The sequence below is a fragment of the Arthrobacter sp. K5 genome, from assembly GCF_040448525.1.
GTDB classification, from domain to species: domain Bacteria; phylum Actinomycetota; class Actinomycetes; order Actinomycetales; family Micrococcaceae; genus Arthrobacter; species Arthrobacter globiformis.
Genome location: NZ_CP159279.1, coordinates 576155 through 1495007, shown reverse-complemented (window position 1 = coordinate 1495007; position 918853 = coordinate 576155). Strand labels below are relative to the sequence as shown.

826 protein-coding genes, 16 tRNA genes, 2 other RNA genes, 9 pseudogenes and 4 riboswitches (2 of these 857 cut by a window edge) are annotated in these 918853 nt (G+C 66.3%); of the genes and pseudogenes, 534 read left to right on the top strand and 319 right to left on the bottom strand.

The genetic code is table 11. The features are described from left to right. Window positions 1-357 carry the beginning of a glutamate ABC transporter substrate-binding protein gene (locus tag ABRP34_RS06665; RefSeq protein WP_003805144.1) on the bottom strand. 531 nt of this gene lie to the left of the window's left edge, so only the first 357 of its 888 coding nucleotides appear in the window; the start codon lies at window positions 355-357; its stop codon lies off the left edge, out of view. 81 nt (window positions 358-438) lie between these two features. Further along, window positions 439-1194, bottom strand: coding sequence for an amino acid ABC transporter ATP-binding protein (locus tag ABRP34_RS06660; protein WP_043419610.1), 756 nt, complete (start codon window positions 1192-1194; stop codon window positions 439-441). A gap of 106 nt (window positions 1195-1300) precedes the next feature. Between ABRP34_RS06660 and ABRP34_RS06655 the strand changes: the two genes are divergently transcribed. The 4 genes from ABRP34_RS06655 to ABRP34_RS06640 all read left to right on the top strand — a co-directional run bounded on the left by ABRP34_RS06655 (window position 1301) and on the right by ABRP34_RS06640 (window position 4279). Continuing rightward, on the top strand, window positions 1301-2086 hold the full coding sequence (locus ABRP34_RS06655; RefSeq protein ID WP_043419608.1) for a TIGR00730 family Rossman fold protein: 786 nt from the start codon (window positions 1301-1303) through the stop codon (window positions 2084-2086). Window positions 2087-2165: 79 nt separating this feature from the next. Further along, window positions 2166-2552 (top strand): DivIVA domain-containing protein, encoded by a 387-nt coding sequence (locus ABRP34_RS06650; RefSeq protein WP_353712656.1) that lies wholly within the window; start codon window positions 2166-2168, stop codon window positions 2550-2552. Window positions 2553-2695: 143 nt separating this feature from the next. Continuing rightward, the gene (locus ABRP34_RS06645; protein ID WP_353713320.1) at window positions 2696-3865 is read left to right on the top strand and encodes a hypothetical protein; all 1170 of its coding nucleotides are present in this window, start codon (window positions 2696-2698) and stop codon (window positions 3863-3865) included. A 246-nt stretch (window positions 3866-4111) separates the two neighbouring features. Then, window positions 4112-4279 (top strand): DUF3117 domain-containing protein, encoded by a 168-nt coding sequence (locus ABRP34_RS06640; protein ID WP_003805139.1) that lies wholly within the window; start codon window positions 4112-4114, stop codon window positions 4277-4279. 93 nt (window positions 4280-4372) lie between these two features. On the opposite strand, the gene ABRP34_RS06635 is transcribed toward ABRP34_RS06640, so the two are convergent. After that, the gene (locus tag ABRP34_RS06635; RefSeq protein WP_003805138.1) at window positions 4373-5005 is read right to left on the bottom strand and encodes an O-methyltransferase; all 633 of its coding nucleotides are present in this window, start codon (window positions 5003-5005) and stop codon (window positions 4373-4375) included. Window positions 5006-5322: 317 nt separating this feature from the next. Here ABRP34_RS06635 and sigE point away from each other — a divergent pair, with 317 nt between their 5' ends. From sigE to ABRP34_RS06620, 3 genes are all read left to right on the top strand, one after another. Then, window positions 5323-5940: an RNA polymerase sigma factor SigE gene (sigE, locus tag ABRP34_RS06630; protein WP_003805137.1), complete on the top strand. Its 618-nt coding sequence runs from the start codon at window positions 5323-5325 to the stop codon at window positions 5938-5940. 56 nt (window positions 5941-5996) lie between these two features. Further along, complete coding sequence (locus ABRP34_RS06625) at window positions 5997-6881, top strand: anti-sigma factor (RefSeq protein ID WP_353712655.1); 885 nt, start codon at window positions 5997-5999, stop codon at window positions 6879-6881. 90 nt (window positions 6882-6971) lie between these two features. Beyond that, on the top strand, window positions 6972-7370 hold the full coding sequence (locus ABRP34_RS06620) for a Sec-independent protein translocase TatB (RefSeq protein ID WP_353712654.1): 399 nt from the start codon (window positions 6972-6974) through the stop codon (window positions 7368-7370). Window positions 7371-7385: 15 nt separating this feature from the next. Here the strand turns inward: ABRP34_RS06620 and ABRP34_RS06615 are convergent, their stop codons facing one another. Genes ABRP34_RS06615 through ABRP34_RS06605 form a run of 3 tightly spaced genes read right to left on the bottom strand, consistent with a single transcriptional unit; the run spans window position 7386 to window position 10507 of the window. Next, complete coding sequence (locus ABRP34_RS06615) at window positions 7386-8513, bottom strand: Mrp/NBP35 family ATP-binding protein (RefSeq protein WP_353712653.1); 1128 nt, start codon at window positions 8511-8513, stop codon at window positions 7386-7388. A 10-nt stretch (window positions 8514-8523) separates the two neighbouring features. Next, complete coding sequence (locus tag ABRP34_RS06610; RefSeq protein ID WP_050934402.1) at window positions 8524-9243, bottom strand: DUF1003 domain-containing protein; 720 nt, start codon at window positions 9241-9243, stop codon at window positions 8524-8526. Further along, window positions 9224-10507 (bottom strand): CBS domain-containing protein, encoded by a 1284-nt coding sequence (locus ABRP34_RS06605; protein WP_003805129.1) that lies wholly within the window; start codon window positions 10505-10507, stop codon window positions 9224-9226. Before ABRP34_RS06605 ends, ABRP34_RS06610 begins: the two co-directional genes overlap by 20 nt. A 77-nt stretch (window positions 10508-10584) precedes the next feature. Here ABRP34_RS06605 and ABRP34_RS06600 point away from each other — a divergent pair, with 77 nt between their 5' ends. Then, on the top strand, window positions 10585-11547 hold the full coding sequence (locus tag ABRP34_RS06600) for a general stress protein (RefSeq protein ID WP_353712652.1): 963 nt from the start codon (window positions 10585-10587) through the stop codon (window positions 11545-11547). A 61-nt stretch (window positions 11548-11608) separates the two neighbouring features. Here the strand turns inward: ABRP34_RS06600 and ABRP34_RS06595 are convergent, their stop codons facing one another. Beyond that, a complete protein-coding gene (locus tag ABRP34_RS06595; protein ID WP_353712651.1) occupies window positions 11609-13198 on the bottom strand; it encodes an aminopeptidase P family protein in 1590 nt (529 codons plus the stop codon). A 117-nt stretch (window positions 13199-13315) separates the two neighbouring features. Here ABRP34_RS06595 and ABRP34_RS06590 point away from each other — a divergent pair, with 117 nt between their 5' ends. Continuing rightward, window positions 13316-14161, top strand: coding sequence for a PHP domain-containing protein (locus tag ABRP34_RS06590; RefSeq protein WP_043419605.1), 846 nt, complete (start codon window positions 13316-13318; stop codon window positions 14159-14161). A 96-nt stretch (window positions 14162-14257) separates the two neighbouring features. Here ABRP34_RS06590 and ABRP34_RS06585 read toward each other — a convergent pair whose 3' ends face one another. From ABRP34_RS06585 to ABRP34_RS06575, 3 genes are all read right to left on the bottom strand, one after another. After that, complete coding sequence (locus ABRP34_RS06585; protein WP_003805121.1) at window positions 14258-15130, bottom strand: site-specific DNA-methyltransferase; 873 nt, start codon at window positions 15128-15130, stop codon at window positions 14258-14260. A gap of 5 nt (window positions 15131-15135) precedes the next feature. Then, entirely contained in the window at window positions 15136-16815 is a 1680-nt protein-coding gene (locus tag ABRP34_RS06580) for a DEAD/DEAH box helicase (RefSeq protein ID WP_353712650.1), read from the bottom strand. A 301-nt stretch (window positions 16816-17116) separates the two neighbouring features. After that, window positions 17117-18640, bottom strand: a complete 1524-nt coding sequence (locus ABRP34_RS06575) for an RNB domain-containing ribonuclease (protein WP_353712649.1) — start codon at window positions 18638-18640, stop codon at window positions 17117-17119. A gap of 41 nt (window positions 18641-18681) precedes the next feature. Here ABRP34_RS06575 and ABRP34_RS06570 point away from each other — a divergent pair, with 41 nt between their 5' ends. Beyond that, window positions 18682-19368 (top strand): ferritin-like fold-containing protein, encoded by a 687-nt coding sequence (locus tag ABRP34_RS06570; protein ID WP_353712648.1) that lies wholly within the window; start codon window positions 18682-18684, stop codon window positions 19366-19368. On the opposite strand, the gene thiE is transcribed toward ABRP34_RS06570, so the two are convergent. Then, window positions 19369-20070, bottom strand: coding sequence for a thiamine phosphate synthase (thiE, locus tag ABRP34_RS06565; protein ID WP_353712647.1), 702 nt, complete (start codon window positions 20068-20070; stop codon window positions 19369-19371). 27 nt (window positions 20071-20097) lie between these two features. Beyond that, a riboswitch (TPP riboswitch) is annotated at window positions 20098-20217 on the top strand. On the opposite strand from thiE, the gene thiO reads away from it, so the two are divergent. The 4 genes from thiO (at window position 20211) to ABRP34_RS06545 (ending at window position 23279) form a co-directional block, all read left to right on the top strand. Then, window positions 20211-21461, top strand: a complete 1251-nt coding sequence (gene thiO / locus ABRP34_RS06560; protein WP_353712646.1) for a glycine oxidase ThiO — start codon at window positions 20211-20213, stop codon at window positions 21459-21461. (Overlaps the previous riboswitch by 7 nt.) A gap of 34 nt (window positions 21462-21495) precedes the next feature. Continuing rightward, on the top strand, window positions 21496-21732 hold the full coding sequence (gene thiS, locus ABRP34_RS06555; protein ID WP_003805112.1) for a sulfur carrier protein ThiS: 237 nt from the start codon (window positions 21496-21498) through the stop codon (window positions 21730-21732). 5 nt (window positions 21733-21737) lie between these two features. Beyond that, entirely contained in the window at window positions 21738-22532 is a 795-nt protein-coding gene (locus tag ABRP34_RS06550; protein WP_353712645.1) for a thiazole synthase, read from the top strand. Window positions 22533-22595: 63 nt separating this feature from the next. Further along, on the top strand, window positions 22596-23279 hold the full coding sequence (locus ABRP34_RS06545) for a 4a-hydroxytetrahydrobiopterin dehydratase (RefSeq protein ID WP_353712644.1): 684 nt from the start codon (window positions 22596-22598) through the stop codon (window positions 23277-23279). On the opposite strand, the gene ABRP34_RS06540 is transcribed toward ABRP34_RS06545, so the two are convergent. The 3 genes from ABRP34_RS06540 to ABRP34_RS06530 are packed head-to-tail and all read right to left on the bottom strand — an operon-like array spanning window position 23276 to window position 24422. After that, window positions 23276-23578, bottom strand: coding sequence for a hypothetical protein (locus ABRP34_RS06540; RefSeq protein WP_353712643.1), 303 nt, complete (start codon window positions 23576-23578; stop codon window positions 23276-23278). The genes ABRP34_RS06545 and ABRP34_RS06540 overlap by 4 nt on opposite strands. A gap of 8 nt (window positions 23579-23586) precedes the next feature. Then, complete coding sequence (locus ABRP34_RS06535; protein ID WP_003805104.1) at window positions 23587-23811, bottom strand: DUF3107 domain-containing protein; 225 nt, start codon at window positions 23809-23811, stop codon at window positions 23587-23589. A gap of 56 nt (window positions 23812-23867) precedes the next feature. Further along, window positions 23868-24422 carry a TetR/AcrR family transcriptional regulator gene (locus ABRP34_RS06530; RefSeq protein WP_245531566.1) on the bottom strand — a complete coding sequence of 185 codons (555 nt, stop codon included), beginning with the start codon at window positions 24420-24422 and terminating at the stop codon, window positions 23868-23870. Between the two features lie 198 nt (window positions 24423-24620). Here ABRP34_RS06530 and moeB point away from each other — a divergent pair, with 198 nt between their 5' ends. Continuing rightward, on the top strand, window positions 24621-25820 hold the full coding sequence (moeB, locus tag ABRP34_RS06525) for a molybdopterin-synthase adenylyltransferase MoeB (protein ID WP_307104057.1): 1200 nt from the start codon (window positions 24621-24623) through the stop codon (window positions 25818-25820). Window positions 25821-25906: 86 nt separating this feature from the next. Here the strand turns inward: moeB and ABRP34_RS06520 are convergent, their stop codons facing one another. The 3 genes from ABRP34_RS06520 to ABRP34_RS06510 all read right to left on the bottom strand — a co-directional run bounded on the left by ABRP34_RS06520 (window position 25907) and on the right by ABRP34_RS06510 (window position 30402). Beyond that, the gene (locus ABRP34_RS06520) at window positions 25907-28255 is read right to left on the bottom strand and encodes a multicopper oxidase domain-containing protein (RefSeq protein WP_353712642.1); all 2349 of its coding nucleotides are present in this window, start codon (window positions 28253-28255) and stop codon (window positions 25907-25909) included. Further along, window positions 28252-28938, bottom strand: coding sequence for a hypothetical protein (locus tag ABRP34_RS06515; protein WP_353712641.1), 687 nt, complete (start codon window positions 28936-28938; stop codon window positions 28252-28254). The genes ABRP34_RS06520 and ABRP34_RS06515 overlap by 4 nt, the downstream gene beginning before the upstream one ends. Before the next feature lie 96 nt (window positions 28939-29034). Continuing rightward, the gene (locus ABRP34_RS06510) at window positions 29035-30402 is read right to left on the bottom strand and encodes a glutamyl-tRNA reductase (RefSeq protein WP_353712640.1); all 1368 of its coding nucleotides are present in this window, start codon (window positions 30400-30402) and stop codon (window positions 29035-29037) included. A 160-nt stretch (window positions 30403-30562) separates the two neighbouring features. On the opposite strand from ABRP34_RS06510, the gene hemE reads away from it, so the two are divergent. The 10 genes from hemE (at window position 30563) to hemL (ending at window position 41742) form a co-directional block, all read left to right on the top strand. Beyond that, the gene (gene hemE, locus ABRP34_RS06505) at window positions 30563-31657 is read left to right on the top strand and encodes a uroporphyrinogen decarboxylase (protein ID WP_043419602.1); all 1095 of its coding nucleotides are present in this window, start codon (window positions 30563-30565) and stop codon (window positions 31655-31657) included. Window positions 31658-31663: 6 nt separating this feature from the next. Further along, entirely contained in the window at window positions 31664-33193 is a 1530-nt protein-coding gene (gene hemG / locus ABRP34_RS06500) for a protoporphyrinogen oxidase (RefSeq protein ID WP_353712639.1), read from the top strand. Between the two features lie 117 nt (window positions 33194-33310). Further along, complete coding sequence (locus tag ABRP34_RS06495; RefSeq protein WP_353712638.1) at window positions 33311-34363, top strand: hypothetical protein; 1053 nt, start codon at window positions 33311-33313, stop codon at window positions 34361-34363. A 74-nt stretch (window positions 34364-34437) separates the two neighbouring features. Beyond that, complete coding sequence (gene hemQ / locus ABRP34_RS06490) at window positions 34438-35139, top strand: hydrogen peroxide-dependent heme synthase (protein ID WP_003805080.1); 702 nt, start codon at window positions 34438-34440, stop codon at window positions 35137-35139. Next, window positions 35136-36371 carry a ferrochelatase gene (locus ABRP34_RS06485; protein ID WP_353712637.1) on the top strand — a complete coding sequence of 412 codons (1236 nt, stop codon included), beginning with the start codon at window positions 35136-35138 and terminating at the stop codon, window positions 36369-36371. The genes hemQ and ABRP34_RS06485 overlap by 4 nt, the downstream gene beginning before the upstream one ends. Further along, the gene (gene hemC / locus ABRP34_RS06480) at window positions 36368-37366 is read left to right on the top strand and encodes a hydroxymethylbilane synthase (RefSeq protein WP_003805075.1); all 999 of its coding nucleotides are present in this window, start codon (window positions 36368-36370) and stop codon (window positions 37364-37366) included. Before ABRP34_RS06485 ends, hemC begins: the two co-directional genes overlap by 4 nt. A gap of 17 nt (window positions 37367-37383) precedes the next feature. Beyond that, complete coding sequence (locus ABRP34_RS06475; RefSeq protein ID WP_353712636.1) at window positions 37384-38274, top strand: uroporphyrinogen-III synthase; 891 nt, start codon at window positions 37384-37386, stop codon at window positions 38272-38274. Window positions 38275-38316: 42 nt separating this feature from the next. After that, complete coding sequence (gene hemB, locus ABRP34_RS06470; protein WP_353712635.1) at window positions 38317-39297, top strand: porphobilinogen synthase; 981 nt, start codon at window positions 38317-38319, stop codon at window positions 39295-39297. Further along, the gene (locus tag ABRP34_RS06465; protein WP_353712634.1) at window positions 39297-40397 is read left to right on the top strand and encodes an LLM class flavin-dependent oxidoreductase; all 1101 of its coding nucleotides are present in this window, start codon (window positions 39297-39299) and stop codon (window positions 40395-40397) included. Before hemB ends, ABRP34_RS06465 begins: the two co-directional genes overlap by 1 nt. A gap of 13 nt (window positions 40398-40410) precedes the next feature. After that, entirely contained in the window at window positions 40411-41742 is a 1332-nt protein-coding gene (gene hemL, locus ABRP34_RS06460; protein WP_353712633.1) for a glutamate-1-semialdehyde 2,1-aminomutase, read from the top strand. A gap of 113 nt (window positions 41743-41855) precedes the next feature. On the opposite strand, the gene ABRP34_RS06455 is transcribed toward hemL, so the two are convergent. The 4 genes from ABRP34_RS06455 to ABRP34_RS06440 all read right to left on the bottom strand — a co-directional run bounded on the left by ABRP34_RS06455 (window position 41856) and on the right by ABRP34_RS06440 (window position 45319). Next, entirely contained in the window at window positions 41856-42593 is a 738-nt protein-coding gene (locus ABRP34_RS06455) for an amino acid ABC transporter ATP-binding protein (RefSeq protein ID WP_003805063.1), read from the bottom strand. Further along, window positions 42590-43354, bottom strand: coding sequence for an amino acid ABC transporter permease (locus ABRP34_RS06450; RefSeq protein WP_003805061.1), 765 nt, complete (start codon window positions 43352-43354; stop codon window positions 42590-42592). The genes ABRP34_RS06455 and ABRP34_RS06450 overlap by 4 nt, the downstream gene beginning before the upstream one ends. An 18-nt stretch (window positions 43355-43372) precedes the next feature. Next, window positions 43373-44323 (bottom strand): ABC transporter substrate-binding protein, encoded by a 951-nt coding sequence (locus tag ABRP34_RS06445; protein WP_003805060.1) that lies wholly within the window; start codon window positions 44321-44323, stop codon window positions 43373-43375. A 285-nt stretch (window positions 44324-44608) separates the two neighbouring features. After that, entirely contained in the window at window positions 44609-45319 is a 711-nt protein-coding gene (locus ABRP34_RS06440; protein ID WP_353712632.1) for a 3'-5' exonuclease, read from the bottom strand. Between the two features lie 129 nt (window positions 45320-45448). Here ABRP34_RS06440 and ABRP34_RS06435 point away from each other — a divergent pair, with 129 nt between their 5' ends. The 3 genes from ABRP34_RS06435 to ABRP34_RS06425 all read left to right on the top strand — a co-directional run bounded on the left by ABRP34_RS06435 (window position 45449) and on the right by ABRP34_RS06425 (window position 52751). Next, window positions 45449-45865 (top strand): MGMT family protein, encoded by a 417-nt coding sequence (locus ABRP34_RS06435; protein WP_003805056.1) that lies wholly within the window; start codon window positions 45449-45451, stop codon window positions 45863-45865. A gap of 125 nt (window positions 45866-45990) precedes the next feature. Next, window positions 45991-49281 carry an ATP-dependent DNA helicase gene (locus ABRP34_RS06430; protein ID WP_353713319.1) on the top strand — a complete coding sequence of 1097 codons (3291 nt, stop codon included), beginning with the start codon at window positions 45991-45993 and terminating at the stop codon, window positions 49279-49281. Continuing rightward, the gene (locus ABRP34_RS06425; protein ID WP_353712631.1) at window positions 49278-52751 is read left to right on the top strand and encodes an ATP-dependent DNA helicase; all 3474 of its coding nucleotides are present in this window, start codon (window positions 49278-49280) and stop codon (window positions 52749-52751) included. The genes ABRP34_RS06430 and ABRP34_RS06425 overlap by 4 nt, the downstream gene beginning before the upstream one ends. 29 nt (window positions 52752-52780) lie before the next feature. Here the strand turns inward: ABRP34_RS06425 and ABRP34_RS06420 are convergent, their stop codons facing one another. After that, window positions 52781-54094, bottom strand: coding sequence for a phosphotransferase (locus ABRP34_RS06420; protein WP_353712630.1), 1314 nt, complete (start codon window positions 54092-54094; stop codon window positions 52781-52783). A 164-nt stretch (window positions 54095-54258) separates the two neighbouring features. Between ABRP34_RS06420 and nudC the strand changes: the two genes are divergently transcribed. The 3 genes from nudC (at window position 54259) to ABRP34_RS06405 (ending at window position 58128) form a co-directional block, all read left to right on the top strand. After that, complete coding sequence (gene nudC / locus ABRP34_RS06415) at window positions 54259-55311, top strand: NAD(+) diphosphatase (RefSeq protein ID WP_353712629.1); 1053 nt, start codon at window positions 54259-54261, stop codon at window positions 55309-55311. A gap of 88 nt (window positions 55312-55399) precedes the next feature. After that, the gene (locus ABRP34_RS06410; RefSeq protein ID WP_353712628.1) at window positions 55400-57532 is read left to right on the top strand and encodes an ATP-dependent DNA helicase UvrD2; all 2133 of its coding nucleotides are present in this window, start codon (window positions 55400-55402) and stop codon (window positions 57530-57532) included. Then, entirely contained in the window at window positions 57532-58128 is a 597-nt protein-coding gene (locus tag ABRP34_RS06405; protein ID WP_353712627.1) for a M48 family metallopeptidase, read from the top strand. The genes ABRP34_RS06410 and ABRP34_RS06405 overlap by 1 nt, the downstream gene beginning before the upstream one ends. Window positions 58129-58184: 56 nt before the next feature. Here the strand turns inward: ABRP34_RS06405 and ABRP34_RS06400 are convergent, their stop codons facing one another. Then, window positions 58185-59609 (bottom strand): zinc-dependent metalloprotease, encoded by a 1425-nt coding sequence (locus ABRP34_RS06400; protein ID WP_353712626.1) that lies wholly within the window; start codon window positions 59607-59609, stop codon window positions 58185-58187. A 224-nt stretch (window positions 59610-59833) separates the two neighbouring features. Here ABRP34_RS06400 and ABRP34_RS06395 point away from each other — a divergent pair, with 224 nt between their 5' ends. From ABRP34_RS06395 to ABRP34_RS06375, 5 genes are all read left to right on the top strand, one after another. After that, complete coding sequence (locus tag ABRP34_RS06395) at window positions 59834-60994, top strand: S16 family serine protease (protein WP_353712625.1); 1161 nt, start codon at window positions 59834-59836, stop codon at window positions 60992-60994. Between the two features lie 125 nt (window positions 60995-61119). Then, window positions 61120-64101, top strand: coding sequence for a UPF0182 family protein (locus ABRP34_RS06390; RefSeq protein ID WP_083839688.1), 2982 nt, complete (start codon window positions 61120-61122; stop codon window positions 64099-64101). A gap of 133 nt (window positions 64102-64234) precedes the next feature. Next, a tRNA-Met gene (locus ABRP34_RS06385) sits at window positions 64235-64308 on the top strand. 146 nt (window positions 64309-64454) lie between these two features. Further along, window positions 64455-64531, top strand: a tRNA-Met gene (locus ABRP34_RS06380). A gap of 161 nt (window positions 64532-64692) precedes the next feature. Further along, on the top strand, window positions 64693-65628 hold the full coding sequence (locus ABRP34_RS06375) for a cytochrome b/b6 domain-containing protein (RefSeq protein WP_353712624.1): 936 nt from the start codon (window positions 64693-64695) through the stop codon (window positions 65626-65628). 5 nt (window positions 65629-65633) lie between these two features. On the opposite strand, the gene ABRP34_RS06370 is transcribed toward ABRP34_RS06375, so the two are convergent. From ABRP34_RS06370 to ABRP34_RS06360, 3 genes are all read right to left on the bottom strand, one after another. After that, on the bottom strand, window positions 65634-67058 hold the full coding sequence (locus ABRP34_RS06370) for a deoxyribodipyrimidine photo-lyase (protein WP_353712623.1): 1425 nt from the start codon (window positions 67056-67058) through the stop codon (window positions 65634-65636). A 100-nt stretch (window positions 67059-67158) separates the two neighbouring features. Further along, window positions 67159-67950, bottom strand: a complete 792-nt coding sequence (locus tag ABRP34_RS06365; RefSeq protein WP_353712622.1) for a PspA/IM30 family protein — start codon at window positions 67948-67950, stop codon at window positions 67159-67161. Window positions 67951-68059: 109 nt separating this feature from the next. Further along, on the bottom strand, window positions 68060-70123 hold the full coding sequence (locus ABRP34_RS06360) for a TPM domain-containing protein (RefSeq protein ID WP_353712621.1): 2064 nt from the start codon (window positions 70121-70123) through the stop codon (window positions 68060-68062). A 307-nt stretch (window positions 70124-70430) separates the two neighbouring features. Here ABRP34_RS06360 and ABRP34_RS06355 point away from each other — a divergent pair, with 307 nt between their 5' ends. From ABRP34_RS06355 to ABRP34_RS06340, 4 genes are all read left to right on the top strand, one after another. Next, on the top strand, window positions 70431-72113 hold the full coding sequence (locus ABRP34_RS06355; protein WP_353712620.1) for a trypsin-like peptidase domain-containing protein: 1683 nt from the start codon (window positions 70431-70433) through the stop codon (window positions 72111-72113). 267 nt (window positions 72114-72380) lie between these two features. After that, window positions 72381-73181: an electron transfer flavoprotein subunit beta/FixA family protein gene (locus tag ABRP34_RS06350; protein ID WP_353713318.1), complete on the top strand. Its 801-nt coding sequence runs from the start codon at window positions 72381-72383 to the stop codon at window positions 73179-73181. A gap of 14 nt (window positions 73182-73195) precedes the next feature. Next, the gene (locus tag ABRP34_RS06345; protein WP_353712619.1) at window positions 73196-74149 is read left to right on the top strand and encodes an electron transfer flavoprotein subunit alpha/FixB family protein; all 954 of its coding nucleotides are present in this window, start codon (window positions 73196-73198) and stop codon (window positions 74147-74149) included. A 4-nt stretch (window positions 74150-74153) separates the two neighbouring features. Then, window positions 74154-74933 (top strand): PIG-L deacetylase family protein, encoded by a 780-nt coding sequence (locus ABRP34_RS06340; protein ID WP_353712618.1) that lies wholly within the window; start codon window positions 74154-74156, stop codon window positions 74931-74933. Here ABRP34_RS06340 and ABRP34_RS06335 read toward each other — a convergent pair. From ABRP34_RS06335 to ABRP34_RS06315, 5 genes are all read right to left on the bottom strand, one after another. Further along, window positions 74930-75715, bottom strand: a complete 786-nt coding sequence (locus ABRP34_RS06335; protein WP_353712617.1) for a MerR family transcriptional regulator — start codon at window positions 75713-75715, stop codon at window positions 74930-74932. The two genes, ABRP34_RS06340 and ABRP34_RS06335, sit on opposite strands and share 4 nt — an antisense overlap. A gap of 72 nt (window positions 75716-75787) precedes the next feature. Beyond that, window positions 75788-76669 (bottom strand): anti-sigma factor, encoded by an 882-nt coding sequence (locus ABRP34_RS06330; protein WP_353712616.1) that lies wholly within the window; start codon window positions 76667-76669, stop codon window positions 75788-75790. Window positions 76670-76671: 2 nt separating this feature from the next. Continuing rightward, window positions 76672-77277 (bottom strand): sigma-70 family RNA polymerase sigma factor, encoded by a 606-nt coding sequence (locus ABRP34_RS06325; protein ID WP_043419592.1) that lies wholly within the window; start codon window positions 77275-77277, stop codon window positions 76672-76674. 197 nt (window positions 77278-77474) lie between these two features. After that, window positions 77475-77942, bottom strand: coding sequence for a tRNA (cytidine(34)-2'-O)-methyltransferase (locus ABRP34_RS06320; RefSeq protein WP_003805026.1), 468 nt, complete (start codon window positions 77940-77942; stop codon window positions 77475-77477). A gap of 46 nt (window positions 77943-77988) precedes the next feature. Further along, the gene (locus tag ABRP34_RS06315) at window positions 77989-78933 is read right to left on the bottom strand and encodes a J domain-containing protein (protein ID WP_003805025.1); all 945 of its coding nucleotides are present in this window, start codon (window positions 78931-78933) and stop codon (window positions 77989-77991) included. A 150-nt stretch (window positions 78934-79083) separates the two neighbouring features. On the opposite strand from ABRP34_RS06315, the gene ABRP34_RS06310 reads away from it, so the two are divergent. After that, the gene (locus ABRP34_RS06310; protein WP_353712615.1) at window positions 79084-79779 is read left to right on the top strand and encodes a hypothetical protein; all 696 of its coding nucleotides are present in this window, start codon (window positions 79084-79086) and stop codon (window positions 79777-79779) included. Here ABRP34_RS06310 and ABRP34_RS06305 read toward each other — a convergent pair. Further along, window positions 79749-80195, bottom strand: a complete 447-nt coding sequence (locus ABRP34_RS06305) for a hypothetical protein (RefSeq protein ID WP_353712614.1) — start codon at window positions 80193-80195, stop codon at window positions 79749-79751. The two genes, ABRP34_RS06310 and ABRP34_RS06305, sit on opposite strands and share 31 nt — an antisense overlap. A 92-nt stretch (window positions 80196-80287) precedes the next feature. On the opposite strand from ABRP34_RS06305, the gene ABRP34_RS06300 reads away from it, so the two are divergent. Then, entirely contained in the window at window positions 80288-80977 is a 690-nt protein-coding gene (locus ABRP34_RS06300) for a transcriptional regulator (RefSeq protein ID WP_353712613.1), read from the top strand. Window positions 80978-81066: 89 nt separating this feature from the next. After that, complete coding sequence (locus tag ABRP34_RS06295; RefSeq protein ID WP_353712612.1) at window positions 81067-82296, top strand: cysteine desulfurase family protein; 1230 nt, start codon at window positions 81067-81069, stop codon at window positions 82294-82296. On the opposite strand, the gene ABRP34_RS06290 is transcribed toward ABRP34_RS06295, so the two are convergent. Further along, a complete protein-coding gene (locus tag ABRP34_RS06290) occupies window positions 82275-83528 on the bottom strand; it encodes an FAD-dependent oxidoreductase (protein ID WP_353712611.1) in 1254 nt (417 codons plus the stop codon). The two genes, ABRP34_RS06295 and ABRP34_RS06290, sit on opposite strands and share 22 nt — an antisense overlap. A gap of 173 nt (window positions 83529-83701) precedes the next feature. On the opposite strand from ABRP34_RS06290, the gene mnmA reads away from it, so the two are divergent. The 5 genes from mnmA to ABRP34_RS06265 all read left to right on the top strand — a co-directional run bounded on the left by mnmA (window position 83702) and on the right by ABRP34_RS06265 (window position 90663). Continuing rightward, entirely contained in the window at window positions 83702-84823 is a 1122-nt protein-coding gene (mnmA, locus tag ABRP34_RS06285) for a tRNA 2-thiouridine(34) synthase MnmA (RefSeq protein ID WP_353713317.1), read from the top strand. A 249-nt stretch (window positions 84824-85072) separates the two neighbouring features. Continuing rightward, the gene (locus tag ABRP34_RS06280; RefSeq protein ID WP_003805011.1) at window positions 85073-86707 is read left to right on the top strand and encodes an ABC transporter substrate-binding protein; all 1635 of its coding nucleotides are present in this window, start codon (window positions 85073-85075) and stop codon (window positions 86705-86707) included. Window positions 86708-86835: 128 nt separating this feature from the next. Then, the gene (locus tag ABRP34_RS06275) at window positions 86836-87927 is read left to right on the top strand and encodes an ABC transporter permease (protein WP_353712610.1); all 1092 of its coding nucleotides are present in this window, start codon (window positions 86836-86838) and stop codon (window positions 87925-87927) included. 1 nt (window position 87928) lies between these two features. Continuing rightward, window positions 87929-88951: an ABC transporter permease gene (locus ABRP34_RS06270; protein ID WP_353712609.1), complete on the top strand. Its 1023-nt coding sequence runs from the start codon at window positions 87929-87931 to the stop codon at window positions 88949-88951. Further along, complete coding sequence (locus ABRP34_RS06265) at window positions 88948-90663, top strand: ABC transporter ATP-binding protein (RefSeq protein ID WP_353712608.1); 1716 nt, start codon at window positions 88948-88950, stop codon at window positions 90661-90663. Before ABRP34_RS06270 ends, ABRP34_RS06265 begins: the two co-directional genes overlap by 4 nt. A 78-nt stretch (window positions 90664-90741) precedes the next feature. Here ABRP34_RS06265 and ABRP34_RS06260 read toward each other — a convergent pair whose 3' ends face one another. Beyond that, window positions 90742-91398: an NAD(P)-binding domain-containing protein gene (locus tag ABRP34_RS06260; protein ID WP_353712607.1), complete on the bottom strand. Its 657-nt coding sequence runs from the start codon at window positions 91396-91398 to the stop codon at window positions 90742-90744. Window positions 91399-91493: 95 nt separating this feature from the next. Here ABRP34_RS06260 and ABRP34_RS06255 point away from each other — a divergent pair, with 95 nt between their 5' ends. Next, complete coding sequence (locus ABRP34_RS06255; protein WP_003805002.1) at window positions 91494-91916, top strand: chorismate mutase; 423 nt, start codon at window positions 91494-91496, stop codon at window positions 91914-91916. Window positions 91917-91919: 3 nt separating this feature from the next. Then, window positions 91920-92960: a hypothetical protein gene (locus ABRP34_RS06250; RefSeq protein WP_353712606.1), complete on the top strand. Its 1041-nt coding sequence runs from the start codon at window positions 91920-91922 to the stop codon at window positions 92958-92960. Between the two features lie 16 nt (window positions 92961-92976). On the opposite strand, the gene ABRP34_RS06245 is transcribed toward ABRP34_RS06250, so the two are convergent. The 6 genes from ABRP34_RS06245 to ABRP34_RS06220 are packed head-to-tail and all read right to left on the bottom strand — an operon-like array spanning window position 92977 to window position 99411. Continuing rightward, a complete protein-coding gene (locus tag ABRP34_RS06245; protein WP_003804998.1) occupies window positions 92977-93696 on the bottom strand; it encodes a DUF4166 domain-containing protein in 720 nt (239 codons plus the stop codon). Window positions 93697-93743: 47 nt separating this feature from the next. Beyond that, window positions 93744-95036, bottom strand: coding sequence for a DUF58 domain-containing protein (locus ABRP34_RS06240; RefSeq protein ID WP_353712605.1), 1293 nt, complete (start codon window positions 95034-95036; stop codon window positions 93744-93746). A 4-nt stretch (window positions 95037-95040) separates the two neighbouring features. Further along, window positions 95041-96009, bottom strand: coding sequence for a MoxR family ATPase (locus tag ABRP34_RS06235; RefSeq protein WP_353713316.1), 969 nt, complete (start codon window positions 96007-96009; stop codon window positions 95041-95043). A gap of 56 nt (window positions 96010-96065) precedes the next feature. Beyond that, window positions 96066-97277 carry a DUF4350 domain-containing protein gene (locus tag ABRP34_RS06230; protein WP_353712604.1) on the bottom strand — a complete coding sequence of 404 codons (1212 nt, stop codon included), beginning with the start codon at window positions 97275-97277 and terminating at the stop codon, window positions 96066-96068. Continuing rightward, a complete protein-coding gene (locus ABRP34_RS06225; RefSeq protein WP_353712603.1) occupies window positions 97274-97981 on the bottom strand; it encodes a DUF4129 domain-containing protein in 708 nt (235 codons plus the stop codon). The genes ABRP34_RS06230 and ABRP34_RS06225 overlap by 4 nt, the downstream gene beginning before the upstream one ends. Continuing rightward, window positions 97978-99411 carry a hypothetical protein gene (locus ABRP34_RS06220; protein WP_353712602.1) on the bottom strand — a complete coding sequence of 478 codons (1434 nt, stop codon included), beginning with the start codon at window positions 99409-99411 and terminating at the stop codon, window positions 97978-97980. Before ABRP34_RS06220 ends, ABRP34_RS06225 begins: the two co-directional genes overlap by 4 nt. A 341-nt stretch (window positions 99412-99752) precedes the next feature. Here ABRP34_RS06220 and mtrA point away from each other — a divergent pair, with 341 nt between their 5' ends. From mtrA to secA, 7 genes are all read left to right on the top strand, one after another. Further along, window positions 99753-100427: an MtrAB system response regulator MtrA gene (mtrA, locus tag ABRP34_RS06215; protein WP_003804986.1), complete on the top strand. Its 675-nt coding sequence runs from the start codon at window positions 99753-99755 to the stop codon at window positions 100425-100427. A gap of 157 nt (window positions 100428-100584) precedes the next feature. Continuing rightward, window positions 100585-102492: an MtrAB system histidine kinase MtrB gene (mtrB, locus tag ABRP34_RS06210; protein ID WP_353712601.1), complete on the top strand. Its 1908-nt coding sequence runs from the start codon at window positions 100585-100587 to the stop codon at window positions 102490-102492. 38 nt (window positions 102493-102530) lie between these two features. Continuing rightward, complete coding sequence (locus tag ABRP34_RS06205; RefSeq protein ID WP_353713315.1) at window positions 102531-104207, top strand: LpqB family beta-propeller domain-containing protein; 1677 nt, start codon at window positions 102531-102533, stop codon at window positions 104205-104207. Window positions 104208-104313: 106 nt separating this feature from the next. Continuing rightward, complete coding sequence (locus ABRP34_RS06200; protein ID WP_353712600.1) at window positions 104314-105288, top strand: phosphoribosyltransferase family protein; 975 nt, start codon at window positions 104314-104316, stop codon at window positions 105286-105288. 162 nt (window positions 105289-105450) lie between these two features. After that, entirely contained in the window at window positions 105451-106176 is a 726-nt protein-coding gene (raiA, locus tag ABRP34_RS06195) for a ribosome-associated translation inhibitor RaiA (RefSeq protein ID WP_003804978.1), read from the top strand. A 29-nt stretch (window positions 106177-106205) separates the two neighbouring features. Further along, window positions 106206-107420 carry a crosslink repair DNA glycosylase YcaQ family protein gene (locus ABRP34_RS06190; RefSeq protein ID WP_353712599.1) on the top strand — a complete coding sequence of 405 codons (1215 nt, stop codon included), beginning with the start codon at window positions 106206-106208 and terminating at the stop codon, window positions 107418-107420. A gap of 84 nt (window positions 107421-107504) precedes the next feature. Beyond that, on the top strand, window positions 107505-110237 hold the full coding sequence (gene secA / locus ABRP34_RS06185; protein ID WP_003804975.1) for a preprotein translocase subunit SecA: 2733 nt from the start codon (window positions 107505-107507) through the stop codon (window positions 110235-110237). A gap of 60 nt (window positions 110238-110297) precedes the next feature. Here the strand turns inward: secA and ABRP34_RS06180 are convergent, their stop codons facing one another. Both ABRP34_RS06180 and ABRP34_RS06175 read right to left on the bottom strand, forming a co-directional pair. Beyond that, complete coding sequence (locus ABRP34_RS06180; RefSeq protein ID WP_353712598.1) at window positions 110298-110693, bottom strand: Rv3235 family protein; 396 nt, start codon at window positions 110691-110693, stop codon at window positions 110298-110300. Window positions 110694-110830: 137 nt separating this feature from the next. Next, window positions 110831-111625 carry a hypothetical protein gene (locus ABRP34_RS06175; RefSeq protein WP_353712597.1) on the bottom strand — a complete coding sequence of 265 codons (795 nt, stop codon included), beginning with the start codon at window positions 111623-111625 and terminating at the stop codon, window positions 110831-110833. A gap of 158 nt (window positions 111626-111783) precedes the next feature. On the opposite strand from ABRP34_RS06175, the gene ABRP34_RS06170 reads away from it, so the two are divergent. Further along, the gene (locus tag ABRP34_RS06170) at window positions 111784-112353 is read left to right on the top strand and encodes a hypothetical protein (RefSeq protein WP_353712596.1); all 570 of its coding nucleotides are present in this window, start codon (window positions 111784-111786) and stop codon (window positions 112351-112353) included. 46 nt (window positions 112354-112399) lie between these two features. Here the strand turns inward: ABRP34_RS06170 and ABRP34_RS06165 are convergent, their stop codons facing one another. Beyond that, window positions 112400-112615, bottom strand: a complete 216-nt coding sequence (locus ABRP34_RS06165) for a helix-turn-helix domain-containing protein (protein ID WP_043419585.1) — start codon at window positions 112613-112615, stop codon at window positions 112400-112402. A gap of 152 nt (window positions 112616-112767) precedes the next feature. Between ABRP34_RS06165 and ABRP34_RS06160 the strand changes: the two genes are divergently transcribed. Genes ABRP34_RS06160 through ABRP34_RS06145 form a run of 4 tightly spaced genes read left to right on the top strand, consistent with a single transcriptional unit; the run spans window position 112768 to window position 121154 of the window. Further along, window positions 112768-113412 carry an SAF domain-containing protein gene (locus ABRP34_RS06160; protein WP_353712595.1) on the top strand — a complete coding sequence of 215 codons (645 nt, stop codon included), beginning with the start codon at window positions 112768-112770 and terminating at the stop codon, window positions 113410-113412. Continuing rightward, the gene (locus tag ABRP34_RS06155) at window positions 113409-114737 is read left to right on the top strand and encodes a chromosome partitioning protein (protein WP_353712594.1); all 1329 of its coding nucleotides are present in this window, start codon (window positions 113409-113411) and stop codon (window positions 114735-114737) included. Before ABRP34_RS06160 ends, ABRP34_RS06155 begins: the two co-directional genes overlap by 4 nt. Before the next feature lie 58 nt (window positions 114738-114795). After that, on the top strand, window positions 114796-119649 hold the full coding sequence (locus tag ABRP34_RS06150; protein ID WP_353712593.1) for an NAD-glutamate dehydrogenase: 4854 nt from the start codon (window positions 114796-114798) through the stop codon (window positions 119647-119649). 35 nt (window positions 119650-119684) lie between these two features. After that, window positions 119685-121154 (top strand): PAS domain-containing sensor histidine kinase, encoded by a 1470-nt coding sequence (locus ABRP34_RS06145; protein WP_353712592.1) that lies wholly within the window; start codon window positions 119685-119687, stop codon window positions 121152-121154. A 97-nt stretch (window positions 121155-121251) separates the two neighbouring features. Here ABRP34_RS06145 and ABRP34_RS06140 read toward each other — a convergent pair whose 3' ends face one another. Beyond that, entirely contained in the window at window positions 121252-121500 is a 249-nt protein-coding gene (locus tag ABRP34_RS06140) for a WhiB family transcriptional regulator (protein WP_003804966.1), read from the bottom strand. 290 nt (window positions 121501-121790) lie between these two features. On the opposite strand from ABRP34_RS06140, the gene ABRP34_RS06135 reads away from it, so the two are divergent. Further along, a complete protein-coding gene (locus tag ABRP34_RS06135) occupies window positions 121791-122231 on the top strand; it encodes a hypothetical protein (RefSeq protein ID WP_353713314.1) in 441 nt (146 codons plus the stop codon). Here the strand turns inward: ABRP34_RS06135 and ABRP34_RS06130 are convergent. Next, window positions 122228-126463, bottom strand: a complete 4236-nt coding sequence (locus ABRP34_RS06130; protein WP_353712591.1) for an FtsK/SpoIIIE domain-containing protein — start codon at window positions 126461-126463, stop codon at window positions 122228-122230. The genes ABRP34_RS06135 and ABRP34_RS06130 overlap by 4 nt on opposite strands. Before the next feature lie 239 nt (window positions 126464-126702). Here ABRP34_RS06130 and ABRP34_RS06125 point away from each other — a divergent pair, with 239 nt between their 5' ends. From ABRP34_RS06125 to ABRP34_RS06080, 10 genes are all read left to right on the top strand, one after another. Next, window positions 126703-127992, top strand: a complete 1290-nt coding sequence (locus ABRP34_RS06125; RefSeq protein WP_003804956.1) for a nucleotide sugar dehydrogenase — start codon at window positions 126703-126705, stop codon at window positions 127990-127992. A 66-nt stretch (window positions 127993-128058) separates the two neighbouring features. After that, the gene (locus tag ABRP34_RS06120; protein WP_003804954.1) at window positions 128059-128658 is read left to right on the top strand and encodes an acyltransferase; all 600 of its coding nucleotides are present in this window, start codon (window positions 128059-128061) and stop codon (window positions 128656-128658) included. Beyond that, window positions 128655-129746: a DegT/DnrJ/EryC1/StrS family aminotransferase gene (locus ABRP34_RS06115; protein WP_353712590.1), complete on the top strand. Its 1092-nt coding sequence runs from the start codon at window positions 128655-128657 to the stop codon at window positions 129744-129746. Before ABRP34_RS06120 ends, ABRP34_RS06115 begins: the two co-directional genes overlap by 4 nt. Then, on the top strand, window positions 129746-130741 hold the full coding sequence (locus tag ABRP34_RS06110; protein ID WP_003804949.1) for a Gfo/Idh/MocA family oxidoreductase: 996 nt from the start codon (window positions 129746-129748) through the stop codon (window positions 130739-130741). Before ABRP34_RS06115 ends, ABRP34_RS06110 begins: the two co-directional genes overlap by 1 nt. Then, window positions 130738-131916 carry a glycosyltransferase family 4 protein gene (locus ABRP34_RS06105; RefSeq protein WP_353712589.1) on the top strand — a complete coding sequence of 393 codons (1179 nt, stop codon included), beginning with the start codon at window positions 130738-130740 and terminating at the stop codon, window positions 131914-131916. The genes ABRP34_RS06110 and ABRP34_RS06105 overlap by 4 nt, the downstream gene beginning before the upstream one ends. A gap of 167 nt (window positions 131917-132083) precedes the next feature. Further along, a complete protein-coding gene (glf, locus tag ABRP34_RS06100) occupies window positions 132084-133268 on the top strand; it encodes a UDP-galactopyranose mutase (protein WP_003804944.1) in 1185 nt (394 codons plus the stop codon). Continuing rightward, window positions 133265-135292 carry a glycosyltransferase gene (locus ABRP34_RS06095; protein ID WP_003804941.1) on the top strand — a complete coding sequence of 676 codons (2028 nt, stop codon included), beginning with the start codon at window positions 133265-133267 and terminating at the stop codon, window positions 135290-135292. The genes glf and ABRP34_RS06095 overlap by 4 nt, the downstream gene beginning before the upstream one ends. Further along, a complete protein-coding gene (locus ABRP34_RS06090) occupies window positions 135289-136194 on the top strand; it encodes an ABC transporter permease (RefSeq protein WP_003804940.1) in 906 nt (301 codons plus the stop codon). The genes ABRP34_RS06095 and ABRP34_RS06090 overlap by 4 nt, the downstream gene beginning before the upstream one ends. Window positions 136195-136197: 3 nt before the next feature. Further along, window positions 136198-136926: an ABC transporter ATP-binding protein gene (locus ABRP34_RS06085; protein WP_003804939.1), complete on the top strand. Its 729-nt coding sequence runs from the start codon at window positions 136198-136200 to the stop codon at window positions 136924-136926. A gap of 117 nt (window positions 136927-137043) precedes the next feature. Continuing rightward, the gene (locus tag ABRP34_RS06080) at window positions 137044-139038 is read left to right on the top strand and encodes a DUF6541 family protein (protein ID WP_353712588.1); all 1995 of its coding nucleotides are present in this window, start codon (window positions 137044-137046) and stop codon (window positions 139036-139038) included. Window positions 139039-139125: 87 nt separating this feature from the next. Here the strand turns inward: ABRP34_RS06080 and wecB are convergent, their stop codons facing one another. After that, on the bottom strand, window positions 139126-140190 hold the full coding sequence (gene wecB / locus ABRP34_RS06075; RefSeq protein ID WP_353712587.1) for a UDP-N-acetylglucosamine 2-epimerase (non-hydrolyzing): 1065 nt from the start codon (window positions 140188-140190) through the stop codon (window positions 139126-139128). Window positions 140191-140247: 57 nt separating this feature from the next. Continuing rightward, window positions 140248-141405 (bottom strand): glycosyltransferase family A protein, encoded by a 1158-nt coding sequence (locus tag ABRP34_RS06070; protein ID WP_353712586.1) that lies wholly within the window; start codon window positions 141403-141405, stop codon window positions 140248-140250. A 55-nt stretch (window positions 141406-141460) separates the two neighbouring features. Here ABRP34_RS06070 and ABRP34_RS06065 point away from each other — a divergent pair, with 55 nt between their 5' ends. The 3 genes from ABRP34_RS06065 to ABRP34_RS06055 are packed head-to-tail and all read left to right on the top strand — an operon-like array spanning window position 141461 to window position 144772. Beyond that, window positions 141461-142567, top strand: coding sequence for a glycosyltransferase (locus ABRP34_RS06065; protein ID WP_353712585.1), 1107 nt, complete (start codon window positions 141461-141463; stop codon window positions 142565-142567). 39 nt (window positions 142568-142606) lie between these two features. Next, window positions 142607-143728, top strand: a complete 1122-nt coding sequence (locus ABRP34_RS06060; RefSeq protein WP_353712584.1) for a glycosyltransferase — start codon at window positions 142607-142609, stop codon at window positions 143726-143728. A gap of 39 nt (window positions 143729-143767) precedes the next feature. Beyond that, on the top strand, window positions 143768-144772 hold the full coding sequence (locus tag ABRP34_RS06055) for a hypothetical protein (RefSeq protein WP_353712583.1): 1005 nt from the start codon (window positions 143768-143770) through the stop codon (window positions 144770-144772). A gap of 21 nt (window positions 144773-144793) precedes the next feature. Here ABRP34_RS06055 and ABRP34_RS06050 read toward each other — a convergent pair whose 3' ends face one another. Further along, window positions 144794-146602, bottom strand: coding sequence for an ABC transporter ATP-binding protein (locus ABRP34_RS06050; protein WP_353712582.1), 1809 nt, complete (start codon window positions 146600-146602; stop codon window positions 144794-144796). A 258-nt stretch (window positions 146603-146860) separates the two neighbouring features. On the opposite strand from ABRP34_RS06050, the gene ABRP34_RS06045 reads away from it, so the two are divergent. The 6 genes from ABRP34_RS06045 to ABRP34_RS06020 all read left to right on the top strand — a co-directional run bounded on the left by ABRP34_RS06045 (window position 146861) and on the right by ABRP34_RS06020 (window position 152167). Beyond that, window positions 146861-148204: a glycosyltransferase gene (locus ABRP34_RS06045; RefSeq protein WP_353712581.1), complete on the top strand. Its 1344-nt coding sequence runs from the start codon at window positions 146861-146863 to the stop codon at window positions 148202-148204. Further along, window positions 148201-148695, top strand: a complete 495-nt coding sequence (locus tag ABRP34_RS06040; protein ID WP_353712580.1) for a hypothetical protein — start codon at window positions 148201-148203, stop codon at window positions 148693-148695. The genes ABRP34_RS06045 and ABRP34_RS06040 overlap by 4 nt, the downstream gene beginning before the upstream one ends. A gap of 85 nt (window positions 148696-148780) precedes the next feature. Then, entirely contained in the window at window positions 148781-149419 is a 639-nt protein-coding gene (locus ABRP34_RS06035) for a glycosyltransferase family 2 protein (RefSeq protein WP_003804917.1), read from the top strand. A gap of 4 nt (window positions 149420-149423) precedes the next feature. Next, window positions 149424-149834, top strand: a complete 411-nt coding sequence (locus ABRP34_RS06030) for a DUF2304 domain-containing protein (RefSeq protein ID WP_003804916.1) — start codon at window positions 149424-149426, stop codon at window positions 149832-149834. Beyond that, window positions 149834-150931: an acyltransferase family protein gene (locus tag ABRP34_RS06025; protein ID WP_353712579.1), complete on the top strand. Its 1098-nt coding sequence runs from the start codon at window positions 149834-149836 to the stop codon at window positions 150929-150931. The genes ABRP34_RS06030 and ABRP34_RS06025 overlap by 1 nt, the downstream gene beginning before the upstream one ends. Before the next feature lie 93 nt (window positions 150932-151024). Further along, window positions 151025-152167, top strand: a complete 1143-nt coding sequence (locus tag ABRP34_RS06020) for a glycosyltransferase (protein WP_353712578.1) — start codon at window positions 151025-151027, stop codon at window positions 152165-152167. A gap of 100 nt (window positions 152168-152267) precedes the next feature. Here ABRP34_RS06020 and ABRP34_RS06015 read toward each other — a convergent pair whose 3' ends face one another. Beyond that, entirely contained in the window at window positions 152268-155537 is a 3270-nt protein-coding gene (locus ABRP34_RS06015) for a GH25 family lysozyme (RefSeq protein ID WP_353712577.1), read from the bottom strand. 292 nt (window positions 155538-155829) lie between these two features. Between ABRP34_RS06015 and galE the strand changes: the two genes are divergently transcribed. Continuing rightward, window positions 155830-156849 (top strand): UDP-glucose 4-epimerase GalE, encoded by a 1020-nt coding sequence (gene galE / locus ABRP34_RS06010; RefSeq protein ID WP_003804909.1) that lies wholly within the window; start codon window positions 155830-155832, stop codon window positions 156847-156849. A 118-nt stretch (window positions 156850-156967) separates the two neighbouring features. On the opposite strand, the gene ABRP34_RS06005 is transcribed toward galE, so the two are convergent. Further along, window positions 156968-159088, bottom strand: coding sequence for an acyltransferase family protein (locus ABRP34_RS06005; protein WP_353712576.1), 2121 nt, complete (start codon window positions 159086-159088; stop codon window positions 156968-156970). Window positions 159089-159268: 180 nt separating this feature from the next. On the opposite strand from ABRP34_RS06005, the gene ABRP34_RS06000 reads away from it, so the two are divergent. The 14 genes from ABRP34_RS06000 to ABRP34_RS05935 all read left to right on the top strand — a co-directional run bounded on the left by ABRP34_RS06000 (window position 159269) and on the right by ABRP34_RS05935 (window position 170820). Next, window positions 159269-160492 carry an ATPase, T2SS/T4P/T4SS family gene (locus tag ABRP34_RS06000; protein WP_353712575.1) on the top strand — a complete coding sequence of 408 codons (1224 nt, stop codon included), beginning with the start codon at window positions 159269-159271 and terminating at the stop codon, window positions 160490-160492. Next, a complete protein-coding gene (locus ABRP34_RS05995) occupies window positions 160492-161346 on the top strand; it encodes a type II secretion system F family protein (protein WP_353712574.1) in 855 nt (284 codons plus the stop codon). Before ABRP34_RS06000 ends, ABRP34_RS05995 begins: the two co-directional genes overlap by 1 nt. Then, complete coding sequence (locus ABRP34_RS05990) at window positions 161343-162302, top strand: type II secretion system F family protein (RefSeq protein WP_353712573.1); 960 nt, start codon at window positions 161343-161345, stop codon at window positions 162300-162302. The genes ABRP34_RS05995 and ABRP34_RS05990 overlap by 4 nt, the downstream gene beginning before the upstream one ends. A gap of 72 nt (window positions 162303-162374) precedes the next feature. Next, window positions 162375-162623, top strand: a complete 249-nt coding sequence (locus ABRP34_RS05985; RefSeq protein WP_353712572.1) for a hypothetical protein — start codon at window positions 162375-162377, stop codon at window positions 162621-162623. Window positions 162624-162710: 87 nt separating this feature from the next. Then, the gene (locus ABRP34_RS05980; RefSeq protein ID WP_139023398.1) at window positions 162711-163022 is read left to right on the top strand and encodes a pilus assembly protein; all 312 of its coding nucleotides are present in this window, start codon (window positions 162711-162713) and stop codon (window positions 163020-163022) included. Further along, entirely contained in the window at window positions 163003-163623 is a 621-nt protein-coding gene (locus ABRP34_RS05975; RefSeq protein ID WP_353712571.1) for a hypothetical protein, read from the top strand. The genes ABRP34_RS05980 and ABRP34_RS05975 overlap by 20 nt, the downstream gene beginning before the upstream one ends. Window positions 163624-163688: 65 nt before the next feature. Then, complete coding sequence (locus ABRP34_RS05970) at window positions 163689-164102, top strand: pilus assembly protein TadG-related protein (protein ID WP_353712570.1); 414 nt, start codon at window positions 163689-163691, stop codon at window positions 164100-164102. Between the two features lie 66 nt (window positions 164103-164168). Further along, complete coding sequence (gene prfB, locus ABRP34_RS05965; RefSeq protein WP_043419576.1) at window positions 164169-165284, top strand: peptide chain release factor 2; 1116 nt, start codon at window positions 164169-164171, stop codon at window positions 165282-165284. A gap of 172 nt (window positions 165285-165456) precedes the next feature. Continuing rightward, the gene (gene ftsE / locus ABRP34_RS05960; protein ID WP_353712569.1) at window positions 165457-166251 is read left to right on the top strand and encodes a cell division ATP-binding protein FtsE; all 795 of its coding nucleotides are present in this window, start codon (window positions 165457-165459) and stop codon (window positions 166249-166251) included. After that, window positions 166248-167162 (top strand): permease-like cell division protein FtsX, encoded by a 915-nt coding sequence (ftsX, locus tag ABRP34_RS05955; RefSeq protein ID WP_003804884.1) that lies wholly within the window; start codon window positions 166248-166250, stop codon window positions 167160-167162. Before ftsE ends, ftsX begins: the two co-directional genes overlap by 4 nt. Window positions 167163-167186: 24 nt before the next feature. Then, a complete protein-coding gene (locus tag ABRP34_RS05950) occupies window positions 167187-168575 on the top strand; it encodes a M23 family metallopeptidase (RefSeq protein ID WP_003804882.1) in 1389 nt (462 codons plus the stop codon). A gap of 114 nt (window positions 168576-168689) precedes the next feature. Then, window positions 168690-169160 (top strand): SsrA-binding protein SmpB, encoded by a 471-nt coding sequence (gene smpB / locus ABRP34_RS05945; protein ID WP_003804881.1) that lies wholly within the window; start codon window positions 168690-168692, stop codon window positions 169158-169160. A gap of 116 nt (window positions 169161-169276) precedes the next feature. Next, window positions 169277-169645, top strand: a transfer-messenger RNA (tmRNA) gene (gene ssrA / locus ABRP34_RS05940). Window positions 169646-169836: 191 nt separating this feature from the next. Further along, a complete protein-coding gene (locus tag ABRP34_RS05935; protein WP_353712568.1) occupies window positions 169837-170820 on the top strand; it encodes a trypsin-like peptidase domain-containing protein in 984 nt (327 codons plus the stop codon). Window positions 170821-170891: 71 nt separating this feature from the next. Here ABRP34_RS05935 and ABRP34_RS05930 read toward each other — a convergent pair whose 3' ends face one another. After that, complete coding sequence (locus ABRP34_RS05930; protein ID WP_280959915.1) at window positions 170892-171026, bottom strand: hypothetical protein; 135 nt, start codon at window positions 171024-171026, stop codon at window positions 170892-170894. Window positions 171027-171135: 109 nt separating this feature from the next. After that, entirely contained in the window at window positions 171136-171498 is a 363-nt protein-coding gene (locus tag ABRP34_RS05925; RefSeq protein ID WP_003804875.1) for a hypothetical protein, read from the bottom strand. A gap of 22 nt (window positions 171499-171520) precedes the next feature. On the opposite strand from ABRP34_RS05925, the gene ABRP34_RS05920 reads away from it, so the two are divergent. Continuing rightward, the gene (locus ABRP34_RS05920) at window positions 171521-172906 is read left to right on the top strand and encodes an MFS transporter (RefSeq protein ID WP_353712567.1); all 1386 of its coding nucleotides are present in this window, start codon (window positions 171521-171523) and stop codon (window positions 172904-172906) included. Window positions 172907-172949: 43 nt separating this feature from the next. Here ABRP34_RS05920 and ABRP34_RS05915 read toward each other — a convergent pair whose 3' ends face one another. The 9 genes from ABRP34_RS05915 to ABRP34_RS05875 all read right to left on the bottom strand — a co-directional run bounded on the left by ABRP34_RS05915 (window position 172950) and on the right by ABRP34_RS05875 (window position 181105). After that, window positions 172950-173315, bottom strand: a complete 366-nt coding sequence (locus ABRP34_RS05915) for a CrcB family protein (protein ID WP_353712566.1) — start codon at window positions 173313-173315, stop codon at window positions 172950-172952. After that, the gene (locus ABRP34_RS05910) at window positions 173312-173803 is read right to left on the bottom strand and encodes a CrcB family protein (protein ID WP_353712565.1); all 492 of its coding nucleotides are present in this window, start codon (window positions 173801-173803) and stop codon (window positions 173312-173314) included. The genes ABRP34_RS05915 and ABRP34_RS05910 overlap by 4 nt, the downstream gene beginning before the upstream one ends. 6 nt (window positions 173804-173809) lie before the next feature. After that, complete coding sequence (locus tag ABRP34_RS05905; RefSeq protein ID WP_003804868.1) at window positions 173810-174523, bottom strand: metal-dependent transcriptional regulator; 714 nt, start codon at window positions 174521-174523, stop codon at window positions 173810-173812. Window positions 174524-174533: 10 nt separating this feature from the next. Then, window positions 174534-175313 (bottom strand): class I SAM-dependent methyltransferase, encoded by a 780-nt coding sequence (locus tag ABRP34_RS05900; protein ID WP_353712564.1) that lies wholly within the window; start codon window positions 175311-175313, stop codon window positions 174534-174536. An 83-nt stretch (window positions 175314-175396) separates the two neighbouring features. After that, the gene (locus tag ABRP34_RS05895; protein WP_353712563.1) at window positions 175397-176803 is read right to left on the bottom strand and encodes an aminotransferase class V-fold PLP-dependent enzyme; all 1407 of its coding nucleotides are present in this window, start codon (window positions 176801-176803) and stop codon (window positions 175397-175399) included. 34 nt (window positions 176804-176837) lie between these two features. Further along, a riboswitch (SAM riboswitch) is annotated at window positions 176838-176951 on the bottom strand. Between the two features lie 178 nt (window positions 176952-177129). Next, complete coding sequence (gene hisN, locus ABRP34_RS05890; protein WP_003804863.1) at window positions 177130-177942, bottom strand: histidinol-phosphatase; 813 nt, start codon at window positions 177940-177942, stop codon at window positions 177130-177132. A 66-nt stretch (window positions 177943-178008) separates the two neighbouring features. Next, window positions 178009-179124: a ribosome small subunit-dependent GTPase A gene (locus tag ABRP34_RS05885; protein ID WP_353712562.1), complete on the bottom strand. Its 1116-nt coding sequence runs from the start codon at window positions 179122-179124 to the stop codon at window positions 178009-178011. Beyond that, window positions 179108-180529: a 3-phosphoshikimate 1-carboxyvinyltransferase gene (gene aroA, locus ABRP34_RS05880; RefSeq protein WP_353712561.1), complete on the bottom strand. Its 1422-nt coding sequence runs from the start codon at window positions 180527-180529 to the stop codon at window positions 179108-179110. The genes ABRP34_RS05885 and aroA overlap by 17 nt, the downstream gene beginning before the upstream one ends. A gap of 6 nt (window positions 180530-180535) precedes the next feature. Beyond that, a complete protein-coding gene (locus ABRP34_RS05875) occupies window positions 180536-181105 on the bottom strand; it encodes a DoxX family protein (protein ID WP_003804857.1) in 570 nt (189 codons plus the stop codon). A 420-nt stretch (window positions 181106-181525) separates the two neighbouring features. Here ABRP34_RS05875 and ABRP34_RS05870 point away from each other — a divergent pair, with 420 nt between their 5' ends. After that, window positions 181526-182254 (top strand): sigma-70 family RNA polymerase sigma factor, encoded by a 729-nt coding sequence (locus ABRP34_RS05870; protein ID WP_043419650.1) that lies wholly within the window; start codon window positions 181526-181528, stop codon window positions 182252-182254. Next, window positions 182251-182511 (top strand): mycothiol system anti-sigma-R factor, encoded by a 261-nt coding sequence (gene rsrA / locus ABRP34_RS05865; RefSeq protein WP_003804853.1) that lies wholly within the window; start codon window positions 182251-182253, stop codon window positions 182509-182511. The genes ABRP34_RS05870 and rsrA overlap by 4 nt, the downstream gene beginning before the upstream one ends. A 299-nt stretch (window positions 182512-182810) precedes the next feature. Here rsrA and ABRP34_RS05860 read toward each other — a convergent pair whose 3' ends face one another. The 4 genes from ABRP34_RS05860 to ABRP34_RS05845 all read right to left on the bottom strand — a co-directional run bounded on the left by ABRP34_RS05860 (window position 182811) and on the right by ABRP34_RS05845 (window position 188904). Continuing rightward, on the bottom strand, window positions 182811-183416 hold the full coding sequence (locus ABRP34_RS05860) for a PadR family transcriptional regulator (RefSeq protein WP_353712560.1): 606 nt from the start codon (window positions 183414-183416) through the stop codon (window positions 182811-182813). After that, the gene (locus ABRP34_RS05855) at window positions 183416-184243 is read right to left on the bottom strand and encodes a DUF4097 family beta strand repeat-containing protein (RefSeq protein WP_003804847.1); all 828 of its coding nucleotides are present in this window, start codon (window positions 184241-184243) and stop codon (window positions 183416-183418) included. The genes ABRP34_RS05860 and ABRP34_RS05855 overlap by 1 nt, the downstream gene beginning before the upstream one ends. Window positions 184244-184332: 89 nt before the next feature. After that, a complete protein-coding gene (locus ABRP34_RS05850) occupies window positions 184333-184932 on the bottom strand; it encodes a GDSL-type esterase/lipase family protein (RefSeq protein ID WP_003804845.1) in 600 nt (199 codons plus the stop codon). A gap of 144 nt (window positions 184933-185076) precedes the next feature. Further along, window positions 185077-188904, bottom strand: a complete 3828-nt coding sequence (locus ABRP34_RS05845) for a multifunctional oxoglutarate decarboxylase/oxoglutarate dehydrogenase thiamine pyrophosphate-binding subunit/dihydrolipoyllysine-residue succinyltransferase subunit (RefSeq protein ID WP_353712559.1) — start codon at window positions 188902-188904, stop codon at window positions 185077-185079. A 368-nt stretch (window positions 188905-189272) separates the two neighbouring features. On the opposite strand from ABRP34_RS05845, the gene ABRP34_RS05840 reads away from it, so the two are divergent. The 5 genes from ABRP34_RS05840 to ABRP34_RS05820 all read left to right on the top strand — a co-directional run bounded on the left by ABRP34_RS05840 (window position 189273) and on the right by ABRP34_RS05820 (window position 194623). Continuing rightward, the gene (locus ABRP34_RS05840; protein WP_353713313.1) at window positions 189273-190769 is read left to right on the top strand and encodes a hemolysin family protein; all 1497 of its coding nucleotides are present in this window, start codon (window positions 189273-189275) and stop codon (window positions 190767-190769) included. Next, entirely contained in the window at window positions 190766-191836 is a 1071-nt protein-coding gene (locus tag ABRP34_RS05835) for a hemolysin family protein (RefSeq protein WP_003804839.1), read from the top strand. The genes ABRP34_RS05840 and ABRP34_RS05835 overlap by 4 nt, the downstream gene beginning before the upstream one ends. Window positions 191837-191964: 128 nt before the next feature. After that, a complete protein-coding gene (locus ABRP34_RS05830; RefSeq protein WP_353712558.1) occupies window positions 191965-192936 on the top strand; it encodes a zinc ABC transporter substrate-binding protein in 972 nt (323 codons plus the stop codon). Next, a complete protein-coding gene (locus ABRP34_RS05825) occupies window positions 192933-193748 on the top strand; it encodes a metal ABC transporter ATP-binding protein (protein WP_003804835.1) in 816 nt (271 codons plus the stop codon). Before ABRP34_RS05830 ends, ABRP34_RS05825 begins: the two co-directional genes overlap by 4 nt. Further along, on the top strand, window positions 193748-194623 hold the full coding sequence (locus tag ABRP34_RS05820) for a metal ABC transporter permease (protein WP_003804834.1): 876 nt from the start codon (window positions 193748-193750) through the stop codon (window positions 194621-194623). The genes ABRP34_RS05825 and ABRP34_RS05820 overlap by 1 nt, the downstream gene beginning before the upstream one ends. Before the next feature lie 15 nt (window positions 194624-194638). On the opposite strand, the gene ABRP34_RS05815 is transcribed toward ABRP34_RS05820, so the two are convergent. After that, window positions 194639-195103 carry a Fur family transcriptional regulator gene (locus tag ABRP34_RS05815; RefSeq protein ID WP_353712557.1) on the bottom strand — a complete coding sequence of 155 codons (465 nt, stop codon included), beginning with the start codon at window positions 195101-195103 and terminating at the stop codon, window positions 194639-194641. A gap of 94 nt (window positions 195104-195197) precedes the next feature. On the opposite strand from ABRP34_RS05815, the gene ABRP34_RS05810 reads away from it, so the two are divergent. Then, window positions 195198-195854, top strand: a complete 657-nt coding sequence (locus tag ABRP34_RS05810; protein ID WP_353712556.1) for an MBL fold metallo-hydrolase — start codon at window positions 195198-195200, stop codon at window positions 195852-195854. Here ABRP34_RS05810 and ABRP34_RS05805 read toward each other — a convergent pair. After that, window positions 195851-196933, bottom strand: a complete 1083-nt coding sequence (locus tag ABRP34_RS05805) for a PLP-dependent cysteine synthase family protein (protein ID WP_353712555.1) — start codon at window positions 196931-196933, stop codon at window positions 195851-195853. The genes ABRP34_RS05810 and ABRP34_RS05805 overlap by 4 nt on opposite strands. Before the next feature lie 78 nt (window positions 196934-197011). On the opposite strand from ABRP34_RS05805, the gene ABRP34_RS05800 reads away from it, so the two are divergent. From ABRP34_RS05800 to ABRP34_RS05790, 3 genes are all read left to right on the top strand, one after another. Further along, window positions 197012-197842: a sulfurtransferase gene (locus ABRP34_RS05800; RefSeq protein WP_353712554.1), complete on the top strand. Its 831-nt coding sequence runs from the start codon at window positions 197012-197014 to the stop codon at window positions 197840-197842. A 121-nt stretch (window positions 197843-197963) separates the two neighbouring features. Beyond that, window positions 197964-199118, top strand: a complete 1155-nt coding sequence (locus ABRP34_RS05795) for an NAD(P)-dependent alcohol dehydrogenase (protein ID WP_353712553.1) — start codon at window positions 197964-197966, stop codon at window positions 199116-199118. Continuing rightward, entirely contained in the window at window positions 199115-199543 is a 429-nt protein-coding gene (locus tag ABRP34_RS05790) for an HIT family protein (protein ID WP_003804824.1), read from the top strand. The genes ABRP34_RS05795 and ABRP34_RS05790 overlap by 4 nt, the downstream gene beginning before the upstream one ends. A gap of 96 nt (window positions 199544-199639) precedes the next feature. Here the strand turns inward: ABRP34_RS05790 and ABRP34_RS05785 are convergent, their stop codons facing one another. Next, window positions 199640-201232, bottom strand: coding sequence for a DUF222 domain-containing protein (locus ABRP34_RS05785; RefSeq protein ID WP_353712552.1), 1593 nt, complete (start codon window positions 201230-201232; stop codon window positions 199640-199642). 77 nt (window positions 201233-201309) lie between these two features. Between ABRP34_RS05785 and ABRP34_RS05780 the strand changes: the two genes are divergently transcribed. Beyond that, window positions 201310-201540: a hypothetical protein gene (locus ABRP34_RS05780; protein WP_353712551.1), complete on the top strand. Its 231-nt coding sequence runs from the start codon at window positions 201310-201312 to the stop codon at window positions 201538-201540. Between the two features lie 5 nt (window positions 201541-201545). Here ABRP34_RS05780 and hrpA read toward each other — a convergent pair whose 3' ends face one another. Both hrpA and ABRP34_RS05770 read right to left on the bottom strand, forming a co-directional pair. Next, window positions 201546-205517, bottom strand: coding sequence for an ATP-dependent RNA helicase HrpA (gene hrpA, locus ABRP34_RS05775; RefSeq protein WP_353712550.1), 3972 nt, complete (start codon window positions 205515-205517; stop codon window positions 201546-201548). 71 nt (window positions 205518-205588) lie between these two features. Further along, window positions 205589-205756, bottom strand: a complete 168-nt coding sequence (locus ABRP34_RS05770) for a hypothetical protein (protein ID WP_003804817.1) — start codon at window positions 205754-205756, stop codon at window positions 205589-205591. A gap of 81 nt (window positions 205757-205837) precedes the next feature. Here ABRP34_RS05770 and ABRP34_RS05765 point away from each other — a divergent pair, with 81 nt between their 5' ends. Further along, entirely contained in the window at window positions 205838-206806 is a 969-nt protein-coding gene (locus tag ABRP34_RS05765) for a helix-turn-helix domain-containing protein (RefSeq protein ID WP_353712549.1), read from the top strand. On the opposite strand, the gene ABRP34_RS05760 is transcribed toward ABRP34_RS05765, so the two are convergent. From ABRP34_RS05760 to ABRP34_RS05735, 6 genes are all read right to left on the bottom strand, one after another. Next, complete coding sequence (locus tag ABRP34_RS05760) at window positions 206807-207121, bottom strand: protealysin inhibitor emfourin (RefSeq protein ID WP_353712548.1); 315 nt, start codon at window positions 207119-207121, stop codon at window positions 206807-206809. A gap of 60 nt (window positions 207122-207181) precedes the next feature. Beyond that, complete coding sequence (locus ABRP34_RS05755; protein WP_353712547.1) at window positions 207182-208222, bottom strand: M4 family metallopeptidase; 1041 nt, start codon at window positions 208220-208222, stop codon at window positions 207182-207184. 100 nt (window positions 208223-208322) lie between these two features. Then, a tRNA-Arg gene (locus ABRP34_RS05750) sits at window positions 208323-208395 on the bottom strand. Between the two features lie 93 nt (window positions 208396-208488). Continuing rightward, complete coding sequence (locus tag ABRP34_RS05745) at window positions 208489-210045, bottom strand: RnfABCDGE type electron transport complex subunit D (RefSeq protein ID WP_353712546.1); 1557 nt, start codon at window positions 210043-210045, stop codon at window positions 208489-208491. Further along, complete coding sequence (locus tag ABRP34_RS05740; RefSeq protein ID WP_353712545.1) at window positions 210042-210914, bottom strand: FAD:protein FMN transferase; 873 nt, start codon at window positions 210912-210914, stop codon at window positions 210042-210044. The genes ABRP34_RS05745 and ABRP34_RS05740 overlap by 4 nt, the downstream gene beginning before the upstream one ends. 9 nt (window positions 210915-210923) lie before the next feature. Continuing rightward, entirely contained in the window at window positions 210924-211385 is a 462-nt protein-coding gene (locus ABRP34_RS05735) for an FMN-binding protein (protein WP_353712544.1), read from the bottom strand. A gap of 205 nt (window positions 211386-211590) precedes the next feature. Here ABRP34_RS05735 and argS point away from each other — a divergent pair, with 205 nt between their 5' ends. The 10 genes from argS to ABRP34_RS05685 all read left to right on the top strand — a co-directional run bounded on the left by argS (window position 211591) and on the right by ABRP34_RS05685 (window position 224559). Beyond that, complete coding sequence (argS, locus tag ABRP34_RS05730; RefSeq protein ID WP_353712543.1) at window positions 211591-213240, top strand: arginine--tRNA ligase; 1650 nt, start codon at window positions 211591-211593, stop codon at window positions 213238-213240. A gap of 5 nt (window positions 213241-213245) precedes the next feature. Further along, the gene (gene lysA, locus ABRP34_RS05725) at window positions 213246-214718 is read left to right on the top strand and encodes a diaminopimelate decarboxylase (protein WP_353713312.1); all 1473 of its coding nucleotides are present in this window, start codon (window positions 213246-213248) and stop codon (window positions 214716-214718) included. Next, complete coding sequence (locus ABRP34_RS05720) at window positions 214719-216035, top strand: homoserine dehydrogenase (RefSeq protein WP_003804799.1); 1317 nt, start codon at window positions 214719-214721, stop codon at window positions 216033-216035. Then, a complete protein-coding gene (thrC, locus tag ABRP34_RS05715; RefSeq protein WP_003804798.1) occupies window positions 216036-217142 on the top strand; it encodes a threonine synthase in 1107 nt (368 codons plus the stop codon). Window positions 217143-217153: 11 nt separating this feature from the next. Continuing rightward, a complete protein-coding gene (gene thrB, locus ABRP34_RS05710; RefSeq protein ID WP_003804796.1) occupies window positions 217154-218119 on the top strand; it encodes a homoserine kinase in 966 nt (321 codons plus the stop codon). Between the two features lie 446 nt (window positions 218120-218565). Further along, window positions 218566-220749, top strand: coding sequence for a transcription termination factor Rho (gene rho / locus ABRP34_RS05705; protein WP_353712542.1), 2184 nt, complete (start codon window positions 218566-218568; stop codon window positions 220747-220749). Between the two features lie 274 nt (window positions 220750-221023). Further along, window positions 221024-222097, top strand: a complete 1074-nt coding sequence (gene prfA / locus ABRP34_RS05700) for a peptide chain release factor 1 (RefSeq protein ID WP_003804794.1) — start codon at window positions 221024-221026, stop codon at window positions 222095-222097. Window positions 222098-222112: 15 nt separating this feature from the next. Beyond that, window positions 222113-223012, top strand: coding sequence for a peptide chain release factor N(5)-glutamine methyltransferase (gene prmC / locus ABRP34_RS05695; protein WP_353712541.1), 900 nt, complete (start codon window positions 222113-222115; stop codon window positions 223010-223012). A 15-nt stretch (window positions 223013-223027) separates the two neighbouring features. Continuing rightward, the gene (locus ABRP34_RS05690; protein WP_353712540.1) at window positions 223028-223792 is read left to right on the top strand and encodes an L-threonylcarbamoyladenylate synthase; all 765 of its coding nucleotides are present in this window, start codon (window positions 223028-223030) and stop codon (window positions 223790-223792) included. Then, window positions 223789-224559, top strand: coding sequence for a WecB/TagA/CpsF family glycosyltransferase (locus ABRP34_RS05685; protein ID WP_003804787.1), 771 nt, complete (start codon window positions 223789-223791; stop codon window positions 224557-224559). Before ABRP34_RS05690 ends, ABRP34_RS05685 begins: the two co-directional genes overlap by 4 nt. A 63-nt stretch (window positions 224560-224622) precedes the next feature. Here the strand turns inward: ABRP34_RS05685 and ABRP34_RS05680 are convergent, their stop codons facing one another. Further along, window positions 224623-225519, bottom strand: a complete 897-nt coding sequence (locus ABRP34_RS05680; protein ID WP_003804786.1) for a glycosyltransferase — start codon at window positions 225517-225519, stop codon at window positions 224623-224625. A gap of 346 nt (window positions 225520-225865) precedes the next feature. Between ABRP34_RS05680 and ABRP34_RS05675 the strand changes: the two genes are divergently transcribed. From ABRP34_RS05675 to ABRP34_RS05620, 12 genes are all read left to right on the top strand, one after another. Next, window positions 225866-226993, top strand: a complete 1128-nt coding sequence (locus tag ABRP34_RS05675) for an MraY family glycosyltransferase (protein WP_353712539.1) — start codon at window positions 225866-225868, stop codon at window positions 226991-226993. A gap of 91 nt (window positions 226994-227084) precedes the next feature. Beyond that, complete coding sequence (locus tag ABRP34_RS05670; protein WP_353712538.1) at window positions 227085-227582, top strand: hypothetical protein; 498 nt, start codon at window positions 227085-227087, stop codon at window positions 227580-227582. Then, the gene (locus tag ABRP34_RS05665; RefSeq protein WP_353712537.1) at window positions 227582-227920 is read left to right on the top strand and encodes a hypothetical protein; all 339 of its coding nucleotides are present in this window, start codon (window positions 227582-227584) and stop codon (window positions 227918-227920) included. Before ABRP34_RS05670 ends, ABRP34_RS05665 begins: the two co-directional genes overlap by 1 nt. Window positions 227921-228001: 81 nt before the next feature. After that, a complete protein-coding gene (atpB, locus tag ABRP34_RS05660) occupies window positions 228002-228802 on the top strand; it encodes a F0F1 ATP synthase subunit A (RefSeq protein ID WP_353712536.1) in 801 nt (266 codons plus the stop codon). Window positions 228803-228880: 78 nt separating this feature from the next. After that, on the top strand, window positions 228881-229099 hold the full coding sequence (gene atpE / locus ABRP34_RS05655; protein WP_003804776.1) for an ATP synthase F0 subunit C: 219 nt from the start codon (window positions 228881-228883) through the stop codon (window positions 229097-229099). Between the two features lie 53 nt (window positions 229100-229152). Continuing rightward, window positions 229153-229710, top strand: coding sequence for a F0F1 ATP synthase subunit B (locus ABRP34_RS05650; protein ID WP_003804775.1), 558 nt, complete (start codon window positions 229153-229155; stop codon window positions 229708-229710). Then, the gene (locus ABRP34_RS05645; protein WP_003804773.1) at window positions 229710-230537 is read left to right on the top strand and encodes a F0F1 ATP synthase subunit delta; all 828 of its coding nucleotides are present in this window, start codon (window positions 229710-229712) and stop codon (window positions 230535-230537) included. Before ABRP34_RS05650 ends, ABRP34_RS05645 begins: the two co-directional genes overlap by 1 nt. Before the next feature lie 83 nt (window positions 230538-230620). Further along, window positions 230621-232258 carry a F0F1 ATP synthase subunit alpha gene (atpA, locus tag ABRP34_RS05640; RefSeq protein WP_003804771.1) on the top strand — a complete coding sequence of 546 codons (1638 nt, stop codon included), beginning with the start codon at window positions 230621-230623 and terminating at the stop codon, window positions 232256-232258. 76 nt (window positions 232259-232334) lie between these two features. Beyond that, window positions 232335-233225: a F0F1 ATP synthase subunit gamma gene (locus ABRP34_RS05635; protein ID WP_003804770.1), complete on the top strand. Its 891-nt coding sequence runs from the start codon at window positions 232335-232337 to the stop codon at window positions 233223-233225. A gap of 72 nt (window positions 233226-233297) precedes the next feature. Beyond that, complete coding sequence (gene atpD, locus ABRP34_RS05630) at window positions 233298-234752, top strand: F0F1 ATP synthase subunit beta (protein ID WP_003804769.1); 1455 nt, start codon at window positions 233298-233300, stop codon at window positions 234750-234752. Between the two features lies 1 nt (window position 234753). Next, window positions 234754-235038, top strand: a complete 285-nt coding sequence (locus tag ABRP34_RS05625; RefSeq protein ID WP_003804768.1) for a F0F1 ATP synthase subunit epsilon — start codon at window positions 234754-234756, stop codon at window positions 235036-235038. A gap of 10 nt (window positions 235039-235048) precedes the next feature. Beyond that, window positions 235049-235480 (top strand): DUF2550 domain-containing protein, encoded by a 432-nt coding sequence (locus ABRP34_RS05620; protein ID WP_003804767.1) that lies wholly within the window; start codon window positions 235049-235051, stop codon window positions 235478-235480. 92 nt (window positions 235481-235572) lie between these two features. On the opposite strand, the gene ABRP34_RS05615 is transcribed toward ABRP34_RS05620, so the two are convergent. Both ABRP34_RS05615 and nucS read right to left on the bottom strand, forming a co-directional pair. Continuing rightward, window positions 235573-235776, bottom strand: a complete 204-nt coding sequence (locus ABRP34_RS05615) for a cold-shock protein (RefSeq protein WP_003804766.1) — start codon at window positions 235774-235776, stop codon at window positions 235573-235575. Between the two features lie 283 nt (window positions 235777-236059). Then, on the bottom strand, window positions 236060-236755 hold the full coding sequence (nucS, locus tag ABRP34_RS05610; protein ID WP_003804765.1) for an endonuclease NucS: 696 nt from the start codon (window positions 236753-236755) through the stop codon (window positions 236060-236062). 114 nt (window positions 236756-236869) lie between these two features. On the opposite strand from nucS, the gene ABRP34_RS05605 reads away from it, so the two are divergent. Next, window positions 236870-237226, top strand: a complete 357-nt coding sequence (locus tag ABRP34_RS05605; protein WP_353712535.1) for an ATP/GTP-binding protein — start codon at window positions 236870-236872, stop codon at window positions 237224-237226. 52 nt (window positions 237227-237278) lie between these two features. Beyond that, window positions 237279-238079, top strand: a complete 801-nt coding sequence (locus tag ABRP34_RS05600) for an alpha/beta fold hydrolase (protein ID WP_353712534.1) — start codon at window positions 237279-237281, stop codon at window positions 238077-238079. Window positions 238080-238097: 18 nt separating this feature from the next. Here the strand turns inward: ABRP34_RS05600 and ABRP34_RS05595 are convergent, their stop codons facing one another. Continuing rightward, the gene (locus ABRP34_RS05595; RefSeq protein ID WP_139023396.1) at window positions 238098-239312 is read right to left on the bottom strand and encodes an AI-2E family transporter; all 1215 of its coding nucleotides are present in this window, start codon (window positions 239310-239312) and stop codon (window positions 238098-238100) included. 336 nt (window positions 239313-239648) lie between these two features. Here ABRP34_RS05595 and ABRP34_RS05590 point away from each other — a divergent pair, with 336 nt between their 5' ends. The 8 genes from ABRP34_RS05590 (at window position 239649) to ABRP34_RS05555 (ending at window position 249030) form a co-directional block, all read left to right on the top strand. Next, window positions 239649-241427: a hypothetical protein gene (locus ABRP34_RS05590; protein ID WP_353712533.1), complete on the top strand. Its 1779-nt coding sequence runs from the start codon at window positions 239649-239651 to the stop codon at window positions 241425-241427. A gap of 91 nt (window positions 241428-241518) precedes the next feature. Further along, complete coding sequence (locus tag ABRP34_RS05585; RefSeq protein WP_353712532.1) at window positions 241519-242502, top strand: tetratricopeptide repeat protein; 984 nt, start codon at window positions 241519-241521, stop codon at window positions 242500-242502. A gap of 5 nt (window positions 242503-242507) precedes the next feature. Beyond that, window positions 242508-243605, top strand: a complete 1098-nt coding sequence (locus tag ABRP34_RS05580) for an NADH:flavin oxidoreductase/NADH oxidase (RefSeq protein WP_043419640.1) — start codon at window positions 242508-242510, stop codon at window positions 243603-243605. Between the two features lie 72 nt (window positions 243606-243677). Next, entirely contained in the window at window positions 243678-244442 is a 765-nt protein-coding gene (locus ABRP34_RS05575; protein WP_003804756.1) for an ABC transporter ATP-binding protein, read from the top strand. Beyond that, window positions 244424-245995, top strand: a complete 1572-nt coding sequence (locus ABRP34_RS05570) for a transporter (RefSeq protein ID WP_353712531.1) — start codon at window positions 244424-244426, stop codon at window positions 245993-245995. Before ABRP34_RS05575 ends, ABRP34_RS05570 begins: the two co-directional genes overlap by 19 nt. A gap of 81 nt (window positions 245996-246076) precedes the next feature. Continuing rightward, on the top strand, window positions 246077-246859 hold the full coding sequence (gene nagB, locus ABRP34_RS05565; protein ID WP_353712530.1) for a glucosamine-6-phosphate deaminase: 783 nt from the start codon (window positions 246077-246079) through the stop codon (window positions 246857-246859). 51 nt (window positions 246860-246910) lie between these two features. Beyond that, a complete protein-coding gene (locus ABRP34_RS05560) occupies window positions 246911-247252 on the top strand; it encodes a DUF3039 domain-containing protein (RefSeq protein ID WP_043419568.1) in 342 nt (113 codons plus the stop codon). Beyond that, complete coding sequence (locus ABRP34_RS05555) at window positions 247252-249030, top strand: DEAD/DEAH box helicase (protein ID WP_003804747.1); 1779 nt, start codon at window positions 247252-247254, stop codon at window positions 249028-249030. The genes ABRP34_RS05560 and ABRP34_RS05555 overlap by 1 nt, the downstream gene beginning before the upstream one ends. A gap of 12 nt (window positions 249031-249042) precedes the next feature. Here ABRP34_RS05555 and ABRP34_RS05550 read toward each other — a convergent pair whose 3' ends face one another. After that, window positions 249043-249678 carry an isochorismatase family protein gene (locus tag ABRP34_RS05550; protein WP_003804746.1) on the bottom strand — a complete coding sequence of 212 codons (636 nt, stop codon included), beginning with the start codon at window positions 249676-249678 and terminating at the stop codon, window positions 249043-249045. A gap of 9 nt (window positions 249679-249687) precedes the next feature. Continuing rightward, window positions 249688-251016 carry a nicotinate phosphoribosyltransferase gene (locus ABRP34_RS05545; protein ID WP_043419637.1) on the bottom strand — a complete coding sequence of 443 codons (1329 nt, stop codon included), beginning with the start codon at window positions 251014-251016 and terminating at the stop codon, window positions 249688-249690. A 212-nt stretch (window positions 251017-251228) separates the two neighbouring features. Here ABRP34_RS05545 and clpS point away from each other — a divergent pair, with 212 nt between their 5' ends. From clpS to rdgB, 6 genes are all read left to right on the top strand, one after another. After that, complete coding sequence (gene clpS, locus ABRP34_RS05540; protein WP_307103739.1) at window positions 251229-251609, top strand: ATP-dependent Clp protease adapter ClpS; 381 nt, start codon at window positions 251229-251231, stop codon at window positions 251607-251609. Next, window positions 251602-252168, top strand: coding sequence for a DUF2017 domain-containing protein (locus ABRP34_RS05535; RefSeq protein WP_003805879.1), 567 nt, complete (start codon window positions 251602-251604; stop codon window positions 252166-252168). Before clpS ends, ABRP34_RS05535 begins: the two co-directional genes overlap by 8 nt. Before the next feature lie 156 nt (window positions 252169-252324). After that, window positions 252325-253332, top strand: coding sequence for a glutamate racemase (gene murI / locus ABRP34_RS05530; protein WP_353712529.1), 1008 nt, complete (start codon window positions 252325-252327; stop codon window positions 253330-253332). Then, window positions 253329-254126, top strand: coding sequence for an MBL fold metallo-hydrolase (locus ABRP34_RS05525; protein ID WP_353712528.1), 798 nt, complete (start codon window positions 253329-253331; stop codon window positions 254124-254126). Before murI ends, ABRP34_RS05525 begins: the two co-directional genes overlap by 4 nt. 86 nt (window positions 254127-254212) lie before the next feature. Continuing rightward, window positions 254213-254971, top strand: coding sequence for a ribonuclease PH (gene rph, locus ABRP34_RS05520; protein WP_003805875.1), 759 nt, complete (start codon window positions 254213-254215; stop codon window positions 254969-254971). Continuing rightward, complete coding sequence (gene rdgB / locus ABRP34_RS05515) at window positions 254968-255630, top strand: RdgB/HAM1 family non-canonical purine NTP pyrophosphatase (RefSeq protein ID WP_353712527.1); 663 nt, start codon at window positions 254968-254970, stop codon at window positions 255628-255630. Before rph ends, rdgB begins: the two co-directional genes overlap by 4 nt. A gap of 133 nt (window positions 255631-255763) precedes the next feature. Here rdgB and ABRP34_RS05510 read toward each other — a convergent pair whose 3' ends face one another. After that, window positions 255764-256537, bottom strand: a complete 774-nt coding sequence (locus tag ABRP34_RS05510; RefSeq protein WP_043419955.1) for a VTT domain-containing protein — start codon at window positions 256535-256537, stop codon at window positions 255764-255766. Window positions 256538-256605: 68 nt separating this feature from the next. On the opposite strand from ABRP34_RS05510, the gene ABRP34_RS05505 reads away from it, so the two are divergent. Continuing rightward, window positions 256606-257610, top strand: a complete 1005-nt coding sequence (locus tag ABRP34_RS05505; RefSeq protein WP_353712526.1) for an exonuclease domain-containing protein — start codon at window positions 256606-256608, stop codon at window positions 257608-257610. 38 nt (window positions 257611-257648) lie between these two features. Further along, window positions 257649-258173, top strand: a complete 525-nt coding sequence (locus ABRP34_RS05500; protein ID WP_353712525.1) for a DUF4395 domain-containing protein — start codon at window positions 257649-257651, stop codon at window positions 258171-258173. On the opposite strand, the gene ABRP34_RS05495 is transcribed toward ABRP34_RS05500, so the two are convergent. Further along, the gene (locus ABRP34_RS05495) at window positions 258160-259272 is read right to left on the bottom strand and encodes an ADP-ribosylglycohydrolase family protein (protein WP_353712524.1); all 1113 of its coding nucleotides are present in this window, start codon (window positions 259270-259272) and stop codon (window positions 258160-258162) included. The genes ABRP34_RS05500 and ABRP34_RS05495 overlap by 14 nt on opposite strands. A gap of 222 nt (window positions 259273-259494) precedes the next feature. On the opposite strand from ABRP34_RS05495, the gene ABRP34_RS05490 reads away from it, so the two are divergent. From ABRP34_RS05490 to ABRP34_RS05475, 4 genes are all read left to right on the top strand, one after another. Further along, the gene (locus tag ABRP34_RS05490) at window positions 259495-260436 is read left to right on the top strand and encodes an aquaporin (protein WP_353712523.1); all 942 of its coding nucleotides are present in this window, start codon (window positions 259495-259497) and stop codon (window positions 260434-260436) included. A gap of 55 nt (window positions 260437-260491) precedes the next feature. Continuing rightward, window positions 260492-261682 (top strand): exonuclease SbcCD subunit D, encoded by a 1191-nt coding sequence (locus ABRP34_RS05485; RefSeq protein WP_353712522.1) that lies wholly within the window; start codon window positions 260492-260494, stop codon window positions 261680-261682. Beyond that, the gene (locus ABRP34_RS05480) at window positions 261679-264741 is read left to right on the top strand and encodes an SMC family ATPase (RefSeq protein ID WP_353712521.1); all 3063 of its coding nucleotides are present in this window, start codon (window positions 261679-261681) and stop codon (window positions 264739-264741) included. The genes ABRP34_RS05485 and ABRP34_RS05480 overlap by 4 nt, the downstream gene beginning before the upstream one ends. Before the next feature lie 124 nt (window positions 264742-264865). Next, window positions 264866-266248 (top strand): MFS transporter, encoded by a 1383-nt coding sequence (locus tag ABRP34_RS05475; protein ID WP_353712520.1) that lies wholly within the window; start codon window positions 264866-264868, stop codon window positions 266246-266248. Here the strand turns inward: ABRP34_RS05475 and ABRP34_RS05470 are convergent. Continuing rightward, on the bottom strand, window positions 266236-266970 hold the full coding sequence (locus tag ABRP34_RS05470) for an IclR family transcriptional regulator (protein WP_353712519.1): 735 nt from the start codon (window positions 266968-266970) through the stop codon (window positions 266236-266238). The two genes, ABRP34_RS05475 and ABRP34_RS05470, sit on opposite strands and share 13 nt — an antisense overlap. A 188-nt stretch (window positions 266971-267158) precedes the next feature. On the opposite strand from ABRP34_RS05470, the gene ABRP34_RS05465 reads away from it, so the two are divergent. From ABRP34_RS05465 to ABRP34_RS05455, 3 genes are all read left to right on the top strand, one after another. After that, a complete protein-coding gene (locus ABRP34_RS05465; RefSeq protein WP_353712518.1) occupies window positions 267159-267686 on the top strand; it encodes a flavin reductase family protein in 528 nt (175 codons plus the stop codon). A 51-nt stretch (window positions 267687-267737) separates the two neighbouring features. After that, window positions 267738-269192 (top strand): 4-hydroxyphenylacetate 3-monooxygenase, oxygenase component, encoded by a 1455-nt coding sequence (hpaB, locus tag ABRP34_RS05460; RefSeq protein WP_353712517.1) that lies wholly within the window; start codon window positions 267738-267740, stop codon window positions 269190-269192. Between the two features lie 119 nt (window positions 269193-269311). Next, entirely contained in the window at window positions 269312-270643 is a 1332-nt protein-coding gene (locus ABRP34_RS05455) for an MFS transporter (protein ID WP_003805861.1), read from the top strand. A gap of 18 nt (window positions 270644-270661) precedes the next feature. On the opposite strand, the gene ABRP34_RS05450 is transcribed toward ABRP34_RS05455, so the two are convergent. The 3 genes from ABRP34_RS05450 to ABRP34_RS05440 form a co-directional block, all read right to left on the bottom strand. Further along, window positions 270662-271315, bottom strand: coding sequence for a phosphoribosyltransferase family protein (locus ABRP34_RS05450; RefSeq protein WP_003805860.1), 654 nt, complete (start codon window positions 271313-271315; stop codon window positions 270662-270664). A gap of 66 nt (window positions 271316-271381) precedes the next feature. Continuing rightward, window positions 271382-272209, bottom strand: coding sequence for an alpha/beta fold hydrolase (locus tag ABRP34_RS05445; protein WP_353712516.1), 828 nt, complete (start codon window positions 272207-272209; stop codon window positions 271382-271384). Between the two features lie 177 nt (window positions 272210-272386). Further along, on the bottom strand, window positions 272387-273763 hold the full coding sequence (locus tag ABRP34_RS05440; RefSeq protein ID WP_353712515.1) for an amino acid permease: 1377 nt from the start codon (window positions 273761-273763) through the stop codon (window positions 272387-272389). 187 nt (window positions 273764-273950) lie between these two features. Between ABRP34_RS05440 and ABRP34_RS05435 the strand changes: the two genes are divergently transcribed. The 5 genes from ABRP34_RS05435 to ABRP34_RS05415 are packed head-to-tail and all read left to right on the top strand — an operon-like array spanning window position 273951 to window position 279781. Continuing rightward, a complete protein-coding gene (locus tag ABRP34_RS05435) occupies window positions 273951-274661 on the top strand; it encodes an NUDIX domain-containing protein (RefSeq protein ID WP_353712514.1) in 711 nt (236 codons plus the stop codon). Continuing rightward, the gene (gene nadA, locus ABRP34_RS05430) at window positions 274658-275968 is read left to right on the top strand and encodes a quinolinate synthase NadA (protein ID WP_353712513.1); all 1311 of its coding nucleotides are present in this window, start codon (window positions 274658-274660) and stop codon (window positions 275966-275968) included. The genes ABRP34_RS05435 and nadA overlap by 4 nt, the downstream gene beginning before the upstream one ends. A gap of 10 nt (window positions 275969-275978) precedes the next feature. Continuing rightward, entirely contained in the window at window positions 275979-277745 is a 1767-nt protein-coding gene (gene nadB, locus ABRP34_RS05425) for an L-aspartate oxidase (RefSeq protein ID WP_353712512.1), read from the top strand. After that, a complete protein-coding gene (nadC, locus tag ABRP34_RS05420; RefSeq protein WP_003805852.1) occupies window positions 277738-278610 on the top strand; it encodes a carboxylating nicotinate-nucleotide diphosphorylase in 873 nt (290 codons plus the stop codon). Before nadB ends, nadC begins: the two co-directional genes overlap by 8 nt. Before the next feature lie 7 nt (window positions 278611-278617). Continuing rightward, on the top strand, window positions 278618-279781 hold the full coding sequence (locus tag ABRP34_RS05415) for a cysteine desulfurase family protein (protein WP_353712511.1): 1164 nt from the start codon (window positions 278618-278620) through the stop codon (window positions 279779-279781). A gap of 8 nt (window positions 279782-279789) precedes the next feature. Here ABRP34_RS05415 and ABRP34_RS05410 read toward each other — a convergent pair whose 3' ends face one another. Both ABRP34_RS05410 and ABRP34_RS05405 read right to left on the bottom strand, forming a co-directional pair. Next, window positions 279790-280668 carry a fumarylacetoacetate hydrolase family protein gene (locus tag ABRP34_RS05410; RefSeq protein WP_353712510.1) on the bottom strand — a complete coding sequence of 293 codons (879 nt, stop codon included), beginning with the start codon at window positions 280666-280668 and terminating at the stop codon, window positions 279790-279792. Window positions 280669-280733: 65 nt separating this feature from the next. Continuing rightward, window positions 280734-281399, bottom strand: a complete 666-nt coding sequence (locus tag ABRP34_RS05405; RefSeq protein WP_353712509.1) for a DUF1684 domain-containing protein — start codon at window positions 281397-281399, stop codon at window positions 280734-280736. Window positions 281400-281510: 111 nt separating this feature from the next. Here ABRP34_RS05405 and ABRP34_RS05400 point away from each other — a divergent pair, with 111 nt between their 5' ends. After that, window positions 281511-282299: a hypothetical protein gene (locus ABRP34_RS05400; protein ID WP_353712508.1), complete on the top strand. Its 789-nt coding sequence runs from the start codon at window positions 281511-281513 to the stop codon at window positions 282297-282299. A gap of 70 nt (window positions 282300-282369) precedes the next feature. Then, the gene (locus tag ABRP34_RS05395) at window positions 282370-283176 is read left to right on the top strand and encodes a transglutaminase family protein (protein ID WP_353712507.1); all 807 of its coding nucleotides are present in this window, start codon (window positions 282370-282372) and stop codon (window positions 283174-283176) included. 85 nt (window positions 283177-283261) lie between these two features. On the opposite strand, the gene ABRP34_RS05390 is transcribed toward ABRP34_RS05395, so the two are convergent. The 9 genes from ABRP34_RS05390 to bcp all read right to left on the bottom strand — a co-directional run bounded on the left by ABRP34_RS05390 (window position 283262) and on the right by bcp (window position 294609). After that, window positions 283262-283729, bottom strand: coding sequence for a MarR family transcriptional regulator (locus ABRP34_RS05390; RefSeq protein WP_003805844.1), 468 nt, complete (start codon window positions 283727-283729; stop codon window positions 283262-283264). Continuing rightward, window positions 283729-284883 carry an LLM class flavin-dependent oxidoreductase gene (locus ABRP34_RS05385; protein ID WP_003805843.1) on the bottom strand — a complete coding sequence of 385 codons (1155 nt, stop codon included), beginning with the start codon at window positions 284881-284883 and terminating at the stop codon, window positions 283729-283731. Before ABRP34_RS05385 ends, ABRP34_RS05390 begins: the two co-directional genes overlap by 1 nt. Window positions 284884-285053: 170 nt before the next feature. Then, window positions 285054-286004: a hypothetical protein gene (locus ABRP34_RS05380; protein WP_353712506.1), complete on the bottom strand. Its 951-nt coding sequence runs from the start codon at window positions 286002-286004 to the stop codon at window positions 285054-285056. A gap of 182 nt (window positions 286005-286186) precedes the next feature. Next, entirely contained in the window at window positions 286187-289405 is a 3219-nt protein-coding gene (locus ABRP34_RS05375; RefSeq protein ID WP_353712505.1) for an efflux RND transporter permease subunit, read from the bottom strand. A 78-nt stretch (window positions 289406-289483) separates the two neighbouring features. Beyond that, window positions 289484-290989 carry a malate:quinone oxidoreductase gene (locus tag ABRP34_RS05370; protein WP_043419951.1) on the bottom strand — a complete coding sequence of 502 codons (1506 nt, stop codon included), beginning with the start codon at window positions 290987-290989 and terminating at the stop codon, window positions 289484-289486. A 77-nt stretch (window positions 290990-291066) separates the two neighbouring features. After that, complete coding sequence (locus ABRP34_RS05365; RefSeq protein WP_353712504.1) at window positions 291067-292743, bottom strand: ABC transporter substrate-binding protein; 1677 nt, start codon at window positions 292741-292743, stop codon at window positions 291067-291069. A 248-nt stretch (window positions 292744-292991) separates the two neighbouring features. After that, complete coding sequence (locus ABRP34_RS05360) at window positions 292992-293660, bottom strand: fasciclin domain-containing protein (protein WP_353712503.1); 669 nt, start codon at window positions 293658-293660, stop codon at window positions 292992-292994. A gap of 259 nt (window positions 293661-293919) precedes the next feature. Further along, window positions 293920-294001, bottom strand: a tRNA-Leu gene (locus tag ABRP34_RS05355). Window positions 294002-294129: 128 nt separating this feature from the next. Next, window positions 294130-294609 (bottom strand): thioredoxin-dependent thiol peroxidase, encoded by a 480-nt coding sequence (bcp, locus tag ABRP34_RS05350; protein ID WP_003805835.1) that lies wholly within the window; start codon window positions 294607-294609, stop codon window positions 294130-294132. Window positions 294610-294704: 95 nt separating this feature from the next. Here bcp and ABRP34_RS05345 point away from each other — a divergent pair, with 95 nt between their 5' ends. Next, the gene (locus ABRP34_RS05345; protein WP_043419948.1) at window positions 294705-295181 is read left to right on the top strand and encodes a MarR family transcriptional regulator; all 477 of its coding nucleotides are present in this window, start codon (window positions 294705-294707) and stop codon (window positions 295179-295181) included. Between the two features lie 27 nt (window positions 295182-295208). On the opposite strand, the gene ABRP34_RS05340 is transcribed toward ABRP34_RS05345, so the two are convergent. Continuing rightward, window positions 295209-296207, bottom strand: a complete 999-nt coding sequence (locus ABRP34_RS05340; protein WP_353712502.1) for a LacI family DNA-binding transcriptional regulator — start codon at window positions 296205-296207, stop codon at window positions 295209-295211. 108 nt (window positions 296208-296315) lie between these two features. Here ABRP34_RS05340 and ABRP34_RS05335 point away from each other — a divergent pair, with 108 nt between their 5' ends. The 6 genes from ABRP34_RS05335 to ABRP34_RS05310 all read left to right on the top strand — a co-directional run bounded on the left by ABRP34_RS05335 (window position 296316) and on the right by ABRP34_RS05310 (window position 302496). Then, on the top strand, window positions 296316-297467 hold the full coding sequence (locus ABRP34_RS05335) for a Gfo/Idh/MocA family oxidoreductase (protein ID WP_353712501.1): 1152 nt from the start codon (window positions 296316-296318) through the stop codon (window positions 297465-297467). Beyond that, window positions 297464-298258: a TIM barrel protein gene (locus ABRP34_RS05330; protein ID WP_353712500.1), complete on the top strand. Its 795-nt coding sequence runs from the start codon at window positions 297464-297466 to the stop codon at window positions 298256-298258. Before ABRP34_RS05335 ends, ABRP34_RS05330 begins: the two co-directional genes overlap by 4 nt. Window positions 298259-298396: 138 nt before the next feature. Next, the gene (locus ABRP34_RS05325; protein ID WP_353712499.1) at window positions 298397-299392 is read left to right on the top strand and encodes a substrate-binding domain-containing protein; all 996 of its coding nucleotides are present in this window, start codon (window positions 298397-298399) and stop codon (window positions 299390-299392) included. Window positions 299393-299448: 56 nt separating this feature from the next. Next, window positions 299449-300498 (top strand): ABC transporter permease, encoded by a 1050-nt coding sequence (locus ABRP34_RS05320; protein WP_353712498.1) that lies wholly within the window; start codon window positions 299449-299451, stop codon window positions 300496-300498. Between the two features lie 14 nt (window positions 300499-300512). Further along, on the top strand, window positions 300513-301439 hold the full coding sequence (locus ABRP34_RS05315; RefSeq protein ID WP_353712497.1) for an ATP-binding cassette domain-containing protein: 927 nt from the start codon (window positions 300513-300515) through the stop codon (window positions 301437-301439). 22 nt (window positions 301440-301461) lie between these two features. Continuing rightward, the gene (locus ABRP34_RS05310) at window positions 301462-302496 is read left to right on the top strand and encodes a Gfo/Idh/MocA family oxidoreductase (RefSeq protein WP_353712496.1); all 1035 of its coding nucleotides are present in this window, start codon (window positions 301462-301464) and stop codon (window positions 302494-302496) included. A gap of 85 nt (window positions 302497-302581) precedes the next feature. On the opposite strand, the gene ABRP34_RS05305 is transcribed toward ABRP34_RS05310, so the two are convergent. The 4 genes from ABRP34_RS05305 to ABRP34_RS05290 all read right to left on the bottom strand — a co-directional run bounded on the left by ABRP34_RS05305 (window position 302582) and on the right by ABRP34_RS05290 (window position 305263). Further along, window positions 302582-302657 (bottom strand) — tRNA-Lys (locus tag ABRP34_RS05305). A 172-nt stretch (window positions 302658-302829) separates the two neighbouring features. Further along, window positions 302830-302905, bottom strand: a tRNA-Lys gene (locus ABRP34_RS05300). 116 nt (window positions 302906-303021) lie between these two features. Beyond that, on the bottom strand, window positions 303022-304215 hold the full coding sequence (locus ABRP34_RS05295) for a PQQ-dependent sugar dehydrogenase (RefSeq protein WP_353712495.1): 1194 nt from the start codon (window positions 304213-304215) through the stop codon (window positions 303022-303024). A gap of 40 nt (window positions 304216-304255) precedes the next feature. Then, on the bottom strand, window positions 304256-305263 hold the full coding sequence (locus ABRP34_RS05290; protein ID WP_353712494.1) for a hypothetical protein: 1008 nt from the start codon (window positions 305261-305263) through the stop codon (window positions 304256-304258). Window positions 305264-305488: 225 nt separating this feature from the next. Here ABRP34_RS05290 and ilvD point away from each other — a divergent pair, with 225 nt between their 5' ends. The 18 genes from ilvD (at window position 305489) to ABRP34_RS05200 (ending at window position 328691) form a co-directional block, all read left to right on the top strand. Further along, entirely contained in the window at window positions 305489-307210 is a 1722-nt protein-coding gene (ilvD, locus tag ABRP34_RS05285; RefSeq protein ID WP_003801498.1) for a dihydroxy-acid dehydratase, read from the top strand. Between the two features lie 402 nt (window positions 307211-307612). Further along, window positions 307613-309514 (top strand): acetolactate synthase large subunit, encoded by a 1902-nt coding sequence (locus tag ABRP34_RS05280; protein WP_003801495.1) that lies wholly within the window; start codon window positions 307613-307615, stop codon window positions 309512-309514. A gap of 2 nt (window positions 309515-309516) precedes the next feature. Beyond that, window positions 309517-310029 (top strand): acetolactate synthase small subunit, encoded by a 513-nt coding sequence (gene ilvN, locus ABRP34_RS05275; protein WP_003801493.1) that lies wholly within the window; start codon window positions 309517-309519, stop codon window positions 310027-310029. 74 nt (window positions 310030-310103) lie between these two features. Further along, on the top strand, window positions 310104-311129 hold the full coding sequence (ilvC, locus tag ABRP34_RS05270; RefSeq protein WP_003801492.1) for a ketol-acid reductoisomerase: 1026 nt from the start codon (window positions 310104-310106) through the stop codon (window positions 311127-311129). A 117-nt stretch (window positions 311130-311246) separates the two neighbouring features. Then, a complete protein-coding gene (gene serA, locus ABRP34_RS05265; RefSeq protein ID WP_003801490.1) occupies window positions 311247-312836 on the top strand; it encodes a phosphoglycerate dehydrogenase in 1590 nt (529 codons plus the stop codon). A 230-nt stretch (window positions 312837-313066) separates the two neighbouring features. Then, the gene (locus ABRP34_RS05260) at window positions 313067-315862 is read left to right on the top strand and encodes an FtsX-like permease family protein (protein WP_353712493.1); all 2796 of its coding nucleotides are present in this window, start codon (window positions 313067-313069) and stop codon (window positions 315860-315862) included. Continuing rightward, window positions 315859-316614 carry an ATP-binding cassette domain-containing protein gene (locus ABRP34_RS05255; RefSeq protein ID WP_003801485.1) on the top strand — a complete coding sequence of 252 codons (756 nt, stop codon included), beginning with the start codon at window positions 315859-315861 and terminating at the stop codon, window positions 316612-316614. The genes ABRP34_RS05260 and ABRP34_RS05255 overlap by 4 nt, the downstream gene beginning before the upstream one ends. 34 nt (window positions 316615-316648) lie before the next feature. Continuing rightward, window positions 316649-318208, top strand: a complete 1560-nt coding sequence (gene metG / locus ABRP34_RS05250; RefSeq protein ID WP_353712492.1) for a methionine--tRNA ligase — start codon at window positions 316649-316651, stop codon at window positions 318206-318208. A 73-nt stretch (window positions 318209-318281) separates the two neighbouring features. Next, complete coding sequence (locus tag ABRP34_RS05245; protein WP_353712491.1) at window positions 318282-319334, top strand: 3-isopropylmalate dehydrogenase; 1053 nt, start codon at window positions 318282-318284, stop codon at window positions 319332-319334. Window positions 319335-319434: 100 nt separating this feature from the next. Further along, window positions 319435-320547: a branched-chain amino acid aminotransferase gene (locus ABRP34_RS05240; RefSeq protein ID WP_314191089.1), complete on the top strand. Its 1113-nt coding sequence runs from the start codon at window positions 319435-319437 to the stop codon at window positions 320545-320547. A gap of 146 nt (window positions 320548-320693) precedes the next feature. Next, on the top strand, window positions 320694-321491 hold the full coding sequence (locus ABRP34_RS05235) for an MBL fold metallo-hydrolase (RefSeq protein ID WP_353712490.1): 798 nt from the start codon (window positions 320694-320696) through the stop codon (window positions 321489-321491). 18 nt (window positions 321492-321509) lie between these two features. Then, the gene (locus ABRP34_RS05230) at window positions 321510-322286 is read left to right on the top strand and encodes a fumarylacetoacetate hydrolase family protein (protein WP_111905966.1); all 777 of its coding nucleotides are present in this window, start codon (window positions 321510-321512) and stop codon (window positions 322284-322286) included. A gap of 122 nt (window positions 322287-322408) precedes the next feature. Further along, window positions 322409-323920 (top strand): glutamate--tRNA ligase, encoded by a 1512-nt coding sequence (gene gltX / locus ABRP34_RS05225; RefSeq protein ID WP_353712489.1) that lies wholly within the window; start codon window positions 322409-322411, stop codon window positions 323918-323920. Beyond that, a complete protein-coding gene (locus ABRP34_RS05220) occupies window positions 323920-324672 on the top strand; it encodes an HAD family hydrolase (RefSeq protein ID WP_353712488.1) in 753 nt (250 codons plus the stop codon). Before gltX ends, ABRP34_RS05220 begins: the two co-directional genes overlap by 1 nt. Before the next feature lie 162 nt (window positions 324673-324834). Further along, window positions 324835-324906 (top strand) — tRNA-Gln (locus ABRP34_RS05215). A gap of 130 nt (window positions 324907-325036) precedes the next feature. Then, window positions 325037-325109: transfer RNA gene (locus tag ABRP34_RS05210), tRNA-Glu, on the top strand. Window positions 325110-325356: 247 nt separating this feature from the next. Beyond that, window positions 325357-327081, top strand: a complete 1725-nt coding sequence (locus ABRP34_RS05205; protein WP_353713311.1) for a dynamin family protein — start codon at window positions 325357-325359, stop codon at window positions 327079-327081. Beyond that, window positions 327078-328691 carry a GTPase gene (locus ABRP34_RS05200; RefSeq protein ID WP_353712487.1) on the top strand — a complete coding sequence of 538 codons (1614 nt, stop codon included), beginning with the start codon at window positions 327078-327080 and terminating at the stop codon, window positions 328689-328691. Before ABRP34_RS05205 ends, ABRP34_RS05200 begins: the two co-directional genes overlap by 4 nt. A gap of 18 nt (window positions 328692-328709) precedes the next feature. Here the strand turns inward: ABRP34_RS05200 and ABRP34_RS05195 are convergent, their stop codons facing one another. The 3 genes and pseudogenes from ABRP34_RS05195 to ABRP34_RS05185 all read right to left on the bottom strand — a co-directional run bounded on the left by ABRP34_RS05195 (window position 328710) and on the right by ABRP34_RS05185 (window position 332043). Then, the gene (locus ABRP34_RS05195; protein WP_353712486.1) at window positions 328710-329261 is read right to left on the bottom strand and encodes a DUF1697 domain-containing protein; all 552 of its coding nucleotides are present in this window, start codon (window positions 329259-329261) and stop codon (window positions 328710-328712) included. 96 nt (window positions 329262-329357) lie between these two features. Next, window positions 329358-330724 (bottom strand): annotated as a pseudogene (locus tag ABRP34_RS05190) (DUF222 domain-containing protein). A gap of 599 nt (window positions 330725-331323) precedes the next feature. Then, on the bottom strand, window positions 331324-332043 hold the full coding sequence (locus ABRP34_RS05185) for an IclR family transcriptional regulator (RefSeq protein ID WP_043420062.1): 720 nt from the start codon (window positions 332041-332043) through the stop codon (window positions 331324-331326). A 111-nt stretch (window positions 332044-332154) separates the two neighbouring features. On the opposite strand from ABRP34_RS05185, the gene leuC reads away from it, so the two are divergent. The 6 genes from leuC (at window position 332155) to ABRP34_RS05155 (ending at window position 338705) form a co-directional block, all read left to right on the top strand. Further along, window positions 332155-333609: a 3-isopropylmalate dehydratase large subunit gene (leuC, locus tag ABRP34_RS05180; RefSeq protein ID WP_003806024.1), complete on the top strand. Its 1455-nt coding sequence runs from the start codon at window positions 332155-332157 to the stop codon at window positions 333607-333609. 9 nt (window positions 333610-333618) lie between these two features. Continuing rightward, window positions 333619-334221, top strand: coding sequence for a 3-isopropylmalate dehydratase small subunit (gene leuD / locus ABRP34_RS05175; RefSeq protein ID WP_003806025.1), 603 nt, complete (start codon window positions 333619-333621; stop codon window positions 334219-334221). A 189-nt stretch (window positions 334222-334410) separates the two neighbouring features. Further along, the gene (gene murA, locus ABRP34_RS05170; protein WP_306924221.1) at window positions 334411-335736 is read left to right on the top strand and encodes a UDP-N-acetylglucosamine 1-carboxyvinyltransferase; all 1326 of its coding nucleotides are present in this window, start codon (window positions 334411-334413) and stop codon (window positions 335734-335736) included. Window positions 335737-335746: 10 nt separating this feature from the next. Continuing rightward, a complete protein-coding gene (locus tag ABRP34_RS05165; protein ID WP_353712485.1) occupies window positions 335747-336493 on the top strand; it encodes a lysophospholipid acyltransferase family protein in 747 nt (248 codons plus the stop codon). Beyond that, window positions 336490-337542 (top strand): NAD(P)H-dependent glycerol-3-phosphate dehydrogenase, encoded by a 1053-nt coding sequence (locus ABRP34_RS05160; RefSeq protein WP_353712484.1) that lies wholly within the window; start codon window positions 336490-336492, stop codon window positions 337540-337542. Before ABRP34_RS05165 ends, ABRP34_RS05160 begins: the two co-directional genes overlap by 4 nt. 17 nt (window positions 337543-337559) lie before the next feature. Then, window positions 337560-338705 (top strand): D-alanine--D-alanine ligase family protein, encoded by a 1146-nt coding sequence (locus ABRP34_RS05155; RefSeq protein ID WP_353712483.1) that lies wholly within the window; start codon window positions 337560-337562, stop codon window positions 338703-338705. Between the two features lie 83 nt (window positions 338706-338788). Here the strand turns inward: ABRP34_RS05155 and ABRP34_RS05150 are convergent, their stop codons facing one another. Next, window positions 338789-339304, bottom strand: a complete 516-nt coding sequence (locus ABRP34_RS05150) for a DUF3515 family protein (RefSeq protein ID WP_353712482.1) — start codon at window positions 339302-339304, stop codon at window positions 338789-338791. 120 nt (window positions 339305-339424) lie between these two features. On the opposite strand from ABRP34_RS05150, the gene ABRP34_RS05145 reads away from it, so the two are divergent. Genes ABRP34_RS05145 through rsmD form a run of 4 tightly spaced genes read left to right on the top strand, consistent with a single transcriptional unit; the run spans window position 339425 to window position 344398 of the window. Then, window positions 339425-340450, top strand: coding sequence for a thiamine-phosphate kinase (locus ABRP34_RS05145; protein WP_353712481.1), 1026 nt, complete (start codon window positions 339425-339427; stop codon window positions 340448-340450). Between the two features lie 22 nt (window positions 340451-340472). Continuing rightward, window positions 340473-341531: a DAK2 domain-containing protein gene (locus ABRP34_RS05140; protein WP_353712480.1), complete on the top strand. Its 1059-nt coding sequence runs from the start codon at window positions 340473-340475 to the stop codon at window positions 341529-341531. Next, window positions 341528-343747 (top strand): ATP-dependent DNA helicase RecG, encoded by a 2220-nt coding sequence (locus tag ABRP34_RS05135; RefSeq protein WP_353712479.1) that lies wholly within the window; start codon window positions 341528-341530, stop codon window positions 343745-343747. Before ABRP34_RS05140 ends, ABRP34_RS05135 begins: the two co-directional genes overlap by 4 nt. Window positions 343748-343792: 45 nt before the next feature. Then, window positions 343793-344398: a 16S rRNA (guanine(966)-N(2))-methyltransferase RsmD gene (gene rsmD / locus ABRP34_RS05130; RefSeq protein WP_003806036.1), complete on the top strand. Its 606-nt coding sequence runs from the start codon at window positions 343793-343795 to the stop codon at window positions 344396-344398. 101 nt (window positions 344399-344499) lie between these two features. Here rsmD and ABRP34_RS05125 read toward each other — a convergent pair whose 3' ends face one another. After that, window positions 344500-345285, bottom strand: a complete 786-nt coding sequence (locus tag ABRP34_RS05125; protein WP_353712478.1) for a fused MFS/spermidine synthase — start codon at window positions 345283-345285, stop codon at window positions 344500-344502. A 2-nt stretch (window positions 345286-345287) separates the two neighbouring features. Continuing rightward, window positions 345288-346496 (bottom strand): aminotransferase class I/II-fold pyridoxal phosphate-dependent enzyme, encoded by a 1209-nt coding sequence (locus ABRP34_RS05120; RefSeq protein WP_353712477.1) that lies wholly within the window; start codon window positions 346494-346496, stop codon window positions 345288-345290. 91 nt (window positions 346497-346587) lie between these two features. Between ABRP34_RS05120 and coaD the strand changes: the two genes are divergently transcribed. The 7 genes from coaD (at window position 346588) to ftsY (ending at window position 354784) form a co-directional block, all read left to right on the top strand. Further along, window positions 346588-347064 (top strand): pantetheine-phosphate adenylyltransferase, encoded by a 477-nt coding sequence (gene coaD / locus ABRP34_RS05115; RefSeq protein WP_003806039.1) that lies wholly within the window; start codon window positions 346588-346590, stop codon window positions 347062-347064. 168 nt (window positions 347065-347232) lie between these two features. Beyond that, the gene (locus tag ABRP34_RS05110) at window positions 347233-347757 is read left to right on the top strand and encodes a DUF177 domain-containing protein (protein WP_083839717.1); all 525 of its coding nucleotides are present in this window, start codon (window positions 347233-347235) and stop codon (window positions 347755-347757) included. Window positions 347758-347793: 36 nt separating this feature from the next. Then, window positions 347794-347997: a 50S ribosomal protein L32 gene (rpmF, locus tag ABRP34_RS05105; RefSeq protein WP_003806041.1), complete on the top strand. Its 204-nt coding sequence runs from the start codon at window positions 347794-347796 to the stop codon at window positions 347995-347997. 21 nt (window positions 347998-348018) lie between these two features. After that, window positions 348019-348774, top strand: a complete 756-nt coding sequence (rnc, locus tag ABRP34_RS05100; protein ID WP_353712476.1) for a ribonuclease III — start codon at window positions 348019-348021, stop codon at window positions 348772-348774. Between the two features lie 6 nt (window positions 348775-348780). Then, window positions 348781-349749, top strand: a complete 969-nt coding sequence (gene mutM / locus ABRP34_RS05095; protein ID WP_353712475.1) for a bifunctional DNA-formamidopyrimidine glycosylase/DNA-(apurinic or apyrimidinic site) lyase — start codon at window positions 348781-348783, stop codon at window positions 349747-349749. A gap of 121 nt (window positions 349750-349870) precedes the next feature. After that, window positions 349871-353479: a chromosome segregation protein SMC gene (smc, locus tag ABRP34_RS05090; protein WP_353712474.1), complete on the top strand. Its 3609-nt coding sequence runs from the start codon at window positions 349871-349873 to the stop codon at window positions 353477-353479. 87 nt (window positions 353480-353566) lie between these two features. Then, a complete protein-coding gene (ftsY, locus tag ABRP34_RS05085; protein WP_353712473.1) occupies window positions 353567-354784 on the top strand; it encodes a signal recognition particle-docking protein FtsY in 1218 nt (405 codons plus the stop codon). 60 nt (window positions 354785-354844) lie between these two features. Here the strand turns inward: ftsY and ABRP34_RS05080 are convergent, their stop codons facing one another. Continuing rightward, window positions 354845-356002 (bottom strand): MFS transporter, encoded by a 1158-nt coding sequence (locus tag ABRP34_RS05080; protein WP_353713310.1) that lies wholly within the window; start codon window positions 356000-356002, stop codon window positions 354845-354847. A gap of 319 nt (window positions 356003-356321) precedes the next feature. On the opposite strand from ABRP34_RS05080, the gene ABRP34_RS05075 reads away from it, so the two are divergent. Beyond that, on the top strand, window positions 356322-357677 hold the full coding sequence (locus ABRP34_RS05075) for an ammonium transporter (RefSeq protein ID WP_003806049.1): 1356 nt from the start codon (window positions 356322-356324) through the stop codon (window positions 357675-357677). Continuing rightward, window positions 357674-358012 carry a P-II family nitrogen regulator gene (locus ABRP34_RS05070; RefSeq protein ID WP_003806050.1) on the top strand — a complete coding sequence of 113 codons (339 nt, stop codon included), beginning with the start codon at window positions 357674-357676 and terminating at the stop codon, window positions 358010-358012. The genes ABRP34_RS05075 and ABRP34_RS05070 overlap by 4 nt, the downstream gene beginning before the upstream one ends. 65 nt (window positions 358013-358077) lie before the next feature. Here ABRP34_RS05070 and ABRP34_RS05065 read toward each other — a convergent pair whose 3' ends face one another. Next, window positions 358078-359466, bottom strand: a complete 1389-nt coding sequence (locus ABRP34_RS05065; protein WP_353712472.1) for a glucose-6-phosphate dehydrogenase — start codon at window positions 359464-359466, stop codon at window positions 358078-358080. Between the two features lie 84 nt (window positions 359467-359550). Here ABRP34_RS05065 and ffh point away from each other — a divergent pair, with 84 nt between their 5' ends. Together ffh and ABRP34_RS05055 are read left to right on the top strand one after the other, a co-directional pair. Then, window positions 359551-361131 (top strand): signal recognition particle protein, encoded by a 1581-nt coding sequence (ffh, locus tag ABRP34_RS05060; protein ID WP_003806052.1) that lies wholly within the window; start codon window positions 359551-359553, stop codon window positions 361129-361131. 57 nt (window positions 361132-361188) lie between these two features. Continuing rightward, the gene (locus ABRP34_RS05055) at window positions 361189-361923 is read left to right on the top strand and encodes an alpha/beta hydrolase (protein ID WP_353712471.1); all 735 of its coding nucleotides are present in this window, start codon (window positions 361189-361191) and stop codon (window positions 361921-361923) included. 73 nt (window positions 361924-361996) lie between these two features. On the opposite strand, the gene thiC is transcribed toward ABRP34_RS05055, so the two are convergent. After that, complete coding sequence (gene thiC, locus ABRP34_RS05050) at window positions 361997-363856, bottom strand: phosphomethylpyrimidine synthase ThiC (protein WP_353712470.1); 1860 nt, start codon at window positions 363854-363856, stop codon at window positions 361997-361999. Beyond that, window positions 363852-363959, bottom strand: a riboswitch (TPP riboswitch). Its footprint overlaps the gene before it by 5 nt. Window positions 363960-363994: 35 nt before the next feature. On the opposite strand from thiC, the gene ABRP34_RS05045 reads away from it, so the two are divergent. The 17 genes from ABRP34_RS05045 (at window position 363995) to ABRP34_RS04965 (ending at window position 377209) form a co-directional block, all read left to right on the top strand. After that, a complete protein-coding gene (locus ABRP34_RS05045) occupies window positions 363995-365077 on the top strand; it encodes an amidohydrolase family protein (protein ID WP_353712469.1) in 1083 nt (360 codons plus the stop codon). A 79-nt stretch (window positions 365078-365156) separates the two neighbouring features. Continuing rightward, window positions 365157-366032, top strand: coding sequence for a VOC family protein (locus tag ABRP34_RS05040; protein WP_003806056.1), 876 nt, complete (start codon window positions 365157-365159; stop codon window positions 366030-366032). A 94-nt stretch (window positions 366033-366126) separates the two neighbouring features. Continuing rightward, a complete protein-coding gene (locus ABRP34_RS05035) occupies window positions 366127-366561 on the top strand; it encodes a hypothetical protein (protein WP_353712468.1) in 435 nt (144 codons plus the stop codon). 193 nt (window positions 366562-366754) lie between these two features. Then, window positions 366755-367168, top strand: coding sequence for a 30S ribosomal protein S16 (gene rpsP, locus ABRP34_RS05030; RefSeq protein WP_003806059.1), 414 nt, complete (start codon window positions 366755-366757; stop codon window positions 367166-367168). A 1-nt stretch (window position 367169) separates the two neighbouring features. Then, window positions 367170-367412, top strand: coding sequence for an RNA-binding protein (locus tag ABRP34_RS05025; RefSeq protein WP_003806061.1), 243 nt, complete (start codon window positions 367170-367172; stop codon window positions 367410-367412). A 129-nt stretch (window positions 367413-367541) separates the two neighbouring features. Then, a complete protein-coding gene (gene rimM, locus ABRP34_RS05020; protein WP_353712467.1) occupies window positions 367542-368123 on the top strand; it encodes a ribosome maturation factor RimM in 582 nt (193 codons plus the stop codon). Next, complete coding sequence (trmD, locus tag ABRP34_RS05015) at window positions 368124-368918, top strand: tRNA (guanosine(37)-N1)-methyltransferase TrmD (RefSeq protein WP_003806063.1); 795 nt, start codon at window positions 368124-368126, stop codon at window positions 368916-368918. It abuts the gene before it with no gap. Between the two features lie 228 nt (window positions 368919-369146). Then, entirely contained in the window at window positions 369147-369506 is a 360-nt protein-coding gene (gene rplS, locus ABRP34_RS05010; RefSeq protein WP_003806064.1) for a 50S ribosomal protein L19, read from the top strand. Between the two features lie 83 nt (window positions 369507-369589). Further along, the gene (lepB, locus tag ABRP34_RS05005; protein WP_003806065.1) at window positions 369590-370270 is read left to right on the top strand and encodes a signal peptidase I; all 681 of its coding nucleotides are present in this window, start codon (window positions 369590-369592) and stop codon (window positions 370268-370270) included. Beyond that, the gene (gene lepB / locus ABRP34_RS05000) at window positions 370271-371101 is read left to right on the top strand and encodes a signal peptidase I (protein ID WP_003806066.1); all 831 of its coding nucleotides are present in this window, start codon (window positions 370271-370273) and stop codon (window positions 371099-371101) included. A gap of 2 nt (window positions 371102-371103) precedes the next feature. Then, window positions 371104-371775 (top strand): ribonuclease HII, encoded by a 672-nt coding sequence (locus ABRP34_RS04995; RefSeq protein ID WP_003806067.1) that lies wholly within the window; start codon window positions 371104-371106, stop codon window positions 371773-371775. Between the two features lie 54 nt (window positions 371776-371829). Further along, window positions 371830-372156 carry a DUF2469 domain-containing protein gene (locus tag ABRP34_RS04990; protein WP_003806068.1) on the top strand — a complete coding sequence of 109 codons (327 nt, stop codon included), beginning with the start codon at window positions 371830-371832 and terminating at the stop codon, window positions 372154-372156. Window positions 372157-372324: 168 nt separating this feature from the next. After that, the gene (locus ABRP34_RS04985; RefSeq protein ID WP_003806070.1) at window positions 372325-372681 is read left to right on the top strand and encodes a YraN family protein; all 357 of its coding nucleotides are present in this window, start codon (window positions 372325-372327) and stop codon (window positions 372679-372681) included. Next, window positions 372681-374225, top strand: coding sequence for a YifB family Mg chelatase-like AAA ATPase (locus ABRP34_RS04980; RefSeq protein ID WP_353712466.1), 1545 nt, complete (start codon window positions 372681-372683; stop codon window positions 374223-374225). The genes ABRP34_RS04985 and ABRP34_RS04980 overlap by 1 nt, the downstream gene beginning before the upstream one ends. An 11-nt stretch (window positions 374226-374236) precedes the next feature. Next, on the top strand, window positions 374237-375421 hold the full coding sequence (dprA, locus tag ABRP34_RS04975) for a DNA-processing protein DprA (RefSeq protein ID WP_353712465.1): 1185 nt from the start codon (window positions 374237-374239) through the stop codon (window positions 375419-375421). A gap of 106 nt (window positions 375422-375527) precedes the next feature. Then, the gene (locus tag ABRP34_RS04970) at window positions 375528-376454 is read left to right on the top strand and encodes a tyrosine recombinase XerC (protein ID WP_353712464.1); all 927 of its coding nucleotides are present in this window, start codon (window positions 375528-375530) and stop codon (window positions 376452-376454) included. A 251-nt stretch (window positions 376455-376705) separates the two neighbouring features. After that, a complete protein-coding gene (locus ABRP34_RS04965) occupies window positions 376706-377209 on the top strand; it encodes a DUF3145 domain-containing protein (RefSeq protein WP_003806074.1) in 504 nt (167 codons plus the stop codon). Between the two features lie 154 nt (window positions 377210-377363). Here the strand turns inward: ABRP34_RS04965 and fabF are convergent, their stop codons facing one another. From fabF to aceE, 6 genes are all read right to left on the bottom strand, one after another. Next, window positions 377364-378599 carry a beta-ketoacyl-ACP synthase II gene (fabF, locus tag ABRP34_RS04960; RefSeq protein WP_353712463.1) on the bottom strand — a complete coding sequence of 412 codons (1236 nt, stop codon included), beginning with the start codon at window positions 378597-378599 and terminating at the stop codon, window positions 377364-377366. Window positions 378600-378804: 205 nt separating this feature from the next. After that, window positions 378805-379050: an acyl carrier protein gene (locus ABRP34_RS04955; RefSeq protein ID WP_003806076.1), complete on the bottom strand. Its 246-nt coding sequence runs from the start codon at window positions 379048-379050 to the stop codon at window positions 378805-378807. A gap of 81 nt (window positions 379051-379131) precedes the next feature. Next, the gene (locus ABRP34_RS04950) at window positions 379132-380196 is read right to left on the bottom strand and encodes a beta-ketoacyl-ACP synthase III (protein WP_353712462.1); all 1065 of its coding nucleotides are present in this window, start codon (window positions 380194-380196) and stop codon (window positions 379132-379134) included. Continuing rightward, window positions 380193-381122 carry an ACP S-malonyltransferase gene (locus tag ABRP34_RS04945; protein ID WP_175305040.1) on the bottom strand — a complete coding sequence of 310 codons (930 nt, stop codon included), beginning with the start codon at window positions 381120-381122 and terminating at the stop codon, window positions 380193-380195. The genes ABRP34_RS04950 and ABRP34_RS04945 overlap by 4 nt, the downstream gene beginning before the upstream one ends. A gap of 88 nt (window positions 381123-381210) precedes the next feature. Further along, complete coding sequence (locus ABRP34_RS04940) at window positions 381211-382455, bottom strand: helix-turn-helix domain-containing protein (RefSeq protein WP_043420079.1); 1245 nt, start codon at window positions 382453-382455, stop codon at window positions 381211-381213. A 185-nt stretch (window positions 382456-382640) separates the two neighbouring features. After that, window positions 382641-385382, bottom strand: a complete 2742-nt coding sequence (aceE, locus tag ABRP34_RS04935; protein WP_353712461.1) for a pyruvate dehydrogenase (acetyl-transferring), homodimeric type — start codon at window positions 385380-385382, stop codon at window positions 382641-382643. A 368-nt stretch (window positions 385383-385750) separates the two neighbouring features. Here aceE and ABRP34_RS04930 point away from each other — a divergent pair, with 368 nt between their 5' ends. The 7 genes from ABRP34_RS04930 to ABRP34_RS04900 all read left to right on the top strand — a co-directional run bounded on the left by ABRP34_RS04930 (window position 385751) and on the right by ABRP34_RS04900 (window position 390798). Further along, complete coding sequence (locus ABRP34_RS04930; protein ID WP_003802164.1) at window positions 385751-386170, top strand: DUF3052 domain-containing protein; 420 nt, start codon at window positions 385751-385753, stop codon at window positions 386168-386170. Next, window positions 386167-386670, top strand: coding sequence for a peroxiredoxin (locus tag ABRP34_RS04925; RefSeq protein WP_353712460.1), 504 nt, complete (start codon window positions 386167-386169; stop codon window positions 386668-386670). The genes ABRP34_RS04930 and ABRP34_RS04925 overlap by 4 nt, the downstream gene beginning before the upstream one ends. Before the next feature lie 15 nt (window positions 386671-386685). Continuing rightward, entirely contained in the window at window positions 386686-387615 is a 930-nt protein-coding gene (locus ABRP34_RS04920) for an NAD-dependent protein deacetylase (RefSeq protein WP_353712459.1), read from the top strand. Window positions 387616-387696: 81 nt separating this feature from the next. Next, window positions 387697-387769 (top strand) — tRNA-Val (locus ABRP34_RS04915). An 87-nt stretch (window positions 387770-387856) separates the two neighbouring features. Then, complete coding sequence (locus ABRP34_RS04910) at window positions 387857-388174, top strand: hypothetical protein (protein WP_353712458.1); 318 nt, start codon at window positions 387857-387859, stop codon at window positions 388172-388174. Between the two features lie 348 nt (window positions 388175-388522). Further along, window positions 388523-389320, top strand: coding sequence for an IclR family transcriptional regulator (locus ABRP34_RS04905; protein WP_353712457.1), 798 nt, complete (start codon window positions 388523-388525; stop codon window positions 389318-389320). Window positions 389321-389448: 128 nt separating this feature from the next. After that, the gene (locus ABRP34_RS04900; protein WP_353712456.1) at window positions 389449-390798 is read left to right on the top strand and encodes an MFS transporter; all 1350 of its coding nucleotides are present in this window, start codon (window positions 389449-389451) and stop codon (window positions 390796-390798) included. Between the two features lie 283 nt (window positions 390799-391081). Here the strand turns inward: ABRP34_RS04900 and ABRP34_RS04895 are convergent, their stop codons facing one another. Continuing rightward, on the bottom strand, window positions 391082-392146 hold the full coding sequence (locus ABRP34_RS04895) for a D-2-hydroxyacid dehydrogenase (RefSeq protein ID WP_353712455.1): 1065 nt from the start codon (window positions 392144-392146) through the stop codon (window positions 391082-391084). 79 nt (window positions 392147-392225) lie between these two features. On the opposite strand from ABRP34_RS04895, the gene ABRP34_RS04890 reads away from it, so the two are divergent. Genes ABRP34_RS04890 through ABRP34_RS04880 form a run of 3 tightly spaced genes read left to right on the top strand, consistent with a single transcriptional unit; the run spans window position 392226 to window position 394989 of the window. Beyond that, entirely contained in the window at window positions 392226-393155 is a 930-nt protein-coding gene (locus ABRP34_RS04890) for an NAD(P)-dependent oxidoreductase (RefSeq protein WP_353712454.1), read from the top strand. Then, on the top strand, window positions 393152-393922 hold the full coding sequence (locus ABRP34_RS04885) for an SDR family oxidoreductase (protein WP_043417527.1): 771 nt from the start codon (window positions 393152-393154) through the stop codon (window positions 393920-393922). Before ABRP34_RS04890 ends, ABRP34_RS04885 begins: the two co-directional genes overlap by 4 nt. Next, complete coding sequence (locus ABRP34_RS04880; RefSeq protein WP_353712453.1) at window positions 393922-394989, top strand: L-idonate 5-dehydrogenase; 1068 nt, start codon at window positions 393922-393924, stop codon at window positions 394987-394989. The genes ABRP34_RS04885 and ABRP34_RS04880 overlap by 1 nt, the downstream gene beginning before the upstream one ends. A 6-nt stretch (window positions 394990-394995) precedes the next feature. On the opposite strand, the gene ABRP34_RS04875 is transcribed toward ABRP34_RS04880, so the two are convergent. Next, window positions 394996-395736: an FCD domain-containing protein gene (locus ABRP34_RS04875; protein WP_043419145.1), complete on the bottom strand. Its 741-nt coding sequence runs from the start codon at window positions 395734-395736 to the stop codon at window positions 394996-394998. Between the two features lie 242 nt (window positions 395737-395978). On the opposite strand from ABRP34_RS04875, the gene gndA reads away from it, so the two are divergent. Continuing rightward, entirely contained in the window at window positions 395979-397415 is a 1437-nt protein-coding gene (gene gndA / locus ABRP34_RS04870; protein ID WP_307103432.1) for an NADP-dependent phosphogluconate dehydrogenase, read from the top strand. Between the two features lie 136 nt (window positions 397416-397551). Next, window positions 397552-398385 carry an oxidoreductase gene (locus tag ABRP34_RS04865; protein WP_353712452.1) on the top strand — a complete coding sequence of 278 codons (834 nt, stop codon included), beginning with the start codon at window positions 397552-397554 and terminating at the stop codon, window positions 398383-398385. Here ABRP34_RS04865 and epsC read toward each other — a convergent pair. The 3 genes from epsC to msrA all read right to left on the bottom strand — a co-directional run bounded on the left by epsC (window position 398382) and on the right by msrA (window position 400535). Continuing rightward, the gene (gene epsC, locus ABRP34_RS04860) at window positions 398382-398966 is read right to left on the bottom strand and encodes a serine O-acetyltransferase EpsC (RefSeq protein WP_003803332.1); all 585 of its coding nucleotides are present in this window, start codon (window positions 398964-398966) and stop codon (window positions 398382-398384) included. The genes ABRP34_RS04865 and epsC overlap by 4 nt on opposite strands. Window positions 398967-399007: 41 nt before the next feature. Next, the gene (cysK, locus tag ABRP34_RS04855; protein ID WP_003803333.1) at window positions 399008-399943 is read right to left on the bottom strand and encodes a cysteine synthase A; all 936 of its coding nucleotides are present in this window, start codon (window positions 399941-399943) and stop codon (window positions 399008-399010) included. Between the two features lie 67 nt (window positions 399944-400010). Next, entirely contained in the window at window positions 400011-400535 is a 525-nt protein-coding gene (gene msrA, locus ABRP34_RS04850; RefSeq protein ID WP_003803334.1) for a peptide-methionine (S)-S-oxide reductase MsrA, read from the bottom strand. Between the two features lie 101 nt (window positions 400536-400636). Between msrA and ABRP34_RS04845 the strand changes: the two genes are divergently transcribed. Both ABRP34_RS04845 and ABRP34_RS04840 read left to right on the top strand, forming a co-directional pair. Continuing rightward, window positions 400637-401539, top strand: coding sequence for a Nif3-like dinuclear metal center hexameric protein (locus ABRP34_RS04845; protein ID WP_353713309.1), 903 nt, complete (start codon window positions 400637-400639; stop codon window positions 401537-401539). A gap of 180 nt (window positions 401540-401719) precedes the next feature. Then, the gene (locus tag ABRP34_RS04840; RefSeq protein WP_353712451.1) at window positions 401720-402457 is read left to right on the top strand and encodes a C4-type zinc ribbon domain-containing protein; all 738 of its coding nucleotides are present in this window, start codon (window positions 401720-401722) and stop codon (window positions 402455-402457) included. Between the two features lie 66 nt (window positions 402458-402523). Here ABRP34_RS04840 and ABRP34_RS04835 read toward each other — a convergent pair whose 3' ends face one another. Together ABRP34_RS04835 and ABRP34_RS04830 are read right to left on the bottom strand one after the other, a co-directional pair. Next, entirely contained in the window at window positions 402524-403288 is a 765-nt protein-coding gene (locus ABRP34_RS04835) for a peroxide stress protein YaaA (RefSeq protein WP_353712450.1), read from the bottom strand. A gap of 63 nt (window positions 403289-403351) precedes the next feature. After that, window positions 403352-403999, bottom strand: a complete 648-nt coding sequence (locus tag ABRP34_RS04830; protein WP_003803339.1) for an alpha/beta fold hydrolase — start codon at window positions 403997-403999, stop codon at window positions 403352-403354. A 16-nt stretch (window positions 404000-404015) separates the two neighbouring features. Here ABRP34_RS04830 and ABRP34_RS04825 point away from each other — a divergent pair, with 16 nt between their 5' ends. The 5 genes from ABRP34_RS04825 to ABRP34_RS04805 all read left to right on the top strand — a co-directional run bounded on the left by ABRP34_RS04825 (window position 404016) and on the right by ABRP34_RS04805 (window position 408062). After that, window positions 404016-404291, top strand: a complete 276-nt coding sequence (locus ABRP34_RS04825) for a hypothetical protein (RefSeq protein ID WP_003803340.1) — start codon at window positions 404016-404018, stop codon at window positions 404289-404291. Window positions 404292-404348: 57 nt separating this feature from the next. After that, window positions 404349-404740: RNase P RNA component class A (gene rnpB, locus ABRP34_RS04820), an RNA gene on the top strand. Between the two features lie 611 nt (window positions 404741-405351). Next, complete coding sequence (locus ABRP34_RS04815; protein ID WP_003803341.1) at window positions 405352-406809, top strand: glyceraldehyde-3-phosphate dehydrogenase; 1458 nt, start codon at window positions 405352-405354, stop codon at window positions 406807-406809. Between the two features lie 115 nt (window positions 406810-406924). After that, complete coding sequence (locus tag ABRP34_RS04810; RefSeq protein WP_043419152.1) at window positions 406925-407134, top strand: TolC family protein; 210 nt, start codon at window positions 406925-406927, stop codon at window positions 407132-407134. 130 nt (window positions 407135-407264) lie between these two features. Then, window positions 407265-408062 carry an HNH endonuclease family protein gene (locus tag ABRP34_RS04805; protein WP_353712449.1) on the top strand — a complete coding sequence of 266 codons (798 nt, stop codon included), beginning with the start codon at window positions 407265-407267 and terminating at the stop codon, window positions 408060-408062. 28 nt (window positions 408063-408090) lie between these two features. Here ABRP34_RS04805 and def read toward each other — a convergent pair whose 3' ends face one another. From def to orn, 3 genes are all read right to left on the bottom strand, one after another. Then, window positions 408091-408663, bottom strand: coding sequence for a peptide deformylase (gene def, locus ABRP34_RS04800; protein ID WP_003803345.1), 573 nt, complete (start codon window positions 408661-408663; stop codon window positions 408091-408093). 126 nt (window positions 408664-408789) lie between these two features. After that, window positions 408790-408862, bottom strand: a tRNA-His gene (locus ABRP34_RS04795). A gap of 154 nt (window positions 408863-409016) precedes the next feature. Continuing rightward, window positions 409017-409646 (bottom strand): oligoribonuclease, encoded by a 630-nt coding sequence (gene orn, locus ABRP34_RS04790; RefSeq protein WP_050934364.1) that lies wholly within the window; start codon window positions 409644-409646, stop codon window positions 409017-409019. Window positions 409647-409896: 250 nt separating this feature from the next. Here orn and mptB point away from each other — a divergent pair, with 250 nt between their 5' ends. Next, a complete protein-coding gene (gene mptB, locus ABRP34_RS04785; protein WP_353712448.1) occupies window positions 409897-411453 on the top strand; it encodes a polyprenol phosphomannose-dependent alpha 1,6 mannosyltransferase MptB in 1557 nt (518 codons plus the stop codon). Here the strand turns inward: mptB and ABRP34_RS04780 are convergent. From ABRP34_RS04780 to ABRP34_RS04770, 3 genes and pseudogenes are all read right to left on the bottom strand, one after another. After that, window positions 411446-412130, bottom strand: a pseudogene (locus tag ABRP34_RS04780) (DNA alkylation repair protein). The gene mptB and the pseudogene ABRP34_RS04780 overlap by 8 nt on opposite strands. 13 nt (window positions 412131-412143) lie before the next feature. Beyond that, window positions 412144-412758 carry a GNAT family N-acetyltransferase gene (locus ABRP34_RS04775; protein ID WP_353712447.1) on the bottom strand — a complete coding sequence of 205 codons (615 nt, stop codon included), beginning with the start codon at window positions 412756-412758 and terminating at the stop codon, window positions 412144-412146. Window positions 412759-412812: 54 nt separating this feature from the next. Next, window positions 412813-413904: a LacI family DNA-binding transcriptional regulator gene (locus ABRP34_RS04770; protein WP_353712446.1), complete on the bottom strand. Its 1092-nt coding sequence runs from the start codon at window positions 413902-413904 to the stop codon at window positions 412813-412815. A 175-nt stretch (window positions 413905-414079) separates the two neighbouring features. Between ABRP34_RS04770 and ABRP34_RS04765 the strand changes: the two genes are divergently transcribed. From ABRP34_RS04765 to ABRP34_RS04750, 4 genes and pseudogenes are all read left to right on the top strand, one after another. Then, window positions 414080-415249 (top strand): Gfo/Idh/MocA family oxidoreductase, encoded by a 1170-nt coding sequence (locus ABRP34_RS04765; protein ID WP_353712445.1) that lies wholly within the window; start codon window positions 414080-414082, stop codon window positions 415247-415249. Further along, on the top strand, window positions 415249-416463 hold the full coding sequence (locus ABRP34_RS04760; RefSeq protein WP_353712444.1) for a dihydrodipicolinate synthase family protein: 1215 nt from the start codon (window positions 415249-415251) through the stop codon (window positions 416461-416463). Before ABRP34_RS04765 ends, ABRP34_RS04760 begins: the two co-directional genes overlap by 1 nt. Further along, a complete protein-coding gene (locus ABRP34_RS04755) occupies window positions 416460-417317 on the top strand; it encodes a sugar phosphate isomerase/epimerase family protein (protein ID WP_353712443.1) in 858 nt (285 codons plus the stop codon). The genes ABRP34_RS04760 and ABRP34_RS04755 overlap by 4 nt, the downstream gene beginning before the upstream one ends. 81 nt (window positions 417318-417398) lie before the next feature. Continuing rightward, window positions 417399-417794 (top strand): annotated as a pseudogene (locus tag ABRP34_RS04750) (SRPBCC domain-containing protein); the annotation flags it as partial. Between the two features lie 114 nt (window positions 417795-417908). On the opposite strand, the gene ABRP34_RS04745 reads toward ABRP34_RS04750, so the two are convergent. Together ABRP34_RS04745 and ABRP34_RS04740 are read right to left on the bottom strand one after the other, a co-directional pair. Continuing rightward, entirely contained in the window at window positions 417909-418379 is a 471-nt protein-coding gene (locus ABRP34_RS04745; RefSeq protein ID WP_353712442.1) for a lipopolysaccharide assembly protein LapA domain-containing protein, read from the bottom strand. Between the two features lie 201 nt (window positions 418380-418580). Continuing rightward, window positions 418581-418653, bottom strand: a tRNA-Arg gene (locus ABRP34_RS04740). Between the two features lie 210 nt (window positions 418654-418863). Here ABRP34_RS04740 and ABRP34_RS04735 point away from each other — a divergent pair. The 3 genes from ABRP34_RS04735 to ettA are packed head-to-tail and all read left to right on the top strand — an operon-like array spanning window position 418864 to window position 421816. After that, the gene (locus tag ABRP34_RS04735; protein ID WP_353712441.1) at window positions 418864-419433 is read left to right on the top strand and encodes a single-stranded DNA-binding protein; all 570 of its coding nucleotides are present in this window, start codon (window positions 418864-418866) and stop codon (window positions 419431-419433) included. A 60-nt stretch (window positions 419434-419493) separates the two neighbouring features. After that, window positions 419494-420090 (top strand): hypothetical protein, encoded by a 597-nt coding sequence (locus ABRP34_RS04730; protein ID WP_353712440.1) that lies wholly within the window; start codon window positions 419494-419496, stop codon window positions 420088-420090. Window positions 420091-420133: 43 nt separating this feature from the next. Then, the gene (ettA, locus tag ABRP34_RS04725) at window positions 420134-421816 is read left to right on the top strand and encodes an energy-dependent translational throttle protein EttA (protein WP_003803368.1); all 1683 of its coding nucleotides are present in this window, start codon (window positions 420134-420136) and stop codon (window positions 421814-421816) included. A gap of 104 nt (window positions 421817-421920) precedes the next feature. Here ettA and ABRP34_RS04720 read toward each other — a convergent pair whose 3' ends face one another. Next, on the bottom strand, window positions 421921-422892 hold the full coding sequence (locus ABRP34_RS04720) for an acyl-CoA thioesterase II (RefSeq protein ID WP_003803371.1): 972 nt from the start codon (window positions 422890-422892) through the stop codon (window positions 421921-421923). 63 nt (window positions 422893-422955) lie between these two features. On the opposite strand from ABRP34_RS04720, the gene ABRP34_RS04715 reads away from it, so the two are divergent. Next, on the top strand, window positions 422956-423618 hold the full coding sequence (locus ABRP34_RS04715; RefSeq protein ID WP_003803373.1) for a hypothetical protein: 663 nt from the start codon (window positions 422956-422958) through the stop codon (window positions 423616-423618). 20 nt (window positions 423619-423638) lie between these two features. Here ABRP34_RS04715 and ABRP34_RS04710 read toward each other — a convergent pair whose 3' ends face one another. The 4 genes from ABRP34_RS04710 to pepN (ABRP34_RS04695) form a co-directional block, all read right to left on the bottom strand. Further along, complete coding sequence (locus tag ABRP34_RS04710) at window positions 423639-424112, bottom strand: globin (protein WP_353712439.1); 474 nt, start codon at window positions 424110-424112, stop codon at window positions 423639-423641. Window positions 424113-424114: 2 nt separating this feature from the next. Continuing rightward, a complete protein-coding gene (locus ABRP34_RS04705) occupies window positions 424115-424777 on the bottom strand; it encodes a mechanosensitive ion channel domain-containing protein (RefSeq protein WP_353712438.1) in 663 nt (220 codons plus the stop codon). A gap of 107 nt (window positions 424778-424884) precedes the next feature. Next, the gene (locus tag ABRP34_RS04700) at window positions 424885-425364 is read right to left on the bottom strand and encodes an OsmC family protein (RefSeq protein WP_353712437.1); all 480 of its coding nucleotides are present in this window, start codon (window positions 425362-425364) and stop codon (window positions 424885-424887) included. A 9-nt stretch (window positions 425365-425373) separates the two neighbouring features. Next, window positions 425374-427926 carry an aminopeptidase N gene (pepN, locus tag ABRP34_RS04695; protein WP_353713308.1) on the bottom strand — a complete coding sequence of 851 codons (2553 nt, stop codon included), beginning with the start codon at window positions 427924-427926 and terminating at the stop codon, window positions 425374-425376. A gap of 208 nt (window positions 427927-428134) precedes the next feature. On the opposite strand from pepN (ABRP34_RS04695), the gene ABRP34_RS04690 reads away from it, so the two are divergent. The 4 genes from ABRP34_RS04690 to ABRP34_RS04675 all read left to right on the top strand — a co-directional run bounded on the left by ABRP34_RS04690 (window position 428135) and on the right by ABRP34_RS04675 (window position 431890). Then, window positions 428135-429166: a hypothetical protein gene (locus tag ABRP34_RS04690; protein ID WP_353712436.1), complete on the top strand. Its 1032-nt coding sequence runs from the start codon at window positions 428135-428137 to the stop codon at window positions 429164-429166. Window positions 429167-429291: 125 nt separating this feature from the next. Beyond that, window positions 429292-429786, top strand: a complete 495-nt coding sequence (locus tag ABRP34_RS04685; RefSeq protein WP_003803384.1) for a ribose-5-phosphate isomerase — start codon at window positions 429292-429294, stop codon at window positions 429784-429786. Further along, the gene (locus ABRP34_RS04680; protein WP_353712435.1) at window positions 429786-430700 is read left to right on the top strand and encodes a DNA-formamidopyrimidine glycosylase family protein; all 915 of its coding nucleotides are present in this window, start codon (window positions 429786-429788) and stop codon (window positions 430698-430700) included. Before ABRP34_RS04685 ends, ABRP34_RS04680 begins: the two co-directional genes overlap by 1 nt. A 32-nt stretch (window positions 430701-430732) precedes the next feature. Next, window positions 430733-431890: a winged helix DNA-binding domain-containing protein gene (locus ABRP34_RS04675; RefSeq protein ID WP_353712434.1), complete on the top strand. Its 1158-nt coding sequence runs from the start codon at window positions 430733-430735 to the stop codon at window positions 431888-431890. A 172-nt stretch (window positions 431891-432062) separates the two neighbouring features. Here the strand turns inward: ABRP34_RS04675 and ABRP34_RS04670 are convergent. Next, a tRNA-Gly gene (locus ABRP34_RS04670) sits at window positions 432063-432136 on the bottom strand. 139 nt (window positions 432137-432275) lie between these two features. On the opposite strand from ABRP34_RS04670, the gene ABRP34_RS04665 reads away from it, so the two are divergent. The 6 genes from ABRP34_RS04665 (at window position 432276) to ABRP34_RS04640 (ending at window position 437581) form a co-directional block, all read left to right on the top strand. Beyond that, window positions 432276-432350: transfer RNA gene (locus ABRP34_RS04665), tRNA-Pro, on the top strand. A 79-nt stretch (window positions 432351-432429) separates the two neighbouring features. Further along, complete coding sequence (tig, locus tag ABRP34_RS04660) at window positions 432430-433818, top strand: trigger factor (RefSeq protein ID WP_353712433.1); 1389 nt, start codon at window positions 432430-432432, stop codon at window positions 433816-433818. Window positions 433819-434061: 243 nt separating this feature from the next. After that, complete coding sequence (locus tag ABRP34_RS04655; protein ID WP_003803391.1) at window positions 434062-434676, top strand: ATP-dependent Clp protease proteolytic subunit; 615 nt, start codon at window positions 434062-434064, stop codon at window positions 434674-434676. 38 nt (window positions 434677-434714) lie between these two features. Beyond that, a complete protein-coding gene (locus ABRP34_RS04650; RefSeq protein ID WP_003803394.1) occupies window positions 434715-435374 on the top strand; it encodes an ATP-dependent Clp protease proteolytic subunit in 660 nt (219 codons plus the stop codon). Window positions 435375-435577: 203 nt separating this feature from the next. Beyond that, window positions 435578-436864 (top strand): ATP-dependent Clp protease ATP-binding subunit ClpX, encoded by a 1287-nt coding sequence (gene clpX / locus ABRP34_RS04645; protein WP_003803395.1) that lies wholly within the window; start codon window positions 435578-435580, stop codon window positions 436862-436864. A 102-nt stretch (window positions 436865-436966) separates the two neighbouring features. Continuing rightward, window positions 436967-437581, top strand: coding sequence for a DsbA family protein (locus ABRP34_RS04640; RefSeq protein ID WP_353712432.1), 615 nt, complete (start codon window positions 436967-436969; stop codon window positions 437579-437581). A 385-nt stretch (window positions 437582-437966) separates the two neighbouring features. On the opposite strand, the gene valS is transcribed toward ABRP34_RS04640, so the two are convergent. Next, on the bottom strand, window positions 437967-440588 hold the full coding sequence (valS, locus tag ABRP34_RS04635) for a valine--tRNA ligase (protein ID WP_353712431.1): 2622 nt from the start codon (window positions 440586-440588) through the stop codon (window positions 437967-437969). A gap of 82 nt (window positions 440589-440670) precedes the next feature. Between valS and ABRP34_RS04630 the strand changes: the two genes are divergently transcribed. Together ABRP34_RS04630 and ABRP34_RS04625 are read left to right on the top strand one after the other, a co-directional pair. Further along, window positions 440671-441045, top strand: a complete 375-nt coding sequence (locus ABRP34_RS04630; protein WP_353712430.1) for a DUF488 family protein — start codon at window positions 440671-440673, stop codon at window positions 441043-441045. Window positions 441046-441122: 77 nt separating this feature from the next. After that, entirely contained in the window at window positions 441123-441902 is a 780-nt protein-coding gene (locus ABRP34_RS04625; protein WP_353712429.1) for an SDR family oxidoreductase, read from the top strand. A 16-nt stretch (window positions 441903-441918) separates the two neighbouring features. Here ABRP34_RS04625 and ABRP34_RS04620 read toward each other — a convergent pair whose 3' ends face one another. Beyond that, window positions 441919-443001, bottom strand: a complete 1083-nt coding sequence (locus ABRP34_RS04620; protein WP_353712428.1) for an endonuclease/exonuclease/phosphatase family protein — start codon at window positions 442999-443001, stop codon at window positions 441919-441921. Between the two features lie 335 nt (window positions 443002-443336). Between ABRP34_RS04620 and ileS the strand changes: the two genes are divergently transcribed. Genes ileS through ndk form a run of 4 tightly spaced genes read left to right on the top strand, consistent with a single transcriptional unit; the run spans window position 443337 to window position 448956 of the window. Further along, on the top strand, window positions 443337-446666 hold the full coding sequence (gene ileS / locus ABRP34_RS04615) for an isoleucine--tRNA ligase (RefSeq protein ID WP_003803406.1): 3330 nt from the start codon (window positions 443337-443339) through the stop codon (window positions 446664-446666). Between the two features lie 3 nt (window positions 446667-446669). Continuing rightward, the gene (locus ABRP34_RS04610) at window positions 446670-448031 is read left to right on the top strand and encodes a folylpolyglutamate synthase/dihydrofolate synthase family protein (protein WP_353712427.1); all 1362 of its coding nucleotides are present in this window, start codon (window positions 446670-446672) and stop codon (window positions 448029-448031) included. After that, window positions 448031-448495 carry a DUF4233 domain-containing protein gene (locus ABRP34_RS04605; protein WP_353712426.1) on the top strand — a complete coding sequence of 155 codons (465 nt, stop codon included), beginning with the start codon at window positions 448031-448033 and terminating at the stop codon, window positions 448493-448495. The genes ABRP34_RS04610 and ABRP34_RS04605 overlap by 1 nt, the downstream gene beginning before the upstream one ends. Window positions 448496-448536: 41 nt before the next feature. After that, entirely contained in the window at window positions 448537-448956 is a 420-nt protein-coding gene (gene ndk, locus ABRP34_RS04600; RefSeq protein ID WP_003803412.1) for a nucleoside-diphosphate kinase, read from the top strand. 131 nt (window positions 448957-449087) lie between these two features. On the opposite strand, the gene ABRP34_RS04595 is transcribed toward ndk, so the two are convergent. Continuing rightward, window positions 449088-449771, bottom strand: coding sequence for a vitamin K epoxide reductase family protein (locus tag ABRP34_RS04595; protein ID WP_353712425.1), 684 nt, complete (start codon window positions 449769-449771; stop codon window positions 449088-449090). A 457-nt stretch (window positions 449772-450228) separates the two neighbouring features. On the opposite strand from ABRP34_RS04595, the gene ABRP34_RS04590 reads away from it, so the two are divergent. The 18 genes and pseudogenes from ABRP34_RS04590 to ABRP34_RS04505 all read left to right on the top strand — a co-directional run bounded on the left by ABRP34_RS04590 (window position 450229) and on the right by ABRP34_RS04505 (window position 469036). Beyond that, on the top strand, window positions 450229-453525 hold the full coding sequence (locus tag ABRP34_RS04590) for an Rne/Rng family ribonuclease (RefSeq protein ID WP_353712424.1): 3297 nt from the start codon (window positions 450229-450231) through the stop codon (window positions 453523-453525). A gap of 188 nt (window positions 453526-453713) precedes the next feature. After that, window positions 453714-453810, top strand: a riboswitch (TPP riboswitch). After that, window positions 453793-455358, top strand: coding sequence for a bifunctional hydroxymethylpyrimidine kinase/phosphomethylpyrimidine kinase (gene thiD / locus ABRP34_RS04585; RefSeq protein WP_353712423.1), 1566 nt, complete (start codon window positions 453793-453795; stop codon window positions 455356-455358). (Overlaps the previous riboswitch by 18 nt.) 329 nt (window positions 455359-455687) lie before the next feature. Beyond that, complete coding sequence (gene rplU / locus ABRP34_RS04580) at window positions 455688-455996, top strand: 50S ribosomal protein L21 (RefSeq protein ID WP_003803420.1); 309 nt, start codon at window positions 455688-455690, stop codon at window positions 455994-455996. A gap of 60 nt (window positions 455997-456056) precedes the next feature. After that, window positions 456057-456320: a 50S ribosomal protein L27 gene (rpmA, locus tag ABRP34_RS04575; RefSeq protein ID WP_003803426.1), complete on the top strand. Its 264-nt coding sequence runs from the start codon at window positions 456057-456059 to the stop codon at window positions 456318-456320. A gap of 118 nt (window positions 456321-456438) precedes the next feature. After that, the gene (obgE, locus tag ABRP34_RS04570; RefSeq protein WP_353712422.1) at window positions 456439-458028 is read left to right on the top strand and encodes a GTPase ObgE; all 1590 of its coding nucleotides are present in this window, start codon (window positions 456439-456441) and stop codon (window positions 458026-458028) included. A 64-nt stretch (window positions 458029-458092) separates the two neighbouring features. Further along, window positions 458093-459190, top strand: a complete 1098-nt coding sequence (proB, locus tag ABRP34_RS04565) for a glutamate 5-kinase (RefSeq protein WP_353713307.1) — start codon at window positions 458093-458095, stop codon at window positions 459188-459190. A 77-nt stretch (window positions 459191-459267) separates the two neighbouring features. Further along, entirely contained in the window at window positions 459268-460566 is a 1299-nt protein-coding gene (locus ABRP34_RS04560) for a glutamate-5-semialdehyde dehydrogenase (protein ID WP_353713306.1), read from the top strand. 79 nt (window positions 460567-460645) lie between these two features. Then, window positions 460646-460870: a hypothetical protein gene (locus ABRP34_RS04555; RefSeq protein WP_353712421.1), complete on the top strand. Its 225-nt coding sequence runs from the start codon at window positions 460646-460648 to the stop codon at window positions 460868-460870. Between the two features lie 55 nt (window positions 460871-460925). After that, complete coding sequence (gene nadD, locus ABRP34_RS04550; RefSeq protein WP_003803435.1) at window positions 460926-461540, top strand: nicotinate-nucleotide adenylyltransferase; 615 nt, start codon at window positions 460926-460928, stop codon at window positions 461538-461540. A gap of 7 nt (window positions 461541-461547) precedes the next feature. Then, entirely contained in the window at window positions 461548-462927 is a 1380-nt protein-coding gene (locus tag ABRP34_RS04545; protein WP_003803437.1) for a hypothetical protein, read from the top strand. Window positions 462928-462975: 48 nt separating this feature from the next. Beyond that, the gene (gene rsfS, locus ABRP34_RS04540; protein ID WP_353712420.1) at window positions 462976-463377 is read left to right on the top strand and encodes a ribosome silencing factor; all 402 of its coding nucleotides are present in this window, start codon (window positions 462976-462978) and stop codon (window positions 463375-463377) included. Window positions 463378-463477: 100 nt separating this feature from the next. Further along, window positions 463478-463550, top strand: a tRNA-Ala gene (locus ABRP34_RS04535). A gap of 190 nt (window positions 463551-463740) precedes the next feature. Next, a tRNA-Ala gene (locus ABRP34_RS04530) sits at window positions 463741-463816 on the top strand. A gap of 138 nt (window positions 463817-463954) precedes the next feature. Further along, window positions 463955-464485, top strand: coding sequence for a hypothetical protein (locus tag ABRP34_RS04525; protein WP_353712419.1), 531 nt, complete (start codon window positions 463955-463957; stop codon window positions 464483-464485). 82 nt (window positions 464486-464567) lie between these two features. Continuing rightward, entirely contained in the window at window positions 464568-465164 is a 597-nt protein-coding gene (locus ABRP34_RS04520) for a hypothetical protein (RefSeq protein ID WP_353712418.1), read from the top strand. Window positions 465165-465283: 119 nt separating this feature from the next. After that, a pseudogene (locus tag ABRP34_RS04515) lies at window positions 465284-466444 on the top strand (FAD-dependent oxidoreductase). A 72-nt stretch (window positions 466445-466516) separates the two neighbouring features. Continuing rightward, window positions 466517-467662 (top strand): methyltransferase, encoded by a 1146-nt coding sequence (locus ABRP34_RS04510; RefSeq protein WP_353712417.1) that lies wholly within the window; start codon window positions 466517-466519, stop codon window positions 467660-467662. A gap of 120 nt (window positions 467663-467782) precedes the next feature. Beyond that, window positions 467783-469036, top strand: a complete 1254-nt coding sequence (locus ABRP34_RS04505; RefSeq protein WP_353712416.1) for an ROK family protein — start codon at window positions 467783-467785, stop codon at window positions 469034-469036. 37 nt (window positions 469037-469073) lie between these two features. On the opposite strand, the gene ABRP34_RS04500 is transcribed toward ABRP34_RS04505, so the two are convergent. After that, on the bottom strand, window positions 469074-469271 hold the full coding sequence (locus ABRP34_RS04500; RefSeq protein WP_003800990.1) for a hypothetical protein: 198 nt from the start codon (window positions 469269-469271) through the stop codon (window positions 469074-469076). A gap of 89 nt (window positions 469272-469360) precedes the next feature. Next, window positions 469361-470365: a hypothetical protein gene (locus ABRP34_RS04495; protein ID WP_353712415.1), complete on the bottom strand. Its 1005-nt coding sequence runs from the start codon at window positions 470363-470365 to the stop codon at window positions 469361-469363. Between the two features lie 797 nt (window positions 470366-471162). On the opposite strand from ABRP34_RS04495, the gene ABRP34_RS04490 reads away from it, so the two are divergent. Further along, entirely contained in the window at window positions 471163-472128 is a 966-nt protein-coding gene (locus ABRP34_RS04490) for a methylenetetrahydrofolate reductase (RefSeq protein WP_353712414.1), read from the top strand. 57 nt (window positions 472129-472185) lie between these two features. After that, the gene (gene metE / locus ABRP34_RS04485) at window positions 472186-474528 is read left to right on the top strand and encodes a 5-methyltetrahydropteroyltriglutamate--homocysteine S-methyltransferase (RefSeq protein WP_353712413.1); all 2343 of its coding nucleotides are present in this window, start codon (window positions 472186-472188) and stop codon (window positions 474526-474528) included. 193 nt (window positions 474529-474721) lie between these two features. Here metE and ABRP34_RS04480 read toward each other — a convergent pair whose 3' ends face one another. Both ABRP34_RS04480 and ABRP34_RS04475 read right to left on the bottom strand, forming a co-directional pair. Then, the gene (locus tag ABRP34_RS04480; RefSeq protein WP_353712412.1) at window positions 474722-475231 is read right to left on the bottom strand and encodes a DUF2004 domain-containing protein; all 510 of its coding nucleotides are present in this window, start codon (window positions 475229-475231) and stop codon (window positions 474722-474724) included. Between the two features lie 45 nt (window positions 475232-475276). Further along, complete coding sequence (locus ABRP34_RS04475) at window positions 475277-476194, bottom strand: LysR family transcriptional regulator (protein WP_003801000.1); 918 nt, start codon at window positions 476192-476194, stop codon at window positions 475277-475279. 125 nt (window positions 476195-476319) lie between these two features. Between ABRP34_RS04475 and ABRP34_RS04470 the strand changes: the two genes are divergently transcribed. From ABRP34_RS04470 to nrdF, 7 genes are all read left to right on the top strand, one after another. Further along, window positions 476320-477684, top strand: coding sequence for an FAD-dependent oxidoreductase (locus tag ABRP34_RS04470; protein ID WP_353712411.1), 1365 nt, complete (start codon window positions 476320-476322; stop codon window positions 477682-477684). Then, complete coding sequence (locus tag ABRP34_RS04465; protein WP_353712410.1) at window positions 477681-478406, top strand: DUF1365 domain-containing protein; 726 nt, start codon at window positions 477681-477683, stop codon at window positions 478404-478406. The genes ABRP34_RS04470 and ABRP34_RS04465 overlap by 4 nt, the downstream gene beginning before the upstream one ends. Window positions 478407-478486: 80 nt before the next feature. Then, window positions 478487-479761, top strand: coding sequence for a class I SAM-dependent methyltransferase (locus ABRP34_RS04460; RefSeq protein WP_353713305.1), 1275 nt, complete (start codon window positions 478487-478489; stop codon window positions 479759-479761). 453 nt (window positions 479762-480214) lie between these two features. Further along, window positions 480215-480460 (top strand): glutaredoxin-like protein NrdH, encoded by a 246-nt coding sequence (gene nrdH / locus ABRP34_RS04455; protein ID WP_003801007.1) that lies wholly within the window; start codon window positions 480215-480217, stop codon window positions 480458-480460. Window positions 480461-480515: 55 nt separating this feature from the next. Continuing rightward, window positions 480516-481022, top strand: coding sequence for a class Ib ribonucleoside-diphosphate reductase assembly flavoprotein NrdI (gene nrdI, locus ABRP34_RS04450; protein ID WP_353712409.1), 507 nt, complete (start codon window positions 480516-480518; stop codon window positions 481020-481022). 26 nt (window positions 481023-481048) lie between these two features. After that, window positions 481049-483205 carry a class 1b ribonucleoside-diphosphate reductase subunit alpha gene (nrdE, locus tag ABRP34_RS04445; RefSeq protein ID WP_003801012.1) on the top strand — a complete coding sequence of 719 codons (2157 nt, stop codon included), beginning with the start codon at window positions 481049-481051 and terminating at the stop codon, window positions 483203-483205. A gap of 97 nt (window positions 483206-483302) precedes the next feature. Then, the gene (gene nrdF / locus ABRP34_RS04440; RefSeq protein WP_003801014.1) at window positions 483303-484277 is read left to right on the top strand and encodes a class 1b ribonucleoside-diphosphate reductase subunit beta; all 975 of its coding nucleotides are present in this window, start codon (window positions 483303-483305) and stop codon (window positions 484275-484277) included. A gap of 140 nt (window positions 484278-484417) precedes the next feature. On the opposite strand, the gene ABRP34_RS04435 is transcribed toward nrdF, so the two are convergent. Beyond that, window positions 484418-487966 carry a choice-of-anchor D domain-containing protein gene (locus ABRP34_RS04435; protein WP_353712408.1) on the bottom strand — a complete coding sequence of 1183 codons (3549 nt, stop codon included), beginning with the start codon at window positions 487964-487966 and terminating at the stop codon, window positions 484418-484420. Between the two features lie 373 nt (window positions 487967-488339). Beyond that, on the bottom strand, window positions 488340-489380 hold the full coding sequence (locus tag ABRP34_RS04430; protein ID WP_353712407.1) for an alpha/beta hydrolase: 1041 nt from the start codon (window positions 489378-489380) through the stop codon (window positions 488340-488342). Between the two features lie 111 nt (window positions 489381-489491). Between ABRP34_RS04430 and ABRP34_RS04425 the strand changes: the two genes are divergently transcribed. The 3 genes from ABRP34_RS04425 to ABRP34_RS04415 all read left to right on the top strand — a co-directional run bounded on the left by ABRP34_RS04425 (window position 489492) and on the right by ABRP34_RS04415 (window position 492359). Further along, a complete protein-coding gene (locus ABRP34_RS04425; RefSeq protein WP_353712406.1) occupies window positions 489492-490448 on the top strand; it encodes a helix-turn-helix domain-containing protein in 957 nt (318 codons plus the stop codon). 102 nt (window positions 490449-490550) lie between these two features. Next, on the top strand, window positions 490551-491804 hold the full coding sequence (locus ABRP34_RS04420; protein ID WP_353712405.1) for a hypothetical protein: 1254 nt from the start codon (window positions 490551-490553) through the stop codon (window positions 491802-491804). Between the two features lie 129 nt (window positions 491805-491933). Continuing rightward, window positions 491934-492359, top strand: coding sequence for a ChaB family protein (locus ABRP34_RS04415; protein WP_004565685.1), 426 nt, complete (start codon window positions 491934-491936; stop codon window positions 492357-492359). 2 nt (window positions 492360-492361) lie between these two features. Here ABRP34_RS04415 and ABRP34_RS04410 read toward each other — a convergent pair whose 3' ends face one another. After that, window positions 492362-492886, bottom strand: coding sequence for a DUF2087 domain-containing protein (locus ABRP34_RS04410; RefSeq protein ID WP_353712404.1), 525 nt, complete (start codon window positions 492884-492886; stop codon window positions 492362-492364). Window positions 492887-493251: 365 nt separating this feature from the next. Here ABRP34_RS04410 and ABRP34_RS04405 point away from each other — a divergent pair, with 365 nt between their 5' ends. Beyond that, window positions 493252-493764, top strand: a complete 513-nt coding sequence (locus ABRP34_RS04405; RefSeq protein WP_353712403.1) for a DUF664 domain-containing protein — start codon at window positions 493252-493254, stop codon at window positions 493762-493764. 81 nt (window positions 493765-493845) lie between these two features. Continuing rightward, window positions 493846-494820: a dienelactone hydrolase family protein gene (locus tag ABRP34_RS04400; RefSeq protein WP_353712402.1), complete on the top strand. Its 975-nt coding sequence runs from the start codon at window positions 493846-493848 to the stop codon at window positions 494818-494820. A gap of 7 nt (window positions 494821-494827) precedes the next feature. On the opposite strand, the gene ABRP34_RS04395 is transcribed toward ABRP34_RS04400, so the two are convergent. The 6 genes and pseudogenes from ABRP34_RS04395 to ABRP34_RS04370 form a co-directional block, all read right to left on the bottom strand. Further along, entirely contained in the window at window positions 494828-495403 is a 576-nt protein-coding gene (locus tag ABRP34_RS04395; RefSeq protein WP_353712401.1) for a DoxX family membrane protein, read from the bottom strand. Window positions 495404-495544: 141 nt separating this feature from the next. After that, window positions 495545-495931, bottom strand: coding sequence for an Hpt domain-containing protein (locus tag ABRP34_RS04390; RefSeq protein WP_004565690.1), 387 nt, complete (start codon window positions 495929-495931; stop codon window positions 495545-495547). Window positions 495932-496076: 145 nt separating this feature from the next. Continuing rightward, a complete protein-coding gene (gene rlmC / locus ABRP34_RS04385; RefSeq protein WP_353712400.1) occupies window positions 496077-497201 on the bottom strand; it encodes a 23S rRNA (uracil(747)-C(5))-methyltransferase RlmC in 1125 nt (374 codons plus the stop codon). Window positions 497202-497246: 45 nt separating this feature from the next. Then, window positions 497247-498140 (bottom strand): ribonuclease Z, encoded by an 894-nt coding sequence (locus tag ABRP34_RS04380; protein WP_353712399.1) that lies wholly within the window; start codon window positions 498138-498140, stop codon window positions 497247-497249. 54 nt (window positions 498141-498194) lie between these two features. Then, a pseudogene (locus ABRP34_RS04375) lies at window positions 498195-499834 on the bottom strand (DUF222 domain-containing protein). 109 nt (window positions 499835-499943) lie between these two features. After that, window positions 499944-501038, bottom strand: a complete 1095-nt coding sequence (locus ABRP34_RS04370) for a glycoside hydrolase family 16 protein (protein ID WP_353712398.1) — start codon at window positions 501036-501038, stop codon at window positions 499944-499946. Window positions 501039-501425: 387 nt separating this feature from the next. Between ABRP34_RS04370 and ABRP34_RS04365 the strand changes: the two genes are divergently transcribed. Next, window positions 501426-502070 (top strand): DNA alkylation repair protein, encoded by a 645-nt coding sequence (locus ABRP34_RS04365; RefSeq protein WP_353712397.1) that lies wholly within the window; start codon window positions 501426-501428, stop codon window positions 502068-502070. Between the two features lie 37 nt (window positions 502071-502107). Here the strand turns inward: ABRP34_RS04365 and ABRP34_RS04360 are convergent, their stop codons facing one another. Next, entirely contained in the window at window positions 502108-503478 is a 1371-nt protein-coding gene (locus ABRP34_RS04360; RefSeq protein ID WP_003800592.1) for an ammonium transporter, read from the bottom strand. A gap of 403 nt (window positions 503479-503881) precedes the next feature. Between ABRP34_RS04360 and ABRP34_RS04355 the strand changes: the two genes are divergently transcribed. The 3 genes from ABRP34_RS04355 to ABRP34_RS04345 all read left to right on the top strand — a co-directional run bounded on the left by ABRP34_RS04355 (window position 503882) and on the right by ABRP34_RS04345 (window position 504876). Continuing rightward, on the top strand, window positions 503882-504154 hold the full coding sequence (locus ABRP34_RS04355; RefSeq protein WP_353712396.1) for a hypothetical protein: 273 nt from the start codon (window positions 503882-503884) through the stop codon (window positions 504152-504154). Window positions 504155-504162: 8 nt separating this feature from the next. Next, entirely contained in the window at window positions 504163-504603 is a 441-nt protein-coding gene (locus ABRP34_RS04350; protein ID WP_353712395.1) for a DUF1810 domain-containing protein, read from the top strand. Window positions 504604-504699: 96 nt separating this feature from the next. After that, a complete protein-coding gene (locus ABRP34_RS04345; protein ID WP_003800599.1) occupies window positions 504700-504876 on the top strand; it encodes a CsbD family protein in 177 nt (58 codons plus the stop codon). Window positions 504877-504975: 99 nt separating this feature from the next. Here ABRP34_RS04345 and ABRP34_RS04340 read toward each other — a convergent pair whose 3' ends face one another. After that, on the bottom strand, window positions 504976-505485 hold the full coding sequence (locus tag ABRP34_RS04340) for a metallophosphoesterase (protein ID WP_353712394.1): 510 nt from the start codon (window positions 505483-505485) through the stop codon (window positions 504976-504978). 32 nt (window positions 505486-505517) lie between these two features. Between ABRP34_RS04340 and ABRP34_RS04335 the strand changes: the two genes are divergently transcribed. The 5 genes from ABRP34_RS04335 to ABRP34_RS04315 all read left to right on the top strand — a co-directional run bounded on the left by ABRP34_RS04335 (window position 505518) and on the right by ABRP34_RS04315 (window position 508911). After that, window positions 505518-506036 carry an NUDIX hydrolase gene (locus tag ABRP34_RS04335; RefSeq protein WP_050934302.1) on the top strand — a complete coding sequence of 173 codons (519 nt, stop codon included), beginning with the start codon at window positions 505518-505520 and terminating at the stop codon, window positions 506034-506036. After that, window positions 506026-506376, top strand: a complete 351-nt coding sequence (locus tag ABRP34_RS04330; RefSeq protein WP_353712393.1) for a TraR/DksA C4-type zinc finger protein — start codon at window positions 506026-506028, stop codon at window positions 506374-506376. The genes ABRP34_RS04335 and ABRP34_RS04330 overlap by 11 nt, the downstream gene beginning before the upstream one ends. Before the next feature lie 83 nt (window positions 506377-506459). After that, a complete protein-coding gene (locus tag ABRP34_RS04325; RefSeq protein ID WP_003800608.1) occupies window positions 506460-506648 on the top strand; it encodes a DUF1918 domain-containing protein in 189 nt (62 codons plus the stop codon). An 8-nt stretch (window positions 506649-506656) separates the two neighbouring features. Continuing rightward, complete coding sequence (locus ABRP34_RS04320; protein ID WP_353712392.1) at window positions 506657-507136, top strand: hypothetical protein; 480 nt, start codon at window positions 506657-506659, stop codon at window positions 507134-507136. Continuing rightward, window positions 507133-508911 carry a DUF5671 domain-containing protein gene (locus ABRP34_RS04315; RefSeq protein ID WP_353712391.1) on the top strand — a complete coding sequence of 593 codons (1779 nt, stop codon included), beginning with the start codon at window positions 507133-507135 and terminating at the stop codon, window positions 508909-508911. Before ABRP34_RS04320 ends, ABRP34_RS04315 begins: the two co-directional genes overlap by 4 nt. A 22-nt stretch (window positions 508912-508933) precedes the next feature. On the opposite strand, the gene ABRP34_RS04310 is transcribed toward ABRP34_RS04315, so the two are convergent. From ABRP34_RS04310 to ABRP34_RS04285, 6 genes are all read right to left on the bottom strand, one after another. Beyond that, complete coding sequence (locus tag ABRP34_RS04310; RefSeq protein ID WP_003800614.1) at window positions 508934-509638, bottom strand: endonuclease/exonuclease/phosphatase family protein; 705 nt, start codon at window positions 509636-509638, stop codon at window positions 508934-508936. Window positions 509639-509820: 182 nt separating this feature from the next. Continuing rightward, entirely contained in the window at window positions 509821-511389 is a 1569-nt protein-coding gene (locus tag ABRP34_RS04305) for a carbohydrate-binding domain-containing protein (RefSeq protein WP_353712390.1), read from the bottom strand. 46 nt (window positions 511390-511435) lie between these two features. After that, window positions 511436-512230 (bottom strand): polyphosphate polymerase domain-containing protein, encoded by a 795-nt coding sequence (locus tag ABRP34_RS04300; protein WP_353712389.1) that lies wholly within the window; start codon window positions 512228-512230, stop codon window positions 511436-511438. Further along, entirely contained in the window at window positions 512227-512916 is a 690-nt protein-coding gene (locus tag ABRP34_RS04295) for a DUF4956 domain-containing protein (protein ID WP_353712388.1), read from the bottom strand. The genes ABRP34_RS04300 and ABRP34_RS04295 overlap by 4 nt, the downstream gene beginning before the upstream one ends. A gap of 26 nt (window positions 512917-512942) precedes the next feature. Continuing rightward, window positions 512943-514022 carry a glycosyltransferase gene (locus ABRP34_RS04290; protein ID WP_353712387.1) on the bottom strand — a complete coding sequence of 360 codons (1080 nt, stop codon included), beginning with the start codon at window positions 514020-514022 and terminating at the stop codon, window positions 512943-512945. Between the two features lie 9 nt (window positions 514023-514031). Further along, window positions 514032-515048, bottom strand: a complete 1017-nt coding sequence (locus ABRP34_RS04285; RefSeq protein WP_353712386.1) for a phosphodiester glycosidase family protein — start codon at window positions 515046-515048, stop codon at window positions 514032-514034. Between the two features lie 153 nt (window positions 515049-515201). Here ABRP34_RS04285 and ABRP34_RS04280 point away from each other — a divergent pair, with 153 nt between their 5' ends. Beyond that, entirely contained in the window at window positions 515202-516005 is an 804-nt protein-coding gene (locus ABRP34_RS04280; protein ID WP_353712385.1) for a thioesterase family protein, read from the top strand. 28 nt (window positions 516006-516033) lie between these two features. Here ABRP34_RS04280 and ABRP34_RS04275 read toward each other — a convergent pair whose 3' ends face one another. Beyond that, on the bottom strand, window positions 516034-516417 hold the full coding sequence (locus ABRP34_RS04275; protein ID WP_003800627.1) for a DUF2177 family protein: 384 nt from the start codon (window positions 516415-516417) through the stop codon (window positions 516034-516036). A gap of 16 nt (window positions 516418-516433) precedes the next feature. On the opposite strand from ABRP34_RS04275, the gene ABRP34_RS04270 reads away from it, so the two are divergent. Further along, the gene (locus ABRP34_RS04270; RefSeq protein ID WP_353712384.1) at window positions 516434-517183 is read left to right on the top strand and encodes a lipoate--protein ligase family protein; all 750 of its coding nucleotides are present in this window, start codon (window positions 516434-516436) and stop codon (window positions 517181-517183) included. A 78-nt stretch (window positions 517184-517261) separates the two neighbouring features. On the opposite strand, the gene ABRP34_RS04265 is transcribed toward ABRP34_RS04270, so the two are convergent. Further along, on the bottom strand, window positions 517262-517624 hold the full coding sequence (locus ABRP34_RS04265; RefSeq protein ID WP_003800642.1) for a VOC family protein: 363 nt from the start codon (window positions 517622-517624) through the stop codon (window positions 517262-517264). Between the two features lie 160 nt (window positions 517625-517784). Between ABRP34_RS04265 and ABRP34_RS04260 the strand changes: the two genes are divergently transcribed. Then, the gene (locus ABRP34_RS04260) at window positions 517785-518036 is read left to right on the top strand and encodes a hypothetical protein (RefSeq protein ID WP_353712383.1); all 252 of its coding nucleotides are present in this window, start codon (window positions 517785-517787) and stop codon (window positions 518034-518036) included. An 87-nt stretch (window positions 518037-518123) separates the two neighbouring features. Here ABRP34_RS04260 and ABRP34_RS04255 read toward each other — a convergent pair whose 3' ends face one another. Continuing rightward, window positions 518124-518381: a mycoredoxin gene (locus tag ABRP34_RS04255; protein ID WP_003800646.1), complete on the bottom strand. Its 258-nt coding sequence runs from the start codon at window positions 518379-518381 to the stop codon at window positions 518124-518126. Window positions 518382-518501: 120 nt separating this feature from the next. Between ABRP34_RS04255 and ABRP34_RS04250 the strand changes: the two genes are divergently transcribed. Further along, on the top strand, window positions 518502-519233 hold the full coding sequence (locus ABRP34_RS04250) for an SOS response-associated peptidase (protein ID WP_003800648.1): 732 nt from the start codon (window positions 518502-518504) through the stop codon (window positions 519231-519233). Between the two features lie 68 nt (window positions 519234-519301). Here ABRP34_RS04250 and ABRP34_RS04245 read toward each other — a convergent pair whose 3' ends face one another. Further along, entirely contained in the window at window positions 519302-519724 is a 423-nt protein-coding gene (locus tag ABRP34_RS04245; RefSeq protein WP_353712382.1) for a VOC family protein, read from the bottom strand. 14 nt (window positions 519725-519738) lie between these two features. Between ABRP34_RS04245 and ABRP34_RS04240 the strand changes: the two genes are divergently transcribed. Continuing rightward, window positions 519739-520065, top strand: coding sequence for a chorismate mutase (locus ABRP34_RS04240; protein WP_003800652.1), 327 nt, complete (start codon window positions 519739-519741; stop codon window positions 520063-520065). A 99-nt stretch (window positions 520066-520164) separates the two neighbouring features. Here the strand turns inward: ABRP34_RS04240 and ABRP34_RS04235 are convergent, their stop codons facing one another. Beyond that, the gene (locus ABRP34_RS04235; protein WP_003800653.1) at window positions 520165-520551 is read right to left on the bottom strand and encodes a hypothetical protein; all 387 of its coding nucleotides are present in this window, start codon (window positions 520549-520551) and stop codon (window positions 520165-520167) included. 143 nt (window positions 520552-520694) lie between these two features. Here ABRP34_RS04235 and ABRP34_RS04230 point away from each other — a divergent pair, with 143 nt between their 5' ends. The 6 genes from ABRP34_RS04230 to pdxS all read left to right on the top strand — a co-directional run bounded on the left by ABRP34_RS04230 (window position 520695) and on the right by pdxS (window position 529124). Further along, entirely contained in the window at window positions 520695-521060 is a 366-nt protein-coding gene (locus tag ABRP34_RS04230; RefSeq protein WP_353712381.1) for a hypothetical protein, read from the top strand. Beyond that, on the top strand, window positions 521057-524683 hold the full coding sequence (dnaE, locus tag ABRP34_RS04225) for a DNA polymerase III subunit alpha (RefSeq protein ID WP_353712380.1): 3627 nt from the start codon (window positions 521057-521059) through the stop codon (window positions 524681-524683). Before ABRP34_RS04230 ends, dnaE begins: the two co-directional genes overlap by 4 nt. 149 nt (window positions 524684-524832) lie before the next feature. Then, window positions 524833-526842, top strand: a complete 2010-nt coding sequence (thrS, locus tag ABRP34_RS04220; protein ID WP_353712379.1) for a threonine--tRNA ligase — start codon at window positions 524833-524835, stop codon at window positions 526840-526842. Between the two features lie 19 nt (window positions 526843-526861). Then, window positions 526862-527449, top strand: a complete 588-nt coding sequence (locus tag ABRP34_RS04215) for an HIT domain-containing protein (protein ID WP_003800660.1) — start codon at window positions 526862-526864, stop codon at window positions 527447-527449. Next, entirely contained in the window at window positions 527439-528059 is a 621-nt protein-coding gene (gene pgsA, locus ABRP34_RS04210; protein ID WP_353712378.1) for a phosphatidylinositol phosphate synthase, read from the top strand. The genes ABRP34_RS04215 and pgsA overlap by 11 nt, the downstream gene beginning before the upstream one ends. A gap of 138 nt (window positions 528060-528197) precedes the next feature. Next, a complete protein-coding gene (gene pdxS, locus ABRP34_RS04205) occupies window positions 528198-529124 on the top strand; it encodes a pyridoxal 5'-phosphate synthase lyase subunit PdxS (protein WP_353712377.1) in 927 nt (308 codons plus the stop codon). Window positions 529125-529192: 68 nt separating this feature from the next. Here pdxS and ABRP34_RS04200 read toward each other — a convergent pair whose 3' ends face one another. Further along, window positions 529193-531205 (bottom strand): M3 family metallopeptidase, encoded by a 2013-nt coding sequence (locus tag ABRP34_RS04200; RefSeq protein ID WP_353712376.1) that lies wholly within the window; start codon window positions 531203-531205, stop codon window positions 529193-529195. A gap of 99 nt (window positions 531206-531304) precedes the next feature. On the opposite strand from ABRP34_RS04200, the gene ABRP34_RS04195 reads away from it, so the two are divergent. Continuing rightward, complete coding sequence (locus tag ABRP34_RS04195) at window positions 531305-532597, top strand: CapA family protein (protein WP_353712375.1); 1293 nt, start codon at window positions 531305-531307, stop codon at window positions 532595-532597. A 16-nt stretch (window positions 532598-532613) separates the two neighbouring features. Here ABRP34_RS04195 and ABRP34_RS04190 read toward each other — a convergent pair whose 3' ends face one another. Both ABRP34_RS04190 and ABRP34_RS04185 read right to left on the bottom strand, forming a co-directional pair. Next, entirely contained in the window at window positions 532614-533291 is a 678-nt protein-coding gene (locus ABRP34_RS04190; protein WP_139023287.1) for a glutamine amidotransferase, read from the bottom strand. 71 nt (window positions 533292-533362) lie between these two features. Continuing rightward, window positions 533363-534652 (bottom strand): MurT ligase domain-containing protein, encoded by a 1290-nt coding sequence (locus ABRP34_RS04185; protein WP_353712374.1) that lies wholly within the window; start codon window positions 534650-534652, stop codon window positions 533363-533365. Window positions 534653-534743: 91 nt separating this feature from the next. On the opposite strand from ABRP34_RS04185, the gene pdxT reads away from it, so the two are divergent. From pdxT to ABRP34_RS04140, 9 genes are all read left to right on the top strand, one after another. Further along, a complete protein-coding gene (gene pdxT, locus ABRP34_RS04180) occupies window positions 534744-535475 on the top strand; it encodes a pyridoxal 5'-phosphate synthase glutaminase subunit PdxT (protein ID WP_003800673.1) in 732 nt (243 codons plus the stop codon). A gap of 3 nt (window positions 535476-535478) precedes the next feature. Continuing rightward, on the top strand, window positions 535479-536234 hold the full coding sequence (locus tag ABRP34_RS04175; RefSeq protein WP_003800675.1) for a YebC/PmpR family DNA-binding transcriptional regulator: 756 nt from the start codon (window positions 535479-535481) through the stop codon (window positions 536232-536234). A gap of 31 nt (window positions 536235-536265) precedes the next feature. Beyond that, the gene (ruvC, locus tag ABRP34_RS04170; protein WP_353712373.1) at window positions 536266-536844 is read left to right on the top strand and encodes a crossover junction endodeoxyribonuclease RuvC; all 579 of its coding nucleotides are present in this window, start codon (window positions 536266-536268) and stop codon (window positions 536842-536844) included. An 81-nt stretch (window positions 536845-536925) separates the two neighbouring features. Continuing rightward, on the top strand, window positions 536926-537573 hold the full coding sequence (ruvA, locus tag ABRP34_RS04165) for a Holliday junction branch migration protein RuvA (RefSeq protein WP_003800678.1): 648 nt from the start codon (window positions 536926-536928) through the stop codon (window positions 537571-537573). Beyond that, window positions 537566-538654 carry a Holliday junction branch migration DNA helicase RuvB gene (ruvB, locus tag ABRP34_RS04160; RefSeq protein WP_003800680.1) on the top strand — a complete coding sequence of 363 codons (1089 nt, stop codon included), beginning with the start codon at window positions 537566-537568 and terminating at the stop codon, window positions 538652-538654. Before ruvA ends, ruvB begins: the two co-directional genes overlap by 8 nt. Before the next feature lie 234 nt (window positions 538655-538888). Next, window positions 538889-539284 carry a preprotein translocase subunit YajC gene (gene yajC / locus ABRP34_RS04155; RefSeq protein ID WP_353713304.1) on the top strand — a complete coding sequence of 132 codons (396 nt, stop codon included), beginning with the start codon at window positions 538889-538891 and terminating at the stop codon, window positions 539282-539284. 100 nt (window positions 539285-539384) lie between these two features. Next, a complete protein-coding gene (gene secD, locus ABRP34_RS04150; RefSeq protein WP_353712372.1) occupies window positions 539385-541142 on the top strand; it encodes a protein translocase subunit SecD in 1758 nt (585 codons plus the stop codon). Continuing rightward, entirely contained in the window at window positions 541142-542158 is a 1017-nt protein-coding gene (secF, locus tag ABRP34_RS04145) for a protein translocase subunit SecF (RefSeq protein ID WP_353712371.1), read from the top strand. Before secD ends, secF begins: the two co-directional genes overlap by 1 nt. 248 nt (window positions 542159-542406) lie before the next feature. Next, window positions 542407-544800 carry a bifunctional (p)ppGpp synthetase/guanosine-3',5'-bis(diphosphate) 3'-pyrophosphohydrolase gene (locus ABRP34_RS04140; protein ID WP_353712370.1) on the top strand — a complete coding sequence of 798 codons (2394 nt, stop codon included), beginning with the start codon at window positions 542407-542409 and terminating at the stop codon, window positions 544798-544800. Here the strand turns inward: ABRP34_RS04140 and ABRP34_RS04135 are convergent. From ABRP34_RS04135 to ABRP34_RS04125, 3 genes are all read right to left on the bottom strand, one after another. Beyond that, the gene (locus ABRP34_RS04135) at window positions 544681-545460 is read right to left on the bottom strand and encodes a hypothetical protein (RefSeq protein ID WP_353712369.1); all 780 of its coding nucleotides are present in this window, start codon (window positions 545458-545460) and stop codon (window positions 544681-544683) included. The genes ABRP34_RS04140 and ABRP34_RS04135 overlap by 120 nt on opposite strands. A gap of 106 nt (window positions 545461-545566) precedes the next feature. Beyond that, window positions 545567-547231, bottom strand: coding sequence for a DUF349 domain-containing protein (locus tag ABRP34_RS04130; protein ID WP_353712368.1), 1665 nt, complete (start codon window positions 547229-547231; stop codon window positions 545567-545569). Window positions 547232-547303: 72 nt separating this feature from the next. Next, a complete protein-coding gene (locus ABRP34_RS04125) occupies window positions 547304-548122 on the bottom strand; it encodes a peptidylprolyl isomerase (protein WP_353712367.1) in 819 nt (272 codons plus the stop codon). Between the two features lie 273 nt (window positions 548123-548395). On the opposite strand from ABRP34_RS04125, the gene hisS reads away from it, so the two are divergent. Beyond that, a complete protein-coding gene (hisS, locus tag ABRP34_RS04120) occupies window positions 548396-549748 on the top strand; it encodes a histidine--tRNA ligase (protein ID WP_353712366.1) in 1353 nt (450 codons plus the stop codon). A gap of 16 nt (window positions 549749-549764) precedes the next feature. Here the strand turns inward: hisS and ABRP34_RS04115 are convergent, their stop codons facing one another. Continuing rightward, window positions 549765-551036, bottom strand: coding sequence for an APC family permease (locus tag ABRP34_RS04115; protein WP_353712365.1), 1272 nt, complete (start codon window positions 551034-551036; stop codon window positions 549765-549767). A gap of 100 nt (window positions 551037-551136) precedes the next feature. On the opposite strand from ABRP34_RS04115, the gene aspS reads away from it, so the two are divergent. After that, on the top strand, window positions 551137-552942 hold the full coding sequence (aspS, locus tag ABRP34_RS04110) for an aspartate--tRNA ligase (protein ID WP_353712364.1): 1806 nt from the start codon (window positions 551137-551139) through the stop codon (window positions 552940-552942). Between the two features lie 75 nt (window positions 552943-553017). Continuing rightward, window positions 553018-553845, top strand: coding sequence for a GNAT family N-acetyltransferase (locus tag ABRP34_RS04105; protein ID WP_353712363.1), 828 nt, complete (start codon window positions 553018-553020; stop codon window positions 553843-553845). A 102-nt stretch (window positions 553846-553947) separates the two neighbouring features. Here ABRP34_RS04105 and ABRP34_RS04100 read toward each other — a convergent pair whose 3' ends face one another. The 6 genes from ABRP34_RS04100 to ABRP34_RS04075 form a co-directional block, all read right to left on the bottom strand. Continuing rightward, the gene (locus ABRP34_RS04100; protein WP_353712362.1) at window positions 553948-554106 is read right to left on the bottom strand and encodes a hypothetical protein; all 159 of its coding nucleotides are present in this window, start codon (window positions 554104-554106) and stop codon (window positions 553948-553950) included. Beyond that, complete coding sequence (locus tag ABRP34_RS04095; RefSeq protein ID WP_353712361.1) at window positions 554096-555496, bottom strand: MFS transporter; 1401 nt, start codon at window positions 555494-555496, stop codon at window positions 554096-554098. The genes ABRP34_RS04100 and ABRP34_RS04095 overlap by 11 nt, the downstream gene beginning before the upstream one ends. 10 nt (window positions 555497-555506) lie before the next feature. After that, a complete protein-coding gene (locus ABRP34_RS04090) occupies window positions 555507-555836 on the bottom strand; it encodes a Dabb family protein (protein ID WP_043418329.1) in 330 nt (109 codons plus the stop codon). A gap of 1 nt (window position 555837) precedes the next feature. After that, on the bottom strand, window positions 555838-557517 hold the full coding sequence (locus tag ABRP34_RS04085) for an FAD-dependent oxidoreductase (protein WP_353712360.1): 1680 nt from the start codon (window positions 557515-557517) through the stop codon (window positions 555838-555840). A 70-nt stretch (window positions 557518-557587) separates the two neighbouring features. Next, on the bottom strand, window positions 557588-558349 hold the full coding sequence (locus tag ABRP34_RS04080) for an SDR family oxidoreductase (RefSeq protein WP_353712359.1): 762 nt from the start codon (window positions 558347-558349) through the stop codon (window positions 557588-557590). 106 nt (window positions 558350-558455) lie between these two features. After that, complete coding sequence (locus ABRP34_RS04075; protein WP_353712358.1) at window positions 558456-559241, bottom strand: IclR family transcriptional regulator; 786 nt, start codon at window positions 559239-559241, stop codon at window positions 558456-558458. Window positions 559242-559374: 133 nt separating this feature from the next. Between ABRP34_RS04075 and ABRP34_RS04070 the strand changes: the two genes are divergently transcribed. The 5 genes from ABRP34_RS04070 to ABRP34_RS04050 all read left to right on the top strand — a co-directional run bounded on the left by ABRP34_RS04070 (window position 559375) and on the right by ABRP34_RS04050 (window position 565016). Then, window positions 559375-561111, top strand: coding sequence for an FAD-dependent oxidoreductase (locus ABRP34_RS04070; RefSeq protein WP_353712357.1), 1737 nt, complete (start codon window positions 559375-559377; stop codon window positions 561109-561111). Between the two features lie 20 nt (window positions 561112-561131). Beyond that, a complete protein-coding gene (locus ABRP34_RS04065) occupies window positions 561132-561917 on the top strand; it encodes an IclR family transcriptional regulator (RefSeq protein WP_353712356.1) in 786 nt (261 codons plus the stop codon). A gap of 112 nt (window positions 561918-562029) precedes the next feature. Then, a complete protein-coding gene (locus ABRP34_RS04060) occupies window positions 562030-563328 on the top strand; it encodes a cytochrome P450 (protein WP_353712355.1) in 1299 nt (432 codons plus the stop codon). Beyond that, window positions 563321-564655 (top strand): FAD-dependent oxidoreductase, encoded by a 1335-nt coding sequence (locus tag ABRP34_RS04055; RefSeq protein ID WP_353712354.1) that lies wholly within the window; start codon window positions 563321-563323, stop codon window positions 564653-564655. Before ABRP34_RS04060 ends, ABRP34_RS04055 begins: the two co-directional genes overlap by 8 nt. Before the next feature lie 10 nt (window positions 564656-564665). Beyond that, a complete protein-coding gene (locus tag ABRP34_RS04050; protein WP_353712353.1) occupies window positions 564666-565016 on the top strand; it encodes a 2Fe-2S iron-sulfur cluster-binding protein in 351 nt (116 codons plus the stop codon). Window positions 565017-565043: 27 nt separating this feature from the next. Here the strand turns inward: ABRP34_RS04050 and ABRP34_RS04045 are convergent, their stop codons facing one another. Further along, on the bottom strand, window positions 565044-565718 hold the full coding sequence (locus tag ABRP34_RS04045) for an acVLRF1 family peptidyl-tRNA hydrolase (RefSeq protein WP_353712352.1): 675 nt from the start codon (window positions 565716-565718) through the stop codon (window positions 565044-565046). A gap of 61 nt (window positions 565719-565779) precedes the next feature. On the opposite strand from ABRP34_RS04045, the gene ABRP34_RS04040 reads away from it, so the two are divergent. From ABRP34_RS04040 to nusB, 14 genes are all read left to right on the top strand, one after another. Further along, window positions 565780-567297, top strand: coding sequence for a replication-associated recombination protein A (locus ABRP34_RS04040; RefSeq protein ID WP_353712351.1), 1518 nt, complete (start codon window positions 565780-565782; stop codon window positions 567295-567297). Window positions 567298-567468: 171 nt separating this feature from the next. Beyond that, window positions 567469-568095, top strand: a complete 627-nt coding sequence (rpsD, locus tag ABRP34_RS04035; RefSeq protein ID WP_003800725.1) for a 30S ribosomal protein S4 — start codon at window positions 567469-567471, stop codon at window positions 568093-568095. Between the two features lie 145 nt (window positions 568096-568240). Continuing rightward, the gene (locus ABRP34_RS04030; protein ID WP_003800727.1) at window positions 568241-568615 is read left to right on the top strand and encodes a DUF948 domain-containing protein; all 375 of its coding nucleotides are present in this window, start codon (window positions 568241-568243) and stop codon (window positions 568613-568615) included. A 37-nt stretch (window positions 568616-568652) separates the two neighbouring features. After that, window positions 568653-568865: a hypothetical protein gene (locus ABRP34_RS04025; RefSeq protein ID WP_043418332.1), complete on the top strand. Its 213-nt coding sequence runs from the start codon at window positions 568653-568655 to the stop codon at window positions 568863-568865. A gap of 106 nt (window positions 568866-568971) precedes the next feature. Then, window positions 568972-571650, top strand: a complete 2679-nt coding sequence (gene alaS / locus ABRP34_RS04020; protein WP_353712350.1) for an alanine--tRNA ligase — start codon at window positions 568972-568974, stop codon at window positions 571648-571650. 6 nt (window positions 571651-571656) lie between these two features. Continuing rightward, a complete protein-coding gene (ruvX, locus tag ABRP34_RS04015) occupies window positions 571657-572256 on the top strand; it encodes a Holliday junction resolvase RuvX (RefSeq protein WP_003800732.1) in 600 nt (199 codons plus the stop codon). Further along, window positions 572253-573965 carry an endolytic transglycosylase MltG gene (gene mltG, locus ABRP34_RS04010; protein ID WP_353712349.1) on the top strand — a complete coding sequence of 571 codons (1713 nt, stop codon included), beginning with the start codon at window positions 572253-572255 and terminating at the stop codon, window positions 573963-573965. Before ruvX ends, mltG begins: the two co-directional genes overlap by 4 nt. Then, entirely contained in the window at window positions 573962-574822 is an 861-nt protein-coding gene (locus ABRP34_RS04005) for a shikimate dehydrogenase (protein ID WP_353712348.1), read from the top strand. Before mltG ends, ABRP34_RS04005 begins: the two co-directional genes overlap by 4 nt. A 26-nt stretch (window positions 574823-574848) precedes the next feature. Next, a complete protein-coding gene (gene aroC / locus ABRP34_RS04000) occupies window positions 574849-576048 on the top strand; it encodes a chorismate synthase (protein WP_353712347.1) in 1200 nt (399 codons plus the stop codon). 59 nt (window positions 576049-576107) lie between these two features. Next, window positions 576108-576689 carry a shikimate kinase gene (locus tag ABRP34_RS03995; protein ID WP_175304974.1) on the top strand — a complete coding sequence of 194 codons (582 nt, stop codon included), beginning with the start codon at window positions 576108-576110 and terminating at the stop codon, window positions 576687-576689. Then, a complete protein-coding gene (gene aroB, locus ABRP34_RS03990) occupies window positions 576686-577774 on the top strand; it encodes a 3-dehydroquinate synthase (RefSeq protein WP_003800745.1) in 1089 nt (362 codons plus the stop codon). The genes ABRP34_RS03995 and aroB overlap by 4 nt, the downstream gene beginning before the upstream one ends. Beyond that, window positions 577774-578292 (top strand): hypothetical protein, encoded by a 519-nt coding sequence (locus tag ABRP34_RS03985; protein ID WP_003800747.1) that lies wholly within the window; start codon window positions 577774-577776, stop codon window positions 578290-578292. The genes aroB and ABRP34_RS03985 overlap by 1 nt, the downstream gene beginning before the upstream one ends. A gap of 189 nt (window positions 578293-578481) precedes the next feature. Beyond that, window positions 578482-579045, top strand: coding sequence for an elongation factor P (efp, locus tag ABRP34_RS03980; protein ID WP_003800749.1), 564 nt, complete (start codon window positions 578482-578484; stop codon window positions 579043-579045). Next, entirely contained in the window at window positions 579045-579455 is a 411-nt protein-coding gene (nusB, locus tag ABRP34_RS03975; RefSeq protein ID WP_003800750.1) for a transcription antitermination factor NusB, read from the top strand. Before efp ends, nusB begins: the two co-directional genes overlap by 1 nt. Before the next feature lie 70 nt (window positions 579456-579525). Here nusB and ABRP34_RS03970 read toward each other — a convergent pair whose 3' ends face one another. Continuing rightward, window positions 579526-580812, bottom strand: coding sequence for a PrsW family intramembrane metalloprotease (locus tag ABRP34_RS03970; RefSeq protein ID WP_353712346.1), 1287 nt, complete (start codon window positions 580810-580812; stop codon window positions 579526-579528). Between the two features lie 204 nt (window positions 580813-581016). Between ABRP34_RS03970 and pyrR the strand changes: the two genes are divergently transcribed. The 13 genes from pyrR to ABRP34_RS03905 all read left to right on the top strand — a co-directional run bounded on the left by pyrR (window position 581017) and on the right by ABRP34_RS03905 (window position 596136). Next, on the top strand, window positions 581017-581601 hold the full coding sequence (gene pyrR, locus ABRP34_RS03965) for a bifunctional pyr operon transcriptional regulator/uracil phosphoribosyltransferase PyrR (protein WP_003800756.1): 585 nt from the start codon (window positions 581017-581019) through the stop codon (window positions 581599-581601). Further along, complete coding sequence (locus ABRP34_RS03960) at window positions 581598-582593, top strand: aspartate carbamoyltransferase catalytic subunit (protein WP_003800758.1); 996 nt, start codon at window positions 581598-581600, stop codon at window positions 582591-582593. Before pyrR ends, ABRP34_RS03960 begins: the two co-directional genes overlap by 4 nt. Next, on the top strand, window positions 582593-583954 hold the full coding sequence (locus ABRP34_RS03955) for a dihydroorotase (protein WP_353712345.1): 1362 nt from the start codon (window positions 582593-582595) through the stop codon (window positions 583952-583954). The genes ABRP34_RS03960 and ABRP34_RS03955 overlap by 1 nt, the downstream gene beginning before the upstream one ends. Continuing rightward, window positions 583954-584475 carry a hypothetical protein gene (locus tag ABRP34_RS03950; protein ID WP_003800761.1) on the top strand — a complete coding sequence of 174 codons (522 nt, stop codon included), beginning with the start codon at window positions 583954-583956 and terminating at the stop codon, window positions 584473-584475. Before ABRP34_RS03955 ends, ABRP34_RS03950 begins: the two co-directional genes overlap by 1 nt. Further along, window positions 584456-585784, top strand: a complete 1329-nt coding sequence (gene carA, locus ABRP34_RS03945) for a glutamine-hydrolyzing carbamoyl-phosphate synthase small subunit (RefSeq protein ID WP_353712344.1) — start codon at window positions 584456-584458, stop codon at window positions 585782-585784. Before ABRP34_RS03950 ends, carA begins: the two co-directional genes overlap by 20 nt. Beyond that, entirely contained in the window at window positions 585784-589128 is a 3345-nt protein-coding gene (gene carB, locus ABRP34_RS03940) for a carbamoyl-phosphate synthase large subunit (RefSeq protein ID WP_353712343.1), read from the top strand. The genes carA and carB overlap by 1 nt, the downstream gene beginning before the upstream one ends. Continuing rightward, entirely contained in the window at window positions 589121-590008 is an 888-nt protein-coding gene (pyrF, locus tag ABRP34_RS03935; RefSeq protein WP_353712342.1) for an orotidine-5'-phosphate decarboxylase, read from the top strand. The genes carB and pyrF overlap by 8 nt, the downstream gene beginning before the upstream one ends. Before the next feature lie 98 nt (window positions 590009-590106). Continuing rightward, a complete protein-coding gene (mihF, locus tag ABRP34_RS03930; RefSeq protein WP_043418338.1) occupies window positions 590107-590430 on the top strand; it encodes an integration host factor, actinobacterial type in 324 nt (107 codons plus the stop codon). A 43-nt stretch (window positions 590431-590473) separates the two neighbouring features. Continuing rightward, window positions 590474-591070 carry a guanylate kinase gene (gene gmk, locus ABRP34_RS03925; RefSeq protein WP_353712341.1) on the top strand — a complete coding sequence of 199 codons (597 nt, stop codon included), beginning with the start codon at window positions 590474-590476 and terminating at the stop codon, window positions 591068-591070. Window positions 591071-591085: 15 nt separating this feature from the next. Next, window positions 591086-591346: a DNA-directed RNA polymerase subunit omega gene (rpoZ, locus tag ABRP34_RS03920; RefSeq protein WP_003800778.1), complete on the top strand. Its 261-nt coding sequence runs from the start codon at window positions 591086-591088 to the stop codon at window positions 591344-591346. Window positions 591347-591386: 40 nt separating this feature from the next. Continuing rightward, complete coding sequence (gene coaBC, locus ABRP34_RS03915) at window positions 591387-592622, top strand: bifunctional phosphopantothenoylcysteine decarboxylase/phosphopantothenate--cysteine ligase CoaBC (protein ID WP_353712340.1); 1236 nt, start codon at window positions 591387-591389, stop codon at window positions 592620-592622. Window positions 592623-592698: 76 nt separating this feature from the next. Next, window positions 592699-593934 carry a methionine adenosyltransferase gene (metK, locus tag ABRP34_RS03910; protein WP_307103113.1) on the top strand — a complete coding sequence of 412 codons (1236 nt, stop codon included), beginning with the start codon at window positions 592699-592701 and terminating at the stop codon, window positions 593932-593934. 114 nt (window positions 593935-594048) lie between these two features. Beyond that, a complete protein-coding gene (locus tag ABRP34_RS03905) occupies window positions 594049-596136 on the top strand; it encodes a primosomal protein N' (RefSeq protein WP_353713303.1) in 2088 nt (695 codons plus the stop codon). Window positions 596137-596160: 24 nt separating this feature from the next. Here ABRP34_RS03905 and ABRP34_RS03900 read toward each other — a convergent pair whose 3' ends face one another. The 4 genes from ABRP34_RS03900 to ABRP34_RS03885 form a co-directional block, all read right to left on the bottom strand. Next, the gene (locus ABRP34_RS03900) at window positions 596161-597237 is read right to left on the bottom strand and encodes a glycosyltransferase family 1 protein (RefSeq protein WP_353712339.1); all 1077 of its coding nucleotides are present in this window, start codon (window positions 597235-597237) and stop codon (window positions 596161-596163) included. Then, window positions 597234-598163: an alpha/beta hydrolase gene (locus tag ABRP34_RS03895; protein WP_353712338.1), complete on the bottom strand. Its 930-nt coding sequence runs from the start codon at window positions 598161-598163 to the stop codon at window positions 597234-597236. The genes ABRP34_RS03900 and ABRP34_RS03895 overlap by 4 nt, the downstream gene beginning before the upstream one ends. A 14-nt stretch (window positions 598164-598177) precedes the next feature. Beyond that, the gene (locus ABRP34_RS03890) at window positions 598178-599047 is read right to left on the bottom strand and encodes an aldo/keto reductase (RefSeq protein ID WP_353712337.1); all 870 of its coding nucleotides are present in this window, start codon (window positions 599045-599047) and stop codon (window positions 598178-598180) included. Window positions 599048-599124: 77 nt separating this feature from the next. After that, the gene (locus ABRP34_RS03885; protein ID WP_353712336.1) at window positions 599125-599487 is read right to left on the bottom strand and encodes a VOC family protein; all 363 of its coding nucleotides are present in this window, start codon (window positions 599485-599487) and stop codon (window positions 599125-599127) included. Window positions 599488-599632: 145 nt separating this feature from the next. Here ABRP34_RS03885 and katG point away from each other — a divergent pair. After that, a pseudogene (gene katG, locus ABRP34_RS03880) lies at window positions 599633-601926 on the top strand (catalase/peroxidase HPI). A gap of 97 nt (window positions 601927-602023) precedes the next feature. Here the strand turns inward: katG and ABRP34_RS03875 are convergent. Then, window positions 602024-602986 (bottom strand): sugar-binding domain-containing protein, encoded by a 963-nt coding sequence (locus ABRP34_RS03875; protein ID WP_003800795.1) that lies wholly within the window; start codon window positions 602984-602986, stop codon window positions 602024-602026. A 138-nt stretch (window positions 602987-603124) separates the two neighbouring features. On the opposite strand from ABRP34_RS03875, the gene ABRP34_RS03870 reads away from it, so the two are divergent. The 9 genes from ABRP34_RS03870 (at window position 603125) to ABRP34_RS03830 (ending at window position 615963) form a co-directional block, all read left to right on the top strand. After that, entirely contained in the window at window positions 603125-604882 is a 1758-nt protein-coding gene (locus tag ABRP34_RS03870; RefSeq protein ID WP_353712335.1) for a glycerol-3-phosphate dehydrogenase/oxidase, read from the top strand. A 58-nt stretch (window positions 604883-604940) separates the two neighbouring features. Further along, the gene (locus ABRP34_RS03865; protein ID WP_003800799.1) at window positions 604941-605687 is read left to right on the top strand and encodes an MIP/aquaporin family protein; all 747 of its coding nucleotides are present in this window, start codon (window positions 604941-604943) and stop codon (window positions 605685-605687) included. A 76-nt stretch (window positions 605688-605763) separates the two neighbouring features. Next, window positions 605764-607278 carry a glycerol kinase GlpK gene (gene glpK / locus ABRP34_RS03860; RefSeq protein ID WP_353712334.1) on the top strand — a complete coding sequence of 505 codons (1515 nt, stop codon included), beginning with the start codon at window positions 605764-605766 and terminating at the stop codon, window positions 607276-607278. Between the two features lie 300 nt (window positions 607279-607578). Continuing rightward, window positions 607579-610104, top strand: a complete 2526-nt coding sequence (gene leuS / locus ABRP34_RS03855) for a leucine--tRNA ligase (protein WP_353713302.1) — start codon at window positions 607579-607581, stop codon at window positions 610102-610104. Window positions 610105-610177: 73 nt separating this feature from the next. Beyond that, window positions 610178-611221, top strand: coding sequence for a DegV family protein (locus ABRP34_RS03850; RefSeq protein ID WP_353712333.1), 1044 nt, complete (start codon window positions 610178-610180; stop codon window positions 611219-611221). Between the two features lie 254 nt (window positions 611222-611475). Then, complete coding sequence (locus tag ABRP34_RS03845) at window positions 611476-613362, top strand: DUF222 domain-containing protein (protein WP_353712332.1); 1887 nt, start codon at window positions 611476-611478, stop codon at window positions 613360-613362. Window positions 613363-613526: 164 nt separating this feature from the next. Beyond that, window positions 613527-613712 carry a hypothetical protein gene (locus tag ABRP34_RS03840; RefSeq protein ID WP_003800813.1) on the top strand — a complete coding sequence of 62 codons (186 nt, stop codon included), beginning with the start codon at window positions 613527-613529 and terminating at the stop codon, window positions 613710-613712. Window positions 613713-614084: 372 nt separating this feature from the next. Continuing rightward, window positions 614085-614915 (top strand): helix-hairpin-helix domain-containing protein, encoded by an 831-nt coding sequence (locus ABRP34_RS03835; RefSeq protein WP_353712331.1) that lies wholly within the window; start codon window positions 614085-614087, stop codon window positions 614913-614915. A gap of 127 nt (window positions 614916-615042) precedes the next feature. Beyond that, entirely contained in the window at window positions 615043-615963 is a 921-nt protein-coding gene (locus ABRP34_RS03830) for a ComEC/Rec2 family competence protein (RefSeq protein WP_353712330.1), read from the top strand. Between the two features lie 797 nt (window positions 615964-616760). Here the strand turns inward: ABRP34_RS03830 and ABRP34_RS03825 are convergent. Together ABRP34_RS03825 and ABRP34_RS03820 are read right to left on the bottom strand one after the other, a co-directional pair. Continuing rightward, window positions 616761-617237 (bottom strand): hypothetical protein, encoded by a 477-nt coding sequence (locus ABRP34_RS03825; RefSeq protein ID WP_353712329.1) that lies wholly within the window; start codon window positions 617235-617237, stop codon window positions 616761-616763. Further along, complete coding sequence (locus tag ABRP34_RS03820) at window positions 617234-617458, bottom strand: hypothetical protein (protein WP_353712328.1); 225 nt, start codon at window positions 617456-617458, stop codon at window positions 617234-617236. The genes ABRP34_RS03825 and ABRP34_RS03820 overlap by 4 nt, the downstream gene beginning before the upstream one ends. A 339-nt stretch (window positions 617459-617797) precedes the next feature. Here ABRP34_RS03820 and ABRP34_RS03815 point away from each other — a divergent pair. The 4 genes and pseudogenes from ABRP34_RS03815 to ABRP34_RS03800 form a co-directional block, all read left to right on the top strand. Next, window positions 617798-617863 (top strand): annotated as a pseudogene (locus ABRP34_RS03815) (hypothetical protein); the annotation flags it as partial. A gap of 11 nt (window positions 617864-617874) precedes the next feature. Next, window positions 617875-618360: a recombinase family protein gene (locus tag ABRP34_RS03810; RefSeq protein ID WP_353713301.1), complete on the top strand. Its 486-nt coding sequence runs from the start codon at window positions 617875-617877 to the stop codon at window positions 618358-618360. A 187-nt stretch (window positions 618361-618547) separates the two neighbouring features. Further along, window positions 618548-618979 carry a hypothetical protein gene (locus ABRP34_RS03805; protein WP_353712327.1) on the top strand — a complete coding sequence of 144 codons (432 nt, stop codon included), beginning with the start codon at window positions 618548-618550 and terminating at the stop codon, window positions 618977-618979. 212 nt (window positions 618980-619191) lie between these two features. Next, the gene (locus ABRP34_RS03800; protein ID WP_353712326.1) at window positions 619192-619695 is read left to right on the top strand and encodes a hypothetical protein; all 504 of its coding nucleotides are present in this window, start codon (window positions 619192-619194) and stop codon (window positions 619693-619695) included. Window positions 619696-619792: 97 nt separating this feature from the next. Here the strand turns inward: ABRP34_RS03800 and ABRP34_RS03795 are convergent, their stop codons facing one another. The 9 genes from ABRP34_RS03795 to ABRP34_RS03755 all read right to left on the bottom strand — a co-directional run bounded on the left by ABRP34_RS03795 (window position 619793) and on the right by ABRP34_RS03755 (window position 630238). Beyond that, window positions 619793-620221 carry a hypothetical protein gene (locus ABRP34_RS03795; protein ID WP_353712325.1) on the bottom strand — a complete coding sequence of 143 codons (429 nt, stop codon included), beginning with the start codon at window positions 620219-620221 and terminating at the stop codon, window positions 619793-619795. Next, complete coding sequence (locus tag ABRP34_RS03790; RefSeq protein ID WP_353712324.1) at window positions 620205-623654, bottom strand: hypothetical protein; 3450 nt, start codon at window positions 623652-623654, stop codon at window positions 620205-620207. The genes ABRP34_RS03795 and ABRP34_RS03790 overlap by 17 nt, the downstream gene beginning before the upstream one ends. Beyond that, complete coding sequence (locus ABRP34_RS03785) at window positions 623651-623902, bottom strand: helix-turn-helix domain-containing protein (protein WP_353712323.1); 252 nt, start codon at window positions 623900-623902, stop codon at window positions 623651-623653. Before ABRP34_RS03785 ends, ABRP34_RS03790 begins: the two co-directional genes overlap by 4 nt. A gap of 268 nt (window positions 623903-624170) precedes the next feature. Continuing rightward, the gene (locus ABRP34_RS03780; RefSeq protein ID WP_353712322.1) at window positions 624171-625532 is read right to left on the bottom strand and encodes a hypothetical protein; all 1362 of its coding nucleotides are present in this window, start codon (window positions 625530-625532) and stop codon (window positions 624171-624173) included. 742 nt (window positions 625533-626274) lie between these two features. Further along, window positions 626275-626664 carry a hypothetical protein gene (locus ABRP34_RS03775; RefSeq protein ID WP_353712321.1) on the bottom strand — a complete coding sequence of 130 codons (390 nt, stop codon included), beginning with the start codon at window positions 626662-626664 and terminating at the stop codon, window positions 626275-626277. Further along, window positions 626661-626933 (bottom strand): hypothetical protein, encoded by a 273-nt coding sequence (locus ABRP34_RS03770; protein ID WP_353712320.1) that lies wholly within the window; start codon window positions 626931-626933, stop codon window positions 626661-626663. Before ABRP34_RS03770 ends, ABRP34_RS03775 begins: the two co-directional genes overlap by 4 nt. Window positions 626934-626969: 36 nt before the next feature. Further along, window positions 626970-627965 (bottom strand): hypothetical protein, encoded by a 996-nt coding sequence (locus ABRP34_RS03765; protein WP_353712319.1) that lies wholly within the window; start codon window positions 627963-627965, stop codon window positions 626970-626972. Beyond that, the gene (locus ABRP34_RS03760) at window positions 627962-629764 is read right to left on the bottom strand and encodes a hypothetical protein (protein ID WP_353712318.1); all 1803 of its coding nucleotides are present in this window, start codon (window positions 629762-629764) and stop codon (window positions 627962-627964) included. Before ABRP34_RS03760 ends, ABRP34_RS03765 begins: the two co-directional genes overlap by 4 nt. Before the next feature lie 99 nt (window positions 629765-629863). Further along, complete coding sequence (locus ABRP34_RS03755; protein ID WP_353712317.1) at window positions 629864-630238, bottom strand: hypothetical protein; 375 nt, start codon at window positions 630236-630238, stop codon at window positions 629864-629866. A 252-nt stretch (window positions 630239-630490) separates the two neighbouring features. Here ABRP34_RS03755 and ABRP34_RS03750 point away from each other — a divergent pair, with 252 nt between their 5' ends. Continuing rightward, a complete protein-coding gene (locus ABRP34_RS03750; RefSeq protein WP_353712316.1) occupies window positions 630491-630877 on the top strand; it encodes a helix-turn-helix transcriptional regulator in 387 nt (128 codons plus the stop codon). 394 nt (window positions 630878-631271) lie between these two features. Here ABRP34_RS03750 and ABRP34_RS03745 read toward each other — a convergent pair whose 3' ends face one another. Beyond that, a complete protein-coding gene (locus ABRP34_RS03745) occupies window positions 631272-632483 on the bottom strand; it encodes a hypothetical protein (RefSeq protein WP_353712315.1) in 1212 nt (403 codons plus the stop codon). A 304-nt stretch (window positions 632484-632787) separates the two neighbouring features. Between ABRP34_RS03745 and ABRP34_RS03740 the strand changes: the two genes are divergently transcribed. Together ABRP34_RS03740 and ABRP34_RS03735 are read left to right on the top strand one after the other, a co-directional pair. Continuing rightward, window positions 632788-633948 (top strand): PIN domain-containing protein, encoded by a 1161-nt coding sequence (locus ABRP34_RS03740; RefSeq protein ID WP_353712314.1) that lies wholly within the window; start codon window positions 632788-632790, stop codon window positions 633946-633948. Beyond that, a complete protein-coding gene (locus tag ABRP34_RS03735) occupies window positions 633945-634415 on the top strand; it encodes a hypothetical protein (RefSeq protein WP_353712313.1) in 471 nt (156 codons plus the stop codon). Before ABRP34_RS03740 ends, ABRP34_RS03735 begins: the two co-directional genes overlap by 4 nt. 314 nt (window positions 634416-634729) lie before the next feature. Here the strand turns inward: ABRP34_RS03735 and ABRP34_RS03730 are convergent, their stop codons facing one another. Together ABRP34_RS03730 and ABRP34_RS03725 are read right to left on the bottom strand one after the other, a co-directional pair. Continuing rightward, complete coding sequence (locus tag ABRP34_RS03730; RefSeq protein WP_353712312.1) at window positions 634730-636865, bottom strand: DUF262 domain-containing protein; 2136 nt, start codon at window positions 636863-636865, stop codon at window positions 634730-634732. 707 nt (window positions 636866-637572) lie between these two features. Continuing rightward, window positions 637573-639099 carry a recombinase family protein gene (locus ABRP34_RS03725; RefSeq protein ID WP_353712311.1) on the bottom strand — a complete coding sequence of 509 codons (1527 nt, stop codon included), beginning with the start codon at window positions 639097-639099 and terminating at the stop codon, window positions 637573-637575. Between the two features lie 515 nt (window positions 639100-639614). Here ABRP34_RS03725 and ABRP34_RS03720 point away from each other — a divergent pair. Then, window positions 639615-640451 (top strand): hypothetical protein, encoded by an 837-nt coding sequence (locus ABRP34_RS03720; RefSeq protein ID WP_353712310.1) that lies wholly within the window; start codon window positions 639615-639617, stop codon window positions 640449-640451. 206 nt (window positions 640452-640657) lie between these two features. Here ABRP34_RS03720 and ABRP34_RS03715 read toward each other — a convergent pair whose 3' ends face one another. Continuing rightward, window positions 640658-641974, bottom strand: a complete 1317-nt coding sequence (locus ABRP34_RS03715; RefSeq protein WP_353712309.1) for a hypothetical protein — start codon at window positions 641972-641974, stop codon at window positions 640658-640660. 162 nt (window positions 641975-642136) lie between these two features. Between ABRP34_RS03715 and ABRP34_RS03710 the strand changes: the two genes are divergently transcribed. From ABRP34_RS03710 to brxL, 8 genes are all read left to right on the top strand, one after another. After that, window positions 642137-642337 carry a helix-turn-helix domain-containing protein gene (locus ABRP34_RS03710; protein ID WP_347783594.1) on the top strand — a complete coding sequence of 67 codons (201 nt, stop codon included), beginning with the start codon at window positions 642137-642139 and terminating at the stop codon, window positions 642335-642337. A 74-nt stretch (window positions 642338-642411) separates the two neighbouring features. Next, window positions 642412-643044, top strand: coding sequence for a DUF1819 family protein (locus ABRP34_RS03705; protein ID WP_353712308.1), 633 nt, complete (start codon window positions 642412-642414; stop codon window positions 643042-643044). Continuing rightward, window positions 643041-643640, top strand: coding sequence for a DUF1788 domain-containing protein (locus ABRP34_RS03700; protein WP_347781700.1), 600 nt, complete (start codon window positions 643041-643043; stop codon window positions 643638-643640). Before ABRP34_RS03705 ends, ABRP34_RS03700 begins: the two co-directional genes overlap by 4 nt. Before the next feature lie 4 nt (window positions 643641-643644). Continuing rightward, complete coding sequence (gene brxC / locus ABRP34_RS03695) at window positions 643645-647130, top strand: BREX system P-loop protein BrxC (RefSeq protein ID WP_353713300.1); 3486 nt, start codon at window positions 643645-643647, stop codon at window positions 647128-647130. Further along, the gene (gene pglX / locus ABRP34_RS03690) at window positions 647130-650621 is read left to right on the top strand and encodes a BREX-1 system adenine-specific DNA-methyltransferase PglX (protein WP_353712307.1); all 3492 of its coding nucleotides are present in this window, start codon (window positions 647130-647132) and stop codon (window positions 650619-650621) included. Before brxC ends, pglX begins: the two co-directional genes overlap by 1 nt. Further along, window positions 650618-651838 (top strand): Shedu immune nuclease family protein, encoded by a 1221-nt coding sequence (locus ABRP34_RS03685; protein ID WP_353712306.1) that lies wholly within the window; start codon window positions 650618-650620, stop codon window positions 651836-651838. The genes pglX and ABRP34_RS03685 overlap by 4 nt, the downstream gene beginning before the upstream one ends. Then, a complete protein-coding gene (gene pglZ / locus ABRP34_RS03680; protein WP_353712305.1) occupies window positions 651835-654327 on the top strand; it encodes a BREX-1 system phosphatase PglZ type A in 2493 nt (830 codons plus the stop codon). The genes ABRP34_RS03685 and pglZ overlap by 4 nt, the downstream gene beginning before the upstream one ends. Window positions 654328-654340: 13 nt before the next feature. Further along, window positions 654341-656485 carry a BREX system Lon protease-like protein BrxL gene (gene brxL, locus ABRP34_RS03675; RefSeq protein WP_353712304.1) on the top strand — a complete coding sequence of 715 codons (2145 nt, stop codon included), beginning with the start codon at window positions 654341-654343 and terminating at the stop codon, window positions 656483-656485. 31 nt (window positions 656486-656516) lie between these two features. Here brxL and ABRP34_RS03670 read toward each other — a convergent pair whose 3' ends face one another. After that, window positions 656517-657299 carry a DUF5677 domain-containing protein gene (locus tag ABRP34_RS03670; RefSeq protein WP_353712303.1) on the bottom strand — a complete coding sequence of 261 codons (783 nt, stop codon included), beginning with the start codon at window positions 657297-657299 and terminating at the stop codon, window positions 656517-656519. A 148-nt stretch (window positions 657300-657447) separates the two neighbouring features. Here ABRP34_RS03670 and ABRP34_RS03665 point away from each other — a divergent pair, with 148 nt between their 5' ends. From ABRP34_RS03665 to ABRP34_RS03655, 3 genes are all read left to right on the top strand, one after another. After that, a complete protein-coding gene (locus ABRP34_RS03665; protein WP_353712302.1) occupies window positions 657448-658371 on the top strand; it encodes a GIY-YIG nuclease family protein in 924 nt (307 codons plus the stop codon). A 7-nt stretch (window positions 658372-658378) separates the two neighbouring features. Further along, window positions 658379-658672: a hypothetical protein gene (locus tag ABRP34_RS03660; RefSeq protein WP_353712301.1), complete on the top strand. Its 294-nt coding sequence runs from the start codon at window positions 658379-658381 to the stop codon at window positions 658670-658672. An 84-nt stretch (window positions 658673-658756) separates the two neighbouring features. Further along, a complete protein-coding gene (locus tag ABRP34_RS03655) occupies window positions 658757-659086 on the top strand; it encodes a hypothetical protein (RefSeq protein ID WP_353712300.1) in 330 nt (109 codons plus the stop codon). On the opposite strand, the gene ABRP34_RS03650 is transcribed toward ABRP34_RS03655, so the two are convergent. After that, a complete protein-coding gene (locus tag ABRP34_RS03650) occupies window positions 659083-659739 on the bottom strand; it encodes an HNH endonuclease family protein (protein WP_353712299.1) in 657 nt (218 codons plus the stop codon). The genes ABRP34_RS03655 and ABRP34_RS03650 overlap by 4 nt on opposite strands. A gap of 518 nt (window positions 659740-660257) precedes the next feature. Between ABRP34_RS03650 and ABRP34_RS03645 the strand changes: the two genes are divergently transcribed. The 3 genes from ABRP34_RS03645 to ABRP34_RS03635 all read left to right on the top strand — a co-directional run bounded on the left by ABRP34_RS03645 (window position 660258) and on the right by ABRP34_RS03635 (window position 662546). Further along, on the top strand, window positions 660258-660575 hold the full coding sequence (locus tag ABRP34_RS03645; protein WP_353712298.1) for a hypothetical protein: 318 nt from the start codon (window positions 660258-660260) through the stop codon (window positions 660573-660575). After that, on the top strand, window positions 660548-660934 hold the full coding sequence (locus tag ABRP34_RS03640; RefSeq protein ID WP_353712297.1) for a hypothetical protein: 387 nt from the start codon (window positions 660548-660550) through the stop codon (window positions 660932-660934). The genes ABRP34_RS03645 and ABRP34_RS03640 overlap by 28 nt, the downstream gene beginning before the upstream one ends. A 511-nt stretch (window positions 660935-661445) precedes the next feature. Continuing rightward, entirely contained in the window at window positions 661446-662546 is a 1101-nt protein-coding gene (locus ABRP34_RS03635) for a DUF4238 domain-containing protein (protein WP_353712296.1), read from the top strand. Between the two features lie 107 nt (window positions 662547-662653). On the opposite strand, the gene ABRP34_RS03630 is transcribed toward ABRP34_RS03635, so the two are convergent. Continuing rightward, a complete protein-coding gene (locus ABRP34_RS03630; RefSeq protein WP_162520268.1) occupies window positions 662654-663379 on the bottom strand; it encodes an NYN domain-containing protein in 726 nt (241 codons plus the stop codon). Between the two features lie 103 nt (window positions 663380-663482). Here ABRP34_RS03630 and ABRP34_RS03625 point away from each other — a divergent pair, with 103 nt between their 5' ends. Then, window positions 663483-664766 carry a hypothetical protein gene (locus ABRP34_RS03625; protein ID WP_353712295.1) on the top strand — a complete coding sequence of 428 codons (1284 nt, stop codon included), beginning with the start codon at window positions 663483-663485 and terminating at the stop codon, window positions 664764-664766. Window positions 664767-664924: 158 nt separating this feature from the next. After that, a complete protein-coding gene (locus ABRP34_RS03620) occupies window positions 664925-665257 on the top strand; it encodes a hypothetical protein (protein WP_353712294.1) in 333 nt (110 codons plus the stop codon). Window positions 665258-665549: 292 nt separating this feature from the next. Here the strand turns inward: ABRP34_RS03620 and ABRP34_RS03615 are convergent, their stop codons facing one another. The 4 genes from ABRP34_RS03615 to ABRP34_RS03600 all read right to left on the bottom strand — a co-directional run bounded on the left by ABRP34_RS03615 (window position 665550) and on the right by ABRP34_RS03600 (window position 668176). Then, entirely contained in the window at window positions 665550-666323 is a 774-nt protein-coding gene (locus tag ABRP34_RS03615) for a hypothetical protein (RefSeq protein WP_353712293.1), read from the bottom strand. A gap of 267 nt (window positions 666324-666590) precedes the next feature. Further along, complete coding sequence (locus ABRP34_RS03610) at window positions 666591-667115, bottom strand: hypothetical protein (RefSeq protein ID WP_353712292.1); 525 nt, start codon at window positions 667113-667115, stop codon at window positions 666591-666593. Window positions 667116-667399: 284 nt separating this feature from the next. Continuing rightward, window positions 667400-667678, bottom strand: coding sequence for a DUF5655 domain-containing protein (locus ABRP34_RS03605; protein WP_353712291.1), 279 nt, complete (start codon window positions 667676-667678; stop codon window positions 667400-667402). 144 nt (window positions 667679-667822) lie between these two features. Then, window positions 667823-668176: a hypothetical protein gene (locus ABRP34_RS03600; protein ID WP_353712290.1), complete on the bottom strand. Its 354-nt coding sequence runs from the start codon at window positions 668174-668176 to the stop codon at window positions 667823-667825. A gap of 358 nt (window positions 668177-668534) precedes the next feature. On the opposite strand from ABRP34_RS03600, the gene ABRP34_RS03595 reads away from it, so the two are divergent. Continuing rightward, the gene (locus tag ABRP34_RS03595; protein ID WP_353712289.1) at window positions 668535-669704 is read left to right on the top strand and encodes a hypothetical protein; all 1170 of its coding nucleotides are present in this window, start codon (window positions 668535-668537) and stop codon (window positions 669702-669704) included. Window positions 669705-669741: 37 nt separating this feature from the next. On the opposite strand, the gene ABRP34_RS03590 is transcribed toward ABRP34_RS03595, so the two are convergent. Further along, complete coding sequence (locus ABRP34_RS03590) at window positions 669742-670866, bottom strand: hypothetical protein (RefSeq protein ID WP_353712288.1); 1125 nt, start codon at window positions 670864-670866, stop codon at window positions 669742-669744. Window positions 670867-671491: 625 nt separating this feature from the next. Here ABRP34_RS03590 and ABRP34_RS03585 point away from each other — a divergent pair. Continuing rightward, window positions 671492-672313, top strand: a complete 822-nt coding sequence (locus tag ABRP34_RS03585; protein WP_353712287.1) for a nuclease-related domain-containing protein — start codon at window positions 671492-671494, stop codon at window positions 672311-672313. Window positions 672314-672438: 125 nt separating this feature from the next. On the opposite strand, the gene ABRP34_RS03580 is transcribed toward ABRP34_RS03585, so the two are convergent. Both ABRP34_RS03580 and ABRP34_RS03575 read right to left on the bottom strand, forming a co-directional pair. Continuing rightward, entirely contained in the window at window positions 672439-672855 is a 417-nt protein-coding gene (locus ABRP34_RS03580; RefSeq protein ID WP_353712286.1) for a hypothetical protein, read from the bottom strand. Beyond that, on the bottom strand, window positions 672827-673126 hold the full coding sequence (locus tag ABRP34_RS03575; RefSeq protein ID WP_133830806.1) for a DUF4193 domain-containing protein: 300 nt from the start codon (window positions 673124-673126) through the stop codon (window positions 672827-672829). The genes ABRP34_RS03580 and ABRP34_RS03575 overlap by 29 nt, the downstream gene beginning before the upstream one ends. Before the next feature lie 261 nt (window positions 673127-673387). Here ABRP34_RS03575 and ABRP34_RS03570 point away from each other — a divergent pair, with 261 nt between their 5' ends. Continuing rightward, a complete protein-coding gene (locus ABRP34_RS03570) occupies window positions 673388-674179 on the top strand; it encodes a hypothetical protein (RefSeq protein ID WP_353712285.1) in 792 nt (263 codons plus the stop codon). Between the two features lie 61 nt (window positions 674180-674240). Further along, complete coding sequence (locus tag ABRP34_RS03565) at window positions 674241-674942, top strand: DUF6308 family protein (RefSeq protein WP_353712284.1); 702 nt, start codon at window positions 674241-674243, stop codon at window positions 674940-674942. 89 nt (window positions 674943-675031) lie between these two features. Here ABRP34_RS03565 and ABRP34_RS03560 read toward each other — a convergent pair whose 3' ends face one another. After that, on the bottom strand, window positions 675032-675847 hold the full coding sequence (locus tag ABRP34_RS03560; protein ID WP_353712283.1) for a hypothetical protein: 816 nt from the start codon (window positions 675845-675847) through the stop codon (window positions 675032-675034). A 218-nt stretch (window positions 675848-676065) separates the two neighbouring features. On the opposite strand from ABRP34_RS03560, the gene ABRP34_RS03555 reads away from it, so the two are divergent. The 5 genes from ABRP34_RS03555 to holA all read left to right on the top strand — a co-directional run bounded on the left by ABRP34_RS03555 (window position 676066) and on the right by holA (window position 683515). Next, entirely contained in the window at window positions 676066-678729 is a 2664-nt protein-coding gene (locus ABRP34_RS03555; RefSeq protein WP_353712282.1) for a UvrD-helicase domain-containing protein, read from the top strand. 374 nt (window positions 678730-679103) lie between these two features. Continuing rightward, window positions 679104-679355, top strand: a complete 252-nt coding sequence (locus tag ABRP34_RS03550; protein WP_353712281.1) for a helix-turn-helix domain-containing protein — start codon at window positions 679104-679106, stop codon at window positions 679353-679355. Between the two features lie 349 nt (window positions 679356-679704). After that, the gene (locus ABRP34_RS03545) at window positions 679705-681159 is read left to right on the top strand and encodes a hypothetical protein (protein ID WP_353712280.1); all 1455 of its coding nucleotides are present in this window, start codon (window positions 679705-679707) and stop codon (window positions 681157-681159) included. 494 nt (window positions 681160-681653) lie between these two features. Further along, window positions 681654-682565, top strand: a complete 912-nt coding sequence (locus ABRP34_RS03540; protein ID WP_353713299.1) for a ComEC/Rec2 family competence protein — start codon at window positions 681654-681656, stop codon at window positions 682563-682565. Then, entirely contained in the window at window positions 682502-683515 is a 1014-nt protein-coding gene (holA, locus tag ABRP34_RS03535) for a DNA polymerase III subunit delta (RefSeq protein WP_353712279.1), read from the top strand. Before ABRP34_RS03540 ends, holA begins: the two co-directional genes overlap by 64 nt. Before the next feature lie 214 nt (window positions 683516-683729). Here holA and rpsT read toward each other — a convergent pair whose 3' ends face one another. Continuing rightward, window positions 683730-683990, bottom strand: coding sequence for a 30S ribosomal protein S20 (rpsT, locus tag ABRP34_RS03530; protein ID WP_003800822.1), 261 nt, complete (start codon window positions 683988-683990; stop codon window positions 683730-683732). Window positions 683991-684175: 185 nt separating this feature from the next. Further along, on the bottom strand, window positions 684176-684736 hold the full coding sequence (locus tag ABRP34_RS03525; protein WP_353712278.1) for a type II toxin-antitoxin system PemK/MazF family toxin: 561 nt from the start codon (window positions 684734-684736) through the stop codon (window positions 684176-684178). 181 nt (window positions 684737-684917) lie between these two features. On the opposite strand from ABRP34_RS03525, the gene lepA reads away from it, so the two are divergent. Then, window positions 684918-686771 (top strand): translation elongation factor 4, encoded by a 1854-nt coding sequence (gene lepA, locus ABRP34_RS03520; protein ID WP_003800824.1) that lies wholly within the window; start codon window positions 684918-684920, stop codon window positions 686769-686771. 39 nt (window positions 686772-686810) lie between these two features. After that, entirely contained in the window at window positions 686811-688040 is a 1230-nt protein-coding gene (gene hemW / locus ABRP34_RS03515; protein ID WP_353712277.1) for a radical SAM family heme chaperone HemW, read from the top strand. A gap of 82 nt (window positions 688041-688122) precedes the next feature. Here hemW and ABRP34_RS03510 read toward each other — a convergent pair whose 3' ends face one another. Beyond that, entirely contained in the window at window positions 688123-688542 is a 420-nt protein-coding gene (locus ABRP34_RS03510) for a DUF4870 domain-containing protein (RefSeq protein ID WP_003800826.1), read from the bottom strand. Between the two features lie 132 nt (window positions 688543-688674). Then, entirely contained in the window at window positions 688675-689526 is an 852-nt protein-coding gene (locus tag ABRP34_RS03505; RefSeq protein WP_353712276.1) for a DUF3097 domain-containing protein, read from the bottom strand. A gap of 211 nt (window positions 689527-689737) precedes the next feature. Between ABRP34_RS03505 and hrcA the strand changes: the two genes are divergently transcribed. The 3 genes from hrcA to ABRP34_RS03490 are packed head-to-tail and all read left to right on the top strand — an operon-like array spanning window position 689738 to window position 692710. Continuing rightward, on the top strand, window positions 689738-690751 hold the full coding sequence (gene hrcA / locus ABRP34_RS03500) for a heat-inducible transcriptional repressor HrcA (protein ID WP_003800828.1): 1014 nt from the start codon (window positions 689738-689740) through the stop codon (window positions 690749-690751). 58 nt (window positions 690752-690809) lie between these two features. After that, on the top strand, window positions 690810-691937 hold the full coding sequence (dnaJ, locus tag ABRP34_RS03495; RefSeq protein WP_003800829.1) for a molecular chaperone DnaJ: 1128 nt from the start codon (window positions 690810-690812) through the stop codon (window positions 691935-691937). A 2-nt stretch (window positions 691938-691939) separates the two neighbouring features. Beyond that, window positions 691940-692710 (top strand): 16S rRNA (uracil(1498)-N(3))-methyltransferase, encoded by a 771-nt coding sequence (locus ABRP34_RS03490; RefSeq protein ID WP_353712275.1) that lies wholly within the window; start codon window positions 691940-691942, stop codon window positions 692708-692710. A 51-nt stretch (window positions 692711-692761) separates the two neighbouring features. On the opposite strand, the gene ABRP34_RS03485 is transcribed toward ABRP34_RS03490, so the two are convergent. Continuing rightward, window positions 692762-693679, bottom strand: a complete 918-nt coding sequence (locus ABRP34_RS03485) for a GerMN domain-containing protein (RefSeq protein WP_353712274.1) — start codon at window positions 693677-693679, stop codon at window positions 692762-692764. 345 nt (window positions 693680-694024) lie between these two features. Here ABRP34_RS03485 and ABRP34_RS03480 point away from each other — a divergent pair, with 345 nt between their 5' ends. From ABRP34_RS03480 to ABRP34_RS03460, 5 genes are all read left to right on the top strand, one after another. Beyond that, window positions 694025-695125 carry a PhoH family protein gene (locus ABRP34_RS03480; protein ID WP_003800832.1) on the top strand — a complete coding sequence of 367 codons (1101 nt, stop codon included), beginning with the start codon at window positions 694025-694027 and terminating at the stop codon, window positions 695123-695125. Next, window positions 695109-695582, top strand: coding sequence for an rRNA maturation RNase YbeY (ybeY, locus tag ABRP34_RS03475; protein WP_353712273.1), 474 nt, complete (start codon window positions 695109-695111; stop codon window positions 695580-695582). Before ABRP34_RS03480 ends, ybeY begins: the two co-directional genes overlap by 17 nt. Continuing rightward, the gene (locus ABRP34_RS03470; RefSeq protein WP_353712272.1) at window positions 695579-696922 is read left to right on the top strand and encodes a hemolysin family protein; all 1344 of its coding nucleotides are present in this window, start codon (window positions 695579-695581) and stop codon (window positions 696920-696922) included. Before ybeY ends, ABRP34_RS03470 begins: the two co-directional genes overlap by 4 nt. Beyond that, a complete protein-coding gene (gene era, locus ABRP34_RS03465; protein WP_353712271.1) occupies window positions 696906-697865 on the top strand; it encodes a GTPase Era in 960 nt (319 codons plus the stop codon). Before ABRP34_RS03470 ends, era begins: the two co-directional genes overlap by 17 nt. Window positions 697866-697992: 127 nt before the next feature. After that, window positions 697993-699576 (top strand): LCP family protein, encoded by a 1584-nt coding sequence (locus ABRP34_RS03460; protein ID WP_353712270.1) that lies wholly within the window; start codon window positions 697993-697995, stop codon window positions 699574-699576. A 67-nt stretch (window positions 699577-699643) separates the two neighbouring features. On the opposite strand, the gene ABRP34_RS03455 is transcribed toward ABRP34_RS03460, so the two are convergent. Then, a complete protein-coding gene (locus tag ABRP34_RS03455) occupies window positions 699644-701596 on the bottom strand; it encodes a M13-type metalloendopeptidase (RefSeq protein WP_003800840.1) in 1953 nt (650 codons plus the stop codon). A 251-nt stretch (window positions 701597-701847) separates the two neighbouring features. On the opposite strand from ABRP34_RS03455, the gene leuA reads away from it, so the two are divergent. From leuA to ABRP34_RS03440, 3 genes are all read left to right on the top strand, one after another. Continuing rightward, window positions 701848-703587, top strand: coding sequence for a 2-isopropylmalate synthase (gene leuA, locus ABRP34_RS03450; RefSeq protein ID WP_353712269.1), 1740 nt, complete (start codon window positions 701848-701850; stop codon window positions 703585-703587). A gap of 76 nt (window positions 703588-703663) precedes the next feature. Continuing rightward, window positions 703664-704428, top strand: coding sequence for a DNA repair protein RecO (recO, locus tag ABRP34_RS03445; protein ID WP_307103057.1), 765 nt, complete (start codon window positions 703664-703666; stop codon window positions 704426-704428). Between the two features lie 2 nt (window positions 704429-704430). Beyond that, window positions 704431-705267, top strand: a complete 837-nt coding sequence (locus ABRP34_RS03440) for an isoprenyl transferase (RefSeq protein WP_003800846.1) — start codon at window positions 704431-704433, stop codon at window positions 705265-705267. A gap of 53 nt (window positions 705268-705320) precedes the next feature. Here the strand turns inward: ABRP34_RS03440 and ABRP34_RS03435 are convergent, their stop codons facing one another. Then, entirely contained in the window at window positions 705321-706292 is a 972-nt protein-coding gene (locus ABRP34_RS03435; RefSeq protein ID WP_353712268.1) for an alpha/beta hydrolase, read from the bottom strand. Window positions 706293-706381: 89 nt separating this feature from the next. On the opposite strand from ABRP34_RS03435, the gene ABRP34_RS03430 reads away from it, so the two are divergent. Further along, a complete protein-coding gene (locus ABRP34_RS03430; protein ID WP_353712267.1) occupies window positions 706382-707458 on the top strand; it encodes a quinone-dependent dihydroorotate dehydrogenase in 1077 nt (358 codons plus the stop codon). Window positions 707459-707602: 144 nt separating this feature from the next. On the opposite strand, the gene ABRP34_RS03425 is transcribed toward ABRP34_RS03430, so the two are convergent. Beyond that, window positions 707603-708193 carry a DUF3043 domain-containing protein gene (locus ABRP34_RS03425; RefSeq protein ID WP_353712266.1) on the bottom strand — a complete coding sequence of 197 codons (591 nt, stop codon included), beginning with the start codon at window positions 708191-708193 and terminating at the stop codon, window positions 707603-707605. Between the two features lie 129 nt (window positions 708194-708322). Between ABRP34_RS03425 and ABRP34_RS03420 the strand changes: the two genes are divergently transcribed. The 5 genes from ABRP34_RS03420 to ABRP34_RS03400 all read left to right on the top strand — a co-directional run bounded on the left by ABRP34_RS03420 (window position 708323) and on the right by ABRP34_RS03400 (window position 713506). Continuing rightward, the gene (locus ABRP34_RS03420) at window positions 708323-709768 is read left to right on the top strand and encodes a dipeptidase (protein WP_353712265.1); all 1446 of its coding nucleotides are present in this window, start codon (window positions 708323-708325) and stop codon (window positions 709766-709768) included. A 160-nt stretch (window positions 709769-709928) separates the two neighbouring features. After that, on the top strand, window positions 709929-710318 hold the full coding sequence (locus tag ABRP34_RS03415) for an iron-sulfur cluster assembly accessory protein (RefSeq protein WP_003800852.1): 390 nt from the start codon (window positions 709929-709931) through the stop codon (window positions 710316-710318). A 185-nt stretch (window positions 710319-710503) separates the two neighbouring features. Next, on the top strand, window positions 710504-711376 hold the full coding sequence (gene coxB, locus ABRP34_RS03410) for a cytochrome c oxidase subunit II (protein WP_353712264.1): 873 nt from the start codon (window positions 710504-710506) through the stop codon (window positions 711374-711376). 10 nt (window positions 711377-711386) lie between these two features. After that, complete coding sequence (gene ctaD, locus ABRP34_RS03405) at window positions 711387-713108, top strand: cytochrome c oxidase subunit I (protein ID WP_003800856.1); 1722 nt, start codon at window positions 711387-711389, stop codon at window positions 713106-713108. Beyond that, window positions 713105-713506 carry a cytochrome c oxidase subunit 4 gene (locus ABRP34_RS03400; RefSeq protein WP_003800858.1) on the top strand — a complete coding sequence of 134 codons (402 nt, stop codon included), beginning with the start codon at window positions 713105-713107 and terminating at the stop codon, window positions 713504-713506. The genes ctaD and ABRP34_RS03400 overlap by 4 nt, the downstream gene beginning before the upstream one ends. A 97-nt stretch (window positions 713507-713603) precedes the next feature. On the opposite strand, the gene ABRP34_RS03395 is transcribed toward ABRP34_RS03400, so the two are convergent. Then, the gene (locus tag ABRP34_RS03395; protein ID WP_353712263.1) at window positions 713604-713897 is read right to left on the bottom strand and encodes an HPr family phosphocarrier protein; all 294 of its coding nucleotides are present in this window, start codon (window positions 713895-713897) and stop codon (window positions 713604-713606) included. Window positions 713898-714080: 183 nt separating this feature from the next. Between ABRP34_RS03395 and ABRP34_RS03390 the strand changes: the two genes are divergently transcribed. Continuing rightward, entirely contained in the window at window positions 714081-714872 is a 792-nt protein-coding gene (locus ABRP34_RS03390; RefSeq protein ID WP_003800861.1) for a GntR family transcriptional regulator, read from the top strand. Between the two features lie 139 nt (window positions 714873-715011). Here the strand turns inward: ABRP34_RS03390 and ABRP34_RS03385 are convergent, their stop codons facing one another. The 4 genes from ABRP34_RS03385 to ABRP34_RS03370 form a co-directional block, all read right to left on the bottom strand. Beyond that, window positions 715012-716682, bottom strand: a complete 1671-nt coding sequence (locus ABRP34_RS03385; protein WP_003800863.1) for a ubiquinol-cytochrome c reductase cytochrome b subunit — start codon at window positions 716680-716682, stop codon at window positions 715012-715014. Beyond that, window positions 716660-717730, bottom strand: a complete 1071-nt coding sequence (locus tag ABRP34_RS03380) for a Rieske 2Fe-2S domain-containing protein (RefSeq protein ID WP_353712262.1) — start codon at window positions 717728-717730, stop codon at window positions 716660-716662. Before ABRP34_RS03380 ends, ABRP34_RS03385 begins: the two co-directional genes overlap by 23 nt. 100 nt (window positions 717731-717830) lie before the next feature. After that, window positions 717831-718619, bottom strand: coding sequence for a cytochrome c (locus ABRP34_RS03375; RefSeq protein WP_003800866.1), 789 nt, complete (start codon window positions 718617-718619; stop codon window positions 717831-717833). 88 nt (window positions 718620-718707) lie between these two features. Then, window positions 718708-719346 carry a heme-copper oxidase subunit III gene (locus tag ABRP34_RS03370; RefSeq protein WP_217491537.1) on the bottom strand — a complete coding sequence of 213 codons (639 nt, stop codon included), beginning with the start codon at window positions 719344-719346 and terminating at the stop codon, window positions 718708-718710. Window positions 719347-719494: 148 nt separating this feature from the next. On the opposite strand from ABRP34_RS03370, the gene trpD reads away from it, so the two are divergent. Continuing rightward, complete coding sequence (trpD, locus tag ABRP34_RS03365) at window positions 719495-720553, top strand: anthranilate phosphoribosyltransferase (protein ID WP_353712261.1); 1059 nt, start codon at window positions 719495-719497, stop codon at window positions 720551-720553. Between the two features lie 92 nt (window positions 720554-720645). Here trpD and ABRP34_RS03360 read toward each other — a convergent pair whose 3' ends face one another. Both ABRP34_RS03360 and ABRP34_RS03355 read right to left on the bottom strand, forming a co-directional pair. Next, window positions 720646-720927: an Lrp/AsnC ligand binding domain-containing protein gene (locus tag ABRP34_RS03360; RefSeq protein WP_003800871.1), complete on the bottom strand. Its 282-nt coding sequence runs from the start codon at window positions 720925-720927 to the stop codon at window positions 720646-720648. A gap of 51 nt (window positions 720928-720978) precedes the next feature. Further along, window positions 720979-721389, bottom strand: a complete 411-nt coding sequence (locus ABRP34_RS03355) for a DUF3054 domain-containing protein (RefSeq protein ID WP_353712260.1) — start codon at window positions 721387-721389, stop codon at window positions 720979-720981. Window positions 721390-721487: 98 nt separating this feature from the next. Between ABRP34_RS03355 and ABRP34_RS03350 the strand changes: the two genes are divergently transcribed. From ABRP34_RS03350 to ABRP34_RS03340, 3 genes are all read left to right on the top strand, one after another. Further along, the gene (locus ABRP34_RS03350) at window positions 721488-721871 is read left to right on the top strand and encodes a methylmalonyl-CoA epimerase (RefSeq protein ID WP_353712259.1); all 384 of its coding nucleotides are present in this window, start codon (window positions 721488-721490) and stop codon (window positions 721869-721871) included. Between the two features lie 46 nt (window positions 721872-721917). After that, window positions 721918-722391 (top strand): VOC family protein, encoded by a 474-nt coding sequence (locus tag ABRP34_RS03345; protein ID WP_353712258.1) that lies wholly within the window; start codon window positions 721918-721920, stop codon window positions 722389-722391. A 231-nt stretch (window positions 722392-722622) separates the two neighbouring features. Continuing rightward, window positions 722623-723303 carry a glycoside hydrolase family 16 protein gene (locus ABRP34_RS03340; protein ID WP_353713298.1) on the top strand — a complete coding sequence of 227 codons (681 nt, stop codon included), beginning with the start codon at window positions 722623-722625 and terminating at the stop codon, window positions 723301-723303. Window positions 723304-723364: 61 nt separating this feature from the next. On the opposite strand, the gene ABRP34_RS03335 is transcribed toward ABRP34_RS03340, so the two are convergent. The 4 genes from ABRP34_RS03335 to ABRP34_RS03320 form a co-directional block, all read right to left on the bottom strand. Next, the gene (locus ABRP34_RS03335; RefSeq protein WP_353712257.1) at window positions 723365-725125 is read right to left on the bottom strand and encodes a thiamine pyrophosphate-dependent enzyme; all 1761 of its coding nucleotides are present in this window, start codon (window positions 725123-725125) and stop codon (window positions 723365-723367) included. Window positions 725126-725175: 50 nt separating this feature from the next. Then, complete coding sequence (locus ABRP34_RS03330) at window positions 725176-726690, bottom strand: amino acid permease (protein WP_353712256.1); 1515 nt, start codon at window positions 726688-726690, stop codon at window positions 725176-725178. A gap of 63 nt (window positions 726691-726753) precedes the next feature. Beyond that, complete coding sequence (locus ABRP34_RS03325; RefSeq protein WP_353712255.1) at window positions 726754-727686, bottom strand: glutaminase; 933 nt, start codon at window positions 727684-727686, stop codon at window positions 726754-726756. Continuing rightward, window positions 727683-729281, bottom strand: coding sequence for a helix-turn-helix domain-containing protein (locus ABRP34_RS03320; RefSeq protein ID WP_353712254.1), 1599 nt, complete (start codon window positions 729279-729281; stop codon window positions 727683-727685). Before ABRP34_RS03320 ends, ABRP34_RS03325 begins: the two co-directional genes overlap by 4 nt. Before the next feature lie 199 nt (window positions 729282-729480). Between ABRP34_RS03320 and ABRP34_RS03315 the strand changes: the two are divergent. Next, window positions 729481-730163, top strand: a pseudogene (locus ABRP34_RS03315) (cyclodeaminase/cyclohydrolase family protein). Window positions 730164-730532: 369 nt separating this feature from the next. Here ABRP34_RS03315 and ABRP34_RS03310 read toward each other — a convergent pair. Next, on the bottom strand, window positions 730533-731327 hold the full coding sequence (locus ABRP34_RS03310) for an MBL fold metallo-hydrolase (protein WP_353712253.1): 795 nt from the start codon (window positions 731325-731327) through the stop codon (window positions 730533-730535). Window positions 731328-731464: 137 nt separating this feature from the next. Here ABRP34_RS03310 and ABRP34_RS03305 point away from each other — a divergent pair, with 137 nt between their 5' ends. The 5 genes from ABRP34_RS03305 (at window position 731465) to egtD (ending at window position 736583) form a co-directional block, all read left to right on the top strand. Next, a complete protein-coding gene (locus tag ABRP34_RS03305; RefSeq protein WP_353712252.1) occupies window positions 731465-732097 on the top strand; it encodes a dihydrofolate reductase family protein in 633 nt (210 codons plus the stop codon). Window positions 732098-732200: 103 nt separating this feature from the next. Then, a complete protein-coding gene (egtA, locus tag ABRP34_RS03300) occupies window positions 732201-733493 on the top strand; it encodes an ergothioneine biosynthesis glutamate--cysteine ligase EgtA (protein WP_353712251.1) in 1293 nt (430 codons plus the stop codon). Beyond that, window positions 733483-734832, top strand: coding sequence for an ergothioneine biosynthesis protein EgtB (egtB, locus tag ABRP34_RS03295; RefSeq protein ID WP_353712250.1), 1350 nt, complete (start codon window positions 733483-733485; stop codon window positions 734830-734832). The genes egtA and egtB overlap by 11 nt, the downstream gene beginning before the upstream one ends. 3 nt (window positions 734833-734835) lie before the next feature. Beyond that, complete coding sequence (gene egtC, locus ABRP34_RS03290) at window positions 734836-735600, top strand: ergothioneine biosynthesis protein EgtC (RefSeq protein ID WP_003802194.1); 765 nt, start codon at window positions 734836-734838, stop codon at window positions 735598-735600. Then, window positions 735597-736583 (top strand): L-histidine N(alpha)-methyltransferase, encoded by a 987-nt coding sequence (gene egtD, locus ABRP34_RS03285; RefSeq protein ID WP_353712249.1) that lies wholly within the window; start codon window positions 735597-735599, stop codon window positions 736581-736583. The genes egtC and egtD overlap by 4 nt, the downstream gene beginning before the upstream one ends. Window positions 736584-736618: 35 nt before the next feature. On the opposite strand, the gene ABRP34_RS03280 is transcribed toward egtD, so the two are convergent. Continuing rightward, a complete protein-coding gene (locus tag ABRP34_RS03280) occupies window positions 736619-737800 on the bottom strand; it encodes an aminotransferase class V-fold PLP-dependent enzyme (RefSeq protein ID WP_353712248.1) in 1182 nt (393 codons plus the stop codon). A gap of 46 nt (window positions 737801-737846) precedes the next feature. Here ABRP34_RS03280 and ABRP34_RS03275 point away from each other — a divergent pair, with 46 nt between their 5' ends. From ABRP34_RS03275 to ABRP34_RS03245, 7 genes are all read left to right on the top strand, one after another. Next, on the top strand, window positions 737847-738467 hold the full coding sequence (locus tag ABRP34_RS03275) for an alpha/beta hydrolase (RefSeq protein WP_353712247.1): 621 nt from the start codon (window positions 737847-737849) through the stop codon (window positions 738465-738467). Window positions 738468-738493: 26 nt separating this feature from the next. Further along, a complete protein-coding gene (locus tag ABRP34_RS03270; protein ID WP_353712246.1) occupies window positions 738494-738664 on the top strand; it encodes a hypothetical protein in 171 nt (56 codons plus the stop codon). 343 nt (window positions 738665-739007) lie between these two features. Further along, on the top strand, window positions 739008-739400 hold the full coding sequence (locus ABRP34_RS03265; protein WP_353712245.1) for a hypothetical protein: 393 nt from the start codon (window positions 739008-739010) through the stop codon (window positions 739398-739400). 360 nt (window positions 739401-739760) lie between these two features. Beyond that, window positions 739761-740885, top strand: coding sequence for a tyrosine-type recombinase/integrase (locus tag ABRP34_RS03260; RefSeq protein WP_353712244.1), 1125 nt, complete (start codon window positions 739761-739763; stop codon window positions 740883-740885). Then, the gene (locus ABRP34_RS03255; RefSeq protein ID WP_353710747.1) at window positions 740878-741228 is read left to right on the top strand and encodes a helix-turn-helix transcriptional regulator; all 351 of its coding nucleotides are present in this window, start codon (window positions 740878-740880) and stop codon (window positions 741226-741228) included. Before ABRP34_RS03260 ends, ABRP34_RS03255 begins: the two co-directional genes overlap by 8 nt. Window positions 741229-741518: 290 nt before the next feature. Then, entirely contained in the window at window positions 741519-742697 is a 1179-nt protein-coding gene (locus tag ABRP34_RS03250) for a Fis family transcriptional regulator (protein ID WP_353712243.1), read from the top strand. Window positions 742698-743269: 572 nt separating this feature from the next. After that, a complete protein-coding gene (locus tag ABRP34_RS03245; RefSeq protein WP_353712242.1) occupies window positions 743270-744502 on the top strand; it encodes an amidohydrolase family protein in 1233 nt (410 codons plus the stop codon). 16 nt (window positions 744503-744518) lie between these two features. Here ABRP34_RS03245 and ABRP34_RS03240 read toward each other — a convergent pair whose 3' ends face one another. The 3 genes from ABRP34_RS03240 to ABRP34_RS03230 form a co-directional block, all read right to left on the bottom strand. Then, window positions 744519-746909 carry an excinuclease ABC subunit UvrA gene (locus tag ABRP34_RS03240; protein ID WP_353712241.1) on the bottom strand — a complete coding sequence of 797 codons (2391 nt, stop codon included), beginning with the start codon at window positions 746907-746909 and terminating at the stop codon, window positions 744519-744521. A 170-nt stretch (window positions 746910-747079) separates the two neighbouring features. Further along, window positions 747080-747490, bottom strand: coding sequence for a VOC family protein (locus ABRP34_RS03235; protein ID WP_353712240.1), 411 nt, complete (start codon window positions 747488-747490; stop codon window positions 747080-747082). A gap of 9 nt (window positions 747491-747499) precedes the next feature. Further along, entirely contained in the window at window positions 747500-747943 is a 444-nt protein-coding gene (locus tag ABRP34_RS03230; protein WP_353712239.1) for a helix-turn-helix transcriptional regulator, read from the bottom strand. 91 nt (window positions 747944-748034) lie between these two features. Between ABRP34_RS03230 and ABRP34_RS03225 the strand changes: the two genes are divergently transcribed. From ABRP34_RS03225 to ABRP34_RS03210, 4 genes are all read left to right on the top strand, one after another. Continuing rightward, window positions 748035-749216: a type III polyketide synthase gene (locus tag ABRP34_RS03225; RefSeq protein ID WP_353712238.1), complete on the top strand. Its 1182-nt coding sequence runs from the start codon at window positions 748035-748037 to the stop codon at window positions 749214-749216. Window positions 749217-749284: 68 nt separating this feature from the next. Beyond that, the gene (locus tag ABRP34_RS03220; protein ID WP_353713297.1) at window positions 749285-749938 is read left to right on the top strand and encodes a class I SAM-dependent methyltransferase; all 654 of its coding nucleotides are present in this window, start codon (window positions 749285-749287) and stop codon (window positions 749936-749938) included. Next, complete coding sequence (locus tag ABRP34_RS03215; protein ID WP_353712237.1) at window positions 749935-751068, top strand: NAD(P)/FAD-dependent oxidoreductase; 1134 nt, start codon at window positions 749935-749937, stop codon at window positions 751066-751068. The genes ABRP34_RS03220 and ABRP34_RS03215 overlap by 4 nt, the downstream gene beginning before the upstream one ends. Before the next feature lie 81 nt (window positions 751069-751149). Next, window positions 751150-751827, top strand: coding sequence for a peptide deformylase (locus ABRP34_RS03210; RefSeq protein WP_353712236.1), 678 nt, complete (start codon window positions 751150-751152; stop codon window positions 751825-751827). A gap of 25 nt (window positions 751828-751852) precedes the next feature. On the opposite strand, the gene ABRP34_RS03205 is transcribed toward ABRP34_RS03210, so the two are convergent. Then, window positions 751853-753928 carry a S9 family peptidase gene (locus tag ABRP34_RS03205; protein WP_353712235.1) on the bottom strand — a complete coding sequence of 692 codons (2076 nt, stop codon included), beginning with the start codon at window positions 753926-753928 and terminating at the stop codon, window positions 751853-751855. A 75-nt stretch (window positions 753929-754003) separates the two neighbouring features. Here ABRP34_RS03205 and ABRP34_RS03200 point away from each other — a divergent pair, with 75 nt between their 5' ends. The 4 genes from ABRP34_RS03200 (at window position 754004) to ABRP34_RS03185 (ending at window position 757273) form a co-directional block, all read left to right on the top strand. After that, entirely contained in the window at window positions 754004-754933 is a 930-nt protein-coding gene (locus ABRP34_RS03200) for a putative RNA methyltransferase (RefSeq protein ID WP_353712234.1), read from the top strand. Between the two features lie 121 nt (window positions 754934-755054). Continuing rightward, window positions 755055-755516 carry an NfeD family protein gene (locus tag ABRP34_RS03195; RefSeq protein WP_353712233.1) on the top strand — a complete coding sequence of 154 codons (462 nt, stop codon included), beginning with the start codon at window positions 755055-755057 and terminating at the stop codon, window positions 755514-755516. A 103-nt stretch (window positions 755517-755619) separates the two neighbouring features. Then, window positions 755620-756609 carry an SPFH domain-containing protein gene (locus ABRP34_RS03190; RefSeq protein WP_353712232.1) on the top strand — a complete coding sequence of 330 codons (990 nt, stop codon included), beginning with the start codon at window positions 755620-755622 and terminating at the stop codon, window positions 756607-756609. A gap of 316 nt (window positions 756610-756925) precedes the next feature. After that, window positions 756926-757273: an RNA polymerase-binding protein RbpA gene (locus tag ABRP34_RS03185; RefSeq protein WP_003802221.1), complete on the top strand. Its 348-nt coding sequence runs from the start codon at window positions 756926-756928 to the stop codon at window positions 757271-757273. Window positions 757274-757432: 159 nt separating this feature from the next. On the opposite strand, the gene ABRP34_RS03180 is transcribed toward ABRP34_RS03185, so the two are convergent. The 18 genes from ABRP34_RS03180 to ABRP34_RS03095 form a co-directional block, all read right to left on the bottom strand. Beyond that, the gene (locus ABRP34_RS03180; RefSeq protein ID WP_353712231.1) at window positions 757433-758170 is read right to left on the bottom strand and encodes a polyprenol monophosphomannose synthase; all 738 of its coding nucleotides are present in this window, start codon (window positions 758168-758170) and stop codon (window positions 757433-757435) included. Between the two features lie 371 nt (window positions 758171-758541). Beyond that, window positions 758542-760203 (bottom strand): amidohydrolase family protein, encoded by a 1662-nt coding sequence (locus ABRP34_RS03175; RefSeq protein WP_353712230.1) that lies wholly within the window; start codon window positions 760201-760203, stop codon window positions 758542-758544. A 95-nt stretch (window positions 760204-760298) separates the two neighbouring features. Further along, window positions 760299-763193: a DEAD/DEAH box helicase gene (locus ABRP34_RS03170; protein WP_353712229.1), complete on the bottom strand. Its 2895-nt coding sequence runs from the start codon at window positions 763191-763193 to the stop codon at window positions 760299-760301. A gap of 24 nt (window positions 763194-763217) precedes the next feature. Continuing rightward, complete coding sequence (gene tatC / locus ABRP34_RS03165; protein WP_353713296.1) at window positions 763218-764012, bottom strand: twin-arginine translocase subunit TatC; 795 nt, start codon at window positions 764010-764012, stop codon at window positions 763218-763220. 48 nt (window positions 764013-764060) lie between these two features. After that, the gene (tatA, locus tag ABRP34_RS03160) at window positions 764061-764330 is read right to left on the bottom strand and encodes a Sec-independent protein translocase subunit TatA (protein WP_353712228.1); all 270 of its coding nucleotides are present in this window, start codon (window positions 764328-764330) and stop codon (window positions 764061-764063) included. 35 nt (window positions 764331-764365) lie between these two features. Next, window positions 764366-764734, bottom strand: coding sequence for a hypothetical protein (locus ABRP34_RS03155; protein WP_353712227.1), 369 nt, complete (start codon window positions 764732-764734; stop codon window positions 764366-764368). A gap of 26 nt (window positions 764735-764760) precedes the next feature. Continuing rightward, window positions 764761-766770: a WYL domain-containing protein gene (locus ABRP34_RS03150; RefSeq protein WP_353712226.1), complete on the bottom strand. Its 2010-nt coding sequence runs from the start codon at window positions 766768-766770 to the stop codon at window positions 764761-764763. 120 nt (window positions 766771-766890) lie between these two features. Then, entirely contained in the window at window positions 766891-767286 is a 396-nt protein-coding gene (locus ABRP34_RS03145) for an FKBP-type peptidyl-prolyl cis-trans isomerase (RefSeq protein ID WP_307102959.1), read from the bottom strand. Between the two features lie 58 nt (window positions 767287-767344). Next, the gene (locus ABRP34_RS03140; protein WP_353712225.1) at window positions 767345-768274 is read right to left on the bottom strand and encodes an FKBP-type peptidyl-prolyl cis-trans isomerase; all 930 of its coding nucleotides are present in this window, start codon (window positions 768272-768274) and stop codon (window positions 767345-767347) included. 109 nt (window positions 768275-768383) lie between these two features. Then, a complete protein-coding gene (gene pafA, locus ABRP34_RS03135) occupies window positions 768384-769748 on the bottom strand; it encodes a Pup--protein ligase (RefSeq protein WP_353712224.1) in 1365 nt (454 codons plus the stop codon). A gap of 1 nt (window position 769749) precedes the next feature. Then, window positions 769750-770457, bottom strand: a complete 708-nt coding sequence (prcA, locus tag ABRP34_RS03130; protein ID WP_003802240.1) for a proteasome subunit alpha — start codon at window positions 770455-770457, stop codon at window positions 769750-769752. A gap of 1 nt (window position 770458) precedes the next feature. Then, entirely contained in the window at window positions 770459-771280 is an 822-nt protein-coding gene (prcB, locus tag ABRP34_RS03125; protein WP_353712223.1) for a proteasome subunit beta, read from the bottom strand. Between the two features lie 84 nt (window positions 771281-771364). Then, the gene (locus ABRP34_RS03120) at window positions 771365-771565 is read right to left on the bottom strand and encodes a ubiquitin-like protein Pup (RefSeq protein ID WP_043418809.1); all 201 of its coding nucleotides are present in this window, start codon (window positions 771563-771565) and stop codon (window positions 771365-771367) included. Between the two features lie 84 nt (window positions 771566-771649). Continuing rightward, window positions 771650-773269: a depupylase/deamidase Dop gene (dop, locus tag ABRP34_RS03115; RefSeq protein ID WP_353713295.1), complete on the bottom strand. Its 1620-nt coding sequence runs from the start codon at window positions 773267-773269 to the stop codon at window positions 771650-771652. 50 nt (window positions 773270-773319) lie between these two features. Beyond that, window positions 773320-775065, bottom strand: a complete 1746-nt coding sequence (gene arc, locus ABRP34_RS03110) for a proteasome ATPase (RefSeq protein WP_314193160.1) — start codon at window positions 775063-775065, stop codon at window positions 773320-773322. Between the two features lie 82 nt (window positions 775066-775147). Beyond that, on the bottom strand, window positions 775148-776215 hold the full coding sequence (locus ABRP34_RS03105; protein WP_003802252.1) for a tRNA (adenine-N1)-methyltransferase: 1068 nt from the start codon (window positions 776213-776215) through the stop codon (window positions 775148-775150). Between the two features lie 130 nt (window positions 776216-776345). After that, entirely contained in the window at window positions 776346-777515 is a 1170-nt protein-coding gene (locus ABRP34_RS03100; protein WP_003802254.1) for a site-2 protease family protein, read from the bottom strand. An 11-nt stretch (window positions 777516-777526) separates the two neighbouring features. Next, on the bottom strand, window positions 777527-778207 hold the full coding sequence (locus tag ABRP34_RS03095) for an HAD family phosphatase (protein WP_353712222.1): 681 nt from the start codon (window positions 778205-778207) through the stop codon (window positions 777527-777529). A gap of 210 nt (window positions 778208-778417) precedes the next feature. Between ABRP34_RS03095 and ABRP34_RS03090 the strand changes: the two genes are divergently transcribed. Next, the gene (locus ABRP34_RS03090; protein ID WP_353712221.1) at window positions 778418-779323 is read left to right on the top strand and encodes a PAC2 family protein; all 906 of its coding nucleotides are present in this window, start codon (window positions 778418-778420) and stop codon (window positions 779321-779323) included. A 35-nt stretch (window positions 779324-779358) separates the two neighbouring features. Here ABRP34_RS03090 and mshC read toward each other — a convergent pair whose 3' ends face one another. Then, entirely contained in the window at window positions 779359-780651 is a 1293-nt protein-coding gene (gene mshC / locus ABRP34_RS03085) for a cysteine--1-D-myo-inosityl 2-amino-2-deoxy-alpha-D-glucopyranoside ligase (RefSeq protein WP_353712220.1), read from the bottom strand. Window positions 780652-780666: 15 nt separating this feature from the next. Continuing rightward, the gene (locus tag ABRP34_RS03080) at window positions 780667-781500 is read right to left on the bottom strand and encodes an undecaprenyl-diphosphate phosphatase (RefSeq protein ID WP_043418788.1); all 834 of its coding nucleotides are present in this window, start codon (window positions 781498-781500) and stop codon (window positions 780667-780669) included. A 50-nt stretch (window positions 781501-781550) separates the two neighbouring features. Between ABRP34_RS03080 and ABRP34_RS03075 the strand changes: the two genes are divergently transcribed. Continuing rightward, the gene (locus ABRP34_RS03075) at window positions 781551-782489 is read left to right on the top strand and encodes an aldo/keto reductase (RefSeq protein WP_353712219.1); all 939 of its coding nucleotides are present in this window, start codon (window positions 781551-781553) and stop codon (window positions 782487-782489) included. Window positions 782490-782516: 27 nt separating this feature from the next. Here the strand turns inward: ABRP34_RS03075 and ABRP34_RS03070 are convergent, their stop codons facing one another. Next, entirely contained in the window at window positions 782517-782780 is a 264-nt protein-coding gene (locus ABRP34_RS03070) for a hypothetical protein (protein WP_003802267.1), read from the bottom strand. 39 nt (window positions 782781-782819) lie between these two features. Between ABRP34_RS03070 and ABRP34_RS03065 the strand changes: the two genes are divergently transcribed. Continuing rightward, window positions 782820-783053, top strand: coding sequence for a DUF5703 family protein (locus ABRP34_RS03065; protein ID WP_003802269.1), 234 nt, complete (start codon window positions 782820-782822; stop codon window positions 783051-783053). Window positions 783054-783115: 62 nt separating this feature from the next. Here ABRP34_RS03065 and ABRP34_RS03060 read toward each other — a convergent pair whose 3' ends face one another. Then, on the bottom strand, window positions 783116-784276 hold the full coding sequence (locus ABRP34_RS03060; RefSeq protein WP_353712218.1) for an acyl-CoA dehydrogenase family protein: 1161 nt from the start codon (window positions 784274-784276) through the stop codon (window positions 783116-783118). Window positions 784277-784284: 8 nt separating this feature from the next. Further along, window positions 784285-785589 carry a M20/M25/M40 family metallo-hydrolase gene (locus ABRP34_RS03055; RefSeq protein ID WP_353712217.1) on the bottom strand — a complete coding sequence of 435 codons (1305 nt, stop codon included), beginning with the start codon at window positions 785587-785589 and terminating at the stop codon, window positions 784285-784287. A 195-nt stretch (window positions 785590-785784) separates the two neighbouring features. Between ABRP34_RS03055 and ABRP34_RS03050 the strand changes: the two genes are divergently transcribed. The 7 genes from ABRP34_RS03050 to ABRP34_RS03020 all read left to right on the top strand — a co-directional run bounded on the left by ABRP34_RS03050 (window position 785785) and on the right by ABRP34_RS03020 (window position 790521). Next, window positions 785785-785867: transfer RNA gene (locus tag ABRP34_RS03050), tRNA-Leu, on the top strand. 271 nt (window positions 785868-786138) lie between these two features. Continuing rightward, on the top strand, window positions 786139-786369 hold the full coding sequence (locus ABRP34_RS03045; RefSeq protein WP_353712216.1) for a DUF3311 domain-containing protein: 231 nt from the start codon (window positions 786139-786141) through the stop codon (window positions 786367-786369). Beyond that, complete coding sequence (gene mctP / locus ABRP34_RS03040; RefSeq protein WP_353712215.1) at window positions 786366-788039, top strand: monocarboxylate uptake permease MctP; 1674 nt, start codon at window positions 786366-786368, stop codon at window positions 788037-788039. The genes ABRP34_RS03045 and mctP overlap by 4 nt, the downstream gene beginning before the upstream one ends. Window positions 788040-788119: 80 nt before the next feature. Next, window positions 788120-788569: a hypothetical protein gene (locus ABRP34_RS03035; protein WP_003802275.1), complete on the top strand. Its 450-nt coding sequence runs from the start codon at window positions 788120-788122 to the stop codon at window positions 788567-788569. Then, a complete protein-coding gene (locus ABRP34_RS03030) occupies window positions 788566-788736 on the top strand; it encodes a hypothetical protein (RefSeq protein WP_003802276.1) in 171 nt (56 codons plus the stop codon). Before ABRP34_RS03035 ends, ABRP34_RS03030 begins: the two co-directional genes overlap by 4 nt. Window positions 788737-788899: 163 nt before the next feature. Continuing rightward, a complete protein-coding gene (locus tag ABRP34_RS03025) occupies window positions 788900-789379 on the top strand; it encodes a hypothetical protein (protein ID WP_353712214.1) in 480 nt (159 codons plus the stop codon). A 23-nt stretch (window positions 789380-789402) separates the two neighbouring features. Next, window positions 789403-790521 (top strand): aminotransferase class V-fold PLP-dependent enzyme, encoded by a 1119-nt coding sequence (locus ABRP34_RS03020; protein WP_353712213.1) that lies wholly within the window; start codon window positions 789403-789405, stop codon window positions 790519-790521. A gap of 41 nt (window positions 790522-790562) precedes the next feature. Here ABRP34_RS03020 and ABRP34_RS03015 read toward each other — a convergent pair whose 3' ends face one another. Continuing rightward, window positions 790563-790976 carry an SRPBCC family protein gene (locus ABRP34_RS03015; RefSeq protein ID WP_353712212.1) on the bottom strand — a complete coding sequence of 138 codons (414 nt, stop codon included), beginning with the start codon at window positions 790974-790976 and terminating at the stop codon, window positions 790563-790565. Between the two features lie 211 nt (window positions 790977-791187). On the opposite strand from ABRP34_RS03015, the gene ABRP34_RS03010 reads away from it, so the two are divergent. From ABRP34_RS03010 to ABRP34_RS02995, 4 genes are all read left to right on the top strand, one after another. Continuing rightward, window positions 791188-792102: a LysR family transcriptional regulator gene (locus ABRP34_RS03010; protein ID WP_003802281.1), complete on the top strand. Its 915-nt coding sequence runs from the start codon at window positions 791188-791190 to the stop codon at window positions 792100-792102. Window positions 792103-792240: 138 nt separating this feature from the next. Then, the gene (locus tag ABRP34_RS03005; protein WP_353712211.1) at window positions 792241-793338 is read left to right on the top strand and encodes a tartrate dehydrogenase; all 1098 of its coding nucleotides are present in this window, start codon (window positions 792241-792243) and stop codon (window positions 793336-793338) included. A 155-nt stretch (window positions 793339-793493) separates the two neighbouring features. Next, window positions 793494-794966, top strand: a complete 1473-nt coding sequence (dctA, locus tag ABRP34_RS03000; RefSeq protein WP_353712210.1) for a C4-dicarboxylate transporter DctA — start codon at window positions 793494-793496, stop codon at window positions 794964-794966. A gap of 1 nt (window position 794967) precedes the next feature. After that, entirely contained in the window at window positions 794968-796128 is a 1161-nt protein-coding gene (locus ABRP34_RS02995) for a glycerate kinase (RefSeq protein ID WP_353712209.1), read from the top strand. A 360-nt stretch (window positions 796129-796488) separates the two neighbouring features. Here ABRP34_RS02995 and ABRP34_RS02990 read toward each other — a convergent pair whose 3' ends face one another. After that, window positions 796489-796953: a GatB/YqeY domain-containing protein gene (locus tag ABRP34_RS02990; protein ID WP_003802291.1), complete on the bottom strand. Its 465-nt coding sequence runs from the start codon at window positions 796951-796953 to the stop codon at window positions 796489-796491. A gap of 113 nt (window positions 796954-797066) precedes the next feature. Here ABRP34_RS02990 and ABRP34_RS02985 point away from each other — a divergent pair, with 113 nt between their 5' ends. The 4 genes from ABRP34_RS02985 to ABRP34_RS02970 are packed head-to-tail and all read left to right on the top strand — an operon-like array spanning window position 797067 to window position 800358. Then, window positions 797067-797270 (top strand): hypothetical protein, encoded by a 204-nt coding sequence (locus tag ABRP34_RS02985; RefSeq protein WP_003802292.1) that lies wholly within the window; start codon window positions 797067-797069, stop codon window positions 797268-797270. Window positions 797271-797310: 40 nt separating this feature from the next. Continuing rightward, complete coding sequence (locus ABRP34_RS02980; RefSeq protein ID WP_353712208.1) at window positions 797311-798075, top strand: M50 family metallopeptidase; 765 nt, start codon at window positions 797311-797313, stop codon at window positions 798073-798075. A 9-nt stretch (window positions 798076-798084) separates the two neighbouring features. Beyond that, window positions 798085-799221: a glutathione S-transferase C-terminal domain-containing protein gene (locus tag ABRP34_RS02975; protein WP_353712207.1), complete on the top strand. Its 1137-nt coding sequence runs from the start codon at window positions 798085-798087 to the stop codon at window positions 799219-799221. Window positions 799222-799236: 15 nt separating this feature from the next. After that, window positions 799237-800358 (top strand): FUSC family protein, encoded by a 1122-nt coding sequence (locus ABRP34_RS02970; RefSeq protein WP_083839640.1) that lies wholly within the window; start codon window positions 799237-799239, stop codon window positions 800356-800358. 32 nt (window positions 800359-800390) lie between these two features. Here the strand turns inward: ABRP34_RS02970 and ABRP34_RS02965 are convergent, their stop codons facing one another. From ABRP34_RS02965 to ABRP34_RS02955, 3 genes are read right to left on the bottom strand one after another with little or no spacing between them, the layout of a single operon-like run. Beyond that, window positions 800391-801302: a MaoC/PaaZ C-terminal domain-containing protein gene (locus ABRP34_RS02965; RefSeq protein ID WP_003802301.1), complete on the bottom strand. Its 912-nt coding sequence runs from the start codon at window positions 801300-801302 to the stop codon at window positions 800391-800393. Continuing rightward, on the bottom strand, window positions 801299-802633 hold the full coding sequence (locus tag ABRP34_RS02960) for a 3-oxoacyl-ACP reductase (protein ID WP_003802302.1): 1335 nt from the start codon (window positions 802631-802633) through the stop codon (window positions 801299-801301). The genes ABRP34_RS02965 and ABRP34_RS02960 overlap by 4 nt, the downstream gene beginning before the upstream one ends. Beyond that, the gene (locus tag ABRP34_RS02955; protein WP_353712206.1) at window positions 802626-803978 is read right to left on the bottom strand and encodes an acetyl-CoA C-acetyltransferase; all 1353 of its coding nucleotides are present in this window, start codon (window positions 803976-803978) and stop codon (window positions 802626-802628) included. Before ABRP34_RS02955 ends, ABRP34_RS02960 begins: the two co-directional genes overlap by 8 nt. Window positions 803979-804087: 109 nt before the next feature. On the opposite strand from ABRP34_RS02955, the gene ABRP34_RS02950 reads away from it, so the two are divergent. After that, window positions 804088-804726, top strand: coding sequence for a TetR/AcrR family transcriptional regulator (locus ABRP34_RS02950; RefSeq protein ID WP_353712205.1), 639 nt, complete (start codon window positions 804088-804090; stop codon window positions 804724-804726). 35 nt (window positions 804727-804761) lie between these two features. Continuing rightward, entirely contained in the window at window positions 804762-806840 is a 2079-nt protein-coding gene (locus tag ABRP34_RS02945; RefSeq protein ID WP_353712204.1) for an acyl-CoA dehydrogenase, read from the top strand. Between the two features lie 72 nt (window positions 806841-806912). Here the strand turns inward: ABRP34_RS02945 and glgA are convergent, their stop codons facing one another. After that, window positions 806913-808109, bottom strand: coding sequence for a glycogen synthase (gene glgA, locus ABRP34_RS02940; protein ID WP_003802312.1), 1197 nt, complete (start codon window positions 808107-808109; stop codon window positions 806913-806915). 99 nt (window positions 808110-808208) lie between these two features. Between glgA and glgC the strand changes: the two genes are divergently transcribed. The 4 genes from glgC to ABRP34_RS02920 all read left to right on the top strand — a co-directional run bounded on the left by glgC (window position 808209) and on the right by ABRP34_RS02920 (window position 812207). Further along, window positions 808209-809624: a glucose-1-phosphate adenylyltransferase gene (glgC, locus tag ABRP34_RS02935; RefSeq protein ID WP_353712203.1), complete on the top strand. Its 1416-nt coding sequence runs from the start codon at window positions 808209-808211 to the stop codon at window positions 809622-809624. Window positions 809625-809704: 80 nt separating this feature from the next. Then, a complete protein-coding gene (locus ABRP34_RS02930) occupies window positions 809705-811156 on the top strand; it encodes an SDR family NAD(P)-dependent oxidoreductase (protein WP_353712202.1) in 1452 nt (483 codons plus the stop codon). 58 nt (window positions 811157-811214) lie between these two features. Continuing rightward, window positions 811215-811676 (top strand): pyridoxamine 5'-phosphate oxidase family protein, encoded by a 462-nt coding sequence (locus tag ABRP34_RS02925; protein WP_353712201.1) that lies wholly within the window; start codon window positions 811215-811217, stop codon window positions 811674-811676. Between the two features lie 48 nt (window positions 811677-811724). Next, window positions 811725-812207, top strand: coding sequence for a pyridoxamine 5'-phosphate oxidase family protein (locus tag ABRP34_RS02920; RefSeq protein ID WP_353712200.1), 483 nt, complete (start codon window positions 811725-811727; stop codon window positions 812205-812207). Between the two features lie 32 nt (window positions 812208-812239). Here ABRP34_RS02920 and ABRP34_RS02915 read toward each other — a convergent pair whose 3' ends face one another. Genes ABRP34_RS02915 through ABRP34_RS02905 form a run of 3 tightly spaced genes read right to left on the bottom strand, consistent with a single transcriptional unit; the run spans window position 812240 to window position 815602 of the window. Then, a complete protein-coding gene (locus tag ABRP34_RS02915; protein WP_353712199.1) occupies window positions 812240-813091 on the bottom strand; it encodes a transglutaminase family protein in 852 nt (283 codons plus the stop codon). Further along, entirely contained in the window at window positions 813088-814014 is a 927-nt protein-coding gene (locus ABRP34_RS02910; RefSeq protein ID WP_003802325.1) for an alpha-E domain-containing protein, read from the bottom strand. The genes ABRP34_RS02915 and ABRP34_RS02910 overlap by 4 nt, the downstream gene beginning before the upstream one ends. Continuing rightward, window positions 814007-815602: a circularly permuted type 2 ATP-grasp protein gene (locus ABRP34_RS02905; RefSeq protein WP_043418825.1), complete on the bottom strand. Its 1596-nt coding sequence runs from the start codon at window positions 815600-815602 to the stop codon at window positions 814007-814009. Before ABRP34_RS02905 ends, ABRP34_RS02910 begins: the two co-directional genes overlap by 8 nt. A 156-nt stretch (window positions 815603-815758) precedes the next feature. Between ABRP34_RS02905 and ABRP34_RS02900 the strand changes: the two genes are divergently transcribed. Together ABRP34_RS02900 and pepN (ABRP34_RS02895) are read left to right on the top strand one after the other, a co-directional pair. Continuing rightward, a complete protein-coding gene (locus ABRP34_RS02900) occupies window positions 815759-816784 on the top strand; it encodes a putative sulfate exporter family transporter (RefSeq protein WP_353712198.1) in 1026 nt (341 codons plus the stop codon). Between the two features lie 21 nt (window positions 816785-816805). Further along, complete coding sequence (pepN, locus tag ABRP34_RS02895; protein ID WP_353712197.1) at window positions 816806-819496, top strand: aminopeptidase N; 2691 nt, start codon at window positions 816806-816808, stop codon at window positions 819494-819496. A gap of 39 nt (window positions 819497-819535) precedes the next feature. On the opposite strand, the gene ABRP34_RS02890 is transcribed toward pepN (ABRP34_RS02895), so the two are convergent. From ABRP34_RS02890 to ABRP34_RS02870, 5 genes are all read right to left on the bottom strand, one after another. Beyond that, window positions 819536-820630 carry a biotin/lipoate A/B protein ligase family protein gene (locus tag ABRP34_RS02890; protein ID WP_353712196.1) on the bottom strand — a complete coding sequence of 365 codons (1095 nt, stop codon included), beginning with the start codon at window positions 820628-820630 and terminating at the stop codon, window positions 819536-819538. Between the two features lie 82 nt (window positions 820631-820712). Beyond that, window positions 820713-820970 carry a type B 50S ribosomal protein L31 gene (locus ABRP34_RS02885; protein WP_003802336.1) on the bottom strand — a complete coding sequence of 86 codons (258 nt, stop codon included), beginning with the start codon at window positions 820968-820970 and terminating at the stop codon, window positions 820713-820715. A 167-nt stretch (window positions 820971-821137) separates the two neighbouring features. Further along, the gene (locus tag ABRP34_RS02880; protein WP_353712195.1) at window positions 821138-821947 is read right to left on the bottom strand and encodes an RNA methyltransferase; all 810 of its coding nucleotides are present in this window, start codon (window positions 821945-821947) and stop codon (window positions 821138-821140) included. A gap of 12 nt (window positions 821948-821959) precedes the next feature. Next, the gene (locus ABRP34_RS02875) at window positions 821960-822745 is read right to left on the bottom strand and encodes a sulfite exporter TauE/SafE family protein (RefSeq protein ID WP_003802339.1); all 786 of its coding nucleotides are present in this window, start codon (window positions 822743-822745) and stop codon (window positions 821960-821962) included. 18 nt (window positions 822746-822763) lie between these two features. Next, window positions 822764-823549 carry an ABC transporter ATP-binding protein gene (locus ABRP34_RS02870; protein WP_353712194.1) on the bottom strand — a complete coding sequence of 262 codons (786 nt, stop codon included), beginning with the start codon at window positions 823547-823549 and terminating at the stop codon, window positions 822764-822766. A 90-nt stretch (window positions 823550-823639) separates the two neighbouring features. Between ABRP34_RS02870 and ABRP34_RS02865 the strand changes: the two genes are divergently transcribed. The 3 genes from ABRP34_RS02865 (at window position 823640) to ABRP34_RS02855 (ending at window position 826601) form a co-directional block, all read left to right on the top strand. Continuing rightward, window positions 823640-824002 carry a metalloregulator ArsR/SmtB family transcription factor gene (locus tag ABRP34_RS02865; protein WP_353712193.1) on the top strand — a complete coding sequence of 121 codons (363 nt, stop codon included), beginning with the start codon at window positions 823640-823642 and terminating at the stop codon, window positions 824000-824002. Next, window positions 823999-825153, top strand: a complete 1155-nt coding sequence (locus ABRP34_RS02860; protein ID WP_353712192.1) for a cation diffusion facilitator family transporter — start codon at window positions 823999-824001, stop codon at window positions 825151-825153. The genes ABRP34_RS02865 and ABRP34_RS02860 overlap by 4 nt, the downstream gene beginning before the upstream one ends. A gap of 185 nt (window positions 825154-825338) precedes the next feature. Further along, window positions 825339-826601, top strand: a complete 1263-nt coding sequence (locus tag ABRP34_RS02855; RefSeq protein ID WP_353712191.1) for an MFS transporter — start codon at window positions 825339-825341, stop codon at window positions 826599-826601. On the opposite strand, the gene ABRP34_RS02850 is transcribed toward ABRP34_RS02855, so the two are convergent. Further along, complete coding sequence (locus ABRP34_RS02850; protein ID WP_353712190.1) at window positions 826578-827336, bottom strand: phosphatase PAP2 family protein; 759 nt, start codon at window positions 827334-827336, stop codon at window positions 826578-826580. The genes ABRP34_RS02855 and ABRP34_RS02850 overlap by 24 nt on opposite strands. Window positions 827337-827466: 130 nt before the next feature. Here ABRP34_RS02850 and serB point away from each other — a divergent pair, with 130 nt between their 5' ends. After that, on the top strand, window positions 827467-828372 hold the full coding sequence (gene serB, locus ABRP34_RS02845; RefSeq protein WP_353712189.1) for a phosphoserine phosphatase SerB: 906 nt from the start codon (window positions 827467-827469) through the stop codon (window positions 828370-828372). 90 nt (window positions 828373-828462) lie between these two features. On the opposite strand, the gene ABRP34_RS02840 is transcribed toward serB, so the two are convergent. The 3 genes from ABRP34_RS02840 to fabG form a co-directional block, all read right to left on the bottom strand. Continuing rightward, complete coding sequence (locus ABRP34_RS02840) at window positions 828463-829305, bottom strand: VOC family protein (protein WP_353712188.1); 843 nt, start codon at window positions 829303-829305, stop codon at window positions 828463-828465. A 182-nt stretch (window positions 829306-829487) separates the two neighbouring features. Continuing rightward, window positions 829488-830240: an SDR family oxidoreductase gene (locus ABRP34_RS02835; protein WP_353712187.1), complete on the bottom strand. Its 753-nt coding sequence runs from the start codon at window positions 830238-830240 to the stop codon at window positions 829488-829490. Window positions 830241-830401: 161 nt separating this feature from the next. Continuing rightward, window positions 830402-831127, bottom strand: a complete 726-nt coding sequence (gene fabG, locus ABRP34_RS02830) for a 3-oxoacyl-ACP reductase FabG (protein ID WP_314193205.1) — start codon at window positions 831125-831127, stop codon at window positions 830402-830404. 118 nt (window positions 831128-831245) lie between these two features. On the opposite strand from fabG, the gene ABRP34_RS02825 reads away from it, so the two are divergent. Genes ABRP34_RS02825 through ABRP34_RS02810 form a run of 4 tightly spaced genes read left to right on the top strand, consistent with a single transcriptional unit; the run spans window position 831246 to window position 833342 of the window. Further along, complete coding sequence (locus tag ABRP34_RS02825; protein WP_353712186.1) at window positions 831246-831713, top strand: DUF3099 domain-containing protein; 468 nt, start codon at window positions 831246-831248, stop codon at window positions 831711-831713. Then, window positions 831710-831970 carry a hypothetical protein gene (locus tag ABRP34_RS02820; protein WP_353712185.1) on the top strand — a complete coding sequence of 87 codons (261 nt, stop codon included), beginning with the start codon at window positions 831710-831712 and terminating at the stop codon, window positions 831968-831970. Before ABRP34_RS02825 ends, ABRP34_RS02820 begins: the two co-directional genes overlap by 4 nt. After that, window positions 831971-832843: an SURF1 family protein gene (locus ABRP34_RS02815; RefSeq protein ID WP_353712184.1), complete on the top strand. Its 873-nt coding sequence runs from the start codon at window positions 831971-831973 to the stop codon at window positions 832841-832843. It abuts the gene before it with no gap. A gap of 16 nt (window positions 832844-832859) precedes the next feature. Next, a complete protein-coding gene (locus tag ABRP34_RS02810; RefSeq protein WP_353712183.1) occupies window positions 832860-833342 on the top strand; it encodes a YbaK/EbsC family protein in 483 nt (160 codons plus the stop codon). A gap of 44 nt (window positions 833343-833386) precedes the next feature. On the opposite strand, the gene ABRP34_RS02805 is transcribed toward ABRP34_RS02810, so the two are convergent. The 3 genes from ABRP34_RS02805 to ABRP34_RS02795 all read right to left on the bottom strand — a co-directional run bounded on the left by ABRP34_RS02805 (window position 833387) and on the right by ABRP34_RS02795 (window position 837657). Further along, window positions 833387-833965, bottom strand: a complete 579-nt coding sequence (locus ABRP34_RS02805; protein WP_353712182.1) for a dihydrofolate reductase family protein — start codon at window positions 833963-833965, stop codon at window positions 833387-833389. A gap of 218 nt (window positions 833966-834183) precedes the next feature. Beyond that, a complete protein-coding gene (locus tag ABRP34_RS02800) occupies window positions 834184-835968 on the bottom strand; it encodes a DUF222 domain-containing protein (RefSeq protein WP_353712181.1) in 1785 nt (594 codons plus the stop codon). Between the two features lie 90 nt (window positions 835969-836058). After that, window positions 836059-837657, bottom strand: a complete 1599-nt coding sequence (locus ABRP34_RS02795; protein ID WP_353712180.1) for an ABC-F family ATP-binding cassette domain-containing protein — start codon at window positions 837655-837657, stop codon at window positions 836059-836061. A gap of 314 nt (window positions 837658-837971) precedes the next feature. Between ABRP34_RS02795 and ABRP34_RS02790 the strand changes: the two genes are divergently transcribed. From ABRP34_RS02790 to ABRP34_RS02750, 9 genes are all read left to right on the top strand, one after another. Further along, window positions 837972-838646: a biotin transporter BioY gene (locus tag ABRP34_RS02790; protein ID WP_353712179.1), complete on the top strand. Its 675-nt coding sequence runs from the start codon at window positions 837972-837974 to the stop codon at window positions 838644-838646. After that, window positions 838643-839368, top strand: coding sequence for an ABC transporter ATP-binding protein (locus ABRP34_RS02785; protein ID WP_003799564.1), 726 nt, complete (start codon window positions 838643-838645; stop codon window positions 839366-839368). The genes ABRP34_RS02790 and ABRP34_RS02785 overlap by 4 nt, the downstream gene beginning before the upstream one ends. Beyond that, entirely contained in the window at window positions 839365-839988 is a 624-nt protein-coding gene (locus ABRP34_RS02780; protein WP_003799561.1) for an energy-coupling factor transporter transmembrane protein EcfT, read from the top strand. Before ABRP34_RS02785 ends, ABRP34_RS02780 begins: the two co-directional genes overlap by 4 nt. Window positions 839989-840265: 277 nt before the next feature. Further along, window positions 840266-841699 carry an FAD-linked oxidase C-terminal domain-containing protein gene (locus tag ABRP34_RS02775; RefSeq protein WP_353712178.1) on the top strand — a complete coding sequence of 478 codons (1434 nt, stop codon included), beginning with the start codon at window positions 840266-840268 and terminating at the stop codon, window positions 841697-841699. A gap of 86 nt (window positions 841700-841785) precedes the next feature. Beyond that, the gene (locus tag ABRP34_RS02770; RefSeq protein WP_353712177.1) at window positions 841786-843429 is read left to right on the top strand and encodes an ABC transporter substrate-binding protein; all 1644 of its coding nucleotides are present in this window, start codon (window positions 841786-841788) and stop codon (window positions 843427-843429) included. 37 nt (window positions 843430-843466) lie between these two features. Further along, entirely contained in the window at window positions 843467-844420 is a 954-nt protein-coding gene (locus ABRP34_RS02765; protein WP_353712176.1) for an ABC transporter permease, read from the top strand. Continuing rightward, a complete protein-coding gene (locus ABRP34_RS02760) occupies window positions 844417-845268 on the top strand; it encodes an ABC transporter permease (RefSeq protein ID WP_353712175.1) in 852 nt (283 codons plus the stop codon). The genes ABRP34_RS02765 and ABRP34_RS02760 overlap by 4 nt, the downstream gene beginning before the upstream one ends. A gap of 26 nt (window positions 845269-845294) precedes the next feature. Continuing rightward, window positions 845295-847079: an ABC transporter ATP-binding protein gene (locus tag ABRP34_RS02755; RefSeq protein WP_353713294.1), complete on the top strand. Its 1785-nt coding sequence runs from the start codon at window positions 845295-845297 to the stop codon at window positions 847077-847079. Then, the gene (locus ABRP34_RS02750) at window positions 847076-848290 is read left to right on the top strand and encodes a PLP-dependent aminotransferase family protein (RefSeq protein ID WP_353712174.1); all 1215 of its coding nucleotides are present in this window, start codon (window positions 847076-847078) and stop codon (window positions 848288-848290) included. Before ABRP34_RS02755 ends, ABRP34_RS02750 begins: the two co-directional genes overlap by 4 nt. Before the next feature lie 90 nt (window positions 848291-848380). Here ABRP34_RS02750 and ABRP34_RS02745 read toward each other — a convergent pair whose 3' ends face one another. Further along, window positions 848381-849388: a LacI family DNA-binding transcriptional regulator gene (locus ABRP34_RS02745; RefSeq protein WP_353713293.1), complete on the bottom strand. Its 1008-nt coding sequence runs from the start codon at window positions 849386-849388 to the stop codon at window positions 848381-848383. A gap of 210 nt (window positions 849389-849598) precedes the next feature. On the opposite strand from ABRP34_RS02745, the gene ABRP34_RS02740 reads away from it, so the two are divergent. The 7 genes from ABRP34_RS02740 to ABRP34_RS02710 all read left to right on the top strand — a co-directional run bounded on the left by ABRP34_RS02740 (window position 849599) and on the right by ABRP34_RS02710 (window position 856580). Further along, window positions 849599-850834 (top strand): Gfo/Idh/MocA family oxidoreductase, encoded by a 1236-nt coding sequence (locus ABRP34_RS02740; RefSeq protein WP_353712173.1) that lies wholly within the window; start codon window positions 849599-849601, stop codon window positions 850832-850834. Window positions 850835-851021: 187 nt separating this feature from the next. After that, the gene (locus ABRP34_RS02735; RefSeq protein ID WP_353712172.1) at window positions 851022-852245 is read left to right on the top strand and encodes an extracellular solute-binding protein; all 1224 of its coding nucleotides are present in this window, start codon (window positions 851022-851024) and stop codon (window positions 852243-852245) included. An 87-nt stretch (window positions 852246-852332) separates the two neighbouring features. Next, complete coding sequence (locus ABRP34_RS02730) at window positions 852333-853268, top strand: sugar ABC transporter permease (protein ID WP_353713292.1); 936 nt, start codon at window positions 852333-852335, stop codon at window positions 853266-853268. A gap of 118 nt (window positions 853269-853386) precedes the next feature. Then, complete coding sequence (locus ABRP34_RS02725) at window positions 853387-854139, top strand: carbohydrate ABC transporter permease (RefSeq protein WP_245531476.1); 753 nt, start codon at window positions 853387-853389, stop codon at window positions 854137-854139. 32 nt (window positions 854140-854171) lie between these two features. Then, window positions 854172-854951, top strand: a complete 780-nt coding sequence (locus tag ABRP34_RS02720; protein ID WP_353712171.1) for a ThuA domain-containing protein — start codon at window positions 854172-854174, stop codon at window positions 854949-854951. A gap of 14 nt (window positions 854952-854965) precedes the next feature. Beyond that, window positions 854966-856165 (top strand): Gfo/Idh/MocA family oxidoreductase, encoded by a 1200-nt coding sequence (locus ABRP34_RS02715; RefSeq protein WP_353712170.1) that lies wholly within the window; start codon window positions 854966-854968, stop codon window positions 856163-856165. A 154-nt stretch (window positions 856166-856319) separates the two neighbouring features. Beyond that, window positions 856320-856580 carry a hypothetical protein gene (locus ABRP34_RS02710; RefSeq protein WP_353712169.1) on the top strand — a complete coding sequence of 87 codons (261 nt, stop codon included), beginning with the start codon at window positions 856320-856322 and terminating at the stop codon, window positions 856578-856580. A 49-nt stretch (window positions 856581-856629) separates the two neighbouring features. On the opposite strand, the pseudogene ABRP34_RS02705 reads toward ABRP34_RS02710, so the two are convergent. Beyond that, a pseudogene (locus ABRP34_RS02705) lies at window positions 856630-857229 on the bottom strand (recombinase family protein). An 850-nt stretch (window positions 857230-858079) separates the two neighbouring features. Between ABRP34_RS02705 and ABRP34_RS02700 the strand changes: the two are divergent. The 4 genes from ABRP34_RS02700 (at window position 858080) to ABRP34_RS02685 (ending at window position 859920) form a co-directional block, all read left to right on the top strand. After that, the gene (locus ABRP34_RS02700; RefSeq protein WP_353712168.1) at window positions 858080-858352 is read left to right on the top strand and encodes a DNA gyrase subunit A; all 273 of its coding nucleotides are present in this window, start codon (window positions 858080-858082) and stop codon (window positions 858350-858352) included. 260 nt (window positions 858353-858612) lie between these two features. After that, the gene (locus ABRP34_RS02695) at window positions 858613-859062 is read left to right on the top strand and encodes a hypothetical protein (protein ID WP_353712167.1); all 450 of its coding nucleotides are present in this window, start codon (window positions 858613-858615) and stop codon (window positions 859060-859062) included. After that, window positions 859063-859293 (top strand): hypothetical protein, encoded by a 231-nt coding sequence (locus ABRP34_RS02690; protein WP_353712166.1) that lies wholly within the window; start codon window positions 859063-859065, stop codon window positions 859291-859293. 174 nt (window positions 859294-859467) lie between these two features. Then, window positions 859468-859920, top strand: coding sequence for a DUF6278 family protein (locus ABRP34_RS02685; protein ID WP_353712165.1), 453 nt, complete (start codon window positions 859468-859470; stop codon window positions 859918-859920). A 21-nt stretch (window positions 859921-859941) separates the two neighbouring features. Here the strand turns inward: ABRP34_RS02685 and ABRP34_RS02680 are convergent, their stop codons facing one another. Further along, window positions 859942-860079 carry a hypothetical protein gene (locus ABRP34_RS02680; RefSeq protein WP_353712164.1) on the bottom strand — a complete coding sequence of 46 codons (138 nt, stop codon included), beginning with the start codon at window positions 860077-860079 and terminating at the stop codon, window positions 859942-859944. A gap of 1865 nt (window positions 860080-861944) precedes the next feature. Then, the gene (locus ABRP34_RS02675) at window positions 861945-862925 is read right to left on the bottom strand and encodes an aldo/keto reductase (RefSeq protein WP_353712163.1); all 981 of its coding nucleotides are present in this window, start codon (window positions 862923-862925) and stop codon (window positions 861945-861947) included. Between the two features lie 219 nt (window positions 862926-863144). On the opposite strand from ABRP34_RS02675, the gene ABRP34_RS02670 reads away from it, so the two are divergent. Further along, the gene (locus ABRP34_RS02670; RefSeq protein ID WP_353712162.1) at window positions 863145-864050 is read left to right on the top strand and encodes a helix-turn-helix transcriptional regulator; all 906 of its coding nucleotides are present in this window, start codon (window positions 863145-863147) and stop codon (window positions 864048-864050) included. 55 nt (window positions 864051-864105) lie between these two features. Here ABRP34_RS02670 and ABRP34_RS02665 read toward each other — a convergent pair whose 3' ends face one another. Next, window positions 864106-865029 (bottom strand): pseudouridine-5'-phosphate glycosidase, encoded by a 924-nt coding sequence (locus tag ABRP34_RS02665; RefSeq protein WP_353712161.1) that lies wholly within the window; start codon window positions 865027-865029, stop codon window positions 864106-864108. A 175-nt stretch (window positions 865030-865204) separates the two neighbouring features. Here ABRP34_RS02665 and ABRP34_RS02660 point away from each other — a divergent pair, with 175 nt between their 5' ends. Further along, on the top strand, window positions 865205-866023 hold the full coding sequence (locus tag ABRP34_RS02660) for a hypothetical protein (protein ID WP_353712160.1): 819 nt from the start codon (window positions 865205-865207) through the stop codon (window positions 866021-866023). Window positions 866024-866334: 311 nt separating this feature from the next. Here the strand turns inward: ABRP34_RS02660 and ABRP34_RS02655 are convergent, their stop codons facing one another. Continuing rightward, complete coding sequence (locus ABRP34_RS02655) at window positions 866335-866772, bottom strand: VOC family protein (protein ID WP_353712159.1); 438 nt, start codon at window positions 866770-866772, stop codon at window positions 866335-866337. 130 nt (window positions 866773-866902) lie between these two features. Here ABRP34_RS02655 and ABRP34_RS02650 point away from each other — a divergent pair, with 130 nt between their 5' ends. Further along, on the top strand, window positions 866903-867241 hold the full coding sequence (locus ABRP34_RS02650) for a transcription initiation protein (protein ID WP_353712158.1): 339 nt from the start codon (window positions 866903-866905) through the stop codon (window positions 867239-867241). Between the two features lie 24 nt (window positions 867242-867265). Here ABRP34_RS02650 and ABRP34_RS02645 read toward each other — a convergent pair whose 3' ends face one another. From ABRP34_RS02645 to ABRP34_RS02630, 4 genes are all read right to left on the bottom strand, one after another. Next, complete coding sequence (locus ABRP34_RS02645; protein WP_353712157.1) at window positions 867266-868258, bottom strand: Gfo/Idh/MocA family oxidoreductase; 993 nt, start codon at window positions 868256-868258, stop codon at window positions 867266-867268. A 56-nt stretch (window positions 868259-868314) separates the two neighbouring features. Next, the gene (locus tag ABRP34_RS02640; protein ID WP_353712156.1) at window positions 868315-869388 is read right to left on the bottom strand and encodes a DNA polymerase IV; all 1074 of its coding nucleotides are present in this window, start codon (window positions 869386-869388) and stop codon (window positions 868315-868317) included. 108 nt (window positions 869389-869496) lie between these two features. Further along, window positions 869497-869742, bottom strand: coding sequence for a hypothetical protein (locus ABRP34_RS02635; protein ID WP_139023238.1), 246 nt, complete (start codon window positions 869740-869742; stop codon window positions 869497-869499). A gap of 54 nt (window positions 869743-869796) precedes the next feature. Next, window positions 869797-872277, bottom strand: a complete 2481-nt coding sequence (locus ABRP34_RS02630; RefSeq protein WP_353712155.1) for a PEP/pyruvate-binding domain-containing protein — start codon at window positions 872275-872277, stop codon at window positions 869797-869799. A gap of 400 nt (window positions 872278-872677) precedes the next feature. On the opposite strand from ABRP34_RS02630, the gene ABRP34_RS02625 reads away from it, so the two are divergent. Then, window positions 872678-872917 carry a hypothetical protein gene (locus ABRP34_RS02625; RefSeq protein WP_003798909.1) on the top strand — a complete coding sequence of 80 codons (240 nt, stop codon included), beginning with the start codon at window positions 872678-872680 and terminating at the stop codon, window positions 872915-872917. A gap of 15 nt (window positions 872918-872932) precedes the next feature. After that, complete coding sequence (locus ABRP34_RS02620) at window positions 872933-873556, top strand: hypothetical protein (protein ID WP_353712154.1); 624 nt, start codon at window positions 872933-872935, stop codon at window positions 873554-873556. A gap of 16 nt (window positions 873557-873572) precedes the next feature. Here the strand turns inward: ABRP34_RS02620 and ABRP34_RS02615 are convergent, their stop codons facing one another. Further along, window positions 873573-873827: a hypothetical protein gene (locus ABRP34_RS02615; RefSeq protein WP_353712153.1), complete on the bottom strand. Its 255-nt coding sequence runs from the start codon at window positions 873825-873827 to the stop codon at window positions 873573-873575. 40 nt (window positions 873828-873867) lie between these two features. Then, entirely contained in the window at window positions 873868-874173 is a 306-nt protein-coding gene (locus tag ABRP34_RS02610; RefSeq protein WP_353712152.1) for a hypothetical protein, read from the bottom strand. A gap of 528 nt (window positions 874174-874701) precedes the next feature. Between ABRP34_RS02610 and ABRP34_RS02605 the strand changes: the two genes are divergently transcribed. Both ABRP34_RS02605 and ABRP34_RS02600 read left to right on the top strand, forming a co-directional pair. After that, a complete protein-coding gene (locus tag ABRP34_RS02605) occupies window positions 874702-874935 on the top strand; it encodes a hypothetical protein (RefSeq protein ID WP_353712151.1) in 234 nt (77 codons plus the stop codon). Window positions 874936-875022: 87 nt separating this feature from the next. Beyond that, entirely contained in the window at window positions 875023-876129 is a 1107-nt protein-coding gene (locus ABRP34_RS02600) for an alpha/beta hydrolase (RefSeq protein ID WP_353712150.1), read from the top strand. Window positions 876130-876151: 22 nt separating this feature from the next. Here the strand turns inward: ABRP34_RS02600 and ABRP34_RS02595 are convergent, their stop codons facing one another. After that, a complete protein-coding gene (locus tag ABRP34_RS02595) occupies window positions 876152-876631 on the bottom strand; it encodes a MarR family transcriptional regulator (RefSeq protein ID WP_353712149.1) in 480 nt (159 codons plus the stop codon). Between the two features lie 123 nt (window positions 876632-876754). Between ABRP34_RS02595 and ABRP34_RS02590 the strand changes: the two genes are divergently transcribed. The 6 genes from ABRP34_RS02590 to menE all read left to right on the top strand — a co-directional run bounded on the left by ABRP34_RS02590 (window position 876755) and on the right by menE (window position 883383). After that, window positions 876755-877714: an SDR family NAD(P)-dependent oxidoreductase gene (locus tag ABRP34_RS02590; RefSeq protein WP_353712148.1), complete on the top strand. Its 960-nt coding sequence runs from the start codon at window positions 876755-876757 to the stop codon at window positions 877712-877714. Between the two features lies 1 nt (window position 877715). Beyond that, window positions 877716-878609: an amidohydrolase family protein gene (locus ABRP34_RS02585; protein WP_353712147.1), complete on the top strand. Its 894-nt coding sequence runs from the start codon at window positions 877716-877718 to the stop codon at window positions 878607-878609. Window position 878610: 1 nt separating this feature from the next. Further along, window positions 878611-879801 carry an acyl-CoA dehydrogenase family protein gene (locus ABRP34_RS02580; RefSeq protein ID WP_353712146.1) on the top strand — a complete coding sequence of 397 codons (1191 nt, stop codon included), beginning with the start codon at window positions 878611-878613 and terminating at the stop codon, window positions 879799-879801. 107 nt (window positions 879802-879908) lie between these two features. Continuing rightward, window positions 879909-880364, top strand: coding sequence for a MaoC family dehydratase (locus ABRP34_RS02575; protein WP_003798928.1), 456 nt, complete (start codon window positions 879909-879911; stop codon window positions 880362-880364). 46 nt (window positions 880365-880410) lie between these two features. Then, window positions 880411-881763 (top strand): MFS transporter, encoded by a 1353-nt coding sequence (locus tag ABRP34_RS02570; protein ID WP_003798929.1) that lies wholly within the window; start codon window positions 880411-880413, stop codon window positions 881761-881763. 42 nt (window positions 881764-881805) lie between these two features. Continuing rightward, window positions 881806-883383 carry an o-succinylbenzoate--CoA ligase gene (menE, locus tag ABRP34_RS02565; RefSeq protein ID WP_353712145.1) on the top strand — a complete coding sequence of 526 codons (1578 nt, stop codon included), beginning with the start codon at window positions 881806-881808 and terminating at the stop codon, window positions 883381-883383. A 40-nt stretch (window positions 883384-883423) separates the two neighbouring features. Here the strand turns inward: menE and ABRP34_RS02560 are convergent, their stop codons facing one another. Together ABRP34_RS02560 and ABRP34_RS02555 are read right to left on the bottom strand one after the other, a co-directional pair. Continuing rightward, window positions 883424-884653 carry a thiolase family protein gene (locus ABRP34_RS02560; RefSeq protein WP_353712144.1) on the bottom strand — a complete coding sequence of 410 codons (1230 nt, stop codon included), beginning with the start codon at window positions 884651-884653 and terminating at the stop codon, window positions 883424-883426. Beyond that, the gene (locus tag ABRP34_RS02555) at window positions 884646-886052 is read right to left on the bottom strand and encodes an AMP-binding protein (protein WP_353712143.1); all 1407 of its coding nucleotides are present in this window, start codon (window positions 886050-886052) and stop codon (window positions 884646-884648) included. The genes ABRP34_RS02560 and ABRP34_RS02555 overlap by 8 nt, the downstream gene beginning before the upstream one ends. A 60-nt stretch (window positions 886053-886112) precedes the next feature. Between ABRP34_RS02555 and ABRP34_RS02550 the strand changes: the two genes are divergently transcribed. Continuing rightward, window positions 886113-887009 (top strand): neutral zinc metallopeptidase, encoded by an 897-nt coding sequence (locus ABRP34_RS02550; protein WP_353712142.1) that lies wholly within the window; start codon window positions 886113-886115, stop codon window positions 887007-887009. A 77-nt stretch (window positions 887010-887086) separates the two neighbouring features. Here ABRP34_RS02550 and ABRP34_RS02545 read toward each other — a convergent pair whose 3' ends face one another. From ABRP34_RS02545 to ABRP34_RS02520, 6 genes are all read right to left on the bottom strand, one after another. Continuing rightward, a complete protein-coding gene (locus ABRP34_RS02545; RefSeq protein WP_003798940.1) occupies window positions 887087-887419 on the bottom strand; it encodes a metal-sulfur cluster assembly factor in 333 nt (110 codons plus the stop codon). Between the two features lie 16 nt (window positions 887420-887435). Continuing rightward, a complete protein-coding gene (gene sufC / locus ABRP34_RS02540) occupies window positions 887436-888224 on the bottom strand; it encodes a Fe-S cluster assembly ATPase SufC (RefSeq protein WP_003798942.1) in 789 nt (262 codons plus the stop codon). Between the two features lie 83 nt (window positions 888225-888307). Beyond that, a complete protein-coding gene (locus ABRP34_RS02535; RefSeq protein ID WP_003798945.1) occupies window positions 888308-888667 on the bottom strand; it encodes a non-heme iron oxygenase ferredoxin subunit in 360 nt (119 codons plus the stop codon). Window positions 888668-888692: 25 nt separating this feature from the next. After that, the gene (sufD, locus tag ABRP34_RS02530; protein WP_003798946.1) at window positions 888693-889934 is read right to left on the bottom strand and encodes a Fe-S cluster assembly protein SufD; all 1242 of its coding nucleotides are present in this window, start codon (window positions 889932-889934) and stop codon (window positions 888693-888695) included. Then, window positions 889934-891397 (bottom strand): Fe-S cluster assembly protein SufB, encoded by a 1464-nt coding sequence (gene sufB / locus ABRP34_RS02525; protein ID WP_314193282.1) that lies wholly within the window; start codon window positions 891395-891397, stop codon window positions 889934-889936. The genes sufD and sufB overlap by 1 nt, the downstream gene beginning before the upstream one ends. Then, a complete protein-coding gene (locus ABRP34_RS02520) occupies window positions 891397-892251 on the bottom strand; it encodes a helix-turn-helix domain-containing protein (RefSeq protein WP_353712141.1) in 855 nt (284 codons plus the stop codon). Before ABRP34_RS02520 ends, sufB begins: the two co-directional genes overlap by 1 nt. Window positions 892252-892370: 119 nt before the next feature. Here ABRP34_RS02520 and ABRP34_RS02515 point away from each other — a divergent pair, with 119 nt between their 5' ends. From ABRP34_RS02515 to ABRP34_RS02505, 3 genes are read left to right on the top strand one after another with little or no spacing between them, the layout of a single operon-like run. Beyond that, entirely contained in the window at window positions 892371-893339 is a 969-nt protein-coding gene (locus ABRP34_RS02515; protein ID WP_353712140.1) for an ABC transporter ATP-binding protein, read from the top strand. Beyond that, window positions 893336-894094 carry an ABC transporter permease gene (locus ABRP34_RS02510; protein ID WP_353712139.1) on the top strand — a complete coding sequence of 253 codons (759 nt, stop codon included), beginning with the start codon at window positions 893336-893338 and terminating at the stop codon, window positions 894092-894094. The genes ABRP34_RS02515 and ABRP34_RS02510 overlap by 4 nt, the downstream gene beginning before the upstream one ends. A gap of 7 nt (window positions 894095-894101) precedes the next feature. After that, window positions 894102-895046 carry a COX15/CtaA family protein gene (locus tag ABRP34_RS02505; protein WP_353712138.1) on the top strand — a complete coding sequence of 315 codons (945 nt, stop codon included), beginning with the start codon at window positions 894102-894104 and terminating at the stop codon, window positions 895044-895046. A 414-nt stretch (window positions 895047-895460) separates the two neighbouring features. Here ABRP34_RS02505 and ABRP34_RS02500 read toward each other — a convergent pair whose 3' ends face one another. Then, window positions 895461-896408 (bottom strand): heme o synthase, encoded by a 948-nt coding sequence (locus ABRP34_RS02500; RefSeq protein ID WP_003805583.1) that lies wholly within the window; start codon window positions 896406-896408, stop codon window positions 895461-895463. Between the two features lie 516 nt (window positions 896409-896924). Between ABRP34_RS02500 and tkt the strand changes: the two genes are divergently transcribed. From tkt to pgl, 6 genes are read left to right on the top strand one after another with little or no spacing between them, the layout of a single operon-like run. Next, window positions 896925-899042 carry a transketolase gene (gene tkt, locus ABRP34_RS02495; RefSeq protein WP_353713291.1) on the top strand — a complete coding sequence of 706 codons (2118 nt, stop codon included), beginning with the start codon at window positions 896925-896927 and terminating at the stop codon, window positions 899040-899042. Window positions 899043-899073: 31 nt separating this feature from the next. Next, on the top strand, window positions 899074-900192 hold the full coding sequence (gene tal / locus ABRP34_RS02490; RefSeq protein ID WP_353712137.1) for a transaldolase: 1119 nt from the start codon (window positions 899074-899076) through the stop codon (window positions 900190-900192). A gap of 6 nt (window positions 900193-900198) precedes the next feature. Next, window positions 900199-901833, top strand: a complete 1635-nt coding sequence (locus ABRP34_RS02485) for a glucose-6-phosphate isomerase (protein ID WP_353712136.1) — start codon at window positions 900199-900201, stop codon at window positions 901831-901833. A gap of 15 nt (window positions 901834-901848) precedes the next feature. Beyond that, window positions 901849-903408 (top strand): glucose-6-phosphate dehydrogenase, encoded by a 1560-nt coding sequence (gene zwf, locus ABRP34_RS02480; protein WP_043419789.1) that lies wholly within the window; start codon window positions 901849-901851, stop codon window positions 903406-903408. Beyond that, the gene (locus tag ABRP34_RS02475) at window positions 903405-904346 is read left to right on the top strand and encodes a glucose-6-phosphate dehydrogenase assembly protein OpcA (protein ID WP_003805571.1); all 942 of its coding nucleotides are present in this window, start codon (window positions 903405-903407) and stop codon (window positions 904344-904346) included. Before zwf ends, ABRP34_RS02475 begins: the two co-directional genes overlap by 4 nt. After that, window positions 904336-905154 (top strand): 6-phosphogluconolactonase, encoded by an 819-nt coding sequence (pgl, locus tag ABRP34_RS02470; protein ID WP_353712135.1) that lies wholly within the window; start codon window positions 904336-904338, stop codon window positions 905152-905154. The genes ABRP34_RS02475 and pgl overlap by 11 nt, the downstream gene beginning before the upstream one ends. On the opposite strand, the gene ABRP34_RS02465 is transcribed toward pgl, so the two are convergent. The 13 genes from ABRP34_RS02465 to uvrA all read right to left on the bottom strand — a co-directional run. Further along, window positions 905125-905502: an RNA polymerase-binding protein RbpA gene (locus ABRP34_RS02465; RefSeq protein WP_353712134.1), complete on the bottom strand. Its 378-nt coding sequence runs from the start codon at window positions 905500-905502 to the stop codon at window positions 905125-905127. The genes pgl and ABRP34_RS02465 overlap by 30 nt on opposite strands. A 150-nt stretch (window positions 905503-905652) precedes the next feature. Continuing rightward, entirely contained in the window at window positions 905653-905910 is a 258-nt protein-coding gene (gene secG / locus ABRP34_RS02460) for a preprotein translocase subunit SecG (RefSeq protein ID WP_003805565.1), read from the bottom strand. A gap of 47 nt (window positions 905911-905957) precedes the next feature. Next, the gene (gene tpiA / locus ABRP34_RS02455; protein WP_003805564.1) at window positions 905958-906773 is read right to left on the bottom strand and encodes a triose-phosphate isomerase; all 816 of its coding nucleotides are present in this window, start codon (window positions 906771-906773) and stop codon (window positions 905958-905960) included. A gap of 96 nt (window positions 906774-906869) precedes the next feature. Continuing rightward, the gene (locus ABRP34_RS02450; protein WP_353712133.1) at window positions 906870-908096 is read right to left on the bottom strand and encodes a phosphoglycerate kinase; all 1227 of its coding nucleotides are present in this window, start codon (window positions 908094-908096) and stop codon (window positions 906870-906872) included. Between the two features lie 10 nt (window positions 908097-908106). Next, window positions 908107-909117 (bottom strand): type I glyceraldehyde-3-phosphate dehydrogenase, encoded by a 1011-nt coding sequence (gene gap / locus ABRP34_RS02445; protein ID WP_003805562.1) that lies wholly within the window; start codon window positions 909115-909117, stop codon window positions 908107-908109. A 261-nt stretch (window positions 909118-909378) separates the two neighbouring features. Continuing rightward, a complete protein-coding gene (locus ABRP34_RS02440) occupies window positions 909379-910002 on the bottom strand; it encodes a superoxide dismutase (protein WP_003805561.1) in 624 nt (207 codons plus the stop codon). A 133-nt stretch (window positions 910003-910135) separates the two neighbouring features. Further along, window positions 910136-911116, bottom strand: coding sequence for a DNA-binding protein WhiA (gene whiA, locus ABRP34_RS02435; protein WP_003805560.1), 981 nt, complete (start codon window positions 911114-911116; stop codon window positions 910136-910138). Window positions 911117-911126: 10 nt separating this feature from the next. After that, on the bottom strand, window positions 911127-912140 hold the full coding sequence (yvcK, locus tag ABRP34_RS02430) for a uridine diphosphate-N-acetylglucosamine-binding protein YvcK (RefSeq protein WP_003805559.1): 1014 nt from the start codon (window positions 912138-912140) through the stop codon (window positions 911127-911129). Beyond that, a complete protein-coding gene (gene rapZ, locus ABRP34_RS02425; RefSeq protein ID WP_043419783.1) occupies window positions 912140-913063 on the bottom strand; it encodes an RNase adapter RapZ in 924 nt (307 codons plus the stop codon). The genes yvcK and rapZ overlap by 1 nt, the downstream gene beginning before the upstream one ends. A 112-nt stretch (window positions 913064-913175) precedes the next feature. Next, the gene (gene uvrC / locus ABRP34_RS02420; RefSeq protein WP_353712132.1) at window positions 913176-915221 is read right to left on the bottom strand and encodes an excinuclease ABC subunit UvrC; all 2046 of its coding nucleotides are present in this window, start codon (window positions 915219-915221) and stop codon (window positions 913176-913178) included. Between the two features lie 81 nt (window positions 915222-915302). Further along, window positions 915303-915971, bottom strand: a complete 669-nt coding sequence (locus ABRP34_RS02415) for a lysophospholipid acyltransferase family protein (protein WP_003805555.1) — start codon at window positions 915969-915971, stop codon at window positions 915303-915305. Beyond that, window positions 915958-916674: an HAD hydrolase-like protein gene (locus ABRP34_RS02410; protein WP_353712131.1), complete on the bottom strand. Its 717-nt coding sequence runs from the start codon at window positions 916672-916674 to the stop codon at window positions 915958-915960. The genes ABRP34_RS02415 and ABRP34_RS02410 overlap by 14 nt, the downstream gene beginning before the upstream one ends. A gap of 233 nt (window positions 916675-916907) precedes the next feature. Continuing rightward, window positions 916908-918853, bottom strand: the 3' portion of a protein-coding gene (uvrA, locus tag ABRP34_RS02405; RefSeq protein WP_003805551.1) for an excinuclease ABC subunit UvrA. 979 nt of this gene lie beyond the right edge of the window; only the last 1946 of its 2925 coding nucleotides appear in the window; the start codon falls outside the window, past its right edge; the stop codon is at window positions 916908-916910.

The following is a 918853-nucleotide window of genomic DNA, read 5'->3' as shown; positions in this document are numbered from 1 at the left end:
GCCCTGCTTGATGAACTGCTCGCGGTTGGCAGAGACAGTCTCGACCCATTCGATCTTGTCAGCGGCGATGCCCAGCTTGGCGGCGAGCAGCTTGCCGATTTCGACGTCGAAACCGACAGGCTTGCCGTCCAGGCCCTTCTGTCCGAACAGCGGCTGGTCGAACTTGGTTCCGATGGTCACCTTGCCGGCCGAGGCGAGCTTTTCCATGGTGGTACCTGCAGCGAAGCTGGGCTTCTCGACCGGGGTGGGGTTGGAGCCGGTCCCGGTTCCGCCGCCGCCGCAAGCGCTCAGGGTCAGAGCGAGGGCTGCGGATGCTGCTGCCAGAAGGGATTTCCTTCGGGTCAAAAATGCCTTCATGACGTTCCTTTCATTGGGCGGCCGCCGGTGACGGCCTGGGTGCGAACTCGTGATCTGGAAACCAGCGGGGTCTGCCGGTTGTCAGTGCGTGAGCAGTTTGGACAGGAAGTCCTTGGCGCGGCTGCTCTGGGGATTGGTGAAGAACTCCTCGGGCGTGGCGTCCTCCACGATCTGGCCGTCCGCCATGAACACCACACGGTCGGCGGCCTTCCGGGCGAAGCCCATCTCGTGGGTGACCACGATCATGGTCATGCCCTCCTTGGCCAGCTGGATCATGACATCCAGGACCTCGTTGATCATCTCCGGATCGAGCGCCGACGTGGGTTCGTCGAACAGCATGACCTTGGGCTTCATGGCGAGGGCCCGTGCGATGGCCACACGCTGCTGCTGGCCGCCGGAGAGCTGCGCCGGCAGCTTGGGTGCCTGGTGGCCCACACCCACCCGCTCCAGCAGGGCCATGGCCTCCTTGTCCGCCTCCGCCTTGGACACGCCCTTGACCTTGATGGGGCCCAGAGTCACGTTTTCCAGGATGGTCTTGTGCGCGAACAGGTTGAAGGACTGGAACACCATGCCGACGTCGGCCCGGAGCCGGGCGAGCTCCTTGCCTTCCGCAGGCAGCTGCTTGCCGTCGATGGCGATGTCGCCGTCGTCGATGGTCTCAAGCCGGTTGATGGCCCGGCACAGGGTGGACTTGCCCGAGCCTGAGGGGCCGATGACCACAACCACCTCGCCCTTGCGGACCTGGAGATTGATGTCCTTCAGAACGTGGAGCTGACCGTAATGCTTGTTAACGGCATTCAGGGAGACGAGTGCGTCGCCTGGCAGTTGAGTAGTCATAAGAATGAATCTAGCGAACATTGCTCGGTTATGACCGCAATCACTCCAACTTCCGGTTGATCGTAATTCAAGAGATACCTGCAGGTCAGCAGGTTAGCCTTGGGGGATGAGCATCAACGCAGATCCGTCAAAATCAGTACAGCCCCGCCGGAAAGGGCCTCTAGAGCTCCGCCGTAAGCAGGCCGCGGTGGAAATGTCGGACCAGCGGCTGCTCGACACCAAGGGCCCCGGCCACTTCATCCATACCGACCCCTGGCGCGTCATGCGGATCCAGAGCGAGTTCGTGGAAGGTTTCGGTGCGCTCTCCGACCTGGGCCAGGCGGTCAGCGTCTTCGGCTCAGCGCGTACCAAGCCCGGAAGCGCGTACTACGACATGGGCGTCGAGGTGGGCCGCAAGCTCGCCGAAGCAGGCGTGGCCGTCATCACCGGCGGCGGCCCTGGCTCGATGGAAGCCGCCAACAGGGGAGCCGTGGAAGGCAACGGCGTCTCGGTGGGCCTCGGCATCGAGCTGCCCTTCGAGCAGGGCCTGAACCAGTGGGTGGACCTCGGCATAAACTTCCGCTACTTCTTCGCGCGGAAGACCATGTTCGTGAAGTACGCCCAGGGCTTCATCGTTCTTCCCGGCGGCCTCGGCACCCTTGACGAGCTCTTCGAGGCCATGGTCCTGGTGCAGACCCAGAAGGTGACCTCGTTCCCGATTGTCCTGCTGGGCGCGGCGTTCTGGGGGCCGATGATCGAATGGATCACGGGGACCCTGGTGGCTGAGGGAATGGTCTCGGCGAAGGACCTGGACCTCATCCAGGTGGTGGACTCCCCGGAGGAGGCCGTGAACCTCGTCCTCCACGGACACGTCCGGGCGCCCTCCACCAACGGCGACCAGCGGCCCGAATAGCACCACCCGTGGTAGGTAGCCAGGGCAGCAGCTGCGCGGGTAAGCGGCAGGCGGGGCTGCGTCTGGCACGATTGGTGGTGTGAGTTTCTTCCTCGTTTTCCTGGCCATCGTCCTGATTGGAGCCACCGCCCTCATCGGGACCGACCTCGGGGCGGGCATGCTGCGGAGGAAACGCACCCGTGCGCCTCTCGCCGGAGACGGCTTCGACGACGGGTTCGATGAACCCGTGGCGTCGCTGCCTCCGGTGCTGCTTCCCGACGACGCCACACCAGCCGACGTCGACAATGTCCGGTTTGCGCTGGGGCTGCGGGGTTACCGGATGGACCAAGTGGACCAGGTGCTGGACGACCTGCGGGACCAGCTGGCCGCCAGGAACGCCGAAATAGAGCGCCTCCGCGAGCAGCTGCGCGACCGCGCCGGGCAACTTGCGGCCGCCGAACAGCCGGCCGCCGAGGACCGGACGTGAGCTCCCCAGGGCCTCCGGGCCCCGTGCCGCCGGCAACAGCCGAACCCCCGTCGCCGGATCACGGCACGCGGCTGGACACGGCGTTCCGGACCGCCGCGGCACGGCTCGGCGGCCGCCTGGTCCGGTGGCCGTGGTGGGCCCAGATGGCGGCGGTGTACGTGGCTGCGCGGCTGGTCAGTGCCTGCATCTTCATGTCGGCCGCCCTGCACCAGGGAATCAACCCCTGGTTCCCGGCCAAGCCCGACTACTGGAACTTCATCAACATCTGGGACGCGCGCTGGTACGAGTCCGTCATGACCGGCGGGTACCCGACCGAACTGCCGGTGGACGCGGCCGGCAACGTGCAGGAGAACACCTGGGCCTTCTATCCGCTGTTTCCAACGCTGGGGCGGATGCTCTCCGCTGCCGCGGGCCTCAGCCCCGCTGCCGCCCTCATCCTGATCGCGATGCTCGCCGGGCTGGCGGCCTCGCTGGTGGTCTACCTGCTGTTCCGCACCCGGGCAGGCCACTGGCCGGCCCTGTGGGGCGCCGCGTTCTTCTCCACCTTCCCCGTCTCGCCGGTGCTCCAGGTGCCGTACGCGGAATCCCTGAACCTCCTGCTGCTGGCGGCGGCGCTGCTGCTGGTGGTCCGGCGGCACTACCTGTGGGCCATTCCCGTGGTCGTGGCCATGTGCCTTTCCCGGCCCACGGGCGTTCCGTTTGCGGCGACCATCGGGATCCTGTTCCTGTACCGCGCCGGTGAGGCATGGCTCGCCGCACGGAACCACAGACCGGACGCCAAGGGGAGCCAGATCCACAGCCGGAATGAACTGTGGTCCCTCGCCGGGCTGACCGCGGTCAGCGGCGCGGGCGCGCTCGCCTGGCCGGCCATCGCGTGGGCGGCCACCGGCGACATCGCCGCCTACACCAAGACCGAAACCGTTTGGCGCGGACACGACCTCGTGCCCTTCAAGCCCTGGTTCGACACCGGCGTCCTGTTGTTCGGTCCGGTGCTGGGGCTCGTGGCACCCTTCGTCTTCGTGGCGGTGTTCGGGCTCTTTATGGCCTCGCCGCCGGTGCGCCGGCTGGGAACGGAACTCCGGCTGTGGTGCCTGTGCTACATGGGATACCTCGTGGTGTTCCTGCACCCGCAGACCAGCACGTTCCGCATGCTGCTGCCGCTGTTTCCGCTGGCCCTGGCTGCCGCGCTCGTTTCCCGGTCCAGGGCCTACCGCGGCGCGGTGATCACCATGTTCGTCCTGCTGCAGATCGTCTGGGTGGTGTGGCTGTGGGCGTGGGCGCAGCTGCCGGGCGGAGGGGACTATCCGCCGTGACGTGCCCGGGGTTTCCCCAGCTCAGCCTGCAGAGGGACGCAGGAATCCGGACGTGAACGAATTGTCCATCGATTAGCTACAGACGGGTAATTACAGGATAATAGGTAATAAGCAAGGACAAAAAGCATTCGGATTGTTCAGCCAGGGCGGCTGCCGAAAGGACCGCCAGAGCGGCTTTGTTTTGACCACGCGGACTCAGCCCGGCCGGGCTGCTCGGTCCTGGGACTACTGGAGGGGATATTCCTCATGGCGGCTATGAAACCACGCACCGGCGACGGCCCTATGGAAGTAACCAAGGAGGGCCGCAGCCTGATCATGCGTGTGCCGCTCGAAGGCGGGGGACGCCTCGTGGTTGAACTTAATGCCACAGAGGCGGCCAACCTCAAGGACTGCCTCGTCGGCGTCACCGAATAAGAATAAAGGCAGGGCCCGCAGCCGGAAGGCTGCGGGCCCTGCCTTTTTCGTATCCCTGGCCGGCCTGTGTTGGCCAGCCCCTTACGGACCAGCCTATTTCTTGACCGCCACCAGCAGCCCGTCACCGGTGGGGAGCATGGCGGAAGCCAGCCGGTCGTCGTCGCGCACGGCCTTGCCCACCTGGCGCAGCACCACGGTGGTTGCGTCGCGGGCCGCCGGGTTGGACACCCTGTCCTTGTCCAGGGCGTCATTGACGATCAGCAGCCCGCCGGTCTTGAGGAGGCGCACGGCCTGCTCCACGTAGCGGGGAAAGTTGGGCTTGTCCCCATCGATGAAGACGAGGTCATAGGCTGCGTCGGTGAGCCTCGGCAGGACATCGCCCGCGCGGCCGGAGATGGTGCGGGTGCGGTTGGCCGGACTGCCGGCCTCCTGGAACGCTTCCCGCGCGGCCTTCAGGTGCTCCACGTCCACGTCGATGGTGGTGAGCACGGCCTGCGGGCCGAGGCCGCGGAGCAGGCAGACGCCCGAGACCCCCGCGCCGGTACCGATCTCGACGGCGGTCTGCGCCTTGGAAGCGGCGGCGAGCACAGTCAGCACGGCGCCAACGCCACGGCCGATGGGTGTCACGCCAAGCTCGAACGAACGTTCCCGGGCGCGCAGCAGGACCTCATCCTCGGCAGGCAGATCTTCTGCATAGGACCAGCTCGTGGACTTATCGGCGCTCATGGATTTCGCTTTCTGGGCGGCAGGGGGCATGTTCTTACAGCGTACTTGGTTGGACGGCGCCCGAGGGGCAAGTGACAGCCGTGACGCCTGTGATGGCGCATACTCTCACGCTGTGCGGCGAATTGCGAAGAAAATCCCCGGAAACCGGCATGAAATTCCGGCCGGGAGTTGCGCTTTTAGCAAAGGGGGGCCCTGCAGTCAGGAAATTCCCAGCCAACTTTGACATGATAATAATCCGCTCATCCAAGTGGTGATCGGCGCCGAACCAATGATGTAAAGCACGTCAGGCGTTATTACATCCACGAGGGGAGTGGACGATGTCAGCATCCGTTGCGGCACCTGTCCCTGCAACTGAAGAGCAAGCTGCCGAGTGGGCCATGCCCACGTGGGAAGAAGTGGTCACCAACCACTCCGCCAAGGTGTACCGGCTCGCCTACCGGCTTACCGGTAACAAATACGACGCCGAGGACCTCACCCAGGAGGTGTTCGTCCGCGTCTTCCGTTCCCTGGAGAACTTCAAGCCTGGAACCCTGGACGGTTGGCTGCACCGGATCACCACCAACCTGTTCCTGGACCAGGCGCGGCGCAAGAGCCGCATCCGCTTTGACGCCCTCGCCGAGGACGCCGAATCCCGGCTGCCCGGCCGGGAGCCCGGCCCTGAGCAAAGCTTCGAACTCAACAACCTGGACCTCGACGTCCAGGCCGCCCTCGAGGAACTTCCGCCGGACTTCCGTGCCGCCGTCGTCCTGTGCGACCTGGAGGGGCTGTCGTACGACGAAGTCGCCGAGGCCCTCGGCGTGAAGCTGGGCACGGTTCGTTCGCGCATTCACCGCGGCCGGACGATGCTGCGCGAAAAGCTTGCCCACCGGGATCCGCGCCCGCAGCAGGCACGCAAGCCGCGGCTGAAGATGCCCCGCATCGCCGGCGTTCTCTGATCGGCGACATGGGTCAGCTACATCGCTTGCTGGAGGGGCTCAGAACGAGGGCAGGGTTGCCGCCGCTTGCGGGCGGACGGCACCCGCAGACAACGGACCATATCCGCGCGTGCGCCGAATGCGCCAGCGCGCTGCACCGGCAGCGCCAGTACATTGAGCGACTCCGTACAGCCGCGGTCCCGGCCGCCAGTGACGAACTGACAGCGCGGCTCCTGCTCCGCACCCAGCAACTGGCCATGGCGCCGGCCCCCGTTTCCCGGCCCAGCCGGATGATGCTGGCGGGGCTGGCTGGCGGGGTGGCTGTGGTGGCGGCAGGCGCCGTCGCCGCCGGAGCCTATACGGCCGCGGGCGAACCCAGGCAATACGCCGCGGGCACGGCCTCGCTCTACGGCCAGTCCGGACATTCTCCCGGAACGGACAGCCGCCTCGCCGCGCTGCGGTCCTCCGGCTGGACCTGCCCTGAGCTGCGTGCCATGGGCTTCCACCTTGTTTCTGCCAACACCACGGTGCTGGCGGGCCGGCCCACGGTTGAACTGCGCCTCACGGACGGGCAGCACACGGCACGGATTCTGGAACAGCACCAGGGATCGCCGGCGGCGCCCTGGCCGATTAACCCGCTGACCGGCCACCCGGCGGGAAGCGACGGATACGTCGCTGCTGACCTGCCGGGACCTACGGCGGACGGCCAGGTCTGGGTCAAGGCGGGACCGCCGTGGAGCGCGATCTACCAGACGCCGCGGAGTACCTTCACCTACGTGTCGGACCTGCCTGCCACCTCGGCCGACGATGCCGTGGCGATGCTCGCGGGCGCCGGAAGCGGGGCCAGCCCAGGCGTTGCCGCCGGGACGGACGCTGCCGGCGGCACAGCCGCAGCGCAGGAAACGGTGGTCGACCGGTTCGAACGCGGCCTCCGCAAAATAGCCCGCCAGCTGGGGCTTTGAGACGCTTCCCCGTCCCTGCAGCGTGCCCGCAGAGGGTGCCGGCCGGGCCGAAATCGTCACGGCCTCCCCGGAGAGGGTAATCTTCCTAAAGTGTTTGGAATCAACGGCCCGGAGTTTATCCTTCTGCTGCTCATCGGCATTCTGGTGATCGGCCCCCAGCGGCTGCCCGAATACACCCAGAAACTGGCAAACCTGGTCCGTGAAGTTCGCCGGATGGCCTCCGGCGCGCGGGAACAGCTCAAGGAAGAAGTCGGCATCGACATCGATGACGTCGACTGGAAGAAGTACGATCCCCGCCAGTACGATCCGCGGCGCATCATCAAGGAAGCGCTCCTCGAAGACGACACCAAGCCGGTCAGCGCCGGCGGTCCGGCGGCAGTAGCCGCTGCGGCATCAGCCGCAGCTTCCCACACCGAGGAGCGGCCGGCGCGCATCATCGAAAGCCTCGGCGTGGGGGAGCGGGCCCCTTTCGACTCCGAGGCGACCTAGCGGGGCCTTGCCCAATCAGCGGGGCTGGACGTCCAGCTTCATCCCGGCCAGTCCCCGCGGCTTGGCCGCGAGCTTCCCGGCGATGCCGGACAGCGCCGCCGCCGCGGGCGTGTCCGGGCCGCCCAGGACGATGGGATTGCCCGAGTCGCCGCCTTCCCGCAGGAGAATGTCCAGCGGAATCTGGCCCAGCAGCGGCACGTCCGTGCCGGTCGACGCGCTGAGCCTTTGGGCGAGGACCTCCCCGCCGCCGGTGCCGAACAGGTCCATCCGGCCGCCACCGGGCATTTCCAGGAACGACATGTTCTCGATGACCCCTGCGACCGTCTGCCCGGTCTGGGTGGCGATGGCGCCGGCGCGTTCTGCGACGTCGGCCGCGGCGGCCTGCGGAGTGGTGACCACCAGGATCTCGGCCTTGGGCAGCAGCTGCGCCACCGAGATGGCGATGTCGCCGGTGCCCGGCGGGAGGTCAAGGAACAGCGCGTCCAGATCGCCGAAGTAGACGTCGGTGAGGAACTGCTCGAGGGCCCGGTGCAGCATGGGTCCGCGCCAGGCCACCGGCTGGTTGCCGGTGACGAACATGCCGATGGAAATGACCTTCACGCCGTAGGCCACTGGCGGGAGGATCATGTCGTCCACGCGGGTGGGGGCCTGGGTGATCCCCATCAGGGCCGGCACAGAGAAGCCGTACACGTCGGCATCCACGATGCCCACGCGCAGCCCCTGTGCCGCGAGGGAACAGGCGAGGTTGACGGTCACCGAGGACTTTCCCACGCCGCCCTTGCCGCTGGCCACCGCAAAGACCTTGGTGAGGGATCCCGGCTGGTTGAACGGGATGCCCCGCTCGCCGCCGGGGCCGCGCAGCTGCTCCTTCAGCGCATCGCGCTGCGACTGGGTCATGACTTTCAGGTCCACGTCGACGGCGGTCACACCGGGAACGTTCAGCAGCGCCGCCTCGGAGTCCCTCGTGATCGTGTCGCGGAGCGGGCAGCCGGCAATGGTGAGCAGCACCGCCAGCCGGACGGTCCCGTCGTCGGAGATTTCCACGGAGTCCACCATGCCCAGTTCGGTGATGGGGCGCCGGAGTTCCGGGTCGATGACGGTTGCCAGGGCAGCGTTGACTGCCTGAACGAGGGTGGTGCTCATGCCGTGGTGCTCAGCTTTCGGGAGAGGTGGGTCGGTGGGCTGCCCGGCCGCGCGTTTTTTCAGACTTGACCTTGGGGATCTGCTGCGTGCGGGGATTGCGTTGCTTCTCCCGCTTCTCCTTCAGCTTTTCCCGGACCAGTTCGCGCGGCGATTCATGGCTTCCGGGCCCTGACGGCTCGTGCGTACGGAGCTCCTCCTGGGCCTCCAGCAAGTCCTCCAGCAGGCTGCGCAGTTCCGCCCGGACGTAGTCACGGGTGGCCACTTCACGCAGCGCGATCCGCAAGGAGGCCAGTTCCCGCGTGAGGTATTCGGTGTCTGAGAGGTTTCGTTCCGCCCGCTGGCGGTCCTGCTGCAGGGACACGCGGTCCCGGTCGTCCTGGCGGTTCTGGGCGAGCAGCAGCAGCGGCGCGGCGTAGGACGCCTGCAGGGACAGCATCAGCGTCAGGAGCGTAAACCCGAGTTCGACCTTGTCGAACTGCCAGGCCGTGGGGGCGAAGGTATTCCAGGCGAGCCAGAATACACAGAACACGGTCATGTAGAGCAGGAACTGCGGCGTGCCCATGAAACGGGCAAAGCCCTCCGTAGCGTGGCCGAACGCGTCGGGGTTCGGGGAGAACTTGGGTAGGATGCGCTGGCGGCCGCTCAGCGGCGTGTCCAGGCTCCCCTGGCCTGCCGGCTTTCCGCCGGTGCGGGTTCCCTTTGCCGTGTTCTCAGCCAATGCGGCCACCAAGCTTTCTGACCGGGGCTTCGCCGTCGTTAGCCCGCCAGTCATCGGGCAGCAGATGGTCCAGGACGTCGTCCACAGTCACTGCGCCCACCAGACGGCCGGCCTGGTTGACCACCGGCAGCGAGTTCAGGTTGTACGTGGCGAGTGTGCGGGCCACTTCGCTGATGTGGGCCAGGTCCGAGAGAGGTTCCAGGTTCTTGTCCACGAGGTTGCCCAGCGACTCGAACGGCGGGAAACGCAGCAGCTGCTGGATGTGAACCACGCCCAGGAACCGGCCGGTGGGCGTTTCCAGCGGAGGACGGGCGATGAAGATGGATGAGGCGAGCGCAGGGGAGAGCTCCTCGCGCCGGACGTGGGCGAGGGCTTCCGCGACCGTGGCTTCGGGCGGCAGGATCACGGGCACGGGGGTCATGAGGCCGCCGGCGGTGTCCTCGTCGTATTCGAGGAGGCGACGGACGTCCTCGGCGCCCTCGGGCTCCATCAGCTGAAGGAGTTCCTCCGCCTGGGCGGACGGGAGCTCACCGAGGAGGTCGGCGGCATCGTCAGGGTCCATCTCCTCCAGGACGTCAGCGGCGCGCTGGACGTCGAGGGCGGAGAGAATTTCCACCTGGTCGTCCTCGGGCAGCTCCTGCAGGACGTCCGCGAGCCGCTCGTCCTGCAGTTCGCTGGCCACTTCGAACCGCCGCTTGTCGCTCATTTCCTGCAGCGCCTCGGCGAAGTCCGCGGGCTTGAGGTCCTCGTGGTTCGCCACGAACTGGGTGGCTGCCTGCGGTTCTGTCTTCGCTCCCTGGTGCGCGTCGGCCCAGTCGATGATCATGGTTTCGTTGCGGCGCAGCCTGCTCAGGGGCGCCAGGGAGTGTCCGCGCCGGACGAACAGCTTGCTCACGAACCAGTCGCCCGAGCGGTGCTGGTCCATGGCGATGTCCTCGATGGTGGCGTCACCGCTGCCGTCGGTGAGGGTGACGCGGCGGTCGAACATTTCGGCCACCACCAGGGTCTCGGCGCCGCGCTGTTCGAAGCGCCGCAGGTTGACCAGCCCGGTGCAGATGACCTGCGTCTGGTCGATGGAGGTGATGCGGGTCATCGGGACGAACACGCGCTTCTTGCCGGGCACCTCGACGACGATGCCCACCACGTGCGGGGCGCCCCGGGTTCCGCGGGAGAGCACGACGACGTCACGCAATCGTCCCAGACGGTCGCCCAGAGGGTCGAAGACGTCCAGTCCCAGGAGGCGCGCAACAAAGACGCGGGTAGGATTCGTGCTCACCTCTACAGGCTACCGAGTCTGCTCTCTTTTAGCTGAATTTTCAGCTTTCACCCATCCTTATGGGCAAGAATGGGGGTATGGCTAACATTTTTGGTGCTCCGAAGGCTGCGCCCAACGGCTCGGACGAGTCGAAGACTGTCCCTACCGGGGACACCGTCGGCACGTATACCTCTTACCTGGACGCCCAGAAGGCCGTTGACTACCTCGCTGACCAGCAGTTCCCGGTGCACCTGGTGTCCATCGTGGGGAACGACCTCAAGATGGTGGAGCGCGTGACGGGCCGCCTCAGCTACCCCCGGGTGGCGCTCTCCGGTGCCCTGAGCGGCATGTGGTTCGGCCTGTTCGTCGGCGTCATGCTGTCCTTCTTCACACCGGCTGGCGGGACGTTCTCCATCATCAGCTCGGTGCTGATGGGCGCGGCGTTCTTCATGCTGTTCGGGATCGTGACCTACGCCATGCAGCGCGGCAAGCGCGACTTCACGTCCACCAGCCAGGTGGTTGCCACCAATTACGACGTCATCGTGGCGTTGGAGGCTGCCCACGAGGCGCGGCGGCTGCTCCAGCAGCTGCCGATGACGCCGTCCGACGCCACTCCGGGTGCGCGGCCGGCGTCGCACGCCCCGCACGACTACCAGGGCCAGCACGACTACCAGAACCAGCCCTACCAGCAGCCGGGCCGGCACCAGGGTCCGCCGCAGGGCCCGTCCCAGGGCCAGGCGCCGCAGCGGCCGGCGGGCTGGAACGACCCCTACGGTCAGCGCAACCAGGACGCCAACGGGCAGTACGGCGCAAACCAACAGTATGGTGCGGAGCAGGACGCCCAGGGCGGGCAGCCGCAGGAACAGCCGTACGGGGCCAACCAGCAGGGCCAGCAGTACGGGGCCAGCCAGCAGGAGCAGGGCACGGAAGGCGCGCCGGCCGCGGGCCAGCGCCCGGCGTCCGTCCGTTACCCGGACCTGCCGGACGGCCGGCCGCAGTATGGCGTGCGGGTGGATCCGAACCAGGCCGAGCAGGGCCGGGACGGGCAGCACCAGCAGTAGCGGGAGACAGCAATAAGGGACGGCCGCCGGATCACCCGGTGGCCGTCCCTTTCTGCAATTACTAACCTTTGGCGTCGATCTCCTGGTAGATCCCGGCCATCCAGGCCTCGACGTCGTCCGCGGTGCGGGGCAGCGCCGCGCTGAGGTTCACGGGGCCCTCGGAGGTCATCAGGATGTCGTCCTCGATGCGCACGCCAATGCCGCGGTACTCCTCGGGGATGGCGAGGTCTTCCTGCTTGAAGTACAGGCCCGGTTCGATGGTGAAGACCATTCCCTCGCGCAGCACGCCGTCCAGGTAGAGTTCCCGTTTGGCCTGGGCGCAGTCGTGCACATCGAGGCCGAGGTGGTGGCTGGTGCCGTGCGGCATCCAGCGCCGGTGCTGCTGGCCGTCCTCGCCGAGGGCTTCCTCGACGGGGACCGGGAGCAGGCCCCATTCGGCAAGGCGCTCCGCGAGGACGGTGGTTGCGGCCGTGTGGATGTCGCGGAACTTCACGCCGATCTGTGCGGCTGCGAAGCCGGCGTCGGCTGCGTCGAGGACGGCTTCGTAGATCTTGCGCTGCACGTCCGAGAACTTGCCGTTGGCCGGGAGCGTGCGGGTGATGTCCGCCGTGTAGAGCGAATCGGCCTCAACACCGGCGTCCAGCAGGAGGAGGTCCCCGGCGTTGACCTTGCCGGTGTTGCGGGTCCAGTGGAGCACCGTGGCGTTGTTGCCGGCGGCGGCGATGGTGTCGTAGCCGAGTTCGTTGCCTTCCTCCCGGGCGCGGGCGAAGAAGGCGCCCTCCACCACGCGCTCACCGCGGAAGTGCGTCAGGGCGCGGGGCAGAGCCTTGACCACTTCGGTGAAACCCTCCACCGTTGCGGCCACCGCGATCTGCATCTGCTCGATTTCCCACTCGTCCTTGGTCAGGCGCAGCTCGGAGAGTGCTTCGGAGAGCTTCTCGTCGAGGGCGTCCAGCACGCCAAGGTCCAGGTTGTCCGGGTCCTTGGCCGTGTTGTAGCGGGCGGTGTCCACGAGCGCGTCGATGTTTTCGTCCACCTTGCGCACCAGACGGATGGAGACGCCGCCGATTTCGGGGGCGCCGACGTTCTTGGTGACGGCCACCTCGAGTTCATCGATGTGGGCAGTGGGGATTCCGAGCCGGGCCTCAAACTCGGCCAGCGTGGGCCGGGCCCCGATCCAGAATTCTCCCGACCGCGCGTCTGCGTAGAACTGTTCGGTGTCCCGTCCGGCCAGCGGCCGGAAGTAGAGCGTGGCGCGGTGGCTGCCGCCGTCGTCGCCCTTTCCCTCCTCGACAGGTTCGAAGATGAGCACGGCGTCGGGCTCATGGTCCAGGCCGAGGCCGGTGAGGTGGGCGAAGCCGGAGTGCGGCCGGAAGCGGTAGTCGCAGTCGTTGGACCTGACCTTCAGGGGCCCGGCCGGAAGCACCAGGCGTTCACCCTTGAACTGGTCGGAGATGGCCCGCCGCCTCTTCGCGGCGTGGCCGGCGACGGCGTCCCGTTCAGGGGTCACCTGCGGCGCGGGCGCCCAGTTGCTGGCCATGAAGGCCTTGAAAGCCGCGGAACTGGGCCGCTGGGAGCGGTTGTTAACGCGCTCTTCCAAGGGCTGGGAAGCTGTGTTTTCACCGTTGTGGGTGTTGTCTGCTGAGTTCACGGTCCCATCGTCTCACCAGCCGAGCGGCTTAGGCCAACACCGGCCCCGCAGGGAGAACGGGAGGGAGAATCATGGCCATCCCGGCCACTGGGGCGCGGCATCTACTAGGCTGGGCTGGTGAGGATAGATCTGCACGCCCACTCGAATATTTCCGATGGCACGGAAACTCCGGCGGAGGTCATGGCAGCCGCGGCGGCTGCAGGGCTGAACGTCATCGCGCTGACGGACCATGACTCCACGGACGGCTGGGAGGAAGCGTCCCGGGCGGCGATTGATGACGGCGTGGCGCTGGTGCCCGGGATGGAGATTTCCTGCCGGACAGAGCACGGGATCAGCGTCCACCTCCTGAGTTACCTGCACGATCCCACGCACCCGGGGCTGCTCGAAGAAATCACGAAGGCCAGGGAGGCCCGCCTCACCCGCGCCGAACGCATGGTTACGCTGCTGGCCGAGGACTATCCCCTGAGCTGGGACGACGTGATCCACCATGTGGCGCCGGGGGCCACGCTGGGACGGCCGCACATCGCCGACGCCCTGGTGGCGGCGGGCGTGGTGGCGGACCGTTCCGAGGCCTTCACCTCCATCCTCACCTCCCACTCCCGCTACTTCGTGCAGCACTACGCGCCGGAGCCGGCCCTTGCCGTCGAACTGGTCCGTGCCGCGGGCGGCGTTCCCGTGTTTGCCCATCCCGTTGCGTCCGCACGGGGTCGCATCGTGGGTGAAAGCACGTACCACAACATGATCGACGCCGGCCTGGCCGGGCTGGAGGTCAACCACCGGGACAACCCGGAGGAGGGCCGGGAGTTCCTGCGGAAGCTGGCCGCCCAGCACGGGCTCCTGGTGACCGGGTCCTCGGACTATCACGGCCTGGGCAAGCCGAACCGGCTGGGCGAGAACCTGACTGCGCCGGACGTGTTCGAGCGGATTGAGGAGCTGGGCACGGGCACCGCCGTCGTGCGCTGAACCCCATCTGGCGTCCGCCGAATCCCAACTGGGTAGCACGTCAGGGCATTCCCAGCGCTGGGAACGCCCTGACGTGCTACTTACTTGGGCTGATGCCTACGCGGGCGGGCAGGACGCAATCTCGGCGTGCGCCCCGAGCCGTTTGGCCATGACGTCGATGGCCGGCTGGTTCTGGTCCACGCAGACGAACCTGCGCCCCATCTTGGCCGCCACGGCGCCGAGGGTGCCGGAACCGGCGAAGAAATCGAGGCACCAGTCACCCGGGCGGCTGGACGCAGCCACCACCCGGCGCACCAGGCCCTCGGGTTTCTGCGTGGGGTAGCCGGTTTTTTCCTTGCCCGTGGGGGAGACGATGGTGTGCCACCAGACGTCGGTGGGCAGCTTGCCCAGCTCACGCTTGGCCGGAGTCACGAGCCCCGGCGCCATGTAGGGCTCCCGGTCCACCTCGGCGCTGTTGAAGTGGTACTTGGCCGGGTTTTTGACGTACACGAGGATGTTGTCGTGTTTGGTGGGCCAGCGGTTTTTGGCGCGCGCACCGTAGTCGTAGGCCCAGATGATCTCGTTGAGGAAGCACTCACGGCCAAAGATGGCGTCCAGCATGACCTTGGCGTAGTGCACCTCGCGGTAGTCAAGGTGCAGGTACAGGGTGCCGTCGTCGGCCAGGAGCCGCCAGGCCTCCACCAGGCGCGGCTCGAGGAAGGACCAGTAGTCGCTGAAGGCGTCGTCGTACCGGTGCAGGGCACCCTTGATGGTGTCGTAGGAGCGGCCCTTGAAGCCCACCCGGTCGCCGTCGCCGCCGGCGTTCAGCACCATCCTTGTTTCCTGGCGCTGCTGGGCCCGGCCGGTGTTGAAGGGCGGGTCCACGTAAATGAGCGTGAAGGCGCCGTCCGGCAGCGTCGGGAGGAAGTCCGCGTTATCCGCGTGCACCACCAGGTTGCTGCCGTCCGGCGCCCAGACAGTTTCAGTCATTGAGGCTATGAAGCCTCGGTGCCGCCCGGCTGCGAGCCGGTTGCTGCGGACTCGCTGCCGGAAACCACTTCGCCATTGCGGCGGCGCGTGCGGGTGCGGCTGCGGCGCGGGCGCGCCGGCTGCTCGCTTTCGACAGTCGCAGTGGAAGCGGGGCCGGTTCCGGCATCCGCGCCGGACTCTGAAGAACGACGGCGGCGCTCGCCCGAACGCTTGCCGGCGTCACCGCCGCGGCGGCTGCCTTCCCGGCTGCCTTCCCTGCTGCCGGAGCGGCCGGCATCGCGGCCGCCGGAGCGGCTGTTCTTCTTGCCGGTCTCGCCCAGGTCCTCCAGGACCTCGGCGTCGACGCCGGCCAGGGTGCGCTTGCTGCGCGGCAGCCGGCCCTTGGTGCCTTCCGGGATGTCCAGGTCCTCGTACAGGTGCGGTGAGGAGGAGTACGTTTCGATCGGCTCCGGAACGCTCAGGCCCAGCGCCTTGTTGATGAGGCCCCAGCGCGGCATGTCGTCCCAGTCAACGAACGTCACGGCGGTGCCCTTGTTGCCGGCGCGGCCGGTGCGGCCCACGCGGTGCAGGTAAATCTTCTCGTCCTCGACGCACTGGTAGTTGATGACGTGCGTGACGTCGTCGACGTCGATGCCGCGGGCGGCGACGTCGGTGGCCACGAGGACGTCCACCTTGTTGTTGCGGAAGGCACGGAGGGCCTGCTCGCGGGCGCCCTGTCCGAGGTCACCGTGGATGGCAGCTGCGGCGAATCCGCGGTCCACCAGTTCCTCGGCAACCTTGGCTGCGGTGCGCTTGGTCTTGGTGAAGATGATGGTCCGGCCGCGGCCGCGGGCCTGCAGGATGCGGGAGACCACTTCGGTCTTGTCCATGCTGTGCGCGCGGTAGATGAGCTGGCGGATATCGCGCTTGGTCAGGCCCTCGTCGTCCGGATCGGCGGCGCGGATGTGGGTGGGCTGCGTCATGTACCGGCGGGCCATCGCGATGACCGGGCCCGGCATGGTGGCCGAGAACAGGAGGGTCTGGCGGACCGCCGGGGTCCCGGCGATCAGGGTCTCGACGTCGGGCAGGAAGCCGAGGTCCAGCATCTCGTCGGCCTCATCGAGGACCACGATCTTCACGTTCTTGAGCACGAGGTGCTTCTGCTTGTAGAGGTCGATGAGGCGGCCGGGTGTGCCGACAACCACTTCCACGCCCTTCTGCAGCGCGTCGATCTGCGGCTCGTACGCGCGGCCGCCATAAATCGTGGCGATGCGGACGTTGCGCTTGCGGGATGCGGTCTGCAGGTCGTTGGCCACCTGGACGGCAAGCTCGCGGGTGGGAACGATCACCATGGCCTGCGGCGCGCCCGGGGAGGGCAGCTTGTCGAACCCGGCGTCGTCCCTGCCCACCACGCGCTGGAGGACGGGAATGCCGAAGCCAAGGGTCTTGCCTGTGCCGGTCTTGGCCTGGCCGATGATGTCGTGGCCTGACAGGGCGACGGGCAGCGTCATGGCCTGGATGGGGAAGGGGTGCGTGATGCCGGCGTCTGCCAGTGACTCAACGATGTCAGCGCGGACGTCGAAGTCGGCGAACGACTTTTCGGCTATTTCGTGCGGCTTCTCGTCCGAGATGATGGTTTCTTCCGGCTCGATGGTCTCGGTGCCGGTGTCGTCGGAGAGCAGCTGGTGGGTATGCAATTCACTCACAGGGGAGTTTCCTTATTCATTTAGGCATTGGCGCCGCCTGCTCAACGGGGCGGGCACGGGGGCCGTTCCGGAGCACGCTCAGGCGCGCAAGCAATTCCAGTGGAAGCCGATCGCGGGCTATCTAATTGCCGGCACTGGGGACCGGCGGGTGGTACTCAAGATCGCGTAGGGGCGGGCTTGTTGAATTCAAATCGAGGAAATCAACGACCGGGCATCCATTACTACCCACCCAGTCTACTGGCAAACCCGTGTTTTCCTTGACTCACGCCGCGGCAGGGGCCCGCGTCGGCGCAGGAGCGGATCAGCCGACGAGCTCGAGGTGGACCTCCCTGGTGGCGATGTCCGAGGAGATGAGCCGGACGCGGACCCTGGTGCCGGGCTCCATTTCGCCCGCACACCTGGCCGTCACCGCCGGTTCGGCGATCTGGACCACGCCAGAGGGGCCGGACCCGTTGGTTCCCTTGCCGTTGAGGCCTTTACCGTTGTTGCCGTTCCCATTTCCGGCGCCGTTCCCGTTCCCTTTCCCGTTTTTGGCGGGCTTTGACCCGGAGATCACCACGGCATCGAACTCCTGTCCGATGTGGTTGATCAGCAGCGCGGCTTCGACGGTGTCCAGGGCAAGGCGTTCCATCCTCGCCGCCAGCTGGTCCGAGTACGCCATGATTTCGGGCAGCGAGGGGAGCGCCTCCCGGGCCCAGGCAGGCACGGGCTGGTTGTTGCTCAGTGCCTCGCAGATGACCAGGACAAACCGGTCCACGAGCCGGCGCAGCGGCGCGGTGGTGTGGGCGTACGCCGTGCCGATGGCTGACTGGACGGCGACCTCCGGGACGGTTCCGTCGAAATGCGTGTACGCGGCGCCGCGGAAGAGCATGCCGGCCGAATGGAGGATGGCCAGTTGCCGGTGGTCGGTGGGGTCGAGGGTGCGCAGGTACTCGCCGTAGCTTTCCTGCCCGTCCCAGGGTTTGCCCAGCGCGGCTGTCTGGCGCTTGAAGTGGCTGAGCGAGCGTTCATCCGGGGCCGGCATGGTGCGCAGGATCCCCACCTTGCCATTGAGCATCAGCGAAGCGGCGGCCATCCCGGTCATGAGCGAAATCTGGGCGTTCCAGTCCTCCACCGGAAGCTGGGGGACCGCCACGATCCGGTAGCCGCCGTCGGGAAGCTGAACAATCTCCTGTTCCGGCATGTTCAGGCTGGCCCCGCCGCGGGCCCGCTCCAGGTCCACGCGCTTGCGCCCCACCTCGCGCAACAGCTGCAGCATGGGAGGGGCGGTTCCGGCATCCAGGTCCGCCTGGACGCCCCTGTAGTTGAGCTTGGCTCGGCTGCGCACGGTGGCCCGGCGCACCACCACGGACACCACCTCGGCGGCGGCGTCGAGCTCGAAGTCCCAGACGAAGGCGGAGCACAGCTGTCCGGCCAGCAGGCTGCCGGCGTTCTCGCTGATCACCTCGGGATGCAGCGGTATCCGGCCGTCCGGCGCGTAGAAAGTCTGCCCGCGGCGGCGGGTCTCGGCATCGAGCGCGCCGCCCGGCCGCACGAAGGACGGTACGTCGGCAATGGCGTAGAGGATCCGGTAGCCCTCGCCGCGGCGTTCGATGAACAGTGCCTGGTCCAGATCGGTGGACGACGGCGGATCGATGGTCAGGAATTCCACCCCGGTCAGGTCCAGGTCCGGAAACTGCCGGTCCGCCACGGCGGCTTCGGCTTCCTTGAGAACGTCCTCGGGGAAGTCCCCCGGTAGCTCCAGCTCCGTCCGCAGTGCGCTCAGGGCGTTCGCGAGCGCGTTGGTCTGCTCGTGGACGCTGGGCGACAGACGATGATGTGACACGAAAATCAGGTTAGCCCGAATTGCGCCGTTAGTCTTGGATTATGGGCACATCCTCGGCTGACACCGCTCGCTACGACCGTTTCGTCGCAGACCTTTTCGGCGTGATGGCGTATGGCGAATTGTCCGCGTTCGAACGGCTCTCCTCCGACGCCCGCTACTCACCCACGCTGCATGACCGGGCCGTGATCGGCAGGATTGCGGTCATTGAATTCGAGCACTACGAACTGGTGAGCGCCAAGCTGGCTGAGATGGGCGTCGACGTCGAAAATGCGATGCTGCCGTTCCAGTCGGCCGTGGACCACTTCCACGAACGTACCCGTCCGGCGGACTGGTACGAATCCCTGATGAAGGCCTATGTGGTGGACACTGTGTCCGCCGATTTCTACCGCGCGGTGGCCCGGTTCGTGGATCCCGGAACGCGCGAGCTCATCCAGCAGATCCAGTCGTCGGAAGAAGCCACGGGCGTCCTCCGGGAGCGGCTCAAGGGAGCGCTGGCGGACGACCCCCGGCTCGCGTCCAGGCTCGCGCTGTGGGGCCGCCGCCTCCTGGGTGAAGCAGTCACGCAGGCCCAGCGCGTGGGCCACGAGCACGCCTTTCTTGGCGAGCTGTTCGTCGAGGCGGAGCCCGGCGCCACGGACGCCACCGCACGGGAGCTGATGCGGGGCATCACCGCCGAAGTCGCGGACAACCATTCCCGGCGGATGGTGCAGCTGGGACTGAGCGGATAGCTAGGAGATGGCCGCCGGCGCCGTTGCGTCGAGGGCGTCGAGCAGTTCCGCGGCGGCGGCTGTCGGGTCTGCCGCATCGGTGATGGCGCGGACGACGACGATCCGGCTGGCTCCGGCCGCCAGGACCTGCTCCACGTTCGTGCGGTCGATCCCGCCGATCGCGAACCAGGGCAGCAGCAGGCCGCCGACCCGTTCCTCGTTCGCGGTGCGGACAGCCTCCGCCGCGTAGCGCACAAGGTCGAGCCCGACGGCGGCGCGCCCAGGCTTCGTGGGCGTGGCCCAGAGCGGGCCCACACAGAAATAGTCCAGGCCGCTGCGACCGTGGGCGGCGCCGATGGCGGCATCCACCTGATCCGTGCTGTGGGTGGACAGTCCGATCACGGTGGCATCGTGCAGCAGCTTCCGGGCGGCGCGGAGCGGCAGGTCCTTCTGGCCGATGTGGAAGACCGGTGCACCGGCGATGGACGCGATGTCGGCGCGGTCGTTCACCGCCCACAGCCGGCCGTGCCTGCGGGCGGCGGCGTGGACGACTTCCAGCAGCTCGAGTTCCTCGGCCGCCTCGATGCTCTTGTCCCGCAGCTGGATGATGTCCACGCCGCCGGCAAACGCCGCGTCCACGAAGTCCGCGAAGTCCCCGCGGTCCTTGCGGGCGTCGGTGCAGAGGTACAGGCGGGCGGCGGTGTGGGCAGAGTGCTGGGTCATGGCAACCACCTTAGTTCCTCTAAACTGGGCAGGTACCGCGGGAGCCGTTACTGCTGTCATAAAAGGCGCAGGGCTGAGAGGGCGTCAGAGCCGACCGCTTGACCTGATCCGGTTAGTACCGGCGTAGGGAAGGATTATGCATGAACCCTGGCACAAACGGCGAAGAATGTGCCGCCACGAGTCTTGAGGCAGATGTGGCCGTCATCGGCGGCGGTGTGGTGGGCCACGGCATCGCCTGGGAGGCACGGCGCTCCGGCCGCTCGGTGGTGCTCATCGACGAAGCCCCCGGCAGCGGCGCAAGCTGGGCCGCGGCCGGGATGCTCGCTCCGGTCAGCGAACTGCATTACCAGGAGGAAGGGCTCCTGGAACTGATGCTGGAGTCCTCCGCCGGATGGCCGGAGTTTGCCGCCACCCTCACCGCCGGCGAGGACGCCGGGTACCTGACGACGCCGACACTTGCCGTGGGTGCCGATCCCGCCGACCGCCGCGCCCTGATGGACCTGCGGGACGTGCAGCGGACCCACGGCCTGGAGGTTGAACCGCTGACCATCCGCGAGGCACGTTCCCGGGAGCCGCTGATCAGCCCCGCGATCTCCTGCGCCCTGGATATCCCTGCGGACCACCAGGTGGATCCGCGAAGGCTCGTCCGGGCGATCGCCGACGGGCTGGCCGGCCATGGCCAGGAGATTGCGGCGGCGGGGGGATACGCGGTGCGGGAGCACGCCGCCGGCCTGCTCTGGGACGGCGGGCGGGTCTGCGGGGTCCGGCTGGCCGGAGGCGGGTCCGTCAGGGCGGCCGAGACCGTGGTGGCCAGCGGCCTGGCCGCGGCGCGGCTGCAGAACCTCCCGGAAGGCCTGCACCTGCCGCTGCGCCCGGTCTACGGAGACATCCTCAGGCTCAGGGTCCCCGCACACCTGCGGCCCCTGCTCACCGCAACGGTCCGCGGCATGGTGCGGGGCGTTCCGGTCTACATCGTGCCCCGCCAGGACGGCACGGTGGTGATTGGCGCCACCCAGCGCGAGGACGGGGTGCCGGGCACCAGCGCCGGCGGTGTCTACCAGCTGCTGCGCGATGCGCAGGTCCTGCTGCCGGCGGTCGCCGAGCTCGAGCTGCTCGAAGCCACCGCACGGGCGCGGCCGGGAACACCGGACAACGCGCCGCTGCTTGGCCGGGTGCCGGCCCGCGGGCAGGCGCCCGGGACGGACGTAGCCGGCCTCATCATCGCCACCGGCTTCTTCCGCCACGGCGTCCTGCTGACCCCGGCGGCCGCAGCGATCTGCCGCCAGCTCATGGACGGGATCGCGGATCCGCGCTGGGCCGCGTTCCGGCCGGGCCGGTTTTCCGCCGGGCTCGAGGACCCGGTGGGAGCGTCCGCTGCACTCTCACATTGACCTGCGTCACATTTGACCCGAACAAGGAACCAGCATGAACATCACTCTGAACGGTATTGAACAGGAAGTAGGCGAGGGCGCCTCGGTCACCTCGCTCGTCAGCCAGGTCACGGGACGCCGCCTGTCCGCCAACGGGCAGGCCGCCGACGGCCAGCGACTGGGTGTGGCGGTGGCGCGCAATGCAGCCGTCGTGCCGCGCAGCCAGTGGCACAGCACCGCCCTCGCCGAGGGCGATGAGATCGAACTAGTCACGGCAGTCCAGGGAGGATGAGCACGATGGCAGAAACACTGATTGGAACAGCAGACAGCCTTGTCATTGACGGGGTGGAGCTGACCTCGCGGCTCATCATGGGCACCGGAGGCGCTCCGAGCCTGGACGGTCTCGGCTCAGCGCTGGTCGCGTCCGGCACCCAGCTGACCACAGTTGCGATGCGGCGCTATTCGCCGGCCGAAACAGGCTCGCTCTTCCAGCTGCTGGTGGACCACAACATCCGCGTGCTCCCCAACACTGCCGGCTGCTTCACGGCCCGGGAGGCTGTCATGACGGCCGAGTTGGCCCGTGAGGCGCTGGAGACCGACTGGGTCAAGCTCGAGGTCATCGCTGACGAGCACACGCTGCTGCCTGACGCCGTGGAGCTGGTGGACGCCACCGAGCAGTTGGTCAACCGCGGCTTCAAGGTCTTCGCCTACACCAACGACGACCCCGTTCTGGCGCTCCGGCTCGAAAACCTGGGAGCCTCGGCCGTCATGCCGCTGGGGGCACCGATCGGCACGGGCCTGGGTATCCTCAATCCGCACAACATCGAGCTGATCGTGTCGAGGGCCTCCGTTCCGGTGGTCCTGGATGCGGGGATCGGCACGGCCTCTGACGCGGCACTGGCCATGGAGCTGGGCTGCGACGCCGTGCTGCTGGCTACCGCGGTCACCCGCGCGCAGAACCCTGCACTCATGGCCGAGGCCTTCAAACACGCCGTCAACGCCGGTAGGCTGGCGCGTGCGGCCGGGCGGATCCCGCGCCGTGAGCATGCCCTGGCGTCGTCGGCCATGGAGGGCCGGGCGGAATTCCTCTAGGTCCGGCCGCCTCTGCCGGCCCGGCGCGCGGCAGGCTCAACAGGTCCTTCCGAGGAGTGCACCGTGGCCGCCAGAGACGACATTCTCACCCGAGCCCAGATCGACGACGCGCTCGCAGGGCTTCCCGACTGGCGCTACAGGCTGGGCGGCCTGGTCACTGTCTATAAAACGCCGACGGCGGCGTCCGCGCTTGAGCTGATTGCCGCCGTCGGGCGTGTGGCAGAGGACATGGACCACCATCCGGACCTGGACTGGCGCTATAACCGGGTGTTCATCCGGTTCAGTTCCCACGACGTCGGCGGCGAGGTAACCACACGGGACACCCGGGCCGCGGCCTCCGTCAGCGAGGCTGCCTCGGCGGCGGGCGCCGAGGCCCAGCCCGGCCTGTACCGGTCGGTGGACATCGGTATCGACACGGCCGACGCGGCGGCGATCTCCGAGGTCTGGCGCGTCGCCCTCGGTTACCGGAAGGGCCGGTTCGGGGACCTCGTGGACCCGTACGGCCGCGGCCCGGGCGTGTGGTTCCAGGAGACCCCGACGCCGAACGACAACCGCCTGCACCTGGACGTCCACCGCTCAAAGGCCGAGTCGGCATCCGTCCTGGAGAAGACGGCGGCCACCGGGGCCTTAATAAACAGTGACCACGCACCCAATTGGGTGGTGGTCACTGATGCCCAGGGGAACCGGCTATGCCTGTGCACCGAGGAGGGCCAGGGGCCGGACATTGCCGGCTCTGAGGGCAACTAGATCTTCAGCGCTGCCGTCAGCCGCTGGGTGTCCTGTGTGGCACGGGCACGGCCGAGGTAGACCGCCACCGCCAGGGCGGCAGCCGTCCCGGCCACCATGGGAAGGACCCACGGCAGCCAGGTGAGGCCCGGCTGGTAGCCCAGCCCCGCCCAGATGCAGATGATCCACGCCAGCATGCCCACCACCGCAGCGGTGCCGGCCGGCAGGAGAATGCCGTACTTGGTGTGGCGCCGGTCGTTGGCCCAGACGATGAAGCCGGCGGCAACGGTTACCAGGAGCACGATCACGAGGGACAGCACTGGACGGCCTACAGTGCGCCGAAGCCGACCCGGCGCACTTCCTCTGCGCCGATCTCGACGTAGCCCAGGACGTTGGCCGGGATGATGATCTGGCGGCCCTTCTCGTCGTTCAGGCGCAGCTCGCTGCCCTTGGCGATGGCCTCGGCCACGACTTTGGCCACAGCGTCAGCATCCTGAGCCGATTCCAGCACAATTTCACGGCCGACGTTCTGAATGCCGATCTTTACTTCCACAGCAAGGCCTCCCAGCCAGTCAAGGTTGAAATTTCAAAGGTAGTTTCAGTTGTAGTCTAGGTCTCTTTGGGGAAGCGAGAGATTCCGCGCCAAGCTAAACGGTAAATCAGGTCGCTGGCCACATCGAGGTCGAGGTTCCCGTCCGTTTCGAGCCAGTACCGTGCGCTGACCTGTGCCATGCCTGCAAGCCCGCGGCCCAGCAGCTGGGCCTCCAGCAGGGGCAGCTTGGTGTCCTCCGCAATGACCTGCGCAATGGCATTGGCGAACGTCTTGTTGAACGTCTCCAGGCGCGAGCTGACGTCGGCGTCGTTGATCAGGTCGGACTCAAACACCAGCCGGTGCGCCTGGTCGTCGCTGTCAATGAAGCGGTAGTACGCGCGCATGACGGCCTGCACGCGCTCTTTGTTGTCCGTGGTGGAGTTCAGGGCGCCCAGCATGAGCTCGGTCAGGGCCCCGAGGTGGCTGTCCAGCAGGGCGAGGTACAGTTCCCGCTTCGAAGGAAAGTGCTGGTAGAGCACGGGCTTGCTGACGTGCGCCGTTTCGGCGATCTCGTCCATCGCGGCGCCGTGGTAGCCGTTGGCGACAAAAACCTCCTGGGCTGCGGCCAGCAGCTGGGCCCGCCGTTCGTCGCGCGGCAGCCTGGCGGAGCGCTGTCCGGCGGCGCGGGCCGGGCCGGCATTGGATTGCGCGGCCTGAGTTCGATCAACCGGTGCATGATGAACCACTGTTGGCCTTCTTTCCTTTGCAGTTAACTTCACTTTACCCGGGGGTAATATGACCGCGCGGTATCTTCAGGCATACATTGAAGTATGGCTTCTCCGTCCACCGCAAATACAGTCCGCACGCTCCCGGGCCCCCTGGTCGATCCCGCGCCCGGGCTTTCCACCGAGGAGGTGGAGCGGTATTCCCGGCACCTCATCATTCCCGAAATTGGCGCCCTCGGCCAAAGGCGGCTGAAGAACGCGCGAGTGCTGGTCATCGGCGCGGGCGGACTGGGGGCGCCGGCGCTGCTCTACCTCGCCGCCGCCGGAGTGGGCACCCTCGGGATCGTCGACGACGACGCCGTGGACCTGAGCAACCTGCAGCGGCAGATCATTCACGGAGTCAGCGACGTTGGCCGTCCTAAGATCGAATCTGCCCGGGACGCCATCGCGGAACTGAACCCGCTGGTGGACGTGCGCCTGCACAACGTCAGGCTCGATGCCTCCAACGCCCTGGAGCTGTTCTCCGGCTACGACCTCATACTGGACGGCGCGGACAACTTCGCCACGCGCTACCTGGTCAATGACGCCGCCGCCATCCTCGGCAAGCCGTATGTGTGGGGATCGATCTTCCGCTTCGACGGGCAGGTCAGCGTGTTCTGGGAGCAGCACGGCCCCACGTACCGGGACCTTTACCCGGAAGCCCCGCCGGCCGGTTCCGTGCCGTCGTGCGGGGAAGGCGGCGTGTTCGGCATGCTGTGCGCGGCGGTCGGATCGCTTATGGTGACGGAGGCCGTCAAGCTGATCACCGGCGTCGGGCGTTCGCTGCTGGGCCGGGTGGCGCTGTACGACGCGCTGGGCGGCAGCTGGCGCGAGATCAGGGTGTCCAAGGACCCGGACGCGCCGCGGATCACGGAGCTCACCGATTACGAGGCTTTCTGCGGCATCGCCCCGGCGGAAACGACCGACACCGAGCACAGTGTGACGGCAACGCAGCTGGCCACGATGCTGGCCTCGCGGCAGGCCGGGCTGAAGGACTTCGACCTCGTGGACGTGCGCGAGGCGGGGGAGTACGACATCGTCCGGATCGACGGTTCCGTGCTGATCCCGCAGGGGCGCATCCTTTCCGGCGAGGCCTGGGGCGAGCTGCCGCAGGATAAGGACATCGTGTTCCACTGCAAGGCCGGGACGCGGTCGGCAGCGGTGCTGGCTGCCGCCCGGAAGGCCGGTTACCAGCGCGTCAGCCATCTCGACGGCGGCATCCTCGCCTGGGTCAGGGATGTGGAGCCACAGAAACCCGTTTACTGATCCCGGCGGGGTCTCCGGGATCAGCGGGGGTTCTCCCTCCGTCACCGCCGTGCATGTCACCGCGGTAAATGTCACCGGTGCAGCTGTCACCGGGCGATGACGGGGATCTGCCGGGTGTGCAGGACCTTGCCGGTGATCCAGTCCAGCAGGTCCACGGTCAGCTTGTAGTCGCCGGCCGCCGGCGGGCGCAGGAGCATGTCGTACCGTTCGGCTGCGCCAAAGTTAACGATGCTGGTGCGCAGCGGGCCGGTCTCGGAGATGGGCCGTGCCGGGCCTGACGGGCTGGACGTGTCGCGGAACGGGCGCCCGTCGTGGGAGATCAGCTCGGCCATCGCCACGCGCCTGCCCGCCGAGTCGGTGAAGTAGGCGTTCACCGGGAAATAGTTGGCGTTCAGCAGGCGCAGCAGGGTGGGCTGGACCGTGCCTCCGTTGGACATGCGGGCACGGATACGGGTCAGGAAGATCGGGCCTTCTGCCTTGGGGATGCGAGCCAGCTCGCCGCCGAGCAGATAGAAGTGCTTGGGCTCGAACCTGTCCAGGCCGGCGTCGTCCCCGGAGAGCCCGGCGGCATGGTTGAGTTCGTGCCAGCGAGGGTCCACCGAGTACGGGACCAGGATGGATTCGGTGTCGATGTCGTACTCCGGGCCGTCCACAAACGACCGCCGCGCCCCCTTGGCCACGGGGTAGTCCGGATGGGCGGGTGGATCAATGATCAGCGGCCCGAACATGCCCATCTGGACGTGCAGGGTGGTGTTGACGTGGCAGTGGTAGAAGTACGTCCCGGACGCGCCGACGTTCGGGTTACCGGGTATTCCCCGTTCCGGCCGCCACTGGTAGGTGTAGCTCCCCGAGACTTCGAAGGAGGTGTGGCCCACGCCGTCGTTCCGGGGGTCGGGCTCCATGCCGTGCCAGTGGATGGTGTGGACCCGCTTGCTCGGGTGGATGGTGCCGTGGAACAGCTGGCCCTCGGTGAGGCGCACCAGGGGCGCCGGGTAGATCCGGCCCGAGTTCTCGGTTTCGAACGTCCACATTTCGAATTCGCCGCCGTCGTCGAACTTCATCTTGCGGTTGAAGAACTTGAATTCATGCGCGACGTCGGGAGTCTGCCGGAATTCTGTTGTGGGGCTGCCCTCGTGCATCTGGTCGGAACTGAAGTCCACCTGGCTGCGGTAGAGCTGGTGCCGCTGCGTGGCATCCGTGGGTCCGGGGGCAGCCACCGCCCAGTGCCCCACCAGGCCACCGGGGTACATGCCGCCCCTGGCCACCTGCGACGGTTCGGCGTGACAATGCATGGGGTAGAGCCAGTCCTCCTTCCGGGCGTTCCACACCTGGTCGATAACCTCCGGCGGGCGCCGCAGCGGGAGCATCGAGTCCTTGCGGTCCAGCGGGTGCATCTCGATTACGTCCTCCCACTGCTGGAGCACCACGTGGCCCTCTGCATCGATGTGTCCGCCGCGGCGCGGGAAAGGCTCGCCGTTGCGGCTCACGGTCCAGAGGTGGTTTCCATGGAAATGGAGCTGATGGTGGATCACTCCGGCGTTGACGAAGCGCATCAGCTGGCCGGCCCGGACCGTGCCGGGGGCGGGGGACAGGCTGAAATCCCGGACGTCGATTTGCCGGGGGGAGCCGGACATCAGGGTGTCCTCCTCCCGGATGCGGTTAAGCGCCTCGTCCGTGGAGGCCGCCAGGGACTGGAAGCCGCTGCGGTCATTGAGCGTGAAATACCGCGGATACACAGGTGTTTTGTCGGGATCCACATGTCCGTTCCGGGACGCAATGCCCGCCCACACCGGGTCAACGCCGTGGAGTATCCACAGCCACTGGCGCTCGAACTCAATCCTGCTTGGCTCTGACCGCCAGGGTGCGTCCGGATTCACGACGAGCAGGGCTCCAAAAAGGCCGAGGACCCGCTGGACGGGGTCTGCTTCCGGATCGGCCGGATCATCCCCCGGGTCGCAGTAGAGGTAACTGCCCTCGGTCGGCGCTTTGAAGCTTAGGGTCTTGGTCTGCCCGGGCCTGATGACGCCGGTACCCACGTGGCTGTTCCCCGCGCCTGCGTTCAGGAACTGCAGCGAATGGTCCTGCGTGAGGTTGTTCGTCACCCGGATGCTGATGGTGCTGCCCGTTTCGGCGATGAGGGCGCGTTGGGGGAAGAAGCTGGCCCAGTGGGCGCGGCGGGCAAGGAACTCGCCGGGATTGAGCGGGTCCTTGGCGGCCGGTGCCGGCCGGCCAAGGGGCGGCACCGCGGCCTTGAGCGGATAGGTCCGGCTGGCCACGACGGAGCCGTTGCGCAGAAACACCCTCGGACTCACGGCCAGGCTGGGCTTCGGATCCTTAACCGCGGTCCGGCGGTCCCCGAACCCGCGGTGGTAGACGAGCGTTCCGTCCACCATGGGAAGGTAACCGTCATTGATGTGAAGGTCCAGCGGGCTCACGAGGATGCCTGGGCGACGGTGAGGAGCGGCAGGGCGAGGGCCTGGGCGGCGTCGTCGTCCAGTCCCGTGTACTCGATCTCCATGGCGACGGAATCGTGCGGGGCCAGGTAGCTGATCCAGACCCGATCGGTGGCGCCGGCGGCAACAGTACCGGGTCCGCGGTCGGCGTCCTGCGGGGCAACGGTGATGCCGGACGGCAGCAGCTTGAGGCGCAACTGGCCGGGGCTGAACAGCACCGCCTCGGGACGGACATTGGTGAGCGCCACTTCGAGCACCACGACGTCGCCCCAGGTGAAGTTCCCGGGTTGCGGCCAGCCGGAGTCCAGGAGAGGATCGCTGTGGTGGCCGTCCACCGCGGTGCCCTGGCGGCTGGAAACGCGCTGGATACCTGGCTGGCCTGCCGCCGCGGCTCTGCGCGTTCCGTCCGTGATCTGCGATATCGCCGAGGCGAGCGGCGTAGCAGCAGGCTGCCCCTGCGCATCAAGCCTGGCCAGGCGTCCTGCGTCGACGAGCGACAGCGTGCCGAAGGCCGTGGAGAGCCCTGCTCCGCCGCCGGGTCTGCTGCGGGACACCATCCCGTAGGTCCCGCCGCTAAGGAGCAGCAGGGCCCCGCCTCCCAGGATGAGCCCGAACTGCCGGCGGCTCAGGTGCGGGACGGCAGGCGCCGGTGAAGCAAAATTCATGGTGGCTCCCCAATATTGTTTTCACGGGCAACGTCAATGCTGCGCGGGGAGCCTATGGAAAGCTTGTGGGGCCTTGTTTGTCAGAACATACGCGGGCTATGCGGAGTTCCTGCGTGCCTCATTTTCCTGCAAGTTGACGGCCCCCTGGAGGGGGCTGGCCGTGAGGGAACTGTGGTCCACGGGGCACTCGGCTTTGGACGCGGCGGCCGGCTGCTCCACGGTGATGCCGTACAGGGTTTCCAGGGCTGCGACGTAGTCGTCCTGCTGGCCGTTGGACGCCAGCTCGCGGGCGCGGACAGTGGGAACATGGAGCAGCTGCTTCACCATGCGGCGAAGCGCAAACTCCACCTCTTCGGCAGCGGCAGTGCAGCCGTGGCGGGCCCGCACCTTTTCCATTTCCGCGTCGAGCACGTTCATGGTGTGGCGTCGGAGGGCAACGATGGCAGAATCCACGGACCGCGCTTCGCGCTCCTGCTCAAACGACTGGGCAGCGCCGGTAACCATGGCGCTGGCCTGCGCGAGCGATTCCGCCTGCTCCTGGGGTGCCGCGAGCCGTACGGACTCCAGCGTCAGCAGCTCCACGCCGTCGAGCTCTCCCACGGCGGGATCAAAATCGTGGGTGAGGGCGAGGTCAATGGCGATCAGCGGCTGGGTGGAACCGGCGCGGACCTGGGCGAGCTCGGCGGCTTCCACCCTCGTGTCCGACCCGCTGCAGCCGATCATGACGTCGGCGGCGGCGACGGCGGCGTGCAGGGTGTCGCCGTCGAGGGCGGTCCCGCCGCGGGTGGCCACGAAAGTGGCCGCGCGTCCTGACGACGAGAACACCGAGATGTCGCGGCAGCCACGTTCCCGGAGGAGGGCCATGGTGGCGCCGGCGTAGGCGCCGGTGCCGAACACCACGACCTTCTTCTTCGACCAGTCGGTCTCTTCAGACAGGTCAATGGCGAGGTCGAGGGCCACCGAGACGATGGACAGGCCGCGGGAGCCGAGTGCTGTCTGCGCGCCGACGTCCTTGGCAGTCTTGGAAGCGGCCTGGAACAGGCGGACCAGTCCGGCGCTTGCCGTGCCCTCCTGCTGGGCGGTGATCAATGCGCGGCGCACCTGCCCGGCGATTTCACGCTCGCCAACCACTGCGGAATCCAGTCCGGAGCTCACTGCGAAAAGGTGCTGGCTGACGTCGGGGCCGGTGTGGGTGCTGAACGAGCGGGACACGAGTTGCTCGCTGAGTCCGCTGGTTTCGCTGATCTGGCCCACCAGGGCCGCGCGTGCGGCCTCCACGTCGTCGGCGTGCGGCGCCTCGCCGTAGATTTCGTAGCGGTTGCAGGTGGCAAGGACAACAGCGCCCTTGACCGCCGGCGATCCGGCGAGGGCGGACGTGGCAATGCCAGAAGAACCGTTGCTCAGCTGAGCAACGGTTTCGAGGTCGATGTCGGCGTGTGTAGCCACCAATGAAAAAAGAACCACAGCAGGACAATCATAGCTTTTTCGCACCGGCGTAGAACAACCCTTCGAACGGATTAGGGGGTTTAAGCCCCTGTGATTCGTGCCACGGCCGGATTGGGACTGCCGCGGGATGACAAGCTGTCGTTATCTTTTGGGTCCGATTTTGGGCACAATCAAAGGCATGACTTCTAGCGCTGTAACACCCGCCGGTACCGGACTCGACGCAGGCCATCCGCTTCGCGACGGACGCACTGCAGACTCTCCGCTCATCACGGCGTACCGTGGCGGCAAGCCAAGCCGCCGCCCGGTGTGGTTCATGCGCCAGGCGGGGCGCTCCCTGCCTGAGTACCTGAAGGTCCGCGAGGGCGTCGCCATGCTGGACTCCTGCCTCCGGCCCGAGCTGGCCTCGGAAATCACCCTGCAGCCGGTGCGCCGGCATGACGTGGATGCGGGCATCTTCTTCTCGGACATTGTTATTCCGCTTAAGCTGGCCGGCGTCGGCGTGGACATTGTGCCCGGTGTGGGTCCGGTCCTGGACAAGCCCGTGCGGACCGCCGCCGACGTCGCCGCCCTGCCCCGGCTCACCGAGGAGTCACTGGAACCCATCCGGGAAGCCGTCCGGCTGACGGTGGAGCAGCTCGGCAAGACCCCGCTCATCGGCTTCGCCGGCGCACCCTTCACGCTGGCCGCCTACATGGTGGAGGGCCGGCCCTCCCGCGACCACCTTGGGCCGCGCACCATGATGCACGCCGATCCCGAGACGTGGACGGCGCTGGCCAACTGGGCCGCGGATGCCTCCGGCCTGTTCCTGCGCGCCCAACTGGAGGCGGGCGCCTCCGCCGGCCAGCTGTTTGACTCGTGGGCGGGCTCCCTGGGCCTGGCCGACTACACCCGCTTCGTTGCCGCCGCGTCGTCCCGCGCCCTGGACCACGTCCGCGATCTTGGCGCGCCGCTGGTCCACTTCGGCACCGGAACCTCCGAGCTTCTGGTGGCCATGCGCGACGTCGGTGTTGACGTCGTCGGCGTGGACTACCGGCTGCCGCTGGACGAGGCCAACCGCAGGCTGGGCGGCACCGTCCCGCTGCAGGGCAACATCGATCCGGCACTGCTGTCCGCACCGTGGGAGGTCCTCGAGGCGCACGTCCGCGAGGTCATTGCATCGGGGGCTGCGGCCCCGGGCCACGTGCTGAACCTTGGCCACGGCGTGCCGCCGGAAACGGACCCGGACGTCCTGACGCGCGTCGTCGAACTCATCCACTCCGTCTCTCCGGAGTAAAGGGCCGTGGCTGCGGGCAGGCCTCCGGCTGCCGGACGCACGGCACTGGTGGTCGGCGGTGGCATCTCCGGGCTCCTGGCCGCCCGGGAACTGGCGCGGGCCGGCCTCAGCACCACGGTGCTGGAAGCTGCCGACGCGTGGGGCGGCTGTGTGGGCCGCCACGACGTGGCCGGGTTGACCCTGGACAGCGGGGCCGAGTCCTTCGCCACCCGTTCCACCGCGGTGGCAGACCTCGCTGCCGAACTCGGGCTGGGCGGACACATCGTTGCCCCGCGGCCCGGCGGCGCCTGGGTGCAGCTGCCGGGCGGACCCCGCGAACTTCCCAAGACCGGCGTGCTGGGCATCCCGGCCAACCCGTGGGACCCGGAGGTCCGCCGCTCGCTGGGCCTGGGCGGGTCCCTGCGCGCCTCGCTGGACAAGCTGCTGCCCGCCTCCGTGGGAACCACCGCCGAAGTTTCCAGCGTCTCCGCGCTGGTGCGGGCCCGGATGGGGCGCCGCGTCCTGGAACGGCTGGTGGAACCCGTGGTGGGCGGCGTGCATTCCGCTGACCCGGGCCTGCTCGACGTCGACATGGTGGCCCCGGGGTTGCGTGCGGGCATTACCCGGCACGGTTCGCTGGCGGCGGCCGTGGCCGCCCAGCGCAAGGGGACCGCAACCCAGGCCACGGCAACGCAGGACGCGTCAACGCAAGACGCATCAGCGCAGGACGCATCAACGCAAGACGCATCAACGCAGGGCAAGCCGGCCAAGGCAGGTTCCGCCGTCGCCGGCCTGAGGGGCGGCATGCACACCCTCATCACGGAGCTCGTGGCGGACCTCCGGGCACGCGGCGTGCAGTTGCTGCCGGGCACCGCGGCGACCTCCGTTGCACGGTCCCCTCATGGCTGGGTGGTGGCCGCGGGGGAGGACAGCCACACGGCCGACGTTCTGGTGGTCGCCCTGGACGGACCGTCAGCAGTCCGGCTCCTCGGAGATGCGGTCCCGGCGTTGGCCCGGCATCAGCCCGGGCCCGGACCGATAGTCAAGCTTGTGACACTTGTTGTTGATCTCCCCGCGCTGGACCGGCGTCCGCGTGGCACCGGCATTCTGGTGGCGCCGCGAACCGAGGGAATCCAGGCGAAGGCCCTCACCCACGCCACCGGCAAATGGGACTGGGTGACGGAAGCGGCCGGACGCGGCAGGCACGTGCTGCGGCTCTCCTACGGACGCAGCGAGGGTGCATCAGCCGCTTCACCGGACGCCGCGCGAGGGCCGGAATCGGCGTCGGACGAGGAACTGCTTGACATGGCTTTGCAGGATGCGTCGGTTCTGCTGACCGTGCCCGTCACACGGGAGACGCTGGTGGACTGGGACGTCGTCAGCTGGGCGGGAGCCCTGCCCTTTGCCGCTGTGGGGCACCGCCAGCGGGTCGCTGAAGTGCGGCAGGTCTGCGCCGGCATCGACGGGCTGCTGATGGTCGGCGGCTGGCTGGCCGGCAACGGGCTGGCGGCTGTGGTGGCCGACACGAAAACGCAGGTCGCGGCCTTCCTGGCGTAGTGCGGCCCCGCTCGCCCGGAACCGGCAGAAGGCCGATTTCCTGCCGCCCGCGATACCTTCCGGGATGACCTTCCGCAAGTTTTCGCCGGCGCGAAAATATGTTTAGGGTCGATGACTATGGTCAATCAGAAGTCCGATGGTTTTCGTTCGCTGACTGGTTTCCATGGGGGTCTTCGGCGCGGCACCGCAGCAGCTGCGTTCGGAGCGGTACTGGTCTTGTCCGCAGGTGTTCCTGCATCCAACGCTGCTGCGTCCGAGCTGCCCACATCCGACCTGCTGGGCGAGTCGGAACAGGCCGGCGCAGGGCTCGGCGCCACCGTCGACGCGGCGGGCCTTGAGGCCTGGGCTGCGGCAGCGCTGTCCACCGGGCCGGGATCCGACTCGGGCGATGGCGACAGTTCGGCTGAAGCCTCGCCGTCGGAATCGCCGGCCCCCTCGAAGTCACTGCCGCCGTCGCTTGCGCCCCTGGTCCCGGTTCCGACGCCGGTCCCCTCGATGACGCTTACGGCCAGCCCGTCGCCGGACCCGTCGGTAACCGCCTCGGCCACCCCGACGCAGCCTGCTCCGGCACCGTCACCGTCCGATCCCGGTCACACTGATCCGGCGCCGTCGCCCGCACCGACATCCTCGGAAACGGCGTCACCCTCCCGGCCAGCCAAGCCGTCAGCCTCACCGGAGGCCCCTGCACCCTCAGAAGAACAGCCCTCCGGCACGCCGTCACCATCGGGCGGATGGTCGGGACCGTCGGCCGGAACCGGTGGCTCTTCCCCGGCCGGGCAGGCTCCTGCCAGCCAGGTTCCGGGCCCGGTAGCCGGAACGGCAGAACCCGCTGTGCCGGCTGCCGGCAGTTTCCAAAGCGCAGCGCCCGGCGTCACCCCGTCCGCGGACGCCAGCCCGTTCGCGAAGATCACGGGCCTGTCGGGCGGCGCCGGCCTGCGGGGACGCTCGGCCGCGGGCGTCGCCGGCGGAGTCTGGGGTTCGGCACAGCTCGCCGGACCCAACAACATGGCCACGATGAGCTCGCCCTACACGCGCGGACCGGCCGAGAGTGCTGTCATGGGCATTTCGCGGAGCGGGACCATCGAGCCGCAGGTGTGGTGGGGAGCCGGGCTGCTGGCGCTCGCCGGCGCGGCGGGTGTGGCGGCAGTCCGGATCCGGCGGTCGCTGTGAAATTAACCACTTCTACACGACGTAGAAGTTGAGTTTTTCGACTTAGGCCGCATTGAAGGGGCAGGATAGTAACCATGAGCCACACTCCTGCCGAATCTGTCACCAAAACCGAAGAATCAGCCGAGCAGTTCTTCACCCTCTGGACCGTTTTCAAGCGCTCCGCCGAGCTCCTTCGCAGCGCCGATGCCGCGGAGGATTTCGACGCCCTGGTGGCGCGCCTGGCCGAGGCTGGCGTGACCCACCGCGGAAGCTACGACGTATCCGCCATGCGCGCCGACGCCGACGTCATGGTCTGGCTCCACGGCCCCCGGCCCGAGGCGCTGCAGCAGGCCATCCGTGACATCCGCCGCAGCAAGCTGTTCGCGGGGACTGACCTCGTGTGGTCCGCCATGGGCGTGCACCGCGAAGCGGAGTTCGCAAAGAACCACACCCCGGCGTTTTCCCGCGGCGTGGAACCGGCCGAGTGGCTGTGCGTGTACCCGTTCGTCCGCTCCTACGAGTGGTACCTGCTCCCGGAGGACGAGCGCGGCAAGATGCTCCGCGACCACGGCCTGCTGGGCCGCGACTTCCCGCAGGTCATCTCCAACACGGTTTCCTCGTTTGCCCTCGGTGACTGGGAATGGATCCTCGGCCTGGAGGCGCCCGAGCTCGTGGACCTCGTTGACCTGATGCGCCACCTGCGTTCCACCGAAGCGCGCAACCACGTCCGCGAGGAGATCCCGTTCTACACCGGCCGGCGCATCTCCTCCAGTGAGATTGCCGAGGTCCTCGCATGAGCCCGCTGGACCCCCAGGACGGTGCCGTGAATCCCATCACCGAAACCGGCAGGTTGGCCCCCAAGGAATACGACGGCATCCTCCTCGCCTCCTTCGGCGGCCCCGAAGGCCAGGACGACGTGATCCCGTTCCTCCGCAACGTCACCCGCGGCCGGGGGATCCCCGATGAGCGCCTCGAAGAGGTGTCACACCACTACCGCGCCAACGGCGGCATCAGCCCCATCAACCAGCAGAACCGGGAGCTGAAGGCCGCCCTCGAGGCCGAGCTGGCAGCGCGGGGCATCGACCTGCCCGTGCTGTGGGGCAACCGCAACTGGGACCCCTACATCCCGCAGACCCTCCAGGACGCGTACGACGCCGGCCACCGCCGCCTGCTCATGCTCACCACGAGCGCGTACTCCTGCTACTCCAGCTGCCGCCAGTACCGCGAGGACATCGGCATGGCTCTGACCGAAACCGGGCTCGACGGCAGGCTGGAAGTGGACAAGGTCCGCCAGTACTTCGACCACCCCGGCTTCGTGGAGCCCTTCATTGAGGGCACCGCCCAGGGGGTCGCCGACGTGCGCGCACAGCTGGCCGCCGCCGGAAAGCCCGACGCCCCCATCCACGTTCTGTTCGCCACCCACTCCATCCCCACACGGGATGCCGTGGCCGCCGGCCGCTCCGAGGACGAGCCCCGAGAGTTTGCTGAGGATTCCGCCTACGTGGCCCAGCACCTCGCCAACGGTGCCGAGATCATCCGCCGTGTGGAAGCCGACTCCGGCCTCTCCGCGGCCTGGTCCCTCGTCTACCAGTCCCGGTCCGGGGCTCCGCATGTCCCGTGGCTCGAGCCGGACATCAACGATGCCATCGAGGACCTCGCCAAGCAGGGCGTCGCAGGTGTCGTGATCGTGCCCCTGGGTTTTGTCAGCGACCACATGGAGGTGGTCTGGGACCTCGACACCGAGGCGCTGCAGACCTGCCAGGACCTGGGCCTCGCCGCCACGCGCGTGCCCACGCCCGGGACTCACCGCCGCTTTGTGGAAGGGCTCGTGGAACTGATCTGCGAGCGGACAGTAGCCAACAACGTCGCGGACCGCCGGGCCGTTACCGGCCTCGGGCCCTGGTACGACGTATGCCGTCCCGGCTGCTGTGAAAACTTCCGCGGCGAAAAGCCCACCATTGCCGGAGCAGACACCACCGTGGGGCAGGGGCATGACCCCTACCCGGCCGCCGGGCAGGACGCGAAGTGACAGTACGGATCGGCACCAGGGCGAGCAAGCTCGCCCTGACCCAGACGCAGCAGACCGCTGACCGGCTGGCCGCCGTCGGAGGTTTCGACGTCGAACTCGTCCACGTCAGGACCGACGGCGATGTCCTCACCGGCTCGCTGTCCCAGATGGGCGGCACCGGTGTCTTCGTCGCCGCGCTGCGCGACGCGCTGCTGCGGAACGAGTGCGACGTGGCCGTCCACTCGCTGAAGGACCTGCCCACGGGTTCCGCCCCGGGCCTGACGCTGGCCGCAACCCCGCCCCGGGTGGACGTGCGCGACGTCCTCTGCGCCCGCGACGGCCTCAAGCTGGCCGACCTGCCCAAGGGTGCCCGCGTCGGCACCGGCTCTCCCCGCCGGGCCGCGCAGTTGCGCGCCGTCCGCCCGGACCTGGACATCGTGGACATCCGCGGCAACGTGGACACACGGCTGGGCCGCGTGCCCGGCCTGCCGGGCAACGCCACCGACGCGGTGGTTGACGGGAAGTCGTGCGACCTTGACGCCGTCGTCCTCGCTGCCGCCGGACTGGAACGGATCGGCCGCCTGGACACCGTCACCGAATTTTTGGAGACGGACATCATGCTTCCGGCAGCCGGCCAGGGGTCGCTGGCCATCGAATGCCGCACCGCTGAGGCGCCCCGCCGGGCCGGGTCCACTGAGGGGTCGCAGGGCGTGCTCGCCCAGGCGCTGGCCGCCCTTGACGACGCCGACACCAGGCTAGCGGTCACGGCAGAACGTGCGCTGCTGGCACGGCTCGAGGCAGGCTGCGCCGCCCCCGTGGGCGCCTACGCGTACCGCAAGGGCAGCATGCTCCACCTGGAAGCTGTGGTCTGCGCCGTGGACGGCACTGCTTCGGTGCGGGACAAGCGTGCCACGGACGGTCTCACGGAAGTCGGTGCCACCCTGCTCGGAATCGAACTGGCCGAGGTCCTGCTGGCTGCGGGGGCTGCGGACATCGCGGACCTGACGGCGTCCTGACCGCAGCCGGCCACCGTATGGGAACGACGAACGGCGAGAACCGGACCGGCGGGCGCCCGCTGGACGGGTGCCGCGTCCTGGTGACGCGAAGCCCCGAGCGGTCCGGACCCCTGGCGGAGGCGCTGCTGCTGGCCGGCGCCGTTCCTCTCCTGCTGCCGCTGACGGCCACCGAACGCGCGCCGGACCAGGCGGCGCTCGACGACGCCTTTGCGGCGCTGGGCGCGGGCCGCTTTGAATGGCTTGTGGTCAGCAGTGCCACCACCGTCCTCGCGCTGCAGGAAAAGGCGGCAGAGCGCGCGGTGAAACTGGGCGACTGGCTTCCGGCCGGAATCCGGGTTGCCGCAGTCGGACCCGCCAGCCGGAGGGCGCTTGAGGCCGCGGGGATTGCCGTGCACTTCGAACCGGAGCAAGAACACTCGGCCGCCGGGATCGTCAACGGGTGGCCCGGCGGTCCCGCCGAAGTGCTGCTGCCGCAGGCCGATATAGCCGCCCCTGCACTGGCCCGGGGGCTTGAGGCGAAGGGTGCCCGGGTCCGGACTGTGGTGGCCTATTCCACGGTGGACTTCCCGGCCGAGCCGGCGCGGCGCCTCGGCCGGAGCGGCGGCAACGGACCCGATGCCGAAGGACCCGATGGCGACGGCACGGCCGCCGCGCTGCCGCTCCTGACGCCCGCAGAAGCGAAAGCCGAGGTCGACGACGGCGCCCTCGCCGCCGTCGTCGCCGCCTCACCCAGCGCCGTGCGGCGCATCGGCGCCACCCTTGCGCCCCTCGGCTCCTGCCGCCTCGTGGCCATCGGCCCGGCGACGGCGGCCGAAGCGGAAGCGCTGGGGCTCACCGTGGCGGCCACGGCCCGGGAGGCCACGCCCGACGGGCTCGTGGCGGCCGTCATCCGGGCGCTTGCCCCCTAAACATCCACTCATCGACAGCAGGCCCACAGTGAAGGACAGGACATGAGCTTTCCGCACCACCGACCCCGGCGGCTCCGCACCACCCCCGCCATGCGCAGGCTCACGGCTGAGCACCGGCTTGCCCCGGCAGACCTGATCCTTCCCGCGTTCATCCGCGAGGGGCTCTCAGAGCCCAACCCGATCGCCTCCATGCCGGGCGTCGTGCAGCACACCACCGACACCCTGAAGCGAGCGGCGGCCGAAGCCGTGGAACTGGGCGTCGGCGGCATCATGCTGTTCGGCATTCCCGAGACCAGGGACGCCGAGGGAACGGCGTCCCTGGACCCGGACGGGGTGCTTAACAAGGCCATCCGCGACGTGCGCGCGGAGGTGGGGGACAGCCTCGTGGTGATGAGCGACGTCTGCCTGGACGAATTCACCGACCACGGCCACTGCGGCGTCCTCGACAGCGACGGCTACGTCGACAACGACGCCACGCTGGAGATCTACGCGAAGATGGCGGTGGCCCAGGCAGACGCCGGCGCCCATGTGCTGGGCCCGTCCGGAATGATGGACGGACAGATCGGCGTGATCCGCCAGTCCCTCGAGGACGCCGGCCACGTAAACACCGCCGTGGTGGCCTACGCCGCAAAGTACGCCTCGGCGTTCTACGGCCCGTTCCGGGAAGCGGTGGACTCACAGCTGAAGGGCGACCGCAGGACCTACCAGATGGACGCCGCCAACCGCCGGGAGGCTATCCAGGAGGTGGAACTCGACCTCGCCGAGGGTGCAGACATGGTGATGGTCAAGCCGGCCATGAGCTACCTCGACATCCTGGCCGACGTCGCCGCGATGAGCCCCGTACCGGTCGCCGCCTACCAGATCTCGGGCGAGTACGCCATGATCGAGGCCGCCGCTGCCAACGGCTGGATCGACCGGCGGGCGGCCATCACCGAATCGGTCCTCGGCATCCGCCGCGCCGGGGCCAACATGGTCCTCACATACTGGGCCAGCGAGATCGCCGGCTGGCTCAAGGAATCCTGATGGCGGAGCCGGCCCCGGGCCAGACCACAGCACCGACCGCGCCGGTGGGTCCCGGGAAGATCCTGCTGGGTCTGAACACCTTCGGCGACGTCGGGCTGGACGGTGAGGGTCAACCGAAGCCGCATGCCGTGGTGCTGCGGGAGCTGCTGGACCAGGCGGTCCTTGCTGACGCCGTCGGCCTCCACGCCTTCGGCGTGGGGGAGCACCACCGCCGCGACTTTGCGGTCTCGGCCCCCGAGGTGTTCCTGGCAGCCGCCGCGGCCAGGACCGCCAGGATCCGGCTCGGTTCGGCCGTGACCGTCCTCAGTTCCGATGACCCCATCCGCGTGTTCCAGCGATTCTCCACGGTGGACGCCCTCTCCGGCGGCCGCGCCGAGGTGATGCTGGGCCGCGGCTCGTTCATCGAGTCCTTTCCGCTGTTCGGCCTGGACCTTGCGGACTACGAGGTGCTGTTCGAGGAGAAGCTCGAACTCTTCGACAGGGTGCGGGCCCAAAAGCCGGTCCACTGGGAGGGGCGCACCCGGCCAGCACTGGCCGGGCTGAGTGTCTACCCGCCGCTGGAGCACCACCTGCTGCCTGCCTGGATCGGCGTGGGCGGCACCCCGGAGTCCGTCCTGCGGTGCGCGGAATACGGCTACCCGATCATCTTCGCCATCATCGGCGGCCAGCCCCGGGCGTTCGCCCCGCTGGTTGACCTGTACCGCGAGGGGATGGCCAAGTACGGGCATCCCCTGCAGCAAATCGCCACCCACTCGCCCGGCCACATAGCTGAAACCGACGAGGCGGCCCGCGAGGAGCTGTTTCCGCACTGGCTCGCCCAGCGGAACAGGATCGGGGCCGAGCGCGGCTGGGGCCCGGGAAACCGGCGGGAATTCGACGCCATGTGCGGTCCCGAGGGCGCCCTGTACGTCGGCTCGCCTGAGACGGTGGCGCAGAAGATTGCCCTGCTCAAGCGGAACCTCGGCGTCGACCGCTTCGACCTGAAATACGGCAACGGCACGCTGCCGCACGAATCCATGATGCGCTGCATCGAACTCTTCGGCACCGTGGTGGCACCCCGGGTGGCCGAGCTCCTGTCCGGTGACACTCCCGCAGACTGAAAGAATGGGAACCATGACTTCCAGTACCCCTCGCAATGAGGAACTTTTCGACCGCGCCCGCCAGCTGATGCCCGGCGGCGTGAATTCCCCGGTCCGCGCCTTCGGCTCCGTCGGCGGCACGCCCCGCTTCATGGTCGCGGCCAAGGGCGCGTACCTGACCGACGCCGATGGCAAGGACTACGTGGACCTGGTCTGCTCCTGGGGCCCGGCCCTGCTGGGGCACGCCCACCCGGCCGTCCTGGACGCCGTGCACGCTGCCGTGGACCGCGGCCTTTCCTTCGGTGCCTCGACCCCCGACGAGGCCAACCTCGCGGCCATCGTCAAGGAACGCGTTTCCGCCGTCGAACGGCTGCGGATGGTTTCCACCGGCACGGAAGCCACCATGACGGCGATCCGGCTTGCCCGGGGCTTCACCGGCCGCAACCTGGTGATCAAGTTTGCCGGCTGCTACCACGGGCACCTCGACGGGCTGCTCGCGTCCGCCGGCTCCGGCGTTGCCACCCTGGCCCTCCCCGGCTCCGCAGGCGTCACGGCCGCCACCGCCGCCGAAACCCTGGTACTGCCGTACAACGACCTAGGCGCCGTTGAGGCAGCCTTCGCCGAGCACGGGCCCAACATCGCCGCCGTCATCACCGAGGCGGCGCCCGCCAACATGGGCGTGGTCACCCCCGGCGAAGGCTTCAATGCCGGCCTCTCCCGGATCACCGCAGCCCACGGCGCGCTGCTGATCGTCGACGAGGTCCTGACCGGCTTCCGCACCGGCTACTCGGGCTACTGGGGCCTCACCGGCGGCGCCGCCGACGCGACCGAGAAGTGGACCCCCGACCTTCTGACGTTCGGCAAAGTGATCGGCGGCGGCATGCCGACGGCGGCCCTCGGCGGACGGGCCGACGTCATGGATTACCTTGCGCCGCTCGGTCCCGTCTACCAGGCCGGCACGCTGTCCGGGAACCCGGTGGCCATGGCCGCCGGCGTCGCCACCCTGACGCACGCCACGCCCGAGGTGTATTCGTTTATCGACGCCCGCTCGCTGGAGCTTTCCGCTGCGCTGTCCTCGGCGCTGGACGCAGCCGGCGTGGACCACTCCATCCAGCGCGCCGGCAACCTGTTCTCGGTGGCCTTCGGCACGTCCGAACAGGGGGTCCACAACTACAGCGACGCACTGAAGCAGGAGTCGTTCCGCTACGCGCCTTTCTTCCACTCCATGCTGGATTCGGGCGTCTACCTGCCGCCGTCCGTCTTCGAGGCCTGGTTCCTGTCCGCGGCGCACGACGACACCGCCATGAACCGGATCTTCGAGGCACTGCCTGCCGCAGCGAAGGCGGCCGCCGCAGCGAAGGCCTAACCCGCCGTCGATGCCGCCCGCCGTCGGGCTTGCCTTCCAACAAAAAAACTCTGGCACCCGCCGCGGCGGGTGCCAGAGTTTTTTGCAGTTGGTGATCCGGCCCAGGCGTCTGCCTAGAGGACGTCCGAGAGGAAGCCCTGCAGCCGCTCCGTCTGCGGGTTTTCAAAGACCTGTCCGGGCGGGCCCGACTCCACCACCACACCGCCGTCCATGAAGGTCACGGTGTCCGAGACGTTGCGTGAGAAGCCCATTTCGTGGGTCACCACCACCATGGTCATGCCGCCCTTCGCGAGGTCCGCCATGAGGGCCAGGACCCCCTTGACCAGCTCGGGGTCGAGGGCCGAGGTGGCCTCGTCGAAGAACATGACCTCAGGTTTCATGGCAAGGGCGCGCGCGATGGCCACCCGCTGCTGCTGACCGCCCGAGAGGGTGGCAGGGCGGACATCGGCCTTGTGCCTGAGCCCGACGAGGTCGAGCTGCTCGAGGGCTTCCTCGCGTGCCTGCTCCTTGGGCAGTTTCCGCAGCTTGCGCAGGGCGAACGCGACGTTCTCTCCCACGCTCTTGTGCGGGAACAGGTTGAACTGCTGGAAAACCATGCCGATCCGGCGCCGCAGCTCATCCGGGTTGTCCTTCAGGACTGACTTGCCGTCCAGGAGGATGTCCCCGGCATCCGGTTCGATCAGGCGGTTCATCACGCGCAGAAGGGTCGACTTTCCGGAGCCGGACGGGCCGATCACCGAGGCAGTGGTGCCGGCCGGGACGCTCAGGTCGATGCCGCGGAGGACCTTGTTGTGCCCGAAGGCGAGATGGACGTTTTTCGCTTCGAGAGAGCCTGAGGTGAACTGGCTCATGCGTGGGCTCCCTTCCCGACGACGGCGGCAGCCTCGTCAGGTTCTTTCTTTTCCGGTTTGCCGGTGCGCAGCCGAGCGTCGATCCAGTTGACGAAGTGGGTCAGCGGAACGGTCATCGCGAGATAGAACACGGCGGCCGCCACGTAGCCGGACAGGTTGCCGCTGCGGGCGGCGGCGTCCTGGCCGATCTGGAACAGCTCCCGCTCGGAGGCCAGGAGCCCCAGGGTGAAGACCAGCGACGATTCCTTGATCAGCGCGATGAACTGGTTCACCAGCGCCGGGAGCACGCGCCGGATGCCCTGCGGCACGACGACCATGCGCAGCGAGGGGCCGTAGCCGAAGCCCAAGGCGCGGGCGGCCTCGAGCTGGCCCTTGTCGACGCTCTGGATGCCGGAACGGAAGATCTCCCCGATGTAGGCGCTGGACATGAGCGAGAGCGCGGCGATGCCCATGGGGTAAGGGCTGGCGATGCCCGTCAGCTCGCGGAAGATGGGTCCGAAGCCGAGCCCGATGACGAGGATGGTGAGAACCGCCGGGAGTCCACGGAACACGTCCGTGTACACCCGGGCGGCCCACCGCGCCACAGGATTGCGCGAGATGCCCATGAGGGCCAGCACCATGCCGACCACGCAGCCGATGATGCCCGAGACGATTGCGAGGACGAGGGTGTTGGGCAGACCGACCGAGAACATGGCCGGGAGTACCTCGGCGATGGCCTTCCAGTCGAGGAAGGTCTCGGCGAGCCTGTTCAGATAATCCATGTGGCGCCTGTCAGTCGGTTACTTCGTGGGGACCTGGACGGCCTTGCTGCCCGGCTTCCAGCCCTCAGGAGTCTGTTCCTTGATGGTCGGGCGGTCCGTGTACCACTGGGTGGTGAGCTTGGTCCACGTGCCGTCGGCGATTACGGCGTCAAGCGCCGAGTTGAGCGCGTCAGTGAGGGGCTGGTTGTCCTTGGCCACTGCGTACGCCGTGAAGTTCTGGGTGTTGACCTTCTTCTCGGCGATCTTCGTGCCGTCGCCCGACTTGACCTGGCCCTCGGCCTGCTGGGAAGGGGCAACCCAGGCGTCGATCTGGCCGCTCTTCACGTTCGCGTAGACCGTGTTGTAGTCCGGGAAACGGACCGGCTCGAGCTTCAGCGTGTTCGTGACGAAGTCGTCCTGGACGGTGCCCTGGACGACGCCGATGCGTACGCCCTGCTTCAGGTCGTCGAAGGACTTCACCTTCGCGTCATCCTTGGTCACGATCGCCATGTAGCCGAAGTCGTAGCCGTTGGTGAAGGCCACGGTCTCGCGGCGGGCGTCCGTGGTGGAAATGGAGGAAGAGCCGACGTCGAACTGCTTGTTCTTCACCTGTGCCAGCAGTCCCTGGAACTTGGTCGACGCGAACTCCACCTTGAGGCCGAGCTTGGCCGCCATGGCCTTCAGGAGTTCGTTGTCGTACCCCGTGAAGTTTCCGTCCTTATCGATGAAGATGTTAGGCGGCGCATCGGAGAGGGTGCCGACCTTGAGGGTGCCGGGAGTGATCAGGCCAAGCTTGGACTTGTCGATCTTGTCCAGAGCGGTGACGTCCTTGGTGGTGTACTTGTCCAGCGTCTGCTGGTCGCTGCCGGCGAGGGCGTCGGTCGACGTGCCACTGGGAGCAGCGGTGCCTCCACCGCAGGCGGCCAGGGATACGGCCATGACTACGGCCACGGGAACCGTGGACAGCCACTTCAAGGCTTTGATTTTCATCACGCATCACTTTCATTGGGATAATCGGGGTCGGGCAGTCAAGCCGTCTGGGCCGAGATCCGGCCCCGCAGAGGGCGCGCCCGCAAAACTTAATTGTCTCACCTGCCGTTAATACGGCCGTTAGGTGACGTAATGAATGGGTTTCGGCCCATTTCGCCGAATATAATGCAGATTTTTATTAGCAGGTCAGCCGATAGCAATGACAGAAGTTGCTGTCACAGAATCAGTAAGGCATGGCACGGCGCTGGCGGTACGAGCCAGTTTTTGTGAGTTGCGTCGCACCGGTCAGAAGCCGCCGCGGCTCGCATCCTCCGGAGGCAGCACGGGCCAGTCACCCTCGATGACGGCGGCGGGCTTGGTCTTGCGGAGGTACTGCTGGAAGTCGGCGGCCTGGCTGACGGCCCAGTCCACCTGAAGCTGATGCAGCTGGCTGGCCGGCATGCTCAGTTTGGGGAATTTTCCGGCCATGGCATCGAGCATGCGCAACGTTGCCAGTGCATCCGCGGCCGATGTGTGGGCGTTTTCGAGCTCCACACCGTACTCCTCGCACAGGGCGGTCAGCGTCCTCTTGCCCTTGCGGTACCTGTCCACCTGCTTGTTCATGATGTAGGGGTCCAGAACGGGGAACCGGCTCAGCTGCGGCACGCCGTAGCGGGCCGACTCGGCGGCCAGGACGGTGAAGTCGTAGCTGGCGTTGAATGCGATCACCGGAACGCCGTCGTCGAAAAGCCCCTGGAGCACGGCGGCCACTTCCCTGGTGACCTCGGCCGCAGGCCGGCCGTGGCTGCGGGCGTGTTCGGTGGTGATCCCGTGGACATCGCTGGCCTCCGCCGGAATCTCAACCCCCGGATCGGCCAGCCACTCGTGTTCGCGGATCACGTTGCCGGAGCTGTCCACCACGGTGACAGAAGCCGTCACGATCCGGGCGGCACGGGAGTTGCGGCCCGTGGTTTCGAGGTCGAAGGCGGCCCGGGGGAGAGTGTTCCAAGTGCTCATGGCTCCAAATTACCCGGAGCCACCGACAGTAATGGTGCTTGCCCTGCGCGTGTCCGGCATGGTGTGGGAAGACGCACACGGCGCCCGTCCTGACCGCTGGTGATGCGTGCCGGCCGATAGTCTGAAGGTATGCGGGCGGAGTATGTGGAGGCGGTTTTGGCGGTGGTTGACCTCATCCCGGCCGGCTCGGCAGTGGCTTATGGCGACGTCGCTGAGCTCCTTGGCACCGGAGGACCGCGGCAGGTGGGATCCGTGCTGAGCCATTACGGCAGCGGCGTCCCATGGTGGCGGGTGCTGCGGGCCAGCGGACTGGCCCCCGACGGCCATGAGTCCCAGGCCCTCGAGTTCTACCTGCAGGAGGGCACGCCCCTGCGCGGGGACTATCGCGGGTTTGCGAGGACGGGCGAGGGACGGTGGCGGGTGGATCTGACCGCCGCGCGGTGGGCGCCGTCCGACGCCGATTTTGACGCCTTGGACGGGATCGCCGAGCGGCTGGAAGCGTCGCTGCGCAAATTGTCAGTGCCGGATGATGGAATGTCCGTGTGACCGCAACAGTCGACCAGACCTCCGCCTATCCCGCATCCGCACTCACTTCGGAACGGGACCACGAAGGCTCAGTCTCCGCCGCCCCCTTCCCCTCCACAGGTCTTCGTTTGCTGCCCCCTCGGCAGGTGCACTCCCGCGTTCCAGTGCTCACTGCGGACCAGCTGGCCGCCGTCGAAGTGCCCGGGGGAACCGGCCCCGTACTGGTCCCCGGAGCGCCCGGAACCGGAAAATCCACCGTGCTCATCGAGGCGGCAATCCGCCGGGTGGAGACGGAAGGGGTGGACCCCGAACGAATCCTCATCCTCGCGCCGGGACGGCTTGCCGCGGACACCCTCCGGGACCGCTTTACCGCCCGGCTGAACCGCAGCCTGAGCACCACGCCGGCCCGCACCTGGGCCGCGTATGCCTTCGACCTCATCCGCCGCGCCAGGGCGGAAGGGCTCCTGCCGCTGTCGAAGGCCCCGAGGCTCCTGTCAGGCCCCGAGCAGGACCTCATCATCAAGGAACTGCTGGAGGGCCACGCCCTGCCGGGCCTCGGGCTGCCCTGGCCCGATGACCTCACGGCAGCCCTGCCCACGCGCGGGTTCCGGCACGAGGTCCGCCAGCTCTTTGACCGCATTACCGAGACGGGCCGCACCGCCGAGGACCTCGCGGGCCTGGGCCACGCCTGCGGACGGCCGGACTGGATTGCCGCTGCGGCACTGTACGCCGAGTACCGCGATGTCCTCGACCTGCGCATGCCGGAGGCGTTCGACCCCGCGGGCATCATCACCGCCGCCCGCCAGCTCTTTCAGGATTTCCCCGGCTTCCTGGCGGCGGAACGCGACCGTCTCCAGCTGATTCTTGTGGACGACATCCAGGAGGCCAACCCCGCCGTCTTCGAACTCCTGGCCGATGTGGCCGCCGGCAAGGATGTCTACGTGACGTCCGCGCCGGACACGGTGGTGCAGGGGTTCCGCGGGGCCCGGCCGGACCTCGTGGCCGAGCTCCCTGGCCTGCTGGGCGGCGAGGAACGGGCGGTCGTTGAGAAGCCGCTGTTCCATGCCCACCGCCACCAGCCGGCGGTGGCCCACGCCTGGCTGGGGGTCGCGGATAGGATCTCCCTCCGGTCCGGCGGCCAGCTCGCCCGCCGTCTGGACCCGGTTGGCTCCGTTCCTGCTGAAGCCGGGGGGTCCGCTGACACGTCTTCGGGTGACTGTACCACCGGTGACACGGTTTCGGGCGACACAGCCCAGCCGGCAGGCGGCACCGTGGAAGCGCACCTTCTGCCGTCGGCCGTGCATGAGTTGCGGTACGTCGCCCAAAGGATCCTCGAAGCGCACCTGAGGGACGGGCGGGCGCTCGAAGACATCGCCGTCATTGTCCGGAACGGCGGCCAGCTGAGCCAGCTGCAGCGCTACCTCGCCGGCCAGGGAATCCCGGTGCGGATTCCGGTGGCCGAAGCCGCCGTGCGCGATGAGGTGGCAGTCCGTCCGCTGCTCGACGCCTACGCGGTGGCCCTTGACCCCGCGGTCCTCACGCCGGAATCGGCGGTGTCGCTGCTGACATCCAGGGTCGGCGGTGCGACGTCCCTGGAACTGCGCCGCCTCCGCCAGTCGCTCCGGCGGGAGGAGCTGCTGGGCGGCGGCGGACGGTCCAGCGACTCCCTGCTCGTGGAGGCGCTGCTTGAGCCCGGCGCGCTCGGCTCCCTGGGGATCGAGGGCCGGTCGGCGCGAAGGGTCGCGCGGATGATCCAGGCCGGGCGGAAGGCCGTCGCTGAACCCGGCGCCAACGCCGAGACAGTGCTGTGGGCGCTCTGGCACTCCACCGGGCTCGCGGCGGCATGGACGTCCGCTGCCCTGGCTGGCGGACTCGTCGGAGCGCGGGCGGACCGGGACCTGGACGCCATGATGGCGCTGTTCCACACAGCCGAGCGCTATGTGGACCAGATGCCCGGTTCCGGTCCGGAACAGTTCCTCGAATACCTGCTGAACCAGGAACTGCCCATGGACACCCTGGCGGCGCGGGCCCAGGTAGACGATGCCGTGGAACTGATGACTCCCGCCAGCGCCGCCGGCCGGGAATGGCCGTTCGTCATCGTCGCCGGCCTGCAGGAAGGCGTCTGGCCCAACACCCGCCTCCGCGGCGAGCTCCTGGGCAGCACATTGTTCGCGGACGCCGTCGAGCACGGCGTGGAGTATGCGCTCCAGCTTGGCCCGCTGAGCCGGCTGCGGGAAATCCGCTACGACGAACTCCGCAGCTTTTCCACGGCGGTGTCCCGGGCCAAAGACGTGCTGCTGTGCACCGCCGTGTCGTCGGAGGACGAACAGCCGTCGTCCTTTCTGGACTACGTCGCGCCGCTGCTGCCAGGGGAGGAGGGTCGGGGCTATACCCCCGTGGAAAGGCCCCTGACGCTGCGTGCACTGGTGGCCGAACTCCGCCAGTACGCCCAGCTGGACGGCAGGCTGGCCGCCGAGGCCGGCGAAGCCGTGCGTGTCCTGGCCCGCCTTGCCACGGCCGAGGCGCCTGTTCCCGGAGCCCATCCGGACACCTGGTGGGGACTGGCCCCGCTGACGTCCGTGGACAGGGTAGTCCCGCCGGGCGGCACGGTCTTCGTTTCGCCGTCCAAGGTGGAGTCGGTGCAGAAATCCCCGCTGGACTGGTTCATCCAGGCCGCGGGCGGCGAAGCGGCCACGGACTTCGCCCGCAGCCTGGGCACCCTGGTGCACGCCATCGCCCAGGACCTCCCCGATGCCAGCGGAACTGAATACCTCGCCGAACTTGTCCGGCGTTGGCCGTCCCTGGGCATGAAGGACAACTGGGAAGGCAAGCTGGACTTCCGCAGGGCAGAAGCCATGGTCCGGAAGCTGGCGCAGTACATCCTGGTCATGCGCAGCGAGGGCCGGCGCCTGGCCGGGGTCGAGCAGGACTTCGAGGTAACCCTGCCCGAACCCGGTGCTGTTCCCCGAGCAGATGTTCCCACCGATGAGGGTCCCCGGTCGGCCGTCCTGCGCGGGCAGGTGGACCGGCTGGAGATCGACGCCGAGGGGCGGCTGGTGATCGTGGACCTCAAGACGGGCAAACGGCAGCCGGGCAAGGCCGAACTGGGCAGGCACCCGCAGTTGGGCGCCTATCAGGCGGCCGTGCTGGCCGGCGGCTTCGGCGACTCCGAGGCTGCCGGCGCCGAGCCCCGGCCAGGCGGTGCCGTGCTGGCCCAGCTGGGCACAACCACCAAGAGCCCGGGCATCCAGCACCAGGACCCGCTGGACCCGGGCGACAACTGGGCGATGGAAATGGTGAACGACGCCGCCGCGGTGATGTCCGGCCACGAATTCGAGGCAAGGCACGATCCCGCCAAGGCCGGTTTCGGTGGCGTCGGCTGCCGGCTGCCGGAGGTATGTCCGCTGTGTGCGCGGGGAAAGCAGGTTACCGAATGAGCCGGATGGCGGAGCTGCCCGAGCCCAGGTTCAGTCCCGAAGAGCTGTCCGTCCTGCTGGGGGAGAAGAACCTGCCGACGGCGGAACAGTCGGCCATCATTTCCTCGCCGCTGGCGCCCCGGCTGGTCATCGCCGGCGCGGGCTCGGGCAAGACCGCCACCATGGCCGACCGCGTCGTCTGGCTGGTCGCGAACGGCTGGGTCAAGCCGGAGGAAGTCCTCGGTGTCACGTTCACCAGAAAGGCCGCCGGCGAACTGGCCAGCCGCATCCGCGCCAAACTCAGTGCGCTGCAGCGGACGGCCGGCGGTGACGCCGGCGGCGCCGTGGCAGGGGCGCTGCTCAGCGCGGACGCCCTGGAGCCGAAGGTTTCCACCTACCACTCGTTTGCCAGCGGCATCGTCTCCGACTACGGGCTGCGGCTCGGGATCGAGCGGGATGTCGTGCTGCTGGGCGGCGCCCAGGCCTGGCAGTTGGCCAGTGAGGTGGTTGAGGCCTTCGACGGCGAGTATTCCCATTTCAGGGTCGCCAAGTCCACCCTCGTTAAAGCCGTCATCCAGCTCGCGGGGGAGTGCGCGGAGCACCTCCAGGAACCGGACGGTGTGCAGGGCTGGCTGATGCAGCGGCTCGCCGAGTTCGAGGCGCTGCCGTATGTGGCCGGGGCCAAGAAGAACCCCAGCCAGGCCGCCGGCGAACTCGGAGCCATGCTGCGGACACGGGCCAGCGTGGCGGAGCTCGTGGGACGGTACGCGGAAGCCAAGAGGGCGCGCGGGGCGCTGGACTTCGGCGACCTCGTGGCGCTCGCGGCCCGCGTGGCCCGCGAGGTGCCCCTGGCCGCCGAGATGGAACGGCAGCGCTACAAGGTGGTGCTGCTGGACGAATTCCAGGACACCTCACACGCCCAGCTGGTGCTGTTCTCCAGGCTCTTCGGGGATGGCCACGCCGTCACCGCCGTCGGTGATCCGAACCAGTCCATCTACGGCTTCCGCGGGGCATCCGCCGGACAGCTGTTCCACTTTGTCAATGAGTTTCCGGTCTGCGTCGAGGACGGCCAGACAGGGACGGCGTCCCGGCGTCCTGCCCCTGTTTCGTACCTGACCACCGCCTGGCGGAACGGCCGCAACATCCTTGCCGCCGCCAACCTTATTGCGGCTCCGCTCAGCGCCGCCGCGGCGCAGGCCGGACCCGCCGGGCAGCCGTCTTCCAGCGCGAACGTGGAGGTGCCCGCGCTGCGGCCGAGCCCGGCCGCGGTGCAGGGCCGCGTGGTGATGGGTCGTTTTGCCACGGATGAAGATGAAGCAGCGGCGATCGCCAAGGATCTCCTGAAGTTCCGGGCCACGGATTTCGACGGTTCTTCCCAGGAACCGCGCGTCCAGCCTGCCATGGCCGTCCTGTGCCGCAGGCGCGCGCAGATGGAGTGCCTGCGCAGGGAGTTCGAGGCCACGGGAATCCCGTATGAAATTGTGGGCCTGGGAGGGCTGCTGGACACTCCCGAAATCGTGGATCTGGTCTCCACGCTGCGGGTCCTGGCCGATCCGGGCCGGTCGGATTCGCTGATGCGGCTACTGGCCGGCGCCCGGTGGAGGATTGGCCCCGCCGACCTCATGGCGTTCCGGGACTGGTCCGCGTTTCTGGCCAGGCGCCGCGGCATGGTTGATAACGGCCGCGACATGGTCGACAACGGCGGCGGGCTGGGTGTGAACGATCCGTCGGGTGGCGCGGACCAGGAAACCCCGGACGTCCTTATCGAGGGCGACATCACCGACGCCGCCAGCCTCGTCGAAGCCTTGGACTGGCTTCCCAAGGAGGGCTGGACGTCCGCGCACGGCCGCAGCCTGACCCCTCCTGCCCGCGAACGGCTGCAGCGGCTGGGCACCGAGCTGCGGCAGCTTCGGGCGCTGATGGGGGAGGACCTGACCACCCTGCTGGGCGAGGTGGAACGGGCCATGCTGCTGGACATCGAGGTTGCCGCGAGGCCCGGATTCAGCATTCACCAGGCGCGGCGGAACCTGGATGCGTTCCAGGATGCGGCCGCCGGGTTCGTGCAGACATCGCACCGGGTGGACGTCCTGGCCTTCCTTTCATGGCTGGAGGCGGCAGCATCTGAGGAGGGCGGCCTGGATGTGCCGCCCGCCGACGTCAACCACGAGGCCGTGCAGCTGCTGACTGTGCACGCCTCCAAGGGTCTCGAATGGGATGTCGTGTTCGTGCCGGGCCTGAACTCTGGCGCGTTCCCCAGCAGCCGTGACTCGAGGTGGAGCAGCGGTTCCGCGGCCCTGCCCTGGCCCCTCCGGGGCGACCGTGCCGATCTTCCGCAGTGGGATCTGGACCAGCCTGACCAGAAGGGGTGGCTGGACGCCGAGAAGGTGTTCAAGGGAGACGTTCAGGCCCACGGCGAGGCCGAGGAACGGAGGCTGGCCTACGTTGCCTACACCCGTGCCAAGCACGTGCTCTGGGTTTCCAGCGGAGCGTGGGTCGGCGGGCGCGGCGGGATGGCAGAGATGTCGCCGTTCCTTGCTGAGCTGGCGCCGCTGGCAGAACAGGGGACTGCGGAAATCCACCCTGGCTCCGTCGACGAGGAATCCCTGCCCCAGGAAAGTCCCCTGACCCGGGAGCTGGAGGTGGCTTCTTGGCCGTATGATCCGCTGGAAGGTCCTGTGGACCCCCGCAGCGGCAACCGGCTCCGGCTCGTACCGGGACGGCGGGCGGCCATGGACCGTGCAGCGGAACGGCTGCTCACCGAGATCGCCGCTGTCGAAGCCGGTGCCCCGGGGCTCCCGGAGGGCACGGGGCTCCGTGCCCAGGCTGCGGGCTGGGAACGCGAAGCTGCCCTCCTTCTCGAACGCCGTGCCAGGCGGGCCCGCAGCCGCGACGTGCATCTGCCCGGGCATATCTCAGCGTCCACGCTGGTGGACCTGGGGGAGGACGCCGAGGCTGTGGTCCAGCGGCTCAGGAGACCTGTTCCGCGCGAACCGGGCATGTCGGCGCGCAAGGGCACCGCCTTCCATGCCTGGGTGGAAGAGTACTTCGGAACGGCAGGAATGCTGGATCTCGGCGAAGCGCCCGGCTCTGATAACCACATTGATGAGGCGTACGGCCTTGACGACATGGTGGCTACCTTCAAGGACTCCCGGTGGGCGCACAGATCGCCTGCTTATGTGGAGGTCCCCGTGGAGACCCGGATCGGCGACGTCGTCGTCCGTGGCCGCATCGACGCGGTGTTCCGGGACGCCGACGGCGGCTGGGACCTCGTGGACTGGAAGACCGGCCGGCGGCCGTCCGCGGGGCAGCTGAAGACCAAGAGCGTCCAACTGGCTGTCTACCGGCTGGCCTGGGCCCGGCTCAAGGGCGTGCCGCTGGACGAGGTCCGGGCTGCCTTTTTCTACGTAGCGGACAACCACGTCGTGCGCCCCCACGATCTGGCGTCAGGCGCCGAACTGGAAGGGATCGTGGCCGCCGCCCTCGCGAACTAGGAAGCCCGCCCGCTGGCAAGACCTTCCGGTTAGGTCGTCTTGGCGTCGACCACCGTGAGGGCGACGGTGGACGTGTCGGCGCCTGAGGGCTTCGCGGCCGGGGCATCCTCCTGTTCCCTGTCCTGTGTCCCGTCCGCGCCGGCTTCGTCGGATGCGCCAGCGTCGTCCGCCGCGCCCTGCGGCGCGTCCTGCCCTGACGGCTGGTCTGCGTTCTCCCCGGAGTCCTCCGCGTCGGCCGGGATGGGCGCCACCTCGACCGGAAGGGGCTTCACGTCAACCGGGATTGGCATGACGTGCACGGCGGGCATGGCCTCGGAAATGTCGGTGGCTGCGGAGGCGTCAACGAGGCCGGGTGAAGCCGGTGCCTGGCCGGTTGGCGGGGAGTCGGGCTGGGCCGGCGGCAGCGGTTCCACGCTGATGGGCTGGCCGCCATATTCGGCGATGTCGTCGGCCAGCGTGGAAAGCATGCCTTCGGCCTCGGCGATCATGTCGGCGTCGGCTGCTGCGATGCCCTTGACGAGGTACTGGGCCAGCGCAAACTCAGCCGATAGCGCGGCCCGGCGCAGCAGGTGGTTGTCCGGCGCGTCACGGCGCTTTGCGGTGTAGTGCTTGACCACGGAGTCGACGAATTCGTGCTCGTTGGATGCCACGAGCCAGGCGAGGTCGTCGGCGGGGTCGCCGATCCGCAGGTCGGTCCAGCCGGTGACGGCAGTGACGCGGTGGTCCTCGACCAGCAGGTTGTCCTCGTGCAGGTCACCATGCACCACGCAGGGGTTGAACCGCCACAGTGAGACGTCTTCCATGGCGTGCTCCCAGCGGCGGAGCAGGAGCGCCGGAATCTTGCCTGTGGTCGCGGCCTGGTCGAGTTCGTTGAGCCTGCGCTGGCGAAACTCGTTCGGCGTGTAACTGGGCAGGTCGGCGTTGCTCACCAGCGTCCGGGGCAGGTCGTGAATGGCCGCCAGCGCCGTTCCGATCTCCTTCGCCAGCTCCTGCGGACCGGCCGTCAGCTCTTCGACGGTGCGCGTGGCGCCATGCAGGTGGGAGTACACGAAGGTGGTCAGGTTCTGCTGCCGGACGGTGCCGGCCACGGTCGGCATGAGAAACGGCAGTTCGGCCCGGATGGCGGGCGCGAAGGCGCGCAGAACCAGGAACTCGGTCTCCAGCCTGGTGCTTGCTTCGGCGTGCCGGGGCGAGCGGACGCGCCAGCGCTTGCCTTCGGCATCAAGAAGGAGGGCCGAATCAAAGTCTGCCGGGTCATCCGGGGCAGAGCTCACAGCGGTCGGGCTCAGTCCGGGGACTGCCGCGGTGGCCACAGCTGCCAGTTCGATTGGTTCTCTTCTCACGCTTCCACGGTAGATTGAGCGGCGTCCAAGACAATGATGTGTCGCGGCGAGTCTTGAGATCCGCCCAAATATGGATGCCCCGGGGAAAGCGGAGACGCACGGTCCGGGCCTGCCGGTGCCCTCCCGAAATGTAAATTGTCACTGCGAGTCAGTACGGTGGATACATGAGTCATGCGGAGGCCGCTGCGCCGGTCGGTCAAGCGGCGGGCACCATGCCGGAACATCAGCTGCCGGTAGGCCAACTGCCTGCCAACCATCTCTTCGACACCGTGCTGCCGGTTCGGCCCGCAATGGTCAACAGGGGGTCGGTTGAACGGATGAGGCCCGGCCTCGTTCCGGACCTGCTGGCGGAGGGAACCGCCAAGGCGATGCTCCTGTCCGGCCGGCATGCGCTCGTCCACGGAGACGCGCTCGTCCTGGCAGAGGCCGGCCCGCTGCTGGACCGGCTCGAAAGATCGGCGTCCAGTCCGGCGCACATCATCTATCTCGGCGCGGCACTCGGCTCCGAGGACCTTCCCGCAGGAACCGGCGTCCTGCTTTTCATCCTGCCGGAACCGGTGGATCCCGCTCCGGCCGGTTTGCCCGCCGGAGCCACCTGGGAAGGCTTCCGGGACGTCGCCGCGCAACTGGATGCGACGCATACCGCACTGTTCGTTGAGGCCAGTGCCATTGCCAACTGGCATGCCACCCACACCCACTGTCCGCGGTGCGGCACCGTCACAAATGTGGAGGCCGGCGGATGGGTCCGGCGGTGCCCGGCTGACAACTCCGAGCACTACCCGCGCACAGACCCGGCCATTATCGTCACGGTGGTTGGCCCGGATGGCCGTGTCCTGCTGGGCGGCGGCGGTCCACTGGACGCAAAGAACTACTCCACACTAGCCGGATTCGTCGAGCCCGGGGAGTCCCTCGAACAGGCCGTGGTCCGGGAAATCCAGGAAGAGGTGGGCGTGCGGGTCAAATCGTGCCAGTACCTCGGCTCCCAGTCATGGCCGTTCCCGGCGTCCCTCATGCTCGGCTTTACAGCCGTCACCGACGACACAGAAGCAAAGCCCGACGGCGTCGAGGTCACCAGGGCTCGCTGGTTCAGCCGGGAGGAAGTCCAGGAGGCCGTACTGAGCGGCGAAATCGTCATCTCCACCAGGCTCTCCATCGCCAGGTCCCTCATTGAGCACTGGTACGGCGGCGTGATCCAGGACCGTCCGGCGGACGGCTGACCAGTTACGCCCGCGCGGCACCACACCTCCCGTCGACGTCTCCATGGCGGAGCGGCCCATCCATCCCCATAAAAGCAAGCAGCAAGAAGTGACGACAGAAATTCCTGATGGCAATGCCTCCCTGGAGGACCGGATCCTTGGCGGACTCGACGCGGAGCAGCGGGAAGTGGCCACCACCCTGACCGGCCCGCTCTGCGTGCTCGCCGGAGCCGGCACCGGCAAGACCCGTGCCATCACCCACAGGATCGCCTACGGCGTTCACTCGGGGGTGTACAGCCCGCAGCGGCTGCTGGCGGTCACGTTCACGGCGCGCGCGGCAGCGGAAATGCGCAGCCGGCTCCGCGACCTCGGAGTCGGAAACGTGCAGGCCAGAACGTTCCATGCGGCCGCGTTGCGGCAGCTGCAGTTTTTCTGGCCGCAGGCGGTGGGCGGGGCGCTGCCCAACCTGCTGGACCACAAGGCGCAGATGATCGCCGAGGCCGCCCGCCGGCTTCGGCTGACCACAGACCGTGCCTCCATCCGGGACCTGGCGTCCGAAATCGAGTGGGCCAAGGTGTCCATGCTCACCCCCGCCAACTACCTGGAAAACGCGCAGGACAGGGGCGCGCCGGGAGGCTTTGACCTCACAGCCGTGGCCCGGGTGTTCCAGGCCTACGAGGACGTCAAAACTGACCGCAACGTCATCGACTTCGAGGACGTCCTCCTGATTACGGTGGGCATCCTGCAGGAAGACCCGAAGGTGGCAGCGACCGTCCGGGAGCAGTACCGGCACTTCGTGGTGGACGAATACCAGGACGTTTCCCCGCTGCAGCAGCGGCTCCTGGAACTGTGGCTTGGCGGCCGCAACGAGCTGTGCGTCGTGGGTGACGCCAGCCAGACCATCTACTCGTTCACGGGAGCGTCCCCGAAGCACCTCCTCGGATTCAAGGCCCAGTACCCGGACGCGAACGTGGTCAAGCTGGTCCGGGACTACCGGTCCACTCCGCAGGTGGTCAAGCTGGCCAACGATCTGCTGGCCTCACGGCGGAGCGGCGGTCCGGCGGCAGACGCCGCGTGGGCCGCGCCCCTGAAGCTGGTGGCCCAGCGGACCCCGGGACCCCAGCCGCAATTCACCGAATGCACTGACGACGAAGCCGAGGCTGCAACGGTCGCGGGCAAGATCCGCGCCCTCCTCGACGACGGTGTGCCGGCGAGTGAGATCGCCGTCCTGTTCCGCACCAACGGCCAGTCAGAAGCCTATGAGCAGGCTCTGGCGTCCGCCGGGATCGGCTACCAGCTGCGCGGCGGCGAGCGGTTCTTTGCCCGGAAGGAGGTCCGTGACGCGATCCTCCAACTCCGGGCAGCCACCCGTGCCGTTTCCGAGTCCGAGCCCCAGCCGCTCGGGCAGCTGGTGCGCGACATCGTGGCGTCACTTGGCTACACGGACACCGCCCCGCACAGTGGCGGCGCCCTGCGGGAACGCTGGGAATCCCTTGCCGCGCTGGTGGCCCTGGCGGACGAGTTGGCGCAGAACCGGGGGCCGCAGTTCGGCCTGGCTGACTTCGTCAACGAGCTTCAGGAGCGCTCTGTTGCCCAGCATGCCCCGACCGTCCAGGGGGTCACGCTGGCGTCCCTGCACGCGGCGAAGGGCCTTGAATGGGACGCAGTATTCCTCGTGGGGATGAGCGAAGGCCTCATGCCCATCTCCTTTGCAGATACTCCCGCCGCGGTGGACGAGGAACGCCGGCTGCTCTACGTGGGCATTACCCGCGCCCGTGAGCACCTGTCCCTCTCCTGGTCCACCGCCCGGACTCCCGGCGGCCGCGCCAACCGGAAGCCGTCCCGCTTCCTCGACGGGCTGCGCCCGGACTCGGTGGCAAGCTCTGCCGCCCGGGGGAGGGGAGCAGCGCCGCGCCGCAAGGCGGCCGCCCCCGCATCCTGCCGTGTCTGCGGCAGCATGCTGGCCAGCGGGGCCGAGCGGAAGGTGGGGCGCTGCAGCCAGTGCCCGCCCAGCTATGAAGAGCAGACGTTCAACGCCCTCCGTGAGTGGAGGAAGGATGTGGCACAGTCCGCCGACGTCCCGGCCTTCGTGGTTTTCACCGACGCAACCCTCACCGCCATCGCCGAGGCCCGGCCGTCCTCCCTTGAGGAACTGGCCAAGCTTGCCGGCGTTGGCCCGTCCAAACTGGAGCGGTACGGCGAAGCAGTCCTCGCGGTGCTGACGGAAAGCAGCACCTTCTGATGCCAGGAAAACAAGAGACCCCCACGCCCCTGACCACCCACGACGGGGCGCCGGTACAGGTCCGCCGCTCCGCGCGGCGCCGCCGTACAGTCGCGGCCTTCTGGGAGAACGGTACCGCCGTCGTCGCAATCCCCGCCCACTTCAGCAGGGCGCAGGAAGCGGACTGGGTTCACCGGATGCTGGAGAAGCTCCGGACCCAGGGGGAGAAGCGTTCCAGCGGTGCGGGGCGCCGGCCTTCCTCGGACGCGGCGCTGGCCGCACACGCTGCGGAGCTTTCGGCCAGGTACCTCGGCGGCAGGTCGGCCCCGACGTCGGTCCGGTGGGTCAGCAACCAAAACTCCCGCTGGGGCTCGGCCACCCCTTCGGACGGGTCCATCCGGCTGTCAGACAAGCTCCGGCCCATGCCGCAGTGGGTCATCGACTATGTGCTGCTGCATGAACTGGCGCACCTGCTGGTGGCCGGGCATAACGCGGCGTTCTGGAAACTGCTGGAGGCCTACCCCGAAACGGAACGTGCCAAGGCTTTCCTGGAGGGCGTGTCGTTTGCCACGTCGCGCGGTCTGGCGCCCGGCGAAGCAGAGGAACCGGCTCTTTAAAGACCGCCGGTTGAGCTTCGAAACTTGGGCTTCCCCCGCTCAACCAGCGGGTCCGGCTAGCTCTTCGGAGCGTCGCCCTCGTCGCCGTCGTCATTCTTTTCGCCGTCGGCCTTATCGCCTTCGGTGTCGGCCGGGCTGTCAAAACCGCCGTTCAACAGCTTCTGGAGGGCGTCGTCCACTTCGCTGTCACTGGCCTCGGCGAGCTTGCGGCGTTCGCTGAACCCCTTGGGATCGTCAAGATCCTCGGCCGTGGGGAGCAGGTCCGGATGCTTCCAGATGGCGTCGCGGCCCTCGATGCCGCGCTCGGCTTTGAGCGATGCCCACAGTGTGGCGGCTTCGCGGAGGCGGCGGGGCCGCAGCTCCAGCCCGACGAGGGACGCGAACGCATGTTCCGCAGGGCCGCCAGTGGCGCGGCGGCGGCGGACCGTTTCGCGCAGCGCTGCAGCCGAGGGAAGAACCTTTTCCGTGGCCGCAGCGGTGAGCTCGTCCACCCAGCCCTCGACGAGCGCCAGCGCGGTCTCCAGCTTCTGCAGTGCCTGGTCCTGTTCCGGCGTGCGCTGCGGCATGAAGACGCCCTGCGACAGGGCTTCCTGGATACCCTCCGGGTTGCTCGGGTCAAGGTCCCGGGCGAGCTCCTCGATCCGCGACGTGTCGATGTGAATGCCGCGGGCGTAGGCCTCAATGGCGCCCAGCAGGTGCCCGCGAAGCCACGGAACCTGGACGAACAGACGGGCGTGTGCCGCCTCGCGGACGGCAAGGAAGAGCCGGATGTCGTTTTCGGGCAGGCTGAGCCCCTCGCCGAACTTGGCCACGTTGCCGGGAAGCAGCGCCATCTCCAGGTCGGCCAGCGGAACGCCGATGTCCGTGGAGCTAACCACGTCGGTGGAGAGTGCTCCGATGGCCTGGCCCAGCTGCATGCCGAAGATGGCGCCGCCAACGTTCTGCAGCATGGACGAGGCGCCGCCCATCATGGACTTCATCTCCTCCGGCATCTGCTCCGTCATGGCGGTGGAGAGGGCGTTGGCCACGCTGTTGGCCACGGGCTCCGTCAGCCGCTTCCAGGTGCCGAGTGTTTCCTCGACCCATTCGGCGCGGGACCAGGCCTTGCCGATGAGGCCGGTAGCGGGCAGGTCCGTGACCTGGTCCAGCCAGAGCTCTGCAAGCCGCAGCGCCTCGTCCACTTCGCGGGACTGTGCGGACGTTACGGAGGGGTCGGAGCTGCCGGCGGCCACCCGGCGGGCGTTGTCGTGGGCGAGTTTCCAGTTGACGGGGCCTTCCGAAGGCGCGCTCATCATGGCCTGCACCTGGGAGAACATCTGGGCCAGCAGGTTGGGATCGTTGGGCAGCCCGGCGGCTTTGGCCAGTTCGGCGGGGTCGATGTCACCCAGGCCCTTGCCGCCCATGAGGTTCTGCAGCATCTCCGCCAGCGGATCCTTTGGATTTTCGTCGCCGTTGGACGGATTGAGTGGATTGGAGGTCATGATCCCGCCGATCGTCGGTGTGTGACTATTAATCAACTTTCACGCTACCCCTGTGCGGGAGCGGCTGTCTGCCGAAAGCAGGGACGTTCGCTGTAGGCAAAGAGCTAACGCCAGGCCGGGACGCGTAGTGTTAGAAGCCGGAACGTATGTAGGCTGCGCCCGGCCGTCCGCCGGGCTGCGGCCGCGGTGCAGCGCTGAACGACGCGGTGCGGAGAGGTCCTTCAGTGACGATTACCAAGGGCGGCCAGCCCGCAGAGGAGTCCCCGGCGCCCGCCGCCGGTGGCGGGAATCCCGATGGAACTGAGGATTCCCGACGGTCCCGGCGCGCCCGGGGGAGGGATCCCCGCATCTCCGCGATGGCACTGTCCGGGCTTCTTGCGCTCGGGCTGGGCGTGACGGCCGCGGTCCTGCCGGTCCCGTATGTGGTGGAATCGCCCGGGCCCACATTCAACACACTGGGCATGGAAAATACGAAGCCCGTGATCAGCGTTTCCGGCCGTGAGACATTCCCGGCCAAGGGAAACCTCGATCTCACCACTGTCTATGTCGACGGCGGTCCCAACGGTCCCGTCAGCGTCTTTGAGGCGTTCTCGGCGTGGCTTGACGACTCCAAGGCGGTGTACCCCGAGGAACTGATCTTCCCGACGGGCGTAACCAAGGAGGAATCGCAGCAGGAGAGTGCCGTGGCCATGGCCACGTCGCAGGAGAACGCTGTGGCGGCGGCCCTGAAGGGGCTCGAAATTCCTTACGAGCAGAAGCTTGAAGTGGCGGACCTGTCCGAGGGCTCGGCCGCGCAGGGCAAGCTGCAGAAGGGTGACGTCTTCACGTCCATCAACGCCAAAGCTGTCACGTCACTGGAGGTGATCCAGGAAGAACTCGCCGCCGGAAAGGGGAAGCCCGCCGTCGTCGTCGTAAGCCGGGACGGCAAGCAGATCACGGAAACCGTGACGCCGGCGAAGAACCCCTCCGGGCGGTACATCCTGGGCGTACTTCTGCAGTACCGCTTCACTTTCCCGTTCGACGTGAAAATTTCCCTGGACAAGGTGGGCGGCCCGAGTGCCGGGATGATGTTCGCCTTGGGCATCATGGACACCCTGACGCCCGGGGATCTCACCGGCGGAAAGCACATCGCGGGGACCGGCACCATCAGCCCCGACGGCGTGGTTGGCCCGATCGGCGGTATCGCGGTGAAGATGCACGGTGCCCGGGCTGACGGTGCCTCTATGTTCCTGGCCCCGGCGGCGAACTGCGCGGAGGTTGTGGGGCATGTTCCTGACGGGCTGCAGGTGGTCAAGGTGGAAAACCTGGACGAAGCAAAGTCCGCCGTGGAGCTGGCCGCCAAGGGTGCCGACACGTCGGGACTTCCGGGCTGCACCAACAACTAGACTAAATCGAGGAACTAAGGCTCCGGTCCGCTCGTGGCACTAATTGACAGCCGGTGCCGGCGCCATGCAGGCCCTCCACAACTTAAAATTAAAGAACAGCAACTAAAAAGCTATGAGGTACGAGTTTGTCCCGTCCTGCCAGCCCCACCCCGCCCGGAAAACTCCAGACAAGGCGCGGTGCTTTGACGCCCACGCTCATCGTCGTTGCGCTGGTTGTTGTCGGGTTCATCTTCTTCGCCAATGTGTGGACGGACGTCCTGTGGTACCAGCAGCTGGGCTACTTCCAGGTGTTCCTGACGGAGAACCTGGCGAGGATCGGCATTTTTGCCGCCGGCTTCCTCCTCATGTTCGCGGCCGTGTTTTATGCGATCCGCATCGCGTACCACGCCCGGCCGGTGTACGCGCCGGACTCCGAAATCCGGGATAACCTCAACCGCTACCAGGCGCAGCTGGAACCCGTCCGGCGGGTGGTCATGGTCGGGCTGCCCGTGCTGTTCGGGCTCTTCGCCGGCAGCGCCGCCTCCAGCCAGTGGCAGAAGGTCATGCTGTTCTTCAACCAGGAGTCCTTCGGCCAGAAGGATCCTGAGTTCGGGCTCGACATCGGCTTCTACCTGATGACGCTGCCGTTCCTGGGCTTCGTCACCGGGTTCCTGATCAGCGTGGCAATCGTGGCCGGCATTGCGGGCATTCTCACGCATTACCTCTACGGCAGCATCAGGATCATGGAGCGCGGCATCTTCACCAGCCGCGCCGCGCAGATCCACCTCGCCGTCACCGGCGCCTCATTCCTGATCCTGCTGGGCATCAACTTCTGGCTGGACCGCTACTCAGCACTGCAGAACAGCGGCGGCCGCTGGGCGGGCGCCCTGTACACCGACGTCAACGCCGTCATCCCCACGAAGGCGATCCTGGCCGTGGCGGCGGCCCTCGTCGCCATCCTCTTCATCGTCGCAGCCGTCATCGGCAAATGGCGGCTTCCGGTCATCGGTACGGCGATGCTGGTCATCACCTCCATCCTGGCCGGCGGTGTCTACCCGTGGGTCATCCAGCAGTTCCAGGTCCGCCCTTCCGAGCAGACCCTGGAACGGAAGTACATCGAGCGCAACATCGGCATGACGCGGGCAGCCTACGGCCTGGACCAGGTGAAGGTGGAGCGGTACAACGCCACCACCACCACCACGGCCGGCGCCCTTGCCCCGGACGCGCAGACCACAGCAAACATCCGGCTCCTGGATCCGAATCTCATCTCGGATGCCTTCTCACAGCTTGAACAGTTCCGCCCGTACTACCAGTTCCCCAAGGCGCTCAACGTCGACCGGTACATGGTGGACGGCAAGATGCAGGACACCGTCATCGCCGTGCGCGAGCTGAACCCGGACGGCCTGAGTGCCGACCAACAGTCCTGGCTGAACCGCCATGTCGTGTACACCCACGGCTACGGTGTTGTTGCCGCGAAGGGCAACAAGTTCACGGCCGACGGAAAGCCGGAGTTCCTGCAGTCCGGCATCCCGTCCACCGGCGTCCTCGGCAACGACAAGACCTACGAACCCCGGATCTACTTCGGTGAGGACTCCCCGGACTACTCGATCGTGGGCGCGCCGGAAGGCGCCTCGCCCCGCGAACAGGACCGTCCGGCCTCCAGGGAGGGCGGCGAGACACAGTACACGTTCACCGGAAACGGCGGCCCCAACGTCGGCAGCTTCTTCAACAAGGTCCTGTACTCGATCAAGTTCCAGTCCTCTGACCTGCTGCTGTCCGACGGCGTGAACGAAGCCTCCCAGATCCTGTACGAACGCAACCCGCGGGAACGCGTGCAGAAGGTGGCGCCGTACCTGACGGTCGATGGCAATGCTTACCCGGCCGTCGTTGACGGACGGGTCAAGTGGATCGTCGATGGCTATACCACCAGCCAGTACTACCCGTACTCGCAGCAGGAACAGCTTTCCGACGCCACTACGGATTCACAGACCACCGCGGGGCGCAACGTGGCGCTGCCCAACAGCTCCGTCAACTACATCCGCAACTCGGTTAAGGCCACTGTGGACGCGTACGACGGTTCCGTCACGCTCTACGCCTGGGATGACCAGGATCCGCTCCTGAAGGCCTGGCAGAAGGTGTTCCCTTCCACCCTGAAGCCCTACTCGGAGATGTCGGCCGCGGTCATGAGCCACGTCCGCTACCCGGAGGACCTGTTCAAGGTGCAGCGTGAGCTCCTTGGCCGCTACCACGTGACCGATCCCGTGAGCTTCTACAAGAACGACGACGCGTGGAGCGTTCCGAACGATCCCACCGTGTCCCAGGAAGTGAAGCAGCCTCCGTTCTACATGTCGCTGCAGATGCCGGACCAGAAGGCCCCCGCGTTCCAACTCACCTCCTCCTACATTCCGCAGGTGGTCAACAACAACGCCCGCAACGTCCTCTACGGGTTCCTCGCGGCCGATTCCGACGCGGGCTCCAAGAAGGGCGTGAAGGCGGAAAGCTACGGACAGCTGCGGCTCCTGCAGGTTCCGCCGGAAGCCCAGGTTCCCGGCCCCGGCCAGGCGCAGAACAAATTCAACTCGGACCCCACGGTCTCCCAAGCGCTGAACCTGTTGCGCCAGGGTGCCTCGGATGTGCTTAACGGCAACCTGCTGACGCTTCCTGCCGGCCGCGGAATGCTCTACATCCAGCCCGTGTACCTGCGGTCCACAGGCGAGACGTCCTACCCGACGCTGCAGCGCGTGCTCGTGGCGTTCGGTGACAAGATCGGCTTCGCTCCCACATTGGATGCGGCCCTGAACCAGCTGTTCGGCGGCCGGTCAGGGGCCCAGGCCGGAGACGCGACAAACGGCAAGACGCCGACGTCTCCGGGCACCACGCCGCCTTCAACGGGCTCGGCGGATGCCAGGGCGGCGCTGAAGGCGGCCCTGGACGAAGCCAACGCCGCGATCAAGGCGGGCCAGGAAGCGCTGGCGAAGGGCGACTTCGCGGCGTACGGCGACGAGCAGAAGAAACTGTCGGATGCGCTGAAGAAGGCGCTCGATGCCGAGGCGAGGATTGCCGGTACCGGAACGGCCAGCACCCCGACGTCGCCGTCAGCTACGCCTACCCCGTCCCCCAGCAGCTGACCGACAGCCGAGTGAGAAGAGGCCGGCCCTCCCCGCAAAAGGGGATGGGCCGGCCTTTCGCCTTGGCGGAGACGCAGATCACGTCGTTTGGATTTGGCCTCCTGTTCACCGGCCGGTAGAGTAGTTCTTGCGACGCGGGGTGGAGCAGTTCGGTAGCTCGCTGGGCTCATAACCCAGAGGTCACAGGTTCAAATCCTGTCCCCGCAACTGAAGAAAAAAACCCGGATCACCGTTTGGTGGTCCGGGTTTTTTGCTGTCCGGCTGACGGTTGCACTCCCCGGAGTGCCGCCCGGTCCGGGCGCAGCGGCCGTGGTCAAAGCGGCCGCGAAAGTAGGGTACAGTTGATCAAGCGACGCGGGGTGGAGCAGTTCGGTAGCTCGCTGGGCTCATAACCCAGAGGTCACAGGTTCAAATCCTGTCCCCGCAACCATGAAGAGGCCCCGACCGGTGACAAGCCGGTCGGGGCCTCTTGCTTTTCCCGGTAGCTTTTGTTCACGTATTGGCTGTTCCTAGTATTCTCTTTCGCAGGGCCCGAGCGCTTCTGCGCGGCAGATGCCCGACTCAGTCATCCTCGAGAGGAATGTAGTTTCGATGTCCACAACGAAGAACAAAACCGGCGCTGCGAAAGGCAAGCGGTCCAGGATTTACTGGACCGTGCCGGCGGTCCTCGTGGCTGCAGTGGTGGTGGTTCTGCTCGCAAAGTGGGCCACCGGCCTTTCCGGCGTACAGTCCTTCCTGGCTTCGTACCCGGGGCATTCGGAGCTTCCTGCCGGCGCCCCTGTCGGCTTCCCTGCGTGGCTGGCCTGGCAGCATTTCCTGAACGCCTTCTTCCTGCTGCTCATCATCCGTTCGGGCTGGCAGGTCCGCACCACCACCCGTCCCGGCGGCTACTGGACCCGAAACAACAAGGGCCTCATCAGGACCAAGACGGCTCCCACCAAGATCAGCCTGGAACTCTGGTTCCACCTGACGCTGGATGTGCTGTGGATTCTGAACGGGCTCGTCTTTGTGATCCTGCTGTTTGCGACCGGCCAGTGGACCCGGATCGTCCCCACGTCCTGGGATGTTTTCCCGAACGCCGTCTCGGCCGCCCTGCAGTACGCCTCGCTGAACTGGCCCACGGAGAATGGCTGGGTCAACTACAACGCCCTGCAGCTGCTGACGTACTTCGCGACGGTGTTCATCGCTGCCCCGCTGGCCTTCATCACCGGCCTGCGGATGTCCGCCGTGTGGCCGAAAAAGGCGAACGGGCTGAACAAGGCCTTCCCCATCGAGGCCGCCCGCGCAGTGCACTTCCCGGTGATGATCTACTTCGTGGCCTTCATTGTGGTGCACGTATTCCTGGTTCTGGCCACGGGGGCGCTACGGAACCTCAACCACATGTACGGCGGGAGCGACGACGTGAGCTGGGTCGGTTTCTGGTTCTTCGTGGCATCAGTCGCGGTCATGGTTGCGGCATGGTTCCTGGCCCGGCCGCTCTTCCTGCGCCCCATCGCGTCGCTCATGGGCAAGGTCACCAGCCGCTAGCCTCTTCACCCCTCCTTGAGCCGCTGGTAGGTCTCCAGCGCCCGTTCCCGGGATTCCTGGAGGCCCACCAGAGGCTCCGGGTAGCCGGGGGCCGCCGACGGGTTCTTCCACGGCTCGTGCACGGTGCGGTCATCCAGGTCCGCCAGTTCCGGGACGTAGCCGCGAAGGTAACTTCCTCCGGCGTCGAACTTCTTGCTCTGCGTCACCGGATTGAAGATCCGGAAGTAAGGGGAGGCGTCCGCGCCTGAGCCCGCGACCCACTGCCAGTTGGCCGGGTTGTTGGCCGCGTCGGCGTCGACGAGGGTGTCCCAGAACCAGGCTTCGCCCACCCGCCAGTCGGCAAGCATGTTTTTCACCAGGAATGACGCCGCAGCCATCCGGACCCTGTTGTGCATCCAGCCGGTCTGCCACAGCTGCCGCATACCGGCGTCCACCAGGGGATAGCCGGTGCGCCCCTGTTGCCAGGCCTCCAGTTCAGCGTCCGACGGCGTTTGCCAGGCAAAGTGGTCGAACTCCCGGCGGTAGTTTTGCGTGGCCAGGTCAGGATTTTCGTACAGCAGCTGCCAGCAGAATTCACGCCAGCCCAGCTCGCTCCGGAAGATCCCGACGTCGGCTGGTGCATGGCGCGGGAACTGTTCCCGGAGGGAATGCCAGACGCGGAAGGGACTGATCTCACCGAAGCGAAGGTGCGGTGAGAGACGGCTGGTGCCCTCGACGCCCGGCCGGTCCCGTCCCTTGCCGTAGTCCTCCACGGGACCGTCCAGGAAATCTTCCAGGCGTTCGTGGGCGCCATCCTCGCCGGGAGTCCAGGCCGCGGCGAGGCCGCCGCTCCAGTCCGGCCACCGGGGGAGGAGCCGCCAGCTGTCCAGCCGGTCACCGGCAGGCGGGCGGCCGGACGTTCCGGCGGCCGGCTGCGGCAAGTGGTCCGGGGGATCGGCGGGAAGGCGGGGTTCGGCACCAGCCAGGCAGGAGCGCCAGAACGGCGTGAAGACCTTGTACGGCCCGCCCGAGCCGGTGCGCACTGTCCACGGCTCGAACAGCAGGTTTGCCTGGAAGCTGGTGGCCTCAATGCCCTGCCCGGCAGCCCACTCCTTGACACCTGCGTCAATGCTCCGCTCCGGCTGGCCGTACCGCCGGTTCCAGAACAGTCTTCCGGCGCCGGTCTCGGCGGCCAGCTCCTCGATGGCCGACGCGGCGGCGCCGCGGCGGAGCAGCAGCCGCGACCCGCGCGCCTCGAGGCTGGCGCCGAGGGCGGACAGGGAATGGTGAAGCCACCACCTTGCCGCAGCACCCAGCGGGCGGATGCCGGGGGAGTGCTCGTCGAGGATGTAGACAACGGTTACGGGATCCGGCAGCGCGGCCGCGGCAGCGAGGGCTGGGTTGTCGTCGAGTCGGAGGTCGTCCCGGAGCCAGACAATAGTGGAGGCCATGCTTTCACGCTACACGGCCCGGAGACGGCAGAGGCCGGGACCCCTGTGGATCCCGGCCTCTACCGGTGACGCTGCCCGCGACTCCGGTTCAGTATGTGCCTTACAGCTTGTCGAAATCCGCCTCGTCCACCGTGGACGACGATGCCGGTGCCGCGGTGCCGCCGGCCCCGATGGCGGGCTTGGAGTTGCCCGACTTGAGCGCCGCAAGCCGGGCCTCGATCTCGGTCTGCTCGCCTAGGTCCTCGAGCTGGTTGAACTGCGCATCGAGGCTCGACGCGGCAAGTTCCTGCTGGCCGCGGACCTTGGCCTCTTCGCGACGGATCTTTTCTTCGAAGCGGCCCACCTCGCTGGTGGGATCCATGAAATCGATGCTCTTGAGCGCGTCGTGAACCTGCGACTGGGCGGCGGCCGTCTTGGACCGGGCCACGAGCTCGTTGCGCTTGCTGGTGAGCTGGTTCAGCTTCCCCTTCATCTGGTCCAGCCCGGTCTTGAGGCGGTCCACGACCTCGGTCTGGGAGGCGATGTTCGGCTCGGCGGCCTTCGCTTCGTTCTCCGACGACATCTGGCGCTGCAGGGCCACCTTGGCCAGGTTGTCGAATTTCTGGGCGTCGGCCGCATTGCCGCCCGCGCGGTACTCGTCGGCCTTGCGGGAGGCGGCCAGGGCTTTGTTGCCCCAGTCCTGCGCGTTCTTGATGTCCTCGTTGTAGTCGTCCTGAAGCATGCGCAGGTTGCCGATGGTCTGGGCCACCGCGGACTCGGCTTCGGCGATGTTGTTGGTGTAGTCCCGGACCATCTGGTCCAGCATCTTCTGCGGGTCCTCGGCCTGGTCCAGCAGCGAGTTGATGTTGGCCTTTGCCAGCTGCGCCATGCGGCCGAATATGGACTGCTTCATGGTGTTACCTTTCGTCCTGCTCAGTGTTTCCCACTGAATTCAGTGAACAGTTGATGTACCGCTTCTACCCGCCGGCCCAATCGAACGGGCCGGCGCTTAGTCTTGCTGGCTAGAAACTGCCCGAGTCCCCGCCGCCGAAGTCACCCCCGCCGAAGTCTCCTCCGCCGAAGTCACCGCCTGAGTCGCCGCCCCAGCCACCGCCATCGCTGTGGCCGCCGCCCCAGCCGCCGCCGCTGCCGCCGTTCAGGATGGAGTTGATGAGGATGCCGCCGAGGATGGCACCGCCGAGGCCGCCGCCTCCGCCGCCGCCGAACATGCCGCCGCGCCCGTATCCCTGGCCGTACCCCTGGTTGGCGTAGCCGAAGCTGTCGACGTCGGACTGGGCCAGCTGGGCCGCCTGGGCAGCCAGCGCATGCGCCTGCTGCGCGTAGGTCAGTGCAGTCACGGGGTCGTTGCGGGAGATGGACAGCGCGTAATCGAGGTTGCGCTGGGCTTCCGCCAGCCGGGTCCGCGCTTCCGTGCCGACGCCGCCGCGGCGGGCCGTGATGTAGTCCGAGGTGGCGCTGATCTGCGCCTGCGCCGACATGATGGTCTGCTGCAGTGAAGCCTGGGCCCTACGTGCCTGGTCCTGCTGGTCCCGGATCCCGCCCAGCGCCTGGTCGAGGGCCTGGTGCGCCGACTCGACCCGCTCGAGAGTGGCGATGGGATCAATCTTGCCGTTCTGAATTTCGCTCTTCACACGGGCGAGGGCCGCTTCGACGCCAGCTACGGGCCCCTCAAGCTCCGGGTGTGCGCCGGACTGGATCATAGCCCGTGCCTGCGCAAGGTCCTGGGACGTGTCCACAACGGCGGACTCCAGTCCCTCACGGGCCGAGTCCAGGTTGCCGGCGACCTTGGAGATAGCGTCCAGCAGCACGTTGGTCTGGTGCAGGCTCTCCTCTGCTGCCCGGACGGCCACCGCAGCGAGGCTTCCTTCTCCGGACGCGAGCTTTTCGCGGGCCGTGGCGCTGGCATTCTGCACGAAGGCAAGACGCTCTTTGGCCTGGGTGATGTTGTCCGAGATCTGTGCCAGGGCGGTATCCGCGTACTTGCCGCGCAGTTCCGCCAGGGTCTGGTCGGCCCGGGCGATCTTCGCATCGGCCTCGGCAGCGCCGGTGTCCACCGCGGCGAGAGCCTGCGGTGCATTCTTCTCGAGCTCGCGCAGCGAGTCGAAGTCCGCCTTCTGCTCCTGCAGGGAGGAAAGGGCAGCCTCCGACCTCCGGATGATTTCTCCGAGCCAGCTGCGCTGCTGTTCTTCGGTATCGGGGATGTGGTCGTCCAGCTGCTGCTGGAGCTTGAACGACTCGGACATGTGCGCCTTCGCCTCCTGGAGCGCCTTGGTGAAGTTGCCCACGGCCGCTTCCCCGTATTGCGCCTCGGCGAAGCCCAGTTCCTGCTCGCTCGACTTGATCGCGTCGTCTGCCTCAATCAGCAGGGAGCCGCTCTTCCTGCGCAGGTCTTCGATGCTCATTCCGGCCAGGGGATCGAGTTCGGCGCCCTGCGGGCCGTAGCTTGCGCTGGACGCCTGGCCGGCCTTCTTCCGCCTGTTGCGCAGGTAAAGATATGTGCCCGCGCCGCCGGCTGCGACGATTCCGGCGCCCACGAGGACGGCCGTGCCTGCGCCAGCACCGGAGGGGACGGTTCCGCTTCCGCCGTCCGCAGCGTCACCGATGGCGGCCGCGGTGTCGATGGCCGCCTGGGCAAAGTCCTTCTTGCCCGCACCGAGGTTGGCCGCGATGGCGTTCTGCGTGATGGTGGTCCGTTTGGGGTAGATTTCGCTGGAGCTATTGGGCGCGAAGTAGTATTTGCCCTGCTCGGTGGCGATCGCGAGGATCACGTCAGCGGGGCCCATGCCCTTTTGCTTTGCGACGGTATTACCCCAAGCGGCAGGGTCAGCCGGATTTTCAAACGACTTAACCGTGACCACGTACAGGTTGTACTTGTGGTCCTTGAGGAGCTTCTGGATGGATTCCTCAACTTCGCCCTTGCGGCCGCCGAGGACGTTCGCGTCGTCGACGATGTTTTGGCCGGAGGGGATGTTTACCGGTTCCTCGGCCCAGGCTGCGGCGGCCGGAGCCACCAACATTCCAGTCAGGCCGATCACGGCGAGTACACGTTTCAACATTGACCGCATGGCAACCCTTCAGCACGCCGCGGCTGGTTCGGGACGAACAGCCGTCACAGAATGCAGCAGCGCCCCCACGCCGGGTGTAAAGCCGCAGGTCGCTGTGGCAATTCTTCTTGATTCTATGGTGCACCAGCAGGACCGTCCACGGCGGGGAATATGCCACCAGCGAAAAGCGCTGGAGACCTAAGTGGCCGTTGAGAACACCGGCAGTGGCCCCGTCACGGAGGGCATTCAGGAACCTCCCAGCAAACGTCCGTTTTAGTTTCAGTCCGATCCTCCATAGTTAATACAGACGCGGATGAAAGGAAGTCCAATGACTGAGCACCCAGTACCGGGCGCAGCACCTGAGAACCGAGATCCTTCAGGGCGCCCTGTTGATCCGACCCCTCGGCGTGAACCCGATGAGGGTCTCCAGCCTCCTGCACACCAGGACGGTGAATTCCGCACCGGCGGCGGTTCCGAGAACCCCACGGTACGCCTTGACTCCGGCAGCAACCCCACCCGGCCGTTGTACCGGCCGGCGCAGGACACAGACCACTCACGCGCTGGCCAGCCAAGCGAAGGGCAGCCCCGGGCAGGCCAGCCAGACGAAGGCCGGCCGTATGGCAGCCCCGCGGAGAGCCGCGAAAACTTGCAGCAGCAGCGTACCGGCGGTCCGCACCCCGTTTACCCCCAGCACGCCCCCTTCTACGGGCAGCAGTCGGCGCCGGCTCCCCAGCCCGCCGGTGCCCAGTACTCCCCGCACAACACCCATCCCGCTTTCCAGGACAACCGGGCCAGCCAGCCCAAGCGCAAAGCGACGTTCGGCGTCGGCACCCTCGTTGCCAGCATCCTGGCCGCGGGGCTCGTGGGTGGCGGGGTTGCGACGGTAGGCTCCGGCAACCTGTTCGACGGCGGCGGCGCCGCGCCGGCGGCCAGTTCCGGCAGCCAGCCCGGAACGGTGATCGTCAACAACCAGGACTCGGTCAACGAGATCACGGCCGCAGCCGTCAAGGCATCACCGAGCGTGGTGACCATCAAGGCCACCAGTGGCAGCGAGGGCGGCACCGGCTCCGGGATCATCCTCGACGACCAGGGCCACGTCCTCACCAACACCCACGTGGTGACGCTGGATGGCACCACCGCGAGCGCGGACATCCAAATCCGGACGAACGACGGCCGCGTTCTCTCCGCCAAGGTTGTTGGTACCGACCCGCTCTCCGACCTCGCGGTCATCAAGGTGGACAACCCGTCGGGCCTCACTCCGGCAGCGCTCGGTGATTCCAGCAAGCTGAACGTCGGGGACACGGCTGTTGCCATCGGTTCCCCGCTGGGCCTCACCGGCACCGTAACGGATGGCATCGTCTCCACGCTGAACAGGACCATCAGTGTCGCGTCCTCGGCGGCCCCGAAGGAGGGGACGGACAACTCCCAGGGCGGCGACCAGGGCTTCGAGTTCGCTCCTCCGGGCCAGGGGCAGAGCCAGAGCTCGGCCAGCAAGGGATCGATCGCCATCAACGTCATCCAGACCGATGCGGCCATCAACCCGGGCAACTCCGGTGGCGCGCTGGTGAACAACAAGGGAGAAGTGATCGGCGTGAACGTCGCGATCGCCTCGGCCGGCGGCAGCTCCGCTGCAAGCGGAACAGGCAACATCGGCGTGGGCTTCAGCATCCCGATCAACAATGCAAAGCGCGTGGCCCAGGAAATCATCGACAACGGCAAGGCCACCCACGGCCAGCTTGGCGTGAGCGTGCAGGCGAAGTCGGCATCGGATGCCGGGTTCTCGACCGGAGCCGACGTGGCCTCGGTGGAGCAGGGCTCGGCGGCGGCGAAGGCCGGGATCAAGGTGGGCGACGTGGTGACGCGCTTCAACGACCTGGCCATCAGTGACCCGAACCAGCTGACGGCAGCTGTCCGTGAGCAGCCCGCCGGCTCCTCGGTGAAGATCACGGTCCTGCGCAACGGCCGCGAGCAGCAGCTGGACGTCACGCTCGGCGCTGCAGCAGAGCAGTAGGCAACCGCACAGCAGGAACTGCGCACAGTACGACGGCGGGCCGCACCTCTTGAGTTCCAGGGAGGTGCGGCCCGCCGTCGTCGTTCCTGCCGTTGGCTCAGCCCGTTGACTCAGGGCCTTTGACACAGGCGTTAACGGGACGTCATATGACGGGCCCAATATGGTTAGCTAGGAGCTACCCGTATCCCGGGCGTTCCACGGCCATGACCTCACCCGGCTGGCTATCCACAAGCACGGAAGGCTGCTGTAAATACAGTGGAAGAGACATTGAAGATCGTCGTCCTGGTCAAGCATGTGCCGGACGCCCAGTTCGACCGGCACCTCAGCGGCGAGGGCCACACCACGGACCGCGACGAAAGCATCCTGTCCGAACTGGATGAGTACGCCCTGGAGGCTGCGCTGCAGCTTGCCGAAGCGCGCGGGGGTGCCAAGGCCGGCAACAAAGTGATCGCGCTGAGCATGGGACCTGCCGGTGCCGTGAACGCCATCAAGAAGTCCCTGCAGATCGGCGCCACCGAGGGCGTGCACCTCACCGACGCCGCGCTCGCAGGCTCGGACGCAGCGGCAACCTCCCTGGCGCTCGCAGCGGCAGTCCGCCACCTCGGCGCCGACAGCCCGGTGGACCTCGTCCTGACCGGCATGGCCTCCACAGACGGCGAGACGTCCCTGGTGCCCGCGCAGCTCGCGGAGCGTCTGGGTCTTCCGCAGGTTACCTTCGCCTCCTCCCTGGACGTGGACGGCGGACGTGTCACGGCGCGCCGTGATGCTGACACCCACTCGGAGACGGTTGAGGCGTCCCTGCCCGCGGTGGTTTCCGTGACCGACCAGATCAACGAACCCCGCTACCCCAACTTCAAGGGCATCATCGCGGCCAAGCGCAAGAGCATCACCACTCTTTCCCTGGCTGACATCGGGGTCGATTCCTCCCAGGTGGGCCACTCCGGATCCTGGACGCGCGTGACGGCCGCCGAGGAACGCCCGCCGCGCACTGCCGGCACCATCATCACGGACGAAGGCGACGCCGGCATCAAGCTGGTTGACTTCCTGGCCGCCCAGAAGCTGCTCTAAGAGGACTCCACAACATGGCAAACGTACTGGTATTCATTGACAACCCCGGGCAGGCTCTGAAGAAGAGCAGCCTGGAACTCCTCACCATCGCCCGCTCCCTCGGGGAAACCGCTGTGGCAGTCAACGGCGAACTGTCCGACGACGTCGCCGGCACCCTGGGTGCCTACGGTGCGGCCACCGTCTTCCGGCCGTCCGCAGCGGACCTTGACGACTACCTCGTCGCGCCGAAGGCCGCCTTCCTGGCCACCGTGGCGGACAAGTCAGGCGCCACCACGGTCCTGCTCGAGAACTCGCCCGAGGGCAAGGAAATCGCGGCGCGGCTCGGCATCCGGCTGAGCGCGGGCGTCATCACCGACGTCGTCGCGGTCGACGCCGACGGCACCGCCCACAAGTCGGTGCTCGCCGGTTCGTACACCACGACGGCGAAGGCCACCACCGCGGTCACCGTGCTGTCCGTGAAGGCCAACACCGTGGACCCCGAGCCTGCGACCGCTCCCGGCACACCGGAAACCGTGACCGTTGACGCTCCTGCCGACGCCACGGCCGCGGCAGCCCGCATCACCTCCCGGGAACAGAAGGTCGCCAGTGGCCGCCCCGACCTCACCGACGCGCGCATCGTTGTGGCCGGCGGACGCGGCCTCGACGGCGACTTCGGCCCCGTGGAAGAGCTGGCGGATGCACTGGGCGCGGCCGTGGGCGCCTCCCGCGCGGCAACGGACGCCGGCTGGATCAGCCACGATGCCCAGGTCGGCCAGACCGGCAAGACCGTCTCGCCGCAGCTCTACATTTCCGCCGGCATCTCCGGCGCCATCCAGCAGAAGGCCGGCATGCAGACCGCCAAGGTCATCGTCGCCGTGAACAAGGACGCCGAATCGCCGGTGTTCGAAATCGCGGACTTCGGCATCGTCGGCGACCTCTTCCAGGTGCTCCCGCAGGCTACTGAAGAAATCAAGAAGCGCAAGGGCTGAATCGTTGACCCCAAACGCTGCACCAGCGCAGAGCCCGTTCAATCCGGAACAGCACCGGATTGAGCGGGTGCTCTGTTTCTCAGCCCATCCCGACGACGTCGATTTCGGCGCTGCCGGCACCATCGCCGCGTGGACGGCGGCCGGCGTCGAGGTCAGCTACTGCATCATGACCGACGGCGACGCCGGCGGCTTCGACCCGGCGCAGCGCGCCGAAATCATCGCCCTCAGGGCGGCCGAGCAGGAACGGGCCGCGGCCCTCGTCGGCGTCACGGATATCCACTACCTGCACCAGCGGGACGGGTACCTTGAGCCGACCCACGAGGTGATGCGCGGAGTGGTGAAGCTGATCCGCGAAGTTCGGCCCGACGTCGTGCTTTCCATGCATCCCGAGCGTAACTGGAAGCGCATCCAGAAAAGCCATCCGGACCATCTGGCGGTGGGGGAGGCCGTGACCCGTGCCGTTTACCCGGCGGTGGAAAACCCCTTCGCGTACCCGGACCTCGCCGAGGCGGGCCTCGAGGCCTTCAAGCTTCCGTGGCTGTGGCTTTATGCCGGTCCGGAGGAACGGGAAAACCACTTCGTGGACGTCACGGAGCATGTGGAGAGCAAGCTCGAGGCCATCCACGTGCACGTCAGCCAGCATCCCGACGCAGAGGCCATGGAGGCTACCGTGCGGCGCGGCATGCAGGCAAACGCCGGACGTGCGGGACTGCCCGACGGCCGGAGCGCAGAGGCCTTCCACGTGGTCATGGTCAACGGTCCGGGGACCATCGCCGGTTTCTAGGCTGTGCTTTGGCCTCCGGCCGCGCTGAGCCGGGACGCCGCGTAGACCGTGATCCCCTCCAGAAGGTAGGAGGCGAGGCCTGCGCGGCTCTTGTCGTAGAACGCGGTGAACCGCGAATCCTCGACGTACATCCGGCCCAGGCCGAGGTAGCTGTCAGCGTCAGGCGTCCAGCTGACGCAGATCCACCGGTAATGGCGTTCGACGGCGACCTGCACCCGGGCGTCGTCCGCCGGCAGGCCGGCGTCCAGGCATCGGGCCAGCTCTTCGTTGATCGCCCCGGCTTCGGCCATGAAGGCCTGCTTGTCGGCAGCGCTCAGCGCTGCGTGCCGCGCCTTGCTGTCCGCAACGGCCTGGTCGCCCCACCTCTGGCGGGCCTCCTCCTCGTACGGGTTGGTGTCGAAATCCTTGAAGATTTCCTCGCCTGACATGGCGTCTCCTTGCTGCAGTGCCGATATGGTTGCCCCGACGGTCCGGGCCATCCGGTCCAGGCGGTCGCGCTCTGCCAGCAGCCACTTCCGGTGCACGCTCAGCGCATCCAGCTGGTCTGCCTGGCCGTCCAGGACCTGGCCTATGGTTCCAAGGCCCAGGCCAAGTTCACGGAGAAGCAGGATCCGCTGAAGACGCAGGAGCTCAGGCTGCGTGTAGTAGCGATAGCCGTTGTGCCCGGTGTAGGCAGGCGGCAGCAGTCCCACCTGGTCGTAGTGCCTGAGGGTCCTGGAGGAGACCCTGCTCAGCTTCGCCAGTTCGGCAATGGACCAGCTCCGGAGTTCTTCCTGCTTCATGCCTCCAGCGTAGAAGTTGACGCAACGTCAACGTCAAGCCTGCATCAGGCAGCCCGGTTCAGGCACTGGGTGTCAGGTGTTCAGCGGTGCGGCAGCCACGGTAGGAAGGGTCGGCGTAGCCGATCCGCCGGCAGGCTCAACCGTGATGCCGAGCGCAGCGGCCGAGCCGATGCCCTTGACCAGGGCCGGCTTCGACAACGCCTCTGCATCCATCAGTCCCTGAGAGACGGGAGTGGAGCCATCCTTGGGAATCAGCCACATCTGGTACACCTTGCCCGCGGGCGGTGGCGGCACATCCTTCATCCGCACCACCAGCGCATCATGCGACGGCGAGATCGAAACCGTCGCCGTGCCTCCGCCGTTGACGTCGACAGTCGCCTGGCGCGCGTCCTGCGCCTCGATGACCTGATTGAACGGATCGTTCTGGTTGGCCACGTAGGCCCCGATGCCCACACCGCCGAGCGCGATCACGGCAGCAGCCGCAACCCCGATCAGCCAGTTCCGAAGGCCGGCTGGCCGGCGTCGTACTTCACGGCGCTGGCGCGCAGCGGAAAGTTCGTCGGCAGCGGGGGCCGGCTCTGCCGTCGGCACGGCTGCCGGCGCGGCGGGCCCCTCCTCGGCGGCTTCCGTCCTGGGGGCCTGTGCCCTGGCCGGCTGCTCGGGAAGCTGCGCAACGATCCTGACGAACAGGTCCGCAGGCGGCTCCTCCTCGGCCGTAAAGGACATTGCCAGCGTCTCCCTGGCCTGGCGGACGCGTTCGTTGAAGGAGGCGCGTTCAGCCTCGGGAGCGCCGCCGACGTAGGTGTCGATGGCTTCCCGCTCGGCGTCGCTGATGGCGTCCAGAGCGTAAATCTCGGCGAGTTCAACCGCCCGGCCGGCCGCAAGGTCGGTGGGAATGTCGGCGGCAAACGCCCGGGGCAGCTGGCGCCCGCGGGAATCATTCGTATCGGTCATGGTCAGCTCACCCCCAGGCAGGACTTGAGTCGGATCAGTCCGTCGCGGATGCGGGACTTGATGGTCGGAATGGCCGCGTTCAGCTTTTCAGCCACTTCGCGGTAGGTGAGGCCGCCGTAGTAGGCAAGCCGAACAGATTCCTGCTGCGTCTCGGTCAGGGTCTCCAGGCAGCGAACCACGGCTTCGGCCTCGAGCCGGCTGTCCACCTGGTCCGACACCGAGTCATGGTCGATGTCCTGGCTGCTGGCGCCGTATCTCGCCTCACGCTCGGTGGCGGACTGCGATGAGCGGACCCTGTCCACGGCCCGGCGATGCGAGATGGTCATGAGCCAGGCCAGGGGACTGCCGCTGCCCGGATCGAACTTCGCGGCGTTCTGCCAGACCTGCAGGAAGACCTCCTGCACGGTGTCCTCGCTGAGCTCCGGATCGATCAGCACCCGGCGCGCCATGCCGAACACCCGCCGCGACGTCAGCCGGTAGAACTCGGCGAAGGACGCCTGGTCGCCGTCGGCTATCCGCTCCAGCAGCTGTGCCAGCTGCTGGTTAAGGTCGACGGCGGTGCCGGGCGGCGCGGTGGCGTCAAAGTTCGGCGCGTTGGGAGTATCCATCACCCTCAAGCATAGGTCGCCTGCCGGCAGGCGCTGCACACCGTTTCCGGCCTCGGCAGCATCGTGCCGGGCAAAACGGAATACAGTGTTACCCGGCCTTTGTGTTGTCACCTGCCGCTCCTTACGCCCGTGGATGTGTGCTCAGGGGTGATTCGGTGCGGGAGGGGCTTCGGATGGGTGCCTGTGCAGCCGGGCTTTCACAGCTGTGCGCCGGTGAAACCCTGCTGCCGCCAGGCCTCGTAAACGGCGATGGATGCCGCGTTGGCCAGGTTCAGCGACCGCAGTGAGGGCAGCATGGGCAGGCGGACCCGGGACGTGACATGGGGATCGCGCTTCAGGTCGTCCGGCAGGCCCACGGACTCCGGGCCGAACATCAGGACATCACCGGGCCGGTAGGCGATGTCGGTATAGGACACCTCGCCGTCAGAGGTGAAGGCGAAGACTCGCTCGGGCTGCAGTGCCTCCCAGGCCGCCTCGATGTTGGGGTGGACTGTCACCACCGCCAGGTCGTGATAGTCCAGGCCGGCGCGGCGGAGCTTGGCATCTGAAAAGTCGAAGCCCAACGGCTCCACGAGGTGGAGTTCGGCGCCGGTGATGGCGGCGAGACGGATGGCGTTGCCCGTATTGCCGGGAATTTCAGGCGTGTGGAAGAGGATGCGGAACACCGTTCCATCCTAGCGTCGGCACAACCGCCGCCCTTCCGGCGTGACCTCAGTGCATGCCCCTCAGCAGTCGCGCGAGCACCGGGACGTTGACGGTGTTCGGCGCCGGACCGGAGGACAGGAAATCCTTGAGCCCGCGGGCCAGGCCGGCGGCATTGACCACCTGGATAATATCCGAGCCGTCCCGGGAGCGGCGGTGGCGGTCGATGACGGGTTCGTGGAGGTTTCCGTCCGGGCTGTGGACCACTGTCCACCCGGTCACGTTAAGTTCGGGAAAGATGTCCTGCATCCGCCGGACCACCGGGGCCAGCTGCGGCGGGGCAATCGACCGGCCGCCGTGGTTCAGCGTGTTTCCGTCCCACGCATACGCACCCTTGGGCAGCAGCATGGAGCCGATCAGGGCAAGCCGGTAGCCCGAGAGCAGCGCATGGTCAATGTGGCTGTTATCCGCAGGGGACTGCAGGCCATTGATCAGCCGCGCCGCAGGGATGGCCGGCAGGACCTGCCTGCTGATCAGCTGGACTGTGCGCAGCTCCCGCTGGATCCTGGCTTCAGCACCAAAGATGCCCCGCTTTCTCGGCATGCCGTGGACCTGCTGGCCGGCCAGCTCCGGCGGCAGGAGCGGTACGGCGCCGGGCGTGTCGAAAGGCGGCACGTAGACGGGGGCGTCGGCTGACGTGTTCCGGGGCGTTCCCGGCTTGTGGATCGTCGCGGAGGCGTGGCTGCCGGCAGCAGGGGCGTCGAAGTGCGCCTCGTCGCCCTCTGCGCGGCCCCAGCGCGGTCCGGTCGCGTAGGAGCGGTCGTAGGCGGCCCGCCGCCGGGGGTCGATGAGCGTTTCATATGCAAGGGTCACCTGACGGAACGTCGCGGCGTCGCCTCCATGGTCGGGATGCGAAGCGCGGGCAGCCTTGCGGTAGGCCACCTTGATCTCCCTCTCGGTCGCGGTCACCGCCACGCGGAGCACTTCGTAGTGGGAACTGCTGCCCTTGGTCAAGCACGGTCCTTAAGTCGTTGTTGCCGGCGTGCATGCGCGGCCCGGTGTGCCAAGCATATAAGCCGGTCTTGACGGTCTTGACGGAACAACGACCGCAGCAGGGGTGCCGGTTCCCGCCGGTGATAACGCGGGGCGTCTAGACTTTTCGGAATGGGAGTTCGGACAGGTCGCGGTGGTGCCCGCCTTGCAGGCGTGGCGGTGGCTGCCGGCGCGGCCGTTGCCCTTGTCGGCGGCTGCAGCGTCGGTGTTCCCGATCCCGCCGCCCCGAGCATCCCGCCAGTCACCAGTGGACTTGGCACGCCTACCATCACGCCCGGACACGATGCGGACGCGGTGGCTTCCCGCGACATGCCCTTCTCGGCGGGGGCCACGCTGGCGCACGGTGTTCCCGTCGGGTTGTCCGAGGACCTGGCCGAAGCACCGCAGTGGAAGCAGGTGGTCGGCAACGCGGGCGGCGCAAGCCGCTATCAAAAGTCGGACGGCTGCCAGGCGGCGGCGGAGGTGCGACAGAACCAGTGGCCGCTGGTGGCGGCTGATGACAGGGAATCGACCGCCGCGCTGTTTGCGTATCTGGACCCCACCATCCTGCCCGCCTATCTAAAGCCCGCGTCGCTGCGCTGGGGCGGGGAACGGGACAAACCCGGGCCGGCCGTGGATGTCCTGGTCCTGGAACGTGCCGCCAAACCGGCAGGCCAGAAAGCCGGCAAGGCCACCGCGGTGCTGGCCCGGGTTTTCGGAACGGCCGGCTCATCCGTGTACGTGTCGGTGTCGTGCCCGACGGCGGCGGCGCTCGCCGCCGCCCGGGCAGACATTGCTCAGTGGCTGACGGTGGTTCCGCCGGGCTGATGAGGTGCTGCGGCGGTGGCCAGCCGGTTGAGGGCCAGCGCACCGACGAACAGCCCGAAGTCGCGCAGTGCGACGTCGTAGAAGGCCCCGAGGATGATCAGGTTCACGATGATCCCCAGGAGCCATGCAGCCACCACCAGCGAACCGATCCGCGGCCGGAGGGCCACCAGGACTCCGGCGATTATCTCGATCACGCCGACGGCATACATCACCGTCTGCGCGGGCAGATGCAATGTTGCCGGAACCATGGGTGCGAGGTAGCCGGTCCACTCGGTCAGGAGGTTGGTGAACTTGTCCAGGCCGAACAGGATGGGCGCCACGGTAAAGACGGTGCGCAGGAGCACGAACGCCTGGCGGGCGGGATCAGCCGCCAGTGTATGCAGGCTCGCGGGCTCCTTCAGTGCTGTGCTTTTCATGGGGAACTCCCTTCTAAAAGTAGATAAGTCGATTTTAGAACCGGCAATCCTTCTTTAGCAACAGATCTTGATTTTAGAGTTACGCTGGACGCATGAGCCGACCAGCCGAGAACCGTGAATCCAAGTCCGCCCTGTCGTGGACCGGCCGCCTGGCCGCGCTGGCCTCGCTGGGTGACGCCGGCAGGCGGCGCCTTTTTGAATACGTCGCCGGGCAGTCGTCGGCCGTGGGGCGGGACGACGCTGCGGCTGCGCTGGACATGCCCCGATCCACAGCGTCCTTCCACCTGGACAGACTGGTCCGCGACGGGCTGCTCGCCGTCGAGTTCCGCAAGCTCGGCGGAAAGGCCGGCCCGGGGTCAGGCCGTCCGGCGAAGCTCTACCGCCCGGCGCTGGAAGAAGTGGGTGCGTCGGTTCCGGACCGGAGCTACGACCTGGCCGGAGAGCTGATGGCCACCGCGATTGAATCCGCAATGACCGGCGGGGGAGGGGTGCGCGAGGCACTGACTGAGGCGTCCTACTCCCGGGGCCGTTCGCTGGGCGGGAACGGTGAGTCCCTCGACGATCTGCTCGGCGGCGTCGGCTATATGCCGGAGAGGGACGCCGAAGGCGGAATCATCCTGATGAACTGTCCTTTCCACCGGCTCGCCGATGGGCATGCGGATGTGGTGTGTGCCATGAACGGGGCGTTCCTGAGTGGTGCCGCCGCTGCCTGCGGAGTGCCTGAGGAGAAAGTGGAGGAGGACCGGGCGGTCGGGCGCTGCTGCGCCAGGATCAGGCCCTGAGTGCCGCTGAAAAACCCCGCGGTGTCCGGCATCCTGCCGGCTCCCGATATTCTGCGGCGTCCAGAATTAGCGGCGTCTAGAATTTAAGCGTGCCTGTTTACCTGGACCATGCCGCCACAACACCCATCGCCGCCGAAGCCCTGGCCGCACTGATGCGGGAGCTGTCCCGGACCGGAAACCCGTCGTCCCTCCATGGCTCCGGCCGCCGGGCACGGCGCTCGGTGGAGGACGCGCGGGAAACCCTTGCCAACGCCGCAGGCGCCCATCCATCGGAAGTCATCTTCACCTCCGGCGGCACCGAAGCCGACAACCTGGCCGTCAAGGGCCTCTACTGGTCCCGGCTGGCGGAAAACCCGCGCCGGCGCCGGATCCTGTGCTCCGCCGTCGAACACCATGCCGTGCAGGACACCGTGGAGTGGCTGGAGCGCCACGAAGGGGCGGAAATTGCGTGGCTGCCCGTCAACCGGGACGGCGTGCTGGACCTCGAAGCGCTGCAGGCGGAACTGCAACGTGAGCCCGATTCCATTGCCCTGGTGACGGTCATGTGGGCCAACAACGAGGTGGGGAGCATCCAGCCTGTCCATCGGGTAGTGGAGCTCGCGCACGCCGCCGGCGTCCCGGTGCATTCCGACGCCGTGCAGGCGTTTGGCTCCGTCCCCGTGGATTTCCGGGCATCAGGGCTGGATGCGATGTCCATCTCAGGCCACAAGATCGGCGGGCCGGTCGGCGTCGGTGCGCTCATTCTTGGGCGGTCGGTGAAGCTCACGCCGGTGCAGCACGGCGGCGGCCAGGAGCGCGACGTCCGCTCAGGGACGCTTGACACCGCATCCATAGCGGCCTTCGCCGCCGCTGCTGACTCCGCCGCCAAGAACCTCGAGGCCGAGGCAGCGCGGATTTCCGGGCTGCGCGACCGGCTCATCGCCGGGGTCCGCGACGCTGTTCCGGCTGCGGTGTTGCGCGGTCCGGAGGGGGAAGGGCGGCTGCCCGGCAACGCCCATTTCACGTTCCCTGGCTGCGAGGGTGACTCCCTGCTGTTCCTCCTGGACCTCGCCGGGGTCGAGTCGTCCACCGGCTCCGCCTGTACGGCAGGTGTCCCGCGTCCGTCGCACGTCCTTCTTGCCATGGGCCTGGACGAGGAGACCGCGCGCGGTGCGCAGCGCTTCACCCTGGGGCATCCGTCGACGGACGCGGACGTGGACGCACTCCTGGCGGCCCTGCCCGGCGCCTATGCCCGGGCACGGCAGGCCGGAATGGCCGGACACGAATCCTCCATTCAGACGGCCGCCACCGTTGCCCGTCAGGGCTCCGGCATCAGCTGATCGAGTGGAACCGCCTCGTCGCCCAGGCGCTCGGCAGTCACCTCGGCCCGGGCGGAGATCAGTGCCTTGATGATCTTCTGGGCGCTCGGTTTAACGGACCGCGGCCAGTTGACGCTCATGCCCGCCACAACGCGCCCGTCCTGCTGCCAGAACGCCACGAACTCCTTGCTGTCGAGCGAGCCGCGGATGACCGGAGCCCCCTTTGCTGCGAGGGACGGGAAGCCCGAGTACTCCATGCTGACGTCGAACTGGTCGGTGTAGAAATAGGGCACCACGTCCAGGGCAGCGTCCTGGCCGAGCATGGCCTTGGCCGCCACCTTGCCGCCGCTGAGCGCATTGGACCAGTGTTCGCTGCGGTAGTGCTCGCCCGTGAATGGATGCAGCGCGTTGGCGGCGTCGCCAGCGGCAAAAATATCCGGTGCGCTGGTGCGCAGGGAAGCGTCGGTGAGGATGCCGTTGCGGACCTCCAGCCCGGCAGCGGCGGCAAGTGCCGTTTCCGGAACCACGCCCACGGCGATGATCACGATGTCCGCGGGCAGAAGCTCGCCGGAGTCGGTCACCACGCCGGTCACCTTTCCGTTTTGTCCGGTGATCTCCGCGGCGGAGGCGGGAAGCCGGAAGCGGACTCCGTTGTCCTCGTGCAGCGCGCGGAAGAAGCTGCCAAGCTCCGGGCCGATCGCTGCCGCGAGCGGGATGTCCTCGAGCCCTAGCAGTGTGACCTGATTGCCGTAGGTGCTTGCGGCCGCGGCCAGTTCCATCCCGATCCACCCCGAGCCGATGAGCACCACCTTCCGGCCGCCGGGCGCCAGCTGTTCCCGCAGGCGGCGGCTGTCATCGAGCGTGCGGAAGGTGCTGACGCCCTCCAGGTCCGCGCCGCTCAACAGCAGCGTTCTAGGCGTTGCGCCCGGCGCCAGCAGCAGTGCCCCATAACTCTGGACTGTGCCATCTGCGAAGCGGACATTGTGTGCCCCGGGATCAACCGATGCAACCGGGTTGTCCAGCAGGAGGCTGACGTTGTTGTCGGCGTACCAGCTTTCCGGCACCACCTCGACGGCGTCCTCCCCGGCCTTGCCGAGCAGGTATTCCTTCGACAGCGGCGGCCGGAGATAGGGAGGGTGCGGCTCGGCGCCCGCGATGGTGATGTTCCCGGCGTACCCTTCGGCGCGCAGGGTGCGGGCCGCCGTCGCTCCGGCCAGCCCGGCGCCGGCGATGACAATGCTTTCAGGGGTCATGGCGCTACTCGATTCCGCCGGCAGGCCAGCGGCCCGCGTTCTAAAAACGATACTCGTGACTTTAGAAGTGCGGACGGGAACCGTCAAGGAGATTTAGGCCCTGATTCCGGCGGCAAGTACAATAGTTTGGCAACCGGTGTCAACAGAAAGCCATAATGCGAGTTCTAGCAGCCATGAGCGGCGGAGTTGACTCCGCCGTCGCAGCCGCCCGCGCCGTCGAGGCCGGGCACGACGTCGTCGGCGTTCACCTCGCGCTGTCGAGGATGCCGGGCACCCTGCGCACCGGCAGCAGGGGCTGCTGCACCATTGAAGATTCGCGCGATGCCTGGCGGGCCTGCGACGTCCTGGGGATTCCGTACTACGTATGGGATTTCTCCGAGCGGTTCAAGGAGGATGTGGTCCAGGACTTCATCGACGAGTACGCCGCCGGCCGCACCCCCAACCCCTGCATGCGCTGCAACGAGCGCATCAAGTTTGCCGCCCTGCTCGAAAAGGCGATCGCCCTCGGGTTCGATGCTGTGTGCACGGGCCACTACGCCAAGGTCATCGAGGACGCCGACGGAAACCGCGAACTGCACCGCGCCGCGGACTGGGCCAAGGACCAGAGCTACGTCCTGGGCGTGCTCACCCACGAGCAGCTGAAGCATTCCATGTTCCCGCTGGCCGACACCCCCTCCAAGGCGGAAGTGCGCGCGGAAGCGGAGCGACGCGGACTGTCCGTGGCCAACAAGCCGGACAGCCATGACATCTGCTTCATCCCGGACGGTGACACCGCCGGCTGGCTCGCGGAAAAGATCGACATGACCACGGGCGACATCGTCGATGAGACCGGCGCCAAGGTGGGTGAACACGGCGGAGCGAACGCGTTCACCGTCGGACAGCGGCGGGGGCTGAAGCTTGGCCGGCCAGCGGCGGACGGCAAGCCGCGGTTCGTGCTGGAGATCCGGCCCAAGGAAAACAGGGTGGTGGTGGGGCCCGAGGCCCTGCTGGCCATCGACGAGATCCGCGGCATCAAGGTTTCCTGGGCCGGCCTGCCCATCCCTGAGGTCAGCTCCGGCGCCGACTTTGACTGCCATGCGCAGGTCCGCGCGCACGGTGACCCCGTACCTGCCATTGCGCGGATGGAGCGTATCGCCGACGACGCCGGGATCGAGCGGGACAGCCTCGTGGTGACCCTGACGGATCCCCTGCGCGGTGTTTCGCCCGGCCAGACCGTGGTGCTCTACCAGGGCAGCAGGGTCCTCGGCCAGGCCACCATCGACGCTGCACGGTCCCTGCAGCGGGCACAACTTTAACCCTGCTCCGGTTTCCGGAGTGAGAGCGGCCGGCGGATTTTTCCGCCGGCCGTTTTTTGTTGCCATTCGCCGGTTTCCGACCGTTCGGTCAGCAAAGCGCCGTCCCTTCTGGTAAATTTTGTGTCTCAACTCACACGATGCAATGTTTCACCGGGCAACCTTCTGGTTGAATCAGAGGCATCAGCGGGCTGCCCGCACACGAGTCAGATCGGGCACCCCGCGCGTACTCATCGAACAGAAAGTTCACAGATGGCAAAGAATCAGAGGGCCTTGCGGAGCGCTATCGCGCTGGCAGGCGTTTCCGCTTTCGCACTCACAGCCTGCACCGGCCCTTCCGGTGGCGGCGGCACATCCACCGGCGGCGCCGGCGGAGGCACCATCACCTACGGGACCACGGACAAGGTCGTCACCCTGGACCCGGCCGGCTCCTACGACGCCGGGTCGTTCATGGTGATGAACCAGGTCTACCCATTTCTCATGAACTCCAAACCGGGAAGTGCCGACTCCGTTCCGGACATTGCCGAATCGGCGTCGTTCACCACCCCCACTGAGTACACCGTCAAGCTCAAGCCGGGACTCAAGTTCGCCAACGGACACGCACTGACCTCCTCCGACGTCAAATTCTCGATCGACCGCGTAGTCAAGATCGCCGACCCCAACGGCCCGGCCGCACTGTTGTCGAACCTGAAGTCCGTGGAGGCCAAGGACGACTCCACCGTCGTGTTCACCCTCAAGGCAGGCAACGACCAGGTCTTCCCCGGCGTTCTGGCCGCCAACTCCGGACCCATCGTGGACGAAGAAGTCTTCCCGGCGGACAAGGTCCTGAGCGATGACGAGATCGTCAAGGGCAAGCCGTTTGCCGGGCCGTACACCATTGAGAGCTACAAGAAGAACGAACTCGTCAGCCTCAAGGCCAACCCGGACTACCAGGGGCTCCTGGGCAAGCCCGCCAACGACGGCGCGAACATCAAGTACTACGCCGACTCCAACAACCTGAAGCTGGACGTCCAGCAGGGCAACATCGACGTCGCCGGCCGCAGCCTGACCGCCACCGATGCCGCTGACCTTGAAAAGGACTCGAAGGTCAAGGTGCACAAGGGCCCCGGTGGCGAACTCCGCTACATCGTCTTCAACTTTGACACCATGCCGTTCGGTGCCAAGACGGCCGACGCCGATGCCAAGAAAGCGCTCGCCGTACGTCAGGCGATGGCCAACATCGTGGACCGCGACGCTATCGCCACCCAGGTCTACAAGGGCACCTACCTGCCCGCCTACTCCGTTGTTCCGGACGGTTTCAACGGCGCCATCCAGCCGCTCAAGGAAATGTACGGCGACGGCAACGGCAAGCCCAGCCTGGACAAGGCAAAGAAGGCCTTTGCCGACGCCGGCATCACCGGCACCGTCAACATCAAGCTGCAGTACAACCCCGACCACTACGGCAAGTCGTCAGGTGACGAGTACGCCATGATCAAGGAACAGCTGGAAAAGTCGGGCTTGTTCAAGGTGGACCTCCAGTCCACCGAATGGGTCACGTATTCCAAGGCCCGGACGGCCGATGCCTACCCCGTCTACCAGCTCGGCTGGTTCCCGGACTATTCCGACGCCGACAACTACCTCACGCCGTTCTTCGTTCCCGGCAACTTCCTGAAGAACCACTACGAGAACCCCGCTGTCACCGACCTCGTAACCAAGCAGCTCACCACTGTGGACAAGGGCGAACGCGACAAGGTGCTGGGCGAGGCCCAGACCGCCGTCGCCAAGGATCTCTCCACCCTGCCGCTGCTGCAGGGCGCGCAGCTCATGGTGGCGGGCGCAGAGATCAAGGGCGTGGAGCAGACCCTCGACGCCTCGTTCAAGACCCGCCTCGGAGTGATCTCGAAGTAGGACTCCACCCATCAGGTCCTCACCAGCCAAGGAGGCGGGACGCCGTCCGGGCGTCCCGCCTTCCTGCTGGCCACTGAACAGCCGATTCCAGGCCCGCAACGGACCCGGAAACACAGAATCAGGCAGTAATGACAACTCTCATCGAGGCGCCGCCAAGCGACGCCGACGGCCTTTTGCCGACAAAGAAAAAGAAGTCCGGCGGGGGACTGGGCCAATACCTTCTGATCAGGTTCCTCCTGATCTTTCCCACGATCTTCATCCTGGTCACCATGGTGTTCTTCCTGATGAGGATCACCGGCGATCCCATCACGGCCGCACTGGGCGGCCGGCTGCCCCCGGAGCAGCTGCAGGAACGGATCCATGCGGCCGGCTATGACCGCCCGCTTCCCGTGCAGTACTTCGAATACCTGGGCCAGCTCGTCACGGGCAACTTCGGAACCACCCTCTCCGACAACCGCAAAGTCACGGAGATGCTGACCACGTACGGCTCAGCCACCCTCGAACTGACCATCAATGCGCTGATCGTCGCACTGCTGGTGGGCATCCCGTTCGGGATGATCGCCGCGCACCGGCGCGACCACCTTCCCGACGCCGTGCTGCGTGTCTTCGCCATCCTCTGCTACGCCACTCCCGTGTTCTTCGCCGGCATGCTGCTGAAGCTGACCTTTGCGGTGTGGCTCGGCTGGCTCCCGGTTGCGGGACGGGCAAAAACCTCCAGCGAACTTGCCCTCACCGGCCTGCAGGCGCCAACAGGAATTTATTGGCTCGACGCGCTCAGAAGCGGCAACATGGCCGCACTCGGCGACGTTATGGCGCATGCCGTCCTGCCTGCCATGGCCCTGGGCCTGCTGACTGCAGGCATCTTCCTGCGGCTGGTGCGCACCAACGTCATCGGCACCCTGGGCCGGGACTACATCGAGGCCGGACGCTCACGGGGCGTCAGCGAATTCCGGCTGGTCACCAAGCACGCCTACAAGCCGGCACTGATCCCCATCATCACCGTGATGGGCCTGCAGATCGCCGTGATGCTGGGCGGTGCCGTGCTCACCGAGACCACCTTCGAGTGGAAGGGGCTGGGCTTCCAGCTGGCGAACTACCTGACGGCCCGCGACTTCGTGGCGGTCCAGGGCATCGTGGTGCTCCTCGCCGTCATCGTCGCCGTCACCAACTTCATCGTGGACATCGTGGCCGCGCTGATCGATCCCCGCGTGAGGTACTGACATGAGCACCACAACTCCACTGGAAGCCACGACAGACCGCAGGGCGCCGCTGTTCAAGCGGCTGCCCGTCATCTCCCATTTCAACAAGAGCGTCGGTCTCCAGCGCGGGATGCTCGTCGTCGGCCTCGTCCTGACAGGCGTCTTCCTCCTGACCGCCATCTTCGCGCCGCTCCTTGCCCCCTACGGATTCGCCCAACTCTCCGACGCGGACGGCAGCTTCCCCACGCAGCAGCCCCCCGGCGGAAAGCATCCGCTGGGCACCACCGTGGGCGGTTACGATGTCCTGTCCAGGGTCATCTGGGGCTCCCAGACCGCCATCCTCGTGATCGTGGTGGCCGTGGTCCTGTCCATCTTCGCCGGTGTCATCCTCGGTCTGGTGAGCGGCTACCTCGGCGGCTGGCTCGACCGCGTCCTCGTGGTGGTGGCAGATGCCATCTACGCGTTCCCGTCCCTGCTGGTGGCCATCGTCATGGCCATCGTCATCAGCGGTGGCGAGTCCAGCCTCTTCGGCGGTGTGCTCGCCGCGGCAATCTCCATCACCGTGGTGTTCATTCCGCAGTACTTCAGGGTCATCAGGGCGGAGACCATTAGGCTCAAGGCGGAACCCTTCGTCGAATCGGCGAAGGTGGTGGGCGCGTCAAGCATCCGCATCATGGGCAGGCACATCTACCGCAATGCCACCCGCACCCTTCCGCTGATTTTCACCCTGAATGCGTCCGAGGCGATCCTGACCCTCGCGGGCCTGGGCTTCCTGGGCTTCGGCATCGAACCCTCATCCGCCGCCGAATGGGGCTTCGACCTGAACAAGGCACTCGCGGACACCACGTCCGGCATCTGGTGGACCGGCGTGTTCCCGGGCCTTGCCATCGTCTGGACAGTCCTTGGCCTCACGCTGGTGGGGGAGAGCATCAACGACCTTAACGATCCCCGCCTCCGCGGCCGCAAGCGCGCCGGGAATAAGGGCGGACCCGACACCACCGCGGCGGCCCAGGCAGCCATTTCAGCAGATGTGAGAAGCTCATGACCATTAACCTCGGATCGGTTTCGGACCGGCACGCGGCCGGCACCGGACCCGTGCTGGACATTGACCACCTCAAGGTCACGTTCGCCACTGACGCCGGGGACGTGTACGCCGTCAAGGACGTGAGCCTTGAAGTGAAGGCGGGGGAGGTGCTGGCCATCGTCGGCGAGTCCGGCTCCGGCAAGACCGTGACGGCCAAGACCATCCTGGGCCTGCTGCCGGAAACTGCCATCAGCTCCGGCGCGGTGCTGATCAACGGCAACAACGTCATCAGCGTCAGCCCCGGTAAGCTCCGCCAGATCCGGGGGCGGGACGTGGCCATGGTCTTCCAGGAGCCGTCCACGGCGCTGAACCCCGTGTTCACCGTCGGCTGGCAGATCGCCGAAGGGATCCTCGCCCACGCAGGCCGGGACGGCGGCAAACGGGTCACGGCGAAGGAGGCAAAGGCCAGGGCCGTCGAAGCCCTGCGCAAAGTGGGCATCCCGGACCCGGAAACGCGCGTCAATTACTACCCCCATCAGTTCTCCGGCGGCCAGAAGCAGCGCGTGGTCATCGCCGCTGCGCTCGCCCTGAACCCGGGGCTGATCGTGGCTGACGAGCCCACCACCGCCCTGGACGTCACCGTGCAGGCGGAGATCCTCGAGCTCCTGCGGGACCTGAGGGACAAGTACGGGACGTCCATTGTGCTGATCACGCACAACATGGGCGTGGTGGCCGACCTCGCGGACCGCGTCGTGGTGATGTACCGGGGCGACGTCGTCGAGGAGGCCTCTGCGACGTCCCTCTTCGCCGAGCCGCGGCAGGACTACACCCGGAAGCTGCTGGCCGCCGTGCCGCACCTTGGCCGGCATTCGGCGTCGGAAGGGATGACGGAACGGGCACACCAGGACGGCAAGGTCCTCGTGGAGGCGAAGGGCCTCACCATCGAATATCCAGGACGGCTGGGCAGCCCCGCGTTCAAGGCCGTGGACGGCGTCAGCTTCACAGTGTCCGAGGGCGAGGTATTCGGTCTCGTCGGCGAATCGGGATCGGGCAAGACGACCATCGGCCGGGCCATCGCCGGCCTCAACCGGACCACCGGCGGAAGCCTGAACGTGCTGGGCTACGAGATGCTGAACTTCAAGGAACGGAGCTTCAAGCCGCTCCGGAAGGAGATCGGGTTCGTCTTCCAGGACCCGGCGGCGTCCTTCAACCCGCAGCTGACCATCGGCGACTGCGTCGCCGAACCGCTGGTCATCCACACCAACCCGTCACCGGCGCAGGCGCGCAAACGCGTCGGTGAGCTGCTGGAGTCAGTCCAGCTGCCGGCGTCGTACGCCGACCGTTTCCCGCATGAGCTCAGCGGCGGGCAGCGCCAGCGCGCATCCCTGGCGCGGGCGCTGATCCTGAACCCGAAGCTGCTCATCGCCGATGAGCCGACGTCGGCGCTGGACGTTTCGGTGCAGGCGAAGGTGCTGGAGCTCTTCCGGGAAATCCAGCAGGAGTTCGGGTTCGCGGCGCTGTTCATCAGCCACGACCTCGCGGTGGTGGACATGCTCTCGCACTGGGTCGGGGTGCTGTACAAAGGCAAGCTCGTTGAACAGGGGATCGGCCACCACGTCATGGGTGCTCCGCAGCACGACTACACGAAGCGCCTGATCGCGTCGCTGCCAGTCCCGGACCCCGCCGAACAGGCCAAACGCCGCGAGGACCACCGCGCACTGCTGGGCATCTAGATGCGTTTCTAGCCGGACATTGCACGGGCAGGCCCGTATCCCACTCTCCGCGAAGTAATGGGATACGGGCCTGCTGCCCTATTCAGAGACCACCTTGATGTTGAACACGCTGTTCCCCTGCTTCAGGAAAATCCGCAGCCAGAGCGGCAGCCACATTTCCAGCCCCCGTGCCGCCTCGAGCGGGCCCAGATCCCTGATGTGTTCGGGCCGCCAGCCGAATTCCCGCAGGAGTCCGGCCACCACTTCCTTGGCCTCAGCGTTGTCCCCGGCCATGAACACGTCGTGATCCCCGCCCGCCAGCTGTTCCGGTGCCACCATGACATCGGCGCGCATGGTGTTCAGTGCCTTCACCACGCGGGCTGTGGGAAACGTCCGCTGGATGGTTTCCGCCAGGCTGTCGGTGTTGGAGATGGAGAGCGACGGCGGGAAGCCGGCCGAAGCGTCCAGCGGATTGGCCACATCGATCAGAACCTTGCCCGCGAGGTTCTTCGTGCCGGCCGCGGCCAGCACTTCTAGGGAAACAGTTCCGGGCGTCGCATTGATGACCACCTCGGCCTCCGCCGCGGCGTCGAAGAAGGTCGCGGCCTTGGCCCGCGGCCCTGCTTCCGCTGCCCACCCCACGGCAGCCTCATTGGTGGCGCTCCGTGAGCCGAGAACGACGTCGTGCCCGGACTCCACGAGTTTTCCCGCCAGGGTCCTGCCCACCATTCCGGTACCAAGAACTGCGATCCTCATGTGCGTCCTCCCTCAACGGTATGTGCCAACACTACATTTTCTGCCGGCATCCTTAACACGGGCAGAGAGTCCTGCGGTGCCCATAGACTGGAACCATGACCGAGCTAAACCATGATCTGCCTGATACCGACTCCTACAATCCCGCCGCCAGTTCATTGGCCGGGCATGTGGATCCCGCGGTAATGGCGGAACTGCTGTCAATCCGGTCGAGCATCGACAACATCGACGCAACCCTCGTGTACCTCCTGGCAGAGCGGTTCAAAGCGACGCAGAAGGTGGGCTTCCTGAAGGCTGCCCACCGTCTTCCGGCCGGGGATCCCGGACGCGAGACCGCCCAGATTGCCCGGCTCCGCCGCCTTGCCGAGGACGCGCAGCTGGACCCGGCCTTTGCGGAGAAATTCCTGAACTTCATCATCGGCGAGGTCATCCGGCACCACGAGGCGATCGCCGAGGACCACAATGCCGCCGGGGGAACTTCCAACGGAACGGCCAGCCCAACAGCCCCGCTGACCGCCTAAGCCGTGCCGGACGCAGACATCCAGCTGCCGGCCCAGGTGACGGCCACCGCACTGGGACCGTGGCCGGGCCAGGATCCCGTGGAGGCCACCCGCATCATCCGCGGTGAGCTCGGCAGCCCGCACGTGCCGTTTCTTGCCGAGCTGCCCGACCGTGGCGTCGGTGCCGACGCCATAGGCCGCACCGCCTCACTGCTGGTGGACCTGGCCGTGGATGTCCAGCCGCACGGCTGGCGCATCGTTGACCGGCCCGGGCGCGACCTGGTGCGGGCAAGATCTGCACTGTCCACGGACATCAATGTGCTGGCCGACATTGCCGGCGAAGAGGACAGCGCCGCTGACGAATTCAAGGTCCAGCTGCGGGGCCCCCTGAGCCTGGCTGCCGGACTGCACCTCCACAACGGCGAGCGGGCGCTGATCGACTATGGCGCCCGCCGCGACATCGCCGCCTCCCTCGCGGCCGGGGTTGGGGCGCACCTGGCCAAGGTGTCCGCTGCCGTTCCCGGGGCCAGGCTCGTAGTGCAGCTCGATGAACCGGACATAGCTTCCGTCCTCGCCGGCACCATTCCCACCTCCAGCGGCTACCGGACGCTGCGTTCCGTGGCCGGGCAGGAAGTCACGGAGCTCTGGCGCGTGGTGATTGACGCCCTCCGCGGGGCCGGCGCCGCCGAGATCGCCATTGCGGTGCCGGAAATCGAGGCCCCGTTCGAACGGATCCTCTCTGCTGGCGCGGATGCCATCGCCGTTCCGCTGCGCGCCCTGACCACCCGGCAGTGGGAACAGCTCGCGGAGGCGCTCGAAGCCGGCACGCGGCTCTGGGCCGGAGCCCTGCAGGCTGACGGACCTGGCGGCGTGCCGAAAGCATCCGAGGTTGTGGACTCGGTCCGGCGCCCGTGGCGGCAGCTCGGCCTGCCGCTGGCGGCGCTCGGCACGGTGCGGGTCACGCCGTCGGGCGGCCTTGAAGGGCAGTCGCCCGCCGCCGCAACGGAGGTCCTCACCCGCCTCACCCAGGTCGCCGACGGCCTGAACCAGCTCGCACTCGGTTAGGCGCGCCGCTACTTCCTCAGCTTCGTCGCTCCCAGCGGTCTGGCCTGGCGTACGCCGGAAGGAAGCCCGCAGAAGAATTTCCGGACGGATAGGGTTCCAGCCGGTAGTCGAAGTGGCCGGCATAGACCAGGACGAGGCCGAGCTGCGGCTGGATCACCTTCACCTGGATCCTGTGACGCCCGGCTTCCCCCGCGGCCGGGTCCCACCACTGCTCGGCGTAGGCTTTGGCGTCAAGGACCGCTGGCAGCGGCAACCGGACCGGGCCGAGGAACAGCCGGGATACTTCGGAGACTCCCCGGAGCCGGCCCTCAGCCGTCACACCGAGGTTGAGGTCCGTGACCAGCCGGCGGTACCGGCCCACGTAGTCCACGAGGCGGGCCCGGGAGCCGGCGCCGGCCTCTTCCGCGCTGGTGGTGTCCTGGAAGATCCTGGTCCTGCCGGGGAAGAAGATCTCCCGCCGGGCAGTCAGGCTGGAGCGGCCGAACGGATCGAGATGAGCGTGGTTTTCGATCCGGAACGGAACGCCCTCGCCGTATTCCGGAAAGAACGCCTGCTCGCCTGCGGCCAGCCGCAGCACCGGCCGCAGCCATCGCTGCCTGCAGCCCACCACATCGAAGACGCCCTCGCCCACGCCGAAGGTGCCGGATCCCGGGGCAAGTGAAAAGTACTCCTGCAGTTCCGGCTGCAGCCGGAAGAAGTCCGCCCCCAGGGCCTGGCGGTAGATCGGGGCATTCATGGGGGCTCCTGACATCTGGTCTGGTGATTCGGTCTTCCGGCGGGAACTCACAGCCGACCCGCCGCCTTGAGCCGTATGTAGGCGTCGGCCAGGGCCGGCGGCAACTGGTGCGGTTCCGCGTCCACCACTTCGACGCCGAGCTGGCGGAGCTGGACACTCACGGCTTCCCGCTCCACGAGGGCGCGTTCCGCGGCCGCCGCGCGGAACACCTGCGCCGCCGTCGTCCTGTCCTGGAGCATTTCGCCAAGCAGGGGGTCGCGGACCGACGCCACTACCACCACGTGCTGCTGGGCCAGGCGCGCCGCCATCGGAATGAGCCCTTCCTCCGGGGCGCCGCTATCCAGCGAGGTCAGCAGGACCACGAGGGAACGGTGCACCGAAACCGCACGGACCTGGGCAGGCACCTGTGCCCAGTCCAGTTCGATGAGTTCTGCCTGCAGCGGCGCCACAGCCTGCACCAGCTGACCCAGCAGGTTCCCGCCCGCCGTCGTGCCTGCCCGGGCGCGCATCCTGCGGTCGAAGGCAAAGAAATTGACGCGGTCCCCGCCGCGTTCGGCCAAGACGCCCAGCAGCAGCGCGGCCTCGATGCCGGTGTCCAGCCGGGGTTCGTCGTTCACGCGTGCAGCGGCGGTCCGGGACGTGTCCAGCATGATCACCACGCGGCGGTCGCGCTCCGGCCGCCAGGTGCGCACGACGACGGCGGACCGTCTCGCCGTTGCGCGCCAGTCAATGGAACGGACATCATCGCCGCGGACATAGTCGCGCAGGGAGTCGAACTCCGTTCCGGCGCCGCGGATCTGCACAGCGGCCTTGCCGTCGAGCTCCCGCAGCCTGCGGAGCTTTGACGGCAGGTGCCGCCGGGAATTGAAGGGCGGCAGCACCCGCAGCGATCCGGGAGCGTGCACCGTTTTCTGGCGGGCGGCCAGCCGGAGCGGCCCGAAGGAGCGGACGGTGATGTGCGGCGCCCTGAGGTCACCCCGCCGGACGGGCCTGAGCCTGACACTCAAACGGCGCCTTTCACCGGCCGGGACCTCTGCCCCCTGGACCGGGTTTTCCGCCCCGGCGGATGGCTGCCAGGCGTCACGCATCACGGCTCTGAGCCTGCGCGTGCCGCTGTTATGAACCGTCAGCACAGTATCCGCCGTGCCTCCAAGCGTAACGTTGGCGGGCGCCGACCTTTCCACCGAGACCTGCTGCAGTGCCGCGGCCAGCAGCAGGTCCAGCAGGATCAGGGCGCCAAGGACCAGAAGCACCGCGAGCACGGTCAGCCAGCCGGGAAAGAGCAGCACCGGCGCCAGCCCGGCCGCCGCCAGGAGTACCAGCCGTCCGGAAATCGCCACGGGATCAGCGCGGGACCGGTACGGAGGCCAGGATGCTGCCCAGCACGTCGTCCACCTGTACGCCGTCCATCAGGGCTTCGGGCCGGAGCGCCACACGGTGCCGCAGGCACGGCTGGGCCAGCGCCTTGACGTCATCCGGGGTGACAAAGTTCCGGCCGGACAGCCAGGCCCAGGCCCGCGAGGTGTTCAGCAGCGCGGTGGCACCGCGCGGCGAGACGCCGAGCTGGAAGGACGGGGCGGCGCGCGTGGCCCGGACCACGTCCACGATGTAGCCCAGCACCTCGGGCGACACTTCGACGGCGGCCACTGCCCGCCGCGCCCGTTCAAGTTCGTCGGCGCCGGCCACCGGGCGGATGCCAGCCGCGGCGAGGTCGCGGGGATCGAAGCCGGCGGCATGCCTGCGGACCACCTCGATTTCAGCGGCCCGGTCAGGAAGCGGCATGGTCAGCTTGAGGAGGAAGCGGTCCAACTGGGCCTCGGGCAGTGGGTAGGTGCCCTCGTACTCCACGGGGTTTTGCGTGGCCGCCACGATGAACGGCACCGGCAGCCGGCGCGACACGCCATCCACGGACACCTGGCGTTCCTCCATGGCTTCCAGCAGTGAGGCCTGGGTCTTGGGCGGCGTCCTGTTGATTTCGTCCGCCAGGAGAATGTTGGTGAAGACCGGGCCTTCGCGGAAGCTGAATTCGGACTTGGCGGCGTCGTACACCAGGGACCCCGTGACGTCGCCGGGCATGAGGTCCGGGGTGAACTGCACGCGTTTGGTGTCCAGGCTCAGGGCCGCCGAGAAGGTACGGACCAGCAGCGTCTTGGCCACACCCGGCACGCCCTCCAGCAGCACGTGTCCGCGCGAGAGCAAGGCGATCAGCATGCCGGTGACCGTGGAATCCTGGCCCACAACTGCCTTGGCTACCTCATGGCGGACGTCCAGCAGCGCCTGCCGGACAGGGTCCGGCGCGTGCGGAGCGGCCATGGTGCCCACCGGCGCCTCGCCGTAAGTACCGTGCTCGTGGCCGTTTGGCTGCTGGCTCATCTGGCCTGTACCTCTTTCTCTAGGCGGACAAGGTCCTGGGCCCAGCGGACAAGCTGGGCCTCGGTTGCGGGACGGTGATGAAGGATCTGCTGTATTTCTGCGGGGTTGCGGTCCAGGTGCCGGGCCGCGGCGGCTGCAACCTCATGGCCGGCCGCGTCAGAAAACCCGGCTGCGGTGCCCATCCGAAGGGCGGAGGCAAGCCGGACGATGGTGCCGGCACGGAGTGTGTCCGCCGCGCGGGCAACGTCGTGGGCCTCGTGGTAAAGGCGGGCCCGGCCCTCGGCCGTTTCCGCGGACTTCACGACCACCGGCAGGGGTTCGAACACCAGCGGGCCGAGGCGGCGTCCGCGCCACAGCACGGCAAACACGGCCACCACAATGAGCCACGGCGCAACGAACACCGACCACGCCGGTGCAAGTTCGGCCAGGGTTTTCGGCGCGGTGTTGCCCCCGAGGTCCCCGGGGCCCGGCAGGTACCAGACGAGGTGTCCCTGGCTGCCCAGGGTCCGCAGGGTGAGCGCGGCGTTGCCGTTGGCGGCCAGGAACTGGTTGCTGATCACGGCCGTGCTCCCAATGACCACGAGCTTGCCGTTCTCTGCCGTGGCGTAAAGGCCCCGCCCACTGCTGCCGGAGGGGCCGTAGCACACGGTGCCGCCGGTGTAGAGGAAGCCTCCGTCCGGGCTGATGCCACCGGCGGCCTGGGCATCGGCAACGGCGCACCCGGGCTGGAGGGTCCGCTCCGAGCCGGGGACCACCCCGGCCTGCCGGATGGTGCCGCCCAGCCCGGTCAGTGTGGCCAGGCGCGGCGAGACCACCACCAGCCGTTCAGTCTCTGCGAGCAGCCGGCGGAGCCGTTCGGGCGCAAGGAACCCGCGTTGGTCGTAGACCAGGACCGTCGAGCCGGACCCGCTGCTGCCGGCCGCACGCGCCGCTGCCAGGGTTTCGTCGAACGACGCCGTCTGCGCAACAGTGACGCCTTGCGCGCCAAGGATCTGGGCTGCTGCCCTGGCCCCCTGCGGACCGGGGTTGTTGACGGAGAGTTCCTGGTTGTCGGCCCGTTGCGCCGGCTGGAGTACGAGGATCACCGCTAGGGCAGTGGCCATGGCAACGCCGAACAGCACTCCCGCCCGGTGCCTGCGGATCCAGCCGGTCCTCCTGCGCCAGGGCGCGACAGGAACACCGGGTTCGGTGCGGGGGAGCTGCGTCACTTAGGCACCGCCAGTCCGCCGGGCGCGGCCCCGGCGTAGGAAGGCGTGAGCCTTTCCAGGGTCGAGTCCAGCTCAACCATCGCGGCGTAGTCGGCTGCGAGGGCGCTCCCGCTGCCGTAGCGGACAGTGTCGAAGATGCGGGAAGCGGCGTCGAGTCTGTCGCTCGCCGCGGGAAACGCGCGCGTCAGCTGTCCGGCAGCCTCGTCGGCTGTCCGGCCAGGCCGGGGGTCCAGGACGGCCCGGTCCTCGGCGGAACTCACCAGCGCGCGGAACTGTTCGACGACGGCGGCCGCCCAGTCGCCGCGGGCGGCTGCGGCCTTGGCGCGCCCCCGGTAGTCGGCGGCTGTAGCGGCTGTCCCGGCGTCGAAGATCTCCTTGGGTGCGCGGCGGCGGGCATTCAGCCGGGGCCGTGCCAGGATGATGGCCACGCCCACCAGGATGGCGATGCCCAGGCCGATGAAGGGCGCCACCGGAGGTCCGTCGGCCGGGGACTGGCCATCGGCCACGGACTGCAGCCAGTCGAGGAATTGCTGCCAGAGGGTTTCCAGCCAGTTGGGTGCCGCCTCCCGGTACTCGCGTTTGGAGAGCTCCTCCGCCGCCCAGCGGCGCGCTTCGTCCCGGTCAGGCTGTACCGGCGGTTCCAGGGTTCGCCGTAGCAGCCCCGTGGCGCCTTGCAGGCCCGGGAGGAGGCCGACGGCGATCATCCCGGCATCGTTGGCGGCCCCGGGGGCGGCGGCCAGCCTGCTGAATTTCCGTATGGACCAGTCTGGTGGGGCCCCGGCTGGTAAGGGCCGTGGTGGTAGGGGCCCTGTTGGTAAGCCCCGGGCCGGGAAGGCCCGCGGTTCCGGACCGAGCTGTAGACGGGCACGCCGCGGCCCGGGATGCCGCCGTCGTCGTTCCCGGTTTCCAGCAGCCGGAGCAATGCGATATCCAGTCCGTCGTTGCGCATCCGCAGATCCAGGTAGAGCAAGGCCATGACCGAGGTCTGGAAGGCGAACGCCACCGCGCCGACGGCGGCAGACACAACCGCCGTGGCCACACCGGCCACCACCTGCAGGGTGGCCGTCTGGCTGGCCGGATCCTGGGGACCGGCGACGGTGGTGAGCAGCCCGGAGAGCAGCGTGACCGGGATAAGGACGATCTGGCCAATGATGCCCACGAGCAGCGACACCACGAGGACGATGCCGAGGACCCGCCACCAGCTTCCCCGGGTGACGGCCCAGGAACGCCGGATGCCGTCCAGCGCCCCCACGTTCTCGACGACGATGACCGCAGGTGAGACCGTCAGCTTGACGGACACCCAGAACATGGCTGCAATAAAGGCCAGAAACAGCGGAAGTACGATAACCAATGACCCGGTGCCCATCGAATTGGCCAGCAGCATGGTGGCCAGCGCGATGAGGGCCGCCGCCAGCAGCACGGCTGCCACCCCGATCCCGGCCAGGCGAACCAGCGCCCAGGCCCGGCCGCGTGCCAGCAGCCACATCTGCCGGAACCCGGTGTGCCGGTTGAGGATGGACCTGGCCACAGGGACCACCATGGCCCCCTGCATCACCACGGAGATAAACACGGCGACCAGGCTGAAAAGTACCAAGCCGCCCACCACGCCGGTGACGAGGCCGGTCATCTCGGAAGTGCTGAGGTTCGCCAGCCAGGCCTCCGCGGAAGCGTCGGAGGCCGGGGTGACCAACGGGAGAACGCCGGCGAGCACGGCGCCCAGCGCCTGGGCCAGCAGGCCCGCCCCGAGCATGGCTGTGGGATTCCGCCGGATCGTCTGGAAGGCGCCGTCCATGATTTCGCCGAACATCAGCGGCCGCAGCGGCACCACACCGGGTTTCGGCGGGGCCGCGTACATGGGATAGGGAACGGCGGGGTTCGGCCTTGGAGGACCGGCGGGATTCGTGCCTGGGCCCCACTGGTGCGGCGGCCCGTACGGCTGCTGGGCGCCGGCCGGGAAGGGGCCGGGTGGGGAGGCGCCGGGCCGGTAGGGGCCGGGCTGCTGGCTGCCCCACTGCGGGGGCGCGCCCCAAGGCTGCTGCTGGGGCAGCTGCCCGTATGGTGGGAGCTGGCCGGTGCTCTGGGCGGTGTTCTGGCCCGCGTTCTGGCCAGTGTTTTCGGCCGGCTGCGGTGGCATGCGGTCCGGGGGCAGCTGCCCGTATGGTGGGAGCTGGCCGGATGAGGAGGATTCCGGCGGGCGGTGTTCACTCGGGCGGTGTTCAGGCGGCCGGTGCCCGGGTGGTTCATGGCCGGACGGCGCGTGCTGCGGATCCTGCTCTGACAACCTGTTCCTCCCCAAGGTGCGCACCGGCCAACGGCCGGGCACCTCCAGACTATAGTTCCGCCGTCGGGCATCCTAGCTTCGGGGCGGTTAGGACCGAAGTGGACGCCAGACTGCCATGTCCGGTGCGCCGGCACGCGCCCCGCCGAAAACCCCATCAATAAGACAAAGCAAGAGCAATAAGGGAATATATAACTATGAAGGCACGCATTCTGGTGGTTGATGATGACGAGGCGCTCGCAGAAATGATCGGCATCGTCCTGCGCAACGACGGCTTTGAGCCCGTCTTCTGCGCGGACGGCGGACAGGCTCTGGACGTCTTTCGCTCGTCAAAGCCGGATCTCGTGCTCCTCGACCTGATGCTGCCGGGAACGGACGGCATCGAGGTATGCCGGCAGATCCGCTCCGAGTCGGACGTTCCGATCGTCATGCTGACGGCCAAGTCGGACACCTCCGATGTGGTCAGGGGACTGGAATCAGGTGCCGACGATTACGTGCCCAAGCCCTTCAAGCCGGCAGAGCTCGTTGCCCGGGTGCGGGCGCGCCTGCGGCCCGGCGACCAGAAGGCGCCCGAGACGCTGCGCATCGCGGACATCACGATCGACGTCGCCGGCCACCTCGTGAGCCGTGGGGATGAGCGGATTTCGCTGACCCCCCTCGAGTTCGATCTCCTGGTTGCCTTGGCGCGCAAGCCCTGGCAGGTTTTCACCCGTGAGCTGCTATTGGAGCAGGTCTGGGGTTACCGCCACGCGGCTGACACCCGGCTGGTCAATGTCCATGTCCAGCGGCTGAGGTCCAAGATTGAACGTGATCCGGAAGCCCCGGAAGTTGTAATGACGGTTCGTGGTGTCGGCTATAAAGCAGGATCCTGAATCCCACGGCCAGAATCCCCCTGAGGCGCCCGTGGGATCCGGTTCCGAAACCCCGGGAAGCGCTCCCTCGGGGGAGCATGCCCGGGACGGTTCACGCAAACCCGGTCCCCGTCCGGCCCCGGAGCACACCGACGCTTTTGGCGCCGGGCTCGCACGGTTGCCTTCGCAAGCACGGATCTGGCGGCGCCGCGCCCTCATTGTCGTGCTGCGGGTCGCCCGCCTGGTGCGCACCGGCGTCGACCGCATCTTTCCCGGCATCCGGTATCTGCTGCGTTCCCTGCAGCGGCGGTGGCGCCGCTCGCTGCAGTTCCGCACCGTCCTGACCACCCTGCTGCTGTCCATCAGCTCGTTTGCGATCGTTGGCGCCTACCTGTCCAACCAGATTGCCAACAACCTGTTCCAGGAGCGGCTGACTCAGGCGGAGTCCGAGACGCGCTACAACGTCAAACAGGTGCAGGACACGTTCGACGGCGCCCAGGTCACCGACCAGTCCAGCGTGATCACCCTTGTCTACGACACCCTCAACGCCGTGGAGGGCAGGGGCTCGGTGATCCAGCGCCGGTACGTGTTTGAGGCGATGCCGGAGCAGACCAAACCGCGCAACCGGTGGGTGGAGTCGCGCGCCTCCGACCAGTTGACCATCAGCGTCATCCCGCCGGACCTCCGGAAGGCAGTCCAGGATTCCGGCAAGGAACAGTTCTGGGCTTCCACGGAATTCCCGGTGGGGACCGAAGACAGGCCAGGCATCGCCGTCGGGAACAAGGTGACCTTCAACGGCACCGTTTACGAGCTCTACCTGATCTACGACCTCAACACCGCCCAGCAGACCCTGAACGAAATCCAGAATGTCCTCTGGGCCGGCGGCGCTGCGCTGATCCTCATGATCGGCGCCATCGCCTGGTACGTCACGCGCAACGTGGTGAGCCCCGTCAGCCACGCCGCCGTGGTGTCGGAAAAGCTGGCAGCAGGGCAGTTGCAGGAACGCATGGTGGTCAAAGGCGAGGACGAGATGGCACGCCTCGGCGCCTCGTTCAACCACATGGCGGCGAGCCTGCAGGAGCAGATCACCCAGCTGGCCACGCTGTCACAGATGCAGCAGCGGTTCGTTTCCGACGTGTCCCACGAGCTCCGCACACCGCTGACCACTGTCCGGATGGCCGCAGAGGTGCTCTACGACGCCCGCGACGACTTCGACCCCATAAACAAGAGGTCGGCTGAGCTGCTCTACAACCAGGTGGAGCGGTTCCAGTCGCTGCTGGCGGACCTGCTGGAGATTTCCAGGTTCGACGCCGGCGTCGCCATGCTCGATGCCGAGGCGACTGACATCGTGCAGCTCATCTCCCATGTGATGGAGGGCGCGGCCCCCGTCGCCGAAGAGTACGGTTCGGAGATGCTGCTGAATGCGCCGGAAGGCAGCGTCGTGGTGGAAATGGACTCGCGCCGCATCGACCGGATTCTGCGGAACCTGATTCTGAACGCCCTCGAACACGGCGAAGGCCGGCCCGTGAACATTTCCGTCGCCTCCAACGCGGACGCCGTCGCCGTCACCGTCAGGGACCACGGAATCGGCATGAGTCCTGCCGAGGCGGCGCGGGTGTTCGACCGGTTCTGGCGCGCCGATCCCGCCCGCGCCCGCACCACGGGCGGCAGCGGGCTGGGCCTGTCCATTGCCACCGAGGACACCAAACTGCACAACGGCTGGCTGCAGGCCTGGGGAAACACCGGCGTCGGATCCAGCTTCCGGCTCACGCTTCCGCTGAAACAGGGCGGAACCATCACGAAGTCGCCGCTGCCCCTTGAGCCTGCAGACGTGGCACTGGGCAGCCCCGGCGGCCACAGCGTCCTCGTCCTGGGGCCGGGCGCCGCCGCCGTGCCGAAGGACTCCGCGGCAGGGGACCCAGATGCCGTTGACTCAGTTGACTCAGCAGGGGTTGACTCGGCAGGGGTTGACTCAGCACCGGCAGGTGGCCCTGACTCCGGCGCTGCGCCGGCAACGGACGCCGAGCCTGCTGCGGCTGCCCGGGCGGGCACACCGGAGGCAGCACGCACGGGGAAGCAATCGTGAGGCGGGTGCGCCCGGCGGCCCGCGGACTGGCCGCGGGGATGCTGGCCGTCGTTCTGCTGTTCCTGGCATCCTGCGCCCAGATTCCGCGGTCCGGCCCCGTTGGAAGGAGCACGGACGAAAGCGCCGGAAATCCCAACGCTCCGGTGTTCTTTCCCGTCGCCCCGCGCACCGGGTCCAGTCCGGAAGCGGTCATTGAGGACTTCTACCTGGCAGGCAGCGGGTACGAGGACGACTATGCCGTGGCGCGGCAGTACCTGACGCAGGCGTCCTCGGTTGCCTGGAAACCGGACCAGCGGACGCTGGTGTTCCGCTCCGAGCGGGTGGTGAAGACCGGCGTCGAGGGCGTCTACAACTACGAACTGGACGTCGCGTACTCAGTGGATTCCGACGGCGTGGCCACCCAGATGCCGGCGGGAACCAAGGAAAACATCCCCGTGACGCTCGTCCAGGTTGACGGCGAATGGCGCATCTCCAAGATCCCCGACGGCACCGCCATTCCCGAGGAGACCTTCAAGGTCATCTACGGTGCTTACCCCATCTATTTCTACGACCCCAGCTTCACGTATGCCGTTCCGGATGTCCGCTGGTTCATTAAAAAGAAGACCGTGAAGTCCATGACGAGTGCCCTGCTCGGCGGACCCGCCCCGTATCTGAAGGGCGCCGTCGTCAGTGCGTTCCCGTCCGGCATGAAACTTGCCAGGGAGTCGGTGCCCGTCGTTTCTGGCGCAGCCCAGGTGGACCTGTCGGCCAAGGAGCTGACCGACGCGTCCACCGAGGACCGGCTCAGGATGCAGACGCAGCTGGCCCTCACATTCCGCAGCCAGCCGGACGTCATCAACGTGGAGCTGCGGGCCAACCAGGACCTCGTCCGGGTAGAGGACAACGGCTCCGTGCTGCCGCCGGTCCAGAACAGAAATGTTCCCGCGCGCCAGATAGCCGTCAGCAACAACGAGCTGGTGCGCTACGAGAACAACAGGGTGTCGCCGTTGCCCGACATGCAGCCGGTGGCGGCGTTGAAACCGCGCTCGCCGGCCGAGTCACCCGTCTCGCAGACAGTAGCGTTCCTGAACGGCAGCCGCAGCACCCTCTATTCGATGGTGCCCGGCCAGCCCGCGCGTGCCCTGACCACCCGCAGCACGCTGACGCACCCGTCGTTCAGCCTGCACGACTGGCTGTGGACTGCGGGGCCGGGGGCCCAGGGTGTCACGGAGCTGACCGCCTTCCGGCCTACCGGAATAGCCCAGGGTGCGGCGGTGCCCACTGTAACGCTGACGCCGTCCTGGCTGGCGGGCCGCACGGTTAAGGACTTCCGGGTTTCCCGGGAAGGTGTCCGGGCACTGGTCATCTCCGAACAGAACGGCACTACGCGGGTGCAGGTAACGGGCATCATCCGGGGTGCTGACGGCACTCCCAAGGAACTGACGGCGCCCATCACGCTGCAGGCGAGCGGCAACCCGGACCAGGGAGTATGGGTGAATGACACCACAGCGGTGGTCATGAAGGGTAGCGACACGGCGAACGTGACTCCCGAACTGCTGTCCCTTACCTCGTCCCAGCCGCAGAAGCTTGCACCGTGGCCGGGGCTGGTTGCCCTCAGCGCCGGCAACGGTCCGGAGGAGATCTATGCCCAGTCCAGGGACGGCATCTTCCAGAGGCTGGGCAACGGATGGTCGGCGCAGCTGAGGGGACCCACGGACCCGTCCTTCCCGGGCTGACCGTTCGGCGTCCTTCCTGCGTACGGCTCCGTCCCGCGTACGGCATTATCCACATGGAGACCGCCGGGCCTTTTGCCGGCCGGCTCCCGCGCCGCACCCTTGGACCATGGGGAGACACAGGACAGGCGACGGACAGAGGGCTTCGGCGGATCCCGATGTCCTGGCCCAGCCGCTGTGGCACGCCCGCCACCGCGGGGAGCACCGGCAGCGCCTCCTGCAGGCCTGGGACCTGCTGGCGGGGGCCGGGGCCGAGATCATGGCCGTGACGCTGCCCGTGGAATGCGTCTGCTGCGGCAGGGAGGATCTGGCGCTGTGTGCCGGCTGCGAGCGGAGGCTGCGGATGCTGACCCGCCATCCCTTCCGGGCGGAAACCGGGGCACCGGCGCTCATGGACACCGACGGCTCCGTAATCCTGCCTGTGGTCGCAGCGGGCATCTACCGCGAGGAGCTCTCACAATCCATCCTGGCCTTCAAGCGCCACGGCCAGGCGCAGCTGCGGCGCGTGCTGTCGACGATACTCGCAGGGACGCTTGCGGCAGCATATGCGGGAACGGATGGCGTGGTCCTCGTTCCGGTTCCAACCAGCGGCAGCGCGTACCGGAAGCGCGGGTTCAGCCCCGTTCACCTGATGCTGGCCGGTGTCCGGCGGAGCTTCAACGACAGCAAGGTGGAATGCACCGATGCGCTGCGCAAAGTCAGCAACCTTGGAGCCGGAGGTGGCCTGCCCGGAGGGCAGAAGGGAGGTGGTCTGCCCGGAGGGCAGAAGGGAGGTGGCCTGCCCGGAGGGCAGAAGGGACTTGGCAGGGGAGACAGGTCCCGAAGGGTCCGCGGTTCCATGCGCACCGCGCGCGGTGCACGCGGTCACTCGCTGCGGGGAAGGCAGTGCATCATCGTCGACGACGTCCTGACCACCGGTGCTACCCTGGCGGAAGCCGCCCGGGCGGTCCACGAAGCCGGCGGAATTGTGTGCGGCGCCGTGGTCCTTGCCGCCACCCGAGCCCCTGATGCGGCGGCCGCCCCGGGCGCAGCCGAGGCATCCTGGGGATTGCCTGGGGCGTACCTGAGACATAGAAAAAAATAAACTGCGAAAGGATGAATAACTTGTTGCTATGAACTAACGTCGGATATGGGTACCAAGATCAGTTGTACCTTTCGATAGCGGCTCGGAAAGGGGCTCGACTGTCAATCAGATCGTCCCCGGAAAGTGCCGCCGTCGTGTCACCGAAGTCATTTGGAGGGCACCATGGAGTTCATGATCAGCGGACGAAATCTGACGGTCTCGGACCGATTCCGCGAATACGCCGGCGAGAAGATCTCGAAGATCGAATCGCTTGGGGACAAGGTCCAGAGGGTCGACGCGAAGGTTTCAAAGGAAACAAATGCGCGGCAGACCGGTGACCAGCTCACGGTTGAAGTGACAGTCCTGGGCCGCGGCCCCGTGATCCGTGCCGAAGCAAGCGCCGCAGATAAGTTCGCCGCGTTCGACCTCGCCTACAACAAGCTGCTTGAGCGGCTGCGCAGGGCCAAGGACCGCAAGAAGGTCCATCACGGGCGCCACACGCCGAAGGCCGTACGCGAGGCAACTGCAACACTGGAGCCCGCGAGCTCCAACCAGCCGATCTACGTCGAAGCGAGCAACAACATTCAGGCCGCTCCGGAACCGGCTGAGAAATCGCCGTACGACGTCGAGAACGACATCCCTGCCGGCGACTCGCCGGTGCTGATTCGGCGTAAAGTGTTCCCGGCCGCGTCCCTCACCCTCGACGACGCCGTGGACAACATGGAACTTATCGGTCACGACTTTTACCTTTTCGTGGACAAGGCCACGAACGCACCATCGGTCGTGTACCGCCGCCGCGGCTGGACCTACGGGGTTATCACCCTGGACCACTACTGCGAACCAGGCGAGAACACGCATGAGGAGAAAATCCTGGCGTACCGCTCGGACGATGCGGCCGCAACTGCATAAGATGGAGCCCAGGCAACGAAAGGGCTGACATGGGTGCATCGCTGAGCCTCTCGCAGGCCCGGCGGATCGCATTGGCAGCCCAGGGACTGGACAAAGGACGGCCCGCCGGCCCCGTGACCTCACGGGCGGTGGGCCGGACCTTTGCCCGGATCCAACTCGTCCAGATCGATTCCGTCAACGTTCTGGCCCGGAGCCACTTCCTCCCGTTCTTTTCCAGGCTCGGCGACTACGACCGCTCCATCCTCCAGCAGATGGCAGGCAGGCACCCGCGGCGGATGCTGGAGTACTGGGCCCACGAAGCCAGCTACATCCGCCCGGAACACTTCCTGGACCTGGTGGTGTGGCAGAACCGCAAGTGGATCGGGGCGGCAGGGATGGACCCCGGGCTGCGCTCCGGGGTAACCGGCCGGGTCCTTGATGCGCTCGCCGACGGCAGGCCCATGACTGCCGCCGAACTCACCGCCAGGCTCGGGCACGTTGAAGACCGCCAGCACGTCAACTGGGGCTGGAACTGGAATGCCGTCAAACGGGTTCTGGAGCACCTGTTTGAAGAGGGAGTCGTCTCGTCGGCGTCAAGGACGGACCAGTTTGAACGGCAGTATGCCCTGACCCGCCAGGTTTTGCCCGGGCATGACCTCGACGCGGTACCGGATCCCTCGGCCGCCATGGACCGGCTCATCGATGCTGCGGCGCAGGCCCACGGGATCGGGACCGTGCGGTGTTTCGCTGACTACTTCAGGACTCCGGTCAAGGCAGCCGCGGACTCGGTTCAGCGCCTGGTTGATGCCGGACGCCTGGAACCGGTGACAGTGACAGGTTGGGACCGGGCTGTGTACCGCCACGCCCAGGCGCGGCTGCCGCGCCAGGCAGCCGGCAGGGCGCTGCTCAGCCCCTTCGATTCGCTGGTGTTTGAGCGGCGCAGGCTTGAAGAGCTCTTCGGATTTCATTACCGCATCGAGATCTACACCCCGGTGGCCAAGCGCCGCTTTGGCTACTATGTGCTTCCGTTCCTGCTCCGCGACCGCATTGTCGCCCGGGTGGACCTTAAGGCAGACCGCGCCGCGGGCCTGTTGCTTGCCAAGGCGTGTTTCGGCGAGCCGGACGCTCCGGCGGACACCGCCGTCGAACTCGCAGCGGAGCTGCAGCTGATGGCACGTTGGCTCGGACTGGACGGCATAGCCGTCTCGCCGGTGGGGGATCTTGCTCCCGCGGTCGCGGCCGCCGTCCACGGCTATCCGCTGTGAGGGAACAGGGCAACGTGCCATGCGTCTCTCCCGTAGACTAAATCACGCCAGAATTCGGCAGCATGAGACTGGGAGCAACTTCACGTGGCATCACTAATCGAAAAAATTCTCCGCACAGGTGACAAAAAGCTCCTGAGGCAACTGCGGAACTATGCTGATTCCATTAACGCCCTTGAAGACTCGTTCCAAACCTTTACGGATGCGGAACTGCGCGAAGAAACAGACCGGCTCCGTGCGCGCCACCAGGATGGCGAGAAGCTCGACGACCTCCTGCCGGAAGCTTTCGCCGCCGTGCGCGAGGCGTCCTCGCGCACGCTCGGCATGCGGCACTTCGATGTGCAGCTCATGGGTGGTGCAGCCCTGCACCTGGGCAACATCGCCGAAATGAAGACCGGTGAAGGCAAGACTCTGGTGGCCACTGCTCCGGCCTACCTCAATGCCCTCACCGGAAAAGGCGTGCACGTTGTCACCGTGAACGACTACCTGGCCGAGTACCAGTCTGAGCTCATGGGCCGTGTCTACCGTTTCCTCGGGCTCACCAGCGGCTGCATCCTCGCCAACCAGGACCCGGCTGTCCGCCGCGAGCAGTATTCTGCCGACATCACCTACGGCACGAACAACGAATTCGGCTTCGACTACCTCCGCGACAACATGGCGTGGGACAAGTCAGAGCTGGTGCAGCGCGGCCACAACTTTGCGATCGTCGATGAAGTCGACTCGATCCTCATCGACGAGGCCCGTACGCCGCTGATCATTTCCGGCCCGGCCCAGGGCGACACGAACCGCTGGTACAGCGAGTTCGCCAAGGTTGTCCTGCGCCTGCAGCCGGAGAAGGACTACGAAGTCGACGAGAAGAAGCGCACCGTCGGCGTACTCGAAAGCGGAATCGAGAAGGTTGAGGACTACCTCGGTATCCAGAACCTCTACGAATCCGCCAACACGCCCCTGATCGGTTTCCTCAACAACGCCATCAAGGCCAAGGAACTGTTCAAGCGGGACAAGGATTACGTCATCCTCGACGGCGAGGTCCTCATTGTTGACGAGCACACCGGCCGTATCCTCGCCGGCCGCCGCTACAACGAAGGCATGCACCAGGCGATCGAAGCCAAAGAGGGCGTCGAGATCAAGGCTGAAAACCAGACCCTCGCCACGGTGACGCTGCAGAACTACTTCCGCATGTACGACAAGCTCTCCGGCATGACGGGCACGGCAGAGACCGAAGCCGCCGAATTCATGAGCACGTACAAGCTCGGGGTAGTTGCCATCCCCACGAACCGCGACATGCAGCGGATCGACCAGTCCGACCTGGTGTACAAGAACGAGGTCGTGAAGTTCGAGGCCGTGGTCCGCGACATCGCCGAACGCCACGCGGACGGCCAGCCGGTCCTGGTGGGCACCACGAGCGTCGAAAAGAGCGAGTACCTTTCGCGCCTGCTGGCGAAGGAGGGCATCCGGCACGAGGTTCTCAACGCCAAGAATCACGCCCGTGAAGCCGCCATCGTGGCCCAGGCCGGACGCAAGGGGGCGGTCACTGTCGCCACCAACATGGCTGGCCGCGGCACGGACATCATGCTGGGCGGCAACGCCGAGTTCACCGCCATCGCCGAACTCGCACAGCGGGGACTTGACCCGGAGGAAAACTCGGAGGAGTACGAGGCAGCCTGGGCCGGGGCACTGGAGGCTGCGAAGAAGGCCGTCAAGGACGAGCACGAGGAAGTGCTGGGGCTGGGCGGACTGTATGTGCTGGGAACTGAGCGCCACGAATCCCGCCGCATCGACAACCAGCTCCGCGGCCGCTCGGGCCGCCAGGGCGACCCCGGCGAATCGCGTTTCTACCTTTCGCTGACCGACGACCTCATGCGCCTGTTCAATTCGGGTGCGGCGGAGCGGCTGATGAACAGCTCCGTACCCGACGACGTGGCGCTGGAATCCAAGCTGGTCTCGCGCGCCATTGCCTCGGCCCAGGGGCAGGTCGAGGGCCGGAACGCCGAGCAGCGCAAGAACGTTCTGAAGTACGACGACGTCCTCAACCGCCAGCGCGAAGCCATCTACGGTGACCGCCGCCGGATCCTCGAAGGCGACGACCTTCACGAAAAGGTGCAGTTCTTCCTGGAAGACACCATCAACGCACTGATCGACGAAGCGACCGCCGAAGGCAACGGCGACGACTGGGACTTCGACCAGCTCTGGACCAACCTCAAGACGCTCTACCCCGTCACCGTGACGCCGCACGATGTCATCGACGAGGCCGGCGGCAAGTCGCGCATCACCGTCGAGTTCCTGCGGGAAGAAATCCTGTCGGATGCCAAGTTGGTGTATCAGGCACGGGAGGAGGCGATCGGCTCCGAGAGCATGCGTGAACTCGAGCGGCGTGTTGTGCTCTCCGTCATCGGGCGGAAGTGGCAGGAGCACCTGTACGAGATGGACTATCTCAAGGAGGGCATCGGCCTGCGTGCGATGGCCCAGCGTGATCCGTTGGTGGAGTACCAGCGTGAAGGCTTCACGATGTTCCAGTCCATGATGGAAGCCATCCGGGAGGAGAGCGTCGGCTTCCTCTTCAACCTCGAAGTGGAAGTCACGCCGGCCGAGGACGTTGTGGTGGCCGACGCGGCCGGAGGCCACACTGAACACCACGAGCCGCAGATCCGTGCAGCCGGTCTTGAGGCGCCGGAGAAGCCCGCCCAGCTCCAGTACACCGCGCCCCGGGAAGACGGCGGAGCCGAGACCCGGATCGAAGGCCGCGCTGCAGGCCGTTCGGGCAACCCCGCCAAGGCCGCTTCGCAGGAGCGGCGTGACGGGAAGAAGAAAAAGCGCTAGCCAGCGGATATGACAGGAAAGGACCGGAGCCCGTGCTCCGGTCCTTTCCTGCTTTCGCGTTCAGCCAATCTCCAGGGCGGTCACGCGCCAGACGTTCTTGCTGCGTTCGAGCCGGACGGCGACTGCCCGGACCCGCAGTTCATCAATCACCACCGCGCTGGCCTCGTAAATGTCAGGTGCCACCGCGCACGCGCGGACCGAGCGGACTGATGCGTTGCGGTGGAGCAGCCCCATCTTCCGGGGAGCCCGGGCAGCCACCCGCCGGGTGAGGGCCGCCCTGTGCTGGAGCACGGCCAGGCAGCGCTGGTCCAGCCGCCGCGCCAGTTGGTGGATGGGCCTCGTTCCCGCCAGGACTTCAACGGCGGCCTGGACGGTGGCCCTGGTGATGGCGCATATTTCGCGCTCCTCGCCTCCGGGTGCCGCCGCAGTACGGGCCGGCGCCGCCGGGAGTTGCACAGGAACAGCGCTTCCTGCACGCCTTAGTGGAGTTACTGCAGTCATGATCGGTCCTTCGGTAGTGGCTGGCTTGGGAAAGCCGCGAGACGGGCGGCCTCGGGGTTCGGCGGCGCGGGAGGAAAGCACGCCGGCGCCGCCTACGGCGGCGGTGGGCTAAGGAGCTGGCCCGGGAGAAGGACGTTGGGATCGGCTCCGATAACAGTCCGGTTGGCCTGGTACCAAAGCGGCCAGCGGGCTGCTATTTCCACCTCGGAAGCACCGGGCCCCAGTTCGCGTGCGGCGATGGTCCACAGTGATTCGCCAGCCCGGACGGGTATGTCGCGGCGGGCGCCGGCTGGCTCAGTCATTGCCCTTGCGGGCAAAGAGGTAACGAGGCCGGGTTCCACAACCGGGACGCGCGGCTTCCACTGAGGCTGCAGTTCGCTGCCCATCGCGGCGAATCCTTCGCTGACGCCGGAGTCCTTGGAATGACCTGCGGGCAGGTCCGGCCGCTTGTCAGCCAGAGGTGCCCATGCTGCGGACAGAGACGATCCGTTGCTCGAGGAAAGGGCTGCAGCGGGCAAGGCATCCGCGTGGGCGAGCGGCGCGCCGAGAAGCTGCACGCCAACCGCGGCCATCGCCAGCCTGCGCATGAAAACCGGGGTGAACCGCGCTGTGGCGCGGGCGGCGGCGTTGTACCCGGTCCGTTCCAGGAGCGCCGACGCAAAAGCCGTAACCAGGGACAGCAGCCACCAGGCGATGACGGTCAGTCCGGCAGCGAGGGCCAATAGGCCAAGCAGGTCGTCGAAGAGCAAAGCCTGCTGGTGTGCAGCGGACCGCCCCCAATGATCAACGATCCCTGCCCCGGTGAAAACCAGAAAAGCTCCGAGCCCGAGGATGACAACCGCCAAGGCGGCTTCTGCCCTCACCGGGCGCTGAACCTCTTCCCCCATGACTTCCCCCAACCAATCCATTTGATGCAGTTTGATCAACTTTGATGTGTTTGGCGCTGATGGAGCTAGTTTGCGGCAAGTGTGTTCATGCTGTCTATGGAGATAGGAAAGTTTGTGGATTAATTGACCGTCCTCGTGGGCGCGCCTACGCTATCGCCATGCGATGGAATGCCCTCTTTCAGGATCTTGAGCTGCAGCTTGCCGAGGCCGGGGTTCTGGGCCTGGAGTCGGAGATTGCCGAGCGCTCCCGGGCAGACACGGCTGCCATCGCGCTGGACGAGAGGCTTCGTGGCTCCCTGGGCTGCCACGTTGGCATCCATCTGAGTTCGGGGCCTGTCTTTGCCGGCACGCTCAGTCATGCGGGATCCGAAAGCCTGGTCCTTGACGAAGCGGCACAGCAGGTGCTGGTTCCGTATGCCGCCGTCGGCCATTACACCGGACTCGGCCGGTTCGCGGTGGGCGAGGCATCCCTGGTGCGCCGGAGACTCGGCCTTGCCAGCGCACTGCGGGGCCTGGCGCGGGACAGGGCAGAGCTCACCGTCCTGCTGGCAGGCCGGTCACCGGACGTTCAACTGTGGGGCGTGATTGACAGGGTGGGGCGGGACTTCTTTGACCTTGCCATGACACTGCCCGGCGAAGCGCGCAGGGCTGGCCGGGTTGCCGAGGTGGCGACGGTCCCGTTTCAGGCGCTGGGTGCGCTCCGCTCCAGGCGTGGCGGGGAACTCTGACGGAACGCGCAGGGTATCCACGGCCCGGCCCGGAAGCCGCCCGTGCTCAAACGGACTTGGACTTGGCCTCTTGAATCATGCGGCTTGCCTCGGCGTACCGCTCTTCGATGTATTGCTCGAGCATCTTCTCCTCGACACGCCACTGGCCGCGGCCACCCACCTGGATTGCCTTCAGTTCGCCGCTGCGGACGAGGGCATACGCTGCCGGCGCATTGATCTGAAGCTGCTCGGCTACATCTGCAAGCGTAAGGAATCGGGGCATAGTCCAATTGTGCCACGGTTGGGCGTAAGTGATGCCGTTATCCACAGTTTGATGTTGTTTGCCTGAAACCCTTCCGATTGAGCAGGCATGCCGTAACAATGATCATGACCGGCGTGATGGAAGCGCCCAGGCGTCAAGGGGGAGCAGTACGCATGAGTGCAAGCACGGCGGCCACCGGAGCCCGGCTGAAGAAGCCTTCCTGGAAGGACCCGAGGCTTCTGGTGGGTGTGCTCCTTGTCCTCGCCTCCGTCGTCGGAGTCGTTGCCCTTGTCGGCAGCGCGGACCGCACTACAGAGGTATTTGCGGCCCGTGAGCCGATTGCCGTCGGCCAGAGACTCACTCCTGAAAACATCAGCCGGGTCAAGGTCCGCCTCGGCGACGTCGAAGCGCACTATGTGACGGCGGAGTCAGGTATCCCCGAAGGCCAGGTGGCCGTCCAGCGGATCGCCAAGGACCAGTTGGTTCCCCGTGAAAGTCTGGGCAGTGTCGACGCCCTGGACCGAAAGCCCGTGGCCATCACGGTTCAGGAGGCCTTGCCTGAGCACGCGGTGGCAGGCACCCGGGTGGACGTCTGGGTCTCCCTGCCCGATGCCCGGAACGGATTTGCCGAGCCCAAGCTGCTGCTTCCGGGCGCGGAAATCGCGGAGGTGTCACAAGGATCCACTGCCCTGGGCGCTTCGAAATCCACGGTTCTGATGGTCCTGGTGGGGGACGGGCAGATGGCCTCACTCCTTGGCGCGCAGGCAAACGAGGCCAAAATTTCCGTTGTGTGGAATCCCGGCGGGGCCGCCAAGTGAGCATCCCGGTTGTCACCGTCGGCGGGTCGCAGGAGGACCTGGTTGGCGGGCTGGAGCGGCTGCACGGTCCCGTCACCGTGGTCCGGCGCTGCGCGGAGCTCGCAGAACTGCTGGCCGCCTGCCAGAGTGGGCTGGCCCGGGCGGCCGTTGTTGCCGAGGGCAGTGCGGACCTGACTGCCTCGCTGGTGGACAGGCTCGCCGCCGTGGGCGTAGTCATCATTGCCCTGACCGACAGCCCCGAGGAGCGGTTGAGGCTTCGCGGCATCGGAGTCAGTGCTGCGCCCTCGACCGTTGAGTCCACAGCCCTGGCGGAGAGTATCGCCGAGGCCGTCAGCAGGCTTGCGGGCCCGGGTCCGGCAGGACTGGACCCCGGCGCCGGACCCGGTTTCAGCACGGGTTTCGCAGATGCCGGCGCGGCCCTGCACCCGGAGGCTGTCGACGCCGCACCGGAACAGGCAGTTGTTGGAACCGGCAGGATCATGGCGGTATGGGGTCCGTCCGGCGCGCCCGGCAGAACCCTGGTGGCCGTCAACATCGCAGGGGAGCTGGCATCGCAGGGCAAGTCTGTCCTGCTGGTCGACGCCGACAGCTATGGGGCCAGCGTTGCCGGCGTCCTGGGACTCCTCGACGAGGCGGCGGGTCTGGCACAAGCTTGCAGGCTGGCCGACCAGGGCCTTCTGGACCGGGAGGCACTGCTCCGGGTCGCCGTACCGGTTACTGCCACGGCAGGAACCTTCCGGGTTCTGACCGGCATCACCCGGGCCGACCGCTGGACCGAGCTGCGCGCAGCCGCGCTGGCGCTTGTTTTGGACCGGGCGCGGGAAGTGGCGGACGTCATCGTGGTCGACGCCGGCTTTTGCCTTGAGGCCGACGAGGAGCTGAGCTTCGACACCATGGCGCCGCGGCGCAACGCCGCAACTCTGAGGAGCCTTGAGCTTGCCGATTCTGTCATCGCCGTTGGCTCGGCGGATCCCATTGGTGTTCCCCGCCTGGTCAGGGGGCTGGCGGAACTCGAAGGTTCACTGCCGGGGGTCAGCCCCGAGGTGGTGCTCAACAAGGTGCGGGCCTCGGCTGTGGGCCGTTCTCCAGAACGCCAGCTCCGCGAGGCGTGGGAGCGGTTCGGCCCGTCGGCGGGCATCAAGGCCTTCCTCCCGTGGGACCCGGGCGCAACAGACGCGGCTCTGCTGTCCGGGTCGTTATTGCTGGAATCGGCCCCGGAATCCCGGCTCCGGTCGGCGATCGCCCAATTGGTTTGTGCACCTGTCCAGCAAAAACGCAGATCCTCTGTGTTCTCATCCACAGCAAGGCGCGGGCTGACGGACTAGGCTCACGGTGAGGGCTGCAAGGAAGCAGCCGCAAACTGTGTGATGGAGGCGTGTGTCGATGTCGTCTGGGTCCAGCGTGGAGGATCAGTCCCGTTCAATAGGAGCCGAGGAAGGCTTCTTTGCGGACTACTACGAGCATTTGGCGGAGGAGGACGCACGCGCCTACCCGCACGAGCTGCTGATGGCCCGGGCCGAGACCCACCGCGCAGTGGGTTTTGAACGCCGGCCCGGCAGCGCCAACATCTCCATCGTTCCCGAGGGCGACCGCAGCGTTGTCTACATCGTCACCGATGACATGCCTTTCCTGGTGGATTCAGTCAACGCCGAACTGGTACGGCAGAATTCGGCAATCCACCTCGTGCAGCACCCCATGTTCGTGGTCACACGCAACCGCGACACCAACGAACTCGTCAAGGTGGACAGGGTCCCGTCCAGCATCGGCATTTCCAGCGGCGACACCGCGGCGCTGCCCGTCCTGTCCCACCTGATTGCACAGGGCGACAACGCGTCCCACATGGAGTCCTGGATTGCCGTCGAGATCGGCCGCGCCAGTGATGAAGCCGCTGAGCAGCTGCAGCAAGGGCTGGAGCGGGTCCTTGGAGACGTCAGGGCTGCTGTCGAAGACTGGCCGAAAATGCGCAACAAGGCACTGCAGATCGCCCGGGACCTGGATAAGGTAGCGCATCCGACCCAGATCGCAGAGCTGCGCCAGGCCCAGGATTTGCTTCGCTGGCTGGACGAAGGCAATTTCACGTTCCTTGGCTACCGGGAATATGACCTGGTCAACGAAGACGGCGAGGATGTCCTGGAGCTGCGTGAGGACAGTGGCCTGGGTCTGCTGCGGGCGCACCACGACACCCATCAGGTGCAGCATCTCACCGACGCAGGCAGGCGCAAGGCCCGTGAAAAGCGTGCTCTGGTCATCACCAAGGCAAATTCCCGCTCAACGGTGCACCGCCCGGCGTACCTGGACTACATCGGCGTGAAAAGCTTTGATGCTGCGGGCAACGTCAACGGTGAACAGCGTTTCATCGGACTGTTTGCCACCAGCGCCTACACCGATTCCGTGCGCAATATTCCGATAGTCCGGGAAAAGGTCGAGGCCGTGCTGCGCGGCGCCGGTTTTCCGCCGGACTCGCACTCCGGGAAGGACCTGCTGGGCATCCTGGAAACGTACCCCCGCGACGAGCTTTTCCAAATCGAAATTCCCGACCTCGCCGCAACGGCAACGGGAATCCAGCGGCTGCAGGAACGGCGCCGTACCCGGCTCTTCCTCCGGCCGGATATCTACGGACGGTTTATGTCCGCCGTCGTCTACCTCCCCCGCGACCGGTACACCACCAACGTCAGGCTGAGGATTGAGCAGGAACTCCGCGAGACGTTCCACGCCGAGTCCATTGACTATGAAGCGCGGATGACGGAATCGGCGCTCGCCCGCCTGTTCTTCCGGATCCGCCTGCCCAAGGGCGCGGACGTCAGCCACATCAACACCGATGCGTTGGAGAAGCGGCTGGTCCGGGCCGCCCGGTCCTGGAGCGAAGGGATCGCCGAGGTGCTCCGCGAACGGAGCGCCGACGACGGCGCCAATGAGCTGGCAGCCATTTGGGCCGAGGCCTTCCCGGCGACCTACCGCGTCGACTACGAGATCGAGGATGCCCTCGAGGACATCGCCCGGTTTGAACAGTACGGGGCCGCGGCCGAACGCGAGGTTGGTGCCCGGCAGGAACGGCCGGGAGTCCATGTCTACCTCCCGGAAGGCGCAGGCGCCACCCTGGAGGAGGACGCCAGGGTCAAGCTGTACATGCTGGAGCCGAAGAGCCTGAGCCAGATCCTTCCCTACTTCCATAACCTGGGCCTGGAGGTGCTGGACGAGCGGCCGTTCGAGATCGAGACCGCCGACCGCCGGGACTTTTTCCTGTATGACCTTGGCCTGAAATATCCGGCCGGCGTGGATCCGGTGTCCACCGGGCAACTGCTGGCGGATTCGTTCGGGGCAGCCGTTTCGGGAGCCGTTGAATCCGACAGCTTCGACCGGCTCGTGCTGCGCGAGGGCATGACGTGGCGGCAGATCATCGTGCTCCGGGCCTACGCCAAATACATGCGGCAGATGGGCAACACCAACTCCTTCGAATTCATGGCGGACACGCTGCTGTCCAACCCCGATGTGACCCGCGGGCTCAGTGCCCTGTTTGAGGCACGTTTCGATCCGGCGCTGACCGAGCTCGAGCGGACCGAACGGCAGGCAAAAGTCCGCGCCGAGCTGTCGGCGTCGATCGAAGCGGTGGCGACGCTGGATGCGGACCGCGTCCTCCGGACGTTCACCAACCTGATCGAATCAACGCTGCGCACCAACTTCTATCAGGACAAGCCGCACCTGAGCTTCAAACTCAACCCCGCAACCATCGAAGGGCTGCCTTTCCCGCGGCCGATGTTCGAAATCTGGGTCTACTCTCCCCGGGTCGAGGGCGTTCACCTGCGCTTCGGCAAGGTGGCCCGCGGCGGGCTCCGCTGGTCGGACCGGCGGGAAGACTTCCGCACCGAGATCCTGGGCCTGGTCAAGGCGCAGACGGTCAAGAATGCCGTGATCGTTCCAACAGGCGCAAAGGGCGGGTTCTTTGCCAAGCGGCTGCCGGATCCCGCCAAGGACAGGTCGGCCTGGATGGCGGAGGGCGTCGAAAGCTACAAGACGTTTATCCGCGGACTGCTGGACATCACGGACAACCTCGTGACAGGAGCCGACGGCGAACGGCTCGTCCCGCCGTCGGACGTTGTACGGCACGACGGCGACGACTCATACCTGGTGGTCGCAGCGGACAAGGGCACGGCATCCTTCTCTGACATCGCGAACGGATTGGCCGCGGACTACGGATTCTGGCTGGGCGACGCCTTCGCCTCCGGCGGTTCCGTGGGATACGACCACAAGGCCATGGGCATCACCGCGCGGGGTGCCTGGGAGTCGGTCAAGCGGCACTTCAGCGAGCTGGACCTGGACACCCAGTCCGAGCCCTTCACCGTGGTCGGCGTCGGCGACATGTCCGGGGACGTCTTCGGCAACGGAATGCTCCTGTCCAAGCACATCCGGCTGCTCGCAGCATTCGACCACCGGCACATTTTCCTCGATCCGAACCCAGACGAGGCGACCTCCTACACGGAGCGGCAGCGGTTGTTCGAGCTGCCCCGGTCGTCCTGGGATGACTACGACAAGAGCCTGATCAGTGAGGGCGGCGGGGTCTACCCGAGGCAGGCCAAGTCGATCCCGGTCTCGGCTCAGGTCCGGTCCGCGCTGGGCCTGCCCGAAGACACGACGCAGCTCAGCCCGCCCGAACTCCTGCGCGCCATCCTGCTCGCACCCGCCGACCTGCTTTACAACGGCGGCATCGGAACCTACGTGAAGGCCAGTTCCGAGACTCACGCCATGGTGGGCGACAAGTCCAACGATGCCATCCGAGTGGACGGCCGCGACCTTCGCGTCAAGGTAGTGGGGGAGGGCGGAAACCTCGGCATGACACAGCGGGGCCGTATCGAGGCGGCGCTGCAGGGAGTCATCCTGAACACGGATGCCATCGACAACTCCGCCGGCGTCGACTGCTCCGACCACGAGGTCAACATCAAGATCTTCGTGGACCGGATGGTGGCCGCCGGCAAGTTCGACGCCGCCGAGCGCTCGGACTTCCTTGCGGCGATGACCGACGAGGTGGGACGGCTGGTTCTGGAAGACAACATCGACCAGAACATCCTGCTCCTGAACGACCGCCAGAAGGTCGCCGAATGGAGCCCAAGCTACGAGCGGCTGATGGACTGGCTGGAGAAGACGGCGGACCTGAACCGGGACCTGGAGGCACTGCCCTCCACCGTTGTCCTGCGTGAACGGCTGGAACAGGGGCAGGGCCTCACGTCACCTGAACTGTCCGTGCTGGCGGCCTACGCCAAGATCGAACTGGCGACCGCCCTGCGCGACAGCGACCTGGCCGACGACCCCTGGTTCCGCGGGACGCTTCGGCAGTATTTCCCGGTGCAGCTCCGGGAGAAATTCGACGCCGAACTGGACACCCATCCGCTGCGCCGGGAAATCATCGCAACAGTTGTGGCCAACGACATGATCAACCTGGGTGGCATCACCTTTGCCTTCCGGACCATGGAGGAGACCTCTGCGAGCGAGGTGGCCGTGGCCAAGGCGTTCGTGGCGCTGCGGGAGATCTACGAACTCGACGTCATGGTGTCCGAGCTCAACGACCTGCCTGCGTCGTTCCCCACCGAGCACTGGAGCACAGTCCACCTCGACATCCGGCGGCTGCTGGACCGCTCGGTGCGCTGGGTCCTGGCCCAGGGCAGCGCGTCGCGGCCCATCGCTGACATCGTCGCCGAGTTCCAGCCCCCGATGGAACCCATGCGGGCCCGGCTGCTGGACTACCTGCGCGGTGACGACCGCGAGCGGGTTGCCTCCTGGCTTGAGAAGGCGCGCTCGTGGGGCCTGCCCGAGGACCTGGGCCACCGGTGGGCCGAGCTGTTCGAGAGCTTTGTGCTGCTGGACATCGCAAAAATTGCTCACAGCCGCAAGGAACGGGTGGAGGACATCGCCCACGTCTACTACACGGTGTTCAACCGGTTCCACGTGGACTCCCTCCTGGAGCGGATCAGTTCCCTGCCGCGCAGGGACCGCTGGCAGGCCCTGGCCCGTGCCGCGCTGCGTGACGACCTTTACTCCACCGTCTCAGACATGACGACGGCGGTCCTGGACTCGACCGAGGAGGGGTCGCCGGCGGAGGACAGGCTCAAGGCCTGGGAACAGCTGAATGCGGAACATCTGGGCCGTGCGAAGAGCATGTTCGATGAGGTCAACGCCCTCGAAGCGGACGACATGGCCTCGCTCTCGGTAGCATTGAGGCTCTTGAGGTCAATCGTCCGACGGTAGGACACCGGTCCCGCCGTCGAAAAACTGGAGGTGCAGTGGCAATCTTTACGGACCCCATCAGGGAGCACGCTGATTTCGGGCCGGGGGATGCCGAGTGGCTGCACCTTCTGGTGGGCGACTGGCAGATGGTGGCCGACCTCGCGTTTGCCGACCTGGCCCTGTGGTTTCCCCACCCGGAGTACGGCTACGTGGCCCTGGCACACGTCAGGCCCTCCACGACACATACGGTGTTCCACGCCGACTTCGTCGGGGAGGGCATCCGGTCGGACCTGCGGCCGCTGGTGGACAAGGCGTGGGAGAGCCGCACCATCGAGCGTTCCAGTGAGACGAACTGGAGCAGCGACATGGCACTGCGGGTTGAAGCCGTACCGATGGTCAGGAACGGCCGGACCCTGGCGGTGGTTACCTCTCACATGGACCTGTCCAGCTCGCGGATGCCGTCCAGGCTGGAGTTGACCTACCGCCAGTGTGCCTATGACCTGTTGCGCATGGGCACACTGGGGCTCTGGCCGGACTTCGCCTCACCGACGGGGTCCCGCCGGGGCGCCCCGCGCGTTGGCGACGGCCTGATCCGCCTCGACGCCGAGGGCATCGTGCAGTACGCCAGCCCGAACGGGGTCTCGGCCTTCCGGCGCCTTGGCGACGGTGAATCACTGGAGGGGCGCTCGCTGGCCGAGGTCACAGCGGGCCTGCTGAAGGACCGCCGCATGGTGGACGAGACCCTGCCGCTGGTTGTCACCGGGCGGATGCCGTGGCGCAGCGAGATTGAATCCCGCGGCGTAAGCCTGTCGCTGCGCGCCATCCCGCTCCGCGACGAGCAGCAGCGCTTCGGCGCGCTGGTACTCTGCCGTGACGTGTCCGAACTGCGACGCCGCGAGATGGAGCTGGTCACGAAGGATGCCACCATCCGTGAAATCCACCACCGGGTCAAGAACAATCTGCAGACCGTTGCCGCGCTGCTGCGCATGCAGTCCCGCCGAATGGTCAGCGACGAGGCAAAGCAGGGGCTGGAACAGGCCATGCGCCGCGTCGCAACGATTGCCCTCGTGCACGAGACGCTCTCGCAGGGGCTGACCCAGAGCGTTGACTTTGATGAACTCATCGGGCGCCAGTTCCGCCTTTCCGCGGAAGTGGCGTCACCGTCACAGCAGGTGCGGACGCAGCGGTCGGGGTTGTTCGGTGACCTTCCCAGCGACTTCGCGACGCCGCTGGCACTGGTGATCAACGAGCTCGTCACCAACGCTGTTGAGCACGGGCTGGAGGGACGGACGGGCACAGTGTGGCTGCTCGCTGACCGTTCGGCCGGCGACGACGGCGAGGAACTGCTCACTGTCACCGTGGCGGACGACGGCGTTGGCCTGCCTGAGACGCCGCATGTGGAGGGCCTCGGGCTTCAGATTGTCCGGACGCTGGTCACGAGCGAACTCGGCGGCACCATCCAGTGGCAGCCCCGCGAGGGCGGCGGCACTGCGGTGCAGATTGTGCTGAGCCTGGCCAACCGTTAATAACAAAGGCGACGGCAACAACAAAGGCGGCGGCCGCGGACCTTGGGTCCGCGGCCGCCGCCTTTTGTTTTGGTGCGTTTACTGCCGTGAGGCCGCGTCAGGAAGCGCGGCGGGCCCTGGCGGCCCGGCGCTTCAGTGCACGGCGCTCGTCCTCGCTCATGCCGCCCCACACGCCGGCATCCTGTCCGGACTCCAGCGCCCACTGCAGGCAGGTGTCAACGACCGGGCACCGGCGGCAGACGCTCTTGGCTTCTTCGATCTGCAAAAGCGCGGGGCCGGTGTTGCCCACTGGGAAAAATAGCTCCGGGTCCTTGTCGAGGCAGGCCGCGCGGTTACGCCAATCCATGCTGATCAGTCACTCCATTCCTGGGAAGTCAATACCCTTTGTGAAAATATTCACTAGGGCTTACATAGGAAAGGGGCCCTGCAGGGCCCCCTTGGTCATCTGGATCAAGCGTTTCATGTTAACGCTGTGTAAACAAGGGGTAGTGGACCACGAAATCCCCAAGAAACGTGAGCGATGCATCACATCGGCGGGCAGCCCCGCCGTGTGTCGACTATCTCGGGTAGTGTGCCAGTGTGTCAAGACCCCCAAAAGACCCGTCCGGCCCGCTCGCTGACGCCGGAGACAGTGGAATGCCGGAGGGCCGGGGCCCAGCCGGAACAACGCCTTCGAGCGCCGTCCGTCCCCGCGCCGTCGCCGTGATCTCCGGGATTGTGGCCGCCGAGGCCACGGCACTGCTGGCCGCGGCAGCCTGGTACGGATTCCAGCTGGCCAGTGGGGCGCCGGTGATGTCCTTTTGGGGCGCCGTTTTCACGCTCGGCCTGCTGCTGGCCTTTGCATCGTGGCTGTTTGCCGTTGCCGTGTTCCTGTTCCGGGGCTTCCGCTGGCCGCGGGCCGGTGCACTGGTGGCTCAGCTGTTCGTGCTGACCATTGGCTTCCCCACGCTCACTGGCGGACTCCCCGTGGCCGGCGCCGCGATGCTGATCCCGGCCGCCACAGCGATCGTCCTGCTGTTCGACAAACGCGTGATTCGCTTCGCGTCCCGCGCCGCTTCCGAACCGCCGGCACTCTAGAGCCTCCCGGCATCTTCGGCCACTGCAAGCTGGACGGGCATTGCCGTGCCGTCCGCCACGAGCAGGGCGCGGCCCGGCGGGGGATGGGAATCCAGCTCAATCCGCACTCCAAAGATGTCGCCGTCAAGTGGACTGCGGGGCGCAATAAGGATGCCCCTGCCGCCACTGCGGGCAGCTAGCGCGAGCGGGACACGCTGCAACAACGACGGGCTGAATGCGGCTGAGAAAATTACCGCCCAGCCGCGGGTGTTCAGCTCCACGAGCTGCTGGTGGCAGGTGGCAGGCAGCATGTCGGCATCGTCGACGAGGAGTACGGCGTCCCCCGGCAGGCGTCCCTCCACGGCATCGCGGTGGACCTCTGTCCAAAAGCCGGCCGGACCGGGCTCCGGGCCGGGGTGCAGCCACCCGGACACCGACGGGTTGAGCGCAGGCAACGATGCCAGGAACGATGACTTGCCCGAACCAACGTTGCCCAGCACGGCAACGACCGCGCCTCGTGGCAGGCGCATAGCGGCAGGCGCGGGTTCGTCCCCGCCCAGGCCGACGACCAATCGCCGGGCGGCTGTGTGCACCGGGCGCGGCGCACCGGGGTCTGCTCCGTGCACTGGTGCGTGTATGCCAGGGGTGCCTGAACCAGGGACATCGGAAGCGGGGGTGTCTGAAGTAGGGGTGTCTGAAGCCCGGCTGCCGGAATCCGGTTCGGTCCCGGGCACGCGGGACAGTACGTCTGCGACGGAAAGCTGCACCGGAAGGGGATCCACACGGAAGGGCTTGACCCGCGCGGGCCCCTCCGGCGCTTCGACGGGGGCCATGGCGCTTCCGGGACCGCGCCCGGCTCCAGGGCCATAGAGCTGGCAGACCGCCTGGCGCCCGGCGGACAAGGCGCCAGACGCGACGGCGCGGCCCGGAACCGGGGGAAGGTCTGGCATTGTGGGCCAGGCCAGCCTGCTCTCGGCGCTGGTGCCCCGCGGGCAGTAAATGCGGTTGGGTATGGACGGAAAGAACCGCGACGTCACGAGTTCGCGGTCGCCGGAGAACACCACGGTGATTCCGGCGGGGCGGCCGTCCCGGACGATGTCCTGGACATGGTCTTCGGCGCGGGTCAGGGGGCCGGAGCGGAGGGCCGACTGCCAGGAACCCCAGCCTGAAATGGCCAGTACCAGTGGCACGCCGCAGGCTGCCGGTAGCCGGCTGAGCCGCTGGGACATTTCGGCCGCCAGGCGTTCCAGAACACGCACGCCGCGGCGGAGGTCGTGGAGGTGTACAAAGGATCCGGTGCGGTGGGCGCCCGCCAAACCAGTCAAGGACCCGTCCGCATCGAGGATGTAGAAGTGGCATTCCGTGGGATGGGATAGGAGCTGTCCCATTGCCGTTGACATGGCGTGGGCAGCATCGCGGGATCCCGCGCCGATCAGGGCCAGATGACCATCGGCTCCGGGCCGCCAGGTGAGAGCGGCAAGCCGCTGCTCCTCGGGCAGGTCCAGCAATCCCAGCCCTACGGTCCAGTCGCCGGCCGTTCCCGGCCCCATGCCCGTGGAATCAGTGCCTGCGGGGGCGGGGCCATCGGCGGTAAGCGCGGCCACGTCAGACGGGCTCGCCAGCACGTCAGGCAACGGTGGAGCCACCGGACGGCGCGCCGCGGAACCGTCCATCCCGGCCCACAGGGAGGCAGCCAGCTCCACGACCGGCCGGGCTCCGAGCGCGGGGTTTGCCGGCCGAAGGCTGACGCCGTTGAGAGCAGGCGGCATGGCGAGCGCCACGACGGTCTCCAAAACCCTGACGCGGCAGGACGCAGAATCGTCCTCGGTGGCGGCAACTGACGCCGACTGGAACTCCTCGGCAGCCTCGGCACCCCTGGCCAGGTAGGCGCGGCCGGGCCGGTTGACGGGTATGCCCGAGGCCGCAGTCGTGCCGATCACATCCGCAGATTCGTGCGCGGACTGCACACGCAGGGCGATGCTCGTTGTGACGTTCGCGCGGATGTCCGCCGTGAGAGCTCCCTGCGGGCGCTGGGTCGCCATGATCAGGTGGATGCCCAGTGACCGGCCAATGGCGGCAACCCTCATCAGCTCGGCCAGGGTCTCAGGGGCGTCCTCGACGAGCATCCGGAACTCATCAATGATGAGGACCAGCTGGGGGAGCGGCGGTCTGCCGGCCGGGGACAGTCGATAGGCGGCCAAGTCCGGGGCACTGGCAGCGGCGAGCAGCTCCTCACGCCTGCGTACTTCTGCCCGCAGTGACACAATCGTGCGTTCCAGCTGGCTGCTGGCAAGGTCCGTCAGCATGCCGACGCAGTGCGGGATGCCAGTCAGCGGCCCGAGCCCCGAGCCGCCCTTGAAATCGAAAAAGAGGACATTAACGCGGTCCGGCGGATAGCACAGAGCGAGCCCGGCCGTAATGGTGCGAAGCAGCTCCGACTTCCCGGAACCTGTGGTGCCCGCAACGAGGACGTGCGGGCCATCTGCCTCAAGGTCGAGGATGCGCACTCCCCGGGCTGCGCGGCCCAGGGGGATGGCCAAGCCTGGCTTCAGCCTGCCTGCCGCCCAGCGCTTGGCCGTCGCAGCGGCCGACTGGTCAAGGAGATCGCCCAGTCCGCAGCGTGCCGGAACGGATCGCCCGCCGGCCGATACGTCAGGGAGCGACTGCCGGTACGCCCGGCAGTAGCGGTCGAAAACGCCGGAGGGCACGAGGTCTGCAACAAAGCGGTGACATGAACCGCGCGCCCGAAGTAGTGCCCCGCGCTCGCCGAGCTCAATATCGGTTTCCGCTGGCAGCTGTCCCCGGCCCGGCAGATGGACCACCCGCCAGCCAAGACCACATGCGGTCGGGATGATGCCGGCTTCGGGGGCGCCGTCTGCCGTGTCGCCGAACAGCAGCAGGATGCGGGGCCCGCCGTTCCCGCCGGACGTCTCCGTCAGGGCCGCCAGGGTGTCAGCCATCCTTGAATGGAGGGAGACCCCTGGCAGAAACCGCGCTGCGAGCGGAAGGACGGAAGCCGGTCCGTGAACCGCGATCCGGGTCCCCCTGGCCAGCGGATATCCCGTGAGCTGCATGAGGATCGAGCGGGCCAGGCCGTGAACCTCTGAGTCCGGCCCACGGACCGAAACGACCGCAAGGCCCGGGTCGAGCAGCAGCGGCACCGCCCCGAGCCCAGGGGGTATGAATCCCGGCTGGTCCGGCTCCAGGCGTATGTTGGCCGGTTGATCGGCCAGGCCGAGTCTGAGCCAGACGCCGGGCCCGGGCATCGGCGCCGGATTTTCCGTGCACTCTGACCGCTCCCGTCCGGTCTCCCGGACGGGAGCGGCAGGGCTCGGTCCGGGAACCCAGGCGCCCAGCGCAAGGACAGCAGCGGACGGCGCGGACCGCCGCCGTCGTTGCAGATCCTGCGCCGCTGCCGCCGCGACTGCCGATCTGAGTTCACGGCGCTGCCGTGCGCCCAAGACCAGTGGGACAAGGAGCGTCACGGCCGATACCGCCGTGAAGGCCAGAAACATCCACGACCCCGTCACCAGCGCCAGCCCCACACCCATGACCACGGGCAGAACGGCCCCGAGAACCAGCACTGACCGGCCCGCCGGCGCGGCCGGGCGCGACACGGTCAGTGGCTCCGCCACGGAACTGCCGGCAAACCCCAAGTCAGCCTCCCGCGCGTCCGACGGTGCAGCCAGCACAACAGACATGGAGGAATTGCCGCAGCGGATGCGGGAACCGATCGCGACGGCCGTTTTTGATACCCGTTTGCCGTCCACCTCAGTTCCATTGATGCTGCCAAGATCCACAAGGGTCAGGGCTGTATCCGAAACCTCAATTCTGGCGTGCTCGCGGGAAAGATCGGCATCCGGAACGGTCAGCTCGGCGTTGGTCCGGCCGATCCGGTAGCTTCCCCGGCTCAGGGGAAGAACAGAACCTGCTGCGGGGCCGCTGTCCACCGTGAGGAGCATGGCGGCGGGCAGTTCGCCGGCAGTTCCCGGCCCGGAACCAGGGCCGTTGGCGGGGCCGTCCACCAGGACAGCCCCGTTGACCAGGGGCGCCCTGCCGAGGGTCAGCCCTTTGAGCGGCAGGCCGGCCACAGTCAGTCCGCGCGTCTGGAAGCGGCGCGAAATCTCTGCCTCCAGGTCCGTGCCCGGGCAGCCGTCCGGGGCCGCAACCGTCAGCTCGACCGGCCCGGCCGGGGAACCGGACCCGGCAGAAACGGCGCCGGGGGCGCGGACCAGGGTGCATTGCAGTTGCACCGGCGACCTCCGTTCCTCGGGAAAACGTGGGCACCACGCTAGTGTCGGCGCGGCCGGAATGGACGCGGTGAATTTGTCCATGTGGAAAACTCCGCCCGCTCCTCCGGGCTGCAGAGCACGGCTACGCCGACGAGGTCGCGGAATCGGCGTAAGGTCCGGTCAGCGGATAGTGTTAAGCAAAACCGGGTGTGGCAGCGTGGCTGCCGCCTGCCAGTCCTGAGAGAAAAGGCTTCTGACTCGTGAAGATTGCTGTAATTGCGTTGGGAAAGATCGGGCTGCCGCTGGCCGTCCAGTTTGCTTCCAAGGGCCATGACGTCGTCGGCGTCGACGTCAACCAGCAGGTCGTGGAGCTGATCAACGCGGGGACCGAGCCGTTTCCGGGCGAGGCCCACCTGCAGGAGAAACTTTCCGAACTGGTGCCGGCGGGCAAACTGCGCGCCACCACGGACTATGCCGAGGCTGTTCCCGGCGCCGACGCCGTCGTACTGGTTGTCCCGCTGTTCGTGGACGCTGACGCCAAGCCTGATTTCGGCTGGATGGACGGCGCAACCGCTGAGCTGGCCAAGCACCTGACCCCGGGCACCCTGGTTTCCTATGAGACAACCCTGCCGGTGGGGACCACGCGTACGCGCTGGAAGCCTGCACTGGAGGCAGGCTCCGGGCTGGTTGAAGGCCAGGACTTCCACCTCGTCTTCTCCCCGGAACGCGTGCTGACCGGGCGGGTGTTCGAGGATCTGCGCAAGTACCCCAAGCTGGTGGGCGGCCTGTCCGAGGCGGGCGCAGCCAAGGCCGTCGAGTTTTACGAAGCCGTGCTGGACTTCGACGAGCGTGCTGACCTTCGCCGGCCGAACGGTGTGTGGGATCTGGGATCCGCGGAAGCGTCCGAGCTGGCCAAGCTGGCCGAGACCACGTACCGCGACGTGAATATCGGGCTGGCCAACCAGTTCGCCCGGTTCGCCGGAACCGCGGGCATTGACATCTACCAGGTCATCGAGGCCTCCAATTCGCAGCCGTACAGCCACATCCACCAGCCGGGCATCGCCGTCGGCGGCCACTGCATCCCGGTCTATCCGCGCCTGTACCTCTGGAACGACCCCGAGGCGACGGTGGTCCGGGCAGCCCGTGCCGCCAACGCAGATATGCCGGACTACACGGTTGGCCTCCTTGAAGGCGCATACGGCGACCTCACCGATGCCCGTGTGGTGGTGCTGGGCGCCGCCTACCGCGGCGGTGTGAAGGAGACTGCCTTCTCCGGCGTTTTCGACGCCGTTGCCAGCCTTGAGAAGCGCGGCGCCGCGGTGACGGTCCACGATCCGCTCTACACGGACGCCGAACTCGAGAAGCTCGGCTTCAGCGCGTACCACGTTGGCGAACCCGTCGACGCGGCCATCGTCCAGGCCGACCACGCCGAATACCGCACGCTGTCCCCGGCTGACCTCCCCGGCATCAAGGCCTTCATTGACGGCCGCCGGGTGAGCTCCGCAGACCAGTGGGACGGCGTCGTTTACCGCGTTATCGGCAAGGCCTGAGAGCGCTTCGCGGCAGCCTTTGCCGCTGCGGCCGGCCGCAGCGGCACTTCTGAGAGGAACCAAAGTATGACGACGACCATTGCTCCGAGCGCCGACGTTTCGGACCAGGCGATCCTCGGCGAGGGAACGAAGATCTGGCACCTGGCCCAGGTGCGCGAACAGGCGAACCTCGGCGCAAACTGCATCGTGGGACGCGGCGCCTACGTCGGGACCGGCGTGCAGATCGGCGAGAACACCAAAATCCAGAACTACGCCCTGGTGTACGAGCCGGCCAAGCTCGGCAAGGGTGTCTTCATCGGTCCGGCCGTAGTCCTGACCAACGACACCTACCCGCGGTCGGTCAGCCCCGACGGCTCCCTCAAGAGCGCCCACGACTGGACACCGGTGGGCGTGACCATCGAGGACGGCGCCTCCATCGGAGCCCGCGCCGTGTGCGTCGCCCCGCTGACGGTCGGGCGGTGGGCCACGGTTGCGGCCGGCGCCGTCGTCACCAAGGATGTGCCGGCCTTTGCCCTGATGGCCGGTGTCCCTGCCCGTCGCCTTGGCTGGGTGGGCAAGGCCGGCGAGCCGCTGCGCCAGGAGGGCGACTTCTGGGTCTGCCCTGCCACCGGCGCCAAATACATTGAAGACGGAAATTCCCTGAAAGAGTCTGAGGAGAACGCATGAGCTACGACTTTATCCCCGCGGCGAAGCCGATCATCGGCGACGACGAGCGGGCCGCCGTCGACGCCGTTCTGGCTACCGGAATGCTGGCCCAGGGCCAGCAGGTCGCCGAATTCGAGAAGGAATTCTCCGAGGTACTCCTCGACGGCCGCTCCTCCGTGGCCGTGAACTCCGGCACCTCGGGACTGCATCTCGGGCTCCTGGCCGCCGGCGTCAGGGCGGGCGATGAAGTCATCGTTCCCTCGTTCACGTTCGCCGCCACCGGCAACTCCGTGGCGCTGGCCGGGGCCACCCCCGTGTTTGCCGACATCGAACTGGACCACTACACCCTGGATGTGGACCACGTCGCCTCGCTGATCACGGACAAGACCAAGGGCATCATGCCCGTGCACCTGTACGGCCACCCGTTCAACGTCGAGGGGCTCGGGAAGCTCGCCGCAGAGCGCGGGATCGACCTGTACGAGGACGCCGCCCAGGCCCACGGCGCCAGCTTCAACGGCCAGAAGGTCGGAACGTTCGGCAAGTTCGCCATGTTCAGCCTCTACCCCACGAAGAACATGACGTCCGGCGAGGGCGGCATGGTCTCCACGCCGGACAGCACTGTGGAGCGGAACCTGCGCCTGCTGCGGAACCAGGGCATGGAAAAGCAGTACGAAAACGAGCTCGTGGGCTTCAACGCCCGGATGACCGACCTGCACGCCTCCATCGGCCGGGTCCAGCTCAAGAAGGTCCTCGGCTGGACCGAACAGCGCCAGCAGAACGCGGCCTTCCTGACGGCCAACCTCCAGGGCGTCAACACACCCAAGGTCGCCGAGGGCGCATCCCACGTCTACCACCAGTACACGATCCGTGTGCCGGAGGATCGCGACGGACTGGCCAAGGCGCTCCGCGAGGAATACAACATCGGTACCGGCGTGTACTACCCGGTTCCGAACCACCGGCTGCCCTCGTTCAACCGCACCGAGGACCTGCCGAACACGGAAACCGCTGCCAGGGAAGTCCTTTCCCTGCCGGTGCACCCGTCCCTGAGCCAGAACGACCTGGACCGCATCGTCACCGCCGTCAACAAGCTCGTCCAGGCAGGTGCCTGATGGCTAACCTGCGCGTCGGCCTTATTGGCCTGGGTATGATGGGCCGCCACCACGCGCGCGTGGTGCGGGAGCTCGACGGCGTCGACCTCGTCGCCGTCGCCGACTCCTTCGGCGACCCGCACGGCGTTGCCGGCCAGCTGGATGTCCTGTCGTCCGTGCAAGAGCTCATCGCCGCCGGCATCGACATGGCAGTAGTGGCCGTCCCCACCGGTCTGCACGAAGAAGTCGGACTCGCACTGGCCGACGCCGGCGTCCACACCCTCGTGGAGAAGCCGATCGCCTCCAGCGCGGAGGCCGGACAGCGCCTCGTCGACGCCTTCGAAGCCAAGGGGCTGGTCGGCGCCGTCGGCCACATCGAACGGTTCAACCCGGCACTGCAGTCGCTGCGCAAGCGGATCGAAGCCGGCGAGCTGGGCGACGTCTACCAGATCGCCACCAGGCGCCAGGGCCCCTTCCCGGCCCGGATCGCCGACGTCGGCGTGGTCAAGGACCTCGGCACGCACGACATCGACCTGACCGCATGGTTGGCGCAGAGCCGCTTTGAGTCGATCTTCGCCCGCACCACCACCCGCAGCGGCCGACCGCACGAGGACATGGTGGCCGCGACAGGTCAGCTGGGCAACGGTGTCATCACCAACCACCTGGTCAACTGGCTGTCACCGATGAAGGAACGCCTCACCATCGTCACCGGTGAGAAGGGCGCATTCGTCGCTGACACCATCACGGCAGACCTGACGTTCTTCGAGAACGGCACCGTCGCCACCGAATGGGAGTCCATGGCCGCGTTCCGTGGCGTTTCCGAAGGCAACGTCACCCGGCTCGCCATCGCCAAGCCGGAACCGCTGCGGACCGAACACGAAGCATTCCGCGACGCCGTCCTCGGGCTGCGCAGCGACGTCGTCACCATGCGCGAAGGCCTGGACACGCTCCGCGTGGCCGAAGCCGTGCTGGAGTCCGCTACCAACCGGCAGATCGTGAAGATTGCTGCTTCGTGAGTGAAAACCGACCTGTCAGGGTCACCGTGGCAACCCGGCTCTTCACCCCCGAAGTGGGTGCGGCCTCGTTCAGGCTGAAAGCACTAGTGGACGGCCTGGCGGCCAAGGGCGCCGACGTCAGCGTCGTCACGACCAGGCCGCCCAAGGGATCGCCGGAGTTCAAGCCCCGTTATAAGGTCTCCCGGTGGCCCGTGCTGCGGGACGCCGGGGGCAATGTGCGCGGCTATGTGCAGTACATGAGCTTTGACGTTCCAGCCTTTTTTCGGCTGCTGTTTTCGCGGGCCGACGTGGTGGTCTCGGAGCCGCCGCCCACCACCGGCGTAGTCGTGGCGCTGGCATCGGCCCTGCGGCGCAGGCCTTTTGTCTACTACGCGGCCGATATCTGGACTGAGGCTTTGTCCGCCACGGACGTGCCCGGCGTTGTCATCCGCGTGATGCGGGCTGCCGAGGGCTTTGCGCTGCGCAGGGCGGCCAGGGTCATCGCCATCTCGGATGCCGTGGCCCAAAAGGTCGAGCAGTTCGGCGTCCCGCGGAACCGCGTCACCGTGGTCGGCAACGGGATCGACACCTCGGTGTTCGGGCCCGAGGGGGAGACCGCCGGGTTCGATGGACCGTACTTCGTGTACACCGGAACCATGTCCGAGTGGCAGGGTGCCGACATCTTCATCCGTGCGCTGCCCGCCGTGCTCGCCCAGCACCCCGGCGCCAGCATCCGTTTCTTCGGCCAGGGTGCCGACGAGTCCCACCTCAGGGAGCTTGCAGAGAAAACAGCCCCGGGCCGCGTGACGTTCGGCGGGGTCATTCCCCCCGCCGACGCGGCCCGCTGGATCCGGGGCGCAGCAGCAGCCCTGGTCAGCATCAAACCGGGCCAGGGCTACGACTTTGCCAAGCCCACCAAGATCTATGCCGCCGCCGGCTGCGGGACGCCCGTTGTCTTCGCAGGAACGGGGGAGGGCGCGGCGCTCGTCTCGGGCAACGGACTTGGCGAGGCGGCCGGATACGACGTGGACAGCGTCGCCGCAGCCATGTGCCGTGCGGCGGCCGGTGAAAAATCCGGAGGCAACGCGGACGGCCGGGATGCCAGAGCCGGCTGGGTGCTGCAGCATGCGTCGCTGGCAACGTCAGGGCAGCATGCCGCCGCGGAAGTGCTGGCCACCGTTCCGTCCGGGGCATAGTTTGCGGCGTCGGAGCAACGCCGGGATGGCCGCCCACGCCGCGGGTGAAACCACATTCGGCCGCATGCGGCGGCCGCCCCGGAATGCGGGACGCTTTTTAACTTCGGGTAGTCTAGACCCGGCAGATAGGGCTGCTGAACCCTGCCACCAAAACACACAGGAGAGTTGTGAACGCTGATCTCGTCGTAGTCGGTTCGGGTTTTTTTGGCCTGACAATCGCGGAACGCGCCGCCACGGAGCTGGGGCTAAAGGTCGCCGTCCTGGACCGCCGCCACCACATCGGCGGCAACGCGTACAGCGAAAATGAAGCCAAGACCGGCATCGAGGTCCACCGGTATGGCGCCCACCTCTTCCACACCTCCAACGAGCGCGTCTGGGAGTACGTGAACCGCTTCACCGCGTTCACCAGTTACCAGCACAAGGTCTACACCAGCCACAAGGGCGAGGTGTACTCCATGCCCATCAACCTGGGCACCATCAACCAGTTTTTCCGGTCCTCCATGGGGCCCGGCGAGGCACGCGCCCTCATCCAGGAGCAGGCCGGCGAACTCGCGGGCACCGATCCGCAGAACCTGAACGACAAGGGCATCCAGCTCATCGGCCGGCCCCTCTACGAGGCGTTCATCAAGTACTACACGGGCAAGCAGTGGCAGACCGACCCCAAGGACCTGCCTGCGGAGATCATTTCCCGGCTCCCGGTCCGCTACAACTACGACAACCGCTACTTCAACGACACGTATGAGGGACTGCCGGTTGACGGCTACACGGCGTGGATCGAGCGGATGGCAGACCACCCGAACATCGAGGTCCACCTCAACACGGACTTCTTCGACGGCGGCGAATTCGGCCGGGAGGCCGTGCGCGGCCAGGTGCCGGTCATCTACACCGGCCCCGTGGACCGTTACTTCGACTACGCCGAAGGCGACCTGTCCTGGCGCACCATCGACCTCGAGGAAGAAGTGCTCCCGATCGAGGACTTCCAGGGCTGCTCGGTGATGAACTACCCGGACGAGGACGTCCCGTACACCCGGATCCACGAGTTCCGTCATTTCCACCCCGAGCGGGACTACACGAAGGACGCCACAGTCATCATGCGGGAGTTCTCCCGCTTTGCCGAGAAGGGCGACGAGCCCTACTACCCGGTTAACACCGCCGTGGACCGCGAGAAGCTCCTGGCCTACCGCGACCTGGCCCGCGGCGAGGAGTCCGTGCTGTTCGGCGGCCGGCTGGGAACCTACAAATACCTCGACATGCACATGGCCATCGGATCGGCACTGAGCATGTTCGACAACAAGATCAAGCCGCACTTCAGCGGCGGTGCGAAGCTGGAAAGCGGAGGAGTAGACGCATGAGCGTAGCGACGGAGTTCCGGCAGGGAACCGAACCGGGCACTGACGGGACCGCGTGGAAGACAGTCCACCGCGTTGTATTCCCGGTCGACGGCGATACCGACACCCTCCCGCTGTACGTCGACTTCGACGCCGCACGCCGTGTGGTTGAGTCGGAGGAGGCCAGCAGCAAGCGCGGCGCAGCCTCGCCGATGGTATCCCAGCGCAGTGAGATGCGTTCGGACTTTATCCTTGGCCGCCGCGAACTGTCGCTGCCCGCACACCGCCGGGTTTCCTTCGGCACGTACTTCAACGCGTTCCCGGCCAGCTACTGGCGGGCCCACACCGACGTGCAGCAGGTCCGCCTGAGCATCGAGGTGGACGCCGAGGCGACGGTCATCGTCTACAAGTCCAGCCCCCGCGGCAGCTCCAACCGGGTCCAGAGCCTGCACGTCACCGGCGGCACCACCGCCACCTGCGACCTCTCGCTGACCACGTTCGCCGACGGCGGCTGGTACTGGTTCGACCTCGTCGCCCACGGCCAGGACGTGAAGCTGAAGCAGGCCGACTGGTCCGTTCCCCAGCCCGAGGGGTTCACCCCCGGATCGCTGTCCATTGCGGTGACCACGTTCAACAGGCCGGACTACTGCGTCAAGCATCTGCGGACGTTTGCCGAGTCCGAGGAACTGCTGGCGGTCATGGACCGGCTCATCGTCACGGACCAGGGCAACCAGAAGGTCCGGGACGAGCAGGGCTTCGACGAAGCCGCGGCCGTGCTCGGAGACAAGTTCAAGCTGGTTGAGCAGGGCAACCTCGGCGGATCCGGCGGCTTTGCCCGCGGCATGCACGAGGCCGTCGAGGGCGGCGAGAGCACATACGTCATGCTCCTTGACGACGACGTCGTCGTGGAGACCGAAGGCGTCCTCCGGGCCGTCAACTTCGCCGACTTCACCCGCAGCGCCACCATCGTGGGCGGCCACATGTTCAACCTCTTTGAGCGCTCCGTCATCCACAACTTCGGCGAGGGCATCAACGAGTACCGGTTCCAATACCAGCCGATGGGTGAGGGGCAGAGCGCCCACGACTTCGCCGCCAGCAACCTGCGCACCACCCCGTGGATGCACCGCCGGATCGACGTCGACTACAACGGCTGGTGGATGTGCCTGATCCCGACGTCGATCATCAAGGAAATCGGACTGGCCCTGCCCGTCTTCATCAAGTGGGACGACGTCGAATACGGCATCCGTGCCAAGGCCAACGGCTATACGACCGTGAGCCTGCCCGGAGCGGCGGTCTGGCACATGCCCTGGACCGAGAAAGACGACACCATCGACTGGCAGGCCTACTTCCACCAGCGCAACCGGTGGGTGGCGGCCATGCTGTACTCGCAGTACGAAAAGGGCGGCCGTCTTCCCATCGAGAGCTTCCTCCAGGATGTCCGGCACCTGCTTTCACTCCAGTACTCGGCGGTGGAGCTGAGGAACCGTGCGCTCAAGGACCTGCTCGACGGGCCTTCGCACCTGCACCGGACCATCGGCGGCAAGCTCCCCGAGATCCGCAAGGTCCGCTCGGAATTCCCGGATGCCCAGGTCAGCAAGGACCTCACTGAGTTCCCCGCGGTCAAGCGGCTGCACCTGCCGAAGTTCGGCATGGTTCCCACCCGGCCCAAGAACTTCGCGCAGACCGTGTCCAGCGCGCTGTCCGGGGCGATCCGCCAGCTCCGCCCCGTGGACCCGGCCGCAGCACAGCACCCCGAGGCAGTGGTACCGGCAGCGGATGCGCGCTGGTGGCGCCTGTCGCACCTGGACTCAGCACTGGTGTCGGCTTCGGACGGTACGGGCGCCTCCTGGTACCGCCGGGACAACGTCCGCTTCCGCAAGGAGTTGCTGCGCAGCCTTGCCCTGCACACACGCGTGCTGGCCCGTTGGGACGAGCTCTCCGCGTCCTACAAGAAGGAACTGCCGAACTTCACGTCCCCGGAAGCCTGGCGCCAGACCTTCGCGGCCAACTCCGGCTCCGGCGCTGAACAGCAGAAGCCCGGTCAGTGACAAACGGACGCACCTCTCCGACCCAGCAGGACTCCGGCCGGGCGCTGGTGGCGCCGGGAACCGGGAACGGGCTCGTTGACGTGTTCCGTTCCCGGTTCCTCCTGAAGCTGCTAGTCCGCAAGGAACTCAGAATCAGGTACCGGGGTTCGGTCCTTGGACTGCTGTGGACCTACGTCAAGCCCGGGGTCCAGTTCATCGCCTTCTACATTGCCCTCGGAGTTTTCCTTGGACTGGAGCAGAGCCCGACCAACAGGGGAGGACTGCCCAACTACGCGGTCTACCTGTTTTCCGGGATCATCCTGGTGAACTTCTTCACGGAGTCCCTGAGCACGGCGACCCGGTCGATCGTCAACAACAGCGGGCTGATCAACAAGATCTACCTGCCGAGGGAATTGTTTCCGGTTTCCTCGGTGTGGGTCTCGGCGGTCCATTTCTTTCCGCAGCTGTTTGTCCTCGTGGTGGCCAGCCTGTTCACCGGTTGGCGCCCCGGTCCTCTGGAGGCGGTCACCGCCGTCGCCGGCTTTGTCATGATCGCGCTGCTTGCCACGGGTCTGGGCCTCTTTTTTGGGTCCGTCAACGTGTACTTCCGCGATTCGGAGAACCTGGTTGACCTGATCCTCCTGATCGCCACCTGGGTAGCCCCGGTGCTGTACTCCTGGCGGATGGTGCTGGACAAGGCAGGCGAAGCCTGGTTCGCCGTTTATCAGCTCAACCCGATCACGATTGCCGTGGAGTGTTTCCACCATGCCTTCTGGCTGCCCACCACGGCAGGGGCTGAGGGAAGCCCGCCCAATCTGGTCACGGTATGGGTACCCGTGGGGCTGCTCGTCTCGCTAGCCATCCTTTTCCTCGGCCAGTGGACTTTCCGCCGGCTCGAGGGCCGCTTCGCACAGGAGCTGTGAGTCTTGACCACCGCAATTGAAATCCGCAACATCAACAAGCAGTTTGTCCTGCGACATACCCGGTCACTCAAGGAAGCCCTCGTGTGGCTCCTGCGGGGCCGCAAAGGTGATCTGTCGAAGAAGTTCCATGCCCTCCGGGACCTGTCCATCGACGTCGAACACGGCGAGACGGTGGCACTCCTGGGACTGAACGGCTCCGGAAAGTCAACGCTGCTGAAGCACATCTCCGGCGTCATGCTTCCCGATTCCGGCACAGTCCGCACCGGCGGACGGGTTGCCGGCCTGATCGAAGTCGGTGCCGGGTTCCACCCTGACCTTTCGGGGCGTGACAACGTCTTCCTCAATGGCGCGATCCTCGGGATGACCGAGACGCAGATCAAGGAAAAGTTCGACTCCATCGTCGAATTTGCCGAGATCGGCGAGTTCATCGACACCGAGGTCAAGTTTTATTCGTCGGGAATGTACCTCCGGCTGGCGTTCTCGGTGGCAGTCCACACGGACCCCGATGTTTTCCTGGTCGATGAAATTCTCGCCGTGGGTGACGAACCGTTCCAGAAGAAGTGCCTCGCCAAGATCAAGGAACTCGCGGCGGCCGGCAAGACGCTGGTGGTGGTCAGCCACGACCTGGACCTGGTTGCCCATGTCTGCGAACGCGGAGTACTCCTCGAACACGGGCGGGTCATCATGGACGGCCCGGTGGGCGACGTGATCAGCCGGCTCCGCGGCAACTAGCGTCCTGACCCGAAAGCGTTACCTGCACTGCCGTAAGCTTCAACTGCTGCCGTAGGCTTCACCGCTGCAACGGTCCCAGCCGAACCCGGCCCCACCGTAATCACTCTTGGAGGAAATTTGTCCTGGCTGTCCTCGCTGCCGGCCCTGCTAGCGGCAGTGGCCGTGGTGCTCCTTCCCGGTGCTGCGCTTGCCTGGTCTCTCGGGTTCCGGCGGACCAGCCTGCTGGGACTCGCGCCCGTGCTGTCCCTGTCCATCGCCGGTGTTGGCGCTGTGCTGGCACCGTTCGTCCGTGTGGAGTGGGGGATCGGCGTCGTGCTCGTGACGGCCGTCCTGGCGTCCGCGGCAGCATGGGCGGTGACGCGCCGGCCGTGGCAGCGCCAGGAGGCCACGGATGTGCAGCGTGCAGTGCAGCAGGGCGACGGCTGGCCGACCCTTGCCGCCGGTGCCATCGGCGTTGCCGTCGGTGCGCTGCTCATCGCCCGACGGGTCATCCAGCTGGTGGGCGAGCCGGACAACATCTCCCAGCGTTATGACAACGTCTTTCACCTGAACGCCGTCCGCTTCATCCTGGACACTGGCAACGCCTCCACCCTGAACCTCGGCAGCATGGCCGGCGGCACCGGAGGCCTGTCCTCCGTGTACCCTGCCGTGTGGCATTCCCTGGCCGCCCTCGTCTCGCAGCTGACCGGCGCGTCCGTTCCCGTATCAGTCAACGTCATCAACCTCGTTGCCTCGGCGGTAATCTGGCCTATTTCCGTGGTTTTCCTGACCCGCGTTGTCATCGGCCCGCGTCCGGTCGGCCTGATGGCGGCAGGGGTCATGTCGGCGGGCTTCCTTGCCTTCCCCTACCTGCTGCTGGTGTGGGGCCCGCTGTTCCCCAACCTGCTCTCCGTCAGCGCATTGCCCGCCGGCGTCGCAGCAGTGATTTTCGTCTGCCGGCTGTCCCCGACGCTGCGTGAACCTCCGCTGCGGGCGTGGCTTGTTCTGCTGCTGGCAGTTCCCGGGCTGGCCCTTTCCCACATGAGCGCTGTCAACGCGCTTCTCGCCTTCAGCATTCCGGTGGTCCTGGCCCGGCTCTTCCTCTATGTCAGGGAGATGATCCGTACCAGGGCGTCAGCGCGGAAATTTGCCGTGGTGGCCCTGGCCTCGGTGGCAGGTGCGGTTGCTGTTGTGGTTGCGTGGCAGAAGCTTCGTCCGGCGCCATACAACGGCTGGACCCCGCACCAGACCGTTCCCGGTGCCATCGGCGAAGTGATTGCGAACGGGCCCATGAAAACGGACGCCACACTCCTCATCTCGGTGCTGGCCCTCATTGGCGTGGCCCGGATCATCCGCCGGCGCACACAGCTCTGGCTGCTGGGGTGCTACCTGGTCGCCGGGTTCCTTTACGTGGTGGACGCCGGATTTGCGGCCGGCTGGGCCCGGGCGTTCTTCACGGGCACCTGGTACCAGGACACGTACCGCCTCGCGGCCTACCTTCCCATCTTCGCTGTGGTGCTTGCGGCCCTGGGTGTGCTGGCAACGGCCGACACCGTGAAGGCGGCCGGCGGCGTCCTGGCGCTCAAGGTGCCGCGGGCCGGGATGCGGCTGGGCGGCGTGGCGGGCTTCGCCGGTATTTTGGCGGTCTGCCTCGCTCTTGGCTGGGCTACCCAGACAGGCCCGGTCCGCGGATACGTTGCGTCCAGCCAGTACTTCTTCGAACGGGACACGAAGGACTCGATTGTCTCCTCCGACGAGTACGCCCTTTTGGCCCGCCTCGGTTCGGAAGTTCCGGCGGATGCGGTCATCGCGGTGAATCCCTGGAACGGCGGGGCGCTTGCCTATGCTTTCGCGGACCGGAAGGTACTGGAATTCCACATGGGCCAGCGGGAGACCAAGAGCATGCGGGTCGTGGCGGAATCGCTCGCCAAGGCAGACACCTCACCCGCAGTTTGTGACGCCGTACGGGAAACCAAAGTGTCTTATGCGCTCGACTTTGGCACGCAGTACCTCCTGAACCACCCGGAGAGCAAGACGTATCCCGGGCTGCAGAATCTCGCGTCCTCGGGAGCCGTGCAGCTCGTGGACCAGCAAGGCAACGCCAAACTGTTCAAAGTGGTGGCCTGCGGCTAGCGGCAACAGCACAAGCAAAAGACCTCCGGAACGGGGCGTCCTGTGGGCGCCTGTTCCGGAGGTCTCTGTTGTTAAGCGGTCTGTATGTCAGCTTCCGAAAGCCTGAATCAGGGCTTCCACGGTGCGTTCGGCGGCGTGGCCGTCGCCGTAGGGGGTGGCATCCGTCGCCGCCGGTGCCGGCCGCTGCACCGTGTCGGCCAGGATGCTCAGGTCCTTGCTCACCAGCACGTTCCAGCCGAGTTCCACGGTCTCCACCCATTCGGTTTCAGGGCGGATCGTCGTGCAGGGGGTCCGGAGCAGGAAAGCTTCCTTCTGCAGTCCGCCGGAGTCGGTGATGACGCCGGCGCTGTTGCGGACAGCGTGGACCAGCTGCGGGTAGGCGAGCGGCGACGCAACACGCACCGCTCCGTGCTCCAGCTCAATGCCGTGCTTGGCGGCAAGGTTGACGAGCCGGGGGTGGGCCAGCAGGAATACCGGCTTCTCCAGGCTGGCCAGGGATCCGACGATGGCGGCCAGGCGTTCCGGGGAGTCGGTGTTGTCCGGACGGTGGATGGTGCAGACGTAATATTCGCCCGGTGCCGCGTCGACCGGCAGCGGCTGGTCGCCGCCGTCGAGCATGTCGCGGACCTTGAAGAGAACGTCCGTCATGACGTCGCCCACCAGTACGGTCCTCTCGGCGAGGCCCTCGGTGGCGAGGTGCTTGACGGCCACCTCCGTGGGGGCCAGCAGGAGGTCGGCGCTGTGGTCGGTCAGGACGCGGTTGTGCTCTTCGGGCATACGGCGGTTGAAGGACCGCAGCCCCGCCTCGAGGTGCGCAACGGGGATGTGCATCTTGATGGCGGCGATGGCCGCGGCGAGGGTGGAGTTGGTGTCACCGTACACGAGGACGCAGTCAGGGGCAGACTGTTCCAGGATTTCCTCCAGCCCGTGCAGCATGGCACCGGTCTGGGCTCCGTGCTTGCCTGAACCCACGCCAAGGTTAAAGTCGGGGGCGGGAATGCCGAGATCGCGGAAGAACACATCGCTCATGAGCTCGTCATAGTGCTGGCCCGTGTGGGCGATCAGGTGTTCCGCCTGGCCCTCCATGGCCGCCGCAATCGGCGCAAGTTTCACAAACTGGGGACGTGCGCCAACGACGCTGAGAATTCGCATGGGTTCCAGTTTAGTTGCAGGCCGCGAAGATTTCCGCCCGGGACGGCCTGCGCACCATCAGGACCGGGAAAAGACGCCGGCCCGGGCGCGCAGCCGTTCCGTCAGGTAATGCCGCAGCACCGAGTCCCGGGACAGGAACGCCGCGGGGCTCGCCGGGACAAGGTCGCCCAGGCGGCCCGCCGCCCGGTGGCGTTCGACGGCGGTGCGCAGCGACTGGACATCGGCCGCCGCGGCGGCCGCCTGCGTCAGTTCCGCGTCCCGGCGGCTCAGTTCCGGCAGAGAGCCGCCGGCAAAGGCGTACAGCTGCGAGGAGATATCGGACCAGTAGGCGCGTTCCGCCTCGTTCCACAGGGCATCGTCCGGGACGCCGGACGCGCCGGCACGGCGGAGCAGCGCGCCTATGCCGTGGACGCGCAGGACCTTCAGTGCCACGGCGCGCCGCTCGGCGACCTGGGCCTGCTGCAGCCACTCGGACCCGAGCAGCCGTTCCAGCCACCTGAATTCGTCCGCCAGGTTGCTGAGCGAGCTGGTGACGCGGCCGGCACCGGAATCGTCGGTCTGGTGATAGGCGGGTGAACCATAGGGGTAGCAGACGGGGCCGGAGCGGAACCAGAGCTTTAGGGTGGCCTCGATGTCCTCGCCGGTCCGCAGCCCCTCCGCGTACCTGAAACCGATGTCTGTGAGCACTGACCGGCGGAGCAGCCCGTACGGCACGCTCCGGTAGGCCAGTCCGTCCTTGAGGGCATCCAGGACGGCGGGCTTCGAGGGCCGGATGCGGGGGGCCGGCAGGATGGTTCCCTCCGGCGTGCGCAGCGGTGCGATGACTGCCGAAGCACTGTCCGGCTGGGCGGCCTTCCACCAGGCGGCCAGCGACCCGGGTTCCAGATGGTCATCCGAGTCAAGGAAGCTCAGAAACGTTGCCGTGCTTTCGTCCAGCGCCCGGTTCCGGGGTCCGGCGGGGGACCGGACGCCGTCGTCGCACGTCAGCCAGGTGACGCCGTCCAACGCAGTGCTGGCCGCAGACTCAGAACCGGCCTGGGAATCCTTGCTGACCTCCCCGGCGGCGGCACCCAGGTTGTGCAGTACCACTGTCACCCGGAGTTCAACGCCCAGCCGGGACAGCTCGGCGCGCTGTTCCAGGGCGGAGCCGACGGCGCGTTTGAAGGGTCGTTGTACATCATGGACGGGAATGACCACTTCGATGCTTTGGCTCATGGGGGTGTGCGTGCTCCTCGGCAAGGTTTCATTGGACCCGCGATAACCTTACTGGGTGGACAACGAAACACAGGACTCCGTGCTGCTCGACGTGGTAATTGCCGTGCACACCCCGGACCGGCCGGTAGGGCGGGCCGTGGCGTCCCTGCTGGAGGGCGGCCTGGCAGCGGCGGACGGCGCGCCGCGGCGCCTGCGGATCAACGTGGTCTGCCACAACACGGACGTGGAGCCGATCCGGGAGCGTGTGGCCCCCGAGCACCGGGGGCTGGTCCGCTTCCTGCACTACGTGGACGGCATCAAAAGCCCGGCGGGCCCCTTCAACCACGGTATCGCCGAAGCCACCGGCACCTGGGTGGCCATCATGGGCAGCGATGATTCCGTCGAACCCGGGGCCCTGGCGCAGTGGGTGGAGGCTGCGGAACGGGACGGATCCGACGTCCTGATCGCCCCCATGGCGCATGCCGGGGGCGGCACGATCCGCACCCCCGTGCTCCGGCGCACCCGGCGCGGCCACCTGGACCCGGTGGCGGACCGCCTCACCTACCGCACCGCGCCGCTGGGACTTCTGCGACTCTCGCTTGTCCGGCAACTCGGCCTCACGTTTCCGCCGCGCTACGCCACGGGGGAGGACCAGTCCTTTTCCGCGAAGCTGTGGTTTTCCGGAGCGAAGATCAGCTACGGCCGGGGCCTGCCCCGCTACCTGGTGCACGCCGACGCCGCTGTCCGGGTGACCCACACGCCGCGGCCGGTCACGGAGGACCTGGCCTTCGCCACCGACCTCGTGCTGTCCGAATGGTTTGCGGGGCTTCCGCCGCGGGCCAGGGAAGCGATCGTCACGAAGATCATCCGCGTACATGTCTTCGGGCATGTCCTGCTGCGCGCCGAAGCCGGAACCTGGGACAGGGAAGACGCCCGGGAGATGGCCCAGGAGCTGCGCAAGCTGCTGTTCGGGGCGCCGAATGCTGCCCGTCCGCTCTCGCTGGCGGACAGAAAACTGCTCGACGCCGTCGCGCGCGAGGAATCAGACGTGGAAGTCATGAAGTCGCTGGCACTGGCCCGTCGCCGCTTTGTCAGCCCGCAGACGTGGGTGCCCCGCGACCTCACCCGGGTGCTGCACCCGGAAGCCCCCTTCCGGTTCATGAGCGCCTCGGCCGTCGTCTAGGCCCCACCCGCACATTTCCCAGACACGTCGAAGGAACACATGAAGATCCTGGTAGTTGCCACGTGGTACCCCCATGACGAAAACCCCACCGAGGCGCCCTTCAACGCCGAACATGTGGAAGCCATCCGTGGCCGGGGACACGACGTGCGGGTGGTCCATGTGAGGCTCGGAAGCGCGCTCGGCATGCCAGAGAAAGCGTCCGGCCTGTGGGAGGGAACGCCCGTGCGGCGCATTGCTGCCGATCCCAAACGCCCCGTCACCCTCGTGCAGGCGGCACTGACGCTGGCGCGGGAAATGGCCTGGGCGGACGCCGTCCACACCATGGCGTTCTCCTCCATCCTCGTCACGATGCTGCCATGGGCCGCCCGGACCCTTGCCGGCCAGGGACGGGCGTGGGTGCACACGGAACACTGGAACGGCGTGGTTAACCCGGCGAGTGTTTCCCCGCTGTGGCAAAAGCTGGCCGGAGTCCGGGCGGTTCTGCGGCTGCCGCATGTGGTCACCGGCGTGACCGGGCAGCTGGCCACGGAGATGCAGCGGTTTGCGCGGCCGGGCGCCGCGATGGTGGTGCCGTGCGTGGTCAAGGGGCGGGACGCCGTCGTTCCTGCATCATTCGGAAATCCGCTCCGGCTGGCCGCCGTCGGAGGACTGGTTGCCAGGAAGCGGCCGCTGGAGGCGGTTGAAACCATCGCCTGGCTCAGGGATCACGGCACGGAAGCCCATCTGACCTGGGTGGGGGATGGGCCGCTGCGGCCCGCGGTGGAGTCCCGTGTTGCGGAGCTCGGACTGGGAGGCTACGTGACGCTGGCTGGCTCGGTCCGGCCCGCCGAGGTGGCCCGGCACCTGTCGGCCGCCGATCTCTTCTTCCTTCCCACGGCCCAGGAGAATTTCTTTACGTCCGCGGCGGAGGCCCTTGCTGCCGGCCGCGCCGTGGTTGCCACCCGGGTGGGTGGCTTCAGCGACTACGCGGACGCGTCCAACAGCAGGCTGGTGGAGGACGTGACGCCGGAATCGCTGGGACGTGCGGTACTGGACGCCAGGGATGCGTTCAAGGGCGTTCCCGCCGAGGACATCGCGCGGCCCATCCGGGAGAGGTTCTCACCGGAGGCCGTCGGCGAGCTGTTCGACCGTGCCTATACGGCGGCGTTGGCACGTGCCTGACAACCGACCAACTGCAACGAGCCAGGCGAAGGGAAATTCTTGAGGTCCGAACCCAGGGTTCTTCAGTTCAACGACTGTGCCTTCGTGGCCCGCAACATGGTGCGGGCCGCGGCGCGGGCCGGCATCGAGTGGTCGTACCTGCCGCCGGAGCAGGTCCGGCCCATGACCGCTGCTCCGAGGAACCCCCTCCTTGCCCGGGCGCGGTTCGTTCCCTTCGTCGCGCGCCGGGCGCTCCGGCTCCGTGCCGCTGACGTCGTGCATGTTCACTACGGAACCAGCGCACGGCTGCTTCGGGAGCGCGGCATGCCGCGCCGGCCGTACGCGCTCACCCTGCACGGGACCGATATCCGGAAGCAGTGGGCGGATCCGCAGTTCCACGGTGAGATCCAGGAGGCGATCGACGGGGCGGCCCATGTCTTTTTCGCAAATAACGACACCGCAGAGAATGCCCGCCTGGCCCGGCCCGACGCCGAGTTCCTCCCCGCACTCGTGGATGCCGCAGCGCTGCCCGCGTGGCACCCCGGCGGCCGGCCCTCCATCCTCTTCGTCTCACGCTGGGATGACGACAAGGGTGTGGAGCGGCAGCTGGAGCTGGCTCGAAAGCTCAGCGCCGCCGTAGGGAACCGGGCAGACATCCTCGGCCTGAACTGGGGGCCCGGCGCCGAAGCTGCGCGCCAGAACGGGGTGACCCTGCTGGAACGGATGCCGCAGGATGACTTCCACCGGATCATGGCGCAGGCACACATGACCATTGGCCAGGCCACCAACAACTTCGCCACCAGCGAGTTCGAGGCCCTCTGCATGGGTGCGCCGCTCGCCGCCCTGGGATCCCGGCTTCCGCGGCCCGACGACGGCACCACGCCGCCGGTGATGGAGGGAACCGATGAGGACGTGGTGGAGCAGGTCGTGGCGGCTCTGGATGACCCCGTTGCGGCCACCAACCGGCTGGGCGGACGCGAGTGGGCGCTGCCCCGCTATGACGCGGCGGCCTTCATACCGCGCCTGACGGCGCTGTATGCGGGAATCGCGGCCGGCCGGGGGTAAGCACCGGCCGCTGTTGCTCCGCTAGCTGCCGGCGGCGGTAGCTCCGGCGGGGGAGTGCAGTCCGGCCAGGGCTGCCTGCTGGGCAAAGTCCGGGTTCGCGCGGACAACCTCGTCGAAGGTGCCCTGGGCGAGGATGGTGCCTTCCTTCATGAAGCACACCTGGTCGTTGTTGCGGATGGTCGACAGGCGGTGCGCCACAGAGATGACGGTAATCTCGCCGTGCAGTTCACTGATCGCCTGGGCTACCGCCGCCTCGGTGGCGGTGTCGAGTGCGCTCGTTGCCTCGTCGAGCACCAGGACGAGCGGATCCATGTACAGGGCACGGGCTATTCCGAGCCGCTGGCGCTGGCCGCCGGACAGCGCCAGCCCCCGTTCGCCAACCCGGCCGTTAATGCCGTCCTTGCGGGATTCAATGGTTTCCAGGAGCTGGGCGCGCTGCAATGCGCTGCGTACCCGGTCCTCATCGATGTCGCTGCCCCAGGTCAGCGCGACGTTCTGCGCCACGGTGCCGTCGAAGATGGCGACTTCCTGCGGCACGTAGCCCACGCGCTTGCGCCAGTCGGCCAGCACATCCTCGAGCGGAACGCCGTCGAGGGTCATGGTTCCGGCTGAAGGCGTCAGCAGGCCCAGGAAGATGTCGATCAGGGTGGACTTGCCGGCACCCGACTGTCCCACCACACCAATGGACGAGCCCATGGGCAACTTCAGGTTGATGTTCTGGACGGCGGGCTGTCCGGCACCGGGATAGGTGAACTCGACGTTTTTGAGCTCCAGCATCTTCGGCTCGTCCCGGATGGGCGTCCTGCCCAGTGTTTCCGCATGCTTCCGGAATTCTGCGGCGTCCTTGATGTCGCCCATTACCGTCTCAGTGTAGGGAAGCGTTGACTGGACCAGCGTCAGCTGGGACTGCATCTGGGTCAGGGCCGGGACCATCTTGAAGCCGGCCAGGCCGAAGATCGCCACAGAAGACATCGCAGCCTCGATACCGCCGATGAGGTAGCCCACCGTGCCGATCAGCAGGAAGCCGCCAATCAGCGCCATGTCGATCACGAACTTGGGGACCGAACCCATGAAGCGGATATTGGACCGGGAACGTGCGGCCCGCTCGCGGCTTTGCATCACGATGCCGCCGACCTCGTCGGCCTTGTCCCGCAGCGTGATTTCCTTCAAGGCTGCCAGCATTTCCGAAACCAGCGTGGACATGCGCATGGCGGCGTCGCGGTTCACCTTGCCGGCTTCGTAGGACTTCTTGGAAAGCCAGAGGTAGAGGAACGCGGCGATGGCGCCAAGGTAAACAAGGGTGGCCAACGCCGTCTGCCACGATGCGCCGACGAGGACCACCAGGACGGAAGCGAATGTCAGCGCCTGGGCAGGCAGGATCACCGCAGGGAAGAGGACTCCGGACACGGTATTGGCGATTCCGACGTCGATCATGCGCACCAGTTCGGTGGTGGACCGCTTCATGCGTTCCGTCCACGGCGCACGGATATAGCTTTCGAACAGGACGGTTCCGATCTCCATCTCGTACTCGGCAAACCGTCGGGTCGAAACCCACTGGAGCCAGATGCTGAGTACGGACTTGAGGATCATGACCATCGCTGCCCCGACGAGCAACGCCAATCCGAACTCCTGGCTTACGGAGCCGAAGACGGGCAGAACCATGGTTCCGCCCTTGAGGATTTGGTTAAGAACCAGGGCGAATACGCCGAGGGCACCTGCATCGAGCAGCGCCAGAAGAGCTGACAGCACGCCGAAGAGCAGGAGAAATCTCCGCGCATTCGACGGCAGAAGGGGCAGCAGTTCGCGCATGGTACGGCGCAGGTGTCTCAAGAATTACTCCAGAACGGAAGGGACGGAATCCATCCCCATACTACGCGCCGCCAGTAGGGCGGGGGCGTTGGCATAAACTGGGTAACTGGCGCGGAGGACTCGCCCGGATGGGTGCGACCGGCAATGGCCGAGTCTCTGGCTGGCCCATTGGTGCTGCCCACGCAGTGAATGGGCCAACCTGCGTCCGGAACAACCACACTGCATCGGTCCTGCTGCCAAACTGGAAGCAGGCTACGCCAAGGTTTTAGGAGCCACTGAGTGACCAAGCCCCACCTGCTCTACATCGCTTTCGCCTTTCCCCCCAGCACCGCATCATCCGTATACCGCTGCACCGCGGTGGCCAATGCGTTCGCCGAGGACGGATGGGACGTCACGGTCCTCACTGTCGACCCGCAGGTCTGGTCTCAGATTTCCGGAGTGGATGAGAAGCTGGCGGAATCGGTTCACCCGGACATCCGGGTTGTCGCAGTGGACGACGGCGGCGCGGAAGAACCGGCCAAGGGAGACCTGCGCCGGTACTCGCGGTTCAGGATCGAGGCTCCCTACCTGTGGAAGGATGCCCTGCGCCGCCGCAGCCGGCGGAACTTCCCCGAGGACTTCCACGGGGCGTGGCTGAAGCCCGCCAGCGAGGCTGCCCGAAGCATCCATGCGGAGAAGCCCGTCGACCTGGTCATGGCCTCCGCCAGCCCCTACGTGGCATTCGGCGTTGCCCGGGCGATTGAGGGTGTTCCGTACGTTATGGACTACCGCGACGCGTGGGCTTTCAACACCATTTCCGGGGCCGAAGATTTCACGCCGGACAGTGCCGTGGGGAAGCGCGAAGCCGAATATCTGCACGAGGCCGCTCAGGTCTGGTTCGTCAACAGCCAGATCAGGGACGAATACGCCCGCCGCTATCCCGAGTCGGCCCACCTGATGCGGGTGGTGGCCAACGGCTTTGACCCCCAGCCAGGCCACGCCAGGCCGGCTGTGCAGCCTGCGGAACGCCCAAGCTTCGGTTACCTCGGCACACTGCAGTACGTGAACATGCCGCTGCAGGAATTCCTGGACGGGTGGAGTGCCGCCTTCGGTCCGGACAGCCCGCAGGCGGAGGCGGTGTTCCGCGGGAAGCTGAGCGCTTCCGGGGCGGCAGGCGCCGAGATCCTCGAGATTTTTGGAAGCGGGCGCCAGAACGGCCTCCGCTACGACGGGCCGATCTCCAAACGCGACGTCGCCGGCTTCTACGGCAGCATGGATGCCTTAATTCTCCTGCTGTCCAGCGGCAAATACGTGACCGGCGGCAAGACCACGGAGTACCTGGCCACCGGTCTGCCCATTGTCTCCGTGCACGACATGGAAAACGCAGCCACGGACCTCCTTCGGGATTATCCGCTGTGGTTCCCTGCGAAGGAGCTCACCCCTGAAGGCATTGCGAATGCGCTGCGTGACTGCGCCGAGGCATTGCAGGAACCGGACGAAAAGCGCTGGGCCGCTGCCTGGGCCTACGGCCAGCAGTTCCTCCGCAGCACCATCCTCGAGCCAGTCATCGCCGAGCTGCGGGGAATTGCAGGATACGGCGCGGCGAAGCCGCAGCCGGCCACCGAAGAAAGGAGCCAGGCGTGACTTCCGCCAAACCGCTGCACGTAAGTATCGTCGTCGGCCGCAGCAGCCACCCGCAGGCGGTCATTGATGATTTGTGGAACCGTGCCTTGGGCGCGGTGGGCCAGCAGGCCGGCCAGATGACCGGGACGGCCGTCTACGCGAATGACGGCGCCCCGACCGTCACGGCCGGGGACCACCGCCTGACGGTGGTGCCGTTGGCCAAGGCCCGCGGCGGCCGGTTCACGTCGCTGGTTTCAGCCGCCGCAGGGAAACCAGGCCCGGTGGGTGTTGCCGGACGGCTGCTCAGGGACAACCTTGAGTCCAGGAGCCTCGCGCGCACCCTGTCCGGCCGTGTGGATCTTCAGGAAAAGTTCCGGAGGTCGGATGTCGTTGTTGCCGCTGACCTCACCGCGGACCGCTCCGTCTGGCATTTGCGCAACAGCACCGGTGCTGGGCTGGTGCACGGCCCGATTGCCATGCTGCATGCCCTCCGGGAGTCAATGCGGAAGTGATCGTCCGTCAGGTCCCGCCGATGAGTCCATGGCATGTCGCCTGTGGAATACTTGACGGGTGAGTCGAACCTGGATAGTCATACCCATGTACAACGAAGCGTCCGTCGTCGGCACCGTCATCGAGGGGCTGCGGAAGGAATTTCCGCACGTTGTTTGTGTTGATGATGGCAGCACCGACGGCTCGCAGGACATAGCCCGGCAGGCCGGGGCCGTAGTTGTCCAGCACCCCGTGAACCTGGGCCAGGGTGCGGCGCTGCAGACAGGAATCGAATATTCGCTGCAGGACCCGCAATTGGACTGCATCGTTACTTTCGACGCCGACGGCCAGCACCGCGTCGTCGACGCACTGGCCATGGCCGACCGGATCCGTTCGGGCGAGGCCGACGTCGTCCTCGGGTCCAGGTTCCTTGACGACCGCACCAAGCTCTCGCCCCTGAAGCGGCTGGTACTGCGGACGGCCGCGGTGCAGTCCCGGATGTCCACCGGCATGGCCCTGACGGATGCCCACAACGGCCTGCGGGCCTTCAGCCCGACCGTTGCCCGCGGCATCAACCTGCAGCAGAACCGGATGGCCCACGCCTCCGAACTGGTCCATCAGCTTGCCGAGATGAATCCGCGCTGGGTGGAGCACCCGGTCGAGATCATCTACACGGACTACTCGAAATCCAAAGGCCAGTCGTTGCTGAACTCGGTCAATATCGTCGCTGACCTCTTCTTTAGGTGAAATTGTGCAGATCATTGTCCAAGTAGCACTTGTCCTTGCCGTCATCACCGTCTCGCTGGCGCTGATGCGCGGCGGCTCCAATGCCAGGCACCTTGCCATCCGCCGCATCATGCTGGTGCTCTTCGCCTTCCTGGCGGCGCTCTCGATCTTCTTCCCTGAACTGCTGACCCGCGTGGCCCGGTTGCTCGGCATCGGCCGCGGAACGGACCTGGTGCTGTATGGCCTCATCGTGAGTTTCCTGGTTTTCATGGCAACGACCTACCAGCGGTTCCGGCACATGGAATCCACGCTTACCAAGCTCTCCCGACGGATTGCCTTGGACGAAACGCCGGCACCCGGCGTTGACGGGCCCCTGCAGCGCAAGGATGCGGAGCCTGACCGGCGCCTGACCCCTCCGGCGCACGGAGGGCAGTAGTGCCGGTCCTGTCCGGTACAGCCCATACCGCGGCCACCGTTCCGGGATCGTCGCCCACGCGCGAATACGGCCTGGACATTCTTCGGGTTGTAAGCATCTGCGGGGTGGTCGCGATCCACGTCTTCGGCCACGTACTGGGCCGGGCACCGCGCGAGAGCCGGCCGTGGTGGACCGCTGTGGTGCTGGACGTGAGCTGGATCTGGGTCGTTCCCGTCTTTGTGATGATTTCCGGGGCGCTCATCCTCGGTTCCCGGGTGGTGGCGGAACAGCCGGGCCTGTTCTACCGCCGCCGGGCAGTGCGGCTCATTCCGGCGCTCGTCGCCTGGAACCTCATTTACCTCGTCGGAGTGCGCATCTGGATGCGAGGCGAGGACCTGACTCCGCAGCGGACACTCCAGTTGCTGGTCGACGGCTCGGTGTTCACGCAACTGTACTTTCTCTGGCTCATTGCGGGGCTGTACGGGGTTGCCCCGGTACTCGCCGGATTCCTGCGCGGCGGCGGTCAGCCCCGGGCCACGAAGGCGGCTGCCGCTTTCCTTGCCGCGTCGCTGCTCTTTTACATGCTTCCCGGGATACTTGGCCTTTTCGGTGTCGCGAGTCCAGTCCGGCTCAACTTCCTGACGCACTGGATGCCGTACGTGGGCTACTTCCTGGCCGGGTACGCGCTGCGGAATGTCCGCCTCACCGGGGCAAAACTGACCGTGACCGCCCTGGCAACTGCCGCTATCATCGCCGGAACGGTTTGGCATTACGGCAACAAGGGAGAGCTTCGCCTTCTGGATGCCGTGGTTTCTGTCTCCTACCTTGGAGTCGGAGTGGCCTTGGCGGCGCTGGGCGTATTTGTCGTAACCCTGTCCCTGGCTTCGAACCTGAGGGTCAGGCGGGCAGGGAAGCCCCTGACGGTACTGTCGAACGCAACCTTCGGAGTCTTTCTTGTGCACCTGGTGATCTTCGAAGCCATCCGGCTGCAGTTTCCGGCGGTGGCGGCCGGGATGTCGATCAAGGCCATGGTGCTCGCCTACGCCGCCACACTGGTGGGAAGCTTCGCGGTCTCAGCTGCTGCCCGCCGTGTTCCTGTATTGCGGAGCATTTTCTAGGGGCCCCGACCGTACCGCCTTTCCGGTGCCCCGTGGCCGGACGGATGCCGGCACGTCCACTTTCGTCCACTGCTGTCTGGGATAATGAATCATATGACTGAGCTGCCCTCGCTGTTGATCCTGACCTTTTCACCCATTCGCTCGGATCCCAGGGTCCTCAAGCAGGTCGAGCTGTTCAAAGGCAAGTACCGCGTTTCAACGTGCGGCTACGGTGACGCCCCGGAGGGCGTGGACAACCATTTCGCGCTGCCTGCAGATTCCCGTGGCTGGCCTTCGGACAAGCTGGGCCTCGTCACGCGCCGCTATCCCCGTGTCTATAACGGCCTGACCGCCGTTTCGGCTGCGCGTCGCATCCTTCCGCGCGGGGAGTTCGACGTTATTCTGGCCAACGACCTGAACACGCTTCCCTTGGCACTGGAACTTCAGCCCCGCTTGGGCGTCCACGCCGACCTGCACGAATTTGCCCCCCGTGAAAAAGAGGATGACCTCAAGTGGAGGCTGTTCGTGGCACCATTCATGCGCTGGCTCTGCCGTCGGTACCTGCCCCTGGCCGAATCCGTCACCACCGTATCCCAGGGAATAGCCGACGAATACACAAAGGATTACGGCGTGGCCGCCGGTGTGGTGACCAACGCCGCGCCCTACTCCGAACGTGACGTCCGGCCTGTGGGCACGCCGGTCCGCCTCATCCACAGCGCTGCCGGCCAGCGTTACCGCAAGCTCGAAAACTTCATTGAGGCCATGCGGGATGCGCCCGATTGGCTGACGCTGGACATGATCGTAATGCCCAACGAGCCCGACTACGTGGCCGAGCTGAAGGAGAAGGCCGCTTCGGTGCCCGCCATCCGGTTCCGCGACCCGGTGCCCTACAGCCAGCTGGTAGCTACGCTCAGTGAGTACGACGTCTCCCTGGTGTTCCTTCCCCCGACGAACTTCAACCTCAAGAACGCCCTGCCGAACAAGTTCTTCGAAGCCGTCCAGGCGCGCATTGGACTCATTGTGGGCCCGTCCCCGGCGATGGTCGCGCTCGTGGAGCAGCACGGATTGGGTGCAGTGACGGCTGATTTCTCGGCGGACTCGCTGCGGACCACCCTGCACGGACTGACGGCGGAGAAAATTTCGGAGTGGAAGCGGGCGGCAGCCGCAGCAGCCCGTCCGCTCTCGGCCGAGTCGCAGGTGCTGGCGTGGCAGAAGGCTGTGGAGGAGATTGTGACGTCCCAGACAGCGCGTGCCTGAGGCGTAGCGCCGGTACGGACAAACAAGCCGGTACGGGCAACCAAACAGAAAAGGCGGCTTCCCCGGGTGTTCGGGGAAGCCGCCTTTGTGTAGGAGGCCCTTAGCTGGCGCCGGAGGTGGATGACACGGTGGAGGCCGTTCCCACCGAGCCTGCGATGAGGGAGGTGCCCCACCGGCTTCCGGCCACCACCGGGTAGTAACGCAGCTGTCCGTCGCTCTGCACGGCCATCACGCCTTTACTGGTGGTTCCGGCAAAGCCCTTGTTGGCGGAGAACTGGCGGAATGACTGCCAGCCGCTGCCGACGGTTTTCCTGGCTTCCGAGATGAACCTGTTGGCGCCGGTGGAGCGGTAGAGCCGCATCGCTCCTGTGCTGTTGACGGCCAGCAGGTCCTGCTTGCCGTCGGAGTCGTAGTCGACCATGGCGAGCTTAAGGCCTGACCAGCCTGCTCCGATGCGTACCGGGGCGCTGACGGTCCGTCCGGTGGCATTCGCCCAGTAGTAGAGGGCACCGTCCGTGCCATAACCCACCAGGCCCGTATACCGGGAACCGGAGACCCATTTGCCGGTGACCAGGGTGGTCTGGGCGAAACCCGTAGAAGCAACCGTGAACGGTGCCGCAAACCCGCCGGACGCCGACCCCGGGTACAGCGATAACATGCCATTGGACCTCTGGGCCAGGACGTCGGCGACGCCGTCGCTGTTCCAGTCCACAACGTTCAGGGACTTCATCCCGGACCAGCCCACCCCGATCTGGTAGGGGCTGCCGACGGAGGAGTTCCCTGCCGGGCGGTTCCAGAGCCCGCCGGCGGCGTCAACGGTCAGGATGTCCGCGGTGCCGGTGATGGCCCGCCCCGGCACGAGGAGCCCGCTGCCCCCGATGAGCAGGCCATTCCAGCCGGACGGCAGCACCGACTTGGCACCGAGGGTGCCCGCCGTCAGCGGATAGTAGCTCAACTGTCCCGAGCGGTCGCGGGCGAGAAGCCCGTTCGATCCGGCGGCCGCGAAGCCCCTGGCCGGGCTGATGCTGTTCATGGTGTTCCATCCGCTGGCCAGGAGCTTGCGGGCTTCGGAAACCAGCGTGCCCGTTCCGCCGGAGCGGTGGAGCGTCATCCGGCCCAGGTAATCGACCGCCACAAGGTCCTGGTTCCCGTCGCCGTCGGCATCTGCCATGGAGATGTCCGTCCGGGCAAACCCTGAGGCGAGTGTGGTCGCGGGGGCGGGCGCGCCGCCGGAGGGGTTCGCATGGAACTGGACCGAGCCGTCCGCCCGGCGGACCACGACGCCCGGATATTTGGCGGCCTTGAGCCACGGGCCGAAGGTGACATCGGCTCCGGTGAGGCCCGAGGCGAGAACCGTCCGTGCGGCAAAGCCGCCGGCGGGCAGCCCGGTTTGGATTCCCAGAACCCCGGTGGTGCTCAGCGTGGCAAGGTCCTGAATGCCGTCGGCGTTCCAGTCGGTGACGTGGACGGATGCCAGGCCGGTGAAGCCGGTGCCGATCTTGACGGCGGTCCCCAACGTGCCGGTTCCCGAGCTGCGGCGGTAGACGTTGCCGGACGGATCAACGGTGACGACGTCGGAGGCCGAGGTGATCGAAGGCGTCACGGCCGGCGGTGTGGGCGGGGCCGTGGCGACATTGATGGTTTCGCCGCCGGCGATGAGGTAGTTGTTCCAGCCCGTTCCGATGGCGCTGACAGGTCCCCATGCGGAGTTGCCGGGCACCGGATAGTAGTAGAGCTGTCCGCTGGTGTTGCGGGCCATGAGGCCGTTTGTTGCGGCACCCTTGAAGTTCGTGGTGACGGTGACGCTTGTCATGTTGTGCCAGCCGCTGCCGATGGTCCTGCGGGCCTCGGCCACGAACGTCCCGCTGCCGTTAGTGCGGTACAGCAACAGTTGGCCGGCCGGATTCTGGGCCAGGATGTCCTGGCTGCCGTCACCGTCAAAGTCGATCATGGTGAGGTTCAGGCCGCCCCATCCCTGGGCGATGGCTGTTCCGCCGCTGACACCGGCACCCGAGGTGTTCCGCCACAGGCGCAGCACCCCTGAGTCGTCGCGGCTGATGATTTGCGGGTAATAGCTGCTGTTGTACCAGTAGCCCACTGTCAGTTGGTAATCTTCCCACCCCGACGCCGCGAGCACGGGGCCGGTGGCAAACCCGCCGGCGGCGACCCCCAGATAGACATTGACCCGCCCCGTGTTCCACTGGGCAATGAGGTCAAGAACGCCGTCGGCGTTCCAGTCGATGGCGTTGATGGACCGCAGCCCGCTCCAGCCCACGCCGATCTGCTTCCGCGTTCGGAACGTCCCGCTGCCGGTGGCCGGATAGTCCCAGAGGATGCCGGAGGAGTCTGCGGCTACCACATCGCCCAGCGACGTAATGGAGGGCGTGGGCACGGCGCCGTCGGCCGTCGCGGCAAACTTCTGCAGGCCGGCGAGAGTTCCGTTCCACGCATTGGAGTCGCCGGCGAACGGGCCGGTGGCGCTGTACTGCCAGACGCTGTATGTACCCCAGCCGTTGGGCATGGAGCCCACGTAGCGTGAGTAGGAGGCCAAGTGCAGTGGCTGGCGGCTGAAGGCGCCGGAGTTGCCGGTGCACTGGGTCCACCAGTCGGTTGTCGTGTAGATCATTGGCAGGCGCCCGGTCCTGGCCAGCACCCTGTTGGAGAAAGCCGCGATCCAGTTGACCATCGCCGTTTGGCTCATGTTGTAGCAGGTGTTTCCCAGCGAGGCGTAGGGGTTGTACTCGATATCCAGAAGCGGCGGCATGGTTTTTCCGTCGCCGGTCCAGCCGCCGCCGTTGTTGACGAAATAGTCGGCCTGGGCCGCGGCGGTTGAAACCCCGGGGAGGGCAAAGTGGTAGGCCCCGCGGATCATGCCCGAGGCCAGCGCCCCGCCGTACTGGGTCCCGAAGTAGGGGTTCTTGTACGTGGTCCCCTCGGTGGCTTTCACATAGGCAAACCGTGCACCCATGCTGTACTGGGCCGCCCAGTTGACAGTTGTCTGGTGGCTGCTGACGTCCAGGCCCTGCACACCCGGTGCCATCCAGGTGTTGGCCGCTTCGGTGGAGATCGCATTCAGGGACGATGCCGTGGACTGCTTTGCGAACGTCGCGGCCCGGCGCTTGACGCCCTGCCCTAGGTAGGCGCCGTCTTTTCCGATTTCGGCGCGCAGGGCAGCCATGTCGATCTGGCCCGGCTCGGGCTCCGTTGCAGCAGCGGTGGGTGACGCAGGAGCGGTTGACGCCGGCGCTTCGGGAGGGGGCGGAGCTGTCGGGGAAGCGGGAGCTGCCCGGGCCGGAAGGCCGCCGCCCAGGCAAAGCATCGTGGATAGGAGGGCCGTGCCGCTGAGGAGGGCAACGCGCCTTGCCTTCAAGGCGAGAGCCGCGGAGATTCTGCTATTCGGGGAACAATTCATGTGATACTCCGTAGCCTTCAAATTCCGGGCAGAGAGCCGGCTCGTGGCTGACGTCTTCGCCGTCTTGAGTCCCATCACGCCGGCGGCGATGTAGGCGGCCCATCCTAACACCCAAGGTGCTGATGTTACTAATGGTGCTTGTGTGATCCCTGTAACCAAAGGGACCCGCGTTCCCCGACGTACCGCAAACGCGGACAGCGTCGTCCGTCTTAGTTAGCTGCGCTGCCGGCCCCCGCATAAAATGGGGGCCATGAAGGTTTTGGTTACCGGCGGCGCCGGCTATATCGGTTCACATACGGCTCTTTGCCTGCTCGAGGACGGGCACGACGTCGTCGTGCTGGACAACCTCATGAACTCGAACATCGAGGCAGTCCGCCGTGTTGAAGAGCTCGCCGGCAAGAAGGTGGAGTTCCGCGAAGCGGACCTGCTCGACGCTGAGGCTGTCGACCAGGTCTTCGCGGAGGGCGGGTTCGACGCCGTCATCCACTTCGCGGGCCTGAAGGCCGTCGGCGAGTCCGTGGCGAAGCCGCTCTGGTACTACAAAAACAACGTGGTGGGCACGATCAACCTCCTCGAGAGCATGGAGAAGGCCGGTGTTCGGCGGCTGGTCTTCAGCTCATCGGCCACGGTCTACGGCGCCTCGGAGCACGTTCCCCTGATCGAGAAATCGCCGCTGGACGCAACGAACCCCTACGGCAGGACCAAAGAGCAGATCGAGGACATCCTGTCCGACCTGAGCGACGCCGACCCCCGGTGGAGCATCGCGCTGCTGCGCTACTTCAATCCCGTGGGTGCGCACGAATCAGGTCGCATCGGCGAAGACCCGCACGGGATCCCCAACAACCTCTTGCCCTTCGTTGCGCAGGTCGCCGTGGGACGGCGCGAGAAGGTCATGGTGTTCGGGAACGATTACCCTACCCCCGACGGCACGGGAGTCCGCGACTACATCCATGTCATGGACCTCGCAGCCGGCCACCTGGCGGCGCTGAACTACCTGCAGATGAAGACGGGCGCCTTCCGCTGGAACCTTGGGACCGGCCGTGGGTCGTCCGTCCTGGAGGTCATCGACGCCTTTGGCGCTGCTGCAGGGCATCCGGTTCCCTATGAGTTCGCACCCCGCCGGCCGGGGGATGCGGCCGTCAGCTACGCCGACGCCTCGGCGGCCTTGGCGGACCTGGGCTGGTCCGCGCACCGTGACCTGGCGCAGATGTGCGCTGACCACTGGCGCTGGCAGAGCGCAAACCCCTACGGCTACGCGGGCAACGACTAAACACCTTCCTGCGAAACTGCCCGGCGCCGGGTGAAGCATTGACCCCGCGCCGCCTCTTTGGGAGGCGGCGCGGGGTCTTCGCAGTTCTGGGGATCCGCCCGCGCCTATGGCGCGGCCCTTATGGAAGCTGTTTGGCGATGTAGGGTGCCAGTGCGCGAGCATATTCTGCGCTGATGTGCGAGAAGTCCCGGTACACGATCATGGATCCCACCACGGGGTAGCACAGCTTGTTGTCACAGAACTGGTTCCGCAGGACGACTCGCTTCACGCCTTCTGCGGACATGGCTTTCGCCGCGTTCGTGATGGCGGTGTTCGGCGGAATTGCCTTGTTCACTGGAACTGCGCAGGCGAGAGCGTCCTGCTGGCGTGCGAGGCACGTCGGAACGTATTCACCGGTTGTCCGCGGAACGTCGTCGAACACCACGACCTTTTTTCCCGCGGCGAGCCACTGGCGCCACACCTTTGCGAATCCGTCAACGGCCGGATCCTTGAACGGCTCATTGTCCGGGGATTCGAACGAAAACGCGGTCGAATAGGATGCCGCGAAGATCGTACCCACGGACTTGTTCCCGGCCAGCTCCCGGGCGACCTTTTGACCCCATGCCAGGCAATCCCGCTGGTTTGAGTCAGTCTTCTCAGAGGCCTGGATCCTGACGGCCGCCGTAACAGGGCAGGAACTCTTCGTGTAGGTCTTGATATGCCAGCTGCGATCCTTTGCCAGAGTCTCCAGGGCCGGGTACCAGGCAGTGGCATGGGAGTCGCCGACGATGGCCACGGTTTCCTTCGCCTGGGAAGCGTCAACACCAAGGTCGCAGCTCACGATGTCGGTACCTGCGGCGTCAGCCTGGCACCCGGGATGCAGCGGCTGCGTATTTTGCTTGGCGACCAGGGCGGGCGCAGGACTGGGCGTTTCCTTGCCGATGACAGGGCCACAGCCGTTGGCCGGATCCAGAGCCCCGGGCCCGTAGCAGGCACCGAGCTCTGCGGAACGATCCGGGCTTGACTCTGAATATGCGGCCGAAGTCAGCCCGAAGCACATGGCCACCGTGAGCACCATGCCTACGGCGGCGAACAGGTATGCCCGCAGGGATTTTTTCAGCAGCCGGCCGCGCCGCAACGGATCCTCAACCGTCAGTTTTGTGATCCACGCCAGCAACGTGGAGGCCAGCAAAATAAGCAGCTTCTCCCAGGTCCCAAGATCATGGCGAAGGACGAACGGAAGGACGACGATCAGCGGCCAGTGCCAAAGATATACGCCGTAGGAGACGTCGCCCAAAAAGATGGCCGGGCGGCGCGAGAGCCACCAGCGGGGTGTCATCCGGGCGGGGTTTCCGCTGCAAATGAAGACCAAGGCGGTGCCAAGCACCGGAAGCATGGCCGTCCAGCCAGGGAACGGGGTGCCGCTGTCGAATGTCAGGGCAGCATATGCGATCAGGGCGACTCCGGCCCAGGCGAGAGCTGTCGCCAGCCGTCCGGAGTATTGCCGTCCATTGAAAATGAGGGCGGCGAGGCCGCCCGCGGCGAACTCCCAGACGCGGGTCGGGGTAACAAAGTAGGCAACAGACGGGCTCTGCGCCGTCAGAACGACCGAGTAGATCAGCGAGGTTGCGCCGACGAACGCTATCCCGGCGATCATCATGCCCCGAGGGGAGGACAGCGGACCCAGTTTGGATGCCACGGCTGGCCGTCGGGCGATGTACAGGAGCAGGGCCACCAGCAGGGGCCACACGAAATAGAACTGCTCCTCAACCGAGAGTGACCAGTAGTGCTGAACCGCGGAGGCGTCATTGTGCTGGGCTGAATAGTCGACGGAGTCAGTGGCCAGGACCCAGTTCTGAACGTACAGGGCGCTGGCGCCGATCTGGCGGGCCGCAACCTCCCACAGTGTGGACGGAATCCAGAGGAAGGCCGCGACCAGGGACACCAGCAGGACCAGGAGCGATGCCGGAAGCAGCCTTCGGATTCTCCTCGCCCAGAACCGGGTCAGCCCCAGGGCTGAACCGTCCTGGACCTCGCGGTACATGTGGGAAGTGATGAGGAAGCCTGAGATGACGAAGAAAACGTCGACACCGACATAGCCGCCTGTAAGGCGCTCAGGCCAGAGGTGATAAAGCACCACCAGGAGGACGGCGACAGCTCGGAGGCCTTGGATCTCTGGCTGGAACTGGCTTGTTGCCGGGGCCTCGCGGACCGCTGATGGGTGCTTCCTGGACGTCTCGAGGGTTCGGATGGCAGGCACAACGACCAATTTTATCGCGAAACCGCCTGCCGCTGCGAATAAGGGGGATCGCGGCAGATGACCAGCGGACACCAAGTTATCCACAATTGCTCTTTTTCTCTGTATTCGTCGGAAGCAATCACTTAGCTTTAACCCAGATGTTCTGCCTCCGCTGGGGCCGGCAGTCATTCGGGGGAATTCATGGATGCAGTACGCATTGTCGAGGATGAAGTCCGGGAGCTGATCCGGAGGCGGGGTCTCGATCCGTTGCACCAGGCTGCCGAGGTCAGGCGGCTCGTGGAAGCGGCCGTGACCGACTATGACGAGCGTGCCCTTATGGGTCCGCTTCCGCCGCTCGGGCCACTGGAGTCGGCACGGCGTTTTGTCTTCGACGCTGTGGCCGGGTTCGGCGCCCTCCAACCGTTGCTCGATGATCCGGGGATTGAGGAAATCTGGATCAACGCACCGACGGAAATCTATGTCGCACGGAACGGCGAATCCGAACTCACGTCACTGAGTCTGACGGATCAGCAGGTCCGGGACCTGGTTGAGCGCATGCTGAAGAGCTCGGGGCGGCGGCTGGACATCTCATCGCCCTTCGTGGATGCGTCACTGCCTGACGGATCCCGCCTGCACGTGGTGATTCCGGATGTCACCAGGCGTCATTGGGCCGTCAACATCCGCAAATTCGTTGTGAAGGCAACGCGGCTGGAGCATCTCGTGGAGCTGGGCACGCTGACGCCGCAGTCCGGGCGATTCCTGGGCGCCGCCGTCGCGAGCGGACTCAACATCCTGGTCTCCGGTGCCACACAGGCGGGAAAGACCACACTCCTGAACTGCCTCGCGGCCAGCATAGGCAGCCGGGAGCGCGTCGTGACGGTCGAGGAGATCTTCGAACTGCAGTTTCCGCTGCGCGATGTTGTCGGGCTGCAATGCCGGCAGCCCAATCTCGAAGGCGAAGGAGAAATCCCGCTCCGGCGGCTGGTCAAGGAAGCCCTCCGGATGCGGCCTGACCGCCTGGTGGTGGGCGAGGTCCGGGAAGCAGAGAGCCTCGACATGCTGATCGCCCTTAACAGCGGGCTGCCGGGGATGTGCACCGTCCACGCAAATTCAGCGCACGACGCCGTAACCAAGATGTGCACGCTCCCGCTGCTCGCCGGCGACAACATTTCCAGCGCGTTTGTGGTTCCGACCGTGGCCTCGTGCATTGATCTGGTGGTTCACTGCAGCCGCACGGCAAACGGGCGCAGGCAGGTGACGGAAATCCTCTCCCTGGGCAGGCGGGTCGAGAACGGAATTATCGAGTCCTCGATGATTTTTTCCATGATCGGCGGCCTGCTGGAGCCGACGGCCAACACCATGCCGGCGGAGGAGAAATTCGCGAGGGCCGGTTATGAAGTCGCGGCGCTTTTGGACCCGCGCTGATGGCTGCGCTGCTGGGAGTTCTGACGGGTGCAGGGCTGTTCCTCATCTGGTGGTCGGCCTGGGACCAGCCCGCGCGCCCCAAACGTGGACGGCGGACAAGCCGTCTCCATGACCTCTTGTTGTCTGCCGGCATTGAAAAGGTCACCGGTGCCGGTCTCATCGGCAGCTGCCTGGGCCTTGGCGCCTTTGCGACCCTGGCCTTTTTCGCCGTGAGCAGGTCCTGGCCCATTTCGGTTTGCTTTGGCCTGTTCGGCGGCTGGCTTCCGGTGGCGGTGGTCAAATGGCGGGCCAAGAGACGCGGTGCCATTCTGCGGCGGGTCTGGCCCGACGTCGTCGATCACCTGCGGTCGGCTATTCGGGCCGGGCTGTCTTTGCCGGAGGCACTGATACAGCTGGGCGACAAGGGACCCGAGGAACTGCGGCACGTGTTCCGCGACTTCGGCTCGGATTACCGCTCAGGTGGCCAGTTCGACGCGTCCCTGAACAGGCTCAAAGACCGGCTGGCAGACCCGGTAGCCGACCGCATCATCGAGGCACTCCGGCTCACCAGGGAGGTGGGCGGCTCCGATCTCGGCAAGCTGCTCGGGACGCTCGCAGAGTTCCTGCGCGAAAGCGCCCGGACCCGCAGCGAGCTTGAAGCGCGGCAGTCGTGGACAGTCAACGCTGCCCGGCTGGCAGTCGCGGCCCCGTGGATTGTCATGCTGCTACTGGTCAGTCGTCCGGAGGCCGTGGCTGCGTACAACACCCCCATTGGAGCGGCCGTGCTGTTGGGAGGCCTGGTGGTGTCGCTGGTGTGCTATTCGGTCATGCTGAAGATCGGAGCCCTCCCGGAGGAAGAGCGGGTATTGCGATGACCACCGCCGCTGCCATAACCCCAGTGCCAGCGGCAGCGATGCTCTGCGGCGCACTCCTCGGGGCGGGTCTGTGGCTGCTCCTTGTCAGGCTCCCGTTCATGCGGTCCGTCAGTTTCGTGGAACGCATCGAACCGCAGCTCAGGTCCCAAAACCTCGAATCAAGGCTCCTGCGGGCGGAGGAACACATCCTCACTCCGTTTGGTCCCCTCGAACGCATACTCCGCCCGCTGATCAGGGAAGCCACCGCCAAACTGGCCCGGTTCAACCTTGGCTCCGCAGCCCTCAGCCGCAGGCTCGCCCAGGCACGCATCGACAAGTCGCCCCTGGACTTCAGGGCCCAGCAGCTCTTCTGGGCACTCTGCGCGTTCATTGCTGCCGTCAGCGTCATCCTGGCGGCGGCGCTGGCCGGGAGGTTCAGTCCCGTCCTGGCCGTGGCGATCTCAGTCGGCAGCGGGATCGGCGGCTTCCTCTTCCGTGATTACTGGCTGGGCGTGCAGATCCGGCGGCGCGAGGAACGGATGCTGGCAGAGTTCCCGAGCCTGGCGGAGATGATTGCGCTCGCGGTGGGCGCCGGGGAAAGCGCCACCGGCGCCCTCGACCGCGTCTGCAGGACTGCCAAGGGTGAGCTCTCCAAAGAATTCAGCGGGGTCCTGGCCGAAACCCGGGCGGGGAAGCCCCTGGTGGAGGCGCTTCAGGAGTTTTCCGCGCGCACGGATCTCGGGCCGCTGATCCGCTTCGTTGACGGCATCATCGTCGCGGTGGAGCGCGGAACGCCACTGGCCGAAGTCCTGAGAGCCCAGGCCCAGGACGTCCGGGATACGGCCAAGCGTGAGCTGATGGAATCCGCCGGCAAGAAGGAAATCGCAATGATGGTGCCGCTTGTCTTTGGCGTGCTGCCCCTGACCGTGGTGTTTGCCGTGTTCCCCGGAATAGCGGCACTCAGCCTGAATTTTTGACCCCCGCTGCTCCGGCAACCGCTGGCAGTGGCCATGCCCAACAACATACAAACTCGCAGAAAAGGGAAGCACATGACATTCATGGCCAGGCACGGACTAGTACTTGTCGCCGCGGTGACGGCCCTGATCGGCCACTCCTTGGCTGCAGTCCTGCGCCCCTGGAAGATCGCGACGTCGGCGGACCATCCTGAGCGCGGGGATGTGCCCGGCTGGGTCATGATCACCCTGATGTCGGCGGTCCTTGTCGCCGCGCTGCTGGCCCTGGCCGGTCCGGCACTGGAAGCCATGTTCAACCAGGCAATGGACACGGTCGGAAAGTAGCCTGTGAACGGGACCGGCGCGGACACCTCCGGGCGCGAGAGCGGTGCTGCTGTGGTCGACTTTGTGCTCGTGGGTGCCCTTCTGACCATGTTTTTTGTGTCCATCATCCAGCTCGCGCTCATCCTGCACGTCCGGAACACACTCATCGATGCTGCGGCTTCCGGCGCCCGGTACGGAACCCTGGCGGACCGCAGCGCGGACGACGCCCGGCGCCGCACCGGCGAGCTCATCGGTACGGCGCTCAACGCGGACTTCGCCCGGGACATCGAAACGCGCGAAGTCACATTCCAAGGGCTGCGGACGCTGGAAGTTACTGTCAGGGCCCCGTTGCCGGTCATCGGTCTGATCGGTCCCCGCGAAGGGCTGGAGGTCACCGGACATGCCGCGATCACCGGCTGACCGCGGGCGGCGGCACCTCACCAGCAGGGTTGCGTGCAGGCTCCGGGAGGCTCTCTGCCTTGACGGCCGTGGGCGCCCCGGCACTCTCGGCGCCCACCGCGCCCGAGACGCGGAAAGCACCCGTGACCCGGAAAGCACCCGCGACCCGGAAAGCACCCGCGACCCGGAAAACTCTGGGTGCGACGGCGGGCAGCGGGGGAGTGCGGTGGTCGAGTTCACGTTCCTTGGACTGCTCCTCATGGTGCCCGTGGTCTACTTCATCATCACGGTTGGGCAGATCCAGGGCGGCTCCTTCGCCGTGGTGGGTGCAGCTGACCAGGCGGCCAAGGTCTTCGTAACCCGGCCCGATGCATCGTCTGGCCGGGCGGCAGCAGAGCAGGCCACCATGGTGGCCCTTGCCGATTACGGCCATCCCGCCGGGAACGCCAGCGTTGAGATCAATTGTGACTCCGGAGGCGACTGCATGGCGGCGGGCTCAGCTGTCACCGTCACCGTGCGGCTTACCGTGCCGTTGCCTTTCGTGCCCTTTGGGGAGGCACTTCGGCTCAACGCCGGCCAGCTGAGCGCCTCGGCCACTCAGGTTGTGGGCAGGTTCCGTTGATGCTTCCTGCAGCTGGCCGCACCCCCGCCCGGTCAGCGCGAGCGGGTCGTGACGAGGATGGGCAAATGACAGTCCTCATCATCGGATTCGTCATGCTGGCCCTGCTGGTCAGCACCGTGGTCATGGCGGCCTCCAGCCTTTACATCGAGCACAAGAAACTCCTGTCGCTCGCGGACGGCGCTTCGGTGGCCGCCGCCGACTCCTACACGCTCGGCCAGGTCGAAACGGCCGGCGGCACTCCCTCGGCACTGCTGAACGGTGACCGGGTCCGGAACGTCGCAGCCGACTATCTCAGCCGCAACGGCGCCTTCGGCCGGGTTGCCGGGCTGGCCGTCGCATCCGGAACGGGCACGCCCGACGGTTCCACCGCCGTCGTGGTTCTCAGCGCCACGGTGCACCCGCCGGTGGTCAATTTCCTCATCCCGGACGGCATCACCATTGCGGCGTCATCCACCGCGCGCTCGCGGCTGACCCGATAGCCTGGTCCGCCGGCACCCCGCGCCGGGCGCAGCCGGTTAGGGCGGATAGCGTACGCTTAAACAACCATGGCTCAAATTGATTTTGCTGCAGAAATCCGCGCGTTGCGCGGCACCTATACCTCCATCGAACAGGTCACCGATGTCGAGGCGCTCAAGGAAGAGATCGCAGAACTGAGCGAGCGTGCCGGCGAGCCGGACCTCTGGGATGACCCTGCGGCTGCGCAGGTCATCACCTCTCGGCTGTCGCACCGGCAGTCCGAACTGGAGCGGCTCAACACCCTGGCTTCCCGCATCGATGACCTTGAGGTGCTGGTGGAGCTCGGCCAGGACGAGGACGACGCCGACTCCATGGGGGAGGCGGAGGCGGAGCTGGAGTCCATCCGCAAGTCGCTGAAGGACCTTGAAGTCGTCACCCTGCTGTCCGGCGAGTACGACGAGCGCGAGGCCGTGGTCACCATCCGCTCCGGTGCCGGCGGCGTTGATGCCGCGGACTTTGCCGAGATGCTGCTGCGCATGTACCTCCGGTGGGCGGAACGCCACGGCTACCCGACCACCGTCATGGACACCTCCTACGCGGAGGAAGCGGGCCTCAAGTCCGCCACCTTCGAGGTTAATGCGCCGTATGCGTTCGGCACGCTCAGCGTCGAGGCGGGAACACACCGGCTGGTCAGGATCAGCCCGTTCGACAACCAGGGGCGCCGGCAGACGTCGTTTGCTGCTGTGGAAGTCATTCCGCTGATCGAACAGACAGACTCCATTGACATCCCGGACAACGAAATCCGCGTGGACGTCTTCCGCTCGTCCGGCCCCGGCGGCCAATCGGTGAACACCACCGACTCCGCGGTCCGCCTGACGCACATACCCACCGGCACGGTGGTATCCATGCAGAACGAGAAATCGCAGCTGCAGAACCGCGCCGCCGCGATGAGGGTCCTCCAGTCGCGGCTCCTGCTGCTCAAGAAGGAGCAGGAAGACGCCGAGAAGAAGGCATTCGCCGGCGACGTCAAGGCGTCCTGGGGCGACCAGATGCGCTCCTACGTCCTGAACCCATACCAGATGGTCAAGGACCTCCGCACTGAGCATGAGGTGGGAAACACCTCCGCCGTGCTGGACGGCGCCATTGACGACTTCATCGAAGCCGGGATCCGCTGGCGCACCGACAACCGCAACGCCGAACGCTAGACGCGCCAGGGGCAAGGGACGCAATCCCGCGACACGCCCCCCTGAGTCCCGCCTGAGCATGGCAGCCCGTGCGTATAGTCGAGAGGCCGGAGCTCTACTTCCCCCTAGCGAAAGCCCCCGCACCGGTTGCAGACCATGCCCTTAAAGCCGTGTCCTGCAGGGTTTTAGGGTCATGATCCGTTTCGAAAATGTCACCAAGGTCTACGACCAGAAGGCCAGGCCCGCCCTGGATTCTGTCAGCCTTGAAATTGACCGTGGTGAATTCGCCTTCCTCGTCGGCGCGTCAGGATCCGGCAAGTCCACGTTCCTGCGCCTCGTCCTCAAGGAGGACCGCGCCACCTCCGGCACGGTCTACGTCGCCGGCCAGAACGTAGCCAACATCTCCAGCTGGCGCGTGCCCCGACTGCGCCGCGGAATCGGCGTGGTGTTCCAGGACTTCCGCCTGCTGCCGCAGAAAAACGTCTTCGCCAATGTTGCCTTTGCCATGCAGGTGATCGGCAAGAGCCGCAGCGTCATCCGCGACACTGTCCCCGAAGTGCTCAAGACCGTAGGCCTGGAGGGCAAGGAGAAGCGCATGCCCCACGAGCTCTCCGGCGGTGAGCAGCAGCGCGTTGCCATTGCCCGCGCCGTGGTCAACCGCCCCGGCATCCTGCTGGCCGACGAGCCCACCGGCAACCTGGACCCCACCACGTCGATGGGCATCATGGGGGTGCTGGACAAGATCAACCAGAACGGCACCACCGTGGTCATGGCCACTCACGACGACGACATCGTGAACGAGATGCGCAAGCGAGTGGTGGAGCTCAAGAACGGCAGGGTCATCCGCGACGAAGCCAGGGCCCTCTACACGTCGATGATCCCCGTCGTCGGCCAGTCCCGACGGCTCAAGGACGCCAGCGGACGCGACGACGCCGCGGACCCGCGTGGCGAGGCGGTCCGCGACCAGGCAGGGGAGGGCCGGCTGTGAGGCTCCAGTTCATCCTCGGCGAGATCGGCGGCGGCCTGCGGCGAAACCTGTCGATGGTCGTCTCCGTCATCCTGGTCACCTTCGTGTCCCTGACCTTCGTGGGTGCGGCGGGGATGCTCCAGCTGCAGATCAACCAGATGAAGGGCTACTGGTATGACAAGGTCCAGGTGGCCATCTTCCTTTGCGGTGAAGGGTCGACGGCGGCCGGCTGCGCCTCGGGTCCGGTGACGGCCGAACAGCAGGACAACGTGCGGACCCTGCTGGAATCGCCCGCAGTCGCCCAGTACATCAACGACTTCCAGTTCGAGTCCAAGGACGACGCCTACAAGCACTTCAAGGAGCAGTTCTCGAACTCTCCCATCGTCGATTCGGTCACGCCGGACCAGCTTCCCGCCTCATTCCGGATCAACATGAAGGACCCCGAGAAGTACCAGATCATCAGCGAGACCTTCGCCTCGCAGCCGGGCGTGGAAACCGTCATCGACCAGCGCCAGGTCCTGGAGCGGCTCTTCTCCGTGATGAACGCGGCGTCCCTCGTCGCAGTAATCATCGCCGGAGTGATGACGGTGTGCGCCATCCTGCTCATCGCCACCACAATCCGGCTCTCGGCGTTCAGCCGGCGCCGGGAAACGGGGATCATGCGGCTCGTGGGAGCGTCAAAGACAGTGATCCAGCTGCCCTTCATCCTCGAAGGCGTGATCGCGGCGGTCATCGGCGCAGCCCTCGCGTCCGGAACGCTGTGGGCCGTGGCCCACTTCTTCCTGGGCGAATACCTGTCCAAGCAATATCCGGATACAGCGTTCATCTCGCCGGCACAGACCCTGCTCCTCGCCCCGGCACTGGTGGGGCTGGGTGTTGTTCTGGCGGGCACTTCATCTCTGCTCACGCTCCGCCGATACTTGAGGGTGTAGGCCATGCTCACCGAAGGAATGCCCATGACGAGTTCCGGCAGGCCCATTCGAAAGAGCCCGGCGGGGCGCCAGCGCAGGATTCTCAGTGCCGCAGTGGCACTCATGCTGGCCGCGAGCCTGGGTGCGTCAGCGCCGGCCGCCTTCGCGGACGACCTTGAGGACCAGCAGGCCGCCCTGAAGGCCGAAGCCGCCCGGGTCCAGCAGTCGCTCGAATTCGTCGATGCAAAAATTTCCAAGGCAGCCGGGGACCTCGTGATCTACCGCGGACAGCTTCCGGCCGCGCAGCAGGCGCTGCTCGAGGCCCAGGGCCGCGTGGCGAGTGCCGTCAAGGAAGTGGAAGCCCTCGCTGCCAGGGTGGATCTCGCGCAGCAGAACAAGGCGAAGATCACCCAGCAGCTGGACGCAGACAAGCAAAAGATCGCCAGCACCAAGAAGCTGATCGGCCAGATCGCCACCCAAGCATACAAATCGGGCGGCGTGCCCTCCGACCTCACGCTGTTCTTCGGCTCCAACAACACCGGCAGCCTCACGGACACGATGGACATGGCCGACCAGGCGCTGCGCAGCCAGAACTCCGCAATGGAAAAGCTGACCCAGCAGAACGCCACCAACGTCAACTCGCAGGCCCGCCTGCAGGCTGTCGAAGCGGAGATCAAGGAGCTCAAGGCCAAGGCTGACGCGGCGCTTGCCAAAGAGAAAGCCGCCCGCGACGAGGCCGCCGCCAAGAAGGCCAAGGTGGACAAGCTCATCGCGGACACCACGCGCCTGAACAACGAACTCGAGGCAGCCAAGCCCGGAATTCAGAAGAAGCTGGCTGGCGTCAAGGCGCGCCAGGACGCCGTCGCCGCCGAAATCAAAGAGCGCGACCGCAGGCTGCGCGAGGCGTGGCTCGCCGAGCAGCGGCGGATCGCAGCCGCAGCCGCGGCAGCGGCGAAGGCCAAGGGCGAGCAGCCCAAGCCTTACGTGCCTCCGGTGGCAGGTCCGCCGTCGGCCTTTGGCCTCCGCCACCCATTCCCCGGCAGCGTACCCATCACGTCCGGTTTCGGGTGGCGGGCGACGCCGCCCGGCACCATCGACTTCTACGGTGCAGGCGGATACATGCACACCGGCATTGACTTCGGTGCCGCCTGCGGCACGCCGGTGTACGCCGCCGCAGCCGGCACCGTTTTCTCAGCCGGATGGGCGGACGACGGCGGCGGAAACAACGTCAAAATCTCGCATGGCGTGGTCCAGGGCAACTCGCTGACCACGATCTACTACCACAACACCAGCGTGGTGGTCTCCGTCGGACAGCAGGTCAGCCAGGGGCAGCTTATCGCCTACTCGGGTACCACCGGGAACTCCACGGGCTGCCACTCGCACTTTGAGACCTGGCTGAACGGCGAGGCGGTTGACCCGATGCGCCTGCTCTGACGTAGGGCGCCGGCCGCCTGGCGACGCGGGGCAGCCGGCGCACCTGCGTAGAATAGTAAGACTTTGTTCCGGTGCCGCCGGAACAGCCAGTACCGAGAACTGAGGAGTTGAACCGTGCCCAAAGAAAGTGGCCGTAAAGTCGTGGCCACCAACCGGAAGGCCCGGCACGACTACCACGTCATGGACACCTACGAGGCGGGCATCGCGCTCATGGGGACTGAGGTGAAGTCCCTCCGCGAAGGCCACGCCTCCATGGTCGACGGGTTCTGCACCTTCTACAACGACGAGCTCTGGATGGAAGGCATCCACATCCCTGAGTACAACCAGGGCAGCTGGACCAACCATGCGGCCCGCCGGCGGCGGAAACTCCTGCTGCACCGCGAAGAACTCATCAAGATCTCGCACAAGATCCGCGAATCAGGTTTCACCATTGTCCCGCTGCAGCTGTATTTCGTGGACGGCCGGGCCAAGGTGGAGATCGGCATCGCCCGCGGTAAGAAGGACTACGACAAGCGCCAGACCCTTCGCGAACAGCAGGACAAGCGCGAGGCCCTCCGCGTCATGCGGGAACGCAACCGGCGCTAGGGCTGCCGACGCGCGTGCGCCGGCTGGAATGAAATGCCGTTCCGATGCGTTATGCTTGGTAGTCCGGCAGGGATCAGGTTCTGAACCTGCGCTCCGCCGGTTTGGTAACAAAATACGGGGATGATCGGTTTCGACGATGTTAGTCGCGACAGGTGAAGCGGGCCGAGGATGCAGAATTATCTCGTAAACGCTGTCTGCAAACCAATAAGTGCCGAATCTAAGCGCACTGACTTCGAACTCGCTGCCTAAGCAGTAGTTCAGTCCGTCAGCCCGGGGATGCTATCGCCCCGGATCCTGGCGTCATTTAGATAGCCACTGCTGTTTGCTCCCGTCATCGGAGTAAACGGGACTCTTAGATGACTGGGCCCGGATCAGCCGCCTGTTTGCAGGACGGCTGGGGCCGAGAAAATCCGACGCAAACTGCGCCCGGAGAAGCCCTGACAACACGACATCGGACGGGGGTTCAATTCCCCCCATCTCCACTAAATCCCGTTACCTGACGGGGAACGCCCGGACCTCGGTCCGGGCGTTCTTTGTTTAAGCTGCTGGCCCAGGTGCTGCAACTGTTGCTGTTCACCCACGGCGTAGCCCGCACGGGACTACCCGCCCTGCCGACGGAGTTGTGACAGGTATCACGAATCCAGCGATTCGAAACCCAGCGGTAGGGAGGCATGCCATGTCCACGGCGGCTGCAAACGAAACGGGTCCGGTCGACGACGGCGCGGCGCTCGACGCCTATTCGGAGACGGTCATCAGGGTGGCCAGGACCGTTACACCCCATGTGGCCGCCATTGAGATGACGGGGAACCGGCGCAACGGACGGTTCCGGGTCGGCGCCGGATCCGCGGTTCTATTTACCGAGGATGGCTACCTGCTGACCAACGCCCACGTGGTGGCCGGGACACAGAAAGGCCGTGCCGTCTTCGCTGACGGCTCCGGTACTGATCTGGAGGTGGTGGGCGCGGATCCGCTGTCCGATCTTGCTGTGGTCCGGGGCCGCGCCCCGCATGTCGCGCCGGCGGAGTTCGGTGACGCCGAGTCTCTGCAGGTGGGGCAGTTGGTGATAGCCGTCGGGAACCCGCTCGGACTGTCGGGCTCGGTGACGGCAGGTGTGGTCAGCGGACTGGGACGCGCCATCCCCGTCTGGGCCGGACGCAACCGCAGGGTCATTGAGGATGTCATCCAAACCGACGCCGCCTTGAACGCCGGCAGTTCCGGCGGGGCACTGGCCGACTCACGAAGCCGGATCGTGGGAATCAACACTGCGGTGGCCGGCGCCGGGCTGGGGCTGGCGGTTCCCGTCAACAGCACGTCGCGCCGGATCATCTCCGCGCTCCTGTCGGACGGCCGGGTCCGGCGCGCATATCTTGGAGTGGTCAGCACCCCGATCCGCCTGGGTGCCAGCGAAGTGGTCCGCACCGGCCAGCGGGAGGGGCTGCGAGTGGTGGAGGTCCTGTCCGGTTCCCCGGCGGAGCAGGCAGGTCTGCGGACCGGCGATGTGCTACTGCGGGTAGGCTCGCGTGCTGTCAGCAATGCCGAGAGCCTGCAGAAACTGCTTTTTGCCGAGGCCATCGGTGTCCCGATGAACATATCCGTCCTTCGCGACGGACACCTCACTGACGTATCAGCGGTTCCCGGCGAAATGGCGGACTGGGGATAGGCAGGAACCGGAGACAAACAACGGGGTGGCCAGGAGATCCCTGGCCACCCCTAACTTATGTTGTCCGGCAATCAGCGTTTCTTCAGATGCGCCACAGGGTCCGGGGCTCCCTCAATCGGGGCCTTGGCTTTCTTGTCCGCGCGTTTCTGTTTAATGGTCTTGGCTGCTTTCTTGTGCTGTTGCTGGTGCGGCGACTTGTCCGGCATGGCGTGCTCCCTCGTCAGAGGGGCAGGAGGATGCCCCTCCCTACGTAAATTACGCCTGTTCCAGCCCAAATGTAACTGCCCGGCTACGCCCTCTGCACAGGCCGCCGCGTCAGCCAGCGACGTCGGCGATTCCCACAAACCTGGTGCCCACACCGTCGAACTCGCTCCGTATGAACCCGGGCGCCGGCCGGGGAACTTCTGAGGGCCGGTGATGATCGCAAACGACATAGGTGAACTCGGGCCACCACTTCTTTGGCCGGGCCGCCTCCTCGTAACCACAGACCGCGCAGACGAGATGCACCCACACCGGCCTTTTCCCTGTCCGGTTGGCGCGGGACTGGACGAGCCAGGCGGGGGGATTGTCCAGCAGCTCACCCAGCTCGGCTTCGGTCAGAAGCTTGGGAATGCCGTGGCGCTGCGCCATTTCCAGTGGTACATCCAGGGCAATTGCCGCATCACGTCTGCTGATCATCCAGTCCACGATACGGTAAGTCATGAGCGATGCCAGCCAGACCACCGCGCCCACGCGCCTCCAGCGACAGGTCCTGGCGGTCGCGATCGTGGCGTCCTTCATGGCGATCCTCGACAGCTTCGTGGTCAGTCTGGCACTGCCCGCCATCGGCAGGGAACTCGGCGGCGGCCTCCGCATCCAGCAGTGGGTGGTGGACGCCTACCTCCTGACTCTGGGTGCCCTCATCCTGGCGGCGGGCTCGCTGTCGGACCATTTCGGGAGGGTGCGTGTGCTGCAGTGGGGGCTGGGCGGGTTTGCCCTCACCTCGGTTCTCTGCGGGGCAGCGTGGACCGGCGAAATACTGGTGGTCAGCCGGGGGCTGCAGGGCGTGGCGGGAGCACTCCTGGTGCCCAGCTCGCTGGCGCTGATCGTCAGCCACTTCGATAGTGCCGCGCAGGGGGCAGCCATCGGCAAATGGTCGGCGTGGACAAGCGCCGCCGCCATCGTAGCCCCTTTGATTGGCGGCATATCGGTGGACCTGCTCTCGTGGCGGGTCATCTTCTTCGTCAACGTCCTGCCGGCGGCGGCCATCTGGCCAGTCCTGACCAGGCTGCGGAAGGCGGATGCTGCCACCAGCTCTGCCGGAATCGACATTGCGGGGGCACTCCTGGCCGTCGTTGCACTTGGCGGACCGGTCTATGGACTGATCGAGCAGGGGAGCGTGGGGTGGGGCAGCCCGCAGGTCTGGCTGCCGCTGGCCGCAGGTCTCGTCGCCACCGTGCTTTTCCTCGTCCATGAATCTCGGACAGCCGCGCCGCTTCTGCCCCTGCGCATGTTCACTGTCCGCAACTTCGGCTGGGGCAACATCGCCACCGCCGCGATATATGGCGGGTTTTCCCTTGGGTTTTTTGCACTGGGCATCTACATCCAGCAGGTGGGCGGCATGAAGGCAACCACCGCCGGCCTGGCTCTGCTGCCCTCTACGGTGATCCTGATGCTGCTGGCATCGTTTTTCGGGAGACTCGCCGGCAAGCACGGGCCGCGGTGGTTCATGACTGCCGGGCCGGTGCTGTGTGCGGCCGGATTCCTGCTCACGCTGTCCGTTGGCGGCTCCCTGAACTACTGGACCCAGGTCCTGCCCGGGCAGCTGGTGTTCGGCCTCGGCCTTTCCATGACGGTGGCACCGCTGACGGCGGCCATCCTGGGATCCGTTCCTGAGAAGCAGGCGGGCGTGGGCTCCGCGGTGAACAATGCGGTCTCACGAATCGCCGGCCTGGTCTGCATCGCGTTTGCGGGGTTCATCGTGGGTCCCGAGCTGACGACGCCGGGCCTGCACCGCGCGCTGCTGGCCACGGCGGCACTGCTGTTGCTCGGTGGGGCCTGTTCCGCCGTCGGAATCCGCAACCCGGTACCGGCTAGCCCCAGTTGATCCGGCTAGCCGCCGCCAATCCGGCTAGCGCCCGTTGATCCGGCTAGCCGCCGCTAATGGCAAGCCCTGCCGCGGCGGCAGCCAGCCCCAGCAGCAGGTTGGCGAGGATGTTGGCGGCGGCGGCGAGGTAGCGCCGTTCGCTGGCCAGCCGCACCGTCGCAGTGGTCCAGGAGCTGAATGTGGTCAGACCGCCGGCGAACCCGGCGGCCAGGGCGGCGTGCCATTCGGGGCCGAACACCGAAGTGACGCTCACCGACAGCCCGATCACGAACGAGCCGGCCACGTTGACCAGCAGGGTAGCCCAAGGCCAGTGCCGCCGCGGCGACGGGAACCCGGCCAGCCAGCCGTCCACGGCGAACCTGGCGAGGGCGCCGGCGATGCCGAAGAGGCCCACGAGGAGTGCCGTCACGGTCCGGTCCCGTCGGTACCGCCGAAGGGCCCGGTGCCGCCGAAGCCACGGGAAGCGCCCAGCACCCTGCCGGTCCGCCAACCGGCGGCGGCCGCCGCCAGCCCCAGCAGGACGGACAGCCCCAGATAGAGAAGTCCCACCCCGGGGAGTCCGGATCGGGTCAGTTGGTCCGTGGAAAAGACGACGGCGGAAAAGGTGGTGAAAGAGCCCAGCACGCCCGGCCCGATGGCCGCACGGAGCCAGAACGCGGTCTGCGGCCGCGCGATCCAGATGGTGGTGAGGGCCGCCAGCACGAAGCTGCCAACGATGTTGATGCCCAGAGTGGCCCACGGTATTTCTCCCGGCTGGTCCGGGAACAGCAGTCCCAGCATGTACCGGAGCTCCGTGCCGAGCAGCCCGCCGGCTGCCACCGCCGTCCAGACCCGCCAACCGTAGCCGGAGTCCGTCTTGTGGGCGGTGCCAGTGCCGCCGGCCAGGGGAGCCCGCACCTGCGACTACAGGCCGGCCATGCGGCAGCCGGGATGCGCGGAGTCGCTGTGGATCCACAGCGCGGAGGCCACTTCGTCGGCGAGGTCAACGTCGCGGCTGGTCCCGGGGGAACCGATGCGGACCACGAGCGCACCGCCGAAGGGCTTGCGGCCGCGCACCTCGACGTCGGCGTCGAGGCTGATCTTTTCGGCGGCGAGATAGCGCAGCAGCTCCGGGTTCTCGTCGCTGATCCGGGTGATCCTGCCGGTGTGGCCGTCGTCGAGTTCGATCATCCGGTGGGCCGACGGCATCCGGACGGTTCCGTCAGCCGCGGGGATGGGATCGCCGTGCGGGTCCCGTGACGGGTTGCCCAGCCGGGCTGCCAGCCTCTCTATGAACGTGTCCGAGACCGCGTGTTCCAGCTGTTCGGCCTCGTCGTGGACTTCGTCCCAGCTGTATCCCAGGTCCTTCACCAGGTACGTCTCGATGAGCCGGTGCCGCCGGACCATGGAGAGGGCCAGCCGGACCCCTTGGGGCGTGAGCGTAATGGCGCTGTACGGCTTGTGGAGGACCAGGCCCTGGTCCTTGAGCTTGCGCACCATCTCGGAGACCGAGGAATTGGCCACGCCGAGGCGCTGCGCAAGCTGGGTGGAGGTGATGGGCTTGTCCTGCCACTCCGTGAAGGAATAGATGACCTTAACGTAGTCCTCGATCGAGGAGGAGGGCGTACTGGTCTTCACAGTTTCAAGCCTACCTGCTGCCACCACGGCCCTCCGCCCTGACAGCCCGCCAGGTCTGGGTGAGGTAAGGGAGCTGCAGCAGTTCACCCTCGGCATGGCCCAGGTGCTCGTGCAGGTACCAGTTCAGGTTGCCGGCCACCTTGGCGCGGGTGGCGTCGTTGGCCGCGAGGTAATAGCTGCGGGACTTGGCCAGTTCGAGGATGTCGTCCGGAGTAACAGCGTCTTCCCACCGCGTTAAATGGCTCTCCAGGGACGTGAATTCCGGGCCGATTTTGGGGCGGAAGTCGGGCTTGTGGACGTCGCCGGCGTGCATGATGCGGGACAGCCGGTGCACCCAGGGCACTGACGTGTCCAGCTGGTTCCAGATCAGGCCCAGCACCCCGTGGGGCCTGAGGATCCGGGAGATCTCGGTGCTGGCGCGCAGCGGGTCGCACCAGTGCCACGCCTGGGCAACGCTGACGACGTCGAACGAGCCCTCAGGCAGGCCGGTCTCCTCCGCGGTTCCCACCAGGGCTTGAACCCCGGGGTAGGTGCGGCCGAGCTGCTCCAGCATATCCACGGAAGGGTCCACGGCACTGACACTCAGCCCGCGTTCCACCAGCAATGCCGTGAATTTACCGGTTCCGGCGCCGATGTCGGCGGCAGCGCTGGCCCCGGCTGGGATGAGCCAGTCCGCGGAATCGCCTGGGTAGCCGGGACGGACGCGGTGGTAGTGCTCGCCACCGTCCTGGAAGCTCTGCCCGAGCTCCAGCCGCCGCCCGTGATGAAGTTTGGGACCGCCCCGTGCCACGCACAGTCTCCTTAGCCCGACGTCGAAAATTACCTATCGAATTTACCGTACGGGGACCGCCGCCGTAGCAGGCGGGGTGGAGATCAGTCCTGCGTGCAGGGTGCGGCGCCGGCGGTGCCGGGGGTGTTGGGTGCCCACTCGGGGTAGGTGCGGGTGTCGTTCGCCGGAACCCAGCGCCCGGCGTCCACCACGTAGTCCCAGCCGAGGCCGGAGCGGCGGAGCTCCTCGATGCCGGCGAGCAGCCGCTGGACGTCCTCGAGCCGTGATCCCACGCCGAAGCTGGCGCGCAGGGAACCGGACGGCAGGCCGAGGCGCTTCAGCAGCGGGTGCGCGCAGAAGCGGCCGTCGCGCAGGCCCACGCCGTGTTCGGCCGACAGGTAGGCGGCCACCAGGCCGGCGTCGTAACCCTCCACGGAGAAGTTGACCACTCCAATGGCATCGTCCGGGTCGCTGTCCTCGAAGATCTGGTGGACGGTGACGCCGTCGATCTTGCGCAGCCCCTCGACGAGGAAGGACCGGATGGCGGCCTCATGGGCGTGCCAGTGCTGCGGATCAAGGGCAGCGATCACCTGGGTTGCCCGGGCCAGGGTGGCAGCGCCGAGCACGTTGGGTGAGCCGCCCTCGTGGCGCGCGGGGCCGGTGGCCCAGCTGACGCCGTCGAGCCTGGCCTCGCTCACGGCGCCGCCTCCGGCGAGGTGCGGGGTGCCGGCGTCGAGCCAGTCGGGGCGGCCGATCAGGACGCCGGCCCCGAAAGGGGCGTAGAGCTTGTGGCCGGAGAAGGCGAGGTAATCGACGTCGTCCGCGGCGATGTTGATTCGGCGGTGCGGCGCCAGCTGGGCGGCGTCCACCACTATCCGGGCGCCGTATTCATGGGCCAGTGCAGCAAGGCGCCGGATGGGAAGGATTTCGCCGGTGACGTTGGAGGCGCCGGTCACGGCAAGGAGGCTGACATCGCCGTGCGAAAGTTCGGTGCGCAGGCTGCTGATGGTGGCTTCCAGCGTTTCCGAGGCCACGACGCTGCGGTGCGGCACGCCCTGCCACGGCAGCAGGTTGGCGTGGTGCTCGATGTCCAGGTACAGCACTTCACCGGTGTGGTGGTGCTCCTTCACCGGCAGGCAACCGGCCAGAAGGTTGAGGGAGTCGGTGGTGTTCCGGGTGAAGATGACGGCGTCATCGGCGCGGCCGCCCACGAACTCCCGCACGATGCTCCGCGAGTTCTCGTACACGGACGTGCTGATCTGCGAGGCATAGCCGGCACCGCGGTGCACGCTGGCGTAGTACGGCAGGATCTCGTTGAGGTACGCAGAAACCACAGAGAGTGCAGGCGCGGAGGCGCCGTAATCGAGGTTGGCGTAGCGGACGTGGCCGCCCTGGATCAGCGGAGCCTGGATTTCTGCGCCGGTAACGGCGGCCAGGGGACGTCCGGCGGCGGCAAATCGGCCGTCCAGCACGTCGGCGTCGGTGGTGGAAGAGATGATTGCAGTCGTCATGGGACCTCACTGAGAAAGGACCCCGTGTGACGGGGATCCGCGCTTGCCGGGTCCGTTCCGGATCGGCCTGGTCGTCACCCGGGGCACCCCACCGCGAATGGAGGGTTGCCGGCCAGCTAACCGGGGTTTAGCGCTGGCACTCGTGACCTGTTACGAGACTAGGACATCCGGGCGGGCGATGAAAAAGCCGGACAGGAATGTTAAGCGGATTATTACGCAGCCCGGATATCGGGCTTACGGCCGAATATACGACGGCGGGCGCCACCAAAAGGGGGCGCCCGTCGTCGTAATGTTCAGCGCTGAGGCGCCGGGGGAGGAGACAGGAACTAGAGCAAATCGTCCAGCTGCGGGTTCAGGCGCTTCAGTACTTCGGAGTGCAGGATCGAGTTGGTCGCCAGAGCGTTGCCGCCGAACGGGCCGTCGGTGCCTTCGAGCGAGGTGAAACGCCCGCCTGCCTCCGTCACGATCGGCACCAGTGCCGCCATGTCATAAAGGTTCAGCTCCGGTTCGCAGGCGATGTCCACCGCGCCTTCTGCCACCATGCAGTAGGACCAGAAATCGCCGAAGGCGCGGGTGCGCCACACGTCCTCGGTGAGCTGGAGGAACTCATCGAGGTTGCCGCGGTCCTTCCAGCCCCCGAGGCTGGAGTAGGACAATGAGGCATCAGCGAGGCTGGACACGTTGGATACCTTGAGCCTCGTGGCGGCGGCGAGGGAACGGCCCGAGTAGGCGCCGGCGCCCTTGGCCGCCCACCAGCGCTTGCCCAGCGCAGGCGCGCTGACCACGCCCACCACGGGTTCGCCCTCGTCGACGAGGGCGATCAGGGTGGCCCAGACCGGCACCCCGCGGACAAAGTTCTTGGTGCCGTCGATGGGGTCGATGATCCAGCGGCGGGAACCGTGGCCGGAACTTCCGAACTCCTCACCGAGCACGGCGTCGCGGGGACGGGAGCGGGACAGCTGGCCGCGGATGGACTCCTCGGCGGCCTTGTCCGCATCGGTGACCGGCGTCAGATCCGGCTTCGTCTCGATCTGGAGGTCCAGCGCCTTGAACCGGCTCATGGTCTGGTCGTCCACGGAATCGGCCAGCACATGGGCCAGACGCAGGTCATCGTTGTAGGTTGAAGCGGGTTGGGTCATGGTTCCAAACTACCCTCAAAGGCCCGGCGGGGCGGGGAGGCGGGGGCCGGGCTGCGCCGGGGAAGGCTAGCCGACGCTGCCGAGTTCCTTGGTTTCCTGGGCCTCCATGCGCGGGTCGGTGCCCAGCAGGCGGCGCAGGGACGCCAGCCTGGCTGCTCCGGTGGGCCCGGCATGGCCTGCCGCGACCCACGCATCCACGCCGCAGTTGACGGCGGTGGCGTCGTGCTTGCAGCCGCGTTCGCAGGCCTCAGTGCCCGGCTCAAGGTCGGGGAAGGAGTGCAGGATGCGGTCCGGGTCGACGTGGGCCAGCCCGAACGAGCGGATGCCCGGCGTGTCGATGATCCAGCTCCCGGCCGGGGCGTCAGCGAGCTTGAGCGCGAGGGCCGACGACGACGTGTGCCGTCCGCGGCCCGTCACGGCGTTGACGCCGCCGGTGGCACGTTCGGCCCCCGTCAGCGCATTGACCATGGTGGATTTTCCGACGCCGGAATGGCCCAGCATCACGGTCACCTTGCCGTCCAGATGGGCGCGGAGTTCGGACACCGCGGCAACGTCGAGCCGGGCGGAGAGGCCGTCGTCGGACCGGGCGTCGATTCCGGATGCTTCCGAGTCAGCCGTGCGGCTGATGATGACCGGAAAGTCGAGGTGGCGGTAGTTGTCGAGCAATTCGGTGGGATCTTTGACGTCCGCCTTGGTGACCAGCAGCAGTGGTTCGATCCCGGCGTCGTAGGCTGCCACCAGCGCCCGGTCGATGAAGCCGGTGCGGGGTTCCGGATTTGCGGCAGCAACCACCACCACCAGCTGGTCCGCGTTGGCAACAACAGCGCGTTCCACCGGGTCGGTGTCATCGGCGCTGCGGCGCAGCAGGGTCTTGCGGTCCTGGATTTTCACGAGGCGGGCGAGGGTGTCCGGGTCGCCGGAGACGTCGCCCACGAGGGACACGAAGTCGCCGGCCACCACGGGGGAGCGGCGCAGCTCCCGGGCGCGGGCGGCGATGACCGTCCGCTCGTGCCCGGAGTCCTCGCCTACGACTGCTGTGTAACGGCCCCGGTCAACGGTGATGATCCGCCCCGTGACGGCGTCCTCATGGCTGGGGCGGTCCTTCGTCCGGGGGCGGGAACCTTTTTTGTTCGGCCGGATCCGGACGTCGGATTCATCCCAGGAATCAGTGCTGCGGGCCACCGGCGGTCCCCGCAATGTTGGCCCTTGCAGTGTCAGGCGCTGCCGTGTCGGTGACAGCACTGCTCCGCTGGCCGAGCATGTCCGCCCACAGCTGGGGGAAGTCCGGCATGGTCTTGGATGTCGTGGCGATGTCCTGCACTTCGACACCCCTGACCGCCAGGCCGAGAATGGCCCCGGCGGTGGCCATCCGGTGGTCGGCGTAGCTGTGCACGACGCCGCCGTGCAGTTCCGATGGCCGGATGATGAGGCCATCGGCGGTTTCCTCGGCATCGCCGCCGAGGCGGTTGATCTCCGTGACAAGCGCGGCGAGCCGGTCCGTCTCGTGTCCCCGCAGATGGGCGATGCCGCTCAGCCGCGAAGGGCCGGAGGCCAGCGCGCACAGTGCCGCGACGGTGGGTGCCAGCTCACTGGTTTCGGCGAAATCAGCGCCTTTGATTTCACTGCCGCCGGTCACCGTCAGGGTGCCGTCCTGCAGGGTCACCGCAGCACCCAGGTCTTTGAGGATGATGCGCCACATGTCACCGACCTGCGTGGTGTGTTCGGGCCAGTCCGGAATCCGCACTGTGCCGCCTGTTGCGAGGGCAGCGGCTAGGAACGGGCCGGCGTTGGACAGGTCCTGTTCGATGCGCTGGTCGAACGCACGGATCGGGCCGGGGCTGACAATCCAGTGGTTGGGCGTGGAGTCGTCCACCACCACGCCCGCCCCGCGCAGCACGGCAACAGTCATGTTGATGTGGTCCAGGCTCGGCACGGTGCTGCCGGAATGTTCCAGATGCAGTCCTTCCGTGAACCGCGCTCCCACCAGCAGCAGGGCGGAGACAAACTGGGAGGACGCGCTGGCGTCGATGACGAGGTGCCCGCCGCGGACCTGCCCCGTGCCTTCAACGCGGAACGGCAGCGAAGCCGGCATTCCGCCGTCCTCTCCGCTGACAGTTACGCCGAGCCCTGCAAGCGCCTCAATGATAGTCCCCATCGGACGCTCCCGGGCGTGCGGATCGCCGTCGAAAACGGTTGCGCCGCGGCGCAGTGCCGCCATCGGCGGAACAAACCTCATCACCGTTCCGGCAAGGCCGCAGTCGATGGCGACGTCGTCACCGCTGGAGTTGCCCGGAACCGGCGTCACCTCCAGGTCCGGGCCGAAGGCGCCATCGCCCGGCACCTCCCGGATGTCCGCGCCCAGCTGGCGCAGGGCTGCGATCATCAGGGCTGAGTCACGGGAATGCAGCGGTGCCCGGAGCCGGGACGGCCCGTCGGCCAGCGCGGCGAGCACGAGGTACCTGTTGGTCAGCGACTTTGAGCCCGGCACGCGGACCGTCGCGTCAACCGGCTGCTCCGCAAACGGTGCAGGCCAGTGCGGAGCAGCGCCGGAGGCTTCAGCGGACGCGCCCATGGGTGATGCCGTCATTCTTGCTTATGCCCCCACCGCGTGGTCAACAGCCTTGCGGACTGCCCTGTCGGCCCTGCGGACGGCCTTGTCGGCAGTGTGCAGCTTCTTGCCGGTGGTCTTGCGCGCATCCGCGGCGAAGTGGGTCGCGGTCTTCCGTGCGTCGGCGGCGAGGTGCTCTGCGCGCCAGGCCAGGCCGGGCTTGCCGGCTGTGTCCACAGAGGCGAGCAGCACACCGCCGGTGAGAGTGATGTTCTTGAGCAGCTGGTTGCGGCGGGCTTCCCGGCCCTCCTTGCTGCTGATGTCGGCGCTGCGCCATTCAACGAAGGCGTTCAGTGCCGAGATGACGGCCAGCACCGAGGCCGCCAGCCGCGCAGACTTGCCGAGCGCGAAGAGGACGCCGGCACCCACCTGCGTTCCGCCGATGATGCGTGCCAGAACCTTTTCGTCCGTCTGGAACGGCAGGGCCTCAGAGGCACGGCGCAGGAGGGGCGACAGCTGCTGCGCGGTGTCGTCCGCATTCCTAAGCTTGTCCGTTCCGGCGAGGATGAAACTTGAGGCCAGCATCGGCCGGGCAAAAAAGCGGACAACGGACATGAATTTCCTCCTGGATGGCCGAGCCGCGGTGGCCGCGGCGGAGTCGGTTCTAGTCTTGCACTTTTGCGGAATATTTGCCCACCGCACGCCGTTGTGCTCTTCAGACCGGAAGCAGCCTGTGGACGGTGTCCTGTGCGGTTTCCGGCACGTAGCGGCGGCTGGGGCATGGCCGGAACCGTCAAGAGCGCGGACCGTACCTCGAACGCGGGCCTTACTAGGCGGAGTGGAGATGGAGCATTGACTTTGGTGAAGGAAGCTGTGGGGGTGCGAAGTCCCGCCAGGATGGGGCCGTTTGTGGTGCCTGAAACCGACGCGCTTGAGGCAGGGCGTGCCTTCCCGGGCGACGGCTTCCCCGGCACGGACTACGGTGCGCCACGCCGTCAGGGGCGGCCGGCGCCGGTCAAAGTAGACTTGAAGGCAATGAGCACCGTGGATCCGGCCTTACAGGCCACACAGGAGGATGCCGCCAACGGCATCCCGGATAATGGCACGTCACGCGCCGCTGATGCGGCAGAGGATATCGACGTGGGCTCGGAGGACGCGGAAGCGCGCCGGGCCCGGTTTGAGCGCGACGCCATGCAATACGTGGACCAGCTGTATTCAGCGGCCATGCGCATGGCGCGGAACCCGGCCGATGCCGAGGACCTCGTGCAGGAGGCCTATACCAAGGCGTTCTCGGCGTTCCATCAGTACAAGCCGGGTACCAACCTGAAGGCCTGGCTGTACAGGATCCTGACGAACACTTACATCAACCTGTACCGGAAGCGGCAGCGGGAACCCCTGCAGTCCAATTCGGACACCATCGAGGACTGGCAGCTTGCCCGTGCCGAGTCCCACACCTCCAGCGGCCTGCGGTCCGCGGAGGCCGAGGCTTTGGACCACCTGCCGGATTCGGACGTCAAGCGGGCGCTGCAGGCCATCCCGGAGGAGTTCCGGCTGGCCGTGTACTTCGCCGACGTCGAGGGCTTCGCGTACAAGGAAATTTCGGACATCATGAACACCCCCATCGGCACTGTGATGTCCCGGCTCCACCGGGGACGGAAGATGCTGCGGGACATGCTGGCGGACTACGCCGCCGACCGGGGATTCAGGGCTGCTGCAGACGCCACGGCGGCAACGGAAAGCAACAAACAGGAGAACGGGAAATGAGCGACTGCCAGGGATTGGGCGATTGCGATGACACAAGGATGCAGCGCATCTACGAGTATCTGGACGGAGCTTTGACCCGCAGCGACCTTGCGGAGATCAAGCACCACCTTGACGAGTGCCCGGAATGCGCGCAGCAGTACGATCTTGAGTGCGTCATCCGGAAAGTGGTGAAGCGCTCCTGTACCGAGGCGGCGCCGGAAAACCTTAAGAACGCGATTCTGGACCGGATCCACGCCATCCGGCCGGTGGAGGCCTGACGGCATTCCTGACGTAAACGCGATGCCCCCGCTACCTTGCTGGTAGCGGGGGCATCGCGTTTAAGCTTCGGTTCAAGCCGTGGCTTAGGTGTTGGGGCGCTTCCCGTGGTTCGCGCCGCCACGCTTACGGTCACGACGCTTACGTGCACGCTTGCTCATAGCTGGCCTCCTTAATTTCGTTACCCAAAAGAGTTGCCCTCCAGTCTCCCATATCAGGGGACAGGCCGCGAACCGGGGGCAGTTTGGGGGGCAGGGAGACGCGGCGGGCACGGCAGGGCCTTGCAGCGGTGTGTCCTGCCCTACAGCGAGTTGCGGATCGAGACCCGGGCCTGGTCCAGGACAGTCCGCACCGTTTCCAGGGCCACCGGCGTCATGGGCCGGGCGCTGGTCTGCAGGCGCAGCTCGGTGCGCATGTCATCGCGGAACGCCTGAAGGAGCATCTCGGCCTCCATGAGCATGCGCTGCCCCTCGGAAGTGTAGCGGCCCTGGCCGGCCAGGTCCGCCGATCTGGCGGCTGTGCGTGCCGCTTCCGCTGTGGCCGCCAGGTCCGCGCGCAGTCCGCGCATGTTGCTGCGGATATCGGCGCGGAGGTCATCGGCCAGCCGGCGGACGGATGCCGCGATGTCGTTCTCTACGTGTTCCAGTTCCTCGCGCCGGCTGTCCAGTTCGGCCAGGCCCGCGGCCGTGATGCGGTAGTTGGTGCGGCGCCCCTGGGATTCCGTCGCCACCAGGCCTTCCTCCTCCAGTTTGCCCAGACGCGGATAGATGGTGCCGGCACTGGGGGAGTAGGTGCCGCCGAACCGGTCGCTGAGCGCCTTGATGAGCTCATACCCGTGCTTCGGCCCGGCCTCAAGGAGCGCCAGCAGATAGAGCCGGAGCGCGCCATGGGCAAAGACGGGAGGCATCAGAGCGCCTGTTCTGCGGTGGCCGGCGCCTGGCCGTGGAAGATGGACGTCTTCCCGGATACCGAGTTGGTCCGGACCAGCATGAGTTTGGTGTCCGGTCCCGAGATGGTCTGCACCTTGCCGCCGGGGTGGCCGTACTTCCGGTCGTCGATGACCACTGGCCCGCTGGCGGACTGGGCCACGATGTCCACCCCGACGTCGTGCGGTACGCGGACGGTCAGGTCCCCGGACACCGAGTTCGCGCCGAAGTCGTGGGTGAAGCCGCGCAGGTCAAAGCTCATGTCGCCGCTGACAGTGTTGGCCCGGATGTTGGTGAAGTCGCCGGACGCCGTGACCTCGCCCGAGACGCTCTTGGCCGTCAGGACGCCATTGTGGTTTCGGGCGATTACTTCGCCGCTGACGGTGTTGACGTGCAGCTCACCGGAGGTCCCGTCGGCCAGCAGGGATCCCGTCACGGTGCTCAGCCGGGTCCGTCCGTGGATGCCCGAAACCAGTCCGTCCCCGCTGACAGTGCCCGCCTCGACGTCGACGCCGGCAGGGAGGGCGATGCTGATGACCAGGGAGTTGTTGCTGCTGTTGCTGACCGAATTCATCAGGTTCTTGAACCAGCCCTGCGGTCCGTGCAGCTGGTGGCGGATTTCGAGGCGGCCGCCGGCCACGGAGATCGCCAGCGGATCACCCTGCACCTCCGACACCTCGATGCGGACCACGGCCTCCTCGTGCGTGACGATGTCCAGCCTGCCGCGGACAATGCCCACTTTCAGGTGCGAGACGCCGTCGACGTCCATGGTCTGCGGGCCGGTGACGGTCCAGGAATTCTCTTCCATAATCCCCTCCACTTGCGATATATCGTGTCCGTGGAAGCCACGCTAGTCCGTTGTCGCCGGAAGATCAAGATATATCGTGAGTGGTTTTTCTAGTCCGGGGTGTCCATCCCGAGCCATTGGAACCAGCCCCGGTGCAGGACCAGCCATGCCATCAGCCCGTAGCCCGCCTGCCCGGGGGTGCCGCCGTTGGCCGCGAGGTCCTGGCGCCATTGCTCATGATTGAGCAGCGGTGAAAATGTGTCGACGTAGAGGTGCTTGCGCCGGGTGGTGACATCGGCAAAGGCGGTGTTCAGCTCACCCAAACGGCGGTTCTGCACCGGGTCCAGCGTGGGCGGCGGACCCACGACGAAGACCTCCAGCCGCTTCTGGGTGGCGGAATCCAGGATGTTGGCGAGATTGAGCCGGCTCCGGGCAGTCGACAGCCCGAACTCAATGTCCCGGCCGGAAAGCCCGATGACCAGGCGGTTCTCGTGAGCGTCGCTGAACCTGCGGCCGGCCTCCTCGAGCCAGCGTGCCGACAGGCCCTCGGTGCCTTCCTGCGGGCACGGAAGCGAAAAGCTCTCCACCGTGACGCCGTCTTGGGGAGTGCGGGCGAGGACCCGGCCAAGCCACCCCAGCGCCCGGGGATCGCCGAGCCCGGCGAGCAGTTCATCTCCAACAGCTGCAATCCGCAGCTTCCTGTCTTCCACTACTACCTCTTCACTTGTTGGGAGGGCGTGTCCCGGATACGGACCGTATGCATGGCCAACACTAAAGGTCCATTAACTCACGCCGATTAAACAGAACTGCCCGGCTGGAACGGTATGTCACCGTCCGGCCGGGCAGCTGTTCTGCTACTTACGGGCGAAAGCCTGCTTCAGCAGCGCGTCCTGCTCCACAGCGTGGCGCTTCATGGAGCCCGCCGCGGTGGAAGCTGAGGCCGGGCGTGAAACCAGGCGCACCTTCCGGTCGAGGGCGGTCGGCAGGTGCAGGCCCATGAACGGCCACGGACCCTGGTTGGCGGGCTCGTCCTGCGCCCACACAACTTCGGCGTTCGGGTACTTGGCCAGTTCGGCTTCGATCTCCGCCTGCGGCAGCGGGTACAGCTGCTCGACGCGGATGATCGCCGTCGACTTGTCGCCCGTCTTCTGCCGCGTGGACAGCAGGTCGTAGTACAGGCGTCCGGAGACCAGGAGTACGCGGTCAACGTCCTCCGCCCTCAGCGCCTCGTGCTCACCGATCACCGGGCGGAAACCGCCGGTGGTGAAGTCCTCCACGGACGAGGCAGCGGCCTTGAGGCGCAGGAGCTGCTTCGGCGTGAAGATGATGAGCGGCTTGCGGGGCCGGCTGTAGGCCTGGCGGCGCAACAGGTGGAAGTGCGAGGCCGCCGTCGTCGGGTTAGCGACGATGATGTTTTCCTCGGCGCACAGCTGCAGGAAGCGCTCGATGCGGGCGGAGGAGTGGTCCGGGCCCTGTCCCTCGTAGCCGTGCGGAAGCATCAGCACGAGCGACGAACGCTGGCCCCACTTCTGCTCGGCGGACGAGATGAACTCATCGATGATGGTCTGCGCGCCGTTGACGAAGTCGCCGAACTGCGCTTCCCACAGGACCAAGGCGTCGGGGCGCTCCACAGAGTAGCCGTATTCGAAGCCCATGGCCGCGTATTCGGACAGCAGGGAGTCGTAGATCCAGAGCTTGGCCTGGTTGTCCGACAGGTTGCCGAGCGGCAGCCACTCGTTGCCGTTGGCGCGGTCGTGGAACACGGCGTGGCGCTGGACGAACGTGCCGCGGCGGGAATCCTGGCCGGCAAGGCGTACGGGCACGCCCTCCATGATCAGGGAGCCGAACGCGGCGATTTCGCCGAAGCCCCAGTCGATGCCGCCTTCACGGGACATCTGTTCGCGCTTCTCCAGCAGCTGCTTGAGCTTGGCGTGGACCGTGAAGCCTTCGGGGATCTCAACGTGCGCCTTGCCGATGCGGGCCAGGGTGTCGGCCGAGATCGCGGTCGACACCGGGGCATTCGTTCCGATGTCCGACTGCTGTGCGTGGGGGCGCTCGATGTCCGAGACCGCTGCCGAGTCGGCGGTGATGATTGGAATGGGCGAGGTCTGGGCCGCGTGGGTTTCGGCGAAGACGCGCTCAAGGCGTTCCTGGTAGTCGCGGAGCAGCTGCTCGGCTTCTTCCTCGGTGATGTCACCACGGCCGATCAGGGACTCGGTGTAGAGCTTGCGCACGGACCGCTTGGCCTCGATGAGGTTGTACATCAGCGGCTGCGTCATCGAGGGGTCGTCTCCCTCGTTGTGCCCGCGGCGGCGGTAGCAGACCATGTCGATGACGACGTCCTTGTGGAACCGCTGGCGGAACTCGTAGGCGAGCTGGCCGATGCGGACCACTGCCTCGGGGTCGTCGCCGTTCACGTGGAACACCGGAGCCTGGATCATCTTGGCGACGTCCGTGGAGTACGTGGACGAACGCGAGGAGGACGGCGCAGTGGTGAAGCCGACCTGGTTGTTGACCACGATGTGGATGGTTCCGCCGGTGCGGTAGCCGCGAAGCTGGGACAGGTTGAGCGTTTCCGCCACAACACCCTGGCCGGCGAACGCTGCGTCACCGTGAACCATGATGGGCAGCACGGGAAAGGACTGTCCCTGGTCCAGGCGGTCCTGCTTGGCGCGGACGATGCCCTCCAGGACCGAATCCACGGCCTCGAGGTGGGACGGGTTGGCGGCGAGGTAGACCTTGGTCTCCTTGCCATTGTCCGACGTGAACGTGCCTTCGGTGCCGAGGTGGTACTTGACGTCGCCGGAGCCCTGCACGGAGCGCGGGTCCTGGGTGCCTTCGAACTCGCGGAACACCTGGGCGTAGGTCTTGCCGGCGATGTTGGTCAGCACGTTCAGGCGGCCGCGGTGGGCCATGCCGATGGCAACCTCGTCCAGTGCGTCGTCGGCAGCATCGGAGATGATGGCGTCCAGCAGCGGAATCAGCGATTCGCCGCCCTCAAGCGAGAAGCGCTTCTGGCCCACGAACTTGGTCTGCAGGAACGTCTCGAAGGCCTCTGCAGCGTTCAGCTTGGAGACGATGCGCAGCTGCTCGTCGCGGCTCGGCTTGGAGTACGGGTGCTCCAGCTGGTCCTGGAACCATTTGCGCTCGGCCGGGTCCTGGATGTGCATGTATTCGATGCCCGTGGTGCGGCAGTAGGCGTCCCGGAGCACGCCAAGGATGTCGCGGAACTTGAGCATCGGCTTGCCGCCGAAGCCGCCCGTGGGCCACTCGCGGTCGAGGTCCCACAGGGTCAGGCCGTAGGTGAGCACGTCGAGGTCGGGGTGCTTGCGCTGGACGTACTCGAGGGGATCGGTGTCCGCCATCAGGTGGCCGCGAACGCGGTAGGAGTGGATCAGCTGCTGGATCCGGGCGACCTTGTTGATCTGGTCGGACGGGTCCACCTGCAGATCCGGGCTCCAGCGCACGGGCTCGTACGGAATGCGCAGGGCCTCGAAGATTTCGTCGTAGAAGTCCTGCGCGCCGAGGAGCAGCGAGTGGACGAGCTTGAGGAATTCGCCGCTGCCGGCACCCTGGATGACGCGGTGGTCATAGGTGGAGGTCAGGGTGAGGATCTTGCTGATGGCGTTCTGGGCGATGATCTTCTCGCTCGCGCCCTGCCATTCGGCCGGGTAGTCGAGGGCGCCGACGCCGATGATGGCGGCCTGGCCCTTCGACAGCCGGGGCACGGAGTGCACGGTGCCGATGCCACCCGGGTTGGTCAGCGACACGGTGGTGCCGGCGTGGTCGTCCGCCGTCAGCTTGCCGTTGCGGGCACGCTTGATGAGATCTTCATAGGTGTGCCAGAACTCCGCGAAGTTCATGGTTTCGGCCTTCTTGATGTTGGGAACCATCAGAAGGCGGGTGCCGTCGGGCTTGGGCATGTCAATGGCGATGCCGAAGTTCACGTGTGCCGGCTGGACCGCCACAGGCTTGCCGTCGACCTCGTCGTAGTACACGTTCATGGACGGGAACTGGGACAGCGCCCGGACAACGGCGTAGCCGATGAGGTGGGTGAAGGAGACCTTGCCGCCGCGTGCGCGGGCCAGGTTGGAGTTGATGACAACCCGGTTGTCGATCAGGAGCTTGGCCGGAACTGCCCTGACGCTGGTGGCGGTGGGCACCTCAAGGCTCGTGACCATGTTCGACGCAATGGCCTTGGCCGGGCCGCGAAGGACGGACACGACGTCTTCCTCGGGCGCGGTCGGAGCCTTCACGTTCTTCGGCAACTGGGCCGGGATAGGCTGGGCGCCGGTGCCCGCCTCGGTCTTCTTCGCGCCGTCGCGGGCCACCGTGGCCGGGGCCTTTTTGGCGGGTGCGGGCTGGGCGGGGGCTGCTGCCGGCGCCGGTGCCGGAGCTGCCGCGGGCGCCTGGGCCGCGGGAGTAGCGGATGCCGGTGCCTTCGCGGGCGCCGGGGGAGTGACTACGGGCAGTTCGCGGGTAGCCGGGTTGGCCGCCGGAGCCGTTGCTGCCGGCACGCCGTTGGAAGATGGACCGTTGCCGCTGTCAAATGATTCGAACAGGGGCCACCATTTGGCATCGACCGTATTCTTGTCCTGTTGGTAACGCTCGTACAGTTCGTCAACGAGCCACTCGTTTCCACCAAATTCCTCTGGCAGACGGTGGCTAGGCTGCTCTGGCACTTGAAATACGCCTCTTCCATGAGTTTGATTTCCCTCTGGTCGCCTTCGGTGCCACGGCACAACAATCGAACCAGTTTCTGTGTCCTATGAACCCAGACCTTTGCCAGTCTAGTGACCGTTCCGGGTTAACTGCCAATAAGCGTGACCCAAATCATGTACCGTCCGATTTATGGCGAAACAGCCGTCCCAACGTGGCCCGAACAGTGTCCTTTCCGCCCTGCGCGGACACCGGTTCCGGACGGGTGGGATGAGCAACTTCTGTCCTCTCTGGCGGCACGTCGCTCCTGTAGACTGCAATCCTTATGGACAGTGAATATTGGTGCCATGGACGGTAAATCCAGGTGCCGGCCCGGGGGCTTTCGCCCATGATCGAGTGGCTCCTTGTCGCCGCCGGCCTGCTGCTCATCCTCGGAACCGGCTTTTTCGTCGCCGTCGAATTTTCCCTTATTGCACTGGACCAGCCCACGGTGCAGCGTGCCGTTGACGACGGCGACACCGCGGCAGTGCCGCTGCTCAAGTGCCTGAAGTCCCTGTCCACGCAGCTGTCCAGCTGCCAGCTCGGCATCACCATGACCACCCTGTTGACGGGGTACGTCATGGAGCCGTCCGTGGGGGCGCTGCTTGAGGTGCCTCTTGCCGCCGCCGGCATCCCGGAGCCTGTGGCCGGTTCCGTTTCCCTGGTGGTCGCGATGGTGATCGCGACCGGACTGTCCATGCTCCTGGGCGAGCTCGTTCCCAAAAACATGGCCATTGCCCTCGCATTCCGCATCGGCCGCACCCTTGCGCGACCGCAGCTGATCTTCACCACCATTTTCAAGCCTGCCATCGTGGTCCTGAACGGTTTTTCCAACAGGGTCCTGAACGTCTTCGGGCTGGAGGCCAAGGAGGAGATTTCCGGTGCCCGCACGCCGGCGGAGCTCGCCTCCCTGGTGCGCCGGTCCGCAGCCATGGGCACGCTCGACCCTGGGACGGCCAACTTCATTGCCCGCACGCTGAACTTCTCCGGCCGCACTGCGGCTGACGTGATGACTCCGCGCATCCGCGTCGAAACCATCGATGCCGACCAGCCGGTTTCGGACATCATCGATGCCGCCCGCCGCAGCGGATATTCGCGCTTCCCCGTCATCGGGGAGTCGACGGACGACATCCGCGGGCTGGTGCACGTCAAGAAGGCCATCGCGGTCCCACCGAACCGCCGGCGAAAGCTTGAGGCGGGCGCCATCATGACGGACGTCCTCAGGGTGCCGGAGACCATCCACCTCGACGCCCTGCTTGCCGAACTGCGGGAGGGGAACCTCCAGCTTGCCGTGGTGCTGGACGAGTACGGCGGAACTGCCGGGATCGCCACGCTGGAGGACCTGGTCGAGGAAATCGTGGGCGAAGTGGCCGACGAGCATGACAAGGTCCGGCCTGGGCTGCTGCAAAGCGCTTCCGGTGACTGGTACTTTCCGGGCCTGATGCGGCCCGACGAGCTCTCAGAACAGATTCCGGGCCTGACCGTTCCCGACGAGGCCGCGTACGAGACGGTGGGCGGGTACGTCATGAGCGAGCTTGGCCGGATCCCCGAGGTGGGGGACGTGGTGGAGGCGGGCGGCGGAACGCTCAGCGTCACCAGGATGGACGGCCGGCGCATCGACCGGATCTGTTTCCGGCCGCACCGGGAACCGGACGCCGGTCCCGCCGTGGACCAACCGTCCGGGAGTACCGCTGCTGAGCATGCATCCGTCAACGGTGCAGCCAGAAAGAACCCGTCACCACACGGCCAGCCGAGGCGCGGCCCGGCCACCAACGGAGGGCCCGGAAACGGCAGGTCCGGGAACGGCAACTCCCGGAACGGCAACTCCCGGAACGGCGGCCGGGCATGAGTGACTGGGCAGGACTGATCTGGCTGGTGCTGCTGCTCCTGGGCAACGCTTTCTTCGTGGCCGCGGAGTTCGCCGTCATGTCCGCACGCCGGAGCCAGATTGAGCCACTGGCGGACCAGGGCGTACTGCGTGCGCAGACCACCCTTCGGGCCATGGAGAACGTCTCGCTGATGCTGGCGTGCGCGCAACTGGGAATCACCGTGTGCTCGCTGCTGATCCTGCTGGTGGCGGAGCCGGCCATCCACCATTTGCTCGCGGTGCCCCTTGCCGGGCTGGGCGTGCCGACGGAAATTGCCGACGTCTCGGCGTTCGCTGTGGCCCTGATGCTGGTGACGTTCCTGCATGTGACGTTCGGCGAGATGGTGCCCAAGAACATCTCCGTGTCCGTCGCCGACAAGGCGGCGCTGCTCCTGGCTCCGCCGCTGATGTTCATTGCAAGGATAGTGAATCCGGTCATCACCGCGCTGAACTGGTCCGCGAACCACATCCTGAAGCTGATGCGCATCGAGCCCAAGGACGAGGTCAGTTCCACGTTCACGCTGGAGGAGGTGCAGTCCATCGTTCAGGAGTCAACGCGGCACGGACTGGTGGATGACGACGCCGGCCTGATCACCGGTGCCCTGGAATTTTCGGAGCACACCGCCAGCGATGTCATGGTTCCGCTGGAACGGCTGGTCATGCTGAAGTCCTCAACCTCCCCGCTGGAGTTTGAAAAAGCTGTCAGCCGCACCGGATTTTCCCGGTTCCCGATGCTGGACGACGACAGCATGCTGGCCGGCTACCTCCACATCAAGGACGTGCTCGCCATCCCGGAGTCCGGTTACGAGAAACCGATCGCGGAAAGCCGCATCCGGTCCCTGGCCAACCTTTCGCGGGACGACGAGATCGAAAAGGCGATGTCCGTCATGCAGCGCTCCGGCTCGCATCTGGCGCGCGTCATCGGGCCGGGCGGCCAGACGGAGGGCGTGCTGTTCCTGGAGGACGTGATCGAGCAGCTCGTGGGGGAGATCAGGGATGCCACCCAAGCCAAGGGCATCCGGCGGCTGGGCAGGCCCGACGGCGGATAGCCGGTAGGGTACCGCCGGCACCACTTGCCGCCGTTAGTTCTAAATAGGAATCATTCCCATTTAGCGCTACACTCGACTTGGGGTTGCTCCTCCCCGCAACCTGACCCGTCCAGAACCGAGGTTTATCCGTGCCTGTCAACGCCCGCATTTCCTTTACCGCCGCCCTGGCCGGCTTCGGCCTGCTCCTCACCGGCTGTGGTTCTCCGGCGGCCGAGACTGCAGGCGAAGACGCCAAGGGCCGCATCGCCGTCGTCACGTCGACAAATGTCTACGGGGACATCGTTGAGGCGATCGGCGGGGACAGGGTCAACGTCGCGGCCATCATCTCCCGTCCAAGCCAGGATCCGCACTCCTACGAAGCCAACGCCCAGGACCGGCTGGCGGTGTCCAAGGCCAAGCTGGTGCTGGAAAACGGGGGTGGCTACGACGACTTCATCCACACCCTGGCGGACGACAGCAACGTGCCCCACGAGAACATCATCAGCGCCGTGGAAGTGTCCGGCCTGGCCCCGGAGGCTGCGGGCACCGCCTCCGCCCACGCGGAGGACGGGCATTCCCATGACCACGGCGACTTTAACGAACACGTCTGGTACAACTTTGACGCCATGTCGCACCTTGCCGATGCCGTGGCAGCCAGGCTCGGCGCCCTCGATTCCGCCTCCGCCAACAAGTTCACCGCCAACGCCGATGCGTTCAAGGCCGGGCTCGCGAAGCTGGAGAGTAAGATTTCCGCAATGAAGACCTCACATGGCGGCGCCGGCGTCGCCGTGACCGAACCGGTTCCGCTCTACCTGCTGGAAGCAGCCGGACTGGAGAACCGGACCCCGGCCGAGTACACGGCCGCCGTCGAGGAGGGCGCCGACGTTCCGCCTGCAGTCCTGAAGGCGGCCACCGCGACAGTCGCCTCAAAGGACACGAGTTTCCTCGCCTACAACGAGCAGACGGAAGGCCCGCAGACGCTGGCCGTGAAAAACGCGGCCAGTGCCGCGGGCACGCCGGTGGTGAACTTCACCGAAACGCTTCCCGACGGCAAGACCTACCTGGAATGGATGGCGGACAACGTGGACAACGTCAGCAACTCGCTGAAGAGCCAGCGTTGAACCCAGTCATCAGCCTGAAGCAGGCGTCGCTGAAGTTCGGCCGGCGTGCCCTCTGGGAAGACCTGAACCTGGACATCAACCCGGGGGAGTTCTTCGCGGTGCTGGGGCCCAACGGCAGTGGCAAGACCAGCTTCCTCAAAGTCCTGCTGGGGCTGCAGGAGCTGCACTCCGGCCAGGCTAGCCTCGGCGGTCACCCCGTGGAGCGGGGCAGCCACATGATCGGCTACATCCCGCAGCAGAAGCCTTTCCTTCCCGACACACCCATGCGCGCCCGCGACCTGGTGGGTCTCGGCGTCGACGGGCATCGCTGGGGCATCCGGCTCGGCACCGCCAAGGCCAACCGCAGAATTGACGAACTGCTGGAGCTCGTTGGGGCCAGCGACTATGCAAAGGTGCCCGTCGGGCAACTGTCCGGCGGTGAGCAGCAGCGCCTGCGCGTGGCCCAGGCACTTGCCACCGACCCGAAAGTGCTGCTGTGCGACGAGCCGCTCCTGTCGCTGGACCTGCACCACCAGCAGGCCGTCAGCGCACTCATCAACAAGCAGTGCCATGACCGGAAGAGCGCCGTGGTGTTCGTGACCCACGAGATCAATCCGATCATCGACTACGTGGACCGGGTCCTGTACCTGGCCGGCGGCAGGTTCAGTGTGGGAACGCCGCACGAGGTCATGACCACCGAGGTCCTTTCCGACCTTTATGACAGCAACGTGGAAGTGATCCATGCCAACGGCCGGATCGTCGTCGTCGGTCTTCCCGACGCCACCACACACCACCACGACGACGCGCACGCCACTGCGGGGGAGGGTTCCTGATGGATCTGGAATCGATCCTGCAATCGGTGTTCAATTTTGAGAACTACGGCGAATTGCTGCTGTTGGTGCAGAACTCCCTGTGGGCCGGGGCTGTGCTTGGACTCCTCGGCGGCCTCGTGGGGACCTTCGTGATGAAGCGCGACCTGGCGTTTGCCGTTCACGGAATTTCCGAGCTGTCGTTCGCCGGCGCTGCCTTCGCGCTCCTGATCGGCACCGATGTGGTGTTCGGCTCCCTGGTGGGGTCCGTGGCGGCTGCGCTGCTGCTCGGGCTCATGGGTGTGCGGGCGCGGGACAAGAACTCCATTATCGGCGTGATCATGCCCTTTGGCCTGGGGCTCGGGATTCTTTTCCTGTCGCTCTACGAGGGCAGGGCCGCCAACAAGTTCGGACTTCTCACGGGGCAGATTGTGTCGGTGGACACCGTCCAGCTTCAGGTCCTGGCGGGGACCGCGGTGGCCGTCATGGCGGCGCTGTGCGTCATTTGGCGCCCGCTGAGCTTCGCCAGCGTCGATCCCGAGCTGGCCGAGGCCCGCGGTGTTCCCGTGCGGTCGCTCGCCCTGGTTTTCATGGTGCTCCTCGGCGTCAGCGTTGCGCTGTCAATCCAGATCGTGGGCGCCCTGCTGGTTCTTGCCCTGCTGATCACGCCCGCGGCTGCGGCCCTGCGGGTGACGTCCTCGCCGCGCCTCGTGGTGCTGCTGAGCGTGGTGTTCGCTGTTTCGGCGACGGTGGGAGGAATACTGCTCGCCCTCGGCGGCCGCATCCCCATCAGCCCCTACGTCACCACGCTGTCGTTCCTGATCTACGTCGTGTGCAGGGTCATCGGCAGCATCCGCGCCAAGCGCGGCCTCAACGGGCGGGTCATGCGGACCGCCTAAACAGGGAATGTAGCGTTACTGCGCTGCGGCCTTGCGTGCGGAGCAGGCGGGGCAGAGACCGTAGATCTCCACTGTGTGGGCCACTTCCGTGAAGCCGTGCTCCTGCGCGGTCCGCGCAGCCCAGGTCTCGACGGCGGGGGCCTCCACTTCCACAGCCTTGCCGCAGTTGCGGCACAGGAGATGGTGGTGGTGCACCGTCACCGTGCAGCGGCGGTACACGGCCTCGCCGTCACCGTTGCGCAGCACGTCCACGAGTTCCTCGTCAGCCAGCGACTGCAGGATCCGGTAGGCGGTGGCCAGGGAAACCGATACACCCTTGTTCTGGAGTATCCGGTACAGCTCCTGGGTGCTCACGAAGTCATTGAGTTCGTCCAGGGCGGCGCTGACAGCAATCCGCTGCTTGGTGACGCGTTGCTCTTTCCCGCCGGCCGCCGTCGAAGGTGCCTGTGGTCTGCCGTCAGCGCTGGCGCGTTGTGGCATGGATGAACTCGCTTTTCTTTCGGGTAATGGCAAGCCTTAACGTTACCAGTCGAGCCGCGTGGACACTGCCCGGGCCCGTCCCTAGGCTGGCTTCATGAAGCTGACAAAATACACGCATGCCTGTGTCCGGCTCGAAAAGGACGGCCGGGTGCTGGTCCTGGATCCGGGGACCTTCTCCGAAACCGCCGAGGCGCTGGAGGGCGCACACGCCGTCCTCATCACGCACGAGCACGCCGACCACATCGATGTCCCGGCCGTGGCCGCTGCCCTTAATGGCAACGGAGGGCTGGAGCTTTTCGCGCCAGAGGGCGTGGCGCAGAACGTGCGCAAGGAGGCGCCGGACGCGGCGGACCGGGTGCATGCCGTGGAGCCGGGGACTGCCTTTGACGCCGCAGGCTTCGCGGTCCGCAGCTTCGGCGGCCAGCACGCGCTGATTCACCCCCAGATTCCCGTGGTCGCCAACATCGGCTACCTCGTGGACGAGGACGTCTACCATCCGGGTGACTCGTTCATCATCCCGGACGGCATCAGCGTGCGCACCCTCCTGGTCCCGGTCCATGCCCCGTGGAACAAGGTCAGCGAGGTCGTGGACTTCGTGATCGGCGTCCGTGCTGAGCGGGCATACGCCATTCACGACGGCCTGTTGAACGACACCGGCCTCGGCCTGGTGGAGGGCCATGTCAAGCGGATCGGGGCTAGGTACGGCACCGAATACACCCATCTGTCCGCCCGCGACTCCGTGGAGCTTTAGGGCCGCCAGAGACCCGTCTCGAAGAAGGCCTTCAGCGTGTCCTCGTGTGGCTGCGGATCCAGTCCCTGGGCCGCCAGCCACGCAGGACTGTAGTGGCTGCCGGCGTACCGGTCACCGCCGTCGCACATCAGGGACACCACGCTGCCGCGTTCCCCGTCCGCCACCATCTGTGCCACGAGCTGCCAGACACCCCAGAGGTTGGTGCCCGTGGACGGCCCGGCGTGCAGCCCCGCCAGCGTGTGCAGGTGCCGCATGGCTGCGACCGAGGCGGCGTCGGGAACCTGGATCATGTGGTCGATGACCGAGGGGACGAAGCTTGGCTCCATGCGGGGCCGGCCGATCCCTTCGATCCGGGACGGCAGGCCGGTGCTGAAGTCGGCAGCACCGCTCCGCCACCCGGGATAGAATGCGGAATTCTCCGGATCGACCACCGCCAGGGAGGTGGCGTGGCGGTGGTAGCGGAGGTAGCGGCCGATCGTGGCGCTGGTTCCGCCGGTGCCGGCTCCCACCACGATCCAGCGGGGGACCGGGTGCTCCTCGAGCGCCAGCTGCTCAAAGATGGACTCGGCAATGTTGTTGTTGCCGCGCCAGTCCGTGGCGCGTTCGGCGTAGGTGAACTGGTCCATGTAGTGGCCGCCGCTCGTGGCGGCAACCTCGGCGGCTGCCGCGTACACCTCTGAGGCATGGTCCACCAGGAGGCAGGCGCCGCCGAACTGTTCGATCAGGGCGATCTTCTCCGGGCTGGTGGTGCGGGTCATCACGGCGATGAACGGCAGGCCCAGGAGCTGGGCGAAGTAGGCCTCGGAAACGGCGGTACTGCCGCTGGACGCTTCCACGATGGTGGTGCCCTCGTGGATCCATCCGTTCACCAGCCCGAACAGGAAGAGGGAACGGGCCAGCCGGTGTTTCAGGCTTCCGGAACGGTGCGTGGATTCATCCTTGAGGTACAGCTGGACGCCCCAGTGTTCAGGCAGCGGCACCGAATACAGGTGCGTGTCTGCCGAGCGGTTGTTTTCCGCGTTGATTTTGCGGACAGCCTCGTCCGCCCATGCCCGTTCCCGGATCCCCGCGCTGTTCACTTAAGCTTCCCGTTCACTGAATTGCCTGCTCACTGGATCAGCCTACCGGCGGGGCCAGCCGGGGCTAGAGTTGGACAGATGGATACCCTCATTGACGTGGCCGGGCTGAACGAGCGGATGGCAGCCGGTCAGCGGACCGTGGTGCTGGACGTCCGCTGGGCGCTCGGAGATCCGGAGGGTCACAGCCACTACCTGAAAGAGCACATACCGGGCGCAGTGTACGTGGACCTGCCCACCCAGCTGGCGGAGCCCGCAGATCCGGGCCGCGGGCGCCACCCGTTGCCTTCGCCGGCCCGCTTCCAGGAAGCGGCCCGGTCCTGGGGAATTTGTGATGGCGACGTCGTGGTCGCCTATGACGATGCCGGCAGCACTTCCGCCGCGCGGCTGTGGTGGATGCTGCGGAATGCCGGCGTGCGCACTGTTTACCTGCTCGACGGCGGCCTTGCCGCCTGGCGCGCGGCCGGGCTGCCCGTGGAGGGCGGCGAAGTGCAGCCGGACGCCGGAGACGTGACTCTTGCGGGCGGCGGCATGCCGGTGACCGACGCTGACGGCGCCGCGGACTGGGCCGGCAGAGGCGTGCTGCTGGATGCACGCGCCGCAGAACGGTACCGCGGGGAAGTCGAACCGGTGGATCCCCGGGCCGGCCACATTCCCGGAGCCGTTAGCGCCCCCACCACCGGGAACCTTGACGACGACGGCCGTTTCCTGCCCGCGGAGAAGCTGCGGGAACGCTTTGCAAGCCTTGGCGTCGACGCAGCGACGCCGACCGCCGTCTACTGCGGCAGCGGCGTGACAGCCTCCCACGAGGTAGCGGCCCTGGAGATCGCCGGATTCAGCGCCGTTCTATTCCCCGGCTCCTTCTCCCAATGGTCCAACGACGCTTCCCGCCCGGTGGCCACGGGCGACTGATCCGCGGTGGTTGAGCTTCTCGAAACCCGGCTTGATTCCGCAACGCTCAATCCGCGGTGCGACGCCTTACGCGGTGCACCGGCAATTGGAAGTCACCGGGGAGCCGCGGTAGCGTCGCCCTATGACTCCTGGACGCCCCGTACCCCCGCCGCTGAACCTGCGGATCCCGCTGGACGAAACCGCCGCCGGACCCCTCGAAGGGCGCCTTGCCGCCGCCCGCGGCGCGTCGTCTGCCACGAGCGGCCTGGTTCGCCTGACCGTTGCCCGCCGGGCACCCAAGGCTGACGACGTCGAAATTGATATTGAGTTCTGCGGTCTTTGCCACTCGGACGTTCACGCCACACGGGGAGAGTGGGGCACCCAGAACTACCCGCTCGTACCGGGCCACGAGATTGTGGGCAGAGTCAGCCGCGTCGGTTCGGACGTGAAGGATTTTCAGCCGGGGGACCGGGTGGGCGTGGGCTGCATGGTGGACTCCTGCCGTGAATGCGAGAGTTGCCTCGAAGGGCTGGAGCAGTACTGTGAACGCGGCCTGACCGGGACGTACGGTGCCAAGGACGCCCGGAACGGGGATGCCGTCACGCAGGGCGGTTACGCATCATCCGTAGTGGTGGACCGGCGGTACGTCCTGCGGGTGCCCGAAAACCTGGATCCCGCGGCGGCTGCCCCCCTGCTGTGCGCAGGCATCACCACCTTCTCGCCGTTGCGGCACTTCGGTGTCCGGAAAGGCCACGTGGTCGGCGTCGTGGGCCTGGGCGGCCTTGGCCACATGGCCGTCAAATTGGCCAAGGCGATGGGCGCCGAGGTGAAGGTCTTCACTACTTCTGAATCCAAAGTGTCGGCGGCGCTGGAGCTGGGCGCTGACGACGTAGTACTTTCCCGGAACGAGGAAGCGATGGCCGCCGAGAACCGGAGCATCGACGTCATCATCGATACGGTGGCAGCACCGCACGACCTTAACCCGTTTTTGCGGACCCTGCGCCGGGACGGGGCCCTCTTCCAGCTGGGGCTGCCCTCCGAGGCCATGCCGCCGGTCAATCCCGGGGCGCTGATCAGAAGGCGGATTTCCTATGCGGGTTCCCTGATCGGAGGTATCGCCGAGACACAGGAGATGCTCGACTTTTGCGCCGAGCACGGCGTCGTCTCGGACATCGAACTGGTTGGTGCCGAACAACTTAACGACGCCTATGACCGGATGGTCGCCGGTGATGTGAAGTACCGTTTTGTCCTGGATACATCCACGCTGCAGGAACCGTCGGAAAGGGCTGACGCATGAGCACGCTGTTCACCAAGATTCTCAACGGGGAGATCCCTGGCCGGTTTGTCTGGCGCGAGCCGGACGTCTCCGCGTTCCTCACCATGGGTCCGCTGGCTGACGGGCACACACTGGTGGTCCCCACCGAGGAAGTGGACCGCTGGACGGACGCCTCGCCTGAGACCCTGGCCCGGGTCATGGAAGTGGCGCGGCGCATCGGCGCGGTTCAGGTGGACACGTTCGGGGCAGCCCGGGCAGGACTCATCGTGGCTGGTTACGAGATCAACCACATGCATGTGCATGTGTGGCCTTCCAACAGCATGGCGGAATTCAATTTCGCCACCGCCGAACACAACCCGGACCCGGCGCGGCTGGACGCCAACGCCGAAAAGCTGCGGGCTGGCCTGCGCGACGCCGGCTACGGGGAGTTCGTGCCGGAGGCCTAGGACGAAATCCACATCGGCCAGTCGCGCCGGTCCCAGGCGGACTGACTCCACGCCTGTCGGTTCCCGCCTACCCCCGGTTGGCGCACTCCGGTTCCGCTAACCAGTTCCAGGTAGTGGCGGTGCCGTGGAGTGGTAGGTGTGGCCAGTGGGTGTGGTGAGTTCGATGGTGTGCCTTGGGCCGGGTGTGGGTTGGGTTGTCCATCCGGGGAGTTCTTTGGTGTGGTTGCAGGCTTCGCAGAGCCCGGCGCCGTTGGCCAGGGTGGTGGGGCCGTCGTTGTGCCAGGGGATGATGTGGTCGTGGTGGCGGATGGGGGCGTCGCAGTAGGGGGTGCGGCAGGTGTCGTCGCGGATCTGGATGAAGCGGCGCAGCGGTGCCGGGAACAGGCGCCTGCGCGAGTTCGTGCCCACCAGGTCGCCGGTGTTCGGGGCGGTGTAGAGCCGGCGGAGCCAGGCTTTGAGCTCCTCACGTCCGTCGCTCTTTTCCTGCGTTATCAGTTCCCGGGCCCAGGCGGCGGGGACAACACCGTAGCCGGTGAGGCGGGCGGGTTCGGTGTCGGCTTGGAGGAGGGTGCGGTCGGTTATGACGAGGTTGATGTCGATGCCGGTGATGCCGCCGGGGGTGCCGGTGGTGCGTTCGACGAGGGTGTCGGCCTTGATTTGTCCCAGGCTGCGGGGGTCGCCGGCGGCTTTGAGGGTGTCCGCGTGCCGGGTCAGGGCCGCGTAGACTGCGACGCCCTCATGGGCGGGCAGCAGCGCCGTCAAATAGGTCATGCAGTCCGGGGCCGGTCGGAGGCTCACGGACCGTTCCGACGCGGCATGGCTGGCGCGCTGGGTGACCGAGCGCGGGTCCCTGCGGGCGGCGGCGGCCCGGGTTGCGGCGATGAGGGTGCGGGTTCCGGCACCGGTGAAGGTCCCGGTATCGGCCGCCAGTTCCTCATCGACCGCGGCCCGGTCTTCCACGCCCAGGCACGCTGTTTCCTTCACGACGTGGATGGTGCGTTCTTCGTTGAGCTGGCCGGTGTCCAAGGCGGACAGGGTGTGGGGCATCTCGGTGACCAGGGCCTTGGCCATGCCGAGCAGCCGGCCGCCGCGGTGCGGGGACTCGCCCCGGGCCAGCGCGATCTGCTCAGCCGCGCCCAGGCCCCGGTCTTTGCTGCAGTCTTTGCCGAGGTTCTCCGCGGTCAGTGTCCTGCGGCCATCATCCGTCCCAAGGTCCGTCTGGTCCTGGCTGTGCCGGGTCTCGAAGGTGACGGCAAGTCTGGCCTGTTGCCCGGCAAGCATGTTTTTGATGTTCTCGCACGCGTGCGTCTGGTCGATCAGCCCGGCCTTGTCGGCGTTCAGATCAGCCCGCAGAAGGGCGGTTGCCGCAGCGACCCGGTCCGCCAAAGCCAGCCTCGGCCTACCGGGCCCGCGCCCACCAGTGCCCGTGCCGGCGATGGAGGCGTCGGCGTCGGCGAACAGAACACCGGCAAACTGGGCCTCGGGAAACGGGTCCTCAGGGAACACAGCCGGGAACGCGGCGTCGAGGTCATCGTCATACGGCAAACCGTCGTCCTCGAACTCATCGAACAGAATGGCGCCGTCCGGGAACGCATCGAAAGGGAACTCAGCATCAGGAAAGGCGGCCGCCTGCAGCACGCCGCCGCGCGGCGCCGCTCCTGTCAGTGCTGAATTCCCGCTGCCTTCCATGAACACAGTCTGCCAAGGGGGACTGACAATTAAGGGCCGATGGAGCACCGGATGAGGGCGGGATCCCAAAAGGTTTCGTGAACCCACAGGAGAACGAAAGTGGGTACTTCTCCGCCGTCGCGTTCATCGCACTCCTCAAGATGCGCGAATCAGCCGCGCGTCCGCTCCTCGGCTCCGTCCCGGTCGTGGCAAGCCACGAGGAAGCAGCAGCGCTGGCCGAGGGCCAGGACACTGACGAGCGGCTCGACACCTCCACCATGCTGCTTTCTCCGGTGCGTGCAGAAACAGTGGGCGCCGGCGCCCGCTGAGGGGGCTACGCCGCGAGCACCTTGTTCAGTGCCGTCCGGATCCGCTTCTCGGACACCGAATAGGCCGTTCCGAGCTCGACGGCGAACAGGCTCACCCTGAGTTCCTCGATCATCCAGCGGACCTGCGTCAGCTCGGCACCTGCCCGGCGGCCGGGCAGCAAAGCCGACACGGCGTCGTCGTAATCATCCTCGAGCCGCTGGACCGCCGCCATGTTGAGTGCATCGCGCTGCACGTTGCCGGGCAGCTTCTCGAGGCGTTTTTCAATGGCAGCGAGATAGCGGGGGAGCTGGCTCAGCTGGGCGTAGCCCGTCCGGGCCACAAAGCCGGGGAAAACCAGCTGTTCAAGCTGGCTGCGGACATCGTTAAGCGCGCTGATGAGAGCCAGGCTCGTGGTGCCCCTGAGCTGCTTTTCGATCCGACGGGTGCTGGCGAGGATGCGCTCCACGATGGCCGTGACGCTGAAGACGGTGTCGATCAGCTCCGCCCGGACATGCTCGTACAGGGCATCAAACGCTGCCTGGTCCCACGGGAGCTCAGCCGGAGTGAGCTTGTCTACCGCCGCCAGGACGCAGTCGGCGATCAGGGCCGAGACTGACCCGTGCGGGTTCTGGCTGAACGTCAGCTTCTCCGTGTTGTTCAGGTGTTCGAGGACATAGCGGTCCGGTGCGGGCACGCGAAGGGCGAGGAGCCGGATGACACCGCCCCGCATGGATTCCTGCTGCTCCGACGATGTCTGGAAGATGCGCAGGCCAACGGATTTCCCTTCGTCCACCAAAGCGGGAAAACCGGTGACGGTGTGACCCTTGACGGTGACGCTGGCTTGGCGCTGGATGGTGCCGAACCGCCACTCGGTCAGGCCGGACTGTTCCGTGAACCCGGACTGTGCCTGCGGCCGGCCCTCCTGAGCGGCAGCCTGCTGCTGGCTCTTCTTCGGCGACCGTGGACCGGCAGTGGCGGGGGTGGCGCCCAGCGACTCCGCGATGGCCCGGCGGGTGGCCGGCGCGAGCCGCTCCTGCAGGGCTTCCAGGTCCTTGCCTTCGTCCAGGACCTTGCCCCGGCTGTCCACCACCTTGAAGCTCACCCGCAGGTGCGGCGGAACCGCTTCCCAGTTCCACGACCCGGGCGGGACGATCTGGCCCTTGAGCCGGCGGAGGACAAGCTCGAGCGAGCTCTCCAGCTCGTCCTCGGCCGGGTCGAAGTCCGCTTCCAGCGCTGCCACGGCCTGCCGGGCGACGTCCGGTGCCGGAACGAAGCTCTTGCGGACCTGCTTCGGCAGCGACTTGATCAGTGCAGTGACGAGTTCCACGCGCTGACCGGGGATCAGCCAGCGGAAGGGTGCGTCTTCGAGCTGGTTCAGGAAGAGCACCGGAACTTCCGCCGTGACGCCGTCGGACGGGTTGGGTGTCGAGCCGGGTGCCACGGGATGGAATTCGTAGCTCAGGGGCAGTTCGAAGCCCTTGTGCAGCCACGTCTTCGGGTAGGCGGACTCGTCCAGGGCGTCGGCGTCCTCGCTCAGAAGCAGTGCCTCACTGAAGTCCAGCAGTGCCGGATCCTGCTGCCGGGCGTCCTTCCACCACTTGTCGAAGTGCCGTTCGGAGACGACGTCCTTGCCGACGCGCGCGTCATAGAACTCGAAGAGCGTCTCGTCGTCCACCAGCAGGTCCCGGCGTCGCATCCGTGCCTCGAGTTCCTCCACTTCCTGCAGCAGGGCCCGGTTGCGGTGGAAGAACTTGTGGTGTGTCTTCCATTCGCCCTGGACCAGTGCATGCCTGATGAACAGCTCGCGGGCCAGGACGGGATCGACCTTGCCGAAGTTGATCCGGCGCTGCGCGATGATGGGTACGCCGTACAGTGTGACCTTTTCATAAGCCATCACCGCGCCCATCTTGGTGGACCAGTGGGGCTCGCTGTAGCTGCGCTTGATCAGGTGCGGAGCCACCTGCTCGGCCCACGACGGCTCGAACTTGGAGGCCACCCGCGCCCAGAGCCGGCTGGTCTCCACGAGTTCTGCGGCCATGACAAACGTGGGCGACTTCTTGAACAGCGCCGAGCCCGGGAAGATGGCGAATCGTGTTCCCCGGGCGCCCGCGTATTCCCGCTTGCGTTCATCGAGGATGCCGATGTGGCTCAGCAGGCCGGAGAGCAGGCTGATGTGGATGCCCTCGTGGTTGCCGACGGCGTCGGCCTGACGCTTGTTGTCCAGGCTGATGCCCAGCGGCCGGGCCAGCTGCCGTAGCTGCGTGAAGAGGTCCTGCCACTCGCGGACGCGCAGGTAGTTGATGAACTCGTTGCGGCACAGGCGCCGGAACTGGGTGGAGGACAGCTCCTGCTGCTTCTCGTGGATGTAGTTCCAGAGGTTCAGGTAGCCGGTGAAGTCGGAATTCTCGTCGCGGAAGCGGGCGTGCTTCTCCGCCGCCAGCTGCTGCTTGTCCGTTGGACGCTCGCGGGGGTCCTGAATGGTGAGGGCAGCCGCCAGGATCATGACTTCGCGGACGCAGCCGCGCTTGCCGGCCTCCACGATCATGCGGCCGAGCCGCGGGTCCACGGGGAGCTGGGCAAGTTTCTGTCCGACGGCGGTCAGACCGCCGCCGTTGCGGCCGGCATTCCTGCCGCTTTCGGCGTTGGCCGCCTGGGCGGAGCCCGTGGCTCCCTGCGGCGCAGGCAGGGCGCCGAGCTCCCTAAGGAGGGTCACGCCGTCGTTGATGGCCCGCGAGTCCGGCGGCTCCACGAACGGGAAGTTTTCAATGTCCTTGGGCCCCCGCGCGACTCCCATGGCGGTCATCTGCAGGATGACCGCAGCCAGGTTGGTGCGCAGGATTTCCGGATCGGTGTAGAGCGGCCGGGACTCGAAGTCCTCCTCGGAATACAGCCGGATGGCGATGCCGTCCGACACGCGGCCACAGCGCCCGGATCGCTGGTTGGCAGACGCCTGGGATACCCGCTCGATGGGCAGCCGCTGCACCTTGGTGCGGTGCGAATAGCGCGAGATGCGGGCGGTGCCGGTGTCGATGACGTACTTGATGCCCGGCACGGTGAGGGAGGTCTCGGCCACGTTGGTGGCCAGCACGATCCGCCGCTTGCCGCCCGGGTTGAAGACCCGGTGCTGTTCCTGAAGGCTCAGCCGCGCGAACAGCGGCAGGACCTCGGTGCCGGCCAGCCGCCGGTTGGCCTGGATCCTGGCCTGCAGGGCGTCTGCGGCGTCGCGGATCTCCCGCTCGCCGGAGAAGAAGATGAGGATGTCGCCCGGCGCTTCAAGGGCGAGCTCGTCGACCGCGTCGCACACCGCGTCCAGCGGGTCGCGGTCTTCTTCGAGTTCGTCGTCTGAGGAGTTGTCCTCGTCATCGCCGGTGGACGGGCCGCCGGCCGGCTGGGAGAGCGGCCGGTAGCGGATCTCCACCGGGAAGGTCCGTCCGGACACCTCAACGATAGGTGCCGGTTCCTCGTCCGAGCCGAAGTGCTTTGCAAAGCGTTCGGGGTCAATGGTGGCGGAGGTGATGATCACCTTCAGCTCCGGCCGCTGCGGCAGGATCCGCTTGAGGTAGCCGAGGATGAAGTCGATGTTCAGGCTGCGTTCGTGGGCCTCATCGATGATGATCGCGTTGTACTTGCGGAGCAGCTTGTCGCGCTGGATTTCGGCCAGCAGGATGCCGTCCGTCATCAGTTTCACCTTGGTGGACTTGCTCACCTCACCGGTGAAGCGGACCTGGAATCCCACTTCCTGCCCGATGTCGACGCCGAGCTCGGAGGCAATGCGCTCGGCCACCGTGCGGGCTGCGAGGCGCCGCGGTTGGGTGTGGCCGATCAGTCCGTTCTCACCCAGGCCAAGTTCCAGGCACATCTTCGGGATCTGGGTGGTCTTTCCGGAGCCGGTCTCGCCGGCAATGATCGTCACCTGGTTGGCGGCAATCGCGGCCATCAGGTCCTCGCGGCGCTCGGAGACCGGCAGCTCGGCGGGGTAGGAGATGTGAAAAGTCATGGCTCCCACAAGTCTACTGCCGCGTAAAAGGACCCGGCGTTCGCCGGGTCCTTGGGTGGATGGACGGTTTGCTAGAAGATGCGCATGGTGTAGTTGCTGCTCGGCAGATCCAGCGCGGACCAGTCCCGGACCGAGTGCTCGGGAGGGGTGTGGCCGCGGCCATCCCGCAGGATGGCGCCGACCGTAGCGGCAGCTGCAACGAGGACCAGAACAAGGAGGGCGATTCCGAAGATTTCCATGTCTCCATGGTTCTCCTGGGGAACCTCCGAAAGAAGTGGCAGAAATGCCTAAAAAGTACAAATTTCTGCCATACTGGAAACATGCTCAAAACAGTGGCAGTCATCGTGGTTCCCAACTTCTCGATCTTTGAGTTCGGTACCGCTTTTGAGGTGTTTGGCATCGACCGTTCGGACCGGGGAACAGGCGTGCCGCAGTTCGACTTCCGCGTGTGCACTCCGGTGCCAGGAGACGTTCCGCTGAAGTCGGGCCTCACCATGAATGTGGGCCTCGGCCTCGAAGCCGCCGCCGATGCCGACCTGGTGATCATGGCGCCCTATGGCAGGGACGTAGACGTTCCGGAGTCCGTCCTCGATGCCCTCCGGGCGGCGCACAACCGCGGCGCGTGGGTGATGTCGATCTGCTCCGGCGCGTTTGCGCTGGCGCGGGCCGGGCTCCTGGATGGACTTCGGTGCACCACGCACTGGCACTACTCGGGAGAGCTCGCCGCCCAGTACCCCAAGGTCCTGGTGGACGAGAACGTCCTTTATGTCGAGGACAGCAGGATCATCACCAGCGCCGGGACAGCGGCGGGCATTGACGCCTGCCTGCATCTGGTGAGGACCGAATTCGGGGCTGCCGTGGCGGCCGCCATCGCCAGGGATATGGTGGTCCCGCCGCACCGCGACGGCGGCCAGGCCCAGTTCATCGACCGGCCCATGCCCGAGTGCGGCTCCCAGCCCATGGAGGAGCTCCTCCGGTGGATGGTGGAGAACCTGGACGAGGAACACCCCGTCCACGAGCTGGCCGCCCGGGTGCACATGTCCCCGCGCACCTTTGCCCGACGGTTCCGTGCTGAAACAGGGGCCACCCCGGCCGCGTGGCTCAACTCACAGCGCGTCCTGCGCGCCCAGGAGCTTCTGGAATCCACGGAGCTGAATATCGACGAGGTGGCGCGGCAGTCAGGGTTCGGCCACCCCGTGCTGCTCCGGCACCACTTCGCCAAGGTGCTGGACACGAGTCCGCAGTCCTACCGCCGGGCCTTCCGCGGCCAGATGGTCCCGGCTGGGTAGCTAGCGCCGGAAGCCGGCTTCGCCGCTGCCGGGCCGCGATTCTTCAGCGGCAGTCCGGGTGGACTCCACGAGCACGCGCCAGGGGCCGGTAACCGCCGTTTCCGGCAGGGTGGCGCGGCGTTGGCCGGCGCGGATGGAGTACATGAAGCGGTCCGGCTGCCCGTTCGGCGCCTGCCGGGGGTCGTCGACGGCGTCCCATGGGCACGCTTCGACGAGGGGCTGCCAGCGGCTCTTTTCACTGGTCGTGACGGCCTGTACCGTCCAGACGCGGGTGAGTGCGGCTATCCCGCCGCTGCGCTCGACTGTGATTTTCATGGCGCCGTTCCCGGGGTTCCGCGACTGCCGGGAAGCGGAAGGCCACAGTCCCGGCGTCGGTTAGAGCTTTACCTTCACAGTCTCCCACGCCCCGCGCACTGCGTCATGCTCTGCGGACTCCTCGCCGAACAGTTCCTTCGCCGTTGCCGCGGTTGCTTTGGCGAAGGCTGTAAAGGTGGTGGCGGGGCTCAGCGAGCCGCCCGTCAGGGTCTCGTACCAGATCTGGCCCGGCGCATCCCAGGCGTTGCCGCCCAGAGTCTGGGCGACGAGGCAGAACGCCCGGTTCGGTATGCCGGAGTTGATGTGCACTCCGCCGTTGTCCGACCGTGTGCGGACGTAGGAGTCCATGGAGTCCGGCTGCGGGTCCTTGCCGAGGACCTCGTCGTCGTAGGCCGTTCCCGGCGCCTTCATGGAGCGCAGGGCGGACCCTTCAACCTGCGGCGTGAACAGGCCCTCGCCGATCAGCCAGGACGCTTCGGCGGTGGTCTGCTTCCGGAAATACTGCTCCACGAGTGCGCCGAAAACGTCGGAGACGGACTCGTTGATGGCCCCCGCCTGGTTGCGGTAGGCGAGTCCGGCCGAAAACTGCGTCACCCCGTGGGCCAGTTCATGGCCGATCACGCTGAGCGACCTCGTGAAGCGCTCGAAGACCTCCCCGTCGCCGTCGCCAAACACCATCTGCTGGCCATCCCAAAACGCGTTGTCATACATCCTGCCGAAGTGGACGGTGGCCTTCAGCGGCATTCCCAACCCGTCGATCGAGTTCCGTCCGAAGGTGTCCGCGTAAAGGCTGTGTGTATGTCCCAGTCCGTCATACGCCTCGTCGACGGCGGGATCGCCGGTGGCGGCGTCTCCCTCTTTCCGGACAACCTGCCCGGGCAGCGACTCGCCGGACTTCGCGTCGAAGACGGACCTGTTGACCGGAGAGGGCTCCAGCTGCCTGATGCCGGCAGGAGCCGTTGGTGCCGAGGTCCGTGCAGCGTGCACGGCGCCAACATGGAGCAGGGCTTCCCTGGCGGCGCGGGCAACTGCCGAGAAGCGGGGGGATCCCTGGGCGGCCAGGCGGCGGAGGATGTACGGCGGAACGATTGAACAGACCATGCCACTCACCCTACGAACGGCCTCTGACATTCCGGCTCAGGCGCACGGGAAATACAGGAAACCCCCGTCCGCTTTGAGTAAGCGGCGGGGGTTTCTTCTGTGCCCTCGATAGGATTCGAACCTACGGCCTTCTGCTCCGGAGGCAGACGCTCTATCCCCTGAGCTACGAGGGCATCCAAGGATCCTGCCGTTCCCGGCCGGACGTCCTAGAGCTTAGCAGGAAGGTGGGCCGGAACGGAAAACGAAACCCGTTTTCCTGCCCCATCTCAGTATCCCGCGAACGAATCCACATGGATACGGCGTGCGCCGGCATGCCGCGCGGCGCGCCGCAGCGATCCGACGCTGGCCGGTGAACCCGAGATGAAGACCCTTCGCTGCCCGATGTCCGGCACCAGCCGTTTCAGCGCGTGACCGTCCAGCCGTGCCCCCGGGGCAAGCAGCGCGCAGGCGTCCTCGATGAAGTCCGGCGGCGCCGACCCATCGCCGAGCCGGGCGACGATGCGGGCACCGGAATCCTGCAGTTCCGCCGCATAAGCGAGTTCCGAAGCACTCCGGGCGAGGTAGAGGAGCACGGTGTCGCGCTCGCGGGCCACCCCGCCGGACAGGTGGGCCAGATACGGCGTGATACCGATGCCCGCGGCAATCAGCAGTACAGGATCCGAACCCTTCGGCAGGACGAAATCGCCCGCCACTGTGGTGGCTGTGAGCTCCTCGCCGGGCTTGAGTGAGAGCAGCTTGCGCTTTGCGGCGGAAACGGGGTCAGCCGTACCGACCCCGATCTTCACATGCTTTGCGTCGGGCGGGCTGGTCAGGCTGAAGACGCGGCGCCTGCCCCGACCGTCCGGCTTGGCGTGCGGAAGATCCAGTTCCAGGTACTGGCCGGGCGCGTGGCGGAGCGGGCGCTGGGGGCGGAAGACGAATTCCGTCGTCGTCGGCGTCAGGCTGCGGGAGTGGCTGAACAGCAGCCGGACACTTCCACGCTGGCCTGACAGGAACGCGAGCAGGTTGCCGACGAGCAGTGCCAGCTCCGGGGAGTTTGCCATGAAGCCGAAGTTGAAGGGCGTGGCCAGCAGAACCCCGACGACGGCGGCCATCGCCAGCTGCTGCCAGCGCCTGGGCGGCAGGGTGAGCGGCTCAGTAAGCATGAACCCGGCAAAAAACAGGACGGGGCCCTGCGCCAAGGTTTGCCACACGGCACTTCCGAGGTCGACGCCGGAGGGTACCTGCACCGCGGCCACGACGGCGGTGGCCACCAGGATGAAGACTGCGGCCATGGGCGTTTTCCGGGTGCGGTGGAGCACCAGCAGGACGCCCGGAACCAGGAGCCAAAGCATGGCAGGTGTGCCGGCCCACCACGTGGCGATGTTGAGACCGGTCAGCCCGGTGATGAAGGCCCCGGTGGCCGCGGGGTTGAAAACGTGGCGCCCACGCCAGGCGAGGGCGTACTTGGAGGCTGAGGCCAGGACGCAGGCCAGGGCCACTCCGGCCAGGTCCATCGGCGCAAACGCCGGGCCGAGCTGCGTGGGCCAGAACAGGAAGTAGAGCAGCAGGCCCGTAATCAGCGAGGATTCCGAATGTGGCTGAACGCGGAACAGCGCGGCCAGGCCGCGGTTGGAAATGTACGTCAGTCCCAGGCAGAGGGCCAGGTGGGCGAGCAGGTTCGGGATGCCGAACGTCAGCCAGCCGAGGGCGTCGAGGAGGAGGCTGTGGGCCGCCAGCACGGCAAGGACCAGCAGCGCCAGCCGGTACATCGTGAAGCGGCCCAGGTACGCATCCAGGGCGGTGCCGGGTGAGGCCTGCTGCCGGGAGGTGGTTGAACTCATGTGAACAGGGCTCCTTCGAATTCCGCGGAGTACTCCGCGCTGCCGTTGGAAAATACCTTGAGCCAGGAAAAAGAAAAATAGCGTTCCAGGTCCTCGGCCGGAACCAGGAACAGGGCGGTGGCGAGGGCGTCTGCCTCCATGGCTGTGCGCGCCCGGGCCCAGGTGGCCACGACCGTCCTGACCGGCGCCCCGGTGGTGCCGTCCAGGACGTGATGGAGGCCGTCTCCCCAGGCTCGCCGGTTCGACGCCGAAGCACAGAGGGCGCGGGATCCCAGGGGCACGGTCCCTATCGCCTTGCCGGGGTCGTACGGGTGCTCCAGGGCCACCTGCACCGGCTCCTGCCCGCCGTGCAGCAGGTCGCCGCTGGCGTCGATGAAGAAGTCCGTAACCCCGTGGCCCCTGAGCTGTTCGGCCAAGAGGTCCACGAGCTGCCCCTTGCCGGCCGCGCCTATGTCCAGCACCACGGGGGCGGTGGTGCGCAGTGAGGTTCCGCGCCATTCCAGCACGGTGTCCCAGGCCGGGGGTGGTGCGGCTTCCCCGCGGGGCTGCAGTGAATAGTGCGGATCGTAGCCCAGCCGCTCAAGGCTTTCGCCGATGAGGGGCGTCATGGCCCCGCCGCTGAGCGTATAGAGCTGCCGGTAGAGGGCGGCCAGGCCCGTGGCTTCGGGCGGCAGTTCGTACTGCCCGGGCGCCACGGAGATCCGGGTTACCAGCGAGTCTTCGCGGAACCTGGACCACGTGGAGTCGTAGCGCTCCACTTCGGCCAGAACTGAGCTGCGCTGTCCCGGGGACAACGGGACAGGGGTGGAGATTTCCCAGCTGGTTCCGATGCCGTCAAACCGGAAGTCCTGCCAGCCCGCATGCGGCATGGCGGCCGCCTACAGGGCCTGCGCCTTGATCGCTTCGACCGCCTGGTTGAAGCCGCCGCTGGTCAGGGAGGAGCCCGCTACTTTGGAGACCTTGATCTCATCCAGGCTCTTGCCCACCACCTGGTCAGCAATGCCGCCGGCGAACTGGCCCTGGAACTTCCGGGTGTTGGGGTTGGACGGGTGCTCGGTGATCTCCACCGCGGACACCGTGCCGTTGGCCAGCGTCAGCTGGACGCCCACGGTTTCGGTGCCGTTGGGGGACTTGTAGTTGCCGTCCGCGCTGTAGGTCCCGTCCTTGTAGCCGGCAGCGGAACCCGATGCTGTTCCCGACGCCGAAGCGGATGCCGCCGCCGAGGGCTCGGTCTCCTGCGCGGCAGGCTGCTGGGTGGACGGCGCGCAGCCGGCCACCGTTCCGGCGAGGGACAGGCCGGCCATGCCGGCGAAAACAGTTTTGCGGATTGAAGTCTTCACGGGGTCTCTTTTCGTGGTGCGGGCACGCCAGGGACAGCGTTGAGTTCAGTGTTCATGTTCAGCGTTGATGCTTCAATAATTTCGGTGGTGACTAAAGGCTAAAGGCAATTCCTGTGAATTTCCCTACTATTTGCTGTGACACCGGGGGAGTGTGTCAGGCCCATCGGATTCCGCGCGGCGACGGGCTCCCCGGTAGTCTAGGAGTGTGACTCCCGAAGAACTCTCCCTCGCAATATCCGCCTGCCTGAAAGACGCCGTTGCCGCCGGCGACATCGCCCTTGCCGAGGCGGCTATACCGGACTCCGTCCTGGTTGAGCGTCCGAAGAACCGGGAGCACGGCGACTGGGCCACCAACATCGCCCTGCAGCTGGCCAAGAAGGCCGGAACGAACCCGCGCGAATTCGCCACGCTGCTCAGCGCCCGGCTCAAGGACATCAACGGCGTGGATGGTGTGGAAATCGCCGGTCCCGGCTTCCTGAACATCACAGTTGACGCTGCCGCCGCCGGAGCGCTGGCCAAGGTCATCGTTGAAGCAGGCAGGGAATACGGCACCAACGCCGCGCTCGCCGGCCACACCGTGAACATGGAGTTTGTTTCCGCCAACCCCACCGGCCCGCTGCATATCGGCCACACCCGCTGGGCGGCCCTGGGCGACTCGATCGCCAGGGTGCTTCGCGCCTCGGGTGCCGACGTCACCGCCGAGTATTACATCAACGACGCCGGCTCCCAGATGAATGTGTTCGCCAACTCGGTGTTGTCGCGCCTGCACGGCCGCGACGTGCCTGAGGGCGGCTACCCGGGAGAATACATCCGCGATCTCGGCCATGAGGTCCTGACCCGGCACCCGGACATCCGCGAACTGACGGATGCTGCGGCACTGCCCGTTATCCGGGCCGCGGCCTACGAGGCGCAGCTCAAGGACATCAAGGACACCCTGGCGGACTTCGGGGTCTCCTTCGACGTGTTCTTCTCCGAGCAGGAGCTTCACGACGCCGGCGCCATCGAAAGTGCCGTTGCCCGCCTTCGCGAGCAGGGCCACGTTTTCGACGACGGCGGTGCCGTCTGGCTGCGCACCACCGACTTCGGTGATGACAAGGACCGCGTCATGATCCGCGCGAACGGCGAACCGACCTACTTCGCCGCCGACGCCGCTTACTACCTGTCCAAGAAGGACCGCGGCTACACGGAAAAGATCTACCTCCTGGGAGCCGACCACCACGGCTACATCAACCGGCTCAAGGCCATTGCCGCCGCGGCCGGGGACGACCCCGAGGTCAACATCGAGGTCCTGATTGGCCAGCTGGTGTCCGTCAACGGCGCCAAGCTCTCCAAGCGCGCCGGCAACATCATTGAGCTCAAGGACCTGATCTCCTGGCTGGGAACGGACGCGGTCCGCTATTCGCTGGCACGCTTCCCGGCCGATTCCCCGCTCACGCTGGACCCCGAGCTGCTCAAGAAGCACTCCAACGAGAACCCCGTGTTCTACGTGCAGTACGCGCACGCCCGCTCGTGCGGCACCGCCCGCAACGCCGTGGCTGCCGGGGTGGACCGGAGCGCCTTCGACGCCTCCCTGCTGGACCACGCCACGGAGAACGAACTGCTCTCCTACCTGGGCAGCTACCCCTCCATCGTCGCCAAAGCGGCGGAACTCCGCGAGCCGCACCGAGTAGCACGGCACCTCGAGGTCATCGCCGGTGCCTACCACCGCTGGTATGACGCCTGCCGGGTGGCGCCCATGGGCGACGAACCCGTCACGGACACCAACCGCACCAGGCTGTGGCTCAACGACGCCACCAGCCAGGTGCTCGCCAACGGACTCGAACTGCTGGGCGTTTCGGCGCCGGAACGGATGTGATCGGTTTGCAGGAATCCACCAGCCCAGCCTCGCCGCTGGCTCCGGAATGGCTTGCCGTCCCCGCGGACGTCAATGCCCTGCACACCCCGGTATGGGCCGGCGGAGTGGAGCGGAACGCCGGCGGCGAGCTTGCCGTTGACGGGATCCCGGTCAGCGCCCTCAAGGAGCAGTTCGGCACGCCGCTTTTCGTCATGAGCGAATCGGACTTCCGTGCCCGCGCCCGTGCCTTCAAGGATGCGTTCGACGACGCCTTCGCCGACATCTGCGGGGGAGTGGACGTCTACTACGCCGGCAAGTCCTTCCTGTGCACCGCCGTCGCGGCGTGGGTAGCCGACGAGGGCCTGCGGCTGGATACGTGTTCCGGCGGTGAACTTGCCGTCGCAGCCCGTGCCGGCATCGACGGTGCCAACCTGTCCCTGCACGGCAACAACAAGTCCGACGCCGAGATCAACCGGGCGCTGGACATGAACCTCGGCCGCATCGTGGTGGACAGCCTGGACGAGCTGGAGCGCGTGGCCAAGATCGCCGCCGGCCGCGGGGAGACCGCCAAGGTCATGCTGCGGCTGACACCCGGTGTGCACGCCCACACCCACGAGTTCATCGCCACCGCCCACGAGGACCAGAAATTCGGCCTCTCCATGGCGGAGGATTCCACTGCCGAGGCGGGCCTGTCCGCTGCCGAGGAAGCCGTCGCCGCGGCAACGTCCTACGCCAGCGTGGAGCTGCTGGGCCTGCACTGCCACATCGGTTCGCAGATCTTTGAGCCGGACGGCTTTGCGCTGGCCGCCGAGAAGCTCCTTTCCTTCCTGGCGGCTGTGCAGGCCAAATATTCCATCACCCTGCCCGAGCTTGACCTCGGCGGCGGCTACGGCATCGCCTACACGCCGGTGGATACGCCCCGCCCGGCCGCCGACATCGCCCAGGCGATGGCCGCCGTTGTGCGTTCCAAGTGCGCCGAACTGGGGATTACAGCACCCCGGATTTCCATCGAGCCGGGCCGTGCCATCGTGGGCAGCAGCACCTTCACGCTGTACGAGGTGGGCACCCTGAAAACTGTCCGGGTGGACGCCCCAGCCGCCGGCTCCGGCGAATCCGCCGAAAAAAACGTTACGCACCCGCGCCGCTATGTGTCAGTGGACGGCGGCATGAGCGACAACGCCCGTCCGGTGCTGTATGACGCGGATTATTCGGCCATTCTCGCGTCGAGGACTTCCGCAGCGGCCCCGCAGCTGTCCCGCGTAGTGGGCAAACATTGCGAGAGCGGCGACATAGTTGTTAGAGATGTATATCTGCCCGAGGACGTGGCAGCCGGTGATCTGCTCGCTGTACCGGGGACCGGCGCCTACTGCTGGGCCCTGTCAAGCAACTACAACTATCTGGCCCGGCCGGGCGTTGTCGCTGTGCGCGACGGATCTCCCCGGCTCATTGTCCGCGGGGAAACCGAAGAAGATCTGCTGAACCGCGACATGGGAGCCTGAATGACCGAATTGCGAACCCTGAAAGTGGCCCTGCTGGGCTGTGGCAACGTCGGGGCTCAGGTGGCGCGGATTCTGATCGACGACGCCGGCACCCTGGCGCCGCGCACCGGCGCCCGCCTGGAACTGGCCGGCATCGCGGTGCGGAACCTCGACGCCGAGCGCGAGGTGGACCTCCCGCGCGAGCTGTTCACCACCGACGCTGAGACGCTGGTCAAGGACGCCGACCTCGTGATCGAGCTGATGGGCGGCATCGAGCCCGCCCGGTCGCTGATCCTGTCAGCCATCCAGAACGGCGCCAGTGTGGTCACGGGCAACAAGGCCCTGCTGGCGGCCGACGGTCCTGCGCTCTACGAAGAGGCGGACAAGGCCGGCGTCGAGCTGTCCTACGAAGCCGCCGTGGCAGGCGCCATCCCCATCCTGCGCCCCATCCGCGACAGCCTGTCCGGTGACCGCATCACCCGTGTGCTGGGCATCGTCAACGGCACCACCAACTTCATCCTGGACCAGATGGACTCCACCGGCGCACAGTTCGCCGACGCACTCGCCGAGGCCCAGCGGCTCGGCTACGCCGAAGCTGACCCTACAGCCGACGTCGAGGGCCACGACGCCGCCGCCAAGGCCGCGATCCTGGCGTCCCTGTCGTTCCACACCCGCTTCGACCTGGAGCACGTCTACTGCGAGGGAATCACCCGCGTCAGCGCCGCCGACATCGCCGCCGCGAAGGAGGCCGGCTTTGTCATCAAGCTGCTGGCCATCGCCGAGAAAATCGGCAACGGTGACGGCAGCGAGGGCGTTTCCGTGCGCGTGCACCCGACGCTGCTGCCCCGCGAACACCCGCTGGCAGCCGTCCGCGGTGCCTTCAACGCTGTCTTCGTCGAGGCGGAGAACGCCGGTGAACTGATGTTCTACGGCCAGGGTGCCGGTGGAACCCCGACGGCGTCAGCCGTGCTGGGCGACCTCGTCTCGGCTGCCCGCCGCATCGTCCTGGGCGGTCCCGGACGCATCGAGTCCACCACCGGCCACGTCCCGGCGCTGCCCATCGACGCCGCGACCACCAGCTACTACATCGGCCTGGACGTTGCGGACCAGCCCGGCGTGCTGGCCAAGATTGCCCAGCTCTTCGCGGAGCACGGCGTCTCCATCGAAATCATGCGCCAGACCATCCACCGCGATGCCGACTCCAACGTGGAATCGGCCGAGCTGCGGATCGTCACCCACCGCGCAAGCGAAGCTGCACTGGCAGCGACCGTCGAAGCCGTGAAGGGCCTTGACGTGATCAATTCCGTTACATCCGTACTTCGGGTAGAAGGAGCTTAAGTGGCTCACCAATGGCGCGGTGTCATCCGCGAATACGCTGACCGTCTGCCCGTAACGGCGGCCACCAGGGTCATCACCCTCGGCGAGGGCGGTACGCCCCTGGTCTATGCCCAGAAGCTCTCCGAGCTGACCGGCTCTGACGTCTACCTCAAGGTCGAGGGCATGAACCCGACCGGTTCCTTCAAGGACCGCGGCATGACCATGGCCATGACCGCGGCCGTGGAGGCCGGGGCCAAGGCCGTTGTGTGCGCCTCCACCGGAAACACGTCCGCCTCCGCTGCCGCGTACGCCACCGCCGCCGGCCTGACCTGCGCCGTGCTGGTGCCCGAAGGCAAGATCTCCATGGGCAAGCTGAGCCAGGCCATCGCGCACGGTGCCACGCTCCTGCAGGTTGACGGCAACTTCGACAATTGCCTGGACATCGCCCGCAAGCTGGGCGAGTCCTACCCTGTCTTCCTGGTCAACTCCGTGAACCCGGCCCGCATCCAGGGCCAGAAGACGGGCGCCTTCGAGATCGTCGACGCCCTGGGCGACGCCCCGGACATCCACGTGCTGCCGGTCGGCAACGCCGGAAACATCACGGCCTACTGGAAGGGCTACAAGGAGTACTCCGCCCCGTTCGAGTCCGAGACCGCCGGAACGCTTGCACCCGTCGCCACCAAGACCCCCGCCATGTGGGGCTTCCAGGCCGCCGGCGCCGCGCCGTTCGTGGCCGGCCACCCCATCACGGAACCGGACACCATCGCCACCGCCATCCGGATCGGCAACCCGGCCTCCTGGGACGGCGCCATCGCCGCCCGTGACGAGTCCGGCGGATTCATCGATTCCGTCACTGACGAGGAAATCCTGGCCGCCCACCGCTGGCTGTCCTCCCGCGAAGGCGTCTTCGTGGAGCCCGGCTCGGCCGCCGGCGTCGCGGGCCTGCTCAAGAAGCACGCCGCAGGCGAGGTGCCGTCCGGCAAGACCATCGCCATCACCGTCACCGGCCACGGCCTCAAGGACCCCCAGTGGGCCCTCAGGACCGAGGACGGCAGCGATGTCCAGCCCGTCAAGGTGCCGAACGACGTCGTGACCGTTGCTGCAGAACTGGGACTGGAAGACAAATAACAGTGGAAACCATGCTGCCGCAGACCGCCCAGCTGCCCGCCATCCAGGCCGGGCAGCTGGTGACGGTCCGGGTTCCGGCCACCAGCGCCAATCTTGGCCCCGGCTATGACAGCCTCGGGCTGGCACTCACGCTGCACGACACCCTCACCGTGGAGAGCCTGGACAGCGACGAGCTGGTCTTCGAACTCAGCGGGGAGGGTGCGGATTCCCTTCCGCGCGACGCCAGCCACCTGGTGGTCCGGGCGATGAATGCCGCCTTCGGACGGGTGGGCTACCGTCACACCGGCCTGAAGATCACCGCCGAAAACGTTAATCCGCACGGCCGTGGCCTGGGTTCGTCGGCGTCGGCGGTCGTGGCAGCCGTGACGGCGGCCAACGCGCTGCTGCCCGCGGGGGAGCAGCAGGACCGGAACTGGATCCTGCAGCTGACCAGCGAACTGGAAGGCCACCCGGACAACGTCGCTCCCGCGATCTACGGCGGACTGGCGCTGTCGTGGCAGGACAGTGACCAGTACAGCAGCACCTGCGCCACCGTCGACGCGGCCGTCATCCCCATCGTGGCAGTTCCGGACTACGAGCTCTCTACCGAGGCCGCGCGCGCCTTGCTCCCCGCGTCCATCGGTCACCACGCGGCCGCGATGAACTCCGGCCGGGCTGCGCTTCTGATCCATGCGCTCACCCAGAAGCCTGAATTCCTGCTGGCCGGCACGGAGGACTTCCTGCACCAGAGCTACCGCGCGGAGGCGATGCGGCCCAGCGCCGGCCTGATCAAGGCGCTCCGCGGCGCCGGCCACGCCGCCGTTGTGTCCGGAGCCGGACCCACGGTTCTGGTCCTGGCCAACGGCGAGGCAGAGGCCGCCACCGTTCTGGAATTCATTGCCGCGTTTTCGGGGGCAAACACGCCGGACATCAACTGGCGTGTGATGAAGCTGGCAGTCGACGTCGAAGGTGCTAAAGTGGGAGTGCACCGGCGGTAACACCGCATGCAGTCTCCGCAGTCACCACCGCATTCACTGAATCGCCATATCGTTCATTGATGCAGCCCGACGGCGACTCTGCAGTCGAGAGGGCCCTGCAGCCAAGAGACCGTGCAGTCCACGACTCCGAGAATGGCCTTAAACGGCCATCGGGTCAGAATCTGCTTCGATCTGCTGCTGCTGCTTCGATCTCTTATTGCGCAATATTTTCCGGTGCCGCCTGCTTGGCCTGGCCAGGAACCTACAGATGTGTATCTGTTCCCTGAACCGCCAGTCCGCCGCCCCGCCAGTTATGCGGAGCGTTTGAAGGTGATCAGTATCCGGCCCTGCTGGCCGAACTCCAACCGGCAAGGCCGACATCCCGGCTGCAGATCTGAACTGCAGCCCAGATCCAATCATCGCGTCCAGCTCACAGTCTGGACGCCGTCGAGGGGGAAGGATCCTTCGTGACCGAAACCACTGAGCTGTCGCCAGCTGTGGAAACACCATCTTCTGCTTCCGGATCGTTGACGGAAGCGCCCGCCAAGAGCAGCGGCCTTGCCGGCCTGAAGCTCGCCCAGTTGCAGGCTCTTGCCAGCCAGTTGGGTATCTCCGGCGGATCCCGCATGCGTAAGGGCGACCTGGTGACGGCCATTTCCGCGCACCGTGCAGGCACGTCCGCCACCGTCACCAAGGCACCGGCACGGACGGCCGCCAAGGCTGCCGCAACCATCCCCGCCGCCCCCGCCGCCGAAACCGCCGCAGCAGCCCCGGCCGCTGAAGCAGCCGAGGCTCCGGCGCAGGAAACCCGTGCACGTGGCCGCGGCCGCAGCCGCCGGGCAGTAAGCGACGGCATCGTTGCAGCTTCCGCGGCGGAAACGGCCGCCGCTGAGGCTCCGGCCGCGGCAGCACCGGCCGCTGCCGAGGCGCCCGCCGCCGCTCCGGCCGCCGAGGGCGCAGCTTCCACCGAGGCAGAAGGCGCAGAACGCCGCCAGCCCCGCACCCGCAACCGCCGCCGTGGCGAAGCAGCCGCAGCCGCTCCGGCCGAGGCACCCGCTGCTCCGGCCGAAGCGGCCCCCGAGGCCCGCGGTACGGAAACCCGCGGTGCGGAAACCCGTGGCGTTGAGGCCCGCGGTGCCGAGGCCCGCGGTACTGAAGCACGCGGTGCCGAGGCCCGCGAGCAGGCACCCGAAGGCGAAGCCGGACAGCGCGAACGCCGGGATGCCCGCGGCCGCGGTGGCCGTGACGCCGGCGAAGCTGGCGGACGCGACACCCGCCGTGACGATAACCGCCGCGACGACACCCGCGACGCCGACGACGACGGCGGCAGCCGCCGCAACCGGCGGAACCGCCGCGACCGGAACGACCGCAACGAGCGCTCGGACAGCCGCGACAACTCGCGCAACGACCGCTTCCGCGACCGCAACGACCGCCGTCGGGGACGCGCCCAGGGACCGGACGTCGACGACGTCGAGGTCACTGACGACGACGTGCTGCTGCCGGTGGCCGGCATCCTGGATGTCCTCGAAAACTACGCGTTCATCCGCACCTCCGGTTACCTCCCCGGCCCGAACGACGTGTACGTTTCCCTGGCCCAGGTCAAGAAGTACAACCTGCGCAAGGGCGACGCCGTCGTTGGCGCCATCCGCGCACCGCGCGACGGCGAAGACCGCGGCCAGCAGTCTGCCCGCCAGAAGTTCAACGCGCTGGTCCGCGTCACCTCGGTGAACGGCAAGACCGCCGAGGACCTCAAGGACCGCGTGGAGTTCGCCAAGCTGGTCCCGCTGTACCCGTCCGAGCGCCTGCGCCTCGAGACCGACCCCAAGAAGATCGGCCCCCGCGTCATCGACCTGGTTGCCCCGATCGGCAAGGGCCAGCGTGGCCTGATCGTCTCGCCGCCCAAGGCCGGCAAGACGCTCATCCTGCAGTCCATCGCCAACGCGATCACCACCAACAACCCTGAGGTCCACCTCATGATGGTGCTGGTGGATGAGCGTCCCGAAGAAGTCACGGACATGCAGCGCACCGTCAAGGGCGAGGTCATTGCCTCCACCTTCGACCGTCCTGCCGACGACCACACCACCGTGGCCGAGCTCTCCATCGAACGCGCCAAGCGCCTCGTGGAAATGGGCATGGACGTCGTGGTGCTGCTGGACTCCATGACCCGACTGGGCCGCGCCTACAACCTGGCAGCGCCGGCCTCCGGCCGCATCCTGTCCGGTGGTGTGGACTCCGCTGCGCTGTACCCGCCCAAGCGGTTCTTCGGTGCTGCCCGCAACATCGAAAACGGTGGCTCGCTGACCATCCTGGCGACGGCCCTCGTGGAGACCGGATCCAAGATGGACGAGGTCATCTTCGAAGAGTTCAAGGGCACCGGCAACATGGAACTGCGCCTGTCCCGCCAGCTGGCGGACAAGCGCATCTTCCCCGCCGTGGACGTCAACGCCTCCGGCACGCGCCGCGAAGAGAACCTGCTCTCGGCCGAAGAGGTCAAGATCATGTGGAAGCTGCGCCGCGTCCTCTCCGGCCTTGAGACCCAGCAGAGCCTGGAACTCCTGACCAACAAGATCCGCGAGACCCAGAGCAACGTCGAGTTCCTCATGCAGGTTCAGAAGACGACGCTTGGTGCGAAGTCGGATAACGACAAGTAGCGTCGCGTAACCGCTGGTTTCTGGCGGTTCCGCGCGCTGGCGCCGCACGGATTTTCCGCCCCCGCCCCTACGCTGGGAGGCTTGCGATCTTCGATCGCGGGCCTCCCAGCTCCGGCAGGCCCGCAAGGGAGATGACGAGGGCCCCGACCTGAGCTTGCGAAGGTTGGGAGTCATCGACTGCTCCCGGGGCGGCAAAATCCGTGCGGCTTCGTCGTTAACTCGCCACCTGCGGTCCATCACTAGACTTGGTTACAAGTCGAAAGAGGTTTTGAAAATGTTTGAGTCCGTACAGGGCCTGTTGGATGAGCATGATGCTATTCAGGCGCAGCTGGGGGATCCGGCTGTTTATGCTGACCAGAAGCTGGCGCGGAAGCTGGGGCGGCGGTCTGCCCAGTTGAATGGCATCGTGGACGCCTACCACAAATGGGAGGCTCTCCGGGATGACCTCGCGGCTGCCAAGGAGATGGCTGCCGAGGACCCTGACTTTGCTGCCGAGGTGCCTGAACTGGAGGAAGCCCTGGAGACCGCGGCGGCGCGGCTTCGCCGGCTGCTGATTCCCCGCGACCCGGACGATGCACGCAACGTGATCCTTGAGGTCAAGGGCGGCGAAGGCGGCGACGAGGCTGCCCTGTTCGCCGGCGACCTGCTGCGCATGTACACCCGCTACGCCGAGTCACGGGGCTGGAAGACCGAGATCATCTCCTCCACCGAATCCGACCTAGGCGGCTACAAGGACGTCCAGGTGGCCGTCAAGGGAAGCTCCAACGATCCCGCCGAAGGGGTGTACGCACGGCTCAAGTTCGAGGGCGGCGTGCACCGTGTCCAGCGTGTGCCGGTGACGGAGTCCCAGGGCCGCATTCACACGTCGGCCGCGGGCGTCCTGGTCCTGCCCGAGGTGGATGAGCCCGAAGAGCTCGAGATCAACCAGAACGACCTCAAGATCGACGTCTACCGGTCCTCCGGTCCCGGCGGCCAGTCCGTCAACACCACCGACTCCGCCGTCCGCATCACGCACCTCCCCACCGGAATCGTGGTTGCCATGCAGAACGAGAAGTCCCAGCTGCAGAACCGTGAAGCCGGCATGCGCGTCCTCCGCGCCCGCATCCTGGCGCACCAGCAGGAACAGATCGACGCCGCCAACTCCGAGCAGCGGAAGTCCCAGATCCGCACCATGGACCGGTCCGAGCGGATCCGCACGTATAACTACCCGGAAAACCGGATTGCCGACCACCGCACCGGCTACAAGGCCTACAACCTTGACCAGGTCATGAACGGTGACCTCGAGCCGGTCATCCAGTCGGCCATCGAGATGGACGAGCAGGCGCGCCTGGACGCCATCGGCGACTAGGCGCCCCGGGATCACATGACGTCCGAGCACACTTCGGAGCAGGCTGCCCAGTCCCTGGCTGCTGCGGTCCGCGAGGCGACCGAGCGCCTGACAGAGGCTGGAGTGCCCAGCCCCCGGGTGGACGCCGAGTTGCTGGCCGACCATTTGCTGGGCGTGGGCCTGGGCCGGCTCCGGGCCATGATGCTCGGAGATGCGCCGGCCCCGGCAGGCTACGCCGAACTCGTTGCCGAACGCGCCACCCGGGTTCCGCTCCAGCACATCACCGGCGTGGCGCACTTCCGCTACCTCCAGCTCGCGGTTGGTCCCGGCGTCTTCATTCCCCGCCCGGAAACCGAGTCCGTGGTGCAGCTGGTCATCGACCGGCTGCAGGCACTGGAACGTGCCGGCGTGGTCCGTCCCAAAGTGGTGGATCTTGGCACCGGCTCCGGTGCCATCGCCGGATCAATCGCGCACGAGGTGCCCGAGGCCGAGGTGTACGCGGTCGAGTTCAGTGAGTTCGCGCACGCCTGGGCGGCAAAGAATCTCCGGCCGCTGGGGGTCACCCTGCTGCTGGGGGACCTGCGGAACGCGATGCCGGAACAGAACGGAACGTTCGACGTCGTGGTGTCCAACCCGCCGTACATCCCCGCCGAAGCCATCCCCAATGAACCGGAAGTGGCACTCCACGACCCTCCGGAAGCGCTCTACGGCGGCGGAGCGGACGGCATGGAACTGCCGACGGCGGCCGCCGCCTCGGCGGCACGGCTTCTGGTTCCCGGCGGCTACTTCGTGATGGAACACGCCGAAGTCCAGGCCGGCTGGATATCGGCGATGCTGAAGCGGACGGGGCTCTGGACCGACGTCACCACGCATTTTGACCTTAACGGCAAGGAACGCGCCACCAGCGCCGTCCTTGCTTTCCAGCCCGCGGAGTAATGAAAGAATGAGGCAGTGACCACTACGTACAACTGCACGGCCGACGACGAGCGCACCGCCGGAATCGCCCACGCGCGGCGGGCGATCCTCGAGAAGAAGTGCGTTGTCCTTCCCACGGACACCGTCTACGGAATCGCTGCCGATGCCTTTTCCCCGCAGGCCGTCACCATGCTGCTGGTCTCCAAGGGCCGCGGCCGGAACATGCCGCCGCCCGTCCTGATTCCGCGCCTCAATGCGCTCGACGGGCTGGCCACCGATGTCTACCCGGATGCCCGCGACCTTGCCGAGGCCTTCTGGCCCGGCGGGCTGACTCTCATCTTCCACGCCCAGCCGTCCCTCGACTGGGACCTGGGCGAGACGAAGGGCACGGTCGCCCTTCGCATTCCGGACGATGAGGTGGCCATCGACCTGCTGACCGTTACCGGCCCCCTCGCCGTGTCCTCGGCAAACAGGACGGGCCAGGCTCCGGCGCAGACAGCCTTCGAAGCGCGGTCCCAGCTCGCGGAGTCCGTGGAGGTCTACCTTGAAGGCGGCTTCCGGCCGGTCGAGGGAACCGACGCACGGCCGTCCACCATCGTGGATGCCACATCGTTGCCCCTGCGCGTGGTCCGTGAGGGGGCCATCAGCATCGAGCGGCTGCGCGGGGTGGTTCCCGGAGTTCTCGACATCAACGGCAACGCGGCGGATGACGCCGAGGTTTCCCAAGACGACGCCGAGGCCGCCGCTGCGGATGCTTCTGCGCAGCCCGACGCCGGCGAAAAGCCCGCAAGCGCCGAATGACGCTGCAGAGGCAACCGGTACCGTTCCTCGGAGTGGATGCCACGCCCTTGGACGTCGACGGACTCACCGCAGTCCTCAACGGATTCGTGGCTGACGGCAGTACCAGGACCGTCGTCGGACACAATCTCCACAGCGTGACGCTTTTCCACTCCGAACCCGAGTTCAGGAAGTTCTACGAGAACAGCGACGTTGTCCTTCTCGACGGTGCGCCCGTCCTCTGGCTGTGGGGGAGGGGCCGGGCAAAGACGGGCCGGGACACACGGCCCGTCATGGACTACCGTCTTGGTTCAACGGACTGGATTCCCGCGCTGGGCCGATTGGACGGCCTCCACCGCATCGCCGTCCTTGGGGCCGGGGCGACGGCCAACGCCAAGGCCGTGGAGAAGCTGCAGGGCATCGTGCCGGGCGCTGCTGTCTCCGGAATGCCGGGGGAGGGCTGGGATCCGGATTTGGAGGAGAAGGCCGCCGCATGGCTGGCGGAAGTACAGCCGCAGCTGGTCCTGATCGGCCTCGGCATGCCCCTGCAGGAAGAGGTGCTGTGGCGCCGCCTGCCGTCGCTGCCGCCCGCGGTCTATTGTGCCGTCGGGGGAGCCATCGAGCAGATCGCCGGCATCCAGAAGCTGGCACCACGCTGGCTTGGCCGGCTGGGCCTGGAGTGGGCCTGGCGGCTGCTGCTGCACCCGCGCCGCGTAGCCTACCGGGTGTTCGGTGAGCCGTGGGTCCTGCTGGGACTGCTGCTGCGGCGCCGGCTGCGCGGCCACGGCTGACAGATCAGGGCTGACGGAACCCGGCTGCGAGGCCGGGCAAAACAGGATGCCCGGCCCCGTGCGTTAGAACTTCTGGTCCTTCAGCGGGCCAAAGCCCTTGCCGCGGAGCCCCGTGGAGAACGCCCGGAACCAGTCCGCGAGCCCGCGGAGATCGCCCCGGCGGAGGAAATAGCCGAGGTACCCGCCCACATCGGCCACCAGGGACTTCACACGGAAATGGCGGCGGATCAGGTAGCCGCGGTTGCGGTAGTAGTAGTAGCGCTTGAAGGCGCCCTCCGGAACGATGACGTGCCAGCGGGCGCCGAATACGTGCTTCGTTTCGGAAAACGCGTGCGGGTGCATGATCGCAGCCGTGGTGACGGTGCCGAACCGGATGCCTGCCTTGCGCAGCCGGATGGTGAAGTCCACCTCGTCGCCGCGGATGAAGAGGCGCATGTCCGGCAGGCCCACCTTGAAGAAGACATCGGAGCGGATGAGCGCACCGTTGAAGAAATGGCCGTCGTTCGGCAGGAACCCGACTTTTTCCAGTGCGGCCCGGTCGTGGGAGACCTTGCCGTCCAGCCGGAAGAAGAAGGAGAGCTGGTCGGGATGCCCCGGAGCCACCACCAGGGGCACCACAGCCTCCAGGTCGCGTGCCTCCGCTTCCCGGATCAGCGTGGCCAGGCACTCGGCATCCGCCGGCTCGGCATCGTCGTCCATCATCCAGACCCAGTCGGCGCCGCTGGCCACGGCCTTGAGCGCGGCAAGGGAGAAACCGCCGGCACCTCCGAGATTGGCTTCCGAACGGATGTAGTCCACATTCGCATGCTGGTCGGCGACGTCCTTCGCCGGCGCTGTGCCGCTGTCAACGAGGCAGATTGTGGACACGGGGGCCGTCTGCCCATTGATGGCTTTCAGCAGGACGGCGAGCTCTTGGGGACGGTCAAACGTCACGGCGGCAACTGCGACCGACACTGGCATTGCGGGGATCCTTTCAGCACAGCCGTCGGCAAGTTTCCCGCCGGCGTAAGGCCGTGTGACGCGAAGCGATGTACCCGTTGGCGTTAGTATCTTGACTAGAGTCCACTGTAATACAGCCCCGTCAGGCACTATGCACTGCCTGTCTGTGCGCATGGCGACGGAGAAGTTTCATTTATTGCACGTCAGATCCACACCCAACGAGCCCGCATGGTCCGCCCGGCCTGACCCCGAATCCGCATCCGTATAGCCCGCAGCCTTTCAGCTTGCAACGCGGCAGCGTCGTGCGCTGCGCCACCAGCAAGCGCTGCGCCATCTGGCACAGCGCCACCGGAACGGTGGCCGCGCCATGATCATGTACCTGTCCATGATGCTGACAGCGGCGATCGTCTCCTACGGGGCAACCTGGGGTGCGCGGCTGATCGGCGACCGGCTTGAACTGTTCGCCCCGATCCGCAGCCGTGACATGCACTCCAGCCCCGTCTCGCGGCTCGGCGGGCTGGGGATTTTCGCCGGCGTACTGGTGGCGCTGGCCGTGGCAAGCCAGTCCTTCTTCGTCAAAGACATCTTCCGGAACAACGGCGCTCCGTGGGGTGTGCTGGCGGGTGCTGCCGTCATAGTGCTGGTGGGAGTGGCGGACGACCTCCTGGACCTTCGCTGGTGGGTCAAGCTGATCGGGCAGGCTTTCGCCGCGCTCGTGGTGGCCGTCTGGGGTGTACGCATGACCATCATCCCGTTCATTCCGGAGCCGATCCGTTTCGATTCGGACCCGGTCAACATCGTCCTCACCACAGGCCTCATCGTCGTCACGATGAACGCGTTCAACTTCATCGACGGACTGGATGGGCTGGCAGCGGGGGTAGCCGTCATCGGCGGGTCCGCCTTCTTCCTCACCGCCTACTGGGTGCACCGCAACGCGCCGATCCTGGACCGTTCCGACCTCGCCACGCTGCTGACGGCAGTCCTCGTGGGCAGTTGCCTGGGCTTCCTGCCGCATAACTGGTTTCCCTCAAAGATCTTCATGGGCGATTCCGGTGCCATGCTGATAGGCCTGCTGATGGCGTCAGCCGGTGTGGTCTCCACCGGTCAGATCACCTCGGGGCTTTATGACCGCGTTAACGGTATTCCCACGATCATCCCCATCCTGCTGCCGTTTGCCGTGCTGTTCCTGCCGCTCCTGGACCTGTGCCTCGCGGTGGTGCGGCGCACCGCCGTCGGCCGTTCACCATGGTCCGCCGACCGCGGGCATCTGCACCACAAACTTATGGACATCGGTTACTCCCACCGCACTGCGGTCATGCTCCTGTATTTGTGGGCGGCAGTGCTGTCCTTCGGCGGCCTGGCCTTTGCCGTCTACCCCTGGCAGGTCGTGCTGGCAATAATGGTCGCCGCCACGCTGATCATGGGTCTGGTCACGGCCTGGCCATACCTGAGCCGCCGCGGCGAGAACACCGGAGTGGGACAGGCGCCCGAGTAATAGGCGCTTTTTGGAAAATTTCTATCTCGTGTAGAATTCAGGTGCAGGCTCTTCCTGCACCACTCCTCCCTGCCCCGAAGATTGGGTTCGCATGACCTCCAACGCCGAGCCCGGACCTGTGTCCGGCAAAGGACCCGTTGGCGTCTCCGGGCCCACACGGTCGCTCTGGCTCGGCCTGCTTGGACTGAGTTCTGCAGTAGCCGGTGGCGCCCTGGTCCTGACCGGCGTGGTGGCTGCCCTGCTGAACGGCTGGACCGGTGTTGTGTCCAGCAGCCTCGGCGGCCTGCTGGTGGTCGTGTTCTTTGCGATCAGCCTGTTGATCGGACACTTCGTGGGGCGTAACAACCCCTCGGGTGCCGTCGGCCTGTTCGTGGCGACATACTTCGTCAAGGTCATCGGTTTCGCCGTGGTGCTGTTCGCCGTCGGTGCTCCCGGCTGGCTGCACGGCCGCTGGTTCGTTATTGGCGCCGTCGTGGCCGTGGTCACCTGGCAGGCGGCCGAGATCTATGGTTTCAGCAAAGCCCGGCTGCAGATCTTCAACGACCCCGAACGGGACGGCGACGCTAACGGGAACGGGGGAAAGCGCTGATGTCCAAGGACAAACACCCCGGGAAAAACGAACCCGGGACACCCGAACGGACGCCCGGTCCTGCCGCTATACCCGGCGAAAATTCCGACGGCGGTTACAACGCTGGAATGGCCGTCTTTAGCTACATTATTGGCGGAATCATCGTCTGGAGTTTGATAGGGTGGGGACTGGATTATCTGTGGGGAACCCGCTGGATTGTGCTCGCAGGCGCTCTGCTTGGAGCAGGGGGAGGGTTCTATCTATCCCATATGCACGGCCTCACCAGTTCAAGGAAACCAACTGGCGGGAACGGTGCAGCCAGCGGCCCGTCCGAGGACGGGAACAGTAATGCCAAATAATTTCACGAGGGGGAGGGCAAGCATGACGCGCGCCGGAACCCGACCAACGCCCAACGATGGACACTGCAGAGAGGAAACGCGTTGATCGCGCTTGCGCTCCCGGCCCAAAATTCAGGAGAGTTCACACCTCCCGGAATTGAAGAAATGCACCTGCCGGCAATCCTGCCGTGGGGTGCGGCAGACGGATTCTCCAAGCAGATGCTGCTGGTTATCCTGTCCGTCGTCATTATCGCCACATTCTTTGTGCTCGCTGCGCGGAAGCAGGAGCTCGTTCCCGGCAAGCTGCAGTTCGCAGGTGAAGCCGCCTACGGCTTCGTCCGCAACAGCATCGCCAAGGACATCATCGGCGGCAGGGACTTCATCAAGTACGTCCCGCTGCTGTTCAGCCTGTTCTTCTTCATCCTGGTGAACAACATCTACGGCGCAATCCCGCTGATCCAGCTCCCGAGCTTCTCGCACGTCGGCGGCGCCTACGTGCTGGCAGCCATCGTGTATGTCACCTGGATCGGCATCGGCATCAAGAAGAACGGCCTGCGCTACTTCAAGCTCGCCACCGTTCCCTCCGGTGTCCCGGTCTACATTCTGCCGATCGTCATTCCGATCGAGATCATCTCCAACTTCCTGGTCCGCCCGGTCACGCACAGCCTCCGTCTGTTCGCCACGATGCTGGCCGGCCACCTGATCGTCATGATCGCCGGTTCCGGCATCGAATACCTCGTCATGCAGGAGAACGTCCTCCTCAAGGGCACCTCGGTCCTGGTCCTCGCCGGTGCGATTGCCATGTACATGCTGGAAGCGCTGATCATGGCGCTGCAGGCGTACGTGTTCACCCTGCTGACCGCGATCTACATCGAAGGCGCACTCCACGCCGACAGCCACTAGGCACCTCAAACTTCCCCTCGCGGGGATGAAGCAACCCAAACAACCTGCCATATACATGGCATCTTGAAAGGAAGAAAAATGGAAGGCTCCATCAACGGCTCCCTCAACCTCATCGGCTACGGTCTCTCGGCCATCGGCGGTGGTATCGGTGTGGGTCTCGTGTTCGCCGCCTACATCAACGGTGTGGCACGTCAGCCGGAAGCTCAGCGCGTCCTGCAGCCGATCGCATTCCTCGGCCTTGCGCTGACTGAAGCCCTCGCCATCCTGGGCCTGGTCTTCGCTTTCGTTCTCAAGTAAACCTTCAGAACTAAGCGAACATTCAGAACCGAGTAGATAAGGACGGGTGAAACATGAATCAGCTGATCATCTCAGCCGCCACTGAAGGCGCCGAGGCGGCTAACCCGCTCGTTCCCAATCTTTGGGAAATGGGCGTCGTCCTCGCCGGCTTTGCTGTCCTCTTTTTCATCGTGGTCAAGTTCGTTGTCCCGATGTTCGAGAAGACGTTCGCAGAGCGTGCCGAGGCCATCGAGGGCGGCATCGCCAAGGCTGAGAAGGCACAGGCTGAGGCTTCTGCCGCACTCGAAGAGTACAAGCAGCAGCTCACTGATGCCCGTGCCGAGGCCAACCGCATCCGCGAGGAAGCACGTGCCGAAGGCGCTCAGATCCTGGCGGAACTGAAGGAGAAGGCTGCAGCCGAGTCTGCGCGGATCACCGCCCAGGCACACGTGCAGATCGAATCCGAGCGCCAGGCGGCAGTTGTGTCGCTGCGTTCAGAGGTTGGCACTCTTGCCACCACGCTTGCGGGCCGCATCGTTGGGGAGACCCTCGAGGACGACGCACGCGCAGCACGCGTTGTTGACCGCTTCCTGGCCGATCTGGAGTCCCAGAACGCAGGTGTAGCTAAGTAATGGCAGGTGTATCGAGCGAATCGCTGACCAAGGCGCTGACCGAGCTGGAGCCAAAGCTTCCGTTTGCATCGCTGCAGTTGGCAAAGGAACTTTTCGGGATCCTGGCAGCGGTAGACAGCTCGGCTGGCTTGCGCCGCGCCCTGACTGACCCCTCGCGCAACGGTGAGGAAAAGTCCGGGTTGATCAAGCAGCTCTTCGGCGGGAAAGTTTCCGCTGAAGCCGTGGACATCGCTGCCGGTCTGGCCAGCTCACGCTGGGCATCGGCGCGTGACATCGGCGATGCACTCGAGACGCTTGCCGCAACGGTGGTTATCGCCGTTGCCGAAAACAAGTCGGCCGTTTCTGCCTCCGGTATTACCGGTCTGGAAGAACTGGAGAACGATCTTTTCTCCTTCAACCAGGCCGTGGCTTCCAGCCACGAGGTGCAGCGTGCCCTGTCTGAACCGCAGGCCAGCGCCGCAGCAAAGATCACACTGGCCGAAAGGCTGGTTCCTGCCGCAAGCGAGGAAGCCAAGGTCCTCATTGGACAGGCAGTGGCACAACCCCGTGGCATCAAGGCGACGAAGCTCGTAAGCCGTTTCGCCGAGCTCGCTGCCAAGCGCCAGCGGCGCTGGATTGCGACGGTCAACGTCACGCGTCCCCTCACGGAGACGCAGGCAAGCCGCCTGCAGCAGGGACTCAACTCCCTCTACGGGCGCGAGCTGAAGGTCAACGTCAACGTTGATCCCACGCTGATCGGCGGCATCCGTGTCCAGGTGGGGGATGAAGTGGTAGACGCTTCGGTCCTCGCCCGCCTGAACGACCTTCAGCGCCAGCTGGCCGGCTAGCCGGACAAGCACCACACAACTGATAGAAACCCCGGTCATCGTGAGCAACGATGATCACGAATACAGGAGAGCAGGGACTGCAGATGGCCGAATTGACCATCAACGCCGACGACGTCCGTAATGCGTTGAACGAATTCGCGGCGTCCTACGAACCCGGAAACGCAGAGCGCGTAGAGGTCGGCCGTGTGACCACCGCAAGTGACGGCATCGCCCGTGTTGAGGGCCTTCCCTCGGTCATGGCGAACGAGCTGCTTCGCTTCGAAGACGGCACCCTGGGCCTCGCCCAGAACCTCGACGTGCGCGAGATCGGTGTCATCGTACTTGGTGACTTCACTGGCATCGAAGAGGGCCAGGAAGTCCACCGCACCGGACAGGTTCTGTCCGTGCCGGTCGGCGACGCCTTCCTCGGCCGCGTGGTGGACCCCCTGGGTGTGCCCATCGACGACCTCGGCGAGATCAAGGCCGAGACCACCCGTGCTCTGGAACTCCAGGCACCGGGCGTTACCCAGCGCAAGTCTGTGCACGAGCCGATGCAGACCGGCCTGAAGGCAATCGACGCCATGATTCCGATCGGCCGCGGCCAGCGCCAGCTGATCATTGGTGACCGCCAGACGGGCAAGTCCGCTATTGCCATCGACACGATCATCAACCAGAAGGACAACTGGGCTTCCGGTGACGTGACCAAGCAGGTCCGCTGCGTTTACGTCGCGATCGGCCAGAAGGCTTCGACGATCGCAGCAATCCGCCAGACCCTTGAGGACAACGGAGCGCTCGAGTACACCACGATCGTTGCCTCCCCGGCTTCTGACCCGGCCGGCTTCAAGTACCTTGCCCCCTACGCCGGTTCGGCCATCGGCCAGCACTGGATGTACGGCGGCAAGCACGTCCTGATCGTGTTCGATGACCTGTCCAAGCAGGCCGAAGCCTACCGCGCCGTGTCGCTGCTGCTCCGCCGCCCGCCGGGACGCGAAGCCTACCCGGGCGACGTCTTCTACCTGCACTCCCGCCTCCTGGAGCGTTGTGCCAAGCTCTCCGATGAGCTTGGCGCCGGTTCGATGACCGGCCTTCCGCTCATCGAAACCAAGGCAAACGACGTTTCGGCCTACATCCCGACCAACGTGATCTCCATTACCGATGGCCAGATCTTCCTGCAGTCGGACCTCTTCAACGCCAACCAGCGTCCCGCTGTTGACGTTGGTGTCTCGGTGTCCCGCGTTGGCGGTGCCGCCCAGGTCAAGTCCATGAAGAAGGTCTCCGGTACCTTGAAGCTGGACCTCGCCCAGTACCGCGACATGCAGGCGTTCGCGATGTTCGCATCGGACCTCGATGCCGCATCCCGCCAGCAGCTGACCCGCGGTGCGCGCCTGATGGAACTGCTCAAGCAGGGCCAGTACTCGCCGTTCCCGGTCGAGAACCAGGTTGTGTCCATCTGGGCCGGTACCCAGGGCTACCTGGACGACGTTCCGGTTGAGGACATCAGCCGCTTCGAGTCCGAGTTCCTGGAGCACCTCAAGCACAAGTCCTCGATCCTCACGACGCTGGCGCAGACCAACGTCCTGGACGATGACACCGTGGCAGCACTGAAGACCGCCATCGTGGACTTCAAGAAGGGCTTCTTCGGCGAGGGCGACGACAAGCTGGTAGGCGCAGGCCACGAGGAGCATGAAGCTATCTCGGAGGGTCAGGTCGACCAGGAAAAAATCGTCAGGCAGAAGCGCTAGTTTCGCTGGCAGGGACTGCCGGAACCCTTCGGGGGTCCGGCAGTCCCGGCCATCGGGATCTTAGGAAAGGATAAGTATGGGAGCCCAGATTCGGGTCTACCGTCAGAAGATCAGCTCGACGACGTCGATGCGCAAGATCTTCAAGGCGATGGAACTGATCGCTACCTCGCGCATCGGCAAGGCCCGCGCCAGGGTAGCAGCTTCACTGCCTTACGCGAACGCGATCACGCGCGCTGTTTCCGCCGTCGCAAGCCAGAGCGAAATCGACCACCCCTTGACCACCGAGCCGGAGAACATCCGCCGGGCCGCCGTCCTGGTAATTACCTCGGACCGCGGCCTCGCAGGCTCGTACTCCGCCAGCGTGCTCAAGCAGGCCGAAGGCCTGAACGAACTGCTCCGTGCCGAAGGCAAGGAAGTCAAGACGTATCTGGTGGGCCGCAAGGCGCAGGCTTACTTCGATTTCCGGAACCGTCCTTACGGACGCGTCTGGACCGGCAACACCGATGCCCCTGAGTTTGCCACGGCACAGGAAATCGGCGCGGCACTGCTTGAGGACTTCGCCATTGATTTCGAAGAGGGCGGCGTGGACGAGATCCACGTTGTGTACACCCGCTTCAAGTCCATGGTGACCCAGGAGCCGACCGTCATCCGACTTCTTCCCCTCGAAGTCGTGGAAGAGCAGGCGACGTCCGAATCGGAACTGCTGCCGCTTTACGAATTCGAACCGGAGCCGGAACAGGTGCTCAACGCGCTGCTGCCGCGCTACATCGAATCCCGTATCTTCGCGGCCATGCTGCAGGCAGCGGCTTCCGAGCTTGCTGCCCGCCAGCGGGCGATGAAATCCGCCGGCGACAACGCCACGGACCTCATCAAGAAGTACACGCGTCTGCGCAACACCGCCCGCCAGGCAGAGATTACGCAGGAGCTTTCCGAAATCGTGGCCGGCGCCGACGCACTCGCGTCGTAGCCGGACCGGTCCCGGACCCCTGCAACAAAAGATAAACTTAACCCCACGCCATCTACGAGTGAAGTGAGAGAGATGACTGCCACCGCTACCGAACACGTAGCAGCCACGGCCGGTGCCACCGGCCGTATCGCACGTGTTATTGGCCCGGTTGTCGACGTCGAATTCCCGGCTGACGCAATCCCCTCGATTTACAACGCACTCACCACCGAGATCACTCTCAACGGTGAGACCAAGACCATCACGTTCGAGACCTCCCAGCACCTGGGTGACAACCTCGTCCGCGCTATTTCCCTGCAGGCCACCGACGGCCTGGTCCGCGGCACGTCCGTGGTGGACAGCGGTTCCCCGATCACCGTGCCTGTTGGCGACGGCGTCAAGGGCCACATCTTCAACGTCCTCGGCAAGCCGCTGGACGTCGACGAGTCCGAGATCCAGGCTTCGGACCACTGGCCGATCCACCGCAAGGCCCCGTCCTTTGCATCCCTCGAGGGTTCCACCGAGATGCTCGAAACGGGCATCAAGGTCATCGACCTTCTCACCCCGTACATCAAGGGTGGAAAGATCGGCCTGTTCGGCGGCGCCGGCGTGGGCAAGACCGTTCTGATCCAGGAAATGATCACCCGTGTTGCCCGCAACTTCGGTGGTACTTCCGTGTTCGCCGGTGTCGGCGAGCGTACCCGTGAAGGTAACGACCTCTGGGTTGAAATGGAAGAGGCAGGGGTCCTCAAGGACACCGCCCTTGTGTTCGGCCAGATGGACGAGCCGCCGGGAACGCGTCTGCGCGTGGCACTGTCCGCCCTGACCATGGCGGAGTACTTCCGCGATGTCCAGAACCAGGACGTGCTGCTCTTCATCGACAACATCTTCCGCTTTACGCAGGCTGGTTCCGAGGTTTCCACCCTGCTGGGCCGCATGCCCTCCGCTGTGGGTTACCAGCCGAACCTTGCCGACGAGATGGGCCTCCTCCAGGAGCGCATCACGTCCACCAAGGGCCACTCCATCACCTCGATGCAGGCCATCTACGTCCCCGCAGATGACTACACCGACCCGGCACCGGCCACGACGTTCGCACACCTGGACGCCACCACGGAACTTTCCCGTGAAATCGCCTCCCGTGGTCTGTACCCGGCTGTGGACCCGCTGACGTCGACGTCCCGAATCCTGGACCCGCAGTACATCGGCAAGGACCACTACAACACGGCTGTCCGTGTGAAGCAGATCCTGCAGAAGAACAAGGAACTCCAGGACATCATCGCCATCCTCGGTGTCGACGAACTGTCCGAAGAGGACAAGATCGTCGTGTCGCGTGCGCGCCGTATCCAGCAGTTCCTGTCCCAGAACACCTACACCGCCAAGCAGTTCACGGGCGTTGAGGGCTCCACCGTTTCCATCAAGGACACCGTGGAAGGCTTCGCGGCGATCTGCGACGGCGAACTCGACCACATTGCAGAGCAGGCGTTCTTCAACGTCGGTGGCCTGGATGACGTTGAGCGCCAGTGGGCCAAGATTCAGGAACAGACCAAGTAATATGGCTGAGCTTGAGGTTGAGATTGTCGCAGCGGACCACTTCGTGTGGTCCGGGGCGGCCAAGATGGTCAAGGCCCGCACCAGTGATGGTGAGATCGGAATCCTGCCCGGCCACTCGCCCGTGCTGGCGATTTTGGCCGAGGGACAGCTGGCAATCGAGCCGGTTACCGGCGACCGCATTGCCGTAGATGTCGACGGCGGGTTCTTCTCCGTCGACAACAACCGGGTGGTCATTGTTGCTGACAACGCCCAGCTGGGTGACGCGGCCACTGCGGGGATCCGATAGCACAACCCTGATGGACGTTTCTTCCTTTCCGTTCATCGCCATAGCAACCGTGTTTGCGGTGCTGATTTTTACGCTGTGCCTGTTTGGGGTGCGCCGCTTCAACCTGCGGCGCGCCCTCGGCACGGTGGACGCCTCCATTCGTACGGCTGGAAAAAGCTGGCGGATGGGGGTTTGTCGTTATCAGGACAATGAACTTGAGTGGTTCAAACTCCTGTCGCTGAGCGTCCGGCCCCGCCACCGCTTCAAACGGAGCTCGCTTGAGCTGCTGGGCCGGCGCCAGCCCACGGAGGCGGAGCTGGTCAAGGTGCAGCCCGACGTCGTGATCGTGGAGCTTCGCTACGAGGGCCAGGACGTCTTCCTGGCCATGAAATTCGACGCCTACACGGGCCTGTCCTCGTGGCTGGAAGCCGGGCCGGTCATCGGCGTGGGGACCTGGCGCTAAGGCCGCCGTGAATGTTTCAAGACCTGAAAATATTAGTGACACAAAAAATGATCCCCGGCACGAATGCCGAGGATCATTTGTTTTGGAACCAATTAGACGACGGTTACGCCCGTAGCCTGGGGGCCCTTGGCACCCTGGCCGATTTCGAACTGAACGCGCTGGTTCTCGTCGAGGGTCTTGAAGCCGCCGGTCTGGATCTCGGAGTAGTGAACGAAGACATCGCCATCGGAGTCGTCCGGGGTGATGAAGCCGAAGCCCTTTTCAGCGTTGAACCACTTGACGGTTCCCTGTGCCATTTATTTCTCCTCAGTATGGAACTTTTTAAGGCCAGCACACCTCGTACTGGTCTTGGTTACTCCGCGAGAAGAATCCTGGCCTGCACCCCCGATAACCGGAATTGCGTTGCAGGAGCTTCGCGCTCGCAACATGTCTTGCGAGCATGAAAAACACCTACACAAAGACTGATACAAGAATTTCATGGGCAAACCGTCTGGTCAACGGGCAAAACGCGAATTCCGACAAATTTTGGGCAAATCCCGAGTAAACGCCTGATCACCCCATGGCTACGGACCCGTACTGTCAGAAAAGCCGGGATTCGATGTCGTCCACGCCCCGCATCGCGTCGTAATCCAGGGTCACGCAGTCAATGCCGCGGTCCGTCGCGAGCACTCTTGCCTGAGGCTTGATTTGCTGGGCGGCGAATATGCCTCGCACCGGCGCCAGCAGCGGATCCCGGTTCAGCAGTTCCAGATACCGCGTCAGCTGCTCCACGCCGTCGATGTCGCCGCGGCGCTTCAGTTCAATGGCCACCGTTGCGCCGCCGGCATCTCGGGCGAGGATGTCCACGGGCCCGATGGCGGTGAAGTACTCCCGCCGGATCAGGGAGAACCCTTCGCCGAGGGTTTCGATCTGGTCAGCGAGGAGCCGCTGCAGGTCTGCCTCGACGCCATCCTTGATCAGGCCGGGGTCGTGCCCCAGTTCATGGGAGCTGTCGTGGATCTGCTCATGGATGTTGATGATGAGCCTGTCGTCGGTCTTGGCCGACTGCACGGTCCACTGCTCGACGACGCCAACTTCGACGTCGGCGTCCTCCGGGGAGGTGACGCGGAGAACGGCGGGCGGGCTCATCCAGTTCAGGGGCTTGTAAGAGCCGCCGTCGGAGTGCACCAGCACGGAACCGTCGGCCTTCACCAGCAGGAGCCGGGTGGCGAGGGGGAGATGGGCTTTGAGCCGGCCAACATAATCAACGGAGCAACGGGCTATGACGAGACGCACGCCCTACACCATACCTTCTCCGCAGAAGCCCCTGCAGTTTCTGTCCCAGCAACGTGCAGTAGCACGGTGTCATCCGGGGCGGGGCAGGGCCGCCGGCTAAGGCAGAATGGAGGCATGCCCCGCTCCAACCGTCCCCGCCGCTCCAAATCCGGGCGCGGTGCGGCCGGCAATGGCCTGGGCGGTGGAAAGCACGGCGCAGGTCCCGCGCCGGAACTTGACCTGGAACGGGCCCGGGCGGGATTCGCCCGCAGGGAAAGTGCGCCGGACGGCGACTGGATGGTGCGGGCCATGACGGCCCGCAATGCCGAAAAGACGTACATCTGCCCGGGCTGCTCCACCGCTGTGCTGCCGGGAATCGCCCACCTTGTGGTCTGGGCTGACGACCATCTGTTCGGAGCTGCCGCGGGGCTGGCCGAGCGGCGCCACTGGCACACCAACTGCTGGACGTCCCGCAACTTCCGGTACCGGTAACGCACAGTGACCCGTGCCCTTGGCAACCCGGCCGGAAGATAAGCTGGTGCGCATGACTTTTGACCCGGCGTCGTACGTTTTCAGCCAGCCATCAGCAGCCACCGCGATCCGCGCCTCCACGGTGCTTCCCGCCCGGCGCGAGAACGTCGAAATCCGCACCGAGGACGGCCACACACTGGTGGGCGAACTGGCGCTGCCGGAGTCGGGCCCGGTCACTGCCACGCTGATCACCCTGCACCCGCTGCCCACGCACGGCGGCTTCATGGATTCCCACGTATACCGCAAGGCGTCCTACCGGTTGCCGGCACTGGCAGGGGTGGCCGTACTGCGCTTCAACACCCGGGGCACGTCCTCGCCGCGCGGCACCAGTGACGGAGCGTTTGAAGAAGGCATCGGCGAACGGTACGACGTGGAGGCGGCGGTGCGCTTCGCCGTCGAACGGGGGCTGCCCAACCGCTGGCTCGTGGGCTGGTCCTTCGGCACCGAACTCGCCCTCATGTACGGCGCCGTGGAACCGGTGGCATCCCAGGTGGAGGGCGCCGTGCTGCTGTCCCCGCCGCTGCACCGCGCCACCGACGAGCACCTGCGGCAGTGGGCGGACGCCGGCAAGCCCCTGACGGTCCTGGTGCCCGAGCACGACGACTACCTCCGGCCCGCCGCCGCAGAGGCGCGGTTCGGCCTTGTGCCGCAGGCCAGGGTGGTGGGGGTCGACGGCGCCAAGCACCTCTGGGTGGGGGAAAAGCAGGCCGCCCGCGTGCTGAACGAGATCGTCGACGACGTCACGCCCGACGGCTCGGGAGCCGCAGGCCTCCCGCAGGAGTGGGAAGGCCCGGTGGCGACCGCCGCCGTCTAAGCTCGTGCTGGCCTGTGCCTAGTGCTTGTCCTGGCGGACGATGTAGATCTCCTTGATCAGCAGCAGGGTGGCAGCCGCCGTCGGGATGGCAATGAGTGCCCCCAGGACGCCGAGCAGGCTGCCGCCGGCAATCACCGAGATGACGGCGACGGCGCCGGGCACTGCCACGGCCTTCTGCATGATGCGCGGCGAGATGAAGTACGCCTCGAACTGCAGGTAGGCGAAGTAGCAGATGGCGTACGCCAGGGCGGACTGCCAGCCCAGCGTCAGGGTGATCAGGATGACCACCACGCCGGCGATCAGTCCGCCCACCAGTGGAATAAAGGCCAGCAGCGCCACGACGAAGGTCAGCAGCACGGCGAACGGCACGCCGATGATCGACATGACGATGAAGGCGAAGGTGGCGTTCAGGAGGGCGACCACAGCCTGGCCGATGACGTAGTTGCCCACAGAGCGGGTGATCTCCTCGGACAGCGCCTCGACGCGTGCCCGCCGGGACCGCGGCGCCAACCGGTAGCCCCACTTCTTCATCGCCGGCAGGGCGGCCAGGAAATACAGGCTGAGCACCAGCACGATAAGCGTGCCGAAGAGGCCGTTGGCCACCGTTGACCCGAAACCGAGGACGCCGCCGAAGATGCCGCTCATGGCCTCCGGGTTCTTGACGAACTTGTCCAGCTCCTCGCTGATGCGGTCGCGGACGCCGAACTGGTTGTCCAGGGTCCGGAAGAAATCGGAGTTGATGAAGTCCCGCACCCACACCGGGGCCTGCTTCACCAGCTCGGTCACCTGCTCGACGATCGTGGGGATGAGGGTGGCAAAGAAACCGACCACCGCGATCATCAGCACGGACACGGACACGAGGATGCCGGCGGGCCGGGGGATCTTCCGGCCCTCCAGCCAGCGCACCACCGGGTCCAGGCCGAGGGCGATGAACAGGGCGGCCACGATCCACAGCAGGAGCTGGGTGGTGTGGGAACCGATCCAGTAGACCAGGAGGGCCAGGCCCACGCCCACGGTGCCCATAAACCCCAGGTACAGCGGGTGCTGGGCCGAGATGCGGGGCCCGGGGGAACCGAAGCGTGCGGTGTCCTCGGGTAGCTCTGCCTCGACGGTGTCGGGATGCTCCGGCGGGAACTCGAACCGGAGCCTGGGCTGGGCGCCGGGGATTGGCTGGCGAAGGCGCCGCAATACCGCGCCCAGGGCAGCTGGCCGGCCTTTTGTCTTGTGGGTCATGTGCGGTGGTGCGGGCTGCGGCGCGGTGCCCGGTGCTGCCGCCTTGTGTGCAGCAGTGTCCGGCGAAGCCGGCGGGCCCTGGGGGGAGTCGGCGTCGGGCAGATCTTCGGGGCCGTGCATGGACGGATCCGTGTGTTCAGTCACTGCTCTTTGATGCCTTTACCGTCCGTGGCGCCGCGGCTGCGGGCCGGGTGTGATGATCATCGCAAACACTATCAGCAGCCTTGTGAATAGCCGGGCGGGCGGCGTCTCCCGGGGGTGGCGGCGGAGCTCCCGAACCCCCCGATCCGGCTTATTGGTAACGAAACGGTTACTATTGGAGGTAAACCCCCGCTGATGATAGGTATTCCTTTGCGTTTCAAGACTGCAGTTGCACTTGTGCTGCTCGGCCTCCTGACACTGCTGGCCGGCATCGGGCAGAAGACCTTCTGGGCCCCCGCCGAGACAGTGACGGCAACGGCTTCCGCCGGCGAAGCCGCGCCCCTGACCGTTATCGACCAGAAGCTGCGCACCCTCGAGGGTGGAACGGTCAGCATCAAGATCAAGGGCGAGGGCAGCTTCCTGCTCGCGGCAGGACGCCCGGATGACGTCGACGCCTGGGTGGGCAAGACCGCCCACAACAGGGTCACCGGAATCTCCGACGACAAGAAGTCGCTGCAGGTAAAGCACACCGACGGCGAAGCCAGCGCGCCGTCGCCGGCCGGCTCTGACCTCTGGGTCAGCACCGAGAACGCCAGCGGCGAGCTTGACTACACCTGGTCCGCCCCGGCCGACGGCGACTGGTCCCTGCTGCTCGCTGCGGACGGAAAGAAGCCCGCGCCGTCGTCCGTTTCCATGACGTTCCCCAATGACACCTCCATGCCCTGGGCCGTGCCTCTCATGGTCCTCGGCGGACTCCTGGTCCTTGCCGGCGGAGCACTGCTGGTCCTCAAGCCCAAGGGCGGGGCGTCCCGCGACGGCGGGTCATCCGACGCCGGGTCCTCAACCAACGGACCCGCTGGCAAGGCCAGCGACAAACTGGGCAGCCCGTTCGCCCGGCGCGCCCGCGCCAAGGCGGCAGCCAAGGCCGGCGAACGGTCCTCCTCCGCCCGGCTCAGCGTGGTGGTTGCGGCCACCACCGCCGCAGTCCTTGCCGGCGGCGCTGCTGCCGCGCAGGCCAGCACGTCGTCTGCCCCGGCCTCCACGTCCGCGGCACCCGCCACGAGCGCGGCCGCGGCCGCCGAGGCCGGCGGCACGCCCGTGGTCCTGGACGCCCAGTTCCGCCGCATCCTGGAACAGGTGGCCAGCGCCACCGACGCCGGCGACGCCGCGAAGGACGCCAAGAAGCTTGCCGCCCGCGTCGCCGGGACGGAACTCGAGGTCCGCACCCAGAACTACAAGATCAGGTCGCGTGTGGCCTCCTACGACGCACGCATGCCCGTGCGTTCCACGAAGCTGCTGACCACGGTGGTCACGGACAAGCGCGAATGGCCGCGCTCCGTCCTGGCCGTCACCCAGGGTGAAGGAAACGTCGTGCCGCAGCTGCTCACGCTCGTGCAGAAGTCCCCGCGGGAGAACTACAAGCTCGTGGGCACGTCGCCGCTGCAGCCCGGCACCACATTCCCGGCGATCGTACGCGGCGGCACCGAGTCGCTTGCCGCGGGCGACAAGTCCGGCCTGCTTTACAGCGGGCAGGAAGCGCTCGCCGGCCTGGCGGACCGGCTGACCAAGTCCAACTCCACGTTCAAGAGCAAGCTGGTGGAAGGGGAGTCCTCCCCGTACATCGCGGACACGCTCTCCTACCAGGCTGACATTGTGAAGGACGGCGTGGACGGCAAGTTCGCGTTCACGCACAAGGTCGTTCCGGAGAACACAGTCGTGTTCCGCACGGAGGACGGCGGGGCCCTGGTCCTCGGCCGCCTGACCTTCAACTTCGATGGCACCCCCAAGGCGGAAGGCGACAAGCTGTCCATCGGCAACGATGCGGCCGTCCTCGCCGGCGGCAAGGAAACCACCACCGGCATGGTGCTGAAGTTCGCCGAGTCCGTGGCCGTGTACGTGCCGCCGGCTGACTCGAAGGATCCGATGAAGCTCGTGGCCGCCACGCGCGGACTGGTTGGCGCCAGCTTCAAGTAGCGTCAAGTAGGCAACGGCTTTCCGTAAACCTGCCGTCACTGGAGCGGCCGCGGTGCTTACCGCGGCCGCTCTTGTGGCTAGAGTGGGAGCTATGAGTTCGCCAGCTTCCCGCCCTGTCCCTTCGGCCGCGAGCCAGCTTAACCTTCGCGGCGCAGTCGATCTCTCCTCCCTCAAGCAGCGGCCGGCGCCGCCGGCGCCGAACAATGCCCCCGCGGCAGGTGACCCCCAGGCCCAGCGGGCGGACGGCGGTCCCGCCCTCCGGGTGGAGGTCACCGAGGCAAACTTCCAGAGCCTTATCGAACTGTCCGCCCAGGTGCCTGTGGTGTTTCTCCTCTGGGCCTCCTATTCGCCCGAATCGGCCGGCGTGCTGGATGCGCTTGACCGGAACATCCAGAGCTACGGCGGCCGGCTGGTCCTCGCCGCTGCGGACGTCGAAGCGTTCCCGCAACTGGCTCAGGCCTTCCAGGTGCAGGCCGTCCCCACGGCCGTCGCCGTGCTCAAGGGCCAGCCGGTTCCGCTCTTCCAGGGTGGCGCGGACGAGCAGCAGATCCGCCCCCTGCTGGACGAACTGCTGACGGTTGCCGCAGCCAACGGGGTGACCGGCAACGTCGGGGGCGGCGCAGATTCATCGGAAGAACCCGCCCCGGCCCCGCTGCCGCCGCTTCACCAGAAGGCCTTCGACGCCATTGAAGACGGCGACTACGCTGCTGCGGCCGTTGCCTACCGGCAGGCGCTCGCCGAGATGCCGGCGGACGCCGAGGCCAAGGCAGGCCTGGCGCAGGTGGAACTCATGGAACGCCTGCAGAGCCTTTCCGGACCCGAGGGCGAGGCCCTGCGCCAGCTCGCCGCGGATGAACCCGACAACCTCACCGCCCAGCTGGGCGTGGCCGACCTCGACATCGCCGGTGGCCACGTGGAGGATGCCCTGAACCGCGTGGTCGCGTTCATTGGCAGGAACTTCGGGCCGGAACGCGAGACCGCCCGCGTGCGCCTGCTCGAGCTGTTCGAAGTTGTCGGGACCACGGACGAACGCGTGGGCAAGGCCCGCCAGGCCCTGGCGCGGGTGCTGTTTTAGTGGCGGTGCCCGCACTGTTCCAGCCTCTGAAGCTGCGGTCCCTGGAACTGCAGCACCGCGGCTGGGTTTCGCCGATGTGCCAGTACAGCTGCGAACCCGACGGAGCCGCCGGGGTGCCCAACGACTGGCACCTCATGCACCTCGGGTCGTTCGCCGCCGGGGGAGCGGCCCTCATCCTGACCGAGGCTGCGGCAGTGAATGCCGCGGGGCGCATCAGTCCGCGGGACGCGGGACTGTACAACGACGAGCAGGCGCTGGGCTGGGAGCGGATCGTCAGCTTCGTGCACCGCCACGGTGTCGCCGACACCAAGATCGGTGTGCAGCTCGCCCATGCAGGACGCAAAGCGTCGACGTACTGGCCGTTCTCCGGCCGGAGCGGGTCGGTTCCGGCGTCCGACGGCGGCTGGGAGACGGTGGGTCCGGGCCCTCAGGCCTTCGACGGCTACGCGCCGCCCGCCGCCATGACGGAGGATGACATCCGGGGCGTCATCGCCGACTTTGCCGCCGCAGCGTCCCGTGCCGTGGACATCGGCTTCGACACCATCGAACTGCACGGTGCCCACGGATATCTCCTTCACCAGTTTCAAAGCCCCCTCATCAATGACCGCACCGACTCCTGGGGCGGCACTGCGGAAGGGCGGAGCCGGCTGACCCTGGCCGTCATCGACGCGGTCCGCAACGTCATCCCGGAGTCCATGCCACTGCTGCTTCGCATTTCGGCAACCGACTGGGCAGAGGGCGGAATCAGCGTCGAGGACTCGGTGAGCCTGGCTGCGCAGGCCGCCGCGCGGGGCGTGGACCTCGTGGACGTGTCCAGCGGCGGGGCGGTGGCACACCAGCAGATCCAGCCGGGACCGGGCTACCAGACGGAATTCGCGGCCCGGATCCGCCGCGAAACAGGAGTCGCCACCGGCACCGTGGGGCTCCTGACGTCCCCGGACCAGGCGGAGCATGTGGTGGCCACCGGACAGGCCGACGGCGTCTTTATCGCCCGGGCGGCACTGCGAGATCCGCACTGGTGGCTCCGGGCCGCCTTTGAACTCGGCCACAACCTGCGCTGGGCGCCGCAGTATGAACGGGCCGTGCCGCGCCGTTCCTTTTGACGGGCGGCCGTACCGGGTTTCTACTCCTTCCGGAGGATCCCCCCGGTGACAGGCCGCGGCTAGGGTAAGTGCATGAGCACTCCCCTAATAGCCCTCTCGATCAGGGGGCTTGCCAAGCGCTTCGGCACCAAGATCGCGGTGGACGGCATCAGCCTCGACGTTCCAGCCGGTTCCTTCTTCGGCATCGTCGGGCCCAACGGCGCCGGCAAGACCACCACACTCTCCATGGCCACGGGCCTTCTCCGCCCGGACTTCGGCACGGCGGTGGTCCACGGGGTGGATGTCTGGGCGCAGCCGCTGCAAGCCAAGAAGCTGATGGGTATCCTGCCCGACGGGGTGCGGCTCTTTGACCGGCTCAGCGGCGAGCAGCTGGTCACCTACGCCGGGCTGCTCCGGGGCATGGACCGGGACGTCGTGGCCGCCCGGGTGGGGGAGCTGCTCGCAGCTTTGGACCTCAGCCAGGACGCGGGCACCCTCGTGGTGGATTACTCCGCCGGCATGACCAAGAAGATCGCGCTGGCCTCCGCGCTGATCCACGCGCCAAAGATCCTGGTGCTGGATGAGCCCTTCGAATCCGTGGATCCCGTCTCCGCGGCCAACATCAGGGACATTCTGGACAGGTATGTGGCCACGGGCGGCACCGTGATCGTGTCCAGCCATGTGATGGACCTCGTGCAGCGGATGTGCGACCACGTGGCCGTGATTGCCGGCGGCCGGATCCTGGCCGCCGGAACGGTCGACCAGGTGCGTGCCGGCGCCACCCTGGAAGAACGGTTCGTGCAGCTCGTGGGCGGCAGGAGCCAGACGGAGGGGCTCGAATGGTTGCGCACCTCCTGAGGCTGAAGCTCACGCTGCTCCGGAACGGCCTGCGGCGGAGCCCCTGGCAACTGGTGGGGCTGGCGTTCGGCGGACTGTATGCGCTCTTCATCGTCGGCATGTGCGTGGTGCTGCTGGTCCTGCTCCGGCAGCAGGACCCGGGCCTGGCCCAGACCGTCGTGGTGCTGGGCGGCTCGGCGGCCCTGCTGGGCTGGGGAATTGTGCCGGTCATTGCCTCGGCCGTGGACATGACGCTGGACCCTGCCCGGTTCACGACGTCGGCCGTGCCCATGCCGCAGCTTCTGGCCGGCCTCGCGCTCGGCGGCCTCATCGGGCTTCCGGGCCTGGCCACCTTTATCGTCGCCCTGGCCACCGTGGTCACCTTCTCCCGCGGTGTCCTGCCAGCTGCGGGCGCGCTCGTTGGCGCGGTCCTTGGCGTGCTGACCTGCGTGGTGTTCTGCCGGGTCGTCACTGCGGCGACGTCGAGCCTGGCGGCCTCACGGCGGTTCAGGGACGTCAGCGGCATCGCCTTCATGGTTCCCCTGGTTCTCCTGGGTCCGATCACCGCGGGCATCTTCCAGGGCATGGCCGGTTCCGGGGCCTTCCTGGCCGACCTGGCCGGCAGGATTTCCTGGACGCCGCTGGGGGCTGCCTGGTCGCTGGGCGGCGATCTCGAAGCCGGACGGCCGGGCGCGGCGGGACTCAAGCTGCTCATTGCCGCGGCTACGCTGGCGGGCCTTTCCTGGTGCTGGAAGCTGCTGCTGGAACGTGCCCTGGTCACGCCGCCCTACAGCGGAAGCAGCCGCCGGAAGGGCGGGCGGCTGGGGCTGTTCTCCCTTCTGCCCGCGACGCCGGCCGGTGCCGTCACGGCACGGGCCCTGACCTACTGGTTCCGTGATCCCCGGTATTCCGGTTCGCTGGTGGTCATTCCGCTGCTGCCCGTTGTACTGGCTTTCCAAGGCAGCCAGACCAACGACTACGGCGTTCTGATGATCACCGGTCCGCTCACGGCGTTCCTCCTGGCGTGGTCCATTTCGGGGGACGTGTCCTACGACAACACCGCTTTTGCCCTGCACGTCGCCGCCGGTGTGCGGGGAGTCCATGACCGGCTGGGGCGCGCGCTGGCCTGTCTGGCGTTCGCGCTGCCCACGGTGGTGATCCTCGCCGTCGTGCCGTTCTTTATCACGGCCGACTGGGCGTGGTGGCCTTCCATCCTCGGGATGTCCGTGGGAGTGCTGCTGACCGGGCTGGGCCTGTCATCCGTGGTGTCCGCCCGTTACACCATTGCCGTGCCGCTTCCCGGCGACAGCCCGTTCAAGAAGCCCCCGGGAAATGTGGGGCAGACACTCGCCGTCCAGTTCGGCGGAATGGGTGTCCTTCTGGTGCTGGTCCTCCCGGAGGCCGGCCTGGCCCTCGCGCAGGTGCTCACCGGAGACCCGTTATTTGGCTGGATCAACCTGGCACTGGGGCCCGTCCTGGGCACTGCACTGTTCATTGTGGGGGTCCGGCTGGGCGGGCGGTGGCTCGATGCCCGCGGCCCGGAGCTGCTGGCCCAGGTCACTGTCAACCGCTGAGAACAGCCAGCGGCTGAATTCATCTGCCGGGCGGCGGCCCGCCGTGGTTGACTAGCAGGACAGCCGAGAGAAAGGCCGAAAATGGAGGTCGTCATACTTCCGGGCGGCAGGCAGATTGCCTCCCTCGTCGCGGACGCAGTGGAGAACATGCTGCGGAACAAGCCCGACGCCGTGCTGGGGCTTGCCACGGGATCATCGCCGCTGCCGGTCTACGACGAACTCGCCCGGCGCCACGAGCAGGCCGGCCTGGACTTCAGCCGTGCCTGCGGATTCACTCTCGATGAGTACGTCGGGCTGGAACCCGGACACCCGGAGTCCTACCGGGAGGTGATCCGCCGCGACTTCGCGGACCGGGTCAACATCGACCCGGACAATGTCCTCGGACCGGACGGAAGCGCCACGGACATCCCTGCGGCCTGCCGTGCCTACGAGGACCGGATCAGGGAGCGCGGCGGCATCGATCTGCAGCTTCTGGGCCTAGGCACCGACGGGCACATCGGCTTCAACGAGCCGGGGTCGTCCCTGGCATCCCGCACCCGGATCAAGTCGCTCATCGAGCAGACCCGGCGCGACAACGCCCGCTTCTTCCGCAGCCTGGACGAGGTTCCACACCACGTGGTGACCCAGGGGCTGGGCACCATTCTCGAGTCGCGGCACGCCATCCTGCTGGCCACGGGAGCCCAAAAGGCGCAGGCCGTCCACGACCTGGTGGAGGGACCCCTTGCCGCGATCTGCCCTGCCTCGGTCCTGCAGCTGCACCCGCATGCCTCCATCGTGTTGGACGAGGCCGCGGCGTCGTCACTGAAGCTCGCCGACTACTACCGGCACACCTACGAGCACAAACCGGCGTGGCAGGGCCTCTGACCGGAACCTGCGCCCGGGTCCTCCCGCGGCCGCACCTGCGGAACGGCTAAGATGGATGCCATGAGTAGCATGACGGATCCTCTCGACAACGACCCCATGCGTGAGCTTTCCGGCGCCGGATCGTCCACCGCAACGATTGAGCGCGAGGAACTGCGCCAGGAAGTGGAGCCCGGCGACCGTGAGCGCTTTGCACATTACGTGCGCAAGGAAAAGATCATGGAGTCCGCCATGACCGGCGAACCGGTGATCGCGCTGTGCGGCAAGGTCTGGACGCCCGGACGGGATCCGCAGAAGTTCCCGGTCTGCCCGATGTGCAAAGAGGTCTATGAGGGCCTCCGCCCGGGCAACGACGGCGGCAGCGGGTCCGGCGGAGACTCAGGCAACAACAAATAGTGACGGAGACACTCTTCGGCGGACCCACCCTGCCCCCGGCTTATCCGGAACGTGCAGCCTGGGGAACCGCCCCGAAGCTCCGTGCCTGGCAGCAGGAAGCCCTGGACCTGTACTTCAGCAAGGCTCCGCGCGATTTCATGGCCGTGGCCACCCCCGGTGCCGGCAAGACCACCTTTGCTCTCAGGGTGGCCTCCATGCTGATCGAGGCCGGCACGGTGAACCGCGTCACCATCGTCGCGCCCACCGACCACCTGAAGCGGCAGTGGGCTGACGCTGCCGCGCGCGTCGGCATCGCCATTGACCCGAACTTCAAGAATTCGGACGGCCAGCACGGCCGCGGGTTCATCGGCGTGGCCGTGACCTACGCGCAGGTGGCCAGCAAGCCCATGCTGCACCGGGCCAAGACCGAGGCCGCCCGCACCCTGGTGATTCTCGACGAAATCCACCACGGCGGAGAGGCGCTGTCCTGGGGCGACGGTCTCCGCGAGGCCTTCGACCCCGCGGCCCGGCGGCTGTCCCTGACCGGTACGCCGTTCCGGTCGGACACCTCGCCCATTCCGTTTGTGGAGTACACCGAGGACCGCGAGGGCATCCGCCGCTCCAAGTCGGACTACACCTACGGTTACGGCAACGCGCTGCGTGACCACGTGGTGCGTCCGGTCATCTTCATGGCGTATTCGGGCCAAATGCGCTGGCGCACCAGCGCCGGCGACGAGATGGCCGCCTCCCTCGGCGAGGCGGCGGTCACCAAGGACATCACGTCACAGGCCTGGCGGACCGCCCTGAATCCGGCCGGGGAATGGATTCCCGCCGTCCTGGCAGGAGCGGACAAACGGCTCAGCGAGGTCCGGCGGTCCGTTCCCGACGCCGGCGGCCTGGTGATCGCCACCGACCACGAGGACGCCCGGGCGTACGCCGGCCAGCTCAAGAAGATCACGGGCGAGTCGCCGACGGTGATTCTCTCTGATGATGCCAAGGCCTCCAACAAGATCGAGGAGTTCAGCGCGGGCGACAAGCGCTGGATGGTGGCCGTGCGCATGGTGTCCGAAGGCGTGGACGTGCCGCGCCTTTCGGTGGGCGTCTACGCCACCTCCACGTCCACTCCCTTGTTCTTCGCCCAGGCCGTGGGGCGCTTTGTGCGTTCCCGGAAGCGGGGCGAGACGGCCTCTGTCTTCCTCCCGTCCGTTCCCCAGCTGATGGCGCTGGCCAACAGCATGGAAGCCGAGCGGGACCATGCCCTGGACCGGCCGCAGAACGATGACGGCGACGGCCTGATGGACCTCGAAGAGTCGCTGATGGACGAGGCGAACCGCGAGGAAAAGGCCTCGGACAGCCTGACCAAGGGCAAGTTCGAGGCCCTGGATTCGCAGGCGTCCTTCGACCGCGTGCTGTTCGACGGCGGCGAGTTCGGCACCGGAGGCGACATCGGCTCCGAGGACGAACTCGACTTCCTCGGCATCCCCGGCCTGCTGGACGCCGAACAGGTGGGCATGCTGCTGCGCCAGCGGCAGCACGAGCAGCAGGGCCGGAAGAAGCGCCAGGGCCCCGCAGCTGAGCCCGCCGCCCCTGCAGTGCCGGACCACCGGATGCTGATGGACCTGCGGAACGAGCTTGCCAAGAACGTGGCGGCCTGGTCTGCGCGGACGGGCACCCCGCACGGGGTGGTGCACACGAAGCTCCGGACTGTTTGCGGCGGGCCTCCCGTGGCACAGGCGAACGAGGAGCAGCTCCAGTCCAGGCTGAAAAAGCTGCAGGACTGGTTCATCGGCAGGAAATAGCGGGGCGGGGACCTACTCGAGGTCCACGCCGCCCAGCTCCATTTCGGCGTAGGTGTCGTCGAGGTCATCGGCGATGCCCGCTGTCAGCCTCTTGATCACGGTGACGGAGTAGCCGGCCTGGACCGCATCCAGCGACGTGGCCATGACGCAGTGGTCGGTGGCGAGGCCCACCACTACGACGTCCTCCACATCGTGGCTCTGCAGCCAGTCGTCGAGGCCGATCGCGTCCTCCTCCGGTGCGTACCCGGGGTCGGCCGCTCCGGGCAGCGAACCGGGCTGCCGTTCGCCGGTGGGGACGGCGTCCTCCGGCGCCAGCAGGCCCTCGAACCCGGAGTAGGCCGCGGTGTACAGCCCCTTGTGGAAGTACGCCTGGATGTGTTCGGTGTCGAGCTCCGGATGGAGCTCGGCGCCCTGGGTCCCGGCGACGCAGTGCGGTGGCCAGGTGTCCTTGAAGTCCGGGGCTTCCGAGAAATGGGCGCCCGGATCGATGTGCCAGTCCTGCGTGGCCACGATGTGGTCGAACTGGCCGTGGTGGTTCTCGACGTACTCGCTGATGGCCCCGGCCACGGCGGCCCCGCCCTCCACCGGCAGCGCGCCGCCCTCGCAGAAATCGTTCTGGACGTCAACGATGATGAGTGCCCGTGCCATCAGTTGTCCTCAGTTCTCTTCGTAGATTGTGGGGATCGCCGGCTCGCCGCGGTGCAGGCGGTGGACCACCGTCGGCAGCTCGGCCAGCGAATCGGCGTGGCGCTGCCGCGCCCGCAGAACCCCTTCGTGGCCGGTCCAGCCCGGCAAAAGTTCGCCGTTCTTGATGAACTGCTGCAGTAGCGTCCGGTCGTTGCCGTCGTCCGCCGGCCGGTGACCCACTCCGATGAGCTCCTGGGTGGCCGTACCGTTGTCGTTGAGCCGGCGGAGGGCGTACTTCCGCCCGCCCTTGCTCGTCTTGTTCTTGGCGGCTTTGGCCACAGAGACGAACTCCCCGGCATCGTTGGTCCGGCTGACCAGCTTGTAGACCATGCTGGCGGTAGGTGCCCCGGAGCCGGTCACGAGGGAGGTGCCCACCCCGTATGAGTCAACGGGGGCGGACTGCAGTGCCGCAATCGCGTATTCGTCCAGGTCCGAGGTCACCGTGATGCGGGTGTGCTCGTTGCCCAGGTCATCGAGGAGTTGCCGGACCCACTGCGCCTGCTCCACCAGGTCGCCGGAGTCCAGCCGCACGGCGCCCAGCTTGTCCCCGGCGATGTCAACGGCCGTACGGACGGCGGCCTCGACGTCGTACGTGTCCACCAGCAGCGAGGTGCCGGCCCCCAGGGAGGCGACCTGCGCCTCGAAGGCGTCCCGCTCGGTGTCATGGAGGAGCGTGAAGGAGTGCGCGGCGGTGCCCACGGTCTTGAGCCCGTACCGCAGCCCGGCCTCAAGGTTTGAGGTGCTGTCGAACCCGGCGATGACGGCGGCACGGGCGGCAGCAGTGGCTGATTCCTCCTGCGTCCGCCGGGACCCCATCTCGATGCAGGGCCGCTGGCCGGCGGCCATCACCATGCGGGAGGCCGCCGAGGCGATGGCGCTGTCGTGGTTGAGGACGGACAGGATGTACGTCTCCAGGATGCACGCCTCGGCGAACGTTGATTCGACGATCAGGATGGGGGAGTTGGGGAAGTACGCCTCGCCCTCGGCGTAACCCCAGATGTCGCCAGTGAAGCGGAAATCGGCCAGGTAGTCGAGGGTCTCCTTGTTAACCACGCCGGTGCGCGCCAGGAATTCGAGCTCCTCCTCGCCGAACCGGAACGCCATGATGCCGTCCAGCAGCCTGCCCGTACCCCCCACAATCCCGTAGCGGCGCCCGTCCGGGAGCCTGCGCGCGAACGCCTCGAACACGGCCTTGCGGTGCGCGGCGCCGGAATGGAGGGCCCCCTGCAACATGGTCAGCTCGTAATGGTCGGTGAACAGGGACGTGCGGGGCTGCTCCCAGCGGGCGGAGTTACTCACAAAAATCACTCTAGTCCCCACCGGCTCCCACGTCTCGCTTCGCTTCGCCGCGGGGCCCTCGCCGGCGTGGGCCCACCACCGGCTCCCACGCCTCGACTCGCTTCGCCGCGGGGCCCTCGCCGGCGTGGGCCCACCACCGGCTCCCACGTCTCGCTTCGCTTCGCCGCGGGGCCCTCGCCGGCGTGGGCCCGGCATCGCCATAGAATGGACAGATGACCTTAAGCGTTGCGCTCGGCCCTGACACCCAGGAGAGCATCCAGACCGGAACGGCGGTGTCCACCGACGCCCTGACCGCCCCGGACGTCCCTTGGAACCTAGTCATCTGGAATGACCCCGTCAATCTCATGAGCTACGTCAGCTACGTCTTCCAGAGCTACTTCGGCTACTCGGAGACCAAGGCCAACAAGCTGATGCTCGAGGTGCACAGGAAGGGCCGGTCCATCGTTGCCCACGGCAGCAAGGAACAGGTGGAGCAGCACGCGGTCGCGATGCACGGGTTCGGCCTGTGGGCCACCGTGGAGAAGGCCACCGGCGGAGACAGCGGGGGCGGCAAAAGCGGCGGCCCGGGCAAGGGCAAGGGAAAACGTGGCTAAGGCTTTCAAATACGGACTCAAGGGCATCACCGGTTTCCTGGAACCGGCCGAAAGGGAGCTGCTGCGCAGCCTGTTCGCCGACGTCATCTCCATGCTGGAGCCGGCCGACCGAGGCTCCGAGGATCCGCTCGCCGCGATGATCGGACTGGACATGGAGGTCCGGGAACCGTCGGACCGTGCCCTTCGCCGGCTGCTGCCCAACGCAGTGAAGGACGACGCCGCGGCCGCCCTTGAGTTCCGCCAGCTCACCGAACGCTCGCTGCGGGAAAGCAAGATCGGCGCGCTGCGCGCCGCCGCGCTCGGCCTGGACAAGGACGAGCTCCTCCTGACCCCGTCGGATGCACGGCACTGGTCCACGGCGCTCAACGATGTGCGGCTGGTGCTCGCCGAGCGGCTCGACATCCGGGACGAGGCGGACGCCGACCACGTCCACCAGATGCAGGACTGGTCCCAGGCCGAGGACGTGGAAAGCTACCTTGCCCTCGTCTACAACTTCACCACGTGGCTGCAGGAGTCGCTTGTGCAGGCGATGCTGCAGTCGCTGGACGCGCGGCCCTGAGCGGTTCCGCCCACTGCGCTCCGGCTCCACGGGCTTCCGGCGGCGGGGATTCCGGCCGCCGGATGTGACAAATTCGACATGAGTCGCTGGCCACAAGTGATGGCCGCACCTCACGGGAAGACCTATCCTCAAATAATCATGACTTCAGCATCGAGCATGGATCCGGCAGCAGGAGCTGCAGCGGAGTCCGCACCGGCCGACGGCGTTAATGTGGGATCGCTGCCGATCGGCGTCTTCGACTCCGGGGTCGGCGGCCTCACGGTGGCGCGGTCGATCATCGACCAGCTGCCGAACGAATCCATCCTCTACGTCGGCGACACCGCCCACGGCCCGTACGGGCCGCTGCCCATCGCGGAGGTGCGCGCCAACGCCCTCGGCGTCATGGACGAACTCGTGGACTCCGGCGTCAAGCTGCTCACCATCGCCTGCAACTCGGCGTCGGCCGCGGTGCTCCGGGACGCCCGCGAACGATACACGGCGCGTTACGGCATTCCCGTCATCGAAGTGATCCAGCCGGCCGTGCGCCGCGCCGTCGCGGCGACCCGCACCGGCAGGGTAGGCGTGATCGGCACCTCCGCCACCGTGGGATCCCGGGCCTACGAGGACACGTTCGCCGCGGCGCCCGACCTGCACATCACGTCCGTGGCCTGTCCGGCGTTCGTGCCGTATGTGGAGGCCGGAATCACCACGGGGCCGGAACTGCTTGACATCGCCCGCGAATACCTGCAGCCGCTGAAAGCAGCGGGCGTGGACACCGTGGTGCTGGGCTGCACGCACTATCCGCTACTGACCGGTGTGATCTCCTACGTCATGGGCGAGGACGTCACGCTGGTCTCCAGTGCCGAGGAAACCGCCAAGGACGTCTACCGTGCCCTGGCCAGCAACGGCCTCGAACGGACGGACCCAGCACCGCCGGAGCACAGCTTCATCGCCACCGGGGACCCGGGCCAGTTCGAAGCCCTGGCCCGCAGGTTCCTCGGGCCCGAGGTGCTCAGCGTCAAGCACGTGGACCACGTTGCGGCGCAGTACCCCACGGGCAGCCTGGCACGGATCACCCCTGAAATGATTGCCGCCGCGCGGAACGCGGCAGCACGCCCGCGCATCTCCAACTTCGTCGGGCAGGCCGCCGGCAGCGGAGCAGCGCCCGGGGGGTTTTTCCTGTGAAGCTCACCATCGTCGGCTGCACCGGCTCATTCCCCGGCCCCGGATCACCCGCCTCCTGCTATCTGCTGACCGCCAACGACGGCGAACGGGTCTGGAAGGTGGTCATGGACCTCGGCAGCGGGGCCCTGGGCGCCATCCAGCGGTACACCGACCTCGAGGACATCGACGCGATTTTCCTCACGCATCTGCACCCCGACCACTGCATGGACCTGTGCGGCCTGCACGTGGCGGTGCGCTGGAAGCCGGGTGGCTGGGACCGGGGAAGGATCCCCGTCTGGGGCCCCGCCGCCACCGCCGACAGGATGGCAACCGCCTACGGGCTGGACCTTGATCCGGGGATGCACGAGGAGTTCGACTTCACTAACTGGACCGAGCGCCAGGCCGTCTCCGTCGGCCCTTTCACGGTGACGCCGTTCGCCGTGAACCACCCCGTCGAGGAGGCCTACGCGCTGCGCGTGGAGGTGGCCGAGCCGGATGCCGCCGGGAATGCCGTGACCCGCGTGCTGACCTATTCGGGCGACACCGATTCGTGCCGCGGGCTGGAAGAGGCGGCCAAGGACGCCGACCTCTTCCTCTGCGAGGCGGCCTTCGAGGAAGGCCGCGACGACGGCATCAAGGACGTCCATCTGACCGGCAAGCGGGCCGGGGAGGCAGCCACCGCCGCCGGTGCCCGCCGCCTCCTCCTCACCCATATTCCGGTGTGGACGTCACAGACCAAGGTCATGGCCGAGGCGCGTCCCGCGTTTGCCGGTGACGTGGCCGTGGCCGTGGCGGGCGTGCACTACACCGTCTGACCCGGCAGAGTCTGATGTGGCACTGACTGATGTGGCGCCGACCTGACGTGGCACCGTCCCGCCTGCGGCCTCGATAAGCTAAAGGCATGACTTCCGAAGCAACCACTGCCCCCGTCATCCGTGCCGACGGCCGCACCCCGGACCAGCTCCGGCCCATCAGCATCACCCGCGGCTGGTCCAAGCAGGCCGAAGGGTCGGCCCTCATCGAGTTCGGCAACACCCGGGTCCTGTGCACCGCTTCCCTCACCGAAGGCGTTCCGCGCTGGCTCAAGGGGGAGGGCCGTGGCTGGGTGACCGCCGAATACGCCATGCTCCCGCGTGCCACGAACACCCGGTCCGACCGCGAGTCCGTCAAGGGGAAGATCGGCGGCCGCACGCACGAGATCTCCCGCCTGATCGGGCGCTCGCTGCGTTCGATCATAGACACCAAGGCCTTGGGCGAGAACACCATCGTGCTGGACTGCGATGTCCTGCAGGCCGACGGCGGCACCCGGACGGCCGCCATCACCGGCGCCTACGTTGCGCTCGCCGAGGCCATCCGCTTTGCCCGCGAGAACAAGATGATCGCGCGCAACGCCCAGCCCCTGATCGACACCATTGCCGCTGTGTCCGTGGGGATCATCGACGGTATCCCCATGCTGGACCTGCCCTACATTGAGGACGTGCGGGCCGAAACCGACATGAACGTCGTGGTGACCGGCTCCGGCAAGTTCGTGGAGGTCCAGGGCACGGCCGAAGGCGCACCCTTTGACCGCGACGAACTCAACAAGCTGCTGGACCTGGCCCTGCTGGGGACGGAGCAGCTGGCGGCCATCCAGCGCGAGACGCTGGCCGAAGCGCCGTGAGCGGGAACAACGCTGTGAGCGGCGGACCGGCACCCCGGCTGGTGCTGGCGACACGCAACGCCGGCAAACTGCGTGAGCTGCGTGAGCTGCTGCGCGGGCAGATCCCGGGGCTCGACGTCGACACGCAGGTGGTGGACGCGGCCGCCGTCGGAGCCCCCGACGTCGCCGAAACCGGGGTGACCTTTGCCGAAAACTCGCTGCTGAAGGCGCGGGCGGTGGCCGAGGCCACCGGGCTGGTGGCCATCGCCGATGACTCCGGGCTGTCCGTGGACGTCCTCGGCGGCGCGCCGGGGATATTCTCCGCGCGCTGGGCCGGCCGCCACGGTGACGACGACGCCAACCTGCATCTGTTGCTGGCCCAGCTGGCGGACGTGCCGGACGGCCACCGCGGCGCCGCCTTCGTGTGCGCGGCGGCCCTTGCCATGCCGGCGTCGGCATCCGGGGACGGGGCCCGCGAAGTGGTGGAGTACGGGCAGCTTGCCGGCACGCTGCTGCGTGAACCGCGGGGCGAAGGCGGGTTCGGCTACGACCCCGTCCTGGAGCCCCTGGGCCTGGACCGCAGCTGTGCTGAGCTCAGCCCCGAGGAGAAAAACGCCATCAGCCACCGCGGCCTGGCGTTCCGTGCGCTGCTTCCCTCGATTGTTGAGGCCCTGCGGTAGTTTCCGCAGACAGTTAGTAGCCGCAGACAGGCGCCGGCTGCGGACAGCCGATAGCCACAAACAGGAAAGGCACCTCAGTTCTGAGGTGCCTTTCCGCTATGGGGGTGTCTGTCTCCGTGGTGACGCCCGCCGGTCAGTCGAGGTTTGTTTTGCGCTCAGCCTCGGGCTCGTGCTCCTCGATGAACTCCTCCACCGGATCTGTCCCGAAGGCCGCGGCCTCGCGCTTGGCGGCCATGCCGCGGAGGACTTCAACCCCCACCGGGATCACCGAGAGGAGGACGATGACGATGAAGATGATGTCGAGGTTGTCCCGCACCCACGGGACCCTGTCGCCCAGCAGATAGCCGAGAAGCGTCACACCGCCGCCCCACAGGACAGCGCCGATGACGTTGAACAGGAAGAACTTCCGCTTGTCCATCGCGGCGACGCCCACGATGACGGGAACGAACGTGCGGATGATGGGTACAAAGCGTGCAAGGATCAGGGCCTTGCCGCCGTGCTTTTCGAAGAACTTGTGCGCACTTTCGACATTCTCATGCTTGAAAAGCCTTGAGTCGGGCTTGTTGAAGATGGCAGGGCCGGCCTTGGACCCGATGAGATAGCCGGTCTGGTTGCCGATGATGGCGGACACGATGATCAGCGCGGCAAAGAGCCAGATGTTGAATTTGATCGTGTCCGTGGCCACGAGCAGGCCCGCCGTAAACAGCATGGAATCGCCGGGCAGGAAGAATCCGATCAGCAGCCCGGTTTCGGCGAAGATGATCCCGCAGACCAGCAGGACAACCCACGGGGCAAGGGCCGGGTCGGCGAGGAAGACCTGGGGGTTGAGCCAATCGGGCAGGAATGATGCCAGATGCGGCTGGACGGGGCCGGCGCCACCCAGCGCGGGCACGGCAAAGTCGCTCAATGCATTAAAGTTCACGTTTCAAGGGTACTTGACGGGTTCCGCGCCACCGCCGGGCTACAGTTGTCCCCGTGGGTTTGGACTTTACGGCGATCGACTTCGAGACTGCCAACGGCTTCCGCGGTTCGCCGTGCGCCGTTGGCCTCACCAAGGTCCGTGGCGGCGTCATCGTCGAGGAGGCCTCGTGGCTGATGCGGCCGCCGGAAAACCACGACACCTTTGACTACCACAACGTCCGCGTCCACGGCATCAAGCCCGAACAGGTGGCAGGCAGGCCCCGTTTCGGGGAGCTCTTCCCGGAGATCGGCGCGTTCATCGGCGGCGACATCCTTGCGGCGCACAACGCGGCCTTCGACCTCGGAGTGATCCGCTCCGGGCTTGAGGTCTCCGGGCTTCCCGGCCCCGCCTACGACTACGTGTGCACTGTGATGCTGTCCCGGCGCTGCTACTCCCTGGTTTCCAATTCCCTGCCCTTCGCCGCCGAGGAGGCGGGCGTGCCCCTCGTGAACCACCACGACGCGGCCGAGGACGCCCGGGCATGCGCCGGCATCCTCATCGACATCGCGGGGCGCAACCGGGCCAACAGCATCGCCGAGCTCTACCTTTCGCTGGGGCTGTCCATACCGCAGCAGCCGGCGTTCGACCCTTCCAGCGGTGGGCTGTCCAAAGCGACCGCCGCAGCACTCGCCGCAGCGTCCAGCGGCAGTGCGGCCCGGCCGTTCCGCAGCAGGTGGCCCGAGGAAGGGCCCAACCCTGAGCCCAATCCCGACGCCGAACCCGGGAATCCGCTGTTCGGCCAGACCGTCGTGTTCACCGGCTCACTCGCGATGCCGCGGCCGGAAGCGAAGAGGCGGTCCGCAGAACTGGGGGCGCGCCCCGAAAGCCGGGTCACGGCGCGGACCAGCGTCCTGGTGGTGGGGGACGGCTTCGTGGCCGGCGACCTGCGTTCCGGCCGGCTCACCGGCAAGGCAAAACGTGTCCTGGAGCTGCACGACCGCGGCCAGGCCATCGAGGTGATTTCCGAGGGGGAGTTCCTGCAGATGGTCGGCGGCGTGCCGGTACACGTGGCGCAATAAAGCTTCCCCCGCCGCCGTCCCTCTCCTAGCCTTGCTGCATGGCCAAACCACGCAAGCTGGACGAACCGCGCAGACCGGGCGGACTGGGTGCTGCGTTCGCCTTTCCCAACCCGGTCAATGAATACGCAGCCCGCATCACCGCCGGGCTGGTGGTCCTGCTGGCCGTCACGACCCTGCTCACCGGATTCGGCTGGGGACTCGGGGCCATCGCGTTGGGCTTCTGGCTCCGGGTGCTGTTCGGACCGAGGATTTCCCCACTGGCCCTGCTTTCGGTCAGGGTCCTCGCCCCGCGGCTGGGACGGGTCAAGCTGGTGCCCGGGCCGCCCAAGCGTTTCGCCCAGGGCATCGGCGCCGCAATGTCCACGGCGGCCGCCCTCCTGCTGGCCGCCGGCCTGGCGCCCGCCGCGTGGCTCTTGCTGGCCGTGCTGATCGTTGCCGCCTCGCTGGAGTCCTTCGCCGGGTTCTGCCTCGGCTGTGCCATTTTCGGCCTGCTGCAGCGCCGCGGCTTCATCCCCGAGAATATCTGCGAGGCCTGCAACAACATTCCGCTCAGGCAGATGTGACGGAAACCAGCTGCCCGGCCATGCCACGGATCACCTCGGGGGCCTCGAGTGCCTCCAGCCAGTCCGCGGGCAGGCACGCCGTGCCGTAATACGCGCCCAGGATGTTGCCCGCGATGGACCCCGTGGAATCGCTGTCGCCGCTGTGGTTGATGGCCACGGCGATGGCGGCCTTGAAATGGGCCACCGGATCAGGCGCGCCATCTCCCCCTGGCGCAATGGCAGTGGCCAGCACCGCATAGAGCCCGACGGCGAGAGCCTCCTCTGCCACCCAGCCCTCACCGAGTTCACGGACCAGTTCCTCAGGGCTGAGCACCGTGCCGGGTCCGGCTTGGCCGGAGAGCCGGATTGCGGCCTCCAGCCGCTCGCGGAGTTCGGGCGCCGCCTCGTCATCGGCCAGCACACGGGCCAGCGCAGCCTGCGCTGCTTCGGCGAGGCCGCTGCCCTGCACCAACGAATAGATGAGCAGGCTGAAAACGCCCGCGCTCTGCCTGGCGGAGGGATGTCCGTGGGTGAGCGAGGCCGCATCGGCGCTCAACTTGTACACGGCCTCCGCCGGGATGTGCGGAACCAGTCCGAATGGCGCCGAGCGCATCACGGTTCCGCAGCCCTTCGAATCAGGGTTGACCGGGCGGAAGAGCGTTCCCATTTCGCCGGTGGCCAGCCCGCTCAGGCACGCATTGCCGGGAGCCCGCCGGTGCCGCAGCACGTCCTGTGCGTCAATCCAGCGGGGCTGGGGCCGCGGCGCCGATTCGGGGACCGGAACGCCCTGTGTGTCGAGCCATCGCAGGTATGCAAGCCATACGCAGGCGTTGGCATCGGCGCCGACACCCGAGTTGGCCCATTCCAGCGCCTCGACGATACCGTCGACCGTGTACAGCGTCATCTGGGTGTCGTCCGAGAAGTGGGTCCCGCCGTCGAGCGCGGAGAAATCCCGGAGACCGGCGGCGCCGAAACGGCGCCGGATCTCCTCTATCGGATCGAACTCGACGACGTAGCCGAGCGAGTCTCCCAGGGCGCCGCCGAGCAGGCAGCCGTGGATACGGGACTCGGGGGACGGCGCTGTGCCGGGAAAAACACTGGTGCCGGGATCATTGCTCATGCAGGCAAATTTACCTGCCCGCCGGCTTTGCCCCGACTCTGTGATTTCAGTCGCGCTAAACCGGGACCCTTGCTGTGACATTCCACTCTGCGTGCCGGGTGTCCGGCCACCGGACGATAAGCTCGGATTCAGCAACCGTCCAGACTTTGCTGCCAGACTGCTGGGGCCGGCTCCCGAAGCGAGCGGCATTCCCCGCTGACCGAAACAAAGGAATCCCCTGCCATGAGCACCCCTGTGTCCGTCCCCCCGACCGAAAACCGGAGGCCTTCTGCCGGTGACGACGGATTCCGGCCGGGACTCCTGTCCAGGCTCGGAGCGGAGGCGTTCGGGACGCTCTTTCTGGTGGTCGCCGGGCTGGGCGTGCCCCTCTTCACCCTCCCGCAGTCCAACCCGCTGCCCGGCGCCCTCGCCGGAGGCCTTGCCGTGACAGCGGCGATGCTGGCCTTTGCGTACATCTCGGGCGGGCACTTCAACCCGGCCATCACCCTGGGCAACCTGGTGGCGGGCCGCATCGGCATCGCTGCCGCAGCGGCCTACGTCGGCGCGCAGCTGGTCGGCGCAGCGGCGGGCGCGCTCGCCCTGTTTGGCATCCTCCGCACAGTGCCCAACATCGCCGACGCCCGCACCGCGTTCGATACCGTCACCGCCGGATTCGGCGAGCACTCCGTGATCCAGACGTCGATGGCCGGCGTGCTGCTCGCCGAGGTGCTGGGATCAGCCATCCTGGTCGCCGTGTTCCTTGGCATGACGGCCCGCCGCAACAACAACGCGGCCGCAGCCCCCTTCGCCGTCGGGCTTGCATTTGCCGTACTCCTGCAGCTGGGCCAGGCCGTGGGCAACGCGCCCTTCAACCCGGCCCGCGCCACCGCTTCTGCGCTTTTCAGCAGCAGCTGGGCGCTGGGGCAGCTGTGGCTGTTCTGGGTGGCCCCGATCGTCGGTGCCGGTATTGCCGGCCTTGTTTTCCGGGGGTTTGCCGACGCCCGGGACCCGAGGGCCGCTACCGCCGCGGATGCGGACCCCGCCGCCGTCGAGGCGGATCATGGGTCTGACCTCACGGACGACTTCGACGACGACCCGGACGAGCAGCCCGCGGCCGCACCGGCTGATGCCGGCAGCGACGAGGCGCGCGACTTCTTCGACGGGCCGCGCAGCAAGGAGTCCTGACGCGCCGAAGCGCGGGGTCGGCTATTTTGTCAGTGCCCGCGTCTAGCTTATGAATATGCGGTTATTGCACACATCCGACTGGCATCTGGGCCGGTCTTTCCACGGCGTCGGCATGCTGGACGCCCAGCGCGCCTTTGTCGACCAGCTGGTTGTCCGGGTCAGGGAACTCTCCGTCGACGTCGTGCTGATCGCCGGCGACGTCTACGACAGGGCACTGCCCGGCGTCGATGTCGTCAACCTCCTGGATGACGCCCTGGTCCGGCTGACCGGGGCTGGCGCCCAGGTGGTGCTGACCAGCGGAAACCACGACTCCGCCATCCGGCTGGGCTTCGCTTCCCGGCTTCTGGAGAAGGGCGGCGTTCATCTGCGCACCCGCCTCCAGGAGCTGGACGTCCCCGTGATTCTGCCGCTCCGCGGGGCAAGGACTGACCAGCACGGCGAGGATGGCCCGGTACTGGCGATCTACGGCATCCCCTGGCTCGAACCCCGGCTGGTGGCCGAGCAGCTGGGGGTGGACACTGCGAGCCACTTCGAAGTCACGCGTGCCGCCACGGAACGCATCAGGGCCGACGTCGCCGCGCGGGCCGAGTCCCGGACGGTCCATTCGGTTGTGCTGGCACATACCTTCGCCAGCGGGGGCATCAGCTCGGACAGCGAACGCGACCTGAGCATCGGGGGAGTGGGGGCCGTGCCGCTGGACCTGTTCGACGGCTTCAGCTACACGGCCCTCGGCCACCTGCACGGCCGGCAGTCCCTGTCCATGCAGGTGCGGTACTCGGGTTCGCCGCTGGCTTACTCCTTCTCGGAAGCGAAGCACCAGAAGGGCGGCTGGCTCGTGGACGTCGACGAGTCCGGGGTCACCGCCGTCGAGGAGATCCTCTGGGACGCCCCGCGGAAACTTGCCGTCCTCCGGGGGACGCTCGACGGGCTGCTGGAGTCATCTGAGCACGCCTGGGCTGAGCAAGCGTACTGCCAGGTGACGCTGACGGACGCCCAGCGGCCGGCCCAGGCCATGGAGCGGCTCCGTGCCAGGTTTCCGGACACGCTCGTTCTGGGTTTCGAGCCGGAAGGGGCACCCGTCGCCTCCGGCGCGAGCTACAGCAGCCGGCTGGCGAAGGCAGAGGATGACCTTGCCGTGTGCTGCGGTTTCCTGGAACACGTCCGCGGCCGGGAACCGGACACCGCGGAACAGGCCGCCCTCACCGCAGCTTTGGAGAACGTGCGTCTGCAGGAGGCATCACTGTGAGGATCCACCGTCTGGAAATCGCCGCGTTCGGGCCGTTTGCCGGAACCGAGGAAATCGATTTTGACCGGCTGAGCGCCCACGGGCTGTTCCTGCTCAACGGCCCCACCGGCGCCGGCAAGACCAGCGTGCTGGACGCCATCTGCTATGCCCTCTACGGGTCCGTTCCCGGGGCGCGGCAGGACGGCAAGCGGCTGCGCAGCGACCATGCGGACCTGGCCGCCGAACCCCGCGTGACCTGCGAATTTACAGCCCGGGGCAGGCGTTTTGAGGTTTCCCGGACGCCGGCCTGGGACAAGCCCAGCGCCCGCGGCCGGAACGGGTTCACCACGCAGCAGGCCAAGACCCTCCTGCGCGAACGTGTGGCAGGCGCGTGGGTGGAAAAGTCCGGCCGGAACGACGAAGCCGGGGCGGAAATCACCGCGCTCCTTGGCATGGACCGGGAGCAGTTCACCCGCGTGGTGCTGCTTCCCCAGGGGGACTTCGCCGCGTTCCTCCGGTCCAAGGCTTCTGACCGCCTCGAACTGCTGCAGAAGCTCTTCGGAACCGAACGTTTCGAGGCAGTGGAGCGGGAACTCGCGGTGCAGGCCGCCGGGGCAGAGCGGGAAGTAGCCGACCTTGAGGGCAGGCTGGGCCTGCTGGTGGCGAGGGCCAAGACGGAGGCCACGGCTCTCGACGTCGATCCCGACGCAGCACCGGAATCGGCCGCCGGTCCCGGCCTCCTGTCGTGGCTGGAGGCTGCAGCCCTGGAGCGTGCCGCGGCACTGGACGGGGTTGCAGAATCCTGCGAGGCGCAGCGCCGCGGGTGCGCGGAGCGGCTCGAGGCGGAGCTGGCAAGGGAAGGGCGGCGCGTGAAGCTTGCTGCAGCCCTGCGCCGGCGCGCAGACGCCGAGGCCGCCGCCCCAGGACTGGCCAGCGCGGGGGCAGCGCTTGACCTGCACCGGAAAGCCGAGCTCCTCGGCGGCCAGCTGAAGGCCGTGACTGCCGCCGAGTCTTTGTTTGCCCGGGCGGAGGGGGCCATGCACCTCGCCTCTGCTGGCGTGCGGGAGGCCGCGGGCCACAGTTCCGAGCTGGCCAGTATGGAACACGGCGCTGCCGTGGAACATGCTGTCGTCGACGTGGCCGCGGAGCTTTCACGCCTGCGGGCACTTGCCGCCGTCATCGGCGAACGGCTTGCCGATGAGGACCGGCTGGGTGGTCTGCAGGCACGGGCGGCAGGGCTAGCGCAGCGGCGGCAGGAACTCATCCGTGCCGGCGATGACCACGCCGTCCGGCTGCTTTCCCTCCGCACCGAGATGGAGCAGCTGCGGGCTGCCCTGCAGCCGCTGGAGCAGCTGGCAGGGGAATCCGTGCTGCGCACCAAGGAGGCGGCAGCCGCCGACGAGCTGGTGGACGTTGTTCGGCGCCATGGAATTGCTGCGGCAGGGTGCGCCGCCGTCACCGAGCGGCACCTCAAAGGCAGGGAACACCACCAGGAACTGCGCCGGCAATGGCTGGACGTCCGCGAGGAACGCCTGTCCAATGCGGCGGCCGAACTGGCGTCGCGCCTGGCAGACGGGGCGCCCTGTCCCGTCTGCGGCAGCCCGGAGCACCCCGAGCCGGTTCCCGCCGGGGACTCCGTCCTGGGGCTCGCCGAGAAAGAGGAACGAGCCAAGGAGCGGAGTGAGGCGGCCGAGAGGGCGCTGTCTGCACTGGAAACCGAGCTCTCGGAGGCCAGGCAGCTGCTAGCCGTTCTCGCCAGCCAGGGCGGCGACACCGATCCCGCCGAAGCGGAGGAAGCCGCCCAGGCCGCCAGGGAAACAGCTGCCGAGGCGGCCGCGGCCGTAGCCGACCTTGCGGCCAGCAGGAGCCGGCAGGAGGAACTGGCCGAACGCATCGACGCCACGGAGCAGGTGCGCGTGGACATGCTGTCGCAGTTGGCGCAGACGGAATCCGCCCTGACCGAGATCGAAGGGCAGTCCGCCGCCCTGGAATCGTCGCTCGAAGACCTTCGTGCCGGCCACGCCAGCCTCGGTCTGCGCAGCGACGCCATCGGCCAGGTGGTCAGCATTCTCGAACAGGCCGACGCCGCCCAGTCGCAGCTGGACCAGGCTGCGGCCCGCCTGGTTGAGGCACGGAGCGAGCTGGACCGCGCCCTTCCCGAGGCCGGATTCGGATCGGACGCCGAGGCCCGCCAGGCCCTGCTGCCCGGGGCGGAGGCGGCGAGGCTGGAGTCGGCTGTCAAGGCCGGGCGGGACGAGGAGGTACGGCTGGAGGAACTGTTCGCCAGCGAAGAGCTCGTTGCCGCAGCACAGGAACAGGCAGCCAGGGAACACCACAACGGCTCCGCGGCTGCCGCAGCGGACCTGGACCTGCTGCGCACCGAAGCCGAGCAGGCCGCCCTGGCAGCAAAGGACGTCGAATTGGCGGCGGGCATGGCGCGGCAGGCTGCCAGAACAATGGGACGCCTCCGCGTGGAGTATGAGGAACTCGCCGAATCCGGCCGGGCGCCCCGGGAACGCGCTGAAGTCCTGAAAGGCCTCGCCGAAGCAGCCCGCGGCTCCGGCGACAACAGCTACCGCATGAGCCTGAACGCGTACGTCCTTGCGGCACGGCTCGAGCAGGTTGCCATTGCCGCATCGGAAAGGCTCGTCGCCATGAGCGACGGCCGCTACACGCTGCAGCACTCGGACGCGAGGGCAGCCCGGAACGCCAAATCCGGGCTGGGGCTGGAAGTCGTGGACGAGTGGACCGGGCGCCGCCGCGACACCTCGACGCTCTCCGGCGGGGAATCCTTCATGGCCTCGCTGTCGCTTGCCCTGGGACTCGCGGACGTGGTGCAGCAGGAGGCCGGCGGTGTAGACATAGAAACGCTGTTCGTCGACGAGGGCTTCGGCAGCCTCGACGAGCAGGCACTTGAGCAGGTCATGGACGCACTGGAGGGCCTCCGCGACGGCGGCCGCGTGGTCGGCCTGGTGAGCCACGTCGCGGAGATGAAGCAGCGCATCGGCAGCCAGCTCCAGGTGGTGAAGCAGCGCAACGGCTCCACGGTCCACATCGTTGATGCACCCGTGACGGTCTGAACAGGGAGCATCCCGCCGACAGGACTTCCGGGTCCGGCCTTCCGTGTCCACTATCATGGGATTGTTACCGGGTTCGGCGCATCGGGAGGAGGGACGATGCGCACGACTGAACGAGCCCGCATACATGAGCACTTCAACGGCGCCCCAACCACCCGCCGACCCCCGTCCCATCGACCCGGCCGCCAACACCAAGGCGCCCACGCCGCGGTTCGGCGGCCGTTTCGCGCGCCTGCCCGCGCTGGCGGGCAGGGGATTCCTGCCTGTGGGCCTGTTGGCCCGCCTGCCCCTCGCGATGCTGACGCTGGGAACCCTGACCCTTGCCACGTCCGTCACCGGCTCGTATGCCGTTGGCGGAGCCGCTGCCGGTGCCGTCGGTATCGGCTCGGCCGTCGGCGCGCCGATCCTCGGCTGGCTGGCCGACCGGCTCGGCCAGCGCCCGGTACTGCTGATCTCGGCCGTCCTGAACGTTGCGGCCGTGCTGGCCGTCATCGCCACCGCATATTTGATTCCCGGGGTGCACGACGTCGGCGCCGCGTGGAGCGTCATCGCAGCCGCGTTGGCGGCGGGCCTCAGCTGCCCCCAGGTGGGCCCGCTGGCCCGCGTCCGGTGGATGGCCCTCACAGCCGAACGCCGGCGGGCAGGGGACAGCACCGATCTGGACGTCGCGCTGTCCTATGAGAGCACGGCCGACGAACTGACCTTCGTACTCGGTCCGGCCCTCGTGGGCGTCCTGGCCAGCCTCGTCGCACCATGGCTGCCGCTTGCCCTGGCCGCGGCGCTCACGCTCACGTGCGTTCCGGCCTTCGCCGTCCACCGTACCCACACGGCTGTTCCGCGGCGGCCCGCCGTCGGTACCCGAGCGGGCGCTGGCAGTACGGGCACAGGAAAGACGGGCCGCGGGAGTGCTGAAACCCGGCCCGGCAGCCGGATTGCCGGCCCAAGCCGGGTGGCACTTCCGGTCCTGGCCATGGTCTGCATGGGCACGTTCTTCGGCTCCACACAGGCAGCATTGAGCGCGTTTGCCGCGGGCTTCGCAACATCGGAGGCGGCCGGACTCCTGTACGCCGTCATGGGCATCAGCTCGGCCGCGGCCGCGATCTCGGTGGCCTACTGGCCGTCCGGCTTCCCGGTGACCGCGCGCTGGGTGACCGGGGCGGCAGCCATGGCCGGGTTGTCGGCCCTGCTGTTCCTTCCAACCGACGGCTGGCGCATGGTGCTGGTACTGCTCGCACTGGGCCTGCCGGTGGGGCCGGTCATGGTCACGGTCTTTGCCATCGGCGGGCTCGTGGCACCGGCGGGCCGGCTGGCCACCGTGATGACGGCGCTCGCCAGCGGCATCGTCGCGGGCACCGCCCTTGGTTCGTCCATCGGCGGCCAGCTGGCACAGGAAGGGGGCCACCACGCCGCCTTCCTCGTCTCGGCAGCCGCCGCGGCGGCGCTGTTCGCTCTCGGAGCGGCGGCCGCCGTCGTCGTCCGTTCCCGGAAGCGGTCAGCTCAGGCGAGCTGACCTTCGATCCGGGCCGCGCTGGCGGTCAGGGCCGCGGCCACCTCGGACGGATCCTGCGAGGAGCGGATGTAGACGACGGCGACCGCCGCCGGTCGTCCGCCGGGCACCCGGACCGGTGCGGCAAGCGAGGAAACCCCGGCGATAACCTCGTCATGGCTTGCCGCGTATCCGCGCTTGCGCGCCTCGGCAGCTTCGGGGCGGTAAGGCACAGCGGGAGCCAGCTGGCTCCACTCATGCTCCGTCAGGGCGGACTGGATGGCGATGCCGGGTGCACCAGAGCTGATCGGATGGCGTGACCCCGGATGCTGGACCACTGTCGCGGCCGAATGCCGGGGTTCCACGGACACCAGCGTCACGCAGTCCTGGTGGTCCCACACGGCCACGAAAGCCGTCATGTTGAGTGTATTGGCCAGCTGGGTCAGTTCCGGAAGGGCAGCGGTCTGCAGGTTCCGCGAAACGCCGCGCGCCAGCACCGCGAGGCCGGGGCCGGGCTGGACCCGGCCGGCGTCGTCGCGTACCAGCAGGGAATGGTCCTCGAGGGTCCGCAGAATCCGGTAGGCGACGGAGCGGTGGACGCCCATGGCCTCCGAAAGCTCGGCAATGGTCAGCGGGCGGTCGGCTTCGGCAAGGATTTCCAATGCGCGGATTCCCCGGGAGAGGGTCTGCGACGGGGAGGCCTGGGCAGGCGCAACCTGCGCTGCGGCACCGGCGTTGGGAGTCATGCTGTCCATCCTAGGCAGATAAGCGGGGCGGGTAGCGGCAAGGGCTTGTGTGGCCCGTCACGTTGGGCTACCGTTCCATATAGGAATTGCCTGTTCAACTATAGAACAGTCTATCTACGGAACAGTTTAGAGCGACTGCGGCACGGTGCGCCAGAGACAGGAAACGCGCAGCCAGAGGATCAATGAAGATGGCCAATCCAGCAGCGGGCCCCGGTATTCCGGGCAGGACCTCGGTGCCGCGAGACCACCGCTTCCGCGGCAGCCTGGGCCGGTTCGCCACCGGTGTCGCCATCGTCACTTTCGATGGCGCCACCAAGCGGCACGGCATCACCGTCAATTCCTTCACGTCTGTCTCCATGGACCCGCCCCTGGTTCTCGCCAGCATCGCCCGCACCGCCAAGGCCCACGACGAGCTGGCCGGCAGGCCCTTCACCGTCAATATCCTGGGGGCGGAGCAGCGGCAGCTGGCCATGCACTTTGCGGGGCGTTCGGGTCCGGAACCCAAATGGGTGGAAGGGGCGACGGCGCCCCGGCTCTCCGGCGTTCTCGCCTATTTCGAGTGCCGGCCCTGGGCGGCCTACGACGGCGGCGACCACACCCTCTATCTCGGTGAGGTGGTGGACTTCGACCACCGCAGCGGCGATGCACTGGCGTTCGCCAACAGCGCCTTCACCACCATCCCGGAGAGCCAGCTGGGGATAGAGGACCTGCTGTAGGCGGCACTTTTTCACCACCAAGGGACAGTTCAACGACGAATGGAGGCAGCCATGGGCATCAGAACCGGCCAGCAGTACCTGGACAAACTCAATGCGATGACCCCGCACATCGTGATCGACGGTGAAGTGGTCAGCGAAAAAGTTGCCGAGCACCCTTCCTTCCGCAGCGTTGCCCGGCAGTACGCAAAGCTGTTCGACATGCAGCACGATCCCCGGCACCAGGGGGCGCTGACCTATGCCTCGCCGACCACGGGGGACCTCGTCAACGCGTCCTTCCTGGTGCCCCGGACCATCGGGGACCTGCAGCACCGGCGCCAGGCGACCTCCACGTGGGCGGAGGCGACCAACGGATTCCTCGGCCGCACGGGTGACTACATGAACTCCGCGCTCACCGCCCTGGGCACGGCCGGGAAGTGGTTCGCCCAGGCGGATCCCAAGTTTGCCGAGAACATCGGCAACTACTACGAGTGGGCCCGCGAAAACGACATGCTGGCAACCCATACGCTGATCCCGCCGCAGGTGAACCGGTCGGTGTCCGGTTCGGAGCAGCTGGGCGGACAGCTTACGGCCCATATCGTGGAGGAGCGCGACGACGGCATCGTGGTCCGCGGCGCGCGCATGCTCGCCACGATCGCACCCATCGCCGATGAGCTGCTGGTCTTCCCGTCCACGGTGCTGCGCGGCACTCCGGAGGATGCCCCTTATTCCTTCGCCTTCGCCATTCCCAATGACACGCCGGGGCTCCGGTACCTTTGCAGGACCTCGCTGTACAACGGCGGCAGCATCCACGATGAACCGCTGGCGTCCCGCTATGAGGAAATGGACGCGGTGGCCGTCTTTGACGACGTCTTTGTTCCCAGCGACCGCATCTTCATGCTCGGCAATCCGCAGCTCTGCAACTCGTTCTACGCCGAGACCGGTGCCGGTGCCCTCATGACCCACCAGGTGGTCACCCGGACCATCGCCAAGAGCGAGTTCTTCCTCGGCCTGGCCTCCGAACTCGCCGATTCGATCGGCATCGACGGATTCCAACACATCCAGGAGGACATCGCCGAACTGATCATCGACGTCGAAATCGGCAAGGCGCTGGTCCGCGCGTCGGAGGCCGACGCCGAGCTCAACGAGGCCGGCATGATACTGCCCAAGTGGACCACCCTCAACGCCGCCCGCAACTGGTATCCGAAGGTGGCACAGCGCTTCCCGCAGATTATCCGGAAGTTCTCCGCGTCGGGGCTGATGGCCCTGCCCGGCGAAGCGGACGTCAACAGTGATGCCAGGGCGGACATCGACCTGTACCTGCAGGGGAAGACGCTGACCGGGCCCGAGCGGGTCCGGCTGTTCAAGCTTGCGTTCGACGCCTCGATCTCGGGTTTCTCCGGCCGGCAGTCCCTCTACGAGTACTTCTTCTTCGGGGATCCGGTCCGGATGGCCGGGGCACTCGTCAACACCTACGACCGCGAACCGGCCAGGGCGCGGCTGCGGGAGTTCCTGCACAGGTCCGACTGAAATGGTGCGCCAGATCACACTTTCGTAGTATCCTTCACACTAACTGACCGTTCGATCAGTAAATCGGACAGCCCTTCACCACCTCCGGCAGTATCACTGCCCCCAGCCACGGAGTTTCAATGACCGCAACTTCACCCGTAGATTCAGAGGCAGGACCGAGCAGCAAGCGCGAGGAACGCAAAGTCCTTGCCGGCACGCTGGTGGGCACCACCATCGAGTGGTACGACTTCTTCATCTTTGCCCAGCTGACGGCAACGCTGCTGTCCCCGCTGTTTTTGGCCCCGCTGAACGAATCCAACCCGGGCCTGGCGCAGATTCTCTCCTTCGCACTGATCGGCATCAGCTTCCTCTTCCGCCCGCTCGGCGCCATCGTTGCCGGACACCTGGGTGACCGCCTTGGCCGCAAGGCCATGCTGGTGTTCACCCTCATCATGATGGGTGCCGCAACCGCGCTGATCGGCATGCTCCCCACGTACGGCCAGATCGGCGCCTGGGCTCCGATCCTGCTCATCCTCCTCCGCGTGCTGCAGGGCTTCTCCGCCGGCGGCGAATGGGGCGGCGCGGCCCTGATGGCAGTGGAACACGCCCCGAAGAGCAAGCGCGGCCTGTTCGGTGCGTACCCGCAAATCGGCGTTCCGGTGGGCATGATTTTGGCCACCGGGCTGCTGTTCTTCCTCACCTCCGGGATGCCGAAGGAAGACTTCGCCGCCTGGGGCTGGCGGGTTCCGTTCCTGCTCTCCATCGTCCTGATCGTGGTGGGCTACGTGATCCGGCGGGCAGTCGGCGAAAGCCCCGTCTTCAAGGAAATGGCTGCGCGAAAGGAAGAAAGCAAAGCCCCGCTCGGTGAACTCATCCGGAGCCACAAGAAGGCCGTCCTCTACTCGACCATGATCTTCATCGGCAACAACGCCGCCGGCTACCTCCTGATTGCCTTCTTCATTGCCTATGCCACCAGGACGCTGAAGATGCCCACGCCGCAGATCCTGCTGGCCACCACCCTGGCATCCTTTGGCTGGCTGATCTTCACCCTGGTGGGCGGCTGGCTCTCGGACCGGATCGGCCGGGTCAAGACCTTCCTGACCGGCTACGCGATCATCTTCGCGTGGATGATCCCCATGTTCGCCCTCATCGACACAAAGAACATCTGGCTCTATGGCGTGGCGCTGTTCGTCCTCACGGTGGGCCTGGGCCTGTCCTACGGCCCCATGTCCGCCATGTACGCGGAGATGTTCCCGGCCAACGTCCGGTACTCGGGCATCTCGATCGGTTACGCCTTCGGTGCCATTCTGGGCGGTGCGTTCGCCGCCACCATCGCCGAGTCACTCCTGCAGAGCACCAAATGGACGGGCTCCATCGGCATCTACATCATGATTCTGTGCGTTATCTCGGGCATCGGCGTGATCCTGGCCAAGGAGACGAGGGGCCGGCCGCTCGGCGTCAGCCGGCACTGACTCTGCCGTCAGTCGGCACTAGATGCGGGCCCCGTGCAGCAGGGCAATGGCGTCCTCATCGCTCAGCTGATCAAAGTGCCGGTAAAAGGCTCCCACGGCCCGGAATCTTCCTGGCAGGTGGAGGCACAGGACGTTGCAGACCCGGGACAGTGACTTCTCTGCCTCGAGCGAGCCGACCGGCGCTGCGGCCACTACCGCTGCAGCGCCGGCCATCCGGACCGCCTCGACCGCTGCCCGCATGGTGGCCCCCGTCGCCAGGCCGTCGTCCACGAGCAGGGCCGTCTTGCCATGCACATCGGGGTCCACTGCCGGATAGCTGTCGGCGCGGCGCATCAGTTCGGAGCGCTCCCGGTGCTCGACTTGGTCGAGCCACTGCTGCCGTACGCCGTCGTCAAGAAGCCGCTCCACGAGCGGCCTGTTGAGAAGGCGGACGATCCGTCCGCCTGAGTAGGCGAGCGCGCCGAATGCGGTCTCGTCATGGCCCGGGATGCCAAGCTTGCGGACCAGCAGGGCCCCGAAGGGAAGGTGGAGGACCTCGGCTGTGGCGGCGGCCACCGGGATACCGCCCCTGGCCAGGCCCAGCACCAGGGTGTCCGGGCGCTCGCGGAATTGCGGAAGGGCGGCCGCAAGTTGCCGTCCTGCATCTTCCCGGTCTTCAAAAACCATGGCCATGGGTTCCTCTTCCGGTGTTTCCGCCCCCAAGGTCCAGCCTACGCCCGTGGGCCCCGGCGGGAGCCCCTAGCTGCCGAGGAACGCGATGGCCGCCTGCTTGAAGGCGCGGCTGGTGATGGCGTTGGTGTGCGTGCGCCCGGGCAGGATGAGCTGCTCGGCCGCGGAGCCGGCCTTCCGGGCAAGTTCGGCAAGCTGCGGCATGGACGCGGCGCGTTCATCGTTTTCACCGGCCACCAGCAGCACGGGCATGTGCGGCACGGCCTCGGCCGGGTCGTACGGTTCACCCTTGATCGCCTCAACCAGGGACAGCAGGGCGAAGATGTTGTTGCTCGGCAGCGCCTGGGCCATGCTGAGGAGTCCGGCCGTGGACGCGTCAGCAATGGGGGTGCCGTCCGCCAGGTACCGCTGCGCGGCCACGAGGTCGAAGTCCGCCAGGGGGTCGGCCATGTTCGGGCCGCCCAGGACCAGCCGGTGCACCAGCTCCGCCTGGGTGGCGCCAAACTCCCAGGCGAGCCGGGAACCGAGGGAATAGCCGATCACATCCAGCCCGCTGGCGGGGTCGCCGTCGCGCAAGGGCCGGGCGCCGGCGTCGAACGCGATCTGCAGGAGGTCCGCCCTGATCCGGCTGGGGGAGTAGGAGTCCATGTCCTCCGGCGCGCCGCTCCGGCCGTGGCCGGGCAGATCGACGGCGATGACGCGGCGGCCTGCCTCCAGGAGCGCCGGGATCCAGCCGGTGTCCTCCCAGTTCAGCTTGCTGGATGCAGAGAAACCGTGGATGAGGAGGATGGGGCGGAGGCCGGCGTCGTTCGCGGGGTCGTGCACCTCGACGTATAGCTGCGGGTCGGTGCCCTCGACCGTGTGGGAGTGCTGTTCGCCGGTGTGTCTGCCGCTCATCGCCTCAGTCCTCGTCAAGTCTCAGTCCTTGTCAGGTGCAGGGCTCGCCGGGACTGCTTCGTCGCCGGTCCGCCGTGGATGGGCACCACTCTACCTGCCTGCGGACCGGGGAAATCCACGGCTTCCCAACTGGGTGGCAGCACAGGGGGTTCCCAGCCGTGAGAACCCCCTGTGCTGCTACCTGGTTGGGCGCGAAGCCGCGAACCGGGCGCCTGCCCAGCAGGCGGCGGCAATTCCGGCAATGAGCAGCAGCGTGCTGATCAGCTGGATGCGGCTGCTCTCTGCGCTGAAGCCCACGGCAAACACCAGCCCCAGCAGCACCAGGCCGAACACGGTGAGCCCGGGGAAGCCCGTCATCCGCAGCGGCAGGTGCGTGCCGTCACGGTCCGCCCGGCGGCGGAGGATGAGCTGGGAGACCAGCGCCGAACCCCAGACCACGAGGCAGGTGGACCCTACCAGCTGGAACAGGGCGGGCAGGATGCGCTCGGGAAACAGCAGTTCCAGGACCGTGGCGATGAAACCGAACGCTACGGAAACGCCGACGGCGACCATCGGCACGCCTGCGCGGCTGAGCCTGGACAGGAAGCCGGGAGCCTCGCCGCGCTCTGCGAGCGAGAACACCATGCGGGACGCCCCGTAGAGGTTGGCGTTGAGGGCGGACAGCAGGGCGACGACGGCCACCAGGGTGATGGCGGTGGCGGCACCCGGGATGCGGGCGGCGTCCAGGACGCCCGCGAACGGCGAGGACAGGGCCTCTGAGGCGGCCGGAAGGACGGCCGCGATCACAAAGACGGAGCCGATGTAGAAGACGAGGATCCGCCACACCACAGTGCGGATGGCCTTGGTGACGCTGTGCTCGGGGTCTTCGGTCTCAGCGGCTGCGACGCTCACGATCTCCGTGCCGCCAAACGCGAAGATCACCACGAACAGGGCCGTGGCAATACCGCCCAGGCCCGAGGGCGCGAAGTCTGCCGTGATGTTGGCCAGGCCCGGCGATGCCACGTCCGGCAGGAGCCCCAGGAGCAGCGCGGCGCCGATGGCGAGGAACAGGACGATGGCGGTCACCTTGAGGATGGCAAACCAGAACTCGAACTCGCCGAAGTTCTTCACACCGGCGAGGTTGATGCCCGTGAACACCACCATGAACACCAGGGAGAGTGCCCACACCGGCACCACCGGCCAGACCGAATACAGCAGCCCCGCGGCACCGAGCGCTTCGGCGGCGATGACCACCACCAGCTGCAGCCACCAGAGCCAGCCCACGGTTGCCCCGGCGGTCTTGCCCATGGCGCGCTCGGCGTACACGGAGAAGGCGCCGCTGTTGGGGTTCGCTGCCGCCATCTCGCCGAGCGCCCACATGACCAGAATGATGAGCGTGCCGGCCACAAGGTAGGAAACCAGGACGGCGGGACCTGCTGCCTGGACGCCCGCGCCGGAACCCAGGAAGAGCCCGGCGCCGATGGCGCTGCCCAGGCCCATCATCGTGAGCTGGCGGGGCTTCATGCTGTGTTGGAGCTGAACCGCGGGTCGCTCTGCTGTGGACTTCATCGTCATGCTGCGCACCTTCTTGGGGTTGGGGGGACTGGTCCTTATGGGACCTTTCGAATTTACACCCAACATCGGATGAAACATTTTGCATCCCGGGCCAGCGGCCGTAGAATCAGTTTGAGTCAATTTGACCATAACTAATCCAGGGCCGGCCCGGTCGGGCCGGCCGATCGCAGCGAAGCGGGTGATTACCGTGTACACCACCTCAGCCAACGTGGCCGAGCGGCAGTCCGCGCCGCCGTCGCTTGCCATTTCCACGGTGATTTTCGCGCTCCGGCCCAGCGAGTCTTCCGGCCGCCCCACGCTGTGGCTCCCGCTGGTCCGCCGGATCCGGGAACCGTTCAAAGGCCTGTGGGCCCTTCCGGGCGGTCCGCTGACCCACGCTGAATCCCTGCAGGACGCCGCTTCGCGGAACCTGCGGGAAACCACGGGGCTGGCACCCAGCTACCTCGAACAGCTCTACGCCTTCGGCGGTATGCACCGCTCACCCACGCAGCGCGTGGTGTCCATCGTCTACTGGGCGCTGGTCCAGCCCACCGAAGCCGCGCTCGCGGACGAATCCGAGAACGTCAGGTGGTTCCGCGCCGACAAGCTCGGAAGCCTGGCCTTCGACCACAACGCGATTGTGGACTACGCCCTCTGGCGTCTGCGGAACAAGCTGGCCTACGGCTCCATCGCCTACCACTTCCTGGGGGAGTACTTCACCCTCGCCCAGGTCCGCGAGGTCTACGAAGCCGTGCTGGACACGCAGCTGGATCCCGCCAACTTCCGCCGGCAGATCAAGTCGACGCCGGAAATCGAAGAAACCGGTGAATACCTCCAGGGCGGAAAGCACCGCCCGCCGCGTCTTTACCGATTTACCGGCCGCCCCGGCCTCGACCCAGATAACAGGAGCACCCCATGAGCAGCGTCAACACTGCCATCCAGCTGATCACGCGTGAACAGGCCGAAAAGGCCACGGCAGCCGGCACCGGCGGCACCTGCAGCCCGGCGCTTGCCAAGGGGCCCTGGGAGTATGACCTCGCGGAAACGCTCACCGGTGTTCCGGCCTACGGTCCCGGAGCCTCCAGCGCGGACGTCGCACCTGCCTCCACCCCGCGCCAGGGCCAGCTTCCCGAGGAGTACAAGCTGGCCGGCGAAGCGGAGCTCGATGCCCGGATCCGGGCTGCCAAGGCGGCGCTGGGTGACCGGGCCGTCATCCTGGGCCACTTCTACCAGCGCGACGAGGTGGTCCAGTACGCAGACTTCGTCGGCGACTCCTTCCAGCTGGCCAACGCTGCCCTGACCCGCCCGGACGCCGAAGCGATCGTGTTTTGCGGCGTGCACTTCATGGCCGAAACCGCTGACACCCTCTCCCGACCGGAACAGGCAGTCATCCTGCCCAACCTCGCCGCCGGATGCTCGATGGCGGACATGGCCGACGCCGATTCCGTGGAGGACTGCTGGGAGCAGCTCGAGGAGATTTTCGGCACCGAGCCCGACGCCGAGGGCCGGGTTCCGGTCATCCCCGTCACCTACATGAATTCCTCCGCGGCGCTGAAGGCGTTCTGCGGCCGGAACGGCGGCATCGTCTGCACGTCCTCCAACGCCAGGACGGTCCTCGAATGGGCCTTCGAGCGCGGGCAGCGCGTCCTGTTCTTCCCGGACCAGCACCTCGGCCGGAACACGGCCAAGGCACTGGGCGTTCCGCTCGAGCAGATGCCGATGTGGAACCCGCGCAAGGAACTCGGCGGCAACGACGAACAGGCCCTGCTGGACTCCCGCGTCATCCTCTGGCACGGATTCTGCTCGGTCCACAAGCGCTTCAGCGTGGCCCAGATCGAGAAGGCACGCGCCGACTTCCCGGGCGTCAATGTCATTGTGCACCCCGAATGCCCCATGGAGGTGGTTGACGCAGCCGATTCCGCAGGGTCCACGGACTTCATCCAGAAGGCCATCGCGGCAGCCACCGAGCCCACCGTGTTCGCCATCGGCACCGAGATCAACATGGTGAACCGGCTCGCGGCCCAGTACCCGCAGCACACCATCTTCTGCCTGGACCCGGTCATCTGCCCCTGCAGCACTATGTACCGGATCCACCCCGGCTACCTGGCCTGGGTTCTCGAAGAGCTCGTCGCCGGTCGCGTGGTCAACCGCATCACCGTGGACGATGACGTGCAGCAGGACGCCAGGACAGCACTCGAGCGCATGCTCGCCGCCAAGCCCCAATAGGGAGCCCACCATGACCAGCGAAAACGGAACGGCCGGCCGCCGGCGGCTCGCCGTCGTCGGCAGCGGCATCGCCGGCCTCTATGCCGCGCTGCTCGCGGCGGAGGCAGGCGCCGACGTCATGCTGCTGACCAAGGGCGCGCTCGCGGACAGCAACACGTACTTCGCCCAGGGCGGCATTTCCGCCGTCCTCGATGAGCCGTCGCCCGGCGACACCGTGGCCGCCCACATCGCCGACACCCTGAAGGCCGGCGCCGGGCACTGCAACCCGGCGGCTGTCCGGGTGCTCTGCACCGAGGCGCGCCGGGACATCGCCGGGCTCGGACGCTTCGGCGTCCGCTTCGACCTGGACGACGACGGCGACCCCGCCTTGGGGCTCGAAGCCGCCCACTCCGCGCCGCGGATCCTGCACGCCGGCGGCGACGCCACCGGCGCCGGGATCGCCAACGCCCTGATCTGCGCCGTGCTGGCCGCGCAGGCCTCGGGCAGGATCCGGCTGCTGGGCCACGCCAGCGTCACGGCTCTATTGCAGGAGGGCCGGCGGGTCACGGGCGTTGAGTTCCTGCAGGCCGGCCGGCTGGGCAAGATCCAGGCCGACGCCGTGCTGCTGGCCACCGGCGGGGCGGGGCAGCTGTTTGCGCAGACTACCAACCCTTCCGTTGCCACCGCGGACGGTCTGGCCCTGGCCTGGCGCGCCGGCGCGGCGGTCGCGGACCTGGAGTTCTTCCAGTTCCACCCCACCTGCCTGGTGCGCCCGGACGGGGGAGCGGCAGCCGGGTCGGCAGGCAACGACGACGGCCAGGATCCGCTGCTGATCTCCGAGGCAGTGCGCGGCGAGGGTGCCATCCTTGTTGATGCGCACGGCCGCCGCTTCCTGCACGGATACCACCCCGACGCCGAACTCGCCCCGCGCGACGTCGTGTCCCGCAGCATCGCTTTGCACCTGGCCGCGCTCGGAGACCCCAATGGTCACGTCTACCTCGACGCCCGGGTCATCGAGGACGCCAGGGGAGCAGGATTCCTGGAGCGCCGCTTTCCCACCATCACGCGGCGCACCCGCGAGGCCGGCCTCGACTGGACCCGGGAACCCGTCCCCGTCGCACCGGCCGCACACTACTGGATGGGCGGCATTTCCACCGACCTGCACGGCCGCACCAGCGTCCCCGGGCTCTTCGCAGCCGGCGAAGTCGCCTGCACCGGAGTCCAGGGCGCCAACCGCCTGGCCAGCAACTCGCTCCTCGAAGGATTGGTTTTCGGGCGGCGGGCTGTTGAGGCGTTTCTTGGTGACCTGTTGCCTTCGTCTCCCAACGGCACCCCTCCGCTTGCTAGCTCGGCCGCTGGCGGCCTCCCCTTGACGCACGCTTCCGGGGCACCGTTAGTCGACTCCGGGGACGGTGACCGAACCCTTGTGCCCTACCCCGAGGGAAAAATGGGGGAGGAGTTCTCACGTGGCGCCCTGCGGCGGGTGATGACTGCCAAGGCGGGAGTGCTTCGCAGTGGCGAGCTATTGCGGGAGGCGGGGGCCGTGCTTGCCGGGTGGGCCGCCGTCGTCCGTCCTGAAGCGGTGCCGCAGGCAGCGGACCCGCGGACCCATGAGGACGCCAACCTGCTGCTCGCCGCGCAGCTGCTGGTCCACGCGGCCAGGGAGCGGCAGGAATCGCTCGGCGCACACTACCGCGACGACGGCCTGCCGGTGCCGGTCATCAGCCTGGAGGACCAGGCGCGCGACCTAGACGAAGAATTCAGAATGAGCCCGAAAGCGAGCCTTGTCCATGACTAGCCTGACCCTCCCCGCAGCACCCGTCCGCGAGATCCTGGAGCGGGCCTTCGCGGAGGATGCGCCCAGCGGCGACATCACCTCGCAGCTGCTGATCCCGGCCGAGGCCCGCGCCGCCGCTGTGCTTAACGCCCGCGTCCCGGGGGTCTTCAGCGGCGGCAGCGTGTTCCGTGACGCCATGCTGATGGTGGACCCGGACACGCAGGTGGAGCTGCTCGTGGCCGACGGCGAGGCCTTCGCGGCCGGAACAAAACTCGCGCGGGTCACCGGCCGGGCGCGCAGCGTGCTGCTGGCCGAGCGGGTCGGCCTGAACCTGGCGCAGCGGATGAGCGCCATCGCCACCAAGACGGCGGAATTCGTGGCCCTGGCCGCCGGCACCAAGGCACGCATCACGGACACCCGGAAGACCACCCCCGGACTGCGGGTCCTGGAACGGTACGCCGTCCGCTGCGGTGGCGGCGCCAACCACCGCTACAGCCTTTCCGACGCCGTCCTGGCCAAGGACAACCACCTGGCGGTCATGACCGGGGGAGACCCGGCACGGCTGACCGCGCTGCTGGCCGACGCGAAGGCCCAGCTGGGACACACCACGCACTTCGAGGTGGAGGTGGACAGTGCCGACCAGATCGAACCCGTCCTGGCCGCCGGGGTGGACACCATCATGCTGGACAACTTCAGCCTTGAGGAACTCCGCGCCGGTGTCCGGCAGGTCGCCGGGCGGGCCGTGGTGGAGGCCAGCGGCAACGTCAACCTCCGCACCGTGGCGGACATCGCCGCCGCGGGCGTGGACGTCATCTCCGTCGGTGCCCTGACGCACAGCGTCACGGCTCTGGACCTCGGCCTGGACGTCGAACTGACAGTGGGGTGAACACACCATGATCTTCCTGGACGCAGCAGCCACAACACCCGTCCGCCGCGAAGTACTGGAGGCGATGTGGCCCTACCTCACCGGCGACTTCGGCAACCCGTCAAGCCACCACTCGCTCGGTGACTCCGCCGCGCGGGCCCTCGCGGATGCCCGCAAGACTGTGGCCGCCGTGCTGGGCTGCAGGCCGGGAGAGATCACCTTCACGTCCGGCGGCACGGAGGCGGACAACCTCGCAGTCAAGGGCATTGCCCTGGCGCGGCAGGCCGCGGACCCGGCCCTGAACCGGGTGGCGATCAGCGCCGTCGAGCATCCCGCCGTGGAGGAGTCGGCGCGGTACCTCGAACGCTTCCACGGCTTCACCGTGGACGTCGTGCCTGTCGACGGGAACGGGACGGTGACACCGGAGGCGCTCGCTGCGGTTTTGCGGGACGAAACCGCGCTGGTCAGCATCATGTACGCCAACAACGAGGTGGGCACCGTCCAGCCGGTGGCCGAACTGGCGGCCCTGGCGAAAGGGCGGGGGATGCCCTTCCACACCGACGCCGTGCAGGCTGCGGGCTGGCTGCCGCTGGACGTGAAGGCGCTCGGGGTGGATGCGCTGAGCATCTCCGGGCACAAACTCGGGGCGCCCAAAGGCAACGGAGTCCTGTTCGTACGGGGCCGGACCCGCACCGAGCCGCTCCTGCATGGCGGCGGGCAGGAACGCGGCCGGCGATCCGGCACCGAAAATGTTGCGGGTGCCGTGGCCCTGGCCACCGCACTCACCCTGGCGCATGCCGACCGGCCCGCGCTCGCGGCGCGCGTCACGGGCCTTCGCGACCGTTTTGTGGCTGCCGTGCTGGACAGCGTTCCGGGAGCGCTGCTGACCGGCCACCCGTCCGAACGGCTGCCCTCGGTGGCGTCCTTCTGCTTCCCGGGCACCAGCGGCGAATCCGTCCTCCTGGAACTCGAGCGCCAGGGCGTGGTGTGCTCGAGCGGCTCGGCGTGCGCGGCCGGATCGGACGCTCCGTCACCGGTGCTGGTGGCACTCGGCATCGAAGCGGAGGTGGCACAGACCGCCGTGAGATTCAGCTTTGATTCGTCGGTGACCGCCGCCGACCTGGAGGCTGCCGCCGCGGCGGTGACGGCCGCCGTCGGAAGCGTCCGGAACCTGGGCCTGGTCGCAGGGTAGCGTGCCGGTCAGCTGGCGGCCGTGACGGGATTGGAGAGCTCTCCGATGCCGCCCACCCGGCAGGTGACGGTGTCGCCCGGCTGGATGCCCGTGCTCGCCGCCGGGAACCCGGTGAGCACCAGGTCGCCGGGGTGCAGGGTCATGAACGAGGTCAGGTAGACGAGGATCTCGTCCACCTTCCAGCCCAGGTTGGCGGTACTTGCCGTGGGCAGTTCGGCGCCGTTGTGGACGACGCCGATGGTCTGGTCCGTATAGTCCAGCCCGGTGACGATCCAGGGGCCGGCCGGCGTGAAGGTGTCTTGGCTTTTGGCGCTCAGCCAGAGCTCATCGGACTTTTGCAGCCTGCGGGCGGTGACGTCGTTGCCAATGGTGTAGCCCAGAACCGCGCTCCGTGCATTGTCGAGGGTCAGGTTTTTCACGGTCCTGCCGACGACGACGGCCAGCTCCGCCTCCGGCTCCACCAGCCCGATTCCGGCCGGCAGTTGAATCGCCTCGCCCGGGCCGATCACGCTGGTGGCTGCCTTGTGGAAGGCCTGCGCCGGAAGGTCCCGGCCGGCCTGCCCGGTGTTGTGGGCCATCCCCAGGACATTGGCCGGCACGCTCGGCGCCAGGAACGCGAAGCTGTCCTCGGAGACCTCGGCGCCGGGTTCCCAGCCACCTCGGTGGCCGCTTCCGGCGTTGGCGCGCGAACCGGGGAACGGGGACTGCACCACCGTCCATGTCCGCCCCGCGGTGCTCGCGAAGTCCGCGGCGTCATTGGCCACGAAGAACTGTTCAGGAAGCTGTGCTGTGTCCGCATCCGGGGACGCGGCTGGGGACGAGACATACGCCGGGGCAGGGGCGAGGGGACGGACGCGGGCGATCCGCCGCGGGAGAGCTGGGGTCATTCAGCCATCGTAGGGGGTTCCGGCGAGCTGACCGGAACTACAGTGCCGACAGGAACTGCGTGACGTCAGTACAGCTCGCCGACCGGAATCTCCACAGCCAGCCGGTTGGCCGGGCCGGCGAGAGGGCAGGCCCAGGCCTCGTTGTAGGCGCACGACGGGTTGTAGGCAAAGTTGAAGTCCAGCACATACTGGACTTCCGGCCCCGGGCCGCGGACGACGCCATGGAATGCGCCCTTGATGGTGTCCAGGAGGTAGCGGCCCGCACCGTAGCTTCCGCCGGGCTGGCCGGCGGTGGCGTCCCGGAACGGGACGAAGATCCCGCCCCCGTAGCCCATCAGCTTCCAGACGGCCAGTTGTCCCATTTCCGGGAGGTCGAAGGTTCCCAGCCGGACAAACCGGACCACACCGTCTGTCCCTGTTTCGACGTTCATTTCCCGCCCGGCACCCTGCTTGGTCAGGGGGACGTAGAAGCGGTAGATGGGATCGTAGTCGGCCGTCTTGAGGCCGTAAAAGGACGCCTTGGCTTCATCTGTCAGGGCCGACGCCGGATGGGTTCCGAACATGCGGTCGCGCTCCTGGCGCCAGTAGGCGTGGGCCTCCTCAGGGCTGTCGGCGGCGATCTTGCGCACGGTGTCGTAGAGGGCGAAGGTCCGCAGCCGCCAGTCTGCAATGTCGAGCGCGGACATGTTCGCCAGGGTCTGCTCCGCTGCGTCCAGTTCATGTTCGGCCATGACCTCAGCCTAGACCCTTTGTGATGCCCGTCCGCCCAGGCCGCCGGGGGACCGCGAAACGCTGGCCCGCAGCCTCCGGATGGGGGCCAGCGTCCCGGTTAGGCTGGAGCCATGACAGGGATTACGGCTTCTGGACGTAAGGGGATCGCCGCCGTCGTACTGTTGACGGCGGGACTGATGGCCGGCTGCAGCAGCGACGGCAAGGGTGCGCCCGCCTGGACCGCGGAGCCGGGCACCAGCCCGGCGACCGGTGCGGCATCGGGTTCCGCGGCCCCTTCCGCAACCGCCTCGGCCAGTGCCACCGCGACGGCCGGGGCCACGGCGGCTGCCTGGAAGGTCTTCACCGACCCTGCCAAGACCGTGAGTTTCGAGCTGCCGCAGGATTGGATTGCCCAGTCCGTTGACCCCGATAAGGGAACCCTCCCCGGCGCCGTGAAGATCGAGGTCAAGGACGCCGAAGGCGCCTACCTGGCCACCCTGCAAACGGGCCTGCCCGAGACCAGCCCGGCGAGTTGCGCCGCTTCCGCCCGCAAGCCCTACGTCGTCGTCAGCAGTGTTCCGGTGGAGCTGCCGCATAGCGGCGGGCAGGGGACCATCGACCCGCACGTGGTGTTCAGGGTGATCCAGGGCTACCGCTACTTCGGCTCCTACGGCATCACCAATCTGGTGGGCGGCGCCGACTCCAAGGCGTGCCAGCTGCAGAACGTGGTACAGGGCCTGGCGGGCAAGGGGAACTACTCGTTCAGCGACGTGCGCTCGCTGAAGTCGTTCGCGCCGGATGAAAAAGTGGCACCGGCCAAGGCCTTCGACACCCTTGACCAGGCAGCCGGCTATGTCAACAAGGGCTCCGAATTCGCCAACGTTCAGCGGATGCTAATGTCTCTGGAGATCAAGAGCTAGTCCCGCTGCCTCCGGCACACCCCAGCCCGCAGCCGCGACTGACTGACGCCGCCTCACACCCCGGAGACCAATGGAACGAACTGTTGCTGCCCGCCTGGTATTTAAGACCGTGGCCGACACAAAGGTGGCGATGGCCATCTCCGTGGCGAGGAATGCCGGGTACACGTCGTTTGACGAGAACCTCAGCGTGACGGCCGGTGGGGAACAGGTTCCTCTGACGGAGCTGTCGGACCACCACGGGGGCAGATTCCATTACATGGAGTTTGCTGACCCCACTGAGGTCACCGTGGATTACTCGGCCAGTGTTGCGGGCCTTGCGGAACCTGAGGAGGCCTCTCTGATGGAGCTGATCCGCTATGTCCGGCCCAGCCGTTATGCCGAGTCAGACCGGCTGCTTCCAACGTCCTATGCCGAGTTCGGCGGACTCCAGGGCGGGGAACTCCTGCACGCCGTACGCAACTGGGTGTTCAACGAACTGCGCTATGTCAGCGGCTCCTCCCGGGGGACGGACGGCGCCGTGGAGACCCTCCTGAACCGGCGGGGCGTGTGCCGCGACTATGCGCACCTGGCGATCTCGCTGCTGCGTGCCAAGAACGTGCCTGCACGGCTCGCGGCTGTTTATGCGCCGGGCCTTTCCCCGATGGATTTCCATGCTGTGGCCGAGGCCCACATCAACGGGGCCTGGCACGTGATCGACCCCACCGGCCTGGCGCCCAGGGATGCCATGCTGCGCATCACCGCCGGACGCGACTCCTCGGACACGGCCTTCCTGTCCACCGTGGGCGGAAGCCTCTCCCTGCGGGAGATCAGGGTCTTCGCCACGGTGAACGGGGACCTGCCTGCGGAGGATCCGGACAAGCTGGCCGTCATCCGCTGACTGCAGGGCGGGAGAGGCGAGTGACGACGGGTCCGGTGTCCCGCCGTCGGCCGTCCGACGGCGGTGCCCCTCCGGTGCCGTCCCGCTAACGGGACGGCAGTGACGCGCGCAGCTTCTCCGTGAGGCGCAGCAGTTCGCGCTGCTCCGCCGCCGTCAGCGCCGGGGCAACGAGTTCGGCGATGTCCCGCACGTGCTCCCGGCCGATTTCCTTCTGCAGCGCGGCGCCCTCCTCCGTGAGTTTGAGCAAGACGCCCCGGCCGTCGTCCGGGGCCGGCATGCGCGCCACAAGGCCGCGTTTCTCCAGCCGGTCCACCAGCCTGCTCAGGCTGGACTGGCTCAGGAGCACGTTGTCGTTCAGTTCGTTCAGCCGCAGCCAGCCGGACGGGCACCGTGACAGGGTGAACAATACGTCGTACTCGTTCACCGCCAGGTTCCGGAAGGCGGGGCCGGACTGCAGCCTGCGCATCACGGCCACCTGCGCGCGGAACAGCGACTCCCAGGTTTCGGCGGCCAGCCGGACGGCGGAAGTCGCCGGCGCCTTCCGGGGTGCCATCACGCCTCCGTCGGGGAGGGAACGGCTGCCGTGTCCTGGCCGATCCCGGCACCAGCGCCCTCACCTGCAGCGCCGCTGGCGGCGATCCGTGCGGCTACGCGCCCGGCGTGCGTGGGCGGAGCCGGGATGTGAGCGGGCGTGCGTTCGGCGTACTCCTTGCGCAGGACGGGCAGGACCTCCTCGCCGAACAGGTCCAGCTGCTCCAGGACGGTCTTCAGCGGCAGGCCGGCGTGGTCGATCAGGAACAGCTGGCGCTGGTAGTCGCCGAAGAACTCGCGGAACGTGAGGGTCTTCTCGATGACCTCCTGCGGGCTGCCGACAGTCAGCGGAGTCTGGGAGGTGAAGTCCTCCAGTGACGGGCCGTGGCCGTAGACGGGGGCGTTGTCGAAGTACGGACGGAATTCCCGGACGGCATCCTGGGAGTTTTTCCGCATGAAGAACTGTCCGCCCAGCCCCACGATGGCCTGGTCCGCCTTGCCGTGGCCGTAGTGCTCGTAGCGCTCGCGGTACAGGCTGATCAGCTGCTGGTAGTGCTCCTTGGGCCAGAAGATGTTGTTCGCGAAGAACCCGTCGCCGTAGTAGGCCGCCACTTCCGCGATCTGCGGGCTGCGGATGGAGCCGTGCCACACAAAGGGGGACACGCCGTCCAGCGGGCGCGGTGTGGAGGTGAAGTTCTGCAGCGGGGTGCGGAACTTTCCTGACCAGTTGACGGTGTCCTCGTCCCACAGCTTGCGCAGCAGGCTGTAGTTCTCGATGGCGAGCTCGATCCCGTCCTGGATGTTCTTGCCGAACCAGGGGTAGACCGGGGCCGTGTTGCCGCGGCCCAGAACCAGGTCCACGCGGCCGTCAGACAGGTGCTGCAGCATGGCGAAGTCCTCGGCGATCTTGACCGGATCGTTCGTGGTGATCAGCGTGGTCGCGGTGGACAGCGTGATGCGCTCGGTCTGGGCGGCGATGTACGCGAGCGTCGTGGTGGGGGAGGAGGAGAAGAACGGCCGGTTGTGGTGCTCACCGAGGGCGTAGACGTCCATGCCGATCTCTTCGACCTTCTTGGCGATCGCCACGGATGCCTTGATGCGCTCGTGCTCGGTGGGGGTCCGGCCCGTGGTGGGGTCCTGGGTGATGTCGCTGACGCTGAATACGCCGATCTGCATGATGAGCCTTCCGTTCGCCGAAGTTGTTGTTCGGACCTGTACTGACAGTGTACCCGATTTACATGCATTTGCATGTACTGCCCTCAACGTCCCCGGCGCCAGGATATTCCCGCCCCTCCCAACTGGGTCGCAGCTCAGGGCCTTCCCACGGCTGGGAAGGCCCCGAACTGCTACTCAGACGGGGACCAGCCGCGCGCCAGAAGCGCCAAGCGGACCTTGCGGACGGCCGCCCGCGCGTCGTTCTCCATGTGGGTCTTGCCGATCCGCACCAGGATCCAGTCCGCGGCGGCGAAATCCTCGTCGCGGCCGATGTCCTTTAGCACCTGCGCCGGATCCGAATGGCCCTCTGCGTCGTACTCCACCGCAACACGGAACTCCGGGTAGGAAAGGTCGGGCTGGCGCACGACGCCACCGGCCAGCGACACCGGCACGTTGACGTCTGCATCGGGAAAGCCCCGGCGCGCCAGCGCAAGCCGGAGCCGTGTTTCGGGCGCCGAGTCTGCGCCGGCACGCGCCTGGTCCAGCGCCAAACGCGCTTTCCTGATCCCGGGTGTTCCCTTGTGTCTGTCCAGCATGTCGGCGAGTTCGTCGCGGGTGGCATGGGCTGCGGACCTCCCCTCGAACTCAGGACGCGGACGGCGCAGGAGGTGGTCCGCCACCACTGTCAGCTCATCGACACTCATCCGCCGCGCGATGTCCAGCCACGTCCTGGTCCTGCTGGTCACGAACACCCCGACGAGTTCCACGATCTCGTCGGGAAAGAACTGTCCGCGGTGGCCCACCACACCCCGCCGCCGGGCGATGGCAACCGCGTCCGGGCGGGATATGTGGATGCCAGGGCGATCAGCGCCGGGGAGGAAACCGGGAAACTCCCACAGCAGGAAGGCGGTTGCATGCGACGCCGCCGAAAGGCCGGTGACCAGCGTGTGGGGCCGGGCCAGGTGCGCCAGCTGCTGCGTCGAGGGTTGGGTGTGGGAGGGCGAAGGCATCCGGATGCCCCGGCTGGGGGTCACGAGGCCGCCGATCTTCAGCCGGTCCCGGCCAACCCCGGCGTCGAGTGCCTCCTTCACGGTGAAGGGAATGGCCGAGAGATGGTCCGGCAACGCGCTCGGATATTTCATGGCCCCATCGTTCCAAAAACCGGAGCCCGGAATTGAGTTATCCACAGGCAACCCGGCAGTCACCCCATGTAGGTAGCAGCTGAGGGCGTTCCCAGCGCTGGGAAGGCCCTCTGCTGCTACCTAGTTGGGTGGGGAGGAAGGGATGAGGCGGGGTCAGTCGGGGAGGAAGGGATGAGGCGGGGTCAGTCGGGGGAGCCGGGGGCGGCGCGGCGGCCGCTGAGTTTGGGCACCATGCCGGTGGTCCAGTCGGCGAACTCGGCATCGACGTCGTCCTCGGCGGCGGAGAAGTCGGGCCGTTCCTTGAGCTGGCGCATGAGCTCCTTCTTCTCCTTCCGTCCCTCCACCAGCCGGTACAGCACCGGGACGAGCACCAGCGTGAGCGCCGTGGACGAGACCAGCCCGCCGATCACCACGATGGCCAGCGGCTGCGATATGAACCCGCCGCCGCCCGTCATGCCGAGGGCCATGGGGGTCAGCGCGAAGACCGTGGCCAGTGCGGTCATCAGGATGGGGCGGAGCCGCTGCCGGGCACCGTGCGTGATGGCGTCGGCCACGCTCATCCCCGGTTTGCCGCCGCGCGGTTTCCGGTACTGGTTGATGAGGTCGATCAGCACGATCGCGTTGGTGACCACAATGCCCACGAGCATCAGCATGCCGATCAGCGACGGCAGTCCCAGCGGCACCTGCGTGACCAGAAGCAGGGCAACCGCTCCGGTGGCGGCGAACGGCACCGAAACGAGGAGGATCAGCGGCTGGATCAGGGACTTGAACGTCGCCACCATGATCACGTAGACGATGGCGATGGCGGCCAGCAGTGCAAGGCCGAGCTGCCGGAACGATTCTGCCTGCTGGGTGGTGGCACCGCCGATCTCCGCGGTCACCCCGGCCGGCAGGTCCACGGCTTTGAGGCGCTGCTGCACCTCGGCGCTGACGGCGCCCAGGTTGGATCCCGACGGCGTGACGGACACCTGCGCGGTCCGCTGGCCGTTGCTGGAGGTGATGGAAAGGGGGACATCGACCTGTTCGACGGCGGCAATCCGGCTGAGCGGGACCGGGCCGGAGGCGGTTGGGAGCGGGATGTCGCGGACGGCGGCGATACTGGTGAAGCGTTTCCCTTCCCCGATCTGGACGGGGAAATCGTCCGTGTCGATGCGCACCGTGCCCGCGGGGACTGGGCTGATGGTCGAGGCCAGGACGCCGGCCACCTGCTCTTCGGTCAGGCCCGCGGCAACGGCCTTGGCCCGGTCCACCTTGACCTGCACCACAGGCTGGCTGGCGGCGAGGTTTGTGGTCACCTCGCTGCTTCCGGGAACTCCCGTCATGGCCTTCACCATGGCGTCGCTGGCCTTCCTCAGGTCTTCGGAGGTCGCTGCCTTCAGGGTGATGTCCACCGTGGAGGACGTCCCGAAGCCGCCCTGCTGGGAGCCGACGGAGATTTTGCCCGCAGCACCTGCCGTCGCCAGTTCGCTGCGGACGGTCTCCTGCAGCTTGCCCTGGTTCGCTTTTTCGTCGGTGACAACCGTGAACGAGGAATTGGAGGCACCGGAGGACGTCAGCGCGGTGAAACCCGCCTGCGCATTGCCGGAGGTCACCTGGACGTCCCTGATTCCGTCGATGCCAAGGAGCACGTCCTCGACCTTCCGGGCCGCGGCGCTGGTGTCTTCAAGGCTCGTGCCGGCCGGAAGTTCCTGCTTGACCGTCATGCTGTTCTCGCCTGAGCGTCCCAGCAGGTCGGTGGCGAGCAGCGGCGTCATGGCGGCGGTCCCGCCGAGGACCAGGACAGCGGCGACCAGGGTGAGCACCGGGTGCTTCTGGGTCTTGTTCAGCACGGGCAGGTAGCCGCGCTGGAGGATGCTGCGCTGCTCGGTCTCGTGCGCCTGCGCCTGGACCTCCGCGGCGGACAGCGGGGCCTCGGCGCCGCCTCCGGTTGCGGGGCTCTTCAGGAACCAGTACGCGAGCACGGGAACGATGGTCAGGGACACCAGGAGCGAGGAGAGCAGCGCAATGGTGACCGTCAGGGCGAACGGACGGAACAGTTCGCCTGCGAGCTCGCCCACGAAGGCGATCGGGAGGAAGACGGCCACGGTGGTCAGTGTGGATGCCGTGATGGCGCCCGCAACTTCACGGATGGAGGTGAGGATGGCGGTGAGCTTGGCTTCGCCGTAGCTCAGATGCCGCTTGATGTTCTCGATCACCACGATCGAGTCGTCCACCACCCGGCCGATGGCGATGGTCAGCGCACCGAGCGTTAGGATGTTCAGCGAATATCCCGTGCCGGAGAGGCCGATGAAGGTGATGAGCAGCGACAGCGGAATGGAGACGGCGGTGACCAGGGTGGAGCGGACGGACATGAGGAAGAGGAGAATGACGGCCACCGCGAAACCGAGTCCCAGGAGGCCTTCCGTGGTGAGGTCCTTGATGGACTTCTCGATGAAGGGTGCCTGGTCGAAGACGGCGGTGAACTTGGCGTCCGAGCCGAGCTCCGCCTCGAGCTGCGGAAGCAATTCCTTCACCGCGTGCGAGATCGCGACAGTGTCGCCCTCGGGCTTCTTCGTCACGGAAATGGCAAGCGTTTCGCGGCCGTTAGTCCTGGTGATGGACGTCCGGGCGTCATCCTTGATGCTGACGTCGGCCACGGAGCCGATGGTGGTGCCGGCGTTGGCCCCGCTGAGCGGCAGCGCCTTGACCGCGGCTACAGAGTTGACCGGGCTGCCGATCTGCAGGGACAGGCTCTGGCCCTTTTCCTCGATGGTGCCCGCCGGGACAAGATCACCGTTGTTGGTCAGGGCGTTCCGCAGGGACTGGACGCTGGCACCGCCGGCGGCCATCCTGGCCGCGTTCGGCTGGATGAGGATGTGCCGGCTGGCGCCGCCCGTCACGTCGGCGCCGCGGACGCCGTCGAGCTTTTGCAGCCTCGGTACCGACAGGCGCTGGAGGTCCGTGTTCAGCTCACTGAGCGGCTTGTCGGAGGAGACGGCGAGGAAGACGATCGGGAAGTCGCTGATGCTGCCCGCGATGGCCTGGGGCTGGACGTCGTCGGGCAGCGTGCGCTTGGCGTTGGAGATCGCCCGGTCGATCTGGTTCCGGGCCCGGTCCAGGTTGGAACCATAGGTGAACACCAGGCTGATCTGCGAGACCCCATTGCGGGACGTGGACGACGTCGACTCCAGGCCTTCGACGCCGTTCAGCGCGGTCTCCAGCGGCCGGCTGACCTGCTTGTCCACCACCTCGGGCGACGCCCCGGGCATCGACGTGATCACCGTGATCCGCGGGAACTCAATCGAGGGAATGAGTTCCTGCTTCAGCGAGGACATGGTGATCACGCCGAACACCGAGGCGAAGATGGTGATCAGCGCGATGAGTGCGCGGTTCCCGAGGGATAGGTGGGCCAGCCGGAACATCGTGTGATCTCCTGGGTCGACGGACTGTGTGCCTTCGGTGGTGCCTGCCGCAACCCGCGCCGGGTCAGCGCTGGACGGTCATCGCTGGACTGCGGGCGATGCTTCCAGCTGGAGGCTCTTGGCGGTGGCCTTCTCGAGTTCCGCCGCCAGCTCCGGATTTTCGTTGAGCTTGACGCCGTAGCCCGGCATCATTTCCTTGAGCTTGGACTGCCAGCCCTTGAAGTTCTTGGGGAAGGACTTCTGCAGGAGCTCGATCATGATGGGCACGGCCGTGGAGGCTCCCGGTGAAGCGCCGAGGAGCGCGCCGATGGAACCGTCGCGGGCGGCAATCACCTCGGTTCCGAACTGCAGCACACCGCCCTTCTTCGGATCCTTCTTGATGATCTGCACACGCTGGCCGGCGGTGATGAGTTCCCAGTCGCCGTCCTTGGCCTCGGGATAGTACTCGCGCAGCGCCTCCACCTTGTCACCGTGGCGCTTGGCCACCTCTTTGACCAGGTAGGCGGTCAGGTCCATGTTGTCCTTGGCCACGGCGAGCATCGGGATGATGTTGCTCGGCCGGATGGACAGCGGGAGATCCAGGTAGCTGCCGTTCTTCAGGAAGTTCGTGGAGAAGCCGGCGTACGGGCCGAACAGCAGGGAGCGCTTGCCGTTGACGTAGCGGGTGTCCAGGTGCGGCACCGACATGGGCGGCGCGCCGACGGAAGCCTGGCCGTAGACCTTGGCGTTGTGCTGGGATGCGAGGGACGGATCCGTGCAGCGGAAGAACTGGCCGGAGACCGGGAACCCGCCGAAGCCCTTGCTCTCCGGGATGCCGGAAGCCTGCAGCAGGTGCAGCGCTCCGCCGCCCGCGCCGACGAAGACGAACTTGGCCCGGATGCTGCCGCGCTCACCGGAAGCGGGGTGCTTGAGCGAAAGGTCCCAGCCGCCGTCGGACGCCCTGCGGACATCGGTGACGTTGTGGCCGTAGTTGATTTCGACGCCGTTGTTGGCCAGGTAGCCGGTGAGCTCACGGGTCAGGGCACCGAAGTCGACGTCGGTACCTTCGGCGGCGCGGGTGGCGGCGACGCGCTGCTTGGTGTCGCGGCCCTTGACGATCAGCGGCGCCCACTTGGCGATCTGCGCGAAGTCCTCGGAGTACTCCATGCTCCGGAACAGGGTGTGCTCCTTGAGCGCGTTGTACCGGGTCTTGAGGAAGTTCGAGTTGTCATCGCCGATGACGAAGCTCATGTGCGGAACGGTGTTGATGAAACCCTTGGGGGAGCCGATCAGGGAGTTGTCCACCAGATGGGACCAGAACTGGCGGGACAGCTGGTACTGCTCGTTGATGTGCAGTGCCTTGGCAGGATTGACCGAGCCGTCTTTGGCTGCGGGGGAGTAGTTAAGCTCACACAGCGCGGCGTGTCCGGTGCCGGCGTTGTTCCACGGTCCTGAGCTCTCCAGGCCGGCCTCGTCGAGCCGCTCGAACAGGGAAATGGTCCAGTTGGGTTCGAGCTGCTTGATGAAAGCACCCAGCGTGGCGCTCATGATGCCGCCGCCAATGAGGACGACGTCGGCATGTTGGGTCTTGGAAATGAAGGTCACAATCAGTCTCCCGTAGGCGGCTCTGGCTGTCACAGAATATCCCTGCACCGCCCTCTAACTGAAATTGCGCCCCGGCGTCAAGGCCTCAGCTGGACCTTCGTGAAAACTTCATTTAATACCGGCGAGGCGGGATAGCTGATCACCCGGTCGGACAGGGCCAGGGCGGAGATCGGGAAAGCAATGGGCACGGCGGGCAGCGACTCCGCGATCTGGGCGTTGATTGTCTGGTACTGCTGCGTGCGCTCCTGGCCGTCCGGGAGTCCGCGGGCGCGGTCGATCTTGGAGAACACCTGCGGGTCCTGGTAGCCGAACTCGCCGTTCTTCTCGCCGAAGAGCGGCGCCAGGAAGTTGTCCGCGTCGGAGTAGGAGCCGTTCCAGCCGAGCAGGTGCAGGGCATGGTCGCCGGGGTTCTTAACCTTCTGCAGGTAGCCGTCCGTCCAGTCCACGGGAACGGGCTGGATGTTCAGTCCGACTGCCGTGAGCTGGCGGCTGAGCTCCGCGTAGACCTTCTCCGGCGTGGGCAGGTAGGGCCGCGTGACATTCATGGGGTAGTAGAACTTCAGGGCCTGGCCCTTGTAGCCGGCCTCTGCCAGGAGTTCCTTCGCTTTGCTTGGATCGTGGCCCAGCGCGGGTGCGTTGTTGTTGAAGCCGCTCAGCTTGGGCGGAACGAACTGTGAGGCCTGGGCCGTGTTGTCGATGAAGAAGCGCCTGATCAGCGTGTCTTTGTCGATGGCCAGTTCGATGGCCTGGCGGACCTTGAGGTCCTTCAGCACGGGAATTTCCTGGTTCATGCCCAGATACATCACAGAGAAGGGGTCCCGCTGGATGATCTGCTTGCCGCGTTTGACGAGCTGGTCGAAGTTCCCCACCGTCACGGCGTCATAGCCGTCGATCCTGCCGTCCAGCAGGGCCTGCAGCCGCGTCTGCGGGTGGTCGTAGGTCACGAACTGGAGGGTGGCAATCTGTCCCCGGGTGCCCCAGTAGTCCTTGTTGTCCGTAAGGGTGACGCCCGCGCTGTTCCACGCGGAGAAGCGGAAGGGGCCGGTGCCCACAGGGTGGGTGGCGTAGGCGGAAAGTGCCTGGCTCCCGCGCCTAAGGCTGAGCTGGTCGGCCTTACCCGCGGCGAGTGCCTTGGGGGAGGACATGGCAAACGCGGGAAGTGTCAGGGCCTGGAGGAAGCCTGTGAAGCGCTCGGTGAGGCGGATCCGCACCCGCAGGGCCGACAGGGCGGTGCAGGATTTGAAGACGGACAGCTCGGCATGGTCGGCGTGTTCCTTGAACACTCCCTTGAAGGTGGCTCCCGGAGCCTGCTTCCGCAGCGCCTCGGAAAAGTTGAACCAGCGGTCGAAATTGGTGCAGACGGCGTCGGCGTTGAACGGGGAGCCATCGTGAAACCTGACGCCGGGGCGAAGGGTGAATGTGTAGGACAGGCCGTCGGCTGCTTCCGCCCATGCCGTTGCCAGCAGCGGCGTGGGCTCGCCCGTTGTCTGGTCGACGCCCACCAGGCCCTCCAGCACCTGCCGGGTGACCCGCTGCGACTCGACGTCGTTGGCCAGGGCGGGATCCAGGCCCAGAGGCTGCGAGGCCGTGCCGAACGTAAAGGTCTCGGAAGGGGCTGCGGCGGCCGTTGTGGTGCTCGCCGCAGCGGACGACGGCGTGGGCTCGGCTTCGCTCGTACAGGAAGTGAGGGACAGGCCCAGAAGGACGGCGCCGGTCTTGAGGGCCGTACGGCGCGGGATACTGCTGCTGGGCACTCGATTACCACCTCTGGACTGCTGGGGTGCGCGTGGGCGGCTGCTTGCCCGCCACCCAGTCTAATTGACGGATTGCGGACCCTTGGCTTATGCGTGAGCCAGGACACGCCGGCCCGGTTGGCGTCCGGACGGAGCGCGGGGCGGCACCGGGCGGCGCAGGAGGCCCGCACAGCAAAAGACCGCGGTCCGCACCCTCGGGTGCGGACCGCGGTCTTGGCCCGGGACGGGTCCCGGGCCAGGGTCAGTATCTACTTCGGCATCAGCACCGAGTCCACGAGGTAAACGGTGGCATTCGCCGTCTGGACGCCGCCGCAGATCACGTTGGCGCCGTCCACCTTGAGGGCATCCTTGGTGCCGGTCACGGTTACCGATCCGCCCTGCACGGTCTTGTGCGTGCCAACGATCTTGTCCGGAGTGACCTGGCCCGGGACCACGTGGTAGGTGAGGATCTTGCTCAACAGGGCGTCGTCCTTCTTGAGGGTCTCGATCGTTGCCGCATCGACCTTGGCGAAAGCGTCGTCAACCGGCGCGAACACCGTGAACTCGCTGCCGTTCAGCGTATCAACGAGATCGACTTTCGGGTTCAGCTTGCCGGAGACCGCGGCGGTCAGCGTCTTCAGCAACGGGTTGTTCGAGGCGGCGACGGCCACGGGATCCAGGGCCATGCCTGCGACGGAACCCTTGCCGCTGGGAACCTGCTTGGCGTAGTCGGCACAGCCGGGCCCGGCAAGGTTGGCGGCCGGATCCATAGCCGCCGATGTCTCAGACGGTGATGGCGCCATGCTGGAGGCGGACGGCTCGGCGGCGGCCGACGAACTGCTGGACGTGCCGGCGGAGCCGCCGCAAGCGGTGAGGCTCAGCAGAGCGGCGGCTGCAACGCCTGCGACGGTGAAGGTTGAGCGCTTGAAAGACTGCATTTCGGTTCTCCTTAGTTGTGCCGATGAACGGGACCGCAGGGGGTATGGCGTCTCCCGGCGATCCTTTCCGACTGTGGGGCACCGGCCGGGTTGTTGGACAGGTGGCCGGTGTCTCACTGGGTATTCGCCTGGTCGGCGGCAGCGGATGGGTGAACCTGGAAAGATTTTTCGGCGGCCTCGTGGGCGCCCGTTGGCAGTGGCCGGTTAAATGGGGAAATCCCGGGCCGTAGCCCGGGATTTCCCCATTCATTTGCTGTTGTGCGCAAGGGGGGACTTGAACCCCCACGCCCGAAGGCACAGGAACCTAAATCCTGCGTGTCTGCCAATTTCACCACTCGCGCCCGGCCCCGCCTGGTGCGCCCTGCGTGCTGTCAGCAGCAGGAAACGTACGACGGCGGATGCCAGCCTCAATTGTACCGTCACCCGTGCGGTCCTTGCGGCAGGTGCGGCCAGTCTGTCAGGCGCAGGGTTATCCAACCTCTTCGAGCTTGAGGTCCTTGCGCAGCTTGGCGACATGCCCGGTAGCCCGGACGTTGTACTGGGCCACGGCAACTTTGCCGTCCGGGTCCACCACCACGGTGGAACGGATGAGGCCCTCGTAGGTCCGGCCATAGTTCTTCTTCTCGCCCCACGCGGCGTAGGCCTCGGCAACTGCATGGTCCTCGTCCGACAGGAGCGGGAAGGTGAGGCCCTGGGCGTCGGCGAAACTGGCCAGCTTGCCCACCGGGTCAGGCGAAATCCCCAGCACTTCGTAGCCGGCAGCCTGAAGGGATGCCAGGCTGTCCCGGAAGTCGCAGGCCTGCTTGGTGCATCCGGGCGTGGCGGCGGCCGGATAGAAATAAACTATGGTGTTCCGGCCGCGGTAATCGCTGAGGCTCACGTCCGCTCCCGTAGCGTCCTTCAGTGTGAAGGCGGGGGCGGTGTCGCCGGGCGTAAGTTTTTCAGCCAACGTTGTCTCCTTGTTTTGGTGCGGGACATGACAGCTTAGTAAGGCTTCGTGTCGGGTACTAATCAGGCTTAGTTATACTTAGTGCTATGCCTGATATGGATCGCTGGCCCACAGGGCGTCTCTTGTCCACGGCGGCCCGCCTTGTTGAGCACTCATGGAACGAGAAGCTGGGCGCCATCGGCCTGACCCATGCCGGCGTTATCGCCATCGAGGTGCTCTACAACAGTGGCCCCATGACGCAGGCGCAGCTGGCCCAGCTTGTCCGGGTGCAGGCCCAGACCATGGGCAAAACGCTGAGCCGCCTCGAGTCGCACGGGCATATTGTGCGCCAGCGCAGCACGTCGGACCGGCGCAGCCACGTCGTATCGCTCACGGAGCGGGGCACTGAAGCCGTCATGGCTGCAGCAGACATGGAACGGTCGGTCCTCGCCGCAGCGTCCATTGACCCGGATCTGCTCCGCCAGGAACTTCAGGCTGTGGTCCGGGAGCTGGCTAAGCGCTTCGCGTCGCCGGAGACCAACGCCATCGTTGCCAGCGCCGACACCGGGCTGGCCGTCGAGGCCAATTCCTAGCCCGAGGCCCATTCCCGGTATCGGCGGCTACCCGCCGGCAGGGGGAGCGGCAGTGGTCCTGCGTGCCACCAGATGCGGGGTCCGCACGACATGCCCGGCCGACTGGGTTCCTTCAATCCGCGCCGCGGCGCGGTCCACGGCCGCGGCGGCAAGCTGTGGCGCGTCCTGGCTGATCGAGGACAGCTGGACATAGCTGAGCCGTGCGAACTGGCTGTCGTCGTAGCCCAGCACTGACACATCTGCCGGGACCCGTTGCCCCTGTGCCCGGAGGCTCTCGATGACCCCGAGGGCTGACCTGTCGTTGAAGGCGATGACGGCGGTCGGCATGACCGGGCCCAGGGAATTGCCAGCGGTCATCCCGTCTTCCTCCATCGCGCCCCCGGCAATGATGGCCGGCTCCAGGCCACGGCGTTTCATCTCCGCCCGGAAGGCAGACCGGCGCGGTTCGGCGGAGACCGCGGAACCGCCGTCGATATGAACGATCCTCCGGTGCCCCAGGGACACCAGGTGCTCCACCGCCATCCGGATGCCCGCGTAATCATCACTGCTCACGGAATCGGTGGCGTCGCCGACGTCGTTCCGGAGGAGGCTCACCACCGGCACCTGACTGGCATACCGTGCCAGTTCGTCGCTGCTGAGTGTTGGCGAGATCAGGATCAGCGCCTCGGACCCGAAATCCAACAGGGCCTCGATGGTCCGGGCCTCGGGCCTGCCACTGGTGACGCCGCCCAGTGCGAGTTCGTAGCCTTTAGCGCCGGCCTCAGCGTATGCCGCGTCCACAATTTCGGCGTGGAACGCGTGGGCTGTGGAGAAACTGAGGCCCAGGAGTTTGGTCCGGGTACTGCGCAGCAGCCGCGCACGGCTGTCCGGCCGGTAGCCGAGTTCGCGTGCGGCGTCGAGCACTTTCTGTCTCGTGGCTTCTGCCGCGCCGGGCGCGCCGCGCATCACGATGGAAACCAGGGCCCGTGAAACGCCGGCCGCTTCGGCTACGTCCATCAGGGTGGGGCGCCGTTGCTGTTCAGTCATGTTCCTCCCTCCTGCCAGCAGTCTATAGAACGATCTAGACAGAAGCTAAAGGCTGTGCCACGATCAGTTCACTAGAACGATCTAGAAGCCTGAGAAGAAGGATGATTCATGACCTATATTCAGCAGCCCGCCGCCGGCAACCGCCCCGTCCGGCTCGGCCTGATTGGAGCCGGCTGGATCGGCGCCTTCCACGCCGAGTCAGTGGCCCTCCGGATTCCGCATGCGCGGCTGGATGCCGTCGCTGACCCCGCGCTTCCCGCCGCCGAGGCCTTGGCGGGCAAGCTCGGCGTCCCCAGAATCACGGCAGATCCAGCGGACGTGATTAACGACCCCGACATTGATGGGGTCCTGGTGGCATCGCCGGCAAAGTTCCATTCCGGCCTGATTGCGGCTGCGGCCCGGGCCGGGAAAGACGTATTCTGCGAAAAGCCGGGTGGCCGCACTGTTGAAGAACTGGACGAGGCGCTGGCCGCTGCAGAGGCCGCCGGGATTAATGTCCAGTTTGGCTTCAACCGGCGCTTCGCTGCAGACTTCGCCGCCGCGAGGAAACTTATCGACGAGGGCGCAGTAGGTACTCCGCAGCTCCTGCGGTCCCTCACCCGGGACCCGGGCACCGCGGCCGGAATCGCCGTCCCGGAGCGGATCGCGCCCGGAACGATCTTCCTGGAAACGCTGATCCATGATTTCGACACCCTGAACTGGCTGAACCCGGGCGCGGTTCCGCTGAAGGTGCATGCAGTGGCTGACGCCCTCGTGGCCCCCGAAGCGAAAGCCGGAGGCCTGCTGGATACGGCGGTGGTCACGGTCACCTACAGCAACGGGGCCATCGCGGTGGCCGAAGCCAACTTTAATGCCCTGTATGGCTACGACGTGCGGGGCGAAGTCTTCGGATCGGCCGGTATGGTCAGTGCAGGCGGGCCGCGGGCATCAAACGCCGTGAGCTACACAGCCGCGGGCATTGCCTCGGACACCGTGCGGCTGAACATCGATCTCTTCCATGGCGCATATACCGCGGAGCTCGCCCGGTTCGTCGACGGCATTGCGGCCCGCCGGGCCGGACGCGCACCGGGCGGAAAGGCGGTTCCGGGCGGCGTCGATGCCCGCAACGCGCTCGCCGTGGCTCTAGCGGCCATCCGGTCGCACGAGACCGGCCTGCCGGTGGACGTTTCGGCTGTGGCACATCTGCAGGCGGCCGAGCCGGAGCTGCAGCTGGCGGGACAGCACTTCACGGGTCAGCACTTCACGGGTCAGGGCGCATGAGCTTCCGGCTGGCAGCATGCGCCGAGATGATCTACGGCGAGTTGCCCCTCATCGAGCGGGTGCGGCGCATTCATGAGCAGGGGTTCGAGGTGGAACTCTGGGACACGCGGAACCGGGACATTGCAGCACTGGCCGCAACAGGCGCCCGTTTTTCCTCCATGAGCGGCTACTTTGGCGGCAGCCTCATTGATCCGGCCAACGCGGACCGGGTTGTTGAATCGGCGGAGAACCTCATCCCGGCGGCGCTGGAGCTGGGTATCGAGCGAATGGTGGTGCATCCGGCGGAACTTGGCGACGGCGGGGCCGCCGTGCGGCCGCTCCACCGCTCCACCGGGCAAATGTGGCTAACCGGCCTCCGCACCCTGGAGAGGCTGGGCCGGCTCGGTGAACGGCACGGCGTCGTCTTTGCACTGGAAAACCTCAATACGGCCCTGGATCACCCGGGCATACCGCTGGCCCGCGCCAAGGACACCCTGGCGCTGGTGTCCGCCGTCGGCCACCCGCACGTACGGATGATGCTGGATCTCTATCATGCCCAGATTGGCGAAGGAAACCTGATTGAGCTGGTCCGTGCAGCTCTGCCGTGGATCGGGGAAATCCAGGTAGCCGACGTCCCGGGCCGGTTCGAGCCTGGAACGGGGGAGATCAACTACAGCGCCGTAGCAGGGGCGCTCGCCGACGTCGGCTACGCGGGCGTCATTGGACTGGAAGCGGGTGCCTCGGGTGGGCCGGGACTGGCGGCGGGGGATCAGGCGCTGTCGGCGTTCCGGGAGGCCTTCCAGGTGGGATAGCCAGGGGATAAAACTATTATCGTCCTAATGTTAGGACAAACATTGACAAGAGTGATCCGAGTCACGATGATCGGAGATATCAACATTTCGGCCGCTGCGACGTGGCGCGGCCGGAGTCCGGATCAAAGGAGATTTTCGGTGAAGAAATTTTCATGGCGGAAGGCGGCGCTGGTTGCCGCCGTCGTGCCGATGATGGCTCTCAGCGCTTGCTCAAGCAGCGGAGGCAGGCCAGCGGAGAACGCAGATGCCGGGGCCGGCGGCCAGGCCGCGTCGACGCCGCGTATCAAGGTCGCCCTCATCACGCACGCCGCTCCCGGAGACACCTTCTGGGACATTGTCCGCAAGGGCGCTGAGGAAGCCGCGGCCAAAGACAACGTGGAGCTGCTGTACACCTCGGACCCTGAAGGCGGCCGTCAGGCCCAGCTGATCCAACAGGCCGTGGACCAGAAAGTGGACGGCATCGCAGTGACCCTGGCCAAGCCGGACGCCCTGAAGGACGCCCTGAAGAAGGCTACAGATGCCGGCATTCCTGTGGTGAGCCTCAATGCCGGCGAGTCTGTCTTCGCGCAGCTGGGCGCCTTCACGCACTTTGGTTCCAATGAGAAACTCGCCGGTGAAGCGGTGGGCGACAAACTCAACTCCCTCGGACTCAAGCACCCCGTCTGCGTCATCCAGGAACAGGGCCACGTCGGTCTCGAAGCCCGCTGCGCAGGTGTGAAGTCGAAGGTTCCGGCAACCGAGATCCTGTACGTGCAGGGTACGGACATGACCCAGGTGTCCTCCACCGTGACGGCCAAACTGCAGGCCACCGCCGATGCAGACGTCATCATCGGGCTGGGTGCGCCGTACACCCTGACCATCCTCAAGGCGGTGACCACGGCCGGCAGCAAGGCCAAGGTGGCCTCCTTTGACATGAACGCCGAGCTGGCCCAAAAGATTGCCGACGGCGCCGTCGAGTTCACCGTCGACCAGCAGCCATGGCTGCAGGGGTACGGCTCGGTGGACGCGCTGTGGCAGGCCAAGCGCGGCGGCTTCAAACTCGGCGGCGGCCAGCCCGTCCTGACCGGCCCCACCATCGTGGACAAGGCTGGAGCAGCCAACGCCCTCACTTTCGCCCAGCAGGGTATCCGCTAGCAGCCCGCCAGCCCGGTCCGGCGGAGACGCCGGACCGGGCAGCAAGGAGCATTCCAATGACCATGACCCCGACCATTACCAAGCCGGCGGTGACCGACGAACGTGTCGGCCGGCGCAATCCGCTGCAGAAGCTGCTTGGCCGTCCCGAAGTGGGCGCCCTTGTCGGCGCGATCGTGCTGTTCGTGTTTTTCGCGTCCGTGTCCCAGACTTTCATCCAGCCGAATGCGTTCGCCACGGTGCTGTATGGTTCCTCGACCATCGGCATCATGGCGGTGGGCGTGTCACTGCTGATGATCGGCGGCGAGTTTGACCTGTCCACCGGCGTCGCGGTGATCAGTTCTGCCCTGACGGCGTCCCTGTTCAGCTGGTACTTCAGCACCAATGTGTGGGTCGGCGTCGGCCTGGCCCTGGTCGTTTCGCTGGGCATCGGCTTCATTAACGGCTGGATCCTGATCAAGACCAAGCTGCCCAGCTTCATCGTCACCCTCGCCACGTTCCTGATGCTGACCGGCCTGAACCTGGGCCTCACCCGGCTTATCGGCGGGTCCGTATCCTCGCCGTCGATCTCCAACATGGACGGCTTCTCTTCGGCCCAGGCCATTTTCGCATCCTCGGTGACGCTGGGCGGGGTGGAGGTCAAAATCACGGTGTTCATCTGGATCGCGCTGGTGGCGGTGGCCTCGTGGGTGCTGCTGCGCACCCGGGTGGGCAACTGGATCTTCGCGGCCGGCGGCGATGCGAACGCCGCCCGCGCGGTGGGTGTGCCGGTGACCAGGACCAAGATCGGGCTGTTCATGGCCGTGGGGTTCTGCGGCTGGATCCTGGGCATGCACAACCTTTTCGCGTTCGACGCCGTGCAGTCCGGTGAGGGCGTGGGCAACGAGTTCCTCTACATCATCGCCGCGGTGATCGGCGGGTGCCTGCTGACCGGCGGGTACGGTTCGGCCGTGGGCGGGGCGATCGGCGCGTTCATCTTCGGCATGGCCAACAAGGGCATCGTGTACGCGCAGTGGAACCCGGACTGGTTCAAATTCTTCCTGGGCCTGATGCTGCTGCTGGCCACCATCGTCAACCTGATCGTCAAGCGCCGCGCGGAACTGAAGTAAAGGGGCCTGGACCAATGAATGCACACCAGATCGACCAGCAGACGCTGCTGAAAGACGAACAAGACCCGCTGACCCACACTCCGGTGCACCTGCTCTCGCTGGAGAACGTGGGCAAGCACTACGGGAACGTCATCGCCCTGCGTGATGTCACCATGGCCGTGGACAACGGCCGCGTCACCTGCGTGCTCGGGGACAACGGTGCGGGCAAGTCCACGCTGATCAAGATCATCGCCGGCCTGCACCAGCACGACGAAGGCACCTTCAAGATCATGGGCGAGGAACGCAAGCTCAGCTCCCCGCGTGAGGCGCTGGACGCCGGCATCGCCGCCGTGTACCAGGACCTGGCCGTGGTGTCGCTGATGCCGATCTGGCGGAACTTCTTCCTCGGCTCCGAACTGACCACCGGGTCCGGGCCGTTCCGCCGGATGGACGTGCAGCAGATGAAGGACATCACCAAGAAGGAACTGGCGGACATGGGCATCGACCTGCGCGATGTCGAACAGCCCATCGGGCAGCTCTCCGGCGGTGAACGCCAGTGCGTCGCGATCGCCCGGGCCGTGTACTTCGGCGCGAAGGTGCTGATCCTGGACGAACCCACCGCCGCGCTGGGCGTCAAGCAGTCCGGCGTCGTGCTCCGGTACATCCTGCAGGCCCGCGACCGCGGGCTCGGGGTCATTTTCATCACCCACAACCCGCACCACGCCTTCCCGGTCGGGGACCGGTTCCTGCTGCTCAAGCGCGGCAAGTCGATCGGCTACTACGAGAAGAAGGACATCACCATCGACGAACTGACCGCCCAGATGGCCGGCGGTGCCGAACTGGCCGAACTCGCCCACGAACTCGAACAGCTCGGCGGCCACAGCGACATCGTCAAGGAAGTCCAGGCCGAAGTCGCCGACGTGACCGACTCCACGGCCGACGCCGGCCGGGCGCCGGAATAGGGGAGCCGTGACTGGGAGCGGCATGAAAGAAGTAACTCTTGGACTCGTGGGAGTGGGCCGAATCGGCGCCATGCACGCCCGCAACATCACCGGCCTGAAGGAGCTGACGGGGCCGCAGGGCACCCAGGTGCACCTTAAGCTGACCGACGTTGCCGCGGAGCACGCCCGGACCCTGGCGGGCGGAATCGGCGCTGGGTTCCTTCCCTCCGTTGAAGCCCTGCTGGAGTCCGGCATCGACGGGCTGGTCATCGCCACCGGAACGGCTACGCATCCGGACCTGATCAAGGCCGGTGTGGACGCCGGGATCCCGGTGTTCTGCGAAAAGCCTGTTGCCGTGAACGTCGAGGAATCACTGCCCGTCCTCGACCATATCCGCGCCACAGGCGGCACTGTGCAGATCGGACACCAGCGCCGGTTCGACCCGGGTTACCTGGAGGCCAAGCGAGCCTTTGAAGCCGGGGAGCTGGGGTGGCTTCACACGGTCAGGGCGGTGACGTGCGACATGACGCCGCCGCCGGTGGAGTTCCTCGCGACGTCCGGCGGCCTCTTCCGCGACTGCTCCGTCCACGACTTCGATATTCTCCGCTGGCTCACCGGCAAGGAAATCGTGGAGGTCTTCGCCAAGGGTTCCAACAACGGTGACCCCGCAATCGGCGCCGTCGGAGACGTTGATACGGCGCTGGCCGTGGTGACGTTCGACGACGGCAGCGTAGGCACCGTCTCGGCCACCCGCTACAACGGGGCAGGACACGACGTCCGGCTGGAACTCCAGGGGTCCGCCGGGTCCGTCATGGTGGGGATGGATGAGCAGATGGCGATGATCTCGGCCGAAACCGCAGTGGGTTTCCCGGCGGGGCCGCCGCACAGGACGTTCGCCGAGAGGTTCCACACGGCGTACCGTGCAGAGATGGCGGCCTTCGTCGAACTGGTGCTCGGGAAGCGGCAGAACCCGTGCACGCCGGAGGACGCCGTCGCAGCGTCCATGGTGGCGGACGCCGCCCAGGCGTCGCTGCAGTCCGGGGAGCCGGTGCGGGTCGCGCTCCAGACCGCGGGCTGACGCGGGAACCAGGTGCCGTTGCCTGTTTCAGGAACGACAAAGCCCCGCCTTCAGGTTTGTGACCTTGAAGGCGGGGCTTCGGTAGTGGTGCACCCCCCGGGACTTGAACCCGGAACCCATTGATTAAGAGTCAATTGCTCTGCCAATTGAGCTAGAGGTGCATTTGCTGTTTCGGTCATCCGCGGGCTTTTGTTTCCCTCGTTGACCTCCGCAACGACATGAAACTCTACACGAAGTTTTGGTTATGACAACACCGCTCCCGGCGCAGCCACTTCCGGGAAACCACAAAGCCCCGCCTTCAGGCTTGTGGCCATGAAAGCGGGGCTTCGATAGTGGTGCACCCCCCGGGACTTGAACCCGGAACCCATTGATTAAGAGTCAATTGCTCTGCCAATTGAGCTAGAGGTGCATCTGCTGTTTCGGTCGTCCGCGGGCTTTTTGTTTCCCTCGTTGACCTCCGCAACGACATAAGACTCTACACGAAGTTTTGGTCGGTGTGAAATCGAGGTGGGCGGGGCGCGCCACTCAGCGTGGAAGCCGCAAAATCAGCGCAAAATCAGGGTTTTGGTTGTTGCTGAGGGCCCATAGATCCCCGTTCGGGGCCAGCGCAACGTTCCTGATCCGCCCGAACTGCCGCGTGAAATAGCCCACAGGGGTGCCGGCGTTTTCGCCGCTGAGAGGGACGGCCCAGATGCGCTGGCCCCTCAGCGCCCCGAGGTAGGCCGTGTTGCCGGAAAATTCGAGTCCGCTGGGCGAGGAGTCTGCCGTGGATGGCCAGACGACCTTGGCGTCGATGAAGCCGTCCCGGTGGGGTGCCCCGGTGACTTCGGGCCACCCGTAATTTCCGCCGGGCCGGATCAGGTTGAGTTCATCATTGACGTCGGGTCCGAATTCGCTGGCCCAGAGCCGGCCCTGGCCGTCCCACGCCAGGCCCTGGACGTTCCGGTGGCCAAGGCTGTAGACGGGGTTGTTCGGGAACGGGTTGCCGGGCGCGGGGGCGCCGTCCTTGGTGAGCCGCAGTATCTTGCCGCCCAGCGCGTTCCGGTCCTGCGGCTGCTCCCGGCGCTGCGAGTCGCCCGTACCGACGTATAGGAACCCGTCCGGACCGAAGCGGATCCTGCCGCCGTTGTGCGTGGAGGCCTTGGACATGCCGGAGAAGATCACCTCCGGCTCACCCAGCCGGAGGCCCCCGCCGCCGGCTGCCCCGGTACCTTCCAGGCGCATGCGGGCAATCCGGTTGTCGTCGGCCGACGTGAAGTAGGCGTAGAGATAGTGGTCCGAGGCAAAGCCGGGCGACAACGCCAGCCCCAGCAGCCCGCCCTCGCCGCCGGGAACGACGCCGGGAACGGCCCCGATGGTGCTGACCTTGCCGTCGGTTACGGCTTTGAGCAGGGCGGAATCGCGTTCGGAAATAACTGCTGTGCCGTCCGGCAGGAACACCGTCGACCAGGGAATCTGAAGTCCCTCGATCCTGCTCCCCACTTCCGGCGCCCGCGGCGCCGCCGGGGTTGCCGTGCCGGAGGCGGCGGGCGCACTGGTTCCCGGGGCGCCTGTACCCAGGGTGCTTGTCCCCGGCGTGCCGGTGCCAGGAACGGGCTGACCGCCGTCGCCCGTGCAGCCGGACAGCGACATCGTGAGGACAGACAATGCCAGCGCGGTCACTGCCAGGGGCGTGGCGGCGGCCGCCGCTGCGGGCCTTCGGGGGTGGTTGAGTGTCATGCGCTTCCTCCGGCCGCAGTCAGCCGCCGCCGCGTGGGCGTTAACGCCGGGACCGGCGCGGAGCCCGGAACCCGGCAGCCTCGGCGTGCGCCGGGGAAAGGAACCAGACTTCCGCCCTGGCGTCCTGGTAGCCGGCGCTGTCTTCGTCGTAATAGGTCATGGCGCTGACGTCGCCTTTGACGGCGTATCCGTCCGGGCCGCTGCCATCTGCGGCCGGCGAGGCAGACCCCTCACCGTAGGGCTGGTCCGCCGCCGTTTCTGAGCCTTCGCCGGCGGCCTGTTTGTGGGGGATGGGCTGTTCGCCGAAACCCCTTTCCGCACCGAATCCCTGTTCCAGGTGATGAGGCTGGGGTTCGCGGTGAGGCGGGGCATCGTGGCTGGCTCCGGCTTCGGTCGCAGCGGAGGACTGGATCCGCTGCTGGGTTTCAGCCTCCGCGTCCAGGGCTTCGGCCGCGGCGGATTCCGCGCCCGGCAGGGTGGGGGCGTGCGGATCCGTGTACTCGGGGTGGTGCATCGGGGTGGCAGGCTGCGCTGCAGCCTGCTGCGTGGAGCTGCCCGTCTCGGCACTGCCTGCATCCGACCATTGGGCATCCCATTCGGCCCTGTCGCCGTCGTCGTCCCAGTCGTCAACGTCTCCTCCGGCGGGCCGAGCCGAGGACGGGCGGGCAGTGGAGGCCTCCCAGGATTCGATGTCCGGTTCCACGTCCTCGGGCTCCGGGCGCGCGGCTGCGGGGGCGGGCCGGTACGCCAGCGGAGCGGCTTCCGGCGCTGGCCCGAAGTTTGGTTCGGTGTCCGGTCCGGCCAGGCGGCCTGTTTCGGGTACGGTCCGGGTGGTGTCTGACGGAGGCCCCACTGCCGCTGCGGCGGCAGAAGCGGCCGACGTCGACTCTTCCCGTGCAGCTGATGGTGCGGTAGTGGCTCCGGACGGGGACGTCACCTGTTCGGACCGGGCCGCGCCGGCTGCCGTTCCCCGTGAGTTCCGGTTCAGCAGCCACCAGACGACGGCGATGATCAAAACAATGACAATGACCCAGATAATCCACTCCATAGCAAAGCCTTTCATCCGTCACACGAGGTTGCCGTTGCTTGACGGTACGTCGCTGTCAATAGGGCTGTCTAGGCTTGTCAGCGCCAGCAGGACCGAGGGCAGGCAGGGCCTCTGTCCCAGAATGTGAGACGTGAGTCCACTATTTGATCGAAATTTTCTGGAAATTGGGCCAAACCGGCCACTTCCGGTCGTTGGCGGCCTTTCAGGAGTCATAGACTTTGACCCATGAGTGAGGACACCCAGATCGCAACCGAAAACAAGCCTGACATCAAGCCCCGGAGCCGGATTGTCACCGACGGCATTCACGCAGCTCCGGCACGTGGAATGTTCCGGGCCGTGGGCATGGGCGATGACGACTTCGCCAAGCCCCAGATCGGCGTCGCGAGCTCCTGGAACGAAATCACTCCCTGCAACCTGTCCCTGAACCGGCTGGCCCAGGGAGCCAAGGAAGGCGTCCACGCCGGCGGCGGGTTCCCGATGCAGTTCGGCACCATCTCCGTTTCCGACGGCATCTCCATGGGCCACGAGGGCATGCACTTCTCCCTGGTCTCCCGCGAAGTCATCGCCGACTCCGTGGAAACCGTCATGCAGGCAGAGCGCATCGACGGCTCCGTGCTGCTGGCCGGCTGCGACAAGTCACTTCCGGGCATGCTCATGGCCGCTGCGCGCCTGGACCTCGCCAGCGTGTTCCTGTACGCCGGCTCGATCATGCCGGGCTGGGTCAAACTTGAGGACGGCTCCGAAAAGGAAGTCACCCTGATCGACGCCTTCGAAGCCGTTGGTGCGTGCGCTGCCGGCAAGATGAGCATGGAAGACCTCACCCGCATCGAGAAGGCCATCTGTCCCGGCGAAGGCGCCTGCGGCGGCATGTACACCGCCAACACCATGGCATGCATCGGTGAGGCCCTGGGCATGTCCCTCCCCGGCTCCGCCGCCCCGCCCTCGGCAGACCGCCGCCGCGACGAATTCGCCCGCAAGTCCGGCGAGGCAGTAGTGAACCTGCTCCGCAAGGGCATCACCGCCCGGGACATCATGACCAAGAAGGCGTTCGAAAACGCCATCGCCGTCACCATGGCCTTCGGCGGATCCACCAACGCCGTCCTGCACCTGCTGGCAATCGCCCGCGAAGCAGAGGTCGAACTGAGCCTGGACGACTTCAACCGCATCGGCGACAAGATTCCGCACCTCGGCGACCTGAAGCCGTTCGGCCGGTACGTCATGACGGACGTCGACAAGATCGGCGGCGTGCCGGTCATCATGAAGGCACTGCTCGACGCCGGCCTGCTGCACGGTGACTGCCTCACCGTCACCGGCAAGACGCTTGCCGAGAACCTCGAGTCCATCAACCCGCCGGACCTGGACGGCAAGATCCTCCGCGCGCTGGACAACCCGATCCACAAGACCGGCGGCATCACCATCCTGCACGGCTCGCTCGCCCCCGAGGGTGCGGTGGTGAAGAGCGCCGGCTTCGACGCGGACGTCTTCGAAGGCAGCGCCCGGGTATTCGAGCGTGAACAGGGCGCCCTGGACGCGCTGGACAACGGCGAGATCCAGAAGGGCGACGTCGTGGTGATCCGCTACGAAGGCCCCAAGGGCGGCCCGGGCATGCGCGAGATGCTCGCCATCACCGGCGCCATCAAGGGTGCGGGCCTGGGCAAGGATGTCCTGCTGCTCACCGATGGCCGCTTCTCCGGCGGCACCACCGGCCTGTGCATCGGCCACGTCGCCCCCGAAGCGGTCGACGGCGGCCCCATCGCCTTCGTGAAGGACGGCGACCGGATCCGCGTCGACATCGCAGCACGCACGTTCGACCTGCTCGTTGACGACGCAGAACTCGAAGCCCGCAAGGAAGGCTGGACACCGCTGCCGGCCAAGTTCACCAAGGGCGTCCTGGCCAAGTACGCCAAGCTGGTGCACAGCGCCTCCACGGGCGCATACTGCGGGTAGCGCCGTCCCGGACCGTATGGCGCAGAGCGCCATACGGTCCGGGACCCTCGGCGCTACCCTTATTAAGCCCTGCCGCCTAGAGTGGGCATGGCGGCAGTCGGTCCGACCGTAGAAGAGGACCAAAAACTGGACAATGATGTCCAAATGGTGAGATCGCACGTCGCTTCGTTGACACGTATCTCACTTAGAGGGAAAACTGAACGCATGATCGCATTCGTTACCGTCGGCACCGTCGTCGTACTTACCAAGCGCGTGGCTCCATAGCCCGACTGGTAACGAACTGTCACGCGCAACCCCTCGAAAAGCCATCAGGCTGAGGGGTTTTTTTATTTTCCCGGCGGGACGGAACGTTCAGTTTTCCCTAGCACCACACCAATTCAAGATCCACTAAGGAAGAGTTCGATGAGCAAAGGATCGCCCATCAGCCCCTCGCTGATGGCTTCAAAGTCCGCTGGAGCCGCCAAGGCTCCGGAACGCGTCGACAAGCCGGCCGAGGCCGGGGTCGACACTGCTGCAGCCGCCTCTCCTGTCCTTGGGCCGAACAACGTCGTACCCCCGACGGTGATGACCGGCTCAGAAGCAATTGTCCGTTCGCTCGAAGAACTCGGCGTCGACGACATTTTCGGTTTGCCCGGTGGCGCGATCCTGCCCACCTACGACCCCTTGATGGCCTCCAAAATGAACCACGTTCTGGTCCGTCACGAACAGGGAGCCGGCCACGCCGCGCAAGGCTACGCCATGGTCACCGGGCGGGTGGGCGTCTGTATCGCCACCTCGGGCCCGGGTGCCACCAACCTCGTCACCGCCATCATGGATGCGCACATGGATTCCGTTCCGCTCGTGGCCATCACCGGCCAGGTATCCAGCGGCGTGATCGGCACCGATGCCTTTCAGGAAGCCGACATCGTGGGCATCACCATGCCCATCACCAAGCACTCGTTCCTGGTGACGGACCCCAACGACATTCCGCACGTCATGGCCGAGGCCTTCCACCTCGCCTCCACCGGACGTCCGGGCCCGGTTCTTGTGGACGTCGCCAAGGACGCCCAGCAGGGGCAGATGACGTTCTCCTGGCCGCCCAAAATCGACCTGCCGGGCTACCGCCCCGTGGTCCGCGGCCACAACAAGCAGGTCCGCGAGGCCGCCAAGCTGATCTCCGCCGCCAGCAAGCCCGTGCTGTACGTGGGCGGCGGTGTCTCCAAGGCCCACGCCTCGGCCGAACTCCGCGAGCTGGCCGAACTCACCGGCGCCCCCGTGGTGACGACCCTGATGGCCCGCGGCGTCTTCCCGGACTCGCACCCGCAGCACGTGGGCATGCCCGGCATGCACGGCACGGTCTCGGCCGTGACCGCGCTCCAGCAGGCGGACCTGCTGGTGACCCTGGGCGCGCGCTTTGACGACCGCGTCACCGGCGTACTCAAGACCTTCGCGCCCAACGCCAAGGTCATCCACGCGGACATCGACCCCGCGGAAATCTCCAAGAACCGCACCGCCGATGTTCCCATCGTGGGCTCCGTGAAGGAGATCATTCCGGAACTGACCGAAGCCGTCCGGACCCAGTTCGGCACCTCCGGAACCCCGGACCTGGCCAACTGGTGGGCTTTCCTGAACAACCTGAAGGAAACCTACCCGCTGGGCTGGACCGAACCCGAGGATGGCCTCAGTGCGCCGCAGCGCGTCATCGAGCGCATCGGCGCCCTGACCGGTCCCGAGGGCATCTACGTTGCCGGTGTGGGCCAGCACCAGATGTGGGCTGCGCAGTTCATCAAGTACGAGCGTCCGCATGCCTGGCTGAACTCCGGCGGTGCCGGCACCATGGGCTACGCCGTTCCGGCGGCCATGGGCGCCAAGGTGGGCGAGCCCGACCGCGTGGTCTGGGCCATCGACGGCGACGGCTGCTTCCAGATGACCAACCAGGAGCTGGCCACTTGCGCCATCAACAACATCCCCATCAAGGTTGCTGTGATCAACAACTCCTCGCTGGGCATGGTGCGCCAGTGGCAGACCCTCTTCTACGAGGGCCGCTACTCCAACACCGACCTGAACACCGGCCACGAGACCATCCGGATCCCGGACTTCGTCAAACTCGGCGAGGCCTACGGCTGCGCATCCTTCCGGTGCGAGCGGGACGAGGACATCGACGCAACAATCCAGAAGGCGCTGGAAATCAATGACCGCCCCGTGGTTATCGACTTCGTGGTCAGCCCCGACTCCATGGTGTGGCCGATGGTGCCCGCCGGGGTCAGCAACGACCAGATCCAGGTTGCCCGCAACATGACCCCGGAATGGGAAGAGGAGGACTGATCATGAGCCGCCACACACTGTCCGTTCTGGTCGAAGACAAGCCCGGTGTGCTGACCCGCGTGGCCAGCCTTTTCGCCCGCCGCGCCTTCAACATCAATTCCCTGGCCGTCGGCCCGACGGAAGTTCCGGGCATCTCCCGGATGACCGTCGTCGTCGACGCCGACGGCGACCTGATCGAACAGGTCACCAAGCAGTTGAACAAGCTGGTCAACGTGATCAAGATTGTTGAACTGACCTCCGAATCTTCCGTACAGCGCGACCACATCCTGGTCAAGGTACGTGCGGATGCCGCAACTCGTCTGCAGGTGACCCAGGCTGCAGACCTGTTCCGTGCTTCAGTGGTCGACGTCTCCACAGACTCGGTGGTCATTGAAGCAACTGGCCATCCCGAAAAGCTCACGGCACTGCTTTCAGTGCTGGAGCCCTTCGGTATCCGCGAAATTGTGCAGTCCGGCACCTTGGCCGTTGGACGGGGATCCCGCTCCATGAGTGATCGGGCGCTGCGCTCCGCCTAGGCGGCGCAACGCCTGCAAACGCAGCACCAACAGACACACATCTACAAAAAATCCACTCAAGAGGAGTTACGCAAGTGACTGAAATGTTTTACGACGACGACGCAGACCTGTCGATCATCCAGGGTCGCAAGGTTGCCATTGTCGGCTACGGCTCCCAGGGCCACGCCCACGCGCTGAACCTGCGCGATTCCGGCGTCGAGGTTGTCATTGCCCTCAAGGAAGGTTCCAAGTCCACCGCCAAGGCTGAGGATGCAGGCTTCCAGGTCAAGAACGTTGCCGACGCCGCCGAATGGGCCGACGTCATCATGATCCTGGCACCGGACCAGCACCAGCGCTCGATCTTCAACGACTCCATCAAGGACAAGCTGACCCCGGGCAAGGCCCTCGCCTTCGCGCACGGCTTCAACATCCGCTTCGGCTACATCGAGGCACCGGAGGGCGTTGACGTCATCCTGGTCGCCCCGAAGGCTCCCGGCCACACGGTTCGCCGCGAGTTCGAAGCCGGCCGCGGCATCCCGGACATCATCGCCGTGGAGCAGGACGCTTCCGGTTCCGCTTGGGAACTGGCCAAGTCCTACGCCAAGGCCATCGGCGGCACCCGCGCCGGTGTCATCAAGACCACCTTCACTGAAGAGACCGAAACCGACCTCTTCGGCGAGCAGGCTGTCCTGTGCGGCGGCGTGTCCCAGCTGATCCAGTACGGCTTCGAGACCCTGACCGAAGCCGGCTACCAGCCGCAGATCGCCTACTTCGAGGTGCTGCACGAGCTCAAGCTCATCGTCGACCTCATGTGGGAAGGCGGCATCGCCAAGCAGCGCTGGAGCGTTTCTGACACCGCAGAGTACGGCGACTACGTCTCCGGCCCGCGCGTCATCACCCCCGAGGTGAAGGAAAACATGAAGGCCGTCCTCGCCGACGTCCAGTCCGGTGCCTTCGCCAAGCGCTTCATCGAAGACCAGGACAACGGCGGCGTCGAGTTCAAGGAGCTGCGCGCCAAGGCAGAGTCCCACCCGATCGAGGGCGTGGGCCGCGAGCTGCGTTCCCTGTTCTCCTGGCAGCAGCAGGACCAGGACTACGTAGAAGGCTCGGCAGCCCGCTAAGGCTGCGCCCTCTACCACGCGAGAGTGAGGCCGGGTTCACACTTAACAATGTGAGCCCGGCCTTTCCGTACGCCTAGACTTTATTTACCCCCAGGACTTCAACGCAGAGGATCAGCTGTGTCAAAACCCGTAGTATTGCTTGCCGAAGAGCTTTCGCCCGCCACCATCGAGGCCCTTGGCCCGGACTTTGAAATCCGCCAGACCGACGGCGCCGATCGTTCCCAGCTGCTCTCTGCCATCGAGGACGTTGACGCCATCCTGGTCCGCTCCGCCACCAAGGTGGACGCCGAGGCCATTGCCGCTGCGAAGAACCTGAAGGTCATCGCGCGGGCCGGCGTCGGCCTGGACAACGTCGACATCAAGGCCGCCACCCAGGCCGGTGTCATGGTGGTCAACGCCCCGACGTCGAACATCGTTTCCGCCGCGGAACTGACTGTGGGCCACATCCTGAGCCTGGCCCGCCACATCCCGCAGGCCAGCGCCGCCCTGAAGGACGGCGAGTGGAAGCGCTCCAAGTACACCGGCATTGAACTCTTCGAGAAGAAGATCGGCATCATCGGCCTGGGCCGCATCGGAGCCCTGGTGGCCGCCCGCCTGCAGGGCTTCGACACCGAGATCCTCGCCTTCGACCCCTACATCACGTCCGCCCGCGCCGCCCAGCTCGGTGTGAAGCTGGTCACCCTCGACGAACTGCTCGCGCAGTCCGACTTCATCACCATCCACATGCCCAAGACGCCGGAAACCGTCGGCATGCTCGGCGCCGACGCCTTCAGGAAAATGAAGAGCACGGCCTACGTGATCAACGTGGCCCGTGGCGGCCTCGTGGACGAGGAAGCCCTCTACACCGCACTCCAGGACCGCCAGATCGCCGGTGCCGCCGTGGACGTCTTCGTCCAGGAGCCCAGCACCGACCTGCCGTTCTTCAAGCTGGACAACGTTGTGGTGACCCCGCACCTGGGCGCGTCGACCGACGAGGCACAGGAAAAGGCCGGTGTCTCCGTCGCGAAGTCCGTACGCCTCGCCCTTGCCGGGGAACTGGTTCCGGACGCCGTGAACGTCGCCGGCGGCGTGATTGCCCCCGACGTCCGCCCGGGCATCCCGCTGATCGAGAAGCTGGGCCGCATCTTCACGGCGCTGACCCACGCCTCCGTCACCCAGATCGACGTTGAGGTTGCCGGCGAAATCGCCGCACTTGACGTCAAGGTCCTGGAGCTCGCCGCCCTCAAGGGGATCTTCGCCGACGTCGTCACCGAGCAGGTGTCCTACGTCAACGCCCCCGTGATCGCCGAGCAGCGCGGCATCAACGTCCGCCTCATCACCAGCCCCGAGGCCGAGGACTACCGCAACGTGCTGACGCTGCGCGGCGCCCTGAGCGACGGCTCGCAGATCTCCGTGGCCGGCACCCTGACCGGTCCCAAGCAGGTGCAGAAGCTCGTCGGCGTGAACGGCTACGACGTCGAGATCCCCATCAGCGAGCACCTGGTTGTGGTGTCCTACGCTGACCGTCCCGGAGTCATCGGCACCATCGGCCACATCCTGGGCATGAACAACATCAACATCGGCGGCATGCAGGTGGCGCGGAACGCGGAGGGCGGCCAGGTCCTGGCGCTGCTCACCATCGACAGCTCCGTCCCGCAGCAGGTACTGGAGGCCATCAAGGCCGGCATCGGTGCCGAGATGGTGCGCGAAGTGGACCTCGAGGACTAGTCCGACGAACACCGGCCGGCAACGGCCAGGTCCCAACGCGGGGTGAACTCCTTGTCCCCTGGAGTTCACCCCGGCCAAGTATGATTGGCCGGTCTGCGTACAATAGCTAGGTTCGAATTTACGGATCCAGCCGGCAGGCCGGCCATTACTTTTTGCACGCCCGCAAGGGACACCTCCACATTCTGCGGTCATCGTGGCGTGCGCACGCAATCCAGGTTTCAGGGAGCCCAATGAACGCCGTCCAGAGGTTCATCAGAAGCAAAGTGCTGCTGCTGACCGCTGCAATTCTGATCTTCGCCATGTGCCTGTCCGTCCTCGTCCAGACCCAGTCGCAGGCAGCGCTGAACCGGACCGTGGACCAGAACTCGCGCGGGCTCTACGACATCCTGGTCCAGGCCAAGGCGGGATCGGACGGTTCGCTCATGCAGCCCGAGATTGCCACCGGGCAGGGCGGCGTCAGCTTCGACCAGCTGCAGAAGATCCGGGATCTGTCCGGCACCTCTGTGGCCGCGCCCATCAGCCTGGTCTCGCGCGTGACGCAGAACCTTGAGACGCCGCGCCTGGAGGCCATGGACTACCTGGGCTTCAACGCCGGCCTCGTCGGCACCGCCACCGCCGGTCAGCCCGGCGGCACCGACCCCAGCAAATGGCCGGAAGCGCAGTCCGTACTCAGCGACACCCCCAAGAAGTACCGGCTGACGGCCAGCGCCACAAGCTCCGACGGGTCTTCGCAGCACACCCTCTTCAAGTCCACTGCCGAGGGCAGCCTCGGCAAGGGCAAGCTCGTGGAGCAGCAGGTCGAGGGCGGCAACAGCATCCAGATCGCCGGTCCCGAAGGCGAGACCGGGATCAAGTTCCCGGCCCCGGCCGGAGGGTCCGAGCACAACCTGTTCAACCTCACTGTTGCCCTGCCCATGGCTCCGGAGGTCACGGAGTCCGTGGTCGCCGTGGACCCCGTCTCCGAGCGTGCCCTGCTGGGCACCGCCGGCGACTTCCTGGCGCCACTGGAAAAGGCACCGCCGGCCGACGCCCGCAGCGCCGAGGCCGTCGGCCAGCATCTGGAGAGCCTCTTCACCACCGGCATCGGCATGCAGGAACTCGAAGAGGGCCCTGACTTCCTCGGCGTGAAGCTCAAGTACTGGGCGCCCATCATGACCCAGTACCAGCAGGCCAAGCGCAACGGGCAGCTCACCGAGGACTCCCAGGCCATCCCGCTGATCGTCCGCTCCGGTACGTCGCTTGACCTGAAGTACTCCGTGAAAATCGAGGAGATCGACGACTCCGGAAACGTGGTCAAGGAAGTCGGCACCGCTGAGCGCTCCCTGGACAAGGACTACCTGCCGTTCGTCTCCAAGTCGCCCTTTGCGCTGTCCTGGCCCGGGTCCACGGACTACTCCAAGCTGCTCGGCAACTCGGCGAACTTCAGCCGCGGCCTGTACAGCCCCGCAACCTGGAGCACCAACTTCGCCTCCGCCCCCAAATACTCGGACGGCTCCACCGCCGGCAACGGTGCCGAGGACAAAACCGCCACCGCCGGCGAGTGGGTCACCGTGAACCGCCTGCCGGAGAAGAGCGCCAACGGCGAGGCCGTGGACCAGACCCAGCGCAACCCCGTGGACGAGCGCGCCTACCGGGAGAACCTCGAAACGGGCAAGAAGCTGGCCACTCCGCTCGCCATGGTCTACGGCACCTTCGATCCCGCCGCCGTCCAGGAAGCGGCCGGTGACGTCAACCGGCTTCCGCTCGGCGGCTACGATCCCACGCCCATGACGCTGATTAAGGACGCGCAGGGCAAGGACGTTGCCGACACCGCACTCAAGCCTTCCCTGAGCGCCACCGGACTCGTCAGCCAGTCGGCCGGCGCCATCACCGACTACTACGGCCTGGCTGCTGCCCGCGGCTACGAGAAGAACGCCTCCGTCATCGACGCAGTGCGCGTCCGCGCCAGCGCCGCCGGCAGCTGGAAGCAGGTCCAGCCTGAGGTGGACAAACTCGCAGCCGAGATCCGGGACATGGGGCTCGAAGCCACCGTTGTGGCCGGTTCCGCCCGCGAGGACGCCAACATCTTCGTTCCCGGCTACTCCAAGGACGACGCCGGCAAGGAATCCGCGCTGGGAACCGTCCAGCAGTCGTGGGTCAGGCAGAACGCCGCCGACGCTGTCGCCGGCTCGCTGACGGCGACGAACCTGACGCTGCTGTTCCTCACACTCTGCGGTGCCGCGCTGCTGACCGGCGCCTCGACTGTCAGCTACGTGCGGCTGCGCCGCAGCGAAGCCGGAACACTGCGCGCCATGGGCTGGACCCAGCGCCGCATCCGCTCCTGGGTGCTGGAGGAGTTCGCCGTCGGCGCCGGGCTGCTGGCCGTGGCCGGTATAGTGCTCAGCCTCCTGAGCTGGAACGTTGCCACCGCCATCGTCTCGGCGTCCGTACTGGCCCTGTACCTGGGTGCGGCCTTCTTCGCCGCGCAGCAGCTGCGGCACCGCGAGGTGGTCGACCAGGAGCCGCAGCACGACGAAAAGCTCATCGCCGTCGACTCGCCGCTGACCTTCGCGAACCGGCAGCTGAGTACGCACCGCTTCAACGCCATCTCGCTGGCCGTTGCGGTTGGCGTGTTCGGCTCGGCAGTCGGCGGCCTGATCGCACTGCTGATCGACATCCCGCGTGCCGCCGGCGCCAGCGCCCTCAGCGGCCTTGCGGCCGCCAGCGTGGCCCTGCCGAGCATCGTCCTTGGCCTGTCCGGCGTGGCTGTGGGGCTTCTGCTCACCCTGGTAACCGGGCGCTTTGAGCTCAAGGCCAAGCGCCGGTACCTCGGCACGCTGCAGGCCATGGGCTGGAACCCCGACATGCTGGGCCAGGTCCGATTCTTCGAAAACGCCCTGGTGGGTGCGGTTGCCGTGCCGCTGGGCATCCTCGGCGCCCTGGGCATCGGCCTTGTTCTTGCCCCCTACGCCGCGCTGTGGGCCGCCGTGGCCGGGCTCGTGGCTGTTCTCTGCTGGATTCCGATTGCAACGAAAGTGGTCAAATGAGTAACGACCTGAACCTTCGCCGCGTGCGCGGGAACAACGAGGCTGAAGCCCCGGTCCAGACCCGGGCCAACACCATTGTCAAGGAAGCGGATCACGCCACCCCGCTGGAGCTGAGCAACATCACCATCCGCTACGGCGGAGGCAAGAACGGGTCCGACGCCGTGAGCGTCGTGGACGGCTTTGACCTCACCCTGAGCGCTGGCGAGATGCACTGTGTTGCCGGCCGAAGCGGCTCCGGCAAGACCAGCATCCTGACCGTCGGAGCGGGCCTGACCCTGCCGACGTCGGGCCGGGTGCTGTGGGAGGGTGATTCCCTTGAAACCATGAGCGACGACGAGATCGCCGACCGCCGCCGGGCACTGATCGGCTACGTGGACCAGGGCGGCGCACTGATCGACGGCATGAGCGCGCTCGAGAACGTCCTCCTCCCGGCGGTCCCGGACGGCGAGGTGGAGCAGCGGCGCGAGATGGCCAAGGACCTGCTGGACCTCGTAGGCCTCGGACGCCGCATGCGGCACCGTCCCGAGCAGCTCTCCGGCGGTGAGCGCCAGCGCGTCGCCATCGCCCGCGCCCTGATCCTGGGCACCCGTGTCCTGGTGGTGGACGAGCCCACCGCGAGCCTGGACCGCGCCTCCGCCAACCGCATCATCAGCATCCTCAAGGACACAACGTCCGACGGCATTGCAGTCCTCGTGGCGTCACATGACCACGAACTGGTCCGGCTGAGCGATACGCTGACCGAACTGATCTAGATCCATCCCTCCGCATAAAGGTAACGTTCCGCCCGTGACTTCCTCAGACAAGAGCCCCTTCTACATCACTACGGCCATCACCTACCCGAACGGCGTGCCGCACATCGGCCACGCCTACGAGTACATCGCCACCGATGCGATGGCCCGGTTCAAGCGGCTCGACGGCTACGACGTGAAGTTCCTGACCGGCACCGACGAGCACGGGCTGAAGATTGCGCAGACCGCGGAGAAGGAAGGCATCTCGCCCAAGGAACTGGTGGACCGGAACGCGGAAATCTACAAGGCTGCCCATGCTGCCCTTGGGATCAGCTATGACCGGTTCATCCGCACCACGGACGCGGACCACTACACCGCCTCGCAGGCCATTTGGAAGAAGATGGAAGCCAACGGGGACATCTACCTGTCCAAGTACGAGGGCTGGTACTCCGTGCGGGACGAGGCCTACTACGGTGAGGATGACACCGTGGTCAAGGAGGACGGCGCCCGGTACACCAAGGAGACCGACACCCCGGTGACCTGGACCGCCGAGGAAAGCTACTTCTTCCGGCTGTCCGCCTACCAGGAGAAGCTGCTGGCCCTGTACGAGGCACAGCCGGAATTCGGGGCGCCGCAGTCCCGCTTCAACGAGGTCATCAGCTTCGTCAAGCGAGGCCTCGAGGACCTGTCCATCAGCCGCACCACGTTCGACTGGGGCGTACCCGTCCCCGGCGACGAAAAGCACGTCATGTACGTGTGGGTCGACGCGCTGACCAACTACCTGACGGGTGCCGGCTACCCGGACGTCGAATCGGAGTCGTTCAAGAGGTACTGGCCCGCCGACGTCCACATCATCGGCAAGGACATCTCCCGCTTCCACGCCATCTACTGGCCGGCCTTCCTCATGAGCGCAGGCCTTGACCTGCCGAAGCGGGTCATGATCCACGGGTTCCTGCACAACAACGGCGTCAAGATGTCCAAGTCCCTTGGCAACGTCGTTGCCCCGGCGGACTTCGTGGCCCAGTACGGCCTGGACCAGGTCCGCTTCTTCTTCCTGCGCGAGGTTCCGTTCGGCGCCGACGGCAGCTACAACCATGAGGCCATCGTGGGACGGATGAACTCCGACCTGGCGAACAACTTCGGAAACCTCGCCCAGCGCTCACTGTCCATGGTGGCCAAGAACTGCGAGGGCCGGGTACCTGTGCCGGGCGCATTCACGGACGCGGACACTGCCATCCTGGGCCAGGCCAACGCGCTCCTGGAGCAGGCACGCGCGGCCTTCGAAAAGCAGGAGTTCAGCCGCGCCCTCGAGGCGATCTGGACTGTGCTGGGGGATACCAACGCATACTTCGCCGACCAGGCGCCCTGGGTGCTGCGGAAGACCGACGTCGAACGCATGCAGACGGTGCTGTACGTGACCCTCGAGGTGCTGCGCATCGTGTCGATCCTCGCCCAGCCGGTCATGCCCACGGCCACCGCTGCCCTGCTCGGGTACCTCGGCCAGCCGGAAGGTGCGGCCCGGGAGTTCTCTGCCATCGCGACGCCGATCGCCGCGGGCACCGAACTGCCTGCCCCCGCACCGGTATTCCCGAAGTACGAGGAACCCGCGGACGCCTAGGAGGCGTCGGATCCGTTGCCCGAATAATGAGACGGCTTGACCAGAATGTGGATGCCTTGGCTACCCTGAAAATATGAGCGCATCTACCATCAATCTTGCTGTCATTCCGGGCGACGGCATTGGCCCGGAGGTCATCGCCGAAGCACTGAAGGTTCTCGAAAAGGTCGTGGCCGCCGAAGGCGTCACCCTTGACCAGACCCACTATGAGCTCGGTGCCCAGCACTGGCTTGAGACCGGTGAGACCCTTCCGGATGCTGTCCTCGAGGACCTGAAGACGCGCGACGCCATCCTCTTCGGCGCCATCGGTGCGGCGCCGGGGGACACCCGCATCCCGTCCGGACTGATCGAACGCGAACTGCTCCTCAAACTGCGCTTCAGCCTTGACCACTACGTCAACCTGCGCCCCTCCCGGCTGTACGGCACGGTAGGCAGCCCGCTGGCGGAACCGGGCAACATCGATTTCATCGTCGTCCGTGAAGGCACCGAGGGTCCCTACGTGGGCAACGGCGGCACCCTGCGCGGCGGCACGCCGCACGAGGTGGCCACCGAGGTTTCCCTGAACACGGCCCACGGCGTGGAGCGCGTTGTCCGGGATGCGTTCCGCCGGGCCAACGAGCGTCCGCGCAAGAAGCTGACCCTGGTCCACAAGCACAACGTGCTGGTTTTCGCCGGCCACCTGTGGAAGCGCACTGTGGAGGCGGTGGCCAAGGAATTCCCCGAGGTCACCCATGACTACCTGCACATTGATGCCGCGACCATCTTCATGGTCACCGATCCCGCCCGTTTCGACGTCATCGTCACCGACAACCTCTTCGGCGACATCATCACCGACCTTGCCGCCGCCGTTACCGGCGGAATCGGCCTGGCGGCCTCGGGCAACATCAACATGGACCGCACCGCGCCGTCCATGTTCGAACCCGTCCACGGTTCCGCCCCCGACATCGCCGGCCAGCAGAAGGCGGACCCCACCGCTGCCATCCTGTCTGCGGCCCTCCTGCTGGACCACCTGGGCTACTCCGATGCGGCCCGGCGGATCGAGTCCGCGGTAGTGTCCGACGTCGAAAGCCGCAACGGCGAAGTGCGCAGCACCGGCGCCATCGGTGACGCCATTGCGGCGGCCGTTTAGCCTCCGCCAGCAGGCGTAAGCTTGACCTGAATTACCAATCGCTGCCGTGGTCCGATGCTGAACCACGTTCAGATGCCAGGCAGCCGACCGTGGAGGAACCATGACTCAGACTGCCCATGGCGTCGAATTCACCCAGCAGCCTTCGGCCACCCCGAAGTCTGCTGAAGAGCGTGCAGCCATCCTGGCGAACCCAGGCTTTGGCGACCACTTCACCGACCACACTGCGATTGTTGACTACACGGTCGACGCCAGCGGCCAGGGCGGATGGCATGATGCGCGGATTGAGGCCTACGGGCCCATCATGCTGGACCCGTCTGCCGCTGTGCTGCACTACGGGCAGGAAATCTTCGAGGGACTGAAGGCCTACCGTCACGCTGACGGTTCCATCTGGAGCTTCCGGCCGGAGGCAAATGCCGCCCGGATGAACAAGTCCGCCCGCCGCCTCGCGCTTCCGGAGATTCCGGCCGAGTACTTCCTCGGCGCCATCCGCGAACTCGTGGCGGCGGACAAGGAATGGGTTCCCGCCGGCGACGGCGAGGCCCTGTACCTGCGCCCGTTCATGATCGCCACCGAGGCGTTCCTGGGCGTGCGGGCAGCCCGTGAGGTCTCGTTCCGCGTCATTGCCTCGCCGGCCGGAAACTACTTCGGCGGGGAGCTCAAGCCGATTTCGATCTGGATTTCCCGCGAATACGCCCGCGCAGGCCGGGGCGGAACGGGTGCTGCGAAGTGCGGCGGGAACTACGCTGCCTCACTCATCGCGCAGCAGGAGGCCGAAGCCAACGGCTGCAAGCAGGTGCTGTTCCTGGACCAGTTCAACGACAACGCCGTTGAGGAACTGGGTGGAATGAACGTCTTCTTCGTCATGAAGGACGGCTCCCTGGTTACGCCCGCGCTGAGCGGCACCATCCTCGAGGGCGTGACCCGCTCATCGATCATCCAGGTGGCCAAGGACATGGGCCGTGAGGTGACCGAACGGAAGATTACCCTTGACGAATGGCGCGACGGAGTTGCCTCCGGCGACATCGCCGAGGTGTTTGCCTGCGGCACCGCTGCCGTGATCACTCCCATCGGTGTCCTGAAGGACGCTACGGAATTCATTGGCTCGGAGGACGCAAAAGCCGGCGAGACCACCATGGCCATCCGCACACGGCTGCTCGGCATCCAGACCGGCACCGTGGAGGACACCCACGGCTGGCTTACCCGGCTCGCCTGAGCCGCTTCGGCCATATAACTAAAAGGCGAACGACGGCGGGTGGCCGGCTGGGCTGTTTCGGCAGCTCACCGGCCTTCCGCCGTCGTTCTGTCCCTAGTCGTTCTGTCCCTGTATGTCAGGTGTCCCCGGATGACAGAATGAAACCCGTGAACCAGCACATCACCAGCGCCCTTACCCACAGCAGCCCGCTGACGCGTTTCCGCCTCGCGCCCAACCCCGGGCCGATGAGCCTGGAAGGGACCAACTCCTACATCATCGGGGAGCCGGGCCACGGGGCGGTGGTGGTGGTTGACCCGGGTCCGTTGCATGAGGCGCACCTTCAGGCGCTGGCGGCTGCCGGACCCGTGGAGCTGATCCTGGTCACGCACCGGCACGCGGACCACACTGCCGGCTCGGCCCGCCTCGCCGACATCGCGGGCGCCCCCGTCCGGGCCGTCGCTCCCGAGCATTGCCATGGCGGAGCCATGCTGCAGGCGGGGGAGACCATCGCCGCCGGCGGCACCGAGATCCGCGTGGTTTCCACCCCCGGGCACACCTCCGACTCCGTCTGCTTCCATCTGCCCCTCGACGGACCCGCCGGCTCCGTGCTGACCGGTGACACCATCCTGGGCCGGGGCACAACCGTGCTTGACCACCCGGACGGCACGCTGGCCGACTACCTCTCCTCCCTCGACCGGCTGGAGCGGCTGGGACCGGCCACCGTCCTGCCGGCCCACGGCCCCGTCCTGCCGGCGCTGGACGCAGTGGCCCGCGCCTACCGGGACCACCGGCTGGACCGGCTGGCCCAGATCCGGACGGCCCTCGCCGGCCTCGGTCCGGATGCCGCCGTAGGCGAGGTCACCAGCGTTGTTTATGCCGACGTCGACCCTTCCGTCCGGCGCGCTGCCGAGAATTCCGTGGCGGCGCAGCTGGAATACCTGCGCCTCCTGAGGGAGCGGGACTGAGACTGTAGGCTTGGGACCATGCGTATTGCCCGGTTTGTAGTCGATTCTGATCCCCTTTACGGCGTTGTTGAAGGCCAGCCCGGCAGTGAGGAAATCACTGTCATCAACGGCGATCCGTTCTTCAATGGCGTGGAACGCACCTCCGTGCGGCACAAGCTCGAGGACGTCCGCCTGCTGGCGCCCATCATTCCCCGCAGCAAGGTGATCGGCGTCGGGCGCAACTTTGTGGAGCACGCCCACGAGCTCGGCAATGAGGTGCCCCAGCAGCCGCTGCTGTTCCTGAAGCCCAACACCTCCGTAGTGGGTCCGAACGATCCCGTGGTCCTGCCGGAGTTCTCCGAGGAGGTCTCCTTCGAGGCGGAGCTGTGCGTCGTCATCGGCCGCATCTGCAAGGACGTGCCGGAAGAACGTGCCGACGACGTGATCTTCGGATACACCTGCGGCAACGACCTCACCGCACGGGACGTCCAAAAGACAGACCTGCAGTGGGCGCGCGCCAAGGGCTTCGATACGTCCGCGCCGCTTGGTCCCTGGATCGAGACCGAACTCGACCCCGAGGATCTGTCCATCAAGGGCCGGCTCAATGGCGAACTCCGCCAGGACGGCAGCACCACCCAGATGATCCGCGGCGTCCGCGAGCTGGTGTCCATCGTCTCCAGCGCTTTCACGCTGCTGCCCGGCGACGTCATCATGACCGGCACGCCGGCCGGCGTCGGCCTCGTCCAGGCCGGCGACCGGTACGAAGTGGAGATCGAGGGCATCGGCCGTCTGTCGAACCCCGTAGTCCGCCGCTAGCCGCTGACGCGGCAGCCCAGCCGGGGCACGGGGCCGCTAAGCGGGCGGGGGACCGCCAAGCGGGTGCGAGCCCGCCAAACGGGCGGGGGCAGGCGTGGCCGGTTGGTAAAGTTGGTATCACTATGACTACCCCCTCCGCCGCGCCTGCTGCCATTCCTGCCGTCACCGCCGATACGCCCGTCCGCGTCCGCTTCTGCCCGTCACCCACGGGCACCCCGCACGTCGGGCTGATCCGTACGGCACTGTTCAACTGGGCCTACGCCCGCCACACCGGCGGCAAGATGATCTTCCGCATCGAGGACACGGACTCGGCACGCGACAGCGAGGAAAGCTACCACCAGCTGCTGGATGCCCTGAAGTGGCTCGGCATCGACTGGGACGAGGGTGTGGAGGTGGGCGGCCCACACGCACCGTACCGCCAGTCGCAGCGCAGCGAGCTGTACCAGGACGTCATCGCGAAGCTCAGGGAAGGCGGCCACATCTACGAGTCCTACTCGACTCCGGATGAGATCGAAGCGCGCCACCGTGCCGCCGGACGGGACCCGAAGCTGGGCTACGACGGCTTTGACCGCGACCTCAGCGAGGAACAGGTAGCTGCGTTCAAGGCCGATGGCCGGGAAGCCGTGCTGCGGTTGCGGATGCCGGACGAGGACATCACCTTCACTGACCTCGTCCGTGGCGAGATCACGTTCAAGGCGGGTTCCGTCCCGGACTTCGCTGTGGTGCGGGCCAACGGGGCTCCTCTCTACACCCTGGTCAACCCGGTGGACGACGCCCTCATGGGCATCACCCACGTACTCCGCGGCGAGGATTTGCTCAGCTCCACACCGCGGCAGATCGCCCTCTACCGCGCGCTCTACGCGGTGGGCGTGGCGGAATACATGCCGGAGTTCGGGCACCTGCCCTACGTCATGGGCCAGGGCAACAAGAAGCTTTCCAAGCGCGACCCGGAATCGAGCCTGTTCGTGCACCGGGAGCGCGGCTTCATCCCCGAAGGGCTGCTCAACTACCTTTCCCTGCTTGGCTGGTCCCTGAGTGCCGACGAGGACATCTTCACGGTGGAACAGCTGGTAAAGAACTTCGACATCCACGATGTCCTGGCCAACCCGGCCCGCTTCGACCTCAAGAAGGCCGAAGCGATCAACGGAACACACGTCCGGCTGCTGGACCCTGCCGTCTTCCGCGAACGGCTGGTCCCGTACCTCCGGCACGAGGGCTTGGTGGGGGAGATCCTCACCGAACGCGAGGAGGAAATCCTGACGGAGTCCGCTCCGCTGGTCCAGGAGCGGATCACCCTCCTCGGCGAAGCCCCGGAGATGCTGGCGTTCCTGTTCAAGTCCGACGACGCAATCGACGTGGCCGCCGACGCCCGGAAGGGCCTGCCGGAGAATGTCACCGAGGTCCTCGACGCGGCGCTGGCCGCGCTCGGGCCGATCGACGACTGGAGCGCCGAAAACATCCAGTCGGCGCTGAAGCAGGCGCTCGTGGAGGACCTGGGGATCAAGCCCCGCCTCGCGTTCGGCCCGGTGCGCACCGCGATCTCCGGCCGCCGGATCTCCCCGCCGCTGTTCGAGTCCATGGTCATCCTGGGCAAGGAATCGTCCCTGGCGCGCCTCCGCGCTTTCCGCGGCTGATGTCACACCCCGCAGCGGAAACCGCCGTCCTGTCCCGTGGCCTCGGGACGGTCAGCGGTGTCCTGTTCGACATAGACGACACCCTCGTGGACCTTGCCTACGCCATGACCACGGCGCTGCGGGACGCCAGCGAACACCTCCTGCCCGGCCTCGACGAGGCCGGGTGGGAGAAGGTTGGGCGGATCTTCACGCACGAGACAACCCACTACTACGACCGCTACCTCGCCGGCGAGCTGACCTTCAACGAGCAGCGACTGCTCCGGGGCCGCGCAGCCCTGGGCCATTTCGGCGTCGAAATGGGCGAGGGGGAGGAATCGCACAACTGGCTCAGCACCTACTCGCGGCTGCAGCCCAGCTACGTCACGGCCTTTGCGGACGTCCTGCCGTTCCTTGACGCCCTGGACCAGGCCGGAATCCCCTACGGGGCCGTGAGTAACAACGTGCACGACTACCAGCGGGTGAAGCTGGACAGCGCCGGCCTGGAACGCGTCCGGTTCCTCGTGGGCACCGACACGGTCGGTGTCCCCAAGCCGGACCCCGCGATTTACCTCGAAGGAGTCCGGCTGATCGGCAGCACGCCTGCCTCCACGCTCTACATCGGGGACAACCGGCTCCTGGACGCTGAGGGCTCGACGGCGGCAGGACTGCTGGGCATCTGGCTGAACCGCACCGGGGAGCAGGCTCCTGGTTTCCAGGGGCAGGAGATCGCCTCCCTACTGGAACTGCTGGCGCTCCCGGCCGGTTCCAGCTAGCCGGCCGGGTCCGGTGCCTGCGCCCGCTACGGCCTTCTTGAAGTGTGGCGCAGGTAACGGCCCGCCGATTTGTGCGGCGCAAAAGTCTCGGGTAGAGTAATTACTTGTGCTGAGGGGCACGGAGCGAAAGACAGAGACTTTCGACCGGCCCGAAAGCGCCAATGGGATATGGTGTAATTGGCAACACTACGGTTTCTGGTACCGTCATTCTAGGTTCGAGTCCTGGTATCCCAGCTCTGAACTTCTTCGGATTTTCCGCAGATATTCGGGTGTTGCAAATCGAAAATCATCGATTTGGAACAAAGCCAAATGTGTGTAAAACTAACTTGGCTTGATCGGCGGAAACGCTGATCGAAAAGTACAAGGCCCCATCGTATAGCGGCCTAGTACGCCGCCCTCTCACGGCGGTAACGCGGGTTCGAATCCCGCTGGGGTCACAAGCAACCGGCTCCGGGCAACAGCCCGGGGCCGGTTTTGTTTTCCCTGAAAACTTCGCCTGACAAAAATTCGGGCTGAGCAGCCAAAATTCAGGCATTCCCCGAAAATCTCGGGCCGCGCTGGGTACATAGCGGCGAGGGAGTGCGTGCGTTCGCGCCGAAATCCGGCCCGGACTGGCATGATGAGGCTGTGACCAACCGAATCCCGCCAGCCAGCGGCCAGGAAACGGAAGCGCAGCCAGCCGGCCTGCGGCTCCTGGAGGAGGTCCGCCGCGACTTGGCAGCCGTCTCGTTGCCGCTGGCCCTGCCGACGGCCGAGCAGGCGCGGCTGGAGATCCGGAACTCCGTGGCCCAGCTCGACGACTACATCCTGCCCCGTTACCGCAGCCTTGACGCTCCGCTGCTGGCCGTCGTCGGCGGCTCAACGGGTGCCGGCAAATCGACGCTCGTGAATGCGCTCGTCGGCCATGCAGTTACACGCGCCGGCGCCATCCGGCCCACCACGCGCCAGCCCATCCTCCTGCACCACCCTTCGGAAGCTGCCTGGTTCGATGACCAGCGGGTTCTGCCCGGACTGAGCCGGATCCGCGGAACCGTCGTCCCGGCCGGGGTCACGCCTGCGCCCGGCGGTCCACCCGGAACGTCGACGGACACCACGCCCGTCTCGTCACTGGTCCTCGTGGGCGAGCCGGCCGTGCCCGAGGGCATCGCACTGCTTGACGCTCCGGACGTGGACTCCATCTCCGATGAGAACCGCAGGCTCGCCGGGCAGCTGCTGGCGGCAGCGGACCTTTGGATTTTTGTGACAACCGCCAACCGCTACGCTGACGCCGTTCCCTGGAAGCTTCTGCTGAACGCCGCGTCGAGGGACATCATGGTGGCGGTGGTCCTCGACCGCGTGCCCCCGGCGGCGGAAGCCGAAGTGAGCGAGGATCTGCGCAGCATGCTGGCAAGGGAGGGCCTCGGTGCCGCCCGCCTGTTCGTCATCCCGGAAGTTGCCCTGGGCAGCTCCGGGATGCTGCCTGCGGAAACCGTGGAACCCCTAAAGGCCTGGCTCCGCGGCCTTGCCGACGACGCTGCGGCCCGCGCCGACATCGTAAGGCGGACACTGCACGGCGCCGTGCGGGAACTTGGCCAACGCATGGGACGCATAGCCGACGCTGCCAAAGAGCAGGGCCGCGCGGCTACCCGGCTGGGCGACGACGTACGGGCCGCCTACCAGGACGCGGGCACCCGGATCATCGACGCCACCAAGGACGGTGCACTCCTGCGTGGCGAGGTCCTGGCCCGATGGCAGGACTTTGTGGGAACAGGTGAATTCTTCCGGAGCCTGGAGCAGAACGTGGGGCGGTTCCGCGACCGGCTGGGGGCCTTCGTCCGGGGCGAGCCCGCGCCCGCAGTGAAAGTGGAAACCGCCATTGAAACGGGACTCCAGGCCGTCATCCTGGATGAGGCGGCCAAGGCAGCAGAGGACGCGGACCAGCGCTGGCGCTCGGATCCGGCAGGCCGGCAGCTCCTGGGCACCGACGACCTCTCGGGAACGAGCCCCGGCTTTGGGGACCGAGTGGCGGCGGAGATACGCGACTGGCAGGCCAGCCTCATGGAACTGATCAGGACCGAAGGGCAGGACAAGCGGACCCAGGCACGGTGGCTCTCCTTCGGCATCAACGGCCTGGGCGCCGCACTGATGATTGTGGTTTTCTCCATGACTGCGGGCTTGACCGGCCTTGAGATCGGCGTCGCCGGAGGGACCGCCGTCGTGGGCCAAAAGCTGCTCGAAGCAGTCTTTGGCGAGGACGCCGTACGCCGGCTCGCCCGCACCGCCCGTGACGATTTAGCCAGCAGGTGCCGAAGCCTGCTGGCGGCTGAGCAGGAGCGCTTCCTGGACCGGCTGGCCCCGGACGCCGGGCAGGCCGCGGCCGGGCTCGCCGAACATGCACACGCACTCACGCGGCTGGCGGACGCCACGTGAACCGCCGGGGGAGGGCGAGGGAAGAGACGCGGCTGGAAGGCCGCCTCGAAGCCTTGGGCAGGGCGCGGGAGCTGGCGGAGGGCGTGCTTCCCGACGCCGCCCTCGAGGACGTGCTCGGCGTCCTGGAACGTGCCCGGTCGCGGCGGGCGCTCTCGGCCGACCACACGGTGGTGGGCTTCTTCGGGGCGACCGGAAGCGGAAAGTCCACCCTGTTCAACGCCGTGAACGGCGCCGAAATCGCGACGGCGGCGGCGCGCCGGCCCACGACATCCGAACCTTTGGCGAGTGTGTGGGGAGCCGACGGCAGTGAGCCGCTGCTGGACTGGCTGGACGTCCGCGCCCGCCACCTCGCGGATCCCGTGGACGGGTTTGCCGACGGGGATACCGGGCTGATCCTGCTGGATTTGCCCGACTTCGATTCAACCCGTACCGCGAACCGCGAGATCGTGCAGAGGCTGGTAGGGATGGTGGACGTCCTGGTCTGGGTACTGGACCCGCAAAAGTATGCCGACGCCGCCGTCCATAACGACTTCCTGGCTCCGCTGGCGTCACACGGGGCCGTCACGCTGGTGGTGCTCAACCAGGTGGACAGGCTGCCGGCAGGGGACGTGGAGCCAGTGCTGGAGTCGCTGCGGGGGATCCTGGCCCGCGACGGGCTGGGGAAGGTGCAGGTTCTGGCGGCGTCCGCGCTGACAGGAGCGGGAGTGGACGGTGTCCGGTCTGCCATCCGCCGCGTGGTTGCGCAGCGGGAGGCGCTGTCGCTGCGGCTGTCCGCGGACGTGACCAAGGCGGCGGCGCAGCTGGAGGAAGTTTCGGGCCGCGGGGAAGCCGCCGGCGTGAAGGGCGGGACCATAGCGCGGCTTGCCAGCGAACTGGCGACGGCGGCCAACGTGCCCCTGGTGGCAGATGCGGTGTCCGCGTCCTACCGGATCGAGGCCACCCGGCGCACCGGCTGGCCTGTGACGCGGTGGCTGGTCCGCTTCAGGCCTGATCCGCTCCGCCGGCTCAACCTGCGACGCGACGCCAGCGCCGAGGTGAACCGGACGTCGTTGCCGCCGGCGGGAGCCCCGGAGCGTGCGCGGAGCGATGCTGCGGTCCGCCAGTTCGCAGACGCCGCCAGTGACGGTGCCCCCGGGCCCTGGCAGGCATCCATCCGCGCCGCGGCCCGGACAGGGAGGGACCGGCTGCCTGATGCCCTTGACCAGGCCATTGCCGGGACGGACCTCGCTGCGGGCCGGAAATCCTGGTGGTGGGGTGCGTTCAACGTTGTGCAATGGCTGGCGCTGCTCGCGGCGGTGGCAGGGCTGGGGTGGCTTGGTGTGCTGGCCGGGCTCGGCTACCTGCAGCTGCCCGTGCCGGAGGTGCCCCGGGTGGAAGGCTGGCCGGTCCCCACACTGCTGATTGCCGGCGGAGCTGCGCTTGGCGTCCTGCTCGCCGTGACGGCCAAATTCATCTCTGCCGGCGTGGCGCGCCGCCGCGGTGCGAGGGCCAGGAAGCGGCTCAACGCTGCCGTGGCAGAGGTGGCGGGCCGGCTGGTGGTGGAACCGGTGGAGGCGGAGGTCCGTCGCCTGGAGGCGTTCAACGCGGCGCTGCGGGCCGCCGCGGGCTAAGCCTTTGTGCCCGGCCGGTTAGCCGGCTGCGGCCTCCAGGGCTGCGGCGGCGTCCCGGACCTTGATCATAGTGCGGAGGTTTCGGGTGGTGGTGGAGGCCTTGTACTTCGGCTTGGCGGACAGTTTGCTGAATGGGCTTTCGAGAGTACCGCCGGCGGGGGCCAGCCAGGCCATGGCCTCGGGGCCCAGCCGCTCCTGCTGCGCGCCGCCCAATGCTTTGCCCATGGCGAACAGCTCATCCAGCGCAGCCGTGTCCGAGGCCAGGGTGAGATACGTGTGCGTGCTCTTGTCGTCGGCGGGATAGCGGCACGCGGCCACGAGCTCCGAGACGCGGTCCGCGGTCAGCACCACCACCCAGGCGTCGTAGCCGAACGACTCCCGCAGCGTTGCCTCGAATTCGTCCTTGACGGCGGCAGGGCCGAGATCGCTGGCCAGCACCACGTTGCCGCTGGCCAGCAGCGTCTTCACTTCGGTGAACGGTCCCGCCGTCAGGGCCTGCTTAAGGTCCGCCATCTTGATGTTGATGCCGCCCACGTTGATGCCGCGGAGGAACACTGCGTAGCTGGTCATGCGCCCACACTACAGCGGCCGGATCGTGCGTTGCCGCTGGCTAGACCGTCCAGACGGGCCGAAGTCGGCGCCGGCGGTATGCCCGCCCTAGCCGCGTTAGGGCGGCCCCGCACCGCGCTGTTCGGGATGGCGCATTTCGCGCAACCCGGGTCCGGGCAGTCCAGATCCTGGTAGTGGCGGTGCCGTTGACTGGTAGGTGTGGCTGGTGGGTGTGGTGATTTCGATGGTGTGCCGCGGCCCGGGTCTGGGTTGGGCTTTCCATCCGGGTTGTTCCTTGGTGTGGTTGCAGGCTTCGCAGAGCCCGGCGCCGTTGGCCAGGGTGGTTGGGCCGTCGTTGTGCCAGGGGATGATGTGGTCGTGGTGGCGGATCGGTGCGTCGCAGTAGGGGGTGCGGCAGGTGTCGTCGCGGACCTGGATGAAGCGGCGCAGCTTTGGCGGGAACAGGCGCCGTTGGGAGTCCATGGCCACGAGGTCACCTGTCCTTGGGGCGGTGTAGAGCCGGCGGAGCCAGGTTTTGAGCTCCTCACGTCCGTCGCTCTTTTCCTGCGTTATCAGTTCCCGGGCCCAGGCGGCGGGGACAACGCCGTAGCCGGCGAGGCGGGCGGGTTCGGTGTCGGCTTGGAGGAGGGTGCGGTCGGTCATGACGAGGCTGATGTCGATGCCGGTGATGCCGCCGGGGGTCCCGGTGGTCCGTTCGACGAGGGTGTCGGCCTTGATTTGTCCCAGGCTGCGGGGGTCGCCGGCGGCTTTGAGGGTGTCCGCGTGCCGGGTCAGGGCCGCGTAGACTGCGACGCCCTGGTGGGCGGGCAGCAGCGCCGTCAAATAGGTCATGCAGTCCGGGGCCGGGCGCAGGGTGACCGACCGTTCTGAGGCGGCGTGGCTGGCGCGCTGGGTGACCGAGCGCGGGTCCCTGCGGGCGGCGGCGGCCCGGGCGGCGGCGATGACGGCCCGGGTCCCGGCACCGGTGAAGGTCCCGGTATCGGCCGCCAGTTCCTCATCGACCGCGGCCCGGTCTTCCACGCCCAGGCACGCTGTTTCCTTCACGACGTGGATGGTGCGTTCTTCGTTGAGCTGTCCGGTGTCCAGGGCGGACAGGGTGTGGGGCATTTCGGTGACCAGGGCCTTGGCCATGCCGAGGAACCGGCCGCCGCGGTGCGGGGACTCGCCCCGGGCCAGGGCGATCTGCTCGGCCGCGCCCATGCTCTGTGCCTTGGGACGTTTCTGCCCAGGTCCCCGGCCGCCAGGGTGCCGGGCTTGGCCTGCCCGGCGTTGTCCGCCTGTGGTTCGCCGTTGGCGTGTTCCTCACGGTGGCGGAGTTCGAAGGCGACGGCGAGCCGGGCCTGCTGGCCGGCGGCCCAGCATTTGAGGTTCTCCAGCGCCCGGGTCTGGTCGATCAGGCCGGCACCGTCGGCGCTGAGGTCGGCCCGCACCAGGACAGCAGCGGCCGCGACCCGGTCCTCCACGCCCGCCCGCGGCGCTCCGTTCCCGCGCCCATCAGTGCCGGTGGCGGCGCCCCCGCCGGAGGAGAGGTCACCGGCGAACAGGACATCTGCAAACAGGACGTCCTTAAAGAGAAGCTCGGGGAAAGGGTCCTCCGGGAAAACATCGTCAGCAAGGAGGGCGTCGCGGAACGGGTCCTCCGGAGAAACGTCGTCCGGGTATAAAAAGTTCGGGTCATCGTCAGCCGGCAGCCCGCCGTTGGCGACCTGATCGAACGGGAACCCGCCGCCCAGGAATGCATCCTCGGGTACCGCGTCAACGGGAAGGACTGCGTCCGTAAGGACGGCGGTGGAAAGAAGGGCGTCAGGAACTGCGGCAGCCAGCAGAACGCCGCCATGCGGCGCTCCTGCTGTCAGTGCTGCATTCCCCATGCCTTCCATGAACACAGTCTGCCAAGGGGGTCCGACATTAAAGGGCCGATCCGGCACCAGATGGGGCGTGATCCAAAAATCTCTTTGATTCGGTCCTGGAACGAAATCTAGGTAGCAGCAAGCGGCGTTCTCACCCGTGGGAACGCCCTGATCTGCTACCCAGTTGGGTGCCGGGGCCCGGCGACGCGACGCTAGTCGTTATTCTTGCGGAGGGCTTCGGTCAGCACGCGGGCCGCGTTGCAGACAACCTCCGCGTGCAGGCGGCCGGGCTGGCGGGTGAGCCGCTCAATCGGGCCGGAAATGGAAACAGCGGCAATGACGCGGCCGGACGGCCCGCGCACCGGAGCGGAAACTGAGGCAACCCCAGGCTCGCGTTCGCCGAGGCTCTGGCCCCAACCCCGCCGTCGTACTCCCGCCAGGACGGTGGGCGTGAAGCGCGCCGACTGCAGGCCCTCCAGCAGGCGGTCGTGATCCTCCCAGGCGAGCAGCACCTGGGCGGCAGAACCGGCCTTCATGGACAGCTGGGTTCCCACGGGAATGGTGTCGCGCAGGCCAATCGGCCGTTCGGCGGAGGCAACGCAGACCCGCCAGTCGCCCTGGCGGCGGAAGATCTGGGCGCTTTCGCCGGTGGCATCGCGGAGCTGCATGAGGACCGGCCCGGCGGAGGCGATCAGCCTGTCCTCGCCGGCGGCGGACGCCAGCTCAACGAGGCGGCTGCCGAGGACAAAGCGGCCCTGGATGTCGCGGCTCACCAGGCGGTGGTGGACCAGGGCCAGCGCCAACCTGTGCACTGTTGGCCGCGCCAGTCCCGTGGCAGCAACTAGCTGCGCCAGAGTCGTGGGTCCGGCCTCGAGTGCGTCGAGCACCTGTGCTGCTTTATCAATGACACCGACTCCACTAGAATTGTCCATGTACTGATATTGCCGTCTCATTATCTGAGATGCAAATCTTTTGACTGGCTTATTACAGGGGTCTGCTGTTTCAGTGGAACCAACAACAAACAGCTTCGAAGGGAGATGGCCATGGCCAAAACATTGGCCGAGAAAGTCTGGGATGCGCACGTGGTGCGCAAAGGCGACGGCGAAGGCGCCAACGCCCAGCCTGACCTTCTGTACATCGACCTGCACCTCGTCCATGAGGTGACCTCCCCGCAGGCATTCGAGGGTCTCCGCCTGGCCGGCCGCAAGCTGCGCCGCCCGGACCTCACCATCGCCACCGAGGACCACAACACCCCGACGCTGGACATCGACAAGCCGATTGCCGACCTTACCAGTCGGACCCAGATCCAGACCCTGCGCAACAACTGCGAGGAGTTCGGCGTCCGCCTGCACCCGCTCGGTGACGCCGAGCAGGGCATCGTGCACGTCGTGGGTCCGCAGCTGGGACTGACCCAGCCCGGCATGACCGTGGTCTGCGGCGACTCGCACACCTCCACCCACGGCGCGTTCGGTGCGCTGGCCATGGGCATCGGCACGTCCGAGGTGGAGCACGTCATGGCCACCCAGACGCTGTCGCTCAAGCCTTTCAAGACCATGGCCATCAATGTCGAGGGCACGCTGCGCCCCGGCGTGACCGCCAAGGACATTATCCTCGCCGTCATCGCCAAGATCGGCACCGGCGGCGGCCAGGGTTATGTCCTGGAGTACCGTGGCTCGGCCATCCGCGCGCTGTCCATGGACGCCCGGATGACCATCTGCAACATGTCCATCGAAGCAGGCGCCCGCGCCGGCATGGTGGCTCCGGACGAGACCACCTACGCCTACATGAACGGCCGGCCGCACGCGCCGCAGGGCGCCGAGTGGGACGCCGCCGTCGAATACTGGAACACGCTGCGCACCGACGACGACGCCGTCTTCGACGCCCAGGTCGATCTGGACGCCAACACCCTGGAGCCGTTCGTCACCTGGGGCACCAACCCGGGCCAGGGCGTCTCACTGTCGGCCAAGGTGCCGTCCCCGGAAGACTTCGGCGACGAGAACGCCAAGGCCGCGGCGGAACGCGCCCTGCAGTACATGGGCCTGGAAGCCGGAACGCCCATGAAGGACATCCGGGTGGACACCGTCTTCCTGGGCTCGTGCACCAACTCCCGCATCGAGGACCTGCGGGCGGCGGCGGACATCATCCGCGGCCGCGAGAAGGACCCGAAGGTCCGGATGCTGGTGGTCCCCGGCTCGGCCCGGGTGCGCCTCGAGGCCGAGGCTGAGGGCCTGGACAAGGTCTTCAAGGACTTTGGTGCTGAGTGGCGCTTCGCCGGCTGCTCCATGTGCCTGGGCATGAACCCGGACCAGCTGGAGCCGGGGGAGCGGTGCGCCTCCACCTCCAACCGCAACTTCGAAGGCCGGCAGGGCAAGGGCGGCCGCACGCACCTCGTTTCACCGGTAGTTGCAGCCGCCACGGCCGTCCGCGGAACGCTCAGTTCGCCGTCGGACCTCGACCCGGCACCGGAATCCGCAGCCCTCACCACCGACGCCGCCTAGGAAGACGCCATGGAAAAGTTCACCACCCACACCGGCATTGGCGTTCCGCTGCGCCAGAGCAACGTTGACACGGACCAGATCATCCCGGCCGTGTACCTCAAGCGCATCACCCGCACCGGCTTTGAAGACGCGCTGTTCTCAGCGTGGCGCAAGGACCCGTCCTTCATCCTGAACCAGGAGCCGTTCAACGCCGGGTCCGTGCTGGTGGCCGGCCCGGACTTCGGCACCGGTTCGTCCCGCGAGCACGCCGTCTGGGCGCTGAAGGACTACGGTTTCCGCGCCGTGCTCTCCTCCCGGTTCGCTGACATCTTCCGCGGCAACTCGGGCAAGCAGGGACTCCTTGCCGCCCAGGTTGCCCAGGATGACATCGAGCTCATCTGGAAGACGCTCGAGAACGCGCCGGGGACCGAGGTGACCGTTGACCTCGCCTCCAAGACTGTGACCTGCGGCAACGTGGTTGCACCATTTGAGATCGACGACTACACGCGCTGGCGCCTGCTCGAAGGCCTCGATGACATCGGGCTGACCCTGCAGCACGAGGAGGACATCACCGCGTACGAAGCCACGCGGCCGTCCTTCAAACCGCTTACGCTGCCGGCCAGGACCTCCTGACCGGGCAACCAAAAAGCATTGCCAGAAGGCCCGCCGTGCACAGCCGCGGCGGGCCTTTCCGCTGCCCCCGGTTCGGCCGCCGGGCCCCACAGCCCGCGTCAGTATTTCGGTTCGGTAACGCGAACTCATATGCTTAGCTGGTGCCTTTGTAAGGATTTGGGGGGCGAGTAGTCGTGAGGAAACCGGTAAATGAGTAGTGTTCTGACAATCCGCGGAGGCGTCCCGCTAACTGGCCGTGTCAGCGTCCGCGGTGCCAAGAACCTTGTGCCCAAGGCCATGGTGGCCGCCCTGCTGGGCAACGAGCCCTCTGTGCTGCGGAACGTTCCGGAGATCAAGGACGTCGAGGTGGTCACCAGCCTGCTGCAGCTGCATGGCGTGACCGTCGAGAAGGACCCCGTCACCGGCGACCTGACCCTGGATCCAAAGGCGGCCAAGACGGCGCCGAGCACAGCCATCGACGCGCACGCCGGTGACTCCCGGATTCCCATTCTGCTCTGCGGTCCCCTCATCCACGCGATCGGCGAGGCCTTCATCCCGGACCTGGGCGGCTGCAAGATCGGTGACCGGCCCATCGACTACCACCTGGACGTGCTGCGGCAGTTCGGTGCCGTCGTCGAGAAGCGCCCGGGCGGCATCCACATTTCCGCGCCCAAGGGGCTGCACGGGGCCAAGATCTCCCTGCCGTACCCCTCCGTCGGAGCCACGGAACAGGTCCTCCTGAGCGCAACCCGCGCCGAAGGCATCACCGAACTCTCCGGTGCCGCCACCGAACCCGAAATCGTCGACCTCATCGCCGTGCTGCAGAAGATGGGCGCCATCATCAGCGTCCAGACGGACCGCACCATCCGCATCGAGGGCGTCCGCGACCTGGGCGGCTACAATCACCGTGCCCTGTCGGACCGCAACGAGTCGGCTTCCTGGGCATCCGCGGCGCTGGTGACGCGCGGCGATATCTTCGTCGAGGGCGCCTCGCAGCGGGACATGATGACCTTCCTGAACACCTTCCGCAAGGTGGGCGGCGGCATGGACATCGGCGAGGACGGCATCCGTTTCTACCACCGCGGCGGCAAGCTCAGCCCGCTCGTCCTCGAAACCGACGTCCACCCGGGCTTCATGACCGACTGGCAGCAGCCCCTCGTGGTGGCCCTGACCCAGGCCGAAGGCGTGTCCATCGTGCATGAGACCGTCTACGAGAACCGCTTCGGCTTCACCGACGCTCTCATCCGGATGGGCGCCAGCATCCAGGTGCACCGGGAGTGCCTGGGCAGCGTGCCGTGCCGATTCGGGCAGCGGAACTTCCTGCACTCCGCGGTCATCTCAGGCCCCACGCAGCTCAAGGGAACCGACATCGACGTGCCGGACCTCCGCGGCGGCTTCAGCCACCTGATCGCCGCACTGGCTGCCACCGGCACCTCGCGGGTGACGGGAATCGACATCATCAACCGCGGCTACGAGCGGTTCACCGAAAAGCTGGCCGGGCTCGGCGCCGACTTCGACATCTCGTCGGCGAAGTAGCGGGGGCCCGGTGAAAGAATCGGCCAAAAGCCACACGACGTTCGTGATTATCGCCGGCATCGTCCGGCCGGTCCTGAACCTGATCATGAACAAGAAATGGGAGGGCACGGACAAGCTTCCCGCGGGCGGTTTCATCGCCGTGCCCAACCACTGCACCGAGATCGACCCCCTCGTGATCGGGCACATGCTGTACAGCAACAAGCGGGCCCCGCACTTCCTGGCGAAGTCGGGCCTCTTCAAGGTGCCGGTGGTGGGTGCCGTGCTGCATGCCACCAAACAGATTCCGGTGGAACGCTCGACGGCGGGGGCCAACCGTTCGCTCCAGCTCGCCCAGGAGATTGTGGCTGAGGGCGGGGCGATCATCATCTACCCCGAGGGCACGCTGACCCGCGACCCCGACCTGTGGCCGATGAAGGGCCACACCGGAGCCGCCCGGCTGGCCCTGGAGACGGGCATCCCGGTGGTGCCGATGGCACACTGGGGAGCGCACGAGGTCTTTCCCCGCTACGCCAAGCGGTTCCACCTGTTCCCGCGCAAGACGTCCAGGATCCGGATCGGCGACCCCGTTGACCTCTCGCGCTTCGCGGGCCGGTCCCGGGACAAGGCCACACTGGCGGAAGCCACGGAGGTCATCATGGACGCCGTGACAGGACTCCTGGGCGAACTCCGCGGGGAGCAGCCGCCGGCCCGGCGCTGGGACCCGGCCGCCCACAACCAGACGAAGCACGGCCGTGACGTTGAGCGGGGCGGGAAATGACCCCTGTGTCTGCCCGGCCCGGCTCCGCCGTGTCTGTGGCAGTTTTGGGTGCCGGTTCGTGGGGGACCACGTTCGCGAAAACCCTCGCCGACGCCGCCACCGCCTCCGGCGTTGACCGCAGCATCCGGGTCTGGGGACGCCGGGAAGAAGTCGTGGCCGAGATCAACGGCAACCACCGCAACCCCCAGTACCTCGCCGACATCGACCTTCCGCCGAGCATCACCGCGTCCACCGACGTCGCGGACGTGCTGTCCGAAGCTGACCTGGTGGTCCTGGCGGTTCCCGCGCAGTCGCTGCGCCTCCAGTTGCGCAAGTGGAAGCCCCTGATCGGGCCCGACGCCCTCGTGGTGTCCCTGATGAAGGGCCTCGAACTGGGCTCGGACGCACGGATGAGCGAGGTCATCGCCGAGGAACTGGACATCCCAGCCGAGCGCATCGCCGTCGTATCCGGCCCCAACCTGGCCATGGAGATCGCCCGGGAGGAGCCCACGGCCTCGGTGGTTGCCTGTGCCGATGCCGCCGCCGCCGGCTGGATCGCCAGAAGCTGCACCGCCCCGTACTTCCGGCCCTACACCACCTCCGACATCGTTGGCGTCGAGATCGGCGGCATCGTCAAGAACGTCATCGCGCTGGCCGTCGGCATCTGCGAGGGAAAGCAGATGGGGGACAACACCAAGGCTTCGGTGATTACCCGCGGCCTGGCTGAAACCTCCCGGCTGGCCCTGGCACTCGGCGGCAAAGCCCACACCATGGCCGGCCTGGCCGGCCTCGGGGACCTGGTGGCCACATGCTCGTCACCGCTGTCCCGGAACCACACCGCCGGCCGCCTGCTGGGACAGGGGCTCACGCTGGAGGAAGTCACCCAGAAAATGACCCAGACGGCCGAAGGCATCAAGTCCGGCCAGGCAGTCCACGAACTGGCCGGCAAGCTCGGCGTCGAAATGCCCATCACGGCGGCCGTCGTCGCGGTCCTCGCCGGAAAATTGTCCGTTGACCAACTCGGGCCGCTGCTGCTGTCCCGGGAACTTAAAGCCGAAGGCGATTACTGACAGTGTCGGAAGAAAACTTGACCGCAGCGGACAAGACCAACCAGAGCCAGACATCCCCTGACAAGCCGCGGGTGGCCGTCCTCTTTGGCGGCCGCTCGAGCGAGCACGCAGTCAGCTGCGTGACCGCGGCCGGGGTGCTGGGTGCCATCGACCGGAACAAATACGACGTTGTTCCCATCGGCATTGCCAAGTCCGGCCAGTGGGTGCTCGCGTCCGGGGACACGGCCCAGTGGTCACTGTCCGCCACCTCGCTTCCCGAGGTTCCGCCGTCGGCCCAGACTGTAAGCCTCACGGAGATCGGCGGCGAGCACCAGCTCATCGTGACGGCCCCCAACGAGGTGCCGCAGGAACTTGGCACCGTGGATGTGGTGTTCCCGCTGCTGCACGGACCCTTCGGCGAGGACGGCACCATCCAGGGGCTCCTGGAACTCTCCGACACCCGTTACGTCGGCGCCGGCGTCCTGGCCTCGGCGGTAGGCATGGACAAGCACTTCATGAAGGTGGTCTTCGAGGCCGCCGGCCTGAAGGTGGGCCCGTACATCGCGGTGACCGACCGGCAGTGGCGAAACGACCCCGAGTCTGTCCGCAAGCAGGTCGACCTGCTGGGCTTCCCGGTGTTCGTCAAGCCCGCCCGGGCCGGATCCTCGATGGGCATCTCCAAGGTGGACTCGCTTGACGGCCTGGACGCCGCGATCGAGGCGGCCCGCGAACATGATCCGAAGCTGGTGATTGAGGCCGGCATCGTGGGCCGGGAAATCGAATGTGCCGTGCTCGAGGGCCGTGGCGGCGACGCCCCGCGCACGTCCCTGCCCGGCGAGATCTCCGTGGCAGCGGGCGAGCACGAGTTCTACGACTTCCAGGCCAAATACGTCGATGACGCGGCAGCCCTGAGCTGCCCGGCGGACATGCCTGAGGAGGCCATTGCCCGCGTCCGCGAGCTTGCTGCCGCGGCCTTCGATTCTGTGGGGGCGGAGGGCCTGAGCCGGGTCGACTTCTTCTATACGCCGGACGGGGATCTCATCATCAACGAGATCAACACCATGCCCGGGTTCACGCCGAAGAGCATGTACCCGCAGATGTGGGCGGCCACCGGACTGAGCTATCCGGAACTGATTGACGAGCTGATCCACCTGGCGCTGACCCGCAAGACCGGCCTGCGCTAGTCCCCACCGGCACCCTAGCCTCGCTCCGCTTCGGCCAGGGAACCCTGCCGGCGTGGGCCCACCACCGGGACCGGGACCCTGGCCTACTTGCTGGTGGGCAGGTCCTGGACTTCCTGCTGGCCCACGCACTTGCGGCTGGCCTTGATCTTCGCAGCTGCGCCGGACAGGTCAGCCAGGACAGTGGCCGAGCTGATTTTGTCCGGATCCATCAGGATTTCCGTGGCCGGTTCCCGGCCGTAGGTGGTCAGCGTCCACACGGGGTCGCCCTCCTTGATCACCCAGTCGACGTCGTTGACGCTCACGCAGCGGTCAGTGGTGGGCCCGGGCACGTTGACCCCGCACCGCAGGACCACCCGGGACGGGTCGCCCCAGGCGGCGGTGGCCTGGCTGTTCGTCTTCCGCAGCCGGGCGTCGCCAATGGCATCCGGAAGCGCCACCATCATCGGCGCGCAGGCCGGATTGGCGGCGTCGGCGGCGGGGGCAACGTCGACGGCGGGTGAACAACCGCCCAGCGCCAGTCCAGTGAGTGTGGCGGCGACTGCCACCCTCAGCCTGCGTACGGGTTTGTGGGCAGGTTTCTGGGCCGGCGGGTAGTGCATCCTTCAAGCCTATCGTTCCGCGGGGAGCCGGACGGACCGCCGGGGTGCCCGCACTCCTTGGCTGCCGGGCCCGGAAACAGGCCAACCGAAAATGTCTGTCCGTGGCGGTAGCGTAGTGGCGTGCACCAAACACCATTGACTGTCGCCCAACTGTCCGAAGCGGAGCTTCTGGCCCGGATTTTCCCGCGCCTGGAACTCAGCGCCCTGCACAGTGCCGCCGTGGTCCTCGGACCGGGTGATGACGCCGCCATCGTTGCGGTTCCGGACGGCAGGACGGTCATCAGCATCGACACCCAGGTTCAGGACCAGGATTTCCGGCTGGAGTGGAACAACGGCTACCGGACCACCGGCTACGACGTCGGGTGGAAGGCCGCAGCGCAGAACCTTAGCGACATCAACGCCATGGGCGCGTCGGCAACCTCAATGGTGGTCAGCCTGACCATGCCCCCGGACACTCCGGTCGGGTGGGCCGAGGACCTGGCGGACGGTCTCACCGCCGCCATCAGCAAGCTGGGGGCGGGCGCGTGCTCTGTCGCGGGTGGCGACCTTGGCCGCGGCCGCGAGCTGTCCGTCACCGTTGCAGTCCTCGGCACGCTCGACGGCGGCCAGCCGGTCCTCCGGTCCGGCGCCCAGGAAGGCGACACGCTGGCGATCGCCGGGCGGGCAGGCTGGGCCGCTGCCGGGCTGGCACTGCTGGAGTCCGCCCATCACGTGAGTTCGCTGCCGCCGGAGCTGCTGTCAATGCTTGAGCTACAGTGCCGGCCGGAGCCGCCCCTGGAGGCCGGTCCGCTGGCGCGCATGTCCGGCGCCACAGCCATGATGGACATTTCCGACGGCCTGGTGCGGGACGGAACCAGGCTGGCCGTGGCCAGCCACGTTGTGCTGGACCTCGATCCCGGGCAGCTTGGCCGGCTCGCCGAGCCCCTCCGCCACGCCGCCACCCTCCTGGGCGCCGACCCGCGCGCCTGGGTGCTCGGCGGCGGGGAAGACCACGGGCTTCTGGCCACTTTCCCGGCGGGCATGCAGGTGCCGCCCGGGTTTACTGGGATAGGCTCAGTACAGGCCTGCGGCGCCGACAAGGCGCCCGGCGTGACGATCGCGGGACGGCCCGCTGACTCCGTGGGATGGGATCACTTTGCAGACTAAGGTTGCCGCGAACGCGCAAGCGATGAAGCGGTGGTTGGGCAAGGCCGAAACCGCACTGGGCAACCACAGCGACCGCCTCAATGCCATCAATATCTTCCCGGTAGCCGACGGCGACACCGGAACCAACCTCTACCTCACCGTCCGTGCCGCCCACCGGGCGCTGCAGGATGCCGCCCCGGCGGGCGCCGGCCAGCCTCCGGCGGAAGTCGGCCAGGAGGCGCGTCCGGAACCGGCAGGGCAGCAGGCACGGTTCCGTCAGCAGGCACAGCTCAATGACGTCGGCGCCGTCCTGGCCCGCGCCGGCCAGGCAGCCATGGAAAAGGCCAAGGGGAACTCCGGCACGCTCTTCTCGGTCTTCCTCTGCGCCGCGGCAGAACCGCTGGCCGGGCATGCCAGGCTCACCTCCTCGCTCCTCGCCGCCGCCCTCAACCGGGCCCAGATCAGGGCCTGGTCCGCGCTGAGCGACCCCGTGCCGGGCACCATGCTGTCCGTGATGGAGGCAGCGGGCCGGGCCGCGGCCGCCGTCGACGCCGGCCAGAACGGCAATGACAGCAACCATGCCCTGGGCCTGGTCCTGGATGCGGCCGTCGAGGCCGCCCTCGAGGCCGTGGTCCGCACGGAGGGGCAGCTGAATGTCCTGCAGGCCGCGCACGTGGTGGACGCCGGCGGCGTGGGAATGCTGCTGATCCTGGATTGCCTCCGATCGGCGGTGCTCGGCGAGGAGCTCCGCAGTGAACTGCTGGACGGCCTGCACGGGTACGACCTCCAGGACCCCCACATCCACACCGACATGCCGGACGACGACGGCGTGGAGGTCATGTGCACCATCAGCCTGTCCCCGCTGGACGCCGCCACGCTCCGGCAGCGCCTCGATGAACTCGGGGACTCCGTGATCATGAGCCAGGTTGGCCCTTCCGCTGACGCCGGGGGCCGGTACCGGTGGCGGGTCCACGTGCACGTCCCGGACCCGGCTCCCGCCCTTGCGGTGATCAGGTCGCTGGGCGACCCGGCGGAAGTGTCCGTCAGTGAGCTCGCCCTGCCCCGGGATCCGTCAGGAGAAGTGAGCGCAGAAGGAAGATGAACGTCGAACTGGAACTCGGCCTGGAGCGCCGGATCGGCAAGCGCTCCGCGGCCGTGATCGAGAAACACCTGGGCATCACCACGGTGGGCGGCCTGCTCAACTACTATCCTCGCCGCTACCTCAACCGCGGTGAACTGACGCCCATCAGTGAACTTCCGTTCGATGAGGACGTCACCCTCATCGCCCGCGTCGTCTCCAACAGCAAGAGGCAGATGCGCGCCCGGAAGGGCTTCATCATCGACGTCGTCATTACCGACGACGCCGGAACGGGCACGCTGAAAATCAGTTTCTTCAACGGCCACCGCGCCAAAAATGAGCTGCAGCCCGGCCGGCGGGCCATGTTCTCCGGGAAGGTGACCCGCTATGCCGGTTCGCTGGGACTCACCAACCCGGACTACCAGCTGCTGGACGAGGACCCCGATGTCCCCGGCATGGACCCGGAGAAGCTCGCGGCCATGCCCATCCCGATTTACCCGGCCACTGCACATCTCACCAGCTGGTCCATCCAGAAAGTCATGACTGCCCTGCTGGAGACCGCGGACCTGGACGCCCTGCGGGATCCGCTGCCGGCGGCCATTGCGGCCCGCGAGAAATTCCTGCCGCTGCCGAAGGCCTACCGGCTCATTCACGCCCCGGAGACCGCGGCGGACTGGCGGAAGGCCAGGGACCGGTTCCGTTACCAGGAGGCGCTGGTTCTCCAGTCCGCACTGGCCCGGCGCCGTGCCCAGCTTGCTTCCGAGGAGGCCACAGCCCGGCGCCCCGTGCCGGAGGGACTCCTCGCAGCCTTCGACCGCCAGCTGCCGTTCACGCTGACCGCGGGCCAGTCCGCCGTCGGCAAGACTCTCGCGGCGGAGCTGTCGCAGGACGGGCCCATGAACCGGCTGCTGCAGGGCGAGGTCGGCTCCGGCAAAACCATTGTGGCGCTGAGGGCCATGCTCCAGGTGGTGGACGCCGGGGGACAGGCTGCGCTGCTGGCGCCAACAGAAGTGTTGGCGGCCCAGCACTTCGATTCCATCCGGCGTACGCTCGGACCGCTGGCCCGCGACGGGCTCCTGGGCGGACTGGGTGAGCATTCGGTGCAGGTCAGCCTGCTCACCGGCTCCATGCCGACCGCCGCGCGTAAGCAGTCACTGCTCGATGCCGCGTCCGGTGCGGCCGGGATTGTCATCGGCACGCACGCGCTGTTGAGCGACAACGTCACCTTCTTCGATCTGGGCCTCATCGTGGTGGATGAGCAGCACCGCTTCGGCGTGGAACAGCGCGATGCCCTGCGTGCCAAGGCCAGCAAACCGCCGCACCTGCTGGTCATGACCGCCACGCCGATCCCCAGGACCGTGGCCATGACGGTGTTCGGCGACCTCGAAACGTCCGTTCTGGACGAACTGCCGGCCGGCCGTGCGCCCATCACCACTCATGTGGTGGGCCTCGCGGAAAATCCCGCCTGGGCGGCACGCATCTGGTCCCGTTCCCGTGAGGAGATCGAGGCCGGACACCAGGTCTACGTCGTGTGCCCCAAGATCGGGGCGGACGACGACGGCGACTTCACTCCCGGTGAAGCGGAACCCGAGCCCGGGGAACTGGAGGGGGACGGAGCGGCACGCGAACTGGCCTCGGTGACCGCCGTCGTCGAGCACCTCAAGGAGGAGCCCGCCCTGGCGGGAGTGGCGCTGGCACCCCTCCACGGGCGGCAGGACCCGGTGCTGAAATCGGAGACCATGGCTTCCTTTACCGCCAACCAGACAAAGCTTCTCGTCTCCACTACCGTGATCGAGGTGGGTGTGGACGTGCACAACGCCACCCTGATGGTCATCCTGGACGCGGACCGCTTCGGCATCTCCCAGCTTCACCAGCTCCGTGGCCGCGTGGGCCGGGGCGGGCTGCCGGGCACGTGCCTGCTCGTGACCACCCTCGAACCGGGCCACCCCAGCCGGCGCCGGCTGGATGCCGTGGCGGCCACCACCGACGGATTTGAGCTGTCCCAGGAGGACCTGAAGCTGCGCCGCGAGGGCGACATCCTCGGCGCCTCGCAGTCCGGTGGCCGGTCCACCCTGAAGCTGCTTCGCGTCCTGGAGCACGAGGACATCATTGCCCGAGCCCGGCTGGACGCCCAGAAGATCGTCGCCGCAGACCCGGCGCTGACCGGCTATGCGGCATTGGCCGAGGCCATTGACGAGTACCTGAATCCCGAGAAGGAGGCGTTCCTTGAACGCGGCTAGCACGAACCCCTTCCCAGCCAAGCCGGCGCCGGAGGGGGGCGGGGCATGAGCAGGATCGTCGCCGGTGCCGCGGGAGGAACCCCGCTGGCCAACGTTTCGGGGTCCCTGACGCGGCCCACGACGGACCGGGTCAAGGAGGCGCTGTTTTCCCGGCTCGACGCATTCAACGTGCTCGGCGGCGCCCGGGTCCTGGACCTGTACGCCGGGTCCGGGGCGCTGGGGGTCGAGAGCGCCAGCAGGGGAGCGGAAGCCGTCGATCTGGTGGAATTCGACGCCAAGGCCAGCGCCGTCTGCCAGCGGAACGCCGACCTCATCAACGGCGTCCTGGGCCGCAAGGCCGTCACCGTGCACCGCTCCAAGGTGGAGTCCTTCCTCGACCGCGCGGCCGGGGAGGCCAAATGGGACGTTGCCTTCCTGGACCCGCCGTACCCCCTCGATGAGCCCGCGCTGGCGTCTGTCCTGGAAAAGCTGGCGCCGCACCTCAACGACGGAGCGGTGGTGGTGGTCGAGCGGTCGTCCCGCGCTGCCGAACCCGGATGGCCGGAGGGCCTGGAGCGGTTTGCCGACAAGAAGTACGGCGAGACCCGGCTGTGGTACGCCGAACCGTCCAGTGGCCAGGACGTGGACCTCGCACTGGAGGCCGAGGACTGAGCCGCCTGGTCCGGCCGGCCGGCCGTGGCCGACAGTCAGCCGCGGCCGGCCGTGGCCGACAGTCAGCCGCGGCCGACACCCGGGCTAGTCCGGCAGCCTGACTAGTCCGATATCCGGTCCAGTTCCACGCCGGCCAGGACCTTGGCCGGATGGGGGCCGCGTGCCGTGAGGGCGGCGGTCCATTCCGGCGGCCACGGCTTCCTGGTGCCGGCGAGGATGATGTTGCCCGGGTACTTTCCCGTGAACATGCCGGCCTCTGCGCAAGCGGCGACGTCAGTCATGGCCATCCGCAGCGCGGCCACCTGGCTCCGGACCAGCGTCAGGCCCGGCTCGTCGCCGACATTTACGATCAGCACGCCCCGTTCCGTGAGGAGTGCAGCGGCTTCCTCGTAGAACCCGGTGCAGGCGATGTGCGCGGGCGCTTCCGGGCCGGAGAAGATGTCCAGGATCACGACGTCGAAACGCAGCTCCGTGGGCAGTTCCGCCAGGGCAGCGCGTGCGTCGCCGATAATGGTATGGAGGTCGGTACCGTCCGGCAGCGGCAGGCGATCCAGCACGAAATCGAGCAGCTCCCGCTCCAGCTCCACGGCATACTGCACGGAGCCGGGACGTGTCGCCTGGATGTACCGCGCCAGGGTCAGGGCGCCTGCCCCCAGATGAAGGGCACGGATGGGTTCACCCCACGGAGCGGCGAGGTCCACGATGTGCCCGATGCGGCGCAGGTATTCGTAGAAGATGTCCTCGGGGTCGGCCAGGTCCACGTGGGACTGCTCGGCCCCGCCGATGCTGAGGACGAACCCGCCGTCTGTATAGGTATCCGGTTCGATGACGGCGTGCTGGCCGGTGGCGCGCAGGAAGCGCGATGCCCGGGAGGCGCCGTCGGCCATGGTCAGAGCCTGTCCCTGAGGGTCGCCAGCCGAGCGGCGGCCTCCTCGAGGACGTCGTCGCGCTTGCAGAACGCGAACCGCAGCAGGCTGCGCGTCCGTTCCGCGCCCTCGGGGTGGCAGAACACGGGCACGGGGATCGCTGCCACGCCCACCAGCCCTGGCAGCCGCCGGGCCAGGTCCACTGAGTCCCGGATGCCCAGCGGCGAGGTGTCCACGTTGACAAAATAGGTGCCATCGGGCGTGAACACGTCCAGGCCGGCTGCACCAAGCCCCTCGCTGAGGATGTCGCGCTTTTTACGCAGTGTGGCGGAGATGCCCTCGTAAAACTCGTCGGGCAGGGCCAGCGCCGTAGCGATGGCACTCTGGAACGGGGTGCCGGAACTGTACGTGAGGAACTGCTTCACCGTCCGGATCGCCGCTACCAGGTGCTCCGGGCCGCTCAGCCAGCCGACCTTCCAGCCGGTGAAGGAGAACGTCTTGCCCGCCGAAGAGATGGTGACAGTCCTGTCGGTGGCCCCCGGCAGCGTGGCCACCGGTATGTGGCGGACGCCGAACGTGAGGTGCTCGTACACCTCGTCGGTGATGATGATCGCGTCATGTTTCCGGGCGAGGTCGACGACGCGCTGAAGCACCTCGCGCGGGAAGACCGCGCCGGTGGGGTTGTGCGGGTTGTTCAGCAGCACGACTTTGGTGCGGTCGGTGAACGCCGCTTCCAGGGCTGCGGTGTCAGGAAGGAAATCGGGGGCCAGCAGAGGGGCAGTGACATGCGTGGCGCCGGAGAGCCCGATGATCGCGCCGTAGGAGTCGTAGAACGGCTCGAAGGTCAGGACCTCATCGCCGGGGCCGACGAACGCCAGCAGGGATGCGGCGATGCCCTCGGTGGCGCCGGTGGTGACGATGATTTCAGTGTCCGGGTCCGGATCCAGTCCGTAGAACCGGCTCTGGTGTGCGGACACGGCCTTCCGCAGCTGCGGGATCCCCTTGCCGGGAGCGTACTGGTTGGAGCCAGCGGCGATGGCAGCCCGGGCGGCCGCCTTGATCTCCTCGGGGCCGTCCTCGTCGGGGAAACCCTGTCCCAGGTTGATGGCGCCGGTCTGCATGGCCAGCGTGGTCATCTCCTCGAAGATCGTGACGCCCAAAGCGCCGTCACTTGCCAGCAGGTTTGCCCCGGTGGCAGCACGCTGCCAGGGCGCCGGAAGTGTTTGTGTCATTGGTTTCCTGCCTGTCTGTTCAGCCCCTGCCCCGAGGCGGCCGGTGCCCAAGTCATGGTATCCCGGCCCGCCAATACGGTAGGTTCGGAGCATGAGACGCGCCGTATGCCCTGGCTCCTTCGACCCCATCCACAATGGACACCTCGAGGTCATCGCCAGAGCCGCGAGCCTCTTTGATGAAGTGATCGTCGCCGTGTCCACCAACTATGCCAAGAAGTACCGCTTTCCTTTGGAGGAGCGGATCGAGATGGCACGGGAGACGCTGGCCTCCCTCCGGGGCATCGTCGTCGAACCCGTCGGGGAGGGGCTGCTGGCGGAGTATTGCCGGCAGCGCGGCGTGTCCGCCATCGTGAAGGGGCTGCGGTCGTCGTCGGACTTTGACTATGAACTTCCCATGGCGACGATGAACCGTCAGCTGAGCGGAGTGGAAACCGTGTTTCTCCCGGCGGAGGCGCACTACCTCCACCTGTCATCCACCCTGATCAAGGAAGTGGCAACCCTGGGCGGGAGTGTGTCCGAGTACGTTCCCAGATCGGTGCTGAAACGGCTTCTTGCGGGCGCGCCTTAGGCCGGCCGGCCCTCCAGGGGGTAGGCTTATCCGGTACGTTTCCGGTGCACGCCGGCCGCGTGCCCCGGCGTGGCATCCGGTTTGAGTCCGTCAGGGAGTTCAGGCTAAGATGGTACGTCGGTCATATGTTCAACAGGAGTTCTCATTAAGCGAGATGCAAGTTCGCCCTTGATGTTCGATGTCAAGGACCTCGGACGCAGTCCGGGGAGCATGCGTACACTGACGGAACATGTACCCGCGCCGGGGGATCTCGGCGTGGCACTCATTGGCGTTCAGGAAGGCTCGGATATCGAGCTCGACCTGAGGCTTGAGGCCGTACACGAAGGAATTCTGGTATCAGGAACTGCCTTCACCGAAGTAAAAGGTGAATGCGGCCGATGCCTGGATCCCCTTGCGTATGACCTTGAGGTCAATGTGCAAGAACTTTTCCTCTACGAAGGCGTACTGCTTTCTGACGGGGAAGACGATGAAGAGCAACGTCGAGTCGAGCACGATCTGATCGATCTTGAGCCGGTGTTGCGGGACGCAGTTGTTACCATGCTGCCGTTCCAGCCGGTGTGCCGGGAAGACTGCCAGGGCCTGTGTTCCGAATGTGGAGCGCGCCTGGAAGACGAGCCGGGGCACCACCACGAGGTCGTAGATCCTCGCTGGGCTGCCCTAGCTGATCTGGCTAAGCCTGACCGGCAAAATTGATTTGTAAGTGTTTTTCTAGAGAGAAATGAGTTAGCCGTGGCTGTTCCCAAGCGGAAAATGTCTCGCTCGAATACCCGCGCCCGCCGCTCCCAGTGGAAGGCAACCGCCCCCCACCTGGTGAAGACCATCGAGAACGGCCAGGTCACCTACAGCCTGCCGCACCAGGCAAAGGTCGTTACCGACTCGGCTGGCACTGCGCTGTTCCTTGAGTACAAGGGCCGCAAGGTCGCGGACGTCTAATCGGCCTCCAAGCTGATCAGGATGTCTTCAACTGAAGAGCTTCTGAAGCGTCTCGGTGTCTTCATTGACGCCGGGACGCTTCGTCTTGCTCTGACACACCGTTCGTACGCCTACGAAAACGGCGGCATACCCACCAACGAGCGCCTTGAGTTCCTGGGTGACTCCATCCTGGGCTTCTCCGTCACCGATGCGCTGTACCGCGACAACCCGACGCTTCCCGAGGGCGACCTGGCCAAGCGCCGGTCGGCCGTGGTGAGCACCCGGGCCCTCGCCGGCATCGGCCGCAGCCTTGGCATCGGGGACTACATTTACCTCGGCCAGGGGGAAAAGCTCACCGAAGGCAAGAACAAGGCCTCGATTCTGGCTGACACCATGGAGGCCCTCATTGGCGCCACGTACGTGTCCAACGACATCGAGACCGCCCGCCAGCTGGTGATGCGCCTCATCGGACCGCTCCTGAAGGACGCAGCGGCCCTGGGCGCCGGCACGGACTGGAAAACCAGCATCCAGGAGCTGGCCGCGGGACGGCAGCTGGGCAGCATCTACTACGCCGTCGAGGGCTCCGGCCCGGACCACGCGCGCACCTTCGTCGCCGTCCTCCAGATCGGCGGAACCGCCTACGGAAAGGGCTCCGGCCACTCCAAGAAGGAAGCCGAGCAGGAAGCTGCAGCGGATGCCTGGCGTAAGCTCTCGGGCGCGGAGGCGAAGGTCTCCGGCGCGGAGTCTGCACCGGAGACCGCAACGGCGGCCCCGTCGGAACCCGCCGCGGGCAGCTAAGCCCCCGTGCCTGAACTTCCCGAAGTCGAGGTGGTCCGCCGCGGCCTGGTCAACTGGGTCCGCGGCCGGACCATCACCGGCGTCGACGTGGTTGACCCACGGTCCGTGCGCCGGCATGCCCTGGGACCCGAGGATTTCGCCGGGAACCTTGAGGGGGCCACAGTCCTCGACGTCGTCCGCCGCGGCAAGTTCCTCTGGATGCCACTGCAGGAGGACGGCGCGCCACGCTCTACAGATGCGGGCACTTCCGGCTTGCCTGGCGTCGCGCTCATGGCCCACCTCGGCATGAGCGGGCAGCTCCTGATGCAGGACGGCTCTGTTCCGGACGAGAAACACCTGAAGATCCGCCTGCGGCTGAGCCCGGCGGGAACCATGCCGGAGCAGCTGCGGTTCGTGGACCAGCGGATCTTCGGCGGCCTCTTCGTCACCACACTCGTTCCCACGGACGACGGCGGTCCCGGCGGGACCGCGGAGGACCCGGTGCCGGTCATCGCCGAGGAAGCCTCGCACATCGCGCGGGACCCCCTGGACCCGCATTTTTCCTTTGACACCTTCTACCGCCGTCTCCGGAAGCGGAAGACCGGGCTGAAACGCGCGCTGCTGGACCAGGGGCTCGTCTCCGGGATCGGCAACATCTACGCCGACGAGGCCCTGTGGCGGGCCAAGCTGCACTATGCCCGGCCCACCGACACCCTCCGGCGGGCCGACGCCGAGCGCGTCCTCGCCGCGGCCCGCGACGTGATGAGCGATGCGCTGGCCGCCGGCGGCACCAGCTTCGATTCCCTGTACGTCAACGTCAACGGGGCATCCGGCTACTTTGAGCGGTCCCTCAACGCCTACGGCAGGGAGGGGGAGGAATGCCGGCGCTGCGCGGCCGCGGGGATCCGCAGCATCCTGAAGCGCGAACAGTTCATGAACCGTTCCTCCTACACCTGCCCCGTCTGCCAGCCGCGGCCGCGCAACGGCCGCTGGTGACAATTGCCACCCTGTCCGGAGGGGCCGGAGGGCCGTAAATCCGGGGATCCCGGCCCGCTTGCCGCTAGATTTGGTGGAGGACAAGCAGCCGCTGCCGCCACCTATGGAGATCTGAAAAACCTTGCACCTCAAAAGTCTGACCGTCCGGGGCTTCAAGTCGTTTGCGTCGGCAACGACGTTCGACTTTGAGCCCGGCGTCACGGCAGTCGTCGGGCCCAACGGCTCGGGCAAATCCAACGTGGTGGACGCCCTCGCCTGGGTCATGGGGGAGCAGGGCGCCAAAACCCTCCGCGGCGGCAAGATGGAGGACGTCATCTTTGCCGGCACCTCCGGGCGCCCGCCGCTGGGCCGCGCGCACGTCTCGCTCACCATCGACAACACCGACGGCGCACTGCCGATCGAGTACAGCGAAGTCACCATCTCCCGCACGCTGTTCCGCACCGGCGGTTCCGAATACGCCATCAACGGCTCAGCCTGCCGGCTCCTGGATATCCAGGAGCTCCTCTCCGACTCCGGACTCGGCCGGGAAATGCACGTCATCGTGGGACAGGGGCAACTGGACCGGGTCCTGCACGCCACTCCCGAGGACCGCAGGGGCTTCATCGAAGAAGCCGCCGGCATCCTTAAACACCGGCGGCGCAAGGAAAAGACCGTCCGCAAGCTGGAGGCGATGCAGGCCAACCTCCAGCGGCTCAGTGACCTGACCGGGGAAATCCGCCGGCAGCTCACACCGTTGGGCAAGCAGGCAGAGGTGGCACGGCGCGCGCAAACGGTCCAGTTTGAGGTCCGTGATGCCCGGGCCAGGCTGCTGGCCGATGACCTGGTCCAGCTTCAGGACACCCTTGCACAGGACATTGCCGACGAGTCCGCGCTCAAGGCGCGGCGCGCCGCCGTCGAAACCCAGCTTGAGGAGGGCCGTCGGCGGCAGGCGTCACTGGAGCAGCTCGCTGCGGAGGCGACCCCCAAGCTGAATGCCGCCAGGGATACGTGGTACCAGCTGTCCGCCGGACGGGAGCGTCTGCGTTCGCTCGCATCCCTGGCCCAGGAGCGCTGCCGCCTGCTCGGCTCCGCAGACCCGGCGCCGGAGCCAGGCCGGGACCCGGAACAGCTGGAGCGGCAAGCCGCACGGGTCCGCGGCGAGCAGGCGGACCTGGAAAAGGACATCCGCGAAGGGCGGGCCGCCCTGGAGGCCGCCACCGCCGCCAAGTCAGCGGCCGAGGATGCCGCCGCGGCCGAGGAGAAGCGGCTCACCGCCGCGCTGCGGGCCGCCGCCGACCGGCGTGAGGGCCTGGCACGCCTGGCCGGCCAGGTGGGGGCGGCGCGGTCAAAGGTGGAATCTGCCCAGGCCGAAGTCGGCAGGCTGCGCGAATCCCTGGCCGCCGGCGATGAGCGGCGCCGGCATGCCCAGTCCGAGTTCACCGCGCTCGAATCACAGGTGGCAGGGGTCGAGGACGGCGAGGAAACCCTTGATGCCGAATACGAGGACGCCAGCGCCGCCCTCGACGGCATCCTCGCTGAGATCGATTCGCTGAAAAGCACCGAACGCGACGCCGTCCGCGAACGGGACGCGCTGAAGGCACGTCACGAGGCGCTGCAGCTGGGCCTCAACCGCAAGGACGGCTCCGACCACGTCCTCGGTGCCGGGGTGGCAGGCACTGTCGGTCCGCTGGCGGCGGCCCTGTCCGTTGAGCCGGGCTATGAGGCAGCCGTTGCGGCAGCCCTGGGCAGCGCCTCGGATGCCATCGTGGTCCGGGACGCCGGAACGGCGGCAGAATTGGTGCGCCTCCTCAGGGAGGACGACGCCGGCCGGGCCACGCTGCTGCTCGAGGCGGCCGGGCCTGCGGCCCCGGCCGCTGGCGATGCCGCCGGGAGTGCACTGCCCGCCGGGGCCCTGCCCGCCGGTGCCCGCCCGGCGGTGGACCTGGTGACGGCCTCCGGAACCACGGCGGCGGCCGTGCGGACACTGCTCGCTGCCACCGCCGTCGTCGAGGACCATGACACGGCGGCGGTCCTCGTCGCCGAGCGTCCCGACCTTACCGCCGTGACGCTGGCAGGCGATGTTTTCACCGCCTGGACCGTTACCGGCGGTTCCGCGAAGGCGCCCTCACTGCTTGAGGTGCAGGCCGCCGTCGACGACGCCGCATCCCGCTTGGCGGCCGTCACCGCCGGGCTGGAACAGTGCCGCTTTGCGCTCGCTGGCGCAGAGGGCCGCCGCGCCGAGGCACAGGAACGGGCGGACGCTGCCCTGGAGCGCCTGCACGAATCGGATGCCCGGCTGGCAGCGGTGGCCGAACGGCTGGGCCACCTCAACTCGGTCCTGCGCAGCGCCGTCGGCGAAAGCGAACGGCTGGCCGCGTCACTGGCCAGCGCCGAGGCAAACATCGTGGCCGAGCAGGAGGCGCTGACGGCGGTGACCGCCCGGCTGGCGGCGGCCCAGGACGCCCCTGCCGAGGAGGAACCGTCCACGGAGCAGCGGGACGCGCTGGCCCTGGCCGCATCGAAGGCACGGTCCGCCGAAATGGAAGCCCGACTGTCCCTGCGCAGCCGGGAAGAACAGCTCACGGCCATCCGCAACAGGGCCACTTCGCTGGAACGGGCGGCAGCCTCGGAACGCCGGGCGCGGGAGCAGGCGGCCGAACGGGCGCGCCGTCGAAGGATCCAGGCCAAGCGGGCGGCCGCTGTCTCGGCCGCGGCGGAGCAGCTGATCCGGTTCAGCGACGTGTCCGTTGAGCTGGCCAGCGCGGAGCGGGACCACGCCGAGCAGGTCCGGGAGCAGCGGGACCGGGAACTGGCCGATATCCGCACTGCCACCGACGCACTGGCCCGCGAACTGGCGGAACTGACCGACTCGGTGCACCGCGACGAGCTGGCCCGTGCCCAGCAGCGGCTGCGGATCGAGGCGCTGGAAACGAAGTCGGTGGAGGAGCTGGGTCTGACCGCAGACCAGCTCGTGGCCGACTACGGGCCGGACCAGCCGGTGCCCATGGCCGCCGCCGCTTCCAAGGACAAGTGGGCCGCGCTGCGGGCGCCGGTCGATGCCGCGGGCCGGCCGGTGGTGGAGGGTGTGCCGTTCGTCCGCGAGGAACAGGAAAAGCGGCTCCGGAAGGCGGAACGCGACCTGTCGTCGCTGGGCAAGGTCAACCCCCTGGCGCTGGAGGAGTTCGCCGCGCTGGAGGAACGCCACCAGTTCCTCAGCACCCAGCTGGAGGACCTCAAAGCCAGCCGCAAGGACCTGCTGGACATCATCAAGGAAGTGGATAACCGCGTACAGAAGGTCTTCTCGGAGGCCTTCGCGGACACCTCGGCCCAGTTCGTGCGGGTCTTCGGCCGGCTCTTCCCCGGCGGCGAGGGCAGGCTGGTCCTGACCGACCCCACGGACATGCTCACCACCGGCATCGAGGTGGAGGCCCGGCCCGCAGGCAAGAAAATCAAGCGGCTGTCCCTGCTGTCCGGCGGCGAGCGGTCACTCACCGCGGTGGCCCTGCTCGTGGCCATCTTCAAGGCCCGGCCCTCCCCGTTCTACGTCATGGACGAGGTGGAAGCCGCCCTCGATGACACCAACCTCGGCCGGCTCATTACGATCTTTGAAGAGCTCCGGGAATCCAGCCAGCTGATCGTGATCACCCACCAGAAGCGGACCATGGAGGTGGCCGACGCGCTGTACGGCGTGACAATGCGGGGCGACGGCGTGTCCACCGTTATCAGCCAGCGGCTGGGAGCGGACGTCTAGGACCCGCCCAGGACGACCGCGGCGGTGGCTGCCCGTGCCGCCCCGCGGCTTGTGAGAAGCGCCTGTCGCTTGTGAGAAGCTAGGGGTGTGAATGACATCATCCCGATTCTTCTGCCCATTCTTGCTGCCCTGGTAGTTATCGGCGGGCTGGTCCCGGTGCTGATGAAGGCCCGGAAATCCGGCAACCAGTACCCCGGCACCCGGGACGCCAACGACCCCGTTGAGCCGCTCGGAGGCGGGGGGACACTTCTCGAGGACCGCCCGTCCGCGCCTGCCGCGCCTGCAGTCCGAAAGGACCCCGACGCCGTCGACCTTGAAGGGCTGGAAGCCGACGTCCCGGATGACGCAGCCGGCCTGGAGACCATCGCGGTGGAGACGCCGCTGCCTGTGGCCGGGCGGCTGACCCGCCTCCGGGAGCGCCTGGTCAAATCCAACAACGTGCTCGGCAAGGGCCTACTGGCGCTGCTCTCCAGCGACAAGATCGATGAGAACGTCTGGGATGAGGTGGAGGAGACCCTGCTCCTGGCCGACCTCGGCACTGAGCCCACCATGGAGCTGGTGGACGCACTCCGCGAACGCGTGAAGGTCCTGGGTACCCGCGACCCCGAGCACGTCAAGGCACTGCTTCGGGAGGAGCTCATCAAGATCGTGGACCCGTCCATGGACCGCAGCCTGCGGATTGAACGGCACGCGGACAGGCCCGCCGTCATGATGGTGGTCGGCGTCAACGGCGTGGGCAAGACCACTACGGTGGGAAAGCTGGCCCGCGTCCTCGTGGCGGAGGACAAGGACGTCCTGCTCGGCGCTGCCGACACCTTCCGCGCGGCCGCCGCCGAGCAGCTGGCCACCTGGGGACAGCGTGTGGGGGTTCCCACCGTGAAGTCCGACATCGACGGCGCGGATCCGGCGTCCGTGGCGTACGAGGCCGTGAAGGCCGGCATTGAGCAGGAGGTCGACGTCGTCATGATCGACACCGCCGGCCGCCTGCAGAACAAGGTCGGCCTCATGGACGAGCTCCGCAAGGTCAAACGCGTCGTGGAAAAGCTGGCAGAGGTGGACGAGGTCCTCCTGGTCCTGGACGCCACCACCGGTCAGAACGGGCTCAACCAGGCGCGGGTCTTCTCCGAGGTTGTCAACATCACCGGCATCGTCCTGACCAAGCTGGACGGAACCGCGAAGGGTGGCATCGTCGTCGCCATCCAGAAGACCCTGGGCGTGCCCGTGAAGCTCATCGGCCTCGGCGAGGGCGCGGACGACCTCGCCCCATTCGAAGCCGAGGGTTTCGTCGACGCGCTCCTGAACTAGCCCGCATCCCAAGTAAGTAGCAGCAGGGGGCGTTCCCAGCCTTGGGAACGCCCCCTGCTGCTACCCAGTTGGGTCAGGCTGGCGCTGCACCGTCTCCCGCGCGGCCAGCCAGCCCAGGGCGGCGACCAGCAGCACGGCGCCTGTCGCGGCGAAGGCCCAGCTGTAACCCAGCCGGTCGGCCAGCAAACCGACGAGCACCGGGCCGAGGATGGCGCCGATGTCGGACGTCATCTGGTAGGCAGCCAGCACAGGCCCGCCGGACCTGTCGCGGCCGATCACATCGGCGACCGCCGCCTGCTGCGCCGGGTTGAGCATTCCCGCGCCCACTCCCGCCAGCATCGAGGCGGCCAGGAACCACCCCAGCCCCTGCGTCAGGCCGATCCCCGCCGTCGCCGCGCCCGTGACCACGAGTCCGGCCGCCATCATCGGCTTCCTGCCCAGGCTGTCCGCCAGGCGGCCAGACACGGTCAGGGCGAGGGCGTTCCCGGCAGCGAAGACAGCCAGCGCCCAACCCGCTGCCCCTGGCCCGGAGCCCAGGGCCGTGACGGCAAACAGCGGCACCGTGGCCATGCGAACCCCGAACGTCGCCCATCCGTTGGCGAAGCTGGAGAGCATGGCTGCCCGGTAAGCGCTGTCGCGGAAGGCCTCGCCGAGCCTCATGGCCGGTGCGCCGCCTGCCCCGCCGCGGGCTGAGCCGGGAACATGGCTGAGCTGCGTCTGCACCACCAGGGCGGCGAGGACGAGAGCGCCGGCGTAGGCGAGGAACGGGATGCGCAGGCCGAAGCCGGCCAGCAGGCCGCCGACGATGGGCCCGCAGACGTTGCCGATCAGGAACGCGGACGCGTACGCGCCGGACACCCGGCCGCGGCTTTCCGGGGGCGCCAGCCTGATGACCAGCGCCATCGAGGCCACCGTGAACATGACCGATCCGGCACCGCCCAGCCCGCGGAACGCCAGCAGCTGCCAGTAGTTCTGCGCGAAGGCGCACGCCGCAGTGGAGGCCGCCACGATGAGCAGGCCGGCGACATAGACCGGCCGTTCGCCCAGCCTGCCGATGAGCGCCCCGCCGGCGGGAGCGAACAACAGCCGCATGAGCGCAAAGATGCTGACGATGACGGCGGCGGCCGTCGCCCCGACGTCGAACGTGGTGGCGAATTGTGGCAGCACCGGTGCCACGAGGCCGAAGCCCAGCGCGATCAGGAAGGCTGCGACGAGCATCACCTTGATGTCACGGGGCAGCGGAGCGCCGTCGGCGCGGCGGACCGCACTGAACCGGGGTTTGCCCGCGGCGTTACGGGGGAGTGGCGTCATGAAGCTGGGAATCCTTGGGAAACGGTCGGGACGGGCGTTTGGGGCGGATGAAACATAGCCGTAACAAGCAGGATATGCACCATTTACGTCAGGGAGGTTGTTGTAACAGGCCCGCAATCTAAATCCTCCGCCAGCGAAACACACCGCGGCAAAACTTGATCCAGGACGCAAAAGGCGTTGGGCAGGCGGATCACTCCGCAGCATTCGATCAGAGAGGACGTGCACCATGGAACTTACCGCAGGTCACGTATGGCTCATGGTGGCGGCGGCACTCGTGCTGTTCATGACACCAGGTCTGGCATTTTTCTACGGCGGCATGACACGCGCCAAGGCAGCACTGAACATGATGATGATGAGCTTCATCTCCATCGGCATGGTCGGTGTGGTGTGGGTACTTTGGGGCGCATCGATGAGCTCCGGCGAGGGGTTCCTGCAGATTGTCGGGAACCCGTTCGCGACCTTCGGCCTCGAGGGCATCACCACCCCTGACGGCCTCATCAAGGTCGGCTACGCGGCCACCTTCGCGATCATCACCGTCGCGCTCATCAGCGGCGCCATCGCGGACCGTGCCAAGTTCGGCGCCTGGAGCGTCTTCGTGCCCGTCTGGGTCACGCTGGTGTACTGCCCCCTCGCCTACATGGTCTGGGGCGGCGGCCTCTTCGGCCCCGAGGGCGCTGTTGGCAAGGCCCTCGGCCCTGCGATCGACTTCGCCGGCGGCACCGTTGTCCACATCAACGCCGGTGTGGCCGCGCTGATCCTGGTCCTCATCATCGGCAACCGCAAGGGCTTCGGCAAGGACCCGAACCACCGCCCGCACAACATCCCGTTCGTCATGCTCGGCGCGGCCATCCTGTGGTTCGGCTGGTTCGGCTTCAACGGCGGCGCCGCCACCACCGCGGAACAGGGCGGCCTGATCTGGATCAACACCCTGGCCGCTCCGGCTGCTGCCATGCTCGGCTGGCTGGTCACCGAACGCATCCGTGACGGCCACCCCACCTCGCTGGGTGCTGCCTCCGGTGTGGTCGCCGGCCTCGTCGCCATCACCCCGGCCTGTGCAAACGTCAGCCCGGTCGGCGCCCTTGGACTCGGCGTCGTTGCCGGTGTGGCCTCCGCACTCGCCGTCGGGCTCAAGTTCCGCTGGGGCTTCGATGACTCGCTGGACGTCGTCGGCGTGCACCTCGTCTCCGGCATCATCGGCACCGTTGCCCTCGGCTTCATCGCCCTCCCCACGGACGGCGTCGGCGGCGGCCTCTTCTACGGCGGCGGCCTGACCCAGCTCTGGGCTCAGCTGGCAGCAGCGGGAATCTCCATCGCTTACTCGGCCATCCTGACCGCGATCATCGCAGTGGCCATCCACAAGACCATGGGCTTCCGGGTCTCCCAGGAGCAGGAAGCCGTGGGTGTGGACCTCAGCCTGCACGCAGAAACCGCCTACGAGTTCGGCGTCGGCGGCCACGGCGGCAGCTTCCAGCCCCTGCATGAGCTGATCACCGGCCAGACCAGCGGCACCGACACGGCACCCGCAGGCAGCGACGGCAAGAAGACAGAAGCAGCAACAGGTAAGGAAAGCGTGGGGGCATGAAACTGATTACAGCAATCGTTCGTCCGGAGAAGCTCGAATCGATCCGCGAAGGGCTGGAGGCCTACGGCGTCCAGGGCCTGACGGTCAGCGCGGCCAGCGGCTACGGCCGGCAGCGCGGTTACACCGAGGTTTACCGCGGCGCCGAATACAACGTGGACCTGCTGCCCAAGATCCGCGTTGAGGTGCTGGCCACGGACGAACAGGCTGACGACATCCTGGATGTCATCATCGCCAGCTCCAACACGGGCCGCGCCGGCGACGGCAAGGTCTGGACTGTCGATGTTTTCGAAGCAGTGCGGGTGCGGACGGGTGAACGCGGCGTAGCCGCCATCTAGCCAGCACCTCCAGCCCAACGCAGCGCGAGGGCCGGTCACCGAAACGGTGACCGGCCCTCTGCGTGTTAAGCCTCTTTCGGGGCGGCCCCGCCGGAACCTGCCCGGTATTCCTCCAGCGGAACTTTGCCTGCTGCCCAGGCAGCCAGTACCGGCTCGACGATCCGCCAGCATTCCTCCGCGGTGTCGCCCCTCACGGAGAGCAGCGGGTCTCCGGTCAGGACGCCCTCCAGGACTTCGCCGTAGGGCAGCAGCTCGGAGGCGTTGAGTTCGGCCACGAGCGCGGCGCGGTCCAGGCGGAAGATATCCCCGGGACCGTTGACGTCGACGTCGAGTTCCAATGTGTCGGGACCGAAGCCGATCCGGAGCGTGTTGGGCGTGTCCCTGCCGGTGAAGCCTGCGGGCAGGTGCGGGACCGGCCGGAAGGTGACCACAGCCTCCTTGCGCTTGGCCCCGAGGGCCTTGCCGGAGCGGAGGATGAACGGCACGTTCTTCCAGCGCCAGTTGGCGATGCCCACGTGCACTTCGGCGAGGGTCTCGGTGTTCCGGTCCGGATCCACGCCCTCCTCCGCGGTGTAATCGGGGACGTCCCTGCCTTTGAGGCTTCCCGCCAGGTAGCGCGCCCGCCGGGTGCTGTCCGTGTACGGCGGCTTGATGCTGCTGGCCCGCAGGACGGTGGCTATGGCGTCGCGGAGGTCGCGCTCGCCGATGGTGGCCGGCGGCTCAATGGCCAGCAGCGCCATGATCTGCAGCAGGTGGCTCTGGATCATGTCGCGCAGTGCGCCCGCGCCGTCGTAGTAGCGCGCCCGGCCCTCCAGCGCCAGGTCCTCCTCGAAGATGATTTCCACTTTGGCGATGTGGTCGCGGTTCCAGACCGGCTCCAGGAAATTGTTGGCGAACCGGAGTCCCAGAATGTTCAGGACGGTGGCCTTGCCCAGGAAATGGTCCACCCGGTGGATATGGTCCTCCGGGACCAGGGTCAGGAGCGTCTTGTTGAGTTCACGGGCGGACTCCTCGCCGGAGCCGAAGGGCTTTTCCATCACCAGGCGGGTGCCGGCGGGGACCTGCTCGGGCCGCAGGATTTCGCAGGCCTTCTGGCTGACCTGCGGCGGCAGGGCGAAGTAGACAGCAACCGGGCCCTCGAGGTCGGCCAGGAGCTGCGCGAGCGGGCCGTCCGCGGTGACGTCGGCCTGATGGTATTCCGTGGACTTTGCCGTGGCCGTCAGCGCCTCCTTGCCGGCGCCGTCAGCTGTTTCGGCGGCCGCATCGAAGGCGGTGTGCACGCGTTCCCGCCACTGGTCCCGTGACCACGGATCCGAACCGGCCCCCACGAGCTTTAGGCCGGTGGCGCGGCCGGTGGCCACCAGCCTGGCCAGGCCGGGCAGGAGGAGCCGGCCGGTCAGATCACCGGAGGCGCCGAGGATGAGCAGGGTTTTTACAGTCGTTTGGCTCGTCACCCTGCCAGCATGCCACCTTGCAGGCGTGACTTGATACCCTAGATAGTCGAGTCCCGTTCATCCACTGAAAGAAGTGCACGGCGCGTGTTCAATTCACTCTCTGACCGGTTGACAGCAACCTTCAAGAACCTTCGCGGCAAGGGCCGCCTCACCGAGGCAGATGTCGACGCCACAGTCCGCGAGATCCGGCGCGCCCTGCTGGATGCGGATGTTGCCGTCCCCGTGGTCCGGGAATTCACCGGGCAGGTCCGTGAGCGCGCGCTTGGCGCCGAAGTCTCCGGAGCCCTGAACCCCAGCCAGCAGATCGTGAAGATCGTCAACGAGGAGCTTGTCGAGATCCTCGGCGGCGAGACGCGGCGCATCCGGATGGCCAAGACCGGCCCCACCATCATCATGCTCGCCGGCCTCCAGGGCGCCGGCAAGACCACCCTGGCCGGAAAGCTCGCCAAGTGGATGAAGGCGCAGGGCCACAGCCCCATCCTGGTGGCCTGTGACCTCCAGCGTCCCAACGCCGTGACGCAGCTGCAGGTTGTGGGCCAGCGCGCGGGCGTTCCCGTCTTCGCGCCGCACCCGGGCGCCACCTCAGAACTGGCCCACCCGGCCGGCGACCCCGTCGCCGTCGCACGCTCCGGCGTCGAGGAAGCGCGCCAGAAGCTGCACGACGTCGTCATCGTGGACACCGCCGGCCGCCTCGGCGTCGACGCCGACATGATGGAGCAGGCACGCCAGATCCGCCGGGCCATTGTCCCCAACGAAGTCCTCTTCGTGATCGACTCGATGATCGGCCAGGACGCCGTCAACACGGCGACCGCCTTCGACGAAGGCGTGAACTTCACCGGCATCGTGCTGTCAAAGCTCGACGGCGACGCTCGCGGCGGTGCCGCGCTGTCCGTTTCGTCGGTCACCGGCAAACCCGTGATGTTCGCCTCGACCGGTGAAAGCCTGGACGACTTCGAACTGTTCCACCCGGACCGGATGGCTTCGCGCATCCTGGACATGGGTGACGTCCTGTCCCTCATTGAGCAGGCTGAAAAGTCCTGGGACAAGGATGAAGCAGCCCGGATGGCGAAGAAATTCGCCGACCAGGAGGACTTCACGCTTGACGACTTCCTCGCGCAGATGCAGCAGATCCGCAAAATGGGCTCCATGAAGAAGATGCTCATGATGATGCCCGGCGCGCAGAACATCCGGCAGCAGCTGGAGCAGTTCGACGAGCGCGAGATCGACCGGGTGGAGGCCATTGTCCGCTCGATGACCCCGCACGAGCGGGTGGCACCCAAGATCATCAACGGGTCCCGCCGGGCCCGCATCGCCCGCGGCTCGGGCGTGCACGTGTCCGAGGTCAACGGGCTGCTGGAACGCTTCGCCCAGGCACAGAAGATGATGAAGAAGATGGCCCAGGGCGGCGGCATGCCGGGGATGCCCGGGATGCCCGGCATGGGTGCCGGCGGTGCCCGCAAGGGCGGCAAGAACGCGCCCAAGAAAAAGGCCCGTTCCGGCAACCCTGCCAAGGCGGCGCAGGAGCTTCGCGAAGCGGAGGCCAGGCGGGCGGGGGCTTCCAAGGCGGTGCCCACCGGAGCAGCCTTCGGCCAGCAGTCGGGCGACTTCGATCCGTCCCAGCTGAACCTGCCCAAGGGCTTCGACAAGTTCATGGGCGGCAAGTAGGGGCGCACGGTCATGTCGGCCGGCGCCGATGTCAGACCGCTGCCATAAGGTTGGGTCATGTATAAGCAGCGGGTAGTGTTCGTCCACGGTGCCGGGAATTTCGGCTCCGCGGCGTGGCCGCGCCAGCACGGCATGGCCCTGCAGTACGACGCCCTGTTTCTGCGGCGCCACGGCTTTGACACGGAGGCCGAACCGCTGGAGACCGACTTCGCCGAGGACGCCCGCATTGTGCTGCGGTCCCTGGCCGACGACGGTCGCGGGGCTGCCGGGGGCCACGTGGTGGCGCATTCGCAGGGCGCCATCGCCGCCATGATGGCCGCCGTCGAACGCCCGGACCTGGTCTTCTCGCTGGCGCTCGTGGAACCGGCCTGCCTGTCGCTCACCGCCGACTTGCCCGCCACGGCCGCGCACCGCGCCCTGATGGAGCCGCTGTTCGAGGTCAGGCACCAGCTCGGCGACGACGACTACGAACGTGAGTTTTTGCGCCGCGCCTTCGCGGCGGACACCCCGGAGCCCAGTACCCCCGAGGCGAAGCGGGCTGCGCGCAGGCTGCGGCTGCAGGCGCCCCCGTGGCAGGCACCGCTGCAGATCGTGCCGGGCGTTCCCACCCTGGTTCTCACCGGCGGCTGGGAGCCGCTGTACGAGGAAATCGCCGGCTACCTGCAGGAGACGGGCGCCCTGCACCGCATCGCTGCGGGCGGGCACCGGCCCAACGATTCACCGGAAGGCGACCGTTACATCAGGTCGTTCATCGCCGAGGTCAGCCGGCGCCAGCATCCCCAAGCGTCCTGATGAACACTTCGTCCTGACGGACCCCCGTCCGGCCAGCCCCCAATACCAGCCGGACAGGGATTTCCGGGAGCCGTCAGTTGCGGGCTGACTCCGGAAGCCGCAGCTCGGGCAGGTACACCTTTCCGCCCGCAGCGAGGAATTCCTGGCTCTTCTCGCGCATGCCCTCCGCCATCTCGGCGAGTGCGGCCTGAGCCTCGGCTGAGCCGTACTCGTTCCGGATGTCCTGGCTGATCCTCATGGAGCAGAACTTCGGCCCGCACATCGAACAGAAATGCGCTGTCTTGGCCGGTTCAGCCGGCAGCGTCTCATCGTGGAAGGACTCGGCCGTCACCGGGTCCAGCGACAGCGCGAACTGGTCGCGCCACCGGAACTCGAACCGGGCCTTGGACAGTGCATCGTCCCGCTCGTTCGCGCCGGGGTGCCCCTTGGCAAGGTCGGCCGCGTGGGCGGCGATCTTGTAGGTGATGACGCCGGTCTTTACGTCGTCCTTGTTCGGCAGGCCCAGGTGTTCCTTGGGCGTGACGTAGCACAGCATCGCCGTGCCGTACCGGGCGATTTCGGTGGCGCCGATCGCCGAGGTGATGTGGTCGTAGCCGGGGGCCACGTCCGTGACCAGCGGGCCCAGCGTGTAGAAAGGCGCACCCTTGCAAAGCTCCTGCTGGCGCTCAACGTTCTCACGCACCAGGTGGAACGGGATGTGCCCCGGCCCTTCCACCATGACCTGCACGTCGTACTCCCAGGCCCGCTGGGTCAGCTCAGCCAGGGTGTCCAGTTCGGCGAACTGCGCGGCGTCGTTGGCGTCCGCCGTCGAGCCGGGCCGGAGACCGTCGCCCAGCGAGAAGGCGACGTCGTACTTGGCGAAGATCTCGCACAGCTCGTCAAAGTGGGTGTACAGGAAGTTTTCCTGGTGGTGGGCCAGGCACCAGCCGGCCATGATCGACCCGCCGCGGGAAACGATGCCGGTGACGCGGTTCGCCGTGAGCGGCACGTACCGCAGCAGCACGCCGGCGTGGATGGTCATGTAGTCCACGCCCTGTTCGCACTGTTCGATGACGGTGTCGCGGAAGATTTCCCAGGTGAGGGCGTTCGCTTCGCCGTTGACCTTTTCCAGGGCCTGGTAGATCGGCACCGTGCCGATCGGCACGGGGGAGTTGCGGATGAGCCACTCACGCGTGGTGTGGATGTCGTCGCCCGTGGACAGGTCCATGACCGTGTCCGCGCCCCACTGGGTGGCCCACTGCAGCTTGTCCACCTCCTCCGCGATGGAGCTGGTGACAGCCGAGTTGCCGATGTTGGCGTTGATCTTCACCAGGAACGCCTTGCCGATGATCATCGGCTCGGACTCCGGGTGGTTGATGTTGGTGGGGATGATGGCCTGTCCGGCGGCGAGTTCGCTGCGGACCAGTTCCACATCGCAGTTTTCGCGGAGGGCCACGAAGCGCATTTCGGGGGTGATGATGCCCTGCCGCGCGTAATGCATCTGCGTCACGGTCTTGCCTTCCGCCGCACGGCGGGGCACCGGCCTGGCGCCCTTCCACTCGGCGGAAGCCGCGCCGCGGCGCACGGCTGATTTGCCGTCGTCGAGCAGGTTCCGTTCACGTCCCTCGTACGTTTCCGTGTCTGCCCGTGCCGCAATCCATTCCGCCCGGAACGGCGCGAGGCCCACCACGGGGTCGCTGCCCGGACCCGCCGTGCGGTAAACCCGCAGCGGGGCGTTCTGCTCACCGTTCGGTGAAGGCTCCAGGGCGATTTCCGTTACCGGAACCCGCAGGCCGTCCCCCTCCAGATACGCCAGTGAATGGGATTTCAGCGACTGCGTGACACTGCCGGCAGCATCACCGGTGGCTTCACTTTGGGCTGCATTGTTTTGGGCTGCATTGTTTTGGGCTGCATTGTTTTGGGCAGGGCTCAGCTGTGATTTCTGGGTGCTCAATGTACTGCTCACTTCCTTCGCCGGCATTACCCGGACAGGTTCAACGGTCGCAGGCTGCACCAGCCTGATCTCAGCCCCTGCAGGGGCACCCGTGTGGTCGTAGACGAAGCTACCACAGCTTCGGCTTAGGCTGGAGTCATGGCTCACATCATCGAATTCAGCGGACCCGTGCTCACTGCTCCGGACGAGGAACGCCGCGGGCTCTGGGCCGTGGACGGGAAGCTGACGTTCAATCCTCCGGGCCAACGGCCGGACGCCGTCCTGGACGGCTGGGTCCTGCCCGGGTTCGCGGACGCCCACTGCCACATCGGACTGGGCCCGGGCGGTCCTGTGGACGACGACGTGGCGTACCGCCAGGCCATGACGGACCGCAACGCCGGCACGCTCCTTGTCCGGGACGCCGGGGCCGTCAGCGACACCCGCTGGCTGCAGCAGCGGTCCGACACGCCGCGGATCATCAGGGCGGGCCGGCATGTGGCCCGGTCCCGCCGGTATTTGAGGAACTTCGCGGTGGAAGTCGAGCCGGAGGGCCTTGTGGAGGCGGTGCGCAAGCAGGCGAGGGAAGGGGACGGCTGGGTCAAGCTGGTGGGTGACTGGATCGACCGGACCGCCGGCGACCTCACGCCCTCGTTCCCCGCCGCGGCCGTGCGGGACGCCGTCCGCGCCGCCCACGACGAGGGGGCCAGGGTCACGGCGCACTGTTTCGGCGAGGACACCCTGGATGACATGCTGGCCGCCGGCATCGATTGCATCGAGCACGCCACGGGCCTGCTGCCCCGGCACATTCCGCGGTTCGTCGAGCAGCAGGTGCCGATCGTGCCGACGCTCATCAACATCGCCACCTTCCCGGACATCGCCGCCCAGGCCGAGCCGAAGTTCCCGCGGTATGCGGAGCACATGCGCGCACTGTGGGCCCGCCGTCGCGAGCGTGTCCTTGAGGCCTACGCGGCCGGCGTCGAAATCTACGCGGGAACAGATGCCGGCAGTGTGATCCGCCACGGCCGCATCGCGGACGAAATCCTCGAACTTCACGCCGCCGGGCTTCCGGCGGCAGCGGCGCTTGACGCGGCCTGCTGGCGCGCGCGCCGCTGGCTCGGGGCCGAGGGACTGGCGGAAGGCGCGGCCGCGGACGTGGTGGTCTGCCGGGAAGACCCCCGAGCCGTGCCGGAGACCATCCGCAGCCTCACGAATGTGGTGCTCCGCGGAAAGATCGTGCATTAGGAATAAATTGAAGCTTCAAGTAATTTAGAGATGTAGAGGCCGCCGAAATCCGGTGGTCCGGACATTTCGGGAGTATTCAATGACAGCAGCAGACAGCAGCCAGGACTTGCTTCCTGCCGACCTCACCATGGGCACCGTCATGCTCAAAGTGGGCGACATGAAGCTCATGACCGATTACTACCAGCGCGCCCTCGGCCTCGACGTCGTCGCCGAGCAGGACGGCGGCCTCTACCTCGGCCGCCTCGCGACGCCGCTGGTGCACCTTGCTCCCGCGCCCGGCCTCAACATTCCCGGCCGGGGCGAAGCCGGCCTCTTCCACACGGCGCTCCTGTTCGAAGGCCAGTCCTCGCTGGCCGCCACCGTTGCCAGCGCCGCCCAGTATGAACCGCAGTCCTTCGTGGGCAGCGCCGACCACCTGGTGAGCGAGGCGTTTTACTTCACCGATCCGGAGGGCAACGGGATCGAACTCTACTGGGACCGGCCGCGTGAGGCCTGGTCGTGGGACGGCAGCAACGTGGTCATGGACAGCCTGGCGCTGCCGCCGCAGAAGTACCTCCAGGACCACCTCACGCAGGAGTCCGTGGAAGGCCAGCGCGGCACCGGCGCGGGGGTGGGGCACGTCCACCTGCAGGTGGGTGACGTCCAGTCCGCCCACGACTTCTACGTCGGCACCCTGGGATTCGAAAAGACGGCCGGCTGGCACGGCCAGGCACTCTTCGTGTCCGCCGGCGGCTACCACCACCACATGGCCATGAACGTCTGGAACAGCCGGGGCGCAGGCCCGCGCCGGGACACCCTGGGCCTTGGCGAGGTCCTCATCGAGGTCCCCTCGGGGGACGACGTCGGCGCCCTCGCCGACCGCCTCAAAGTCGCCGGAGTCGAATCGCACCACACCGGCTCCGAGCTCCGGTTCGAGGATCCGTGGCGCAACCGCCTCCGCGTGGCCGTGCGCTAAGCCCGGCGGACCCGGTTGGGTTAGGCTGACATTCGAAGGGCCCCGGCACCGCCGACGCCGGGGCATCCACCGCCGACGGAATGAGAATGAATCCATGGGCTTCGCCGAAGTGTTTGTTGCCACCCACAATGACGCCCTCAAGCGGGCAGGGGCGCTGGAAGGCGGCGCCGCTGCCGGAGACGGCATCCGGATCGCCGGCATCACTGATTTTGAGATCGAACAGCTCGGCGACCTTGCCGGTGCCGCGGTGCACGCCGCGGGCGCGGACTATGAACTGGCCATGGTGGACGTGGCCAGCGATTCACTTCTGGGCGTGCCGGCGGCGATGGTCCGGGCCCTGGCCGAGCTTCTCACCTACGAATCCGAGGGTGAGGGCAACGTCCTGGATGAGGTGGCCGAGCGCTGGGCCGCCGAGGATGACATGCCCTTTGGTGCGGGAGAAGCGAAGACCTACGTCCAGCAGCTGGCAGAGCTTGCCGCCACCGTCGACGAGGGCAGCAGGACCGGCCTCTATGTCTGGTCTTCCTAGCGCGCAATAAGCCTCCGTCCGCATGTCAAGTCGAAATAACGCGGACGATCTGGCACAATAGACAGGTACTCGATCTGCGTGGCCCCTCTCTCCGCGTCTGGATCCTGTCCTTTTCGAACCCCCAAGTACGGCCCGCCCCACGGGTGCAGAACGCGGGTTCAACCCCGTTTCAGAAACAGGAGTGACCACAAAAGTGGCCGTAAAGATTCGCCTTAAGCGCTTCGGTAAGATGCGCGCACCGTACTATCGCATCGTTGTCGCCGATTCACGCACCAAGCGTGATGGCCGTGCCATCGAAGAGATCGGCAAGTACCACCCCACCGAGGAGCCCTCATACATCGAGGTCGACTCTGAGCGTGCACAGTACTGGCTGTCCGTCGGCGCGCAGCCGTCGGAGCAGGTCGCCGCGATCCTGAAGATCACCGGTGACTGGCAGAAGTTCAAGGGTCTGCCGGGCCAGGAAGGCACCCTGAAGACCAAGGCCGACAAGGAAGCATTCGTTGCTCCCGAGAAGGGTTCCGTGATCATCCCGGAAGCCATCACCAAGAAGGCCAAGGCATCGGAAGCCCCCGCCGAGGCTGAAGCAGAGACCACCGAGGCTGAGTAAGTTGCTGGCAGAAGCGCTCGAACACCTCGTCCGCGGCATTGTCGACTCCCCTGAGGACGTCAAAGTCAGTGCCAAGAACAACCGCCGCGGGGATACCCTCGAGGTGCGCGTTCACCAGGAAGACCTCGGACGGGTAATCGGACGCCAGGGCCGCACCGCGCGTGCACTGCGCACGGTCGTGGCAGCGCTGGCAGAGGGCGAGCAGGTCAGGGTCGACGTCGTCGACACCGACCGCCGCCGGTAACGCGCCTGCAACACTTGCCTTAAAGTCCGGCCCCTCCACCAGCTAACGGTGGAGGGGCCGGACTGCTTTGGGCCCTGGCACCCACAATTGTCTTAACGACGCATACACGCAGTCCAAACAGAGGAACACATGCAGCTTCAGGTGGCCCGTATCGGCAAACCCCACGGAATCCGCGGCGAGGTGACCGTCCAGGTGCTCACCGACGCGCCGGAGGACCGGTTCGTTCCCGGCACCGAGTTTGTGGTGGAACCCGTCTCCGCCGGGCCGCTCACCGTGCGCAGTGCCCGCTGGAACAAGGACATCCTCCTGCTCGGTTTTGACGAGGTGGCCGACCGGAACCGCGCCGAGACCCTGCGCGGCGCCAAGCTGTTCATCGAAACCGAAGAACTCGACGAGGATGACGACGAGGGCTGGTATGAGCACGAGCTCGTCGGCCTTGAGGCCCGGGTCGGCTCCCGGGCCGTAGGGAAGATCAGCGCCCTGAACACCATGCCCGTGCAGGACCTGCTCGTCGTCGAAACGCCGGACGGCAAGGAAATCCTCATCCCGTTCGTGGAACAGATCGTCCCCGAGGTGAACGTCGAGGAGGGTTACGTCCTGCTCACTCCGCCGGCGGGCCTGTTCGAGATCAACGAGGAGGGCGGGGAGGACCCTGAGACCAGGGGCTCTGACTCCGCCGAGGACGAGGCTGAGCCGGAGGCCAAAGCCTAGATGAGAATCGACGTCGTCAGTATTTTTCCCGAGTACCTGGCACCGCTGGAGCTGTCGCTTATCGGCAAGGCCCGCCAGGATGGGCTGCTGAACCTGAACGTGCACGACCTCCGCACTTTCACCACCGACCGCCACCGCACCGTGGACGACACCCCTTACGGCGGCGGCGCCGGCATGGTGATGAAGGCCGAGCCGTGGGCCCAGGCCCTGGAGTCCGTGGCGGCTGCCCGGCCGGCCGGTGCGGCAAAGCCCGTGCTGATCGTCCCGTCCCCGGCGGGGGAGCGCTTCAACCAGGCGCTGGCCTACGAGCTTGCCGGGGAGGAGCAACTGGTATTCGCCTGCGGGCGGTACGAGGGCATTGACGAGCGCGTCATCGAATGGGCCGAGGAACACTTCACGGTCCGCCCGGTCAGCCTCGGCGACTATGTCCTCAACGGCGGGGAAGTGGCCGTCCTGGCCATGGTGGAAGCCATCGGCCGGCTGCTCCCCGGAGTGGTGGGCAACCCCGAGTCCCTCGTGGAGGAGTCACATTCGGACGGCCTGCTCGAGTATCCCGTCTACACCAAACCGTCGGTCTGGCGCGACCGGGAAGTCCCGGCCATCCTGCTCAGCGGCAACCACGGCAAGATCGCGCAGTGGCGCCGGCACGAACAGTACCGCAGGACGGCGGAACGCCGCCCTGACCTGCTCGAGGCGTTCGACGCCGGGACGCTGCCCCGCGCGGACCGCACCGCCCTCGCGGACCTGGGGTACGACGTCGTCGACGGCCACCTGAGGCCCCGGCCCGAAGCCTGAGCCGTTCCAGAATTAACCAATTCGTGCCATATGTGGCAAAATTAGTCCTTGTGTCTGCTGGGTCCGCGCCTGCCACAGGGGGAGCGTAACCAACAGCAAGGCACCCCGGTGCCGCCAAAGGGTGGCGGGACCGGACCTCAACACTTCGGCAGCGATTCCCGGAAGCATCCGGGCTTGGCTGCCGTGACCCAAAGTGGATGACCTGTGGCGTTCACCAGGAGTGGATCAATGCATATCCTCGATTCCGTAGATGCAGCCTCGCTGCGCACCGATGTTCCCGAGTTCCGCGCGGGTGACACCCTCAAGGTTCACGTGAACATCATCGAAGGCAAGAACTCCCGTGTCCAGGTATTCCAGGGCTTCGTCCTGGGCCGCCAGGGTGACGGCATCCGCGAAACCTTCACCGTCCGCAAGGTTTCCTTCGGCGTCGGCGTTGAGCGTACCTTCCCGGTGCACTCCCCGATCATCGAAAAGATCGAGCTCGTCACCAAGGGTGACGTGCGCCGCGCCAAGCTTTACTACATGCGTGCACTGCGCGGCAAGGCTGCGAAGATCAAGGAAAAGCGCGACTTCAGCACCGCCAAGTAAGTCCTTACCGACTTTCACGGCGGGTCCCAACCCGTGTCCGGCAACGCCGGAGCCATCCGCAACAGCGCCACAGGATACGGATTATGGACCAGACAAAACGCCAGCCAGGGAGACCGGGCTGGCGTTTTGCGTTGCTGGCCGTACTGGCTGCCGTCCTGGTCAGCGGGCTGATCCGCTCGCTGTGGCTGGACGTCTATTACATTCCGTCCGCCTCGATGGAGCCGCTGTTCGGCACGGGCGACAGGATCCTGGTGTCCCGCACCGCTTTCCAGTCCGAACCGATCCGCCGCGGTGACGTCGTCGTGTTCGACGGCCGGGGTTCGTTCGCCCCGCTGAACAGCGGGGAAGGTCGGCTGCAGGAAGCGGCGGCCGCGGCAGGCCACTGGCTGGGAGTGACCGGCAGTGATACTACATATGTAAAGCGGGTTATCGGGCTTCCCGGCGACCACGTCGTCTGTTGCGACGCCGGCCAACGCCTCACAGTCAACGGTCAGCCGCTCGTGGAACCCTACCTGTATGCCGGTGATGCTGCGAGCACCCAGAAGTTCGACGTGACAGTGCCAGAGGGGCGGCTGTGGCTGCTCGGGGACCACCGCTCGGTCTCGGCCGACTCCCGCAGCCTGCTGGGGGCGCCGGGCGGCGGCATGGTGCGTGCGGACAGGGTGATCGGAAGTCCGGTACAGATTCTCTGGCCGCTTGATAGATTTGCGTCAGTGGCGCGGCTGCCATTGGCGGCAACTTCAACAACAAAGGACGGACAATAGATGCCGGAAATCGATCCCGGGAGCTCCGAACCGCGGCAGGCTGCTGCGAGGCCGGGACGGCATGCCGCCCAGGAGCCCGTTTCGGAGGTGTCCGCCTCCGGCGGAACCGGACCCGGGTCACCTGCTCCCGCCGGCCCGCGCCGTCAGGAAAAAGCCCGTGCCCGCAATCCGTTCCTGCTGTGGCTGAAGGAGATCGCCACGGTGGTGGTGATCGCCGTCGTGCTGTCCTTCCTCATCAAAACCTTCCTGTTCCGGGCTTTCTATATTCCGTCCGAGTCGATGGTGAACACGCTGGACATCAACGACCGCATCTTCGTGAACCTCCTTGTGCCGGAGCCGTTCGCCCTGGAGCGCGGCGACGTGGTGGTCTTCAAGGACACCAAGGGCTGGCTGCCGCCCACCCCGCAAAAGGCCGACGGCCCGTTCAGCGTTGTGGAGGACGGGCTGACCTTCGTGGGCCTGCTGCCGGACAACTCCGAGCAGCACTTGGTCAAGCGTGTCATTGGGCTCCCCGGGGACCACGTCATCTGCTGTGACGCCGGCGGCAAGATTACCGTCAACGGTGCGGCGCTGGACGAGACATACGTCAATCCGGCCGAAGTTCCGGCAGTGCGAACCTTCGACGTCGTCGTGCCGCAGGGCAAAGTCTGGGTGATGGGTGACAACCGCAACCACTCGGCGGACTCCCGTGCCCACACCGACACGAACGGAGGCTTCGTGGACATCGCCGACATCGAAGGCAAGGCGGCGGTCATCGCCTGGCCGATGAACCGCTGGGCGGGCCTGGACAATTACCCGGATGTCTTCAAGAATGTGCCGTCGGCAGGTTAGCCATGTCCGTTGCACCCACCCTTGACTACGAGAAGCGCTTCCTTCCCCGCGGGGCGCGGTTTCTGGCCGGCGTCGACGAGGTAGGCCGCGGTGCCCTCGCGGGGCCGGTGAGCGTGGGAATCGCCGTCGTGGACCTGCAGAACATGCAGCTGCTCGCAGATGTCCGGGACAGCAAGCTGCTCAAGGCAGCAGACCGGGAACGGCTTGACCCGCTGGTGCGGGCCTGGAGCGTCGCCTCCGCCGTGGGACATGCCAGTGCGCGCGAAATCGATGAACTCGGCATCATGGGTGCCCTCCGCGCCGCCGGAAACAGGGCCTGGTTCGAGATCCTCGGTGCCGGCATCACGCCCGACGTCGTCCTGCTGGACGGGAGCCACAACTGGCTCTCACCCGCCGTCCAGCCTTCCCTGTTTGACGAGGTCATCGCCGACCCGGGCTGTGACGCGCCCGTCCACACCCTGGTCAAGGCCGACATGCAGTGCCTCAGCGTCGCCGCCGCCAGTGTCCTGGCCAAGGTCGAGCGTGACCAGCACATGCAGCAGCTCCACCTCGAGTACCCGGACTTCGGCTGGGACGTCAACAAGGGCTACGGCACGGCATTGCACCGGGAAGCGATCCGCACCCGCGGCCCGAGCCCCTACCACCGGGTCAGCTGGAACCTGCTGACGGAATAGTGCGCTGCGTCGTGCGGTGCGCTGGTTCCCGCCCGCATGGTGCAAGATGGAACCATGAGTGCCGAAGACCTTGAGAACTATGAAACCGATATGGAGCTCCAGCTCTACCGGGAGTACCGCGACGTCGTGGGTCTGTTCAGCTACGTGGTCGAGACCGAGCGGCGCTTCTACCTCGCCAACCACGTGGACCTCCAGGCGCGCAGCGCCGATGGTGAGGTCTACTTCGATCTCACGCTCCAGGATGCCTGGGTCTGGGACGTCTACCGTTCGGCGCGGTTCGTGAAGAGCGTCCGGGTCATCACGTTCAAGGACGTCAACGTCGAGGAACTGCCCCGCAACGAGGAGCTCGCGCTGCCCAAGGACGTCGACCTCGGCAACTGAGGTTATTGCTTTTCGGCGTTTCTCCAGCGCCTTCCCCGGGGCGTCACTGTTCCTCCACAGCCGCTGTTTGCGGGCTCCTTTTCCTGTGACCCACGGGTTTTCCCACATAGCGTGACCGTGCCCTGTTCCGGGTGAGTCCGCCGCCGCAGTCTTGTTGCGGAGGTGGACATGAAAGCCAAGGACTTGCTGGGCCGCCGCGGGGAAGAGCTCGCGGCGGAATACCTGGAATCGCTGGGGATGCTGATCGTGGAGCGCAACTGGCGTTGCCCGGACGGCGAAATCGACATCGTCGCCCTGGACGGTGATTCCCTCGTCATTGCCGAGGTGAAGACGCGGCGTTCGCTCGCCTACGGTCACCCGTTCGAGGCGGTGGGCGCAGACAAGCTCGCCCGGCTGCACCGCCTGGGTTCGGCCTGGTGCCGGGACCACGGACTGCACTTACCCCTGCGCCGTGTGGACGTCATCGCCGTGCTGGACGACGGCGTTCGCAAACCCACCGTTGAGCACCTCAAGGAGGTGCTGTGATGGCGCTGGGACGAGCCTATTCAGTGGCCCTCGTCGGCCTCAACGGCTACATCGTGGAGGTCGAGGCCGACATCGGCCAGACGCTGCCCGCCTTTGTGCTTCTCGGCCTCCCGGACGCGTCCCTTAACGAAGCCAGGGACCGCATCCGCTCGGCGGCGCAGAACTCCGGTATTCCACTGAGCAGGCGGAAGATCACCGCCAACCTCATTCCCGCGTCCCTGCCCAAGCGCGGTTCCGGCTTCGACCTTGCCATCGCAATGTCGGTGCTGCGGGCTGCGGAGGACATCAGGCCCACCGGCCGCACGGTCTTCATCGCCGAGCTGGGGCTGGACGGACGCCTCCGGCCTGTCCGCGGCATACTTCCGGCCGTGATGTCCGCGGTGCAGGCGGGGTTCCAGGACATCGTGGTTGCCCAGGCGAATGCCGCAGAGGCCGAACTCGTCCCCGGTGCCAGGGTCCGAGGCTACCGGACCCTGGCACGGCTGGTGTTCGATTTTGGCGCTGACCCGCAGGAACTTGTCCTTGACTTCGCACCCGAGGACGAACCCGCCGGGAATGAACCTGTCTCCGTGGACGCGCCCGTCCCGGACATGTGCGACGTCTCGGGCCAGGCAGAGGCACGCCGTGCCCTGGAGGTAGCGGCCGCTGGTGCCCACCACCTGCTGCTGACCGGCCCGCCCGGCGCCGGCAAGACCATGCTGGCCGAGCGGCTTCCCGGCCTTCTGCCCGATCTGCGGGACACCGAGGCGATGGAGGTGACGGCCATCCATTCCCTGTGCCAGCTTCCCGCATCCGGCGTGCAGCTGGTCCGGCGGCCGCCCTTTGAGAATCCCCACCACACCGCCACGGCCGCCGCGATCATCGGAGGCGGGTCGGGGTTGCCGCGTCCCGGTGCCGCATCGCGGGCGCATCGCGGAATCCTGTTCCTTGACGAGGCGCCCGAATACGAACGCAGGGTCCTGGATGCACTCAGGCAGCCTCTTGAGAGTGGCGAGCTGGTCATCCACCGGTCCGCCGGTGCAGCGGCCTACCCCGCGCGGTTCCAGTTGGTGCTGGCAGCCAATCCGTGTCCGTGCGGCAAGGCCTCGGGGAAGGGCATTGAATGCACCTGCACCCCCTTCATGCGCCGCCGCTACATGTCGCGCATGTCCGGGCCGCTCCTGGACCGTGTGGACATCCAGCTGCAGGTGGACCGCGTGTCACTGGCGGACTTTGGCCAGTCCGGGGGAGCGGAGGACAGCGCAACAGTCGGTGCCCGCGTCCTGGCTGCCCGGGCCCGCCAGCTGCAGCGGCTGCAGCTCTGGGGCATGGAAACGAATTCCCAGGTGCCCGGGCGCATCCTGCGCAGCGAGCTGAAACTGGCGGCCGCCACCACCCGGATCCTGGACCATGCACTGGAACGGGGCGTGCTCACAGCCAGGGGCTATGACCGCGTCCTCCGCCTCGCCTGGACTCTGGCCGACCTTGGTGGCCGGGAGCAGCCGGACGGGAACGACATCGGACAGGCCCTGAGCCTCCGCCAGACCGCCTCGGCTGCAGCGTGAAAGGAACCCGCATGCACAACGAGAGAATTGCCCGCGCCGCCCTGTCGAGGCTGATGGAGCCACAGGACGTCGCGGGCCTGGCCCTGGTGCACGTTGCCGGGGCTGAAGACGCCCTGAGGATAGCCACCGGCCAGGTCAGCTACGGGCCGGGGCTGGAACAGGACATCACCGGGCTGCTGGCAGATCACAGCTCGGTGAATTCCTGGGCCGGCCTCGGTGCCGCGCTGAAGCGCTGGGCACCGAGAATCCCCGACCTTGCCCCGGAGCGCGACCTGGCCACGATGCATCGCCTGGGCGGCCGCGTTCTCGTCCCCACGGACGGGCTGTGGCCGCGGCAACTGGACGACCTTGGCCTGCACCAGCCGATCTGCCTTTGGTGGCGGGGCCTTGAACTCGAACTTCCCCCGGCGGCCAGGGCGGTGGCCCTGGTGGGCTCGCGGGACAGCACCAGCTATGGCGCGTCAGTCACCGGGGACCTTGCCTACTCGCTTGCCCAGCGGGGATTCACAGTGGTGTCCGGCGGCGCGTACGGGATTGATGCCCACGCGCACCGGGCAGCCCTGGCAGGGGGCTCCGGGGCCATGCCGACCATCGCCGTCATGGCAGGCGGCGTGGACCGCTTCTACCCGTCCGGGAACGAGGACCTCTTGCGCGCCGTAGCCAACCAGGGTGCCGTGCTTGCCGAGGTTCCGCCCGGATCTGCCCCCACCCGGTACCGGTTCCTTCAGCGGAACCGGCTGATCGCTGCCCTCGCCTCCGTCACGGTGGTGGTGGAGGCCCGGTGGCGGTCCGGAGCCCTGAATACCGCCCATCACGCGGAAACCCTGGGCCGTGCGGTCGGAGCCGTTCCCGGTTCCGTGCACAGCGCCAACTCGGCCGGCTGCCACCGGCTCCTGCGCGACGGCGGTGCTGTCTGCGTCACTGATGCGGGGGAGATCGCCGAGCTGGCGTCGCCCAGCGGCCAGTCGCTGGCCGACGAAAAGAGCGGACGGCCCGCTGACCATGACGGCCTGACACTTGAGGACCTGATCCTGCTGGACGCCCTTCCCTTGCGGTCCGCCAGTTCCGTCGAAAAACTCTGCACCGTTGCCGGCCTGGGCGCCGACTCGGTGCGCGCAGGGCTTGGCAGGCTGGCCCTGCTGGGACTGGCAGCATCCGAAAAGGGAGGCTGGAAGCGCACCAGGCAATCAACATAGAGCTGCCGCCCGGCGACGTCCCCCTCGCCGGGCGGCTCACCGTGCAGTTCCCCCGATTGGCCGTGCCGTTCCTTGATTCCGGAACAAATGCTGGGACAGTGGGGGAGTGGAGAAAAAGGAACTGCCGGCCGGCCTCGCCAGGGCAGTCACGGGGTTCGAACGGTACCTGACGGGTGAGCGGGCCCGGTCCGAACACACGGTGCGCGCATACCTGTCCGACCTCTCCAGCCTGCTGGCCTACGCGGCCGGTGAAGGAATCACCGATCCTGCCGGGCTGGAACTGGGCACCCTCCGCCGCTGGCTCGGCAGCCAGAGTGAGGCCGGCGCTTCGCGTTCCACACTTGCCCGCCGCGCCGCCACAGCGCGGACCTTCACCTCGTGGGCGCTGCGGGAAGAACTGATCGAAACAGATCCATCCCTGCGCCTGCAGGCCCCCAAACGGGATGGTTCCCTGCCCGGGGTGTTGCAGCAGCAGCAGCTCGCCCGGCTGCTAGCCGACCTCAACGAGGCGGCCAAAGACGGTGATCCCATGGCCCTGCGCAACCGGGCCATGGTTGAGCTGCTCTACGCCACCGGCGTGCGCGTCGGCGAGCTGGCGGGCCTGGACGTGGACGACCTCGATCCGGACCGCAGGACCCTGCGCGTGCTCGGCAAAGGCAACAAGGAACGGACAGTGCCCTACGGGCTCCCGGCTGCGCTCGCCGTCGACGACTGGCTGCGCCGCGGACGGGGAAAGCTCGCCGCCGCGGACAGCGGGCCGGCCCTGTTCCTCGGTGCGCGCGGCCGCCGCGTGGACCAGCGGCAGGTCCGCAGTGTGGTGAAGGGACTGTTCGAAGCGCTGGGTGATACGTCCGCCACAGGCCCGCACTCCCTGCGGCACACCGCCGCCACGCATCTGCTGGACGGCGGCGCAGACCTTCGTGCGGTCCAGGAAATACTCGGCCACAGCAGCCTCGCCACCACCCAGATCTATACCCACGTATCCGTGGACCGCCTGCGCAAGAGCTACCAGCAGGCGCACCCGCGGGCGTAGGCCCTTTCCCCGGCGCGTCTTCTACACCACGCCGAATTGCACTGGCGTAATTAGATTGCGTACGGCACAATAAGATCCAAGTTCGGCAACTTTCAAGTTGTGCTTGAAGCAGTCTCCAGGCGCCCCTTGTCAGTCCGGCAAGTAATTTCATAGATTGGCAGGAATCACCGGCACCAGGCGGCGCCCGGAGCAGCAAATATCCATCCATGCAGGTCGTTGGGGAAGACGTACCTACAGCTATGGAGGATGGAATGTCTGTTGCAATGACCCGCGGTGTGCTGTTTATTCACTCGGCCCCTACCGCACTGTGCCCTCACGTTGAGTGGGCCATCGGATCTGTCGTGGACAAGCGAACGGATCTGGAATGGACACCTCAGCCCGCCGCGCCCGGAATGTTCCGCTCGGAGCTGTCCTGGACCGGCGCTCAGGGGACAGGTGCGCAGCTCGCGTCTGCCCTCCGGGGCTGGGCACACCTGCGCTTCGAGGTCACCGAAGAACCCAGTCAGGGCGTGGACGGCGGACGCTGGTCCCACACACCTGAGCTGGGCATTTTCCATGCCGTGACGGACGTGCACGGCAACATCATGGTTTCAGAGGACCGCATCCGCTACGCCTATGAGGCCGGTGCCGGCGACCCCTCCGCCGTCTACCACGAGCTCTCGCTTGCCCTCGGCGAGGCGTGGGACGAGGAGCTGGAACCCTTCAGGCACGCCGCCGAAGGCGCACCCGTGCGCTGGCTGCACCAGGTCGGCTGACGAGCAGGACCGGCTGAACCGCCTGCTCGGCCGACCCATCAGGGGCGGCTGACAGCTGAGGCGGCTGGCACGCGCCAGCCGCAGCAATTTCCCCATAGCACAGAGAAGCCCCCGCCAACCGGCGGGGGCTTCTTCAGCGTTCATTCAGGGTGCATCAGACGCTGCGGATGGCAACGACGGCGTTGTGGCCGCCGAAGCCGAACGAGTTGCTCAGCGCCACGATGTCGCCGGCCGGGAGGGCGCGGGCGGAGGTGACGACGTCGAGCGGGATCTCGGGATCCTGGTTCTCGAGGTTGATCGTGACGGGTGCCTTGCGTTCGTGGACAGCCAGGACGGTGAGCACGGCCTCGACGGCGCCGGAGGCACCGAGCAGGTGGCCCATCTGCGACTTGGTGGCCGAGACGGCAACGTTCTCGACGTGGTTGCCGAGCGCCGCCTTCAGGGCCGTGTACTCCGGCTTGTCACCGACCGGCGTCGAGGTGGCGTGGGCGTTGACGTGGACCACGTCTTCCGCCTGGATGCGGCCGTCAAACATGGCTGCCTTGAGTGCGCGGGTGGCACCCAGGCCCTGGGGGTCCGGTGCTGTGATGTGGTAGGCGTCGGCGGTCACGGAGGTGCCGGCGAGCTCGCCGTAGATCCGTGCGCCGCGGGCGAGGGCATGCTCTTCGGCTTCCAGTACCAGGGCGCCGGCGCCTTCGCCCATGACGAAACCGTCACGGTCCAGGTCGTAAGGGCGGGAGGCGTGCTCGGGATCGTCGTTGCGGCGGGACAGCGCCTGCATCGATGAGAACGCTGCCAGCGGCATCGGGTGGATGGCGGCTTCGGCGCCGCCGCACATGACGACGTCGGCCTTGCCCGAGCGGATCAGGTCCAGTCCGAGGTGCAGGGCTTCGGTGCCCGAAGCGCACGCGGACACCGGAGTGTGCGCACCGGCGCGGGCGCCCAGGTCCAGGCTGACAGCGGCGGCCACACCGTTGGGCATGAGCATCGGAACCGTCATGGGCAGGACGCGGCGGGGACCCTTCTCTTTCAGCGTGTCCCACGCATCCAGGAGCGTCCAGACGCCGCCGATGCCGGTGGCGAAGGCCACGGCCAGCCGGTCGTGGTCGATTTCGGTGATGCCGGAGTCGGCCCATGCTTCGCGTGCGGCGATGACGCCGAACTGGGTTGACGGGTCCATGCGCTTGGCCTCGACACGGCTCAGGACGTCGAGTGCGGGCGTGGAGCACCGGGCGGCGAAGTGGACCGGCAGTTCATATTTGGCAACCCACTCATCCTCAAGGGTGTGGGCTCCCGAAACGCCCTTCAGCGCGTTCTGCCACATCGTGGGTACGTCGCCGCCGATGGGCGTGGTGGCACCCAGACCTGTAATGACTACTTTGCGTGTCATGGGATCACTCTCTGTCGGTGCGCCTGCCGTGTCCTGTGCTGCTGGCCGGAGGCCGGAGTGGGTGGCGTGCGGGGGAAGTCTTCAAAAAAATTCAGGGATGGTGCATCGGCTGGCCGGTCCCGAAAGGTGCGGGCCCGGCCAGCCGGGTTCAGCGGTGACGCTGAAGCCTGTAAAAGGCTGAAGCCAGTGAAGGCTGATGTCTTACCTACGCCTGGGCGTTGGAGATGAAGTCCACGGCGTCGCCGACGGTCTTGAGGTTCTTGACCTCTTCGTCCGGGATGCGGACGCCGAACTTCTCTTCGGCGTTGACCACGATGGTCATCATGGAGATGGAGTCGATGTCCAGGTCCTCGGTGAAGGACTTGTCCAGTTCGACCGCCTCGGGGGCCAGGCCGGTCTCTTCGTTGACGATTTCAGCCAGTCCGGCCAGGATCTCTTCGTTGCTAGCCATTGATGGCTCCTTTTCTTGTTATTGCCGGCAGGGGATGCCGGAAATGGGCAAACCGCGGTTGCGGCTTGGTTATCGGAATTGCTACGGAAGCACAATCACCTGCGCACCGAAGACCAGCCCAGCGCCGAAGCCGATCTGCAGGGCCAGTCCGCCGCTCAGCGCGGGGTTTTCCTGGAGCAGGCGGTGCGTGGCCAGGGGGATCGAGGCCGCCGAGGTGTTGCCCGCATCGGCGATGTCCCGGGCCACGGTGACGGTCTCGGGCAGCTTCAGCTTCTTGACCATCTCATCGATGATCCGCATGTTGGCCTGATGCGGAATGAAGGCCACCAGGTCCTCGGCCTGGATGCCGGCGGCGTCCAGCGCCTGCTGGGCAACCTTCGCCATCTCCCAGACCGCCCAGCGGAACACCGTCTGACCGTCCTGGCGGAGGGTCGGGTAGAGCTCCTGCGCCTCTTCGAGGAGCGCGAGGTCGCCGGTGGAGTCGGACCGGCGCGCCGCCAGTCCGAGATCACGGACGTCCAGCATGGAGCGGGTCATGCCGATGGCGTCCCACTTGCTGCCATCCGATCCCCACACTGACGGTGCGATGCCGGGGGTGTCCGACGGGCCGATGACAACGGCGCCGGCGCCGTCTCCCAGCAGGAACGAGATGGTGCGTTCGCGGTTGTCGATGACGTCGGAGAGCTTCTCCGCGCCGACAACAAGGACGTACTTCGCGGCCCCAGAACGGACCAGCGCGTCGCCTTGGGCTACGCCGTAGCAGTAGCCGGCGCAGGCCGCGGAGATGTCAAAGGCAGGAGCAGGAGTGGCGCCCAGCCGGTCGGCCAGGCTCGCGGCAGCCGACGGCGTGGCATAAGGGTGGGTCACCGTGGAGACGATGACGGCGCCGAGCTGGGATGCCTCGATGCCTGCCTTTTGCATGGCCTCACGGGCGGCGCCCTCGGCCATGTCGATCACGCTGACGTCGGCGGGTGCGCGGTGGCGGGTGACGATGCCGGTACGCTGGCGAATCCACTCGTCGGAGGAATCGATCCACTGGCACACGTCCTCATTGGTGACCAGAACGTCGGGGCGGTAAGCGCCGATGCCCAGGACCCGGGTGTGCTCGTTGAGCGGAGTCTGCTTCAGTACCGGCGTGCTGCTCATGCCTGTCCTTCCAGTTCTGCGAAGAGTGCCAAGGCCGCGGACAGGTCGTCCGGCGTTTTGACAGCAACGGTCTTGACGCCCGGCATGCCGCGCTTGGCCAGTCCGGCCAGGGTGCCCGCCGGAGCGAGTTCGATGACGCCAGTGACGCCGCGGTTCGCGAGGGTCTCCATGCAGAGGTCCCAGCGGACCGGCCGCGAGACCTGGGCGATCAGGCTGTCGACGGCGGCGGTGCCCGCCGTGACCTCCTGGCCGTCGTAGTTGGACAGCAGCGGCACGGCAGGTGCCTGTGGCTGCAGTTCCGGGCGGAGCGCCTCGAGGGCGCTCACGGCCGGAGCCATATGTGAGGTGTGGAATGCCCCGGCAACCTTAAGTGGAATCACGCGGGCCTTGGCCGGCGGATTCTCGGCCAGGGCCTTGAGCTGTTCGAAGGTGCCCGCGGCGACGGTCTGGCCTGCTCCGTTGACATTTGCGGGCGTTGCACCGGCGGCCTCGATGGCGGCCAGGACCTCGGCGGGATCGCCACCCACCACGGCGCTCATGCCGGTGGGCGTGACGGCAGCTGCCGCGGCCATGCTGTTGGCGCGTTCGCGCACGAACGTCATGGCTTCCTTTTCGGTGAGCACGCCGGCCAGCGCGGACGCCGTGATCTCGCCCACCGAGTGCCCGGCCAGAATGACCGGCAGCGTGCTGAGTTCGACGTCGAACAGCGACTTGGCGGCCACCAGCCCGGCCGCGACAATGAGCGGCTGTGCGACGGCGGTATCTTTGATGGTTTCCTCGTCAGAGGTGGTCCCGTGCGCAGTGAGGTCGATGCCTGCAATTTCGCTCAGGGAGGCCAGATGGCCTGCTACGGAGGGCAGCTCCAGCCAAGGGGCCAGGAAACCGGGGGTCTGTGAGCCCTGTCCAGGGCAGACGATTGCAAGCACGTATCCAGCTTTCCAAATTACCGGGTGATCCATTGGTGTTTCCGTACACCAAGCTCACGGGGTCAGGTTGTAGGAAGTCTACAACGGTTCAATTCGTGTTCCGCGCGGCAACACGCTCGACGGCGGGCTTCGGCGGAGTGGAAAGCCGCCCCACCACAAGGGCTGCCTGGAGCACGAAAGCCTCGCGCGGGAGCAGCGGATCCCAGCCTGTCACATCACAGACACGCTTGAGACGGTACCGCACCGTGTTGGCATGGACGAAGAGTTCCCGCGCCGTCGCCTCGAGTGAATGCCCCAGTTCCAGGTACGTGCCGAGCGTTTCCACCAGCCCGTTCGACGCCGCGAGGAGCGGCCGGTAGATGTTTTTCACGAGCGACCGCCGGGCGGCATCGTCCCCGGAAATGACCCGTTCCGGCAGGAGATCGTCGGCTGCCACCGGGCGGGGAGCGGCGGGCCACGCCCGGGCAGCTGTGAGGCCGGCGAAGGCGGACTGCGCCGAGCCGCTGGCTTCCAGCAGGGAGCTGGCTTCCGCTCCGTAGACCACCGGACCGGGCGCGAACATCTCGCTGAGCTTCACATACGCGGTTTCCCGGTCGTGCACGCCGCCCAGGATCAGGATGAGGCGGTCGCCCTGGATTCCCACGAGGGCATCCTCCGCGTACCGGCCGGCCATGCGGCGCAGTTCGCTGACGTAGCTGGCGCTGGGTTCCGACGGTGAGTTCCCCACCATCACGGTGAAGCGCTCCTGCGCCTTCCAGCCGAGCGCGGCGATCCTGGAGCGCAACGCGTCAGTGTTTTCGCCGCGCAGGATGGCGTCCACAATCAGGGCTTCGAGCCGCGTGTCCCAGGATCCCCGGGATTCCGCGGCCCGGGCATATACGTCGGCGGCGGCAAAGGCCACTTCCCGCGAGTACCGGAGGACGGCTTCGCGCAGCGAGGGCTGGTCCGCTTCAGGCGCGATGACCGGCACCTGGTCCTCCACCACCTCCACGACGATCCGGATGAGCTGGAGCGCCTTCTGCAGGCTGATGGACCGGGTCAGTTCCGTCGGGGCGGTGCCGAAAACGTCGGACAGGATCCATGACGGGGAACTGGGGCGCTCATACCAGGTGACGAACGCTGCGATGCCGTTCTGCGCCACGAGGCCCAGCGCGGAGCGCTCGTCCGAACTGAGCCGGCTGTACCACGGCAGGGATTTCTCCAGCTGGCGCATGGTGGTGGTGGACAGCTGACCGACGCTTGCCCTGAGCTTTTTCAGGGTCTCCGTCTTCTCCGGAGTCATGGTCCGGGAGGGCGGTTTGCGTGCTGCAGGGGAGGGGGACGGCTCGGGCATGATTCGAGCATACGGTGCCTGCGGGGCAAGCTCCATTTTGTGCAAAGGCTACAACTGCCATTGTGTTGCGTCACAGCCCGTCCGGCGCCTCCGGAAGTGCAGCTGAAGTACCGCAGACGACGACGGCGGCCCCCACCGTGGGTGGGGACCGCCGTCGTTCGTTCGTTCGGGCTCAGGCAGCCGGGTTAGGACTCGCCTCCGGCGTTGCCCGTGGTGCCGGCGTTCACGTTGAGCAGACGGTACTTCTCGATCGCCTTCGCCGGTGCCTGTGCGTCAACCTCACCCTTGGCTGCCAGCAGCTGCAGGGTCTTCACGACGACCGAGTGGGTGTCGTTTTTGAAGTAGCGGCGGGCGGCGGCGCGGGTGTCGGAGAAGCCGAAGCCGTCGGCGCCGAGGGTGGCGAAGTCGTTCGGGATGAACTGCCGGATCTGGTCCGGGACGGCCTTCATGTAGTCCGAGACGGCGACGACGGGGCCCTGGGCTCCGGCGAGCTGTCTGGTGACGAAGGGTTCGCGGGCGTCCTGGCCGGGGTTGAGGAAGGCTTCCTCTTCGGCGGCGAGGCCGTCGCGGCGCAGTTCGTTCCAGGAGGTGACGGACCAGACGTCGGCGGAGACGCCCCAGTCTTCGGCGAGGATCCGCTGGGCTTCGAGGGCCCAGGGGACGGAGACGCCGGAGGCGAGGATCTGGCTCTTGGGGCCTTCGGTGGTGGAGGCTGCGAGCTTGTAGATGCCCTTCAGGACGCCTTCTACGTCGAGGTTCTCCGGTTCGGCGGGCTGGGTGATGGGCTCGTTGTAGACCGTGAGGTAGTACATCAGGTTACGGTCTGCCGAGTCGTGCCCGTACATGCGTTCGAGGCCGTTGCGGACGATGTGGCCCATTTCGTAGCCGTAGGCGGGGTCGTAGGTGACTACGGCGGGGTTGGTGGAGGCCAGCAGCGGGGAGTGTCCGTCGGCGTGCTGGAGGCCTTCGCCGGTGAGGGTGGTCCGTCCTGCGGTGGCGCCGATGATGAAGCCGCGGGTCATCTGGTCGGCGGCGGCCCAGAAGGCGTCGCCGGTGCGCTGGAAGCCGAACATGGAGTAGAACACGTAGACCGGGACCAGGGGTACGCCGTGGGTGGCGTAGGCGGTGCCGGCGGCGGTGAAGGCTGCCACGGCGCCGGCTTCGTTGATGCCGGGGTGGATCAGCTGGCCCTGGGCGGATTCCTTGTAGGCCAGGACCAGGTCCCGGTCCACGGACAGGTAGTTCTGGCCCTTGGGGTTGTAGATCTTTGCCGTGGGGAAGAACGCGTCCATGCCGAACGTGCGGGCCTCATCCGGGATGATCGGCGCGATGTGCTTGCCGAAGTTCTTATCCCGCATCAGGTCCTTGAGCAGGCGGACGAACGCCATGGTGGTGGCGGCCTGCTGCTTGCCCGAACCGCGCTTGGCCACCTCGTAGGTCTTCGCCTCGGGCAGCTCGATGTCCGAGTGCTTCGAACGCCGTTCCGGAACCGAACCGCCCAGGGCCGCGCGGCGCTCGAGCAGGTACTTGATTTCCGGCGCGTCCGTGCCCGGGTGGTAGTACGGCGGGCGGTAGGGGTCCTTCTCCAGCTGCTCATCCGTGACCGGAATCCGCAGGTGGTCGCGGAACTTCTTCAGGTCGTCGAGGGTGAGTTTTTTCATCTGGTGGGTGGCGTTGCGGCCTTCGAAGTGCGGGCCCAGGCCGTAGCCCTTGACCGTTTTGGCCAGGATCACGGTGGGTTTGCCCTTGAATTCGGTCGCGGCCTTGTACGCGGCGTAGACCTTGCGGTAGTCGTGCCCGCCGCGCTTGAGGTTCCAGATCTGGTCATCGGTCAGGTCAGCGACCAGGTCCTTGGTCTGCGGGGTTTTCCCGAAGAAGTGTTCCCGGACGAACCCGCCGGATTCGGCCTTGTAGGTCTGGTAGTCCCCGTCCGGGGTTTCGTTCATGATCTGCACCAGCGACCCGTCCGTGTCGCGGGTGAGCAGGTCATCCCATTCCCGGCCCCAGACGACCTTGATCACGTTCCAGCCGGCGCCGCGGAAGAACGCCTCGAGTTCCTGCATGATCTTGCCGTTGCCGCGCACCGGGCCGTCCAGGCGCTGGAGGTTGCAGTTGATCACGAAGTTCAGGTTGTCCAGGTTCTCGTTCGCGGCGAGCTGGAGCAGGCCGCGGGACTCGGGCTCGTCCATTTCCCCGTCACCCAGGAACGCCCAGACCTGCTGGTCCGAGGTGTCCTTCAGGCCGCGGTTGTGCAGGTACCGGTTGGACTGGGCCTGGTAGATCGCGTTCATCGGGCCGATGCCCATCGACACGGTCGGGAACTCCCAGAAGTGCGGCATCAGCCGCGGGTGCGGGTAGGAGGAGAGCGCGTGGCCTTCCTTGGACTTTTCCTGCCGGAACCCGTCCAGGTCCTCCTCCGAGAGCCGGCCTTCCATGAACGCCCGGGCGTACATGCCCGGGGACGCATGGCCCTGGAAGAACACCTGGTCCCCGCCGCCGGGGTGGTCCTTGCCGCGGAAGAAGTGGTTGAACCCGACCTCGTACAGGGTCGCGGCACCGGCGTAGGTCGAGATGTGCCCGCCCACCCCGATCTCGGGCCGCTGCGCCCGGTGCACCATCACCGCCGCGTTCCAGCGCATGTACGCCCGGTACCGGCGCTCGAACTCCTCGTTCCCCGGGAATTCCGCTTCCTGGTCCACCGGGATCGTGTTCACATAATCCGTGGTGGTCACCATCGGAACCCCGACGCTCTGCGCGCCGGCACGCTGCAGGAGACTGCGCATGATGTATTGGGCACGCTCCGTGCCCTGTTCCCTGATCAGCGCGTCCAGGGACTCAACCCACTCGGCGGTCTCTTCCGGATCACGATCAGGCAGCTGGTTAGTCAACCCGCTGAGGATATGGGAGGTATCTTCTCCTGCAGCCACGTCCAACCTCTCTTTGCGCGCATTCACCGGCGCACTCAGGTCCGGCAGGGTAGCTGCCCGGCGTGAACGCGTCGTGTGCGTCATATCGGTTACAACAGCCCGGTCATGTGCGCCGGGCAGGGTTTTATCTCGTGTGTATGACTGCCTGTTCATTGGGGGCGGTCGCCCCGCCAGGCATAGTTGTCAACAGTCACTGTAGCTCCGACGGCCTGCGGATGCGTAGCCGCGCATGAACCGCCCGCCCTATTTGACCGTCATACTTGTTGTGTGACGCACAATAAGCCGCACCGCGGCGCACGCAGCTTGAAGCACACGCCCAAAGGGTGTTGGCTTGGAGTAATTGACATCACTATGCACAGGAGGAACACGTGAGCGAGGCCGACGCCGCCACTTCGGTAAATGTGGCGGAAAAATTGGGTTTCAAAGACGGGGATCTGATTCAGGAGTTCGGTTACGACGACGACGTCGACTTCGACTTGCGTGATGACATAGAGGATCTGACGGGGTCGGAGCTTCTGGATGAGGATGATCACGACGTCGTGGACGCCGTGATCTTCTGGTGGCGGGACGGCGACGGTGACCTCGTGGACGCCCTGGTCGACTCGCTCACGACGCTCACCGAGGGCGGCGTGGTGTGGGTCCTCACGCCCAAGTCCGGCCGCCCCGGATACGTTTCCCCGTCCGACATCCAGGACGCGGCCCCCACCGCAGGACTGCACTGCACCACGTCCGCAGGCGTTTCCAAGGACTGGAGCGCGACGCGCCTGGTGACCAGGAAGAACAAATGACCGGACAGGCCGCCGTTGTAGCAGTGGACTTGGCCGGGGTGCCCGCAGTTGGGCAGCAGGCGCCGGACTTCACCCTGGCCAATCAGTTCGGGGAACCCGTCCGGCTTGCCGACTTCCGCGGACGCAACGTGGTGGTTGTCTTTTACCCCTTCGCGTTCTCCGGCATCTGCACTGGCGAGCTGTGTGAGATCCGGGACAACCTCGACGTCTTCGAACATGCCGACGCCGAGGTGCTGGCGGTCTCGGTGGACAGCAAGTTTGCCCTCCGGGCGTACGCCGAGCAGGAAGGCTACGGCTTCAGTCTGCTCGCGGACTTCTGGCCGCACGGCGCCGTGGCCCGTGAGTACGGCGTGTTTGACGAGGAAAGTGGAATGGCACGGCGCGGGACGTTCATTATCGACGCCGGCGGAACGGTCCGCTACGTCGTTGTGAATCCGCGGGGCCAAGCCCGGGAACTCGCCGAATACCGCCGCATCCTCGCAGAACTGGCCCAGGGTTAAGCGTCAGGCCATCCCATGGATCAGCGGCGGACCGGCATCGGCCTGACAGGGTTCGCCAGTCTGCCTCCTGCCCCGCCCGCCGAGTCAGCGGACAGCGACCTCGGCGCGCTGGGCGGGATACGTGACGTGCTTGCCGGGCTGCCGCTGGCGCTGCTGACCGGGGCCGGCCTGAGCACGGACTCGGGCATCCCGGACTACCGCGGGCCGGATTCGCCCCCGCGCTCACCCATGACCTATCAGGAGTTTGTGGGCGACGCTGCCAATCGGCAGCGATATTGGGCGCGTAACCACATTGGATGGTCCCACCTGAGGCGGGCCAATCCCAACGCCGGCCATGCCGCCGTCGCCGTCCTCGAGCGGCGCGGACTCCTGACCGGACTGATCACCCAAAACGTGGACCGCCTCCATGAGGACGCCGGCAGCGTTAACGTGGTGGACCTTCACGGACGCTTCGACCAGGTAATTTGCCTGGAGTGCCGGCACACGTACTCGAGGCAGCTGCTCGCGAGGGTTCTGGAAGAACTGAATCCGGACTTTCTGGACCACGCCATGAAGTCCGGCCTTGTCGAGATGGCACCTGATGCCGACGCCACTGTGGAGGACCTGCGACTGATCCGCAGTTTTGTGATCGCCCGCTGCCCCGCGTGCGGCGGCGTCCTGAAGCCGGACTTTGTGTACTTCGGCGAAAACGTCCCCAAGGAACGCGTGGAGCGCGCGTACGCAATGGTGGATCAAGCCGAAGCCCTGCTTGTTGCCGGCTCCTCACTCAGCGTCATGAGCGGGCTGCGGTTTGTCCGTCACGCCGCCAAGCAAGGCAAGCCTGTTGTGATCATCAACCGCGGCCAGACGCGCGGCGACGACCTCGCCACGATCAAGCTGGAAGCCGGCGTCAGCGAGTCCCTCACCTGGCTGGCCGACGAATTGCCCCCGCTCGCTGCGGTCTGACCCGATTGGCGTTTCAGGGCATTGTTCGGGTAGAGTCTATGTTCGTTGGTTCGAGCGCTTCGGTGCGAAAAACCTCTCTTTGGGTCTTTAGCTCAGCTGGTAGAGCGCCACGTTTACACCGTGGATGTCATCGGTTCGATCCCGGTAGGACCCACCCTAATTACCCCGTCTGACCAAGTCGTTGAGCCTGGTCAGACGGGGTTTTCTGTTTAATGTCTGTGCCCCGCCGTAGCCTGCGGGCATGGAACACGTACTTGTGAGGACTGCTGCCGACGGGCAGCCCGGAGCTGTCATCCGCGGCGGGCAGGAATGGACGGTGGGCGCGGAGCCGTTGCGCTGGTTTGAACGCGTCAGCTGGTGGGAGGCGGAGCGCCGGATGCCGCTGGGACTTAGCCGCGTTGACGTCGAAGTGTGGCGGCTGCAGACCCGGCTGGGGAGAAATGCGGGATCGGCGCTGACCACCATGGAGATCGTCCGCGACGGACTTGGCGGCGGGTGGAGACTGCGGAGCGCTGTGGCGGACAACACCGCGGAAAACGCCATCGCGGATGCGGCCTAGGCAGAAGGCCGGAAGGGCAGAAGGCCGGCGAGGCCCGGAATCCTAAGGTGCCCGGGAATTGGATAAGCCTTCCACCGCGACTATTGGGGGATGCCGCGGTGGAAGGCTTGGATTTGAATATACCGTGAACTTTCGGAAACACGAAACTGTTAAGAAGGTGCCGCCCGGGGGTGGCTCCCCGCGCTCCGGCTCCCTGCCGCTAACCCCCGCATGCCTTCAGGGGCAGCCCTCCAGCCAGTATGATGGTAGGTGTTCAGTTGACTGGACGCTTTGGCATCGTCGCCGGTGTTTCGTGCGCGATGCAATCCGCTGACCCCCGCTGCCTGAGCGCGTATGAAAAGGAGAATCATGGCCGATTCCCGTACACCCAAAGCCAATGACGGACTCGGCAGCGCGTCCCCGGCGCCTGCTGTCACGCGAGCTGCCGCCGTGTTGGAGTCGCTTGCGGCGTCCGCCACTGGCCGGCTTACCCTCAGCGACCTCGCCCGGGACCTCGGAATCCCCAAATCGTCAACGTCCAACCTTCTGCTGGCCCTTGAGGAGGCGAGGCTCATCAGCAGGCAGGGCGCCGAATACACGCTCGGGCGCAAGCTCGTGGAACTGGGTGCCGCCTACCTGAGCCGGCTCGACGAGGTCCAGGAGTTCTACCGTTTTTGCGAGCAGGCGCCCACTCTGTCGGGTGAAACCGTGCGCATCGCCATGCTGGATGGCACGAACGTCATCTACCTGGCCCGCTATGAGGGCCATCCGGCCGTCCGGCTGACGTCCAATATCGGCGACAAGATGCCGGTGTCGCTCTGCGCGGTGGGCAAGGCCCTGATTGCCAGGCTCCACGACCACGACATCGACGCGATGTTCCCTGACGATGCGGAGCTTCCCGTGCTGACGCCCAAATCCCTGCGAACGGGAGCGGAACTGAAGGCTCAGTTGGAGCAGATCCGCGAGCAGGGCTACGCATTTGAAGACGAGGAATCCACCACGGGTGTGGTGTGTCTCGCCGTGACTGTACCCACGCGCGGCGCGCATGGCCCCAGTCTTGGCCTGTCTGTCACAGCGCTGAAGGCAACCTACTCACAGGAGCAGGGCGCGCAGATGGTCAAAGAGCTGAATGAGCTGGCCAGATCCCTTGGCAATCCCATGGGCTAGACGAAACCCCGGCACTATTGGCTAGTCGTTCATCATGTTGTACGCTGTTCAACATAGTGACCGACGCAATAGTGGTGTCACTACTCACCAGGCCAACGGGGGCCTGATGTGTCTTTGAGGGAGTGCTAGTGACAACTCGTACTGATTCACCGCTGGCTGATGCGGACGGCGCCGTCGTCGAACCGGAACAGCTGCGAAGGGCAACACTTGCCAGCTCCGTAGGGTCCGCTCTGGAGTACTACGACTTCTATATCTACGGCCTGGCTTCGGCACTCATCTTCGGTCCGCTGTTCTTCAAGCCGCTCGGCGATGAGGGTGCGCTGATCGCATCATTCGCCACCTACGGCGTGGGCTTCGCTGCCCGGCCCTTCGGCGGCATCGTCTTCGGCTACATCGGGGACCGGTACGGCCGGAAAATGGTGCTGATCCTGACGATCGGCCTGATGGGCGCGGCAAGCTTCGCCATCGGCCTGCTGCCGACATTCGAGCAGGCAGGAATGCTCGGCGCGGTGCTCCTGGTCGTCCTCCGGATCGTCCAGGGCCTCGGCGCCGGCGCTGAGCAGGCCGGCGCAACGACGCTGATCTCCGAAGTGGCTCCGCCCCGCCGTCGTGGTTTCTTTGCCTCACTGCCGTTCGTGGGGATCCAACTGGGCACCCTTCTGGGTGCCGGCACCTTCGCCCTCATCGCCACCGCCGATAAGGACGTGCTCGAAGGCTGGCTCTGGCGTGTGCCGTTCCTGGCCAGCGTGATCCTCATCGCGATTGCGGTGTTCATCCGCCTGCGGCTCAAGGAAACCCCGGTATTCCAGGAGCTGGAGAAGCACAAGAACGTCGTCAAGAACCCTGTGGGCCAGCTCTGGAAGCACTCCAAGAAGAACGTTCTCGTCGGCATCGGCCTGCGCATGGGTGAAAACGGAAACTCCTCCATTTATTCGGCGCTGCTGGTGGCGTTCCTGGCGGCCCCGGCCGGCGTTTTCCCGGGCGACAAGTTCATCGGTCCCGTGGGTCTCCTGATCGCCGCCGGTTTCGCCGCCGTCATGGTGGTCACCTTCGGTGCGCTGTCCGACCGCTTTGGCCGCGTTCCGGTCTACCGTTACGGTGCCCTGTTCCAGGCCGTCATCGCCTTCCCGGCGTTCTACCTCGTGACCCTGGGCAATGTGACCCTGGTGTGGGTGGTCATGGTGGTGGGCATCGCGCTCGGAGTGCAGTCCATGCTGGGACCGCAGTGCCCGCTGCTGCCTGAACTGTTTGGATCGCAGTACCGGTTCACGGGTGTGGCCATGTCCCGCGAACTCTCCGCCGTGCTGGCCGGCGGCCTGGTTCCGCTGGTGGGGGCTGCGCTGCTCGCTGCCACCGGCTACTCTTGGCTGGTCCTGGCGCTCTACTCGCTGGTCCTTGCGCTGATCTCCTTCGTGAGCACCTTCTTCACGCCGGAAACCAGGGGACGGGACCTGGTTTCAATCGAGGACGCCAGCTAGGCGCCACACAGCGACGAAACACACAGCGCGAACCTTCACTTGCGGCCCATCCCAACGCGGGGTGGGCCGCAAGTCTACGTTCGCGCCCGGCGGTGGGCCGCAAGTGTACGTTCGCGCCGGGCGGTGGGCCGCAAGTCTACGTTCGCGCCCGGCGGTGGGCCGCAAGTGTACGTTCGCGCCTGGGGAGCGCAAAGGGAGAGCCGGGCAACCATGTGGCTGCCCGGCTCTCCGGTGGTTCCCGTGCAGGAATGTCCTGCCGCGGGCGGTTTAGTTGAAGTGCGGTTTAGTAGAAGTGGACTGTATCCACGAGATGGGGGAGTTCGCCGCCGTCCAGGAACGTCCTGAGGTTGCTGCAGAAGCGCTCCGCGATCAGGCGGTTCTCGGCCTCGCTCAGGGCCGAGGTGTGCGGAGAGACCATGACGCGCGGATGGCTCCACAGCGGGCTGTTCAGGGGGAGCGGCTCGACGGCGAAAACGTCCAGGCAGGCGTAGGCCACCTGTCCGTTTTCCAGTGCCTCGAGCAGCGCGTCTTCGTCCACGACAGTTCCGCGGCCCACATTCACGAAGACCGTCCCGGGCTTCATGGCCGCGAAGATCTCGCGGTTGAAAAGTTTCTCCGTGTAAGGCGTTCCCGGAAGGGTGTTCACCACAGCGTCCGCCGAGGCGAGCAGCCCGGCCAGTCCGTTGTTGTCCGCCACTTCCTCGATGCCGTCGATCGGCTCCACGGAACGCTTGGTGCCGCTGACCTTCATGCCGAGTGCGCGGGCGATCCGGGCGGTTTCCAGCCCGATCTCCCCAAGCCCGGTGACCACCAGCGAGGAGCCGTTGACCAGCTTGGTGGGTGTCCGCAGCTCCGGCCACACCTTGGCCGCCTGGTCCTGGGCGAGCTCCGCGGTCCGTTTGAAACCGTTGAGGATGCCCAGTGCCGCAAACTCCGCGAGGGGCAGGGCGTGCACTCCTGCCGACGTGGTCACCTTGAACTTGTTCAGGGTTTCCGCATCGAGCCCGGAGGCCTTGACTGCACCGCCGGCGCCCGCCGCCATGGCGTGGATCCATTGCAGGCGAGGGTTTTCTTTCGCGATCCGCGCCAGGCCCGCGGGGCTTTCGTTCGGGAAGCCGTAAAGCACGTCGGCCTCGCCCAGCATGTCCCAGTAGCGCTCCTCCTGCTCAGGTGTGCGTTTGAAGCCGGGGTCGCCGGCGTGGTCTGCCGGGAACCGTTCGGGCGGCAGCAGGTCGGGCTCGTAAAGAACGGTCACGGAGGGATCTACGGCGCGGATGCGTTCCACGAACTCGGCTTCGAGCGGGACGGCTATCGCGACGGTGGTTTCAGTCGTCATGCTGTTCATCATACTGAATGGGGGCTAGAATACTGAACAGATTGCTCGTGATTGACCAGCATTGACCACAACGGAGTGAGGTTTCCTGCAGATGAATGTACAGAGAGCAGGCTTTGTGGGCCTGGGCCTGATGGGGGCGCCGATGGCGGCGAGCCTGGTCCGGAGGGGGTGGGCGGTAACGGCATGGAACAGGTCGCCTGCCGCGCTGGAGGACTTGCGCCGGCTAGGCGGTTCCACTGCAGACACTGTGCAGCAACTCCGGGACGAGCCGGTGATCGTCTTCATGCTCCCTGACCTTGCCTACATTGAGGACGCGGCGTCCGGACTGCTCGCGAGCTGGCGGACGTCACCGCCGGCGGCCGGCACCGCAGTGGTAGTGATGAGCAGCGTTTCCCCCACAGGGGTCCAGGATTTCGGGCGCAGGGTACAGGCGGCCAGTTCAGGCAATGCCGTGGTGCTGGACGCGCCGGTCAGCGGCGGAACGACTGGCGCCATCGAGGGCACTCTGGCCATCATGGCCGGCGCTGACCACGACGCCGACTTCCGCCGGCTGCTTCCGCTCTTCGAGGCCATGGGTACCACCGTGCGGCTCCTGGGACCGCTCGGTGCCGGATCGCTGGCCAAGGCGTGCAATCAGCTGGTGGTCGGAACAACGACGGCGGCGCTCGCCGAAGCGGCCGAGCTCGCCGAGCGCTCGGGCGTCGATGTCGCGGCCCTCTATGAGGTCCTGTCCGGCGGTCTCGCCGGAAGCCGCGTCCTCGACCAGGTCGGCCCCCGGATTGCCCGGAAGGACTACACGCCCACCGGCCCGGCAAAGTTCATGCACAAGGACCTGTCCTTCGTCGTGGAGTCGGCCGACGCCGCCGGGTCCGCCGTTCCGATGGCGCGGGCCGGCGTCGAACTTTATGCCGAACTGAAGCGCCAGGGGCTGGGGGACCAGGACCTGGCCGTCGTCCGGCAAACCATCTCAAACCTCAGCAGCACGGGCGCCGGAAGCGCCTCGGAAGGGATCCAATCATGACGTCACTTTTTGATTTGACCGGGCGGGTTGCGTTGGTGACTGGTTCGAGTCGGGGGATTGGTAATGCGTTGGCGCGGGCGTTGGCTGATGCGGGTGCGACGGTGGTGCTTAATGGTGTGAATGCTGAGCGGCTGAAGGCTGCGGAGGCTGTGATGGCGGCCGGGTATGCGCCGGGGCGGGTGCATGGTGTGGCGTTTGATGTCACGGATGATGCGGCGGCCGCGGCGGGTGTGGCGTGGGTGGAGGAGCATGTGGGCCCGTTGGAGGTTCTGGTGAATAATGCCGGGATCCAGCACCGGGTGCCGATGCTGGATTTGGATGTGAAGGACTGGGAGCGGGTGATTTCCACGGATTTGACCAGCGCGTTCCTGGTGGGGCGGGAGGCGGCCCGGCACATGATCCCGCGGGGGCGGGGGAAGATCATTAACATCTGTTCGGTGCAGACGGACCTGGCCCGGCCCACGATCGCGCCGTATGTTGCGGCGAAGGGCGGGTTGCGGAACCTGACCCGGGCGATGACGGCTGAGTGGGCGGGGTCGGGGCTGCAGATCAACGGGATCGCGCCGGGGTATATCCATACCGAGATGACGCAGAACCTGGTTGATGATGAGCAGTTCAATGCCTGGATTCTGGGCCGGACCCCGGCGGCGCGGTGGGGCACGGTGCAGGATCTGGCGGGCCCGGCGGTGTGGCTGGCCTCGTCCGGGTCTGATTTCGTGAACGGGCAGACGATCTTTATCGACGGCGGAATGACGGTGGTGGTCTGATGACACAGGCAGCAGAAACTTCTTTGCCGGTCTCGGGTCCGGCGGTGGTGGCGCACGGTAAGGGGGACCTGCGGGTCGAGGATATTGCCCTGCGGGCGCCGGGGCCGGATGAGGCGGTGGTGGAGGTGCTGTACGGGGGGATTTGCGGGTCGGACCTGCATTACTGGCTGCACGGTGCGGCGGGCGAGTCGGTCCTGAAGGCCCCGCTGGTCCTCGGCCATGAGATTTCCGGGCGGGTGGTCCGGGCTGCGGGGGACGGGACCGGCCCGGCGGCGGGGACGCCGGTGGCGGTGCACCCGGCCACCCCCGGGCCCGGAGACGGGACGGTGAAGTACCCGGCGGGGCGGCCGAATCTGTCGCCGGGGTGCACGTATCTGGGGTCCGCGGCGAGGTTCCCGCACACGGACGGGGCGTTCAGCCGGTACGTGAACGTCCCGGTGCGGATGCTCCGGGCCCTGCCTGACACCCTGGATGTGCGGACCGCGGCGCTGATCGAACCCGCGTCGGTGGCCTGGCACGCCGTTGCCCGGGCCGGGGACGTGGCCGGCAAAACCGCCCTGGTCATCGGGTCCGGTCCGATCGGGGCGTTGGCGGTCGCTGTTCTCAAACGTGCCGGCGCGGCCCGGATCGTCGCGGTGGACATGCACGCCAAACCGTTGGAGATCGCCGCGGCGGTGGGCGCGGACGAGGTCCTGAACGCGACCGACGCGGAGGCGATCGCCGCGGTCCAGGCCGACGTCGTGATCGAGTCCTCCGGGAACCACCACGGCCTGGCCTCCGCGATCCAGGGCGCGGCCCGGGGCGGGACCGTGGTCATGGTCGGGCTGCTGCCCACCGGGGCCCAGCCGGTCCTGATCTCCCTGGCCATCACCCGGGAACTGGACCTCAAAGGCTCGTTCCGGTTCAACGATGAAATCGACGAGGTCATCACCGCCCTGACCGACGGAACCTTGCACATCGGCCCGGTCATCACCCACGACTACCCCGTTACCGACGCCCTCGAAGCCTTTGACATCGCCCGCAACTCCGCCCAATCCGGCAAAGTCCTCCTCAACTTCACCGGCTAAACAGAGCTAGGCCGACTGCGGGCGCCGCTGCAGCGGAACGAAAACCCTCGGCTGCTCCACCCAGACGGGTTCCATCTCCGAGATGGTGCGGCGCATGATCCTGCTCGACGCCTCGCGGGCCTCCGACGCGTTGCCACCAAAGATGGCTTCAGCCACATCGAGGTGCCACTGCAGCGTGAGGTCGCGGGGGCGGTCGGGCATGAGGCCGTGCACGGTGCGGCCGGTCAGGGTTTCGGCCACCTGGCCCACGAGGTTGGCAAACATCTCATTGCCGGAGCCGCTGAGCAGCAGGGAATGGAACTGGATATCGAGCTCCAGGAAGCGCGGCACGTCGCCGGCCTTGCCGGCCTCGCGCATCGCCAGGGCCACGTCGAGCAGCTCCTGCCGAAGTTCCTGCGGTGCATTGACCGCCGCGAGTTCGGCGGCCACAGGCTCGACGGCGGAGCGGAGTTCCGCCAGGGAACGCAGCTGGGCGCCGCGCCCCTCCCCGGCCAGCCGCCACCGGATGACGAGCGGATCGAACGGATTCCAGCGGTGCGCCGGCAGGACCTTGATGCCGACGCGCTTAGTGGTTTCGACCAGGCCAAGCGACTGCAGCACACGGACGGCCTCCCGGATCACAGACCGGGATACCTGCAGTTCGTCCTCCAGCTGCTCCGCCAGCATCACGTGCCCTGGCGGGAGGCTGCCGTCGACGATTCTGGTACCCAGGTGCTCGACGGCACGGTGGTGGAGGCTGGTTGACATAGTGGTAAGCATAATCGGGCGGGGAGGCTTTGGTGCCCAGCAACCAGGGCAGTCTGGACGGCGCCGTGGGGACACGCCATAAACTCTTTAAGGCGCGGTTTGCGTCCAAGGAGTGGTCACCCGCTTTCGCCCTCGACCGCGAATATATATGCTTTATTCACGATCTGCTTTTCTGACGGGTGCTCCGCAGGACATGCGGGACCCAACGCACACACGTTGCACAGACTGAATGGGAGTTTTTGATGTCAGCACACATCGGTGTCACCGGCCTTGCGGTGATGGGCGCCAACCTGGCCCGCAACCTTGCCCGGAACGGCTTTACGGTTGCCCTGCACAACCGCTCGGTCGGCAAAACCGACGCCCTGCTCGAAAAGCACGGCCACGAGGGTGACTTCGTCAGGACCGAGTCCCTTGAGGAACTGGTTAACTCCCTCGAAAAGCCGCGCCGCGTCCTGATCATGGTCAAGGCCGGCAAGCCGGTTGACTCCGTTATTGAGCAGCTCGAACCGCTGCTGGAGGCCGGCGACATCATCATCGACGCCGGCAACTCGCACTACGAGGACACCCGCCGCCGCGAAGCCGCGCTGGCCAAGAAGGACCTGCACTTCGTGGGCGTCGGTGTCTCCGGCGGCGAAGAGGGCGCCCTCAACGGCCCGTCCATCATGCCCGGCGGCTCCAAGGAATCCTACGAAGCCCTTGGCCCGCTGCTCGAAAAGATCTCCGCCAAGGTCGACGGCGAGCCCTGCTGTGCTTGGGTCGGCACCGACGGCGCAGGCCACTTCGTCAAGATGGTCCACAACGGCATCGAGTACGCCGACATGCAGGTCATCGGCGAAGCCTTCGATCTGCTGCGCTCCGGTGCCGGGATCGAGCCGGCAGAGCAGTCCAAGATCTTCACCGAGTGGAACAAGGGCGAGCTGTCCTCCTTCCTGATCGAAATCTCCGCCGAGGTCCTGGGCCACGTTGACGCCAAGACCGGCAAGCCGTTCGTCGACGTCGTGGTGGACGCAGCGGGCCAGAAGGGAACGGGACGCTGGACGGTCATCTCTGCACTGGAGCTTGGCTCGCCGGTTTCCGGCATTGCCGAGTCCGTCTTCGCCCGTGCACTGTCCTCCCAGGCCGACCAGCGGAAGCTGGGCCAGGAGCTGCTCGCAGGCGAGGAAGCCGCCGTCGAAATCCCCGAGACCTTCGTTGAGGACGTCCGCCAGGCGCTCTACGCCTCCAAGCTCGTTTCCTACGCCCAGGGCCTGGACATGCTGACTTCGGCAGCCAAGGAATACAACTGGGACCTGAAGCTGGACGAGATCGCCTCGCTGTGGCGCGCCGGCTGCATCATCCGCGCCGAACTTCTCAAGGACATCACCAAGGCCTACGCTGCGGACGAGAAGCCTGCCAACCTGCTGTTCGCCCCGGCCTTCACCAAGGCCATCGCTGACGCGCTTCCGGCCTGGCGCCGCGTTGTGGCCACCGCCGTCCAGCTGGGCATCCCGGTACCGGTGTTCTCATCCTCCCTGGCGTACTACGACGGCCTGCGCCGCAAGCGCGTGGCCGCTGCCCTGATCCAGGGCCAGCGCGACCTCTTCGGTGCGCACACCTACGGCCGCGTCGACGCCGAGGGCACGTTCCACACCCTCTGGGGCGAGGACAAGTCCGAAATCGAGGCAGTGGACACCCACTAGCTTCTGCGCCACACCGGCTTTGACAGTAACGGCCGGCGCTTGCCCGATAGTCTGGGGAGCGCCGGCCGTTGCCGTTTAACGGAATCGGCCTTGCGTGCCGGCTGTCCGCCGTTGCCGTGTCCAAGGAGTGCAGCACATGTCCCAGCCAGTTGCGATTGTCACCGGTGCGTCCACCGGCATCGGGTTCGAAGCCGCCCGGAAGCTCAGCGAACACGGGTTCACCGTGTACGCCGGGGCCCGGCGGGTCGAAAAGATGGAACCGCTGAAGGCCGGCGGAGTCAACGTCCTGGCCCTGGACGTGACCGACGAGGAGTCCATGGCAGCAGCTGTCGCGGCCATCCTGGAAACCCACGGCAGGATTGACGTCCTGGTCAACAATGCTGGCTACGGCTCCTACGGATCGCTTGAGGAAGTGGAGCTGGCCGAGGGCAGGCGGCAGTTCGAAGTCAATGTCTTCAGCCTGGCACGCATGACCCAGCTGGTGCTTCCCGCCATGCGTGCCGCAGCGCAGGGGAGGATCATCAACGTGTCCTCCATCGGCGGCAAGATGTACGAGCCCCTCGGTGCCTGGTACCACGCCACGAAGTTCGCGGTGGAAGGTCTAAGCGACTCGCTGCGGCTGGAGCTCAAACCGCACGGCATCACGGTGTCGATCATCGAACCGGCGGGGACACAGACGGAATGGGGCGGTATCTCGGGAGAGAGCCTGCTGGCAACATCCGGGCACGGACCGTACGGGGAGCAGGCGAAAATCGTCGCCGGGGCGCTGGCATCCACTTCAACTTCAACCATGGCGACGCATCCGGGTGTGATCGCCGATGCCATTGTTCACGCCGCGACGGCGCCGCGACCGAAAACCCGCTACCCGGCCGGCAAGGGTGCCCGCGCTATCCTGACGTTGCGCAGGCTCCTGCCCGACACCGCGTTCGACGTTGTGCTGTGGACGATCTACAAGCGGTTTGCCCGCTAGATCCGGTATTCGATGTAATACTCTGCCGGGTCCACGGCGGGCTTGGTCTCCCGCTGCGCGTCGCGGTGCCGCCAGCTCGCCGGGATGCCCGTGACAATGGACTCCGGCGGTGCGTCCTTGACGACGACGGCGTTCGCCCCCACGGCGCTGTCGTTGCCGATGAGGATCGGACCCAGGATTTTGGCGCCCGCGCCGATCGTCACCCGGTCCCCGATGGTCGGGTGGCGCTTGACCTTCGCGAGGGAGCGGCCGCCGAGCGTGACGCCATGGTAAATCATGACGTCCTCACCGATCTCGGCCGTTTCGCCGATGACCACACCCATGCCGTGATCGATGAAAAAGCGGCGTCCGATGGTGGCGCCGGGATGGATCTCGATGCCGGTCAGGAACCTGGTGAGCTGCGAGATCAGCCGTGCCGGAAACCGCGTGGACGGGTTCTGCCACAGCTTGTGCGTCAGACGGTGCGCCCAGATGGCGTGCAGCCCTGAGTACGCGAAAAAGTTCTCAAAAGAACCTCGAGCCGCCGGGTCGTGGGACCGGGCGGCGTCGAGGTCTTCCTTAAGTCTTGCGAAGAAACCCACAAAGATCTTTCTACAGGAAACGGAAAGCAGCTGGCTAAGGTCTAGCCGCGGATGTCGTCATAGAGCACGGTGGAGATGTAACGCTCACCGAAGTCGCAGACCACCGCGACGATCAGCTTGCCGGCGTTCTCCGGGCGCTTTGCCAGTTCCAGGGCGCCCCAGACGATGGCGCCGGAGGAGATGCCGCCCAGGATGCCTTCCTTGACGCCGAGCTCGCGGGCGACGGCCACGGAGTCTTCCAGGGTGGCGTCCAGGACCTCGTCGTAAACGTTGGTGTCCAGGAGTTCGGGGATGAAGTTGGCGCCGAGGCCCTGGATCTTGTGCGGGCCGGGTGCTCCACCGTTGAGGATGGGGGAGTCCTTGGGTTCCACGGCAACGATCTGGACGTCCGGGTTGCGCTCCTTCAGGACCTGGCCGACGCCCGTGATGGTGCCGCCGGTGCCGATGCCGGAGACAAAGATGTCAACCTTGCCGTCGGTGTCGGCCCAGACCTCCTCAGCGGTGGTCTTGCGGTGGATCTCCGGGTTGGCTTCGTTGGCGAACTGCTGTGCCCAGATGGAGTTCTCGGTGTTGGCCACGATTTCCTGGGCCTTTTCCACGGCACCGCGCATGCCTTCGGAGCCCGGGGTCAGCACAATCTCGGCACCGAAGGCGCGGAGCATGACGCGGCGTTCGGTGGACATGGTTTCCGGCATGGTCAGGATGACCTTGTAGCCGCGGGCTGCGCCCACCATGGCCAGCGCGATGCCGGTGTTGCCCGAGGTGCCTTCGACGATGGTTCCGCCGGGCTTCAGCGCGCCCGACTTCTCCGCAGCGTCGATGATGGCGACGCCGATACGGTCCTTGACGCTGTTGGCCGGGTTGTAGAACTCAAGCTTGACCGCAACGGTGGCGTCAAGGCCTTCAGTCAGGCGGTTGAGCTTGACCAGCGGGGTGCCGCCCACCAGCTGTGTTACATCGTCGTAGATCCGTGCCATGTGTACTTTCGCCTATCTCTCAGGAGGGAATACTTTGGTCAGCCTAACGATGGGGTCAGCGCCCCTGCTAAGCATTAAGCCATGCAGAGTAATATTTCCGCGCCTTGGCCAGCTTCGGGTTAATAATGACCTGGCAATACCCCTGCTCCGGGAACTTGGCGTAGTAGTTCTGGTGAATGTTCTCCGCCGGATAGAACACAGGGAGCCGGCTGACCTCTGTCACAATCGGCCGGGACCACAGGGCCTGGTTCCGTTCGATCGCCTCCTCGAAGAGGATTTTCTCCTCGGTGGTCTCATAGAACATTGACGAGCGGTACTGCGTTCCGACGTCGTACCCCTGGCGGTTGAGCGTGGTGGGGTCGTGCAGGGCGAAGAACATGTCCAGGATGACCTCGGCCGGGATGACATCCTCATCGAAGGTCACAGCAACCACCTCGGCGTGCCCGGTGGTGCCGGAACAGACAGAGTAGTAGTCCGGGTGGCGTTCATGGCCGCCGGTGTATCCCGAAACCACCGACGAGACGCCCATCGTTTTCTGGTAGACGGCGTCCAGGCACCAGAAGCAACCCCCGCCAAGCACAAAAGTTTTCATGTCCTCTTCAATGGTTCGCACGCGCCAATGATTCCCCCAGCCCACCCTAGGGTCATATGCCGCTCAGAGGCCAGAGCCGACTGTAGGGTAAAAGTATGAGTATGGAACCTGTGAACAGTGACGTTGCAGCGGAACCGGAAGAAGCTCCCGACGCCGCCGGGTCACCCGCCGTTGCAACGCTGGGGCAACTCATGCTGGCCGTGGAGGAGCTCTGGCCGGAGTCCCTTGCAGAGGCATGGGACGAGGTGGGGCTCGTGGCCGGCCATCCGTCAGCTGAAGTCACGCGCGTCATGTTCGCCGTGGATCCCACACTAGAGGTCATTGACGAGGCCATCGAATGGGGCGCGGAACTGCTCATCACGCATCACCCGCTGCTGCTCAAAGGCGTCACCTCGGTGGCCGCCAACACACCCAAGGGCCGGGCGGTCCACCGCCTGATCGAGTCCGGCACGGCACTGCTGACGGTCCATACCAACGGAGACTCAGCGGTGGGCGGCGTTTCCGACGTCCTTGCCGACGCCCTGGGACTGGAGAACGTGGCGCCACTGACCCCGGCAGCCGACGGCCTTCCGGAGGAAGGCATCGGGCGCGTTGGGGACCTTAACGAGTCCATGACGCTGGGCGATTTCGCCGCGCGGGTCTTCGGCATCCTTCCCTCGGTGGCCGGCGGCGTGCGCGTCTCCGGGGACAAGGACGGTCTGGTGCAGCGGGTTGCCGTGTGCGGCGGGGCCGGGGATTCCCTCTTCGACGAGGTCAGGGCCAGCAACGCGGACCTGTACATCACCGCCGACCTGCGCCACCACCCGGCCTCCGAAGCCAGGGAGGCGGCGGTGAACGGCCGCCCCTACCTCATCGATGTCTCGCACTTTGCCAGTGAATGGCTGTGGCTCCCGGCTGCCGCCGAGGCGCTGGGCAACGTGCTCGCGGACCAGGGCCTCGACGTCGAAATCAAGGTCAGCACCACCAACAGCGACCCGTGGGACTTCATACTGACTCCCGGCTAAGCCTGGCGCGCGAAGTCCATGGCAGGGCCCATGCCGGCGAGGGGCCCGCACCGAGCGCAGCGAGGTTTGGGAGCCGGTGGGGATGCGTAGCGAGGCTGGGGAGCGCGTTAGGCGCTAGAGTCTAGAAGACCCCACAGGGGTGCCGGCCAAGGGCCGGATGGGATCAAGCGGAGGTAAAACGTGGCCAAGGCAGCACCGGCGGAACAATTGAAGTTGCTCGAGCTCCAGGGCCTCGATGCCCGGCTGAAGTCACTGTCGAACCGCCGCCGCAGTCTTGAAACCGATCCGCGGATCACCGACCTCGAAGCGGCCCTGAGTGTTGCCAACGGGGAACTGGGCGCCGCGAAACTCGCCGTCCACGATGCCGAAGCCGAACTGAAGCGGGCCGAGGCGGATGTGGAGCAGGTGGCAACCCGGATCGAACGGGACGAGGCCAGGCTCAACAGCGGCACCGGTCTCTCCAAGGATCTCGTTGCCCTGCAGAAGGACATCGCCTCGCTGAACAAGCGGCGCTCGGACCTGGAGGACGTCGAACTGGAGGTCCTGGAGCGGCTGGATGTCCTGCGCGAACGGCAGGCGGCCCAGCAGAGCATCGTGGACGATATCCAGGGCTCGTTCGGCGGGATCCGGGCCGAACTCGACGAGCAGTTGGCGGAGGTCAACGCTGAGGAGACCGTACTTCGCGGCCAAAGAGCAGAGTTCGCCGCAGGGCTGGACGCCGGAGTGCTGGCTGTTTACGAAAAGACGCTGGCCCGGCGCGGCGTGGGCGCGGCGCGGCTCTTCCACGGAACGTCGGAAGGCTCGGGCATGCAGCTGAGCCCCGGCGACCTGGCCGAGATCAAGGCCGCCGCCGAGGATGACATCGTGTTCTGCCCGGACTCCGGCTGCATCCTGGTGCGCTCCGCCGAGTGGGTCTGACGCAACTAACTTGCAGTTGATGCCGTTCTGGGCTCTCAAAACGGCATTGACTGCCGGCCAGTTGGGTCAGCCCGGCAGGACGATGTTGAGGGCGTGGGCCTTGCGCGCCGTGCCCGGAACGAGTTCGGCCTGCCACTTCTCGGCTGCCACCTTCCGCAGCTGCTCCGGCGTCGCCGGGGCTTTGCCGCGCCGCGTCAGCAGGTGCCGGGCCAGCTCGCCCCGGGTGTGCTTGGCAAAGTGGCTGACCACCTTGCGCGCGCCGTTCACCTCCGTGAATACATTGACCGTCACGGTGTCGGCCGGCGGGGGAGTCCAGGCGGCCGCGTAGGTGCTGGACCGGCAATCGACCAGGAGCTCGCCGCCGGCAATTTCGCCGAGGGCGTCGGTCAGCTGCGGTTTCCAGAACGAGGCAAGGCGTCCGACGTCGGGCAGTGCTGTTGACATGGACAGCCGGTAGGCGGGCACTGAGTCTGCGAACCGGATGGCGCCCCACAGTGCGGAGATGACCAGCACCGACTCATCCGCCCGGCGCCGCTGCGCCGGCGTCATCGACTTGTAGCCGAGGGCGTCGTACAGCACGCCGGAGTACACCTGGTGCGCCGGCGCCGCCGGTTCGGCGTGGAGCCGTGTGTTGCGTTCGACGTCGTCCTTGAGCGAGGCTCCGACGCCCAGCAGGGCGAGGGCATCCTCATGTGCGCTGACTGTCCCCAGCGCATCGAGCACCTTCGCCCGGTAGGTATTCAGCACAGGGAAACTCAACGAAGCCCAGTCCATGGCGTCTCCACGGACGGCCGGAGTCTTGCCTTCGGATGGGGGGAGGAGAATCAGCACCGTACGATCTTACCGGTCGGGTGCGGGATCAGCTGAAGGGCGGGATCGATTGACGGCGGGGGCTCAGCCCAGGGAACGGCCCAGGAAGTCCAGCACGTCCGGCAGGACGGACCGCCAGTACAAGGCGTCGTGGCCGCCGGGCTGAAAACCGCCCTCTACCCTGCCGGGAAGTCCCGAACGGTACTTGTGCACCGTAGGGGCAAGATTGTCCTCACTGCCGCAGTCGATCCTCTTGGGAATCGCCGCAAGTCTCGGCCGGAGCGCAAAAACGTCGTTCGCCCTGAAATCGGCCGGGCCGTCGAAGGCGCCCTCCATGCCCTCTTCGTAGCTGGACCAGACGGCCGGGCTCATGGCCGCAACGGCGCGAACTCCGGACACCCTGCCCCGGGATGCCAGGAGGAGCGCGCCGAACCCGCCCATCGACGTGCCGAAGATGCCGACCTTTCCGAGGTCAAGCCCCTGGTCGCCCAGGAACGGCAGGAACTCCTGCACCAGCATCGACTGCGTGTCGCTGCCGTCGGCGCGGGCATGCCACCAGGAATCGCCGCCGTCCACGGCGGCGACCGCAAAGGACGGGCCGCCGTCGTCCAGGTGGCGCTGCAGGGCCCGGTCCGCCGCGAGGTCGCCCAACAGAACCTCACTGCTGCCGCCCAGCCCGTGCAGGAACACAGCCACCGGCAGCAGCTGGCCCGCCTCGTCCGGAAGCGGCACGGCCAAGGACCAGTGCGTGGTGACCGACGGACGGAAGCGGGAGACAAATGCCCCTGTCCGGGTCGACACCGTGGAAGGCGGCGATGGGGGAGCCGGCGGAACGGCCGCCGTCGTTGCTCCCGGCGAAGTAGGTGTTCCGGCCGAATCGGGCAGGGAACTGGACGTCGCGGGGCCGGGAACCGGTGGCGGCGGCGCCGTGCAGGCGGATGCCGAGGTCAGACCGGCAGCGACACCTGCCAAATGCAGCAAGCGTCGCCGTGTGAAGGACGGCTGGTCCATTTCCCGATTTTAGACCCCGCGCCGGGCGCGTGTCCGGGTCCGCGCGAATGCCCGTAAACTGGACTGCGGATGGGTTGACCAGGCGGCCGCGCGCCACGCAAGTGGCTCGAGGAACGTCCGGGCTCCACAGGGCAGGGTGGTGGGTAACGCCCACTCGGGGTAACCCGCAGGCCAGTGCCACAGAAAACAGACCGCCTGCGTCGCGCCGGTTTGAAAGCGGCACGAAGCAGGTAAGGGTGAAACGGTGGTGTAAGAGACCACCAGCTTCCCGGGTGACCGGGAAGGCTAGGTAAACCCCACCCGGAGCAAGGCCAGACAGGACACGTTTGAGGGCTGCCCGCCCGAGTGTCCGGGTAGGCCGCTGGAGGGCGCCGGCAACGGCGCTCGTAGATGGATGGCCGCTACTCCCGCGCCGGCAACAGCGCGGGAGCACAGAACCCGGCGTATCGGTCAACCCATCCACTCAAAGCCGGCAGCAGGTTGGCCCGTCATGCTGCGTCCTGGCCGGCGACTCCGTGAGCGGGACAGTCCGGGTTGGTGGGGCGGGGATGCTGCGGACTGTACCGCCAGGGTGCACACGTGCATCCGGGTGTCCGATTGGTTGGGCGCTGCCATGCACTCCCGGCTCCAAGGGCGACCATTTCATACATCATTTGGCCTTTCTTTCGCAGACGGCATATTTACGAGTGCATCGCCGTCAGGGCCGTCAGCTTATGGCCCCCCGAAGGCGTGCGGATAGTGGTTGCCGGCATTGCGTCGATAACAATCCGGCATCCCGGGCGACAGGCATCACACCCGGTGTGAGTGATTTCACGGGCTCCGGGGCAAGAGAAGGCCCCGGGCGCGCCTAGAATGGATGGTGAACGTAGAAGTTCTACCGCCGGATCTGCGTTCGCAGCCGGCGGTTTTTCTTTGCACGGTCAACGGCATCCGGGGTGGACCGAAACCCTGCCGGTGCCAGCTTGCCCTGGATAACTTCCAGTGGCCGCCATCCGGTGTACGAGGACGTAGCCGGTTGAACCAAGGAAGGTAGTTCTGTGAGCCAGACGTCAGATTCTTGTCTTGATACGTGGATGGGCCGTGAGGCGCTCGCCGAGGCCATGATCCCGGTTATCGGCCGGCTGTACCGTGAAAACAACGTGGTTACCTCCATCCACGGACGCAGCCTGATCAACAAGTCCACCATGAACATCCTGAAGGCGCACCGCTTTGCGCGCCGGATGAGCAAGGATGAGCTGCTCCTTGAGGAGACGGCACCGCTGCTGAACACGCTGGCGCAGCTGGACCTGGGTGCCGCTGCCATCGACATCGCCCGCCTGAACCAGAAGTTCAAGTCCGACGGCGGCGATCTGACTCTGGAGGAATTCCTCCGCGCCGAGCTGGCTGAGGTAGTGGGCAAGCGCGGCGCCGACGACCGCACCAGCACCGACGTCGTGCTCTACGGCTTCGGCCGCATCGGCCGCCTGCTGGCCCGCCTGCTCATCGAAAAGGCAGGCGGCGGCCACGGCCTGCGCCTGCGCGCCATCGTGGTCCGGCGCGGCTCCGACAACGACCTGGCCAAGCGCGCCAGCCTGCTGCGCCGCGACTCCGTGCACGGTTCCTTTGAAGGAACCATCAAGGTGGACACCGACGCCAACACCATCACGGCCAACGGCGTCCAGGTCCAGGTCATCTACTCGGACAACCCGGCAACGATCGACTACACCGCCTACGGCATCAAGGACGCCCTCGTGGTGGACAACACCGGCCGCTGGCGCGACGCCGAGGGTCTCGGCCAGCACCTGCTGAGCAAGGGCGTGTCGCGGGTGCTCCTGACCGCGCCGGGCAAGGGTGACCTGAAGAACATCGTGCACGGCATCAACCACCGCGACATCACGGACGCGGACCGGATCGTGACGGCCGCCTCCTGCACCACCAATGCCATCACACCGGTCCTGAAGGCCCTCAACGACAAGTACGGCGTGATCCACGGCCACGTGGAGACCGTTCACTCGTTCACGAACGACCAGAACCTGATCGACAACTTCCACAAGGGCGACCGCCGCGGACGCTCCGCCGCCCTGAACATGGTGATCACCGAAACCGGCGCCGCCAAGGCCGTGGCCAAGGCTCTCCCGGAACTGCAGGGCAAGCTCACCGGCAGCTCCATCCGCGTCCCCACCCCGGACGTGTCCCTGGCTGTCCTGAACCTCAGCCTGGAACACGGCACCACCAAGGACGAGGTCAACAACTACCTGCGCGAGATGTCGCTGCACTCTGAGCTGCGCAAGCAGATCGACTACATCGACTCCCCGGAGGTCGTCTCCACCGACTTCGTCGGTTCCCGCCGTGCCGGCATCGTGGACGGCCTCGCCACCATCGCCAACGACAAGAACCTGGTCGTCTACGTCTGGTACGACAACGAGTTCGGCTACAGCTGCCAGGTGGTCCGCGTCATGGAGGAAATGGCAGGGGTGAACCCGCCGACCTTCCCGGCCAAGGATTCCGCAAAGGACGCTGCCCCGGTCCTGGCCGTGGCAGCCCCGGTCTAACCGAAGCGTTCCGTCAGCCCCGCCGGCACACCTGTGCCGGCGGGGCTGACCCGTTCCCGGGAACTTCCCGGGCAATTCTCTGGAATCAGCCGGTAAACGGGCACAAACTTGTGTCATGGAACAGAACCCGACACTCCAGCATGAGACAACCCTGGAACATGCCCTCGAAGTTGCCAAGGCCAACCAGAAAGAAGCCCAACGGCTTCTGGACCAGGCCCGCACTTCACATGCGGCAGGGGAGATCGGCGATGACAGGGTGGCCCAGCTGGAGCGGCTGCTTGATCTCGCCAACACCGATCTTCATCGGGTCATGCGCGAGCAGTAGGCCACCCGCCCTCCACAGGGCACCTGTCCTCCACACTGTGGATACCCGCACAGCGCCGGCCGGTTTCGCCTAGGCTCCTGGATGTGTACCCGCATCCTGACCCGGAGCCCTGGCGCCCCGAGGCGTGTCTGTGAGCATCAGCTGGGCCGGCTACCGGCGCGCCCGCCGTAAATCCCGGCAGGCGTGGGCGGTGCTCGGTGTCGCCGCGGCAGCGGTGGTCGCCGCCACTGTGTGGTTTTTTTCGGCAGGCCAGTTCATCGCCGCCGAGCCCGCCGTGTCCGGGCCCAGCGAGGTTCCGGTATTCGATGCCGCCTGGATGAAGCCCGTGACGCCCCCGTACCCGGTGCCGCGGGGCAGCGCGGCCGCTGCGCTGGGAGCCCTGGCGGTGAAGGGCAGGGCATCCGGCAGCGACTACGACCGGTCCGCCTTCGGCCAGGCCTGGCAGGACGCCGACCACAACGGCTGCGACACCCGCAACGACATCCTGCGCCGGGACCTTCACGATGTTGCGTTCACCAAGGGATCAAAGTGCAAGGTTGCCGCCGGCACCATGCATGAGCCGTACGTGGGGCTGGTGGTCAGGTTCGTCCGCGGGGCAGATTCCAGCAAGGACGTGCAGATCGACCACGTCGTCGCGCTGGGCGACGCCTGGCAGAAGGGGGCCCAGCAACTGACGCCGCAGCAGCGGCAGAACCTCGCCAACGATCCGCTCAACCTCATCGCCGCGGACGGTGACGCCAACCAGGAGAAAAGCGCGTCTGACGCCGCCACCTGGCTGCCGAAGAACAAGGCACTCCGGTGCCACTATGTGGCGCGGCAGATCTCGGTGAAGGCAGCGTACGGCCTCTGGGTCACGCAGCCGGAAAAGGACGCCATGGCCCGCGTGCTGGCTTCATGCCCGCAGCAGCAGACGGTGGTGCCCGGGTAGGGCCCCAGCGGCAGGAAGAGCGCCGGTATCAGTGGCCGAACGGGTCCGGGTCCACGCCCGGCATCCAGGTCAGGCCCGGGACGCCCCAGCCGCTCTTCTTGGCCTGCTTCATCGCCTTGCGGGCATACCTGTCGATGAGCCGGTTGACGTACAGCTTGCCGTCCAGATGGTCGTATTCGTGCTGGATGATGCGGGCAAACCAGCCGGTCGCCTCGAAATCCACTGGCTTTCCGTGCCCGTCAAAGCCCTGCACGCGTACCCATTCGGCACGCTTGAGCGGATACTGCCCACCGGGGAAGGAGAGGCAGCCCTCCACCTCCTCGTCCGGATCCGGCAGCGCCCCGGAGACCTTGGAGAGGGTCAGCACAGGATTCACCACGACGCCGGCCGGGGGAGCGCCGTCCTCGTTCTCGAACTTGTACACGAAGATCCGCTTGCCCACGCCGATCTGCGGCGCGGCCAGTCCCACGCCGTTCGCCATGTCGTTCGTTTCGAACATGTCGGCAATCAGCTGGCGGAGCCCGTCGTCGAACTCCTCCACTTCAGCAGCCCGGCGGTGCAGCACCGGCTCACCCCAGATGGTGATGGGCAGAACGGTCATGTCAGGGAATTTCCTTCGGCGCTTTGCCGGGGCGAGCCGGCAGGGGGTGGAAACCAACAAAGGCCGCACCGGATAACCGGTACGGCCTTTGTTGCTGGCCGGCAATAAACTGCCGTCCTCGGTGCGGGTGAGCGACGGGGGTTGAACCCGCGACCTCCTGGACCACAACCAGGCGCTCTGCCAACTGAGCTACGCCCACCATGTGCCCTGCGGACCGTCCGGTTTCCCGGCCTTCCGAAAAGGCAACGACATATAGCTTACCTGCTGTTGGGGGATGCTTTTGCCACTTTTGGCTGTTTCGGCAAAATTTTCCTCAAACGTGGCGCAGATTACTTTCCGGGCTGCTCCGCTGCTTACTTTCCGGGCTGCTCCGCAGCGGTCGGCGTCAGGCCTTCCGCTGCCGGCTGGCCGACCGCGGAGGGCGACGACGAGATGCGCTGGGAGATCTTCTGGGCCGTGGCGCTGTCCGGTCCCGGTGCGGGCACGAAGACGGCGTCGCGGTAGTACCGGAGTTCGTCGATGGAATCCTTGATGTCCCCGAGGGCGCGGTGGCCGCCGAGCTTCGCCGGCGCCTGGAAGTAGGCGCGCGCATACCAGCGCCGGGACAATTCCTTGATGGTGCTGACGTCGATGATGCGGTAGTGCAGGTGCTCCACCACCGAGGGCATGTCCCTGGCGAGGAAGACCCGGTCCGTTCCCACCGAGTTGCCGGCGAGGGGCGCCTTGCGGGGGTCGGGGACCCACTTGCGGATGTAGTCCAGCACCAGGGTCTCCGCCTCTGCCATTGTTTTGCCGGCCGGAAGCTCGGTCAGCAGGCCTGACCGGGTGTGCATGTCCCGGACGAAGTCGTTCATTTGCGCGAGGGCGGCGTCGTCCGGCTTGATCACCACGTCCACCCCGTCGCCGAGGATGTTGAGTTCGGAGTCGGTCACCAGGGCCGCGACCTCGATCAGGGCGTCGTTGACGCTGTCGAGGCCGGTCATTTCGCAGTCGATCCAGACGATGCGTTCGTTAGTAATAGGCACCTGTTCAGCCTACCGTTCAGCCGCGTGCAAGCCTTGGAGAGGCGCTCCGGTGCTAACATTTCGGGTACGTGGCAACGCCACCTTGCGCCGCCGTGTCCCCGGCGACGCCCATTTTGGCTGGCCGCTCAGCTTGGTTGCAGATGGGGCAGCACGCCCACATGAGATATGCCTAAAGAGATAGGCGCAGAAGAGATTGGACGATCCTGAGATGACGGCGCCTGTGCCTGCGATAGGGGAAACGGCCACCGGCGCTTCCACGGACCCGGCCGGCCCGGAAGTGGACAACCCGCGCTCCCCGATCCTCTCCGGCTTCATCGGTTCCATGTTTCTGCTCGTCGGCTCCCTCGGCGTCGGGTGGCTGGCGCCCGTCTCGGAGCTGCGGCGGATGCCGCTGTTCATCTGGATGCGCACCGAGGCGTTCGGCGTCGGGCTGTCCATTGTGCTGCTTGCGGTGGGCGGCATGCTGCTGGTCCGGGCATGGCTCAGGCTTGGCCAGCACATCCACGTGTGGGGCCGGGAGGCCCGCAAAGCCACCCTGCAGGCCGTCGTCGCGTGGGGCCTTCCCATGATGTTCACCGTCCCGCTGTTCAGCCGGGACGTCTACGCGTACATCGGCCAGGGCCGGCTGATGGTGGAGGGCTTCAACCCGTACGAGAACGGCATTTCGGCGCTGTCCAACTACTTCCAGCTGGGCGCGGACAAGATGTGGACCGAGGCTCCGGTTCCCTACGGCCAGGTGTTTTTGTGGATCGAGCAGTTCGTGGTCTGGTCCACCAATGTCCACCCGGAAGCCAGCATCATGCTGTTCCGCCTGGCCGCGCTGGCGGGTGTGGTGCTCTGCATCGTCTACGTCCCCAAGCTTGCCGAACTGCACGGGGTCAACCCGCACCGTGCCCTGTGGCTGACGGCGGCGAATCCGCTCTTCCTGACCAACTTCATCGCCAGCGTCCACAACGATTCGCTCATGATCGGGCTCGCACTCGCCGGCCTGTACTACTGCGCCACGCGGCGGGTCATTTTCGGCATTGTCCTCGTGACGGCCTCCATCGCGGTGAAACCGATCACCGTGGTGTTCCTTCCGTTCATCGGCCTGCTGTGGGCCGGCAAGGGGGCCAGCTGGCCCCGGAAGTTCGTGTTCTGGGGCCTGACGGCCGGAATCAGCCTTGCCCTGCTCTACGCAATGAGCCTGGTCAACGGCTTCGGGTTCGGCTGGATCAACGGCCTCTCGGCGCCCGGCAGCGTCTGGATCTGGTACGCCCCCGTGGGGCTGCTCGGCCTGGTGGTCGCATCCATCGCCAACGCGTTCAGCCTGGACGGCTGGGGGCTGGCCAAATGGGTGTACGACGCCGGCAAGCTCCTTGCCGTGGGCATCGTCGCCTGGCAGATTTTCCGCGGTGAACATGACCGCCTCATGCGCCGCCTGACGCTCGCCTTCGCGGCTGTTGTGGTGCTGGCGCCCATGATCCAGTCCTGGTACGTGGTGTGGCTGATTCCGCTGTTCGCCGTCACAGGCATCCGTGACGACTGGCAGGTCAAGGCCCTGTACTTCATCGTTTCGTTCTTCATGGTCTATGCCATCTCGGACCAGCTGGAAGTCTTCCCCTACCTGCAGACCGACGACCTGGGCCTCGCCCTGGCGCTGGCCCGCAACGCAGCCGCGATCATCGCCCTGCTGTTTGCGCTGTACCTGATCTTCCTGGACCGCAGCACCAAGCTGCTCTTCAGCAAGGCGGACCAGCCTGTCACGGTACGCCCCGTCATCTGACCTGCTGGTTTTTCAGGGCTTCCCTGCGTGAGAGCGGGCTGAGCGACGGCCCGTTCCGTGCCACAAATTCCAGGACCCATTCCGGGTCGGTTTTGGCGTACTCACGCAGCGCCCACCCGATGGCCTTGCGGATAAAGAATTCCCTGTCGGCCATGTTCGCCTCGATGACGGCGGTGAGCAGGCCGGTGTCCGTCTGCCCTTTGGCTCCCAGTTGGGCCGTAATCGACGCCCGCCGGATCCAGAAGTCCCCATCGACGCTCCATTGGAGCAGTACGCTGGTAAGTTCCTCCCGGTGGGCCTTGAGCAGTGCGCCGATCCGGTGGGCCACGCCGTCCACATAGTCCCAGGATGAGCCCGTTCGGATGATCTCCTCATACACCGGAAGCATCAGCGGGTCTCCGGCCACGCTCCGCAGCCCGGTCAGGTCGATCGCAGCGTAGCGTTCCTCGCGGTAGCGGGCGTCCCGCCACAGGGCAATCACCGTTGACCTCAGGTCGTCGGCGGTTTCAAAGGGATGGGCGGCGGCCACGGCCTTGGCCGTTCTGCGCGTCCGGCACGCGGACGCCAAGGGATGGTGTTGCGGACTTCATGTAGGCCTGTGCCGCGGCGCCGCGGACGGGATCTGCCGCCGCCCGCAGTTCGGAGCGAATCAACGCCAGGACCGCTTCGTTTGCCATGCTGCCGTCCGCGTCATCCCACCTGCAGGCGCACAACGGCGCGCCCCGGTACAGCGTCGCTGACCACGTCAAACCCGGCGGCCAGGAACAGCCCGAGTGTGCCCTGGTAAAGGTCCGCCGGTCCGGCCTTCGGCCGTTGCGCAGGATCCACCGGATACCCCTCCACGACGGCGGCACCGTTGGCACGCGCGTGGTCGACGGCGGCAGCGAGCAGGGCGGCGGCCACGCCGCTGCGCCGGTGGCCGGGTGCGACGACGAAACAGCTCACCGACCACACGCTCCCGGCGCCGCTGTCATCTTCTGTGACTGCCGCGCCGGCAGCCTTGAACACCTGGGAACGGAGGATCCGCGGGTAGCACCCGCGCGGCTCCACGGCGCACCAGCCGACGGCGGAACCACTCCGGTACGCCAGGACCCCCGGTGCCGGCCCGCCGCCGTCGAACTTGTCTTTCAGCTGTGCCTTGCGGTCAGTCGGAGGCGTGGCAGCGAAGCCGGCCCCCGGCAGGGCAAAGAAGCGGCACCAGCAGCGTGAGGGCTCACCGCGGACGCCGAACAGTTGCTCCACAGCCGGCCACTCGGCGGCCGCGGTGGTGATACCGCCTACTGCCTCCTGTGCAGGCTCTGTCATGGCCGCCTTTCCATGCTGGGGGACTGTCCGGCTGCGGGCCTGTCTTGGCTGAACTTATGTGGCCGGTTCGCCGGCCGGCTCGGTACTCCGGCGGAGCGTCACTTCGCCGGTGACCCCGACGGTGGCGGCGGCCGTCGGGCCGGAACCCGCGACGGGCACTGCCAGCCTGCCGATCTCCTCCAGGGGCAGGCGGACAGTGGAGAGGGCGGGCCGGAAGTCGCGCAGGGTTTCGATGTCGTCAAACCCGGCGATGGCAGCGTCCCGAGGGATCCGCAGCCCCTTGGAACGCAGCGCTGCGGTGGCCCCGATCGCCATGACGTCGTTGACGGCGAAGATACAGAGCCGGGGGTATCCGGCGTCAGGACCGGCCCCTCGGCTGCCGCCAGGCGGGCCGATGCGGGCTGTGAGTTCCAGGCCCGCCTCGTATCCGCCTGTGCGGTCGAATCCGGTGTGCAGGACGTCCGCCGGTGGCAGCCCGGCGTCCGCCAGACCGCGCTGGAAGCCGCGTACCCGGTCGTCGGAGGTCAGGAGCCCTTCCGGACCGGCAATGATCACGAACTCCCCGGCGTGCGAGGCGGCCAGTTCCCGGGCGAGTGCGGCCGCGAGATCCTCGTTGGGAACCTCAACCACGTGATAGCCCTCGTCGGATTCGGCGCCCACCACGGCGTGGCCCACCACGCCCACCCGGCCGCCGTTGCGGCAGTAGCGGTCGAGCTCGGCGGCCAGTTCGGCGTTGCCTTGCCTGTCGGCCGCCCGTGCAGACCGCGACCCGGCGATCACTATCGAGTCGGCCCGGCGCGCGGCAAACGCTGCCACTGCCGCCCGCTCGTCGGCGGGGCTTCCCGCCGTGGTGGCCAGCAGCACCATCTTGTTCTGGTGCCGGGCGGCGGTCTGGACGCCGCGGGCGATGGCCGAGAAGTAGGGGTCGGCAATGTCGTGCACGATGAGCCCGATGAGGCCGGAGCTTGACTTGGCGAGGCCCTGGGCCTGGGCGTTGGGGATGTACCCCAGGGAGTCCGCGGCCTTCCGGACGCGCTCCGCGATGTCCGGCCCGGGGGTCCTGGCCGAACCGTTCAGGACCCGGCTGGCGGTGGCAGGGGAGACTCCGGCCAGGCGGGCTACTTCGGTCAGCGTGCTTGCAGCCACAGGCGCAACTCCTCTTCAACAGGCCCCAGCCTCGGGAAACTCGGCTGATGCCCACATTATCGCAGTTGCAGAAAAGTCAGGAAAGCGCTTGCCAGATCGGCTCCGGTTCTGCACTATAGAAGCAGTGGGAATGCGCTTTCCCGATTCACTATCCACCACGACTGAATGAGGACTCATGGGCTTCGAAACAAAGACGATCCGTATTGCCATGAACGGCATTACCGGCCGGATGGGCTACCGCCAGCACCTGCTGCGCTCCATCCTCCCGATCCGCGACGCCGGCGGCTTCACCCTGGAGGACGGCACCAAAGTCCAGGTCGAGCCGATCCTCGTCGGCCGCAACGAAGCGAAAATCCGCGAACTGGCAGAGCTCCACAAGATTTCGGAATGGACCACCGACCTTAACGGCGTGATCAACGATCCCACTGTCGACGTTGTCTTCGATGCCTCCATGACCAGCCTGCGGGCGGCGACCCTGAAGAAGGCCATGTCGGCCGGCAAGCACATTTTCACCGAGAAGCCGACGGCGGAGACCCTGGAGGAAGCCATCGAGCTGGCCCGCATCGGCAAGGAAGCCGGGGTCACCGCCGGCGTCGTGCACGACAAGCTGTACCTCCCCGGCCTGGTCAAGCTGCGCCGCCTGGTGGACGAAGGATTCTTCGGCCGGATCCTGTCCATCCGCGGCGAATTCGGCTACTGGGTCTTCGAAGGCGACGTGCAGGCGGCCCAGCGCCCGTCCTGGAACTACCGCAAGGAAGACGGCGGCGGAATGACCACGGACATGTTCTGCCACTGGAACTACGTCCTGGAAGGCATCATCGGCAAGGTCAAGAGCGTCAACGCCAAGACCGCCACCCACATCCCTGCGCGGTGGGACGAGGCAGGCAACGAGTACAAGGCAACTGCCGACGACGCCTCGTACGGCATCTTCGAACTGGTTACCCCGGGCGGTGACGACGTCATCGGCCAGATCAACTCCTCCTGGGCCGTCCGGGTCTACCGTGACGAACTGGTGGAGTTCCAGATCGACGGCACGCACGGCTCCGCCGTCGCCGGTTTGAACAAGTGTGTCGCGCAGCAGCGCGCGCACACGCCCAAGCCTGTCTGGAACCCGGACCTTCCGGTCACCGAATCCTTCCGCAGCCAGTGGCAGGAAGTCCCGGCGAACGCGGAGCTGGACAACGGCTTCAAGCTGCAGTGGGAAGAGTTCCTGCGCGACGTCGTCGCCGGCCGCGAGCACCGCTTCGGGCTGCTCTCCGCCGCCCGCGGCGTACAGCTTGCCGAACTCGGCCTGCAGTCCAGCGACGAACGCCGCACCATCGACATCCCGGAGATCACGCTCTGATGACGTCACTGATCCTTCCCACATCCGACGGCGGAACCCGGGAGTACCGCCTCCGCTCCGCCACCACCTGGGCCAAACCGACGGCACCGCTGACATCCCGCCGGGCATACGCGGCCGCCCACGTCATCCCCGAGGTCACCGCCGACAACACCCCCGGCGCCCCGGCACGTCTCGACTGGGAGGCCACCCTGGCCTACCGGCACGAACTCTGGTCCTACGGGCTGGGGGTCGCCGACGCAATGGACACCGCCCAGCGCGGCATGGGCCTGGACTGGCCCGCCACCCAGCAGCTCATCAAGCGCACCGGGGCGGAGGCGGCCTCCGTGGTCTCCGCCGGCGGGACCGCCACGGCCGGCATGACGGTCCGGGACCTCGTGTCCTGCGGTGCCGGCACCGACCAGCTGGATCTCGCCACGCTGCCCTCCGGCGAAGCCGGCCTGCAGGCTGTCCTCGCCGCCTACCGCGAGCAGGCCGCCGTCGTCAGCGAGGCCGGACCCAAGGTGATCCTCATGGCCTCCCGGGCACTGGCCCGGGTGGCGTCCGGTCCCGAGGACTACCTGAAGGTCTACTCCACGCTGCTGCAGGAGGCCGACCAGCCCGTCATCCTGCACTGGCTCGGCACCATGTTCGACCCCGCACTGGCCGGCTACTGGGGCTCGGACGACATCTCCGTGGCCACGGAGACCTTCCTTTCGCTCATCCGCGAGAATGCGGACAAAGTGGACGGCGTTAAGGTCTCCCTGCTGGACGCGTCGCATGAGGTGGCGCTACGGGCAGCCCTTCCCGGAGGTGTCCGCCTCTACACCGGCGACGACTTCAACTACCCGGAACTGATCGACGGCGACGGCACCCTCCACTCGGATGCCCTGCTGGGGATCTTCGCGGCAATCTATCCGGCCGCGTCCGCGGCGCTGCAGAGCTATGACGCCGGAGAGGCCGCCAAAGCGCGTGCCATCCTGGATTCCACCCGGGAGCTGGGCAAGCACATCTTCAGTGCCCCCACGTTCTACTACAAGACCGGGATCGCCTTCCTGTCCTGGCTCAACGGCAAGCAGCCCGGATTCCAGATGGTTGGCGGGCTGCATTCGGGCCGCTCCGTGGTGCACCTGGCGAAGACCTTTGAACTGGCCGACGAAGCAGGGCTGCTGAAGGACCCTGCGCTCGCAGCGTTCCGGATGTCCGATTTCCTTCGCATCAACGGAGTGGGAGTATGACCTTCAATTCAGAACCGTCCCCTTTTTCACGGCTATCCCTCAACAGCGCCACCACCAAGAAGTGGACGCTCGCCGAGGCTGTTGACGGCTGCGCCCGTGCAGGCATTCCCGCCATCGGGCCCTGGCGGGACATCGTGGCCGACGCCGGGCTGGACAAGGCGGCGAAGCTGATCAGGGACGCCGGGCTGCGGGTTTCCTCGCTGTGCCGCGGCGGGTTCCTCACGGCTCCGGACGCCGACGGCCAGGCGGCGGCACTCGCCGACAACAGGGCCGCGGTCCTTGAGGCCGTTGCCCTCGACACACAGGAACTGTTCCTCGTGGTCGGGGGTCTGGCGGCGGGGGAGAAGGACGTCGTGGCTGCCCGCCAGCGCGTGGCCGACCGGCTCGGGGACCTCGTCCCGTTCGCCGTCGAGCACGGCGTCCGGCTGGTGCTGGAACCCCTGCACCCCATGTACGCCGCCGACCGCGCGCTCATCTCCACGCTGGGGCAGGCGCTGGACCTGGCGGCGCCGTACGACGCCCGGGCTGTGGGGGTCGCCGTCGACACCTTCCACGTCTGGTGGGACCCGGAACTGAAAGCCCAGATCGAGCGCGCCGGCAGGGAGAACCGGATCGCCTCCTACCAGGTGTGCGACTTCAACCTTCCGATCGCGGCGGACGCGCTGCTCTCCCGAGGCATGATGGGCGACGGCGTGATTGACTTCGCCACGATCAGCACCTGGGTCCGGGACGCGGGCTACACCGGCGACATCGAAGTGGAGATCTTCAACCAGGAGATCTGGGATGCCGACGGCGACGGCGTCCTGGCCAGGATGAAGGACCGGTACGCCGAACTGGTGCAGCCCTTCGCCTAAACCCGGCAAGAACGCGGCCGGAGCAGGGGTCCGGTCCCGGACACGGGACCGGACCTCGCTCTCTCTGGCCCGTCTGCCACTATGCCCTTACGCCGTTGCCTCTCGGCCGGTAGGGTGACGCAAGGATGGGAAGCCGTGGACAAAAAAATCAGGGATGCCGAGGCGAACATTGTTGTCGCCGCACAGCCGGAGCGGGTCTGGCAGGCACTGACGGATCCGGCCGACGTCAAGGAATACTTTCTTGGCACGCACGTCACGTCCACCTGGCGGGAAGGTGAGCCTGTGACGTTCGAGGGGGAGTGGCAGGGCAAGTCCTACCGGGACAAGGGGACCGTGCTGGAAGCCCGTCCCAACGAGCTTTTGCGCATCACCCACTACAGCCCTTTATCCGGACTTCCCGACGAGCCGGAGAACTACCACACCGTGGAGTACGGTCTGGAGCCGGTGGCGGAGGGCACGCGGGTCAGCATCAGGCAGGGCAACAACAAGAGTGATGGCGAGGCCGCGGAGTCGGAAAACCTTTGGGGCATGGTGCTTGGAACCTCAAGGAGTACCTGGAGAACTGACCGGGGTGGCCTAAGGCGCGCGGCTCTACCGCTGTCGGCCGGCCTGTACCCTGCGCCGGTGCGCAGCAGCGCGCAGTTGGATGATCCGGGCTGCGCCGGCCATCGCGACGAGGACACCTCCGCCCACTGCCGCGATGAAGAGGGACATCCCGAGCGACACCGCCCCCTCGAGTCCGAAGAACTTCACCTGCACGAGTTCCTGGTTCTGCAGGATGAAGGCGATCAGCAGCACCAGGACCACCAGCGCCGAGGCTACTGCCGCCCAGATCATCCCGGCACGGGTCACACGCCGATCGGGCTCTGCCGCGCCGGGTTGCAGTGAGGCAGTCCCGTCGTAGCCCGGGATGGCGGCGGCCCCGGGATGGCGGCTGGCCGCGGCGGCTCCTGTGGGTGCCTGTTCCGGGGGCACTGCGGGGCCTGGCTGACCTGCCGCGGAGCTCGAGGGCCGGGGCGTCTCTGGATTGGCGGGGCTTTCGTCCGGCTGGCTGTGCTGCATGCGGGTGTTCCTTCCTCGACTGTTGGTCCAGGTTGGCCGGCCTGTGCACGTCGCCGGCGCCCAGTCCGATCATAGGCACAGTCTGCGCATCATAGTAAGCATGCTTTGCAATTGCCGGTGGGCAAAGAAAAAACACCCCGGTCCGAAGACCGGGGTGTCCGATGATCCGACGCATCCATAGGATGCCCGCTCACCACAACGCGCCCCAGGAGGGAATCGAACCCCCGACCGGCGGATTAGAAGGCCGCTGCTCTATCCCCTGAGCTACTGGGGCAATGGCTGGCCGGCACATTGCTGGCGCCTAAAAAGTCTACATTGACTTGCGTGCCACGAGCGTCAGGCGCCCCGCTGATTCACCTTTGCGTCACGGGCCACGCCGTTCCGGTTTTCCACATACGGAACATCGGCTCTCGCTGTCGCGCTGCTGCCGGTTGATGCTTGGAATGCCTGCAAGGGGCAGGACAATTCGAGACAGGACACCAAGATGACCGACACCATTACTGTCCGCGGCTTCGTTGCCACGGAGATCCGCAGTTCCACCACTCCAGGGGGCGTCCCCACGGCTTCGTTCCGCCTTGGTTCCGCCGAACGGCGGTACGACCGCACCGCCAATGCCTGGGTGGACGGCAACATCAATTGGTTCACCGTCCAGGGGTACAGGCAGCTGGCCGGAAACATGGGCTGCAGCATCAAGAAGGGCCAGCGCGTCATCATTGTGGGCAAGCTGAAAATGCGCAGCTGGGAGAAGGACGGCCGCGTCTACCACGACGCCGAAATCGACGCCGATGCTGTGGGCCACGACCTCAAGTGGGGCACCGCCAACTTCATCCGCAATTCCGGCAACCCCCACGCCTCCGACGCCTTTGGTTCCGCTAACGGTGACCGCAGCGCTACCGGGTCCTCGGCAATGGACGGGGACGGGGCCGACGAGGACCGGGAGGAAGACGACGAATCCGATGAAGACCCGGCCGCAGCAGGCATCTTCGTGGACGGTGCCGGCGACGAGCTGCAGCTCGATGCGGAAACGGGCGAACTCACCGGAGCGGCTGCCTGAGCGCCGGTGGCGTGCGGCACCGCACCCCCTGGCGGTGCCGCATGGCAGAATGGCAGCGTGATGCGAGCGATGACACTCCGGCGGAACAGGGCATTCCGTGGCAAGGCAACCGGTGCCCGGGGAGCAACTGGTACCAGCGGAAATGCCAAGGGCGTTGCCGGCCGGCTCGCATTGGCGGCTGTATTGCTGTCGGGGCTCGCCGCCTGCACGGCACCAGGGGATCAGGCCACCGAGAAGACAACGGCGCAGGGACAGTCCGCCGGAGCAAAGGCGGCCGCGCAACCAGCCGCGGCGGCATCGGCCTCGGCGCCGGCAAAAGCGTCAGCTTCTGCGGCGGCCACCAAAGCGCCTGCGGCTTCGGCGACCACGGCCAAGCTGCAGCAGACCATGGCCGACGTCCTGGGAAGCGTTGTCGCAGCCAATTCCAAACCTGCTGCAGCTGACATCACCGCGGCACTCACAGCGGCGGGTGTTCCGGCGCGGAACCTTGAGGTATCGGCGGGGCGCACACCCACCGGCCTCGACGTGGATTCCATGGAAGCGGCGGCGGTCCAGGGCAAGGAATGTGTGATCGGCCAGATCCGGGATGGAAAGGTGACCGTGGCCGTGCTGCCGGCGCTGTCGAACGGGAAGTGCTTCGTAGGCGCCCCGGCCTGACGCGAATGTGAGATATGCCCGCCAACCCACTAGATTTGGAACCATGGCGGAATTTATCTACACAATGACCAAGGCCCGAAAGGCTGTTGGCGAAAAACTTATTCTCGACGACGTAAGCATGTCCTTTTTCCCGGGCGCCAAGATCGGTGTTGTTGGCCCCAACGGTGCCGGTAAGTCCACCATCCTGAAAATCATGGCCGGCCTGGACACCCCCTCAAACGGCGAAGCCCGGCTGAGCCCCGGCTACACCGTGGGCATCCTGCTGCAGGAGCCGCCGCTGAACGAGGAGAAGACCGTCCTGGGCAACGTCCAGGAAGGCGTGGGCGAGATCTTCGGCAAGATCCAGCGCTTCAATGCCATCTCCGAGGAGATGGCCAGCCCGGACGCAGACTACGACTCACTCCTGGAGGAGATGGGCCACCTGCAGGAAGCCATCGACTCCGCCGACGCCTGGGACCTGGACTCCCAGCTGGAGCAGGCCATGGACGCCCTCCGCTGCCCGCCGGCCGACGCGGATGTCACCCTGCTCTCCGGCGGTGAGCGCCGCCGCGTGGCGCTCTGCAAGCTCCTCCTGCAGAAGCCGGACCTCCTGCTGCTTGACGAGCCCACCAACCACCTGGACGCTGAGAGCGTGCTGTGGCTGGAACAGCACCTCTCCTCCTACGAGGGCGCAGTCCTGGCCGTCACCCACGACCGGTACTTCCTGGACCACGTTGCCGAATGGATCGCCGAGGTGGACCGCGGCCACCTGTACCCCTACGAGGGCAACTACTCCACCTATTTGGAGAAGAAGCGCGCCCGCCTGGAAATCCAGGGCAAGAAGGACGCCAAGCAGGCCAAGCGGCTCTCCGAGGAACTCGAATGGGTCCGCTCCAACGCCAAGGGCCGGCAGACCAAGTCCAAGGCACGTCTGGCCCGCTATGAGGAAATGGCAGCCGAGGCTGACCGCACCCGGAAGCTGGACTTCGAAGAGATCCAGATCCCGCCGGGACCGCGCCTGGGCGGCCTGGTTTTGGAAGCCAAGAACCTGCAGAAGGGCTTCGACGACCGCACCCTGATCGACGGCCTGTCCTTCTCCCTGCCACGCAACGGCATCGTCGGCGTCATCGGCCCGAACGGTGTGGGCAAGTCCACGCTGTTCAAGACCATCGTGGGCCTTGAGCCTCTCGACGGCGGCGAGCTGAAGATCGGCGACTCGGTCAAGATCTCCTACGCCGACCAGAGCCGCGGCGGCATCGACCCCAACAAGACCCTCTGGGAGGTCGTGTCCGACGGCCTGGACTTCATCCAAGTGGGGAACGTTGAAATGCCGTCCCGCGCCTACGTTGCGGCGTTCGGGTTCAAGGGACCGGACCAGCAGAAGAAGGCCGGCGTGCTCTCCGGTGGTGAGCGCAACCGCCTGAACCTGGCGCTGACCCTCAAGCAGGGCGGAAACCTGCTCCTGCTCGACGAACCGACCAACGACCTCGACGTCGAAACCCTCAGCAGCCTGGAAAACGCGCTGCTGGAGTTCCCGGGCTGCGCCGTCGTGGTCTCCCACGACCGCTGGTTCCTGGACCGGGTGGCCACCCACATCCTCGCCTACGAAGGTGACGAGGAGAACCCGTCGAAGTGGTACTGGTTTGAGGGCAACTTCGAATCCTACGAGGAAAACAAGGTGCAGCGCCTCGGTCCCGACGCTGCAAAGCCGCACCGCGTCACGCACCGCCGCCTGACCCGCGACTAATCACGCCGGGACTAGCTTCCGCGCTGGTTACGAAAAGGCCGGCCCCGGGCTGATCTGGTCAAACAGATCAAGCCCGGGGCCGGCCTTTTTGTATGCGGGGTCCGTCAGGCTTTGCGCATCTGGTGCTGCAGGATCTTGGTCTGCACCGCGCCGGCCACCTTGCTCTTGATGTCGGTCGGCACCCGGACCATCCCCTCCTGCGCCACGGACGCCACGTGCAGGCCGTCCCGGTTGAAGATCTTGCCGGTGGCCAGGCCGCGCGCCCCCTGTGCGCTGGGCGATTCCTGCACATACAGGAGCCACTCGTCAACGCGGACGGGGCGGTGCCACCACATGGCGTGGTCGAGGCTCGCCACGCTCATTCCCGGCGTGATCCAGCTGAGCCCGTGCTTGCGGAGAATTGACTCGAGCAGCGTGTAGTCGCTGGCGTAGGCCAGCGCGGCACGGTGCGTGTTGGCGTTGTCCGGCATGGGGCTGAAGGTCTTCATCCATACGGCGTTGCGTGCCTCCTTCTTCCCGGTCGCGGCCACATAGAGTGCGGGATCCACATGGCGGATGTCGAAGGGCCGTTCGTACGCCCAGTGCCGGGCGACGGGGTGGTCGAACTTGCCCAGCAGGTCAGCGGTGCTGGGCAGTGTTTCCGGATCGGGGATGCCGGCGGGCATCTCGGACTGGTGCTCTATGCCGTCGTCGCCGGCCTGGAACGAGGCGATCATGGACAGAATCGGCGTGCCGTCCTGATAGGCGTGCACGCGGCGCGCCGAGAACGAGCGGCCATCCCGCAAGCGCTGGACCCCGAAGGTGATGGGCTTGTTCGCGTCGCCCGGCCGGAGGAAGTAGCCGTGCATGGAATGGACGGTGCGGTCCTCGTCCACGGTGCGCATTCCTGCGACCAGGGACTGGGCCAGGACCTGGCCGCCGAAGACGCGCTGGTGCGGCTGGCGCTGGGACGGACCCATGAAGATGTCCTCGTCGGTGCGGGCGCCTTCCAGCTCGCCGAGGTCAAGCAGTTCCATCAGGGAGTTCGTGGGGTCATTCGTGGGCAAGGCCTGCAATCCGGCGTCCGCTTCAGTCATGGTTTGACTCTAGACGGCGCCCCGGCACCGCTCAACCGAGCCCCAGCCGGTAGTGTTCTTAACGTGTCTGATCTCCTTACCCAGTCCTTCCGCTTCGCCGACCCCCGCGATCTCGCCGATCTGAAGACCTTCGTCACCCGCGCCAAGGCCATCGATGACGGTGCCATCCGCCTGCAGGCGGCCGGCACGGTGCTGGCAGCCTACGTCTGCGTGCTCCGCCCCCGGATCCTGGGGGAGTCCACCCCCACGATTCTCGGCCTGCGCACCATGGGGCTGGCAGAGCCGTCTGCTGTTGACGTCACGGTTCCGCTCGCTGCCGTCCTCGACCGGCTGGCCCGGGCAGGGGAGAACGACGCCGATCTTCCGGTCCCGCCGTCGACCGTCACCGAATCATGGGCCGGCGTGGGCGCGCCGCGCAGCGGCTGGGAACTGGTGGACACCGTGCCCGACGCTGAACTGCGGCAGGCCGCCGAAGCCGGCATCGCCGAAGTGGCAGGCATCGTCCCTGACAAGCCCGGAGCCATGATCGTGAACAATGCCCGGGCCGCCGTCTGGGGACGCGGGCTGGAGGGCCGGCACGGCGTACCGGCGGGAGCGGCGTTCGCCGCCCTCGCCCTGGGATTCCTGGGCGAGGGCGAACAGAAGCTTTACCGTTCGGGGCGCTGGTTCCGGCTCAGCGGCAGCCGCGGACACGTGCTGGCGCGGACGGGCGCCGGCCTGCTTTAGTCCGCCGGGAGCAGCCGGCGTCAGCCCTGGGCGTCGGACGGGCTGTTCACCATGGACAGGGCCGCGCGTTCCATGTAATCCCACAGCGTGCCCTCATACAGCGGCGGCAGGTCCAGGGAATCGACCGCCGTCCGCATGTGGTGCAGCCACCGTTCCTTGGCCTCCGGCGTCACCCGGAACGGCATGTGGCGCATCCGCAGCCGGGGATGGCCGCGCTCCTCGCCGTAGGTGGTAGGGCCGCCCCAGTACTGCTCCAGGAACATCAGGAACCGCCGCTTGGCCGGGCCCAGATCCGCTTCCGGGTACATGGGGCGCAGCAGCGGATCGGTGGCGACGCCGTCGTAAAAGACGTCGATGAGCTTCACGAACGTTTCGTGACCGCCAACGGCGTCGTAGAAGTTGTCCGTATAACCCGGCTGGCTGAAGGGGTCGTTGCGCATCAGCGGCTTGCGGACGCCCGGCTCCGGCGGGGTGGGGAGGGATGGGATGGTCATGGCTACTCTCCGGCCTTCTGCTGGGGTGCGTGCTCGGCTTCCACTGCTGTTTCCTCTGGCTCCGCCGGGGGCACATAGTTGCCCTGCGACCGGTTGCCTACGCGGAGGATCTCACCGTTGCGGAGGTACCAGATGGCGCCGTTCTCGTCGCGGACGCGCGTGATCCTCAGCCCGATCGACTCCACGATGCCCACTACCTCGCTGGTTTCAATGGTGTCGCCGATGCCGTACTGGTCCTCGATGGTGATGAAGATCCCCGCGAGGAAGTCCCTGATCAGCTGCTGGGCGCCGAAGCCGATGGCGATACCGAGGATTCCCACGCTGGTCAGCAGCGGCGCCACGTCGACGTCGAGATTCTTCAGCATGTAGATGCTGGTGATGACCGCAATGACCACACCGATGCCGCTCTTCAGCAAAGAGCCAATCGTATGGGCCCGCTGCACGCGCCGCTCATGGTCAAGAGCGCGCAACGCTGGCGCCACCCAACGGAAGTGCGGCTTCTTGAACAGTGTGGTGCCATTCGCCACGCGCCGGGTGATCCTGGCGATCAGGAAACTTGCGATCAGCCACAGGACGATGCCTGCGCCGAGGCTGATGGCCACGCCGGCCAGGTCAAGTCCGGTGGGCTCCAGTGAGGCCGAGGGCGTTGTGAACATGCTGTACATCTGCAGGAAGGCTCCTTGCTGCTGTCCGGCGGCGGCCGGTCTCCTCGCTTACCGGGGAGACCGGCCGCTCCTTGGTCAGTTTTAAGCCTAGCGGGGTCTGCCGCTGGCTAAGGACTTCCGGCTGTGGTAACAGGAGCGTGCAGTACGGGGAAATTTACGCTACGGGCAATGAAACACACCTGGTTGGCCTCATGGTGCATCTGCTCCGCCAGCGCAACGTGCCCGAGATCCGCAACGGTCACCTGTGGGCGCAGCGTCACGGTTTCGAACTGGCCGCTCCCGTCGCGGTTCAGCCGCATCGTGCCGGTGGCGTTGTCCTCATAGGACAGGACCACCACGCCATGCCTCACCGCGACGTGCAGGAAGGAGAGCATGTGGCACTGCGCCAGCGCGGCCAGCAGCAGCTGCTCGGGGTTGTACCGGGAGCGGTCCCCGTGGAAGGTGGGGTCGGCCGAGCCCTGCAGGACCGGCAGCCCGGGAATCTCGATGTCGTGGTCGCGGGAGTAGTCCCGGTAGGACGACGTGCCGTTTCCCTGGTTGCCGGTCCAGCGGACCGTTAACGCGTAGTGGTGTTCGTCGAGAGCCACTGGCCCGTCCTAGACATCCGCCGCGCGGGCCCGCAGCGCCCGGGCCACGCCGTCACGGTTTTCCAGCATCATCCGGCGCAGCGCAGCGCTCTCCTCCGGCAGGGACGCCAGGAATTCGTCGGTCCGGTCCACGGTGGCCTGGCTGGTCAGCTGCGCCGGGTACAGTCCGATGACGATCTGCTGGGCCAGCGCATGCGTCCGTTCGGCGACGATCCCGGGCACGGCCTCGAAGTACTTCTCCGAGTACGGCTCGAGCAGCGCTGTGTCCAGCACCCGCGTGAAGCCGGCGACGGCCGAGGCCTGGATGGCGTTGGAGAGATCGCCCTTGACCACGATCGACTCCCAGGCTTCCGCCTTGGCCTCCGGGGTGGGGATGGCAGCCTTGGCCAGCGCAGCCGCGTTCTGGCCGCTGGAGGTGTTGTCCCGCTCCAGTTCCGCATCGATGTCCGCCTGGTCCAGCCTGCCGCCGGCCACGAGGGCGGCCACAAGCTCCCAGCGGAGGTCCTGGTCCACGGTCAGCCCGGCAAGGGTGACCGAGCCGTCCAGCAGCCCGGCGATTTGGTCCAGCTGCTCCCCGCTGCGGGCCAGGAGCGCGAACGACTTGACGAACTGCAGCTGGGCATCCGACCCGCCCGGCACATCCGTTGCCAGTTCCCACAGACGGTCGACGGCGGCAACGGTGGTGGCTTCGCGGTGCTCCTCAGCCACGTAGAAGGTGAGCGTCGTGGCCAGCTGCCGCAGCTGCACCAGGATTACCGAGGAATCAGACTCGGAGGCGATATTGGCCAGGATCAGGTCGACGTATCCGCGGGCGGGGCTCTCCCCGTCCCGTGCGGCGTCCCATGCCGAGCCCCACACCAGGGTCCGCGGCAGGCTCTCCCGGAAATCCTTCAGGTGCGCCGTGGCCGTGGCGAGGGACTGCTCGTCCAGGCGCACCTTGGCGTAGGCGAGGTCATCGTCGTTGAGCAGGATCAGGTCCGGCCGCTTGAGGCCGGCCAGTTCCGGCACTTCGGTGCGTTCGCCATCGACGTCCAGCTCCTCACGGTGCACGCGCTCCAGCGTGCCCTCGTCGGTGAGGTCATAGAACCCCACTGCCAGGCGGTGCGGCCGGATGGTGGGCTGCTCGGCAACCGCGGACTGCAGGATTGTGAAGGACGTGATGGTGCCGTCCGCATCCACTGCCAGCTCCGGCTTGAGCGAGTTCACCCCGGCCGTTTCCAGCCACAGGCGTCCCCACTGGTCCAGGTCGCGTCCGCTGGCCTTCTCCAGCTCGACCATCAGGTCGCCGAGCTCGGTGTTCTGCCAGGAATGCTTGGCGAAGTATTCGCGCACGCCGGCCATGAACTTGTCCGGCCCCACCCAGGCCACGAGCTGCCGCAGCACTGAGGCGCCCTTGGCGTAGGTGATGCCGTCGAAGTTCACCTCGACGTCATGCAGGTTGTTGATTTCGGCGAAGATCGGGTGGGTGGTGGGGAGCTGGTCCTGGCGGTAGGCCCAGGACTTTTCCACCGAGGCGAACGTGGTCCAGGCGCTCTGGAACTTGGTGTTCTCCACCGCTGCCAGGTGCGACATGTATTCGGCGAAGGACTCGTTGAGCCAGAGGTCGTTCCACCAGCGCATGGTCACGAGGTCGCCGAACCACATGTGGGCCAGTTCGTGCAGCACGGTGATGGCGCGGCGTTCCACCTGCGCCTCCGGGACCTTGCCGCGGAAGACGTAGCCCTCGAGGATGGTGACCGCGCCGGCGTTCTCCATGGCGCCGGCATTGAACTCCGGCACAAAGAGCTGGTCGTACTTCTCAAACGGGTACGGGCAGCCGAACTCGGCCTCGAAGAACTCGAATCCCTGCCGGGTGAGCTCAAAAATGTTGTCCGCGTCCAGGTACTGCATCAGGGACTTGCGGGCGAAGACGCCCAGCGGCACAACGCGGCCATCCGAGCTGGTGACGTCGCTGCGCACCGACTGGTACGGGCCGGCGATCAGCGCGGTGACGTACGAGGACAGTCGGGGCGTGGGCGTGAAGTCCCAGACCGAGCGGGCGCCGCCGTCGTTCCCCGGCGTGGCCGCCACCGGCTCCGGCGTCGGGGAATTGGAGATGACGTCCCAGTGCGAGGGCGCGGTGACGCGGAACCGGAAGGTGGCCTTGAGGTCGGGCTGTTCAAAGACGGCGAACATCCTGCGCGAGTCCGGCACCTCGAACTGCGTGTACAGGTACACCTCGCCGTCCACCGGGTCCACGAAGCGGTGCAGGCCTTCGCCGGTGTTCATGTAGGGGGCGTCCGCCACCACGGTGAGCTCATTGTCCGCGGCAAGGTCCGGCAGCTGGATCCGGACACCGTCGGAGACCTCGGCAGGGTCCAGTACGCGGCCGTTCAGCGTCACGCTGTGGACGGCATCCGTCACGGCGTCGATGAACGTCGACGAGCCGGGCGTTGCCGCGAACCTGACGGTGGTGGTGGAACCGAAGACAGTCTCACCCCTGGTCAGGTCGAGGCTGACATCGTAGGAGTCGACGGCGATCAGGGCGGCGCGCTCGCGTGCTTCGGCGCGGGTCAGGTTCATGCCTGGCAAGGTTGTGCCTCCAGAGGTTGTGGTGGCCGGACTGGCCCGGCCCGCGGGCTGCTGCGCCCGGTGTTCACGAGCGCAGTTGCATCACTGTGAAGCCATTGTTTCATTTCGGCGCCGCTTGGCAAGTTACCTGGCTCACGTGGCTGGTCCATTGGCTGCGGGTGTCCTCTCCAGCCGGCCCGCGCAGGGGTAGCGTTAAGGCATGGGAAAGTTCCTCGATGCTGTGGACACCAAGGCACTGCGCTTCGCGATCGGCTTCCCCGTGTTGCTTGCTGCCGGGTTCGCGGTCTGTGCCGCGCTGTTGCGGCCGGATCTGCCGGAGCCGCTGGCGGTCATGTGGAATAACGACGGCGGTACCGCCTTCGCGCCGTTCCCCGCCTTTGTGGGCGGCGGGGCCGCCCTGATCGTCCTCATCGGCTGGCTGGTACTGCTGCAGGCGGTGCCGCTCTCGCGGCCCACCGTGATGCGCCGGATCATGATGGGCGCCGGGCTGACGGTGAGCCTCTTTGTGACCTCCGTGCTGGCGGCCGCCCTGGTGGGCCAGGCCGGGGTGGCGGACGCCCGGGAATCCAGTGTTGATGTGATTGTCCTGGCGTCGGGCAGCGGTGCCGCCTTGTCCCTGGGGGTCATCATCGGGTTCGTCTTCAAGGCGGACCACCAGTGGACCCCCGAGGATGACCGCGCCCTGCAGCGCGCGCTGGAGCAGGAGCACGATCCCGATCTCGCCGGGGATTCCGTGCGGTTCTGGGTGCATGCGCGCAGCTCCGTCTTTGTCATGATCGCCATCGCCAGCCTGTTTCCCGCTTCACTGATTGCCATCGCCGTGCCGTGGCTGGGGGCCCTGCTGGTGGCGGCCGCCGTTGTCGGGGCCGCGTTCCTCTTCGCCAGGGTCACCGCGGACCGCAGCGGACTGCGTGTTTTCCTCGCCGGCATCCTGCGAGTCATCGATGTCCCCGCGACCGCCATCTCTGCAGCCCATCCGGCCGACGTCCGCGCCGCCGACTACGGCGGCTGGGGCTACCGCAACCACGACGGAACCGCAGCGGTGCTCGTCAGCAGCGGCCCCGCCGTCGTGGTCCGCAAGACCGACGGCCACCGGCTGGCCGTCAGCGGCGGAAATCCCGACTCAGCTGCCCTTCTGGCGGAGGTCCTCACCCGTGTGGCGGCAAGGGCGCGCCGTGACACCCGCCCGCCGGACACCCGCCCGCCAGCTCAGGGTGACGCGGAAGCGTAACTGCCGCGTAACTGCCCGGGAGGCACACCCCGCCAGCGTAGGCACACCGAGTACTCTTGGATCTGTTGATTTGACCTGTACCAGCCCGGCTGCGCCCCGGTGCTCATGACTGAACGGAACCTACCGTGACAACAAACCCTGCATTTCCGCGGGTCCACATCGCCACCGACCACGCCGGCATGGAGCTGAGCGCCCATCTGGTCAAGCACCTGACGGCGAACGGCTACGACGTGGTGGACCACGGCCCAAAGGAATACGACGCCCTGGACGACTACCCGTCCTTCTGCATCAACGCGGCGCTTGCAGTGGTGGCGGACCAGGAAGCAGGCGTCCACGCACTGGGCATCGTGCTGGGCGGATCCGGAAACGGCGAACAGATCGCCGCCAACAAGGTCAAGGGCGTCCGCGCCGCCCTCGCCTGGAACCACGCCACCGCGACCCTGGCCCGCGAGCACAACGATGCCAACGTCGTGGCCGTCGGCGGGCGCCAGCACAGTGTCGAGGAAGCCACGTCACTGATCGAGGCGTTCCTGCAGGAACCCTTCAGCAACGACGAGCGGCACGTTCGCCGCATCGGCAAGATCGCCACCTACGAAACCACCGGCGAGATCGTCGAATAGTGCCGGAGGGCCACTCCATCCACCGGCTGGCCCGCCAGTTCGGTGACGTGTTTGCCGGCGGGCGGCTGGCTGTCAGCAGCCCGCAGGGCCGCTTTGCCGCCGGCGCCGCCCTGCTGGACGGGCACACCATGATGCACGCGTCCGCGCACGGCAAGCACCTGTTCCTGCACTTCGAGCACGGGCTGGTGCTGCACGTGCATCTGGGCCTCTACGGGGCCTGGGACTTCGGCGGGGACAGCCAGTTCCGCGGTGCCTCCAGCATCGGCGCGCCCCGCAGGGTGGGGGAGCGGGAAGTGGCAGACGACGGTACTGGTCCCACAAGCGGTACTGCTCAGCCCGGGTACGCCGGACCGCCGGCGCCGGTGGGAGCCGTACGGGTGCGGCTGGTGAGTGACCATGGCTGGGCGGACCTGCGCGGCGCCACCACCTGCGCGGCCATCACCGAGGCCGAGGCGGCAGCGGTGCTGGACCGGCTGGGCCCCGACCCTCTCCACAACACCGGCGGCAGCCGGGACGACTTCGTCCGGCGCATCCTGGCGAAACGGACCCCGCTCGCCACACTCCTGATGGACCAGAAGGTGATCGCCGGCGTCGGGAACGTCTACCGGGCTGAAGTGCTGTTCCGTGGCCGGATCGACCCCCTGCTTCCCGGCCGTGCGCTCACGGCGGATGCCGCGGGCCTCCTCTGGGACGACACGGCCGCGGTGATGGCCGACGGCGTCCGCGACGGGCGGATCATCACCACCACCGCCGGCTTCTGGACCCGGAGTGATCAGCTTCCGCCGGGGGAGGAGGCGCACTTTGTCTACCGCCGGCAGGGCCAGCCCTGCCGCGTCTGCGGCACCGCGGTTGCCCTGGCCGAACACGCCGCCCGCAAACTGTACTGGTGTCCGTCCTGCCAGCAGACCGCCTGAGCCAGCCGGCTTCAGAGGGGAGGTGGCGGGCGGTGGCTGATGGGCCGGTACGGGAGTATTCGTGGGCGCAGGTCTGCGCCAGACGCCTGGAGCGCCAATGGCTGGCGGCTCCTTCGCAAACCGCCACCCCGGCCGGCATCGTGCGGGCCATGTGCGGCGCGCACGCCCAGGTAATGCAGGCCGCCGAGTTGTCCGTAGGGATGCGCGGCGCAGGAATTTCCCGGTCCGACGTGCGCAAAGCACTCTGGGATGACGGAACCCTTCTCAGGACCTTCGGGCCACGCGGCACCGTGCACCTGCTGCCCGCAGCCGACCTCTCCCAGTGGACGGGCGCCCTGGGTGCCGTTCCGTCCCATCCGGCGCTGGGACAATTCCTGACGCCCGGCCAGACGGACCAGATCGTGGCCGCCATTGCAGACGCCCTGCGGGCCAGCGAACTGACCGCCGATGAACTCAACGACGCCATAGTCGCCAGAACCGGCGCCTGGGCGGCTGAACCGGTGATGCCCGCCTTCCAGACCATGTGGCCTCGCTGGCGCGCGGCGATGGGGACCGCGGGCTTCCGCGGGGCCCTGTGCTTTGGCGCCGGCAGGGGCAGGGCATCGACATACCGCGGCCCCGGGCAGCTGCTTCCCGGGTTCCGGCCGGCTGATGCCGCGCCGGCGCTTGGCTGGCTCCTCCGGGCCTACCTGCAGGCATACGGACCCGCTACGCCGGCACACTTCGCCCGCTGGCTGGCGGTTCCGCGCGAATGGGCGTCCGGCCTCTTCGATGCCCACCGCGGAGAGCTGGCCCAGGTCACTGTGGCAGGGACGCCGGCCTGGGTGCTCCGGAGCGACGCCGGGGACATCGCCGCGGAACCGTCGGGCATCAGGCTGCTTCCCTACTTTGATTCATATGTGGTGGCAGGCCAGCCCCGGGATCTGCTGTTCCCGGGCGTGGCCAGTACCCGTGCCCTGGCCAGGGGGCAGGCAGGTAACTATCCCGTCATAGTCATCGACGGCGTCGTCCGCGGACTGTGGCACCAACGCCGGTCCGGAAAGAATCTGGAGATCACCGCGGAACTGTTTCAGCCGGCGGGGGCATCCCAGCTGGAGGAGCTGGCCCGGCAGGCGGAGCGGGTCGGGACCTTCCTCCAGGCCGAAGCGCGCCTCACCCTGGGCACCGTGGATGTCCGGGGCCACGCTTAGGCCCGGTTAACGCGAAAGAGGCCCCTCATCGAGGGGCCTCTTTCAGTGGAGGGGCCTCTTTCAGTGGAGGGGCCTCTTTCAGTGGAGGGGCCTCTTTCAGTGGAGGGGCCTCTTTCAGTGGAGGGGCCTCTTTCAGTGGAGGGGCCTCTTTCAGTGGAGGGGCCTCTTTCAGTGGAGGGGACGACGGGAATCGAACCCGCGTAATCAGTTTGGAAGACTGAGGCTTTACCATTAAGCTACGTCCCCGAGGAAAGCGTTCCGGCGCACTGGCCTTTGGGCTTTTCTTCGGCGGCTGTTCAAGCCGGATATAACTAAACCTAATTCATGCCCCCAGTGTCAAATGTGCAAACGCGGCAGGGATGAACGTAGACTGTCCTGTGCATTACGGGGTGTAGCTCAGCTTGGCTAGAGCGCCTGCTTTGGGAGCAGGAAGTCGCAGGTTCAAATCCTGTCACCCCGACTCTGCGGCCCGGGCCCCAGGCCTGGTCACAACAACGCGTTTGCAGAACCCATCCAACAAAACCAGGAGTACTTAGACCGTGAAGAGCGCTGTCGAGAACCTCACCCCCACGCGGGTCAAGCTCAATGTTGAGGTCCCTTTTGAGGAATTGAAGCCCAGCATCGACGAGGCATACAAGACTGTTGCTTCGCAGATCCAGGTTCCTGGCTTCCGTAAGGGCAAGGTTCCCGCCAAGCTGATCGACCAGCGCGTCGGCCGCGGCTACGTCCTGGAGACCGCCATCAACGAAGGCCTCAACGGCTGGTACCAGGCGGCCGTCCAGGAATCCGGCATCCGCCCGCTGAGCCGTCCCGAGGTTGAGATCACCGAGGTTCCGGACCCCTCCGCCACCGACGGCGAGCTGAAGTTCCAGGCCGAGGTCGACGTCCGCCCCGAAATCGAACTGCCCGACTACTCCGGCATCCAGGTCGAGGTTGCCGCAGCCGAGTCCTCCGACGCCGACGTCGACAAGGCCCTGGACGAGCTGCGCGGCCGCTTCGGCACGCTCAAGACCGTGGAGCGCCCGGCCGCTGACGGCGACTTCCTCAGCATCGACATCACCGCAAGCATCGACGGCGCCGAGGTGGACTCCGCTTCCGGCCTGTCCTACCAGGTTGGTGCCGGCACCATGCTCGAGGGCATGGACGAGGCCGTCACCGGCCTGAGCGCTGACGAGGACGCCATCTTCGACACCACCCTCGTGGGCGGCGACCACGCCGGCGAGTCCGCGCAGGTCAAGGTTGTCGTCAAGTCCGTCAAGGAGCGCGAGCTGCCCGAGGCGAACGATGACTTCGCCCAGCTGGCTTCCGAGTTCGATACGCTGGCCGAACTGCGCGAGGACCTCGCCAAGCAGGCCGCCGACTCCAAGGTCGTCGAACAGGGCGTCGAGGCCCGCGACAAGGTCCTGGACAAGCTCGTTGAGCTGGTTGAGGTTCCGGTACCGGAATCCGTCGTCGAAGAGCAGCTCGAGCAGCACTTCAAGGCCGAGAACTCCCACGGTGAAGGCGAGCACGACACCGAAGAGCACCGCGCCGAGGTCAAGGCCAACACCGAGCGCGCCTTCCAGAACGAGATCATCCTCGACGCCATCGCGGAGAAGGAAGAAGTGGGCGTCAGCCAGAACGAGCTGATCGACTACATCGTCACCACCGCCAGCCAGTACGGCATGGACCCGAACCAGTTCGCCCAGATCATCGACCAGAGCGGCCAGGTTCCGATGATGGTTTCCGAGGTCCGCCGCCGTAAGGCGCTGGCCGTCGTCCTGGGCCAGGCCGAGGTCACCGACTCCGAGGGCAACAAGGTCGACCTGAGCGACTTCGTCCGCCCCGGCGGCGAAGAGGCTCAGGCCGTCGAAGCCGAAGCGGAAACCGAAGCTGAAGAGGCCGGCGAGACCGTCGCGAACGACGATCCCGCAGCCGTGAAGTTCTAGCAGCTGCACGCATCAGTGCCGCCAGCCCCCGGGTCCTCGGATCCGGGGGCTGGCGCGTTAACGGCCGGTGTACGGCTCCCGCGGGCAATCGTGCGCCGTCAGCGAACAGCGCGATTCCGACGAACAAATCCGCCCCGAAAGCGGTTAGTGTCCAAGTAGTGAAGTTCAGTGATGTCGTTCAGTGATGTCACCGTCACCAGCGAGAGGTAAGTACACATGTCACAGCAAGCAGCGGCCCCCCGCATGGCAACCGTCGATCCTGCAGCCCAGGACAACTACATCTACAACCGCCTGCTGAAAGAGCGCATCATCTGGCTTGGCTCCGAGGTCCGCGACGAGAACGCGAACGCCATCTGCTCACAGCTGCTGCTGCTGTCCGCCGAGGATCCCAACAAGGACATCTACCTCTACATCAACTCTCCCGGCGGCTCGGTGACGGCCGGCATGGCCATCTACGACACCATGCAGTTCATCCCCAACGACGTCGTTACGGTCGCCACCGGCCTGGCTGCCTCCATGGGACAGTTCCTGCTGTCCTCCGGCACCAAGGGCAAGCGGTACGCCACCCCGAACGCCCGCATCCTGATGCACCAGCCGTCCGGCGGCATCGGCGGAACGGCTTCGGACATCAAGATCCAGGCCGAGCTGATCCTCCACATGAAGAAGGTCATGGCTGAGCTCACGGCAGACCAGACCGGCCAGACCGTGGAAACCATCCTCAAGGACAACGACCGCGACAAGTGGTTCACCGCCACCGAAGCGCTCGAATATGGCTTCTTCGACAAGATCTCGGCGCACGCGGGATCTGTCGCCGGCGGCGGCGGAACCCAGAACGCGTCATCCAACGGCCAGAGCTAACCGGCATCACGACAGAACTGAATCCAGGAGCAATGAACATGAACTACAATTTCGGATCGTCTGCCGGTAACCTGCCGACAAGCCGCTACGTTCTGCCGCAGTTCGAGGAGCGCACGCCGTACGGCTTCAAGCGCCAGGACCCCTACACCAAGCTCTTCGAGGACCGCATCATCTTCCTCGGCGTCCAGGTGGACGACGCCTCTGCCGACGACGTTATGGCGCAGCTGCTGGTGCTGGAGTCCACGGACCCGGACCGCGACATCACCATCTACATCAACTCGCCAGGCGGTTCTTTCACCGCCATGACCGCCATTTACGACACCATGCAGTACATCCGCCCTGAGATCCAGACCGTGTGCCTGGGCCAGGCAGCAAGTGCCGCGGCCGTGCTGCTGGCCGCGGGAACGCCGGGCAAGCGGCTCGCACTGCCCAACGCGCGCGTTCTGATCCACCAGCCGGCGCTGTCCGGGGGCCAGGGCGGACAGGCGTCCGACCTGGAGATCCAGGCGGCCGAAGTCATGCGCATGCGGACCTGGCTGGAGGACACGCTGGCCAAGCACTCCGGCCGGACGCCGGAACAGGTCAACAACGACATCGAGCGGGACAAGATCCTCACCGCCGCGGAGGCGCAGGATTACGGCCTGATCGACCAGGTCCTCGATTCCCGCAAGATCAAGCCGCAGGCACTTGCCCGCTAAATGCGGGCCCGGGCCGGGTAAGTAGCAGTAACGGACGCCGGTGGGGTTTAGATTTTTGAACCGCACCGGCGTCCGGTTTCCACCCCTCGGGCCGAATGTGACCTAGAGTGGATGTAATCATTGCCGGATCCGCCAGGTAGGGCCGTGATTCCAGCAACCGGTGCAAAAGCTGCCCTTGCGGCAAGATACTAAGGGGTTCACATATGGCTCGGATTGGCGAGAGCGCGGATCTGCTCAAGTGCTCTTTCTGCGGCAAGAGCCAAAAGCAGGTGCGCAAGCTCATTGCCGGGCCCGGCGTCTACATCTGCGACGAGTGCATCGAGCTCTGCAACGAGATCATCGAGGAAGAACTCGCCGAGGTCGCCGATCTGGGCAGTTTCGAACTGCCCAAGCCCCGTGAGATCTTTGACTTCCTGCAGGAATACGTCATTGGCCAGGAACCGGCGAAGCGTTCCCTTGCCGTGGCGGTGTACAACCACTACAAGCGGATCCAGGCCGGCCATGCGCCCAAGAGCGGCACACTGGCGGACGGCGTCCACCACGACGACGTTGAAATCGCGAAGTCCAACATTCTCCTGATTGGCCCCACCGGCTGCGGCAAGACCTACCTTGCGCAGACCCTGGCGCGCCGGCTGAACGTGCCCTTTGCCGTTGCCGACGCCACCGCCCTGACCGAAGCCGGGTATGTGGGCGAAGACGTGGAGAACATCCTCCTCAAACTCATCCAGGCCGCCGACTACGACGTCAAGAAGGCCGAACAGGGCATCATCTACATCGACGAGATCGACAAGATCTCGCGCAAGAGCGAAAACCCCTCGATCACCCGCGACGTTTCGGGCGAGGGCGTGCAGCAGGCCCTGCTGAAGATCCTGGAAGGAACGGTTGCCTCGGTTCCCCCACAGGGCGGCCGCAAGCACCCGCACCAGGAATTCATCCAGATCGACACCACCAACGTCCTCTTCATCGTTGCCGGCGCCTTTGCCGGCCTGGAGGACATCATCGGTTCCCGCTCCGGACGCAAGGGCATCGGTTTCGGCGCGCCGCTGAACGAGGTCAAGAGCACCGACTCCTACGGTGAAGTGATGCCGGAAGACCTGCTGAAGTTCGGGCTTATTCCGGAATTCATCGGCCGCCTGCCGGTCATCACCACGGTGTCCAACCTTGACCGTCCGGCCCTGATCCAGATCCTGTCCACGCCCAAGAACGCCCTGGTCAAGCAGTACCAGAAGATGTTCCAGCTGGACGGCGTGGAGCTGGTGTTCGACGACGCCGCCCTGGACCTGATTGCCGACCAGGCCCTGGAGCGGGGAACCGGAGCCCGCGGACTGCGCGCCATCATGGAGGAAGTCCTCCTGCCGGTGATGTTCGACCTGCCCAGCAGGGACGACATCGCCAGCGTGGTCATCACGGCGGACGTCGTGGCCAAGAAGGCCCAGCCCACCATGATCACGCATGACGTCGTAGCCAAACGCCGCAACAAGTCCGCGTAGCCGGAATAAATCCGCCCGATCGGTCGCTGTTGATTAAGCGTTCCCTGCGAGCATGGCTTTGCGGCACGCCACACCCCGAAGACTTCCCTGAGGAGATTTGCTGTGTCTGAAACCGCCGCCAACAAGGCCGACTTCTGGTTCGACCCGCTCTGCCCGTTCGCCTGGATCACCTCCCGCTGGATCGGCGAGGTGGAGGCCGTCCGTGACATCACAACGGAGTGGCATGTGATGAGCCTGTCTGTGCTGAACGAAGGGCACGACCTCGATCCCAAGTACCGTGAAGCCATGGACAAGGCCTGGGGCCCGGTCCGGGTCATCATCGCCGCGCAGGAGCAGCACGGCGGCCACGTGGTCAAGCCGCTGTATGACGCCATGGGATCGCAGATTCACGACGGCGGCCAGAAGGATTTCTCGATCGTCATCAGCAAGGCGCTGGCCGACTGCGGCCTCCCGGCTGAACTGGCAGCCGTTGCCGGCTCCGACGAATACGACGCCCAGCTGCGCGCCAGCCACGAAAAGGGCATCTCCCTGGTGGGCCAGGACGTCGGAACGCCGGTGGTGGCCTTCAACGGCACCGCGTTCTTCGGACCTGTCCTGACCCGCATTCCGCGGGGAGAGGAAGCCGGGAAGATCTGGGACGCGTCGGTGACCCTCGCGGCCTACCCGCACTTCTTCGAGATCAAGCGCAGCCGCACCGAAAGCCCTGCCTTCGACTGACCGTTTGAGCCCCGGCAGAACTACATCAGAGTAGTTCTGCCGGGGCTCTTGCGCATCCGGAACCGGAGGACAAAGATAGAACTTACCCACTTCGAAAGAAGTGAGACGCAAGAACCAAAGATTCAGTGACATGCTTCCAACGCAGCCTTCGGCAAAGTTAGAAGCAGGCTACCGGTGACAAGGTAGGAAGACCTGAAATTTCTGAGGATCTTGCCAGACTGTCAAAGATGTCACCAGACAGCCGAAAAGTCGAAGCCCCACCAACGGCAAAACGCTGATGGGGCTTCCCCTTTGCCCAAAAACAGTGGGCCAAAACCGAGGCCCAAAAACCGAAGCCCCACCAGCGTCAGGCTGATGGGGCTTCGAAGTGTTCGGCCTGGTCTAATCAGGCCTGCGCCGGCTCCTCGGCCGGGGCCAGCTCCACGTTGCTGACCGTAAGCTCGCCCTCGCCCGTGTTGAGCGAGATCTCCTGCGCGTTGGCCGCGGCCCTGAGGTCTCCGAGCCCTGCCTGAAGCTGGGCCACGAGCGACTCCGGGGCCGTAATCGTGGCCGACAGGACCTCGGTGCGCTGCTTGACCTTGGCCTCGGACTTGGCCTTCCGGATGCCGCTGAGCGCAATGCCCACGGTGCCCAGCATGCCGGTGTCGCCGTCGGTGATCTCCAGCGGCGCCGGCCACGCGGCACGGTGCACGGAACCGGTCCGCCACCAGCTCCAGACCTCTTCGGTGGCGAAGGGCAGGAACGGCGCGAAGAGGCGCAGCAGCGAATCCAGTGTGGTGGCCAGGGCTGCCAGCACGGAGGCCTGTTCGGTCTCGCCGGCGGCACCGTACGCGCGGTCCTTGATCAGTTCGACGTAGTCGTCGGTGAACTGCCAGAAGAACGATTCGCTGATCTGCAGAGCCCGGGCGTAGTCGTAGTTGTCGAACGCCTTGGTGGCCTGGGCGACGACGTCGGAGAGCTGCGCCAGCAATGCCCGGTCCAGGGGGTTGGTCAGGACGGAAAGGTCCGTGGAGACCACCGAGTTTTCCGTGGCGCCAAGGTTCAGGACGAACTTCGAGGCGTTCAGCAGCTTGATGGCCAGGCGGCGGCCGATCTTCATCTGGGCGATCTCATAGGCCGTGTCGGCGCCCAGGCGTGCGGAGGCAGCCCAGTAGCGGACGGCATCGGAGCCGTACTCGGTCAGGACGTCCGTCGGCACCACCACGTTGCCCTTGGACTTGGACATCTTCTTCCGGTCCGGGTCCAGAATCCAGCCGGAGATGGCCGCATGCTTCCAGGGCGCGACGTCCTGCAGGGCGTCGGCGCGTACGGCGGAAGAGAACAGCCAGGTGCGGATGATGTCGTGCCCCTGCGGGCGCAGGTCGAACGGGAACACCTTGGCGAACAGGTCCTCGTCCCGGCTCCAGCCTCCCACGATCTGCGGGGTCAGGGAGGAAGTGGCCCAGGTGTCCAGCACGTCAGCGTCACCGGTGAAGCCGTTGGGCTGGTCGCGCTGGGATTCGTCGTAGCCCGGTGCGGCGTCGGCCGCAGGGTCCACGGGCAGCAGGTCGTCGGACGGGAGGACAGGGTTGTCGTAGTCCGGGTTGCCCTGGGCGTCCAGCGGGTACCAGACCGGGATCGGCACGCCGAAGAAGCGCTGGCGGGAGACCAGCCAGTCACCGTTGAGGCCCGCAATCCAGTTCTCGTACCGGGAGCGCATGAAGGACGGGTGGAAGTCGATGTCCTGCCCGCGGCCGATCAGACGTTCGCGGCGGTCCTCGTCGCGGCCGCCGTTGCGGATGTACCACTGCCGGGATGTGACCACCTCGAGGGGCTTGTCACCCTTCTCGAAGAAGTTCACCGGGTGGGTGATCTTCTTGGGCTCACCGTCGAGCAGGCCGGCTGCCGTGAGCAGCTCCACGACGGCCTCCTTGGCGGAGAAGACCGTCTTGCCGGCGATCGCGGCGTAGGCCTCGCGGCCGGCATCCGTGGTGATCCACTCCGGAGTCTCGGCGAGGATGCGGCCGTCGCGGCCCACGATCGCGCGGGTGGGGAGCTGGAGTTCGCGCCACCAGGTCACGTCGGTCAGGTCACCGAACGTGCAGACCATCGCGATGCCCGAGCCCTTGTCCGCCTTGGCCAGCGGGTGCGCCTTGACCTCCAGCTCGACGTCGAACAGGGGGGACGTGACGGTCTTGCCGAACAGCGGCTGGTACCGCTCGTCGTCGGGGTTTGCCACCAGGGCGGCGCAGGCCGCGAGCAGTTCGGGGCGGGTCGTCTCGATGAAGATCTTCTCGCCGTCGGCGGTGAAGAACGGGTAGCGGTAGTACGCGCCGGGGACCTCGCGGTCCTCGAGCTCGGCCTGCGCCACGGCGGTGCGGAACGTGACGTCCCAGAGGGTGGGGGCCTCGGCCATGTAGGCATCGCCGGCGGCCAGGTTCGCGAGGAACGCGCGCTGGGAGACGGCCCGTGAGGTGTCGTCGATGGTGCGGTAGGTGAGGTTCCAGTCGACGGACAGGCCAAGGGTCTGGAACAGGTTCTCAAAGACCTTTTCGTCCTCGACGGCCAGCTCTTCGCAGAGTTCGATGAAGTTCTGCCGCGAGACGACGTCGAAGTCCCGCTGGTTCTTCGCCGGCTGGGCCGGCGGCTGGTAGTCCGGGTTGTACGGGATGGCGGGATCGCAGCGGACACCGTAGTAGTTCTGGACGCGGCGCTCGGTGGGCAGGCCGTTGTCGTCCCAGCCCATGGGGTAGAAGACGTTCTTGCCGGTCATGCGCATGTAGCGGGCCTGCACGTCGGTCTGCGTGAAGGAGAACATGTGGCCCACGTGGAGGGAACCGGAAGCGGTGGGCGGGGGAGTGTCGATCGAGTAGACCTGTTCCCGGGTGGTGTCCGGGTCGAACCGGTAGGTTCCTTCCTCGAGCCAGCGCTGCGTAAGGGCAGCCTCCAGGCCTTCCAGGGCCGGCTTGTCGGGGACGTTGATGGGGGCGGTGGCGGGCGTGTCTGTACCCTGCGTTGATTCAGCCATGGAGCAATTGTTTCATGCCGGGCGTTTGTTTCCGGCCCGCAGCGCGTGCCCGCTGCCGGGCGGCGGGAGTAGCATGCGGCCTATGGCCAAAGCACGCGCTTCCTTTGCGATCAAACGCATCTATGAGGAACCGGCGCACGACGACGGCTGCCGGGTTCTGGTGGACAGGCTCTGGCCGCGCGGGGTCAGCAAGGAACGGGCCCAGCTGGAGCTGTGGCTCAAGGACGTCGCGCCGTCGCCGCCTCTGCGGCAGGAATTCGCCCACATGCAGGAGCGGTTCGAGGACTTCCGTGCCCGATACGAGGACGAACTGGCGGGCAATCCGGCGGTGGACCAGCTCGTGGACCTGGCGGCACAGCACGGGAAGGTGACGCTGCTGTACGCGGCCCGGGATCCGGAGGTGAACCATGCCAGGGTCCTGCTGGAGTTCCTGGCGGCGCGTGGTCGAGCCAAGTGAACCCTCCGAAAAAGGTCAGCGGTTCGCGGAAGTAAACATTGGGCTCGCCCACCTACGGTTGGCGCTAGGGTGGTGCCATGACTGAGGTTTCCGCAAGCTCTGACGTGTCCAGCAATAAAGCCGCCCTCGTAACGGGTGCCAGCTCCGGCATTGGTGAGGCCACCGTGCGCGCGCTCCGTGCCGATGGCTGGACCGTGTACGCCGTCGCCCGCCGCCAGGAACGGCTGGCCGCGCTGGAAGCCGAGACCGGCGCCGTCGCCCTGGCCGCGGACATCGCCGAGGACGCGGACGTTGCCCGCCTGCTGGCAGACGTGACCTCCGCCGGCGGGATCGACACGCTGGTCAATATCGCCGGCGGTGCCCGCGGGGCGGACCGTGTGGGGCAGGCCGTGACCGACGACTGGGAGTGGATGTACCGCGTGAACGTCCTCGGCACCATGAAGCTCACGCGCGCCTTCCTGCCAATGCTGCGCGAAAACGGCGAGGGCACCGTCCTGAACCTGACCTCCACCGCCGGGCTGGATGCCTATGAAGGCGGGGGCGGCTACAACGCCGCGAAGTTCGCCCAGCATGCCCTGACCGGGGCGCTGCGGCTGGAAGAGGCCGAGCACAACGTCCGGGTCATCGAGATCGCGCCCGGCCTGGTCCAGACCGAGGAATTCGCCCTCAACCGGCTGGGTGACGCTCAGGCCGCCGGCAAGGTGTACCAGGGCGTGGAGAAGCCGCTCACCGCCGGGGACGTGGCCGACGTGGTGCGCTACGCCGTGAGCGCACCGCACCACGTGAACCTCGACCAGATCGTCATCCGACCGGTGGCGCAGGCCTCGAACTACAAGCTGATCCGCAAACAGGCCTGAGCAGGCTAGCCGTCCTCTATCCGTTCGCGGGGACGTCCAGCGTGGCCAGCACGGCGGCATGGTCCGTCCCGGCGACCCGGTGCACGGCATAACCCGACGCAGGAATCCGCGCGCTGGTGACCACGTGGTCGATGGTGATGCCGGGCAGCGGCCGGCCGTCCATCGGCCAGGTGGGCGTGAACCGCGCCCCGGATGCCGTGCCGACGTCCACCAGCTTCCGGCCACCCGGGCCGCCGTCGAGCAGCCTGCGGAACTCGGAGTGGTCGTAGGTGGCGTTGAAATCGCCGAGCAGGAGCTGGTTGCCCTGGCCGTCCGTCCCGTTTCGGGCCACCAGGCGGCCCAGCGATTCCAGGTCGCTGCGCCACTGCCCCACGCGGCCAGCCACCGGCGGGACGGTGTGCACGTTCGTGACCTCGAGCGTGGCGGCCGCCCTTCCCGGGCTTGTGTTGCCGGAGGTTGTGTTGCCGGCACCCGCAACGGGCACTGTCAGCCGGAAGGTCGGAATCTGGAACGGCCTGTCGGGAATCAGCCCGATGGCCTGGATGGGGTGTTTTGAGTACGTTGCGCTGCCGGAGCCGTTGTCCACGGGGCTGCTGATCCGGTTGGGAAGGAGGGTCCCCAATCCCTCGGCGGCGAGCCGGTCTTCCAGCGCCTGGGTGTGCTCCTGGATGGCGAGCAGTTCCACCCCGTTGTCCCGTACCAGCCGGACGATTTCGGCGGCGTCGGCCCTGCCGAAGCGGGAATTGATGCTCATCACCGTCAAAGGAACCGTACTGCCGGGATCGGCGGCGCCGGCGCCCGTCCCGCCTGCCTCCGTTTGTCCTGCGCCGGCCTGTACCGCGTCCGCTCTACCCGCGTCCGGCGCCCACAGCCAGAAGAGCAGGACTCCGAGGAGCAGTACGGCAGCGGCCGTGACCACGGGCCGCCGGCCCAGCAACGCCAGGGCAAGTGCCAGGGCGGCAGGAATCACCAGCCACGGCGTAAAGGACAGCAGCTGCACCACCTGCGTGGGCCACTCGGCCGGGATGGCACGGAACACCGAAAGCGCTGCGGCCGGCAGGAGAATGCAGAGCGCCAACACCCGGGCCGAAGCAGTCATGGACCGAGTCTAGGCCGAGGGCGCTCATGGTTGTGGCCGCCGCGGCCACAGCAGTTAGACTGGATCCAACAGCTTTGACCCGGCAATCACCGGTGAGCTTCCGGAAGAACACCCGGCCCGCGATGCTGACAACCGATCGCGGGGACCAGGCCAGTAGAACCGGACGGGTAAGCCCGTCACAGCAGCAAATGAGCGGCCGCCGTCGAACCCCCTCGGGGTTGGGCAGCGGTAAGTGAGGTGGTACCGCGGTGCCGGTGCAGTCGCATGACTGCGGACGCGCCGTCCTCGCATCCTGAATGTTCCACTTGTTCACCAGCTCAACCCAGGATGTCGAGATGACGTATTACCCCAAGGCCTCAGCAGTCCCGTCCGGTCCGGGCTCCTCTGCAGGAGTGTCCGCCTCCGTGAAGTTCCCGGAGATCGAGGAGCGGATCCTCAAGTACTGGGATGAGGACGGTACCTTCCAGGCAAGCATCGACCAGCGCAGCGCCGACCTTCCCGGCGGCGCCCCAGGCAGCAACGAATTCGTCTTCTACGACGGCCCGCCCTTCGCCAACGGCCTGCCGCACTACGGCCACCTGCTCACCGGCTACGCCAAGGACCTGGTGGGCCGCTACCAGACGCAGCGCGGAAAACGCGTTGAACGCCGCTTCGGCTGGGACACCCACGGCCTGCCCGCCGAGCTGGAAGCCATGAAACAGCTGGGCATGACGGACAAGACCCAGATCGAGGCCATGGGCATCGACAAGTTCAACGACGCCTGCCGCGCCTCCGTCATGAAGTACGCCAACGAATGGCAGGCGTACGTTACCCGCCAGGCCCGCTGGGTGGACTTCGACAACGACTACAAGACACTCAACGTCGAGTACATGGAGTCCGTGCTGTGGGCTTTCAAGCAGCTGCACGAGAAGGGCCTGACGTACAACGGCTACCGCGTGCTGCCGTACTGCTGGAAGGACGAGACGCCGCTGTCCAACCATGAGCTGCGCATGGACGACGACGTGTACAAGAACCGCCAGGACCAGACCGTCACGGTGACCTTCCCCGTCAAGGCGGGGGAGTCGGAACTGTCCCGGCAGCTGGCCGGTGTGCAGGCGCTCGCCTGGACCACCACGCCCTGGACGCTGCCCACCAACCTGGCGCTCGCCGTCGGGCCTTCCATCAGCTACGCCGTGCTGCCCGCCGGACCGAACGGCGTCAAGGCCGCCTCGGCGGAGGCCCCGGTCACCGGCAGCTTCCTGCTCGCCGAGGACCTGCTGGGCACCTACGCCAAGGACCTGGGGTACGACGACGCCGCTGCCGCGGCCGCCGCCGTCACGTCCACCCACACCGGCGCCGAACTCGAGGGACTCACCTACGAGCCGCTCTGGCACGACTTCGCCGACACCGAAAAGTACGGCACCCAGAACGCCTGGCAGTTCCTCGTGGCCGACTACGTCACCACCACCGACGGCACCGGCATCGTCCACCAGGCCCCGGCCTACGGTGAAGACGACCAGAAGGTCTGCGAGGAAGCCGGCATCCCCGTGGTCCTCTCCGTGGACGAGGGCGCCAAGTTCCTGCACCTGTTCGCCCACGGCGACCTGCACGACATCGTCGGGCTGCAGGTTTTCGAGGCCAACAAGCCCATCACCCAGGTGCTCCGTGCCCAGGGCCGCCTGGTCCGCCAGGCCAGCTACGAGCACAGCTACCCGCACTGCTGGCGCTGCCGCAACCCCCTGATCTACCGCGCAGTCTCCTCCTGGTACGTCGAGGTCACCAAGTTCCGCGACCGGATGTCCGAGCTGAACCAGGAGATCAACTGGATCCCCGGCAACGTCAAGGACGGCCAGTTCGGCAAGTGGCTCGCCAACGCCCGCGACTGGTCCATCAGCCGCAACCGCTACTGGGGCAGCCCCATCCCGGTGTGGCAGTCCAGCGATCCCGAGTACCCGCGCACGGACGTGTACGGCTCCCTCGCGGAAATCGAGGCCGACTTCGGCCGGCTGCCGCTGAACAAGGATGGCCTGGTGGACCTGCACAGGCCGTTCATCGACGAGCTGACCCGGCCCAACCCGGACGATCCCCGCACCCCCGAAGAGGGCCAGTCCGTCATGCGCCGCGTGGAGGACGTGCTGGATGTCTGGTTCGACTCCGGCTCCATGCCTTACGGCCAGGTGCACTACCCGTTCGAGAACGAGGCCTGGTTCGACACCCACAACCCGGCCGACTTCATCGTGGAGTACATCGGACAGACCCGCGGCTGGTTCTACATGCTGCACATCCTGTCCACCGCGCTGTTTGACCGCCCGGCCTTCCGGAACGTCATCAGCCACGGCATCGTGCTGGGCTCCGACGGCCAGAAGATGTCCAAGAGCCTGCGCAACTACCCGGACGTCTCCGAAGTGCTGGACCGTGACGGCTCCGACGCCATGCGCTGGTTCCTCATGTCCAGCCCCATTCTGCGCGGCGGCAACCTCGTGGTCACCGAACAGGGCATCCGCGACGGCGTCCGCCAGGTCATCCTGCCGCTGTGGAACGTGTACAGCTTCTTCACCCTGTACACCAACGCTGCTGCCGGAGGTCAGGGCTACGACGCCAAGCTGCGCTACGACGGCTATTCCGACACACTGGACCAGTACCTGCTGGCCAACACCGGCGACCTCGTCCGGAACATGACAGCCCAGCTGGACACCTACGACATCTCCGGGGCCTGCGACGAACTCCGCAGCTACCTGGACATGCTCACCAACTGGTACGTCCGCCGCAGCCGGCAGCGCTTCTTTGACGAGAGCGCCGACGCCTTCGACGCCCTCTACACCGCCCTGGAGGCTGTCTGCCGCGTGGCTGCGCCGCTGCTGCCGCTGGTCTCCGAGGAGATCTGGCGCGGCCTCACCGGCGGCCGCTCCGTGCACCTCGCCGACTGGCCGGACCCGCAGCTGTTCCCGTCCAACGCCGCCCTGGTCGAGGCCATGGACCGCGTGCAGCAGATCTGCTCCACCGGCTCCTCGCTCCGGAAGGCCGCCAACCTGCGCGTCCGACTGCCGCTGCAGGAACTGACCGTCGTGGCACCCGGCGCAGATGCGCTGGAAGGCTTTGCCGCCGTCGTTGCCGACGAACTGAACCTGCGCTCGGTCCGCCTGCTGGATGCCGCCAGCGCCTCTCCGGAGGAGTTCGGCATCGAGCAGAAACTCGTGGTCAACGCCCGGGCCGCCGGCCCGCGCCTCGGCAAGAACGTGCAGCTGGCCATCAAGGGGTCCAAGTCCGGCGACTGGTCCGTCTCCGACGCCGGTGTGGTCACCGCGGGCGGCCTTGAGCTGGAACCGCAGGAATACACGCTGGAGACCGTGGTGGCAGAGTCCGACGGCGGTTCCGCAGCTGCGTCTTCTGCTGCCGCAGTGCTCCCCACCGGCGGCTTCGTGGTTCTGAACACCGAGGTCACCCCCGAGCTCGAGGCAGAAGGCCTGGCCCGTGACATGGTCCGTGCCATCCAGCAGGCGCGCAAGGACGCCGCGCTGAACGTGAGTGACCGGATCCGGACCACCGTGAACGCCGCGCAGAACGTCATCGACGCCCTGCTGGCGAACGCCGAACTGGTGAAGACCGAAACGCTGACACTCGAGCTGGAGGCCGTGCCGGCCGACGCGGCGGAACCGCGCATCACTGTCGAAAAAGTGGGGGCCTGAGACATGACCGACGAATTCTCCGTGGAGAGCGTCTACGCCGAGCTGCTGGGCCGGGCGCCGGAAAACAAAATGGAGCCCCGGCTTGCGCCGCTGTTCCGGGCCATGGATGTGCTCGGGGAGCCGAATAAGGCCTATCCGATCATCCACATCACCGGAACCAACGGCAAAACGTCCACGGCCCGGATGATCGAGGCCGGCCTGCGCGCCCACGGCCTCAGCACCGGGCGCTACACCAGCCCGCACCTGTCCAAGGTGACGGAGCGGATCAGCCTGGACGGCGCGCCCGTCTCCGACGAGACGTTCGTGCGCATCTGGGACGAGATCCGGCCCTACCTGCAGATCGTCGACGACGAACTCACCGCCGAGGGCCAGCCCCGGCTGACGTACTTCGAGTGCCTGACCATCCTGGCTTTCGCCGTGTTCGCCGACCAGCCGGTCAACGTGGCGATCATGGAGGTGGGGCTCGGCGGCATCACCGACGCCACCAACGTGGGCGACGGCCAGGTGTCCGTGGTGACCCCGATCTCCCTCGACCACACCGACCTGCTGGGCGACACCACCGAGGACATCGCCTACGAGAAAGCCGGCATCATCAAGCCCGGCGGCTTCCTCGTCAGCGCGGCCCAGCCGCTGGATGCTGCGCAGGTCCTGCTGGAGAAGGCCAAGGAGGTGCAGGTACCGTTCCGCTTCGAAGGCGTGGAATTCGGCGTCGAGTCGCGGCAGGTCGCCGTCGGAGGCCAGGTGGTGACCGTCCAAGGCATCGCCGGACGCTACCCGGACCTCATGGTTCCGCTGCACGGTGCCCACCAGGCCGAGAACGCCGCCGTGGCCGTGGCGGCCCTGGAGGCGTTCCTTGGCGGCGGGGAGAAGGAGCTGTCCTTGGAGGTCCTGCAGGAGGCATTCGCCACCGTCTCGTCCCCGGGCCGGCTCGAGGTTGTGCGGACAGCCCCCACCATCATCGTGGACGCTGCCCACAACCCGGGCGGCATCCGGGCCTCGGCCGAGGCAATCCAGGAGGCCTTCAGCTTCAGCAAGCTGGTGGTCGTGGTGGGCGTGCTCAAGGAAAAGGACGCCGGGGAGATCCTGCGCCAGCTCAAGGAATCACTGGGCGACCTCGCGGAGGAATTCTGCTTCACCCAGTCCAATTCGCCGCGGGCGGTGCCCGCAGCGGAGCTGGCGGAGCTCGCCGTCGACCTCGGCTTTGGCGAGGAAAACGTGCACATCGCCGAGAAGCTGGACGACGCACTGGAGTGGGCCGTTGAGCGCGCCGAAGCCAACGACGACCTCGCCGGCGGCGTGCTGGTGACCGGGTCGATCACACTGGTGGCGGACGCCCGCATCCTGCTTGGCAAGGCAGCCGCCTGATGGCGCGGCTCACCAAGGCCCAGCGTGAATGGCGCCCGGGGATGCCCAAGAAGCGCCGGTCCACCAAGGTCATGTTCGCCTCGACGGTCCTGCTGCTGGAAGCCTTCGTGGTCTTCTTCGCCACGCTGGCCGTATTCGGCCTGCGCCGTGCCGAGATCTCCCCGGCGCTGATCCTGTCCGTGGGCATCGGACTGAGCGTGGTGCTGATCCTGGCCTGCGCCGTGCTGTCCAAGCCCTGGGGCATCGGGCTGGGCTGGGTCCTGCAGCTGGTGCTGATCCTCAGCGGCTTCGCGGAACCCATGATGTTCCTTGTGGGCGCGCTGTTTGCCCTCGCCTGGTGGTACGGCATCCGGGCCGGCATCCGGATTGACCGCGAGTCCGCCCAGCGGGACCGCGAGCAGGCCGAGTGGGAGGCCGCCCACCCTGAGGCCTCCGGCAGTGAAGGCACCGGCCAGACCCCGTAGACTTACCGTCGAAACCCACAACCAACCTCATTGGAGCACCTGTGAGCATTGAGCGCACCCTTGTCCTGATCAAGCCGGACGGCGTCACCCGCAACCTGACGGGCGAAATCCTCAAGAGGATCGAAGCCAAGGGCTACACCCTGGCCGAACTCAAGAAGACCAACGCCAGCCGGGAACTGCTCGAGCAGCACTACGAGGAGCACGTGGGCAAGCCGTTCTACGAGCCGCTCGTGGAGTTCATGCTCAGCGGCCCCGTCGTCGCAGCGATCTTCGAAGGCCACCGCGTCATTGAAGGCTTCCGGTCGCTGGCCGGCACCACCGACCCCACGACGGCGGCCCCCGGCACCATCCGCGGCGACTTCGGCCGCGACTGGGGCCTGAAGGTCCAGCAGAACCTCGTCCACGGCTCGGACTCCGTGGACTCGGCCGAGCGCGAAATCAAGATCTGGTTCCAGGCCTAAGCCTTCGGCCAGTTATGCGCGCCGGCAGGTCAGGCGCGAACGTACAGTTGTGGCCCCTCACTCCTCGGCAGTGGGGGGCCACAACTGTACGTTCGCGCAATTGAGCGGGGCCTAAGTGTGCGTTCGCGCTGCTAGAAGCCTGAGGTGCCGGCGAACACCTGGATGAAGGCGAAGAAGATCGTCGCAATCACGGCAACATAGAGCAGCGCCGTGATGATCCAGCCCGAGTCGCCCAGGATCCGGGCCAGGCCCGCCGGTGCGGGAATCACGCCGTGGACCACGTTCCGCACGGTCACCCAGACAAAAAGCGGAATCATCGCTGCCCAGACAACCATGCAGAACGGGCACAGGATGCGGATGGAGTACAGGGCCTGGGACCACAGCCACACCACGAAGATGAAGCCGAGCGTGATGCCGGCCTGCAGCCCGAGCCAGTACCAGCGGGCGAACCGGGCGCCGGCAAGCAGCGCCATTCCCGCGGTGATCGTGACGGCGAAGGCGACAATTCCGATGAACATGTTCGGGAATCCGAAGAGTGAACTCTGCCACGTCTGCATGACCTGCCCGCAGGAAATCCAGGGGTTCACGTCGCAGACGGTGGCGTGGTTGGGATCCTTGAGGACCTCGAGCTTTTCCAGCACCAGGATGCCCGACGCCAGCCAGCCCACGACGCCGGTGATGACCAGCAGCCAGCCGAAGGGGCGGTCGCGTGTCATGGCCGGTACGGCGGCACCGGCCCGTGCCGCGGCGGGTCCGGCACCGTCCTGGTGGTCCTGTTCGTAGTCCGTGCCTGTCGAAGGCGATATGCGTGGCATGGGATGGCGTCCTTTGTCCGGGGTGCTCCTGCCCAGATTGTATCGCCGCCAGCTTGGGGCAGTCTGTACTCACCGCCAAAGGCCGCATTGACCGGCTTTGTCACACAATTACAGCGTATTTGAACAGCAATATGAGAGAATAAACGTGGCTGGAGAGCGAACCACATTCGAACTCCAGTCCGGTGGCTTGTTCCCAAGACCGCCAATGAGCAGTGGTGCAGGCTTTGGAAAGAAGATCCAGCCTCCCACCTTCCATTGGACGGCACCTGGTTGTGGATGTCAGAAACAACGGGTTCCAGTAACAATCCCGCCGGCCTGTCAGGCCTGCCGCACCCCACTGCCGGTGCGAGCCTGCTGGTATCCAATTGACTTCTGTCAATGCCTGCGGGTTTTGACAATATGTGCCCCAATGGGTGCCGAATGTGGCGGTACGTCAGGGGCAGGAGTGTTGCCACATATGGATAATGACCAGGTTATAGCCGTGAATGTTGAACCGGCTGCCGCCGGCGAAGCCGCCGAGGCTCCCAAGAAAGCCACCAGGACACGGCGCAAGGCGCCGCCCAAGGCCACAGCAGCGGACGCGGAGTCCGCGGCCTCGCCTGACACTGCAGCGGCTGACACCGCAGCAGCTGATACCGCAGTGCCGGAGTCCGCTGTCGCCGAAAGCAGCGCCGAGGCCCCGGCCAAGACCCCGGTGCGCCGGACCCGCGCCCGGAAGAAGGCTGCCGAAGAGCCGTTGCCCGCGTTTGCGGAAGCCGCCGGGGCCGAAGTTGACGTGAAGGAAGCCGGCGAACAGGCAGCCGCCACGGAGCAGGCAGTCGAGGCTGCGGCCGCTCCGGCCGCCGAGGAACCTTCTGCCGAGTCAAAGCCTGTGCGCCGCCGCCGGGCAACAAAACCGAAAGCCGCGGAGCCGGCCGAAAGCCCCGTTGAGCCGGCGGAGTCTGCCGAGCCTGCCGCCGCCGCGACTGCCACTGAGACGGCGTCAACCGGACGGACGGAGGTGCCCGCCCCGGCTGCTGGCGCCCCTGCAGCCCAGGCAGCGCCGGCCGGAGCAGCCCCTGCCGTACAGGTGGCTGCACAGGAAGCCGGTGCCGAGGAAGAGCCCGAAGAAGAGGCTGCCGGGCAGTCGCCCCTGGGTTCGCTCTTCCTGGAGCCTGCCTCAGTTACATCGATCATCTTCCAGGCCCCTGACCTGAACACCGTCATCCGCCCTGCCGCTCCCGCCAAAGAGGACGTGGCAGCCGAGGAGGGCGAGGACGAGCTGGAGGACGAGGGCGGCCGCCGCCGGCGGCGCAGCCGCGGCCGCCGCGGCCGCAGCCGGACCGACCGCGAGCTTACCGACGGCGACGAGGGAACTGACGATTCTGACGAAGCCGGCGAAGACGAGGGGGCGCAGCCGGAAGACGGCGTGACGTCCCGCCGTCGCCGTCGCCGCCGCCGCGGTGACCAGGACCTGGAACTGACCGGCGGGGGAGACGACGATCCCCCCAACACGGTCACCCGCGTCCGTGCCCCGCGGACCATCAGCGAGGCGCCGGCGAGCAACCGCGTCACCAGCGTCAAGGGATCCACCCGCCTGGAGGCCAAGAAGCAGCGCCGCCGCGAATCGCGGGACACGGGCCGCCGCCGCACCGTGATTACCGAGGCCGAGTTCCTGGCCCGTCGGGAATCCGTGGACCGCCAGATGATCGTCCGCCAGCGCGACGACAGAATCCAGATCGGTGTCCTGGAGGACGGGGTCCTGGCTGAGCATTTCGTCTCCAAGACGCAGCAGGACTCCCTGATCGGCAACGTCTACCTGGGCAAGGTCCAGAACGTCCTGCCGTCCATGGAAGCCGCTTTCGTGGACATCGGACGCGGCCGCAACGCCGTGCTGTACGCCGGTGAGGTCAATTGGGACGCAGCCACCCTTGAAGGCAAGCAGCGCCGGATCGAAAACGCGCTGAAGTCCGGCGACTCCGTCCTGGTCCAGGTGACCAAGGACCCGGTGGGCCACAAGGGTGCACGGCTCACCAGCCAGATCTCCCTGCCCGGCCGGTATCTCGTGTATGTCCCCGGCGGGTCCATGACCGGCATCTCCCGCAAGCTGCCCGACGTCGAACGGAACCGCCTGAAGCGGATCCTCAAGGACCGCCTCCCCGAGGACGCGGGCGTCATTGTGCGGACGGCCGCTGAAGGCGCCTCCGAAGAGGAACTGACCCACGACATCAACCGTCTCCGTGCCCAGTGGGAGGGGATTGAGAGCCAGGCGAAGTCCACCAAGGTACTCGCCCCCGAACTGCTCTACGGTGAACCGGACCTGACCATCAAGGTTGTGCGGGACGTCTTCAACGAGGACTTCTCCAAGCTGATCGTGTCCGGCGACGAAGCGTGGGACACCATCGAGGCCTACGTCACCTACGTTGCTCCGGACCTGGTGGGCCGGCTCGAAAAGTGGACCAGGGACGAGGACATCTTCTCCGCCTGGCGCATTGACGAGCAGATCCACAAGGCACTGGACCGCAAGGTATTCCTGCCGTCCGGCGGCTCGCTGGTCATTGACCGGACCGAGGCCATGACCGTTGTTGACGTCAACACCGGCAAGTTCACCGGCAGCGGCGGCAATCTCGAAGAGACAGTCACCAAGAACAACCTGGAAGCAGCCGAGGAAGTTGTCCGCCAGCTGCGGCTGCGCGACATCGGCGGCATCATCGTCATCGACTTCATCGACATGGTGCTGGAATCCAACCGCGACCTTGTCCTGCGCCGACTGGTGGAATGCCTGGGCCGCGACCGGACAAAGCACCAGGTGGCCGAAGTGACCTCCCTGGGACTCGTGCAGATGACGCGCAAGCGCATGGGCACCGGCCTCCTGGAAGTCTTCGGCGAGCAGTGCGAGGCATGCGCCGGCCGGGGCGTCGTCACCCATGACGAGCCGGTGGAGCACCGCCGCGCCAACACCGTGGCCGCGGAGCACCACGTGCACCGCGCAGAGGTCCAGCCCCCTGCCCGGTCCGAGCGGAAGCGCCGCCGCGGCAAGGGTGGACAGCCGTCCTTCGAGACTGCCCCGGCTGCCCCTGCTGCCGTGCACCATCCGGAACCGTCGGAAGCAGAACGCCACGCCAAGGCTGAAGCGACCCGCGCTGCCCTTGCCAACATCGCGGCAGCAGCCCACGCCGCCCACTTGCACGAGGAAGCAGCGCACAGCGCCGCAGCGTCGGGTGAGGCCGCACGGCCGGCTGCACCCGCGGCCGCAGCACCGGAAAGCCCCGTGGTGCACCGCGCTCCGGAAACGGAGAGCGTCTCCGGACGGCCCGGTGCTGTGCTCACCTTCGGCGGCGAGAAAGTCATTCTTCCGTTTGTGGATCACAGCGAGGAGCCGGTTAAGGAAGAGCCGGCCCTGACGCTGCACCGCCTGGAGGAAGCCTTCGCGCACCTCGGTGCTCCGGCCGCCCCCGGCCCCGCTGAGGAGGAGCATGCTCCTGCCATGGCGCGGCCTGCCAGCCAGCAGCCGGAAGCCCAGCGCGCCGAAAGCGCCGCCGAGCCGTCGCGCAGCCGCCGTCCGCGCCGCAACCGCAGTGCCAGCCGCGCCCAGGGTGCAGCCAACGAGACATCCGTGGAACACCACGAGGTTGCTCCGGTGGCCGCTGCCGGGCACTCGCACGAGGCCAAGGCGCCGGAGACGGGCGATGCACAGGGAGCCCCCAAGGCGGCTCAGCAGCCCGCCAGCGAACCGATCATCCTGGGCGTCGGGGTACCCGCCTCAGAGCTCTAGGACCAGCGAACTCTGAGCTGACTCATGGAAGGTCCGGCACCGCGCCTGCGGTGCCGGACCTTTCTGGGTCAGGCGGATGTGGCACCGGCCAGTGCATGGGTCAATGTCCAGGCGGCGGGGCACAGACCGCGGAAGCCTGTCGCAAACGTCAAATTCCGTGTCCCGGCCCGGACGAACCGCTAGGCTGGGGGACTGACACGGGGTGCCGCGCACGGGCCGGCTGAGATCCAAACCCGTTGAACCTGTCCGGTTAGCACCGGCGAAGGGATGTCTTCCTTGTCATCAGCATCACTCCTGCCCGCACCCGCGGCTGCCGCCGGTTCCCTTCTGGAAACCGTGGCGCCGCCCGGCCGGACCTCCCGCGACGTTCCCCGGGTCCTTGCCATTGCGGGGTCGGATCCGTCCGGCGGCGCAGGCATACAGGCCGACCTGAAGAGTATTGCGGCCCACGGTGGCTACGGAATGGCCGCCATAACGGCCCTCACTGCCCAGAACACCACCGGCGTGCGCGGCGTGCACGTTCCGCCGGCAACCTTCCTGTCAGCGCAACTGGATGCCGTCAGCGACGACATCCAGGTGGACGCCGTGAAGATCGGCATGCTGGGCGATGCACAGGTGATTGCCGCCGTCCGCGGCTGGCTCGAAAAGGTGCGGCCCGGCGTCGTGGTTGTGGATCCGGTGATGGTGGCCACCAGCGGTGACCGCCTCCTGCAGGAGTCCGCGGAGGCAGCCCTCGGCGAACTGCTGCCGCTGGCGGACCTGATCACCCCCAACCTGCCCGAACTGGCCATGCTGCTCGGGGAACCGGAGGCCGCGGACTGGCCCGCCGCCCTTGACCAGGGCAGGCGGCTCGCGGCCCGGACCGGTGCCACGGTCCTTGTCAAAGGCGGTCACCTGAACGGCTCAACCTGCCCGGATGCCCTCGTGAACACGGCCGGGCTGCTGTCTGCTGAGGTGGTGGAGTTTGCGGGCGAACGGATTGGCACGCGGAACAGCCACGGCACCGGGTGCTCGCTCTCCTCGGCCATGGCCACGGCCCAGGCACGGCTGGGCGACTGGGAGGCGTCCCTGCGGGCGGTCAAGCCCTGGCTGGCCGGGGCGCTCCGTACCTCCGGGCAGCTGGAGGTCGGCGCAGGCAACGGACCGATCCACCACTTCCACCACCTGGCCCAGCCCGAACGGAAGGGCGGGTTCGCGGAACTGCTGCGCGCCGAGACCGTTGCCGACCTGGAAGCCATCTATGGCCTGGGCTTCATCCGTGGACTCGCCGAAGGCACCCTGGCGGAGCGGGAATTCGCGTACTACCTGGCCCAGGATGCCATTTACCTCAACGGCTACTCCCGTGTGCTGGCGCGGGCCAGCGCACTCGCGCCGACCGAGTCCGAGCAGCTGTTCTGGGCGCACTCAGCCCAGCAATGCCTGGAGGTTGAATCGGAACTGCACCGCAACTGGCTCAGCACGCGCTCCGTGCAGACGGAACTTGGCCCGGTCACGAAGGCGTATGTGGATCATCTGGTCGCAGCTTCGGCGGGCGGCAGTTACGCGGTGCTGGTCGCCGCCGTCCTGCCCTGCTTCTGGCTGTACGCCGAGGTGGGGGAGACCCTGCACGCCGAATATGTGGCCGCCGGGGCGCAGGCCGGGCACCCTTACGCCGAGTGGCTGCGGACCTACGCCGACGAGGAGTTCGCCGCCGCGACCCTGCGGGCCATCGAAATCGCCGACGACGCCGGCCGGGCCGCGTCGGCAGGGGAGCGTGAAGCGATGATCACCGCGTTCCGGCAGTCCTGCCGCTACGAGGTGGACTTCTTCGACGCGCCGAGCCGTCACAGCTGAGCGGAAACGGGCGCTGCGCCGGGTAAGATAGTCGCGCACGGCATCGGATGTCCGGAACAGCGCCCGTGTGGCGCCTATCACGGACAACCCGCCGGTGCCAGCCTCATTTGCGGCCGACGACGGAATTAGCGTATTCTAGATCTTCGGTGCTTACGCCAACACTTGGGTTATGACCCGGGATCGCCCAATCGGGCTTGTTCCTGGGATAGCTCACGGGTTCCCCCCGGGCAATCCACGGCGTTGAGGCACAGCGAGAGCCAGGCCAATTCATCGGACCCAGGTTCCGCACGCAAATTTAGTAATAGACGTCGAGAGAAGTGAGTGCCCAAGTGGTGTACGCGATTGTCCGCGCAGGCGGCCGCCAAGAGAAGGTTTCCGTTGGAGACTTCGTTACCCTGAACCGCGTCGCCGGTGGAGCTGGCAGCACCATTGAGCTGCCCGCGCTGCTCCTGGTAGACGGCGACAAGGTCACCTCCGCAGCTGCGGACCTGGCCAAGGTAACGGTTACGGCTGAGATCCTCCAGGACCTTCGTGGTCCGAAGATCGTCATCCAGAAGTTCAAGAACAAGACCGGTTACAAGAAGCGCCAGGGTCACCGTCAGGAACTGACCAAGGTCAAGATCACCGGTATCAAGTAACCACCGGTTACTGTTCAGGTTTTCAGCAGATTCCCCAGAATTTAAAGGCAGGCATTCCAAATGGCACATAAAAAAGGCGCGAGCTCCACTCGCAACGGTCGTGACTCCAACGCCCAGTACCTCGGCGTCAAGCGCTTCGGCGGCCAGGTAGTTTCCGCAGGCGAGATCATCGTTCGCCAGCGCGGCACCCACTTCCACCCCGGTGCAGGCGTTGGCCGCGGTGGCGACGACACACTGTTCGCACTGCAGGCAGGCGCTGTTGAATTCGGCACCCGCCGCGGCCGTCGGGTCGTGAACATCGTTGCCGCTGCAGCTGCAGAGTAACAACAGGATCTGAACCGGTGGAGCGGGCCATGATGGCCCGCTCCACTGTTCTTTTAACCGCACTACAATCAATTTGGACGTTCAAGACGGCCGAGTTAAGCAATAGAGGAGATTCACCGTGGCGAGCTTTGTAGACCGGGTAGTACTGCACGTATCTGGCGGTACCGGCGGCCACGGCTGCGTCTCCGTGCACCGTGAGAAGTTCAAGCCCCTGGGCGGACCCGACGGCGGCAACGGCGGCGACGGCGGCGACGTCATCCTGCGCGTCGACTCGCAGACCACCACGCTGCTCGACTACCACCACGCACCCCACCGGCACGCCACGAACGGCGGCCCCGGCATGGGAGACTGGCGCGGCGGCAAGAACGGCGAAACCCTGGTCCTGCCGGTTCCGGACGGAACCGTCGTCAAGACCAAGGACGGCAAGGTCCTTGCTGACCTCGTTGGCGAAGGCACGGAATTCATCGCGGCGTCCGGCGGGCAGGGCGGGCTGGGCAACGCCGCACTGTCCTCCCAGAAGCGGCGGGCCCCGGGGTTCGCCTTGCTTGGCATCGAGGGTGACGCCAGCGACATCGTCCTCGAGCTGAAGTCGATTGCCGACATCGCCCTGGTCGGATTCCCCTCCGCCGGCAAGTCCAGCCTGATCGCGGCCATGTCTGCCGCCCGGCCGAAGATCGCTGATTACCCCTTCACCACCCTCATCCCCAACCTCGGCGTCGTGCAGGCGGGCGACGTCCGGTTCACCATCGCCGACGTCCCCGGGCTCATTGAAGGCGCAAGCGAAGGCAAGGGCCTGGGGCACAACTTCCTGCGGCACGTCGAGCGGTGCGCCGCTTTGGTGCACGTTTTGGACTGCGGTACGCTGGAATCTGACAGAGATCCACTCTCCGACCTCGCCATCATCGAAGCTGAACTCGAGAAGTACGCCGTTGATATGAGCTATGCCGGCAACGACGGCGAGGTTGTTCCGCTGAACCACCGGCCCCGGTTGGTGGCTTTGAACAAGGTCGACCTGCCTGACGGCAAGGACATGGCCGAGTTCGTCCGCCCGGAGCTGGAGTCGAGGGGCTACCGCGTGTTCGAGGTTTCGGCCACGAGCCACGAAGGCCTCCGGCAACTCGGATTTGCCATGGCGGAGATCGTCAAGGCCGCCCGCGACAGTGTGGAGGCCACACCGCCGAAGGTGCACGCACCGGTACTCCGGCCCCGCGCCGTCAACGAGACCGGTTTCCGGATCCGCCGCGAGGAGAAGAACCTGGAGCCGCTGTTCCGCGTGTTGGGCGAGAAGCCCGTGCGCTGGGTCAAGCAGACGGACTTCACCAACGAGGAAGCCATTGGCTACCTTGCCGACCGGCTGGCCAAGCTCGGCGTCGAAACCGAGCTGTTCAAGCAGGGCGCCAAGCCCGGCGACACCGTAGTGATCGGTGAGGACGACGGCGTGGTGTTCGACTGGGAGCCGACCATGATGGCTGGCGCCGAGCTGCTGGCGTCGCCGCGCGGCACGGACGTCCGGTTCGCAGACATCGGCGACCGTCCCACCCGCAGCCAGAAGCGTGAGGAACAGATCGAACGCCGTGAGGCCAAGGCAGCGGCACGTGCCGAGCTGGAAGCCGAGCGCAAGGCGGGCATCTGGACCGAATCAGTCAGTGGGCGCCGTGCAGCACGGCCGCTCAAGGAGAGTGGACTGAACACCCAACATGAGGAGTGAACCCGCACACGTGTCTGATAATTCCGCAATTGTCATCGAGGAACCAAGAACCGACGACCGCAGCATGCTCGCCAGAGCCCGCCGCATTGTCGTCAAGGTCGGATCGTCGTCGCTCACAAGCATCAAGGGCGGAATTTCCGAAGAGGCGTTGATCGAACTCTCCAATGCGCTGGCGGCCAAGAGCAACGAGGGCACCGAAATCATTCTGGTCTCCTCCGGTGCCATCTCCGCGGGGCTGGCACCTCTGGGCCTTATCAAGCGCCCGCGGGACCTGGCAACGCAGCAGGCCGCAGCCAGCGTTGGGCAGGGCCTGCTCATGGCCCGCTACACGCACGCCTTCGCTGCGCACGGCGTGACCGTGAGCCAGGTGCTGCTGACCGCGGATGACCTGATGCGGCGCAGCCACCACCAGAACGCGTTCCGGGCATTGAACCGTCTTCTGAACCTGGGCGTGGTTCCCGTGGTCAACGAGAACGACACCGTCGCCACGCACAAGATCCGCTTCGGCGACAACGACCGGCTCTCGGCCCTCGTGGCCCACCTGGTCCGTGCCGATGCGCTGGTGCTGCTTTCCGACGTCGACTCCCTTTACGACGGCCCGCCCGCAAAGGGGGCCAAGCGGATCCCGCAGGTGGACGGCCCCCAGGACCTGGAAGGCGTCAACATCGGCGCCCCGGGCAAGGCCGGCGTCGGCACCGGCGGCATGCAGACCAAGGTCGAGGCCGCCACGATGGCCGCCGACTCGGGTATTCCCGCCCTCGTCACGTCTACGGCCAACGCGGCCGCCGCCCTGGCCGGCGAAGACGTGGGAACGTGGTTCTCCGTCAACAGCGGCCGCAAGTCCGTGCGCATGATGTGGCTCGCCCACCTGGCGCACGTGCAGGGCCGCCTGCTTCTCGACGACGGCGCAGTGACCGCCGTCCGGGACCATGGCGCCTCGCTGCTGCCGGCCGGTATTACGTCAGTTGAAGGCCACTTTGAATCGGGCGACGCCGTCGAAATGGTGGCGCCCGACGGCACCGTCATCGCCCGCGGCCTGGTCAACTATTCAGCCGACGAACTGCCGCAAATGCTGGGCCGTTCCACCGTGGAACTGGGGGAGTCCCTGGGCCGCGGTTTCGACCGTGAGGTTGTTCACGTTGACGACCTGGTTCTGGTCTAGGCGCCGGACTCGCCTAGACTTGAATGATGACTGAGGCACTGATGAACCAAGCAGCTGAGACATCCAACGACGCTACGATGGTCCCCTTCCTGCCGGCAGACAGCCAGCCCACCCCGGCTGACGTCGAGTCGGCCGTCTACGCCATCGCCGACCGTTCCCGCCAGGCCGCCCGCAGCCTGGGCCGCGCCAACCGGGCCTGGAAAGACAAGGCACTGCGCGCCATCGGGAGCGCCCTGCTCGCAAACAAGCAGCAGATCCTGGCCGCGAACACCAAGGACGTGGAAGCGGGCCGCGCCAACGGCACGTCCGCCGCCCTCCTGGACCGGCTTACCCTGAACGACACCCGCATTTCCGCCCTCGCCGACGCCCTGGAGAACCTGGCCGGGCTGCCCGATCCCGTGGGCAATGTGGTGCGCGGACAGACCCTGCCCAACGGCCTGCGCCTGCGCCAGGTCAATGTCCCCATGGGCGTGGTGGCGGCCATTTACGAGGCGCGTCCGAACGTGACGGTGGACATCGCCGGCCTGGCGCTTAAGAGCGGCAACGCCGTGATCCTCCGCGGCGGTTCGGCTGCGGCCTTCACCAACGAGGCCCTCATCCGTGTGCTGCGCGATGCCCTGGAGTCCGTAGGCCTGCCGGCCGATGCCGTCCAGACGGTGGACCAGTACGGCCGTGAGGGCGCCAATGTGCTCATGCGTGCCCGCGGACGCGTCGACGTGCTGATTCCCCGCGGCGGCCGTGAACTGATCCAGACCGTCGTCAACAATTCCTCCGTGCCGGTCATTGAGACCGGCGAGGGCAACGTCCACATCTTCATCGACGAGTCAGCCAGTGAAGACATGGCAGTGGAGATCCTCCTCAACGCCAAGACGCAGCGCCCCAGCGTCTGCAACACCGTGGAGACGCTCCTTGTGCACTCCGGCTCCACGGTTCTGCCCGCGGTCGCCGCAGCCCTGAGCAAGGCGGGTGTCCGGCTGCATGCCGACGACCGCGTGCGCGCTGCGCTTCCGGCGTCGGTGGAGTCCCTGCCGGCAACGGAAGACGACTGGGCCACCGAGTACATGGACCTGGACCTGGCCGTGGCCATGGTGGACAGCCTGGACGACGCCGTAAAGCACATCCGGACCTGGTCGACGGGACACACCGAAGCCATCCTGACGAATGACCTGCGAAACGCCGAGCGCTTCATCGCGGAAATCGATTCCGCCGCGGTCATCGTGAACGCGTCCACGCGGTTCACCGACGGCGGCGAGTTGGGCCTGGGTGCCGAGGTCGGCATCTCCACGCAGAAGCTTCACGCCCGCGGCCCGATGGGCCTGACCGAGCTGACGACCACGAAGTGGATCGTCCAGGGCGAGGGCCAAGTCCGCGCCTGACATAGCGGTAACATAGTAAAGAAGTCCGGACCGGCGGGAATTTCCGCCGTCGTCATCCTTTTTATTCCTAGGGGAGAAAATGCTGCTCCAGCAGATTGCCGCGTCAGTTGCAGAACACGAAGAGAGGGCACCCTTGTGGGCCGAGCCGTGGGTCTTCGGCCTCTCGATGTTTGCCATCTTCCTAGTGCTGATGTTCGTCACCCTCTCCTACACCAACCTCGGCAACCGCCACACTGCGGTTGATGAGCACTCTGACCCGCACCGCCAGCACCCCAACAAGCACGACCACGGCCAGGGCCACTAACATTTCCGCCGCACTGCACCACAGGGATACGCAGCGCCGGCTGCGGCTGGGCGTGATGGGCGGGACCTTCGATCCCATCCATCACGGCCACCTTGTGGCCGCCAGCGAGGTGGCCGCCAAGTTCGGGCTCGACGAAGTCGTGTTCGTACCTACTGGCCAGCCGTGGCAAAAGTCCAGCAAACAGGTCAGCGAACCCGAGCACCGCTACCTGATGACGGTAATCGCCACGGCGTCGAACCCGCGGTTTACAGTCAGCCGTGTCGATGTGGACCGTCCCGGCCCCACCTACACCATCGACACGCTCCGCGACCTGCGGACGCAGCGGCCTGACGCCGACCTGTTCTTCATCACCGGAGCTGACGCCCTGGCGCAAATCCTGTCGTGGAAGGACATCGACGAGCTGTGGTCGCTTGCCCACTTTGTGGGAGTGACACGGCCAGGCCATGAGCTCGACGGCATGGGCCGAAAGGACGTCAGCCTGCTCGAGGTCCCCGCGATGGCGATCTCGTCAACCGACTGCCGCGCCCGCGTGGCCGCCCATAACCCTGTCTGGTACCTGGTGCCGGACGGAGTGGTGCAGTACATCGCAAAATACGGGCTCTACGCCGCACCGGCCGGGAACAGCAGCTCCGAAACTACCGAGACAAACGATCCAGCCAGCACTGAATGAGTTTGAGATGAGTCAGGAACAGCAACCGATCCGCAGCCGCCGGGAACTGCGCAAGGCCCGGGATGAAGCCCTGGCCAGGAACCGGAACGCCGCCCCTCCGGGTGCCGGCGAGTCAGCCCCTGCCTCGAAACCATCTGCCTCAAAGGGTCCCGCCGCGAACCCGCCTGCTTCGAAGCGTCCGGCCGCCCCCGGCCCGGGCACATCCGCCCCTGCCGGGCCGGAAAAGACGGACTCTTCGCGCGCTTCCGAAGACAACCGGCAGGACGCCGCCACCGGACGCGTGCGCCGCGTTGCGCCGGGCCCCGTGGACTCGCCGCCGGCCGGCTCAGCCGCCGAACGTTCGTCCCAGATCCGTGCCCGCGACAGGGCAGCCCTGCGAACCATCAAGGAGCTGGCCGAAAAGGAAGAGCAGCTCTCCGGCGGCGGCCCGCCGACGCGCCGCCAGCTGCGGCTGATGCAGCTCAAGGAGCAGGCGATTACTTCGGCAATGCCCGTCGTGCCGCCGGCCGACGGCGGGGCCCCCACCGGGAAATCGCCCGCTTCTTCAGCCGGCTCTCCGCCCGCTGCGGCCGGCAAACCGGCTACCGCCACCGGAGCCAAACCTGCCGGCCGGCCCTCCAGCGGTCAGCCCTCCGGCGGTCCGGGTCCGCGGCCCGCGGCGCCGGCGGGGGACGACCTCCCCGAGGGCATGACGGTGGAGCAGGCCCTGGAAGCGCGTGCACTCCTCGCCGAACAGGCCAGGAACCAGATCGCCAAGATGGAACACATCGCGGCGACAGACCCTGAAGCCGTGGATCCGGAAATCCTCGCCCAGCAGATTGCCCTCGCCGAACGCGCCGCCGTGCTCAACAAGCGGGCCATGGCCAAGCAGAAGCTCGCCGAACAGAACACGCCCCAGCAGGGCAGTCAGAACGGTCCATCCACAGCCAGCAACCTCGCCATGGTGACGCCGCTGGAATTCGAACAGGTGCCCGGAGTCGACCGTCCGGTCATGAAGCGGCCGGCCACCTCGCATGTTCCAGTGGTGACCAACCCCGGTCCGCGGGTTCCGGCCCGGAGCAACCGGGCCGCCAAGGCGTCCCGCACCAGCGCGCCGTCCACCGGGCGGTCGCGGGTCATTGCCCGGGCAGAAGCGGCCGCGCGTTCGGCAGCTGCGCCTCCGGCCAGCGCCCGCCAACATGCCTGGACCGATGAGTCCGGCGACGACGTTTCAGCGCTGCCGCCGGTGTCAGCCAAGTCCGCCTACGGGCTGGAGCCCCTGGACGCGGCCACGGCCGGACTCGCCCGGGCCAACCGGCTGAGGCTGATTCAGCTTGGCGTCGTGGCGCTCGGCGCTATCGCCCTCGTCGCCGGCGTCATCATGATCATCAGCGGCCTTTCACGCTGACTTCAGCCAGTACCACCACCTACGCTTTTCATCACCACAAGGAGTCCCGTGACCGCATCCGAATCGTCCGTCACCACAGCCCGGCACGCAGCCAGGGCCGCGGCGGACAAGATCGCCCAGAACATCGTCGCCCTTGACGTCAGCGAACGCCTGGCCCTGGCTGACGTTTTCCTCATCGCCTCGGCACCCAGCGAACGCCAGGTCAACGCCATCGTCGACGGCATTGAAGAGGAACTCATCAAACAGGACCTCCGTCCGGTCCGCCGGGAAGGCCGTTCGGCCGGCCGTTGGGTCCTGCTGGACTACGCCGACGTCGTGATCCACGTCCAGCATGAGGAAGACCGTGTCTTCTATGCCCTGGAGCGTCTCTGGAAGGACTGCCCGGTAGTGGACCTGCAGCTCGGAGACGACGCTTCGGCAAAGGCCGTTGCCGCCGCCGAACAGGAATAGGCCGCGGGTCCGAATATGCCCGATTTGGAATTTTCGGAAACGCTGGTCTAAGATATTTGAGTTGCTTCGGAGAGATCGAAAGCTGAAGCAGCAAGAATACGGGGCTGTGGCGCAGCTGGTAGCGCACCTGCATGGCATGCAGGGGGTCAGGGGTTCGAGTCCCCTCAGCTCCACCGGATAATCCGCCGAAATCGAAAGATTCCGGCGGATTTTTTTTGCCCGAAAGTGGCGCTGACCCTGCTATTCGTATCCCGGCAACGACGTGACAGACGCCACATGTCTTCGATTAGCGTCCTGGCGAATTCTGGACTACGCTGGTCGGGTTGCTTCGGGAAAACGCAAAGATTCCGGAAGAAACAGCTTGGGGCTGTGGCGCAGCTGGTAGCGCACCTGCATGGCATGCAGGGGGTCAGGGGTTCGAGTCCCCTCAGCTCCACCAAGTAGCCGCCGGACCATGGAACAGACCATGGTCCGGCGGCTTTTCTCGTGGAGGCCCCTCTGCCGGTGCCGCCAATCTTTGACGAATCTTGGATATTCGTTGGCCCCGTCTTTCCGGCTTTGCCCTTAGAGTGGACCCATGAAAACGGGAGCGGCCCTGGTGCTGTCCGTTGCAGGAATACTCGCAGCGGGCTCGGCCGCACTCGCCGTCAATACACAGGTGCTCAGCGTCCCGCCCACCGGCACCGGCAATGCCAACGTCGTCCTGCTGCCGAATGGTCCTGTGCCATCGGCTCCTGCCGCTACTGCAGGGCCGAAGACCACGCCCCAGGCAACAGACACGGCTGCCGGCACGCACAAGGTGGCCGCCCCTGCGAAATCCAGCCCCGCAAAGCCGGGCCCCGCGGCATCCGGTGCCGCGGCAGCAAACGCAGCGAAACCGAACCCGGCAAAGTCTGCCGCGGCCACCGCGCCCGGAAATACCGGCGGTTCCGCGGCCGCACCATCGTCATCCGGCCCCGGTGGCGGGACCGACGGCGGAGCGGTGACCGTCCAGCCTGTCCCCGTTCCGGTCAGCGCGGTCCCCGTTGAACCGGGGGACGACAAGGGCGGCTTGCGGAAGGCGCCGGAGCCGGGCGACGACAGCGGCGGCCACGGCGCCGACGACTGAACGGAATCCGCGAGGGCAATCTTGGACAAGTCTTGGATTTCCCCTGCACCTATCCTCGACAGCGAATTCCTACTGTGGAGGCATGAAGACACGAGCAGCCCTCGCACTATCCGTAGCCGGCATTCTCCTCACCGGCGGTGCCGCCTTCGCCACCACCCAGTCGCTGGGCAACACCGGCCCGGGTACCAGTGACGACGCCAGGAGCGTCCCCGTAACGGACGACTCTGCCACCAGAACCCCGGCCCCCGCCGTCAGCCCCGCCACGGCAACCGCGAAGGCCAGTGATGACACGCAAGCCGACGACAGGAACGCATCAGCGGCCAAGAAGGCGTCCAAGCCTGCTGAACCGGGCGACGACAAGGGTGGTCCCCGGACCACCGCCGAGCCCGGCGATGACAAGGGCGGAACCGTGGCGGCGCCGGCCGGGAATTTCGTCGGCAGCGGTTCCCTCTCCGTGGAACCGGGTGATGACAAGGGCGGCCTTAGGACCATTCCGGAGCCCGGCGATGACAACGGCGGTCTCCGTTCAGACCAGGCCTCCCGGGTGGCGGAACCCGGTGATGACCACGGCGGGCAGCGGACAACGCCCGAGCCCGGCGACGACAAGGGCGGGGACCATAAGGGCACCGAGCCCGGCGACGACAGCAGCGGCAGCGGCGGCCACGGCAGCGACGACTGAGAAACGGGACTACCGACCGACAGCTCAAAGGGTCCTCCTGCACCTTGGTGTCCGTGAGGACCCTGCGCGTGCCGACGACGGGCGGCAGCCCGGGCCGGGACGGCGCTTAGGATGAAGACGTGGAGCGGATCAACGACCCGGGGAACGGCACGGCCACCCGGTACGCCGACGTCGTGGTCATCGGTGCAGGGCAGGCCGGCCTCTCCGCCGCTTTCCACCTGGCCCGCCGCGGTTTCACGCCCGCCCCGGCCGCAGAACGGCCGGGGGATCCGGCGGCAGCCGGTCCAGGGCCGACTTACGCGGTGCTGGACGCGGAGGACGGGCCGGGCGGAGCCTAGCGGCACCGCTGGAAGAGCCTGCTTATGGCCACAGTCAACGGCATCAGCGACCTTCCCGGAGTACCGCAGCCGGACGTCGACCCGGCGGAGCCGAGTTCCGCCTTCCTCAGCCGCTACTTCGCCGCCTACGAACAGCAGGTCGGCCTCGGCGTCGAGCGGCCCGTCAAGGTGCTCGCCGTCGAACGCGAAGACGCTGATCCGGGCGGGCGGCTAAGGATCACCACGTCCGACGGCGGTTGGTCGGCGCGGGCGGTCATCAACGCCACCGGAACCTGGACGAGGCCGTTCTGGCCGATCTACCCGGGCCAGTTCACGTTCGGCGGCCGCCAGCTGCATGTGGCCGATTATGTGTCCGCCGAGGAGTTCCGGGGCCTGCACGTCATCGTTGTGGGCGGCGGGATTTCCGCCGTCGGACTCCTGGACGAAATATCAACGGTCACCTCGACAAGCTGGTTCACGCGCCGCGAGCCCGTGTGGCGGGACGGGTTCGACCGTCAGGCCGGGCACGACGCCGTCGCACTCGTGGAAGACCGGGTACGGCAGGGTCTGCCGCCGCCGAGCGTCGTGGCTGCCACCGGGCTCATCTGGACTCCGGCCCTCCGGGCGGCAGCTGCGCGCGGCGTGCTGGACCGGCGGCCGATGTTCACCGCGATAGAACCCGGCGGCGTCCGGCTGGCCGACGGCGGGTTCCTCGCGGCGGACGTGATCCTGTGGGCCACCGGTTTCCGCGCCGAGCTGGAGCACCTGGCACCGCTGCACCTGCGGGGACCAGGCGGCGGGATTGCCATGGAAGGAACGCAAGTGGCGGCGGAACCCCGGGTGCACCTGGTGGGCTACGGCCCGTCGTCGTCCACCATCGGTGCGAACCGCGCCGGCAGGGCCGCGGTGACGGAAATCCTCAAACTCCTGGCGGCCCCCGCAGCGGCGGCGGATCCACGGTAGATTTGCACAGGTGAATTTTGCACTGGTGGATCTGCGCCCGCGCAACAAGCTAGGAAGAGGCGGCGGCAACACGTGACAGAAAACGGTCTTGGGCAGGTCCTGGGCTCGCTTCGAAGGCACCCGGACGTCGAGGCCGCCAACCTTCAGGCCTGGGACGCCACCGACTCCCTCCTGCTGGACGCCGCTTCGGGTCTGCTCACCCCGGACAGCACCGTTGCCGTCATCGGGGACAACTACGGGGCGCTCACGCTCGGGCTGCTGGCCGGCGGTCCCGGCCCGGTGCCGGCCGAGGTCAGGGTCCACCAGGACCTGGTGACGGGGGAGCGGGCGCTGCGCAACAATGCGGCGGCCCTGGGAGTCGCGGCAGGATTCACCCAGCTGCCGCTCGGCACCGAACTGCTGTCCGGCGCGGACCTGGTCCTGCTGCAGCTTCCCAGGACGCTCGCTGAACTGGAAGAGATTTCCGACGCCGTTGCCCGGTACGCGCCCGCCGGCGCTGTTTTGCTTGCCGGCGGCCGGGTCAAGCACATGTCCCTCGGCATGAACGCAGTGCTGGGAAAGTACTTCGCCAAGGTTCAGCCGCAGCTGGCCCGGCAAAAATCACGGCTTCTCATTGCCTCGGACCTGCTGCGTGCGGAGGGAACTCCGCCCTATCCCGTGACGGACCACAACGCCGAACTCGATCTGGACATCTGCGCGCACGGGGCCGTTTTCGCGGGCACCCGCCTGGACATTGGAACCCGTTTCCTGCTGACGTTCCTGCCGGAGATCCCTGCCGTCGCGAGGGCCGTGGACCTGGGTTGCGGGACCGGGATCCTGGCAGCCATGTATGCCCGACGGAACCCCGGAGCCGAGGTCCTGGCCACCGACCGGTCTGCGGCCGCAGTGGCGTCGGCTGGAGCGACTGCCCGGGCCAACGGCCTGGCCGGCATCACGGCCGTCCAGGATGACGCAATGAGCACCCTGCCCGCCGGAAGTGCGGACCTGATCCTCCTCAACCCGCCGTTCCACCTCGGCTCCAGTGTCCATGCCGGAGCGGGGCTGAAGCTGTTCGAGGCAGCGGGCCGGGTGCTGGCGCCCGGAGGCCAGCTCTGGACGGTTTACAACAGCCATCTGCGCTATGGGCCGGCCCTGGAGCGGCTGGTCGGGCCCACCACGGTGAAGGGCCGGAACCCCAAATTCACGGTGGCCGCCAGCGTCAGGCGGGCCGCCGGTTGAGCGCCGGCGGCCGTCGTCGAACCGCCCCGGGCCGCCCGGCGCGTGGGCGTACCCGTTACCCGGGGCGTAACGTACGATTCAGACATTGATAGTGGCCAACAGCAGATGATAGGGGAATCCTTGACCGAGATCCGCCAGCCCTCACCGAGGCGCGGAACCAACCTGCCCCGGATGGGCGACTTCAACCTGACTGTCATCCTTGACGCCATCCGCCGTGCCGCCGGAGGGCTCAGCCGCGTGGAACTGGCCCAAATCGTGGGCCTGTCCCCGCAAACCATTTCGAACATCTCCCGGCGGCTGCTGGACCAGAATCTCATCGTTGAGGCCGGCAAAGAGGGCAGCGGACCCGGCAAGCCCCGGACCATCCTGCGCCTGAATCCCGCCGGCATGTACGCGGTGGGTGTGCACCTGGACCCTGCTGTGGCCACGTTCGTCGTCCTGGATCTGCTGGGCGCAGTGGTCCAGCATTCGAGCCTGAAAACGCCGGACAGCTCCCGGCCCGAGGCAGTCATTACCGCCATCGCCACCGAAATCGACAATCTGATCGAGGCCTCGGGCGTGGACCGGGCCAAGATTGCAGGACTGGGCGTGGCGGCGCCAGGCCCCATCGACCACGACAACGGACGGGTGGTGGAGCCGCCGCTCCTTGATGGCTGGGACAGTGTGCCGCTCCGGGATGCGCTGGCCGAGGCAACGGGCCTGTCCGTTCTTATGGACAAGGACGTCACCAGCGCGGCGGTCGCCGAAACCTGGGCCGGCGGGGCCAGCGGCGCCGGCAGCTTTGTTTTCATGTACATGGGCACCGGCATCGGCTGCGGCATCGTCCTCAACGACGAGGTTGTCCGCGGCACATCGGGCAACGCCGGCGAGATCGGCCACATCATCGTTGATCCGGACGGAGCCCCCTGCGACTGCGGGCTGCGCGGCTGCGTCAAGTCCACCTGCATTCCGCAGGTCCTGGTCGCGCAAGCCCAGGCAGCCGGCATCCTGGATGAGCCCGGCACCGCCACCAGCGGTTCTGCCGTCCAGGAACGGTTCGCCATGCTGTGTGAAGCCGCCGACGCCGGCAACAGCCAAGCGGCCGCCATCATCGACAAGTCAGCCGAACTGGTGGCCAGGGCGGCGTCAGCGGTGGCCAACACCCTGGACGTGGACCGGGTGGTGTTCGGCGGCCCCTTCTGGCCTCTGCTGTCCGGACGCTACCTGGAGAAGATCCCCGGCCTGATCCAGCAAAGCAGCGACACCGGCAACATCCACGCCGTCGAGGTGGTGGGCACAGGTGTGGGGGAGGACGTGGGAGCCGTGGGTGCCGCCTGTTTGGTCCTCGAGCACACCCTTGCGCCCCGGGCCCAGCGGCTGCTCCTGGAGGGCTGAGGCCATCTGAGGGCTAAGCCTGCTTGAGGGTTGGGCTTCAGTCGATGTCTTCGACGATCGTCCCGTAGGGAATCGTGTCGTCGAGGTGTGCCTGGTGTCCCCGCGGAACAAAGAGCACACGGACGCCATGCAGCTGGTCCGCTGCCGACTGGAGAAGGACCGGACGGACCATGTCAACGAAGCTCGGGTCCTTGCCGACGAGATATTCCTCGTAGCTGGCTGGTAGCTGGATCATGGCATCAGAATAGACCTGTTCATGCGCCAAAGGGAGGTGCCCGGAGCGTCCGCTCCGGGCACCTTTCCGTTATTGGACGACCGCAGTGACTAGTAGCCGGGCTGAGCCGTTGGGCTGTCGGTGCTGGCCGGGCTGCTGGCAGGCGCAGACGTTTCCGTGGCAACCTCAGCCTGGTCTGTCTTGGCGTAGACGTTCTTGCTGACCTGGTAGGCATGCGTGTCCAGCTTGAGGGCCTCCTGGTTGACCTCCTTCAGCTTGGCATCGGTGAGCTGCTCGATCTTGGTGAGGTCCAGCGTCTCCTGGTCGGCGCCACCCACAGCGGTCACCTTCACCAGGCCCGTTCCGGCCGAGTAGAACTTCCGCTGGTGGCCCACCGCGGGCTCCAGCGGGTTCCGTTCGTCAATCACCAGCACGTCGTCATAGCAACCGGTGGCGACGCACACATGGTCGTTCAGTTTGAAGACCTGGCCGCAATCCAGGAAATCGACGTTGGGCGCGTGGGCCTGGACGTAACTGGGCGTGCTGGTCTGGGGGTCCGCCTGCATGGCGATGCCGGCCTGGGCCTCGTCCAGGCTATGGATGAAGGTGGACGGAGCGCCGGTGAACTTCCCGTTTTCGTATTCCTCGGGGTATTCACCGAAGAGCCAGACGGTGCCGCTGTTGGTCTGGGCGAAGAATGCCAGTTCGGATTCCACGAGCTCACCATCGGCGTAGTCCCGGTCCCACATGACCTGGGTCTTAACGCCGTCGATCACCTTGGTCAGTCCCGTCACCGTGTGCACCACAGTGCGTTTTTTGGTTTCCTCGGCACTCTTGACGTCGCCCGTGGTGGTGTACTGCATGCCCGGCTTCAGCGGGAACCACTTGTTGTCCACGTTGGGGGAAGACTGGAACTGGGAGGCGTCGAAGTTGATCGCGGAACCCGGGCCGCACAACTCATCCGCGCCGGCCGTACCCGTCGTGCCGGGGGCGGTGGCCGCGGGGGCGGTGGCCGCAGGGCCGGTTGAAGTTGCCGGGGCCGACGTCGCTGTCGGTGCGGCGGAACCGGAGGTTGCCTGCGGGGCGGCATTTTGTTGCGGGGCGCATGATGTCACGGTGGTCAGCGCCAGAAGGAACACAAGGGCGGAGCCCGGCCCGCACGGTGATTTGTGAAGCGCTGGTTTGTGAAGCGGGGGTTTATGAACCTGGGACATCTCGGTGGCCTTTCGCCGTGGGGATTTCTGGCTTCCAGCAACTCCACCGCGCCGTCAGTGCCGTGCCCGGCCCGCAGCAGAACGCTGGCGAACCGCGCCCTGCCAGTGGGCGAATCCCGGGATGTGCGGTTCTCAGGACGGTGCGACGCAGGCCAATCGACGGGCGCGGATTATGTTCGCTCGGGATGATTCACCGAGCAGGAACCAGGAGAAGCATCCAGCCTCCTCAACCTGAGACCTTGCCGAATCCGATACGACGTGACAAAAGAATGGACTAATTTCTGCGGTTTGAAAAGGGGCAGGCCGGGCCGGCCACCGGCGGTCATTGCACCCCGAACTCCCTTTCGGCGAAGATAATTCTGAACGGGCTATCCAATCGGGCGTAAAGTGGCGTCTTAATTCGGCGTCAACTTGAAGGCGTCCCCGGGCGGCTTCTAGAGTTCTATATAAGTTACCGAGGTAACGTGTCAGCGATCCTCCGCTGCGGTGAGCCGCCTGCCGGCCGCCAAGGAGGGTGTGGGTGCCCCCATGTGGGCCTGACATTTGCTCACGGTGGACTTCTTTACAGGCGTAACAGTCGCGGCTGCGCCCTGCCGAAGTCCGTCCCGTGTTCCCCAAACTCAATTCATTGACCGCATGCTGCACGGGCTTTCCGCCACGGCAGCGCAGCCTTCAATGGCCCAAAGCCAAGGACGCAAATGTCACCACCAAGCCTTATAGACACGCACCCAAATCTCTCCGACACCGCACCGGTGGCGCTCTCCTATGAGCTGTTTCCGCCGCGTTCGCCTGCCGCCGCCGAGACCCTGTGGACCACCATCCGGGAACTGGAAGCCACCGACCCCGACTACGTGTCGGTCACATACGGTGCCAGCGGCTCCAACCGGGACACCGCCGTCGAACTCATCAACCGCCTGGTGCTGGAGTCCACCCTCCGCCCGCTTGCACACCTGACGTGTGTTGGCAACACGCCGACGGAGCTCGCGGAAATCATCGGTGAACTGCTTGACGCCGGCGTCCGCGGCATCCTCGCCCTCCGCGGCGATCTGCCCAAGGACAGCGGTGAACCGGTCAGCGGGTCGCTGCGCTACGCCCAGGACCTGATTGAGCTCATCCGCCGGGTGGAGCAGCGGCGCTCGGCCCTGCTGTGCGCCGGAAAGGTTGCCGTTGGTGTGGCGGCCTACCCGACGCGGCACCCGGAATCACCCAGCGAGGCCCACGACGTCGAGGTGCTGCTCGCCAAGCAGCGGTCCGGTGCCGACTTCGCGATCACCCAGGTGTTCTTCCACACGGACCAGTATGCGGACCTCCTCACCAGGGCCCGCCGGGCCGGCGTCACCATCCCGATCATCCCCGGCGTCATGCCGCTTACCAGCCTGCGGAGGCTCAAGCGCCTCGGCGAGCTGACCGGCGTCGAACCCGCACCCGAGCTCATCGAGCGGTTGGCGGCGGCGGATACCGATGCCGAACGACTCCAAATCGGCGTCAGGGCAACGGTGGACCTGGCCAACGCGGCCCTGGACGCCGGAGCACCTGGACTCCACATCTACACGTTCAACGAGCACCAGAGCGCCTTGGAGGTGCTGGACAAGATGTCGCTTGGCCGGCCGGCCCGCTCGTCCAGCCGCCTGACCGCGCTCGCCCGGCGCCAGCTCGCGAGCTGACCCGCATTCCTCCCCTAGACGTTCACAATTTTTTCCAACGATTGAAGGAAATTTCACATGACTGAACAGACTTCCGTGCAGAGCACGCCCTTCCCGTCCGCGTCGATCCTCGGCTACCCCCGCATCGGCCGCCGCCGGGAACTGAAGAAGGCCGTGGAAGCGTACTGGGCCGGCAAGATTGACGCCGCTGCCCTCGACACCGCAGCCAAGGAAATCCAGCTGGGCACCGCCAAGCGCCTGCAGGGCCTGGGCCTCACCGAAGTTGCTGCGGTTCCGGGCACGTTCTCCTTCTACGACCAGGTGCTCGACGCCGCCGCCCACGTCGGCGCCGTTCCGGCCCGCTTCGGCAACCTCCTCAACGCTGAGGGACAGCTGGACATCGACGGCTACTTCACCCTGGCCCGCGGCAACAAGGAACAGCAGCCGCTGGAAATGACCAAGTGGTTTGACACCAACTACCACTACCTCGTGCCGGAAATCGGACCGGAGACCAACTTCGCGCTCACGTCCAACCGCATTGTTGAAGAGTTCGAATACGCCCTCGCCAACGGTGTGGAGACCCGTCCGTACATCGTTGGACCGGTCACCTTCCTGCTGCTGAGCAAGGCTTCCGACGACGCCCCGGCCGGCTTCAGCCCGCTCTCCCGCCTCGAGGATGTCCTGCCGGTCTACACCGCGCTGCTCGAGAAGCTGGCAGCTGCCGGCGCCAGCTGGGTCCAGCTGGACGAGCCCGCCCTGGTTGTGGACCAGGACACCCCGGAACAGGAAATCCAGGCCGCCGTTGCCCGGGCCTACGAGGTCCTCACGGCTGCAGCCACCCGCCCGCAGCTGTTCGTCTCCACGCCGTACGGTGCTCTGAACGGCCAGCTCGGCACCCTCGCGGCCACCAACATCGACGCCCTGCACATCGACGTCTTCAAGGGCGAGGTTCCCTCCGCTGCAGCACTGGCTGCACTGGGCACCAAGACCCTCGTTGCCGGCGTCGTCGACGGCCACAACATCTGGCGCAACGACCTGCAGGCCTCTGCCAACAAGATCGCCGAGCTGCAGAAGAGCGTCGCAAAGCTGGCCATCAGCACCTCCACCTCCACCCAGCACGTCCCGCACGACGTCGAGGAAGAGGTCCAGCTGTCCGAGCAGCTCCGCAGCTGGCTGGCCTTCGCCGACCAGAAGGCCGTTGAGGTTGTTACCCTCGCCGGCCTCCTGACCGACGCCGCCGCCGTGCAGCCGGCCATCGACGAGGCCACCCGCGTCATCGCCTCCCGCGCCGCAGCCGAAGGCGTCCAGCGCGCCGACGTCCGTGCCCGCACCGCAGCCCTGACCCCGGCCGACTTCAACCGCTCCGAGTACGCGGTCCGCGAAGCTGCCCAGGAAGAGGCCCTGCACCTGCCGCCGCTGCCCACCACCACCATCGGCTCCTTCCCGCAGACCTCCGAAATCCGTTCGGCCCGCGCCCGCAACAACAAGGGCGACCTGACCGACGAGCAGTACGAGCAGCTCATGAAGGACGAGATCAAGCGCGTCGTCGACCTGCAGGAAGAGCTCGGCTACGACGTCCTGGTGCACGGCGAGCCTGAGCGCAACGACATGGTCCAGTACTTCGCCGAGAACCTCGAAGGCTTCGACGTCACGGTCCACGGCTGGGTCCAGTCCTACGGCTCACGCTGCACGCGTCCGTCCATCCTGTGGGGCGACGTCACCCGCAGCGCCCCCATCACCGTGAAGTGGGCCGAGTACGCACAGTCCCTCACGAACAAGCCCATGAAGGGCATGCTGACCGGTCCGGTCACCATCCTGGCCTGGTCCTTCGTCCGCGATGACCAGCCGCTGGGCGAGACCGCCAACCAGGTGGGCCTGGCGCTGCGCGACGAGATCGCCGACCTTGAAGCCGCCGGCATCAAGATCATCCAGGTTGACGAGCCTGCCCTGCGCGAACTGCTCCCGCTGCGCAAGGCCGACCAGTCCGCTTACCTGGACTGGTCCGTCAACTCCTTCCGCCTGGCCACCGCCGGTGCAGCCGACGCCACGCAGATCCACACGCACCTGTGCTACTCCGAGTTCGGCGTGATCATCGACGCGATCGACGGCCTGGACGCCGACGTGACCTCGATCGAAGCCGCCCGCTCCCGCATGGAGGTTGTCCACGACCTCGAGTCCCACGGCTTCGGCCGCGGCGTCGGACCCGGCGTTTACGACATCCACTCGCCGCGCGTCCCGGGTGAGCAGGAAGTCACCGAACTGCTGAGCACCGCCGTGAAGCACGTTCCGTCCCGCCAGCTCTGGGTCAACCCGGACTGCGGCCTGAAGACCCGCGGCTACGCTGAGACCGAAGCGTCCCTGCGCAACCTGGTCACGGCCACCAAGACGGTCCGCGCCGAACTGCTGGAAGCAGCCAAGTAGTAGCAGCCTAGTAACAGCACCGCACAAAAGTACGACGGCGGCCGGTCACCTCAGGTGACGGGCCGCCGTCGGGCTTTAACAATCCATTGATCCCCACCGGCACCCTCGCCTCGCAAGCTCGGCCAGGAAACCCTGCCGGCGTGGGCCCTACGCCGTTTTCAGCGGTCAAAAGGGCCGTTGTGGAGCAACCGATTCAGGATTCCCAGAGGATCTCGTCGTCGACAACGCCGTCCTCGTCGGCGGAGGCCACCAGGACCTCGTCCGTGAAGTGCTCGCCCAGGGTGAAGTCCAGAACAAAGTAGCGTTCGGGCTGGCCGGGGTAGATTCCCACGTGGCCGAGTTTCAGGGCCTTGAGGAACACCGCATTGGTGAGTTGGCTCTTGTCCTTGACGCCGAAGATTTTCTGCAGGTGCTCGTCCTTGATGGCGTTGCAGTGGAAGCGGAGGTACTCCTGCGGGCTGGTGCCTTCCTGCTCGAGCTCCTCGGCAATCATTTCCCTGACCTCGTCCACGAGCTCGGGAAGGTACCGGAGGCGGTAGTCCACCTTATGCATGGCCGCTTCGTCGAAGTGGTCATGGGCGTTAATGTTCAGGTCGAGCTCAAGGCGTTGACCGGCCAGCTCGTGCTCCGCGGCAACGTTATGGTCCCTGCCGTGGTTCAGCTCGATTACTCCGAAGTGCTGGCTCGCTACCTTGGTGGTCATATCTTCAACATAGACCCGAAAAGCAGAGCATTCCAGCTTCGGGGCTCATTTAACTGAGTGCCCCAGGGCGCCCATCGTTTCCGCCAGCAGGTCCACGAACAGCTGCACCCGGGCCGTCTTCTTGTCATTGATGAGCAGTGCGAAGACGTTGCGGGCCAGCCGGATCTCCGGCACGTCCAGCACCACGACGCCGGCCGGCCGGTGGAGCAGCGCAAGTTCCGGCACCAGCGCTGCCCCCAGACCGGCGGCGGCCATTTCGAGGCTGGCGTGGAAGTCGTCGCTGTAGGCCACCACGCGGGGGTGCAGGTTGCAGCCGGCGAAGAGCCGCTCAATGACGGTGGCATCGCTCGTACCGGGATGGTGCATGATCCACGGCATGTCCGACAGATGGTCCGCAGCCACCTTCGCGTCGGTGCGGAATCCCCACCCGGCCGGCAGGACCACGCGGAAGTTGTCGTCGCCGATCCACTGCCGGTTGATGGTATGCGGCCAGGCGAGCCCGGACTGCCCCACCTGGTACACGAGCGCCACATCGGTGTCGCCGCCGGTGCGCAGCCCCTGGATGGTCTGGGCCGGTTCCGCCACGGAAACCTTTAGGTCGATGCCCAGGCTCTTCCATGCGGGACTGCGCAGGATCCGCGGCAGGACGTAGGTGGCAAGGCTCGGGAAGATACCCAGCCGGAGCTCCTGCGTGGTGGTGTCCTGCGTTTTAGAGGCTGCGGCCATCAGCGCCTCGATGTCGGTGAGGACTTTGGCCGCGTGGCGCGCCATCACCATCGCCGCGTCGGTGGGAACCACGCTTCGGGCGGAGCGCTGGAACAGGCGGACGCCGGTGTCCCGCTCCAGGGCTGACATCTGCTGGGACACCGCCGAGGCGGTGTAGCCAAGCCGGGTCGCCGCGGCAGCGAAGGAACCCAGCCGCGTCACCTCAAGGAGTGTCCTTAAATGCACGGGGTTGACCACCAGCCAACCTTACTGCGGGTGCTGCGGGACAAGAAAAAGACGCCGCACCCATCCGGCCTCCGGCCAGTTCCGAATAGCCTTTGACTACCCAATTCAGGGGTAACTGTTCAGCGGAGGAGCAAAGAGTGTCACCGAGCCCAGCACGGAGTGGAGACGAAAGGCGGCGCGTCGCCGTCGTCGGAAGCGGGGTGGCGGGCCTGACGGCCGCGCATATCCTCAGCCGCCGGGACCACGTGACCCTTTTCGAGGCGGATTCCCGGCCTGGCGGGCATGCCCACACGCATGACGTGCGGCAGGATTCGGGGAGCCTAGCCGTGGACACCGGCTTCATCGTGCACAATAACCGCACCTACCCGAACCTCATCCGGCTGTTCGCCGAGCTGGGCGTGGAGACGCAGGATTCGGACATGACCATGAGCATCCGCTGCGACGGCTGCGGCCTGGAGTATGCCGGCGCCAAGGGCGCGTCGGGTGTCTTTGCCAGCCCTGCCAGCCTTGCACGGCCCCGGTTCCTGCTGATGCTTGCAGAGATCCTGCGGTTTTGGCGGAAAGCACGGGCGCTGCTGGCCAGTCCGGCCGGCGGGGGACCGGAGGAAACGCTGGGCGGGTTCCTCGAACGTGAACGCTTCAGCGGCTACTTCACCTCGCACTTCATGGCGCCGGTGGTCAGTGCGGTCTGGTCCTGCGACCCCACCACCGCCCTGGCCTATCCCGCCCGGTACCTCTTCACCTTCCTCGAACACCACGGCATGCTTGGCATCAAGGGCTCGCCGCAGTGGAAGACGGTGAAGGGCGGATCCCGGCGCTACGTTGACCGTGTGGTCGAAGGTCTCCAGGATGTCCGCCTCTCCAGCCCTGTGCTTGCCGTGCGCCGGATCCCCACCGGAGTTGAGATTACGACGGCGGCCGGTACCGAGCACTTCGACGCCGCTGTTATCGCGGCCCACCCCCGCGAGGCGCTCGCCATGATGGCTGAACCGACCCCGGCGGAGTGCCAGGTTCTGGGGAACATCCCGTATTCCGTCAACCACATCAAGTTCCATCGCGATCCCGCAGTGCTGCCGCGCAGAGGCGCCGCCCGCGCGTCGTGGAACTACCGGCTGCCGTCCTGTGCCGCCCGCCCCGGACACGTGCTGGTCAGCTACGACCTGACCCGGCTGCAGCGCCTCAACCCCGACGACGGCGGCAGCTACATCGTGAGCCTCGGCGAGTCCGAACTCATCGAGCCGGACTCCGTGCTGCAGGACCTCGTCTACGAGCACCCCCAGTACACGCCCGAATCTGTGGCCGCCCAGGAACGCCTTGGTGAACTGGGTGACCACCGGCTGGCCTTCGCGGGCGCCTACCAGGGCTGGGGCTTCCACGAGGACGGCGCCGCCTCCGGTGTGCGGGCGGCCGCCCAACTGGGCCGCGAGTGGGAGGATCCCTTCGTTCGGGTGGCGGAGCCTGCTGCATCCGATGCCGGCCAGGCCGCGGAGCTCGTGCCATGACCGCGGCCATCTACCGGACCAGCATCCGCCATGTGCGGCAGGATCCGCTGAGGAACGCCTTCACCTACCGCAGCTACAGCTGGTACGTCGACGTCGATGACCTGCCGAAACTGCCCTGGTGGCTGCGCCCCCTTGCCGGATTCCACGCGAAGGATCATCTTGGGGATCCGGCGGCAAGCATCCGCGAGAACGTGGACCGCTTCCTCGCCGTGAACGGTGAAGAGCCCGACGGCGGCACCGTCACCATGCTGGCCAACGCCAGGGTGCTGGGCCACATCTTCAACCCGATCAGCATCTTCTGGTGCCACGGACATGACGGAGCCCTGCGCTCTGTCATCGCCGAGGTCCACAACACCTATGGCGAACGGCACTGCTACCTCCTGCACCCGGACGGCACCGGCCGTGCCCGGACGGACAAGGAATTCTTCGTTTCGCCGTTCAACGAGGTGGACGGCAGCTACCGGATGAGCCTGCCCGAACCCGCGGGCAAACTCGCCGTGGCAGTAGTGCTGGAGCGCGCCGGACGGAAGCCATTCACTGCCACCATGACCGGTGACCGGCGGCCCGCCACAGCCCGCAGCATCCTGGCTGCGGCAGCTGCGGTTCCGTTGGCGCCGCTCCGCGTTGTCCTGCAGATCCACTGGCAGGGAATCAAACTCTGGGCCCGCGGGCTGCCCATCATCAACCGTCCCGACCACCGAGCACAGGAGGCCGTCTCGTGACTCTCACAGAACCGTCATACACCAATCCCGCTTACACGGATCCTTCACCCCAAAGACAGGCGCCTGGCGGGGCCGTCAGGGTGCCGCCGGCGCCGGCGGTCATCGACGCCGAGGTGTGGCCCGGCGTCGCCCGTCCGCCCGCGGGGATGAAGGCGCAGGTGGCCGGGAGGGCGGCCGATGCGCTGTTCCGGGCGGCGGTCCGCCGCCTGCCGCTCCGGGTGGAATACCCCGACGGGACGGTGCTGGGCGCCGGCGGCGCGGAGGAGCCGGTGATGACCATGGTCCGTCCGGAGGACTTCGCCGTCCGAATCGGCGACAACGGGCTGATCGGGCTGGGGGAGTCCTTCATGGCGGGGGACTGGGAAGCGCCAGACCTCGCGGGCGTCCTGGAGGTCTTTGCCTCCTCGGTGGACACGCTCATCCCCGTGCCGCTGCAGAAGCTCCGGAGCCTGTACCTGCCAAGGGCACCCCGGCAAGAGCGCAACACCGAGCAGAACACCCGCGGCAACATCTCCCGGCACTACGACCTCTCGAACGAGCTTTTCGCCAACTTCCTCGACAGCACCATGAGCTACTCCGCGGCGCTGTTCCCGGCCTCGGCCGGCCAGCTGGCAGAGGCGGGCTGGGATGCCCTGGCCGGAGCGCAGCAGGCCAAGATCGACAGGCTGCTGGACAAGGCCGGCGTGGGGGAGGGCACCCGGCTGCTTGAGATCGGCACCGGCTGGGGCGAACTTGCCCTGCGGGCCGCAGCCCGCGGTGCCACCGTGCATTCGGTCACGCTCTCCAGCGAGCAGCAGGCGCTCGCGCAGCAGCGGATCGCGGAAGCCGGTTTCTCCGGGCAGGTCACCGTGGGACTGCAGGACTACCGCGCCGTGGAAGGCGAGTACGACGCCGTCGTCTCGGTGGAGATGATCGAAGCGGTGGGCTACGACTACTGGCCCGTCTATTTCCAGACCATCGACCGGGTGCTGGCGCCCGGCGGCAAGGTGGCCATCCAGGCCATCACCATGCCGCACGGGCGGATGCTCGCCACCCGCAACGCCTACACCTGGGTGCACAAGTACATCTTCCCGGGAGGGTTCCTGCCGTCGGTGCGGGCGATCGAGAGCGTCACAGAGCAGCACACCACCCTCCGGGTGCGTGAACGCCGGGGGATGGGCGATCACTACGCCGCCACCCTCCGCCTGTGGGAGGAGCGGTTCCTGCAGCGGGGGCAGGAAGTGCGGGAGCTCGGATTCGATGAGGTCTTCCGGCGGATGTGGCTGTTCTATCTCTGCTACTCGCGGGCCGGCTTCCAGTCCGGATACCTGGACGTCCAGCAGATCGTCCTGGACCGCCGGGAGGCACAGCTCTAGTTCGGCGTTTGCTTAATCACAGTGGGGGCCCCGAAGCATGCTTCGGGGCCCCCACTGCTGTGCTCCGGGCCACTCAAAAGGCGGCGTCCGGGGTGTTGCGACACGCCGTCTGCGGGACGACACGCTGGCGTTTAAATGTGTCTAAGTACTCCACAGGGTGTGGATTCCGTCCGCCAAAAACCCGGAAATCCGGACATTTTGCGGGCCCCGGCCTGTGGATTAAAGGTGCATTAAATGACATACTTGTAATACATCATCTTGGGGTCCCATCCGGGGCCGCGCACTACATGTAGTATCGACATACAGATTGAGCGGGAGACCGGCGCAGCCAGTACTGGACGGTAAGGTCCGGGCAGAGTCCACCGCTACGATGCCAGAGATTTAAAGACAGAGACACCAGCAAGGTCTCAGAAGAGTGCAGCAGTAGTGACTTCAACAAAGGGGACAGGAACCATGACCGTTACGGTTTACACCAAGCCGGCCTGCGTACAGTGCAACGCCACCTACCGTGCGCTGGACAAGAAGGGCATCGCCTACCAGAGCGTGGACATCTCCCAGGACGCGGACGCCCTTGAGCGCCTGAAGTCGCTCGGCTACATGCAGGCACCGGTCGTCGTCACGGACCAGGACCACTGGTCCGGTTTCCGTCCGGACAAGATCGACGAGCTGGCGCTCAGCGCGTCCGCTTCCGTGGCCTAAGGCTGCGCCCACGCCGTTTCCGGCAGAGAATTCCCAAGTAGATGAGGTGACTCGCATGGCCGCGCCGGCACTTGCCGATGCGCCGGGCGCAGCCCGCGCTGCGGACACGACGCCCGTCAGTCAGACACCGCCCGTGAACCAGACCCACAGCCGCCTCATCTACTTTTCCTCGGCCTCCGAGAACACCAGGCGCTTCATCGGCAAGCTTGGTGCGGACGCCGCAAGGATCCCCCTGCATGCGAAGGATGCGCCCCTCGTTGCCTGTGAGCCGTTTGTGCTCGTGGTCCCCACCTACGGCGGGACAGGCGGTGAGGGTTCAGTGCCGAAGCAGGTCATCAGGTTCCTGAACAACCCGGAAAACCGGCGCCTGATCCGTGGCGTCATCGGGGCCGGAAACACGAATTTCGGGGACAACTACTGCATGGCAGGCGACATCATCGCCGCCAAGTGCAAGGTCCCCCACCTATACAGGTTCGAACTCATGGGTACGCCGGAAGACGTCTCCCGTGTACAAGAAGGATTGGAAGAGTTTTGGACACGACTGTCGCAGACACAGAAGTAACCAGGCCCGAAGGAAAGGACGCGTCCATGGACACGGCTGTTGAAAAGCAGGAGAAGCCGGCGCTCCCCGCTGCCTATAAGGGCCTGGGCTACCACGAGCTGAACGCGATGCTGAACCTGTACGGTCCGAACGGCGAGATCCAGTTCGAGGCTGACCGTGAGGCCGCCCACCAGTACTTCCTGCAGCACGTGAACAACAACACGGTCTTCTTCCATGACCTCGAAGAGAAGCTCGACTACCTGGTGAAAAACCAGTACTACGAGCGCGAAACCCTCGACCAGTACACGATGAACTTCATCCGTGACCTGTTCAACCGCGCCTACAAGAAGAAGTTCCGCTTCGAGACCTTCCTGGGCGCCTTCAAGTTCTACACGTCCTACACGCTGAAGACGTTCGACGGCAAGCGCTTCCTGGAGCGCTACGAGGACCGCGTGTGCATGGTTGCCCTGCACCTGGCCCGCGGCAACGAGCAGCTGGCCCTGCAGATGGTGGACGAGATCATTGAGGGCCGCTTCCAGCCGGCCACCCCGACGTTCCTGAACGCCGGCAAGAAGCAACGCGGCGAGCTGGTCTCCTGCTTCCTGCTCCGCATCGAGGACAACATGGAGTCGATCGGCCGCTCCATCAACTCCGCGCTGCAGCTGTCCAAGCGCGGCGGCGGCGTGGCGTTCGCGCTGACCAACATCCGCGAGGTCGGTGCTCCGATCAAGCAGATCGAGAACCAGTCCTCCGGCGTCATCCCCGTGATGAAGCTCCTCGAAGACAGCTTCTCCTACGCCAACCAGCTGGGTGCCCGCCAGGGCGCCGGTGCCGTGTACCTGCACGCCCACCACCCGGACATCTACCGGTTCCTGGACACCAAGCGCGAGAACGCGGACGAGAAGATCCGCATCAAGACCCTCTCGCTCGGCGTCGTCATCCCGGACATCACCTTCGAGCTGGCCAAGAAGGACGAGGACATGTACCTGTTCTCGCCGTACGACGTCGAACGCGTCTACGGGATGCCGTTCTCCGACGTCTCGGTCACCGAGAAGTACTACGAGATGGTGGACGATTCCCGGATCAAGAAGACCAAGATCAAGGCGCGCGAGTTCTTCCAGACCCTCGCCGAGATCCAGTTCGAATCCGGCTACCCGTACATCATGTTCGAGGACACCGTTAACCGGGAAAACCCGATCGACGGCAAGATCATCATGTCCAACCTGTGCTCGGAGATCCTCCAGGTCTCGCAGCCCACGACGTACCACGATGACCTGTCCTACGACGAGACCGGCAAGGACATCTCCTGCAACCTGGGCTCGCTGAACATCGCGAAGACCATGGATTCGCCGGACTTCGGCCTGACCATCGAGACGGCCATCCGTTCCCTCTCGGCGGTCTCGGACATGTCCAACATCACCTCGGTGCCGTCCATCGCCCGCGGCAACGACCAGTCGCACGCCATCGGCCTGGGCCAGATGAACCTGCACGGCTACCTGGCGCGTGAGCGGGTCCACTACGGCTCCGAAGAGGGCCTGGACTTCACCAACATCTACTTCTACTCCGTGGTGTTCCACGCCGTCCGCGCGTCGAACCTGCTGGCCATCGAGACCGGCCAGACGTTCGGCGGCTTCGAGAAGTCCAAGTACGCCTCGGGCGAGTTCTTCGACAAGTACACGGAGCAGGAATGGGTGCCGCAGACCGAGAAGGTCCGGGAGCTCTTCAAGAACGTGCACATCCCCACGCAGGATGACTGGCGCGAGCTGAAGGCCTCCGTCATGGAGCACGGCATCTACAACCAGAACCTGCAGGCCGTCCCGCCGACAGGCTCGATCTCCTACATCAACAACTCCACCTCCTCGATCCACCCGGTGGCGTCCAAGATTGAGATCCGCAAGGAAGGCAAGATCGGCCGCGTGTACTACCCGGCGCCGTATCTGACGAACGACAACCTGGAGTACTACCAGGACGCGTACGAGATCGGCTACGAGAAGATCATCGACACCTACGCCGCCGCTACCCAGCACGTGGACCAGGGCCTGTCGCTGACGCTGTTCTTCAAGGACACCGCCACCACCCGCGACATCAACAAGGCCCAGATCTACGCCTGGCGCAAGGGCATCAAGACCATCTACTACATCCGTCTCCGCCAGCTCGCGCTGGAAGGGACGGAGGTTGAGGGCTGCGTCAGCTGCATGCTTTAGTTGCTGCTTCAACTACGTGGTAACCAGTACGACGGCGGGTGCCCGCCCGCCGTCGTACGCTTTAAGTAAGAACCCACCCAACTTTTTAGGGGATGACATGACCGAGAAGGTCAAGCTGCTGAGCCACGTTGAGGCCATCAACTGGAACCGCATCCAGGACGACAAGGACGTGGAGGTCTGGAACCGCCTCGTCAACAACTTCTGGCTGCCGGAGAAGGTGCCGCTGTCCAACGACGTCCAGTCCTGGAACACGCTCACCCCGGCCGAACAGCAGTTGACCATGCGCGTGTTCACCGGCCTGACCCTGCTGGACACCATCCAGGGCACCGTCGGCGCTGTTAGCCTGATCCCGGACGCGCTTACCCCGCACGAAGAGGCCGTGTACACGAACATCGCCTTCATGGAGGCCGTGCACGCCAAGAGTTACTCCTCGATCTTCTCCACCCTGTGCTCCACCAAGGAGATCGACGACGCCTTCCGCTGGTCCACCGAGAACGAGAACCTTCAGAAGAAGGCCCAGATCGTCATGGACTACTACCAGGGCGACGACCCCCTGAAGCGCAAGGTGGCCTCCACGCTGCTGGAGAGCTTCCTGTTCTACTCAGGCTTCTACCTGCCCATGTACTGGTCCTCGCGCGCCAAGCTGACGAACACTGCAGACCTGATCCGCCTGATCATCCGCGACGAGGCCGTGCACGGCTACTACATCGGCTACAAGTTCCAGAAGGGCCTGGAAAAGGTTTCCGAGGCACGCCGTCAGGAGATCAAGGACTACACCTTCGAACTGCTCTTCGAGCTGTACGAAAACGAAGTCCAGTACACGCACGACCTCTACGACGGCGTCGGCCTGGCTGAGGACGTCAAGAAGTTCCTGCACTACAACGCCAACAAGGCGCTGATGAACCTGGGCTACGAGGCCATGTTCCCGGCGTCCGTCACGGACGTGAACCCGGCCATCCTGTCGGCCCTGTCGCCGAACGCCGACGAGAACCACGACTTCTTCTCGGGGTCCGGTTCCTCGTACGTGATCGGCAAGGCCGTCAACACCGAGGATGAGGACTGGGACTTCTAGGTCTTCTTTCCCTGACGCCCTCCTGCGGTCCCCGCTTCCCGAACAGGGCAGCGGGGACCGCATTTTTTGGGTCTCAATCAATACTGCTCCGATGAGAACCGGACCCTCATTCGGAGAATTGGCCTACCCAGGCGCCAACGCTATCCGCTGACCACTCCTGTCCGTGCCTTCCAGACGAGCCGGCCGCCGCGGAAATCCGACTCGCGGCCGCCGGGAACCGCGAACTCGTCGGTGACGGGATAGCCGAGCCGGCCTTTCTCCCATCCCAGGGCGGCCCACTTGGCCCGGATCGCGCCGTGGACCTCGTGGGCGCCGGTCTTGGGGGACCAGTAGATCGAGGCGCCGCCCGAACCGGTGAAGTGGGTGTAGCGGCCGACCTGATCCGGCGTGATCCTCTCGTCGGTGGTTGGGTAGCCGAGCGGGCCTTTCTCCCAGCCCAGGGCGGCCCACTTGGCCCGGATCCCGCCGTGGATCTCGTGCGCGCCGGTCTTCGGGGACCAGTAGATCGAGGCGCCGCCCGAACCGGTGAAGTGGGTGTAGCGGCCGACCTGATCCGGCGTGATCCTCTCGTCGGTGGTTGGGTAGCCGAGCGGGCCTTTCTCCCAGCCCAGGGCGGCCCACTTGGCCCGGATCCCGCCGTGGATCTCGTGCGCGCCGGTCTTCGGGGACCAGTAGATCGAGGCGCCGCCCGAACCGGAGAAGTGGCTGTACGTGCCTACGCCATCAGCTGTGACCGTCACGTCAGTCAGCGGGTAGCCGAGCGGGCCTTTCTCCCAGCCCAGGGCCGCCCACTTGGCCCGGATCGCGCCGTGGATCTCGTGCGCGCCGGTCTTGGGCGACCAGTAGATCGAGGCCCCATCCGTACCGGAGAAGTGGCTGTACCGCCCCACCCCATCCGGCGTAATCCTCACGTCGGTGGTAGGGAAGCCGAGCATGCCAGCGGCGCCGCCCGCGGCCTTGTAGCTGCTGTATACCACACCATGGACCTCATGGGCGCCTGTGGCCGGCGACCAGCAGATTATCCCGGTGACGAAGTCCTGGCACTTTCCTTCCGCAACGGCGTACTGATCCGTGAGAGCCCGCCCGAGGGACGACGACGGGCGGCCGGCGCCGATCTGGTATGCCTTGACAGCGATCGGGTCGTCGGTGCCGTTGCCGGTGAGCATCACCTTCAGCTCGCCCTGGCCGTCATCCGCGGTGATCAGGTAGAAGGTGTCCTGTGTGCCGGCCTGCCCGAGTGCCGCCGGCGTGAAGGTCACGCTTTGGAAGGCGGACTCACCGGGTGGAATGGTGATGCCCTCGGAGATGGGGGCGGTGGTCGAGAAGACACCCTGCGGCGCCTTCGCCTTGGTGACAGTCATTGGAATGTTGCCGTCGTTTTGTATGGTGAAGTCCGCGGTGGCCGATGTTCCCACCGGGACGTCCCCGAAGTCCAGGGACGGCGGCATCTCCAAGTGCGCCGCGCCGGAAACGGCGGTTGCGGTCAGCGGCACGGTCACGGACCCCCGGTCACTGGCGATGACCAGTGCGTCGGTCACCGGGTCCGCCGTCGTCGGACTGAACGTCACCGACACCGGAACCGAGGTGAGGGGCTGGATCTGCTGGCCAACCACCGGCAGCATGGCCGTGTCGGCGCTCAGCTCAGCGCTGGCCGGCAGGGTAACGCCGGTGATCTCGACGACGGTGGTACCGGTGTTGACGATGTTGACGGTTTGGCGGCTGCTGGTCAGGGTCGGCACGTTGGTGAACTGGAGTGCGGCCGGGGTGGCGCCCAGGCCGTCCCGTGTGCCGACGCCGTGGATGCCCAGGAGCACGGTCTCGCCGTCGGCTGTCTTTACCGTCAGCGTGCCGTCAGCCTGGCCGGGAGCTGTGGGCGAGAAGGTCATCGGAACGGTCAGGCTCTCGCCACCTTGCAGCGTCCCGGTCAGGCTGCTCGAAGTTCCGATGCCGAACGGCGCCCCGGTTGTGACCGAGCTGACAGTCACCGCCCGGGTGGCGGTGACTGTCACGTTGCCGGTCTGGGAGGCGCCCACTTCGGCCGTGCCCAGGTCGGTGTCCGTCGCGCCCACGGCTGCCGTTGTCGGGGCGCCAAAGCCATGCACGTGACCGTCGCGGGTGCCGACGTACACCCGGCCGTTATCCGTGGCCACCGAGGAGAACTTGGCGGCCGTGCCTATCGGGGCGCTGAACACCTGCTGGAGGGACCCTGTGCTGTCCGGCAGGGCGCGGTAGGCCCGCAGTTCCGCGCTGACCCCGGTTCCTCCCGTGGAGTAGACCGCCCAGACAAGGGCTGAGGACCCCTCCGTGCCGGAAGAGGTCACCCCAGGCGCGCCCGACGTATACCCGAACGTGCCCGTTGACGTTCCGACGGATGCGAGCCTGATCCCGCCCGTGCTGTCCGGCACAAGCTTGAACGCGCGCAGAAACCCCCTGTTCTCGACGGTGTAGATATACCCGCCGTCGCCCGTCCCGAGAAACGCGGGCCGTCCCCACACCCCGTTGTAAGGTCCGGCCGCGTCGAGGACTGCGTCCGTTCCGTCCGGTCCCTGTCCCATGCCGCCCAGATTGTCCCGGTCCAGCAGGTAGACATGGCCGTCCTTGCCGACCTGAACCAGCAGGTGCGGGTGCTCGGGCGTGCCGTAGCCGTCAGGAATGGCAACCGGGGCGCCGGAACCCAGGTCAGTGTCGTTCTGGTCCAGCTTGAGGTTGTTGGCGGGGCTGAAGAAGTCGGTTGCGCTCAGGTGGCCGTCACTTCCTACCCGGACCCTGACCACCGATTCCGCCAGGGTGCTGGGAGGGGTCTTGCCGGGGCCTGCCTTCGGGGAGATGCCGTTTCCGGTGGCGAACAGGATTTGACCGGGACCGTCGGAGACCAGTCCTCCGCCGGACTGCCAGATCCCGCCCTCGGCGTTGGCGTTGCCGGACTCCGTGGCCCACATCGTGGTCTGCCGTCCGCTGGTGGACACCCCGATCACGTACCCTACGAAGGGGGTGTAGTCGCAGTGGCTCGCGAAGCCCGCATACACCACCCCGTCCATCAGCAGCAGTCCGGGTCGCTGCATGGCGGTCATCGCGTTGAAGGGGCGGGTCGGATCGTTGGTGGGGGCGCCGCTGATGAGGACAGGGAACCCGGCCCGCTCTGCCCCGGTCGCCGGATCGAGGGAGTGCATGTACCAGTGCGGGAGTTGCGGGGTGGCTCCGTCGTTCGTCTTCGCCAGCAGGAAGACGCTGTTGGTCGCCGGGTCGAAGACCGGCGTGGACGTGATGCCGATGTTGGGCGTCAGATCGCCGCAGCTCACGGTCGACGCCGGCCAGGCCGGCCCGACAGAACGCTGCCACTTCGTCGCCCCCGTGATACTGTCCAGCCCGTAAACCGCGTTGTTCTCCGTCGCGGCAATCACGGTGCCGCCTACAACGAGCGGTTGGGCGTAGACCTGCCCGTCCACCGGCGTGGAGAACAGTTTGCCGAAGTTCGAGGACGAGACGGACGACGGCGAGAGTGTGCTTTCGTTGCTGTCCCATCCGGTCCGAAGCGTATCGTGGCCAATCGTCCCGACGTCCGCGGCGGCGACTCCGCTGACGGACAGCCCGGCGAATGCAAGGACTGCTGACAGAAGGCCACTCCAGGCGCGGCGGCGTTTCCGCACCGGGCGCCGGGAGGACAGCTTCGTAGCCCTGGCGCGAGTCATCGCCCCAGTTCTTTGTTGATCGCGCATGTTTGAGACCTGCTTCAGACCGTGGCTGGACTAGGCGTGTGACCGCTGCAGCTGGGGAATGCATCGGGCCGGTTGCCCTGAGTGAGGTCTCCCCAACCTTCAGCTTCAGGACGATCCCACTGTCTGTGTCGAGCCCTAGGAAAAAGTGGGGGCCGACCCGCAGGAACTTTGGTCTCACCCCCCAAAATGAGGGGAACGGTGCGCCGGCGCCTTGCCCTCCAATGCGGCGGCCCTCTCTACAGCATTCATCCTCGGAGTCGCGACATTTCTGGCCACGGGCAGCAGGCGCTCAGCTAAGAAATCCAGCTAGGCACGTGCGGGACGCTGGCGGGACTGGAACGACGCGTCAGCGCATTCCGGGCACAGTGGCGGTCAGGAAAGCTTTGATCTTGCTGGCCACGGCCGGCGCGTGGGTCCAGTGCAGGTAGTGTCCACCGGGGACCAGCACAATTTCGTGGTGCCGGACGTTCTGCAGCCGGCTCTCGTGCAGCGCGGCGTCCGGAGCGGGCTCCTTCGCCGTCGCGAGGAACGTTAGCACGGGGACATCGTCCGGGTAGCGCATTGCCTGCACCTTGCGGGCGTTGTCGGCGATCCGGCTAGTCTCGTCGAGGACGGATGCGTTGCCGAAGTTCCAGTTGGCCATCTTGCGGATCAGATCCCGCTCACCGGACGTGTAGGCGGTGCCGTCCGGTTCCACGAGGCCTGGTGCAAGCATGGTGGCCCAGCGGAGCAGGCCGCTGGCAGCGACCAGGCCTTCCCAGTTGATGCCGCCCGCGGGGACGCTGGTCTGGTCCGTGTGGATTGTCCCGGCGGCGGGAACTGTGGGGTCGATGCCGATGACGGCCACGACGTCGGTCGGGTACCGGTTGGCGTAGGCGAGCGTGTAGAAGCCGGCGATGGAATGGCCGCCGATAACGTAGGGTCTGGGCACTTCCGCTTTTGCAAGGGCCTCATGCAGCTCGGAGGTGATGTTTTCGACACTGCGCTCCAGCGGGGGCTGGTCGCTGTACCCGTAGCCGAAGCCTTCCACGACGACGACGTCGTAGTCCCCGAGCTCCCGGATGAGCGGTGCAAAGTCCACCGCCGGAGCCGGAGTACCGAGGCCGCTGAGCAGCACGATGGATTGTCCGGTCCGGCCGTTCCCTGGTGTGTGCACGACGTTGAGGGCTCCGTGGCTTGTCTGGACCCTTTGCCCGTACGGCACGGTTGCGGACCGCTCCGCCTGGTTCATGGCGAGGTTGGTGGCCGTGGACGTCAGAAGGAGGCCTGCCACAGTGGCGGCCGCAATACCCAGGGTGCGAAGCCTGCGGCGCGGCGTTGTGCTTCGTGCATCTGCGGGAGCGGTCATGGCGGGCAGCGGCGCCGGGGAGGGTCGAAAGTTGATCACGGGTTAAGACTGCCCATCGGAACCAGCCCGGGGGAGTGGTAAAAATTGCCAGCATGAAAAGGATCCTGCCGGCAGGGGTCCGACCCGCGGCTGCGTGGGTACAGTGGCCTCATGCACCGTGTCGTTGCGCTGGCACTGCCGGACGTCGTCGCCTTTGACCTTGCGATTCCAGCGCAGATTTTCGGCCATGAGGACGAGCGGAAACTGTACTTGTTCAGTGTCTGCGCCGCCGAACCTGGCCTGGTCCCGACCACAACCGGGTATGCCATCCACGCGGCTGCGGGGCTCGAGGCCCTTCTGTCAGCCGACACCATTGTTGTGCCCGGCTTCAGCCCGCTCAACGACCCTCCGGCCGGGGTCTGCGAGGCGCTCCGCGAGGCTGCGGGAAACGGGGCCCGGATGGTGTCCGTCTGTACCGGGGCATTCGCGCTCGCGGCTGCCGGACTCCTTGACGGGAAACGCGCCACAACGCATTGGAGAAACGCCCAGCGCCTCCAGACTCTGCACCCGGCGGTCGCCGTCGACGCCGGGGTGCTGTACATCGACGAGGGCGGCGTCAGTACCAGCGCCGGTGTGGCGGCCGGGATCGACCTGTGCCTGCATCTGGTCCGCAAAGACCACGGCACCGAGGCAGCGAACCGCATCGCCCGGCGGATGGTCGTGGCTCCCCACCGCGAGGGCGGTCAGGCGCAATTCATTGAACGAGCCGTTGCCGCGCCGCTGACCCACTTCGCCGAGACCTGCGTCTGGGCAAGGCAGCATCTGGCTGAGCCGCTGACCGTCATCGATATGGCCGTCCATGCAGGCTGGGCGCCCAGCAGCTTCGCGCGCAAGTTCCTGGCAGAGGCGGGGACAACACCGCTGCGCTGGCTGACCAGCCAGCGCATTGCCGAGGCCTGCCGCCTGCTCGAAACGACCGACCTGACCGTGCAGGCAGTCGCGGCCAGGTCGGGTCTGGGTACGGCAGCCAACTTCCGGCTCCACTTCATGCGCGAACTCAACACCACGCCCTCCAGCTACCGCCGCCTCTACCAGGGACGGAACCGCAGCCTGACGCTGGGGTCCTAGTGGCCAGAAGCACGCCCCTGGGTGCAGCGAGCCTGGTGGCACGCCGCGCGAATGGTCAGTACCGTCGTCGTAAGAACCACCGCACAATCAGTCAGGGGCAGCATGAGCAAGAACGGCAGGAACCGGAACAAGCGCAAGGGCCCCGCTGGCCCGGGACGTTCCGCCGCACGCGGCTCTTCGCCCGCTTCGCTGAGCTCTTTCCGGGCCGGGCGGGCAGTCGACTCGCTCGCGCCGGCATTTGTCCGGTGGTTCGACGACGGTACTCCGGGTGCTGCTGCCACCGCCCTCGAGTGCCTGGCAGTCATAGAAAGCGTTATGGGCCGTTACATGGACCTTGTGGCCGCTGCTGACCTGACACGCCTTGATCCTGTGATCCTGGCGGATGCTCTCGCTGCCGACCTCGCCTCGCCTGCGGTAGACGAAGAGGATGACCGCGGTGAGTTTGTCATCGCCGCCGTGCACGGGTTCGTAGACTTTCTCGGGGACACTGACCGGTGGTCAGGTTCAACGGAACAGCTCGCCGACGTTATTGACCTGCTCAACGGCCTTCTGGGGGAGGCGGATGATTTTAGCCTCGTAGACGTGCCGGTCGTTTCCGACGATGACGCGCTCCAGGTCTTCTCGGAACTGCCGCTGGTCCAGCGGACGACGGCCCTGCTTCAGTGGATCGGCGACGCAAAGCCGGTGACTGCAACCGGGGAGCTCCGGACGAAAGACATCGAAGCGGCGGCGGCATGTTTCGGACTGGCAGTCAGAGGCGGGCCCAAACAGGCCGGCGCCCCGCAGGCCGGAAAGGGCCGTTCGGAAGAGCCCGTCCCGACAGTCCGCAGCATGTATGAGGTGCCGCTGCTGGCGCAGGCGTGGGAGGCGCTGGCCCGCACCGAACTCATCAAGATCAGCCCCACGAAGGCGGTGCCCTCGCCGGCCTCCGCCGTCTTCCAAACCGGCAACACCTCGGACCGGCTGGAGGAACTGGTGTTCTTCGTTGACCAGTTCCTCGCGGCCTCCGTGCTCGGTTACGCCCCCGAGCAGCCGTGGGAAGTCCTCGTTGCCGCAACGGTGGCCTCGATTCTGCTGGCGGCCTCCTCGGAGGATCCTCCGCGGACGGACTCCGTGCTGGACCCTCGGACGGGTGCATCGCCAGAGGAAAGGGCCACGGTCGAGTCACTGAAGGCCGCGGCCATGCACCAACTGGAAGCACTTGCCGAGCAGGGGATCCTGACGATCGACACGCATTTCCGCGTGCCACCTGCCCTGGTCCGGTGCGTTGCGAACACCTACGAGGACGCAACGGTGCTGGAGGACCTGGGCCTGTTGGACATCCCGGACCTTGATCTGGATTCCGAGGATGCCTAGTACTCTGCGGATGCCCAGTACCAGGCACTGATGCGGAGCTCTACCGGGAAGACCGATGCGAAAGCCCGGCATCGGTGCCAAGCTGGTTTCATCTGCACGAATGTCTGTTGATGAAGGAGCGTGGGTGGCATGCCCAAGACTGGCAAGAACGATCACGCCCGCAAGGAAGAGCTTCCCTCGACCCTGCAGCGTTCGGAGCAGAAAGCCCAGGATACCTTCGCCAAGACCTACGATTCGGCGCTGGAGTCCTATGACAATGACGAGAGCCGGGCTGCCCGGACAGCCTTCGCTTCCCTCAAGCACAGCTACGAAAAGGTGGGAGACCACTGGGAACCGAAGGAGAAGCGCGGCCCCTCCGACCAGCATGCGGCCGAGGGACTGGATTCATCGGCGCCCTCCGCGGGAGGCGTGGACGCGAACGCCTCGAAGGAGCACCTGTACAAGCTGGCCCAGGAGCTGAACGTCGAAGGACGTTCGAAGATGGACAAGGACGAACTTGTCGAGGCGCTCCAGAAGGCCAATGATGCCGCCACCCGCAAGGCGCGGGGCAACTGAGCCTATCCGGCTTTGGGGCGAATGTAGGAGGATCCCGACGGCGTCCGCTCCAGCACGCCGAAATCGATCATGTACCGGCGCAGCAGCACCACATCGTCGGTGTAGCTCAGGAGCCGTTCGTTGACCTTCCGTTCGGTGAGCTCCTCGCCCGGCTCGAAGGTCTCGCCGGCGATCCAGGCCAGGAGTTCCCGACGCTCCGCCTGGTTGGCCGGATACCTGTCGATCCGGCCAAGACGCATGAACCGGGCCACCCCAGTCTGCGGCTGGCGTTTGGGCTGCTGCGTGAGGAGGTCGCGGAAGATCGACTCGGAGGCCTCGAGTTCATTGCCGGCGGTCCGTTCCACAAGGCCTGCGTCGAGCAGGGCGGCGATGGCCCGGTCGCGCCGTTGCCCGCCCGGAGCCGAAGGAACGCCGGTGGGACCGGCTCCCAGCACTATTTGCGCGTAGGCGGTCCGCGCGTCACGGTTGGCGAGAGCCGCCATCACCCGCCGCCAGTGCGGTCCGCTCTGCCTGGTCTCCCTGCTCACCGCGCTTCCCCTTCTGTGCTCTGGCCTCCCGGACCGGTGCCGGTTGGCGGGTACGACAGGCAAAATCGTAGCCCCGGCTGGCTCACGCCGGAAGGCGCCGTCAGCCCGGCTTCCGAGGGGTGAAAGTGTCCCGCGCGCAAAACCGCTGGCGCCCGGCCCGCGTCGTGATGTGAAATGGTCCCGGGGCCACTATCAGTGAGCGGGCCCGAAACGGCAGGGAACAACCTGGGCTATTGCGCTGGCCGTGTTGGGCGCATGGCTTCCCGAAGTCATACCAATGGTCCAGGTGGCCCGCTCACCCTTAGGGTGCCCGCATCGGTTCTGATCCCGCCGTCGCCGCCCACAGCCCAATCTAAGGGGACCCCTTGAAAACCAACGACCTGTTGCTGGACGCCTTTGGCCGCATCCGCGAAATCGTGGATGCCACGCTTGAAGGGCTCGACGACGCGAGCCTGGTCCGCCGGCCCGCGGGCAGCGGCAACTCCATTGCCTGGCTAGTCTGGCACCTCAGCCGGATAGAGGACGTGCAGGTGGCCTCGGCGGCCGGGCTGCCACAGGTCTGGACCTCGCAGGGCTTTGCCGGCAGGTTCGGCCTGCCGCTTCCAGAACGGGACACCGGCTACGGACACTCGCCGGACCAGGTCGACGCCGTGAGGGCCCCGCGGGAGCTGCTCGCTGAGTACTACGAGGCGGTCCACCGGCAGACCGCGGACGTTCTAACTACGCTCGGCGACGACGACCTTGACCGCGTCGTCGATACCCGCTGGGACCCGCCGGTCACCTTCGGCGTCCGGCTGGTCAGCACAATTGCGGACTGCCTTCAGCACGCGGGGCAGGCCGCCTACGCCAAGGGCCTGAAAGGCAGTGTGCAGAAATAGCAGGCATTGGGTCGCCGGCCGGCGGCTTGTCTGGCCTTGGCGTTCGGAGGAGGATAACGGCAAAAACTCCAGGAGGCCGTGATGACCCAGCTTGGCAAGTTTGAGAAGTACCTGATCGAGGAATTTTTCGACGACTACCGTGCCGGGGCCATGAGCCAGCACACCTTCACACGCCGGGTCGCGTTCATCACCGGCAGCATGGCTGCCGCGTCCGCCGCGATGCTCCTCGTTGGCTGCACACCCCAGGAGGTCCCGCGCAGCACCGATCCCATGCCCACCCCCACCCCGACGTCGGGCTCCGCCACCGGCACCGCCACCGGAGGCGCCGTCCCGGGGGCGAAAAGCCCGCTGTCCGTCCCCGAGGGGGCAGCCGGAATTACGACGTCGACAGTGAAGTTCCCGTCCGGCGGCACCGAGATCAGTGCGTACCTCGCCCGGCCAGAAGGCGGGAAGCCCGGCCCCGCCGTGCTGGTCTGCCACGAGAACCGGGGACTGACACCCCATATCCAGGACGTGGCCCGGCGCTTCGCGAAGGAAGGCTACGCGGCCCTGGCAATCGACCTCCTGAGCAGGGAAGGCGGCACCGCGAGCCTGGACCGCGATGCCGTTCCGGGAGCCTTGACGCAGGCCGGCGCCCAGCGGCACGTTGCGGACTTTGCCGCGGGATTCGACTACCTGCAGAAGCAGGACTTCGTGGAGCAGGGCCGCATTGCCATGACCGGCTACTGCTTCGGCGGGGGTATCACCTGGCAGTCGGCGGTGGAGATGACCGGCCTCAAGGCGACGTCGGCCTTCTACGGTCCGGCGCCTGATCTGGACAAGGTGCCGTCCATTAAGCCTGCGGTGTTGGGTGTCTACGCAGAACTGGACGACCGGATCACCGGTCCCATGCCGCAACTCAGGGATGCCCTGGCGGCCACGAGCGTACGCAACCAGCTCAAGGTTTATCCCGGCGTCGACCACGCCTTCCACAACGACACCGGCGAACGCTACAACGAGCAGCAGGCAACTGCCGCCTGGAACGACACACTGGCGTGGTTCAAGAAGTACGTCTAACGGTCGGCTAGCTCACGGCGTCCGCGATCTCTGCGGCGTCGGGTCCGGACGCGTCGTGGGCCAGGGCCTTTTGCCGGCGGTACACCTGGATGGCAATGGCCGTCGGAATGACGGCCAGGGCCACGGCCCGCATCCAGGGGCGGTCCAGGACATGGCCGGTGACGGAGTCAAGGGAGAAGCTGCCCGGCCCGCCAATCGTGAAGGATGCCGCCGCAAGTCCCAGGACGGCCGGGTATTCAAGTCCGCCTTCCGTGGCGAAGAACCCGTTGGGGGCGTGGACGCTGGCCGCAACACCCATGGTGGTGGCGGCAGCTGCCCCGGCGGCCGGAGTGCCAAGTCCCAGCGCCAGAGCCAGGCCGGCGCCCGCTTCGCCGAGGCCGGCGAGGACCGCACTGGGCTTCGCGGGCCGGAACCCCATGGCGTGCATGCCCTTGCTGGTGCCCTCGATCCCGCCGCCGCCGAACCAGCCGAAGAGCTTCTGGGTGCCGTGGGCAATGAGGACGCCGCCCAGGCCCACGCGGAAGATGGTTTGTGCTGCTGTGGCGGCGACTGGGGCAAGCGGACTGGTACTCGTGCGGCTCATGGGAATCCTCCTGTAAACGGTTCAGCCTGCCGGCTGCTCTTCAGGCGATCTTGTCCGACGATTCTACGTCCGCGGGAGACCGGGGATTCGGGGATTTTGGTCCGTCCGCCGGGTACCCGCCGTCGTCCTCAGCCCTGGGCCTTAGCCCTGGCCCTTGGGCCTGGACTGCGGGAGGTACCCCTGGCGTCCGGCCTCGCGCACGAGCAGGCGGATATTCGCGTACAGCACTGCCCTGACAGCATCGGGCTCCAGCCGCTGCCCGCGCCGGATGCGCGACTCCAGTTCCTTGCAGCACCGCTCCAGCCGCAGCGCGCCCGCCATGGCGGACGTCGCCCGCAGGCTCACGACGGCGTCAGCCGCCATCCGCGGGTCACCGCCGGCCAGGGCACGGAGGATCTTCGACGCCCGCTCCGGCAACATCTGCAGGTAGTCATCGATGAAGGCCTCCGCGAAAGCGGAGCCCACCTCGGCGGCAAGGACCTGCAGCGGACCGGCGTCCAGGACAGGGATGTCGTCCGGGCCGGTCACTTCCCACCGCCTGCTGCTGTCCCCTGCATGCCCCGCCCGTCTGTCCGTGCCGCGACCTTGCTGTGCGGCCTACCGGACACTTTCCCGCGGGGACCTCAAGACCGGAGAAACTTTTGCCGATGTTCGGATCAAGAATGCGGACCGGTCAGGACCGCTCGAGCAGCACCATCACTTCGTAGTGCGTGGTTTGCGGGAACATGTCCAGCACCCGTGCCCGTCGGGCCGTAAACGAGGGGAGTGCCGCCAGGTCACGGGCCAGTGACTGCGCATTGCAGCTGGAGTACACCACATGCCGCACGGACGACGATTCCAGCCAGCCGCACAGTTCCTTGCCGATGCCGCGCCGCGGCGGGTTGACGATAACCAGTTCGGGCGCCTGGTCCGCGGCGACCGCGAAGGCGGTGGCGTCGCCCGTCTGGAAGTCCACGCGCTGCAGGCCCGCCTCGTCACTGCTGAGCCTGGCAGAAACGATGGCTTCGCGGCTGGTTTCAATGCCGGTGACGTCGCGGGACGGGTCAGCGCAGTGCAGGGCAAAGCCGCCGACACCGCAATAAAGGTCCCAGACCGACGCCGGCGCCAGTTCGTTGACCCACTCGCGTCCCTGCCGGTACAGCGCCGCTGCCATGTCGCTGTTCGTCTGGAAGAAGCTCTGCGGCCGGAGGTGGAGGTCGAGGTCATTGACGCGCATCCGCAGCGTGGACTGCCCGGTCAGCAGAATCTCGCGGTCGCCTTCCAGGACAGCCTTGTGTTCCGGATGCAGGTTGACCGAGACAACCTTCACCTGCGGCAGGGCGGCCAGAAGGGTGGGGAGGTGCTGCCGGATGCGCGGCACCAGTTTTTCCGAACGCAGGACCAGACGCAGCATGATCTCGCCGTCGGGCGACTCCGTGATGATGAGGTGCTTGAGCTCGCCGCTGCGCCGCGGGACATCGTATGGCGTCAGGTGGGCCTGGCTGATGAAGGCCGCGAGGACAGGGAAGCAGGCGAGGAGCCCGGGTGAGCAGACGCCGCATTCGCGCAGGTCCACGCCGCGGCCCTCGGCGTCAAGGATCCCGATAGTGGGGTTTTTGGCCGTTCCGCCCACCACCATTTTGGCCTTGTTGCGGAAGCCGGATTCGCGGCTCGCCGCAGGCGGCAGCCACTCTAGGGACGAGTGGCCGGAGAGGAGCGTCTGGCAGTGCAGCTGCTTGCCGGCCAGCTGCTCGTCGTAGGGCCTGCCCATATGGGTGCAGGAGAGGCAGCGGGCGGCATCAAAGTAGGAACATTGCATGTCTGGTTAATTCTACTTTTTCTGCAGGCGTCTTCCGGCCGCGGGTCAGGACGGAGTCCGCTGCCGCTTGGGAAGGCTGATCCGGTCCAGGTCATTGGCAGGTACGACGGCGGTCCCTCCTGAGCGGGCCCGTGCCTGTTGGGCCAGTATTTCCACGTCGCCGTACCGGGAGGAAAAGTGGGTGAGGACCAGCGTTCCGGCTCCGCTGTTGGCGGCGAGCTCCCCGGCCTGCCCGGCAGTCAGGTGCGCATACTGCGCCGCCAAAGCGGCGTCGTCATCACTGAAGGTGGATTCCGTGACGAGGAGGTCGACGCCGTCGGCCAGGTCCTCGGCCCCCTCGCACGGGGCGGTGTCCATGATGAAAGAGAAGCCCTGGCCGGCACGCGGAATGCTGACGTCCTCAAGCCGCACACCGCGCAGGACTCCTTCCCGCTGCAGGCGGCCCGCGTCCGGGCCCGTGATCCCCGCCGCCGCCAGCCGCTCCGGCAGCATGGTCCGGCCGTCCGGCTCGGTCAGCCGGTAGCCATAGGTTTCAATGCGGTGGCGCAAGGGCCGCACTTCGAGCCCCGGGGCAATCTCCCCGGCGTCGGAGTGGGGTTGCAGCCGAAGATCGATGCCGGGCGAGGCCACGGAGACGAGCGCCCGGACAACGTCCTCTCCGGAAGCCGGATAGTGCAGGTGAACCGGGTGCTTCACGCCGTCCAGGGCCATGCGGGAGAGCACGCCGGGAAGCCCGTAGCAATGGTCACCGTGAACATGGGTCAGGCAGATGCGGGTGATCTGGTTGGCGGAAACACCCGCATGGATCATCTGCCGCTGGGTGCCCTCGCCGGGGTCGAAGAGGAGGCCCTCGCCACCCCACCTCAGCAGGTATCCGTTGTGGTTGCGCGTCCGCGTCGGCACCTGCGATGCGGTTCCAAGGACGACGAGTTCGCGCATGACACCGAGTGTCTCACAGGCGCGGCGCGCGCAGGCATCAGCGCTCGCAGAGCCTTAGCCCACGACGCCTGGCAGAATCGGGACGCCAGCGGGCGTTCCAGCCAGTCCAGATCCAGCCAGTCCAGATCCGGGCCGTGGCGTTCCCGGTAGTGGCGGTGCCGTTGAGTGGTAGGTGTGGCCTGTGGGTGTGGTGAGTTCGATGGTGTGTCTTGGCCCGGGTCTGGGTTGGGTTTTCCAGCCGGGGAGTTCTTTGGTGTGGTTGCACGCTTCGCAGAGCCCGGCGCCGTTGGCCGGGGTGGTGGGGCCGTCGTTGTGCCAGGGGATGATGTGGTCGTGGTGGCGGATGGGGGCGTCGCAGTAGGGTGTGCGGCAGGTGTCGTCGCGGATCTGGATGAAGCGGCGCAGCTTTGGCGGGAACAGGCGCCGGTGGGAGTCCATGGCCACCAGGTCGCCGGTCCCGGGGCGGTGTAGAGCCGCCGGGTCCAGGTCTTGAGCTCCTTCAGGCCGGCGGTGGAACCGTCGGCGGCTGGCTGGACGCTGCCCTGCTCTCCTCGTCCCTGGGTGATGAGGTTGCGGGCGAAGTCTGCGGGGACGGTGCCGTAGCCGGGGATCCGGGCGGGTTCGCTGTCGCCTTGGAGGAGGGTGTGGTCGGTCATGACGAGGCTGATGTCGATGCCGGTGATGCCGCCGGGGGTCCCGGTGGTGCGTTCGACGAGGGTGTCGGCCTTGATTTGTCCCAGGCTGCGGGGGTCGCCGGCGGACTTGAGGGTGTCCGCGTGCCGGGTCAGGGCCGCGTAGACTGCGACGCCCTCATGGGCGGGGAGCAGCGCCGTCAAATAGGTCATGCAGTCCGGGGCCGGGCGCAGGGTGACCGACCGTTCTGAGGCGGCGTGGCTGGCGCGCTGGGTGACCGAGCGTGCGTCCCGCCGGATAGCGGCAGCCCGGGCGGCGGCGATGACGGCCCGGGTCCCGGCGCCATTCAAGGTCCCGGTATCGGCGGCGAGTTCCTCGTCGACCGCCGCCCGGTCAGCCGGGCTCAGGCAGTCGGTCTCTTTCACGACATGCATGACACACTCTTCGTTGAGCTGCCCGGTGTCCAGCGCGGCCAGGGTATGGGGCATCTGCACCAGCGCCCTCGCCATCCCAAGCAGCCGGCCGCCGCGGTTCGGGGATTCGCGCCGGGCCAGTGCGATCTGTTCGGCCGCGCCCAGGCCGTGCTCCTTGGTACGGTCTTTGCCCAGGTCTTCGGCTCTCAGTGTCCCCCGGTCGGACTGTTCCTGACGGAGCCGGGCCTCAAAGGCCACCGAAAGCCGCGCCTGTTGGCCGGCGGCCCAGCACTTGAAGTTCTCGTAAACATGGATCTGGTCGATCAGACCGGCATTGTCAGCGGTGAGGTCAGCTGCATGCCAGGTGGTAGCGGCGGTGGAGGGAACGCCGTCATCAAAAGGGATGTCGTCAAAGAGGTCTTCGCCGAAAGGGCGGTCGGCAAAAAGAACCTCGGGAAAGGGGTCCTCCGGAAACGATGCCGGAAACACGGCGTTGAGGTCATCGTCATACGGAAGCCCGTCGTCCGCGGAGGCATCCTCCGGGAAAGCGGCGTCTGGAAGCAGAATGTCAGGAACCGCCGCAGCCTGCAGAACGCCGCCGTGCGGCGCCGCTCCCGCTGTCAGTGCTGAATTCCCGAACCCGTCCATGAACACAGTCTGCCAACGGGGTACGACATTAACGCCCTCAACCGGGGAACATGTGAATTTAAGAAGAAGGGTGCCCGCTCTCGCGGGCACCCTTCGGAACAGGCTGGCTCTACTTGTAAACGCGCATCCAGTCGACCTGCATCTGGGAAGGCGTGGTCCGGGACCCGTCAGGGAACCAGTCGAGCTGCAGCGTCTGGTGCATGCTGCCGGAGGGCTGGTGGGCCGGGTTGGTGTCGGTGAAGGTCTTGACGCCGTCGATGTAGCCCGTGATGCCGGTGGGGGTCCATTCCACGGCGTAGTTGTGCCATTGGGTGGTGTCGACTGCCTTTGCGGAGTAGGTCTGCTTGCCGCTGCCGCTGCATGCGTAGTGCAGGAAGAACTTCACCAGGGCTGTATCGGAAGTGCTCTCGGCGTAGTCGATCTCCGCGCAGGTCGATGACTTGCTGTCGGGCCACAGGATGAGGACCGGGTGGTATTCGGAATCCCGCTGGTTCGTCTTCATGCGGGTTTCCCAGCGGCCGTACTTCTGGTTGGCAAACTTCGCCGACATGCCGCCGGTGGTACCTGCCGAATCGCCGCTCACCGTGGCCACACCGTTCGCCACGGACCAGGCCTTGGGGCTGCGGAGGCCCTTGCCCGCGTGGCCGGAGCTGTCGTAGACGCTCCACTTGGTGCGGTCCGGGGCTCCCGTGTAATTGAACTCGTCGCCGGCGACGACCGGACCCCAGCCAAGAGTGCTGGCGGCCTGGGTCCCGTTTCCGGCGGTGGCGGGCGCCGGAGCAGGCTTAGCGGGAACAGCGGGCGCCTTCGGAGCAACGGTCTTTATGGCAGGCACTGCCGGCTTGGCCGCAGGGGCGGCGGCAGGAGCGACGACGGCGGGAGCAGCTTTCGCCGCCGCAGCAGCTTTAGCGGCGCTTTCCTTCAGTGCAGCCGTCTTGGCGGCGGCTTTCGCCGCGGCAGCCTTGGTTGCGGCCGCTTTCGCCGCGGCAGCCCTGGTTGCGGTAGCTTTCGCCGCTGCTGCCTTGCTGGCGGCGTTCGACGACGGGACGGCCTTCGCGGAAGCCGTGGACGACGGCACGGCGGCCTTACTGGTGGACGTCGTGCCTGCGGCGTCGGCAGCCTGTTCCGCGGAGGGAGTGAGGCCGCATCCGGTCAGCGAAAGCGCGCCGATGCTAATGGCAATGGCTATGTTCTTCTTAAGCAAAAGACCCCTCCGGGCATACGGCTGCCGCGCAGAAGGCAGCCACAGTCTAGGTGGTAAAGAAAAGCAAGAAGCAATTCTGGGCCCCGTTGACGGGGCCGGAGCGGCCGGTTTGCCGCCCTGCGCATCCGGAGCCCAGCACCGGCCTCCGGGGCCCCTGAAGGGCCGTCCCTTGTGGAACAGGCGTCAACGTTACTTGATCGTTACCAACACCCGCAAAATGCCGTGAAGTCCACGGACGGGCGGTCCAGCTGTTTCCCCGAACTGACCTGCGGGAACACTTTTATGACGGGGCCCGGAAATAGGGAGCCGGGCGGTCGTCAAAGCGCGTCGAAATGTCCGCAGTCCGGGAGTTGGACTGCGCCGTCCCTGTACGGAAAGAATGGGCGGGTGAGTGCTGCCGGCGAATTCGTGGATGACACCTTGCAGCGTGAGGCCTCGTGGTACCGGGCCGAGGAATTGCGTCACCGGCTCGGCAGCAGGATGCAGTACTACGGCGCATCAGTGGGCGCGGTGCGCGGAACGGTACGTGACGCTCTCCGCCGCCATGCCGGATTGCCCCACGACGAGGTCACCGCCCTCAGTTCCGAATTGTGGGAGGTGCCTGTTTACGAGCGGCGCCTGGCCGCCGTCGTCCTCCTGCAGTCCAAAGTGGAGCTGCTGACCAACTCCGACCTGACCCGCATTGAGGGCTTTGTGCGCGACGCGCGGATACCGTCGCTCGTCGACCCGATCGCCGTCGACGTCGTTGGTCCGCTCGTGGAGAGGCTGGAGGGCCAGCAGCGGGTGCGTGCCGACGCGGTGCTGGACCGGTGGGCGGGGGACCCGGACGTCTGGCTCCGCCGCGCGTCCCTGATGGCACCGCTGCGGGCCCTCCGGGCGGGAGGCGGTGACTGGGATGGCTTTGTCCGCCGCGCCAAAATCGCCACGGACATAGCGCCGGCCGGGACAACCCCCGACCAACAGGCTGTCGACGCCGTGCTGGACGCCGTTGCGGAGCGAAGGCCGGAGCTCCGGCTCGCCTTCCGCCGCTAGGATCCAGGTCCCGCGAACCCAGCGAACAGCGGAAAGACTAGGCGGAAGCCGGTGCAGGCTGCAGTTCCTCTGCCGCCTCGGCGGAAACGGCGTCGTCCGCGGCGGGGTTGGCGGGGGTGCCTGCCGGGCGAGCGGCCGGAGCTGCGTGGATCTGCTGGCGGAGCGGGTGGAACTGGCTGTGGCCCATGCTGCCGAATTCATAGGCGCTTTCGGCATGCTCGGACCGGTCGACGCCGGCAACTTCGGCCTCATGGCTGACCCGGAAGCCGATGGTCTTGTGAATCGCGAGACCGATGACTGCAGTCATCAGCCCGGAGAGCGCGAGGGTGATGAGAACGGCAACCGTCTGGGCGATGAGCTGCTGGACGCCGCCGCCGTAGAAGAGGCCGCCGCCTTCGCCGTTGACGGGGAGGGCGATGAAGCCGAGGGCGAGGGTGCCGACCAGGCCGGAGCCCAGATGCACGCCGACAACGTCCAGGGAATCGTCGAAGCCGTACTTGAACTTCAGTTCGACGAACAGCGCCGAGGCCACGCCGGACACCAGGCCCAGGCCGATGGCGGCCACTGGGCTGATGTTGGCGCACGACGGCGTGATGGCCACGAGGCCGGCGACGGCACCGGACGCTGCGCCCAGGGACGTGGGGTGGCCGTGGCGGATTTTCTCCGTGAGGAGCCAGCTGAGCATGGCTGCGCACGGCGTAACCAGGGTATTGACCCAGATCAGACCGGCCTGTTCCGCCGTGGTGGCGGCGCCGGCGTTGAATCCGAACCAGCCAAACCAGAGGAGTCCGGCGCCGAGCATGATGAACGGGACGTTGTGCGGGCGGTGACCTGGGTCCTTCCCGAAACCGTGGCGCTTGCCGACGATCACGGCCAGAACCAGCGCGGCGATGCCTGAGCTGATTTCGACGACGGCGCCGCCGGCAAAGTCGATGACCTGTCCGAAGATGGCGGTCACGGCTCCGCCCTGGCTCATGAGCCCGCCGCCCCAGATCATGAAAGCGAGCGGGCAGTAGACGGCCGTGATCCAGAGCGGTACGAAAAGGACCCAGGCGGTGAATTTGGCGCGGTCGGCGATCGCGCCGCTGATGAGGGCCACAGTGAGGATCGCAAAGGTTCCGGCAAAACCGGCCTTGATGAGGTCAGGGGTGCCCATCAGCCCGCTCAGGCCGAAGCTGGCGAACGGGTTGCCGAACAGGCCAAGAACGCCTTCGCCGGTGCTCATGGAGTAGCCCCAGAGTACCCAGACGACGCCGACGATACCGGCTGACACAAAGCTCATCATGATCATGTTGAGGGAGGCCTTGGCGCGGGTCATGCCGCCGTAGAAGAGGCCCAGTGCCGGGGTCATGAGCAGCACCAATGCCGCCGACACCATCATCCAAACGTTCGCCGCAGTGATCTCCACGCGTTTTCCCTTCCCAGGAAACTCATCCTCTCCGCGGCCCGCTGATGCCGGCGCCACGCCCCTCATTGATATTCGTGGATCCATGTTTCGGGTCTGGGTGTGGCAAGTTACACGCGGGTTTCAAAAATCGCGCCTACGTAAAGCCGGCGTGACTGCCGTGTTTCGGATATGTTAACGACTCCTGATGGCCGGGTGCGTTTCCTGCTGACGCTGCAGACTTAAGGGCGGAACGGCGGGACGAATCCGGCAGGCCGCCGTGAAAGCTTCCGCCGGAAGGCCGCGTTACCAACACATGAAGGAAACATATCCATGACCGGGTCCTTGCCGGCCGTCATTGTCGGGCGCCGGATGGTTTCGTGCCGGACCTGTTGACCGGATCTGATCGCGGCCGCCACCATGGGATATGACTGAATCTGCAGCTACCGGCGACGATTACTTCACTGAGAATCCGCATGCGGATGTTGAGGCGGAAGCCGCTGACGCTGCGGCAGGGGCGGACAGCCCCAGTACCGTCCAGGACATCGCCGAGGAGGTGCGCGACGAGATCCGGCTGGGCCATGTGGAGGACGACGTCAGCCACGTCCTCAGGGAACGATTGGACGGCGCCGGCATCAGCATGCGGCCCGAAGACGTGGACAGCCTCGCCGAGGACATCGAACGGGATGTTTCCAGCTAGGAACCGCCATGAACGACCCGCATAACCTGGAACGTTTCGTCGCCGCGCAGAATGACGGCGCCACCTACGCCCATGCTCTGGAGGAGCTCCGCGCAGGCAGCAAGCGCGGCCACTGGATGTGGTTCGTCTTTCCCCAGATTGCCGGCCTGGGTCAAAGCGCCACCTCCAGAAGGTACGCCATCGCATCCCTTGAGGAAGCCCGGGCGTACCTGCAGCATCCTGTGCTGGGACCGCGGCTGATCGAGTGTGCCACCGCGGTGGACAACGTGGGCAACCGCGGCGCCGCAGAGATTTTCGGCGGCATCGATGCCCGGAAGCTCCAGTCCTCCATGACGCTGTTCCTGCGGGCGGCGCCGGAGGAACAGGTGTTCCGGCGCGTTTTGGAGCACTACTTCGGCGGGGAAGCAGACGCCGCCACCGACCGGCTGCTGGCAAGCCCGGGCATGTAAGTGGTAGCTGCCCTTCACCCGGATAGGTGCCCGACCTAGACTGGGAGCACGAGCCGGCCTGCACCCAGCGGGCTGCGCAGACGGAAGGACAGTGGCATGGGTCTGGACGACAAAATCGACAATGCAGCAGAAAAACTTGGCGGCAAGGCCAAGGAAGGTGCGGGCAAGGCCAGTGACGACCCGGGCCTGGAGGCCGAGGGCAAAACTGACCAGGCCAAGGCCGATCTGAAGCAGGCCGGTGAAAAGGTCAAGGACGCCTTCAAGAAGGACTGACCAAACAGGATCACCACGCCTGAGCTCCGTCTAAAGCGGAGATTCGAAGGGGGTCCCGCCCGGGCAACCGCGGCAGGGCTCCCTTTCCTGTGCGGCCAGTCAGGGGCTGGTCCTGACGTCCACCAGTTGGACGTCACCAAAGCTGCTGTTCGCGACGACGGCGGTCATGTAGGTGCACACAGGCTGCCGGCGGCGGTCGGTGGGGGAGCCGGGGTTGAGCAGGCGCAGCCCGCCGGGAGCCACAGTGTCCCAGGGAATGTGCGAGTGGCCGAAAACCAGCACGTCGGCATCTGGAAAGAGGGCCTCGCAGCGCTGCTCCCGGCCCTTCGCCTGTCCGGTCTCGTGGATCATGCTGAACCGGACGCCGTCGAGCGTCACAGTGGCCGTCTCGGGCAAGCGCTGCCGCAGCGCGTCGCCGTCGTTGTTGCCGTAAACGCCGATCAGGCGCGTGCTGCGCCGTTCGAACTCGTCCAGCAGATCGGTGCTGACCCAGTCACCCGCGTGGAACACCACGTCAGCGTCGTCGACGGCGGCCCACACTTGTTCAGGCAATGCACGGGCGCGCTTCGGGACGTGGGTGTCGGCAACAAAGACCAGGCGCAGGCTCATCGAAGCATCTTCCCATGGGGCAGACTGGGACGATGGAGAAAATCGTCCCGCCCTCACCCGGTGATCCCCGCCGTCCCCAAGGCCCCCGCGACCCGGGCGATGCCTGGGTGGAGGGTGACCGCGGACGGTTCTGGGGGCGCTTCGGATCGGCCGGCCTGCTGGTCCATGACGTGGAGAAGGGCGTCCTGCTGCAGCACCGCGCGACCTGGAGCGACCATGGCGGAACCTGGGGGCTCCCCGGCGGCGCGCTGCACCAGGGCGAGGACGCCGTGACGGGCGCCCTGCGTGAGGCCCACGAGGAGGCGGCCGTTCCCGAACAGAGCGTCAAAGTGCTCTTCACCTCCGTATTCGACGTCGGCTACTGGTCCTACACCACAGTCGCCGTGCGGGTGCTGGAACCGTTCGAACCAGCCATCAACGACCCGGAGAGCATCGAGCTGCTGTGGATTCCCGTCGAGGAAGTGGCCGGCATCAACCTGCATCCTTCCTTTGCCGCCTCCTGGCCGGAGCTGCGCGGCAGGCTGCTGGACGGCTCCAACCATGGACACTGAGAAGTTCCGGCTGATACTGGAAGAGGAGCGGGCGCGAAAACTCGCCCTTCTGCCGGCCCTGCGCGCAGACATAGCCTCAGCCAACGCCGCCCGGCACAACTCCAACGTCGACGACGAGCATGATCCTGAAGGTGCAACCATTGCCTTTGAACTTTCCCAGGCATCGGCACTCCTGGACCAAAGCCGGTCCGGACTGGCCGAGGTGGACGCTGCCCTTGAGCGGATCGGCGCGGGTACCTACGGCATATGCACGGTGTGCGGAGAGCAGATCGCCGAAGGGCGGCTGGAGGCCCGCCCCTGGACTCCCTTCTGCATCCGCCACACGGGCGGCCGGGCGTAATCCCGGCTCCGTTTCCGAGGATGCCTCGCAGCTGTTCCGCCGGAGGGAAGAGCATCGTACTCTAGGGCTGGGAGGTGATTGCCATGCAGGCAACCCAGGGAGACCGCATCATCATCCGGGGCAGGACAGTGGAGTCCTCGGACCGGCACGGTGAGATTCTGGAGGTCCGGGGCCCGAACGGAGCGCCGCCGTACCATGTCCGTTTCGACGATGGCCACGAGACCATCCTCTACCCCGGCGGCGACTTCACCGTCGAGCACCACACCACCTAGCTGCCCGGATGACCGCACCGCCACGGCCCGACCGGACCCTGATTTCAGTCCTTGCCATCATTGCCGGTCTCGTCGCCGTGGCGCTCGCCGTGGTCTTTTTCCGCGGTGTGCCTGAGCCGCTTGCGGAGAGTACGCCGGCGGGTGTGGTCCAGCGCTATGCGGCCGCCGTCCTCAACAATGACGGCGCGGCAGCCGCACGCTACTCGACGGACGGACGCTTGGGGACTTCGCACCCGGACAGGCCGTGCGTGCCGGCGGACCGTCCTGCTTCGGGCACGCTTCGGGTTACGCTGGCCTCCACCGTCGAGCATGCCGACACGGCGGAGGTGCACGTGGTCCTGGCCACGTCCAGCGGCAGCGGCCCGTTCGGGAATCCCGAATACGAGACGGAGGCCGTGTTTGGCCTGGAACGGGTTAACGGCAACTGGCTCGTTGCGACCGCCCCGTGGCAGCTCACCCTCTGTCCGGTTCCGGCGGTGAAGCCGTGAGTACGGTCCGGACCGGCGCACGCGGACCAACATCGCCGGCATTGCCCACCGTGCGGCGGCTGGTGGTGTTTGTACTTCTCTTCGTCCTCGTCGTGATTGGCGCTTCCGGCCTGGCCGGCCTGCTTGAGCGGCTGTTTGACTCCGGTGCAGGGCTGGCCGGGAACGACGTCGGCAGCCTCGCCCGGTCCCTCGCGTTTGGTCTGGTTGGCGGGTGCATGGCCGCCGTTCTGTGGTGGCTGGCCTGGCGCCGGCAAGGGGAGGAAGCCGAGCGGTCGTCTGTTGCCTGGGGACTGTATGTGGCCGGCGTCTACACCGTTGCCCTCGTCACCGCTGTCACAGCGTTGCTCGGCGCTGCGTCCCGGCTGTTCGGGCTGCTGGCCCGCGCCGCATCCGGTATGGCGGGTGCGGACGGGGCGATTGAAGGAACGGCATGGCGTTCGTCCCTGGCCACAGGTGTGGTGTGGGCGGCCGTCTGGGTGTGGCACCGGTGGATGTGGCAGCACCACGGCAAGGGACCGCGCCGGCTGCACACCGTCCCGGCGCTCGCAGGGTCGGTATTGGGGCTGCTGCTATTTGCCGGCGGGGCTGTGACCGCTCTCGGCAGTCTCCTCGACGCGGCGCTGCGGGGGCTGGCAGGTACACAGGAAGTGGGACTACCCTGGTGGGTTTCGGTGCTGCAGCCGCTCATCTGGGCCGGCGGCGGATTCGTGGTGTGGTGGTGGCAGTGGATTCGCGGCGGAGCGCAACGCCTGGCCTCATCGCTGGCCAACGTGGCCGCTGCCGTCTTCGGAGTGCTTGGCGGCTGCATAACGGCAGTGGCCGGAGCCACCACGGTGGTGTTCGTCCTGTTGCGGCTGGTACTGGACCGCTCCGACGAGGTGATCCGGCTCGTGGATCCCCTGGGCCCCGCGCTGGCCGCTGCAGCTGTCGGAGCCCTAGTCTGGCGTTACCACTCAGTGCTTACGGCCGCGCGGTCGGAGCGGATGCGGGAGACGGGGCTGCTGCTGGCATCCGGAGTGGCGCTGATCGCCGCGGCCTCAGGTGTGGGAGTGGTTGTCAACGCGGCGCTGGGCTTTGCCGAAACAACCCTGGCGGGAACGGGCACGCGCACCCTGCTGCTGGGCGGCATCAGTGCCCTTGCCGTGGGCGGGGCCGTCTGGTGGAGGGCGTGGCAGCCGGCGAACCGCGGCGCAGCCGGACGGCGAATCTACCTCGTGGTTATCTTCGGGATCAGCGCCGTGGTGGCGCTGATCGCCCTGCTGGTGGTCGGGTACCAGGTTTTTGAGTATCTGCTGGACCCGGAGCGCTCGGGGAACCTCATAGGTCGGATCCGGGCGCCGCTGGGACTCCTGACGGCCACCGCGCTCGTGGCTGCCTATCACTACAGCGTCTGGCGCCGGGAGCGTGCCACTCTGCCGCCGGACGCTGGCCCAGTTCAGGAAGTCGAGCCGGTGCAGGAAGCCGGCCCTTTACAGAACGAGGAGCGCAGCATCGGGCAGGTGGTCCTGGTGACAGGCTCTGATCCCGTTCTGCTGACACATGCTATCCGCGCAGCCACCGGGGCCGACGTGACGGTATGGCTGCGGTCCGGTCCGGCGGCAGGGCAGCACCCCGCGTCCGACGGCGGTGCTGCCGCCCCCTCCGCGGGCAGGGTACCGGATCCCGGGCAACTGATGGCGGCACTGGAAGGCGTGATTGCTGAGCGGGTGCTGGTCGTCGTCGGACCCGACGCCCGGATCGATGTCATCCCGGTACGGGACCACGCAGTCTCATGACTGAGGCCTGACCGCGGAAGCCTCAGGAAACAGGCTGCCCCTTGATCGGAGCCCGGTCCGCGCCGTATTCGGCTGTCACGAGGATGGGCAGGTGATCCGACTTCCCCCGGGGAAGCGTTTCCACGCTTTCAATGTCCAGGCCCAGTGACGTGGCAAAGTCGAAGTGGCCCTTGAAAACCTTGTACCGGGTGTAGGTCCTGCGGTTGCTCAGGGACAGGGCGTACCCGGAGTTCTTCATGTGCGTGTCAAGGCTCTTGGTGAAGAACGGATAGTTGAAGTCGCCCACCATCAGTGTCATGAGCCCGGTGCCCATGCTCAGCAGCTCGGCATGCGCCGCGTGGATCTGCTTGCGCCGCAGCGAGTTTGATGCGGTGAGGGGGGCGGCGTGGAACGAACCCACCACCAGCTCATGGTCGGTTTCGTTGTCCACCATCCGGGTGCCGATCAGCCGTTCGTGGGCCGGAGCCATCACGCGGTCGTGCATGGATTTCTTCAGGGCGAAGGTCTGGGTATCCAGTGCCGTGAACCGGTCAGCCCGGTAGTAGATGGCCAGGCCCAGCCTGTTGCCCTTGGTGTAGTCGGCCAGGTGGAGCGGGCCAAGCGTGTCAGGCAGATCGGATGAGTCGCACTCCTGGAGGCACAGGACGTCTATCCCAAAGTTGCGGGCCAGACTCATCAGTTCGCCACTCGCCTTGTGCTTGCGGAGGTTGTAGCTAATAACTCGCATCAGTGGAACACCTCTTCCGAGGGCTGCTAGAAGGACCAGTCTCCGAGTCTACCCAGATCATCATATGGAGATCCGGACATTAAGCGCGCGTCCGGCGGGGCAAAAAATATGCCGCGCCGGACGCATTCCGGGTTCCACAGGTTGCTGCGGCCTCTGACCGGCCGCTTGTTGCCGGCCCCCTGTTACCTTCCGCCGGGGCCGTGTCCCTGCGTGTATTCACCGGCCGTGACCGTGCCCAGCTCCGTGGCGCCCTCGAGCGAGCCCTCGCCCAGTCCGGACTCCGTCTGCGCCGTGCCGCCGGTGTGCACGGTGTACTGCTTGCCTGCTTCGATGGCCGACGAGGAAAAGACGAGCGAGCCGGTGGCTTTGGTGGTCACAAACGTGGCCACGAGCTTGCCGTTGGCGTCGGCCAGCTGGACGGTGGTAGCCGCCGGCACGGTGGAGGTGAACGTGATCTGCACACCTGACTGGGTGGAGCTTGTTCCCGGGGTGACCACCATGCCGGCGCTTCCTGCTGCCGCCACGGTTCCGCCGCTGACTGCCAGTTCGCCGTTGACGTCCAGTGCGCCGTTGCCATTGCTTTCGGGCCCGTTGACCACCACGGTGCCGCCCGAGATGGACGCGTTGCCGTTGGAGTCCAAGCCGTCGCCCTCGGAGTTGATGGTGAGGGAGCCGCCGGAGATGTCCACGGAGTAGTCGCCCACTGATTCCCCGCCGCCGGGCCCGCCGCCCATGCCGCCACCTGATTGGGTTGCGGTTGAGGCGCCGCCGGAGGCGTTCACGCCGTCATCCATGGCCGTCACCGTGACCGTGCCGCCGCTGACGGCGATGTGCTGGGCTTCCAGGCCTTCGGAGGACTCGGATACCGTCACTGTGCCGTTTGCGATGGCGAGCTGGTTCTGCGCCTTGACACCGTCATCCCCGGCGCTGACGGTGAGCTTGCCGCCGTTGACCAGCAGCCAGCCGCGGCCGTCGTCGGTGTCGTTGTCCGATTTAAAGCCGTCGCCGCCGGCCGTGATCTGGTAGGTGCCGTCCAGCAGTACGGCGTAGTCCTTGCCGCGGATGCCGTCGTCGGCCGCCTTCACGGTGACGTTGCCGGCCGCCAGGACCAGGCCGTCCTTGGACACGATGCCGTCGTTGTACTGGCCGTTGACCTCCAGTGAGCCTGTCCCGGCCAGTGTCAGGTCGGCCATCGAGTAGACCGCCGCGTTCGGGGCGTCGGTGCCCTGGTCCGCGTATGTTGCGGCGTCCTTGATGGAGTTGGTGCTGCCTTCCTCGAGGAACAGGATAGCCTCGTTGGCGCTTTGGACGATGAACGGCGAGCCGGTTGAGCTGGCGAGGGTTGCGCCGTCGAGGATCACTCGGACCACGTCCTCTTCGCCGGCGGCGACGACCACCTTGCCGTCAGTGAGTGCACCTGAGAGACGGTAGGTTCCGGCGGCCGAGATGGTGACGGTGTCGCCGTCGACCTTTACCCCGGCGGCGGAACCCGCCACCGTGGAGGCGCCGTCCTTGAGCGCGACGGCCACTTCCTTGGCCGCATCCCAGGTGAGGTCGTCGGCGTCGTAATGGGTGTCCTCGGAGATCGAGGCTGCCGTCACCATCTGGGTGCTGGACGCCGAGCTGGTGCCCGTTTGGCTGGACGTGCCCGCCGTTCCACTGGAGGCCGTGCTCCCGGAGGCGGAGCAGCCGGCGAGGGAGAGGGCCAGGGCGAAGGCGGCCACGGAGAAGCTCTTGCTGAATTTACGCATGGGGTTCCTTTGGGATGTCTTTGGGGGCGGAAAGCCGGGAGGTGGATCAGGCTGCGGGTGCCAGACGCATGCTGTGCCGGAGCGTCCGGTTCCAGCGGTTGGCGGGCAGGTGCGGGTGCAGCGCGGCCATGCCGGTGGCGAACTTGGAGATCCTGGACGGCCGAACACCGTGCTGCCACAGATGCCTGTCCAGCGGTCCGGCGGCCGACCCGGATTTGGTCTCGAGCACTACGCTGCCGGCGAGAACCCACGGCTCGCCGTCCCCGGTCTGCCAGGTGACGTCCGAATCGATCGTTGCCCGGCTGCCGGATTCCGGGAGGTAGAGGGTGGTCCGGCGGTACCGGGTTTCCAGAACGGGACCGAGGGGGCTGTCCGGAACGTCGCCAACGGTTGTGGCCAGGGTTTCGTTGACGTAGGCCAGGCCCTCCGCGGTGAGCCGGGACCGGTCCGCGGTGTCGTAGGGGATGCGTTCCTTGACCGTGGCCTCCCTTGTTCCCTCGGTCTTGACCTCGAGGAAACTGGTGCCCGTGTCCGCATAGGTCCGGGTGCGGATCTTGTAGCGGCGGCGCCGGCCGCGCGCCGCCAGCATATAGCTGTCCAGCTGTGGGGTGTCGAAGTAGACGGAGTCGTAGGCGAAGGACCTGAGGCCGTCCATTTCGAGGACGCGGGCCTGGCCGCCGAAGGTTGCCAGCACCTGGCGGGCAGTCGCGGCGGGAACCACGTACTTCCGGTCTACGCGCGTCTGCAGGGAGGCCTGGGCGTTGAGCTCCTCGAGTCCGATCGGCGGCATGGCGGCAAGGTTCATGAGCGTTGTCTCCCCGGCCGCGGGTGTTGAGCTCATGCCGCACCTGCCGTGGCGGGAGCTGCCTGCGGTGCGGGCGCCTGCGGCTGGAGCTCCTGGGCAGGGAGCGCCTCATGCCACGCCGCAGGGTTTCCAGCGGCGTTGTCCGGACTGGCAGCACCGTTCAGCCGGGATCCGCGGGCGGGGAGGCAGGCGTACCGGACGTCAACGATGGTCTTGTCGTTCACCAGGTCCAGTTCCTGCACGGTGACGGTGTGGACCTTCGCGGCGAGCAGTTCCTCCAGCCGGGCGGTGAGTTCAGCCTCACGGGAGATGGCGCGGTCCATGACAACGGTCTGGTGCCGGTAGGCGGGAAGGACCCGCTCATGGTCGCCGGCGAACATCACGCCAAGCACCAGGCCCATGAGGGAGAGCGTCAGCCAGAGCGGTTCGACTCCGATCCCCGAGATCAGCCCCAGGGCTAGGGCGGAGAAGTAGTAAGCCACCTCGTGCTGGGCCAGTTCAGTGGACCGGAGCCGGATGATCGAGAGAACCCCGAAGAGGCCCAGCCCCAGCCCCAGTCCGGCAGCGGAGCCGGAGAGTGCTGTGGCGACGGCCAGGACGCCGATGTTCATCCCGAGGTAGGACACGGCCAGGTCCCGGCGGCGGTGGCGGCGGACGTAAAGGACGAAGGTCAGCACGCAGATGGCGATGATGTCTGCGGCGATAAGTATCAGATGGTTCAAGGGGTTCTCCGGGGTCTCGTGGTGGGCTACTTGTTACGATCCACGGCCAAGCTGTGCCGGGGCTGTGCCGGAACAAGGTCTGGTTTATGAGCTGCGGCGAACAGGAACCGCTGCTGGATGGTGTAGCTCATGGCGAACAGGGCCACTTCGGTGAGGAGCTTGGCCGGCAGGTCTGCCACGCCGGCGCCTGCGAGCGCCGTCAGAAGCGCGTAGTTCACCGCCAGCAGGGCCAGCGCCAGGGCGAAGTACCCGGCGCCGGCGGCTCCGGCCGGTTTGTCGCGGCCGTGTTTGAACACCAGGCTGCGGTTGATCAGGAAGTTGGCTGTGGCGCTCAGGCAGCGGGCGCCGACGACTGCCGCCAGGACCGAGCCGGTGGCCGCGCTGAGGATCAGGAAGGCGACGGTGTCGATCAGAAACCCTGCGAAGGACGACAGCAGGAACTTCAGCAGCGGGGCATAGATGCGCACCGAGTCCGCAAACGGCCGGAAATGGGATCCGGAGTTGTGGTCCAGGTAGATGGTGGCGATGTCCACGCTGGCAATGCGGTACCCGGCGGCTTTGGCCTCGACCAGGAGGTTCAGTTCGTATTCGTAGCGCTCCCCGCTGGCTGTCAGGAGCCAGGGCAGCATGGCCGCAGGGTAGCCGCGCAGCCCGGTTTGTGTGTCCGGGATGCGCTCGCCGGTAGCCAGCCGGAACAGCAGCCGGGTGGCGGCATTCCCGAAGCGGCTGCGTGCGGGAACGTCACCGGCGAAGGTGCGCGCGCCGAGGACCATGGAGGTGGCGTCCGTGCCGGCGAGCTCGGCGACGCGAAGGATGTCTATGACGCTGTGCTGGCCGTCGCTGTCCGCGCACACCACGTCGTGGCCGGGGAAACGGTCCAGAATGAAGCGGAAGCCGGTCTTCAGCGCGGAGCCCTTGCCCCGGTTCGCCGGATGGCTGATGACATGCGCGCCCGCCCGGCGGGCGCCGTCGAAAATCTGCCTGTACGCCGGACCGCTGCCGTCATCCACGACAACCAGGGCGAGCGCGGGGTCTGCGGCGCGGATCGCGCCAACCACTTCAAGGAGCTGGGCGTCCGGCTCGTACGCGGGGATCAGGATGATCATGGCGGGACCTCACTTGCCGATGTACAGGATGTCCGAGGTGCCGCGCTCGCGGTTTGCACCGAGCGGGTTGTTGACCAGGGCGCCGTTGAAATACATGGTGGACGAGCCGCCGCCGTCGAGGTTGTACGCCGTCTCCGCGCCGAGGTCCTTCATGATCTGGGCCATTCCGGTCATGGTCACGCCCGCGCTGTAGCCCGGGCTGCGGCCGTCAACCACCACGAAGACCAGATGGTTGGTGCCGATGAGCCCCACAGCCGTCCGAGGCTGCTCGCCCTGGATGGAGTGGTTGCCGAAGTTGGTGTCCACCTCGACGTCCGCGATGCCGTCCACGACCTGGCTGTCCTGGACAATTGCCGGTCCGAAGGACAGGGTGTTCCAGACGCCGTCGGCGACCAGGTGTTCGGCCGTGGTGGCGGTTTCGTCGTAGACCTTCACGGTTCCGTCCCGGTAGAACGCCAGCCCTTGGCGGGCGCCCTCGTCCCGGTAGACAACACCGTTGCGGATGACGATGCCCGTGTCCCGGAAGCCGTAATAGTCGCCGTTGATGGCGAAGATGGCGTTGTGGGCCGCCGCGATCTCCGAGGTGGTCTGGGTGATGTTCTCGCCGAAACTGTCGTTGGCGAACGCGGACTTGAGCGTCGTCGCATCGTCAAGGACGACGTCGGCAATGTAGTAGCTGACCGTGCTGTCACCGCTGCCGGTCACCACAGTGGAGATGTTGATGTAGGCGCCGTCGGCCGTGTACGAGGTGTCGGTGACAGAAGCGGGCGATCCCACCGTAGTGGCCCCGGAAGACACACCCTGGGCTGCCTCGTAGGCGGACACATCGGAAATTTCCACGTGCTGGACCACGAACCGGTCCAGCGCCCATGCGGTGGCGCCGCCGGCGGAAAGTGTCAGCGCCAGCGCGCCGGCGAGGATGGCCCGGCGCGTCGGCTTGGCCTTGCCGCGCTTGCGGTCCGGGCCCGGTTGCTGGGCGCCGGCGGGTTGGATTTCTTCGGTGGGGGAGTTCTGCTGGAAGGTCATGCATCATTTGTATGGACCGGACTTAGGCTGACCGTGAGCCGGGCATTTGAGGAAGCTGTGAAGGCTTCCGGCCTGCAATGCCCGGGACAGCTCCGTATGCCGAAGCGATAGAGTGAACCGGGATTAACCGATCACGCTTTGAAGGAGTCGACGTTGACTGCTGTACTCCCGGAACTCGCCGACGGCGACTTCTACTACCAGGACCTGGGCGGCGGCCGCTTCCGCTCCACCATCCACGCCCAGGGGGCCTGGAACGCCCACGAGCAGCACATGGCCCCGGCGTCGGGACTCCTGGCCGACCGGCTGGACCGGCACGAACCCCGGGACGACATGCGGGTGGCCAGGCTCAGCTACGAAATCCTGGGGCTGATCCCCGGCGGTGACTGTGAAATCGTCACCACGACGCTCCGCCCGGGACGCACCATCGAGCTGCTGCAGGCTGAACTGGTGGCGGCCGGGCGCGTGGCCATCAGGGCGACAGCCTGGCGCATGATCACCAGCGATACGTCCGCGGTGGCCGCCGTCGAGGATGGCCCCATTCCCGCGCCCGAGGAGTGCAAGCCCTATGACGGTGCGAGCGTGTGGCCGGGAGGGTATATCCGTTCCCTGGAAATGAGGGTGGCGGAAGGCCACCGGCCGGGGGCCGGGAAGGTGTGGCTGCGCACGGACCATCCTCTGACGGACGGTAACGACAGCACGGACCTGGCACGGCTCATGGGGCTGGTGGACACGGCCAACGGCATTGCCGCGCGGGTGCCGCCGGGCAAGGACAGTTACGCCTTTCCCAACCTGGACCTCCAGATCCACATGTACCGGCGGCCGGAGGGCGAGTGGCTGGGGCTGGACAACGCGGTGTCCTTTGGTGCTGACGGCATCGGCCTCACCTCGACGGTGCTCCATGACCGGTCCGGGCCGTTCGGCCGGGCGGAACAGATTCTCACGCTGCGGAAAAGCTGACCGCCGCCGGGCAGTGACTGCTGCCGCCCTAGTGGAAGACCAGCCAGCCCGCCAGCGTGGCGAGGGCGGTCAGCAGGGCGCCCCACGCCATGTCCACGACAATGAGCTGCAGCGGCCAGGTCTTGAGCGTCGCGGCGTTGGTGAGGTCGTAGGTTGCGTAGGCAAAGGCGCCCAGCGCCGCCCCGCGGCCGACGGCGGTCAGCCAGGTGCCGCCGTCGAGCGCCGGCTGCAGGGCAAAGAAAACGATGCCGGCAATGTAAATCAAATAGAACGCCACGGCGTACCCTAGATGGGGCCGGTCGGCCAGCAATTCACCGATGTGGCTGCGGTAGAACGGGTTCATCAGCTTGAGCCACACGGCGTCGATCACGGCGAAGGCAGCGGCGACGACCAGAAATTGCAATACGACCATAAGGGAGCTTAGCAAAATGCAGCAGGCCGGGGCTGATTCACGGACTCTGACCCTCGTCCGGCAGGAGCAGTCCCTCGGCGCCGTCCGGGATCTTGATTTCGGGATCGAGCTCCTCGGGAAGGCCAGGGCCGGGGTCATCGGGTCCACCCTTCGGCTGTACCGGCCCGCACCGACTGTGGCCTTCGGCCAGCGCGACACCCGCCTGCCCGGCTTCGGCGCCGCCGCCCAGGCCTGCCGCGACCTGGGGTTCGAACCGCTGATCCGCAAGGCCGGAGGCCGCGCCGCCGCCTACCATGAGGGCACCTTGATCATCGATCACGTGGAGCCGCACAGCGACGCGATCGCCGGAGCCAAGGGCCGTTTCGCATTTTTCGGCGAGATGCTCGCGGGGGCACTCCAAAGCGTTGGCGTGCACGCCGCCGTCGGCGAGATCCCGGGGGAGTACTGCCCGGGTGAATACAGCGTCCACGGCTTCGCGGATGAGGCTCCGGGCCGCCGGGTCAAGCTGGTGGGTACAGCCCAGCGCGTGGTGTCCGGCGCCTGGCTGTTCAGCTCCGTCGTCGTGGTGGAGGACTCGGCGCCGATCCGCGAGGTGCTGACGGCCAGCTATGCGGCCCTGGGGCTGGACTGGGATCCGGCGACTGCCGGCGCGGTCAACGACCTTGTGCCCGGCCTTGACGTGCAGGCCATCGAGGAGGCTGTGGTCCGCACCTACGCGGAGTACGCCACGCTGGGCCAGGCGGACTTCAGCAGTCTCCGCGCCTGACTCTGCGCTGTGACACCGGCGCCGCCAAGCTCCGGTCCGCCGGGGTGCGGCTCTTCGGCCCGTTCTGTTGAGTGGCTGCTATTCGGTGGCCGGGGGGATTTGGCAGATCATGAGGACGTTCCCGTCCGGGTCCCGGAAGTTGAACCACTGGTCATCGTTGACGTCGGTGAGTTCCACGCCCCGGGTTTTCATGAACACGTGGGCCGCATGGATGTCGGCGGTGTTGAAGTGGAACGCAGGAACCTGGAAAACCGCGCCAGGGGAGTAGATCCTGCTGTCCAGGACGAGGCCGGCCCCCTCCATGGGGAGTATGTACAGATGGTCCAGCAGGACCTTGTCGTCTGCGGGCACGCCCAGCATGCCGCAGTACCAGTCGCGGGCTTCCTCGATATCGCTGACGGGGACGAAGACGGTGCCGATCTGCGGGGAAACTGGATTCACAGCAATCCTTTGGAACGCGGGAAGGAACTCGAACTGTAACGCGCCGGACTGGCAATCGCCAGAAGCGTCGCCGGGTCCGGAATTTTCGTACCCAGACCTGTCGATTTCAAACGCAGACGAGAGGACGATTAAGGGACAGCCGCTGAAAAGGAGGTCGGTGATGTGCTATTCATCGCGGGCGGATTTTGGCTGGGACACCCGAAAGGATACCGTCCGAAAGCCTGAGGCGCACCGGGCCCCGGTACCGCCGGAAGCTGCGCCCGGGAACCCGCTGCCTGTGGACCATCCGCAACCCCGGACCCACGCGGACGACACCAGGCTGTGGGCCTTCCTGGCCCGCCGCAAGGAACCCCGCCGCCAGGAAGCCCGCGCGCCCAGGCCGATCCAGGACCGGATCGGCGAAAAGGTCTGATCCTGGGGACCAGAAACAGCAAATGGAAACAGTAAAGGCACCGGTCTTCCGGTGCCTTTACTGTTTGAACGTAGTGCGGCGTCAGCCTTAAGCAGCGAGCCTGTTCTTGACCTCTGCTGCCGACGGGTTCGTGGCAGCCGTGCCGTCCGGGAAGAGGACGGTGGGGACGGTGCGGTTGCCGCCGTTGATCTGCTCCACGAGCTCGGCCGTGCCGTCGACCTCTTCGATGTTGATCTCTGTGTAGCCGATGCCCTGGGCGTCCAGCTGCTTCTTCAGCCGGTTGCAGTAGCCGCACCAGGTGGTCGAGAACATGGTGATGGTGCCGTCTTCGGGGGTAAAGTCCACGGGCTCTCCTCTGATTGATATGGTCCTGTCGGTTTCCCTCCCCACAACCGTAACCCGGGCACCGGTATTCCCCAGCCTCTGTTGCAATGGCATGCTGGTGCCATGTGTGGACGTTACGTCATGGCCCGGGCAGTGGGGGATCTGCTGGCCGAATTCGACGCCGAACTTGAGAACGAAACCGAAATCCCGCCGTCGTGGAACGTTGCGCCCACCGACGGCGCGCCCATTGTGCTTGAACGGCTGATCGACGGCGACACGGTCCGCCAGCTGCACGTCGCCCGCTGGGGCCTGGTGCCATCCTGGGCGAAAAGCCCGGGCATCGGAGCGAAGATGATCAATGCCCGGAGTGAGTCGGTCCTTGAGAAGCCGGCGTTCCGCAAAGCCGTGCAGTCGAGGCGCTGCGCGGTCCCTGCGGACGGATACTACGAGTGGAAGCAGGGCGAGGGCCGCAGCAAGCAGCCCTATTACGTCCACCCCCGGGACGAGTCCGCCATGGCCTTCGCCGGACTCTACGAATGGTGGAAGGATCCGACCCTGCCGCCGGGCGAACCCGCGCAGTGGATGCTGTCGATGTCCATCATGACGGCGGACTCGCCGCCGGCGGGAACTGAAGGCACGGTGTTCGCCGAACTCACAGCGCTCCACGACCGCGTCCCGCTGCCCATGAGCCGCGACACCATGGCTGCCTGGCTCGACCCCCAGGCGGACGACGCCGCCGGCCTGGTGGACCTCGTCCGGTCAGGCGTCAAGGACGTAGCCGCCGGCTGGCGGGTGGATTCCGTGGGCAAGGCGGTGGGCAACGTCCGCAACAACTCCCCGGAGCTCATCGAGCCTGTGGAGGCACTCTTCTGAGTTAGCTTCCTGGATAAGCGGACCCGGGCCGAACCAGACCCAAGCCCGCAAACGGACGGGTCCTGCAATCAGACGGTGACCTGGCCGCCGTCGTCCACTGTCCAGGTGGGGTTGAACGCAATTTCCCAGCGGAAGCCGTCCGGATCGGCGAAGTATCCGGTGTAGCCGCCCCAGGGCTGGGTCTTGGCAGGGGCCACGACGGCGGCGCCGGCAGACTCTGCCTGCGCCATCACCTGGTCCACCTGCTCGGCGCTGCCGACGTTGTGGCTGAGCGTGATGCAGGGAACACATGCGGGAGCGTCGACGGCGGCTTCGGCCTGCATCTGCCCGGCATCCCACAAGGAGAGAATCAGGCCGTGGTTGGCCTGGATGAAGACCACCTCGTCGGGAACCTCCCGGTGGACCGGCCAGCCCAGGCCGTCCACGTAGAAGCGCCGGGAGGCGGCCACGCTGCGCACTCCCAATGAAATAAAATCGACTCTGGGCTGCATGGTTCGATACTGTCATGACCATGCCCACAAATCACGGAGACGAGAAAAACGCCCAGGCTGACCGGGAACAGCTCGCTGCCGTGCGGGTTGCGGTGGATGAGGTGGACGAGCAGATCGTCACGCTGATCGCCCGGCGCGAGCGCCTGATCCGCATCGCGGGAACCCTGAAGGGTGACGACGCCGAAGTGCGGGCGCCGGGGCGCGTGGAGCGGGTCATCGAGCATGTGCGCTCGGCCGCCGAGAAAAAAGAAATAGACCCGGACATCGTGGAAAGCACGTACCGGGCCATGATCTCGAAGTTCATCGAGCTTGAGATGAAAATCCACAACGACAACAGCTGAGCTGTTGTTAGGCACGCCCGGCTGTTGTTAGGCACGCCGCGGCGCAGGGTCGGCTGTCCCGTGCTGGTGCCCGGTGCAGCTCGCGGGGGCGCTGACCCTCTAAAGCTTCTCCTCGACGGGCACGCCGGACTGGAATTCCCGCCCGTCGGCCTCACTGAACGCAGACATGAGATGGCTCTTGTCCAGTCCCAGTACCGTGCTCATGGGGAAGTTGCCCGTGATGGTGTTGCCCGAGTGCTCAACGCTGCTGAGGTCGAAATTCTCCTCCGTGCCGTCATGGCTGAAGGAGTAGATCGAAACCGCCTCGCCGTTCATGAACTCGATTCCCAGCCTCCGTTGATGTGAATAATCCGGAGTGGCAGCCACGAGCCCCACAACAAAGGCGCCCGATGCTGGAATGTTGCCGTCGATATCGAACTTGGCCACCAATGTGCTTTCTTTGGCGGCGATGCTTACCTGCTTCAGGAGCGCGTCATTGGAACTCATGGGACCATCCTGCCCTGTGAGCCGCCGTCCGTCCACACCCATCTAGGTTTTGTCGCCCGCCCGGCGTAAACTGGAATCGTTCGAATACATATTCGAATGACTGCGTATTTTCTGCAGAATCAGATTGGTATCCGGAGGCACCCATGGGAACGTTCAGCGAGTCTGTTGACGTCGTCTGCGCACCTACCGGTGAGCCGGCGGAGCTTCGGTGGGGCGGCAGGGACTATCTGGTCTGCGCTGAACCCCTGCGCTGGTACGAACGCCGCCAGTGGTGGGCCGAAGAGCGGCGTGCTCCGCTCGGAAGCGGCCCCGGGCTTGTGGACCATGAGATCTGGCGGGTGCAGGTCCTGCCTGCCGGCCGAAGCAGTCCGCCGGAAACTCCGGCTGCAGAACCGACTGAACCTCTAACCCTTGACCTGGTGCGGCACGCCGGCAGCGGACGCTGGCGGCTGATCCGGATCCACGACGCCCTCCGGCCTAAAGACGCACTCCAGCACAAATCAGCATGAGCTTCACTCACCTTCACGTGTCCACCGCCTTCAGCGCCCACTATGGTGTCTCCTGGCCGGATGAACTCGCCCAGGCAGCCGCTGCCCAGGGGGCAACCGCCCTCGGCTGCACGGACCGCGACGGCCTGTACGGCACCGTAAAACACCTCAAGGCCTGCATGGCTGCCGGAATTGATCCGGTGGTCGGCGTGGATCTGTCAGTGTTCGACGACGAGGGGGACCACGATCCCGGGGTGGCCGGTGCACGGGTTTCCAAAACCCGGTTTTCTGCTTCCCGAGTCACCGGGCGCGTCGTGATCCTTGCGCATGGCCACAACAACGGTGCGGGATACAAAGCACTGTGCCGGCTGATCTCCGACGCGCATGCCCGCACCACGGGCAAGGCCGGGGGAACGGTGCCCGTTGCTGTCACCAGGGCCGAACTGGCCTCACGCGTCCTGGATCCGGAAACCCTGAAACCGGTGCTCACCGTGTTGTTGGGCCCGGATTCCGACGTCGGCACCGCGCTGGGCGGGCGGCGGTACCTTCGGCCCCGCACCCTTTTCAAGGCCTGGCTGGACGCCATGCCGGCCGGAAGCGTCGCGGCAGAGATCGTCACCCACCTCAGTGCTCCGGGGGAGCCGTTAAGCACCGCCTATGCGGTCCGCATGCTCAAGCTGGCGCAGGAATACGGCGTGCCGGCGGTGCTCACGAACGCAGTACGGTACTGCGAGGAGGACGGTGCGGCCACCGCCGATGTCCTGGATTCGGCCCGCACCCTGAAGTCGCTTCCCGAACTGTCCGCCGCCCCGCTGCTTCAGCCCAACGGGCAGGGCTGGCTGAAAACCCCGGACCAAATGGTGGAACTGGGCAAGGAAGTCATCCATGCTGCCGGTTACGGGGCCGCAGATCTCCAGGTGCTGCTCGCGCAGACCGAGGCGCTCGCGGACCGTTGCCGCATGGATCCCGTGTCTGACATGGGCTGGAAGCAGCCGGTGGTGCCTGAAGCTGCCGTCATCGGCATTGAAGGGGATCCGCTGGCAGAACTGGCCCAGCGCTGCGAGGCCGGAATCACGCGGCGGTTCCCCGGCATCTCCGGGCAGGCGGAAGCGGACATGCGCGCACGGCTGCAGCATGAACTGAAGATAATTGCCCGCCTCGGCTTTGCCTCCTACTTCCTCACCGTGGCCGAGGTTTCCCGCATGATCCTGGACATGGGGGTGAGGGCGGCAGCCCGGGGATCGGGGGCTTCCAGCCTGGTGAACTACCTGATCGACATCAGCCAGGTGAACCCCCTCCAGCATGACCTGATCTTCGAACGGTTCCTCTCCGGCGACCGGTCAACGCTGCCTGACATCGACATCGACGTTGAAAGCGCTGAGCGGCACAACGTCTACCGGAAGATCTTTGACCGGTTCGGCTCCCAGCGCGTCACGCTGATGAGCATGCAGAACGGCTACCGCGCTCGCGGTGCGGTGCGGGACGCCGGCATGGCATTGGGGATGGACGACGGCGATGTCGGCGAGATTGCCAAGCAGCTGTGGCGCTTTTCGGCACGGAAGTTCCGGGAGGCACTGGAGGAAAAGCCGGAACTTCGCGAGTTCGCCGGACGGGTGGAACAGCGGAACTTCTCGGAGAACCAGCAGCTGGACCTGCTGGTGGACCTCACCGAACGGCTGGACCGGCTTCCGCGCCACATCTCCATGCACCCCTGCGGGGTGATCCTCGGTGATGCCACCCTGCTGGACCGGACACCCGTCCAGCCCAGCGGCCTTGGCCTGCCCATGAGCCAGTTCGACAAACACGACATGGACCCCATGGGCATGCTGAAGCTGGATGTCCTGGGAGTCAGGATGCAAAGCGCCATGGCCTTTGCCGTGCGGGAGATCATCCGCATCCATCCCTCCAAGGCTGAAGTGGTGGCAGCCGGAGCCCACCCCGTTGCAACAGATGGCAGCGGTCCGGACTACATTGCCGAGAACGGCCTGATCGATCTCAATGCCGTGCCCCTGGATGATGAGCCGACGTATGAGCTGATCAGAAGCACCCACACACTGGGGTGCTTCCAGATCGAATCACCGGGCCAGCGGGAGCTGGTGGGCAAGATGGCCCCGCGCGAATTCAACGACCTCATCATCGACATCTCACTGTTCCGTCCGGGGCCCATGAAATCTGACATGGTCAGGCCCTTCCTGGAACACCGGCACGGCTTCGCGCCAGAAACTTATCCGCACCCGGACCTGAAGCCGGTACTTCAGGAAACCCACGGGGTGACGGTCTTCCATGAGCAGATCCTGCGGACCTTTGACGTGATGACCGGCTGCGGGCTGGCAAAGGCCGACGAATTCCGCAGGGCGTTGAGCAATGACGTCTTGGAAGGGCAGGTTGAGGAGTTTTTCCGCCGCGAGGCCAAAGCCAGGGGATATCAGCCGAACGTTGTGGACAAGGTGTGGGGCACCCTGAAATCGTTCGCCAGTTTCGGGTTCTGCAAAGCCCACGGCGCCGCCTTTGCCGTGCCCACGTACCAGTCGGCCTGGCTGAAGGCCCACCATCCGGAAGCGTTCCTCGCCGGCCTGTGGGAACACGATCCCGGAATGTACCCCAAGCGCCTCCTTGTGGCCGAAGCCCGTCGCATGGGCATCCCCATTCTTCCGCTGGACATCAACCGCAGCGGCGCGGAGTACCGGGTGGAGCGCCTCGCGGAAGGCCCGGACCGGGGAAAGCTGGGCATCCGGCTGAGCCTCAACGGCATCTTCGGGCTGTCCGGTGCTGAGCTGAAGCGGATCGTTGCAGGCCAGCCCTATGACTCGCTGGCGGATCTGAGGGCACGCTCCAGGCTGAGCAAGCCCAGCATCAAGCGGCTCGCCCAACTGGGTGCCTTTGACACCCTGCACCGGGAATCCGGCGGGACAGCGAACCGGGCAGACCTTGTCCACCACCTGCAAAGCCTGCAGAGCAAGCCGGCAAAGAAAGGCGCCGACATCATTGAGGGGCAGCTCGCGTTGCCGCTGGGGGATGTCGAGTTGCGCAATGTCAAGGCCGGGCTGCCGGAGCCCACCATGGTGGAGAACGTCCGGGCGGAACTTGACCTGATGGCTGTTGATGTCAGTGAACACCTGATGTCCAGCCACCGCCCGCTCCTGGACCGGCTTGGCGTCACCACGGCGGACAAGCTGCTGGGGTTGCGCAACGGAACGGAGGTCCTGGTTGCCGGTGTCCGCATCGCCACCCAGACCCCACCCATGCGCGGCGGCAGGCGGGTGGTCTTCATCAGCATCGATGACGGCACCGGGTGCGTGGATTCCGTGTTCTTCCACGAGGCGCAGGAGCACGCCGGCCCGCTGCTGTTCGGCACCCGGCTGCTGCTTATCCGGGGAACAACCCGGCGGACCGGCCCGCGCGGCATCAGCCTCAGCGCCAGCATGGCCTGGGACCTCAGCCGGGTGGACACCCTGCCGTTCCCTGAACGGGATACCGCTGAACGGGATACCGCTGAACGGGGGACCGCTGAACGGGGCAACGGCGAAGCGGGAAACCGTGACCCGGGGACCGGCGAACCAGGAAGCATTGAACTGGAGTTCAGGCAGCCGGGGCCGCTGGAAGGCATCAGCAGGAACCTGGCCATCACCGGCCTGGGGAGCTGACCCGCCCCATCTGTTTTTCCAATCGTTCCGGCTGGGTGCCGCCGTGGCGCTTTGGCTCGCCTCTTCCGCAACAGATAACATTGACGAGGCTGGCTGTGGTCCCCGTACGCCACAAGCTACGAAGCCTGAACTTTGAATAGGAGACACCCGTGTCAGATGCCCAGCAGATCACCCTCATCGTCGATGGCGAAGAAATGAAGGTGACTACCGGGACCACCGGCGCGGAACTCTTCTTTGAGCGCCGCGACGTCGTTGTGGCCCGTGTCGACGGCGAGCTCAAGGACCTGGACCAGCCCCTTCCCGAGGGTGCCGAGGTTGAGGGCGTCACCATCGATTCCCCCGACGGGCTCAATGTGCTGCGCCACTCCACCGCCCACGTCATGGCCCAGGCCGTGCAGCAGTTGCGCCCGGACGCCAAGCTTGGCATCGGTCCGTACATCACGGACGGGTTCTACTTCGACTTCGACGTCGCCGAGCCCTTCACCCCGGAAGACCTGAAGACCCTGGAAAAGATGATGCTCAAGATCATCAACCAGAACCAGAAGTTCGTCCGCCGCGTCGTCTCCGAGGACGAGGCCCGCGAGGCCATGAAGAACGAGCCCTACAAGCTCGAACTCCTGGGCAAGAAGAACGACGCCGCCGAGGCCGGCGAAGGCGTCAACGTCGAAGTCGGCGCCGGGGACATCACCATCTACGACAACGTCGACCGCAAGAGCGGGGACAGCGTCTGGTGCGACCTGTGCCGCGGGCCCCACCTGCCCAACACCAAGCTCATCTCCAACGCCTTTGCCCTGACCCGGTCCTCGGCCGCGTACTGGCTGGGCAACCAGAACAACCAGCAGCTGCAGCGCATCTACGGCACCGCGTGGCCCACCAAGGATGCCCTGAAGGCGTACCAGGAACGCATCGCCGAGGCCGAGCGCCGCGACCACCGGAAGCTTGGCGCCGAGCTGGACCTGTTCTCCTTCCCTGACGAGCTGGGATCGGGCCTGCCCGTGTTCCACCCCAAGGGCGGCATCATCCGCAAGGCCATGGAGGACTACTCCCGGCAGCGCCACGTGGACGCCGGCTACGAGTTCGTCTACACCCCCCACATCACCAAGGGGCACCTGTACGAGGTCTCCGGCCACCTGGACTGGTACAAGGACGGCATGTTCCCCGCGATGCACATCGACGCGGAACTGAACGAGGACGGCACCGTCCGCAAGCCCGGCCAGGACTACTACCTGAAGCCGATGAACTGCCCCATGCACAACCTCATCTTCCGCTCGCGCGGCCGGTCCTACCGTGAACTGCCGCTGCGGCTCTTCGAATTCGGCTCGGTCTACCGCTACGAAAAGTCCGGCGTGGTCCACGGACTGACCCGCGTGCGGGGCATGACACAGGACGATGCCCACATCTACTGCACCCGAGAGCAGATGAAGGACGAGCTCACCACCACACTGAACTTCGTCCTCGGCCTGCTCAAGGACTACGGCCTGGACGACTTCTACCTCGAGCTGTCCACCAAGAACGAGGACAAGTTCGTCGGCGACGACGCCACCTGGGAGGAAGCCACCCGCACCCTGGCCGAAGTTGCCGAGGCCTCCGGGCTGGAGCTCGTTCCGGACCCGGGCGGAGCTGCGTTCTACGGGCCCAAGATCTCGGTCCAGGCAAAGGATGCCCTGGGCCGCACCTGGCAGATGTCCACGATCCAGCTGGACTTCAACCTGCCTGAGCGCTTCGAACTCGAGTTCCAGGCCGCCGACGGCACCCGCCAGCGTCCCGTCATGATCCACCGGGCCCTGTTCGGCTCGGTGGAGCGGTTCATGGGCGTCCTCACCGAGCACTACGCCGGCGCCTTCCCGGCCTGGCTCGCTCCCGTGCAGGTGGTGGGCATCCCCGTCGCGGAGGCCTTCAACGACTACATGTTCGACGTCGTCGACAAGCTCAAGGCTGCCGGTATCCGCGCCGAGGTGGACATCTCCTCGGACCGATTCCCGAAGAAGATCCGCACGGCCAGCAAGGACAAGATCCCGTTCGTGCTGATTGCCGGCGGTGAGGACGCGGAGGCGGGCGCTGTCTCCTTCCGGTTCCGGGACGGCAGCCAGGACAACGGCGTGCCCGTGGCCGAGGCTGTCCAGCGGATCGTGGACGCCGTCCGCAACCGGACCAGCTAGCCGCGGCGGAGGGGAACACGTGCAGGACAACACAGGGTCGGGCTATCCGGGCGACGCGGAAGTGACGGACGATTTTGGCCTCGCCGGAGTTCCGGATGCCTTCCAGCGGCTGTGGACTCCGCACCGCATGGCCTACATCAAGGGCGGCCAGCACCAGTTCAAGAACGCGGACGACTGCCCGTTCTGCATCGCGCCGGCGCGCACCGATGAGGAGTCGCTCATCGTGTACCGGGGGCGCACGAGCTACGTGGTGCTCAACCTGTTCCCCTACAACCCCGGCCACCTGCTGGTGTGCCCCTACCGCCACGTCCCCGATTACACGGACCTGACGGTGGAGGAGACCGCCGAATTCGCCGACCTGACGCAGACCGCCATGCGCGTGCTGCGGAAGGTGGCCAATCCCGGCGGCTTCAACCTGGGCATGAACCAGGGTGTCGTCGGCGGGGCCGGCATCGCGGGGCACCTGCATCAGCACATCGTTCCGCGCTGGGGCGGGGACGGAAACTTCTTCCCGATCATCGCCCAGACCAAGGCGATCACGCAGACGCTCGACGAGGTCCGCCAGCAGGTTGCCGACGCCTGGCCCGGGGAGACGCATGCTGAATAGGCATGCCCGCGGGTTCTTCACCGCGCTGTTTACCCCGCTTGCACGCTGGCTGTTGAAAATTGGCGTTTCGCCGGACGCCATCACCATTGTGGGGACTGCCGGCGTGGTGGTCGGGGCCCTGGTGTTCTATCCGCTGGGCCAGCTGTTCTGGGGAACCGTCTTCATCACGGCGTTCATCTTTTCCGACGTCATCGACGGCATCATGGCCCGGATGCAGAACCTCGGCGGCCGCTGGGGCAATTTCCTGGACTCCAGCCTGGACCGGCTGGCTGACGGTGCCCTCTTTGCCGGCCTGGCCATCTGGTTTTTCACCGGCGGAGCAGACATACCCATAGCCATTGCCGCCGTCGTCTGCCTGGTTCTTGGCATGGTGGTTTCCTATGTCCGGGCGAAGGCCGAATCCCTCGGTTTCCAGGCGAACGTGGGCATAGCCGAGCGTGCTGAACGGCTGGTTTCGGTCCTGGTGATTACCGGCCTGACCGGTGTTGGGCTGCCGCCCGTGGTGCTGCTGGCGACTCTGGTGCTGCTGGCCGCGGCGAGCCTTGTCACGGTGGTCCAGCGCGTCCTGGCCGTGCGCGTCCAGTCGCTGGAAGACTCCGAACAAACCTGATTAAGCCGGGCTGCCGCGGTGGGACTAGTATTAGGACTGCCCGGTCAATGGATCCGGTAATCCGGTGTGTGCAAAAACGGCATGTCCTTGCCGCCTGCACTGCCGGCGAAGGTCATCTAGCTACCCATAGGGGTTTTTGTGTCTACACCTGATGTAAGCAACGAAGCCGGCTCGTCCGCCAACAGCGTGACGGGCAGCAACCGCGTGAAGCGCGGCATGGCAGAGATGCTCAAGGGCGGCGTCATCATGGACGTCGTCAACGTCGAGCAGGCCCGCATCGCCGAAGATGCCGGTGCTGTTGCCGTTATGGCGCTCGAGCGCGTCCCGGCCGACATCCGCGCCCAGGGCGGCGTGTCCCGCATGTCCGATCCGGACATGATCGACCAGATCATCGACGCTGTGTCCATCCCGGTCATGGCCAAGGCCCGCATCGGGCACTTCGTCGAGGCCCAGGTCCTGCAGTCCCTCGGTGTCGATTACATCGACGAGTCCGAGGTCCTGACCCCGGCCGACTACACGAACCACATCGACAAGTGGAACTTCACCGTTCCCTTCGTCTGCGGTGCCACCAACCTCGGTGAGGCGCTGCGCCGCATCAACGAGGGTGCGGCCATGATCCGTTCCAAGGGCGAGGCCGGCACCGGCGACGTCTCCAACGCCACCACCCACATGCGCCAGATCCGCGCCGAGATCAAGAAGCTTGCCTCGCTGCCCGAGGACGAGCTGTACGTCGCGGCCAAGGAACTGCAGGCCCCGTACGAACTGGTCAAGGAAGTTGCCGCCACCGGCAAGCTCCCGGTGGTGCTGTTCACCGCCGGCGGCATCGCCACCCCGGCCGACGCCGCGATGATGATGCAGCTCGGCGCCGACGGCGTGTTCGTGGGCTCCGGCATCTTCAAGTCCGGCAACCCGGCCCAGCGTGCGGCCGCCGTCGTGAAGGCCACCACCTTCTTCGACGACCCGGACGTCATCGCCAAGGCCTCCCGCGGCCTGGGCGAGGCCATGGTCGGCATCAACGTCGACGAGATCCCGCAGCCGCACCGCCTCGCCGAGCGCGGCTGGTAACAGCTCCAAAGCAGAACGACGCCGGCCGGTCACCTTTTGGTGACCGGCCGGCGTCGTCGTTTTTTGGGTTACTCCAGGCCGCGGCGCTTAAGCAGGGGCTCGAGGGCGGCGTCGCGGCCGCGCAGCGTGCGGAATGACTCGAGCGGGTCCCGGCTGTTGCCGCGGGAGAGAAGTTCGGCGCGGAAACGGTCGCCGTTGGCCCGGCTGAGCCCGCCGTTCTCGGTGAACCAGTCCACGGTCTCGGCGTCCAGCACCTCGCTCCAGATGTAGGAGTAGTAGCCCGCAGCGTAGCCGTCGCCTGCGAAGATGTGCTGGAAGTAGCCCGTCCGGTACCGCGGGGGAATGAGGGGATGTGCCACTCCTGCGGCGGCCAGTGCTTTCGCCTCGAACTCGAGGACGTCCTCCGGAACGCCGTCGGCTTCCAGGACATGCCAGGCCAGATCCAGCAGCGCGGCGCCGAGGTACTCCGCGGTGGCGAACCCCTCGCCCCACAGGCGGGACTCGTTGAGCCGGTCGACGACGTCCTGGGCCAGGGGCTCCCCGGTGGCGTGGTGGCGGGCGTAGTTGGACAGCACCTCCGGCCACATGATCCACATCTCGTTGACCTGGGACGGGTACTCCACAAAGTCCCGCGGCACCGACGTGCCCGAGAACCGCGGGTAGGTGACATTGGAAAACAGGCCGTGCAGTGCGTGGCCGAACTCGTGGAACGCGGTGCGCACCTCATCGAGCGTGAGCAGCGTGGGCTCACCTGCGGGCGGCTTGGAGATGTTCAGGTTGTTGATGACCACCGGCCTGGTGCCCAGGAGCGCCGACTGGTCCACGAGCGAGTTCATCCATGCGCCGCCCCGCTTGGTTTCGCGGGTGTAGTAGTCGCCCAGGAACAGGCCCAGCCCGGTTCCGTCTGCGTCCCGGACCTCCCAGATCCGGACGTCCTCGTGGTAGCCGGCCAGGTCCTTGCGCTCATGGAAGGTGATGCCGAAGAGCGACGTGGCGGCAAAGAACACGCCGTCCGCCAGTACCCGGTCCAGCTCGAAGTACGGCCTGAGCGCCTGCTCGTCCACGGTGTAGCGTTCCCGCCGCACCTTGGCGGAGTAGTAGGCCCAGTCCCAGGCCTCCAGCGGGTGGCCGGCGCTCTCGGCCAGGGCGGCCGCCTCCGCGTCCGCGTTCCGCACGGCGGCGGGCGCCAGCCGGTTCAGCATGGTCCGCACGGCGCCGAAGTCCGGGGCCGTCTGCCGGTCCACCACGAGTTCGGCATAGTCGGCGAAGCCCAGCAGGGCGGCCTTTTCGGCGCGGAGCCGGACCATGGATTTCACGAGGTCGAGGACGTCGAGGTCTCCGCCGGAGCTGCCGCGGGCCACGGACGCCTCAAAGAGCCGCCGGCGCACGTCCCTGTTGTCCAGTGACGCCAGGGCGGGCTGGTTGCTGGGCTGGATGAGCGTCAGGAGGAACTTGCCCTCATGTCCGGCAACGCGGGCTGCTTCCGCGGCACTGGCGACCTCGTCCCCGGGAAGGCCGGCGAGGTCATCGGCGCTGTCCAGCAGCAGGGCGGCGGACTTCATCGCTTCCTTGACGCGCTGGCCGAATTCCGTGCCCAGCCGGGACAGCTCGGCGTTCAGGGAACGGAGCCGGTCCTGGCCGGCGTCGTCCAGCTGAACGCCTGACTGGCGGAACTCTTTGAGGTACTCCTCGACAAGCCTGGCCGATTCGGCGTCCAGGCCCCCGGTATCCACGGCGTCGAACCGCTCATAGAGCGCCCGGTTAAGATAGACGGCGTCCTGATGGGCGGCGAAGCGGGGCGACAGTTCGGTTTCGAGCTTCCTGATTGCCTCGGAGGCGTCGGCGGAAGCCAGCGTGAAGAACGAGGCGGCGGCGCGATCCAGCAGGCGGCCGGACCTTTCCATGGCCAGTGCGGTGTTCTCGAACGTGGCCGGCTCGGGGTTGTCCACGATGGCCTGGATCTCGGCCAGGTGTTCGGCGAGCCCGGCGTCAACCGCCTCGGCATAGTGGGCGTCGTCGATGTCGGCAAACGGCGGCAGTCCGAAGGGCAGGGCGCTGGGGGACAAGAGGGGATTGGTCATGAAGCAACCCTTTCATGCAGCTCTGCGGCGCACAATGTTTTGGCGGGCTCTGCGGACCGGATGCCTGCCGGCGGCACGCCCCGGACTTAGGCTGGGGTCATGGGGAACAAGAACGTGTCCGGCCGTGTGCGACCGATGGCCGCCGCCGCACTGCTGATGGTTGCGCTGACGTCCTGCGGCGTGATCGCCGAGCAGGCCCAGCCACAATCCGGCGGCCAGCCTTCGAGTGCGGCCGGCCAGCCGTCCGCCCCGGCGGCGCAGCCGGGCGCCGGTGACACTGCAGGCCAAACGCCGACGGCGGCCCCCACCCCGAGCGCCGAAACGACGCCCACGCCGGGTGCCGGCCCCGCGTGCAAGGCGGTCCGCTGCACGTCCGTCCTGGTCACCGGTGACATGCTGGTCCACACCCAGCTGTGGCAGCAGGCCCACGAGGACGCTGTGGCCGGCGGCGTCAAGGGACTCGACTTCGGTCCGCTGCTGGAAGGCCAGCGGCGCTACATCGAACAGAGCGACCTCGCCATTTGCCACCAGGAAACGCCGGTGGCCCTGCCCGGTGGCCCCTTCTCCGCGTATCCTTCCTTCAACGTCCCGCCGCAGATCGCCGCTGCCGCCAAGGCGGTCGGCTACCGGGCCTGCACCACGGCCAGCAACCACACCGTCGACCAAGGCACTGAGGGCCTCGCCCGGACACTGGATGTGCTGGATGCCGCAGGGCTGGAGCACACCGGCTCCTACCGGACGCAGGCCGAGTCCCGGGGCATCCTCATCCTGCAGACGGACGCCGCCCGGATAGCGGTCATTGCAGGCACCTACGGACTCAACGGGCAGGTCCCGGAACAGCCGTGGCAGGTGGACATGCTCGACGCCCCCGCCATGATCGCCAAAGCCAAGGCGGCCAGGGAGCAGGGCGCGGACATCGTGCTGGCCGCCATGCACGCGGGGGACGAATACTCCAGCGCCCCCAACGCCCAGCAGCTGGAGGTGGCACACGCGTTGGCGGACAGCGGGGAGTTCACCATGATCTATGGACACCACACGCATTCGGTCCTCCCCATGGAAAAGTACAAGGGGACCTGGATTGCCTACGGGCTGGGCAACGGCGTGACGGAACTGTCGCCCACGTACGTCGTCAACAACGAGGGCCTGCTGCTCCGGGCCCAGTTCAGCCAGGACAGTACCGGCACATGGACTGCAGCCGACGTCGCCTGGGCGCCGTCAGTCATCGTCAGCGGCCCCTACCGCTGGTGCTCCGTGGCCGCGGACGCCCCGCAGGGCGTCTGCACCAGTCCCGCGGCCGACGCCGACACCCGGCTGCGGACCGAACAGGTGGTGGAGTCCATGGGTGCGGCGCAGGCCGGAGCCCACGAGCTGCTGGTCACCAAGGAGCGGTGATCTGGTCCGTTCGCTTCTAGCGCGGCCGGCGGGCCGCGTGCTCGCGGGCCAGGACGGCGTAGCGGTCATCCGGTTCGCCGGGAGTGAAGGTTCCGTACTTGCGTTCGACGGCGGTCCGGATCAGGAAGTCGGCGATCGCCGGGTTCTTGGGCAGCAGGGAACCATGCAGGTAGCTGGCCACGATATTGCGGTACCGGGCGCCCTCCTGGCCGTCGCTGCTGTTGTTGCCAGTGCCCTTCGCCACCGTCCCCAACGGTGCAACGCCGGGGCCAAGTGTGGTCTGGCCGCTGTGGTTTTCGTACCCCAGCACCTCGCCGAATTCGGCGGTGGTGACCTTGACGTTGCCGATCAGCCGCTCATCCGTGCCGTGGGTCTCCACGTCCAGAACACCAATGCCGGGAATGACCGGGCCCGAGCGGGTCTTGAAGAAGCGGCCGAACAGCTGGTAAAGCCCACAGATGAGCAGCATGGGGGTGCCGTCCTCGGCCATCCCCTTGAGGAGGCTGGCCCGTGACTGGAGGTCGTCCTGGATGACGAGCTGGCCGCTGTCCTGCCCGCCGCCGCCCAGGATGATGTCCACGCCCTCCGGGAACTCGTCGCCCACGTTGTACTCGAGCAGTTCCGGCGTGTAACCGTGCCATTTGAGGCGCTGCTGCAGCACCAGGGCATTGCCCCAGTCGCCGTAGATGTTCATCTCCCGCGGGTACAGCTGCAGGACCCGGATGGTCCCCTTTGACGCGCTGGTACCGGTGCCTGAATCGGGGGTCAAGAGACCACCTCCACTGTGGTGATTTTGGACAGCTCACGGCGGATGGCGAGCATCGCGGTGTAGGTGCAGAAGACCCGCTTCGGCTTGCCTTTGCCCTTGCGGATGAAGTCGGCCAGGGCGGCCGGGATGTCAGTGCCCACCGCCCCGATCTGCACTTCGTCGTACTGGAGGCGCAGGGCCATGTCATACGCGCGGGAGCCGGTGACCTGGTCCACGCCTTCCGCGCGCAGGGAGTCAAAATCAACGTCCCACAGCCAGGACATGTCGCGGCCGTCGGCGTAGTTGTCGTTGATGGCAATCATGGTGGCGTAGCCGCCCGAGGGGAACGACTTGAGGCCCAGCCGGAAGCCGCTCGGGTTCTTGACCAGGACCAGATCCAGCGGGAGCCCGTCCACCGTGAGGCTTTCGCCGCGCCCGAACGCCGGGGCCACCTCGGACAGGGCCTTCAGCAGGGTGCTGTGGTCCGCCGTGGCGGCGCCGCTGCCACAGATGCTGCGGGCCAGGGCCAGCGCAGCCGCGGCGTTGAAGATGTTGTAGACGCCGCGGAGCTTCATCCCGGTGGTGACAGTGGCGCCGTCGTACTCAAAATCGGCGTCATCGGCACCCACCCGGCGAAGGACGACGTCGGCCTGCGGCCGGTCCGGCACCGCAGGCACGGGGCTGCCCGGCCCGGCCCGGAGTTCATCGTCGCTGGGGAAGGTGCCCAGCAGGGAGTCGTCCAGGCCGAAGTAGAGGACCTCGGGACCATGCAGCGTGTCGGCGATCCGGGCCACCCGCGGGTCCTCGCGGTTTAGCACCACAGTCCCCGTGGTCTTGGAAGCGATGTGCTGCAGGAGCTGGGCGGTCTTGTCGATCTCACCGAAACGGTCCAGCTGGTCGCGGAGGACGTTCAGCAGCAGGCTGTAGCGCGGCGGGACGCGGTTGACGAAGTGCACGGCGTGGGCCTCGTCGAGTTCCAGCACGGCGATATCGGCGTCGAGCCGTCCGCGCCAGTCGACGTCGCCGAGCAGTGCGGCGGCCACGCCCCGGGTGAAGTTGCTTCCGGTGCGGTTGGTGAACACCTTCAGGCCCTGGCTTTCCAGCAGTTCCACCACCATCTTCGTGGTGGTGGTTTTGCCGTTGGTGCCGCTGACCACGGCGACGCCATGGGGGAGGGTGGACAGGGTCCGCTGCATGAAGCCGGGGTCGATTTTTTCGACCACCAGGCCGGGTAGTGCAGAGCCTCCGCCCCTGAGCCGGGAAACCCGGCGAACAAATTTGCCGAGCGGAACGCTGAGGGAAAACATGCTCTGTAATATATCCCAGCAACGGCATGCAATGTGGCGGACGGCCGGCGGCGGGAGCGGCTGCCCGTTGTCGGGACACTATGCTGTTTAGATGACCAATTCCCTTTCCAGCGCCCTTCCGCGCCCGGCCGGCGTGCCCCAAAAGCCCGGCACTGGGCTGCGCATCGGCGTTCTGGCGCTGCAGGGCGACTTCCGTGAGCACCTCCGGGCCGTCGAGACGGCGGGCGCCGCGGGCGTGGGTGTCCGCCGCCCCGCCGAGCTCGAAGGACTCGACGGACTCATCATCCCCGGCGGCGAGTCGACGGCCATCGACAAGCTTGCGCGCGCCTTCGACCTCGCCGGGCCGCTGCGCCAGCGGATCGCCGACGGCCTCCCGGTGTATGGCTCCTGCGCGGGCATGATCCTGCTGGCGCACGATATCGCCGACCCGGCCGCAGACCTCGCCGGCAACCCCCAGCAGACGTTCGGCGGCCTGGACATCACGGTGCGCCGCAACGCCTTCGGCCGGCAGCGCGAGTCCTTCGAGACCGACCTCGACTTCAAGGGCCTGGAGTTCAGCGCCACCGAAGACGGCGTCGCGCCGGTTCACGCGGTGTTCATCCGCGGCCCCTGGGTGGAGCGCGTCGGGCCCGGCGTTGAAGTCCTGGCGCAGGTGGAGCCGGCCGACCAGGAGCACGCCTCCCACGCGGCCGATCTGCAGGGGACAGCTAGAATTGTTGCAGTGCGTTCCGGCCAATTGCTGGCCACCTCCTTCCATCCGGAAGTGACAGGGGAGAAGCGCGTGCATGAACTTTTTATCCGCATGATCAGAGGAGAAGCGTAAAGCATGTCAGGCCACTCCAAATGGGCAACGACCAAGCACAAAAAGGCCATCATTGATAGCCGCCGGGCAAAGTCGTTCGCCAAGCTGATCAAGAACATCGAAGTCGCGGCCCGCATGGGCGGCCCGGACCTCGCGGGAAACCCCGGCCTCGAACTCGCCGTCACCAAGGCCAAGAAGACGTCGGTTCCGAATGACAACATCGACCGCGCCATCAAGCGCGGCGCCGGGCTCACCGGCGAGGTCGTGGACTACACGGAGATCATGTACGAATGCCGCGGCCCGCAGGGCTCCGCGCTGCTGATCGAGTGCCTCACCGACAACAAGAACCGGGCCGCATCCGAGGTCCGGCTGGCCATCTCCCGCAACGGCGGCACCATTGCCGACCCTGGTTCCGTGAGCTACCTCTTCACCCGCAAGGGCGTTGTCACCCTGCCCAAGAACGACCTCACCGAGGACGACGTCCTCATGGCCGTGCTGGATGCCGGCGCCGAGGAAGTCAAGGACAACGGGGACACCTTCGAGATCCACTCGGACCCGAAGGACCTGCAGGCTGTCCGCGATGCGCTCAAGGAAGCCGGGATTGACTACGACACCGACGAGGCCGAGTTCGTGCCCTCCATGGAGGTGCCGCTGGACCTTGACGCCGCCAAGAAGTTCATGAAGCTCGTTGACGCCCTCGAGGACCTCGACGACGTCCAGAACGTCTACAGCAACGCCGACCTCAGCGACGAAGTTCAGGCAGCCCTGGAAGCCGAGTGATATTCCGCGTGGCGGACCGGGGCGGTTGCACGTGACGCTGCGCGTACTGGGAATCGACCCCGGGCTGACCCGCTGCGGCATCGGCGTAGTGGACGTCGAAAAGAACCGCCGGGCCACCATGGTGGCCGTCGGCGTGGTGGGAACGTCCCCCGAGGAAACGCTCGACCAGCGGCTGCTGGTGATCGCCCTCGCCATCGACGACTGGCTCGACCGTTACGAGCCGCACGTGCTCGCGGTGGAGCGGGTCTTCTCGCAGCTCAATGTCAGCACGGTCATGGGCGTTGCCCAGGCCTCCGGCGTCGTGATTGCCGCAGCGGCCCGGCGCGGCATTCCCGTGGCTTTGCACACGCCGTCGGAGGTCAAGGCGGCGGTGACGGGCAGCGGATCTTCGAACAAGGAAGCCGTCACCAAGCTGGTCACCAAGATTCTCCGGCTCGATGCTCCGCCGCGTCCCGCGGACGCGGCGGACGCCCTGGCCCTCGCCATCACGCACGCGTGGCGGGCAGGCAGCGGCGCGAGCGTAGCCACCACTAGTCCCGGCAGCCAGTCACTGACCCCGGCCCAGCGTGCCTGGGCCGAGGCTGAGGCGAAGGCGCGCCGCGCACGCTGAATGTCCCCCGGCCTTGCTAGGGTATTCGTAGATATGTTCGGATAGTCGGTTTTTGCCGGCGCAAGTTCAGGAGCCCCGGCCTTGATTAGTTTTCTCCGCGGAACCGTGGCGCACGTCGGACTGTCCACCGCCGTCATCGACCTTAACGGCGCGGGCATGAGCGTCTACGCCACGCCCCAGACGCTCAGCAAGCTGCGGACCGGCGAGGAGGGGAAGCTTTTCACCTCCCTGATCGTCCGCGAGGACTCGCTGACCCTCTTCGGCTTCGCGAGCGACGACGAGCGGGAAGTTTTCGACGTTCTGCTCAGTGTCAGCGGTGTGGGACCGCGGCTCGCCCTCGCGGTCCTCGCGGTGCACGATCCCGAGGCCATCCGGGTAGCGGCGCACACCGGCGACAGCAAGACGTTCACCAAGGTCCCGGGCATCGGCCCGAAGGTTGCCGGGCGCATCGTGCTGGAACTCGCCGGGAAACTGGTTCCGCACGGCACGGCGGCGCCCGCGGGAGCGCCTGCTGCGTCATCGGAAGGCGTCTGGAAGCCGCAGGTTGTGGCCGCCATGACCAGCCTGGGCTGGTCCGAAAAGGACGCCACGGGCAGCATCGATAAGGCCTTGGCAGACGCGCCGGAACTTGCCGGCGAAGGCAACGTTGCCGAGATCCTGCGCACCACGCTGCGCTGGCTGGGCCAGGACGGCGCCCGGGCGGGCAACAGGGTAGGCAGCCGTGGCTGAGCCGTCCCTGGTCGCCGGGGGAGAAGAGCCGGAGGAGCGGGCCATCGAGGCGGCGCTCCGGCCCAAGAACCTCGACGACTTCGTGGGCCAGCACAGGGTCCGCAAACAGCTCTCCCTCGTGTTGAAGGCATCCCGGATGCGCGGGCGGAGCGCAGACCACGTCCTTTTTTCCGGACCCCCCGGCCTCGGCAAAACCACGCTCGCCATGATTGTCGCGGCCGAGATGAATGCGCCGCTGCGGATCAGCAGCGGCCCGGCCATCCAGCACGCCGGCGACCTCGCCGCCATACTTTCCTCGCTGTCCGAGGGTGAAGTCCTCTTCCTGGACGAAATCCACCGGATGTCCCGTCCGGCCGAGGAAATGCTCTACATGGCCATGGAGGACTTCCGCGTTGACATCGTGGTGGGCAAGGGCGCCGGCGCCACGGCCATTCCGCTGGAGCTGCCGCCCTTCACGCTCGTGGGTGCCACCACGCGTGCCGGACTCCTGCCCGGTCCGCTCCGGGACCGGTTCGGGTTCACGGGCCACCTGGAGTTTTATTCGGTGGAGGAACTGGAGCTGGTGCTGCGCAGGTCCGCCGGCCTCCTGGACCTGAAGGTGAACTCGGCCGGATTCACCGAGATCGCCGGACGGTCACGCGGCACCCCCCGCATCGCCAACCGGCTGCTGCGGCGGGTCCGGGACTGGGCGCTGGTCCACGGGATCGACCAGATTGACGCCCGTTCGGCCTCCGCCGCGCTGGACATGTACGAAGTGGACAAGCGCGGGCTGGACCGGCTGGACCGGTCAGTGCTGGAGGCGCTGATTACCAAATTCGGCGGCGGCCCCGTGGGCCTGTCAACCCTGGCCATCGCCGTGGGGGAGGAACCGGAGACCGTGGAGACGGTCGCCGAGCCGTACCTGGTCCGGGAGGGGCTGCTGGGCAGGACGCCGAGGGGCCGGATCGCCATGGCACCGGCCTGGACCCACCTGGGGCTGGCCGTACCGGCGGGGGTCTTTGGCCAGGAAACCCTGGACCTTTTCGAGGCCGGGCCGGACGACGAAGAAACGTCATCCGAATGGGTTTCCAGCACCCAATAGCAGCGCCTTCCCAGCTTTTCCCTCTAGACTGGAAAGACGCTCGGCACGTCCGGGCTTTGTTTCCGTGTCCCGCTACGGCGGGCCGCCTGCGGCCGGTCTCCCGCGTCTGGGCGGGCAGCGCGGCGCAAAGCGGACGTCGCTGTCAACCAGCTACGCAAGTACAGAACGGAACTTCACTTGTTCGGACATATTAGTGCCCAGGCCCAGCCGCAGGCCGGCGGCGGCATCGACATCATGACCATTCTGCTGTTCGTCATGCTCGGCGTTTTCATCTTCATGATGTTCCGCCGCAACAAGAAGACCCAGCAGCAGCAGGCCAAGCTGCAGTCGGAGTTCGCTCCCGGCATCGAGGTCATGACCAGCTTCGGACTGTTCGGCCGCATCGTGTCGATTGATGAGGCGGAGAACAAGGTTGTCCTGGAGCTCTCGCCCGGCAACCTGGCCACCGTCCACCGCCAGGCGGTGAACAAGATCGTGGAACCCGCCGTCGAAACCCATGCCGTTCCCGACGACGCGTCAGCACTGACGGCCGAGGAACCGCTGGCCCCTGAGGCCAAGGCCGGCACGGCCGACGAGACTCCGGACGAAACCCTCAGGCGCCTCAATGACGAGGGCAAGAAGGACATCTAGTCCGCCGCTTCCGCGCAGCACAGCTGTCTACGGCTGCGGAGCCGCCGGGTGCGACAAGGCTCGCTCCGGCGGCCCTCCGCAATTAATAGAAAGATAGGCAATGGCACGAACTGGCCGCAATAAACCATCCCTTCGGGTGCTGGTCTGGCTTGGCGTAATCCTGGCTGCCATGACGGCCGTCCTTGCGGGCGGCACAATGTCCGGGGTTGCCAGCTGGAGCCCGAAGCTTGCCCTGGACCTGGAGGGCGGCACCCAGATGATCCTTGCACCCAAGGTTGAGGGTGGCTCGGACATCAACGAGGAACAGCTCAACCAGGCGGTGGCCATCATCCGCCAGCGTGTGGACGGCTCCGGTGTCGCTGAGGCTGAGATCAGCACGCAGTCCGGCCGCAACGTGGTGGTGAGCCTTCCCGGCACCCCGTCCACGGAGACCCGCGCCCTCATTCAGGCCTCTGCGGACATGAACTTCCGCCCGGTCCTGGTCACGGGCGCCGGGGCAGCGGTTCCCGCTGCCGAGCGGACACCTGCTGCCCAGCTGCCGAAGCCGACGGCCAAGCCGACGAACGCCAGCGATACGAACTGGATTACCGCTGACGTCCAGAAGCAGTTCGAAGCCCTTGACTGTGACAACCCGGCCCAGGACAAGCAGGAACGATCCGACCCGGCCAAGCCGCTGGTCACCTGCGAGCCTGCCACGGACCAGACACCCGCCATCAAGTACATCCTGGGCCCGGTCGAGGTCAAGGGCGTGGAGATCCAGGGCTCGACGTTCCAGCTCCAGCAGGGCGCCCAAGGTGCCGTCACCAACGAATGGGCTGTGAACATCCAGTTCAACGCTGAGGGGACGGCCAAGTTCAAGACGGTCACCGAACGCCTCAACCAGTTCTATGTTGCCGCAGGCGGTGAGACCGGCAACGATCCCAAGTCGCAGTTCGCCATCGTCCTGGATGACCAGGTCATTTCGGCCCCCCGGTCCCAGGCCGTGATCACCGACGGCCGCCCGCAGATCACCGGCGGCTTCACGGAACAGTCCGCCAAGGCGCTGTCCGACCAGCTTCGGTTCGGTGCCCTGCCCATCAGCTTCGACATCCAGAGCGAGCAGCAAATCTCCGCCACCCTCGGCGGCGAGCAGCTCCGGATGGGCCTCCTCGCCGGCCTGATCGGCCTGCTGCTGGTGGTTGTCTACTCGCTGTTCCAATACCGGGCGCTGGGCTTCGTCACCATTCTTTCGCTCGTGGTGGCCGGTGCGCTGACGTACCTGGCGATTGCCATTCTGGGCTGGACCGAAAACTACCGGCTGTCCCTCGCCGGTGTTGCCGGCCTCATCGTGGCCATCGGCCAGACAGCGGACTCGTTCATCGTGTACTTCGAACGCATCCGTGATGAGCTCCGCGAAGGCCGGGGCCTGGTGTCGGCGGTGGAGAACGGCTGGAAGCGGGCCAAGCGGACGGTCCTGGCATCCAAGGCGGTCAACCTCCTGGCTGCACTGGTGCTGTACTTCGTGGCCGTCGGCAACGTGCGGGGCTTTGCCTTCACGCTCGGCCTCACCGCCATCGCCGACCTCATCGTCGTCTTCATGTTCACCCACCCCACGCTGCAGCAGCTGGCCAGGACCCGGTTCTTTGGCGAAGGCCACAAATTCTCCGGTCTTGACCCTGAGCGCCTTGGCGCGGTGCCGCTCTACCGCGGCGCCGGCAGGCTCCGCAGTCCCGAGGACAAGCCGTCAGTGGTGCGCGCCAAGAACACCGGCGCCGCAGCTGAGGCTGAGCGCCGGATGACCATCGCTGAACGCCGCCGCGCGGAGCAGCAGGAGCAGCTCGCCGGTTCCTCCAAGGGCCCGGCCAAGGAGGGCAAGTAATGTCCAGTTTCGCGAAATTCGGTAACGAGCTCTACACAGGCAAGCGTTCCTACGACTTTGTCGGGGCCAAGAAGATATGGTTCGCCGTGGCCGCTGTGCTGGTTGCGCTCTCCATCCTGATCCCGGCGGTCAAGGGCGGCTTCAACCTCGGCATTGAGTTCCGCGGCGGTTCCGAGTTCACGGTGTCCAACGTCAAGACCACCGAAGCATCCGTCGGCGAGAAGGCTGTCCACGACGTCGTTCCCGGCAGCGTGCCGCGCGTCGCCAACGTCGCCGGAACCACCATGCGGATCCAGACGGACAAGCTCTCCGATGACGAGACCCTCAAGATCAAGGAGGGTCTCACCAAGGCCTACGGCGTGACTGACAACGAGGTGACCTCCACCTTCGTCGGACCCACGTGGGGAGCTGACGTCACCAAGCAGGCCCTGATTGGCCTAGTGGTCTTCGTTGCCCTCGCGACGGTCCTGATGGCCCTGTACTTCCGGACCTGGAAGATGTCCCTCTCGGCGATCGTGGGCATGCTCGTCACGATGTTTATTACGGCCGGCGTCTACGCCCTGAGCGACTTCGAGGTCACGCCGTCGGCGATCATCGGGTTCCTGACGGTGCTCAGCTACTCGCTGTATGACACCGTGGTGGTGTTCGACAAGATCCGTGAGAACACGGCCGACATCGACTCCTCCACGCGCCGGACGTTCGGCGAGGAAGTCAACCTGGCCGTCAACCAGACCCTGGTCCGCTCGATCAACACCATGATGGTGGCCATCCTTCCGGTCGGGGCGATCCTGTTCATCGGGGCCGGCCTGCTGGGCGCGGGTACCCTGCGCGACCTTTCGCTGGCCCTGTTCGTCGGGATCCTGATCGGCACGGCTGCGACGATCTTCATCGCGGCCCCGATGTATGCCTGGCTGCGCCAAGGTGAGGCGCCGCTGGTCAAGCAGGCCCAGCGTGTCAGGCAGCGCCGCGCTGACGCTGCCGCCAGGGCTGCGGCAGCTGAGCCCGCGAAGGCCTAGGGTCCCGCGAAAGCCCAGGACCCTGTAGTGCCCGGGGCGCCCGCGAAAGCGCAGAGCCCCGCCCCTGGACCGGATGCCGTCACCGCGACGGCGTCCGGTCCTTGCGTTTGGCGCCGGTCCTGGTCGGGCGGGGCCGTCCGGGTGGCGTGCTGTGGACCCGGCTGCGCTTTGGTGACGGACGCGGTTATCGGTCGGGCGCGGAGCGGGAATAGACTGGGATAATTAAACGGGTCGTGAGGGGTACTTCATTGGAAGAAGGTTCGACGTCGGCGCCAGCGGCAGCCGGAGGCAACGGTCCGGGCCAGGGACAGCAGACTGGTCTGGTGGCTGCAGGGCGCCCGGCGCCCGGCGTTCCCGTGGACAACTCCGGCGTCCGGCCCACTTTCCCGGGCCGGCGTGAGCGCACGCGATCTCGCCTGGCTCGCCTGACGGGCCGCAGCACCGCGACGTACTCGCCCATCCTGGAGCCGCTGCTGCGGACCGTCCGGGCAAACAACCCCAAGGAAGACTTCGACCTCATCCAGCGAGCCTTCGTGGTCGCGGAGCAGAGTCACCGCGGGCAGAAACGCAAGAGCGGCGACCCCTACATCACCCATCCCGTCGCCGTCGCGACGATCCTCGCCGAGCTGGGACTCAGCGGCACCACGCTGGCGGCGGCACTGCTGCACGACACCGTGGAGGACACGCCGTACACCCTTGAGGACCTCCGGGCAGACTTCGGTCCTGAAGTCGCCACGCTGGTTGACGGGGTCACCAAGCTGGACAAGGTCAGCTTCGGCGAGGCAGCCCAGTCCGAGACCGTCCGCAAGATGGTCGTGGCCATGGCCAAGGACATCCGGGTCCTCATGATCAAACTTGCGGACAGGCTGCACAACGCGCGCACGTGGCGGTTCGTGTCTGCCGAGTCCTCGGCCCGCAAAGCCCGGGAAACCCTGGAAATCTTTGCACCGCTGGCGCACCGGCTCGGTATGAACACGATCAAGTGGGAGCTCGAGGACCTGTCCTTCGCGGCGCTCTATCCCAAGGTGTACGAGGAAATCGTCCGCATGGTGGGGGACCGCACGCCGGAGCGCGAAAAGAGCCTCAGCGTGATCCGGAACCAGATCGCCGACGATCTGCGCACGGCACGGATCAAGGCCACCATCACCGGCCGGCCAAAGCACTATTACTCGATTTACCAAAAGATGATCGTCCGGGACAAGGACTTCGACGACATCAACGACCTCATGGGCGTCCGGGTTCTGGTGGACTCGGTCCGCGACTGTTACGCCGCCCTGGGCACCCTGCATTCGCGCTGGAACCCGCTGCCTGGCCGGTTCAAGGACTACATCGCGATGCCGAAGTTCAACATGTACCAGTCCCTGCACACCACGGTGATCGGCCCCGGCGGCAAGCCGGTTGAGATCCAGATCCGCACGCACGAGATGCACCGCCGTGCCGAGTACGGCGTGGCCGCGCACTGGAAGTACAAGGACCAGCCGAACCGGACCGCCACCGGACCCGGCAGCCCGCGCGACGGCGACATGGGCTGGCTCCGCTCCCTGGTGGACTGGCAGCAGGAGACCTCCGATCCGGGCGAGTTCCTCGACTCGCTCCGGTTCGAGATCAACGCCCGCGAAGTGTTCGTGTTCACCCCCAAGGGCGAGGTCATGGCTCTGCCGGCCGGCTCCACGCCGGTGGACTTCGCCTATGCCGTGCACACCGAGGTGGGCCACCGCACCATCGGAGCCCGGGTCAACGGCAAGCTCGTGCCGCTCAACAGCGAACTCAACCACGGCGACTGGGTGGAGATTTTCACCTCGAAGGCCGAGGGCGCCGGCCCGAGCCAGGACTGGCAGCACTTCGTCAAGAGCGCCCGGGCACGCAACAAGATCCGGCAGTGGTTCAGCAAGGAACGCCGCGAAGAGGCGATAGACCGCGGCAAGGAGCTGCTGACCCGCGCGATGCGGAAGCAGAACCTTCCGCTGCAGCGCCTGATGACGCACGACGCGCTGGCCGCCGTGGCCGAGGACTTCAAGTACGTCGACATTTCCGGGCTGTACGCCGGAGTGGGTGACGGCCATACCTCCGCGCAGTCCGTCATGGAAAAGCTCGTGGAGAGCCTGGGCGGCAATGAAACGCCCGATGACGACCTCACCGAAGTCAGCATTCCCACCCAGGTCAGCAAGGCCCGGTTCTCGGATTCGGGCGTGGTGGTTCGCGGTGTGGGTGACGTCTGGGTGAAGCTGGCCCGCTGCTGCACGCCGGTTCCGCCGGACCCGATCCTCGGCTTCGTCACGCGCGGCTCGGGCGTGTCGGTCCACCGGACGGACTGCACCAACGTGGCGGGCCTGAAGGACCAGCCTGATCGGATCGTCGATGTCGACTGGGCGCCGACGCAGTCAAGCGTTTTCCTCGTCGAGATCCAGGTGGAGGCACTGGACCGGAAGTCCCTCCTGTCCGACGTGACGCGGGTGCTCTCCGAGAACCACGTGAACATCCTGGCCGCGAGTGTGCACACGTCCACGGACCGCGTGGCCATCTCAAAGTTTGCCTTCGAGATGGGCGACCCCAAGTACCTCAGCCACGTGCTCAGTGCTGTACGGCGGATCGACGGGGTGTTCGACGTCTACCGGACCACGGGCAACCGCCGGAGAAGCTAGCAGCGCGAGCTTCTCCAGGGCGGCGTTCTTGTGCGGCAGCCGGGGCATCGCCTCGACCGCCAGCACGAGGAGCCGGAGCCTGACGTCGAGCTCGGGCTTCGCCAGGAGCAGCCGCAGGGCCGGAACTGCGCGCTCGGTGTCCACATGCAGGGCGATGTCCAGCGCTGTCCGGAGCGGACTCGAGACCATCAGTCCGCCCAGGCTGACGACGTCGAACGGGCCCAGCCGGACCTCGTGGAGCGTACAGCCGCGGGTGGAGCGAAGGCTGGAAACCCGGCGTTTGGCGTCCACCAGGAGGGCCAGCCGGTCCGGCTCGCGGGCGCAGCCGTAAATCCAGGCCGCCGTCATCCTGCCCGCGACCACGCGCCGCCGGACCGGGGCCGGAACCCCGTGGGCCGCGGCACGTGCCCGCAGCTGCGGGGAGGCTGCAGTCCCGGGAACCGTGTAGCCGTGCTGGTACAGCTGGGTGAGCACGCCGTCGGCCGCCATGGACTGGAGCTCGGGCCAGGTGAAGGGCAGCCCCGGCGAATAGAGCTCCAGCAGTTGTGCGGGGGAGTCCGGAGGCGGGGCATCGCCCCGGACTTGGGAGGCGTGGGCCTGAAATGCAGATGTCTGCGAAACAGGCGTCTCCGAAACAGGGGGCTGCGAGAACGGTGCCATTCCGTCATCTTGCCGGAAGCGGCCTTAACGGGTAAGGCCCCGTGCCGGCTATGTGGATAACCGGAACGGGGCCTTTCCTCGTGCTGCTGAGGAGAGCAGATCCTGCCTAGGAGAGCTCGCTCGCTGACCGCTGGATCTGGTCCAGCCATGCCTGGCGGGCTTCAAGGGCTTCCCGTGCGGCCTTGATCTTGCGCTGGTCGCCTGCCTTCTCGGCGTCGGCCAGGTCATCCTTCAGGCCGGCGATGGCGGATTCGAGCTGGCTCAAGGCGCTGTTGGTGCGCGCCTTGGTCTCCGGGTTGGAGCGCTGCCACTTCTCGTCCTCGGCCTGGCGGACTGCATCCTCGATCCGGCGCAGCCCGGCCTCGATCCGGCCCATGTCCGCACGCGGAACCTTGCCCGCCTCTTCCCAGCGGTCGTGGATGGACTGCAGGGCCTTCTTGGCGGCAGTAATGTCCTTGACCGGAAGGATGGAGGATGCCTCCTCGAGGAGCGCCTCCTTGACCTTAAGGTTGGCGGCGTACTCTTGGTCGATCTCGTCGTTGGCAGCCTGGCGCGAGCTGAAGAACACGTCCTGCGCCGCGCGGAACCGGGCCCACAGTGCGTCGTCATCCTTGCGGCTGGCACGCGGTGACGCCTTCCACTCATCCATCAGCCGGCGGTATTCGCCGGCGGCGAAGCCCCAGTCGGTGGACGTCGACAGTGCCTCGGCCTCCGCAATCAGCTTCTCCTTGGCAGCCTTCGCCGCGGAGTTGTTGCTGTCCAGCTGGGAGAAGTAGGCCCGGCGGTGCCGGTCAAAGACGGTCCGGGCGGCACGGAAACGCTTCCACAGCGCGTCCTCGTTGCTGCGGCCCAGCCGTACGCCGCTCTTCTGCGCGGCCTTCCAGCTTTCAAACAGCTCGTTCATGCGGGCGCTGGACGTCTTCCACTGCACCTGGGCCGGATCCGTGCCGGAGATGGCCTCGGCCTCGGCCACGATGGCCTCACGGGCCGCCAGCTCGGCGGCACGAACGGCGTCGTGCTGTGCCTTTTCCGCCTTCTCCAGCTCGGTGATCTGGGTGGACAGGGTGTCCAGGCGGCCCTCCGCGGAACGGATGTCGCCCACCATGTTCCGTTCAGCGAGCTGCTCGCGCAGGTGCGTCACGGTCTTCTGCATGTCCGTGGTGGGGGCCTTCGAGGCCACGCGCTGTTCCAGCAGGACAATCTGGGCGACGACGTCGTCATACTTCCGTGCGAAGTAGGCCAGGGCCTCGTCGTTGCTGACGTCCGGGTACTGGCCGACCGGGTGCTCTTCGCCGTCGATGGTTAGGAACACGTGGCCGTCGCCCTCAACGCGGCCCCAGCGGGCGGCCTCGGCCAGCGACGTGGCGGGCGGTGCCTGCACCGGCGCCACGGTGGCAGCAGGACCGGCCTTGGGCCGGGCAGCAAACGCTGCCGGCGTCGGCGCGGGCCGGGATGCCGGCGACGGACGCGGTGACGGGCTGGGTGCCGGTGCTTCCTGTGCCGGTGCTTCCTGCGCGGCTTCCGGCTGCGGGCTTTCCTGCGTTGCCTCGGGCTGCGCAGCCACCTCCGGCGCAGCCTCTGCCGGCGCGCCCTCTTCGGGCTGCGGGGCGTCGGCCTGCGCGTCACCCGCCGGCTCGGTTGCCTCAGCAGGCTCGGCCGCCTCCACAGGCTCGGCCGTTTCCACGGACTGAGCCGTTTCCACTGATTCGGGGGAAGCCTGGACCTCGGTCACTTCGGCTGCTGTTTCGTCGGATTTCTGACTGTCTGTCACCGCTAAAAGTCTTTCGCTTGGAGGAAGATACTCATTCACAGGTCGCCCGTGGCGGCTGGCGCCACAAGGTTCCTACTTCAGAGAAAATGAGTCTATCGTGACTGCTTCCGCAGGTGCGCCGTCCGTGTCGCTTTCGCCGGTCTTAAGACCGGCAGCCGCAATCTTCGTCACGACATCCAGGCCTGACGTCACCTTGCCCACGATGGTGTAGCCGCCGGCGGAGTCGGCCGGAATGACGGTGTCCTTGTAGACGATGAAGAACTGCGTGCCGTTGCCGTAGGCGTTATTGCCCGTGCGGGCCACCGCAATGGTGCCGGCAGGGTACTTGTTGTCTGCCGGCGTGTTCTCCAGCGGCCCCCAGGTGTAGTTGGGGTCGCCCTGGCCGTCGCCGGTCTTGGAGCCGCACTGCAGGACGCCGAAGTTCTCAGCGGTGGTGAGCCGGTGGCAGCTGATGCCCTTGTAGTAGTTCTGGTCGGCCAGCGACTTGAACACGGCGGCTGCCTGCGGGGACTTGGTGCCGTCCAGCTGCACACCCAGGGTGCCGCTATTCAGCTTCAGTTCGCCGGTGAACGTCTTGCCGGCCGCCGTAGCGGGCTTGGGGATGTTCGCCGCGTTGGTCTGCGCGGCAGTCGGCGTGGCGGATGCGGAAGGGGAAGCCGACGGCGTGTTCAGGCCAGCCTCGGCAGCGGCAAATTCCTCTTCGGTGGGGTTCCCGGCAAACACCGTCAGTTGAAGCACGACGGCGAGCACCACCGCCGCGGCCGCTGCGCCTCCCGCCACCAGGTTGTCCCGCCTGCGGCGCTTCTCCTGGTCACGCCGAAGCTCGCGTTTGGCTTCCATCTGCTGGATGCGCCTCTTGGCTTCGCGTGTTTCGCGTGGACTGGCCGCCACGGGTCCTCCTCTTCGATCGGACTGCCCGGGCAGGCCCCTGAAGGCATCCCCGGCTGCAGATTGCGCTGCTGCAGATTTGAACTGCGGCAGCCCGCCATCGCCCGGTCACCCGCATTAGAGATGCAGGCGCCGAAAGCATAAACTGACTGCCGCACATAAGTTTATGCAGAACAGGCTGGACTCCCGCCGCTGCCGCAGCTGTTTGATTCAAATAGCGACGCGGAACATGGCGCAGCGGCTCCGGCCTTCGTTTACCTGAGGAGAAACTCCACCATGGCACGCACCGCCTCCCTGTCCGGATTCCCCGAGTGGCTTCCCGAGGAGCGGCTGGTGGAGCAGCATGTCCTGGACTCGCTGCGCCGCACGTTCGAGTTGCACGGTTTCGGCTCCATCGAGACCCGCGCCGTGGAAACGGTGGGCCAGCTGCTGCGCAAAGGCGAGATCGACAAGGAGGTCTACGGCCTGAGCCGGCTCCAGGACGATGAGGGGGAGGAAGCGAAGGGCAAACACGATCCGCACGCCCTGGCCCTGCACTTCGACCTCACCGTGCCCTTCGCCCGGTACGTCGTGGAAAACGCCGGCTACCTGGCCTTCCCGTTCCGCCGCTACCAGATCCAGAAGGTCTGGCGCGGGGAACGGCCGCAGGAAGGCCGCGCCCGCGAATTCACCCAGGCGGACATCGACGTGGTGGGCGACGGCGAGCTGCCCTTCCGCTACGACGTCGAGATCGCCCTGGTCATCGCCGAGGCGCTGGGTGCCCTCCCGATTCCGGAGTTCCGGCTGCGCATCAACAACAGGAAGCTGGCCGAGGGCTTCTACCGCGGCATCGGCCTGCCCGATACCGCCGGAGTGCTGCGGAGCATCGACAAGCTGGAGAAAATCGGCCCGGACAAGGTGGCTGAACTCCTCAAGTCCGAGCTCGGCGCCACCGACGAGCAGGCGCAGGCGGCCCTGAAGCTGGCCGGCATCAAGACCGAGGACACGTCCTTCGTTGCGCAGGTCCGCTCGCTCGGGGTCAGCAACGACCTTTTGGAAGAGGGCCTGAACGAACTCGAACAGGTGATCGCGGCCGCCGTGAAGCGCGTCCCGGGCAAGGCCATCGCGGACCTCAGCATTGCCCGCGGACTGGACTACTACACCGGAACTGTCGTGGAGACCGTCCTGGTGGGCCACGAGCAGCTCGGCTCGATCTGCTCCGGCGGCCGCTACGACGCCCTGGCAAGCAAGGGCAACCGGAAGTTCCCCGGCGTCGGGCTGTCCATCGGGGTGACCCGGCTTGTCTCCCGCATCCTCAGCCAGGACCTGGCCAAGGCTTCCCGTGCCGTGCCCACGGCGGTGTTCGTGGCGCTCACCTCGGATGAGAGCTGGGGCGAGGCCCAGGACGTGGCCACCGAGCTGCGCAGCCGCGGCATCGCCGCCGAGGTGGCCGCCAAGGCGGAGAAGTTCGGCAAGCAGATCAAGTTCGCGGACCGGCGCGGCATCCCCTTCGTCTGGTTCACGGACGAGGACGGCAAGCACCAGGTCAAGGACATCCGCTCCGGCGTGCAGGTGGACGCCGATCCGGCGACGTGGACGCCGTCGGACGAGGACATCCACGTCCAGGTCGTCGCCGCGCCCGCTTCCTGAGTGCCGGTTTCCTGAGTTAACGCTTCCCGGGCTGCCGCAGCCGCCGCTTCCGGAACGCCAGGACGGCGGCGCGGCCGGCGAGTCCGGCGGCCATCACCGCCGCCATGCCGAGGGCGGAGGCCGGCGGCAGGGTGAATGCCAGGACCAGGCACCCGGCCAGCCCTGCGGCGTTCAGCCACCTGGGCGCGTGCCGGGGCCGGTCCCCGAGCGTGAACGCGGCGGCGTTGGTCACGGCGTAATACACCAGGACCCCGAAGCTGGAAAAGCCGACCACCGTCAGCACGTCGGTGGTCAGCAACAACAGAACGACGACGGCCGCCACCGCCAGTTCGGCGGTTGCCGGCACCGGATGGCGCCCGCCCACCCTGGCCAGGGGGCCCGGGAGGTCGCGTTCGCGGGCCATCGCCATGGCCGTGCGCCCCACCCCGGTGATGAGGGCGAGCAGGGCGCCGAGCGAGGCCGCGGCGGCACCTGCCTGCACCGCCGGCGCTCCGGCCGCCAGCCGGGACTGTTCCACCGCGTCCAGCAGCGGCGCCGTGGAGGAGGCCAGCACGTGCACCGGAAGATGCGCCAGGAGCAGCGCCCCCAGCAGCAGGTAGATCACCAGGGCGCCGGCCAGGGCCCCGAGGATGGCGCGCGGAATGACCCGCGCCGGGTCCTTCACTTCCTCACCCAGCGTGGCGATGCGCGCGTACCCGGCAAAGGCGAAAAACACCAGGCCCGCGGCGGGCAGGATGCCCCAGCCGCTGCCGGCCTGTCCGGAAACCGTCCCGCCGTCGGGTACGTGCGGCCCCAGCAGGCTCGCGGCGGCCACGAAGGCGAGGGTGGCCAGGACCACAGCCAGCAGGATGCGGGTCAGGAACGCGGTCCGGGTGATGCCCAGCAGGTTCACGCCGGTCAGGGCGGCGACCGCTGCGATGGCCACAGGAGTGGCGTACCCCGGCGCGACGTACTGGCCGAAGGTCAAGGCCATGGCCGCGCAGGAGGCCGACTTGCCGGTGACGAAACCCCAGCCGGCGAGGAAACCGGGCCACTCACCGAGTTGGTTCCGCCCGTAGACGTACGTCCCGCCGCTTTGCGGATACCTTGCCGCGAGCTGGGCCGAGGCGACGGCGTTGCAGTAGGCCACGGCGCCGGCCAGGGCTATGGCCACGAGGAGCAGCTCTCCGGCCAGCCGGGCAGCCGGTGCGAAGACGACAAAAACGCCGGCCCCGAGCATGGACCCGAGCCCGATGGCTGTTGCGTCGGCCACACCGAGCCTCCGTTGCAGTTGCTGGTGCTTGGTCATGGCGGGGCAGGAACCTTTCAAACGGGTAAACTCGGACGGGATCGTTTCCGCAACGATCGTATTTTGAACTTCATTCTGTCTTCCTTCTGAAAGGAATGCTGTGCTGCGCACACATGACCTCGGATCCCTTCGCTCCGAGCACATTGGACAAACCGTAACCCTGGCTGGCTGGGTTGGCCGCCGTCGTGATCACGGTGGTGTCGCATTCGTCGATCTGCGTGACGCCTCGGGCGTGGCGCAGGTGGTGGTCCGCGAGGAAGAGGTCTTCCACGGGCTGCGTAACGAATACGTGCTCCAGGTGACCGGTACGGTCTCCAAGCGCCCGGAAGGCAACGAGAACGCTGCCCTGGCCACGGGCGAGGTGGAGGTCATGGCGGACAAGGTGGTCATCCTCAACACCGCCGACGCCCTGCCCTTCCAGATTGATGAGCACGTGGAAGTGGGCGAGGAAGCACGGCTCAAGCACCGCTACCTGGACCTGCGCCGCCCCGGCCCCAGCCGCAACATCCGCCTCCGCTCCGAGGCCAACCGTGTGGCCCGCGAGCTGCTGCACGAAGAGGGCTTCGTTGAGATCGAGACGCCGACCCTGACGCGTTCGACGCCGGAAGGCGCCCGTGACTTCCTGGTCCCCGCACGCCTGGCGCCGGGTTCCTGGTACGCGCTGCCGCAGTCGCCGCAGCTGTTCAAGCAGCTCCTGCAGGTGGGCGGCTTCGAAAAGTACTACCAGATCGCCCGCTGCTACCGCGATGAGGACTTCCGTGCCGACCGCCAGCCCGAATTCACCCAGCTCGACATCGAGGCCAGCTTCGTCGAGCAGGACGACATCATCCGGCTCGGCGAGAACATCGTCAAGGCTGTCTGGAACCTGATCGACGTCGAAATCCCGACGCCGATCCAGCGCATCACCTACGCCGACGCCATGGCCCGGTTCGGGTCGGACAAGCCCGACTTGCGGTTCGGCCAGGAGCTGACCGAACTGACCGAGTTCTTCAAGGACACCAACTTCGGCGTTTTCAAGGCTCCCTACGTCGGCGCCGTCGTCATGCCCGGCGGTGCCTCGCAGGCCCGCCGCGCACTTGATGCCTGGCAGGAATGGGCCAAGCAGCGCGGCGCCAAGGGCCTGGCCTACGTCCTCTACAAGGAGGACGGCGAGCTCGCGGGCCCCGTGGCCAAGAACCTTACCGAGACCGAACGCGCCGGCCTGGCCGACGCCGTTGGCGCCAAGCCGGGCGACTGCATCTTCTTCGCTGCCGGCGAAAAGACCCCGTCCCGGGCGCTGCTGGGTGCTGCCCGCGTTGAGATCGGGCACCGCACCGGCCTGATCGACCCCACCGCGTGGGCCTTCTGCTGGGTGGTGGACGCCCCCATGTTCGAACCCGCCGCTGCCGCGGTGGCATCGGGCGACGTGGCTATGGGCGCCGGCCAGTGGACCGCCGTGCACCACGCCTTCACCTCGCCGAAGCCGGAGTTCCTGGACACCTTTGACCAGGACCCGGAGGCCGCCCTCTCCTACGCCTACGACATCGTGTGCAACGGAAACGAGATCGGTGGCGGATCCATCCGTATCCACGAGCGAGAAGTCCAGGAGCGCGTCTTTGAGCTCATGGGCCTGGATAAGGCCGATGCCCAGACGAAGTTCGGCTTCCTGCTGGAGGGCTTCAAGTACGGCGCCCCGCCGCACGGCGGCATCGCCTTCGGCTGGGACCGCGTGGTGGCGCTGCTGGCGGGCGTGGACTCGATCCGCGACGTCATCGCCTTCCCGAAGTCCGGTGGCGGCCACGACCCGCTGACCGACGCCCCGGCCCCCATCACCGTGCAGCAGCGCAAGGAGGCCGGCGTCGACTTCAAGCCCGAGGCCAAGAAGGCCGAGCCTGCGCCCCAACGGGCCGAGGACGCAGCCAAGTAGTGTGACCTGACCGACAGCAAAGGCTCCCCGGGATACCGGGGAGCCTTTGCTGTCCCAGGCCGGAAGGAGAGTCCGATGGACCGCGAGGCAATCCCCGAGCTGGATGTGTTGATGGATGCAGCCTGGCCGGCGCCGGACCGGGAGCTGTCCGGCGGCTGGGTTCTCCGCGCCGCCGCCGGGGTGACCCAGCGTGCCAACTCCATCTGGCCGCGTTCGGAGCCCCTGGGCAGGCGGGATGAACGGCCCGCTGCGCTGCGGGCTGCCCGGGCCTGGTACCGGGCCCGCCGGCTGCCGGTGATCTTCCAGGTCTTCGACACTCCCGGCAGTTCTGCGCTGAACGCTGTCCTGGATGAGGAAGGCTTCACCAGGCAAGCCGAGACGCTGGTCATGGTGCGGACCGCTGACGTAGCCGTTGCAGCCGGCGGGGATGCCCCGGAACCCGGCGCCGGCGTCGAAATCACTGAGTATCCGTCGGCGGAATGGCTGGACCTGTGGTGGTCTGTTGAGGGCCGCGGCGGCGCCGCGGAACTGGAGACTGCGCGTGCCATCCTCACCGGCTGCCCGGCGCTGTACGGCCTGGTGAGGGACGACGACGGCGGGCCGGCCGCCGTCGGACGCCTTGCCGTTGTCCCTGGCGGCACTGCCGTTCCCGGCGCGGCGGGCAGCTGGGGTGGGCTGTACTGCATGGCCACCCGGCCCGATGCCCGGCGCCGCGGCTACGCCAGCCGGGTCCAGCAGGCCCTGTTCAGCGCAGGTGCGGCGCGGGGGCTGGCCGGCTACTGGCTGCTGGTGATGGCTTCGAACTCCGTTGCCAGGAAGCTCTACTCCCGGGCAGGGTTCCGTGAGGTGTCCCGCTATTGCTACCGGCAGGAGCGGCCGCGGCGGGCCCTGACCGGCTGCTGAGCCGTGCCTCCGCGCGCCGATACGACGGTTCCCCGCGCACACGACGTTGCGCAACGTCGTACGGGCAGGGAATCGTCGAAACGGAGCGGAAGCTGTGGGGTGCTACGGGCCTTCGGGCAGGTAGCGCAGGCCCATCCACGGGGCGGTGGTGAGTTCGCCGGGCTCGACCGTTTGTGAGGGTGCCGCAAGCGCAGGCTCGGAGGCGGACGCGTCGGCGGCTTCGTTGTGGTGGGCGTTCATGGCGCGCAGGTTAGCGTACATCGACGGACGGCTGCCGCGGCGGTGTTTGCCCTGCTGCTTCGGCCTGCCGCCGTCGTGCGGTGCCTTCCAGGTATGGCCCTCCGAGCTCCGCAATGGGCGTGGCCGCAGTCTCCCTGGACCAGAACGCGCATCCTGCCGCAATGAGCATGCAGACGGTGCCGAAGACGGCCACCGGCACCCAGCCCCAGGCTCCGGGAGCCAGCAGCATCCCGGCGATCATCGGGCCAAAGCCGGCGAGGACCAGGCCGAACTGGTTCCCCAGCGCCATCCCGGAGTAGCGGACGGGCGCTGCGAACTGTTCGGCGAAGAACGCCGGCCAGACGCCGTTGAAGCCCGAGTACAGCACCGTCATGTTCAGGAACGCGGCCAGGAACACCAGCACAATGTTGCCGGAGGAGAGGGCCAGGAAGTACAGGAAGATCGTGGCGGCACAGCCGATCGCGGCGGTCAGCAGGAGGGGGCGGCGGCCGATCCGGTCGGACAGCCTGGCTGCCAGCGGCATGGCGAACATGGACAGGCCGATGGCCACGGCGTTCACGGTCAGGATGGACGCCCGGTCGAAGCCGGCGCCGGACGTGGCGTAGGCGAGTCCGAACACCGTGAAGATGGTCTGCATCACGGACATGATGGACATTCCCGCCACCCGCAGCACATCCGGGGCCTGGAACCGGAGCACTTCCTTGAGGGGCATCGGGGCCACCTGGCGGCGTTCCTGGGCCTCCTCGAAAACCGGGGTCTCGTCCAGGTGCGTGCGGACCCAGTAGGCGATGGCGAGGACCACGATGGAAAGCCAGAACGGGATGCGCCAGCCCCAGCTCATCATGGCCTCCCGGGGCAGTGACGTAACCGGAATGAAGACCAGGGTGGCCAGCACCATGCCGGAGGCGTAGCCCGTCATTACGAAGCTGGTGAAGAACCCGCGACTGCCTTCGGGCGAGTGTTCCAGTGTCAGCGTGGAGGCACCCGCCGATTCCGCACCGGCGGAGAAGCCCTGCGCCAGCCGGCCCGCCACCAGCAGGATGGGAGCCCAGACGCCGAGCTGCTCGTAGGTGGGCAGGAAACCGATGCCAAGGGATGCCAGGCCCATGATGCCGAGGGTCAGCAGCAGGATCCTCTTACGGCCCAGTTTGTCGCCGAAATGGCCCATCACCAGTCCGCCAACAGGCCGCGCCACGTACGCGACGCCGAAGGTGGCGAAGGCGCCGATCAGCCCGATGGCCGGGTCCGCGGAGGGGAAGAACAGGTGGGGGAACACCAGGGCTGCCGCGGTGCCGTAGATGAAGAAGTCGTAGTACTCCAGCGTGCTGCCGAGGAAGGACGCCAGGGCGGCCTTGCGCGGCGTTTTCCGCGGTGCCTGCGGGGGAACCTGCGGTGATGGGGTGGTGGTCACGGTAATCTCCTTAAGACTGCGTTGTCTCAATGGGGGCCGGCGTGGTGTCCGGGAGGTGGAAGTCCACCGCGAGGATCTGCCGGCTGTTGGGGAACGAGTACGCCTTCAGCGGCTCGTGGAGTGGATGCGTGTTGTACACGGCGATGTCCTCGACGCTTTCAAAGTCGGCCACGATCGCGTAGTCGAAGGAGCGTTCGGTGTTCAGGACGTCCGGGCCGTGGCTGAGGCTCACCATGCCGGGGATCTTTCCGGCCATGTTGTTGAGCCCGTCAATCCAGGCCTGCCGGTCGGCCGGCGGGAAGCCGGGCTTGAACTGGAAGAGCACGGTGTGGCGGATCATCTCAGGCACCGGTACCGACAAGCTCGACCACCGGTGACGGCGCGGCAGAAACATATTCGGGGCACTGGCCGGCAAGGGTCCGGCCGGCGAGGTAGCCCATGGTCATGATGGGCCCAAGGGTGGCGCCGGCTCCGGGGTAGCCTGCCGCGTAGGCGTTCTCGGTGGTGTTCCCGGCGGCGAACAGGCCCGGGATGGGGCGGCTGTCGACGTCGAGCACGCGGGCCGACCCGTCGGTGGCAACGCCGCCGTTGGTGCCGAAGGCGCCGTTCACCACTTCCAGCGCGTAGAAGGGGCCGGACTCGAGCGGGCCCAGCGAGGGGTTCGGCCACGGGCAGTCGGCGTCGCCCCAGTACTTGTCGTAGGCGCTTTCGCCGCGGCCGAAGTCGGGGTCCTGCCCCCTGGCTGCGAACTCGTTGAACCGGGCCACTGTGGCTTCCAGGTTTTCCGCCGGAACATTGATCTTCGCGGCGAGTTCAGCCAGCGTGGGCGCCTCGATCAGATAGTCCGGCGTCGGCTGGCCTGCGCGGTGGGCCAGGATGCCGTAGCGCTCCAGGTAGCCGTGGTCCACGATCACGTGCGCCGGGGTGTTCAGCGTGCGGTTGGCGGCGGAGTCCCAGGACTGCAGGCTGCGGGCGAGGTCGTTGTAGTTCTGCGACTCGTTGGCGAAGCGGCGGCCGTGGCGGTTGACCATGATGGACCCCGGGCCCTGGCGTTCGAACCGCAGCAGGGTGCCGACCGCCTGCCCGTCGCGGGTGTCGCCGGTGACGGACATCGGCGCCCACCAGGCTTCCCGGGTGCCGCGGGTCTGGCCGCCGATGCGCTGCGACATCCGCAGCCCGTCGCCGGTGTTGGAGGGCGGCGAGCACATCGTGTAGAGCCGGGACGCGAGCATCGAATCGGCCAGGGCCTTGTCCCATTCGAAGCCGCCGGTGGCGAGCACCACGCCGTCGCGGGCATGGAACGCCTCACCGGTTTCCAGTTCGACGCCGGTCACCCGGCCGCCGTCCGTGAGCAGCCGGTGCCCGCGCGCCCCGGTGACAAGCGCGGCGCCGTCCCGCACCAGGCTGGCGAGCAGCATGGAAACGAGGGCCTGTCCCTTGGCCACGAGGCCGTCGTCCTGGCGGCCGGCCAGGTCGTCCCACGGGAATTTGGTGAAGGCGCCCCACTCCTCGTATTCCTGCATGGTGAAGGGGGCCCGGCCGTCACTGCGCACGTGCGCCCGGAGGGCGCCCAGGGCCTCGGCGCTGTTGAACAGCTCGGGCTCCACGGTGCGGCCGCCCGTCACGGCACCGGGGAGATCCTGCCGGTAATCGGGGAAGTTGTCGAGGAAGATGAAGCGGACGCCGCACTCCGCCTCGACGAAGCGGAGCATCTGGTCGCCGTAGTCCAGCGCGGCGTCCAGCAGTTCGTCCCGGCCCCTGCCGCGGGCGACGGCCCGTACATACTCCCCGGCCGCTGCCTTGGAGTCGATGATCCCGGCCTTCCGTGCGTGGTGGTTATCCGCCACCCACAGCATGCCGCCGGACACGGCGGAGGTCCCGCCCAGGAGGTCACTCTTTTCGAGGACGACGACGGACTTGCCGGCCCGGGCGGCGGTGGCCGCCGCGGTGAGTGCGCCCGCACCGGAACCGACGACGACGACGTCGTAAGTGTCCGCGGAGGTACCGTTGACGAATTTCATGGGTGTTGCCTTTCGCAGTGAAGCTGATGGGTGCTGCTGAAGCCGGGGTGATGCTGGGTGGGGGGCGGCGTTAGACGGCCGTGTAGCCGCCGTCGATGATGAGCTCGGAACCGGTGGTGAAGCGCGACTCGTCCGAGGCCAGGTAGAGCACGCCGTACGCGATCTCGTCCGGTTCGCCCTGGCGGGGCAACGGGTTGGAGCCCACCAGTTGCTTGTAGTAGGCCTCGGGTCCGATGTCGGACTGCTCGGCGGAGCGGCGGCTCATTCTGGTGTTCATGGACCCGGGATGGATGGAGTTGACCCGGATGCCGTAGCCGCCATAGGCCGCCGCGTCCGACTTGCTCAGCAGCCGTACTGCACCCTTGGTGGCGTGGTACAGCGGAACGTTCCGGCCACCGGTGAGCCCGTGGATGGAGGAGAAGTTGACGATGCTGCCGGCGCCCTGTTCGATCATGCCGGGGACCACGTGCTTGGTCATCAGCCAAACGCCCTTGACGTTGACGTTGAAAATCGTGTCGAAGTCGGCCGTCGAGGCGGTGTGGGAGGCTCCTGCCGGGCCGATGATGCCAGCGGCGTTGACCAGGATGTCCGGGGTGCCCAGTTCGTCGCGGACCCGGCCGACAGCTTCGGCGACGCTGGCCTCGCTCGTGACGTCGACGTCGTACTCAGTGATGTTTGCGTGCGCCGCGGCGGCCGGGGTGCCGGCAACGTCCAGGCTGGCAACCTTCGCGCCGTGTTCGGCAAGGAGGGCGGCAGTGGCGCTGCCCAGGTCTCCGCGGCCCCCGGTGACAACGGCGGTCTTTCCGGCCACGCGTTTCTGGATGGGATTCATGTGGTGCTCCTCGTGGTCCTGCAGCCTCGTCGCTGCTTTCCAGCCAGCGTGGCAGGGGACCTGTGAGCGGAACCACACGATTACCGATGAACGGCAAGGAGGGCTTTCAGTGGCTTTGCCGGAGCGTCCCCTTCAGCTCGCCCCGCCAGCCCAGGGCACGGGAGATCCCGCGTGCTGCCGCCATCAGGACGGGCACCCGGGCAGGCGCGTTCTCCTCGTTGCGCGGCACCACCACGCTGAGGGCGGCACGGATGGTGTTGTCCGGACCGAAAACCGGCACGGCGATGCCGCTGGACTCCGGCACGATCACCCCGGGCATGGCAGCGAAGCCGCGCTGCCGGATCTCGGCCAGGTGGCGCCGGAGCGCGGCCGGCTCGGTCAGGGTCGTCTCGGTGAACTTTGTCAGTGGCCGGGCCAGGAAGGCGTCCTGGTACGCGGCGGGGGAGTGGGCCAGCAGCACCAGTCCCGAGGACGTGGCGTGGACGGGGAGCCTGCCGGCGATTTTGGTGATATCCACGATTGTCCTGTCCGAGCCGAGGCGCTCGATGTACAGCACCTCGTCCGAATCGAGGATGCCCAGCGTGGTGGAGTGCTGCACCACGGCCTGGACGTCCTCCATGAAAGGCAGGGCGGCCTCGCGCAGACCCAGCATCTTGGAGCCCCGGGAAGCCAGTTCCCACATCCGCGTACCGATGTGGATGTCCCCGCCGGGCTCGCGTTCCAGCAGCCGCTCGAGCAGCAGGTCGTTGACCAGCCGGTACGTGGTGGTCACCGGCAGGCCGGTGCGGCGTCCGAGCTCGGCAACGCTCATGGCGGGGTGCCGGTCATCGAAGGCGCTCACGATTTTCACGAAGCGGCCGATGATCGACTCGCCGGATGCGGAGTTGGCCACGGTTCCTCCTGTCGATTCCCGCTCAATGGTAATCCTCCTCCCGGGCGGCCGTGCTCCCGGATCTACTGGGGGTTTGTCAGTCAACGCCTGCCGCCGCAAAGGAGTGGCCGGCAGGCAGAACGGAGCAGGAACCATGACAGAAACTGCAACGACGGCGGTCTGTGACGTCCTCGTCATCGGATCGGGCGTTGCCGGGATGGCCGCAGCACTGAAGGCCGCTTCGCAGGGATTGAGCGTGATCGTCGCCGAAAAGGAGCAGTACTTTGGCGGAACCACCGCCATTTCGGCGGGCTGGGCCTGGGTCCCGGGCAACAAACAGGGTGTGGCCCAGGGGGATACGCGCGAGGACGCCGAGGCGTATCTGAAGAACCTCGCGCCGGAGACCTTCAACGAGGCAGGGGTCCGGAACTTCCTGGACACCGTCCCCGAGGCGATCTCCTTCTTCGAAAACGAAACCGACGTGAAATTCACCTACCCGGAGAAGGCCCCGGACTATCAGATGGACCTGCCCGGGGCGAAGCTGTCCGGCCGGGCCATCCTGCCGCAGGACGTGGACGCACGCGTGCTGGGGGACAAACGGCTCCTGATGCAGCCGTACATGAGTTCCTACACAGTCTTTGGCTACATGCCGCAGGTGGGGCCGGACATCAACGAGTTCTTCCACGTGAACCAGTCGGTCAAGTCCTTTGTCTACGTCGCTAAAAAGCTGCTGCGCACCTGGGCCGACGCCGCCCGCTACAAGCGTCCGGTCCTGCGCTCCAACGGCAACGCCCTGATGACCCGCATGGTCAAGAGTGCGGACGACCTGGGCGTCCGGCTGTGGAAGGCCTCACCGGCGCTGTCGCTCACCGTGGACGACGACGGAACCGTCACCGGCGCGGTCATCGGGGGAGAGCACGCGGTCACCGTCACAGCGCGCGCCGGCGTCATTTTGGCCGCCGGCGGATTCTCCGGGAACAGGGAACTGCGGCGGCGCTATTTCCCGCATGACGCCGACGGCGACGACCACTTCACTCCCACCGTGGGCCACGGCGGGGACGCCGCCACGCTGGCGATGGGCGCCGGCGGCTACATCGACGATTCCGTGTTCAGCGTCGGCTCCTGGGCGCCCGTGACCGTGTTCAGGTACCTCGGCGGCGAACAGCGTCTCTTTCCGCACCTGCGGGCCATCGGCCTGCCCGGGCTGATCGCCGTCGACCGCCACGGCAGGCGCTTCGGCAATGAGGCCCTCAGCTACCACGACTTCGGCGGTGCCATGATCGGGCACAACAAGGACGAGGACAGGACCTTCGGCTACGTGATCGGCGACGCGAAAACGATGCATAAATACGGCATCGGCTATGCCAAGCCCTGGCCCATGCCGCGCCGTTACTTCTACCGGACCGGTTACCTGGTCAGGGCGAACACCCTTGCTGAGCTGGCCGGCAAGCTCGGCATCGATGCCGCCGGACTGGAAGCCACCGTCGCTGACTTCAACCCGGCAGCGGAGCGCGGCGAGGACCCCGCCTTCGGCCGCGGCTCCACCCAGTACAACCACTTCCGGGGCGACCTCGAGCACAAGCCGAACCCGAACCTCGCGCCTGTGGGCAAGGGCCCGTACTACGCGGCGAAGATCCAGATGGGCGATCTGGGCACCTTCGCCGGCCTCGGCGTCAACGAACACTCCGAAGTGGTCACGGCTGAGGGATCGGTGGTCCCCGGGCTCCTGGCCGTGGGCGCGGCTGCGGTGAGCGTCTTTGGCGGCGGTTACCCCGGCTACGGCTCCCACATTGGCCCGGCGTTGGTGTTCGGTTACCGTGCCGGACGGGACATCGCCAGGCTTGCCGGGGAGCGGAACGCGTCCCGTCAGGCCAACGTGGCGGGCCGCTAGGCGCCGGGCCGGAGACCGCCATGGCCAACTCTCCCTCGGGGGAATCGGTGATCAGCCGCGTGGTGCGGCTCATGAGCGCCTTCGACCGGGACCTTCCGGCCATGACGCTCTCCGGCCTCGCCCGCCGCGCCGGCCTGCCGCTGACCACCGCGCACCGGCTCGTGGACGACCTGGTCCTCCACGGCCTGATTGAGCGGCTGCCGGACGGAAACCTGTGCTCCGGGATGCGCATGTGGGAGCTCGCTGCCCGGGGCTCCCGTGCACTGAACCTTCGTGAGCTGGCACTGCCGTTCATGGAGGACGTCCAGGCAGCCGTCCACCAGCACACCACCCTCGCCGTGCTGGACCACGGCACCGTGCTGTACGTGGAGCGACTCTCCTCGCCGCACTCCAGCCTGGATGCCGCCCACATTGCCCAGCGGATGCCGATCCACGCTGCCTCGTCCGGCCTGGTGCTGCTGGCGTTCTCGCCGCCCGCCGTCCAGGCCGAGGTGCTCGCCAAGCCCCTCAAGGCTGTGACCCCCGAAACCATCACCGGTCCTGCCCTCATCCGCAAGCACCTGGCCGAAATCAGGCAGCGCGGCTACGTGGCCCTGCCCGGCATCGGCGTCACCGAATGGACGGGCATCGCCGTGCCCGTCTTCGGGCCCGGCAACTCGGCAGCTGCGGCGCTCAACGCCATCGTGCCGCGGCAGGAAGCGGCGGTTCCGCTGATCGTCCCCGCCCTGCTGACCGCTGCGCACGGGATCTCACGCGCGCTGAAATCCGCCCAGCCTGAAGGGCGGGCGGACTTTCGCCACCGATGAACGGAAGACCTGTGGGGGCGGCCACGGCGCATCCCGCAAGGTGGAGTGAGAGGCGGATCACACCGGATTACGCCGCAGCCAACCGGAAAGAAGGACGATGATGTCTTGCCCGATGACAGCAACACCCCCGGTCTCCACGCACGTCAGCACCGGCGGAAGCGCAGGCGAAAGCACCGCACTGCCGCCCTACTCGCATGAACTGGACTGGCCGGACGGCATGGCGCCGTTCAAGGTGGTGGACGACGGGACCCAGGGTGATCCCTACCGCCACTACCAGTGGATGCGCCAGAACGCGCCGGTGCTCCGCGCGCACTCACCCGTTTCGGATGTCTGGTTCATTTCCCGGTACGACGACGTCCGCCGGGCCATGCGGGCACCGAAAGTCTTCTCCTCGCAGGTTGTGGACCCGGTCCCGCTGACCTTCCTGACGCTGTTCGACGCACCCAACCACACCCGGCTCCGCCAGGTGGTGGCGCAGGCCTTCATCCCCAAGGCCATCGCCCGCTTCGAGGACCGGGTGCGGGAGAACGCCGAAAAGTACCTGGCACCGATGCTCGCCGCCGGCGGCGGGGACGCCGTGGACGACTACGCCATCCCGCTCAGCATGTCCACCATCAGCGCCTTGCTCGACGTTCCGGCCGAGGACTTCGAGAAGATGAAATTCTGGTCCGACGAGACCTTCAGCTACTTCGGCCGGCTCGCCCGGAACGCCCAGGGCACCGGCACCGACGAGCAGAGCACCCTCGAGTTTTTCGCCTACCTGAAAGACACCATGGAGCGCCTGTACGGTGAGGAGAGCGACTCTGTCGGCGGACATATCGCCAGGATGTGGAAGGAAGGACTGCTCAGCGAGAAGGAAGCCAAGGAACTCTGCGCCTTTGTCTTCGTCGCCGGCCATGACACCACCACCATCCTGCTGGCCAACGCGTTCCGGACCTTCAGCGAACAGCCGGACGTGCTGGAGAGGATCCGGCTGAATCCGGACGACGCGAACCTCTTCGTTGAGGAACTGGCCCGCTACCGCGGCACCGTCCAGCGGGCCAGCCGGATCACCACGGAGGCGGTGGAGGTTGCCGGCGTGACGATTCCCGCCGGCGCCATCGTCCGCCTGCTGCCCGCCGCAGCCAACCGGGACAGCAGCAAGTATCCGGACGGCGAGCGCTTCGACATTGACCGCAACACCGACGGCCACCTCGGCTTCGGGCACGGGGTCCACAGCTGCCTCGGCGCACCCCTGGCCAGGCTTGAGGTCCTGGTCACAGTGAAACTCCTGGCGGAGAAGCTCGCGTCGCTCACGCTGGATCCGGACAAACCCATCGAATACGTGCGCGGCAACAACCTGACGAATTCGGGCCCGGAGCACCTCCACGTGATGCTGCAGCAGGTCAACGCAGGGCAGACCAATGCGTAGCGGGACAGGCGCCGCAGCAGCGGCATCGACCCAGGACCCGGTGGGCATTCAGGACCCGGTGGTGACTAAGGACCCGGTGGTCATCGTCGGTTCCGGACACTCCGGCGTCGCAGTCGCCGCAGGCCTCCGCACACGCGGCTGGGAAGGCAACATTCTGCTCATCGACGCGGAGAACGAACTGCCCTATGAGCGGCCGCCGCTGTCCAAGGAATTCCTGAAGGACGGCGCCCCGGATGAGTCAGCCGTGCTCCGCAAGGAGAAGTTCTATGCGGACAAGGGCATCGGCCGGCTCGCCGGGGTCACCGCGGAATCCATCGACAGGAACGGCCGGACAGTGCTGCTGTCCAACGGGACGCGGCAGGCCTATCACCGGCTGGTCATCGCCACAGGTTCGCGGGCGCGGCCCCTCACCGTGCCGGGTGCCGGCCTTGCGGGAGTCAGATCCCTGCGGACCCGGGGCGACGCCCTCGAACTCAGGCGGCTGCTGGTTCCGGGATCCCGAGTGGCCATCATCGGTGCCGGGTACATCGGGCTGGAAGTGGCCGCGGCTGCAGCCGCGAAGGGCTGCGAGGTCACCGTGCTCGAATTCCAGGACCGCGTGATGAGCCGGGTAACGTCGGCCCCCGTCTCGCGCCACTTCGAGCAGCTCCACGAGCGGAACGGGGTGCGGTTTGTCTTCGGTGCCGCGGTCACCTCGATCGACGGCGGACAACGGGCCGAACGCGTGACCGTCGCCGACGGCACGGTCTTTCCTGCCGACGTCGTGCTCGCCGGCATCGGCGTCATACCCAACCAGGAGCTGGCCGCGCGCGCCGGCATCGACTGCCGGGACGGCATCCTCGTGGACGGGGACGGCAGGACTTCCGATCCCGCCATCTACGCCAGCGGGGACGTCACGCGGTTCACCAGCCCCATCGACGGTGCCAGCCAGCGGCTCGAATGCATCCAGAACGCGCTGGCACAGGCAGACCGCGTGGCCGCGCACATTGCCGGCCAGACGGCCGCTGAACCGGAAATCCCCTGGTTCTGGACCGTCCAGCACGGTATCCGGCTGCAGACTGCAGGCGTCCGCCATCCGGAAGACCAGGTGATAGTCCGAGGCGAACCCTCCGGCGGCAAATTCTCCGTGGTCTACCTCCGCGACGGCCGCCTCGCGGCCGTCGACACCATCGCCAACCTGTCCGACTTCCGCACGGCCAAACGGCTGATCGGCCAGGGAGCACGGATCGATCCGCTGCTGGCCGCGGACCCCCGCGTCCCCCTCGCCGAAGCCATTTCCGGCGCAACCAACCACTCCCACGCTGACCTCACGGCAGCGCGATCGTAAGGAAACCAACATGAGCAGCACCAGCATCAGCAACACCGCCATCAGCACCAAGCTGACCGTCGTCGACCGCGAAGGCGCCACCCATGACCTCGAATGGGAGCCGGGCCAGAGCATGATGGAGGCCCTCCGGGACAACGACCTGCCCGTACTGGCATCGTGCGGCGGCACCGCCTCCTGTGCCACCTGCCATGTGTTCCTGGAGCAGGAGGTCTTCGACACGCTGGAGGAACGCAGCGAGGACGAACTCGAGCTGCTCGTCGAGGCCGAGGGCTACCGGGAATGCGGCTCACGGCTCTCCTGCCAGGTGGGCTTCAGCCGGGACCTCAACGGGGTGACCGTGACGCTGGCCCCCGAGGAGTGAAGGCAGTCCGCGGCCCGGGTCAGGGAGTTAGCTCCCGGGCGGGTCAGTCACCGTGACCCGCACCGCGCAGGCGTCCGCCGCGGCCTTTTTCAGGACAGCTGCCCGGGGATCGGGAACATCGAGGTAGGCAAGGCGCGGCAGGCGTGCCCAAGGCTTCAGGGCAGGCAGTGCCAGGACTTCGTCGGCCAGGCCGCGGTCACCGCCCGGGAGGATGTACTCGAAGGCCTGGCCGGCAAAAACCAGCCGCGCCTGCTCCGCAACCGCCTCGGCCATCGCGTCCGACTGGTTGGCGCGGCGCCGGGCGAACCGCTGCTGCGACTGGCCGCCGGCGGCGGTGCGGGACTGCACATACTTGGAACCGGTCTTGGCGGCGAGGATGATCCCCTCGCTGGCGACGGCCACCCCGTATCCTCCGCGGCGGACCAGGACAAGGCCGACCGTGCGCGGCTGGGAAGCGAGGGAAGCCAGCCGTTCCACAAGGCCGGATCCCCGCCCCGGCCGGCCGTCGTCGGGCCACGGCCCCACCAGCAGGGCGGTGGCGCCGTCCGCGGCAGCCAGCCGCACGCCGTCGTCGTGGTCCTCATATTCAAGGTCACCGTGGCTGGCGGCGAACCGGTCCACCCAGCCGGCCAGCCGCGCGCCGGGGACGAACGCGGTCCTGGTGGACACCGGACGTCCCTGCGTCGGACGGCTGCCTGGCATTGCCGATTCCCTGCTTTCGTGGCCGGACTTTTCCTGCTGAATCTAGAAGTAGCCTATCTATGTGGATGATCTTTTTGGTTCGGCGGCCCAGGACAGCGACGACGACGGCGGCAACGGCGACGCCGACGACGCCGGCGATTCGGCCGAGTCCCGTTCAACACAGTCCCGTTCCGGCCAGTCCCGTTCCACGCCGCGCAGCCCGCTGGCCGTCCGGATGCGCCCCCGGACGCTCGACGAGGTGGTGGGCCAGCAGCACCTGCTGGGCCAGGGGTCCCCGCTGCGGCAGCTGGCGGCAGGTGCCGACGCCGCCGGCCCTGCCGGCCCCAGCTCGCTGATCCTCTGGGGGCCGCCGGGCACCGGGAAAACCACGCTGGCCCACGTGATCGCACGCGGGCCCGGGCGCAAGTTCGTGGAGCTCTCAGCCATCACCTCCGGGGTCAAGGATGTCCGCCGCGTCATGGACGACGCCCTGACCGCCCGTGACCTGTACAAGACCACCACCGTCCTGTTCCTCGACGAGATCCACCGCTTCAACAAGGCGCAGCAGGATGCGCTGCTGCCCGGCGTCGAAAAGGGCTGGGTTGTCCTGGTGGCGGCAACCACCGAGAATCCGTCGTTTTCGGTGGTCTCACCGCTGCTGTCCCGCTCCCTGCTGCTGACGCTCAAGCCGCTCACCGACGCGGACATCGAGGGCCTGCTGGTGCGGGCCGTTGAGGATCCCCGCGGGTTGAACGGCAATGTCCGGCTCAGCGACGAGGCCCTGGAACACCTCGTCCGGCTTTCCGGCGGTGACGCCCGCCGGGCGCTGACCGCGCTGGAAGCCGCCGCCGGCGTTGCGTTCGGTGACGCGGACGACGTCGGAAATTCCGGTGCGGGGGACGGTGATACCGAAGCGGACGGCACTGGTGCCAACGGCGCAGGCCAGCCGGTCGCCGTCGAGCCGGTCACGGTAGGGCTCCGGCACACCGAGCGTGCCCTGGACGCGGCAGCCGTCCGCTACGACCGCGCCGGGGACCAGCACTACGACGTGGCCAGCGCATTCATCAAGTCCATCCGCGGGTCCGACGTGGACGCGGCCCTGCACTACCTGGCGCGGATGCTGGAGGCGGGGGAGGACCCGCGCTTCGTGGCCCGGCGCATCGTAATCTCCGCCGCGGAGGACGTGGGCATGGCGGATCCGACCGCGCTGCAGACGGCCGTGGCCGCGGCGCAGGCCGTGCAGCTCATCGGAATGCCCGAGGGCCGCATCGTGCTCGCCGAAGCGGTGGTCCACCTGGCCACGGCACCAAAGTCCAACGCCGCTTACATGGGCATCAACAAGGCCATCGCGGACGTGCGGGCGGGCCTGGGCAACGGGATTCCCGCGCACCTGCGCGACGCCCACTATCCTGGGTCAAAGCAGCTGGGCCACGGCGTGGGCTACAAGTACGCCCATGATGCCCCGCACTCGGTGGCCGCCCAGCAGTATCCGCCGGACGACCTCGTGGGCCGCGACTACTACGAGCCCACTGCAAACGGTGCGGAGCGGGACATCGCCGTCCGGCTTGAGCGGCTGCGCAAGATCGTCCGGGGGAAGTGACCGCCATGGTAGGATGGATGCTTGTCTGGCAAGGCACGGACGCACAATCCACCGAATTTTAGTTCGATGGAGCTGTGCCCTGTGCCCAGTAGCAAAAGGCAGCGGTTGGCCGATGCTCTCCATCGTGGAGGCCAGTAACACTGACACACCGCAGATATTGGAAGGACACAAGTGGCTAACAACACTCGTGCTCGCCGTCAGGCCCGCCTCTCGCGGTCCCTCGGCATCGCTCTGACCCCCAAGGCCGCCAAGTACATGGAGCGCCGCCCGTACGGCCCCGGTGAGCATGGCCGTGCCCGCAAGAAGCAGGACTCCGACTACGCCGTACGTCTGCGCGAAAAGCAGCGTCTGCGCGCCCAGTACGGCATCCGCGAAGCCCAGATGACCCGTGCCTTCGAAGAAGCACGCCGCACCAAGGGCCTGACCGGTGAAAACCTCATCGAACTGCTCGAAATGCGCCTCGACGCCCTCGTGCTGCGTGCCGGCTTCGCCCGCACCATCGCACAGGCCCGCCAGCTGGTTGTGCACCGCCACATCCTGGTCGACGGCATCCGCGTTGACCGCCCGTCCTTCCGCGTCGGCGAGGGCCAGCTGGTCCACGTTCACAGCCGCAGCGAAACCATGCCTCCGTTCCAGGTTGCAGCAGCCGGTGCACACCGCGACGTCCTGCCCCAGGTTCCGGCCTACCTGGACGTCAAGCTGGACGCCCTGCAGGCACGCCTGGTTCGCCGCCCGAAGCGCGCCGAGGTCCCCGTGACCTGCGAAGAGCAGCTCGTCGTCGAATTCTACGCACGCTAAATTCCGGCAGCGTATACAAAGAAGCCCGTGGCAAGCGCCGCGGGCTTCTTTGTATGTAAGGTACTTGGGGGACATTTGCGGCTGCAGCACGTTGGCCGCCGCACGCCCGGTACAGTTCCACGGAATTTCAAGGAGATGAACGTCTATGTCTGGTGGCGATATTGCCGGCCTGATCGCGGCCGGGGTATTTGCGCTCCTGGTCCTGTTGCTGGCTGTGCCCATCCTCAAGCTGGGGCGGGTGTTCGACGAGGTCCGGACATCCATCCGCTCCATCAGCGACGGCGCCACCCCGCTCATGGACGAGGTCACCGCGACGGTCTCCACCACCAACCAGCAGCTGAAGAAAGTGGACGGCATCGCCTCCAACGTTTCGGACGCCTCCGCCAACATCTCCGCGCTGTCCTCCCTCGTGGCCGCGACTGTCGGTTCGCCGCTGATCAAGGTGGCCGCGTTCAGCTACGGCGTCCGTTCCGCTTTCGCCACCCGCAAGAAGCCCGCCACCGGCCGCCGCAGCCGCTAAGCCCACCCGGAGAACTGAAATGAAACGACTTGTCTGGATGGGAATCGGCGTGGCCATCGGGGTTATCGCCTTCCGCAAGGTCACCGAGGCGCAGTCAGCCCTGGGCCCCGAAGGCCTGAACCGGGCCGTGGGCCGGCTTGCCGACGGAGTCTACGACTTCGCCGACGCCGTCCGCGCCGGCATGCGCGAACGGGAAACGGACCTGCGCTCCGCACTGGGTGTTGACTCCCAGGACGTCGTCCGCCGCTAAACGCGCGAGAATTAAAACCTGCAGTGCCGTCCACCATCGGAACTGCCTCTGAATCAAACTGTCACGCGCCAGCATGCGTGAACCAAGAAGGGTAAGTAATCAGCTCATGAAGTCGCAGGAGATCACAAAGCGCTGGGTCGATTTTTTCGTCAGCAAAGGCCACACGGCGGTTCCCTCCGCATCGCTGGTCTCCAGCGACCCCTCCCTGCTGTTCACGGTTGCCGGTATGGTTCCGTTCATCCCGTACCTGACCGCTCGCGAGGAACCGCCCTACACCCGGGCCACCAGCGTCCAGAAGTGCATCCGCACCGGCGACATTGAGGAAGTGGGCAAGACCGCCCGCCACGGCACGTTCTTCCAGATGTGCGGCAACTTCTCCTTCGGGGACTACTTCAAGGAAGACGCCATCAAGTTCGCGTGGGAGCTGCTCACCACGGGCGTCGCCGACGGCGGGTACGGACTGCCGCCGGAACTGCTGTGGGTGACCGTCTACGAAGAGGACGACGAAGCCGAGGAACTCTGGCTCAAGAACACCGGAGTACCCGCTGAGCGCATCCAGCGCATGGGCAAGTCGGACAACTACTGGTCCACCGGCCAGCCCGGCCCGGCCGGCCCCTGCTCAGAGATTTACTATGACCGCGGCCCGGCCTACGGCGCCGAGGGCGGCCCCATCGCCGACGAGAACCGCTACGTGGAGATCTGGAACCTCGTGTTCATGCAGTACCAGATCGACAATGTCCGCTCGAAGGTCGAGTTCGACATCATGGGCGAACTGCCCCAGAAGAACATCGACACCGGCCTGGGCATGGAACGTCTTGCCATGATTCTGCAGGACGTCGAGAACATGTACGAGACCGACCAGGTCCGTCCCGTCATCGACATGGCCGCCAAGCTCTCGGGCAAGGAATACACTTCCGCCGAGACCGAGGACGATCCGCACCACACCGACGACGTCCGCATGCGCGTCGTCGCCGACCACATCCGCTCGGCCCTGATGCTCATCGCCGACGGCGTCACCCCCTCCAACGAAGGCCGCGGCTACGTGCTGCGCCGCCTCATCCGCCGCGCGGTCCGCTCCATGCGCCTGCTCGGCGTGGAACAGGCCTGCCTTCCGGACCTCCTGCCCGCCTCGCGCGACGCCATGAAGGGCGTCTACCCCATCGTGGACACCGACTTCGACCGCATCAGCCGGATCGCCTACGCCGAAGAAAAGGCGTTCCTGCGCACCATCGCGTCCGGCACGGCCCGCCTCGAGGACGCCGTCAACGAATCCAAAGCCGCAGGCCGCCCCCTTTCCGGCGCCGACGCCTTCACCCTGCACGACACCTACGGGTTCCCCATCGACCTGACGCTCGAAATGGCCGAGGAAGCCGGCCTGAAGGTCGACGAGCCCGAGTTCCGCAAGCTCATGCTCGAGCAGCGCCAGCGCGCCCAGGCCGACGCCAAGGGCAAGAAGGGCGGCCACGCCGACCTCTCTGCCTTCCAGGAGCTGCTGGCAGAGGGCGAAACCGTCTTCACCGGCTACACCGACCTCGAAGGCGAATCCCGGGTCCGCGGCATCCTCAGCGGCGGCAGCAAGGTGTCCCAGGCTGCCACCGGCGACGAAATCGAACTCGTGCTCGCCGAGACCCCCTTCTACGCCGAGGCCGGCGGCCAGGCAGCCGACACCGGTCTCATCACCGGCGATGGCTTCGTCGTCGAGGTTCTCGACGTCCAGCGTCCGCTCAAGGGCCTGAGCGTCCACAAGGCCATCGTCCGCGAAGGCGAGATCGCCTCCGACGCACTCGTCCGTGCCGCTGTGGACCGCGAACGGCGCCACGCAGCTGAGCAGGCCCACACCGGAACGCACATCGTGCACGCGGCACTGCACCAGATCCTCGGCCCGCAGGCCACCCAGCGCGGCTCGTTCAACAAGGCCGGCTACCTGCGCTTCGACTTCGCTTGGGGTGAGGGACTGAGCGCCGCCACCAAGTCCGAAATCGAGGAAGTGTCCAACCTCGCCATCCGGAACAACTTCCACGTGGACACCAAGGTCATGGGCCTCGCCGAGGCCAAGGCCCTGGGCGCCATGGCGCTGTTCGGCGAGAACTACGGCAGCGAGGTCCGGGTCGTGGAGATCGACGGCGCGTGGTCCCGTGAGCTGTGCGGCGGCACCCATGTATCCAACACGTCGCTGATCGGCAGCCTGTCCCTGCTCGGCGAGCAGTCCGTCGGGTCGGGAAACCGCCGCGTCGAGGCGTTCGTCGGCATGGACGCCTTCCGGCACCTGGCCGCAGAGCGTGCCCTCGTGACCGAACTCACCGAAATGCTCAAGGTGCCCTCCGGGCAGCTGGCCGACCGCATCTCCGCGACCCTCGCCAAGCTGAAGGCCACGGAAAAGGAGCTCGAGCGGCTCCGGAAGGAACAGCTCGCCGCCGCTGCCGCCCAGCTCGCCGGCACCGCCGTGGACGCCGCCGGCGTCCGGGTCATCGCGCACGACGCCGGCCAGGTCAGCGGTGCCGATGACATCCGCGGTCTCGCGCTGGACCTCCGCAACCGGCTCGGATCCGCTGCCTCCACGATTGCCGTGGCCGGCGTCAGCAACGACCGCCCGGTCATCCTGGTGGCCACCAACGAAGCCGCCCGTGAAGCCGGCGTCAAGGCAGGTGCCCTGGTCCGGCTCGCCGCTGGAATCCTCGGCGGCGGCGGTGGCGGCAAGGACGATGTGGCCCAGGGCGGCGGCACCGACGCCTCCAAGGTCGGCGCCGCACTGACCGCCGTCGTCGATGCCGTCACCAGGCGCTAACCAACCGTGACTTCATCCGCTGAGCCGCACGTCCACCCCCGGGGCGTTAAACTGGGGGTGGACGTGGGGACCGTCCGCGTCGGCGTCGCCATTTGTGACCGGGACGAGATCCTGGCCACACCGCTGAAGACGCTGGACCGCAATGCCAAGAAGAACTCGGATGTCAGGGTCATTGCCGCCCTCGCGGCAGACCGGGGAGCCGTGCAGATTTTCGTGGGCCTGCCGCGGACCATGAAGGGCGAGGAACACGCCTCAGCCCGCATGGCCACGGAGTACGCCCAGCTGCTGGCTGACGAGCTGGACCGCACAGGTTCGGACGTCCCGGTCCACCTGGTTGACGAGCGGCTCAGCACCGTCACGGCCCACCGGAACCTTCACGAAGCTGGCATGAGCAGCAAAAATCACCGTAAAGTGGTGGATCAGGTTGCGGCTGCAGGAATATTGCAGCACGCCATCGATATGCAAAAAGCCAGGGGAACGGATGTGGGGAGCCGTGTGCGCGCGCTTCCCCGTACGGGGCTGCCCGGTCAAGCCGCCGCAGATACTGCTGAACGGCCTGACCCGGAAAAGGAAACACGATCTTCAGAGGATGGACAGCTACAGTGAGCCCGGTCAATAGCGACGACTCCGCCGGCGACCCCTTCGCGGACGCCGGACGGCCCCTGACACGCAAAGAGATCCGCGCCCGCGAGAAGGCCGTCACCGCCGAATCCGGCGATGCCGTCCCCGAGCAGGCCTACGAGTCCGTCGAAGAGCTGCACGTGGGCGTTGGCGCCGCACAGCGGACCGGGTCATCGGCTTCGGCTTCCGACAGCCTCCGGACGGCGGCAATAGCCACACCTCCGGCTGCCGTGGCAGAGCCTGGTCCGGCCGTCGAAGTTCCCGACGTTCCGCCGGCTCCGCCAACCATCCACGACCCTGCGGAACATGCAGACCCTGCCGAACATGCGGACCACGCCGAGCATGCCGACCCGGCCGTGCATGGGCACGCTGCCGCCGAGGTCCACGGGGACCAGTCTGAGGACGCCCCGCATTTTGCCGAGTTTGCGGACAGTCACGCCGGGCCCCACGCTGACATTCACCACGAAGCTGTGCATAATGACCACGTCCACAATGAGGATGGCCACCATTATGACGTCCACCACGACGCCGTAGCCCACGAGCCCTACGAGGAGCATGTGCCCTATGAGCAGCAGGCCGTGGGGCACCAGCTCCTGGCCGGCGCCGAGAACGCAGCCACCGTGACGCGGCCCTCCAAGAAAGTCCGGCGCCGGCGCCGGCTCGTGGCGCTGCTCCTGACCCTCGCGCTCTTCGTCACAGCCACCGTTGTAGGCGCGCAGTTCCTTAAGCCGCTGCTGGGGAACGACAAGCCGGCCGACTATCCCGGCCCCGGCACCGGCCAGGTCAAGGTATCGGTCGTTCCGGGCGAAGGCCCGGTGTCAGTCGCCGCCAAGCTGGAGGACGCGAAGGTCGTGGCCAACGCCGACACCTTCATGGCGGCGCTGTCCGCCTCCGGCGGCACGCTCTCGCCGGGGGAGTACGACTTCAAGCAGGAGATGAAGAACTCCGACGCCGTCTCCGTACTCCTCAACGAGGGACAGGCCAAGGTCATGTACTTTGCCCTCAGCGCCGGCCTGCGGATCGATGAATCGCTGGAGGCGATCTCAGAGGGCTCGGGCCTTTCCCTGGCCCAGCTGAAGACGCTCAGCAACTCGCCCAAGCAGTTCGGGCTGACCTCCAAGGCAAAGAACCTGGAAGGGTTCCTGGCCCCGGGGGAGTACCGCTTCCCGCTGGGCACCACCGCCAAGGAAATCCTCACCAAGCTGGTGAAGAGCACCCAGGATGAACTCAAGGCGCAGGGCGTGACGGACGCCGCCAAACAGTACGACGTCGTGACCGTCGCCAGCATCGTGCAGGCGGAGGGCGGCCAGGCCGAGTACAAGGACGTGGCGGGCGCCATCTACAACCGCCTCAAGCCCACCAACACCGAAACGAACGGCCTGATCCAGTCGGACGCCACCGTCACCTACGGCCTGGGCAAGAAGACCTTCCACATCGATGAGGCCGAAAAGGCGGACAAGTCCAACCCGTACAACACGTACGCCATCCAGGGCCTGCCTGCCGGGCCCATCGGGTCGCCGGGCACGACGGCCATCGACGCGGCAGCCAAGCCGAACAACAACGATTACCTGTACTGGGTGACCATCAACCTCGACACCAAGGAGACGAAGTTCTCCAAGACGCTGGCCGAGCACAACGGCTACGTCGAACAGTACAACGCCTGGTGCGAGGCCAACCCGGGCCGTTGCGTATGAGCCTGCGGGCGGCCGTCCTGGGGCACCCCATCGGCCATTCGAAGTCCCCGGCGCTTCACCTTGCCGCCTACGCGCGGCTCGGAGCGGAGATCGGTTACAGCGCAATCGACGTGACCGAAGAGTCACTGCCGGCGTTCATGGACTCCGTCCGCGCCGAGCCCGGCTGGCGGGGACTGTCCGTCACCATGCCGCTGAAGAAAGCCATGGTCGCCGAGGTTGACGAGGTCCGCGGAGTGGCCCGGGTCCTGGGCGTCATCAACACGGTGGTGTTTGAGGGAGTCGGGGACTCCATCCGGCGGATCGGCTACAACACCGACGTCGCGGGGATCGTCAACGCCCTCCGCAACGCCGGGGCCGGTGACGGCCCCTCGGGCGTCATTCTTGGCGGCGGCGGAACGGCAGCCGCGGCAGTGGCAGCCCTGCAGGAGCTTGGCGCCGTAAAGGTGGACCTGTACGTGCGCAACACTGCCCGGGCCGAGGAAGCCAGGGCTGCGGCCAGCGGGCTCGGCATGGACATCACCGTCCATTCCCTCGACGGTGCCGTCGAAGCGATGGCCGGTGCCGGCGTCGTAATCTCCACACTGCCGCCGCGGGCGGCCGACGGGATGGCGGCGGAACTCGAAGCGCTGGGCCGGCGCACGGACGGCGTCCTGCTGGACGTCGCCTACGACCCCTGGCCCAGCCAAATCGCCGCGGCCTGGCACGCCGGAGGCGGAACAGTGGTCCCCGGCCTTGAAATGCTGCTCTACCAGGCGGTGGAGCAGGTCCGCCATTTCACCGGCCTCACAGAGGCCGGAAGTGCCGAAGTCATAGATGTGATGTGCGACGCAGTCGGGGCACCCCGGCGGGTGTCCTGACCGCCAGACATGGCAGGATGGTTTTTATGTTGCGTTGGTTGACCGCCGGTGAATCCCATGGCCCGGCACTGGTCGGAATAATTGAAGGCGTCCCCGCAGGTGTTGAACTCACCAGCGGGCAGATCGCCGATGCCCTTGCCCGCCGGCGGCTCGGCTACGGCCGCGGGGCGCGGATGAAGTTTGAGCAGGACGTCGTAACCATCCTCGGCGGTGTCCGCCACGGCATCACCCAGGGCGGCCCCGTCGCCATCCAGGTGGGCAACACCGAATGGCCCAAGTGGGAACAGATCATGTCAGCCGATCCGGTGGACCCCGAGGAACTCGCAGGCCAGGCCCGGAACGCCCCGCTGACCCGGCCGCGCCCCGGACACGCCGACTTCACCGGCATGCAGAAGTACGGCTTCGACGAGGCCCGTCCCGTGCTTGAGCGCGCCAGCGCCCGCGAGACCGCCACGCGCGTTGCCATGGGCACGGTCGCCGCCCAGTTCCTGAAGCACCTGGGCATTGAGCTGGTCAGCCACACAGTCTCCATCGCCAGCGTCACCGTTCCGGAGGGCCGGCCGCTGCCGCTGCCGGACAACGTGATCGCGCTCGACGCCGATCCCCTGCGCTGCTTTGACCGCGAAACGTCCGACGCCATGGTTGCGGAGGTGGACGCCGCCCACAAGGAAGGCGAAACCCTCGGCGGCGTGGTGGAGGTGCTCGCCTACGGCCTGCCCCCGGGACTCGGCAGCTACGTCCACTGGGACCGCCGCCTGGATTCCCGCCTGGCCGCCGCCCTCATGGGCATCCAGGCCATCAAGGGCGTTGAGGTGGGCGACGGTTTCCTCACCGCCGCGCGCCGCGGGTCCGCCGCCCACGACGAAATCGTCAAGGACGCTGACGGCAGGATCATCCGCACCAGCAACCGCGCCGGCGGCATCGAAGGCGGCATGAGCATCGGCGACGTCCTGCGCGTCAGGGCTGCCATGAAGCCCATCGCCACCGTGCCGCGCGCCCTGAAGACCATCGACATCAGCACCGGCGAGGCGGCCAAGGCCCACCACCAGCGCTCGGACGTCTGTGCGGTTCCGGCCGCCGGCGTGGTGGCCGAGGCCATGGTCGCGCTGGTCCTGGCCGAGGCCGTGACCGAAAAGTTCGGCGGCGACTCCGTGGTCGAGACTGCCCGGAACATCAAGGGCTACCTCGAGAGCATTCCGGCGTCGCTGGATACGATCGGACTCTAGTGCCCCGGAGCAATACACCCTGCGCCGCAGGGGACCGCCCCATTGTGCTCATTGGGCCCATGGCGGTCGGCAAATCGGCGATCGGGCAGCAGCTGGCGCAACAGCTGGACGCCCCGTTCGTGGACACCGACGCGGTCATCGTGGAGGGCCACGGTTCCATCGCGGACATCTTTGCCAGCCGCGGCGAACGTGCCTTCCGGGAGATCGAAGCCCGGACGGTGGCCCGCATCATCGAGGCCGCGGCCGGCACCGCCACCGTGGTTTCCCTCGGCGGCGGGTCGGTCCTGGACTCCGGCACGCAGCAGCTGCTGGAGCGGTGCACGGTGGTCTACCTGGAGTGCGACGCCGATACCGTCGCCGCGCGCATCGCCAAGAATTCCGGCCGGCCGCTGCTGGCCGGTGACGGCATCCGGCGCTGGAAGGCGCTGTTCGCCACCCGGAAGCCGGTCTACGAACGCCTCGCGGACATCGTGCTGGACGTCCGGCAGGGAACCGTGCCGCAGTTGGGCCTGAAGCTGGAAGCGGCACTGTGCGATTTCGCCGCCGGCAAACCGCACGAAACCACCACCCGCGAGATCAACAAAACCGCGACGACGGCAGCCAACGGAAGTGCTGCCGCGAAACAGGAAGTTGAAAAGTGACCGAATCAACTGTCATCAAGGTCACCGGCCAGTCGGCCGGGGACAACTACGACGTCGTAGTTGGCCGCGGCCTGCTCGGCACCCTGCCGGGACTGCTGGGGGAGCGCGTCCGCCGTGTCCTCGTCATCCACCCGCGGGCCCTCAGGCTCACCGGCGACACCGTCCGGGATGAACTGGCCGCTGCCGGCTTCACCGCCGTCACCGCTGAAATCCCCGACGCCGAGGAAGGCAAGCACATCCAGGTTGCCGCCTTCTGCTGGCAGGTGCTGGGCCAGAACGATTTCACCCGCTCCGATGCCGTGGTCTCCGTCGGCGGCGGAGCCGTCACCGACCTTGCCGGCTTCGTGGCCGCCACCTGGCTGCGCGGGGTCAAGGTCATCCACATGCCCACCAGCCTCCTCGGCATGGTCGACGCCGCCGTGGGCGGCAAGACAGGGATCAACACGGCCGAAGGCAAGAACCTGGTTGGGTCCTTCCACCCGCCCGCGGCTGTCCTCACGGACCTGGACACGCTCAAGACCCTGCCCCGCAACGAGATCATCTCCGGCATGGCCGAGGTCATTAAATGCGGCTTCATTGCCGACCCCGCCATCCTGGACCTCGTGGAGAAGGATCCCGAGGCTGTGACCGATCCAGGCTCCGACGTCCTGCGCGAACTCATCGAACGCGCCATCGCCGTCAAAGCCCGCGTCGTCTCGGAGGACCTCAAGGAATCCGGACTCCGGGAAATCCTGAACTACGGCCACACCCTGGGCCACGCCATCGAACTCGTGGAACGCTACTCCTGGCGGCACGGCGCTGCCGTCTCGGTGGGCATGATGTTCGCGGCCGAGCTGTCCCGCAGCGTGGGCCGGCTCAGCGACGCCGACGCCGACCGGCACCGCAGCATCCTCGAATCCCTCGGGTTGCCCGTCACGTACCGGCGCGACCGCTGGCAGGGCCTCCTGGACGGCATGCGCCGCGACAAAAAGTCCCGCGGCGACCTGCTCCGCTTCGTGGTCCTGGACGGGATCGCCAAGCCGGGGATCCTGGACGTGCCCGATACCTCCCTGCTCTTCGCCGCCTACCAGGAGATTGCTTCCTGATGCGCGACGACCAGACCGGAACGATTGAATGGCCCGACGGCGGATTCCCGGGGATCCGGGTCAATCCCGAATCGCTGCTTCCTGAAATTATCAGCGAAGAGACGTGCGCCGCCGCGCTTGAGGCATCCACCGACCCCGCCGAGCAGGTGCTTGTGCTGCTCGTCGAGGGACGTGCCGCCGACGCCGCCGAAGTACTGGCAGAGGCCCGCTACCGGGACCCCGAGTCGTTCCGGCTCCGGGCCTATGAAGCGGATGTTCTGCGCGTCTCCCACCGCTACGACCGCGCCGTCGAGCTCTTCCGGCAGCTCCTGACCGAGGCGCACGGCACGGCCAACGAAGCCCTCGCCCACCAGTACCTTGGCCGGGCGTACTTTGCCGCGGGAAACATCGGCGCCGCGGTGGAATCCTTTGCCAGGGCGCTCGATCTCCGGGTGGCGCAGTCCGCCGACGCTGCGCTTATCTACTCCTCAACGGTGGCGCTGCAGCGGGCACGGGACGTCTTCGAACTGGCCTCCTGACGGGTCTTCCGGCTGCGCCGGAGCGGTCCTCCGGCCGTACCGCCGGAGCGCCCGAAAAGCGTGCCGGCCTTTTCCGCTAGAATAGTTTCTGGATTTTTGATAAACACACGCTGGCGCGCCGTTCGGCATGCCTGCTTGGCATAAACCAGCTGGCAGCCAGAACCAGTCAGACACAACCAGAGGAAACCAGTGGCAACCACAAACGACATCAAGAACGGGACCGTCCTGAAGCTCGAGGGCCAGCTCTGGAACGTCATCGAGTTCCAGCACGTCAAGCCGGGCAAGGGCGGCGCCTTCGTGCGCACCAAGATGCGCAACGTCATGTCCGGCAAGGTAGTGGACAAGACCTTCAACGCAGGCCTCAAGATCGAGACCGCCACCGTGGACCGCCGCGACTACCAGTACCTGTACCAGGACGGCGCGGACTTCGTCTTCATGGACACCTCGGACTACGACCAGATCACCGTTTCCGGTGCCACCGTGGGCGACGCCACCAACTTCATGCTGGAAAACCAGATGGTCAACATCGCCATCCACGAAGGCACCCCGCTGTACATCGAGCTGCCGCCGAGCGTTGTCCTCGAAATCACCTACACCGAGCCGGGCCTGCAGGGCGACCGCTCCTCCGCCGGCACCAAGCCCGCCACCCTGGAGACGGGCTACGAGATCCAGGTGCCGCTGTTCGTTGAGAACAACACCAAGGTCAAGGTCGACACCCGCGACGGCAGCTACCTGGGCCGGGTCAACGACTAGTGAGCGCCCGCGGTAAAGCCCGCAACAGGGCTCTTGAGGTCCTCTTCGAAGCCGAGCAGCGCTCTGTCTCGGCATTCGACGTGCTGCGTGCGCGCCGCGAGAGGACCGACCAGATCGTCAATCCGTACACCCTCGAGATCGTCGAAGGCGTGGTGTCGATGCAGGCCACCATCGACGAATTCCTGGAGACCTACTCACAGGGCTGGACCCTGGAGCGCATGCCGTCCGTGGACCGCATCATCCTGCGGATCGGCACCTGGGAGCTTCTCTACAACGACGACGTTCCCGACGGCGTCGCCGTCAGCGAAGCCGTCGCTTTGGCCAAGACGCTCTCCACCGACGAGTCGCCGTCGTTCATCAACGGCCTCCTGGGGCGCCTTCAGCAGCTGAAGCCTTCCCTGCTCGCCTGAGCTGAGCCGTACGCAGAAAGCCCCTGCCGGGTTACCCCGGCAGGGGCTTTCTGCGCAAACGGCCTCCAACCTACTGCTGAACGGCGGCCCGCAGCGCGGTCAGGTGGCGCAGCTGCTGCACCTCGTCCTGCTGGTGCAGCGGCACATCCCTGCCGCTGAGGATCCGCTGCCGGGTGAAGGCCAGGCGCGTCGCCGCCTTGACGAACTCCTTCATCTCGTGGCCCCGGTTGTACGCCCCCGCCCAACGCACGGCCTGCCGGCGGCCTCCGGGGGTGGACAGCAGCTCCACCTCGGCCGGCGCGAACCACCCGGCTGCGGCGTACTCCTGGAGACGCTGCCGGGTGAGGCGCGTTTCCGCGACCCGCAGCACCACGATGCACACCACGGCGAGCAGGAAGATGGGAACCTGCACCAGCACGTACTGGGCCAGGAAGTCCTGTCCCATGCTGTTCCACCTGTTGTGCAGGACCATGGCCGGAACCAGGCCCACGAAGAACGCGAGCACCGAGACGCCCGAGTGCCAGCGCCGCGCCGCCAGGCCCATGACCAGGCCCGTGGTTCCGGTGAAGATGGCGTGTGCGAACGGCGACATCACCCCGCGCAGGAAGAAGATCTGCACAAGGTCGCTGCCGGGCGTGCCCGACTCGGCGATGGCCCGGCCGAAGTAGAGAATGTTCTCCGTGAACGCGAAGCCGCCGGCAATGGTGAAGGCAAACACCACGCCATCGACGGGGCCGTCAAAGTTGCGCCGGGCGAACAGGAGAAGCAGCAGCAGGCCCAGGGACTTCGCGAACTCCTCCACCACCGGTGCCTGCACGGTGGTCATGAAATCGCGGAAGGCCGCCTCATCAGTGGCCGGGGCCGCGAGGGCGAAGACCGGCTGGATGAGCAGCGTCACGGCAATGGATACGGCTGCGCCCCAGGTGAAGGCAAACAGCAGCAGGCGCTTCGGCTCGGGTTCCCACCGGTCAATGACGGCCACGGCGGACAGCACCGCCGCCAGCGGGATCAGTGAGGCAACAAACCCGATGACGAAACCGGTGACGCCGGTACTCGCCAGGAGGAACGGCACCACAAGGAACAGGCTGACGAACGCGAGTATCCCGCCGCCCACGACGAGGCCCAGGGTCCCTGCCCCCGGGCGGGCGGCCACGGTGGACGCTGCCTCCGGGATGACCTGGTGCACGGCGCCGCCGCTGTGCCCGGGCGCCGGCCGGTAGTTCTGCGGCTGGACGTGGCCCATCCAGCTGGGATTCGCTGGCTGGTCCGGGAACTGGCGCCCGGGACCGCCGGAGCGGTTCCAGGCTGAGCTGTTCCGGCCCGGGCCGGAGGACGGCTGCTGCGGGTTGATCGACATAGATATGAGCCTATGTGCCGCGGGGGAGGCAACAAAGCACAGGGGCTGGCGGCGCCGGGGGAGCGCAACAAACCGCTGGGCCCCATGGTGTGACGGACGACGCCTTCTGGCGGGGCCGGGGGCAGGCGGCCGTGTGGTAATTTTGGAAGGCAAATGTTCCTTTTTTAATTCCGTCCCGTGAGGCGGGGAAAGGGGAGACGAGCGATGACTCCTGTCACGCAGGCACCGGTTCCGGCCAGGGTTGTTCTCAACCAGGCGGACATTGACCGTGCCCTCACTCGTATCGCCCATGAAATCCTCGAGGCCAACAAGGGCTCCCAGGACCTGGTGCTGCTGGGCATTCCCCGCCGCGGCTACCCGCTTGCCGTCCGGCTCGCCCAAAAAATCGCCGCCGCCGATCCCGCCGTGGACGCCAGCGCCATCGTCGGCCAGCTGGACGTCACCATGTTCCGGGACGATCTCTCCTCCCAGCCCACGAGGCCACCGCACCACACGCAGCTGCCGCTGACGGGCATCGACAACAAGGTCGTTGTGCTGATCGACGACGTCCTCTACTCCGGCCGGACCATCCGCGCCGCCCTGGACGCGCTGGTGGACCTCGGCCGGCCGCGCATTGTCCGCCTGGCTGTCCTGATTGACCGGGGCCACCGCGAACTTCCCATCCGCGCCGACCACGTGGGCAAGAACCTTCCCACCTCCTCCGCCGAAAAGGTCCGGGTCCGGCTCGAGGAGACCGATGCCGTCGACGGCCAGGCAGTAAACGAAGTGGTAATCGAGGGCGGCGCATGAAGCACCTGCTCTCCACCGAAGACCTCAGCCTGGCCAACGCCGTCCGCATCCTCGACACCGCCGAAGAGATGTCGACCGTGGGGGAGCGCGAGGTCAAGAAGCTTCCCGCCCTGCGCGGTCGGACCGTGGTGAACCTCTTCTTCGAGGACTCCACCAGGACCCGCATTTCCTTTGAAGCCGCTGCCAAGCGGCTCTCGGCGGACGTCATCAACTTCGCCGCCAAGGGATCATCGGTCTCCAAGGGCGAGTCCCTCAAGGACACCGCCCAGACGCTGTCCGCCATGGGGGCCGACGCCGTCGTCATCCGCCACTGGGCCTCCGGTGCCCCGCACCGGCTGGCGGCCACCGACTGGATCGACGCCGCCGTCATCAACGCCGGCGACGGCACCCACGAACACCCCACCCAGGCACTGCTGGACGCTTTCACCATGCGGCGGCACTGGACCAGGCTCTCCGGCCTGCCCTCCACGGGGGCGGACCTGCGCGGCATGCGCGTCGCCATCGCCGGCGATGTCCTGCACTCCCGCGTGGCGCGGTCCAACGTCTGGCTGCTGCGCACGCTCGGCGCCGATGTCACCCTGGTGGCGCCGCCCACACTGCTGCCCATCGGCGTCGAACAGTGGCCCTGCAGCATCAGCTACGACATGGACGAGACGCTGGAAAAGGGCGTCGACGCGGTCATGATGCTCCGCGTCCAGGGCGAGCGGATGAACGCCTCGTTCTTCCCGTCCACCCGGGAGTACTCCCGCCGTTGGGGCTTCGACGACAACAGGCTCCGCGCGCTGGACAGGCTGGGCCTGAAGGACACCATCATCATGCACCCCGGACCCATGAACCGGGGCCTGGAAATTTCCGCGGCCGCCGCCGATTCGCCCCGTTCCACCGTGCTCGCACAGGTCAAGAACGGCGTGTCGATCCGCATGGCCGCCCTGTACCTGCTGCTCTCCGGGGATACCCGTGAACCAGCCACCACCCTGAAGGAGAGCAACTGATGGCTGACGAAACCACGTACCTTATCCGGGGCGCCGCGATCCTTGGCGGCGACCGCGAGGACCTGCTCATCCGCGACGGCGTGATCACGGCCCGGGGCTCCGATCTGTCGACGACAGACGCAGCGGACGGCGCCACGGTGATCGACGCCGACGGCCTCGTCGCCCTGCCGGGCATGGTGGACGTCCACACCCACCTCCGTGAACCGGGCCGCGAAGACGCCGAAACGGTGGAAACCGGCACGCGCGCCGCAGCGCTCGGCGGCTTCACTGCCGTGCACGCCATGGCCAACAGCACCCCGGTGGCTGACACCGCCGGTGTGGTGGAACAGGTCTACAGCCTGGGCCGGTCCGCCGGCTGGGTGGACGTCCGCCCGGTGGGCGCCGTCACCGTGGGGCTGGCCGGCGAACAGCTTGCCGAGCTCGGCGCGATGGCCGATTCCCGCGCCCAGGTCCGCATGTTCTCCGACGACGGCATCTGCGTCCACGATCCGGTCCTGATGCGCCGCGCCCTCGAGTACGTCAAGGCGTTCGACGGCGTCGTGGCCCAGCACGCGCAGGAACCGCGCCTCACCGCCGGTGCCCAGATGAACGAAGGCGAAGTGTCCGCTGTCCTCGGCCTGACCGGCTGGCCGGCAGTGGCCGAGGAAAGCATCATCGCCCGCGACGTCCTGCTGGCCCAGCACGTGGGCTCCCGGCTCCACGTCTGCCACGTCTCCACCGCGGGGTCGGTGGAGATCATCCGCTGGGCCAAGGGCCGCGGCATCAACGTCACCGCCGAAGTGACGCCGCACCACCTGCTGCTCACCGATGACCTGGTCCGCAGCTACGACCCCGTCTACAAGGTCAACCCGCCGCTGCGCACCAACGACGACGTCCAGGCCCTGCGCGCCGCCCTCGCGGACGGCACCATCGACGTCGTCGGCACCGACCACGCCCCGCACCCGAGCGAGCACAAGGAATGCGAGTGGGCGCAGGCGGCCATGGGCATGACGGGGCTGGAAACCGCCCTGTCCGTGGTCCAGCACGCCATGATCGAGACCGGCCTCATGACCTGGGCCGACTTTGCCAGGGTCACCTCCACCGCACCGGCCGGCATCGGACGGCTTACGGACCAGGGCCGGCCGCTCGAAAAGGGTGAACCCGCCAACATCGTCCTCGTGGATCCGGCCGCGCGCTGGACCGTGGATCCCTCCGCGATGGCAACCATGGGACGCAACTCGCCGTTCCGCGGCATGGAACTCCCCGGCAAGGTGGTGGCCACGTTCTTCAGGGGCCACCCCACGGTCCTGGACGGCAAGCTCAACACGCCCTACCGCTACCCCACCGAAGCGCCGCTTGCCGGCGCCGCAGGTGCGAACTGATGGAAAAGGAACTCCTCGCCGGGCTGATCACGGCGGTGCTTGTCGCCGTCGCCCTTGGCCTGATGTGGCTGGGCTGGCGCAACCGGCTCCGGCGGCAAACCGGGATCGAGGCGCTGCCCGCGGTTCCTGCCGGGCTGGGCGAACCGCTGCTCTCGGCGGAGGGCCAGTATGTGGCTTCCACCACCGCGGGTGACTGGCTGGACAGGATCGCCGTGCACGGACTCGGCATCCGCACCAACGCGCAGCTTTCCATCCATCCGGAGGGCGTGCTTCTGGACCGCTCCGGCGCCGGTCCGCTGTTCATCCCTGCGGCCACTTTGGCCGGCGTCCGGCAGGACAGCGGCATGGCCGGTAAATTCGTGGAAAAGGACGGGCTGCTGATCGTCAGCTGGATGCTCGGAACCCACGCCCTGGACACCGGCTTCCGCACCCGCCGCGCCGCGGACAAGCCGGCCATCCTTCAACAACTTCAGGAAATGATCTCCCCAGGCCCTCAGGCAGGTGCCCATAGTGGAAAGTAATAAAGTGACGGACAACAACACAACAAGCTCCGCCCCCGCCGTCCTGGTGCTCGAAGACGGCCGCATCTTCCGCGGCCGCAGCTACGGCGCGCAGGGCACCGCCCTGGGTGAAGCGGTCTTCGCCACCGGCATGACCGGGTACCAGGAGACCATTACGGACCCGTCCTACGCACGCCAGCTGGTGGTGCAGACGGCACCGCACATCGGCAACACCGGGGTGAACAGCGAGGACGCCGAATCCCGCCGCATCTGGGTGGCCGGCTACATCGTCCGTGACGCTGCCCGCCGTCCGTCCAACTGGCGCTCGGAGCGCAGCCTCGACTCCGAACTCGTCGAGCAGGGCATCGTCGGCATCCAGGGCGTGGACACCCGGGCCATCACCCGCCACCTGCGCGAGCACAAGACCATGCGCGCCGGCATCTTCTCGGGCGAGGCGGCCAAGGCCACCGACAAGGAACTCGTCGAGGCCGTGCTCGCCAGTGAGCCGATGGAGGGCGCCCGGCTTGCCGAGGAAGTCAGCATCGATGAAGCCTACGTAGTGGAGCCCAAGGACCACGGCTGGGACGGCGACGCGCGCTTGAGCATCGCGGCGATCGACCTCGGCATCAAGGCCATGACGCCGGTGCGCTTCGCCGAGCGCGGCGTCCGCGTGCACGTGCTGCCCGCCACGGCCACCATCGACGACGTCAAGGCCGTCAGCCCGGACGGCTTCTTCATGTCCAACGGCCCCGGAGACCCCGCCACCGCCGACAACCAGGTCAAGCTGCTCCGTACCGTCCTGGACGAGAAGCTCCCGTACTTCGGCATCTGCTTCGGCAACCAGATCCTGGGCCGCGCCCTCGGCTTCGGCACCTACAAGCTGCGCTACGGCCACCGTGGCATCAACCAGCCCGTCATGGACCGCCGCACGGGCAAGGTGGAGATCACCTCGCAGAACCACGGATTCGCCGTCGACGCACCGCTGGACGGCCCCACCAACGCGCCGGAAGAGCGCTACGGGCGGGTCGAGGTCAGCCACGTCAGCCTGAACGACGAGGTCGTGGAGGGCCTGGCCTGCCTGGACATCCCGGCCTTCTCTGTCCAGTACCACCCCGAAGCCGCTGCCGGCCCGCACGACGCCGCTTACCTCTTCGACCGTTTCATCGAGCTGATGGAAGACACTAAGTCAAACACCGACGGCCGCAGCGCCAACCTGTCCAAGGAACCCGTGGACGCCCAGCACCCCGCAGAGGCGCAGCAAAACGGTGCCCTTCAAAACCAGGCCGCCGAGCCGAACACGACTGACAACAAGACTGAGGACAAGAAGTAATGCCCAAGAGAACTGACCTTAAGAGCGTCCTGGTCATCGGTTCCGGCCCGATCGTCATCGGCCAGGCCGCCGAATTCGACTACTCCGGCACGCAGGCCCTTCGCGTCCTCAAGGAGGAAGGCCTGCGCGTCATCCTCGTCAACTCCAACCCGGCCACCATCATGACCGACCCGGAGTTCGCCGACGCCACCTACATCGAGCCCATCACCCCCGAGGTGGTGGAGAAGATCATCGCCAAGGAGCGCCCGGACGCCGTGCTGCCCACCCTGGGCGGCCAGACGGCACTGAACACCGCCATCGCGCTGGACAAGAACGGTGTGCTGGAGAAGTACAACGTGGAACTGATCGGCGCGAACATCGCCGCGATCGAGCTCGGCGAGGACCGCGAGAAGTTCAAGGGCGTCGTGGAGCGCTGCGGCGCCGAATCCGCCCGCAGCCACATCATCCACACCATGGACGAGGCCCTGAAGGCAGCCGACGACCTCGGCTACCCCATGGTGGTCCGCCCCTCCTTCACCATGGGCGGCCTCGGTTCCGGCCTTGCCTACAACGAAGAGGACCTGCGCCGGATCGTCGGCCAGGGCCTGCAGTACAGCCCCACCAGCGAGGTGCTGCTCGAAGAGAGCATCCTGGGCTGGAAGGAATACGAGCTCGAGATGATGCGGGACAAGAACGACAACGTCGTTGTCGTCTGTTCCATCGAGAACTTCGATCCCGTGGGCGTGCACACCGGCGACTCCATCACCGTTGCCCCGGCACTGACCCTCACCGACCGCGAATACCAGCGGCTGCGCGACATCTCCATCGCGGTCATCCGTGAAGTCGGCGTCGACACCGGCGGCTGCAACATCCAGTTCGCCATCGATCCCGCGACCGGCCGCGTCGTGGTCATCGAAATGAACCCGCGTGTGTCCCGCTCCTCGGCGCTGGCGTCCAAGGCCACGGGCTTCGCGATCGCCAAGATCGCCACCAAGCTCTCGCTCGGCTACACCCTGGACGAGATTCCGAACGACATCACGCAGAAGACCCCCGCCTCCTTCGAGCCCACGCTCGACTACGTGGTGGTCAAGGTTCCGCGGTTCGCGTTCGAGAAGTTCCCGGCCGCCGACCCCACCCTCACCACCACCATGAAGTCGGTGGGCGAAGCCATGGCCATGGGCCGCAACTTCACCGAAGCCCTCCAGAAGGCCCTGCGCTCCCTCGAACAGAAGGGCTCGCAGCTGGACTTCAGCTCGGTCCCCGAATGGGAAGTGCCGGAGCTCATCGAGAAGGCCAAGCGCCCGACGACGGAACGCCTGCACCAGGTGCAGCGCGCCCTGCTCGGCGGCGCCAGCGTGGAGGAACTCCATGAGGCCACGAAGATCGACCCCTGGTTCCTGGACCAGCTCCAGCTGCTTAACGAGATCTCCCACGAGATCCGCCGCTCCGGCGCCCTGACGGAGGACATGCTCCGCCGCGCCAAGCGGCATGGCTTCTCCGACGAGCAGATCGGCTCGCTGACCCACAACTCCGAGGCCGTGGTCCGCGGGGTCCGCCAGGCCCTGGGCATCCGCCCCGTCTACAAGACCGTGGACACCTGCGCCGCGGAGTTCGCCGCCTACACGCCGTACCACTACTCGGCCTACGACGAGGAGGACGAGGTTGCGCTGCACTCCAAGCCGTCCATCCTCATCCTCGGCTCCGGTCCCAACCGCATCGGCCAGGGCATCGAGTTCGACTACTCCTGCGTCCACGCCTCCATGGCGCTGCGCAAGGCCGGCTACGAGACGGTCATGGTCAACTGCAACCCGGAAACCGTCTCCACCGACTACGACATCTCCACCCGGCTGTACTTCGAGCCGCTGACCCTTGAGGACGTCCTCGAGGTCATCGCCGCCGAGGAACGCACCGGCGGCGTGATGGGCGTCTTCGTGCAGCTCGGCGGCCAGACCCCGCTGAAGCTGGCCCAGCAGCTGGCCGACGCCGGGGTGCCCATCCTGGGCACCTCACCCGAGGCGATCGACCTCGCCGAGCACCGCGGCGCCTTCGCCCGCGTGCTGGATGAGGCCGGCCTGGTGTCCCCGAAGAACGGCACCGCCGTTTCCTTCGAGGACGCCAAGACGATCGCCGACGAAATCGGCTATCCCGTCCTGGTCCGCCCGTCCTACGTCCTGGGCGGCCGCGGCATGGAGATCGTCTACGACGAGCCGAACCTGTCGCGCTACATCGCCAACGCCACCGAGATCACCGCCGAGCACCCGGTGCTGATCGACCGGTTCCTCGAGGACGCGGTGGAGATCGACGTCGACGCCCTCTTCGACGGCACCGACATGTACCTGGGCGGCATCATGGAGCACATCGAGGAGGCCGGCGTTCACTCCGGCGACTCCGCGTGCGTCCTGCCGCCCATCACCCTGGGCAACAACGTCTTGGAACGCGTCCGCACCGCCACCCGGGCCATCGCCGAGGGTGTGGGCGTCCGCGGGCTCATCAACATCCAGTTCGCGCTGGCCTCCGACGTCCTGTACGTCCTGGAAGCCAACCCGCGCGCCTCCCGGACCGTGCCGTTCGTCTCCAAGGCCACCGGCGTGCAGATGGCCAAGGCCGCCGCACTGATCGGCACCGGCGTGACCATCGGCCAGCTCCGCAGTGCCTACAAGATGCTGCCGGAAACCGGCGACGGCTCCACGCTGCCGCTGGACGCGCCCGTCTCCGTCAAGGAGGCGGTCCTGCCGTTCAGCCGCTTCCGCACCCCGGAAGGCAAGGTCGTGGACTCGCTGCTCGGACCGGAGATGCGCTCCACCGGCGAGGTCATGGGCATCGACAAGCACTTCGACACCGCCTTCGCCAAGAGCCAGGCGGCCGCCAATAACGCGCTGCCCACCGAAGGCAAGATCTTCGTCTCCGTGGCCAACCGGGACAAGCGCTCGGTGATCATGGGTGTCAAGCGCCTCTCCGACCTCGGCTTCGAGATCGTCTCCACCGGCGGCACGGCCGACGTCCTGCGCCGCAACGGCATCCAGGCCACCCCGGTGCGCAAGGTGGCCGAGGGCAGCAGCGCCGAGGGTGAAGGCACCATCGCCGACCTCGTGATTGCCGGCGAAATCGACATGGTGTTCAACACCCCGTCCGGCGGCGAGGCCCGCAGCGACGGGTACGAACTCCGTGCCGCCGCCACGTCCATCGGCATCCCCTGCATCACCACGGTGGCCGAGTTCAACGCCGCCGTCCAGGCCATCGAGGCACTGCGCACCTACGCCTGGTCCGTGACCAGCCTGCAGGAGCACGCCGCGGCGCTCGTTGCCTCGCAGGAGGCAGCGCTGCAGAAGGCAGCCGCGCAGAGCCCGGCAGCGCAGAATGCCTGAGTCAGGGAACACGTCCGCGGGCGAGAACATTGCCGCAGGCGCCGGCCGGGAGTCGTTCGGCTCCCGGCTGGGCCGGGCCATGGCGGACCGCGGTCCGCTGTGTGTCGGCATAGACCCGCACCCCGCCCTGCTCAAGAGCTGGGGACTGGACGACGACGCCGCCGGCCTCAGGCGCTTCTCGCTCACCGCCCTGGAGGCAGTGGCTTCGCTCGCTGCCGCGGTCAAGCCGCAGGTGGCGCTCTACGAACGCCACGGTTCGGCCGGCATGGCCGTGCTGGAAGAAGTTCTTGCCGTTGCACGGGACGAAGGGGTGCTGACCATCGCCGACGCCAAGCGCGGCGACATCGGGTCCACCATGGCCGCGTACGCCGACGCCTGGCTCCGTGACGGCTCTGCCCTCGCCGCGGATTCCGTGACACTGAGCCCGTACCTGGGCTTCGAGTCCCTCCGGCCGGCCCTGGATCTGGCTGCCGAGCACGGCCGGGGCGTGTTCGTCCTGGCCCTGACCTCCAACCCGGAGGGCGCCTCTGTGCAGCACGTGGGCGGCAGCGATTCCGTGGCGCGCCGGATTGTTGAGGCCGCAGCCGCGGAGAACGAACGCTACTCCGGGCCCCTGGGTTCGGTGGGCCTTGTGGTGGGAGCCACCGTGGGCACGGCCCTGGCCGACCTGCAGCTGGATCTGGGCGCCGTCCGCGGCCCGATCCTCGCGCCGGGCCTGGGCGCCCAGGGGGCCACACCGGCTGACCTGCGGAGGACGTTCGGCGCCGCCTACCCCCAGGTCCTGGGAACCTCCAGCCGCGACATCCTCAAGGCCGGCCCCGGCGTCCGGGAGCTGACAGAGGCGGCGCAGCGCACCCTCGCCGGACTCCGCTCCGAATAGTCCATTGATTTCTCCGGCCGGCAGGGAGTAGGTTCAGGACAAATCCGTGGCTGCTCCAACGCCGCCGGCCGCGGATCCGTTGGCTAACCCCAGGGGAAATGACCGTGAGCTTGCGACCCTTGTCACCGCAGGAACGTTCCGACGCACTCAGGAAGGCCGCGGCGGCAAGGGCTGCCAGGGCCTCGGCCAAGGAACGGCTCAAATCCGGAGAACTGACCGTGGCCCAGATCCTGGACTCCGGCGGCACCGAGGAAGCCATAGCGCGCATGCGCGTTTCGGAACTGCTCGAGGCACTGCCGGGGATCGGGAAGGTCCGGGCCGCGGCCATCATGGACAGCCTCGGCATCGCCGCGTCCCGCAGGGTCCGTGGGCTGGGCATTCACCAGCGCCGGGCGCTGGTAGATTTTATGAACGAGAAATAGCTTTATCCGAACAGATTCATCTGCAGACCGCCCAAAGGAATACGTGAGCAACAAACCCGGACTGACAGTCCTCGCTGGTCCTACGGCTGTTGGCAAAGGCACCGTGTCCACCTATATCCGCGACAACTACCCCGAAGTCTGGCTGTCCGTTTCGGCCACCACCCGGGCCCCGCGGCCCGGTGAGATCGACGGCGTGCACTACTACTTCAAGTCCAAGGAAGAGTTCGAGTCCCTCGTGGCCGCCGGCGAATTCCTGGAGTGGGCCGTGGTGCACGGACAGAACACGTACGGAACCCTGAAGAGCACCGTCAACCAGGCGATCGCCGAGGGCCGCTCCGTGCTGCTGGAGATCGACCTGCAGGGGGCACGCCAGGTGAAGCAGGCGCTTCCGGATGCCCAGTTCGTGTTCCTGGCACCGCCCAGCTGGGAAGAACTGGTCCGCCGGCTGGTGGGCCGCGGGACGGAATCCGCCGAGGAACAGCAGCGCCGGCTGGAAACCGGTAAAGTAGAGCTTGCTGCTGAACCGGAGTTCGACCACACCGTCATCAATGACGACGTCCGCCGGGCAGCGGACGAGCTTGTTTCACTCATGGGGCTGACCCCGCACCCGCGCCAGCCGCAGACGCCATCAGCCCGCTAGAAATTTGGAGAATTCGTGTCCACGAACCTTGAAGGCATCATCAACCCGCCGATCGACTCGCTGCTCGAGGCAGCCGATTCCAAGTACGGCCTGGTGATCTTCGGTGCCAAGCGTGCACGCCAGATCAACGCCTACTACGCACAGCTGCACGAGGGGCTCTTCGAGTACGTCGGCCCGCTGGTTGACACCAAGCTGAACGAGAAGTCGCTGTCCATCGCCCTGCGCGAGATCAACGAAGGCAAGCTGGTTTCCACGCCGATCGAAGCTGCAGAGTAACAACCGCAGAGTAAACAGACTGCCTGCTGACGGAGTTCACGTGCGCATAGTCCTCGGAGTCGGGGGAGGGATCGCCGCCTACAAGGTGGCATCGCTCCTCCGGCTTTTTACTGAAGCCGGCCATGACGTCACCGTCATTCCCACAGAAGCAGCCACCCGCTTTGTCGGCGTGGCCACCTGGGAGGCGCTGTCCGGTAACCCGGTGACCAACAGCGTGTTCGACGACGTTGACCAGGTGAAGCACGTCCGGCTCGGCCACGAGGCAGACCTGATCGTGGTGGCCCCCGCCACTGCCGATCTCCTGGCCCGTGCCGCCACCGGCCAGGCCAATGACCTGCTCACCAACACGCTTCTCATGGCGAGCGGCCCGGTGCTGTTCGCCCCGGCCATGCATACCGAGATGTGGCAGCATGCGGCCACCCAGGCCAACGTCGAAACTCTGCGCAGCCGGGGCGTGACGGTCCTGGAACCAGCCAGCGGACGGCTGACCGGCAGTGACTCCGGCCCCGGCCGGCTGCCCGAGCCCGAAGCCATCTTCGACGCCGCCATCGCCCTGATGCAGGACACAGGCGTTCCGGCGCATCTCCCGCTGGCCGGCCGCACCGTGACCATCAGCGCCGGCGGCACCCGGGAGCCCCTGGACCCCGTCCGGTTCCTGGGCAACCGTTCCTCCGGCAAACAGGGCGTGGCACTGGCCGCCGCCGCCCGCGACGCCGGAGCCGCCGTGCGGCTCGTGGCCGCCCACATGGAAGTGCCAGTCCCGGCGGGCGTCGAACTCATCGCCGTCGAAACGGCCCTGCAGCTCCGCGAAGTCATGCTGGCAGCGGCAGCCGATTCCGACGTCGTCATCATGGCTGCGGCGGTGGCCGACTTCCGGCCGGCGGAGGTCTCCGGAAGCAAGATCAAGAAGCGGGACGACACCGCCGACCCCGTGATCACGCTGGTCCGCAACCCCGACATCCTGCACGAGCTCGTCGCGGTCCGTGACTCCGCGGGCAGCAGCCAGCTCGTGGTGGGCTTTGCCGCCGAAACGGGTGATGAACACGGTGATGTGCTGTCCTACGCAGAGGCCAAGCTGAAGCGCAAGGGCTGCGACCTGCTCGTGGTGAACCACGTCGGCGCTGACAAGGTGTTCGGCCAGGACCACAACTCCGTGGTGATCCTCTCGCGGGCCGGTTCCGAGCCGCAATCGGCGTCCGGCTCCAAGCAGGACGTCGCCGCCATCGTCATTGACCGCATCGGCTCCGAACTGAGCCGGGTCTTTCCGCGAACCTGACGGGCGTAAGCAACGTCTCCTTAGCATGGGGACACACGCTGCCGCCCCTCCGTTTGCCAACCAGTAAGGTAGTTGAGTGACTTTACCGCTGCACATTCCAGAATCCCACGGGTCCACGCCCGCCGCGCTTCGGCTCTTCACCTCGGAGTCGGTCACTGAAGGGCACCCGGACAAGATCTGTGACCAGATCAGTGATGCGATCCTGGACGCCCTGCTGGACAAAGACCCCGAGTCCCGCGTCGCCGTCGAGACCATGGCCACCACCGGCCTGGTCCACGTCGCCGGCGAAGTGACCACCGACGCGTATGTCGAAATCCCGCAGATCGTCCGCGAGACCATCCTGGGCATCGGCTACGACTCCTCCGCCAATGGCTTCGACGGCGCGCGCTGCGGCGTTTCCGTGTCCATCGGCCAGCAGTCCAACGACATCGCCGGCGGCGTCTTCAATTCCCTGGAAGCCCGCGAAGGCCGCCAGGAGGACGACTACGACCTGCAGGGCGCCGGCGACCAGGGCCTGATGTTCGGCTACGCCAGCGACGAGACCCCCTCCTACATGCCCACGCCGATCTGGATCGCGCACCGCCTCTCGGAGCGCCTCACCGAGGTCCGCAAGAACGGCGAACTCTCCTACCTCCGCCCGGACGGCAAGACCCAGGCCACCATCGGGTACGACGGCGACCGGCCGGTTTCGGTGGAAACCATCGTGATCTCCAGCCAGCACGCCGACGGCTTCAGCCTGGACCAGCTGCGCGCCGACCTCGCGACGCACGTCATCGACCCCGTTCTTGCCCTCGCGGACCTGGACATTTCCCGCACGGTCAACATCCTCAACCCGGCCGGCGCCTTCGTGATCGGCGGCCCGGTGGGCGACGCGGGCCTCACTGGCCGCAAGATCATCGTGGACACCTACGGTGGAATGGCCCGCCACGGCGGCGGTGCCTTCTCCGGCAAGGACCCGTCCAAGGTGGACCGCTCCGCAGCGTACGCCATGCGCTGGGTTGCCAAGAATGTGGTGGCGGCGGGACTCGCCAAGCGCGCCGAAATCCAGATCGCCTACGCGATCGGCCAGGCCCGCCCGGTGGGAACCTACGTCGAGACATTCGGGACCGAGACCGTGGACCCGGCGAAGATCAGCGCCGCGATTGCGGAGATTTTCGATCTGCGCCCCCGGGCCATCATCGACGCCCTGGATCTCAAGCGTCCCATCTACGCCAAGACGGCCGCCCACGGCCACTTCGGCCGGGATGATCCGGACTTCACCTGGGAGCGCCTGGACCGCGTCGACGACCTGAAGGCCTACTTCAACGCCTGAGCCGTCCGTCCGCGGCCATCAGCACCGGGAATGTCAGACCCGTGTGATTGGCTGATGACTAAGCCAGGACGGAGGTAAGGCGCCATGTCGTCGAACAGCATGTCTTCGAAGAGCATGTCTGCGCACCCCGGGTCTGCGCAGACAGCGCCGGAGCCGCAGCAGCTGTCATTGCTGCAGGGGTTTCCGGCCACGGCCAGGCCGGCCGGCGGCCCGCCGCTGGCCGCCGACCGTCCGGTGGCGCGCGTGCTCATCGAGTCGCCGCTGCCGCACCTGGACCGGCCGTTCGACTACAGCGTGCCCGCTGAACTGGATGAGGACGCCCAGCCGGGCGTCCGCGTCCGCGTGAAGTTCAGCGGCCAGGAACTCGGCGGCTACATCCTGGACCGGGTTGAGGAGTCCGACGCCGGCCAGCCCCTCGTCCCGCTGCACAAGGTCGTCTCGCCGGTCGCCGTCCTGACCATGCCCCTGCAGGAACTCGCCGGGCGCGTGGCCGCACGCTACGCGGGCACCGTCAGCGACGTCCTCCGCGTGGCTATCCCGCCGCGGGTGGTCAAGGTGGAGAAGGAGCTTGCCGGCGCCGAGCCGGCCGGGCCTCCCGCGGCGGATCATGACCTGTCCGGCTCCGGTTGGACCGCCTACCGCAACGGCGCCGCCTTCCTCCGCCATCTTGCGTCCGGAGGCTCACCCCGGGCCGCCCTCAGTGCGCTGCAGGGGTTTGGCCCGGACGGCTGGCCGCGGCTCGTCGCGGAGGCAGTGGCGGCGGTGCGGGCCTCCGGACGCGGCGCCGTCGTCGTCGTTCCCGACTACCGCGACCTGGACCGCGTCCAGGCTGCCCTCGAGGACATCCTGCCCGCCGATGACGTTGCCCGGCTGACGGCCGACGACGGCCAGTCACCCAGGTACCGCAACTACCTCAGAGTCCTCAAGGGATCCGCGGGCGTCGCCGTGGGCACGCGTTCGGCGGCCTACGCCCCGGTACAGAACCTTGGACTCGTGGTGTGCTGGGACGACGGCGACGACCTCCACGTCGAACAACGTTCCCCGTACGCCCACAGCCGCGAGGTGCTGCTGCTCCGTGCCGAGCAGGAGGGGGCTGCCTGCCTGCTGGCAGGGCACGCGCGCAGCACCGAGGTGCAGCGGCTGGTGGACGCCGGCTGGGCGATGCCCGTGGAAGCCGAACGCACGGTGCTGCGCCGCACGGTTCCCCGGGTCCTCAACACCGCCGACAGCTTTGAGCAGGAGCGCGACCCGCTCGCCCGGTTGGCAAGGCTGCCCGGCGCAGCGTGGCGCACCGCCAAGGAAGCGCTGGAACGCGGCCCGGTCCTGGTGCAGGTTGCCCGTGCCGGATATGCGCCGTCGCTGGCATGCGAAACCTGCCGGGAACCGGCGCGCTGCCCGTCCTGCCAGGGGCCGCTCGCCATCGCGGGCAGCGCCGCTGTTCCCCAATGCCGGTGGTGTTCGACGCCGGCACCGGAGTGGCGCTGCGGGCACTGTAACGGCACCCGGCTGCGGCGTGGTGCGGCCGGCGTGCTCCGTACGGCCGAGGAGCTGGGCCGCGCGTTTCCAGGCAAGCCCGTGGTCACGTCCTCCGGCCAGAACGTCAAGGCCACGGTGCCGGATGCCTGTGCGCTGGTGGTGGCCACGGTGGGCGCCGAGCCCGTGGCTCCGGGCGGATATGCTGCGGCGCTGCTGCTCGACGGTGACTCGCTGCTGCGCCGGGAGAACCTGCGCGCGGGCGAGGACGCCGTACGCCGCTGGTTCAACGCCGCTGCCCTCGTCCGGCCTTTCGCTGACGGCGGGATCGTCGTCATCACCGCCGACGACACCGCCGCCGTCGGCGCGCTTCTTCGGTGGGACCCGGCCGGTTATGCCCGGCGTGAGCTGGGGCTGCGCGCCGAGCTGCAGCTTCCCCCGGCGGTGCGGGTAGCCGCCGTCACCGGCGGCAGCACCGCCGTCGGGCATTTCACCGCCTCGGCCACAAAGCTTCTCGCCGCCGAGGGCGTGGAGCTGCGCGTTGCGGGCCCGGCGCCGCTGCTGCAGACAGCAAGGACGGATAGCGAGGATGTGCGCACGCTGCTGTTCATTCCGTACGCGCAAGCCGCCACCGTGACGAGGGTGCTGCGGGCCGCGAAGGCGGCAGGCGCGGCGAAGCGCACGGAGGACCCGGTGCAGCTGCGGCTCGACGGGGTGGACGTGCTCTGACGCCAACGCGTTGGTGCCAGCCGGCTACCTGCGGCGGAGCGCCATTACCTCTGCGGCGACGTCCACCAGCTGGCGGGCGGATTCGTCCCAGCTGAACTGCCGCGCCCGCGCCACCGACCGCCGGGAGACGTCCTGCCAGTGCTGCCCGTCGGCGAGGTTGCGCACGGCGGCGGCGAACTCCGGCGCCGACTCCGGATCAACATAGGTGGCGGCATCCGCACCCACCTCGCGGAAGATGGGGATGTCGCTGGCGATGACCGGGGTGCCCAGTGCCATGGCCTCCACCAGGGGCAGGCCGTAGCCTTCTGCCTTGGACAGGGTGACCAGAGCGGTGGTGCACTTGAGCAGTTCGGTGTATTCGTCGTCGGTGACGGCGTTATGGAACACGACGTTCGCGCCGGAGGGGATGTGTGCTTCAAGTTCGGTGCGGCGTTGCGGGGTGATGCGGCTGAGCAGGTGAAGTGTGTAGTCAGGCAGTTCGGCCATTCCGGCGAGCATGGTTTCGACGTTCTTGTAGGGCATGAACGAGCCCATGTAGAGCAGTGTTTTCTCCGGCGCAGTTGCCGGGTCGCGGGGCTGCTGGGCCGGCTGTGGGGCGTTGCTGATGATGCGGACCGGGCGGCTGGTCAGGCGGTACTTGGCCATCAGGGCTTCGGTGGTCCGGCTGATGGTGGCGACGACGTCGGCACGGTTGAGCAGGAGCCGCTGGGGCCAGAACGCCTTGTGATAGAGGCGCCAGAGTATCCGTACCGGGGCCGGCAGGAAGCCGGGGGGTGCCGGGTGTTCGTAGTAGATGAGGTCGTGCAGGGTCAGTACCAGGCCGTACTTGCGTCCCCATGTACCCATGGTCTGCATGGGGCACACCACCACGTCCGCCCCGAGCTGGTTGACTTTCCGGGCCACGAAGAGCTCGGCGGGGGAGAGCGGGCTGCTGATGAGCCTGTACGGAACGTCGGGAAGCAAGGCCAGTTGCCGGAGGTCGCTGATGAGCATGGACACATCGGCGATCTTTGAGACGGCGGCGATGAGGCTGGAGCCGTAGCGGCTGATCCCGTCGTGGTGGTCCGTCCGGGTGAAACGGGCGTCGATGACTATCTTCACGCGGGGTGGTCCTTAAGGAAGCGGCGGATGAATCCTGCGGCAGGTTCGGGCGTTTCGTAGTGGATCAGGTGGCCGACGCCGGGGATGACATCGAGCGTCGCGTCGGGAAGCAGCCCGGCAAGCCGGTGCTGATCCCGCAGCAGGGCGATTTCGTCCTTTTCGCCGGCGACCAGCAGCACAGGCAGGGTGAGCCGCGGCGCGACCTCGGCCACGTTGCTGCTGACGGACGCGGTGAAGGATTCCAGCAGGCTTTCCCGGTTCGCGAACGCACTGAAGTACGCGTGGTGCTGCCCGTGGATGAACCGCAGCAGGTCCTTGTCCTTCGTCTTCGCCATGGCCATGCTCATCACCCGCACGATGAGCGGGCTGCGGAGCAGGGCCAGGCCAAGGGGGCGGGGGAGCCGCGCGGAGAGGCGGTAGTACAGCACAGCCAGCCGGGTCATGAGGCCCTTGGGGCCTTCGAGTGCGGGCGCTGCGATGGGGTTGACCAGGATGAGCGGGCGGACGGCGTCCGGATGGTCGGCGACAAAGTGCGCGGCCACGATGGAACCGAACGAGTGCCCCAGCAGGACGGTGTCCGGCCCGAGTCCGAGGGCATTCATGAAGTCGCTGATGAACCGTCCGTAGCGTTCCACGGTATGGGCGGCGTCGGTGAACGGGCCGGAGCTGCCAAAACCTGGAAGGTCCGGCATGATCAGGCGCATCTCCGGCAGCTGGTCGGCCACCCGCAGCAGCCCGTGGTGGTCCCCGCGGAAGCCGTGGATGACCAGGACGGTCCGGGTTTCAGCCGTGGTCCTTTCCGGTTCGTAGACCCAATAGGCAACGTTGCTGCCGGCCAGCTGCGTTGTGGATGCACGGGTGCGGGCGGCGAGTCCGCTGCTGACGAAGGACGGTGCTGTAGCGGGCTCGGAGTCGGCTGTTCTCATCTGCTGGGGGAGTCCTAGTTGACGTTGTCGGGGTGGGAGCCTGTGCGGTGACCGCGGTCCAGTGCTTCGATGTCAGCCATGTCCAGGGCGGAGAGCTCGAAGCCGAAGACGTCGAGGTTCTCGCGGATCCTGGCGGCTGAGCTTGCCTTCGGGATGGTGACGTGGCCCAGCTGCAGCTGCCAGCGCAGGATGACCTGCGCGGCGCTCACCTTGTGCTCCGCCGCGAGGGCGCCGATGACGGGATCTTCCAGCACCTGGCCGCGGCCCAGGGGGCTCCACGCTTCGGTGAGGATTCCCAGCTCGCGGTGCTTTTCCCGGAGCTCGGCCTGCTGCAGCCACGGATGCAGTTCGATCTGGTTGACGGCTGGCACCACTTCGGCTGTTTCCAGCAGCTGGTCCAGGTGCTGCGGCTGGAAGTTGGACACGCCGATGGCCCGCACCTTGCCCTCGCGGTACAGCGTCTCCAGGGCGCGGTATGTCTCCTGGAACAGGCCCCGCTTCGCGCACGGCCAGTGGATCAGGTACATGTCCACATATTCCAGGCCGAGGTTGATCATGGACGTGTCGAAGGCCCGCAGCGTCGCGTCGTAGCCGTGGTCGTCGTTCCAGACCTTGGTGGTGATGAACAGATCCTCGCGGGAAGTACTGTGGGCGGCCTCGCCTGAACCGCCGGCGGCGGCTTCCGTGGCGAACAGGTCTACCAGGCCGCGCGCCACCCCGGATTCGTTCCCGTACATGGCCGCCGTATCAAAATGCCGGTATCCGGCGTCCAAGGCGGTCAATACCAGGTTGGCGGTGTCTTTCGGCGGAACTTTGTAAAGCCCGAAACCCAACTGGTCGATCAGCACGCCGTTGTTCAGGCTGAGCCGGGGTGAGGTAGTCATGGATACGACTCTACCGATACCGCGCCGCCGCGCACGTGACCGGCAGGCGCAGTGTCAGCCGCTGGTGTGGCCGGGACTCAGCCCCAGCAGAGACAGAAGGGGTGGCCGGCCGGGTCCGCGTAGACCTGGAAGCCCTCGGCGGAGGTGATGTCGTCCGCCGGCTTCAGCAGGCGTGCACCGAGCGACAGGGCCTCCTCGTGGGCGGACGCGACGTCCTCAACATAGAGGTCAAGGTGGATCTGCTGCGGGTTCCCGTCAGGCCATTCCGGCGGCACGTGGTTGGGCGCAAGCTGAAAGCCGAGGCGCGGGTTCCCGTCGACGCTGACCGTGTGCCAGTCGTCCTCCGCGTCCACGGTGCCGCCGAGCAGCCCGGCCCAGAAGGCGCTCTCGGCAGGGAGGTCGGCGGCGTCGAACACGACAATCTGTCTGCTGATTTTCATGCGGTCATCCTCGCATGACGGCAGCGATTTGCCGAGATCCCCGACGACGAGGGGCTCTCCCGGCGGCCTCCGCCCGTGGTCAAATAGGAGGGTTAGACCGGCTGCCCGAGTCCGACCACGGCCTCGGCCATATGGAAGGAACAACATGAGCGATCGCCAGGACCAGCCCCCGGTCCCTACTCAGGAAAGCTCCCAGGATCCGGACGTCAAGGCCGCGGGAGGGGGCCCGGCCGACCCTGACAGCGTGACCGCGCACGGCAGCGAGAGCGAGAACCCGGCCATCGACGCGCCTCAGCCCAAGGGGCACCGGCCACGGACCGTCGCGGACTGGTGGCCGAACCAGCTCGACCTCTCCGTACTTCACGCTCATCACCCCGCGGGCAATCCGCTTGGCCCCACGTTCAGCTACCGCGAGGAGTTCCAGAAGCTCGACGTCGAGGCGCTCAAGCAGGACATCATCGGCGTCCTGACCACCTCCCAGGACTGGTGGCCCGCGGACTTCGGCCACTACGGCGGCCTGATGATCCGGATGAGCTGGCACGCTGCGGGCACCTACCGGGTCCACGACGGCCGCGGCGGTGCGGGGGACGGCAGCCAACGGTTCGCGCCGCTCAACAGCTGGCCGGACAACGCCAACCTCGACAAGGCCAGGCGGCTGCTGTGGCCGGTGAAGCAGAAGTACGGTCAAAAGCTCTCCTGGGCCGACCTACTCGTCCTTGCAGGCAACGTCGCCCTTGAGTCGATGGGCTTCAAGACATTCGGTTTCGCCTTCGGCCGTGAGGATGTATGGGAGCCCGAGGAGATCTTCTGGGTCCCGAGGACACCTGGCTCGGCGACGAACGCTACGTCGGCGAAGGCGAGATGGCGGAGGGCGTGGGTGCTACCGAGATGGGCCTGATCTACGTCAACCCGGAAGGCCCGATGGGCAATCCGGATCCTGCCAAGGCTGCGGCGTTCATCCGTGAGACCTTCAAGCGCATGGCCATGAATGACGAGGAAACCGTCGCGCTGATCGCCGGCGGCCACACCTTCGGCAAGACCCACGGCGCCGGCGACGCCGACGCGCATGTCGGTCCGGAGCCGGAGGCAGGCGACCTCGAGTCGCAGGGCCTGGGCTGGCTGAGCACCTACGGGACCGGCAAGGGGGCCGACACGATCACATCCGGCCTTGAGGTCACCTGGACGGACCGTCCGACCCAGTGGAGCAACCGCTTCTTCGAGATCCTCTTCGGGCACGAATGGGAGCTCGTCAAAAGCCCCGCCGGTGCCCACCAGTGGGTGGCCAAGGACGGCCCGGAGATCATCCCGGACGCCCACGACCCGGCGAAGAAGCACCGGCCCACCATGCTCACCACTGACCTCTCGCTGCGCATCGACCCCACCTACGAGAAGATCTCGCGGCGCTTCCTGGAAAACCCGGACGACTTCGCCCTCGCGTTCGCCAAGGCCTGGTACAAGCTCCTGCACCGCGACATGGGCCCCGTCGGCCCCCACCTGCTCGGATCATGGGTCCCCGCGCCGCAGCTCTGGCAGGACCCCATCCCGGACGTTGACCACGAACTGATTGACGAGCAGGCGATCTCCTCGCTCAAGGCCCAGCTCCTGGACTCGGGCCTCTCCGTCTCCCAGCTTGCCGGCACGGCGTGGGCCGCGGCGTCCACCTTCCGCAAGACCGACAAGCGCGGCGGCGCCAACGGGGCACGGATCCGGCTGGAGCCGCAGCGCGGCTGGGAAGTCAACGAACCCGGACAGCTGGCCACGGCGCTGCAGGCCATCGAGCGGGTGCAGCAGCAGTTCAACTCCGCCGAGAACGGGGGCACGAAGGTCTCGCTGGCAGACCTGATTGTCCTCGGCGGCTGCGCGGCGGTGGAGAAGGCGGCGAGGGACGCCGGCTTCGACGTCACGGTGCCGTTCCGGCCCGGCCGTGCCGACGCCTCCCAGGACCAGACCGACGTCGAGTCCTTCCAGTACCTGCAGCCGCGGGCGGACGGGTTCCGCAACTACGTGCGTCCCGGCGAGAAGCTCCAGCCCGAGACCCTCCTGCTTGATAAGGCGTACTTGCTGGACCTCTCCGCGCCGGAGCTGACAGCCCTCATCGGCGGCATGCGTGTCTTGGGCACCAACGTCGGCGGTTCCGCGCACGGCGTCCTCACCGACAGGCCCCAGGTCCTGACCAACGACTTCTTCGTCAATCTGCTTTCCCCGGGCACCCGCTGGAAGGCATCAGAGGGAGGGGAGAACGTCTACGAGATCAGCGACGTCGCCAGCGGCGAGCTGAAGTGGACCGCCACGCCGGTCGATCTGGTCTTCGGCTCCAACTCGCAGCTCCGGGCTCTGGCCGAGGTCTACGCGAGCGATGACGCCAGGGAGAAGTTCGTCAACGACTTCGTGGCAGCCTGGGCGAAAGTCATGGAGCTTGACCGCTTCGACCTGTCCTGACCCGGACGTCCGCGCCGGCCACAGATGCGGCCGGCGCGGGGCAGCCGGCTGGCGGCGTCCGGACGACGCCGGCTGCCTCACCTATCCCGCCCGCAGTTCAGGCGGCCTCCTCGAAGCTAACCAGGCGCCGGGCCGAGGCCTCGTCGAGGATCAGATCAGTGGCCAGTCCGGCCACCAGCGCCCCGCGGAGCCCGTTGATCTTGGACGCGCCGGACACCACGCAGATCCGGCGGCGCACCTGGCGGAGCTGGTCCAGCGACGGTCCGGTGGAGCGTTCATTCAGGGTGATGCCGTCCGAGGAACCATCGCCGCGGAAGAAGACCGTGGCCACATCCCCAACGACGTCGGACTTCGCCAGGGTGGCCAGGTCGTCCTCATCGAGGTAGCCGCCGGCGTACACGTGGCTGGGGTAGTCGGCATCCACTGAACCCACGCCGAAGATCGCGATGCTCATTCGGGACTGCAGATCGAGGATGCGCTGCACGCTCCGCTCATTCCACATCGCGGTCTTCGTGGCGGCGTGGTCGAAGAAGGCCGGCACGGGAAACTGTTCAACCCGCGCCCCGTAGGCGCTGCCGAAGCGCCGCATGATGTCGCTGGCGTAGGTGATGCCGGTGGTCTGCATGTTGCCCGCACCGTTCAGCTGCACCACCACGCTGTCGTGGGTGATCTTGCGCGTCAGGTGCCGGCTTACCGCGCTCAGGGTGGAGCCCCAGGCCACGCCGATGATGGCGTTGGAGTCCACAACCGGGCCGATGGTACGTGCGGCCTGCATTGCCACACGGTCCAGCGTTTCTGCCTCATTCAGGGTGTCCAGGACGGGCACCACGTGCACATCCACCTTGTACTGGGCCCGGATCAGCCGCTCCAGCTCCGGGCCTGTGTCCAGCGGGCTGCGGATCTGGATCTGGACCAGACCCGTTTCCCGGGCCGTTGAAAGCAGCCGGGAAACCGTGGAGCGGGAGGTCCGCAATTCCCGGGCGATGGCGTCCATGGTGAGGTCCTGCATGTAATACAGCTGGGCCGCGCGCAGCGCTTCGGAATGTCGGGGACGGGGCATGCATCTATCCGTTCTGCACGTTTGTGCATAGTGCTTGACGTTATTTTCCAATAATTCAAACAATAGTGGTGAACGGCCCCGCACCTTTCGGTGCGCCGCCTGAAACAACCCTTCCGTACCAAACCCAAAGGAGCAGATTTGGGACTCAAGGATTCATCCGGCCATACCAACAGCGCTACCGCCCGCGGCGCGGAGCGCGAGTCCGTCTCCCGGCTGCGCCGGCGGCCCAAGGCCAGGGTTCTGATCATCGGTGGCGGCATCAACGGCGTCGGAACATTCCGTGATCTCGCCCTGCAGGGCGTCGACGTGGCGCTGGTGGAGCGCGGGGACTACTGCCAGGGCGCCAGCGGTGCCTCCTCGCACATGATTCACGGCGGCATCCGCTACCTGGAAAACGGCGAATTCCGTCTCGTCCGGGAATCTGTGCTTGAGCGCAACAGGCTCCTTCGGATCGCGCCCCACTACGTGAAGCCGCTGCAGACCACCATTCCGATTTTCAGCACATTCTCCGGTGTCCTGGCTGCGCCCCTGCGGTTCCTGACCCACAAGCAGCAGGGCAAGCCCAAGGAGCGCGGCGCGTTCCTCATCAAGCTGGGACTCAGTCTCTACGACTCCTTCTCCCGCGACGGCGGCAGCGTCCCGCGCCACCAGTTCCGCACGCGGCAGAAGGCTCTGGCCGAACTTCCGATGCTGCACCCTGGCGTCAAATACACGGCCACCTACTTCGATGCGTCCGTGCACAACCCCGAACGACTCACCCTGGACGTCCTGCAGGACGGCGAGAAGGCGGGCGGCCGGGCCAGCAACTACCTGTCCCTGGCGTCCGTCAGGCCCAACGCAGACGGTTCCAGCACCGCGACGCTCCGCGACGAACTGACCGCCAAGGAATTCACCTTCACCGCGGACGTCATCGTCAACACCACCGGCGCCTGGGTGGACCTCACCAACCAGGCCATGGGCGCGCCCACCACGTTCATGGGTGGGACGAAGGGCTCACATATCGTCCTTGACCACCCGGGCCTGCTCGCTGCCTGCAAGGGACGCGAGATATTCTTCGAACACACGGACGGCAGGATCGTTCTGATCTACCCCATGGGCGACCGTGTGCTCGTGGGAACCACCGACGTCGACGCCGACATGTCCGAAGACGCCGTCTGCACGGACGGCGAGATCGACTATTTCATCGACCTGATCGGCCACGTCTTCCCGGACATCGCCGTGAACCGCGGACAAATCGTCTACACGTTCTCGGGCGTGCGTCCGCTGCCCCGGCACGACGCCACCCAGCCGGGCTTCGTATCGCGGGACTACCGCATCGAACGCCGGGCACAGGGAGGCGGCGCCGCCGTGCTCAGCCTGGTGGGCGGAAAGTGGACCACCTTCCGCGCCCTGGCCGAACACCTTGCCGACGACGTCCTCGCCGAACTGGGGGCGGAACGGAAAACTTCGACGGCGAAACTCGCCATCGGCGGCGGCGCCCGGTTCCCGGACAGCGAGGCCGGAATCCAGAAGTGGATCAAGGCCCACATGACCGCAGCCCGCGACGCCGACCGGACCGCCGGACTCCTCACCAGGTACGGCACCCGTGCCGAGGAAGTCATCAGGTATCTCGACGCCGGCCCCGACCGACTGCTCCGCTCCACCCGGGAGCTGAGCGTCAGGGAACTGCAGTTCATGGCGGCCCACGAACAGATCGGCCACCTCGTGGACGTGCTGATCCGGCGCACCTCGCTCGCCTTCCGCGGCCTGGTCACCGGGGAGCTGCTGAACGAAGTTGCTGAAGCCTTGGCCGAGCCGCTCGGCTGGGATGCGGCAGGGGTTGCCGCTGAAATCAACCACGCGCAGGAGGTGCTGAAGCGGTACCACGGCGTCGAAGTCCACAGCCTCGTCGCCTAGCGGGAAACCGTCCTTCAAACACGCGAAGGACTGACAACAGAAAATAGAGGAGTCAAAGATGTCTCTTGGATTGGTTTTTCTTTCCGAAGTCTTCGGAACCGCGATGCTGACCCTGCTGGGTTGCGGTGTGGTGGCCAACGTTGCGCTCAAAGGCACGAAGGGCAACAACGGAGGCTTCCTGATGGTCACCTGGGGATGGGGCATCGCCGTCTTCGCCGGTGTCTACGTCGCCGCCAGGTCGGGCTCGCACCTGAACCCTGCCGTCACGCTGGGCCTTCTATTGAACGGCAAACCGGAGTACGCGGCGGGTGTTCCGGTGGACTTTGCCTCCACGCTCACGTATTTCGGCGGTGAACTGACCGGCGCCTTCCTGGGTGCCGTACTGACCTGGCTGGCGCACAAGCAGCACTTCGACGCCGAACCCGAGCCCGCGAACAAACTCGGCGTCTTCTCCACGGGCCCGGCCATCCGGTCCACGCCCTGGAACCTGATCACGGAAATCATCGGCACCTTCGTGCTCGTCTTCGTCATCCTCACCTTTGGCGGGACACCGTCGGGGCTTGGTCCGTTGGCGGTGGCGCTTCTCGTCGTCGGCATCGGCGTCTCGCTGGGCGGACCCACGGGCTACGCCATCAACCCCGCCCGTGACCTCGGGCCGCGCATCGCACACGCGATCCTGCCCATCAAGGGCAAGGGATCCAGCGACTGGAGCTACTCCTGGATCCCGGTGGTCGGGCCGCTCGTTGGCGGCGCGCTGGCTGGCCTCGTGGGGTATCTGCCCATCGTGTTCACGGCCGCCACCTGACGCGCGGCACCCGTTTCCGAAACCATATCCATAGCCACATCTCTTCAAACGCAAGCACAACGACAAGGACGTCATCATGAGCCAATACGTAATCGCCGTCGACCAGGGCACCACCAGCACCCGCGCCATCGTCTTCGACCAGAGCGGCAGCATCGTGTCCTCCGGCCAGATGGAACACGAACAGATCTTCCCGCAGGCCGGCTGGGTGGAGCACGATCCCGCGGAAATCTGGGACAACACCCGCGAAGTCATCGGCTCCGCCCTCTCAAAGGCGAACCTGACCCGGCACGACATTGCCGCCGTCGGCATCACCAACCAGCGTGAAACGGCGGTGGTCTGGGACAAGACCACCGGCAAAGCGATCTACAACGCGATCGTGTGGCAGGACACCCGGACCCAGCCCATCGTGGACGAACTGGCGAAGGACGGGGGAGCGGACCGGTTCAAGCAGAAGGTGGGGCTGCCGCTGGCCACCTACTTCTCCGGAACCAAGATCAAGTGGATCCTGGACAACGTCGACGGTGCGCGGGAGAAGGCCGAGGCCGGGGACCTGGTCTTCGGCAACACCGACAGCTGGGTGCTGTGGAACCTCACCGGTGGCGTTGATGGCGGCGTGCACGTCACCGACGTGACCAACGCGTCCAGGACCATGTTCATGGACCTCGACACGCTGCAGTGGGATGAGGAAATCCTGGGTATCTTCGGAGTTCCGGCGTCCATGATGCCCGCCATCAAGTCCTCCTCAGAGGTCTACGGCACGGTCCACACCTCGCAGCTGCTGCGGGAGGTCCCGGTGGCCGGCATCCTCGGTGACCAGCAGGCCGCCACGTTCGGCCAGGCTGCGTTTGAGACCGGCGAGGCGAAAAACACCTACGGCACCGGATGCTTCCTGATCTTCAACACCGGCGAGGAGATCGTGCACTCCAAGAACGGGCTGCTGACCACCGTCGGCTACAAGCTAGGCGACGCGGCACCGCACTACGCGCTGGAAGGCTCGATCGCCGTCACCGGTTCGCTCATCCAGTGGCTGCGGGACAACCTGAACATGATCAGCAGCGCCCCCGAAGTGGAGTCCCTCGCCGCCTCGGTCAAGGACAACGGCGGCGTGTACATCGTCCCCGCGTTCTCCGGACTCTTCGCGCCCTACTGGCGCTCGGACGCCCGGGGCGCCATCGTCGGCCTGACCAGGTTCGTTAACAAGAGCCACATCGCCAGGGCCGCGCTTGAGGCCACGGCTTTCCAGACCCGCGAGGTGTTGGACGCCGTCAACGCTGACTCGGGCGTTCCGCTCACGGAACTGAAGGTCGACGGCGGGATGGTCGCCAACGATGCCCTCATGCAGTTCCAGGCAGACATCCTCGGCGTGCCGGTCATCCGCCCGAAGGTGGTGGAAACCACTGCCCTGGGTGCGGCGTACGCGGCCGGCCTCGCCGTCGGCTTCTGGAAGGACCTCGGCGAGCTGTCCGCCAACTGGTCGGAGGACAAGCGCTGGGAGCCGAACATGGACACCGAGGAGCGGGAACGGCAGCTGCGGCTCTGGAAGAAGGCCGTCACCAAGTCCATGGACTGGGTCGACGAGGATGTGAGGTAGCCTTCTGCCCCGACAAGGGGCCGGTGACTCCCGCCGGAGTCACCGGCCCCTCTTCTACGTGTCCAGTTCCCCGTCGTCGTTTGTTTCCATGTATTGGTGGACAGGCGGTAAGGTTGCTGTATGCGTGCGATCCTTCTGCTTAGCTAGCCGCTTGGTATCCCGAACAAATACGGATTATCGAGCGGCCGCCCCTCCATGTCGAGGGGCTTTTGTGTGTCCGGGGAGACCTTCCCGGCAGGCGGCGGGGATCAGACCGTTGTGACAGGACAGAGGGTCATGACAGAACAGAAGAGGGCAGCAGTGAGCGTTCAGCCGGAGACCGAAACCGGAACAGCAGCAGGTGGAGCGGAGACGCCCGAAGAGGGCGCGTACAGCTTCGCGGCGATGGAGGCCCGGTGGCCGCAGGTGTGGGAAGACCTGAAGGTTTTCACTCCCGCCGACGACGGATCCCGGGAGCGCCGCTACGTCCTGGACATGTTCCCCTACCCGTCCGGCGACCTTCACATGGGCCACGCCGAAGCGTTTGCGATGGGCGACGTGGTGGCGCGGTACCTGCGCCAGCAGGGATACGACGTGCTGCACCCGATCGGCTGGGACTCTTTCGGGCTCCCCGCGGAAAACGCGGCCATCAAGCGCAACGCCCACCCGAGTGAGTGGACCTACGCGAACATTGACACCCAGGCGGCCTCCTTCAAGCGCTACGCCATCTCTGCCGACTGGTCCCGCCGGCTGCACACGTCAGACCCCGAGTACTACCGCTGGACCCAGTGGCTGTTCAAACGCTTCTACGAGCGCGGCCTGGCTTACCGCAAGGACTCGCCGGTCAACTGGTGTCCCAAGGACCTGACGGTGCTGGCCAACGAGCAGGTAGTCAACGGCGCCTGTGAGCGTTGCGGCACTGCGGTGACCAAGAAATCGCTGAACCAGTGGTATTTCAAGATCACTGACTATGCGGACCGGTTGCTGGACGACATGTCCGAGCTGCAGGGGCACTGGCCCGAGCGAGTACTGGCGATGCAGCGAAACTGGATTGGCCGCTCGGAAGGCGCGCATGTCCGGTTCGTGATCGAGGCGTCGGACGGACGTGCCGAGCGCGAAGTCACGGTCTTCACCACGCGTCCGGACACCCTGTACGGGGCCACCTTCTTTGTGGTGGCCGCGGACGCGCACCTGGCACTGGACCTGGTCACCCCCGAGCACCACGACGCACTCATGGCCTACCGTGAAAAGGTCAAGGCCCTTTCGGACATCGAACGCCAGTCCACCGAACGCGAAAAGACAGGTGTTTTCACCGGCCGCTACGCCATCAATCCCCTGAACGGTGAGAAGCTGCCCGTGTGGGCAGCGGACTACGTCCTGGCCGACTACGGCACGGGTGCCATTATGGCTGTCCCCGCGCACGACCAGCGCGACCTCGACTTCGCCAAGGAGTTCGGCCTGCCGGTACGCGCGGTGCTGGACACCGGCGAGGAGGATCCCGCCGTCTCCGGCAAGGCAACGGCGGGCGAGGGCACGCTCATCAACTCGGGCACGCTGGACGGCCTGCCTAAGAGCGACGCGATTCCTGAAGCCATCCGGATTCTCGAAGGTCAGGGCACAGGCGAGAAGTTTGTGAACTTCCGGCTCCGCGACTGGCTCCTGAGCCGCCAGCGGTTCTGGGGCACCCCGATCCCCATCATCCACTGCGCCGAGTGCGGCGAAGTGCCGGTGCCCGACGAGCAACTGCCGGTTACGCTTCCCGAGGACCTGCGTGGCGAGGCACTGTCCCCGCGGGGAACCTCCCCGTTGGCCGCTGCCGCCGAATGGGTCAATGTCGAATGCCCCAACTGCGGACGTGCAGCCCAGAGGGACACGGACACCATGGACACGTTCGTGGACTCGTCCTGGTATTTCCTGCGCTTCGTCTCCCCGGACTACACCGACGGTCCGTTCGATCCGGCGAAGATCAACGACTGGATGCCGGTCGGGCAGTATGTCGGCGGCGTCGAGCACGCCATCCTGCACCTGCTCTACGCCCGTTTCTTTACCAAGGTCGTTCATGACATGGGCCTCCTGGCAGCGGACGAGCCCTTCAGCGCCCTGCTCAACCAGGGCCAGGTGCTCAATGGCGGCAAGGCGATGAGCAAGTCTTTGGGCAACGGTGTTGATCTGGGCGAGCAGCTGGACAAGTACGGCGTCGACGCCGTCCGGCTCACCATGATCTTTGCTTCCCCGCCCGAGGACGACGTCGACTGGGCGGACGTTTCGCCGTCGGGCTCGGCGAAGTTCCTGGCCCGTGCGTGGCGCCTTGGGCAGGACGTGTCCAGCGCCCCCGGTGTTGACTTCAGCACCGGTGACCGCGCGCTGCGCTCGGTCACGCACAGGACCATCGCGGACGCTGCGGAGCTGCTGGACAACAACAAGTTCAACGTCGTGGTGGCCAAGCTGATGGAACTGGTCAATGCCACCCGCAAGACCATCGACTCGGGCACCGGCGGTGCCGACCCGGCGGTGCGCGAGGCTACCGAGGCTGTCGCCGTCATCCTGAGCCTCTTCGCGCCCTACACGGCGGAAGACCTGTGGAACGTCCTGGGGCACCCGGCGTCGGTGGCCAATGCAGGCTGGCCTTCGCACGACGAGGCGCTGCTGGTGCAGGAGACTATAACCGCGGTGGTCCAGGTCCAGGGCAAGGTCAGGGACCGGCTTGAGGTCTCACCGGGCATCTCCGAGGACGACTTGCGCGAGCTTGCGCTGGCCTCCGAGAACGTCCAGCGTGCCCTCGACGGCCGCGGTATCCGGACCGTGATCGTGCGTGCACCTAAACTGGTGAACATCGTCCCGGCCTAACGGGACGGACTGACTGGCCGGGTTCCGGCCGCCGGCACTGCCGGCGGCCGGAAACAACTGCAGGGGGTGTGCCGTGATTGACCGCGAACCGGCAGCCTGGCTGTGGTTAAAGGAGCACCTGGTCCGTCTCCGCCAGGCCACCAGGCCGGGCCAGGTCCCGCCTACGGGTGAGCCCGCCGTCGTCGTCCGCACCGCTGTGGTGACGGATTCGGCCGCCGCACTGCCCGCCGACTGGGTGCGGGCCTTCTCCATCAACGGCCGACTGGCCGTCATTCCCATGCCCGTCATGGTGGGTGAGGAGATTTACGGCGAGGGCGAGGACGACATCGCCGGTACCATCGCGGTGGCCCTGGCCGCCGCGACGCCCGTCAAGACCTCCCGGCCGTCGCCGGGCCAGTTTGAGCAGGCCTACCTGGCCGCCGAACGGCAGGGCTTTGAGTCGGTTGTGTCCATTCATATTTCCGGCGGCCTGTCCGGCACCGCTGATGCCGCCCGCCTCGCTGCCGGGCGGGTCAAGATCCCCGTGGAGGTGCTGGACACCCGCACCGTGGGAATGGCGCAGGGACTCGCCGTCCAGAGCGCCGTGGTGGCTGCGGCGGACGGCCGCGATGCCAGCGAAGTGCGCCGGCTCGCTGAGGAACGCGCCGCACGGTCCAGAGTGTATTTTTACGTGCCCAGCCTGGAGCAGTTGCGGCGCGGCGGACGCATCGGCGCAGCAGCCTCGCTGGTCGGAGCCATGCTCGCCATCAAGCCGATTCTCGCGGTCGACGACGGCAAGATCGTTCCGCTGGAAAAGGTCCGCTCCGCAGCGAAAGCCATTGCCCGGCTTGAGGAGATCGTGGTGGCAGAGGCCGCGGGACGGCCTCTGGGCGAGGCCCGGCTCGCGATCCACCACTTCGGCAACCGGCCCGAGGCAGAGACGCTTGCCGCCCGGCTCGCGGCGAAGCTCCCGGCCGTTCCGCCGGCCCAGATCAGCTCGCTACCCGCGGTACTGGCCGCCCACGCCGGGCTTGGAGTCCTGGCGGTGATCGTGGGGGAGAGCAGTTCGTCCGTTGCGGGTTGCCTCGCCGCCCCCTCCAAGGCTGCTGACGCCGGCGGTAATGAGGCCGGCACCTAGTACTTTGGTCACCTGGGGCTTTGAACAACTAGGACCTTGAACAACTAGGACCTGGGATCGGTGGTCCGGGCCGACGGAACCGGCCTCAAGGGCGTACAACTAGGTCGCAGCCCAGGGCGTTGTGGGCGCTGGGAACGCCCTGTGCTGGTACCGGGTTTTCGTTCTGGAGCGGTCTTAAAAAACATTTTCGGTCCGGTCCGTTTGTCGGGCCTGATCCACCCTTTATTGTCACAGCCCCCTGTCATGCTGTGGGTATGGATAGCGCAGTGGTTGCGGGGACGTTGGAGGCCGTCGGTGCCTCTGCTCTTTGGCTGGCTGCTGGGCTGCGTCGGGTGGCTGGTCCGGGTCCGGCTGCGCTGCCCGGTGGGTCGGATCCGGGTGAGGCGGATCCTTTGGGGGATCTGGCGGGTGCGTGCCTGGAGGGTCTGGCCGGTGTGGCTGCGATGGAGGCCCGGCTGGCGGCGGTGAAGGTGCACCTCGCCGCCGGCTTCGCCGCGGCGGAGGAGGCCATGACTCCGCCTGAGGCGTCCGCGCAGGATCGCACCGTGCGGCGGATGTCGGTGACCGCCGAGGTCGCGTGCGCGCTGACGGTGAGTGAAGGGTCGGCGGAGCGGTTGCTGGTGGAATCCGCGAAACTCACCAGTGATCTGCCGTTGGCGCTGGGCGCGCTGGGCTCAGGAACTATCTCCTGGCAGCACGGGCGGATCATGTGTGACGAGACCGAGGGTCTGTCGCCGGAAGCGGCGGCGGCGTTTGAGGCGCATTTCCTGGACCCGGACGCACCTAACCCGGCCCGGGGTTGTCCGGCGGGGGAGCTGACGACGGCAAGGTTCCGGGCGAAGGCCAGGTACTGGCGGGAACGGCATCATGAGGTCAGCATTGAAAAACGCCACCACAAGTGTGTGAAGGACCGGCGGCTGGAGTATGCCCCGGACCGGGACGGGATGGCGTGGCTGTCGGCGTATCTGCCCGCGGATCAGGCGGCCGGGATCTGGTACCGCATCACCGCCGCTGCCCGGGCTCTGCAGTGCCCGAGCGAAACCCGCACTCTGACCCAGCTCCGCGTCGACGCGTTCGCCGGTTGGTTGCTCGGCCCGGCACCGGGAGTGGGCGGCGCGACTGATGACCCGCCCACAGAATTCTTTCCCGCACATCTCCTGCCCGCAGGCTCTGCGGGGTCCCTGCCCTCGGATGCTCCGCCCACAGACTCTGCGCGGGCTGGTGACGTGCCAGCCCGTGGAACGCCGGCCGCGGGACTGCCCGTTGGTGATGTTCCCTCGCCGGCGGCGCAGGTTCTGGTCACGGTTCCTGTGTTTTCGCTGCTTGGCCTGTCCGAGGAGCCGGCCACTCTCGACGGGCACGGTCCGATCCCGCCGTCGATGGCCCGCCGGCTGGTCGCCGACGGCGCAACATCATTCCACCGGGTGCTGGTTGATCCGCGGGACGGGGCACCGTTGGAGATCGGCCGCGCCAGCTACCGGCTGACGAAGCCGATGCGCCAATGGCTGCGGCTCCGCGATGCCAAGTGCACCTTCCCCAACTGCAACAACCACTCCCTGGACAACGACGCCGACCACATCCTCGCCTGGGCCGACGGTGGCGGCACCGGCGTCGCCAACCTCGGCCAGCCCTGCCCCAAGCACCACAGACTGAAACACAGCACACAATGGAGACCCGTCGGCGCCACCCGCGACAATCCACCAGGCTGGATCTCGCCCATGGGGCGGTCTTACCCCGCCGAGTACCAGGACTGGGAACCACCCACCTGGCCAGAACCACCGCCCGGCCAAGATTCGCGGGAACTGCCGCCTGGCTGGCAGGAACCGCCTCTCCGGGAGTCGCTGGAACCGCCGGGCTGGCAAAACTGGCTGGAGCCGCCAAACTTGCAGGAACCGCCGCACGTCCAAGATTGGCGGGAACCGTCGCTCGTTCAGGGCTGGCCCGAGCCTCCAGGGTGGTCAGACGGACCCGATGGGTTCGACGGGTTCAATGACCGGTCTGGACTGTCCTGGTATCAAGGCCGCGAATCCGTGGAAACCCCCGAGGACCTTGACGGGGTTGGGACCCCAATGGCTTTCGGCGTTCCTGAACCACCCCTGCCGGTTGATCCATGGCCCTACTGGTCATCCATAGCGGCCTAGGAATACGCCTGCCCCTATCGCGCCGCCGCAACCCCCTGCCACTTGCCGTCTCCGTGCTGGGCCTGCCCTTGCCGGTCGGGCGCCAAAACCGCTGCCCACTTCTCGTGCCCTAGCAGTGCCCGCCCGCCGGTAGTACAGTCTCCCCACCGAGCAAGGAGGCTCCCATGTCCATGCAAGTCCACCACGTCGCCCAGTTGGACCGGGATGTGGCCGACGAAGTCACAAAATGGCTGAAGTACCTGAAGGGCCAGGTCACCACCGTCCAGTTCCTCACCACCACCATCCCGGATCCCAAAGAGCCGGAGAAGTGGCGAGTGCAGTACGAGGCCTACATCACCTATCAGCGATAGCGGCGCTTTCCACATAGGGCATGACGGGACTGTCGGGAAGGCTAACCGTTTCCTAGCGTGGTGGATATGTCACGCCGGACCGCTGGAGCATCAGCCAGCGCTCAGCCGCGCGCTGGGGAAGGGCGGCCAGGCCTGGGGTATTCCGGTGGTGGACGTCGCTCCATGCAGGGGAGGACAACAGATGGGCGGACAGCCAGTCGACTGGCCGCCTCACTCGGACTTCCCACCACCCCCGGCCTTACGGGCAGTACCGGTCCTGTCGGAGATGAAGAGCCCAACCAGCAGCCCGGCGGTGGTGCCACTGGACTGCTCGACGCGGGATCGGGAGGTGGCTTTACCTATGGCCGCCAGCCCGGTTCCGCCGGGTCTGCGGTGTCCGAGGAAGTGCCCGAACCGCGGTTCCGATGGCGTCTGGGCATTGGCGCCGCAGCATTGGTGGGCGTGCTGTCGCTGATCGCCGGGGTCCTGCTCTGGTGGCAGGTGGCTGCCAACGGACCCGTAGTCCTTCCGCTCGGCTCAGCGACCCACGATGCGGCCGGGTCACCGGCCACCAGCGCAGCGGACAAGGAGGGCAACCCGGACGGCGGAGGCACGGAAGGCAGCGGGCCGGGCAGTGACGGCAACGACACTGACGCAATAGGCGCCGGCGGGACAGACGCCGGCGGGGCGAACAGTGCCGGGGCGAACGGTGACGGGGTAGCCGGGAACGTCGTGGTGCACGTCGCCGGGGCGGTGAAGAAAACGGGAGTGGTTCGGCTCGCGCGGGGAAGCCGGGTACACGAGGCCATCGCCGCCGCGGGGGGCGCCCGCCCGGAGGCCGACCTCGACCGGCTCAACCTGGCTTCCCCGCTGGAGGACGGCCAGAAGATCTACGTACCGCGCCGCGGTGAGGCGGCACCGGCCGACACTACCGGTGCCGCGCCAGCTGACAAGTCTGGGGCGGTCGGCGCATCAGGAGCGGACGATGCCACAGCCGATGGAACCGGTGGGCATGCAGGGACTGGTGCCGGCGGGAAGATCAACCTCAACACCGCCACCGTGGAGGAACTCGGCGAGTTGCCGAGGGTTGGCCCTGTGCTGGCCCAGCGAATCGTCGACTGGCGCACGCAACAAGGCCCCTTCAAGTCGCCCGAGGAACTGGACGCCGTCGACGGAGTCGGGCCCAAAATGCTGGAAGCCTTGCTTCCGCTGGTGACGGTCTGACATGGAGGGCAGGACCGGACGCGCGCCCAGCCCGTGGCACCGCTATGTCCAGGCGGCAGTGGACTTCCCTAGGGCCGACTCCACGTCACATGAGTCCGGCGCCGGCGATTCTGCCCCAACGGAATCAGTGCCGTCTCAGTCTTTGTCCCGTGCCGGTCCCGCGACTGCTCTCGGCCAGAAAATCCGTGCGGACATCCGCCGTCGTCTGCTGCCGGACGAGCAGGACGCGGCCCCATCTGAATACAACCGGCGTCGAACCGATCTTCGCCTTGCCCCGGCTGCACTGCTCGTGTGGGCCGCCGCGGTCGCCGGACCATGGCTGACACCAATCGGCCTACTGTTTATCTGGGGCAGTCTCGCTGCGTGTGCCGGAGTGCTGCTGGCGATGGTCCTGCGCAGGAAGAGCGCCGGAAGGCACTGGCGGCGCAGTTTCCTGACCACCCTGACGGCAGCACTCATGCTGGCCGCGGCGTCGACAGCTCATTCTGCCGTGTCCTCGGCCCAGCGCCATGACGACCAGGTGGCAGGACTGATCGCCGGGCGGGCGTCAGTTGTGGTGGAAGCCGAGATCACCGGGTCTCCGCGAGCCCTCAAGACACCTGGCCCCTCGGGCCGTGACGAACGCTGGGCAGTCGGGGCGGTGGCCCGGTCGTTGACGTCCGGAGGCCACGTCACGCACGCCCAACTGCCGGTGGTCATCATTGGCGGGCAGGAATGGCAGCATGCCGGCACCGGCCAGTTGCTCCGGGTCACCGGAAAGCTCCGGCCTCCGGACCCGGGCCGCGTGGAGGCAGCGATGTTGACTGCGTCCTCACCGCCCGCCCGGCTCGCACCAGCGCAGGACTGGCAGCAGGCGCCTGCCGCCTTGGGCAAGCGTTTCGCCGCGGACGCCGCCTGGCTGGCCCCCGACGTCGGGGGCCTCCTCCCGGGCATGGTCACGGGCGACACCGGCGGCCTGAGCGAGGAGCTCGAGACAGCCATGAAAACGGTGGGCCTGACTCACCTGACAGCCGTCTCGGGAGTGAAAGCCAACTTAGGGGGTGGGTGACGAGTGGTGTCTCGGTTGCTGAAGACTGTGTTTGGATCACCGAGGGAGCACCCAAACCGGGCGCTATGGGTCGCCGCGTTAGACAGGGCCGCAAGCGGCAACTTGTAGAGCCGGCAGTACAACCCGGCGCAACTGTTGCTCATCAGCCCATTATCCCTAGCCGGGATGACCTTGGTGGCCAGCATCCATCTGCCGCCCGCCCGCGACCGGGCAGTTCGACTCGACGACCGTGCCAGCCCATCTCCGGCCAAGAGAAAATCAGCCCGCGCCTGACGGCAACGGGCTGATCATGATGCGTCTCAGCATAGCCGGTGCAGCCGGCCGCGCGGGAGCGTCTCCGGCAAACGAACGTCCTTGAGTCATTCGCCTGGGGCCTCTGACGACAAGCACCTCGACCTTGATCGGGACAATTCGAACGACCTAGCATCGTCGGTGTGACCCCCGGGGACCATTCGAGCCCGACGGTTCGGACGTCCAAGGCTAGGGCCTTCTCCGGCGGCCTTTTCGGCTCGGACCGCATCAATGCCGGGCTTTGTCACCATCGAGTGCTGTTCTACGCTCCTGGTCGCGACGGATTGCGATGGCGGCCGCGGCAGCGGCTCCGGAGCGGATCGCCTCCTGCGGGATCGGTCGGACCGCGATGGCTTGGGCAGCAGCCTTGGAAGCAGCGTGAACCTCTCGACGTTTGCTCTCCATGGGGTCAATTCTAAGTGCGGGGCACGGCTAGGCGCTGGTGCGTGCACGTTTCTGATCTTTCCTGCCGGTCCTTCCCGCTTCAGTGCATCTGATTGGTTGGGTCACGGCCAGACTTCGCCGTCATACAGACCTACAGTCAGGATGTGCTCGGCCCGGGCTCGCAGCCACTGTGCGACGTCTTCCTCGCCGGTCCATGCTTCTGCAGCGTGAATGAGCGCAGCTGCTGCCCTGCCCGCGGCAAACCGCTGGGCGGACAGGTCCATGCGGACGTTGAGCTCGTGCGAGTTTTGCTGTTGGCCGCCACTGCGGCTTCGAGAGTGGGGAGGCTTCCAGTCCTCCGGCAGCCCGCGCCAGCCGCAAGCGCAAACCGGAACTAGATCGCCCTCGAGTTCTTTCTGGAGGTCGTCGAACCGCTCCTTGAGCTTGAAGTCGACTTTGGTGCGTCCTAGTTCGATGCGTTCGACCTTTCGTTTATCCTCGTCCGTCAGGGGCGTTGCGGGCTCCCAGCCAGCATGCTCGTGGCCTTCGAAAGTCGCTGAACGCGGTCGAGACCGCCCTGCCGATGAGGGAGAACTCATCGGGAAGCCGGTTTGTTGTGGTCGTTGAGCATGGTGCTCCCTCCGGCCCATCGGGTCCCGCAGATGGGGCACACGATGTACCACTCATCTGTGCCCGGGAACTCGATCATCGAGCCGACGTTTTCGCCACTGGACGGACACCAGCTCTTCATGCCCTCCTCTTTCTGAAGGATCGCCTCCTGCATCCTGCCAAAGTCCGAATCGTCGTCGTTGCTCGTCATAGTGAGAACCCTACGCCGGACCTCCGACAGTAACTGCGCGGGCATCCGTAGTTGCGTGAGGTGGACCAGCGCGCTGCTGGGCGTCGATGAGCCAAGACGTACTGTCCACAAACGAGCGTCTGTGACTCAGTTCCGGCGGCGGGTCTGTACTCCTGTCGTAACGCAGGACACGCCGACATTATCGGTCTCTCAGAAGTGGTTTGTCGCAAACGCTCGATAAAATGAGAGGCAAGGTCGACGAGGCGTCGACCCCGGGCTTGTTCAACACTGACACTTTCTGAGCCCTGAGCTCTCAGACGCCGAACATCGGAGCTCTCCACCGAAAGATCGTGGAGAGACATGGACATCGGCTATGCGCGCGTCTCGCGCAGCGACCAGATCCTCGACCGACAGCTCAAGGAGCTCGAGGACGCCGGCTGCCAACGGATCTTTACCGAAAAGGCGTCAGCAGCAAGGAATCCAAGCGTCCCGAGTTCGATCTCTGCCTCCGGACGCTTCGTCGGGGCGATCGGCTCGTCGTCACCGAGCTCTCGCGCCTCGGTCGGCACACCGGCGAACTCGCGAAGCTCGACGAGACGCTGCGGGAGCGGGGCGTCGGGCTGAGGATCCTTAATCTCGACCTCGATACTACGACGCCCTCCGGCAAGCTGATCTTCACCGTCATCGCAGCGGTGGCGCAGATGGAGCGGGAGCTCCTCATCGAACGTACCCGATCCGGTCTCGCGGCCGCCCGCGCCCAGGGTCGAGTGGGTGGGCGCAGACGCTCGATCACCGACAAGCAAATCCGTAAGGCGCAGGCACTCTACGACGAGCACCGGTTCACGATGGCCGAGATCGCGCGGCTCTGTGAGACCAGTCCCGCGACGCTCTACAGGTACCTGAGCATAGGAGCCGACCAGTGACGGTCGTGTTCGGGCGCTTCAGTCCAGCTGGGCGGGGCCGGGTGGGTGAGATGAGGGGCACGTCCAGTCTGTGGACTGCGACGGTGCCCCGCCAGGCGCTGGACCAGATGTTCAGGGCGGCACGCGCGCCACCGCACCTTACGAACGAAGGAGGCGATCGCACACACGAACTGAAGGAGAGCACACCATGCACACCACAAGCACGACCAAGATTAAGAAAAGCTACGTTCTCGCCGTCGCCGGGATCGGACTGGCACTCGGCCTTACCGCCTGCTCCGGAGGCTCTGGCCTCGATGGCACTTACTACATCGAAGAAGTCAACGGCACATCGGACCTCGGCCAGCTCGTCGTGGACGGCGGCACGGTCGCCCATCACGAGTACAGCTGCAACGGTGTTTACGAGGAACCGGAGGTCACCAGCACCGGCGAGCTGAACACCGGCGAGAGCCAGGTGGTCTGGACGGTTGCTGGGGGCGATAGGCGCAACGAACGCACCGGCACCGAAGCCGTCACGATCAGCGACAGCTCCATCACCGTCGGCGGCGATGTATACGTGCGCGACGACTCGGACGCGGGCCGCGCACTCCTCAAGGCGTTCGAGACCGGCTGCGCAGGGTAGATCGCTCAAACCGCTTCAACCGAGCACCCCGTGGTCGTATCGCCACGGGGTGCTCCGTTGCTTGGAGGCCCGTGGACCCGCTGGGGCTCAGCGCTTGGCTGAGCGCTGTGCTCATCCCGGCGGGCAGAGCCCGCCCGGGTGTGGGCCGGGAGGGTTCGACGTCGAGGCGAACCCTCCCACCTCGACACGCCTCGACATGGACGGAGCAGAACATGAGCACTGAGACACACGACAACGAATTCCGCGGCTACTTCGAGGCGCTCAGGCTCCTGAGCCATCACGAGGGCCGGGCCAGGACTCACGCACGCCTGAGCCGTACCGACTTCCTCGCAGACGAGTCCGTCGTCGCCGTTCACGTGGAGAACACCTCGCGGGCCGACCGCGTCTTCCTCTCGGCATTCGACCGACATGGACGGCTGTTGCGCGGCGACACCCTCTACGTCGACTATGCCAATCAGCGGCTCGACGTCACCGCGGAGTTCGACCATGACTTCACCGGGATGACAGTCCTTGAAGGGTCCGAGTTGAAAGCGGCCGTCACACGCGAGGACGGCTGGGTCATCGACATGCACGCCCTACGCGAGTATGACCTCGCCGAGGACCGCCGAGCCACCCAGCGGGCAGTGCTCCTGGCAAACCTCGGAGACCTGATGGCCAGTGGCCAGGCCCGCGGGTTCCTGCTCGGTCAGCACAGCGATCCCGGGGCTGCCCTTTAGTCCCAGCAGCATAGAGAAGCCCACCCCGCCGCGCGGCGGGGTGGGCTTCTTTTTATCGTGTCACGGGCTAAGGCCCAACCACCAGATTCACCATTTTCTACGCTCGGGGCTCGGTGGGAGCCGTGGACGGAAGAGCGGCGTCGCCGGTGCGCCGGCGAATCCACGAGGCGATCAAGATTCCCACGACGGTGCCCGCCACCACGGCGTTCAGGATGGAGAAGCAGCCCAGCCCGAGCATGAGTGGAAGCATCTCGGCCCGTCCGGCGGTTACCCAGATCAACATCACAATCACCCATACAGCTCCGAAGAAGCCGTAGGCGAAGCCCTCCCCGTTGATCTGAGCGAGCCGGTTCGGATCGCGGCGGTGACGAACGGCCTGGACCGCCTTGTTCGGCAGCAGTGCCGGTGCAGCAATCACGACGAGGGATGAAAAGTCCCTCTTGATCGCGGCACCCCACCAGTGCGCGGAGCGCCACCACCCCTTCGGGAACTCGGCCCGTGCTTGGGCGCTAATACTGTTGCTCATCGTCCGCTCCTTCGTCCTTGGTCTTGTTCCTGTCATTGATCATCTGGAACGGCACCATCGGCTCGGCCGCACGACGGGTACGGCTGGGAGCCTTGGGCTGCTCCTGCATCTTCGCCGGGACTCGTGCGCTCTTTTGAGCGAGCTCACTCCGGTGCTGAACCGCGGCCGTTGTCGGCTTTGAGTTCTTGACCGGAGCCGGACGCTGACCGGAGGACGCAAGATGCGAGCCCGATGTCGGAGGCTGTTGGCGCTGTTGCGGTGCAGCCTGCTGACGCCGCGTCGCATGACGATTCTGTGGACCGTCGCCCGAACGCGTCGATCCCGTGCGCGGTGCAGCCTGTCGGCTGTTACCTTCACCTTGACCTGACTCGTCTGAACTCGAGGATCCAGCAGATCGAGCCCTTGCAGGGACCGCGATCGCTCCGCCGAACCGCGGTGCAGGAGGGCCGGCGGCACCGGCAGGAACGGCACCTTCCACGGCACTAGCGAACCGCGTTGAGCTGTGGCCCGGAAGCGCCTTGCGGCCGCCGTTGGTCGGGGCAGCCGAGCCGCCCGATCCGGTTCCCGGGACACTGCCCACGTCCGAGCCATCGTGGCTATCCGGACCGGACCCCGAGGCAGAGTCGGAGCCCGACGAGGCCGGACGGAACACGCCGTCAGCTCCCTTCTCCATCTTCATTAGTGAGACGCCGCCCTTGCCGCCGGGAGTGCCCGGCTGCCTGTCGGTGTGATAGCCGAGGTTCGACAAGCCGCCCTGGTCGCTCAGCTGCTGAGCAGTGTCCTTGGCCGAGTGAGAGCTTCCCGCCCGGTCGGTGGTGAGCTGCAGCGGAGCGCCCTGGTCGTCAGACTGGCCACCACCATCCGCACCCTCGGAGCCCCTACCGCTGGGAAGCGCGCGGGGCGAATCGCCGGGACCGTCGAGGCCACGGTGAATGCCGTTGCCATCCGAAGCGCTGTCCTGATGGCTGGCCTCGCCGCCGCCAGGGCCGATTGCGAGCTTCCGGCCACCAACCGGAAGGCCCTGCTGGCCGTTCAAGCCACCGGCATTGGTCGAGGCGGTCTTGCCGCTGCCGCTCGGGGCCTTAGAACCCCCTCCGGGGTTCCCGCCCAAGCCGTGAGCGACCTTCTTCTGGCCAGCGCCCACTCCCGCGACAGCCCCGTTGGCCAAGCCCGATGGCATTCCGGCACTCTTCTCCGGCTTTGGGGCAGGGCTGGTTTCGAGGAACTTGTCCACGAGCTTGGTGAACACTTCGTCCATCGCCTGCAGGGCCACCTTGCGCACCTTCAGCAGGGAGAACGTGACGCCAATGATGAGAAGTGACGAAACGAGCGTCAGGAGCACCACGACGATCCCGCCGAGCGCCGGACTGCCGAAGAAGCCGTTCGGGTCCATCAGGGACGACACAGGGCCGGCGATGATGTCAGGGATCGAAATCAGCAGTTCCGAGACGAACTGGTAGATGAACAGCGTGACGATCACCTCGAGGATGAGCGCCCCCGAATAGACGATGACCTTCGCTATCGCCGATACAGCACCAAGCGTGGCGAAGGGGACCGCAGCCACGAGACTGAAGGTCCGCTTGACCGCTCCGGCCAGCATCCCGATGGCGTACCAGAAACCCAGGAGAGAAATGCAGCCCAGCACCGTGACCGCGTTCTGCCAGTACATGAATTTCGCCGGGCCCGTACCCACCTGGCTGACCGCCATGTGGCTCTCGCGGGTCATTCCGCTCATGGCCTTGTTCGACGAGTACATCTTCATCGAATCCGGGCCAAAGCCGGTGTTCAGGTAGTTGTAAGCCGCAAGGGCTGAGAGGTTGCACGAAGCGACGTCGCCGTTGCTGTCCAGGACCGTGAAGCCGCATCCGCCCTTCGTGCCCGTGGTCGTGAAGGTCGTCGTGTTCCCGCCGGGTTTCGACGAAGTCAGGCCCTCGAGGCCGCCGGTCGCTATCACGGGGTGCTGGCTCGGGATGGGGCCCCTCTCTTCGCCGAACCTCTCAACATCGCCATAGCTCGCTTTGTTGACGAACCAGTCCTCCTTGGCGTCCACCTTGCCGTTCAGGACGCTGTAAGTGGGCATCACGTCCAGGTTGGTGATCGACGTCTTGATCCCCGACTCAAAGTCGGACGCGGCGATTTCGCGGCCCGCAATGTAATTATTGAGGATTCCAAACGTGGTAAATACCGCATGGACGTCGTCTCCGGCGGAGCCGCCGGTGTCAACCGTGCCGTTCCGCCATGCCGCCTCGGCGCTATCAGTCCTCTTGCCGACGTTGATGTCGGCATACGTGTCGCCGTGCGACTGCTTGTTGATTGCCAAAGCGGTGTTGCGCACCGACATCATCGATTCTGAGCCGGCCTGGCCGCCGTCCCACGAGATCGAGGCCTCGTCTGGGATACCCAGGCGGTCGTTCATCATCCAGGCGTTGAAGTCGACGTAGGTCGATAGCACGACCCGCGTCGGGCCCGCGTGCTGTCCGATCAGGGAATCGTCGAATTTGTTGAGGACACCTGTGTACATCGAGCCGATGAGCGGCAGGCCGACGCCGATGAAGACGACGCGCACGATGAGCTTCTTGATTGCCGAACCGCGGTCCATCTTTTTGAAGAGGACCAGGCCGATAATCAGGAAGCCGATGAAGAGCGGGACCAATGCCTCCCAGGCAATGGACTGGAGCAGGCCGTACCAGCTTGCGATGCAGTGCTGCAGGCCCGCCAGCGCACCGCCTCCGGCGTCGCCACCCGTCATGCCGTCGGCCATCTCCTGCTGGTGGGCGCTGGGTGCACCGTCTACCGTTACGCCAGCGACGGCCTGGTAGAACCACATGAAGGGGTTCAACGCCTTCAGCAACTGAATGACCAGCCAGAACACGGTGCCTACGGCCAGAGCCAGCAAGTAGAGCGCCCATATGATCCCGCCGCCCATGAGCGCAACGATCTGTCCTCCGACGCCCGATGACATAGTGTCAAGACCAAGGTCGGCGTTTGCAGCGCCGAAGTGGGCGTAGTCGAGCATGCCGGAGTACGTGCCAGGCTGCTCATCGGAGGCCTTGCTGTGGAAGGTGTCGTAAGCGATGGTCTGCGATGAACCCGAGACCTCCGCGAAGAACCAACCCACGATGTCGCCGGGGCTGAACTCCGGGTCAGCGTAACCGAGCATGGCACCGCCTGTTGCGGGGTTGCTCGTGATCGGGTGCCAGTTCTCATGCAAGCCGTCGTTCTTAGGAGCGTTCTCCTGGCTAAAGTATGTCGAAGCGTTGCTTGAGAGGGCGTACAAGCTGTAATTGTCGGGCTCTTCCCCGTCAGCGTGCGCGGACGGGGCAAACGCCGCCATCAGCAGCGGTGCAACCAGCGCAGTGAGGACGGCCAGGCCGACTACACGCAGGAGCCCTCTGCGCAGCGACCGCATGTGAGTCAAGACAGCGCTGCTCATCGGCCGTCACCGCCGGTAGCGGCATCGACGAACTGGTCGTCGAGCCAGACATCGAGATCAGTGATGTAGTAGCGCACGCCGCCGGATACCTTCTGGTAACGCGGTCCGCGGTGCTTCGCGCGCCAGCCCCGCAGCGTCTGCTCCGCGAAACCCAGATATTCTGCGGCCTCTGCTGAGCTGAGGTAATCGCGGCCGCCAGCGAGGACGTTCTCGCGGATACGGTCGCGGATGGTTCTCGGGGTAGACATATCCCGGGCCTCCTCGGACTTGGAATGATCATCAAGTCCGAGTCCGGCGTCGCTCGGTCGCGCAGGCTGTTACGCCAGACGCTCCGACGGGAACGCATCGTCTCTCGCCAGAGAGAATGCATAGAAGGGTTCACCGTCCGGCGGACTCCCTCATGAGAGGTTGCCCTGCGTGCTTCAAATTGTAGTCGAGCGTTGGTTGCTGTTTCAGGTCGTCGCGGCTGAGAAGGCCCGTTTAGGCTCGGATATCAGTCAAAGAAAAATCGAGAAATTACTCGCCATAACCCCGCTGCCGCTGCAACCGGGCGACTTCGATGGCCAGCTGCTCCCCGCCGTCCTCGATGAACTGTTCGCGGTCGCCGGGCTCGAGTTCGAGGTCTCCGGCCACGCCATGCTCTACCTCGAACCGCGCTAGGCGCTGATCGACGAATCGCTCGAAGCCGCGACGGTAGGAGCGGCCGCTTGGATTCGTCCGGTCAAGGTACTCCTCGACAATGAGCGGGATCGGCTGGGACCGGAGCCGCTCGAGATAGGCCTTGAGCGCCTCGTCGGCTTGGACCTTCGCTGCGCTGCGCTCGGCCGCGTAGCACTGCCTGCGCACCTCGTCCCGCGTCTCCTCGGCGATGCGCCGTCGCAGCCGCGGCAGCGCGGCCTCCCGTTCGTCGAGCTCGGCGGAGCGCGTATCGAACTCACTCCGGATCTCGGCCACCTTCTCCTTGAATGCTGCGACCTTCGCCCTGTTGGCCGCGGACGTCGCCCTCGCGCCCTCAAGAGCGGCGTTGGCTTCGGCGGCGGCGTCCATCGCCGCCTCGAACTCGCGCTTCGACAGCTCCTTACCGTGCCGCTCGGAGACCTCCTCCTGCACGGGCCAGCCGAGCGCGACCATGTGTGCGCGGAAGCCGGCCTGATGGCATCGCATCTTCGCCGGCCCGCTGATCTGGCGGCCGCGCTCGTCCGTGACCTCTCGGTGAGACCCGTAAGCCTGATTATGCTCGGTCCGCAGCGCGTCAGGCTTGTCGTCCGGAGCCTTCGGATCGGGGGCGAAGGGATCGGCCATGATCTGGATGTGGGGCGTCGACTCGTCGAAGTTTGTCGCCCAGCCATGGATCGCGTCCTGCCCTCCGGGGACAACGTGGCCTCCGAGCCGGTCGATCGCGTCATGGAAGTAGCGCATGGCTTCGTCGTGATCCCTGGCGACCCAGCGTGACCTGGACATCGGCTCGCCCGTGACCGGGTCCAGGCGCTCGGACCCGTCCTCGTTCAGCCGCGGGTAGTAGTTCGGCACCTCGATGCACATCGTCTTTGGCAGGTGGACGACGAAGAGGTTCGTCACCACCTGCTTCTCGTTGATCTTGCGGCGCACGCGCTTTTGGCGAGCTTCGCCGTAGTCGAGGACTTCCTTGATCTTGTTTGCCGTCCTGAATCCGCCCGCACCGTTGTTGACGAAGGCGGTGTTCAAATGAGCGTCGGTCGGCACAATCGATGGATTCTTCGTGGCGTGCCGCTGGATGTCCTTGGTGTCGAGGTGACGCATCGACTCGTGAAGAATCGCGCGTCTGTCTGCGCGGTTGCCGCTCACGCCGTGAGCGACGTGCTTGAGGTGGAAGGCAGCGTGCCCGGTCCGTTCGCTCATGATGATTCCTCGCTTTCATTGATGTGACGACTTCGGACGCCGATCGATCCCTGACGGGACCGTTCGACAGCGCTTCGTCGAAGGCCGGGGACCCATCCCGCTCCGCGGCCCCGACCATCGACGCAGCGCGACATTTCATGTCGGTGGGCACCTCTCCATCACCGGGACCCTGCACCCGGAGATGGAGCCTCTGGCACCCGCCGACATGAGATGTCTTAGCCCCGTATGACATTCACTCGCTCCGCTCCTGAATGTCCGGGGCCCTCCGGGGCCCTCCGGGGGCCGCTGCGCGGGCAACCTGCCCGAGCGCGGAACGCCCAAGCTCCTCTCGCCGCCCCACAGGGGCAGCTCACGGAACCCTGCGGCCACGTCCGCGAAGTTCCACGTGCCCACGGGATCGAAAAGCAGCCCCGAGACCACGCAGGACCGCACGAGGCGTCGCTGCGCGGTCCTGCGTGGGTCCGATCCGGGTCTCGCAACGGTCTTGCGACGTTCCCGACCTGGGCCGGCTCCGGTCTTGCTGGGCGCTGGACTCTTCGAGGGCTCCTGACGGTCGCGTCCTGGACCTTCGAGGGGCGCTGCGGGGCGTCGTTCGGGGCTCCTCACGACGTCTAGTGCAATTGGACAGTTCGAGGTCTCATCGAGGTCTTCGGCGCGGCGTTCGATGGTCTCCGCCAGGTCTGGTCGGCGGCCCATGAAGGCCACCGACCGCGTTGGACCCCGCGACGTCTCGTAGAGGGCTTCAGCGGGGCTCATTGTGGTCCCATTCAGGTGCGTCGGTGCTCGCTGAATGTCCGCCCGCGCACGCGAGGGCATGGAGCACGAACCGCAGGGCGTCGGGGTCGAGGCCCGTGGCGGCATCGCTGAGGTCGACGGGGTGCACGGCGCTGGCGAGCGACGACGCGATGGCCTGCACGCGGCGCTCCCCGCCGCTCAGATGTCCGCCCTCTTCCGCGGCGACGTCAGGGTCGAACCAGAACGAACCGAAGCCTCCCGGACGGACCCAGGGGCCGTCGACGAGGCGGCCCGCGCCGAACGAGACCAGCAGCTCGACCGCGGCCAACTGGGCGGGGACGCCGTCCGCCCAGTGGCGGAGGCCGGCTGCCCGGCGGCGGAGGCGTTCCGGGATCACAGCGGGGCTCCCCACGTCTCGGCCTCGGACGTCGTGCCGTCCTCGGGCGTCACGACGCACCGCACGTTCGAGGGGGCGCGCACCTGGGTGCGCAGGATCGTCTCGCGGTAGTTCCTCTCCGAGTCCGGGCTGCGTTCGGCGAAGGCGCGGACGACGACGTCGCCATCGGGATAGGTCAGCGTGATCCTGCGCCAGCAGCCGGCGGGCACCGCGCTGAGCGGGTGGCCGGGGACACGGTCGCCGTAGAGGATGGCTTCGCTCTTGAACATCTCTTCTCCTTCGTTGTGGTGGGGACTGCCAGGACGTCAGCGGGCATTTGCAGCGACCATCGCGGCGGCTCGATCGAGCAGGAAAGGTCGGCCGTTGCGCCGCTCTTCGTGCTTAGCTCGGCTCGGGATCGCCTCAAGCGCCGCCTGGTAGAGCAGCCAGGCCTGGTCTCCTGCCGAATAGGTCGTGCGGCGCTGGAAGCCGATGACGACCAAGTGCTGGCGCATCTCGCGGAACAGGGTTCCGAGGAGAGAGAACTCCCAGCGCGAGTGGTCGCCGGCGAAGTCGTCGAGGCACTTCAGCCGTGGCCGTGCGCCCTCCAGCGTCCGCTCGATGATCTGCTGGCCGCCCTTGATCCGTGGGATGTCGCCCGCGGTCGGCACAGCCTTCGCCCGGGCGCTCGACGAAGCCTTCGCCTTCTCCGCCAGCGACGCGTATGCGTCCTCGAGCGACGCGAAGGGCTCGGAACTGAGGTCGATCTCCCTGGCTCGTGTGAGGACATCTTCTTCGATGGGCCGCCGCGTGAAGGTCACCCAGTGGTCGAGCAGGATCTCGTACCATCCGTGCTCCTCGCGGAGCACGCGGTTCGACGACGCGATGCCGTGGTCATGAAAGTTCTCCGGGAGCGCAGCCACGAGGTGGTACCCGCGGCCCGACATCGAGGTCTCCGAGTAGATGAGCCCGGGAAGCGCCAACAGGTTTGCTGCGACGTCCGACGGGCAGTCAGGTTCGATGTCGAGGACCATGAGGCCGTCGCTCTGGGCCTGCAGGTAGAACGCATGATTCGCGGCGTCCGGGAGCCGATCAGTCAGCTCGGCGAGCGTGACGAGGCAGACGTCGCCGATGCTCCAAGCGCCCCGTACCCGGCCGAGGTCGAGCAGTGCGCGGACGTCGATCGGAGCCTTGGCCTTAACGTCGGCGTCGTCTCCGAGCCGGCCTGATACGGTCCAGCGCGCAGCGCCGGCCAAGACGCGGATCGCACTGTTCCTGTAGAACTCCGGGAAGAGGTCGTGGGGAGAGATGCGGGCGCTCATCCCTGCTCCTCGGCGACGGCGGCCTGGCGGTCGGCGACGAGCCGGTCGAACTCGACCAGGGTGAGGCCCAGACGACTCAGGTCGCCGAACAGACGCTGGTCGATGGCCTGCGAGGTCACGGCCATGGCCTGCAGAGCGGGATCGCCGTTGAAGTTCGGGCTGTCGCGGAGGACCGACGCCCGTTCCGCGGCGACCTCCGGCGGCATGCCGTCAGCGACGAGCTGCTCGACCCACCTCTGCAAGTCGCGATCGTGCATCTCGCGGGCGACCTGGACGGCGGCGATGTCCGCTGCAGTGACCCGATCGAGCCCAGGAGGCACGAGGACCCACGTCTTGGCCCGCTTGCTCATCGGATCGGGCACGATCTCGTCGGCCACCCACCCGGCCTTGCGCAGGTCCGGTGCGACCTTCTTCAACTTCCCGCTGACCCCCCTCTGCTCGGGCCAGTACTTGTCGTCGACGGGCCGCGGCAGCAGGGCGTACAGCTCCTTGCCCGTGCCTTCCCAACGCTGGGTGATCTTCTCCGAGATCGCGGCCAGGAACCTGTCGGTGGCCACGATCTCTTCGGAGACCGACTCCTGCGACCGCGAGTAATGCTTCAGGCCGCTCGCACCCGTGGCGAGGTCGAGCGCCGCCAGGACCTCGGCGAAGTCGGCCATGCGGGGCTTTTCGACGAGGTCAACTTCCGGGAGCTTCCGCAGGGTCTGTGCGACGAGGTCGAACAGGCCGCCGACCATCGACGGGTACGCCTTGTTCCACAGCGCGTTGAGTTCCCGCTCGGAGCGGCGCTCGGTCCTGGGGATCACACGGAGGTCGGCCCAGACGCAACGTTCGGCGAAGTCGCCGGCGAGGGCTCCGACGTCGATGCCGGTGAAGCCGACGACGCCCTGGAACTCGATGATCCGGTGCTCGTCATCGGTGTACAGGGCCCGGTCCACGTCGGAGCCTCCGGTGACGGCCTGGCAGAGGATGTCACTCATCCACTTGGGGATGGACGAGAGGTTGTCGAAGCCGGTGGTGCGCGAGCCGTGCAGGGAGTGGAGGAGCTTGCTGGCGTCCTTCGGAGGCATCCGCACTTCAGCCTTCGTAGGGTCGAACAGCTGGAACGCGCGCTTGAGCGCGCTCGACTTGGCGGTGCCCTGCTCGCCGAGGACCGCAAGGACCGGGCAGGGCAGGCCGACCAGCACCACGGCACCGACGAGCCAGCCGCGGATCACCTGGCGGTCGTGGTCGCGGGGGGCGTTGATGAAGGTCCAGAGCTGATCGAGGTCGCCGTCGGTCTCGGGGGTCGGCAGCGGCAGGGTGAGGGCGGAGCGCCGGAACAGCACGGGCACGTCGGCGTCGCCGTCGAGGATCTGCCAGCCTTCCGGGGTGATGTGAACGACTCGTTCGGTCTGGTCGCCGAGATCGACGTAGATCTCGTGATCATTCGGTCGGGCGATGCGGAGCGACAGCTCCCGGGGTTCGCCCTCGGTGGCCTCGTGCTCCAGCACCTCCATCGCTTCCGCCAGCGCGTTCTGGGACGCGGTCCTGCCGGTCAGACGATAGAAGAGACCGCCGAGTTCCTTGCGGAGTGCGCGCTTGCCGCCCTTGAGCGGACGAGTCACGTGGCCGCCCTTGCGGACGGCGAACGGCTTGTCGTCGGTGTCGACGCCGAGGTCGTAGCAATCGAAGGCCAGCTGGACGAGCTGCTGCGCCGCCGACTTCTTCTCAGGCTTCTGCGTGCTCTCGGCGAAGGCCTGAAGCTCTTCGGGGTCGCCGTGGGTGGCCTTGGTCGGAGTTTCACGGTCAGGTACCATGGGAGTATCCCTTCGGGTCAGGTGCGAGGTGCGAACTCGCGATCCAGATGGGTTGAGATTTGAGGAAAGCCCCGCTTTGGCGGGGCTTTTTTCATGTCGTCACGGGGACGCGAGGAGGCGGCCGAGCTCGCTCTTGCGTTCAGCGGAGAGTCGAGGCCAAGTCGAGACGATGCGTGCTGCCAGTGCAGCGAGGTCGTCGAGATCGGCGGGAACAGCGGCGACAGGGCGCTCGGTGGGAAGCGCCGGCAGGCCTTTCGACTTCCGCAGGCGCACCAAATCGGGCTGTCGCATCAGGTCGGACTGCCGCACGATGAACGTGCCGCGGTCGTCGACGCGCTCGGCGGGCAGCTTGCCCGCCTTGATACGCCGACGCAGCGTCTGCGCGTGACCCCAGCCTGCGACAGATGCCTCATGCAAGGTGAGTGAGAGATCGTCGGCACCGGTGGGGGTGATGGCAACTGAGGTAGCGGACATTGCGATTCTCCTGAGATGCGATGAATCGCCGTCCGCAGTTTCCGTGGTCCGCTGCGGGGACTTCCGAGTCCGTCTTGCTCGGCTCCCGATTACTCGAGTTCAGACGCCCTCACTCCGGGCCTCTCGGTCGGTGCCGCTCGTATTGAATGAACACCTGACATCAGTCTATCCAGAGCATGCGCTCAGTGCAAGATTATTGACGACATGAGATGCTTGACGAGCATGAATCGCTCGAGAATAAGGAGAACCGGGATGTCGTCATTACCGGGACCAATCTTTGCCCGCCGTCTCCGCGACGAGCGAGGGCGCGCGGGAGTCAGCCAGGCTGCGCTCGCAGATCACCTCACCGCCACGCTTGATCACCGCGTCGACGCCAGTGCGATCTCCCGAATGGAAAAGGGCGACCGCCCGGTCCGGCTCGACGAGGCGGTAGTGATCGCCGAGAAGCTCGGCGTGCCGCTAGCGACACTGCTGCGGGATCGCGATGCGATCGACGAGCGGATCGACGAGCTGCGGTCGCAGCTCTCGGAGTACGTCTGGCGGCTCGACCAGGCAAAGGGCGAACTCGAGCGTGCGCAGGCCTCGATCGATGCGACTGAGCGTGCAATCGCCGAGCTGATGGCGTCGCGCGGAGAATGATCGCCAGATCTCAGGATGGACTGACTGGTCGGGCTCGGTCAGGGAGGTTAGTCAGCCGGGCGGGAGGGAGCACGCCACGCGGAACTGCGGAACCCGCCCCCACGTTTCTCTTGGTTCAGCCAATACCTTCTCTTCTTCCAACGTGTGAGGAGAGAAGTAGGTGGGTTCCGTCCGCAGTTCCGCAAATTTCGGGCCGACTTCCATACGTGACCTGGGCGAACGCATGTGCGGAACTTTTGCGGAAACTCTCCTGCATGGCAGTTCCGCAGGGTTTTCCGCAAAAGTTCCGCATCGCTGATCGACCACGATCAGCGCCCCCAGTCGCGTTAGGCTTCGGGCGTCTTGTCGCCGCCTAGCGATCCCTTGCCGGTGATCAAAGCGCCTGCAATGGCTGTTACTCCTGCGATGGCGAGCCCTTGAGCACCGGCTTGCCCTTCTCCCAGGTGACCGACCCGCCTTCGGCGAGGGCGTTCTTCACCTGCTCGACCTCCAGCAACGCGGCCCGCCACTGCTTTGCCGTGATGTCGTCCCAGTCGATCTCGAGACCGAGCGCGTCATAGAGATTCTTAACCGAGCCTCGAGATTCTTTGATCGTGCCGAGCACCCTAGGCGACTTCTTGGGGTGCCCCACCACGTTCTTATTGGCGCTCTCGGCGCTTGCCGTCATCTGGCCCATCAGATCGGCGACACCGTCGGACAGTTCGATGATCGCCTCTTGCCGGTCCTCCTGGATCGCCCGGCGCTTGGCGTCGAGTTTGCTCGGAGCGATCATCGCCGTGTGCTCCAGTTCGAGCGCAGAGAACTCGTCCAGGGCGGTGAAACAGCGCGCGATCACTCCAACCCACAGCTCGACCTGCTTTTTCAGCTCCGGCAGGTGGGCGTCGAGGTCTCCGACGCGCTTGTGCTGCTCCATGTCTGCAGCGACGCCGCGCAGCTTCTCGACCGCCGTGGACTGGATCTCCCGGATCCTCTGCGGAGCTCCGGCGATCTTGTCCCACTCCTGCGTGTCGACCTCGCCCTGAATCCGCAGGAACGTCTGAGCGGAGCGGAGATGCCGCTCAACGCCCCTTAGAGGACCAAGAACCTCGTCGCGCTGGCCGCGGAGCACTTTATCGATCTTTGCGTCCAAGGACTCCAGCAGAGCCCGCAGCTGCTCGGCCTCGGCTTGGCTAGCCGCCTGCGCAAGCCCGCCGGCGACGCCGGAGAGCATACCGGGGTTCGTGAGCCTTGCACCTGTCGAGGTGCTGATCTTCAGCCATTGCTTGATGTCGCCGGGGCGGCCCGCCATTGCGTAGGCCACGCCGGGGACGTCGGTCTCAGTGAGCCCGAACTCCTTGATCGCCTGGGCCGACTCCCCAGTGAGTCTGACCCACAACCCCGATTCCGCGACGTCGTCCGCGATTGTTTGGGTCACTTCTGAGGCAGTGCGGAGCATCGGCACGAGCTGCTGGGAGGTGATCACCCTGGCACGCTCCAGCAGGCCAGCCGAGCGCATGAAGCCCTCTACAGCACGTTTGCTGCTTCCGACGACGAGGAGGTTCTCCCCGTCTCGCATCAGCTCTACCTCGTCGGCCGGCTCAATCGTTTCGTCAGGCTCTTCGCTCATCTTCGAAGGGTATCTGGGAGTGTGCTGATGCAGCGAGTGCGTTCCGCAGCCCGGCACACCTCAGAGGTGGTGAAAGTCCTTCCAATACTCCGGTCAGCACCCACGTCCGGCAGTCAAACGGCGGGCGACCGGACGCGGACCGGCCTAGCTGTGCTCCTTCGACGATCCGACCGGGACGTTCCGGCACGGCGACCCATAGCTTTCGGGCATCGTTGGGCTGGGAGTCCTGCAGTCCGTCGTATCCATATTGAAGGTCTCCGACCGGAACTCGCATGAACTGTACATGTCCGGGCAAGATGGCCTCATGCTCATCGTCGTGCTTGATACAAACGCCCTCCACTCGGACGCATGGCTGACGGGCCAGCATGGCCGAGCACTCGTGGACCTCGCCTCAGAAGGCCGTATTCGACTCATTGTTCCGGAGGTAGTGCGCGACGAGATCCTCCGCCAGCGCCGTGAAGCAGCCGAGAAGGCGTGGAAAACGGCAGACGAGGCATTGGACGAGATGCAGAAGGCCGGCCTCAACGTCAGTGAGTCCAAGGCCCGTTTGAAGGCGACCTTCGGGAGGATCGACAGCGAATTCGACGGGGCATTCGCCGAGCTCTTCGGACGAGACGGCGTCTCGATGGAACCCACGCCCGACATCGACGTCAAGAAGCTTGTGGAACGCGATCTGGCCCGTCGACGTCCATTCCTCGAAACCGAACAGGAGCGGAAGAAGAAGAGCTTCGGTTTTAGGGACGTGGTGATCTGGGAAACGGTGCTCGCGGTGCTCGACGGCGCGGACTCCGGCGACACCGTCTTGTTCGTCACTGCTGACAACGGCTTCGTCGAGAGAGTCGAGACGGTCAAGATCCACCCGGACCTCCTTGAGGACCTCGATGCGCGCGGCGTCGACCACGGGCGCATCGCGAACGCCAAGGCCCTCAATCATGTTCTGGCCGTAATCAAGACCCATGATGAGGTTTCGCGGGTGAACGTCGCGACCGAGGCGGTTTACGCTCTGGCCGGCGAAGAAGTCGGCATTCAGCTGGTGCACGGCGGAGACTACGACTACCCCGCCTTCGTCAAGTTCACCGTGCCCGGTTTCGAGAACCCTCAGATCTCCGAGCTCGAGCTCGTCACCGATTTCGACCTGGAGGAGGACGGCTCCAAGGTCACCGCTGCGGCAGACGTCGACCTCTACCTCGATGGGGCCATCTACAAGGGAGACTGGCTAGGCAGCGAGGATGAGCCATTTCACGTCGGTCCTGAGCTCAACAATCACTACTTCGAGGCCGATGCCTTGATCAGGGTTCGAGCCGCCGTCGAGCTGGACGTTAGCGGCGGCGACCCAGTCGTGACCAGCATAGAGCTCCACGACAAGGAAGAGGCCCAGCCGTCGGCCGCAGGATCGCAGGGTCGCGAGGAAGAGGCGGCAGCCAGTCCGAGGTGCTGCATGGGATCGAGTACAGTCGCTCAATGAGTGGTATCGAAAGTCTCCAGATGGTCAACAGGACGCCCGTGCGCAAGCGCCGGTACTGGACCCCGACCTACGAGAGCTCTTCCGACTTCCAGATGCTGTGGTGGCGGGACAAGTACGAGAGCGAACCGCCAATCGAAGACCATTGGGTGTCGTTCGTGCTCGGCGATCGAGAAGTCGCGCGCTGCAAGTACGTCATGACGGGCGCGCGTGCTGACCCTGTCCTCGGCGACCTCCCGCACGGGCAGCTCGACATCCTCGCGTTCGAAGTCGCGGTCCCCATGCGCCGCAAGGGCGTTGGCCGCGCGGCGATTCGGGCGATCCGGGATCAAAACCCGTTGCCACGCCTGATTGCTTTGAACGACGGCGTCGAATCGAGGAAGTTCTGGGACGGCCTCGGCTGGGTCAGGCACCAGCCCGCCCACGCCATCTTTAGGGACGTCGAACGCGTGACTTACTCCGAGCAGTGAGGCTTGCGTACGATGCGCATTCGGAGAAGGAATCCTGTAGGCCGCGACATCTGGTGTCCGGGGATGCCGGCACCTCTCAGACGATCCTGCTCCGAAGGGCGGCCCGATGCGGAACGCGATTGTGCCTGGACAGAGCGGGTTCAATGTCGTCACTTTGAGAGTCAGAACAATCCTAGAAGTCTTGTCAGATCCTTGTCAGATCGTTTCTTGGGGCCTTCTACGTGGCGGTGACGGTGGGATTTGAACCCCCAGCCGCGGCACGGCCGCATAGGGCATTGGCGATGCGTCAGTTGGTCCGAGGCAGTTCCGTGCGTTCAGCTTCCTTCCTCGTCTGATTCTGCGTCGGCCGGTACTGAAGTTGACATGCTCTGGAATTGCGCGCGAAGGTCCCGCAGCCGACGCCCGTCCGCGACAGCCCAGAAGTACCAGCCGTTCGTGGCCTTCTTGCGCAGGTGGTGGCCGGCCGATGACGGGGCGGTGAAACGCTTGCCATCTAGCTCGATCGATCCGTCCGACCTGACCAGCGCTTCGACGCCCTTGAAGTCGCGGTGCGTGGCGATCAGCTTGTCGCCCGGGGAAAGGAGACCAGCAGCAATCAGGTGCTTGAGCTGGACCCAATCTTCCGCCTTGGCCTGGGGGTCGACTACCTGACCTTTGTGTCCGTCGGGGACAGGCCACACCCTGAGCAACGTTTCGACCAGGACCTCTGTCCGGTGGTCGATGAGCGATTCACACCACACCTCTCCTTCGGTGTCCGCGACCACCCGCCCGGTCAGACTGATCGTGTTGTGCTTGAGCATCGCGTGGCGTTTGGCCGGCCACGGGCCATTGGAGACCTTCGAGTTGAGGGGAGAGGTCAGGAGTGTCAGGTTGCCGAGGCGGTGCACATGAGCTTGACGGTCCTGCTGTTCCTCAGGTGTGTCCAGTGGCCAGTTGTCCTGCCACTTCTGCGGAAGGATGTGTTCGATAGGAAGCCCGGATCGCACGACTTGTGCCTGCTTGGTTTCGGCGCGGAAGTGGTTCTCGATCGCCTCCAGGAACATGCGCAGGCGAGGGCGGGGGTAACGGCGGTAGGCGGGCTCATCCTTGAGCGCCACCCTGATCTCGTCGTCCCCAGGCCAATACGTGCTGGAGACATTGAGACGGGCGAGGTACCCGGTGACGCGCTCGACCAGTTCGCTGGCTTCGACATCGGAGTTGGCGTGGATAACATCGGCGACGATGCGGCCGAGATCCGAGCCCGTGAGGCGAAGCAGTTGCCGACGGATGACCCAGCTCTCTGCGACACGGATCACGGCGTCGAGAACGTGCTGTGGAAGATCCCTGCCGGGTTCGTACAGCCAGAGCATGAGTGGCTTAAGAAGCTCTATGCCAGCGGCATTCATGCGGTGGAAAGCCATCTCGACAGCGCCGAGATTGCCGTCAGGCCTGAGCGAGGCTTCAGTCCACGACTCATAGAGCGCAGCTTGCTGCTTGATCACGGCGAGCAAGTCAACCATCTTGTGCCCGGCTGTGTGCTCGACGTACGACTTGAATCTGGTGAACGTCGACTGCGGGCTGATCTCCTCACCTGTACGAGAGATCAACCACTGGTTGAAGAAGAGCGAGCTTCGGCTCACGAGGTAGCGACCGACGCTGACCTCCTTCGTCCAGAACCTGGCCTCGAAGGGCCAGTCCTCGCGGTAGGCCTTCCTGGTGTCTCCGCCTTCAGCTTCAAGCCGCTGGAACACAAAGTTCCGGATCAGATCCGCCGCCGTCAGGGGAGTCCCGCGGGCGTTGAGCGTCTCGAAGATCTCCTGCGAGTTCTCGGACGCTTTGAGCTCGATGGTCACCAGCTGCAGGTCATCGAGCAGGACGCGAGCGAGTTCTTTGGCCTTCGCCGCAAACTCGTCTGTGCCAGGGTTCCCGAGCCACTGGGAGACTGCTGTCGTGAAATACCGATGCGCATGAACGATCCGGGATTCTTGGTGCTTGAGGTCAGAGTGGTCGATCGGTGGCTCCGCTGTCATGACTTCCAGGAAGGCGTCGTGATCATTATTGAGGTGCCGAACCTTGAGCGGGCTTTCATCTTCCTCGATGAAGCTCTCGGAGTTGTGCGTCAGGCCTTCCAACTGGCTGGCGTGCTTCGAAAGCCCTGCCTGGGCGAAGATGGCGCACGCCGCGTCGGCGAGCAGCTGCAGCGTCGTTAGTCGCTGCTGGCCGTCGATGACATTCCATGTGGTGAGCCGCGCGCTCTCGGCTTCCTGTGCCTGGAGAACGACGGCTCCCAGGAAGTGTTGTGGTGCCAGGTGGGGCTCGCTCATGCGCAGCTCTGCAACGCGCCGAATGTCTTTCCACAGTGGCTCCCACTGCTCATCCTCTTTCCAGACGTAGGGGCGCTGGAACAGAGGTATGACGAAGTGCTGCGGCAGGTTGAACAGCTGTAGCGGCGTCCGCTTGAAAGTCTCCACGAAGGTAAGCCTGCCTTAAGGGTCCAAGCATTGCGGTCAGTCCTTTTTTTCAGGGCCAGCGTGTCGCGTGGAACAGTTCGAGCATCGCGCGTTCAGCCGGGAGCTGGACAGGTTCTTCTACCCCAATTCAGATGCTCTTTTTGAACCAGCGGAACTGCCCGCGTATATGGCGGCGACGACGAGACGCGGGACTCAAGCCCCCTTGTCGGCCAGGGACGGTATGTTTTGGACGTGAGCTTCCCTAAACCGAACCAGCACTCAGGGCCGATGGCGGGCCATGTTGGGCGGCCTGCCAGCCCGGAGACGCGAACAAACCCAGGCGTAGATCGTCCGGGGCTGGTTCAGGCTTAGCTGTGAGTGCCCATGCCGTCCTGCGCTCGGGCTCGTGGAACCCTCGCCCTCGCCGGGCTGACCCGCCCACGAAGAGGGCGTGCAGCTGGTGGAACTGATCATCGGAGAGCGGGGGAGCCTCGGCGGCAATGCGCCTCGCCCACTCTTTCAGCGGCTCTTCGGCTTGGGTGTTCTTCTCGGTGGTCGCGGGTGCGGCCATGCGCGTTCTCCTTCGAATGAAGGAGTGCTTCGCGCGGCGCACCCGCTGCTAGGCCTTGCACGAGGCGGGCCCACCGCCTCGACCAACCGCCCACGTCGGAGCGGCGACACTCTCGGTCGTCTGTCCTCATCATTTTAGTCGCGAGCAGCGACAATTCTTACTTCCACGCAAACGACACACGGTCTCGGTTGATGCCCTTCCGGCCTTTCCAGTCCTCGCCGACCGGACCGATCCTAGGTGTGACAAGCAGCCGGATCACCTGCCGCCGGTCAATCAGGGAGAGGTCCTCCCAACGCGCTCCAACGTCGTCCGCGCCAGCGAGTTCGATGATCAGCGGGTCGGTCGCCGCCAACGACTCCAGCCGCTTCTGCGCAGCCTCGATCTTTGGGGCAACCCGGCGTTCCTGGTCGAACAGGGCGCTGAGGTTCCGGACCCTCTCGGCCTCCGCACGGACCTCTTCCAGCCATTCCCGGTGGCCTCGGATCTCCTCCAGCAGAGCGGCGCGCTCAGCGTCCACGCCGTCGTCCTGCTGGCCGACCCGGGCGAGGAAGTCCGGGCGCTGGATCCGCGCCAGCACGACCTCGGTGACGAGCAGGTCCAAGTGGTCCTCTTTCATGGCCACGTGGAAGCCCGTCTTCCCAGGCGCGCCCTGGCATAAGTAGGTGTTGTAGTGCTCTTGCGGCAGTTTCTCGCCGGTTTCTTTATCGATTCGAGGCCGGCCTTTGTTCTGCTTGCCAATCCGCATACCCGCACCGCAGACGCCGCACTCGGCGATGCCGCCCAACAGATGTTTCGCCGGCCAGCTGTTCGCCTTCTGCCGGCTCCGCCCGGCCATGACTCCCTGCAGCCTGTGCCATTCGTCCGGTTCGAGCAGCGGCGGCCACACCGCTTCGACGTCCTGGAGTACCTTCCCCTGGTGTTGCCGCAACCCGGCATAGGCGGGCATCGATAGCATTTGCCTGATGGCCGGAGGTGTCCAACCCAGGACGCGACGGCGCTGTGTGAACGAGGACCGCCGCGGCGGGATACCGCGGGCGTTGAAGTCCTTCGCGACCGAGTAGTAGGTCTCGCCGGCGAGGATCCGCTTGCCCGCCTCCCGCACGATCGGTCCGTGCTCCGGGTGCTCGACTACCTCAACGAGCTGCCGGGTCACCTGGTCGTACACGCGCTCGTAACCGTATATGTTCTTCCCGTGAGGCCGGCCCTTCATGGCGTTGGCGCGCATGTCGCGCAGCAGCCGCTCGCTGGTCTTGTCGCTCTCGTACTCGGCATCCGAGGCGTCCTCGCGTAAGCTCCGGCGGTCACGGGCATTGCGAGGGTCGTAGACGCGGTTGTGCGTCATGACCCAGATCAGCACGCCGCGATCGGCGCAGAATTCGATCAGGTCGATCCATTCACCGGTCCTGCGGGAGCCGCGGCTGGACTCCCAGATGCCGAGCATGTCGGCGTCGAAGGTACCGTCCTCGAGATCCGCCATCAGCTCGGCGAACCCCTCGCGCGCCTTCCTGGCGTATCTGCTGGCGCTGCGGTCGGTGTCACGGTACGGCCGCGGATGGAGGGTCCAGCCTTTCTGTCGTGCTGCTGTCGCCATCTCGTCGTGCTGCTGTCCGGGGCTCTTGCCGGTCCCTGAGCGGTCCTGGGACACGCGGAGGTACTCTCTCAGGACGGGTTCCTTGGCTTCCACTTACCCATCTTAAAGTTGACCAGTACATGGAGAAGGTTTGCGAGATGGGTGTCGGAATTTTGGGTGGAGGCAACTGCCGTCCGCCCCCAGCGCGGTGACCCTGACCTGGTCCGGCGAGCGAGCCCTCAGCGGCTTTCGCACGCGTGGGGTGGGGATTCCTGGTCCGGCGTGCTCGGTTGGCCGCGATCGGTCAGGCACCCCCCGGCGGGAACCTTAGCGGGTTCTCAGTCAGTGAAGAGGCGAATCAGCTGCCAAGCCAGGGCAGTCTTGTGGACTCGAAAGTGAGTCGGCGCGAGCGGGGAACAACCGGCGGGGTGTGGCCGCGACAAGACTCGGGACATTTGCCAGCGGGTCTCTGGTAAGTGCGCTTATCGGGCCATGGAGAAGGACTGCCTTCGCGTGACGCGATGACTATCGAATCGGTCACATTGATCACATCATCATGCGCTCGGACCAGGTGGACCAGAGGAGTAGAAGACAGAGCTCGCCCAGCGCCCGGTGGGACAATCAGGAGAATGACGATTGCCTTGCCCGACCTTTGGACCGATTGGTGCTCCGTCACGGGAAGGCCCGCCGAACGGGTTGATGAGACAGTCCTCGCTCTGTTCTCCAGGCAAGCAGGACCCTCGCGTGCCGTGCTGGCCGCGCTGCGCCGAATGATCGATCCGGAGCCGACCGTCGCCCCGGCCTGGCCGCACGTCCACAAAGACGACCCCGGGTCACTTCACCGGCTCATGAAGCGCGCCACCATCCTGATACAGGACCCGGCGACCCACTGGGTCTTCCGCCTGCGGCTGCGGCGGATGCTCTTCGCCGCGGTGCTGATCGCGCCACCCGGACACGGGGGATTGGGCCTGGACCGGGAAGGCGCTCTGGGACTTGGACCCATCGAGATGCAGCGGCTGCGCCCGCGCATCGGCGTCGCCCCCGATCCGCAGTCCTGCCCCGCATGCGCCGTGTGGTCGTGGCTCGACGTCATCGGCACCAACAACGGGTGGTCACACCAATCCGTCAGGGCACTGGGCCGCCGCCGCGACCAGAAGGACGACGAGCACCGTCATCTGCTTCGCGACGCGAGTCCCGACTGGCTCCTCTGCGTCGGGATGCTGCCGGCGATTGATCGGTGGGGCTACATCGACCCTTATTCCTCAATGCACCCCTCGTCACTCTCGGCGGTCATCCGCGCCATGAACGCCCTGGTCGAGGGCCCCGTGCCTGTCCCAGCCCCAGTGCCGGATTCCGAACCTCGTACCGCCGCGCGCGCGATCTCGCCGCAGGAAGAAGAGCGGATCCTCGCCAGGGCCGACGAGCTAACCGCCCGTGTCGCCAAGATCCTCCGCGAATACGGCTGACGCTGGAAGCAACGGCTGCCCGAGCCCGCCGAGCTGCGTAGAACTCTTGGACCGATTCAGGAAGCGAATCAGGCTCCGAAAGGCCTACACGCAGCTAGATTCGCCCGCCAGGCCGAGGGGCCTTCTTATGCGCTGCCATGAACTGTTGCCCGACCGCGCGATCAGGCAAGAAGAAGATCAACCCGTGCCCCATCGCGGCGCATTCATCATGGTGATACGTCATTCGAGTGTTGAGCCTCTATCTCCCCGTCGAACGGGGCATCAACTGGCACGAGCTGATGGATCTCACCCGAAGGAAGCGCGAGGTACTGCACCGTATCGGGCGGATCGATCCGTGGAGGCGACACCCGTTCACGAAAGGCTGACTGCCGGCCAGCGATCGACTTCTTGGTTTCACGCCAGCGACCAGTGAGCTCCAGCGTGGTGAGCGCCTCCGTGACTTGAGCCTCGAGACTCTCAACCTGTTTCACATCCGCTGCGTGTCGCTCAAGAGACTTTCGGAACGCAAGGTACTGGTTATCAGGATCGGCAAGCGCTGCTTTCGCGGCGTCTGCGAGAAGAGCTTTTCGCCCGAGAGCGACAGCGGCGCGAGCGAAGTGAAGTTCGCGAACGAAGTGGTCGAGATCTTTCGTTTTGCCACCTAGGGCTTCTTCGAGCTTGCGATAGTCGACAGCACCGCTGGCGCTGTCAGACTTTAGGAGTGTCTGGATGGTGGACCGGGTTTCCTCCAAGAATACGTCCGCCTTGTGGAACTCCTCTCCGGCTTTTTGCTGTACAACGTCCAGATCGGGAAGCTTGCCGTCGAGTATGGAACTGATTGCTGCGGACAGTCGCTTGTCCGTCGTCCGCTGGGCCGCAATACGCGTGTCTACGTATCGCTTCTCCTGACGTCCCAGGATCGTCTCGACCCGCCGCTGGTGGACTCGCTGTTCCCGCTGAGCCAGCATGTCGATAGCCATCACCGACGCACCCACGGCCAAGACCGGCCAGCCAGCAATCGCTGCACCTCCGACGCCCACCGGGTACAGGACGGCTTGAGTGGAGATACTTGCGGGTCCGCGCGCGAATCCGCGGAACCCGCTGGTGCCGACGGCGCGAACAAGCTCGGCACCCTTCGGCAGTACCACCTTGAAAAGCGTGGCACTCTTCGGATCCACTGCGCGGACGATGTTGGTGAGTGCTTGCTGAAAGGCAGCATTCACTGGAACCGACTTGTACTTTGTAAGCTCAATGTCGGTGATCGGGTGGTACTCGAACGCCATAGGAATCGAAGCGGCCTCCAGTGCCTCCTCGACCGAGACGGATGCACCGGTTGCAGACAAGACGGCCTCTGGAACCAGAATCCCCGAAGCGGGGAGAACCTGGACGGGTGCCAAGGTCTCGCTCGGCGAAGGCTCAGCCGCCAGTGGGGTTCTTGCCGCGTTGTCTCCGCGAGCACTTCCGTGCCTGCGAAGAGTGAGAGTAAGGAGGCCGCCGGCGGCCACGACAACTGCGACTACCAACGCGATCCAGAGTTCCGTCATTGCGACAGCTTAACGTGATGTTCCGGACGATGTCCTGCGGATCAAGCCTCGTAACTCATGCAGGCTCAACCCGGTCAAACCCAGTCAAACCCTGATAAGACATGCACTTGAAGCTAGGATGGCCTTTATCCGACGTTGCCAATCCCGACTGGAGGCTCCACCGTGGCCGAACCATGGCTGTCCGCCGATGGCATTGCCGCGCACCTGGGGATCACGAAAGACACGGTATACACGTGGATCAGTGATAAACGCATGCCAGCCCACAAGGTCGGCAGGCTCTGGAAGTTCCAGGCAAGCGAGGTAGACGAGTGGGTCCGCAGCGGAGGCTCTGCAGCGTCGAGCGACGACGAGACGCCGAGCTGACGGCCGCACCTGAAGGAATACCTCGCGGACAACGCCAAAACTACTTGCCTGAACAACTGAAAGGGGGGTTACACGTGATCGAGCAGCATGCCGAGGCGCAGCGCTATGCACTCTCATTTACCAGTGGTGCCCTCCTCATGCGTGAGGCAGCGATCCTTGCGCCCATTTACATGCATGAACGCGACTGGGCAAGAGTTCGAGCGGTGGTCGCGGGGGAGAACTTGCTTCAGGCTCGCACAGTTGCCTCTGGGCTCAGGCTTGCGCGTGAGGTTATCCAACGGCTCGCCGTGCTGACCGACGACGAAATCAAACTACTCATCGAGGCGACCTCAACCGAACGCGGACACTTGTTATGGGCGGCGGCCTGCCGTCGATATGACCTGATTGGTGAGTTCGCTGAGGAGATCGTACGCGAGCGGTTCCTCTTGCTTACGCCGTCGCTCGACCTCAACGATTTCGACAGCTTCGTGCGAAGCAAGTCTTTGTGGCACACCGAGCTGTCTGAACTCAAGGACTCCACGCGAAGCAAGCTACGTTCAAACTTGTTCCGGATGCTTCATGAGGCAGGGTTGCTTTCCAACAGCGGGCTCATCCAGCCGGCCCTGATGTCCCAACGGGTCGCCATCGCCTTGGCCGCGCATGGTCCGAATGACCTGCGATTCTTCCCAACCACCGATGCTGTTACTTCCGGGAGGGCCCAACCGTGACACGGACCGACCTATCCAAACAGGAAGAGCACCTGTTCGCTGTTCTCAGTGGCAGACGATTTCTCCAGATGGAGGGCCTGAGCAACGAGGTACCGTTCTTCATTTACCCCTACGACCCTGAGGATGCACTCGCGGTTGCGGGGTCGAAGAAGCGCATCAAGAATCGCCTGGCGAACAAGGGCATCGTCGTGCGCGAGGTCAACCTCTACGATCTGTCCGTGGAGATTCTTAAGGAACGCGGAGTCTGGGATCGGCTGATCGCGCTTGAACCCGAGCAGGACAAGGCGGATTTCCGTGAGTTGCTCCAAGGGATGCTCGATCCGCAGCTACACATCGCGGCCGCCATCCGGGCCAAGCTCGGCGAGGCTGACTTCGACATCGTCTTCCTCACAGGCATTGGTGAGGTCTTCCCATACATCCGTTCCCACAACGTGCTGCACAACTTGCAGAGCGTTGTGACCGATAAGCCGATGCTTACGTTTTTCCCGGGGCGCTACGAGCAGTCTGACACTCTGGGGTCATCACTCGTTCTATTCGGGCGACTCAAAGACGACCAGTTTTACCGAGCCAAGAACATCTTGGAACAGGAGGCTTGACTTGATGAATCTGAACCAGATCTTCGCCAAGGACGTCCAGCGCCCGATAGAGGGTGTCATCAAGGCTGACGATGCCGCGCACCTAGGTACCGAGGTTGATGAGTACGTCTTGACCAACGAGGCGGCCAAGGGCATGGAGCTTTTGCTTGAGGCGTATACGGACTACACCAACGCCAACGGCGTGTGGATTTCGGGCTTCTTTGGTTCCGGTAAGTCGCACTTGTTGAAGTTGCTTGCGCACCTCCTCGGCGACGTGGAAGGTCAGGACTTCCCTCGGGCACGTGTCTCCGAGAGTTTCCGGTCCAAGGCGCAGGATGCGTTTCTGCCGGCGCTTTTGACCAAGGCTGAGCGGATCCCGGCGAAGAGCCTCCTGTTCAACATCGACCAGAAGGCCACCCTTATTACGAAGGACCAGACCGATGCCTTGCTGAAGGTGTTCGTCAAGGTCTTCGATGAGAGCCGCGGCTACTTCGGTAACCAGGGGCATGTTGCCAGGTTCGAGAGGGACCTGGACAACCGCGGCCAGTACGAGGCGTTCCAAGCCGCATATGCCCACATTTCCGGGCGCGACTGGGCGCAGGGTAGGGAAGAAGGCGTGCTCGAAGAGGTCAACGTGGCCAAGGCGTACGCCGAGATAAGCGGCCAAGCCGAGGGCACGCCGGCTAACATCCTCACCAAGTACCGCAACGAGTATTCGGTCTCCATCGAGGACTTCGCCGATGAAGTGAAAGCGTGGCTCGACAAGCAAGAAGACGGCTACCGACTGAACTTCTACGTCGATGAGGTCGGCCAGTTCATCGGATCGAACACGCACCTGATGCTAAACCTCCAGACCATCGCCGAGTCGCTGAACACCAAGTGCCAGGGCCGGGCGTGGGTGTTCGTGACCTCCCAGGAAGACATGGACAAGGTCGTCGGTGACCGTACCAGGCAGCAGGGCAACGACTTCTCCAAGATCCAGGCCCGGTTCGCCACCCGTGTGAAGCTCACCAGCGCCGATGTGGAAGAGGTCATCCGCAAGCGACTGCTGGAGAAGAACGAAGCGGGCGAGGCCACGCTGAATTCGATCTATGCAGAGCAGTGCGCCAACTTCAAGACCCTGTTCGACTTCGTAGACGGCGCGAAGACGTATCGCAATTACACCGACGAGGCACACTTCGTCGGCACCTACCCGTTTGTGAGTTACCAGTTCCCGCTGTTCCAAGCGGCGATCGAGGGCATCTCCGACCACAATGTGTTCGAGGGGCGCAACAGCTCAGTTGGTGAGCGGTCGATGCTCGGCGTCGTGCAGCAGGTCGCTAAGGGCATCGGCGATGTCGAAGTGGGCAGGCTGGCGACGTTCGATCACATGTTCGCTGGCATCCGCGCTTCGTTGAAGTCAGCCGCGCAGCGTTCGATCGACGTTGCCGAGCGCAACCTGGATAACGAACTGGCTGTGCGGCTGCTCAAGGCTCTGTTCCTGGTGAAGTACGTCGAGGGCTTCCACGCCACCCCACGCAACCTGACAGTGCTGGTTTACGACCGTTTCGGACTTGACCTGCCCGCCCTGGCCAAGCAGGTGCAGGAGGCACTGACCCTGCTGGAGACGCAGACTTACGTGCAGCGCAACGGCAACCTCTACGAGTACCTGACCAACGAAGAGCAGGTCATCGAGGAGGAGATCAAGAACGTCGATATCGATGCCTCGGATGTCAGCGGCCGGCTCTTCAAGATCATCTCCGGCGACGTAGTTCGCACGAGCAAGTTGCGCTACGCCAAGAACGGACAGGATTTCGCCTTCGGGTACAAGCTTGACGATCAGGTGTACGGGCAGCAGCGTGAACTGACCATGCACTTCATTACGCCGGAGTATCCATTCGGCCCCGAAGAGACCCGGATGCACAGTGCGGGCAAGGACGAGCTGCGCGTCATCCTGGAGCCCGATGAGCGCGCACTTTCGGACTTGCGCCTGCTGATCAAGACGGAGAAGTACACCAAGCGCAAGCAGACGACCTCGCTGTCCGCAATCGAGGACCAAATCCTGCGCTCGAAGGCGACGCAGAACGTCGAGCGCGAGAAGGAACTCATCGAGCGCATCCGCCGCGCAGTTGGCAAGGCGGACCTCGTGATCAACGCCGCTGGCGTAACCTCCTCCTCACAGGACGCCATCGCGCGCGTCACGGATGGCTTCCAGGACCTCATCAGCCGCACTTACACCCAGCTCAGCCTGCTTGGCGGTGTTGCGTACAGTGAGCAGCAGGTTGCTGCGTTCGCCAACCCCGACCAGTCAGGCATGATCGACGATTCGTCGCTGTCGATGCTTGCTGTACCAGGTGACGAGGTGCTTTCATTCCTGCTGCAACGCGACCGGCTTGGCGAGCAGGTAACGGTCAAGACGATCGTGGATGCATTCCAGGCCAAGCCCTACGGGTGGGATCTCGCCTCGATAGAGGTCGTCATCGCCTGGCTCGTTGGAAACTCGAAGATCACGGTTACCGTCGATGGAAACGTGCTGAAGCGGACCGAGGTCGCTGCCGTTCTGCGCAATACGCAGAAGCACTCGCATTCCGTGCTTGCCCCGCAGAAGCTCTTTGACGAGCGCAAGGTCGCGACGTTCCGCAAATTCTGCACCGACTTCTTCGACGAGGCCACCCCACCGAAAGACCCGCTGGAGCTGGCTCGGCACGGCAGCGAAAAGCTCGGGGCAAAGCTCGACGAGCTAAGGGCGCTGGTGAGCGGATCGAAATACCCATTCGTGGAGCAGTTGGCTGCCCCCATCGCCCTGCTGGAACAGGTTGTGGGCAAATCCGACGAGTGGTACCTGACTGATTTCAGTCTTAGCGACGAATTGCTCGACGCCAAAGATAACGTCATCGACCCGATTCAGTCGTTCCTGGGCGGCGGCCAGAAAGTCATCTACGACGAGGCCGTAGTACTGCTCACCTCGAACACGAACAACCTCGGATACCTGCCCCCAGGAAGCGAGGCCGACGTCAGGCGACTCCTGGACGATCCCAACGCCTTCCGGGGCAATCGCATGACCCAACTCAAGCAGGCCGTAGACGCCCTTGGCGCGAAAGTCGAGGATACGCTCGCCACCCATCGCAGGACGGTCATCCAGGACATCGAAGGACGCAAGTCCGAGGTACTCGGCAGCGCCTACTATGGCAATGCCACGGAAGAAGCGCAGCAGCGGGTCACCCGTACAATCGACCAGATCATCGCCCGCTTAGGCAGTGAGCGGCAGATCGCGCTCATCCGCGAGCAGGGTAATGGCTTTGAGGAGCGGACCTATCCCGAGCTGCTCGACCAGCTCGCATCCTCTGCCCGGTCTACGGGCGGCACGGACAGTCCGGAGCCCACACCAAGGCAAACCGTCTCGGTCAAGACGATCACAGTGCCCGGTGCCCACGGTGTGCTCGAGAACGTGGATGATGTCGACCGATATCTAGATGCGCTCCGCGGTGCGCTGCTGAACACGCTCAACGATGGAAAGAGAATCGCGCTCTGATGGAAACCGCACCGCTGAAATCGTTCGCCACCTGGGCTCGCACTGCCCTCCTCCGCGAGGTGTCAGCCCGCATCTCCGTCGTTCTGGCATCGGAAGAGCTGCGCCAGGAACAGCCCAACGCCGTCGCCGCACTGGAGAAGGCCGTCACTGCTGCTGGCGGCGGCGACAAGGGCCGCGACGCCGTAGCCGATAAAGGTGCCTACACGTGGTTCAACCGCATCATCGCGCTGCGGTTCATGGACGCCAACGGCTATACAGGCATCGGTGTCGTCTCGCCCGAACGGGGCCGCGAAGGAGGGCAGCCCGAGGTTCTTGCCGAGGCCAAGCGCGGGAACATCGACAGCGCGGTGGTTACGAACAAGCGCACGGCGGAGACCATCACTAGTTTGCTCAACGGCATGCGCCGCAGCGACGACCCGCAGGGCGAGGCGTACGCGCTACTGCTTGCGGAATACTGCCGCCATTGGAACCGCGCTATGCCGTTCATGTTCGAGCGGGAGGGCGACTACACCGAACTGCTCATCCCCGCAAACCTGCTCGCAGACGACTCGGTGCTGGCCCGCGCGACAACCGTGCTCACTGAAGATGTCTGCCAGGATGTCGAAGTCATCGGTTGGCTGTACCAGTTCTACATCTCTGAGCGAAAAGAAGAGGTCTTTGCCGGGTTCAAAAAAAACAAGAAGGCCGGCGCTGACGAGATCCCCGCCGCTACCCAGCTCTTCACCCCGCACTGGATAGTCCGCTACCTCGTCGAGAATTCCCTCGGACGCCTCTGGATGCTCAACCAGCCGACGTCTCGTCTCGTTGACCAGATGGACTACTACATCGCTCCGGTCGACAAAGAGACCGACTTCCTCAAGATCACCGGGCCTGAAAAGCTGACCGTCATGGACCCGGCATGCGGCTCCGGCCACATGCTTACCTACGCCTTCGACCTGCTCTACGCAATCTACGAAGAAGCGGGATATGCGCCGTCCGAGATCCCGGGCCTGATCCTCACCCACAACCTCCACGGAACCGAGATCGATCCGCGGGCCGGATCGCTCGCGGCGTTTGCGCTGACGATGAAGGCTCGCGGTAAGCAGCGAACTTTCTTCAACAAGCAGATCGAGCCCAACATCTGCGTGATCGAACCGATCTCATTCGGCCCGGATGAACTTGACTTTCTCGTGACTCGCGGAGGTGTCCGTCACGAAGAGGAAGCCTTCTGGAACCAGTTCGTTGAAGCTGACAGTCTGGGTGCGCTGGTCCAGCCAGACCGAGACTTGACCATCCGGCTGGCGCAGCACACGAAGGCCCTGCAAGTCGACAAAGATCTCATTAATTTCGGCTCCCTCGAAGCATCCTTGCGTTGTATCAAACAGGCTGAATTTCTGTCGAAGGAGTACACCATTGTCGTGGCTAACCCGCCATACATGGGAAGCAGAAACATGACTGACCGGCTGGGTACGTTTGTGAAGGAAGCGTACCCGGTGGGGAAGCAGGACTTATACGGGTGCTTCATCTTGCGCTCAATCCAGCTTGCTGGATCCGCGGGTATTGTCGCCATGGTTGTTGGTGATACCTGGATGTCGATAAGAAGTTTTGAAGATCTTCGAAAGCTGATTGTCCGCAATCATGCCTTTACCGCCTTCATTCACTGTCGTGATGTCTCGCTTCATGCCGACATCTTTGGAGCAAATACGGCCTTTGTGCTCAACCTTGCGGCTGACGAGGAGGTTCGGGCCCCGTACTTTAGGTTGGAGCCACTAGGTGACGAGCCCAAGCGGCTGAGACTTATTGAGGCTCTCAGGTCGCCGGCGAGTCGGTGGCGGTTCGAGGCGTCAGTCTCTGATTTCTCGAGACTGCCGGGCGCGCCGATTGCCTATTGGCTTCCGCATCAGGTTCGTGCAGCAATGATGAAATCCCGTCAAATCGGGGACGTTGTCTCTTTCCCCACATCTCCACATAAGACAGGAGACAACACTGCCTATGTCCGCCGTTGGTGGGAAGCATCGGTCGCCACTGTTGGTCCGCATGCGAGGTGGGTTCCATACGCCAAAGGCGGTGGCTCGCGCCGCTGGTTTGGGCTTATGTACGACGTCGTTGACTGGTCGCCAGAGGCGCTTCGCTTCTACTCGGAAAACTCCAGCTCCAGCTTGATGAAGCGCGACCCTGACGCGCCTGAGGGGATCACGTACTCGATGCTGACGTCGGGTACGAATACTTTCCGAGTCCTCCCTCCGGGTGCTGCATTCGATATGGGTGGGCCTGGTTTCTTCTCGAAGAAGCTGTCGGTGGAACAGGTACTGGCAGTTGTCAACAGTGACATGACGCGTATGGTGCTGGAAGCGCTCAACCCCACGTTGAATCTTCAGCTTCGTGATGTTAAGCAGGTTCCCGTCCCTGACTTCGACCAACCGGAACTGGATCGGCTCCATCTTCTCGGCGCTGAAGCAATCGGCATTGCGCAGCGTGATTGGGATTTGCACGAGTGCGCGCTTGAGTTTCAGGGGGACCCAGTCGCCGCTTCGTCGTCGGGGGTCCGATTGGAAGACACAGTGGCCGACCTGATTGACACAGCGGCTGACCAAACCAAGCGACTTAGTGAGATTGAACGTGAGATTGACGAACTTATGTGGGGCGCTGCGGGCGTAGAACCAAGTCAACGGGGTGAAGTGGGCAAGAGAGCTATCCTATTCGGCAACTCCGAGGTCGAGTTCGGCGCTGGAAGGAAAACGTCCGAATATCGCTCGATGGCAGCAACCGAGTCAATTACCCGGCTGGTCTCCTATGCTGTCGGCTGCATTTTTGGGCGCTACAGCCTTGACGAGCCGGGGCTGATCCTCGCCGACCAAGGCTCCACCCTCCAGGAATACCTGGCCAAGATTCCGGCCCCGATATACCGACCCGACGCCGACAACGTTATCCCGTTCGTTGATGACGGCTGGTTCGGGGACGACATCGTGGAGAGGTTTCGCCAGTTCCTCCGGGTCGCGTTTGGAACAGAACACTTTGAGGAGAACCTCCGCTTCGTACAGGAGGCGTTGGGGGTGAAGACGCTGCGCGACTACTTCATCACGAAGGCAGGCAAGTCGAAGTTCTACGACGACCATGTCCAGCGTTACAAAAAGCGTCCGATCTACTGGTTGTTCTCTTCTCCCAAGGGCTCCTTCAACGCGCTCATCTACATGCACCGCTACACGCCGTCGACCGCCTCAACCGTGCTCAACGAGTATCTTCGCGAGTTCAAAGCGAAGCTGGATGCCAGTCGCCAGCACCACGAGCGCCTCGCTGCAGGCACAGGTGCACCACGGGAACAGGCCGCCGCCCAGAAAGAGGTCGACCGCCTGCGCAAGGTGCTTCTCGAACTCGATGAGTACGAGCACGACGTGCTGTACCCACTGGCGTCCCAGCAGGTGCCGATCGACCTCGACGACGGTGTGAAGGCGAACTACCCGAAGCTCGGTGCCGCCCTCAAAAAGATCCCGGGGCTGGAGGCCGACTCGTGATCACTTTCGAGGATCACGGATCGAAGGTTGTATTGGTCTATACCCCGAGCTCTTTTAGGCCGGTGACATGGGTGGACAACAAGCTGGGCTCCGAAGGTCATGCCACCCTCTCGCAAGTCTTCACAGTCCAGAAGACGGACCTGCTAAGCCAAGACGCTGACGACGAAGACGACGAAGACGACGGCGACAACGAGGACGTCCGTCGCTTTGTGATCGGCAGCCTCGACGGTCAGTATCGGACCATACGATCAGACGTCCTTGGCCTCAAGCACGACTTGCTGATCGTAACGACGATGCAGCTGACGAGATCAATGTTCGTCGCCGAACGCAACATCTCCATCTTCGGACGAATCGACGAGTTACTCACGGAGCAGATCGTCGTCGGAGGGGATCGGGAAGGCGCAATCCCCGTGGACGAGTTCGTCCGGCTGCTTCGAAGATTCCCGACCTCGACCGAGGTCAACTACTACGCAGCAACCCGGGTCACCCGCATCCTGCGCGAGTATCTGGAAACAATGTCCGACGCTGAGCTGCGGCTGGAGAACTATATCGAGCGTCGCGAACGCGCCGAGACCAAAAAGGGTGTAGAAACCCATGGTCGGATACCGGCCGCGAACGAGTTGGAGCTCGAGAAGTTCACTTACGTTCGCGACCGCCTGGTTGAGATGTTGGGGGACGCGGAGGGCTACTCCGAGGCTGAATGGCAGAGGGCAGTGGCTGACCTGTTTCTGCTGGTCTTCCCCCAATACATCGACCTCATGCTCGTCGGGGCCAACGGATGTGTGGACATCATCGAGCTCAAGAAGCCGTTCGAGCGCGGTCTGATGTCGAAGAGTCAGTATCGGGATAACCATGTCCCCAGGCGCGAGTTGTCGGGCTCGATCATGCAGGCGGAGAAGTACCTCTTCTACCTGAGCAAGTCGGGCAGGGACGGCGAGAAAGCCATCAGCAACAAGCACGCAGCTAGTCTTCCCGTTGGCCTTGAGATCAAGATCGCCAACCCGAAGGCGATCATTCTGGTGGGACGGGACAGCAACCTCTCTGCAGAGGAGAGGTTCGACTTCGAATTCGTCCGACGGAAGTACTCGAATGTTGTCGACATCATCTCCTACGACGACTTGCTGCGCCGCTTGGAGAACGTCATCGCTATTCTCACGAAGCGCGTTGTCACCGAGGATAATCTTGGGCCAGACGACGAGATCGGAGTATCAGCATGAGTGTCGCCGCCGTCAGGCCCCATCTGGAGCGTCGCTTTGAGACGCAACGCGTGGTGTTCTGGCACGACCCCGATGGTGAGTACGCCGCCGACCTCGACACGCTCAGCTTAGAGGGCGTGCAGACTGTGCGCGTCAATAACGACGAGTATGCGGTAAAGAACCGGCTGCTCCACCAGGAGCCCAAGTCGAAGTTCCTTGTCTATCGTTCGGGTGCTGTGCCGACGGGGATCAGCAATTGGCTGTTGGACCTGGAGCTTGCCTACGGAGTGTTCACAGCAGACCGGACCTCGCTAGTCCAGCAGGAACTCGGGCTCCCCACCGACGATATTGGCGAAGTCGTGCTGGCGCATGAGAGCTTCTTTCGCGCGGCCAAGCGCATCCAAGACCTGAAGAAGCTGCTGGACGCCGAGGATGACGCCCGGCTGCTGCAAGCCAAGATGTCAGCAATTCTGCTCGGTCAAAGCGAGCACAGCCTACTGGAGATCACGCGCACTCTGCTGATCGAGAACGCCGGCGGTGGGGACGCCAAGTACGGTGCCCTTGCCGAGCACGGCCTCGACGAGTTCTACTGGCAAGGCGTGGAGTCGATCTACGGCTACATGTCACCAAGCCCGAGCATCGCCGATTTCGTTCTGTGGGTTTTCCGGCAGGCCAACGCCGGATTCAAGTCCGAACGACCCGGCGGCTTGCGCAACATCCAGCTCGACTTCGGGAGCTTTCGCTACGACAGGCGCAGCCAGGAGGCATTGACAACGCTCGCGAAGCGGGCAGCGCGAGATCTGGACTATGCCAGCACCATCGAGGACGCCAGCTTCCGCGATCTGTTGGGCAACGACCTTTTCGAGGAGACTGACCGCAAGATCATCAGCGATCTGGCACGCGCGGTAGCTGAGCGAACGGTCACAGGCCGCGAGGTTACAGAGGTGATCCGCAGCCGTCAGAGCAGCATCTGGGTCGACGGGTACCGGAAGCTGTACACAGCGATCGGCTGCGCCTCGGAACTCCTGACCGTGCTTGGCACGCTTAACCTGTCGATGCAGTCGCTCGATGAGGGATTGGAGCGATACCGGGGTGACTGGTTCCGCATCGATCAGCTCTACCGACAGTTCACATATGCTGCCCGCACAGCAGAGTTCCCCGGTCCGCTGGAGGCTCTGCGCATTCAAGTGGAGAAGTTCTACGCCAACAAGTTTCTCTACGAGCTCGGTAACACATGGCAACAGCAGGTCGATGGCATCGACCAGTGGCGTTCCACATTGCTCCGGCCCCAAACCTCGTTCTTCACCGACCACGTTGCACCCATCACGAGAGACGGCCGGCGCAAGGCCGTCGTCATCATCTCGGACGCCCTGCGCTACGAGATCGCTGACGAACTTGGCTCACGCATCCGCCAGGAAGACCGCTACGATGCGGACCTGAAAGCCATGCTCGGCGTGCTGCCCAGCTACACCCAACTGGGCATGGCGGCACTGCTGCCACACAGCACGATCGGACACTCCAAGGACGGGGATCCCGTTCTGGCCGATGGTCAGCGCACAGACGGCACCGTGAACCGCAGCAAGCTCCTCGACGCCGTTGACGGGAAAGCGATTCAGGCCGAGAACGTCTTCTCCCTGACCCGGGACGAGCTGCGGGAGCTGTACCAGCAACATCAGGTGCTGTACGTCTATCACAACCGCATCGACGCGACGGGTGACAAGGCCGGCACGGAACGTCAGGTCTTTGAGGCCGCCGAGGACACGCTTCGCGAACTGGTCGATCTTGTCAAGCGATTGACTAACGCGAACGCGACGAACATCCTCATCACGGCGGACCACGGCTTCCTTTTCCAGGACACGGCACTCGATGACGCCTCCTATCTATCGACACTGCCGCAAGGCGACGATATCAAGGTGATCAACCGCCGTTACGTCCTCGGTCACGGCTTGAAGGAAGTCCCCGCGTTCAAGACTTTCACGTCAGCTCAACTCGGCCTCGATGGAGACCTGGATGTGCAGATACCGAAGTCGATTCACCGGCTGCGGCTTCCAGGCGCAGGCTCGCGATTCGTCCACGGCGGTGCGGCCTTGCAGGAGATCGTCGTCCCAGTGCTGGCGATCAACAAGAAGCGCAAGAGCGACGTGCGAACGGTCAACGTCAAGATCATGCCCGAGTCGGACAAGATCACGACAGGCCAGCTGGTCATCAAGTTGTTTCAGGCTGAGCCGGTGAGCGAGAAGGTTCGCCCCCTTGTGCTTCGCGCGGGGCTGTATGTCGGCGAGATCCTCATATCAAATCACCTCTCGCTCACCTTTGACCAGGACTCGACAGACCAGCGTGACCGCTACCAGAACGCGCACATGCTGCTCAGCCAGGACGCAAACGACTACAACAACCGCCCGGTCGAGTTCCGGCTTGAAGAACTCATCCCGGGCACCAATCAATGGCGCGGCTACGCCAAGGCGTTCTACACGCTAAAGCGATCGTTCGCCTCGGACTTCGACTTCTAAGGAGAGTGCAGCCATGAGCGAAGTAAGCGAGGTCAGTCAAGAGACACCCGATAGGGCCAACGTACCGGCAGACGCCACTCCGGTGCAGAGCGAACTGGATCGAAAGATCAACAGGCTCTTCCCCGGCGTGGTTGTACGCAAGGACCTGGTGAAGGCGGTCAAGGGCAACGCCATCGTGCCCTCCTACGTGCTGGAGTACCTGCTCGGCCAATATGCGGCATCTGACGACGAAGCCACCATCCAGGCAGGCATTGACACGGTGCGCAAGATCCTCGCTGAACACTATGTGAACCGGAACGAGTCCGAGCTCGTGAAGTCCACGATTCGAGAGCGCGGGCGGCATCGCATCATCGATAAGGTGACGGTCGCGCTCAACGAGAAAGATGACGTCTACCAGGCCGAGTTCGCCAACCTCGGCATCAAGGGCGTACTCGTCGAATCGGCGACGATAAAGGCCCACCCGAAGCTGCTCGTCGGCGGTGTGTGGTGCATCTGCGATATCGAGTACTTCCACAGCGATGACGCCCGCATGGTCCCGTGGATACTGGGATCGATCAAACCCATCCAGTTGTCCAGGTTCGACTTTGAGTCCTATCTCGCGGCACGGGGCGAGTTCACAACCGACGAGTGGATCGACCTGCTCGTGCAGTCAATAGGGTTCAATCCCGAACTTTTCGGACACCGCGCCAAGCTCATCCAGCTCGTGCGGCTCATTCCGTTCGTCGAGCGAAACTACAACCTCGTAGAACTCGGTCCCAAGGGCACCGGCAAGTCGCACATCTTCTCTGAGTTCTCACCCCACGGCATGCTCATCTCCGGTGGCGAGGTCAGCGTCCCAAAGCTGTTCGTCAACAACTCCAATGGCCGCATCGGGCTGGTCGGCTACTGGGATGTCGTAGCGTTCGACGAATTCGCGGGTAAGAAGAAGCGCACCGACAAGGCGCTCGTGGACATCATGAAGAACTACATGGCGAACAAGTCGTTCTCCCGAGGTGTCGAGACGCTTGGAGCAGAGGCTTCAATGGTGTTCGTCGGCAACACCTCGCACACCGTCCCCTACATGCTCAAGCATTCGGACTTGTTCGACGAGCTTCCCGAGAGCTACCACGACTCGGCCTACCTCGACCGCCTGCATCACTACATCCCAGGCTGGGAAGTCGACACCATCCGCGGCGAGATGTTCTCCAACGGGTACGGGTTCGTTGTCGACTACATCGCCGAGGTGCTCAAGTCGATGCGTTCGGCGGACTACTCCGACCGCTACCAGTCGCACTTCACTCTCTCATCAGACATTTCGACGCGAGACCGCGACGGCATCCACAAGACCTTCTCCGGGCTGATGAAAATCCTTTACCCGCATGGGGAAGCGACACGCGAAGAGATCGAAGAGATCCTGCAGTTCGCCATCGAGGGTCGCAAGCGCGTCAAAGACCAGATCCTCCGCATCGACTCAACGATGGCAAACGTAAAGTTTGGCTATCTCGACAAAGCCGGTACGTGGCATTCAGTCTCAACGCTTGAAGAGGATGAGTACCCGGCGTACTACTACCGTGAGCGCCGCGTAAGCACGGACGCGGAGGAGGCAACGGGCGATTCAACTGGGCACACCGCGACGTCTGCGGAAGACGGTCAACCAATTGCGCCCGAGCCTGTCACCGTAAAACCGCTGTTTGAGGGCCACCAGGAGTTCCAGGAGAACCAGCGTGGAGTCTCCTTCGAGACTCTCTTGGTCCCGTACCTGCGCGGAGCCACGCAGATCACCATAACTGACCCTTACATCCGGCAGTTCCACCAGGCCCGTAATCTCATGGAAGTCATCGAGTGCATCGCAGCCACCAAGGACGCGGCCGACGAAGTGAGTGTCCGGCTCGTTACTTCTGAGAACACCGAGGGACAAGACAAGCTCCGCAAGCAGTACGAACTATTGCTGAAGGTCAAGCAGGGAGCCTCTGTCGCCGGCATCAACGTCGACATCGTCTTCGACGGAGCTATCCATGATCGGTCCATCCTCACCGACACCGGATGGAGGATCCTGCTCGGCCGCGGGTTGGACATCTTTCAGTACATCACGGGCGACGCCTTCGAACTTGCCACCAAGCTTCAGGAATACCGCCAAGTCAAGGCTTTTGGCATAACTTACATCCGAGACGACGCGTGAGCGCATCTCGTTACTAATGTGTCCGGCAGACTTACTCAGGCCCGGTGGCTGAGTTTTGCGCGGTTCCCAATTGTGTAACGCGATCCCGAATGTCAGCAAGCGGCTCCGTTAACTGGTCTGCTATGCCGGCCAGATGCACGAAGGCCTCGGTGCCTAGCAGCACCATGCTGGGGAGCATCGCACGGTAGCGATCATGCGGAGTTGGCTCCATATGAAGATGCAGTCCGGGCTCATCGGGGTCGAACTCGACATAGGCTTCTGAACTGGTCAGCGTTGCGTGCGATTCCTGGGTATCCGTAAGCCAGATTTGGAAGAGAATCTGGTAATCGGGGATGTCTTTCATCAAGGACTTGAGGTTTTTGAAGGAGACGTTGTCCGATTCGGGATCCGCTTCGGACTTGAGTAATTCGATGATATCCAGCGCGCCATCGGGTAGAGGGGTGCCGGCCTCCGCCGCAAGTGTGATGTTGCCCAAGCTATGTTTGCGCTTGTTCAATGCTGCTTCGACGAATCTGCGGGTGTCGACGGTGGTGGCCCAGTGGAGCCTAATGACGTGTTCAACGACGGAGCGTCGGAGCGGAGCACACTCGACGCCGAATCCGCGGTGTTCTAATAACCTGATGGCCTCGGCAGTGCGTAGGGTTCGCATAAGCCACCCCCACGCGATGCCGACGGCACGGACCGCGGCCTCGTCATCTCGGTTCCATTCACCAAGCGGAGTCGGCGGCAGCGGCGGTAACTTTTCGATCAGTGTTCTGAAGTCCGCAAGGATCTTGTCTTCTTCGTCGTCACCCGGGCTCTTCGTGGTCGTCATGCTTCAAGACTGACGCCCGATTTGGCCAGCTGCAATTCAGGACAGCGACGGCTCGGCTCGAGCAGGCAACCGCCCCACATCCCTCCGGACACAACCAAGGGACGGGCCACTAAGCCACCGCGCCCGGTTGGTGACATAAGGTGTTTCAGTGTCTGATCTTGTTCTCGATGTAGCTGCGGATTCACTGGTGCCGGCTTCGCGCGCGTCCCTCACTCTCGGTCATGTACTGACTGGCATGGGCGCAGACCGCGACCCGGCCGTCCGGCTGGAGGATGTATTGCTGATCCGCCATGCCTTCAGGCCCGGCGACCCGACCGCCCTGCGTGGTCCCGAAGACCTGACGGAGGAACTGGTCCTCGCTTACACCAGGGAGCAGGGTCTCTCACCCCGGCAATTCCCCACGGACCCTCCCCGTTTTTGGGTGATCCTCATCGCCGACGGCAAACGCCGCTCCCGGCTATGGGGCACCTTTGAGAACCACGGCGAGGTGGTCGCGGAGCGCACTGACGTGAACCGGTCCTTCGACCTGCGCCTGTCACGTTTCCTTGCGCCTTTGAATGACCGGCTGGTGATCGAATGGGACAGCCCGCGGAATTGGCACCGGCGCGCCACGAGTGCCGCGAACCTGCCCGTATTGGAGATCGCAGACCGGGACAAGGAACCGTTCCCAGGATTCGACGGGGTGTTGCTCACCTACCACCGACTTTGCGAAATGGTAGAGAGCCCCCGCTACGCCGATTGGCGCACTGCCTTGAAGGAAGTGCAGGGCATCTACCTCATCACTGACTCCACCAACGGCAAGCAATACGTTGGAAAGGCGGATGGTGCTGAGCGCATTCTCGGACGGTGGACGAGCTACGCGCGCGACGGCCACGGCGGGAACGTCGCACTCCGCGAACTTGCCTACGACAGCGCAGCCGGAGAAACGACCAAGACAGACCACGCCCGGCACTTTGTATTCAGCCTTCTTCGCGTGTTCGGACCCAGCACACCCTCCACAGAGGTGGATTCAGCTGAGTCCCACTACAAGGACGCGCTGATGACACGACAATTCGGCCTCAACAGAAACTGATCGATCAATGACACTACGTCCACGCCGTGCCTGGCAGACGGCAGCAAAAGCCAAGCAGGAGTCCAAAGACCTGGGGGAGCTGCACGCGATCGAACCAGCGTCGCGCCGCAGCGATGGCTCACCCAAAGTGGGCCCTGGCCAGGTTTACGTGGTGAGCTCCGGCAAGGTCTATCACCCGGCCTGGTGCAACTCAGTGGGCAACGTCTGGGACGACAACCCCAAACGGCTGCTGGTCGTCGAGGAGACCGGTGTTGGCGACCGTCAGGCCTGCAAAGCCTGCGACGAACCTCTGCAGGCCTGACTTTGCATATTTAGCGGCTACGACTGAGTCAGGCCTCCGGCGGTCCTCTCCGTAAGAGACGGTCCGCCCGCATAGGATGATCCCATGTCTGAACCCGAGCCAATCACGATCCGGAACAGTCTGCCGAACATCCTCGCAAATGAGGCGTACGGCCCGGATAGGAAACGCACGCAGGATGTCATGGTGGTCATAACAGTAGGTGGTACTTCCACTCACCTGGCTTTGAAGTCTGCACCCACCACGACGCTATGCGGTCAGAATTCCCGGTTCGTGGCCCGCGCCTGGTTTCTCCTCAGCGGCTGCATGAAGTGTTCAAAGGCTGGTCTCAAACAGGGCATCGCCACGATCACCGACACAGACGGCACACTCATCGACCTGGCGACCAACACCGAGATCAAGCTGCCGGAACACTAAGCTCTTGCCGCTTCGAAGGCAGCTTCCTGGATCTCCATTGAGGGACCGGGCCAGACCTGAGTGATTGCCTTGGTCAGGACTACAGAGCGCTCCTTGATGTCGGCTTCAGTCCAGAGATCGATGTGGCTCTGGATGATTTCTTTGTTGAGCACCAGAAGGCTGAAGGCGTCGAGCAGCGTTCGCTTACCCTTGCCTGATTCACCGCCATCGATGAGTCCCGCGGCGTCTCTGTCTGTCCACGGACGGTTGGATAGCGAACCATTCAGTGACTTGGTCACGAGCGTGAGATTACCGATCGTATTTACGACCCGGTCACGCACAGCTGCCTCTTCAGGCGTGAGTCTTGGCTGCGGGTCCCAGTGGGTTCGCCAACCTTGCGGCATAACGTGCTCGATTTCCAATCCCCAGGGAAGCTCGACTGCTTCGTACTTCGTGCTCTGGCTGCGAAGTTGTTGTTCCACAGCACGGAGGACTACCTGGAGTCGCCACTGCCGGATGTTCCCGTAGAGCTTCACATCAGGGAGTGTCGTGAGCATCTCTTGATCGGAAGGCCAGTAACGGGTCTCCGCGGTCTGCTCCGAAAGAAACGTCCTTATGGCGTTTCCGGCTTCGCGAGCATCAACGCTCCCGAGCGACTTCAAGGTGGCGACCATGAAGCGGTTTACATCCTTGGAGGTCTTCCGCAGGAGTGTGCTGCGGATAACCCGGCTTTCGATGGCGTCCAGTGCTATCCGCACCTGGTCGCGGGGAACCGAGTGGTTCTCGGAGAGGAGCCAGAGGAAGAGGGGGGGGTGGTGGCCGCCAGCTCCATCGTTTCGATAACCCGGGAGCGGAACCGTCCTTCGGGCGTCGCTACGTCGAGTTCGCTGAGGCCCCGGTAGGTGTCGGCATCCTGCCGCAGTTCCGTCAGCAAGGCTTCCGCGTTGGCGGGAGTGGACAGTCGCGACCCTGCGTAGTCTGCGAAAACTCTGAACACCAACTCCGCTTTGACTTCTTCCTGTAAGCGCATCGTGAGCCAGTACTGCAGAAAGATGTCCACGCGGGACCGAATCTGACGGCCTTGGGAGATTTCAGCCCGCCACCATACGGTATCGAAGTCGGCCCAGTGCGTCCTGGACCACTTGTCCACGTCAGCACCAATCTATACATCTGCCACTCGGGTATAAAAACGTTGGAGCCGGGCGACACTCTTTTCTTTCTCCGGACTGTGCACGCTGTTGGCGTCGTTGAAGAAACACGACGTACCAGCGTCCTGGCCGACGTGCTGAGTTTCGCCGGAGCACGCACCGTATACCGTGCCGAGGAACTCCAGAAGATGTGCGCAAAGGAAGTACTGGCGGTCAAATTCAGGCTTGACCAAGTGCTCGACGCGCCAGTGTCGCGCGAAAACCTCAAAATGCTGGGAGTCATGGAAGAGTCCCCGCAATCCATCGCCCAAATCAAATCAGAGGAAGGAATTCAGTGGGCAAGAACACTCCAGGAAGGGTAGCCCTGATGTCTATCAGGCCGGAGTTTGCCAATGCGATTCTCGCCGGCGAGAAGATTGTGGAGTTCCGCAAGCGGCCCGTCGCCGATGACGTCAGCCACGTTCTGATCTATGCCACCATGCCTGTTGGCTTACTTCTTGGGTGGTTTGCTGTCCGCGGGCAGAAGACCATGTCTCCGAAGAGGCTCTGGTCCACATTCCGTGCAGTTGGTGGGATCTCAAAGAGCAGGTTCTTTGACTACTACGACCAGCGGGAGCACGGAACAGGGATCCTGGTCGAGACCGCTGCCGATTCCTTGAACCGGTCCCCCTGTCTGAACTGGGCACGACCCTTCGTCCCCCGCAGAGCTTCCAGTATCTGACCGCAGCGCAGTCAGACATATTCTTCAAGATGGTGCAGACCCAGCCGAATGTTGAGTCGGACTCAGAGCTGCTTCCGCTGGCTCGTGTTGGCTGATGCTCCCGGCGAAGCGTGAACGCCCAACACCATGAGCAGCGTGGGCTCGGGGCATGAGAAGAATGCGCCGGCACTGGAGCGCTGCCGACGGAAGTCGAGGGGTTGGAAAGATACATTCCCGAAGTAAGGGAGAGATCGCGGCTTTCATTTGTGCTTTCCGCCTTATCTGACGGCGACAGCATGAGCATGTGGCGCTACCACGGCCGCCATCAAGTCAGCCTTGCAGTCGGGCCCGACCGAAAACGAGCCTCTGGTTCCGCAATGGGGAGTCCCGGTCCCGAAGGTTTGCGCAGGTTAAGGAATGACGCGTGGCCAGACACAGTTCCGTCGATGCTGTCCTCTTTGGATACGCTCCTGAGATGGGAGCGGAACTTACGTATGACCTATGGGCTACGGCAGCTGCGCGGGCTGCTGCAATGACAGCGGCGGGGCAGGAGCCAAGACGCCATCATCTCGTCCCCCGGTTCTACATCGATCGCTGGGCTGTCGATGGCCGAGTAAGAGTCGTTGACCTACTGCGCGGGCGGAACGCCTACGAACTCTCTCCGGCCCAGGCCGCGTTGGAGACTGACTTCTATCGACTTGATGAGCCGGACGATGAGACGTCGCCGGTCTATTGGGAAGCGTGGCTTTCGGAGGTCGAGAGGAAGGCCGCGGCATCGATCGCACGCATCGATGCTGCCGGCCCGGGGGCCATGGACGACGAAGCACATCAGTGGCTATGTCTCTTTCTGGCTGTGCAGATGACGCGCAGCCGCTCTGCGCGTCTGCGGCGGCGTGCAATGATTGCCGAGCAGATGGCCCGGGTCCTGGAGATCGGCGGACCTGGAGAACTAGCTCGCGAATTGTCCGCCGGTGACCGGTCGTTCGCCTCCGAGGACCTCGAAAAGCTTGTTGCGGATGTCGAACGTTTCCGCGCCGATCCGTCGCAACTGCCGCTCCCACGGAAAGAAGACCTGGAGTCTTCAGCAAAAACAGCGACACATATCGCCGGCATCCTCATGACACGCCATGTAACGCTTTATGGGACTCGAAGAGCGCTAATTACTTGTGATGAGCCTGTCATCGAGCTACATGAGTACATGGCCAATCCCGCGATAGGGGGTGGGGTGTGGGGCGCTCCGATTTTGGCCTTCCCTTTGGGCCCCTATTCTGTGCTTGCTTTGTACCGACGTGATCTGGAGCCTCCCTTGGAGCCTGGTTCGATGCTAACGACGAGCGAAGCGATCGACCTAAACAGTTCGATCCTCGCGAATGCGCATAGCTTCGCGATCGCTCGCGCGGGAGACAGCATTGCGGAGAGGCTATACCTTCCCTCACAGCCGGTCAGCATCCGGTCTCAGCTGATCGACTTACCCAAGTCGGACGAATCCCTATTTCGGTTCTGGACGCCGCGGAGGTGGGAGGGCCAGCACGATGCGCCCGTCCGTGTGGTCAATCGGTGGTGGCCCGGGCGCGTGCCCGCAGCTCCTCGTCCGACTCCTGAGGAACAGAAGATAATTGACGCTTGGGGTTAGTGGTCGCTGCCAAGCACCCATGGTACGAGCAGGGCACGGTGTCCATTTAGATCACAAGCCACGTCGCATCGAGCCGACCGTTGGATGCGTCGCCACCGGGAAGTGCTCTATCTCAAGGTTCGCTTATCCCGAACGAGAACTTGCTGATTTCCCCGCTTGAGTTCGAACAGGCCTATTCCCTCAATGAGGTCGCTCAGCTTCTGATAGCCATAGTTGCGCGGGTCCAGCGATGCTTGGTTACCTATTTGATTTCCAACTGCGGAGAGGTGCGCCCAGCCATCATCTCCACTAGCAGCTTCGACAGCGTTGCGTACCAGAAGCACGAGTCTGGCGTCGCCGCGCATCTCCTTCGTTCCACCAAGCCCGTCTAAAGACTTATCAGGGATGGTGTGGGGTTGCCCCAGTCCCTCGACATAAGTGAACAGCGAGCAAGCATTAACAAAGGGCTCCGGCGTTTTTCTCTCTCCAAATCCATACACCTTTAGGCCGTCCGCCAAGATGCGCATCACCAACGGGGTGAAGTCGGCGTCGCTCGAAAAAAGGGCGAGCCCATCCACTGAGCCTGCCGTAAGCAGGTCCATAGCATCAATCACCATCGCCATGTCAGCCGCGTTTTTTCCAGTGCTGTACGCGAATTGCTGCATGGGCCGTATCGCGTACGGATGGAGAGCAGCTTGCCATTGCTGCAGGTAGGGGCTCTTCCAGTCCCCATAGGCCCGCCGCACGTTGGCCACCCCGTGACGTGCAACTTCAGCAAGGACGAGATCAATCTTCGAGGCTGGTGCGTTATCGGCATCAATGAGCAAGGCAATGCGCTTCTCGTCAGGATTCACCCTGTTGATCATGCAGGGAGACATGAGCCCGGTCAACTTGTTTGGTGTGGCATCGTGAGTTGAGATCCGAGAAGTGCAACGATAATTAATCGAATCAGACCAAATGATGCAACTTGACCTCAGCGGAAGGCGCACCACCGTGTATGTACCGGCAAGACGTGATGAGATGCTCCGCTTCTTCCGGGCGCGGATTTTGGGTGATTTGCCCAGGTTCAGATGGGGTCTCTTTCAAGAGGCTGTCCGGGCCAGAAACTACCAGCGTGCGCTGGACATAGCCGCGCAGGCGTTGGACGAAGAAGCAGAGCGTTACGCAGTCCGCAAGACGATGTTCGGCAGCAGCCACGTCAATGTATCTGCACCGGACAGGGTTCCCCTTTACCTGGCCTCAATTTTCGGGCGGTTGGACGTTATCGATCGGGTAATAGCCCTTGAACGGTTCGCGCTGGATGAGACAAAAAAGCCCTATGACGGAGCAGAGGGGGAAACGGGCCGCATCCGGTACGACCGCAATGCGGTCTTCGCCGTGGAAACCCATGACAGTCGGCTGGAGCAAGCCCTCGAGCACAAGGCCGATTACGAACGCTTCGCAGCCATCCTGAGTGCGGTGCGCCAACGTCCCGGCATCCTCCAGGTGGACCTGACGGGAGTGGTCACAGACAGGGACACCAAAGGGGTCACCAGGATGGTGGACCAGCTGGAGGCCACCGATCTGGTGGCGACAAAGAAGGTTGGAAGCCGCGTCGGTGTCTGGCCCGCAGAACACCCGAAAGGTCCGTCCCCTTCTGATCGCCGCGAACAGCGATGGTATTGGGCAGTCGATGATTATTGGGAGGAGCGGCCTTTCGAGTGGCTGGATCTGTCCGCCACGATCTCCGGCATCGAAACCTTGGCGCTAATCGTGGAGGAAGCGGCACGGCAGACCGGCATTGACGGTGGTCTCCGACCAACACCGTTGGACTTTATCCAAGGCAGCAAATGGCATTTCGCTTCCCCCGCACTGTCCGGGGGAATACCCACTCATGAGGACCCTGATCAGCTTGCCATGGTCTTCTGGGGCCACCAGGACCTCACTCAGGCAGCTGCGATGGCCGGGAGGATCATTCACGACGGGGGAGCCCAAACGACTGCGAACCAGAAGAAGAAATGGTTGCTGGCCGAGCCGCGGCATACGCACATGGAACGGATGCCGTTCACCGAGCGTTTTAGCCTCGATACGGGCCGTCACACGGGGTGGCTCCTGCGTGAAGTCCCGGAACCGACCGCAGACAGTGTCCCGGCCACCGCGTTCACCGCCGCCGGAGTATGCACGGACCAGGAGAAGGCAGCCGAGCTGGGCGTCGCGTGCTGGCTGAAGCGGAGCAAGGGGCGGGCCCTAAGACCAGCATGAGGTCAGATGCGGATCCCCTCGAAGGCAACGCCAGCTGTGAGGCTGCCGAAGCCTGAGGTGCCTGGCTGAGCGATGTCATTGTCCGAACACTTGGCTTCCATGCCTTATCCCATAGCTCGTCATGCGGTCCTGCCAGGTAACAGTCCGGACTGTCGCTCATGGCCGTTTTCGGTGCGATCGTCGCGTCCGTTCCGGCCGTGGTGAAGCTGACCTTCAACAACAACCCCGATCGCGCTCGGTTCGCCGCGCCCCTGCTACACTCGGGCCTCATGACGACGATCTACACAACCCAAGAGTGGAACGGCCACGGGAAGCAGAACTACTACTGGAACGAGTACAGGCTCGAAGGGGACACCGTCGTCAAGTACAAGTGCCACAGGCAGAAGTTCTTCGATGGTGATGAGAACACCTGGCAGGAGGACGAGACGCTCCAGGATTCTTGGGGAGTTGACGACCCGAGCCTGCCCGACTGGCTGAGGCAGCATCTCTGATCCGCGCCCTCGCTCCCGTAGCGCAGCGCAACGACGCTAGACGTAAAGCGGACTCCACCGAGTTCCGGCACGGAGCAACGTCTCGTCCGCGCGTACCCCCGATCACCACATTGACCCAGCGGACCCAGTTCTTCCGCGGGTGGTAGCCCATTGCTCCCCAACGGCAGGACGGGACAGGGCAAATCGCGGGTCGGGTCGAGCCGTGAACGTTGCCGTCTTGCACTGTCCTCATCCCCGCCGAACAGGGCGTACGGCTGTCGGACAGACTCGTCCTCCCGGCCCTTGCGCCTTTCTACGCTATCGCGTCGAAGAAGAAGCGCTTGTCATCTTCGGGCACCTGGTCCGGACGGAGCAGGTTGAACAGATGTGCACCATTTCCTTGGAGTTGCAGCAAGCTCGGGTTAATGTCTGCGACGCCCAACATGTACGACGAATCGGTGGAATTGATCAGGTCGAGGCCTACCATCTGATAGATCTCGAAGAGTACTCCGATGGTCGCAGGTCGTAGTGATCCGCTCCCGCGAAAGTCCATCGCTCGGACCGTACCCCTGTCAAGATGGCCAACGATCCCGACAATGACCAGTTGACGATAGGTAAGCAGCTTTGCAAGATTCAGGATGTGATTCAAATGGCTCGAGTCGAGGTCGCGAGCGAACGCCGCATTGGCGTAAAAACGTGCAATCAGCTCGACCTTGCGCTCTTCGTATGCATCGCGCGCCGCGAGAAATGAGCCCTCGAGAAGTTCTTCGGCTTCCGACCGCAGTTCACGTTGCGCCTTGCGCTCCCGGCGCTTGAAGAAGCTCGCTTCCCGAAGCTCCTCGCCTCCGTTGAGCCGCTGTGCGATCAACTCATACGCAAGCAGCATGCACGATCCGACGCGTTCTCGTTCTGATTGAGTGGTCAGTCGCTCCGCGACATGCCCCACTGCGGCCTTGACGCCGTCCTGCAACAGAGCGCCGGTCGCGCCTCCAATCACGGCACCGGGCGGGCCGCCCACCAGGAATCCCACCAGTCCACCCGCTGCGACCCCAGTGGCTCCCGCTCCGGATGCAATCAGTTGTTCCACCGCGGAGCTGCTATCGTTCCCGCTTCTCGTCTCACTCATTTGACGATTGCCTCCACTAGACGTTAAACCGGAACTCGACTACACATTTAACCCAAATTCCACCACGTTCCGTAGCCGACTAACCTTACCCGAGGGCTGGGTCTCCGGCGCGTTGTCAGCGCTGCGGGACGCCTCACAGCCAGGTTTGTCGCACTCCGCAGCAAGTCAACCTCTTGCCGAACTGGACGTATGCCGACGACGACGCTGCTATCTGACGGTCACGCGCGGCTAGGTGGCGTCGGTCAACTCAAGAAACTTCCGTACAATTCGATCGGGTTCACTCCCGCTTGAAATCTCAGAATCAACAACCGAAAGGATCATTCTCAATTCTTCAGTTTCAAGTGCCATCGCAGAAGGCAGATTTGTCAGTTGCTGCTTTGCTTCGATGGCCGCCTTATGAGCCGCACTTGACTTTCCCACCGCAGCCATAGTTACTGATTGAAGGGTCAGCGCAACTACCAACAAGCCTTTGTCGCCACCAATCCGAAACTGTGAGACCGCGGCCATAACCAGACCGTTTGCGGAATCATAGCGACCTTGTCGTAACTGCTCGATAGCGGCTCCGATGTTCCTCGATGCTTCCCGTCCACCCTCACTCACGCCCTCAATAGCTCGCGTCGCTCGAGAACCGAGGAGACCAACCAGAAAGCCCCCACCCCAACACAAGAAGAGGGCCAGCCATTGGCCATTGAAAAGAGCGATCAGCCCACCAATACCGAGACCGGCCTGAATGAACCCCAAAAAGGCCTTCATGAATTCAACTCGCTTTCGTTAGCGTGAGTCATTAACAACATGGCAGCGATTGCAGCAGGGACACACCACGCTGAAATCTTCTGCCCCAACCTTTCACAGTGTTCCTAGCCGGGATCTCCGCAAGACAAATACCAAGTGCTAAAGCTAGCAGTAAGCCTCGAGCTTGAACTGCAAGTAAAGCGAAAATACAAGCATACGGTCAGAGGCAGTTGCTCCCCTGAGAGAAGCCCTCCGTGATGGTTCCGGCGGTAAAACCACATACAGCCGGGGCACTTCAGATCCGCCTACTCGCCACCCATCTGGAACTCGAAAGCCTGGCGAACCAAACCGATGATGTAAACGAGGTCGGTGTCCTCGTCCAGGCCGACCTCGGTCGGCCCATTGCCCCAGTGCCCCTTGCTGCTGACGTCCCAGGCAAGGCCCCGCTCGTCGCGGAGCGCCTCGATTGGGATGTTGAGACTCAACCTCAGCCGAGCTTTCTGCGGAACGACGTCGACGAAGTTGGTCTCGGCCTTGAAAGCGACGTAGAGCTTGAGGAATTGCTGAGTGATGCCTGGGTCCAAGGCCAGAACCTCGGCACTGAACTTCTCAAACAACGCTCGCCGCGGCTGCCGGAGCAGATATGGGTGGTCTTCGATGGAGAAGTCCGACTCTGCCCGCTTTCCTTCGAACTCCGTGATGGTTTCAGCTGGCAGCTCAGGTAGGGATCAGATCTTCAGCGCATCTTCTGCCAGCCGGGCGGCGCGCTCTTGGATCTCGCTGACGGTCCAGACTTCGAGTTGACCAAGTCCCTTGTTGAGCCGGAGCGGGCTGTCCTTAAAGCGGGTGTGATTGTTGCTATCGGAGTCATCGATGCCCTTGAGCAGCTCCACACCCAGCTGGGTGATCTTGGCCGTCCAGGTCGGACCCTTGCCAGTAATAGTGATGTATCGATCGTCCGCCAAGGCTCTGGCTGCTATCCGATGCGAGTAACCTTCAAAGACACCGCCCGGACAGCCGTCATTGATCCACTTTAAGACTTCGGACTGCAGAACGCTAAGTGGCTTATGGTGCTGGGGCAACGGATGCTCCAATCCGGGACGGTCCAGGTTCTGAAGGGCTCTCGTGCAACCATATAGCCCGGTCCAGGGCTCGGGGTTCTACGCCAAGGCCGGCGGCGGCGAGTTCGAGGAGCAGCCGCGCCCGTGCGGGTGCAAGCGTGAGGCCTTCGCCGAGGGCATGGGCTTGAGGACTTTCATCTGGCGATCCGACAACGGTTGGTAGCGGTTGACCATGTGGACCATTGTCTCCGGGGAGGTGTGCATGAGCTAGGCGCGTTGCGCGGACAACGTGACGAAGAAGGGACAACTGATCCCCGCGGCTCGGGCACGCCTGCGGTGTGTTGCATAATCCGCCCGGGATCACTCCTAGAGTGTCGTCATGACCGATCACACGTATGCCTGGCTCCCCGAGCGCCATCTTGGCGTCGCCGCGACACTCTCGCACGCCGACGAGCTAATCGGGCAGATCGCGGATCTCCTCTTCGACTACCAGACGCAGCCAGACGACGTGATCGGCCTGCGCGAAGTGCCTGCCGGCAGGTTCAGCCGAACCGTTGTAGAGCGGGTGGCTCCGATCCCGCGCAAGGTGCCGCTGCTCGTGGCCGACGCGCTAGTGGCGCTGCGGGCCGCGCTCGAGCATGCGCTCTTCGCCGAGGTCGAGTTCTTGGACGGTGCTCCGCTCGATGAGAAGGCCGCCAAACTTGTCGAGATGCCGGCCTCGGATACTCATGAAAAATTTGCCGAGTGGAAGAAAAAGCGCGCCCGGAACGGTCCCCCATCGCTACGCGCCGGTGGCGAGCTGGCTCGTCGGATTGAGGCCTTGCAGCCCTTCCATCGGCACGCACAGGCGGAACTCCACCCGTTGGCGCGGCTCGTGCTTCACACGAACCATGCGAAGCACAGGACACCGGCGATCACGGCTGTCAGGCTGGCGGTCATGATCAGGGATGACCAGAAGCCTCGCTCGTTGCGTGATTACTCTCCGTTGCCGGAGGAGCCGATGTGTATTGGCGACATCATCGCAGAGACTCCCTTGGGCACTAAGGTCCCTGTCACCCTGTTCCCGACCGTGGGGATCAACCGGCCGGGCACGGACCGGTGGCCAGTGCTGATAAAGGAGCTTGATGAGATCTCCGGGTGGGTCCGCACGCAGGCGGTACCGCGCCTTATCACCGGTACGGAACCGCCCGAGCCCCCGCTTCCGGCCCGCTACGAGATCACGGTCGGTCACGAAGACGAGCGTGAAGCGATGTCCATGGGGTCAAGGACAACCGCCGTGGATCGCTATCAACTGCGTCTCGGAGCGGCGTCAGCACGGATCGATCTGGCTGACTTGATCAGCAGGATCGACGGTTCCCCGGACAGGGGGCAGCTTGTGGCGTGGCTGGAACAGTTGGCCGCCGCGGAGGTCATGGAGCGGGTGGGGCGGCTGGGAGCTGCCTTCAACTACGAGGCTGGCATCGTTTTGCGCAACGTCGAAATCTTGAATGGTCTGCGGGACGAGGCTCTGGCATTCGGCCGCGAGACGCAGACTGCAGGCGAGCACTGAGGCACCCTATTGAGGATACTGCAGTCATCTTCCACCCCTACTTCTGGGCTGGAGAGATCGTGCCTATTTGAAGGCCGCGGCTCTGTGCGATGCGAAGATGCTTTCGACTCGACGGGCTAAGGGCTGCTTCCGGATAGCCAAACTGAGCGAGGCGGATCTTGATGAGTTCGCGCGTTACCCGTTCGGCGACACGAAAGAGGTTTCCCTGGAATGGTGATCCAGCAGCCTCGTGCTCCATGACAGGTGATTCTGTGTCGTGAACGATGGCGTTGCGAGTATCTGCCAGGCACCAATACCAGTGGCCGAAAGAACTATACATGTTGGTCTTCCCATTGTATTCACGCGAAAAACACGGGGATGACTCCGGCCATAGGAACTCATCGGCACCGATCGTTCCAGTGACTGAACGGTAGATCTCTTCAAGAGCGCTGATGCCGGTCGCCGTCCCGGTCTTACCTGAGAGGGCCTCGATGGCCGTCTTCAGCTGCACGAGAATATCCGGCATGCTGTGAAGCGGCGAGTTCTCCCACGCGCGACCGTGCCAATGGAGTGCCGCCCAGACCTCACGCTTGGTCTTGGCAGAGTCATCTGACAGGGCTTCTACAGAAACGCGGTATACGGCGTCCAGAAGTCGGCTGTCGAGTGTGAGATCCGGAATCGTCACTAGACCCTCCGGGGCTGGCACAACAACAAAGTCATCATTCACGGTGCCGCCGCCAACGATTCTTCGATTCAGAGTGCCGCCGCGGGTGCGCACAAAGGTTCCGTTTTCGAGCGCGGTGAGTTCACCCACAAAGAACGTCGCCACTTCAGCAGTGGCAAGGTTTAATGCGGGTGCTTCCCAGAGGATTTCGTTTCCGTTGCCGGTGTTGGCGTCCGTCACCGCGAACAACACTGCGGCTTGCAGGGCACCTCGTTCATGTTCGCGGGCCTCGCCAGGATCAAGCTCTGGTTCTTTACGTCGAACGAGCGTTGCAGTCTTCAATCGCTGGCCGGCATCATCGCGAAACCGGGAAAGAAGTGCCTTCAGTGTCCGACCAAAGCCGTCAAAGGGCTCAGCAAGTTTTTTTGGGTCAAGCGGTTGCAGCACCCATGGCCCGACATTCACTTCCTCGCGCAGACGAAGATACGGGAACAGGTAGATTGCAGGCCGGTCAGTCACTCATTCAGTATCCTTGACGACCTCCGGCAGCCTGAATTAGGGGAGCCGCTTCAGCCGAGCTGGTTGGCCGGCCGGGTTCGGAGTCCCGGACACATTGCGGGGACATTGATACTCTGGGCAGAGGGGAAAGGGGGAACCGAAATGGGTCTCACAAGTCTTTTTCGGCGAAAAGGCGCAATCGCGACACCCAAAAGTCCAGTCGTGGCGGCGGGACCTGTCCCGAGCGCGCCCATGTCACCTGAGCTCCAAGCGGAACTGCGGGAAGCGTGGGCAGAACTAATTGAGGCCGCCAAAGCATCGAAAGTGAAAAACTTCCACGCCTGTACACGTACGGCCCGGCACTGGACGGAAGACCCGACGGCAGTCAGAGCCATAGCGGCCACACTCCGTGAATTCCCGGCTACAGACAGCCAGCAGACGACATAGTGACCTACGGCCGTTCGATCGTAGGTCACTACAGCTCACCGGAAGGCCGGCGGTCGACATTTTCACTCAGCTCCTGGGACGGTTGCAGGTAATTGACATGCGGTGGGCGAGGATTGAGCCATGGTAAACGTATCCGCGGTTTAACCGCCGTGATCTACAAGCAGATTGGGTCCGTGTCGATGCTCCACCCTGTGTCCTCATGAAGAAGATGAGGCTCCGGTACGCCGGAGCGTGTCGGCTGTGCGGTACATCTCTTCCGGCCGGGACGGAAGCGATCTATGCGAGCGAGACAAAGACCGTCCGCTGCTTGGAGTGTCCCACCGAGGCTGCCGAATCCACGTCCCACGACCTCGAACCGGCTTGTGAGGCGTTGCCAGCCAATGAATCTGGAGTAGCCGGGTCGTCAGCCCGACGCGAGTATGAGCGTCGCAAAGCGAAAGACGAGGAAAAGCTCCGCGAGAAGTGGGGTCCATTCGGCGGCATCGCAGTCGCCGTCTCTGACGAACGCCAAAGCACCAAGGCCTGGGATCGAGGCGCGATTGGCGAGGAACGCCTCGGCGCTCGGCTGGATGCCCTGGCCGCCGATGGCCTGGCCGTCCTTCACGACCGACGCATCCCCGGATCGAAGGCCAACATCGACCACATTGCCATCACTCCCAGTGGAATCTGGGTCATCGACGCCAAACGGTACAAGGGACGGCCTGAACTGAAGATCGAGGGTGGCATCCTTCGCCCCCGCGTCGAGAAGCTCCTCGTCGGCCGACGTGATTGCACGAAACTGGTCGATGGGGTGCTCAAACAGGTCGACGTCGTGCGAGGCCTCGTCGGGGATGTTCCGGTCACCGGGGCGCTGTGCTTTGTTGAAGCCGACTGGCCGTTGATCGGAGGCGCATTCTCGACCCATGGCGTTCATGTACTCTGGCCGAAACGGCTGGCCAAAGTTCTTGTAGAAGAGCCAGCCGGCGACGTTGATGTAGCGGCGGTGCGTGAGTCGTTAGCCTCGCGATTCAAGCCTGCTTGAGTCAGGTGCCCACGTTCCAGGCCGCTCTGGGACGACGACGTTGAACATGAGCCAATCTTCAGGACGTAGCGCTCAGCCTTGTCCCGGCAAACTTATCTGGCTTGGGATACGGCAGAGCCAAGCTCTTAGCTACGCTTTTCGGCCGGCCGGTACCTGTCACCAAAGGCGACCAAGGAGCTCTGGAGCAGCGTCATGCTGCCCAGTATGTCCACTGGCCGGGAACGGGATTCTGCCGGCAGTGGGCTGACCATCCATGCGGCGAACACGTTATGAGGAATCTTCAGGCTCATCGCCTGGTCAAAGAGGCGCAGCACAGGTTCGTGGAAGAGCCCATCTTTGAGCTGGAAGCCCGGGCAGAAGGTTCCCTCGCCGATGAATACCCGAACTGCCCGGCGCATGGCCTCCGGGTCGCCGAGGGATTGGAAATTCGTCTCCAGGTCTGCCGCTGTCGGCAGGGTGAATTCTTCGCGGATGCTGTTCCAGATATGCTCCGGGACAGCCGGCCAAAACCGCTCAGCCCTCACATTCGACGCAGTAGGCATGGCCGTCCTTCTCGCGGGCCTTCTGCGAACGGTGGCGGACCAGGAAGCAGGACCAGCAGGTGAACTCATCGTCGGCCTGCGGAATGACCTGGACGACCAGCTCTTCGGCAATGAACTCCCCGCCAGGGGTCAGGCCGTCCAGGGCGTCAGCCTCGTCGAGCTCCTGAACCACGGATTTCGCATCCGGGGCTTTGGCGGACTTCAGGGCCTCCAGGGAGTTTTCCTGGGATTCCTTGACGTCGGTGCGCAGCTCATCGTAATCGGTTGCCACGGAGGTGCATCTCTTCTCTGTTGATGGGGTGTTACCGGTCCTGCAACGTACAGGACACGGGAAGAATTCCCTAAAAGAGCTGCTCTGCATGGGCACACAATCAGAACTTCAGGGAACATGGGCATTGCCGAGAGTCAGTCGGCCACTTGGGGTTTCAATATCAGGAAGTGACACCTAGTCTGGGACAGAGCCGATGGCCGAGACATTTGCGGACCCAACCACCGGTTCGTTCGTCTTATAACTCTGGTCTTTGGGGGAATCTTGAGTGATCCGGAATACCCGCAGCAGCAACAGCCGCGCGTCTTCGATACTTCGTTCAATTACATGACCGACACCCCTCCAGGGACTGACCCGGACAGTGGCAGTCCGAATCTCCGGGCGGACCACGAGCTGCTGTGGACCAAGACGCTGAACTCCGGCGTCGTCTTCGAACCGACCGCGCCGCCGAAGCGTGGGGACGGCTACCTCATCTTCACTGACCCCTCCGAGGCGATGCATTGGTACGGCAGTGACGCCATCACCCACTCCTACACTGGCCGGGCACGTACGGCGTCTCTGGCGAACGCCATCGCCTCGCTGAACGAGGAGCAGCGGGCCCGCTACCTGAAGCCGCCGTACACCATCGGCAGCGCGATGATCTGGCCCGTCAGGAAGAAGGACCGACCCACGATGAACCAGGCCCGGGGGTTCAGGGCGCTCATCGCCGACCGGATGGATCTGACCCTGGAGTGCATCCGGCGTCATCACGCAGGAGAACCGGAGAGCCCCTTAGCCGATGTCATCAACGCGTACGCGGACTTCTTTGCGCTCTTCGACGGGTTCAAGGAGTTTGTGGAGTTCTTCCACTTTCAAGACCTCGTGACACCCGACTACGAAGAGGTTCGGTTCTACCTTCCCTTCGACAACTTCAAGCGTTCCGGGATGCCGGCCACAAAAGACGAGTACGTAACGTACCGGGAGGCCACGCTGGAGTTCATCGCGGCACGGAACCTTCGGATGGCTGAGTGGGTCACAGAGAACCACCCCGAGATTGAGGTTCGCCATTCAGACTGACTACGCACGTCGCAGGGTCAGTCAGGGTCATAGTCCGCGCATTGAAGCCATAGGGGGATTCATGGAACTACCAGCCATCCTGAAAGAAGAGAACGTCGAAGCCGCAGCCGAACTGCTCCGGCGCTACTACCTTGAACCGTCCACAAAGACGGGGCTGCTCAGTACCGGCAGTTACTTTGATGAATGGGCGAACCGCGGCGACGGCCCTGATGTCAGGGACAGGATCACCGATAGCGACGCTGTCGCCGTGTCAATGCTCAGCGTCAAAGTTCCGGCCCAGGCCATCATCGGGCTGCAGGAACAGCCGTTGGCGACGAATATACGAAATCTCCTGGCTGATATACGCACCGACGTGAGGATGAGCGACCTCACGGTAGCGGAAGCAGAAGCCACTCTCGGGGAGGGCAGCCCCTCATGGCTGCTCTGGCAGGAGCTGAGACGCACACCCAAAACGCGCTGGGATGTCGGGGCCACCACAGCCAGCAAGATCATGGCGAGGAAGCGACCGCATCTCATCCCCATCTGGGACAAAGTCATCGGGGCAGTCGTGGGCAAAGACACTTCTGAAGGCCAGTGGCTGAATTGGCACAACCTCTTCATGCAAGACCCCGACCTTGCTGGACGATTGCAGCGCATTCACAAGCTTTCTACGGTCCAGACACCCATTTCCGAACTGCGCATCATGGACGCCATCCTGTGGCGCTACGGCAAGGACCATGGCATCAAGGGCGGGCGAGCCGGCAAACTCGGAATCACCGGCTGAAGCACAGCGAAGCCACGACAAACTTGGTCGAATCTCGCAACCGCCCGCGTCAGCTTCGTAGCCGGCCGAAGTCTGCCGGTGAAGGAGTACTACGAGTTCCGAGCATCGTTTGAGTCCGGAAACGAGCCCCCGACGCGACCGGACAATGCAGTCAGCTCTGCCTCGGTTTCCCTGAACCGGATCACTTGAGGGCCTAATGTGTTGACCCCCTCCGGTCCCTTCACCACGAGGGTTCGCGCTATGGTCCTGCCCAGTTGATCCAGTTCCTGGTTGAGTCGCCGCAACTCTGCCTGATCGAATTTGGAGCGCTTCACCGCTTCAGGGTCCCTGTCGCATTGCGTGCAGCGTCCCCTCGGGCCCACATCAGCCATCATGGTTACGTATATACCTCTTTGGCCCGCCCGCCACTGACCATCCATGATCGAGCACCACTGAGTGTGGAACAGTTTCCCGGTTCGCGTGACGTACACCTGTCCGGCACCGGCCACAGGTGACCCGTCGTCACGGTGGCTTTGCGGCTCAACGCGGACGAGCGGACGTTCCTTCGCCCGGTGCTCGGCGTTCGCTTCTTCTTTGAGTCGCAGCCTCTCTGCCCGCTTCTCCGCCCGCTCCAATTTGGAGCGCTTCTTCGCTTCGGGGTCCTGGTCGCATTGCGGGCAATGTCCCCGCAGGCCCACATCCGCAATCATGGTCACGTAGATGCCTCCATTGACGGCCCGCCAGTGACCATCCATGATCGAGCACCATTGAGTGTGGAACAGCTTCCCCGACCGGGTCACATACGCCTGACCTTCACCTGCGATGGGCGACCCGTCGTCACGTTGGCTTTGCGGCTCAACGCGGACGAGCGGACGTTTCTTTTGCGCCCCGTGGTCGGCTTTCACTACTTCGTGTGTGGTGCTCACAACCCGTTCCTTCTCCCAAGACCTCTGCCATATCCTTCCATGCTGGGGAGGTCCACCTCCACCATGCCATCGAAGGTTTGACGGGCAAGCCCGCCGAGTCCAGTACCTGCGGGTCAGCACGAACCCGGTGAACGCACTCGACGACACACAATTCCTCGCTGATAACGTGGAAAGAGGGCAAATGGCCTCCTTTTGAACATGTGTGAGTCGGGGGAAGCATGACGGAGTGGAAGCCGGGTTGGTGGGCACGCGCGTTCAGAGGTGCCGGGTCATGGGTGCTGTCGATCCGTGAGGGCCGCCTGCGCGTCTGCGGAATCCCCCAGGAGGTGGACGCTGATGTCATCGACGTCCTCGGACTCGCAGTCGATGAAGGCTCGGGGCAGCTCATCGTCACTCTCGTCCACGGGACAGAGACGGTGCTCAATGGGCTGTCTCGTCGCGCGGTGCGTGAGGTCGCCGCTGCTTACCACTCCGAGCTCGATGAGCGACGGCATCTCGCCGCCCTGCTCTCAAAGGCTGAGGAGCAGGGCGAGGCGGCCAGCCTGTGGTGGTCCCGGGTCCGGGATGTGATGGACCGACAACGGTGGGCGGACCAGGACACGATCGCCGCGCTCGAGGGCTCCCGTCCGGACGTCGCTGTCTGGCTGGCTGCCGACAGCGATCCGAGGCTCTCCGGGCTTCCCAAGGGTAAACGTGAGGACCAGCGTGCCGCAGTCGACGCCTGCCGCATCACTGACTTGTCAAGGTGGGCTGCCCAGCGGAACGAGGCGTTCCTGGAGTGGGAGAAAAACGAGTTGGCAGACTTCTTCCGCAAGGTCGAGAAGTCGCCGTTGACGGAAGAGCAGACGAGGGCGACGGTCTGCTTCGACAACCGGGTGCGTGTGATCGCGGCCGCGGGCTCCGGGAAGACGTCGACGATGGTAGCCCGCGCCGGGTATGCGATCCGGCGTGGCATCGCCCAGCCGACGGAGATCCTCGCCCTCGCATTCAACAAAAAGGCAGCCGGTGAGCTCTCGGACCGTCTCGTGTCCCGCCTCGGCAATGATGGTGCCGGCGTGGCGTCGAGCACGTTCCATGCCTTCGGGCTGCGTATCATCGGCGAGGCCACTGACCGCAAGCCGTCCCTTCCCGACGACCTGACCGCGGACAACGGGATCGGGCGGCTCGCGAGGATCGTGGATGTCCTCCGCGACCAGGACCAGGCCTTCCGGCGGGACTGGGACCTCTTCCGGCTCGTTTTCGGCCGGCAGCTTCCGGATCTCGGTGATGAAGCCGATCCTGAGAAGTCGGACAGGAACACAGGTACCAGCGGCTTCGGTACTCTCGCAGGGGAGATCGTCAAGAGCCAGGAAGAGGTGATGATCGCAAACTGGCTCTTCCTGAACGGTGTCCGCTACCAATACGAACGTCCCTACGCGTACGACGTCGCGGACGCACACCACCGGCAGTACCAGCCGGACTTCTACTACCCGGACATCGATGTGTGGCATGAGCACTGGGCGCTCGGTCCCGACGGCACCCCGCCGCCCCACTTTGACGGGTATGCCGAGAGTATGCAGTGGCGGCGTCACACTCACGTCCGTTACGGCACTCGACTGATCGAGACAACTTCGGCGACCATCCGGGACGGGTCCGGGTTCGAGCACCTCGAGCAGGAGCTGCGCCGGCACGGAATCCAGCTAAAGGAAGACCCTTACCGGGAAGCAGCCGGGGAGCCACCGATCAGCGACCAGGCGATGCTGGCGCTGACGCGGTCCTTCATGTCACACGCGAAGGGCAACCGACTCACCCCTGATCTGCTGGCGGAGCGGGCCGGCCGGACTTTGCGGGCCAGGCTCTTCACTCGCCTGTACGGCGTCATCCTCGCCGAATGGGACAGCCGGCTCCGCGCTGCGGGCCAGATCGATTTCGAGGACATGCTGAATCTTGCCACCGATCACGTAGAGTCCGGCCGGTGGATGAGCCCTTACCGGCTCGTCATGGTCGACGAGATGCAGGACACCAGCGCTGCCCGTGCGGCGCTGGTGAGGGCGCTGATGAAGACTCCTGGAAACTACCTGTACGCGGTCGGCGACGACTGGCAGTCAATCAACAGGTTCGCGGGCTCAGACCTCAGTGTGATGACCCGCTTCGATAATTGGTTCGGGACAGCGTCCACCATCTGGCTGGACCGCACCTTCCGGTCCCCGCAGTCCCTGTGCGATGTCGCCGGTGGGTTCGTGATGAAGAACCCCAATCAAATCTCCAAGAACGTCCGATCTTCAGCGCCGGAGACTGACGAGACGGTGTGCGCCGTCAGTGTACGGGAGCGCAGCCACTACGGATCGGTCGTTCGGCAGCACCTGACAACCCTTGACTCAGAGCTCACTGAGCCGGCCACTGTGCTGCTGCTCGGCCGGTACTCCCGGTCCAAGGACGATGTCATCTCGGCGCTGGAAGCCAGATACGCCAACCTGACCATCGAGTTCAACACCGTGCACGCCTCAAAAGGAAAGGAGGCAGACTACGTCGTTGTGCTCGGCCTTGAGAGGAACGGATTCCCCAGCATTGTCGAGGATGATACTCTCCTGCAACTGGCCATGGCCGCCCCCGACTCCTACCCGCACGCAGAAGAACGACGCCTGTTCTATGTCGCACTGACCCGTGCGCGGCGTTCCGCGCTCCTGGTCACCCGCAGCGGCGCAGAATCAGCATTCCTCCTCGAACTGGTTCGAGACCGAATCCTCAAGATCCGGTCCGCCAAAGGCGATGACATCACCCCGGTGGTCTGCCCGAAATGCAAGAAACACACGATGAAGGAACGCAAAGGGCGCTACGGCCGGTTCTTCGGCTGCGCCGGGTACCCGACCTGCAAAGGAACGATGAAACTCGCTGATGCTTAAGAGCAGGAAGATGTCGAAATTGCGAGTCCATGGTTTCCAACTCAATCTGGGCGGCCCGCTCGCTGCCGAGTCGATCCGTTGACGGCGGAGCTTCTGCGCCTTCTTACGGACGCCACCGCTTCGCGATCTCGAGGGGCTTACGAGCATTGGCTCTCCTGGTCGGCGGGGCTCCGAACGCGTATTTGGCGTCCTCGTGGGCAGCTGCGAAAGCTTCAAAAGCCACGAAGTCGCAGTCGTGGCGGCTTGTAGCTGCGTGCCAAAACTGTTCATAGACATTCCTGACGCCATCGGATCAGGTCGCAGCACAAGCTGGGATAGTCGGCCAGCTACGACGTCGCACGGTTTCGAGCGGCATAGACGCATAGGATGAGCCGGTGACCGACCAACCCTCACAGCGCCGCTTCCTGACCATCGAGCAGGCAGCCGAAGAGCTGAACGTGAAGCAGAGCCTCATCCGGGGCCTCATCAAGACCGGAGAACTCCGCGCCATTCAGGTCGGTGGGCGCGGCCAGTGGCGCATCGGCCGCCAGGACATCGACGACTACGTCACTGAGGCTTACCGGCGCACGGCGGAACGCATCGCCGCCGGTGAGCTCATAGACGAGGGGGAGCCAGACGGTGAGTAGCCGTTCGCTGGTGGGCGTGACCGTCAAAATTACGAGCTGGGTGCGTTTGGGTCTGGGCTGGTGACGTTCAGGCCCTGATGGTGTGTCGGGTTAATCGGTAATGCCGAATGACGTCGTGAACATCGGCGAAGCGAGGCACGATGAGAAACTTGGGGCTATGACTGTCTCCGCCTACCCCCTTCCAAAACCTTCCACAGTGCGCGAGCTGTACGCATCGGCGTTTCGGTGCGCGCATCCCGATTGCAACCGACCTCTGTACAAGGTCTCAGACCAGAACGGAGATCGCGTACTGAACAGCCGAGTCGCGCACATTCATGCTCGGCGAAAGGGCGGCCCCCGCTGGGTTGATATGCCTGCAGAGGAGAACCGGGCATTCGACAACCTCATCCTTCTTTGTATCGAGCATTCGTACGAGGTTGATGAGAATCCGGACCCATACCCGGCCGATCTTCTTCGAGAGTGGAAAGCGCGGCAGGTCGCGGAGTACGAACAAATTCGGCGCAATTGGCCGATCAACGACGACGAGGCGACAGAGGTGCTGGTAGCATCCGAATCCCTCGATACGCTCCATGCGGCGTCCACCGTTGAACTGGCACGACGGGTAGAAGCGCTTCGTCTTGCGGCCGAGCGCACTCGCTCAGGTGTCCGAGCATGGGCGGGACGCTGGCAGCAACTAAGGGAGCGAACCCGCAGATCCTACAACATGTGGGACGAGGACGGAAATCCCGTTTACCTCGAACCATCGGTGGCGGAAGCTCGCCCGATGCGGGAAGGCATTAGCAACGCGTTGGCCGACGCGCTCAAGGAAATTCAGCCCCTGGCTGACGCTGCCCGGATTGAGCTAGCTGCCGTTCGCGCTACGCGGGACCAAGTGGCACCGTGGTGTGACGTGTTAGAGCAAGTGATCTCCAGTGTCGTGAGGACAGCGTCAACGTGGACTGGACAGTCAAACCCCGAGGATGATGCTGGATTCAATTCGTCACTTACTGAGCTTCGCGAAGTAATCGACGCATTCATTCGCGCATCGCGTGGTGAAAACATCGAGTTACCCGTGATTTCGGAAGCAATTGCTGTCGCTGAAGGTCCAGATCCTCTCGCTGAGCATAGGGCGCTGCTGGACGAGGCACGCCCTTTCCATAGAGTCACCCATCGGCCGTATGATCCTGCCCTTCGGCGGCGCGTTGCGGACGCCACCAGTTTTGCCGCGAAACTACCCCCCACCGCGCATCTACTGCCTCTAACGCTCGATACGACGGCCGCCCTCGCGGTTGCCGTGGCGCGCAACGCCGGCGAACAAGAGCAGCTCAGGATCATTGAAGAAGACGGACGCCGACTCCCGGCTTGCGCCGCAGTTGCACTTCTCCAGGAGCATGCTCGCAGCCACGGTAATGAGAGCGCGGTTGGAGCGGCAGCGCTGGAACGGCTCGGTCGTGTGTTGGACGACACGGACTGGGCTAGCGAAAGCGCATGGCAAGGCAATGACATGCATGGGCAGGCCATGATGAGCGCCTTCGCGTGCGTGCTGTCAAATGAGCACGTGCATGATCGTTTGGCTCACGGTCTAGAGGCGAATCCAGGTGTGCTGCGAGCAATGATCGTATCCTGTGCCGGCTGGAGTGAGCAGCTCGACCCACGCACATGGGAGGTCCTTCGGTTCGACAGAAGATATCGCGACATGCCAGCCTGGATGCCCATTGAACCCGTCCGGGAACTCTTTGAAGAGCTGCATGGAGGTGGGGAGAGTCTCGATGCGCCAGAGATCCTCAACATCCTACTCCAGGAGTCGCTAGGGGAGTCGGAGTAACGCACTCAACAGGGAGCCTCCTCGAGAGGTATCGCGGCAGACCTCCCTCGGTGCTCCTCGTTTCGGGCGCGCACTCGACGCAGGCGGAACGCTTCGATGACCGTGAGCATGCACCTCTTGTGCGCGTCTACTTGGAGTGCGGTCTTACGAGTGCTCAGCGAGGAGCTCGCTCAGGCTCTTTGCCGCGTGACGCTCCTTTCGACCATCTCAGCATCCCACCTATCAGCGGCCGATAACCAACGCTTATGGGTCCGGCGGTGAGGTGGTCTTAGGTGTACTGGGTTACCCATCACACGAGTGATCATTTGATGGACCAATCTGACCTTCCTTGTTCGCCAGTCGAATAGAGAATGAATAGGAGAAGAACTGTTAGCAGGCCCCAAACGCCGCTGCGAGAGGCAGACGATGTTCCAAATGGGCTGTCACCAGGCGAAACGTCGGGTCTGGACTACCCACCTCCTGTGTGAACATTCACTGGGGCCAACTGCAGCCTCATACTCGGCGCCCTGCTGCTGGCGGCACGCTCGCTGAGCCTTGCCAGGATTCCGGCCGCGGCTGTCGCTCTGTCCGGCCTCGGCTTGTTCGTCCTCATGGTGGGTCCCGATGCCAGCGTGCTGAGGGCATCGCTGATGGGCGCGGTTGCTGTCGCGTCCCTGGCAGGCGGCCGGGCCGGCCGCGGGCTGAGTTTCCTGTGCCTGGCCGTGATCGCGCTGCTCCTCGTGGAGCCGGAACTGGGCGTCAGCTTCGGGTTCCTGCTCTCCGTCCTTGCCACCCTGGGGATCATTGTGCTGGGCCCGTGCATCATGGGCTGGTTTCCGGCGAGCGTGCCACGCTGGGTGGCGGCAGCTATCGCCGTACCCCTGTCAGCCCAAGTCCTGTGCGGCCCCGTCATCGTGGTGCTGCAGCCGCAGTTTTCGACCTATTCGCTGCTGGCCAATGTGCTTGTTGCCCCGCTCGTAGCACCCGTCACCATCCTGGGCACGGCTGCCGTGGCGTTGCTGCCCTTCGCACCCTGGCTGGCGGCGGTCCTGATCGGTGTGGCCGGCCTATTTGCCGGTGGTGTGGCATCCATCGCCCGGTTCACGGCAGGTCTTCCCGGCGCCGCGCCTCCTTGGCCGGAGGGCGTGTTCGGGTTGCTGACCATGCTGTTGTTCTCCCTTGTGACCTTGCTCGCCGTATGGATGGCCGCCCATCCCGCCGGCACAGTCAAACTCGTTCTGGACGCACACGCCGGCATTGCCCGGCTCCTTGACCGGCTGCCGGAGGCCACGTTCTGCGGCGGCCGTACGAGTGCTCATGGGACACTTAGAGTCTGCAATCTGAACTCCGGGAGGAATCACCAGTGGCCGCTGCCCAGCAACGACCGAAGACGCCGGCAGCCAATTCGGCGTCCTGGCGGGACGTAACCCCTGCGGCTGTCGTCCTGATTACGGGTCCCGAGGAGTACCTCGGCATCCGGGCGATGGACCGTGTCCGGACACAGGTACGGGCGGCCGCGCCGGACGTGGAGGTTACCAGGCTCAGTGCCGGTACGTACGAGGCCGGGGCGCTGGCCATGAATGTCAGTCCGTCACTGTTCGGTGAGAACAAGCTAATCGAGGTGGACGGCCTCGAAGCGATGAACGATGCCTTCCTGGCGGACGCACTGACCTATCTCAAGCGCGTGGAACAGGACGCTGTCCTCGTGCTCCGGCACGGCGGCGGAACCCGCGGCAAGAAGCTTCTCGACGCCGTGAAGGCCGGGGGATGGCCGACCGTCGACTGCCAGCTGTTGAAAAAAGATGCGGAAAAGACCGCCTTTGTCACCGCGGAGTTCAAGGCCGCCGGCAGGCGGATCACTCCGGAAGCAGTGCAGTCCCTGGTCAACGCTGTGGGCGCCAATCTGTCCGAACTGGCGGCGGCGTGCAGCCAGCTCATTGCCGACGCCTCCACAGCCGTCGACGCTGACATGGTCGACCGCTACTACGGCGGCAGGGTCGAAGCAACGGCCTTCAAGGTGGCAGACGCCGCGATGGCAGGCAACGGTCCGGTGGCGCTGTCCACGCTCCGTCACGCTCTGGCCACCGGTGCCGATCCGGTGCCGCTGGTCGCGGCCCTGGCGGCGAAGCTGCGGACAGTCGCCAAGGTCGCCGGCGCCAAGGGCTCGGCGGCTCAGATCGCCAAGCAGTTGGGCATGCAGCCGTGGCTGGTGGAGCAGGCACAGCGGGACGTGCGGAGGTGGACGCCAGAGGGCCTGGCGCGGTCCATCCAGGTCACGGCCGAAGCCGACGCGCAGGTCAAGGGACTGTCGCGTGATCCGGTCTACGCTGTGGAACACGCCGTGACGGTGATAGCGGCGGCTGCCCGCGGTCGATAGCCCGGCGCCCCGGGAATTGGCGGACGCGAAGGAGGCGGAACTGGCCGCCTCCCGGTCCTGCACCCGGTGGACGCGGTCTGAAGTGGCCGGACTCGGAACGGGGGCCGGAAGTCCGGGGACCCCGTCGGGAAGCACCGCCGTCGGAAGTTAAAAGAGAAGTGGCCGGCACCAACGGTGCCGGCCACAAGCATCAGTTCAGATGAACTGGAAAACCTTAGAGTGCGTTGACCTTCTTGGAGATCGCCGACTTGCGGTTTGCAGCGTTGTTCTTGTGCAGAACACCCTTGCTGACAGCCTTGTCCAGCTTGCGGCTGGCAGAAACGAGCGCAGTAGTAGCAGCTTCCTTGTCGGAGGACTCAACGGCGGTGTTGACGGCGCGGATGGCCGTCTTCAGCTCAGACTTGACTGCGTTGTTGCGCAGGCGGGCCTTCTCGTTGGTCAGGATGCGCTTCTTCTGGGACTTGATATTTGCCACGTGTGAACTCTCTTTGTAATGCGGAAATGGTCTAGAGGGCTTTCAGGCTGGCCTTGACTGAGCGGCGTGGGGATACCTATGGCGGCCAGCCATCAGTGACCGTCGACCTGCACGGACACACAGCTATAAATCTTAGCAGGTCGCGGCCATTTGTGGCCATTCAGCCCGCGGACGGCGCGCCGGCGTCATTTCCAGCCGCGCAGCAGCCGTAACTCGTCCGCCACCAGCCTAAACTTCTTCCGCTCCAGAACCGAGCCCTCGCGCCGAATGTCGGCCGGATGGATCTGCAGGACGCGGTCCAGCTTGGCCTCGCTGGGGCGGCCCTGCCTGTCCCAGGGGCCGGTGCCGATATCCACATAATCGCGGCGGGCACGCGGGTGGCCGTCATGGTCCTTGCTGGTCAGCATCAGACCCAGCAGGTACCGCCCATGGCTGCCAACAAGGAGGACCGGCCGGTCCTTGCCCCGTGAATGGTCCTCTTCGAAGGGAACCCAGGTCCACACGATCTCGCCGGGGTCCGGGCGGCCGTCCGGGGAAGGGGAATACCGCAGCGTCGCCGTGCCGGTGAAGTCGCCCGGGTAGGTCCCCGTTACGCCGGCCCGGAGTCGGGCCGCGTTTCCGGACCTGCCCGGGTCGGGCGCCCGAGTGGCGGGCGCCGGAGTCCGGCCCGCCGGTTTCCTTAGCACCCCGAGGAAGCGCAGCGACGCTCGGACGGCGCCGCCGATGGAGGAGAAGTTCAATGCCATGCGGGCCACCCTACCGGCGCGGCCTCCGCACCTGCCGGACCTCCGGGCGTGCGGCCGCACGAAATGTACTGCCAGCGCCCGGGACGTGGGAGACTAGAGGTTCAGATATTGCGGCAGGCAGCAGGATGGCCAGAGTTCAGCCTGAACAACGCCGCTGAAATGCCAACAGTAAGGACCCTGCGTGTCTCCCATGGCCCGCACCGCCCCGGTGCCCGCCGCGACAGATCCGGCCATTATTCGGAATTTCTGCATCATCGCGCACATTGACCACGGTAAGTCCACCCTGGCCGACCGCATGCTGCAGTTCACCGGCGTCGTGCAGTCCCGCGACATGAAGGCCCAGTATCTGGACCGCATGGATATCGAGCGCGAGCGCGGCATCACCATCAAGTCCCAGGCCGTCCGCATGCCCTGGGAACTCGACGGCAAGAGCTACGCCCTGAACATGATCGACACGCCGGGCCACGTGGACTTCACCTACGAGGTGTCCCGTTCGCTCGCCGCCTGCGAGGGGGCCGTTCTGCTGGTGGACGCAGCGCAGGGCATCGAGGCCCAGACGCTGGCCAACCTGTACCTGGCCATGGAAAACGACCTCACCATCATCCCGGTCCTGAACAAGATCGACCTGCCGGCCGCCCAGCCGGAGAAGTACGCCGCCGAACTGGCCAGCCTGATCGGCGGCGATCCCGAAGACGTGCTGCTGGTCTCCGGCAAGACCGGCGTGGGTGTCGAGGCACTGCTGGACAAGATCGTGCGCGACCTGCCCGCACCGGTCGGCGACCCCGATGCACCTGCCCGGGCCATGATCTTCGACTCTGTCTACGACACGTACCGCGGCGTGGTCACCTATGTCCGCGTGGTGGACGGGATGCTGCACCCGCGCGAGCGGATCCAGATGATGTCCACCAAGGCCAGCCACGAACTCCTGGAAATCGGCGTCAGCTCCCCGGAGCCCATCCCGTCCAAGGGCCTGGGCGTCGGCGAGGTGGGGTACCTCATCACCGGTGTGAAGGATGTCCGCCAGTCGAAGGTGGGTGACACCGTCACCAACCTCGCCAAGCCCGCCGCGGAATCGCTGAGCGGCTATGCGGATCCCAAACCGATGGTGTTCTCGGGCCTCTACCCGCTGGACGGCACCGACTACCCGGTGCTCCGCGACGCACTGGACAAGCTCAAGCTGAACGACGCCGCCCTGATCTACGAACCGGAAACCTCCGCAGCACTCGGCTTCGGCTTCCGCGTGGGCTTCCTCGGCCTGCTGCACCTGGAGATCGTCCGTGAGCGCCTCGAACGCGAATTCAACCTGGACCTGATTTCCACGGCCCCGAACGTGGTCTACGAGGTCACGCTCGAGGACAAGAACGTGGTCACTGTGACCAACCCCAGCGAGTTCCCCTCCGGGAAGATCAACGAGGTCCGCGAACCCATGGTGGCCGCGACAATCCTCGCGCCCAACGAGTTCGTCGGTGCCATCATGGAGCTCTGCCAGGGCCGCCGCGGCGTCATGCGCGGCATGGACTACCTGTCCGAGGACCGGGTCGAGCTGCGGTACTGGATGCCCTTGGCCGAAATTGTTTTCGACTTCTTCGACCTGCTCAAGTCCAAGACGCGCGGCTACGCCTCGCTGGACTGGAAGGCCGACGGCGAACAGGTCGCCGACCTTGTCAAGGTGGACATCCTGCTCCAGGGCGAACAGGTGGACGCCTTCAGCGCCATCACCCACAAGGACAAGGCCTATGCCTACGGCGTAATGATGACCGGCAAGCTGCGCGAACTTATCCCGCGCCAGCAGTTCGAGGTGCCCATCCAGGCGGCCATCGGGTCCAGGATCATCGCCCGCGAGTCCATCCGCGCCATCCGCAAGGACGTTCTGGCCAAGTGCTACGGCGGTGACATCTCCCGTAAGCGCAAACTGCTGGAAAAGCAGAAGGAAGGCAAGAAGCGCATGAAGATGGTGGGGCGCGTGGAAGTGCCGCAGGAAGCCTTCATCGCCGCCCTGACCACCGACGAATCCAAGGACAAGGCCAAGAAGTAGTGGTGAAAACCGTGGCTGCAATCTCCGGAGGCCGCACGCATGCCTAGCGTTCTTCCCCTGGGTGACCCCGCGCCGTCGGATGGCCTCCTGCCGGAGCAGGCGGCCAGCGGGGCAGCCAACCGGGCCTTCGGGCTCTACGTGCACATCCCGTTTTGCGCGGTGCGCTGCGGTTACTGCGACTTCAACACCTACACCGCAACCGAGCTTGGCGGCGGCGCGTCCCAGGACGCCTACGCCTCCACCGCCATCTCGGAGGTGGACTTTGCCGCGCGGGTCCTTGGGGAGTCGGGCCTGCCTGCCCGCAAGCTGAGCACCGTCTTCTTCGGCGGCGGCACGCCCACGCTCCTGCCGGCCGAGGATCTGGCTCGAATCCTCCGTGCCGCCATAGACACGTGGGGGATCGAACCCGGTGCCGAGGTGACCACGGAAGCCAACCCGGATTCCGTCACGCCGGAGTCTCTGCAGCTGCTCGCGGACGCGGGCTTCACACGGGTCTCCTTCGGCATGCAGTCCGCCGTGCCGCACGTGCTGAAGGTCCTCGACCGCACCCACACTCCGAGCCGAGTCCCGCTCGTGGTGCAGTGGGCGCGCGACGCCGGACTCGCCGTCAGCCTGGACCTCATCTACGGCACGCCCGGCGAGTCACTGGACGACTGGCGTTACTCCCTGGAGACCGCACTCTCGTACCGGCCGGACCACATCAGCGCCTACGCATTGATTGTGGAGGACGGCACCAAGCTCGCCGCCCAGATCCGCCGTGGCGAAGTTCCGGGCATCGACGACGACGACCATGCCGACAAATATGAACTCGCCGACCGGATGATTTCCGACGCCGGCCTGCACTGGTACGAGGTCAGCAACTGGTCCGCGACGCCGCAGCAGGCGTGCCGTCACAACCTCGCCTACTGGCGCGGGGATGACTGGTGGGGCATCGGACCCGGCGCGCACTCGCATGTGGGCGGGGTGCGCTGGTGGAACGTCAAGCACCCCACCGCGTATGCCGGCCGGCTTGCCTCAGGCGCCTCGCCGGCGGCAGGTCGGGAGACCCTCGACGCGGAAACCCGGAGCGTCGAAAAGGTCATGCTGGAAGCCCGCCTATCCTCCGGGCTGGAAACCGCTGCGCTCTCACCCTCGGGCCGGAAGGCCGTGGCCGGGCTGATCGCCGAGGGCCTTGTGGTTCCCGAGGATGCCTTCAGGGGCCGCCTGGTTCTTACGCTGAAGGGCCGGCTGCTGGCCGACGCCGTGGTCCGCAGGATCCTGCCGGACTGAAGCTCCCGGAGGCGCCACCGGCGCAAGGCTTAACAACAGCGGCCCCAGAACCGAACAGGTCTGGGGCCGCTGTCTTGTGCGCTTACTTAATCCAGCGGAGGTTGTACTGGTACCGGTGCGGCTGGCCCTTGTTGACGTGGACGCCCGCGGACACCGCGAAGCAGGTCAGCGCAATCCAGATGAGCGTGGCCACGACGGCGAACAGATTGCCGACGACGGGAAGTAGCACCAGGAGGTTGGCCACGAAGGCTGCAATCGTCGGCGGCAGGGTGAAGTTGAGGGCTTCCTTGGACTCCTGCGCGGTGAACGGGCCGCGGTCGCGGAAGATGAGGTAAATCAGCAGTGCCGGAACACAGCCGAGGATGCCCCCGAAGTGCGCCAGGGTGGCCCACTGCCGGTCCTCGCTGGCGGTCAGCGGAAGCGCATTGGCCGGAACCCCATGGTACTGGGGCAGGTCCTGGCCGGACTGTGTGTCCCTGCGGTCGCGAGCGTCTTCTGCCACGGTGTCTTCCTTTAGCTTGCGTTGGTGCGATAGTGCGTTGGAGGCGCCGGGGCCGCGGTGCGGTGGCGCCGTACCAAGGATACCGGCCCGTACGGGCAATCGCGGGCCCAACGCCGATTCGCGGGATCGGATCTATGGAACAGTGAGGAAATCGATGACTTCTTCCACCCGGCCCAGCAGGGCAGGCTCAAGGTCGGCGTAGGTGCGCACGGCGCCAAGGAGTCTCTGCCAACCGAGGCCAATGTCTTCCTTCGTCTCGTGCGGCCAGCCGAAAGCCGTGAGGATACCGGTTTTCCAGTCCGTGCCGCGCGGCACCACCGGCCACTGCGGAATGCCCAGAACCGATGGCCGGATCGCCTGCCAGACGTCGACGTACGGGTGGCCCACGATCAGCACGTTCCCGGCGGCGCCGGGGGACGCCATCACGGCGTCGGCGATCCTGGACTCCTTGGAATCCGGGACCAGGTGGTCCACCAGAACGCCAAGCCGGCGGCCGTGACCGGGACGGAAGGAGGCAACTGCCGCCGCCAGGTCGTCGATGCCATGGAGGGGCTCGACGACGATGCCCTCCACCCGGAGGTCGTCGCCCCAGACTTTTTCCACGAGTTCAGCATCATGCTTGCCTTCAACCCAGATCCGGCTAGCTTTGGCGACCTGCGCGCGCTGCCCTTCCACCCGGACTGAACCCGACGCCGTCCGCGCGGTGCCCTGCCCTGCGGGCTTGGCTTTGGGGGCCGGGGGCATCAGGCGGATCGGCTGCCCCTCCAGGAGGAATCCGAAGCCCAGCTTGAAGGACCGTGACTTTCCGCGGCGGTCTTCGAGCGCCACCAGGTGCATGCCGCCGGACTTCTCCACACGGGTTACTGCGCCCACCCAGCCGGACTGGACGTCCTCGAGCACCATGCCGCGCTCCACCGGGACCTCGGGCAGGCTGTTCTTGGCGGGCGCTGCGATCTCCTGCGCGCCCCAGGTCTGGTACTGCATTCGTTCACCGCTCTGCACTCGGAAGGAGCCGCTCCGGCCGCGGACATGCCGCCGGGGGACAGGCGCCCGGAATTTCGCCCGGAGCGGTACCAATGCTAACAACGCGGCGACTCATATTAGACTTGTTAGCACTTAGGCATGTCGAGTGCTAACCACAGCGTTGCGGGCAGGATTAACGCCCGGCGCGGGTATGGCCAAAAGGAGGTGGACTGTGAGCGAACCACGGAAGCTAGAGGTGCTGCGCGCCATCGTGGAGGACTATGTCCATTCCCGCGAACCTGTCGGCTCCAAAGCCCTGGTGGAACGGCACCACCTGGGCGTTTCCAGCGCCACCATCCGGAACGACATGGCGGCGCTGGAGGACGAGGGCCTGATTACGGCCCCGCACACCAGCGCCGGCAGGATTCCCACGGACAAGGGTTACCGCCTGTTCGTCGACCAGATCTCGGCGGTCAAGCCGCTCTCCCCGGCGGAGAAGCGCGCCATCCAGACCCTCTTGGAGGGGTCGGAGGACCTCGATGACGTGCTGGACCGGACGGCCCGGCTCCTGTCCCAACTGACCAACCAGGTCGCCGTCGTGCAGTACCCGCACCTGAGCCGCGCCGTGGTCCGGCACATTGAATTCGTGCTGCTGGCGCCGCGGAAGGTGCTGATCGTTCTGATCGCCGACTCCGGCAAGGTGGACCAGCGCGTCGTCGACGCCGGACAGGACCTGTCCGACGACACGCTCGCCTCCCTGCGCACCCGGTTCCTGACCGGCGTGGCCGGCACGCCGGTGGCCATCCTGCCCCAGCACCTGGCCGCCGTCGTGGCCGGCTGCACGCCGGCCGAGCGCCCCGTTGCGATGGCCCTCGGCAAGGGACTGGAGGGCCTCGCCCACAACAGCCGGGAGGACCGGATGGTCCTGGCCGGAACGGCCAACCTGGCGCGGTCCAACGTGGACTTCCCGCTCAGCATCGGACCCGTGTTGGAAGCCCTCGAGGAGCAGGTTGTGATGCTGCGGCTCCTAAGCGACATGGCGCAGGACCCCCGGGGCGTGGCCGTCAGCATCGGCCGCGAAAACCCCTACGACGGGCTGGCCGAGGCGTCGGTGGTGGCCACCGGCTACGGCCCCGACGCCAGCGCCAAGGTGGGCATCCTTGGCCCCACCCGGATGGACTATCCCACCACCATGGCCGCCGTGCGCGCCGTGGCCCGCTACCTTTCGAGGATTCTGGGCCCGTGACCGCACGCCCCGGACATCCTTTGACCACAGGCAGTACAACCAGGAAGAGATACGAACTTTGAGCAGCCACTACGACGTTCTTGGAGTCTCCCCGGAAGCCACCGGCGAGGAGATCAAAAAGGCCTACCGCAAGCTGGCCCGCTCGCTTCACCCGGACGTCAACTCCGGGGAAGACGCAGCCGAACGGTTCAAGGCCGTCACCCACGCCTATGAAGTGTTGTCCGATCCGCAGAAGCGCAGGGTCTACGACACGACCGGTAACGAGAACGGCACCGACAACGGCTTCGGCGGCGGCGGTTACGCCGGCCAAGGCTTCGCGTTCCAGGACATCTTCGACACCTTCTTTGGCGCGGGCGGGACCTCCGGGCCCGCGTCCCGCGTCCGCCGCGGCCAGGACGCGCTCATCAGCGTCCGGATCGACCTGCGCGATGCCGTTTTCGGCGTCAACAAGAAGCTGGAAGTGGACACGGCCGTCACCTGCCCCACCTGTGAAGGCTCCTGCTGCCAGCCGGGCACGCATCCCGAGCGCTGCGACATCTGCGGCGGCAGCGGACAGGTTCAGCGGGCGGTCCGTTCCATCCTCGGCCAGGTCATGACCGCCGCCCCCTGCGGCTCATGCGAGGGCTTCGGCACGGTCATCAAGGACCCCTGCAACGAATGCAGCGGCCAGGGCCGCATCCGCAGCCGCCGTTCCCTGACCATCAAGGTTCCGGCCGGTGTGGCCACCGGAACGCGGATCCAGCTCTCCGGGCAGGGTGAGGCCGGCCCCGCGGGCGGCCCGTCCGGCGACCTTTACGTGGAAATCCGGGTCAACAACGATGCCACTTACGTCCGCGAGGGCGACGACCTCCACGCGACCCTGAACATTCCGATGACCGCCGCTGCCCTTGGCACGGAACTGAGCCTTGAAACCTTCGATGGCAAGCAGGAGATCGACGTCAAGGCGGGCACGCAGTCCGGCGAGATCATCACCCTCCGCGGCCTCGGCGTCACCCACCTGCGGGGCTACGGCCGCGGCGACCTCAAGGTCCACCTGCAGGTGGAAACCCCGTCCAAGCTCGACCCCGCCCAGGAGGACCTGCTCCGGCAGCTGGCCAAGCTCCGCGGCGAGCAGTTCTCCGAGGGCAAGCTTGCAGCCAGCGGCGGCGTCTTCGCCAAACTGCGGGACCGCCTCGGTAACCTGTAGCGGTGAGCAACCCCGTATTCTTCACCCCGGCCGGCGCGCTGGACGGCACGGTTCCCGGTTCTCTGTTCGTCCTCGACGGCGCCGAGGCCCGGCACGCGGTGACCGTCAAGCGCCTGGCGGTGGGGGAGCAGGTGGACCTGGCCGACGGCGCCGGCAAACGCATCACTGGAACGGTGACCGGTGCCGCCCCCGCCGAGCTGACGGTCGAATGCACCTCCGTCAGCGTGGAACCGCGGCCGGACGTGCGCCTGGTCCTGGTCCAGGCCCTCGCCAAGGGTGACCGGGATGAACTCGCGATCGAAACAGCCACCGAGTTGGGGATCGACGCCGTGATTCCCTGGCAGTCCGAACGGTCCATCGTCAGGTGGAAGGGTGACCGGGCGGCCAAGGCGCACGGGAAATGGCAGTCCACCGTGGCTGCGGCTGCTAAGCAGGCGCGCCGCGCCTGGATCCCTGAGGTGCGTCCCGCCGTCGACACCCAGGCCCTGGCAAAGACCGTGGCGGAAGCCGGCCTTGCCGTGATCCTGCACGAAGATGCAGTGACGCCGCTGCGGCGGGTCCTCTGCAAGTGGTCGGAGGAGCGCCAGGAGGCGGCCGACTCCGGAGAGATCCTCCTCATCGTTGGTCCCGAAGGGGGCATCAGTCCCCGGGAGGTCACCCGGCTGTGCAGTGCCGGGGCGGTCACGGCACTGTTGGGTCCGCACGTCCTGCGGTCATCGACGGCGGGACCGGCCGGCGTCGTGGTAGCAAGCGACGTCCTGGGCCGCTGGTAGCCTCAACCAGCGAACGCGCTAGCGACCGGTAAGCCCAGTGCACTGGGGGACTTAGCGAACGGTGAACCCGCGCGTGTCCACGTTGAGTTCGTCTTCAGGCTTGCCCGGGTCGATCTGGGAGACCCGCACCTCGTAGTTGCCGGGCGCGAGATTGACCGTGATGCCGAAGACTCCGGAGGCGGCCGGATCCGAGGCCGCCGTGGCCTCCCCAATCAGGTAGCTTTCCTTGTCGCCGTTGTCCTGGACCTTGAGGATGCGCCAGTGGAGTTTGCCGTTGGGGACGGTGCTTCGTCCGGAGATCTTGACCCGGCCGTCGCTGACTTCGGTGCCCTGCTGCGGATCGATGATCCACACCGGCGCCACCATTCCGGCACTGCGCGACGTGGGGGCACCGAGCTTGACGTGCTTGAAGGCCAGGTAATCGGTGTGCCCGTCCACCAGGATCACTACCTCGATCTGCTGGCCGGCGTCAATCAGGCCAGAACTGGCCCCCGCGGCGGTTGCGGTGTATACCAGTTGCTGGATGGCCCGCTGGGCCATGTCCGCGTCGAGGTTGCTGTTGAAGGCATCGGCGGAAACGTCCACGGTAATGACGTTGGTGCCCGAGATCGACGTCGCGAGGTTCTTGGGGTTCTGCCACGGCGTGAAGAAGTCCGGATCCAGCGGTGTCTCCGACATCATGGCGCGAAGGGCCCGCGTGATCGGGTTCTCATCGTCCGGCACGTCGCGGAACTCGCGGTACAGGAACACGTTGCTGTTGCTGCGCCCGATCCAGTAGACCGGCGCCTTGTTCGAGGACTGCGTCGTTTCCAGTGGCGCGCTGGTAGTGGGGACGCCGTCCGTGCCCGCCGCCCGGCGCGACGAGGACGTCGGAGAGTTGGCGGAGGTCACCGCGGGGTCAGGATCGGCGATGCACCCGGACATCAGCAGGGCAGCCGGAAGCAGCGCGGAGAGCAGCACGGAGCGCATCCGCGGTACTTTCCGTCCCGGAGTTCCTTGCTGACTGATGCTGGCGATCCCTTCGAATAGGCAGTTGCTGGCGGGCAGGCCGGACCGTTTCCGGCGAGCTCCTTTTCCAGCATTACACGAGTCTTTGGGGCACAGCGTGCCTTTCGCGGCAGGCGGCCGAACTGCAACGGGAACGATATGAGGCCGATACAAAGTTGATACCTAATTGCGGGAACGCGTTACGGAATTGCGGTCCGCTGTGACCTTCCGGGACGGCTGGCCGAGGCGTGCGCTGGCGTAAGATGTAAAGACACAAACGAGTTATATTCCGAACTGGAGGGAACTGAAGGCCTGCGGGCCGTCACCATGACTGAATCAGCCAACGGAAAGCGCCGCCTCAACACGGGGGACCGAACCACGGGCGAATTCCCCCATACTCTTCCCGGTGTCCGGACGGAGGTGGTCATCTTCGATAACTCTGATCAGATGGTGCAGTCGCTGGGAAGCCACGACGAGGCCCTCCGCTTCATCGAGGACCAGTTTCCGGCCGTCAGTTTCCACGTCCGCGGCAACGAACTCTCCATCAACGGACCCGCGGCCGATGTTCCGCGGATCATGCGCCTGCTCCACGAGGTCCGGGGGCTCGTGGCCCGCGGCACCATTATTACGCCGGCAGTTCTCCAGCAGCTGGTGTCGCTGCTCCGCAGCCAGTCGCTGCAGAACCCGGTAGAGGTGCTGACGCACGACATCCTGTCCAGCCGCGGCAAAACCATCAGGCCCAAGACGCTGAACCAGAAGAACTACGTGGACGCCATCGACGCGAACACGGTGATCTTCGGGATCGGCCCCGCCGGTACCGGCAAGACCTACCTCGCGGTGGCCAAGGCGGTGCAGGCCCTGCAGCAGAAGGAAGTCAGCCGGATCATCCTCACCCGCCCCGCCGTCGAAGCGGGCGAGCGGCTCGGCTTCCTGCCCGGCACGCTCAGCGACAAGATCGACCCGTACCTGCGCCCGCTGTACGACGCGCTGCACGACATGATGGACCCCGAGTCCATCCCCCGGCTGATGGCGGCCGGAACGATCGAAGTGGCGCCGCTGGCCTACATGCGGGGCCGGACACTGAATGACGCCTTCATCATTCTTGACGAGGCACAGAACACCACGCCGGAACAGATGAAGATGTTCCTGACCCGCCTGGGCTTCGGCTCCAAGATGGTGGTCACCGGCGACGTCACGCAGGTGGACCTTCCGTTCGGAACCCGCTCCGGCCTGCGCATCGTCGAGGAGATCCTCACCGGAATCGACGACGTCAGCTTCTCCGTTCTGGACGCCGCCGACGTCGTCCGCCACCGCCTGGTGGGGGACATCGTCAACGCCTACAGCATCTGGGACGAAGCACAACGCAACCGGGTCAAGCATTCCGTTCCCCGGGAACGACGGGAGAGCACGCATGAGCATCGAAGTTAACAACGAGTCCGGCATCCAGGTGGACGAAGCCCAGCTGGTGGCGCTGGCACGCTTCATCTTCGAGCAGCTGTACATCCATCCGCAGGCGGAGCTGTCCATCCTGCTGGTGGACGAGCCGGCCATGGAAAAACTGCACATCGAGCTCATGGATGAGCCCGGAGCCACCGACGTGCTCTCCGTGCCCATGGACGAGCTCACCCCGGGAACCCCGGACAAGCCGACGCCGCAGGGCATGCTTGGCGACATCGCGGTCTGCCCGCAGGTGGCGGAGGTCCAGGCCCGCAACGCCGGACACTCCACGCAGGACGAGATGCTGCTCCTGACTACGCACGGAATCCTCCACCTGCTCGGCTATGACCACGCCGAACCCGAGGAGAAGGCAGAAATGTTCGGCCTGCAGCGCGACCTGCTGACGGCATTCACCGGCAAAGAAGCACCGGCCGAGACCACCCAGTGACCTCCCTGCTCCTTGTCTGCATGGCGCTGGCGTTTCTCGGTGCCGCAGCGCTGCTGACTGCTGCCGAGGCGGCGTTCAGCTTTCTCCCGCGCCACGACGCCGAGCAGGCGGTGCAGGGGAGCCGGGGCCCGGCCCTGCGGAGGATCCTGGATCAGCCGATGACGCACATGCGTGCCCTGCGTTTCTGGCGGATCTGGTTCGAATCGGCCTCCGCCGTGGCCGTGGCTGTGCTGCTTTACAGCCTGCTGGACAGCGTCTGGCTGGCCGGCCTGGCCGCCACAGGCATCATGGCGATTCTCGGGTTTGTGCTGGTGGGGGTCTCGCCGCGCCAGCTGGGCCGTTCGCACCCGGCGGCCGTGGCGCAGTATTCGGCGTCACTGGTCCGGTTCCTGGCCTGGATCCTCGGACCCATCCCCGCCTGGCTGGTCCGGCTGGGCAGCTCGGTGGCCCCGGGTTCGCCCAACGGGGACGACTCCTACTTCAGCGAGGAGGAGTTCCGCGAACTGGTTGACCGGGCCACCGAGTCGGACATGATCGAGGACAACGAGGCCGAACTCATCCAGTCCGTCTTCGAGTTCGGTGACACCCTGGTCCGCGCGGTCATGGTGCCGCGGACGGACATCCTGACCATCGACGCCGGTTCGAGCCTGCACAGCGCGATGGCCCTTTTCCTGCGGTCCGGCTATTCCAGGATCCCCGTCATCGGCGAAAACACGGACCAGATCCTGGGCATCATCTACCTCAAGGATGTGGCCGCCGCGATCCACAGCATGGACCCGGAGGCCGAACCGCCCGTGGTGGATGCACTGGCCCGTGAGGTCCGTTACGTTCCGGATTCCAAGCCGGTGAGCGACCTCCTGCGGGAACTCCAGAAGGAATCCACCCACGTGGCCATCGTCATCGACGAATACGGCGGCACCGCAGGGCTGGTGACGCTCGAGGACCTGATCGAAGAGCTCGTCGGCGAAATCGTGGATGAATACGACTCCGAGAGCGCCGCCGTCGTCGACCTGGGCGACGGCACGTACCGGGTAAGTGCCCGGATGGGGATCGACGATCTGGGCGAGCTGTTCGGCATCGAACTGGACGACGACGAGGTGGACACCGTGGGCGGCCTGCTGGCCAAGGCCCTCGGGCGGGTCCCGATCGTGGGCAGTGCCGTGGACGTCGACGGCGTTTCGCTGCGCGCCGAGCGGCTGGAAGGCCGCCGGAACCGTGTCAGCCACATCATTGCGGGCGCCGCCCCTAAAGGCCCCGTTCCACAAAATACTGACCTTGAAGAACTTCTCGACGAGGCCGAATCAATGCAACAGGGAGTTCCACGTGAGCAAGCAGAATAAGGCCGGCGGCGGCGAGCCGTTCGGCGGGTACCATGCCGGATTCGCGGTGCTGGTGGGCCGCCCCAACGCGGGCAAATCCACCCTCACCAACGCCCTGGTGGGCAAGAAGGTGGCCATCACGTCAGCCAAGCCGCAGACCACGCGGCACACCATCCGCGGAATCGTCCACCGCGAGGACGCCCAGCTGATCCTCGTTGACACCCCGGGCCTGCACCGGCCCCGCACGCTGCTGGGCAAGCGGCTTAACGATCTCGTGGCGGACACGCTCTCAGAAGTGGACGCGATCGGGTTCTGCATCCCCGCCAACGAGAAGATCGGCCCCGGTGACAAGTTCATTGCCGCCCAGCTCGCCGCCGTCGGCCGCAAGCCGGTGATTGCCCTTGTCACCAAGGCAGACCTGGTGGACCGGCAGGCCCTGACGGAGCAGCTGCTGGCCGTCGCCGAGCTCGGCAGGGAAGTGTTGGGCGAGGACGGCTGGAAGGACATTGTTCCGGTTTCGGCTGCGGACGGGTTCCAGGTGGGCACGGTGGCGGACGTCCTGATCAGCCACATGCCGCCGTCGCCTCCGCTCTATCCGGACGGCGAGCTGACCGATGAGCCGGAGGCGGTCATGGTGGCCGAACTCATCCGGGAGGCCGCCCTGGAGGGTGTCCGCGACGAGCTGCCCCACTCACTGGCCGTGGTGGTGGAGGAAATCGTTCCGCGCGAGGGCCGGACCGAAGACAACCCGCTCCTCGACGTCCGCGTCAACCTCTACGTGGAGCGCCCGTCGCAGAAGGCAATCATCATCGGCAAGGGTGGAAGCCGCCTGCGGGAGGTCGGCACCAACGCCCGGAAGGGCATCGAGGCGCTCTTGGGCACCCGCATCTATCTCGACCTGCACGTCAAGGTGGCCAAGGACTGGCAGCGCGACCCGAAGCAGCTGGTGAAGCTCGGGTTCTGACCCGCTGCCGCCTGCAATCCGGGGCCGGCGTCTGTGCGCCGGGCCGCGAACGCTGGATTTCCGGCGTTTTCCCAGAAACGGCTACTAAAATAGGCCGGATCCCATTTTTTCGAGGAAGGTACACCCTGTGGTGCGACGCCGCGACAACCGCGCCCAAGGACCGGGCATTCCCGCCCGTTCCGAGCCAGCTGCCCGGCATGCCGAGGACTCCCGGCTGGGCGCTGCCCGGCACCTGAATGTGCGCCATATGCCCGCGTGGCTCAAGGTGACCACCGCCGTCGTTGCTGTGGTCCTGGCCGGCGGCCTGGCCTTTGCCGGCTACTGGTACTTCCGGCTGCAGTCCAACATCTCCACGGCGGCACTGGGCGCCGGAAGCAGCCGCACCGACACCACGGACGACGCCACCGGCAGGCTGCAGATCCTGATCCTGGGCTCCGACACCCGCGACGGCAAGAACTCGAATTACGGCAGCACCGAGGATTCCACCGGCTACGGCAATTCCGACGTCATGATGCTGATGGACATCTCTGAGGACAACAAGCGGGTCAACGTCATCAGCTTCCCCCGCGACCTGCTGGTGGACATTCCCAAGTGCACCGACCAGAAGACCGGCAAGCAGTACGCGGCGCGCAGCGGCATCATGATCAATGAAGCCATGAAAGAGGCCGGCATCGGCTGCGCCGTGGACACGGTCAACAAGCTGACCGGCATGGAGGTGGACCACTTCATGATGGCCGACTTCAACGCCGTCAAGGAGCTGTCAAACGCGGTGGGCGGTGTGTCGGTCTGCATCAGCGACGCCGTCTACGACCCCGACTCGCGGCTGCGGCTGCCCAAGGGCACCTCCCAGGTGCAGGGTGAACAGGCTCTGGCGTTCCTCCGCACCCGCCACGCCTTCGGTGACGGCGGCGACCTCGGCCGCATCAAGGCGCAGCAGGGCTTCCTGTCCTCGCTGACCCGGAAGATCAAGGACGACGGCACCCTCTCCAACCCGGCGAAGCTGCTGAACATCGCCGACGTCATCACCAAGAACCTGACCGTCGACGACGGACTCTCCTCCGTACCGTCGATGATCACCATCGCCAACCGGCTGAAGACGATCGACGTCGGCAAGGTCGCCTTTGTGGCGCTGCCGACCGTCCCGGCCACGAGCGATCCCAACCGGCTGGAAGCCGCGCAGCCGGCGTCCTCCCAGCTGTTCGCTGCCCTGCGCAAGGACATCGACCTGACGGACCCGGACGGGAAGGAAACCCCTTCACCCTCGGCGACGCCCAAACCGTCGGCCAGCTCCACTCCGACGGCCACGCCCAAGCCCACCCCGACGGCGGCGCCGTACGACAAGGCGCTGCAACCCATCACCGTGGCCAACGGAACCGGGTCAGCCACCAGGACGCAGGAAATCGTTGAGGCCGTTGTTGCCGGCGGCTTCACCCAGGTGGGGCAGCTGGAGGCCGACGCCACGGCAAAGACCATGGTGTACTACGGACCCGAGTTCGCGGACGTCGCCGCGGATGTGGCAGCACTGTTCGGTATTCCGGCCGCCCAGGTGGCGCCGTCCTCCGGCGTCGCGGGCGTGCAGCTGTACCTCGGCAGCGACTTCCCGTCCGGAACCAAGTACGGCAAGACCACGGTTCCCAAGGACATCGTCAACCAGACAGCCAGCGATACCGTTTGCCAGCAGGCAAATCCGGAGCTGATCGTCCAGCAGTGAACATCCGGTAACCGGACACAAAAAATGCCGGGCCGCCCCGAACGGGGGCGGCCCGGCATTTCTGCACTCACCAGATGCTGACGCGCTCCTCCGGAGGCATCCACATGCCGTCCTCCTCCGTGACACCGAACGCGGCGTGGAAGGAGTCGAGGTTCTTGGCTATGGCGTTGGTGCGGAACTCGTTGGGGGAGTGCGGATCCGTGGCGAGGCGCCGGATGGCCTCCTCGGTGCGGATCACCTGGCGCCAGCCGGCGGCCCAGGAAGCGAAGAAGCGCTGCTCACCCGTCAGCCCGTCGAGCACGGGAGGTTCCTGCCCGTCGAGGCTGAGGCGGTAGGCCTTGTGCGCAATGGTGAGTCCGCCAAGGTCGCCGATGTTTTCGCCCAGCGTGAGCTTGCCGTTGACGTTGTGCCCGGGCGCGGCATAGGGGGACAGCGCGTCGAACTGGTCCACGAGGCGTCCGGTCAGGGCTTCGAAGGCCTTGCGGTCATCCTCTGTCCACCAGTTGCGCAGCTCGCCTGTGCCGTCGAACTGTGAGCCCTGGTCATCGAAGCCATGGCCGATCTCGTGGCCGATCACCGCCCCGATGCCGCCGTAGTTCACGGCATCATCCGCTTCGGCGGTGAAGAACGGCGGCTGCAGGATGGCTGCCGGGAAAACGACCTCGTTCAGCATCGGGTGGTAGTACGCGTTGACGGTCTGCGGCGTCATGAGCCACTTGTTGTGGTCCACCGGCTTGCCCACCTCGTCCAGGTGCCGGTCGACGTCGGCATTGTGCGCCCGTTCAACATTCCCCAGCAGGTCTGCGGGGTCGATCACCACTGCTGAGTAGTCGATCCACTCGTCGGGGAAGCCGATCTTTGCCCGGAAAGCGCCCAGTTTCTTCAGCGCTTCGGCCTTGGTGTCCTCGCCCATCCATTCCAGGGCGCTGATGCTGTCCCGGTAGGCCTCGATCAGGTTGCCCACGAGCGTCTGCATGCGGGCCTTGTGGCCCTCCGGGAAATGCTTGGCCACGTAGATCTGGCCTACGGCCTCGCCCAGTGCTGCCTCGACGACGGCGACGCCCCGCTTCCAGCGGTCCTTGTTCCGCGGGGTGCCGCTGATGGTGGTGCCGTAGAAGGCAAAGTTCGTGTCCACGAAGGCGGAAGACAGGTAAGGGGCGGCGGAGTTGATGACCCGCAGGGCAAGCCACTCCTGCCACACCGGCAGCGACTCCGAGGCCAGCAAAGCGGCGGCTCCGGCAAAGAAGTCAGGGGTGCTGACCACAATCTCCTGCCGCTTGTCCGCGGCGACGTCTGCGGCTTCGAACCACGTGTCCAGCAGGGGGAACAGCTCGCGTGCCTCGCCGGCCGATTTCAGGTTGTAGGTCTTCTGCGGGTCACGGAGCGTGACGTTGTCCCAGTGGTGGGAGGCGAGGGCGGTCTCCAGCGCCACCACCCGGGCCGCGGCGTTTTCCGGATCGGCGACGCCGGCCAGGCCGAACATGGTGCCCACGTACTCCCGGTAGGACTGCACCACCGGGGCGAATTTCTCTTCGCGGTAATAGGACTCGTCAGGAAGCCCGAGGCCGCCCTGGCCCGTGTACAGCAGAACGCGGTCGGGGTTGCCGGCGTCGGGCGCCGGGTAGATGTAGAAAAGTCCCGAAACGTCGGCACGGAAGAGCCGGCCAGCCAGTGCCAGCAGCTCGGAAATGCTGGCTGTCGCGAAGACCTCGGCCAGACGTCCGCGGATAGGGTCAAGGCCCTTGGCCTCGATCGCTGCCTCATCCATGAAGCTGCTGTAGAGATCGCCGATCTTCCGCTCGATGCCGCTGGCCTCGGACCCCTTGGCCGCGGCTTCCTCGATGATTTCCTTGACTGCCAGTTCGGAACCGTCGCGAAGGGCGGTGAACGTGCCTTCCAGCGGACGGTCGTCAGGGATGGTGGTGTCCTTGAGCCAGGCGCCGTTCACATGCTGGTAGAGGTCGTCCTGTGGCCTCACGCTGCGGTCGATGTTTGACAGGGCGATCCCCGAAATTGGCACAGGAGCTCCTTCGATGACGGGCTGCGGCCGGCACTTTCACCGGTGCAGCGTCTGCATGGTGGACGTTGCTGGAGGTGTTGCCCCTTCATCTTACGCACCCGTGTTACTGTGAAATGGTGCGTGCAGAACTCCTTCTTCTTAGCTGCCGCGGCGAGGCCTCAGACGCGATCTAGCGCAAGGCCCATCCTCGTCGCGGAGTTTGCGTTGCCCGGCCACCCTTTCACTCAGGAATCACAGAAAAGGCCAGATTAATGCGAAACGCACAGAAGCCCTCGGGAATGCCGATCCACCGCTACATCCCCTTCCAGGACCAGATCAAGGTCGATCTGCCGGACCGCACCTGGCCGGACAAGATCATCACCACCGCCCCGCGCTGGTGCGCCGTGGACCTGCGGGACGGCAACCAGGCCCTGATCGACCCCATGAGCCCGGCGCGCAAGATGAAGATGTTCGACCTGCTGGTCCGGATGGGCTACAAGGAAATCGAAGTCGGCTTCCCCTCCGCATCCCAGACTGACTTCGACTTCGTCCGGCAGCTGATTGAGGGCAACCACATCCCGGATGACGTCACCATCCAGGTGCTGACCCAGGCCCGCGAACATCTCATCGAGCGGACCTACGAGTCCCTGGTGGGTGCCAAGCAGGCCATCGTGCACCTGTACAACTCCACATCTGTCCTGCAGCGCCGCGTCGTGTTCAACCAGGACGAGGACGGCATCCTGGACATCGCGCTCCAGGGCGCCCGCCTGTGCAAGAAGTACGAAGAAACGCTGGCCGATACCCACATCACCTACGAGTACTCGCCCGAGTCCTTCACCGGCACCGAACTGGAGTACGCGGTCCGCGTCTGCAACGCCGTCGCCGACGTTTTCGAGGCATCCGCCGACCGCCAGGTGATCATCAACCTGCCCGCCACCGTCGAAATGGCCACCCCCAACGTCTACGCGGACTCCATCGAGTGGATGAGCCGCCACCTGCACCCCCGTGAAGGCATCATTCTCTCCCTGCACCCGCACAACGACCGCGGCACCGGCGTGGCCGCGGCCGAGCTGGGCTACCAGGCCGGCGCCGACCGCATCGAGGGCTGCCTGTTCGGCAACGGTGAGCGCACCGGCAACGTGGACCTGGTGACCCTCGGCCTGAACATGTTCGTGCAGGGCATCGACCCGATGATCGACTTCTCCGACATCGACGACGTCCGGCGCACCGTGGAGTACTGCAACCAGCTGCCCGTCGCAGAGCGGGCACCATACGGCGGCGACCTCGTCTTCACCGCGTTCTCCGGGTCCCACCAGGACGCCATCAAGAAGGGCCTCGAGGCCCTGGAAAAGGACGCGGCAGCCGCGGGCAAGGACGTCAGCGACTTCACCTGGCAGGTTCCCTACCTGCCGGTGGATCCGAAGGACCTCGGCCGCAGCTACGAGGCCGTGATCCGCGTCAACTCCCAGTCCGGCAAGGGCGGCGTGGCCTACCTGCTGAAGAACGAGCACAGCCTGGACCTGCCCCGGCGGGCACAGATCGAATTCTCCGGCGTCATCCAGCGGCAAACCGACACCGTGGGCGGCGAGGTCAGCGGCGCCCAGCTGTGGCAGCTGTTCCAGGACGAGTACCTGCCCTCCGCCAAGACGGAAAGCCAGTGGGGCCGCTACTCGCTCGGCTCGGTGAAAACCGAAACCGACGAGGACGGGTCCATGACCCTGCATGCCTCGCTGGGCGTGGACGGCACCCACGTCAGCCGCACCGGCACCGGAAACGGACCCATCGCCGCGCTGCTGGACATCCTCGGCCAGGACGGCGTGGACGTGCGGGTGCTGGACTACAGCGAGCACGCCCTGTCCGAAGGCGGCAGCGCCCTCGCCGCGGCCTACGTCGAATGCGCCGTGGGAGAACGCGTCCTGTGGGGCGTCGGCATCGATTCAAACACCAGCACCTCGGCGCTGAAGGCAGTCATCTCCGCCGTGAACCGGGCCATCCGGGACGCCCAGGCCTGAGCTTCCTGACTGCTGCGCCGCCGGTCCACACCGGCGGCGCAGCTGTTTCGGCGGCTGAGCTGTTTTCACGGAGTCAATGGGAAGATTAAGCGTGGTCCAATCATTTGCAGCGCGCAGCTACCGCGACGACGCCGTGGTGTTGCGCACCCACAAGCTGGGCGAGGCGGACCGCATCATCACCCTCCTGACCAAGCACCACGGCCAGGTCAGGGCGGTGGCCAAAGGGGTCCGGCGGACCACCAGCCGCTTCGGCGCCCGCCTGGAGCCCTTCATGGTGGCAGACCTGCAGCTCGTGTCCGGCAAGACCCTCGACATCGTGACGCAGGCCGTCGCGAAGGGGGCGTACGGGGGCAACATCGCCGCCGACTACGGGCGGTATACGGTGGCCGCGGCCATGACCGAAACCGCCGAAAAGCTGACCGACGTCGACGGCGAAGCCGGAACCGCGCAGTACAACCTGCTGGTCGGTGCCTTGGCCTCGCTGAGCCGCGGGGACCACGCACCGGAGCTGATCCTGGATTCCTACCTGCTGCGGGCCCTTTCCACCGGCGGCTGGGCGCCGAGCTTCACGGACTGCGCGCGCTGCGGCGCGCCCGGACCACACACCGCTTTCTCCGCCCCGCTGGGCGGCATGGTCTGCGGCGACTGCCGCCCGCCGGGTTCACCGGCACCGGCGCCGGAGACCGTCTCCCTGCTGGGTGCGCTGCTCACCGGGGACTGGCCGACGGCGGATGCCTCCCTTCCGCTGAACCGCCGGGAATCCGCGGGTCTGGTGGCAAGCTATCTGCAGTGGCACCTGGAGCGTGTCCTGAAATCCCTCAAACATGTGGAGCGTACCTAACAGTGTCCTTGGGAAAGAAGACCAGTCCAGCCCGGCGGCGCACCGCTCCGGTGGTGGCCCCGTACCCGCACCACTCAGGCGCAGTTCCGCCGTCGATTCCGGCCGAGTTCGTGCCCCGGCACGTGGCCATTGTGATGGACGGCAACGGCAGGTGGGCCAACCAGCGCGGCCTGCCGCGGATCGAAGGCCACAAGGCAGGGGAGCCCGCCCTGCTCGACGTCGTGGCCGGCGCCATCGAACTCGGCATTGAATACGTCAGCGTGTACGCATTCTCCACGGAGAACTGGCGCCGCTCTCCCGAGGAGGTCCGCTTCCTGATGGGGTTCAACAAGGAGGTGCTGCGCAGGCAGCGCAACCAGCTCGATGAATGGGGCGTCCGGATCCGCTGGTCCGGCCGGCGTCCCCGGCTCTGGGGTTCCGTGATCCGCGAACTCGAGGAGGCGGAGGCGTACACCGCCGGTAACAGCACCTGCACGCTGACCATGTGCGTGAACTACGGCGGTCGGGCGGAAATAGCGGACGCTGTGTCCGCCATCGCCCGGGATGTAGCCGACGGCAGGCTCAAACCCGGGGCCATCACCGAGAAGACGATCCAAAAGTACCTCGACGAGCCGGACCTACCCGACGTCGACCTCTTCCTCCGCAGTTCCGGCGAACAGCGCCTGTCCAACTTCATGCTGTGGCAGTCGGCGTACGCGGAGTTCGTCTTCCTGGACACCCTGTGGCCCGACGTCGACCGCCGGACGCTCTGGGATGCGGTGGAGATCTATGCGCAACGGGACCGCCGGTACGGCGGGGCGGTGGACGCCGCCCAGGCCCTTGAGAACCAGGCCCTTTAAAGCCGGACCCCTTAAAACCAGGCCCTCCAGGTTCCGGATACCCTGCAGCCGGTTTAGGCGGCGTAACCCCTGACCCATCTGGCCAGCCGCCCGTAGGCGTCGGCCCGCACGTCGGCGCGGGAAAGGAAAACATCGTGGAGTGCGCCGTCGATGCGCTCCACGGTGACGGTCCTGCCCAGCGACATGGCACGGGCGGCGATGGTGTTGACGTCCAGAACAGCGTCCGTCCGGCGCATTTCCTCGTTCCAGACCATCCCGTTCTCGCTCGCCGCCGACAGCAGGACCAGGATGGGCACCGCGATGCCGAGTCCGCGGGCCACCTTGGCCTGCCCGGCGAGGATGGCACTGAGCCAGGCGGCGCGTACCGGAAAGGCCAGCGGCGGCCGGTAGGCATCGTCCAGGGCCCACTCGCCTTCGGCGGAACTGCTGATGCTCCGCCAGTAGAAACCGCGCTCCGGCAGCCTGAGCACCGCCTCGGGCCGCAGGCGGGCGATCGGCTCCACCATGGTCCAGGCCGCGCGCCTGACCAGTGCACTGCCATGCATTTCGAGCCACGGACTGTTCAGGACCAGCTGGGAAACCGCACCCGGATTGCGGCTGGCCCACAGGGCTGCCACCAGGCCGCCAGTGGAATGCCCCATGAGCGCGAGCTGCACGGGACCCGGCCCGCCGGACTCGGCGATCATGCCCACCGCGGTGCTGATCTCGGCGTCGTAGTTTCCCAGATCCGCGACGTAGCCGCCGGGCGTGCCCGGCTGCAGGCTGCGGCCGTGGTTGTGCATGTCCATGGCAAAGAACTCGAAGCCCTGCCCTGCCCAGAACCGCGCCAGCTCAACGTTGAAGAAGTAGTCGCTCCAGCCATGCAGGAACAGCACCGCCCGGCGCGGCCCGGCAGGACGGACCGCGGAGGTAACCGTGGGAGTGAAGCGGACCAGCGTCGCCTTCCGGCGGACGCCGTCTTCTCCCGCGGCTTCGAAGGCGCGGGACTCGAAGCCCGGCCCCAGGATGTCGCTCTGCCACTCCATGTCAACAGCGTAGGCTTTCCGGTCCCGGCCCGGGTGTTGTTGTGTCAGCCCGGTTTGGTCTGTACCGCCGAAGACGGAAAACTAGAGGCATGCGCGTATACCCCACATTTTTCAGGCTGGCCTTTTCATGGATGGACGCCGAACGCGCCCACAAGATCGGTTTCAAAGGGATCCGGCTCGTCCATTCTGTGGGAGCGGGCCGGCTGCTGGAGCGGTTTACGGCACCGCCGGCGTCCCTGCAGACGACCGCGCTCGGCCTGACCTTCCCGTCACCGTTCGGGCTGGCCGCCGGCTTCGACAAGGAGGGCCACGGGATCGAGGCCCTTACGGCGCTTGGATTCGGTCACGTTGAGGTGGGCACCATCACCGGCCAGGCCCAGCCCGGCAACGAAAAGCCCCGGCTGTTCCGGCTGATCGAGGACCGCGCCGTCATCAACCGGATGGGATTCAACAACGACGGCGCCTCTGCCGTGGCTCCGCGGCTGAAGGCCGCCCGGGCAGCGCTGCAGCGGCGCCATGCCAAGGTGCGTCCCGTGATCGGCGTCAACATCGGCAAAACCAAAGTCGTGGAACTCGAGGATGCGGTGGAGGACTACCTCATCAGCGCGCGCGGCCTCGCCCCGGCAGCGGACTACCTTGTGGTGAACGTCAGCTCGCCGAACACGCCCGGGCTCCGGCTCCTGCAGAACGTGGAGACGCTCCGGCCACTGCTGAAGGCAGTGGGGGAGGAAGCCGACAAGTCCGCCGGCAGGCATGTCCCGCTGCTGGTCAAGATCGCCCCTGACCTCACCGACGAGGACATCGATGACGTCGCCCGGCTGGCCATGGACCTGGGCCTGGACGGCATCATTGCCACGAACACCACGATCAGCCGCGACGGGCTGGATTCTGCAACGGAAAAAGTGGAGGCCTGCGGGGCCGGCGGCCTGTCGGGTGCCCCGCTGAAGAACCGTTCGCTGGAGGTACTGCGCCGGCTGAAATCGGTCACGCAGGACCGGCTGACGCTGATTTCCGTGGGCGGCGTGGAGACTGGGCAAGATGTGCAGGACCGGCTCGACGCCGGTGCCACCCTGGTGCAGGGCTACACCGCCTTCCTGTACGAGGGACCGTTCTGGGCCGCCCGGATCAACAAGGAACTGGCCAGGAACCGCCGGAAAACCCGCTAGCCGCCGCAAGGCCCGTTGAACGCGGTTCGCGCGTTAGAACAAGGCGCCTTAAACACAGCAGCCCGGCGGTTTCACCGCCGGGCTGCTGTGTTTAAGGTCCGGGACCGACTCCTGGCGGGCAGGGCCCCGCAGGAGGACGAGGAATCAGGACGGGTACTGCCCGCGGCGGACCAGGGGCTTGGGCAGGCGAAGCTTGCGGAACTGCAGGGAACGCATGGAGCCGTACCAGACGGTGCCGCGCTCCACCTCCCCGAACTTTTCGGCGAGGCGCTTCCGGAGCTTTCGGGAGAGGATAAACACGTCCACGAAAACAGCCAGGAACATCACCCAGAAGCCGCCCAGCACGTAAATCATCATGCTGCTGTCGGACGGCACGACGAGGGAGATGATGACGAACACCAGGGCGCCGAACATCAGGTACTCGCCCAGGCTGAAGCGGGCGTCCACGTAATCACGGGCAAACCGCTTCTGCGGGCCCTTGTCGCGGATCGGCAGGAACCGTTCGTCGCCGGTATCCAGTGCCTGGCGCATCTTCAGGCGCTGCTCCTGGGCGGCGGCACGCTCCGCTTCCTTGGAGGCCTTGCGGTCCTCCGGCACGAGGGGGCGCTTGCGGGCCGCTTCCTGTGCTTTGCGCTTGGGCGTGGGTGCGCCTTTGCCTGCTATTGCGGCTGCCTCGGCAGCCTGCTGGTCAACTACATCCTGCGCCGCTGGCGCTTCCTTTTTACGTCCGAACACCACACAAGAATACCTTGGTGCGCTGTGTCCCCGGTCATGCCCGGCTGCCCGTGGAACGCCAAGCCGGGGCAACCGGTGGCCGCCGACGGCGGTGTTTGTTGTGGCGTGTGACACAGGTAGTGTTTGGCCATGACTACATTCCCTGCGGAGACCCCGCAACAGTACGGCGAGTCCGTGGCCGGCGTTGACACCGACGCCCTGCGGGCCGCCGTTGATGCGGCCTTCGACACCACAGTTGCGCAGCTGAAGGACCTGGTGGCCATACCCGGCATCGCCTGGCCCAGCTTTGACCCTGCCCCGCTGGACGCCAGCGCCGAGGCCGTCGCCACCCTGGTGCACGCGGCGGGCATCGGGGACGTCCGGATCCTGCGGTGCGATAAGCAGGACGGTACCCCCGGCGGGCCCGCCGTCGTGGCCCGCCGCGAGGCCGCGCCCGGCAAGCCGACCATTCTTCTCTACGCCCACCACGACGTCCAGCCGCCCGGTGATCCGGCATTGTGGGAGTCCGAGCCGTTTACCGCCGTCGAACGCAACGGGCGCCTCTACGGGCGCGGCGCGGCCGACGACAAGGCCGGGATCATGGCCCACGTCGCCGCCTACGGCGCCGTCACGCGGGTGCTCGGTGACGAATTCGGGCTGGGCGTAACCCTGTTCTTCGAAGGGGAGGAGGAGGCCGGTTCGCCGACCTTCAGGACGTTCCTCGAAACCCACCGCGAACTGCTCCGTGCCGACGTCATCGTGGTGGCCGATTCCAGCAACTGGAAGGTGGGCGTGCCGGCGCTGACCACCAGCCTGCGGGGGCTGGTGGACGGAACCATCGAGGTGCAGGTCCTCGACCACGCCGTGCATTCGGGAATGTTCGGCGGGCCGGTGCTCGATGCGCCTACCCTGCTCTCGCGCCTGATCGCCACACTGCACGATGACGATGGCAGCGTGGCCATTGCGGGACTGGTGAGCAGGGACGAAACTGCGGTGGACCTTACTGAGGAGGAGTACCGGGCGGATTCGTCAGTGCTCGACGGCGTGAAGCTGGCAGGTACGGGGACGATCGCCTCGCGGCTGTGGACCAAGCCGGCCCTGTCGATCATCGGCTTCGATGCGCCGGCCGTCAGCGTCGCCTCCAACACTCTGCTGCCCTGCGCCCGGGCCAAGTTCAGCCTGCGGCTGGCCCCCGGGCAGGACCCGGCGGAGGCGATGGAAGCGGTGCGCCGGCACGTTGAAACCCACGCACCGTTCGGCGCCAAGGTGACCTTCACGCCGGGGGAGAGCGGCAACGCCTTCCAGACGGACACAGGGTCGGCAGCTGCCGGGATCGCCTTGTGGGCGCTCGGCGAGGCCTGGGGCGTTCCGGCCGTGGAAATGGGGATTGGCGGGTCGATTCCGTTCATCAGCGACCTGACCGAGCTGTACCCCGAGGTCCAGATCCTGGTGACGGGCGTGGAAGACCCCGATTCGCGCGCCCACTCCGCCAACGAGTCCCTGCACCTGGGGGACTTCCGCAACGCGGTGCTGGCCGAGGCGCTGCTCCTGGCGCGGCTGAATTCAGACGGGCTTCACTGGCAGGCCGCGGACTAGCAGGCCGCGGAGGGAACAACGAAGGGCCTGGGAGGGTTACGCCTGAAGTTAGAGCTCCGCGCCGGATCGACGTAGCATGTAGCTATAGCCCGTACTGTTTCCGTAGGGGCAGGCGCCGTGCAAGCGGGGCAGCCACAACCGTCGTTAGTAAGGTAGGCCAATGAGCACTACGACCAATGAAAACAGCACCGAACCCACCGGCACAGCCAGTGAGGAACTGGCGAGCCACGAGGTTCAGCTGACGGACGTTGCAGCAGGCAAGGTCCGCAGCCTCCTGGAGCAGGAAGGCCGCACCGATCTTCGCCTCCGCGTAGCCGTGCAGCCCGGCGGCTGCTCCGGCCTCATTTACCAGCTGTACTTCGACGAGCGCCTCCTTGAAGGTGACGCGGTACGCGACTTCGACGGTGTCGAGGTCGTCGTCGACAAGATGAGCGTGCCGTACCTCAGCGGTGCCAGCATCGACTTTGAAGACACCATCTCCAAGCAGGGCTTCACCATTGACAACCCGAATGCGGGTGGCTCATGCGCCTGCGGTGATTCGTTCCACTAAAGGGTAAGTAAGCCCTTCCTGAACCTCTTGGCGGCGCCGGTGAAAACCGGCGCCGCCACACGGTGGGGACATGTGGGCGAAAACCTGCGGGGAGCGGTAAGCTCTACACCGAGTAGTAAAACTTTTAGTGTGCCCGGGAAGCTTTTTGCCGCCCTGGCAACAGCAACAAGTAGGAAGGGCCGTCTGTGAGTTCGCAGAACCGAACCGGCAGCCGACGCAAAACGATCACTACGATCACTGGCTTGGCAACTGCCGGCGCGTTGGTTTTGACTGGATGTTCGCCAGAGGTAGAGAAGGGGTGGCTGCCCACCGAGCGTGGCACCACCAATCACACTGACCGCATCATGGACCTCTGGGTCAACTCATGGATTGCCGCCCTCGTGGTGGGCATCATCACTTGGGGCCTGATCGTCTGGTGCCTCGTTGCCTACCGCCGCCGCAAGGGCACCGTGGGCTTCCCGCGGCAGACCAGCTTCAACCTGCCCCTTGAGGTCTTCTACCTGACGATCCCTCTCTTCATGGTCCTGGTGTTCTTCTACTTCACCGACCGTGACCAGCAGGCGATCGATGACCGCTCGCAGCCGGCCGACGTCGTTGTGGACGTCCGCGGCAAGCAGTGGGCATGGGACTTCAACTACAAAAAGGGCGACGTCGTCACCGAGGACGTCTATGAAGCCGGCGTCCAGGCGCACCTGACCGGTGAGGAAGTGGACAAGGAGAAGCTCCCCACTCTCTACCTGCCGGTCAACAAGTCCGTTGACCTGGAACTGAACTCGCGCGACGTCATCCACTCGTTCTGGGTTCCTGCATTCCTGCAGAAGAGGGACATGATCCCGGGCAAGACCAACTACATCCGGTTCACCCCCACCAAAGAGGGCACCTACGACGGCAAATGCGCCGAGCTCTGCGGTGAGTACCACTCCGAAATGCTGTTCCGCGTCAAGGTGGTTTCCGAGTCTGAATTCCAGGCTCACATGAACCAGCTTCGCCAGGACGGCCACACGGGCCTGCTCGGCGATGAGTATGACCGCAACCCGAACCTGAACGTTACGAAGTAAGGGAAGCGAAGTGGCTACTTACACCCAGACCCCCGGGATCCTCGAGGCTCCCGTAGTACCCAAATCCAAGGGGCGCATCGTCGTCAACTGGATCACGTCCACGGACCACAAGACCATCGGGTACATGTACCTGATCGCGTCCTTCGTGTTCTTCTGCTTCGGCGGCGTGATGGCCCTGCTCATCCGCGCCGAGCTCTTCGAACCGGGTATGCAGATCCTGCAGACCAAGGAGCAGTACAACCAGCTGTTCACCATGCACGGCACGGTCATGCTGCTCATGTTCGCCACCCCGCTTTTCGCCGGGTTTGCGAACGTGATCATGCCGCTGCAGATCGGTGCACCGGACGTTGCGTTCCCGCGTCTGAACGCGCTGGCCTTCTGGTTCTTCCTATTCGGCTCCACCATCGCCGTTTCCGGCTTCATCACCCCACAGGGTGCTGCATCCTTCGGCTGGTTCGCCTACGCGCCGCTTTCCAACACCACCTTCAGCCCCGGCGTCGGCGGTGACCTGTGGGTCTTCGGCCTGGCACTGTCCGGCTTCGGCACCATCCTGGGCGCGGTCAACTTCATCACCACGATCATCTGCATGCGTGCCCCCGGCATGACCATGTGGCGCATGCCGATCTTCACCTGGAACACCCTGGTCACGGCCATCCTGGTCCTGATGGCGTTCCCCCCGCTGGCCGCAGCCCTGTTCGCCCTCGGTGCGGACCGCCGCTTCGGCGCCCACATCTTCGACCCGGAGAACGGCGGCGCCGTCCTGTGGCAGCACCTGTTCTGGTTCTTCGGCCACCCCGAGGTGTACATCATCGCGCTGCCGTTCTTCGGCATTGTGTCCGAGATCTTCCCGGTCTTCAGCCGCAAGCCGATCTTCGGCTACAAGGGCCTGGTCTACGCGACCATCGCGATTGCAGCCCTGTCCGTGACCGTGTGGGCGCACCACATGTACGTCACCGGTTCCGTGCTGCTGCCGTTCTTCTCCTTCATGACCATGCTCATCGCGGTTCCCACCGGTGTGAAGTTCTTCAACTGGATCGGCACCATGTGGCGCGGCTCGCTGACGTTCGAAACCCCCATGCTGTGGAGCATCGGCTTCCTCATCACGTTCCTCTTCGGCGGCCTGACCGGCATCATCCTGGCCTCCCCGCCGCTGGACTTCCACGTCTCCGACTCCTACTTCGTGGTGGCCCACTTCCACTACGTGGTGTTCGGCACCGTGGTGTTCGCGATGTTCGCCGGCTTCTACTTCTGGTGGCCGAAGTGGACGGGCAAGATGCTGAACGAGCGCCTCGGCAAGATCCACTTCTGGCTCCTGTTCCTGGGCTTCCACGGCACGTTCCTGATCCAGCACTGGCTCGGCGTCGAGGGCATGCCCCGCCGCTACGCCGACTACCTGGTCGAGGACAACTTCACCTGGATGAACCAGTTCTCCACGATTGCCTCGTTCGTGCTGGGTGCCTCCCTGATCCCGTTCTTCTGGAACGTGTACATCACCGCACGCAGCGCCGAGAAGGTTCAGGTTGACGATCCCTGGGGCTTCGGTGCCTCGCTTGAGTGGGCCACGTCCTGCCCGCCGCCGCGGCACAACTTCACGTCCCTGCCGCGCATCCGCTCGGAGCGGCCGGCCCTGGACCTGCACCACCCTGAGCTCTCCCAGTCACACACCGTTGAGTCGCCGGCACCTGCAGCCAACGTGCTCGGCAACGCCGATCAGAAGGACACTGCGCAATGAGAATCGAGTCCTGGATTTTTGGAGCAGGAGTCTTCTTCTTCGTTCCGATTTCCATCATCTACGGCTTCCTCACTAACTGGTCTGAGTGGGTCGGCATCCTGGGCATCCTCCTGGTGGGTGGCCTCGCAGGCATGATCGGTGCCTACCTGGGCTTCACCGGCAAGCGGGTGGGCATGCGTCCCGAGGACCGGGCTGACGCAGAAATCCACGAAGGCGCCGGCGAGCAGGGCCACTTCAGCCCCTGGAGCTGGTGGCCTCTGGTCCTGGGCCTGTCCTGCGCCGCGGGATTCCTCGGCCTGGCCGTAGGGTTCTGGATCGTGTTCATCGCCGGCGGTATGGCCCTGGTGGCCCTCGTGGGCTGGGTCTACGAGTACAGCCGCGGAGACCACGCACACTAGCGGTTTCTGTTCCATAGAACGACGGCGGGCCCCACCTTTTGGTGGGGCCCGCCGTCGTTCTGCTTGCCTTCGAGTTCTGCTTGTCTTTAAACCGGCGCTAGCTGGCCTTCTGCGATGCCAACAGCTCCACGAGACCCGAGAGTGCCGCCTCGGCCTCACCGAGGCTCTTGCCCGCAGGCAGGGCCGATTCCTTGACTGCCAGCTCAACCTCGCAACCATAGTTGAAGTCAGCAGTCATGACCTCAAGCAGGGAGCGGGCATCCACGGCGTCAATGCCGTCCTTGCGGATGGTCACCGGTAACCCTGTATCCGTGACCGCGCGGACGAACACCGCTGCCGGCCTGGCGTGCAGGCCGATGGCCGCAGAAACGATTGCCTTACGAACGGGCAACTGGACTCCTTAGTCTTGGACGGGATGGCGCCTTGGGGGAAGCCGCCGTCGTCTTTCCATTTTGTTCGCCTTTAAGAATATCGGCCTGTGTGCCGCCAATCTGCCGGGGAACGGTCTGGTCTAGACCTGCGGACGCGTTGGCTTACCCTTGAACTGTGAGCATGCATTACAGGAGCGGCCGCCGTGGCGGCTAACGTGGCCGGCATTGCCGGTGAAATCGACAGAACCAGCGGGACGCCCATCTACGTCCAGCTCCGTGAGATCCTCAGGACCTACATTGCGACGTCCTGCCCGCCGGGCTCGGCGCTGCCGTCCGAACGGGACCTTGCTGAACGTTTCGGCCTGGCCCGGATGACCGTCCGGCAGGCCATCGACGCCCTGGTGGGCGAGGAAGTCATCGAACGGGTGGTCGGCCTGGGCACTTTCGTCCGGAAACCGAAGCTTGACCTTCAGGTCAAGCTGACCTCCTACAGCGAGGAGATGCAGCGCCGCGGCATGGTGCCCGCAGCGAAGGTGCTGAGCTTCGAACAGATCGCGGCCAGCGCCTTCCTGGCCCGCGAACTGCAGCTGGAGGAGGGAACACCCCTGGTGCGCTTCCGGCGCCTCCTGCTGGCCGATAATGAGCCAATGAGCGTGGACGAGAACTTCATCCCGGCCCACCGGGTGCCGGGACTGCTCGACGGCGAGCCGCCCACCTCGCTCTATAACGTCCTGAGCGAACAGTTCGGCCTCGTCATGGAATGGGGCGAGGACATGATCGAGGCCACGGCCGCGTCGCCTTCCACCGCCCGGCTGCTCAACGTTGAAATCGGCGCGCCGCTGCTGAAGATCCAGCGGCATGCGTTCGTCGCGCGGGCCATGGTGGACTACTCCGTCTCCTATTACCGTGCTGACCGGTACAAGCTCTGGGTGCCGCTGCAGCGGCCCGGAGTCCGGCCGACGCGCAACTACGCATCGGGATACCGGCAGCAGTAGCCTGGCCGGCTGCCGCCTGCCTCATGAGTTCTATACAGGGATGCAGAGAAGGCCCGGTCCTGGTGGACCGGGCCTTCTCTGTTGCTTCGTGGGTGAAGCGTTGATGCCTGGTGGCCGAGCTTTCTAATGGCCTGGCCTTCTAGTGGCTGAGGGTCTTCTGTCCCTCGCCGGCTTCAACGGCCTCGTGGTGGCCGTGGCTGGCTTCCAGTTCGGCGGGCGTAGCCGGAGCAACGCGGTCCTCGAAGAACCAGCGGGACAGCTTGGCGCGGCGGTTTTCCTTGCGGGTCACCACACCGTGCTCGTTCGGCTCGGCCGGAAGCGGTGCGGGCGACTCGAAGCCGACCAGCTTGTAGCGCTTGTACTCGTCCAGCGGAGCGTGCACCTCAATGAACTCACCGTGCGGGAGGCGGACGATACGCCCGGTCTCACGGCCGTGGAGGGCGATTTCGCGGTCCTTGCGCTGCAGCGCCAGGGCCACGCGCTTGGTGACCACGAACGCGATGACCGGCCCGATGAAGAACAGTGCGCGCAGCCAGTAGGTGACGTCGTTCAGTGCCACGTGGAAGTGCGTTGCAATGAGGTCGGAGCTGGCGGCTGCCCACATGACGCAGTAGAACGTGAAGCCGGCCATGCCGATCGCCGTACGCGTGGGAGCGTTGCGGGGACGGTCCAGGACGTGGTGCTCGCGGTTGTCCTTGGTGATCCAGCGTTCGATCCACGGGTACATGAACAGCACGGTGAACACGAGGCCTGCCGGAACGAGTGCCGGAAGCAGGACGTTCAGCGTCAGGACGTGGCCAAAGATGATGTATTCGAAGTGGAAGTCGCCGATCACACCGGGCATGAGGCGCAGTGCGCCGTCGACCCAGCCGATGTACCAGTCAGGCTGGGTGCCTGCGGACACGGGGGAGGGGTCGTACGGGCCGTAGTTCCAGATCGGGTTGATGGTGAAGAACGCAGCCATGAGCGCGATGACACCGAACACGATGAAGAAGAAGCCACCGGCCTTCGCAGCGTAGACCGGACCAAGCGGGTAGCCAACGACGTTGCGGTCGTTGCGGCCCGGGCCGGGGTACTGCGTGTGCTTGTGGACAACAACCATGAAGAGGTGCACAACGATCATGAGCAGGATCAGGGCCGGCACGAGCAGGATGTGCAGCGTGTACAGGCGGCTGATAATGACCGTGCCGGGGAATTCGCCACCGAACAGGAAGAACGAGATGTAGGTGCCGATCACGGGGATCGACTTGATCACGCCGTCGATGATGCGCAGGCCGTTACCGGACAGCAGGTCATCGGGGAGGGAGTAACCGGTGAAACCGGCAGCCATGGCCAGGATCAGCAGGACACCGCCCACCACCCAGTTCATCTCACGGGGCTTGCGGAACGCGCCGGTGAAGAACACGCGGAGCATGTGCACTGCGACCGAGGCAACGAACAGCAGCGCTGCCCAGTGGTGGACCTGGCGCATGAACAGGCCGCCGCGGACGTCGAACGAGATGTCCAGCGAAGAGCTGTAGGCCACGGACATTTCGACGTTCTTCAGCGGCGTGTACGAGCCGGCGTAGTGCGTCTCCGCCATGGACGGATCGAAGAAGAACGTCAGGAACGTGCCGGACATGAGCAGGATGACGAAGGAGTACAGCGCCACCTCGCCAAACATGAAGGACCAGTGGTCCGGGAATACCTTGCGGCCGAATTCGCGGAGGATACCCGACCCGCCGACGCGCTCGTCGACGAAGTCAGTAAAGCGTCCGACTTTGGTGTTGGCTACGTAGGCGGGGGCTTCAGCTGTTGATGCTGCGCTCATGCTCATCACGCTCCCAGTAACTTGGTCCTACAGGTTCTTTGAAGTCGCTGGTGGCGACCAGGTAGCCCTCATCGTCAACTGCGATGGGCAGCTGGGGGAGCGGGCGGCTGGCCGGGCCAAAGATAACCTTGCATTCCTGGGTCAGGTCGAAGGTTGACTGGTGGCACGGGCACAGCAGGTGGTGCGTCTGCTGCTCGTAAAGGGCAACAGGGCAACCGACGTGGGTGCAGATCTTGGAGTAGGCAACGATGCCGTTGTAGCCCCAGTTTTCGCGTCCCGCGGAGGGGTTCAGCGAAGCCGGGTCGAGGCGCATCAGGAGAACGACGGCCTTGGCCTTTTCGTTCAGCTTGCCTTCGTGGAGTTCGTTGAGGCCTTCCGGAATCACGTGGAAGGCCGAACCGATGGTCACGTCCGAGGCCTTGATGGGGGTGCCATCGGGGTCGCGGGTGAGGCGCTTGAGCTTGCCGTCCTGCGGGGCCCACATAGTGTGAGCCAGCTTGTCGTCCGGGCGCGGTCCGAGGTCACCGAAGATGGCGATGGCCGGCAGGGGTGCCAGTGCCACGGCGCCAAGCAGGGTGTTCCGGATGAGGGGACGGCGCTTGATGCCCGTTTCCTCCACGATGTCGTCAACGATGCGGACCGCAGCCTGGCGGTCGTCCTCAGTGCGGATCGCGTGGCGTTCCTCGGAGACTTCGTGGTCCGGCATCAGGGCCTTGGCCCAGTGCACGATACCGGTGCCGATGCCAAGCATGGCGAACGCCGTGCCAATGCCGAGCAGCGCATTCTGCAGCCGGATGGTGGCAATGCTGGAGTCATCTCCCAGGTCGATGGCGAAGTACGCCACCAGGAAGATCACGGTGCCAATGACTGAGGTTGCGAACAGAACAGCAACCTGCCGTTCTGCCCGCTTGGCGGCTTTCGGGTCCGTGTCAGCCAGGCGCAAGCGGTGCGGGGGAATTCCAGGATCCTGGAATTTCTCCTCCTCATGCTGACCAGCCGTAGCTACGGTGCCCGAGTGGTTCGGACTGCCGTCACTATGGTTGCCCATGATTCGCCTCATCCTTCTCTCGTCTCGGCCTTTGCCGAGTTATGTTCAGTTCCAAACCTGCTGTGCAATCAGCAGGACGTTCTTGTTGTGCCTGGTGTGGCTAGGACGTGCGGGACGTCAGCCAGATGGTGAAGGCGATGATGACGCCCAAGCCGGCGATCCACACGAAGAGGCCCTCAGAAACAGGACCAAGTGCACCCAGGTCTGCGCCGCCCGGGGAACCGTTGGCTTCAATCTGCTTCAGGAAGGTGATGATGTCGCGCTTGCCTTCAGGGGAGATGTTCGAGTCGTTGAACACCGGCATGTTCTGCGGTCCGGTCGCCATGGCTTCGTAGATGTGCTTGCCCGTGACGTCGGCCAGGGCCGGGGCAAACTTACCGCGGGTGAGTGCGCCACCGGCTGCCGCAGCGTTGTGGCACATGGCGCAGTTCACGCGGAACAGCTCGCCACCTTCGGCGGCGTTGCCCTTCTCATCCAGGTATTCGTCGGCCGGGATGGCCGGACCTGCACCCAGCGAGGCTACGTAGGCAGCCAGCTGGTGGGTCTGGGTGTCGTTGAACTGGGCAGGCTTCTTGTAGGCCTGGGGGCCGTTCATCTGCATGGGCATGCGTCCGGTGCCGACCTGGAAGTCAACAGCGGCGGCGCCGACGCCAACCAGTGAGGGACCATCCTGCGTTCCGCTGGCACCCATGCCATGGCAGGTGGCGCAGTTGGCTTCGAAGAGCTTCTGGCCTTCCTGTGTATCGCTGGCGGTGAACTCTGCAGTGCTGGCTTTGGCCTCGTTGACGGTGGTGGCAACGGCGTACAGCCCACCAGTGAGGAGGAGGCCCATCAACAGCAGGGCTATTGCTGCCAGTGGGTGACGTCGCTTCTGCGAGAGTGCCTTCACGTGGTGGTTCCTTTATTCGATCGTGCGTCGGCTCCGTGAGCCGCTTCTTGAAATTCGTTCTCTTGGAGAAGAGGGAGAAAGCTCGGGACTACTTGAGGACGTAGATGACCAGGAAGAGGCCAATCCATACGACGTCCACGAAGTGCCAGTAGTAAGAGGTGACAATGGCCGAGGTCGCCTCGAAGTGACCGAACTTCTTGGCGGCGAAGGAGCGGCCCATGATCAGCAGGAACGCGACCAGGCCACCGATGACGTGCAGGCCGTGGAAGCCCGTGGTCATGTAGAAAGCGGAGCCGTAGGCGTTGGAGGAAAGCGACACGTGCTCGGAGACCAGCATGGCGTATTCCGTGGTCTGGCCGGCAACGAAGAATGCGCCCATGAGGAAGGTCAGGGTGAACCATTCGTTCATGCCCCAGCGGGTGAACTGGAGCGGCCCGCCGCTGCGTCGCGGCTGGAGCCTTTCGGCGGCGAATACGCCCATCTGGCAAGTGAAGGAACTTGCCACGAGGACGATCGTGTTAACAAGCGCAAAGGGGAAGTTGAGCTTGGCCGTCTCTTCCGCCCACATCTGGCCGGAAGTGGACCGGAGTGTGAAGTACATGGCGAAGAGACCGGCGAAGAACATCAACTCGCTGGAGAGCCAGACGACGGTCCCGACGGAGACCATGTTCGGTCGGTTCAGCGTGGGGTGCGCAGGGGTACTGGGGGCATGGGTCGCAGATGTCACATAGACATTATGTCTGTAAAACTTCGGCTTGCCCAACGCAAACCGCCTTTTGCGGAGACTTTTTCTACAAAGACGCGAAATCGCGCTGAAAAGTTCCCGGGGACGTTCATATTGGTCTTTGCGTCGGGCACCTCGATAGCATCAGGAGGTGACTTCACAGGTATCGGCACCGGCGGCAGGGAACACCTGGCCGCGCCTCATCTCGGCACTGTTGAACGGCGAACACCTGAGTGCGGACAGTACGTCATGGGCCATGGACACCATCATGTCGGGGGCGGCAACGCCCGTCCAGATTGCCGGTTTCCTCGTGGCGTTGCGGGCCAAGGGCGAGACCGTGGAGGAGATCGCCGGCCTCGTTGATGCCATGGTGTCCCATGCCAATCCGATCTCAATCTCCGGTGAAAAGCTGGATATCGTGGGCACCGGTGGTGACCAACTCAACACTGTGAACATCTCCACGATGGCGGCGCTGGTCTGCGCCGGAGCGGGCGCAAAGGTGGTAAAGCACGGCAACCGGGCGGCGTCGTCGTCGTCGGGATCGGCGGACGTCCTGGAAGCGCTGGGGGTGCGGCTCGACCTCCCCATCGCCGACGTTGCACGGAACGCCGAGGAAGCGGGCATCACGTTCTGCTTCGCCCAGGTCTTCCACCCGTCCTTCCGGCACACCGCGGTTCCCAGGCGTGAACTCGCGATCCCCACAGCCTTCAACTTTCTCGGCCCCCTCACCAACCCCGCCCGGGTGCAGGCCTCCGCAGTAGGTGTGGCGAACGCCCGCATGGCGCCGCTGGTGGCAGGCGTCCTGGCGCGCCGCGGCAGCCGCGGCCTGGTGTTCCGGGGAAGCGACGGCCTGGACGAACTGACCACCACCGGACCGTCAACCGTGTGGGAGATCCGCGGCGGTGAAGTGACCGAACAGACTTTTTCGCCCCAGGACCTGGGGATTCCGCAGGCAACAGTCGAGCAGCTGCGCGGCGGGGACGCCCAGGCGAATGCCGCCGTCGTCCGCAATGTCCTGGCCGGGGAAACAGGCCCGGTGAGGGACGCGGTCCTGCTGAACGCGGCGGCAGGCCTGGTGGCATACGACCTACAGGCCGACGGTCCGCTCACGGACCGCATGAAGCTTGCCCTGGACCGGGCCGCGGAATCCATTGGCTCAGGCGCAGCCGCGGCCGTCCTGGAGAAATGGGTCAGCCTCTCGCAGGCATAGGCACCGAACAAGCCCTAAGGCAGCCAACGACGGAGGGGCCAGGCACCTGCAGGTGCCTGGCCCCTCCGTCGTCAGACAGCGAATACGGGCTGTTATTCCTCGAAGCCCAGCGCGAAGGCGGCATCGAGGTCGTGCTGCGAGTAGGCGCGGAAGGCAATATGGGTGGTCGTGTGCACGACGGCGGGCACCTTGGACAGCTTGTCGGCGATGACGTCCGCGAGGTCTTCGTGCTGCGCCACGCGTGCCACGGCGATCAGGTCCCATTCCCCGGTCACGGAGTAGACCTCGCTGATGCCCTCAATGGCGGATATTTCCTCGGCCGTTTCGGGGATGCGCGAGGCGTCTGTCTTGATCAGGACGAATGCGGTGATCACTGTGAACCCTTCCGGATCTGTTGAGCTGTGCTGCCAGCCTAATACATGGAGTCAGGCGCGGCGGCGTCCGCGCAGGCGGAGGACTATGGCCACAATGAGGCGGTAGCCAAGGAGGAATACCGCCAGGCTCAGCAGGGCCACGATCACAAACGGCAGCACCACGGTTTGTCCCGTGAGCGCGCGCAGCACCATTCCGATGGCCACGCTGCCGAGCCAGACAGCAACGCCGGCCGGCCACAGCGCCAGGGGCCGCCTCCAGATCCGCAGCAGCAGCCAGGCGACGGCCGCGCCGGCCAGGAATGGCCAGGCCGTGGCCAGGATTCCTGTCACTGACTCACCCCGCGCATGGGCATCGCGGCCGATGGCGGCGAAGGTCAGGATGAGGACGAAATCGGCCGCAGCTGCGGCGGCCGTCAGGGCCGGAACCGCCCGTGTTCCGGAACGGTCTGTCGTGAAAGGCATGATTCCGAGCCTATCCGTTTTCTGCAGGTCTTGCCCCGACTGGAATATGCCGTGACGATGTCAGGCAGAACGAATGTGCACGGACGGAAGGAGTCCTGGTGAAGCTCGTCCAGATTGCCCAGCATGCCGAAAACCTTGACCGGGCAGCGGAGTTCTACTCCGCCTTGCTGGGTTCCGCGCCGGCGGCGGTCTTCGAGCCGCCGGGACTGCTGTTCTTCGATCTCGACGGCGTCAGGCTGCTGCTGGAGCGGGGAGCGCCGTCGTCGGTGGTCTACATTGAGGTCCCGGACGTGCGGTCACGCGTGGCGGAACTGGAAGCCGCGGGAGTGGAAGTGGTCGGCGCGCCGCACGTGATTTTCCATCACGATGATGCGCGGCTCGGCCCGGCGGGGACAGATGAATGGATGGCGTTCATCAGGGACAGTGAAGGTAATACGGTCGGCCTGGTGAGCCACGAGGCCGACGGCGGTCCGCCCGCCTGAGCAGGCGCCGGCAAACCAGGCGGGCCCCACGAAGGAGGAGAGCAGCGTGCAGAAAATCACACCCTGCCTGTGGTTCGACAACCAGGCGGAGGAAGCGGCCGAATATTACGTGTCCGTCTTCGACAATGCCTCGATCACCAGCGTCTCACGCTTCGGTGAGGGCGGCCCCGGCCCGGCAGGCCAGGCCGTCGTCGTCGAATTTGAAATCGAGGGCCAGACTTTCCAGGCCTTGAACGGGGGACCGGCGTTCTCCTTCAGTGAGGCGGTGTCCTTCGTGGTGGACTGCGGCTCGCAGGAAGAGGTTGACCGCTACTGGAACTCCCTCACGGACGGCGGCAGTGAGAGCCAGTGCGGCTGGCTCAAGGACAGGTACGGCGTTTCGTGGCAGATAGTGCCGAAAGTTCTCAGCCAGCTGATCAACGGGCCCGACCCAGCCGGCGCCCAGCGCGCCGTCCAGGCCATGCTGGGCATGCAGAAGCTGGAGATCGCAGAACTCCGGCGGGCATACAACGGCGGGTAGTTCCCCGGACAGCCGGCCACCCAGCACCCCAAGGTTTTTCCAAGAAGTATCAGTACCCTGTGGGCAGGGTACTGGACAGTACTGAACAGGATGCGTTGGGCGGGGCGCTGCGAAGGCTGCAAACCGAGGTGAGTCATGCTGTGGAGAAGAAGGCTGGCAACGGCAATCATCGCTGCCGTTACGTTGAATGTGGCGGCAGTAAACCTGAACGGAGACTACTCCGTGGGAACCATGGACGGGGCAGTCGCAGCGACTGTCGCGCCGAACGTGCAGGCCGCAGTCCTGCGCAACTGGGGTCCGGTGGTGGCCGGAGACGAGTTCAACTACCTGGGAGCGCCCAACCCGCTGAAGTGGAAGGTGTATGACAGCGTCGGCCATGACGGCAACGGGATCCGCAGCCCCAAAGCGGTGAAGATTATATACGGGGCGGCCTTCATCACCGGCGACGCCAATGGCACCACCGGCGGGATGTCCGCCAGGTTCGCCCAGCAGAAGTACGGCCGCTGGGAAACCAGGATGAGAACCACTGTGCGGGACGTGGAGTACCACCCGGTGGTGCTGCTGTGGCCCAATGACAACAACTCGCCGAACTGCGCCGAGATTGACTACGCGGAGGCGCTGGGCAACGTCAACGTGATCAAGTTCAGCCTCCATTACGCCTGCACGCGGTCCAACTTTCAGACGCGGGCGGCCAAGGCCATCGACCTTACCCAGTGGCACAATTACGCCCTGGAGTGGACCCGGACCGGAATCACCGGCTATATCGACGGGGTCCCGTGGTTCATCGACACTAATCCGGCCCACCTGCCGACCGTGGGCATGCATCAGACGCTCCAGCTCGACTGGTTCCCGGACGGAACCGTCACTACTCAGACCCAGATGATCGTCGACTGGGTACGCGTTTACCGGTAGCACGGAGCAGAAAAGTTCTCCGGGGGACGACGGCGGGAGGTCCCGCCGTCGTCCGTTTCCGTCAGGCGGTGGCCTGGTAGGCCTTGACCCGCTGTTCCACCACGAGGTGGATGAGGGCGAAGACGCCGTCCTCCTCGATGGCGGCCAACGCCGCGTCCAGGGCGGCCGGAATGTCCTTGTCCTCGGTAACCGTAATGCCGAAGCCGCCAAAGGCCGTGGCCATCATGCCGAAGTGCGGATTCTTCAGCTGGGTGCCGGACACACGTTCGGGATAGTGCCGCTCCTGATGGGTACGGATGGTGCCGTACTCCTGGTTGTCCATGACGATGACCAGCGGCGTGGCGCCGTACTGGGCCGCGGTGGCGAGTTCCTGGCCGTTCATAAGGAACTCGCCGTCGCCGGCAACAGTGACAACGCGGCGCCGCGGCTCAGCAAGTGACGCCGCGACGGCAGAGGGGATGGAATAGCCCATGGAGCCGTTCCGGGCGCTGACCATTGAGGCGTAGCGGCGGGTGGGGAAGTACCGGTGGGCCCAGTTTGTGTGCTCGCCCGCCCCGAACGTCACCAGGGCATCCTCAGGCAGCTTGGGGACCAGGTGTGCCATCAGGGTGTCCATCCGGGCCGGTCCGGGGGCGGGGACGGGTGAGGGGAGCGCAGCGAACGACTCCTGCTCCGCCCTCATCCGGCCTGTCCACGCCTTCCACTCCTCCTTAACCTGCACGTCGATGCCGGCCAGGTCGCGGACGAAGGCCTCGGGTTTCGCCAGGATCTGCCGCGAGACGGGGCCCGAACGGCCGCGCAGTGAGGGGTCGATGGTGACCAGGAAGTTCTTCTTGCTCCAGTCCTGCCGGCAGACGAATCCGTCCGTAATCACGTCTCCCGGGACAGTACCCACAAAGACGAGAAGGTCGGTTTCCTCCAGCAGGTCGTAGGTGGGGCGCGGGCGGCCGTAACCGATGGGACCCACATAGGACGGGGAGTCAAAGGAGACTGTTCCCTGGGTGCGCCATTCAGCGGCGGCTGGAATCTGGTGCCGCTCCAGCCATGCGGTCAGCTGATCAGCTGCGGACTGGGTCCAGTCGTTGCCGCCGGTCACGAACAGCGGCTTGTTGGACACAGCCAGTGCAGCCTTCAGTGCCTCGGCGTCGTTGCTGCTCATGCCGCCGGCGGCCACCGGGATGGGCGGGTGCAGCGTCGGATCAATCAGGTCCCGGAGGATGTCTTCGGGCAGGCCCACCACCACTGGCCCCGGCCGGCCGCTCATGGCGGCAAACATGGCCTCAGCCACAATTTCGGATGCCCGCTCCGCGTGGTCGAGGACCATGACGCGTTTGGCACCGGTATCGAACCACGCTTTGATGTCGAACTCCTGGAAGGCCTCGCGGTCCCGGTGCGCGAACGGAATCAGGCCCACGAACAGCAGCATCGGTGTCGAGTCCTGCCAGGCCGTGTGCAGCCCCACGTGCGCGTTGGCTGCACCGGGTCCCCGGGTGACCATCGCCACCCCGGGTCGCTGGTTCATTTTGCCGTCAGCCTCTGCCATGTACGCCGCCCCGCCCTCGTGCCGGCAGACAATGGTTTCAATGTCGGAGCTGTGCAGGCCGTCCAGGACGTCAAGAAAGCTTTCACCGGGCACCACATAGGTGCGCTCCACGCCATGGGCCGCGAGTGAATCGACGATCACATGCCCGGCGGACTTCAGGGCCGCGTGCGGTGCAGGCACGCTCTCGGGGCCAGCCTGGCGGAAATCTTGTCCGCGGGCCCGGTCAAGATTGGGGCGGTTGTCGGTGGCGGTCTGGGGGGACTGGGACTCTGTTGTCATGTGCTTTCTTTGGCTATTCGGCGGGCGGGCGGGTGTAAAGCTGCGGATCTTTATTTGATGGGGGTCGGGTTGGCGATGACGGGGGACATGCCGGTGAAGCCTTCGCGGGCTTCGGCGATTTCGTGGATGCGTTTGCGGCAGGCGTACCAGCCGGCGGTCATGAGGGCGGTGGCGATGAGGGTGACCAGGAGGGTCAGGGGTGAGTCGATGAAGACCATGACGAGGACGCCGAGGAGGAAGAGCAGGGAGAGGTAGCCGGTGTAGGGTGCGCCGAACATCCGGAATGAGGGTCGTTTGAGCCAGCCTTTGTCGGCCCAGCGTTTGAGTTGGATCTGGCACAGGACGATGGTGGCCCAGGTGACGATGATGCCGACGGAGGCGATGTTCAGGACGATTTCGAAGGCCTGGGCGGGGACGAGGTAGTTCAGGGGGACGCCGAGGAGGGAGACGCCGGCGGTGATGGCGATGCCGCCGTAGGGGACGCCGGCTTTGTTCATGCGTTGGGCGAATTTGGGGGCGGAGCCGGCGACGGACATGGAGCGCAGGATCCGGCCGGTGGAGTAGAGGCCGGCGTTGAGGGAGGACAGGGCGGCGGTGAGGACGACGAGGTTCATGATGACGTCCACGCCCTGGATGCCGATGGAGCCGAAGAACGTCACGAAGGGGCTGACGCCTTTTTGGTAGGAGGTGTAGGGCAGGAGCAGGGCGAGGAGGATGACGGAGCCGACGTAGAACACGGCGATGCGGAAGACCACGGAGTTGATGGCTTTGGGCATGATCTTTTCGGGGTTTTCGGTTTCGCCGGCGGCGGTGCCGACGAGTTCGATGGAGGCGTAGGCGAACAGGACGCCTTGCATGAGGATGATCATGGGCAGCAGGCCGTTGGGGAAGATGCCGCCGTTGTCGGTGATCAGGCTGAAGCCGGTTTCCTGGCCGGGGACGGGGGTGCCGAAGATGACGAAGTAGGTGCCGATGAGCAGGAATGCGACGAGGGCGGCGACTTTGATGATGGCGAACCAGAATTCCATTTCGCCGAAGACCTTGACTGAGACGAGGTTCAGGCCGAGGACGACGATGAGGGCGGTCAGGGCCCAGACCCATTGGGGGACGTCGGCCATCCAGGGGATGTAGTTGCCGAAGAAGTTCATGTAGAGGGCGGCGGCGGTGATGTCCACGATGGTGGTGGTGGCCCAGTTGATCCAGTAGAACCAGCCGGAGACGAAGGCTGCTTTTTCGCCGAAGAATTCGCGGGCGTAGGAGACGAATGAGCCTGAGGAGGGCCGGTGCAGGACCAGTTCGCCGAGGGCGCGCAGGATGAGGAAGGCGAAGAAGCCGCAGACGGCGTAAGCGATGACCAGGGACGGGCCGGCGGCGTTGAGCCGGCCGCCGGCGCCGAGGAACAGGCCGGTGCCGATCGCGCCGCCGATGGCGATCATCTGGATCTGCCGCGGCTTCAGGCTCTTGTGGTAGCCCTTGTCCTCGGCATGGAGAAGGTTTTCCGTGGCGTGCGAATGGCCGCCGTCAGCATCGTACTGAGCAACCTCGTCATTGGGGTTGTTGGACATGGGTGATCCTTTCGACCGGTTGAAGGTCTAACTGAGGGTGGAACAGGAAAGTGCGGGGAACGCTTAGAAAACAGACCAGCCCGTGCGGTCCGAAAGGTCGGCGAGCGCGGCGCTGCCCGCCAGGGAATTGCCTTTTGCGTCCAGGCGGGGGCTCCAGACGGAAATGGCGCAGTGGCCCGGGACAATGACCAGGATGCCGCCACCCACGCCGCTTTTTCCTGGCAGTCCTACCCGGTAGGCGAATTCGCCTGCCGCGTCGTACATGCCGCAGGTCAGCATGATGGACCCAATGCGTTTCGCCTCGCTCCGGGACACCACGGTCCCCGACGTTCCGCGGCCTTCCCGGGCGAGGAAGAGCCCTGCCTTGGCCAGTTCCGCGCAGGTCATCATGATGGAGCACTGGCGGACGTAGTTTTCCACGACAGCCTCGGCGGACTGCCTGAGGTTGCCGAAGTCTTTGAGGAAGTGGGCAAGGGCCAGGTTGCGGCTGCTGTTGGAAAGCTCACTGACCGCGGCTGCCTCGTCGATGAACGGCCCCGGTTCTCCCGTTTGTCCGGTGAGGAAGCGCAGGACCGCGGTGGCGGCGTCGGGCGTCTCTTCCATCAGACGGTCGGTGACCACCAGGGCGCCGGCGTTGATGAACGGGTTCCGCGGGATGCCGTGTTCCACTTCGAGCTGGACCAGGGAGTTGAAAGCGGAGCCGGACGGTTCGCGGAGCACCCTCGACCACAGCGCTCCGGAACTGTCGCGGCGCAGGGCCATAGCCAGGGTGAACACCTTGGAGATGCTCTGGATGGAGAAGGGGACATCAGCGTCCCCTGAGGTGAAGATCTCCCCGGCCGCGGTGGCCACAGCTATTCCGAATCTGCTGAACGGAACCGCCGCCAAGGAAGGGATGTTGGCCGGAACAGAACCGGCTTCCCTTGGCGGCCTGTGGCTGCGGACGATGTCATCGAGCATCGGGCCCAAGGGCGGAGCATCGAGTGCCGTGGTCATGTCCTGCCTCGAAGGTCTTTATGGATGGCGGCCCATTCCTGAATATGCAGCAGGGCCACCAGTGCATCACGCGGATTGCCAAAGTCCAGGCCCGTGACCCGGGCGGCCTTGCTGATCCGGTAGTAGACGGTGTTCTTGTGCAGTGCCATGCGTTTCGCGCATTCGGCCACGTCGAGCGAGGCGTCGAAGTACACAAGCAAGGTTTCCGCGAGGTCGCCGTCGTCCCGCAAAAGGGCGGAGAGGCTGCGGTGACGGAACGTCGAGGACAGAAAATTCCGGACGGCGTCACGGAAGAGGATTTCTCCCTCGAAGTCAGCCACCGTGGCCACGGTGGTGTCAGGGGAGGTGCTGACGCAGTCCAGCAGCGCCTCGGTGATCGGGGTCACCGTGTGGAGAGTCAACAGGTCCGGTGCCACCGGGCCGACGGCGGCAAAGGCGCTGATGCCCAGGTGCTTGCCGGCGTCCCGGATGATGGAGTCGGCCAGGCTCCGCAGCCCGGGTTCCGCCGCAGTGGACTGGAGCCCCGGGACGATCACCGCAGTATCGCCCCTGAATTGCCCGACGACGGCGCATGCCTTGTAAGCGGCGGCGTGGATGGACGCCAGACTGGCGAGTTCGCCGTGCTTGAGTGCGGCATCATCAGCCTGCGTGTCCGCGCCGGACATACCGATCAGAATGAGCGCGGCTGGCCGTTCCGCCGGAATTTTCCCGCTGTGGGCACTGGCGGCAGCCTCCGCGGGGCCGGACAGGATCCGCGCAATACGGTCTTCGCGCATGTGCACCGACTGCTGGTTACGGTGCCGGATCAGCTCGGCGGAGGCCCGGGCCGCGGATCCCGTCAGCACGTAGTCAACATCCGCGCCGAATCCGTCCCCGGTCTCCTGAAGCCAGATGTAGCCCATGATCCGGTCACCGGCGAAGAGCGTGATGGCCACGCGTTCCCGCAATCCGTCCTGTGGCCGGGCCGGCACACGCACAGGCAGCCGGGTTCTGTGCAGCTCGCGGTAAGCGCCGAGGTCCTTGAGCAGCAGTTCGTATTTCCGGGGGCCGCGCCGGGTCAGGATGGATGCCTTGCGCAGTTCGTCGATGTCGTTCGAGACGGTGGAGTAGGCCAGGACCTTGTTGGCGGCATCCTCGATAACCACGTGGCTGGAGGTCAGCCGTGCAGTGGTCTGGGCGATGGCGAACAGGTCCTCTTCCAGCAGTGTCAGCACTTCGCTCTGGTAACTGCGCGGCTGGATCCGGTCCTTCGCGATCGACAGCAGCCGGTCCCAATCGGCAGCCGGGTCCACCAGCAGCAGCCCGCTGCCCGCTGCGGCCAGCAGTTCTTCGGCGTCGGTCAGCTCCTCACGGGTCCCCTTGACCGCGACAACCTGCGGCGGATTCTTCAGCAGCCGTCGCAACGCGGGCAAAGCCGAGCGGCCGCGGACGCCGATCAGCAGGACAAAGGCTGTGCCGGCGTCGGACGTTTCATCATCAGCGTCGACGATCAAGAACCGTTCGATGCCCGATCGGTCAGGGGCTGGTCGCAGGATGAGGCTGGCGAAACCCAGCGGGAAATCCGAAAGGATATCGTCCACCGTAACCGCGGGCATGGGCTTCCTTCTGCGTCGATCCACCCGGACGGCTCTGTCCGGTCACCTCATGCTATCGAGCCGGGATCAGCCGAAATATGTGACAGAACCCAAATAGGTTTGTATGTTTTCGGTTTCCGGTCCAATGCGCCGCACGTTTTCGTTCCCGGCTGGCCCGTCGTCCTGACAGTGCAGCGGGGGCTTCGGGCAGACTGGTGCCATGAGTGATGATTCGAAGGCGGTTACGACCCGGCGGTCGACAGTTGAGGACTGGACGCGGGCTTTGGCGGAGTCCGTCGGTTCCCCGGGCGGCGGCGCCGGGGCGGGCGTGATGCTCGCCATCGCCGCGTCCCTGGCACCATGGTCGCCGGATACACGGAAGCTGACGGGCACCAGCGGCAGGAACTGGCTGATGTTCATGCCCGGGTGCGTTCGCTGCGGGAAGCCGCCCTTCGGCTGGCCGACGAGGACGCCTCGGCGTCCCAGGCTTTCGGCGCCGCCTTCCGGCTGGAGCCGGGGCCGGAACGGGAGAACGCGATACACGGGGCGTCCGTAGACGCCGCCAAGGCCTCTGCCGTGCTCGGCGAGCACGCCATCGATGCCATTGCGGACCTGGAGTGGCTGGCGTCCAATGGTAATCAGGCCCTGGTTGCCGACGTCGTCGTCGCCTTCGGGGCCCTGCGGGCAGCAGTGACCGGTGCCCGGACCAACGTGAGTTTCGACCTCGCCGCGCTCACCTCCGCAGGTCGCACCCTTGAACAGATTCGGGACGAGCAGCCGGCCCTGTGGTCGACAGTAGGGGACCTCGACGCCGCAGTCGAGCGGATCGACCGGCTGACGGCCGAGGTGGACCGCCGTTCCGCTCCTGCTGGTTCCGGTTCCCAGGGCGAAACCCGTCGGTGACAGGCGGCGGGGGTTTAGCCGGCCAGCTGGCCGGGATCCGATGCAGGGACAATCGTGTGTCCCAGCGCCGAACCGAACAGTTCACGGGCTCACACCCGTTGGCCCTGATCCAGAACAGCTCTCCCGAGGGCGTGACGGTTTCCACGTGGCCCACTCGGATGACCATTCCTGCTCTTTCCACCCTGACCTCTGTCCCGATGAGGTCGCGGGCGTCATGTGTGCTTCCTGCAGCTGTCCCCGGCGTCACTGTCGGTGGCTCCTTCGCTTCGAACGGCGTTGGCCTGACCCTTGGGTCCGGACCAGATAAATGAACATCATTCATTTTATGCGGTCCGGGGCGTTATTCATAGCGGCAACGCCCGGAGTTGCTCAGGCGCCTTCGGGGTTCGGCGCCGACGGCCGGCTGCGCAACGTTTCCAGTGCTTCAGCCAGAGGCCTGCAGAGAGCAGCACCATGGCCCGGCAGCACCACCGAGGCGTCCATTTCGTCTAAGCGATGGGTGGCTGCGAGCGCCTGTGCCGGGTCGGTGTGGAACATGGGATGCAGCATCTGCGGGCCGGCTGTCCGGCTCAGCGGATGGCCGCTGGCGAACGAATCACCCACGGCTATCGCCCCGGCTTCAGGAAGCAGGATCGCGACATTGCCCGGTGTGTGCCCAGGCAGCAGGACAGCCTCCGGCTTGCCGGGAAGGTCTCTCAACGTGTCGGCGGTCCAGGCCTGGGCCTCCGTTGCGGGCTTTGCCTTGAGGGCTCCCGACCTGATGACATGGACCATCCAGCGGAACACGCGGGGCCGCCAGGCGCGGACGATGACCTGGCCGAACGTGACCTGGTGTTGTTCCCTCCCCTGGACGTGGGCCAGCTCCTCCGGCGCGCACAGGACGGGTGTGCCATAGGTTTCGGAGAAGTAGGCCGCCGAGCCGGTGTGGTCCACGTGGCCGTGCGTGATGAGCATGGCCCGGGCATCCGTCGGCCGCAGGCCCAGACGGCGGATGGAATCAAGGACCAGCGGACGGTCGGACGGGTAGCCGCTGTCGATGATCATGAATCCGGTCTCGTCGCGGACCACGATCCAGTTTGATGCCGGTCCCTCGACGAAAAAGACACCGGGGGACGGCTCGGACGTACTGGAGGAGGCCTGCCATCTATGGGTTTGCTGCTTCACATGCACATCCTAGCCACCGGCCTGCGGGGCCCGGTGCCCATTTCGCCCTCGCGTGGCTACCGCAAGTGTGCTTGTCTGTAGCAAGCAGCGCAGATCCGTCAGGGGTCCGCGGCCGTTGTTCGACGAGGTGACACGACATGAGGTTGACCACCACGACCAACGTCTCGGTTGACGGGGTCATGCAGGGGTTGGGCGGACCCGACGAGGACCGCAGCGGTGGCTTCGACCGTGGCGGATGGGCCATTCCGCTTCTCGACGCCGAAGCAGGGGACTATCTCAACCAGGTCTACGGCGGGGCGGATGCGTTCCTCCTCGGCCGCCGGACGTACGAGATCTTTGCAGGGTACTGGGGAGTGATGCCCGACCCGGACACCAACCCGATTGCCGCCGCGCTGAACAGCCGCGCCAAGTACGTGGTGTCCACCACTCTGGCCGACCCTCGGTGGGCGGGCACGACTGTCCTGCAGGGCGACGTTGCCACAGCCATCGCTGAACTGAAGACGAGTCACGACGGCGAGCTGCTGGTGCCGGGCAGCGGCGCCCTCGTCAGATGGCTGCTGGCCAACGACCTGGTCGACCAGCTCGACCTGGTCACCTACCCCGTCGTCGTCGGCCAGGGAACACGGCTGTTCCCCGATAGCGGTCCCGACATCGCGCTCGAACTGGTCAGCTCGCGGTCCACGTCCCGGGGGATCACCATCCAAACATATCGGCCCAGCGGGCGGCCGGAGTACGCGGCGTCCACCTTCGGCCCAGAAGACGTGTTCTAGCCGCGCCGATGATGGCGGTTTCCGGTGGCCGGACCGTTGACAAGGCCAAAAGGGGGCTGTTTAGCTTGCCGCCAGAAGACTACCGCCGTCGAAGGAGCGCCGCGTGAACTCCGCTTTGCAGGCCGGGCGCGACATCCGCCCGCTTTCCGAGTCCGAGGCCGAGGTGTATGTGGCCTCCGTGTGTTTCAAGACCGGACCGCCGGGCGCCGCCGGCGTGGAGGTCGAGCGAGTGGTACACGACGTTGTGGATCCACAGATCCCGGTTCCGGTGGCACGGCTGAGCGCGGCCATGGCGGCATCTCCCGGGCCGCTGCCCGGCGGCGGGGTCATCACCTTTGAACCAGGGGGCCAACTGGAGGTGAGCTCCGCCTGCGCCCCCGGTCTTCCAGCCCTCGTCGCGGCGACCCGGGCAGACCTGGCAGCCGTTGCGGCCCGGCTCTCAAGGGCTGGTCTTTGCTTCGGACCTATGGCCCTGGACCCCGGCCGTCCAGCTGTGCGGTCATTGGCGCACCCGCGGTACGCGTCCATGGAACGGCACTTCGACCGTTTCGGCCCGGCCGGACGAACCATGATGTGCTCCACCGCTTCCCTTCAGGTTTCACTGGAAGCCGGATTCGACACTCCGGGATCCACCGGTGCAGTGCAACGCTGGCACCGCCTGCATAATCTCCTTCCGGTTTTCGTCGCGATGTTCGCGAATTCGCCTTTCCTTCACGGCATCCCCAGCGGATGGCACAGCAACCGGCAACGCACCTGGCTGGACATTGACCCGACGAGGACCGGCGCCGTCCCTCGTTCGGAGGATCCACGCCAGGCGTGGGCGCGCTACGCCCTCGACGCTCTCGTCCTGTGCATCCCGTCCGAGGAGGCCTGCTGGGATCCGCCACGGGAGCTGACGATGCGCGACTGGCTGCAGGGGAGGGGACCCAGGCCGGCAACGCTGGCCGACCTGAATTACCACCTGACAACCCTTTTCCCGCCGGTGCGGCCACGCGGATTCATGGAGCTCAGAGTGATCGACGCACAGGCAGGGCACGACTGGGAACCGGTCACGGCGATCGTCACAGCGCTCATGGACGACGAACTCGCTGCCGATCTCGCCGCAGACGCCTGCGAGCCCCTTGCTGCGCTGACCGATCCCATGCGGACTGCCGCCCGCGACGCGCTGACGGATCCCGTGCTCGCCGCCGCGGCCATCCGCTGCGCCGAGGCCGCCCTGATGGCGCTTCCCCGGTTAGGAGCGGACGCGTCAACCCGCAGACGGGCCGAACGGTTCGTGGAACGCAATACGGGGCGGAGCCGGTGCCCGGCGGACGAGCGCCTGGACGTGTGGCGAAGAACCGGCAGCTGGTTTGCCCGACCAGAGCCTGACGAGGAGGCCGACAATGCGGAGTGAGCTTTCCGGAGCACCTGCCGATCCCGAAACTCTCAGGACCTTCATCGCCGACGGGCTGGAACGGGCCCGGAACCGAACCCATGCGCTGACCGACTGCGACGAGGAAGATCTCCTAAAGCAGCACTCACCGCTCATGTCACCACTGGTCTGGGACCTCGCACATGTAGGCAGCCAGGAGGAACTCTGGCTGGTACGTGACGTCGGCAAGATGGAACCGCTGCGGTGCGATCTCGACCAGATGTACGACGCGTTCCAGCATCCGCGGAGCAGCCGCACGACGCTGCCGCTGCTATCGCCGCAGGAGTCACGCAAATATATCGCCGAGGTCCGCGACAAGGCGCTCGACATTCTGCAGCGGACCCCCTTGGAAGGCTCACCGCTGGTGAACCGGGGTTTCGCCTTCGGAATGATCATCCAGCACGAGCAGCAGCACGACGAAACAATGCTTGCCACGCACCAGCTCCGTAAAGGGACGCCGGTCCTCCACGGTCAACCTTTCGCGCCCGGCGTCGGACCCCAGGATCTGCATGCCCTTCCACAGGAGGTTCTCATCCCTTCAGGGCCATTCACCATGGGGACGTCAGTGGAACCGTGGGCACTGGATAACGAACGCCCGTCCCATACAGTGGACGTGCCCGCCTACTGGATCGACACCCTTCCGGTGACCAATGGCGCCTACCGGCATTTCATAGACGACGGCGGCTACCGGAATCCCCGCTGGTGGACCCCGGAAGGCTGGGATCACTGCAGGGACGCCGGGCTGGCGGCTCCCAAGTACTGGGAACGCGACGGCGACGGCTGGAGCAGGACCCGGTTCGGCGTCGTCGAGCCTGTTCCGGACGATGAACCGGTGCAGCACGTGTGCTGGTTCGAAGCGGCCGCCTACGCCCGGTGGGCAGGGCGCCGGCTCCCGACCGAAGCCGAATGGGAAAAGGCGGCGCGCTTTGATCCCCGGTCCGGGCGTTCCCGGCGCTACCCGTGGGGGGATGAGGATCCTGCACCTCACTACGCCAATCTTGGCGGGTCAGCCCTCCGCCCGGCTCCGGCAGGCTCCTTTCCCGCGGGGGCCTCGCCACTGGGAGTGCGGCAGCTCATCGGCGACGTCTGGGAATGGGTCTCCAGCGACTTCCGCCCGTATCCCGGATTCACCGCATTCCCGTATCCGGAATATAGCGAGGTGTTCTTCGGGTCCGACTACAAGGTGCTCCGGGGAGGGTCCTGGGCGGCAGATCCCGCCGCCTGCAGGGGCACTTTCCGGAACTGGGACTATCCGATCCGCCGGCAGATTTTTGCCGGATTCCGCACAGCGCGCGACGTGACTCCGGTGGAGGGCCGCTAGCCCATGTGCCGTCATTTCGCCTATATCGGGAAGCCGATGCCGCTGGCCGAGCTGCTGTTCGCCCCCGACCATGGGCTTTTGGAGCAGTCGTGGGCGCCCCGCCGCCAGCGGTACGGGACAATCAATGCCGACGGATTCGGTGTCGGCTGGTACGCCCCGGACGATCCTGTGCCCGCCCGCTACCGCCGTGCCATCCCGATCTGGGCGGACAGATCCTTCGCCGACGTTGCCCGGGTTACGTCCAGCGGGGCCGTGCTGGCAGCCGTCAGATCAGCAACACCGGGGATGACGCCTGAGGAGTCAGCCGCCGCGCCGTATGCCCATGGCCCCTGGCTCTTCAGCCACAACGGCCGCGTGGAAGGCTGGCCGCATGCGGTGGAAGAACTGGCCGCTTCACTCCCGCCGGCGCGACTGCTGGCCCTTGAGGCGCAGGTCGATTCTGCGCTGCTCTGGGCCCTCGTTCTGGAGCGGCTGGACGCCGGCGACGCCGCCGGGGAGGCGCTGATGCACGTGGTGAACGCTGTCTCAGCCGTCGCTGGAGGCAGATTCAACTTTCTGCTCACAGACGGCATGGCCATCGCGGCCACAGCCGCCGGCGACAGCCTCTTTTGGCGCAACGGCACCGGGGGCGTCGTCGTCGCCAGCGAACCATGCGACGATGGCCCGGACTGGCACCAGGTGCCTGACCGTTCCCTCCTGACCGCCACCGCAGGCAGCGTCGAAGTACGTCCCATTCCGGCACTCACGAAGGAGCACGCAGCCCCATGAGCCTCTCCGCCGACCGCACCGACATCATCCATCACCTTCCGCCGGACCATCTGGAGCGCAGCCTGCGCGCAGACGTGCGCGCGGGTCTCAGCTCGTCACCCAAAACGCTGCCGCCCAAATGGTTCTATGACAAACTCGGCAGCGCCCTGTTCGAACGCATCACGAACCTGCCCGAGTACTACCCGACGCGCGCCGAACGTGAAGTGCTGGAACTCTTCGCCCCAGAGATGGCGGCCGCGAGCCCGGCAGAAACATTGATTGAACTCGGATCCGGATCGTCCAGGAAGACCCCGCTGCTGCTGGATGCCTTGAGGGAGGCGGGATCGCTCCGCCGTTACGTCGCCGTGGACGTCAGCGATAGCGCGCTGCTGGATGCACGCAATGAACTGGCTCCGGCGTTCCCCGATCTTCGGCTGGAGGCAGTGGCAGCGGACTTCGAAACCCAGCTGCACCTTCTCCCTCGAACGGGGCGCCGCATGGTGGCTTTCCTGGGCGGCACCATCGGCAATTTTGAGCCGCAGGCCAGGGCCCGCTTTCTCACGGGTATCCGCGAGCTGCTCGACGGCGACGGCGGTTCGCTGCTGCTTGGCACGGACTTGGTGAAGTCACCCCACATCCTTGTCCCGGCCTATGCCGACGCCGAGGGGGTCACCGCGGATTTCAACCGGAACGTGCTCCGTGTCCTCAACTCCCAGTTGGGCGCCGATTTCGAGGTCATGGCCTTTGACCACGTCGCGCTGTGGATGCCCGACGAAGAGTGGATCGAAATGCGGCTGCGTGCCAGGAAACCGATGCTCGTGCGCCTGCCCGGAGTGGGGATGGACGTCCGGTTCCACGAAGGTGAGGAACTGCGCACGGAGATTTCCGCGAAATTCCGGATCGAGGGCATAGCGGGCGAGCTGGAATCAGCCGGATTCTCCATTGCAGGGCAATGGACCGACAGTCAGAACCGCTATGCGATGACGCTCGCGGAGGCGCTTTAGCCGGGCAGCTGCGGCAAACCGGGGGAGCGCAACGCTCACCTGAGTAGATGCACGAGCCGCTGAATCTCGGCCTCGGTGTTGTAATAGTGCACCGAGGCCCGCACCACCGTGGGCGCTGCACATGGTTTGCCGGCGAGGACAGCGTTGACCTCACTAGAGGGCAGGGGAGCCACGGAGACGTTGATCCGGTGATCCGCCAGCTTGGCCCTGACGGTCCCCGCGTCGGTTCCCCGCACCGAAAACGTCACGATGCCGCTCCGGGTCATCCCGCCGTCGTGGACGGTTACCGCCGGAAGCGCAGACAAGGCGTTTCGCAGGAGCTCCGCGAGCCTGGCCACTCGCTCCTGCACGGCGTCCAGGCCAAGGGCCAGGGCATAATCGACGGCGCGGCCCAGACCCAGCCTTCCGGCGACATTGGTCTCCCAGCTTTCAAAACGGCGCGCATCGCCGCGGATTTCGAGTCCGTTGGCGCCTGACGGAACGGCTGAATGCCCGTCCAGCATGACCGGCTCCAGCTGCTCCAGAACCGAGGCACGCACATACAGGAACGCGGTGCCGCGGGGACCGCGCAGGAACTTCCGCCCGGTCCCCGCCAGCACGTCGCAGCCCAGCGACTCCACGTCCAGGGGCATCTGGCCCACTGACTGGCATGCGTCGAGGACAAACAACACACCGGCGGCCCGGCAGAGCCGTCCCACCTGCGTGGCCGGATTGACCAGTCCGTTTGCCATGGGCACGTGTGTCAGGGCGACCATTGCAACGTTTCCGCGCTCGAGCTCCCTCTGGAGGTGCTCGACGTCGACCTGCCCATGGGGGTCGTCGCGGACAACCACAATCTGCAGGCCATGTCGACGCGCAAGCTGCCGCAGGGCGATGACGTTGCCGGAATACTCCGTACGGCCAATCAGCAGCCGTGCCCCGGGCTCAACGGGCAAGCTGTACACCGCCGCGCCCCACGCCCGGCTGCCGCTCTCGGCCAGGGCGATCTCGTTTGCCTGTGCCCCGATGAGCCGCGCCACCGAGGAGTACACGTCGTCCAGCCGGTCAGCAGCCTCCTCGGCAGCTTCATAGCCGCCAATTTCCTCCTCCCGGCGCACGTGGCCCACCACGGTCTCCGCCACCGGGCGGGACATGAGCGAGCTTCCCGCATTGTTCAGATGGGTCACGTTCCGGACACCGCGGGTCTCTCGGCGCACCGCTTGCACATCAATGGACATGAACCTCATCCTGTCACTAACCAAGGGCCTAAATTAGGCTGACGCTGTGGAGTACAAAGCCCGCGGCATACCAGTACATTACGTGGAGCACGGCGACGGGGCGCCGCTCCTGGTACTACACGGTGCGGGTGTGGATCACCGCGAAATGGTCGGTGCCATGGAGCCGATATTTAGCGGAGTGGTTGATTGCTGGCGTCTTTACCCTGACCTTCCCGGCATGGGGCGCACGCCGGCGGGCACCCTGGACAGTGCCGACGACGTTCTCGACCTGCTGCTCGCGTTTGTAGATGGTGTGATCGGTGACGGGAAGTTTCGGCTCATTGGCCATTCCGCCGGTGCGTACTATGCCCGGGCCGTCGCCGGCAGGCGCCCGGAGCAGGTGACAGGGCTGGCGCTGATTTGTCCGCTGGGGGAGAACGTTCGGAATCTTCCGGCGCACCAGGTCTTGCACTCCTCGGTGGATCCGCGCGAGACGCTCGGTCCGGCTGAGGAGAGCGTGTTCCGTGACTACTTCGTCGTGCAGACCCAGTCCATGCTGGAGCGATACACGCAGTACATCGTCCCTGCCCTCGGCCTGGTCGACGAAAAAGGACTCGAGCGGATCGGCCAACACTGGCTGTTCAGCAGCAGCCCCGAAGCTGGCCCACCGTACTCCAGCCCGTCCTGATCGTCACCGGACGCCAGGATTCGACAGTGGGGTACGCCGGCCAGTGGGACCTGCTCGAGCACTATCCACGGGCAACCTTCGCTGTGCTCGACCGCGCCGGTCATGCGCTGCCGCACGAGCAGCCCGGCCTCATCAAGGCCCTGATCACCGAGTGGCTTGACCGCGTGCGCGAGCATCGCGCCAGCACTGGCCTGTAAGTTCCCCGCGTAAGGGAACCCGCCCCCGGACGCCTGTCCCCGAGCGTGGCGCGGCGGGGGAGCGTTGTCTATAAAACCTATCGATTCGGATCTTTTGCTCGATCACTTCTGGGCCAGTCGGGGAAGCTTCCCGCGTTAATTTCTGGGATTCCTGGGTCGATTTGCTGGACTGGCCGCCGCAAGGATGAACGTCCCGACGAGCTCTAAAAAACTAAATAAGGCTGGACTGGGTGTTTAAATCGGCGTAGCTTTGCTTATGAAACAAGTGAACGTGACTTGCATCGCAAGATGCCGCGGACGAGGGGATTCCGACCAACACCTACTGGAGCACCAAGGGGCACTGATGACAGCAACGATGAATGACCTGATCGACGATCCGTTCGCGGATCTTCCGGCGCGGCGGACCTGCCCGGCCGAGGATTTCGCTGCTCCGGTTCTGACCGTCACCGTCAACGACCAGGCGGTGCTTGCGATCGCTCGCCGCCTGCATGATGGGGCGTGCCTGCGCGGGAGTGGCTGCGGACTCCGCGACTTCCACGCGATGGACAATTACGAGACGGATGTCCGGGTCATGCTGGCCGCAATGGTGCAGGCCGGCGCCTACGGCGACAGTCCGGAAATCAGCCCCTGCCGCAGCGTAACTGAGCGCCGATGGTTCCGCGGCAAGTGGTCGTGCGCTGCATGCGGCGGCGGCATCCGCTTTGGCGGCGGCACCGGCTGGGTCCACGCCCGCTGACCTGATGCGCGGTGGGAATGGGGCCCGCTGTTCTTTGTCTGCGCATCGCAGGCGCTCCGCAGCAGTAATGAGGCTTGAGCTCGAAGACGCCGCGTCACCTAAAGGGGGAGGGTTTATCGCCCGTCGGCTGGAGCTACCGCGACTTTACTTTACATAATGCTGATTATCGGCGTTAAAACCACGGGAGTAGAAGTAGCTGCGAGTACTCCCGTGCTTGGAGGAAGCGGGGTGTTTCCGCAGGTCAGGCAGGCTTTCCGACGGACCTAACCGTTCTGTCGACACGGCTGAATTTGCCCGCGGATCCCTTGCCGCTATAGGTTTCCTGCATCTAATGCATGTTTCCATGGTTTAGGGGTTGCAATGAGCGGTGCCATTCCGGGTTTCGTCCCGCGGATGCTGGTCGATCCGGACATTGGGCTGTTCCGGGCTGATGAACGGGTTTTTACTGCCATGCTCGATGGCTGGCGGGCGCAGATGTTGGCGCGCGGCCTCACGACCGAGACCATCAAGAAGCGTTGCCAGTTGCTGGAGCGTTTTCAGGGCTTCACGGGTGAATTTCCGTGGCAATGGGGCCCGGCCGACATCGAAGACTTCCTGGGCGATCTGCGTTCTGGCGAGAAGCCGATCAGCCTGAAGACCTTGCGTTCGTACAGCAACGCTGTGGCGATGTTCTGCTCCTACCTGACCCATCCGGGCTATGGGTGGGGCGAGTTCTGCGAACGGACTTTCGGTGATATTCCAAGCCAGATCTGCTTCGAGTGGAACATGCCACGGCACACCACCGATGATGCCGTCCCGGCGAAGAAGCGCTCGTTCACCAAGGCGGAGCTGCAGCGGTTATTCGACTACATCGATGACCTCGTCGACCGGGAATACGCCGCCGGCAGTAAGCGCTGGCTGCCCCTGTTCCGTGACTCGGTGGCGTTCAAGGTCTGTTATGCCTACGGGCTTCGCCGGCGTGAAATGACCATGCTGGACCTGGAGGACTTCGGCCCGAACCCTCACGTCAGCGACTACGGCCGGTTCGGGGCAGTCCAGGTTCGGTTTGCCAAGGGCACCGCGGGCTCAGGACCCAGACGGCGCACCGTGTTGACCGTGCCGGAGTTCGACTGGGTCGTGGACCAGCTCAAGACATGGACATCCGGTGGATTGCGGCAGCAGTTCCCGACCGCAGAAAGGTCCTCGGCGCTTTGGCCGAGTGAGCGTGGCGCCCGGATGTCCCTGGGCTCGTTCGGGGATGCGTTCGCCGCTGCACGGGATGCCGCCGGCCTGCCCCAAGAGCTGGGCCTGCATTGCCTCAGGCATTCCTACGTGACCCACCTGATCGAAGCCGGTTACGACGCGGCCTTCGTGCAGACTCAGGTTGGCCACTCCTACGCCTCGACCACCGGGCTCTACACCTCGGTATCGTCGGACTTCAAGCAGAAAACCGTGCAGCAGATGATTGCACGCCGCATCGCCAACTTGGAGGACCCAGATGCCTGAACAGCGCCGGATTGGCTACCGCTGGAACCTGCGAGCCCTGATGGCAAAACAGAACCTGTGGAAGACCACCGAATTGATGCCGCTCCTGAAATCCCGTGGCATCAATCTCTCCGAGAGTCAGGTTTACAGGCTGGTCACCTCCACGCCGGAGCGCATTCCGGCCAGGACATTCGCCGCGCTCTGCGACATCCTGGACTGCACACCCAACGACTTGTTCGAACCATTCGTGGAAATGCGCGCCGCAGCGACAGCCAACGCCCCCAAGCGCAGCGAAGACCTCGGCATCCAACCAGGCAACCCGGTCGCACGACGCGTCCGACTCGTTGCTCCCGAAGACGGGTGAGTAGGCCACGCAAAGCAGAGGACCCCATCCGCTGGCCGGTCCCCTGCGGCCGCTGCGGCCAGCACCACCAAACCGTCGCTCGATGGCCCGATGGCGGAGTCTGCGGCTACTGCTACCAGCAAGCCAAACGCACTCGTGGCACCTGCGCCTGCGGCCACGAAGGCGTCCTGCCCGGAATTATCGATGACCAACCTGCCTGCCGTCGATGCTCAGGCATCCGACTCAACGTCGACTGCGAGAGCTGCGGAGCAGAAGACGAACTCCACAGCGGCGGCCGTTGCTGGAGCTGTGTGTTGGCCACCGTTGTTGATGACCTGCTCACGGACCCGTCGCGGGGAGTCATGGCGCCCGAATTGATTCCGCTTGCTGCAGCATTGAAGTCGATGAAACGCGCCAACAGCGGCATCACCTGGATCCAGCAAAAGCACGTCACCGCTTTCCTTCGAAACCTCGCCGTCACGCCAGAAATCACGCATGAAAGCTTCGATGGATTGCCCGACTCGCGGACCCGCGAATACGTCCGCGGCCTCCTCACCGAACACGGGGTGCTGCCCCGCCGCGATGAACTCCGCACGCGTTACGAGAACTGGTCAGCACAGGCCTTAGACCGGGTCAGCAACCCTGAGGACCGTGACATCATCCGCCGCTACATCCGCTGGCATCACCTACGCCGGATGAACCAGATGGACGAAGTCACCCGCGGCACTTTCCTGCGTGCCAAGCAGCAAGTGACAGTCGCCATCGATCTGCTCAACTGGCTCACCGGCCACGGCACCAGCCTTGCCGGGCTGACCCAGGCTCGTCTCGACCTATGGCAGGCAGAAGGACCTACCACCAGGCGGATTGCTGAACATTTTCTGAAATGGGCCATCAAGGCCAAGGCCGCTCCTGCAGGACTGGCTATCATCCCGCATCGTCGTGGAACGAGCCCCAAACTCGACAAGTCAGGACAGGATGAAGCACTCAACCGCGTGTTCCAGGCCGGTGGACAAATTGAAGGACGAGATCAGGCCGCCGCGATCCTCGTTCTTGTCTTCGGGCAACAGGCCGAAAACATAGCGCGCCTAACCTGGGATGACGTGACCGTCACCGAAGAACTGGTCACCATCCAGCTGGGAACGATCCAGATCGCACTGCCTGAGCCCTTAGATGCGCCCTGGCGGGAACTCGCCGCAAACCCCGGCCACAACCTAACCGCCTCGCACCCGAACACCAACTGGGTATTCCGCGGAACCTCACCCGGCCGGCACATCCACCCAGGACACCTCACAACACGCCTCAGCAAGCTATTCAGCACCCGAGCCGCGCGACTCGGAACTCTCCACGAGCTCACCAAACTTGCACCCGTGGCCATCATCGCCGACACCCTCGGCTACTCCCCTACAACCATCGAACGCCACGCTACCGACTCAGCAGCCGCCTACGCCCAGTACATCTCAGCCGTGCGCGGCGCTGTTACAAGCAGATGAGACTGATCAGTTCAGAGACACTCCGCTAATCGGACCAACCCACTGCAGAGCGACACCTACTCCCGGCCCACGAATACCCGTGCATGCCAGTTCGTAGGGAGGTGCAGAAGTGGGTGCGAAACATCCCGTACGGACGGCCCGCATGGCTTACAGATCAGGTTCATCTCCGTACAGTTTGGATCATTTGAGCCACTGTCTGCGGCCATGAAATGCTTGCCGGCACTGAGTCGCTGATTAGAGATTCGAACCATGTGGCGTTTTAGAACCTTTGTCTTCGGACGATCACATCGTCGCGCAGGATCCGTGTCGGCACACCGCCTGATCCGGCCAGCTTCGGGACTGCCGTCAATCTCCCTTGCACCCCAACAGCCGGCGGATATCGGCGGAGAAACCGCCAGGAAGCCGCCATCACCGGCTAGCTTGACATAATGTCAGACTCTCCCGGCGACCGGGGCCGCTGCATGCTGGAAGATCGTCGTCGTCGCCCTGATAACGTTCACGGCGAGCTTCGTCGCCGCGGCGGCAGCCATCGCGCAGGTTGCCATGAACTTCTAGCACGAAAGGAAGGAACCATGCTTATCACCAATGTCCGTCCATGGGGCGGGAACGCCGTGGACATCGAGGTCCGTGACGGCCGGATTGCTGCACTGCACCCCGCCGGGACCGCCGCCGTCAATGCCGGGACCGCCCGTGGTGCAGTGGACGGGCGCCACCGGATCGCCATCCCTGCCTTCACCGACGTCCACGTCCACCTCGATTCGACCCGGGTCGGGCTGCCGTTCCGGGAGCACACCGGCGGTCCCGGGGTATGGAACATGATGTGCAACGACCGGGAGAACTGGCGCGACACCCCCATCCCCTACCCGGAGGTGGTGGCGGGAACGCTGGAACGGATGATTGCGCGGGGCACCACGCGTGTCCGCTCCTACGCCCAGGTCGACGTGGACTGCAGACTGGAGCGCTTCGAGGCGGTCTTGGCTGCCAAGGAACGCTTCGCCCGCGCCGCAACCGTGGAGATCATGGCATTTCCCCAGGCCGGACTGCTGCTTGAGGACGGGACCGTCCCACTCCTTGAGGATGCCCTCAGGGCAGGCGCCACGACCATCGGCGGCATAGATCCCTGTCAGCTGGACCGGAATCCGGTGCGCCATCTGGACATCGTTTTCGGCCTGGCCGAAAAGTACGGGGTCGACGTCGACATCCACCTGCACGAGCCTGGCCACCTCGGCGTTTTCAGCGCGGAGCTCATCTTTGAACGAACCCGGGCACTGGGCATGCAGGGGCGCGTCTCGCTCTCCCACGCCTACGACCTGGCCAACGTCCACCCCGACGTGACCGCGCGGCTCCTGGAGCAGATGGCTGAACTGGACATCGCCTGGGCGACCGTGGCCCCGGCGAGCGGCGGCACCCAGTTCGACCTGGCCCGGATGACCGACGCCGGGATCCGGGTTGGGCTGGGCGAGGACGGCCAGCGGGACTACTGGAGCCCGTACGGCAACTGCGACATGCTCGACCGCGCCTGGCAGTTGGCGTTCACCCATCGGCTCCGCAAAGACCGGCTGATCGAGCACTGCGCGGCGATCGCCACCGTTGGGGGTGCCTCCATCATGGACCGTGCAGTCCGCCGCCTCACGAGCCCCGACGACCGGCCGGGCCTGGCTGTTGGCGACGAGGCGGACATCGTCCTTGTCGACGGAGAAACCGTCACGAGCACCGTCATGGACCGCGGAGCAGACCGCACCGTCATCCACGATGGCCGCGTCGTGGCCGATGGGCTGTCCGTTCTGCCGGATCCGGCGGCATAACCTACATGCGAGTCCGTCAGTTGGCGCCCACGTAGGCTGCGAGGTGCTCGCCGGTCAGCGTTGAACGGCCGGCAACGAGGTCTGCCGGTGATCCTTCGAAGACGATATTGCCGCCGTCGTGCCCCGCGCCGGGCCCGAGGTCGATGATCCAGTCGGCGTGCGCCATGACCGCCTGGTGGTGCTCGATGACGATCACCGACTTGCCCGAGTCGACGAGCCGGTCGAGCAGGGCCAGCAGGTTTTGGACGTCGGCCAGATGCAGTCCGGTGGTCGGTTCGTCGAGGATGTAGACGTCACCCTTTTCTGCCATCTGCGCGGCCAGCTTGAGCCGCTGCCGCTCGCCGCCTGACAGCGTTGTGAGCGGCTGGCCGAGGGTGAGATAACCAAGCCCGACGTCGGCCAGCCGGTCCAGGATCTTGTGGGCGGCCGGTGTGCGGGCATCGCCGTCCTCGAAGAACTCCTCGGCCTCCGCCACAGACATCGCCAGCACCTCGGCGATGTTCCGACCCCCGAGCGTGAACTCCAGAACCGCTGCCTGGAACCGCTTGCCGTCGCACTCCTCGCACGTGGTCTCGACCGTGGCCATGACACCCAGGTCCGTGTAGATGACGCCGGCGCCGTTGCACGTGGGGCAGGCACCCTCCGAATTGGAGCTGAACAACGCGGGCTTCACGCCGTTGGCTTTGGCAAACGCCTTGCGGATCGGCTCCAGGAGCCCGGTGTACGTGGCCGGGTTGCTGCGCCGGGAACCGCGGATGCCGGCCTGGTCGATCACCACCACGCCGTCCCGCTTGGCGACCGAGCCGTGGATCAGCGAGCTCTTGCCGGAACCGGCAACGCCGGTAAGGACGCACAGCACGCCGAGCGGGATGTCGACGTCGACGTTCTTGAGGTTGTTAGTCGACGCGGCGCGGATCTCCAGCGCGCCGGAAGCGGAGCGCACCGATTCCTTGAGCTGCGCCCGGTCATCGAGGTGCCGGCCGGTGATGGTGTCACTCCCCCGCAGCCCCTCGACCGTGCCTTCGAAGCAGACGGTGCCGCCCCCGGTGCCGGCGCCCGGGCCGAGGTCGACGATGTGGTCGGCGATAGCGATGCTCTCCGGCTTGTGCTCCACGACGAGCACCGTGTTGCCCTTGTCCCGCAGCTGGAGCAGCAGGGAGTTCATCCGCTCAATGTCGTGCGGGTGCAGGCCGATCGTGGGCTCGTCGAAGACGTAGGTGACGTCAGTGAGCGACGAACCGAGGTGGCGGATCATCTTGGTGCGCTGTGCCTCTCCCCCGGACAGTGTCCCCGATGGCCGGTCCAGCGAGAGGTAGCCCAGTCCGATTTCCGCGAACGAGTCCAAAAGGTGCTGCAGCCCGGCGAGCAGCGGGGCCACGGACGGCTCGTCGAGGTCCCGGACCCAGTCGGCCAGGTCGGTGATCTGCATGGTGCAGACGTCGGCGATGTTCTTGCCCTTGATCTTCGAGGACAGCGCTTCCTGGCTGAGCCGGGTGCCGCCGCAATCGGGACAGGTCGTGAAGGTGATGGCCCGCTCCACGAAGGCGCGGACGTGCGGCTGCAGCGCATCCACATCCTTGGACAGCATCGACTTCTGGATCTTGGGGATAATGCCCTCGTAGGTCAGGTTGATGCCCTCGACCTTGATCTTCGTCGGCTCCTTGTAGAGCAGGTCGTGGATTTCCTTCTTGGTGAACTTGTTGATCGGCTTGTCCATGTTGAAGCCGGCCCCGCTGAAAATGCGGCCGTACCAGCCATCCATGCTGTAGCCCGGAATGGTCAGGGCACCGCCGCTGAGTGACTTGCTGTCGTCATACAGCGCCGTAAGGTCGAAGTCGCTGACGTTGCCCATGCCTTCGCAGCGGGGGCACATGCCGCCGAGCCGGTTGAACGTCGCCTTCTCCGCCTTGGTCTTGTTGCCGCGCTCGACGGTGATTGCGCCGCTGGCCTTCACCGTCGGGATGTTGAAGGAGTAGGCATTGGGCGAGCCGATGTGGGGCTGGCCCAGCCTGCTGAAGAGGATCCGCAGCATCGCGTTGGCATCGGTTGCGGTGCCTACGGTGGAGCGCGGGTTGGCCCCCATCCGCTCCTGGTCGACGATGATGGCCGTCGTCAGCCCCTCCAGCACATCCACCTCAGGCCGCGACAGTGTGGGCATGAACCCCTGCACGAAGGCGCTGTACGTCTCATTGATCATCCGCTGCGACTCCGCGGCGATAGTGCCGAACACCAGGGAGCTCTTGCCTGAGCCGGAGACACCGGTAAACACCGTCAGGCGGCGCTTGGGGATCTCGACGCTGACATCCTTGAGGTTGTTCACGCGCGCGCCCTGCACCCGGATCAGGTCATGGCCATCGGCGGTGTGCAGTCCGGATGACTGCGTGTCCGTCCTCGTGGTTATGGTCATCGTGTCTCCCTCTGTCAGGCGGATAGCCGGTTGGGTCCGGCTTCGCACGCCACGTCTGATTCTTGTTCGTTGTCGCGGTTGCGGCAACAGTAACTCCGCACGGCAACCGGCGGACGCAACAGCTGCGCCCGCCGGTCGTGATCGGAAGTCCGGTCGTGATCGGAAGTGTCTTACAGGACTTCGTTGATGCGGATCAGGTTCCCCGCAGGGTCGCGGAATGCACAGTCGCGGACACCGTATGCCTGCTGGGTGGGCTCCTGCACCACCTCGGCGCCGCTGGCCTGCACCTTTTCGAAGGTGCCGTCCAGGTCCGGGGTGGCCAGCACGAGGCGGGCGTAGGTCCCCTTGGCCATCATTTCGGTGATGGTGCGGCGTTCGTCCTTGGTGATGCCCGGGTCGGCTGCCGGCGGTTCCAGGACCACAGAGGTGCCGGGCTGGTCCGCAGGACCAACCGTGAGCCAGCGCATCCCGCCGTACCCCACATCGTTGCGGAGCTCGAATCCGAGGGTGTCGCGATAGAAGGCCAGGGAGGCGTCGGCGTCGTTATGCGGAAGGAAAGTCCAGTGAATGGTGAGGTTCATGCCGCCAGTCTAGGTGCGGCCGGACGGGACCGCTTCTCGATTCCTGACCGGTCTGCTTACCTGTTTCACCACGCATGGCGCCATGCCCTCCGTCTCCCCCGCCGCCTGTGTCCGGTACACGCTGGGCGGCATGCCGACCAGCTCGGTGAAGCGGCTGCTGAACGTCCCCAGCGACGAACAGCCGACGGCGAAACACACCTCCGTGACGCTGAGGTCGCCGCGCCGCAGCAGTGCCATCGCCCGCTCGATGCGCCGCGTCATGAGGTAGGCGTACGGGGGCTCGCCGTAGGCTTCCCGGAACTGCCGGCTGAGGTGACCGGCTGACATGTTCACGCCGCGCGCAAGCGCCTCGACGTCCAGCGGCTGGGCGTACTCCCTGTCGATGCGGTCACGGACGCGGCGCAGCCGCGCCAGATCGTCCAGGCGCTGTTCTGCGGCGGGTCTGGTGGTCACATTCGTGATCGTGCTACCTCCCGCCTGAGTTGTCCAGTTGCCGCCAGGCCAATCCATTGTCTTAACCTGCGCTCTCGCTAAGAATGAACCAATGACGGTCTATGTGAGAGCTCTCGAAACCGCAGTTCCGCCGACTTTGCTCATCCAGCACGAGGCCCGTGACGTCTTCGCGGCGCAGCCCGGGCTGACCCGGCTTGGCTCCCGGCTTGTGTCCACGTGCTTTGATTCCGCCGCCATCGACACCCGGTACACGGCGGTCCGCGAACTGACCCTGGACTCCGCCGCCGAAGACCCCCAGTTTTTCGATCCGCAGACCCGCGTGCTGCGGAGCCCCAGCACCAAGGCACGCAACAACCTCTTCGCCGAGGAAGCCACGAAGCTTTTCATCGAGGCGGCGGACGCGGCCGTTTCCAAGTGCGACGGCATTGACCCGCCGGACATCACCCACCTCATCACAGTCTCCTGCACCGGCTTTTTCAACCCCGGGCCGGATTACAAGATCGTCCGCGCCCTGGGCCTCAACCCGGCTGTGCAGCGGTACCACCTCGGCTTCATGGGCTGCTACGCGGCCTTCCCGGCGCTCCGGGCGGCCAAGTCCTTTTGTGAGGCGGACCCGGCGGCGATTGTGCTGGTCGTGTGCGCCGAGCTGTGCTCCCTGCACGTCCGGACCTCCAACGATCCGGACACGATCATGGGATCTGCGCTGTTTGCGGACGGCGCGGCGGCAGCCGTGGTGACGGCGCGTGAGGACCTTGAATCCCGGCCGCTGCTCCAGTTGGACCATTTCGAGACGGTCCTGACCCCGGTGGGTGAGGACTCTATGGCCTGGAATATCGGCGATGAAGGCTTTGAGATGGTGCTCGGCAACTACGTGCCGCACATCATCGATAGCCACATCGTTGGCGCGCTCGAGCCGCTGCTGGCACGCGACCCCTCGCTGCGGGAACTCGCCTACCGTGACATCGCCCACTGGGCCATCCACCCGGGCGGCCGCAGCATCCTGGACAAGGTGCAGTCCCGGCTGGATCTCACCGATGAGCAGTTGCATCCGGCCCGCGAAACGCTGCGGAATTACGGCAACATGAGCAGCGCGACGGTGCTCTTCGTCCTCAAGCACATTCTGGATCTCCCGTCGCGGGAGGGGGACGAACGCATCTGCTCCATGGCGTTCGGCCCCGGGCTGACGGTGGAAACCGGCCTGTTCACCAAGGTGAAGCAGCCGGCCGACGGGCTTCATGCGGCGTCCGGCGAGGCCGAGCCGTCCCTGGCCTGACGGCCGTGAGGATCCCGGGAACGGGCCCAGGCGTCCTTGGCCTGCGGGACACGGACGCCGTCGAGGACATGGACCGGCCGGACTGCGATCCGGACCGGCTGCGGCGCACCTACCAACAGTTCGCGCTGGTCAACCGCGTGGTCTCCGGCTGGCACCGGCTGTACCGCACCAGAGTGCGCCCGCAGGTGGCCGGCATGGGCGCCGCAACGGTGCTGGACGTTGGCTGCGGCGGCGGCGACCTGGCCGTGATGCTCGCCCGCTGGGCGTCGAAGGACGGGATCCAGCTCCACGTGACGGGGATTGACCCGGATGAAAGGGCCTTCCGTTTCGCCGCCGGCCGCAGGCCCATCCCCGGTGTGGAGTTCCGGCAGGCGAGCAGCGGCGATCTGCTCGCCGAGGGCAAGTCCTACGACGTCGTCATCTCCAACCACGTGCTGCACCATCTGGCTGCGAAGGAATTGCAGCAGTTCCTGGATGATTCCGCCGGGCTGGCCCGCCGCCTGGCCCTGCACAACGATCTGACCCGGAGCGCGGCTGCCTATGCGCTGTTCAGTGCTGGTGCCCTCCCGCTCACCGGCTCCTATATCCGCGGGGACGGGCTGACCTCGATCAGGCGCAGCTACACCGTCCCCGAGCTGGCCGCCGTGCTCCCTGCCGGCTGGACGGTGGAGCCGCACTCCCCCTTCCACTGCCTGCTCACCTACTGGCGGCGCCCGGCATGACCGACGTGCTGATCGCGGGCGGCGGTCCAGTTGGACTCTTTCTCGGTTCGCTGCTCCTGCAGCACGGGGTTACGGTGCGGGTCCTCGAAAGGCGGACCGGCCGCAACGCCCACACCCGGGCCATCGGCATCCATCCGCCGGCGCTCGCGGCCCTCGAGCGCATCGGCGTCGCCCAGGAGCTGATCGGCCGCGGCGTCCCCATCCGCCAGGGCTTCGCTGTGAGTAACGGCCGGAAGATCGCCTGCATGCCGTTCGCCCCGGTCTCCGACCGGTACCCGTTCGTCCTCGCCGTGCCCCAGCCCGTGACGGAAGAGGTCCTGGAGCGTCGGCTCAGGGAGCTGGACGGCGGCGCGCTTGTCCGTGACGCCCGGGTTACGGGAATGCACGACGACGGCAGCCGGGTGACGCTGAGCGTCACCATTGCCGGGGCCGCCTCCGGCCACTCCGCCGCTTTCGCGGTGGGCGCCGACGGCGCCTACTCGACGGTGCGGACACTTTTGGGGGTGGCGGCGCCGGAGAAACTGTATCCGGACCATTACCTGATGGGTGACTTCCCCGAATCGAGCCCCTTCGGCAGCGATGCCGCGCTGTTCCTGGAAAGCGACGGCATTGTTGAGTCGTTCCCGCTGCCCGGCGGAGTCCGCCGCTGGGTTGTCCGGCTGGGGAGTCCGCCGGCCCGTCCTGATGCGGAGCAGCTGGCCGGACTCGTTGCCCGCAGAACCTGCTTGGCGCTGGACCCCGGCGCGAATACCATGCTCAGCAGCTTCAGCGTCCGTTCGCGGCTGGCTGCGCGCATGGTTTCCGGCCGGACGGCGCTCGTCGGAGACGCGGCGCACGAGATCAGCCCCATTGGCGGCCAGGGCATGAACCTTGGCTGGCTGGATGCCGAAGCGCTGCTGCCGGCGATCTTCGCCGTCGTGCGCGGGGGGCCGTCCGCTGAAGCGCTGCGGCGTTTCGATGCCGGACGACGCCGGGCCGCAGCCGCCGCGGCACGCCAGGCCGAGGTGAACATGGCGATGGGCAGGCCGCTTCCGGCCCGCCTGCTGCGGCCCCGGAACGCGGCGATCGCCGGAGTGGCGGCCATACCGGCCTTCAACGCGTTGGTGGCCCGGCGCTTCACGATGCAATAGCGCGTTCATGATGCAAATAGCGCGACGCTGCCCGGTGTGAGAGGGCACCGCGCTGCGCTAACCCGGCGCTAGGCTGTCCCCATGACCCACGCATCTCCGCCCACGACCTATAGCCCGGCCCGGATCAGGGAAACCGTGCAGGAACTGCTGGCCTCGGAGGCCCTGCCGCCCATCGTGCAGGCCGGGCATCCGGTCCTCAGGCAGCACGCGGCTCCGTTCGAGGGCCAGCTGGAGCCCGAGGAACTCAGCCAGCTGATCGTCCTCATGAGGAAAGTCATGCATGCCGCACCCGGCGTCGGCCTGGCAGCTCCGCAGCTGGGCATTCCGCTGCAGCTGGCCGTCCTCGAAGACCAGTTCGAGATCGACGAGGTCACGGCCGCGGCCCGGGACAGGGCGCCGCTGGAGTTCTTCGCGATGCTGAATCCGTCCTACTCCCGCCTGGGCAACGGCACCGCAGCCTTCTTCGAAGGCTGCCTCTCGCTGTCCGGACTGCAGGCCGTGGTTGAGCGTCCCGACAGCGTGCGGCTGGAGTACCTCACGCCCGTCGGCGGGAATGTCACCAAGGACTTCAGCGGCTGGCAGGCGCGGATCGTGCAGCACGAGACCGACCACCTCCACGGCACGCTCTACATCGACCGGGCCGAGCTCCGCTCACTCAGCACGAACAGCGAGTACGCCACGCGCTGGGCCGGGCCGGGCATCGCCACGGCCAGCCGGGAGCTTGGCTTCCCGGCCGGCGCGAATCAGGACACGGATTAGCCGGCACTGGATTAGACGGCACGGATTAGACGGTCGCCGCGCGGTTGTTGTCCGTCGGCAGGTACTTCGCCCACCAGGCCAGGATTTGTTCGAACCGCTGCCGCCGGTGGTGTGGCGTCCCCGAGCGTGACAGCTCGTGGTCCTCGCCCGGGAAAACGAGGAACGCCGAGTCGACGCCCTGCTGCTTGAGGGCAGTGAAATAGCGCTGGCCCTGTTCCACCGGGCAGCGGAGGTCATCTTCACTGTGGATCACCAGTGTGGGCGTCCTGACGGCGGCGACCGTTGCCATGGGACTCTGAGCGGCCACCTGCTCGGCCGCCGAGCCGATGTATTCACCGCCGAAGAACCAGCCGATGTCCGACGAGCCCGTGAAGCTCACGGGATCCAGGAATCCCCGCTCCACGATGGCGGCCTGGAACCGGTGGTCCTGGCTGATGGTCCACGCCGTGAGGTACCCGCCATAGGAACCGCCCATGATGCCCAGGGCGCCGGCGTCCAGGGAGGAGGAGAACTTCTCGAGGCTGCCGTCCAGGAACGCGAGCACGTCCTGCATGTCCACCGTGCCCATCCGCTCTTTGATGGACCGGCCGTGGGCCTGGCCGTAACCGGCGGAGCCGCGCGGATTGCACATCAAAACGGCATATCCGGCCGCGGCATAGACCTGTGCTTCATCGAAGAACGCGGTGGTGTACTGCGAGAACGGTCCGCCGTGGATGTTCAGCAGCACCGGGTGCGGGCCCTTCCCCGGCGGCAGGACCAGCCAGCCGTGGACCGGGTAGCCGTCCGGGGCGGGGAACGAAAGTTCTTGCGGTTCGATGATGCCTGCTTCGGTCCGCAGTGCGGCCGAGAAATCGCTGAGCAGGCGGAGCTGACCGTCCTCGAGGACCCCCACATCACCCGCCGTGGCGGCGTCGCTGTAGCTGATGAAGACCGTCCCCGCACCGTCCCCGGCCCCGGCGACCACCCGGTCACCGTGCACGAGGAGGGCGTGGTTCCCCGTGGCGCTGAACTCGAGCAGCTCAACCGTTCCCTGGGCATTGTTCAGCACCAGCGCGCTGTCGTTGCCGCGCAGGCCAATGGTGGCACCGGGCGCTCCGACGTCCATGTTCTCCGCGTCGCTCAGGGCAACGGTGTCGCCGCCGGCGGCCGGCATGACGTGGAGGACCGTGTTCTTGGCAACGAAGTCCTGGCGGGTGCCGCCCAGATCCTGGGACGTGAAGAACAGCCAGCGTCCGTCTGCCGACTCCCTGACGTCGGAGACGGTCTGGGCGCCCAGGTTGGGGGCCGGCACCAAAGCCGGCGTGCCGCCGTCGGACGCCACGCGGTAGATCCCGGATACCAGGTCCTGGTCGGCATCCTCGTGCAGTGCTGCCACGAAGTAAACGGCACTGCCGTCACTGCTGAAGGTGGGGCAGGTGTGGTCGGTTGCCGACGTCGTAAGCTGGCGTGCCTTTGGGAACCCGCCGGATTCCTCGCTGGATTCCGCCGCACCTTCACTGCCGCCGTCGCTCTTGCCCTTCCCGCCCTCGCTCCGCTTGGCAGCGCGCCCCACTGGCTTGACCCAGGGTTCCCCGCCCAGTTCCGGCACGTCGAGCATGAACAGCTGCAGCGGCTTGTCCCGCGTGTAGCCCACGCCGTTCATCCTGTACTTGTAATCCGTGATGAGCCGGGCGTCCTCCGCACCGGACCCCACGCCGTCGAGCGATCCGTAGCGGCCCTCTTCCGGTTCCCTCGAGCCGAAAACGATCCGGGTGGAATCCGGGGACCAGCCGAAGGAAGTGACGCCCATCTTCCTGTCGGTCAGGGCCTGCGGTTCCCCGCCCGCGGCCTCCACGACGTGAAGCTGGGGCTTGCCGTCCGGGGCGGCGCGGAGGAAAGCCAGCACCCGGCCGTCCGGCGAAAACGCCGGCGCCGTGTCGCGGAAGCCCCGGGTCACGCGGCGGGGCAGCTTTTCCGGGTCCCGGGGCACGCTCCACAACTGCCCAACATAGGAGTCGGCATCAAAGTCCGGACGGACAACGGAGACAACGGCCCTGGTGCCGTCGGGGTGGACGGCGGGGGCGGAGACGGAGTTGAGCAGCGGCAAATGTTCAGGCTTCACCCACGTGAGCCTAGCGGGTCGGGCAAAGGCGCGGAACGGCCGCCGCCGAAAACACCCTGCCCTAGGATGGTCCTCATGCTCTCGCGCCTTCCCGTTCTGCTTTGCCCCGTCTGCCGCCAGGAACTCCAGCCCGTCCACGACGGCGGCAACGGCAGGGTCCGCGCGCTGGCGTGCCCGGAGCGCCACAGCTTCGACGCCGCCCGGCAGGGGTACTTCAACCTGCTGGTGGGCAAGGGAACCGCCTTCGAATCGGACACCGCGGAGATGGTTGCGGCACGGACAGCCTTCCTCGACGCCGGTCACTACCGGCCCCTGGCCGACGCGCTGGCCAAGGCAGCCGGGCCGGCCCTGAACGGGCCAGCCCCAACTGTCCTTGACTCCGGCACGGGAACGGGACACTACCTGCGCGCGATCCTTGATTATCTGGACAGCGACCATCATCCGGAGAGTGACGACCACAGCGCCGCCCCGGCAGACGGCGCGGGCGGTGTGGCCGCCGTCGGGCTGGACATCTCCAAGTTCGCCCTGCGCCGCGCCGCCAAACTCAACCCGGAAGCCATCAACCTGGTGGGTGACGTCTGGCAGCCGCTGCCCCTGCATGACGCCGCCGTCGACGTCGTCACCGTGGTGTTCGCGCCCCGCAACGCTGCCGAGTTCGCCCGCGTCCTCAAACCCTCCGGCAGGCTTATCGTAGTGACGCCGCGCGCCGGACACCTCGGGGAAATTGCCCGCCAGGCGGGCATGCTGGGCATCGACCCTGACAAGGACGAGCGTTTGGCCGAGGCGCTCGCGGGCCGCTTCTCGCCGCTGTCGGCACAGGACATCGACGTGGAACTGTCGCTTTCCCCGGAGGACGTTGCCAACCTTGCGCTTATGGGCCCCGCCGGCCACCACACGGACCGCGCCACACTGACCGACCGGCTCGCCGGCCTCCCGCAAACCACCAGGGTCTCCGCCCGGTTCCGGATCAGCATCTTCGTTCCGTTGGAAATCCCCGCTCCATAACGGCTTGGCCACGTTCCTGTGTTGCCCGCCGTTCCCCTGCCGGGCGCTCGTGCTTCGGTCTACGATGGAAGAAAGTCACTGAGGGTCTGCCCCGCAGCCCTCGGGATCAAGGGGGAACGCGATGTTTGAATGGCTAGGCCAAAACTGGTGGGCACTGTGGCTCACCCTCTTCCTGGTGTTCGCCGCCGTGGAGATGCTGACCCTTGACCTGTTTTTCATCATGCTGGGCGGAGGTGCCCTTGCCGGCCTGGTGGCCGACTTTGCCGGCGCTGACCTGTGGCTTCAGATCGTGGTGTTCTGCGTCGTCTCGCTGCTCATGATCGCGTTCGTCCGCCCGGTGACACTCAAGCACCTGCACAAGGGCGCGCCGGAACAACGCACCAACATCGACCGCCTGATCGGCGAATCAGCGCTCGTGCTGGAAGCGGTAACGGCCAGCGGCGGACGCGTGAAGATCGGCGGCGACATCTGGAGCGCCCGTTCGCAGTCCGGCGTCCTTCCCGAAGGCCAGCGCGTGATCGTCTCGGCCATTGAAGGCGCGACGGCGGTCGTCTCACCTCAGGCTGAGACCGCCGTCCAGTAGGCGGCTCCCCCATGGGTTTCTGCTCCCGCCGCGGCGGAGCAGCAGATTGCGGCGAGTTTTCGCCAGGTTAGAGCTTCACTGAAAGTCGGGGACAAGGAGAAGTATGGATAGCCCAGGAGGAATCGCACTCACGTTCGTGATGGTGGTTCTGATCATTTTCGTCATCATCGTGCTGGTCCGCTCGGTACGGATCGTGCCGCAGGCCCGGGCCGGCGTCGTCGAACGCCTGGGGAAGTACCAGCGCACGCTCAATCCCGGCCTGACGCTCCTCATCCCCTTTGTCGACCGGCTCCTGCCGCTGCTGGACCTGCGCGAACAGGTGGTCTCCTTCCCGCCGCAGCCCGTGATCACCGAGGACAACCTCGTGGTGTCCATCGACACCGTGGTCTACTTCCAGGTCACCGACCCGCGCGCCGCAACGTACGAGATCGCCAACTACATCCAGGCCGTGGAGCAGCTGACCACCACCACCCTGCGTAACGTGGTGGGCGGCCTGAATCTGGAAGAGGCGCTCACGTCCCGCGACCAGATCAACGGCCAGCTGCGCGGTGTCCTGGATGAAGCCACTGGCCGCTGGGGCATTCGTGTCTCCCGAGTGGAGCTGAAGGCCATCGATCCGCCGCACTCCATCCAGGATTCCATGGAGAAGCAGATGAGGGCGGAACGCGACCGCCGCGCTGCCATCCTGACCGCCGAGGGAACCAAGCAGTCCGCCATCCTGACCGCCGAGGGGCAGCGGCAGGCCGCCATCCTCAAGGCCGAGGGTGACGCGAAAGCTGCCATCCTGCGCGCAGACGGTGAGGCACAAGCCATCCAGAAGGTGTTCGACGCCATCCACAAGGGGAACCCGGACCAGAAGCTGCTGGCCTACCAGTACCTGCAGACCCTGCCGAAGCTCGCCGAGGGCTCCTCCAACAAGCTGTGGATCATTCCCAGCGAAGTCGGCGAGGCACTGAAAGGCATCGGAAGCGCCTTGGGCGGAACCAACCCTGATCCCCGCTCCGGCGATCTCTTCGGCGGCGAGGACGGCGGCCAGGCCGGCGCCCAGACCGGCGCCCAGACCGGCGAGGCGGCAGCCCGGACCCAGGTTTAGGGTTTCAAGACAAAGCAGCCTTTCATGGCAAAGCAACGGGAGGCAGGCCGCCGCGGCCTGCCTCCCGTTGTCTTGCGCACCTGGCTGCGCTGCTGCGCCCCGCCGGTCTGTTGCATGCCGCCGGATTGCTGCGCCCCGCCGGAATCCGTATAATGGGATATTTGTCCGGCCGGATCAGTCCGTGCGGAACAACAAAGCTTGGCGAAGCGTTTCACCTAGTGATGCTACGTGAACCACACCGTAGTCCGGAGGCGCCCTAACCAGGGCTTCCGGCTAGCGCGGAGTCCGCTCCGCGAACCGATTAGAGGGAGAAATCATGAGCGATCGCAGCCTGCGAGGCATGCGTCTTGGCGCCCAAAGCATGGAGACGGAATCCGGCGTGGAGCCGGCTCCGCGTCAGCGGGTTGAGTACCGGTGCGAGGACGGCGAACAGGTTTTTGTAACCTTTTCCTCCGAAGCCGAAATTCCCCCTGTCTGGGTTTCCAAGACCGGCAAGGAAGCGCTGCTCGTTGATGGCGAACGCCCGGACACCAGCAACGAAAAGGCAGTCCGTACGCACTGGGACATGCTGCTGGAACGCCGCTCGCTTCCCGAGCTGGAGCAGATCCTCGAAGACCGCCTCACCATTCTGCGCGAGCGTCGTGGCGAACGGCGTTCAGCCTAGCCGCTGCTAGCTGGCAGGCAGGCGCGAGAGCCAAAAGGCCGGATCCGCTGCATCCATGGATGCAGCGGATCCGGCCTTTTGCGTATCAGCCTGGTTCTTTGTGCCAGCTGGCCGCGGTGCCGGCCAGTCGCGGTGCCAGTCAGTCGCGCGGGGTGCCAGTTAGTCGCGTGGGCTCTTGCCCGTCAGCTTCTTCCAGCGGGCGGTCAGGCCCCACTTCGTCACGTTGATCATGGCCTCAACCACAATGTTGCCGCTCATCTTGGAAGCACCGAGTTCCCGCTCCACGAAGGTGATGGGCCGCTCCACGATATTCAGGCCCATCTTCGCGACGCGCCATGCCAGGTCCACCTGGAATCCGTAGCCGACGGAATCGACCTGGTCCAGGTTCAGCTTCTCCAGCGTGGTGCGACGGAATGCGCGGTAACCGCCGGTCACGTCCTTGATCTTGAGGCCGAGCATGATGCGCGCGTATGTGCTGCCGGTCCGGGAGATGGCCTGCCGGTACAGGGGCCAGTTCACGACGCTTCCGCCCTTCACCCAGCGGGAACCCATGGCGAGGTCGGCGCCCTGGTCCACGGCCTCCAGCAGGGAGGGCAGCTGTTCGGGCTGGTGCGAGCCGTCGGCGTCCATCTCCACCAGAACGTCGTAGCCGGTGTCCAGTCCCCACCTGAAGCCCGCGATGTAGGCGGCGCCCAGGCCTTCCTTGCCCTTCCGGTGCAGGACATGGACCTGGTTGTCCCCGGCGGCGATGCTGTCCGCCAGCTGCCCGGTGCCGTCCGGGCTGTTGTCGTCAACAACGAGGACGTCGGAAGCCGGCACGGCGGCGCGGAGTCGTCCCAGAGTCTTGGGAAGCGACTCCAGCTCGTTGTAGGTGGGGATGATGGTGAGGACACGCACAGGGAGGCCTTTCCTGGATGGGAGCGGTCAGCACGCGGGGAGCCCGGCGGGAACGCCGGCTCGCAAAGCGCAACTCCCTATTATACGGGCCCCGCACAGCGCATCTGTCCGCGCAGCAGGGATCCGGCTCCGCCACGGGCGGGTCCTTGCGCTACGGGCCAGTTCCTGATGCCGCGATAAGCGGATGGAGGAACTGTTTTCTGCTGCGCTTCGGACCCGCCCCCGGAAGCTCAATGCTACGGACTGGCTGGGGGCTGTCAACAGCCCCCTGACCTGCCCGTTCACCTATCGTCGCAGGTCAGAGCCCTTTTCCGGGAGGGAATCCCGGCATGGCCGGACACTATGTGTCGCCGAATTAAGCCCGGCGAAAATCAGCCCCGGAGGGCTTCTGCCGAGAACAGCTCCAGCCCGTCCCGCACGGTCTGCAGGCACCGGGGATCCGTGCCGGTGTCCAGGGCGGGCAGCAGCGGTGTGCGGGCCCGGGGATCCGTGCTCCAGGACTGGACCCTGTTGTCCGCCACCTGAACCATGAGCTCATCCACTTCCCAGACGGCGAAGGATGCCGGTGCGCCCGGTACCAGCTGGCCCGCCATGGGGTTCTCGTAGCGGGCGGCACGCCAGCCGGCCCGTGTGTGGCCGAGGAAGGCCGCCCGGGCGGAGATCCGCTGGTCGGCATCGTGGTGCTCGAGGCAGGCCCGGACGCTGGACCAGGGACGGAGCGGCGTCACGGGGGTGTCGCTGCCGAAGCAGATGGGGACGCCGGCCGAATAGAACGAGGCGAACGGGTTCATGCCCTGGCTGCGGGATCCGAGGCGCCGCTCATAGAGCCGGCCCTGGCCACCCCACGCGGCGTCGAAGGCTGGCTGTGCGCTGACGGTCACTGAGTACTTCGCCAGGCGCGCGATGGCGTCGGCGTCGGCCATTTCAACGTGCTCGAAGCGGTGCCCGGCCGCCCGGACCCGTTGCTCCCCCACCTCAGCGGCTGCCTCCTCTAGGGCCTGCAGGGCCGCATCGAGGCCGGCGTCTCCTATGACGTGGAAGCCGCCCTGGATGCCCAGGAGCGAACAGGCCGCAAGGTGCGCGGCCGCCTCGGCCACGGACAGGTACGTCGTCCCGGTCTCCCCGGGTGCGTCCGTGTAGGGTTCCCGCAGGGATGCCGTGCGGGAGCCGATTGACCCGTCGATGTTCAGGTCCCCGGCAAATCCGCGGACCCGGACCCCAAGCTCAGCGAGGAGCGCCTCGGCGTCGGCCGCCGTCGTCGTCAATTGTCCCCAGTACGGCAGCACCTCGGGGGCCGGGCGCGTGCCTGCCGCGTCGTTCCATCCCGCCGCCAGCCGCAGGTCGTCGAAGCTGCTGATTCTTGGTGCACCCATCTCGGCCAGTGCCACATACCCGTTGGCCGCAGCCTCGTCCAGGGCACGCCGCTGGTAGTCCTGCAGCGCGGCGGTTGATAGGCGGCGGGTGGCCTGCCGGGCGGCAGTGTGGGCTTCGCGCCGGACATGGCCGCCCGGCGCGTAGCCGTCCAGTTCCGCCAGCCCGGCACTGGCCACGAGTGACGGCGAGACAAGGGCCGAATGAACATCAACCCGGGAAAGGTACACCGGACGGCCGGCGGCAGCCCGCTCCAGCTCTCCGGCGTCCGGGAGGGTGGGATCGTCCCAGAGCGACTCATCCCAGCCATGACCCAGCACGGCGCCTTCCCCGCCCGAGGCCGCAACGGCGTCCAGCAGTTCGCGGGCCGACCGCACGCCGCCGAGCTGCAGTGAGTCGAGCGCAATGCCGGTCTCGGTCAGGTGGGCGTGGGAGTCGACAAATCCGGGAGCAACGAGGGCGCCGCGGAGATCGATGATATCCATGGAGTTGTCGGCGATCGAGGTGGCAGCCTGTTCCGAGCCGACCCACGCGATGGTGTCGCCGTCCACCAGCATGGCCGTGGCGAAGGGATCAGCCGCGGTGTAGACGGAACCGTTGCGGTACAGCGTGACCTTTGACGGTCCGGTTCCTTCCTGCGGGCGGGCGGGGGCATCGGCCATGGAGGCGCTCCTTGGAGAGTTCAAACGGGGTGTTGGGTACGGAAGTGTTTGGTACGGAAACGTTCAGTGCGGAGGCGGGGCCTGGGTGCTGGTAGTCAGCCCACAGTGGAGTAGGCCACGACGCCCCGCCTGATCAGCTTGATGGCCTCGGCGCACAGCCGGGCCAGCCGGGGATCGAGGCCGGGGATCTTGGCCAGCTGGTCCAGCAGGTCGATCACCTGCTTGACCCACCGGACGAAGTCGCCGGCGGCCAGGTCCGTGCCGCTGAGCACGTCCTGCAGGTGGCGGCCGCGGGCCCACTTGTACATCGGCCAGATCAGTCCCAGTTCCGGTTCGCCGGTGAGCGGGAGCTTGTTCTGTTCCTCCACGTCCTCCAGCGCAGACCACTCGCGGACCACGATATCCACGGCGGTCTCGAGGGAAACGCTGGGCATGCGGGGACGCAGGCCGCGGTCCTCGCGCTTGGCCTGGTACACCAGCACACTGGCGAACGCGGCCACCTCCACAGCGTCGAGGTCATCGAACGCCCCCTGCCGCAGGGCCTGCGAAATCAGCAGGTCCTTCTCGCCGTAGATCCGGCGCAGCCGCTGGCCGTCGGTGCTAATGCGGTGCTGTCCGTCCCCGGTGGACTCGAGGTAACCGTAGGCCGACAGGACATCGCACACCCGGTCGAACGTCTTGGCGATGGTGTTGGTGCGTCCCTGGATCTGGCGGACCAGACCGTCGGTTTCCTTGCGCAGCTTCCACCAGCGTTCGGACCACCTGGCATGATCCTCGCGTTCGCTGCAGCCGTGGCACGGGTGGGCCCGTAGGGCACGCCGCAGGTCGGCGATCTTCTTTTCCTGGTTTTGCAGCGCGGAGCCAAGCCCGAAGTCGTTGTTGCGGCTGTTTCCCCTGGCCGGCGGCCGGTTCTCCCGCAGGGCGTTCCGGACGGAGGAGGCCAGGTCCCGCCGCGACTTGGGAACCTTCGCGTTGAATGACTTGGGGATCCTGATCCGGGTCAGCGGCGCAATAGGGCCCTCCAGGTCATCGACGCCGATACGGCGCAGCTGGCTTTCCAGCGTCAGCACCGCGGGCCTCGGCTCGCGGGAGCTGTGGTCCGAGCTCAGTACCACGGCAAATCCGGGGGCCCTGCCTGCCGGGACATCCACAACGTCGCCCGGCAGCAGACGGCTCAGGGAGTCCTCGTTGAGCGACTTGCGGGCCCGTGATTTGCTCCGCGAACTGAAATTCTCGGCGTCGGAAAGTTCCCGCCGCAGCCGGGCGTACTCGGTGAAGTCGCCAAGATGGCAGGTCATCGATTTTGCATAGCCGGCCAGCGACTCCTCGCGGCTGCGGACCTGACGGGCCAGGCCGACCACCGACCGGTCAGCCTGGAACTGGGCGAAGGAGGACTCCAGGATTTCCCTGGCCCTGGGCCGGCCGAACTGGGCGAGCAGGTTGATGCTCATGTTGTACGTGGGCTGGAAGCTGGAATTCAGCGGATACGTCCGGCGGGAGGCCAGGCCGGCCACCGCTGCAGGGTCCGTCCCGGGCTGCCACAGGACCACGGCATGGCCTTCGACGTCGATGCCGCGCCGGCCCGCCCGGCCGGTGAGCTGGGTGTACTCCCCCGCCGTGATGTCCACGTGGGCTTCGCCGTTGAACTTGTCCAGCTTCTCCAGCACCACGGACCGGGCCGGCATATTGACCCCGAGGGCCAGCGTCTCGGTGGCGAACACCGCCTTCACGAGGCCGTCCGCAAAAAGCTTCTCAACCACTTCCTTGAAGGTGGGAAGCATGCCGGCATGGTGGGCTGCGATGCCGCGCAGGAGCCCCTCCCGCCAGCTCCAGAAGCCCAGCACTTCGAGGTCGTCGGTCGGAATGTCCTGGCCGGCCTCGTCCACCCGCTGGGCGATGATGCCCTGCTCCCGCTCCGTGGTGAGCCACAGCCCGGACGCTACGCACTGTGCGACGGCGGCGTCACAGCCGGCCCGGGAAAAGATGAAGGTGATGGCGGGCAGCAGGTCCTGCCGGTCAAGGCTGGCGATGACCTGCGGCCGGCTAGCCCGCCGCACGGCGCTCCGGGTCTCCTGCTGGGGCTTCTCACCATAGCGCTGGCGCTGCTGCCGCCGCTGGCTCCGGCCGCCGTGGCCGAAGCGGCCCTGGAAGTTGAGCTGGCTTTCAGCCCTCGAAAGGGTCAGCAGTTCCGGGTTTACCTCGAATCCCCGCTGGCCAGCGTCGGCGGGTGAAGGCGCCAGGGGCAGGGCGGCGGCCGCTGCCGGGCTGCCGGCCGGGGCGATTTCGTCAAAGGTGGTCTCGCCGGCGAATAGATCCACGATGTCCCTGCCCACCATGACGTGCTGCCAGAGCGGCACGGGACGGTGTTCGGAGACGATCACGTCGGTGTCGCCGCGGACGGTGTCCAGCCAGGCGCCGAACTCCTCCGCGTTGGAGACCGTGGCGCTGAGGGACGCCACCTGCACCTCGCTGGGCAGGTGGATGATGACTTCCTCCCAGACCGCACCGCGGAAGCGGTCGGCCAGGTAGTGGACCTCATCCATGACCACAAAGCCCAGGTCGAACAGGGTGTCGGAGTCGGCGTACAGCATGTTGCGCAGGACCTCGGTGGTCATGACCACCACGGGCGCGTCGCCGTTGATGCTGGTGTCACCGGTCAGGAGGCCGACGTTCGCCTCGCCGTATTTCTCCGTCAGCTCGGTGAATTTCTGGTTGCTGAGCGCCTTGATGGGCGTGGTGTAGAACGCCTTCAGTCCGCGCTGCAGCGCCAGGTAAACGGCGAACTCGCCCACGATGGTCTTGCCGGCCCCGGTGGGCGCGGCAACCAGCACCCCGCGGCCTTCCTGGAGGGACTTGCACGCCTGCCGCTGGAAGTCGTCCAGTTCAAAGCTGAGTGTGCGGGCGAATGCGCCCAAATGGGTCTTTGCTTCCGCGGCCCGTTCGGCGCTGGCGCGGTACCGTTCGGAAGGCGACGGAGTGGTGGTGGACATGCCTCAAGCCTAGCGGGGGCGCACCTAGAGATTCTTCAGCTCACTGCTCGGAGTCGCGATATCGGCTGTGGCCTCGGTCTCAGCGGCCCGCTTCACTGCCCGGCGCGCACGACGGCGGTCATTCAGGACGCACAGGCCGATGGCCAGGAAGAAGAGCAGGAGCATGGGACCGGCAAGGTAGAACATGCTCATTGCGTCGCCGCCAGGGGCGGCCATGGCGGCGAACAGGCAGACAAGGAACACGGTGATGCGCCAGCTCTTGATGAGCTGCTCTCCGCGGAGGAGTCCGGCGAGGTTCAGGCCCACCAGGACAACAGGGAGCAGGAAGGCAATGCCGAAGGCGAGCAGCAGCCGCAGCACGAAGGACAGGTAGACCTGCGCGCTGATGAAGTTGGACCCGCCGGAGGGCGTGAAGTCGGTGAGGACCCGGACGGCGTTGGGCAGGACGAGCCATGCCATCGTCACGCCGCCGACGAAGAGCGGCACCGCGGCCGCCACGAAGGACAGCGCCAGCCGGCGCTCCTTCTTGTGCAGCCCGGGGACGATGAACGCCCACAGCTGGTACAGCCAGACAGGGCTGGCCAGGATGACACCGAGGAAGACGGACACCTGGATCATGAGGTCGAAGGAGCTCGCCACGCCGTCGAAGTTGAGCGACGCCTGCCGGCCCTGGCTTTCGTTGAGGTCCCGGATCGGTTTGATCAGCGCCGCGAGCATGGGCTGGTAGACCATGAAGCCCGCAACGGTGGCGAGCACAACGGCAATGGCGGACTTGAACAGCCTGTTCCTGAGTTCGCGCAGATGGTCCAGCAGAGCCATCCGTCCCTCAGGATTGGAGCGACGACTCATGGTTAGTGCCACGTGATCTTAGGCGCGGTTGGGGGGCGGAACGTCGTTTCCGTCGGCAGGACGGTTATCCGTCGTGGCGGAACGCGGGTGGTTCACGACGGTGCCTTCGACCGGATCTGCGCCGTCCTTGGCTTCCGGGGCCCCGTCCTTCTTCATTTCGCGGACTTCCGACTTGAAAATGCGCATCGACTGGCCGAGGCTCCGGGCCATGCCGGGCAGCTTCGGTGCAGCGAAGAGCACCAACGCCAGGACGATGATGATGATGAGATGCCAGCCTTCAAGCCTCATGGTGGGTGTTCCTTTCGTTTAGTAACATCCTACGTTTATCTGAATTCGATGTCGCGCAGCGACTGGGGCTGGCCCCGTTCGGCCTTCCGGCGGACCCTGCGCTGGCGCCGGGCTTCCCTGCGGGCCTCCTTGGAGGCGTGGCAATCATGGCGCATCTGGTGCGGCGAGGCAAAAGGGGCGGTTCCCGGTGCAACCCCGATGACGTCGGAATCGGGTGCCGCCTCCATGGCACCTGCGGACGCTGTCGCAGGAACGGGAAGGCGGGTGAGTTTGTCCCCCGCTTCACCGAGCTCCTTGACCGTCGCCATGAACTGGCGGAACAGTCGGACACCCATGAGCACGAAGAACAGCAGGGACAGCGACACAAGCGCCACCCAAATAAGGATCCAGGACCACCAAGGCATGCTGAGTAGTCTAACTGGCGTACTGGCTAGCCCTTGTATTGGGCCAGGGCCGCTTGGATCCAGTCCCGTGAAGCGCGGGCAAGCGCCTCAGGTTCCAGGATCCGTGCCGTTCCGCCGTGCTGGGCTACGAACATCGGCAGCCACGCCGTGTTGCCGAACCGGATTTCGGCCACCAGGCCGCCGTCCGGAAGCGGCGCTGTCCGCTCGGCATAGTAGTCGTCCGCGAGACCGGCGCCGCGGGCGGTGAGCTGGACGGTGACCAGGGTGTCGTCGTCGTTGGGGGTGAACAGCTTTGCCGGGAACCCGCCGTCGGGCTGTATCCCGGACGAGACCGGCTTGCCGGTCGGGGTGAGGTCCTCGATCCGGTCCAGCCGGAAATTCCGGAGGCCGGCCGCCGAATGGCAGTAGGCCTCGAAGTACCAGGTGTTGTCCAGGGAGTAGAGCCGGAGCGGATCCACGTCCCGCTCCGACAGGGTGTCCTTCTGCGGGGAAAGATAGACGAGGTGCAGTTGGGACCCTGATTCAATCGCGTCGCGGATGACCTCGAGGTTGGCTGAGTTGCCGGGTCCCACTTCCGGTCCGGACAGGGCGGCGGCGCGGAGCCCCTCCTCCCCCGCGGCGGCCATCAGCTTGAGCGTCACCGATTCCAAGGCACTCCCCTCGGCCAGTTCCGGCAGGCCGTTCAGGGTCTCGAGGCCGGTGAGCAGCGCGCAGGCCTCGTCCACGGTGAATCGGACAGGCCGGTTCAGCTCCATGGACTGGCTGATGAAAACGTGGCCTTCCTCCCACTGGATGTCCAGCAGCTCGTCCGGGTAGCCCTGCGGCAGGCCCGAGCAGATCAGGATCAGCAGATCGTCTTCGAGCTCCTGCCGGGTCACGCCGAACCTGTCGGCGACCTCCTCGATGGGAAGGCCCTGGTTGCGGACCAGGAACGGCACCAGCTGCAGCATCCTCCTGAGCTGGTCCTCGGACGTGCGCTTGCGGGTCCGCTTTCCCGTACCGGCATGTCCGAACGAATACGACGGCGCCGGAGCGTCGATGAAGGCGGCGGCATTCGCAAGGCGGCGCTGCACGGCAGCGGACAGCTCTGCCGGGGCCACCACCTTGACGTGCGGCCCGTAGGAGGCCAGTTCTTCTCCCAGCACCTCGGCGTCGCGATAGGGAACGGTAAGCCGGTCCCAGCCGGCGTCGGTCTCCGTGACCTCGGCGGCGTCCGGATCCACATCCGCGGACGCGGCGGCTCCGGCGGCACGCTTGCGCAGTCCCAGCAGCTTGCCGCTGCGGACATCCACGACGGCGGCGCTGACCGGAAGCTCCGGAAGGCTGTCCAGCTGGGCACGCATGTTGAAGCCGGCAGGCGGCGTGAAGGCTTCCCGCTCCAGAATGGTGACGGCCGACGTGAAGCGCGACAGCCGGAAGAAGCGCTTGGCACCGCGGCCCCGGTCGAAACCGACGAGGTACCACTGGCCGAAGCGGCTGCCCAGGCCCCAGGGTTCAACGGTGCGTTCCTCTTCCCGGCCCGTGCTGCCGGCCAGGTAGCGGAAGCGGACAGCGTGCTGGGCGTGCATGGCGGCCACCAGGTCCTCGAACGCCTGGCCGGCCGGTTTGATGCGCGGCTGCACGCCGGCCGGAAGTTCGACGTCGGCCAGGCCGCCCGCCGCCTGGAGCTTGCGGAGGGCGTTGCTCGCCGCCGTACCCAGCGCCGCCTGCTCCCAGAGCTGCGAAGCCAGCAGCAGGACCGTCCATTCGTCCGGGGTCAGCTCCACATCCGGCAGGCGGTTGGATTCCTTGCCGATCCGGTACCGGGTGGTGCCCGGATCGTCCGAACTCCAGCCCAGGTCCGTGACCGTCTCGACGTCGAAGCCGAAGTCGCGCAGATCGTTCTTGTCGCGTTCGAACATGCGGCCAAAGGCGGCGTCGCTGGCCGCACCGCCGGCGTAGATTTTCTCCCGCAGCTCACTGCGCCGCAGGCCGTACCTTGAGTTCAGCAGTGCGATCAGGAGGTTCAGCAGGCGTTCAGTACGTTGGGCGGACACCCTCGTTACGTTACTAAAGCCGTTCCGGCAAAAACGCGAAAGCGCGGCAACAATCCGGAAAATCCTTCCGATTGTTACCGCGCTTGCGCAGTTAGTGTGCTTCCGGCGGAAAACCCGCGATCAGCGGACGCCCACCAGGTCCACGACGAAGATGAGTGCCTCGTTCGGGCCGATGGCTCCGCCGGCACCGCGTGAGCCGTAAGCCAGCTCCGAGGGGATCTCCAGGCGGCGGCGGCCGCCGACCTTCATGCCGAGCAGACCCTGGTCCCAGCCCTGGATGACCTGGCCGACGCCGACACGGAAGTCCAGCGGGGCGCCGCGGCCCCACGATGCGTCGAACTCTTCGCCGGTGGACCAGGCCACGCCGACGTAGTGTGTGGACACGGTGTCGCCCGCCTTGGCCTCGGGACCGTCGCCCTCAATGATGTCCGTGATGACGAGTTCCGTGGGCACCGGGCCTTCGGGGAAGTCGATTTCCGGCTTTTCACGGTCGAGCTTGCGCTGGCCAAATGACATGGTTGCTCCTTCTGCTTATGGGAACTTGGGTATTCGGGGTGTTGCTTGAAGCCTGGGTTTACTTAGCACCCAGGATGTCGACGACGAACGCGAGGTCACCCTTCGCGTCACCCTGGCCGGAGTCGCCGTAGGCCAGATCCTTGGGGATGACGAGCAGGACGCGGGAGCCGACCGTCTTTCCGGTCAGGCCCTGGGTCCAGCCCTTGATGACCTGGTTCAGCGCGAACTCTGCCGTCTGCTTGCGGTCAAAGCTGGAGTCGAACTTCTTGCCGCTGGCCAGCGCCACACCGACGTAGTTCACGGTCAGGGTGTCCGTGGCCTTAACGGCGGCGCCCTTGCCCTTGATCAGGTCCTGGGCGATGAGCTTCTTCGGGGCTGCGACGCCCTTGACCGAGAGCTCCGGGACGCCGTCCTTCTCGGTGACGGTCGGCAGGCCGGCGGGCGGGGTGACCGGGTCGCCTTCAGGCTTGTCGAGAACCTTCGGGGCCTCCTTGGCGGAGAGCACCTTGATGATCAGAAGCTGGGTCGGCTGGGCAGCCTGGCCTTCTGCCGCTGCCTTGCCCGGGATGGCGAGGGCGAGCTGGGAGCCCACCTTGGCGCCAACAAACGCGTTGTAGACGATCGCGCTGCCGGTCTTGAGCTCCTCGTTCAGTTCAAGGGGCTCGGGATCACGGGGGAAGCTGTCGTCCAGCGTGGAGCCGTCCTTGGCATTGAGGGCAAGAACGGAAATCTCGGCGATCTGGTTGGCCTTCACGCGGTCCCCGCCGCCTTCGGTGACAACCTTGACAGTGGGTTCGGCAACCTCGAGGGGCTTGGTGAACTCGACGCCCGGGGCTTTCTTGTCCCCCTTGTCCGTCAGCTTGAGCGAGTCGAGCTTGGCGGTCTCACCCGCGGACTGGCTGGTCGGTTCCGGGGCTGCGGGCTCCTGGCCACCGCAGGCGGTCAGCAGAAGCAGCGCGGGAAGAAGGATTGCTAGTAGTCGGCGCACGTAAGAACTTTCGTCGGGGCAAGATGGATGCCCTGCCGGGATGCTGGACACGGCAAGGCAGTCAGGACCGCAGAACGGCCTCTTCCAGAGTAACGCGGAAAGCTGGGTATCAGCCCATAGAGTCCAGAAGCGCATCCACCCGTTCGTCCTCGTTGCGGAACGGGTCCTTGCACAAAATGGTCTGGTGCGCGCGGTCGTTGAGCTTCAGATGGACCCAGTCCACGGTGTAGTCGCGGCCCAGCTCCTGCGCCTTGCGGACGAAGTCGCCACGCAGTTTGGCCCGGGTGGTCTGCGGCGGGGCGTCCACGGCGTCCTTGATGGCCGTCTCCTCCGTCACGCGGCGCACTGCCCCGCGTGCCTGCAGCAGGTAGTACAGGCCGCGGGAACGGGAGATGTCGTGGTAGGTCAGGTCCAGCTGCGCGATCCGGGGCGCCTCCAGGCCCAGGCCGTGGCGCCTGCGGTAGCTGTCCATCAGCTTTTTCTTGATCGCCCAGTCGATTTCGGTGTCGATGGTGCTGGAGTCGCCGCTTTCGATGGCGCGCAGCGTCCGCCCCCACAGGTCCAGGATCAGCGGGACGTGCGGGTTGTGGGCTCCGTTTTCCTCGACGAACGCCGTGACTTTGCTCAGGTACTCCTGCTGGATCTCCAGCGCGGTGAGCTGGCGGCCGTTGGCGAGCCGGACAAGCGCGCGGCCGCTTAGGTCATGGGAGATCTCGCGGATGCTGCGGATGGGATTTTCCATCCGCATGTCCCGCATGATCACGCCGGCCTCGATCATCCGCAGGATGAGGTCCACGGTGCCCACCTTGAGCAGCGCCGTGGTCTCGGACATGTTGGAGTCGCCGACGATCACGTGCAGGCGGCGGTAGAACTCGGCGTCGGCATGCGGCTCGTCGCGGGTGTTGATGATGGGCCGGGAGCGGGTGGTGGCGGATGACACGCCCTCCCAGATGTGGTCCGCCCGCTGCGAAAAAGCGTAGGTGGCTCCATGCGGCGTCTTCAGGATCTTGCCGGCACCGGCGATGAGCTGGCGCGTGACGAGGAACGGGATGAGGATCTCGGCCAGCCGGGTGAACTCGCCGCGGCGGGGAATGAGGTAGTTCTCGTGGCTGCCGTAGGAGTTGCCGGCAGAGTCGGTGTTGTTCTTGAACAGGTACACCGTCCCGTTGAAGCCTTCGGCAGCCAGCCTGGACTGGGCCTCGTCCACGAGGTCGTCCAGGATAAGCTCCCCGGCCCGGTCATGGGCGATCAGCTGGGCAAGGTCGTCGCATTCCGCGGTTGCGTATTCCGGGTGCGAGCCCACGTCGAGGTACAGGCGGGACCCGTTGGTGAGGAAAACATTGGAGGACCGTCCCCAGCTCACCACCTTGCGGAACAGGTAGCGGGCCACTTCCTCCGGGGCGAGGGGGCGGGAATCCGGGCTCGAATAGGAAATCCCGAATTCGGTTTCAATGCCGAAGATCCTCTTGTCCATGTCAGCTCTCCTCAGCCAGCAGTTCCACCACGTCTTGGTCGGACAATCTGCGGAAAGCCCTCCGCGTCCCCCTGTTGCTTTCCGAACTTCGGTCCAGCACCGCCACTTCCAGGGCCTTGGCCGGCAGGTCGGGTGTCTCGTTGTCCGTCACGAGTCCCTTGACGGCGAGCCGGATCGCCGCAGCGAACGAGAGGTCGCGCTGCCAGCCGCCCTCGACCGCCCCGGATACCTTGTCCGCCTGGCCGCCCATCACAATGAAGTTGTGCTCGTCCGCGATCGAGCCGTCGAACGTGAGGCGGTAGAGGTGGTCGAGGTCCTGGCTGGCTCCGACTTCCGCCACGGCAAGTTCCACCTCGAAGGGCTTCTGCTCCGCGGTGAAGACGGCGCCCAGGCTCTGTGCGTAGACGCTGGCCAGTCCCCTGGCCGTGACGTCCTCGCGGTCGTAGGAATAGCCGCGGACGTCGGCGTAGCGCACCCCGGCCTGGCGCAGGCTCTCAAACTCGTTGTACTTCCCGACGGCGGCGAAGGCGATCTTGTCGTAGATCTCGCCGATCTTATGCAGCGACGGTGACGGGTTCTCCGCCACGAGCGCAATCCCGTCCTCGCAGCTGATCACGATCACGGACCGGCCGCGGGCGATGCCTTTCCGTGCGAAATCCGCACGGTCCTTCATCAGCTGCTCGGGAGAGACATAGAACTGCTGTGTCATATCAGGCCTCCCTGCGGGCAGCTGCCCTGGACTCGATGATGTTTCCGGCCATGGTTGCGAGTTCCCGTTCGGATACCCGCCGGGCGCCGGCCCGGTTGACGGCGTACACCACGGGCCAGAGCTGCCGCACGGGGTCGGGACCGCCGGTGGCGGAGTCGTCGTCGGCTGCGTCGTACAGGGATTCGACAGCCACGGCGATCGCTTCGTCCTCGGGCAGGTTCGGCCGCCAGAGCTTCTTGAGGGCGCCGCGGGCGAACATGGATCCGGAGCCCACGGCGTGGTGTTCCTGTTCCTCGTAGCGGCCGCCGGTCACGTCATAGGAGAAGAGCCTGCCTATGCCGGCGGCAGTGTCGAAGCCCGCGAAGAGCGGGACCACGGCGAGGCCCTGCATCGCCATCGGCAGGTTGCCCCGGATCATGGCGCCGAGCCGGTTTGCCTTGCCGTCCAGGCTCAGGAGGGTGCCCTCGATCTTCTCGTAGTGCTCGAGCTCCACCTGGAACAGGCGGGTCAGGTCGATTGCGATGCCTGCCGTGCCGGCGATTCCGAGGACCGAATACTGGTCGGCGGGAAAGACTTTTTCGATGTGCCGGCTGGCGATGATGTTGCCCATGGTGGCCCGGCGGTCGCCGGCCATCACGATGCCGCCCGCGTAGGTCATGGCCACGATGGTGGTGGCGTGGGGCACGGCGAGGGGCTGGCCGGCGGGCGTGCCCGACGCGAATGGTGTGTATTGGGGAAGCAGTTCCGGACGGTCGCGTTGGAGATGCTCAGTGAACGACGACGTCGCGTGGGCGGCTACCTTGTTGGCTGTTGTCTCCTGCACTGGTGCACTCCTTCAACGTGATACTTCAGCGGCTGTCCGGTACCTCTGGCCTCCGTGCCCGGTGCGGGTGGTGTCGCTGCCGGTCTACTGGCCGCCCTTTTGGACGAACGCCCGGACGAATTCCTCCGCGTTGGACTCCAGGACGCCGTCGATCTCGTCGAGGAGATCGTCAACACCCTGTGTCGAGGCGGATGCCTGGCCTTCTGCGGGTTCCGGCGGTGCGGGGACCTCTTCCTCGACCTCGGTGTCGCGTGGCTGCGGCTGCTGCTGCTCCTGGCCTGCCATGTCCTTCTCCTTCATCCAGTCCCCCATTACGGAGGGACATCCTGTATGCCCATATTGCCACGCAAAGGGCCTCTGCGGGGTGCATTATGCCTGTGGCGGAGCCGGTGCCGATCCGAGCAGTTCTGCAAGGAACGGTCCTGCCTCGCGGTGCCTGGAAAACAGCCCCCCGGTCAGCGCCTTCGTGCCGCGCAGCGGCTCCCGGGTGGGGACGCGCTGCAGTCTTCCGTATCCCGGTACGTCGAAGATCACCGAGTCCCAGCTGGCCCCCACGACGTCCTTGCTGAAGCTGCTGACGCAGCGTCCGCGGAAGTACGCGCGGGTGTCCGACGGCGGTTCCGTCACCGCTGCTGCGATGTCGGCGTCGTCCACGATTCGCTGCATCCGGTTGCGTGACAGCAGGCGGTAGTAGAGACCCTTCTCGGGCCGAAGGTCGGCCCACTGCAGATCCACCAGTCCGAGCCGGGCGTCACCCCACTGGAGCCCGTCGCGTTGGCGGTAGCCCTCCAGGATGGACAGTTTGGCCAGCCACTCCACCGACGTGGCGGCAGCGGCCCGGTCGCTGTCCAACTGGGTCAGGGTGGTGGCCCACCGCTCCAGCACGGCATGGGTGTGGCCGTCGCCGTCAACGGCGTCCGAGACACCCGTGTCCTGGGCGAGCTTGGCAGCGGCCTCGTGGTACATCCACTGCAGGTCCAGGGCCGTTACCCGGCGGCCGTCCAGGAGCCTGATCTTGGTGGTGAGGGTGGTGTCGTGGCTGATGGCCTGCAGTGCGCCCACGGGCTCGTGGACCTCAATCCGCGGCGCGAGGCCCGCCTCGATCAGGCTCAGCACCATGGCGGTGGTCCCGAACTTCAGGTAGTTAGATACCTGGCTCAGGTTGGCGTCGCCGATGATGACGTGCAGCCGCCGGTACTTGTCTGCCGTGGCATGGGGCTCGTCGCGGGTGTTGATGATGGGGCGCCGGATGGTGGTCTCAAGGCCCACCTCCGCCTCGAAGAAGTCCGCCCGCTGGCTGATCTGGTAGCCGGGCCGGGAGCTGTCCTGGCCCATGCCCACCCGCCCCGAGCCGCAGATGATCTGCCGCGACACGAAGAAGGGGGTCAGCCCGCGGACAATGTCGCCGAACGGCACGGACCGCGGCATCAGGTAGTTTTCGTGCGACCCATAGGACACGGACTTGTTGTCGGTGTTGTTCTTGTAGAGGTTGACGGCGGGAAGTTCCGTGTCGCTTGCCAGCCTGCGGACCGCAGCCAGGCCCACGAGGTCCCCGGCTGCGTCCCAGGCGACTGCCGCCGCGGGGTTGGTGACCTCCGGGCTGGAGTACTCAGGGTGGGCGTGGTCGACGTAGAGCCGGGCCCCGTTGCCGAGCACCATGTTCATCAGCAGCGAGCCCGATTCGTCCTCGCCGTCGAGCTCGAGCTCTTCCCGGCCGTAGGCAAGCGCCACGGCCTCGGCGTCCAGCACGGGCGGCTGGTCCGTCAGCTGGCTCGGATGGGCCTGGCCGCGTTCGAGGGTCCAGCCGCGGGCGTCGTGCAGCGGCTCCTCGTCCGTGTAGTCCCAGCGGGTTTCAGCGCCGCCGGCAGCCCTGAGCCGCGTGACCTGGGCGTAGGCCTGGACCACCCGGGCGGACATCATGGTGGCATTGGCGCCCGGTGCGGCCGGCGCGTGAATCCCGTATTCGGTTTCCGACCCCATGACCCGCATGGCGCCGCCGGCCGGCAGGCCACCTCCCAGCGCCGATTCGGAGCCGGCCGTCACAGGTACTGGCCCGTGTTGGGCATGGTCTCGATGGATTTGCCGGGCTCCTGACCGGCCTTGCCCTGGACGATGGTGCGGATGTAGGTGATGCGCTCACCCTTCTTGCCGGAGATGCGTGCCCAGTCATCCGGGTTCGTGGTGTTGGGCATGTCCTCATGCTCGCGGAACTCATCGACGACGGCGCGCAGCAGGTGGTCGATGCGCAGGCCCTTCTGCTGGGTGGTCAGGAGGTCCTTGATGGCGTACTTCTTGGCACGGTCTACGACGTTCTGCACCACGGCACCGGAGTTGAAGTCCTTGAAGTACAGCATCTCGGTGTCGCCGTTGGCGTAGGTGACTTCCAGGAACTCGTTGGATTTCTCCGTTGAGTACATCGACTCCACGGTCCGCTGGACCATGGCGTCGACGGTGGCCAGCACATCGCCGTCGTGTTCCACCAGGTCATCCTCGTGGAACGGCAGGTCCGGGGTGATGTACTTCCGGAAGATGTCCGCCGCGGCCTCGGCGTCGGGGCGCTGGATCTTGACCTTCACGTCGAGGCGGCCGGGGCGCAGGATGGCGGGGTCGATCATGTCCTCGCGGTTGGAGGCACCGATGACAATGACGTTGTCCAGCCGCTCCACCCCGTCGATCTCGCTCAGCAGCTGCGGCACAATCGTCGTTTCGACGTCGGAGGAGATGCCCGTGCCGCGGGTGCGGAAAAGCGAATCCATCTCGTCGAAGAAAACCACTACGGGGCTGCCGTCCGAGGCTTTTTCGCGGGCCCGGGAGAAGATCAGCCGGATGTGGCGTTCGGTTTCGCCGACGTACTTGTCCAGGAGCTCGGGTCCCTTGATGTTCAGGAAGTAGCTCTTGAGGTCGATGTTGCCCGAGCGTTCCGCGGCGCGGGCGGCCAAAGAGTTCGCCACGGCCTTCGCGATGAGGGTCTTGCCGCAGCCCGGAGGCCCGTACAGCAGGATGCCCTTGGGTGCCTTGAGCCCGTGTTCGCGGTAGAGGTCAGGGTGCAGGAACGGCAATTCGATGGCGTCCCGGATCTGTTCGATCTGCGGGCCGAGGCCGCCGATGTCCTCGTAGGTGATGTCCGGGACTTCCTCCAGGACGAGGTTCTCCACCTCGGACCGCGGGACCTTTTCGAGGGCGTACCCGGTGCGGGAATCAATGGACAGGGCATCGCCCACGCGCAGCTTCTCGCTCAGCAGCGGGCCGGCGAGCCGGATGACGCGCTCCTCATCGGCACGGCCCAGCACCAAAGCGCGGTCCGGGCCGAGCATCTCCTTGAGCGTGACGAGTTCGCCCGCACGCTCGTAACCGAGGCCGGCCACCACCAGGAGAGCCTCGTTGAGGAGGACCTCCTGGCCGACCGCCAGCTGGTTGATGTTGACCAGCGGGCTGACGCCAACCCGCATTTTGCGCCCGGCGTTGAAGATGTCCACCGATTCCTCGGTGGCTGCCTGGCCGCTGCCGGCGGCCTGGCGCCGCGGGTTCAGCTGGAGGATGGTGCCGAAACTGTACGGCGGCTGCCCCTCCTGGTCGAGGGCATTCTTCAGCCGGAGTATTTCGGCCTTGGCAGTTTCCAGCATTGCCACGAGCTTGGAGTTGTTCTGCGTGGCAGCGGCCAGTTGGCGGTCGATATGCCTCAGTTTGTCCCTGAGGATATTGACCTGCCGGTCCGCGACAGACAGTTCATTGGCGCCAGCCTGCTCAGCCGGCGTAGGCACGGAGTCATTGTTTGGCGTCTCCATGATGCATCAGCCCCTTCCTACGCTTCTCTTAAGACCATAGCCCCAAGTTGGCTGGTAGAGCCGACGACATCCGAAATACGGACTAGTTTGTGATCTCCGGGTCGTCCTTGACGTTGGTGCCGGCGATCGCGTCCCGCGCTGCCCGGCGGAGCTTCTTGTCGGAGACGAGGCGCTCCCCGACGGCGCCCGGTGTCCAGGCGTTGACGTCCTCTTCGTTGAACTCGGTCTTGGACGGGCGCCGCTTCACGGAGATGCCCGTAACGCCGTCAGCGAGCCGCCGCGTGACCAGCAGGAAGCCGGTGTGGGCAACCATGCGGTGGTCGGGGCGGACGGCCAGTCCTTCGAGGTGCCAGCCGCGGACCATGGATTCCCAGGCGTCCGGCTCGGTGAAGCGGCCGTCGGCGCGGATGGCTTCCGCCGTGCGGGAAAGCTGGGTGACGGTGGCGACGTAGTTGATCCACACGCCGCCGGGGGCCAGGACGGTGGCCACGGCGTCGAGGCATTCCCAGGGTGCCAGCATGTCGAGGACCACACGGTCGATGGACCCGGGCTCTTCGGCACGGACCACTTCCTCCTGGAAGTCGCCGATGGAGATCTGCCAGGCCGGGTGCGGGCCGCCGAAGATGGTCTCCACGTTGCCGCGGGCGATGGCGGCGAATTCCTCGCGGCGCTCGAAGGAATGCAGGTAGCCCTGGTCCCCCACCGCACGCAGCAGCGAGATGGAGAGCGCACCTGAGCCCACGCCTGCCTCCACCACGCGGGCGCCCGGGAAGATGTCAGCCATGGTGATGATCTGGCCGGCGTCCTTCGGGTAGACCACGGCGGCGCCGCGGGGCATGGACAGGACGAAGTCGGACAGCAGCGGGCGGAGCGTCTGGTACTGCTGGCCGACGTTGTTCACCACTACCGAGCCGTCCACCTTGCCGATGATGTCATCGTGGTTGAGGAAGCCCCGGTGGGTGTGGAACGCTCCGCCGGCCTCGAGGCTGATGGTGTTCATGCGCCCGCGCTCGTCCGTCAGCTGGACCCGTTCGCCTTCGCGGAAGGGGCCGCGCCGCCGGGCAGCACCCACCGGCTGGTCCGCCGTTCCGGCTGCAGTGCCGGAAGGAAGGCCCGTGCTGGTTCCGTTGGCGGCAGATTCGCTGCTCATGACTGTGTCCTCGCTCCTGTGAAAGCTGTTTTGGCGTGCACCGTGGCGGTCGGGCAGGGCGCCGTGCACCCGCTGCCGATTTCACGACCGGCACGTAACTCTACCGGTTCCGGCCGCGCCGGCGCGTGTTTTAGCGGGAGGCCTTGCCTGTTATGGCCGTCACCACGGTGGACTGGCGCAGCAGGCCGGTGACCCGCCCGTTGTGGTCAACCACCGCATAATCGTGTCCCTCAAGCTGCGCCAGGTACTGGAGCAGCTCCTGCCCTTTGGACCATTCCGGTACGTACGCGCCGGCGCCGAGCGGGTAGGCCACCGCTCCGGCGGGGGTGGTGCCGGCCATGGCGACGGGCACCGCGGCCAGGGCGGCGGGGTCCACCACGCTGCTGGGCCTGCCGTCCGGAGCGCAGAGCACCACGGCGGTCTGACCGCCTGCCGACACGTTCAGGACGTCGCCGACGCTGACTGTCTCGGAGAGGCCGACGGCGGGTTCGGCCAGCGCGGCGGCGCTCACCAGGTGGAGCCGGCTGCGCAGGCGGCCCTGCTGGATTGAGGCTGACGCGCCCATCCAGAGGAAGCCGCCGACCAGGATGGTGATGAGCAGCATGCTGGTGTCCGGGACGTCTCCGCTGAGCAGCGGCCGGACAATGAAGTACAGGCCCAGCGCGATGACGATGATTCGGCCGCCCCAGCCCGCGGCGACCGTGCCCTTGGCGTGGCTGCCGGTGGCCTTCCAGACCGCGGATTCCACCAGGCGGCCGCCGTCCAGCGGCAGCCCGGGCAGCACGTTGAAGATACCGATCACAAGGTTGGCCCAGAAGAAGATGTTCAGGAGGGTGTCCGCCACGCCGGACAGCCCGCCCGCGGAGATCACCAGCCACGCTGCGCCTGCGAGCACGAAGTTGGCGGCGGGCCCGGCCATGGCAACTAGCACGGACCGCCCGGGGGTTGCGGTGAAGCTTTCAAACTGGGTGTGGCCGCCCCAGAGGTTGAGCACGATTTTCTCGCTGGGCCAGCCGTAGATCTTGGCCGTCAGCGCGTGCGCCAGTTCATGGACGAGGACCGACAGCAGGAGCAGGACGGCGTAGGCGAATGCCACGTAGTACGCCCCGATGCCCAGCGACGGGGTACCGTGCTGCAGCACGGGTCCGTATACGATCACCGTGAAGGCGGCGATGATGAACCAGGAGTAGGCCAGGACGATGGGAATGCCGGCGATCCTGCCGAGCGGGATGCCCTCGCGCCGGCTGTTCCTGGTCTGCACGCTCTGGGGCTGCTGACCGGATCCCGCGGGATCAGACACGTTCCGGCTCCTTAGTTAACGTTTTCGAAGGTTGCCGCCGGCTCGCGCGAGCCGAGGCGGAGCCTCACCAGCTCCTCGAGTTCGGCCACACTGCGGTCCGTGAGGGTGTTCCACGTGGACCGGCGGACGTCGTCCGGCAGCGGCACGATGTGCGGGATTGCAACGGTCACCGCTCCGGATGCCACGGCAGCGGCGACGCCCGGCGCCGAGTCCTCCAGCGCCACGCAGTGGTCGACGGTGAGCTCAGGGTCCTGCTGCTTGAGCAGGTCCACAGCCTTGAGGTAAGCCTCCGGGTGCGGTTTGCCGTGGGTTACCGTGTCGCCGGTAATGAGGAACTCGAAGTAAGGCCGGGGAAGGCTCGCCACAATTTCGCGGGCCAGCGGTGCCTCTGACATGGTCACAAGGGCACAACGCACGCCGGCGCTGAAAAGTTCATCCAGCAGCTCCCGGGCCCCTGGGCGCCACGGCACGTTTTCCCGGACGCGGCTGATCACCTGGGCCGTCAGCGTGTCGATGATCTCGCGGATCTCCAGGCGCACGCCGGCGCGCTGGAGGATGCCGGCCGAGTGGACCAGTGATTGCCCCACGAGCTGCATGGCCTGCTCGTGCGACCACGTCCCCCCGTAGGCCTCAACAAGGTTGTGTTCGGCTTCGATCCAGTACGGTTCGGTGTCAACGATGGTGCCGTCCATGTCCCATAAAACGGCTTTGAGCAAGGGCTGAGTGGCGGCGGATTCCATGCATTCCACTGTACCGGGCCGCCCGGCGGCGCCCTGCCGCGGGCCCTGGCCGTACGCCGTCGGCGAATTTCCCCGTCCCCGCACGGCGGAGAGGGGGGTTTGTCCGGATCTGCGGCGGTTCGTTCTATGCAACAGCAACACTTGTGGACGTAGGGTGAAGGGATGAACAGCTTTGACGGAGATACCAACGAACCGGGCACTGCGCCTGAGACGGAGCAGCTGCTGCAGCCTGTTCCCGAGGGTCAGCGCATTACTGTGATGCTGGCTGCGTTCGAGGGCTGGAATGACGCGGGGGAAGCCGCCAGTGATGCGCTCCGTTACCTGAACAAGCTGTGGGGCGGGAAGAAGGTCGCGTCCATCGACGCCGACGAGTACTACGACTTCCAGTTCACCCGGCCCACCGTGCGCCGCACGGCGTCCGGTGAACGCAAAATCAAGTGGCCCTCCACTCGGATCTACAAGGCCAGCGCTCCCGGCACCAAAGTGGATGTGATTTTCATCCAGGGCACCGAACCGTCCTATAAGTGGCGCGCGTATACAGCGGAACTGCTGGTTCATGCCGAAGCGCTTCATGTGGACTACGTGGTTCTGGTGGGTGCACTGCTGGCGGACGTGCCGCACAGCCGCCCCATCCCGGTCAGCACGTCCACTGACGATGGCGCGCTGCGGGAACGGCTCAACCTTGAGGCCTCGCAGTATGAAGGGCCCGTGGGCATCGTCGGTGTGCTGTCCGAGGTTTCGCTGCTCGCCGGCATCCCCACGGTCTCGCTTTGGGCGGCGGTGCCGCACTACGTGGCCCAGGCCCCGTCACCCAAGGCGCAGCTGGCCCTCCTGCACCGCATCGAGGAACTGCTCCAGGTTCCGCTGGACACCCACGAGCTGGCCGAGGAAGCCGAGGCGTGGGAGCGCGGCGTCAACGAACTGGCCACCGAGGATCCCGAGATTGCTGCCTATGTAAGGCAGCTGGAGGAAGCGAAGGACACCGCCGACCTGCCCGAGGCCAGCGGTGAATCCATAGCGCGCGAGTTTGAGCGCTACCTGAAGCGGCGGGGCAAGGACAAGCCGTAGGCTTCCGCCGTTTCGGGTACTACAGGTTTCGGCCGCTACAGTTCGACGCCGAGAAGCGCGTTGACGGCGTCGCGCACCAGTGCTTGGTCTGCTTCGGACCCGCTGCCCGTGTTGTTGGACGCGGGGTTGTTCAGGGCAGCGTCTGCCCACTGGTCCACGGCGGCCAGCGCAGCGGGGGCGTCCAGGTCGTCGGCCAGGGCCCCTCGCATTTGCCCGATCAGTTCCGTGGCGGTTCCGGCCGGCGCCGCGGCCAGGGCTGAACGCCACCGTTTCAGGCGTGCCTTGGCCTCCTCGAAGCCTTCCGCCGTCCAGGACCAGTCGGACCGGTAGTGGTGCGCCAGGATGGCCAGGCGGATGGCTGCGGGTTCCTCGCCCGCAGCGCGCAGCTTGGAGACCAGGACGAGGTTGCCCTTGGACTTGGACATCTTCTCGCCGTCGAGTCCCACCATGCCGGCGTGGGCGAAGTGCTCGGCGAGGGGAACCCCGGACAGCGAGTAGGCATGCCCGGCACCCATCTCGTGGTGCGGGAAAACCAGGTCCGAGCCGCCGCCCTGCACGGTGAAGGGCGCGGGGAGGTACTTCTGGGCGATGACGGTGCACTCGATGTGCCAGCCGGGCCGGCCCTCCCCCAGTTCGCCGCCGGGCCAACTGGGCTCGCCGTCGCGGGCCACCCGCCACAGGAGGGGATCGAGGGCCTGGCGCTTCCCTGCCCGGCCGGGGTCGCCGCCCCGTTCGGCAAACAGCTCCAGCATCTCGGCTTCCGGCAGTCCCGAGATTGCGCCGAGGCTCCAGGCGTCCACGCCGACGGCGTGCTTGCTGGCGGCCTCGACGTCGTAGTAGACGTCGCCGTCGGGCTCGCCCGGGGTGCCGTTAACGCGGTAGGCCAGTCCCTGGTGCAGGAGCCGTTCAATGGCGGGGACGATCAGCGGCATGGCTTCAACGGCGCCGATGTAATGATCGGGCGCGATGACGTTGAGGGCTTCCATGTCTGTGCGGAAGAGCTCGATCTGGCTGGCCGCGAGCTCGCGCCAGTCGACGCCGGTTGCCTCGGCGCGCTCCAGCAGCGGGTCATCAATGTCGGTGACGTTCTGGACGTAGGCAACCTGCTGGCCACCGTCGCGCCAGGCGCGGTTCAGCAGATCGAACGCGACATAGCTGGCGGCGTGACCCATGTGGGTCGCGTCATACGGGGTGATCCCGCAGACATACATCGACTTTGCGCCATCGGCGTTCAGGGTTACTGCGCGCTCTTCTGTTGTGTCAAACAAGCGGAGCGCGGGCATTTCCCCCGGCAGGACAGGCACGGGGCGGGAGATCCAGGACTTCACAGACCAAGCCTAGTGCTAGGCGCTGATGACATTGAAACCGAGCAGCAGGTACAGGGCGAGGCCCAGGAAGATGCGGTACCAGACAAAAAGCCGGTAACTGCGCGTTGAAATGAACTTCAGGAACCAGCCGATGATGACGTAGCCGATGACGAACGCAATGACCGTTGCCAGGGCCGTCTCCCCCAGCCCGAAGGGACCGCTCACGCCGTCCTTGGCCACCACCTTGAAGAGCTGGTAAAGGCCGCTGCCGAACACCGCAGGGATGGCAAGGAGAAAGGAGTAGCGGGCGGCGGCTTCGCGCGTGTAACCCATAAGGAGCCCGGCCGTGATGGTGCCGCCGGAGCGTGAAACGCCGGGGATCAGCGCCATGGCCTGGGCGAAGCCGTAGAGGATGCCGTGCTTGTAGGTGAGCCTGGAGAGGTCCCGGTCCTGCTTGCCGACGGCGTCTGCCACGGCGAGGATCAGGCCGAAGACAATGAGCATGGTGGCCACGATCCACAGGCTTCGCAGGACCGATTCGATCTGGTCCTGGAACAGCAGGCCCAGGACGATGATGGGCAGGCTGCCCAGAATCACCAGCCAGCCCATCCTGGCGTCCGGGTCCTGGCGCGAAACCCGCCCGGACAGCGAGCCGAACCAGGCCTTCACGATCCGGACAATGTCCCGCCAGAAGTAGACAATGACGGCGGTCTCCGTGCCGAGCTGCGTGATGGCGGTGAAGGCCGCTCCGGGGTCCGCCGCATTCGGCAGGAAGGAGCCCACAATCCGCAGGTGGGCGCTCGATGAAATAGGTAGGAATTCGGTCAGTCCCTGCACAAGACCCAGCAGGGCCGCTTCAATCCAGTTCACGCTAAGACCCTACGTCATGATGCAGGTGGTTTCCCCGTAAGCTAACTGCTATGCAGCAGCGTTACATCGGCAACAGCGGGCTCCGCGCCTCCTCCCTCTCCCTGGGCACCATGTCGTGGTCCCGCGAAACGGACGAGCAGGATGCATCGGAGCTGCTGCGCACCTTCGTGGACGCCGGCGGGACCCTTGTGGACACCGCGGCCTCCTACGCCGACGGCCAGGCCGAAGCCATGCTCGGGTCAATGCTGGGCGACGTCGTCTCCCGCACGGAAGTGGTCATCTCCACCAAGGCAGGGGTGTCGCCGTCGGACGGGCGGCAGCGCGTGGACGCATCCCGGAACGCCATGCTGTCCGGCCTGGACGCCAGCCTTGCGCGGCTTGGCACCGACTACGTTGACCTCTGGCTCGCCCAGGCGTGGGACCCCAATGTCCCGCTGGAGGAGACGTTGTCCGCCCTCGACTTCGCCGTCCGCAGCGGACGGGCCCGGTATGCCGGAATCGCCAACTACAACGGCTGGCAGACTGCCAAAGCCGCAGCGGTGGCCGGGTTCCCGCTCGTGGCCAACCAGTCCGAATATTCGCTGCTCCGCCGCAAGCCCGAGGCGGAGCTGGTGCCGGCCATCGAGGATGCGGGCCTGGGGCTGATGGCGTGGGCGCCGCTGGGCCGCGGCGTCCTCACGGGCAAATACCGCGGCCATGTGCCGTCCGACTCCAGGGCGGCCGGCACGCGGCTGGCCACCTACGTGGAGCAGTACCTTGAACAGCCCTCATCGCAGGTGGTCGAGGCTGTTGCCATGGCGGCCCGTGGCCTGGGACGGTCGTCCCTGGATGTTGCGCTGAGCTGGCTGCTGTCCCGGCACGCAGTGGCGACCGCCATCGTGGGCGCGCGCACGCCGGTCCAGCTCAAGGAAATTCTTGACGCCCAGCTCACGCCGCTGCCGGCGGAAATAGCGCGCGCCCTCGAGGATGTCTCCAGCAACCAGGCCTGACCGGGGCCCGGACCGCATCCGGCTGCGTTACTCCTCGACGATTTCCAGATCCTCGTCGTCGGCTTCCTGGTCTTCCTCTTCGTCTTCCTCGTCATCGAAAACCTGGAGCGGCGTCACTTCGTTGTAGGCCTCATAGAGGGCGTCCTCGTAGACTTCGAAGGCATCGGCAACAGCAAAGAATGCCGCCTCCACTGAGGGGTCACCATCCCCGCGGCGGGCCGAGGCGGCTGCAAGGTGTTCTTCCAAAGCGGCAGTCAGGGACTGAAGCGCGACACGCGGATCGATGCTCATGCCTTCACGTTAGCGGGAAAAGGACGAAAATGGAGAGCAATGAAGGAACATTTTCTGACCAGCTCGGTCCTGCGGGAAAGGGACTACGCCCGTCAATACGAGTACCTCGTATTGACCGTCGGTCCTGACGATTCCCTGCCCGAAGCCCGGCGCCGGCTCGTGGAACACTCCGAGTACGGCAAGTGGGAACTCGAGCGCAGCAGGCTCTACGTGGGCGGCGGCAGGCGCTTCTGGCTTCGCCGCCGGGTCACGCAGGTGCAGCGCACAGTCTAGGCCGCTCCGGCCCCCTGGGCGCGCACCTCAATGGTGCGCGCCTGCTTCCACATGGAACCTGGCTAATCTTCGAGCGGGCCCAGCCAGGCGTTGGCAACCGTGTTGTGCGCAGACTCGTCGTCCGAGGGGTGGAACATGCCTGCCAGGACGTCCCGGTACAGGCGCTCCAGCTCCGAACCCCTGAAGTAGCTGGAGCCGCCGGAGACCCGGATGGCGAGATCCACCACCGTCCGCGCCGTCTCCGTGGCCCGGAGCTTGACGCCCACCAGCCTGGCAAACCACTGGCTGCCATGGTCCGCCAGGCGGTCCACATCTCCGGCCACCACCGAAAGCTGCGGGTACAGCGCATCCATGGCCAGGGCGGCCTCGGCCACCTTCCAGCGGATGTCAGGGTCCTGGGCCAGGCTCCGGCCGCCATTCTTGAATGATGTCCTGCGCCTGGCGGCTTCCACGGCCAGCACCAGGGCCCGCTCCCCGATGCCCGCGTAAACGCCGGCCAGCAGGGTTTCAAAGCAGGCGAAGATCGCGAAGATCAGCGGATCGGCGTTGGGGCCCACCGGCAGCTTCCGGAAGATGCGGCCGGGCTGGACAACCGCGCCGTCCAGGATGGTGGTATTGGACTGGCTGGCGCGCATGCCCAGAGTGTTCCAGTCCTCCAGGATCCGGTAGCCGGCCGTGTCCCGATCGATGAACCCGTGCACCAGTTCTCCTTCGCCGTCCCGTGCGGCCGGGTCCTTGCCGAAGATGCCCAGGCGCGTCCAGGCCGGCGAGAGGCTCGTGAAAATCTTGGTACCCGTGAACGAGTACCCGCCATCCGGCAGGGGCGTGGCCGCCGTCAGGGAATCGAACAGGACGGAGTCGTTGCCGGCCTCTGAGTTGCCGAAGGCGAAAATCTCCCCCGCCGCCGCTTCCTGCAGCACGAAGTCCAGCGAGGAGTCGCCGCGTGCGGCCAGCACGCGGGCCACCCCGGTCCAGACCAGATGCATGTTGACTGCCAGCGCGGTGGCCGGGGCCGCCGTCGCCAGCCGCCGCTGGCAGCGGACCGCAGCCTCCAGGCCAAGTCCCGCGCCGCCGTCGGACTCCGGCACGAAAAGCTTCAGGTATCCGGCGGCGGCGAGTTCCTCAAGATCCTCGGCGAAGAAGCGGTTCTGTTCGTCGTACTCCGCAGCCCTCCCGCGGACCCGCGCGAGCAGGCTGTCAGGAAGCAGCTGTTCCGGTTCCACCGCCGGCCTCAGTAGTTGGTGAGCAGCGTGTTCAGGACGCGGGCGCCGAACTTCAGGGATTCCGCCGGAACCCGTTCATCGACTCCGTGGAACATGCCGGTGAAGTCGAGGTCGTCCGGCAGCTGCAGGGGCGCGAAGCCGTAGCCGGTAATGCCAAGCTTGGAGAGCGACTTGTTGTCGGTGCCGCCGGACAGGGTGTACGGAAGAACCTTCGCGCCCGGGTCTTCGGAATGCAGGGCGTCGATCATCGAGTCGACCAGGTTGCCGGCGAATGGCACTTCCAGGGAAACATCGTTGTGCACGTAGCTGACGTCAACGCCGCTGCCCGCCAGCTCGCGGACGATCTCGAGAACCTGGTCCTGCTGGCCCGGGAGGGTCCGGCAGTCCACCAGTGCCTCGGCGGACTCGGGGATGACGTTGTGCTTGTAGCCGCCGCCAAGGAGCGTCGGGTTGGACGTGTTCTGCAGCGTGGCCCCCACGAAGCGGGCTACCGTGCCCAGTTCCTTCAGCAGCAGTTCCGGGTTGTCGGGATCGAATTCGACGCCGGTCAGTTCCGTCACGCCGTCCAGGAACTGGCGCGTGGTGGCGGTGAGCTCGATGGGCCACTGGTATTCGCCGATGCGGGTCACCGCGCCGGCGAGCCGGGTGATGGCATTGTCAGTGTTGATCTGCGACCCGTGGCCGGCACGGCCGTGCGCCACCAGCCGCAGCCAGGAGATGCCCTTTTCCGCCGTCTGCAGCAGGTACGCCCGCTGGCCGCCGATGGTGGTCGAAAAGCCCCCGACTTCCGAGATGGCCTCCGTCGCACCCTCGAACAGTTCGGGCCGGTGCTTCACCGCGTACTGGGCGCCGTGCACGCCGCCGGCCTCCTCGTCGGCAAAGAACGCAAAGATGATGTCCCGCTTGGGCTTGCGCCCGGTGCGGGCGAAGTTGCGCAGCACGGACAGGATCATCGCGTCCATGTCCTTCATGTCCACTGCGCCGCGGCCCCAGATCAGTCCGTCTTTGAGCTCGCCGCTGAACGGGTCCACGGACCATTGCTCGCGGAGGGCAGGCACCACGTCCAGGTGGCCGTGGACCACGAGGGCGCTGGCGGAGGGGTCCTCCCCCGCCAAGCGGGTGACCACACTGGCCCGGCCGGGCTCTGATTCGAAGATTTCCGCATCCAGCCCCACCTCAGTGATCAGGCCGGCGGTGTATTCGGCCGCCGCACGTTCGCCGGGACCCGAGCCGTCCCCATAGTTGGATGAATCGATGCGGATGAGCTCCTGGCAGATGGTCACGACTTCATCCTCGGGCCGTACGTGTGTCATTGATCACTCCTTGATGCGGGGAATACGCGGATTCATGCGGGTTCTGGCGGTTTTTGGCTGCCGGACCACCCGGGTTCAGCCTACCCAGTCCACTCGATTCCATCTTTCCGGAAAGTTCGTGTTAGAGTTTTTCTCGCTGCTTCGGAGAGAAGCGAACCGCTGAAAGGCGTGAGAGAGTCCTCCGAAATACCACCTGCGCGGGTGGCGGAATGGCAGACGCGCTAGCTTGAGGTGCTAGTCCTCGAAAGGGGGTGGGGGTTCAAGTCCCCCTCCGCGCACAAAGGGAAAACCCCGGGAATCCAATGGACTCCCGGGGTTTTTTTCGTTTCTCCCTGAACTTTTTCGTTTCTCTTTGAACGGCGGGAGTGCACGCGCCACGGCAAACCCACACTTGGGTCCGGCGGCGCCTGCAGAGGCAGGGCTCGTCCTGACCCGAAACAGCGCCCCGTCCCGGGGGCTCCCCCTGGCGCCCGACGGCCAACCCGCAACACTGCAACCCGTGGTCCGGCGCGGCGCGCGCCGTACGTCGTCGCCGGCGTATTGCTTTCCTTGGCGATCCTGCTCCCGCTGATGCCGCAGACCTACTCCTTCAACGCCCCGGCCCTGGGCGGCATGCCGTTCTTCTACTGGTACCAGCTGCTCTGGGTTCCCATTTCCGCCGCCTTGAGCGGCGTGGCGTACAGGCTTGTGACAACGGAAGACCGGCGACGGCGGGCAGCGGCCCGCGCTGGCGCCGCCGGGCTTGGCGGCGACGCAGCAAACGGAAATGAACGGCCATGAACGGGCGCGAGATCAACTGGACCGCCCTCATCATCGTGGTGCTGCTCTTCGTCATCGTCGCCGTCATGGGCTTCATGGCCGCCCGGTGGCGCCGGACGGCAGAGAGCGAGGGGCTGCACAGCCTGGATGAGTGGGGGCTCGGTGGCCGCGGCTTCGGGACGTGGATCACGTGGTTCCTGCTGGGCGGGGACCTCTACACCGCCTACACGTTCGTCGCCGTCCCTGCGGCGATGTGGGCCACAGGCGCTGTCAGCGGCTTCTTCGCGGTGCCGTACACGATCGTCCTCTACCCGATCATCTTCATCATCATGAGCCGGCTCTGGTCGGTGTCCCACCGGCACGGCTACGTCACCTCGGCGGACTTCGATGGCGGCCGCTACGGGAGCCGGTGGCTGTCCCTTGCCATCGCCGTCACCGGCATCGTGGCAACCATGCCCTACATCGCCCTGCAGCTTGTGGGCATCAAGGCTGTGCTGACGGTGCTCGGGCTGGGCAGCTCCGAGAACGTGCTGCTGACAGACCTGCCACTCATCCTGGCGTTCGTCGTGCTGGCCGCATACACCTATACCTCCGGGTTGCGGGCGCCTGCGATGATCGCCGTCGTCAAAGACCTGCTCATTTACCTCGCGGTGATCGTCGCGGTCATTTACCTGCCGATCAAATTCGGCGGCTGGGACGCGATCTTCGGAGCGGCGAAGACGAAGCTGGACACCGTGAACGAGGCGACAGGGAAGCCCACCGGGGTGTTCATCCCGTCGGCTGCCAACTTCTCGGCCTACTGGACACTGGCGCTCGGGTCGGCCCTGGCACTGTTCATGTACCCGCACTCCATCACCGGCGTGCTCGCGTCCAAGGGGCGCAACACGATCCGGCGCAACGCCGCGATTCTTCCGCTGTACTCCCTGATGCTCGGCTTCCTTGCGCTGCTGGGATTCGTGGCCATCAAGGCGGGCATCCGGCCGATCGACCTCAACGGGCAGGTCAACCCGCAGCTCGTGGTCCCGCAGCTCTTCCTGGACCACTTCCCCGCGTGGTTTGCCGGCGTGGCCCTGGCAGCCATCGCCATCGGCGCGCTGGTGCCGGCAGCGATCATGTCCATTGCCGCGGCAAACATGTTCACCCGCAACATCTACCGGGACTTCCTCCGGCCTGATGTCGACCCGAAGACCGAAGCGAAGGTGTCCAAGATCGTCTCGCTGGTGGTGAAGGTCGGCGCGCTGATTTTCGTCCTTGCCATGGACCAGTCCGCGGCCATCAACATGCAGCTGCTGGGCGGCATCTGGATTCTGCAGACGTTCCCCGCTGTTGTCGCAGGACTCTACACACGGTGGTTCGACCGGTGGGCGCTGCTGGCCGGATGGGCCGTGGGCATAGCCTTCGGCACCGCCTCGGCCTACAACGTCATCAACCCCGTCACGCGCGCACACTTCGGCGGCTCCCTTGCTCCCATCCCGGGAACAGGCTTCACGGTGTACATCGCCGTGTCGGCGTTCGTGCTCAACCTGGTGGTCGCCGTCGTGCTTACCCTGGTGCTGCGCGCACTCAAGGTGCCCCAGGGAGAGGACAAGACGCGCCGGTCTGACTACGGTGCTGATGAAACGGACCCGAAGGTTGTGGAGATCGAGCGGACCCAGCGTTTCGTTGAACCCGGAGGGCCGGCGCCGGTGTAGCCGGCCAGGTGTCCCGGGGAGTCGCCGCGCAGGCGCTCGAAACGCACGTGGCCCGGCGTGACACGGCCTAGGCTGGTTCGGTGACCCCAAACCCTTCACCGACTCCGCTGGATGTCTTCGTCCACACCGGACCCGCCGAGTGGTGGCAGATTCTGGCAGCACTGGGCCCCTTGGCAGTCCTGCTCGGTGCGCTGCTTGCCGCGTTCATCGGTTGGAACACCCTGCGGCAACGCACGGTCGCCGATGAAAAGGCGCTGGCCCAGAAGCGTGAAGCCGACAGCCGGGCCGAGTGGTGGCGCCGCGCCCAGTGGGCGTTCGAAGCTGCCATGGACGAAAATGAGGAGAAGCAGGATGTGGGCCTCGCTGTGCTGGAGCTCCTCAATACCAGCAATCTGGCCGGTCCGGAGGAGGCCGAGATTATTGCCGAAGCCTGGAAGCGACCCCTCCAGAACGGCGAGGCCACGCTGGACCTGTTGCCGCCGTTGCCGGACAATGGGGTGACAGACGACCCTGAGGATGGTGAGCAATGAGTGCAGTAGCCGAAAAGAAGACTGCGGACGAAAGCCCGAAGCGATATGTCAGTCCTGCACAGGAGCGCGTCATTGTTCGTGCAGCCCGGCTCCGCCTGTCGACAGACAAGAAGCAGGGCATCGAGAGCCCGGCCTGGGTCAGGAAGATTGCCCGGCGGCCCCTCTAACCCCGCAGCCTGCTATAGGGCCAGCCCGCGCCAGTCAGGCTGGCCCTTCTGTTAGTGTTTTCAGACTATTTTTATCCAGCATCTGGATTTATTCTGAGGGAAGTCCCCGGAGCTTTATCTGCCGGTCCGGGGTCCTCCGTTCCGTCGAAAGGCTGGTCTCAGAATGTTTGGAAAGATTATGCGCCCTGTGGTTCTCGGCATCGGTGGTGCCTCACTCCTGGCGCCCGTTGCAGCACTGCCGGCTAACGCCGCTGCTACGCAGGGCGTCGAAACCATCGAATCGTCGTGGTGCATTCCCATCGAGGAGTTCGGCATAACGGTCTGCTCCACCGCAACGGAGCGCTACCTTGAGGTCCACACCCCGACGGGGCGGGCACTTTTCCGCAGCACGGGAACGTCCACGATGACCACCACCTACGACGACGGAACGGAGGAAACGTCCGTCGGCAGCCACCGCGTGCAAAGCGTCTTCAGCTTTTGGCTGGACCCGCTGATCTACGACGCGACGATGGTCAGCATCGACGGCACAAGCACGCGGACTCTGCCCGACGGAACGAGCTGCACGTTCGTGGATGATTCGATCGCCGTTCGCGACCGGCTGGTCCGGGGAGGAACGACGGTCACCTGCACGCCGCCGAAGTGAACGCTTGAAGGACGGCCCATGCCATGAACGTCAGCGACATCCGCGGGCTTTTCCCCGGGCTCAAAGACACCATCTACCTCAACACCGCCACCATGTGCGTGGGCTGCGCTCCTGCCAGGGAAGCCTACGAACTGGCTGTAGAGCGCTGGTCCACCGGGCGGTTCGACTGGATGGAAGCAGAGCAGGCGGGTGAGGAGGCCCGTGGCATGTTCGCCGAGATCATTGGAGCCGCAGCGGCAGACATTGCCATCGTCCCCGCCGTCAGCACCGCGGCGGGGATTGTGGCCGCCAATCTGCCACCCGCCAGAAGCGGGGAGAACATCGTGGTGGCCGAGAACGAGTTTGCCTCGAACTACTACCCCTGGCTCCTGCTCCGGGAGCGTGGCTACGACGTACGTGCCGTCGCTCCGGGAGGGGACGTGGTGCCGGCCGAGGCCCTCAGCCGGGCGGCTGACGGCGGAACCCGCCTGATCGCCGTCAGCGCCGTACATCCCGTCACCGGATTCCGGGCAGACCTGGCATCGATCAGCCGCATTGCCGCCGGCTCAGGCGCCTGGTTTTTCGTTGACGCCTGTCAGGCGGCCGGTGCCGTGCCCCTTGACGTGAAGCGTGACAGGGTGGATTTTCTGGCCACTGCCAGCCACAAGTTTCTGCTCGGGTCGCGGGGCATGGGCTACCTCTACGTCCGCCCGGGGCTGATCGGCGGCCTGCAGCCCGTCCTGCCGGGCTGGAAGGCTGCCCGGCTGCCGCTCGAAAGCTTCCTCGGCCCGGACATGGACCTGTCGCCGACAGCCTCGAAGCTGGACGCTTCGTTGGCGTGGTTCCCAGCACTGGCTGACCAGGCGGCCCTTGCCGTCCTTCGCCGGTTCGGCATTGGCGCGGTCCTCGAGCGTAACGCGCGGCTTGCGCTGCACCTGCGGAACGCGCTGGAAGCGGAGGGCGTAGACTGCCTGTCCTTCCCCGAACTGCACCGGTCCACCATTGTCTCCGTTCCGGTGGACGACCCGGACGCCGTCATGGCCAGGTTGCGCCATGCGAACGCGGTGGTGTCCGTCCGGGCCGGCAGGATCCGGCTGGCGACCCATTTCTATAACCTCGAGGAAGAGCTGGACCGGGTCGCGGAGCTCATTGCCGGCCGTTGAGCGCAGCCGGTGACTAGGGCTGGCCACGGTTTCTGGTCCGGTTATGACGCCCGTGCGCCGGCGGTCAGGTGGAGGTTGCGCGTGTCAATGAGCTTGCGGAGGTAGCGCGCCAGGAACAGCTTCTCGGCAAGGCGTCCCAGGAGACCGAAGGGTGCCGCGAAGTCGATCCGGTCCACCATGACGGTTCCGGCCGGGACCTCACTGAATTCGTGGACGTGGCGAAAGCGGAGGAACGGCCCCCGGACCTGTTCATCAACGAAGTAACGGGGTGCCTGCATCTCGGTGATCCGGCTCGTCATCCGTATCGGCAGCCCGAAGTGCCAGGCGCGCCAGGTCACCTCCTGCCCCAGGGAAATCAGCCCGGACGTGACGCCGCCAATGGCTTCCTCCCGGGAGTTGGCCATCGACTGCTTGTGCGCGTCAATGCTTCGGGAACGGTCAAACAGCTCGGTCATGCCCATGCTTGTCCGTGTGGTGCATTCGAAGGTGACGGCCATGCTCCGAGTATGCCAGCAGATCCGGCGGCCCGCGGACAGCCCTGAAGCACACCAACCCGGCCGCTGATAGGCGTAAGCTATCAGGGCCTCGGCAGGCGGTTCCACTGCAGAGTCCATCGCAGGGCCGGGCCCGGGGCAAACAGCAGAGCGCACCGGGATAGGAGCTGGCGTGGACACGCGAAAGCTGAAGTATTTTTTGGCCGTCGTTGACCACGACGGATTCAACCGCGCGGCAGAGCACTTGCTCATTGCACAGCCGTCCCTGTCCCAGACCATCGCCAGCCTGGAGAAGGACCTGGGTGTGCCGCTGTTCCACCGGATCGGGCGCCGGGCCGTCCTCAGTGAAGCCGGAAAGGAACTTGTGGGCCCCGCCCGGCTGGTGATGCGCGACCTGGACGCTGCCCAGTCCGCAGTACAGTCACTCCGCGGCGTGCGGAGCGGCCGGCTGGACATCATCACCATGCCATCCCCGGGCATCGAGCCGCTGACCTCCATGATCGCCGGGTTCACCCGGCTCCACCCCTCCGTCCGCCTCAACGTCAGCGCAGCATTTACGCCGGAGGAGGTCATTGAATCCGTCAGGACCGGCAGCACGGAGATCGGGCTCGCCGGCTCAGCAAGCCCCATCCGGGTCCCGGGAGTCAACGTGCTGGACCTCGAACGCCAGCCGCTGATCCTCATCGTGAACCCGCAGGCGGACACGTTCACCCCGGGGACCACCATCCAGCGCGAAGACCTGGGCGGCCACCGGCTGATCGCCAGCCAGCGCGGTTCGCTGATGCGCTGGCTTGTGGACGATGCGCTGGCGCGGGGCGTGAACACAGAAATCGTCGTCGAAGTGGCACACCGGACCTCCATCCTGCCCCTGGTGCTGGCCGGCGTCGGGCACGCTGTCATGCCCTCCTCCTGGGCGCCGACGGCGCACAAGGCAGGGCTCCGCACACTGCAGATCGAACCGGTTTCCCACCTCGATGTTGCGATTTTGAGCAGGAGGGAAGACCTGACGCCTGCCGCCCGGGCGTTCCTGAAGGTTGCTGAGCTGCACGTGGTGCAGGATCCCGACACCGGTAAGGTTCCAGACTGATAGGCAGATCCTATCTCCCGTATCGAAACTAAGTCTTGGACGCGCGTAGCCGCCGGACCGTCTACTTGAAGAGGAAGAAAAACGGTGTGACCCCGCTAACAGGATCACGCTGCCAACACACTCAACGAGGAGGTCGGCATGAGCGCCAACCAGACATTCAGCATCGCTTCAATCCCCGCAGACGGCGTCGGCAAGGAAGTGGTTTCCGCAGGCCGCCGCGTGCTGGACGCCCTGGCAGAGAACTCCGGCGGCAAGTTCGCCTTCCAGTGGACGGAGTTCCCCTGGGGCTGCGGCTACTACGAAAAGACCGGCCAGATGATGGACCCCAACGGCCTGGAAGTTCTGAAGGAATTCGACGCCATCTACTTCGGCGCCGTCGGCTGGGAAAACGTCCCGGACCACATCAGCCTCTGGGGCCTGCGCCTGAACATCACGCAGAACTTCGACCAGTGGGCCAACATCCGCCCGGTCAAATTCCTCCCCGGCGTCCAGTCCCCGCTGCGGAAGGCGGACAACACCGAACTCGACTGGATCGTGGTCCGCGAGAACAGCGAAGGCGAATACGCCGGACTGGGCGGGCGCAACCTCAGCGGCCGCGGTCCGGGCAACGAAGTCGCCCTGCAGACCGCGCTGTTCACCGAGAAGGGCTGCGAGCGCATCATGCGCTTCGCCTTCGACCTGGCCCGGACCCGCACGGTCAAGAAGGTTTCCTCGGTTACCAAGTCCAACGCCCAGCAGTACGGCATGGTCCTCTGGGACGAAACCTTCAACCGCGTGGCCCTGGACTACCCGGACGTCCAGACTGAGAGTGTCCTGGTTGATGCCATGAGCGCAAAGTTCATCCTCAAGCCTGAGGACCTGTCCGTGGTGGTTGCGTCCAACCTGAACGCGGACATCCTGTCGGACCTGGGCTCGGCGCTGGCCGGCAGCCTCGGCCTGGCGGCCAGCGCCAACCTGAACCCGGAGCGCCGCTTCCCGTCCATGTTCGAACCGGTCCACGGCTCCGCCCCGGACATCGCCGGCAAGGGCATCAGCAACCCGATCGGCGCAATCGCCAGCGCCGCCCTGATGCTGGACCACTTCGGCCTGCACGAGGAGGCCCGGAAGGTTGAGGCGGCCATTGAAGCAGCAACAGGTGCCGGCCACCTGACCCGCGACGTCGGAGGCGACGCCAACACCGACGATGTCACCGAGGCCATCATCAAGGCCCTGACCCTCGCCCCGGTCGCCGTCTAACTGAAACGACGACGACGGCGGCCGGCGGGCCGCCGTCGTCGCGGATGTCCCTCCCCAACGCTCGCAAGCTCGCGTAGGGACCCTTGGGCCGCCGTCGAACGCCCCCCATACACTTCAGAATATCTCCAGCGACATTCCACAATGAGGTAGGAATCATGGACCACATCACCACCGCCGGCACCGCGCCGGCCCGCAAGACCCGCTGGTACAGGCAGCTGTACTTCTGGGTGCTGACCGCCATCGTCATCGGCATCCTCGTCGGATGGCTTGCGCCGAGCACCGGCGTCGCCATGGAACCCATCGGCACCACCTTTGTGAATGCGATGAAGATGCTCATCGGCCCCATCGTGTTCCTCACGATCGTGGGCGGCATCGCCAGTGTCGCCGACCTGAAAAAGGTCGGCATGACCGGCCTGAAGGCCCTGACCTACTTCCAGATCGGCACCATCTGCGCCATGACCTTCGGCCTGGTGGCCATCAACGTCTTCCGGCTCGGCGAAGGCGTCAACGCCGATGCCAGCAAGATCGAGACCTCCGAATCTGCCGCGAAACTCATTGACGCCGGCCAGAACCAGCAGTGGTGGGAGTTCCTCACCCACATCATCCCGAAGAGCATCGTCGGTCCCTTCGTCGAAGGCGACATCCTGCAGATCATCTTCATCGCCGTGGTCTTTGGCATCGCCCTGAATGCCATGGGCAAGGTCGGCGCGCCGGTCCTGGACGGCGTGCAGCGCCTGACCGGGGTGATGTTCAAGATCCTGCGCTTCATCATGAAGGCCGCCCCGATCGGTGCCTTCGGCGCGATGGCCTACGCGGTGGGCAAGTTCGGTGTCTCCTCCCTGACCAGCATGGGCGGGCTGATCGCCCTGTTCTACATCACCTCCATCCTCTTCGTGGTGATCGTGCTCGGCTCCATCATGGCTTTCCTGAAGCTGAACATCTTCAAGATGCTCAAGCACTTCAAAGAGGAATACATGCTCATCCTCGGCACCTCTACCGCCGAACCGGCCCTGCCAGGCCTGATGCGCAAGCTCGAGCACGCCGGCGTCAAGAAGGAAACAGTCGGCCTCGTTGTCCCCACCGGGTACAGCTTCAACCTCGACGGCGCCGCTATCTACCTCTCCCTGGCCGCCCTCTACATCGCCCAGGCCACCAACACGGACCTCACCATCGGCCAGCAGCTCGGCCTGCTCGCTGTCATGCTGCTGACCTCCAAGGGCGCGGCAGGCGTTGCCGGCGGCGGCTTCATCGCCCTCACCGCAACCCTGACCACCATCGGCACCATCCCCGCCGCGGGCATCATGCTCATCTTCGGCATTGACAAGTTCATGTCCGAGTGCCGGGCGCTCGTCAACTTCACCGGCAACGCCGTCGCCACCCTCTTCATCGCCTGGTGGGACCGCACCCTCGACGCCGACCGTGTCCGCCGCGTCTTCAACGGCGAAACCGTCGAGCCCATGCCGTCCGAGGACCCCGTCCACCTCGCCGAAGTCACCGACATCGACGACGACCTGGCCGAGTACGGCCACCACGCCCCCAAGGAAACCGGCGCCAGGCACGCAGGACCCGCCACCGACGCCACATCCTCCACGAACGACCGTCGCCCCGCCTACTCGGAAACCGTCTGACATGACCAGCCCAACCGCCCCGAAAACCGTCCGGACCCTCATCGCGCCTGACAAGTTCAAAGGCAGCCTCACCGCCGGCGAGGTAGCCGAGGCCCTGGCCGCCGGGCTGCGCTCCGTATCTGATGCGTCCGGCAAAGCCGGAGCGGTCCGCTGCGAACTCCTCCCCCTGGCGGACGGAGGTGACGGCAGCGTCGATGCCGCCGTCACCTCCGGCTTCACCCGCCGCTGCTACACCGTGGCCGGCCCCACCGGCCAGCCCGTCCAGGCAAGCATCGCGTTTGACGGAACCACCGCCGTCGTCGAGGTCGCCAACACCTGCGGTTTGGCGCTGCTGCCAAACGGGAAGCTGGAACCGCTGAATGCCTCCAGCCGCGGCTTCGGCGAGGCAGTCCTCTTCGCCCTCAGCCTCAACCCGGCCAGGGTCGTCATGGCCCTGGGCGGCAGCGCCAGCACTGACGGCGGCATGGGCATGCTCACCGCCCTCGGCTACCGCTTCCTGGATGCGGAGGGCCGCCAGCTCTCCGGCAGCGGCAAGTCCCTGGCACAGATCCACGCTGTCGAGCGGACCGGCCTGCCGGAACTGGACGAGACGGAACTCATCGTCGCCAGCGACGTCCATAACCCGCTGCTCGGACGCCAAGGCGCACCCGCCGTTTTCGGCCCCCAAAAGGGTGCCGGAGCGGAAGAGATCACAGCCCTCAACGACGGGTTGGCACACTACGTGTCCAAACTGGCCGAGGCAGGCGACCTCCGGGCCGAAGCCCTGGCCAACCACGAAGGTGCCGGAAGCGCCGGAGGACTCGGCTTCGCCTGCCTGCTGCTGGGTGCCACGCAGGTGTCAGGCGCCGATTACTTCCTGGACCTGCTGGACTTCAACACCAGAAAGGACAGCTGCGACGTTGTCATCACCGGCGAGGGAAGCATCGACGAACAGACCCTGGCCGGGAAACTTCCAGCCGCCGTCGCCCGGCGCTCGGGCGGCCGCCCCATCATCGCGGTGGCTGGCCGTTCTCTGCTGCCGAGGGAGCGCTGGGCCGAGATGGCGTTGAGCCGGGTCTACACGCTGGCAGACTACACCGACCGGGACTCCGCCAGGGACCCCGCGCTGTCAGCCGCCCTGCTGCGCCGGATCGGGCAGGACATAGCGGCAGGCCTCCTCTAGCAAAAGGCCAAGTGGAAGGAAAAAAGAAGGGCCCCGCAGCGGCGGGGCCCTTCTTTGCTGTGCCTACGCGTTCTCGCGGATGCGGCCAGGCTCATGGTCAGCGGTTTCCTCCAGACGGGCGAGGTAGGCCCACATCCTGCTTTCCTCAGCCTGCACCTGGGGTTCAGGGGTCTCGGCCGGCCTTGCTTCCGGGCGTCCCTCAGCCTCCTTAGCCGCTTCCTTCCTGTAATTCCGCCATCCCTCACACGATGAATAGCACATCACCGACCTCCTAACAGTTGGTGTACCTTTATCGTCCTCCCATTGCCGGACAGTGTCGATTGCCCGGAGGTTGCCGGGATGCCGTGGCACGGCGTTTGTTCAGGTGAGCCGCTGACGGACGATGTCGCTCACGGCCTTTCCGTCGAAGCGGCCTGCCACCCGGGCCGTGACCGGCTTCATCACGGCTCCCATATGCCGCACGGACAGCTCGGCGCCGTCGGCCCGCAAGCCCCCGATGACCTCGTCCACGATGCTTTCCACTTCTGCAGCAGAGAGGGCCTTCGGCAGGTAAGCCTCAATGACCTCCGCCTCGGCGACTTCCGCCGCGGCCCGCCCCGTTTCCCCGGCTTCCGTGTAGATGCGGGCCGTGTCGCGCCGTTTCGCCGCCTCCTTCTGCAGCAGTGCCGTCACCTGCGAGTCGTCGAGCTCCACCGGCGTCTTGCCGGACTTCTCCCGGGTTTCGATCTCGCCCAGGACGCTGCGCACGGTGCCCAGGGCCACCTTGTTGTGCTCCTTCAGATGTGCAACGACGTCCCCGTGCAGGCGTTCCTTCAGCGTGGCCATGATTTCCTTCTCTCGGGATTGGTGTGTACTTCAATCGTGGACCCCCTCCGGGCCGCACTGCTACAACCCCGCACCGCATGGGACGGGCAGCGCCCGTGATCAGGTGTTGCCGCGTGTCTTTCGCCGCTGCCGGCGGCATTCGCACATATGTTCTAGGTATGGAAGAGGAACATCCCGGTGAACTTGCCGGGCAGATGTCAATCAATGAGCTCCTTGTCGCGATGGGTGAAGCCCCCGTGGAAAGCATGCTGCATCTGGTGGTTCCGGACGACGCTTCATCGCTGACGGAGGATCCGCCCACGCTGCCCGGACTGTGAGCCGGACCCCAAAGGCAAAGCCCCTGTAGCCTTGACTCCTATGGTTTATGCGCAAGTCCCCGGCCCGTCCCTGCCCGAACAATGGTGGGACCGGGTGGCTGCCGGATTCACCCAGACGGCCGTTCCCGCGGTCTCCGTCACCGAGCTCGTGGCTGTCCTGCTTATTGCGGCGGTGCTGTCCGTTCCCCGCGCAACCTGGCGCTATTTCGGCCTGCTCGCAACAATCACCCATGAACTCGGGCACGCCTTTGCTGCCCTGACCAGCGGCCAGCGGCTGGGCGGCATCCGCCTGCAGCTGAATCACGGCGGCACCACCACCTCCTACACCCGGGGACGTGCCGCCGCCGTCTGGTCAGGTTTTTGGGGCTATCCCGTTCCCGGAGTGACCGGCGCCGCCCTGGTGTGGGCGGGCTTCAGCGGCTGGGGCCCGGCCGCCCTGTCTGCCGGACTGCTGGTCCTGCTGGTCTCGCTGATCTTCATCCGCAACGCCGCCGGCGTGCTCATCCTCCTCGGGGCGGTGGTGGCGGTGGCGGCCATGATCATCAATGTGCCCGCAGCGTTCACCGGCCATGTGGCGATCATTCTGGGCCTGGCCCTCCTCGTTGCCGCCGTCCGGGACCTGCTCAAGCTCACAAACGTCCACCTCCGCCGCCGGGACCAGTTGCGGTCCTCCGACGCTTACATCCTCTACCGCGCCACCGCCGTGCCGTCAGGCGTCTGGATCACCCTGTTCTCGCTGGTGGTAGCAGCGTGCTGGGTGGCTGCCTGGCTGCCGATGTCGCGGGTCTTTGGAGCGGCAACATAGTCTGGTGCCATGAGTGAGAAGACCAGCACAGTCGAAGCACACAGCAGGGGACGCCACGCCGCGGAATCCCAGCCCAGGGAATTCCACAGCGCGGAGCCCCGCAGCACGGAACCCCACAGTACAAAGGGCGCCTATGTCACCGGCGGCGAGTTCACCCGGGACACCAACTACATTGAGGACCGCATCACCCGGGACGGCACCCCCGGGCCGAACGGTGAACCAGGCTGGCCGGCGGGACCGGGGCGCTACCGGCTGATTGCCGCGCGGGCGTGCCCGTGGGCCAACCGCACCGTCATCGTGCGCAGGCTCCTGGGGCTCGAGGACGCCATCAGCCTCGGTCAGCCCGGCCCCACCCACGATGCCCGGTCCTGGACCTTTGACCTGGACGCGGACGGCAAGGATCCCGTGCTGGGCATCGAGCGGCTGCAGGAGGCCTACTTCCGCCGTTTCCCGGACTACCCGCGCGGTGTTACGGTTCCTGCGGTGGTGGAGATCGCCAGCGGCGCGGTGGTGACCAACAACTACCCCCAGATCACGCTGGACTTCTCCACGGAATGGACGGACTTCCACCGCCCGGGTGCGCCGCGGCTGTACCCGGAGCATCTGCGTGGGGAAATCGACAGCGTTAACAAGCGCGTCTTCACCGAGGTCAACAACGGTGTCTACAGGTGTGGCTTCGCCGGGTCCCAGGAGGCCTACGATGCTGCCTACACCCGGCTGTGGAACGCGATGGACTGGCTGGAGGAACGGCTCTCCGGCCAGAGGTACCTGGTGGGCGACTCCATCACCGAGGCGGACGTCCGGCTCTTCACCACGCTCGCGCGTTTCGACGCCGTCTACCACGGCCACTTCAAGTGCAACCGGAACAAGCTCACCGAAATGCCTGCGCTGTGGGGTTATGCCCGGGACCTTTTCCAGACGCCCGGCTTCGGGGACACCATCGACTTCGTGCAGATCAAGCAGCACTACTACATCGTGCATGAGGACATTAATCCCACCCAGATCGTCCCCGCGGGCCCGGAGCTGTCCGGGTGGCTGAGCGCCCACGGCAGGGAGTCCCTGGGGGGCAGCCCGTTCGGCCAAGGCACTCCGCCGGGGCCGGTCAAGGCCGGCGAGGAAGTGGCCCCCGGCCACGGAGCCGGCTAGCACCGCAGGGACCCGATGAGCTCCTCGGAACAGCACCAGACAGCGTCCCGTGATCCACTGCCACGCAGGATCTGGCAGTCAGTGGCCACCAGGATGGCCCGGGCCCTCGCCGCACCGCGTCTTCAGCTCGCCGCCAAGGCGGGCCTGGCGGCAGGCATCGCGTTTTGGGTGGCCCCTCTCATGCCCGGTGGCGCCGCCCAATACGCTTACTACGCCCCGCTCGGCGCACTGGTGGCAATGTACGAGAACGTCTCGGGTTCCATGCGCCAGGGCTTCCAGACCCTGGTTGGCCTGGGAGCGGGCATCGGCCTGGCGTTCCTTCTCATCAGTTTCGGAGCCACGCCCCTCACCGTGGCAGCGGTCATGGCACTGGGCGTCCTGCTCGCGGGGCTCCCGCGCCTGGGCGCCGGCCGGGACTGGATTCCGACGGCGGCCCTGCTGGTGCTGCTGGTAGGCGGGCAGAATCCGGACGATTTCTCCTTCGGCTACCTGCTGCAGATGGGCGTGGGCGTGGTGGTCGGCATTGCCGTGAACCTGCTGGTGTTCCCGCCGCTGCACTTCAACGCGGCCGCCCTCAGCCTCGCTGAGCTGCGGCTGTCCCTGGCCCGCCAGCTGTCCGACATGGGCGCCGCGATGCACGAAAAATGGCCGCCCGAACACGAGGACTGGTCGCGCCGGTCCGAGGACCTGGCCCAGTCGGCCCGCTCGGTCCGGGCAGCGGTCCAGAAGGCTGACGCGAGCAGGGCGAAAAACCCGCGGCGCCGTTTCCACCCGCGTGACGTGGACAAGGACTACCGCAACGTCCGCGACCTGGAGCACATCACCTTCCACATCCAGGACATGACGGAGGTGCTTGCCGACGTCATCTGGAGCGAGGACATGCCCTTCACCATCCCGCTGCCCTACAGCGAACCGCTCGCGGAGGCCCTTTCCGCCGTGGGTGAAGTACTTCGTGCGGCGGAGGAGGACGACGTCGACCGGCAGGCTGAGCTGTTCCGGGCGGCTGAAGAGGCGGTCGCCTCCCTCGAGGACCGCACCGCCGCCGAAGGCGACGGCGGCGGCACGCCGAGCGCGGCCGGATCAATCCTGCTCAGCCTGCACCGCATCCTCCGGGTCGCCAAGCCGAACGGCAAGTAGCCGAGCAGCTCTGCTGTGCAGCACACCCCTGGCTACAGCGCCGCCACCGATCCGCTGAAGTGCTTCCGGCCGGACCGCGGACTCCAGGCCACATAGTCGGACCGCTGCCAGCCGCCGTCCACAGACTCTGCCGTCGAAATGTCCAGCGCCACCCGTGCGGGCAGGAAAACCGGAGCCTCGAACTCCACGTCCCAGCGAAAGGCATCGCCTTTGGCCGAGCCCACGTCCGCCAGCGCCCTCGACGCCAGGTACATGCCGTGGGCGATGGACCGGCGCAGGCCCAGGGCTCTGGCGGAAAGGACACTCAGGTGGATCGGATTGAAGTCCCCGGACACGGCAGCGTAGGCGCGGCCGGTGTCCACGCCAAGCTGCCAGAGCCCTGTGGGGTCCGGGGCGGTGAAACCCTGCGGCGCGGCTGTTGCCGAGGCCTTGTCGATGCCGGGCAGGAACACGCCCTTGGCGAGATAGGTGGACACGCCACACCAGCACGCAGCGCTTTCGCCGGCGGCGCGCACCTCCACCGCGATATCCACCTGGGTTCCGGCGCGGTGCGCCCGGAGCGTCTCCGCCCTGGCCACAATTTCCAGCGGTTCAGTGAACCTGACCGGCCTGCTGTACTCAATGACATTCCGCAGATGGAGCATTCCCAGCAGAGGCAGCGGAAAGTCGTCGCGGTTCATGACGCTTATGGCCACGGGGAACGCCAGCGCATGGATGAACCCTGCCGGCAGCACGTCACTGGCGGTCTCACCCAGCAGATGCTGGTAGGCCGTGAGGTTTTCGACGTCGGGACGGACGTCCCGGACTTCGTGGCTGACGGCGGGCAGCACGGCGGCGGCATGCGAGCCCAGGATCCTGCGGCGGGCCGCCGTGGCCGCGGCATTCACGTACAACTTGGAGAGGGACGGCATCTCCCCCAGGATGAGGTGCTGGCCGCTAGTCATGCCCCCACCAGGTTTTGTCCGCACACCCTCAGTACCTCTCCGGAAATGCCCCCGGCGGAATCGCCCGCGAGGAAGGAAATGGCCTCGGCAACGTCCCCCGGCAGCCCTCCCTGCTGCAGGGAATTCAGCCGCCGCGCAATTTCCCGGGTGGCGAAGGGAATCCGTGCCGTCATCTCCGTCTCGATAAAGCCGGGTGCCACGGCGTTGATTGAACCGCCGTGCTGCGCCAGCAGCGGTGCGGTGGCGCGGACCATACCCATAACCCCGCCCTTGGACGCCGCATAGTTGGTTTGTCCGCGGTTGCCGGCGATGCCGCTCGTGGAGGCAACCGAAACGATGCGCGGCTCGGAACGGAAGTGCTCGGAGGCCAGGAGGGCCTCATTGATGCGCAGCTGGGCGGCGATGTTCACATTGATAACCGAACCCCACCGGGACTGGTCCATGTTGACCAGCAGCTTGTCCCGGGTGATGCCGGCATTGTGGACCACGACGTCGAGCCGGCCGTGGCGGTGCACTGCGTGGTCGATGATTCTTTGCCCGGCGTCGTCACGTGTGATGTCCAGCTGCAGCGCGGTCCCGTGGATCCCGTTGGCAACCTCCGCCAGGTGGTCCCCGGCCGCGGGAACGTCCACTGCCACAACGGTGGCGCCGTCACGGTGAAGTGTCCGGGCAATGGCGGCACCGATCCCTCGGGCCGCGCCGGTCACGACGGCGACCTTCCCCGCGAGTGGTGCGTCGGCGTCGTCGGGCAGGCGGCCTTCGGCGGAACTGACGCGGATGAACTGGCCATCCACGAACGCGGACCGGCCGGAAAGGAAGAAGCGCAGCGCCCCCAGGGCGGAGGGGGCGGTGGGGCTGACGTCCTCCGCAAGGACGATGCCGTTACCGGTGGCGCCGGCGCGCAGTTCCTTGGCCAGTGACCGCAGCAGCCCATCCACCCCTTGTCGGGCGGCGGCCGTGGCCGGCGTTCCGCCGGGGACGCGCGAAACGGTGACTACCCGTCCGCCGGGCGCAAGGTCGCGCAGTGACGGGGCTGCCGCGAGGACCGGCTGCTCCAGGTCGCCGGGGGCCTCGAGGGCGTCGAGGACCAGCACGATTCCGCCGAGCCGTTCCTTGGGAACAGCGTGGCGGCGGACATCGAGTCCCCACGAAAGCAGCGCCGCTGCGATTCTGTCGGCGCCGGGTCCGGAGCCACGCACCAGAACGGGGCCGTCGATCAAGGGCTGGCCGGGCCGGTAGCGCCGCAGGTCGGCCGGCTGCGGCAGGCCGAGCTTCCGTGCCAGATCCCGTCCGAGGCCGTGGTTAACCAGCCGTGCATAGGTGTCAGTCATGGATGTCCCCCGCGGTGGTTCCTGTCGAGTACGCCTCGAGCAGCGCGACGACGCCTTGGCCGCCGGCGGCGCAGACGGACACGAGCCCCAGGGCGGGGCGCCCGCCGGCTTTGCCCTTCTCATGCAGCATTTTGGCAAGCGTGGCCACGATGCGTCCGCCCGTGGCAGCGAACGGGTGCCCGGCTGCCAGCGATGATCCGTTGACGTTCAGCTTGGACCGGTCGACCTTGCCGAAGGCGCCATCCAGCCCGAGTCGTTCACGGCCGAACTTTTCGTCCTCCCAGGCGGCGAGCGTGCTCAGTACCGTCCCGGCGAAGGCCTCGTGGATCTCGAAGTAGTCGATGTCGTCCAAAGTGAGGCCGTTGCGTGCCAGCAGGCGGGGGACGGCGAACACCGGCGCCATCAGCAGCCCGTCCTTGCCGTGGACGAAATCCACGGCGGCTGCCTCGCCGTCCAGGACGGTGGCGAGCTTGGGCAGGTCGTGCGCGTCGGCCCAGTCCTCCGAGGCGAGCAGCACCGTGGAGGCACCGTCGGTCAGCGGCGTGGAGTTGCCGGCCGTCATGGTGGCTTCCGAACCGAGGCTCCGGCCGAACACCGGCTTCAGGGACGCCAGCTTTTCAGGGCTTGTGTCTGGCCGGAGGTTGGAGTCCCGGGTGAGCCCCCGGTATGGCGTGAGGAGATCGTCGAAGAACCCGGCATCGTAGGCGGCGGCGAGGTTCCGGTGGCTGTTGAGGGCAAGCTCGTCCTGCGCCTCACGGGAGATGTTCCACTGGGCCGTGGTCAGTGCCTGGTGCTCGCCCATCGACAGTCCTGTCCTGGGCTCTCCGGTGCTCGGTGCATCCGGGGCGAGGTCCTTGGGGCGCAGGCGGGCGAGGATTTGAAGCCGCTGCGGGAGTGTCTTGGCGCGGCTGAGGTCCAGCAGCACCTCGCGGAGTCCTTCACTGACGGCGATCGGTGCGTCGGAGGCGGAGTCCACACCGCCTGCGATGGCGGAGTCCAACTGGCCGAGCCTAATCTTGTTGGCCAGGCCCAGCACTGTTTCCAGGCCGGTGGCGCAGGCCTGCTGCAGGTCATAGGCGGGAGTTTCCGGTGACAGCGCCGACCCCAGCACTGCTTCGCGCGTCAGATTGAAGTCCCGGGAATGCTTGAGGACGGCGCCCGCAGCCACTTCACCGATGCGCTCCTCCTGCAGGCCGAAGCGGGCGATCAGGCCGTCCAGGGCTGCGGTGAGCATGTCCTGGTTGGACGACTTGGTGTACGCACCGCCTGTCCGGGCGAACGGGATCCTGTTGCCACCGACTACCACGGCCTTCCGCACGGTTTGAGGCTGACGATCCACGGGCATGTGCTATCTCCTTTGATCCGGCTGGTTATCGATACCCAGCGTACCTGATACGCTGGGTATCGTGAACTTGACTCCCCCGACCGGACCCCCGGGCTCCCCCTCAGAAGCTGTGGACGGCCGCGCTTCGCGCTGGCAGGGGCACCGCGAGGAGCGGCGGCGCGAACTCATCAAGGCCGCGCGGCGGGCCGTGCACACGCTCGGCAGCGACGCGCCGATGGAGGACATTGCCGCTGCGGCTGCCACCTCCAAGTCCGTGTTCTACCGGTACTTCGGCGACAAAGCCGGCCTGCAGCAGGCCGTCGGGGAAGTGGTGCTCGGGCAGATGCAGCAACGCATCAGGGAGGCGGCGCAAAGCGCGCAGACGCCACGGGAGGGCTTGTTCGCCATGGTCTCGGCCTACCTCCAGATGGCCGAAACCAGCCCCAACGTCTACACGTTTGTGACCCGGTACTCCGCTGCAGAGGCCGACGGCAGTCCCACCTCCATCAGGACAGCCGGCGCCCTCGGCCATTTCTTTGACGCCATCGCGGACATGATCGCCGCGCCCATGCGGGCCCACCTCGGTGAAGGCAAGGAATCCGTCATCGGCTACTGGCCCAATGCCGCCATCGGCCTGGTCCGCAACGCCGGCGAGCAGTGGCTGGCCAGTCCGGACTCCCCTAGCAAGCCGGATCAGGAAACCATGGCACGCCAGATCACCGACTGGCTGTGCGTCGGCATCGCGCCGGAACTCACGGACATTCAATAGCACCGGAACCTGTCAATACCAGCGAAGGAATCGACATGACTGAAGTAGCGGACCGCCAGGGCGCAGCCACCCATGCAGCAGCCGCCGGAACTGCGGAGCCCTTGCCCGCCGTCGACGTCGCGGCCCTGGGCGAGCTGCTCCTGGGCAAGTGGGCGGATGTCCGCCGGCAGGCGCGTGACCTGGCGGCGCGCGACGAGCTCCACAAGACGGAAGGGCTCACGCACACGGAGCACAGGGCGCGCACCTTCGGACAGCTGAAGCTCCTTGTGGACAGCGGCGCCGTGCACCGTGCCTTCCCGGCCAGCTTCGGCGGGTCCGATGACCACGGCGGCAATATCGCCGGCTTCGAGGAACTGGTCACCGCAGACCCGTCCCTGCAGATCAAGGCCGGTGTGCAGTGGGGCCTGTTCGGCTCGGCCGTGATGCACCTTGGCACGGCGGAACACCACGAGAAGTGGCTGCCGGGCATCATGAACCTGGACATCCCCGGGTGCTTCGCCATGACCGAAACGGGACACGGTTCGGACGTCGCCAGCATCGCCACCACTGCAACCTACGATCCTGACGCGCAGGAGTTCGTGATCCACACCCCGTTCCGCGCCGCCTGGAAGGATTACATCGGCAACGCGGCCATTGACGGCCTCGGGGCCGTGGTGTTCGCCCAGCTGGTGACGCGCGGAGTCAACCACGGCGTGCACGCGTTCTACGTGGACCTTCGAGACCCCGTCAGCAAGGCGTTCCTGCCGGGAATCGGCGGCGAGGATGACGGCGTGAAGGGCGGGCTCAACGGTATCGACAACGGCCGGCTGCACTTCGACCATGTCAGGGTCCCGCGCGCCAACCTGCTCAACCGCTACGGCAACGTCGATGCCGCGGGCAACTACACCTCACCCATCGCGAGCCCCGGACGGCGGTTCTTCACCATGCTCGGCACGCTGGTGCAGGGCCGCGTGAGCCTGGACGGCGCGGCCGTCGCAGCGTCCAAGATCGCCCTGAAGACGGCCATCACCTACGCAACCGAACGGCGGCAGTTCAACGCTTCCTCCCCGGTCGAGGAAGAGGTGCTGCTGGACTACCAGCGGCACCAGCGCCGGCTCTTCACCCGGCTGGCCACCACCTACGCCGCGGGCTTCGCGCATGACCAGCTGCTCGAAAAGCTGGACGATGTCTTTTCCGGCGCCCACGATTCCGACGAGGACCGCCAGGACCTGGAGACCCTGGCCGCGGCTCTGAAGCCGCTGAGCACCTGGCACGCATTGGATACCCTGCAGGAATGCCGCGAAGCGTGCGGCGGAGCCGGGTTCCTGATCGAGAACCGCTTCGCCTCGCTCCGCGCCGACCTCGACGTCTATGTCACCTTCGAAGGCGACAACACCGTCCTGCTGCAGCTCGTGGCCAAGCGGTTGCTGGCCGACTACGCCAAGGAATTCCGCAGCGCCACGTTCGGTGTGCTGGCACGGTACGTGGTCAACCAGGCCGCCGGCACCGCTGTCCACCGCACGGGCCTTCGCCAGGTGGCCCAGTTCGTGGCTGACAACGGCTCTGTCCAGAAGGCCGCCATTGCCCTCCGCGACGAGGAAAGCCAGCGCGCACTGCTCACCGACCGGGTCCAGACGATGGTTGCCGAAGCGGCCACAGCCCTCCGGGGCGCGAACCGGCTGCCCCAGCGCGAAGCGTCCGCCCTGTTCAACCAGCACCAGGACGAGCTCATCGATGCGGCCCGGGCGCACGCCGAACTCCTGCAGTGGGAGGCCTTCACCGAGGCACTGGGCCGGGTCGCCGACCCGCGAACCAGGACCGTGCTGACCTGGCTCCGCGACCTGTTCGGGCTCTCGCTCATCGAGAACAACCTCTCGTGGTACCTGATGAACGGCAGGCTCTCGATGCAGCGCGCACGGACCGTTGGCGGCTACATCAACCGGCTCCTGGTCAAGCTGCGCCCCCATGCGCTGGACCTCGTGGACGCCTTCGGCTACGGTCCGGCCCACCTCCGCGCGGCCATCGCCACCGGCGCCGAAAAGGTCCGCCAGGATGAGGCACGGGATTACTACCGGGTGCAGCGTGCCAGCGGAACAGCCCCCCTGCCGGAGAAGTCACTTCCGCCCCGCGGCTGATTGAACTACAACGCCCGACGGCGGGGACCTGGGTTAGGAGGTCCCCGCCGTCGGGCGTTGAATCAGGTGACGCTAGCTGAGGACGGAACGGTAGACGTCCAGCGTGGTCTGGGTGATCGACTCCCAGGAGAAGTGCTCCTCGGCACGCTTGCGGCCGGCTTGGCCCATCGCGCGGGCACGCTCCGGGTCCGACACAACCTCGGTCAGGGCCGCGGCGAACTCGCTGACGAACTTCTCCGGATCCAGCGGCGTGCCGGTACCGTCGGTCACCTGCTCGAGCTCCACCAGCAGGCCGGTCTCGCCGTGGCTGACCACCTCGGGGATGCCGCCCGTTGCACTGGCCACCACGGCAGCGCCGCAGGCCATCGCTTCGAGGTTCACGATGCCGAGCGGCTCGTAGATGGAGGGGCAGGCGAACGCTGTGGCGTGGCTCAGGACCTGGATCAGCTCGTTGCGGGGAAGCATGCGCTCGATCAGCACCACGCCGCTGCGCTGGCTCTGCAGCTCCTCGATCAGCCGGGCGGTCTCGGCCGCGAGTTCCGGCGTGTCCGCCGCGCCGAGGCAGAGGACCAGCTGGACGTCGGCGGGGAGCTTGGCGGCGGCCCGCAGCAGGTACGGGACACCCTTCTGCCGGGTGTTGCGGCCAACGAACACCACGCTGGGCCGGGCGGGGTCGATGCCCAGGGTGCGGATGACGTCGTCGTTCTCGTCACGGTTCCACAGGCTGACGTCGATGCCGTTGTGCACCACTTTGACCTTGGCGGGGTCCACCTCCGGGTAGCTGCGCAGGATGTCCTGTCGCATGCCCTCGGAGACGGCGATGATGGCGGCCGCCGCCTCATACGCGGTTTTCTCCACCCACGAGGACAGGGCGTAGCCTCCGCCCAGCTGCTCAGCCTTCCAGGGCCGCAGCGGTTCCAGGCTGTGGGCGCTGAGCACGTGCGGGATGCCGTGCAGCAGTGATGCCAGGTGGCCTGCCATGTTCGCGTACCACGTGTGCGAATGCACCAGATCCGCGCCGGCGACGTCCGGGACGATGCGCAGGTCCACGCCCAGGGTCTGCACGGCGGCGTTCGCTGCGCCCAGGTCCTCGGGCACCGAGTAGGAGGTTACGGCGGCGCCATGGTAGTCGGCGTCCCGGGGCGCGCCAAAGGCACGCACCTGAAGGTCGACATGCTTGGCCAGGACCCGGCTCAGCTCGGCAACGTGGACGCCCGCGCCGCCATAGATTTCCGGCGGAAATTCTTTAGTCACAATGTCTATTCGCACGTTACCCAAGGTAGTCGTTACGGTGGAACTGTTCTAGTGTGAAGAAAGTCCGGACAAACCGGATTTTTTGGGGAGTTACGAAGGCGTACAGGAGCGACCATGCCGTTAACAAAGAAAGTCCTGGCCATTGTCCTTGCAGGGGGCGAGGGAAACCGTCTTATGCCGCTGACGGCAGACCGGGCGAAACCTGGCGTGCCTTTTGCCGGCAGTTACCGCCTCATCGACTTCGCGCTGTCCAACCTCGTCAACTCCCGGTACCTGCAGATCGTGGTCCTGACGCAGTACAAGTCCCACAGCCTTGACCGCCACATCTCCGAGACCTGGCGGATGTCCACGCAGCTCGGCAACTACGTCGCCTCCGTCCCGGCGCAGCAGCGCGTCGGCAAGAGCTGGTTCCTCGGCAGCGCCAACGCCATCTACCAGTCCCTGAACCTGATCCACGACGCCAACCCCGACATCGTCGTCGTGGTGGGTGCCGACCACGTTTACCGCATGGACTTCGCCCAGATGGTTGAGCAGCACGTCCTGAGCGGCGCGAAGGCCACCGTGGCCGCCGTCCGCCAGCCCCTGAACATGGCCAACCAGTTCGGCGTCATCGAGGTGGACCCCGAAGACCCCCAGAAGATTGCTGCGTTCGTCGAGAAGCCCGCCTCCACCCCGGGCCTGGCAGCAGACCCCACCCAGTTCCTCGCCTCCATGGGCAACTACGTCTTTGACGCCGACGCCCTGGTTGACGCGCTTCACGTTGACGCCGAACGGCTGGACACCAAGCACGACATGGGCGGGGACATCATCCCCTACTTCGTGAACCAGGGGCAGGCCGGTGTTTACGACTTCACCCTCAACGACATTCCCGGCTCCACCGAACGGGACCGGACCTACTGGCGTGACGTCGGCACCATCGACTCCTTCTACGAAGCCCACATGGACCTGATCTCGCCGCTGCCGGTGTTCAACCTGTACAACTCCGAGTGGCCCATCTACACCCGGCAGAGCATTTCCCCGCCGGCCAAGTTCGTCCGCGGCGACAACAACACCGTGGGAACGGCGCTTGATTCCATCGTGGCCAGCGGCGTGGTCATCTCCGGCGGCATCGTGGAAGGCTCCGTCCTGTCCAACGACGTCTACGTCGGCTCGGCCAGCCGCGTCATCGACTCGGTACTCATGGACAAGGTGCAGATCGGCGAAGGTGCCGTGGTGCGCCGGGCCATCATCGACAAGAATGTGAAGGTGCCCGCCGGCGCTGCCATCGGCCTTGACCCGGAGCTGGACCGCGCCCGCGGCTTCAAGGTGACCGACTCCGGCATTACGGTTCTCTCCAAGTACCAGGCCGTTCCTGAACCGGGCGAGGAGGAGCGGGCACTGTCCGCCGCGAACCTGCACCTGGTCCCCGATGCCGTCAAGGCCGCCACGGAGAACTGGCCCGAGGTCCGCAGCTCGGTGGAACAGGTGGGCAAGGTCCAGGCGGCCGCCGTCGGCGTGGACTCCCCGCCGCAGCAGACCGTCCGCTCCTAATCCCCCTGTTCAGGTAGCCCCTGTTCCACGCAATTTCCTTGAGGCAGGTCTGACGCTCCACAGGCTGTAAAATCAGATCAATGAGCTCCGCCGATCTGACGCCTGAAGAGATTCAGGCCTGCCTCAAGGTTTTGAACACCATTCACGTCTACGACGAGGAACACCCCGACTACGTCTCGGTGCGCCGCGCCACCGGCAAGATGTTCAAGGCCGTGAAGCGGCACCGGCGGGTGACCAAGCGCGATCTGATCGCGGAGGCGGACCGCGCCGTGCTGGCACAGACTGCCACCGCCGCGCCGGACCGGATCGACGACGAGACGCGCGGCAACAAGCTCGCCCCGTCCGCCACGGGAAAGGTCGCCGGCCACCTCATCAGGTCCCGGCCCTGCTACATCTGCAAGCAGCACTACACCCAGGTGGACGCCTTCTACCACCAGCTGTGCCCGGAGTGCGCGGCGTTCAGCCATTCCAAGCGCGATGCCCGCACCGACCTCACCGGCCGGCGGGCCCTGCTGACCGGCGGCCGCGCCAAGATCGGCATGTACATCGCCCTGCGGCTGCTGCGCGACGGCGCACACACCACCATCACCACGCGTTTCCCCAAGGACGCCGCCCGCCGCTTCGCCGCCATGGAGGACAGCGGGGAATGGCTGCACCGGCTGAAGATCGTGGGCATCGACCTCCGCGACCCGTCGCAGGTCATGGCCCTCACCGATGACCTCAATGCCGCCGGGCCGCTGGACATCATCATCAATAACGCAGCCCAGACGGTGCGCCGCTCCGGCAATGCCTACAAGCCGCTTGTCGACGCCGAGGACGAGCCGCTCCCCGCCGCCCTGGAGGCAGCCAACGGCGGCCCGGAACTGGTCACCTTCGGCCATGCCCACGACAAGCACCCGCTCGCACTTGCCAGCAGCGTCACCGAACACCCGGTCCTGGCCGGCGACGCCGTCACGTCCCTCGCCCTGTCCACGGGTTCGGCGTCACTGGAGCGGATCGCGGCCGGAACAGCCATCGACGCCGGCGGCCTGGTCCCGGACCTCGCCACCATCAACAGCTGGACGCAGGTGGTGGACGAGGTGGACCCGCTGGAGATGCTCGAGGTCCAGCTGTGCAACGTCACCGCGCCCTTCCTGCTGGTCAGCCGCCTGCGGGACGCCATGAAGCGCTCAACGGCGCACCGCAAGTACATCGTCAACGTCTCCGCCATGGAAGGCCAGTTCTCCCGGGCCTACAAGGGACCCGGCCATCCGCACACCAACATGGCCAAGGCGGCCCTGAACATGATGACCCGGACCAGCGCCCAGGAGATGCTGGAAACCGACGGGATCCTCATGACCGCCGTCGATACCGGCTGGATCACCGACGAACGCCCGCACTTCACCAAGGTCCGGTTGATGGAGGAAGGCTTCCACGCACCCCTGGACCTGGTGGACGGCGCGGCCCGGGTCTATGACCCCATCGTCATGGGTGAAAAGGGCGAGGACCAGTACGGCGTATTCCTGAAGGACTACAAGGCCAGCCCCTGGTAACCGGCGCTGTCCGGATCATGGCCTCGCGGCAGCTGCCGCCATTTCGTAGCATGGGTCCATGAACAGCGCACGGCAGGACGGAAAGCTCTCCTTCGACCAGTGCTGGGAGCTGCTGGCCGCTTCGGTGGTCGGCAGGCTCGCCCTCATTGTGGACGGCCACCCGGAAATATTTCCGGTCAACTTCGTCATCGAACACCGCAGCATCGTTTTCCGTACAGCCGCCGGCACCAAGCTCTGGCAATCCGGCAAGGAGACGCCCGCGGCGTTTGAGATAGACGGCTACGATGTGGACAGCCAGGAGGCGTGGAGCGTCGTGGCCCGCGGTACCACGGCCATCGTGGACAGCGACGTGGAGCAGGCGGCGGCGGACGCACTGGGCCTGGAGCCCTGGGAGCCGGGCGACAAATCCCATTACATCCGCCTGTCACTGCAGGTGCTGACCGGCCGCCGTTTCAAGGTGGCGGCTCCGCACATCTGGAGCACCAGGCTCACGGACCAGCGCAGAACGTCGTTCGAGTAGCCGGCTGCGCTCTGGCAGGACCCACGGCTCGGGCGTAGGCTCTGGTCCATGACGAACGTGCAGCCCGCCGACGCATCCCATGAATCCGTTGAGCACCTGGATTCCAGCCAGTGCTGGAATTTGCTGAGGCAGGTTTCGGTGGGCCGCCTCGCCGTGTGGGTAGACGACCATCCGGACATTTTCCCGCTCAACTACACCGTGGACCACGGAACACTGGTGTTCCGCACGGGTGAGGGCAGCAAACTTGGTGGCGCCCTCGGGGAGTCCGCCGTGGCGCTGGAGGCCGACGGCGTCGATGCAGCTTCCGGATTGGCCTGGAGCGTGGTGGTCAAAGGGAAGGCTGCCGCCCTCAAGAGCACCGAGGAAATCCTCGATTCCGCCTCGCTCTTCCTCTTTCCCTGGCAGGCAGGGCAAAAGGACAACTTCATCCGCATCACGCCGGACTCGGTCACCGGCAGGCGGTTCAAGGTCACCGCACCGCTCACCTGGTGGACCCAGCTCAGCGGTGCGGTGAAGGCCTCGCCCGAGTGAAGCTTCCGCCCGGGCTTGCCCGGGCAGTACAGCTAGGCCAGCCGGGTGATCTCCACGCTGACGCTCAGGTTCGAGCCGCCGCCGCCGGAGAGGATGCCCTTCAGCGGAGGCACGTCCCGGTAGTCGCGGCCGCGCGCCACCGTCACATGGAAGTCGCCGGCCGGCTTGTGGTTGGTCGGGTCCCAGCTGCGCCATTCGCCGTCCCACCACTCCAGCCACGCGTGGGACTGGCCGGCCACCGTCTCGCCGATGTCCGCCGTCGACCGCGGGTGAAGGTACCCGGAGACGTACCGGGCCGGGATCCCGCAGCTGCGCAGGGAACCAATGGCGAGGTGGGCCAGGTCCTGGCACACGCCCTGGCGCTGGGTCCAGGCTTCCTCGGCGTTGGTGGTCACGCCGGTGGTGCCCTTCATGTAGGTCATTTCGCCGCGCATCCAGGCGAAGATGGCCATGGCTGCCTCGTGCGGGTTCTTGCCCTCGACCACACCGGGGATGATGCCTAGGACCTCCTCCCCCGGTCCGGTCAGCTGTGACTGCGGCACCCAGTCGCTGAACTGGTTGAGCGTCTCGGGGGTAGCGAGGTCGTCCCAGCCCACAATGTCGGCCTCCGAGGGGACGCGTATCGCCCGGTGGACCTCCACTGTGGTGGTGGCAAGGACTTCCAGGTGTTCGTGCGGCATCTGCATGTCGAACGCTGTGACCCGGGTACCCCAGTAGTCGCGGTAGCTGCTGACGGCAGCCTGCGACGGCGTGACCTTCATGGAGGACTCCAGCACCACCTGCTGCGGGTCCGTCAGCGGCGTCATGCGTGCCTCGTTGTAGGACAGCGTGACCCTCTTGTTGTATTTGTAGCCGGTTCTGTGAACGATGCTCAGCCGGGTCATGAAACTTCTCCCACCCAGGCCAGTTCGTCCGCCTGATTGAAGTACTTACGGGAAATGGCGTCGGAGGCCTGGGACACGGCCTTCTGCACGCGCTCCATGTGCTCCGGCAGCTCGGACATGAGGTCGTCCGTGCGGTGGAACTCCAGGAAGGTGCGGGCCTGGCCCACGATCCGGCGGGCGTCGTTGATGAAGCCGACGCGCTGGGCCGAGGGGTCCAGCTTCGCCAGGCACTCGTCTGCGTCGCGCAGGGCGTAGACGATGGAACGCGGAAACAGCCGGTCCAGCAGGAGGAACTCGGCCGCGTGCTGGTCGCCGAACGCCGCCCGGCGGGTCCGCAGGAAGGACTCGTAGGCGCCGGCGCAGCGGAGCATGTTCACCCAGGACATGCCTGCGGAGAGGACGTCGCGCGTGGAGAGCATCCGGGCGGTCATGTCGGCCCGCTCCAGCGAGCGGCCCAGCGCCAGGAAGAGCCAGCTGTCGTCGTGGCTGACCGTGGTGTCGGCCAGGCCGCTGACCATGGCGGTGCGCTCGAGCACCCAGTGGCAGAAGCGGTAGGTGCCCACGACGTCCTTGCGGTGCTGGTTCAGCCCGTAGTAGGTGGTGTTCAGGCTCTCCCAGAGGCCGGACGAGACCGTTTCACGGGCCCGCCTGGCGTTCTCGCGGGCGGCGCCGAGGGACCCTGCAATCGAGGTGGCGCTGTGCTTGTCGTAGGCGAGGGCGTGGAGCAGTTCCTCCAGCCCGAAGTCCTCGCTCTGCGGCCGCGCCCCCATGACACCGAGCAGCTCGCGGGCAACGCTGCGCCGCTCCTCGGTGGGCAGGTGGTTCAGGCGCTCCAGGTGGACGTCGAGGATGCGGGCCGTGCCGTCGGCCCGTTCAACATAGCGGCCGATCCAGAACAGGGATTCAGCAATTCGGCTAAGCATTCGCGGGTACCTCCTGCGGGTCAGAAATCTGCTGCTGCTGCTGTTCCGACTGCCGGTCGCGCCAGTTGCTCTCGACCGGCCACACGGAGACCCGCTCACGGACGGTGACAGACTGCCGCGGCAGCCGCTCCACCGGCACCTGCGGCGAACCCGCCAGCACCCAGGTGTCCTTCGACCCGCCGCCCTGGCTCGAATTCACGATCAGCGACCCTTCCTTGAGGGCCACCCGGGTCAGGCCGCCGGGCAGCACCCAGACGTCGTCGCCGTCGTTGACCGCGAACGGCCGGAGGTCCACGTGCCGGGGGCCGAACTTGTCGCCGCTGAGCGTGGGCACGGTGGACAGCTGCAGCACCGGCTGCGCGATCCAGCCGCGCGGGTCGGCAATGATCCGCTTGCGCAGCGCGTCGAGTTCGTCATTGGACGCGTCCGGGCCGATCACCAGGCCCTTGCCGCCGGAGCCGTCCACGGGCTTGACCACGAGCTCGTCCAGCCGGTCCAGGACGTGCTCGCGGGCTTCCTTCTCCTCCAGCCGGAAGGTGTCCACGTTGGCGATCACCGGTTCCTCGCCGAGGTAATAGCGGATCAGGTCCGGAACGTAGCTGTAGACCAGTTTGTCGTCCGCCACGCCGTTGCCCACCGCGTTGGCGATGGTGACGCCACCGGCGCGGGCGGCGTTGACCAGCCCGGGGCAGCCGAGCATGGAGTCGGAGCGGAACTGCAGGGGGTCGAGGAAGTCGTCGTCGATGCGCTTGTAGATGACGTCCACGCGCTGCTCACCGTCGGTGGTGCGCATGTACACGCGGTTGCCGCGGCAGATGAGGTCACGGCCCTCCACGAGCTCCACGCCCATCAGGCCAGCCAGGAGCGTGTGCTCGAAGTATGCGCTGTTGAAGACGCCGGGGGTCAGCACCACCACGGTGGGGTCGTCCACGCCCGAAGGCGCCGTCTTGCGAAGGGCCGAAAGCAGCCGGCGCGGGTACTCCTCCACCGGGCGGATGAGCTGCTGGCCGAAGGCCTCCGGGAGGCCCTTGGCCATGGCCCGCCGGTTCTCCAGCACATAGCTCACGCCGGAGGGCACGCGGACGTTGTCCTCCAGGACCCGGAAGGTCCCGGCGGCGTCGCGCACCACGTCGATACCTGAGATGTGCACCCGCACCCCGCCGGCAGGTTCAAAGCCGTGCACAGCGCGGTGGAAATGCGCGCTGGTGGTGACCAGCTGCCGCGGGATCACGCCGTCGGACACCACGGTCATCTTGTCGTAGACGTCATTCAGGAACGCCTCGAGGGCGCGGACCCGCTGTGCGACGCCCCGTTCCAGCACGTCCCATTCGGCGGCAGGTATGACGCGCGGCACGATGTCCAGCGGAAACGGGCGCTCCTCCCCCGCGAAGTCGAAGGTCACGCCGCGGTCCAGGAATGTCCTCGCCATCGAGTCCGCCCGGGCGCTGACGTCCGCCAGGGACAGTTCCCGCAGGGCACCCGCAACCTGGCCATACGACTGGCGTGCCTTTTGCCCGGGGGCAAACATCTCGTCGTAGGCGCCGGTGCGGCCGGCAGCCTCGGAGTAATCCTGGAATAGGTCAGACATGGTCATTAGCCAACCACCTTTTTGTTGCGAATTCATTTCCCGTCCCGCCATGGCGTGTTGGCGGGCGTCCGGTTGGTCTTTGGCGGCGACGTCCGGCAAGGTTGGGAGGTGCCAGACTTCCGACTCCCGCCGCCGCTGCTCACGCAGTTGCGCGGGATGACGCATCAGAACCTTACCCGGATTCTGCCCGGCCTGCTGACCGCCGTCGTCGCCCTGGCCGTCGCGTTCGCAATTCATGCCGCCGTGCCCGCACTGCCGGCCATGACCCTGGCCGTGGTCCTGGGACTGCTGGCGGCAAACCTTCCCGGCACAGCGGTGTGGACGGCCGGACGCGCCCGGCCGGGGCTGGACTTCGCCGGCAAGCACCTGATGCGCGGCGGTATCGTGCTCCTGGGCCTGAAGGTGAGCCTCTCCGACGTCCTGGGCCTCGGCTGGCTGGCCCTCCTGCTCATCACAGCGGTGGTGGTGGCCAGCTTCGCTGGCACCTACTGGATTTCCCGGTTGTTCCGGCTTCCGGGCGATACTGCGTTGCTGATCGCCACCGGGTTTTCCATCTGCGGTGCCTCCGCCATCGGCGCGATGGCCGCGGTCCGGCGCATCAGCCACCGGGACACAGTCCTGCCCGTCGCGCTCGTGACGCTGTGCGGGACGCTGGCCATCGGCGTGCTCCCGCTGCTGGTCCATCCGCTGCGCCTGAGCACCGAGGCCTTCGGCGCGTGGACCGGCGCCTCGGTCCACGACGTCGGGCAGGTCGTGGCCACAGCGCAAACCGCGGGTCCGGCGGCACTGGCCCTCGCCGTCGTCGTCAAACTCACCCGGGTGATCCTCCTGGCGCCGATGGTGGCCATGGCCGGGGCGGAACAGCGGATCCGGCACCGCCGGGAGCACGGCAGCCGCGCCGGGGGCCCTGCCGCGGGCAAGCCGCCGCTTGTTCCGCTATTCGTCGCCGGATTCATCGTGATGGTGGCGCTGCGCTCCAGCGGCTGGCTCTCCCCCGGGTGGCTTGAGGCGGCGGCCGGGCTGCAGGACGTGCTGCTGGGCGCTGCCCTGTTTGGCCTCGGATCGGCGGTGCGTATCCGCACCCTGCTGCACACCGGGGCGCGCGGCGTGCTGGCAGCCCTCGCGGCGTGGCTGCTGATCGCGGTCCTCGGCCTGGCCGCCGCGCTGCTGATGGTTCAATAGCCGCCGTGATTCAATAGCTTGGTGCCGAACCAGAACCTCCAGCGCAGCGAAGCGGCAGAGCGGTCCGCCCTCATCACCACTCACAGCTACGACGTCTCGCTCGACGTCCGCAGCGCACCGGATCCGGCGCAGGCCGGCTACACCAGCCGCAGCACCGTCGCCTTCTCGGCGGCGAAGCCGGGGGCATCCACCTTCCTGGACTTCATCGCCGGCGACGTGCACAGCGTTGTCCTCAACGGCGTCGAGCTGCCGGTCCCCGAGGTGGTGGACGGTGCACGGATCCGGCTGGACAACCTCCAGGCCGAGAACAAGGTGACGGTTACCGGAACTGCGCTGTACAGCAGCTCGGGCGAAGGCATGCACCGGTTCTTCGACCCGGCCGACGGCCAGTGCTACCTCTACACCCAGTACGAGCCGGCAGATGCCCGCCGGGTCTTCGCGAACTTCGAACAGCCCGACCTCAAGGCCAGGTTCACCTTTTCCGTCACCGCCCCGGCCGGCTGGGAGGTGGCCTCCAACGGCGCAGAGGCGGCGCGCCTTCCGCTGGCGGAGGACGCCGCTGCGGCCCGCTGGGACTTCGCAGCCACCCTGCCCATGTCCACCTACATCACCTCGGTGCTGGCCGGGCCCTACTTCAAGGCCGAGGACCGCTGGAGCAGGACGGACGACGGCGGGACCCGCCTTGACGTGCCGCTGGCACTTTACTGCCGGGCCTCCATGGCGCCGTCGTTCGACGCCGCCGAGCTGTTCAGGCTCACCAAGCAGGGACTGGAATTCTTTAACGGACTGTTTGACTACCCGTATCCGTGGGGCAAGTACGACCAAGCCTTCGTCCCCGAATACAACCTGGGCGCGATGGAGAACCCCGGCCTGGTCACCTTCACGGAAAACTACGTGTTCACGTCGCGGGCCGCCGATTCCCAGTACCAGGGCCGGGCCAACACCCTGCTGCACGAGATGGCGCACATGTGGTTCGGCGACCTCGTCACCATGCAGTGGTGGGACGACCTGTGGCTGAAGGAATCGTTTGCGGACTACATGGGAACCCTCGGCGTGGACCGTGCCACGGACTGGGAGTCCGCCTGGGTCAATTTCGCGAACAACCGCAAGGCGTGGGCTTACGTCCAGGACCAGCTGCCCACCACGCACCCGATCGTCGCCGACATCCCGGACCTCGAGGCGGCCAAGCAGAACTTCGACGGCATCACCTACGCAAAGGGCGCCTCCGTCCTCAAGCAGCTCGTGGCGTACGTCGGCTTCGACGCCTTCATTGCCGGCTCCCGGCAGTACTTCAGGGAGCACGAGTACGGCAACACCACGCTGGCTGACCTGCTCGGTGCTCTGGCCGATTCCTCCGGCCGCGACCTCACCACCTGGGCGCGGCAGTGGCTCCAGACATCCGGCATCTCAACGCTGAGCGCCGAACTGGTGACGGCTGGAACGACTGACGGCACTGCAACTCCTGATGACACTGCAACTCCCTACGGCGGCATCCTCGAGCGGGTGACGCTGCTGCAGGACGCCACCGACCCGGCCACGGGCCGGCAGGAGCCGCGCCCGCACCGGCTGCGGATCGGGCTCTACAACTTCGACGCCGCCGGCATGCTGGTCCGGACGGATTCAGTGGAGACCGACCTGGCCGGCGGGGCCGCGCAAATCACGGCCCTGTCCGGGAAGCCCCGCCCGGCGCTGCTCCTGGTCAATGACGAGGACCTCAGCTATGCCAAGGTCCGGCTGGACCCCGTTTCCGAGGCGACCGTCCGCGCCTCGCTGGACCGGATCAGCGATCCCATGGCCCGCGCCCTGTGCTGGTCCGCGCTGTGGAATTCGGCCCGGGACGGCATCACGCCCGCTTCACAGTACGTGGACGCCGTTCTCCGCTTTGCTGCCGCCGAGTCCGGAATCGGTGTCCTGCTGAACGTCCAGGGCAACGCCACCATGGCCCTGGAACAGTACGTGCCGGCCACTGAACGCGACGGCATGGGGAAGTCCTTTGCCGAGGGCGCGGCACGGGAACTGTACGCGGCGGAGCCCGGCTCCGACCAGCAGCTCTCATGGGCCAGGACGCTCGCCACGGTCAGCCGGACCGAGGGCAGCCAGGCGGCGCTGCTCCGCAGGCTGCTGGACGGCAGCGAGCGGGTGCCCGGACTGGCCGTGGACGCGGAGCTGCGCTGGAGCCTGTGGCACGCCCTGGCGGCCCTGGGCCTGGCAACGGAGCAGGAGCTTGACGCCGAGCTGGCCAGGGACACCACCGCCTCCGGACGGGCAGGCCATGCCACGGCGCTGGCCGCCCGGCCTGAGGCGGCCGTCAAGGCTGCGGCCTGGGACGCGGCGGTCCGCGGGACGGGGCTCTCCAACCAGCTGCTCAGCGCGACCATTGCGGGGTTCAACACCGCCTCCGTAGAACTGCTGGACCCGTATGTGGAACCTTACTTCGAGTGCCTGGAAGAGGTGTGGGCGGAGCGGAGCATCGAAATCGCGAGCCGGATCGTGCGGGGGCTCTTTCCCGGGGTCCGGGACCTGGGACCGGCCGGAAACCCCGAGGACCATCCCGTGCTGGCGCGCACCGACCGCTGGCTCGCAGAGCAGCCGGACGCCCCGCGTGCGCTGCGGCGGATCATCATCGAACAGCGCAGCCACCTGCACCGTTCGCTCGCCGCGCAGGCGCTTTCGGTGACAACCCCATCGGCTGCTCCGCAGCTGCCCTTATGAGGGCTCAAAAGGGCCGCTGGGGAGCAATCGATGGGCTGCTTAAGGCACCCGGTGCAGCCACGCGTCCGTGCCGAACTTTGATTCGACACGTTCCCGGGCGGTCTCCAGCTCCTGCGCCGTGATCTCCGACGGCGTGGCCCCGTAGCGCTCGGCGAACACGTCCATCATGGCCGCCACGATCTCGGCGCGGGCCAGGCCTGTCTGGCGGCGAAGCGGATCCACGCGTTTCTTGGCGCTGGTGGTTCCCTTGTCGGAGAGCTTTTCCTTGCCGATCCGGAGGACGTCCACCATCTTGTCGGCGTCGATGTCGTAGCTCATGGTCACATGGTGGAGCATGCCGCCGTTGGCCAGCCGCTTCTGGGCCGCCCCGCCGATCTTGCCCTGGCCGGTGGCGATGTCGTTGAGCGGGACGTAGAAGGCGTCGATGCCGAGTTTCTTCAGGGCGGCCATGACCCACGCGTCGAGGAACGCGTAGGAGTCGGCGAAGCTGATGCCGTCCACGAGGGTCTGCGGCAGGTAGAGCGAGTACGTGATGCAGTTTCCGGCCTCCATGAACATCGCTCCCCCGCCGCTAATGCGCCGGACCACGGTGATGCCGTGCCGGGACACGCCGTCGGGATGTACCTCATTGCGGTAGGACTGGAAGCTGCCGATCACCACCGACGGTTCCTCCCAGTCCCAGAAGCGGATGGTGGGGTTGCGGCGCCCGGCCCCGACCTCTTCGGTGAGGACCTCATCCAGCGCCACATTGAGGTGGGTGGGCAGCACGCTGGGCGCAATGATGTTCCAGTGATGGTCCGTCCACGCGGTGGCCTTGGCCAGTGCCCTGCGGACTGCGATGGCCACGGCATCGGCGGAGAACCCGAACAGCACCGCGTCCTCCGGGAGGGACGCCTCCACAGCGGCTGCGATCTCGGCCGCCGTCGAACTTTCCGGCAGTCCTCCCAGGGCGGCGTTGATGGCCACGAGGGCCTCGTCCGGTTCGAGGAAGAAGTCGCCGCTGAGGGAAACGTCCGCGAAGGCGCCGTCCACGACGTCCAGGTCCACCACCACGAGCTTGCCGCCCGGGACCTTGTACTCGCCGTGCAGCCCCGGGGCCGCCTCTCCCCTTGCAGATGTTGGCGTGGCAGTCATGCCTTCCATCCTGCCCCACAAACGCGAAAAGCCCGCACCGTTGCCGGTGCGGGCTTTCCAAAGAACCTTGGGGCGAAGTGAATTACTTCTTGCCGCCGAAGCCCTTGAAGCGAGCGTTGAAGCGCTCGACGCGGCCAGCGGAGTCCATGATGCGCTGCTTGCCCGTGTAGAACGGGTGGGACTCGGAGGAGATTTCGACGTCGATGACCGGGTAGGTGTTGCCGTCTTCCCACTCGATGGTCTTCGAGGAAGACACGGTGGAGCGGGTCAGGAACTTCGTGCCGGAGGCCAGGTCGTTGAAAACAACAGCTTCGTACTTCGGGTGGATATCAGACTTCATAATGGGACCTTTTGTTCACGCAGCTGGATTTTGCCAGTTGCCAGGTATGAATGGGATGGCTTCCGTCCGTGCTCCGTCCGGCCAAAAGACCAGCGAAAAACACAGGGGAACCAGCTATCAATCATAGCGGATGGCGGAGGATCTAACGAACCCGCCGCTCGGTGCGCTCAGGCCCGCGGCCGCAGCTCCCAGAATGCGACGGCGGACGCCGCCGCCACGTTGAGCGAGTCCACCCCAGCGCGCATTGGGATCTTGACGGCGAGGTCGACGGCGGCAAGAGTCTCCGCGCTCATGCCGGCACCTTCCGTGCCCAGCACCAGAGCGAGCCGCTCCGGGTTTCCAGCCGCCAGTTCGTCCAGGTCCACGGCGTCGGCGGTGAGCTCCATGGCTGCCACCGTGAAGCCCTGCTCCTTGAGGAGGGTAAGGTCCTGCGGCCAGCTGTCCAGCCTGGCCCACGGCACCTGGAAAACGGTGCCCATGCTGACGCGGACGCTGCGGCGGTACAGCGGATCGCCGCAGCGGGGCGAGACCAGGACGGCGTCGACGTCCAGCGCTGCTGCGGACCGGAAGATGGCGCCCACGTTGGTGTGGTCCACGATGTCCTCGAGCACTGCCACGCGCCTGGCCCCGGCCAGCAGTTCCGGCAGCGGAACCGGTGCCGGACGGTGCATGGCCGCCATGGCTCCGCGGTGCAGGTGGAACCCGGTGATTTCCTCCAGGAGGCCTGCACTGCCGATGTATGCGGGAACGTCCGGGTACTGCTCGAAGATGTCCGCGAGGTCCGGCAGCCATTTCTCGGCGAGGAAAAAGGACCGCGGCCGGTGCCCGGCAGCGAGGGCACGCCGCAGGACGCGGGAAGATTCGGCGATATACATGCCCTCGGCGGGTTCACGGAGTTTCCGGAGGTGTACGTCCGTCAGCTGGGTGTAGTCGGCGACGCGCGGGTCCGCGGCAGACTCGAGGTAATGGAAAGTCACCGGTCAGTCATTTCACTTGAGCAGGTTCGCGACCAGGAAGCCGAGCGCCACCAGGCCGAGGGCAAAGATCACGCCGCGCAGTACGGGCGGGGACAGCCTGCGGCCCACCTTGGCGCCGACGAGGCCGCCGATGAGGGAGCTGACGGCGATGATGGCCACCACTGCCCAGTTGATCCGGTCGAAGGCAAAGAGCAGATAGGAGGCGGCCGCGATCAGGTTCACGCCCAGCACCAGGACGTTTTTCATGGCGTTGGCGTTCTGGATGGTTCCCGTCATGAACACGCCGAGGATGCCCACCAGCAGGATTCCCTGTGCCGCCACGAAGTAGCCGCCGTAGACGCCGGCGAGGAAGACGAGGATCACCAGCAAGACGCCGTGGTGCTTGTCCCGGAGGGCGTGCTCGGGGTTTTCCTCACGGTTCCGGACCCAGCGCTGCAGCCGGGGCTGGAACACCACCATCAGCAGGGCCAGGACAATGAGGACCGGCGCCGCGTAGTGGAAGACCTTCTCCGGCAGGTGGAGCAGGAGCCAGGCCCCGCTGATGCCGCCCAACAGGGACGCCGGGAGCAGCCGCAGGAGCTGCCGGCCGCGGCCCTTCAGCTCGCGGCGGTAACCCCATGCCCCCGCAGCGCCACCGGCGACGAGGCCCATGGCATTGCTCATGGAGGCCGTCACCGGTGCGATGCCCAGGGCGATCAGTACTGGGAAGGTGACAAGCGTTCCGGACCCGACGACGCTGTTGATGGTGCCCGCCCAGAGGCCGGCGAAAAACACAAGGATGCCGCTGAAAAACTCCACGCTGTGCGGGCCGCTCCGCTAGCGGCGGGCGGTTGCCGTGTAACGGCCGGCGTTGACCGAGACGTCCAGGGGCAGGCCGAAGGTCTCGCTCAGGTTGCCCGAGGTGAGGACGTCGTCGACCGGCCCGGCAGCCACCACTTCGCCGTCACGCATGAGCATGGCGTGGGTGAAGCCCGGCGGGACTTCCTCAAGATGGTGGGTGACCAGCACGATCGCGGGTGCATCCTCGTCCATGGCCAGTTGGCTAAGACGGTGCACCAGGTCCTCGCGGCCGCCCAGGTCCAGGCCGGCGGCGGGTTCGTCGAGCAGCAGCAGTTCGGGGTCGGTCATGAGGGCCCGGGCGATCTGAACGCGCTTGCGTTCACCCTCGGAGAGCGTGGCGAACTTGCGGTTCAGGAGCGGACCCATGCCCCAGTCGTTCAGGAGGGCAAAGGCGCGGCGCTCGTCGTCCTTTTCGTAGCCCTCGCGCCAGCGGCCGGTCACGCCGTAGGCCGCGGTGACCACGACGTTGAGCACCTTCTCGTATTCGGGGATCTGGTTGGCCAGTGCGGCCGAGGAGAGGCCGATCCGCGGCCGCAGTTCGAAGACGTCAACCTTGCCGAGGCTTTCGTCCAGGATGCCGGCGACGCCGCTGGTGGGATGGAGCCGCGCAGCGGCAATCTGCAGCAGAGTGGTCTTGCCGGCGCCGTTGGGTCCAAGGATGACCCACCGCTCACCTTCCCTGACCTGCCAGTCCACCTTGCTCAGGAGCGTTTTGGCTCCGCGCACAACGCTGACGGCGGCCATTTCAAGAACATCACTCATAGAAGTAGACACTAGGACAAAACACGGTGCGACTGATAACCGGTAACGCCGGCCGTCGTCCGGCCACCGCGCTTGTGACAATATATGCGTATGAACGCAGATAAGCAGGCTTGCAGGCTCGACGTCGACAGCCAGTACGTGGAGCTCGCAGTTGAGATCTTCGCCATGCTGGCTGACGCCACAAGGGTGCGGATCATCCTGGCTCTGCGCGAGGGCGAGATGGCCGTGGGGGCTTTGGCCGAGGTGGTGGGAAAGTCACCGGCGGCCGTGTCCCAGCACCTGGCCAAAATGCGGCTGGCGCGCATGGTGTCCACGCGTCAGGACGGGACCAAGGTTTTGTACCGGCTCGAAAACAAGCACGCACGCCAGCTCGTCGCGGATGCAATCTTCCAGGCCGAGCATGCGCTCGGCGGGCAGCCGTCCCACCACCGCATGAAGGGAACCGCATCATGAGCGACCGGACGCAGACCACGGGCGTGCCCGCGGGCGGAAGCGCCCCTGGCCACCACGACCCCCACGAACACGAGCACCATGAGCACGATCACGGTGATGACACCGCACACGGCCATGACCACGAGGGGCATCATCACCACGACCACTCACACGGTCACGGGCGTACGGATCACAGTCATGCGCATCACGGGCATACGCATCACAAGGGGCTGAAGGGCTGGCTTTTCGAGCTGTTCGTCCCGCACACCCATGACGCGGCCGATTCAGTTGATGACGCCCTGGAGGCAAGTGCGCAGGGCATCCGGGCGCTGAAAGTAAGCCTGTTCATGCTGCTCGGGACGACCGTCCTGCAGTTCCTTGTCGTCCTGGTGAGCGGTTCGGTTGCCTTGCTGGCCGATACCATTCACAACTTTTCCGATGCCCTGACCGCCGTTCCCCTGTGGGTGGCGTTCATCCTGGGGCGCCGTGCGGCCACCCGCCGCTACACCTATGGCTTCGGCCGGGCAGAGGACCTGGCAGGGCTGTTCATCGTCGCCGTCGTCGCTCTCTCGGCGGTCCTGGCGGCCTGGCAGTCGGTGGACCGGCTGATCCACCCGCAGGTGCTCCAGAATCTGGGCTGGGTCATGGGCGCAGGGCTGATCGGCTTCGCCGGAAACGAAGCAGTCGCGATCTACCGCATCAGGATCGGGCGCCGGATCGGCTCGGCGGCGCTGGTGGCCGACGGCGTTCACGCGCGGATGGATGGCTTCACCTCCCTGGCCGTGGTCCTCGGCGCCGGCGGCGTCATGCTCGGCTTCCCCTTGGCGGACCCGATCGTTGGCCTGCTGATCTCCGCGGCCATCATCATCCTGCTGTGGGGAACCGTCCGCAGCATCGGGCGCCGGCTGATGGACGGAATCGAGCCGGAACTCGTGGACCGCGCCCGCCACGCCCTTGAGGCGACGCCCGGCGTGGTTGACGTGAAGCGGGTGCAGCTGCGGTGGGTTGGGCACCGCCTGCAAGGTGCGGCGACCATCGCCGTGGACGCCGAGGCCAGTCTTCGGCAGGCTGAACAGACCCTCCATGAAGCGGGGCACCGGCTCCGGCACGCCCTGCCCAAACTCGACGAGATGGTGGTGACGCCCACGGCTGCCGGCACGCACACGTCCTAGCTGTTACATGTTCCCAGGCTGCCAGCTCCGCAGGGGCTCGGGACCCGGTGCACAGCACCCAGGGCCCTCGGCCCCGGTGCGCTCAGGGTCCGTGAGTTGTCATGGTTGAACTGCATAACCCATGACAGCACAGTTGTCTTGTGGAGTAATCCACGACGAGCACCTGCCCGAGGGGACCACACGACGTGACCAGCACCGCCGAAGCAACCCGTTCCACCCAGCGCCGCATCGTGCGGGTCCTGTCGGTTGCACAGATCTTCTCCGGCCTGGGCAACGGGTCAACGCTCGCCTTGGGCTCCATCCTGGCCGTTGATCTGGCAGGCTCCGAAGCGTGGGCCGGGTCCGTTAACACCGCCCTCACCCTGGGCACCGCGGTCACGGCGATTCCGCTCTCCCGGCTGGCCCTGCGGCGGGGACGCCGGGTGGCGCTCACCACCGGCCTGGCTGCAGCGATCGCCGGCACGTTCCTGATGGTCGCCGCGGTGGCCGCAGAACTGTTTGTGCTCCTGCTCGGCGGGGCCTTCCTGGTGGGCTTGGCTTCGGCTGTGAACCTGCAGGCCCGCTTTGCCGCCACCGACCTGGCCGAGCCGGCCCACCGGGGACGGGACCTGTCCCTGGTGGTGTGGGCGATCACCGTCGGCGCTGTGGCAGGCCCCAACATGGTTGCCCCCGGTGCCGTACTGGCCGGTTGGCTGGACATTCCGCCTGCTGCCGGCCCCTTCCTGATTTCCGCGCTCGGAATGGTGGTCGGCGCTGCCATCGTGACGCTCTCCCTGCGCCCGGACCCGCTCCTGACCCGTCGCGCCCTCGACCGGGTGGACCTTCTGCCTGCTTCCAGGCGCTCCGGCGCGTGGCGGGAAGGATGGCGAACCGTCAAGCAGCACCCCACGGCTCTCGGTGCCGTTGTCGCTGTCATTGCCGCCCACGCGGTGATGGTCGCCGTGATGTCCATGACACCGCTGCACATGCAGCACCACGCGGGACACACGGCCGGTAATCCGGACACCATCGCACTGATCGGCCTGACCATCTCCCTGCACATCGCGGGGATGTACGCCCTCTCACCGCTGATGGGCGTCCTCACCGACCGGCTCGGGCCACGCACCGCGGCGCTGGCGGGTCTGCTCACCCTGGTCGCTGCTGTGGCACTGACCGGACTGGCGTCCCAGAACATGGGATCGGTCACCTTCGGGCTGATCCTTCTCGGGCTGGGCTGGTCGGCAACCACCGTTGCCGGTTCCACCCTGCTCGTGGCTACACTCACACCCGCTGAACGCGTCCCCGTCCAGGGGTTCTCCGACGCCACCATGTCCCTGGCCGGTGCGCTGGGAAGTGCGGCTGCAGGGCCCGTCATGGGCCTGACCGGCTACTCCGGCGTCAGTGCCCTGGCGGCGGCAGTGGTGGCGGCCGCAGCCGTGGCGCTGCTACGGCTCCGCGTTCCGCGCTGAAGATTCAGCAGGCCCCTGCTTGCCCGGGGTTTTGGAGCGATTCTTCGCAGAACCGTGCCGGGCTGCGTCTGTGAACACCGCTACCGCTGCAACTGCCAGCGCCACCCCGAAGGAAGCCACGACGTCGGTGAGCCAGTGGTAGCCCAAATACAGCCGGCATACGCCAACCAACGCCGTGACTGCACAGGCCGCCGAGAAGCCAAGCACCGCCGTCGTACGCGTCCCCGACCGGGACACGACGAGGTAGGCGAGGACAAGCGTGAACACGCCAATCCCCACGGTGTGCCCCGAGGGGAACGAGAGTGCGTCATCCGGGCCGAGCAGGAAATCAGAGGCGGGCGGGCGCGACCGGCTCACAAGTTGCTTGATGAGGGTGGTCAGCACGACTGCCAGCACCATTGAGCCCATGAGTATGGCCGGCCGCCACAGTTCCCGCTTCCACAGCGCCCAGGCCAGGGCAAACACTGCGCTGATGACGCCCAGCACTTCCGGCGATGTCACAGTGGCCAGGGCCGCCAACAGCACCGTGGCGGCGGGATTCCGGGAATCCACCATGAGGCTGTGCACAGGACCGTCCATTGCTGCCAGCCCCGAGTCCGACTGGATGGCAGCGAACATGAGCCAGAAAACAGCGTCACCGGCCACCAGGAGGGCCCCGGCCCAGCAGAAGAGTACCTCCTGTGACGCCCGAAGCAGCGGCGCCGGGCGCAGGCGGGCGATCAGGGCAGAGAGCATCGGACCATTCTGCCCGATAGGCCTCCGCGTTGGCCGGACGTTTGCTGGGAACCGGCTGGGGGCCGCTGCTGTGCAATGGACCAACGCAACGGATTCGGGAGGAGGCGCTGCGCTGGATAAGATTGGAGCCATGACTTCGAACGTGACTGCGGTCAGCTATGGCCTGAAACTGTCCCCCTCGGAACCGGAAATTCTGCGGTCCCTGCTGGCGGATTCCGGCGCCACCTTCGGAGGAGCCACCAGCACAGGCGACGGACGCTTCGAAGTCTGCACCGTGGACTTTTCCGTACCCTCGGGCTACGCCGCAGACATCGCCGGCCTGCGGCACGCGATTGCCGCCGCGAAGGAGAATGCGGGGCGGACCGGCGTGGACACCGCCATCGTTCCCGCGGAACTCCGGAATGCGGAGCGCAAGCTGCTCATCATGGACGTCGACTCCACCCTGATCCAGCAGGAGGTCATCGAGCTTTTGGCCGCCTACGCCGGTAAGCGCGACGAAGTCACTGCCGTCACGGAGGCCGCCATGCGCGGTGAACTCGACTTCGCGCAAAGCCTACACGCCCGCGTTTCCGTTCTCGCGGGGCTGCCGGCCGACGTCGTCGAGTCCGTCCACGCGGAAGTGAAGCTGAGCGAGGGGGCGGCCGAGCTGGTGGCCGCGTTCAAGGCCGCAGGCCATGCGGTGGCGGTGGTCTCCGGCGGCTTCAACCAGATCCTGCGCCCCATCGCCGAGGACCTCGGCATGGATTACTGGATCGCCAACGAGCTGGAGATTGTGGACGGGACCCTGACCGGCAAGGTCCTTGGGGCCGTGATCGACCGCGCCGCCAAGGAAAAGTACCTCCGCGAATGGGCAGCCGCAGAGGGCATCGCGCTGGAGCACACCATTGCCGTGGGTGACGGAGCCAACGACCTGGACATGCTCGGTGCCGCCGGCATTGGGGTGGCCTTCAACGCCAAGCCGGCAGTCCTCGCCGTGGCAGACGCCGCCATCAATATGCCGTACCTGGACGCGGTGCGGCACATCGCCGGCGTCTGAACCGCCGGAGTTAGAAGCCCACGGCACTAGAAGCCTCAGGAACCAGAAGCCCACGGCACCAGAAGCCTCAGGAACCAGAAGCCCACGGCACTAGAAGCCCGACGGCGGCGTGAACTGGCTTGCCGTGAACACAGCCCCGCCAGGGTCCCTGATCAGGGCGGTCCGAGTCCACTCGGTGTCATCCTGCCCCTGGACGCGGCCGCCCAGGCGCTCTGCGTCCTGCACCGCCCGGTCCCGGTCCGCGACGGTGAAGGTGACATGCCAGTGCGGCCGCCCGCCCGGTGCCGCCGGCGCCAGCCAGCCGACGGCGTCCGCGAAGCCTGCCGGGACCATGTCACCCGATTGCCGGGCCCTGATGTCGGGGTCGACGGTTGCCTCCAGATGGTCGCCGTACCCGGGGCGGCGGATCATGGTGCCGAAGTCGAGGCGGTCGAACTGCCAGCCGAAGGCCCTGGCGTAGAAGTCCGCGGCCGCATCCGTGTCCGCCGTGTGGAGATCACTGAAGTTCCAGCCACCCGGCAGATTGACCGCCTGGGCGCCCGGCCGCTCCCCCGGCTGCCAGATGCGGAACTCGGCCCCCTCGGGATCGGCCAGCGCGGCCCACACGCCGCCAACGCCCGTATCGGCCGGAGCCGATTTCAGGGTGGCGCCGGCTGAGAGCAGATGACGCACAGCGGCGTCCGCATCCTCGACCGCTATGTAGGTGTTCCAGGCGGGCACACCGTGGGGCCCGGCGCCCAAACCCGTGATGGCGGCCGTCTCCTGGCCGCCGAGCCGGGCGACCACGTAACTGCCGGTGTCCCCGGGCGGCGCCGTACCGGCGTCGAACTCCCAGCCGAACAGTCCCCCGTAGAACCTGATGCCTGCTTCCACGTCGGGCTGCTGGCTGTCCACCCAGCACGGCACGCCGGCCGGATAGGTCCGTTTCGTCACTGCTGCATCCTCTGCCATGGCTATGACCCTAGGCGCCCCGGCCCGCCCGGACAACGGCGGCGGGGACGGCGGAGGGACGGCGAAGGCCCGGCGCTGTTGCGCCGGGCCTTCGTGTCAGCGGGCCTTCGTGTCAGCCGGCCTCCGTGTCAAGGAACCGCGTCAGGCAGCCGCAGCGGGAGAGCCTATTCGGCGTTCTTGCCGAAGTAGTCCGCGCCCCCGGCGTATTCCGTGTGGCCGGATTCGACGTCGGCGGTGGCCATGCTGGCAACCACTGCGGCGAACTCCTCGACGGAGTACAGCTTGCCGGCCTCGGCGCGGCGGGCCTCGATGGCGCCCGGGTTTGAACGGTCCAGGAGCGTGGCGGTCACGGTTCCCTCGATCATGTCGCCGGACACGACCACCAGGGAGATGCCCTTGTCCGCCAGGTTCGGCAGGAGCTCGCGCAGGGCGTCCTCACCGGCGCGCTTGCTGCGGGCCACGGGCTCGTACTCGGGCATGGTGGCGACCGAGTTGATGAAGTGGGCCTGGTGGCTGGTCACGAAGACCACCCGGGAGCCTTCCTTCATGAGGGGCACGGCGGCGTTGAGCATGTTGACCTGGGCGTCGCGGTTGAGCTTGAGGGCATAGCCCTCCTCCATGCCGGTTTCCATGCCGCCCGAGGCGTTGAGGACCAGGATGTCGAGCGAGCCGAAGTTTTCCATGGCGGCGCTGGCCAGCGCCTGCACGCCTTCGAGGGTGGTCAGGTCCGCGCCAACGGCAACGGCGCGGCCGCCGTCGGCCTCGATCCCCGCCACCACTTTGTTGGCGCGCGGCGCCTTCTGGCGGTAGTTAACGACGACGGCGGCGCCCTCGCCGGCGAGGATCTTGGCCACTTCGGCGCCGATGCCGCGCGAAGAACCGGTGACGATGGCTGTCTTGTTGTCCAGCTGTCCCATGTGGGCTCCCTTGTCTAAAGCTTTATCTTTGTGCAAAACGTCCAATTACTGATGGCCTGCAGTCCATCATGCCAGCGGGCGCGCCGGTTTCCTTTGTCGGAATGCGACAAAGAAGGTGCCGGCACTCCCGTGGGCGAAAGCGGTGTTGGCGCCAGAAGGGCCTAGTGCCCCATGCCCAGGCCGCCGTCGACCGGAATCACGGCGCCGGAGATGTATGCGGCCTCATCGCTGGAGATCCAGCGCACCACGTTCGCCACCTCGGAGGCATCTGCGAAGCGCCCGGCGGGGATGCTGGACAGGTAGTCCTTCTGGGTTGCTTCCGGCAGCTCTGCCGTCATGTCCGTGTTGATGAACCCGGGTGCCACCACGTTGGCCGTGATCCCGCGCGAACCGAGCTCGCGGGTCAGGGAACGGGCAATGCCGACGAGCCCGGCCTTAGACGCGGAGTAGTTGATCTGCCCCGGCGCGCCGTACAGGCCAGAGACGGAGGAGATGAGCACCACGCGGCCCCTGCGCAGCCGGATCATGCCCTTTGAGGCGCGCTTGATGACGCGGAAGGCGCCGGTCAGGTTGGTGTCGATGACAGAAGTGAAGTCGTCCTCGCTCATGCGCAGCAGCAGCGTGTCCTTGGTGATGCCGGCGTTGGCCACCAGAACCTCGACGGGGCCGTGGGCGGCCTCAACCTCGGCGAATGCAGCGTCAATGGAGGCTTCGTCGGTCACGTCGGCCTTGACGCCGAGGATTCCCTCCGGCAGCTTCGATTCGCTGCGGTACGTCACGGCCACTTTGTCGCCGTTGGCCAGGAATGCCTCCGCGATGGCCAGGCCGATGCCGCGGTTTCCGCCGGTGATGAGGACGCTGCGGGCCGTGGTTGCTGCTTCAGACATGTGTGCTCCGGATTTCCGCGGAGCCGCGCTCCGCTGTGGTGGCTGGATTTTTAACTGCCTTCGATCTTATCGCCCGATTGGGAGCCATCTTCGGATGGTGAGAGAATTGGGGTAGCCAATGGAGCGTGATGAGACAGTCGTGATACCTGAACCCCAGCCCGGACAGCCGACGCCCGGGAAGCGTGATGCCGCAGCCGGCCATCCGGAAGTAATCAGCATCACCGACGCCGCCGCGGCGCATTCCGAAGACATGCGTGAGCGAATGATCAAGTACGCCCTCGCCATGGGTATCCGCATGGTGTGCCTGATCCTGATCTTCGTGGTGGACGGCTGGTTCAAGCTGGTTGCCGTGGCGGGCGCAGTGTTCCTGCCATGGGTCGCCGTGGTGATCGCCAACGGTTCAGACAAGGCGGAGATCCACAGCGATGCGCTGCTCGATTACACGCCGTACGCTGAACTGGGAGCGGCCGACGACTCCGGGACTGCGGAAAGCGCCGACACCGCGGAGGAACCGACGGTGCTCCAGGGCGAACTCATTGCTGATGACGAAGAAGACGACGACGGCCGGGGACAGAAAGCTTCATGAACATTTTCAACCTGGGTGGCGGCAGCGCCGAGCTTGCCGGACCGGCATCCGCGGCCACGTGCTCCCGCAAAGCCTGCCGGGCCGACGCGTCCTGGCAGCTGCTGTGGAACAATCCCAAGATCCACACGCCCGACCGCCGCAAGGTGTGGCTGGCATGCGGTGAGCACAAGGCGTGGCTGGAGGACTACCTGCAGACACGCGGGCTCTGGAAGGAGACCGTGCCGCTTGAGGCCGCTGAGACCGGCGGGAACAGCTGAATGTACAAGTTCCTGTTTTCCAGCAAGTGGCTGGGCTACCTCCTGCTGGCCGCGATCTTCGCCACCGGCTGCGTGTTCCTTGGCCGCTGGCAGATGGACCGCCGGGCGGAGACGCTGGCGGAAATCCAGCGCGTAACGTCAAATTACTCAGCAACGCCCGTCACGTTTGATCAGGCCCGCGATGAGTTCAACCAGCTGGACCCGTCCCGTGAATGGACCCAAGTCAAGCTCCAGGGCAGCTACGACGTCGACGGGCAGCGGATCGTTCGTAACCGGCCCCTCAACGGGCAGCCCGGGTACGAAGTGGTGGTCCCGTTCAAGCTCGTGTCAGGCGAGACCGTGGTGATTGACCGCGGCTGGCTGCCGATTGGCAACAAGACCCCAGGCCGGCCGGACTCCATTCCGGCGCCACCATCCGGGCAGATCACGGCAGTTGTGCGGCTCAAACACAGCGAACCCACGCTTCAGCGCGGGGCGCCGGAAGGCCAGCTGGCCTCCATTGACCTGCCCACGTACGCCGCCGAACTCGGTTACCCGCTCCTGACAGGGGCCTACGGGCAGCTCGCGTCCGAGACGCCGCCGGTGGCGGACATGCCGCAGCCGTTCCCCATGCCCTCGGTGGACGAGGGAACGCACCTGTCCTACTCGCTGCAGTGGTTTGCCTTCGGCATCCTCATGTTCGTCGGTTTTGGTTACGCCGCCCGGCAGCAGGCGCGCAACGCCGCGATGGATGCCGAGGACGCCGAGGTGCTGGACGGCGAGCCTGCCCACACCGCGGCGGGAGCCCGCGGTCGTCCGCCGGTACCCCGGAAACGCAAGCGGCCGACGGCGGAAGAAGAGGAAGACGCGATCCTGGATGCCCAGGGCTACTGACGACAGGAGCACGGACATGCTCACCGACGCTGTTGCCGCCGACCCGGTGGCCAACGTCCGCCGCGCCCTCACCGCAGCAGGCGCCCGCGACACAGTCACGGTTCTTCCCGGTGCGGTTCCGACGGCGGCCGCCGCGGCTGACGCGCTCGGCTGCGACGTTGCGGCAATCACCAACAGCCTGGTGTTCGAAGTGGACGGCACTCCCCTGCTGATCCTCGCCAGCGGCGCCGCGAAAGTGGACGTCCGGCTGGTCGCCTCCCAGCTGGGCACCGGACGGATCCGCCGCGCGGCCCCGGATTTCGTGCTGCACCACACGGGCCAGGAGGTGGGCGGCGTTGCGCCGGTGGGCCATCCTGCCAAGATCCGCACCCTGCTGGATGCCTCCCTCGAAGAGCATCCGACACTTTGGGCCGGAGCCGGCGACCACCACTCCATGTTCTCCATCAGCTACAGCGAGCTGCAACGGATCACGGACGCCCACGCGCTTCGGGTGCGATGAGCACCAGGCCGTTCAGACCCCTTTTTGGTGGGGCCGCCCTGGAGTCAGGCGTGCAGGGTGGGCCGGTAGATGAGCTCCTGGGTGTGGCCGTCGAGGGTCCGGCTCTCGATCAGCTCGAGGTCGAAGTCGGCGGCGCCCTGGAAAATCGGCTCCGCCCCGGTCTGACCGGTGATCACAGGGAAGACAGTCACCTGGACGCGGTCCACCAGACCGGCGGCCATTAGTGCCCGGTTCATCGACAGGCTGCCGTGGGAGCGCAGCGGCACTGCTGACTCTTCCTTGAGCCGGGCCACGACGTCGACTGCGTCGCCGCTCGCGACAGCCGCGTCCGGCCACTCGAGCGGTTCCTGCAACGTTCTCGACACCACTGTTGCCGGCAGGTTCCTCATCCGCGTGACCCAGGGGTCAAGGACCTCGGGCTCTTCGCTGCTCGAGGCCAGCATCCGTGCGAACGCCCGATACGTGTTCGCCCCGAAGACCATCCGCTGCCCCCCGCCGTACAAGGCGAGGCGGTGCTCGAGCAGCTCGGGCCCTTGCTTGCCCCAGTAACCGCCCCAGTTTCCGCTGTGGGAACCGAAACCGTCGAGGCTGCAAAAGACGTCGAAGGTGTAGGTAGCGGCCATGATGTTCTCCTCGGGTGTGGCGTATCGGGTCTGGGAATACAAATGCCACGGCGGGACGAGCTTAGCTACCAAAGCGGAGGCTGACCACGGCTGATCACTGCGACGACACCGGCCCGAAGTATCGCCGCCCCGGATCAGCTACGGCGAGCAGCATCGCAATCCACGCAGCGCAACGCTATACAGGCGCCCAGGCTCGGGTGCACAGTGCTCGGGGCTGTTTATTCCCGTTGGGGTCGTGAGCGGAAGTAGTGGTTGCGGCGGGGTTTTCGGTGGGGGTCGAGTTCTGGTGGGGGTTTGAACCAGGGGACTTCATTGGTGATTTCGATGGTCCACAGTTCTTTGTGGATGAGGTGGTGGTGGTGGGTGCAGAGGAGGACGCCGTTGCCGGTGCCGGTGGTTCCGCCCCGTGACCAGTAGGTGATGTGGTGGGCTTCGCACCAGGGCGCGGGGATGGTGCAGTCGGGGAACGCGCAGCCCTGGTCCCGGGCCATGATGGCTTTGCGGATGTGGGGCGGGAAGACCCGTGAGGCGCGGCCGATGTCCAGGATCCGGCCGTCGCTGCCGAGGACGACGGGGATGAGGTCGGCGTCGCAGGCGATTTTGCGGATCGTGGCGGGGTTTACCGGGCCGGAGAAGGCGAACAGGGCGGTCCCGTCGCCGGTCCGGCCGGTGTAGCCCGGCCGGGGACCCTGCACTCCTTGGAACGAAGGCGCTCCTTGGAACGAAGGCGCGCTTTGGGACCACTGCGTGCCCTGCGAGGACTCCTGCGGCGGTGCTGCCCGGTCCTGCGGCGGTGCGGCCCACTGTGCGTTGTGCCGTTGCTGGAGTTCGGCGAGGAGGTCGCGGTAGTTGATGGTGACCAGGATCTGGGGCCGGTGTCCGCCGTTGGCGGGCAGGGTGTCGGTGGTGAGGGCGGTTTGGCAGGCGCCGACGAGTCCGTCGAGTCTCTTCTGGCCCTGGGACCGGTGGTCCAGCGGGATTTCCGGGAGATCCGGGAGGTCCCAGCCGGCCGGGCCGCCCTGTTCCCCGGCCCCGTCACCGTTCGTCCCGTCACGGTTCGTCCCGTCACTGCCGGTCCCGGCGCTGTCTGTCCTGTCGGTGCCGGTCCCGGTTGTGTCGGTGCCGGTTGGGGTGCCGGGTGTCGGGGTGCGGGGGTTGGTGGCGGTGTTCATGGCGGTGGTGAGGGTTTCGAATTGTTCGGTGGTGGCGAAGATTTCCAGGTGCTGCAGGCCGTGTTTGGGGCGGCGGATGAAGGCGCCCTGGATCTGGCGGAGGGCCGGTTCGGAGGGTTCGGTCCCGTCCTGGTCGATGGCCTCGGCCCAGTGTTTGGTGACCCGGGTGAGGAAGTCGCCGTCGCTTTCGACGGCGGTTTGGGTCAGGGCGTGTTCCATCGCGGCGGTGAGGTCCGCGGTGGTGAGGTGCCGGGCCCGGTCCAGGGCCAGGGTGATGGTGGTCCCGGCGCGGGAGCCGATCCGGGCGGCGCTGACCGCGGCGGCGAGTTCTTCGTAGCGGGGCGGGAGCGGCTGCCCGCCGAACCCGGTCCGGGGCAGGACGGCGTCGGCCAGGGCGAGGCGGCGGCGGGCTTCGGCGGCCGGGATCCGCAGCCTGGCCTGCAGGAACTCGACAGTGGTCCGGGACCCGTCATCCCCCGGGCCCGGGCGCGCTGCGGCGGCGGGGCCGGGGACGAGGGGTGCCGCGGCGGTCAGCGGCCCGGTGAGCGCCGCGGTGCGGGCCCGGTCCACCGCGCCGGCGGCCACCACCTGCAGAAACTCCACGTGGCGGGAGAGCTGCTCGACCCGGTCCGCGAAATCCGCGGCCTGCCCGAAACCCCACAACGCGGTGTCTTCGGCGGTGATCGCGTTCGAGGCCAGATCAGCAAGGCTGCGGTCCACCACGTCCGCTCCGGAAGAAACGACCTGCAGGGCGTTGGCACCGGCAGAAGCCAACCCACCGGCACCGGGCCCAAGGGCCCGGTCCGCGGTGAATCCCCCCATGGCTTCCATGGAACCAGTCTGGTCCGGGGGTCTGACATTAAAGGACGGCAGCGGGCGCCGGCAGCGATAGCTGCCATACCCGGCCGGCCCACGGTGAAACTATGCCAGCGTGATGAGGTCCAGGTAGTCCTCGTTCCAGAGGTCCTCAACGCCGTCGGGCAGCAGCACCACACGCTCCGGGTTGAGTGCTTCAACGGCGCCTTCATCGTGGCTGACCAGGACGACGGCGCCGGTGTAGTTGCGCAGGGCCCCGAGGATCTCCGCACGGCTGGCAGGGTCAAGGTTGTTCGTGGGCTCGTCCAGCAGGAGAACGTTCGCACTCGAGGCCACGATGGTGGCCAGCGCCAGACGGGTCTTCTCACCGCCGGAGAGCACGCCGGCGGGCTTGTCGACGTCGTCACCGGAGAACAGGAACGAGCCCAGGATGCCGCGGACCTCGGCGTCCTTCATGTCCGGCGCGGATGACCGCATGTTTTCGAGGACGGTGCGGTCGTGGTCCAGGGTCTCGTGTTCCTGGGCGTAGTAGCCCACCTTGAGCCCGTGTCCGGGGACGATGTCGCCGGTGTCCGGGCGGTCCACGCCCGCGAGCATCCGCAGCAGCGTGGTCTTGCCGGCACCGTTGAGGCCGAGGATGACCACCTTGGACCCGCGGTCGATGGCGAGGTCCACGTCGGTGAAGATCTCCAGCGAACCGTAGGACTTGCTGAGGCCTTCTGCGGTGAGCGGGGTCCGGCCGCAGGGCGACGGGTCCGGGAACCGCAGCGCAGCCACGCGGTCCTGTGCGCGGACAGATTCCAGTCCGCTGAGCAGCCGCTCGGCGCGCTTGGCCATGTTCTGCGCGGCGACAGCCTTGGTGGCCTTGGCACGCATCTTGTTGGCCTGGTCCATCAGGACCTGGGCCTTCTTCTCGGCGTTGGCGCGTTCGCGCTTGCGGGCGCGCTCGTCGGTCTCGCGCTGCTGAAGGTAGCGCTTCCAGCCCATGTTGTAGAAGTCGATCTGGGCCCGGTTCGCGTCCAGGTGGTACACCTTGTTGACGGTGGCCTCCAGCAGTTCCACGTCGTGGCTGATCACGATCAGGCCGCCCTGGTGGTTCTTGAGGAAGTCCCGGAGCCAGGAGATGGAATCCGCGTCGAGGTGGTTGGTGGGCTCATCCAGCAGCATGGTTTCCGCGCCGGAGTACAGGATGCGTGCCAGTTCCACGCGGCGCCGCTGGCCGCCGGACAGCGTCTTCAGGGGCTGGTTGAGGATCCGTTCCGGCAGCGCGAGGTTGGAGGAAATGGCGGCTGCTTCGGCTTCCGCCGCGTACCCGCCGCCGGACAGGAATTCGTTTTCGAGCCGGTCGTACCGGCCCATGGCCTTGCGCTGGACCTCCGGGTCCTCGCTGGCCATGTCCGCCTGCGCCTTCTTCAGCTTGCCGACGACGACGTCCAGGCCGCGGGCCGACAGGATCCGGTCCCGCGCCAGCTGCTCCATGTCCGGCGTGCGCGGATCCTGGGGCAGGTACCCGATCTCGCCGCTGCGGGTCACTTTGCCGGCGGCAGGCAGGCCTTCACCGGCGAGGACGCGGGTCAGCGTGGTCTTGCCGGCACCGTTGCGGCCGACAAGGCCGATCTTGTCACCCTTGTCGATGCGGAAGCTCACCTGGTCCATGAGCAGGCGGGCGCCGGCACGGAGTTCAAGTTCCTGAACGGTAATCACAGCAGGTAAGGCCTTTCACAACAGGGAATGCCGCAGCACGGCAGGTTGCATGCCGCGCGGCGTCACGTAAGGAACACCGGGGATGCCGGCCGGAGAACGGCCCGTTCAAGTCTACCGGCCGGTGCAACCCGGGCAGAACACGCCTTCGCCGCCAGGCAAGAGTGGAATACCGGCCAGGAAGAGCGGAGTATTTGTACCCAGCACCAGACCCCGTGCAGTCCCTCTTGTAGAACAGCAACAAAATGCGGCTACTCCCGGGCCAGTAACGTCAACAGCAGCCGATAATTGTTTGTACCCCTCCGACAGGACCTCCCATGACCCAGACCCATTCCGCCGGCACCCTGCAGCCGGCTAAGCGCAACCGCTGGAACGCCACCGACCTCGGACTCATCGCCGTCTTCGCCGCGCTCGTGGCGGCGTCAGCCCTGGTTGCGGCCATCCCCGTGGGCGGCCTCGGCGTTCCCATCACGCTCCAGACGCTCGCCGTCATGCTGACCGGACTCGCGCTCGGGCCCGGCCGCGCCTTCGCCGCCGTCGGCCTCCATACCCTGCTTGGGCTCGCCGGTCTCCCCATCTTCAGTGGCGGCCGCAGCGGGCTGGGGATCCTGGCCGGACCGTCGGCCGGCTACATCATCGCGTTCCCCCTCGCCGCTGCGGCGGTGGGCTGGATGGCCGCCGTCATCATCCGCCGCACGGTGAAGTTCCGCGCCGTGTTCCTTTTCGCTGCCGCGATGGTCGCCGGCATTGTGCTGATCCACGGACTGGGCATCGCCGGCATGATGGTCAACGCCAAGCTGGACTTCGCCAAGGCCTTCCTGGCCGATCTCCCCTTCTACCCGGGTGACATCATCAAGAACGTCCTCGCCGTTGCTGTGGCCATCGCCCTGCACAAGGCCTTCCCGGACCTGCTGGTCCGCCGCGTCCGCAAGGTCCCGCAGCAGCCCGCCACACCGGAAGCCCCCAAGCCGGAAGCCTCCGCGCAACAGTGAGCACCATCTCCCTCAGGAACGCAGGGGTCAGCGTGGCCGTCGACGGCCGCCCTGACCCCAAGGTCCTGCTGCAGGACATAAGCCTGGAGCTCACCGAGGAGCGGATCGGTGTGATCGGAGCCAACGGCTCCGGCAAGTCCACGCTGCTCCGCCTGCTCAACGGCCTCGTGGCGCCCACCGAAGGGACCGTGACCGTCAACGGCGCCGACACGGTCCGCAATGTGCGCGCCGTGCGCCAGCAGGTGGGGTTCGTCTTCACCGATCCCCTCTCCCAACTGGTCATGCCCACCGGGCGTGAGGACGTGGAGCTCTCCCTCCGGCGTTCGGTGCGGCACGGGAAGGAACGCCGGGACAAGACGACGGCCGCCCTGGACCGGTTCGGCCTCCTGCCGCTGGCGGACCAGAGCATCTATGAACTCTCCGGCGGCGAACGGCAGCTTCTCGCCCTGGCGTCCGTGCTGGCAGTGGAACCCGGAGTGCTCGTGCTGGACGAGCCGTCCACGCTGCTGGACCTCCGGAACCGCGAGCTGCTGCGCCGCACCCTCGCCGGCCTCAGCCAGCAGATCGTGATGTCCACCCATGACCTGGAGCTGGCGCTGGACATGGACCGGGTTCTGGTGGTCGATTCCGGACGGATAGCGTACGACGGCGGTGCTGCCGCCGCCGTCGGGCATTACCGCTCGCTGTCCGCCCGGAGCCTGTCAGGCGGGGACTTCCGGTGAGGGGCCACGGCTTCCTGCTCGCCAACTACGTGCCCGGCACGTCCCTGATCCACCGCATGCCGCTGTGGCTGAAGTTCCTGCTGGTCCTGGCCTGCGGAATGGCCTCGTTCCTGATCGTCGACTGGCGGCTGGCTGCCGGAGCCCTCCTGGTGATGTGCGTGCTGTTCCTGCTCAGCGGCGCCGGGGCCGTGCGCCTTTTCCGGGCGGTGCGGCCGCTGCTGCCCATCCTGCTGGTCATCGGCGCGTTCCAGTGGTGGCAGCTCGGCGGGCCGGTTGCCGCGCGGATCGTCCTGAACATCCTGCTGTGCGTCGTGGCGGCGTCCCTGCTGACCGCCACCACGCCGCTGCACCGCCTGCTCGACGGCGTGGTTTCCCTCGCCCGCCCGTTCCGGCGCTTCGGCGCGGACCCCGAGCGCTTTGCCCTGACCATCGCCATTATGCTGCGGAGCATTCCCTTTATTGCCGGGGCTTTCGCTGACGTCCGGGATTCGGCGCGTGCCCGCGGACTGGAACGCAACCCGCGGGCACTGGTCCTGCCGGTATTCATCACCACCGTTGCGTATGCCCGCCATACCGGCGAGGCGCTGGCCGCCCGCGGGCTGGGCGAACCCGAAGACTGAGCGCCGTCAATTGACGTAAGAAAACGCAAAGTACTTCCCCGTTTTTTATTTCCCTCTGTGAAGCAATTTGAGCATTAAAAAACTTTATTGACGGCGAATTGCGAAATGTAAATGGCCTGTCATCAAAACTGGCGGATCCCTCGCAGCCCCAATTACTTTTTCTGCAGTGAGCGCTCCCGGACGCATCGAGGCCGGGAGACAAAGTGCTCTTGAGTTGACGCCGCCATCGGACTGGTTCCGGATAACGGTGCCACCTCAGGAAGAAAGTGACCCCGAGGTGACCTCAGTAGAAACGGAACCGGCGCTCAGCGCCGTCGACACGCTTGTCCGCGAGCTCGCAACGCTGCATCCGGAGATCGAAGTGCTGCGGCCCTCTCCTGAGACCGGCCCCTACGGCCATGATGCAGCCACGGCGCGCAGCGCCAACGGAAAGCTCGCACCCGGCGGCACCGCCCCGGACGGTCCCGCCGTCGCCCTGCCCGGGGACGCCAAACAGGTGCAGGCACTGGTCCGCACCGCCGCCGCGCACGGGGTGACAGTGGTTCCGCGCGGCGCAGGGTCGGGACTGTCGGGCGGGGCGAGCGCCGCGGCGGACCAGCTTGTCCTGTCCACCGAACGGCTGAACCGCATCCTGGAGGTTTCCCCGCTCGACGAGGTGGCCGTCGTCGAGCCCGGCGTCATCAACGCTGAACTCAACGCCCACCTCCAGCCTCACGGCCTGTTCTACGCGCCGGACCCGGCCAGCTTTGAAATCTCGAGCATCGGCGGCAACATCGCCACCAACGCCGGCGGGCTGCGGTGCGCCAAATACGGGGTGACCCGGGAATCTGTCCTGGCCCTCGACGTCGTACTGGCCGACGGCAGCCTCATCACGGTGGGACACCGGTCCATCAAGGGCGTGACCGGGTTCGACCTGACGTCCCTTTTTGTGGGGTCCGAGGGCACCCTTGGGATCGTGGTCCGGGCCACCGTCCGTCTCCGGCCCCTCCCCGTGGCGCGCAGGACCCTCAGCGCCTTCTTCGCCGGCACACGCGAAGGCACCGCAGGCCTGGCCGCCATCACGCTCTCGCCCGTCCGCCCGGCCGTGATCGAGTTCTTCGACACCCCCAGCCTGGAAAACATCGACGACCATTCCGGAACCGGACTGCGCCAGCGCGGCGGAGCGCTGATCCTGATCGAAATCGACGGCTACGGCATCGACGAGCAGGCCCGCGACCTGAGCGCCGCGCTCACGGCAGTTGGCGGTCACGTCACCGTCGAGACCGAAGAACAGGCCGCCCTGCTGTGGGAGCTGCGCCGGAGCGGACGCGGCTTCCCCGAGGGACAGTGGTTCATCGGCGAGGACATCGCCGTGCCCAAGTCACAGCTGCCCAGGGTTTACGAGGCATTCCCCGCGCTGGAAGCGCGCTACGGCGTTCGGATCTCGGCCGTCTCACATGCCGGGGACGGCAACCTCCACCCGGTCATCTCCCGGGAGATAGGGCCCGACGACGATCCGGCCGTTCCGCCGGCGACGCTCGCCGAGGCCGCCACCGAGCTGGTTCGCGTCGCCCTCGCCCTGGGCGGCACCGTCACCGGAGAACACGGGGTGGGCACCATCAAGCGTGAATGGGCCGCCCTGGAACTCTCCGAACGGAACCTGCAGGCGCAGCAGGCCATCAAGGACGCCCTGGACCCGGAGCATCGGCTCAATCCCGGCAAGGCCTTCTAAGGCGCCTCCCACAACGGGCCGGTCGCGCACGCCGGTCCGCCACAACACCTCCCGCGTTCCCCACATACTTTCCAAGGAGATTTCCCATGTCCTCAGCCCTTTGGCCGCGGCGCGCCTTCCTCGCGACCGTCAGTGCCGCCACCGCCTCCGTACTCCTCACCGCATGCGGCGGTGCGACGACGACCGGTCCGTCCGGCGACGGCACGCCGGTCGACGGCGGCAACCTGACCTTCCTGATCCAGGGCTATGACACCGGCTGGGTGTCCAGCAAGACATCGATCTCCAGCTACGAGGGCAACCTCTGGGGCCAGATCACCGACAAGCTCGTCTATGTCGATGAGAAGGGAAAACTCAGCCCGTGGATCGCGGAAAGCTGGGAAGAACTCAACGGCGCGAAGGAGTTCGTCCTCCACCTGAAGAAGGGCGTGACGTTCTCCGACGGTTCACCGCTGGACGCGGCGGCCGTCGTCGCGAACCTCAACGCGTGGGCGAAGGGCGATCCCAGCCGCGGCGTCAGCAAGGTGGGCCTGTTCCCGTCCACGAACTTCCTGAAGGCCGAGGCGAAGGATGCCGGGACGGTCCGCGTCACGTTCTCCTCGCCCGCGCTGGGCTTCATCGCCACGCTGGGCTACCACGGCTGCATCCTGCTCTCACCCAAGACCCTCGCCCTTCCGGTGGAACAGCAGGCTGACCTGAAGCAGGAAATCGGCAGCGGCCCGTTCGTCGTCAAGTCGTGGAAGCAGGGTGACAGCTACGTCCTCGAAAAGCGCAAGGACTACAACTGGGGCCCCGCCGCACTGGGGCACAGCGGCCCCGCCCGCCTGGACACCATCACCTACAAGGTCATCAAGGACACCTCCGTCCGCACCTCCACGGTGGCCTCCGGCCAGGCTGAGGTGGCCTTCAACGTGGAACCGCAGGAGATCGATTCCCTCAAGGCGCAGGGCTTCACCGTGGGCACGCCGCGCTACCTCGGGTTCACGGACGGTTTCCAGGTCAACACCGGCACCTTCCCCACCAACGAGCTGAGCGTCCGGCAGGCCATCCAGCACGGAATCGACCGTGAAGAGATCCTCAAGACCGTCTACACCGGCGACTGGACCGCCGCCACGACGTTCCTGCAGGGCAACGTCCCCGAAGCCGGTGACTACAGCGGGCTCTTCAAATTCGATCCGGAAGCTGCGAAGAAGCTGCTCGAGGACGACGGCTGGAAGACCGGCGCCGACGGCTACCGCGTGAAGGACGGCAAGACGCTCGAACTCACCCTCTCCCCCAACCCCTACGTCCCCTCCACCAAGGCCGAGGACGAGCTGATCGCGCAGCAGCTGAAGAACGTCGGCATCAAGGTCAACCTCAAGGTTGTGGACGTGGCCGGTTACGCCGCCGTCCAGGCCAGCCACCCCCCGCTGTACCAGACGTCGCGCAGCTTCGTCGACGTCGGCACGGTCGCCGGCGTGCTGACCAGCCAGAACAACGGCGAGGACTGGTTCAGGCTGGGAACGAGCGACAAGAAGCTCAACGAGCTGTCCACCGCCGTCGCCACAGCCTCCGACCGGGAAACCCGCAAGAAGGTGGCCGGCGAGATCCAGCAGCACGTCCTGGAGCAGGGGTACTTCATCCCGCTCAACCAGCTCGTGCAGCGCCTCTACCTGATCTCGCCGAAGGTGCAGGGCGTCCAGTACAACGGCCTCGCGTACGCGAACTTCTACACCGCATGGATCGCCAAGTGACTCGCCCCATCCCCGGCAGCGGACACGGGGCGGTGACATGAAGCCGGCCTACCAGCGTTACGCGCTGACCAGGACGGCGCAGGCCGCGGTGGTTGTCCTGCTGGCCTACGTGCTGACCTTCCTGGTGACCAGCGTGCTCCCCGGGGACGCCGTCACCAACGCGCTCCGGGACCCGCAAAACGGCCTGAGCGAGCAGGAAATCCAGCGGATCGTGGCTTTCTACGGCCTCGACAAGCCGGTGCTGGTGCAGCTGGGGCTGTCGCTGGGGCGCTTCCTGACCGGGGAGCTGGGCTTCTCCCTGCAGTCGGACCTGCCGGTATCACGGCTGATCGGTGACGCCCTGCCCTCGACGCTGACCCTGGCCGGCAGTGCGCTGGTAATCGCTGTAGTCTTCGCGGCGGCCATCGCCTACGGCGCCCACCACCTTCCCGGCAAATGGTCCGGGGCGGTGCGGTCCATTCCGTCGTTTTTCCTTTCGGTGCCGAACTTCGTCATCGGGCTGGTGCTGATCGAACTGTTCGCCTTCCGCCTGCACTCGTTCACCACCACGGACCCGAACAGCCCGGCAGCCACACTGTTCGCTGCGGTCACCCTGGCGATTCCGGTATCGGCGCCGCTCGCCGAGGTGCTGATCGCCGGGCTGGACCACGAGTCGCGGCAGGACTACGCCCAGGTTGCCCGTTCACGCGGCATCACCGAGGCAGGCCTCTTCGTGAAGCATCTGGTGAAGCCCTCGGCACTGCCCTCCGTGGCCATGGTCGCGCTGATCGTGGGGGAACTGCTGGGCGGGTCCGTCATCACCGAGACAATTTTCGGCCGGGACGGCATCGGCACCGTGGTGCAGAAGGCCGTCACAGGCGAGGACCAGCCGGTGCTCCAGGCCGTGGTGTCCCTGTCCGCGGTTGTCTTCGTTGCGGTCAACCTCATCGCGGACCTCGTGTCCCCGCTGGTTGATCCGCGCATCAAGCTCAGAGAGGCGGTGGACGCATGACAACCGCCTTTACCCTGGAACGCCTGCGCGGCGTCGGCGGGGCCACGCGCCGCGGCACCCTGCGGCTTCCGCCCACGGTGGTGCTGTCCTTCCTGGTGGTGCTCACCGTGGAGCTGTGGTCCCTGTTGCCAGGACTGTTCACCTCCCACAGCCCGGTCACCGGGGACACCGCGACCAAGCTCGCCGCCCCGAGTCCGGGCCATTGGTTCGGGACCGATTACCTGGGGCGCGATCTGTATGCCCGAGTGGTGTTCGGCACTGCGTCATCGGTGACCAGCGCCCTGGTGGCGGTCCTCATCGGCCTCGTCGCCGGCAGCGCCATCGGCCTGGCCAGCGGATTCCGCGGCGGGTGGGTTGACGCCACCTTGGGCCGGCTCGTCGACGTTCTGCTCGCGGTCCCTGGCTTCCTGCTGGCCGTGGTCATCGTCAGCTCGCTCGGCTTCCAGACCATCAACGCCGCCATCGCAACCGGCGTGTCCGCCGTCGCCGTCTTTGCCCGCCTCATGCGGGCGGAAGTCCTGCGGATCAGGGGCGCCGTGTACGTCGAGGCGTCCTACCTGGAGGGCGGCAGCCGGCTGCACGTGCTGCTGCGGCACATCCTGCCGAACGCCTACCGGTCCGTACTGGTACTCGCCGTCCTGCAGTTTGGAACATCGATCCTGGTCATCGCCTCGCTGGCCTTCCTCGGCTACGGCGATCCGCCGCCGGCCTCCGACTGGGGTCTCCTGGTGGCCTCCGGCAAGACGTACGTCACCGCCCCGTGGCTGGTGTACGCCCCTGCCCTGGTCATCGTGATCACCGTGCTCTCCGTCAACCGGATCAGCCGATGGCTGCGGAAGGCGAAGTGATGGCCGTGCCGACGCAGGAGACCCCGATGCAGTCGACGCTGCGCCGCAGTGGAAAGGACAACAACGTGTCAGGACCCAACGGGACACTCCTCAGCGTGGAGAACCTGGCGGTGGCGTATGGCAGGAACGCCGTGGTGCGCGACGTCGGCTTCTCCCTGGAGCGCGGCCAGAGCCTCGCCCTGATCGGAGAATCAGGATCGGGCAAGTCAACCATCGCCAAGGCCATCCTGCGGCTGCTCCCGCACGACGATGTCACGGTCACCGGAAACGTGCGGCTGGACGGGCGGGAGACGCTCGGACTGCCGGACCGGCAGTTCCGCCCGCTCCGCGGCCGGCAGCTCGGGTTCATCCCGCAGGACCCCGGCTCCGCCCTGAACCCGGTCCGCACCATCGGATCGCAGGCCCACGAAGCAGCCGGCCTGCTCGGCGGGACCGACGCCGAGGAGCGGCGCTCGCGGATCCTCGCGGTGTTCGAACAGGTCGGTTTGCCGGACCCGGTCCGGGTCTACAACTCGTACCCGCACCAGCTTTCCGGCGGCATGCTCCAGCGGGTGCTGATCGGCCTGACGGTGCTTCCGCGGCCGTCGCTGATTGTGGCGGACGAGCCGACGTCGGCCCTGGACGTCACGGTCCAGAAGCTCATTCTGGACATGCTTTCCGAGCTGCGGCAGGAGCTGGACATCGGCCTGCTGCTCATTACGCATGACCTGGCGATTGCGGCCGAACGTGCGGACAGCCTCGTGGTGCTCAAGGACGGCGCTGTGCAGGAGAGCGGGACGGCGGGGCAGGTCTTTGAGGCGCCCCGCTCCGACTACGCCCGCAGCCTGCACGCCGACGTTCCGGCGCTCAACCCGGACCGCTACCGCAGCCAGCGGGCGGCCCACAACCAGGAAAAAGCGGACGACGACGGCCTGCCGACTTCTGTTGGGTTGGCACAGTTTGGTGGGTTGGCACAGTCTGGTGGGTCGGCGGACAGCGCGCCCCACATCGAGGTGCGCGGCGTTACCAAGCGCTTCTCCTCGCGCGGCAAGGACGTCCTGGCGGTCGACGGCGTGTCCTTCGCCGTGAAGCGCGGGACCACCCACGCCCTGGTGGGTGAATCCGGGTCCGGAAAGACCACTGCCATCCGGCTGCTCCTGGGCCTCGAACAGCCTGACTCCGGTGACATCACCGTGGGCGGGGACGGGATCCACGGCCGGTCGCACGCCGACCTGCGCGGGGTCCGCCGGCACCTGCAGCTGGTCTACCAGAACCCCTTCACCTCGCTGGACCCGACGTGGCGCGTCAGCAGGATCGTCCGTGAGCCGCTGGACCAGTTCGATGTCGGCAGCAAGGCCGGGCGCGCGGAGCGCGTGCAGGAGGTGCTCGCGTCCGTCGGCCTGCCGGAATCAGTCCTCGCCCGCCGCCCCGCACACCTCTCGGGCGGCCAGCGGCAGCGCGTGGCTATCGCCCGCGCACTGGTGCTGCGGCCCGACGTCGTGGTCCTGGACGAACCGACGTCGGCCCTGGACGTCAGCGTCCAGGCCGGAATCCTGGAACTGCTGGCCCGGATGCAGCGCGAGCTGGGGCTGACGTACCTGTTCGTCTCCCACGACCTGGCGCTGGTGAGGCAGATCGCGGACACAGTCTCCGTCCTGCGGCGCGGCCAGGTGGTGGAAGACGGGACCGTCGAGCAGATCTTCAGCCGGCCGCAGCACCCCTACACCCGGGAGCTGCTGGACGCGATCCCGCGCATCTCCCGGCCGGCACATGGGCCCGACACGCAGCACCAGAGCACAACGCCCGAACAATTTGCGGAGGCAACACCATGACCATCAGCCCCACTCTCCCCCTTGCCGCGGCGGACCGCCGCCCCGCCCTGGTGGCCGGTTTGAGCGCACCGAAAGGATTCGGTGACGCCACGCTGCGCGACCGGCGCGCGGACGCCATCGAGCTGCTGGGCGGCATTCCGGATCCGGGCGTACTCCCCACCCAGCAGCTTGCCGAGGCGACGGCCCGGGTCCTTTCCCGCCCTGGCGTACCGGCGCTGCAGTACTCCCGCACCGAGGGCATCTCACCGCTGCGGGAATGGATAGCCGAGCGCGAGGGCGTTCCGGTGAACCGGATCATCGTGACCAACGGCGGGTTCCACGGCCTGGCACTGGCGATCCAGGCCGTCGTCGAACGCGGGGATCTGGTTGCTGTCGACAACCCGATCTTTCCGCTGTTCCTGCGCGGGCTGGAACTGTCGGCCGCCGAGATCCTGCCGGTCGCCGTCGGCCCCTCCGGGCTCGACGTCGGGCAGCTGGCGGACCTGCTGCGCGCCGGCGCCCGCCCGTCGGCGCTGTACACGGTCCCGGACTTCCACAACCCCACCCAGGGCACGCTGTCCGAGGAGGGGCGCCGTGAGCTGGTCAGGCTCGCTGAGCAGTACGGGTTCATTGTGTTCGCGGACAACCCGTACCGGGAGCTGTGGTTTTCCAAGCCCGCGGCGGGCTCTGACGTGTTCAACGCCTCGGAGCACGTCATCCACATCAACACCTTCACCAAGACACTCGGCCCGGGCCTGCGCCTTGGCTGGGCTGTGGTTCCGGAGCATCTGACCAGAGACATCGTGGCGCTCCGCAGCCGGCAGGACTCACACAGTTCCACACTCGTGCAGGCCGTGGTCGGCGAGCTCCTCACCTCGGATCCGGGCCTGTTCGATGCGACTCTGGACCGGGCAAGGGCCCTGTACCGGAACCGCGCACAGACCCTGGTGAACGCCCTTGAACGCGAGGCGCCAGGCGTCTTCGACGCCGACGTACCCGACGGCGGGCTGTTCCTGTGGCCGCGGCTGCTGGACAACAGCATCGACGCGGACCGGCTCGCTGCCGACGCCAGTGCCGAGGGCATCGAATACCAGCGGGGCTCGTTCTTCCCCTCGGGCCCGGGCACCGACGCCGACCGGCACCTTCGCCTGGCCTACGGCCACGTCAGCGAGCCGCAGCTGGAGGAGGCGGCCGCACGTTTGGGCCGCGCGCTGCGGCGGCAGGCGGGGTAAACAGACTCGGCGCGGCTTGCAAACCCAACTGGGTCGCAGCACAGGGCGTTCTGAGCGCTCAGAACCCCCACAGCTGCGACCCAGTTGGGTTTACCGCTGCACAGGCCCTGTCGACTGCCCTTCCTCGAAACGGCAGATCACCACGGCCTGGCGCATGGGGCCGCCCGGCTCCTCGAGCTGGTCTACGAGCGTTTCGACACCCATGCGTCCCAGCTCCGTGCTGGGCAGCGTGAGGACAGTCAGCCGGGGATCCGTCGCTGCAGCCCCGTCCGGCGTTGAGCCAATCAGCAGGACCGACATGTCCCCGGGGACGTCTATGCCGCGCCTATTCAGGCCGTTCAGGAAGCCGAACGACGCGTTGTCGTTCATGAGGATCACTGCCGTCGTGTCCGGGGCTGTTTCGAGCAGCTTTTCGGCGGCGCCCTGACCTGACATCGGCGACTCCTCGCAGGAGAGGTGGACTGATTCCAGCCCGCGGCGCTCCACTTCCGCGGCAAAGGTCGCCCGGCTCCGCACCACAGGACCGTAGCCGCTGAGGGCATGCTCGGCCCCGCCGCTGTCCACGAAACAGAGCCGGCTGTGGCCCAGCCCCTCCAGGTAGGAGACGGCCTCGATCATGGAATTCTCAAAGTCGACGTCAACGTACGGCAGTTCCTCCGGATGCCGCGTCCGTCCGATCAGGGCAAACGGCAACGTGGATCGCTGCAGCCGCTCCACCCGGGCATCGTCCAGCTGCACTTCCATGAGCAGGACACCGTCGATGAAGCCGCTTGAGATGAGCTCCTCAATCTGCTCGGCGTCGTTGCTGATGGGCCACAGCACAAGGTTGTAGCCGAGGTCCTTCGCCGTCTGGGTCGCGCTGGTGAAGAACTTTACGGCGGTCTCGCTGAGCCGCCGCTGCAGCGCAGGGTAGAGCAGGGCAATGATCCGGGTGCGCTTGCTGGCCAGCGCACGTCCCAGGGCATTCCGGCGATAGCCAAGCTGCTGCATGGCCTCCTCGACCCTGGCGCGGGTGGCCGGGGCAACCGGTTTGGTGTCATTGATGACAAAGGACACCGTGGCGATCGAGACGTCCGCCAGCCTCGCAACGTCTCTCATGGTGGGCACAGCACGCCTCTTTCAGTTCAGACTCGGGGAACCGGACAGGACTCCAGTAAAGCGGTTAACTTTTTCCTTGACAACCCCGCGGTGCGGCATGCAGAGTTGTTCCGACATCCCCCGACATATTGAAGCCACGCCGGACTTTGGCCGTTGAGTTAACCGCTTAACTTTCTGTCCGCACGGACCCACTTTTTCGACAGGAGGACGATGACGTCCACAACATCAGAGCCCGGAAAGCTGCGGATAGCCCTCATCGGCTACTCGTTCATGGGCTCCATTCACGCCCAAGCCTGGATCACGGCACCGCGGTTCTTCGACCTCGGCGTGGTACCCGTCCTCGCAGCGGTCTGCGGCCGCGACCAGGAAGCAGCCCAATCTTTCGCCAACAGGTTCGGCATCGGCCGGGTGGAGACCGACTGGCGGACCCTCGTGGCCGACCCGGACATCGACGCCGTCGACATCTGCGCCCCCGGGAACCTTCACGCAGAGATTGCCATGGCCGCGCTCGAGGCCGGCAAGCACGTCCTCTGCGAAAAGCCCCTCGCCAACACAGTGGGCGAAGCCGAGAGAATGGCCCTCGCTGCGGAGGAGGCGAAGGCCCGGGGCGCCCTGGCGATGGTCGGCTTCAGCTACCGCCGGACACCGGCACTCGCCTACGCACGGGAGCTGGTCCGGGACGGCAGGCTCGGCACCATCCGCCATATCCGTGCCTCGTATCTGCAGGACTGGATCGTGGATGAGGAGTTCCCGCTGGTCTGGCGCCTACAGAAGGACAAAGCCGGTTCAGGTGCGCTCGGCGACATCGGCGCACACATCATCGACCTCGCGCAGTACGTGACCGGCCACCGCCTGGCAGGGATCAGCGCGCTGACGGAGACTTTTGTGAAGACCAGGCCGTATGCCGGTTCGTCGTCCGGACTCCAGGCCCAGCCGGGCCCCGAGCCAGCATCCGGCCTGCGAGCGCAGGGCCACGAGAAGCCCGAACGGGGCGCAGTGACCGTGGATGATGCCGCCGTCGTCATCGGACGGACCGCCGAAGGGGCGCTGGCTACGTTCGAGGCAACCCGCTTCGCCACCGGCCGCAAGAATGCCATCAGGCTTGAGGTTAATGGTTCACGCGGTTCGCTGGCCTTCGACTTCGAGGACCTCAATGAGCTGTGGTTCCATGACCACACCGACCCCGCCGAATCGTCAGGCTTCCGCCGCATTCTCGTCACGGAGCCCAATCACCCGTACGCCGGAGCGTGGTGGCCGCCCGGACATGGGCTCGGCTACGACCACGCCTTCGTCCATCAGGCAGCCGACTTCGCCCGGTGCGTCGCCCGCGGCGAACAGCCGGAGCCATCGTTCGCGGAGGGGCTGCAGATCCAGCGCCTCCTCGACGCCGCAGAGGCCAGTGCCGCCAACAACGCCCAGTGGCAGGACGTAACGGCCGGCGCGTAGCCCGCCGTCGTTCCCGGCACGAACCAACCACCGGAGCCATTAAGTAAAACCCAGCCAACCGCAGCGGCCATAGGCCGCCCGGATGATCCCGTGCACCCGGAACCACCGAACCCCCGGACGAACGAATCACCGGAACCACCGAACACCCAACACCGCAACCACCGAAACACGGCAAAGGAGCCCCCTCATGAAGAAATCATCACTCACCTGCCTGATGGCCATGGCCGCCATCGCGCCCCTCGCCCTCACCGCCTGCGGAGGGGGCAGCAGCCAGGCCGCCGCCAGCGAAAAGGTCGACTCGCTCACCGTCCTTGACTACTACAACAACGAACCTGACAAGACCCACATCCAGGGCGCGCTGGACAAGTGCGCCGCGCAGCTGGGCGTGACCCTCAAGCGCGAGACCGTCCCCGGCAAGGACCTCATCCAGAAGGTCCTCCAGCGGTCGTCCTCCCGGACCCTGCCGGATGTGCTGATGCTGGACAACCCCGACGTGCAGGAGATCGCGGCAACCGGGGGCCTGGCCCCGCTGGACGACTTCGGTGTGGACACTTCCGGCTTTGCCCAGGGCATGCTGGACGCCGCCACGTACGAGGGCAAGGTGTACGGCCTGGCCCCCACCGCCAACACGCTGGGTCTGTTCTACAACAAGGAGATGCTCGCCGCTGCCGGTATCCAGCCGCCCAAGACCTGGGATGAGCTGAAGGCAGCGGCGTCAAAGCTGACCACCGGCGACCGTTACGGCCTGGCGTTCTCCGCGATCGCCACCTATGAAGGCAGCTGGCAGTTCCTGCCCTTCATGTGGACCAACGGCGGGGAGGAAACCGACCTGAAGAGCCCCAAGGTGGCGGAGGCGCTGGGCTTCGTTGACGGCCTGGTGGCCTCGGGGTCGGCGTCCAAGAGCGTGGTGAACTGGAGCCAGGCGGACGTGCGGGACCAGTTCGCTGCAGGCAAGGCCGCCATGATGATCAACGGACCGTGGCAGATCCCCTCACTGGCCAAAACGCCGAACATCAAGTGGGAGGCTGTCCAGGTCCCCGTCAACGCACAGGGGCAGACGCCCGTAGCGCCGCTGGGTGGCGAGGTCTGGACGGTGCCGCAGACCGGCAACAGGGCTAAGCAGGCCAAGTCCGCTGAGCTGGTGGCGTGCATCAGCAGCGATGAGAACCAGCTGGCCCTGGCCAAGGAGCGCTTCACGGTTCCCACCAAGACCGCCCTTGCGGGTGAGCACGTGAAGGCCGTTCCTGAGATGGCAGCGTTCACTGAGCAGGTGGCCAACGCCCAGTCCCGGACGGGCAAGCTCGGCAAGGAATGGCCCAAGACGGCAACGGTCATTTACACCGCAATCCAGCTGGCGCTGACCGACCAGGCTTCCCCGCAGGAGGCCTTCACCAAGGCCGAGGCGAAGTAGGCCCGGCATGAGGCAAGCACCCACCACGTATAACGGAGAGGAGCCACGGCCGTGCCGACACTGACCACCAGCCCGGCGCCGGGAGACCTGTCCCCCGCCACCACCGCGGGCACGGCAGAAGGGGACGGACGACGGCGGGGCTTCCGCCGGGAGCGCCTGGTCCAGGCACTCTTCCTAGCGCCCGCTGCACTCTTCCTCCTGCTGTTCTTCGGCTACCCCGTGGTGAAGAACGTGGTGATGAGCCTGCAGGAGTACACCACCCGGACCTTCTTCACCGGAGAAGCACCCTGGGTTGGCATGGCGAACTATGCCACCGCCGTCGGAAGCAGCCTTTTCGCCCCGGCGATGCTCAACACGGCACTGTTCACCCTGGGTTCGATCGCCGGCCAGTTTGTCATTGGACTGGCCCTGGCCAGTTTCTTCAAACGGCGGTTCCCGCTGAGCGGTTTCCTCCGTTCGATGCTGCTGCTGCCGTGGCTGCTGCCGCTGATCGTCTCGAGTGCAACGTGGCGGTCGATCCTCGACCAGGACAGCGGCATCCTCAACGCGTTCCTGCGGAACCTCGGTCTTATCCAGGAGCCAGTCCCCTGGCTGACCAGCCCGTCGGTGGCGCTGCTGGCCGTGGTCCTGGTCAACATCTGGGTGGGCATTCCCTTCAACGTCACCCTCCTCTACGGCGGCCTGCAGGAGATTCCCGAGGAGCTGTACGAGGCGGGCGCCGTCGACGGCGCAACCGGCTGGAAGGCGTTCTGTCACATCACCTGGCCAAACCTGCGCCCGGTGGTCAGCGTGGTCCTGGTCCTCGGCGTCGTCTACACGCTCAAGGTCCTGGACATCATCCTTGGGCTGACAAACGGCGGACCGGCGAACGCCACCCAGACCCTGGCCGTGCGCTCCTACCAGGAGTCGTTCGTCAACTTCCAGTTCGGCGTCGGCGCTGCCTTCAGCAACATCCTGATCCTGATCTCACTGGTGTTTGCGGTGGTCTACCTCCGCATGAACCGCCGTGCGGTCGACGAGTAAGAGGAGCACCATGACAACCCTGGATATAACGACGCCGGGCTCCGCGGCGGCCCGGCTGCGGAAGGCCAGCCGGCCCAAGCTGGGGCACACCGCCGTCGGACTTCTCCTGCTCGCGGTGATGCTGTTCCCGGTGTACTGGATGGTCAACGCATCACTGCAACCGTCGGGCAACACCCTCACCGCGGACTTCCTGCCGCTGAACCCCAGTTTCGAGGGCTATGAGAAGGCGATTGCGCAGCAGGGCCCGAACCTGCTGACCAGCCTGGTCATCTCGCTCGGTACGGTGGTGTTCAGCCTGGCCGTCGCGGCCCCCGCAGCTTACATGCTGGCGCAGTTCCGGTTCCGCTGGATCAACGCCGCGCTGCTGGCGATCCTCATTTCGCAGATGATCCCCGGCATCGTGATCGCCAACGCCCTCTACGCCGCCTACAACGACCTCGGCCTGCTCAACTCCATCCCAGGGCTGATCCTGGCCGACTCGACCCACGCCATCCCGTTCGTGATCCTGATTATGCGGGCCTTCATGATGCGGATCCCGCCCAGCATCGTGGAGGCGGCGAGGGTGGACGGCGCCGGGCTGGTCCGGGCGTTCGTCTCGATCGTGCTGCCCATCAGCCGCAACTCGCTCATCACCGCCGGGCTCTTCGCCTTCCTCTTCTCGTGGAGCGACTTCCTGTTCGCCCTGACGCTGACCACCACGGAGGACGTGCGGCCCGTGACGCTGGGCATCTACCAGTACCTGGGCACGCAGGTCTCCAACTGGAGTGCCGTGATGGCGACGGCGGTGCTGTCCTCGCTGCCGGCCATCGTGCTGCTGGTCCTGGCGCAGAAGTACATCGCGGCCGGGGCCACCGGCGGCGCCGTCAAATAGTCCCTTCCTCTCTCGAACCTAAGGAACCCTTCATGACTGAGAACCACACTCCCCTGCGCGTCACCGTATGGGGCGAAAACCGCCACGAACAGCACCAGCCGCACGTGGCCGAGATCTACCCGGACGGCATGCACAACACCATCCGCGAGGGCATCGAGGAGAACCTCGGCCCGCGGGCCGAGGTGGCCACCGTGACCCTCGACGACCCCGAGCACGGCCTCACCGAGGACCGGCTGCGGAACACGGACGTCCTGGTCTGGTGGGGCCACGCCGCCCACGGAGAGGTGACAGACGAGGTGGTGGAGCGCGTCCACCGGCACGTGCTGGCCGGCATGGGCCTCGTGGTGCTCCACTCCGGGCATTGGTCCAAGATTTTCGGCAAGCTCATGGGCACCACCTGCACACTGCGCTGGCGCTCGGAGCGGGACCGCGAGATTGTCTGGACGGTGGACCCCACGCATCCGATCGCGCAGGGTGTGCCGCACCCGTTCATCATTCCGGAGCAGGAGATGTACGGCGAGCATTTCGACATCCCCGCCCCCGACGAGCTGATCTTCCTGAGTACCTTCTCCGGCGGCGAGGTGTTCCGCAGCGGGTGCACGTTCAAGCGCGGGTACGGCAAGATCTTCTTCTTCTCCCCCGGCGACCAGGACTACCCCGTTTACCACCACAAGGACGTGCGCAGGGTCATCGCCAACGGCGTGGAATGGGCCCGCACCGTGCGGCCCGAACGCACCGACCCGGTCCTGCTGCGGTACGAAACCGAGGCGTTCTACACCGGCCACAGCTACGAGGGGGCGATGGCCAATTGAGCCGCTTTTCTACTGTGACTGATCCAACGGCACCCGTCCGCGTGGTCCAGGTGGGGGCCGGCGGGATGGGCCGGGCCTGGCTGCGGCTGCTGGGCGAGGCGGCCGGCGTCGAACTCGCCGGCGTCGTCGATCTCAACCCGCAGGCGGCGCGGGACGCGCTGGCCGATTTGGGCCTCGGCGGCGTGCCAGTGGGGACGAGCCTGACCGAGCTGGCAGGCGCCGTCGGAGCGCAGGCGGTGGTGAACGTGACGGTCCCGGCCGCGCACCACCCGGTGAATGTCGAGGCGCACTTCCTTGGGCTGCCGGTGCTGTGCGAGAAGCCGGCGGCGCCGACCGTCGCGGATGCCCTCTCCCTCGCCGCGGTGGCGGAGGCAACCGGGCAGCTGCTGATGATCAGCCAGTCCCGCCGCTACTTCCGGACGCTCGCCGACTTCAAGCGGCAGGCAGCCCGGCTCGGTGAGATCGGGCTGCTGACCTGCGACTTCTTCAAGGCGCCGCATTTCGGCGGCTTCCGGGAGGAGATGGAGCACGTGCTGCTGGTGGACATGGCCATCCACGCGTTCGACACCGCGCGGTACCTCCTCGGCAGAAACCCGGTTTCCGTCTACTGCGAGGAGTTCAACCCGGGCTGGAGCTGGTACGCCGGGGACGCCGCTGCCACGGCCGTGTTCGAGATGGACGGCGGGAGCCGGTTTGTCTACACCGGAAGCTGGTGCGCCGACGGGCTGGAAACCTCGTGGAACGGCAGCTGGCGGATCAACGGAGCCAACGGTACCGCGGCTTGGGACGGCGCTGCGGCGCCGGTCGCGGAGCATGTTGCCGGGGCTGCTTCTGTGGCGGACGACGGCGGCCGGCCGGGTTTTGCTTCTTGCTCTTCTTCTCAGCCGGATTCTTTGGTTGCCGAGGGCGGGACCCCGGAAGAGATCGCCGGGGCGCTGGCTGAATTCGTCCGGTGCCTGCGGACGGGTGAGGTTCCCTCGGGCGAAATCCATGAGAACGTCCTGAGCCTGGCAATGGTCGAGGCGGCCGTGAAGTCTTCGCAGACCGGGCAGAAGGTGTTCATCCGGGACGTCCTCGGCGACGCGCACCGGCAGGCGCTCGCCGTCGAGCAGGTCCCTGCCGCCAAGGAGGTCCTGGCCTCGTGGGCATCGCCCCTCGAAGCCCTGGAGCGGGCTGGCTATTCAGGGCAGGCTGTTTCCAAGGTGCTGGGGTAGGCGGTGTGGTGGGAACGGCCGCCTGACTGTTCTCGGCGGACTGGCGGCGATCGTTGGTCCCGTCAGCGGCGGCCAGCTGGCCACCGTCACCGATTGGCGTGGCGTCTTCCTCTTCCTCGCGGCGGTGGGCGTCGCCATCCTGGCGGCCTGCCTGGTGATTTTCAAGGAGACACTTCTCGTCCAGCAGCGCACCCCGCCAGCGACCTCCCTGGCCCTGAAGGGCTATCCGGATGTCGCGGGCACCGCGTCGTCGCTGCTGGGCCTGGCCCGGTTTGCCTTCGGCGGCATCGCCGCACCGCTGGTGGGCATCGGCGGGGCGAAGAACGCACTTCCGTTAGGCATCGTGACCTTGGTGTCCGTCGCGGCTGCGGTGGCGTGCCTTGGGCTTGTTCGGGCGCGCGCTGAGAGTCGTTAGGGCATGCCCGACAGCGGTGTCTGCCTTGGGAGCGCTGGTTATCCAAGCGTCAGGAGCCGGCCTTCTTTTCCGCCTTTTGGCGCGCCCGGTCGAGCGCGCGGTAGAAGGTGGAACGGCCAACGGAGAACAGTTCGGCCAGCTCATACATGGTGTGTTCGCCAGCGTCATGGAGCTGGACCAGGAGTGCCTCCTGTTTCGCCGATAGTTTGGGCTGTTTCCCACGCAAGCGGCCCTTGGCTTTGGCGATCTTCATGCCTTCGCGCGTTCGCGCCCGGATGAGATCGCCTTCAAACTCAGCAACCATGGCCAGAACGTTGAACAGCAGCTTGCCTATCGGATCCGCGGGATCATGCAACGAACCGCCGATGTTCAGCTTCACCCCACGCGCGGCGAGGTCGTCCGCGATCTGATGCGCATCCCGCACAGAGCGGGCCAGCCGGTCGAGTTTCGTCACCATGAAGGTATCGCCGCTTCGGCACGCGGCCAGCGCTTCACGAAGTCCTGGGCGGTTCGTGTTACTACCAGTCAGGCCATGATCGACATAAATACGATCAGGTTCGACGCCCATGGCCGCCAACGCATCCCGTTAGACAGTGAGGTCTTGTTCGTCGGTGGAAACCCTTGCGTAGCCAACCTTTATTTCAACCATGAACAGGAGTGTCCGCCTAATGGGTGGCAGTGCGCCATATAGCAGCCCGTCACCGGACATATCACCGGACCGTTCATGCGGAACGGTTGCCTCCGCCTAGACCCAACAGCGCAGGTCAAGTGGTGGTGCGTCCGGTGAGTGACCGGCTTACGGGACGATATGCGGTCGGGCCTCTTCCGGACGTTTTTAACGCTCGCGTATGGACGGTCAGGATAGCCTGCATCTTCTTGAGACATCCCGACTAGTGCGCGTGGTGTTGGCCGCTGTTACGCTGACGGCACGGCTGGCCGTCGGAAGGTCGCTTGCGTCCACCCACGGCGGCCAAACGAGGAAAATTGGCTCTCATTTGAGGCGCAAGAGGTGATGACTTGAGCACCAGAGGGAAGAAGATCGTAGTGGCCATCTTGTGCTGGCTGATAGGTTCCCTCGTTGGTGCCGGCGTTCTCGCTTTATTTGTAGGCCCGGGTGACGAAAGCTATTGGCCGAGCGCGGCCTCCAATGCCGGAATCCTTTTGATAATGACTGTGGCTTTTTGGGTTCGAGACAAAAGGCCTAAACGCAAGCAAGTATATTCGATATTGGCACTCGCTCTTGTCATTTCCGCGCTTATCCTCATGGTTACATTCGGACTGGGCCCAGCGCTGGGCACACTCGCTGGTGGTTTTACAGGGGGACTCATCATCACGTGGCCGTATCTGACAGGCAAGAAAGCAGCATCTCAGCCTGGGACTTAAGTACGACTGCTGATGAATCGGGCCCATTCACGGTTCCCCGAAAGGATGAAGCGCCAAGTTGACCATCTCCAACTGGACGCAGTGTCCCAAGACTTCCGTCGTGCAAGAATCGCCGCATGGATGAGGATGAGCGGCAGACAAGGGAAGAATTGATGGTCCTCGAGGCCTTGGCACAGGCCATGGATCGGCGTGATGAGGTCTTCCAGATGATTGAGGATTCAGAAGACGCGGACGAAGCGATCCGTCGGGTGGGTCAGCTGTTGGGTGTGGGAGAGCTGGGCAGCCGGGCAGTCCTCGACCTGCAGGCCAGACGATTCACCCGAGCCCAGCGTCAGGCCATCGCTTCGCGTGCAGAGGAACTTAGATCAAAGTTGCCGGATGGCCGCTGAGGACTTCGTATTCTCCGTTGATCACTGGCGGCGCCCAGCGATCCGACTTGTCCGGCTTCCCTCCTTGCAGAGTAGACCACGGAAACTGGCCCGCTTGAGGTTCGGTTGAACGGACTGGAGAACCGCCAGCCCAAGCTGCGATTGACCCCTCGGAACGGCCGCTCTCGGTGTCCGTTGACAAGGGGACGTAGGCTCGCTGACAGTGGTCCATGGCCACATCGGCGCGGGATAGAAGGATCCGGATCGGCGCGGGAGTGGTCATGGCCGGACTCGCGGTCACATCGGTGATCATTGTTCTGGTTTCCGCCCCGGACCCCAGATCTGACATCGTTCCAATCATCGTCGCCTGCGTCCAAGCGCTCCTTACCCTCGTCCTCGGAGCTGGGCTTGCCTCCGGCAAACGCGGCGCGGCGGACCTGGTTCCGGTTCCCGGCATCTGGAGGAGAATCTTTCTCGTCATTACTGTTCTTCTCGGTGTTTTGCAGTTTGCGTGGCAGCTGATCGACGATCCCCATCACCTGGTGCTAGCCGCGTCATGGCCCAACTTGGTAGGACTAGCGATCATCCTGCAGTTCGGGCCCGGGCGGCATCACTTCCAGAACGAAGAGCAATGGATCACCGCCTTGTCCCCTCAGGACGCGGTGGAAGCCTTGGCCCGGGTGTTCGGCCAGCCGGGATTGACCACGATAATCACGGGTTCGGACGTTTAGGTGGAAATCAGCAGCGAGTGGCAGGGCGAATGGCGCCACCATGACGCTGCCAGGCACTCGAAGGTACGGCCCCACATCCGTTTCGTGGTTGATGCCACCGACAACGGAACCCGGGTTACGGCGTTCAGCCGCGAATTTCAGCTGGGGATGTACGACGTGTTGAAGCTCTCGGACGAAATGAGCGAATCCGGGGTCGCTCTGGCTAGGCAGGTGACCGGAACGCCCGCATGAAAAGCACCCACTTGAGTTCGCCCAGGTCGTGCCCGTTGAGGGTAGCTTCCTCTCGCTGGCTCTTTCTCGCCGTTCTTGTCAGTCACGCGCCGTCGAGCCGGATTCGACCCGGTAAGGGTTCGATTCCCGGTATTCCTCGACCAACGCGCAATTGCGTGTGCTTAGGATGACCGTATGAGCACCCCCGAAGATCCCGACGAACTTCTGCAGAAACTGCCGGCGGGATTGCCGAGAAGGTACGCCGAATATAAGCCAGTCACTTCGGATGCCGTCGTAACCCCGCCAACTAACGTCGGCGGATACGACGAGCTCCTCAGCTATTTTCAAGAGCGAGGTCAAACACTGCCACGCAAAGCAGAAAGCCTCGCCACTCTTGATCAAGCCATCAATGATGGTTTGCCGGCCGAGCTTGCCCGCCCTATAGGGATGTTCTACGGAGATCTCCTAACGCACACAGTTCCTGGGGGCCACTGGGAAGTCGTCGAGGAGGGATACCCTCGGATTCGTATCACAAGGAACACTGCCGTCGACGTCGTTCGAGTCGCGCTACGGCGCCTGGCTACCCCGGAGCCCACACTCGAAGAAAACTATGCCCACGTCCTCGAATTGGTCCGGCGAGAGCCGTAAAGGGTTGAGGATGCGGTCGGCTTAGTCCGCGGGGCGGAGCTGGGACCGGACAACGACAATCCCCGGCCCGTAGCGCTTATCCATCGCCTTCTGTAGCGACCCGTCATCGTAGGGAACGTATCTGAAGAGGTAACCGTTTTCGACCTGTGTATCTGCCACGGGTCGCTCCTTCTCCCATATCTCGCGTTGGATTTGCTGCAGGCGCGCTTTCGTCCCGGTGCCAGGGTGGCGTGGATCCTGTCGAGGGTCCGGTTCTCCCCATGATTCGTTGGACGCGATGTTTCGTGGAGGTCTTGTGACGATGAAGCTGGTTCCGTCCCAAGTCCCGTGAACCACGAAGTCTCCGTAGGTTACGTTAGCCACTGTCTTTTCGCCGTCCGCTACTGACCAATCCCAGCCGCGGAGAGGCGGGCCAGTGCATAAGGGCGGATCGGAGGTGGCGATGCCTCCCATACAGAATTGAGGCAGCTCGTTGCCCTCCTGACGCACCAGCCCGCGGCCCACAAGCTCTCCTGGCGCGGCCGTTGTGGACTGCTGTTCTGCAGGACCTGGTGGCAGTTCGCCGGCAGGTGGCGGGGGCGAGGTACAAGCTGACAGCACCGCCGAGAGCATACCAACGACCGCGCAACCAACAAGCCTTGGTCCCATAGGAACAGTATGGTCCAGCTATGGCGATTCAACATTACCTTCAGCACCAGGATCGTGTACGTAGTCCAATGGACAAGCCCGGCCTCAACGTCCAAGATCCTGCCCGGAAGAACTTATGTCGCACTCTCTGCCCTAGCGGTCGCTCTTCCTGCCCTAGGGTGAGTGCATGTGCCGTCTTTGGGACCCCCGATTACACGTTTTGATTCCAGGGTGCGGGGACAGCCAGTGCAGCGGAACTGATCAGGTCCCGATGGCGCTGGGTTGCCAAACAAGCCAAGCAACGATGATTGCAACGACCACAAGAACCAGCAGAAGTGTTGAAACAAGGATTGAGCGGGGGCTTCATAAAGGAAGCGTAGCCCCGTTTGCCGGCCCTAGAGCGTCGAACGGGCCTACAAGCTCCGGTACGGATTGGAACTGTCCCCTTAAAGGTTCGGCTCCTGTTAATCCGATCGTCAGAGTGTGCGAATTCAGGGCCACGCTGGTTCCAAGCCGAGTACGCCCAACGGTCCAAACAGACTGAGGCTGCTTGTCTGTCCTCATTGCTGAAGCGGCTACGCCGGACCCATAGGGTTACCTCGTTCGCGTACAGCGGGCTACCCCAACCGCTGTCGTCCAGAAGTTTTCTGGTCGCTTGTTCTACGTCCGGGCGCTTCGAAGTGAATTGGGTGAATGCAGGGCTGTTTCACATGGAATTCACATTTGTGCGTATCAAAATGTGAATGGAAGGAACTAGGGCATGTAGGCCCCCCTAGGAGTGGGAGAAATCATGAGCACTAAATGGGGTTTCGCCGCGATCGTGGCTGTCTTTTCTGTAATGTCAGTAATCTGCGCGTTGTTGTACTTGCTGGCAATTTCATGATCCTCGCAATTGAGAGAAGTGTCTGCTTATAGCTCACAGCTGCTGGAATAGCTCGCAAGGAGACATGAGCGGAGGGCAAACTTCATCCGCTCATACCTCCGCTTTGGACCACAGAGTACGACTCGGACGGCCTAGATAGCTATGCTTTCAATAATTGGCATAACGATCTAAGCCCGATTCCTCCCAGCGATGCGGAGCGGAGGAACCTAGCAGACCTAATTCCCGTATGGGAAAGCGGCCCGGACTCTTAGTAGCGTGCCTTGGCTCACCCCTGGCGTCTTGCACCACGGACGCCACGGCGCCCTGGTTCCACAAAGGGTCGTTCGGCTCCATCGGAAAGCCCGGGAACGTGGCGGCACTTCCGGCACGAGGCATTGCTGCGACCCAACTCGGAACTGGAACAATCGCGGACAAGCCCCTCTCGATCGCCTCAGGTCGCGTGGGAGCCGATGTCGCAGCCATTGCGTTGTCGCCCACTGGAACGGGGAGTTTGGCCGGACACCACGGCCGGGGATCAGCGGTCGATCGAGGCCATGTTGGCCTCGTCGTGGCGTTCCCCTGCGGCAGGCCGCAGGGTGTTCAGCCGCTCCAGCTGGTCGCCGGTGAGTTGTATGCCGTCGGCAGCAGTGTTCTCCTCGACGCGGGAGACCCGACGGGTGCCGGGGATCGGGGCGATGTCGTTCCCACGGGTCAGCAGCCAGGCGAGGGCTGTCTGTGCGGGGGTCGCGCCGATTTCGGCGCCGATAGCCTTGACTTCGTCGACGATCGCGAGGTTCCGGCGGAAGTTCTCGCCCGTGAATCGCGGGTTGGTCTTGCGCCAGTCGTCGTCAGGGAAGTCGTCCACGGAGCGGATTTGACCGGTCAGCAGGCCGTGTCCGAGCGGTGAGTACGGGACGAAGCCGATGCCGAGTTCACGTAGCAGCGGCAGGATTTCCTCCTCCACGTCGCGGGTCCAGAGACAGTACTCGGTCTGCAGGGCCGTGACCGGCTGTACTGCGTGTGCGCGGCGGATGGTCTCCGGGGAGGCTTCGGACAGTCCGAAGTGCAGTACCTTGCCGTCGGCGATGAGGTCCGCGACGGCGCCGGCGGTTTCCTCGATCGGGGTGTTCGGGTCGACCCGGTGCTGGTAGTACAGGTCGATGTGGTCGGTGCCGAGGCGCTTGAGGGAGCCCTCGACGGCGGCCTTCACGTTCGCTGCACTGCTGTCGATCTCGCCGGGACCGCCGCCGGAATGGGAGACGAGGCCGAACTTTGTGGCGATCCTGACCTGGTCGCGGCGTCCCTTGACCGCCTGGCCGACGATCTCTTCGCTCAGGAAAGGCCCGTAGATCTCTGCCGTGTCGATGTGGGTGACCCCGAGATCGAGTGCGCGGTGGATCGTGCGGATCGACTCCGCGTTATCCAGGGTGCCCTCGCTGGTGTAAGTGCCGGCCATGGTCATGGCGCCGAGTCCGATGGCGGAAACTTCCAGGTCTCCGAGACGTGCGTTCTTCATGCTCTTTCCTTTCGGTGTGGGTTTCAGGCCTGGGTCTGGACATTGCCCAAGGCTCAGCAATGGAGGATCTGCGATGATGCCGTCCCGGGTCCCAACCGGCCCGTGCGGGGCGGCTGATGATTCAAGTCAACCGGTCAGCGCGTGGGCTAACGAGACCCTACCTAGAGGTTCCCTGGCAGGGACCCGCTAGCGGGCTCGAGGTGGAGTACCTTCGACACCATGGACAACCACGACGATCTCAGCCAGTTCCTCGTCTCGAGGCGGGCCAAGCTGACCTTGAAGCAAGTGGGCCTGCCTGACTTCGGGGGGCGGCGCCGCGTTCCTGGCCTGCGGCGGGAAGAAGTGGCGCTCCTGGCCGGCATGAGCTCGGAGTACTACAAACGCCTGGAACGCGGCAATGCCAAGGGAGCGTCGGAGGCCGTCATTGATGGGGTCAGCCGGGCGCTCCAATTGGATGAGGCCGAGCACTCGCATCTCCACGAGCTCATCCGTTCAGCCAACGCCGGCGCCCACCCGCAGCGCAGGCGCCCGGCACGCAAAACACAGATCAACCCCACCCTGCAGCAGACCATCGACGCGATGTCCACTGTCCCGGTGTACGTGCAAAACGGCCGGCTGGACTCCGTGGCCACCAACCGCCTCGGCCGGGCTCTCTTCTCAGAGATGTTCGAGGACTCCCGGCAGCCCGTGAACGCCGCACGCTTCGCCTTCCTTGATGCCAGGGCACAGACGTTCTACCGGGACTGGGAATTCAACACCCGCCAAATCGTTGCCCTTCTCCGGGTCGAAGCGGGCCGTTCCCCCTACGACCGCCAGCTCAGCGACCTCGTCGGCGAACTCTCAACCCGCAGCGACCTTTTCCGGAAACTCTGGGGAGCGCACGACGTCCGCGAGCACCGCACCGGCATCAAAAGCATTCACCACCCCATCGTTGGCGACCTCGACCTGAACTACCTCGGGCTGGACCTGGCCGCTGACCGCGGCCTTCAGATGCTCGTGTTCTCCGCGGAACCAGGCTCCACGTCCCACGACGGACTGCAGCTGCTGGCCAATTGGGCCGCCACAAACAGCGTCGAGGTGAAAGGCAGCGACGAAGCAGCCACCAACCACACCCTCGGAAATTGATGCTGCGAAGGGCGGGCCGTCTCCCAACCCTGGCCATTCAAGACGGCCACTCCGGTTAGCGGGTCAGCGCGGAGGCGACTTCGCCACCCAGGGACACGTTGCTGCGGTACACGTCGACATTTACATTCACGCTGCGGCCGTTTGAAGCGCGCTGGATGAAGTCCAAAAGGAACGGTGTGGTGTCCTTGCCGCTAATCCCGTTCTTCTCCGCCTCCGCCCACGCCCGGGAGAGAATGTCGTCGAGCTCGGCCGGAGGGAACTGTTTGTCCTCTGCGATCGGGTTTGCCAACAGGATGGCCGATTCGATGTGCAGGTCGTCTCGTGCGCTGCAGATTGCTGCAACTTCATCGGGGGTGTTGACTGCGTACTCGATCTCAAACCCCGAGTCGGAAACGTAGAAGCCAGGGTACTTCTTGGTTTTGTATCCGATGACCGGGATGTTGAGCGTTTCGAACCGTTCGAGGGTGGCTGCGACGTCGAGTATGGACTTCACGCCGGCGCTCACGACGATGATCGGGGTAGTAGCCAGGGTAGTCATATCGGCAGATTCATCGAAGGATGTCGCCGCACCATGGTGAACTCCACCCAAGCCGCCGGTTGAGAACACTTTGATGCCGGCGCGGTGTGCCAGGAATGCTGTTGCTGCCACGGTCGTGCCGCCGTGGAGCTGAAGAGCAGCCATTACGGGAAGATCGCGGAGGCTGACTTTCTTGACTGCGCCGTCATTGGAGAGCGAGGTGATCTGCTCAAGGCTGAGCCCCACCGTCGGAACACCGGCGAAGACACCAATCGTTGCAGGAAGGATCCCTTGACTGCGGAGGCGTTCCTCAGCTTCCAAAGCAACTTCAAGATTGCGCGGACGGGGAAGACCGTGAGTGAAAATGGTCGATTCCAAAGCCACGACAGGGCGCCCGCCAGCAACGGCTGCGGCCACTGGCTCTGAGACGTGGAACGCCACGCTGGTGCGGGTGGATGACACGGCTGGTCTCCCTGCAGAACGTGATCTGACCTGACTCACCAAGGTTCCCGCACGCGAGAACCAACAACAAGAACCAACGCTTCGGCCCCTGCTCAAGATGAATCAGCGTGGCACTAAGGCCCCGCCCTCCCCTGAGCGACGCATTTTGTGCGCGGAGGGATAAAATGGTTCGATCATGATCGGCGCCCAGCTCCGTATCCTGGCTTGGTTCGTCAGCCTAGCGACCCTCCTCTCGGCCTGCGCGCCCGCTGTCAGACTCGATGAGGTCGCCACCGATCGACCGATCCAGACCACCTCGGCCCCGCCGGCCCCACGCGATGGCGTCCCCGCTCCTCACCGGACCCCGTCCCCCACCCCGACATCGATTCCGACGCCGACCGCGGTGCCCCGGGCGTTCGCCCTCAACCTCTACCAGGAGGGGGACTTCGTTCCCCAGTACACCTTTGAGTGGTGTGTGGCCGCGAGCATCCAGATCATGCACAATTTGATCGACGATGCGGGGGCGGCAGGCACGTGGACCGATCGCGTTCAGCAGGGCGAGCTGTGGGAGATGGCCCGGGCGCGGTCGTTCAACTCGTTCAACGGGGCCAACCCCTTGGGCTGGGCGAAGGTGCTGACCAAGGTCGGGATGGGGCCCTACACCGTCGTTAGCATCGCCAACTACGACTTAGCGCTGCGGACCGCGGCGCGGGCCATCGCCGAGACAGGCCGGCCCGTCGGGCTGGTCATGTGGCGCGGTCGCCATGTGTGGGTGATGAGCGGCTTCACGTCACTAGGCGATCCCGACCAGTTCCCGAAGTTCTCGGTCACCGGCATCCGCGTCCAGGATCCGCTCTACCCGTACGGAGACGTTCGATGGGGACCGTCCCCCGCGCCCAACGCCCTGCTCACCCCCAAGCAGTTGGCAACGCAGTTCGTCGTCCGTGAACCGCGACGCTGGAGCAGCAATCTGCCGGCCGGCTACATGCTGGTGCTGCCGCTCGCCAAGGCCTGATCCGACTGTCAGGGCAGCCGTCATTTTTTGATGCATGCAGCCCGCGTGACGATGGCGGCCTCCGGAAGATGACCGGGGCCGTCCGGCCAGCAACACCCTGGTGCACGTATCCGGTTATGCCCGGGGCGGTGATGGCCCGGGCGAAAGCGGCCAGCACGAAGGCCATCGCGGTATAAACGGCCGCCTGCGCGTCCGCCCCGGTGACGTCCGCGTGGCCGCTGCCGCCTGCGAGGATGATCGTTCCTTCGCGCCGGCCTATCCGTGCAGCGGCAGCGGGCACCCACACGCTTATAGTTGGTCCGATTCAAGCGTCAGTCTTTGATCAGTTTCTCGGCGAACATCACGAGGATGCCGCTGGGACCGCGGACGTAGGTGAGTTTGTAGGCGTCCTCGTATGTCGCCACGCCGCGGAGAGGATGGCATCCGTGCTTCGCGGCTATCTCAAGGGCTTGGTCGATGTCGTCGACTGAGAAGGCGACGCGGTGCATGCCGATGTCGTTGGGACGAGTTGGGATGGTCTCGATCGCTTTGGGGTGGATGTATTCGAAGAGCTCAAGCTGGCCGTAACCGTCCGGCGTCTGGAGCATGGCTATCTTGGCGTGGTTGCCATCGAGTCCGACGGCGGTATCGGTCCACTCCCCGCTGACCGTGTCACGGCCCACGACCGTGAGACCGAGGTCGGTGAAAAAGGCGATGGTTGCTTCCAGGTCGCGAACGGCGATCCCGACGTTCTCAAGTTTGATGGCCATGCGTTGAAAGCTACCAAGACAGGCCGGCTAGCTCCAGTGGCGGGCGGGACCCGATTGAACACGCCGGGAGCAAATGGGGATTGAGGCACAACCGTTGCTGTCCGGCCCGCCCGCGGGGCATCATCGAGGCATGACCAAATACCTCATCTCCTTCCCCAGCGAAGCAATGGTGCTCACTGACGAGGAGTTCCCGGTCGTCTCGGCCGATTCCCACGCTGTCATCGAGGAGGCGAAGGCTGCCGGCGTCTACGTATTCGGCGGTGGGATCAACGAGGAAGTCGATCCCGTTCTGGTCTCAGCCGACGGGTCGGTGAGCACCGAGATCTATCCGGGCTCCGAGCTCACTGGTGGATTCACCGTGCTGGAGCTGCCGACACGCGAGGACGCGGTCGGGTGGGCGAGGAAGATCGCGGTGGCCTGCCGTTGCGCGCAGGAGCTCCGCGAGTTCGGGTACGACCCGGCGAGCTAGCCGGGATCCGGATGTGCTCTCGGTTCAGACGCCCTCTTGGCTCCGCGCTGCCCCGTCGAGATCTTCCAGCACCCGCGCGTTGTTGGCCGCGTCCGTGAGGTCGTAGCGGAGCGGCGTGCCGTTGAGGACGCTGTCGGCGAAGTGTTCGCCCATCCGTACGAAGTGGTTTTCGCCCTTGACCTCGTGATGGATCGTGTCCTGCCCGAAGTGATGCTCCTCCAGGACCGAATCCTCTTCCAGGAGCCCAAAAGGATTGTCGAGGAAGAGCCGGCCTTCGGTGCCCGTGATTTCCAAAAAGTTGCGGCGCTCGAGGTTCACTCCGGTATCAAAAAGCGCGGTTACGGCGCCGGGAAAGCGCAGGATGCCCGCAATGCTGGTGTCAATCCGGCCGCCGTCGTTGGCGTCGCGGTAGTTGCCAAAAGCGGCGACCCGAGCCGGCTCCTGCGCCGTGACCATCCGGCTCACGTTGACGCAGTAGCACCCCGTATCGAAAAGTGCGCCGCCACCAAGCCCGGAATACCATCGGATGTTGTCGTCCGCGCCCGCATCGAAGGAGTGACCGACGTGGACAAAGGTCAGTTTGCCCACCGCCTCGGCCGCGAGCAGCTCCTGCAGTTTCTCGAAACGCGGGTGAAAACGGTACATGAAGCCTTCCAGGACTTTGAGCCCGGTCTCGTCGGCCTTGCGCGCAATCTCCTCGCACTCGGCGGCGCTCATCGCCAAAGGCTTTTCGCAGAGGACGTGCTTGCCCGCGTCCAAGGATTTCAGGATCCATTCGAGGTGCAGTGCGTTCGGCAGCGGAATGTAGACAGCATCGATGTCCTGGGCAGCGAGCAGCGCCTCATAAGAGCCAAACGCCTGTGGGATGCCGTGCTTGTCGGCGTACTCCCTGGCCTTTTCCTCGGTGCGGGAGGCGATGCCTACGACCTCACCGTTTTTCGTTTCCTGCAGGGCCGGAATTGTCTTGCGGACGATGCGGGCGGTGCCCAGGATGCCCCAACGGAGTTTCTCGCTCATTGACCTCTCCTTTTTTCACAAACCTACCCGACGGGTAAAGGACAAGAGCGACGGCGTCACCAACCACCGCGCGTCGGCGTATGTCCCTTTCGGGCATCGTCAGGCATCGCCATTTCGGCCCGCAGTCCCAGGAGCCGGATCGGGCGGCCCGCTTCGATTGCGGTTGCGAGGTCCAAGGCCCGCGTGAGGATTTCGGTCCGGTCGAACGTCTCGGGAACCTTCCTCGCGTGGGTTTTGGTGAAGAACGGCGCGTACCGAACCTTGAGGGTCAGCCCAACCACGGGCCGCCCTTCGGCCACAACATCCTCAAGGACGCGCGCTGTCAGCTCCCTGACGGCGTCGTCCACCTGGGCGGGCTCGGTCAGGTCGTGCTGGAAAGTGGTCTCCCGGCTATGCCCGCGGGCAACCCACGGGGTGTCGTCCACAACGCTGGCGCCGTCCCCGCGTCCGAGCTCCGCGTACCAGGGACCCATCCTGGGGCCGAACTCCGGGACCAGGTCCCGGGGGTCGGACGCGGCGAGCTCCGCGACTGTGTTGATGCCGAGTTTGGCCAGCCGGCCCGACACTTTGGTTCCGACGCCCCACAGGTCCTTGGTAGGCCGGCCGCCCATGACCTCGAGCCAGTTCCCGGCCGTGAGACGGAAGACGCCGGCCGGCTTGCCGAAACCGGTGGCGACCTTGGCTCGGACCAGGGTATCGCCGATGCCCACGCTGCAGTACAGTTGCGTTCGCTCCAGGACAGCGGCCTGCACCTGCCGGGCGTAGGCTTCCGGATCGTCTGTCTCAGTGCCCATAAATGCTTCGTCCCAGCCCAGCACCTGCACGGTGGCGCCGGGCTGCGCGCGGAGGGTCGTCATGACTGTTTCAGACGCAGCCAGATAGGCCTCGTGATCGACGGGCAGGATCACAGCGTCCGGCACTTTCCTGGCCGCAATGCGTAAGGGCATTCCGGAACCCACGCCGAACACCCTGGCCTCGTAGGATGCGGTCGACACCACAGCCCGTTCCGTGGGGTCGCCCCGGCCGCCGACAATGATCGGCTTGCCCGCAAGCTCCGGCCGCCGGAGCACTTCGACCGCCGCGATGAACTGGTCGAGATCGACGTGCAGCACCCACCGGATTCCGCTCATGCCACCAGTCTGCCCCAAAGAAATACGACGACGAGGCCGCCGACCGCAATGACCTTGGCAATTGTGCCTCTTCAGCTACTTTCGGGCGACCGCGATTGGTGCCATCAATCACCCATACAGTTTCTCGCCCTCTTGAGCGATCGCTTCTTCACGCTCCAGGAGGAAGCGCAGGAACGCGGCCTGGTTGTCGATTTCCCGCTGCTTGCGGGGAGAGACCCAGTCCAGCACTTCTTTGTCGTCAGCCATGATGTTCACCCCTCTCAGCCTCGTCTTCATGCTCACCCCGTTCGGGCAAGATCGGCGAAAGTTTCGGGCAAGATCGGCGAAGGTCTTGTCTGCGGCGATTTCTGGCATGGCCGGCCACGGCCAATCTGGTTGCCGTCGTGCTTGGCCCCTAACCGCCGGCCCCTAGTCGGCTGCGGCGACCGTCCCGGCACTGCCGTCCACGATGACGCGCTGCCCCTCGGCCAGGATGCCCGTTCCCGTGCCGGTCCCCATGACTGCGGGGATCCCGTACTCCCTCGCCACAATCGCCGCGTGGGAGCCGAGCCCTCCCATGTCGACGACGACGGCGGCGGCGCGCTGGAACAGCGGCGTCCAGGACGGGTTCGTGTAGGGGCACACGAGGATGTCGCCGCTGCGCAGCCGGCCGAAATCGTTCGGTCCCCTGATGATTCTCACCGGCCCTTCCGCCCGGCCGCGGCTGGCCGGCGTGCCGGAGACCAGAACGCCGGCAGCAGTGCGGCGGTTCCTGAACAGCAGCGCCGTGTCCAGGAGCGGAATCCCTTCGAGTTCGCGGCGTTTGGCCGCTCTGGCCTGCACGAGCGGCCGGTAGCGCTGCCGGACGGACGCCGGCAGCGCGCCGTCGTCGTCCGTTATTGCCGCCAGTTCCGCAAACCGCAGGTGGTAGACGTCCCTGGCGTCATCAATGACACCGGCGGCAACGAGGCGCCGGCCAAGCTCCCGGTACGCGCGGCGCATGGGCGGGATGACCTTGGTGGCATAGAAGTGGCTGTCCTCGCGGAACGCCATGCCTGCCCGGGCCGCGTCGACGGCGGCCAGTACGTGCCGCCGGATGCGCCTGAACCGCAGGAGCGGATGGCGTTTCAGCTCCGCCAGCGCCGCGCCGGTCTGGTCGGCCGTTCGCGGCCGCTGGCCCAGGAGCGCCTTGACGAGCCCCAGCACAACCTCGGGGGCGTCGGACCAGGTGGGCGAACTGCTCAGCACAACGCTGACAGTTTCACGGTTCCCGTATTCGCGCAGGAACCCAGCGAACGCCTCGCGGAAGGCAGCGTGCGCCGGGTCCCGCTCCACAAGCTGCAGCAGGGCCGGCCCGTCGGATGAGGCAAAGGCGCCGGCCAGCCCCGGATCCGCTCCGACCATCGCGGCCAGCTGCTCCAAGGACCGGTTCGCGTGGCTTGTCCGGGTTTCTGCGCCCGCGATCAGGGCGGAGGCCAGCCTCATCCTGCCCAGCAGCACGAGCAACAGGCGCAGCCGTAGCATGGGCAGGAACATGCCGGGCAGGTAGGAGCTGCGGAGGTCGGTGATGCCCCGCATCGTGGCGAAGGACTCCCGCGCAACACCCACAACTTCGGCCCAGCGCAGGGGCTCGGGGTCCAATGCGTTTAGCCGGTCCACCCGGTCCAGGAAGTGGATGAACCGGAAATCGTCCTTCCATTCGGCCATTTTGAACTGCCTGGCGCGGCGGGCCAGGGTCAGCGGCGCAGCCAGCGCGCGGAGGGTTAGCCGCGGTACCGGCGGTACCAGCTGCACCACCACGCCGTCCTCCTCGGGCAGCAGCTCCCCGACCCTCGGGAACCGCACTCCGACGCTGCCGGCCAGCCGGTGCAGCATGGCCAAAATCCCCTGTTCCATCCAGCCGGACACATCCAACGGGTAGGGCCGTTCCTGGAACATTTCGATGAAGAACGGCCCAACCCGCCGCTGGATCGCGTTGAGCCGGAGCGGCTGCGGCGGCAGCGCCGTCATGGGCCTCGACTGCAGGACATGGATCCGGCCGCCGGCCAGCGCCCACTCGATATCCTGCGGCCGTCCGAAGTGCTCCTGCGCCCTGCGGCCCAGGTCAGCCAACTCCCGGAGCTGGGCCGCGGCCAGGGTGGGAACCGAGCTGCGGACGCCGGGCCGCTCCCGCGTGGCGCCGCCTGCGTCCGGGCTGACCACCACCTCGCCGCCGCCGGGACGGAAGCTGTGGATCCCGCCAGTGCGGTCCAGCACGTAGTGTTCGGGCGTCACCCTTCCCGAGACCACCGCCTCCCCCAGGCCCGGACTGGCGTCCACAACGGTCTCACTCCGCTCACCCGTGACCGGGTTCGCCGTGAACATGACACCTGCGGCGTCGGCCGGCACCATCTTTTGGACTACGACGGCGATCGCCACCTCGCGGGGGTCGATCCCCTGCCGCCGCCGGTAGGCAATGGCACGGTCGGTCCAGAGGGACGCCCAGCAGTCGGCGACAGCTTTGGCCACCGCCTCCTCGCCGACGACGTTCAGGAACGTGTCCTGCTGGCCGGCAAACGCAGCGCCGGGCAAATCTTCGGCGGTGGCGCTGGAGCGCACCGCCACGGCGCCCCCTCCCAGGGCCGCATATGCCTCGCCAATCTCCGCCCGCAAAGCTGCGGGCATGCCAAAGCGGGCAAACAGCGCACGGAGGGCACCGCCGTCGGGCACGTTTTGATTTATGTCGTCCAGGGCAGCCCCGAGCCCCGTATCGGCGAGAAGCAACCGGTAGGCGTCCGTGGTGATGACGAATCCCCCAGGCACCGGAAACCCTTGCCGCACCAGTTCGCCCAAAGCGGCACCCTTGCCGCCGGCGGCGGCGAGGTCCGTCCGGCCGAAGTCAGCGAGGGGGCCGGTTGTCTTTCGTGTCATCCGGGGCTCCTCGTGGCGGGTGGCAGCAGGGTCTTCGCTGGCGGAGGCCGCACGGCCATCCGGACGTGTAAAAGCTACTCCACCGTCACTTCCCCCGCATAGTGTTTGCCCACCAATTGGGCTTCGCCACCGGGTTGCGCGACGTTACGGGTACCCCTTGACCCCTCCCTGCATCAGGACCACACTCGATACTGATTACCAACTCAGAGATTCGTGAATTCTTCTCGGCACCTCAATGGCAGAGGTGTTGACAGTCCGGCGCCGCGACGGGGGCAGGTGGGCATGAGCACCTAAGCGATGTGTGCTTTGGCAGTTTCTGCACGTCGAGCGGCGCCCTGAAGCGCCAGCCCCGGCGGCCGCAGTCAATTTATGCAGGGTCTCAAAATCCGAGGAGCACGTCATGGGCCAACGGCCGATTGATGAGTGGTGGAATGAACTTGATGAGCCCACAAAGAAGTGGCTCATTGAAAATCCCGGTTGCGTGGTTCTTCCGCGGACCGTGGCAAACGTGGTTCACCAGGTCTCGGGCGGCCACGTCGCCCAGGACCAGCACGGCGAACACCAATTGTCACAAGCAGAGCAGTCCTTTCTCAGGGCCAAGTGCAAAGCGGCCGGGGCGGCGACCGGCAAACGCGTGTAGATCCATAACGAATCCATGACCGGGCGGCGCAAGCGGTGGCTCATTGCGGCCCTTGCCGCAATGCTCTGCGCATGCTCGCCGGCCCCGCCCGTAGCCGGACCCACCGCCACGGAGTCCACCTCTGGAGCTGTCCCGAGCGACGAACTCGTTGGCCGGGGCATGGTCCTGCAGAAGCGGGGCGGCGCGCCCCTGCTCTGCCTGGGCCCCTTTGCCGCCTCGCTCCCGCCGCAATGCGGCGGACCGGTGCTCCGAAACTGGGACTGGTCCGAGGCCGGGCACTTCGCCAGCGCAGGCGGTGTGATGTGGGGCTCCTACGAGGTGACCGGTATGTTGGCGAATGGCGAATTCATCCAGACCAGGCGGCCCGTTCCCTCCACTGACGCTTCCCCTCCGGAAGCCCGACCGGTCACAGGACCGCCCGGGAACGGCAAGGAAATGCAGCTCCTGCTACTCCAGCGGGAGCTGACTTCACTGCGGGGGCAGCCGATCCTGATGTCGGGGGCGGAGAACGGCTACCTCGTCATCGACGTCGTCTACGACGATGGATCCCTCCAGCGCGAACTGGACAGCAAATACGGGCCCCGCATCATCCTCATCAGATCCGCACTGAAACCGATCCGGAGCAGTCCCGCCTCCTAGTTTCGGAAGATGGAACCTACCGGCTGATGGTCAACGGCTTCACCGGCAATACACACGATGCCCGCTGCAGGAGAACGACGGCGGCCCCCGCCACCCGGTTGTTCCTGCCGGTGTCGTCGCACCAGTCAATGTTGCAAGGCACCGCAGTGACCGTTGCATGGCCCTTGGCAGCGCGGGCCGGGACGACGAAAGTGTAAGTAGACCCACCGCCGTCGTTCATTGCTGACAAGGTGTTCGCGGGCTGGACCAGCGCCTCGCTCTGATCGTTCACCGGCACGGCCCGGCGGTGCCGGCTTCTAAGCGTTGCGGCTCTACTCGGCTTCGAAGCCCAGACGATCGCGGACGAGCTTCGCGACGACGGCAGCGTGCTGCTTCTTGTCCGATCGAGCCTCCGATTTCAGCGTCGCCAGATATCCGACGTACGCGGCAGTCCGGGTGTCATAGGCCGCGGCGCGCGTCTCGAATGCGAGGGCCAGGGTGGCATGCGCCTGGGCCAGCCTGATCTGCAGTTCAGCGTCGACATCGGCGCCTGAGAGAGCTTGTTCGGCGGCGGAAAGAAGGGACCGTGCCGCGTCGGCGTGCTCGTTCGCGGCGCGCTGGCCAAGGTCGGGCTGCATTGGCTCTGCCTCTCTTCATTCAGCTCGCGACGGGCAGACGCGAGGTGTGGAGTAAGCCTAAAACACGACGTGCAGTTCTGTTAGGCCCCCTTGTCTGTCCCCTCTTAGGGCAGGCCAGCAGCGATTTCTTCGACGGCGTCGACAGGCGCGGCCATCGATTCCGGGCCACCGTGCCCTTCGTTCTCGGTGACGATGAGTCGACTGTCCGCCCAGCGCTGATGGAGTTTCCGTGGCGTGATGACGGGCCGCTTACATCCCGTCGGCCGTGGATGTGGGCGTCGATTCCCAACGGTCCCAAGCCAGAGCTGCCGCCTCACCCCGCGCGTTCCCCCGTCATTTATCAAACACTACGAGACCAGCCCGGCTGGAGGCAGCTACAGCAGGCCGCCGCGGGTAGCTGCCGTGGGTGAGGCGAACTAGTGGTCGAAGTTCAGTTGACTGAAACGGAAATTCGTTGACAATATCAATCATTAAGATAAGCATTAGTTGTCTGTTTTAACTTTACTTCGACTGACAAAGGTTGCCCGAATGACCCGCACACTGCGCCAAAGCTGCCGCACCATCGCTTCGACATCAGCCCTTGCCGCCCTCCTCGCTGCAGCCTCCGCATCCCCGGCCGCCTTGGCGGCCCAGCCGCGGGCGGATGCGTCGGGGCCGTCGCTCGCGGCAGCCACGCGATCAACAGCAACCCCTTCCGTCGCCTCAGGCACCCTTTCGGACGGGGCTGCGTGGCGGGCCGAGGTGCCTGCGAACTGGAACTGAAAGCTGGTCCTCTTTGCCCACGGCTTCCGCCCGGGACCGGCAAACCCCGCTTGGGACACAGGATTCGCGCCCACGGCCAGCGCGCTTGTGGTCCGCGGCTACGCCGTTGCGTCCTCGTCCTACGCCACCACCGGCTGGGCCCTCCAGACCGCAGCCCAGGACCAACTCGGCACCCTGGCAGCTTTCGAGGAGCACTTCGGAAAGGCAAGCCGGGTCATCGCCGTCGGGCGGTCCATGGGAGGCCTCGTGACGAGCATGATGGCGGAAATCCCGAACTCCGGCATCGACGGCGCCGTCAGCACCTGCGGCCTGGTGGGCGGCGGCGTTGCCCTGAACAACTACCAGCTCGACGCGGCCTATGCGGCGGCGGAACTGCTTCTTCCCGGACGGGACATCCGCCTCGCCGGCTTCACCGCCCCGGCGGAGTCTGCCGAGACGATCGCCGCGCTGAAAGCAGCCCTGCAGCACGCAAGCACTTCCTCGGAAGGCCGCGCAAGGCTCGCATTGGTGGCCGCGCTCCTGAATACCCCTACCGAACTCGACGGGGTCGACGCGGACAATCCGGACGCGCTGGCAGCTGCCCAGGCGAAGCTGGTCCTCGACACTCTCCCCGCGGTGATCGAACGGCGCCACACGATCGTCAACGCCGCCGGCGGCGACAGCGGCTGGACCGCGGGCGTCGACTACTCAAAACTCCTGCAGTCCTCAGCCCAGCGCCAACTGGTGGAGCTCATGTACGCCAAGGCCGGCCTAAACCTGAACGGCGACCTTTCCACGCTCATGGCCAACGCCGACATCGAGCCCAGCAGCCAGGGCCTCCAGTGGATGCTCCGGACCTCCACCCCCACCGGCGAGCTCCAGGTGCCGCTGCTAGCCACCCACACCACGGTGGATCTCCTGGCCCCAATCGAATACCAGGAAGAGTACGCAGAAACAGTCCGCCAGGCGGGCAAAAACGCCCTGTTCCGCCAGGCCTTCGTCAGCCGGGAAGGGCACTGCAACTTCACGGTGGCCGAGAACGTGGCCGCCGTCGACGCCATGGACCAGCGGCTCCAAACCGGCCACTGGGGCTCCGTGGCCACCACCGCCGATCTGCAGGCGACCGCAACGTCCCTGAAACTGGATGGCGCCAACTACGTCGAATTCCGCCCGGCCGAATTCATCAACGACCGCGACTGGACGCCCGGACAGTAAGAGGCCGCGGGTGCCTGTTCCGCTATCCCTCCAGGCTGGGCCACAGCGCCTTGCGGAGCAGGCGCTTCAGCTCGGCTACTTCCTCCCGGTCCAGGCGGTCCAGAGCCTCCGACTCGGCCCGGCGGGTCGACTTCGTGGCCGCGGAGAACAGCTTCTGCCCCTCGGCGGTCGCCGTCACGATCTTGGCCCGCCGGTCCTGCTTTCCTGGCGCCCTCAGCACCAGGCCCCGCTTCTCCAGGTCATCCACCAGGGCGACGATCTGGCTGGGGTCCAAGCTGAGAAAATCAGCCATTTCGCGCTGGCTCGGCTCAAGGCCGCTCGCGGCCAGGGCCAGCACTGAATACGAGCGCTCCTTCAGATCGAACTCCTCCAGCGCCCGGTTGTTAACCACCGATCCCGCGGCATGGAGCTTCGCCAGGAGAAAGCCGGCGTCGCTGCTGATGGAGGCAGGAACAAGCTTGTCCGCCGCGGGGGCAAGCTGCCCCGTCACCGCCTCAGTCATGGACCCTCCAATAATAAACAAAAATAATCATTGACTTTTTCAACTATCAAGATTTTCATGGATACAGAACAGCATCCCATGCCGAAGGCAAGGATGCACGATCAGCTAGCAAAGGAGCAGCAAATGAGCCTGTCAGGCAAAGTAGCAGTCGTCACGGGGAGCGGCCGCGGGCTGGGCCTCGCCTATGCCCGGGAACTCGCCCGCCAGGGCGCCGCCGTCGTCATTAACGACGTTGACGCCGATGTTGCAGCGGATGCCGTCCGGGCCATCGAGGCCGACGGCGGGAAGGCGGCCGCCGTTGTCGCCCCCGTCGGCAGCTCGGAGGTTGCCAAGCAGCTGGTCCAGGCCGCGGTCAACGCCTTTGGCAGGCTCGACATCCTTGTCACCAACGCCGGCATCCTCCGCGACAAGAGCCTGCTGAAGATGACCGACGAGGACTTCGACGCCGTCATCAACGTCCACCTCCGCGGCACCTTCACCTGTGTCCGCGAGGCCTTCGCCTACTTCAAGGAAAACGGCGTTCCCGGCCGCATCATCACCATCGGCTCCCCCACCGGCCAGCGCGGCAACTTCGGCCAGACCAACTACGCGGCTGCCAAGGCCGGCATCGTCGGCATGGTGCGGACCTGGGCCATGGAGATGAAGAAGGCGGGCGTCACCGCCAACGCCGTCATCCCGGTGGCCGCCACCGCCATGACCAAGACAGTCCCCTACTTCCAGAAGGCGGTGGAGGCGGACGAGCGCGGGGAGGCCATGCCGTCCTTCTTCCGCCACGACCTGGGCTTCGGAACTGCCGACGACGTCGCCGGGCTGATTGCCTTCCTTGCCTCCGACGAGGCCGCCGGCATCACCGGGCAGGCCATCGGCGCCGGAGGGGACCGCCTGCAGGTCTGGACGCACCCGACCGCGGCCACCACCGAATACCGCGACGGCGGCTGGAGTTACGAGGCAATACGCGGAAATGCCGGAACGCTCTTCAACCGGGAAGCCCTGCAAAGCGTCGGTGAGGAGTTCCTGCCGCTGCCGGCAGAGCTGCAGCCCGAATCCCGGCCCGTCCAGCCCGAACCGGTGCAGGTGCGCTGACATGGCCACCACCCGCTACGAACCGGGCATCGACGCCGCCAAGATCGACGGGATCGACATGCACGTCCACCTTGAAGTGGACAGCTGCGGCCACGGCTCCCTGCCCGAAGCCCTGACCGAGGCCTCGGCGAAGTACTTCAAGGCCGAGGACCGCACCCCGTCCCTGGACCGCATCGCCGAGGTGTACCGCGAACTGAACATGGCCGCCGTCGTCTTCACCGTGGACGCGCGGACCCAGCTCAAGCATGAGCCGAACAGCATCCCCGAGCTGATCGCCGGCGCCGCGCGGAACAACGACGTCCTCATCCCCTTTGGCAGCGTCGACCCCCGCACCGGCGAGGACGCGATCGCCGGGGCGAAGCACCAGGCCGTGGAACTCGGGGCCCGGGGCTTCAAGTTCCACCCCAGCCTGCAGGGTTTCGACCCCTCCAACGAGCGCTTCTACCCGCTGTGGGAAACCCTCCAGGAACTCGGGCTGCCCGCCATTTTCCACACCGGCCAGAACGGCATGGGCGCCGGGCTGCCCGGCGGGTACGGCATCAAACTTGCCTACTCGAACCCGCTGCTGCTGGACGCGGTGGCTGCGGATTTCCCGGGGCTGCAGATCATCATGGCCCACCCCTCGGTGCCGTGGCAGGACGAGGCCAACTCCATCGCAACTCACAAGGCGAATGTGTTCATCGACCTCTCCGGCTGGTCGCCCAAATACTTCCCGGAGTCCCTGGTGAAGGCGTCCAACTCGGTCCTGCAGGACAAAGTCCTCTTCGGCACTGACTTCCCCCTCATCACGCCGCAGAAGTGGCTGGGTGCCTTCGCGGACCTGCCCCTGAAGGACGAAGTGCGGCCGAAGATCCTCAAGCACAACGCCGTCCGGCTTCTCGGGTTGGGGGCCTGAGATGAACGCCACCACGGCCGAGCAGACCAGGCTCTACGCTGTAACTGACTGGTACGACGCCGAAGCCCTGCTCACAATCGAGGAGCGCCAGGTCCTCGCGCGGCTCCGGGAGTTCCTGGACCGCGAGGCCGGGCCTCTGCTGGCCGACTTTTGGGAGCGCGGCGAATTCCCGCAACAGCTGGCGCAGCCGCTCATCGACCTCAACCTCATGGAGCCATTCGAGGCACCCGCCCGCGGCATCTACCAGGGCTTCCGGATCTTCGAGCTCGCCCGCACGGACGCTTCGCTCGCTACTTGGTACACCGCCCAGGCAGGTCTCTTCCGGACAGCCATCCGCGTCGGCGCCTCACCGGAGCAGCAGCGCGAATGGATGCCCAAAGTCATCGACTTCTCGCTCAAGGGCGTGTTCTCCCTGACCGAACCGGAATCCGGCTCGGACATCGCGGGCGGGCTGGCCACCACCGCACACCGGCGCAGCGACGGCAGCTGGGTGCTGAACGGCGCCAAGCGCTGGATCGGCGGCGCTGCCACGGCCGATGTGCTCGCCATGTTCGCCCGCGACGTGGCGGACGGTCAGGTCAAGGCCTTCCTCGTCGACCGGAAATCCGACGGCGTGATGCTGGAAAAAATCCACGGCAAGACCTCGCTCCGGATGATGCAGAACGCCCACATCACGCTCGACGGCGTGCGGGTGCCCGAAGCCATGCGGCTGCACCACGTGAACTCGTTCCGCGACGTCGCAGCGATGCTCCGGGCGATGCGATCGGACGTCGCCTGGATCGCCGCCGGCATCCAGGCCGGGGCATTCGAAGCGGCCCTGCGGTATGTCAGCGGACGCACCCAGTTCGGCCGCCCGCTGGGTTCCTTCCAGCTGGTCCAGGAAAAGCTCGCCCGGATGCTCGGCAACATCACGGCCAGCCTGTCCCTCGTGGTCCGGCTGACCGAACAGCAGGCCAACGGCATCTATCGCGACCAGGACTCGGCCCTGGCCAAGATGCAGACCAGCCTGTTCATGCGCGACACCGTCGCACTGGCCCGCGAAGTGGTGGGCGGCAACGGCATCACGCTCGCCTCCGACGTCGCCCGTTTCCACGCCGATGCCGAAGCCGTCTACTCCTACGAAGGCACGCACGACATCAACGCCCTCATCATCGGCCGCGCCCTCACCGGGGAAAGCGCCTTCACCCGCTAACTGAAGCACCACCAACCCAAACCCGATGGCGGCAGCACCGCGCCGCCGTCGTACTTCCGCAACCCCAAACTTCCGCAACCAAAAACCATCGCCCAAGGAGGCACCACATGCCCAACCTCGTCGTCGACTTCGACAAACTGCTCACCCTCGCCGGCACCGACCTCGGCGTCACCGAATACCGCGAAATCACCCAGGAACAGATCAACAAATTCGCCGACGCCACGGGCGACGACCAGTGGATCCACGTGGACCCCGAGCGTGCCAAGGACGGCCCGTTCGGCGCCCCGATCGCCCACGGCTTCCTCACGCTCTCGCTCATCATCCCGTTCTGGGGCGAGCTGTTCGACGTCGACGGCGTCACCACCAAGGTGAACTACGGCCTGGACAAGGTCCGGTTCACGTCCCCGGTAAAGGTGGGCTCGCGGATCCGCATGCGGGCCACCATCGCCGAGGTCACCGAGGTCAAGGGCGGCGCCCAGATCAAGGTGTCCAACACCATCGAGATTGAAGGCCAGGAGCGCCCCGCAGTCGTGGCGGAATTCCTCGCCCGCTTCTACAAGTAAGCAGCTCCCAAACCTCCCCCACCCGCACGTGCAGTAAGGAACAACGATGTCCCAAACTTCGCAGCTTCAGACCATGGATGTAACCGCCCGGCGCAGGGAAGCCCGCACCGTCATCGCCTCCAGCTATCTGGGCAGCACCATCGAGTACTACGACTTCCTGCTCTACGCCACCGCCGCCGCCGTGGTCTTCCCGAAAGTGTTCTTCTCCGGGCTCGACGACTGGGTGGGCGTTGTGGCCGCCTACGGCACGTTCGCCGCCGGCTATGTGGCCCGGCCTTTGGGCGGCATCATCTTCGGACACTTCGGTGATCGGGTGGGCCGCAAAGGGATGCTGATCGTTTCCATGGCGGTCATGGGCGTGGCCTCCACCCTGATCGGCGTCATCCCGGACGCCTCGGTGGCAGGCCCGTGGGGCGCCGTCCTGCTGGTGATCCTCCGCGTATTCCAGGGCATTGCCGTCGGCGGCGAATGGGGCGGAGCGGCGCTGATGGCACTGGAGCATTCCGAGTCCGGACGGCGCGGCTTCGCGGCCTCCTTCGTCAACGCGGGCGCACCCTCGGGCGCCGTACTGGGCACCCTCATCATGGGCGCCTTCGCCGCCCTGCCCAACGAGCAGTTCCTCTCCTGGGGCTGGCGGGTCCCGTTCCTGCTCTCCTTCGTCCTGCTGATCGTCGGAATGTTCGTCCGGCTCAAGGTTTCCGAGAGCCCGATCTTCAGGGCCGCCATTGAACAGGAAACGCTGGCAAAGAGCCACGACTCTGTGACAGGCACCGCAGCCTCGCGCTTTCCCCTGCTGCAGGTCCTGCGCCGCCCCCGGACGCTGGTCTTCACCATGCTCGCCGGAGCCGCAGGCTTTGCCCTGCAAGTGGTGATGGCAACCTTCTCGGTGACCTTCGCCGTCTCCAAGGGCGCCGAACGGCAGGGCGTGCTGTACGCCTTCGCCGCCGCCTCGCTCATCTCCATTGCGTTTGTGGTGCTGGGCGGACGGCTCTCGGACCGGCTGGGCCGCCGTCCGGTGATGATCGGCGGGCTGGTCCTGTTCATCCTCTACCTCGTGCCGATGTTCCAGCTGCTGTCCTCGAACAACATCTTCCTGATCTTCGTGGCATTCACCATCGGGCTGATGATCCACTCCACGCTCTTTGGACCCATGGCGGCGTTCGTCTCCGAACAGTTCGCCACCACCTCCCGTTACACCGGCGCGTCCCTCGGCTACCAGCTTGCAACGCTTCTGGGGGCGGGCTTCACGCCCGGCATCGTGGCGCAAATCTTCAAGGACTCGGGCCAGAACACAAGCTCCGTGGCCCTGTACCTGGCCGGAATGTCCGTGGTGTCCATCATCTTCATCCTGCTCACGCGGGAACCCAAGAACAACGATTTGGAGTCCGCCCGGCTCTAAGCAGCCGCGCGAGGACTAGTTTGAGACAAGAAAGGATGCTCGATGGAAAATTTTGGCATCGGCTCGTGGCTGCAACGGCGCCGCCCGAAATCCGGGGACAAGACGGCGCTCATCGCCGGAGACCGGAAACTCAGCTATGAACAGTTCGCCGACCGCAGCCGCCGGCTTGCCAACGCCCTGCGGGACCGCGGCGTGGCCAGGGGCGACAGGGTGGCCTACCTCGGCGAGAACCACCCCGCCTTCCTGGAGACCCTCTTCGCCTGCGGCCTGCTGGGCGCAATCTTCGTTCCCCTGAACACCCGGCTCGCACCGCCGGAAATCAGGTTCCAGCTGGACGACTGCTCCGCCGCCGCTCTGGTCTACGCCGGGGACCTGGCCACCCTGGCCCGGGCGGTGGCCGAGGGGACGGCGCTCTCCAACCTCATCGCCGTCGACGGCACCCAGACCGACGGCGGCACGGCCGTTGGCGGCGGCCCCGTGCCCAACGCGGCAGCCGAGGACTATGAAGCCGTCGTGGCATCGGGCAGCACCGAGCCCATCGACGAAGCCGTCACCCTGGACGACGGCGCCATGATCCTCTACACCTCCGGAACCACTGGCAACCCCAAGGGCGCCCTGCTCACGCACGGAAACATCACCTGGAACTGCATCAACGTCATCACCGATTTCGACTTCGCCTCCACCGACGTTGCCCTGATGATCTCCCCGATGTTCCATGTGGCATCGCTGGACATGGGGGTCCTGCCTACCCTGCTCAAGGGCGGAACCGTGATCCTCGAGCCCAGGTTCGATCCGCAGCGGACCCTGCAGCTCATCGAACGCCACCGGGTGACCACCATCAGCGGGGTGCCCACCACCTACCAGATGCTCTGCGAGCACCCGGAATGGCCGACGTCGGACATCACCTCCCTGAACAAGCTCACCTGCGGCGGATCCGCCGTCCCGCTGCGGGTCCTGGAAGCCTACGAAGCCCGGGGACTGCGTTTTTCGAACGGCTACGGCATGACGGAAACCGCCCCGGGGGCCACCACCCTGCCCGCCTCCCGGTCCCGGGACAAGGCAGGCTCCTCTGGCCTGCCGCACTTTTTCACCGACGTGAGGATCGCCGACCCCGCCGGTGGTCCGGTCCAGCAGGGCACCGTGGGCGAAATCCAGATCAAGGGCCCCAATGTCATCCGCGAATACTGGAACCGGCCGGACGCCACCGCCGGGTCCTACGCCGACGGCGGCTGGTTCAAGTCCGGCGACATGGGCTACCGGGACCAGGACGGGTTTGTCTTCGTTTCCGACCGGCTCAAGGACATGATCATTTCCGGCGGCGAGAACATCTACCCCGCCGAGGTGGAGCAGGCCATCGCCGAGATCGACGCCGTGGGGAGCGTCGCGGTGATCGGTGTTCCGGACGACAAATGGGGTGAAGTGCCGCGCGCCGTTGTGGTGGTCCGCGAAGGTGCGAGCCTGACCGAACAGCAGGTCCGGGCAGACCTCGACGGCCGGCTCGCGCGCTACAAGATCCCCAAGACGGTGGTGTTCGTCGACGACATGCCGCGCACGGCCAGCGGGAAGATCCGCAAGAAGGACCTCCGGCAGAAGCTGTTCCCGGACCCGGCGGCTCTGTAGCGCTACGGTCTCCGGCGGTTCTTGGCTGCTTCCGTCCCGTCTACAGCCGGATGTGGCGGAACAGCGCCGCGGTGCCCATGCCGCCGGCGATGCTGATCATGGCCAGGGTCAATTTTCCCTGCTCAGGAGCGGCCGGTTCCTGGCGTGCCTGCGCCAGGAGCCGGGTGACCAGCACGGCTCCGGACGCCCCGTAGGCATGCCCCAAAGCCAGCGCCCCGCCGTCGGCGTTGGCCCGGAGGGCGTCAATCCCCAGGTGGTCCAGGCACGCGAGGGTCTGCGAGGCGAACGCCTCGTTGAACTCCACGAGGTCCACGTCCGCGGCATCCACCGACTGCGCTGCCAGGAGTCTCGAGGCTGCGGCTGCGGCACCGATGCCCAGCAGCTGCGGTTCCACCCCGGCCGTGTCCGTGCCCAGCACGGCCAGCGCGTCGGCAGCGCCCAGTTCCCGGGCCCTGGCCAGGGAGGTGATGACGACGGCGGCGGCACCGTCCGCGTCGAAACACGAGTTTCCGGCGGTGACGGTGCCGGACTCCACGAACGCTGCGGGGAACCGCGCCATGAGGGCTTCGCTGAGTTTGGGGCGCGGACCGTCGTCGGTGGTCACTGCACCCGAAGCGGCCGGCCGTGGTCCGGCAGCAGCCGGCAGCGCCACCGTCTCCCCGGCAAACGTGCCCTTGGCCTGCGCAGCCACCGCCCTGCGGTGGCTGCGCAGCGCAAACTCGTCCTGCCGCGCACGGCTGATGCCGTACTCCCGTGCCACGTTCTCGGCCGCGACGCCCATGTCCGGGTCGCCGTGGCTGTGCGGCGCAAACTGGGCGCGGCTGAAGAAGGCGGGCTCGCCGTCGTCGTTCCGGTGCGCGCGGAACGGCGCGGTGCTGATGCTTTCGACGCCGCCGGCAAGGTAAGTGCCACCGCCGGCGGCGACAAGCCGCGAGGCGAGGACGATGGCATCCAGGCCGGACCCGCACTGCCGGTCCACGGTGAGGCCGGGAACAGTGACCGGAAGGCCAGCTTCAAGGGCCGCGAGCCGCGCGACGTTGCCGCCGGCGCCCACCGCGTTGCCGATCACCACGTCCGCGATCTCGCCCGCGTCCACTCCCGTTTCGGCGAGCAGTGCCGTGAGGACCGGGGCCAGCAGTTCGTGGGAGCGCAGGTGCTTCAGCGCGCCGTTCGCCCGGCAGACGGGTGTGCGCAGCGCGGCAATGATCACCGGCGTCCGGTCGTCCGGGAGCTGGAACGCCGTGCTCCTGGATCCCGTGCTCTTAGACAAGGTGCCGGACCCGGCTGTCGCGGGCTGCGATCCAGTCGAGCAGGAGCCGGCGGCTGACCTTTCCACGGTCCGTCACCGGAAGCTCGTCGAGGGCGTAGTACTGCAGCGGCCGCTTGTCCTTGGCCAGGACGTCCTCGAGGCCGGTCTTGAGCTGCGTCGCCGTGACCCCGCCATGGGACGGGACAATGCCGGCCACCACGCGCTGCCCGCGGAGGTCATCCTCCATGCCGGCGGCAATCGCGGACGCGACTCCCGGCACCGAGGACAGCGCCAGCTCCACCTCGTGCGGGTAAACGTTCTTGCCTGCCGTGATGATCATGTCGGCGCGGCGGCCGAGGATGTGCAGCACCCCGCCGGACAGGTAGCCCTGGTCCCCCACGGTGAACCAGCCGTCAAAGCAGCGCAGCGCCTGACCGTCGTCGCCCCAGAGGTAGCCGTTGCTGACCATGCCGCTTTGGACACTGATGTTGCCTGCCACCCCATCGGGCAGCTCGGCTCCGGAGTCGTCAAGGATGCGCACCTCGACGCCCGGGAACGGCCGGCCGATCGCGGTGCTTCCGGCGGCGAACGGCTCCCCCGCGGCGAGTCCGGCGCCGGAGACGAAACTCAGCTCCGACGCGCCGTAGTACTCGAAGATGGTGGCGTGCGGGGCCCACCGGCGGGCCGCCTCCAGCGTGCGTGCATCCAGCTTCGAGCCTGCACAGATGATGGTCCGGACGCCCGACGCGTCCACGCAGCCCAGCAGGCCGCGTTCGCTGAGCAGCCGCAGCATGGTGGGTACCAGCACCAGCCGGGTGATCCCGTCGTGCGTGATGGCGGCGTGGACATCCCCGACGTCGAAGGACTCGAGCGTGTGGAACTCAGACCCGGCGTAGAGGCACTCGGCCAGGGCGTACAGGTTGAGGCTGGCAGCCAGCGGGCCCGGCGCCAGTGTTTTGTCCTGCTGGCTGAGCCCGAAAAACTCCATCGAGGCTTCGAAGGACTGCTGCCAGGAGCGCCGCGAGCGGGTGAACGCCTTGGGCACGGAGGTGGTGCCGGAGGTCAGGCCGATGAGGAACGAGGCCGCTGGATCCCCGTCCGCCAATTCATTCCCGGCGTTCCCAGGCACGGGATTAACCCCGCTGCCGAGCCTCTGGACGATCTCGTCCCGTAGCGATTCGGGCCACGTGGGGTCCAGGACCGCGCACTCGCGGTCACCGGCAACGGCAGCGGCGAAGTCAACCGCGAACCGGGTGGAATTGGGCTGGGCAAGGACTGTGACCGCAGCCGTGCTGCCGTCTGCAGCGGCCTGCGCACCGTCGCGCAGTTCGGCCCAGCTGAGCCGTTGTCCGGCCACGACGACGGCGGTGTCGTCGGGGCGTTCATTGGCCCAGCGCTGAAGGTTGTTGAGAAAAGGCATCGGACCAACTTTACCGGCCCGAACCCGCCACGGCCCTGTGGCAAAGACTATTGTGACAACATGAGCTTCAATGACGGGGTCGAGCTGGACCCATCACAGGTGGAAGACCGGCGCGGCGGTGGAGTTGGCCGCGGCACAAAGATCGGCGGAGGCATCGGCGGCGGCGTCGTCCTGCTCCTTGCGGCCCTGTTTGGCATCAACCCGCAACTGCTGGGCGGACTGCTGGGCACCGGCGAGGAACAGCCCGCCCAGAGCACGGGAACGGCGCTCACGCAGTGCAAGCTGGGTTCCGACGCCGACAAGGACCTCGACTGCCGGATTGCCGGGACAGTGAACAGCCTCAACGTGTTCTGGCCGGCCTATCTCGCCGACTACAACGTGAAGTACCCGCGGCCGAAGACTGTGCTGTTCGAGGGCGTCACCCGCACCGGCTGCGGCACGGCCACGTCCGAGGTGGGCCCGTTCTACTGCCCGCCGGACACCACGGCCTACTTCGATCCCGGGTTCTTCCAGGACCTCGTGACCCGCTTCGGCTCCTCGGGCGGCCCGCTGGCCCAGGAATATGTGGTGGCCCACGAGTTCGGCCATCACATCCAGAACATCCTTGGAGATCTGGACAAGGCGCAGCAGGATCCGCAGGGCGCGGAGTCCGGCGCCGTCAGGGTGGAGCTGCAGGCCGACTGCTATGCCGGGCTCTGGACGCGGTACGCCACCACCCAGAAGGACCCGAAGACCGGCAAGCCCTTCCTTGAGCCGCTCACGCAGAAGGACCTGAACGACGCACTGTCGGCTGCCTCCGCCGTCGGCGACGACCGGATCCAGAAAGCCGCCACGGGCCGCGTCAATCCCGAAGGCTGGACGCACGGGTCCAGCGCGCAGCGGCAGAAGTGGTTCTACCAGGGCTACAAAACCGGCGACATCAACCAGTGCGACACATTCAGCACCGCGACCCTCTAACTGAATCGGCGGCCTAACTGAAACGGCAGCGGCCGGGCACCTTCGATGAGAAGGTGACCGGCCGCCGTCGTACTTTTTTAGATGTTGAAGCCGAGGGCCCGCATCTGGTCCTTGCCGTCGTCGGTGATCCGCTCCGGACCCCATGGCGGCATCCATACCCAGTTCAGGCGCCACTCGTCCACGACGCCGTCCAGCGCCTTGCCGACCTGCTCCTCGAGCACGTCGGTGAGCGGGCATGCCGCCGTCGTGAGGGTCATGTCGATCAGCAGGGCGCCGTCATCCTCCGAGTACTTCAGGCCGTACAGCAGCCCGAGGTCCACGATGTTGACCCCGAGCTCGGGGTCGATGACATCCTTGAGTGCCTCTTCGACATCCTCCAGCCCGGTGCGGGCTGCGTCGATTTCGGTCATGGTCAGCCAGTCCTAACTAGGCCTGGACCGCGGCGGCAGCCGCGGCTGAGCCGGCGCCCGCGGCGTAGCGGTCGTAGCCTTCTTCTTCCAGGCGGTCGGCGAGTTCCGGGCCGCCCTCTTCCACAACCTGGCCGTTCACGAAGACGTGCACGAAGTCAGGCTTGATGTAGCGCAGGATGCGGGTGTAGTGCGTGATGAGCAGCGTGCCCATGTTGCCGGTGGCGTGCGCGCGGTTGACGCCTTCGGAAACGACCTTGAGCGCGTCAACGTCCAGGCCGGAGTCGGTCTCGTCGAGGACGGCGAACTTCGGCTTGAAGAGTTCCAGCTGCAGGATTTCCACGCGCTTCTTCTCACCGCCGGAGAAGCCTTCGTTAACGTTGCGCTGGGCGAAGTCGGCGTCAATGCGCAGCTGCTGCATGGCTGCCTTGACGTCCTTGGTCCAGGTGCGCAGTGCCGGTGCTTCGCCGTCGATGGCGGTCTTGGCGGTCCGCAGGAAGTTGGTCATGGTGACGCCGGGAACCTCCACCGGGTACTGCATGGCCAGGAAGACGCCGGCGCGGGCGCGCTCGTCGACGCTCATGGCCAGTACGTCTTCGCCGTCCAGCGTGATGGTGCCGCCGGTGACGTTGTAGCGCGGGTGGCCGGCGATGGTGGACGCCAGGGTGGACTTGCCGGAGCCGTTGGGGCCCATGATGGCGTGGGTCTCGCCGGTGCGGATGGTCAGGCTGACGCCCTTCAGGATCTCCTTGGTGCCCTGCTCGGTGTCGATGCTGACGTGCAGGTCCTTGATCTCAAGAGTAGACATGTGTCTTGTTCTCCTCTGCGCCGCTATTTAGGCAGCGGTGCGGTTTTTGGTCTGGAAGTTGTTAAGTTCTGGTACAGGGCGGGCTAGCTGAAGTTCGGAGCTTCGGCGCCGTTCAGGACGTTCGTGAAGTCCACGTAGACCTCGTCTCCGACAATCTCCACCGCGAACACGGGAACGGGGTCGTAGGCCGGCAGCTGGAGCGGTTCGCCGCTGCGCAGGTCGAACTGTGAACCGTGTCCCCAGCATTCGATGGCGCAGCCTTCGACCTCACCCTCGGAGAGGGAGATGTCCGCGTGCGAGCAGGTGTCCCCAATGGCGTGGATCTCTCCCATGGAGTCCTTGACGATCGCGACGGGAAAGTCGTCGATCAGGATCCGCAGGGCCTGCTTGGGCTGGATCTCGTTGACATGGCAGACGAGTTCGCCCTTTGGCTGTTCAGTCATCCGTTGTCCTGTACTTTCGGGCTGCTTAGGAATTCGTGGCGGCGAGCTCGCGCTCAACAGCCTCGGTCAGGCGCTCTTCGAGTGCCGGAACCTTGATCTGCTGAATGATCTCGTTGAGGAAGCCGCGCACGACGAGCCGGCGGGCCACCTCTTCGGGAATGCCGCGGGCCATCAGGTAGAACAGGTGCTCGTCGTCAAAGCGTCCTGTGGAGCTGGCGTGGCCGGCACCCTCGATGAGGCCCGTCTCGATTTCCAGGTTGGGCACGGAATCCGCGCGGCAGCCGTCGGTGAGCACCAGGTTCTGGTTCTTCTCGTACGAGTCGGTGCCCAGGGCCTGCTTCTGGATCAGGACGTCGCCCACCCAGACGGTGTGCGCGTTCTTGCCCTGCAGGGCGCCCTTGTAGAGCACGTTGGACTTGCAGTTGGCCACGTTGTGGTCAACGAAGGACCGGTGCTCCAGGTGCTGGCCGGCGTCGGCGAAGTAGAGGCCCAGCAGCTCGGCCTCGGCGCCCTCACCGGAGAAGCGTACGTTGGAGTTCAGGCGCACCACGGAACCGCCCAGGGAAACGGCGATGTGCTTGTAGACGGCGTCCTTGCCCACCTGGGCGTCGTGCTGCCCCAGGTGCCGGGCGTCGTCTTCCCAGAGCTGCACGGAGATCACGGTGAGGTGCGCGCCCTCGCCGACGATCACTTCCAGGTTTCCGTTGTGGTCCGCCGCGCCCGTGTGCTCGACGATGACGACGCTGCGGGAGTTGGCGCCGGCTTCCAGCACGAAATGTGCGTTGGAGCGGCGGCCTGCGCCCGCGCCGTCGACCAGGATGCGGACCGGCTCAGCCGGTTCGGCGTCGGCCGGGATGACCACGTGCAGTGCCTCATCCGTGTTGGCGGAGGCGACGACGGCGGCCCGGTCGGCCGGGGTCAGGACGGAACCGCGCGGGGCGGCTCCCTGTGCCAGGCTGCCGCGGAGGTAGCCTTCGGGGGCTTCAACGGTGAACACTGCCGCTTCGCCGTCCGTCGCTGCGTCGGAGAACAGGTTGGCCAGTCCGCGGACCGGGGTGAAGCGCCATTCCTCCTCGCGGCCGGTGGGCAGTGCGAAGTCGGCGACGTCGAAGCTCGTGAGCCGTTCGGCGCGCGAGGACATGACGGTGACGCCGTGGTTGTGGCTGTGGTCCACCTTCGCGGGGACCAGCGCCTCGCCTTCCTCCGTGAATCCGGCGATGGAAGGGGCCCCGATGCGGGCCTTTTCAGTAGTAATTTCGGCAGTCATTAACCGACGGATCCTTCCATCTGGAGTTCAATGAGGCGGTTCAGCTCGAGGGCGTATTCCATCGGCAGTTCGCGGGCGATCGGCTCGATGAAGCCGCGCACGATCATGGCCATGGCTTCGTCTTCGCGCATGCCGCGGGACATGAGGTAGAAGAGCTGTTCCTCGGAAACGCGCGAGACGGTGGCCTCGTGGCCCAACTGCACGTCATCCTCGCGGATGTCGATGTACGGGTAGGTGTCCGAGCGGCTGATGGTGTCCACCAGCAGCGCGTCGCAGCGCACCGTGTTCGCCGAGTGCTTGGCTCCTTCGCGGACCTGGACGAGGCCGCGGTAGGCCGCGCGTCCGCCGCCGCGGGCAACGGACTTGGAGATGATGGAACTCTTCGTGTTCGGTGCGATGTGCACCATCTTGGAGCCGGTGTCCTGGTGCTGGCCCTCGCCGGCGAACGCGATCGAAAGGGTCTCGCCCTTGGCGTGCTCACCCGTGAGGTACACGGCCGGGTACTTCATGGTGACCTTGGAGCCGATGTTGCCATCGATCCACTCCATGGTGGCGCCCTCTTCGCAGATGGCGCGCTTGGTCACGAGGTTGTACACGTTGTTGGACCAGTTCTGGATGGTGGTGTAGCGGACGCGGGCGCCCTTCTTGACCACGATCTCGACGACGGCCGAGTGCAGCGAGTCCGAGGTGTAGATCGGCGCGGTGCAGCCTTCGATGTAGTGGACGTAGGAGTCCTCGTCGGCGATGATCAGCGTGCGCTCGAACTGGCCCATGTTTTCCGTGTTGATGCGGAAGTAAGCCTGCAGCGGGATGTCGACGTGCACGCCCTTGGGAACGTACACGAAGGAACCGCCGGACCATACGGCCGTGTTCAGTGAGGCGAACTTGTTGTCGCCCACCGGAATGATGGTGCCGAAGTATTCCTGGAAGATCTCCGGGTGCTCGCGCAGCGCGGTGTCCGTGTCCAGGAAGATGACGCCCTGGGCCTCAAGGTCCTCGCGGATCTGGTGGTAGACCACCTCGGACTCGTACTGGGCTGCCACGCCGGAGACCAGGCGGCTGCGCTCGGCTTCCGGGATGCCGAGCTTCTCGTACGTGTTCCGGATGTCCTCGGGAAGGTCTTCCCAAGTGGCTGCCTGCTTCTCCGTGGAGCGCACGAAGTACTTGATGTTGTCGAAGTCGATGCCGGAGAGGTCTGCACCCCAGGTGGGCATGGGCTTGCGGTCGAAGTACTTCAGACCCTTCAGGCGCAGGTCCAGCATCCATTCCGGCTCGCTCTTCTTGGCCGAGATGTCGCGGACGACGTCCTCGTTGAGGCCACGGCGTGCGTTGGCACCGACGTCGTTCTTGTCGGCCCAGCCGTACTCGTAGGTGCCGATTCCGTGGAGCTCGGGATTCTTTTCCAGAATCTCCGAAATCACAGCAGTCTCGGCAACCGTCTTCTCTGATAGTTGGTCCGTCATCACGGCCTTTCTTGCAGATGGTTGGATACTTCATTCAGGTTGTCCGGTTGGCTGCCGGCGGCCTCCGCCACCGATATGGCCGGACGGCCTGTAGGTATGTGGGTAGTGCAGACGTGTCCGCCGCGTGCGAGCGTGGAAAGCCTGCGGACATCGACACCGACGAGGCGCGAAAACATTTCCGTTTCCGCGTCGCAGAAGACGGGAAACTGGGTGGCCAGCTGCTGGATGGGGCAGTGGCCCTGGCACAGCTGGACGCTGGACAGCGCTGCGGGCAGGGGGGCCTTGGCTTCGATCGAGGCAGTGGAGGCGACGAAGCCGTCCCGGGACAGGGCGGCGGACAGGGCCTGTGCGCGGGCGGTGATGTCCGTTCCGGCCGCTTCCACCTCGGGGGCGTAGCGGCGTTCCATCTCCGCGAAACGCTCGACGGCGAACTGGCGGACGGCCTCATCCCCCGCCACCGCGCCGAGCTGCTTGAGCGCCAGGCTGGCAATGTTCAGATAGTCGTCACCCAGCGAGGACTGCCCCTGGGAGCTGAGGACGTAACGGCGGGCGGGTCGGCCGGCACCGGCTCCTGCGCGGGCAACGCGCTTGACCTCGATGACGCCCGCGCGGGACAGGTGGTCCAGGTGGCGGCGGACGGCGGCGGGGGTGAACCCGAGCAGGTCACCCAGTTCTGCGGCGCTGACCGGCCCGTGCTCCAGGACGGCGCTGAGAACGCGGTCGCGCGTGCGCTCGTCAGTGTCGGCGGCGGCCGGCACTGATGCTAGGGCAGCACGTTGGCCACCGCGCAGCGCACCTGTTGGCGCGCCCTGCCCGGCCATAGGCGCGGGCGTGGTGTTGGTCATGGAATACACAACACAATCATGTCGTAATTTATTGCTGCCTTCCAGTAAGGCAAGGCTGACCTGAGGCCACCGGCAGGCCCGGCCCAGCGGCTCACCGGCGACAGTACTACTTCACGTAGAATGCTGGGGTGCGATCCCCCAAATCCCCCGTATTGACCATCGACGGGCTCATCAAGGACGTCGGTCCGCTCCCCACCCTAGATGGCAAGATGCTCAGGGTGGTGAGCGACGTCTCACTCATTGCCGGCCGCGGCGAGGTCACGGCGCTGCTCGGAGCCAACGGTGCCGGCAAGACTACCACCATCGAATGCGCCCAGGGGCTTCAGAAGCGCACGGGCGGAACTATTACGTTGCTCGGCGCCGATCCCGGCACCGCCGGTGCGGAACTGCGCGCCCGCGTCGGCGTCATGCTCCAGGACGGCGGCCTCCCGCCGTCGGCCCGTCCCATTCCCCTGCTCCGCCACATTGCCGGTATGTACCGCAATCCCAGGCCGCTGGATGAGCTGGTGCAGCGGCTGGGCATCGACTCCTTTAGCCGGACCAATGTCCGCCGTCTGTCCGGCGGACAGAAGCAGCGGCTGGCCCTCGCCGCCGCCCTGATCGGCAACCCCGAGGTCCTGTTCCTGGACGAACCGAGTGCCGGGCTGGACCCGCAATCCCGTCAGCTGGTCTTCGAACTGATCGCCGAACTCCGGGATGCCGGGATGGGGATCATCCTCACAACCCATCTCATGGATGATGCCCAGCGCCTGGCCGATTACGTTTACATCATCGACGGCGGCAGGAATGTTGCGGAGGGCACCGTGGCCCAGCTGCTCCAGCACAACATGCCGGAGACGCCCCACCGGGACCACGTCCGGACGCTGCACTTCGAGGCACTGCCGGGGCTGGATTTCACCGGCGTACTGCCTGCCGTGATCGAGATCCGCGAGACCCGCTCCGGCAGCTACACGGCCACCGGCGCGCTGACCCCCGAGGATCTTGCGGCGCTGACGGCGTGGTGGGCACACCACAGCATCATGCCGGGCTCGCTGAGCATGGAGGCCCGGAGTCTCGAAGATGTATTCCTTGACATTTCCGGAAGGGAAATCCGATGACGACAGCCACGGGCGCCGCACCTGCTCCCCTGCTCCGCCGGATCCTGCTGCAGGGCAAATACGAGGCCGCCACTATGCTCCGGAACGGGGAACAGCTGATCCTGGCCGTGGTCCTGCCGCTCCTTGCCCTGATCGGACTCACGGTCACCCCGCTGCTCGACGGCATCGGGGACAGCCGGATCAATGTCGCCGTCCCCGGCATCCTTGCGCTCTGCGCGATGTCCACGGCGTTCACCGGTCAGGGCATCGCCACCGGCTTCGACCGCCGGTACGGAGTGCTGCGGTTCCTGTCCACCACGCCGCTGGGACGGGCCGGCCTCATAGCCGGGAAGATCCTGGCGGTCCTGGCCGTTCTGGTGATCCAGGTGGTCATTGTCGCCGCCGTCGCCTTCCCCCTCGGCTGGCAGCCGAATCCGCTGGGCTTGCTGCCCGGCCTGTGCCTGCTTGTCCTCGGGGCTGCCGCATTTACGGCCCTGGGCCTGCTGGTGGCCGGCACTGTCCGGCCCGAGGCCACGCTGGCCATCACGAATCTGCTCTGGATCCTCCTCGGCGCCGTGGGCGGCATTGTGGTCCCCATGCAGCGGCTGCCGGAACTAGCCCAGAACACCGTCCACCTGCTGCCCTCCGGGGCCCTCGGCGAGGGCCTGCGCGACGCGTTCCTGCATGGCGCCGTGAACGGCAACGCTGTCCTTGTCCTGCTGATGTGGACGGTTCTCGCCGGCGCAGCAGCCATCCGCTGGTTCAAATGGAATTGAGAATAAAGTGAGCACGGCTTCGCGCCTCCCCCAGTTCGTCGGCCGCCTGGCATCCAAGCTGCCCGTCACCGTCGATTCGACCGTCCGCCGCCTGGCCGTGCTGTCCCTGATCGGACAGACGGTCCTGGTGGTCACCGGCGGCGCCGTCCGGCTGACCGCCTCGGGCCTGGGCTGCCCCACCTGGCCCAGGTGCACGAACAATTCCCTGGTGAACACCCCCGAGATGGGCATCCACGGCTTCATCGAGTTTGGCAACCGCCTCCTGACGTTCGCCCTGGCCGCCGTCGCAGCGCTCATGCTGGTCTACCTCTGGAACCTGCGCAAGGAGCGCAAGGACCTGTTCCTGCTGGCCCTGGGCCTGCTGGCGAGTATCCCGGCGCAGGCCATCATTGGCGGCATCACCGTGCTCACCCAGCTGAACCCGTGGGTGGTTGGCCTGCACTTCCTGGTGTCCATGGCCCTGGTGGTTTTCGCCACGCTGCTGGTCAACCGGGCCTACGGCAGGACCGGCGGGTTCCGGACCCGTCCGCTCACCTCACTGCCGGGGGTTGTGCGGCCGGTAATGACCGCCGTCGCGCTCTTCTCCGCGATCGCCGTCATGCTGGGCGTCGTGGTGACCGGGGCCGGACCGCACGCGGGTGACGCCAATGCGCCCCGCAACAACCTGGACTGGGACCTGTTCTCGCACATCCATGCCGTGCCCGCCTATCTGGTCACCGCCGGGACGCTGCTCGCCGTGTACTTTGTGTTCCGCCGCGGCATCTCCGGCATCTTCCGGACGGCCGTGCTGATGCTCCTCAGCGTCACTGTGCTCCAGGCAGTCATCGGCTTCACGCAGTACTACAACGGCATTCCGGCGCTCCTCGTGGGCGCACACATGCTGGGTGCGGCCCTGCTGATGGCCGCGGCAACCAACGCCGCCGACATCGCCCGCTCCAGCCCCGTCGAGTAGCCGCTTCGTGCCCGACGCTTCCTCAGGTCTTGTCGCTTGAGGCCGGACGCTTCCTCAGGTTTTGTCGGTTGATTCCGGACGCGTTCTTAGGTCTTGTCGCTTGAGGCCGGACGCTTCCTCAGGTCTTGTCGCTTGAGGCCGGACGCTTCCTCAGGTTTTGTCGGTTGATTCCGGACGCTTCCTCAGGTCCTGTCGCTTGCGACGGCTGACCCTTCCGAGGCCGGGCCGCTTGCGGCAAGGAAAACGCCCCTTCATGAACTGAAGGGGCGTTTCTGCATTCAGAAAGACGTGAGGAAGCGTCCGGGGGAAACGTGCAGGATGTGAGGAAGCGTCCGGGGGAAACGTGCAGGATGTGAGGAAGCCTCCGGGGGAAACGTGCAGGATGTGAGAGAGCGTCCTGGGTGGCTGGTGGGGTTAGCCCATGATCGGCGAGCCGACGAACGGGTCGACGGCCAGTGCGATGAAGAGGAGCGTCAGGTAGCTGATGGAGCCGTGGAAGACCTTCATGGCGCCCTTGTCCGAGAGGTCCCCGCCCTGTGCCCGGTTGTAGAGGGCGTGGGACTCGTACAGGAACCAGGCGCCGGCCAGCACGGCAACGGCGGTGTAGACCCAGCCCGCGTTGCCGGCCGGGATCATGAGCAGCGAGCAGGCCACCATTGCCCAGGCGTACAGGACCACCTGGACGGACACGACCTTTGCGCCGGCGATGGCACCAAGCATCGGCACGTTGGCGTTCCGGTAGTCCTCGCCGTAACGCATGGACAGCGGCCAGTAGTGCGGCGGGGTCCAGAGGAAGATGACCATGAACAGCACGATGGCCGGCCACTCGACCGTGTTGGTCACGGCGGACCAGGCAATCAGCACGGGGAAACAGCCCGCGGCACCGCCCCAGACGATGTTCTGTGCCGTGCGGCGCTTGAGGATCATCGTGTAGATGACGACGTAGAAGACGATGGCGCCGAGTCCGAGCCAGGCGGAGAGCGGGTTCGCGCCGAACCAGAGGATGGCGATGGCGGCGGCGCCCAGCAGCCAGGCAAAAATCAGGGCCTCGCGCGGAGTGACCTCGCCGGTGACCAGGGGGCGCTTCTCGGTGCGGTGCATCAGCTTGTCGATGTCGCGGTCGATGTAGCAGTTGAAGGCACCGGCGCTGCCGGCGGCGAACGCGCCGCCCACGAGGGTGGCCATGATGAGGCCGAGGGACGGGAAGCCGCGCTGCGCGTAAATCATGGTGGGCAGGGTGCTGACCAGCAGGAGTTCGATGACCCTGGGCTTGGTGAGTGCAAGGTACGCCTTGGCCTTGCGGGCTAGTCCGGCTCTTCCGTGGACCCGGGAAGAGGTCAGCGGCGTATCTGTTGTGCTCACGTGGCAGTCACTCTGTTTCTGTCTGGCTGTTTATCTGATCGGTCCGTCTGGACACGCGGTCCGGACCGATCCCTCAACGGCGGTGGCTGGGCTGTCATGTGCGCACTTGAGCCCGCCCTGTCCGCCGGTGGCCTCCCGATATCATACCGCGGTCCCGCGTGGATCGCTGGCATCGGTGTGTGACGGGAAATCACTGAAAATGATTCGTTCATGCTTGCTTCAATCACATTAACGCAGCCTCACGGCACGTGTGATTCACACAAGAGAAATTGCGTCCAACTAGTGAGATTTTGGCCGCTCGAAGTGTGGAATAGAGCTAAGCTGTCTGCAGATCAGCGCACACTGGAAGACGGGCAAGAAACCGCATTCCATACCGTCCGGCGACTGAATGAAGATCAACGTTTCAATGGTGAACGGCTGGTAGGCACAAATGCAGCGGGCACCAATTATGCCCTGCCGCTGTGTGTCATTACCGCTTGTCGTTAACACAGAGAGGGGCCCGGTTACGTGGCACATTTGAAAGAGCAAGAACTGACTTGGACCGACCTCGACCAGCGCGCCGTTGACACTGTGCGTGTCCTGGCCGCCGACGCCGTTGAGAAGGTGGGCAACGGCCACCCCGGCACGGCGATGAGCCTGGCTCCGGCCGCTTACCTGCTGTTCCAGAAGCTGATGCGGCACGACCCGAAGAACCCGGACTGGATCGGCCGTGACCGCTTCATCCTCTCCCCGGGCCACACGTCCCTGACGCTGTACATCCAGCTGTTCCTCTCCGGCTATGGCCTGGAACTGAAGGACCTCGAAGCGCTGCGCACATGGGGCTCGCTGACCCCGGGCCACCCCGAATACAAGCACACCGCCGGCGTGGAAATCACCACCGGTCCGCTGGGCCAGGGCCTGGCCTCGTCCGTGGGCTTTGCCTACTCCCAGCGCCGCCAGCGCGGCCTGTTCGACGCCGATGCTCCCGCCGGCACCAGCCCGTTCGACCACACCATCTGGGTCATCGCTTCCGACGGCGACCTCCAGGAAGGCGTGACCTCCGAGGCTTCGTCCCTGGCCGGCCACCAGGAGCTCGGTAACCTCGTGGTCATCTACGACGAGAACCACATCTCCATCGAGGATGACACCGACATCGCCTTCACCGAGGACGTCCTCAAGCGCTACGAAGCCTACGGCTGGCACACCCAGCGCGTGGACTGGACCAAGACCGGCGACTACAAGGAAGACGTCCAGGAGCTGTACTCTGCGCTGCTGGCTGCCAAGGCTGAGACCTCCAAGCCGTCCATCATCTCGCTGCGCACCATCATCGGCTACCCGGCCCCGAAGAAGCAGAACACCGGCAAGATCCACGGCTCGGCCCTGGGTTCGGAAGAAGTGGCAGCACTGAAGAACGTCCTCGGCTTCGACCCCGAGAAGTCCTTCGAGGTGGACGAGGACGTGCTGGCCCACGCCCGCGCCGTCGTCGACCGCGGCGCCCACGCCCGCAAGGAATGGGAAGAGTCCTTCTCCGCCTGGCAGTCCGCCAACCCGGAAGCCGCTGCCCTGCTGGAGCGCGTCGAGGCCCGCCAGCTCCCCGCAGAGCTCGACGGCGCACTGCCGGTCTTCCCGGCCGGCAAGGACGTCTCCACCCGCGCCGCGTCCGGCAAGGTCCTGAACGCCATCGGCCCGGTCATGCCGGAGCTCTGGGGCGGCTCGGCAGACCTCGCGGAGTCCAACAACACCACGATCGAGGGCTCGCCGTCGTTCGTTCCCGCCGGCAAGCAGACCAACGCCTGGTCCGGCAACCCGTACGGCCGCGTGCTGCACTTCGGTATCCGCGAGCACGCTGCAGCCTCGATCGTGAACGGCATCTCCCTGCACGGCAAGACCCGCGCGTTCTCTGGCACGTTCCTGATCTTCAGCGACTACCAGCGTCCCGCCATCCGCCTCGGCGCCCTGATGGGTGTGCCGTCCCTGTATGTCTGGACGCACGACTCCATCGGCCTCGGCGAGGACGGCCCGACGCACCAGCCGGTTGAGCAGCTCGCTTCGCTGCGCGCCATCGTCGGCCTGGACGTCGTCCGTCCGGGCGACGCCAACGAGGTCGCGGCAGCCTGGAAGACCATGCTGGAGAACCACGAGAACCCGGCCGGCATCGTCCTGACCCGCCAGAACATCCCCACCTACGAGCGTGGCGAAGGCGCAGCTGAGGGTGACACCTTTGGTTCGACCGCAGGCGTCGCCAAGGGCGGCTACGTGCTGGCCGAGGCGTCCAAGGACGGCAAGACCGTGGACGCGCAGGTCATCCTGATCGCCACCGGCTCGGAAGTCCAGCTGGCCGTCCAGGCCCGCGAGGCCCTGCAGGCCGAAGGCATCGCAGCCCGCGTCGTGTCCATGCCGTGTGTTGAGTGGTTCAACAAGCAGGATGCCGCCTACCGTGAGGCAGTCCTGCCCGCAGCGGTCAAGGCCCGCGTCTCTGTCGAGGCAGGTCTTGCCCTGGGCTGGAAGGAATTTGTCGGCGACGCGGGCCGTTCCGTCAGCCTCGAGCACTACGGCGCATCCGCCGACTACAAGCGCCTGTTCCAGGAATTCGGCATCACGGCAGAAGCAGTTGCCGCCGCCGCCAAGGACTCCCTCGCCGGACTCCAGTCCTGACAGACTCCCCCACAGTTCAAGGAGATTAGAAATGACTAGCACTCCCACCCAGCAGCTTTCCGACGCCGGCGTATCCATCTGGCTCGACGACCTCTCCCGCGGCCGCCTCAAGACAGGCACGCTGCAGAAGCTGATCGAAGAGAAGAACGTCGTGGGTGTCACCACGAACCCCAGCATCTTCCACGCCGCCATCACCTCCGGCACGGACTACGACGCCACCATCGCGGCCCAGGCCGCTGCCGGTGCCTCCATCGAAGAGACCATCTTCGAGATCACGACGACGGACGTCGCCGACGCCTGCGACCTCTTCGCCCCGGTCGGCGCGGCAACCAAGGGTGTCGACGGCCGTGTCTCCATCGAGGTGGACCCCCGCCTCGCCTGGGACACCGCCGGCACCATCGCCGAAGCGAAGCACCTCTACAAGAAGGTCAACCGCGACAACGTCCACATCAAGATCCCGGCCACGCTTGAGGGCCTGGAAGCCATCACGGCAACCCTGGCCGAGGGCATCAGCGTCAACGTGACCCTGATCTTCTCCCTCGAGCGCTACCGCGCCGTCATCAACGCCTTCCAGAGCGGCCTGGAGCAGGCCAAGGACAACGGCCACGACCTGTCCAAGATCCACTCGGTCGCGTCGTTCTTCGTCTCCCGCGTGGACACCGAAATCGACAAGCGCCTGGACGCCATCGGCACCGACGCAGCCAAGGCCCTCAAGGGCAAGGCCGGCGTCGCCAACGCCCGCCTGGCCTACCAGGTGTACGAGGAGCTCTTCTCCACCGAACGCTGGGCAGTCCTGGCCCAGGCCGGCGCCCTGCCGCAGCGCCCGCTGTGGGCTTCGACCGGCGTGAAGGACCCGGCCTACCCGGACACGCTTTACGTCACCGAACTCGTCGCCCCCGGCGTCGTGAACACGATGCCGGAGAAGACCCTGGACGCCACCTTCGACCACGGCGTGGTCACCGGCGACACCATCACCAACGGCTACGATGAAGCGAACGCCACCCTCAACGCCCTCGACGCCCTCGGTGTGTCCTACAACGAGGTCGTCGCCCTGCTGGAATCCGAAGGCCTGGACAAGTTTGTTGCCAGCTGGAAGGAACTTCTGGCCGATGTTGAAGGTGCCCTCGCCACTGCACGGAAGGCTTCCTAGTCCACAATGAGCACACTCAGCTACGACGCCACCGGTGCCGCCCGGAAGGCTCTTGAGCAGCACCTGCCCGCCCTCGTGGAAGACCGGGTTGCCACCCGCATCTTCGCCAAGGACCACACCCTGTGGGGTCCGGATGCGGAGTCCGAGTCGGCCATCCGCCTTGGCTGGGTCGAGGCGGCCACCGTCTCCCGGCCCCTGGTGGACGGCATCCTGGAACTCCGGGACGCCCTGAAGGCCGAGGGGGTGACCCGTATTGTCCTGTGCGGCATGGGCGGGTCCTCCCTTGCTCCGGAAGTCATCGCCGGCACCGCTGGCGTCGAGTTGACAGTGCTGGACAGCACCGACCCCGAACAGGTCGCTGCTGCCCTTGCGGACCGTCTGACGGAAACCGCCATCGTGGTCTCCTCCAAGTCCGGTTCCACTGTTGAGACTGATTCCCAGCGGAGGGTTTTCGAGAAGGCGTTCAGCGACGCCGGGATCGATGCCGCAAGCCGGATCATCATCGTCACCGACCCGGGTTCGCCGCTGGACAAGGCGTCCCGTGAGGCCGGGTACCGGGCCGTGTTCAACGCGGACCCGAACGTGGGCGGCCGCTTCTCCGCGCTGACCGCGTTCGGCCTTGTGCCGTCGGGCTTGGCCGGCGTGGAAATCGCGGCCCTGCTGGACGAGGCGGAGGAAGCCGCCGAGATCCTGAACGAGGACGCACCCGAGAACATCGGGCTGGTCCTCGGTGCTGCCCTGGGCGGCACCAACCCGCTGCGCAACAAGGTCGTCATCGCGGAGGACGGCTCCGGGATCGTCGGATTTGCTGACTGGGCTGAGCAGCTCATCGCAGAATCCACGGGCAAGCTCGGCACCGGCATCCTTCCGGTGGTCGCGGGCCCGAACGCTCCGGAGGTTAGCTCCGGCGCTGAGGACGTCCTGGTGGTCCGTCTGGTCAGCACGGATGTTGACGTTGAACTCGGCGAGAACGAAGTTGCCATTGCCGGGGGCCTCGCCTCGCAGATGATGGTGTGGGAATTCGCCACCGCCGTGGCCGGGCGGCTGTTGGGCATCAACCCGTTTGACCAGCCCGACGTCGAAGCCGCCAAGGTGGCTGCCCGCGGACTGCTGGACGCGCAGCCGGAACCGACGCCGGCTGCCTTCGTGGACGGCGCGATCGAGGTCCGCGGCGGTGAGTGGCTGGGCGACGCTGCCACGGCAGCGGATGCGGTTTCGGAGCTGCTGGCCCAGCTCGGCGGCGACGGCTACCTGAGCGTCCAGGCATACTTCGACCGCCTGGCCTACGCACAGCTCGAGGGTGTCCGGGACGAGCTCGCCGCCGTGAGCGGCCGTCCGGTCACCTTCGGCTGGGGACCGCGGTTCCTGCACTCCACCGGCCAGTTCCACAAGGGCGGCCCCGCCATCGGTGTCTTCCTGCAGGTCACGGCGGCGTCCGCGCAGGACCTCACCATTCCCGAGCGTCCGTTCACCTTCGGCGAGCTGATCGCGGCCCAGGCCGCCGGTGACGCCCAGGTCCTGGGCGATCACGGCCGGCCCGTCCTGCGCCTGCACCTGACCGACCGGGCAGCGGGCGTTGCCCAGCTGCAGGAGATCGTTTCGTCGCTGGCCAGCAAGGCAGCATCCGCCACTGAGAGCTAAGGCACCGAATAAACCATGCCAGATACTTTGAACGGCAAAAGGCCAGCCAGCCGGTCCGGGAACCCCTTGCGGGATCCGCGGGACCGGCGGCTGAACCGGATTGCCGGACCGTCCTCGCTTGTGCTCTTCGGCGTCACGGGGGATCTTGCCCGTAAAAAGCTCATGCCCGCCGTGTATGACCTCGCCAACCGCGGCCTGCTGCCGCCCAGCTTCGCGCTGGTCGGTTTCGGCCGGCGGGACTGGGACAACGAGGACTTCGCCTCCGAGGTGAAGGACGCCGTGAAGTCCTACGCACGGACCCCGTTCGATGAGGCGGTCTGGAACCAGCTCTCCGAGGGCATCCGGTTCGTGCAGGGCGCGTTCGACGACGACGCCGCCTTTGAGCGGCTCGGCGAGACGATCAAGGAACTCGACGAGAACCGCGGCACCCGCGGCAACCACGCGTTCTACCTCTCGATCCCGCCGAAGGCCTTCGAGCAGGTCTGCCGGCAGCTGTCCAAGCACGGCCTGGCGCAGGCCGAGGGCGAGAAGTGGCGGCGGGTGGTCATTGAGAAGCCGTTCGGGCACGACCTCGAATCGGCCCGGCAGCTGAACGACATCGTCGAATCGGTGTTCCCGCAGGACGCGGTGTTCCGGATCGACCATTACCTGGGCAAGGAGACGGTCCAGAACATCCTGGCGCTGCGCTTCGCGAACCAGCTCTTCGAACCGCTCTGGAACGCGAACTACGTGGACCACGTGCAGATCACCATGGCCGAGGACATTGGCACCGGCGGCCGGGCAGGGTATTACGACGGCGTGGGCGCGGCCCGCGACGTGATCCAGAACCACCTGCTGCAGCTGCTGGCCCTGACCGCGATGGAGGAGCCCATCTCCTTCAACGCCGATGACCTGCGGGCGGAGAAGGAAAAGGTCCTGGCCGCGGTGAGGCTACCGGAGGACCTGTCCACGCATTCGGCCCGCGGGCAGTTCGCCGGCGGCTGGCAGGGCGGGGAGCAGGTCCAGGGCTATCTGGAAGAAGAGGGCATCCCGGCCGACTCGACCACCGAAACCTATGCCGCGATCCGGGTGGACATCAACACCCGGCGCTGGAACGGGGTGCCGTTCTACCTGCGCGCCGGCAAACGGCTCGGCCGCCGCGTGACGGAGATCGCGGTGGTGTTCAAGCGGGCACCGAACCTGCTCTTCCGTGACCACGGCGACGACGATTTCGGCCAGAACGCGGTAGTCATCCGCGTCCAGCCCGACGAGGGCGCCACGATCCGGTTCGGGTCCAAGGTCCCCGGCACCCAGATGGAAGTCCGGGACGTGACCATGGACTTCGGCTACGGGCACTCGTTCACCGAGTCCAGCCCCGAAGCCTACGAGCGGCTGATCCTGGACGTGCTCCTCGGCGAGCCGCCGCTGTTCCCCCGGCACGAGGAAGTGGAGCTGTCCTGGAAGATCCTGGACCCCTTCGAAGAGTACTGGGCCGGCCTGGGCGAACAGCCCGAGCCGTACGCACCCGGCAGCTGGGGCCCGGCCTCGGCGGATGAGCTGCTAGCCCGCGACGGACGCACCTGGAGAAGGCCATGATCGTAGACCTGCCGAACACCACCACCTCGAACGTTTCCAAGAAGATCCAGTCCCTGCGCGAGCAGGGCGGCGTGATCGCCCTTGGCCGGGTCCTTACCCTCGTGGTGGTCACCAAATCCGGGCTCGAGGAAGAAGCGATCGAGGCGGCCAACGAGGCCAGCCGCGAGCACCCCTGCCGGATCATCGTCCTCGCCGACGCCGGCTCCTCCGCGCCGAACCGCCTCGACGCGCAGATCCGGGTCGGCGGGGACGCAGGCGCCTCCGAGGTCATCGTGCTGCGCGGCTTCGGTGAACTCGCCGAGGAAAGCGAATCCCTCGTCGCCGCGCTGCTGCTGCCCGACGCGCCGATCGTGGCCTGGTGGCCGCACGGGGCACCGAAGAACGCGTCCGAAACCTCGATCGGCCGGATCGCGCACCGCAGGATCACGGATTCGGCGAATGAGGCCGAGCCCCAGGTGGCCCTGGAAAACATCCGGAACACCTACAAGGCCGGCGATACCGACCTGGCCTGGACCCGGCTGACGAACTGGCGCATCCAGCTCGCCGCGGTCCTGGACCAGGCCGACTCCTCGCCCGTCACCGCCGTGGCAGTCGAGGGCGCTTCGGACTCGCCCAGCACAATCCTGCTCGCGGCCTGGCTGACCCTGTCCCTGGACGCCCCGGTCACGATCGTCGCCGACCCGGCCGGCACCGGCATCCGCCGGGTCCGGCTCACCCGCCCCGGCGGGGACGTCCAGCTCTTCCGCCCCGGACTCTCCGTCGCCGAACTCACCCAGCCAGGCCAGCCCGCACAACGGATCTCGCTGCCGCGGCGCAGCCTCCGCGACTGCCTCGCCGAAGAACTGCGCCGCCTCGACCCCGACGAAGTGTTCGGCGAAGTGATTACTATTGGACTGCCACGTACCAATCTAAGGAGTGTCCGTCCCAGTGAGCGCTGAGCCCAGAGTAAGCATCCATCCTGACTCTTCTGTACTCATGGCCGCCATCGCGGCCCGCCTGATTACCAAGCTCGTGGATGTGCAGGACCGGTTCGGTGAAGCGACGGTGGTGCTTACCGGAGGCACGGTGGGCATCGGAACGCTGAAGGCCGTGGCGGATTCGCCGGCTGCGCCGGCGGTGGACTGGGCCAAGGTGAACTTCTGGTGGGGTGACGAACGCTTTGTCGGCTCCCAGGATCCGGACCGTAATGCGTTCCAGGCCCAGGAGGCGCTTCTGAAGCACATCGATGTTGATCCCGCGAGGGTTCACGTGCCGGGGTCTACCGATGACTTTGGATCACCGGAACAGGCCGCTGAGGACTACGCGCGCCGGCTCAGCGAGGCGGCAGCTGCCGAGCACGCCGCGGATGCCTCGGACGACCGTCCCGAGGAGCCGGGCAGGCTTCCCCGGTTCGACGTCGTCCTGCTCGGTGTGGGGCCTGACGCGCACGTCGCGTCCCTGTTCCCGGAGCAGGGCGGCATCCGCGAGAAGCAGCTTACTGTGGTGGGGGTCCGCAACTCCCCCAAGCCGCCGCCAGAGCGCATTTCCTTGACCCTGCCGGCGATCAACACCGCCGCGGAGGTGTGGATGGTGGTCGCCGGCGAAGACAAGGCCGGTGCAGTGGGCCTGGCCCTGGCCGGGGCCAATCCGGTGCAGGTGCCCGCGTCCGGTCCCGCAGGACGGTCCCGGACGCTGTGGCTGATCGACGAAAACGCGGCCTCGCGCGTTCCTGAACAGCTAGTCAGGAAGGCGCCGGCCGGCTCTTAGCCGCTGCAGCGCTCCAGCCAGAACGTCTTCGGCGTCCTGGCTGGAGCGTCTTTCTTTAACGTATTCCAGGTGGGTCTTGAAGCCCTCTTCCTGGGTTTCGCCGGGCACCACGGCGCCGGGATTGCGCGACGCCGGCCGGCCGCACTGGCGGCAGTCCCACACGTCCGGAATCTGGTCGTCCGGCAACTTAAGAAAAACAGGCCGCGTCTCATGGCCCATGGCGCACCAATAGGACACACAAATACGCGGCAGGGGCTCCCCGTGAGGATCATCCCCCTGGTTCTTCAATCCGGCCCCTTGAATGACACCCACGCGGGTGCCGCGGAATCCTGAAGAGGAATGCACCATGGGAACTCCCTCGCTGCTAATGGCGGCGTTGCCGTTAGGTCCGATAGCGACAGTTTAGTCTGCCGTTCGCCCTGGCGGCACGAAAAGCCCGGCCCAATCAGGAACGGATCCTGACTGGGCCGGGCTTTTCTGCTGGTGGCTGAGACAGCGTTAGGAGTCAGCCACACCTGTGAAGCGCATGAGGAGGCCAAGGGCGATGATCACAACGCCCCAGGTGACGCCGAGGATAATGGTGAACCTGTTCAGGTTGCGCTCAGCAACACCGGAGGAGGATAATCCCGAGCTCATTCCGCCGCCGAACATGTCCGACAGGCCACCGCCGCGTCCCTTGTGGAGCAGGATGAGCAGGGTCAGCAGAAGGCTGGTAATGCCCAGCAGGATCTGCAGAATCACATGAAGAACGTCCACGACGGCCTTTCCAAAGTTGGTGGATGCGGGAGCGCCAGGTAAACGGACTAGCCCGTTACGAGGTGGCTCTCGAACCTGACAATATTAGCAAACTCAGCGGGATCAAGGCTGGCACCGCCCACCAGCACACCATCGACGTCGCGTTCTTTGAGGATGGCGGCAGCGTTGCTGGCCTTGACCGAACCGCCGTACAGCAGACGGACCTTGGCTGCCACGTCGGCGTCGAACAGTTCGGTCAGTTCGGCACGGATCGCGGCGCACATTTCCTGGGCGTCCTCCGGGCCCGCAACCTCACCGGTGCCGATGGCCCAGACGGGCTCATAGGCGACGACGAGCTCGGCCGCCTGCTCGGCGGTGAGGCCTTCGACGTCGGCGCGGAGCTGGTCCAGCGTGTGCTGGACGTGGGTGCCGGCCTGGCGGATCTCAAGGCCTTCCCCGACGCACAGGACGGGGATGACGTTGTGGCGGTAGGCCGCCTTGACCTTGGCATTCAGGACTTCGTCCGACTCAGCGTGAATGGTGCGGCGTTCGCTGTGGCCGACGAGGACATACTTGCAGCCAAGCTTGTTCAGGAACTGTCCCGAAATGTCGCCGGTATAGGCACCTGAGTCGAATTGGGACAGGTCCTGGCCGCCGTAGGCGATGTCCAGTTCGTCGCCCTGGACGAGGGTCTGCACACCGCGGAGGTCGGTGAAGGGCGGGAAGACAGCGGCTTCCACGCGGCTGTAGTCGTGCTTGGCGTCGGACAGTGTCCAGGCCAGTTTCTGCAGGAGGGTGATGCCCTGGACGTGGTCCATGTTCATCTTCCAGTTGCCTGCGATCAAAGGCGTGCGGTCAAAGTTGCCGTTGGTTGACGTAGTCACGTGTTCTCCAAAAATGCCGGTCAAGTGTGCTGATCATGTGAACAGCCGGCAGGGCGCCTTCGCGGTGCGGAAGGTGCCCTGCCGGCTGGTGTGTCTTTAGCGGTCCAGAACGCTCAGGCCGGGAAGTTCCTTGCCCTCAAGGTATTCCAGGCTGGCGCCGCCGCCGGTGGAAATGTGTCCGAACTGGTCATCGGCGAACCCGAGGGTGCGTACTGCAGCCGCGGAGTCGCCGCCGCCGACCACCGTGAACGCGTCCGTCTCCGTCAGCGCCTGGGCGATGGCCCGGGTGCCTGCGGAGAACGCCTCGAACTCGAAGACGCCCATGGGTCCGTTCCAGAACACCGTCTTGGCACCCTTGATCTGCTCGGCAAACGCCGCGGCGGACTCGGGTCCGATGTCCAGGCCGATGCCCTGTGCCCCGAAGCTGCTGCCTTCAATGGCGTCGGCGCTGACCGTCTCGTGGTCGGCGTCGGCTGCGAACTTGGCTGCAACCACGACGTCGGTGGGGATCACGAAATCCGTGCCGGCGTCGGCTGCGCGCTTGAGGTAGTCCTGGACGACCGGGATCTGGTCCTCTTCCAGCAGGCTGCCGGCCACCTTGTGGCCCTCGGCTGCAAGGAACGTGAACAGCATTCCGCCGCCCACCAGGATGGTGTCAGCCTTGCCGAGCAGGTTGTCGATGACTGCGAGCTTGTCCGAAACCTTCGAACCGCCCAGCACCACAACGTAGGGACGCTGGGTGTCGGCGGTGAGCTTGCGGAGGACTTCCACCTCGGTACCCACAAGGTCGCCGAGGTACGACGGGAGCCGGGTGGCGACGTCGTAAACGCTGGCGTGCTTGCGGTGCACAGCGCCGAAGGCGTCGTTCACGAAAGCGCCGTTTTCACCGGTGAGTCCCACCAGCTCGTCGGCGAATGCGCCGCGCTCGGCTTCGTCCTTGCTGGTCTCGCGTGCGTCGAACCGCACGTTTTCGAGGACCAGGACCTGGCCGTCCTGCAGCGCAGCCGCCTTATCCTTGGCCGAGGGGCCCACCGTGTCGTCCGCGAGGGAGACCGGGAAGGAAGCCAGCTCGGCCAGGGGGGCAACCGCAGGCTTGAGCGAGTACTTGTCTTCAGGGGCGCCCTTGGGGCGGCCGAGGTGGGCTGTTACCAGCACGCGGGCACCGGCGTCCGTGAGCTTTCCCAGTACTGGCAGTGAGGCCCGGATGCGGCCGTCGTCAGTCACTGTAGAGCCGTCGAGCGGCACATTCAGGTCACTTCGAACCAGAATGTACCGCCCGCGGACACCTTCAGCGATCAGTTCGTTGAGGGTGTGAGATGTCATGTAGCTAACCCTAGCCCAGCTTTGCGGCGACGAGCTCCGTGAGGTCCACCAGGCGGTTCGAGTAGCCCCATTCGTTGTCATACCACGAAACAACCTTGACCTGGTTGCCGATGACCTTGGTCAAACCGGAGTCAAAGATGGACGAGGCGGGGTCGCCGACGATGTCCGAGGAGACGATCGGAGCGTCGGTGTAGGTCAGGATGCCCTGCCATTCGTCGGACTCTGCGGCCTTCTTGAGCGTGGCGTTGACTTCCTCGACGGTGGTCTCGCGGGAGACCGTGACGGTGAGGTCGGTGGCGGAGCCGGTGGGGACCGGAACGCGGATGGCGTAGCCGTCCAGCTTGCCCTTGAGCTCCGGCAGGACCAGGCCGATGGCCTTGGCGGCACCGGTGGAGGTGGGGACCATGTTGATGGCGGCGGCGCGGGCACGGCGGAGGTCGTTGTGCGGGCCGTCCTGCAGGTTCTGGTCTGCGGTGTAGGCGTGGACGGTGGTCATCAGGCCACGCTCGATGCCGAAGGCGTCGTTAACAACCTTGGCCAGCGGTCCGAGGCAGTTGGTGGTGCAGGAAGCGTTGGAGATGATGTGGTGGTTCTCGGGGTCGTACAGGCCGTCATTGACGCCCATCACGATGGTGATGTCCTCGTCGGAGGCGGGGGCGGAGATCAGGACCTTCTTGGCGCCGGCTTCGATGTGCTTCTTGGCGGCAGCTGCCTTGGTGAAGAAACCGGTGGACTCGATGACGATGTCAACGCCCAGGTCCTTCCAAGGGAGGTTGGCGGGGTCGCGTTCGGCCAGGACCTTGATGGCGTTGCCGTTGACGACGAGGTTGCCTTCCTTGACCTCGATGGTTTCGGCCAGGCGCCCGCCGACGGAGTCGTACTTGAGCAGGTGGGCCAGCGCCTCGGGGCTGGTGAGGTCGTTGACGGCAACGATCTCGAGGTCCGCACCCTGAGCAAGTGCTGCGCGGAAGTAGTTGCGGCCGATGCGGCCGAAGCCGTTGATACCAATACGGGTGGTCACTTTTAGTCTCCTTTGTGCCTTGGAAGCACAACTAGTAAGCGGGCGTTCAAGCCAACTAACAGATCCCGCACGCCATTGGGCAGAGATATTTTTCAGATCGGAGGGCGACCAGCCTCATTGCTGAAGGCTAACCGCCTTCCGTGATCCATCTTACGTTTAAGTGGGTCTGCCCCCGCAAGTGCGGGGGCAGACCGTCCACAATTCGGCCCTAAAGTCGCCGAATGTGAAGTTTGTTACTGCTTTGTGTACGCCGGATCACACCTAGAGGGTGATGAGACCCGTCGCGTTGGCGCGGGCCGCGGCGAAGCGGGCGGACACGTCAGCCCAGTTGACGATGTTCCAGAACGCCTTGACGTAGTCGGCCTTGACGTTGACGTAGTCCAGGTAGAAGGCGTGCTCCCACATGTCCAGCATCAGTAGCGGGGTGGTGCCCAGCGCGACGTTGCCCTGCTGGTCGTAGAGCTGCTCGATGACGAGGTTCCCACCGATGGGCTCGTAAGCCAGGAAACCCCAGCCCGAACCCTGCAGGCCGAGGGCGGCGGCGGAGAACTGCGCGCGGAAGGCATCGAACGAGCCGAAGGCGTCGTCGATGGCCGCGGCGAGCTCACCTTCGGGCTTGTCGCCTCCATCCGGGGAGAGGTTGTTCCAGAACACGGAGTGGTTGATGTGGCCGCCGGTGTGGAAGGCCAGGTCCTTGGAAAGACGGTTGATGTTGGCGAAGTCGCCCTTTTCGCGCGCCTCTGCCAGCTGGGCCAGCGCGTTGTTGGCGCCCGTCACGTACGCGGCGTGGTGCTTGCTGTGGTGCAGCTCCATGATCCGTGCAGAGATGTGGGGCTCGAGCGCTGCGTAGTCGTAGCTGAGTTCGGGCAGAACGTACTCGGTCACAAAATCCTCCAATGTCGTGGACAGTTTGTCCGGTTTTGCTAACTCTGGGATTGTGCATCCCGGATGACGGGTCATCCGGAAAACTCCGATGGCGGCAACAGCCGCCACCTGGTCTTGATTCTATGGGCGCCGTTTACTCGTCCAACATTTCCGGCGTCACATTGGCATCCGTGCCCGGGATGCCAAGATCCGAGGCACGTTTGTCCGCCATTGCCAGCAACCGGCGGATGCGCCCGGCGATGGCGTCCTTCGTCATGGGCGGATCGGCAAGCCGGCCAAGTTCGTCGAGGCTGGCCTGCTTGTGGGCCACCCGGAGTTCGCCGGCGTACTTGAGGTGGTCGGGGACGTCGTCGCCGAGGATCTCCAGGGCCCGGTCCACCCGGGCGCCGGCTGCCACGGCGGCCTGCGCGGAGCGGCGGAGGTTGGCGTCGTCAAAGTTGGCGAGCCGGTTCGCCGTCGCCCGCACTTCCTTGCGCATGCGCCGCTCTTCCCAGACCATGAGCGCGTCATGGGCGCCCATCCGGGTGAGCAGCGCGGCGATGGTGTCGCCGTCGCGAATTACCACGCGGTCCACTCCCCTGACCTCCCGGGCCTTGGCCTGGATCCCCAGCCGGCGCGCCGCGCCGACCAGGGCCAGGGCGGATTCGGGACCGGGGCAGGTGACCTCCATGGACGAGGACCGGCCAGGTTCGGTGAGTGAGCCGTGCGCCAGGAAGGCGCCGCGCCACACCGCCTCGGCGTCCGCGGCTGAACCGTTGACGACGACGGACGGCAGCCCGCGCACGGGGCGTCCCCGGCCGTCCAGGAGCCCGGTCTGCCGGGCCAGCGCCTCACCGTCGCGGACAACGCGGACGACGTAACGGCTGCCGCGGCGCAGGCCGCTGCCGGAGACGACGATGATTTCGCTCTGGTGCCCGTAGACCTCGGCGATGGCGGCGCGCAAGCGCCGGGCGGTGGAGGCAAGATCCACCTCGGCCTCGATGACGATGCGGCCCGAAATGATGTGCAGTCCCCCGGCGAAGCGGAGCATGGCCGAGACCTCAGCCTTGCGGACTGATGATTTCTTAATATCCAGGCGGGAGAGTTCTTCCTTGACTGATGCTGTCAGTGCCATGGCACCTTTCCTAACTATTCCCGAAAATATCCTGGTAGGCCGTAGCCAGCCGCAAGGGGTCGTGGACCGGTCTCCGGCCCGAAGCCCCTACTCTACCCAAGACAACCTCGGCGCCGATCATCCCCGCTGCCCGCTCAAACTCGGCCAGGTCCGAAACCGAAGCCGGGTCCGCGAGGACCACGTCCGCGCTGAACTCCGGCGCGTAGTCCCTCAGGACGTGAAGGTGGTCCGCGGCGGACATGCCAGAGGTTTCCTTCGTGTCCATGGCGAGGTTCATGGTGAGGCAGCGCTTGGCCGGTGTATCGCAGAGCGCCTGCCGCATTTCCGGCAGCAGCAGGTGCGGCAGCACGGACGTGTACCAGGAGCCCGGACCCAGCACCACCCAGTCGGCAAGCTCAACCGCGGTCAGGGCTTCGACGCAGGCCGGAGCCTGCTCGGGAAGCAGCCGGACGCTCTCCAGCGAGCCCGCCACGGCGCAGCGCGCCTGGCCCGTGATGGTGGTGACCGTGCTGCTGCCGTCCGGCGCCGTCACGCGCACATCGCCCTCGATGGTGAGCGGAACCGTGGACATGGGCAGGACCTGTCCGCGGGCGCCGAGCAGCGCCCCGGCCCATTTCAGGCCGGCCACTGCGTCGCCGAGCAGTTCCCAGAGGGTGACGATCAGCAGGTTGCCCATGGCGTGCTCGTCAAGGGAGGCGCCGCCGCGGGCGGACCGGAACCGGTGCTGCATGACGTCGCGCCAGGTGCGGCCCCAGTCGGTGTCATCGCACAGGGCGGACAGCGCCATCCGGAGATCACCGGGCGGAAGGACGCCGTACTCCTCGCGGAGACGGCCGGAGGACCCGCCGTCGTCCGCCACGGTGACGACCGCGGTCAGTTCGGACGTCAGCAGGCGCAGTGCCGAGAGTGAGGCCGAAAGGCCGTGGCCGCCGCCAAGCGCGACGACGGTCGGTCCCTTGGCAGGCTGGGAACCGGTCAGGCCGGTCGGCGGAATGAGGGGCAGCGGGCCGGTGAGAACGCCCATTACTCGCGGCCCAGGTCCCGGTGAGTCGTGGTCACAGTTACGCGCGGATATTGCGCGAGGCGTTTGGAGAGCTCCATGGCGACTGCCACCGAGCGGTGCTTTCCGCCCGTGCATCCGACGGCGATGGTGGCGTAGTGCTTGTTCTCCCGGCGGTAGCCCTCCAGGACAGGTTCCAGGGCGAGGACGTACCGTTCCACGAAGTTCGGCACGCCCTCGGCACCGAGGACGTACTCGCTGACGTCCTGGTCCAGGCCGGTGTGCGGCCGCAGCGCGGGCACCCAGTGCGGATTCGGGATGAACCTGACGTCGGCCACGTAGTTGGCGTCCACGGGCAGGCCGTACTTGAAACCGAAGCTCATGATGTTGAGGCGGATCGCGATGGGGCCGGTCTCGGTAAACAATTCGGTGATCGCAGTGGCGAGCCCGTGCACGTTCAGGGAGGAGGTGTCCAGGACGAGGTCCGAGGAGTCGCGCAGTTCCTTGAGGAGCTCACGCTCCGCGGCGATGCCGTCCAGGATCCTGCCGCCGGCCTGCAGCGGATGCGGACGCCGTCCCTGCTCGAAGCGGCGGACCAGGACGTCATCGCTGGCGTCGAGGAACAGCACCCGGAAGGTGACACCGCTGGCTTCGAGGGCCCTCAAGGCCGCACGGATATCGGCGAACAGCGCCTTGCTGCGCACGTCCATCACCACGGCAAGCTTGGGGATGGACTGCGGGGCGTGGGACACGAGTTCGGCGAGCGTCCCCAGCATCTGCGGCGGCAGGTTCTCGACGACGTACCAGCCGTGGTCCTCCAGCGCATCGGAGGCGGTGCTGCGGCCTGCGCCGGACATTCCGGTCACGATGAGCAGTTCCGCTTCGGCGGGCTTGACCGGTGTCAGGCCGTCCTCCTCGGTACTGGACTCCGCCGTCGACTCTGCCATTAATTCCAGCCCCATTCCTGCTGTTGCTTCCCGCGCGCAGTTCCTGCGCGGTTGCTGTTTGCGGCACACGCCGATTTCCCGTACTTACCCTAACCAAGTTTCCGGGCGCGGGCTAAGTTTCCAGCACTTCCCCGGTGGTCATGTTGATCGCCGGAACGGTGTCACCCAAGCCGCCGCCTTCTCCGCCCGGACTGAAGTGCGTGACGATGGCCGCGGCCAGCGCCGGCCCAACACCCTTGGCAGCGGTCAGTTCCTCCGCCGATGCCGCCTTGATCTTCTTGACGGAGCCAAAGTGGGCGAGCAGGGCCTTCCGCTTGGAATCGCCCAGCCCGGGTACGCCGTCCAGTGCTGAGACGGTCATCGCCTTGCCCCGCTTTTGCCGGTGGAACGAGATGGCGAACCGGTGGGCCTCGTCACGGATGCGCTGCAGCATGTAGAGGCCCTGCGAGGAGCGGGGCAGGATCACCGGAAAGTCGCTGTCCGGCAGCCAGACCTCCTCGAGGCGCTTGGCGAGCCCGACCACGTAAACGTCGTCGATGCCCAGCGATTCGAGGGCGCGGGCAGCCGCGTTGACCTGCGGCTTGCCGCCGTCCACCACAACAAGGTTGGGCGGGTAGGCGAATTTTGCCCGCGGGGCCGGCGTGGTGGTGTCGGACAGCGCGTCGTCCGGCGCCGCGGCACCCGGGGCCGCCCCGTTCGCGCCGGCAGCCGCGACTGCCGGCGTGGCGACCAGTTCGGCGGCTTCAACCTGGGCCGTTTTGTCCACGAGGTAGTGCCGGAAGCGCCGCGTCAGGACGTCGTGCATCGCGGCGGTGTCGTCCGTGGCCGCGGCTCCGGTGATGGAGAACTTGCGGTAGTCGGACTTCTTGGGCAGCCCGTCCTCCACCACCACCATGGAGGCCACCACATTGGTGCCCTGGACGTGGGAGACGTCGTAGCACTCGATGCGCAGCAGCGGGACGGGGAGCTCCAGCGCCTCCTGGAGTTCCTGCAGCGCCTGGGAACGCACGGTAAGGTCGCCGGCCCGGCGGGTCTTATGGAGCCGGAGCGCGTGCTCGGCGTTTTCGCGTACCGTGGACATGAGGGCGGCCTTGTCCCCGCGCTGCGGAACGCGGATGTCCACCTTGGCTCCGCGGATGCCCGCCAGCCACACGGCCAGGTCCTGCGCATTGCTCGGCTCAACAGGCACCAGCACCTCGCGGGGAAGCCTGCCCTGGACCTCGGCGTCCTCGCCGTAGACCTGTTGGAGGAGGTGTTCGACGAGGTCGGGTGTGGTGAAGTCCTCCACCTTTTCGACCACCCAGCCGCGCTGGCCGCGGACCCGTCCGCCCCGGACATGGAACACCTGGACGGCCGCTTCGAGCTCGTCCTCGTGCAGGGCAAAAACGTCGGCGTCGGTGTCTTCGGCGAGCACCACGGCATTCCGCTCGAAGACCTTCCGGAGGGCGGTGATATCGTCGCGCAGCCGGGCGGCGCGTTCGTAGTCGAGGACGGCGACGGCGGCCCCCATTTCCTTTTCGAGCCGGGCGATGAACCGCTTGGCCTCGCCGCCCATGAAAGCGCAGAAGTCCTCGGCCAGGGCGCGGTGTTCCTCAGGGGTGACGCGGCCGACGCAGGGGGCCGAGCATTTGTCGATGTAGCCCAGCAGGCAGGGCCGGCCGCTGGCCTGGGCCCGCTTCAGCACCCCCGCACTGCAGCTCCGCACCGGAAAGACCCGCAGCAGCGTGTCCATGGTTTCCCGGATGGCACCTGCCGTGTAGGGCCCGAAATACCGCGTGCCCTTCCGCCGTTCGCCGCGCATGACCTGCACGCGGGGCAGCTTCTCGCCCATGGTGACGGCGAGGTAGGGGTACGTCTTGTCGTCCCGGAAAACCACGTTGAACCGCGGCTTGAATTCCTTGATCCAGGTGTATTCCAGCTGCAGGGATTCAAGTTCGCTGCCCACCACCGTCCACTCGACGCTGCTGGCCGCGTACACCATGGCGTGGGTCTTGGGCAGCAGCCCCGCCGGGTTCGCGAAATACGAATTTAGGCGCGACCGGAGGTTCTTCGCCTTGCCGACGTAGATGACCCTCCCATGGGGATCCCTGAACCTGTAAACACCCGGATTGGTCGGAATCTCACCCGTCTGGGGTCTATAACTCGATGGATCTGCCACGTTTCCAGTCTACTGAGCTGAGGGCCTCCGGATTGCCGCAGGCCATCCGGAGCGGACGGCCGCCTGCTGTGAGGAAGCAGCCTACTCGATGACTTTGCTCTGGTTGTAGCTGGTGGAACGCTCCTGGCCGCTGAGCTCGGCAATGGCGTCCATGATCCGGTCGGTCACCTGGCGCCGGGCGGGAAGGGAATGGTCCGGTCCGGTCTTGTCGAAGTAGATCGGCTCCCCCACCTTCATGGTGAAGTGCTGGGGCTTGACGGCATTGCGGCCAGCGGGCTGCAGCTTCTCGGTACCGATGAGTCCCACCGGGATCACCGGCGCGCCGGTGGTGAGGGCCAGCCAGCCGACGCCGGTCCGGCCGCGGTAGAGGATTCCGTCACGGGAACGGGTGCCCTCGGGGTAGATCCCGATGCCCCGGCCGTCCTCGAGGATGTCCAGGAGTGTCTTGAGGGCCTGCACGCTCGCGGCCTGCTCCCCGCGTTCCACCGGAATGGAGCCGACTGCCTCGAAGAAGGACTTCATCACCCGGCCCTTGATGCCCTTGGTGGTGAAGTACTCCGCCTTGGCAAAGAACGCCACGGGACGCGGCATGAGCGCCTGGACAATCACGCTGTCCAAAAAGGAAAGGTGGTTGGGCGCCACAATGAAGGGACCGTCCTTGGGCACGTTCTCCAGCCCGATGACGGTTGGCCGGCAGCTACCGGAGATAAGGGTCCGCGTCGTCCAGCGGACGCCGTCAAACAGCTCCATCGTTGCGCACCTCGCTCAGGGCTGCGGCACGGACGTTCTCCAGCTCCTCGACCTTGGCGCGCAGGCCGGCGGTGTCGTGCACGACGGCCACCGCACCCGCTGCCTCCAGTTCGCCGTCGGGCGCAAAACCCCAGCTGACACCGATGCAGTCGAGCCCGTTGGCCAATGCTCCGGCCACGTCCTGCGCGCGATCGCCCACCATCACGGCATGCTGCGTGCCGAGGGCCGTCATGGCGGCGGCGATGATGCCGGTCTTGCCTACCGGACCCGCCGCAGCCGCGGTCTCGTCCGCGGCTGAGCCTTTGATGGTGAGGAACCGGCGAGCGATTTTGTGGTGTTCAAGCACGATATGCGCAAGGGCCTGCGGCTTTTGCGTCGCCACCGCTACGGGCCGCCCCGCCTCGACATAGCCGTCCAGCAGGTCCACGATGCCCGGGTACAGGCGGCTCTGGGCAATGCCGGAGTCCAGGTAATGCATCCGGTAGGTCCGGATGACCGCCTTGAGCATGGCCGGCGGAACAGCCGCGACGTTCAGCAGGGAGTCGCTCAGCTTGGGACCCACCATCGCGTCTAGAAGGTCCTGGCTTGGGACAGCAAGGCCATGTTCGGTGAGGGCCGCGGCAATTCCGTCTGTTATCCCGCCGGCCGGATCGACAAGAGTGCCGTCCAGGTCGAAGATCACGGGCACTGTTGTTGAAGTCACCGGCTTAGTTTCTCACGATGGCACGCCTGCTCAAACTCGTATGCCTTCCGAAGAATACTTCCGCCCCCGCAGACGAGTTTTGTAGACGTATCACGACTTCCGGGGCGTTTAGCGGCCATCATCTGTAGAAAAACTCCGCTCCAACGGAGGACGACGGCGGCCCGCCAGTTGGTCTGGCGGGCCGCCATGGTGGTTTGGGGTCTTAGTTGGTTGGCGTCTCGGGGCTCGGGCCGCTAGCCGAGGATTTCGGCCAGGAACTTCGCGGTGTGGCTTTCCGAGGACTTGGAGACCTGCTCGGGGGTGCCGGAGGCCACGATCCGGCCGCCGCCGGAACCCCCGTCAGGGCCCAGGTCCACGATCCAGTCTGCGCTCTTGATGACGTCGAGGTTGTGCTCGATGGTGATGACCGTGTTGCCCTTCTCCACGAGGCCCTGCAGCACCATGAGCAGCTTCCGGATGTCCTCGAAGTGAAGCCCGGTGGTTGGCTCGTCCAGGACATAGACGCTGCGGCCGTTGGACCGTTTCTGGAGCTCGGCGGCCAGCTTCACGCGCTGCGCCTCGCCGCCGGACAGCGTGGTGGCGGGCTGGCCCAGCCGGACGTATCCGAGGCCGACGTCCACGAGCGTCTTGAGGTGGCGGGCAATCGGGGAGAACGCCGCGAAGAATTCGGCTCCCTCCTCGATGGGCATGTTCAGGACATCGGCGATGGTCTTGCCCTTGTAGTGCACCTCGAGGGTCTCGCGGTTGTAGCGAGCACCGTGACAAACCTCGCACGGGACGTAGACGTCCGGCAGGAAGTTCATCTCGATCTTGAGCGTGCCGTCACCGGAGCAGGCCTCGCAGCGGCCGCCCTTGACGTTGAAGGAGAACCGTCCGGGCATGTAGCCGCGGACCTTGGCTTCGGTGGTCTCGGCAAAGAGCTTCCGGATGTGGTCGAACACGCCGGTGTACGTTGCCGGGTTGGAGCGCGGGGTACGGCCGATGGGGCTCTGGTCCACGTGCACCACCTTGTCCAGGTGCTCGAGGCCCTGGACAGTGCGGTGGCGCCCGGCCACCTGCTTGGCGCCGTTGAGCTTGTTGGCCAGCACCTTGTACAGGATCTCGTTGACCAGGGTGGACTTGCCGGAGCCGCTGACGCCGGTCACGGCTGTGAACAGGCCCAGGGGGAAAGCGGCATCAACGTTCACGAGGTTGTTCTCGCGGGCGCCGACCACCTTCAGCTCACGCTTCTTGTCGTACTTGCGCCGCTTCTTGGGGACGTCGATGCTCTTTCGGCCGGAGAGGTAGTCCCCGGTCAGGGACTTCGTGTTCTCCAGGAGTGCCTTGTAGGACCCCGAGTGGACCACCTGCCCGCCGTGCTCGCCGGCTCCCGGGCCGATATCCACGATCCAGTCTGCCTCGTGGATGGTGTCCTCGTCGTGCTCGACCACAATGAGGGTGTTGCCCAGGTCCCGCAGCCGGGTCAGGGTCTCAATCAGGCGCCGGTTGTCCCGCTGGTGCAGCCCGATGGAGGGCTCGTCCAGGACGTACAGGACGCCCACGAGGCCGGAGCCGATCTGGGTGGCCAGCCTGATGCGCTGGGCCTCGCCGCCGGAGAGGGTGCCGGAGGGGCGCTCCAGGTTGAGGTATTCCAGGCCCACGTCCAGCAGGAAGGTCAGGCGGGCCTGGATCTCCTTGAGGACCTGATGGGCGATCTGGGCCTCACGGCCGGTCAACACGAGGTTGTCCAGGAATGCTGCGCATTCGCGCATGGGCAGCCGCGCGACGTCGGCAATGGATTTGCCGTTGATGAGAACCGAGAGCGACGCCGGGTTCAGCCGGGCGCCGTTGCAGGCGGGGCAGGGGATCTGCCGCATGTATTCCTCGTAGCGGTCCCTGGCGTAGTCAGACTCGGTTTCGGTGTGCTTGCGGTGCACGTACTGCACCACGCCTTCGAAGCCGGTGCTGTACTTGCGCTCCCTGCCGAACCGGTTGCGGTACTGCACCACAACCTTGTGGTCCTTGCCGTGCAGGACAGTCTGCCGGACCTCGGACGGAAGGTCCTGCCACGGTGTGGTCATGGAGAACCCGAGCTCTTTGGCGAGTCCGCCGAGCAGACGGTTCCAGTACTCGGTGGTGGCGGTGCCCAGGGACCACGGCGCGATGGCTCCGTCCTCCAGCGCGAGCTCCGGGTTGGGAA

What these genes read in the sequence shown, in the direction of transcription:
- ABRP34_RS06660 (WP_043419610.1), bottom strand. Translation starts at nt 1,194, where the DNA reads ATGACTACTCAACTGCCAGGCGACGCACTCGTCTCCCTGAATGCCGTT.
- ABRP34_RS06655 (WP_043419608.1), top strand. Translation starts at nt 1,301, where the DNA reads ATGAGCATCAACGCAGATCCGTCAAAATCAGTACAGCCCCGCCGGAAA.
- ABRP34_RS06645 (WP_353713320.1), top strand. Translation starts at nt 2,696, where the DNA reads ATGGCGGCGGTGTACGTGGCTGCGCGGCTGGTCAGTGCCTGCATCTTC.
- ABRP34_RS06640 (WP_003805139.1), top strand. Translation starts at nt 4,112, where the DNA reads ATGGCGGCTATGAAACCACGCACCGGCGACGGCCCTATGGAAGTAACC.
- ABRP34_RS06635 (WP_003805138.1), bottom strand. Translation starts at nt 5,005, where the DNA reads ATGAGCGCCGATAAGTCCACGAGCTGGTCCTATGCAGAAGATCTGCCT.
- sigE (WP_003805137.1), top strand. Translation starts at nt 5,323, where the DNA reads ATGTCAGCATCCGTTGCGGCACCTGTCCCTGCAACTGAAGAGCAAGCT.
- ABRP34_RS06615 (WP_353712653.1), bottom strand. Translation starts at nt 8,513, where the DNA reads ATGAGCACCACCCTCGTTCAGGCAGTCAACGCTGCCCTGGCAACCGTC.
- ABRP34_RS06600 (WP_353712652.1), top strand. Translation starts at nt 10,585, where the DNA reads ATGGCTAACATTTTTGGTGCTCCGAAGGCTGCGCCCAACGGCTCGGAC.
- ABRP34_RS06585 (WP_003805121.1), bottom strand. Translation starts at nt 15,130, where the DNA reads ATGACTGAAACTGTCTGGGCGCCGGACGGCAGCAACCTGGTGGTGCAC.
- ABRP34_RS06570 (WP_353712648.1), top strand. Translation starts at nt 18,682, where the DNA reads ATGGGCACATCCTCGGCTGACACCGCTCGCTACGACCGTTTCGTCGCA.
- thiE (WP_353712647.1), bottom strand. Translation starts at nt 20,070, where the DNA reads ATGACCCAGCACTCTGCCCACACCGCCGCCCGCCTGTACCTCTGCACC.
- thiO (WP_353712646.1), top strand. Translation starts at nt 20,211, where the DNA reads ATGAACCCTGGCACAAACGGCGAAGAATGTGCCGCCACGAGTCTTGAG.
- thiS (WP_003805112.1), top strand. Translation starts at nt 21,496, where the DNA reads ATGAACATCACTCTGAACGGTATTGAACAGGAAGTAGGCGAGGGCGCC.
- ABRP34_RS06550 (WP_353712645.1), top strand. Translation starts at nt 21,738, where the DNA reads ATGGCAGAAACACTGATTGGAACAGCAGACAGCCTTGTCATTGACGGG.
- moeB (WP_307104057.1), top strand. Translation starts at nt 24,621, where the DNA reads ATGGCTTCTCCGTCCACCGCAAATACAGTCCGCACGCTCCCGGGCCCC.
- ABRP34_RS06515 (WP_353712641.1), bottom strand. Translation starts at nt 28,938, where the DNA reads ATGAATTTTGCTTCACCGGCGCCTGCCGTCCCGCACCTGAGCCGCCGG.
- hemE (WP_043419602.1), top strand. Translation starts at nt 30,563, where the DNA reads ATGACTTCTAGCGCTGTAACACCCGCCGGTACCGGACTCGACGCAGGC.
- ABRP34_RS06495 (WP_353712638.1), top strand. Translation starts at nt 33,311, where the DNA reads ATGGTCAATCAGAAGTCCGATGGTTTTCGTTCGCTGACTGGTTTCCAT.
- hemQ (WP_003805080.1), top strand. Translation starts at nt 34,438, where the DNA reads ATGAGCCACACTCCTGCCGAATCTGTCACCAAAACCGAAGAATCAGCC.
- ABRP34_RS06485 (WP_353712637.1), top strand. Translation starts at nt 35,136, where the DNA reads ATGAGCCCGCTGGACCCCCAGGACGGTGCCGTGAATCCCATCACCGAA.
- ABRP34_RS06475 (WP_353712636.1), top strand. Translation starts at nt 37,384, where the DNA reads ATGGGAACGACGAACGGCGAGAACCGGACCGGCGGGCGCCCGCTGGAC.
- hemB (WP_353712635.1), top strand. Translation starts at nt 38,317, where the DNA reads ATGAGCTTTCCGCACCACCGACCCCGGCGGCTCCGCACCACCCCCGCC.
- ABRP34_RS06465 (WP_353712634.1), top strand. Translation starts at nt 39,297, where the DNA reads ATGGCGGAGCCGGCCCCGGGCCAGACCACAGCACCGACCGCGCCGGTG.
- hemL (WP_353712633.1), top strand. Translation starts at nt 40,411, where the DNA reads ATGACTTCCAGTACCCCTCGCAATGAGGAACTTTTCGACCGCGCCCGC.
- ABRP34_RS06455 (WP_003805063.1), bottom strand. Translation starts at nt 42,593, where the DNA reads ATGAGCCAGTTCACCTCAGGCTCTCTCGAAGCGAAAAACGTCCATCTC.
- ABRP34_RS06450 (WP_003805061.1), bottom strand. Translation starts at nt 43,354, where the DNA reads ATGGATTATCTGAACAGGCTCGCCGAGACCTTCCTCGACTGGAAGGCC.
- ABRP34_RS06445 (WP_003805060.1), bottom strand. Translation starts at nt 44,323, where the DNA reads ATGAAAATCAAAGCCTTGAAGTGGCTGTCCACGGTTCCCGTGGCCGTA.
- ABRP34_RS06440 (WP_353712632.1), bottom strand. Translation starts at nt 45,319, where the DNA reads ATGAGCACTTGGAACACTCTCCCCCGGGCCGCCTTCGACCTCGAAACC.
- ABRP34_RS06435 (WP_003805056.1), top strand. Translation starts at nt 45,449, where the DNA reads ATGCGGGCGGAGTATGTGGAGGCGGTTTTGGCGGTGGTTGACCTCATC.
- ABRP34_RS06425 (WP_353712631.1), top strand. Translation starts at nt 49,278, where the DNA reads ATGAGCCGGATGGCGGAGCTGCCCGAGCCCAGGTTCAGTCCCGAAGAG.
- nudC (WP_353712629.1), top strand. Translation starts at nt 54,259, where the DNA reads ATGAGTCATGCGGAGGCCGCTGCGCCGGTCGGTCAAGCGGCGGGCACC.
- ABRP34_RS06405 (WP_353712627.1), top strand. Translation starts at nt 57,532, where the DNA reads ATGCCAGGAAAACAAGAGACCCCCACGCCCCTGACCACCCACGACGGG.
- ABRP34_RS06400 (WP_353712626.1), bottom strand. Translation starts at nt 59,609, where the DNA reads ATGACCTCCAATCCACTCAATCCGTCCAACGGCGACGAAAATCCAAAG.
- ABRP34_RS06375 (WP_353712624.1), top strand. Translation starts at nt 64,693, where the DNA reads ATGTCCACAACGAAGAACAAAACCGGCGCTGCGAAAGGCAAGCGGTCC.
- ABRP34_RS06370 (WP_353712623.1), bottom strand. Translation starts at nt 67,058, where the DNA reads ATGGCCTCCACTATTGTCTGGCTCCGGGACGACCTCCGACTCGACGAC.
- ABRP34_RS06365 (WP_353712622.1), bottom strand. Translation starts at nt 67,950, where the DNA reads ATGAAGCAGTCCATATTCGGCCGCATGGCGCAGCTGGCAAAGGCCAAC.
- ABRP34_RS06360 (WP_353712621.1), bottom strand. Translation starts at nt 70,123, where the DNA reads ATGCGGTCAATGTTGAAACGTGTACTCGCCGTGATCGGCCTGACTGGA.
- ABRP34_RS06355 (WP_353712620.1), top strand. Translation starts at nt 70,431, where the DNA reads ATGACTGAGCACCCAGTACCGGGCGCAGCACCTGAGAACCGAGATCCT.
- ABRP34_RS06345 (WP_353712619.1), top strand. Translation starts at nt 73,196, where the DNA reads ATGGCAAACGTACTGGTATTCATTGACAACCCCGGGCAGGCTCTGAAG.
- ABRP34_RS06335 (WP_353712617.1), bottom strand. Translation starts at nt 75,715, where the DNA reads ATGAAGCAGGAAGAACTCCGGAGCTGGTCCATTGCCGAACTGGCGAAG.
- ABRP34_RS06330 (WP_353712616.1), bottom strand. Translation starts at nt 76,669, where the DNA reads ATGACCGATACGAATGATTCCCGCGGGCGCCAGCTGCCCCGGGCGTTT.
- ABRP34_RS06325 (WP_043419592.1), bottom strand. Translation starts at nt 77,277, where the DNA reads ATGGATACTCCCAACGCGCCGAACTTTGACGCCACCGCGCCGCCCGGC.
- ABRP34_RS06310 (WP_353712615.1), top strand. Translation starts at nt 79,084, where the DNA reads ATGGGAGTTCGGACAGGTCGCGGTGGTGCCCGCCTTGCAGGCGTGGCG.
- ABRP34_RS06305 (WP_353712614.1), bottom strand. Translation starts at nt 80,195, where the DNA reads ATGAAAAGCACAGCACTGAAGGAGCCCGCGAGCCTGCATACACTGGCG.
- ABRP34_RS06300 (WP_353712613.1), top strand. Translation starts at nt 80,288, where the DNA reads ATGAGCCGACCAGCCGAGAACCGTGAATCCAAGTCCGCCCTGTCGTGG.
- ABRP34_RS06290 (WP_353712611.1), bottom strand. Translation starts at nt 83,528, where the DNA reads ATGACCCCTGAAAGCATTGTCATCGCCGGCGCCGGGCTGGCCGGAGCG.
- mnmA (WP_353713317.1), top strand. Translation starts at nt 83,702, where the DNA reads ATGAGCGGCGGAGTTGACTCCGCCGTCGCAGCCGCCCGCGCCGTCGAG.
- ABRP34_RS06280 (WP_003805011.1), top strand. Translation starts at nt 85,073, where the DNA reads ATGGCAAAGAATCAGAGGGCCTTGCGGAGCGCTATCGCGCTGGCAGGC.
- ABRP34_RS06275 (WP_353712610.1), top strand. Translation starts at nt 86,836, where the DNA reads ATGACAACTCTCATCGAGGCGCCGCCAAGCGACGCCGACGGCCTTTTG.
- ABRP34_RS06270 (WP_353712609.1), top strand. Translation starts at nt 87,929, where the DNA reads ATGAGCACCACAACTCCACTGGAAGCCACGACAGACCGCAGGGCGCCG.
- ABRP34_RS06265 (WP_353712608.1), top strand. Translation starts at nt 88,948, where the DNA reads ATGACCATTAACCTCGGATCGGTTTCGGACCGGCACGCGGCCGGCACC.
- ABRP34_RS06260 (WP_353712607.1), bottom strand. Translation starts at nt 91,398, where the DNA reads ATGAGGATCGCAGTTCTTGGTACCGGAATGGTGGGCAGGACCCTGGCG.
- ABRP34_RS06255 (WP_003805002.1), top strand. Translation starts at nt 91,494, where the DNA reads ATGACCGAGCTAAACCATGATCTGCCTGATACCGACTCCTACAATCCC.
- ABRP34_RS06245 (WP_003804998.1), bottom strand. Translation starts at nt 93,696, where the DNA reads ATGAATGCCCCGATCTACCGCCAGGCCCTGGGGGCGGACTTCTTCCGG.
- ABRP34_RS06235 (WP_353713316.1), bottom strand. Translation starts at nt 96,009, where the DNA reads ATGGCCGCTCCGCACGCGCCGGACCCTGTCCGGCAGGCGCTGCTGGAC.
- ABRP34_RS06225 (WP_353712603.1), bottom strand. Translation starts at nt 97,981, where the DNA reads ATGATCGCCGTCGGCCTCCTCCCGGGCCTGCAAGGCGCCACGGGGCTG.
- ABRP34_RS06220 (WP_353712602.1), bottom strand. Translation starts at nt 99,411, where the DNA reads ATGCCACCGCAGCCGGCCGAAAACACTGGCCAGAACGCGGGCCAGAAC.
- mtrA (WP_003804986.1), top strand. Translation starts at nt 99,753, where the DNA reads ATGAAGGCACGCATTCTGGTGGTTGATGATGACGAGGCGCTCGCAGAA.
- ABRP34_RS06205 (WP_353713315.1), top strand. Translation starts at nt 102,531, where the DNA reads ATGCTGGCCGTCGTTCTGCTGTTCCTGGCATCCTGCGCCCAGATTCCG.
- ABRP34_RS06200 (WP_353712600.1), top strand. Translation starts at nt 104,314, where the DNA reads ATGGGGAGACACAGGACAGGCGACGGACAGAGGGCTTCGGCGGATCCC.
- raiA (WP_003804978.1), top strand. Translation starts at nt 105,451, where the DNA reads ATGGAGTTCATGATCAGCGGACGAAATCTGACGGTCTCGGACCGATTC.
- ABRP34_RS06190 (WP_353712599.1), top strand. Translation starts at nt 106,206, where the DNA reads ATGGGTGCATCGCTGAGCCTCTCGCAGGCCCGGCGGATCGCATTGGCA.
- ABRP34_RS06175 (WP_353712597.1), bottom strand. Translation starts at nt 111,625, where the DNA reads ATGGGGGAAGAGGTTCAGCGCCCGGTGAGGGCAGAAGCCGCCTTGGCG.
- ABRP34_RS06170 (WP_353712596.1), top strand. Translation starts at nt 111,784, where the DNA reads ATGCGATGGAATGCCCTCTTTCAGGATCTTGAGCTGCAGCTTGCCGAG.
- ABRP34_RS06165 (WP_043419585.1), bottom strand. Translation starts at nt 112,615, where the DNA reads ATGCCCCGATTCCTTACGCTTGCAGATGTAGCCGAGCAGCTTCAGATC.
- ABRP34_RS06160 (WP_353712595.1), top strand. Translation starts at nt 112,768, where the DNA reads ATGAGTGCAAGCACGGCGGCCACCGGAGCCCGGCTGAAGAAGCCTTCC.
- ABRP34_RS06150 (WP_353712593.1), top strand. Translation starts at nt 114,796, where the DNA reads ATGTCGTCTGGGTCCAGCGTGGAGGATCAGTCCCGTTCAATAGGAGCC.
- ABRP34_RS06140 (WP_003804966.1), bottom strand. Translation starts at nt 121,500, where the DNA reads ATGGATTGGCGTAACCGCGCGGCCTGCCTCGACAAGGACCCGGAGCTA.
- ABRP34_RS06135 (WP_353713314.1), top strand. Translation starts at nt 121,791, where the DNA reads ATGCCGGAGGGCCGGGGCCCAGCCGGAACAACGCCTTCGAGCGCCGTC.
- ABRP34_RS06120 (WP_003804954.1), top strand. Translation starts at nt 128,059, where the DNA reads ATGACGACGACCATTGCTCCGAGCGCCGACGTTTCGGACCAGGCGATC.
- ABRP34_RS06115 (WP_353712590.1), top strand. Translation starts at nt 128,655, where the DNA reads ATGAGCTACGACTTTATCCCCGCGGCGAAGCCGATCATCGGCGACGAC.
- ABRP34_RS06110 (WP_003804949.1), top strand. Translation starts at nt 129,746, where the DNA reads ATGGCTAACCTGCGCGTCGGCCTTATTGGCCTGGGTATGATGGGCCGC.
- ABRP34_RS06095 (WP_003804941.1), top strand. Translation starts at nt 133,265, where the DNA reads ATGAGCGTAGCGACGGAGTTCCGGCAGGGAACCGAACCGGGCACTGAC.
- wecB (WP_353712587.1), bottom strand. Translation starts at nt 140,190, where the DNA reads ATGCGAATTCTCAGCGTCGTTGGCGCACGTCCCCAGTTTGTGAAACTT.
- ABRP34_RS06070 (WP_353712586.1), bottom strand. Translation starts at nt 141,405, where the DNA reads ATGAGCCAAAGCATCGAAGTGGTCATTCCCGTCCATGATGTACAACGA.
- ABRP34_RS06060 (WP_353712584.1), top strand. Translation starts at nt 142,607, where the DNA reads ATGAAGATCCTGGTAGTTGCCACGTGGTACCCCCATGACGAAAACCCC.
- ABRP34_RS06035 (WP_003804917.1), top strand. Translation starts at nt 148,781, where the DNA reads ATGTACAACGAAGCGTCCGTCGTCGGCACCGTCATCGAGGGGCTGCGG.
- ABRP34_RS06020 (WP_353712578.1), top strand. Translation starts at nt 151,025, where the DNA reads ATGACTGAGCTGCCCTCGCTGTTGATCCTGACCTTTTCACCCATTCGC.
- galE (WP_003804909.1), top strand. Translation starts at nt 155,830, where the DNA reads ATGAAGGTTTTGGTTACCGGCGGCGCCGGCTATATCGGTTCACATACG.
- ABRP34_RS06000 (WP_353712575.1), top strand. Translation starts at nt 159,269, where the DNA reads ATGGATGCAGTACGCATTGTCGAGGATGAAGTCCGGGAGCTGATCCGG.
- ABRP34_RS05995 (WP_353712574.1), top strand. Translation starts at nt 160,492, where the DNA reads ATGGCTGCGCTGCTGGGAGTTCTGACGGGTGCAGGGCTGTTCCTCATC.
- ABRP34_RS05990 (WP_353712573.1), top strand. Translation starts at nt 161,343, where the DNA reads ATGACCACCGCCGCTGCCATAACCCCAGTGCCAGCGGCAGCGATGCTC.
- ABRP34_RS05985 (WP_353712572.1), top strand. Translation starts at nt 162,375, where the DNA reads ATGACATTCATGGCCAGGCACGGACTAGTACTTGTCGCCGCGGTGACG.
- ABRP34_RS05980 (WP_139023398.1), top strand. Translation starts at nt 162,711, where the DNA reads ATGTTTTTTGTGTCCATCATCCAGCTCGCGCTCATCCTGCACGTCCGG.
- ABRP34_RS05975 (WP_353712571.1), top strand. Translation starts at nt 163,003, where the DNA reads ATGCCGCGATCACCGGCTGACCGCGGGCGGCGGCACCTCACCAGCAGG.
- ABRP34_RS05970 (WP_353712570.1), top strand. Translation starts at nt 163,689, where the DNA reads ATGACAGTCCTCATCATCGGATTCGTCATGCTGGCCCTGCTGGTCAGC.
- prfB (WP_043419576.1), top strand. Translation starts at nt 164,169, where the DNA reads ATGGCTCAAATTGATTTTGCTGCAGAAATCCGCGCGTTGCGCGGCACC.
- ftsE (WP_353712569.1), top strand. Translation starts at nt 165,457, where the DNA reads ATGATCCGTTTCGAAAATGTCACCAAGGTCTACGACCAGAAGGCCAGG.
- ABRP34_RS05950 (WP_003804882.1), top strand. Translation starts at nt 167,187, where the DNA reads ATGACGAGTTCCGGCAGGCCCATTCGAAAGAGCCCGGCGGGGCGCCAG.
- ABRP34_RS05935 (WP_353712568.1), top strand. Translation starts at nt 169,837, where the DNA reads ATGTCCACGGCGGCTGCAAACGAAACGGGTCCGGTCGACGACGGCGCG.
- ABRP34_RS05930 (WP_280959915.1), bottom strand. Translation starts at nt 171,026, where the DNA reads ATGCCGGACAAGTCGCCGCACCAGCAACAGCACAAGAAAGCAGCCAAG.
- ABRP34_RS05925 (WP_003804875.1), bottom strand. Translation starts at nt 171,498, where the DNA reads ATGATCAGCAGACGTGATGCGGCAATTGCCCTGGATGTACCACTGGAA.
- ABRP34_RS05920 (WP_353712567.1), top strand. Translation starts at nt 171,521, where the DNA reads ATGAGCGATGCCAGCCAGACCACCGCGCCCACGCGCCTCCAGCGACAG.
- ABRP34_RS05895 (WP_353712563.1), bottom strand. Translation starts at nt 176,803, where the DNA reads ATGACGACTGCAATCATCTCTTCCACCACCGACGCCGACGTGCTGGAC.
- hisN (WP_003804863.1), bottom strand. Translation starts at nt 177,942, where the DNA reads ATGACCCAACCCGCTTCAACCTACAACGATGACCTGCGTCTGGCCCAT.
- aroA (WP_353712561.1), bottom strand. Translation starts at nt 180,529, where the DNA reads ATGACGGCATCACCCATGGGCGCGTCCGCTGAAGCCTCCGGCGCTGCT.
- ABRP34_RS05875 (WP_003804857.1), bottom strand. Translation starts at nt 181,105, where the DNA reads ATGTCCGTTGTCCGCTTTTTTGCCCGGCCGATGCTGGCCTCAAGTTTC.
- ABRP34_RS05870 (WP_043419650.1), top strand. Translation starts at nt 181,526, where the DNA reads ATGAGCACCGTGGATCCGGCCTTACAGGCCACACAGGAGGATGCCGCC.
- rsrA (WP_003804853.1), top strand. Translation starts at nt 182,251, where the DNA reads ATGAGCGACTGCCAGGGATTGGGCGATTGCGATGACACAAGGATGCAG.
- ABRP34_RS05860 (WP_353712560.1), bottom strand. Translation starts at nt 183,416, where the DNA reads ATGCCTCCCGTCTTTGCCCATGGCGCGCTCCGGCTCTATCTGCTGGCG.
- ABRP34_RS05855 (WP_003804847.1), bottom strand. Translation starts at nt 184,243, where the DNA reads ATGGAAGAGAATTCCTGGACCGTCACCGGCCCGCAGACCATGGACGTC.
- ABRP34_RS05835 (WP_003804839.1), top strand. Translation starts at nt 190,766, where the DNA reads ATGAGTGACTGGGCAGGACTGATCTGGCTGGTGCTGCTGCTCCTGGGC.
- ABRP34_RS05820 (WP_003804834.1), top strand. Translation starts at nt 193,748, where the DNA reads ATGGATCTGGAATCGATCCTGCAATCGGTGTTCAATTTTGAGAACTAC.
- ABRP34_RS05815 (WP_353712557.1), bottom strand. Translation starts at nt 195,103, where the DNA reads ATGCCACAACGCGCCAGCGCTGACGGCAGACCACAGGCACCTTCGACG.
- ABRP34_RS05810 (WP_353712556.1), top strand. Translation starts at nt 195,198, where the DNA reads ATGAAGCTGACAAAATACACGCATGCCTGTGTCCGGCTCGAAAAGGAC.
- ABRP34_RS05800 (WP_353712554.1), top strand. Translation starts at nt 197,012, where the DNA reads ATGGATACCCTCATTGACGTGGCCGGGCTGAACGAGCGGATGGCAGCC.
- ABRP34_RS05795 (WP_353712553.1), top strand. Translation starts at nt 197,964, where the DNA reads ATGACTCCTGGACGCCCCGTACCCCCGCCGCTGAACCTGCGGATCCCG.
- ABRP34_RS05790 (WP_003804824.1), top strand. Translation starts at nt 199,115, where the DNA reads ATGAGCACGCTGTTCACCAAGATTCTCAACGGGGAGATCCCTGGCCGG.
- ABRP34_RS05785 (WP_353712552.1), bottom strand. Translation starts at nt 201,232, where the DNA reads ATGGAAGGCAGCGGGAATTCAGCACTGACAGGAGCGGCGCCGCGCGGC.
- hrpA (WP_353712550.1), bottom strand. Translation starts at nt 205,517, where the DNA reads ATGACTTTTCACATCTCCTACCCCGCCGAGCTGCCGGTCTCCGAGCGC.
- ABRP34_RS05770 (WP_003804817.1), bottom strand. Translation starts at nt 205,756, where the DNA reads ATGGAAATCTTCGGAATCGCCCTCCTTGTTCTGGTCCTCGTTGCAGCT.
- ABRP34_RS05765 (WP_353712549.1), top strand. Translation starts at nt 205,838, where the DNA reads ATGCTCAAAACAGTGGCAGTCATCGTGGTTCCCAACTTCTCGATCTTT.
- ABRP34_RS05760 (WP_353712548.1), bottom strand. Translation starts at nt 207,121, where the DNA reads ATGAAAATCACAGTCGAGCGCAGCGGCGGGATAGCCGCACTCACCCGC.
- ABRP34_RS05755 (WP_353712547.1), bottom strand. Translation starts at nt 208,222, where the DNA reads ATGGTCTGTTCAATCGTTCCGCCGTACATCCTCCGCCGCCTGGCCGCC.
- ABRP34_RS05745 (WP_353712546.1), bottom strand. Translation starts at nt 210,045, where the DNA reads ATGAGTTCAACCACCTCCCGGCAGCAGGCCTCACCCGGCACCGCCCTG.
- ABRP34_RS05740 (WP_353712545.1), bottom strand. Translation starts at nt 210,914, where the DNA reads ATGCCGCATGCGGGCTGGCAGGACTTCCGGTTTGACGGCATCGGAACC.
- ABRP34_RS05720 (WP_003804799.1), top strand. Translation starts at nt 214,719, where the DNA reads ATGACCGAATTGCGAACCCTGAAAGTGGCCCTGCTGGGCTGTGGCAAC.
- thrB (WP_003804796.1), top strand. Translation starts at nt 217,154, where the DNA reads ATGCTGCCGCAGACCGCCCAGCTGCCCGCCATCCAGGCCGGGCAGCTG.
- prfA (WP_003804794.1), top strand. Translation starts at nt 221,024, where the DNA reads ATGTTTGAGTCCGTACAGGGCCTGTTGGATGAGCATGATGCTATTCAG.
- prmC (WP_353712541.1), top strand. Translation starts at nt 222,113, where the DNA reads ATGACGTCCGAGCACACTTCGGAGCAGGCTGCCCAGTCCCTGGCTGCT.
- ABRP34_RS05685 (WP_003804787.1), top strand. Translation starts at nt 223,789, where the DNA reads ATGACGCTGCAGAGGCAACCGGTACCGTTCCTCGGAGTGGATGCCACG.
- ABRP34_RS05680 (WP_003804786.1), bottom strand. Translation starts at nt 225,519, where the DNA reads ATGCCAGTGTCGGTCGCAGTTGCCGCCGTGACGTTTGACCGTCCCCAA.
- ABRP34_RS05675 (WP_353712539.1), top strand. Translation starts at nt 225,866, where the DNA reads ATGATCATGTACCTGTCCATGATGCTGACAGCGGCGATCGTCTCCTAC.
- ABRP34_RS05670 (WP_353712538.1), top strand. Translation starts at nt 227,085, where the DNA reads ATGACCTCCAACGCCGAGCCCGGACCTGTGTCCGGCAAAGGACCCGTT.
- ABRP34_RS05665 (WP_353712537.1), top strand. Translation starts at nt 227,582, where the DNA reads ATGTCCAAGGACAAACACCCCGGGAAAAACGAACCCGGGACACCCGAA.
- atpE (WP_003804776.1), top strand. Translation starts at nt 228,881, where the DNA reads ATGGAAGGCTCCATCAACGGCTCCCTCAACCTCATCGGCTACGGTCTC.
- ABRP34_RS05650 (WP_003804775.1), top strand. Translation starts at nt 229,153, where the DNA reads ATGAATCAGCTGATCATCTCAGCCGCCACTGAAGGCGCCGAGGCGGCT.
- ABRP34_RS05645 (WP_003804773.1), top strand. Translation starts at nt 229,710, where the DNA reads ATGGCAGGTGTATCGAGCGAATCGCTGACCAAGGCGCTGACCGAGCTG.
- atpA (WP_003804771.1), top strand. Translation starts at nt 230,621, where the DNA reads ATGGCCGAATTGACCATCAACGCCGACGACGTCCGTAATGCGTTGAAC.
- ABRP34_RS05635 (WP_003804770.1), top strand. Translation starts at nt 232,335, where the DNA reads ATGGGAGCCCAGATTCGGGTCTACCGTCAGAAGATCAGCTCGACGACG.
- atpD (WP_003804769.1), top strand. Translation starts at nt 233,298, where the DNA reads ATGACTGCCACCGCTACCGAACACGTAGCAGCCACGGCCGGTGCCACC.
- ABRP34_RS05625 (WP_003804768.1), top strand. Translation starts at nt 234,754, where the DNA reads ATGGCTGAGCTTGAGGTTGAGATTGTCGCAGCGGACCACTTCGTGTGG.
- ABRP34_RS05620 (WP_003804767.1), top strand. Translation starts at nt 235,049, where the DNA reads ATGGACGTTTCTTCCTTTCCGTTCATCGCCATAGCAACCGTGTTTGCG.
- ABRP34_RS05615 (WP_003804766.1), bottom strand. Translation starts at nt 235,776, where the DNA reads ATGGCACAGGGAACCGTCAAGTGGTTCAACGCTGAAAAGGGCTTCGGC.
- ABRP34_RS05605 (WP_353712535.1), top strand. Translation starts at nt 236,870, where the DNA reads ATGCCCCGCTCCAACCGTCCCCGCCGCTCCAAATCCGGGCGCGGTGCG.
- ABRP34_RS05600 (WP_353712534.1), top strand. Translation starts at nt 237,279, where the DNA reads ATGACTTTTGACCCGGCGTCGTACGTTTTCAGCCAGCCATCAGCAGCC.
- ABRP34_RS05595 (WP_139023396.1), bottom strand. Translation starts at nt 239,312, where the DNA reads ATGACCCACAAGACAAAAGGCCGGCCAGCTGCCCTGGGCGCGGTATTG.
- ABRP34_RS05590 (WP_353712533.1), top strand. Translation starts at nt 239,649, where the DNA reads ATGATAGGTATTCCTTTGCGTTTCAAGACTGCAGTTGCACTTGTGCTG.
- ABRP34_RS05585 (WP_353712532.1), top strand. Translation starts at nt 241,519, where the DNA reads ATGAGTTCGCCAGCTTCCCGCCCTGTCCCTTCGGCCGCGAGCCAGCTT.
- ABRP34_RS05575 (WP_003804756.1), top strand. Translation starts at nt 243,678, where the DNA reads ATGAGCACTCCCCTAATAGCCCTCTCGATCAGGGGGCTTGCCAAGCGC.
- ABRP34_RS05570 (WP_353712531.1), top strand. Translation starts at nt 244,424, where the DNA reads ATGGTTGCGCACCTCCTGAGGCTGAAGCTCACGCTGCTCCGGAACGGC.
- nagB (WP_353712530.1), top strand. Translation starts at nt 246,077, where the DNA reads ATGGAGGTCGTCATACTTCCGGGCGGCAGGCAGATTGCCTCCCTCGTC.
- ABRP34_RS05560 (WP_043419568.1), top strand. Translation starts at nt 246,911, where the DNA reads ATGGATGCCATGAGTAGCATGACGGATCCTCTCGACAACGACCCCATG.
- ABRP34_RS05550 (WP_003804746.1), bottom strand. Translation starts at nt 249,678, where the DNA reads ATGGCACGGGCACTCATCATCGTTGACGTCCAGAACGATTTCTGCGAG.
- clpS (WP_307103739.1), top strand. Translation starts at nt 251,229, where the DNA reads ATGACCTTAAGCGTTGCGCTCGGCCCTGACACCCAGGAGAGCATCCAG.
- murI (WP_353712529.1), top strand. Translation starts at nt 252,325, where the DNA reads ATGGATCCGGCAGCAGGAGCTGCAGCGGAGTCCGCACCGGCCGACGGC.
- rph (WP_003805875.1), top strand. Translation starts at nt 254,213, where the DNA reads ATGACTTCCGAAGCAACCACTGCCCCCGTCATCCGTGCCGACGGCCGC.
- ABRP34_RS05500 (WP_353712525.1), top strand. Translation starts at nt 257,649, where the DNA reads ATGGCCAAACCACGCAAGCTGGACGAACCGCGCAGACCGGGCGGACTG.
- ABRP34_RS05495 (WP_353712524.1), bottom strand. Translation starts at nt 259,272, where the DNA reads ATGAGCAATGATCCCGGCACCAGTGTTTTTCCCGGCACAGCGCCGTCC.
- ABRP34_RS05490 (WP_353712523.1), top strand. Translation starts at nt 259,495, where the DNA reads ATGAGCACCCCTGTGTCCGTCCCCCCGACCGAAAACCGGAGGCCTTCT.
- ABRP34_RS05485 (WP_353712522.1), top strand. Translation starts at nt 260,492, where the DNA reads ATGCGGTTATTGCACACATCCGACTGGCATCTGGGCCGGTCTTTCCAC.
- ABRP34_RS05475 (WP_353712520.1), top strand. Translation starts at nt 264,866, where the DNA reads ATGAGCACTTCAACGGCGCCCCAACCACCCGCCGACCCCCGTCCCATC.
- ABRP34_RS05470 (WP_353712519.1), bottom strand. Translation starts at nt 266,970, where the DNA reads ATGACTCCCAACGCCGGTGCCGCAGCGCAGGTTGCGCCTGCCCAGGCC.
- ABRP34_RS05465 (WP_353712518.1), top strand. Translation starts at nt 267,159, where the DNA reads ATGGCCAATCCAGCAGCGGGCCCCGGTATTCCGGGCAGGACCTCGGTG.
- hpaB (WP_353712517.1), top strand. Translation starts at nt 267,738, where the DNA reads ATGGGCATCAGAACCGGCCAGCAGTACCTGGACAAACTCAATGCGATG.
- ABRP34_RS05455 (WP_003805861.1), top strand. Translation starts at nt 269,312, where the DNA reads ATGACCGCAACTTCACCCGTAGATTCAGAGGCAGGACCGAGCAGCAAG.
- ABRP34_RS05450 (WP_003805860.1), bottom strand. Translation starts at nt 271,315, where the DNA reads ATGGCCATGGTTTTTGAAGACCGGGAAGATGCAGGACGGCAACTTGCG.
- ABRP34_RS05445 (WP_353712516.1), bottom strand. Translation starts at nt 272,209, where the DNA reads ATGAGCGGCAGACACACCGGCGAACAGCACTCCCACACGGTCGAGGGC.
- ABRP34_RS05440 (WP_353712515.1), bottom strand. Translation starts at nt 273,763, where the DNA reads ATGACGATGAAGTCCACAGCAGAGCGACCCGCGGTTCAGCTCCAACAC.
- nadA (WP_353712513.1), top strand. Translation starts at nt 274,658, where the DNA reads ATGAGCAGCGTCAACACTGCCATCCAGCTGATCACGCGTGAACAGGCC.
- nadB (WP_353712512.1), top strand. Translation starts at nt 275,979, where the DNA reads ATGACCAGCGAAAACGGAACGGCCGGCCGCCGGCGGCTCGCCGTCGTC.
- nadC (WP_003805852.1), top strand. Translation starts at nt 277,738, where the DNA reads ATGACTAGCCTGACCCTCCCCGCAGCACCCGTCCGCGAGATCCTGGAG.
- ABRP34_RS05415 (WP_353712511.1), top strand. Translation starts at nt 278,618, where the DNA reads ATGATCTTCCTGGACGCAGCAGCCACAACACCCGTCCGCCGCGAAGTA.
- ABRP34_RS05410 (WP_353712510.1), bottom strand. Translation starts at nt 280,668, where the DNA reads ATGACCCCAGCTCTCCCGCGGCGGATCGCCCGCGTCCGTCCCCTCGCC.
- ABRP34_RS05405 (WP_353712509.1), bottom strand. Translation starts at nt 281,399, where the DNA reads ATGGCCGAACATGAACTGGACGCAGCGGAGCAGACCCTGGCGAACATG.
- ABRP34_RS05400 (WP_353712508.1), top strand. Translation starts at nt 281,511, where the DNA reads ATGACAGGGATTACGGCTTCTGGACGTAAGGGGATCGCCGCCGTCGTA.
- ABRP34_RS05395 (WP_353712507.1), top strand. Translation starts at nt 282,370, where the DNA reads ATGGAACGAACTGTTGCTGCCCGCCTGGTATTTAAGACCGTGGCCGAC.
- ABRP34_RS05390 (WP_003805844.1), bottom strand. Translation starts at nt 283,729, where the DNA reads ATGGCACCCCGGAAGGCGCCGGCGACTTCCGCCGTCCGGCTGGCCGCC.
- ABRP34_RS05385 (WP_003805843.1), bottom strand. Translation starts at nt 284,883, where the DNA reads ATGCAGATCGGCGTATTCAGCGTCAGCGACATCACCCAGGACCCCACC.
- ABRP34_RS05380 (WP_353712506.1), bottom strand. Translation starts at nt 286,004, where the DNA reads ATGAAATATCCGAGCGCGTTGCCGGACCATCTCTCGGCCATTCCCTTC.
- ABRP34_RS05375 (WP_353712505.1), bottom strand. Translation starts at nt 289,405, where the DNA reads ATGTTCCGGCTGGCCCACCTATCCCTCGGGAACCGCGCACTCATCGCG.
- ABRP34_RS05360 (WP_353712503.1), bottom strand. Translation starts at nt 293,660, where the DNA reads ATGCAGTCTTTCAAGCGCTCAACCTTCACCGTCGCAGGCGTTGCAGCC.
- ABRP34_RS05345 (WP_043419948.1), top strand. Translation starts at nt 294,705, where the DNA reads ATGGATCGCTGGCCCACAGGGCGTCTCTTGTCCACGGCGGCCCGCCTT.
- ABRP34_RS05340 (WP_353712502.1), bottom strand. Translation starts at nt 296,207, where the DNA reads ATGACTGAACAGCAACGGCGCCCCACCCTGATGGACGTAGCCGAAGCG.
- ABRP34_RS05335 (WP_353712501.1), top strand. Translation starts at nt 296,316, where the DNA reads ATGACCTATATTCAGCAGCCCGCCGCCGGCAACCGCCCCGTCCGGCTC.
- ABRP34_RS05330 (WP_353712500.1), top strand. Translation starts at nt 297,464, where the DNA reads ATGAGCTTCCGGCTGGCAGCATGCGCCGAGATGATCTACGGCGAGTTG.
- ABRP34_RS05320 (WP_353712498.1), top strand. Translation starts at nt 299,449, where the DNA reads ATGACCATGACCCCGACCATTACCAAGCCGGCGGTGACCGACGAACGT.
- ABRP34_RS05315 (WP_353712497.1), top strand. Translation starts at nt 300,513, where the DNA reads ATGAATGCACACCAGATCGACCAGCAGACGCTGCTGAAAGACGAACAA.
- ABRP34_RS05310 (WP_353712496.1), top strand. Translation starts at nt 301,462, where the DNA reads ATGAAAGAAGTAACTCTTGGACTCGTGGGAGTGGGCCGAATCGGCGCC.
- ABRP34_RS05295 (WP_353712495.1), bottom strand. Translation starts at nt 304,215, where the DNA reads ATGACACTCAACCACCCCCGAAGGCCCGCAGCGGCGGCCGCCGCCACG.
- ABRP34_RS05290 (WP_353712494.1), bottom strand. Translation starts at nt 305,263, where the DNA reads ATGGAGTGGATTATCTGGGTCATTGTCATTGTTTTGATCATCGCCGTC.
- ilvD (WP_003801498.1), top strand. Translation starts at nt 305,489, where the DNA reads ATGAGTGAGGACACCCAGATCGCAACCGAAAACAAGCCTGACATCAAG.
- ABRP34_RS05280 (WP_003801495.1), top strand. Translation starts at nt 307,613, where the DNA reads ATGAGCAAAGGATCGCCCATCAGCCCCTCGCTGATGGCTTCAAAGTCC.
- ilvN (WP_003801493.1), top strand. Translation starts at nt 309,517, where the DNA reads ATGAGCCGCCACACACTGTCCGTTCTGGTCGAAGACAAGCCCGGTGTG.
- ABRP34_RS05260 (WP_353712493.1), top strand. Translation starts at nt 313,067, where the DNA reads ATGAACGCCGTCCAGAGGTTCATCAGAAGCAAAGTGCTGCTGCTGACC.
- ABRP34_RS05255 (WP_003801485.1), top strand. Translation starts at nt 315,859, where the DNA reads ATGAGTAACGACCTGAACCTTCGCCGCGTGCGCGGGAACAACGAGGCT.
- ABRP34_RS05245 (WP_353712491.1), top strand. Translation starts at nt 318,282, where the DNA reads ATGAGCGCATCTACCATCAATCTTGCTGTCATTCCGGGCGACGGCATT.
- ABRP34_RS05240 (WP_314191089.1), top strand. Translation starts at nt 319,435, where the DNA reads ATGACTCAGACTGCCCATGGCGTCGAATTCACCCAGCAGCCTTCGGCC.
- ABRP34_RS05230 (WP_111905966.1), top strand. Translation starts at nt 321,510, where the DNA reads ATGCGTATTGCCCGGTTTGTAGTCGATTCTGATCCCCTTTACGGCGTT.
- gltX (WP_353712489.1), top strand. Translation starts at nt 322,409, where the DNA reads ATGACTACCCCCTCCGCCGCGCCTGCTGCCATTCCTGCCGTCACCGCC.
- ABRP34_RS05220 (WP_353712488.1), top strand. Translation starts at nt 323,920, where the DNA reads ATGTCACACCCCGCAGCGGAAACCGCCGTCCTGTCCCGTGGCCTCGGG.
- ABRP34_RS05195 (WP_353712486.1), bottom strand. Translation starts at nt 329,261, where the DNA reads ATGACCAGCTACGCAGTGTTCCTCCGCGGCATCAACGTGGGCGGCATC.
- ABRP34_RS05185 (WP_043420062.1), bottom strand. Translation starts at nt 332,043, where the DNA reads ATGGACAATTCTAGTGGAGTCGGTGTCATTGATAAAGCAGCACAGGTG.
- leuC (WP_003806024.1), top strand. Translation starts at nt 332,155, where the DNA reads ATGGCCAAAACATTGGCCGAGAAAGTCTGGGATGCGCACGTGGTGCGC.
- leuD (WP_003806025.1), top strand. Translation starts at nt 333,619, where the DNA reads ATGGAAAAGTTCACCACCCACACCGGCATTGGCGTTCCGCTGCGCCAG.
- murA (WP_306924221.1), top strand. Translation starts at nt 334,411, where the DNA reads ATGAGTAGTGTTCTGACAATCCGCGGAGGCGTCCCGCTAACTGGCCGT.
- ABRP34_RS05160 (WP_353712484.1), top strand. Translation starts at nt 336,490, where the DNA reads ATGACCCCTGTGTCTGCCCGGCCCGGCTCCGCCGTGTCTGTGGCAGTT.
- ABRP34_RS05150 (WP_353712482.1), bottom strand. Translation starts at nt 339,304, where the DNA reads ATGCACTACCCGCCGGCCCAGAAACCTGCCCACAAACCCGTACGCAGG.
- ABRP34_RS05140 (WP_353712480.1), top strand. Translation starts at nt 340,473, where the DNA reads ATGAAGCGGTGGTTGGGCAAGGCCGAAACCGCACTGGGCAACCACAGC.
- ABRP34_RS05135 (WP_353712479.1), top strand. Translation starts at nt 341,528, where the DNA reads ATGAACGTCGAACTGGAACTCGGCCTGGAGCGCCGGATCGGCAAGCGC.
- rsmD (WP_003806036.1), top strand. Translation starts at nt 343,793, where the DNA reads ATGAGCAGGATCGTCGCCGGTGCCGCGGGAGGAACCCCGCTGGCCAAC.
- ABRP34_RS05125 (WP_353712478.1), bottom strand. Translation starts at nt 345,285, where the DNA reads ATGGCCGACGGCGCCTCCCGGGCATCGCGCTTCCTGCGCGCCACCGGC.
- ABRP34_RS05120 (WP_353712477.1), bottom strand. Translation starts at nt 346,496, where the DNA reads ATGACACAAACACTTCCGGCGCCCTGGCAGCGTGCTGCCACCGGGGCA.
- coaD (WP_003806039.1), top strand. Translation starts at nt 346,588, where the DNA reads ATGAGACGCGCCGTATGCCCTGGCTCCTTCGACCCCATCCACAATGGA.
- rnc (WP_353712476.1), top strand. Translation starts at nt 348,019, where the DNA reads ATGTCTTCAACTGAAGAGCTTCTGAAGCGTCTCGGTGTCTTCATTGAC.
- ABRP34_RS05080 (WP_353713310.1), bottom strand. Translation starts at nt 356,002, where the DNA reads ATGCTCGTCGCAGCCTTCCTGATCGCGCTGGGCTTCGGCCTCGTGGCA.
- ABRP34_RS05075 (WP_003806049.1), top strand. Translation starts at nt 356,322, where the DNA reads ATGGAACTTACCGCAGGTCACGTATGGCTCATGGTGGCGGCGGCACTC.
- ABRP34_RS05070 (WP_003806050.1), top strand. Translation starts at nt 357,674, where the DNA reads ATGAAACTGATTACAGCAATCGTTCGTCCGGAGAAGCTCGAATCGATC.
- ABRP34_RS05055 (WP_353712471.1), top strand. Translation starts at nt 361,189, where the DNA reads ATGTATAAGCAGCGGGTAGTGTTCGTCCACGGTGCCGGGAATTTCGGC.
- ABRP34_RS05045 (WP_353712469.1), top strand. Translation starts at nt 363,995, where the DNA reads ATGGCTCACATCATCGAATTCAGCGGACCCGTGCTCACTGCTCCGGAC.
- ABRP34_RS05040 (WP_003806056.1), top strand. Translation starts at nt 365,157, where the DNA reads ATGACAGCAGCAGACAGCAGCCAGGACTTGCTTCCTGCCGACCTCACC.
- ABRP34_RS05035 (WP_353712468.1), top strand. Translation starts at nt 366,127, where the DNA reads ATGGGCTTCGCCGAAGTGTTTGTTGCCACCCACAATGACGCCCTCAAG.
- rimM (WP_353712467.1), top strand. Translation starts at nt 367,542, where the DNA reads ATGCAGCTTCAGGTGGCCCGTATCGGCAAACCCCACGGAATCCGCGGC.
- trmD (WP_003806063.1), top strand. Translation starts at nt 368,124, where the DNA reads ATGAGAATCGACGTCGTCAGTATTTTTCCCGAGTACCTGGCACCGCTG.
- rplS (WP_003806064.1), top strand. Translation starts at nt 369,147, where the DNA reads ATGCATATCCTCGATTCCGTAGATGCAGCCTCGCTGCGCACCGATGTT.
- lepB (WP_003806065.1), top strand. Translation starts at nt 369,590, where the DNA reads ATGGACCAGACAAAACGCCAGCCAGGGAGACCGGGCTGGCGTTTTGCG.
- lepB (WP_003806066.1), top strand. Translation starts at nt 370,271, where the DNA reads ATGCCGGAAATCGATCCCGGGAGCTCCGAACCGCGGCAGGCTGCTGCG.
- ABRP34_RS04995 (WP_003806067.1), top strand. Translation starts at nt 371,104, where the DNA reads ATGTCCGTTGCACCCACCCTTGACTACGAGAAGCGCTTCCTTCCCCGC.
- ABRP34_RS04990 (WP_003806068.1), top strand. Translation starts at nt 371,830, where the DNA reads ATGAGTGCCGAAGACCTTGAGAACTATGAAACCGATATGGAGCTCCAG.
- ABRP34_RS04985 (WP_003806070.1), top strand. Translation starts at nt 372,325, where the DNA reads ATGAAAGCCAAGGACTTGCTGGGCCGCCGCGGGGAAGAGCTCGCGGCG.
- ABRP34_RS04980 (WP_353712466.1), top strand. Translation starts at nt 372,681, where the DNA reads ATGGCGCTGGGACGAGCCTATTCAGTGGCCCTCGTCGGCCTCAACGGC.
- dprA (WP_353712465.1), top strand. Translation starts at nt 374,237, where the DNA reads ATGCACAACGAGAGAATTGCCCGCGCCGCCCTGTCGAGGCTGATGGAG.
- ABRP34_RS04965 (WP_003806074.1), top strand. Translation starts at nt 376,706, where the DNA reads ATGTCTGTTGCAATGACCCGCGGTGTGCTGTTTATTCACTCGGCCCCT.
- fabF (WP_353712463.1), bottom strand. Translation starts at nt 378,599, where the DNA reads ATGACACGCAAAGTAGTCATTACAGGTCTGGGTGCCACCACGCCCATC.
- ABRP34_RS04955 (WP_003806076.1), bottom strand. Translation starts at nt 379,050, where the DNA reads ATGGCTAGCAACGAAGAGATCCTGGCCGGACTGGCTGAAATCGTCAAC.
- ABRP34_RS04950 (WP_353712462.1), bottom strand. Translation starts at nt 380,196, where the DNA reads ATGAGCAGCACGCCGGTACTGAAGCAGACTCCGCTCAACGAGCACACC.
- ABRP34_RS04940 (WP_043420079.1), bottom strand. Translation starts at nt 382,455, where the DNA reads ATGCCCGAGCCGTCCCCCTCCCCTGCAGCACGCAAACCGCCCTCCCGG.
- ABRP34_RS04925 (WP_353712460.1), top strand. Translation starts at nt 386,167, where the DNA reads ATGACCGGACAGGCCGCCGTTGTAGCAGTGGACTTGGCCGGGGTGCCC.
- ABRP34_RS04920 (WP_353712459.1), top strand. Translation starts at nt 386,686, where the DNA reads ATGGATCAGCGGCGGACCGGCATCGGCCTGACAGGGTTCGCCAGTCTG.
- ABRP34_RS04910 (WP_353712458.1), top strand. Translation starts at nt 387,857, where the DNA reads ATGGAACACGTACTTGTGAGGACTGCTGCCGACGGGCAGCCCGGAGCT.
- ABRP34_RS04905 (WP_353712457.1), top strand. Translation starts at nt 388,523, where the DNA reads ATGGCCGATTCCCGTACACCCAAAGCCAATGACGGACTCGGCAGCGCG.
- ABRP34_RS04895 (WP_353712455.1), bottom strand. Translation starts at nt 392,146, where the DNA reads ATGATGAACAGCATGACGACTGAAACCACCGTCGCGATAGCCGTCCCG.
- ABRP34_RS04890 (WP_353712454.1), top strand. Translation starts at nt 392,226, where the DNA reads ATGAATGTACAGAGAGCAGGCTTTGTGGGCCTGGGCCTGATGGGGGCG.
- ABRP34_RS04885 (WP_043417527.1), top strand. Translation starts at nt 393,152, where the DNA reads ATGACGTCACTTTTTGATTTGACCGGGCGGGTTGCGTTGGTGACTGGT.
- ABRP34_RS04880 (WP_353712453.1), top strand. Translation starts at nt 393,922, where the DNA reads ATGACACAGGCAGCAGAAACTTCTTTGCCGGTCTCGGGTCCGGCGGTG.
- ABRP34_RS04875 (WP_043419145.1), bottom strand. Translation starts at nt 395,736, where the DNA reads ATGTCAACCAGCCTCCACCACCGTGCCGTCGAGCACCTGGGTACCAGA.
- gndA (WP_307103432.1), top strand. Translation starts at nt 395,979, where the DNA reads ATGTCAGCACACATCGGTGTCACCGGCCTTGCGGTGATGGGCGCCAAC.
- ABRP34_RS04865 (WP_353712452.1), top strand. Translation starts at nt 397,552, where the DNA reads ATGTCCCAGCCAGTTGCGATTGTCACCGGTGCGTCCACCGGCATCGGG.
- cysK (WP_003803333.1), bottom strand. Translation starts at nt 399,943, where the DNA reads ATGGCACGGATCTACGACGATGTAACACAGCTGGTGGGCGGCACCCCG.
- msrA (WP_003803334.1), bottom strand. Translation starts at nt 400,535, where the DNA reads ATGAAAACTTTTGTGCTTGGCGGGGGTTGCTTCTGGTGCCTGGACGCC.
- ABRP34_RS04845 (WP_353713309.1), top strand. Translation starts at nt 400,637, where the DNA reads ATGGAACCTGTGAACAGTGACGTTGCAGCGGAACCGGAAGAAGCTCCC.
- ABRP34_RS04815 (WP_003803341.1), top strand. Translation starts at nt 405,352, where the DNA reads ATGGGCCGTGAGGCGCTCGCCGAGGCCATGATCCCGGTTATCGGCCGG.
- ABRP34_RS04810 (WP_043419152.1), top strand. Translation starts at nt 406,925, where the DNA reads ATGGAACAGAACCCGACACTCCAGCATGAGACAACCCTGGAACATGCC.
- def (WP_003803345.1), bottom strand. Translation starts at nt 408,663, where the DNA reads ATGACCGTTCTGCCCATCACCATCTGGGGTGAGCCGGTGCTGCACCGC.
- orn (WP_050934364.1), bottom strand. Translation starts at nt 409,646, where the DNA reads ATGACCGGCCTCGACAGCGTCAACGACGCCCTGATCGAGGTCGCGGCC.
- mptB (WP_353712448.1), top strand. Translation starts at nt 409,897, where the DNA reads ATGACGGCGCCTGTGCCTGCGATAGGGGAAACGGCCACCGGCGCTTCC.
- ABRP34_RS04775 (WP_353712447.1), bottom strand. Translation starts at nt 412,758, where the DNA reads ATGACAGAGCCTGCACAGGAGGCAGTAGGCGGTATCACCACCGCGGCC.
- ABRP34_RS04765 (WP_353712445.1), top strand. Translation starts at nt 414,080, where the DNA reads ATGGGCTTCGAAACAAAGACGATCCGTATTGCCATGAACGGCATTACC.
- ABRP34_RS04760 (WP_353712444.1), top strand. Translation starts at nt 415,249, where the DNA reads ATGACGTCACTGATCCTTCCCACATCCGACGGCGGAACCCGGGAGTAC.
- ABRP34_RS04755 (WP_353712443.1), top strand. Translation starts at nt 416,460, where the DNA reads ATGACCTTCAATTCAGAACCGTCCCCTTTTTCACGGCTATCCCTCAAC.
- ABRP34_RS04745 (WP_353712442.1), bottom strand. Translation starts at nt 418,379, where the DNA reads ATGCAGCACAGCCAGCCGGACGAAAGCCCCGCCAATCCAGAGACGCCC.
- ABRP34_RS04735 (WP_353712441.1), top strand. Translation starts at nt 418,864, where the DNA reads ATGACCGACACCATTACTGTCCGCGGCTTCGTTGCCACGGAGATCCGC.
- ABRP34_RS04730 (WP_353712440.1), top strand. Translation starts at nt 419,494, where the DNA reads ATGCGAGCGATGACACTCCGGCGGAACAGGGCATTCCGTGGCAAGGCA.
- ettA (WP_003803368.1), top strand. Translation starts at nt 420,134, where the DNA reads ATGGCGGAATTTATCTACACAATGACCAAGGCCCGAAAGGCTGTTGGC.
- ABRP34_RS04720 (WP_003803371.1), bottom strand. Translation starts at nt 422,892, where the DNA reads ATGACTGAAGCGGACGCCGGATTGCAGGCCTTGCCCACGAATGACCCC.
- ABRP34_RS04710 (WP_353712439.1), bottom strand. Translation starts at nt 424,112, where the DNA reads ATGACCATCCCATCCCTCCCCACCCCGCCGGAGCCGGGCGTCCGCAAG.
- ABRP34_RS04705 (WP_353712438.1), bottom strand. Translation starts at nt 424,777, where the DNA reads ATGTACAGCATGTTCACAACGCCCTCGGCCTCACTGGAGCCCACCGGA.
- pepN (WP_353713308.1), bottom strand. Translation starts at nt 427,926, where the DNA reads ATGAACCTGACCCGCGCCGAAGCACGCGAGCGCGCCGCCCTGATCGCC.
- ABRP34_RS04690 (WP_353712436.1), top strand. Translation starts at nt 428,135, where the DNA reads ATGGGAAAGTTCCTCGATGCTGTGGACACCAAGGCACTGCGCTTCGCG.
- ABRP34_RS04655 (WP_003803391.1), top strand. Translation starts at nt 434,062, where the DNA reads ATGGCAACCGTCGATCCTGCAGCCCAGGACAACTACATCTACAACCGC.
- ABRP34_RS04650 (WP_003803394.1), top strand. Translation starts at nt 434,715, where the DNA reads ATGAACTACAATTTCGGATCGTCTGCCGGTAACCTGCCGACAAGCCGC.
- clpX (WP_003803395.1), top strand. Translation starts at nt 435,578, where the DNA reads ATGGCTCGGATTGGCGAGAGCGCGGATCTGCTCAAGTGCTCTTTCTGC.
- valS (WP_353712431.1), bottom strand. Translation starts at nt 440,588, where the DNA reads ATGGCTGAATCAACGCAGGGTACAGACACGCCCGCCACCGCCCCCATC.
- ABRP34_RS04630 (WP_353712430.1), top strand. Translation starts at nt 440,671, where the DNA reads ATGGCCAAAGCACGCGCTTCCTTTGCGATCAAACGCATCTATGAGGAA.
- ABRP34_RS04625 (WP_353712429.1), top strand. Translation starts at nt 441,123, where the DNA reads ATGACTGAGGTTTCCGCAAGCTCTGACGTGTCCAGCAATAAAGCCGCC.
- ABRP34_RS04620 (WP_353712428.1), bottom strand. Translation starts at nt 443,001, where the DNA reads ATGACTGCTTCGGCCCGGGTGTTGGCGCTCTGCATTCTCCTGCCGGCC.
- ileS (WP_003803406.1), top strand. Translation starts at nt 443,337, where the DNA reads ATGACGTATTACCCCAAGGCCTCAGCAGTCCCGTCCGGTCCGGGCTCC.
- ABRP34_RS04610 (WP_353712427.1), top strand. Translation starts at nt 446,670, where the DNA reads ATGACCGACGAATTCTCCGTGGAGAGCGTCTACGCCGAGCTGCTGGGC.
- ABRP34_RS04605 (WP_353712426.1), top strand. Translation starts at nt 448,031, where the DNA reads ATGGCGCGGCTCACCAAGGCCCAGCGTGAATGGCGCCCGGGGATGCCC.
- ABRP34_RS04595 (WP_353712425.1), bottom strand. Translation starts at nt 449,771, where the DNA reads ATGCCACGCATATCGCCTTCGACAGGCACGGACTACGAACAGGACCAC.
- ABRP34_RS04590 (WP_353712424.1), top strand. Translation starts at nt 450,229, where the DNA reads ATGGATAATGACCAGGTTATAGCCGTGAATGTTGAACCGGCTGCCGCC.
- thiD (WP_353712423.1), top strand. Translation starts at nt 453,793, where the DNA reads ATGTCTTCCTTGTCATCAGCATCACTCCTGCCCGCACCCGCGGCTGCC.
- rpmA (WP_003803426.1), top strand. Translation starts at nt 456,057, where the DNA reads ATGGCACATAAAAAAGGCGCGAGCTCCACTCGCAACGGTCGTGACTCC.
- proB (WP_353713307.1), top strand. Translation starts at nt 458,093, where the DNA reads ATGCTCGCCAGAGCCCGCCGCATTGTCGTCAAGGTCGGATCGTCGTCG.
- ABRP34_RS04560 (WP_353713306.1), top strand. Translation starts at nt 459,268, where the DNA reads ATGGTCCCCTTCCTGCCGGCAGACAGCCAGCCCACCCCGGCTGACGTC.
- ABRP34_RS04555 (WP_353712421.1), top strand. Translation starts at nt 460,646, where the DNA reads ATGCTGCTCCAGCAGATTGCCGCGTCAGTTGCAGAACACGAAGAGAGG.
- nadD (WP_003803435.1), top strand. Translation starts at nt 460,926, where the DNA reads ATGGGCGGGACCTTCGATCCCATCCATCACGGCCACCTTGTGGCCGCC.
- ABRP34_RS04545 (WP_003803437.1), top strand. Translation starts at nt 461,548, where the DNA reads ATGAGTCAGGAACAGCAACCGATCCGCAGCCGCCGGGAACTGCGCAAG.
- ABRP34_RS04525 (WP_353712419.1), top strand. Translation starts at nt 463,955, where the DNA reads ATGAAAACGGGAGCGGCCCTGGTGCTGTCCGTTGCAGGAATACTCGCA.
- ABRP34_RS04520 (WP_353712418.1), top strand. Translation starts at nt 464,568, where the DNA reads ATGAAGACACGAGCAGCCCTCGCACTATCCGTAGCCGGCATTCTCCTC.
- ABRP34_RS04500 (WP_003800990.1), bottom strand. Translation starts at nt 469,271, where the DNA reads ATGATCCAGCTACCAGCCAGCTACGAGGAATATCTCGTCGGCAAGGAC.
- ABRP34_RS04490 (WP_353712414.1), top strand. Translation starts at nt 471,163, where the DNA reads ATGTCACCACCAAGCCTTATAGACACGCACCCAAATCTCTCCGACACC.
- metE (WP_353712413.1), top strand. Translation starts at nt 472,186, where the DNA reads ATGACTGAACAGACTTCCGTGCAGAGCACGCCCTTCCCGTCCGCGTCG.
- ABRP34_RS04480 (WP_353712412.1), bottom strand. Translation starts at nt 475,231, where the DNA reads ATGACCACCAAGGTAGCGAGCCAGCACTTCGGAGTAATCGAGCTGAAC.
- ABRP34_RS04465 (WP_353712410.1), top strand. Translation starts at nt 477,681, where the DNA reads ATGACCGCGGCCATCTACCGGACCAGCATCCGCCATGTGCGGCAGGAT.
- nrdH (WP_003801007.1), top strand. Translation starts at nt 480,215, where the DNA reads ATGACCGTTACGGTTTACACCAAGCCGGCCTGCGTACAGTGCAACGCC.
- nrdI (WP_353712409.1), top strand. Translation starts at nt 480,516, where the DNA reads ATGGCCGCGCCGGCACTTGCCGATGCGCCGGGCGCAGCCCGCGCTGCG.
- nrdE (WP_003801012.1), top strand. Translation starts at nt 481,049, where the DNA reads ATGGACACGGCTGTTGAAAAGCAGGAGAAGCCGGCGCTCCCCGCTGCC.
- nrdF (WP_003801014.1), top strand. Translation starts at nt 483,303, where the DNA reads ATGACCGAGAAGGTCAAGCTGCTGAGCCACGTTGAGGCCATCAACTGG.
- ABRP34_RS04435 (WP_353712408.1), bottom strand. Translation starts at nt 487,966, where the DNA reads ATGACTCGCGCCAGGGCTACGAAGCTGTCCTCCCGGCGCCCGGTGCGG.
- ABRP34_RS04425 (WP_353712406.1), top strand. Translation starts at nt 489,492, where the DNA reads ATGCACCGTGTCGTTGCGCTGGCACTGCCGGACGTCGTCGCCTTTGAC.
- ABRP34_RS04420 (WP_353712405.1), top strand. Translation starts at nt 490,551, where the DNA reads ATGAGCAAGAACGGCAGGAACCGGAACAAGCGCAAGGGCCCCGCTGGC.
- ABRP34_RS04415 (WP_004565685.1), top strand. Translation starts at nt 491,934, where the DNA reads ATGCCCAAGACTGGCAAGAACGATCACGCCCGCAAGGAAGAGCTTCCC.
- ABRP34_RS04400 (WP_353712402.1), top strand. Translation starts at nt 493,846, where the DNA reads ATGACCCAGCTTGGCAAGTTTGAGAAGTACCTGATCGAGGAATTTTTC.
- ABRP34_RS04395 (WP_353712401.1), bottom strand. Translation starts at nt 495,403, where the DNA reads ATGAGCCGCACGAGTACCAGTCCGCTTGCCCCAGTCGCCGCCACAGCA.
- rlmC (WP_353712400.1), bottom strand. Translation starts at nt 497,201, where the DNA reads ATGCAATGTTCCTACTTTGATGCCGCCCGCTGCCTCTCCTGCACCCAT.
- ABRP34_RS04380 (WP_353712399.1), bottom strand. Translation starts at nt 498,140, where the DNA reads ATGCGCGAACTCGTCGTCCTTGGAACCGCATCGCAGGTGCCGACGCGG.
- ABRP34_RS04355 (WP_353712396.1), top strand. Translation starts at nt 503,882, where the DNA reads ATGACTGAATCTGCAGCTACCGGCGACGATTACTTCACTGAGAATCCG.
- ABRP34_RS04350 (WP_353712395.1), top strand. Translation starts at nt 504,163, where the DNA reads ATGAACGACCCGCATAACCTGGAACGTTTCGTCGCCGCGCAGAATGAC.
- ABRP34_RS04345 (WP_003800599.1), top strand. Translation starts at nt 504,700, where the DNA reads ATGGGTCTGGACGACAAAATCGACAATGCAGCAGAAAAACTTGGCGGC.
- ABRP34_RS04340 (WP_353712394.1), bottom strand. Translation starts at nt 505,485, where the DNA reads ATGAGCCTGCGCCTGGTCTTTGTTGCCGACACCCACGTCCCGAAGCGC.
- ABRP34_RS04335 (WP_050934302.1), top strand. Translation starts at nt 505,518, where the DNA reads ATGGAGAAAATCGTCCCGCCCTCACCCGGTGATCCCCGCCGTCCCCAA.
- ABRP34_RS04330 (WP_353712393.1), top strand. Translation starts at nt 506,026, where the DNA reads ATGGACACTGAGAAGTTCCGGCTGATACTGGAAGAGGAGCGGGCGCGA.
- ABRP34_RS04325 (WP_003800608.1), top strand. Translation starts at nt 506,460, where the DNA reads ATGCAGGCAACCCAGGGAGACCGCATCATCATCCGGGGCAGGACAGTG.
- ABRP34_RS04320 (WP_353712392.1), top strand. Translation starts at nt 506,657, where the DNA reads ATGACCGCACCGCCACGGCCCGACCGGACCCTGATTTCAGTCCTTGCC.
- ABRP34_RS04310 (WP_003800614.1), bottom strand. Translation starts at nt 509,638, where the DNA reads ATGCGAGTTATTAGCTACAACCTCCGCAAGCACAAGGCGAGTGGCGAA.
- ABRP34_RS04305 (WP_353712390.1), bottom strand. Translation starts at nt 511,389, where the DNA reads ATGCGTAAATTCAGCAAGAGCTTCTCCGTGGCCGCCTTCGCCCTGGCC.
- ABRP34_RS04300 (WP_353712389.1), bottom strand. Translation starts at nt 512,230, where the DNA reads ATGAGCTCAACACCCGCGGCCGGGGAGACAACGCTCATGAACCTTGCC.
- ABRP34_RS04290 (WP_353712387.1), bottom strand. Translation starts at nt 514,022, where the DNA reads ATGATCATCCTGATCCCCGCGTACGAGCCGGACGCCCAGCTCCTTGAA.
- ABRP34_RS04285 (WP_353712386.1), bottom strand. Translation starts at nt 515,048, where the DNA reads ATGACCTTCCAGCAGAACTCCCCCACCGAAGAAATCCAACCCGCCGGC.
- ABRP34_RS04275 (WP_003800627.1), bottom strand. Translation starts at nt 516,417, where the DNA reads ATGGTCGTATTGCAATTTCTGGTCGTCGCCGCTGCCTTCGCCGTGATC.
- ABRP34_RS04270 (WP_353712384.1), top strand. Translation starts at nt 516,434, where the DNA reads ATGCAGCAGGCCGGGGCTGATTCACGGACTCTGACCCTCGTCCGGCAG.
- ABRP34_RS04260 (WP_353712383.1), top strand. Translation starts at nt 517,785, where the DNA reads ATGTGCTATTCATCGCGGGCGGATTTTGGCTGGGACACCCGAAAGGAT.
- ABRP34_RS04250 (WP_003800648.1), top strand. Translation starts at nt 518,502, where the DNA reads ATGGCCCGGGCAGTGGGGGATCTGCTGGCCGAATTCGACGCCGAACTT.
- ABRP34_RS04245 (WP_353712382.1), bottom strand. Translation starts at nt 519,724, where the DNA reads ATGCAGCCCAGAGTCGATTTTATTTCATTGGGAGTGCGCAGCGTGGCC.
- ABRP34_RS04240 (WP_003800652.1), top strand. Translation starts at nt 519,739, where the DNA reads ATGACCATGCCCACAAATCACGGAGACGAGAAAAACGCCCAGGCTGAC.
- ABRP34_RS04235 (WP_003800653.1), bottom strand. Translation starts at nt 520,551, where the DNA reads ATGAGTTCCAATGACGCGCTCCTGAAGCAGGTAAGCATCGCCGCCAAA.
- ABRP34_RS04230 (WP_353712381.1), top strand. Translation starts at nt 520,695, where the DNA reads ATGGGAACGTTCAGCGAGTCTGTTGACGTCGTCTGCGCACCTACCGGT.
- dnaE (WP_353712380.1), top strand. Translation starts at nt 521,057, where the DNA reads ATGAGCTTCACTCACCTTCACGTGTCCACCGCCTTCAGCGCCCACTAT.
- pgsA (WP_353712378.1), top strand. Translation starts at nt 527,439, where the DNA reads ATGCTGAATAGGCATGCCCGCGGGTTCTTCACCGCGCTGTTTACCCCG.
- ABRP34_RS04200 (WP_353712376.1), bottom strand. Translation starts at nt 531,205, where the DNA reads ATGACCAATCCCCTCTTGTCCCCCAGCGCCCTGCCCTTCGGACTGCCG.
- ABRP34_RS04195 (WP_353712375.1), top strand. Translation starts at nt 531,305, where the DNA reads ATGGGGAACAAGAACGTGTCCGGCCGTGTGCGACCGATGGCCGCCGCC.
- ABRP34_RS04190 (WP_139023287.1), bottom strand. Translation starts at nt 533,291, where the DNA reads ATGAACATCTACGGCGACTGGGGCAATGCCCTGGTGCTGCAGCAGCGC.
- ABRP34_RS04185 (WP_353712374.1), bottom strand. Translation starts at nt 534,652, where the DNA reads ATGTTTTCCCTCAGCGTTCCGCTCGGCAAATTTGTTCGCCGGGTTTCC.
- pdxT (WP_003800673.1), top strand. Translation starts at nt 534,744, where the DNA reads ATGACCAATTCCCTTTCCAGCGCCCTTCCGCGCCCGGCCGGCGTGCCC.
- ABRP34_RS04175 (WP_003800675.1), top strand. Translation starts at nt 535,479, where the DNA reads ATGTCAGGCCACTCCAAATGGGCAACGACCAAGCACAAAAAGGCCATC.
- yajC (WP_353713304.1), top strand. Translation starts at nt 538,889, where the DNA reads ATGACCATTCTGCTGTTCGTCATGCTCGGCGTTTTCATCTTCATGATG.
- secD (WP_353712372.1), top strand. Translation starts at nt 539,385, where the DNA reads ATGGCACGAACTGGCCGCAATAAACCATCCCTTCGGGTGCTGGTCTGG.
- secF (WP_353712371.1), top strand. Translation starts at nt 541,142, where the DNA reads ATGTCCAGTTTCGCGAAATTCGGTAACGAGCTCTACACAGGCAAGCGT.
- ABRP34_RS04135 (WP_353712369.1), bottom strand. Translation starts at nt 545,460, where the DNA reads ATGGCACCGTTCTCGCAGCCCCCTGTTTCGGAGACGCCTGTTTCGCAG.
- hisS (WP_353712366.1), top strand. Translation starts at nt 548,396, where the DNA reads ATGGCACGCACCGCCTCCCTGTCCGGATTCCCCGAGTGGCTTCCCGAG.
- ABRP34_RS04115 (WP_353712365.1), bottom strand. Translation starts at nt 551,036, where the DNA reads ATGACCAAGCACCAGCAACTGCAACGGAGGCTCGGTGTGGCCGACGCA.
- ABRP34_RS04105 (WP_353712363.1), top strand. Translation starts at nt 553,018, where the DNA reads ATGGACCGCGAGGCAATCCCCGAGCTGGATGTGTTGATGGATGCAGCC.
- ABRP34_RS04100 (WP_353712362.1), bottom strand. Translation starts at nt 554,106, where the DNA reads ATGTACGCTAACCTGCGCGCCATGAACGCCCACCACAACGAAGCCGCC.
- ABRP34_RS04090 (WP_043418329.1), bottom strand. Translation starts at nt 555,836, where the DNA reads ATGATCCGCCACACCGTGCTCTTCCAGTTCAAGCCCGGCTTCCCGCCG.
- ABRP34_RS04085 (WP_353712360.1), bottom strand. Translation starts at nt 557,517, where the DNA reads ATGAAATTCGTCAACGGTACCTCCGCGGACACTTACGACGTCGTCGTC.
- ABRP34_RS04080 (WP_353712359.1), bottom strand. Translation starts at nt 558,349, where the DNA reads ATGAATCCCATCCAGAAACGCGTGGCCGGAAAGACCGCCGTTGTCACC.
- ABRP34_RS04070 (WP_353712357.1), top strand. Translation starts at nt 559,375, where the DNA reads ATGACAGAAACTGCAACGACGGCGGTCTGTGACGTCCTCGTCATCGGA.
- ABRP34_RS04065 (WP_353712356.1), top strand. Translation starts at nt 561,132, where the DNA reads ATGGCCAACTCTCCCTCGGGGGAATCGGTGATCAGCCGCGTGGTGCGG.
- ABRP34_RS04060 (WP_353712355.1), top strand. Translation starts at nt 562,030, where the DNA reads ATGACAGCAACACCCCCGGTCTCCACGCACGTCAGCACCGGCGGAAGC.
- ABRP34_RS04055 (WP_353712354.1), top strand. Translation starts at nt 563,321, where the DNA reads ATGCGTAGCGGGACAGGCGCCGCAGCAGCGGCATCGACCCAGGACCCG.
- ABRP34_RS04050 (WP_353712353.1), top strand. Translation starts at nt 564,666, where the DNA reads ATGAGCAGCACCAGCATCAGCAACACCGCCATCAGCACCAAGCTGACC.
- ABRP34_RS04045 (WP_353712352.1), bottom strand. Translation starts at nt 565,718, where the DNA reads ATGCCAGGCAGCCGTCCGACGCAGGGACGTCCGGTGTCCACCAGGACC.
- ABRP34_RS04030 (WP_003800727.1), top strand. Translation starts at nt 568,241, where the DNA reads ATGTCTGGTGGCGATATTGCCGGCCTGATCGCGGCCGGGGTATTTGCG.
- ABRP34_RS04025 (WP_043418332.1), top strand. Translation starts at nt 568,653, where the DNA reads ATGGGAATCGGCGTGGCCATCGGGGTTATCGCCTTCCGCAAGGTCACC.
- alaS (WP_353712350.1), top strand. Translation starts at nt 568,972, where the DNA reads ATGAAGTCGCAGGAGATCACAAAGCGCTGGGTCGATTTTTTCGTCAGC.
- ABRP34_RS04005 (WP_353712348.1), top strand. Translation starts at nt 573,962, where the DNA reads ATGAGCCTGCGGGCGGCCGTCCTGGGGCACCCCATCGGCCATTCGAAG.
- aroC (WP_353712347.1), top strand. Translation starts at nt 574,849, where the DNA reads ATGTTGCGTTGGTTGACCGCCGGTGAATCCCATGGCCCGGCACTGGTC.
- ABRP34_RS03995 (WP_175304974.1), top strand. Translation starts at nt 576,108, where the DNA reads ATGGCGGTCGGCAAATCGGCGATCGGGCAGCAGCTGGCGCAACAGCTG.
- ABRP34_RS03985 (WP_003800747.1), top strand. Translation starts at nt 577,774, where the DNA reads ATGCGCGACGACCAGACCGGAACGATTGAATGGCCCGACGGCGGATTC.
- ABRP34_RS03970 (WP_353712346.1), bottom strand. Translation starts at nt 580,812, where the DNA reads ATGTCGATCAACCCGCAGCAGCCGTCCTCCGGCCCGGGCCGGAACAGC.
- pyrR (WP_003800756.1), top strand. Translation starts at nt 581,017, where the DNA reads ATGACTCCTGTCACGCAGGCACCGGTTCCGGCCAGGGTTGTTCTCAAC.
- ABRP34_RS03960 (WP_003800758.1), top strand. Translation starts at nt 581,598, where the DNA reads ATGAAGCACCTGCTCTCCACCGAAGACCTCAGCCTGGCCAACGCCGTC.
- ABRP34_RS03955 (WP_353712345.1), top strand. Translation starts at nt 582,593, where the DNA reads ATGGCTGACGAAACCACGTACCTTATCCGGGGCGCCGCGATCCTTGGC.
- ABRP34_RS03950 (WP_003800761.1), top strand. Translation starts at nt 583,954, where the DNA reads ATGGAAAAGGAACTCCTCGCCGGGCTGATCACGGCGGTGCTTGTCGCC.
- carB (WP_353712343.1), top strand. Translation starts at nt 585,784, where the DNA reads ATGCCCAAGAGAACTGACCTTAAGAGCGTCCTGGTCATCGGTTCCGGC.
- pyrF (WP_353712342.1), top strand. Translation starts at nt 589,121, where the DNA reads ATGCCTGAGTCAGGGAACACGTCCGCGGGCGAGAACATTGCCGCAGGC.
- mihF (WP_043418338.1), top strand. Translation starts at nt 590,107, where the DNA reads ATGACCGTGAGCTTGCGACCCTTGTCACCGCAGGAACGTTCCGACGCA.
- ABRP34_RS03905 (WP_353713303.1), top strand. Translation starts at nt 594,049, where the DNA reads ATGTCTGCGCACCCCGGGTCTGCGCAGACAGCGCCGGAGCCGCAGCAG.
- ABRP34_RS03895 (WP_353712338.1), bottom strand. Translation starts at nt 598,163, where the DNA reads ATGAGAACAGCCGACTCCGAGCCCGCTACAGCACCGTCCTTCGTCAGC.
- ABRP34_RS03890 (WP_353712337.1), bottom strand. Translation starts at nt 599,047, where the DNA reads ATGACTACCTCACCCCGGCTCAGCCTGAACAACGGCGTGCTGATCGAC.
- ABRP34_RS03885 (WP_353712336.1), bottom strand. Translation starts at nt 599,487, where the DNA reads ATGAAAATCAGCAGACAGATTGTCGTGTTCGACGCCGCCGACCTCCCT.
- ABRP34_RS03875 (WP_003800795.1), bottom strand. Translation starts at nt 602,986, where the DNA reads ATGCCCCGTCCCCGACATTCCGAAGCGCTGCGCGCGGCCCAGCTGTAT.
- ABRP34_RS03865 (WP_003800799.1), top strand. Translation starts at nt 604,941, where the DNA reads ATGTCTCTTGGATTGGTTTTTCTTTCCGAAGTCTTCGGAACCGCGATG.
- glpK (WP_353712334.1), top strand. Translation starts at nt 605,764, where the DNA reads ATGAGCCAATACGTAATCGCCGTCGACCAGGGCACCACCAGCACCCGC.
- ABRP34_RS03845 (WP_353712332.1), top strand. Translation starts at nt 611,476, where the DNA reads ATGGATAGCGCAGTGGTTGCGGGGACGTTGGAGGCCGTCGGTGCCTCT.
- ABRP34_RS03840 (WP_003800813.1), top strand. Translation starts at nt 613,527, where the DNA reads ATGTCCATGCAAGTCCACCACGTCGCCCAGTTGGACCGGGATGTGGCC.
- ABRP34_RS03825 (WP_353712329.1), bottom strand. Translation starts at nt 617,237, where the DNA reads ATGAGTTCTCCCTCATCGGCAGGGCGGTCTCGACCGCGTTCAGCGACT.
- ABRP34_RS03820 (WP_353712328.1), bottom strand. Translation starts at nt 617,458, where the DNA reads ATGACGAGCAACGACGACGATTCGGACTTTGGCAGGATGCAGGAGGCG.
- ABRP34_RS03805 (WP_353712327.1), top strand. Translation starts at nt 618,548, where the DNA reads ATGCACACCACAAGCACGACCAAGATTAAGAAAAGCTACGTTCTCGCC.
- ABRP34_RS03800 (WP_353712326.1), top strand. Translation starts at nt 619,192, where the DNA reads ATGAGCACTGAGACACACGACAACGAATTCCGCGGCTACTTCGAGGCG.
- ABRP34_RS03795 (WP_353712325.1), bottom strand. Translation starts at nt 620,221, where the DNA reads ATGAGCAACAGTATTAGCGCCCAAGCACGGGCCGAGTTCCCGAAGGGG.
- ABRP34_RS03790 (WP_353712324.1), bottom strand. Translation starts at nt 623,654, where the DNA reads ATGAGCAGCGCTGTCTTGACTCACATGCGGTCGCTGCGCAGAGGGCTC.
- ABRP34_RS03785 (WP_353712323.1), bottom strand. Translation starts at nt 623,902, where the DNA reads ATGTCTACCCCGAGAACCATCCGCGACCGTATCCGCGAGAACGTCCTC.
- ABRP34_RS03780 (WP_353712322.1), bottom strand. Translation starts at nt 625,532, where the DNA reads ATGAGCGAACGGACCGGGCACGCTGCCTTCCACCTCAAGCACGTCGCT.
- ABRP34_RS03770 (WP_353712320.1), bottom strand. Translation starts at nt 626,933, where the DNA reads ATGTTCAAGAGCGAAGCCATCCTCTACGGCGACCGTGTCCCCGGCCAC.
- ABRP34_RS03765 (WP_353712319.1), bottom strand. Translation starts at nt 627,965, where the DNA reads ATGAGCGCCCGCATCTCTCCCCACGACCTCTTCCCGGAGTTCTACAGG.
- ABRP34_RS03760 (WP_353712318.1), bottom strand. Translation starts at nt 629,764, where the DNA reads ATGGTACCTGACCGTGAAACTCCGACCAAGGCCACCCACGGCGACCCC.
- ABRP34_RS03755 (WP_353712317.1), bottom strand. Translation starts at nt 630,238, where the DNA reads ATGTCCGCTACCTCAGTTGCCATCACCCCCACCGGTGCCGACGATCTC.
- ABRP34_RS03750 (WP_353712316.1), top strand. Translation starts at nt 630,491, where the DNA reads ATGTCGTCATTACCGGGACCAATCTTTGCCCGCCGTCTCCGCGACGAG.
- ABRP34_RS03745 (WP_353712315.1), bottom strand. Translation starts at nt 632,483, where the DNA reads ATGAGCGAAGAGCCTGACGAAACGATTGAGCCGGCCGACGAGGTAGAG.
- ABRP34_RS03740 (WP_353712314.1), top strand. Translation starts at nt 632,788, where the DNA reads ATGCTCATCGTCGTGCTTGATACAAACGCCCTCCACTCGGACGCATGG.
- ABRP34_RS03735 (WP_353712313.1), top strand. Translation starts at nt 633,945, where the DNA reads ATGAGTGGTATCGAAAGTCTCCAGATGGTCAACAGGACGCCCGTGCGC.
- ABRP34_RS03720 (WP_353712310.1), top strand. Translation starts at nt 639,615, where the DNA reads ATGACGATTGCCTTGCCCGACCTTTGGACCGATTGGTGCTCCGTCACG.
- ABRP34_RS03715 (WP_353712309.1), bottom strand. Translation starts at nt 641,974, where the DNA reads ATGACGGAACTCTGGATCGCGTTGGTAGTCGCAGTTGTCGTGGCCGCC.
- brxC (WP_353713300.1), top strand. Translation starts at nt 643,645, where the DNA reads ATGAATCTGAACCAGATCTTCGCCAAGGACGTCCAGCGCCCGATAGAG.
- pglX (WP_353712307.1), top strand. Translation starts at nt 647,130, where the DNA reads ATGGAAACCGCACCGCTGAAATCGTTCGCCACCTGGGCTCGCACTGCC.
- pglZ (WP_353712305.1), top strand. Translation starts at nt 651,835, where the DNA reads ATGAGTGTCGCCGCCGTCAGGCCCCATCTGGAGCGTCGCTTTGAGACG.
- brxL (WP_353712304.1), top strand. Translation starts at nt 654,341, where the DNA reads ATGAGCGAAGTAAGCGAGGTCAGTCAAGAGACACCCGATAGGGCCAAC.
- ABRP34_RS03670 (WP_353712303.1), bottom strand. Translation starts at nt 657,299, where the DNA reads ATGACGACCACGAAGAGCCCGGGTGACGACGAAGAAGACAAGATCCTT.
- ABRP34_RS03660 (WP_353712301.1), top strand. Translation starts at nt 658,379, where the DNA reads ATGACACTACGTCCACGCCGTGCCTGGCAGACGGCAGCAAAAGCCAAG.
- ABRP34_RS03655 (WP_353712300.1), top strand. Translation starts at nt 658,757, where the DNA reads ATGTCTGAACCCGAGCCAATCACGATCCGGAACAGTCTGCCGAACATC.
- ABRP34_RS03650 (WP_353712299.1), bottom strand. Translation starts at nt 659,739, where the DNA reads ATGGTCGCCACCTTGAAGTCGCTCGGGAGCGTTGATGCTCGCGAAGCC.
- ABRP34_RS03635 (WP_353712296.1), top strand. Translation starts at nt 661,446, where the DNA reads ATGACAGCGGCGGGGCAGGAGCCAAGACGCCATCATCTCGTCCCCCGG.
- ABRP34_RS03625 (WP_353712295.1), top strand. Translation starts at nt 663,483, where the DNA reads ATGATGCAACTTGACCTCAGCGGAAGGCGCACCACCGTGTATGTACCG.
- ABRP34_RS03620 (WP_353712294.1), top strand. Translation starts at nt 664,925, where the DNA reads ATGGCCGTTTTCGGTGCGATCGTCGCGTCCGTTCCGGCCGTGGTGAAG.
- ABRP34_RS03610 (WP_353712292.1), bottom strand. Translation starts at nt 667,115, where the DNA reads ATGAAGGCCTTTTTGGGGTTCATTCAGGCCGGTCTCGGTATTGGTGGG.
- ABRP34_RS03595 (WP_353712289.1), top strand. Translation starts at nt 668,535, where the DNA reads ATGACCGATCACACGTATGCCTGGCTCCCCGAGCGCCATCTTGGCGTC.
- ABRP34_RS03585 (WP_353712287.1), top strand. Translation starts at nt 671,492, where the DNA reads ATGAAGAAGATGAGGCTCCGGTACGCCGGAGCGTGTCGGCTGTGCGGT.
- ABRP34_RS03580 (WP_353712286.1), bottom strand. Translation starts at nt 672,855, where the DNA reads ATGCCTACTGCGTCGAATGTGAGGGCTGAGCGGTTTTGGCCGGCTGTC.
- ABRP34_RS03565 (WP_353712284.1), top strand. Translation starts at nt 674,241, where the DNA reads ATGGAACTACCAGCCATCCTGAAAGAAGAGAACGTCGAAGCCGCAGCC.
- ABRP34_RS03555 (WP_353712282.1), top strand. Translation starts at nt 676,066, where the DNA reads ATGACGGAGTGGAAGCCGGGTTGGTGGGCACGCGCGTTCAGAGGTGCC.
- ABRP34_RS03545 (WP_353712280.1), top strand. Translation starts at nt 679,705, where the DNA reads ATGCCTGCAGAGGAGAACCGGGCATTCGACAACCTCATCCTTCTTTGT.
- ABRP34_RS03525 (WP_353712278.1), bottom strand. Translation starts at nt 684,736, where the DNA reads ATGGCATTGAACTTCTCCTCCATCGGCGGCGCCGTCCGAGCGTCGCTG.
- hemW (WP_353712277.1), top strand. Translation starts at nt 686,811, where the DNA reads ATGCCTAGCGTTCTTCCCCTGGGTGACCCCGCGCCGTCGGATGGCCTC.
- ABRP34_RS03505 (WP_353712276.1), bottom strand. Translation starts at nt 689,526, where the DNA reads ATGCAGTACCAGACCTGGGGCGCGCAGGAGATCGCAGCGCCCGCCAAG.
- ABRP34_RS03485 (WP_353712274.1), bottom strand. Translation starts at nt 693,679, where the DNA reads ATGCGCTCCGTGCTGCTCTCCGCGCTGCTTCCGGCTGCCCTGCTGATG.
- ABRP34_RS03480 (WP_003800832.1), top strand. Translation starts at nt 694,025, where the DNA reads ATGACTGAATCAGCCAACGGAAAGCGCCGCCTCAACACGGGGGACCGA.
- ybeY (WP_353712273.1), top strand. Translation starts at nt 695,109, where the DNA reads ATGAGCATCGAAGTTAACAACGAGTCCGGCATCCAGGTGGACGAAGCC.
- leuA (WP_353712269.1), top strand. Translation starts at nt 701,848, where the DNA reads ATGCGAAACGCACAGAAGCCCTCGGGAATGCCGATCCACCGCTACATC.
- recO (WP_307103057.1), top strand. Translation starts at nt 703,664, where the DNA reads ATGGGAAGATTAAGCGTGGTCCAATCATTTGCAGCGCGCAGCTACCGC.
- ABRP34_RS03435 (WP_353712268.1), bottom strand. Translation starts at nt 706,292, where the DNA reads ATGGAGTGGCAGAGCGACATCCTGGGGCCGGGCTTCGAGTCCCGCGCC.
- ABRP34_RS03430 (WP_353712267.1), top strand. Translation starts at nt 706,382, where the DNA reads ATGCGCGTATACCCCACATTTTTCAGGCTGGCCTTTTCATGGATGGAC.
- ABRP34_RS03420 (WP_353712265.1), top strand. Translation starts at nt 708,323, where the DNA reads ATGACTACATTCCCTGCGGAGACCCCGCAACAGTACGGCGAGTCCGTG.
- ABRP34_RS03415 (WP_003800852.1), top strand. Translation starts at nt 709,929, where the DNA reads ATGAGCACTACGACCAATGAAAACAGCACCGAACCCACCGGCACAGCC.
- ABRP34_RS03400 (WP_003800858.1), top strand. Translation starts at nt 713,105, where the DNA reads ATGAGAATCGAGTCCTGGATTTTTGGAGCAGGAGTCTTCTTCTTCGTT.
- ABRP34_RS03385 (WP_003800863.1), bottom strand. Translation starts at nt 716,682, where the DNA reads ATGAGCGCAGCATCAACAGCTGAAGCCCCCGCCTACGTAGCCAACACC.
- ABRP34_RS03380 (WP_353712262.1), bottom strand. Translation starts at nt 717,730, where the DNA reads ATGGGCAACCATAGTGACGGCAGTCCGAACCACTCGGGCACCGTAGCT.
- ABRP34_RS03355 (WP_353712260.1), bottom strand. Translation starts at nt 721,389, where the DNA reads ATGCCTTTCACGACAGACCGTTCCGGAACACGGGCGGTTCCGGCCCTG.
- ABRP34_RS03340 (WP_353713298.1), top strand. Translation starts at nt 722,623, where the DNA reads ATGGACGGGGCAGTCGCAGCGACTGTCGCGCCGAACGTGCAGGCCGCA.
- ABRP34_RS03335 (WP_353712257.1), bottom strand. Translation starts at nt 725,125, where the DNA reads ATGACAACAGAGTCCCAGTCCCCCCAGACCGCCACCGACAACCGCCCC.
- ABRP34_RS03330 (WP_353712256.1), bottom strand. Translation starts at nt 726,690, where the DNA reads ATGTCCAACAACCCCAATGACGAGGTTGCTCAGTACGATGCTGACGGC.
- ABRP34_RS03325 (WP_353712255.1), bottom strand. Translation starts at nt 727,686, where the DNA reads ATGACCACGGCACTCGATGCTCCGCCCTTGGGCCCGATGCTCGATGAC.
- ABRP34_RS03320 (WP_353712254.1), bottom strand. Translation starts at nt 729,281, where the DNA reads ATGCCCGCGGTTACGGTGGACGATATCCTTTCGGATTTCCCGCTGGGT.
- ABRP34_RS03305 (WP_353712252.1), top strand. Translation starts at nt 731,465, where the DNA reads ATGAGGTTGACCACCACGACCAACGTCTCGGTTGACGGGGTCATGCAG.
- egtB (WP_353712250.1), top strand. Translation starts at nt 733,483, where the DNA reads ATGCGGAGTGAGCTTTCCGGAGCACCTGCCGATCCCGAAACTCTCAGG.
- egtC (WP_003802194.1), top strand. Translation starts at nt 734,836, where the DNA reads ATGTGCCGTCATTTCGCCTATATCGGGAAGCCGATGCCGCTGGCCGAG.
- egtD (WP_353712249.1), top strand. Translation starts at nt 735,597, where the DNA reads ATGAGCCTCTCCGCCGACCGCACCGACATCATCCATCACCTTCCGCCG.
- ABRP34_RS03280 (WP_353712248.1), bottom strand. Translation starts at nt 737,800, where the DNA reads ATGTCCATTGATGTGCAAGCGGTGCGCCGAGAGACCCGCGGTGTCCGG.
- ABRP34_RS03265 (WP_353712245.1), top strand. Translation starts at nt 739,008, where the DNA reads ATGACAGCAACGATGAATGACCTGATCGACGATCCGTTCGCGGATCTT.
- ABRP34_RS03260 (WP_353712244.1), top strand. Translation starts at nt 739,761, where the DNA reads ATGAGCGGTGCCATTCCGGGTTTCGTCCCGCGGATGCTGGTCGATCCG.
- ABRP34_RS03255 (WP_353710747.1), top strand. Translation starts at nt 740,878, where the DNA reads ATGCCTGAACAGCGCCGGATTGGCTACCGCTGGAACCTGCGAGCCCTG.
- ABRP34_RS03245 (WP_353712242.1), top strand. Translation starts at nt 743,270, where the DNA reads ATGCTTATCACCAATGTCCGTCCATGGGGCGGGAACGCCGTGGACATC.
- ABRP34_RS03240 (WP_353712241.1), bottom strand. Translation starts at nt 746,909, where the DNA reads ATGACCATAACCACGAGGACGGACACGCAGTCATCCGGACTGCACACC.
- ABRP34_RS03235 (WP_353712240.1), bottom strand. Translation starts at nt 747,490, where the DNA reads ATGAACCTCACCATTCACTGGACTTTCCTTCCGCATAACGACGCCGAC.
- ABRP34_RS03225 (WP_353712238.1), top strand. Translation starts at nt 748,035, where the DNA reads ATGACGGTCTATGTGAGAGCTCTCGAAACCGCAGTTCCGCCGACTTTG.
- ABRP34_RS03220 (WP_353713297.1), top strand. Translation starts at nt 749,285, where the DNA reads ATGGACCGGCCGGACTGCGATCCGGACCGGCTGCGGCGCACCTACCAA.
- ABRP34_RS03215 (WP_353712237.1), top strand. Translation starts at nt 749,935, where the DNA reads ATGACCGACGTGCTGATCGCGGGCGGCGGTCCAGTTGGACTCTTTCTC.
- ABRP34_RS03210 (WP_353712236.1), top strand. Translation starts at nt 751,150, where the DNA reads ATGACCCACGCATCTCCGCCCACGACCTATAGCCCGGCCCGGATCAGG.
- ABRP34_RS03200 (WP_353712234.1), top strand. Translation starts at nt 754,004, where the DNA reads ATGCTCTCGCGCCTTCCCGTTCTGCTTTGCCCCGTCTGCCGCCAGGAA.
- ABRP34_RS03195 (WP_353712233.1), top strand. Translation starts at nt 755,055, where the DNA reads ATGTTTGAATGGCTAGGCCAAAACTGGTGGGCACTGTGGCTCACCCTC.
- ABRP34_RS03190 (WP_353712232.1), top strand. Translation starts at nt 755,620, where the DNA reads ATGGATAGCCCAGGAGGAATCGCACTCACGTTCGTGATGGTGGTTCTG.
- ABRP34_RS03185 (WP_003802221.1), top strand. Translation starts at nt 756,926, where the DNA reads ATGAGCGATCGCAGCCTGCGAGGCATGCGTCTTGGCGCCCAAAGCATG.
- ABRP34_RS03175 (WP_353712230.1), bottom strand. Translation starts at nt 760,203, where the DNA reads ATGGCCGATGCCCCCGCCCGCCCGCAGGAAGGAACCGGACCGTCAAAG.
- ABRP34_RS03170 (WP_353712229.1), bottom strand. Translation starts at nt 763,193, where the DNA reads ATGTCCACCACCACTCCGTCGCCTTCCGAACGGTACCGCGCCAGCGCC.
- tatC (WP_353713296.1), bottom strand. Translation starts at nt 764,012, where the DNA reads ATGGCTCTGCTGGACCATCTGCGCGAACTCAGGAACAGGCTGTTCAAG.
- tatA (WP_353712228.1), bottom strand. Translation starts at nt 764,330, where the DNA reads ATGAGGCTTGAAGGCTGGCATCTCATCATCATCATCGTCCTGGCGTTG.
- ABRP34_RS03155 (WP_353712227.1), bottom strand. Translation starts at nt 764,734, where the DNA reads ATGCCTTGGTGGTCCTGGATCCTTATTTGGGTGGCGCTTGTGTCGCTG.
- ABRP34_RS03145 (WP_307102959.1), bottom strand. Translation starts at nt 767,286, where the DNA reads ATGTCATTTGGCCAGCGCAAGCTCGACCGTGAAAAGCCGGAAATCGAC.
- pafA (WP_353712224.1), bottom strand. Translation starts at nt 769,748, where the DNA reads ATGGACAAGAGGATCTTCGGCATTGAAACCGAATTCGGGATTTCCTAT.
- prcA (WP_003802240.1), bottom strand. Translation starts at nt 770,457, where the DNA reads ATGACACAGCAGTTCTATGTCTCTCCCGAGCAGCTGATGAAGGACCGT.
- ABRP34_RS03120 (WP_043418809.1), bottom strand. Translation starts at nt 771,565, where the DNA reads ATGGCAGGCCAGGAGCAGCAGCAGCCGCAGCCACGCGACACCGAGGTC.
- dop (WP_353713295.1), bottom strand. Translation starts at nt 773,269, where the DNA reads ATGCGGGTCATGGGGTCGGAAACCGAATACGGGATTCACGCGCCGGCC.
- arc (WP_314193160.1), bottom strand. Translation starts at nt 775,065, where the DNA reads ATGGAGACGCCAAACAATGACTCCGTGCCTACGCCGGCTGAGCAGGCT.
- ABRP34_RS03105 (WP_003802252.1), bottom strand. Translation starts at nt 776,215, where the DNA reads ATGAGCAGCGAATCTGCCGCCAACGGAACCAGCACGGGCCTTCCTTCC.
- ABRP34_RS03095 (WP_353712222.1), bottom strand. Translation starts at nt 778,207, where the DNA reads ATGGACGGCACCATCGTTGACACCGAACCGTACTGGATCGAAGCCGAA.
- ABRP34_RS03090 (WP_353712221.1), top strand. Translation starts at nt 778,418, where the DNA reads ATGAACAGCTTTGACGGAGATACCAACGAACCGGGCACTGCGCCTGAG.
- ABRP34_RS03075 (WP_353712219.1), top strand. Translation starts at nt 781,551, where the DNA reads ATGCAGCAGCGTTACATCGGCAACAGCGGGCTCCGCGCCTCCTCCCTC.
- ABRP34_RS03070 (WP_003802267.1), bottom strand. Translation starts at nt 782,780, where the DNA reads ATGAGCATCGATCCGCGTGTCGCGCTTCAGTCCCTGACTGCCGCTTTG.
- ABRP34_RS03065 (WP_003802269.1), top strand. Translation starts at nt 782,820, where the DNA reads ATGAAGGAACATTTTCTGACCAGCTCGGTCCTGCGGGAAAGGGACTAC.
- ABRP34_RS03055 (WP_353712217.1), bottom strand. Translation starts at nt 785,589, where the DNA reads ATGACACACGTACGGCCCGAGGATGAAGTCGTGACCATCTGCCAGGAG.
- mctP (WP_353712215.1), top strand. Translation starts at nt 786,366, where the DNA reads ATGAACGGGCGCGAGATCAACTGGACCGCCCTCATCATCGTGGTGCTG.
- ABRP34_RS03030 (WP_003802276.1), top strand. Translation starts at nt 788,566, where the DNA reads ATGAGTGCAGTAGCCGAAAAGAAGACTGCGGACGAAAGCCCGAAGCGA.
- ABRP34_RS03025 (WP_353712214.1), top strand. Translation starts at nt 788,900, where the DNA reads ATGTTTGGAAAGATTATGCGCCCTGTGGTTCTCGGCATCGGTGGTGCC.
- ABRP34_RS03020 (WP_353712213.1), top strand. Translation starts at nt 789,403, where the DNA reads ATGAACGTCAGCGACATCCGCGGGCTTTTCCCCGGGCTCAAAGACACC.
- ABRP34_RS03015 (WP_353712212.1), bottom strand. Translation starts at nt 790,976, where the DNA reads ATGACCGAGCTGTTTGACCGTTCCCGAAGCATTGACGCGCACAAGCAG.
- ABRP34_RS03005 (WP_353712211.1), top strand. Translation starts at nt 792,241, where the DNA reads ATGAGCGCCAACCAGACATTCAGCATCGCTTCAATCCCCGCAGACGGC.
- dctA (WP_353712210.1), top strand. Translation starts at nt 793,494, where the DNA reads ATGGACCACATCACCACCGCCGGCACCGCGCCGGCCCGCAAGACCCGC.
- ABRP34_RS02995 (WP_353712209.1), top strand. Translation starts at nt 794,968, where the DNA reads ATGACCAGCCCAACCGCCCCGAAAACCGTCCGGACCCTCATCGCGCCT.
- ABRP34_RS02990 (WP_003802291.1), bottom strand. Translation starts at nt 796,953, where the DNA reads ATGGCCACGCTGAAGGAACGCCTGCACGGGGACGTCGTTGCACATCTG.
- ABRP34_RS02980 (WP_353712208.1), top strand. Translation starts at nt 797,311, where the DNA reads ATGGTTTATGCGCAAGTCCCCGGCCCGTCCCTGCCCGAACAATGGTGG.
- ABRP34_RS02975 (WP_353712207.1), top strand. Translation starts at nt 798,085, where the DNA reads ATGAGTGAGAAGACCAGCACAGTCGAAGCACACAGCAGGGGACGCCAC.
- ABRP34_RS02970 (WP_083839640.1), top strand. Translation starts at nt 799,237, where the DNA reads ATGAGCTCCTCGGAACAGCACCAGACAGCGTCCCGTGATCCACTGCCA.
- ABRP34_RS02965 (WP_003802301.1), bottom strand. Translation starts at nt 801,302, where the DNA reads ATGACTAGCGGCCAGCACCTCATCCTGGGGGAGATGCCGTCCCTCTCC.
- ABRP34_RS02960 (WP_003802302.1), bottom strand. Translation starts at nt 802,633, where the DNA reads ATGACTGACACCTATGCACGGCTGGTTAACCACGGCCTCGGACGGGAT.
- ABRP34_RS02955 (WP_353712206.1), bottom strand. Translation starts at nt 803,978, where the DNA reads ATGCCCGTGGATCGTCAGCCTCAAACCGTGCGGAAGGCCGTGGTAGTC.
- ABRP34_RS02945 (WP_353712204.1), top strand. Translation starts at nt 804,762, where the DNA reads ATGACTGAAGTAGCGGACCGCCAGGGCGCAGCCACCCATGCAGCAGCC.
- glgC (WP_353712203.1), top strand. Translation starts at nt 808,209, where the DNA reads ATGCCGTTAACAAAGAAAGTCCTGGCCATTGTCCTTGCAGGGGGCGAG.
- ABRP34_RS02930 (WP_353712202.1), top strand. Translation starts at nt 809,705, where the DNA reads ATGAGCTCCGCCGATCTGACGCCTGAAGAGATTCAGGCCTGCCTCAAG.
- ABRP34_RS02925 (WP_353712201.1), top strand. Translation starts at nt 811,215, where the DNA reads ATGAACAGCGCACGGCAGGACGGAAAGCTCTCCTTCGACCAGTGCTGG.
- ABRP34_RS02920 (WP_353712200.1), top strand. Translation starts at nt 811,725, where the DNA reads ATGACGAACGTGCAGCCCGCCGACGCATCCCATGAATCCGTTGAGCAC.
- ABRP34_RS02915 (WP_353712199.1), bottom strand. Translation starts at nt 813,091, where the DNA reads ATGACCCGGCTGAGCATCGTTCACAGAACCGGCTACAAATACAACAAG.
- ABRP34_RS02910 (WP_003802325.1), bottom strand. Translation starts at nt 814,014, where the DNA reads ATGCTTAGCCGAATTGCTGAATCCCTGTTCTGGATCGGCCGCTATGTT.
- ABRP34_RS02905 (WP_043418825.1), bottom strand. Translation starts at nt 815,602, where the DNA reads ATGTCTGACCTATTCCAGGATTACTCCGAGGCTGCCGGCCGCACCGGC.
- ABRP34_RS02900 (WP_353712198.1), top strand. Translation starts at nt 815,759, where the DNA reads ATGACGCATCAGAACCTTACCCGGATTCTGCCCGGCCTGCTGACCGCC.
- ABRP34_RS02890 (WP_353712196.1), bottom strand. Translation starts at nt 820,630, where the DNA reads ATGACTGCCACGCCAACATCTGCAAGGGGAGAGGCGGCCCCGGGGCTG.
- ABRP34_RS02885 (WP_003802336.1), bottom strand. Translation starts at nt 820,970, where the DNA reads ATGAAGTCTGATATCCACCCGAAGTACGAAGCTGTTGTTTTCAACGAC.
- ABRP34_RS02870 (WP_353712194.1), bottom strand. Translation starts at nt 823,549, where the DNA reads ATGAGTGATGTTCTTGAAATGGCCGCCGTCAGCGTTGTGCGCGGAGCC.
- ABRP34_RS02865 (WP_353712193.1), top strand. Translation starts at nt 823,640, where the DNA reads ATGAACGCAGATAAGCAGGCTTGCAGGCTCGACGTCGACAGCCAGTAC.
- ABRP34_RS02860 (WP_353712192.1), top strand. Translation starts at nt 823,999, where the DNA reads ATGAGCGACCGGACGCAGACCACGGGCGTGCCCGCGGGCGGAAGCGCC.
- ABRP34_RS02850 (WP_353712190.1), bottom strand. Translation starts at nt 827,336, where the DNA reads ATGCTCTCTGCCCTGATCGCCCGCCTGCGCCCGGCGCCGCTGCTTCGG.
- serB (WP_353712189.1), top strand. Translation starts at nt 827,467, where the DNA reads ATGACTTCGAACGTGACTGCGGTCAGCTATGGCCTGAAACTGTCCCCC.
- ABRP34_RS02835 (WP_353712187.1), bottom strand. Translation starts at nt 830,240, where the DNA reads ATGGGACAGCTGGACAACAAGACAGCCATCGTCACCGGTTCTTCGCGC.
- fabG (WP_314193205.1), bottom strand. Translation starts at nt 831,127, where the DNA reads ATGTCTGAAGCAGCAACCACGGCCCGCAGCGTCCTCATCACCGGCGGA.
- ABRP34_RS02825 (WP_353712186.1), top strand. Translation starts at nt 831,246, where the DNA reads ATGGAGCGTGATGAGACAGTCGTGATACCTGAACCCCAGCCCGGACAG.
- ABRP34_RS02820 (WP_353712185.1), top strand. Translation starts at nt 831,710, where the DNA reads ATGAACATTTTCAACCTGGGTGGCGGCAGCGCCGAGCTTGCCGGACCG.
- ABRP34_RS02815 (WP_353712184.1), top strand. Translation starts at nt 831,971, where the DNA reads ATGTACAAGTTCCTGTTTTCCAGCAAGTGGCTGGGCTACCTCCTGCTG.
- ABRP34_RS02810 (WP_353712183.1), top strand. Translation starts at nt 832,860, where the DNA reads ATGCTCACCGACGCTGTTGCCGCCGACCCGGTGGCCAACGTCCGCCGC.
- ABRP34_RS02805 (WP_353712182.1), bottom strand. Translation starts at nt 833,965, where the DNA reads ATGGCCGCTACCTACACCTTCGACGTCTTTTGCAGCCTCGACGGTTTC.
- ABRP34_RS02800 (WP_353712181.1), bottom strand. Translation starts at nt 835,968, where the DNA reads ATGGAAGCCATGGGGGGATTCACCGCGGACCGGGCCCTTGGGCCCGGT.
- ABRP34_RS02790 (WP_353712179.1), top strand. Translation starts at nt 837,972, where the DNA reads ATGACCCAGACCCATTCCGCCGGCACCCTGCAGCCGGCTAAGCGCAAC.
- ABRP34_RS02770 (WP_353712177.1), top strand. Translation starts at nt 841,786, where the DNA reads ATGTCCTCAGCCCTTTGGCCGCGGCGCGCCTTCCTCGCGACCGTCAGT.
- ABRP34_RS02765 (WP_353712176.1), top strand. Translation starts at nt 843,467, where the DNA reads ATGAAGCCGGCCTACCAGCGTTACGCGCTGACCAGGACGGCGCAGGCC.
- ABRP34_RS02760 (WP_353712175.1), top strand. Translation starts at nt 844,417, where the DNA reads ATGACAACCGCCTTTACCCTGGAACGCCTGCGCGGCGTCGGCGGGGCC.
- ABRP34_RS02755 (WP_353713294.1), top strand. Translation starts at nt 845,295, where the DNA reads ATGCAGTCGACGCTGCGCCGCAGTGGAAAGGACAACAACGTGTCAGGA.
- ABRP34_RS02750 (WP_353712174.1), top strand. Translation starts at nt 847,076, where the DNA reads ATGACCATCAGCCCCACTCTCCCCCTTGCCGCGGCGGACCGCCGCCCC.
- ABRP34_RS02745 (WP_353713293.1), bottom strand. Translation starts at nt 849,388, where the DNA reads ATGAGAGACGTTGCGAGGCTGGCGGACGTCTCGATCGCCACGGTGTCC.
- ABRP34_RS02740 (WP_353712173.1), top strand. Translation starts at nt 849,599, where the DNA reads ATGACGTCCACAACATCAGAGCCCGGAAAGCTGCGGATAGCCCTCATC.
- ABRP34_RS02735 (WP_353712172.1), top strand. Translation starts at nt 851,022, where the DNA reads ATGAAGAAATCATCACTCACCTGCCTGATGGCCATGGCCGCCATCGCG.
- ABRP34_RS02725 (WP_245531476.1), top strand. Translation starts at nt 853,387, where the DNA reads ATGCTGTTCCCGGTGTACTGGATGGTCAACGCATCACTGCAACCGTCG.
- ABRP34_RS02720 (WP_353712171.1), top strand. Translation starts at nt 854,172, where the DNA reads ATGACTGAGAACCACACTCCCCTGCGCGTCACCGTATGGGGCGAAAAC.
- ABRP34_RS02700 (WP_353712168.1), top strand. Translation starts at nt 858,080, where the DNA reads ATGGATGAGGATGAGCGGCAGACAAGGGAAGAATTGATGGTCCTCGAG.
- ABRP34_RS02695 (WP_353712167.1), top strand. Translation starts at nt 858,613, where the DNA reads ATGGCCGGACTCGCGGTCACATCGGTGATCATTGTTCTGGTTTCCGCC.
- ABRP34_RS02685 (WP_353712165.1), top strand. Translation starts at nt 859,468, where the DNA reads ATGAGCACCCCCGAAGATCCCGACGAACTTCTGCAGAAACTGCCGGCG.
- ABRP34_RS02675 (WP_353712163.1), bottom strand. Translation starts at nt 862,925, where the DNA reads ATGAAGAACGCACGTCTCGGAGACCTGGAAGTTTCCGCCATCGGACTC.
- ABRP34_RS02670 (WP_353712162.1), top strand. Translation starts at nt 863,145, where the DNA reads ATGGACAACCACGACGATCTCAGCCAGTTCCTCGTCTCGAGGCGGGCC.
- ABRP34_RS02660 (WP_353712160.1), top strand. Translation starts at nt 865,205, where the DNA reads ATGATCGGCGCCCAGCTCCGTATCCTGGCTTGGTTCGTCAGCCTAGCG.
- ABRP34_RS02655 (WP_353712159.1), bottom strand. Translation starts at nt 866,772, where the DNA reads ATGGCCATCAAACTTGAGAACGTCGGGATCGCCGTTCGCGACCTGGAA.
- ABRP34_RS02650 (WP_353712158.1), top strand. Translation starts at nt 866,903, where the DNA reads ATGACCAAATACCTCATCTCCTTCCCCAGCGAAGCAATGGTGCTCACT.
- ABRP34_RS02645 (WP_353712157.1), bottom strand. Translation starts at nt 868,258, where the DNA reads ATGAGCGAGAAACTCCGTTGGGGCATCCTGGGCACCGCCCGCATCGTC.
- ABRP34_RS02640 (WP_353712156.1), bottom strand. Translation starts at nt 869,388, where the DNA reads ATGAGCGGAATCCGGTGGGTGCTGCACGTCGATCTCGACCAGTTCATC.
- ABRP34_RS02635 (WP_139023238.1), bottom strand. Translation starts at nt 869,742, where the DNA reads ATGCCAGAAATCGCCGCAGACAAGACCTTCGCCGATCTTGCCCGAAAC.
- ABRP34_RS02630 (WP_353712155.1), bottom strand. Translation starts at nt 872,277, where the DNA reads ATGACACGAAAGACAACCGGCCCCCTCGCTGACTTCGGCCGGACGGAC.
- ABRP34_RS02625 (WP_003798909.1), top strand. Translation starts at nt 872,678, where the DNA reads ATGGGCCAACGGCCGATTGATGAGTGGTGGAATGAACTTGATGAGCCC.
- ABRP34_RS02620 (WP_353712154.1), top strand. Translation starts at nt 872,933, where the DNA reads ATGACCGGGCGGCGCAAGCGGTGGCTCATTGCGGCCCTTGCCGCAATG.
- ABRP34_RS02610 (WP_353712152.1), bottom strand. Translation starts at nt 874,173, where the DNA reads ATGCAGCCCGACCTTGGCCAGCGCGCCGCGAACGAGCACGCCGACGCG.
- ABRP34_RS02605 (WP_353712151.1), top strand. Translation starts at nt 874,702, where the DNA reads ATGACCCGCACACTGCGCCAAAGCTGCCGCACCATCGCTTCGACATCA.
- ABRP34_RS02595 (WP_353712149.1), bottom strand. Translation starts at nt 876,631, where the DNA reads ATGACTGAGGCGGTGACGGGGCAGCTTGCCCCCGCGGCGGACAAGCTT.
- ABRP34_RS02590 (WP_353712148.1), top strand. Translation starts at nt 876,755, where the DNA reads ATGAGCCTGTCAGGCAAAGTAGCAGTCGTCACGGGGAGCGGCCGCGGG.
- ABRP34_RS02585 (WP_353712147.1), top strand. Translation starts at nt 877,716, where the DNA reads ATGGCCACCACCCGCTACGAACCGGGCATCGACGCCGCCAAGATCGAC.
- ABRP34_RS02580 (WP_353712146.1), top strand. Translation starts at nt 878,611, where the DNA reads ATGAACGCCACCACGGCCGAGCAGACCAGGCTCTACGCTGTAACTGAC.
- ABRP34_RS02575 (WP_003798928.1), top strand. Translation starts at nt 879,909, where the DNA reads ATGCCCAACCTCGTCGTCGACTTCGACAAACTGCTCACCCTCGCCGGC.
- ABRP34_RS02570 (WP_003798929.1), top strand. Translation starts at nt 880,411, where the DNA reads ATGTCCCAAACTTCGCAGCTTCAGACCATGGATGTAACCGCCCGGCGC.
- menE (WP_353712145.1), top strand. Translation starts at nt 881,806, where the DNA reads ATGGAAAATTTTGGCATCGGCTCGTGGCTGCAACGGCGCCGCCCGAAA.
- ABRP34_RS02555 (WP_353712143.1), bottom strand. Translation starts at nt 886,052, where the DNA reads ATGCCTTTTCTCAACAACCTTCAGCGCTGGGCCAATGAACGCCCCGAC.
- ABRP34_RS02550 (WP_353712142.1), top strand. Translation starts at nt 886,113, where the DNA reads ATGAGCTTCAATGACGGGGTCGAGCTGGACCCATCACAGGTGGAAGAC.
- ABRP34_RS02545 (WP_003798940.1), bottom strand. Translation starts at nt 887,419, where the DNA reads ATGACCGAAATCGACGCAGCCCGCACCGGGCTGGAGGATGTCGAAGAG.
- sufC (WP_003798942.1), bottom strand. Translation starts at nt 888,224, where the DNA reads ATGTCTACTCTTGAGATCAAGGACCTGCACGTCAGCATCGACACCGAG.
- ABRP34_RS02535 (WP_003798945.1), bottom strand. Translation starts at nt 888,667, where the DNA reads ATGACTGAACAGCCAAAGGGCGAACTCGTCTGCCATGTCAACGAGATC.
- sufD (WP_003798946.1), bottom strand. Translation starts at nt 889,934, where the DNA reads ATGACTGCCGAAATTACTACTGAAAAGGCCCGCATCGGGGCCCCTTCC.
- sufB (WP_314193282.1), bottom strand. Translation starts at nt 891,397, where the DNA reads ATGACGGACCAACTATCAGAGAAGACGGTTGCCGAGACTGCTGTGATT.
- ABRP34_RS02510 (WP_353712139.1), top strand. Translation starts at nt 893,336, where the DNA reads ATGACGACAGCCACGGGCGCCGCACCTGCTCCCCTGCTCCGCCGGATC.
- tal (WP_353712137.1), top strand. Translation starts at nt 899,074, where the DNA reads ATGACTAGCACTCCCACCCAGCAGCTTTCCGACGCCGGCGTATCCATC.
- ABRP34_RS02485 (WP_353712136.1), top strand. Translation starts at nt 900,199, where the DNA reads ATGAGCACACTCAGCTACGACGCCACCGGTGCCGCCCGGAAGGCTCTT.
- zwf (WP_043419789.1), top strand. Translation starts at nt 901,849, where the DNA reads ATGCCAGATACTTTGAACGGCAAAAGGCCAGCCAGCCGGTCCGGGAAC.
- ABRP34_RS02475 (WP_003805571.1), top strand. Translation starts at nt 903,405, where the DNA reads ATGATCGTAGACCTGCCGAACACCACCACCTCGAACGTTTCCAAGAAG.
- ABRP34_RS02465 (WP_353712134.1), bottom strand. Translation starts at nt 905,502, where the DNA reads ATGGTGCATTCCTCTTCAGGATTCCGCGGCACCCGCGTGGGTGTCATT.
- ABRP34_RS02450 (WP_353712133.1), bottom strand. Translation starts at nt 908,096, where the DNA reads ATGACATCTCACACCCTCAACGAACTGATCGCTGAAGGTGTCCGCGGG.
- whiA (WP_003805560.1), bottom strand. Translation starts at nt 911,116, where the DNA reads ATGGCACTGACAGCATCAGTCAAGGAAGAACTCTCCCGCCTGGATATT.
- yvcK (WP_003805559.1), bottom strand. Translation starts at nt 912,140, where the DNA reads ATGGGCGTTCTCACCGGCCCGCTGCCCCTCATTCCGCCGACCGGCCTG.
- rapZ (WP_043419783.1), bottom strand. Translation starts at nt 913,063, where the DNA reads ATGGCAGAGTCGACGGCGGAGTCCAGTACCGAGGAGGACGGCCTGACA.
- ABRP34_RS02415 (WP_003805555.1), bottom strand. Translation starts at nt 915,971, where the DNA reads ATGGAGCTGTTTGACGGCGTCCGCTGGACGACGCGGACCCTTATCTCC.